The sequence below is a fragment of the Streptomyces sp. NBC_01233 genome, from assembly GCF_035989305.1.
Classification (GTDB): Bacteria; Actinomycetota; Actinomycetes; order Streptomycetales; family Streptomycetaceae; genus Streptomyces.
In genome coordinates this window covers 9,089,801-10,012,546 of sequence record NZ_CP108514.1, presented here as the reverse complement: position 1 = coordinate 10,012,546, position 922,746 = coordinate 9,089,801, and the positions used below count along the sequence as shown (strand labels likewise).

Here is a 922,746-nt window from a genome sequence, read left to right as displayed (position 1 = left end):
GTCCTGGGCGCATCCAGGATCACCAGCATCAGTGTCACCGTGAACCCCTCCGCTGGCCCAGGCCCCGACGGACGCCGCGACCGCACACTGCAACTCCTGCGAACCGATCCCCACCGCACCTGGCGCGCATGTGAAATCGCCCGCGGTATCGGACTGGAGGATCCCCAAGGACTACGCGCAGAACTGGGACGCTGGGTCCGCGAAGGAATCCTCCGCCGCACCGGCCGGGGCCTCTACACCCTCGACCCCGAGTGGACCACCCCAACCTCCACAAGCCCCTGTCCCCGCCCCTGTTGACAGCGCCGGACAAGCCATAACTCCGTGGTCTTGGAAGTATCCGCTGGAGTTGCGTGAGCGTGCGGTACGGATGTACCGGACCGCCGAGCCGAAGCCCGTGATCCGCCGCATGGCCGAGGAACTCGGCGTGCACCACGAGGCTCTGCGCAACTGGATCCGGCAGGCAGAGGCCGACGCCGGCGAACGCGACGACGTGCTCACCACTGGCGAGCGGGAGGAGCTTGCCGCCCTGCGGAAGGAGAATGCACAGCTCAAGCGTGCGAATGAGGTCCTGCGGACGGCCTCGGCTTTTTTCGCGGCCCAGCTCGACCCGACCCGGCCCAGGTGACGGCGCTCGTTGACGAGCACCCGTATCTGGGGGTCGAGCCCGTACTCCGGGAACTGAACATCCCCTCCTCCACCTACTACCGGTGGCGCCAGGCCGAGACCGAACCGTGCGAACGGCGCCGCCGGGATGCCGAGCTGACCAGCAGGATCCGGCAGGTCCACGAGGAGTCCGGCGGGATCTACGGCTCACCCCGCGTGCACGCCGTCCTCAAGCGTGAGGGCGTCCACGTCGGCAGGAAGCGCGTCGAGCGGCTCATGCGCCAGGCCGGCCTGGCCGGGATCAGTCCCCGCCGGGGCAAGGGTTTCACTCGCCGTGACCCGGACGCCGATCTGGCCCCTGACCTGGTGCAACGCGACTTCACCGCGGCCGGGCCGAACCGGCTGTGGGTTACCGACCTGACCATGATCCCCACCGGGGAGGGGCCGTTGTGGCTGTCCGCGATCCGCGACGCGTTCTCCCGCCGGGTGGTGGCCTGGGAGACCTCCGCCCGCGCCGACGCCGATCTGGTCCTGACCTCGCTGGAATACGCCCTGGCCAGCCGCGAGGTCGCCCCCGGAGAGCTTATTCACCACGCCGACCACGGCTGTCAATACACGTCCGTGAAGCTCACAACACGCCTGGTCAGGGCCGGGATCCAGGCTTCCATGGGCTCGGTCGGCGACTCGTACGACAACGCCCTCGCGGAGAACCTGTGGATGGTCATCAAGACCGAGTGCATCCGCGGCCGCGTCTTCGCCACCAGGGCCGAGGCGAACCTCGCGCTCTTCGAGTACATCGACGGCTTCTACAACCCCCGCCGCATCCAGAAACGGCTCGGCTACCTCAGCCCCATCGAGTACGAGGAGAAGCACTACGCCAACCAGGCAGCGACCGAACAAGTGAACCTGAAACCACGTCAACCCACCCTGACCAGCTAGTCAGCCCCTCCCGCAGTGCGGGGGAACCTCACCACTGGCCAACGGCGCACGCCAGGCCCAGTTCAAGAAACTGTGCGCCACCTGCCCGCTCAAGGACCGCTGCACCCGCTCCAAGACCGGCCGTGTCTTCAGCGTCCACGCCCAGTACGACCTGCTCAAAGCCGCCCGCGACCAGGCCGCCACCGACCCCCACTGGCAGGCCGAGTACCGCCGATGGCGACCACCGGTCGAGCGTGCCATCGCCTGGCTCGTCGCCAAAGGCAACCGCCGCGTCCCCTACCGAGGCGTCATCAAGAACAACACCTGGCTCCACAACCGCGCCGCCGCCCTCAACCTCCGCCGCCTGATCAACCTCGGACTCACCCGCACAGGCGGCACCTGGACGATCACCCCGGCCACCGCATAACGCGAGGAGCCACCCAGCCCAACACCGGACGGCCCCTCAGACAAGATTTTCAGGAGCGTTCTAGCCGGCGGCAGCCGGTCCGACGGCCTGCTCCAGGGCTTCCAGGACGGTGTCCCTGAACAGCGTGGCCTTGTATCCGGTCTGCGGCAGCGGCCGGCAACGGGCGAGTACCGTCGCGGCGGCTGCGGCGAGGACCCCGGGGGTGGCCTCGCGGCCGATCAGGGCGGCCTCCACCTCCGTCAGCCGTAGCGGGACGCGCGCCACCCCGCCCGCCGCGACGGCGGCGTGCGTGAGGGTGGAGCCGTCGAGCGCGACCCGGGCGGTGGCCTCGACCAGGGGCCATTCGGCGTGGGCCCGGCTGACGGCCCGGTGGCAGGCGGCGCGTTCGCCGGGCAAGGGCGGCGGCAGGAGGACCGCGGTGAGGATGCGCTCCGGCGGCAGCAGGTGGTCCGTGTGGAAAAGCCGGTCCCCGTCCCCGTACAAGTCGGCGACGCCGCGCGGGGATTCGCCGTGGAACTCGGCCTCGGCATCGTAGGTGAGCAGGGCCATCGCGAGGGTGGACGGGTGCGGGGCGACACACGGGGCGTCGCCGCTGACCACGCCGAAGTGGTGGTCGCCCTCGCGCGCGGGGCAGCCGGTGCCGCCCTTCTGGAGGCAGCTGACGTGCGGATTGCGGTAGTACCAACAGCGGTTGCGCTGCAGCAGGTTGCCGCCCAGGGTGCCGGCGGTGCGGATCTGCGGAGTGGCCGCGGTCCCGGCCGAAACCGCGAGGGCCGGCCAGCCGGCGCGCACCCGCGGACCGCTCGACCGCGCCGGCCGCGCCCGGCGCCTGCTCGGCGGCCGTGAGCTGTGCCATGGTCGAGCGCGCGAGCTCGGCCACGGCCTGCCGACCGTCCGGCGAGAAGTCGGGGAGCGCGCTCGAAGCGCCGGGCACTCCCAGGGCGGTGCCGACGATCGGATCGAGCTCGACCAGGGCGTCGACGTAGGCGTCGGAGATCTGACGGGGCAGGGCGTCCGGTTGCTTCAGCACCCGGACGCCCTGCCCGCCCCGAACAGCGCCCAGTCCCGCCGCCCCGCAGGATGACCGGTATCGGATCGTCCGTGGCCCGGGAGTCCGGTGCGGCCGGATGGGGCGGGCGGTGTGCCTGCCCGGCGGGGGGCTTCGCTGCTTCCGAGGTCCCGGGGTGTCGCAAGCCGATCAGGAAGCAGCCCGTCAGGGCCGGGTGGGCGCGCCGTCGGCCGAGCCCGGCGGCGTTCGACGATCATGTGATCCGGCAGCCTCGGAGAGCAGCCGAACGGGAGCCCGGTCCGTGACCACAGTCGATCTTTCCCCGCGCCCGGCCACATCCCGCTGTCCGGAGACTGCGCCCGCCCGCGAGACCTGGCACCGGAGTCATCGCGTGCCGCTGATCGCCACGGGATCCGTGCTCCCGCCCTACGTCCTGGTGGGCCACGGCCCTCGCAACCGGTGGCGGGGAACGGTACCGATGTACGAGCTGCAACCATGTGATTGAGCCAGAACGCGCGGATCTCTCGCCCACCCGCCGCAACGAGCGTGCCGACCACCGCTGCGGCTTGGCGGCCGAATGCCCGACGCATTTCGTCGGCGGGCTCGGCGGTTGCTTGGTTACTTGCCGTGCAGCTTCCCCAGCGGGTTGGGGTCTTCCGCCAGTGCGGTGGCCGCCGCCTTCCAGCCGGTGTCCCCGGGGTAGAGGGCGCTGCGCAGGAAGGCCGTGGTGAGTCGCTGGATCAGGGCGACGCGTGCGGGGCTCTCGTCGGTCGTCTCGGCGACCTCGTATCCGGGGATGCCGCCGAGCGAGTGCTCGGCCGCGAAGAGCGTGAGCAGGCTCTTGCTTCCCGGGCTGTAGGCGTATGCGTCGGTGAACCACTCCGGTCCGCGGGTGGACAGCGCGGAGTCGTCGCGGTCTCCGGCGACGATGAGAGCCGGGGTGGCCATGGTGTCGAAGGACGGCTTCATGAAGGGGAGGTTCTCGGCGGCGAACGGGGTCAGGTCGTCGCCCAGGCCGGGCAGGGCGAGCAGCACTCCTGCCGTGACGCGGGGGTCGGACATGTCCTCTCCGGGAACGCCGTCGGAATCGAGGACGCGCGCGCCCAGCAGGGTGCTCGCCGTCTGCGCGCCCCAGGAGTGGCCGGCCACGGCGATGCGGCTGCGGTCGAGGCGCCCGGCGAGGCCCGGCACGGACGCCGCCAGGCCGTCGAGTCCGTCCAGTACGCGCGTGAGGTCCTCGATGCGCAGGCGCCAGATCTGCGGGGTTCGGGGGTCCTCGGCGGGGAGGCCGAGCGTCCTGGAGTCGAGGTGGGTGGGCTGGATGACCGCGAAACCGTGGGCCGCCCAGTAGTCCGCCAGCGGGGCGTAGCCGTTCATCGACCAGCCGCAGCCGTGCGAGAAGACGATGACGGGCAGGTCGCCGCCGGTCGCGGGGGCGGACACGCGGACCTGGAGGTCCTCGCCTCGGCCTGCGGCGGTGGACAGGACGACAGGCTTCGCGGATAGCACCGTGGTGGGTACGCCAGCGGACTTCTGCGCGTTCGCGGTCTTCGAGTCGGACATGGAAATGCCTTCCGTTCAGTGCCTGCGCACGCTTGGGTTCGATGGGCTCGGCGGTCGGTCGCGCCGCAGAACCGGCCGACTGGGCCCGTTTCTCACGCGCAGCCCCGTCAACGCCGGGTACGGACGGCCGCATGCTCGTCCGTTCGGGGCTGATCGCGAACAGCGGCGGCCTGGTCGACCGCCCTCCGGTCTGCCATCATGAATGAAACGGAACGTTGCTCCGTTAACGATACGGAACGCTGTTCCGCTTCGCAAGGCCGGTTACGGAAGGAGTGCCTCGGTGAGCGAGAGCGACCAGGGCCCGGGAAGCTCAGCCAGGTCCCAGCGCAAGGACGCCCGGCGCAACCAGCAGACCCTGCTGGACGCGGCCGCCGCGGTCTTCGTGACCTCGGGCGTGGAAGCGCCGGTACGCGACATCGCGGCCGAGGCGGGCGTCGGACTGGGCACGATCTACCGCCACTTCCCCACCCGGGCGGACCTCGTCATCGCCGTCTACCGCCACCAGGTCGACGCCTGCGCCGAGGCCGGCCCGGCCCTGCTGGAGACCAGCCCGACACCCCATGCCGCGCTGGGGCTGTGGGTCGAGCTCTTCGTCGACTTCCTGGTCACCAAACACGGCCTGGCCGCCGCGATGCAGGGGGACGGCGCCGGCTTCGAGACGCTGCACGCCTACTTCCTCGAACGCCTCGTGCCGGTGTGCACCCAGCTCCTCGACGCTGCCGCCGCGTCCGGCGACATCCGCTCCGACCTCGACGCCTACCAGCTCATGCGCGGCATCGGGAACCTCTGCATCGGCGCCGAGAGCGACCCCCGCTACGACGCACGCCGCATGGCCGCACTCCTCGTCGCGGGACTGCGCCAGCCGAACTGACCACGGCGACCGCGCCGGTTTCGGACGCAAGTGGTCATCGCCGCCCCGCCGGCCGGACCGACGTTCGTGCAAGGTGCGCGCGCGTCGACGGAACGAACCCAGGGCGAGAGGCGCCGGTTCAGTCGATGACCGCGGTGGCTTCGAGCTCGACCAGGTGCTCGGGTACGTCCAAGGCGGCGACGCCCAGCAGCGACGCCGGCGGGACCGGGGTGGCGCCCAGCTTCGCGGCCGCCCGGGTGATTCCCTCCATGACCTGGGGCATCTTGGCGGGGGTCCAGTCGACGACGCAGAGGGTCAGTTTCGCCACGTCGTCGAAGGAGGCGCCGACCTCGGCCAGGGCGGTACCGACGTTGAGGTAGCACCGCTCGACCTGGGCGGCGAGGTCGCCTTCGCCGACCGTGACACCGTCGGCGTCCCAGGCGACCTGTCCGGCGACGAAGACCAGCTTCGATCCGGTCGCGATCGACACCTGCCGGTAGGCGTCGATCTCGGGCAGTCCACCGGGGTTGATCAGGGTGATGGCCATGTTGCATGCCTCCATTGCCGTGAGAGCCCGCGAGGCGGCTTTCATCGAGTCGCGACGCGCTCGCTCTCTTGTGGTTACTCAGGCACCGTAGGAGAGTGGTCTCCGACATGGAAGAACGCACTTTTCGGTGACTGGGGAACTTCATGGTGACCAAGCAGCTCAGCGGCACAGCCGACGAGGCAGACTTGCGGCGCGCGGACTCGTTGGGGCGGGAGATCTTTTCGGACGTCGCCAACAAGTGGGCGCTCCTGATCATCGAGGCGCTGGGGGAGCACACCCTGCGCTTCGGCGAGCTGCGGAACGAGGTCGAGGGCATCAGCCACAAGATGCTCACCCAGAACCTGCGCATGCTGGAGCGCAACGGCCTGGTCGAGCGGACGGTCCACCCCGTCGTGCCGCCACGGGTCGAGTACACCCTCACCGATCCGGGCCAGGCTTTGCGCGTGACGATCGACGGACTGTGCGACTGGACCCACCGGTACTTCGGTCACATCGAGGCCTCCCGGCACCGCTTCGACGCCTGACGGATGAAGCACTCGCACGCGTCGGTGTCGCGGCGCAGAGCGGTGGAGCATCGAGGCCGAGGTGTGCGAGGGCGGAAGCGGAGGACGCCCTCGCCATCCACCATGTCACGGAGCGCCTGATGAAGGCCCACCCCGAGCTGGACGCCGACCTGGTGGAGAGTGCGGTACGGACGGCGCACGAAGAGCTCGGGCACGCCCGTGTGCGCACCTGGCTGCCGATCCTGATGGAGCGCAGGGCCAGGGACCCGCTGCCCTCTGACGGGCAGGCGGATAGCCCTACTTGACGCTCGGGGGTGTCAGCCGGCAGGCGAAGAGCCCTTGCCGGTAGGTCGCCGCGCGCAGGGGAGGTGGTTCGTGCAGTGCATCGCCGAGCCCGACCCCCACCGGGGCTGGTCCTGCCGCGAACGGCCGAGGCCTTTCGGGGGCGCGGGCGGGGTGTGAGGATGCCCGCATGACAGAGATCATCAAGGGGGGAAACCTTCCGCTCAGTGGCGAGCCGATGCGCGTGGCCGTCGTACGCCGGGTCGGTGGGTCGGGGGCGCCGGAGGTCGACGCGGCGGCGCTGCTGGTCGACGCGGGCGGCAAGGTGCGGGGCCGGGGCGACCTGGTGTTCTACAACCAGCCGTCGCACGCGGGGAGCGGCGTACGGCTCGTGGGAAATGCCCGGGGGGACGACGGAGTTGTCGCGGACTGGCTGGAGATGGACCCGGGCCGGGTCGAAGCTTGCGTGGAGCGGATCGTGATCGCGGCATCCTGCGACGGTGGGACGTTCGGGGACGTCGAGGGCCTGTACATGCGCGCGGTGAGCGCGACCACCGGAGGGCAACTGGCGCTGTACGCCGTCGAGGACGCCACGACGGAGACGGCGATCCTGCTGGGCGAGTTCTACCGGAGGAACGGGGGGTGGAAGTTCCGTGCGGTGGGGCAGGGGTACGCCTCCGGGCTGCCGGGGCTGGCCGCGGACTTCGGATTCTCGGTGGCGGACGACGCGCCCGCGCCGGAGCCCACGGCCCTGCAGATCCCGCCGGCGCCCGAACTACCGGTGCAGCTACCGCCGTTCCCGCCAGAAGCCGCCGCTCCCGCGCCCGACCCGGCGCCCGCCTTCGTAGCCGCGCCCGCGCCTGCGTCGTCGGTCCCTCCCGCGCCTCCGGTGATCGTCGCGAAGACCGACGGGCCCGTGCCCGCCTCCGTCGCGCCCCTCGGTGTGTCCCCGGGGCGGCTCAACGGGCTCCCCGACACGATCGGCCCGGAGTTCCCGTACTTCGAGTACAGCGGACAGGACAAAGAGGTCGTCGAACCCGGCCTCACCCTCCCGCGCGGCTTCGTGGTGGTCGACGTGATGAGGGAGGGCGACGCGTCCCTGGAGATCGTCACGCTGACCATCCGGAACCGCAGATGGCGGCAGGTGATGCGCAGCAGCATGGAGGATCTGAGAGGGGTGGGCGTCGTGTACCACGACGGTCGTTCCCCGTTGCGGCTCCGCGTGGACACGCGGGGCCAGTGGAGGATCAGGATCCGGCCGGTGTCGACGCTGAGACCGTTCGACGGCCCGGTGGAGGGGCACGGGCCGGACGTCCTCGCCCACACCGGCGGCGAACTCGACGTCAAGTACCGTTTCCAGGGCACCGCGGACGAGTGGGGGCACTTCGCGGTGTGGGTCCACCGGCGGCGCGGACAGTACGAGTTCGCGTTCAGCCTGGGCGACCGGGGACGCGGAAAGGGATCGCTCCCCCAGGGTCCGCGCCTGCTGGTGATCGAGGCCGACGCAGGCTGGTCCATGGAACCCCGCCGGGCCGGCATCGGGGGCTTCTGGACCCGCCGCCGCTAGGGGTCCGCTGATCCGGTCGACACGGATCGTGCAGGCGACGCCGCGCTGACGCAGGTGGGCGCGGTTCTTGCGGGACGGGCGGCCCAGGTCCTCCTACCGGCGCAGCGGTTTCGCGCGTTCATCCCGTAGGTTCATCGTCATGATCATGCGCATACGCGGTGTCTCCCTGCCCGATCGCGTCGAGCGGACGTTCTGGGTCGATGGGGATCGGTTGAGGACCGAGCCGCCCGCCGGGGCGGCGTCGAAGAGCGTCGAGACGGTGGTGGACGGCGGCTGGCTCTTGCCGGGGCTGGTCGACGTCCATACGCATCCCGGGGCTGAGAGCCCTGATGACCGGTTCGATGAGGCCTTGCTGCGGAAGCACTTGACGGCGCACCGTGACGCCGGGGTGCTCCTGGTCCGGACACCGGGAACCGCGGAGCGGATGCCCGGCTGGGTGGACACGGAAGCCGGTCTGCCCCGCGTCCGATCGGCGGGCCGGTGGCTCGCCACGCCCGGCCGGTTCTTCCCCGGGGCGGGACGGGACATCAGCGAGGACGAACTGGCCGGGGCCGCGGTCGAGGAAGCCACAGCGGCGTCCGGCTGGTGCAAGGTGATCGGCGACTGGCGACTGGCGATGGGACGAGCCTGCCGTGCCCCTGGATGTGCTGAAGGCGACCGTTGACGCCGTGCATGCCGTCGGTGGGCGCGTCGCAGTGCACTGCCAAACCGGCGAGGGCTCGCGCAACGCCGTCCTGGCCGGAGCGGACAGCCTCGAGCACGGCATGCACTTGGAACCGGAGTTGCTGGACCGGATGGCCGCCCAGGGGACCGCGTACGTGCCGACGCTCACGGCCTTCGCCGGAAGTGTCGAGGACTGGCGAGGCCGCGAGCCCAGCGCGCGGCGCTCCGACTGGCTCGACGGCTGGCAGGGAATGATCGACAACGTTCGCATGGCACACGAAGCGGGGGTCGTCGTCCTCGCCGGCACGGACAGCTTCCCCTGCGGCACGGTGGCCACGGAGTCCCGGTGGCTGCTGCGGGCGGGAATGCCGGCCGAAGAAGCACTCGGGGCCGCCTCGTGGACCGCACGGAACTGGCTCGGGCTGCCCGGTCTGGTCGACGGAGCGCCTGCCGACCTCGTCGCCTACGACGAAGACCCCGCGGCCGAACCCGGTGTTCTCGGGCAGCCGAAGCGAGTGATCCTGCGGGGGCGGGTGCTGCGCTGACATGCTGCCCGGATGTGAGCCGACGCCGCCTGCGCCGGCGCCGCTCCGGTGTGGACGCCTGCGGCATCAGCCCCGAGTGCCGAATCGAGGGGGCAAGCGCTCGTGTGCCCGCGTGTGTCAGAGCGCGTCGATACGGTCAGCTCATGAGAGCTACTGGAACGTTCACCGTCACAGCGTTCGTCCCGACCGAGCTGAGGCCGGACCCTGCCGTGTCCACCGGCCTCCCCGTGGGTGTCGCGACGATGGAGAAGTCGTTCGAGGGCGAGGTTGCCGGTCGCTCGGCGACCTTGTTCACCTCCGCATTCGACCAGGCGACCGGCATCGGCACCTATGTGGCCATGGAGTCCTTCGAGGGCTCACTGCACGGCCGGGAGGGGGCCTTCAACTTCGTACACTCGGCGACCACGTCCGGAAGCGACCGCACCGCGGAGTTCTTCACCATCGTGCCCTCGAGCGGCACCGGTGAGCTGGCGGGAATCTCGGGGGCCGGGGGCATGGCGGTCGATGCTGACGGCACACATCGGATCTGGTTCGACTATCAGCTCAGCTGAGTGCGCCACGGACCGGAGTTGCCCTATTCGTTTGCCGCGGGCGAGCCCGGTCGGGTAGGAAGCCTGCATGCTTAGAGGCAGCAAGGTCGGGCTCAGGGCCCGGCACGAGGAGGACATCCCGATCCTGCGGGCCGAGCTCTACGACGACGTGGCCAACGCCTCGCGGGCCGAAAGCCGGCCGTGGCGTCCGATCACGCCCGGCTCGAAGGACTCGCGGCTGGTGGTGGACGACAAGGTGGAAGGGCACGTCCCGTTCTCCGTCGTGGAACTGGACGGCGGCACGCTGGTCGGCACGGCGAACCTGTGGGGCATCGACAACCACAACCGGTACGCGCACATCGGCCTCGGACTGCTGCCGTCCTCTCGCGGCAAGGGTTACGGCACGGACGTGGTCGCGGTTCTGTGCCACTACGGTTTCGTCGTGCGCGGCTTGCAGCGACTGCAGATCGAGACCCTGTCGGACAACGCCGCGATGCTGCGCTCAGCCGAGCGCAACGGCTTCGTCCGCGAGGGCCTGCTGCGCTCCTCGGCCTGGGTGATGGGCGAGTTCCTGGACGAGGTGCTGCTCGGGCTCCTCGCCCAGGACTGGAAGCCGGACTCGAAGGTCTAGGGACCTTCGCACCATATGACACCGCCGTGTCGCCTTACCCGTCAGGAGGTTGGGGCGGCAGGGGGTGGAGGCGGGAGCGGGGGAAACGGCGGCGTGGGCGGAAGGTGTGGTCGGGGTGGAGCCGCAGGTGGGGGCGGCGGGGGCTCCGACGGAGGACGGCTGGACCGCTGGCGCGGGACCCGCGGTGCGACCGGTGGCGGCGGACCTGGTGGCGGGGGCACAGGCGGCTCGATCGCCGGCAGCAGCGGCCCACCCGCGCGCAGGCGTGCAATGGTCAGCTCATTGCGGCGGCGTGCGGGCGGGGCGTCGTCCCGTTCGTAGACGAGCCGGATGCCCGCGAGGCCGAGGTTGTGGATGGTGAGCAGCTGGTAGCCGAACGCGTGGGCGATCTCGTCTATTCGGCGCTGCTTCGCGGCCGTGGTCTGGCCGGGCAACAGCTCGACGCGGCCACGGCCGTCGAAGCGCGTGCGTATGTCGTCGTCCTTCACCTGACTCCACTCTCGAGGAACCGGTCGAACCCGTTCTCCAGTATCGAGGCGGGGGCGACAAGGAGTTCAGGGTAGACGAGCACGTGCCCGCATCCGCAGCTCCAGGGCAAGGCCACCGCCTCCATCGGACTCTGTCCCACCCGCACCGCTCAGACCGCGCGGAGCTTCATGCGACCTCGTACCCGTACATGCCGCAGTTGCTGCCGCCCCGCCGGTCTCGTCGCGGAGCCTGACCTTGAGATCCGCCACCGGCCCCGTGTAGAGCAGTACTTCGGGACCGCGGCCGGTCAGGTCGGCAGTTGGTCGTCCTTGCGCACCCGACGGGCCCGCGTCGGCGACGCGATCGGGGCCGTCGCGAACGCTGCCGGGACAGCCGCTGGGGGGTGGGGCGGTGCGAAGGGGACCTGACCGGCGGATGCGGGCGGGGGCGGCATGAAGCGAGGCGGACCACTGGCCTTCGACGCCCCCCAGGCGGAACGGGGGCCCGGTGACACCGGAGCCGGAGGTGGCGTGGCCGACGCGGGATGCTTCGCCGCGGCTGCCGGCGTGATGCCGAAGTCCGTCGTGAGGCCCGCCGGTCCGGAGGCGTAACCCTGGCCCACCGCGGAACTTCCGGCCGCCCGCGCGGCGGTAGAACTCTCCGAAGACGAACGCGGTCTCCGTCGTCGCGTCGGTGACCGTGGAGCGGACGAGCGAGATGCCGTTCGGCGCGCACGCTTCCACGGTCGGTTCCTCCAGGGCCCCCGCGTGGGCGCCGCTCACGTGCCGTACCGCGGCCGAGGGATGGACAGGCCGGCCCTGGAAGACCACGTCTCCTTCCCCGCGCGCCCTGCCGTTCGCGTCCAGCAGCAGAGCGGCGGCTTCGACCAGCGGGGGCACCAGGCCGCGGTTCATGCCGCACCGCGACGCGAAGGGCAACGCCAGGTCGATGACGGCCGCTCCCCTGCGCCGGGGTGGTCAGGCCGGGGCGTTCCAGGCGGTCGTGAGCCCGTCCAGCCACGCCGGCGGCAGTGCTGCGGCGTCCCACTCGTCGCGCAACTCCTGCGGCGCGCAGACGAGCCGCTCCAGCACGGCGATGCTCGTGGTGGAGTGGAGGAGCGAATAGCGGCCGTGCAGCGTGATGGCGCTGCCCGGTCCGTACGCCGCGAACATTCGCTCCAGCCGTGCCCGGTGGGCCGCGGCGAACTCCGTCAGCCGCCCGGCGTACCCGGCCCGCTGCCGGGGGCTCATCGTGCCGAGGACGGCGGCGAGCACCTCGTCGGTCACCTCCGGGTCCAGCTCCGAGACCGCGGTGAACGACAGGTAGAGAGGGGTGACAGCCACGCGCGCCCGCTCCACCTCCACGCGCCCGGCCCGAGGACGCTCCCCCGCCGGGCCCGGTTGCCCGTCCGCCCCCACGACCTGTACGAGGGTCCGCTCGGCGACGGCTCCGAGCGCTTCGAGGAGGTACCCGGCGCCGTCGAGCCAGCCCGACTCGTACGCCTCGCCCTTGTCCCCCGGCGCGCTCCAGCCGCCGCTCAGCTCCTCGTGCGCGAGAGCCAGTGCGCCCGCCTCCAGGAGCCCGATCAGTTGCCGCGCGTCACCGGAAGGGACCCCCGTCCGCGCGAGGAGCTGCAGCAGCGTCATCCTCGCGTTGTCGACGCTGACCTCGTCCGGCCAGCGCCGTCCCTCGTCGGCCGCGCTCATCACGTCCTCCTCATCGCTCGGGTAGTACACAGTGTGTACACGAATCGCTCCCGTCGATGATCCAACGTCCCGCGGTCAGGCTGTGCTCCCCCGCGGCGCAGCCTGCTGTCGGTGGGCCGCCTGGACATCTCAGTGGCCTCAGTGACTTCCCGCTGGGGAGCCAACGCACCCATGCGCCCGCAGGGGCCCAGCACCGCGGTGGTGTCCGTCCGGCGGGTGTCGGAGCCTGGCGGGGGTGTTCGGCTGGACGAGGGCCTCGTGGGCGGCCGTCGGGGTCTCCCGGGCCTCTTGGCTGCGGCCGAGGTGGCGGAGGAGGATTCCGAGGTCGAGCCGGGACGGTTCGCTCCGGGCGGGCATCCGAGCCGCCTCGAAGTGGGACGGCGCGTGGCGCAGTTGTTCGGCCAGTCGGCTCTGCGCGCGAGTCTGGTTGCCGAGGTGGGCTGGTGCCTCACGGCGCCGGGCGCCGGGTTCGTCGTTCCGTCCGGGCCGGTGGAGGGCTCCCGCCTCGTGGGCCAGTGCCCAGCCCGCCTTGAGGTCGTCGCCGACCTCGCGCGCCGCCTCTTCAGGGCGGGCTCGTGCAGCCGTCAGGGCGGCGGTGTGGTGGTAGCCGCACATGGTGCAGGCCCGGGCGAGTTGGTTGGGGAGGACGGCCTCGTCGCGCCTGTTGCCCAGTGCTCGGGCGGGAGTCGACGGCCCCGCGGGAACACATCCGTGCACATCTCCGGGTGCTGGGTCGTGTCGGAGAACCAGTGCATGGCCTCGGCGGCGTCGATGACCTGCTGGTGGCGGCCGGCCTCCTGGGCCAGGGCCGCGAGCCGCTGGGGCCGCTCGGCCTCCCACCAGATGTGGGCCTGTTCGCTGCTGGCGGCCGCATTGGCCGGCTCGGGGCCCCCGTCGGGGGCGTCCCGGTGTTGGTTCGCGTCGAAGCGCGGGGCGGCGGCCGCCCTGCGCAGTTCCCATCGGACGGCCCGGTCCCGGGCGGCCGTGATGTGCGCGGGGTCGTCCCCCTCGGCCGGCTGTTCGGCGGCGAACAGACGGAGGAGGTCGTGGAAGCGGTAGCGGTCACGGTCGCCAGCGGCGTGGGGCCGGAGCAGCCCGGCGTCGGTCAGGTCCTCCGCTCACCGGGCCGCCTGGCGGACCGGCAGGTGCGCCAGGCGGGCGGGCCGCGGTCTCGGGGCTGAAGTCGGGGCGGGCGGCGAGTGCCGGGCGGCGGAAGACGAACCGGGCCGCTGCGAACAGCGGCACCTGCCTCTCCGTCCCGTACGACACCGGCACGCAGCTGTTCCGGTGGCCGCGCGGGACCCGCTGGTCCTCCGGCGGTCGGCTGTGGAACCTCATCCCCCGTGAACGTCGACAACGACGGCGAGGCGCGCGGCTCCTCCTTCATCAACCGGTGGACCGGGAACTGCCGGTCCCCGGATCCCACGAGGACGGCAAGGCCGGCAAGGCCTTCCAAGCCTCCTGCCCGACCGGCCGACGTGATGGTCCGAGGGGAGCACGGCAGGGCCCGTCAGCCGCAGTGGGGGCCTGCGACTGACGGACGTCTTCCCGCCCCGCGGGCCTGGCTACGCGGCGCCCGTCATGCGGGCGAACACCACCACGTTGCTGTCGTAGTAGTGCTTCTTGGGGTCGAAGTCGCCGCCGCAGGTGACCAGGCGCAGGCCGGCGTGGTCGAGGTTCTTGTAGACCTCCAGCGTGGGGAACTCGGCCTTGGGGTACTCGGCGACCCGGTCCACCGTGAAGGTGACCGTCTTTCCGTCCCGTCGGGTCACCTTGATGGTGTCGCCGCCCTTCATCGTCTTCAGCTTCTCGAACACTGCGGATGCTCCGTTCCACGTGACATGTCCGGCGATCACTGCCGGCCCTTGGGAGCCGGGGGTCGGCCCCGGCTCGTACCAGCCCGCGAGCGCGGGGTCCTTCGGGGTCTGCATGGTGCCGTCCGCGTTCTGTCGCAGCGTCTCCAAGGTGCTGGACAGGCCGAGGGAGGGGATCGTGATCTTCTGCGGCTCCGATCGGGCGAGGGCGGGCTCGGCCCGGCCCGCACCGCTCTGCGATCCGTCTGCGGGTGACGCGGAGCCACCGCCTGCGGGCTCCTTCCCGGTGGGAGAGGCGCCCGCGGCGGCCGGTGCGCCCTGCCCCTCCGGGGCGGGGGGCTTGGCCGCGTTCTGGCCGGCGCACCCCACGAGGAGCAGCCCGGCGAGAGCGGCGGCCACCAGGGGGCCTGCGGTCCGGTGGTGGGGCCGCCTGGTGGGTGCGACGGGTGCGGCAGGCGCGGGAGCCGGCTTCACGCGCCGCCTCCGGTGTTCCCCCTGCGGACGGGGACGGCAACGGCCCGCTTCCGCGTGACGGCCACCGCGCCCGCCACCAGCGCGAGTACGGTGATCGCCGCACCGTCGCGCACCGTCACCGGCGCCGACGCGTGCTGCGAAGAGCCGCCGCCGGTCTCGATGCCGCCGACCGGAATGGAGCCCACGGCTGCGCCCTTGACCTCGCCGCAGTTGGTCGGAGCCGTTGCCTCCTGGGGCAGCTTCGGGTCGAGCTCGCTCTTGCCCGCGCCCTCGAAGTCGTACTTCTTGTTCTTGTTGCGGTCGATGCCGTGCTGCACGACGTGCAGGTCCTTGATGTGGTCGACCACATCTTGACCGACGGTGATCGTCCGCTTGTAGGAGATCTTGCCCTGCTTGTCGGCGACGGGCATGCGGTCCACGGCGAGACCGCTGGTGGCCTTGGTGTCCCCTGCCGTGGTGAGTGAGATGTTGATGTCACCGTAGTCGTGCGTGGCCTCGGTGTTGCTGAGGACCCCGTCGCCGTCGGTGTCGTCGGTGGCGTCCGGGCATTTGAAGTCGTGCCCCTTCGTCGAACCGTGCAGATGCTGGGCCGACGGCTGTCCGGGCACCATTCCCTTGGACTCGATTTGCACCGTGAGCTGGTTGCCTTTGAGGCTGAGCATGACCGTACCGTTGGAGCCTGATGCGTTCAGCTGCGCCAGGTCGATCTGGTACGCCTTTCCGCCCTCCGCGAGAGCTGGTCCGGAAAGGCCGAGGGTCAGGCACACTGCGGGTACGGCGGCGAGAACCACGAGGCGACCGGCGCGCTTGACTATCACTTTCGCTCCTGTTCCGTGGATCCCCGGAACGGGAATCACAGATCGTACGGGGTTGAAACGGTTTCCTGGAGAGGGGTCTCGCTCCTGGTCTCGGTCTCGCTCCTCCTTCGTTGCCGAACACGTGTGGACGGGCGCTCATGTGAAGATTCCTCAGGCGGCTTCCGCATCGGCCGAAAGCCGCCCGCCGGTCATCCAGATGCGCGACATCGCATCGGCCAGGGCCGGGTATCGGGCAGCCTCACAGAGCATTTCCGAGAGCACGAGAATTCCGTGTGCGGTGTACTTCGGATCGCGGTTCCGATGAAGCCAGATGACCGCGTTGCCCAAGGGCCGGCGCCCCAGGGAGATTCCCGAACGGCGCACGTCGGCGGCCGTCTCCAGGTCGAATCGGCCTCCGCCGAAGGGCAGGGCTTCCGTTCGACGGATCCCCGGCGGCGCGACCCAGTCCCGCACGTGGTGGACGTACGCTTCCGGCGGGGCCTGCCAGTTTTCGAAGGTGTTGCGGAATCCGACGATACGAAGGTCGGTATTCTGCAGTCGTAGCTGGATGTAGAGCTCGATGAACAGACCTCGCAGGTGAATGCGCAGGGGGAGGTGAGGCATTCCCCCCTCCCCGTGCCCGGCCCTGCTGAACCAGCCCGGAGCATCTTCCACCCTCGACCGGATGGTCGACGTCAGGAGCCGGTAATCGTCCACCGATGCGTACGCCGGGGAAAAGCACACTGGTTTCAGCATGGCCGCCCGGATCAGGTGAAGGAGCCGGGACCCGGACTCCTCGGAAGTAATCTGACCGCCGTCGATTCGATCCTGCTGTACTCGCGCACGCAATCCACCGCCTTCGACATCGTTCCGATCGTCGACGGGGTGGCATCAACCCCATCGCCGGGTTCGGTTCCGTGAGGACCTTTGTAGTCGTCCCGGCGGCGGCCGGGCGAATAGTTGGCCTCTGATGCTAAGAAATAAGCGCGTGATCCCGGTGACCGGACCGCTGCCGGTGATCCTCAACGGGCCTTGTCGCACTGTGGATTGGCGTCTCTTGCTCTGCGTTCAGGTCCTGGGACCGCTCGGCACCGCCCTCGACGGCAGGCCGGTTCACCTGGGCCCTTCCCCTGGATCGGCCCGTCCTCGGACTGCTCCGCATCCTCGGGATCGGCAGCGAACCGCCCCTGCTCGTTCTCGCCCGCGCCTACCGACGGCACGCTCTCGCCAACCCGCACCTCTACCGCATCACCCACAGTCGGCCGCTCGCCCGCGCGGCGCTCCCCGAAGGACTCGAAGATCGCGCGGCAACGCCGCTGGCCCACGCGGTGCACGGCGACATCGACCTCGCACGCTCGTTCTGGGCCTTCGCGCACGGCATGGTCGTGCTCGAACTCGACGGCCGCTTCCCCTCCGGCGCAGACCTGGACGCCGCATGGCGCACCGGCTGCGAGACCTTCGCCCAGGCCTTCCGGAACGAGCCCCGGGGAGACACCGCATGACCACCATCGCCAAACAGCCCGACTGAGACGTCAACGGAGCGCCATGGACCTCGCCTACCTTCCCAGCCCTTCGACCGGAGTCCTTCACCTCGGCCCGCTTCCGTTGAGGGCGTACGCCTTCTGCATCATCCTGGGCGTGTTCGTGGCCGTCTGGCTCGGCAATCGGCGCTGGGTTGCGAGGGGCGGGGAGCAGGGCGTCATCGCGGACGTCACCATCTGGGCAGTGCCGTTCGGCATCGCCGGTGGACGGCTGTACCACGTGATCACCAGCTACGACGCGTACTTCGGCGACCGCGGCGAGCCGATCCGAGCCCTGTACGTGTGGGAGGGCGGGCTCGGGATCTGGGGCGCCATCGCTCTGGGCGGGGTCGGCGCGTGGATCGGCTGTCGCCGCCACCGCATCCCCTTCCCCGCCTACGCGGACGCGGTCGCCCCCGGTCTGGCTTTGGCCCAGGCGATCGGCCGCTGGGGCAACTGGTTCAACCAGGAACTCTACGGCCGCCCCACCACGCTCCCCTGGGGCCTGGAGATCGACCGCGCGCACCGTCCGTCCACCATGCCCGACGTCGCGACGTACCACCCCGCCTTCCTCTACGAGTCCCTGTGGGACATCTGTGTGGCCGTACTGGTCCTGTGGGCGGCCCACCGCTTCGCACTCGGTCACGGCAGGACCTTCGCCCTGTACGTCGTGGCCTACACGGTCGGCCGGTTCCGGACCGAGTACCTGCGCATCGACGCGTCCCACACGTTCTTCGGCCTGCGTCTGAACAACTGGACCTCTGTCGTGGTCTTCGTTGGCGCCATCGCCTGCCTCGTCGTGTCGGCCCGCCGCCACCCGGGCCTCGATGAAGTGTCGCGCCCAAAGGGCGAGGGCGGCAGCCAGGAGGCCAACGAGCCGGTCCTGGTCGTCACCGTCAAGACAGGAGCCGGTGACGCGCGATGACGCCCGGGCAGGAGGAGATCCTTCGGCGCCCGCGCCGGAGTGGATCACGGTGCGGCGATGAACACGGGAACCGAAGTGGAACCGTGGCGCGACGTCAGCAGAGGGAACGGTAGGGCAGGTCGGGCACGTTCTGCTCCCACTGTGCTCGCGTGAGGTGCCAGCCGACCCGCTCGCACAGCGCCCGTGCCACGGCCTCCGGCTCGAGGTCGAAGACGCGGTGCGGGTGGTGCGAGGAGGAGACGTGCAGCCGCCCCCGGGAGTCGAACGCGAGGGCACGCAGCAGCCCGGCGGACCCGCGCAGCGGATCGCCGAGGCGGCGCCGTCCAACGCCGTCCCAGAGCGTGACCGTGCCCTGCAGGAGGCTCACCGCCAGCACCGAGTGACCGACGGCGGCAGGCGCAGACCGAGGGCACGCGAGGTGCCCGGAACCCGCTCTTCACCACCTCTGCGGAACACCAGATCTCGCCGTGACCAACGAGATATACGAGGCGTTCGGCTATGGCATCACCGTGACGTCATCCGGTGACGTCTTCTCCCGCCAGGCCCTCGTGCGGCACGGCGGCGAACAGAACACCGCCGGCGCTCGACCCCCACCGTCCATCCCCGCCCGCAGACCGGACAGACAACCTCGTCCCCACGCCGCATCGCAGCCACCCGCCGCGGCATAGCGGAAGGAGTTCCGCAGGTCTGGACGATCGTCCTGGGCCAGACGGTCCCGACCTCGTCGGGAAGCCCCTTGAGCCCGTCGCAAACCAGTACGGAACGCCGGTCAGCGGCGGATGGTGATCAGCGGCTTGCCGGTCGGAGCCGGCGGCTGGTGCAGAGTGTCAGCCCATTCCGCACCTTGCCGCATTTCCGCCCGCGTCTCCGTGCGGACGTTCATCGTGGCGCCGCCACTCTCCATATGTGAGGCGATGCCTGCGGTCTCGCTGCCACGGGCCTGATAGCCGGGCTGGGCAGGGTACACACGCATTTGTGCGGTCGCCATTCCTTCCTTCGTGACGTAAGCATTGAAGCGTGCGTACGGGTCCCCGGTGATGCCCGGTTTCAGTTCGTTGCCATGCGCATCGACGATCACGTACACATATTGGCCTGGCTCGGTTTTCACCGACGCTTTGAACTGTTCCTCGGTCATGGTGCCGCTGATGGTGATGTTGCGGGCCGCCATGGCCCGGTTCGCAGGACCCTTGGCTGGAGCTGCCGGCTTCACGATGCCTTCGGATGCCGATCCCGGTTTCATACCGGCCACCCCTTGGGCTATGCCGGAGGTGAAGGCGTCGTTGACAGCTTGCTGACCGACTTCCTTGTCTTTCTTCACCTTGCTCGCAGGTCCGACCCGGCCTTCGGTGATGAATCGATTCTCTTGGTAGGGGTGCTTGACCAGAACGTTGTCGATTACCGTGGGCTCCTTGGTGTCCTGCTCGATGTGCCGGATAGCGCCGTTCCGTTCAAGCACCGCCTCCAATTCCCGGGGTGAGATTTTGGTGGGGTCGACTGGTTCCTCGGCCAAGCCCGAGGACGAGCTCATTGAACGTCTTGCCGGTACGCCGTTCGAGTTCGCTCCGGATCTGAGAGTCGGTCCGACCGTCACTTCCCGGCTTCTCCTGGCGTGCGATGACAGCACGGCCCGAGGCGTCGTACTGGACGACGTGTGCGAGCTCGTGCGCCAGGAGACACCGGCCCGCATGGCCGTGGACGGATTCCCCACGGCCAAGAACGATATGCCGTCCGAAGGTGTACGCGCGCGCGCCGAAGCCTTGAGCCATCTCGGTAGCTACGTGTCCGCTGTGGACACGTACGCCAGTGAAGTCGTGTCTGAAGGCCCGTTCCAGATCCGTCCGCACCGAGGGATCCAGGGGGCGTCCACCACCGGCCGGTACGACACCCTCGACCGGGACGTGGTGCTCGGCGGTACGACCAGCCGATGCCGCCACATCCGTGGCATTCGCCCTGCCTGTCGCCGCCACGGCACGTTCCGCGAGCGCATCGGCTACATGTTCGATCGAGTCGCCGCGTTTGGTGACCGCCACGTTGCGCATCGTCGACGCCGCCTCGCCTTGGCCTGTCGCGGAGGGGCGGTGGGCGTGCATGAACGAGGGCATTGAACATTCCTCCCGATCGGCACATCATCCTCATGGAAACAGGCAGCTCGTGGCCACTGTAAAGCGGCTGAGCCATCTGCACCACGCGCCATCACCCGTCGGCCGCCGCTCGCGCCGGTGCACCTCGCCAGCCCGGCCGCTGACCTTGGTCGACCGGACCGGCGGGGCCGCCACCGGCCGGTCGTAGCCGCCGACCGCATCGCTCGGCCGGGGCTGCTCAGCGCATGCGGGGCAGGCGGAGGCTGAGCAGGACGGTCAGGGCGATCAGGGCGAGTTGTACCAGCAAGGTGGTACCGACCGCCTCGCGCAGGCCGGCCGTCGGGGCCAGGGCCAGGAAGAGGCTGCCCAGTGTGGCGACGCCGAGCGCCAGGGCGGACTGCTGGGCGGTGATCATGACGCCGCTGCCCACCCCCGCCCGGTCGGCCGGCACGTCCGACAGCATCAGACGCATCAGCACGGGCAGTTGGAGTCCCTGGCCCAGGCCCGCCAGGAACACGCCCGGAGCGAGTGCTCCCGGCCCGAGGTCCGGCCATCCGTAGCGCAGGGTGGCCAGCAGGAGGGCGATGCCGGCTGCCTGGACGACGCCGCCGACGGTGACGACCCGGCTGCCGAAGCGGGTGACCAGGCGCGGCCCGGCCAGGGAGGCCGCGAAGAAGGCCAGGGCCATCGGCACCAGCGTCAGACCGGCCGTCACCGGGCCCATTCCCAGGCCTTGTTGGAGGGCCACGGCGAGGACGAACATGAAGCCGCTGAAGCCGGTCGAGAACGGCAGCAGCAGGAGCAGGCCGCGCCGCAGCGACTCCAGTCTCAGCAGGCTCGGCGGCACCAGCGGAGTGCGGCCCCGGCGGTCGGCCCGGCGCTCGACCAGGTAGAACGCGGCGGCGGCAACGGGGAACACGCCGAGTGAGAGCCAGGTCCACAGCGGCCAGCCGGCGGCCCTGCCCTCGGTCAGCGGCAGCAGCAGCGAGACCAGCGACAGGGCGAGCAGCAGGGTGCCCGGTACGTCCACGGCCTCGGGCCGGCCCGCGCGGGTGTCGGGGACCGTGCGCACGGCCAGCACCAGCCCCAGGAGCACGACGGGAACGTTGACCAGGAACACCGCGCGCCAGCCGGTTCCGGCGAGGTCCGCGGCGACCAGGACGCCGCCGAGGATCTGCCCGGCGACCATGGACAGGCCCGCGGTGGCTCCGTACAGACTCATGGCCCGGGCCCGGCGCGGGCCTTCGGTGGTGGCCTGGATGGTGGCGAGCACCTGCGGCAGCATGAGCGCGGAGGCCGCGCCCTGGGCGATCCGGGCGGCGACGAGGCTCCAGGCGTTCGGGGCGAGGCCGCAGGCGAGCGAGGTGACTCCGAAGGCGGCCATGCCGACGAGGAAGAGCCGGCGGCGGCCGAGGCTGTCGCCGACGCGCCCGCCGAGGACCAGCAGGACGGCGTAGGCGACGCCGTACCCGCCGACGACCAGCTCCAGCAGCGCCGGTCCGGCGGAGAGGTCGTGCTCGATCGACGGCAGCGCGACGTTGACGATGAAGAAGTCGATCAGGGGTAGAGCGGCCCCCAGCAGGACGGTGAACAGGCCCGCGCCGCTCAGGTGAGGGACGGAGGGCCCGGCCGCGGAAACGGGCGGCGCGGCGGGGGTTCGTACGTGGGTATCGGTCACCTCTGGACGGTGGCCCCGCCGCCGGACGGGTACCAGAGTGTCCTTGTCCGGGTACCAGCACTACCTGGCAACAGGATCAGCGGTGCGGCAGGCTGGAAGTATGACCACCGTGGCCCATGGAAGCGACGTCCGCCGGCACGAGCTGGCGGAGTTCCTGCGCAGCCGTCGAGAGCGGATCACCCCCGAACAGGTCGGACTGGTGCGCGGGCCGCGTCGGCGCACCCCGGGGCTGCGGCGCGAGGAGGTCGCGCACCTGTCGTCGGTGGGCGTGACCTGGTACACGTGGCTGGAGCAGGCGCGCGCCATCCAGGTGTCGGGGCAGGTGCTGGACGCGGTCGCGCGGGCACTGCTGCTCGACGTGAGCGAACGGGCGCACCTGTTCGCGCTGGCCGGCGGTCAGGACCCGGCGCCGCCCACGGTGTGCCCCAGCGTGACTCCCGCCGTGCGGACCCTGCTCGACCAGCTGGGGCCCATTCCGGCGTGCGTCCAGAACAGCCGGTACGACATCCTCGCGTACAACGCGACGTACGGGCGGCTGCTCGGGGACATGGACGGGATGCGGCCGGAGGACCGCAACTGCATGTGGCTCGCCTTCACCGATCCGCAGTTCCGGGCGGCCGTGGTCGACCTGCCGGCCACCCACCGGCTCATGGCGGCGAAGTTCCGGGCGGCGATGGCAGAGCACCTGACGGAGCCTGCCTGGAATGCGCTCCTGGCGCGTCTGGAGGGGGCGTCGGCGGAGTTCCGGGAGGTGTGGGCGCGCCACGAGGTGGTCGGGCAGAGCTCGAAGTCGAAGTACATCCGCAACGCGCACGTGGGCCTGCTGCACGTGGAGCACACCAACCTGTGGCTCGGACCGGGAACGGGGCCGCGGCTCGTGTCGTACGTACCGCTGGACCGGGAGACGCGCGAGCGCCTGGAACAGCTGGAGCACCTCGCCGGCTCCCGGGACACGGCTCCTGTGGAGGTCGATGCGTACCGCGCCGGCGGCTGAGCCCCGCAGTGTCACGTGGCGGGCCGGGGTGACGGGGTGACAGTGGGACAGGGAGACGTCAAGGAGATCTTGACACGATGATCGCGTCAAGGTGCGGCGACCCGGACCGGCCCAGCGCAGGGCGTGGCGTCGGGCCCTGATCAGTTAGTACGGGCCGCCACGGAAAAGCCGGCTGCCGTGGTGGCGCGGGCGGTCGCCACGTTCGTGGGCTGCGTCGGAGCGGTCGGCGGGAGCCGAGAGTCGGGCGAGGGCCCTGAGAGTCGCCAAGCCGGCCAGCACCTCGGAACGCCGCTCCGCGGCCTTCATCCACACCGGCAGACGGGCAAACATCGCCCTCGTCGGTGAGGCGTGACGCTCCCGCAGCCGGGCGCCCACGTAGGCGGCGAGGGCGTCAACGTGCTCCTCGTCGTACGCCCACAGAATGCGCCCCGCACAGCGCGTCTGAAGCCAGAGGGGCCGCCGGAAAAAGGGGTCCTCGGTGCCTCCGGGCACCGCACCGACCAGACCGCCGCCCCGTTCCTCGGCCGCCCAGTCGGCGACCGCGCCGCAGCCTGCGCAGGCGAGGCGGCGGGGCCGGAAGAGCAGGTCGCTGAAGTACTTCGGCGCCGCGAGACCGGGCAGAGGCACGACGAGTGCGCGGCCACCGCACCCCGGGCAGACCACGAGCATCCGGCTGGTGAACCGGACGAGCCACGTGCCGTGGTCGCGGTGGCGGACCGGTGTGGGGTGCGGCGCGGGCTCGGAGCTCATGAGATCCACGATGCCAGCTCGCGCAGACCCCGTCGAACTCATTGAAACGGGACCGCGCATGAGCGCGGTACGCCTTCGTTCGCATGGATGTCACCGGCGGGCCGCGCCGTGCTCTTGTGCGAGGGCGGCTGACCACGCCCGCGTGGCCACGCCGCTTTGACCCGGGCACCTCCGCACCCTCTCCACGTGAGTCGCTCGCGTCGCTTGACCACGGTGTCCCCCACCAGCCGTCGTCAAGGGCGGTCAGGAGGGGCAGGACGGCGGAGCCGCCCGACTCTGCCGTGATGCCAACGCCCCCGCACTGGACCGACGCCGCTCCGTACGGGGCTTCCACATCGTCCCCGATGGCCAGGCCCCGAGCGCCCGCGTGATCACCGAGCAGGCCCTGGGATCGCGCCTCGGCGGGCACCGCGCCGTCTACCGTGTCGAGGACCCGTTCGGCGTGCCGCCCGGGCGGACGGATCACGCTGCGGCGCCGCCGTTTCCTTCGGATCGGCCGGGAGCGGTGGACTGTGGAGCCGACGGCGGGCCCCGTGCTCCGCGGCTACCGGGGGCGCCTCGTGTGGTGGGCGCTGTGGTGGCCGTTCGGCCTTCCCGTCAGCCTGCTGTGCGTAGTCCTTTCCATCCTGGGCGATGGTGACGGTGGGTTCGGCTCACCCAGGCGCGTCATCTGGCGCGACGACTCAGGCCGGGCCCACCTCGTCTTCCGCGGTATGGAGGCCGACGGCTTTCAGGTGCTGGTCCCCGGCTGGGGCCCTCGCCTGGTCACCGCGCTCGTGGGTCTTCACCAGGCATGTGAGCCCATCAGAGGAAGCGGGAGCCGTCGGCTGGTACGGGCCATGAGCGAGGCGCCGGCGCCTCTGCGGGCCCCCGTTCGGCCAGTGCCGGCGGGTGGCTACGGATCTGCGGAACCGCCCGAAGCGGGGAGTCCCGTGTCATCCGGCCCCTTGTTCTCCTCGGCCATGTGCTCCACCAGCCGTACAGACGGCTGCGGGCGGCGGCCGGCGGATGAACGGGCTTCAAGGCCGCCGGCGTTGGTCCCACCCCCGCGATACTGGCAGCCATGACGAGCACCCCTGCCACACCCACCACACCCACCCCCTTCTCACGGATCAAGATCCGGACCGGGGCAGTGGTGTTCTGCGGTCATGACGTCGCGCTCATCCGGCGCGACCGCGCCGATTCCACCCACTACAGCCCGCCCGGCGGCAACGTCGAAGACGGCGAAGACCTTCGCGCAGCACTCCGCCGCGAACTCGCCGAAGAACTCGACCTGGACATCGACCAAGCCGAGGGCGGGGAACTCCTGTGGGTCGTCGACCAGCGCGTCACCCGCCCCGGGCCCACCCCGCCACCGCGCAAGCTCCACCTGATCCACCGCTTCCACATCAGCCCCGAGCTCCGCGACGCTCTCGCCGAGCAGGAACTGGACGAACTGCCCGACGGCAGTCACGAAGTCGGCGTGATCGAGTGGATCGACTACCGCAAGACGGCCGAGTTGCCGATCTTCCCGCCCATCGGCCCCGCCCTCGCCGCCCTCGCCGACCCCCACGCAACGATCACCGACGCCGCCCTGGACGCCGTCACCGACGAGACTTACACCTGGGTGTGAGCCAAGCCCCCGTACCCGCCCCCGCCCGGACCGGTCGCCCCACAACCACAGGTGCCCGTCTCGCCCGAGGCAAGCCCGTGCAGGCCCGTGCAAGCCCGTGCAGGCCAAGCGGGCAGCACCCTCGCCGAACTCGACATCCTCAGGGCGTAACGCAACGCCCAGCCGGTCGTTGAACCGGGCGGTCAAGCGAAGTGCACAGCGAGGCCCCGGGACCCGCGTCCCGGGGCCTCGCGCCGTCGCCACTCCGATGCTCCGGCACACGCAGTCCGGTCAGACCGTCCTCGATCCGAATGGCCCCGGCGCCCACCGGCCCGCTCGCGCCGTGTCGGCCCGCCCGGACCGCGGCCTTGCGCAACGCGCTGATACGGTGACGGTGTCCGGTTGATCTCGGACCTGACCCGCAGACAGGGACGCACTCCGCAGGGGCGGTCCGCCGGTTCGCCCGGCCCGCAGTCTTCCGCGAGGCGGCCGCCCGTGCCGTGCCCCGGGCGGAACCGGGCAGACCGGCAGGGAACCGTCGCGGTGCCCCCTCCGGTCTGCACGGCCGCGCCAGGCCGCCCCACGCGGCGCGCCACGCCCCGGTGCGGCCGGCCACCACCATCACTGCCGAAGGAACAGCGCATGACCGACCAGACTCCTCCCACCACCCCGGACGCCACCGCAGACCCGCTGCGCAACGTCTACCTGCGGCTGGCCGCCGCCGAGTCCATACCGCCGGAGACGGTCCACCAGTTCGGCTACCTGCGGCCCGTTGCCACCGACCTGCTGGAGGGCATCGCGTACGACACCCCCGACAGCGTCCGCCTGCTGGACGACCGGGACGTCGCCCGCGTGGACCGCGACGTGCTGTACGCGGCCGCGCGCGCCAACCTGCTCGCCGAGCCGGTGGGTTACGACACGCTCGAACGGCCCGGCGGCGCCGTCCTCCACATCATCGGCGGCGACTCCGTCTACGCCGCCAGCAAGGCGCTCGTCTTCGAGGAGGCGGTCCGCGCCGCGGGCGGCCCCGAACTTCCCGCCGAGGGAGTCCTGCTGACGGTCCCGAACCGGCACAACCTCGTCTTCTACCCGCTCGCCGACCGCCACGTGGGCGAGGCCGTCAACGACCTCGCCCAGTTCGGCCTCGGCGCCTACGAGGACGGCCCCGGACGTCTCTCGCCGCGGGTGTTCTGGTGGCGGGCGGGCAGCCTGACCACGATCACCGTCTTCGACGACGAGACCAGGACGATGAGCATCGCCCCGCCGCCCGAGCTCATGGACACGATGCGCCGCCTCGCCGGCTCCGGAGCCTGACCTTCCGGGGCCGCACGCGCATGCATGACCGGAGTCCGCTCCGCCGGCTCCCCGCGGGCCCCTTTGGCGAGTTGGTCAGTCGAGCGGTCCGGCCGTTCGGTGAGTGATCACTGATGTGCTGCGGGACCGGATCGTGCCGCTGTGCCGGCCGATCCGGTCCGTGGGCCCACCGCTTCGGCACCCTTGCCGGGACGCACGGTGGGGGTGCCGCCGTTTCCAGGACCGCCAGCCGCGACATGACCGGCACACGACTGGAACGGAAAAAGTTTTCCGCTGACGCCTATCGAAAGGCCGTTCGCTGGGCATGCTGCGTGTAATCTCCCGCCGCTGCTCGACGCTCGCCACAACGTCGGCGGGCGGGCCTTCCGTTCTGAGTCCTCGGGAGGTAACACGCCATGCAGTCAGCCCCCACCCCGCCTTCGGCTCCCAGCCGCCGCGCTCTCCTCACCGGCCTCGGTCTGGCCGCCGCCGCCCCGCTCGCGCTCGGCGTCACCGCCCGCCCCGCACCCCTCGGCCATCCCGACCAGCCGGTCCAGGCCGGCCGGACGGTCCTGCTCCGCGGGGCCTCGCTGGTGCTCACCATGGACCCCTCCGTCGGCAGCGGCCCCCTCGGCGCCATCGAAAACGCCGACGTCCTGATGCAGAACGGCACCATCTCCGCCGTGGGCACGGCTCTCCAGGCGCCGCGCGGCGCCTGGGTGGTGGACGCCTCGGGCAAGCTGGCCATGCCGGGGTTCGTCGACACCCACACCCACCTCTGGCAGGCGGTGATCCGCGGCGGGTGTACCGACCGCGACCTGTTCGGCTGGTTCCAGGGGTGTACCGACCCCCAGCGCGGCCGGCTGACGCCGGCGGCCCTCCACAGCTTCGTGCGGCTCGCCGCCCTCGACGCCGTCCAGTCGGGCGTGACCACGCTGGTGGACTGGGTGGACATCTTCTCGTACGACCTCATCGAGAGCTACGTACGGGCCCTGGCGGGCACCGGGGTGCGGTTCGCCTACGCGATGTTCCCGCCCAAGCCCGACGCGGTGCTGGTCACGAAGGTGAAGAAGGAGCTCGTCGACCCGGTGCCGCTCGGTTCCTTCCAGGTCGCCACGCATGCGGCCCGCGCCGTCCAGGACCTCAACCGTGCGCACTGGGAAGCCGCGCAGGACATGGGAGTCATGCTCAACTCCCATGTCCTGGAACGCCCCGAGCAGCGCGCCGACGACCCCATCGGAGTCCTCACCGACATCGGCGCGCTCGGTCCGCGGCTCCTGATCAACCACGCGATCCACCTGACCGACGCCGAGATCGCCGCCGTCGCCGAGCACGACGTACGGGCGGCCCACTGTCCGCTGAGCAACATGCGGTTGGGCTCCGGCATCATGCGAATGTCCGAATTCGGACGGCGGGGCGTCAAGGTCGGGCTCGGCCTGGACGGCGGGACCAACGACAGCTCGGACTTCCACGCGCTGATGAAGACGGCCATCGGCCTGCAACGCGCCCGCACTACGGACGCCGGGGTCTTCCCACAGGTGCACGACGTCCTGCGGATGGCCACCCTGGGCGGCGCCGAGGCCCTCGGCATCGCCGACCGGGTGGGCTCCCTGCCCCCCGGCAAGCGGGCCGACCTCGTCGTCATCGACCCGGCCGCCCTGAACTTCGCACCGCGCTTCGACTGGGTCGGCCAGATCGTCTTCAACGGGCGCCCCGAGAACGTCGACGCCGTGTTCGTCGACGGCCGGGCGCTGAAGCTCGGCGGCCGGCTGGTCGAGGTCGACACGGACCGCGTCGTACGCGAGGCCGAGGCGGCCGCCACCCACCTCCGCGCGACCGCATAGGCCGCTCAGCAGGACGGGGGCGACGAGGTTCGTGGTGAGCTGGGCCTCGATCATCTCCCTCGTCAGGGTGCCGAGGGCGCCGACGCGCACGATACCGGCGTTGTTGACGAGCACGTCCAGTCGTCCGTGTGTCTTCAGCACCCCCTGGATGATCCGGTCGGGCTCGCCCTCGGCGGTCATGTCGGCGGCCAACGGCGTCACCCGGTCGTTCCCGGCGGCAGTCTCCTCGAGCGGTTCGGCCCGCCTCCCGATCGCGACCACGTGGGCGCCCTCGGCGGCGAAGGCGCGGGCGGTGGCCCGACCGATTCCTGTGCCGGCTCCGGTGACGAGGACGACCCTGCCGCTCTGCGATGCGTTGCTGCTCATGCCGCTCATCGTGCAACCCTGCCGCCAACGGCAAGGTCAACAGCCGGACATCGCAACGACCTGACCCGCCCGCCCGGGCGCCATAAGGTGCCTCGTAGGGATGATCACCGAGGACGGGGAGTGGGCGTGGGTGCAGCGGGGGGTGAGCGCCGGCGGCGGAGCGGGATCGTCGGGTACTGGCGGGCGGTGGAGTTGTTCAGTCCGCAGAAGGTACCGGCCTTATCCGTCCGGGAGCGCGTGTACGCGGCGGAGCCGGACGGCCCCATGCCCTGGGAGGCCGGGCATCCTGTGCGGTCCGTCCCGCTGGAGGCCGGGTACGGATGGCAGCACGTCGTCTACGGCGGGGCCTTCGCCCTCAGCGCCGTACGCGACACCCTGGTCCACGTCTTCGGTGGGAGCGCCGAAGACCACGACGGCCGGATGGACGGCGAGAGCGCGCTGTTCGCCCTGACCGTCACCGACGAGGGCCGCCTGCTCCTGGACTCCCCCGTCTTCTCCTCGTGCGCCTGGGCCACGGGCCGCGCGGTGGCGCCCGGCCCCGGCAGCCGTGGCTGGCTCGACGGGTTCGAGGTGGAGGCCGGAGCGTGGGGCAGCCGGGCCGCCGCGCTCGGCGGACCCGCCGCCACTCCGTCGTCCCCCGTGGAGCGTCAGGAGGACGAGGAGGCGCAATCCCCCGTCGGCCAGGGCGTGGTCACGGCCGGGCGTCTCCTGGAGTTCATGGACGAGCTGGCCGAGGCCTGGGGCGTCAGCGTCGCGCTCGACCCCGCCGGGGTGCGCGTCCGCAGCATCCCCGTACGGCTCGATCACGCGGGCGACACCGACCAGCAGGACTTCCTCAACAGCTTCATCGCCGCCGACCTCGAACGGGTGGCCGGCGCACTCGCCCAGAGCGATCCCGGCCCGGGGCTCGCCTCCTACCTCACTCCCGATGCCGCCTTCGACAAGACCCGTCGCGTCGACCTGCGCCTGAACCCCGCGGCCGCGCTCGCCGGCGTGACCCCCACCCGTACCCCCGCGGGCCGCTGGCCGGCGCAGGCCGTGCACCCGCTCGCGCTGAGCCAGCAGTTCGCCGTCAACGCCGTCCACACCGAGCTCGCCCCCACGGCCGGGATCTTCGCCGTCAACGGCCCGCCCGGCACCGGCAAGACGACCATGCTGCGCGACTGCTTCGCCGCGACGGTCGTCGAGCGGGCCCGTCGCCTGGCCGCCCTGCGCCTGCCGTCCGAAGCCTTCGCCAAGCAGGCCCCGTACGTCTGGAAGAGCGGCGACTACACACGTACGGTCACCCCGCTGCGGCCGGAGTTCACGGGCTTCGAGATGGTCGTCGCCTCGGCCAACAACGGCGCGGTGGAGAACATCTCCACCGAGATCCCCGCCCGCGGGGCGCTCGGCGAGCAGTGGCGGGAGGAGGCCGACTACTTTGCCGGGCAGGCGACCCGTCTCCTCAAGGGCGAGCCGGCGTGGGGTGCCGTGGCGGCGCGGCTGGGGAGCAAGAGGAACCGCCTGGAGTTCGTCAACCGGTTCTGGCACGGCAAGTACCGCCGGAGCGACTCGGGCGCCCCTCCCCCGCCGCCCGTGCCGTCGCAGGCCGACGGCGGTCGCCTCCGCACGCGCAACTCGTGGATCGACAGCGGCAGCGGGCTCTCCCACCTGCTGCGGCAGTGGCGCGACACCCCGCAGACGGGTGTGTGGCGCGAGGCGAAGCAGCGGTTCGAGGCGGCCCTGGCCGAGGTCGAGCGACTGCGTGACGAGCGGGCCGGCGCCGCCGCGGCGTACTCGGATCGGACAGCGGCGTACGAGGCCTTGCTGCGGGCTCGGTCGGGCGTGGCGCAGCACACGGCGGAGCTGGCTCGCGTACGGGAGTCGCTCCCGCCCGCCGAGGCGGCGCTCGCCCGGGCGCAGCAGGACCTGGCGGGCGCCGAGCGTACGCACCAGGCGCATCTGGCACGCCGGCCCGGCTTCACGGTGAGCCTGTTCACGCTGGGGCGGGCCGCGCGCAGTTGGCACGCGGACGAGGCCGGTGCCGCCGGCCTGGTCGCCGCCGCGCGAGGGGTGCGGGATGCGGCGCAGGCGCACGTGGACGGCGTACGGGCAACCGTGGGCGCGGTGGCGGCGGGCCTGCGCGCCCAGGAGCGGGCACAGGACACGGCGCGTGCCCGTGCAGCCCACCTCGATCGCGAGGCTGGTGGTGCGGAAGGCGACACCGCAGCCGCCCAGCGGCGCGCCGGTGGGCAGGTCGAGGAGCTCGCGCCTGCCGTCCCGACGAAGGAGGACGGGCGGCAGGTGCCCGGCCAGGGAGAGGTGACACTGGGCCGTGTGGGGGTCGTAGACCGCATAGACACAGGTCGCGATCGTGTCGAGACCCTCGGTGACGTGATCGAGATGGTGCAGAACCTGGGCCGGGTCCAGATCCAGATCGGCCAGCGTCCGGGTGGCGGTGCGCAGCTGGCCCATGCTGGCTGCGGCTCCCACGCCGCTGCCCATGACGTCGCCGACGACGAGGGCGGTCTTGTCGCGGCTCAGGGGGATCAGGTCGAACCAGTCCCCGCCGATCTCCATGGTGGCCTGGGCGGGGCGGTAGCGGGTGGCGACCTCCAGGCCCGGCCGCCGCGGTGGCGTGTGGGGCAGCAGGCTGCGCTGGAGGGTCAGGGCGGTGTGGCGCTGTTCCTCGACCGCCCGGTGGCGCTCGGTGACGTCCACGCTGGAGGTGGCCACGCCCAGCACGGTCCCGTTGGGGGCTTCGAGCCGGTAGAACGAGATCGACCAGGCGTGATCGTGATCCGGGTCGGCCGGAGTACGGCTGACGGTGTACTGGTCCACGATGGGAACGCCGGTGGCCAGAACCTCACGCATCGCGGCTTCGAAGGACGGGTCCACGGCCGGCAGCACCTCGTGAACGTGGCGGCCGATGTGCTCGGCCGCCGGCACCCCGTTGAGGCGCTCCTCTGCCGGGTTGACCGAGACGTACCGGAGGTCCGTGTCCAGTACGCCCAGTCCGACCGGCGACTGGGCCACCAGCCTGGCGGACAGCGCCAGGTCCCGTTCGACCTGCCGTACCGTCGCCTGGTCCGCGGCCAGGCCCAGGGCGTAGTACTCCTGCTGGGAGTCCAGCAGCCGCATGTTGCGGAATTCCACCATCCGTGTACTGCCGTCCTTGTGCCGGACGGGGAACGCTCCCACCCAGCTGCCCCCGCCTTCCATGACCTGGGCGAACATGCCCATCACGAGCGGCAGCTGCTCTTCTTGTACCAGCAGGCGGCCCGCGAACTCGCCGAGGGCCTCCTCGGCGGTGTAGCCGAACAGGTCCTCGGCCTGCGGGCTCCACAGGTCGATCCTGCCGTCGGCATCCAGGAGAACGGCGGCCACGCTGAGCACGTCGAGCAGGCCGCCCGGCCCGGACGCAGCGGTCGGCGCCCCGTCGGGATCGCCCCCCAAGGGCTCGATTGCACCCATCTCCGGGCTCTCCTTCCGGCCGCCGAAGGCTGCGGCCCTGGCTGCGGCCCCGTGCCGGGCAGTGATCACGTACCGGCGTCTGTGTTCCCAGCCATCTCATCGTCCCCCGCGACGGGACGCACGTGCACGCCACGCGGGCGGGGGACTGACCGTTCCGCCTCCCTCTCACGCCGTAGCGGCCGGGCAGCCCCGGTACATCGTCCAGCGAGACGTGCAGCGGGTGGTTACTGCACGGTGATGAGGAGGGGGAGTGTGCGCATGTCGTGGAAGACGGTGGTGCCAGGGCCCTCGAGCCGTTCGGCCGGGGTCAGGCCGCCGGCATAGCCGAAGGCGCGCATGCCGGCCGCGCGGGCGGCCTGGACGCCGGGCCGGCTGTCCTCGACCACCACGCAGGCGGCGGGATCGACTCCCAGATGCCGGGCGGCGTGCAGGAACAGGTCCGGGGCGGGCTTGCCCCGGGAGACTTCGGTGGCGCTGTAGATGCGGCCCGCGAAGCGTTCGTACAGGCCGGTGCGGCCCAGGGTGTGGCGCATCTTGTCGTGGGATCCGCTGGAGGCGGCACAAGTCGGCAAGGTGATCGCGTCGAGCGCCTCGGGCAATCCCTCGACGGGGGCGAGATCGGCGTCCACGGCTTCGCGGTGGAGCTGCTCGAACCGCTCCGACCAGATCGCGGCCGTCTCCTCGCCCAGCCGGGCGGCGACCTGCTCGCGAATGGACGCGTGCGAACGCCCGATGAACCGGTCGACGACCTCGTCCAGGGTCAGAGGCCAGCCGAGCTCTGCGCCCAGGGCGACCTGGACGCGGGCTGCGATGCGTTCGCTGTCGACCAGTACACCGTCGCAGTCGAATATGACGAGTTCAATCGGCTTGATCCCGGCAGCACAGGCGCTGCCGGTGTCCGCGCCGGCAGGGCCTTGGACGCCGATCCCCCATACGCCATCGCTCCCCCTCAGGGTGAGGGGAACGAGCGAATCGGGGACGGTGTCGGGTCGCGGGCGGCAGGATGGGCGCATGGACCGTGGGAATGTGGGGGCGGGCTGGTCCCGACCGATGGTGGTGCGGGTTCCCGTGGAGCCGGTGGAGGCCGCGGTGGAAGCCGACGCGGTCGACGCCGTGGCGCGTACCGCCAATGTCGTGGTGCGCGGCCCTCTGTTCGGGGTGGCGGCGCAGTACACGGGGGAATCGCAGTGGCGGGTGGTGCTCGCGGTGACGGACGGTTGCCCGCAGCAGGCGCGCGACGGGCTGAACTCCCGGTTGTGGTTCCGTGCGAAGGACGATGCGCGCGACAGGGCGGAGCGGCGCGTACTGCTGGCGGCGGTCGCCCGGCTGGAGAGCGAGCGCGTCGACGAACTCGACGTGGCGGGGACTCGGTACCGGGTCGTGCGGGCCGAGGAGTACGCGGGGGCCGGTCCGGGCGGTATCGAGCAGCCGCGTCCCACCGATCCTGAGCCCCTCTCCCCCGACTGGGACCGCGGAGCCAAGGGACCGGGGGTCGACGAGGGCCTGGTCCTGGACCCGGACGCGCCGGTCACCCCCACCCAGGCTCTTGAGCAGCTGGCCCTTCGGGGCCTGTGCTACACCGGGGAACGGTTCCCCGAAGACGTGCGCGCCGACGCGCTGCGGGCGCTGGACACCCACCCGGACGTCCTCCTGCTGCCCGCGACCTTCACGGTGGTCGAGCAGACCGCGAGCGGCTGGACCCCGGTCACAGGTCCGCACGCGAGTGCGCACGAAGCCCGCAAGTCATTGGACTTCGCCCTGACATGGATGTGGCCGCGGATGCGCGGCCACATCCCCCAGGACGCCGGTCCTCACACCGACGCCCGCACCTGGGCGGACGACGGCGAAGCGGGTGGGGCGTCGGACGGCCCGCGGCCCGCGGAGCTGGCCGCCTACGCCGAGGCCGCGGACGCCCTCCGGGCCGGGCGCGTCAATCAGCTGGAGTTCCAGGGCACCTCGTACCAGATCGTCCGTACCCGCCGCCTGCTGCGCTGGGGCCCCGACGGGCCCGAGGGCCCACGCCCGTCCGACGTCAACAGCCAGGACCCCGCGCGCATCCACCTTCCGCTGGACGAGGACGGCCGCGTCCTGCCCGAAGACTGACCCGCAGCCGTGCTACCCCGCGGTGGTCTCCTTCACCGCCCACGCCAGGTACTCCTCCGAGGCCTCCACGCTCGGCAGCACGATCCACTGCGGCACATCGTGCGGGTGCTGTTCGTGCACCCACGCCTTCAAGGCGGCGACCTTCCCGGTGGTCGTCTGGAAGGAGAGCCGGTACCCCCGCTCGTGCTGCACGGCGCCCTTCTCCCAGGAGAAGGTGGTCATCCGCGCGTCGATGTGCACGCCGGCCGTCAACCGGGCCTCCACGGCGGCCCGGCCTATGTCGTACGCCTTCCCCTCGTCGTTCACCGTCGTCTGCGCGATCACGATGTTCGCCACGCTGGTCCTCCTCGATCGGGTTCACCCGACCCTACCCACGCCGCGTCAGGGCACGGTCACCCGGGCGAGGGCCCAGGAGGTGTGGTCGAACGCCGTATTGGCCTTGGCGTCCTCGACGACCAGATACAGCAGCTTCACCCCGCGTACGTCGAGATCCACCTGCACGGGACCGCCCGCGCCGGTCAGTTTGCCGCTGGTGAAGAGCACCTTCCCGTCGCCCCTGACCGAGGCCTTCGTCGCGCCGGTGGCGGCCTGGTTCTTCGAGAAGTCGTCGATGCCGACGAGCGCGGTGAAGCGGTCCGCCGCTCCGCCGAGGTGGTGGACGATCTCGGAGGGCGCATGGACGCCGAGGCCCTTCGCGTACGTCACTCCGCCGAACGAGATGGGCGTACCGTCCCCGGCCGCGTTGCGCCCGTTGGACCGGTCGCGTTCCACCGGCCCCCAGCCGTTGATGGCCGACACCCATGCGAGATCGCTCAGATGGGAGTCGGCGGCCGGCGCCGGCGGGGCCGTGGAAACCCGTTCCGTGGCGGAGTGGCGCAGGGGCCCGGTCGGTGACTCGGCGGTGCCGTCGACGGTGAGCGGCCACTGCGTGCCGGCGGCGGCCGTCGCCGGCGGGGTGACCTTCCAGGTTTGACGGCCAAGGAGGACGGCTGGGTGGGGCGAGGCGCGCCGCTGACCCTGCGGGCCGGCCAGAGCGCCCACCACCGGGGCGAAGTCCCGCACCGATGTCGCCTGACGGGCCCGACCGCCGCCAACATCCCCCTCGACCGCATCGGGCGGGCGCTGCCCGAGCTCCGGCAGGCCGCCGGGCGCAAGGCGCTTCTCCTGGTGTGCTCCTCGGGCGCCCGCTCGGACGACGCCGCCGCCACTCTGGCCTCCCACGGCATCCCCGCGTCGAGCCTGAGCGGCGGCACCACGGCGTGGGCCGCCGAGGGCCACGGGCTGCAGTACCCGGCCGGCCGGCCGCGGGCCGTCCGGGCCATGGAGCGCCAGGTCCGCTTCACCGCGGGCGCCATCGTGCTGCTGGGCCTGGCCCTGGGCCTGTTCGTCCATCCGGCGTTCCAGCTGCTGTCCGCCGGGATCGCGGCCGGCCTGGTGTTCTGCGCCCTCACCAACACCTGCGGCATGGCGGTCGTCCTCGGCAGACCGCCGTTCAACCAGCGGGGGAAACAGCCCTGAAGCCCCGGCACCGCGCCGAAGATCCGCCGGGAGGCCGTCAGCCCTTCTTGCCGGCCTCCACCGCCTTGTTCGCGATGTCCTCCAGGACGGCCTTCGGGTCGCCGCCCGGTTCCACAGCGCGTCCGATGTTGCGCTTGATCGTGTCGCTGACCGTCACCCAGGACGGGTCGTTCACCGGGTAGAGCCGGGCGGTCCGCAGCGCGCTCAGGAAGTCCTCGTCAGTCTGGCTGAGGCCGCCGCCGGCCGGGGTGCGCGCGGCGGAGGCGGTGGACGGCAGCAGGTGGTACCGGCCGGCGAAGTCCGACAGGTTCTTGTCCTGGTAGACGAACTCCAGGAACTTTCCGATCTCGTCACGCCTGTCGTTCTGCTTGAAGGCCACCATCCAGTCGGCCACGCCCACGGTCGGCGGGCTCTCCCCCGAGCCGAGCGAGTCCGAGACCGGCATGGCGACGGTGCCGACGTCGATGCCCTTCGCGGCCGCCTCGTGGGCGAGCGACGGGTAGCCGTTGAGCATGCCGACCTCGCCGCGCAGGAACGCGGCGAAGGCGTCGGCGCGGTTCAACCGGGACGGCGGGGTGGGCCCGACCAGGCCGGGGGTCACCAGGTTGTCCTTGACCCACTGCCAGGTCCTGGTGTTCTGCTCGGAGTCCAGGCTGTACTTGCCGCTGTTGTCCGCGTAGCCACCGCCGTTGCTGAGCTCCCAGATCAACGCCTCGGCGTGCGCCTCCTCCGGGCCCAGGGGCATGGCGTACGGGTACTTCACGTCCTTGTCCTTGAGCGCCTTGGCGGCGGCCTTCAGTTCGGACCAGGTCTTGGGGGCCTTCTTGACGCCGGCCTTGGCGAAGAGCGCCTCGTTGTAGAACAGCAGACGGCTGCTCGCCACGAAGGGCAGTCCGTAGAGGCGGCTGTTGACGGTCCCCGCCTCGGCGAGCGGCTGCAGGAAGTTCGCCTCGGCTCCGACCGAGAGGAGCTCTTCCGCGGAATAGAGCTTCCCCTGGGCGGCGAAGTCCGAATAGGAGTCAGCCGTTCACCTGCGGTTGACGCCTCGCGAGCGTGAAAATCGGTACGGGGGCTGTCCGCCGACGCCGCTTGATGTTTGGGCTGTGAGCCCGCATAGGAGTCTGGTGAGGGAGCCGTCCGAGGGGCCGCACACTGTCGTCTCGAGCACGCCGTTCAGCTTCTCTGTCTCCCCTCAGGCTTCCCGGGCAGCCCCCGCCCGCACCTTGCGCAAGGGGAGGAAGACGATGGAGGAGTCCAGGGAGGACCACGACGACGGAAGTGTTGCCCGGGTCGCGGCGATCGACATCGCCAAGGCGTCCGGGATGGTGTGTCTGCGCGTCCCGCACGACACCATTGAAGGCCGGCGCGTCCAGCAGGTCTGGACGGTCGCGTCCACCACGAACGCGATCCTCGAGCTCGGCGACCGGCTGGTCTGCCAGGGTGTCCAGCGGGTGGTGATGGAGGCGACGGGCTCGTACTGGCGGCCCTTCTTCTACCTCTTGGAGGCCCGTGGCCTGGAATGTTGGCTGGTCAACGCCCGCGATGTGAAGAACGTCCCGGGCCGGCCGAAGACCGACAAGCTGGACGCGGTCTGGCTGGCCAAGCTCGCCGAACGCGGCATGGTCCGCGCTTCGTTCGTACCGCCCAAGCCGGTCCGGCAGCTACGGGACCTCACCCGCACCCGCACGGTCTTCATCCAGGAACGCACCCGGCACAAGCACCGGGTGGACAAGGCCCTGCAGGACGCGCAGATCAAGCTGTCCGACGTTGTCTCGGACCTCTTCGGCCTCTCCGGCCGGGCCATGCTCGACGCCCTGGCCGCCGGTGAACGCAACCCCCGAGCTCTGGCGGATCTCGCCAAGGGGAGCCTGGTGAAGAAGAAGCCGGCCCTGGCCGAGGCACTCACCGGGCAGTTCGAAGAACATCACGGCCGCCTGCTGGGAGTGTTGCTGGGCACCATCGACCACCTCACCGCGCAGGTCCGGGAACTCGACCGGCTGATCGCCGACCTCATGGAACAGACCAGGGCCCCGCACGACGGCACCGGAACCGGACCGCCCCGCACAGACGACACCAGCACGTCGTCAGCCCGTGACGCTGTGACCGCGCGGGAACTGGCCGAGCGTCTGGACGCGGTCCCCGGCATCGGACCGGCCACCGCCCAGATCATCCTCGCCGAGATCGGCTTGGACATGAGCCGCTTCCCCACCCCCGAGCACCTGGTCTCCTGGGCGAAGCTGTGCCCCCGCACGATCCAGTCCGGAGCGAAGAACACCACCGGCCCAGCCGGCAAAGGCAACCCCTGGCTCAAGGGCGCCCTCGGCGAGGCCGCCAACGCCGCCGCCCGCACCGACACCTTCCTCGGCGCCCGCTACCGCAGGATCGTCAAACGCCGCGGCCACGCCAAAGCCCTCGTCGCCGTCGCCCGCTCGATACTCGTCATCACCTGGCACCTGATCAACGACCCCGACGCCCGCTACCAGGAACTCGGCGCCGACTGGCACCAGCGACATCTCAACCCCGCCCGCAAGACCCGCGACCTCGTCCGCCAGCTCCAGGCCCTCGGCCACCAGGTCACCCTCGCCGCCCCCACTACTGCGGCCTGACCGCACTCCTCGTTCCCGACGTCCGTCCCGCTCCGCGGAACGGACGCTGCCGCCTGCCCGGCTGAGGTTCGATTTTCCGTTCAGCCCATGAGCGCCACATCGGGCGCCTTGCCCGCCTTCACCATCCGGGAGACCTCACGGTCGATGTCGGCCCACGGCAGCAGCTGGACCTCGACCTTGATACCGGGGTTGGCGGCGGTGAAGTCGCCGGTCGCCTTGTCCCAGTAGGCCTTGGAACTGGTGGCCGGGGTGTCGCCGTACTCGGCGGCCACCAGGCGGAGCGTTCCGCCGTCACCCGCGCCGTCGTCCGAACTGCCGCATCCGGACAGTGGTATCAGCAGGCCGAGCACGACCGCGGTGGCGGCCGCGCCGAAGATCTTTCGTCGCACGGGTTCGTTCCCCTGATGTCGCTTGGATGTCGCTGCTCATGGCACTCCCGGCCGAGGGCGGGTGCCCTGCGGCCCGGTGGCCGGAATCATCTCCTGATGTTGGAGTTATTGATTCCACTCTCGGATCAGGTGTGGCCGATGATCCAGTCGACGGCTTTCCCCCTTGTGGCTTCCGACATGCGGCGAGCCCTTCCTACGCGCGTAGAGAGGCAAAAGCCCAGAGCCGCCGTCTCCGCCGAGGGCGAGGACGGCGGCCGACACAGTCAGGCGAGGGTGCTCCAGGACGAAGGCCGGGGCGAGTTGGACCAGGGTCGGGGCCGAGGGAGATCCGCCGCGGTGTGACCGGGCTCGAAGAACCACCGGCTCGCGGTGCGTCACCCGTGTTCGTTGACGCCGTCCACGACGAGCGCGACGCCGATGCCGAGCAGCCAGACGTCCTTGGCCAGCGCGATCCCCTGCTCGGTGGGGCGCAGGCTGCCTTCCTGCCGCATGCCCGGCGTACGCAGGTAGAGCCCGAGGGTGCCGACGGAGAACGCGGTCACCGCAGCCCCGGCGACAACGGCCGGAACGAACGGCACGAGCAGCGCGGCGGCGATGGCGAGCTCCCCCGAGGCGAGCAGCCGGACGAACTTCTGGGCGTCCTGCTCGCCCAGGAACGGGTAGGTGTGAGTGGCGAACTGGTGCAGTCCCTCAGCGGTTTCCTCGTCCGCGCCCAGCTTCGAAACACCGGAGTTCAGGAAGAACGTGCCGGCCGTCAGCCTGAGCGGAAGCTGCCTCGCCACGGAACTCCAAGCCGTACAGGATGCCATCCGGAACCTCCCAAGATTGACCCCACCTACAACCCTGCCACCCCTTGGAACCCTGTCAAACGGGCGTCGGTCGCCCCAGCTGTGCGCGCACCTCTGACCAGGCCAGGAGCCTGTTTCGGGTCGAGTCAAAGCTCGACGCGCGCGAGCCAGTCGGCGAGGAGGGCGCGCAGGAGTTCCGGTCGCTCGTGGGGCAGGGCGTGGCCCGCGTCGTCGACGACGGCGAGCGAGGCGTGCGGGTAGTGGTCGACGAGGTCGACGGCTGCGGCGTACCCGACCGTCGAGTCCAGCCGCCCCGCCACGACCGCTGTCGGACCCGCGTAGGCCGGCGCGTGATCGGGGGTCAGCGCCCACCGTTCGCCGATCCGTTCGAGCGCCGCCTGGTCGACGAGCGCGGCGGCCGGGGCGACGTACCGCTCGTACCGTTCGAGCATCTCCGGTGTCTGGATCACGAAGTAGCTCCGGAAGACGTCGTCACCGATCTCGCCCGATCCGGTGACGACGCGGTGCTCCGGGACGTCCCGGAGTCTCGGCAGCAACGGACAGACGAGCGCCAGGCCGGCGACCTGCGCCCGGCCCCTCGCGGCCATCGCCTGCGCGTAGTACGCACCCGCCGAGTGACCAACCAGGAGGTACGCGGTCCCGCCCGTGACCTCGTCGGCGAAGTCGAGCAGCGTGTCGAGTACGTCGTCGGCGCTGCGCAGCGTCCCGGGAGCGGTGGTCCGGCCCATGCCGGGGAGGTCGGGATAGATCCGCCGCAGCCCCGCGACGCCGTCGAGAGCCGGCTCGAAGCAGGCCTCGGCCTCGCGGTGGTCGACGCCGGAGCCGTGGAGCACCAGCACGGGTCGACCGGTCCCGTGCTCCACGTAGTGGACCACCACCCGGCCCACTCGGATCTCCATCCCCGCATGCTAGCCGTGCCGGGGCGGCGCGAGGCCTCGTCCCGGTTCGGTTTCGCGCCACCCCCCACCCGGGCTCATCCGCGGGAGAAAAGGTTCCGGGGAGGATGTCGAGAACCCGAGACCGGCTCCGTCCCTGCAGTGAACGCGACCACAATGGGTCGCACAGCACCGAGGAGAAACACGATGGCCAAGTACCTGCTGCTCAAGCACTACCGCGGCGCTCCGGCTGCGGTCAACGACGTGCCCATGGACCAATGGACGCCGGAGGAGATCTCGGCCCACTGTCAGTACATGGTCGACTTCGCGGCCCGGCTCGAGGGGACCGGCGAGTTCGTCGACGGTCAGGCACTCGCCCCCGAGGGGACGTTCGTCCGGTACGACGGCGAGGGGCGCCCGCCGGTCACCGACGGCCCGTTCGCCGAGACCAAGGACCTCATCGCCGGCTGGATGGTGATCGACGTCGACAGCTACGAGCGCGCCCTCGAGCTGGCCGGGGAACTGTCGGCCGCCCCCGGCGCGGGCGGAAAGCCGATCCACGAGTGGCTGGAGGTGCGCCCGTTCCTGGCCGCGCCGCCCACCATCACGGAGTGACCTCCCGATGAACGACGTGAACCCGGTGAACGAGGCCCTGCTCCGGAGCTTCACGCCGAGCGTGCTCGGCATCCTCGTCCGCCGCGGAGCCGACTTCGCGGCGGCCGAGGACGCCGTACAGGACGCGCTGCTGGAGGCCGTCCGCGTCTGGCCGGACGACCTGCCGCGGGACCCGAGGGCCTGGCTGGTCACCGTGGCCTGGCGCCGGTTCCTCGACGCGACCCGCTCGGACGCCGCCCGGCGCCGACGTGAGGACCTCGTCGACGAGGAGCCGGCGCCCGGTCCGGCGCCCGAGACGGACGACACGCTCCAGCTCTACTTCCTGTGCGCCCACCCGTCGCTCACGCCGTCGTCCGCGGTGGCGCTCACGCTGCGCGCCGTCGGCGGCCTGACCACCCGCCAGATCGCCCAGGCCTACCTGGTGCCCGAGGCGACCATGGCGCAGCGCATCAGCCGGGCCAAGCGCACCGTCTCGGGCGTGCGGTTCGATCAGCCCGGCGACGTCGCCACCGTGCTGCGCGTCCTCTACCTGGTCTTCAACGAGGGCTACTCCGGCGACGTCGACCTCGCCGCCGAGGCCATCCGGCTCACCCGGCAGCTCGCGGCCGCGATCGACCACCCCGAGGTGGCGGGGCTGCTCGCCCTCATGCTGCTCCACCATGCCCGGCGCGCCGCCCGGACCGCGTCCGACGGCAGCCTGGTGCGGCTCGCCGAGCAGGACCGCGGCCGGTGGGACACCAGGTTGATCGCCGAGGGCGTCGGGATCCTGCAGACGGCCCTCGCCCGCGACCGGCTGGGCGAGTTCCAGGCCCAGGCCGCCATCGCGGCCCTGCACGCCGACGCGCCCGCCGCCGAGGAGACCGACTGGGTGCAGATCGTCGAGTGGTACGACGAGCTCGCGCGCCTGACCGACAACCCGGTCGTCCGGCTCAACCGCGCGGTGGCCGTGGGCGAGGCCGACGGGCCACGCGCCGGCCTGGCGGCGCTCGCGGCGCTGGACGACTCACTGCCCCGCCACGCCGCGGTGGCGGCGTACCTCCACGAGCGCGACGGCGACCTGGTGACGGCGGCGCGCCTGTACGCCGAGGCGGCCCTGAAGGCCCCCAACACCGCCGAGCGCGACCACCTGACGCGGCAGGCCGCCCGGCTCAACGCCCGCCGGAGTCACTGACCGACGCGGATCGGTACCGGATCAACAGACGTCGCGAACGTACCTCTTGTCGGCGACGCGTTGCTGTTCGCCGAAGAAGAGCCAGTTGATCCCGGCGCCCTCGGCGGCGAGGCGGCGGATGCCCGTGCCGTTGTCCCGTACGAGCAGGCGCACCGTCCCCGCGGGCCTGCTCACCCCTTCGCCTTGTCGGGGCGTTGTCCATCCGTGCCGGCACCCATATGCCGCCCCTGCTGTGAAGTGGCACGATGAGCCCGCGCCGGAGCGGATCCTGCCTCGCATCCACCCGGCGCCGCACCGCAGTCGAGCACAGGGCAAGGGGGGACAGAGCTGTGCCTGCTCCACGGATGAGCACCACACCGCTGCCCGGCATCGGGGTCCAGTACGACCTCACCACCCGCGAGCACCGGCACCTGTCGGTCGTCGCGCACCGGGACGGCACCCGGACCGTGAACGTCTACCGGGCTGACGACCCCGATGCCTGTGCGCAGTCCCTGCACCTGACGGGTGCGGAGACGGCCTCGTTCATCGACGCGCTCATGCCCGCGCACCACAGCCCCAACGTTCTCCACACCACCGATCTAGGTCTGGTGGCCGAGCGGATCGAGCCGTCCGGACACTCTTCTTCGGCCTCCACACCTACCCGGCCAGCATCCCGCCGGTCCTGCTCCCCGCACTCGCGCTGGCCGTGGTCACCGCGCTCACGAAGATCGCCACCGGCTACTGGGCCGCCAAGCGGGCCGGGACAGGCGTCAAGGGGCGCTGGCGTGCCGGCGGCACGCTGGTCGCGCGGGGCGAGTTCTCCATCGTCATCGCCGGCCTGGCCGTCACCGCAGGGATCGAACCGGCACTGGGACCCCTGGCCACCGCCTACGTCCTGCTCCTCGTCGTGATCGGGCCGCTCACGGCCCGCTACACGCAACCCGTGGCCGCCCGGATCACCCGGCGCCGCACGCGCAGCGCACCCGTGCTGACCGCCGTGCCCTCCCCCGCGAAGTCCCCTGAAGCGGCCCGGGACCAGGATCCGGCCGGCCGCACGTGAGGCCGGCCGCACGTGAGCACCGCGGCGGGAGCGAAGTCGTGACGGGACGCAACCCCCGCCTCCGCTTCAGGCGCTCGCGCGGTGCCAGGGGATCTCGGCCCACACCTGCTTGCCGCCGCTGAGCGGCACCGAGCCCCAGGCCATCGTCGTCGCGTCGACGATGAGCAGCCCGCGACCGCCCGTCGACTCCCAGCTCACCCATGCCGGTTTGACGGGGCTGCGCGGCGACGCGTCGTTCACCGCGATCCGCAGCCGGTCCGCCGACAGGGTCAGGTCCATCCCCACCTCGCCCTGCGTGTGCGCGATGGCGTTGGTGACCAGCTCGGACACGACCAGCAGAGCTGCGTCGAGTTCCTCCACCACTCCCCAGGACCGCAGGGTGCGCGCGGTGAAGCGGCGCGCGTGCAGGACCGCGTCGGGCAGCCGCCACACCGTCCAGTGGCTCCGCATCGGCCGGCCCTGTGTGCCGTCGTAGCGCAGCAGCAGCAACGCCACGTCGTCGTCGCGGCGGCCCACGCCGAAGACCAGCTCGTCGGCGACCCCTCCGGGATCGACCGGGTCGGCCGCGGCGAGCACATCGCGCACCCGCCGCATGCCCTCCTCCAGGGGCAGCCTGGAGGACTCGACCAGGCCGTCCGTCAGCAGGACGAGTACGGTTCCGGGGAGCAGCCCCGCCTCGGTTATGGGGAAATCGGCGTCGGCGAGCACGCCCAGGGGAGGCCCGCCCTCGACTGCCAACTCCTCCGTCACGCCGTCGGGATGGCGCAGTATCGGCGGCAGATGGCCGGCCCGTACGACCCTGGCGATGCCCTCCTCCATGTCCAGGTCCACGTACGTACAGGTGGCGAACAGATCGGTCTCCATGCCGACGAGCAGACGGTTGGCCCGCGCGACCACCACATCGGGCGGGTGGCCCTCCACCGCGTAGGCTCTGACCGCCGTGCGCATCTGGCCCATGATGGTGGCGGCTCCCGCGCTGTGCCCCTGTACGTCCCCGATGACGAACGCCAGGTGTCCGTCACCGAGCGGGATGACGTCGTACCAGTCTCCGCCGACCTCGAGTCCCGCCGTCGCGGGCAGGTAGCGGGCGACGGCGACCCCGCCGGGCAGCTCCGGGAGCTTACGGGGCAGCAGGCTGCGCTGGAGCATGGTGGCGAGTTCGTGGCCCGCGTCCAGGGCGTGGGCGCGCACCAGAGCCTGCCCCACCAGCCCCGCGGTCGCGGTCAGCAGTGACCGCTCCTCCGGTCCGAACCGGTGTTCCCCGTCCCACCCCACCAGGCACACCCCGACGATCCTGCCTTCGGCGGGCAGCGGCACCACCGCGAGACCGCCGGGCCCGACGCCCAGGAGACCGGGTTCGAGAACCGCGCCCGGCGGCCACAGGCTCAGGTGCCCCCCGCGCAGCGCGCTCTGCAGGGTGGGGAGCTCGCTGAGCGACACGTCGGGCCACTCGGACCGCCATTCCGAGCGCCAGACCTCGGGCCAGGCATCGGGCTCCGGAGGGTCGAGGGCGGTGACGATGAGCCGTTCGGGTTCCAGTTCGCCGATCGCGACCCGGGAGGCGCCGAGCGGCTCGCGCAGGGCGGCCACCGCCAGCCGGCTGACCTCTCGGATGGTCGCCGCTCCCGCAAGCGTGGCCGACAGCCGCTGCACGAGGGAGACCTCGTCGGCGCTGGGGCGCAGATAGGTGGCGTCGGCCACCACGCCGAGGACCCGCTGCGGTGTGCCGTCGGAGTCCACCTCGACGCGGCAGCGCAGCCCCAGCCAGCGCAGCTCCCCGTTCGGGCGGCGGATGCGGAATGCCAGCTGCTGTCCGACGGCGGCCAACCGGTCCGGCTCCACGACCGCCATCAGTGCGGGCATGTCGTCGGGGACGGCGCAGGCCAGCAGGGTCTCCACCTGCCCGTCGAACTGCTCGGGAGGCAGACCGAGCAGTTCCAGAACGTGCGCGTGGGCCTCCATGCGGCCGGTGCTCAGTTCCAGGATGAACGCTCCGCCTTGGTGGGGCACCAGGGACTGGCTCAGATGTGCCTGCGGGGATTTGCGTCCGGCGAAGCGAGCGGCGACGGATTCGAGTCCCGCGGCCACCTGGTCGGCGTAGAGCTCCAGAAGGCTGCGGTCGTCGGCGCTGAAGCCGTCCCCGACCTCGCCGGCGACGATCAGGCATCCGCGCTCCTGGTCGCCGTGTCCCAGCGGCAGCGCGCCGAGCGAGATCCTGGCCGGCGAGTCGGGGTCGCCTTCCCGGATCCGGGTGGGGAAATGGTGGGGATCGTCCTCGACGAACGTGGCGAGTTCTTTGGGAGTCAGCCACAGCGGGCGGCCGTCGCGGAAGGCGTTGGCGGCGGGCGAATGGCTGGCCACGGCGAGGATCGCGGGCAGTCCGTAGAGGACGTCACGGTTTCCGGTCAGCTCGGCCAGATGGAGTTCCCTGGCCTGATCGGCGACCACATAGACAGCGGCCAGCTCTGCCCCGCAGAACGCAAAGCGACGTCTGTTCACTGTTCGTATCGCCTCCTCCCGAGGAGCCCGCCGACCGCCCCCTCCCATGCTGTCGCGCCGGGGACGGTTCGGGCGAGTCGGAAGGCGGCCCGACGGCCCGGTGTCGCCTGCACCGCGTGGACCGTGGCGTAGGGGGCGGGTGCGGCCAGGGCGGGCGTGGGAAGCCCCGGATGGAGTACCCAAGGCCGCAGATGAAGTCCCGGCCCCGGGCCCCGGGCCCCGAAGAACGTCCAGTGACCTTGTCGGAGAGGAAACCCGGTTGAATCGGTTCGCCCGGCTCGCCACGCGACTTCTGGCGGCCCGCTGGGGCTCGTACGGCTGGAACCGGCGGGCGAAACCGCGGGAGCGCTCCCCGAGTGCCGGCCGACCGGAACGGGACCCGACCCAGGCGTACGGGAGCACTGCCGGCGGGTCGCGAGAACGGGCACCCCGGGCCGCCGCGTGCAGCGCACAGATGCGGATGCGGATGCGCTCCGAGATCGGGCGCCGGGCCCGCCAAGCGGCGCAGGACGCGGTGGACGCGGCCGATGGGGAAGCGGCCCGCGCTCACGAGCTGCTCAACCGTTCCGGGCCGGGCTGATGGACGGGGCAGCGCGGGCGCCTGGACCAGCTCGGCGTCCAGCCCCTGGCCCCCACGAAGGAAACCCGGGCCAAGGCCCGCGAGAGCGGTTCCGGGGACCTGACGGACGTGGCCGAGCTACGCCGGATCGGTGTCCGGGGCCATGCCGACCGCGACGCGCGGTGGGGACCTCCCCGTCCGCTCGGCGCCTGAGCGAGCGGATCATCAGCGGGTGCTGCAAAGATCATCGATCGCGTCCTCCGCCTGGAGGACGAGCGCCCCACACCGGCGCAACTGCTGCGCCTCCTGGTCCTGCGAGCGGATACCGCCGGGCGCCTCGGTGACAGGGAGACCATGACGACCGCCCTCGATGGGGCCGCCGCGGTTCACCTCACCGCTGAGGAGCAGGAGTCGGTCCACGGCGACATCGAGCGCCTCGAAGATCTCCGAAACCAGGGACCGCAGTGAGTCCATGAGGACGTTCCCGCTTCCTCTGCGGGCTGCGTAGAGTACCTGCGGTCATCGAACGGAGAAGACTTTGGACGCGGTCGAGTTCCCTCTCAGCGCTCGGGTGCGGCGGGCCCGGCAATGGCTCGTGGCCACCAGCACGGCGGGGGCTGCGGTTGCGGGAGCCGCCGTGGCATCCGCGGTGGCCGACGCCTCCGGCTGGGCGCCGGTGCCGCGGACGGTTCAGGCGGTCCTGGTGATGGTGACGCTGTTCCTGTTGCCCGTCGCATGGGTGGGGGTGCGCGCCGTCTGGGCGCTGCGCGGGCGGGCCGAGCTGTTCGCGGCCGCCCAAGAGCACCGCCGGCAGCGTCCGACCGACCGGCAACTGGTCGACCACCTGCGCGACGAGCACCCGCTCACCCCGCTGTGGTGGATGCTGGCCGTCTTCGGCGGCCTCGGCACGCTCTGCCTCGGGTTCGCGCTTCCGTTCGCCCTGGCGGACGGGGCCCTACACGCCGGTGCACTCCTCGGCGCCGGGCTGGCCGCGTCCCTGACCGCCCTGGCCCTCGCCGTACCCGGGATCCGCCGCGCCGACCGCCAAGGCACGCAGGACCGGAAGCGGCGTACCGCACTGTGGTCGCTGCCCAACGCCGTCGAACGCCGGCTCGCCGTCCCCCTCCTCGGCACCGGCGACGGGGCACACCTCGGCGCCTGAACACACGGCCTGATCCCCTACCCCCACGGCAGGCCGCTCGGCTTGCCGCGATCGACCCCGACCGGAACCCTCGCGAGCAGGGGTGGACGGTCGACCGGCCGCGCCACTTCTCCTACCTGGGGCGGGTCTCGGCGGCCGGTGTCCGGCTGGCGGACGTGGTGCCGGGGGTGACCCTGCACGGCGGTCAGCGGCCGGGGACGGGGTACTCATCGGCGGTCCGGAGCCCGGAAGTGAGTACGCGTACTCACGTTCTGGGCAGCGGTCCACCGGCAAGCTGCGGTCATGCGAACGATCTCTCTCCCGAAGCCCCTGATGGCGGCCGTGCTCGGCGCCCTGGCCCTCTCCGCCTGCGGCGTCCCGAACGCGGACGCCGACCGGTCCCCCGCCGGCGAGGCGCTTCCGGCCGCCGCATCGCAGGCGTCCGGGGCCGACGCGGCGGAAATCCGCTTCCTGGAGATGACGACCGGGTTCCTGGCGGAGTGCTCCCCCGGAGCCCCCGCCGATAAGGGCGGGGCCGATGTGCCCCGACCCGAGGCAGCGTGGGGCGGGGCGCCCCGCCCCGAGGACCTGCCGGGCGGGTCCGGGCCGGTCACGCCCCGCTACGGCCCGGGGCAGACGCCGCCCGGCATTCCGGACGCGGACGGGTCGATCCCGGTCCCGCTCGACGACCCGGCGCCGCCCCTTCCCGCCGCGACGCCGACCCATCCGGGCACGGTGGCGGAGGCACCGCTGACCGAGGCGGAGCGCTGCGTCGCAGACCGGCACACGCGCCGGATCACCGAGGCCCTGCGGAAGGCCGCGCCCGCCGACCACGGGGCGCTGCGGACCGCCCTCGCCGGACTGGACTACCCGGCGGCCCGGATCCACCGGATTCCCGACGGCGACAGCACCCGGGTCGACCTGCGCTTCATGGGCGGCGTTGCGGTCCTGGAGATCACCGGCACCGGCCCCACCCCGACCGTCACCCTGAAAACGGAAGACGCCGCCGTCACCGCGGCCGCCCGCACCCCCTGACCTGTGCGGCCCGCGCGGCATCATGCCGCCGTCCCCGGCCACGGCTTCCGCCAGCCGGACGGCCCAGGCGCAGGTCCGTGCAACGGATCCCGCCTCCGGGGTGCCACTCCGTCACAGGCGCAGCGCTCCCGTGTTCCGGCACCATGACGCCGGCACCATGACGCCGGGACGATGCCGCCGCAGTCGTGCCGCCTGCACACGGATTCCTCCCCCGGGTCGGCGTAGGCGACCGCGTGCCGGACCACTCCGGGCGTGCCCGTGGTGGCGGTGACGCCAAGGCCGGCTCGTGTCCCGTGACCGAGCCGTCTTGTCCCGCGCCCACGATCCAGCAGGCGCCGCCTGCGGTCGCCTGTCCGGCTGGGTGGTTACCGTAGGAGCTGGTGGAGGACGGCCGAGGCGAGTGCCGCATCGAGGGCGCCCACACCGGTGAGATCGGCGACCGTGATGGCCGTTTCGGGGCGGTCGGGGGGCGTTTTGAGGAGCAGGCCGGCCGCGATGTCGCTGTCCTGCGCGGTGGCGCCGGCGCGGACGGCGTGGCCGAAGTCGCCGTGGTGGAGGCACTGGGAACGGTCGTCGGTTGCGATGAGCTGTGCGCGGTGGAAGAGCGCCGGTGGCAGTTCGTTCTTGTGGGGCATGTCCGTGCCGATGCCGGTCACGTGAGTGCCCTCGGGCACGTCGGCGGCGTTCAGGACGGGTGCTGTCGCGGGCGTGGTGGTGATGATCATGTCGGCGCCGGCGGCCTGCTGTGCGGAGGCAGGCCGGGCCGGCAGGCCGTTCTTGTGGAGTTCCTCGCACAGGGCCGAGGCGTTGTGCAGGTTGCGGCCGTGGACGAGTATCTCGCTGATGGGACGGAGTTTGGCCAGCCAGACGGCCTGGAGGAGGGCCTGTTCGCCGGTGCCGAAGAGGCCCAGGGTGAGGGCTGCGGGCCGGGCCATGGCATGCGTGACCAGTGCGCCCGCGGCGGCCGTGCGCCAGGCGGTGAGCAGGCCGCGGTCATTGAGGATGGCCCGTATCTGCCCGGTGTCGGCGCTGATGACGCAGACCAGGCCGTGGTGGTGGGACGGCATGCCGAGGCCGGGGCGGCCGTAGAAGCAGGTCGCTATCTTGACGGTGAAGTCGGGGGCGTCGGTGATCCAGCCGGCTTTCACGTGGCAGTCCCCGTTGGCCTGGGGGAAGTCCATGTGCAGGGGCGGCGGGACGCTGGTGCGGCCTTCGGCGTGGGCGATGAGAGCGTCACGGACGGTGTCCAGGACCATCTGCGGGGTGGCGGCCGTCTCGATGGCGCCTGTGTCGAAGACGGGCAGGGTCGTCGTCATCGGCGTGTCCGCATCCAGTGCGCGAAGGCGGCCAGGCCTTCTTCGGGGCAGCGGCGGCCTATGCCGATGCGGAACCGGTCGAGCGGGGTGGGGGTGAGTTCGGAGTGGTAGATGCTGGCGGGCAGCAGCAGGACGCCGGCTTCCTCCACCAGGCGGGTGCAGAACTCCTCCACCCCGTCGGAGCCGAGGTAGCGGGGATAGGCGACGCATCCGCCGTCCGGGGCCCGCCAGTCGAAGTCGTCCGCGAACTCGGAGAAGAACGACTCGAACGCCGGCAGGTTGGCCGCGATGAGCGCACGGTTGCGCCGCAGGATCGACTCGCGGGCCTTGAGAGCGATGCGGGCCAGGACTTCGCTGGGAGCGGAGTTGCAGATGGTGGTGTAGTGCTTGGCGCGCTCAAGGCGCGAGAGCAGCTCGCGGTCGCGGCAGGTGATCCAGCCGATGCGCAGCCCGGGCAGCCCCAGGGACTTGGACGTCACGTTCAGGGACAGGGCGTGCTCGGACAGGTCGGCGGCCTGCGGCAGGATGCGGGCGGCGTCGCGCTCCAGGCCGCGGTAGACCTCGTCGCTGAAGAGGTGGATGCCGCGCTCGTCGCACAGGCGGGCGAGCGCGGTGAAGTCGGCCGCGTCGATGACTTTGCCGGTGGGGTTGACTCTGTTGCTCAATTCCGGGGTCAGGCTGTGAGCTGGTAGCCGAGGCGAGCGAGGCGGCCGGTTCGGGGTGGGGTGTCCGTGGTGGTCCAGTGGGCGTCGAGGCGGACGATGTTGATCGCGGTGGCGGAGAACGTGTGTTGGAGGCGGACCTTCGGGAGGCCGCGGTAGCGGGCCCTGCGCAGGCCAGTGAGGTCGAGGGCCTGGTTGATGGTTCCCTCGATGCCCGAGCGCAGGGCGTACTCGTCCTTCCAGGTCCGGGACTTCTGCTCGGCGCGGGCCGTGGTCAGGGCAGCGTGGAGGTGTTCGGGGTAGAGGGTGAGCATCCGGTTGCCGCGCCGGGACCGGGTGCACAGCTTCAAGACGGGGCACTCGCGGCAGTCGGAGCGGGCGAACTCGACGACGATGGCGTCGCGTCCGTGCTGTTTCACCGGGTGCCACCCGGTGCTGGTGCGGCCTTCGGGGCAGGTGGCCTGGCGTGTCTTCCAGTCGATGCCGAAGGCGTTCTTGTCATAGCCGGCGGCCGCCTTGGCCTGGGGCGAGTGGTCCAGGAGCACGGGGGTGACCATGATGATGCCCTGCCCTGCGGCCTGGGTGATCAGGTCGGCCGATGGGTAACCGGAGTCGAGGTAGTGCTCGGCCGGCTTCAGGCCGCGGGCGGTGAGCGCGGCCTGGACGGTGGCGGTCGCCTTCACGTCCGGGACGGTGGCCACCGTGGTCAGCACATCCGTGATCAGGTTCACCGCCCGGACCGGCTCCTGCCTCCCCACCGCCCCGGCTTCGGCTTCGGCTTCGGCTTCGGCTTCGGCTTCGGCTTCGGCTTCGGCTTCGGCTTCGGCTTCGGCTTCGGCGGGAGTGTCGCAGGTCTCGGTGAGGTGGACCTTGTAGCCCAGCCAGAACAGATCCTCGCCCTTGGCCGCCCAGCGCGCGTCGGCGTCATAGGGCGAGGCGAGGCGGAGATGACCGGGCGGAACGCCGTCCGTGTCGGCCTCCCGCTTCCTGACCACCTCCCGCCCGCGCGTATCGGTGCTGATCACGTACGTCTGGACCAGGACCTGCCGCAGCAGGGCGACCGGCTCGATCTCCCGCAGCCACCCGGGCGCCCCCGGTGCCCAGACCGCCCGGCACAGGGCCAGCGCATCCTGCCCGAAGACCAGCGCGAGCCGCTCCCGCTTCGTCTTCGAGGCCGGAAGCGTCCAGCCCTCAATCCGCTGCCCGTAGCGGTGGGCGAGTTCGGGCACGTCTACCACGCTGGCCAGCCAGGACGGCGCGGCCGCCGCGAGGGCTTCCAGCGCGGCCCGCACGCTCTCCCCGGCCAGCTCCAGCCGGTTCAGGTCCCGCACCGCGCTGATCACATGGGTCGCGTCCGTGCGCTGCTTCCCGCCCGCCGCCACCAGCCCCGCCTCCCGGCAGTGCTCCAGCAACTTCTCGAAGACCACCCGCTCCATGTCATGCTCGACCAGCCGGGCCCGGAACTTCGACAGCACGCTGAAGTCGAACCCCGGATCCTCCAGCTCCACCCCGAGCGCGTACTTCCAGTCGATCGCCCGCACCGCCATCACCGCGGCCTGCCGGTCGGTCAGGTTCTCCGCGAACTGCAAGACCGTGACCAGCGACAACACCCCCGGCGACAATCCCGGGGCCCCACGAACCCCGAACGCCTCGACGAACGGCTCGTCCGCGAACACCTCACCGAGCCGATCCCGCACCCGCATCGGCAGACTCCCCTTCGGGAAAGCGGCCCGGGCCACCCGCGCCGTCCGTTCCGGCACTGGCGGCAACCCGCTCGACCGCAGCGACATCCACATCACCCCCACGGCCGCACGACAGGGAAGCGACCGCACGATAGATCATCACGCACCAACCGAACCACGCAGCCGGAATTGAGCAACAGAGTCGGGGTTGTTGGGGAAGTTCACCGACACGACGCGGGTGTTCGGCCGGAGGGACGCCGCCACCTCGTCGAGGTCCAGGGCCCAGTTGCGGTCCGGGTCGAGGGCCACGCCGGTGACCTCGCACAGCGCCATCGGCACGGTCTCGGCGGCCTGGTAGTTCGGGGTCACCACCACGGCGTGGTCCCCGGCGTCGAGCAGGACGTTCATGGCCAGGTAGAGGGCTTCCTCGGCTCCCGCGAAGCAGATCACGTCGTCCGCGCCGGCGATCTCGTACGTCTAGGCGATCACCTCGCGCAGGGCCGGGTCGCCGAAGGTTTCGGTGTATCCCAGGGGGAGGTTCTCGAAGGCCTCGCGGTCCTTGTCGTCGGCCAGTGAGAGGAGCTCGCCCAGCGTCATGGTCTGGACGTCGGAGGCGGTCAGGTGGTGGCGGGCGGTGAACTCCCAGCGGGAGAAGTACGTCTCCAGACGGAAGTCGGGCAGCCGGGTCATGTTCAGTCCTTCGCGTTCGGTGATCTGATTTCGGCGAGCAGGCCGTAGACAGTGGAACGGGACACCCGCAGGGCGCCGGCAACGACGGGCGCGGCGCGGCGGACCGCGAACACCCGGGCCTCCTCCAGCCGGCCGAGGACGGCCAGGCGGTCCTGGCGGGTCATGCGTTCGACGGGGCGCCCCGTCTCGCGGACGTAGCTTCCGATGATGTGCTGGATGCGCTCGGACCAGTCCTGCTCGAACAACGGCTCCGGGCGCTGCACCGTGGGGGCGCCGAAGGCGGACAGGACCGCAGCGGCCTGTTCCAGCGGAGTGCGGTCGAGATTGATGCACAGCACCGCCGACGGCCGGCCCTGCGGATCGCGCAGGACCGCGCTGACCGATGTCAGCCGGCGGCCGTCGACGAGCAGCTTCTCGTACGGCCCGAACACGTCCTGTGCCGACGGCTCGAGATCGTCCAGCTCTCCCAGCAGCGAGGGGTCTCCCACGCCGCGGGAGGTCATCGGATTCCAGATACCGAGGACCCGGTCGGTGTTCGGATCATGCAGGACAACCTCTGCGTACGGGCCGAGCAGCAGCGCAACAGCCTGGGCCACCGGCGCCCACAGCCGCACACGAGGATCTCGCGGGTCTTCAACTTTCCCCATGATTGGACTGTACATCCAGGCTGGACAGAAAGTCCAGGAGATTTTCGCGCCGCCGCAGGCCTGCTCCTTCGCGGGCAGGCTCGGAGGCAGGGCCCGGCAGCCGAACGGTTTGCGGCCCGAAGGCCGGGGACGGCTCGCAGCTGCCAGCCGGGCCGCCGGCTGCGCCTGCGGACCCTGACAACTCACCGAGAGGGAAGGATGGCGAGCAGATGGCTACGATCGTTCCCGTCTGCATGAATGCCATTCCCGTGACGACACCGAGGCCAGAGACGGCGCCCGCCTGCACCGCGAAGCCGCCCGCTGGCTCGGACCCGTTCGACAAGCACGAACGCCGGCGCATCACGCGCCTCACGCCCAGCCGCTGACGCACCCGCAACGAGTCCCCCGGCGAGGCCCGGCCAGAGCCCCGTGCCCGGGCAGCCGCCGGCCTGTCAGATCCCGCGCCTAGTACTGCAACCGCATGTGGCGTGACGGTCGGTGAGGTTGCTCGTTGTTGTGACTGTGTGATGAATCGCTGACGGTTGAGCAGATCGAGTCGTGGTCCGAGGGTGTAGCGGGGTTGCATGCCCGGTTCGGGCATCGTTTTGGCAGGTCGGAGCCACGTGATCGGGCTCTGGACTACATGACGGGCCTGCTTGCGCCGCTAGAGAAGAAGAACGGGTGGACGCTGGCCGAGCAGGTCGGCCAGCTCCGCCCGGACGGTGTGCAACGCCTGCTCAACCACTCCGAATGGGACGAGAACGCGGTCCGCGACGATGTCCGGGACTTCGTCGTGGAGACCATCGGCGCCAAGGATGGCGTGCTCATCGGGGACGACACCGGGTTCCTGAAGAAGGGCACCAGGTCAGCAGGGGTCCAGCGGCAGTATTCCGGCACCGCTGGCCGCACCGAGAACTGCCAGATCGGCACCTTCCTCGCCTACGCATCCGCCAAAGGGCGGGCGCTGATCGACCGGGAACTCTACGTCCCGAAGTCCTGGACGGACGACCGCGACCGCTGCCGGGCAGCCGGGATCGACGACACCGTGCCGTTCGCCACGAAGATCGAGCACCTCAAGTGGATGCTGCAACGCGCCATCGACGCGGCTGTTCCCTTCGCCTGGGTGACCGCGGACGAGGCATACGGGCAGGTCAAGCACTTCCGCGCCTGGCTGGAAGAACGCCAGGCCGCGTATGTGCTGGCCACCAAGGTCAACGACACCGTGATCACCGCCGACGGCCGGGACGCCCGCGTCGACGAGCTGATCGCGGCCCTGCCGAAGCAGGCATGGAAGCGGATCTCCGCCGGAGCAGGCGCCCACGGCCAGCGGATCTACCACTGGGCCCGCGTCGCGATCCGGCCCGCCTGGGAGGGCGGATCCGGGCACTGGGTGCTCGCCCGCCGCAACCTGTCCGACCCCACCGACATCGCCTACTACGTCTGCTATGGCCCCGTCACTTCCCGGCTGAAAGACCTGGTCAGGACCGCCGGAGCCAGGTGGGCGGTGGAGGAATGCTTCCAGACCGCGAAGGGTGAATGCGGGCTCGATCACTACCAGGTGCGGCTCTACCGGGCCTGGTACCGGCACATCACCCTGGCCATGGCCGTCCTGGCCTACCTCACGGCCATCCGTGCCGCAGAAGCCGCAAAAGGGGCAGCGGAGATGACGAGCAAGACCTCATACCCCTCAGCGTCCCGGAGATCCGCCGGATGATCGGGCACGTCGTCGTCACGCCCCGCTGCCACACCAACGAGCACCGTCTGCACTGGTCACGCTTCCGGCGCCGCAGCCAGGCCCGAGCCCGCCGCTGCCATTACCAACGCCGAGGCCACGACCCACACATGCGGTTGCAGTACTAGGCTGTCCGCAGAGATTCGATCAAGGAGCAGGACAGTGCGGATAGAGCGTCATCAGGTTGGCGGGCCGGTCGTGTCGGCAGCGTGCGAGGACTTCACGAACCGGATCGGGGGTCAGGTGCGGTCCATGTCGCGGGCCGGTCGCATGACCACCTACGAATGGCAGTCGATCGCCGACGAGTTCCTCGACTACCTGGGCGCTCTCTCCGTCGGGAATCCCGCCCTCGACACCCCGGCGGCCAAGGCCGCCCTCAAGGACGCCTCCGAGGCCGCGGCCGGCGCCGTCGCTTACGCGGCGTACCACCCGCACTGCAGCTTCCACGTCTTCCTGGAGTACGTGAACTTCGGCATGAGCTACGACCCGGGTGAGGACGCCCCCGAGGAGAGCATCAGGCCCGGGGAGTGGATCGACGCGCTCTGCCTGTCGGTTCTCAGGGACAAAGCCAAGTGGCACGGCGAGGCCTTCCACTTCGCCCGGGAGAAGTTCGCCGAGCAGGCGCAGGGAACGCCCGCCGGCGAGCTCGCCACTGGATTGACGGCCGTGGTCCTGGACGACACCGGCGACGACCAGGAGTACCCGCCGAGCGCCAAGGCCAAGCTCGCCGCCCTTGATGCGGCCCTGGGGCGCATCCGTACCTGAGGTGACCCCCGGAGTGTGGACACAGGGGTTCATGCTGCGAGTTGGAGTTTACCTGTCCTGTGGTGCTGTTGTTCGAACTCCATTGGGGAGAGGTAGCCCAGCGCGCTATGACGGCGGCGGGCGTTGTAGTAGGTGAGCCACTGGAAGATCTCCAGCCTCGCCTGTTGCATCGTCAAGAACAGCTTCCCGTACATCGTTTCTCGCTTCAGTCCCTGCCAGAAACTCTCGGCCAGGGCGTTGTCATAGCTCGAGCCGACTCTGCCCATGCTCCTGCGGATGTCGTACCGGTCGCAGACCTGGGCGAACGCGGCCGACGTATATTGCGATCCGCGGTCCGCGTGGAAGATCACCCCGGTGACTTCGCCGCCGCGGGCCGTGACCGCGGCCTGGAGCGCGTCGATGACGAGGCCGGCCCGCATGTGTGGGGCCATCGAGTAGCCGAGCACCCGGCGCGAGCGGATGTCAATGACGCAGGCGAGGTAGAGCCACGTGGCGCCGACCTGCACGTATGTGATGTCACCGCACCACTTCTCGTCCAGCGCGCCAGCGGTGAAGTCCCGCTGGACCAGGTCCGACACCGGCGGGGCCAGACGGTCCGCGATGGTGGTGCGCTTCTTCTTGCGCAGGTGACGGCCGACGATGCCGTTCTTGCGCATCAGCCTGGCGACCCGCTTGCGGTTGACTGTATGGCCGAAGCCGCGCAGTTCGGCATGGACGCGAAGCGCGCCGTAGTTCCCGCGGTGTTCGGCATGGATCTCTCTGATCTCGGCGACCAGGGCGTCCTCCTCAGCCTGCCGTACGGTTCGAGCTTCCGCGTCGGCGGTCCACCGGTAGTAGCCGGAGCGGGAGACTTCCAGGACCCGGCATATCCGCTTGATGCCGAACCTCTCGGCGTGGGCGGAGATGAAGTCCCAAGCGGCGGTCTTCACTTCATCTCCCGGGCGAAATACGCCGCTGCCCGGCGCAGGATCTCCCGCTCGAGCTGCCATTCCTTCTCCGCCTTGGCCAGCCGGGCGTTCTCCGCCCGCAACCGGGCCAGCTCGGCCTCGGTGTCCTGCGACGTGCCGGCAGCGGCCGGAGACCTGTCGGCGTCACGCACCCAGGTCCGCAGTGTCTCGGGGTTGACATTCAGATCGACCGCGACGTCCTTGAACGTCCGCCTGCCAGCCGAGGCCCGCCACAACGCGATCGCGTCGGACCGGAACTCCGCACTGTACTTCGAGGGCCGTGCCATGTGGATCTACACCTTCCAGGATCACCAAGATCCATTGTCAGGTGTGTCCACACCACGGGAGTCGCCTCAGACCCTCGCGGCATGGCCCAATGAACGCATCCGCCCGGCCAGTGGCGTGGCCCGCAATCCGAACCCGCGCCGTGCGCGCCGTCCCGCCCTTGGGGGGCCACGGCCGCGTGAGCGTGTAAGCGTCGAACCTGCCCGCGCACCTTGGCAAGCGCCGCCGGCCGTTGCCCCGGAGGAGGTGCCCGGGTCGCAGAGCGGCAACCTCAGTCATACGTTAAGTGACGAACTGCGAGAGTGTGACATCCGCGCGAAAGAGTCTGCTGCGACTGAATTCGACATCGTGTGACTCCGCGGGCCTGGTGAATTTAGGCTGGAGACGGCGGCCGGCGCGCTGAGCGGCCCCCGGCCGTCACCCGCGAGCACCTGCCCCACCTCCCCCTCCGTGCAGGTGCTCACCCAGGCTTTTCAGCCGGCGGCCGCGCTCGGCCCGGTGCGTACGAGGATCACGTCCAGGATGTCCCGGCTGCCCCACGCCGATGCGAACCGCCGGCCCTCCCAGGGATGTGCGGCATCGGCCGCGATCACACTGCCGCCGACCATGCGCGCCAGCTCGGCGCGCAGTGGGACCGTGCGGCCGACCGCGCGGAGGTCCCTGGAGGCGTCAAGGACAGCTGGCCCGCCTTTGTGTCCCGGACGACGAGCTCACTGTCCGGGAGCAGGCCGTCGGGCAGCTTGTCCGCCGCGGCGACGAGGCCGTGAGTGGAGGCAGTGGGCCCCTGCGGGACGGTATCGGCGGGTCCCTGCCCCCTACGGCCTTACGGGCTGTCGTCCGTGCCGATCTTGCCGAGTCTGTTGAGGAGGGGGTTGTCGCTGCCGGTGGTGACGCCGATGGGTGCTGCGGATGGGGCGGCGATTGCGGAGGTGGTGGTGAGGGCGATCGCTCCGGTGGTGAGAGTGGTGGCGATCACGAGCGGGATGAGACGTCGGGTCTTGGTCATGGCCATGAGGAGAGGCATCCGCCCTGACGAACGATCGGGCGCCCAACTCGGACCTGGTCCTGACGGGGCCGCAGACACTCAGCCACGACGACGTCGCCAGGATCGTCACCCGGGTCACCGGCCGCCCCGTGGTCCACCACCCCCTGGCCTACGAGGACATGCGCGACCGGCTGGCCGCCGTGATACTGCCGGATTTCGCCGCCAAGCCGGCCGCCATGGACCGCGCCATCGCCGAGGGAGCCGAGGACCGCACCACCGACACCGTCCAACGCCTCACCGTCCGCCCGCCGAACCCCTTCCGGGTGGTCGCCGAGCGGGAACTCCAAGCAGCACCGGAGACCGGCCCCACCCGATAGGCCCGGACGGCCAGGCCGAAGGCCCGTCCCGTCACGGGCGCGGACAACCGGCCACTGCGTCTGGCTCGCGCGGGGCACGGCCCTCGCCGAGCCCGACCTGCGCCGGATCCTGGCAGGGCTTCATCCGTCTGCGGCCCAGGCGTGCAGCCACCATGTGGGTGGGACGAGGAGGGCTGCGGTCGCCTCCTGCTCGGCCACGGTGGTTCCTCCTCATGTGGGCACTCGGGACCGCCGCCTTCTTCGCCCACACCCGCAACCATCTCCAGGTGCCCCGCGGACCGCAGCCGGCCAGGGGACTGACGCGAGTCGCCACGAGATGCGCTCGCCGGACGCCGGCGGGCTCACCTCGCCACGAGCCGCGAGTCTCGCTTATAACCGCGCAGCTGCGAACGAAAACCCTGCCCGGCCGACAAAGGCATCACATTCAAGTGGCGAATATGAGACAGAGCAAAGACGTTATCTGCTCGTTATAAAATAGAGGGTGCGGTGGAAATGTCTGCATATTTCATAGAAACACGGGCTTGTCACTCGCGTTTCACGACCCTGGGCCGGCGTCTACAAATATCACGCGACATCCCGCCTCCGTAACCCCTCAGGCCCATGCAATTTGTTCCAGCCATGGGTAACTTCGGCCCGCATGACTGCTCATGCAGAACTGGCCCGTTACTGGAAGACCCCGCCGCCCACTGCGACCCCGACGACCTCGACGACACGCATCGACCGCCCCCGCCCGGGTGACGGCCCCCTGCTGTGGCGCCTCGCCCGCGACTCCAGGGCTCTGGACCTCAACTCGTCCTACAGCTACCTCCTCTGGTGCCGCGACTTCGCCGGCACGTCCGCGGTGGCCCGCGACCGGGCCGGGCGTGCCGTCGGATTCGTCAGCGGGTACCTGCGACCCGACAGCCCCGGGACCCTGCTCGTCTGGCAGATCGCCGTCGACGAATCCGTCCGCGGCCAGGGAATCGCCGGGGCCCTGCTCGACGGCCTCTCCGCCCGTGTCGCGGCGGAACACGGATTGTTCTCCCTGGAGACCACCATCTCTCCCGGCAACCGCGCGTCGGAGCGACTGTTCGCCTCGTACGCCGCACGGCACGGCGCCACGCTCACGCGCGAAGTGTTGTTCGCCGCAGAAGAGTTCCCGGACGGCGGACACGCTCCGGAGGTCCTGCACCGCATCGGGCCGCTCCACTTCTGATCTCGGTTCCACTTCTGATCCGGGCCACCAACCCCCACCACCACCCGGCACCGAACACCCCCACATTCATTGGAGAGTTGCCCTGACCATGACCGAGCCGGTCCTGTCCGTCTTCGAAACCGTCGAGTCCGAGGTGCGCAGCTACTGCCGCGCCTGGCCCGTCGTCTTCGAGCGCGCCACGGGAAGCCGGCTGTACGACGAACACGGCCGTGCCTACCTGGACTTCTTCGCGGGCGCCGGATCCCTGAACTACGGCCACAACAACCCCGTCCTCAAGCGGGCCCTGCTCGACTACCTGGAGCGGGACGGCATCACGCACGCGCTCGACATGTCGACGACCGCCAAGAGGGCTTTCCTCGAGACCTTCCGGTCCCACGTCCTCGAACCCCGCGCACTGCCCTACAAGGTGATGTTCCCGGGCCCCACCGGGACCAACGCCGTCGAAGCGGCGCTCAAGCTGGCCCGTAAGGCCAAGGGCCGCGAGTCGGTCGTGTCCTTCACCAACGCCTTCCACGGCATGTCGCTCGGCTCTCTCGCCGTCACGGGCAACGCCTTCAAACGGGCCGGCGCCGGCATCCCCCTGGTCCACGGCACGCCGATGCCCTTCGACAACTACCTCGGCGGCAGGACCCCCGACTTCCTCTGGTTCGAGCGCCTGCTGGAGGACCAGGGATCCGGCCTGAACCATCCGGCGGCCGTCATCGTCGAGACGGTCCAGGGCGAGGGCGGGATCAACGTGGCCCGCGCGGAATGGCTCCGCGCCCTCGCGGACCTGTGCCGGCGCCGCGACATGCTACTGATCGTCGACGACATCCAGATGGGCTGCGGCCGGACCGGCGAGTTCTTCTCCTTCGAGGAGGCGGGCATCACGCCCGACATCGTCACGCTGTCCAAGTCCATCAGCGGCTACGGGCTCCCCATGTCCCTCTGCCTGTTCAAGCCCGAACTGGACCTGTGGGAGCCGGGTGAGCACAACGGCACCTTCCGCGGGAACAACCCGGCCTTCGTCACCGCGACCGCCGCACTGGAGACGTACTGGGGCGACGACACCCTGCGCGAACGGACCCTCGTCCAGGGCGCGCGCGTCGAGGGCGCGCTGCGCGAGCTGTGCGCCGAACACGGCCGGCTGGGCGCGACGTACCGGGGCCGCGGCCTGGCCTGGGGCATCGAGTTCACCCGGAAGGAGCGCGCCGCGGAGGTGTGCCGGAGGGCCTTCGAGCACGGCCTCCTCGTCGAGACCTCGGGCCCCGAGGGCGAGGTCGTGAAGCTGCTCCCGCCGCTCACCGTCACCGGCGACGAACTCGAAGAGGGACTCGCCATCCTCGCCCGCTCCCTCCACGAAGCCGCCTGACCAGCACCCCCGCACACACCACGAAGGGCACCACCATGATCGTCCGCTCGTTCCGGGACATCGAGGGAACCGACCGCCACGTCAGGGCCGCGTCCGGCACCTGGGAGAGCAAGCGCATCGTCCTGGCCAAGGAACGCGTCGGCTTCTCCCTGCACGAGACCGTTCTGTACGCCGGCACCGAGACGTCCATGTGGTACGCGAACCACGTGGAGGCCGTGGTCTGCACGAAGGGGGAGGCCGAGCTCACGGACGAGGAGACCGGTCGGACGTACACGATCACGCCGGGAACCATGTACCTCCTCGACGGCCACGAGCGGCACACCCTGCGCGTGAAGCACGAGTTCCGCTGCCTCTGCGTCTTCAACCCGCCCGTGACCGGCCGGGAGGACCACGACGAGAACGGCGTGTACCCGCTGCTCACCGAACCCGAGCACCACAGCTGACGTACGGAAAACGAACAGAGAGGAGAGGCAGGCACCACCATGACCTACGCATCCACCCGCACTGTGAACGACCTGTATCCGACCCGGGGCCCCGAGGAGGTGCTCATCGGCCGCGCGGACCCCGTCGTCTGGTCCGAGCCCGGCACCGCGGGCCCGATGTGGGCCCACGAACTGGAGAGCTTCGAGCGCGACGGCTTCCTGTCGGTCGACGAACTCATCACGCCCGACGAGGTGGCCGCCTACCGGGACGAGATGGACCGGCTGCTGCGCGACCCCTCGACGCTGGCCGACGAACGGTCCATCGTGGAGCCGAAGTCGCGCGAAGTACGCTCCGTCTTCGAGGTCCACAGGATCAGCGAGGTGTTCGCGGCCCTCGCCGCCGATCCGCGCGTCGTGGGGCGGGCGCGACAGATCCTGGGCTCCGAGGTCTACGTGCACCAGTCCCGGATCAACGTCAAGCCCGGGTTCGGCGCCAGCGGCTTCTACTGGCACTCCGACTTCGAGACCTGGCACGCCGAGGACGGTCTGCCGCACATGCGCACCGTGTCGGTGTCCATCGCGCTGACGCCGAACCACGCCACCAACGGCGTCCTGATGATCATGCCCGGCTCCCACCGGAGCTTCCTGGGCTGCGCCGGCGCGACGCCGAAGGACAACTACAAGAAGTCCCTCCAGATGCAGGACGCCGGCACCCCGTCGGACGAGGCGCTGACCAAGTTCGCCTCGGCCTGCGGCATCAGGCTCTTCACGGGCAACGCGGGCTCGGCCACCTGGTTCGACTGCAACGCGATGCACGGCTCGGGTGACAACATCACGCCCTACCCGCGCAGCAACGTGTTCCTCGTCTTCAACAGCGTCGAGAACCGCCCGTCGAAGCCCTTCGCCGCCCCGGTGCGCCGCCCCGGATACATCGCCTCGCAGGACTTCACCCCCGTGGGCTGACGCGCCCGACCGACCCCCTGCCCCGGCCCGGCACGTGCCCGGCCGGGTCGGCCGGGTCGGCCGGGTCGGCCGGGTCGGCCGAGCCGGCCGGTCCCCCGCACCTGATCTCCCGGCCACCGCTGCCGACATGCCGCCACCCGCTCCGGCATCACGCGGGCCTGGTCGGCGGTGGGTCGGCCTCCACCACCCACCCCGGGTACTTCCTGCGCCGATCAGGAGCCTTGCCGCATCGAGCGGAGCCGGTCGGCCACCTCGTACACGGTCAGGCGCAGCGCGCGGATGTCGGTGATCAGGTCGCGCCAGGGTTCGAAGGCCGTGTCCACGTCCTTGCCGGAGGCCCTGATGTAGGCCACCGCCACCCCGTAGCCGAAGTACTCGTTCCTGGCCGGCAGTGGGCGCAGCAGCACGATCTGCTCCAGCAGCGCCGCTGACCGCCAGTACGCGTCGGGCTCGTCCGTCGCCAACGCCGGCGTGTTCACACGGTGCCGCGCGACCGCGGCCACGAGGCCGGAGTAGTCCTGGACTCCCAGCTCTTTGCCGAGGAGTTCCTCCTGGCGGTCCAGGAGCCAGCGGATGTCGATGTGCAGCTCCAAGATCAGGCTGCCCGGTGCACGCTCGTGGACGACGGCAGCCCGCCGAACTCGCGGTCGAAGGCCTCCGCGATGCCCGGCTGGCCGACGGCGTCACGGAACGCGGCGGTCGCCCGGCCCAGGGCGAGCTGGTTCTCCTGCTCGATGGCCAGCTCCGCCAGGTAGGCGCGTACGCTCTTGCCGTGGGCGGCGGCCACCGCGGCGAACCGGTCCCGGGTTGCCGAGTCGATCTTCACAGTCGTATCTGCCATGCCCCGAGTATGCACCGATGAATACCGTCACGAATACCTTTGGGGATTCTCCGACGGGAGCCTCCCCGAGGGGCGCGGAGCAGCTCTTCTCCACGGCCGTTCCGACCTGCTCCGCCCCGATCAGAGCGACGGCCTTCTCGGGGAGAGCTCCGTCGTCATCCGACGCCGCCTCGCCAGATGTTGTCGAAGGCCGCGTCCTCGATGGCTCGCCGTTGCCGTACGGCTGCGAGTTCCACCAAGGCGTCGTTGACGGCGGCCAGCACCGTCGCGACGGCGTCGTCGGCCACGTCCACCGAATCCGCCGCGTCTCCCACGTCCGGAGAGTCTCCGGTCCGCTCGCCGCCGACCCGTACGGCCCCCACGAGGGAGGCGAGGACGGGTTCATCCGATGCCAAGCGGTCCGCAGCCCGACGGCGGTCGGGTGAATCGACCAGCGCCAGTTCACCGGCCCGGAAGGAGATCCCGCGGCGGCCCTGCCGGACGAGCTGCCCTTCCGCCTCGAGCTCGGCCCGGTAGGCCGCGGACAGGCCGCGGCCTCTGCGCCACAGCCAGTCGGCGACCGACTCGTAGGGCGCCTCCCGAACGAGCGACCCGGCGGCCTCCTCCAGCAGCCGATCAGCCAGAGCGGTCCGGTCGCCCGGCACGATGTGGTCCCCGTCCAGGCTGATGGCCCGGGCTGCGAGGAAGTCGATCACCTCGGCCCCGGCGAGCGCAAGCGACAGGTCGCCCTGTTCGACGGAGCTGCTCGACCCCGTGTCCATGGCAATGATCAACAAGTCCCGCGGTGTGGTCATCAAGGGCTCCTCTCAACCGTGCAGGCAGGTCGCTGGCCAATTATTGATCGACTTGCCCTTCGATGGGGGCGTGCGGCTGAACAGGCGAGTCGACCGCCCTCACCGGGCGATCTACGGAGCCCTCGCTCGGGCGGGGCTGCGGCACGTCCGTGATGGAAAGGCGGGCACGCACCACCTCTGGTCAACGGCCTGCCTCACGACGCCCGTGATCGAGTCCCTGCGGCAGGACGGGCGGCGGCGTGGCGTGAGGAGTGGCGCCATGGCCAGCACAACAACACGCCCGCGTGGCACGACGCCATCGGTCTTCGCCCTTGCCGCGTCGCGGCACGACGGGTGCGGCGGCCCGGGCCGCCTGCCCCGTCAGCAGGCCGCCCTGCCTCAGCGGAACTCGTGGACGACCTGGATCTCGCCGACGATGTGAGCGTTGAAGTCGTCCAGCTCCTCAGCCGGAACCCACAGCTCGAGGATGGTCCGTCCGCCGGCCTGCTGGACGGGGTACCGGCTCAAGAACTCCGACTCGACCTCGAATCGGGTCACGTAGCCGACACCGCTGTGCTTCACGTTCCAGTCCCTCGCGATCTTGATCGCGTAGTCCTCGTTGAGGACCGGGTAGAAGATCGGCTGCTCGGGGAGCCGGGGCGGCCAAGCACGCCAGTTCAGCTCGCGGACCAGGCCCAGCTCCTCGGGGCCGGTGGGGCGCCACAGGGTCGTAGTAACTCGCCGGCTGGTCATGTGAATCGCTCTCTGCACGCGGAAGGCCGCTGACACGGCTGGTCTGAGACCGGACGATACCGGCGCCGGGAACCCGACAGCTACGCGTTTTCCCACACCAGGTCAGCGCTGTGACCAGCAGTTGCGGGACAGCCGTCACGTCCAGGCCGCGGCGGGGACGTACCGCGAGGCTGCGAGTCCGGCCATCGTTCGAATCCGCGGGAAGGAGGAGGCACAGTAGTCCTCGTTGATCAGGGACACGATCCACGGGAACAGGGCGCGCAGGTCTCCTGCGGGGCGAGAAGCCCAGCTGCAGGAGTGGCCGTTTTCTCGGATCCGGCCTCACGGCCTGGCGTTTGGTCCATGATCGCGGAGCGGGAGTCCGATCTCCCGCCCCCGCCCTTCGACGACCAGGAGCCCGCATGTCGGTCGAGCTCGACTTTCCGGAATGGCCAACCGGCACCCAGGCTAGCGGCAAGCCAAGCGGGGGCAGCGCGTAACCCTCCCCAAGGTGCGGCGGCATACGGAAAACGCCGAGGACGGCATCACACCAGCAGCGGACCACCGCACCGTTCGGCGCCTTCCTTCACGGCGATCAGATTGGCCTGCACATAAGAGATGTGGTTCCTGGAGTGCCAGTCGGTCGGGTAGTAGGTCACCAGCCGTGAACGGTGGAACCGGGCTTGGATCTCGGGCACGAAGGCACGGTACTGGTTGTCGGTGTAGTACCAGAACGAGTTCTCGTTGTAGTAGGCGACGTGCGTCGGGTCCTGGTACGCGCCCCGGCCGTCGGAGCTCGGAGTCAGAGTGAGGAGCATGCCGCCCGGCGCCAGCAGCCGGTACAGCTCGTTGATCAGGGGGACCTTCTCGGGCACGTGCTCCAGGAAGTCCACCGCTCGGAGCAGGCCGACCGAGTCGTCCGGAAGGTTCAACGGCTCGGGCAGCCGCGCAACGATGTCGACGCCGTCCCTTGCGTGCTGGTCCACGCCCATGTAGCCGGGCGGCTTGCGGTGCGCAGCGCCGAGGTCCAGCGCGAGCAGCCCACGCCGTGCGGTCCATGCGAGCGCGTTGGCTTCGATGTACTTGTCGTACAGGGCTACGGTCTCGCGCTGGATGTGTGCGTTGACCTCGGTGTCGCGCTGGGTGTTGTGGGGATGCAGCCGCTGCAGGTACAAGCACCTGGGGATCCGATGGAAGTCGCCCACCTGGAAGAGACGGCACATCAAGTCCTGGTCGTCCAGCACGGTGCGCGTGGCGTCATAGCCACCGACCTGATCGTAGATGTCCTTGCGGAACGCCCGCACGTGGTTGGGGGCGTACCAGATATACGACACGTTGTGGGGCGTCGGCGCCATGGCAACGGACTGCAGGAGCCGGCGGCCGTCGACGTCCACCTCCTCGTACTGCCAGCCGTTCGCCTCGTTGAACCGTGTGTCCTCGCGGCTTCCGTCCTCGGTGATCTGAGCGGTGTTGCTGTAGACGAAGACGACGTCGGGATTCTCGTCGAAGGCCTTCGCCAGCTCCCCGAGGCAGTCCTTCGCCAGCAGGTCGTCGTGGTCGAGCTCGACGAGGAACTCTCCGCGCGCCAATTCACAGGCGCGGCGCTTGGCCGCTCCCACACCGCGAATGTCGTCAGCGATCTCCAGCCGGACACGGTCATCGAGGTGTTCCGGCCGCCACCGCGCACCGTTGTTGAGGAGCACGATCCACTCCCAGTCGGAGCAGGTCTGCGCTTGCAGGGTCGCGAGGCACTCGTCGAGGAAGCGCGGTCGGTGGCTGGGGGTGAAGACAGAGAATTTCGGGGTCGGGGCGGAAGTCATCTGCTGGTACCTGCCTGAGTGCCTGTCGGTGCAGCGGTCGCGGAGGGGGGAACCGTTCCGGGACCGGCTTCTGGAGCGGTGGGTCGGGTCGCGGACGGCATGGTCGACCCGCAACGGCCGTCCTGTTGTCGTTCTGTTGTCGTTCTGTGCGATGACGCCGTCGGTCGAGAGGGACGAACACAGGCCTCCGGGTGGACGTCGCTCAGTACGACTGCGCGCGGCGTCCGGCAGCATGAGGCTCGGGCCGCGGGTTCATGGCGCGCATACCGCATACACGGTGACGTTGCGCACGTCGCCCGCTACGGCTTGCCAGCCAGTGGCCGGAGAGCCGCCCATGGGCCCGTTGAAGACGATCTCCAGGTTGCCCGCCGCCGAGCTCGCGAAGCCCCCGCCGGTAGCGAACCTGCCGGCGGGGCACATGACCGTGGCAGTGCCCGTGGCGCTGGTAGCCGTGACCACCGAACTCTGCGCCCCCGGGCTTGCACCCTGGGACCCCTGGGACCCCTGGGACCCCTGGGTTCCTTGGAACCCCTGGAAGCCTTGAGCGCCGGCCTCACCCTGGAAGCCCCGGTTCCCTTGGGCCCCCGCCTCACCCTGGAACCCCTGGAACCCCTGAGCCCCGGATTCGCCCTGGAAACCCCGGTTGCCCTGAGCCCCCGCGTCACCCTGGAAACCCTGGCTGCCCTGCGGTCCTCGCGCACCCGGTTTGCCCTGCGGGCCTCGGCGCTGGTCGTTCTCGCCGCCTTCGCAGTCGGTGTCCGGCGCACCCTTGACCATCGGCGAGCGGCGGGGGTCGAAGTCGACGCTGAGGGCACCGTTCGGGCCCGGCACCGCGTGGTCGCATTCCCCACCGGACTTCTCGATGGCGACAGCCAGAGCATTCGCCGGCGAGGCGAAGGTGACGAGTAGGCCAAGAGCCCCCGCCGCCGAGAACAGAGCGGCGCTGTGACCCCAAGCTCTGCGAAGTGACTGACGCTTCATCGGGTGAACCCTCCTGCGGAACCTGAAGCCAACGCACGGACTTACACCAAACAAATGAGTGCGCACTCGTGTACCGCGCCGGCCCGGAGCGCCCCACGAGGGCATAGGGACCATAGTGTCGCCGCGGTTGTGCCGACTTCAGCCTGCGACGTCCCGGGGCTTCCACGTGCTTCATGCCGTTGGCGTAGGGGGAGAACCCGGGCCCTGCGCTCAGCTGCCCGCCCCTCCGCCGGGAGCCGTCGCGCGGAGACCCGGGGAGTCGCCCGACGACGGCAGACTCGAAGCCCCGACGAAGGCCGCCCCGACGACCAGGCCGGGCCAGGGCGGTGAGGCGTTCCAAAAGGGCTGCGGGCCCTCGCGCAGTACATCGCACGGGAGGGGCGCCCTACCGGGCCGCGCGGGTGTGCAGGAGACTCCCGACGGGAACATCCACCGCGTCGGGGTGAACCTGCCCACGGGCTCCCCACCGCGGGAGGCCGGCCGACTGCCTGTACTGGTGGACGTCCGGCGCAGAACCAGCATCCGCGCGGCCTTCCGCGAAGGTAGCCAACCCCCGCGGCCTGAGCCCTTCATGACGACGTCGTGGCCGCAGCTCGGTGACGGCGGCAAGGATGGCACCGCCAACCATGCACGGGCTCGCTAGCCGAGGTCCAACGGCAGCCCGAAGTGCGCGGCGATGATCCGCAGGGTGTGGGAGCCGTCGGCGTTGAAGGTGGGGTCGGCGTCGTACAGAGAGGTGTCCCGGCCAACGATCCCGGCATCCAGCAGCTCTCCCACCAGCAAGTCGGCGCGGGCTCCGGCGCGCGGCGATGATCCGCAGGGTGTGGGAGCCGTCGGCGTTGAAGGTGGGGTCGGCGTCGTACAGAGAGGTGTCCCGGCCAACGATCCCGGCATCCAGCAGCTCTCCCACCAGCAAGTCGGCGCGGGCTCCGGCGCGCCGCGACTCGCGGCGCCCGCCGAGGTTGAGGTAGAGCTGCTCGAAGCCGCCTTGGCAGTATGCGAACTGGAACGGGTGGTCGGGGCAGTGCGGCACCATGTAGTTCTGCCCGTGCGGGCACGTGCACGCGGGCGTGGAGGCCACGAACGCGGTCTCCACATCGGCCGCCAGACGGGTGGCCGAGCGTGCGACCTCCCAGCCGCCGCTGCCTTGCCGAGCACTGTAGGCGTCCTGCTTCACCCAGGCCCAGCCTGCCTCTTCGCCGGAGGCGAGGACGGGTCGTCCTGTCCCCGCGAGGTAGCCAGCGAGGGTGGCCGGGGGCAGGCCACGGGCGAAGGTGAGGAAGGTGTTCGGGGCGAGCCGGATCACGGGGCCACCACTCCCGGCGCCCCCGTCAGCTCTGCCGACAGCGGGGGCGAGGTCAGTGCGAAGTAGCCCGCGATCGTCTTGATGACGAGTTTCCGGTCGTCGTAGAAGTGGCTGTCGAAGCAGTCGTGCCCGTCGTGCTCCGCCAGCGGGCAGTCCGCGTCCGGGCCGATCACGCCGGCGGCCAGCAGTTCGGGCGAGAGGTAGTCGGGGTCGTCGCCCACCCGCGAGCCGACGTCCTCGAAGCTGAAGGCGAGCACCGTGCGGCCGTCCCGGTAGTACTCGAACTGCGGCCCATGCGCCTTCGCGCTGCACGGCTCGGTCACGAACACCACGAGCTCCGTGCCCGCCGAGCAGACACTGCGGTAGTCGACCGGGTCGTAGTCCTCGATCTCCCAATTGGCCATGTCGTGCACCGCCCACGCCCACCCGCCGTCCTCGCCAGAGGCGAGGGGCTCCCGCCGCAGGGCGATCAGCCGCTCGGTGAGCACGTCGAGGGAGGTGCCGCGGGCGAAGACGATGTTCACCTCGTGGCCGGGGAAGGACTCGTGCATCCATTCGATCATGCGCGAAAGCCTATGAGAGGGCGCTGACAACCACCGGGGGAGCGACGCGTTTCCAAGGTCCCCGGCGGTGGCACGGATGCCGCGTCCGACTGGATCGCGCCGCGCACCACCCCCTCACCTGGCTGTTCTTCCCAAGTTCCCTGACTGCTCGTCATCTTCCGTATCCCGCCACCTTGCTGGGCACAGCCTGCTGTCGGTGGGCGGGGACGGCGGCTTCGGCCGGGGCCGGCTGTCCGGGGGCTGCCGCGGTAGGGGTGGTTGTGGAGCGGGAGCGGGCTGCTGCCGGGGAGGCCCACAGCCGGGACGCGGGCGGGCGGCTGCGTTCTCAGGGAGTGGAAGTTCGCGTCCACGAGGCGACCCGCCAGGGGCACTACCCGAGCGCTGCCCATGCGCTCCGCCAGCACGCCCCCTGACCGGCACTGCGCAGCACCAGGTGCAGAAGCGGAAGCGGACGCCGGAACGACGGTCGCCGCCGGGGTGGTCGGGGCGGGGTCGGAGGCCTGGACCGCCGCCGCGGTGACGGCAGCAACGGCCTGGTCCACGCCGACACCGGCGTCGTGTGCGTCGGTCAGGATCCGGGCGGCGTGGAGACCGGCGGAGTCGAGGCTTCCCATCGCGGCCGCGATGTCCGGCCACGCCGGGGACGCGAGGATCGCGTCGCGGACCAGGTCCTGCCGGCATGGTCGTGCGCGAGAGGTCGGCCCGCCGGTCGGTGCCCTTCCGGGGCGCACCCCCCGGGAGCACCCCGCACGGCCGGACGTCGGGCGCCTCGCCCGTCCGCCGGCTCGCGCACAAGAAATCTCAGATTGCGCCCAAGACCGTTGCTCCGTGTGCAGTTGCTATGCATATGATCGGCAGCCGACGGGGAGATGTGAACATGGTGGCAGGTTTCGGCCAGGAGTGGGACCGTGAGCGCGCGGGCAGTGCGAACCAGCGGGTGGGCTTGCGGTTGAACAGCGGGCCGCAGGCCGTTCGCGCCCGGCGGGTCCAAGGGTTCGCTTCGACGCCGGCGGAGAAGAAGGCCGCAGCAGGCTTGATCCAGAACGAGTTGGAGTCGGCCACGAAGACGGCGGCGGAGCACGCGGACGACGCCACCAGCACCGCCCACAAGGGCTTCGACGGCTGGCAGACGGCGGCCGGCCTGAAGAAGGCTGCGGGCGGTTGGGACCAACAGGTGAAGACCCTGATGGGACGTCTGTCATCGGAGAAGGTGGCCCTGCGCGGAGCCGAGAGTAATTTCGGACGCAACGACACCGGTGTGGGCAGCCAGTTCCTCACGTCGGCGCTGAACGGTGCGTAGGGGGTCACGGTGTTGAAGTACGACGAAGTCATGAGCACCGACCTGGGACTGCTGACGACGGCCGCCGCCAAGTGGGACGCGACGGCGGGCGAGTTCAAGGAGGTCGAGACCCGCTACGGCGACACCGTCCGGGAGATCGTCATAGGCGACAACTGGTCCGGTGTCAGCGCCGGTGTCCACCGTACGAAGTTCACGGCGACCCGCTACGAGTACGCGGCCGCGCAGAGCCGGGCAAGGCCGTCGCGAGCCTGCTGCGGGGAGCGCACGAGCAGCTCACCGACCTCAAGAAGAAGCTCGAAAGCGCCCGGGACGACGCGGTCGGCGACGCCGCCGGCGATGTCAAGGACTGGCTGCTCGACTGATGACGTTTCCGTGGAAGGAGGGCCCGAGATGCCCACGACACTGCCGGTGCCGATCGAATTCCGCCTGCCGGAGGGCTGGCTCGTCGCTACCCCTCCGGACGGGGGCGCCTCGGATGTGGCGTTCGCCGCGGTGCATCCGCAGGCGGACGCCGGGTTCAGCGCCGACATCACCATCGACGGCGGATTCCTGAAGGACGCGGTGACGCTCGTCGAGGTCGCCGACGCCTCGGTGGAACGCCTGTGCGAGGTAGCCGAGTCGGTCGTGGTGGTCCACCGCCACGAGGTCGGCTCCGCCGACGCACCTGCTCTGACCCAGCGGCTGAGCTTCTCGGCCGTGGTCGGCGACGCCCGCCGGAACCTCGCCCAGTCCCAGGTCTATCTGGCCATCCTGGACACCGAGGACCCGCACAGGCGGGCGATGATCCGGCTGGCTCTGACCGCCAGCGAGGCCCAGCACGACAACGTTCTGGCAGAGTTCCAGGACTTCGTGCGCTCGGTGCGCCCGGACACCGGGGCGGGGGTCTGACGATGGGCCGCCTCTGGGACAAGTGGACCGGCACCAAGTACCCCGACAGCGGTGTCAGCCCCCTGCCCACCATGGAGCTTCGGGAAGCGTTGCTCGCGCTCAACAGCCGAACCGTACCGTTCAGCGTGCGCCATGCCTTCCCCAAGGAGAAGGCCGACCTGGTGGCGGAGTGCAAAATCCCGAAGGCGAAGCTGACGCTCAAGACCCGCATGCGCCTGGTGCCGGCGAAGCGCGAGGTGCTCGTCCTGGAGGAACGGTGGGAGCCGTCGCACGAATCCGGTCAGCAGTACGGCCGTGGGGGCTTCAAGGTGTATCGGCAGTGGGAGTTCCAGCGTGGTGCCGACGGCCGTCGGCACAAGGTCGAGACGTTGCGCTTCGACACGCGGGACGTGAGAGATCCCCTGCGCACCATGGTCCTCGACGCGGGATGGACCTGGCGCGGAGTGCTGTTCCGGTACTGACCGGCCGGTCCGGCCGTGTCAGAGCCCTTGTCCACCGTGGAACCGGTCCTCCCCGAGTTCCAGGCCGCAGCCTCGCCGCCGGGTTCACCGTGCTCGGCGAGACCCGGTTCGCGTACCCGCCGGGTTACTGGCACGCGAGCAAACGACCCGCGTGTGGCGCTGGGCACCGCCTGACGCGGACCACCCGTCGGCCCGTCTGTCAGGTCCCCCGCCCGTGGAGGGCGGCGTAGCAGCAAGTGCTGGTCCACGAACCCGGTCTCGTCCTTGCCGGAGGCGAGGACGCGGCGACCGCGGGGGCGGAGGAGACGCGGGCCTGCCCGACCTGGACGACCTCGTACAGCGCGGCGAGGGAGAACGTGCGGCGGACTCCTCCAGCGCCGCCGCCCACTCCTGCTTGAACGCCGACCCCCACCAGGGCGACGGTCGGCGCGCAGCTGCGCGAGCAGTTCGGCCGCAGCGCCCGGCGCGGGCGCGTACCGGGGGGGGGGACGGATATGTGGTCGGGCTGTGCGCTCATCGGCTGGTACCCGGCAGGTCGTCACCCCACGGTACGCGCGCCGGGAGGCCGTGGAAGCGGGCATGGGCAGATCCCCTTCCACCGGGTCAGGGAGCGGCGACCGGCTCGGGGTGCTCGCGCAGCGGGCTCTTCATGTCGCGGTCGAGGGCTGGTGTGACTGAGCGCGCCGCTTGGTTCTGACTGCGCTTCCGTGATGGCTACGCCGTGGAGGGTGACTGACTACGGAGACGGCGGCTAAGCCTCGATCTACCGGCGCGGTTCGGAAGTGATCTTCTGGCGGGTTTCTGTGCCGGTTCCGGGTCGGTGCTTGTAGGTGGGCAGGTTGTAGCTGCTGGTCTGCCCAGCGTTTCCACGTGTTCGGTTCCGGTTGGGCCCTGGCGGGCGGGGGGTGGGCAGGGGCGGTTCGTGTCAGCCGGCTGGTCCGTGGACGGTGTCGAAGAGGTGTGTCCAGGCGTGCTGCCAGGGCCAGTTGTGCGGCAGGTGCAGGGTGATACGGCGGGCTGAGCGGGCGATCCTGGCGGGCACGTGGATCAGGTGGGCGCGGAGGGTGGCGGTGGTGGCCTTGGCGTGGAAGGCGGAGGTCAGAGCACCGGTGGCCCGCAGCAGGTTGTAGGTCATGGCCCACAGGGTCAGCCAGGCCGCGTTGGCGTTGAAGTGTCCGGACGGCAGGTGGGCCAGAGCTGCGGCTTTGCTGTCGGCGATGACCTGCTCGACGACGGCGTGGTGACGGTGTTCCCGCTCGGCCTGGAGCGTTCCGGCGGGGTTGTCAGTGAAGAACGGGTGGTAGCGCCAGACGGGGAACAGCTCGCCCTGGTCACCCACGACGGTGGGTTTGGCCAGGTCACGGACGCGGCGCACGATCAGCCGGGCGGTGACCTGTTCCGCCTTCTTGCGGCCGGCGAAGGCGGTGTAGGCGGGTATCTCGGCGACTTCGGCGCCGGAGATGAGCTCTCCGGTGTCGGGGTCGGGCACCGCGGTGGGATAGGTGATCTGCTGCCATGCCTGGTCGGGGATGATGTGGATGGCCCGTTTGATGGAGGGGTTCATGCCGGTGGTGACCGAGAAGCGGGCCCCGGCCCGGCGGCAGGCGGCGATGACACCGGCGTTGTAGAACTGTGAATCCGCCCGCAGGATACGGGTCCCGGTGCAGCCGGCCTCCCGGGCGGCGGCCAGGGCTTCACTGACGAACTTGGGGGCGCCGCGGGCATCGGCCGCTTTGCCGCGGCGCATCCGCACCCCGGCGATCACCGGGCGGGAGTGCGGGGTGCAGATCGTGGCGAGCAGGGGGTGCAGGGTGCGTACGCCTTTGAACCGGCCGTACTCGGCGCCCTGCTTGGCCCGGCCGTAGACCCGTTTGTGGGTGGAGTCGACATCGATGAACGCCTTCTCGCCCGCGCCGGGCAGCAGCGGGGTATGCGCGGCCAGAGCGGCCAGGAACCTGCGGTGCACCGCGTGGAGCTGGAGTGCGTGACCGTGGGTGAACGCGCGCAGAAACGTGCCCAGCGTGGACGGCGCACGGACGCCTGCGAACAACACGGGCATCGCGCCGTGGCGCAGGACGTGAAGGTCATCGATGCTGTCCGCACCCGCGGCCATCCCGGCCACGATGCTGGTGACCTTGGCATCCGCCGCCGCACCCGCACCGTTCTTCGCCCCGGTCAGCTTCACCTTCTCCGCGGCCAGACGGGCAAGCCCGCACCGCTCGGCCAGGCGCATCACCGGGACCAGCCCGGCATGCGCGATCAGATTCCGGTCGTCGAACGCAGCGGAGACCGCCGCCGGAGTATGGGAAGCTTTCATCTACGAGGTGCCTTGCTGATTGTGCGTGCTGGAAGCGTCAGAACTCCCATCATCGCAGGTCAGCAGGCACCTCTCTTCGGTTCTCTGTCCACAGGACACAGGCCAGTCGGTGGATCGAGGCTAAGGGACGCCCGGCCTCAGGTGCTTGGCAGGCGAGAACACGGTGCAACGACGGGTGGAAAGTGCATCGCGCGCCGGTCTGTCCGGAGCCGACAATGTGTTCATGGAGACGACCTTGCGGCCACTGCGTGAGGGATTCGTCGCGGAGGTCACCGCGGCCCTGCCTCCGGCACCGGGGATACCGGCGATCTGCCCGCCTGCGGTGGCGGACCGGCTCGCCGAAGCTCTCTTCCGTCACGGTGTGGTGATCCTGCGGGGTCTGGGGCTCGGCGCCCTCGGGCTGGAGGCGCTCGCCCGCCGCCTCGGGTCACCTCAATGCCATCCAGCTGGGAGCTTCTTCCCTGCCCACCCCGACAGCGCGTACGTGCACGTCGTCGGGAGCCGTACCGACGGGAGCGCACACCCGGACAGCTGACTCTGGCACACCGGCCAGTCCCACTGGCCCGACCCCGCCCGCTACACCATCCTCCAGGCCCGCCTGCTGCCCCAACACGGCGGAGACACCCTCTTCGCCGACATGACAGCCGCTCACGATCAACTCCCACCCCCGTGGAAAACCCTGCTGGACACCGCCGTGGGCACCCACGTCCATCCGCTGGACGGCGCCACCACATATCACCCCGTCATCGCTCAGATCCCGGAAGGCCGACCAGCCCTCTACCTCAACCAGCTGTCCATGACCGCCATCCGATCCGCCGCCGGAGAAACCCTGCCCCTGACTGTCGATGACCTCGTCACTCACGCCACCCGCGGCCCGCTCGTCCACCGCCACCACTGGGCACACCACGACATCCTCATCTGGGACGACCAACGCGTGATGCACCGCGCCACACCCCTCGCTCCGGGAACCCGACGCGTCATGCATCGCATCACCCTGACCCGACCAACAGCCTCGCCAGCCTGACCGGCACCGGAGTCAGCCGCCCCGCCAAGGCGCCATCCAAACGGCCGGCTCGGGAGCGGTCACGGGCGGTCAGGTCCTCAGGGACCGCAGCACCGCCTGCGGGCCTGCCGGCACGCAGATCGTGCCGCTGCCACGCAGCCTGGCATCGAGACGATCAAGAGCCGGATGTACGGCAGAGCCGCATTCGGGAAGGCAACGACGTGATCCTGGAGCAGGCTGCGCATCCCCTTCCCGCGCAGTCGCACTTCGAGCAGCGCCACCCCGCGCCCGCCCAGCCCCGCCGTCAGCGAAGCTGCCGCACGCGCTCCCTACCGAGCTGGTCGACGACTGGTGGAAGTCGGACGCCGCTCAACATCAGAGGGCTCGGACGTCGGTCGCCTGCAGGCCCCTCTGGCCCTGCTGGATCTCGAACTCGACCCGCTGGTTCTCCTCCAGGTTCCTGAACCGTACTGCTCGAAATCGGCAAGGGGATCCGCACAGCAGCTGCCATCGGATACACCGCGGAAGGCACCACACCCTCACCGGGGCGGTCGAGCACCGGGACGCATCTGCTGTACTCCTGAAGGGTGACGCAGTGCCTTTCCGACCCTCTGTCGCACGGTGACGGGGAAGGGATCCGTCGGCCCAAAAGATCAGCGGCGACCCGCGCGGACGCCGCACGTCAGAAGTGGAGTTGGCCTTGGCACCTGTACCGAACGGCACCTACATGATCACCCGCCCTCCCGAGCAACTGCTCACCCTGGAAGGTGGGGCGTCGGAGCCCAAGACACCCGTTTTCCTGCTACCACCGACCGGCAACCCCGGCGAGCAGGAATGGCAGCTGGAGGTACTCGGCAACGGCAACTGCACGATCCGCAATCTCCGCAGCGACACCTATCTCTCCTACGACGGCGACCCGGAGATGAACAAGCCGGTCGTCGGATACCCCGAGCCGCGCGAGTGGGCGCTCTACCAGAGTGCCCAGCCGCACACCTTCCACATCGTCGTCCCGGGAGGCCCCGTCGACGGCGGGGAGCTGGCCCTGGACCTCAGCCTGCTGCGGATCTTCCCTCCCCGTATCGCCCTGAGGCCACTCGACGTCAGCAACCAACGCCAGGCATGGACCTTCCAGTTCATGGAGTAGAAGCGTGAACCGGGTGCCCGGGCCGACGGCCGACCCGGGCACCACCCCGAAAAACGCGGCCCTGCTCACACAGCCGCTTGCCGGGTGACAACAAGCCCGCTGCTGTGTCGGCTGCCGTGCTCCGGCTCAGTGGCCGGCAACTCGACGGACACGTATTTCCGGTTTCAGAAGTCCGGGTCGAGGTAATCGGTGTCGCTGAACTCGACGTCCGAAAGGCCCGTGGCGCAGCTCCCGCCGTCCTGGAAATACACGTCTTTGAGGCCTTCGGCGATGATCTGGCGCATCTCCTGGTCGCCGGCCCCCGCGTCGCGGGCGTCGAACAGGCGCTGCGCGTACGCCGGGGGGAGGTGGACGGTGAGGCGGCGCATACGGCCGTCGTCGGTCGTGCCGACGGGTGCCGTGTAGCCGAAGCGGGCCCGCGTCTCCACCGTGATGCCGGTCGCCGCGGCGGCCTGCTTTCGCCGGCGCTTGCGGACCAGCGGCTGCCAGCGTGACCTCACAGCCGTGTCGATCTTCGCCCGTGACGTTCTTCGGCGGGGTCTTCCGTTCGCCCGTGCGGTAGCGCTCCACCGACCGCTGGTGACCCCGAGCTCCGCCGCGACGGCCTTGGTCGTCTTGAGCCGGCGCATCAGGAAGTTGATGCGGGCCTGCAAGGTCTTGGGCGGCTGGCGAGTGAACGCCTCCCGGTCGGCCCGCTCGATGGCGTCCTCGATCTCCCCCACGGCCTGACTCCCCTTCGTCCAGGACGGCGTCGCCGCCCTGGATGTGCCGGGCCGGGTTGAGGCCCTTCTCCATCAGGTCGACCGCCCACGCCCTCTCAACGTCACAAGTCCACTCTCGCCACCCGCACCGCCGGTCCCGTCCTGGAGGCCATGGCTGCGGCCGGCGTGGGGCGTCTCGTCTGGCTCTCGGCTCGGGCGACACGGCCCGGCGCCAGTCCTTCTTCCAGGCCGGGGCGTCGAAGCTGGTGATGGGCACGCTCATGGCGGAGAAGGGCATCGCCGATGAGACCATCGCCCGCAGCGACCTCGACTGGGCCATCGCCCTGCCCGTGATGTTCGGGAACGGCCGGACCACGGGCGGCTACGAGACGATCCCGCTGGACGGAGCCCAAGGACGTGTCGGCGGGAGGATCAACCGCGCCGACGTCGCGGACTTCCTGCTCTCCGCCGCGACCAGCGACCGTTGGAGCCGCCAGCGCGTCATCCTCACGCGCTGAGCCCTCCGAGCGGCCCGATCGCCCGGGCCGACGTCTCAGAGGCCGACGGCCCGCACATCCAGGATCACGACGAGCAGGTCGAGCGAGAGTTGCGCCCCGCTCTGCGTGCTCGCAGTCCGGTCAACGAGTCGATGTCGGGGCCATGTTCCGCTCGCCAGGCGGGCAGGCGTACGCCCTTCCGGCCTGACGCTCCGTGCCACCACGTCACGCAGCTTGGGCCGGACCCCCAACCACCCCCAACCCCAGCCGGCATTCTCGGGTCCCGTGCCTGGCCTGCGATGATGACGGAGTGCCAGAGCCAGGGACCACTGCCGTCGTCATTGTCTTGCCCGATGCCGCCCCGCTCCTCGATGCGGCGTGGCGTATCGACCCCGCTCTGGTGCGTCATGGGGTGCCGGCGCACGTCTCGCTCCTCTACCCGTTCGTGCCGGAATCGGCGCTGACAGGTCAGGACAAGAAGGGTGTGCGTTCCCTGGCGGCAAGTTTTCCGGCAGCTGATCTGATCTTGGAGGAGCTCGTGACGGCGTCCGGCTTCGTCGCCGTCACCGTTCCGGCACTCCAACCGATCGTTGATGCGTTCCACGCCCAGTGGCCCGGCTTGCGCCCGTACAGAGGCCGCTTCGGGGCGCGGCCCGCCGCCCATGTCACCGTCGCCATGGGTGCAGACAACCCGACAGCCTCCGCCCACGTCCGCACTGCGGTCGACAGCCTGCTGCCTCTGCGCACCCGTGCGGCCGCGGTCCAGCTGGTCGTGCTGACGGAGGAAGGCTGGCGACCGCGGTTCACCGCGCCGCTGGGCGGCCCGGACGGACGGTGAACACCGCCCGCCAGGCTCAACCGAACTGCACAACCCCCGGGTCACAAACATGCCCACGGCCCAGATTGCACTGACCAACGGCAACGGGCCGCAGAACTGGAGGAGCTCGGGATCGTCTGCCACATGCCGACCGCTTTTCGGACCTCGTCCACGCCCGGATCTGGGACGCGCCGGTCCACCTTCACGGCAGGCAGCTCGCTCTGGCCGGGGAAATGGAGCCGTCGGCCCTGCTGGAGGTGATCCGGCAGGACTTCGCTCCCGGGCCGCCCACGGTCGACGGCGCCCAGCGCCACTCCCGGGACGGCGACCGCCAGCGGGTACTGCTGGAACAGTGGCGCGGCCAATGGCACGCCACCGTGTGGGCGGCCGACGAGGCCGGGCCGGCCGCGCGGACGGCAGCCGTGGATCCCGCAACGCACTGCGTACGTGCGACCGCCCGGCCGACCCGGCCCGGCGCTGTCAGGCGGCTCTTGCCGCTTCGAGCCGTCGTCATCCCCTGGGAACAACCCGCTTGAACAACGCCGAGGGCGGGGGTGATTGCCCCAGCAGTCACCCGCGCCTTCACGGGCGCGGGTAGTCGTGGCCCGCCGGCCGGTACTCCCGGCCGGACTGCTCGGCCGCCGCCCGGATCTCCTGCGCGTGGTGGTACGGGGCTCTACCGGAAGGCCGGCAGGTTGCGCGCGACCCACGCGCCGAAGGGCCTGGCCGGACGGCGCAGGACGTTCGCCAGGTCGGGGCTGATCTCCTGCTCGGCGGGTAACGGGACGCCGAGGACGTCCAGGGTGCCGCCGATGACCTCCGAGGGCATGAACTGCGCCATGTGGGCATGTGCCTCCTCGCGGGAGAGCTCCACGAAGGCCACCTCCTCGCCCAGGGCCTCGGAGATCACCGCGGCCTGCCCGGTGGGCTGATGGCTTCGGGGCCGGTCAGTTCGGACGTACGGCCCGCGTGGCCGTCCTCGCGCAGTACGGCAGCGGCGACCTCGGCGATGCCGGGCCCCGTAGCACCGCCCGGACCGCCCGGACCGCCTCCATGTCGGGGGCCTCCACCACCATCCGCGACCACAGGCCGGGCTCGCGTCCGCCGCCGGGACGAGACCCGCGCCGTGCGGCGCCCGCCTCAGTGGACCAGTTGGTCCTGCTTCCAGAGCGCCGCAGGCAGCCCAGGGCCTTCGGTTGGTTTCGTGGGCGCCGTGGCGACCGCGTGCGGTAGAACACGATCTGCTCGAACGTCGGCGCCTCCGCGGCAAGCCAGTCGGCCACGGCCTCGGTATCGACGGCCCGGTCGGCCGCAGCCAACAGCCGCACGGAACGCACCGACCGCCAAGACCTACTCGCCGGCGGTCTCCGGACCGGCCGGTTCCGAGGCTTGGTCACGGCCGTCGGCAAAGCGGGCCTGTGGCTCCTGCCCGCCACCTCGCCCCGCGGCTGCTCGGTATCATCCGGAAGTCGCCGCTGGCGGACCCGTCCTTTCGACGCTTGGGGAGATTTGCGATGAGACCCGTCTGGCAGGCCACACTCGGTGCCCTCGTCGTCGTCATAGCGCTGTTCGGGACGTACTGGGTGCTCCCCCTCTTGCCCGAATCCGCCCTGCTGGCCAGCACCTGGTCGGTCATCCTCCTCCCCGCCGTCGCCTTCATCGCCCTGATCCGCGCCGCGTTGCGGATCCGCTCCCTGAACCGGCGGACCAGCAACGACATCTCCGAAACCTGATCCGGTCCCGCCGGCCTCATGCGGTCCGGCACAACCACGGCGCACTGCGATCAGCACTCACCCACCATTGATCACACACACCGCTCCCGTACAGCGCCGCACTCGCCGAACTGGGGACCGACGTGGCGCGGTGATGCCGGGCCTCCGTTCCTGAACGTCCCTGAGAGGTCGCCGACGTGCCCGGTTGCACAAGAACGATCACGGGGAGCGGCAGCTCGGCCGGGCAGCGGTACGGCGCTGCTGTCCGGTCGCGGTACCGACGCCGGACTGTGCGGCAGACCCGAGGACAGACGATCTGCCCGGGGCGGGCGCGGCCAGGGCGGAGCGGGCGTCAAGGCTCGACGCGCCTGGCGTCACAGCATGGCAGGGACACGGCAGCACGGAGGACCGCCGAGCCCGACGCAGGCGTAGCGGGCCCGGGGTGGACGTTCGGCGGGGCTCGAACGGCGGACGGCGTGGCCCCGACCCGGCAGCGGGCGGCGAGGGGCGGGGGCGAGGCATTGGCCGCCTCGATCCAGGCACGCACACGGCAGCGCGGCCGGCAGGGAGCGGCCTTGTCGCAGCCTCTGACGGCCAGACCGCCCCCGAATCCTGGCGCCTACCCCACCCACACCCTGCGCGCCCCAATGCGGGGGGTCAAACTGCGGGGCGGCCGGCCAACGGCGAGCCACAGCCGCTGCAGTAGCGGGCGTCCGCCTCGATCGCGTGCTTGTGACACCGGTCGCACACCAGGTGCAGCGCGCACGGCGCGGGCGCACCAGCAGGGGTGGTCCGTCCGATGCGCATTCCGCGACGCCTACGGTGCACCGTAAGGACGAGCAGTCCTTCGGGGCCGGCCAGCAGCGCCCGGGATGTGCCGCGCGGAAGCAGGCCGAGGAACCCGGGAGACAGCTGAGACTGGGTACCGTCGAGGGTGAGGGTGCCGGCGCCCGCGACGACGACCAGCATCACGTCGACCTCGTCCTCGGTGTACGCCGCCCCGCCGGTCCCCGGCAGGTGGCGCACCAGGTTCGCGTCCAGCTGACGGTCGACGCCCTTCAGTCGCCACAGTGCGCCGCTCTGCGCCTGCGTCACCGACTCGACCAGACTCGCGACCGTCACCAACTCCGCTCCCCGCACAACCTCCATTGCCGTACCCTCCGCGCCCGAGCCGAACTCCACCACACCAGCATGATCGCTTACTCGCCACCGGGCCGGGATCGGAAGCCCCGCGACCGGCGTGCCGAGGGGGTGCGGCGCCGGGCGCAACTGCCGTGCCTCGGCGCCCTGCTGCCGGGGGTCGATCGCCGCCGTCCGCGTCCCGTCATCGGCGCGGGTGGGTGTAGTGGTGGAGCGGGAGCGGGCGGTTGTCGCCGAGTTGCTGCATGCGGGCGGCCAGGAGGGGCGTGGGCCACTGGCAGCCCGCTCCCCGCACCTGCCGCACCTGCCGCACCCGAACGGGTGACAGTCTGAACCGCATCGGACCACCCACCTGTGGATCGGTGGTCGCCGTCTGCCCTCCCCTCCGCCCGCAGTGACCACCGCGGCCGGGGCCGAGGGCCGCAGGTCGGCCGTACGGCTCCGGTGCGGCATCATCTGGATCATGACGCACCCCTCCTTGCCGACCACCGAGTCGGCCGTCGCCGCGATACGGGCGATCGCGGCCGAGTACCAACTGTCCATGGCAGTCACCGACGACATCGGCGCCGACCAGACGTCGCGGAGGACTTCGGCGCCGCTGTTCGCCGTCGTCGATCCGGACGGATCGCTGCCCCACGAAGCGTTCGTGGAACTGGGCGGCAGCCCGGTGGTCAGCGTGCGGATCTTCCCCGACGACGACGCGACGATCACCGTGGACGGGGTGGAGTTCCACGACGTCCCCCGGAACTCCGTCCCGCCGTTCCTGATCTCCGTCTACAGCGGACTGGCCTTCGTGAAAGGACGGTTCTTCCCGCCCGGCTACCGGCTCTACGTCCCCCTTTCCGGCGACGAGACCTACAAGGAGCGCATCCTGGGCGCCTCGCTCACGCCCTGGCTCTCCGGACGCGTCCGCCAAGGGGCGTCGTGAAGGAGCGGCAGGCCCGTTGAAGTGAACGAAGCCACGGGTCGGGGCGCCGATGCCGAAGCTCGGTCGTCTTCTTCGCAGCGTCGTCCAGAACCGCGCACTACCGTCCTTCCCGGCGGGGGCCGCGGTGCGCCGGGGCCCGGCCTTTCCCGGCGTGGCCGGCTTCGTTGGTGGGTGTTGATCAACCCGTCACGTCGGAGAATCCTTGTACTCTCACGTCCCCGCAGATCCGCCCGCCGAGCTGGTGGCGGCCCGGCTGCGTGACCCGTACCCGTATTTCGCGTGGCTGCGCCGCTACGCGCCGGCCCATGTGGAGCGGCGCGCGGCCGGCCCGCGCTGTGGCAGGTCTCCCGCCATGAGGACGTACGGGCCCTGCTGACCGCACCGCCCAGGACCCGCTCACCGCCCCCGTCTTCCGCACCGACTCGGCGACCGAAGGCGCCCGAGCGTTCTGCGAGAAGCGAACCCCCGGCTGGACGGCCTGACCGATCCTCCCCGGGCGCCTCCGGGCGGCGCGCCGGTGCGCCGGGCGCATCCGGGCGGGCGGCCCGTTCGCCGGGCGGGCCCACTGCCGAAAACCCCTGAGCGTCGGGTCCGCCACGGCCTAAGGTCGGCAACATGAAGATCGACATGCTCACGCTGCCCCCGTCCGAGACCGAGGTCGACTCCTGGCTGACGGTCCTGGCCTCCGCCGCGGCCGCCGACCTGCCGCAGCTGCCCGCCCCCTCCCGCACGGAGATCGCCGGCCGGCTGCGCGTGCCGTCGACGCGCGGCCGGGCCGTGCTCTGGGCGGCGGAAGAGGGAGTGGGCGTGGCCGCTCTGGTCCTGTTCTCGGACGAGGCCAACCGCCACACCGCCTTCGTCGACGTGCTGGCGGTATCCCCGCAGTCGCGGCGCCAAGGCGTGGGCACCGCCTTGTGGGAGCGGGTCCGCGAGGAACTGCTCGCGGACGGCCGGACCTCCGTCGAAGCGATGGTGGACCTCGGCGGTCCCGGGCAGGCGTTCGCCGAGTCGCTCGGGTTCGTGAACGTGCTGCCGATGGCCTGGTACGGACAGGAGCTCCCCGACCGGCCCGCACCGGTCCCGGCCACGCCCGGCTACGAGGTCCTCACCTGGCACGGTCTGGTGCCCGATGCCTGGGCCCCGGCCGCGGCAGCGGCCCACGGGGCGATGGAGGATGCGCCGAGCGGGGACATGGACATACAGCTCGAACCATGGACCGCGGCGCGGCTGCACTCCCTGCAGCAGCTGATCCTGGACCGGGGCGGAGAGCTGATCACGGTCGCGGCGGTGACCCCCGAGGGCGAGGTGGGTGCCTACACGGAACTGGTCCTCCCGGACCCCAGCGGCACCCGCGCGCTCCAGTACGACACGGTGGTCACCCCCCACCACCGCGGCCACGGCCTGGGCCGCGCCGTGAAGCTGCACATGGCGGCGCACGCCGCCGGCCGGTACCCGGCACTGCGCCGCATCGGCACCACGGTGGCGGACGAGAACACCCCGATGCGCACGGTGAACGAGGCCCTCGGCTACCGGCGCGAGCGCGGTACGGCGTACTTCCAGCTCAAGCTGTAGCCAGATCCGGGAGGCGGGCCGCCGCCGGCCGGCCACCCGCCGGCCGCCCGGCCCGCGCCGTCCCTGGCCGACCCGGCCGGGGACCCGCTCCGGCTCACCGACCGCGCGGCGAACCCCCGGTTCCACGACCTGGTCACCGGCGCCCCGCGGGACTCGGTGCCCGACCGGCGCCCAACCCGCGGTTCACCGGACCGCGCGAGACGCTCACCGCCATCCGCTTCGTCCGACGTCCCCTCCTGGACCGGCTTCTACGAGGTCACCGGCCTGCCCATGCTCCCCGGCATCGGGATCCGCCCGCTCACCGCCCCGTCGTTGACCATCTGGCTCGCGGTCCCCGTAGGCCCGCCCCCACCCTGCGGCGCCTTGTGTCACCGGCTACATCCGGAATCTCCCCTGTCATATGCCTATCGGCCTGTCCGGCCCCGCGCATATGGTGTGGCTCCGGACCATCCCGGGCCGTCGCCCTCCCGGCTCCCCTCGGGAGGGTCGCCGCGCGCCCGATGGGCGGAAGCCACGTACACGTTGCTCAGCGTCGCGGTGCCGCAAGAAAAGGAATTGCCTTGAGGCCGGCGCTCGCGTTGGCTGGGCAGCATGGCTGAACTGCGTACCGATCGCCTCACCGTCCGTCGATGGCATGACTCCGACCTTGAACCGTGGGCGGCGATGAATGCCGATCCCGAGGTTCGGGAGCATTTGGGCGACCTGCTGACCCGCGAACAGAGCGATGCCTCCGTGGCACGTTTCCAGGCCGAGTTCGACCGGCGAGGCTACGGGTGGTGGGCGGTTGAGGTGCAGGCCACGGGTGAGTTCATCGGCTTCGCGGGCTTGGATCAGGTGGATGACGGCATGCCGTTCACGGGAGTGGAGATCGGCTGGAGGCTCGCCCGCTCGGCCTGGGGCCAGGGCTACGCCTCCGAGGCTGCGCTGGCAGTCCTGGCCTACGGCTTCGACACTCTTGAACTGCCCGAGATCCTTGCCGTGACAACGGCCACCAACGTCCGCTCACAGGCAGTGATGCGCCGCATCGGAATGACGCGGGACCCGGCAGACGACTTCGACGACCCCACCGCGCCCGAAGGACCACTGCGTTCGAACGTGCTGTACCGTCTCGCCCGTAGCGCCAGGACCTGACGTTCTCCGCTGCGGCGTTTCAGCGCACTCGGCCGAGATCGCCCGCCCCACGGCCAGAACGATGCGTTCCAGGTGGCGCCAGGCCAAGCCGAACCCGACGGTCGCGGACTCGAACGCTCCCGCGGCCGCCTGATCACGAAGATCCACCTTGCCGGCGAAAGCCACGCCCGCCCCTTGGCCCTCCGCGTCTGGACCCGGCACTGAGCAGCGAGGAACCTAAGCGGAGGTGGTGGGCAGCCAGCCGGTGGCGCCCACCACTTCGCGCGCTATGTCGACCACGGAACGTCCGTCGGTCGCCACTCGCACCGTGTCCAGGGGTGTCTGCTCATCCAGAATCCGCGCCTTACGGGCGCTGCTCTCCAGTTCGTGCTCCAGCTCCGGGCCCCGTTCCCGACCGGTCAGCCGCTCACGGGCGCCGAGGCGTCCCAGGGGCGTGCAGCGGATCACGTCCGCCTTCTGCTCCTCGGTCATCCACCCGGTGTCGGTCGGTCCGGGATTGACCGCGTTGCAGGTCACGCCCAGGTGGGCGAGCTCACGGGCGGCGGCCAGCGCGATCCGGTCCATCGCCCCCTACTTGCTCCGTAGGGCAGGTTGCCCGCGGTGTGGTCGCTGGTCAGGCTGACGATCCGCCCGCTGCCGTGCCGCCCCCGGAACCGCAGCCCGTATTCGCGGATCAGCAGCCAGGTTGCCCGCGCATTGACCGCGAAGTGAAGGTCGAAGCTCTCCACCGTGGTGTCCAACAAGCCCGAGTCGACCGACTCGCAATGGCAGAGCACCAGCGCGGTGACGTTCCCCGGCTCACGCTCGACGCTGTCGAAGAGCCGGGCCGGCACGGCCGTGTCACTCAGGTCCGCCTCGACCGCAGGTGTTCTGGCCCCGAGGGACGCCACTTTCCCCTGCAGTTCCTCGGGCGCACCCGTCTCCATGCCCCACTCCATCCGCGCGTCATACGGAGTCCAGTACGTGAAGGCCACGTCCCACCCGGCCCGGGCCAGATCCAGTACCACGGACGCCGCGATCCCCGCCGTACGTCCTGCCCCCGTGGCCAAGGCGAGCGGGCGGCCCGCCGCCTCGTCCTGTCGACTTCCTGCCCGCGTCTCACCCGTCATGCTCCTCATCCTGGCGGGCCGCCGTTCACACGGCACGTGAATGTCCGTCCCCCCGGCCCCGGGAATACAACCATCCGGCCGCCCGACCGGTCTGGGTACGTTGAGCCGATCTTCGGATCTTGGTATCTCGTCCCTGTCAAGCCGACTCCCAGGACTCCCGTGAGACACACCGTCACCGAATGCCTGCGCGCCGCCTCGCTCGGCTGCGCCGCAGTCGCCGTCGTCCTCTGCTTGGTCCACGACCGGGCCGACGGCGCCCGCTGGGACGTCCTGGCCGCGTTCGCCGTGGGGCGGTGTGCATCGGGGCGTGGGCCCTGATGACCCATCAGAGCGCGCCGCTCGGACCGCCGGCGCCCGCCCCCCCCTGCCCATGGAGGCGCTGCCTTCCGTACTGCCCCGCAACCCGGTCGATTGGTATCTGACGGCGGGCATGCTGCTGGTCGCGATCGCACCCCTGGCCGCCTTCCGTTACGCCGCCCACCTCGAAGTCCACCCCGCCGTCGTCGTGCTGGGTTCCCTGCCGCTGGTCGCCTGGATCGCGGCGGTCGCCTCGCAGGCGGTCTGGCACCTGCTGGTCCGACGACTGCCCGCGCCGCACCGGCTGCTGGCCCAGGACGCGGAGGCGGGCCGGGTGGTGGCCGTCCGCTTCGAGTGCACGGGCGCCGAGTGGCACCGGTTCGTGCCCGAGGACAGCAACGCGCTCGTCGCTCCGCCGCTGGAGCACGCCCAGCACCTGAAGGTCCGGGACGCCGAAGGCAAGTGGTACGGCGTCCACGGGCTGCTCCGGGGCCTGGTCGGCCCGGACAACGCCCGTAAGCAGCTTGCCGTCTTCGGCCCCCGGTTCGCCGGGGGGCACGTCTGGATACTCTGGCCGGAGCGGTGGGAACCCGTCCTGGCGGTGGCCAGACGGCGCGGTCACCCGGCCTACCCGGTGGCCGTGGTCGCCGACACCGGCGAGATGGTGTGGGGCTACGCGGCACTCGACTACACCGATCGCTACCTGACCAACCCGGCGAACCTGCGCACCACCACCCCCGGGCTGTGGGCCCGGCCGGTACGCCCCAGGCCGTACTTCCGTCCGGCCGTTCACGGCCGGACGCTGCTGAGGCTCGCCGTGGCGGTGGCCGCGCTGCTCCCCGTACTGTTGGACGTCGTGTCGGGTGGCGTCAGCGCCCTGCTCGGCCTGGTCGCTGCGGCCGCGGTGATGGACGCGCCGTTCGCCGCCCTGCGGGGCAACACCAAGATGCCGGACCCGTCCCGGTGGAGCGTCCCGCCGGTGAAGGACTTCCGGACCAGCACCCCCTGGTAGGACGGCCCCGGCACCATGCCGCTCGCCCAGAACGACGGCACGGACGCGACAGCCGCCTGCAGAACGTCCGCACGGTCCTGCTCCAGGCCCGGCCTTGACCGCTCGGCGCCGCCCGCACACCCCGCGATCCGGCGACCTCAGACCCACGACCTGCAGCGCGCTCGCCCCCGCTCCCCGGTTCATCGCGCTGTTCGGCGAGACCTGCCCTGCCGGTGACTCCGGATCAACCGCGCGAACGCTCGGTCACACCACGCCCGGCGGCCGCGAGCCGGCCGCCGCGACCGGAGCGGCGCCGCTCCCGCGTTCTCACCAGACTTCCCCCGCCCCGCACGGGGCGGGGGCAATCCCAACCCGAATGGAAACCGTGAACCGCAAGCTGATACCGGCCGCCGCCGTCGCCACCTGCGCGGCTGCCGTCCTCGCCTTATTCGCCGGGCCCGTCAACGCCGACGACACCCCCAGCCCCACCCCCACCCCCACCCCCAGCACCCAGCCCACCAGGTCCGCATCGCCGACCGCCCGCCCCACGGTCATGCCGTCGGGCACCCCCACCCCGGGTCCCACCGTCGCCCCAAGCCCCACCACCGCCCCGCAACCCGGCAACACCCCCCACCGGCCAGCCGGGAGGCGGAGGCACCGACCCGAGCCCCCGCCCCACCGGCGGCGGGACCGCCACCCCCGCGCCCGGCTGCCCGCGCACCGTGCCCCAGCTCCCCACCCCTGAGAGCGTCCCCGGGTACGGCACCGTCACCGTCAACCTGTGCGCCACCGACCACCGCACCGGCCGTGGCAAGCTGGTCTTCACCTCCGCGTCCGACAGCAACGACCCCATCACCTATCGCGTCACCCTGCGGTGGACGTACGAGGGCAAGCCCGAAGCCGGATGCGAAGGGTGCTGGTCCTCAGCACGCTACGAATACACCGAGGACGTCTACGTCAACGACGCCGTCTACGGCGAACCCCTCGCCGTCCCGTTCGTCATCCAGCACCGCGGCGAACTGATCGGCGAGCAGCGGCCCGGTACCGGCGTGACCGTGGTCGACATCCAGCCCATGGAACCCGCCTGGCAGGACAACCCGAAGTTCGTCGAACCGGTGCCCGGCGCCACGAAGCCGCCTCAGTCCTCCTGACCCCTCCTGCACCATGGGGCCCGTCCCTCAACCCAGGGGCGGGCCGTCCGCGTCCCACCCCCACCGACACGGGAACACCTCGTGAACCAGGACGCCTTCGACGCCCTCGACGCCTTCATGCCGGGCGACGCCCCGCTCACGCTGGACCCAACCCGCCCGGGCCGGGGCGGCGCGCCGGCCGGTGCCTCGCTTGCCGGGCGGCCCGGTCTCATTCCTGGCGGGCGAATCGGTCGAGTGCCTCGAGTACATGGGCGCGGGTTGTGCCGCTGCCCAGATGGCCGGCGTTGCCGACGATGGTCAGCTCGGCGTCCGGCCATGCACGGGCGAGTTCCCATGCGGTGTCGAGCGGGCCGGCCAGGTCGAGTCTGCCGTGGACCAGTACGCCCGGGATGCCGGCCAGGCGGTGCGCCTCGTGCAGGAGCGTGCCTTCTTCAAGCCAGGCGCCGTGGGAGAAGTAGTGGGAGCAGATGCGGACCAGGGCCAGTTGCGCGGTGGGCGGGCGGTCGCCGTAGGGGTTGGAGGTGCCGTTCGTTTCCCCGGACAAGACCGCGTCCTCCCAGGCGCACCAGTCGGCCGTGGCCTTCTCCCGTACCGCGGGGTCCGGATGTTCCATCAGGCGTGCGTAGGCCGCGACGATGTCACCGTCCCGCGGTGTGCCGCCGGCTCCTTCGAGGAAGCGTTCCCACTGCTCGGGGAAGAACCGGCCCGCCCCGCGGTAGAGCCAGTCGATCTCGGAGCGCCGGGTGGTGGTGACGGCGGAGATGACGATCTGCGACACCCGCTCCGGGTACGTCTCGGCGTAGGCCAGGATCAGCGTGGAGCCCCACGAGCCGCCGTACAGCAGCCAGCCGTCGATACCCAGGTGCTCCCGCAGCCGCTCCATGTCCGCGATCAGGTGCCGGGTGGTGTTGTGCCGCATGTCGGTCGTGGGCTCGCTTGCGTGGGGGGTGCTGCGGCCACAGCCGCGCTGGTCGAACAGGACCACCCGGTACCGGTCCGGGTCGAAGTACTGGCGTGCCCCGGTCCCGCATCCTGATCCCGGCCCGCCGTGGACGACGAGTGCGGGCCTGCCGTCCGGGTTGCCGCAGACCTCCCAGTACACGAGGTTGCCATCACCAACGTCGAGCATCCCCTTCTCGTACGGCTCGACCGGCGGGTACAGCTCGCCCATTGCAGACCTCCTGAGAACCAAATGGAACAGGAACAAGGCCTTGTAGTAGACAACATGGCCGAGGTGACACGGTTCGGCGATGCCGGAACCTGCACGATCGGAGTGCTGACGCTCTCGACAGACGATTCTGAGCCGGGCGTGGACGGCCGCAACGCACCCCCACCAACGCAACGCACCGCGAGGGGTCCCGAAAGATCAGTGACCGGCGGAGCTGGCGGGCGATCGGCCCCGGGCCTGCCGGATCGCGCCGCCGGTCCGGTTGTCGACAGCGCCCTGCCCGCTCAGCGCCGCACCTGGCCGGCGGGCCGTCCAGGAGCCGCCATGTCACCGACGATGCGGCGCCGTTCAAGCCATGAGCAGGCGGAGGCCGAGATCTGCCGCGTCGAGGTCGGCGAGGTCGCTGTTGCGCTCGGCCCACCGGCCGGACTCGAGGTCGTCGCCGAGGCTTCGTACCGCCCGCTGCTCGGCCTCCGGCCCGACCCTCGTCCACACCGACATCGCACGGCGCACGTGATCCTCCAGATACGCCCCCGGTCGGCGCCAGTACGCCTCGAACAGGCCGTCAGCGCAGTCCCACGGGATGGGCACCGGCTCAGCGCGGGCGCCGATCGCGTCGGCCATCCCGGCAAGCGGGGGAAATCCTGCGAGGACGGCGGCGAACTCGGGCAGGTAGTCGCGGGTAAGCCAGAACCGGTCCTGCCAGCCGGGCTCGTCGGTGTCGAACGTGAGCACCACCACGCGGCGGGCCACGCGCCGCATCTCGCGCAGCCCCGCTAGCGGGTCCCCCCAGTGGTGAACGGTGGAGACGGCCATCGCGACGTCGAAGGAGCGGTCCTCGAACGGCAGGCTCTCCGCGGCGGCGGCCACGCACGGCGCCGAGCCGGCAGGCCGCTGCCCCCGCATCACCGCCGATGGCTCCACCGCGGTCACGTCGCGATCAGCAGGCTCGTAGGAGCCGGTGCCGGCCCCGACGTTCAGCACCGTCTGCGCGTCCCCGAGCGCGTCCCAGATCTGCGCGGCGATCCGCGGTTCGGTACGCCGTGTCGCGGTGTAGGCGCCGCCGATCGCGTCGTACAGCCGTGCACCGAGCATCTCCAGCTGCTCCTCCGGTGTCACCCTCAGTCCCTTCGCCCGTGCCTCGAGTTCCCTGTCGATGGCCGTCACCATGGCATCAGCGCGATCACGCCGCTCCAGCAGCAGGCCGCGCAGCCGGCGCAGGTGCGCGACGGCGTCGGTGGACGGATCGCCGACCAGTTCGGCAACCTCCCTCAGCCCGAAGCCCAACCGCCGATAGGCAAGCACCTCCCGCAGCCGCTCCACGTCGCCCGCCGAATAGGCCCGGTACCCGGCCGCGGTCCGCGCCGACGGCCGAACGAGCCCGATCTCGTCATAGTGATGCAGCGTGCGGACGCTCACGCCGGCCAGCTCTGCCACGCGTCCCACGGTCCAGTGATCCTCCACGGCACCGACTATGCAGCCTGACGCCGCGTGAGGGTCAAGAGCCTCACTCAGGTCGGCAAGAGCCGAACGCGCAGCAGCGGTCCGAGGCGACTCCTGCCGGCCGGAGCGCGGTCGGCGACCGGGTCGGCACGGAGGGCGGCGAGGCCCATGCGTTCGCGGCCGCCCGGCTTCCGCGAGGTGCGGACGCGGCGGGCGCTGCGGGATCCGCCGGGGCGGTCACCTCCCTGCCGGGCCGCGGTGCGGGCGGCGGCCGAGGCCCGGTCGGCATGATCGACGCCGGCTGCCGGGGCCTCCGGGCGGTTGACTACGTCGGTCGTCAGAAGCTGCGCCCACCGTCACGGTGGAGATCTGGCGGCCCGCCTCTCCGTCCCCTTTCACTTCGCGAGCCCGGACACGCCGGACGACGAGGCCCCCCGCCGGCAGCCGTGACCGCGGCTTCGTGCCCGGGCGGAGCGCACTTCCGGCCTACGTGTGTCCGGGTCGGGTCTCGGCGGCGGCGCGCCAGGTTCGGGCGTAGCCCTCGCGGAGCGGACCGCCGGCGAGGGTGAGGATCGCCCCAGCGGCGGCGGCGAGGTCCTCCGGTTCTCCGTTCTCGCAGAGGCGGCGGTAGCCGTCGAGGAGAGCTCCGCCGTGCTGGGGGTCGGCCTGCAGCAGGCGGCGGGGCAGCCACTTGCCGCCGCCCGTCCAGGCCCGGCGGTGGTCGAAGAGGAGGTCGGCGGCGGTGTTGAGGACGACGCCGGCCACGGCGAGGCGCTCGACGACGTCTGTGGCGTCGGCGAGGTCGTCCAGCGCATCGGTGAGCCCGTAGCGCTGGCTTTCGACCGTGGCGGGGGCCAGGGCGCCAGGGCCCTCACGGAGCGCGTCCTCGGCGTGCCGCTTGAGGGAGGCGGCCGCTCCGTCGCGCTCGGAAAGGACCAGGCCGTCTGCGTACATGCGCTGCATGACGCCGCGGCGGGAGGCTGCGTCGGCGGCGAAGAGCTCGTCGAGGCCGGCCCGGGTGTGGACGAACAGCTCGACCAGCCGGCCCTCGAAGCGGAGAGTCTCCCGGCGGGTCCCTCCGCCCTCCTCGATCAGGACCGCGATGTCCAGGTCGCTGGTGGTGGTGGCACGGCCGGATGCGGTGGAGCCTGCGAGGACCACGCTCAGGGCCTCGGGGAAGGACTCGGCGGCGAGGCGCCGCGCCCGGTCGATGGCGTGGGTCAGGTCATCAGGGTCACTGCTCATGATCGCCAGACTGGCACGCGCACCATCGCCGGCGCGAGGAGTTTCCCACCCGCCCGTGCCAGGCCTGCCTCCCGGATCGTGCCGGGCCCGCGATGCACGGCACCGACGCGCCGCGGGCCGATCCGCCCTGGTCCGAAGGAGACGGCCTAGTTGTACTGCTGGTGTGAGTTGGATGTGGGCGGGGGCTTCGGGGCGGCCGCCGGCCGGCCTGGGTCGACCACCACGAACTGACCCATCATGCCCCTGTCCTCGTGGTACAGCAGGTGGCAGTGGTACATGTACGGGGTATCCGGGTCCGCGGGGCCGTCGAAGCGCAGTGCGATGCGGACCGTCGAACCGGACGGGATGAAGACGGTGTCCTTCGGCCCGCGCAGCGGCGGCGGCGGGGCTGCGCCGTTGATGTCGAGGATGCGGAACTGGACGTCGTGGACGTGGAAGTTGTGCGGCATCCCGTCGTTGTTGCGGAGGGTCCAGGTCTCGGCCGTCCCGCGGGTGACCGTCTCGTCCACCCGGGACATGTCCATCTTCCGGCCGTTGATGCCGGACATCTCGAGCTCGAAGAAGCGGCTGCGGGCCGAGTCCTCACCGGTGGGGAGCACCGATCCCACCAGTGCCCCCGGCAACTCCGCCGACGGCCTCAGGGTGGGCGCCGCACGCAGCTGCATCACGTCGAACGAGTCGTCTCCGCCCCCGAAGCGCTGGTTCCAGAAGTCCAGGCCGGCGTCCAGGGGGTAGGAGCGCAGGACGCTCTGTTCGCCCGGCTGCATCCGTAGGACGATCTCCGCGCGCTCCCCTGGCGACAGGCGCAGGCGACTGGTCGTGTACGGGGCTTCGAGGAGGCCGCCGTCCGCGCTTCCAACGCGGCATCCGAGGCTTGCCGCCGGTCCCGTCGTTCCCATTTTTCGACATGGTCATGACACTATGGACGGCGCTCACGCGCCACATCGGGGACCAACCCCGGGCCGCCCCCCACACCACCCCCAAGCCGGTTCAGGGGCGCAGGCCCGGATGCGGGTCCGGATCCCAGGGCACTGCTGGGTGCGAAAGGCCCTCAACGGATCGGAACTCCGTGCCACGTGGAAACGAACGGTCCGGTCCGGACCGGACCGGCTGGACGATGGTGGAGCAGGGGATCCGTGCGGCAAGGTTGTGGGCCCCGGTACGACCGTTACGAAGGGGCCCTCCACATGAACGCAGAAGACGCCGCCGACCGCCCCGAAGGAGAGCTCACCCGGCCGGCGCAAGTGCCGTCCGCCGCGACCAAGGTGACGTGGTGGGAGAGGCAGGATCCCCGGGACGCTCCCCATCGCTACGGAGTGCTCAGAGCACTCCTGGGGGCGGGTATCGACGCAGCCCGAATACAGGTGTTCGAAGACCTTGAGGACGGCGGCGCCTACTGGGTCGTCACCCTGGACGCCGGACACACGGCGATCCTGACCGACGACACCGAGGAACACGTGGGTCACTTGGAGGGGCCGTGGCCCTTCAAGGCTCTGTTCGTCGGACCCGAAGGCGTCCACACCAAAATCAATTACTCGATCGCCGCCCTCACCGATCGCGTCATCACATGGTGCACCGAAGCCGCCGATCGTCGGGCGGATGCACTGCGCACACGCCCTGCACAAGGCCATCCCAGGAGGGCGTAGTCCTTCGCGCGAGCTTGATCCTTGCGACGAGAGACCGGTCGCCGTCCCCAAGTCCGTCAGTCATTGCGCCGGTCATCGACCTGGACCTTCAGATGCGGCCAGACCGTGGCCAAGCGCGGCAGGTCGTCGGCCGCCGGAACGGTGACCGAACCCAACGACCCGTCCGGTTTGAAATGGACCAGCGTCCCGGTCGTGCCGTCGACCTCGATGGGTTCGAGATCAGTGACGGGCACGCCATGTTCGTAGCGCTGGGTCCAGGACCCGTCCAGGCGGCGATTGGTATGGGCGAGCCACTCGCTCAGCGCCGCAACCACTGACATGCCGCGCCGAGGATGGCCGTCCAGCAGCGCCTCGACCTGCGGGGAATCGAAGAACCGGAGATCCTTCGTAGCCATGACCGGCTTCTTCACGCTCCGGCCGTGCTCGTCCACGCGGGTGTCGGTGCCCCGTCCGTCATCCCGGACGGCCAGGGAACCGTCGGGATGGAGAACGACGACGCAGATTCCCCCGCCCTTGCTCGACACTTCATCGGCGGCATAGGCAAGCACCTCAAGGACGAGGTGCCAAGGTCCGTCCGGAGCGAACTCCGCAGGCCTCTGCCGGATATGCGTCAGATGATCGGCATCAACAAGGCCGGACCAATCATGCGTCGTGTTGATCCAGGAAGTCCTCGATGCGTCCATCAGGCAAGTATCCCGCCTGGTGATGACGGCCTTGAGACCGTCTCCCTGGCCGACGTCACGGAATCCGTGCCGCACGGCAAGGCCGGTGTCCCTTGACGGCGTTCTGCGGGGCCGTCACGCGGCCGTCCCGCATCCCGCCGCCGGACCCCGCCCAGAGCGCCCTTCACCGCTTCGTTCCGGCCGCCGGAGGCGCGGTCGATGCCCTTGAGAACGTTCGGCCCTCGGTCAACAGCCCGTAGGGCCGATCGGCTTGGCCTCCTCCCTCCGAAGGCGGCCGGCCGAGGGCCTGGCCGTCACAGCGTGGGCGGACTCGTGTGCACGGACGAGTCGGCGTGTCGAAGTTCAGCGAGCAGCTCGCTCTGTCCTGCCAGCAGTTCGGTGAGGATGCGTCGTGCGGCCCGCAGGAGTTCCGCCACGTCGCCGCCGGCGAGGGCGTAGTTGACGGTGGAGCCGTCACGGATGGAGACCACGATGCCGGATCGGCGCAGCACCGCGAGCTGTTGGGAGAGGTTGGACGGTTCGATCTCGATCTCGTTCAGCAGTTCACGTACGGGTACGGGGCCGTTCTGGAGCAGTTCCAGTACGCGGATGCGGACGGGATGCCCGAGCATGCGGAAGAACTCCGCCTTGGCCTGGTACAGCGGCACCTGCATGCGACAACACTCCCACCCGGGTTCGACTTTCATGAGCTGGCAGCCAGGCCTGCCAGATCCTCGATGCCTGGCTCCAGCCATCCTCCCGCCTCCTGGCTCCGGCTCGCCCCTGGCTGATCACATTCAGATGTGCCGAGTTGAAGAGTTTTTCAACTCGTGGGCATGCGGAGCCTGGAAGCAGGAGCGCGGTTACAACTCCAGATCCGCCTCGATGCGCTTGAGCTGGTGCCTGGCCATGGCCAGGTTCGCCCTGCCCTTGTCCAGGACGATGTAGAGGAACAGGCCGTTACCCCCGCGCCCCTTGAGCAGCCGGATGAGGTGGTACTGGCTGCCGAGGGTGATCAGAACGTCCTCGATCTCCCCACTGATACCCAGCATCTCCATGGTGCGGATCTTGGCCCGGATCACATCGGTGTTCCCGGCTGCGGCCACCGTGAGGTCGAGGTCTTTTCCTCCGCCCAGCATTCCGAGGGCCATGCCACTCGTGTAGTCGACCAGCGCGGCCCCCACGCTCCCCTCGATCGAGGTCATCGCCTCCTTCAGAGACGTCTCCACACTCACCATCAGTACTCGCTCCCTCGGCTCTCGACGACCTCGGCCGGCTTCACAACTCCGGCCGAGGGGATGACGGCAGACGCTACCCACTGGCCACCAAGAGGGCAGGGAACATCAAATATTCGGCGGAAAACGATCCCCCAGGCCCTAAGATGCGCCACCGCGACGTCGGCCTACGGCCTACGGCCCGAGGGAAAGGTGGACTAATCAAGACAAATCAATCCGAATATCCCCAGCCGCGAGGGCGCGGACGCATAGGCCAGCGGCGTGAGCGGCCCCGGGCCCGCAGCACCCGATCGCTCGGCGGTAGCCGCTTTCACCCTCGGGTTGCGACCGGCCTGAAGACGCCCATGCCGTTCACCGTCTGCGTCGCGCCCCGATCAGTCCTTCTCACCGCCGAAATCGGGCAGGGTGAGCGAGCCGTCTGCGGCAAGGGGAAATCCCGGGTTAGGGCCAATACCAGTGATTTAAGGGTCCGGGGTGCCTGGGGTCTTCGGTGGGTTGGTCGGGGCCGTTTTGTGGTGTGGGGCGATGGCCACGGCTCGGGCTGGGTCGAGTGTCGGCTGTGGCCAGAGCCGGTGTGCGGTGCGCTTGACGCCGAAGTTGGACATCTTGCGTTTGACGACGCGGGCGTTCGACCGCTGTCGTCGCGGTGGCAGGAGGTGACGGGCTATCTCTCGTATCCCGTCGGTGAGGGCTGTGGCCAGGCGGTCAGGGGGAAAAGGCCGCCTGCGCGGTGACCTGGCGTAGGGCGAGGCGGAGGGTGCGGGTGAAGGAAAGCCGGTCGGTATCGGTGTCGGTGTCCCGGGCGGCGGTGTGCATGAGCTGGCGGATCGCGTGATGGACGAGGAGGTGGGCCCAGACCTCCTGTTCGACGCCGTCGGGCGATCGGGAGCGCAGGACCTGGGCGGGGCCGCGTTGGTGGGTCTTCAGCTCGTCCAGTGTGGTCTCGATCTCCCATCGCTCGTTGTAGAGGGCCGCCAACTCCGCCGCGGGTGCGGCTTCGTGGTCGAGGATGGTGGTGATCAGCCGGTACGGGGCGTCGTGCTGCGGGCGTCCGGGGTCGTCCAGGGTGTACTCGATGACCCGCACCACGGTGGGATCGGTGCGTTTGCGGTGGTCCTTGGCCGCCACGATGTCGGAGAGGTAGGACCCGTCGGGGAGCTCGCGCCGCACGGGCAGGACGGCGTTGGACTTGATGCGCCAGAGCAGGTCCGCACCGCTCGGCCGATGCCGCTCGCCACTGCTCCAGCCCGGCGAAGCCCCGGTCGGCCATCAGCAGGTCATCCGGTCCAAGGGCGTCGAACAGCTCCCGCGCGATCACGGACTCCGCGGTGGTGAACGGCCCCAGAGCCGCGCGGGTGATGGCGTGCGTGCCGCACTCCGCCAGCGCCACCACCCGCACCTGCGGGAACGCGGTCCGCTCGCCCCGGTGGGTGGCGGGACGACCGAACCGGGCGTCGTTCTCCTCACTGTCCGGCACGTCGAACGTGGTCCCGTCGACCGCCATCAGACGCCAACACCCGTACCACGCACCGGGAGTGGACTCGGTCGCCACAGGCCCGGCGGACTGCTCGAAGAGAGCCTTGAGCGGCTCGGGCCCGAGCCTGGCCCGGGCCCGGGAAACCGCACCGGGCGTAGGCACCTGCCACGAACCCGACCAGTGCTTGGCCCAGGCCAGACCCTGAGTGAGCAGCCGTGCGACCTCTTCGTAGCCCTGACCGGAGAACAAGCACATCGCCAGCACGAAGTAGACGACCACCCGTGGAGGCAGCAGCCGGTTGCGCTGCCCGGCCTTCCCGGATTCCTCCACGACCCGGTCCACCAGCTCCGGCGGGAACGTCCGCGTCAGCAGTCCGATCGCGATCCGATCCGACAACCGCTCGTCCGTCTCCGGCTTGACCTGTCCAGGGCGTGGCATCCAGACACCTCCTGGCCAACACCCTACCAGCCGAGATCCTTAAGTCACTGGTATTGGGGTTATAGGCGACTTCCCAGGAATGGCCGTCCGGATCCACGAAAGCACTGGAATAGAACCCGATCGCATTGACGGCCGCGGGCTTGGTGACGCTGCCGCCTGCCCGTTGCACTGCGGCGAGCAGCGCGTCCACCTCGGCCTCGGAGCGGACGTTGTGGGCCAGGGCGATCCCGCCGAACCCGCCGACCGGTCCAGGCTCCACGCCGCAGTCGCGGGCCAGTTTGTCGCGATCCCACAGCACCAGCCCGAGCCCGCCGGCCTGGAAGAAGACCGTCGCCTCGACCTCCTGTCCCCGCCAGCCCAGGGCCTCGTAGAAGCCCTTGGAGCGTGCGAGGTCGGTAACCCCCAGAGTGACCAGGGTGATGCGCTGTTCCATGCGATCACGCTAGAACGCCTGACGGCACGGCGGCAGCCGACGCACCGCCGACACGGACGTATCGCCCACGGCCTTGGCCAGTCGCGGGATGACCCCGCCGCTCCGCGGGCTTCCGGTCCCGCCCGAGCGGCGACGCACTGTCAGGGCCGTCCGGCAGATGCGGGCTTGGTCCGTCGGTGTCGGTCAGTAGCCGATGGTGAAGCGGCGTTGGACGAAGCGCGGCAGCTCTGCCTCGTCGACGAGGGCGACGGCGGCGTCTTCCATGGAGATGCGGCTGCGCCCGTCCGCGTCGAGGACCGGCTGATCGCCGCCGATCCGGTACCGGCCCGTACGTTCACCGGGCGCGATGTCCTCCGCAGGGCTGAAATACGTCCACAGCCGGTTGGAGGTGCGCAGGACGTTCAGGGCGTCCCGGTGTCCGCGCACCGCGGCGGAGTACTCCCTCGGCAGGCCGATCGCGTCGAGGGCCTCGTGCAGCAGTTCGTCGGAGTCGGCCCGGACGACTCCGGGCTCGATCTCCAGGCTGCCGGCGCCTCCGATGACGATGAGCCGGGTCCGCGGGTGGCTCTCCAGCGCCTTCAGGAGTGCGCGCGCCGCAGTGGCGTACACCGTGGGATCTGCGATCGAGAGGGCCACGGTGTCGGCGATGTCTCTGGCTGCGTTGCCGGGCTGGAATCCGCTGATCAGTACGTCGAGGCCGGGTATGACGGCGGCGACGGCGACGGCGTCGAGGACGTCGACGCTCTTCCAGACGACGTTGCTCCGGTCCTCGTCGACCCGCGTGGCGTCGCGGCTGAAGGCCGTGACGTGGTGCCCCCGGTCGAGGGCTTCGGTGACGACGCGACTGCCGATGCCACCCGTGGCCCCGATGACTCCGATATGCATGGCTCTCCCCTGGTCGCTGGTCACGCCGCCCTGCCGCCCATCGTGTATGCACCGGCATCACCGCGCTCGCGGCCGCGGCCTGGCCGCACGCCGAACCCCATTACGCGGACAGCGACTTCGAGTGGTCCGACTTCGACCCCGGCCTGCTGGACAAGGTCCGGCCGGCCTTCCCCGGCCTGCCCCCGGCCGCAGTGGCGCTCGCCCTGCGCATCTGGAGCCATCTGCACGGCCTGGTGTCACTGGAGATCTACGGCCACCTGCAGACCCAGGCCCCCAACCCGGAGAAGCTCTTTCACGAAGAACTGGCCCAGCTCGTCCGGTCCTTGGGCCTCACACCGCAGAGCTGACGGCCCTGCACCAGCGGCCGACCACGCCGCTGACTCGCTCCGGCGGGCGCGAACGACTCCAAGGAGGCGTCGATCCCACCACCCGGCACGCGCAGGGTTGAACACCTGCCGCCCCTGGCGCGGCCGGAGGCAGCGTGCTTGCTCCCCCGCGCACGCGGGGACGCCCCCCCGTCGGTGAGGGGGAGAGGGTCTCACCGGCGGTGACGGCGCGGAAACCAGATTGCCTCGCCGTCCCGCAGGAGCCAGGCTCGGCTCCATGACCACAGATTTCATCGTGCGTCCGGCCCGACCCGCCGATGCCCGGACCTTGGCCGAACTGCGTTGGGCCTTCAAGCGGGAGGACCACGAAGGGCAACCACCGGCGCCTGCTGGGCAACTGGAAGAAGCCGAGCGCTGGATCCACGACCGGCTCAGCGGTGGGCATTGGCTGGCCTGGGTCGCGGAAACCGAAGGTGAAATCTGCGGTCACGTCTTCCTCTGCCTGGTGGAGCGGATGCCGGAGCCCTACGAGGACAACAACCCGGTCGGGTATGTCACGAACTTCTTCGTCCTGTCGTCACGACGGAACAACGGAGCCGGCTCGGCACTCCTCGAGGCACTGCAGCAGCATGCACGCGGCGCCGGCCTCGAGGGCTTGATCGTCTGGCCGTCAGAGCGCAGCACGCCGCTCTACCGGCGCTGCGGATTCCAGCCCCCGGAGGAGCTGTTGGAACTTCCACTCGACACCTGAGGGGACGGACTCAGAAGCAGGGGGCGGTCGCGCGACCACCGGCAGGTGATCGACGCGACCCCGCTCAAGTACCGCACCGCCTGCGCAAAGCCCTCCCACCTCACCGCAGGCCACGCCGGATACGCACCCGGCTTTCCGCCTGCGGACCGGGTCGCCCGCCACGACAAGACCGCCACCACCTACGTCGCCGCACTCCCCCTCGCAGGCATCTTCCTCTGGTCAGCCACACGCCCCGCAAGCAAGGACCTGACTCAACCGGACGACGTGACCGAGGACCACACGCCGAACCACTGCTCGGCGCCGTACTCCTCGAACCGCTCCACCTCGGTGAACCCCAGCTTCGCCGCGAGGCGCATGGCGCGGTCGTTGGCGTTCTGGGTGCAGAGCACCACCGGCTCGCCCGGAAGCGCGGCGGCGAACCAGTCGAGCGCCGCCGCACACGCCTCGGCGGCGTACCCGCATCCCCACGCCTCCGGCAGGAACATGTAACCGAGCTCGGCCTCCCCGCCATCCGGACGCACGTGACCCGGACGCTCTGCATCGCGCCGATCGAGCGTGATCATGCCGATCATCGCTCCGCCGAGATCGATCACGAAGAAGCCAGGGCGCCGCCCGGGAACCGCGGGCACCGCGCGTTCCAGCTCATCACGCGGTCGCGGGCCGCCGACGTAGGTGCCCACCTCTGGCGATGAGAACAGCTCGATGAACGCCGCACGGTCTCGGGCCTCGGACTCGCGGAGCACGAGCCGTTCGGTCCTTATCGGGGCAGGTGGCCAGGAAACGTGTTCGAGTCCAGTCATGGTGGGCAACGTATCCCACGCCCGCAAGAATGATCCACAAGAGGGTCTGGTTGAGCGCACGCAGCTCCCCCGGGCGGCCGTCTAGAGCGTGCCCGGGCGGTCTTGCAGCGCCGCGACGACCAGATCGTGGATGAGGAACTCCCCGGGCGCGCGGTTCTCTTTGAGGCGGGGCAGCTCTTCGGGGCCGAACCAGTCGTATGCGGTGTGCTTGGACCATTCCAGGGCGGGGTGGTCCAGGTCGCCGTCGACTTCGACGAGGTAGTCGGCCTCATGACGTACCCCGTGGCCGTCGTCGCCGGTCCAAGTGGTGAGGCCGAGCAGGCGGCGCACCCGGCGCAGACGCCAACCCGTCTCTTCTCCGACCTCCCGTGCGAGTGCGTCCAGCAGGGTCTCACCGGGCTCGACGTGTCCGCCCACGATGTCCCAGCAGTCCGGGAAGAGTCGTCGGTCCGGGCTGCGCTTCTGGGCGAAGGCCCGGCCGTGCCGGTCGAGAATCACCGCGCCCACGGCCCACAGCTCGCCTTCCGCGGGGACGGGTATGTCGACACCGCTGCCGACGACGACATCCGGGTGCTGGTCTGTTGCCATGGGCCCCAATGTAACGGCGTATCTGATCACCGTCCCGGCGCATTGGCCGGAGCCGACGGGGAGCCTGTGCTGGACGGGGATGCCCCTGTCCGACCAGTCAGTCAGTCAGTCAGTCAGTCCAGAGTGAGCTGGAAGTACGCCGTTTCCCGGAAGCCTGCGGTCGGCGGGTCCACTTCCACGGTGACGGGGATCCCCTTGCTGCTCGGCTTGATACGGACCGGAACGGTGCGCTTCTCGTCCGTGCCCAGGGGCGGCAGGAGGGCGGCGGCGGACTCCCGCCAGTTCAGCCAGGTCAGGCTGTACCCGGAGGCGTAGTCGTCGAGCGACTTGCCCGCGCGGACGACCAGTGGTGCGGAGCCGGATTCCGACACGCTTGCATCGAACGACTCCCCGCCGGGGCGGAGCTTTTCGTCAGTGTCGTTCTCGTAGGTCACGGTGAGGCTGTAGGTACCGTCGGTCTCTGCGCGCGGTCGGCTGACGGTTACCTTCAGGCCGTCCTCGTACCGGGCGATCGCGCCGGGGCCGAGGGGGTCTGCCACGTATCCGGAAGGTCCGCTCTGTTCCAGCTGGCCGTAGCCGTCGAAGCCCTTCTCGAACTCGGCCAGTGCCCAAGCTCCCAGACCCACCAGGACGATGAGGACGACGACGGCGATCGCGCAGCCGTTGAACCACCGCGGCGTGTCCGCAGTCGGGGTGTCGGTGGGGGTCGGGTTCGTGTCCATACAGGTCACGGTAGGGAGCGGCGGGCGTGCGGATCATGAGCGGGCGTACTCAAACGCGCCTGAGTAGCTTCGCCCTGAGGTCCGAGGGTTAGGGTCGTGGCTGACCATCGCCACTGAGGAGGGGGCTCCGAGGATGTACGGAGTAGTGACGGCAGTCAGCAGCAACGGCGAGTACTCGTTCACCAAGCCGAACCGGGACAGCATCACGCTGCTCCCCGGCCTCGGCGTGGAGGGCGACGTGCATGCCGGCGTGACGGTCAAGCACCGGTCGCGCGTCGCGCAGGACCCCACCCAGCCGAACCGGCGCCAGGTCCACCTCATCCATGAAGAGCTCTTCGCCGAGGTCGGTGCAGAGGGATTCGAGGTGGTGCCGGGTGACCTCGGCGAGAACATCACCACCCGCGGGATCGATCTGCTCGGCCTGCCGGTCGGCACGCTGTTGCACATCGGCGACGACGCAGTGCTGGAGGTGACCGGCCTGCGCAATCCGTGCCTGCAGATAGACAACTTCCAGGACGGACTGCTGAAGCAGGTCGTCGGCCGCGACGAGGCCGGGAACATCGTGCGCAAGGCCGGAATCATGACCATCGTGAAGAAGGGCGGCGCGGTGCGCCCGGGCGGCACGATCAGAGCCGAGCTTCCCAGCGGGCCGCACCGGGCCCTGGAGCGGGTCTGACGACTCTCGATGCAGAACCGCTGACGGGGTCGACCCGGCCCCACCACCATTCGTGGGTGAGCCCGTTGGGGGCTGTCCGTACCCCGTACTGGTCTGCCGTGCGGCTTCGACGACGCCGCCGGCGCTCCGCGGCCGCCCCGAGATTCATCACTCTGAGCTGAGTGCTGTGGGGTCACAGACTGTGGGCGATGGGGTGCAGCGCTTCGTACAGCGGGAGTTCGGCACCGCTGGGGAGCCGGATCGCAGTCAGTTTGCCCCAGCGCTGCTCGCTGACCGGACGGGTGATCTCGACACCCTGCGCGCGGAACTCGCCGAGCTGGGCATCAAGGTCGTCGCACATCAGGAAGAACTCGTGCTGCGGTGGACCGTCGGTCGGGTGCACGGCCACCTCGGCGGGGGCAGCTTGAAGATGAGCCAGCCGCCGCCCGCGTCGACGCCGGGAAAGCCGAGGACGTCGCGGAGAAAGGCGCGGTCCGCCTCGGCGTCCGGGCTGTAGAGGATGACATGTGCACCGCTGATCATGGCTGGCTCCTGCCCCGTCGACGTGCTGGCGGTCGTGCCTCCGGCATCCTGGCACGCTCAGGTCCAAGAAGGCCTTCGACTCATTCGATGACACGACGATTGAGTTGCATGACAACGGACAGCCCTTCACCGGGTCGGTCCTTTTCGGCGGCAACGGCGCCGGCCGAGAGGAGCGTTGCGGTGGCGAGGCTGCCCCAGAGGGCGGCCGGGCCGTGGGGGGCGAGAGCGGTGATGACCGCCGGGGAGACGGCGAGGCCGAAGCCCGTGGAGAGCTCGAAGCGGGCGAGGGTGCGTCCCAGGACGTGGGCCGGGGCGAGGACGGTGACGAGCGCCGTGGCGCTGCCGGCATAGATGATCTCGCCGATGGTGCAGACCACGGACACCGCGGCGACGGCGGGGGCACCCCAGCCGTGTCCCAGTGAGGTGGCCGCGAGGAATCCGAGGTAGGACGCCGCGAGTACGACGCCGGCGAGGGCCAGCACGGTCCGCCGGGAGAAGCGGGACATCAGGACGGTGACCGGAACCTGCAGGGTGACCACCAGCACCGTGTTGCCGAACCGGGGCATCATCCGCAGTTCGCCGACTGGGCCGGGGAGGTCTGGGCGGGGCTGCGGCCGGAGCTGGCCGAGCGGTTGCGGGAGGCCGAGTTCCTCTGGCGTTCCTCCCAGGCCGACTTCCTGATACCCGCCCGACCTCGGCCGACCCTCGCGGAGGAGTTGGACGAGGTGGACCGGATCGACGACGAGACGTACGTGACCGCCGCGCTGGTCACCACGTGCGGCAGCCATCGCGTCCGCCTCGCCGCGCCGTCGCCGCTCACCGACGCGACTGCGCGCGAGCGGGCCCTGGACCTGGCCCAGGCCCGCGGCGCACGGCAAGAGGCGTTCGCGGAACGGCTGCTCGCGGACCCCGCCGCCGTACGGGCCCGCGTGCGCGACACCCTCGAACAGTGCGCCGAGGCATTCTTCGACGCCGCCTGGGCGGGCGTCGCCGTGCAGCTCGCCACCGACCTGCGACTGAAGAACGAGCTGCTGAAGCGCCAGGGCATAGGGGCGGCGCTCGCATCGGTGTCCGGCGCGGTCACCCTGGCACCGGACGGCGACTGCATCATCGTGGACAAACTGCAGGACAAGACGACCGCAGCCCACGGCGCCGGGGTGACCTTCATCCCCAGTGTCTTCGGCCGCCCGCACCTGGTCGCGGTCCACGCACCCGGATGGCAGCCGGTCGTGCAGTACCCCGTGGCCGGGCCGGGTCCGTCAGAGCCGGTGTCACTGGAGACGGTCACGCTCCGGCTGGAGGCGCTCGCACATCCGGTACGGCTGCGGCTGCTGCGCACCCTGGCCCGCGGCCCGCACACCACCGGTGAGCTGGCCCACACCTGGGAACTGTCGCCCCCGGAGGTCTCCCGCCACCTCGCCGCCCTGCGCCGCGCGGGCCTGCTCACGGCCCGGCGACACGGCCGCTATGTCCGCTACACCCTTAATCTTCCCGATCTGACGGCGCTGGGCACCGACCTGCTGGCGGCCGTACTGCGCTGAGTGGCCTCGGCCCGCCGGAGCACGGGCGACCGCCGCCGTGGCGGCCGGGGGGCGTTGGCCGGAGCGGTGAGTCAGCTGCTGCACTGGGTCAGTTCGCCGCCCTGCCGGACGCTGTACTGTCCGGGCGCCACGTTCATGACCTGGAAGCCGCCGTTCTCGGCGATCTCGACGGTCCCACCGAAGCCGGCCGACCCGTACACGTAGGCAGGGCCCGGAGTGAAGCCACCGCCGGAGAGGTGCACCTTGCCGTTCTCGAGCACGCCGGAAACCGAACAGGTCGCGGCCGGTACGGCAGCCGGCGCGGACACGGGGACCGCGGCGAGGGCGGTGGGGGCGGCGACGAGTGAGGCGGCCGCGAGGGGGGTGAGGACGAGAAGGCGTGTGCGCAGGTTCATGAGACTTCCTCAGCCTTCATTATCGGGACGATTCGGGAAGCCGCGGGCCGCGGGCCGCTTGACCGGCGCGCCTGGCCGCGGCCGCGAGGGGGCCCTCTCCTCACCGGATGCCCGGGCCGAGCCGAGAACGAGGGGCGAGGGCCGCCTTTCCATCGTCACCCCGGCCCTCCCCGGGTGCGACCGGGCACCGGGTACCGGGTCGCGCCGCCGGACCCGGCCGGTGCGTGACGGCGGCCGACGAGCTTCGGATATCGTCCCTGCGTGAATCTCATACCCCCACGCACCCAGCGGACGGCCGCCCCACCGGCCGCCGCACCCGGTGCCCGGCTCGGCTGGCTGGACGCACTCCGCGGCATAGCGGCTCTGATCGTGGCACTGCACCACTTCGACGTGCTGAGGATGCTGCCCTTCGGGGGCGTGATCTGGCGCAACTTCGACATGGGCCTGTTCGGCGTCATGCTCTTCTTCATCGTCAGCGGCTACATCATCCCGGCCTCGCTGGAGCGACGGGGCGACGTACGCGGCTTCTGGATCGGCCGGATCTTCCGGATCTACCCGGCCCTGATCGCCGCCTTCGTCCTCTCGATCATGATGCTGCCGGCCGGGGACGGCTCGGTCGCGCTGCTGCGCACCGGCGACGACCTGGCCTCGCTGGTCGCGAACGGCCTGATGCTCCAGGACCTGCTCGGCGTCATCAACGGCATGAACGTCACCTGGACGCTCTGCTACGAGATGGTCTTCTACTTCTTCGTCACCGCCCTGTTCACCCGTGGTCTGCACCGGCACAGCGGTCCGATCGCGGTGGCCCTGGCCGGCGTCGCCCTGGCGATCGGTACGGCCGTCGGCACCCAGCTCGTGAGCGCGGAGATCGGCTCGACCCGGCAGCTGCTGCTGATCGTGACGCCGATCGTGCTCGTGGGCCTCGCCTGCGTGCTCAGCGGCAAGCGCATGCTGACGGGGACGGGCGCCCTGCTGCTCGCCGGGGTCGGCCTGGTCCTGGTCACCCTGAACAGTCGGGCCCCCGCCTTCGAGACTTGGATGATCTTCGCGACGATGTTCGCCGGAACCGTCGTGTACCGGGCTCAGCACGGACAGCTCGCCCGGGTCCCGGCCCTGCTCTCGTGCGGTTTCGTCGTCGTCGCGGGTGTTCTGGTCGGCTGGCTGTACAACCACGGCGAGGCCCTGGAGCGGACCTGGTCCGCCGGGTGGAAGGCCTGGTCGGTCGCCTACCTCGCCGCGTGGGTGCTCTTCGGCATCGGCTTCCTCCTGCGGGGGCGCCGCTTCCCGAAGGCGCTGACCTGGCTCGGCGCGATCAGCTTCTCGGTGTACCTGCTGCACATCCCGCTGCTGCGCACCGTCGAACCGCTGGTGGGCGTTCCGCCGCAGCCGTCCTCGACGCTCGGCCGGTTCGCCTGGACGGCGATCTTCCTCGGCGTCGTACTGGCCGTCAGCTACCTGATGTACCGCCTGGTCGAGATGCCGATGCAGCGCGTCGGCCGACGCGTACAGAAGGCGGCGGATCGCCGCTGGCCACGGAGCGTCCCCACGGCGCCCGTCACGCCTGCGGCCCCTGCCCAGGCCGCCACGGTCCTGTCCGGTACGTCCCGGAATCGCTGAGGGCGGACCTGTAGCGAGCACGCGGAAGACGTGCCGGCGGGCGCGCCGGCAGTGACGGGGACCGGACCGGGGATCCGGGACGGTTACCCGAACGTCATGCTGCGGACCTGGATCCACGGGATGTGATCGGCGGCGTCCGGGAGACCCGGACCTGTCCCCGAGGCGGCCGCCGGCCGCATAATGCGGCGGTGAACAGCAACCACCTGATCCTCGACCGCAGGCTGCCGTTCGAGGATCGGATCAGGGATCTCGTCCGGCTGTGGATCCGCGACGGCCGGGGACGCGACCACCTCCTGACCGGCAAGGCCTTCTTCGCGGTGTACTCCTGGCACCTCAAGCATGGGACCGACCACGACATCACGTGGGCGGAGTTCGTCGCCGCCTCCTACGACTCCATCGGGAGCAGCGGCGGCTGGGAGGCCATGCTGAGGGAGCGGGCCTGGTGCGACGGCTGCGGGGACCGGTACCGGCTGGAGAACATCGGACTGTGTACCGGGTGCATGCGGTACACCTGCTATGCCTGCGGCGACCACGCGTCCTGCACCGGCGAGACGGTCTGACGGCGTCGGCGGAGTCCGCGGGAATCCCCGGCGTGTGGTGTCGCGTGGGTCGTTGACGGGGTGGGTGAGGTCCGTCTGTATAGGGTTTTGCCAGCAGTCCGCAAGCGCAGACTTGACCGATGACCAGGGGTGCTGCCGTGGGACCCGTAGGGACTTCGCCCGCGCCCGGCGGCCTCGGCTGGAACCGTGAGACGGCGACGCTGGTGCTGCTCTCGTTCGCGATGCTGATCGTTTCCCTCGACCAGTACATCGTGGTCGTGGCGCTTCCCGACATCGCCGCCGACCTCGGCTATTCGGCGCAGACGCTCCAGTCGGTCATCAGCGCCTACGCGGTGACCTCGGCCGGCTTCCTCCTGTTCGGCGGACGGGCCGCGGACCTGCTCGGACGACGTCGCATCCTGGCCACCGGCCTCGCGCTCTACGCCGGGGCGGCGTTCGCGGGAGGGCTCGCGACCGGACCGGGTGTACTCCTCGCCGCTCGCGCGGTCCAAGGTCTCGGCGGGGCCCTGGTCTTCCCCACCACCCTGGCCGTCATCAACACCACCTTCGTCGAAGGCCGTGCCCGCAACCGCGCCCTGGGGATCTGGGGAGGGGCAGGCGCGGCAGGACTCGTCATCGGTGTGCTGCTCGGCGGACTTCTGACGCAGGTGTTCGGCTGGGAAGCCGTCTTCTTCGTCAACGTCGTCCTGGCCGGCCCCGCGCTGGTCCTGGCGTTCGTGGTGATCCCCCGGGATGGCGAGCGCGAGAAGGGCCGCACGTTCGACCTGCCCGGTGCGATCAGCATTTCCCTCGGTGTCACACTCATCGTGTTCGCCCTCGTGCAGGGCCCCGTATCGGGCTGGCTTTCGCCGGGCATCCTGGTGAGCGCAGTTGCCGGCCTCCTGCTGATCGGAGCCTTCGCCGTCATCGAGCGGCGCAGCTCCGACCCGCTCATGCCGCCCCGGCTTCTCTCCCATCCCAACCTGATCACCGGCGTCGTCATCGCCTTCATGTTCATGGCGACCTTCGGCTCCGTGCTCTATTTCCTGTCCCTCTATTTCCAGGAGGTTCTGGGGTACGACGCCTTGCAGACCGGCGCCGGTTTCGTCGTCCCCACCGCAGTGGTGGTGGCCGGATCGACCGTTGCGGGCCGGCTCGTCACGCGGTTCGGTCTCAGGCGCACGCTGGCCGTCGCCCTCGCCGTCGGTGCGCTCGGTGCGGTCGCACTCGGCCTCGCGATCTCACCGACCGGCACGTACGCCGAACTCGTTCCCGGGCTCGTGGCACTCGGCATCGGCGGCGGCGTGGTCTTCACCACCATGTTCATCGCCGCCGCCACCGGCATCCCCGACCGGGACCAGGGCATCGCCTCGGGCATCGCCTCCACCGGCTCGGGCGTGGGTGCAGCCGTCGGTCTCGCCGTCCTCGTCCTGGTGTCGACTGCCGGCCTCGACGGCCTCTCCGGTGAACAGCTCCGAATCGCCAGCGCCCACGGGATCCGCACCGCCCTCTTCGTCGTGGCGGGCGGAATCGCCGCGACCTTCCTCGTCGCCATGAGCCGGTGCCCGGCCGCGGCCGAACCGGTACCCGCCCCTGTGCCGTACCAGACCCGTCGCTGCTGACAGCACTTCCCGGGGACACCGCACCCCGTGCGGCGTACGCTCGTCCGCAGGAGACGTGGTCGACAGCGCCGCGGGAGGGTCCATGACCGCGCTCGGTGAACCGATCGAGATCGACGACGCGACCGTGCTGGTTCTCGGGCAGGGGCTGGACGTCGAGCACGATCAGCCCGACGTCGCCAATGCCCTCGTGCACCGGGCCGCCGACACACTGGTGCTCGTCGACACCGGCGTCACGGCGGCCTTCCGCACGGCACTGCGGGAAGCGGCCGACCGGGTCGGCCCCTGGTCCCGGGCACTGGTGCTGACCACGCACGGCCATCTCGACCACGTGGGCAACAACGACCTGGCCGACGAGCTGGGTGTCCCGGTCGAGCACTACGTCCCCGCCCCTGACCTCGACCAGATGAGGGGACCCGGCGGCCTACTGGGTGCGGTCCTTCGAGCGCATCGCCGGGGTGGCGCCGCTGCCCGCTCCGCCCGCGCTGACCAGCAACAAGGTGGTGTCGCTCTTCGAGCCGATGCGGCCCTTCGGCGCGACGACCCGGACCTACGAGGAGCGGCCGCTGGAACGGATCCGGCTCGGCTCGCAGCGCTTCACCGGCTGGACCTTCGCCGACGGCGCCGTCCGCGTGCTGCGCAGCCAGGGCCACTGCGCCGGGCACGTGATCGTGCACCTCGGGGACTGCGGCGTCCTTCACCTGTCCGACGAGGGCAACGGACCCTGCGGTGCGATGGCCGACGCCGACCAGCTCAAGATCCAGACCGTGCTCGGCGCCGTCGCCCGCCTCTTCGAGGAGGGTGGAGCCGCGCTCCTCACCGACGGGCACACCTTCGCCCTGCGCCGTGGCTCCGAGGTGGTGTCGTACCTGGACGGGTTGCTGGAACAGGCCACGGCCCTGCAGGACGCGGCGCTCGGCCTGACCAGGGAGAGCAGCCCGGTTCGGCCGAGCGCGTTCACCACGCGCTACGGGGAGAGCCTCGCCGAGCTGGGGGTCGGCGGCGCCAACCCGAATGCGATGTTCACCGCCATGATGGCGGTCAACCAGCTCCGCGAGCTCGGGCTCCGGCCGCAGTCCGGCGACGTCGACGCGCCCTGGTCCCGCCCCACGTTCCAGAACCCCGCGTAGCCCCCTCACCGGGCCGGTTCAGCGCGGCCGCAGCCCGTCGAAGACGACGTCGAAGATCCGCTCCCGGGGCTCGGGATCCGTTCCGAGCTGTTCCAGGGCCCTGCCGGTGCCGGCCAGGAGGGCGATGAACTCCGGCAGGCCCAGCTCCGGGCGGACCGCTCCCGCCCGTTGCGCGCCGGTCAGCAGATCGGCCAGCCGGGCCTGGATCTCCATGGTCGGCTCCTGCAGCGACGCGTGCACGTCCACCCCGGCCGCAGCGAGAGCCCGGGTGAACTCGCTCTTGCCCTCGGACTGTTCCACCACCAGGCGGAAGCAGGCGAAGAAGGCCTCGGCCGGTCCGGCCTCGGCGGCCAGCTGCGCGGTCCGGGCCGCCATCTCCTCCAGCCTGCGGACCATCACCGCCTCCAGCAGTGCCTCCTTGGTCGGGAAATGCCTGAAGAGCGTGCCGACTCCGACCCCGGCGGTTCGCGCGATCTCCTCGGTCGGCACGCTGACACCGCGGGTGGTGAACACCTCCGTGGCGACATCCAGCAGCCTGGCCCGGTTGCGTGCCGCGTCCGCCCTCAGTGGGCGCTCCTGATCGCCAGCCATCCCTCTCCGCCTTTCGCAGGCGACGGCAGAACCACCCTGGACAACCGGAGTCTCCAGTCCGTATCGTAAAAACGGAGTCGCTAGTCCGATTCTATCCACGGTCTCGCCGGAGGTTCGTCATGCCCCAAACGCTGTCGCCGCGCGAGGTCTTCCAAAAGCTGATCGAAGGCATCGGTGCAGGGCGGTACACCGAGTTGGCCGAGCTCTACGCCGAGGACGCCGTGGTGGAGACCGTCTTCGAGCCGGTCGGGCCGCGCCGGGTCGAGGGGCGGGCCGCACTCAGGGAGCGGTTCGCCCAGGTCTGCGCGAGTTCGCCCGTGGAACTGACCCCGGTGAACGTGGTCGTCCGGGAAACCGAGGACGGAGGTGGTCGTCGCCGAGTTCGACTACCAGGTGCACCACCGGGTGACGGGGCGGACCTTCGAGGCCGCCAGCATCCTGGTGCTGCGCGTCCGCGGCGGCCTGATCGTCAGCAGCAGGGACTACCACGACCACCTCGCCCTCATCGTGGCAGGCGGCAACCTCCTGCAGCTGGTGGAGGCCCTGGAAGGCAAGTAGCTCCCGTGCCGGTCCGGTGCCCGCGGAGCCGACCGGTGGGCATACTGCTCTCATGGGCCGGTGGAGGACGGTTTTCACAGCTGCCCGTGCGTTCGCGGGCGCCCGTGAACGTGCCCGTGCGCGGCTGGGCGAGGCTCTCTTCCTGCGGGTGGCCGGGCCCTCGGGGCCCGCCACCCGGAACCGCATCCACCTCACACCCGGTCCGCGCTGGTTCGGGCCGGACCACCCCGTGCGGCGGGTCCACGCCGACGCGGCCCTGTTCGTCGGCGGGATCAGCGCCCTGCTGCTGCAGTCCCTGCACCCTCTGGCGATGGCCGCAGTGGCCCGGCACTCCGCGTACCGGGAAGACCCCTGGGGCAGGCTGCAGAGCATCAGCACCTTCCTCGCCGTCACCACCTTCGGCACGGCGGAGGACGCGCAACGGGCGGTCGACCGGGTCATCGCGGTGCACAGGACGGTCAGCGGGCAGGCTCCCGGAGGCGAGCCGTACACGGCCACGGACCCCGCCCTCCTGGAATGGGTGCACGACGCCGAGCTGAGCTGCTTCCTCCGCTCCCACCAGCGCTACGGCTCCCGCCCGCTGAGCGGCCCGGACCAGGACGCGTACGTGGCGGGCATGGCGCTGGTCGGGGCGGCGCTGGGTGTCACCGACCCGCCACGCACCGCTGCGGAACTCGCCGCCCGCATCGACGACCACCGGCCGCAGCTGCGCGGCACCCCCGAGGCCAGGGAGGCGGCCCGCTTCATCCTCCGCCACCCGCCGCTGCCGTGGACGCTGCGCCTGCCGTACGCGGCCCTGGCCGCGGGTGCGGTCGTCCTCCTGCCGGACTGGGCCCGGGCGGAGCTGGGGCTGCCCCGGCGATTCCCGCTGGAGCGGTGGTGGGTCCGGCCCGTGGCCCGCGCAGCGGTCCGGCTGGTTCGGTGGTCCCTGCCTCCGGCGCCGGTGCCGGCCTGGGCCGCCGGCCCCGTGCCCGACGACGCGCCGGCCGCCTGACGCGCGGCTGCATCCGGGTTTCGCCGGCCGGGGGCCGGGCAGTCGCCACCAGGCGGCTCGGGACGGGAGCGAGGAGACTTGACGCGAGCGGGCCCCGTACCGCGAGCAGATCGGCCCGGGCATCGAGGAGGTGCGACATGAGCCGACCGGAGCAGCCGCGTCACCGTGTGCCCACACCGCCGTCGGAGGCAGTCGGCGAGAGCGGGGACCGCGCGGCGCGACAGGCAGCGGACGAAGCCGTGAGCGGCCGTACGGAAGACGTCGGTGGGCGTCACGCCGCAGGCCGTTCCGCCAAGCGGCAACGCCCGGGAATCGGCCGCGAGGAACAGATCCGGCAGTATCCGCAGGGAGACGATCGCCCGTGAGCAGCCGGAGTACCACCGTGGACGACAGCTGCCTGGGCGCCTTGCAGGAGCTGAAGGGCAGACGCGAGATCAACACGGTCGTCTACCGGCTGAACGAGCCCTTGGACACGGTGGTCGTCGAGAGCCAGGCGAACTTCACGCACGAGGAGATGCTGGAGTCGCTACCGGCCGACGAACCCAGGTTCGTCGTGTACGACCTGCACTTCGCCGCGCCGGACGGGTCCCGCAGGAACGACCTCGTGCTGATCCTCTGGATGCCCGACGGAGCGCCGCCGGCGCACAAGCTCGCGTACTCCTCCGCATATCGCCTCCTCCAGGGCCTCCTGGACGGAATCCAGGTCACCGTCCTGGCCACGAACGTGTCCGACCTGGCCTACAACGAGCTCGCGTCCCAGGCCGTCTGACGGGGACCGGCGGCCGGAACCGGGACCGGCGATCGCTCCTGATCGCGGTCCCCCGATCACGTAGGGGCAGATCATGTCCGTTCTGTTGACCGACAGCACCCTGTCCCTGCTCACCCACGGCTACGCGTGGGCCCCCGACCTGCGCCGGGCGCACCATGGTGCGCCCGTGGTCTCCACCCACCTGTTCGGCCGTCGCGCGGCACTGCTGCACGGGCCTGCGGCCGTCGCCCTGTTCTACGACGAGAGCCACGTCCAGCGGCACGGTGCCCTCCCCTCACACGTGCTCGACACCCTCTTCGGCAAGGGAGCGGTCCACACCCTGGACGGGCCGCCCCACCGGGTGCGCAAGGAGCTCTTCGTCTCCCTGCTGATGTCTCCGGGCTCCATCAGCACCCTGGCCGAGACCGTCGAGCGCGACTGGCGCGAAGCGGTGACGGCCTGGGAAGGGCGCACGGTGGTCCTCTTCGACGAGGTGGCCACGCTGCTCACACGGGCGGTCTGCGACTGGGTGGGTCTGCCGGTCCCGGACGACGCGGCCCGGGAGGTCGCCGAGGACTGCGTCGCCATGATCGACGGCTTCGCCACGGCCGGACCCCGCCGCGTACGGGCCCGGCACGCCCGGCACCGCCAGGAGCAGGCCCTCGCGGCGGCCGTGGCCGACCTCCGCAGACTCGGACCGCACCCGGACGGCGTCTTCTCCCCGTCCCGGCACGCATCAGTGGCGGGGAGCCCCCTGGAGGCGGTCGCACTCCACCGCGACGAGGACGGCACTCTGCTCGATCCGCACACGGCAGCCGTCGAACTGTTGAACATCATCCGCCCCACCGTCGCGATCACGTGGTTCGCCGTCTTCGCCTCCCACGCCCTCCACCGCTATCCCGGTGTGCGCGACCAGCTGCGTGCCGGTGGCCGCGTCCAGGCCCGCGCGTTCGCCCACGAGGTCCGCCGTTTCTACCCGTTCGTGCCCTTCATCGGAGCTGTCGCCGTTCACGACCTCGTCCTGACCGGTCACGAGATCCCCGCCGGGACCCACCTCCTCCTCGACGTGTACGGGCACCATCACGACCCGGACCTGTGGGACCGGCCCTACCACTTCGACCCCGAACGCTTCCTCGGTCACGAGCCCGGCCGCGACGCGCTCATCCCGCAGGGCGGCGGCGACGCACGCACCGGCCACCGCTGCCCCGGCGAGGACATCACCGTTTCCCTGCTGGCCGCGCTTGCGCCGGCCCTGGCCGATCTGGACTTCGCCGTACCCCGGCAGGACCTGGCCATCCCGCTGAGCCGGATCCCGCCCCGGCCCCGCAGCGGATTCGTCATCGAAGTCGCACACCAGCCGAGGAGCCACGGCGCCCGGCGGTTCCAGCCCCAGGCGTGAGCCGGGCCGGGCCCTTTGCCCGCGACCCGACCGGCCCGGAGGCCTACTCGGCGCCGGGGCGGGTAGCCGCCCCACAGGAGTCACTTCCAGCAGTCGGAGGAGTCATGACGCGACGCGTCCACGAGGTGATGACCAAGAATCCGGTGACCGTCGAAAAGCTGACCTCACTGGCGGAGGCGGCGCGGGTGATGCGGGACGCCGACATCGGAGACGTGCTCGTCGTCGACGGGGGCCGGCTGTGCGGCATCCTGACCGATCGGGATCTGGTCGTCCGCGCCATGGCCGGGAACAGGGATCCCGGCGAGACGACCGTGCAGGCCGTCTTCAGCAGTGCGCCGGTCACCGTCCGCCCCGACGACAAGGTCGACCATGCCCTCGATCTCATGCGCCGGAACGCGCTGCGTCGCCTGCCCGTGCAGACGCAGGAGGGTGACCTCGTCGGCGTCGTCACGCTGGGCGACCTCGCGGTCGAACAGGACCCGGGGTCGGCCCTCGCTGCGATCTCCGCAGCGGAGCCCGACAGCTGACGGGCGTCGAGGCCGCGACCTGCGGGGCCGAGGTCTCGGACGCATTCATCGGCGTCCGCGGCCGCGCCGCACCAGCACGAAGACGGCCAGGACCGCGCCCGCGGCAAGCAGGGGCGTGCGATGGACGCGCGCCGCCCTCGCGGCCCGGCCGGCCTTGTGGAGGACCGGGTCGGGTGTCCTCTCCGCCGTCAGCTGGCCCGCGCGAAGCACGGCCCGGGCGAGGAGCCCGGATGCCTGAGCGGCCCGGTCCCGTACGCGGTCGACCTGCTCGCGCAGCTCCGCGGGGGTGGGCGTGCCGATACTGGTTCCGAGTTCGTCGGTCATCGGTGCGCTCTCTCCTTGATCTCGGCCAGGTCGGCCTCGACGCTGGCGATGGTCTCCTCGGGTACGGGCGCGGGGGCGTCGGCCTCGGCGATCTGCTCCACGCTGCTCCTCCGGAGCCTCCCCTGCGATGCGTACGCCCTCGTGGCGCGGTTACCCCGTAATCAACCGTCCATCGGGCCGACAGCCGGGATTCTCAACGCCCGGTCGGGCTCCGCCGTTGGCAGGCACTCCGTTCGGGTGCAGTCGGGGCCGTGGCGGGATGGAGGCGTGCCGCCGGGTAGGCGTCGGGTATGAACTCATACACCCCCGGTACCTCGACGGCGGTCGGGCAGGCCTCGGCACTCGATGCGGCATCGGCAGGTTGGCTGACGGCCCTGGACCGGCTCGAACGGACAACGGTGGCCGATCCGGTGATCAGGCTGCTCCAGCGGGGGATCCGGTCGCTTCCCCTGGGCGGGATGCGGGATCTGTTGCGTGGCAGGCCACTGGGCCACCCGGTGCATCCCGTCCTGGTGCAGGTGCCGATCGGCTGCTGGCTGTCGGCCGCCGTGCTGGACGTGGTTCCGGGGACCCAGCGTGCGGCGACGACCCTCACGGGCGTCGGGCTGGCCGGGATCGCGCCGGCAGCCCTGGCCGGCTGGGCGGACTGGGCTGACCTGCCGCCCGCGCAGGCCCGGGTCGGACTGGCCCACGCGGTCTCCAATGTGGCCGCGGTGGCCTGCTACGCCGTCTCCCTGACGGCGCGGCTCCGCGGGCGCCCAGTGAAGGGCAGACTGTGGTCGCTGGGCGGCCTGGCGGCCGTCGCCGTCACGGGTGCGCTGGGCGGGCACGTGGCCTACCGGCAGGCCGTCGGAGCTCAACCCGGGGGCTAGAGGCAACGCCGTTCAGTTGAGGGCGGGGCCGGGGCGTCAAGTGCTGCTCGTGAGCATGGTGATGTTGATGGCTGCTTTGTAGGTGGTCCGGTCGATGGCGGGTCCGCGTGCGTTGTATTTGGAGATCGCGCGTTTGACGATGCGGTCTTTGGTGCGGATCCGCCGGGCGGGCAGGATGTGGGCCAGCACGTTGCGGCCGATGGCTCCGACCAGGTCGATCACGGTGTCGGCGGTGATTGAAGTTTCCCCGTGATCTTGGACACGGTGTTGTTACGCTGCGAGGGCCTGGTCTTGCCGGTATCGCAGGCGGGTTTCGTGGGGTGTGAGGTAGCCCCAGTGGATGTGCTTGCGTAGGCGGCGTCTGTTGTAGAAGGTCTCGATGAAGTCGAAGATGTCGGCGCGGGCGGTGGCCCGGTCGGGCCAGAAGCGGGTGCCGATCTCTTCTTTCAGGACGGCCCAGAAGCTCTCCGCGGCGGCGTTATCGAAGCAGCTCCCGGTCCGGCCCATACTTTGCCGGTGCCCCAACTTGCTGATTTTTGTGCGGAGTTGACCGGAGGTGTATTCCGATCCGCGGTCACTGTGGATCACACAGCCGGGTTCCAGGCGGCCCAGCGCGGCTGCCATGTCCAGCGCGTCGACGACGAGGTCGGCGCGGTGGTGGTCGGCCATCGAGTACCCGATCACCTCGCGCGTGGCCAGGTCCAGCCACGAGGCGAGGTAGAGCCAGCCCTCGGCGGTGGGGATGTAGGTGATGTCCCCGACGATTTTCGTTCCGGGACGGATGGCGGTGAAGTCCCGGCCGATCAGGTCCGGCGACGGGGCGGCCTTGGTGTCGGCCTTGGTCAGGCCGCGGCGTCCGGTGCGCCGGCTGTTCCCGGCGATGCCGTTCTCCCGCATGACCCGTGCCACCCGCTTACGGTTGACCACCCGGCCCTGCCGGCGCAGTTCGGCGGTGACGCGCGGGACGCCGTAGTTCCGCCGGGAGGCGATGTAGATCACCGTGATCTCGTGTGCCAGGGTCTCATCCGCCCGTCGCCTGGCTTCGCGGGCCTCGGCTCCGGCCACCCACGCGTAGTACGTGGACCGGGCGGTCTTCATCACCGTGCACAGCAGCACGATCGTGTAGTTCGCCTTCTCCGCGTGGATGAACCGGCATATCGTGCTCACCGGTCGCTCTCCTTCGCGAAGAAGGAGGTCGCTTTTTTCAGGATCTCGATCGTCTTCGCCTGCTCTACGGTCAGCTTCCGCAGCCGCTTCAGTTCCTCGTCCCGGTCGTCGGCGGCCCGCACGGCGCCGGGTCCCGATCCGTTGTCCTGGGCGGCCCGGGCCTTCTTCACCCAGCCCCGCAGGGACTCCGAGCTGATCCCGAGTTCCCGGGCGACCTCGGTCACCGTCCGGCCCGACGACCGCACGAGCTCGATCGCGTCCCGCTTGTACTCGTCCGAGTACCGCTTCGTGTACTTGCTTCCCACCTGGCACTACTTCCTCTGGAACCTCAGATCCCAGTCTCCAGGTGTCCACGATCAAGGGGAAGCTTCAGATGCCGGCGGCCAGGACGAGCTGGTCGCGTGCGGCGGCGAGGGCGGTGGTGAAGCCGGCCCGGTCCGGATCGGTGCCTGGGACACTGTCGGTGGCATCCGTCATCGCGGTCCGCAACGCCTGGTAGGCGGTCAGGAGTGCCCAGACCTCCTGCTCGATACCGGCCGGGGTGCGGGCCCGCAGGACGTGTCCGCCCAGGATCGTGGACTTCAGCTCCGCGTATGCCGTCTCGATCTCCCAGCGCTCGTGGTAGAGCCGGACGAGTTCACCGGCCGGGTGCGTCAACGGGTCGGTGAGGGTGGTCAGCAGCCGGTAGTGGCCGGTGCGGGTGCCCCGGGAGGTGACGATGCTGACCTCGGCGTCGATGACGCGCACGGTCAGCGCTCCGAGCCGGGCCAGTGTCGAGCCGTCCCGGCAGCGGGCCACCGGTGGCAGGTTCCGGCCGGACTTGCAGCGAACCAGCAGGTCCGCGCCGGTGGCGGCCAGCTGGTTCAGCAGTGCGGCGGAGGCGAAGTTCCGGTCGCCCAGCAGGAGCATCCCGGCCCGCAGATCCACCGCCAGGCGGCGGGCGTACTCCAGCTCACCGGTGGCGGCCGGGCCGAACACGGCCCCGATCACCGATCGGGTCCCGCATGCCACCAGCGCGGCCAGCCGCAGTTGCGGGTAGCCCGAGATCCCGTTGCCGAGCCGCTGCCGGGTGAACACCGCGAGGTTGGCCGGACAGTCCGGGACCGACAGCAGGGTGCCGTCGACCGCGACGACCCTCAGACCCCGCCACCACCCGGCTGCCGCGGTCGTGGCCGCAGGGCCCCTGACCAGGTCGAACAAGGCTTTCATCGGTGCTGGTCCCAGCCGCTGGCGGGCCTGTCGTAACGCGCTGCCGCTGGGCCGGGCCAGTGCCAGGCCCGCCAGCCCGGCACACAGCCGGTCGAAGACCTGCCGGTAGCCCAGCCCGGTGAACAGCGCTCCGGCCAGCAGGACGTAGACCGTGACCCGTGCCGGCACCAGCCGGACCCTGCGCTGTACCGCACCGGTCTGCGCCAGCACCTCATCGACCATCTCGAACGGCACGATCTGGGTCAGCTCGCCGATATGCCCTGGCGCGAACACCCCGGCCGCTACCTTGACCGGCCTTGTTATGGCAGCCTGTTCCAACAGCGGAGCTCCTGTGGTGAGGATGTCTTGGAGGACAAACCTCTTCTACAGCAGCTCCGCTGCCTCGTTCACGGGCCTTGACGAACAGCCCCCGCCCCTAGTACTGCAACCGCATGTGTGGGTCGTGGCCTCGGCGTTGGTAATGGCAGCGGCGGGCTCGGGCCTGGCTGCGGCGCCGGAAGCGTGACCAGTGCAGACGGTGCTCGTTGCTGTGGCAGCGGGGCGTGACGACGACGTGCCCGATCATCCGGCGGATCTCCGGGACGCTGAGGGGTATGAGGTCTTGCTCGTCATCTCCGCTGCCCCTTTTGCGGCTTCTGCGGCACGGATGGCCGTGAGGTAGGCCAGGACGGCCATGGCCAGGGTGATGTGCCGGTACCAGGCCCGGTAGAGCCGCACCTGGTAGTGATCGAGCCCGCATTCACCCTTCGCGGTCTGGAAGCATTCCTCCACCGCCCACCTGGCTCCGGCGGTCCTGACCAGGTCTTTCAGCCGGGAAGTGACGGGGCCATAGCAGACGTAGTAGGCGATGTCGGTGGGGTCGGACAGATTGCGGCGGGCGAGCACCCAGTGCCCGGATCCGCCCTCCCAGGCGGGCCGGATCGCGACGCGGGCCCAGTGGTAGATCCGCTGGCCGTGGGCGCCTGCTCCGGCGGAGATCCGCTTCCATGCCTGCTTCGGCAGGGCCGCGATCAGCTCGTCGACGCGGGCGTCCCGGCCGTCGGCGGTGATCACGGTGTCGTTGACCTTGGTGGCCAGCACATACGCGGCCTGGCGTTCTTCCAGCCAGGCGCGGAAGTGCTTGACCTGCCCGTATGCCTCGTCCGCGGTCACCCAGGCGAAGGGAACAGCCGCGTCGATGGCGCGTTGCAGCATCCACTTGAGGTGCTCGATCTTCGTGGCGAACGGCACGGTGTCGTCGATCCCGGCTGCCCGGCAGCGGTCGCGGTCGTCCGTCCAGGACTTCGGGACGTAGAGTTCCCGGTCGATCAGCGCCCGCCCTTTGGCGGATGCGTAGGCGAGGAAGGTGCCGATCTGGCAGTTCTCGGTGCGGCCAGCGGTGCCGGAATACTGCCGCTGGACCCCTGCTGACCTGGTGCCCTTCTTCAGGAACCCGGTGTCGTCCCCGATGAGCACGCCATCCTTGGCGCCGATGGTCTCCACGACGAAGTCCCGGACATCTTCGCGGACCGCGTTCTCGTCCCATTCGGAGTGGTTGAGCAGGCGTTGCACACCGTCCGGGCGGAGCTGGCCGACCTGCTCGGCCAGCGTCCACCCGTTCTTCTTCTCTAGCGGCGCAAGCAGGCCCGTCATGTAGTCCAGAGCCCGATCACGTGGCTCCGACCTGCCAAAACGATGCCCGAACCGGGCATGCAACCCCGCTACACCCTCGGACCACGACTCGATCTGCTCAACCGTCAGCGATTCATCACACAGTCACAACAACGAGCAACCTCACCGACCGTCACGCCACATGCGGTTGCAGTACTAAGCCTCGATCCACCGACTGGCCTGTGTCCTGTGGACAGAGAACCGAAGAGAGGTGCCTGCTGACCTGCGATGATGGGAGTTCTGACGCTTCCAGCACGCACAATCAGCAAGGCACCTCGTAGATGAAAGCTTCCCATACTCCGGCGGCGGTCTCCGCTGCGTTCGACGACCGGAATCTGATCGCGCATGCCGGGCTGGTCCCGGTGATGCGCCTGGCCGAGCGGTGCGGGCTTGCCCGTCTGGCCGCGGAGAAGGTGAAGCTGACCGGGGCGAAGAACGGTGCGGGTGCGGCGGCGGATGCCAAGGTCACCAGCATCGTGGCCGGGATGGCCGCGGGTGCGGACAGCATCGATGACCTTCACGTCCTGCGCCACGGCGCGATGCCCGTGTTGTTCGCAGGCGTCCGTGCGCCGTCCACGCTGGGCACGTTTCTGCGCGCGTTCACCCACGGTCACGCACTCCAGCTCCACGCGGTGCACCGCAGGTTCCTGGCCGCTCTGGCCGCGCATACCCCGCTGCTGCCCGGCGCGGGCGAGAAGGCGTTCATCGATGTCGACTCCACCCACAAACGGGTCTACGGCCGGGCCAAGCAGGGCGCCGAGTACGGCCGGTTCAAAGGCGTACGCACCCTGCACCCCCTGCTCGCCACGATCTGCACCCCGCACTCCCGCCCGGTGATCGCCGGGGTGCGGATGCGCCGCGGCAAAGCGGCCGATGCCCGCGGCGCCCCCAAGTTCGTCAGTGAAGCCCTGGCCGCCGCCCGGGAGGCCGGCTGCACCGGGACCCGTATCCTGCGGGCGGATTCACAGTTCTACAACGCCGGTGTCATCGCCGCCTGCCGCCGGGCCGGGGCCCGCTTCTCGGTCACCACCGGCATGAACCCCTCCATCAAACGGGCCATCCACAGCATCCCCGACCAGGCATGGCAGCAGATCACCTATCCCACCGCGGTGCCCGACCCCGACACCGGAGAGCTCATCTCCGGCGCCGAAGTCGCCGAGATACCCGCATACACCGCCTTCGCCGGCCGCAAGAAGGCGGAACAGGTCACCGCCCGGCTGATCGTGCGCCGCGTCCGTGACCTGGCCAAACCCACCGTCGTGGGTGACCAGGGCGAGCTGTTCCCCGTCTGGCGCTACCACCCGTTCTTCACTGACAACCCCGCCGGAACGCTCCAGGCCGAGCGGGAACACCGTCACCACGCCGTCGTCGAGCAGGTCATCGCCGACAGCAAAGCCGCAGCTCTGGCCCACCTGCCGTCCGGACACTTCCACGCCAACGCGGCCTGGCTGACCCTGTGGGCCATGACCTACAACCTGCTGCGGGCCACCGGTGCTCTGACCTCCGCCTTCCACGCCAAGGCCACCACCGCCACCCTCCGCACCCACTTGATCCACGTTCCGGCCCGGACCGCCCGCTCCGCCCGGCGCGTCACCCTGCACCTGCCGCACAACTGGCCCTGGCAGCACGCCTGGACACACCTCTTCGACACCGTCCACGGACCAGCCGGCTGACACGAACCGCCCCTGCCCACCCCCCGCCCGCCAGGGCCCAACCGGAACCGAACACGTGGAAACGCTGGGCAGACCAGCAGCTACAACCTGCCCACCTACAAGCACCGACCCGGAACCGGCACAGAAACCCGCCAGAAGATCACTTCCGAACCACGCCGGTGGATCGAGGCTAAGGGCTCGCAGATCATTAACTCGCTGGTTTGATGGGAGTATCACGAAAGCGGTGTTCACCACTCGGTTGGCGTAGAGGTTTCTCGTTGGTCTGGTTGGCTCACACACGTTCGGCCGAGAGGCGGCCGTCGAAGGCGATGTCGAAGGCGTTCATGGCCTCTTTCCAGCGGCTGGTCCACCGCTTGCGGCCCTTCCCGGTCGGGTCGAGGGCGAGGGTGGTGAGGTAGAGACGCTTGAGGGCGGCGGTCTCGTTCGGGAAATGCCCGCAGGCGTTGACCGAGCGCCGGTAGCGCGCGTTCAGGCTCTCGATCGCGTTCGTGGTCGAGATGATCTTCCGGATCGGCGGTGGGAAGCCCAGGAAGGGCACCACCTCGCTCCAGGACCTTTCCCAGGCACGGACCGCGGCCGGGTACTTGGCCTGCCATTTCTCGCTGAACTCGGCGAGCCGGGCGAGGGCCTCGTCCTCGTTGGCGGCGGTGTAGACGGGCCGCAGGTCGCGGGCGGCCTTGTCCCAGTCGGCGCGCGAGATGTACTTCAGCGTGGTGCGGATGAGGTGAACGATGCAGAGCTGGACCACCGTCTGCGGGAAGACGGTGTTGACCGCCTCGGGCAGGCCCTTCAGGCCGTCGCAGACGAGCATGAGCACGTCCCTCACGCCGCGGTTCTGCAGCTCGGCAAGGACGTTCTGCCAGTATTTGGCGCCCTCGCCGCCGTCCCCGGCCCACAGTCCGAGGATCTCGCGGTGGCCGTCGCAGGTGACCGCGAGGACCACGTAGATGGGGCGGTTCGCCACCGCACCGTCTCTGATCTTCACGTTCACGCAGTCCACGAACAGGACCGGATAGACCGGATCGAGCGGGCGCGTGCGCCAGTCGGCCATGGCGTCCAGGGCCTTGATGCTGAACGGAAAATCGAACCTCAGCCGGGCAGGCGGCAGCGTCCGTTCCGCGGAGCGGGACGGACGTCGGGAACGAGGAGTGCGGTCAGGCCGCAGTAGTGGGGGCGGCGAGGGTGACCTGGTGGCCGAGGGCCTGGAGCTGGCGGACGAGGTCGCGGGTCTTGCGGGCGGGGTTGAGATGTCGCTGGTGCCAGTCGGCGCCGAGTTCCTGGTAGCGGGCGTCGGGGTCGTTGATCAGGTGCCAGGTGATGACGAGTATCGAGCGGGCGACGGCGACGAGGGCTTTGGCGTGGCCGCGGCGTTTGACGATCCTGCGGTAGCGGGCGCCGAGGAAGGTGTCGGTGCGGGCGGCGGCGTTGGCGGCCTCGCCGAGGGCGCCCTTGAGCCAGGGGTTGCCTTTGCCGGCTGGGCCGGTGGTGTTCTTCGCTCCGGACTGGATCGTGCGGGGGCACAGCTTCGCCCAGGAGACCAGGTGCTCGGGGGTGGGGAAGCGGCTCATGTCCAAGCCGATCTCGGCGAGGATGATCTGGGCGGTGGCCGGTCCGATGCCGGGGACCGCGTCCAGACGCTCGGCCAGTTCCCGCGCGGTCACAGCGTCACGGGCTGACGACGTGCTGGTGTCGTCTGTGCGGGGCGGTCCGGTTCCGGTGCCGTCGTGCGGGGCCCTGGTCTGTTCCATGAGGTCGGCGATCAGCCGGTCGAGTTCCCGGACCTGCGCGGTGAGGTGGTCGATGGTGCCCAGCAACACTCCCAGCAGGCGGCCGTGATGTTCTTCGAACTGCCCGGTGAGTGCCTCGGCCAGGGCCGGCTTCTTCTTCACCAGGCTCCCCTTGGCGAGATCCGCCAGAGCTCGGGGGTTGCGTTCACCGGCGGCCAGGGCGTCGAGCATGGCCCGGCCGGAGAGGCCGAAGAGGTCCGAGACAACGTCGGACAGCTTGATCTGCGCGTCCTGCAGGGCCTTGTCCACCCGGTGCTTGTGCCGGGTGCGTTCCTGGATGAAGACCGTGCGGGTGCGGGTGAGGTCCCGTAGCTGCCGGACCGGCTTGGGCGGTACGAACGAAGCGCGGACCATGCCGCGTTCGGCGAGCTTGGCCAGCCAGACCGCGTCCAGCTTGTCGGTCTTCGGCCGGCCCGGGACGTTCTTCACATCGCGGGCGTTGACCAGCCAACATTCCAGGCCACGGGCCTCCAAGAGGTAGAAGAAGGGCCGCCAGTACGAGCCCGTCGCCTCCATCACCACCCGCTGGACACCCTGGCAGACCAGCCGGTCGCCGAGCTCGAGGATCGCGTTCGTGGTGGACGCGACCGTCCAGACCTGCTGGACGCGCCGGCCTTCAATGGTGTCGTGCGGGACGCGCAGACACACCATCCCGGACGCCTTGGCGATGTCGATCGCCGCGACCCGGGCAACACTTCCGTCGTCGTGGTCCTCCCTGGACTCCTCCATCGTCTTCCTCCCCTTGCGCAAGGTGCGGGCGGGGGCTGCCCGGGAAGCCTGAGGGGAGACAGAGAAGCTGAACGGCGTGCTCGAGACGACAGTGTGCGGCCCCTCGGACGGCTCCCTCACCAGACTCCTATGCGGGCTCACAGCCCAAACATCAAGCGGCGTCGGCGGACAGCCCCCGTACCGATTTTCACGCTCGCGAGGCGTCAACCGCAGGTGAACGGCTGACTCCTATGAGGTCATGCTCCGCCCGGCCGGAGCCCTGGGGAACCGGGCCCCGGCGGTCGGACAGATCAAGGCAAGGACAGTCCAGCAGGACGTCAGTCAGTGATTGGGTCACGACCACCGGGGACCCGTGTACCACTATGACTGTCGGTGATGGTGGAGACCGTCTCCTTGGAGGTCTCCATGCCGTACGTCTCGGCGAGATGCGCGACGATCTCCCCGGAGGTGAGCCCCTTCGCGGTCAGCGAGAGGACCATCTCCTCCAGGCCGCCGGTGCGGCGCGCGTACTTCGGCAGCAGGCCGGAGGTGAAGGTGCCCAGCCGGTCCCGGGGGACCTGCACCGTCACACTGCCGACCTCCGTCATCACCTTCCGGGACCGGTGGCCGTTGCGGGCGTTGCCGCCCGAGCGCGAGCCCCGGCCGCCGGTGCGGCCGGCCTCCTCGGCCAGGTGCAGGTCCATCTCCGCCTCGACGGCGGCCTGCATCAGGTGCCGGGTGAGCTCGACCAGCAGGCCGCCCTCGCCCATCAGCCTGAGCCCGCCGTCGCGGACCTTGCCGGCGGCGAGCTCGGCCAGCTCGTCCATCAGCCCGGGGCTCAGCCCGTGCGCGGCCGCCGCTTCCCGGCTCGCCGCCGTCGTCTTCGATGTCACACCGGCACCGTCAACGTCCCTGTCGAACACCGCAACCGACACGCCGTCAGCGTCCTCGATCAGGTGACCGTTCTCCGCGTCCATCAGGGGTCCCTTCTGAGCAAGTGCCCACCTGATTCATGACACTCCCGGTTTGATCTCTGCTGGGAGGGTGATTCCACGGGTGCTGGCGAAGTCGTAGAGGTCGTCGAGGGTGGCGAGTCGGTCGTCGGCGGGCTGGATGGGGTGCCCGGCTGTTTCCAGGAGCTGCCGGATGTCGCGGATGCGTCTGTTGATTGTTCCGGGGTGGACGGTGAGCAGGGCGGCGACGGCGACTTGGGGCAGGGCGAGCCGGTAGTGGAGGAGTGTGGCTAGGAGCCGGTCGGCGAGGGTGAGGACGGGGCGTCGGCCGGTGGTGCCGTCGCCCTTGACGCGAGGTCGGTGGCCGCGTCGTTGGTCCAGGTGAGTCTCGCGCTGGGCGTCGTGGAGGATGGTCAGCGCGGTGATGAGGGTGTCCCACTCGGCGGGCGGCAGTCCGGTCAGGGCGGGGTGGCATAGCCAGGCGAGGTCGGGGCTCGGCTGATCGAACGGGTCTGGTGCGTCGTTGACCTGGGTGTATGCCTCGGGGCGGAGTGTGTAGTTCCAGTCGCCGTGCCAGTCGTGGCGTGTGACGGGGAGGACGTCCATCTGCCCGTCACCGATGCGGACCCCGGTCTCGTAGGTAGCGGTGCCGAGTTCGGCGTGGACTTTCAGCCCGGTGCGGGTGGTGGTCGCGGCGATGCTCTGCACGATGACTTCGTGGCTGGTCAGCGGCCTGCCGCGCCAGTTCATGGTGATGTGTGAGAACAGCCGGTGCTCGATCCGATTCCATTTCGATGTGCCCGGAGGAAAGTGACAGACAGTGACCTCCATGCCTGTTTCCAGGGCCAGGGCGGCGAGTTCGGCCTTCCAGGCGCGGGTTCGGTAGCCGTTGGAGCCGCCGGCATCGGCGGTGATCAGCAGCCGCCTGGCCTGCGGGTAGTCCTCCTTGCCGCGGGCATTCCACCAGCGGCGGATGGATTCGACGGCGAAGGCGGCGGTGTCGTGGTCGGTGCCGACGCTGACCCAGCCGGTGTTCGCAGCCAGGTCGTAGATGCCGTAGGGCACGGCCTTCCCGAGTTCCTTGTCCGGGAAGTCGTGGGTGCTGACCCGCTCGGGGTTGCCTGCGGGCCGCCATTCCCGGCCGCCGTTCTTGAACGGCCCCACCACTTCCTTCTTTTTCGTATCGACGCTGATCACCGGGTCGCCGGCCACCTGGTGGGCCTTGGCCTGCTCGTTGATATAGCGGAACTGGCCGTCCCGGTCCGGGTGCTGCTCGGCCTTCGATGACTTTGGCGTTGCCCTGGAGGCTGAAGCCTTCCTCGCGCAGCACGTCGGCGACGGTGTCGGCGGATATCCGGTGGCCTTGGCGCGTGAGCTCGGCGGCGAGGTGGCGGGTGGACTTCGTCGTCCACCGCAGGGGCGACATCGGGTCCCCGCGCATGTCCGGCTCGACCAGGGCCAACAGTGCCGGACGCAGTCCCGGGTCCAGGTCCACTACCCGCTTGCGGCCACCACCGACCCGGCGCGCCCGCCCCAACGGGGCTTCACCGGAGTCCAGTTCAGTGACACCAAGCGACACCGTGGCCTCTCGCACTCCAGCCGCCCGGGCGACCAGCCTGATCCCGCCATGGCCCAGTACCCGGGCCTCGGCCGCCAGCAGGAGACGACGCTGACGTTCGTCCAGATGCGGGAACAGCACCGTGAACTTCGCCACCAAGGCCGCCGCTATCTCTTCCGCCGCTTCCATACCACGCCAACGACCGCCAGATCGGGAAGCTACGGGTTAGGGCCAATACCAGTGATTTAAGGGTCCGGGGTGCCTGGGGTCTTCGGTGGGTTGGTCGGGGCCGTTTTGTGGTGTGGGGCGATGGCCACGGCTCGGGCTGGGTCGAGTGTCGGCTGTGGCCAGAGCCGGTGTGCGGTGCGCTTGACGCCGAAGTTGGACATCTTGCGTTTGACGACGCGGGCGTTCGACCGCTGTCGTCGCGGTGGCAGGAGGTGACGGGCTATCTCTCGTATCCCGTCGGTGAGGGCTGTGGCCAGGCGGTCAGGGGAAAAGGCCGCCTGCGCGGTGACCTGGCGTCGGGCGAGGCGGAGGGTGCGGGTGAAGGAAAGCCGGTCGGTATCGGTGTCGGTGTCCCGGGCGGCGGTGTGCATGAGCTGGCGGATCGCGTGATGGACGAGGAGGTGGGCCCAGACCTCCTGTTCGACGCCGTCGGGCGATCGGGAGCGCAGGACCTGGGCGGGGCCGCGTTGGTGGGTCTTCAGCTCGTCCAGTGTGGTCTCGATCTCCCATCGCTCGTTGTAGAGGGCCGCCAACTCCGCCGCGGGTGCGGCTTCGTGGTCGAGGATGGTGGTGATCAGCCGGTACGGGGCGTCGTGCTGCGGGCGTCCGGGGTCGTCCAGGGTGTACTCGATGACCCGCACCACGGTGGGATCGGTGCGTTTGCGGTGGTCCTTGGCCGCCACGATGTCGGAGAGGTAGGACCCGTCGGGGAGCTCGCGCCGCACGGGCAGGACGGCGTTGGACTTGATGCGCCAGAGCAGGTCCGCACCGCCGGCCGATGCCGCTCGCCACTGCTCCAGCCCGGCGAAGCCCCGGTCGGCCATCAGCAGGTCATCCGGTCCAAGGGCGTCGAACAGCTCCCGCGCGATCACGGACTCCGCGGTGGTGAACGGCCCCAGAGCCGCGCGGGTGATGGCGTGCGTGCCGCACTCCGCCAGCGCCACCACCCGCACCTGCGGGAACGCGGTCCGCTCGCCCCGGTGGGTGGCGGGACGACCGAACCGGGCGTCGTTCTCCTCACTGTCCGGCACGTCGAACGTGGTCCCGTCGACCGCCATCAGACGCCAACACCCGTACCACGCACCGGGAGTGGACTCGGTCGCCACAGGCCCGGCGGACTGCTCGAAGAGAGCCTTGAGCGGCTCGGGCCCGAGCCTGGCCCGGGCCCGGGAAACCGCACCGGGCGTAGGCACCTGCCACGAACCCGACCAGTGCTTGGCCCAGGCCAGACCCTGAGTGAGCAGCCGTGCGACCTCTTCGTAGCCCTGACCGGAGAACAAGCACATCGCCAGCACGAAGTAGACGACCACCCGTGGAGGCAGCAGCCGGTTGCGCTGCCCGGCCTTCCCGGATTCCTCCACGACCCGGTCCACCAGCTCCGGCGGGAACGTCCGCGTCAGCAGTCCGATCGCGATCCGATCCGACAACCGCTCGTCCGTCTCCGGCTTGACCTGTCCAGGGCGTGGCATCCAGACACCTCCTGGCCAACACCCTACCAGCCGAGATCCTTAAGTCACTGGTATTGTGGGCTAGAGGTCGTCCCGTGAGGGCGTGCCGGGAAGCCGGACCGTGACGAGGAGACCGCCGGCGGGGCGGGGGACGAGGTCGAGGCTCCCGTCGTGGGCGCGGACGATGCTGTCCACGATGGCCGGGCCGAGGCCGACACCGGCGTGTTCGTCCGTGCGTACGCGTTCGGTTCCGCGTTGGAAGGGTTCGGTGAGGGTCGGCACCAGTTCCGGGGGGAGCCGACGGCCCGTGTTCTCGACCCGCAGCACGCTCCTGTCGCCGCGCGCCTCGGTGTGGACCGTCACGGTGCCGCCGGCGGGGATGTTGTGGACGGTGGTACACACAGGAGACGCGACTCAGCGTGCCCGTACCAGCGCCGGGCGAGGCCGGACCGAGGGCGCTTGCGCCGAAGTGCGCCACCAGCGGCGCGACGCCAGCACGGCTCCGGCGGCGTTGACCAGTACGTCGTCCACGGAGGAGACCCGGTCCAGCCGCAGGACGTACTGCGCGGTTTCGACCAGGACCGAGCAGCCCGCCCCGAGCGCCAGGATCCGCGGCGCGGACGCCAGCGCCGCGAACCACATCGGGGCGAAGAACCCCAGCGACGCGAAGACCAGCAGGTTGCCGACGATCCCGAGCGGCCCCATCGTGACCAGGTCCCGCAGCGGTACCAGGCTCACCCGGCCGGGGACGATGCCGGCCCCGGCGCCCGGCATCATCGTCAACCACAGGAACGGCACCGTCCCGTGGACCATGCCCACCTCGGCCAGCGACAGCCGCCACGCCGATGTGCCGCCGTCGGCACGCCGACGGCGCGCCAGGGCCCACACCACCAGTGCGGCCAACGGCAACGCGACCAGCGTCATGAGCACCACACCGTTGAACGTGTCGAAGCAGCCGTGCCACCGCCCGGCCATGCACATCGGAGCGGACATCATGAGCGGCCGCCGCACGACGTACACCGCGCCCGCCATGCCGAGTACCACCAGGCCGAGGAGCACGATGCTGCGCGTGCGGCGGGTCGCTGCGGACAGGGACGGGTTGTGGTTCATGCGGCCATTGGAGACGGGGGGCCGTTGCGGTGGCGTATGCGATTTTCGGTACGCCCGCGATACACGGGGCCCGGACTCGGCGAGTCGAGTCCGGGCCCCGTGCTCCTCGCAGGTCAGGCGATCGGGCCGCCGAAGGGGCCGCCGATGCCGTAGTACATGCCCAGCTGCTCACGGTAGTCCGCGTTGCCGAGGTGCTTTTCCCGGTGGAACTCCGGGGAGTCCTTGATCTGCTCCTTGGCGCGGTCCACGTGGATCACCCGCTGGTCCGGGTCGACCGTGATCACGGTGCTGGCCGGCAGGAGCACTTCCTTGCCGAAGATCCACACACCGGTGTCCACGACCAGGTAGGCGTCACCGACCTCGTCGGAGTGCTTGTCGACCTTGCCGATGCTGCCGTCGACCGCCTCGACCTTGTAGCCGGTGAGGTCGGTGCCGGCCAGGTGGCCCGACGTCGACTTGTAGCTCCACACATGCTCAGTAACGCGAAACAGCTCCTCCGGTGAACGAAAGGACGGCGAGGAAAGTTCTCGGCCCCTTCTCTTTCCGTTTGTCGTGCGCGGCGGACTTCGCGTTCCGCGCGAACTCCGCCTCCGCAAACGCGTATGCCCCGGCTTTCCCGTTCTGCACGTCCGGCGAAATCTTCGCGGCCTGCGCCTCATGCGGTGGCCGTCACCCCTTTGACCGTTCACCTGGGCTTCCACGAGGTGGAGGTGACGGTCGCCTCCGGCTGAGCCGTACGGCGACCCTCGGATCCGCCGGGGGCGCCCGGTCCCCGTGCCGGTCCGAGTGCCGGTCCGGGTGCCGGGTCCAGCAGAACGCGCGGCAGGCCGTCCGGGTGCTTCTCCGCGAGCCAGGCGACCAGTTGCTCCCGTACGGCGCAGCGCACCGTCCACAGGTCGTCGGGGTCCTTGGCGGTGACGATGACCCGTAGTACGACCGTGGAGGGCGTTGCCTCGGTGACGGCGAGGTCCCAGCCGCGGCCGTCCCACTCCTTGCAGCTGTGCAGGATCTCTTCGGCCTTGTCGCGCATGAGGCCCACGGGCACGCGGTGGTCGCAGTGGAGGAAGACGGTGCCGGTCATCTGGACGCCGCCGCGTGACCAGTTCTCGAAGGGGCGGGTGGTGAAGTACGAGACGGGCATGGTGATGCGTCGTTCGTCCCAGGTGCGTACGGCGAGGAAGGTGAGGGTGATGTCCTCGACCACCCCCCACTCACCCGCGACCACGACGGTGTCGCCGATGCGCACCATGTCGCCGAAGGCGATCTGGAAGCCGGCGAAGAGGTTTCCGAGGGTGGACTGGGCGGCGACGCCGGCCACGATTCCGATGATCCCGGCGGAAGCGAGCACGGACGTGCCGAGCGCGCGGAAGCTCGGGAAGGTGACGAGCATCGCGGCGACCGCGACGACCGCCACGACGACCGTGACCACCCGCATGATCAGGGTCACCTGGGTGCGGACCCGGCGCAGCCGGGCCGGGTCGCGGGTGGCGGTGGCGTAGCGGGCGTACCCCGACTCGACGACGGCGGAGGCCACGGCCACCATCAGCCAGGCCCCCGCGCCGATCAGGGTCAGCGAGAGGATCCGGCCCACGGCGGCCGCGTGGTCCTGCAGCGGTGGCCACGCGATCTGCCGGTGGGCGCCCCTGAGCAGCGCGGCGAGCAGCACGATCTGCAGGGCGCGGCGGCACCGGCGCAGCAGGTTCCACAGGGGCGTTTCGGGGTGGCGCGCGTCGGCTCGGCGCAGCAGCAGGTCGAAGGCCCATCCGGCCGCGAAGGTGAGCAGGATCGAGCCGCCCAGGACGGTCAGCACACGAAGAGCGCTGTTCATATCTCCTCAACGGATGTAGGTGACATGGACGTTCACGCCCCTGCCCCGTGGGAGGGAGCTGACACAGGAGGACGAGGACCGGGCCCTGGGGGGTGGGCAGGCTCACCTGCAGACGTGCTGGCGGACGGCCTTCGTTGCGGACGGGGCCGCAGGCGCTGACCTCAGGGCATCGGAGGAGAGCAGAACGGGATCCGGCGGCACGGCGCACCTCTGCGCGGCGCGGTCGGGAAGAGCGCCGGGCGGGGCGGCGTTCCGGTTGCCGGGCGGGCCGAACGGCAGCATGTCCCGCACCGGGTGACGGCGGCATGTCCTGCACCGGGTACGGACGAGCCCCGGCCGCGTGATGGCGGGGGGATGCCACCACGCGGCTCGGGTCCGCTCGGGAGTCCGCGCCGCTCACCGTCACGCACTCCCGTGACCACGCTTATGGCCGGTCCCCGTCGGCCCAAACGGTCAGAGCCCACTTCTTCTCGCGGCTAGCCGGCGGCCGTGCAGGCACGGGAGTGGAACCGTGGGTCACCGGGCAGGCGCGCCGTCGACGGAGGTCCCTGCGTCCCCGGGGCCACGGGGTGGAGGGGCCACGGTTGCGATCGGAGGAGTTGTTTCGCATGACGGAGAACGTGTGGGCCTACCGCGGCGGCGTCGACTACCTGGCGGCCGACCTCACCGGCTACGGGGTCGAGGCGGCCGACGGAAGCATCGGCAAGGTCGACAAGCACTCCGACGAGGTCAGCGACGCCTATCTGGTCGTCGACACCGGCGTGTGGATCCTCGGCAAGGAAGTCCTGCTGCCGGCCGGGCTGGTGACCCACATCGACCACGCGGCCGAGAAGGTCTACGTGGACCGTACGAAGGAGCAGATCAAGGCCGCTCCGGAATTCCATCGGGACGAGCACCTCGGAAACGCGGACCACCGCGAGGCGCTGGGGGCGCACTACCTCTCCGGCATGCCGTTCGGCGTCCCGCCCGCCTGACCGGATGCCCTGCTCGGTCCCGCCGCCCACGTTTGCGGGGCGCGATCGGGGTCAGACGCGGAGGGCAAGGCATTTCCCGCACCCCCAGGGAGTGATCAGCTGTGTCGAGGGACGAGAAGGGCCGGGCCAAGGTCGAGCAGGTCAAGGGCAAGCTCAAGGAGGCGGCCGGCCGCCTGGTGGGCAATGAGCGGCTGACCGCCGAAGGCCGCGCCGAGCGGGTGAAGGGCGATGCCCGCCAGGCCAAGGAGAAGATCAAGGACATCTTCAAGCGCTGACCTGGCCGCACCACGGATGTGCCTCGGGCCCGAACCCGTCGGGCGTTCGGGCCCGAGGCACATCCGTGCGCCGACGTCGCCGGGACGGGGCCGGGGCCACTCGGCTGGCTGCGCTACGGCATGAGCCCACGCCTGGTACACCTGCACGCGTGGTGCACCTACACGCGCGGTGCACCTGACGACGCGGGGCGGACGGACTGCGGCAGACCTTCGGCCTGTCCCTCGACGCGTGACGGCGCTTCCGGACTCACTCCCCCGGCTCGGCCGCCACGATGCCGAGCAGTCCGGGAAACCGCTGCTCGATGTCGGCCCGGCGCAGGGTGGCCATCCGGCTGTTGCCCCGGTCGACCTGCCGGATGAGCCCGGCCTCGCGGAGCGCACGGAAGTGGTGCGTGACCGTCGCCTTGGACACCGGCAGCCCGAAGGAGCTGCACGTCCGCGCCACGCCGTCGGGTTCGGCCGCCAGCTCACGCACCACTCGGCGGCGCAGTGGATCTGCCAGCGCGGAGAGCACGGGGCCGAGCTCCATCTCGTCGACGTTCGGGTGGCCTTCGCCGTCGGGCATGCGGACACCTCCCTTCAGGTATGAATTGCATCGTACCTATGAGTTCGATAACGTCCGGCAGGTACGAGATTCATTGTACCTATCGGGGGGAGAACCCTGCATGTCCCAGCCATTCGCACTCGTCGGCACCGCACGCCCCAAGCCCGAACGCGCCGAGGAGCTGAAGCAGCTCCTGCTCTCGTTCGTCGACCCGACCCGGCAGGAGTCCGGCTGCCTGGAGTACCACTTCCACGAGGACCGCAATGACCCCGGCGTCTTCGTCTTCTACGAGGCCTGGCGCTCCCAGGCCGATCTCGACGCCCACCTCGCCCTCCCCCACATGCAGGCCTTCTGGGAGCAGCGCATGGACTACCTGGAGTCCGACCTCGACATACGCTTCCTCACGATGCACAGCCCCTACCAGTGGGACGACCGGTCCCGACCGCGGACCCCGGCACCGGCCCCGGCACCCCAGTGACGCCGCGCCGGTCTTGAAGTCCCCCACCCGGCGATCTCGCCGGGGCTGACGCCGGTCGCCCGCAAACAGCCCGGAGTGAGGGCCTGCTGAAGGCAGGTCAGGTCGGCGTCGCCGCTACCGGCCCCGCCGCCCCCCGTGCGGTATACCTCCCCTGGGGCTCTCCCGATCCCCGCGAAGGGAGTGGTTGCCGTGGAGCGCACGACGTGCTGCGTGGTGGGAGGCGGGCCGGCCGGAATGGTGCTGGCGCTGCTGCTGGCCCGGGCCGGTGTGGAGGTGACGGTGCTGGAGAAACACAGCGACTTCCTGCGCGACTTCCGCGGCGACACCGTGCACCCCTCCACCCTTGCGCTCCTCGACGACATCGGCCTCGCCGAACGGTTCGCCCAGCTGCCGCAGCGCCGCGTGACCACGGTGCAGCTGCCCCTGGGGCCGGACCGGTCCCTGGTGACGATCGGGAACATCGGGGCGCTGCACGGAAAATACAACTACATCGCGATGGTGCCCCAGTGGGACCTGCTCGACCTCCTCGCCGACGAAGCGGCCCGGGAACCCTCCTTCCGCCTGCGCATGGACACCGAGGCGACGTCGTTCCTCATCGAGCGCGGACGCGTCACGGGCGTGCGCTACCGCACTGCGGACGGCAGCACCGGCGAACTCAGGGCGACCCTGACCGTGGCCTGCGACGGCCGTGGCTCACTGGCCAGGGACCTGCCCGAACTCGGGCTGGAGGACTTCCCGTGCCCCATGGACGCCTGGTGGTTCCGCCTCCCGCGCCACGAGGACGACCCCGGCGGACTCGTGGGCGGCTTCGGCGACCGGTTCTTCACCGCGCTCATCGACCGCGGCGACTACTGGCAGTGCGCCGCCCTCATCCCCAAGGGAACCGACGCCGAGCGCCGCGCCGAGGGCTTGGAGCGCTTCATGGCCCGCTTCACGGCCGCGGTGCCGTGGCTGGCCGACCGGAGCCACGCCGTCACCTCCTGGGACGAGGTGAAACTGCTCGACGTACGGCTCGACCGCCTGCGCCGCTGGCACCGCCCCGGGCTGCTGTGCATCGGCGACGCCGCCCACGCGATGTCACCCGTCGGCGGCATCGGCATCAACCTCGCCGTACAGGACGCGGTGGCCGCGGCCCGCTACCTCGTCCGGCCGCTGCGCGAGGGCACCGTGGGACTGCGCGACGTGCGCCGCGTCCAGCACCGGCGCTGGCCCACCACCGTGGCGACCCAAGGCCTCCAGAGCCTGGCCCACACCCAGGTCATCGGTCCGCTGCTGGCCGGCCGCACCGCGTTCGGCGATCCCCGACGGGCCAAGCGGATGGCCGAGCTCGTCACCGAGTCCCGGTGGCTGAACCGGATCCCGGCCTACTTCATCGCGTACGGAGCCGTGCGCGAGCGCCCCCCGAAGGAATCGCTGCGCTGATCGACCACCCGGACAGAGGCGGGGACTTCCCGAGGTTCCCGGGCAAACCCCATCCGGCCGACGCCTGGCAGGTCAGGCCATGGAGGCATGGCGAACGAGTGGTTTTCCCTCACCCCAGCACAGCGCCGCCAGATCGTAGGCAAAGGAGACGGCCTGGTCGCCGGTCGCGCCGGCGAGGCAACGTGCCAGCGCGCCTCGGCTCCGGCCGTCAAGGGCCCCTGCTTCGGTCGTCCACACCAGTTCGCCCCCGGCGCCGTGCCTTTCAGGGAGTGAGAAGTGGGACAGCTCGGAGTGGAAATCGATCCTGGCTGCTTCGGCCCACGTCTGCCACTTGCGGGTACGGCCCGACCCATCCGTGGCCTCGAAGCGGTGAAAGATGCGCAGATACGCCTCGAATCCGCTCGGCACCAGCTCGGACACGACGTGCCCGGGGCCGGTATCGGGCCGGCCGAGCCGCTCCTGGAGCCAGGCCAATTCCGTGCCGTCGTACGTCCACTCTCACGCCTGCGCCATGGTGTCCATTCTCCCGGACCGCCCGGACCCGCTTCCCGGGCCAGGGTGGAGCGCAGCTCAGCGAACCAGAATCTGATATCGGCATCAGCAGTTCCTGCCAAGCCCTGCCCTGCCCTGTCCTGCCCCGGCGCCACCACACAGCACCGTACGGATCCCGGGAGCCGGTGCGGGGACGAACCTCCGCGGGGAGCCCGCACGAAAGCCGTTCTGAGCTTCCCCCGAGATGCGGGGATGGGTGACAGAGGGTCAGATGGGTCTCATGAGAGGAGCCCAGACGATGCCTGCGCCGAGGAAGTATCCCAAGACCACGGAGTTATGGCTTGTCCGGCGCTGTCAACAGGGGCGGGGACAGGGGCTTGTGGAGGTTGGGGTGGTCCACTCGGGGTCGAGGGTGTAGAGGCCCCGGCCGGTGCGGCGGAGGATTCCTTCGCGGACCCAGCGTCCCAGTTCTGCGCGTAGTCCTTGGGGATCCTCCAGTCCGATACCGCGGGCGATTTCACATGCGCGCCAGGTGCGGTGGGGATCGGTTCGCAGGAGTTGCAGTGTGCGGTCGCGGCGTCCGTCGGGGCCTGGGCCAGCGGAGGGGTTCACGGTGACACTGATGCTGGTGATCCTGGATGCGCCCAGGACTTGTGCCTGGTGGGGCGGGGCGGCGTAGCGGGAGATCGGGCATTTGACGCGGCGTGGGTTGACGCGGGCCCGGCGGGGTGGGAGCAGATCGTGCAGCAGGGCCGGTGTGATTCGTCCCGGTCCGGTGTCGGGCAGTACGTCGGCTGCGGCGATGAGCTGGTCTTTTGCGGTCTCCAGGGCGACGGTGAAGGAGGCGCGGTCCGGGTCGGTGCCGGGGAGGGTCTCGACGGCCTCGGCCATCGCGCGGCGCAGTGCCTGGTAGACGGTCAGGTGAGCCCAGAGTTCTTGTTGGATCCCGGTCGCGTCCTGGGATCGCAGCACCAGGCCGTGCTGCAGGGTGTGCCGAAGCGAGTAGAACGCGGACTCGATCTCCCATCGCTCGTGGTAGAGCTCCACCAGCTCTGCGGCGGGGTAGCGACGGTGATCGGTCAGCGTGGTGGCCAGTCGGTAGTGGCCTTCCAGCCTCAGCCCTTTGGCGGTCGTCACCGCGATGTGCGCATCGATGATCCTCAGCCGGGTCCCGTTGATCCTGGTCAGGAATGACCCGTCCGGCAGTAGTGCCCAGCGTGCGGGTGTCCGGGTTCCCTTGAGGCGTACCAGCAGCTGGGCGCCGGTGGCCGCGGCCTTCGCGAGGAAGTCGTCGGAGTCGAAGCCCCGGTCGTTGAGCAGCAGCATCCTGTTGTCCAGCAGTGGTAGCAGCTGCTCGGCGTAGCCGGTCTCCTTCTCGGGCGTCGGTCCGAAGACCGCACCGAGCAGGGCCCGGGTTCCGGTCTCGCACAGCACCATGATCTTCAGCATCGGATATCCGTCCGTGCCGTAACGATGCTTGTGTTTGCCCAGCCAGGCGCAGACTCGCGGCCGGTCAGGGGCCTTGGTGGAGCTGCAGCCGTCGAAGGCGACTGTGCGCCAGCACCTGTATCGCACCCCTGGTGTGATCGGCTGTGCCACGGGACCGGCCAGTGTCTCGAAGAGCAGCCGCAGCGGCGCGGCGCCCAGCCGCCGGCGCACCTCTCGCAGCGCCTTCTCCGACGGACGCGGTGGAAGGAGCCCGCGCAGGCCGCAGGTGAGTTTGTCCCACACCCGCATGTAGCCCAGCTGCGGGAAGAGAACCAGTGCCAGCACGAAGTAGACACCCACCCTCGACGGCAGCAGCCTCAGCCTCCGCTGGGTTCCGCCAGTACGTTCCAGCACGTCATCGACCAGTTCAAAGGGCAGGTGCCGGGTCAGCTCGCCCAGATGCCCCGGAGCGAAGACCCCGTCGGCGACGGTGATGGACGACGTGAGCGTGACGGTGGAACACTGAACGGGCAACGGGGCTCCTTCAGGCGGGAAGACCTTGGTCGGCTTCCTCGCTCTACCAGGAGTCCCGTTGCCCTGACCGGCACTTCTCCCAAATACCTCGCCCCTGTTGACAGCGGCCGACAAGCCATAACTCCGTGGTCTTGGAAGTATCCGCTGGAGTTGCGTGAGCGTGCGGTACGGATGTACCGGACCGCCGAGCCGAAGCCCGTGATCCGCCGCATGGCCGAGGAACTCGGCGTGCACCACGAGGCTCTGCGCAACTGGATCCGGCAGGCAGAGGCCGACGCCGGCGAACGCGACGACGTGCTCACCACTGGCGAGCGGGAGGAGCTTGCCGCCCTGCGGAAGGAGAATGCACAGCTCAAGCGTGCGAATGAGGTCCTGCGGACGGCCTCGGCTTTTTTCGCGGCCCAGCTCGACCCGACCCGGCCCAGGTGACGGCGCTCGTTGACGAGCACCCGTATCTGGGGGTCGAGCCCGTACTCCGGGAACTGAACATCCCCTCCTCCACCTACTACCGGTGGCGCCAGGCCGAGACCGAACCGTGCGAACGGCGCCGCCGGGATGCCGAGCTGACCAGCAGGATCCGGCAGGTCCACGAGGAGTCCGGCGGGATCTACGGCTCACCCCGCGTGCACGCCGTCCTCAAGCGTGAGGGCGTCCACGTCGGCAGGAAGCGCGTCGAGCGGCTCATGCGCCAGGCCGGCCTGGCCGGGATCAGTCCCCGCCGGGGCAAGGGTTTCACTCGCCGTGACCCGGACGCCGATCTGGCCCCTGACCTGGTGCAACGCGACTTCACCGCGGCCGGGCCGAACCGGCTGTGGGTTACCGACCTGACCATGATCCCCACCGGGGAGGGGCCGTTGTGGCTGTCCGCGATCCGCGACGCGTTCTCCCGCCGGGTGGTGGCCTGGGAGACCTCCGCCCGCGCCGACGCCGATCTGGTCCTGACCTCGCTGGAATACGCCCTGGCCAGCCGCGAGGTCGCCCCCGGAGAGCTTATTCACCACGCCGACCACGGCTGTCAATACACGTCCGTGAAGCTCACAACACGCCTGGTCAGGGCCGGGATCCAGGCTTCCATGGGCTCGGTCGGCGACTCGTACGACAACGCCCTCGCGGAGAACCTGTGGATGGTCATCAAGACCGAGTGCATCCGCGGCCGCGTCTTCGCCACCAGGGCCGAGGCGAACCTCGCGCTCTTCGAGTACATCGACGGCTTCTACAACCCCCGCCGCATCCAGAAACGGCTCGGCTACCTCAGCCCCATCGAGTACGAGGAGAAGCACTACGCCAACCAGGCAGCGACCGAACAAGTGAACCTGAAACCACGTCAACCCACCCTGACCAGCTAGTCAGCCCCTCCCGCAGTGCGGGGGAACCTCATTCCATCGCCAGCCTCCGGCGGGGCTGAACCCCACGATGGCATTGAGCCGACCACGACGATGCGACGGCGCAACCCCCAGGGACGCAGCCACCGCAGCCACCGCAGGCATGGCCCGCGGTGGTTCAACGGAGCATCATCGCCCGGTCACCTGGCCCACCGGATCACCCGGGCTGTTCGTCCGCCCCTGCCCACTACCGGAATCCCCGCCCTGCCGCCTCCCCTGATCGCTACCGGGATCCTGACCGGGCGGCTGCCCTCTGCCCTGGCCCGACTCCTTCCCCGGGCCGTTGCCGGAACCGGTGCCGGACTCCTGACCCGGCACCTTCCCGGAATCCTGACCCGAGTGCTCGCCCGACCCGTTCCCCGGCGTGTTGCCGGGGTCCTTGCCGGCACCCTTCTCCGGGGCCTTGCCCGGATCCTGGCCGGACTCCTTGCCCGGCACCTTCTCGGGGGTCTTGTCCGGGTCGTGTCCCGGCACCTTCCCCGAGCCCTGGCCCGGCTCCTTGCCTGAGTCCTGGCTCTGCTCCTTGCCGGACTCCTGACCCGGGCTCTGGCCCGGCTCCTTCCCCGAGTCCTCGCCCGGGCTCTTGTCCGGCGCCTTGTCCGGCGCCTTGCCCCTGTCCTTGCCGGGCTCCTGACCCGGCGCCTTCCCCGGTTCCCGGCCGGACTCGTCACCCGGCAGTTTGTCCGTGTCCTTGCCGGGCTGCTTGTCCGGCACCTTTCCCGAGCCCTTGTCCGGGTCCTTGTCCGGGTCCTGAACCGGCTCCTTGCCCGTGTCCTGGCCGGGCGGGTTGCCCGGGTCCTGGCCCGAGTCCTGACCGGACTCCTCAACTGGCGTCTTACCCGAGTCCTTGCCTGGGCCCTTGTCCGACTCCTGACCCGGCACCTTGCCTGGTTCCTTCCCCGGGTCCTCGCCAGGTTCCCGGCCGGAGACCTGGCCTGGCGCGTTCCCTGAGTCCTTGCCCGGCACCTTCCCCGGTGCCTTGTCCGGGTCCTGGCCTCGCTCCTTGACGGCACCCTGACCGGGGGCGTTGCCCGGCTCTTGACCCGGGACTTCCCCCGCGTCCTTACCCGGGTTCTGGCCAGGGTCCTTGCCCGGGTTCTGGCCTGGTTCCTTCCCCGGGTCCTGTCCGGACTCCTGAGCCGGCACCTTGCCGGGCTCCTGGCCCGGGACCTTCCCCGCATCCTTACCGGGGTTCTGGCCCGGGTCCTGGCCCGGGGCGGTTCCCGGGTTCTGGCCCGGGGCGTTGCCGGGGGCGGTTCCCGGGAGCTTGTCCGTGTCCGTGCCCTTGGCCGGGGGCGTCTGCACCGACCCCGGGTGGGCCGCCGGCAGGACCGGGTAGGCCGAGCCGGGTGTCTGGCCCCGCGGGGGCGGGACCTCACGGTCGTGCTTGCCCTCCGCCGTTCCGCTCGGGCGCTCGTACCATCCCTTGCGGCCCTGGTCGAAGACCGTGACGGTCTTCACCGGCTTCGCGGCGGGCTTGACCGCAACGAGGCCGGAGGACCGGAACGAAGACCACTTCTCGCCGCTGTACGTCTGCCTGCCCTTGACCGCGACCGGCGGGCTCAAGGGGTTGCCGCAGGCGCAGCGCACCCTGGGCACGCCGCGGCCGTCGACCAGAACGGGCGTGCCGGCCTGCAGGACCGCCTGATAGCTGGTGGGCGCGTTGTTCCGGTACCCGTGGTTCGTGACCCGGGTGTCCCAACCCAGTCGGACGGGCGTCAGCGACCGCAGGTAGGAGGGAATCTCGGGCTGGCGGATACCCAGCGAAACGGCAAACGCGCTGCCCTTGTCCGGGTGCTGCGTGAGGAACCGGATCTGCTTCTCCACGTCACAGCTCACGACGTTCCGCGTGCCTCCGTACAGCCCCGGATACCCGCCATCGACCTCGAGCGTGCGCGCAGCGCTCGTGGCCCTCGTGCCGTCCTTCGCCTTCCCACCGGCGGCCATGGGCGTGACCTGGGCGACGCTCTCGGCCGGTGTGGCCGTCGAAGGAGTGAACGGATCCGGCCCGGCCTCCGGAGCGACCTGGAGGAAGACCTCACCGCCCGCCGCGGTGTTCCCGCCCAGCACGGTGAAGCTGAGGACCACCGCCGACAACACGGCCATCGCCGTACTCACGCTCAGCACGGCCCTGCGCGATCGCCACCTACGAACCCGCCCACCGCCGCCCGCCGGCGAAGGCGACGACCCGGCGGAAGACGCGGGCAGGGGGTACGACGGCGAAGGCCCTGATGGCGGCGGAGGCGGCGGAGGCGGTGCGTGCTCGCCCCGGCCCGACAAAGGACCGGGCGGAGGGCCAGTGGGACGCTCGGAGGAAGGAGGCAGGGAACTCACGAGACTCGCCCCCCGACACAGGGCAGCGGGTAAACCGTGGTGACTCGCATGCGCTCACTCCTTCCGAACCGTCAACCCTCCATATCCCGGAGGTGAAACCTGGATTACCGCTGCCGCGTGCGAAGGGAAGAACGGGAAACGCCCCGAAACGGGAACCTCTCCCCAGCAGCGACACCGACAAGGACCCCGCACTAGGCGTACGTCCATCTCCTGAGTAAGCCCCCTCGCCCCGGCCACGTCATGCCGCGACCTTTCGGGGCTTGACAAAGCGCAGTGCGGCGGTCGGCCCGGCGCGGTCGAAGTCGGAAGGCGTCGAAGGCTCCCTCGCCCTGTCGCCGGAAACCCGGTTCCGGCCGGCCATCGAGAAGGCGGTCGTGCGCTCGGGCATCACCTGGACGGACCTCCGGCCGTCGGTGAGGACTACACCGGGACGGTCATCGAGGCGGTGGGCCCGCCGCTGAGCACGCGTTCACGGAAACGCGGAAGCGCGGCATCGCCGCCGCTCCCGGTCGCGAGTCACGGGCACTTCCCGGCACTTGCAGTCGACGCTTACCCGGCGAAGCCCGCGGGGACCTTCCCGCACGGCGCGAAAACGCTGACGGCGAGCGTCCCCGTGGGCTCGTACCAGTCGACGTCGACCATGTCGCCGGTGTCCGGGTTCTCGAAACGGAATCCCATGTCGGAGATGTTCTCGCTGATGAGCTTCCAGCCCTGTTGTGACAGTCGGCTGCGGACGCGTTCCTCACCGGTGCGGGCGGTGGTCTGCGGAACGCCGGTGGTGCTCGTGTCGAGACCGAAGCTGTACACGTCCCGGCGGGACCTGTCGATGTGGGCGAAGCCCCGCAGTCCGCGGTAGTAGCAGGCACCCGTTTCCACTCGATAGGGCCCGTCGGCAGCCGGCCCGGTCAGAGCCAGGTCCTGGTGCACGCGCTCGGCCTCCTCGCGGAGTCGCGTGCCGACCACGTTCGGGTCGACCTCCGGGTACGGTGCGCCGTTCCACAAGCGGTACCCGCCCCAGGACAGGGCCGTGAGGAGTGCGACGCCGCCGAGTACCAGCGCCGTACGGACGAGGCGGCGCGCACGCGAGCGGGGCGGGACCGTACTGGTTGCGGGCTGAACGGAGCTCATGGTCTGAAGATAGGCGCGGGGCGTCTGCTGGACATCGGGGCGGCTACTCAGATCCGCGTGAGTAGCCTCCCCGACGATCGGCCGTTCCCGGCGGGACCTTGCGGCGGGGCCGAGCGCAAGGGCCGGGGTCCCGCCGCACGGGCCTGCTCAGCGGAAGAGCATGGACGCGTCCCCGGCCGGGGTCGCGACCGATCCCGGACACAGGAAGCTGCCCGAGGTCTTGGCGGCGGTGAAGGCCCGGTTGATGTACTTCCGGCTCGCCCCGTCGCGGTCCCACACGATGTTCGTCGCCTTGTAGCGGCAGGAGATGAAGCTCTGCCTGCCGGTGATGTCGATCAGATCGGTCCGCGCCGTTGCGGCGGCGTCGTCGAAGGTGAAGGCGGGGTTGTTGTTGAGGCTGGCGACGATGCCGCCGCCGCAGGCCAGATTGCCTCCCGGCGTGTTGATCGTGGTGCGGTCGACGGTGAGCGCGGCCGGGGCAGCGGCGCTCGTGCTCGCGTTGGTCCAGCTGCAGCTGTTGCCGGCGACCACGATCACGCCGTCGACCTTCTGGTCGGCGGCCACGGCTCCGGTGCCGTGCGCGAGGGCGGTTCCGGTACTGGTGAAGGCTGCCGCGACGACCAGCGTCGCGATCCCGGCGGTGCGTGCGATGCGGGTGCTGTGCCTGATGGGCGTGGTGTGCCTCATGATTCGCTCCTCCATGCCACGTACTGGTGGGGGTGGGTGAGGCGCTGGGCCTCTCAGAGGGTGCGGAGTGCGTGCCCGGAGAGTCCCACAGCCACCTTGAACTGTCAGGAGCATGTCATCGCCGCGCTGAGAATTGGCTGAAACTACCCGTCGGTACGCGATCTGGCGCTCGGTCCGGCGCGGCCCGGCCCCGTCCGGGCCGGGCCGGGCCTGTCAGCGGGCCGCGGAGGTCTTGCGCAGCACGCCTATCTTGTCGATGCGGTGCTCGGGGTTGCCCTGGGCGTCGCTCCAGAAGTTGCCCTCGGCGTGGTCCTCCGGCGTGGCGCAGGTCGAGATCGTGATCATGGCCTGGGTGGGGGCCGCTCCGGGCGCCCCGGGCACGGCCGCGCGCTGTTCGCCGAGCGAGCGCTCCGACCGGAAGGACGTCTTGCGGGTCGCGACGATCTCGTAGGTGTACTCCACCCCACCGACGGTCACGAGGACCGTGTCGCCCTTGTCCACGGAGGGCAGGTCCCGCAGCGGGCCGCCCGCCGAAAGGCGGTGCGCGGTGATCAGGAAGTTGCCCACCTGACCGGGGCCGACCCCGCCGAGCTTCCCGTACGGGCTGGCCGCGTGGCCGAGATCCTGGATGCGGGTGCCCGGTACGTCGTCGGTGGTGCCCTCGTACGGCACCACGCGCAGCCCGGAGATGCCCACGGAAGGTACGGACAGGACCGAGGCCTCGGTCCGGACGCCGGCGTACGAGGCTGCCGCGGACGCCGGCGCGGAGGCTGCGGGCGCTGCGGGCGCTGCGGGGGACGGTTCGGCGGCCGGCGTGTACGTCACGGAGGCGGCGGGCGGGGCGGCCGGGGCCGAGGCGGATACCACGGCGGTCGTCTGCGGGCGAGCCGCGGCACCGGCGGCAGCCGAGGGAGCGCACGCGGCCAGCAGCGCGGCCACGGCTCCGGCGAGTACGGCGGGCACGGCACGGGACGGGAAGGGCAGGGACATGGGCGTCTTCCGTGTCGGTCGGGCGTCCGGGCCATGCGGCAGGTGTGTGACCCGGTTCAGCGGCCAGGGTGACATACGGAGCAAGAGGTCCATAAGGGTCCGGGTCTGTGACCTCCCTCCCCCCGGCCGGACCCGGGGAGCGCGTCAGCTCGAACGTCGCCTCGGTCGCTGGACACGGCGGCTCGCCGCGTTGCGGACGCGACGGGTGCGTCCGTGCTCGGCGAGCAGGGCGGGGGCAACGGGCGAAGCGACGACCTGGGCGACCGACGCCGTGCGCTGGAACCAGTCGGATGCCCCTGTGAGCTCCTCGGCCGTCCACGGCTCGTCGAGGGCGATCGTTCGCAGGAGGGTCCACTCGCGCAAGCGGCGGGACAGGAAGGGCCGGTCCCCGATGACCTCGGCCATCGTCCGGGCCCAGGAGGGGAATCCGGAGTCGGTCAGCAGGTGAGCCGCCCGGCGCTCCAGGTGGCGGTTCACCGCGGACTCCGCCATCGCCACGCAGTCGTCGCGGAGGATCTCGGCCACCAGGTCGGCCTCGTCCGACTCCACGACGCTCTCCGGGATGCCTTCCAGGACCTGCAGGTAGTGGGCGTAACGCCCGTGCTCGGGGGGGGGTCTTCGTCGATCTCGGGTGCAGTCATGCGGACATTCCATCGTTTCGCGCGATCAGCCGGTACCCCCGCAGCCGACATCCGGGTTCCCTGCCGCGGGCCCGCGCGAGAGTCCGGGCCTCCGCGCTCCCGTCGACGAATATTGCCTACCGTGCCGTCGGCCGAGGTAGGAGACTCGCTTCATGGTGGACATGCGCATGTTCCGGGACGAGGTCAGCGGCTGGGCGGGGGGCGGCTCCGGCGGTCCGGCGAGTGATCTGGCCGTACGACTGGGGGTGCGGACCGCGGTACTGCTGGAAGGGCCGAGTGACCTTGCGGCCATGGAGACCCTGGCCGAGCGGCGTGGCCGCGACCTCGCCGCCGAAGGGGTGTGCGTCGTGCAGATGGGCGGGGCGATGAGCGTCGCCCGATACGCCGGCCTCCTCGGGCCACCGGGCCTCGGCCTGCGCCTGGCAGGACTGTGCGACGCGGGCGAGCAGGGGTTCTTCGACCGCGGCCTGACAAGGGCACGGGCGCCGCGCCGGGACATCTTCGTGTGCGTGGCGGACCTGGAGGACGAGCTCATCCGCGCACTGGGCACGCCGAGGGTCGAGGAGGTCGTCGAGACCGAGGGCGACCTCCGCGCCTGGCAGACCTTCGTGCGCCAGCCCGCACAGCACGGCCGGTCCCGGCAGCAGCAGTTGCGGCGCTTCCTCGGGACGAAGAAGGGCCGCAAGATCCGTTACGGACGCCTCCTCGTCGAGGCCCTGGACCTCGACGAGGTGCCGGCTCCCCTCGATGACCTCCTCGCGAGCCTGTGACCGGCCACCGGGCGTACGGCACGCTCGGCCGGTTCGGCTGTTCGGCTGTTCGGCTGTTCGGCTGTTCGGCTGTTCGGCTGTTCGGCTGTTCGGCTGTTCGGCTGTTCGGGAAGGCCCGTAGCGGGTGCACGCACGGCTCGGCCGGGTTCCGGGAGGCAGGTGGAGGAGCGTGGCCGAGCCCGTGCGCGCCCGCTGCCTCACTCTTGCCGCAGGCTCGTGACCAGCTCCCGCGGCAGGCCATGGGTGTCGTGGAGGTAGTGGAAGTCCTCCCCGTTCAGCGGACCTTGGAACCGGGGCCGGGCGAGCACGTTCCGGCCGCGCTCCAGGAGCCGGCGGAACCGGCGTTCCTCCTCCAGCACCATCCGGAGCACGTCTCCGGGGCGCATGTCCAGCCGGAAGTGGTCCAGGGTGTGCCGGACCACTTCGTCCGGCAGGTCGCCGACGCTGCGCGAGGAGTCGTCCCGCCACAGCACGGTGAGCACCCGTCGCAGGAGGCGTCGCAGTACGTAGCCCCGTCCGGTGTTGGCCGGGCGCACGCCGTCACCGAGTACGACGATGGCCGAGCGCAGGTGGTCGCAGACCAGCCGCAGCGACGACTGGTCCAGGGGCCAGAGGTTCGGCACGAGGCGGCGCCAGGGGTCGAAGACGTCGCACTCGAACACGGACGACTTGCCCTGGAGCAGTGAGGCCAGCCGCTCCAGGCCCAGTCCGGTGTCGACGTTGCGCTGGGGAAGGGGCACGAGGGAACCGTCGTCGAGCCGGCGGTGGCTCATCGTGACGTGGTTCCACACCTCCACCCAGCGGTCGTCGCGGGTGGGCGTCGACTCGGGAGGGCAGTCACCTCTCCACAGGAAGATCTCCGAGTCGGGACCGCATGGTCCGACGGGTCCGTTGGACCACCAGTTGTCCTCCACGGAGAGCTCGACGGGGACGCCGCGGTCCTGCCACAGCTGGAGTGAGGCGGTATCCGGCCCGGTCTGGCCGTCGCCGGCGAAAACGGTGGCGTGCAGCAGCCCGGGATCGACGCCCAGGCCCTCGGTGAGCAGCCCGTATCCCCAGTCGAGGCTGAGCGGACCCTCGTAGTCGCCCAGCGACCAGGTACCGAGCATCTCGAAGACCGTCAGGTGAGTGGCGTCGCCGACCTCCTCGAGGTCCGTGGTGCGCAGACAGCGCTGCACGTTGACCAGCCGCTTGCCGAGCGGATGGGGGCGGCCCTCCAGGTAGGGGGTGAGCGGGTGCATGCCGGAGGTGGTGAAGAGCACGGGGTCGCCGGGTGGCGGGAGCAGCGTCGAGCCGATGATGCGACGGTGGTCGCGCCCTTCGAAGTACTCGACGAAGGTCTTGACGAGGTGTTCCGTGTGCATGGGGTGCGTCCTTCGCGTCACAGCGGGGAAGGCACCCCAGAACGGACCGTTCGATCGTCCGGCCGGGGCGGGGAGGCCACGGCACTACCGACGGACCGTTGTCCGGTCGCCGGGGAGATGGGGAAGGTCAGGCGGCGGCAACCGGCGAGCTGGTCGCTCGCGTGGTCGCGGTGATGGTGAGGCCGGTGACGTTCATGCGGCCGACCATAACTCGACGGTGACCAGCGGCGCACCCGAATTCGCCGCCAGAACGGCGACGCGGAGTGGGGCGGGGCGGCTCGGTCGGATCCGAGTGGCCCGCGCGGACCCTACGCCGGGTCCTTCGGGCCGGTGGCCGGCCGCCCGCCCTCGTCTTCGCCGCGGTCGACGAGGATGACCGCCACGTCGTCCGCAAGGCGGCTCTGCGTGTGGCGGAGCAAGGCCTGGTGCAGGCCTTCCAAGGTGGCCGCCGGCTCCCGGTCCCGGGGGCGAGCGCAAGGGCGCTCTCATGAGTACAGCCTGCCTTGCCCGGACGCATGGCCGCCACTCCGGTCCACCGGTCCACCGGTCGCCCATTGGCCGAACGGGGACGGAGGCGGAAGCGGCGGGCGCTCCCGCGCCGCCCGCCGCCCCGCCGTCCGTCGTCCGCTGCGTACGGAACGGCCGGCCGCCACCTCCACGCACGGTCACGGGTCGTCCACCGAGGGCTCCCGCCCCGCGGCCGTGCTCAGGCGGTTCGCCGGACCACGTTGTGCATCATGCGCCGCAGCACGTTGAGCGTCGTGACGTAGTCGGCGTCCTCGATGCCCTCGCGGATCCGGGCGCGCCGGGCGGGCGCAAATAAACAACAGCAAACCGGCGCTCACGAGTCGAACGCGGGGGAGCCGTGGAGCCGGGGACCCGTCCGGGGCCGCAAGCGATTTCCGACGACCCGACCCCCGCACCGGCCGGTTCCAGCCAACCTGCCCTCCCCCGGGGTCCGGGAGCCCGGCGGCACCCGGACACGATCAGCGGCCACACCAAGGGGACCGCCGCCGCGAGGTCGGCCAGATCCCGCTGCTCCGGCCGCCGGCCTGGGCTGTACTCACTCCCCCAGTTGCAGCGACCCCGCGACAGCCCCTCCGCACACCGTGGACCCGGGCTTCCTCGCCATGCGCGGGTTCAGCCGAACTGGCCTCCACAGCAACCCGGTTGAAGGAGAAGCAGCATGTCCGACCAGCAGGCCGAGAAAGTGAAGTCCGCCGTCCCGCCCGCTCCACCCGCCCCTCCGGAGTTCACGTACACCTGGGGCCAGCACAACGAGACCATGGAGGCGCTGTCGCTCGGCCAGATGGCCCGGCGCGTCCCGTCCGCCCTCCAGCAGACCGCGCGGCTCGCCCTCGCCGTCAACCGCGCCGCCTTCCACGTACTGGTCACCGCCCAGATCCTCGGCGGGATCTGCACGGCGGCGGCGCTCGCCGCGATCTCCCAGGCCATGGTGCCGCTCCTTGCCGGAGACGGCGTCCAGGAACGCGTCTCGGCCGCCGCCTGGCCCCTGGTCGCCGCCGCCGCGATGACCGCCCTCGGCGCCCTGGCCTCCATCGCCTCCGGCAGCGCCGCCCGCCGTCTCAACCCCGGCATGGCCACCCTCGCCGACCTCGCGATGGTCGACGCCCACATGGACGTGGAACTCGCCGCCTACGACGCCCCCGACTTCACCGAGCGCTCGGAGGCCGCCGAGACGGGCTCCGCCCGCTCCGCCATGCTCCTCCAGGACGCCCTCGGCTTCACCGGCGGGATGATCGACATGATCGCGGTCGCGTCCGTCCTCGCCGTGGTCCACCCCGTACTCCTGCCGTTGCTCCTGCTGTCGGTGGTCCCCCGCGGCCTCGGCTCCGTGTACGCCGCCCGCCTCGACTACCGCCTCCACAACCAGACGATCGCCTCCCGCAACATCAAGCACATGATGCGCTGGCACCTGACCACCCCCAAGCTCGCCGACGAGCTGCGCGGCAACAGCATGCGCCCCTACGCCCACCACTGGTACGCGGCCGTCTGTGAGCGCATCGACTCCAAGATGGTCAGCTCCGCGCCCCGCTACCTCGTCGTCTACCTGATCGCCGCCACCGCCTCCGGGGTCTTCGTCGTGGCGACGTACGGGGCGCTCGCCGGGCTCGTCCTCGGCGGGTACATGGCCCTCGCAGCCGCCGGCACGGCCATCGTCGCCATGCGCACCTCCACCGCCGCGCTGTCCCAGCTCGTCGTCTACGGGGCGGCCATGTTCCAGCACGCGCTCTACCTCGGCGACTACACCGCCTTCGTCAAGGAGGCCGCCGAGAAGTCCGGCCCGCGCGGCCCTCAGGTGATGGAGGGCGCCCCGGAGAAGATCCGGCTGGAGGAGGCCTGCTACACCTACCCGGGCAAGGACACCCCCGCCCTCGGCCCGGTCTCGCTGACCCTGGCCCGGGGTGAGGTCGTCGCCGTCATCGGCGAGAACAGCGCCGGCAAGTCCACCCTCATCCGCCTCCTGACCTCACTGACCGCCCCTACGTCCGGCACCGTCTCCTGGGACGGCGTCCCCACCTCCGACGCGGACCAGCGCTCGGCCTGGGCGCACGTCGGCCTGGTCACCCAGTCGTACGGGTACTGGCCGTTCTCCGCGCGGGAGAACATCACCCTCGGCCAGCCCGGCCCCCGCGGCGAGGAGGCGGTGTGGGAAGCACTGGACGCCGTCGGCATGCGGACGACCGTGGAGGAGTTCCCCGACGGCCTGGACACACTGCTGGCCCGCTCGGTCTGGGGCGGACACGAGCCCTCCGGCGGCCAGTGGCAGCGACTGGCGTGCGGCCGCGCCTTCCACCGCAAGCCCGGCCTGCTGGTCATGGACGAACCCACGAGCGCCATGGATCCCCGCGGGGAGCACATGGTCTTCTCCGGCCTGCGGGACATGAAGGAGGACCGGATCACGGTGATCGTCACTCACCGGATGGAGAACTGCCGCCTCGCCGACCGCATCGTCGTCCTCGACGGCGGCCGGATCGTGGAACAAGGCCCCTTCGACCAGCTCGTGGCCCTGAACGGCGGCCGGTTCCGCGAACTGTACGAGCTCTCCCAGGACCGCTGACGGCCTGAGGCGTTGCGGAGCCCACCGGCGGCGGTGTGCTCCGCGGCGCCGTGCGGCCCGATCACTCCTGCGCCCAGGCGCTCGCGAGACAGTACTGCGGCAGTGCGATGTCCCCGGCCTTGGCGAACTGCGCGGCGAACAGGTTCCGCATCGGCCAGCGGGTCATCGACCGCATGGAGAGGTCGCGCAGCCGGATCCCGAGCCGGCCCGACGGCGCGTACCCGGCGGCCCCTCCGGGCGGCAGCTGCTGCGCCTGGCTCACGTACGGGCGCATCACCGCGTCGTAGCGGCGGAAGGCCACACCGTGGTCGCCGCCGGCGGCGGCGAGTTCACCGGCCAGGACGTAGGCGCCGACCAGGGCGAGGCTGGTCCCGAGGCCGGTCAGCGGGGTCGCGCAGTATCCGGCGTCGCCGAGCAGGGCCACGCGGCCGCGCGACCAGTTGTCGAGGCGGACCTGGCCCATGGAGTCGAAAAAGAAGTCCGGGGCGGTGCGCATCGCCCGCAGCAGCCGCGGGGTCTCCCAGCCGAGGTGGGCGAAGCGCCGGGCCACGAGCTCCTGTTGGGCGGCGACGTCGCGGCGGTCGTAGGAGAGCGGTGGCGAGCGGAAGCTGAAGCCGGCCTTGATCTCGCCGGGGAGGCGGCCGGGCCGGGCGGAGACGACCAGGCCGCCGGGCGCGTTGTGCATCACGAACCAGCCGTCGAGGTCCGGGCCGTCGAAGGCGGTGAACCAGGTCGTGTAGAGGTCGATCGGGTGCACGAAATCCCGCTCCGGCCCGAAGGCCAGCCCGCGCACCACGGAGTGCGGCCCGTCCGCGCCGACGACGAGCGCGAACCGGCGCGGCGCGGCCTTCTCGAAGGTGACGGTGACCGCGTCCGCGTCCTGGTCGATCCCGGTGACGGTGTCGTCGAAGAGGTACTCCGTGTCCGGCAGGGTCGCCTCGTACAGCAGACGGGCGAGGTCGCCGCGGAGTATCTCGATCTCGGAGACGATCCCCTCGCCGCCGAAGCTGTCGGCGGACAGTCGGGCGGTGGTCCGGCCGGCGGTGTCGACGAGGGCGAGGCCGCGCTGGTCCACGCTCTCCGCCCTGGCCCGGTCCATCAGGCCCATCCGTTCGATCACGGTGCGGCCGGCGCCGCGCAGATCCACGGTCTGCCCGCCCGGCCGGGGTGCCGGCGCACGCTCCACGATCGTGATGGCGAAGCCTCCCCTGCGTAGCCAGTACGCCAGTGCGGGTCCTGCGATGCCTGCACCGCAGATGAGTATCTCGTTGTTCGGCATGATGCGAATATACGCCGTACGCAGAGTGGTGCGCAAGCATGAAATACCCTGTGAACATGAGGTGTTGCCTCCTACCGCACTAGTGCGGAGAGCCGGGGAAGACGCTGGTCGGCGGGATTCGCCCGGCTCGGAGGCTAGGATGGCGCCCATCCAGGTGCACTAGTGCGGAGGAGTGTTGGTGGGCGGACAGGCGGTACCGCGCTACAGCCGGATCGTGGCCGAACTGCGGCGGCGGATCGAGACGGGCGAACTGGCACCGGGCGATCGCGTGCCCTCCACCCGCGAGATCACCAGGCAGTGGGGCGTCGCCATGGCGACCGCGACCAAGGTGCTCTCCGAACTGCGCCGCGAGGGCATGGTCCGCGCCGTCCCGGGCGTCGGGACGGTCGTGGCCGCCCCGAGCCGCCCGGTGCGGGCCGCCCGTTCCACTGCCGCCGCACGCCCCGGCGGGCCGTCCGACGCGCCCTCGGTCCAGGCGGCGCTCGCGCTCGGACGGATCGTCGGCGCAGCCGTCAAGGTCGCCGACACGGAGGGGCTGGCCGCGGTCTCGATGCGCCGGGTGGCGGCCGAGCTCGAGGTGGCGACCATGTCCCTGTACCGGCACGTGGCCGACAAGGACGACCTGCTGACGCGGATGATGGACGGCGTCATGGCGGAGCACCCGCTGCCCGCAGACCCCCCGGAGGGCTGGCGGGAGGCGGTCGAGCTGGCGGCCCGGCAGCTCTGGGACCTGTTCCGCCGCCACGCGTGGCTCGCACCGGCCCTGTCGGTGACCCGCCCTCAGATGATCGTCTCGGCGCTGCCGTACAGCGAGTGGATCCTCGCCACCCTGCACGCGCACGGCCTCGACCTGCGGTCCGCCTTCACCGCGCACCTCATGCTCTTCAACTACGCCCGTGGCATCGCCGTCAACCTGGAGACGGAGCGGGAGGCCGAGGCGCACAGCGGCCTCGACAGCGAGGAGTGGATGGACGCCCAGGAGCCCGCCCTCCTGGCGGTTCTGGGCACGGGCCGGTTCCCCGCGCTCTCCCGCCTGGCCGCGGCCGGCTACGACTTCGACCTCGACGCCCTCTTCGAATTCGGCCTCCAGCGCCTCCTCGACGGCCTCGCCCCACTCCTCGACGAGAGCTGCGCCGGCTGAACGGAGAGCCCCAAAGGCCCCCTGACCACCGACGAGGCGCCGCCCGACGCGCCGCTCCCCGAGACCCGGCCCCGCGTACCCTCGAACCCGTGCCAGCCTCCCGACTCCACCGCGTCGCCGTCCTCGTCCTCGAGGGCGCGAAGCCGCTCGACGTCGGCATCCCCGCACAGGTCTTCACGACCCGGGCGAGCATGCCGTACGAGGTGCGGGTGTGCGGCGCGGCGCCCGGTCTCGTGGCCGGCGGCGAAGGCCTGTCGTACCACGTGACCCACGGGCTGGAGGCCCTCGCGTGGGCCGACATCGTGTTCGTCCCCGGCTACCGCTTCCCGGACCGCGAGGACCCGCCGCGGGCGGTCATCGACGCGCTGATCGCCGCACACGACCGGGGCGCGCGGCTCGCCGCCATCTCGACGGGCGCGTTCGCGCTCGCCGCCACGGGCCTGCTCGACGGCAAGCGCGCCACGACGCACTGGCACTACGCGCGGGCGCTCGCGGAGCGGCATCCGCTCGTCCGGCTCGACGAGAACGTCCTGTTCGTCGACGAGGGCAGCGTCCTCACGTCGGCCGGCGCCGCCTCCGGCATCGACCTGTGCCTGCACATCCTGCGGGGTGACATCGGCGTGTCCGCCTCCAACCACGCGGCCCGGCGCCTGGTCGCGGCCCCCTACCGCAGCGGCGGCCAGGCGCAGTACGTGCCGCGCAGCGTGCCCGAGCCGCTCGGCGAGCGGTTCGCCGCCACGCGCGAGTGGGCGCTGCACCGGCTCGGCGAGCCGCTCACCCTGGAGGCACTCGCCCGGCACGCCGGGGTCTCGCCCCGCACGTTCTCCCGGCGCTTCGCCGAGGACACCGGGTACACGCCGATGCAGTGGATCATGCGTGCCCGCATCGACGTGGCCCGCGAGCTGCTCGAACGCTCGCAGCGCGGCATCGAGCAGATCGCCGCCGACGTGGGTCTCGGCACCGGCGCGAACCTGCGCTCGCACTTCCAGCGCATCCTCGGCACCACCCCGACCGAGTACCGGCGCACCTTCACCCAGGGCGAATAGCCCACCATCGGCCCGCCGCCCCGCCATGCCGGCGTGGCGGGATCCTTTTGAACCATGGCGATCACGCCGCTGTCGCCGGCGAGCGCCGGGCGCGAACCTGATGGCGAACGAAAGGGACATCGCTCATGACTCGGATTGCCATCAACGGATTCGGCCGCATCGGGCGCAACGTGCTGCGCGCGCTCCTCGAACGCGACAGCGACCTGGAGGTCGTCGCCGTCAACGACCTCACGGAGCCCGCCACCCTCGCGCGACTGCTCGCGTACGACACCACCTCCGGCCGGCTCGGCCGCCCGGTGACCGTCGACGGGGACGTCCTCGTCGTCGACGGCCACCGCATCAAGGTGCTCGCCGAGCGGGAACCGGCGCAGCTGCCGTGGGCCGAGCTCGGTGTCGACATCGTGCTGGAGGCCACCGGCCGGTTCACCTCGGCCGAGGCCGCCCGCGCCCACGTCAAGGCGGGTGCGCGCAAGGTGCTCGTGAGCGCGCCGTCCGACGGCGCCGACGTCACGCTCGCGTTCGGGGTCAACTCCGACGTCTACGACCCGGCCCTGCACACCATCGTCTCGAACGCGTCGTGCACGACCAACGCGCTCGCGCCGCTGGCCGCGGTCCTCGACGACCTCGCCGGCATCGAGCACGGCTTCATGACGACGGTGCACGCCTACACGCAGGAGCAGAACCTGCAGGACGGCCCGCACCGCGACGCCCGTCGCGCCCGCGCCGCCGCGGTCAACATCGTGCCGACCACGACGGGCGCCGCCAAGGCGATCGGGCTCGTGCTGCCGAACCTGGACGGCAAGCTGTCGGGCGACTCGATCCGCGTACCGGTCCCGGTGGGGTCGATCGTCGAGCTCAACACGACCGTGGCCCGGGACGTGACGCGCGACGAGATCCTGGCGGCGTACCGCGCCGCCGCGGAGGGACCGCTGGCCGGCGTGCTCGAGTACTCGGACGACCCGCTGGTGTCCTCCGACATCACGGGCAACCCCGCCTCGTCGATCTTCGACTCGGAGCTGACCCGCGTCGACGGCCGCCACGTCAAGGTGGTCGCCTGGTACGACAACGAGTGGGGCTTCTCGAACCGCGTGATCGACACCCTCACCCTCCTCGCCACCTCCTAATGAGCCGACAGCACACCGGTGGTGCTCCGGTCGGCCGCACGGGCCGACCGGAGGGCGCACGGGGTTGGCGGGGCGCCCGGCGCACGTCAAGCCACGGGATCCAGGGACGTGACCGTGCGGGGTGAGCGGGGCCTACTGGAGGTTCCCCCGCACCACCTCGACCCCAGGAGCTTCCATGACCCGCCTCTTCCGCACCCCGCGCTTCCTCATGCTGGCCGCCTCGACCGCCGTGGTCGTGGGAGGCGCACTCACCCCGACCGGTGCGTTCGCCGCCACCCCGGCGGCCCCGCACGCGGCCGTGGCCGATGACCGCGTAGTGGCACCCGACGATCAAGGCGGCACCGACGACAGGGGCAACCTCCTCCTGATCGGACGCGCCGGGGAGTCCCTCTTCGGGTCCGACCGGGGCGACGCCGACCCGGGGACGGGCATCCGCATCGATCCGCCCAGGAGCCATACCTGGTTCTGCATCAAGGCGCCGTGCGACGACCCCTTGGCCAAGCCCGTCCCCGACGACGTACCCGTCCCCGACGGCATCCAGGTTCCGGACGTGACCGTCCCGGACGTGACCGTTCCGGACGTGCCTGTTCCGGTCGAGGTGGTCACCCCCGGCGATCTGACCTCCCCCAACGGGTGACGCCGGGACGACGGTTCGCCGCCGCGCGGGGCCGCCGCCCCGTCCGGCGGCGGCCCCGCGCCGCGTACGAGCGGCTAGAACGCTCCTGAAAATCTTGTCTGAGGGGCCGTCCGGTGTTGGGCTGGGTGGCTCCTCGCGTTATGCGGTGGCCGGGGTGATCGTCCAGGTGCCGCCTGTGCGGGTGAGTCCGAGGTTGATCAGGCGGCGGAGGTTGAGGGCGGCGGCGCGGTTGTGGAGCCAGGTGTTGTTCTTGATGACGCCTCGGTAGGGGACGCGGCGGTTGCCTTTGGCGACGAGCCAGGCGATGGCACGCTCGACCGGTGGTCGCCATCGGCGGTACTCGGCCTGCCAGTGGGGGTCGGTGGCGGCCTGGTCGCGGGCGGCTTTGAGCAGGTCGTACTGGGCGTGGACGCTGAAGACACGGCCGGTCTTGGAGCGGGTGCAGCGGTCCTTGAGCGGGCAGGTGGCGCACAGTTTCTTGAACTGGGCCTGGCGTGCGCCGTTGGCCAGTGGCCGGCCGAGCCGTGCGGTGTGTCCGGCGGGGCAGGTGACGTGTCCCTGTTCGGTGTCGACGGTGAACTCATCGGCGGTGAACCCGCCGGGGACCGCCGGTTTGAGCGGTGGGGGCTTCAGGACCAGGTCGTGGCCCAGGTCCTGGAGGTGTTCGCGCAGGTCGCCGGTGCCGTAGGCGGCATCGCCCAGGGCGGTGACCGGCGCGTCCTCGTCGGCGAGGAGGTCGCGGGCGACGGCTGCCTCGTGGTTGCCGGCCCCGCTGCCGGCGGTCAGCGCGACCTCGGTGAACACTCCCGCCTCGGGCTCGAAGGCCACGTGGGCGCGGAATCCTTCCTGGTGGCGGGTCCGGTTCTTGTGGATGTGACGGGCTTCGGGGTCGACCGTGGACACGGTGCGGTCGCGGACGGTGCCCCGGGCGATGCGCCAGCGCCCGTCGCGGCCGTCGGAGTCGTCGGCGGGCTCCACGTCCTGGCCCGCGACCAGGGCCAGCAGCCCGACGGCGTTCGCCGCGGCTTCCCCGAGTTCCTGCTCGGGCAGGCGGCCCAGCAGGTTCAGTGCGTCGGTGACCAGGGCGTCGACCAGGCGGGTGCGGGCCTGCTCGTCGTTCCACGCGATCTTCGGCTTGCCGGGGTCGGTGTAGTCGTGGGCGGTGCACCAGGTCGCGGCGGTCCGCTCGGCGTGGGGGACCTCGCGGATGACCCTGCGGATCGCGGCGATGAGCTGGGTGACGGTGTCCTGGGTGGCGACCGCGTCATCCAACACGGTGGAGTCCAGGGCACGGCGCTGCTTGCCTTTGAGGACGCCGGTGGCCGCGATGACCTCTCTGACCTTGTGGAACAGCCGGTTCGGGTCACTGGAGCGCTGCAGGCGGCGGCGGAAGTAGGTCAGAAGGGACGGATCGAACGCAGTGTCGTGCAAGCCGAGCCCGCAGGCGGCCTTCCACCGCAGGTCACAGCGCAGTTCCTGAACGACCTCGAAGTCGGAGAGCCCGTGCAGGCTCTGCAGCACCACCGTCACGGCCAGGACCTGCGGCGGCAGCGACGGCCGCCCGTTCGTGGACGGGTACATGTCCGCGAACATCGACCCGGGGAACAGCACCCCGCGGTGCTCGGCCAGGAACGCGAACACACCCCCGGCCGGGATCAACTCCCGGCAGGTCTCCCACACGTCCTCGCCGACGCTCTCGCCATCCCATTCCCCCTGCATACACAGCAGTCTGGCCCCGCGTCAGCACACGCGAGGCCAGAACCCAGATTTTCAGTGATCTTCTAGTAGTGCTTGGTCAGGTGAGGTGTGGTCGAGCGTGTCTTTCTGGTCCGGAGTTGCGTTGAGTGGGCATGACTCCGGACGAGATCGCTGTAGTGCGTGGCGAGTTGGAGGATTTCGCGGCGGAGGTGTTCGAGCCTTTCGCGCGGAACGATCAGCGTCGGTGGGGAAAGGTCTACCTGCGGGGCTTGCTGACCGACGGGCAGCGCAAGTCGGTCGAGCCGATGGCAGCACGGCTGGGTGAGGACGGGAACCGGCAGGCCCTGGCCCATTTCGTGACCACCAGCCCGTGGGATCCCGCCCATATCCGGGCCAGGCTGGCCTGGAAGATGGAAACGGCGGTCCGGCCGACCACTTTGATCTTTGATGACACCGGGTTCCTCAAAGACGGCAATGCCTCGGCGTGTGTGTCGCGGCAGTACACCGGCACCGCGGGCAAAGTCACCAACTGCCAGGTGGGAGTCTCGCTGCACATGGCGTCCGACCACGCCTCGGTGGCCATCGACTGGCGGCTGTTCCTGCCCGAGACCTGGGATCCCACATCGCCGAAAGCGGACCCGAACAAGGTCGCGCGACGCGGCGCCTGCCAGATCCCCGACGACGCCGGGCATGTGGAGAAGTGGCAGCTGGCACTCGACATGCTCGACGAGACCCGCTCGTGGGGCATTGAGGTGCCGCTGGCCGTCGCGGACGCCGGATACGGTGACGCCGCGGCCTTCCGCCACGGCCTTCAGGCCCGCGGCCTCAACTATGTGGTGGGAATCTCCACCACCCTCTCGGCCCAGCCCGGCCACGCGGTGCCGGCGGCCGAGCCGTACTCCGGGAACGGACGGCCACCAGTGGCGAAGTACCCGGACAAGCCGCAGTCGGTGAAACAGCTGGTCATCGCGGCGGGCCGGAAAACAGCGAAGCCGGTGCAATGGCGTGAGGGCTCCCGGCCCGGCACCGGCCGCAGCGGCTTCAAGCGGATCTACTCGCGGTTTGTGACCATGCGGATCCGGCCCGCCGGCCGCGAGGTCCGCCAGGCGGCCGACGGCCCGGAGCTGCCCGAGTGCTGGCTCCTGGCCGAGTGGCCCGCCGACCAGGCCGAACCCGTCCAGTTCTGGCTGTCCGACCTGCCCGCCGACACCCCGCTGACCACCCTGGTCCGCCTGGCCAAACTCCGCTGGCGCATCGAGCACGACTACCGCGAGATGAAACAGGCCCTGGGCCTGGCCCACTTCGAGGGCCGCACCTGGAACGGGTGGCACCACCACGTCACCCTCGTCTCCGTCGCCCATGCCTTCTGCACCCTGCAACGACTGGCCCAAGCCCCAAAAGACAGGGCGCCGGCCTGAGTCTCTACCGCATCGTCCGCGAGCTACAGACCCTCCTCGCGACATGGACCGGCGTCTGCCCCACCTGCCACCGCGGCATACCCGCACCAACACCAACCTGACCAAGCACTACTAGATCCGTACTTCGCGGGTGGCTGAGTCAGGTGGAGTTGGTGTCTGGCCGTGTCCGGTCCGGGGGTGGCTGTGTTGATCCGGGTGTGACGAAGTCTTCCCGGTCCCCACGGCTGCGGACGGTGCGCCCGCGCATGGAATGTGTGGTCACCTCCGTGGTGGAGAAGCGTCTGGGCGCTCTGCCTGTCGCTGCCGAGTTTCTGCGCCGGCTTGATGTGGCCGGGACCGTCGACCGGCTGTGCCCGGGCCGCGACATCGCCCATGTGACGCACGGCCAGGTCATCGAGGTGCTGGTGGCCAACCGGCTGACCGCACCCGCACCCCTGTGGCGGGTGGACCGCTGGGCCCGGGAGTGGGCGGTGGAAGAAGTATTCGGAATTGAGGCGGAACTGCTCAACGACGACCGTCTGGGCCGGGCCCTGGACGCCATCGCCCCGCGGCTGAGAGAGCTCACCGACAGCATCGGGGCCCAGGCGATCGGCGAGTTCGGCATCGATGTGTCCACGTTCCACTGGGACATGACATCCATGTCGCTCTACGGCGCCTACCCGGCCGATGACCAGGACGAGGAGTATCCCCGCATCAGACACGGCCATCCCAAGGACCGCCGCTACGACCTCAAGCAGATCCAGACCGGCCTGGCGGTGACCGGCGACGGCGGTATCCCCCTGCTGTCCCGCGTCATCGACGGCGGAGCCGCGGAGATCTCCCAGATCACCGGCACCATGAACGCTCTGCGCGCGATGGCCGGACCGAAGAAGTTCCTGCTGATCGCCGACTCCAAGCTGATCTCATACGGCAACGTCACCGCCCTGATCGGGGCCGGGACCGATTTCATCGCCCCGGCCCCCGCTTCCAGGGTCGACGACGCCGTCTACGCCGCCCTCGACCTCGAGACGGCCACCGTCGTGGACTACACCCCCGCCCGCGACGAGAACACCCCCGCCGCAGCGCGTGAGACCTACCGGGTCCTGGAAGACATCCACCTTGTGACCGGGCCCCGCAAGAGCGATCCCCCGCTCCAGGTACGCCGGATCCTGGTGCACTCCACCGGCAACGCCAAAGGCCAGCAGCGGGCCCGCGAGAAACGCCTGGCCAAGGCCCGCGAAGACCTCGACAAGCTCCAGCACTCTGCCGGCGGCCGCTACTACAGCACCGCAGAGAAGATCGCCGCACGCCTCGGCGTGATCACCCGCACCCGCCGGGTCTCCGGCTGCCTGCACACCGAGATCACCACCGACGAAACCGGACGGCCCGCCCTGTCCTGGCACTTCGATCAGGACGTGCTCCAGGCCGAAGCCGCCGTCGACGGCTGGTACGCGCTGCTGACCACCCTCACCCCCGAACAGGCCGATCCCGGCGAAGTACTACGCCGCCACAAAGGCCAGGGCACCGTCGAGCGCCGATACAGCGACTTCAAGGGCCCCCTGGCCGTCACCCCTGTCTTCGTGCAGGACAACAAACGCGTCGCCGCACTGATCACAGTGATCTGCCTGGCCCTGCTGCTGTTCTGCCTGATCGAACGCCAGGTCCGCCGAGCCCTCGGCGGCGACCAGAAGATGCAGGGGCTCTACCCCGGCAACCAGAGGGTGCGGCCCACCGGCCGGATGATCCTCTACCACCTGTCCGACCTGCGGCTACGGGTCGGCAGCGCCACCGACCCACCCGTCATCGCCATCACCCGGGGCATCCAGCTCCACCTCCTCGACCTCCTCGGCCTGGAACCCACACATCCCCGCTGGCCAGAGACCTGAACGAACTACCCGCGAAGTACAGAGCTAGAAGTCCCCGTAGCGCATGCGCCCCAAGGCCGTCATCGGCCGGTCATGCGCGGCGACCGGAGCCGGGAGGCACGTGGAACCGGTCAGGTAGCGGTCCACGGCGGCGGCCGCCGCCCGGCCCTCGGCGATGGCCCACACCACCAGCGACTGCCCGCGGCCCGCGTCGCCCGCGACGAACACTCCCGGCGCCCGCCCGCCGCCCGCCCCGAAGCCGGCGTCCCGCGCGAAGTTGCCGCTCCCGTCGAGCTCCAGCCCCAGCTGCTCGCGCAGGCCGCCGGCCCGCTCGGGGCCCGAGAAGCCGAGGGCCAGCAGCACCAGGCCGGTCGGTATGACGTGCTCGGTGCCGGCCAGGGGGCTGCGGCCCACCGGCTCGACTGCGGTCAGGTGAAGCGCCCGTACCCAGCCTGAGGCGTCCCCCTCGAAGCGCAGGGTGGCTCTGGAGAACAGCCGGGGGTCGCGGCCCTCGGGCCCGCGGGCCTCCTCGTGGGCGTGGGAGATCCGGTACGTCTTCGGGTACACCGGCCAGGGCTCGCCGTCGCTCCGGCCCGCGCCGGGCTCGGGGTTGATGTCGAGCTGGACCACGGAGATCGCGCCCTGCCGCAGGGCCGTCCCGAGGCAGTCGGAGCCGGTGTCGCCGCCGCCCACGATGACCACGTGTCTGCCCTCGGCGGTGACGGGCGACACGGTGTAGTCCCCCTCCTGTACCCGGTTGGCGCAGGTCAGGTACTCCATGGCTTGGTGGATCCCGTGCAGCCCGCGGCCGGGGACCGGTAGTTCCCGGCGCTCGCCGGCCCCGATCGCGACGACGACCGCGTCGCACCGGCTGCGCAGTTCGGCCGCGCTGGTGCCGGCCGCCCCGCCGGTACCCGCTGCGGCGCCGGCCGCGCCGCCGATGTCCGTGCCCGTGACGAACTCCGTGCCCTCGGCGCGCATCTGCTCGATCCGGCGCTCCAGGTGGGCCTTCTCCATCTTGAACTCGGGGATGCCGTAGCGCAGCAGTCCGCCTATCCGGTCGGCCCGCTCGTGGACCGTGACGCAGTGCCCGGCCCTCGTCAGCTGCTGTGCTGCGGCCAGTCCGGCCGGACCGGAGCCGATGACGGCCACCGTCTTGCCACTGGGCTTCTCCGGCGGCCTCGGGGTCAGGTAGCCGCGCCGCAGGCCCTCGTCCGCGATGGCCTGCTCGACGTTCTTGATGGTCACCGGGTCCGCGTTGATCGCGAGGACGCAGGCGTCCTCGCAGGGGGCCGGGCAGAGCCTGCCCGTGAACTCCGGGAAGTTGTTGGTCGCGTGCAGCCGCTCGTACGCCGCGCGCCAGTCGCCGTGGGCCGCGTACGCGTTCCACTCGGGTATGAGGTTCCCCAGGGGACAGCCGGTGTGGCAGAACGGAATACCGCAATCCATGCACCGGTCGGCCTGCCGTGAGACGAGCGGCAGCATCGCCTGGCCCGCGTACACCTCGCGCCAGTCGCCCAGCCTGTCCTCTACGGGACGGGCCGGGACGGCCTCGCGGGGGATCCGGAGGAAGCCGAACGGATCGGTCACGCGCCGCCTCCCTGGATCGTTCGCGGCGGGGTGCACGGAGCGGCGCACCATGCTCCTCGTACGCGCATTCTGTGGCGGTCCGACCAGGTTACGCCGCCTTCGCGGCGGTGTAACCGGGCGAGGAGGACTCGGTGACCGGGCGGGCGCGGAAGGTGACGACCGGCCGGTGAGCGGCGGCGCGGGCGGGTGGCGTTGCGCAGATGACGGTGGGCACCCCGGACACCCGGCTCGTCGTACTGCGCGGGAACAGCGCGCTGCCGGCCACGGGCACCTCCCCGCGCTTCAGGTTCGCGACGGCCCAGGGCGGCAAGCGCCGCATCCACACGGCCCGAGCCTGCCGGCACCGGCCCGCTGCGGAGCTGCGGCCGGTCGACCCCGAGGTGCTGGTGGTGCTTGCGGAGGTGTGGCTGCAGGCCTGTGCGGGCCACTGGCGGCGGACCGCCCGGGACCGGCCCGACCGGCATCCGCTCGACGCGGACAGCTGCGGTCCCCGGCATGCCGTGGACCAGCGGCAGGATGCTGCCGCCTGCGGGCCGGCGCTGCGCGAGACCCTCGCCGGGCTGCCGGCCGTGGAGCTGAACTGCTGCTCGTCGCCTGGGAGCAGCTCACGCCCACCGAGGCCGCGGCGGTGGGCGGCGTCCCGGCCGGCACGGCCCGGTGATCCTCGCGCGGTTCACCCCTGACGAGCCTGTCCGCCGGCCCGGAACAGAGCGTTCCCCCCTGACCGGGAACGGCCGGCGGACCCGTCATCGGGCGTACCCGTACCCCGCCTCCGGTAGGCCTACGGCGCCGGAAGCTCGGCGAAGTCCGCGACCAGGCCGCGGTGGTGGCCCGCCGTGCCGAGGGCCAGGGAGTCGGCCTTGGCCCGCTTGAGGTAGAGGTGGGCCGGGTGCTCCCAGGTCATTCCGATGCCGCCGTGGAGCTGTACGCACTCCTCGGCGGCGCGGACGGCCACGCCCGAGCAGTAGGCCTGGGCGACGGCGACCGTGAGCGGCGCGTCGGGGGCCCCGGTGGCGAGGGCGTCGGCCGCGGCCCTGGCCGCCGCACGCGCGGAGGCCACGTCGAGCCAGAGCCGGGCGAGGCGGTGCTTGAGGGCCTGGAAGGATCCGACGGGCCGGTTGAACTGGTGGCGGGTGCGGACGTGCCCGACGGTCTCCGTCAGGCACCATTCGGCGAGCCCGAGCTGCTCGGATGCGAGCAGTCCGGCCCCGGAGAGCAGGGCTCCGGCCACGGCCGCCCGGGCTGTCGCGGGGTCGGCGAGGCGGGTGCCGGTGGCCGACCGCAGGGTGACGGTGGCGAGCGGGCGGGTCAGGTCCAGCGGGACCTGCGGGGTCAGCTCGGCGGAGGCGGCCGGGACGGCGTACAGCCCGGTGTCGGCGAGGACGAGCAGGACGTCGGCGGCCACCGCGTCCGCGACGGAGGTGACGCTGCCGGTCAGCGCCCCGCCTCCGGAGTCCCGGACCGCGGGCGGGAGGGGCGCCCCGGGGGCGAGGGTCAGCGGCACGGCAGGTGCGCACACCGTGTGTCCGGAGGCCAGCTCCCGCAGCAGCGGGGCGGCTTCCGAGGTGTCGCAGCCGAGCAGGATCTCCGCGGCCAGCACGGCACCGGTCAGGTACGGGACGGGCGCCACCGCCCGGCCCAGCTCCTCCAGGACCACGGCCGCCTCGCGGTGGCTCGCGCCCTGTCCCCCGAGCTTCTCGGGCACGAGGAGCCCGGCGGCGCCGATCTCGACGGCGAGGGTGTGCCACAGCGCCGGGTCGTGCGGCCGGCCGGTCTCGGCCCGGGCGAGGACGCTCTTCGCGTCGCAGCGGTCGGCGAGGAGGGCGCGTACGGCGGAGCGGAGCTCCTCCTCGGTCCCGGAGTAGAGCAGGTCGGTCGGTGCCGTCGGCAGGGTCGGCGGTGTCGTCGGTGCTGTCGGTGCTGTCATCGGGAGAGGTCCTTCCACGCGAGGTCCTTGTCGTCGCGCGGCTCGGGGGGCAGGCCGAGGACCCGTTCGGCGACGATGTTGAGGAGGATTTCGCTGGTGCCGCCCTCGATGCTGTTGCCCTTGGCGCGCAGGTAGCGGTAGCCGGCGTCGCGGCCGGTGAAGTCGACGAGCTCGGGCCGGCGCATGGTCCAGTCCTCGTACAGGAGGCCCTCCTCGGCGAGGAGTTCGACCTCCAGTCCGCTGATCTCCTGGTTGAGCCGGGCGAAGGTGAGCTTCATGCCCGATCCTTCGGGGCCGGGCTGTCCGGCGGCGAGCTGCTGGCGCAGCCGTTCCCCGGTGAGGCGGGCGACCTCGGCCTCGACCCACAGTTCCAGCAGCCGCTGGTGCAGGGCGTGGGTGCGCAGCTCGGGGCGCTCGCGCCAGACGGCGGCGACCGGCGCGATCATGCCGCCCTCGCGCGGGATGCGCATGCCGCCGATGGAGACCCGTTCGTTCATCAGGGTGGTGCGGGCGACCGCCCAGCCCTCGCCCACCGCTCCCAGGCGGTGGCTGTCGGGGATGCGGACGCCGGTGAGGAAGACCTCGTTGAACTCGGCCTCGCCGGTGATCTGGCGCAGCGGCCGGACCTCGACTCCGGGGGCGTGCATGTCGCAGAGGAAGTAGGTGATGCCCCGGTGCTTGGGGAGTCCGGGGTCGGTGCGGGCGATCAGGATGGCCCAGCGGGCGGTGTGGGCACTGGAGGTCCACACCTTCTGGCCGTCCACGATCCAGTCCCCGGAGCCCGTCTCGCGGACCGCGCGGGTGCCGAGCGCGGCGAGGTCGGATCCGGCGCCGGGCTCGCTGAAGAGCTGGCACCAGACCTCCTCGCCGACCCACAGGGGGCGCAGGAAGCGGTTCTTCTGCTCCTCGGTGCCGTACGCGAGGATCGTGGGCGCGGCCATGCCGAGGCCGATGCCGATCCGGCGCGGGTCGTTGCCGGGGGCGCCGGCGGCCTCCAGTTCGGCGTCGACGACGGCCTGGAGGGTGCGGGGCGCGCCGAGTCCGCCGAGGCCCTCGGGGTAGTGGACCCAGGCGAGTCCGGCGTCGAAGCGGGCGCGCAGGAAGTCGGTACGGGCGGTGTCCCGGGGCGGGTGCGCGGCGAGCAGGTCCCGGACCCGGGCGCGCAGCTCCTCGGCGGTGGTGGCCGCGGCGGTCATCGCGGGCCTCCGTCCTGTGCCGGTACGACAACCAGCCGGCCGGTGGTGGTCCCGTCGGCGAGGCGCTGCACCGCGTCGGCGGCCGCGGCGAACGGGACCCGTTCGCTGACCAGCGGTTTGACGGCGCCTTCGGCGGCGAGCCGGGTGAGTTCGGTGTGGCAGGCGAGGATCGCGGCGGGCTCCTTGGTGGCGTAGAGCCCCCAGTGCAGGCCGAGGATGGCGTAGTTCTTCACCAGTGCGTGATTGAGGGCGGGGGCCGGGATGGTGCCGCTCGCGAAGCCGACGACGACGATCCGGCCCTCGAAGGCGACGCACTTGGCGGAGGCGGTGTAGGAGTCGCCGCCGACCGGGTCGTAGACGACGTCGGCGCCGCGCCCGCCGGTGAACTCCTTGACGCGGGAGACGAAGTCCTCCGCCGTACGGTCGATCACCAGGTCGCAGCCGAGCTCCTCGGCGGTGCGCGCCTTGGCCTTGCCTCCGACGACCCCGATGACGGTGGCTCCGGCGGCCTTGCCGAGCTGGACGGCGGCGCTGCCGACCCCGCCGGCGGCCGCGTGCACGAGGAGGGTCTCGCCGCTCTGGAGGCGGGCGCGGCGGTGCAGGCCGAACCAGCCGGTCTGGTAGCCGATGTGCAGGGCGGCGGCTTCGGCGTCGTCGAGGGGGTCCGGGGCCGGGAGCAGGGCGCGCGCCGGCGCGGTGACGTACTCGGCGAAACCGCCGTGCGGCAGGCTCGGGTTGGCGATGACGCGGCGGCCGTCCTCGGTCTCGCCGCAGATCTCGACGCCGGGGGTGAAGGGCAGCGGTGGCCGGATCTGGTACTGCCCGCGGACGAGCAGCGCGTCGGGGAAGTTGATGTTCGCCGCGAGCACTCTGAGCCTCACCTCGCCCTCACCGGGTACCGGATCGGGAACCTCTTCGAGGCGCATGGCCTCGCGGGGCTCACCGGGGGTATGTACTCGCCATGCCTGCATCCGGGGCCTCCAGCCGCCGTCGAGGAATCACGCTCCGCGCGCATACTAAGCGGTCGCTTGCCTCTCTGGGAACCATCGGTCGGGCTGGATGGCCCGCCGAGCCGAAACGACACGTGTCATTCAGGCCGCTTCCGCCTCACCCGTCAGGCAATATGTGGCGTGCACGTGTCATGACTCAACGGGGAACTGCACCTGTCCAGGGGGGACAACCACATGAGAAGAAGCATGTCCGCGGCCGGAGCCGCCGTCGTTCTGGCGGGCCTGATCACCGCGGCCAGCCCGGCGCTGGCGGCCGAGGCGAAGTGCACGCCGAAGATCCAGGTGCTCGGCTCGATCGGGGACGAGTCGTACGCGCGCGACGTCCGGCGCAGCCAGGGGGTCTTCGACCTCGGCGCGGGCGACCTGGCCGTCGGCGTCTCGGGCTACAAGCCCGTCTACTGGACCGGCACCACGGTGCACCGGGTCCCGCTGGCCGACCCGGACCAGACGGGTCAGGTGCTCGCCGTCAACGCGCACGGCCTGATGGTGGGTGTCCTCCACGGCTCCGGGGGCGCCTCCCTGTTCACCTACCAGGCGGGCGCCGCGGCGATCACCCCGCTGCCGGACAGCGACGGCTCCGAGTACGAGGCCGACATCAACGACGCCGGTTACGTGGTCTCCCGCTCCAGGAGCTGGATCGGCACCGTCTGGAAGGACGGCCGGAAGGTCCGCGAGCTGCCCGTCCCGGCCGACGCCGGACCGGGCACCCGGATCACGATGGTCACCGGAATCAACAACCAGGGCGACATCCTCGGCATGGCCGCCCAGGACTACGAGGTCCCCGAAACCGGCGCTCACCTGGAGGGCACCTACCCCGTGCTGTGGCCGGGAGACGGCACTGCCGCCCGACAGCTGGCCCCCACCGGGAACGAGAGCCACGTCCAGGACCTCGACGAGAGCCGCCGGATCGTCGGCTACGACTGGGCCGGGCCGTGGCACGAGTACGCGCCGTGGGTCTGGGAGCCCCCGCTCACCGGCCCCGGCACCTCGCCCGGCGCCCTGAGCTCGCACCCGTACGGCACGTTCGAGGCGATCAGTGCGACGACGAACGTCAGCGTCGGCACGGCCAAGTTCCACCCGGACGAGATGACCCTGCCGGACCAGGCCCTGCTGCGGGCCGGTTCCGGTCCGGTCAAGGCCCTGCCGCGGCTGGCCGCGGGCAAGGCGAGCATGGCGGATGCGGTCTCGGACGCCGACCGGGTCGGCGGGGCGGCCGTGAACGCGAAGGGCAGGCTCAAGCCGGTGATCTGGACCTGCGCGACCGAGCAGGCCTACAACCCGGGGAGTTAGGCTGCAGGGCTCGGTCCCGCTCCGGGGGTGGTGATCTGAGCGCCCGCACGCTATCGATGGGCGCATGGAGAACCCCCGCGGCCTGCCCGCGCCCCCGCCGCTCGGTGCCGCCGCCCTGCCCCCCGGTACGTACGCGGGGCAGGTGGTCCTCGTGACCGGCGGCGGCACCGGGCTCGGCAAGGCCATCGCCACCGAGTTCGCCCGGCTCGGCGCCGATCTGGTGATCGCGAGCCGGCGCGCCGAGCAGCTCGAGACGGCGTGCGAGGAGTTGGCGGCCGTCCCCGGCGCGGGCCGGGTGACGGCCGCGGTCTGCGACATCAGGGATCCCGAGCGGGTCGCGGAGGCCTTCGACGCGGCCGAGGCGGCGCTCGGACTGCCGGACGTCCTGGTCAACAACGCGGCCGCGAACTTCCCCTCCCCCGCGGAGGACCTGTCGCCGAACGCCTGGCGGGCGGTGGTCGACATCACGCTGACCGGGACCTGGTTCGTGACCCGCGAGTTCGGCCGCCGCCACCTTGCCACGGGCACCCCCGGTTCGATCGTGAACATCGGCGCCTCGTACGCCTGGACGGGCGGGCCCGGCTTCGCCCACAGCGCCGCCGCCAAGGCCGGGGTGAAGAACCTGGTGGAGACGCTCGCCGTCGAGTGGGGCCCGTACGGCATCCAGATCAACGGACTGGTTCCCGGGCTGTTCCCGCACGCCGACATGACCGAGGACGTCCGCGGCGCACTGGAGCGGGCCGCGCCCGACTCCAAGGGCCCCCGGCAGCCCGCCCTGCGGGTCGGCGCTCCGCGTGAACTGGGCTGGGCCGCCACCTTCCTGGCCTCCCCCTACGCCCGCTTCGTCACCGGCCACACCCTCGTGGTCGACGGGGCGAACTGGCAGCGCCGGTCGCTGGTCAACCCCGAAGTGGTCCCGGTCCGTACCCAGCTGGGCCGCGGCCCGTTCCTCCCCTGAGGCCGGTTGAAGCTGAACGGAAAATCGAACCTCAGCCGGGCAGGCGGCAGCGTCCGTTCCGCGGAGCGGGACGGACGTCGGGAACGAGGAGTGCGGTCAGGCCGCAGTAGTGGGGGCGGCGAGGGTGACCTGGTGGCCGAGGGCCTGGAGCTGGCGGACGAGGTCGCGGGTCTTGCGGGCGGGGTTGAGATGTCGCTGGTGCCAGTCGGCGCCGAGTTCCTGGTAGCGGGCGTCGGGGTCGTTGATCAGGTGCCAGGTGATGACGAGTATCGAGCGGGCGACGGCGACGAGGGCTTTGGCGTGGCCGCGGCGTTTGACGATCCTGCGGTAGCGGGCGCCGAGGAAGGTGTCGGTGCGGGCGGCGGCGTTGGCGGCCTCGCCGAGGGCGCCCTTGAGCCAGGGGTTGCCTTTGCCGGCTGGGCCGGTGGTGTTCTTCGCTCCGGACTGGATCGTGCGGGGGCACAGCTTCGCCCAGGAGACCAGGTGCTCGGGGGTGGGGAAGCGGCTCATGTCCAAGCCGATCTCGGCGAGGATGATCTGGGCGGTGGCCGGTCCGATGCCGGGGACCGCGTCCAGACGCTCGGCCAGTTCCCGCGCGGTCACAGCGTCACGGGCTGACGACGTGCTGGTGTCGTCTGTGCGGGGCGGTCCGGTTCCGGTGCCGTCGTGCGGGGCCCTGGTCTGTTCCATGAGGTCGGCGATCAGCCGGTCGAGTTCCCGGACCTGCGCGGTGAGGTGGTCGATGGTGCCCAGCAACACTCCCAGCAGGCGGCCGTGATGTTCTTCGAACTGCCCGGTGAGTGCCTCGGCCAGGGCCGGCTTCTTCTTCACCAGGCTCCCCTTGGCGAGATCCGCCAGAGCTCGGGGGTTGCGTTCACCGGCGGCCAGGGCGTCGAGCATGGCCCGGCCGGAGAGGCCGAAGAGGTCCGAGACAACGTCGGACAGCTTGATCTGCGCGTCCTGCAGGGCCTTGTCCACCCGGTGCTTGTGCCGGGTGCGTTCCTGGATGAAGACCGTGCGGGTGCGGGTGAGGTCCCGTAGCTGCCGGACCGGCTTGGGCGGTACGAACGAAGCGCGGACCATGCCGCGTTCGGCGAGCTTGGCCAGCCAGACCGCGTCCAGCTTGTCGGTCTTCGGCCGGCCCGGGACGTTCTTCACATCGCGGGCGTTGACCAGCCAACATTCCAGGCCACGGGCCTCCAAGAGGTAGAAGAAGGGCCGCCAGTACGAGCCCGTCGCCTCCATCACCACCCGCTGGACACCCTGGCAGACCAGCCGGTCGCCGAGCTCGAGGATCGCGTTCGTGGTGGACGCGACCGTCCAGACCTGCTGGACGCGCCGGCCTTCAATGGTGTCGTGCGGGACGCGCAGACACACCATCCCGGACGCCTTGGCGATGTCGATCGCCGCGACCCGGGCAACACTTCCGTCGTCGTGGTCCTCCCTGGACTCCTCCATCGTCTTCCTCCCCTTGCGCAAGGTGCGGGCGGGGGCTGCCCGGGAAGCCTGAGGGGAGACAGAGAAGCTGAACGGCGTGCTCGAGACGACAGTGTGCGGCCCCTCGGACGGCTCCCTCACCAGACTCCTATGCGGGCTCACAGCCCAAACATCAAGCGGCGTCGGCGGACAGCCCCCGTACCGATTTTCACGCTCGCGAGGCGTCAACCGCAGGTGAACGGCTGACTCCTATCAGGTCATGTTCCACCTGGCCGGAGCCCTGGGGAACCGGGCCCCGGCAGCCGGACGGTACAGCCGGAAGACAACCCAGCAGGGTGTCAGTCAGTGGCAGAGCCACGACCACCGGAACCCGCTACGAGTATCAATGTCAGTGGCCGGTGCGAGGATCGCACCATGTCTCTCGCTGATCTGACCCTTGACCGCTGGCGTGCGCTCGACCCGGCCGCCGCCGGACGCATCGCACACGAGGCCGCCGCGCAGGTGGGCGGCCGGGTGGTGCTGTTCGACGCCGTCGAGCACCTGGGCGGGCCCCTGCACCGCGTCCGCATCGAGCGCGAGGGGCAGGAGTTCGCCCTCATACCCGGCGGGACGGTGCGGCTGGGCTTCGACCCGGACGCCTTCGCGGCGACGCCCGCGCAGAGCGCCGACTTCGCCGAGAGCGTAAAAAAGGGGTACGGGTACGGGCAGCCCGACCTGAAGTCCTATCTCGCCGACGTGCTCAGCCCGCTGCGCACCGCGACGCTGGCCACCGTGCTCATGGCCGTGGAGGACGAGTCCCTGAGCGATCACCCGTCCGGCATGCCGGACGCCCTCGCGGCGCGCGGGCTGCGGATGCCCGGCGCCGACGAGTGGGAGCACGCCTGCGGGGCCGGGGCGGGCACCCTGTTCCGGTGGGGGAACGAGTGCCCCCTGGACGAGCCGTCGTACGGGGGCAGCGGCGGCGTGCGGCACGAACCGAACGCCTTCGGGCTGCACATCGCCTACGACAGCTACGGCACGGAGCTGAGCGGGGACCCGACCGCGGTGCACGGCGGCGACGGCGGCGAGGCCGTCTGCGGTGGATACGGCGACCTGCTCGCCTGGCTGCCGCTGGCCACCGCCAACCGCAACCCGTACATGGCCGAGTTCGTCTACGGACCGGAGGGCGAGGGCATGTACGAGGAGTTCTCGACCCGGCCCGTGCTCAGCCTCCGCTGAAGCGCGGGGGCCGGCGGGCCGCCTTGGCCGTGTAGCCCTCCCGGCAGTCCTGCGAGGTGAGGGTGAGGGCCGCGGTCATCGCCACCCGGTCGAGGGCCGCGGGAAGGGCGGCGTCGGCGTAGCCGTCGATCGCCCGCTTGATGCCCTGGACCGCGAGGGGCGCGTTCGCGGCGATCTCCCGCGCCACGGCGCGGGAGGCGGTGTCCAGGTCCTCGCCGGGGACGACCAGCTGGACCAGGTTGAGTCGCTGCGCCGTGGCGGCGTCGACGCGGCGGCCCGTCAGGGCCAGGTACTTGGCCCAGCCCGCGCCCGCCTCGCGGGCGATGCGGAGGTCGCCGCCCGCGTCCACCGCCACGCCCAACCGGGCTTCCGGCAGGGCGAAGACGGCGTCCTCGGCCGCCACCCGGACATCGGCCATCAGCGCCAGCTCGAAGCCGAAGCCGAGGCAGTAGCCCTGGACGGCGGCCACCACCGGCTGCGGGAGGCGGGCGAGGACCGCGAAGCGCTCGTGGACCCAGCGGATGCCCTCGTAGTAGTTGCGGGTGCGCTCGGCGGCGGATCCGCCCGTGATGCCGCCGCCGGGGGCGCTCACGTCGATGCCCGCGCAGAAGGCCCGGCCCTCGGCCCTCAGCAGCACCGCCCGGACGGACGCGTCGAAGCGGATCCGGTCCGCGAGCAGGCCGAGCTGGCGGGTGGACTCCCAGCTCCAGCCGTTGAGCTTGTCCGGGCGGCACAGGGTGAGGACCGCGAGGCCGTCCGCTACCTCCAGCCGGATCCGCTCCTCACCCTCCGCGATCTCCGTGGAGATGGTGTCGATCACCGTGTCCCGCACCCCCGGCCCGATGGCTGACGACCTGATGAACTGACGACTCGTCAGACTAGGGGTGGTCGGTCAGCGGGGGAAGACCTCGAACGGCACGGCCGGACGGCCGCCGAAGCGGGCCGCCGCCTGCTGGGCGTTCCCGGTGAGGAAGGTACGGACGTACTCCTCCGGGTCCTGGTCCGTGAGCACCTCGATGTACGCCTTGTGCTCCAGCAGCGACTTCACCGAACGCTCCAGCCCGGGACCGGCGTCGGCCGCGTGCGTCGGCGTGGTGGATCCGGCCACCGCGACCCAGCGCACGCCGTTCCAGGGCTCCAGGCCCTGCTCGATGAGCTCGGGGAAGATCCAGCGGTTCCCGGCGTCCCCGGCCGCGTCCAAGACGGCCCGGCCGACGGCTTTGTGGTCGGGGGTGTTCCAGTAGCCGCCGCCCTGCGCGCCGCCCCACGTGTCACGGTGGTTGAGGGTGACGATCAGCTCGGGCCGGTGCCGCCGGACGGCCGCGGCGATGTCCCTTCGCAGGTCGAGGCCGTACTCGACGACGCCGTCGCGGTAGTCCAGGAACTCCACCTCGGACACGCCGACGACCGCGGCGCTGGCCCGCTGCTCCGCCTCCCGCAGCGGACCGCAGTCGGCGGGGGCGATGCTGTCGATGCCCGCCTCGCCGCGCGTGGCGAGGAGGTAGACGACTTCCCGGCCCCCGTCCGTCCAGTCCGCGATGGCCGCCGCGCACCCGTACTCCAGGTCGTCGGGGTGCGCGACCACCGCGAGCGCGCGCGTCCAGTCGGTGGGCATGGGCTGCAAGGCGGGCTGCTGATCAGGTTGTTCGGTCATGTCTCGCACAATAGGCGAATGAACCGTCATGGACAGGTGGTGGCGCTGCTCGACGCCACGGGGATCTTCTTCGAGCCGGTTCGCACCGCCTTCCCCGGCGCGGACGAGGCCGCGTGGGCCCGGGCCGCACTGCTGGATCCGGGCGCGGCCGGACCGGACGGGGCGTGGAGGCTGGACTTCCGGTGCTTCGCGATCGCCCGGCCCGGCGGCCGCTGGGTGCTGGTGGACGCCGGGGTCGGGCCGGCCCGGTCCCCCGCCGCCGCGTGGGCGCCGGTGCCGGGGCGGCTGCCGGACGCCCTCACGGCGGCCGGCATCGCCCCGGCCGACGTGGAGGCGGTGGTCCTGACCCACCTTCACGAGGACCACGCGGGCTGGACGTCGGGGGCCGACGGCGAGCCGTTCTTCCCGGATGCCCGGTACGTCGTCCAGCGCGCCGAGGTGGCCGCGCTGGACCGGACGGATCCGGTGTGGGACTGGACGGTGGCGCCGCTGCTGGCGAGCGGCCGGCTGCACGAGGTGGACGGGAACCACCGGTTGGCCCCCGGCATCACCCTGCTCCCGACGCCCGGGCACACCCCCGGTCACCAGTCGGTGCTGGTGGATCAGGGCGCCGGGGCCCGGGACGTGGTGGTCACCGGGGACGTGCTGGTGCACGCGGTGCAGCTGGGCGACCCGTCGGTGCCGTACTCCCACGAGCGCGACCGGGAAACCGCCCGGGCCTCGCGCGAGGCCCTGCTGGCGCGGGCCCGGGAGCGCGGCGCCCTGCTGGCCACCGCGCACCTGACCCACGCGTTCGTGGAGCCGCCCGGGGACGCGCCGCCGGACCGGCCCTGCTGAACGCAGGTGCCGTCGCGGTCGATGCCGCCCGGCCGGCGCCCGAGCCGATCTTCACGCACTGCGCCGGGGCGGTCTCAGGCCTCGTCGCGCACGAGGGACAGCAGCCGGTCCAGGACGCGGGGGCCGCCCGCGCGGACGCCGTCGTGCTCGAACTCGTCCGTCACCCAGGTCCGCAGGCCCCGGATGGAGCGGGCCGTCTGCAGCGAGTGCGCGGTGTCCACGTACATGTCGTCGTGGTAGACGGCGGCGGCCACCGGCACCTCGTTGGCGGCCAGGCGCGCCGGGTCGTAGAGCGGCTGCCAGCCGGTGCGGGCGGCCAGGAGTTCCGCGGTCTCGCGCAGCGGGGCGAGGGCCGGGTCGGTGGTGAAGTGCCAGGGGTGGATGGTCTCGCCGGTGAAGAGCACCGGCTCGTCGCCCGCGAGGGCCTTGGCCGCGTCGAAACGGGGGTGCCCCGCGCGGACCCGCTCGGCGGCCCATGCGGTGGGTGTGGCCGGGTCCTGGGCGTAGATCGCCTCGTGGACCAGCGCGTAGAGGGGGTGACCGGCGAAGGAGAGCAGGGCGCGGGCGCCCTCCAGGAAGGCGTCGGAGAGGGCCGGGCCTACCGGGGTCGGCACGAAGGCGTCCTCCAGCAGGTAGTGGAGCTGGTGGCTGCCGTCGCCGCCGCCGAGGAGGATGCCGAGGGACTGGAAGCCCTCGACGGTGAGGCGGTGGCCGCCGGGGAGTTCGGCCGGGTGCTCCGCGAGGTGGGCGGCGATCCGGCGGGCGCGCTCGACGTCCATCGGGTAGCGGGCGTAGTGGGCCAGGTTCTTGCGCTCGATGCGGGGGAACGCGGCCTCGTACACCTCGTCGGCGGTGGCGGTCAGCGACGGCAGGCCGCCCGTGATCAGCGCGGCACTGAGGCCCTCGGGCGCGGTGGAGAGGTAGTGGGTGGTGCAGAAACCGCCGAAGCTCTGGCCGAGCACGGTCCAGGGGGCGCCGCCGGTCAGGCCGGGGCGAATGGTCTCGGCGTCGCGCACGATGGAGTCGGAGCGGAAGTGGGAGAGGTACTCCGCCTGCTGGGCGGGGGTGCCGCGCAGGGGCAGGGTCTGCCGGTTCACCGGGGTGGACCGGCCGGTTCCGCGCTGGTCGAGCAGCAGGACCCGGTACTCCGTCAGGGCCCTCTCCAGCCAGGCCTGGCGGCCGATGAACCGGCGGGCGCCGAAGCCCGGGCCGCCCTCCAGGTACAGCAGCCACGGGAGTGTCTCGGGGTCCTTGCCGGTGGCCGCGACCTCGCGGCCGTACAGCTCGATCCGCTCCCCGTCCGGACGGGCGTGGTCCAGGGGGACGGTGAACCGGTGGTCGGTGAGGACCGTGCCGGGCTGGCGGTAGCTGTGGGCGATGGTCACGGGCGGCCCCCTGGGGTACGAGGTGCGGAATTCCGCGCCCCGGCCGGGTGGCGGCGGGGGCGCGGTTGTGGCGGTCCGCCGAGTCTATGGGGTGCCCTGCCGGCCGGGCCGGGCCCGGTGGGTCCGGCCCGGCCGGCGGGCACGGTGTCAGAACTCGACGACCGAGCGGAGCACCTCGCCGCGTTCCATCCGGGCGAAGGCGTCCTCGACCCCGTCGAGCGGGATGGTCTCGGAGACGAAGGCGTCCAGGTCGAGCCGGCCCTGCAGGTAGAGGTCGATGAGCAGCGGGAAGTCGCGCTCGGGCAGACAGTCCCCGTACCAGGAGGACTTGAGGGCGCCGCCGCGGCCGAAGACGTCGAGGAGCGGGAGTTCGAGCTTCATCTCCGGGGTCGGCACGCCGACCAGGACCACCGTCCCGGCGAGGTCGCGCGCGTAGAAGGCCTGCCGGTAGGTCTCGGGGCGGCCCACGGCGTCGATGACCACGTCCGCGCCGTTGCCTTCGGTCAGGCCCTGGACGGCCTTGACCACGTCCTCCGTGCGGCCGTTGACGGTGTGGGTTGCGCCCAGGCCGCGGGCCCACTCCAGCTTCCGGTCGTCCAGGTCCACCGCGATGATCTTCGATGCGCCCGCGAGCCGGGCACCGGCCACGGCCGCGTTGCCCACTCCCCCGCAGCCGATGACGGCGACGGAGTCGCCCCGGCCGACGTTGCCGGTGTTCAGGGCGGCGCCGAGGCCGGCCATCACCCCGCAGCCGAGGAGTCCGGCGGCGGCGGGGGCCGCGGCCGGGTCCACCTTCGTGCACTGGCCGGCCGCCACCAGGGTCTTCTCGGCGAAGGCGCCGATGCCCAGGGCCGGGGACAGCGGAGTGCCGTCCTCCAGGGTCATGGACTGGGTGGCGTTGTGCGTGGCGAAGCAGTACCAGGGCCGCCCGCGCTTGCAGGCGCGGCAGGTGCCGCACACCGCGCGCCAGTTGAGGACGACGAAGTCTCCGGGGGTCACGGAGGTGACGTCCGGGCCGACGGATTCGACGATCCCGGCGGCCTCGTGGCCGAGCAGGAACGGGAACTCGTCGTTGATCCCGCCCTCGCGGTAGTGGAGGTCGGTGTGGCAGACCCCGCAGGCCTGGACCCTGACGAGCGCCTCGCCGGGTCCCGGGTCGGGCACGAGGATCGTCGTCGTCTCCACCGGTGCGCCCTTGCTCCGGGCGATGACCCCTCGTACGCGATGCGTCACTTCGTACCCCGCTCTGATCGAATCGGTCTGGATCAACGAACGTACACGGGCGGCACTCGGTACGGGAGTTGTGTCACGTTTCGGCGCGCGACCCGACCAGATCCGGCGGTACGGCGGCCCGGAGCGCCGCGCCGAAGGCGGCCACGGCGGGATGGGCGCCGGCCCCGCTGCGGAAGGCGAGGCCGGTACGGCGCCGCACGGGCAGACGGGTGAGGCGCACGGCCGGATCCGCGGGGCCGGTGACCCCGAGCTGCGGTACGAGGGCCACGCCCTGGCCGGCCGCGACCAGCGCGAGCACGGTGGCGAACTCGTCGACCTGGTGGCGGACCCTCGGCGTGAAACCGGCGGCCTGGCAGGCCCGTACGGTCATGGCGTGGCAGAGGGTGCCGGGCGTGGCGGTGATCCAGGGCTCCCGCGCGTGGGTGCGCAGGGCCGCGCCCTGGTCGTGCCCCTCGGACGGCTCGGGTGTCTCCCCGGCGGGTGCGGCCAGGTACATCGCCTCGGCGAAGAGGGGCTCGGTGGCCAGGCCCGGCTCCTGCGGGGCGGGGACGAAGTCGTACTCGTGGACCAGGGCCACGTCCAGGTCGCCCGCCCGCAGGGCGTGCGCCACCGCCGCCGGGTCGGTCTCGGAGACCATCGGCTCCAGGGCGGGGTGGTGCCGGGCGAGGGCGGCCAGGGCGGCCGGGACGATGGCGCGCGTGGCGGTGGGGAAGGCGCCGATCCGCAGGGCTCCGGCCAGGCCGCCGCGTGCCCGGGCGAGGTCGGCGTCGGCCTGTTCGAGCCGTTCGAGGATGGCCTCGGCGTGCCGGACCAGGTTCTCCCCCGCCGGGGTGAGCCTCACCCGGCGGCCGGTGCGCTCCAGCAGCGGCAGGCCGGCCTCCCGTTCCAGCACGCCGAGCTGCTGGGAGACGGCCGAAGGGCTGAAAGCGAGGGCTTCGGCCACGGCGGCGATGGTGCCGCGGCGGGCGAGTTCGCGCAGCAGGCGCAGGCGTCGTACATCGAGCATCGGCTCAGCTTACGGTTTCAGTAAGGAATGCGAGCTGGATTTGATGCTCGGGGCGGGTGAGGCTCTTCGGCATGGGACAGGACACGACACGGCACGCGACACCGCACATCGCAGACGACCTCCCGCTCCACGGGATCCACGTACCGCTCGTCACCCCCTTCACCCCCGCCGGGGAGGTCGCCGCCGGGGCCCTGGAGGCGCTCGCCCACGAGGTGCTCGACGCGGGCGCCACCGGGATCGTCGCCCTCGGCACCACCGCGGAGGCGGCCTCCCTCGACGAGGCGGAGCGCGACCTGGTCACCGGCGTGTGCGCCGAGGTCTGCCGGGAGCGGGGGGCGCTGCTGACGGTCGGCGCCGGGGCGAGCGGCACCCGGGCCGCCGAGGCCTCGCTGGCCCGGCTCGCGCGGTGGCCGCAGGCGCGGGCGGCGCTGGTGACCGTGCCCGCGTTCGTACGGCCTTCGGCGCCGGGGGTGTTGGCGCACTTCGCGCGGCTGGCGGAGGTGAGCCCCGTACCGCTGATCGTTTATCACATCCCCTATCGCACCGGGCAGCCGCTGGACGCGGCCGCGCTGCGGGCCCTCGGGGCGCTCCCCGGGGTGGCCGGGATGAAGTACGCCGGCGGCGGCATCGACCAGGACGCGGTGGCACTGCTCGGGGACCTGCCGGCCGGGTTCGAGGTGCTGGCGGGCGACGACGCGTACCTGTCTCCACTGCTGGCGCTGGGCGCGGCGGGCGGGATCCTCGCCTCGGCGCATCTGGCGACGGAGCACTTCGTGGAGCTCGCGGCGGCATGGCGGTCCGGTGACGTCTCCGGAGCGCGGCAGCTCGGGCACGCGCTGGCGCGGATGTCGGCCGCGGCCTTCGCCGAACCCAATCCGGCGGTCGTCAAGGGCGTGCTGCACGCGCAGGGCCGCATTCCGGGCCCCGGCGTACGGCTCCCGCTGCTGCCTGCCTCGCAGGCGGTGGTGGCGGCCACCCTGGAGCGGCTGGGCGAGCTTCCCGTCGGCCCGCCGCAGCAGGCTGCACATGCCGGAAAGAGTCCGTGATGGGCGATTCGCCACCTAAGCGCCCCTAGCCCGAATACGCCGCATCGGGATTGGACTTGCCCGTATTGCGCAAAGGAGCCCGGCCCGTGATGTGAGTCACGCGGGACGGACCAACATCATTTCCACAGAACAGCCGATTCCCTTTTCCCGGAAAGGGAATCGGCTATTTCACCGAGGAGCCTTCATGGTCATTTAACGGGCCGATAGCGGGATGTCGATCTATGGGTGGAATTCGGGGCTTGTTCCCGCCGTCAGGGCTCACTTACGGTCACCTCACTCCAGGTGGTCCGCTCGCCGAATAGGCCGCCGCCCGGGCTCTCCCGTCCCCCCACGCGAGGAATTCCGCCATGCCTGCAAAGGGTAAGCACCGTCGGCCGAAGCACCACCGGATCACCCGCAAGCTGGCCCTGGCCGGCACCGGTGGCGCGGCCCTCACTCTGCCGCTGATCAGCGCGACCACCGCCGGGGCGGTGCAGCCGACCACCGCTCCCGTGGCTCAGACCGCCGCCCCCGCGGCCCTCGCCGCCACTCCCACGACGTATTCCGTGGTCGCCGGCGACACCCTGTCCGAAATCGCGGCGGACCATTCCGTGAGCGGCGGCTGGAAGCAGCTCTACGCGACGAACCGGAGCGTCATCGGCGACAACCCGTCGATCATCCGGCCCGGCATCAAACTGAAGCTCGGCACCCAGGCGGAGACCGCCCGTGCGAGCAGGTCCGCCGCCCGGCCCGCCCTCAAGCCCGCTGCCAAGCCCGCCGCGAAGCCCGCCAGCGCGTACCCGAACAACCTCGACGGGTGGATCCGCGAGTCCCTCGACGTGATGGCCAAGCACGGTATTCCCGGTAGCTACAACGGAATTCACCGCAATGTGATGCGGGAGTCCTCGGGCAATCCGATGGCGATCAACAACTGGGACATCAACGCCCAGAACGGGATCCCGTCCAAGGGTCTGCTCCAGGTCATCGACCCGACCTTCCGGGCCTACCACGTGCCCGGCACCTCGCAGAACTCCTACGACCCGGTCGCCAACATCACCGCCGCCTGCAACTACGCGGCAGCCCGTTACGGCTCGATCGACAACGTCAACGGGCCCTACTAGACCCCGCTTCGGTGACGGGCGGCGCGGACCGACGGGCGGCGCGGACGAGGATCCGCAGGGGCGCCGCCAGGCCGTAGCCGACGTCCCGGCGCAGGGCACCCACGCCCGCCCGCTCCACGCGGGTCAGCTGGTGCTCCATGAGCTCCCTCATGGTCTCGATGACCGGACGCAGTCCGGGTTCGGCGAGGCCGAGGATGCCGTGGGTGGCGTCGAGGGCCGTGCGCGCACGCCGGCTCTCGGCGGCGAGGAGGGCGCGCACGCCCGGGGTGTCACGGGCCCGTTCGAGGTCGGCGCGGGTCACGGAGTGCTCGGCGAGCCGGTCGCGCGGGATGCAGAGCCGGCCCTGCGCGAGGTCCCCGCAGAGGTCTGCGAGGAAGTCGACGCGCTGGGCGGCGTCGACGAACCGCCGCCAGCCGGCGGCCTGTTCGGGGTCGGGGCCGCCCTGGTACTGGAGTCCGGTGAAGACCAGTACGCCGGGCCACGCGTAGGCGTCGAGATAGTGCTGGAAGTCCTCCTCGGCCGCGAAGCCGTCGAAGGCGGCCTCGGCGGTGGCGGCGCCCTCCAGGAAGCGGGAGACCCAGTGCGCGGGGAGTGCGCGGGAGTCCACCGCGTGGGCGTAGGCGCGCAGCACGGGGTCGGGGCTGTCCCCGGACGTCAGGGCCGCCTCGGTCCGCTCGGTCAGCGCGGCGAGGCCCGCGGCCCGCTGCTGCGGGGTTCCGGTCTCGGCCACGTCGTCGACCAGGTTCATGAAGGCGAGTCCCGCGGCGAGGTACGGCACCAGCGGCGGCGCGGCCAGCAGCCGGAGCGCGAGGTACGGGGCGGGTTCGCGGCGGAGCACCCGGCGGGCGGCATGCGTGTAGTCGTCCCGCAGCCGGGGGCCGGACATCCCGGCCGCCGTGAGGGTGGTGCGCCAGCTGGGCATGGTGGTCGAACTCCTCGGTGTACGCGTGGGCGGATGGGAGGGCGCGCGCGTGAGCGCCCTCGCCCGGCTCCGTGCGGCCCCGTGCGGGCACGCGGGGTCAGGTGGCGGTGACCTTCCTGAGGCTGCCGTCGGTCTTCCACAGGACGTAGCCGCCGCGCCCGTACTCGTCGCTGAGGTAGGTGCGGACGGAGGGGACCTGGTCCATCATCCACGGGTCGACGATGACGTGGCGCGAGGTCGGCTTCTCGACCTTCAGGTCCTTCTTGGACTGCTCAAGCATGCCGGGCAGCGCGTCCCAGTTGACCGTGGCCATGTCGATCAGCGGCTCCCCCTCCTCGACCGTGCCGTCCGGGCCCGTGCGCGAGGCCGCCCCGTCCCGGTACTGCCAGGAGTCGACGGTCTCGGCGCCGGCGGCGGTGGGGATGGAGGCGAGGATGTAGCCGTCATAGAGCGTCATGTCGACGAACGTGGTCGTCCCCGCCTGCTTCTTGAACGCCTCCAGGGCGGTGCGGATGTTCTCCGGCGTCATCATGCTGCCCCGGGGCGCGTCCGCCTTCTGCGCACTCGCCTTCGGGGACGGGGTCGAGGAGGCGTCCCGCACGGACGGTGCGGCGGGGGTGGCGACGGCCGGGCGGGTCGCGGCGCCGCCCTTCGCGTCGTCGTCGCCGGAGTTCCCGTCGGGCAGGAGCTGGACGATGCCGACGACGCCGGCCGCCAGGACCGCGGTGATCGCGGCGCCGATCAGGGCTGGGCGCCTGCGCGGGGCGGACGCCACCGGAACGGGCGTCGTGGCCGCCGCGTACGAGGAGCCACCGGAGCTGTACGGCGGCGGGGTGTGCGGCGTGCCGGCCGGCGCGTACGGACCGAACTGCCCGTACGGGCCCGGCACGACCGGGGAGGCGACGGACGGCGGGACGACGGGCGCGGGGCCGGGGCCGGTACCGGAACCGAGAGCAGCGCTCGCGTCGCGGAGCAGTTGTTCCAGCTGCGCTCCGTCGGGCCGCGCGGCCGGGTCCCGCACGAGCAGCCGTTGCAGTACGGGCCCCAGCGGGCCGGAGCGAACCGGCGCCGGGATCGGCTCGTCGAGCACGGCGACGACCGTGGCCAGGCTGGTGGCCCGGCGCAGCGGATTGGCCCCCTCGGCGGCCACGTACAGGAGCATGCCGAGCGACCACAGGTCCGAGGCGGCCAGCCCCTCCTCCCCGCGGACCCGCTCGGGTGCGATGTACTCCGGTGAGCCGATCAGCACTCCGGTCGCGGTGAGCCCGGTGGAGTCGTGCAGCGCGGCGATGCCGAAGTCGGTCAGGACGGCCGACCCGTCGGGGCGCAGCAGTACGTTGGCGGGCTTCACGTCACGGTGGAGGATGCCCTCCGCGTGCGCGGCGCGCAGCGCGGACAGGACGTCGAGGCCGAGCCGCACCGCCTGCACGGGCGGCATCGGTCCGGACTCCAGGCGGTCGTACAGGGAGCCGCCCCTGACCATCTCCATGACGATCCACGGGTGCCCGCCGGCACCTTCCGCCGGTTCGACGATGTGGTGGATCGTCACGACGTGGGGGTGGGCGAGGCGGGCGAGGGCGCGGGCCTCGCGGACGGCGCGTTCGCGCAGCTGGTCCGCGAGGCCGGGCTGGGCGGCGGCGGTCGCCGGGTCCGGCGGGCGTACCTCCTTGAGTGCGACCTCTCGGTGCAGGGCTATGTCGCGCGCCCGCCAAACGGTACCCATGCCGCCGCTGCCCAGGGGCGCGACCAGTTCGAAGCGCCCGTCGATCAGCTGTCTGTCGGCCTCACTCGTGTCCATGGCGGATCATCGTAGGCGCCGCCACCGTCAGCAGCGTCGGCGGTCCGCCATGACCGTTCCCTGGACGGTGTTCACCGTGCGGTCGTAGCACCCGCCGGGCGCTTGCGGCCCGTACAGCCGGTAGCGCGCCGTGGTGGTGGCGACCGCGTGCCGCTGGTCGCGCGGGACGTTCGCCGTGTAGGTGGCGTCACCCGTGTACCGGTCGTCGAGCCGGGAGGAGTCCACCGGCCGGCCGCCGCGCAGGGTGACGGTGTCCGCGCGGTCGCCGAGCGAGAGGACGGTGCGCAGCCGGTCACCGGCGCCGAGGGTGGTCTCGCCGTCCATCGTGTAGGTGCGGGCGGTCCGGGTGGTGGTCGGCCCGTGCGTGACGCTCTCCTCGTCGGTCCAGGTGGCCTCGAGCGCGTCGAGGTTCTCGCCTTCGGTCCAGCGGTGGACGGAGGTGCCCCGCACGGTGCGGGTGACGGTGGTGGCCACCCGGCCGTGGGAGGTGTCCAGGTGCCCGGCGACGGTCAGCCGGTGGCCTCCCTCGGTGTCCAGTCGGTGCTGTCCGCCGGGCGCGGCGGGCGTCCAGCGGGAGTGGCCCGTCGGAGCGCTCTGCTCGTGCCGGGTCAGAGCGCCGGTGACGACCTGCCGGGCCTCGTCCTGCCACAGCAGCAGGTTGGTGGGGGTGCTCCAGCCGCTCTGGCCGGCCGGCACCCCGGCGACGGACACCTCGATCCGGTGCGGGCGGCCGTCGTTGAGCAGGGCGGCGTAGGGGGTCAGGTCGTAGCGGATCGGCTGCACGTCGAAGGCGCGCGGGCCGGGCGTGACGTACCACAGGAAGGGGTTGGACCAGCCGCCGGTCCAGACCGTGGGGAAGGGCGCGGCGATGCCCGCGAGCCGCCCGTCGACGGAGACGCGGACCTCGCGGTGGGGGCCGCCGGCGGCCTTGCAGGAGTACGGGGCCGCGTCCGGGGTGGTCATGTACCAGTACTCCTCGCAGCCGCCGCCGGAGCCGGTGGCGTACACCTCGGCCAGGAGGCGCTCGGTGTTGCGCGGGGTGGTGACCGACGGGGAGGTGAGGGGCAGGACGCGGTCGGGGGTGTCGGGGGCCGCGGTGCCACCCTCCGCGGCGTAGAAGGTCAGGGTCACCTTGACGTCGATGACACCGGTGTAGGTGTCGTCGACGACGTTGCCGATGAGCATCTCGACGGGCTGCGGGCGGGCGAGGGTGTCGCGGTAGCGGGTGACGTCCTTCTCCACGGACCAGGTGATCCCGTCGGGTGAGGGCTGGGGGGTGGAGGTCCGCAGGATCTCGGCGCCGCCGAGGGAGAGGTGGCCGAGCCGGTCGTACTGGCGGCCCTTGACCTTGCCGTCGAGACGCAGGACCACCTTCGCCCAGGGGCCGGCGCCACAACCGGCGGGCGGCGCGTAGCTGCCCTGGTACGGGGTGAAGTCGCGGAACTGCGCCTCGGCGAGGGTCACCTCGCAGGACCGGGTCGCGGGCCGGGTGACGGGCGGGGCGGGGGTGAGGGGGTCGTGCCAGTCGGTGCCGAACTCGGCGGGCGGCGGGTCGGCCGGGGTCCGGCCGGGCGCGGGCGCCGGGTCGGCCCGGGAGAGGCCGTGCGCGGACGGCGGGTCGGCCGGAGTGAGGCCGTGCGCGGGTCCCGCGGCGGCCAGGGTGCCGGCGGCCAGCGCGATCGCGCCGAGCAGGCCCGTGATCCTGTGTCGTCTCATGGACCCGAAGTGAAACCCGGGCCGGGCCGGCCGTGCCAGGGCCGGTGCGCGGACCCTGGCCTGTTCTCGCCGTCAGCCGCGCAGGACGACCACGCCGTCGTCATCCGCGTGGACCGTGTCCCCGGGGCGGAAGGTGACGTCCCCGATGGTGACGGGCTCGTCCACGGCGCCGGCGCCGGTCTTGCCGCTCTTGCGCGGGACCGTGCCCAGCGCCTTGATGCCGAGGTCGAGCCCGCCGAGGGCGACGCTGTCGCGGACCGAGCCGTTGATGATCAGGCCCGCCCAGCCGTTGCTCTCGGCCGCACCGGCGAGGAGGCCGCCGACCAGGGCGGTCCGGGGCGAACCGGCGCCGTCCACGACGAGCACGGCGCCCTCGCCCGGTGTGTGGACGAGGGCGCGCAGCAGGGCGTTGTCCTCGTGGCAGCGGACGGTCCGTACGGGGCCGGCGAACAGGCGGCGGCCGCCGAACTGGCGGAACGCGGTGGCACAGATGCCGAGGGATTCGCCGTACTCGTCGTACAGATCGGCCGTGGGGACGGGGGTGACGCTCATGTCGGTACCGGTTTCCTCGCTGCTCGTTCTCGTACATCGCGCGGTCCGGCCAGGGTAGTGGGGCCTTCGTCCGGCGCGGCGAGGGGTACCGTGCCCGGCCCGCACCCGGACGTCGGCCGGAACCTGACGGGTCGTGGTGCGGGTGCCGGCCCGCGGAGCCGGGTCAGTCCCGCGAGTTGCCGAACAGGATGCGGTAGCCGATGAGCAGGACGAGCGAGCCCGCGATGGCGGAGCCCCAGGTCGCCATGTCGAAGAACTCCGTCTGGATCGGCTTGTCCAGGACCTTCGCCGAGAGCCAGCCGCCGATGAACGCGCCGGCGACGCCGATGAGGGTGGTGCCGATCAGGCCGCCGGGGTCCCGGCCGGGCAACAGGACCTTGGCGATGCCGCCGGCCAGCAGTCCCAGGATGATCCAGCTGACGATCCCCATGCCCAGTCACTCCGCTTCGGTGGTTCGGTGGTTCGGTCGTTCGGTCGTTCGGTCGTTCGGTGCTTCGGTGCTTCGGTCGCCGTCCAGCCGTTCTTTGCACCCGGACGTTCACCAGGGAGGACGCGACCGTTGCCGAAACGGTTCTCTCCGGCTCAGACCGCCACGCGGCCGACGGGCTCGGCGGCGGCCGGGGCCACGTCGGGCACCGCCCGCGGGAGAACCGCCCCGCCGGAGGGCGTCCGGGTCAGCAGGACCACCCCGCGGGCCGCCAGGAGGGCTCCGGCCGCGGCCAGCAGCATCCCCGGGGCTCCGCCCTGGAGGCGTTCGCCGAGCAGGACCATGCCGATGGCGGCCGCGGCGAGCGGATTGGCCAGGTTCACCACGGCGAGCGGGGCGCCGAGTCCGCCGCGGTAGGCCCGCTGCGACAGGAGCATCCCGCCCACGGCGAAGAACACGACGAGCAGGGCCACCGCGACGACCCGGACGCTGAGCAGGGCCCCGCCGCGGCCGCCCGCCACGGCCACGGTCTGGGTCAGTGCGGAGGCCGCCGCGGAGGCCAGCCCGGACGCCGTCGCGTGCCGCAGTCCCGAGCGCGGGTCCTTGGACGCGGTCAGCGCCAGGATCACCGCGGCCGTCGCCCCGGAGACGGCCAGCGCCTCGGCCAGGGTGAGGGTGTCGTCGGGAGCCGGCCCGGAGGCCGGCAGGAGCAGCAGGCCGAGCCCGGCGACGGTGGCCAGGGTCCCCCGCCATTCGGTGGCCGCCACCCGGCGTCCGGCCCGGCGCGCGCCCAGCGGGACGGCGGCGACCAGGGTGAGCGCGCCGAGCGGCTGCACCAGGGTGAGGGGGCCGTAGCGCAGGGCTGCCGCGTGCAGGAGCGCGGCGGACGCGTTCAGCCCGGCCGACCACCACCAGGCGCCGGAGCCCATCAGGGCCTTGGCGCTGCGCGCGACGGCGGCGCGGGCGAGGCGCTCCTGGGCGACGGCGCCGGCCGCGTAGGCCAAGGCCGAGGCGAGGCAGAGCGCGAGGGCGAGGACGGTGTCGTTCACTGCCCGGCCCCCACGGCGGCCGCGGCACCCTGCCGGTCCGGCAGCCCTCGTACGGCGTCCGCATCGGCGTCGGCGCCCGGGTCCGGGTCCGCGCCCGGGACGCTGCCGGGACCGCTCGCGCGCGGCCTCGGGACCAGCAGCAGGGCCGCGCCGAGCAGGACCGCGGCCACGACCGCGTCGAGCCAGTAGTGGTTGGCCGTGCCGACTATGACCAGCAGGGTCAGCAGCGGGTGCAGCAGCCACAGCAGGCGCCACCGGGAGGGGGTCTTCCCGCCCGGGGACTCGGTGCGGGTGGCGGCGATCACGCCGAGCGCGAGCATCAGCGCCCAGCCGAAGTGCAGCGAGGGCATCGCGGCGAACTGGTTGGCCAGGGTGTCGGCGTCCGGCGCGGCCCGGTAGACGGTGGGCCCGTAGACCTGCCCGGTGTCGATGAGCTGCGCGGCTTCGAGCATCCGCGGGGGCGCGAGGGGGAAGGCGAGGTGCAGGACGAGGGCGGCTCCGGTGAGCACGGCCAGGACCCGGCGGGTCCACAGGTAGTGCGCGGGGCGGCGGATGTAGAGCCAGATCAGGAAGAGCGCGGTCGCGGGGAAGTGAACGACCGCGTAGTAGGTGTTCGCGGTGTGCACGAGGGCGTCCCCGTGCAGCAGCAGCCGCTGAACCGCGCCTTCACCGGGCAGGCGCAGGGTTCTCTCGGCGTCCCATATTCGCTCCGCGTTGCGGAAGGCCTCCCCGGTGCGGTCCGTCGAGAGCAGCCGGCCGGCCTTGTACACGATGAAGAAACCCGCGACGAGCAGCAGCTCGCGTATGAGGCGACGGCGCGCGGCTCTCGGTCCGGCCGGCCCGGCCTCCGGCACGGCGGGTGTGGTGTGGGAGGTCATCCCCCGGTCTCTCTTCCTGTTTACGCGCACTGCGACACGCCAGTGTATCGATACATTGGCGTATCGATACGCTGGTGTACCGATACGCTGGTGTACCGATACGGTCGCGTTCCCGTACACTTCCGTAGTGGAACCGCCGCCGAGGAGCCCCCGAGGAGAGCCGCAGCCATGACGTCGACGCCGACCCCCGCGCGCCGCTCCAAGATCACCCCGGAGCGGGAGCAGGAGTTCTACGACGCCGTCCTGGAGCAGCTGCGCGAGCACGGCTACGAGGCGCTGACCATGGAGGGCGTCGCCGCCCGGGCCAGCTGCGGCAAGTCCACGCTCTACCGCCAGTGGAAGACCAAGCCCCAGCTCGTCGCCGCCGCCCTGCGCGCCGGCCGGCGCGGCACCCTCGTCGCGGTGGACACCGGGACGCTGGCGGGTGACCTGCGCGAGGCGGCCCGGATCGCGGCCGGCACCTCCGGGCGCGACACCCGGCTGACGCAGGCCCTCGGACACGCCGTGCTCAGTGACGAGGAACTCCAGGCGGCCCTGCGCGAGGCACTGGTCGAGCCCGAGCTCGCCGCGTTCGACGTGATGGTGCGGCGGGCCGTGGCGCGCGGCGAGATCGCCGCGGACTATCCGGCCGTCGAGTTCCTGCCGGCCCAGCTGATGGGCGTGCTCCGGATCCGGCCGTTGCTGGAAGGACGGTACGCGGACGCCGACTACCTGGTCCGGTTCGTCGACGCGGTCATGCTCCCGTCCCTGGGTCTGACACCTTCCCGCCCCGCCCGGCCCCCGGCCGGACGGACCCCCTGAACCGGCGGGCCGCCGTCCCGATGACCTGACGGCGACCCGCCCGCGCTGCCTCGTGGGGGCGGCGGCAGCGCGCCACCCGGACCGGGCGGCGGCCACTCACACGAGGAGTGGCCGCCGCCCGGTCTGTGCGGCACCGCGCCCGCCCCGGCGGTCGTGTTCAGCGGACACCGCCCATGACCCGGGCGAACTCCTCCGGGTCGGTGTCGAACCCGCGCAGCCGCACCTCGAACGACCAGGCGCCCGACGCGTCGCGGGTGAACTCGGCGACGGTGGCCGCGGTGGCGGAGGGCACGGACGCGAAGTCGCTCTGGGCGAGGTCGGTGTGCCCCTCGCGGATCCGGAACCCCGTGCCGGCGATGTCGGCGAAGGTCTTCGCTCGGCCCGCGCCCGTGTCCGCGCCCACGCCCTGGATGACCACGCCGACCACCACCCGGCACAGCTCGGACCGCATCCGGTCCAGCTCGAAGATCATCACCTCGTCGAAGCCGAAGCCCTGGCCGGTGTGGCTGTCCCGGTTCAGGGTGATGGTCCCGTCGGGGGACCGGCTGCCGAAGTGGACCAGCTGGGCCGGCGCGCCGTGGAGGTCCCCGGCGCCGTAGACCGCGGCGACTATGTCGAGGTCGTTCGCGGGCGTGCCCGCAGGGCTGGGGTCCCACCGCAGCGCGAATTCCACCTTGGCCAGGCCCTTGCGTACACCAGTCACCGAACTCCCCCTTCGTTCACCAGGACTTGCCCCTGCATGATCCCACGGGCCACCGCCGCGACCCGAAGGACCGTACGTTCCCGGCCGGTTACCAGTCGCCGTCCTGTACGGGTTTGCCCGGCCTCGGGGCGTTGCCGAGCGGCTCGACCTGCCCGGGCGACGGCTCCTCCCACGGGGTGTGGTCGTCCCCGAGCCACTCCCCCACCGGCTTGACCCCGCTCAGGGCGTCGGCCGGCGCGAGGTCGGCGGCGGACTCGTCGTAGTGGTCGAACCAGGGCAGCCCGGCCCGGGTGTAGGCGGCCCGGTCGACCGGCGAGGGCGGGGCGTCCTCCCCGGTGATACGGCGCCACGCGGGCGGCGGCACGAGGTGGACGAAGACCCGCCCGGCCGGCTCCCCGGCCCAGTCGGACAGCGGCCGCTCGTCCCGGTAGACCTCCTGGCGCATGGAGCCGCCGACGCCGAGCCCCATCGCCGGAGCCGCGGGCGTCCTGCCCACAGGACGGGGCGCGCCGGGAACCGCGCCCGGCTGCGCCATCATCGGCGCGGGCACCGGGCCGCCGTAGCCCGCGAAGCCGATGGAGCCCGTGGAGCCCGGGGCGGGCGGAGCCCCGTAGAGCCCTTCGCCGCCGACCGGCCGCGGCGGCGTCAGGCGCGCCCGCTCAGCCTGGCGCCACCTCGCCAGCGCCGCCGCCCCGAGCGGGAACGCCTGGAGCTGGACGCCGCCGGTGGTCTCCTCGCCGGTGACCTGCCCCTCGACCGTGGCTCCGAGCCCCAGCGGTACGGCGACGAACTGGCGCACCGTCCCGTCCCCGGAGTTGATCCCGTCCAGCCACGGCTGCCGGGGCAGCACCACGTAGTTCTGCGGATCGCGCGCCAGGCTTCCCGTCCAGCGCTCGCCGGATACGGCGCACACCTTGCCGACCCCGACCTGGAGGGCGGCCGGCTCGCGGGTCCCGCCGAAACTGAGCCACATCGCTTCGCGCAGGTACACGGGCAGCATCACGCCGCCCTTCGCCAGCCACTCGGGCGGCACCGTGTCCGGGTGGTCCTCCACCCGTCGCAGCGGGAACTCCCCCAGCCCCGGCGGCAGTGCGTGGGTGCCCGACTCAGGGAGCCTCAGCGTCCGGATAAACCGGATCTGTACCCCTTCGCCCAGTAGCAGCGCATTCCCGTCCACGCGTACGGACCCTGTTCCCACGCCCGCCCCCATCTCCCGCTCCGGCCCGGTTCAACCGGAGGATCTGCGACTGAACCGGATCGTTATCCTCAAGTTTCGCTCAAATCTAGTGACGCTGTGCCCGCGGGCTTCCTAGCTTCCTCGTACACACGTATCGACGTCACCCGCGTTTCCGCGGTTCCACACGCCCCGGCGATCCCGGTGGCTCCTCCCGCGTTTCCCAGGAAAGAGTGCAGCATGAAGGTTCCCCAGGCCGGTGCGGTCGCCGCAGTGATCGCCATCGCCCTGACCGCCTCCGGGTGTGTCTTCGGCGATGAGGAGGACCAGGGGACCCTCTCCATCGGCATCAAGTTCGACCAGCCGGGCATCGGCATGCGGGAGACCGGCGGCACCTTCTCCGGCTTCGACGTGGACGTCGCCACCTACGTGGCCAAGGAGCTCGGCTACAAGCCGGACCGGATCGAGTTCAAGCAGGTCCTCAGCAACGACCGCGAGCTGCTCCTGCAGTACAACGAGGTGAAGTTCGTCGTCGCGAGCTACTCGATCAACGAGAAGCGCAAGGAGAAGGTCGACTTCGCCGGCCCGTACTTCGTCGCGCACCAGGACCTGCTGACCCGTGCCGACGACACCTCCATCAACAAGGCCGAGGACCTCAACACGAAGACGATGTGCTCGGTGACCGGCTCCACCTCGGCCGAGAACCTCAAGAAGAACCTCGCCCCCAAGGCGGCCCTGCTGGAGCTCGGCGGCTACTCGGACTGCCTCGTCGCCCTTCAGGAGAGCCGCGTCGACGCAATGACCACGGACAACGCCATCCTGGCCGGGTACGCCGCCCGCAAGGGCAACGAGGGCAAGTTCAAGCTGACGGGCCAGAGCCTCAGCAACGAGAACTACGGCATCGGCGTCAAGAAGGGCAACAAGGAGCTCCAGCGCAAGATCAACGACGCGCTGAAGAAGATGGTCAAGGACGGCTCCTGGGAGGCGGCCGTGAAGAAGAACTTCGGCCCGAACTACAAGTACGAGCCCGCTCCGGCGATCACCACGGTCAGCTGACGACAGCCGGGGGCGGGGCCGTTCCCCCGCCCCGCCCCCGGCCCCGGTGGTCAGACCACCGGGGCCTTGCTGCGCAGTACGGTCAGGAACTCCCTCATCCAGCGTGAGTGGTCGGGCCAGGCCCGGGCCGAGACCAGGGTGCCGTCGACCACGGTCTCGGAGTCCTCGAACTCGGCCCCGGCCGCCTTCATGTCCAGCTCCAGAGCCGGGTACGCGGTCACGCGACGGCCGGTCAGGCCCCCGGCCGCGGCGGTGATGAGCGGGCCGTGACAGATCTGGGCGATCGGCTTGTCGGAGTCGGCGAAGGCCGCCACGATGCGCCGCACCTCGGGATCGTTGCGCAGGTACTCCGGCGCCCGGCCGCCCGGCACCACCAGGGCCGCGTAGTCCTCCGTGACCACCTCCGTGAAGGACAGGTCGGCCGGCCAGGTGTATCCGGGCTTCTCGGTGTAGGTGTCGAAGCCCTCCTCGAAGTCGTGGACCACGAACCGCAGCTTCTTCACCTGCGGCGCCGCGATGTGGACCTCGTACCCCTCCTCGCGCAGGCGCTGGTACGGGTACAGGACCTCCAGCGACTCGGCCGCGTCGCCGGTCACGATGAGGATCTTCACTGCCATGGGCTGCTCCAGATAGGGCTGGTCGTGGTCGGTCCGGCCCCGCCCGGGGCCACCCCTACCCTGCCCGCCGCGGACAGCCTGCACACACGAAGATCCCCCCTACCGACACGTGGTTTTCACCTGTTCGGCACATGACAATGTGACCCTCGCTCTGCCACTGACACTCCGCCAATTCCCCGGGCGGGGACGGTGCGTATGGAGAGGTACCCCCCACCCGATGAGAATCTCGCGCCTGACCCCCTGGGCGGCCGCCCTCGCCGCCGCCGCCCTGTTCGCCGTACCGGCGGCCGCGTCCGCCGGCCAGCAGCGCACGACCACTCCCGAGAACCCGACGGCCGCCGCGGTGGACCCGTACGCGGACTACTACGCGAGCGCCCAGGGCAAGACCGGGGCCGCGCTCAAGACCGCCCTGCACACCATCATCAAGAACCAGTCCAAGGTGACCTACGACGGTGTGTGGAACGCCCTGAAGGTCACCGACCAGGACCCGGCGAACCCCAACAACGTCATCCTCGTCTACTCGGGCCGCTCCCAGTCCAAGGCGACGAACGGCGGCGGCGTCAACGACTGGAACCGCGAGCACGTCTGGGCCAAGAGCCACGGCGACTTCGGCACCGCCACCGGCCCGGGCACCGACCTGCACCACCTGCGCCCGGAGGACGTGACCGTCAACAGCACCCGGGGCAACAAGGACTTCGACAACGGCGGCAGCCCCGTCAGCGAAGCCCCCGGCAGCCTGACCGACGCCGACTCCTTCGAGCCGCGGGACGCGGTCAAGGGCGACGTGGCCCGGATGCTGCTCTACATGGCCGTCCGCTACGACGGCGGCGACGGCTTCGCGGACCTGGAGATGAACGACAAGGTCAACAACGGCTCCGCGCCGCTCTTCGGCCGGATCAGCCTGCTGAAGCAGTGGAACCAGATGGACCCGCCGGACGCCTTCGAGCAGCGCCGCAACCAGGTCATATTCGACACCTACCAGCACAACCGCAACCCGTTCATCGACCACCCGGAGTGGGTCAACTCCATCTGGTGACCCGGTGCGGCCGCCGTCACGGCGGCCGCCCCGTCCGGTGGCAGCCGGACGGCCTACGGGAGGTAGACCTCGTCGAGGGTGTCGATCGCCCCGTCGGCGCCCAGGTGGTAGCGGAACGGCAGCCCGGAGTCCGGGTGGGCGACCACCCAGTCGACGAGCTGCTGGACGCTGATCTTCTTGGGCGCCGAACCCTCGACGACCGGGGCGGTGGCGGTGATCCCGGCGTCGTCCGCGAGAGGGAGGAAGGTCTCCTTGCCCACCGGCTCGAAGTACGTCCCGTCCCCGTCGGGAGTGCAGCCCCAGTTCCCGTGATGGACGATCAGATGGTGCGCGGCACCCTCGGGCGTGTACCGGCGGACGGCGATCAGGTCGGGCGCGATCGGCATCTTGTGGTCGCAGGTGGCACCGGACCCGGGGGTGGCGGAAGCGCTCTTCTTCGCCGTCGCGGCGGTCGCCGTTGCCTTCGCGGGCGACTTCGACGCCGAGGGCGTCACGGCGGTGGCGGAGGAGCCGGCGGAGGGCGTGGCCGTGGCCGACGAGCCGGTCGGGCCGGCCTCGGAAGCGGCCGGGGCCGCGTCGTCACCGCCCTGGCAGGCCGTGAGCCCCAGCATCCCGCACGCCGCGAGGGCGGCCAGTCCGGCCCGCCCGCGCGCCCGTCTCCGGCTGCGCACCACTCTCATGCCGTCTCCCTTTGCCACGTCGAAGCGGAGCGTCAACGTAGCGCCGGGATCAGGCCGGAACGATGGCCGAAAGTCGTTCGTCACCGGCCCGGTGTCGGACTGTTGCAGATCGCGGACCTGTGTCCCCGCTCAGAGCCGGTCGGCGAGGGACTGGAAGCCGGACCAGGGCAGCTGGGGTGCGCGGGAGTCCCAGACCTTCTGGGAGAGCGCGGCCAGCGGCAGCCGGATGCCCTCCGCCACCTGGGCCTGGGTCTGGGCGCCGGACAGGTCGGCCCAGACCGCGAGGCGCCCGCCCAGGATCTGGTCGCCGTAGGAGGCCGGCACGGGGGTGGTGCCGCGCAGGACCAGCGGTGTCCACTGCTCGTAGATCCGCCGGCCGGTGGGATAGGTGAACTCGTTCGGCTCGCCGAGCACGTAGTACAGGTACTCGTCGTTGAGGTTCACCAGCTTGCGGCCCTCGCGCAGGTACTCCAGCGGCGGCCGGGCGCCGATCTCCTTGCCGGTCCAGTACTCGACCTGGATGTCCTTGGCCGCGCTCGTCACCCCGCCCGAGAAGAAGCCGTCGTTCCACGCCTTCAGCGCCTTGCCCGACGGGCGGACCACGTCGGCGCGGTCGTTCAGCCAGCCCGTGGCCAGGTCCTGCACGCGCGCCGAGGGGCCGTACCGCTGCTGCGCCGCGCGGGCGAGCTGCGGGAAGGAAGCCTGCGGGTCCCGGTAGACCAGCGCCTGGTACTCGTCGGCGCCCAGGTGCCAGGCTCCGCCGGGGAACAGCGGCCGGTACTCGCGCAGCAGGTCGTCGACGAGCTTCGCGGCCGCCGGGTTGGATATGTCCACCGCTCCCTTGACCGCCCTGCCCTGTACGTCGCGCAGTTGCAGGTCGGGGTGGGCGCGCAGCACCGCGCCGAGGTGTCCGGGCGAGTCGATCTCGGGGACCACGGTGATGTGCAGCCGGGAGGCGAGCGCCGTGATCTCACGCACCTGCGCCTTGGTGAGGTGCGGAGTGGAGACGATCTCGGGGTGGGTGTCGGACTGGATGCGGAAGGCCTGGTCGTCGGAGAAGTGCAGGCCGAGCTGGTTGAGTTTGAGGTCGGCCATCTCGCGCAGCCGGTCCTCTATCCAGTCGGGGGTGAAGTGCTTGCGCGCTATGTCGAGGTTGAGGCCGCGCTGGGGCTTGGCCGGGGCGTCGTTCACGGTGCCCTCGGGTGCCGAACCGGCGCTCTTCACCGCCTGTTTGAGGGTGCGGGTGCCGTAGAAGACCCCGGCCTCGTCGGGGCCCTTGATCCGGACCGTGCGGTCCTTGACGGTGAGGGTGTACGACTCGGGCTTGCCCGCACCCCCGAGGGAGAGCTCCACGTCGCCGGCGCGCGGCGCCGCCGAGTCGCCGTACTTGAGGCCCAGTTCCCCGGCAAGCAGTTTGGCCTCGTCGGACAGGGCGGCGGCGTCGCCCTGTGCGACGACCACGCGGGCGTCGGGGGCGGGCTTCCAGCCGGGGCCGCGGGCCGGCGCGTGCTCCCGTACGGCGGGGATGGTGCGCGGAGCGGTGGACAGCGGGTAGGACTGCGTCGGGGCGGGGGTGGGGGTGGGGGTGGGCGGTGTCGGGGCGGCTTCGGCCGGGCCGGCCGCCGTCGTGGAGGAGCCCGGGGCGGCGGGGGCACGCGCCTCGTCCGAGGCGGCCGTGCAGCTCGGAACGGCGAGAGTCACCAGCGCGGCGGCCGTTGCCGTCGCGATGGTGTGGACCCTCCTGTGAAGCCTCGGTTTCCGCATCATGCACCTGTGTCCCCGTACCCAACCTGGCACGGGGGACACGGGCGCGCGACCCGGCGGTGTCAGACCAGGGCGTCGAGCGCCGTGGCGGCGAGGGCGTGGTCCAGGTCGGGGGCTCCGCCGCCGACGCCGATGGCACCTACGAGCCGGCCGTCGCGGTGGACGGGCAGCCCGCCCGCGATGAACAGCAGGGGACGGTCCAGGGCCGTGGGCAGCGTGTGGAAGGGGCCTCCGGGGCGGACCGCGTCGACGAGGTCGGCGGTGGGCGCGTTCAGCTGGAGGGCCGTGTAGGCCTTGCGGATGCTGGTCTCGCCGGAGATCAGTACGGCCCGGTCGTCACGGCGGAAGGCGAGCAGGTGGCCGCCGGCGTCGAGGACGGTGACGCTGACCGTGGCCCCGGCCGCTTCTGCGGCGGACTTGGCGACGCCGACGAGCAGCTCGGCGTCCTCGGTGGTCAGGGCGGCGACGGCGGTGCGGGGGGAGGTGGACATGCCGGTTTCTCCTTGCGGGGGTTGCGTACGGGGATGAGGGGTGGATCAGTGGCGGGCGGGTGCGGCGGCGGTCGCCTCGCGGGCCGCGGCTGCCGCGACGACCCGGCCGGCGCGCCCGGTCGTACGGCGTTCCAGTGCGCCGGAGACGAGGGCGAGGACCAGGGCGGAGGCGGCCAGCGCCGCGCCGACCCAGTTCGGGGCGGTCCAGCCGAGTCCGGCGGCGATCACGAGCCCGCCGAGCCAGGCGGCGAGGGCGTTGCCGAGGTTGAAGGCGCCGATGTTGACGGCAGAGGCCAGGGTGGGCGCCCCGGCGGCCTGGTCCAGGACCCGCTTCTGGAGCGGCGGCACGGTCGCGAAGCCGAGGGCGCCGATCAGCACCACGGTGACGGCGGCGCCGGCCTTGGTGTGGGCGGTGAGCGTGAAGACGGCCAGGGTGACGGCGAGCGCGCCGAGGGACACGTACAGCATCGGCATGAGCGCGCGGTCGGCGTACCGGCCGCCGATGAGGTTGCCGGCGACCATGCCCAGGCCGAAGAGGACGAGGAGCCAGGTGACGGAGGAGTCGGCGAAGCCGGCGACGTTGGTCATCATCGGGGTGATGTAGGTGATCGCGGCGAAGACGCCGCCGAAGCCGAGCACGGTCATCGCCATCGCGAGCAGCACCTGCACGTTGCGGAAGGCGGCGAGCTCCCGGCGGATCCGTACGCCGCCCTCGGGCCGGGGCAGTTCGGGGACCAGGCGGGCGATGCCGAGCAGCCCGGCGACACCGAGCGAGGCGACGATCAGGAAGGTGACGCGCCAGCCGAGGGTCTGCCCGACGAAGGTGCCGAGCGGGACGCCGACGACGTTGGCCACGGTCAGGCCGGTGAACATCATGGCGATGGCTCCGGCCTTCTTCTGCGGGGCGACGAGTTCGGCGGCGACGACCGCGCCGATGCCGAAGAAGGCGCCGTGCGCGAGGGAGGCGACGACGCGGCCGGCCAGCATGACGCCGAAGGAGGGGGCGAGGGCGGAGAGCACGTTGCCCGCGATGAAGAGGCCCATGAGCAGCATCAGCATGCGCTTGCGCGGGATGCGGGTGCCGAGGACGGTCATGAGCGGCGCGCCGAGGACGACGCCGAGGGCGTAGCCGGTGACCAGGAAGCCCGCGGTGGGGATCGAGACGCCGTACGTACCGGCGACCTCGGGGAGCAGGCCCATGATCACGAACTCGGTGGTGCCGATCCCGAAGGCCCCGACGGCGAGGGCGAGGAGTGCGAGAGGCATGGGGGAGGTGCCCTTCAGGGGAGGTGGCGGTGCGGGTGCAGCAAGCGGCACACGATTGCGATCGCCGCTTACATGCGTCCACATTAATTGCAGACGCGAGATATTTGCAAGCGCGGGCTATTGCAGACGTGCCCTATCCTGGGATCACACACCCCGCACCCGGCAGCACGCTTCGACGGAGGAAGCCCATGACGGCCACGGACAGCGCGCTCACCGCCCTCTCCCAGGGCTGGTGCGCCCTCTCCCTCCTGCACGGGCGGATCGAGACGCACATCGAACGGGCCCTGCAGGCCGGGCACGGCCTGAGCGTGCGCGAGTACTCGCTCCTCGACGTCCTCAGCCGCCAGCACAGCGGCCCGGGCGGGCACCTGCGGATGCACCAGGTCGCCGACTCGGTGGTGCTCAGCCAGAGCGCGACGACGCGGCTGGTCAGCAGGCTGGAGGACCGCGGCCTGCTGAACCGCTACATCTGCGACACCGACCGCCGGGGCATCTACACCGACGTGAGCGAGGCGGGTCTGGCCCTCCTGGCCGCGGCCCGGCCCACGAACGACACCGCGCTGCGCGAGGCCCTGGACGAGGCCTCGCGCAACCCGGAACTCGCCCCGCTGGTGTCGGCCGTGGAGAACCTGCGCCGCTGACCCCGGCGCGGCGCCGGATACCGGCGCGGTCCGGCTCCTAGCGCGGACCGCCGGTGGCCGGCGGCGAGGAGGTCACCGCCCGGCCCGACGGGGTGGACGGGACCGCCGACGGCGAGACCGACCCCGAGCCCTTCGAGGGGGGCGCGGTCGGGGGGCTCGCCGACGCGGCCGGAGGATCCGATTCCACCGGGCGCCCCGACGCGTCCACGCCCGGGCTCGGCTGCGCCGACCCGGCGGAACTCGGCGAGGGCGTCGGCGAGGACTCCGGGGACGGGCCGGGACCCGTGACCTTCGGCGGGGTGGCCGGAGGCGTCGGGCCGGGCGCCGGATCCGGGGCGAGCAGCAGGTAGCCGATCCCGGCGGCCGCAACGGCCGCCAGACCCGCCAGGGGCAGCGCGAACCGCCGCAGCCTTTCCACGGGCAGCCGCCTCACCTGCGGTCCCGGCGGATCCGCGGGGCGCAGCCGGCGGACGTCGATGCTGTCCGCGCGGGCGTCGAGGGCCTGCCGCAGCCGCCGCTCGACCGGCCGTTCGGCGAGGCGTTCGCCGTCACGCGTCATATCCGTCCCTCCAGAATCCGTTCCAGCGCGTCCAGACCGCGGCTCGCATTGGACTTGACCGCTCCCCGGCTGATCCCGAGGGTGGCCGCGATCTCCGCCTCGCTGAGGTCGGCCCAGTAGCGCAGCACCAGGACCTGGCGGCGGCGCGCCGTGAGCCGGCCGAGCGCGGCGAGCACCTCGCGGTGCGCCTCGTCCAGGACCACGTGGTCCTCGGCGGACGGCACGTCGGCCTCCGGCGACGGGGTCCAGGCCCGTACGGTGCGCCGGCGGCGCAGTACGGAGCGCGAGGTGTTGACGACCGCGGTGCGCAGGTAGCCGAGGGCGTTGTCGACCTCGGTGATCTGCTCACCGTGGCGCCGGTACAGGGCGGTGAAGGCGTCCTGGACCACGTCCTCGGCCGTGGCCAGGTCGTCGACGAGCAGCACCGCCAGCCGGACCATCCGCAGCCGGTGCGCGTGGTAGAGCTCGGTGACGGTGGGCGGCTGCGGTTCGCCGTGGCCCGTGTGCCCGTACGGGTCTCCGTACGAGGACCCGTCCGGAGGCCCGTACGGGTCCTCGTGCGACCGCGGCGAGGCCGGCGGGGCGGAACGCTCTCGGCGCAGCAACGACCACAGGCCCCGCCACGCCCGGCCGAAGCCGGGCGTGAGGGGGCCGACGGGTGGTGCGAGGTGGAGCACGGGAATCCTCAGTTCGCGCGGCGCCGCACGGCGTACAGGGCTCCGGCGCCGGCGAGGACCAGACCGGTGGCCCCCGCCCCGAGGGCCATGGTGGTCGCCGAGGAGCCAGTATGCGCGAGCTCGGCCCCCCCGGCGGCGGGGCCCGCCTCGGACGGGGAGGCGCTGGGCCCCGGACCGGGCGTCCCCGGGCTCGACGCGTCGACGCTGGGGGCCGCGCTGGGAGCGGCGCCGGGAGCCGCGCTCTTCGCGCCCGAACCCTCGCTCGGCGGGGTGCTGACCGAGGGAACCGGCTTGGCCCCGCCCCCGCTGGGAGAGGCACTGGCCGGGACGCTGACCGACGGAGCGGGCGCGGGCGAGCTGCCGCTCGCGGCGGAGGCCGGACCGGCGAGGGAGACGGCCACTGCCGCCGCGGCGGCGATCACGGCCGTCCGACGGACGGCCAGGGGGGCGCGCAGGGCACGCTTCAGGTTCTTCACGGTGGTTCTCCACGGTCGGGTCGAGGACGCGGGACTGCGCCCTTCACCCCCGCACGACGCGCGACCCTCCGGGAGGTTGCCGCCGATCCGGAAAAACTTGTCGCCCGGTTCCCGGCAGCCCGCGCAGGGCGGTACCCAGGGTGGCGACGCCCTCCTCGATCTCGCCGGCCGAGCCCGCCGCGTAGCCGAGGATCAGGCCCGGCGGGCCCGGCCGGACGCGGTGCCACGACAGCGGGTGGGTCTTGACGCCCAGGGCCAGCGCCGCCGAGGCCAGGGCCGTGTCCTCGAAACCGGCCGCGTCAAAGGTGACCATCAGGTGCAGGCCGGCCGCCGCGCCGTGCACCCGGGCCCCCGGCAGGTGGTCGGCGAGGGCCCGGAGCATGGCGTCGCGGCGACGGCGGTGGCGGCGGCGGACGTGGCGCAGGTGCCGCTCCAGCTCGCCCGAGTCCATCAGCCGGGCGAGGACCAGCTGGGCGAGGACCGGGTTGCCGAGGTCGGCGTAGCGCTTGGCGGCCGTCACCGCGTCACGCAGCCGCGGCGGCACGAGCAGCCAGCCCAGGCGCAGGGCGGGGGCGAGGAGTTTGGAGACGCTCCCGGCGTAGCAGACGGCCTCGGGGTGCAGGGCGCGCAGCGCGGGGACGGGGGCGCGGTCGTAGCGGTGCTCGGCGTCGTAGTCGTCCTCGATGACCAGGCCCCCGGCGGCCGCCCAGCCGAGCAGGTCCCGGCGGCGCCCGCCGTCGAGGACCACCCCGGTCGGGAACTGATGCGCCGGAGTGAGCAGCACGGCCCCGGCCCCGCTCGCGCGGAGCCCGGCCACGTCGAGCCCGGCCTCGTCCACCCGTACGGGAACGGTCTCCAGCCGCCCGTACTCGAGCTGCTGCCGGGCCCCGAGCGAGCCGGGGTCCTCCACCGCGACCCGGTGCACGCCCTCCTCGCGCAGGACCTGCGCCAGCAGCCCCAGGGCCTGGGCGACGCCCGCGACGATCACCACCTCGTCGGGGTCGGCGCGGATGCCGCGGTTGCGGGCCAGCCAGCCGGCGACCGCCTCGCGCAGGGCGGGCGCGCCCTGGGGGTTGCCGTAGCCGAAATCCGCCGGCGTCAGACCGGCGAGCACCCGCCGCTCGGCCTGCAGCCAGGCCGTACGGGGGAAGGCGGTGAGGTCGGGGACCCCGGGCGAGAGGTCGATCCGGCAGGGCACGGCGCGCAGGGCGTCCACCAGCCCGCCGCGGTCCGGGGCGGGCGTCGGCCCGGCCGCCGGCGGCGGGGCGGCGACCACCACGGTGCCGCCCCGGCCGCGGCCGCGGACCTGGCCGGTCTCCGCGAGCCGCTGGTAGGCCTCGGTGACGAGCCCGCGGGAGACGCGCAGTTCGGCGGCGAGGACGCGGCTGGCCGGGAGCCGGCTGCCGACGGGCAGCCGGCCGTCGGCGATGGCCGCGCGGAGCCGGCCCGCCAGCCAGTCGGTGCGGCCGCCCGGCGGGGCCTGGCCGAGGTCGAGCTGGAGGAAGTCCGAGCCGCTCGGGCTTTTGGACCCCTGCATCACGCCTTCATTGGACCTGCTCATCGGACCATTGTGGAGCCACGCTGGATCTCATGCAGAAAACCTCCACGACGAACACGACCACGACCACGACCGGAGCCTCCACCGCCTTCCGGGACCTGGCCCCCGGCATCGCGGGGATGGCGCTGGTCGGCAGCAGCGTCACCGTCTCCCGCTCGCTCGTCGACGCCCCGCTGTTCGCACGCAGGCCGTCCGGTACGCCGCCGCCGCGCTGTTGCTGTTCGCCCTGGCCCGGGCCGCGCGGGTGCCGGTCCTGCGGCCGCGCGGGCGGGAGTGGCTGTGGCTGGCCGGGATCGCGGCCACCGGGCTGGTGCTGTTCAACGTGGCCGTCGTGCGCGGGGTGGCGCACGCCGAACCTGCCGTCATCGCCGTCGCGGTGGCCTCCGTACCGATTCTGCTGGGGCTGATCGGCCCGTTCCTGGAGGGGCGGCGGCCCAGCCGCCAGGTGCTGCTGGCGGCTCCGGTGGTGGTGGCCGGGGCGGTGCTGGTCGAGGGGACGGGCCGGACGGACGCCGCTGGGGTGGGCTGGGCCGCGGTCGCACTGGGCTGCGAGGCCGGGTTCACCCTGCTCGCCGTGCCGGTGCTGCGCCGGCACGGCGCGTGGGGGGTGTCCGTGCACGCGGTGTGGCTGGGGGCGCTGATGCTGGCGGGGCTCGCGGTGGCATTCGAGCGCCCTGCCGACCTGGGCTCGCTGGGGCCGGTCCAGTGGGGGGCGGCGGGGTACCTCGCCGTCATGGTGACGGCGGTGGCCTTCCTGCTCTGGTACCGCACGGTGGCCTCCGTGGGCGCGGGCCGCGCCGGGCTGCTGACCGGGGTCGCGCCGCCGGCCGCGGCCGGCGCCGGGGTCCTGACCGGCAGCGGGGTGCCGGGACCGGCGGTGTGGCTGGGGCTGCTGGTGGTGGTCGCGGGGCTGGCCCTGGGCCTGCGCCCGGGCCCGACCCCCGCAACGCCCGCGCGGACGCCCCGCGGTGCCCACGCGGACTCCGCGCGGTGACCGGGTGGCCGCATCCCCTTGAGGGCGCCCGGGCTCGTGGATCACAATCCGCAGATGCCGACGCCCGCTCGCCACGCGCCCCCGTACAGCAGCTGGATGCGGTACTTCTCCCCCACCGCCAACCACCGCAGGCTCGGCCCGGTCTGCCTCGGGGTGGGGGTCCAGCAGGGCGTGCTGCCGGTGGTCGGGCCGCGCGCGCTCGACCACCACGTCGCCGTGGTCGTCACCCGCGGCCGGGGCTGGTTCAGCCACGGGGGCCGGCCGCCGCGCCGGTGACCGCGGCCGCGCTGCTGTGGCTGGTGCCGGGAGTGGAACACCACTACGGGCCCGATCCGCTGACCGGCCGGACGAGTGCTTCGTGGACTTCGCCGGGCCCGCCGTGGCCGCGTACACCGACCGGGGCTACGTCACCCCGGACCGCCCGCTGGTGCCGTTCGGCGCGACGGCCGGGGTGCAGCACGTCGTCGACGGGATCGTCCGGGCCGCCCGGCGCGGCGGACCGCTGCTGGAGGTCGAGGCCGCGGCCGCCGTGCACGGGCTGCTCGTGGCCCTGCGCTGCGCCCGTGCGGAGACGTCCGGGCACGGGGACGCCGTGATGGACGCGCTGGCGCGGGACGCCCTGCTGCCGATATCCGTGACCGAGCACGCCGCCCGCCTCGGGATGCCGCTGCCGCAGTTGCGCCGGGGTGTGCGGCGCAACTGCGGGGAGGGGGTCAAGGAGTACCTCCTCGGGATCAGGCTGAGCCGGGCGAAGGAGCTGCCGGCCCGCACCGACCTGCCGGTCGCCGGGAACGCCCGGCGGGCCGGCTACGAGGACCCGGCCCACTTCAGCCGGCTGTTCAGCCGCCGGGTGGGCATGGCACCCGTACGCTTCCGCGCCCAGCAGTCGGTCCGGGGGCCCGCCCGGTGACGTGCCCGCCTGCCGGCCGCGGGCCGTCAGCGCAGGATGCCCGCCGCGCGGGCGGCGCGCACCCAGGACGGGAACTCCGACAGCAGCCGGTCGTACAGCTCCGGGTCGGGAAGCCGGTCGATGTCGTCGACCGCGAAGAAGCCCACGTTGTCGACCCGCCGTCCGGGCAGGGTGTCGAAGTACTCCAGGACCCCGTACTGGGCCCGGCCCAGGCCGATGAACTGCCAGAACAGCGGCTCCTCGACGGCCTCCCGCAGCTCCCGCTCGATCTCGGCGTTGCGGTAGACGCCGCCGTCGGAGAAGAAGAGCACCAGCGTCGGGGCGGGCACCGGGGGGTCCCGTACGAAGGCGCGCACCTGCGCGATGACCTTCTGCTCCTCGTTGCCGATGCCGACCGCGCGCATGTCGACCTGGCCGGGGACCAGCCCCTTGGGCGGTTTCCGGCGCCCGAACAACCCGATCTGGCCGACGCGTACGTGCAGGCGCAGCCATGCGGGCAGCTCGCCGATCTCCAGGTCCGGCAGGCGGGCCGGGTTCGTGGCGAAGGTCCAGGCCTGCATCTGCCCGTCGTCGTCGAGCTGTGCCGCGACGGCGGCCATGCGCTCGGCTACGCCCGCGACGGTGCCGCGGGTGTAGTGGCCCGCCATCGAACCGGAGGCGTCGAGGACGAGGACGACGCGGGCGGTCAGGGTCGTGACGCCCTGTTTGCGCAGGCTGACCGCGACCTGCTGCTTGCGCAGGGAGAGGAGTTCGCGCACGGCGGGCGGCAGTTGTTCCTCGCCCTTGGCCATCCGTACCGTCGGGGCCGGCGGCGGGGGCGGGGGTTCCGGTGCGGCCGGGGCCGGGGCGGGCCAGACGACCGGCGCGGGGACCGTCGGGGACGGAGCCACCGGGGCGGCGGGCCGCGGGGCAGCGGGCCGCGGCTCCTCGTCCACGGTGATGCCGAAGTCCCGCGCCAGCCCGGCCAGGCCGCTCGCGTACCCCTGGCCGACGGCCCGGAACTTCCAGACGCCCGCCCGCCGGTAGAGCTCTCCGCTCAGGAAGGCCGTCTCCGGTCCGGCGTCCATGTCGAAGCGGGCGAGCTCGGCCGCGGACACCGCGTCCAGCAGCCGCAGGTGCAGCCCGGGGACCTGGCCGAAGGTGCCGCCGTCGGCGGACGCGCACAGCACGACGCGCTCGATGCCGGGTTCCAGCGTTCCCAGGTCGACCCCGATGGTGTCGGCGCCGGGCTGCTTGCCGAGGTGCCGTACGGCTCCGGACGCGTGGCGCGGCTGGTTGTAGAAGACGAAGTCGTCGTCGGAGCGGACCCGTCCGGCCGCCGTCAGCAGGAGTGCGGACGCGTCCACGTCCGGCACGCCGGGCCCGGCCGACCAGCAGAGCACGGCCCGCACGGAGGTGGCTCCGACGGCCAGGTTGGCGCCTTTGTGCAATGTCGTCACGGCACCCAGTCTGCCTGCCGGAGCCCGCTTCTACGGCCGGTATCCGATGTTGAGTTCCGCGATCGAGGTCCACGGATTGCCGGCCACCTCGCTGGCGGCCCGGAGCCTGACGTAGCGGGCGGTGCGCGCCGTGAGGGAGACGTCCCGCTGAGCCGTCGTGTTCGGGAAGGTCCCGGTGGCAGCGGCCGTCCCCCAGGTGATCCCGTCGGTGGACGGTGAACACCTGGTGGCCGGAGACACGTCCGTTGCTCTGCGACTGCCGGGGCAGGTAGTGCAGGGCGCAGACGTCGTAGGCGGCGCCGAGGGTGATCTCGTGCGGCATGGGTGCGGTGGCGGCGTACCACGGGGTGTGCCAGATCGTGGCGGCGTCGCCGTCGAGGACGTTGGCGGCGGCGCCGTCCTCACCGGCGGTATCCTGGCTGTCGACCGCCTTGACGCCCATCTGTCCCTGGGAGACGAGGAGTTCGCCGCCGCCGGCCGGTCCGACGTCGTCCGCGGTCAGGTCGTCGAGGATCAGATCGGCCTCGTTGTGGGAGTCCTCGGGGGTGACCTTCCGTACGCCGATCCAGGCGCCGGCGGTGAAGGTCCGGGTGAAGGGGGCGGGCGTACCGGCCTGGTCGAGGGTGGTGGCGGTTTCGGTGGTCCCGGATCCCGTGACGAACCGGTAGTCGCCGCTGAAGCCGCTCTCGCAGGAGAAGGTCACCTTGTACGAGCGCCCCTGGTCAGCCGCAGGGTCTGCGGGAGGGTGCGGTAGACGAGTCCGGAGTGTCCGGAGGGGTCAGGCGGATGCGGGGACCAGGACGACGGCCGTCCCGTACGCGCACACCTCGGTCCCGACGTCGGCGGCGTCGGTGACGTCGAAGCGCATCATCAGCACGGCGTTCGCGCCGCGTGCCTTCGCCTGCTCGATGAGCCGCTCCATGGCTTGGTTGCGGGTCTGCACCAGGGTCTTGGTGAGGCCCTTCAGCTCGCCGCCGATCATCGACTTCAGGCCCGCGCCGATCTGGCTGCCCAGGTGGCGGGAGCGCACGGTGAGGCCGAAGACCTCGCCGATGACCTGCTCGACCCGGTAGCCGGGGACGTCGTTGGTCGTGACGACGAGTACGCCGGTCTCTTGTGCCCCGGCCCCGCCGCCGTAGTCTTCGATACCCATGCCACCCACTCTCGCCCGGGCCGCCGCCGCCCGCATCCGGGGAGCCGCGCGGTCACGGCATTCGGGCGGCGAGGCCGAACTCGTGTGCCACGACGACGGCCTGGGCGCGGCTGGACAGCGCCAGCTTGCTCATGCAGCGGTGCACGTGCGTCTTGACGGTGGCCGGGCTGAGGACGAGCCGTACGGCGATCTGGGCGTTGGACAGTCCGGCGCCGACCAGGGCGAGCACCTCGCGCTCGCGCGGGGTCAGGGTGTCCAGGCCGGGGCGCGGGGCCCGGGCGGCCGGGGCGGCGTAGGCGTCGATCAGCCCGCGCAGGGCGCGGGGGCCGAACAGCATCTCGCCGGCGTGCACGGTGGAGATGGCGGCGAGGAGCCGCTCGGGCGGAGTGTCCTTGACGAGGAAGCCGCTGGCGCCGACCCGCAGCGCGAGGAAGACGTGCTCGTCGGAGTCGAAGGTGGTCAGGACGAGCACCTTGGGCCCGCCGTCCGCGGGGTCCTCCCGGCCGGCCAGGATCCGCTCGGTGGCGGCGATCCCGTCGGTGCCGGGCATCCGGATGTCCATGAGGACGACGTCGGGCCGGGTCTCGGCGGCGAGCCGGACCGCCTCCTCGCCGTCGCAGGCCTCGCCGACGACCTCGTAGCCGGGTGCGGCGGTCAGCAGCGCGGTCAGTCCGGACCGGATCAGGAACCGGTCATCGACGACGAGCACGGACGGCATGCGCTTCACCCCCTCCCGGTTGCGGCACGGGGACCCGTGGGCTGACCTCGGAGCCGCCCTCGGGGGCGGGCTCGGCGGTCACCGTGCCGTGGTGGATCGTCGCCCGTTCGCCCATGTCGATCAACCCCTGACCGGCGGTTTCCGGGTGGTGGCGCCGGCGTGTCCCGCCGTGCGCGCCGGTGCCCCACAGGAGTACGGCCAGGGTCGTGATACCGCGGCCCGGGCCGAGGCCCCGTGCGGGCGCGGCGAGCCGACGGCACACACGATCCCGCCGGCGGTCGGAAGCCCGGCGCGGATCCGGACCGCGGCCGGACGTCTGACGAAGTGCACGTCACCCCCCTTGTGTACCCCCCTGGTTGTTTAGCGTCGACACCCAAGGTGGTAGGCCGGTCTCAACCCGTGGATGGGCGCGGCCGGGCGCGGTCCGCCCGTAGATCTGCCTCCGCCGGTTCACCGGCCGGCACCGGCCCTGTCCCCCCGGGGCTCCGCTGCGCGGCCGTGCCCGTCCGGGGGCGGGCACGGCCGCCGCGACGCGACGGCACAGGTTGGTCATATCGGGCTAAACCACGGTGAGCCACCGGGGCTACGGCCCCCGCCCTCGTCATAGTCGTGCCTGGCAACCGCCTGGTTGCCGCCACGCGCCGCGCGACGCGGCCGGGCGGACGTCTTCGTAGAGGAGCCGGCTCATGCTGAAGCCCACCAGAACCATCCTCGCTCTCGCCACCGGAAGCCTGGTTCTCGGTCTGGCCGGAGCGGGCGCCGCCGTCGCGGACGACGGTGACGACGTGCCGCCGCGTGAGATCGTCGTCGGTGACGGCCAGCCCGGCACCTACCCCGACTTCAAGCACGCCATCGGCAAGGTCGTCTCCAAGGGCCCGCTGAAGGTCCGCAGCAAGCCGACCACCCACTCGCAGTCCCTCGGCCACGTGTACCCGAACAACAAGCTCGAGATCGAGTGCAAGAAGTACGGCGAGAAGGTCGACGGCAACCGCATCTGGTACCGGCTGTACGACGACGAGAACCTGATGAACGGCACCGACAGCGCCGGCCGCGCCGCCTACGACAAGGAGCGCTGGGTCTCCGCGCGCTACGTCAAGAACCTCTCCGAGGTCAAGTACTGCCGCTGACCCCGGGTCAGTCCGCCGGGCGTACGGTACGGGGCCCCACGCACTCCACTCCGTACGCCCGGACCCGCTCGCGCAGTTCCCGGTCCGCCGTGACCACGACGCAGCCGCGGTCCGCATGGGCCGCGGCCAGTTCCACGATCCGGTCGTCGCCGCTCCCGGGGGCCGCGTCCACGCGTACCCCGGGAACGGACTCGACGCCCCGGGCGGCGCCTTCGACGACGAGGATGATCTCCTCGTCGCCGTCCCGCCCGGCCAGCCGGTCGCGCAGCCGCTCGGCCGCGCCCCGGCGGTCCCGCCACCAGCCGTCGGGCACCGAGCCGACGACGTTCGCGCCGTCCACGATCAGCACGCCCGGCATGACGGCTAGGGCCTGTTCTGAGTTGAGATCACGGGATCGGTCATTCTCGCTTCAGGAGGGTGCTGGCCGGGGTAGACCGGTCGCATGACTCGTGATGATCTGACCGATGCCGAGTGGGAGTTGATCGAGCCGCACCTGCCGCTGGGGGCGTTCGGACCGATCCCTGACCTGCGCCGCTACTTCAGCGCGGTGATGTGGAGGTTCCGGACCGGCAGTCCCTGGCGGGATGTGCCGGAGAGCTACGGCTCCTGGTCGACGATCTACGACCGGTTCCGGATGTGGGCGCGTGACGAGGTCTTCCAGACCCTCATGGACGCGATGATCGCCGAGGCGGAGGCTCGCGACGATGTCGATCTCAGCCTGGTGAGCGTGGACTCGACCGTTGCTCGGGCGCATCACCACGCGGCGGGCATGGCGGTCGCCCCGGAGCTCCTTGAGGATCTGGAGAAGGCCGTGGCGGAGGAAAAGGGGCTGCAACAAAGGGACAAAACGACCCCGTAGGCGAGGGATCCGCGGACAGGGAGGACCCCGAGCGGGAACAGCGCCGAGCCGTGCGCCGGCGCCGCAGGGCCCGACTGCGGGCCGCCGAACTGGGCCGCTCCCGGGGCGGGCTCACCAGCAAGATCCACCTTGCCGTCGAGCGGCGCTGCCGCCCGCTGTCCATCATCCTTACCCCCGGGCAGGCCGCGGACAGCCCGCACTTCATCCCTGTCCTCAAGAAGATCAAGGTGCGCGGCCGGATCGGCCGCCCCAGGACCCGGCCGGACGCAGTGGCCGGCGACAAGGCGTACTCCTCCCGAGCCAACCGCGCCCACCTGCGCAGACGCAACATCAAGGCGGTGATCCCGGAAAAGGCCGACCAGGCTGCCAATCGCAAGAAGAAGGGACGCTCCGGCGGCCGCCCGGTCAGCCACGACGGCACGCTCTACAAAGATCGCAACACCGTCGAGCGCGCCATCAACAAGTTCAAGGAATGGCGGGGGCTGGCCACCCGCTACGACAAGACACCTGAGAGCTATGCCGCCGGGCTCCACCTGCGCGGATCCATCCTCTGGTTACGCAGCCTGCCAGCCCTCCCGTGATCTCAACTCAGAACAGGCCCTAGTACTGCAACCGCATGTGTGGGTCGTGGCCTCGGCGTTGGTAATGGCAGCGGCGGGCTCGGGCCTGGCTGCGGCGCCGGAAGCGTGACCAGTGCAGACGGTGCTCGTTGCTGTGGCAGCGGGGCGTGACGACGACGTGCCCGATCATCCGGCGGATCTCCGGGACGCTGAGGGGTATGAGGTCTTGCTCGTCATCTCCGCTGCCCCTTTTGCGGCTTCTGCGGCACGGATGGCCGTGAGGTAGGCCAGGACGGCCATGGCCAGGGTGATGTGCCGGTACCAGGCCCGGTAGAGCCGCACCTGGTAGTGATCGAGCCCGCATTCACCCTTCGCGGTCTGGAAGCATTCCTCCACCGCCCACCTGGCTCCGGCGGTCCTGACCAGGTCTTTCAGCCGGGAAGTGACGGGGCCATAGCAGACGTAGTAGGCGATGTCGGTGGGGTCGGACAGATTGCGGCGGGCGAGCACCCAGTGCCCGGATCCGCCCTCCCAGGCGGGCCGGATCGCGACGCGGGCCCAGTGGTAGATCCGCTGGCCGTGGGCGCCTGCTCCGGCGGAGATCCGCTTCCATGCCTGCTTCGGCAGGGCCGCGATCAGCTCGTCGACGCGGGCGTCCCGGCCGTCGGCGGTGATCACGGTGTCGTTGACCTTGGTGGCCAGCACATACGCGGCCTGGCGTTCTTCCAGCCAGGCGCGGAAGTGCTTGACCTGCCCGTATGCCTCGTCCGCGGTCACCCAGGCGAAGGGAACAGCCGCGTCGATGGCGCGTTGCAGCATCCACTTGAGGTGCTCGATCTTCGTGGCGAACGGCACGGTGTCGTCGATCCCGGCTGCCCGGCAGCGGTCGCGGTCGTCCGTCCAGGACTTCGGGACGTAGAGTTCCCGGTCGATCAGCGCCCGCCCTTTGGCGGATGCGTAGGCGAGGAAGGTGCCGATCTGGCAGTTCTCGGTGCGGCCAGCGGTGCCGGAATACTGCCGCTGGACCCCTGCTGACCTGGTGCCCTTCTTCAGGAACCCGGTGTCGTCCCCGATGAGCACGCCATCCTTGGCGCCGATGGTCTCCACGACGAAGTCCCGGACATCGTCGCGGACCGCGTTCTCGTCCCATTCGGAGTGGTTGAGCAGGCGTTGCACACCGTCCGGGCGGAGCTGGCCGACCTGCTCGGCCAGCGTCCACCCGTTCTTCTTCTCTAGCGGCGCAAGCAGGCCCGTCATGTAGTCCAGAGCCCGATCACGTGGCTCCGACCTGCCAAAACGATGCCCGAACCGGGCATGCAACCCCGCTACACCCTCGGACCACGACTCGATCTGCTCAACCGTCAGCGATTCATCACACAGTCACAACAACGAGCAACCTCACCGACCGTCACGCCACATGCGGTTGCAGTACTAGTGCGAGACGCAGAGCTCGTTGCCCTCGGGGTCGGCGAGTGTCGTCCAGGTGCTGGGACCCTGGCTGCCTTCGTGGAGGTGCCGGGCCCCCTTGGCGATGAGGCGTTCGACCACGGTCCGCGGGTCGTCGGCGCCGGTGCGGACGTCGAGGTGGACCCGGTTCTTGACCGTCTTGGGCTCCGGGACGAACTGGAAGAGGATGCGGGGGGCGCGCTGCAGGCCCTCCGGGTGCCGGATGCCCGCGCCCGCCTTCCAGACGAGGGTGCCCCGGTGGGTGGTGGTGTCCGCCTCGGTCGCCTGCCCCGCCTCGACCATGCTGCGGATGAACTTCTCGTCGCTGGGCTCCACTTCCCATCCGAGTGCGTCCGCCCACCAGTCGGCGAGCGTGTGCGGATCGGCCGAGTCGATGGTCACCTGGAACGTGTATGCCATGCCGGGACCCTATTGAGGGGCACCCGCGGCCGCCACCGGAACGGGCTCGTAGTACGAGGCAACGGCGGGCTGCCCGGTGTAGTTGGGCCCGGCGGCCGGATCGGCCCCGAGGTAGCGGAAGGGCAGCCGCACGGTGCGCGGGCCGTGGAGGGAGAGCCGGTGGTGGCGCGCGCTGTAGCGGAACCCGGCCGCGCGAAGCACCGCCAGGGCGGCCCGCCCGGCCGGGGCGCCGTCGGCCCCGCGCAGCGACGCGGGGTCGACGTGGGCGATCAGCAGGCCGTCGGCGGCGAGCCAGGAGGCGGCCCGGGCGAGGAGTCCGAGCTGGTCGCCGACGTAGTGCAGGCCGTGAACGCAGGTGATCAGGTCGTACGTCCGGTACGGGGACCAGTGCGCGACGGAGGCCGTCAGCAGTTCCACCCCGGCCGGGGTGGGGGTCGGGACCGGAGGGCCCACGAGGTCGACGCCGGTGAGGACGGCTCCGGCGGGCAGCCGGGACCGGGCCTCGCGCAGGGCGCGGCCCTCGCCGCTGCAGAGGTCGAGCCAGGACGGGGTGGCGGAGCGGGCGGTGAGGTGGGCCACGGGGTCGAGGCCGAGTTCGCGGGCGTAGCTGTTGACGCCGGCGAGCCCGCGTTCGCGGTTCATCGTGTTGTTCGCGACCACCGAGGTGCGTTCCAGCTCGTACGCGGGCAGGAGGTGAGGCGTCGTCATCGGGCCATTGTCCCCGGGCCGGGCGGGCGCCGGGAGCCGAGGCGGGCCTTGACGTGGGAGGCGACCAGTGCGGCGAAGGTCAGCAGCCAGGCGCCCACGGCGATCCACAGCAGAACCTCGCCCAGCGGGAGCAGCCAGGCGACGCCGGCCGGGGCGGCCGCGGAAAGGCAGGCCACGGCGGTCATGCCGAGCGGGAAGACGGTGGCCCAGCGCCGGATGTCGTAGCGCGGCCGCGGGTGGCGCAGTTCGGCGGTGAGGAGGACGACGTACCAGACGAGGGACAGGGCGAGCAGCGCCAGTGTGACGTCGCGCAGGACCTCGTGCGCCGTACCCGTCCATACGGGTGACGCCGTGAGCTTGGATCCGGCCAGGGCGGAGATGGACAGCGCCCCGCCCGCGACCCAGTGGTCGCCCGCGCCGCCCACCACCTCGCGCAGGTCGAAGCGGAGGAAGGCCGCCGCGTAGAGCACCAGCCCGAGGCAGAAGGCGGCCAGGGCCGCCCGGGCCATCCAGTCGTAACCGCCGGCGGCGGCGACGGCCGTCGCGAGGACGGCCAGACCCTGGGTGGCCACGCAGCCGAGGAACGCCGCCCCCGGCATCCGCCGCCCCCAGTGCCGTACGACGTTCAGCAACAGCCCGGGCCAAAGCGCCGCGGAGAGCGCGAGCAGGGCGGCCGCCACGGTCTGCCATCCGAGCATGGAGAGCCGGGTGCCGACGACCGTGGTGGCGGCGATGGCCGTCAGCGCGGCCGGGGTGTCGGCCTCGGCGCGGAACCGGCCGCGGTCGCCGACCAGCCGGGCCGTGAAGTCGGCGGCGAGCACGAGCCACAGGGCAACGGCGAGGACGAGGGCGACCAGCGAGGCCGTCTCGTGCCCGGTCAGGTGCAGGCCGACGGAGATGATGCCGGCCGCCATGACGGCGGCTCCCGCCGCGGGCGGGAGCCCGGTCCACCAGCCGCGGCCGGGAGGGATGCTCACCCCTCCAGCGGACCGCACCGCTGCGCGCGGCGCCAGCGGGCGGGGCCGCCCGGCGGGGCACGCCCCCTCCGGTCGGCTCAAACGATCTGCACGGAAGATCAACGGAGCCTGCACACGATGCACATGCGCAGGCGCGGCCCGGTCCTAGGCTCAGGAGGAGACGAGGACCTGCCGGTCCGTCACAGGGGAACGGACCGGCAGGTCCCGATCGCCGCCCCTGCCCTGGCCCGTCTCCCGCCCGGCCTTCCCAACCTCGGCCCCTCGCCGGGTTTCCACCCCGTCCTCCCAGCCTCGGCCCCACCCTTGCCCGACTCCTGCCGGCCTTCCCAGCTCCCGCCCGGCCGTGCCCAGCCCTCCCCGCTTCTGCCCGGCCGCTACCCGGTCCACCCGGCTTCCGCCCGGCCCCTGCTGGTCTTCCCGGTTTCCACCCGGAACCTGCCCAGCCCTCCCCGCTTCTGCCCGGCCCCTGCCCAGCCCTCCCAGCTCCCGCTCGGCCTCTGCCCGGTCCACCCGGCTTCCGGCCCGCCCGTCGAGGCCCTGCCCCGTCCGCCCGGCCGCTGCCGGATCGCTGCCCGCCCCGCCCGGCCCGCCCGGCTTCCTGCCGGATCGCCACCTGATGCCGCACTCGGCTCCCGGCCCGGTCCGCCCGCCCCGTGATCCGCCGGCTGTCGCCGAGGAGGGGAGCTCCGCGCGCGCCGCCGGTGCCGCCTTCCGCCCGCGGGGTAGCGTCGGATCCCCTCGGCCTGTGGCCGAAACTCGCGCTTGCCAGGCCAGTTAGGCCTACCTAACCTTTGGCTCGCTCCGCTTGAGCATCTCGGCACGACTTCGGGACCCGTCCCCAACCGAAGGAGCCTCCCCCCATGAACACACGTCTCCAGCACGCCCAGCCCTATGCCGTCGGCCTGTTCCGGATCGTCACGGGACTGCTGTTCGCCTCCCACGGCGCCGCCTCCCTCTTCGGCGTCCTCGGCGGCGCCCACGGCGGCGGCACGGTCGCCGCCGGCACCTGGCCGGGGTGGTACGCCGCCGCCATCCAGCTGGTCGCCGGCGCCCTGGTCCTGTTGGGCCTCGGCACCCGGTCGGCCGCCTTCGTCGCCTCCGGCTCGATGGCGTACGCCTACTTCACCGTGCACCAGCCCGGTGCGCTCTGGCCGCTGCAGAACGGCGGCGAAGCCTCCGCGATGTTCTGCTGGGCCTTCCTCCTGCTGGTCTTCACCGGCCCCGGCGCCCTCGCCGTGGACGGGCTGTTCGCCTCGCGCCCGGCCGCGTCCGCCGGGCGCCGGGACGAAGCCCGCACGGACACCGTGACCGCCTGAGGAATCGTTTCCCCGTCGCCTGCCCCTCATCTGCTCCGGCGTCCGGCCCCCTCATCGGGGCGGTGCGACCAGCCCCATCTCGTAGGCCGTGATGACGAGTTGGACCCGGTCCCGGGCGCCGAGCTTGGTGAACAGGCGTGATACGTGGGATTTGGCCGTGGCGGCCGAGATGAACAGTTCCTCGGCTATCTCCCCGTTCGAGCGGCCCCGCCCGACCAGGGTGAGGACCTCCCGCTCCCGCCCGGTGATACCGGCGACGGACCTCAGGGCCGGCTCCGCCGCCGGGAGCCCCGGCTGCCGGACGAAGTCCGCGATCAGCCGGCGCGTCACACCCGGCGCGATCAGGGCGTCTCCGGCGGCGACGACCCTGATCGCCGCGAGGATCTCCTCCAGGGCCATGTCCTTCACCGCGAACCCGCTCGCGCCGGCGCGCAGCGCCCCGTAGACGTGGGCGTCCTCGTCGAAGGTGGTCAGGACGAGGATCCTGACGTCCTCGGTCCCCCCGGCGCCACCCCTCCCCCCGCTCCCCGCAGTGATCAGCCGGGTGGCCTCGATCCCGTCCATTCCCGGCATCCGGATGTCCATCACGACCACGTCGGGGCGCAGTTCCGCGGCGAGGCGGACCGCCTCCGTGCCCGTACCGGCCTCTCCGACGACCTCCAGGTCGGCGGTGTCCGCGATCAGTACGCGCAGGCCGGAGCGGACCAGCGGCTGGTCGTCCACCAGGAGTACGCGGACCGGCCTCGCGCGAACCCCGCTCACCGGGCCCCTCCCCCACCCTCGGCCCCGGCTGCAGCCGCGGTGACCGGCAGCAGCGGCGGCAGCGGCAGCGCCGCCTCGACCAGGAATCCGCCGGTGGAACGCGGCCCGGCAGCGAACCGGCCGTGCAGCAGGCTGACCCGCTCCCGCATCCCGGTGATGCCGAATCCCGTGCTCCCGATGTCCTCGGTCGTCCCGCGCCCGTCGTCGACGACCTCCACGGTCAGCTCCTGTTCCCCGTATCCGATGGTGACCCGGCAGTGCCCGGTACCCGCGTGGCGGACCACGTTGGTCAGCGCCTCCTGCACGATGCGGTACGCCGACAGGTCGATGTCGGGAGGGAGTTGGCGCTCCTCCCCCTCCCGCCGCACGTCGACCCGTACCCCGGCGGCGGCGGTCGTGGCCACGAGGGCGCCGAGGTCCGCCAGTCCGGGGGCGGGGCCGAGCGGCGCCTGCCCGTGGAGGCCGTCCGGCTGCGCCTGACGCAGTGCCACCAGTGTACGGCGAAGGCCCGACAGGGTTTCCCGGCTGGTGGCCTCGATGGCCTGCAGGGCGGCGCGGGCCTCCGCCGGCTGCGTCTCGATGACCCGGCTGCCCACACCGGCCTGGATGGCGATCACGCCGACGCTGTGGGCGACCATGTCGTGCAACTCGCGTGCGATGCGCAGCCGTTCCGCGGTCACCGCCTCGGAGACCTCCTTCGACCGCAGTTCCACCGTGTGCTCCCGGCGCTCGCGGAACCGCAGACCGGTCATGTAGACGGCGCCCAGGGAGAGGGAGGCGATCAGGCCGGTGCTCATCATGTCGTAGGGCCCGACCGACAGCAGTCCGACGGCGGGGAGCTCGATGACGACCACCATGGCGGTGGCGATGAGCGCGTCCCGCCGGGAGCGCGTGGCGACGATGAAGCCGAGCGCGAGGTCCGAGGCCATGAACACCAGGAACCGGCCCGGGGTGTGGTCCCTGCTAGCGCCCGCGACGAGCGCGCCCCCGAGGAGGGTCAAGGTCAGCGCCACCAGGGGCCGGCGCCGCAGCAGTCCGTAGAGCGGGGTCACGGCGAGCAGCAGCACCGCCCCGAGGAGCGGCCCGGCCGCGTACGGGACGCCTCCGATCAGCAGGCCCGGGATGAGGAGGTAGAGGACGGCTCCGCCCCACGCCGCGGCGGCCGACGCCGGTTTCGGCGCGGGGCCGCCGGAGCCCTGCACACGCTGGTCGGCGCTCTCGGCGCGCTCCGTGCTCTTCGCATTCCTGGGTGGGGTGTCCATGCCGTGACGGTAACCAGCGGGCCCACGTGCGGACATCGGCCCCCGGGCTTACACCCCGGGGCGGTGGCTCCCCCCGTGCTTGCCGCCGACGGCCCGATGTCCTCGGGGCGGGTCTCCCGGCAGGGTGGGCCGCGTGATCGAGGTCAAGGAACTCACCAAGATGCACGGCGGCCGCGCCGCCGTCGACCGGCTGTCCCTCACGGCGGGACCGGGGACGGTCACGGCGGTGCTCGGCCCCGCCGGGGCCGGCAAGACCAGCGCGCTGCGTCTGATCCTGGGGCTGGACTCCCCGACCGCGGGCACGGTCGCCGTGGGCGGCGTCCCGCTGCGCGGCCGCCCGCGCAGCCCGCACCAGATCGGGGCCCTGCCCGAGCCGGCCGCGCTGCGCGGCCGGCGCACCGCGGGGGCCTGCCTGCGGGCGCTGGCCCGCGCCCACGGCATCGGGGCCGGCCGGGTGGCCGAGGTCCTCGCGGAGACGGGGCTGGCGCGGGAGCCGCGGCGGCGCGTGGCGACGTACTCCCCCGCGATGCGGCAGCGGCTGCGGATCGCCGCCGCACTGCTCGGGGATCCGCCCGTGCTGCTGCTGGACGAGCCGCTGGCCGGGCTGGACGCCGAGGGCGTGCGATGGGCCCGCCGGCTCCTTCGCACGCTGGCCGCGGAGGGCCGTACGGTCGCGATCACCGGCGAGCGTGCGGCGGAGGCGGCGGACACCGCCGACCGGATCGTCGTCCTCGGGCGGGGCCGGGTGGTCGCGGCGCAGTCCGCTGACGAGTTCGCCGCGCGGGGCGCCGCGGCCCGGGTCGTGGTGGGCACTGCGCGCGGGGCCGAGCTGGCCGCCGTACTGGCTGCCGAGGGCGCCACGGTCGTCCGAGCCGCGCTGTCGGGGCGCGGGCGGCTCGCCGTGACCGGCATGACGGCGGAGCACGTCGGCGCGCTCGCCACCGAACACGGGATCGTGCTTCTCGAACTCGACACCCGCAGGCCCTCGTTGGAGGAGGTGCTGCACGAGCTCGCGGCGGGAGCCCGGGAGTACGGTCACCCCGGTGAGGACGGTCACGGGCCGGCTCGGGAGATAGCCTGAGCGCATGGACGAACTGGACGGGGTGGAGATCGTCGGCTTCGCGGACGCCGAGGCGTTCGAGGGCTGGCTCGCCGAGCACCACACGCGCCACGAGGGCGTATGGGTCAAGGTCGCCAAGAAGAAGTCCGGCCTTCCGTCGGTCACCGACGACGAGTTGGTCGACATCGGGCTGTGCTACGGCTGGATCTCCGGCCAGCGGCGCGCCCTCGACGAGCGGCACTACCTGCAGAAGTACGTGCCGCGCCGCCCCAAGAGCCTGTGGTCGCAGGTGAACGTGGACAAGGTGGCGGCGCTGACGGCCGCGGGGCGGATGCGCGAACCCGGGCTCGCCGAGGTGCGCAGGGCGCAGGCGGACGGACGGTGGGCGGGCGCCTACGAGTCGCAGAAGACGGCGGCGGTACCGCCGGATCTCGCGGCGGCCCTCGACGCGCGCCCCGGGGCCCGGAAGGCGTTCGAGGCGCTCGACAGGACCGGGCGCTACCAGCTGATCCTGCCCCTGCTCCAGGCCCTCAGGCCGGAGAGCAGGCAGGCCCGGCTCACCAGGGCCCTGCACCTGCTGACGTCGGGCGCGGCCCCGTGACCCGCCGCACTCCTCCCCGACCCGTGGACGTCGAGGGGCTCTTCCCCGAGGTCGCCCCGCTTCGGAAGCAGGCGCTGCGGCTGCATCCCCGAGTGGGCAGCCCGACGCGGCGGGACAGTTCGGTGGGCGGTCCGCTGTCGTGGCCCGAACACGAGGCCTGGCCCGTGTGTCCGGAGCACCATCGTTCGCCGATGGTGCCGGTGGTCCAGCTCCACGCCGCCGACGCGCTGGGGATCGTGCCGTTCCCCCCTGGATGCGACCTGCTCCAGGTGCTGTGGTGCCCGCGCGATCACGACGGCCGATGGGTCGTTCCCGAGGTGCACTGGCGGGATGCGGAGGCGGTCGGGAAGGCCCGCGACGCACCGCCGCTCCCCGTCGGGGTCCCGTCCGGACATGTACCGAAGCCGTGCGTCGTGCATCCGGAGCCGGTCACGGAGTACCCCGGCTGGGACCTCCCCGACGGGCTCTGGGACGCCCTGGAGCCGCGTTTCGGGCAGGTGGAGGCAGAGACGGGGTGGGACTACCAGTACCACTTGTCCACCGCTCCGGGGATCAAGCTGGGCGGATACCCCGGCTGGAGTCAGGACCCGCAATGGCCGGACTGTTCGGGGTGCGGGAAGCCGATGGACCATCTGCTGACCGTGGAGAGCACCGAGGCGGACGCCGCGGCCCGGCCGGCCTGGACTCCCGTCGAGGATCAGGGTGTCGCGTACGAAGGTCCCGGCCTGGTGCTGGGAGACCTGGGCGGGGTCTACCTCTTCGAGTGCCGGACCTGCCCGGGCCGCCCGTACAAGGACCGCTTCGACTGCGCCTGAACCGGAGAAAGGCGTCAGGCCTGGCCTCCCCGGGGGAGGCCAGGCCTGACGGAAACCGGAGCCGCGGGTCAGGACTGCTGCTCGCGGGCCTTCTCGGCACGCTCCGCGTTCTTCTCCTTGATCCGGACCGCTTCCTTGCGGACCTCGGCCTGGGTGGTGCGCTCCCGCTGCAGCCACTCGGGAGATTCCTGCTTCAGCGCTTCGATCTGCTCGGTGGTGAGGGGCTCGGTGACTCCCCCACGGGCAAGGCCGGCGATGGAAACGCCGAGCTTGGCCGCGACCACCGGCCGGGGGTGCGGGCCATTGCGGCGCAGCTCCTGCAGCCACTCGGGCGGATCGGCCTGGAGCGCACTCAATTCGCTGCGCGAGACGACACCCTCCTGGAACTCAGCGGGGGTGGCCTCGAGGTACACGCCCAGCTTCTTCGCCGCGGTCGCGGGCTTCATCGTCTGGGTGTTCTGGTGCGACGTCATGGTGTCAAGAGTATCGAGCGTGTGCACTACCTCCGACCACGACCGGTAACCTGGCGGGGTGACAGGCTCGGAAGTACCCCATTCGTTCCGGCTCGCTTATGTCCCGGGGGTGACACCCGGCAAGTGGGTGCGGATCTGGAACGAGCGGCTGCCCGACGTCCCGCTGACCCTTGTCGCGGTGTCCCCGGGCGAGGCGTTCGGCGTACTGCGGGGCGGCGGCGCCGACGCGGGATTCGTCCGGCTGCCGGTCGACCGTACGGACCTCAGCGCGATCCCGCTCTACACCGAGACCACGGTGGTGGTGGTCCCCAAGGACCACCTGGTGGCGACGGCCGAAGAGGTGTCCACCGAGGATCTGGCCGACGAGATCGTGCTGCATCCCCTCGACGACACCCTCGTGTGGGAGCAGCTGCCGGGGCGGCCCGCGATCGAGCGCCCCGCGACGACGGCGGACGCGATCGAGCTCGTGGCGGCCGGGGTGGGCGTACTGGTCGTCCCGCAGTCGCTGGCCCGCCTGCACCACCGCAAGGACCTCACCTACCGGCCGGTCTCGGACGCGCCCGAGTCGCGGGTCGCGCTGTCGTGGCCGCAGGAGGAGACCACCGATCTGGTGGAGGAGTTCATCGGCATCGTCCGCGGCCGGACCGTGAACAGCACGCGGGGGCGCCCCCCGACGCCACCGCAGCCGAAGGCGAAGCGCAAGCGCCCCGAAACGGGCTCCGGGTCCGGCGCCCAGCGGAAGACCGCGTCCGGGAAGCCGACGGGCAAGAACCCCCGTGGTGCTTCGGGCGGCGCCAAGGCGGGCAAGGGCGGCAAGAGCGGAAAGCCCCGCCGTCGGCCGTAGGACCGGCCTGATCCGAACGACAGGCCCCGGGGTCCCCGACGGCCTGGCTTCGGGGACCGGGATCGCCTCGCGGTGTATGCAGGTGGGATGGATCTCCGGCCGTCACACCCGCCTCACCGGCGAGCCCGGCACGTAAGGCACCTGCAGCTGGCGGGCCCGTTCGCGCTGATCCCCCTCGTGACGGTGGTCGACGTCCTCGCTCCGCCGGACGTCCACCTCGGGCCGTTCCTGGTCGCCGCACCCGCGGTGACGGCCTCGTTCGCGGGGCCCCGGATGACAGGCTTCGTGGGCCTGGTCGCCGTGCTGGCCCAGGTGGTGGTCGCGACGACGCGCACCAGCCTGACCGATCTGAACCACACCTTCCAGATCATCGCGCTGGTCATGATCTCGGTGTTCGTGACCTTCTTCGCCCATCTGCGCGAGGTGCACGAGAAGGAACGGAGCCAGCTGCGCTCGGTGGCGGAGACCGCCCAGCAGGTGGTCCTGCGGCCGTTGCGCGACCGGATGGGGCCGCTGGGCGTCGCCTCCGTGTACCTCGCGGCGGCGGCCGGGGCCCGGATCGGCGGCGACCCGTACGCGGCCGCCCGTACGGCCACGGGGACCCGGCTGATCATCGGCGACGTCCGCGGCAAGGGCCTGGAGGCCGTCGGGCACGCCGCGCTCGTCCTGGGCGCCTTCCGGGCGGCCGCCCACCAGGAGGCCGAGCTGCCGGGCCTGGTGGACTGCCTGGAGGCCGCCGTCTCCCCGGACCTCGACGGCTCGGATGACGAGGGCCCCGCCGGCGTCGCGGGCGACGACGGCGAGAGCTTCGTGACCGCGGCCGTCCTGGAGGTCCCCGACGAGGACCCGGTGCTGCACCTGGTCAGCTGCGGCCATCCGCCGCCGCTGGTCCTGCGCCGCGCCGGCGGGGTCGTACGCCTGGAGGTGTCCCACCCCGGCCGCCGCTGGGGCTCGCCGGGCTCGTGGCCGCGCCCGTCGCGGCGCAGACCTTCGCCTTCGCGGCGGGTGACGTCCTGCTCCTCTACACCGACGCCGTCATGGAGGCGCGTGACCGGGACGGGACCTTCTACCCCTTCGCGGAGCGCGTGGCCGCCTGCACCGGCATGCACCCCCAGGCGCTGCTGGACCACCTGTGCCAGGACCTGCCCGCCCACGCGACCGGCAACACCCTCGGCGACGATGCCGCGATGGCGGCGATCGCACGGCCCGTCCAGGACCGGTTCCGGGGTTTGCCAGAATCGGATCATGCTGACCATCGGAACGATCGTCATGGGCGCCGCGGACGTGCGGCGGGCCGCGGAATTCTGGAGCCGGGCGCTGGGCTACGTCCCGCGCGACGGCGAGGTGGACGAGGGCTGGACCGTCCTGGTCCCCGCGGACGGCGGCGGGCCCGGTCTGGCACTGGGCCGCAGCGTCACGCCCGTACAGGAACGCCCTCGCGTCCACCTCGACCTGTACGTGGCCGACGCGGCGGAGCAGGAGGCGGAGGTGGCGCGCCTGGTCGCGCTGGGTGCGCGGCACGTGGACTGGGACTCCTATCCCGAGGACCCCGATTTCGTGCTGCTGGCCGATCCCGAGGGCAACCGCTTCTGCGTGATCGACACCACCCACGGCTGAGCGCTGGCCGGGGTCGGCGCCGGCCGGGCCCCGTGTACCGGATCAGAGCGCCAGCGTGCGCCAGCCCTGGGTGATCTGCTCGCGGACGGCGTGCGCGTCGGGCGTGGGCCGCTCCTGCGCCCGGTCGGCCGTCAGCAGCTCCACCAGGGCCGCACCGTCGGCCGGGCGTGCCGCCGGGTCGGTGGTCAGCGCCCTCGCGACGGCCGCCGCGAGGGCCGGGTCGAGCGCCTGCACGGCCGCGAGCGCGGCGGGCTCGGGTCCGGTGTCCACGATCCGGCGGATCACGGCGCCCGTACTCGTCGCGGAGAACGGGCTGGTGCCGTGCGCCGCGCACACCACGCAGCAGGCCCACGCCCATACGTCGGCGGCCGTGCCGACGCGCTCGTCGCCGAACTGCTCCGGTGCCATGTACGTCAGGGTGCCCGGGCCGCCGCCGGTCCGGGTGAGCCGGGTGCCGTCGACGATCGCCGCGATGCCGAAGTCGAGCAGGCGCGGTCCGGCGGTGGTGAGCATGATGTTGGCGGGCTTGAGGTCCCGGTGGACCAGACCGAGCCGGTGTACGCCGGACAGGGCCACGGCCAGCGCTAGCGCCAGGGCCTTCAGCGCCTCGGGCGAGCGGATCGGCCCCTGCTCCCGCAGGTGTACGTCGAGCGGCCGCCCGTCCAGCAACTCCATGGCCAGGTACGGCCGTCCGGAGTCCACTCCGGAGTCGAGCACCCTGGCGGTGTAGGCACCGGACACCATGGCCAGCACCTCCGCCTCGCGTTCGAAGCGCTGCAACAGCTCGGCGTGGTCGAGGAGTTCGGGATGGATGGTCTTCAGAGCCACCTGGGTCACCGCCCCCTCGCGGCGGGCGAGGTACACCGTGCCCATCCCGCCGGCCCCGATCCGGCCGAGCAGTCGGTACCCGCCGATCGCCCGCGGCTCGTTCGGATGCAGTTCCTGGTACGCGATCTGCGGCGCGGCCCCGGCAGCGGCACTGCCGGCGGCACCGACGCCCCGGTCGACCTGCGTCGGCACGTACCCGACCGGCTGCGCGGGCGGAGCGGACGGCACGGGTGGCAGGTGGCCGGGCGGCCGGGCGTGGAGGGGCTGGGCCCGGACGGGCTGCGCGGCCCCGGCCGTCCGTGCGTCCGGGGCGGACTGCGCGGGCGGGGCGGACTGCGCGGGCGGGGGCGGAACCGCGGCGGTGCCGCCACCGACGGGCCGGCTCCTCCCGCTGGCCACCAGGGCGACGATCTCGCACGCCAGGGCCGCCATGACCAGTCCGGCCGGCAGGAACACACCGAGCACCAGTCGGAGGGCGAGCAGGGCGGCCAGCCGCAGGCGCACCGCGGGCGGGGCCCAGGCCTGTGCGGACGGGCCGGCGGTCAGCAGATTGCGCTGCGTCAGGAGCCACAGCACCATCCAGACCAGCAGAACCGGGATGGCGGCGCCGAGGAACCAGAGCTGCGCCGTGGCGAGGGGAAGGCCGAACTCGATGGCCAGCGTGCGCGCGTTCCCCGTGGCGATCGACTGCAACAGCAGGTCGAAACCGGGGATGACGTCGGAGGCCATCCAGAGCAGCAGGCCGATGCCGCCGACGAACGCCAGCGCCAGCTCCCCGAGAGCCGCCGCCGAGACCCCCGGCCGGGCCACCGCCGCTCCCCCGGCCGCCACCTCCTAATGAGGTTGTCAAGCGGCAGCAGGAGCGGAGAGTCCATGCTCGTAGCACCGTCCGTCACGGATCAAGGCCCAGAGGACGTTGACCCGTCGCCTCGCCAACGCGAGGACGGCCTGGGTGTGCCGTTTGCCTTCGCCGCGCTTGCGTTCGTAGAAGCGCCGCGACGCGTCGCAGTTGCGGATGCTGATGAGCGCGGAGGTGCAGAAGACGCGTTGCAGGCCGCGGTGGTAACGCCGGGGCCGGTGCAGGTTGCCGCTGACGTTGCCGGAATCGCGTGGGACCGGAGCGACCCCGGCCAGGCTGGCCAGACGGCCGGAGTCTGCGTAGCGGCTCATGTCGCCGCCCGTGGCGGCCAGGAACTCGGCACCCAGCAAGGGGCCGATGCCGGGCATGCTCTCGATCACTTCGGCCAGGTCGTGTTCGCGAAACCGGGCCGCAATGAGCTTGTCGATCTCGGCGATCTGCTCATTGAGGCTCATCACCTCCTTCGCCAGGGTGTGGATCACCTGCGAGGCGATCTTCTCCCCGGGGACGGCGGTGGCCTGGCGCTCGGCAGCCTCCAGAGCGGCTGCGGCAAGGGTTTCGGGGCTGCGGACCTTGCGATTGCGCAGCCAGGTCTCCAGCCGTTTGCGGCCGACGCGCCGCAGGGCAGCCGGGGTCTGGTAGCCGGTCAGCAGGATCAGCGGGCCGACGTTGCCCAGATCAAGGACGCGTTCCAATGCCGGGAAGATGGTGTTGAGTTGACCACGCAGACGGTTGATCCGGCGGGTGCGGTCGGCGTTCAGGTCGGCTCGCCGGTTGGTGAGTATCTTCAGCTCGATGGTGAGTTCGTCTTCCGACCGCAGGACAGCCAGGTCCCTGCGCATTCGGGCCTGGTCGGCGATAACGGTGGCGTCCTTGGCGTCGGTCTTGCCCATGCCCCGGTAGCCGGCGGACGCACGGTTGACCGCGAGGCCCGGAATGTAGACGAGCCGCTGGCCGTGGTTGAGCAGCACGCTGATCCACAAAGCGGCCGTGCTGTCGGCGACATCGACGGCCCAGACCACGTCTTCGTCCAGAGCCAGGACGTCCCCGAGGAGAGAGAAGCTCCGGCTCGTCGTTCAGCACGCGCCGCGACAGCAGTCGCTCGCCTTCGGCGTTCAGGACCACGCAATGGTGGTGGCTCTTGCCGATGTCCGTTCCTGCCCAGATCCGGGCCACGGGTTCCTCCGGTCGCTCGATGTGCGCTTATGGTCCGGACGACCTCGCCAGCGTGGTCCTACTGAGCGATGCCCCGCAGGGCTCGCAGCTCCTAATCAGCGGCCGAGTCGTCGTGAGACGCCGGGCGGCCAGGTGGCGGTAACCATCGAGTGCAACCCGCTGAAAGCCATACCCGGCGTCTCTGGATCTCTGGACCTTACGACTGGCCCGTCCAACCCGCACAACAACGTAGGACCCGCTGACGCACCCCCAGCTGGGCCCGCACCAGCAGCGGCAGCGACACCAGCCGCACCGCCAACGCCGGCCCGACCACGGCCAGGACGCCCATGCCCGGCGACATCTCCACGTACTCCGCCATGCTTCCCCCGCGCTCTCCTGTGCAGCCTGTCGGCCGAGCAGGGGGAGTATAGGTTCCTCAGCCCCTCCTTACCCCTTCCTTAAGCGGAACCTAAGACTCACCAGGAGCGCACCGAAACGAACGATTGTCCGTTTCCGTGCGGCTAGCGTGCTGCCGCATCCTCCAACTCCCCAGTAACACAGAGGCAGGCACGCGATGGGCAGCACAGTCGGACACCGGCGCAGGACGAGCCGCACGGCCAAGGTCACGGGAGCGATCGTGGCGGCGGCGGTGATCGCAGGCGCGGCCTTCGCCTTCACCGGAACCGCGCAGGCGGCTTCCGTCGGCGCCGTGTACACGAAGTCCAGCTCCTGGAGTGGTGGTTACACCGGCCAGTACGTCATCACCAACCACACCGGCCAGGTCCAGTCGGACTGGACGCTCCAGTTCGACCTGCCGGCGGGCACGAAGATCGACTCCCTGTGGAACGGCACCCACACGGTCTCCGGCCAGCGCGTCACCGTGAAGCCCGCGAGCTGGAACCAGCAGCTCGCGGCCGGGGCCTCCGTCACCGTCGGCTTCGTCACCAGCGGGTCCGGCTCCCCCGGCAACCCGACCGGGTGCCTGATCAACGGGGTGAAGTGCTCCGTCGATCAGGGCGCGACGGCCCAGCCGAGCGGGCGGCCCACCGCCCGTCCCACCGTCACCGCGACCGCGGCGCCGACCGCGCCCGCCACCTCCGCGGCGCCGACCAGAACCACGGCGCCCTCCCCCACGCCCACTCCCACCACCCCGGCCCCCGCGCCCGGCGGCAGCGGCGCGCGCTTCGCCCCGTACGTGGACACCTCCCTCTATCCCGCGTACGACCTGGTCGACACCGCGGCCAAGACCGGCGTGAAGGAGTTCCACCTCGCCTTCATCACCTCCGGCGGCGGCTGCGCACCCCTGTGGGGCGGTGTCACGGACCTGGCGAGCGACAAGGTCGCCGCCCAGATCGGAGCCCTGCGCGCCAAGGGCGGCGACGTGCGGGTGTCCTTCGGCGGGGCCGCCGGACACGAACTGGCGCTGAACTGCGCCACCGTGGACGAGCTGGCCGCCGCGTACGGAAAGGTCGTCGACCAGTACAAGCTCACCAAGGTCGACTTCGACATCGAGGGCGCGGCCCTGCCGGACACCGCGGCCAACGCGCGCCGTGCGCAGGCCATCGCCCGGCTGCAGAAGTCCCACCCCGGCCTGGACGTCGCCTTCACCCTGCCCGTGATGCCCGAGGGGCTGACCCAGCCCGGTGTGGCGCTGCTGGCCGACGCCAAGAAGAACGGTGTGCGGGTGGACGCCGTCAACATCATGGCGATGGACTACGGGCCGGCGTACAGCGGGGACATGGGGCAGTACGCGATCCAGGCCGCGACGGCCACCCAGGCCCAGATCAAGGGTGTGCTCGGGCTCTCCGACGCCGCGGCGTGGAAGGCCGTGGCCGTCACGCCGATGATCGGCGTGAACGACGTCACGAGCGAGATCTTCACCGTCGAGGACGCGACGCAGCTGGTGGAGTTCGCGGCGTCGAGGGGAATCGGCCGGCTGGCCATGTGGTCCTCGACGCGCGACAAGCAGTGCGCGGCGGGCGCCGTCAACTACGCCGATGCCACGTGCAGTTCGATCCTCCAGCAGCCGCTGGCCTTCACCAAGGCGTTCGCGGCGCTCAAGTAGTCGCGCTCACGTACGCGCGAACTCAAGAGATCGCGAGCTCAAGCAGCCGCACTCGGGCAGCCGCGCCGAACGGCCCACGGGCCCGCCGCACATGACGTGCGGCGGTCCCGTCGCGTGCTACGCGAGGATGCCCGCGCGGGTGGCGAGGTCGAGTGCCGCCTCCGGCCGTGGCGCGGGGCGGCCTTCGGTGCGGCCCGGAGCCAGCAGGGCCGTCACGGCGTCCGCGTCGGCCTTGCGCTCGTGCGCCAGCGCCGCGAACCGGGCCACGGCTTCGCCCAGACTGCGCGCCCGGTCGTACGGGGCGTCGTACGAAGCCACGGTGAGTTCGAGGAACTCCTCGTGCGAGCCGACCCAGGGTGCCGCCCCGTCCAGCCCGTCCTCCCTCAGCTCGTCCGGGTACGGGATCCGGTGCCAGGCGCCGCCCTCCCACCAGTAGACGAAGCCGAAGAGGTTCCCGGCGGCGTCGTCCCGCAGGAGCTCCCAGGGCAGCCACGCGGGGCCGCCCGCCAGGAAGTCGATCTGCTCGCCGGCGGCATGGGTGTGGCTGCCGTCGGGGTCCTGGCCGCAGAACACGGCGCGCTCCCCGTCGAGCACGGTCAGCCGCCACCAGCCGCCCGCGCCGGTGGAGTGGCACCACAGGCCCTCGTCGTCCAGGGAGAATTCGGTGCTGGTCGAGCATGCGGCGTCGACCATGGCCATGGTCACCGCTCTCGCCCACAACAGCTCGGGGTGGTCGAGGTCTTCGGGTCGGCTCGGCGTGTGCATGGTGTGTCTCCTCCCTCTGCCGGGACAAAGCCTCGCACGCCGGGGCTGCGGCCCGAGCGGGGGCACCGCCCTGCCGCCCATCGGCCCATCAGCCCTCGTTCCTCGGCCGAAATGCCGATGGCCGGGCGGGCCCGGAGGCTGGGACGCTGATACGAGGCCGTTCGGCCCGCTTCCAGCCATTCCCTCCCGAGCAGGAGCCGCTTCTCATGCTGCTCCTCGACTCTTCCCGTGCGGACACCACCCTGGCGCGACGCGCCGCCCTGCGTTTCCTGGAGGCCAGGTGCCCGTGGGCCGATGTGCACGACGTCCTGCTCGTGGTCAGCGAGCTGCTGGGCAACGTCGTCCGCCACACGGACGGCGGATGGCTGCTGCGGATGGCCTGCCGGCCGCAGGCCCTCGTCGTCGAGGTCTACGACAGCAGCGGCGCCCGGCCCGTTCCCCGCCCCGGGGACGCCGAGAACGGCGGCGGCTTCGGCTGGGGCATCGTGAAGGAGCTGATGTCGTCCCTGACGGTGCGGCCCCACGCGGCCGGCAAGGCCGCGTCCGGCACCCCACGGCGCACGCGCAGGCCGCCTGACCGACTCCGCTCCACCATATCTTGCATTCCAGGATATTGTAGGATATGTGGCTTCACGGGAGATGACGCGTACGGCGTTCTACGTGCTGTCGGCGCTGGCCGACGAGCCCCGCCACGGCTACGGCATCGTCCGGGAGACCGAGGCCCTGTCCCAGGGGCAGGTCCGGGTGCGGATCGGGACGCTCTACGGGGTGCTGGACCGGCTGGCGGCCGACGGGCTCATCGAGCCGGACCGCGAGGAGGTGCACCGGGGCCGGCTCCGCAGGTACTACCGCCTCACCGACAGCGGCGAGGCAGCCCTTTCCGCGCAGGCGCGGCAGATGGCCTCGGGCGCACGGGCCGCCGCCCGCCGGATCGCGGCCCGCCGGGCCGGCCACGACCCCCTTCCGGCACCGCCCGAATCCCCCGGGCACGCCCCGTAGCGCCACCGAGCGGATCCCGCCAATGCGTCCACGGCCCCAACTCCCTTGCTCGCTTGCCGGGTTACCGTCCGGCCGCGCTTTCGACACACGAACCCCCGCCGCCGTTCCGCGCAGCCGCCGCGCCCTGCTGCGCACCGCAGTTGCGGGCACGGCCGCCGCCGGCGCGGGCCTGGCCCTCGGTTCGGTCTTTCCGGCTTCCGCCGCCTCGCGGGACCAGGAGAGCGCCGAGCGCGTCATCACCCCCGCACAGGCACTGCGCCGGCTGGCGGCCGGCAACCAGCGCTGGCGCACGCTGCGCCAGGAGCACCCGCACGAGTCCGCGTACCTGCGCCGCCGGCTCGTCGAGGGCCAGCAGCCGTTCGCGATCGTGCTGGGCTGCGTCGATTCGCGGGTGCCGCCGGAGCTGGTGTTCGACCAGGGGCTGGGCGACCCGCTGACCGAGCGGTCGGCGGGCGAGGTGCTCGACGAGGCGGTGCTGGGGAGCATCGCGTACGGGGTTCTGGAGCTGCGCGTACCGCTGGTGCTCGTCCTGGCCCACCAGTCGTGCGGAGCCGTGGCCGCGACCGTCCACGCGGACGAAACGGGCGAACCGCTCCCCGCCCACATCCAGTACCTGGCCGATCAGATACGGCCGTCCATCGACCACGGCCAGCACGGTGACGCCCGCGTCGACGCGACGATCAACGCACACGTCCGGGGAGTGCGCCGCCGGCTGGCGGCCGAGCCCGACCTCGCCGTGAAGGTGGCGGCGGGCGAGCTGGCCGTGGTCGCCGCCCGCTACGAACTGCGCGACCAGCACGTCCGCACCCTGTCCTGACGGCGGCGGCGCGTGCGGCTCATCCCGGCGCTGTCCGCGACCGGGATGAGCCGGGCTTCACGACCGTCAGGCGTTGACGCAGACGTTGCCGGCGGTCGGGTTGAGCGCGCCGATCACGTTGACGCTGTTCCCGCACAGGTTGCTCGGAACGTGGATCGGGATCTGGATCAGGTTGCCCGAGAGGACACCGGGCGAGCCGATCGCGGCGCCCTCCGCCTTGGCGTCCGCCGACGCCGAGGACGCACCGCCGATGACCGCCAGGCTCATCACCAGGGCAAGACCGGCACTCTTCAGAACACGCGACACGTGACATCTCCTTGTAACCGCACAGCGATGCCGGAGCACCGCGCGGCCCCGAGGGGGCCGCCCCCTTTCATTCGGCAGCTCACGGCCGCCCGACGTGGTTCAGGCCGCCGGTTCCCTCGAAGGGGTGTCCCGTCGGCCCCCGTTCGGAGGCATCGGAGCCCGGTGGCCGTGGGGCAGTTCGACGGAGCCCTGTTCGAGAAGGTCGCTGCAACGCGCTGCCGACATCCGTCAATTCGCTGCCGAGCCCCCCGGCCACGGGGTGAGGACCGACCACGGCCGGTGATCCGGTCCCACGCGCTCCGCGGGGGCCCCGGCCTAGGCACAAGTCGGTGCACCGGCTCGTGCGCCACTTCACCGAGACGATCGGCATGGGAGGCAATCTCCTGCTCGGGCCCGGACCCCGCGAGGACGGTGGGACTCGACGGAGGCGATGGCTGCCGCCGCCGAGGCGTGCGGTCGGGCGCCGGGGCCGGCGGGCCCGGCGACCCGCCACAGCGCCCCCCACACCTCGGCGTCCGCCCGGCGCGGGGCGCCCGGGGCGGCGGCGATGGCGCGCAGCAGGAGCTCGGAGAGGACGGGGGTCCCTGCCCCGGCGTCCTGGACCACGGGCACGGCCCGCGGCCCGCCGGAGCGCGGCTCGCCGGCCTCGCCTCCTCGGCTCCGGGCAGCCGCAGGTGGGCGTACAGGTGCTCGGAGCGGCCCCGGTAGCGGTAGCGGTAGCGCACCACCGCGCCCGGCGGTACGAGGCTCACATGGCCCGGCCGGATGGCGTGCGGCACCCCGCCGACGGTGAGTTCGGCGGCGTACCGGTACAGGTGCAGCTGCCACAGGCCCGGCAGCCGGAATACGTCGAGCGCGCTGGTGACCCCGTGCAGCCCGACCCCGATGCTCACGACGGCGGGCGGTTCGTCGAGCGGGACGGCGGCCGCCATCCCGGGCCGGAGCCAGTGGTGGTCATCCGTCATCGTGCGGGGCGACTCTCGTGAGGGCGCCTCGGGGCGGGCGCCACGGCGGTCGGTGCGGGGATCGCAGCGGCGGTCGGTGCGAGGACCGGTGCGCAGCGAGCCATGTTTATCAGACCGCTTGAGCCGGCGGCACCGATTTCCCCGCTGAGATTCCCCAGTCGAAGGGACAAGTTCCCCTATCGATCGGGAGCGGCGGAAATCTAGCCTCGCTACTGCCTGTCCGTGAGTCGGATCACTGTGATCGAGGGGGAAGTGTGGCTGATCGGGAGGTCGGTGTTCTGGCGATCGGTGCGGGGCCGGCGAATCTGGCGCTCGCGGTGGCCATCGAGGAGTCGGGTTCGACCGAACTGGCCGACGGGACCCTGCTGCTGGAGCAGAGCCCGGACATCAAATGGCAGCGCGATCTGCTGATGCCGTGGGCGCGCAGCCAGGTGTCCTTCCTCAAGGACCTGGTGACGCTGCGGAATCCCAGCAGCAGGTTCTCGTTCCTCAATTTCCTCCATTCCCAGGGCCGGCTCGACGAGTTCGTGAACCTGGGGACCTTCCACCCCTTCCGGTGGGAGTTCTCCGACTACCTGCAGTGGGTCGCCGCCTCCCTGGAGCAGGTCCAGATCCGCTACGGCGCCCGCGCCGCGCAGATCGACCCGGTGTGCGAGGCGGACGGGTCGGTGTCCGGGTGGAGCGTGCGGCTCACCGACGGGGACACCATCCGCTGCCGCGACCTGGTGGTCGGCGGCGGACGCGATCCGCGGGTGCCGGACGTCTTCGCCGCGCTCCCCGGGGACCGGCTCGTCCACAGTGCCCAGTACCGGACGCGGATCGCACGGATTCCGAAGGACGAACCCGTTCGCGCCGTGGTCGTGGGCGGAGCGCAGAGCGCCGCGGAGATGTTCTTCGCATTGCGCGAGAACCTGCCGTCCAGTCAGGTGACGATGGTGGTCCGCTCGATCGGTCTGCAGAACTACCAGACCAGCAAATTCGTCAACGAATTGTTCTTCCCGTCCTTCGTCGACGAGTTCTACGACAGTCCGCCGGAGGTGCGTTCGCAGCTCCTGGACGAAATGCGGTTCACCAACTACGCGGGAGTGGCGCCGCCGTTCCTCGACGAGCTCTACACGATGCTCTACCGGGAGAAAATGCTCGGCCCGCAGCGGTCGGCCGTCCGGGCCATGACCGAGGTCGTGGGTGCCCGCCTCGACGGTGACGAAGTGGTGCTCGATCTGCGGGACCGGATCAGCGGCAAGATCGAGCCGCTGCGGTGCGACCTGGTGCTGCTCGGCACCGGCTACGACCCGCGCAAGCCCGCGCTCGTACGGGACCTCGCGGCGCGGGTCGGACTCGACGAGGTCACCGTGAGCCGCAACTACCGCGTCGACCTCGGCGAATCCGCCTGGGGCGCCGTCTACCTCCAAGGCGTCAACGAGGAGACCCACGGCATCGCCGACTCCCTCATCAGCGTCCTCGCCCACCGCTCCCACGACATCCTCACCGACCTCCTCGCCCGCCGCGAAACCGTCACCGAACCCAGGAGCGCCCGATGAAGCGGACCCTGGTGGTGATCGCCCCCGGACCGACCGCCAACGGCGATTTGCACCTGGGCCACCTGGCCGGCCCCTTCCTGGCCGCGGACGTGTGCGCGCGGTACGCGCGCGCCGCGGGCCGGGACGTGCTCTTCGGCACGGGCGTGCACTTCACGCAGAACTACATCGTGACGACCGCACGGAGGCTGGGCGTGCAGCCGGAGGACCTGCGCGTGCGGTCGGCCGGGCAGGTCGAGGAGACCCTGGCGGCCGCGGGGATCCGGCCGGACGGTTTCGTCCGGTTCGGCGACCGGTACGTGAAGACAGTGCGGCACTTCTTCGAGCGCCTGCACAGCGCGGGCAAGCTCCGGCTGCAGGGGGTGCGGTTCCCGTACTCGCCGCGCACGGGCGAGTACCTCACGGATGCGTACGTACGGGGCGGTTGCCCGGTGTGCCTCGCCGACGGCTGCGCCGGGCTGTGCGAGAACTGCGGGCACTGGATCGCCTCCGGCGACCTGATCGGACCGCGCTCCACCCTGGATCCCGACGATCCGGTGGAACTGCGCGAGCAGCAGGTGCTGGTGCTGCCGCTGGAGGACCACCGCGAGGCCCTCGTGGGGTACTTCGCGCAGCAGAGCGCGACGATGCGGCCGCGTCTGGCGCAGATGATCGAGGAGATCCTTTCCCGGCCGCTCCCGGACTATCCCGTCACCCTGCCGATCGCCTGGGGCATCCCGGCGCCCTTCCCGGAGGTCGTCGGCCAGGTGATCTACGCGGACGCCGAGACCATCGCGTGGAGCATGCACTGCACCGCGCTGGCGGCCGAGCACCGCGGTGCGGTGCTCGCCGCCGACGACGAGCTGTGGTTCTCCGACGCGGGCTCCGAGGTGGTGTACTTCTTCGGTTCCGACGCCGGCTTCGCCTTCGCGGTGGCCGGGGCCGCGATGCTGCTGGCACTGGGCGGCTACGTCCTGCCCGGGCACTTCGTCACCAACGAGTTCTACGAGCTGGACCACGACAAGTTCTCCACCAGCCGCGGTCACGTCGTGACGGGGCGGGAGCTGGCCGCCGAGGTGCCGAGGGACCTCATCCGGTTCTATCTCGCCGCGACCAGCCCCGATTTCCAGCGCACGAACTTCACCCGCGAGGCCCTGGATCAGGTGACCGGGGCACGGCTCGTGCGGCCGTGGAACCGGGTGGCGGACAAGGTGGCCACGTGGACGGACCGGGGACCGCTGCCGGTGTCCGAGCGGTCCAGGGTCGCGGCCGGGCTCATGCTGGAACGTTTCTCCGCCGCCTACGACGTCCGCCGGTTCAGCCTGACCGCGGTGGCCTTCACCCTGTCCGAGCAGCTGGCGCGGCTGGACCGGTGGGAGGCGGGACCCGACGACGCGGGCGACTTCTGCCACGAGGTGGAGGTGTTCCTGCGCTGCGCGGGGCCGGTCCTGATCGATCTGGCCGGGGAGGCCTTCCCGGACCCGGCGATCCCCGCCGCACGGCGGGCCGCGGACGCCGATCCCGTCACTCGGGTCACGCCCGTACGGTTGCCACGGCTGGCGGAGACGGCGCCGTGAGGGCGGCGGCGGCAGCCTCCCGGCAGGTACTCGTCGTGGGAGCGGGCGTCACCGGGCTGCTGACCGCGGTGGAATGCGCGCTCGCGGGCCACCGCGTGACCCTGCTGGACCGGGGCCCGATCCCCAATCCGGAGTCGAGCTCGGCGGACCAGCACCGGGTCATCCGCACCTTCAGCCCGGACGACGCGGACGCCACCCGGCGGATGGCCGCCGCCCGGAGCCGGTGGCTGGAACTCCAGACCCTGCTGGGCACCGGCTTCTACCGGCGCGTGGGCGTGGTGACCGCCTGGCCGCGGGAGCAGCTCTCCGCGGTGGCCACCGCGGCTGCCGCGGCGGGCGTGTCCGTGGAGACGGTGGAGCCGGAGCGCCTGCCGTACCTGGAGTTCCCGGCCGGCTCGGCGGGTGTACGCGAGGCCGACGCCGGAGTCCTGCTCGCGGACCGGGTCCTGCGGGCCGCGGTCCGGTGGCTGACCGGACATCCCGCGGTGGCCCTGCGGCCGTACAGCACGGTCACGCACGTGGACGTCGACTCGGCCCACGTCCTGCTGGCCGGCGGGGAGAAGCTCGGCGCCGACCTGGTGCTGATCGCCGCCGGCCCGTGGACCCGCGATCTGGTCGACCATCCGGTCGTACTGCACCGCCAGACCATGGTGTACCTGCGGCCGCCCGCGGACGCGGCACGGTGGTGGGCGGGCGCGCCCGCGGCGGGCGGCCTCGGCGCGGACGGGCGGGCCTGGGTGATGCCACCCGGCGAGGGCACGCTCCTGAAGATCAGCTCCGACGCCGTGTCCCGGGACGCGGGCACCACCGCGGACTGCGCGGACGAGGACCAGTCGCCCTGGGTGGCCCGGCTGGCCCGGGCGGCGCCGCTGGCCGGCCTGGACCGCTACACCGTGGCGGCGGTGAAACCGTGCCACTACGTGAGCGCCGCGGACACCGGCGGTGCGCTGCTCGCCCGGGTGGGGCCCGCCGTCTGGTCGCGGGCGGCCTGCGGCGGCTCCGGTTTCAGTCAGGCCCCGCTCGTCGCGGGGCGGATCGTCGATGCCTTGACGAAGGGAGCGGCATGAAGAAGGAGGACACTCCGATCGGTGTGTTCGAGGCGCTGAAGGCGACCCCGGCACCGGTCCGGTATCTCCTCGGGGGCGTGCTGATCAACCAGCTCGGCGCGTTCGTCCAGACGTTCCTCGTGCTGTACCTGACCTTCCGCGGCATGTCGGTGGCCGCCGCGGGTCTGACGCTGGTCGCCTACAGCGCGGGGTCCGTCTTCGGCACGATGCTGGGCGGTGAGTTCACCCAGCGGTTCGGGCCCCGGGCCACGATCGTGACGGCCATGGCCGGTTCGGCCCCGCTGGTGGCGGCGATCTCGTGGCTGAGCGGGCCGGGGATGCTGTGGCCGCTGCTCGTCGTCGTCGGGCTGGCGGGCCTGTTCACGCAGGCGTACCGGCCGGCCGCGGCCGTGATGCTGAGCGATCTGATGCCGGACCGGTACCAGGTCATGGCGTTCTCGATGATGCGGATCGCGCTGAACATCGGCGCGGCCCTGGCGCCGCTGATCGCCGCCGGGCTGATCCTGGTCAACTGGGACCTGCTGTTCTGGATCGACGGCGGGACCGCGCTGGTCTACGCGCTGCTGGCCTTCGCTCTGCTCCCGAAGCAGACCGCGCAGGACGGGGCCGACGAGGAAGGCGCGTCCGAGGGCGGAACCGCACCGGCCGGCGCGGCCTCCGCCGGGGCCGACGGCAAGGGCGCCGGCGCCGAAGAGGCCCGGCGCACCGGCTCGGGGTACGCGGCGATGCTGCGCGACCGCAAGTACCTCTACTATCTGGCCGCCGTTCTGCTCGGCTCGCTCACCTACGCCCAGGGCCACATCGCACTGCCGCTGGAGCTGGTCGCCGACGACTACCCGACCAGCTTCTACAGCACGGTGCTCACGGTGTCGTCCGTGGTGCTGATCACGTGCGAGCTCAAGATCACCGCTTACCTCAGCAGACTGCCCAAGCACGTCAGGGTCATCACCGGCCACCTGGTGGAGGCGCTCGGGCTCGCGGTCTACGGACTGTCCTCGCGGTCCGGGGCGTTCACGATCGCGGGCGCGGTGCTGGTGGTGTCCGGAATCATGATCGCCGCGCCGAGCATGTTCGCACACCCGGCGACGTTCCCGTCGTCGGTGAAGGCCCGCTACATCGGCACGATGCAGGCGGTCGGCGGCGCGGCCGGCGCCGTCGCCCCGCTGTTCGGCGTCTACGCATGGACCGCGCTCGGCAGCGGCTTCTGGCTGCTGTGCGGCATCGTGACCGCCGTCGCCGGGCTGCTCGCCCTGGCGGGCGTACGCCAACCGCCCGAACCGGCCCCCGCCGAGGACCCGGAGGCGAACGCGGACGAGGGCAGGCCCGAAGTCGTCGGAGGTGCCTCGTGAAGGCGCGGCCCGCCACGGACGGGCCGGTCCTGGTCGTCGGCTTCGTCGGCGTGACGATGGCCGCCATCGGGGAGTTCCAGGGGGACGGCTCGGTCGTCTACGTCGAGGAGCCCGACGTCGTCCGCAAGCGGGGGGTACGCGACCAGATCGACGGGGTGGCCTTCGTCCGCGGCCTGATCGAGTGGGAGTACCACCTCGCGGGAAAGGCCGACGAGTTCTTCAACGCCCACCCCGGACTGGCCCCCGCGGCGGTCGTGCCCGCCATCGAGTACGCGACGCCGTTCGCCGCCCGGCTCGCGGAGCGCTACGGCCTGCCCGGCGCCGGTCTCGGCGCCGCGCAGATCCTGCGCGACAAGGCGTTGCTGCGGCGGGTCAGCGCCGCCGCCGGCATCGCCAACCCGGCCAGTGTCCCCGTACGGGACCCGGCCGATGTCCTGGCCTTCCTGCGCGGCCGGCCGGGCCCGGTCGTGCTCAAGCCGGCGAACCGTCAGGCATCGGTCGGCACCCGGGTGATCCACGACCCGGCCGAGGTCGAGGGAGCCTGGGCGGACTGTCTCGTCCAGGACGAGGGCGTCTTCGTGCCGGACCGGCCCATGGAGCTCTCCATGCTGGCCGAACAGTACGTCGAGGGGCCCGAGTACAGCGTCGAGATGCTCGTACGGGACGGCGGCGCGCTCTTCGTCAACGTCACGGGCAAACAGCTGTTCCCCGGAGCCCACCCGGTGGAGATGGCCCACACCGTGCCGGCCGACATCCCGCAGCAGCTCGCGGACCTGCTCGGTGGGCAGACGGCCCGGCTGGTCGAAGCCGTCGGCTTCCGCGACGGGATCGTCCACTGCGAATGGATCGTCCCGGACGGCGTCCCGTACCTCGTGGAATGCGCGGGCCGGCTGCCCGGCGGCGGCATCCTCGACACCATCCAGCTGGCCTATCCGGTGGAACTCCTGCGCAGCTACTACGCGGTGCTCAAGGGCGAGGAGCCGCCGGACGAACTGCCCCGGCGGGCGAAGGGCGGCGCCGCCGTCCGGTTCCTCTCGGCCGGGCCGGGCCGGGTGGCCGCCGTGCACGGCGTCGAGGCGGCCCGGCAGGCCGACGGCGTGTTCCTGGCCGCGGTCACCGTCGGGCCGGGCCACCGGTTCACGGGGCTGCACCACTCCTGGGACCGCGCGGGCATCGTCATGGCCGCCGCGGACAGCTCGGCCGAGGCGCTCCGGCGGGCCGAGACGGCCGCCGGCATGGTCCGAATCGACATCGAGGGGGAAGAGTGACTGACCGGGAAGTCGGTGTTCTGGCGATCGGTGCGGGGCCGGCGAATCTGGCGCTCGCGGTGGCCATCGAGGAGTCGGGCTCGGCCGAACTGGCCGACGGGACCCTGCTGCTGGAGCAGAGTCCCGACATCAAATGGCAGCGCGATCTGCTGATGCCGTGGGCGCGCAGCCAGGTGTCCTTCCTCAAGGACCTGGTGACGCTGCGGAATCCCAGCAGCAGGTTCACCTTCCTCAGATTCCTCCATTCCCAGGGCAGACTCGACGAGTTCGTGAACCTGGGGACCTTCCACCCCTTCCGGTGGGAGTTCTCGGACTACCTCCAGTGGGTCGCCGCCTCCCTGGAACGCGTACAGATCCGCTACGACGCCCGCGCCGCCCAAGTCGACCCGGTGTGCGAGGCGGACGGATCGGTATCGGGCTGGCAGGTGCGGCTCACCGACGGGGACACCATCCGCTGCCGCGACCTGGTGGTCGGCGGCGGACGCGATCCGCGGGTGCCGGACGTCTTCGCCGCGCTCCCCGGGGACCGGCTCATCCACAGTGCCCAGTACCGGACGCGGATCGCACGGATTCCGAAGGACGAACCCGTTCGCGCCGTGGTCGTGGGCGGAGCGCAGAGCGCCGCGGAGATGTTCTTCGCTCTGCACGAGAACCTGCCGTCCAGCCGGATCACCATGGTGGTCCGCTCGATCGGTCTGCAGAACTACCAGACCAGCAAATTCGTCAACGAGCTGTTCTTCCCGTCCTTCGTCGACGAGTTCTACGACAGTCCGCCGGAGGTGCGCGCGCAGCTCCTGGACGAAATGCGGTTCACCAACTACGCGGGGCTGGCGCCGCCGTTCCTCGACGAGCTCTACACGATGCTCTACCGCCAGAGGGCGGTGGGCCCGCAGCGCTCCGAGGTCCGGGCGATGACGGAGGTCGTGGGGGCGCGGACCGAGGGAGGGGAGGTCGTACTCGATCTGCGGGACCGGCTGAGCGGCAAGATCGAGCCGCTCAGGTGCGACCTGGTGGTGCTGGGCACCGGTTTCGACGCGCGCAAGCCGGCGCTCGTACGGGACCTCGCGGCGCGGGTCGGGCTCGACGAGGTCACCGTGAGCCGCAGCTACCGCGTCGACCTCGGCGAATCCGCCTGGGGCGCCGTCTACCTCCAAGGCGTCAACGAGGAGACCCACGGCATCGCCGACTCCCTCATCAGCGTCCTCGCCCACCGCTCCCACGACATCCTCACCGACCTCCTCGCCCGCCGCGAAACCGTCACCGAACCCAGGAGCGCCTGATGGGGACCGGCGAGGGCACCCTGCTGGTCGTCGGCAGCGGGCTGAAGGTGTACCGGGAGTACCTCATCGCGCCGATCCGCCGCCGCGCCCGCGCGGCGGGCCTGGACATGGTGCTGCTCAACAACCTCAGACCCACCTGGCAGCGCGACTACTTCGACGAGGTCATCGTCGCCAACGTCTTCGATTCCGAGGCGATGGGCGCGGCCGCCCGCGAGGTGGCCGCACGGCGCCGCATCACCGGCCTGATGTGCTGGGACGAGCCGCTGGTCCTGGACGCGGGCCTGCTCGCCGCCGAGTTCGGGGTGCCGGGACTGTCCGCGCCCGGCGTACGCGGGTGCCGGGACAAGGAGCGCACCAGGGCCGAGCTCACCGCGGCGGGCCTGTACCAGCCGGGATTCGAGCTGACCACCACCGTCGAACAGGCCCGGGCGGCGGCCGCGCGGATCGGCTATCCGGTGGTGGTCAAGCCGCGGGCCATGGGCGCGAGCATCGGTGTCGTGTTCGCGGCCGACGCGGCCGGGGTGGAGGCTGCGTTCCGGATCGCCCTGTCCGCGAGCGAGGTCGATCCGGGGCCCTACCGTGCGAGCGCCCTCGTCGAGGGGTACGCCCCCGGCCCGGAGATCAGCGTCGACGGGGCCGTGCACAAGGGCGAGTACCTCCCGATGTTCGTGGCCCGCAAGCACAGCAGCGACCAGCCGTACTTCGAGGAGGTCGGCCACCTGGTCGACGCGGCCGACCCGCTGCTGGCGGACCCCGAGCTGATGGGCACGCTGGCCCGGGCCCACCGGGCGCTCGGCATCGAGGACGGCATCACCCACAGCGAGCTGCGGCTGACCCCGCACGGGCCGCTCGTCATCGAGGTCAACGGCCGCCTCGGCGGGGACCTGATCCCCTTCCTCGGGAGGACGGCCACCGGCATCGAGCCCGGTGAGGTGCTGTTCGACGTGGCCACCGGCCGGCGGCCCGACACCCGGCCCACGCGGCGGGCGGTGGCCGGCATCCGGTTCGGCTGTCCGGAGCGGGACTGCGTGCTGCGCTCGGTCACGGTGCCGGCCGAGGCGCCCGGCCTGGTCACGGCCGCGCCGATGGCCGAGCCGGGGACCACCCTGCGGCTGCCCCCGGGCGGCTACCTGGCACGCCACTCCTTCGTGGTGTGCGAGGCCGATGACGCACAGACCTGCCTGGAGCGGCTGGACGCGGCGCAGGCGCTGGTCGTACTGGACGCGGAGCCGATCGGCCCGCCGAAGCCGGACGCGCCGTTCGAGATGCCGGCCGGGCTGCTCGACGTGGACGAATGACCGTCACCACACCATCACTTGAGGGGGAACCCATGAGCACGACCTGGAGCCCTGGGGCCGAGGCGCCCACCACCGCGGCGGAGATCCTCGCTCGTGCGAAGGAACTGGCACCGCTGCTGCGGGAGCGGTCGCAGGAGATCGAGCAGGCGAAGCAGCTCCCCACGGACGTCGTGGACATGCTGCGCGACACCGGGGTCTTCCGGATGTGCTTCGGCCCCGAGTGGGGCGGGCCCGAACTGACGTCGATGCAGCAGGCCGAGGTCGTCGAGACCCTCGCCTACGGGGACGCCTCGGCCGGCTGGTGCGCGGCGATCGGCGCGATGACCGGAGCGATCAGCAACTTCCTGGACCCCGCGGTCGTCAAGGAGGTCTTCCCGAACCTGGACATGATCACCGCCGGCCTGATCGCGCCGGCCGGCCATGCCGAACGCGTTCCCGGGGGTTTCCGGCTGACCGGCCGGTGGTCGTTCGGCAGCGGGATCACCCATGCCGACTGGGTGACGTCGGGTGCGTTCATCTACCAGGACGGCCAGCCGTGGGCGAGCCCGGACGGCAGCAACGCGCACGCGTCGCGCCAGTTCCTGGTGCCGGCCGACCAGGTGGAGGTCGTCGGGAACTGGGACACCACGGGCCTGTGCGGCAGCGGGAGCAGCGACTACACGATCACCGACGTGTTCGTGCCCGAGGAGCACACCTACACCTTCTACAAGGTACGGGGCCGGACCGACACCCCGATCGCCCAGCCGGACTCCTTCATGCGCGGCCTGTGCGCCGTACCGCTCGGGGTGGCCCGGGCCGCCCTGGACCACGCCCGGGAGACCGCGCTGACCCGGGTGGACAAGATGACGGGGGCCACGTGGGCGGACACCTTCCGCGTACAGGTCACCCTCGCCGAGTGCGAGGCGGAGTTCAACGCCACCCGCAGCGGGGTCTACAGCAGTTCGCAGCGGCACTGGGACGTGCTGGCCGGGGGCGGCACGCTCGACGACCTCACCGCGACCGAGCGGGCGGCGTCCTCACTGGCCTGGGTGCACGCCTTCCGGACCTCGCGGGCGATCGTGAACCGGCTCTACGACCTGCTGCAGTCCTGGTCGATCAACCGGTCCTCGCCGATGGACCGCTGGATGCGCGACACCGCGACCATGTGCCAGCACGTCGCCGCGTCGGACCTGATCCTCGAGTCGGGCGGCGCCTACCTGCTGGGCCGGCCGCCGAAGTTCCGGATGAGCCTCGGCATCGTCAAGTAGAGCCGAATCGAAGGGCGTTCACATGACCCAGACCTGGACCCCGGGGGCCGAGGTGCCCGCCGACGCGGCGCAGCTCCTCGCTCGTGCGAAGGAACTGGCACCGCTGCTGAGGGAGCGGTCGGCGGAGATCGAAGAGGCGCGGCGGCTGCCGGCGGACGTGGTGGACATGCTGCGCGGCGCCGGGGTGTTCCGGATGGCCTTCGGCCGTGAGCTGGGCGGCCTGGAACTGACGACGATGGAGCAGACCGAGGTCGTCGAGACCCTGGCCCACGGGGACGCGTCCGCGGCCTGGTGTGCGGTGATGGGCGCGAGCAGCGGGATCTTCAGCGCCTTCCTCGACGAGAGGGTGGCCAAGGAGGTCTTCCCCACCCCGGACACGATCATGGCCGGGCTGCTGCAGCCCACGGGCCACGCCGAGCGGGTGCCGGGTGGTTTCCGGCTGTCCGGCCGGTGGTCGTTCGGCAGCGGGATCACCCATTGCGACTGGGTGACCTCCGGCGCGTTCGTCTACGAGGACGGCAAGCCGTACGCGAGCCCTGACGGCAGCAATCCGCACGAGTCGCGGCAGTTCCTGGTGCCCCGCGCGCAGGTGGAGGTCATCGACAACTGGCACACCATGGGCATGCGCGGGACCGGCAGTTGCGACTACACGATGGCCGACGTGTTCGTGCCGCAGGAGCGTACGTACAGCTTCGGTGTGGTGCGCGGCCGGCCGGGGCCGCTCGCGCAGCCGGACGTGTTCACGCGCAGCATGTGCGGTGTGGCCCTGGGGGTGGCCCGGGCCGCCCTGGACCATGCCCGGGAGATCGCCAGGCCCCGGGTCGACCGGATGACCGGTGTGGCGTGGAAGGACCATTTCCGGGCGCAGGTCACGCTCGCCGAGTGCGAGGCGGACTTCCTGGCCACCCGCAACGGGGTGTACGGGAGCCAGCGCCGCCAGTGGGAGGTGCTGGCCGCCGGGGGCACGCTGGACGACCTCACTCCGGAGGAGCGCGCCGCGTCCCCGATCGCCTGGGTGCACGCCTTCCGCACCTCGCGGTCGATCGTGAGCAGGCTCTGCGACCTGCTCCAGACCTGGTCGATCCACCAGTCGTCGCCGATGGACCGCTGGATGCGCGACACCACGACCATGTGCCAGCACGCCACCGCCCAGGACCGCATTCTCCAGTCGGCCGGCGCCTATCTGCTGGGCGGGAAGCCCGAGTTCGGGATCTGCCTCGGCATCGTCAAGTAACGCAATTCGCCTGCGTGCAGGCCAGGGGGGAGAACATCCGATGGGCCGAGGCCTGGTGCTGCTGGTCAATCCGAACAAGGTGCACCCACCGATCGCACCGTATGCGCTGGACGTGCTCACCACGTCGCTGGAGGCCGCCGACTTCGAGGTGGAGGTGGTCGACCTCACCTTCCACCGGGAGGACTGGAAGACCTGCCTCTCCGAGTACTTCGGTGCGCGCAGCCCCGTCCTCGTCGGTGTCACCATCCGCAACACCGACACCGTGTACGCCTTCGAGCAGCGCCCCTTCGTCGGCGAGCACAAGGAGATCATCACCGAGATCAAGCGGCTGACGGACGCTCCGATCGTCGGCGGCGGCATCGGCTTCTCCTCCATGCCCTTCGCCCTGGTCGACTACTTCGGCATCGATTTCGGCGTCAAGGGGCCGGGTGAGCAGATCATCTGCGATCTCGCCGACGCGCTGGTCACCGGGCGCGGAACGGACACGGTCAGCGGTCTCATCCGCAACACCCCGGAAGGAGTGACCCGGGTGCCGCCGCCGGCGCTCACCCTGTCGAACCGCCGCACGCCGCAGCCGCGGCCCGCCGGCCAGTTCGAGGACCGGACCTGGCAGGTGGACCGTGCCGGAACGTACGTCCGCCGGTCCGGCGCTCCGCACAAGGTGGACAACCTGCTGTACTACCAGCGCGGCGGTCTGGCCGGCATCCTCACCAAGAACGGCTGCACCTACCGCTGTTCGCACTGCGTGGAGCCGGACGCGAAGGGCATCCGGACCGGACGTCGCGACATCGCCGCCGTGGTGGACGAGATGCAGTCCCTCGCCGCTCAGGGGATCCTCGACCAGCACACCACCGACAGCGAGTTCAACCTCTCCATCTCCCACGCCAAGAACCTGCTGCGCGAGATCGTCCGGCGCAAGCACGCGGGCCCCGCCAATCCCCTCAACGAGCTGCGGCTGTGGGTCTACTGCCAGCCCTCGCCCTTCGACGAGGAGTTCGCCGGGCTGCTGGCCGCGGCGGGCTGCCGCGGGGTGAACGTCGGCTCGGACCACGTGCGCAAGGACATGCTGAGCGGCTGGAAGATCACGGAGAAGGGCACCGCCTACTACACCTTCGCCGACACCGAGCGCCTCGTCCGGCTCTGCCATGCCAACGGCATGCTGACCATGGTCGAGGCGCTGTTCGGAATGCCCGGCGAGACCCCGCAGACCATGCGCGAATGCGTAGGGGCGTTCATGGCGCTGGACGCCACCGTGACCGGGTTCTCGCTGGGTCTGCGGCTCTTCCCCCACACGCCGCTGGGCATGGCGATGGCCGGGGAGTGCGACGGGGTCCGGACGGTGCCGGGACTGCAGTCCAACACCGCCACCGGGCCGATCATCCTGAAACCGTCGTCCAAGTGCTCCGGGCCGGTGGAGTACGAGCGGCAGTTCATGTTCGACGAGTCGGGCAACTTCCGTCTGGTCTGCTACTTTTCACCGGACCTCATGGAGGACGCCGGGACGGTGAACGATCCCTCCGGGCGCTGGAGCCGGTCCGTGGATCTGCTGTGGGAACTCGTCGATCCCGCCGACCACCACCGGGTGATGCTGCCGACGCTGGCCGGGTCGAGCGAGCACGACAACAACTACGCGGACAATCCGTTCCTGACGAGTCTGAACGGCCTCGGATACACCGGAGCATTCTGGGCGCACTGGCGGGATCGGGAAGCGATCCTGCGCCGCGCACAGGATGTCGGAGTGGTCGGCTCCGTCGGCGCGTGACATTGCTCGATTTCCCTCGCCGATGCACATGCGAAGCGCCCGAATTCGATGCGAATAGTGATGCCTTGGGGCACATAACTATCACGCTCCCGGAATCCCTCCTCACCGTTGCGGTGGACTGACGTCTGGACCATTCTGGATACTGGCCGGTCAGCGTGGACCGCCTTGCACGATCGAGTGGGGGGAAGGTACGAATGAACCAGAAAACAAACACCGCGAGATTACTCTGGCCACTTTCGTCACATGCTGATGCACGAAGAGAGAACGCACCGCTTCTGACCGAGGGCGATCTCCCCGTCGTCCGAAGAGTCCGGACCGCGGTCACCGTCGTTCTCGCCGACGCCCAGCCCGCGATTCGCCATGGAGTCCGTTCCGTTCTCGAACGGTCGGGGGGCATATCGGTGGTCGGGGAGGCCGCCACGGCCGACGAGGTGATCGCGGAGACGTCCCGCTGCCGGCCCCGCGTCCTCGTACTGGACCCGCTGATGGACGAATCGGCCGGGTTGCGGGTGATACCCGAGATCCTCCGATTATGGCCCGAAACCGGCATCCTCGTCTTCAGTGGCGCGGATGACGACAAAGCCATCACTTCCGCGCTCCAGGCCGGGGCCCGCGGCTATCTGTTCAAACGCGCCGACGCGGACCAGATCCTGCGCGGCATCCAGGCCGTCGCGGCCGGCGAGGCGATCATCGACAAATCGATCGCCGGACGGCTCGGCGCCCTCATGTGCCCGACCGGCGGACAGCAGTATTTCTATCCGTTCCCGCAGCTGACCAACCGGGAACGGGACGTGCTGGAACGCATCGCCGCGGGGAAGTCGAATTCCACGATCGCCCGCGAGCTCGTGCTCGCTTCGAAGACCGTCAGCAACCGGGTCTCCGTGATATTCGGCAAGCTCGGCGTCGCCGATCGCTCACAGGCCATCGTACTGGCCCGGGATGCCGGTCTCGGGCACGGCTGATCCGCCGGCCCGCTATCTCCCGTACCGCCGATTCCCTTTCGACAAGGGAATGATTCCCCTGTCGAAAGGGAGTCGCCGGCTTCTAGCCTGACCGACGTCGCGCACCGCCGGAATTGAAGGCCGTCGATCGGAGTGGGACGTTGACCGACCATCAGCAAGCCGACGTGACCATTCGCACCCGGGAGCCGGAAAACCTGGTCCGGGACCACGGACTGGACCTCAGGCTGCTCCATCCGTGGCCCGGCCTGGACACCCCATTTCGCGGCGCCTGGTGCGTCCTTCGCCCGGGCGACGTGACGGACGCGCACGCGCACCACGAACGCGAGATCTTCATCGTCATGTCCGGCCGTGCCGAGGTGGTCTGCAAGGGCCGGCGGCACGCGCTGGCGGCCGGGGACATCGCCGTGATGAAAGGCGGAGTGGAGCACCACGTCGTCAACGAGCACGACGAGGACTTCTCCTACTACGCGATCTGGTGGGGCCCGGACATGTCCGCCGAGTTCCTCGCCCTGCAGCCGGACCCGACCCCGTGATCAACTACGACGGGCGGAGGTTCCGCAAGCCGAAGGGCGACGTCCGGACCGTCGCCGTCTACCACCAGCAGGGCGACCTCGTCTGGGGAGAGGTCATCGGCGGCGAGGTGCGCCGCGGGTGGACCGTCGGCACCTGCGAGCCGGACGGCACGCTCTCCATGGGATACACCATCGTCTTCGCGAGCGGCGAGGTGGTCTGCGGGCGCACGGTCAACACACCCGAAGTGGCCGAGGACGGCCGCCTGCGGCTGCGTGAGGTCTGGGAACGCTACGGCCCGCACGCCGCCACCGGCATCTCCTACATCGAGGAGGTCCAGTGAACACGAGCACCGGCGCGGGCACCGGCGCGCCGCCCAGCGCCTCCGAGGCCGACTGGCGGCGGCTGGAGCAGACCGTGGCGGGCCGCGTGATGCGCCCCGGCGACCACGGTTTCCGTTCGTCGAGCGCCCCCTTCAACCAGCGCTTCGCCACGAACACGCCGAGCGGGGTCCTCTCCGCGGCGAACGGCGCGGACGTGCGCCGCGCCGTCGAGTGGGCGCGCGAGACGGGCGTCGGCCTCGTCGCGCGCAGCGGCGGCCACAGCTACGCGGGCTACTCGGCCGGCACCGGCCTGGTCGTCGATCTCAGCGCGCTGAACACCGTGTCCGCCGACGGCTCCACGGGGCTGGTCACGGCTGCGGGCGGGGCCCGGATGTCCGACCTCCGCGCCGCGGTCCAGCCCCACGAGATGGCCTTCGCGCTGGGCAACGGAGCCTCGGTGGGCATCGCCGGCCTCACCCTCGGCGGGGGCTCCTCGTCCACCTCCCGCAAGCTCGGGCTGACCGCGGACGCGCTCGTCCGGACCACGCTCCTGACCGCCGACGGGCAGGTGCTGGCCTGTGACGCCCAGGAGAACCCCGACCTGTACTGGGCCTGCCGCGGCGGTGGCGGCGGCAACTTCGGCATCAACCTGTCCTTCACCTTCCGGGCCGTCCCGGTGTCCGACGTGTCCACCTGCCTGCTGCTGTGGGACGGGCCGGCGGCCCCCGAAGTCTTCACGGTGATGCAGGAGATCGCGCGGAAGGCACCGGACGAGTTCTCGCTCAGGCTCGGCGTGAGCGCCGCCGGGGGACCACAGACCACGGTGTCGGCCGTCGGTCTGCACCTCGGCCCCGCGGGCGAACTGCGCGAGCTCCTCGCACCGGCGCTCGCGCTGACCCGCCCGGTCCGCACGGACATCGCCGACCGCACGTTCTGGGAGGCGCAGGACTACCTGCTGCACGAGACCTCCGCCGGGGCCTTCGCGGTACGGACGCACTTCGCCACCGAGCCGCTGCCCGCCGAGGCCGTCACCACCGTCCTCGCGCGGCTCGAACGCCGGCCGGGCAGTTCCAATCCCGACGGCTGCGGTCTGGCCCTCTACACGTGGGGCGGCGCGATCAACCGGGTGGGCGCGGCCGACACCGCGTTCGTCCACCGGGACGCGCTGTGCCTGGTCAGCATGGACACCTCCTGGTCCGGGCGCGACAGCGCCGCGACCGTGGAGGCCAACCTCCGCTGGCTGGCGGGGCTGCGGGAGGCGGTGGCGCCGTACGTGACGCAGGGGGCGTACCAGAACTTCATCGACCCGGACCTGCCGGACTGGCGCACGGCGTACTACGGCGCCAACTATCCGCGGCTCGTCGAGATCAAGAAGCGGGTGGACCCGGACGGCTTCTTCACGTTCGGGCAGGCCATCGGATCCTGAGGGCGACCGGAGCGGCCGATCGGTCGAGACGATCGATTCCCACGCGCTTCTTGAGCGCCATTTCGCACGCATGCCAGAAACGGTCGACAGGGCATCCCCCGGCTCTGGAGGCTCCATGTCCGTTCCATGGTCACGCCGTTCCTTCCTCCGCCTCTCCGGCAACGCCGCCCTGGTGACCGGAATCCCCTCGGCCGTCACCCTCTCGACGCCCGGCGGCGCGTCCGCCGCCCGGACCGGCTCCTGGCACGACATCGACACCGGGGGCACCACCGGCCCGGTCACCCGCCGCTATCTGACCCTCTGGTTCGACCACGGGGTGGACCCGGTCGACGCCTCCTGCTCCTACGTCCTGATGCCGGGTGCCACCACGGCCGCCACCGCGGCCCGGGCCGCGGACACCGGCTGGCTCACCGTCCTCGCCAACGACAACGCCCAACAGGGCGTCAGGGTCGCCCCGCTGGGCGTCACCGCGGTCAACTTCTGGTTCGCCGGGACGGTCGGATCCCTCACCGCCGACGGCCCCGCGTGTGTCCTCGTACGGGAGCACGGCGACGGCCGCGCCACGCTGTGCGTCTCCGATCCGATGCGGATGCGGACCGCGCTCACGCTCACGTGGCACCGCCCGGTGGCGTCCGTCCTGTCGGGACCGGCCACGCTCACCTCCGCCACCACCGGCCCGGCCCTCACCCTCGTCTTCGGGGACCTCACCGGTCTGGCCGGGGCCACCCAGCGGATCGAGGTCGCGGTGGCCTGACCCGCAGGGCAGCGCACGAGGGAGCGGAGCAGTCGTGGGTCCGCCTCGGCCGGCCGGTCCAGGACGGGCACGGTGTCATTGTGCTGCTTCGGTCAGCTGGACGAGGGTCGAGCCGGTGGTGGTTTTGCGGACGTGGAGGCGGTGGGTGATGCGTCGGCGGAGTTCGGGGACGTGGCTGATGACGCCGACCGTGCGGTCGTGTGCGCGCAGGGAGTCCAGGACGTCGAGGACCTTGTGGAGGGTGTCCTCGTCGAGGGTGCCGAAGCCTTCGTCGATGAACAGGGTGTCGAGGGCCCGGCCGCCTGATTCGGCGGTGACGACGTCGGCCAGACCGAGGGCGAGGGAGAGGGAGGCGAAGAAGGATTCGCCGCCGGAGAGGGTGTCGGTGTCGCGGTCCTTCCCCGTCCAGGCGTCGGTGATCTTCAGGCCGAGGCCGGAGCGGGCACCGTACGAGGCCCGGGCGTCGGAGTGGACGAGGGTGTAGCGGTGTTCCGACATGCGGGTGAGGCGGGTGTTGGCGGCGGCCACGACTTCTTCGAGACGGGCGGCCAGGACGTAGGCCTCGAGCTGCATGCGGAGCTGGTTGCTGGGCGAGGTGCCGCTGACCAGGCCATGGAGGTGATCGACGGTGCGGTAGGCGTGTTCGAGCGGTTCGAGGGTATTGACGTGGGTCGCGAGCCGGGCGAGGAGTCCGGCGAGGGCACGGGTGCGTTCGGTGGTGTGCGCGGCTTCGGCGGCGGCACGGGTGTGACGGGTGGTGGCAGCGTCGAGTTGCGCGGTGGCTTCCTCGAGGCCGGCGGGTGGCATGCCTGCGGCTGCGGCGAGGTCGGGCTCTTGAAGGCGTGCTGTGGCGACCGCGCGTTGTTCGCGCCACTGGTTGATCTCTTCTTCCAGGGTGCGGATCTCGTCGTCGGAGCGCAGCGCTTGTGCGGCGGCGTCGAGGGAGTCGAAGCCGGCCGAGCGGGCGGCTTGCTCCGCCTGCTCTGTCACCTGTCCGTGCTCCGCGGCTGTTCGGAAGGTGGCGCCGGCGCGTTCGGCTGCGGTGGTGAGGCGATCGGCGGCGTGTGTGAGGTGCGTGATGCGCAGCGGGAGGGTGGGGGCATCGGCGCGGGCGGTGGCGAGCTTCCGGTCGAGTGCCTGGACTTGGGTGGCGAGGGCGTCGTAGCCGGCGTCGGCCGCGGCGAGCCTGGTGGCTGCGGTGGTTCGAGCCCCGTCGGTCCGGGTGTGCTGCTGCTCCAGGGAGTGGAGTTCCTCGGTTGCCGGGCCGGCATCGGCCGCGGCGTCGAGGGCTGCTGCCAGGCGGGTTCGAAGCGCGGTGTGTTCGCTGGTGAGGTCGGCCAGGGCGGTGTCTCCGCCCGCCTCGCCCCGGGCGGCGGCCGCCTGCTCGAGGAGCTGCTGCAGTGCGTCTTGGAGTGTCCGCTGGGTGTCCTGGGCTTGCGCGTGGCGGGTTTCGGCGGCCCTTTCGTCAGCGGCTGTGGGCTGGTCGGGGTGCGGGGCGGCCGGGTTCGGATGGATGGGGGAACCACAGACCGCGCAGGGTTCGCCGTCGGTGAGTTGGAGGGCGAGTTCGGCAGCCATGCCGTCGGTGCGCCTGCGCCGGATGTCGATGTGTTCCTGGGCGGCCGTGCTCGCCGCGGTCTGTGCCGCGAAGAGTGCCTGCTCGGCCTTGCCGATCTGCTCGACGTGGGCATCACGGCGTTTCGCCGCGTCCATCCGGGACGCGAGCAGTGCCAGTGCAGTGGCATGTTCACGGCTGGTTTCCTGTGCGGCGCGGGCTGCTTCAAGGCGAGCACGCAGCTCCGTACGGCGCTGGGGCGCGTCGTCGAGCCAGGTTTCGGCGTCGCGCAGGTCCTGGGCGAATTCCTGGCGCTCGTCATCCAGTTTCTGCAGGTCTGTCTTGTGCCGCTGCAGGGCCGCCTCATCGGGCAGGAGCGCGCGCAGTGCGCCGATGTCGGCCCGCAGGCGCTGTCCGGCCTGGGTGAGCTCGCCGGCGTCGAGGGTCGCGTGCTCGGGGGTCAGGAGGGTACGGGCGTGGCGTTCTTCTTCCTGCGCACGGAGGCTCTGTGCCGCGGCGGCGGTCGCGGCCTTCAGGAGCGGGGCGACCTTCTGCCCTTGCAGGGCGTCTTGTCGCTGCCGGCCGAGGTCGGCCTGCCGGTCCGTCTGTTCGTCCAGCGTCTCGAGCAGGTGGCGTGCTTGGCGGTGCGCTTCCTGGTGGGAGGCGAGGTCGCGTACGGCGTGTTCGCTGTCCCGGAAGGCGGCCAGTGCCGTTTCTGCGAGAACGGCGGCGGCTGCCGCGTCGCGCTCGTGAGCGGCTGCCTTGGTGTGCAGGGCGGTGGCCCAGGCAACGGCGGGACCGGTGAGGGTGGCGGGGTCGGAGGCGAGAGGGGCGCCCTGTTCGGGCTCGAGGTCGTCTCCGGCTTGCTGCTGGATGCGTTCGGTCAGGCGTATGACGGCCGTGCGGGCCTCATCGCGCCGTGTGGAGAGGGTGTTCTTCCGCGCTGCCAGCCAGTTCTCGATGGATCCGAACCGGTGGGTGTGGAAGAGCTTGCCGAGCAGGTCTTTGCGGTCGGAGGCGCCTGCGCGCAGGAACTTGGTGAACTCGTTCTGGGGCAGGAGGACGACCTGGCAGAACTGCTGCCGGCTCATGCCCAGCAGCTCCTTGATCTCGTCCGCGGCTTCCCTGTGGGACCTGCTCAGCCCTTCCCAGCGGCCTTGTCCGAAGGGGTCTGTGGTCCACTGGCTGAGGTGGGTCTCGGCCGCGTGCTGGGTCATTCCCTCCCTTCGGACTTTCGGCTTCAGCTGGGCGGGAACACGTCGGATCCGCAGGCGTTTTCCGGCGAGGGTGACTTCGAGCGTCACCTCGGTCAGCAGGTCGGCGGGCGCGTGGTCGCTGCGCAGCTGAAGCTTGCGGTCGGTGGGCGGCTCTCCGTAGAGGGCGACGCAGATCGCTGCGAAGACGGTGGTCTTCCCGGCGCCGGTGTCGCCGTGGAGGAGGAACAGTCCGTCACGGGTCAGGGCGTCGAAATCGACGGTGTGGGTGCCGGCGAAGGGGCCGAACGCCTGCAGGTGCAGGGTGTGCAGGCGCATGTCAGACCGCTTCCTTCTCCTGGGCGCTGATGCGGGAGCTTTCGATCGCTTCCTGCAGGAGGGCCCGTTCGTCGTCGGTGGGCTCGGTGCCTCGCACGACGGTGATGAAGTCGTGGGTGATCTCGAGGTCGCCGCGGCCGCGCAGCCGCTCGCTGTAGGTGGGGGTGGTGGTGGCCTGGGCCGGGATGACGGCGGGGATGTGTTCGATGTCCAGGGTGTGGGGGAAACGCTGTTTGAGGCGCGCCATCGGCTCGTAGGGGCGGGCGGTGTCGGTGAGTGTGACGTGCAGCCAGGACTCGGTCAGGGCGTCGTGGGCCGCGTCGGTCAGCAAATCCTCCAGGCGGCCCGTCAGACGTGCCAGGGGAAGCCGCAGGTGCGGGGGCAGTGCGGTGCGGGTGACGGTGGGCGCGGCGCCGACGGGCAGGTCGATCAGTGTCAGCGACTTGCCGTGCCCGGCTTCGGAGAAGGAGTAGGCCAGCGGGGAGCCGCTGTAGTGGACCGTGTCGGTGACCCGCTGGGGGCGGTGAAGGTGCCCGAGGGCTGCGTAGTCGATTCCGGCGAAGACGGAGGCCCCGGCGTGGGCGACGCCGCCGACGCTGATGTTGCGTTCGCTGTCGGTTTCCCTGGCGGGGGTGTCTGCGCCGGTGATGAAGGCGTGGGCGAGGACGACGGAGCGGGTGCCTTCGGGGCGGGTGGCGAGGTCGGCGCGGATGCGGTCCAGGGCGGCGGTGAGTACGGCCTGGTGGGAGGCTGTCTCGGCGTCCAGGTCGGTGCGTACGAGGGTGGGCTCGAGGTAGGGAACCGCGTAGACGGCGACAGGGCCGTCGGCGTCCTCGAGCAGGAGGGGGGTGCCGATGTCGGCGGGATCGGTCCGCAGATGGACCCTGGCCCGGGCCAGCAGGCGGGCGCCGACGCCCAGGCGGTGGGCGGAGTCGTGGTTCCCGCTGATCATGATGCTTGGTATGTCCAGGTCCGCCAGCTGGTGCAGGGCGTGGCTGAACAGGCGCACCGCGTCCAGGCTGGGAATGGCCCGGTCGTAGACGTCGCCCGCGACCAGCAGAGCGTCGACCCGCTCGGTTCGGGCGGTGTCGCAGATGTGGTCGAGGACTTTGCGCTGGGCCTCGATCAGGTCTTCTCCGTGGAACCGGCGGCCCAGGTGCCAGTCCGAAGTGTGCAGGAACCTCATGGGCACAGACCGTAACCGCGGCCATGGGGGTCACGGACGGTTTTCCCGATAGACGCACCCGCGTACGCGGGTGTGGCAGCAGGTGAGGGAAGGTTTCTCCCCCTGGGCTGCGGTTTCGTGCAGGGGGAAGCGGCGCCGGGCGACTGTCCGTCTGCTGCCAGCACATGCACGCGGTGCAAGCGGGCACGCCGTGTCCCACAGGTGATCAGGGCTGAGCCGGCCTCCGCCGTGACCCGCCGACGGCGACCGGCACGCCCCCGAAGGGCGCCTCCTCCTCCTGGCCGCACCCACCGTGTCGTGCCGCCCTGTGCGTGGTCAGTTGCCGCGTGGGTGCGGCCGGCGGCCGAGGGGCAGGAGGTACTGGAGGGGCTGGTCCGGGTCGTGGAGTCCGAGCAGTTCGTGGGCCAGGTCGTCGTGGAAGCCGCCCAGCGTGGTCCCACCCAGGCCCAGCGCCGACGCCGTGAGCAGCAAGGTCTGGGCGAGGTGGCCGGTCTCCAGCAGGGCCAGGCGCAGCGCGCGCAGTCCGTAGCGGCGGCGCAGCACGCCGAGGTCGGCGTAGAGGGCGAGGACTACCGGTGCCTCCGCGACGCCGATCCAGTCCGGGTCTGCCGACGGGCGCGAGAGGTAGGTCGACAGGGCGGTGATGTCCTCCAGGGGCGCCACCGGGCCGATGCGGCGCAGGGCCCGGCGCTCGGGGACGCAGTCATAGGTGCCGGATGGGAGCCCGGCCACGTCGAGGACGAGGAGGCGGACGCGCGCCGTGTGGAGGGCGCCTGCGCTGGGGTAGGGGCGGTGGGCCAGGGTACGGGTCGTGCCGTCGGCGAGGCGCTGGTCGCTGCGGCCGCTCTCGGCGAGGGGGTGCCACAGCAGGGCGCCGAGCGCACCGGCGTCGAGCGGGCCGGTGAGGGCACCGCGGAGCGAGGAGCGGGCGGCGAGGACAGCGCCCAGGGACACCTCGGGCAACGGATCGGCAGGGAGCGGGACTTCGGCGGTGGCGGCCGTGACCCACTCGGTGTCCTCGACGGTGGCGGAGGGGCGCAGCGCCGAGTCCTCCCCGCGGCCGATCTGGAACTTGCTGCGCTCCAGGTACTGCAGGTCGGGGGCGGTGTGGCCCGGCGGGAAGAACCCGGCCGGGCCGGACGTCTCCCACAGGGTGCGCGCGGCCAGCCGGCACACGGCTCGCTCCTCGTCGGGGGTCACGCCCAGCCGGTTGAACAGCATGTGCAGCTGCGAGCCCCAGATCCCGGCCCGGGTCCGCTCCCCCAGGCCGTCGAGCAGCGCGTCGGCCTCCCGGACCCGTTCGGCCCAGCGCGCCAGCGAGGGCGCCGCCGTGCCCGCCCGGAGGCGGTCGCGCAGGTCCGCGGCGCGCCCGCTGAGGGCCGTGCGCTGCGCCGCGTGGACGGTGTTGACCCGGGTGTGGACGGCGGCGCCGGGCAGCAGCGGCACCTCGGTGACCCAGCGCCAGCCCGCCGCGTGCGCCCGCAGCCAGCGTGCGGCGGCGAGTCGGTCCATGCCGAGCGCGTACGCCGTCGTGTGCGCCAGGTCCGCGGCCGCGGTGAGCCGGGACGCGGCCGTGCTCCCGGCGGGCAGGGCCCGCAGTACGTCGAGGGCGGTGCGGGTGGAGGCGCCGAAGACCGCCTCGGCGACGGGCAGCGCCCGGGGTCCGCCGTAGCGCCGGGTTTCGGGTACGTAGGGCACGGCGCGGATCTCGCCGTGCCGGGAGGGCCAGGGACCGGGAACGGCGGGCGTCTGCCGCGCCTCCCGCGCCAGCAGGTCCGGTAGTTCGCGGAGCTTCGCAGGGAGCTCGGGAAGGTCCGCGGCGGCCGCGGGCCCGGCGGCACGGACACGGATCCGTACGTGGGGGCCGTCCTCCCCGTAGCGGATGAAGAACCAGTCGGCGGCTTCGCCGGCGGCCACGAGGCCGTCGAGGAGCGGGGCCACGTCACGGACCAGGAAGCGGTCGGTGTCCTCGGTGGTGGAGTGCAGGAAGAGGTGGTGGCTCTGCCAGGTGCCGGCGGCGGTGCCCGTGCCGGTGTCGATGTCGGTCGTCGTCACGTCGTCCGGTCCTCGTCGTCGCGTGTCGGTCGGGTCGGGCCGTGTCGGGGCGGGTCGGGGCGGGTCAGGGGAAGGGGTGCGGGTGCAGGGGCAGTTTTTCGTGGCGCCCGGGCCGGTCGATCCGGCCCAGGCGGTGGGGCACTTCCAGCAGCCGGCGCAGGCCGAGGGTGCGCCGGTTGACGTGCCCGAAGGTCATCGGCAGCGCGCCGGGGACGACGGCCTTCACGCAGTGCAGGCCGAACCGCTCGCGCAGCCCCGGCTCGGTCTGGTCGACGGTGATCACCTCCAGTCCGGCCCGGGCCAGCCGGTCGACGGTCCGCGTCAGGAGGTCCGAGAGGTCGTGCACCGGCGCGGGGGCACCGGGCCAGGCTTCGGCGACCGGCACGACCGGGGTGTCGGCGAAGAGGAACTCCAGGCGGGGGGCGGCCTCGGGAAGGGTGCTCAGCCCTACGTGGCCGTCCAGGGTGAGCACGAGTTCCGGGCGTTCCAGCATGGGCCGCAGCCGCTCGGGATCGCGCGGCCCTCCCTCGGCCAGGGAGCGGTGCGGTGCCTCCAGCACGTTGGTGACGACCTCGGCGACGGCGGAGCGAATGGCGGCGCGCGGATCGTGGTGGGCACCGGCCGCGAGGAACATCCGGGGCGCGTCCGGGTGGCCGCCCTCGTAGCGGCAGACCGCCAGGACGGCCGGGATGCCGAAGTCGTTGGTCGCGTCCAGGAGGAGGAGCCGGTAGCCCGCGGCCGCCGCCCGGTCCGCGAGCAGCAGGGTGTCGGTGTCGCCGGCCGGCAGGTGGACGCGGCGCAGCGGGGTGGCCGCGTACCAGGCCATGAGGAAGGCGTCGCGCTCCGCGACCTCGAACAGCCCGTACAGGGCGGCCTCTTCGGGGCTGTTGCCGAGCCCGCAGCCGTTGGAGGACTCGTACACCACGCGCGGCCGGTCCGGGCCCGGCACGTCCCAGTACGCGACGTGCTCGGGAACCGCGGTCGGCCTGCGGTGGGTGAGGGACCAGCCGCGCACCCAGTGGAGCGGCAGGTCCGGGGTGTAGGGGACGGTCGGCGAGCCGGGGTGGCCGTGGTGGGCGGGGTCGGGCAGGCCGAGCCGTTCGGGGTCCACTGCCCGGTCGGGGCCCAGCTCGGCGAAGGAGGCCAGCAGGTCGGTGCGGCGGCCGGTCGGGCGCATGCCCGCGTACCGTTCGACGGCCTCGAAGAGGGCGATGCGCTCGCTGTCGGCGAAGGTGCGGGCCCGGCCGTGGCCGCCGTCGTCGACGGACCGGCCGTCCGTGACGACCGCGCTGGTGAGGCTGAACGCCGAGTCCTCGGATCGGCGCAGCAGCCGCACCGGCCCGAACCTCTCGTCGTACAGGGCGGCCCGCAGTGCGGCGCCGGTCGTACGGGGGTTGGGGCCGCGCAGGACGGCCGGGTCGGGCATCGGGCGCGGTTGCGAGGGCAACGGGCGGAGCGGGGTCTCCGCGTCGGACGGCAGCGGGCGGCACACGGCGCAGCCGCCGACGGGGCGGACGCGGTGGGTGGACCAGGTGCCGCGGCCCTGGTGGACGACGTGGACGACGGCCGAGTCCGGATTCGGAGCCGAGTCCGGGTCCGGGTCCGGGTCCGGGTCCGGGTGGTCGAGGAGCTCCTGTACGAGGGCCTCGACGGCCGGGGTCAGGGCCGGTGAGGGCACTCCGGCCAGGGTCAGCTTCGGGCTCAGCCACGGGACCCGGCCGCCCGCGGTCGCCAGTCGCTGGTACTCCGTGCAGACGAGGCAGGCCGCGCCGCCCGGCCGGAGCACCGGCCCGACCACCGCCAGCGCCCCGTCGAACCGCACGGGGACCAGGGCCACGGGCCGGCGCAGGGCGTGGCGGCTCAGTTCCTCGGCGAGGCCGAGCGTCCACCGGGTCAGCAGGACCGCCGCCCGGCCGGTGGTGGCCGCCAGGGCGGCCTCGGCGTCCAGTACGGGGACGGGACCTGGCAGGGCAGCGGCAGCGGCAACGGGCGCGGGGGCGACGGCGGGGCCGGTCATCGGGCCTCCTCGGCGGTGCGCAGCACGGTGAAGCCGAAGGAGCGCAGCAGGCCGGCGGGTTCGGGGTCCGCTGAGAAGTCCGGTGCGAGGTCCGGTGCGAGGTCCGGTGCGAGGTCCGGTGCGGAGTCCGGCGTGACGGGCGTGACGGGCGTGACGGGCGTGACCACGCGGCCGGCTCCGGACAGCTGGTGCAGGGTGTTCTGGAAGGCTTCCTCGCGCCCGGCCAGGTCGGCGAGCCAGCCCCCTGTCCAGCCGAGCTCCTCCCAGGCCGCGGTCCGCACACCGGCCGCCGCCAGCGGGGCGACCGCGCCGCCGGAGGGCCGTGGCCGGCCGGCGGACGCCCCGGCCGCGGCGGTGCAGACGGCGGTGACGGCGGCCAGCGCGGCGAAGGAGGCGGCGTCACCGGGCGTCGCCTCGACGGCCTCGCCGAGCACCGGGCCCGGCCCGTGCGCCGGCCCCGGCCCCGGCACGTCGCGGCGGACCACGGCCCGGTATGCCTCCGCACGGGGCGCCGCACGGTGCACCTCCAGTCGCGCGGCAATGCCGAGCCGGTCGGTCAGGGTCGTCCACCAGTGGCCGAGCTGCGGGTGGCCGGACCATCGGGCCGGCTCCACCGCGGTGCGGCCGTCCGGGACGGCGGCGGCGAGGCGGCGTGCGGCAGCGTGGCGCAGGGCGCGGCCGCGGGCGTGCCCCGGGTCGGCCCCGACGGTGAACACGGCTTCCCCGAGCAGCAGTTCGGCGGCCCGGCAGAACAGTTCCAGCCGGGCCAGGTCGAGGCGGGGCCCACCGCCGGTCAGCGTGCGGGCCGTCCCGGCGCCCCCGGTGGCGGGGCCGGGAAGCGTGCAGGTGGCGATTGACTGTGCGGATGCCTACGAGCTGGCCCGGTTCTGGAGCAGTGTGACAGGCCGTCCGCTGCATCCGGAGGACGGACCGGGTGCCCGGGAGACTCAGGTGTTGCTGGCGGAAGGCCCGGTGCTGTACTTCAACCAGGTGCCCGAGCCCAAGACGATCAAGAACCGGATCCATCTGTGTCTGCGCCCCGAGACCTCGCGCGATCAGGAGGTGGACCGGCTGCTGAGCCTCGGTGCCACCTTTGTCGCCGATCACCGGAACCCCGATGGTTCAGGCTGGGCCATCCTCGCTGATCCCGAAGGCAACGAGTTCTGCGTTCTGCGCAGCGAGTCCGACCGGGCCGCCGTGCATTCCTGACGGCCACGCGCCGGTCCGGGTGGAAACGGTGCTGATGAGCCCGAACCTCCACGGCAGCCTCCAAGTTCGTGCCGCGTGAGCCGGGTGGCCGGCCATGTGCGACGAGAGGTTCCCGCAGGGGCGGGCTCGGGCGCTGCGGCGAAGGCTTCGGGCACAGGCTGGGTACGGCGGTCGCAATGACGGCGGCGACGGCCTGGTGCACGGCGGCGGCCATGCGGCCCGTATGCGGCAGTTCACCGGGCAAGGGTGCGGGTGGGGGTGGGAGTGCGGGCTTGCCATGGAGCGGACTCCCTCGTCGAGGGTCAGCACGTACGGGACCGCCCCGGCCGGCCCCGACCGGGATCCGGGCGCGGCGGCGTGCGGGGTGGACCGGTGCCAGGCGGGTTGGGCGGCAAACCACGGCCCGGCGTACCCGCCATGCGCGCGGGGCGCGGGGACGCCGGGCCAGGCCTGCTGCTTCCCGGAGCAGCACGGCTTCCTCCCAGGCCGCTCTCGTCTCCACGCGGAACTCCTGCGCGCGGTGCCCCAAGGCCGTGCCACCGGCTCCACGAGCACCACCGACAGCTGCAGGCCGACCTGTACGCCACCGCCCCGGCCCGCACGCACACGGTGCCCGCACCATCCCCAGGCCGATGGCGAGTTTCGCACACGCCGCGGCGGTCGAGGGCGCGGTGTGGCGGGCCGGGGGGCACCACCGGTCAGCAGCACCACGCACGCGATCACCACAACCAGGTTGGCAAGCCACGACAACAGGAACGCCAGGCCCTTGCGGACGCCGCGCCGCGAGGAGAGCAGCGGGATGAAGGCGCTGTTGGCTCATGCACGGCGGCCGGGTCTCACATCCCGACACCACCGGCCTGCAGCCGGTCGGGCCCTCCGCCGTCCCCGCCGTCGCAAAGGTCTTCACCCCGGCCGGGCCCCGGCCGGCTCCGACACCGCGCGCGCTGGGCACCGCCGAAGTGCCCGAACACGCGCAAGGCGGCGACGCCGGCTACCTGACCTACTCGGCCCACCGGTACACGGCTTGACTCCGAGCTGCGGCGAACGGCCGAAACCAGCGCGGGCCGGGGGTGCTCCGCCTTGCTCGTGATCGACCCGTGAACAAGGTACCGGCCGGGTGCAGGTCACTGGGTGACGGCGTCTGTCCTTGCCGGTGGTGGCGAGGCGTCTGCGGGTGACGGCGACGGTGACCGCGATGCCCCGCGCTGGTGGGGTACCGGTGTGTGCGGGGACGACGTCGGGAGCTCGTCCCGTTGGAGGGCGACCGTGCGGGTCGGGGCGGGGATCGAGATGCCCTCCGCACGGAACCGGCGGTGCAGGCGCTTGATGAACTCGTGCTTGATCCGGTACTGGTCGCTGAACTCGCCGACGCCCAGGATCACGGTGAAGTTGATGCGGGAGTCCGCGAACGTGTGGAAGCGGACGGCCCCTTCGTGGTCGGGAACCGCACCGTTGATGTCGGCCATCACGCTGTCGACGACCTCGAGGGTCACCCGCTCGACGTGCTCCAGGTCGCTCTCGTAGCCCACTCCCACCTGGACCAGGATCGAGAACTGCTGTTCCGGCTGGGTGTAGTTGGTCATGTTCGTCCGCGCGAGACGCCCGTTGGGGATGATGACCAGGTTGTTCGACAGGTTGCGCACCACGGTGTTGCGCCAGTTGATGTCGACGACGTACCCCTCCTCGCCGCTGGTGAGCCGGATGTAGTCACCCGGCTGCACGGTCTTCGAGGCGAGGATGTGCACCCCGGCGAAGAGGTTCGCGAGGGTGTCCTGGAGCGCCAGGGCCACCGCCAGACCACCCACGCCCAGGGCGGTGACCAGCGGCGCGATGGACACGCCCAGGGTCTCCAGGGCGACGAGCACGCCCATCACGAGGACCACGATCCGCGTGATGTTGACGAAGATGGACGCCGAACCGGCCACCCCGGTGCGCGCGCCCGCCACGGACTGGACGAGGCCCGCGACGACCCGCGCCGCGCTGAGCGTGGCGATGAGGATGAGCAGCGCGGTCAGGGACTGGTTCACGAACCCTGAGACCCGCGCGGTCAGCGGCAAGGTCGTGGCGGCCACCGCGGCGCCCGCGATGAGCGCGGCACCCGGGGCGATGGTGCGCAGCGCGTCGACGATGACGTCGTCCCCCCGCCACCGGGTCCGTTCGGCGTGCCGGCCCAGCCACCGCAGGAGGGCGCGCAGCAGCAGCCCGGCCGCGGCGCCCGCCGCCAACGCGATGCCTGCGACCAGCCAGTCGTGCAGGACGAGGTCGCGGTTCAACGGACCCCCTCCGCTGCGCGGCCCGGGCCCGGGGGCGTGGCGGCGGACGCTGCCGACCGTCGTATGAGGTGTGTCGTCACCTTGTCACCTGTCAGTTCGTCGTGCTGTAAACCGCGTTCGGGCGTGTGTACGCATCCGGAACGGGCTGCCATCCTGCCCCATGGCCGGGTGACGCTCTGCAGGCGGGGCGGCGGCTACCGCCGTACGGCGGCGTGTTCGAGGACGGCGCGGACCTGCGCGGTGATCGCGCTCTCGTTGCGTTCGAACTCGGGGCCGGTCAGCAACTGGGGGTCGGCCGGCAGACCGGTGAGCACCGGGGTGTGGAGGTGGCCGCCGGGCAGGTGCGGGGCGACTTCGGCGCGCAGCCGGTTGGAGCGGTAGGCGACCTCGTTGGACAGGTAGCCGCCCCCGCCGCCCGCGACGGCCCTCGAGCCGGGCGTCGGGCCGTCGGTGCGGTCGACGGGGGCCGCGGCGCCCGCCGGGATCTCGGTCACCTCGGTGTTGAGGAGGACCGGGTACGGGGTCTGCACGGCGGCGGTCACCGCGTCGGCGGGCAGCGTGGTGCGGATGAACTCCGGGCCCGGGCCGAGGCCGGGGGCCGTCACCGGACGCTCGCGGGTGCCGCCGGAGAGGGCACGCGCGTTGTCGGGGTACGGGTCGGCGGACCGCGCCCGCCCCGCCCAGTCCTCCAGGGTGAAGATGCCGGGGTAGCCCTGGCTGACGGTGGTGATGACGTCGGCCGAGGCGGGGCCGGCGGCCAGGCGCGGGGCGAACGCCCGCTCCACCGTGCCGGCGTCGAAGTCGGCGTACCGGACGGGCAGTACGACGGCGCGGATCTCGGCCGGGCTGCCGTCGGCGAGGGTCACGCGCCGCCCGTTGAGCTGCAGGGCGGCCGATCCGGACGGGTTGGCGCGGCGGATCTCCGCGTCGAGCCCGAAGGGGTCGAACCCGCTGATGAAGAGCCTTCGTACACCGGGCGCCGTCCGGAAGGCGTTGTCGGTGAGACCGCGGGAGGCGTCCTCGAAGCGGGCGCGGAGTGCCGCCCGATCCACGGTGAACTGCGGCTGCCAGCGGGCGAGTTCGGCGGTCATACCGAGCCGCGCCCAGTACAGCGGCCGGTCGTCCCCGGGGGCGAGGCCGCCGCCGGGCCGTTGTCCCTGGGCCCGCCGTACGGAGGCCTGCCAGAGGGTCCGGCCCCAGGAGTCGAGGAGCCGTTCGGCCTCGGCCGGGCTGCGCGTCGTGCACAGGGCGGCGGGAAACCGCCGTACGAAGTCCCCGAACCCGGCTCGCTCGACCAGGGCGGTGGTGCGGGCGTCCGCGAGCCGCGCCTGTTCGGCGTCGAGCGGTACGGACACCGGGAGGCGGCAGGCGGACGCGCCGTCGGCCGCGTGCGCGGGCGAGGCGACCGCCACGGGGACGACGGTGACGAGAAGGGCGGCGACCGATGCCGCACGACGTAAGAGCATCATGCGATGTGACATTACATAGCGGCCGTCACCGCCACCAGGCACACCGGCCCCAGCCGCCAGGACTGGCTCAACTCCGCTGCCGACGCGTCCGGTTCGGCGCGCGGAGCAGGCCCCCCGGCGAGCTGGGCAGGGTGCGGTACTCCTCCAGCGGCAGGGTGCGCCGGGTGTGGCGCTCCGGCACGCTCTCCGACTGCGTCGCATGCGCCGTCGCGCAGCGGGCCGAGCACGGCCGGGTCGAGCACGGCCGGGCCGCACAGGACCGGTCCGCCCACGTATGTGCTGGTCAGATGTGAAGGTGCGGGTGGACGAGGAGAGCGATGTCCGGTGCGTGCGGGCACGCGGCGCGACCGCCGCAGGCCAGCCGTACCGGTGGGTGCGGGCTGCGCTCTTGAGTTCGTCCAGCGCTGACAGGTAGGCGCCGATGAGGGACTGTGCCTGGTAGCGCTCGCACCCCGGTGTCCAGGGGGCCGGCTCCCCCTCCACGGAGAACCGGGCGAAGGGCGGTACGCCCCTCTCCGCCTTGCTGCGTTCCGGGAGCAGCTCGTAGGGCTGAGGAGCGGGATGGCGGACGGACAGGTCCGCCCACCGTTGCCATGCGCGGCCGGCCACGGCGGCGGACTCGGTGGAGCTCGCGCTGAGGTCGAGCAGACCGCGGCGGCCGCCCGCGCGCATGCCGGGCGGGCTGGGCTCGCTCGTACCGTCGTACCGTGGCCGGTCCTGCCCCGGTGCCGCCCCGGTCCCGGTCTCGCCGGGCCCCGGATGTCAGTCCGCTCGCGCCCGGCCCCGTACCCCCGCCGCGGCGTCGTGCCACGCCTTCGTACAAGAAGCAAGATCGGTGCAACCGACGCTGCAACCGAATCGAGGCGTCGGCCGGAAGTGGAGGTGAGGGGCTGTCGGTGCCGCGACGGCACCAGCAGGTGGTCTCTCATTTGAATCACATTCATCAGGACCGACTCGAACGTCGTGGAGAAGGGACTCGCTTTGAGAATCGCACCGCGCTGGGCCCGCTGGATCGTTCCGCTCGCGCTGCTGCTCGTCTGGCTCGGCATCGGCGCGGCGCTCGGACCGTACGCGGGGAAACTGCGGGAGGTCGCCACGAACGACCAGGCGGCCTTCCTGCCCCGGAGCGCAGAGTCGACGCAGGTCCTCGAAGCCCGCAAGGTGTTCGAGGGGGCGCAGTCCGTCCCGGCGGTCATCGTGTGGACGGCGCACGGGGCGGCCCGGGTGAGCGCCGGCCAGCAGGAGGCTGCCGCGCGGGCGGTCGGGGACCTCGCCGGCCGTCCCGGGATCGCCGGCCCGCCCTCACCCGCCGCCGTCTCCGTCGACGGCCTGGCGATCCAGGCCGTCGTGCCGCTCGCGCCCGGCCTGGGCGAGGAGCTGCCGGCGGTCCTGGACGAGGTGCGGCAGGCCGCTCAGGCGGTGCCGGGCACCTCGGTCCGGATCGCGGGGCCGGCCGCCAGCCAGGCGGACCTGTCCGACGCTTTCGCCGGTATCGACGGGCTGCTCGTGGGCGTGGCGCTCGGAGCCGTGCTGTTGATCCTGCTGCTGGTCTACCGCAGCGTGCTGCTGCCCCTGGTGATCATCATCAGCGCGGTGTTCGCACTCGGCCTGGCCAGCGCGGTGGTGTACGCCCTGGCCGACCGGGGCGCCGTCCGGGTGGACGGCCAGGTGCAGGGCATTCTGTCGATCCTGGTGATCGGGGCGGCGACCGACTACGCCCTCCTCCTGGCAGCGCGTTTCCGGGAAGAGCTCGTCGTACGGGGCGACCGGGTGGAGGCGGTGCTGGCCGCCGTGCGCCGGTCGGCCGGCGCGGTCACCGCGAGCGCGGCGACCGTGGCGCTGGGGCTGCTGGCTCTGCTGGCGAGCGACCTGACGAACAACCGGGCTCTCGGGCCGGTCGGCGCGATCGGCATCGTCTGCGCGGTGTTGAGCTCCCTGACCTTCCTGCCGGCCGTTCTCGTGCTGCTGGGCCGGGCCGCCTACTGGCCCGCCACCCCCGGGCCGGCCGACGCGTCGGCCGAGGGCCACGGCGTGTGGCGCCGTATCGCAGGGCTGCTCGACCGGTCACCGCGGCGCGTGTGGATGTCCACGGCCCTCCTGCTCGTGGTCCTGGCCGGGTTCTCTCCCTCCCTGTCGTCCAAGGGCGTGCCACTGGACGAGATCTTCGTCAACGACGCGCCCTCGGTCGGCGCCCAGCAGACCCTCGCCCGGCACTTCCCCGGCGGTTCGGGCAACCCGGCCGTCATCATCACCGACGCGGGGCGGGTGGCCGAGGTACGGGCGGCGGCCGAGGGCACGGAGGGTGTCGCGGCGGTCGTCCCCGTCACCGCGAGCGGCCGTCCGGGCTCGGGGGCTCCGCTCGTCGTGGACGGCCGGGTGCGCTTGGACGCCACGCTGGAGGCGGCGGCCGACAGCGACGCCGCGAAGGAGACGGTCCAGGGGCTGCGCGAGCGGGTGCACGCGGTGCCGGGTGCCGACGCGCTGGTCGGGGGCTACACGGCCCAGCGGTTCGACACCCAGCAGACCTCGGCCCGCGACCGCGCCGTGATCGTCCCGGTCGTGCTCGGCATCATCCTGCTGATCCTGGTCGCCCTGCTGCGTTCCCTGCTCGTGCCCGTCCTGCTCGTGGCGACGGTCGCCCTCAACTTCCTGGCGACGCTGGGCGTGTCCGCGCTCGTCTTCGAGCACCTGCTGGGCTTCAGCGGAACGGACGCCTCCGTGCCGCTCTACGGGTTCGTGTTCCTGGTGGCCCTCGGCGTCGACTACAACATCTTCCTCATGTCCCGCGTGCGGGAGGAATCCTTCGCCCTGGGCACCCGCCAGGGCGTTCTGCGGGGGCTCGTCACCACGGGCGGGGTCATCACGTCCGCCGGTGTGGTCCTCGCCGCGACCTTCGCCGCGCTGATGGTGATCCCCCTGGCCTTCCTCGTCCAGATCGCCTTCATCGTCGCGTTCGGCGTCCTGCTGGACACCCTCGTCGTGCGTTCCCTGCTGGTCCCGGCCCTCGTCATCGACATCGGCCCGCGCGTCTGGTGGCCGAGCACCCTGTCCCGCCCGGGCACGGGAGCCGACCCGCGGCCCGATCCGACGGCGGGGGCCCGGTGATCACGTGAGCGGAAACGGCAAGGACGAGCCGGTCCTTGGGCAGGTCCCGGGTCCTCGGGCGCACGTGCCCGGCAAGCGGGATGCTCCCCCGGCGCGCCGAGCCCGTCGGTGCAGGTGGTCGGGACGTGCGGGGCGGGGCGCGGGCATCGGCCACTTCACCGCGCCGGTCGTCAGTCCGGAGCGCCAGAAGCGCTGGAGGCAGAGGAAGGCGATCAGCAGCGGGACCACGGCCACGAGCGAGCCGGTGATGGCCAGCGAGTACATCTCCGGGCTCTCCGTCGTCGAGATGTTCCACATGTGGAGGCCGAGGCTGACGGGGTACAGGTCCTTGTCGTTCAGCATGACGAGGGCGCCGTAGAAGTTGTTCCAGCTCGCGGTGAAGGAGAACAGGAACAGCGTCAAGAGCGCCTGACCAACTGATCAATACGATCAATTCGGCGGCGCCCGGCGCCCCGTCAGGCGGTCCGGTGGAGGTCCGCGCGGTGCACCGGGTGCGCGAACGGCAGCCCGGCGGCGTAGCGGGCGATCTCGCCGACGGCGGAATCGGCCATCCTGTGCAGTTCGTTGCCGAGGGAGCCCGCGATGTGCGGGGTCAGGAGCACGTTCGGCAGGTCGTACAGCGGGGAGTCGGCCGGAAGGACCTCCGGCTCGGTGACGTCGATGACCCCGTGCAGTCGGCCGGAGACCAACTCGTCGGTGACCGCGGCCCCGTCGACCAGGGAACCGCGGGCCGTGTTGATGAGGGTGGCGCCGTCGCGCATCAGCGCCAGCCGTCGGCGGTCGATCATCGAGCGCGTCTCCGGCAGCTCCGGCGCGTGCAGGCTGACCACGTCCGAGACCCGGCAGAGCTCGTCGAGCCCGACGACGCGGGCGCCGAGGCGCCTTGCCTGATCCTTCTTCAGACAGGGGTCGTGGACAAGGAGTTCGAGATCGTACGGACGCAGGAGCTCGATCACCCGGCGGCCGATCCGGGAGGCGCCGACGATGCCCACGGTACGGCGGTAGTTGCCCACGTGGGCGTACCGCAGGTGCCAGTCGTGGTGGCTGCCGCGGACGCGGCGGTACTCCTCGCGCAGTTGCATCACGCGTTTGTTGGAGAGGAGGACCATGGCCACCGTGTACTCGGCCACGGGCAGGGAGTTGGCCAGCGCGGCGGAGGAGACGACGATGCCCCGGTCCCAGCAGGCGTCGGTGACCAGGTGTTTGACGGAGCCGGCCGCGTGTACGACGGCCTTGAGGCGGGGCGCTGCCGCCAGCGCCCGGGCGTCGACCGTGGGGGCGCCCCAGAAGGTGAGCAGGACCTCCGCCTCCGCGAGTGCCTGCGCGGCCTCGGGTCCGCCGAAGTCCTCGACGACGAACTCCGGGTCGAGTTCGGCCGCTTCCCGGAGCCGGCGGGCGGTCGCGCCGTCCAGCAGGCGGGAACGGAGCTCGGGGGCCATGGCGAGCAGGGTCCGCGGTCGGCGAACAGGCATCTGGGGCTCCTTGCGGCTGAGTGAGGCCGCGCCGACTCTATGAATCCAGATTCAGAGCGTCAAGATCCATCAATCGAATAGCTCTATACGTTCACAACGATCACCGAGAACCGCCGTACCCGATCGCCGCGCATTCGTCGTCGGACAGCGGGGCAGGATGTCGCCCGTGACGGGCCCGGATTCGAGGCACAAGAAGGAGACCGCCATGTCGTCCACCCCTTCCGCCGAACCAAGCGGTACGGCCGCCCTGCTGGTCAACTCGCGCGGCCAGTACCTGCTCCACCTGCGCGATGCGAACAAACCCCACATCTGCGACCCGGGGACGTGGAGCATCCCGGGCGGCGGCCGCGAGGGGGACGAGACCTTGCGGGAGGCGATCGCGCGGGAGCTGAAGGAGGAGACCGGGCTGACGGTCCCGCTGGAACCGTTCACGGTCGTCGACGTCCACGGCCCCGACGGCACCACGGGCCGGATCCAGGTCTATCTCGGCGCCTGGGACGGCGATGCCGACGCCCTTCCGCTCAGCGAGGGGATCATGCTGCGCTGGTTCGATGCCCGTACGACGGCGTACCTGACGATGTGCCCGTGGACGCAGCAGGTCATCGACCGGCACCGGGCGCAGCTGGACGGGGCGGAACCGGGCCCGCGTACGGCGGCCGCGATGCCCGCCGGGGAACCGGGCGGCCGGGCCCTCCTCAACATCGTCGGGGCCCACCTCTACCTGGAGCGCGACGGCCGCGTCCTGCTCGGACTGCGCCACCCCGACTCGGCGTTCGGCGCCTCGAACCACCACTTCCTCGCCGGTCACTGCGAGCAGGAGTCCGCCATCGCCTGCCTGGTCCGCGAAGCACGGGAGGAAGCCGGCCTGTTGCTGCGGGCCGAGGACGTCGAGCTCACCCACGTCGTGCACGTGGTCGACCCCCCGGGCTCGCGGCCGCGCCTGCAACTCGTCTTCCGCGCGCACCGGTGGGAGGGGACGGCGGAGGTCCGCGAGCCGGACAAGTGCGTGAGCTGGGACTGGTGGCCGGCCGATGCACTGCCGGAGCCGATCGTGCCGTACGCCCGGGCCGCGATCGAGGGCATCCGGGCGGGCCGGCTCTACACCGAGATGGGCTGGCTGTGACCGCCGCCGGGCACCCGGGAGCAGCGGGCCGGTACACCCTCCCGGTCGACGTGCACCTGATCCTGCGCCGCGACGGCGAGCGGGGGCCGGAGGTCCTGCTGTCCCGGCGGGCCGGCCGGGTCTACGCGGCAGGGATGTGGCACCTGCCCTCCGGGCACCTCGACGGCCCGCACGAGGACGTGGTCGAGGCCGTGGTCCGGGAAGCCCGGGAGGAGACGGGCGTCCTCATCGCCCTGGCGGACGTGGCGTCGGCGGTGACCGTGCATCACCGCGGCCCCCGGGGCCACGCCCGGCTCGGCCTGTTCTTCGAGGTCCGGCGCTGGGCGGGCGCGCCGGCGGTGCGGGAGCCGGAGGTGTGCGACGCGATGGGCTGGTACCGGCTCGACGACCTGCCCGAGCCGATCATCGCGTACTGCCGGGCCGGCCTCGACGCGTACGCGGCCGGGCGGCCCGCGGCCGTCCACTTCCAGCACCTCGGCGACCCGATCCCCCACCGGCCCGACGGCCCACGCCGCACCCGGCTCCTGAACGGCGCGGGACCCGAGGGCGCCTGACCCGTCACCGGAGGCCGGCGGGCACCTGTCGCCGGGACAGGGAGACCCTGCGTCGTACCCGGTCGGTCTCGGTGACGACCACCCCGAACGGTTCGATCGCCGCAACCGTGCCGGCCGGCGCCTCCCCCGGCTGCAGCAGTTCTCGGAAGACCAGGGTTCCGGGTACTCGGCGGGAGTGACCGCGCCCATGCCCTGAAGGCCCTCACGGGCCCGTCCATATCCCGGCGTGTAGGGGGGATATAGGGACGCCGGAGAGGCTGCACGCATCGGGCCGGCCGGCGCGTCGCCGGGTGGCCGCTTCCTTCGAGCCGGCGAAAGGCCTCGTCATGAAATCAATGAGTCGCACCCTCCGGAACGCCACCGCCGTCCTCGCCTTCGCCGGCGCGGCCGTCTCGCTGGCCGTGCAGCCCGCCGTCGCGCACAGCGGCTACTTCTACAAGAAGCGCAGCGGGTGCGTGTACACGGGAGGCCTCTCGGCCGGCCACGAGTACGCGTGGACCAAGAAGGACTCGGGCGACTGCGCCGGTCACGCCTGGCTGCTCGTGAAGCTCTCCAACGGGAGGTGGTCCGAGCTCCACGAGTCCGGCAGTGTGAGCATCACCGCCAACTGGAACGGAATCACCGAGGCTTGGCACAAGACGCAGGCCGGCGAGTCCTGGGTCCGGTCCCACTGACGCGGCGCACCGATGGGACCGAGGTGGGCGCGGAGGCTCGTCCTCGTCGCGCTGCTGCTGGGCGGACTGGCCGGATGCTCGTCGCAGCCGGGCGGCGCCGACCGGTCCGCACCGGCCGGCGGCGAGGCGCGGCCGACGGGCAAGGTCACGGACGCGGTGTACGAGGCCGCCGTGGGCCGGTTCGCCGAGTGTCTGGCAGCCGAGGGGATCGAGCTCCTCAACGAGGGCTGGGATCCGGTGGACCACGAGAAGATGATGCTCCGGTACAGCGCACCCGCAAAGTCGGCGAACGAGGTCGGTAAAGTCACCAAGAAATGCCGCGCCGCTCATTTGGACGCCGTGGCGGACGCGTATACGCAGGACAATGCGTCCCTCATGGCTCCTGACCTGATGACGGCCGTTCGCGGCTGCCTGGCCGAAAAGGGAATCGAGATTTCCGGCAAGGAGAGGAATCCAGAGGATCTGCTGCGCGCGGTGCCCGGCGAGGACGAGCTGCGCACGTGCGTGCACGCGAGCGCCGGCAGGCTCTATCCGGAACTGTCCGCAGTGGTGTTCCCCTGACGGGCGGCCGCGGCCGGAACGGCGCGGCCGCGCCTACCGGTCCGGGTCCTCGTCCCCGTCGCGCATGCGCTTCTCCAGTTCCCGCAGCCGCGCGCCCGGGTCCAGTCCGAGGTCCTGCGCGAAGAGCCGCCGGGTGTCCCGGCACTGTTCCAGCGCCTCCGCCGCCCGCCCCGGATGGCGTCCCGCCACGTGGTGTAGCCGATCAAGGGTGAGGTGTGCGCGGGCTTGCTCGCCGGGCGCACACCCGCGGAGGGCTCGCGCTCTCTGCGCATGAGGTGGGCCACCATGCAACTCTCCGTATTGAACGGCCAGTTCAACAACGGAGGTGCGAGGTGGCCCTGTCCCAGTCTGACCTATTACGCCTGCTGGAGTCACTACGCTCGGCAGACGGACTCGAACTCGTCCGCGGCATCGCCGAGCGGATGCTGCAGGAGCTGATCGAGGCCGAGGCCGCTGCCCACATCGGTGCCGGCTGGAACGAGCACACCGAGGCCCGTACCGCCTTGCGCAACGGGCACCGCGAGAAGACGCTCACCACCCAGGCCGGCGACCTGGAGCTGGCCATCCCCAAACTGCGCGCCGGAAGCTTCTTCCCCAGCCTGCTGGAGCGCCGGCGCCGGATCGACCAGGCCCTGTACGCGGTCATCGTGGAGGCCTACGTCCATGGCGTGTCCACCCGGTCGGTGGACGACTTGGTCAAGGCCCTGGGCGCGGACACCGGGATCTCCAAGAGCGAGGTCTCCCGGATCTGCGCGGACCTGGACGAGCCGCTGACCGCCTTCCGCACCCGGCCGCTGGACCACACCCGCTTCCCCTACATGTACCTGGACGCCACCTACTGCAAGGCACGCGTGAACCACCAGATCGTCTCTCGCGCCGTGGTCGTCGCCACCGGGATCACCGAGGACGGCGGCCGCGAGGTCCTGGGCGTCATGGTCGGCGACAGCGAGACCGAGGCGTTCTGGGCCGAGTTCCTGCGCTCCCTGCGCGAACGCGGCCTGACCGGGGTCCGCCTGGTCCTGTCCGACAGCCATTCCGGCCTGGTCAAGGCGATCCGCAAGGTCATGCTCGGCGCCGCGTGGCAGAGATGCCGTGTTCATTTCCTGCGAAATGTCTTCGCGGTGATTCCGAAGGAGGCGACCGAGATGGTCGCCGCAACCATCCGCACAGTCTTCGCCCAGCCCACCCAGGACGCGGTCCGCGCCCAGCTCGACACCGTCGCCGAGATGCTCGGCAAGCAGTTCCCCAAGGTCAAACAGATGCTCCTGGACGCCAAGGACGACCTGACCGCCTTCGCGGCCTTCCCGGAACGGCACTGGAAGAAGATCCAGTCCACCAACCCGCTCGAACGGATCAACCGCGAGATCAAGCGCCGCACCGACGTCGTCCAGGTCTTCCCCAACGACGACGCCCTCCTGCGACTGGTCACAGCCGTGCTCTTCGAACTGCACGACGAATGGATCGCCTTCCCCCGCCGCTACCTGCCCGAGGGAAGCATGGACGAGATCTACCCCACCGAGCTCCCTAAAAGCGCCCCCGCACCACCCAACGCCACCAACGCGCCCACCGAGTGATCGGCTACACCACGAAGGGGGACATGACCCCGCCCCGTGCGGTACAGGGCCACGATCAGCTGTTCGTGGAAGCGTTCGCGGTACGGATGCTCGGCGAGCAGCAGGCGCAGCCTGCCGATGAGGTGGGCGTGGTCGTGCAGGGCCAGATCGATGTTGATCTGCTGCTCGATGGCCTCCAGTCGCAGTTCGGCGAGGTAGGCGGCCGCGTCGCGCAGGGCCGGATGGTCGGCGAAGTCTGCGTACGCCGGGCCGCGCCACTCGGCGAGGGCCTCACGGTTGAGCCGTGAGGCCCTGGCGAGGTCGCCCCGCTCCAGGGCGCGGCGGATATCGGGCATGCGGGCCAGGAAGCGCCATGCGTCGACCTCCTCCGGCGCCACCTCCAGTACGTATCCGCGCCGCCGCGCGGTCTGCAGCCGGCCCGGTCCCAGCGCTCTGCGGATCCGGTGGACGTGGAGGTGGATGTTCGCGGTCGCGGAGGCGGGCGGTGCGTCTCCCCACAGGGCGTCGGCGAGTCGGTCCACGCTGACGGCCTGCCCGGCGTGCCGCAGGAGGACCACGAGGACCAACTGCTGTTTCGGCGATCCGAAATCGACCTGCCGCCCCGCCAATTGTCCGTCGAGCCGTCCGAGGACATGGAGGTCCAATGCGTCCGACACCAGTTCCGCTCCCCCCGGCACCATGGTGTGACCTTGCGGTCTCCGGACGCTACCGGCCCGCCCTTGTCCGGGTAAAGAGCGCAAATTGCAGGCCGGTGGGAGGATTTCCGGCCAGCAAAGGAATGGGGCCTGCGTCGTGGGGTTACTCGCGGACCTGAGCGTTCACCGCGGGATGCGCATGCACGTCACCGCTGTCCGCGCCCAGGCCCGCGAGCAGGCGCAGCCCGTCCTCGGCGGGGCTGCCGGGAGCCGCGGACAGCACCAGCAGCTCCCTGCTCGGTTCGTCCGGTAGGGCGAAGTTCTCCTGGTGCAGTTCCAGCAGTCCGACCAGGGGGTGCCGGTACGCCTTGCGTCCATGGGTGCGGGCGCGCACGTCCGCGCGGGCCCAGAGGCGGCGGAAGCGCTCGCTGCCCATCGCCAGTTCGCCGATGAGCGAGGCCAGGCGAGGGTCCTCGGGGTACTTGCCGGCGGCCAGGCGCAGGTGCCCGACCACGTCGAGGGTGCATGTCTCCCAGTCCGCGTACAGGCCGCGCTCGGCCTCCTCGAGGAAGATGTGCCGGGCGGTGTTCAGGCCCGGCACGGGCCGGCCGTAGAGGAGCCCGGCGAGCCGGTTCCCGGCGAGCACGTCCAGACGGTGGTCCATGATCAGCGCCGGTGCGTCGACCACGAGGTCGAGGACGCGCAGCAGTTCCGGCCGGACCCTCCCCCGGCCTCCGGCCGGGGGGGGACCCCCCTGCCCGGCTCCTTCGCGAGGCGGCGCCGCTGCCGGGCGAGCCGGTAGAGGTGCCCGCGTTCGGTCTCGTCGAGGCCGAGGACGCGGGCGAGCGCGTCGAGGACCTGCTCGGAGGGCTGGGTCGCACGGCCCTGCTCCAGGCGTACGTAGTAGTCGACGCTGACTCCGGACAGGTGCGCGACCTCTTCGCGGCGCAGCCCTTCGACCCGGCGGCGGCTGCCGGTGGGGATGCCGACGGCGGCCGGGTCGACCCGGGAACGCCGGGTCCGCAGGAAGCCCGCAAGATCGTCCATGTCCCCAGTATGTCCTCGGTGGTGCCCGTGAAGGGTGGCCCTGCCAATACCAGGAAGTCCCGTCCGATGGAAGGGGCGCCCCTGAACGCCGGGCGCCGCGGCGTCCAGGATCGAAGGCATCCGATCCGAAGGAGTTCCCGTGAAGACGCTGATCGTCTACGCCCACCCGGAGCCGAAGTCGCTCAACAGCTCGCTGAAGGACCTCGCGGTGTCCACCTTGGAGGCCGCCGGGCACGAGGTACGGGTGAGTGATCTGTACGCGATGAACTGGAAGGCGGTCGTGGACGCCGCGGACTACGGCCCCGAGGCCTCGAGTCCGCTGAAGGTCGCCCTGGACTCGGGCCGGGCCTTCGAGGCCGGGACGCTCACCCCGGACGTCCTCGCCGAGCAGGAGAAGCTGCTGTGGGCCGACACGATCATCTTCCAGTTCCCGCTGTGGTGGTACACGATGCCGGCGATCCTCAAGGGCTGGGTGGACCGGGTGTTCACCTACCGCTTCGCGTACGGCGTCGGCGAGCACAGCGACACCAAGTACGGCGAGCGCTTCGGCGAAGGCACCCTCGCGGGCAGGAGGGCTCTGCTGTCGGTGACCGTCGGCGGCCCTGAGTCGCACTACGCCGCCCGCGGGATCAACGGCCCCATCGAGGACCTGCTGTTCCCGATCCACCACGGCATCCTCTACTACCCGGGCATCGAGGCGCTGCCGCCGTTCGTGCTGTACGGCACCGACCGGATGAGCCGCGAGGAGTACACGGACGTCGCCAAGGCCTGGCAGCAGCGCCTGCTGACCCTGGAGTCGACCGAACCGATCGCGTTCCGGCGGCAGAACTTCGGTGACTACGAGATCCCCTCGCTGCACCTGAAGGAGGGACTGGAGCCCGCGGGCCGCACGGGATTCGGGCTGCACGTGCGCGGCTGACCGCCGGCGCCGGCGCGGAGCGGTTGCGGGGGCCGCGCAGAGGTGACGGGGCTGCGGGACGCCCACGGAGCTCCCACCTGCAGGACGGTCTTGCCCTGCAGGTGCCCCCGCCCGGCACGGTCGTGTGCCCGGGCTGCTTCGCTCAGGAAAAAGACGCTGCCGATGCCGATCCGAAGCCGGCCGGCGTCCGCCAGCCGGGCCGGCTCGGCCAGTTGTTCCCCGTTGGACCGCACCTGCCGGCAGATCCCCCGCCCGCCGCGACCACCTGCCCACCCTGATCACGGACGGCCTCGCTCACCCCGGCCGGGCGCCCCCGACCCCCGTCGCCGAACACCCTCGCATCCCGTCCCGGGCGAAAATCGCTTCGGGCGCCGCGGCGGTCGCCCTACCGTGACCTGATGACGACTCAAGTGATCGTGTTGAACGGCGGGTCCAGCTCGGGCAAGTCCGGGATCGTCCGATGCCTGCAGGCGGTCCTGCCGGATCCCTGGCTCGCCGCCGCCGTCGACTCGCTGATCGAGGCGATGCCCGCCTCCCTGCAGACCTCGGTCGCGGGGATCGAATTCGCCGCGGACGGCGGTGTGAAGATCGGATCGGAGTTCCGGCGGCTGGAAGCGGCATGGATGGCGGGAGTCGCCGCGATGGCCCGTGCGGGCGCCCGGATCGTCGTCGACGACGTCTTCCTCGGCGGAGCGTCCTCCCAGGAGCGGTGGCGGAAGGCCCTCGACGGTCTGGACGTGTTGTGGGTGGGCGTGAAGTGCGAGAGCAAGGTCGCCGCAGGCCGCGAGATCGCCCGCGGGGACCGGGCCCGGGGAACGGCCGCCTCACAGGCGGAGCTCGCCCACCTCGGCGTGGTCTACGACCTGGAGGTCGACACCACGCACACGGAGTCCCTGGACTGCGCGCGGGCCATTGCTTCCCGCGTCATGTGACCGTCGCGGCCCGCGGGTGGCTCGCACCGCTTCCCCGCCGCGCCGCGCCGCCGTGGTACCTCCCTCCAAGGCTCGACGCGCATCTGTCCGACTTCTTGGCCGATCGGTTAAGCAATTGCCAGGCAATTGCCATTCATCTCATGGCAGATGCAGGATGGCGTGTGAGGGGCTACCGGAGGGGTTGCCGGACCGAGTGAGGCGTGTCGGGGTGGCTGGTTTCAGAGGCGGCGACGTTGGTGTCCGCCAGCGGCTCAGGGGCATCGAGGTGTTCGCACGCCCCCTGCCCCGCTTCGGGCCCGAGCAGGCGCCGGCCGAACCGGTCGCGCTGTTCCTGGGCTGGCTCGCCGAGGCGGTGGCCGCAGGGTTCCCGACCCGCACGCCATGACCCTGTCCACGGTGGACGCGTCCGGGGACCCGGACGCCCGTGTCCTCATCCTCAAGGGCGTGGACGGCGCGGGCTGGCACTTCCCCCTCGAGGCCGAGTCCGAGTCCGAGGAGGCGGAGGCGGTCGAGGCGGTGGACGGGCCGGCGCGCTCGGCCCTGGAGCGCTGGTGGGGGCCGCTGCCGGCCCGGTTCGCCGAGCTGGTGGCCGGCGGCGCCGAGCACACCGCCACCCGTGCGTTCTTCACCCGGCGCGCGGACGCGTGGGAGGAGCGCTTCGCCTACCAGACCCCCGCCTACGAGGCCGCCGTCGCCCGCATGGGCCTGCGGCGCGGGCAGACCGCGGTCGACCCCGGGTGCGGTACCGGACGGGCCATGCCGGCCCGGCGCGCGCACGTGGGCGCCGAGGGCACGGTGCTCGGGCTCGACGTCACCCACGCGATGCTCACGGCGGCCGCCCGCATCGGCCGCGCCACGACCGGCGGGCTCCTCCTCGCCGACTGCGCCAGGCTGCCGCTGCGCCCTGCGTCGGTGCCCGGCATGTTCGCGGCGGGGCTCCTCGACCACCTTCCCCGCCCGCGCACCGCCCTGCGCGAATGGGCGCGCGTCACCGCACCGGGCGGCACCCTCCTCCTCCATCCGGCGGGCCGGGCCGAGCGGGCCGCCCGCCACGGGCGGCCCCCCAGTCCCGAGGACCGCTCGCCGAGCCCAACCTCCGGCCGGTGCTCGACGCCACGGGATGGCGGCTCACGACGTACGACGACGCCGAACAGCACTTCCCCGCCCTGGCCGTCCTCGCGCGCTGACCGTCGGCCAGGGCAGTCGAAACGATCAAGCGGACTGGCTTGCCTCAGGTGCCCTTCCTGCCCAGGAACCGCCGCAGCCGCGTCAGGGGCCACGCGTTGATGACGTCGTCAGCGGTCAGCCAGCCGCGCTGCGCGGTCGCCACCCCGTAGCGCATGTACGGCAGATGCGTGGTGGCGTGGGCGTCGGAGTTCACGGCGAACTTCACTCCGTACCTCTTTGCGCGCAGGATGTCCTCGTCGCACAGGTCGAGCCGTTCCGGATGCGCGTTGATCTCCAGCGCGGTGCCCGTCCGTGCGCACGCCTCGAAGACGGCGTCGAAGTCGGCGTCGATGCGCGGGCGTTTGCCGATCCGGCGGGTCGTGGGGTGGCCGATGACGGCGACGTTCGGGTTCTCGCAGGCGCGGATGAGGCGGCGGGTGAGTTCCTGCCTGCTCTGGTTGAAGTGGGAGTGGACGGAGGCCACGCAGATGTCGAAGTCCGCGAGGAACTCGTCGGGCCAGTCCAGGGTGCCGTCCGGGCCGATGTTGAGCTCCGTGCCGTGCAGCAGCCGCATCCGGTGGTGCGCGCCGTCCAGGGCCCGTATCCGCTCGCGCTGGGCGAGGATCTTCTCGCTGGTCATGCGCTGCATGGAGAGGTTCGGTGCGTGGTCGGTCACCGCGTAGTACGCGTATCCGCGGGCGGCAGCGGCGGCGATCATGTCCTCCAGCGGGGCCAGCCCGTCGGTGAGGTCGGTGTGGGTGTGCAGATCGCCGCGGACGTCCTTCTCCTTGAGGAGGTCGGGGAGTTCGCCGCGCAGCCCGGCCGCGATCTCGCCGCGGTCCTCGCGCAGCGTCGGGGGGATCCAGGGCAGTCCCAGCCTGGCGTAGACCGCCTCCTCGGTCTCGGAGGTGAGGTTCTCGCCGCTCTCGGCGTCGAAGAGCCCGTACTCGGAGAGCTTGAGGCCCTGGCGCACCGCGAGTTCGCGGGTGCGGATGTTGTGCGCCTTGGATCCGGTGAAGTACTGCAGCCCCGCGCCCCAGGAGGCGGGGGGCAGGACCCGCAGATCGACCTGGAGGCCGGTGGCGGTCCGTACGGAGGTCTTCTTCTGCCCGTGCGCGATGACCTCGGCCGTCTGCGGGAGGGCGGTGAGCGCGTCCATGAACGGGGCCGGCCGGCGGGCCGCGACCAGGATGTCGACGTCGCCGATGGTCTCCCTCATCCGGCGCAGGGACCCCGCGTACGTGCACCGGACGCAGCCGCGGATCTCCGAGAGTTCGGCGACGAGCTGCTCGGCGACTTCCATGGCCGCGCTGACGAGGATCCGGCCCTCGCCTGCTTTCTGCAGCACCGCGATGCCGTGCAGGATGTTGTCCTCGGTCCGCTCGCCGAAGCCCTTCAGGTCGCGCAGCCGTTCCTGCTCGACGGCCTCGAGCAGCTGGTCGACGGAGCTGAGGCCCAGTTCCTCGTAGAGCACCATGGCCTTGCGGGGCCCGAGCCCCGGAATCGCGATCAGCTCGCGCACTCCGGGCGGCACATTCGCCCTGGCCTCGTCGACCACGGTCATGCGGCCGGTCCGCAGGTATTCGAGGATCTTGTCGGCGACCGACCTGCCGACGTTGGGGATCTCACGCAGGCCCTTGGCGTCGAGCGTGGACACGTCCTCCGGGTGGCCGCCGACGGCCCGGGCGGCCTTCTCGTACGCGCGCGCCTTGAAGGCCTCCCCGCCCCGGATCGCGATGAGGTCCGCGTACTCCTGGAGCAGGGCCTCGACCTGATCGTTGGCTCGGGCCATGCCTCCAGGGTGCCCCGCGGGCCGTGCACGGGCACGTCGGAGGGTCAGGGGCATGGCACCCCCGAGGTCAGAGCATGACGTGCTTGGCCTGGGTGTAGTCCAGGAGGCCGGAGAGGGAGAGGTCGCTGCCGTAGCCGGAGTGCTTGACTCCGCCGTGGGGCATCTCGGAGGCGGTGGTGCCGTGGGTGTTCAACCAGACGATTCCGGTGTGGAGGGCACGGGTGGCGCGCATCGCCCGGTCGTGGTCGGTGGTCCACACGCTCGCGGCCAGGCCGAAGCGGACGTCGTTGGCCAGGTGCAGGTCCTCGGCCTCGTCGGCGAAGGGCTGGACGGTCACCACCGGGCCGAAGGTCTCCTCCTGCACGATCTCGTCGTCCTGGCGGACCCCGGCGACCACGGTGGGTTCGTGGAAGTAGCCCGGGCGGGGCAGCCGGCCCCCACCGGTGACGATCCCGGCGTGCGCCGGCAGGCGGTCCAGCAGGGCCTGCACCGAGGTGAGCTGGGCCGCGTTGTCGAGCGGCCCGTAGTCGATGCCGGTACGGAGCTTTGCCGCTTCGGCGGCGAAGGCCGCGAGGAAGGCGTCGTGGATCCGGCGGGGGACCAGGAGCGGCACGGGTACGGACCCGGCCGCGGTCGTCCTGGCCCGCATCGTGCGCAGCATGCTGCCACGGACGAGGAGCTCCGCCAGGACTGGAAGCTCTGGCAGGAGCTGTGGGTGCGCGCGCTGCGCGACGGCACGGCCCGCGCCCTCGCCGTCGACCTGTACGACCAGCTGCACGCGTGGGTCGCCGGGACCGTGGAACGGGGCATCTCGTCCGGCGAGTTCACCGCGTGCGACGTCGCCGCGATCGGCACGCTGGTGCTGGCCCTGTGCGACGGCCTCGGCATCCGCCTGATGCTGGACGACCCCCGGGTCGACCTCGCCACGGCCCAGTCGACGGTCTGGCGGGCCATCGCGCCCGCGCTCGGGATCTCCCCGGTGTTCCCGGAGGTCTGACGACGCCGGGCCGGCGGATTGTTCGGGGAATGTACGGGTGGCGGCGCGCCCGCCGGAACGCCGGGTCGACGGGGTTAGCATCGACGGTGTTTCCGCACGTGAGAGGCAGTGATGACGGGTTCGGATTCCAAGGGCCTCGTGCTGATCGTCGAGGACGAGCGGCACATCTCCGATGTGCAGAGGCTTTACCTGTCGCGCGAGGGCTTCGGTGTCCACGTGGAGGCCGACGGGAGCGCCGGGCTCGCGGCCGCGCGGCGGATGCACCCGGTGGCCATCGTGCTGGACATCGGCCTGCCGGGCATGGACGGCATCGCCTTCTGCCGTGCCCTTCGGGACGCGGGCGACTGGACGCCGGTGCTGCTGGTCACCGCCCGCGGTGAGGAGGCCGACCGGATCCTCGGTCTGGAGCTGGGCGCGGACGACTACCTGACCAAGCCGTTCTCGCCGCGCGAGCTGGTCGCGCGGGTCAAGACGGTTCTGCGCCGGGCGGCGGGGCCGCCCGCGCAGCCGGCCGAAAGCCTCGGCGGGCTCAGCGTGGACCCGGTCAGCCGGACCGTGCGCCGCGACGGCGAGCCGGTCGAGCTCACCGCCACCGAGTTCAACCTGCTCGCGCACCTGCTCCGGCACGTGGGGCAGGTCTTCACCCGTGAGCAGCTGCTCGCCCAGGTGTGGGGCTACCCGGGCTACCGCGACACCCGGATGGTCGACGTCTTCGTCTCCCAGCTGCGCGCCAAACTCGGCGACGCGAGCCCGATCCGTACGGTCCGGGGCGTCGGGTACAGCGCGATCGCCCCCCGCGCGTGAACCGCCCCCGCTCCGGCGCCCGTACGGGTACCGGTACCCGCGGCTCCCTCGCACGCAACATCGTGGTGCTGAGCACCGTGGTGGCGGCGCTCGCCGTGGCGCTCACCGGACTGATCGCCTGGCAGACCGCCGCGCACGGCGCGGAGCAGCGCGAACGCGACCAGCTGACGCGTCAGGCGACGGTGCTCAGCCGCCTGCCGGCCCTGTCCGAGGCGCTCTTCACCGGCGCCCAGGCCCTGGCGGGGCCGAACGGCGTGCAGCTCGCCGTCATCGCCCCGGACGGGACGGTGAGCGGAACCGCCACCCCGGCCGTCGACCGGGCGTCGAAATCGGCGCTGCTGGCAGGGAAGCCGGTCTCCACCACGGGCATTCTCGGCGGCGAGGAGGTGCTGCTGGTGGGGCGGCCCGGTGTGCGGGGCGGCGCGGTCGTGCTGACCGAGCCCTACGCGGTCGTCAGCGAGAACACCAACCAGATCCGCCGCAACGTGATCGTGCCGCTGATCGTCGGGATGCTCGGCGCGGCCCTGGCCGGGGCGCTCCTGGCCCGGCGCATCGCCCGTCCCCTCGTACGGGCCGCGCAGATCGCACACCGGCTCGCCGACGGCGAACGCGGCGTCCCGGCCCCCGTCGACGGCCCCCGGGAGACCGCGGACATCGGGCGGGCCCTCAACGTCCTGGACGAGGCCCTGGCACACAGCGAGAACCGGCAGCGGGAGTTCCTGCTCTCCGTCTCCCACGACCTGCGCACCCCGCTGACCGCGCTGCAGGGCTACGCCGAGGCGCTCGCCGACGGCCTGATCGAGCCGGGGCGGGTGCCCGAGGTCGGCGGCGTCCTGGCCGACGAGACCCGGCGCCTGGACCGGTTCCTGGGGGACCTGCTGGACCTGGCCCGGCTGGAGGCGGACGACTTCCGTCTCGACATGGCCCCCGCCGACCTGGGCGCGGTCGTCGCCGAGGCCGCCGCCTTCTGGACCGGCCCCTGCGCCCGCCACGGTGTCGGGCTCCGGCTGGAGCGGCCCGGGCGGCCCGTCGTCGTCGAGACGGACGCGTTCCGGGTCCGGCAGCTGATCGACGGGCTGGTCCAGAACGCCCTGCGGGTCACGCCCGAGGGCGCGCCCCTGGTCCTCGCGGTCCGGGCGGCCCCGGACGGCGGGGCCGAACTGCAGGTCCGCGACGGCGGACCGGGCCTCACCGAGGACGACGTGCGCATCGCCTTCGACCACGGCGCCCTCCACGAGCGCTACCGGGGCACCCGCCCGGTCGGCTCCGGCCTGGGGCTGGCCATCGCCCACCGGCTGACCGGCCGCCTCGGCGGCGCCATCCGCGTCGACGGGCACGGACCGGAGGGCGGCGCCTGCTTCACCGTCACCCTTCCGCCGGGCCCCGAGACCGCGTGAGCGGCGCGGCCCCTCGTCCCGGCGGGCCCGCGGGGGTGCGCGGGGCGGGCGGAGGCGCCCGTACATTCCCCGAACAATGTGCCCACGGCCCCCTTACACGCGCCGCGCACCATGAGGCCCCATGAACACTTCATCGGCCGAGGGGCCGGGGCTCCTCCACAGGATCGGATGCTGGTGTGCCCGGCACGCCTGGCGGGTCGTCGCGCTGTGGGTGGTGCTGCTCGCCGGTCTCGGGCTGGCCAACCACGCGTGGGGCGGCACCTTCGCGGACAGCTTCTCCCTGCCGGGTACCCCTACGCAGACCGGCGCCGACCTGCTGGCCGCCCACACCAGCGGCTCCGGCGGCACGGCCGCACCCATCGTGATCACCTCCGACCAGGGTTCGGTCACCGGTCACCGGGCCGCGATCGAATCGTCCGTGGACGGCCTGCGCCGGCTGCCGGACGTGGTGTCGGTGGCCGACCCGCTCACCACGCCCGGGGCGGTCTCCGCGAACGGCGGGATCGCCCAGATCACCGTCCGCTTCAACGGCAACCCGGCGACCTTCGACCCCTCCTACCTCGCCGGGGTCGACAGCGCCGTCGGGCCGCTGCGCTCCGACGACGTCACCGTCGAGTACGGGGCTCCGCTCGGGCAGCTGGCCACGCCCAAGTCCGCCGACCAGACCTCGGAGGCCATCGGCCTGGCCGTCGCCGTGCTCGTGCTGCTGATCGGCTTCGGCAGCGTCGCCGCCACCGGCCTGCCGCTGCTGACGGCCGTGCTCGGCCTGGCCGTCAGCCTGGCCGGTCTCGGACTGCTCGCCGGGCCCTTCGACTTCGCCCAGGCGTCCCCGACCCTGGCCGCGATGATCGGTCTGGGTGTCGGCATCGACTACGCACTGTTCCTGACCACCCGCTTCCGGGCCCTGCTGCAGGCGGGCACGGAGCCCGCCGAGGCGGTCGGGCGCACGGTCGCCACCAGCGGGCGGGCCGTGCTGGTGGCCGCCGCCACGGTCGCCATGGCGCTGGGCGGGCTCTGCGTCTCCGGTGTGGGCTTCATCGGCACCCTCGGCGTCGCGGCCGGTATCAGTGTCGTCGTGGCCGCCGCCGCGACCGTGACGCTGACTCCCGCCCTGCTGGGGCTGCTCGGCAACCGCATCGACCGGCTCCACGTGCGCACGCCGGTCGCCGAACCCACCGGTGAGGGCGACGTCTGGCACCGCTGGGCCGTCCGGGTCAGCAGGCGCCCCTGGCTGTTCCTGGTCGGCGGCCTGCTCGTGCTCGGCATCCTGGCCGTCCCGGTCGCCTCCATGCGGCTCGGGCACGTCGACGCCGGAGCACAGTCCACCAGCAGGACCGACCGCCGGGCCTACGACCTGATCACCGAGGGCTTCGGCCCGGGCGCGAACGGCCCGCTCACGGTCGTGGCCCACCTCGACAGCCGGCAGGTCGCCGACGAGGCCCGGCGCCAGGACCTCGCCGCCTCGCTGCAGCGCGAACTGGCCGCCGTACCGGGCGTCGCCTCCGTGACGACGCCGGTGCCCAGCCCCGACCACATCCTGCTCATCACCACGGTCACCCCCGCCACCGGCCCGCAGGACGGCGCCACCGCCGACCTGATCCACACCCTGCAGGACGAAACGGTGCCGCAGGCGCTGTCGGGCACCGGCGCCACGGGCTACGTCACCGGCACGGCCGCCGCCACCCAGACCTTCACCGACACCCTCGCCGCCAAACTGCCGCTGATCATCGGTGTGGTGGTCACCGCGGCGTTCCTGCTGCTGCTCACCGTCTTCCGCAGTCCGCTGATCGCGCTCAAGGCCGCCGTGCTCAACCTGTTCTCGATCGCCGCCGCGTACGGGGTGGTCGTCGCGGTGTTCCAGTGGGGCTGGGGCGGCGAGCTGTTCGGCGTCACCGAGAAGGTGCCCGTCGAGTCCTACGTGCCGATGATGATGTTCGCGATCGTGTTCGGGCTCTCCATGGACTACGAGGTCTTCCTGCTCTCCCGGATCCGCGAGGCGTGGCTGCACCGGGAGGACAACCACCTGGCCGTCGCCACCGGCCTCGCCGCCACGGCCCGCGTCATCACCTGTGCGGCCCTGATCATGACCAGTGTCTTCCTGGCGTTCCTGCTCTCCACGAACGTCGCCGTCAAGATGCTCGCCCTCGGACTGGGCGTCAGCGTGATCATCGATGCCACGGTGGTCCGCCTGCTCCTGGTGCCCGCGTCCATGTACCTCTTCGGGCGGGCCAACTGGTGGCTCCCCTCCTGGCTGGACCGGCTCCTTCCGCATCTCGACCCGGAAGGACCCCCTGCCGCGCCCGACCCGTCGCCCGTATCCGCCCCCATACCCACGCCGCCGGCCGCGGCCTCTGCCCCTGCCTCGGCCGCTCAAGGAGAACGGCGATGAAGCAGCGCCTGACGAACGTCCGCGCAGCCGTGCGCCGCCACCTCGTCCTCACCGTCACGACCGCCGTGGTCCTGTCGGCCGTCATCGCCACGGGCGCGGCCGAGTTCACCGCCCGCACCGTGATCCGGAACCACGTCACGAAGGCGGCACCCGGTCTCGGGGAGGACGTGAGGGTCGGCGTGGCCGACGACTGGGCCCTGTGGGACCTGGCACACGGCAGCATCCCCCGGCTCGACATCAGCAGCGACGACGCCCGGGTCGGGCGCCTCCCGCAGGTCCGTGTCCGCGCGCGGCTCGACGATGTCCGGCTCGGCGACGGGGCCGCCGTCGGCGGTGCGCACGCCCAGGTGACCGCCTCCACGCAGTCCCTCGCCAGCGCGATCCGGACCGCCGTGCCCGCCGTACCGGTGTCCGCGGTCACCACGGATCCGGCGCGGGGCACCATCCTGGCCGCCGTGGGCCCCGGCGGCGCCGGACAGCTGACGCTGCGTCCCGTACTCGCGGACGGCAAGGTCACCCTCGCCGTCGACGGGCTCACCGTGTTCGGCCGCTCCGTCCCCACCAGCCGGCTCGGCATGGGCGACGGCGCCTTCGGAGCGGAGCCGGGTGCGCCGAAGGAGTACCCGCTCGGCCTCAAGGCCACCTCCGTACGCGTCCAGCCGGACGGCCTCGACGTCGCCCTGACGGGCGGCCCCGCCGCCCTGGCGGCGGCCTGACAGCGACAGGACGGGGGCGGCCGCGCGCCGGCTCGCGTACGGGGCACGGCAGGGAATCCTGGGGAGAGAACCGCGAGAACCGCGAGACCCCTATGGAGCCTGGAGCGCTGATGCGCACATGAGCCACGAACCCGCTGACGCCGGCCACGAACCCGCTGACGCCCCCGGCCCCCCGCCGGCCGCCGCTCCCGGCAGCGGGCCCGCCGTCTCCCGCCAGGAGTTCGACGCGCTCTTCGACCGGGTCCGCACCTGGGGCCGGTGGGCCGCCGCCGACCGCGGCGCCTGGAACCGGGTGACGGCGGACCACGTGCGGCGGGCCACCGCCCTGGTCCGGACCGGGACGGTCGTCCCGATGGCCCGGCCCTGGGACACCCGGCCCGGTCCGGACAACGCGAAGCCGGCCCTGCACTACATGTCCGACCTCGGCGACGTGGAGGCCCCGGAGCCCTCCGTCTACAAGGACTTCCTGGCCGTGGACTACCACGGCAAGGGCGTCAGCCACCTCGACGCGCTGTCACACGTCGCCTACCGGGGGCAACTGTACGACGGACGGGCGGCGCACGAGTGCGTCGATGCGGCCGGTGCCCGCTTCGGCGCGGTGTCGGCGCTCGGCCCGCTGGTCACCAGGGGTGTGCTCGTCGACCTGCCCGCCGTCCTCGGGGTCGCCTGGCTCGATCCGGGGCGCGCGGTGCACGCGCGGGACCTCGTCGCCGCCGAGGAGGTGCTCGGCGTGACGATCGGGGACGGGGACGCGGTCCTGCTGCGTTCCGGCGCCTTCCGCCGCCGCCGGGAATCCGGCCCCTGGGACCCCGCCGGGGCGAGTGCGGGCTGGCACGTGGACGCCCTGCCGCTGCTGGCCGAGCGCGGCATCGCCCTGCTCGGTGGCGACGGGGACAGCGACGTGCGGCCCTCGCCGGTCGAGGGGCTGCACTCCCCCGTACACACCCTCGCCGTCACCGCGATGGGAGTGCCCCTGCTGGACAACCTCGATCTGGAACCGCTCTCCGCCGCCTGCGCCGAGGCGGGCCGTTACGCCTTCATGCTCGTCGTGACGCCGCTGAACGTCCCGGGCGGGACGGGGTCGCCCGTCAATCCGGTCGCGGTCCTGTGAGGGCGGGCCCACCGCTGCGGCCGCTCCCCGCACTTCCTTGCCTCCCCTGCTCGTCTCAAAAATCTGAGGAATATACTCAAATCTGGTGATTCAGGGCATTCCGGCGTGAACCAAGGGCTGAAAGCCGAGGGAAGTGGTGCACATGGGGGTGGTGGGAGACCACATCGGGCCCGTGCGTCCCCGTGACCGATTCCTCCACGGCGAGTCGGTCGAGGAGGGAGTGAGGGGGCCGATCCTGCACTCGTGGCAGCGCAGCCGGCTGCTGGGCATCTCGCCCGACCAGTCCGAGCTTCCGTTCACGCAGGACTTCGACCCGGACGGCCGGCTCATCCGGGCCGCCCGGCCCGTCCTCGACCGGCTGGAGTCGGTCTTCGCGGGCAGCCAGATGAACATCTGCCTCGCCGACGGGTACGGAACCGTACTCGAACGCCGTTTCGGCGAGAAGTCCATGATCAGGAACCTCTCCCCGATCCAGACCGTCCCGGGCTTCGTCTTCGCCGAGCAGTTCGCCGGGACGAACGGCATCGGCCTCACCCTCGCGGAACGGCAGCTCTGCCAGGTCTTCGGCGCCGAGCACTTCGCCGAGCGGTCCCAGTCGAGCGCCTGTACGGCGATCCCCCTGCGCGACCAGCTCAGCGGCCACATCGAGGGCGTCCTGTGCCTCGGCTATCCCTACACCGACACGGACCCGGCCCTGGTCCCCGTGGTGCGCAAGGCGGCCGAGGCCATCGAAAGGCGGCTGATGGAGCAGAGTTCGGCGCGCGAGCGCGGCCTGCTTCAGGCCTATCTCGACGCCGCGAGCCGGACCGGGACGGACGAGTACTCCGGGAACGGGCACGGGCTCGCCATGGCCGAGCTGCTCCAGAGCGAGCTGGAGCAGAGCGATCAGATGACGCTCAAGGAGAAGGCCACGGAGCTGATGTCCTCGGCCCAGTGGGCGGCCGCCGAGGTGTCCCTGTCCCGCGACCGGTGGGTCACCCTCGTGAGCCGTCCCGTGACGAGCCCCTCGGGTGTGGAGGGCATCGTGATCGAGGCGCTGCTCCCCGACGAGGACGAGCGGCACGCTCCCGCCCCCACCGGCCCGCCGCCCGGGCCCCTTTCCCGCGCCGCGCCCCGTACGGCTCCGACGGCCGCCCGCGCACCCGCCGCTTCCGGCGGCGCACCCGGCACGTCCGGCGCACCCGCCACCGAGGACTCCTCCGGCGGCATGGTCCGGGGGCTGGTGCTGGTGGGCGAGCCCGAAGTGGGCAAGTACGCCGTCGCCGCACGGCGCCGCCTGGAGCTGCTGGCCGAGGCCAGCAACCGCATCGGCACCACCCTGGACGTGGGCCGCACCGCCTGGGAGCTCGCCGAGACGGCGGTCCCGCGGCTGGCCGACTTCGTCACCATCGACATGCCCGAGGCCGTCCTGCGCGGCGAGGAGTCCGCCCACCCCGGCACCGAGATGCACCGTACGGTGGTCCACGGAATCCGCGAGGACTGCCCCTTCTACCCGGTGGGCGCGCAGGTCACCCTCCACCCGGCCACGCCCCACATGCGCTGTCTGGCCACCGGTCAGCCCGTGCTGGAACCCGACCTCAAGGCCGCCTTCGGCTGGATCGCCCAGGACCCCGAGCACGCCGAGCGGCTCCTCGCGCACAACATCCACTCGCTCATCACCGTCCCCCTGTTCGCCCGCGGCGTCCTCCTGGGCATCGCGAGCTTCTACCGTTCCCAGGACCCGGCCCCCTACGGGGACGACGACCGCTGGCTGGCCCAGGAGCTCGCCGCCCGCGCCGCCCTCTGCATCGACAACGCCCGCCGCTACACCCGCGAACACACCCTGGCCCTGGCCCTCCAGCGCAGCCTGCTCCCGCGCGGCCTCCCCGACCAGGACGCCGTCGAGGTCGCCCACCGGTACCTGCCCGCCGAGCACGGAGTCGGCGGCGACTGGTTCGACGTCATCCCCCTGTCCGGCACCCGCGTCGCCCTCCTCGTCGGGGACGTCGTCGGCCACGGACTGCACGCCGCCGCCACCATGGGCCGACTGCGCACCGCAGCCCGCAACTTCGCCGAACTGGAACTCGCCCCGGATGAACTCCTCACCCACCTCGACAACCTGATGGTGCGCCTCGACCGGGAGGAGGGCGGGGACAACCCGGCCCTCGGCAGCGGCATCGTCGGCGCCACCTTCCTGTACGCCATCTACGACCCCACCTCGCGGCGGTGCACCATGGCCCGCGCCGGCCACCCTCCGCCCGCGCTGGTCCACCCGGACGGCGCCGTGACGCTCCTCGACCTGCCCGCCGGACCCCCGCTCGGCCTCGGCGGACTCCCCTTCGAGTCGGTGGAGATGCAGCTCCCCGAACACAGCCAGCTGGTCCTCTACACCGACGGGCTCATCGAAGACCGCCATCGCGACATCGACGTGGCCCTCGGCGAGCTCACCCGCGCGCTGGCCCACCCGGACCGCGCCCCCGAGGAGACCTGCCAGGCGGTCCTCGACGCCGTGGCCCCCGAGCACCCCGGTGACGACGTCGCCCTCCTCGTCGCCCGCACCAACGCCGTGCCCCCCGACCGGATCGCCTCCTGGGACCTGGCCGCCGACCCGGCCCTGGTGGGCGACGTCCGCGCCGCCGCCGTGAGCCAGTTGGGCCGTTGGGGGCTGGACGAGTCCGCCTTCGCCACGGAACTGCTGCTCAGCGAGCTGGTCACGAACGCCGTCCGCTACGGCACCGCGCCCATCCGGGTACGCCTCATCCACGACCGCACCCTGATCTGCGAGGTGTACGACGCGAGCAGCACCGCCCCGCGCATGCGCCACGCCGCCAACACCGACGAGGGCGGCCGCGGCCTGTTCCTCGTCGCCCAGCTCTCCCAGGCCTGGGGTACCCGGTACACCACCGAAGGCAAGGTCATCTGGGCCGAGTGCGCCCTGACCGCGGCGTGACGGCCTCGCCCACGGCGGCACGTCCCGGCGAGTTCAATGCCGGAGATATACGGGCAGTTCGGCATAGAATCCCCCATGCAGTCGGGAAGAACTCGGAGGCCGACCCCCGGAGAAGTCTGTGCATGACGCTCCCGACACCTCGATGAGCCCGCCGTCGCCCTTCGGTGGCGGACCCCTCGTCCGCATGCGCGGTCTCGGCAAGCGGTTCGGCGGCACGGTGGCGCTGGCCGGGGTCGACCTCGACATCCACCGGGGCAGCGTCCTCGCCCTCCTCGGCCCCAACGGCGCCGGGAAGTCCACCCTCATCAAGGTGCTCGCCGGGGTCCACCGCGCCGACGAGGGCGAGGTGACGGTGGCCGGCCATCCGCTCGGCTCGCACGCCGCGGCCCGGACCATGTCCTTCATCCACCAGGACCTCGGTCTCGTCGCGTGGATGACGGTGGCCGAGAACGTCGCCCTGGGCACCGGCTACCCGCGCCGGCGCGGACTGATCTCCTGGAGGCGCACCCGTGAGCGCTGCGACGAGGCCCTGCGGATCGTCGCCGGGCACCTGGACGCCGACGCCCGAGTCGCCGACCTCGCCCCCGCCGAGCGCTCGCTGGTCGCCATCGCCCGCGCCCTGGCGACCGACGCCGAACTCATCGTGCTCGACGAGCCGACCGCCACCCTCCCCGCCGCGGACTGCGCCCGGCTGTTCGACGTCCTGCACGCCCTGCGCGACCGGGGGCACGGCATCCTCTACGTCAGCCACCGGCTCGACGAGGTGTACAAGGTCGCCGACACCTTCGCCGTCCTGCGCGACGGCCACGTGGTCGAACGCGGCCCCCTCGCCGGTTTCGCCCCCGCCCGGCTGGTGCGCGCCATCGTGGGCCACGAACCGGCCGCCCCCGCGCCGGCCGCGCCCCGCGCCACCACCGGGCCGCCCCTCCTGCGCCTCGACGGCGTGCGGACCGCGTACGCCGGACCGGTCAGCCTGGACCTGCGGGCCGGGGAGATCCTCGGCATGGTGGGCCTGACCGGCGCCGGCCACATGGACCTGGGCCGCGCCCTCGCCGGCGCCCGGCCGATGCTCGGCGGGCGGGCGCTGCTCGACGGCCGGCCGTACCGCCCGCGCAGGGTCTGCGCCGCTCTCGCGTCCGGCGTCGGCTTGGTGGCGGGCAACCGTCAGGAGGAGGGCTGCGCCGCCGAACTGACCGTCCGGGAGAACTTCCTGGCGAACCCGCGGGCGGCCGGTGTCCCGGCGCTGCGGTGGACCGGCCCCCGCCGCGAGCGAGCCGAGGCCACCGCCCTGATCGACCGCTTCTCGGTGCACCCCCGCGACAGCGAGGTGCCGATCGCCACCCTGTCCGGCGGCAACCAGCAGAAGGTGATGGTCGGCCGGTGGCTCCGCGGGAACCTGCGCCTGCTCGTCCTCGAAGAGCCGACCGCCAGTGTGGACGTCGGCGCCAAGGCCGTGATCCACCGGCTGCTCGACGACGCGCTGGCCTCCGGCCTGGCGGTCCTGCTCATCTCCACCGATTTCGAGGAGGTCGCGGGGGTGTGCCACCGCGCGCTGGTCTTCGTCCGCGGGACCGTGAGCGCCGAACTGACCGGTGCGGCCCTCACCGTCACCGAACTCACCCGGACCGCGTCGGCGATGCCCCCGATCACCGGGACCGCGACGAGCCGATGACCCACTCCCCCTCGCGCCGATCCCTGCTGGGCCACCTCCGCGGGCACCTCGTCGGCAGCTACGGCCTCCCGGCCCTCGCCGTCCTGCTCTTCCTGGTCTTCTCCCTCACCCTGCCGGGCACCTTCCCCACCCGGGACAACGTGTCCTCGATCCTCTCCAACCAGTCCGTCCCCGCCCTCCTGGCGCTGGGCGCGACCATCCCGATCGCCGCCGGCAAGTTCGACCTGTCCATCGGGTACGGCCTCGGCCTGGCGCACGTGCTGGTGATGCAGATCATCGTCAACGAGGGCTGGCCCTGGCCCGCCGCCTGCCTCGTCGTGGTCCTCGGAGGGGCGGCGGTCGGCGCGCTCAACGGCGTCATCGTCGAGTTCGGGCAGATCGACTCCTTCATCGCCACGCTCGGCACCGGCAGCATCATGTACGCCTTCACCGGCTGGATCACCGACGGGGGCCGGATCGTCCCCGGCCCGAACGGCCTCCCCGCCGACTTCACCGGCCTCTACGACTCCCGGTTCCTCGGCCTGCCGCTGCCGGCCTTCTACGTGCTCGCCCTCACGGCCGGCCTGTGGGTGGTCCTGGAGCGGCTGCCGCTCGGCCGGTACCTGTACGTCATCGGCTCCAACCCGCGCGCCGCCGGCATCATCGGCATCCCCACCCACCGGTACTCCGTCTACGCCTTCACCGGATCGGGCCTGGTCGTCGGCTTCGCCGGGGTCCTCCTCGCCGCCCAGCAGCAGACGGGCAACCCGAGCGTCGGTCTGGAGTACCTGCTGCCCGCCTTCGTCGGGGCCCTGCTCGGTGCCACCACGATCAAGCCCGGCCGTGCCAACGCCCTCGGCACCATCGTGGCCGTCGCCGTCCTCGCCATCGGCCTCGCCGGAATCGGCCAGCTCGGCGCCCAGTTCTGGGCCACGCCGCTGTTCAACGGCGCCACCCTGCTCATCGCCGTCGGCCTGGCCGGCTACTCCGCCCGCCGCCGGCTGCGCACCGGCACCGCGGCGACCCGCCGGTCCCCCGCTCAACCTCCTGCCGCACCACCGCAGAACAGCCGTCCGTAGCAGACCTCGTACGCGCACCCGCACCAGGAGCACCGTGTACCCGAACCTCAAGACCACCCTCACGGCCGCAGCCCTGCTGACAGCGGCCACGGCCCTCGTTACGGGCTGCGGGAGCGGCCCGTCGACCGGCGCCGGGCCATCGAAGGCCGGATGCCCCGCCGCCCTCGCGAATGCCGAGGCGGCCGTTCGGCAGGCCGAGAACACGGACGCCGCCTGGCACGGCCCCACCAGCGGCCCCCCGGCGGCGGCCGGCAAGACCATCGTCTACGTCGCGCAGACCATGACCAACCCCGGTGTCGCGGGCGTCGCGAAGGGCGTCGAGGAGGCCGCGAAGGCCATCGGCTGGCAGGTCCGGGTGATCGACGGGGAGGGCACCCCCGCCGGCATCCAGGCGGCGCTCAGCCAGGCCATCACGCTCAAGCCCTCGGGCATCGTCATCGGGGGCTTCGACCCCCAGCCGACCTCGCAGCAGATGGCGCGGGCAGAGGCCGCGCACATCCCGGTCGTCGGCTGGCACGCGGTCGGATCGCCCGGCCCGAGCGAGCACCCCCGGCTCTTCACCAACGTCACGACGAAGGTGGAGGACGTGGCGCGGATCAGCGCGGACTGGATCATCGCCGGGGCCCGCGGAGATGCCGGGGTCGTCCTCTTCACCGACGACTCGATCCCCTTCGCCAAGAACAAGTCCGATCTGATCCGGCAGGAGCTGGCCACCTGTTCCGGCGTACGGCTCCTGTCCCGCGAGAACATCCCCATCCCGGACGCCGCCAGCCGCACCCCCCAGGCGGTCTCCTCCCTCCTCTCCCGCTTCCAGGACGATTGGACCCACTCCGTCGCCATCAACGACCTCTACTTCGCGGACGCGGCCCCGGCCCTGCGCGCGGCCGGCAAGCCGGGGTCCGGACCGCCCTTGAACATCGGCGCGGGCGACGGCGACCCGTCCGCCTTCCAGCGCATCAACAGCAAGCAGTTCCAGGCCGCCACCGTCCCCGAGCCGCTGTCCCAGCAGGGCTGGCAGATCGTCGACGAGTTCAACCGCGCGTTCGCCGGCCGGCCCGCCAGCGGCTACGTGGCCCCCGTCCACGTCGCGACGGCCGACAACAGCGAGGGCGCCACGTCCTGGGATCCGTCCGGTTACCGCGAGGGGTACCGGAAGATCTGGGGCGGGTGACCCACGCCGACGGCTGCCGACCGACTACTGGTACGGGTCGAAGGGAATGCCCGCCGGCTTGGCCTCCGCGAGGTGGGAGGCGAAGGAGCCGTCCTTCAGACCGAAGTGCGCGCTGCCGAAATCGGCCTGGCTGAGCTTGTCCCGCAGGGTCGCGGGATAGCCCGACCATCCGACGAGCGCGGGGAACTGCCAGGTGCCGCGGTGGTTCTCGGGCGGCTCGTCGTTGGGGTTCGCCGCGCGGAAGCAGTGCGTGCTCACCCCGTCCTTGTGGTAGACGATCTTGGGGTGGGTGCCGTCCCAGCGGATCTGGTCGCGGGTGTGGATGTTGAAGTCGCCGTGGGCGGAGGTCGCGACGTACTTGGCCTCGTTGTTCTGGATCCACACCACCACGTGTTCCCAGTCGTGGCGGTGACCGCCGAGGGAGACACCGGCGAGGGCCTGGTCCTTCTCGAAGTACAGCGCGTAGACCACGGCGCACCAGCCGTTGTTGCACTTCCAGCGGGAGTAACCGTTGGTGTTCTGGAGGTCCGAGGCGTCCCGGCAGCTGCCGTTGAGGGCGCCGGTGGGTTTGAGTCCCCCGTTCAGAACTCCGGTCGGGCCTATGGCGGGTGTCGGGTAGCAGCCGTCGGTGTCGTAGTCGTAGGCCGGCTGGAAGGTCAGCTCGATCGCCTCGGCCTGGCTGGGCAGGGCCGGGGGCGGCGCGGCGAAGGCCGCCTGGGGAACGGCGACGACCAGCGCGAGGGCGGCCCCGACGACCACCATTGATCTCCGGATGTGACGGTTCGTCCGCAAAACGGGCTCCTGACCGGTCGGCTCGACGGGCATGGGCGGATCGCGGCCGTCATCGGCCGACACGCCGGGAGCATCATTCGCGAACGGCAGGGGACACGGCAAGGGTCCTAACCGCCCCTCTTTCCGGCCCTGCACCGATCCGGACACCCTTCCACGCAAAGAGATTTGACTATATGTCAGGATATGGAAACGGGCCGGGCCCGCCGACTCGCGACCTCCCGCCCGGCGTGAAACCCGCATGAGATCCCGGCCAGGCCCCTGTTGGATGTGCGGTATGAAGAACCCCTGGCACGAGCGGTGGAGCCGGGAGCGCGGCACGCCGCTCCGGTACGTCCTGGTGGAGGAGAGAGACCACGGGCCGGAGGGCAGGAGCTTCCCCTACGCCTGTGGATACGACCTCCTGGCGAAGTGTGCGGACGTGGAGGGGCTGTTCACAGAACCGCCGGTGCCGGCCGTGCCCGGAGAAGAGCTGGTGCTGTTCTCGTGCGCACCGCTCGGCCCGCTCCGCGAAGCCGTCGACGGCAAGGACGGCGGCCGGATCGGCGACATGCTGATCGAGGTGCGGCTGGGGGGCGAGAAGGTGCACGACTGGGACTACGAGCTGTGCGACGCCGTCGTCGTGGACCAGCAGCCCAGCCCGGAGGACGCCTCACTCGTCGACATCGCCTTGGAAGCCGGCGTCCGACCGCCCTCCTGGTCCTTCGGAACGCCGTCGGACGAACGCCAGAAGCAGTTCGGCTTCGAGCTCTTCGACCCCGAGGGAGACACTCCGTACGGCTCCTGCGCGGCGGTGCCCCGGCTCTTTCACTCCCGGCGGCCTCCGGAGGCGGTGGTGCTCCGGCTCCTCGGCTGCGACCCCGACGCCCCGCTCCTGTCGCGGGGGCACGGCTCCACGCGGCTGGACATCCTGGCGGTCGACCGGACGGGTCGCGTCATGACCGGGCGGACCGCCTGGCTGTCCGTCGTCGAAGCGCGGCCTTCCGCCCTCGGCGGCGGCCTGCTCGACGTCACCGTCTCCGGAGAGGTCGAGGAACAGCCCCGGCCCGAGCTCGAACCCGTCTGGCAGGCATGGCTGGACGGGCGGCCCACCGAGCCCAACCAGTGGGCGCGGTTCCCGGACGAGCTGCGGGGGGAATGGCTCCGGTTCACGGAGATGCGCCACGGCCCGGACCGGAAGGGCGGCGCGTACCACCTCGACGGCCGGCACGTGACCGGCCACTACGCCCTGTACTGCGCGCTGGGCGAGGCGCTCAACGGCCCCGGCGGCTACTACGGCAGGTGCTGGAACTCGCTGTTCGACTGCCTGTCCGGCGGTTTCGGAGCCCTTCCGCCCTTCACCCTGGTCTGGCACGACTTCGAGGTGGCCCACCGCGCCCTGGCCGGCGAAGGGATGACCGCCGGCTCCTATGCCGAGGAGGTCGTCGGCCGCCTCAGGGCCTTCGGCGCCACCATGGAACTCAGGTAGGGACGGTCATCGCCCGACGGTGTTCATCAGGACGATGGCGACGACGTTCAGGAAGATGACCGCAACGGCGCCACCGATCATGATCCAGGCTCTGCGTGATTCGTCCATGCCTACGAGTCACCTCCCGGCTCGCTCCGCCGTACCCTCGCGCGGAGGGTGCGTCGGCCTCCAGCCATGATGACCCGGTTCCGGCCGGAGCACAGATCGGGCGCTCCGGCCCGGCCCCCGCCGGTCAGGAGACCCAGGCGCCGGTCATGCCGAGGACCGCCGAGCCGTCCCGGTCATCGAGCTTGGTCCCGGTGAAGTCGCGGGCCCACTGCGAGGTCTGGATGCGGAACGCGGGGCGGTCGGCGGTCAGCGCCTCCATCACGGACTCGGCCGCGCCGGCCGGGGTCTGGGCGCCGTCCAGGAACTGGCCGACCGTACGGGCGACGTAGTGGCGCAGCGCGTCGGCGTACGGGCCGGCCGCGGCGATCCGGCCTTCGATGTCGAGCCCGATGTTGTTGACGAACTCCGTGGCCACGGCGCCCGGCTCGATGACGGACACGCTCACGCCGACGGCGCCCGCGACGGGGGCCAGGCTCTCCATGTACCCCTCCACGGCGAACTTCGCGGCGCAGTAGGCCTCGTTGAAGGGCTGACCGATGACGCCGCCGACGCTGGTGACCGTGATCAGGCGGCCGCCGGTGGCCCGCAGGTGCGGCAGGGCGGCCTTGGAGACGTTCAGCACGCCGAAGAAGTTGACCTCCATGACCTCGCGGACGTCGGCGACGGTTTCGAGTTCGAGGGTGCCGACGTGCCCGGCACCCGCGTTGTTCACGACCGCGTCCAGGCGGCCGTAGTCGGCGATCACGCCGTTGACGGCGTCGGCGACGCAGGCCTCGTCGACGACGTCGAGCCGGCGGATGTCGAGCTCGACGCCCGCCTCGACGCCCGCCTCGGCGGCCGCCTTGCGCAGGGCGTCGGCCTTGCTGGTGTCACGCAGCGTGGCGATGGTACGCCAGCCGGCCCGGGCGGCGGCGACGGCGGCCGCCAGGCCGATACCGGAGGACGTACCGGTGATCAGGACGGTGCGGAGGGAGCTGCCGGGAGTGGCGGGGAGGGTCGACATGGCGGTCACCTTTCACGGAACGTGATTTATGTGCGTGCACACACACCATAAAGTTATGTGCGTGCGCACGCAACCTCTAGACTGCCGACATGCCGAAGAAGCTCACCGAAGCCGAGATGCCGGCGGCCGACTACGCCTTCTACGGGCTGGTCTGGGCCGGCACCACGTTGACCGACCGCGTCGACCGCGCCCTCGTGAAGGCCCACGACCTGCCCGTGTCCTGGTTCGAGGTCATGCTGTGGCTGGCTTCCAGCCCCGAGCCCGTGCCCGCCTCCGTCCTCGGCAACAGCACGCTGCTCAGCCGCAGCCAGGTCTCCCGGGTCGTGGACGCCCTCCAGGCCCGGGGCCTGGTGACCCGCACGCCCTCGGCGCGTGACGCCCGATCGGTGGAGGTCTCCCTCACGGAGGCGGGACGCACGCTCTTCGCCGAGGCCGACACCACCCGGCGCGAGGCCCTGGCGCCGGCCTTCACCGAGCTCCTCGACGAGCGGGACATGGAGGCGCTGGGGACCGTGTGGCGCAAGCTCAAAGCCGAGAAGGGCCGCCTTCAGGGCTGAGCATGGCGGCCGCCGCGAAGAGGCGGGCGCAGCGTCGGGTCATGGCCTCCGGGGACTGCTCCGGGTGCTTGACCCACCAGCGTACGAGGGTGGCGACCAGGTCCCGCCAGACGTACTTGAGCGCGTCGGCGTCCAGCGGGTCGGTGGATCCGGCCGCGCGCAGCAGGTCGGCGGTGCCGCCGGCGGCGAGCCCGTCGATGGCCGCCCAGTACTCCGAAGCCCGGCGGGCGGCCTCGCCGCCGGGCGGCAGCGTGGTGTCGTACAGCACGAACCACGCCTCCCGTCGCCCCTCCAGGGCGGCGAAGATCCCGTGCAGCACGCGCAGCGGCGTGTGCGGCGCGGTCCCGTGGGGGCCCATCGCCGTACGGATCGCATCCAGCAGCCGGTCACCGACGGGGACCAGGCAGGCGACGTACAGGTCCTCCTTGGTCCCGAAGTACTGGTGCAGCAGCGTCTTGGTGACACCCACCCGCGCGGCGATCGCAGGGAGCGACGCGGCTGCGTAGCCGCGCGTTCCGAACTCGTCCGTGGCGGCCTCCAGCATCTGTCGGCGGCGGTGCTCCCGCGGGACTCCTTTGGTGCCGGCCTTGGACGAAGGGGCTGAGGGGGTTGCCATGAGCCAATATTATCAGTAGGTAATTTACCCCTAGGTAAGTTGCCTCGACCCCTGGAGCCCCCATGACCGGCACCACTGCGCAGCCGACATCCCGTGCCCGCTCCTGGTGGGGCTGGGGGTGGGCCGACGCCCATCCCGACGACGCCGAATGCGCCGCGATGGGCGCCCTCCTCCCCGGCACCCTCGCCCGCCCGCTCCCCGTTCCCCGGGTCGGCGACCTGGGCATCGCGGCCCCCGCCGTGGAGCCGCCGGGCAGCCTCGCCCACCTGGTCACCGCCGATCCCGCGGACCGCGCCGCCCATGCCATGGGCAAGGCGTACCGCGACGTGATGCGCGCCCTGCGCGGGCGGCCCGGCCGCATCCCCGACCTCGTCGCCCGCCCGCTGGACGACCGGGACGTGGCCGATCTGCTGGACTGGGCCGGTGAGCGGCGGGTCGCCGTCGTCCCGTACGGCGGGGGCTCCTCGGTCACCGGGGGCGTGGAGTACCGCGGCGACGCCCACCAGGCGGTGCTGTCCCTCGATCTGACCTCCATGGACCGCGTCCTGGAGGTCGACACCGAGGGCCGGTCCGCGCGCATCCAGGCCGGCACCCTCGGGCCGGGCCTGGAGGACCAGCTCCGGCCGCAGGGCCTCACCCTGCGGCACTTCCCGCAGAGCTTCGAGTTCTCCACCCTCGGGGGCTGGCTCGCCACCCGCGCCGGCGGCCACTACGCCACCGGCCGCACGCACATCGACGACTTCGTGCAGTCGCTGCGCGTCGTCACCCCGGCCGGCACGAGCGCCTCGTGGCGGCTGCCCGCCTCCGGGGCCGGCCCCTCCCCCGACCGCCTGTTCCTGGGCTCCGAGGGGGCCCTCGGCATCATCACCGAGGCATGGGTCCGGCTGCAGGAGCGTCCCCGCCACAAGGCGTCCGCCGCGGTCGCCTTCGCCGACTTCCAGGACGCGCTCCGGGCGGTGCGGGCGATCGCGCAGTCCGACCTCTCCCCCGCCAACTGCCGTCTGCTGGACGCCGGTGAGGCCGCGCTGTCGGGCGCGGCGCGGGACGGCTGCGCCGTGCTGGTGCTGGGGTTCGAGTCGGCGGACGAACCGGTGACCGCCCGGCTCGAACGGGCCGTTGCCCTGGCCCGCTCGCACGGCGGCCGGTACGAGACGGCGAACGCGGGCGGTGGCACGTCCGCCGGTGCGTCCGGTGACGCGGCCGTGAGCGCCTGGCGATCGGCCTTCCTCCGGATGCCCTACCTGCGCGACGGCCTGGCCAGGATGGGCGCCGTCGCGGAGACCTTCGAAACGGCCGCCACCTGGGACCGGATCCCCGGCCTGATCGACGCGGTCCGCACCGAGGTCGGCGCGGCGGCCCTCAAGGCCACCGGACACCCCGCCACCGTCAACTGCCGTCTGACACACGTGTATCCGGACGGCGCGGCCCCGTACTTCACCGTCCTCGCCGCCGGGCGGGCCGGCGACGAGGTCGCCCTGTGGGACGACCTCAAGGCCGTCGCGGGCGAGGTCCTGCACCGCCACCGGGCCACCATCACCCACCACCACGCCGTCGGCCGGGACCACCGGCCGGACTACGACCGCCAGCGCCCCGAGCCCTTCGCCCTCGCGCTGCGGGCCGCGAAGGGGGCGCTCGACCCGCGGGGCATCCTCAACCCCGGCGTGCTCGTGGACTGACCGGTCCGGTGAACGGCGGGTGGGGCCGGGTCCGCCGGGGGGGCGGATCCGGCCCCTCGGGCCGGCGCTCGGGCGGACCCGGTCGGTCGGACGCGGTCGGTCGGACGCGGTCGGCCGGACGCGGTCGGTCAGACGCGGTCGGCGGCGATCAGCACGTACTGGAAGGAGCCGTCCTTGTAGGACTCGATGAACGCCTCCTCGATGCCGGTGACCAGCGAGGACGTGGCCCGCAGCTCCCAGTAGGGCAGCGTCTCGGGGGTCAGGTCGATGACGGCCTGCGGTACGAGACGGTTGTCGGCCATCGCGCGCAGGTACTCGCGGCGGGAGTGGATGTTGCACTCGAAGTGCATGTTGATCTGGGAGACCCACTTCGAGGGCTGACCGTACCGCGGGTTCCAGCAGCCGGTGATGGTCACGTAGCGGCCGCCGACCTCAAGGACCCGGGAGTGCTCCGCGAAGAGGTCGTGCAGGTCGACGTACATGCTCGACTCGTTGTTCCACGAGGCCGCGGCCTGCCCGGTCTCGAAGGGCGTGCTGAGCATGTTGCAGACGCGGGCGCGGACGTGGTCCTCGATGCCGAGCTCGCGGGCCCGCCGGTTGGCGAAGTCGGCCTGCTTGGCCGACAGGGTGACGCCCTCGACCTTGCACCCGAAGCGCTGGTGGGCCATGACCATCGAGCCGCCGCGGCCGCAGCCGGCGTCCACGAGGGTGTCCTCGCGCCCGATGGGGCCGAGGTGGTTCAGGAGGACCTCGGCCTGCGCCGACTCCAGCCGGTGCAGCTCGGCGACCAGCTTCTTCTCGTACTCGCTGTCACCGGCGTCGCCGAGGGAGGCGTGGTCGACGTCGCCGATGCCGTAGTGGTGGTGGTAAAGGCCGTCGACGTCGCCGAGGCGCAGGTTCACGGGCCTGGCCTCGTTGTTCCAGTAGCGGGCGATGTCCCCCTGGTAGGGCGTCGCCGGGGAGGGGATGATCACGGAGGGGTCGGCAGAGGTGGTGGTGGTGGTGGTGAAATCGGTGCTGGTCACGAATAGATCCATCCTTACCAGAAGTCGGGCAGGCTATAGCGATAGGTGTTGGTCTGGTGCCAGTAGTGGTTGCCGTCGACCCACACGGCCACGCCCCGCAGGAAGCGCAGCACGCTCGGAACGGGGCAGGCGGCCGCCAGGGCGGCGGCTTCGGCTTCGAACTCGTGCATGAGGTCGTTGTGGACCTCGACCGCCTTGAGGTAGGCCTCCCGCTCTGACGTGTCCTCGCGTTCGGCGATCACCACGGGCAGGTTCAGGTGCCGGCCGGGGCTGGCTTGTTCCTTGGTGTAGGAGTAGAGGTCGTTGACGATCGTGGTGGCGTTGCCCGCGAGCGCGATGACCCGCTGCATGGCGGCCGGCGCATGGAGGTCCGCGGGCAGTTCGTAGCCGCCGACGGTGTCGGTGATGGTGGGGCAGGGGCGGAAGTTGTTGAACTGGCGCATCGCCAGGTATTCCCACACCTCGGGGACGTGGTCCGTCTGGGCCCAGGCCGCCTCGGCGAGGTACCCCATGTGCAGACGGGCCATGTCGTGCCGGAACCGGTCGGCCTGGGAGGGGCTGGCCACCTGGAGGAAGTACTCCATGGCGGAGCGGTAGGCGCGCCGGGGTGCGTCCGAGTGGAGCGACTGCGCCCACTCCGGCTGGTACTCCTTCGTCGTGTGGAGGGGGTCCAGGGCGGTGTGCGCCATCAGGAGGCGTCCGCCGAGGCCGATGGGCGAGCCGCCGTGGTCCTCGCAATAGCAGTCGTCGACAGCGTTCTCGGCGACCATCAGCCGGGTGGCGAGCATCAGGTGCTCGACGGTGGGGGCGTCCGGATGGCAGGCCACCATGTACCGCCCGACGGAGAAGCCGTCGAACTCGCCCTCCCAGTCGTCGGGGTACAGGTCGACCTCGTCCACCGCCCAGTCCTTGATCCTGCGGCTGACCTCCTCCACCCGTGCGGGGCCGGGCTCCTGGATCGGGTGGTAGTAGAGGCCGGGGATCGGATGACCCGGCACCGGCTCCTCGGGCGCCGGAGCCGCCGGTGCCGCCGGCAGCACCTCGGCCCGGGCGGCCAGGTGCAGGCTCGCCGTGCCCAGCCCGCTGGGTCCGCGCAGGATCCGCTCCAGGGCCGGGCTCGCCTGCCACACGGCGGCAGCGGGTCCGTCCTCGGACACGGGTACGTCGACGGGCCCCGCCGGGGGCAGTGGTACGGGCACTTCCACGGGCACCCCTACGGGAGCGTCCGCGGGCACGGTGGACAGGGCGCCGACGGCCTCGATGCCGGAGGCCAGGGCGTTGGCGAAGACGTGGGCCCCGAAACGGGCCGCAGCGGCAGGCAGGCTCGACTGCAGAGGGGAAGGCCCGGGCTCGGGCATCCGTGGCTCCTTGCTGGGGTGGGTGGGCTGTCCCGGATCCCGGGCGCGCTCGGCCGGCCTGGGACGATCCGGGCCGGGCCGTCGCGCCCGTCGGGCGGGCCGCCGGCGGGTGTCCGCCGGCGGTGTCCGGTGGATCGGGGCCGCAGGGCACGGGTCGGCAGGTGGCGGACGGCCCGGGCCCGGCCGGGATCCACCGGCTGTCCCTGGTCGCGCCGGCGCTAGTCGCGCCGGCGCGCGATCTGCACGTTCTCCAGCACGCCGAGCGCGTCGGGCACCAGGATGGCGGCGGAGTAGTAGGCGGTGACCAGGTAGGAGATGATCGACTTCTCGTCGATGCCCATGAAGCGCACCGACAGGCCGGGCTCGTACTCCTCCGGCAGACCGGTCTGGCGCAGACCGATCACGCCCTGGTTGTCCTCGCCGGTTCGCATGACGAGGACGGAGCTGGTGTTCTCCTTGCTGATGGGGATCTTGTTGCAGGGCAGGATCGGGACCCCGCGCCAGGCCGGGACCTGCTGCCCGCCCACGTCGACGTGGTCCGGGTAGAGGCCGCGGGAGTTGAACTCGCGCCCGATCGCCGCGATGGTCCTGGGGTGGGCGAGGAAGAACTTGGAGCCACGGCGGCGGCAGAGCAGCTCGTCGAGGTCGTCCGGGGTGGGCGGGCCGGAGTGGGTCTGGATCCGCTGCTTGAAGGCGGCGTTGTGGAGCAGGCCGAACTCCCGATTGTTGATCAGCTCGTGCTCCTGGCGCTCGCGCAGCGCCTCGATGGTGAGCCTGAGCTGCTCCTCGGTCTGGTTGTGCGGCCCGTTGTAGAGGTCGGCGACCCTGGTGTGGATCCGCAGGACGGTCTGCGCGATGGAGAGCTCGTACTCGCGGGGCTTGAGCTCGTAGTCGACGAAGGCACCGGGCAGTTCGGCCTCGCCGGTGTGGCCGGCCGACATGGCGATCTCGGCCTCGCCGTGCTTGTTCTGCCGCTGGTGGGGAAGCGAGCTGAACTGCTGGACGTGGGCCTGGAGGCTCGGCGCCGCGGACAGCACGGCGGCGAACTCGGCGCGGGACAGGGTGAGCAGGGTTCCGGGCGTCTCGGCGGTGGCGGTGTAGTCCCACGCGGCGTCGGCGTCCAGCAGGGCGTTCTCGCCGAACTGCTCGCCGTCGGCGAGGACGGCGACGGCGACCGCGTCACCGTACTTCCCGACGGAGGTCTGGCTGATCCGGCCGTGGGCGATCAGGTGGATCTGGTCGGCGGGGGTGCCGCGTTCGACCAGCACCTCGCCGGCCCGGAAGTCGCGCTGGACGCACCGGTCGGCGAGGGCCGTCAGCACCTCCTCGTCCTCGAAGCCGCGCAGCAGGGCGAGTTCGCCGAGCTCGCGGGGGATCACCCGGACGTCGCCGCCGTCCTGGATGAACTCGATGCGCCCGTCGCCGACGGTGTAGCTGAGCCGGCGGTTCACCCGGTAGGTGCCGCCCTTGGTCTCCACCCAGGGCAGCATGCGCAGCAGCCACCGGGAGGTGATCTCCTGCATCTGCGGGGCGGACTTGGTCGTGCTGGCGAGGTTGCGGGCGGCGGCCGTACTCAGGCTGGACTGCTGGGTCGCTTCCAGCTGCGCTTCCGGGCTCGTGTCAACAGTCATCGGTCGAGCTCTCCTTCGTAAGGGCGGTGATCGGCATGTGTGCACGTCACCATTGAAAGAGGAAAAAGAGGGTGAATATTCGGGAATCCGTCCAGATCCCGGGGAACACTAACTGCGGGCGCGACCGACGGGCCCTGACACACCGCCCTCATTACCTCGATGCAGTGATCTTGACCCCCAGTACGTTTGCCCAGGCGAGCGACGGCATTCGGCCTGGTCCAGACCGCTCTCCCCGCCGAGGCCGACGCCCTTCACGGGCATGACGTGGCCCCCGGGCGCGGCCTGTGTCCCCACCAGAGGCGAATCCGGCCAACGTGCCGTCGGGGCACATGACGAGGCCCGCCGCGCCCGTGGGGGCGCGGCGGGCCTTCACACCGCCGACTACTTTGCGCTCTCGCGTCCGTCCACGTACGTGGCCACCACCTCGATGTCGCCGATGCGCGACACGTCGACGCTCCGCGGGTCGTCGCCGAGCACGACCAGATCGGCGCGCTTGCCCGGGGTGAGACTGCCCGCACTGTCCTCCCAGTGGCAGGCGTAGGCCCCGGCGACGGTGTAGGCGCGCAGGGCCTCGTCGACGGTGATGCCCTCGTCCGGGCCGATCAGCCGGCCGGATCCGGAGGCGCGCTCGGCCATGAACTGGACGGCCCGCAGCGGGGAGCCGTCCGTCACCGGCCGGTCGGAGCTGCCGACCAGGGTGATGCCGTGGTCGAGGAATGCCCGGCCCCGGTACAGCCAGGGCGCCCGCTCGGCGCCCATGATCGCCGCGTAGTCGTCGCCGAAGTAGCGCAGGAAGCTGGGCTGGACGACGGCACTGACGCCCAGTCGGGCGATGCGCGGGAGCTGGTCGGGGCGGATCAGGCCGGCGTGCTCGATGCGGTGCCGGGCGCCGGGGCGGGGCCGCAGCCGCTGGGCCCGTTCCAGGGCGTCCAGGGCCACGTCGGCCGCCCGGTCGCCGATGGCGTGCACGGCGAGCTGCCAGCCGGCGAGGTGGCCGTCCACGATCGACTGCGCGAGCACCTCGGGGTCGTCCTGCAGCTGGCCGCAGTGGTCGAGCCCTTCGTAGGGGGCGCTCAGGGCGGCGGTACGGGCCATCATGCCGCCGTCGGTGAAGATCTTCAGGGCGCCCACGGAGAGCCGGTCGTCACCGAAGCCCGTGCGCAGCCCGAGGTCGAGGGCCTTGGGGATGCCGTCCGCCTCGTGCGCGCCGACGGGCCGCAGCCGGTCGGCGGAGACCATCAGCTGGACCCGCAGCGGCAGCAGGCCCTTCTCCCGGGCGAGTTGGTAGGCGCCCAGCTCGACCGGGGTGTGGCCGAAGAGGGCCCCGCCGATGCCCGCCTCGGCGCAGGCGGTGATGCCCTCGGCCAGGCAGGTGCGGGCGGCGCGTCCGATGGACTCGGCCACCTCCTCCTGGGAGTAGGGCAGTCGCAGCGCGCGGGCGGCGCCCATCGCACCCTCGGCGAGGAAGCCGTTCTCGTGCGGGACGTCCGCGGCGAGCAGTTCCAGGACGGCGGTGTTGACGACGCAGCCGTGCCCGGAGTCGTGCAGCAGGTACAGCTTGTGCCCCTGGCTGACCGTGTCCAGTTCGGCGGCCGTCAGGTGGCGCCCCAGCGCGCGCTGGTCGTAGCCGACGATGCTCACCCAGGATCCGGGCGAGTTCCTCCGGGCGACGGCTTCCGCCACGACGGCGAGCGCCTCGTCGATCCGCGTGCAGCCCGCGATGCTCGGGGTGTTCTGCGTGAAGCCCGTCCAGGGCAGGTGCACGTGCGCGTCGATGAACCCCGGGAGCACGGTGGCGCCCTGAAGGTCGATCACCTCGCGCGCGGGCAGGGAGGCCACGGCTTCGTCCAGACCGACGATCCGTCCGTGCCAGATACCCAGTTCGCGGGCGACCGGACGGTCGGGGTCCATGGTGAGGAAGCGGGCGTTGATCAGCCTGGTGCACAGCATGGGTGGTGTCGTCCCCCAGTCGGTGTCGTCCGGAGCGGGTCAGGCGTCCATCGGCTGCGCGAGGAAACGGGGGCGCAGGTCGGTCCAGTTGGCCTCGATGAAGTCCAGACACGCCCCCCGGGTGTTCTCGTCGAAGACGGTCGTCCACCCGCCGGGCACCTCGGCGAAGGACGGCCACAGCGAGTGCTGGCCCTCGCGGTTCACCAGTACGAGGAAGCGGCCCTCGGCATCGTCGAAGGGGTTGGTGCTCACGGTCGGTACCTCCCGGGAACGTCACGATTAAGTTAGGCTCACCTAATTCAGAAGAGCTTAGTCTTTCCCCTTGCCGCTCACAAGGAGATCCGCATGCGCCTGACCGATCCCGTCTCCGGCCGCGGGGCCGGCACGGACCACTCCTTCGCCGCGTACGGGCTGCCGGGCGAACCGGGCACCGAGGCGTTCTGGGCGGCCGCCGGGGCGCCGGCGTCGGTCCGTGCCGACGACGGGAGTTGGGTGACCCTGTTCCTGTGGCGCGGCGCTCCGGCGAGCATCGGGTTCGAGAGCTGGTCGGAGCCGGTACCCCTGCGCCGATGGGCCGGCTCGGACTGCTGGTACGCCGAGGTCCCGATGCCCGCGCGGCTGCGCGTGACCTACCGGTTCCTCGTCGACGGCACGGCGCACGCCGACCCGTTCAACCCGGCCGGTGCGGGCGGCGACCGGTCCATCGCAGCGGCCCCCGACGCTCCCGCCCAGCCGCACTGGCCCCTCGTCGACCCCGGCGGTGACGACGTGCTGCCCCTCCCGCGCACCCGGGTCCGCTGGTCCGGCGAACGGCTCGGCGGCCGGCGCACCGTACGGGTCCACGCGGCGGGCGGTGGCGGTCCGGTGGTCCTGCTGCTCGACGGGGACGACTGGCTGTACCTGCATCCGGCCGTGACCGCCTTCGACTCGGCCGTCGCCAGTGGCGAGATGCCCCCCGTGACCCTCGTCTTCCTGCCCGTACGGGACCGGGAGGCCGAGTTCGGGTGCAGGCCCGAGCTGTGGGAGGGAGTCCGGGACGAGCTGCTGCCGCTGGTGGCGGAGACCGGCCTGCCCGCGGACCCGGACCGCCTGGTGGTCGCCGGGCAGAGCCTCGGCGGGCTGAGCGCGCTGTACGCGGCACTGGAGTTCCCGGACCTGGTGTCCCGGGTCGCCTGCCAGTCGCCGTCGTTCTGGTGGACGCCCGGCGCCCCGGACCTGGCGGACCCCTTGGGCGGCCCGGTCGGCGGGGCCCTCGCCGCGCGCCTGCGGGAGCGCCCCGACCTGTCCGGTCTGCGGATCGCCTTCGACGTGGGGGAACACGAAACGCGGATGCTGCCCCACTGCGAGCTGGTCGAGACCCTGACCGAACGGGCCGGTGCGACCGTACGGGTGTCCCGCTCGGCGTCCGGCCACGACCGGGCGGGCTGGCGCCACGCCCTGCTCAGGGATGTCGCCTGGGCGCTCGGCTAGACCGTTCCTTCGGGATCCTGCCGCTCAGCGGGCCACCGCCAGGCAGTAGTCCTCGTCGGTGGCCAGGAGGTTGCGGTGGGTGTCCTCGGCGGTGATGACCCCGTCGTTGAGGACGAGGACGCGGTCGGCGGCGTCCAGGAGGGCCGGGCTGCCGGTGATCACTACGGTGGTGCGGCCTCGGCGCAGCTCCGCGATGTTGCGCGCGATGAGCTGTTCCGTGACCGCGTCGACGGCCGTCGTGGGGTCGTGCAGGACGAGGATGTCGCTGTCGGCGGCGAGGGCGCGCGCCAGGGACAGCCGCTGTCGCTGTCCGCCGGATAGGTTCGCCCCGCGGTCGCGGACCCCGTAGTCGAGCCCTTCGCGGTGCAGGGCGACGACGTCGGTCAGCATGGAGGCCTCGACGGCCTCGGCGAGCGTGCGGCTGGTGCCCGACGGGTCGATGTTCGTGCGGAGGGTGCCCGCGAAGATCTCCCCCTCGTACGGGTTCACCAGCATGTGCTCGCGGACGGCCTCGATCGACAGGCCGGCGATGTCCTCCCCGCTGACCCGCACCGCTCCCTCGTACGCGTCCGGCGGGATCTCGACGGCCAGGATCGAGGCGAGGTCGGCCGCGGAGCGCGGCTGGTAGACGGCGATCGCCACGAACTCGCCGGCCGGAACCTGGAACTTCAGCTCGCGCAGGGACCCGTACCGTACGCAGTCGATCTCCAGGTCCCCGCCCGCGGCCGGGCGCTCCGGCCCCGAGGCCGTCACCGGTGGCGCGGCCAGCACCAGCGCCATCCGCTCGGCCGAAGCGCGCGCCATCATCACGTACTTGGGCATGTCCGAGAACATCTTGAGCGGTTCCATGATGAATTGGGCGAGCCCGACGGCCATGACGAGTTCCCCGATGGTGATCCGGCCGTCGAACGCCAGCCAGCCCGCCGTCAGGGTCACGGAGACGGCGAGGACGGCGTTCAGGGCCATGGCGGTGCCCGCGTACGCGCCGTTCGCCAGGGCCACGGTGACCGCCTGCTGCCTCGCCTCGGTGCTGACCGTCCGGTAGCAGCGGAACGCGGCGTGGTTGCCTCCGAACCCGTGCAGCGGGCGCAGGCCGGTGATCAGGTCGGCGACCTTCGCGCCCGCCCGTGCGACCCGGGCCTGCTGTTCGCGGGTGCTGGAGCCGATCCGTCTGGACATCACGCTCAGGATCGACAGGATCGCGACGGTGCCCACGATCACCAGCAGGCCGAGCCGCAGGTCGGCGAGCCCCAGCGCGACCGCCGCGACCAGCACCGCGACCAGCGAACTGATCAGCAGCGGCACCACCTCGATGATGTCGGCGGTCTGGTCGGCGTCCTCGGTGGCGATGGTCAGCACCTCGCCCGACTTGAGGTCGACGTCCCTGGCCACCGGCTGGAGTCCGCAGTCCGCGACGCGCACCCGCCAGCGGTGCGCCTCGGTCGTGTTGGCCTTCTGCAGGATGCGCATGCCGAACCGCCACGACAGCGACACGGTCGTGATGATCACGGCGAGCGCGGCGATGGACACGGCGAGCGCGCCGAGGCTGCGCTCCCCCCGCATCGTGTGCTCGACGATCAGGCCGAGTGCGATGGGGAAGGCGGTCTCACCGGCCTGGTAGAGGCCCATGAGGACGGTGCCCCAGGTCATGGCGCCGACGTTGCGGCGCAGCGCGGTACGGAGGATGTCGGACCCTGCGTGGGGCCGCTGCGTGTCAGGAGTTTTCATCGAGGTGGCGGGCAATCGCTTCCGGGGTGCGCAGGGTGAACAGATCACGGATCGTGATCACAGGACCGTACTCGCGGCGGAGCAGCCCGATCAGCCGCACCGCCAGCATGGAGTGTCCTCCGAGGGACATGAAGTCGCTCACCGCGCTCACCTCGTCATCGTCCAGGTCCAGTGCTTCTGCGAAGAACTCGCACACGACGGTCTCGGTCTCCGTCTCCGGCCCGCGCTCCCCCGCCGTCGTCAGCGCGCCGAGCGGCTTGGCCTCGGGCAACGCCCTGGTGTCGGCCTTCCCGTTCACCGTCAGCGGGATGCCGTCGACCTGGGCGTAGTGGGTCGGGCGCAGGAAGTCCGGAAGTGCGGTGCCGACTTGGGCGGCCACGGCGGCCAACTCGCCGCCCTCCAGCACGAGGTAGGCGGCCAGCCGGTACGCGCCGTCGACCTGCGGGTCGGGCTGGGCGACCGCGGCGGCGAACCTGACCGCCGGGTGCGCGGCGAACGCGGCCTCGACCTCGCCCAGTTCGACGCGGTGGCCCCGGATCTTGACCTGCTGGTCGGTGCGGCCGAGGTACATCAGGTTCCCGTCGGGCCGCCGGAGCACGAGGTCCCCGGTGCGGTACATCCGCTCGCCCGGCGCGCCGAACGGGCAGGCGACGAACCGGTCCGCGGTCTGGCCGGGCTGGCCGAGGTAGCCGCGGGCGATGCCGATGCCCGCCACGTACAGCTCACCGGGGACTCCGGCCGGCAGCGGGCGCAGCCACGGGTCCAGTACGTACACCTCGGTGTTGTCGATCGGTACGCCCACCACCGGGTCCTGGCACTCGAACGTGCCGACGCCGAGGGTGTTGATGGTGTACTCCGTGGGTCCGTACAGGTTGTAGCCGGCGGTCCCCCGGGTCTCGGCGAGCCGCTGCCACAGGGTCGGGGTGACGGCTTCGCCGCCCAGCAGCACCAGGGCCGGCCGCCGCCCCGGGGCGTCGAGCAGGCCCTCGGCCACCAGCTGCTGCGCGTAGGTCGGGGTCACGTTGATGACGTCGATCCCGTGCTCGAGGCAGTACTCGACGAGCCGGGGGGCGTCGCGGCGCAGTTCCTCGTCGCAGACGTGCACCTCGTGGCCGTCGGCGAGCCACAGCAGCTCCTCCCACGACATGTCGAAGGCGAAGGACACGGTGTGCGCGATGCGGAAGACCCGGTGGCCGTGCTCGGCCAGTACCGGCTCGAAGATCCGGCGCTGGTGGTTGATCAGCATGTTGGTCAGCCCGGCGTACTCGGTCACCACGCCCTTCGGGCGCCCGGTCGATCCGGAGGTGTAGATCGTGTAGGCGGGGTGCCGCAGGCGGTCGGGGTCGTCGGGGGCGAACGTCACGAAGGGTTCGGCCTCGGGGAGGGGCCGGTCCAGCTCGATCAGCTCGCCGGTCAGCCGGGGCGACACGGCGCTCACGGTGAGGATCACGTCGGGGCGGGCGTCCGCGACGATCGCCCCGATCCGCTCGTCCGGGTGGTCCAGCTCCAGCGGCACGTACGCGGCGCCGGTGCGCAGCACGGCGAACAGCGCCACGATCGAGTCGAGGGAGCGCGGGACGGCGAGGGCCACGGTCTTCTCGGGGCCGATGCCGCGCCGGGCGAGCACGCCCGCCACGGCGCGGCTGCGGTCCCGGAGGCTGCCGAAGGTCATGGTCCGGCCGTGGGCGACGAGCGCGACCCGCTGCGGGTCACGGTCCGCCGCCCGGTCGAAGCGGTCGACCACGGTGTCGACGCCGATGTCGGTGCGGTCGGCCGGACCGGGCCGCGGTTCCAGGCCCGGCAGCGCGCCCACCGGGCCGGTGGACCGGGCCAGGTCGTCGAGCACGCGCAGGTAGTCGTCGAGGAGCCGGCGGGCGGCCTCCGTGTCGTGGTCGCGGTACTCCAGCTTGACCGTGAGGCGGTCGCCGGGCGTGACGACCCAGGTGAAGGGGTAGTGGGTGGAGTCGTCGGCGCGCACGGCGGTGATGCCGTGCCGGGTGTTCATCTCGGCGAACGCGTCCATGTCCAGGAAGTTCTGGAGCACGAACAGGTTGTCGAACAGGGTGTCGTGGCCGCTGGCCCGCTGGATCTCGCCGAGCCCGAGGTGCTCGTGCTCCATCGCCGCGACCCTCGCCGCCTGTACGGCGGACAGGTAGGCACCGGCCGTGTCGCCGGGCCGGGCCCGCGTCCACATGGGCACGGTGTTGAGGAGTACGCCGACGATGCCGGACAGTCCCTCGCCCTCGCGGCCGGAGACGGTCACGCCGAACACGGCGTCGCTGCGGCCCGTGCGTGCGCCCAGGAGGAGGCCGAACGCGCCGGTCAGCACCGAGTTCAGCGTGACGCCGTGCGCCCTGGCCGCTACCCGCAGCAGTTCCGACTGTTCGGCGGGGAGCGTGTGAACGAGGGTGCGCGGCAGGTCGTCCACGAGGGCCGGGGCCGGTCCGGCGAGCAGCGTCGGGCCCGGGAGGCCCGTCAGGTGCTCCGCCCAGAAGCGCTCCGATACGGCCGCGTCCTTCGCGTCGAGCGCCCGGGCGTAGTCCTCGAAGCTCGGGGTCGCCGGTGTCGGGCCGGTCAACTCGCCCGCGACGGCGGCCTGGTAGGCGTCGAAGAGGTCCCGCAGCACGATCTCGCGGGACCAGCCGTCCCACAGCAGCAGGTGGTAGCTCAGCAGCAGGCCGTCGCGGTCGTCGGGCAGCCGCACCACGGTCAGCCGGATCAACGGCGGCTCACCGGGGTCGAATCCCGTGTCGCGGTCCCTGGCGAGCAGGGCGTCGACCTCCGCGTCCGTCGAGAGGGCGAGCGTACGGACGTCGACCCGCCGGCCCGCGGCGAGGACCTGTACGGCGTTCCCGTCGTCGTCGGTGGTGAAGCCGGCGCCCACCACCGGGTGCCGCGCGATCACCCAGGCCATCGCCTCGGCCAGCGCGTCGGTGTCCAGGCGCCGGTCGAAGGTGAACCAGCTCTGCGCGACGTAGTGTCCGGCCGGTCCGGCCAGCTGGGCCTGGAAGAACAGACCCCGTTGGAGCGGGGTGACCGGCGCCGTGCGCTCGGCGGTCGTGGAGGCGTCCGCGAGGCGTTCCAGTGCCCTCCGCCAGTACCCGGTGATCTCGTCGGGGACGCCCTCGGCGAGGGTGAAGGCCGCGTGCAGGCTGCCGGTGGCCGCGTCGGTCCACGTGTTGACCTCGACGGCGTACGGACTGCCCTGGTCGCCGCCGATCAGGTGCAGGGCCTGGGACTCGCTGCCCCGGCCGAGGTAGTTGAACAGCACCTGCGGGCGGGCGTCCAGCAGCGGGGCCGTCTGCGGGTTGAGGTACCTGAGCTGGCCGTAGGCGACGTGCGCCCGCGCGTCCGGCTGCCGTTCGGCCACCTCGCGGGCGGCCGCCACGGGGTCGGTGTGCGCGGTGAGGCGCACGGGCGCGATGGAGGTGAACCATCCGACCGTACGGGTGTAGTCGTGGTGCGCCAGCACCGGCACCCGGCCGTGCCGCTCCAGGTCGATGGCGAGATCGGTGGGCGAGGGCTGTACGTGGGTCAGTGCGGCGCGCAGCGCACCGCACAGCAGCTCGGTGAGCCCGATGCCGAGTGCGGCGGGTGCGGTACGCGTCACGAGGTCGCTGACGTCGGGCGGGAGCACGACCGTGGTCTCGCGCAGCCCCTCGACGGCGGGCAGCAGCGGGGGCGCCTGGAGGGTGCTGATCCAGTGCCCGAGGTCGTCGGTCACGTGGGCGGCCCGGTACGCCAGTGCCTCCGCGTACCCGGCATAGGAGGTGGTGGGCGGCGCCGGGGCCGTGCCGCGCAGGGCGGCGGCCAGATCGTCCAGCAGGACCAGCCAGGACACCGAGTCGACGGCCAGGTGGTGCACGGTGACCACCAGGGTCCGGCTCGCCTCCAGCCAGGTGAACGCGATGACGTCCCCGGCCTCGGGATCGAGCCGTCCGGCGGCTTCGTTCGCGGCGGTGCTCGCATCGGTGGCGTCGGCCTCGGTGGCGTCCACGCGTACGACGGTGACCGCGCGGGAGGGTTCGGTGCGCAGGGCCCACACCCCGTGCTCGACGCGCAGCCTCATCCGCAGGGCCGGGTGGGCCGCCACGACGGAGTTCGCGGCGCGCTCGGCGTCGGCGAAGCCGGTGCCGTCGGCGGCCACGATCGTCCTGGCCTGGGCGAACCGGGTGAGGGAGCCGCCCAGTTCCCGCTGGCGCAGGATGATCGGCGTGGGTGTCAGCGGGCCGTCCTCGCGGGCGGCGGGGGTGAGCGCGGGTGCCGGCGCCGCGGCCTGCGGGGGGCTCGCCGCCAGGTGTTCGGCGAGGGCGCGCGGGGTTTTGAGCAGGAACACGTCCCGGGGCGCGATCGCAAGGCCGAACGCCCGGGCCCGGTTGACCACGGTGATGGCGAGGATGCTGTCGCCCCCGGCGCGGAAGAAGTCGGTGTCGCCGTCGACGGCGGCACCGGGCAGCGTGTCGGTGAAGATGCCGACCAGCGCGGTGAGCGCGGAGCCGGTCGCGGCCACCGGGGTGTCGTGGTGTGCGGCCCGCTCGGCGAGGGCCTTGCGGTCCAGTTTGCCGTTGACCGTGAGCGGCAGGGCGCCGACCGGGAGGACCAGGCCGGGCACCATGTGCGCGGGCAGCTTCGCCGACAGCGGGCGGGTGAGGGCGGTGGTGTCCTCGGGGACCCGGCCCACGACATGCGCGACCAGGTGGTCGCCGCTGTCCGCCACGGTCACGGCGGCGTCGACCACGCCGTCGAGCTCCCTGATCGCGGACTCCACCTCGCCGAGCTCGATGCGGAAGCCCTTGAGCTGCACCTGGTCGTCGGCGCGGCCGGTGAACTCCAGCTCGCCGTCGAGGGTGCGGCGGGCGAGGTCGCCCGTGTGGTACATGCGCGAGCCGCCGCCCGCGAACGGGTCCGCCACGAACCGGCCCGCGGTGAGCCCGGGCCGGCCCAGGTAGCCGAGCGACACCTGGTCGCCGGCCACGTAGATGGCGCCCACCCGGCCGGGCGGCACGGGCCGGAGCCGGTCGTCGAGCAGGTAGGTGACCAGGCCGGGAATCGGCGCTCCGATCGGGCTGACGTCGTGGCCGTGGTCGAAGTCCCCGTCGGTCAGCACCCGGTGGGTGACGTGGACGGTGGTCTCGGTGATGCCGTACATGTTGACCAGCTCGGGCGAAGCGGCGCCGTGCCGCTCGACCCAGCCGCGCAGCCGGCCGAGGTCCAGTGCCTCGCCCCCGAAGACGACCCGGCGCAGTGCGGGGAGCGGCTCGCCGGCCTGCCGGTCGGCCTCGATGAACTGGTAGAAGGCCGAGGGGGTCTGGTTGAGCACGGTCACTCCGCGCTCGCGCACCAGCCGGTGGAAGTCGACCGGGGAACGGGTCAGGCCGTACTCGGGCACCAGCAGTTCGGCGCCGTGCGTGAGCGCTCCCCACAGTTCCCAGACCGCGAAGTCGAAGGAGTACGAGTGGAACTGGACCCACACGTCGTGCGGGCCGAAGTCCATGTCGGGCCGGGTGTTCGCGAGCAGGGTCACCACGCTGGAGTGCGGGACGACGACGCCCTTGGGCCGGCCGGTCGATCCGGACGTGTAGATCACGTACGCGGGGTCGTGCCAGTCCGCCTCGGCCCCGGCCGGCGGCGGGGTGGTTTCCCGCGGAGCCTCGTCCCCCGGTACGAGTACGCGGGCCGGCACGCCCACCCGGTCCAGCAACTGCGCGAAGCGGTCCCGCTGTTCGCGGTCCACGAGCACGACCTGCGGAGCGGCGTCGGCGAGGACGTACTCCAGCCGTTCGTCCGGGTACGCGAGGTCGAGCGGCACGTACGCGCCGCCCGCACTGACGATGGCGACCAGGGCGACGACCTGCTCCAGGGAGCGGGGCACGGCGACGGCGACCCGTTCGCCCGACCGGACGCCGGCCGCGCGCAGGACCGAGGCCAACTCGTTCTTGGCCTGCGCCAGTTCACCGTAGGTGAGTGAGCGGCCGGCGCCGTCGAGGGCGCACTGGGTGACGGCGGTGGCGGCCGGGTACCGCTGTGCGGCGGCGTCGAAGAGCTCGCCCAGGGTCGTCGGGCTGATCCGCGCGGGCCGCCGGGTGTCCTCGCGGACCAGGTCGTCGACCGGGGCGTCCGGTCGGGTGAGCAGTGCGGTGAGGGTGCGGGTGAAGTGGTGCAGGATCGCCCGCGCGCTCGCTTCCCGCAGCAGAGCGCCGTCGTAGATGAGGTTGAAGCGCGGACGGCCGTCGAGTGCGCGTTCCACCACGAGCGTCAACGGGTAGTGCGGCGCGCCTTCGTTCACGATGTCGGTGACGACGAGCGTGTCATCGGGCCCCCGCAGGCCCGCGACGTCGGTCGCGACGTCGAAGACCACCAGGGTGTCGAAGAGGGGTCCGGCGCCGGCCTGGCGGCCGATGCGTGCCAGCGAGACGTGCTGGTGAGGCAGCACCGCGCTCTGGTGTTCCCGTACCGAGGCGAGCAGATCACGCGCCGTGGTGCCCGCGGCCCACCGGGCGCGTACGGGGATCGTGTTGATGAACAGACCCACCATGTCGGCGATGCCGGGAACGTCCGCGTCGCGCCCGGACACCGTGGAGCCGAACACGACGTCCCTGCCGTGCAGGACGCCGCCGAGCGTCACCGCCCAGGCGCTGTGCACGGCCACGCTCAGCGGCACGCCCGCCGACCGGACGGCCTCGTCGATGTCGTCCTCCGGCTCCACGGCCGTGTCGGCGAACCGGTCGGACGGCGTGTGTCCCCCGGCGACCAGCGAAGGGCCGGACAGCCCGGCGAGCTGCTCGCGCCACACCCGGTCGCTCTCGTCCTCGTCGCGTTCGGCGAGCCAGCGCACGTAGTCGGCGAAGCCGCCGATCGGGTACACGGTGCCCGGCGCGTGGTACTCGGCGAGCAGCGCGCGGAGCATCGCAGGCACCGACCAGCCGTCGGCGATGATGTGGTGCACGGTCTGCACCAGGACGTGACGGCCGGACCCCGCCCGGATGAGCGTGTACCGCATGAGCGGGCCGGTGGCCAGGTCGAACCCCGCACGACGGTCCTGCTCGGCGTGGTCGCGGATCTCCTCGTCGGTGATGCCGGGGCGGTCCATTGTGGTGAACGGGGCCTCCACTGCGCTTTCCAGTACGGAGACCACCCGGCCGTCGGCGAGGACCGTGAAACGGGCGGCCAGGTTGGGGTAGAGCGAGAGCAGCCTGGTGGCCGCCGCCGCGAGCCGGTCGGGGTCCGCTTCCCCGTCCAGTCTCAGCAGCTGCTGCTCCACGTAGCTGCCCGCGGAGTCGTCGTCGAAGACCGAGTGGAAGTACAGGCCCTCCTGCAGCGGGGTCAACGGCAGGACGTCCCGCAGCGCGGGGCCGTCCAGGTCGTCGACGTCGGCCTGGGTGAGCGGCACCAGGCCGAAGTCACTGGGAGAGTGGCCGCCTTGGTCGAGCGCGGCCAGACCGGCCAGGGCCTCCCGGAAGTACCCGCCGATGGTCGCGATGTCCTCGTCGGTGAACATCCCCTCGGGCCAGGATATGGTGGTGGTCAGCTCGTACGCGCCGGCCGTCGAGGCCGGTTCGGCGATCGCATTGAACTCCAGGGCGCGCGGCAGTCGCATCCGCGGATCACGCCGCTCCCCCAACTGAGCGGTGCTGCCTGCGAGTTCCCAGTCTCCGCAGGCTCCGGCCTCGAATCGTCCCAGGTAGTTGAACAGGACCTGGGGCGCGGGCGCGCCGGACCCGGTGCCGCCGCTCAGGTACCGGAGGACACCATAGGAGAGGCCGTTGCCCGGCACCCTGGCCAGGTCTTCCTTGACCGCCTTGAGGGCGGCGGCCAGGTACGCGGGCGCGGTGGGGTCGGCGGCCGGTCCGGGGTCCACGGTCACCGGGAAGAGGGTGGTGAACCAGCCCACGGTCCGGGAGAGTTCGGGTTCAAATCCGGCCGCGTCCGCCAGGAGGTGCCCTTCGCGGCCGTGGCCCTCCAGTTCGATGTGCGCGAACGTCTGGTCCTGCCCGAGGTCGCGGCGCCACCGGGCGAGGGTGACGGCGAGGGCGGTCAGCAGTACGTCGTTCACACCCGCGTGGAACCTGGCGGGAACCTCGCCGAGCAGCGCGGCCGTGACCTCGGGGCCGACCGAGACGGTCGTCGCCCGCTCCCGCTCGACGGTGTCGGCAGCGGCCGGCGCGCGCCTGCCCACCGGTGCGTCCGCCCCCGGCAGGGGGCGCTGGTAGTGGGCGCGGTCCTCGTCGAACGCCGCGCGCTCCAGCAGCTGCGTCCAGCGCCGGAACGACGTGCCCACCGGGGGTGGTTCGACCGGCGTGCCCGCGGCGAAGCGCTGCCACGCCATGGCGAGGTCCTCGCGCAGGATCCGCCAGGACACGCCGTCGATCACCACGTGGTGGACGACCACGACCAGCTGCCGTGCCGCGCGGCGCCACACGGCCCGCAGCATCACGCCGTTGTCCGGGTCCAGTCCGGCGGTGGCGAGCGCGACGCACGCGTCGAGCGGCAGCTCGTCACCCTCCTGCCACCCCGGTGCGGCCCCGTCGGCCTCCGGGATTTCGAAGCTCCAGCCATCGCCGCGCACCAGCCTGGCGCGCAGCATGTCGTGCCGTGCGACCACGGCGGCGAGGATCTCGTCGAGGGCCTCGGCGGTCAGGTCCGCCGGGGTGTTCAGCACCACCGACTGGACGAAGCCGTCGATGGCGTCCGTGGTCTCGCCGAGCCACCGCACGACGGGCGATCCCGCGACGGAACCGGTCGCGACGTCGCCGTGGTCCACGGCGGCCGCGCCCTCGCGGCTCGCCACGGCTGCCAGCGCTCCGATGACGCTGTTGGTGAAGATCTGCCGCGGTGTGACGTGGAGACCCACGGTGCGCAGGGCGCTCAGCAGCGATATGGCCAGGAGGCTGTCTCCGCCGAGCTGGAAGAAGTCCTGGCCCACACCGACCTCGTCCAGTCGGAGCAGCGCCGCGACCGCCGCGCACACCAGGCGTTCGTTCTCGGTGGCCGGTGCGACGAGCGAGGCCGTGCCGAGCTCGTGTTCCGGCAGTGCGCCGCGGTCGAGCTTGCCGTTCGCGGTGAGCGGGAACTCCTTCATCACGACGATGTGGGCGGGCACCATGTAGTCCACCATGTGCCCGGCGGCCCACGCCTTGACCTCGTCCGCCCGCAGGTCCTCGCTCCCGGCGGCCGGGATCACGTACCCCACGAGGTAGGTGCCGCCGGCCGTGTTCTTCTTCGCGAGGACGCACGTGTGCCGTACGGCGGGGTGTTCCGCGAGGCCGACCTCGACGTCCTCGATCTCCAGGCGCATGCCGCGGATCTTGATCTGGTTGTCGGCACGGCCGAGGAAGTCCAGCGACCCGTCCGGGGCGAACCGTGCGAGGTCACCGGTCCGGTACAGCCGGGAGCCGTCCCCGGCGAAGGGATTGGCGACGAAGCGGGAGGCGGTCAGGCCGGGCGCGCCCACGTATCCGCGCCCCAGCAGGAACCCTCCGACGTACAGTTCGCCGCCCACCCCGACCGGCACCGGGCGCAGTTCTTCGTCCAGGACGTACAGCTGGGTGTTGGGGTTGGCCTTGCCGATCGATGTCGACAGGCGTTCCGCCGCGCCCCGGTAGATGACGTGCGAGACGCCGATCGTCGTCTCGGCCGGGCCGTAGCCGTGGTACATGGGTATGTCGAGCCGGGTGCGGAACCGTTCGTAGAGCTCCGGGGTCAGCACCTCGCCGCCGCACCACACGTGCCGCAGGCTGTCCAGCCGCCCGGAGTCCCCCGCGATCTCCAGCAGCACGTCCAGCATGGACGACACCAGGTAGGTGAAGGTGACGCGCTGCTCGGCGATCACGCCGAGCAGGTGGTGCGGATCGCGTTCGCCTCCGGGGCGCAGGACCACCAGCCGGCCGCCGGACACCAGGGGCAGGAAGATCTCGTTGATGGAGATGTCGAAGGACAGTGGTGCCTTGAACAGCGACGCGTCGTCGTGGCCGAAGCGCAGGATCTCGTCGACCTGCCACAGCAGGCGCTCGCTGATCGCTTCGTGCCGGATCATCGCGCCCTTGGGCCGGCCCGTCGAACCGGACGTGAAGATCACGTAGGCGAGCGCGTCGCCGGGGACGGCGATCCCGGTCCCGCCTCCGGGGTGGGAGCCGTACCGCCAGTCTCCGAGGTCGACGACCACGGTGGGCGGTTCACCGGGGTCGTGCTCGCCCGGGCCGCCCAGTTGCAGGACGACGCGGGCGTCGTCGATGACGACGGCCCGGCGCGCGGCCGGCCACTGCGGGTCGAGCGGGACGAACGCGGCCCCCGCCTGGAGGACGCCGAGCAGCCCGATCACCATGTCGGCGGAGCGGCTCAGGGAGATGCCGACGGCCTGTTCGGCGGTGATGCCGCGTTCGAGCAGGTGATGGGCCAACTGGCTGGACATCTGGGCTGCTTGACGGTAGGTCAGCGAACGGTGCTCGTCGACGACGGCGACGGCGTCCGGCCGGGTCCGGGCCTGCTCGCGGAACATCTCCACGATGGTCGGGCGGACCCGGTCCGCCCCGGTGTCGTTCCACTCGGCCAGGCTCGCGAGCCGCGCCGCGCCGCTGGACGGGCCGATGCTGCCGAGGGACCGGTCCGGGAAGTCGGCCAGGTCGTCCAGCGCGAGCTGCGCGTCGGCCCGTACGACGTCGTCGGGGACGGCGATGCTCCGGCCGTCCGCGCCGACCTCCCAACCGGGCGCCCCGGCACCGCCGTTGTCGATCCACCCGAGGACGTCGGCGAACAAGGTGGCGGAGGTCAGCTCCATGCCGTCCGGACTCCGGCCCGTCGCCCAGTACGACAGCCCGATGGCGCACGCGTGGGCGATGGTCCTGTCGGAGTGGTCGCCTGTTCGTCGGCGCACGCCGGCCAGGCGTGTGGGAGAAAGCCGCACGAGACGAGCGGTCGGTTCCGTCATCGAAGACTCAACGCCCCTTCACAGTCCGTAAGTCGGCCCACCCGGATCAGGGTGGGCTAGCTACCCTCGCGCCAGGCCCGCCACAGGCGCGCGTACCGGCCGCCCAGAGCCACCAGCTCGTGGTGAGTGCCGTGCTCCACGACGCGTCCCGCGTCCAGCACGGCGATCCGGTCCGCCGCCATCGCCTGCGTCAGCCGGTGCGCCACGAACAGCGTGGTCCGGCCCGCGCACGCGGCGAGCACCGCCCGTTGCAGCTCGGCCGCGCCCTCGCTGCCCGCTTCCGCCGTCGACTCGTCGAGCACCACCACCGGGGACCGCGCCAGCACCAGCCGGGCCAGGGCGATCTGGGCGACCTTGGTGACGTCCAGGCGCTCGCCGCCCTCGCCGACCAGCGCGCCCGTTCCGCCCGGCAGGGCGTCGACCCACCCGTCGGCGCCGACCGTGCGCAGGGCGTCCCTCAGCTCGGCGTCGGTCGCTTCCGGCGCGGCCAGCCGCAGGTCGTCGGCGAGCGGGCCGGAGAACACGTGCGTCTCCTGCGTCAGGATGCTCACCAGGGCCCGCGCCCCGGCCTCGTCCAGACCGGCGAGGTCGGTCGGGCCGATGCGCACCGACCCGGCCTGCGGGGTCCCGATGCCCGCGATCAGCGCGGCCAGGGTCGACTTGCCCGCGCCCGTCGCCCCCACCAGCGCGAGCGAACCCCCGGCCGGAATCGTCAGGTTGACGTCCCGCAGGACCGGCTCCTCGGTGTCGGGATAGCTGAACGTGAGCCCCTCCACCGTCACCGCGTACGGCACGTCGGCCGCCGGTGCGACGCCCGGGGCGCCGACCAGCCGGTCCTCCGCGTCCTCCCCCAGCACGCCGACCAGCCGGGTCAGGCTCGCGCCCGACTTCTGCGCCTCGTCGAAGGTGAACATGATGGAGCCGAGGGGGGTGAACAGGCGGTGGAACAGCAGCGGGGCCGCCGACACCTCGCCCAGGCTGGCAGCGTCGGCCTCCAGCAGGGCGTACCCCACCACGAGGATCAGGACCAGTCCGATGAATTCGGCGCGGTTCTCCCGGCCGACGAACCGGCCGAAGAGCCGGAACACCTCGATGCCGAGTTGGCGCACCCGCCACGACTCGCTGGTGACCTTCTCCCGGACGGCCCCCTCCAGGCGGTACGCCCGGACCGTGTCGATCCCGTTGAGCCCACTGATCAACGCCTGCGCGCGGTCGGCCTGGACCGCGCGCTGCCTGCGGTAGAGCGGGGCGGACCGGGGCAGGTACCAGCGCAGGGCGAGCCCGTACGCGGGCAGCGCGCCGGCGCCGGCCAGGCCGAGCCGCCAGTCCAGGCCGAACATGCCGAGCGTGGCGATGACCACCAGCACGCCCGCCGAGAACACCGTGGGGACGGCCGTGCGGATGCCCTTGGACAGCACGGCGACGTCGTCACCGACCCTGGACAGCACGTCTCCCCGGCCGACCTGCTCGATGCGTGCGCTCGGCATCCCCAGCACCGCCCGTACGGCGTCTTCCCGCAGCCGCGCGAGCAGGTCCGCGCCCAGCCGCCCGACCAGGTAGGTCGACAGGGCGGTGGCCGCAGCGCCGAGCAGCGCGGCGGCCACCATCAGCAACCCTGTCGTGACCAGGATGGAGCGGGATTCGCCCGCGACCACCCCGTCCACGACCCGGCCGAGCAGCAGCAGCGGGAGCACCTGGAGCGCCGCCCCGGCCACCGTGGTGAGCACGGTGGCGGCCGTCAGCCAGGGCACTTCGCGGCAGTGCGCCGTGACCCAGCGGGTGGCCTCGCGTCCGGTCGTCGTGCGCAGGGTCGACGGGGCGACGCGCGTATCAGTGGTGCTCACACCTGGCCGACCGACTTGACGAGTTCGTCGATCGCGTACGGCAGGGACAGCAGGGTGCCCTGGGACATGGCCGCGCCGACCGCCGGGCCCTCGCTGTCCAGCAGGTACGACACCTTGCCGTTCTTGACCGCGGCCAGGTTGGCGAACAGCTCGAACTTCTTGAGCGCCTCCGTGTCGGCCTTGTCGTTGATGACGAAGATGCGGTCGACGTCGATCAGGTCCATGCGCTCGGGGGACAGCGTGGTGAAGAACTTGCCGTCAGCGATCTTGTCGATCTCGGTCTGGTACGTGAAGCCGGTGCCCGTCAGCAGGCGCCCGCGGACGTCGGTGGAGGTGAAGGGGGCCGCCGAGTCCTTGTACCAGGACAGCGCGACGGCGGTCTGGTTCGCGAACTCGGGGTGCGCCTTCTTGGCCGCGTCGAGCTTGTCCTGGATGCCCTTCACCAGTTCGGTGCCCTTGGCCTCCTGGCCCAGCGCCCTGGCGATGTGGACCGCGTTGTCCTGCCAGGGAGCGCTGAACGGCTCCTTCTCGGCCTTGGTGCGGCCCACCGTCGGGGCGATCTTGGAGAGCTTCTCGTAGGCGGCCTGGTCGATCTCGGAGTAGACCGCGATGATCAGGTCCGGCCGCAGGGCGGCGATCTTCTCGAAGTTCGGTCCGGTGTCGCCGTTGTTCATGACGACCTCGGGGCGGGTGCCGCCCCACTTGTCCTTCACCCAGGGCCACTGGGTGTTGATGTCCGGGCTGGTGCCCGGCGGGTTCGGGTACTGGTCGACCATGCCGACCGGCTTGATGCCGAACGCCAGGATGGCCTGGTCGTCGGTGTAGCCGACGGAGACGACCCGCTGGGGGGCCTTGGCGACCTTCGTGGACCCGAACGCGTGCTCCACGGTGACCGGGAAGGTGCCGGCCGCGGCAGCCGGGGCGTCGTCACTCTTCTTGTCGGACCGGTCCTTCGCGTCGGAACCGCATCCGGCCATGAGGCCGACGCCGAGGACCGCGGCGGACAGTACCGCCGTCAGCCGCCCCCAGGAATTCGTACGAGCCGTTCGATGGAGAAGCATCCGCAATCCCTTGCTTTCGGGCTGTCCACTGCGCCCCCGCCCGAGGGCAGGCAAACCGTATCGCGCTCAAGTGAGGCTAGCCTAGCCTTACTTGAACCGGATTTTTGTCCAATCTAGTCGAGTCGGCCGAGCTGGACGTGGGTGCGGCCGATCGGCACGATCAGCGGCCGGTCCCCCACCGGATCGTCGATCACCTTGGCGCGCAGCCCGAACGCCTCGTGCAGCAGTTCGGCGGTGATCACGTCCCGCGGGTGCCCCTGCGCCAGGATCGACCCGGCCTTCATCACGATGAGGTTGTCGCTGTAGCGCGCGGCCAGGTTGAGGTCGTGCAGCACCATGACCACGGTGCATCCCGACTCGTGCAGGTCGTCCACGAGGTCGAGCACGTCGATCGCGTGCGCCAGGTCAAGGAAGGTGGTCGGCTCGTCCAGCAGCAGCAGGTCGGTGCCCTGGGCCAGCGTCATCGAGATCCAGACGCGCTGGCGCTGTCCGCCGGACAGCGCGTCCACCGGACGGTCGGCCAGGTCGGACACCCCGGTCATGGCCAGCGCACGCTCCACGACGGCGGCGTCGTCCGAGGACCACTGGCGCAGCCAGCTCTGGTGCGGATGGCGCCCCCTGGCGACCAGGTCGGCCACCGTGAGCCCGTCCGGCGCGACCGGCGCCTGCGGCAGCAGGCCGAGCTTCTTCGCCACGTCCCGGGTCCTGAGCGTGGCGATGTCCTCGCCGTCCAGGACGACCGAGCCCTTCGTCGGCTTGAGCAGCCGCGAGAGGGTCCGCAGCAGGGTCGACTTCCCGCAGCCGTTGGAGCCGATGATCGTGGAGATCACCCCGGGCGGGATCGCCACGTGGAGATCGTCGATGACGCTCCGGCCGCCATACCCGACCGTGACCCCCCTGGCCGCCAGCCGTGCGCTCTCCTCAACCCCGGACTGGATCCCGGTGATGTGCGATACGGCCACAAGTCCCCCTGAACTAGACGTGCCTGCATACGAGTCGGTCAACGGAGGTTCGTCCGCACCAGGAGGTAGACCAGGAAAGGGCCGCCGATCGCGGCGGTGACCACGCCCACCGGAAGGGTGATCGGCAGCGCCGTACGGGCGACCAGGTCCGCGCCGGTCAGCAACAGGGCCCCCACCAGGCCGGAGGCCGCCATCGGCGGCGTCGGACACCTCAGCAGACGCATCGCCACCTGCGGCGCGACCAGCGCGACGAACGGAACCGGGCCCGCCGCGCTCACCGCCACGCCGGCCAGGAGCACCGCGCACAGCAGCAGGACCGCCCGGACGGCCGAGTACCGGACGCCCAGGCCCGCGGCCACCTCGTCGCCGAGGTGCATCGGTTTGAACTGGAACGCGGCGCACGCCACGACGACCATCAGCGCGAGCGTGCACCAGATCGCCACCCGGATGTCGTCCCACGACCGGTTGTCCAGCGAGCCGATCAGCCACGCCTGGGCCCGGGCCACGTCCCTGATGTCGGCTTGGACCAGCAGCCAGGTCGTGACGGCCTCCATCACGGCGCTGACCGAGATGCCGATGAGGATGAGCCGGAAGCCGTCGATCCCCCGCCGCCACGCCAGGAAGTACACGAGGAGCCCCGTGCCGAGACCGCCCGCGAGCGCCGCCCCCGACAGGCCGACGGAGCTGACGACCGCCGCGGCGGTCCCGCCCGACACCGTCACCAGGAACACCGCGACCGCGCCGGCGCCCCCGGTGATCCCCAGGATGTCGGGGCTGGCCAGCGGATTGCGCGCGATGGACTGGGTGATCGCCCCGGACACCCCCAGCGCGATGCCCACGACGCACCCGGCCAGGGCCCGCGGCATCCGCAGGTCCATGATCACGAACTCGTCCACCTGTTCGCCCCGGCCGAGGATCGTGGCGATCACCCGGGGCAGGCCGATGGGGAAGTCCCCGACGCCGATGGACAGGCAGAACACCAGGAACGTCGCCGCCGCCAGCAGCAGGGTGGCGCACACCATCCACGGCCGCCACACGAACGACACCCGGCCGAGCCGGACGCCCGGCGCCACCGGTGCCTTCACGCCCCCCCGACTTCCACGACTTCCACGACTTCCACGTCGGCCCCGTTCATGCGCTCTTGAACTTTCCGCGCCACACCAGAACCGCGAAGAAGGGGGCGCCGAGGAGGGCCACCACGACACCGGCGTCCAACTCGCCCGGCCGCACCAGCAGTCGCCCCGCGATGTCGCAGACCAGGAGGACGATGGCGCCGAGCAGACCCGCGTACGGCACCAGCCAGCGGTAGTCCGGCCCCGTCAGGTACCTCGCCACGTGGGCCACCATGAGCCCGAGGAAGGCGATGGGTCCGCACGCCGCCGTCGCCGCTCCCGCCAGCAGGGTGATGGCGATGATGCCGACGGTCCGGCTCAGCGCGATGTTCACGCCCAGCCCGCGCGCCACGTCGTCGCCCAGGTTGAGCAGGTTGACGGCGGGCAGCGTGGTCAGGGCCAGCACCAGCCCGACGGCGATGAACGCGGTCACCGGCCAGATGACGTCGAACCCGACTCCGGCCACGGAGCCCGCGTTCCAGAAGCGCAGTGCGTTCAGCGAGGCCTTGTCCGACAGTGCGACCGCCGTGGTCATCGCCGCCAGGAACACGGTGATCCCCTGCCCGGCCAGGGCGAGCGTCAGGGGGTTGCCGGCCCCTCGGCCGATGCTCGCCAGTCCGAACACGACGACACCGGCGACCGCCGCCCCCAGGAACGCGAACCAGACGTACTGGAACGGGTCGGCGAGCCCGAACACGGCGATCACCGTCACGACGGCGAACGAGGCTCCCGAGTTCACCCCGAGCAGGCCCGTGTCGGCGATCGGGTTGCGCGTGTACCCCTGGATCAACGCCCCGCCGACGCCCAGGGCCACGCCCGCCACGACCGCCAGGACCGTCCTGGGCACGCGTACGGTCTGCACGATGAGCCTGATCTCGGTGAGCCGCCGGTCCGGATCCGGCTCCGCCGTCAGCCCGTGCCACACGTCGGACGGACCGAGCGCGCGGGCACCGACGGCCAACGACACCACCACGGCGGTCAGGAGGATCAACAGGAGTGCCAACGCTCCCGCAACCCGGCGTCGGCGGGCATCCGTTGCGCCCCTGGGCGCGGGACGCTGCACTGTAGTCGTGCCCATGTCGCTGTACGTTATCCCTTCGCTCCACCGGCGAAACATCGCCGGTGGCACGCGCCACCAGGCGGAAGTGCACGGACCGCACCGGTCCGCGTATCGGGCTAGCGGGCCGTGCTGCCCGTCCCGTCGGCCACGGTCCGGACCTCGTCGGAATCGGACTTGAGGCCCCGGTCGAGGAGCGAGCCGAGGATCTCGCCGACCCTGACGCTGGTGTTGGACAGCAGGGACGACGTGATGCCGTGCGTGTGCTCCGTACCGCCCTGCACGTAGATGCCGCAACGCAGTTCCGGGTCGGTCGCGATGCGGTAGTCGCGCTCGACGCGGACACGGTCCTCGTCGTCGCGCAGGCAGCGGTCGGCGACCTCGCCGAGGAGGCCGAGCGGGTCGGCGGGGCGGTAGCCGGTGGCGAAGACCACGACGTCCGCGTCCAGGCGCGTCTCCTCGCCCGTGACCAAGGACTGCACGGTGGCGTGGACGTTGGCCGGCGTCTCCGTGACGCCGGTCATCCGCGAGACGTTGAGGAAGCGCAGGCGCTCGGTGCCGAGGACCTTCTCCTGGTACATCTGCCGGTACAGCTCGTCGATCAGGTCGATGTCCACCACGGAGTAGTTCGTGTTGCGGTGGTAGTCCATCAGCTTGCGCTTGACGTTCTCAGGCGCGGTGAAGAACTCGCCGACCGCCTCCGGGTCGAAGATCCGGTTGGCGAAGCCGCTGTCGTCGGCGGGGCTGTACCCGTACCGGGAGAAGACGGCGCAGACCTCGGCCTGCGGGAAGCGGCGGTGCAGGTACGCGACGTTCTCGGCGGCGCTCTGCCCCGCGCCCACGACGATGAACCGGGAGGGGTCGGCGCCCTTCAGAGCGTCGACCTTCGTCAGGAGGTCGCAGTTGTGCCAGATGCGGTCGGTGCGTTCCACGCCTTCTGGCATGAGGGGACGCAGGCCGGTGCCGATGACGAGGTTGCGGGCCCGGTGGAGCGCGAGTCCCTCCCCCGACCGGACCGTCACGTCGAGGTGGTCCACCACTCCTTCGCGGACGACCGGCGTGACCCCCACGACCTCGTGGCCGTAGGAGACCATGTCGTCGGCCTTGGCCGCGGACCACTCCAGATAGTCGTGGAACTCCACCCGCAGCGGGAAGAGGTTCTTGTGGTTGATGAAGTCGATCAGCCGTCCCTTGCTCTTCAGGTAGCACAGGAAGCTGAACTCGCTGGCCGGGTTCCGGAGCGTCACCAGGTCCTTCAGGAAGGACACCTGCATGGTCGCGTCGTCGATGAGCATGCCCCGGTGCCAGCCGAAGCGCGGCTGCTGCTCGAAGAAGTGAGTGGTGATCACTTCTTCCCTGCCGACGCGTGCGTTGTGCTCACCGACCGCGATCGCCATGGCCACATTGGACGGGCCGAAGCCGATTCCTATGAGGTCGTGGATCAGCGGGGGGTCGCCAGGACGAGCCTGTGCCATGTCACTCCCATCGTGCGAGGGCAGCCGCCTCGCCCGGGCGGGCAGGCAGTCGGTCGGGCATCGGGAAGGCGGGAGAACCGGGCACGCCGACGGAGACGCGACCGAAACTTAGGTAAGGCTAAGCTGATTCTCCAGGGGCTGTCGATAGACAAATCGGGCAGCTGACGGGCGGAGCGATCGTCAAGTTGCGGTAGAGCAGGCACCGTTGCCAACTTAGGCAAGCCTTGCTTTACTCGAATTCAACCAGCCCCCGTCCCTGAGGAGGAACCCCATGCGGGTCGTCATGTTCGGTTACCAGACCTGGGGGCACCGCACCCTGCAAGCCCTCCTGGACTCCGAGCACGACGTGGTGCTGGTGGTGACGCACCCGAAGAGCGAGCACGCCTACGAGAAGATCTGGAGCGACTCCGTCGCCGACCTCGCCGAAGAGCACGGCGTCCCGGTCCTGCTCCGCAACCGCCCGGACGACGACGAACTGTTCCAGCGCCTCAAGGAGGCCGACCCGGACATCATCGTCGCCAACAACTGGCGCACGTGGCTGCCCCCGCGGGTCTTCGGCCTCCCCCGCCACGGCACGCTGAACGTGCACGACTCGCTGCTCCCGAAGTACGCCGGCTTCTCGCCCCTGATCTGGGCGCTGATCAACGGCGAGACCGAAGTGGGCGTCACCGCGCACATGATGAACGACGAACTCGACGCCGGGGACATCGTGCGGCAGGAGTCGGTGCCGGTGGGGCCGACGGACACCGCCACCGACCTCTTCCACCGGACCGTCGAGCTCATCGCCCCGGTCACCGTCGGCGCCCTCGACCTGATCGCCTCCGGGCGGACGGAGTTCACCAAGCAGGACCGGACCCGGGCGAGCTTCTTCCACAAACGGTCCCTCGAGGACAGCCGCATCGACTGGACCTGGCCCGCGCAGGACCTGGACCGCCTGGTGCGCGCCCAGTCCGAGCCGTACCCCAGCGCCTTCACCTTCCACAAGGGCAGGCGCCTCGAGGTCCTGTCCGCCTGTGTGTCCGAGGGCCGGTACGGCGGCACGCCCGGCCGGATCTTCTACCGCGAGGGCGAGGGCGTGGTGATCGTCGCGGGCGCCGACGCCCGGACCGGCCGCAACCACGGGCTGGCCATCACGCGCGTACGGACGGAGGACGGCCGGGAGCTGCCCGCGGCCGAGTACTTCACCTCGATGGGCGGATATCTGACCGGGCGTGCCTGACCCGCCGGTCCTGGCCGGGCGCCCGCGACCGGGACCACTGGGTGTGCTGCCGGCCCGCGAGGGCGCGGGCGGCGCGCGGTGCCACGACCCGACGAAGCCGATGGCGCCGGCGGCGGCCACCGCAGTGGCGCCGAACGGGACGGCGAGGACGGAGGCGGCCGAGGCACCGGCGAACGCCGCGCCGGCCACGCTCCACGATCCGGCCTGGCGGCGGTCGTCACGAGGAGGACGGCGCCCGCCGGGAGGGCGGCGAGGACCCGGGGCACGCGGGGTTCGAGGACCAAGCGCCCGTCCTCGGCCGCTGGAGCCGGGCGATGGTGGGCAGCAGCGTGGACCCGCCACTGCCGTTCGGCCCGACCGGGCTCGTCACCCGGCCGGGCCGCAGCGTCATCGAGGCGTCGTGTAGGACGTCGACGCCGTCGTACGCCACGGTGACGCCCGTGGCCGACGGTTCATGGCCGCGGGGACGCATCGCCGCGGCGGTCCCTCCAGCTACCTGCACACCGGGAAAGTCAGCCTGACCTCATAAAACGACAGGATCTCGTTCACGGTGTCGTGCGGGGTGCGGGAAGGGTGAGCCGGGTGACGGGGTCGGCGGCCGGGAGGGGGATGGGCCTGGCGCCGTCGTGATCACGCGTGATGTCCGCGAGCGGGCGGGTGTGTTCGGCGGCGCGGGCCATCCACTGCCAGATCCGGAACGGGGTGTCGGGAGTCGCCGACGCGGACTCGGCACCGCTTATCCATGTCGTGAGCGTGAACCGGTGATCTTCGAACCGGCCGCTGGGGCAGGTGGACGGGACCACCTCGTGGAAGGCGCTCGCCGGGAAGAACACGATGGTGTCGTGCTCGGGTTCGATGGTGCGGTAGGCCTCCGCCGGCTGCGGTCCGCTCTCGTGGAACTGAGTGTCGTACAAACGGAGTTGGCCGCCATCGAAACCACGGGGCCTGCGGTGGAGGTAGTACACGGCCGACACGGCCGTGCTGACGTCGCGGACCCGTGAGGCGTCGGTGTGGATGCCGTAGTGGCCCCCTTCCCCGTGCGCCGTCAGGACTGTCAGGGTCTGCGTGAGCGCGGCCTGGTGACCGAGGACCTCCTGGACGAGCGGCAGGCAGTCGGCGAGGTGCCGGCTGAAGACGGAGCTGGTCACGGGGAGGACGAGGGAGCTGCGACCTTTGTGGGTGACCTGGCCCGACAGGGGGTCCAGGACCGTTCCCGCGTTGAAGTCGGGCTGCCGGGAGATCGCGTACGCCAGCAGGCCGGCGGCGCGTTCCCCGCCGAGGAAGTTCTCGAAGCGGCAGACCGGAGCCGGTATGACGGGGGTCGTGGACCACCGGTCGGAGGGAGGCAAGTCCCGGGAGCTGATTTCCGTCGGGGTGGCCGGTTCCTTCGCGTATCCGCTCATGGCCCGGAACCGTAAGCGGAGCGGCCCGCACCGTCGAAGGAGCACAGGGGGGCGCACAGGAGTACACCGATTTCGCCCCATGTGCCGACCTTCGGGGTCCGCCCGAGTGGAGGGCCGTGCGCGCAGCCGGGATGATGGGAAGGGGCGAGGTGAGCCGATGAGGTGAGCACGATGACCATGCAGACCTCCTACCCGCCGGTAACGGTGTCGGCCACGCTGGACGCGCCGCTTTCGCGCTGGCTGTGGCTGGTCAAGTGGATCCTGGCCATTCCGCACTACATCGTGCTGGCGTTCCTGTGGATCGCCTTCCTCGTGATCTGCGTGATCGCGTTCTTCGCCATCCTCTTCACCGAGCGGTACCCGCGGGCCCTCTTCGACTTCAACCTCGGGGTCCTGCGCTGGTCCTGGCGGGTCTCGTACTACTCCTACGGCGTCCTGGGCACCGACCGGTACCCGCCGTTCAGCCTCGGACCCGAACCCGACTACCCGGCCCGGCTGGACATCGCCTACCCCGAGCGCCTCTCCCGGGGCCTGGTCCTGGTGAAGTGGTGGCTGCTCGCCATCCCGCACTACCTCGTGATCGGCTTCTTCACCGGTGCGCACGGCGGCTGGTGGAGCGCAGGCCTGATCGGCCTGCTGGCACTCATCGCGGTCGTCACCCTGGCCTTCACCGAGAAGTACCCGCGGGACCTGTTCGACCTGGTGATCGGGCTCAACCGGTGGGTGCTCCGCGTCACGGCGTACGCCACGCTCATGACGGACGCGTACCCGCCCTTCCGCCTCGACATGGGCGCCGAGGAACACGTGACCGCCGTATGAGTCGCGCGCTCCGACGACGGGCCCCGGCCCCTGGCGGCAGGTGGTTGACTACGTCGCATGGACCCCGCGCGAGCGTTCCCCGCAGGCAGCGAGCCCGGCCCGACGGCTTGGACGGCGCCCCCCTTCGACCCCGAACTGAGCGCGGCGCTGGTGGCTTTGGGGGACGCGGCGAGAGAGCCCTTCACCCCGGAGAACCTCGCTGCCTGGCAGGAGCAGGATGCCGCGTCCCGGCCCAGGCCGACGCTGCGGGAGCTCCGCGCCGACGGCCTCTTCGAGGTGGACGAGCTGGTCGTCCCGGGAGCGCCGGGCGAGCCGGACGTCGGGCTCGTGAGCGCACGGCCCGCCGGGGTCACGGGCCCGCTGCCGGTGCTGTACTACATGCACGGCGGCGGAATGATCATGGGGAACGCTTGGTCCGTCGTCCCTCAGCTGCTGCGCGAATGGGCCCTCCCCCTGGAGCTGGCCGTCGTCTCCGTCGAGTACCGGCTGGCACCGCACACGCAGTACCCCGGCCCGGTGGAGGACTGCTACGCCGGACTCGTCTGGGTGGCCGGGCACGCGGGCGAACTGGGCATCGACGCGGACCGCGTCGTCGTCGGAGGCAAGAGCGCCGGCGGCGGCCTCGCCGCGGCACTCGCCCTGCTCACCCGCGACCGTGGCGGGCCGGCACCGATCGGGCAGCTGCTCCTGTGCCCGATGCTCGACGACCGCGGCGACACCGTCTCCAGCCACCAGATGGCCGGCCTCGGCATCTGGGACCGGACCTCCAACGCCACCGCGTGGCAGGCGCTGCTGGGCGACCGGTACGGCGCCGCGGACCTGCCGCCCTACGCGGCCCCCGCCCGCGCGGCGGATCTGTCCGGGCTGCCCCCGGCCTACATCGAGGTCGGGTCGGCCGAGACCTTCCGTGACGAGGACGTGGCCTACGCGAACGCGATCTGGCAGGCCGGTGGCCAGGCCGAACTGCACGTGTGGCCCGGGGCCTTCCACGGCTTCGACGGCTTCGCACCGCAGGCGGCGCTCAGCCGGGACGCCCGTGACGCCCGTTCCGCCTGGCTCCGGCGCGTCCTCGCCCGGTCCGGTGCCGGGCCCGCCGCCGGCTGAACAGGTCACGGCGGCGGGCCCGGTCGCGGGGTTACTGCGCCGCCGTAGCGGCCGGGATGTCGACGCGGGCGGCCCTGCGGGCCGGCCGGAGCGAGGCGGCCAGCGCGCCCGCCAGGGCGACGAGCACGCCGAGGGCGAGCCGGCCCCAGGGAAGGACCAGCGCGTAGCCCGCGACGCTTTCCTGGAGGGTGCGGCCGAGCGCCCAGCCCAGGAAGACGCCCAGGACCGTGCCGAGCGTCGCACCGAGAGCGCCGAGGACGAGGGCCTCCAGGCGGATCATCCGGCTCACACCGGCGCGGTCCACACCGAGGGCGCGCAGGGTGCCGATCTCCTTGCGGCGTTCGAGGACGGACATCGCGAGGGTGTTGGCGATGCCCAGCGCGGCGATCACCAGGGCCATGCTCAGCAGCGCGTAGAAGACGTTGAGCTGGTCGCCGATGGACCCGCTGTCCTGGGCCCGGATCCCCGCCTGGTCGAGGACGGCCAGGGCGGGGTTGTCGCCGAGGGCGTGGGTGACGTCGACACGTGCGGTCCGGCTGGGTCCACCGTCCGTGGCGACGAGGATTGCGGCGGTGCGCGGGGTGGAGTCGTAGCGCGCGACCAGGGAGTCGGGGGCAGTGATGCTGGGCAGCAGGTTGCTCTGCTCGTCCGCCCGGTAGACGGCGCCGATGGTGACGCTGCCCCGCTCGCCGTCCTGACGCTGCAGGGGCAGGGTCTGACCGACGTGCCAGCCAGCCGCCTCGGCCTTGAATGCGGCCACGGCGATCTGGCCCTCGGCGAGGCGGTCGAGGGAGCCCTCGACCACGTCGTAGCGCAGCAGCCGGCCGATGGTGGCGGGGTCGACGCCGGTCAGCACGGAGGGGGTTCCGGCCAGCCGGTATGCGGTGGACTGGTTGAGCGCGGCGCCGGGCACCTTCCTCAGGGCCGCCGCGGTGTCGGGGGTCATCCGCATGCCGCCCTCGGCGGGCTTGACCAGGTAGTCGGCCGTGAAGTCGTGGGTGGTCGCCCGGTCGAGGTACCGGGCGGCGGATGCTCCGAGGACGGACAGGCCGGAGGCGAGGGTGAGGGCGATGGCGAGCGCGGCGGCCGTGGCGCCCGTACGGCACGGATCGCGCACGGTGTTGCGGGCGGCGAGGCTGCCGTACACCGGGTGGAGGCGGGTCAGCAGCGGCCGGACCAGGGCGACGAACGGCCGGGCCACCAGCGGGATGAGGACGATCGTCCCGGTCAGGGTGAGGGCCGCGCCGAGGCCGATGACGGTCCGGGAGTCCCGCCCCGTGGTGAGGGCCCCGTACACGGCGGCGGCGATACCGGTGCCCAGCAGCGCGGCGCCGAACCCGGTGCGCAGGGAGCCGGTGCGCGCGGGCGCCGCGGGCTCGGCCGCGCTGAGCGCGGCGACCGGCGGGATGGCCATGGCCCGGCGGATCGGCAGCCAGGCGGCGACCATGGGCAGGGCGGTGCCGACCAGCAGGGAAGCGATCACGGTGCCCGGGGCGAGGACCAGCGGCCCGGCCGGGGCGTCGGCCGGGGCGAAGAGGGTCTGCAGCAGGGCCGCGGCCCCGGTGCCGGCGGCGAGGCCGGCCGCGGAGGCGACCGCGCCGACGAGGAGGGACTCGGTCAGCAGGATGCGGCGCACCTGCCTGCGCGAGGCCCCGACGGCCCGCATCAGGGCCAGCTCCCGGGTGCGCCGGGCGACGAGCATGGTGAAGGTGTTGGAGATGAGGAAGGTGGCGACGAACAGGGCGACCGCGGCGAAACCGAGCAGGATCTGGCTCATGGTGTCGCTGTCGTTGGTGGCGAGGTTCGCCTGGATCCGGGCGAGCTGGGCCCCGGTGGCCGCGCCGGTGCCCTGGGGCAGCACCGATTCGATCCGGCCGAGGAGTTGCTGCGCGTCGGCGCCGGGTGCGGCCGTGACGTCCACGTTCTGGTACCGGCCGGGCCGGAGGAAGAGCCGCTGCGCGGTGGCGTCGTCGAACAGCGTCAGGCTGCCCCCGGCGGGCAGCGTGGTCCCGTCGGTGCGGAAGACCCCCCTGAGGGTGTAGGAGGCGGCGCCCTGGTTCGTACCGACGCGTACGGTGTCGCCCACGCGGAAGCCGCCCTTCGCGGCGGTGGTCTCGTCGAGGGCGATCGCGTCGTCGCCGGTCGGGCCGGAACCCTGGGTGAAGCGGTAGGCGGGGTCCGTGCCGGTCGTTCCCGGGGCGAAATTGCCCCCCTTGTGGGACGGACCGTGACCGAGCAGCCGGCCCTCCCGGTCGGCGACGGCGGCGAAACCGGTGACGCGGCCCGCGGCGACGGCGACGCCGGGGACCTTGGCCAGGGTGTTCACGGTGGCGGCGTCGATGCCGGCCGGCCCGCCGCGGTGGTTCGGGGAGTCCTGGGAGTCCTCGGGGAAGACGCTGACGGCGATGCGCTCGTAGCCGTCGGTCGCCCGGGCGGTGGCGGCGCGGTGGAGGCTGTCGCCGTAGACGAGGCTGCCGGAGACGAAGGTGACTCCGAGCATGACCGCGAACACGGTCATCAGGAGACGGGCCTTGTGCGCGAACACGTTGCGCAGGGCGGTACGGAACATGGGGATGCGGGTCCTGGAGGAGGCGGGCTCGGCTGGTGCGAGCGGGCGGGAGGGCGGCTGGTGCGGTGTCGGTACTCGTGCTGGTGCCGGGGTGGGGCGGGTCAGCTGGTGCGCGAGCGGGTGTCGAATTCCTTCATGCGGTCCAGCACCCGGTCCGGGGTGGGACGGCTCATCTCGTCGACCAGGCGGCCGTCGGAGAGGAAGACCACGCGGTCGGCGTAGCCGGCGGCGACGGGGTCGTGGGTGACCATGACCACGGTCTGGCCCAGCTCGCGCACCGAGTCGCGCAGGAAGCCGAGGACTTCGGCCCCGGACCGGGAGTCAAGATTGCCGGTGGGTTCGTCGCCGAAGATGATCGAGGGGCGGGACACGAGGGCGCGGGCCACCGCGACGCGCTGCTGCTGCCCGCCGGACAGCTGTCCCGGCCGGTGGTCGAGGCGCTGGGCCAGTCCGACCATGGAGACCACGCGGTCCAGCCACTGCCGGTCGGGCCGACGGCCGGCGATGGTCAGCGGCAGCGTGATGTTCTCCAGCGCGGTCAGCGTCGGCAGCAGGTTGAAGGCCTGGAAGATGAAACCGATCCGGTCGCGGCGCAACCGGGTGAGCTGCCCATCGTCGAGGGTGCCCAGTTCGGTCGTGCCGATGCGGACGGAGCCGGAGCTGAAGGAGTCGAGACCGGCGGCGCAGTGCATCAGCGTGGACTTGCCGCAGCCGGACGGGCCCATGATCGCAGTGAACTCGCCCTCCCCGAAGGCGGTGCTGACCCGGTCCAGGGCGACGACGCGGGTGTCGCCGCTGCCGTAGACCTTCGACAGGTCGGTGGTGGCGGCCGCGGCCCCGGTCGGCGTGTGCAGCAGGTGCGGGGCAAAGGGGTCGGTGGTCACGAAGGACTCCTCCTCGGGTGCGGAAAGGTGCACTTCGAAGGGTGTCCGGGGAACCTATCGGGGCCCGGGCCGCCGCGTATCGGCGTCCGCTCCGCTTCGTATCGGTTGTGTGGGGGGCCGGCGGTCAGGCCGGCAGGCGGAGGGTGGCGACCGCGCCGCCGTCCGGGGCGTTCCCGAAACGCAGCTCGGCGCCGAGGAGCCGGGCCTGGCCGAGGGCGATGGTCAGGCCCAGGCCGTGGCCCGATCCGCGCCCCGTGCCGCCCGTGTGGAAGCGGCGCGGGCCGTCGAGGAGCAGGTCCCGGGGAAAGCCGGCGCCGTGGTCGCGCACGACGACCGTCCGGCCCTCGACGGTGACCCCCACCGGGGCTTCTCCGTGCCGGTGGGCGTTGACGACGAGGTTGCCGACGATTCGTTCGAGGCGGCGCGGATCGGTCTCCACGGTCTCCCCGGTCTCCACGGTCTCCCCGGTCTCTCCGGTCTCCCCGGTCTCTCCGGTCTCTCCGGTCCGGACGGCATCGGCGCCCTGCAGACCGGCGACGACGACGGTGACCTCCGTGTCGAGGCCGGTACGCGCCACCGCCTCGGAGACGACCGCGCCGAGCGGGACACGGTCGCGGACCGGCCGTTCGGCGCCGGCGTCGAGCCGGGAGATCTCCAGGAGGTCCTCGACCAGGCCGCGCAGGTCGCGCACCCGGGCCCGGAGCAGATCCTCCGTCTCACCGCGGGGCAGCAGGTCGGCGGCGGCCAGCAGACCGCCGACGGGGGTGCGCAGCTCGTGGGCCACGTCCGCGGTGAACTGACGCTCGGTGCGCAGCCGTCGGCTGAGACTGTCGGCCATGAGGTCGACGGTGGCGGCGATGTCGGCCACCTCGTCGCCGCCCTCGGTGGGCCCGGTCCGGGCGTCCAGGTCCCCGGCGGAGATCCGGCCCGCGGTTTCGGAGACCCGCCGCAGCCTGCGGGCGAGCAGCCCGGCTCCGTAGACCGCGAGGGGCGCGGCCGCAGCGAGCGCGACCAGCGAGGCCAGCGCCATGCTGACGTCGAGCCGCTGCAGCTCGTGGAGCTCCGAGCTCATGTTGACCCGGACGGCGAGCACCGGGCTGGCCGGGCCGCCGGTGCGCTGGGCGGCCCATACGCTGGGCCCCACGTTGCCTTCGACGTGCCCGTCGTGGGCGACGTGCCGGACGCCGTCGGCGGGACGGCGCAGTGCGGCGGGCAGCTCGGCCGGATCGAGCTCGGCACCGTCGATCAGCGTTCCGGTGCGCCGGTAGGTGGCCATGGCGGAGTAGACGGAGTTGAAGGCCCGGGCTTCGGCACGGCTGCGGATGTCCTGCGCGGTCCACAGGTGCACGAGGACGCCCACGGCCGCCACGACCAGGAATGCCGTGGCCGCGGCCAGTGCGGCGATCTTCCAGCGCAGGGACACGCGGGCCGGCCGGAGGCGGTGGAACGGACGCACCGGGATCAGCGCCTGAGCTTGTAGCCGAAGCCGCGGACCGTCTCGATCCTGTCGCGGCCCAGTTTCCTGCGCAGCCGCTGCACGCACAGGTCCACGACACGGCTGTCGCCGTCCCAGCCGTAGTCCCACACGTCCCGCAGCAGGGTGTGGCGCTCCAGCACGATGCCCGGGTGGGCGGCGAACGCCAGCAGCAGCTTCAGTTCCGTCGGGGTCAGAGCCACCGGGCCTCCGGCGACGGAGACCTCCAGGCCGCCGGTGTCGATGGCCAGGTCCCCGAAGACCAGCGTCTTCCCTTCGGACGGCTCCGGCCCGCCGTCGCCGGTCGCCCGGCCGGGTTCCGGGGCGGGTGCGGGCGCGTAGGTCGCCCGCCGCAGCAGCGAACGGATGCGTGCCACGAGCACGTAGGTGTCCACGGGTTTGACCACGTAGTCGTCCGCGCCGGCCTCCAGACCCGCGACGACGTCGAGCCCGTCGCCGCGGGCGGACATCATGAGGACCGGCACCAGGCTGGTCTCCCGGACCCTGCGGCACAGGCCGATCCCGTCCAGGCCGGGCAGCATCACGTCCAGGATCAGCAGGTCGAAGCTCTCCTCGCGGAAGAGCTCCAGCCCCGCCAGCCCGTCGGCCGCCGTCTTCATCCCGTACCCGTAGCGCTCGATGGCGACGGTGAAGGAGCGGCGCATCAGGTCGTCGTCCTCCACCAGCAGCACGCGAACGGATGGCGGAGGGGCCGGTGCCGGTGCCGGTGCCGGAGGCGGGACGGACGAGGACACGGGAGGACGGCTCCTGTTCGGACGGTCGTGAGAAACGGGCAGGTCCCGTCCACGCCCACGCGGACGGGACCTGCAGGGAACGATAGGGCAGCCACCGGGCGTGGCCGTTCGCCACCGGCCCGGCGCACTCGTTCGATGGACGACCAAGCGCTCCTTGATACCCGCCCGATACAAAACCCGCCCGGGTGGTGCGCCGCACCGGGATCACGGCCTGGATCAGCAGGCGGCGTCGAGCAGCAGTTTCGCGGCGACCGTCGCCCCGTCGGTACGGATCGTGCCGGCCACGGCGGTCGCCCGTGCGCCGGTCCCGGGCGTCAGGGCCGCCTCGAGCGCCAGCGACAGGGACTCGGTGGTCGGGGCCGGGCCGTCGTGGGCGGTCCCGATGCCCAAGTCGGCGACCCGGCTGCCCCAGTACGGTGCGTCTCCTCCCTGGGGCACGACCACCTGGGGCGTGCCGGACCCGGTGGCGGTCGTCGTGGTGCCCGCGCTGCCGTGGTGCACGACGGCGGTCGCCCGCCGGAACAGCGCCTGCTGGTTGACCTCGCCGACGGCGAAGCAGTCGTCCTGCTCGTCGACCGGGTCCAGGCCGGCCCAGCCGCGGGAGAGGACCACGCGGCGGCCCTGCGCGCGGACCGCGTCGACGGCCGTCCGCGCGAAGTCCTGCGGGGCTCCGGTGGGCGTGCTGCCCAGGCCGACGTACACCGGTGGTGCGCCGGCGTCCAGGAACGCCTCCAGGCCGGCGGGGAGCGGGCGCGTGTCGGGCCGGATCCAGGCGCCGGTCTGCACCACGTCGAGGTCCGTGGTCCGCCAGGGGTCCAGGACCGGGTCCGTGGCCAGCCACGGCTGGTCGGTGAAGGCGTAGTCGCGGACGTTCTCGACCGGCGGCAGGCCGAACGAGGCCCGCCGGCCGTTCAGCTCCTCGCCGAACATCTCGTTCGCGATCCGCGCGTCCAGCTCCCACAGCGCCCGGTTGTCGCTCACCCCTTTTGTCGTCCGCTGCCGCACCGCGCGGCGGGAACGCAAAGATGACTGGACCCGCCCGGACACGGTACGAAGTCCTCCGTGAACGAAAAGATCCAGGCTGAGACCGTCCGCGTGTTCATAGCGCTCGCCCCGCCCGACGACGCGAAGGAAGAGCTGGCCGAGCAGCTGCGGCCGGCCTACGCCGCGTACCCGGACATGCGCTGGAACCGCATCGAGGACTGGCACGTCACCCTGGCCTTCCTCGGCGAGCTCCCCGCCACCGCCGTTCCGCTCCTCAAGGAGCCGCTCGCGGACCTCGCCGCGGCCCGGCGCCCCCTGAAGCTGGCACTGCGCGGCGGCGGGCACTTCGACGACCGGGTCCTGTGGACCGGAATCGACGGAGAGCTCGAAGCACTGCACCTCCTCGCCACCGACGTGCGCGCCACGGTCCGCGCGTGCGGCATCGACTTCCAGGAGCGGCCGCTGCGCCCCCATCTGACGCTGGCCCGCTCCCGCCGCAACGACCGCACCAGCGCGGTGGAGGCGGCGGCGGGGCTCGCCGCGTTCGCCGGTCGCCCGTGGCAGACCCGGCGGCTCCACCTCGTCGGCAGCAACACGGGCCGCGGCCCCGGACCCATCCACTACCGCGACATCCAGGCCTGGAGCTTCGACGGGCTCGACTGAAAAACGGGCGGCCGGACGGAACCGGATTGATCATCTTTGGCGTCTTCGTCGTCACGTGATCGTCAAAGGGAAGAGGAGAGCCGACGTGGAGCAGACCCGTCGAGGATTACTGGCTCTGGGGGCGGGGGCGGCGCTGACCGCGGCCTTGCCGGCGGGCGCGGCGCGTGCGGCGTCACGCGGCGGGAACAGCGGGGACGGCAGGGACGCCGAGGTCGTCCGGCAGCTGCGCGGGCTGGAGCGCGAGTACGGCGCGCGGCTGGGGGCGTACGCCCGGGACACCGCCACCGGCAGGACGGTGCTGTACCGCGCCGACGAGCTGTTCCCCATGTGCTCGCTGTTCAAGACGCCGGCCGTAGCGGCCGTGATGCGGGATCTGGACCGCGACGGCGAGTTCCTCGCCCGGCGCATCCACTACACGCAGGACGACGTCACGACCGCGGGCGGCGGCTCGGTGACGGAGCGGCCCGAGAACGTCGCCGGCGGGCTGACGGTGGCCGAGCTGTGCTCCGCGGCCATCGCCCAGAGCGACAACGCCGCCGCCAACCTGCTGCTCCGCGAGCTGGGCGGCCCCACCGCGATCACCGCCTTCTGCCGTTCCCTCGGGGACCGTACGACGCGGCTCGACCGGTGGGAGCCTGAGCTGAACTCGGCCGAACCGTCGCGGGTGACCGACACGACCAGCCCGCGGGCCATCGGGCGGACGTACGGGCGGCTCGTGCTCGGAGACGCGCTGGTCCCGCGGCACCGGGAGCACCTGACGCGCTGGCTGCTGGCCAACACGACGAGCGGAGACCGGTTCCGGGCCGGGCTGCCCGCCGACTGGGTGATCGGGGACAAGACGGGCACCGGATCGTACGGGACCAACAACAACGTGGGCATCGCCTGGCCTCCGGGGCGGCCGCCGGTGGTGCTGGCCGTGCTGACCACCAAGCCGGAGGCTTCCGCGCCCCGTACGGACGCGGTGGTCGCAAGGGCCGCCAAGGCGCTGGCGGCGGCGCTCGCCTGACGGCCCGGCGGACGCGTCCAGGACCGCCACCGCTGCCACCGCCGCCGGCGTGACGGGCGATCGTGTCGGTCGCGGCGGGAACCAGGAGCGGGAGGTCCACGGCCGGGGGCTGCCAGCTTGCGGCCGTGGACCTCTTCTCACGCTCCTGGCCAGCGTTGCGCACGGCGGTCGCCGAACTCCGTGACGAGGACTTCGCATGGCCGTCCGGCTGCACCGGGTGGCTCGTGCGGGACCTGGTGTGCCATCCGGTCATCGATGCCCAGGACGTCCCGATCACCCTCGTCACCCCCGCCGATACGCAGCCCACGCGCGACGCGGTGACCTACTGGAACCTCGTCGAGGCCCCGAACGGCGAGGACCCGCTCGACGCGCTGACCGTCCGCCTCGCCGCCGCGTACGAGGAGCCGTGGCTGCTCAAGTTCCACCTCGACGACGTCGGTTCCGCCGCCGGCCGGGCCGCCGCACTCGCGGATCCCGCGGTCCGGGTCGGCACCCGCGGCGAGGTGCTCACCACGGGCGACTACCTCGCCGCGTACGTCCTGGAATGGACCCTGCACCACCTCGACCTGATCGCGCACCTCCCGGACGCGGCGGAACCGCCCGCCGAGGGCCTCGCCCGGTCACGCGAGCTGCTGGAGAGGATCGCCGGCGCGGCCTTCCCCCCGTCGTTCTCCGACGAGGACGCGCTGCTGATCGGCACCGGACGCCGGGCCCCGACCGACGCGGAGAAGGCCGAACTGGGCGGGTCTGCCACACCACTGCGCCTCCCCCTCGTCCTCGGCTGACCCGGATCCGCCGCACGCCGGTCCGGGCCCGCACCGATGCCCCCGCCGATATTCGGTAGGAGTCGCGGACGGGTGTCTGTGACAATCCGTCCCGATGATCACCACCGTCGAACAGCTGCTCTCCGCACTCGACTCCCTCCCGCACAAGGCCCGCCTGCGGCACGCCGCCGTCACCGCGCACGCGCTGGCCGCCCGCGGCGAGCTCCGGCCGCTGCTCACCGCACTCGACCGGCTCGGCCCGTACGAACGGCGGCTCGGCGCGCTCGCCGCGCTGGCCGGGGCGGACACCGACCACCTCGCCGCGCGCCTGGCCGACCCGGACCCGGTCGTCCGCCGCTACGCCTTGCGCGGCGCCCGCGCTGCGGGCGTCCCGGACCGGGCCGTCGAAGCCGCGTACGACGACGCCCCCGCCGTGGTCCGCGCCGACCTCGCCCGGCTGCTGCGCGACGGCAGCCGCCCCGCCCTCGCCGAGCGCCTGCTGCTGCGGCTGCGTGCCGAGCGCGGCGACCGGGACGCGGCCCTGCTGCTGCCGGGCTGCTCCCCGGAGTTCACCGCCCGGATGCTGCCCGAGCTCGCCGGCGCCGTCGCGTTCGAGGGCTGGAGCCTGCTGGCCCGCCGCCATCCGGCAGCCGTGCTCGACCAGGCCGAACGTGACCTCGCATCGCTCTCCCCCGGCCTGCGGGGCAGCTGGTGGCCGCGCCACGCCAACGGGATCGCGGCGGCCCTGCCCGCAGCCCCCGCACGGGTGCTGGACCTCCTCGAACGCCACGGCCCCGGGGACCTGCCCGAGCCGCTGCACGACCGGCTCGCCGACCTCGTCGACTCGGACGCCGAGCGGACCGCCCGCTGGCTCGCCGACCCCGGCCGGCAGAGCATGCGCTGGGAGCGCACCCCGAACCCGGCCGTGCTCCGCCGGCTGGTCGCGGCCGCACCGCCGTCCCTGCACCGGCTCGCCGCCCGCTGGTCCCAGCGGGGCGCCTACGTCACCATGCTGCGCGCGGTGCCGACCGCGGACCGGGCGGAGTTCCACGAGGCGGTCGCCGCCGAACGACCGGGCCACGTCCCGGGCGGCGTCCCCGACGGTGTACTGGCCCTGTTTCCGCAGGCCGAACGGCACGCCGTGGCACGGGCGGACGTCGCGCGGGGCCGCGCCGAACGATGGGCCGCGTTCGAGATCTGGCCCGCCCTCGCCATGCTCCCGCCGGCCGAGGCCCGGCCGGAACTCCTCGACGCGACCGGCTCCGGAGACGCCGACGACCGGGCGTTCGCCTGGCGGCAGGTGGTGTCCAACGCCGAGTACGCGGCGGATCCGGCGGAGGTGGCCGCCGTACTGGACCTGGCCGCGCGCCGGCTGCGCAACGAGCGCGACCCCGTGCGCCGGAGCGCCCTGGAGGCCTTCGCAGCCCTGCGCGCACCGCTGCTCGTGGCGGCCCTCACCGGAACCACGGGCCGGGCCGGCCGCGACGACCTGCAGCGGCTCTGCCTGGACGCCCTGCGCGCCCGCGACTGTTCGCCGGCCACCCGGACCGCCGTCCACACCCTCGCCGTCGCCCTCCTCAACTCCTCGGCCGACGAGGAGCCCCTCGCACTCGCCGTCCACCTGCTGGGGGACCTCACCGCCCGCACCGGCTCGCTCGCACCCGCCGTCCGGCTGGACCGGGCGCTGCGCCACGGCCGCGAACGCGTCGTGCTCGACGCCGTGCGGCCCTGGCTGGACACCGCTGCCGGGCGGGGCGACCACACACCGCTGCTCGCCCTGGTCGAGGCGTTCGGCGACCGGGCGCGCCGGGTCCCCGAGCTGCAGGACCGCCTCGCCGACGGCCTGCGCGACTGCCCCGACGGCGCCTTCGCCGAGCTGGCCGCGGCCTGGTTGGCGGACCCGGCGACGCGGGCCGGGCGGGTCGCCGTACTCCTGGAGCGGGAGCCCTCCGCGGCAGCGCTCGGCCCCGTACTCGACGTGCTCGCCGCCGACCGCACCGACCTGCTGGACCACGCGCTGGCCGACCCGCCGCCCACCGGCCGGTTCCCGGCGCCCGGCACGGTCCGTGCGCTGCCCCGCTTCCGCCGTGCGGACCGGTGGCTGCCCCGCCAGCAACGTGCCGCCGTACGCCTGGCGGAGAGGGCCCTCGCCGACCCGGGCCGGTCCCTGGACGAACGGGCCGTGGTGCTCCGCGAGGCGGCCGGGGTCCCGGGGTACGGGTACGAGCTCGTCCGGCGGTACGGCGGCGCCGACGAAGCGGGGGCGGACCCCGCCGCGCTGGCGGCCGCCGCCGTCGGCGACGCACCGGACGCCGCCCTGCGCCTGCTGCTCGACAGCGCCGGCACGGCCGACGCGGCCGCGGTCTGGGCGGTCGCCGACCAGGTGGCGCTCCGGGTCCGCCCGGACGCCCTCGCCGCCGCGCTGCGCGAACTGCTCACCCGCGAAGGCGGGGTGAAGCTCACCGTCCGCAAGTCGGCGGCGCGGCTCGCAGCCCGCCACCTCCCGCCTCAGGACGCCGCGCGGCTCCTCGCCCGGGCTGCGCTCGGCGCCTCCGCGCACCCGGACCTGCGGACCGCCGCCGTCGCCCTGGCTCCTGCCCTGCTCCCCGCCGAAGCGGCGTGGTCGCTGCTGGAGTCCGCCGTCGCCGACGGCCCGGAAGGCGCCCGCCGCGCCGTGCTGCGCGGCCCGGCCGAAGTGGCTCCCGTACACCGGACCCGTTACGGCCGGCTGGTCACCGATCTGCTCGCCACCGCCGACGAGTTCACGACCCAGAGCGTGTTCTGGGCCCTGGGGGAATGGGCCGCTTACACCCCCGCCGTCACCGGGGCGCTCACGGACATGGTCACCGACCTGACCTCTCCCCTCACCTGGGAGGCCGGCAGGACCCTGCTGGGCATCGCCGGATCGGAGCAGCCCCATCCGGCGGGCGGAGCGGCCCCCGGCAGTGCCCTCCACGAGACGGTCGCCCGGCTGCTGACGGCCATGGCCTCGGAGGACGGCGCGTCGGAGGGCGGCGACGCCGACGGTCCCGAGCAGCCCGCCCGCCATCGGATGCACCACCTCCTCGGCTCGGCCATGGTCACGGTGCCCGGCCGGTTGTGCGCTCCGCTCGCCCGGCAGTTGGCCCCCGAACCGCGGCTGACCGGCCTGCGCGTCTCCCTGCTCGTCCAGGCCGTCGACGCGGCCGCGCCCGAAGCCGAACTGACCGCGGCCTGCCGCGAGCTGAGCGCCGCCGTCGCGGACCGCCCCGCGCTGGCCGGCCGCAGCGCCCAACAGCTGCACCAGCGGCACCACTACGCCTCCCGCACGATGCAGCAGGCGGAAGGGGCGCTGGGGACCGTACGCACCCTGTCCGCCGGGACGCTGCCCGACGGGCTGTTCGCCGTGGCCCTCGCCTCGGCTCTCGGCCCCGGTCTGAACTGGCCGGGGCCCTGGAGAGCCGCCGTCCATGCGCTGCGCCGCCACCGGGACACGGAGGTCCGCGAGGCGGCCGACGCCGTCGACCTCACCGCCAACTGACACCGAAAGCGCGTTCCCGTTCCTCCACAAGGCGGCGGCACCCTCGTCTACGGTGAACCCATGAGGCTGCTGCTGACCTCCGACACGCACGTACCCGCGCGGGCCCGGCGCCTGCCCGAAGACCTGCTGTCAGCCATCGGCGAAGCCGACGTGGTGGTCCACGCCGGGGACTGGACCGACGAGGCCACGCTCGACCTGCTGGAGTCGAAGTCGCGGCGCCTGATCGCCGTGTGCGGCAACAACGACGGGCCCGCCCTGCGCGGCAGGCTGCCCGAGGTCGCCCGCGCCGAACTCGGCGGTCTGCGCTTCGCGGTCGTCCACGAGACCGGCCCGACCGAAGGGCGGGAACGGCGCTGCGCCGCACGTTTCCCCGACACGGACGTCCTGGTGTTCGGTCACAGCCACATCCCGTGGGACTCCACGGCCCCGAGCGGGCTCCGGCTGCTCAACCCCGGCTCTCCGACGGACCGTCGCAGACAGCCCCACCACACCTTCCTGACCCTCACGGTCGCGGACGGCGCCCTGCACGACGTCGTTCTGCACCGGCTGCCCGGGCGGTCCTGAGCCCGCGGGCCGCCGCGTCCAGGACGAGGGTGAGTTCCGCCGCTCGGCAACGCGCGTGCCGGGCCGGCCGAGTTGGGGCGATTGTCCGGCTCATCCCTGTGTTGGCCCTGCGGGTTTCCTTAGGGGAACCTGAAGAACCCCTCCAGCGCGCCCTTTTCGCTGGTCGGCGACCTAGGCTCAGCCGGACTCCCCTCCTCCCCTTCTCCTGTGAGGTGCAACCGTCATGAGCCGCAGCCACACTCCCGAAACGCCGTCCCGCGCCGAGGCGCGACGGAAGAGGACGGTGCGCACGCGCATCGTCCTGTCCGTCACCGCGGCGGCCGCGGCGGTGGCGGTCGGGGTCGCCGTGGCCGACTCCGACGGTGATGCCGGCAGAGACCGGCGGGCCGACGGCGCCGCCGGTGCCTCGGCCGGCACCGCGGGGACCGGTGACGGCGTGGGGACGGCACCCTCCCCTGCCGTCCCCACGCCCACCACCGACGCCACGGCCACGGCGAGCCCGAGCCCGTCCGGCACGCCGGACGCCGGCGCCTCCGAATCCGCCGCTCCGCCGGAGCCCGACACGGCGGAGAGCAGTACTCCGGCCAAGCAGGCGCCGACCCGGGCCGCCGACCCGACGCGCAAGCCCTCCACGACCACGGGCGGCGGTTCCGGGGGCTCGGGCGGTTCGGGGGGCTCGGGCACCGTCAACGGCGATGCCGAGTCCGCGGTCCTCGCCCTGGTCAACAAGGAGCGGGCCGCCGCCGGGTGCGGCGCGCTGAGCATGAACGCCAAGCTGAGCACCGCCGCACGGACGTACAGCGACACCATGGCCCGTAGCGGCGTCATGTCGCACACCGGCCCCGACGGGTCCACCATGACCAGCCGGGTGGAGGCCGCCGGATACGGGTGGTCCCGTCTGGGCGAGAACATAGCCCGGGGTCAGGCCGACCCCGACGCGGTCATGAAGGCGTGGATGAACAGCTCCGGCCACCGGGCCAACATCCTCAACTGCGCCTTCAAGGAAATCGGCATCGGCGTCCACAAGGGCGACGGCGGCCCGTGGTGGACGCAGAACTTCGGCACCCCGAAGTAGCGAGACCCGGAACAGCAAAGCCCCGCGCACGGAACGAACCAGCCGCCCCCCACACACGTCCTCCGACCCGTCCGACGGGTCGGAGGACGTCGGCGTTCACCGGTCGGCGGCGGGCCCGCACACAGGGCTCCGGGCCACTTCGGGGGAGGCGGTGACGAGCCGGCCGGCGGGTCGGTCACTATGGGGCCGTGCCCCGGATCCCGCGTTACCTGTTCATATGGCTGTCGTGCACGGCCACCAGCGTGACCGCCGTGCTCGCCACGGTCCAGTTCGTGGTCGGCTCGACCAGGCATACGCCCCCGGTCGCACGGTCCGCCCCGGTGGTCATCGACACGCCTCCGGCCTGGGAGGCGGGCAGCCCGGCGCCGGTCACACCGTCCGCGTCCGCGAGCCCCTCGCCCACCGTGACGCAGCGTCCGACCCCTTCGGCCGCGAACCCTGCCAAGGCCTCGCCCGGCACCCCCCGGACCACCGCCCCGACGACCGCCGTGGACTGCGAGGAGGGCGGAGCGGGTCTGCACACCGTCCCCTCCACGGGCGGCAAGGTGACGGTGCGGTACGGCAGCCGGGGCGTGTGCCTGATCTCCGCGATCCCCAGCCGCGGCTTCAAGGCCACCACCGCACAGACCTCGGACGACACCCTCACCGTCACGTTCTCCGGCGCCGACCACCGGTCGGTGGTCACGGCGACGATCGTCCCGACGGCGAAGGCGAGCGTCCGCGAATCCTCGTTCTGACGCCGGTCCGTTTTGCACGGTTCGGACTCTCTTGCGCCTTCGTGCGCCACGCTGCGGCGAAACGGAAGGTGAGCGCTTCCTTAGGGCAACCTCAAGATCGTGCCGAGGCGGTTCCCCAGGCCCTGACGGGGCCTATGCTCGCGTCAGCCGAGCGGCCCTCGGCGCCGGGGAACCGCACCCGGCGAACCCCCGGGCCGTCGGTTGCGCCGAGCCGAGAGGCATTCGGCCCTTCCCGCAGTCCGCATCGTGCCTTGGGGTGTCTTCGCCATGACTTCTCGCCTGCTCCGACCCGTTCGCGCCGACCGCCGTACGACGGCGCCCCGCTCCACCGCGCTCCTGGGGACGCGACTGCCCCTGGTCGCCGTCGCCGTGGTCGCGGCGGGGCTGACCGCCGCCTGCGGGCCGGCCTCCCAGCCCGTCGGTTCCGCGGCGCAATCCACGGCCGGACACTCCGCGGAGGCAGCCCTCCCCTCCGCCTCGGAGTCCGCGACCGCGTCCCCCGAGGCCTCCCCGACCGCCTCGGCCTCGCCGTCCGCGTCGGCGTCCGCCACCCCCTCGCGTGCCGCGTCCGGACCGGCCTCTCCCGCCCGTACGTCCGCCAAGCCGGCCCGCACGTCCGCCGCGCCCGAGCCGGCCCGGATACCCGGACCCGGCTACGACAGTTCCGCCGACGCCCAGAAGCAGATCGAGGCGGCCCTGCGGGCGGCCAAGGCCGACGGGCGGGCGGTACTGCTCGACTTCGGCGCGAACTGGTGCGGCAACTGCAAGGCCGCCGACAAGGTGTTCGCCCAGCCGCAGACCGCGGGGATCCTCGGGGCCTCGTACCACCTCGTCAAGGTCGACATCGGCGGCAACAGCTCCGCCAACTCGGCGCTCCTGCGCAAGTACAGCCCGTCCGGCGGGACGTACACGATGCCCGTACTGGTCGTCGTCTCCCCCTCCGGCACGGTGCGCACCGACACCCACGTCACGGGCAATCCGTCCCTGACCGCGGACGGCATCAACTCCTTCCTGCGCAAGTGGGCGTCATGAGACGAATGAGGCGATCGGTCCGCAGGGCCGTGGTGGTTCCGGCCGGGGCGGGCCTCGTGGTGGCGGCCGGTCTGCTCCTCGCCGGCCTCGTGACGGACGACGGCGGTGCCGGGGCGCCGGACGGCCGGGCGGGCGTGGCCAGGGCCGCCGAGGCGAAGGTCCTGGACCCCGGCGCCCGGCGTGACGCGCCCGCGCTGGCCGGCGACGACCTGGACGGGGAGCCGGTCGGCCTCGCCGGGTTCCGGGGCCACGTCGTCGTCCTCAACGTCTGGGGTTCCTGGTGCGGCCCCTGCCGGGCGGAGGCCCAGGACCTGGCGCAGCTCAGCCGGGAGACCCCGGCCGGGGAGGTCCGGTTCCTCGGCATCAACACGCGGGACCCGGACCGTACGGCGGCCCGGTCGTTCGTACGCGAGCACGGCCTGGGCTTCCCCAGCCTCCACGACCCTTCCGGCGAACTCCTGCTCCGCTTCCCTCCCGAGCTGCTCAACCCGCAGGCGATCCCCTCGACCCTCGTGATCGACCGCCGCGGACGCATCGCCGTCGCCATCGGCGGCGCCGTCACCGAGGAGCAGTTGCGGCCCCTGCTCGCGCGCGTGGTGGAGGAGGAGTCGTGACGGGGACGGCGGCCGTGTACCGGACGCTCGCCCTCGCGGACGCCCCCTCCCTGGTGAACGGCACGCTGGCGATCGCTGCCCCCGTGGCGTTCGTCGCGGGACTCGTCTCCTTCCTGTCGCCGTGCGTACTGCCGCTCGTACCGGGCTACCTCAGCTACGTGACCAGCCTGTCGGTCGCCGATCTGGCGGACGCGCGCGGCGGGCGCCGCAGCCGCATGGCGACCGGGGCGCTGCTGTTCGTCCTGGGCTTCACCGCGGTACTCGTCTCCGGAGGCGCCCTGTTCGGCTACTTCGGCCGTACCCTCCTCGCCCACCAGGAGATGGTCACCCAGGTGCTCGGCGTCTTCACCGTGCTCATGGGGCTGTCCTTCATGGGGTTCCTGCCGGGGTTCACCCAGCGGGAGTTCCGCAGCCACCGGCGCCCCGCTCTCGGGCTCGCCGGGGCGCCCCTGCTGGGAGCGGTGTTCGCGGTCGGCTGGACCCCGTGCATCGGTCCGACGCTGGCCGCCGTCCAGGCGCTCGCGTGGACCGAGGCGAGCGCGGCCCGCGGCGCCCTGCTGATGGCGGCGTACTGCCTCGGGCTGGGCCTGCCGTTCCTCCTGGCGGCGCTCGCGTTCCGGCGCGCCCTGGGCGCGTTCGGCCTGGTCAAACGCCACTACCCGTGGGTGCTGCGGATCGGCGGCGGCATGCTCGTGCTCGTCGGCGTCCTGCTGGCCACCGGGGTGTGGAACGACCTCGTGTACCGCATGCAGTTGTGGAGCGCGAACTTCAGCACGGCCCTCTAGAGCCTTCGTACGCCTCGAAGACGAAGAACCGATCCGATCCCGTGATACGTGACACAGAAGTGCAGAGACGCCCATGAACCTTTCCACGCATGTCAGGCATTCCCGGAAGGCCCGCATCGCGGCCGCCCTCGTCTCCCTGGCCGCGCTCGCGGCATGCGGCCAGCAGCCCGCCAAGGGCCCCGGCGCCGGGGCCGGCACCACCGCGCCCACGACGCGCTTCACCGAGAACGGGGTCACCGTCACCCTCTCGGTCTCCGACTGGCACGCCTCGAAGGGCACCGTCACCGCGGTCTTCACGCCCGAGCGCAAGGGGTTCCACCTCTACAGCATCGACCTGCCGACGACCGGCATCGAGGACGTGGGCCGCCCGACCGCGATGGCCGTCTCGGGGGTCCTCACGGCGGAGGGCAGGCTGACGGCCACCGAAGACGTACGGTCCATCAGCGTGCCCGGTGTCGACGCCCCGGTCCCCGTCTACCCCGACGGCCCCGTCACCACCACCCTGCCGGTCCGCGCCGACGGGGACGGGAACGCGACCCTGCTGCTCGGCTACGCGACCTGCAGCACCCAGGAGGGCTGCACCATCCCGGTCTCCGACCGCCCCGTGCAGCTGCGCGTCACCGGTGACGGCCCGACCTTCGACGCCCACTAGGCGCAGGAGCCCCTAAGGTGTGCCCATGCCGAGCGTCCTGGTCGTCGAAGACGACCCCAGCATCCGCCAGTCACTGATCGAGGTCCTGGCGGAGCACGGGTATGCCGTGCGCAGCGCGGGCGACGGGTTCGGCGCCCTGCGCGAGGTGACCCAGGCGCCCGTCGACGCGGTCGTCCTCGACCTGGGACTGCCCGATCTGGACGGAGGAGACGCACTGCGCATGATCCGCGGCATATCCTCCGTTCCCGTACTGGTGGCCACAGCCCGCGACGACGAGACCGAAATCATCAAGCTCCTCAACGCGGGAGCCGACGACTACCTGGTCAAGCCCTTCTCCGGGGGGCAGCTCGTCGCGCGCCTGTCCGCAGTCCTGCGGCGCACGAGCCACGTCCCGCCGGCCGGTGCCCCGGCGGGCGCACCGGTGGCACCGGCCGCCGAACCGCTGCGCCCCACCACCGTGGGCGAACTGGCCGTGGACCCGGGCGCGCGCACGGCGTACCTGGCCGGCCGGGAGCTCCGCCTCACCCGCCGGGAGTTCGACCTGCTGGCGTTCCTCGCCCACCACACCGGCCAGGTGGTCTCCAAGCGACGTCTGCTGACCGAGGTCTGGCGGGAGCCGTACGTGGACGACCAGACCGTCGACGTGCACCTGTCGTCCCTGCGCCGCAAGCTGGGCGAACGCGCGGCGGCCCCGCGGTACCTGCTGACCGTCCGCGGCGTCGGCATCAAACTGGTGGCGCCGCGTTGAGACGCTCACTTGCCGGAGTGGCGCTCGCCGTGACCTCCATGGTCGCCCTCTCCTTCCTCATACCGCTGGCCGCACTGGTGATGTCGCTCGTCAAGGAGCAGGGCGTCACCGCGGCCGAGCAGCGTGCCGCCGCCCTGGCGCCCGTCCTCGCGCTGACCACGGACCCGGCGGCGCTGCGGGAGTCCGCCGCGAGCCTGGACGCCGCCGAGCACCTGGTGGTCCATCTGCCGGACACCGGGCCCCTCGGCAGTTCCAAGGCCCCCGCGGAACTGCTCGAACGGGCACAGCGGGGACGCGAGTCCATCTCGCAGGAGATTCCGCACGGCTGGATATGCCTGCAGCCCGTGGTGCTTCCCGGGGAGCAGGTGGCCGTCATCGAGAACTTCGTGCCCGAGGAGGAACTGACCCGCGGCGTCAAGGAGTCGTGGGCGGTCATGCTCTTCCTCGCCGTGGGACTGATCGGCGGATCCGTGCTGGTCGCCGACCGCCTCGGCGCGAAGGTCGTCAGGTCCTCGAAGCGGCTCGCGCAGGCATCGCGCGCCCTCGGTCAGGGCGACCTGGACACCCGTGTGGACCCGATGGGCCCCAAGGAACTGCGCGAGGCGGGTGTGGCCTTCAACGCGATGGCCCACCGGATGACCGAACTGCTCGCCGTCGAGCGCGAACTCGTCGCCGACCTGTCCCACCGGCTGCGCACCCCGCTGACCGCCCTGCACCTGGCATCGGAGCGGATGGCAGGCACACCGGAATCGGCCAGGGTCGAAGCGGCGGTCGGCGAACTGGAGACGGAACTCCAGGCCATCATCGCCACGGCGCGCACTCCGCTCGCCGTGGGACCCATGGGCCAGGGCATGCTCGCCGCCGAACCCCTCACGGGCGACCGCGCCGCAGGTACAGGAGCTCCCGGACCCCGCTGCGAGGCGGCCGACGTCGTCCGCCGCCGCACCGCCTTCTGGGCGGTCCTGGCGGAGCAGCAGGACCGGTGCTGTTCCCTCGACCTCACCCAGGAACCCACGGCCGTGGGCCTCTCCGAGGACGACGTCGCCGCCGTGGTGGACGCGCTCATCGGCAACATCTTCCGGCACACCCCGTCCGGGACCCCGTTCGGCGTCCGCGTCGCGCGTACGGCCCACGCCGTGGAGCTGGTCGTGGAGGACGGCGGGCCGGGCATCCCGGACCCGGACCGGGCCCTCTCGCGTGGGAGCAGCACCGGTTCCACCGGGCTGGGGCTCGACATCGCGCAACGGGCCTCGACCGCGACGGGCGGCGCGATGCGCATCACGCGCAGCCCGCTGGGCGGCGCCCACATCACCGTGACGTTCGCGCTGGCCACGCCGTCGCCCACGGGGCGGGGGCCGCGTCTCTCCCGCCGCCGTCCGACCTGGCGGGCCACCCGCCGGCCGCGGACCTGACGCCGAGGACGGCCCGTAGCGGTGGGACGCCGGGGCAGGGGGGTCGCGACGCGTCAGGTGGTCAGGAACGGGTCCAGTGGGCCCGGCCCTCCCCGGAGCCCGGCTCGCGGAGCCGGCTGCGGGTCTCGAAGCCGTCCAGGCGGCCGTGGCACACGGCCTCCCGTGACACCGTGACCCCTCCGCGACCCGCACCCCGGCCCGGGCCGCCAGCGGATCCTCGGCGGGAACGCCGCCGCCACCGGCTCCTCGCCGAGCAGGCACACCGTCAGCCCCGCGGTGTCGAAGGGCAGCCGGGTCAGCGCCAGGTCCACCCGGTCCTCGCGCAGTCCGGCCGAGGGCTCGGGGACGGGCGCCTCGCGCAGCCGGACCCGTACTCCGGGGCACGCGCGCCGCAGCGCGGCCAGAGTCGGCGGTCCGGCCTCCAAGCCGGCGCCCGCGACCACGCCGGGCACGAGAACCCGTCCGGCCTCCGCGGCGCTGACCCGCTCGCGGGTCCGTTCGGCGCGCTCCAGAAGGTCCCGCGCCTCCGCGAGCACCACCTCGCCGGCCGGGGTGAGCCGCGCCCCGGTGGGGACCCGGTCGAAGAGCCGACATCCGGGGTCGGCCTCCCGCTCCCGGATCCGCCGGCTGAGCGGCGGCCGGGCCAAGTGAAGGCGCACTGCCGTCCGGCTTGGAGATGTCGGTGGTCCGGGCATCGGGAAACGTCAGTGGGGTCCGCGCCCCGGGGCTGAGCCGGTTCTCGCCGATCCGTCCAAGGAGTCGAGGTAGGCGGACAGCTGACCGGCGGCGTACAGCTGGGCCGTTCCGCGGGAGGTGAGGTCGCGCCGCCACCCTTCCAGGGTCCTGGCCAGCGCATCGAGGCTGCCCGCGTCGCGGAGTTCTCCGAGGACGGTGGCGATGGCGCCCAGGGGCTGGCCTCCCCGGCGCAGCAGGTGCGCCAGTTCGGCGTCGCGCACGTCCTGCGCGAGGTACCGGCGGTGCCCGCGCCGGTCACGTTGTGGGGTGAGGACTCCGGCGCGTTCCCAGGCGCGCAGGGTGGCCGGGTTGAGCGCGAGGTGGCGGGCGAGTTCACCGGTGCTGTACGGCGTCCGGGTGCCGGCCGCTGCATCCGGGGTGGAGGCTCCGAGGTGTGAGAGCGCCGCTTCGACGGTTCTGAGCGTGTTGCGGTCGCGAGCCAGGAGGGCGTGCCCGGCGTCGACGTACTCCAGTGCTTCGTCGAGCCGGCCGCCGGTGACGGCATGCATGATGCGTCGGCTCGTCGAGTAGCCGAAGGCAGGGACCAGCGCCAGGTAGGCCGCGAGGCCGGCGGCATGAGTGGCGGTGTAGTCCCGGTACCCCGTCCGGCTGCGGTGGGCCGGCGGGAGGATGCCGGCCTCCTCGTAGTTGCGGACCGCCTGCGTGGAGAGGCCATGGCGGCGGGCCAGGTCCACGGGCCGCATGTGACCTCCGTTGAGGGTTTCGACGCGGGTGAGCGGAGAATGCGTCGCAGAGTCTCCACCGGGTGTTCAAGGATACGATTGAGGGTCATGACACAGAGCACGCACACCGTGTCCGGAGACTTCGATCTGACGATGGACGAGCTGCGCGTCGTGGCGCGTTACGTGGTCCGGCACGCAGAGGACGTCCTGTCGGTCTTCGAGCAGGCTGTTCCCGGTGATCCGCGCCCCCGTGCGGCGATCGACGCGGCCTGGGCGTTCGTCAACGGTGCCAACAGGACGAAATTGCAGCGCTCCACTTCCCTCGACGCTCATCGAGCCGCCCGCTCCGCACCCTCCGAAGCCGCGCGGCTGGCCGCGCGATCCGCCGGTGACGCCGCATCGGCCGCATACCTGCACCCCATCGCCCAGGCCGGCCAGGTCGGCCACATCCTGCGGGCCTCCGCGAGTGCGGCGTGCATCGGGGAGATGGAGGCAGGCGGTGATCCCGCGATCGGGGATGCCCTGCTGGAACGGTCGCGGCAGCGTGCGACACCCGTGCTCATTTATGTGCTCTGCCGCTACCCGCCGGCGGCAGGCGGCGGCAGTCGTGTCGCCCGGCTGATGCGCACTCTGGATCATTCCCTGCGCCAGGCGGCTGACCGGCCGACAGGGCACACCGCAGCGAGCGCCCTCCGGCGCGCCGATGTGCGCAGGAGGGAGTGCACGTCATGATCCTCCCGAAGGTCCGCGACCCCCGCTTCGTGACGATCCGCCGTGGTGGGACTCTCACTGATGCGGATCACCGTCTCCTCGCTCTATGGGCTGCCGCCTGTGCAGAGCACGTCCTCGGCCTCTTCGAGTCGGCCCGGCCCGGGGACCCGCGACCGCGTCAGGCGATCGAGCACGCCCGGGCCTGGGCGCGTGGCGAGGTCAAGATGATGCAGGCTCGCGCGGCGGGCGGCCATGCGATGGGGGCAGCCAGAGACCTGCGTGGGGCAGCACGGCATGCCGCGTACGCCGCCGGCCAGGCCGGGGCCGTCGCCCACGTCGCCGCGCACGAGCTCGGCGCGGCCGCCTACGCGATCAAGGCCGCACGTGCAGCGGCAGCGGAAGGCGGGAGCGGAAGGCGGGAGCGAGACCGCAGGACGACTCGAGTGCCGGTGGCAGCGCGATCAGCTCCCGGAGATGATCCGCGAGCTCGTACTTGACGACCAGCGGCTGCGCAACGGCATCTGCTGGTCGGTGTTCGACTGCTGAAGCCGAACCGTGCACGGCCTCTCATGGCCGGCCGGGCGGGGATCGCCGCGCACCGCCGTCCAGTCGTGGGGGAACGCGCGCGAGCGGCGGAGCCGTTCGAGGTCGGGGATCGTCCGCGCGGGCGGCGCCCTCGCCCACGCCGCCCCGCTCGTGGACCGGCTGTGCGAGCAGCACGGGCACGGCCACGACCACGGCCGAAGACGCGGGCCCGGACACCGGAACTCCGCTCCCCCGCCTCCGTCAGGGTGGACCGAGCCGGGCCAGTGCCGCGCTCGTCAGGGCGCGGATGCCGGCCGGCAGGGCGGTGCGGGCGTCGGGGGCGAAGTCCGGTGCGTGGTTGGCCGGCAGGGCGGCCAGCTTCTCGGCCGCCGTCGTTCCGGGGGCGCGGGACCATGCGGCCGGGCCGACCGTGCCGAGCATCCAGTAGCCGAGCCGGATGCCCCGCTCGCCGTGCACGTCCAGGCCCGCGTCGCCGAACAGGGCGAAGTCCTCCGTCGCGAGCGAGGGCGGCCACATCGTCACCCGCTCCGGTCCGAACTCGGCCGCGTGCGCCTCCCGTAGGGCCGCAGTGGCCCCCGGATCGGGGTGGGTGACCGGGGAGGCGGAGGTCCGGACGATCTCTGGCTCCCGGGGGCAGGCCGCGGCCGCGCACTCGGCGCGGACGATCCGCTCGACGGACTCGGCCGCCCGGGCCAGCGAGGACTCGCTCACCGCCCTGACGGTGAGGGCCAGTTCGGCGCGGTCCGGAATGACGTTCGCCCGGTCGCCGGCCCGGAACGAGCCGACGGTCACCGCCACCTGCTCCGCCGGGGCGGCCTCCCGCGCCACCACCGTCTGGAGCCGGGTCACCACGTGGGCCGCCGCCACCACGGGGTCCACGGCGAGGTGCGGGGCGCCCGCGTGCCCGCCCCGGCCGTGCACGACCACCCGGAAGGTGACGCTGCCGGCCGTCACGGGCCCGTACGCGTGCGCGACCATCCCGGCCGGCAGCGGCGCGGCGTGCTGGGCGAGGGCCTCGTCCGGGCGGCCGAACCGCCGGTAGAGGCCGTCGGCCAGCATCGCCCGGGCCCCTTCGAGGGTCTCCTCGGCCGGCTGTCCCACCACCAGGAGGGTGCCGCGCCAGGCCTGTGGCGCGCCGGCCAGCAGCGCGGCGGTGCCCGCCGCCGTGGCCAGGTGCAGATCGTGCCCGCAGGCGTGGGCCGCCTCGCCGTCGGCCGCGTACGGCAGCCCGCTCGTCTCCCGCACGGGCAGGGCGTCGAGTTCGGCCCGCAGCAGGACCGTGGGGCCGTCGCCGTTGCGCAGCACCCCGGCGACGCCGTGTCCGCCGATGCCGCGCGTGGTCGCGCAGCCCGCCGACTCCAGTCGCCGGGCGAAACGTTCCGCGGTGCGCCGTTCCGCTCCGGACAGCTCCGGATCCCGGTGCAGTTCCAGGTAGAACGTCGTCATGTCGCGCAGGTGCGCGTCCAGTCGGGCGAGGGCGAGCGGTGCGGGTGCGTGGCCGGTCATCCCGCCATGATCGGCCGGCGGGGCGGGAGCGGGTAGGACAGGGCGCTGACATCTCGTGTCAGCGGAGTGTCAGCGGTACGACGGGTCCGCTGCAGGCGGCACCGGTTCTGATGGGTGCGGGCACGGCACAGTCCGTGCCGGCCCCCACGCAGAAGGAGTCATCATGGAGAAGTCGCCGCTCGCCTCGCTCGCGGACGAGATCCTGGAGCTGGAGTCCGAGACCTTCGAGATCTCGGACTACTCGGACGCCAGCGAGGTCGTGCTCGCCGGTTCCACGAGCTGCAGCTCCACCTCGACGTGTTCCTCGACCACCAGCACCACCTCCTGCTCCGCCTGACCCGTCGGGCAGCGGACGCACGGATGCCCCGGCCCTCGCCCATGCGAGGACCGGGGCATCCGCCCGTGTGCGGGAGCTACGGGAAGGGGTGCGGGACCCTGCGGATGTCCGCGTCGGTGAGGTCGGCCGCCCGCAGCCCCGCGCGCCGCGGCGCGCTCCGCAGGCGCGGCAGGTGCGGGGCCCGCTGCCGGGACCAGCCGAAGTCGATCGGCACCAGCCCGGGCACCACCGCGCAGACCGTGTGCAGCCCGATCCGCCGCTGTTCCGGCGTGGTCTGGTCGACGACGATCACGTCGTGGCCCGCCCCCGTCAACTCGTCCACGACGCACAGCAGATCGTCGCGCAGATCGCCGGTCCGCGGCCGCCCGTGCTCCGTCCAGGACCGGTACGCGTCGTCCATCGCGCGCACGGCCGCCGGCTCCCGGTAGGGCCGCACGTGCTCCGCCATGGCCGGCAGCCCGTACAGCTGGGCGTGGTCCTTCAGGTGCAGGACGCGGCTGAAGTCCCCCGCCATCGCCTCCAGTTCGCCGCGCCGCTCCTCGACCTGGCGGGGCAGGTGCGGAATGTACGTGAGCACCTCCGACAGGGCCGCCTCCACGGCCGTCGCGGGGTCGAGCGCGGCTCCGGCGCCGAAGGAGAACAGTCCCGGGCCGCCGTCGCGCCGCACCGCGAGCCCGGTCACGACGGGCACGGCCAGGTCGATGCGGTTGTCGAAGGCGTGCACGTCGTACCCCTGGAGCGCCGCCCGGTCGGCCATCGTGCGCACCGCCGTTCCCGGCACCGTCGCCAGGTCGATCTCGGTCAGCGGCAGTCCGGCATACCAGGCGATCAGGAACGCGTCCCGTTCCACGAGTTCGAGCAGCGCGCCCAGCAGCGCCTCCTCCGGGCAGCTGCCGATGGCGCAGCCGTTGGAGCACTCGAAGACGAAGTTGTCGGCGGCGACCCCCGCGCTGTAGTGCACCAGCCGGGCCGGGACCAGGAGGGGGCGGTCGTCGCGCAGCGAGTGCCCGTACACCCACGGGATCGGCCGCTCCGGGTCGAAGGGGGACACGAGCGGGTCGTCGCGGTAGGTCCCGGGGGCGTAGAAGCCGCACTCGGCCGGATCGAGCGCGCGCTCGCCCAGTTCTGCGTACGAGGCGGTGAGCAGGGTGTTCCCGGTGCGGCGGTGGGTGCCGGCGTACCGTTCCAGCCCCTCCAGGTGGGCGAGGTCGCGGCTCGCGGTGAAGCTGTTGGCCTGCCCGCTCCAGGTGACGTCGGTCAGTCCCGCGTACCCGCGCATGAAGGCGCTCCCCGCGACCGGGGCGGTGGTCGGCGAGGTGACGCCCAGCCAGGTGCCGCCGCCGAGCACCCCCGTCACCGGATTGGCCAGGGCCGCGTACGGCATCGGGTACGAGGAGGCGGCCCGCAGCCGCTGCGCGCCCGGGTCGGGCTTGGGCCGGGACGCGGGCGCGAAGGGCCGCGGTGCGTCGGTGCCCCGGGGGCCGCAGTCCGGGCACAGCGGGTCGGCCAGCAGGGGGTACGTGCGGATCCGCAGCGTCCCCAGGTCCAGCCGGGACACCTGGGGCAGGGTCCGGTCTGAGGCCTCCCCTGCGGGTGCGCCGGCCCGGCCGCCGTGGACGGCCTCGTGCAGCGCGTACACCGCGTCGTGCGCGTACGGGGACAGCCGCGGCCACTCGGGGCCGGCGGGCGTGCCCGGCCCGAGGCCGGTCTCCAGTGCGTCGCGCTCGCTGCGGCTGCGCAGCCGCTGGCGGCGCATGGCCAGGCACTGGCCGCACGCCGGTGCGGTGCCGTCACCGCCCCAGGGGCCGACGAGCACCTCGCGCGCCGTGAGGTGCACGCTCGCGCCGGGCCGGACCGTCGCGAACGGATCGGCGGTGCGCGGCCCCAGGGCGTCGTGGACGCCCAGGGTCACCACGACGGCGCCGAGCGGCTCCAGCGCCCGGGCGAGGTCCCGCCTCGCCGCCTCCAGGGGCGTCCCGTCGGGGGCGAGCGGACGTGCGGAGGTCGTCTTCATGTCCGGTTGCTCCAGCGGAAGGTCTTCAGCCCGATCGCACCGAAGAGGAGGGCGAAGCCGAGCAGGGCCGCCCATCCGGTCCAGATGGCGGTGAGGGAGCCGGTGCCGGTGAGCGCGCCGGTCGCCGCGTCGTTCAGGTAGCGCAGCGGCAGCACGCGCGAGACGGACCGGAGCCACGACGGCATCATGTCGAGCGGCAGGAACGAGCCGGACAGGAACGCCATCGGCACCATCAGGCAGTTGGCGATGGCGGCCACGGCCTCCGGGGTGTTCGCGTACGTGCCGACGATCACGCCGATCGCGAGGAACGCCGTGATTCCCAGGACCAGGGCGGGCAGCACCAGCGGCCAGCGCCCGTCCAGGACCAGCCCGAACCCGGGGAGCATCGCCACGGCGACGAACACCGCGGCCTGCACCACGCCCACGGCCAGGGCCAGCACGTACCGCGAGGCGAGCACGGTGGTCAGCGGGGTCGGGGTCAGCCGGATCAGCCGGAGCAGGTCGTCGCGCCGCCACTGCATGAGCGTGAACGCGATGCCGAAGACGGCCGCGTTGGCGACGCCCCACGACATCACCCCGGGCGCGATGTACGAGATGTAGGGGCGGCCGGTCTCCGCGACGTCCTGCCCGCTGAAGATCAGGCCGAAGACGACCAGGAAGAGGAGCGGGAAGGCGAAGGTGAAGAAGAGGGTGGCCTTGTCCCGGACCTGCGCCCGGTAGCCGGCTGCGGTCAGGGCCGTGTATGCGCTCATGCCTGGTGCTCCGTCTGCGTGTGGGGGCCTGCCTGGGGGCCGATCCGGGGGCCGGGGTGTGCTGCGGCGCCGGTGAGTTCGAGGTAGACGTCCTCCAGCGTCGCCGTACGGGTCATCACCCCGTCCAGCCCCGTGAGTGCGTCCACGGCCTGGAGCACCCTGCCCGGCGCCGTGGTCTCCAGCACCAGGGAGCCGCCCTGGAGGACGGCCCGGTCCACACCCGGCAGCGCCGCGGCCTCGTCGACGGCGATCCGGCCCACCGGCAGCAGCAGGCGCGACGGCGCACCGGCCGCGGCGACCAGCCGGTGCGGCGAGTCGAGGGCGGCGATCCGGCCGCCGACGAGGATCGCGACGCGGTCGCACAACGCCTCGGCCTCGTCGAGGTGATGGGTCGTGTAGACGATGGTCCGGCCCGCGCTCTTGAGGGCGCGCAGCACCTCCCACAGATCGCGGCGGGCCTGGGGGTCCAGGGCGGCGGTCGGCTCGTCCAGGAAGATCAGCTCCGGGCTGTGGACGAGGGCGGAGGCGATGGCCAGGCGCTGGCGCTGGCCGCCGGAGAGGTTCTCCACCATGACGTCGCGCTGCTCGGTGAGCCCGACGCTGTCCAGCGTGCGGTCGGCGGCCGCGGGGTCGCAGCGGTAGAGGCCGGCGACCGTGACGAGGTGCTCGCGCGCGCTCTGCCGTACGAAGAAGGCCGAGGCCTGGGTCTGCACTCCCATGCGGGGCAGCAGGGCGGTGTTGCGGGGCCAGGGGCTCTGGCCGAGGACGCGGACCGTGCCGTCGTCGGCCTGCCGCAGCCCCTCCATGATCTCTATGAGGGTGGTCTTGCCCGCTCCGTTGGGGCCGAGCAGCCCGAAGAACTCGCCGCGGCGCACGTCGAGGGACACCCCGTCCACCGCCCTGCGGTCGCCGTAGCGTTTGTGTACGTCCTGGACGGCGATGGCCGGGGAGTCGGGCGGCTGGGTGCTGTCAGTTGTCATGGGTCGTGCGTCCCTCTGTGTGTCGTGCTTGATTCGGTTCGTGGGGTCAGGTGGTGACGGCGTACCAGACGGCTCCCGTGAGGCCGGCCGCCAGCAGGAGGACGAGCACGGCGGAACCGATGCCGTATCCGAGGTAGAGCCGGCGGGCTCTCGGCGGGTACGCGGCGGCGGCCGCCCGGTCGCGGACCCGCAGACGCAGGTACCCCGAACTGGCGGGCGCCAGCCGTGTCACGCGCAGGCCGTGGCCGAGCATCGTGTAGCCGTCCAGCGGTGGCAGGGGGATCAGGTTGACGAGTGCCTGCGCGCTGCCGGCGAGCAGGAGCGCGGCGAGCATCCGCCGGGTGGGGTCGCCCCCGGGCAGCGCGGCCCACCAGGCGAAGAAGGGCAGCAGGAACAGCAGGTTCGCGAAGGCACCCGCGGAGGCGACCGCCACCTGGTGCCGACGTCGTTCCAGGAAGCGGTAGTTGTCCACGGTGCAGTACATGATGGCGGCGGGCAGCCGCCACCGCAGACCGATCTCGCCCACGGTGCCGCCGACGTGGCGGGCCGCGACGCCGTGCGCGAACTCGTGCACGGCCGTGCTCAGCCACATGAGCGTGGCCACCGCCGTCAGGGCTGCCGGATGGCGCAGCAACCACCCGAAGGCGTCGGCGAGTTCACCGAACGACGCCGCCAGTACGACCTCCATGGCGAGGCAGCCCAGAAGCAGGGGGCCGAGCACCACGGGGTGCAGCAGCGGGCGCAGTGCGCGGTGCAGCCGGGCCGTGGTGGCGTCGGCGTCCGCGACCAGGCGCAGCGTGCCGCGGAGCAGCGTGCCCTGCAGTGGTCCGCCGGGCGGCGCGGGTGCGGGCGGCGGCGGGCCGCCCGCGAGCAGCCGGCGGGTGCCGAGCAGGGCCAGCAACTGCTGCCAGTTGCCCTCGCCGAGCCGCCGCCCGAAGGCGTGTCCGTACTCGGTGCCGATCTCGGCCAGGCTGCGGGAGCCGTCCAGCCGCGAGACGAGGAAGAACTCCTTGGGTCCGATCTCGAACGAGGCTCCGGACACCGGGTCCTTGACCAGGTGGACGGTGGCCGGCCCGTCGAGCAGCGGGGCGGACAGCAGGACTTCGGGCCGCAGCGCGGGCCGGTGTTCCAGCAGCCCGGCCGGGCCCGGCGCGGGGGTGGGTGCGGGGCCGGTCACGGGGCGACCGCCTCGCCCTCGGTCCGGCCCTCGCTCCTGCGCTCACCCTCGCCCTTGCTCTCCCGCAGTACCCGGCCCAGCAGATGGGCCAGGTACGCCTCGTCGCGGATGGTGACGTGCAGTCGGTTGTTGGTCATGTGCATATACGGGGACAGCAGCAGCGGCAGGGCCACGGCGGGATCCGTCACCTGCTCGTCGCGGGTGCCGTCCCACGAGCGGAAGACCAGGTCCCCGGCGACGGCGAGCGCCTGCGCGCGCTCGCGCAGCTCCCGGCAGTGCTCCGCCCATCCGGCGAGGAAGGCCGGCAGCCGGCGGGTCTCTCCGGAGGCGAGCGCCTCGCGCACGGCGGTGAAGCGGCGGCCGAGCCCGGGCGCGGTCTGCTCGTAGGTCCGGTCGTACTCCTCGGAGCCGATGAACCCGGTGCCGGGAAAGGCCTGGTGCCAGAACTCGTAGTACCGGTCGAGGTACCCCGTGAGTTCCTCGCGCCCCGGCAGGAAGACGCCCGCCATGACCATCATCAGCTGGGCGGAGGTGCCGAGCAGGACGGTCCGCAGGTGCAGGTTCATGCGGTGCAGGGCATCGATGACCAGATCGCTGGAGCGGGCGAAATGCCATTCGGCGAGTTCGACGCCGGCCGGGCCGCCGTACTTCCCGAACTCGGGCTCGTACGGTTCCCGGGAACACGAATTGTTCGGCCGCAGGTTCATCCGGCCGTCGGGGCCCATGAATGCGGCGCGGTCGCCCTCCGGGAACTCGATGTCGAACAGCGTGTTGTAGAACTCGTTGAGGAATCCGGAGTCGACTTCGTACAGGGCCGGCCGGGCCTTGAGGAACGCGGCGACCGCCTCCTCGGCGCGCCGCCGCACCTCGGGCCCGGCTTCGGGTGTGGCCGGCCGCAGCCTCAGTCGTACGTGCGGCCCTTCCAGCCAGTAGTTGATGAAGAAGTGCCCGGCGAGCAGCCCGTCGGCGGTGAGCCCGGCGATCAGCGGCCGGACGCACTGCACCAGCAGGGGCTGCGGGTTGGCGGCGTAGAAGATGTGCAGGGCCTGCCAGGCGCCGCGGGTCTCGGCGGGTGCGCCGGGGGTGGACGGGGTCAGCTCGGACATCGCGTGCCGCCTTCCTGGTCTCGGATGGTCGTGGTGAAGGTCTCGACGGCCAGTTCGGCGACGTGGGCGCCGCGCGCCGAGTGCACGTGCAGGCCGTCGGGGTCGGGGAGCATCTCGCGGAAGACGACCCGGTGCGCCGGTTCGCGCAGCAGCGTCTCGAAGGCCGCGAGCGAGAGCAGGCTCGCGAAGTCCACGTACTGCGGCTTGGCCCCGGCGGCCGAGGGGCCTGCCGAGACGGTCGCGAAGACCTGCTCCGGCAGGCCGTGGGCGCGGCGCCAGCGCTGCCAGTCGAGGAAGTGTCCGGCCTCCCGGGCCCCCTGGACGGGCAGGCCGCCCGCCGTGGTGGTCCAGCTGCGCCGGCTGAGCACGAGGTCGCCGTGCACCACCCGGGGCCGGGCGGTCACGTCGTCGCGCGCCGGCCCCTCGGGCACGCCGGCCCACACGTCGAGCGGCGACATCGACGACGGGGACAGCAGCAGGAGCGTGCGCGGGATCGCGGGCAGCGCGAGCGGCACCAGGTAGCCGAGGTACACGGGGATCACCTGGCAGCCCAGCCGCCGCGAACGCAGCACCACCCGCCCGGTCGCCGGCACGTGCTCGGCGTACAGGTCGTCGAGGTGGAGCCGGCGCTCCGGCGGGAGCGTGCCACTCTCGCCGGGGCAGACGATCTCGTAGTCGGTCAGCCGGCCGTGGAGGTTGAGATTGGTGGTGACCGGGCCGCCGGTGACCTCGGCGAGGACCGCGCCGGGCGGGGTGATCCGGTCTGCCGTGGCCCGCAGTTCCGCGGAGAAGCCGGGCTCCGACCCACCCGGCCCGTCGTGCACGTGCGTGAACCGGCTGAAGGGGAAGGACAGTCCACCGTACGAGCGGTTCAGCACGGTCAGCGGGCTGCCGTCGGCGGGATCGACGGCGAGCTGGAGGTGGTGGCACCGGGGCGCGAAGTCAGGTGTCACCGCGCCGAGTTCGTCCGCGACCGCCGTCAGGTCCGCCTCGTCGAGGCGAAGGACGTCGGTGCCCTCGTACGCCGCCCAGGCCTGCCGCATCCGGCCGGTGAACGCCCGGCGCGCCGCGTCCAGGGCCCGGATGCCCGGCAGGCCCAGCCAGTTCTCCTCGGGCACGTATGCGCCGTGCTCGTCGAAGGGCGTGCGGCGCGCGGTGAACGACAGGTACTGGTCGAAGAAGTCCTCGTGGAAATCGTGCACCAGCCCCAGCAGGTCCTCGCAGCGGCCGCCGGCGCCGTACCGCGCGGTGAAGAACCCCTCGAAGGTGATCCGCTGGGCCAGTGTGAGGTCGAAGGCGGGCAGGATCCGCTCGACCGCGCGCAGCGCCGCCCAGTCCCGGGGCGGGCAGGGCAGGTCGCGGCCCGCGCTCACGTCCTCGTACAGCAGGGTCTGCGGCAGGGCCGCTTCCGGTGCGCCGAGTTCCTCCTGGACCCGGTGCAGCCCGGTGCGCAGCACCCGTAGCAGCCCGGCCCGTTCCGCGTGCCCGGCCGTGGGGTAGGCCGCCAGGGCTGCCGCGGGCGCTTCGAGCAGGGCGGCGAGCCGGTCGGCCCAAGGCCGCTCCAGCGAGGTCAGCGACTGCTGGAAGGAGCGCAGCGGGTCGCCGCTGTGCACCTCGGTGTCGAGGCAGGGCACGCGCACCACGCCGAGCTGGAGGAGGGCGCAGACGTACGCCTCGCAGTCGGCGGGGTCGGCTGCGTGCTCGGCTGCCAGCCAGTCGGCCAGCTCCTGGTGCCGCAGCTCGGGACGCTCGGCGAACAGGCCGAGGAGGCGGTCGAGGGTGCCGCTGCGGCGCAGGAAGAACAGCCGGTCCTTGACCGCGTCGAAGGTGACGGCGGCTGCGTCGTCGCCCGCGGTGACCGAGCGCCGCACGTAGCGGATCCGGTCCTCCTCGCGGCCCCAGCCCGAGGCCGGGCGCAGCGGCAGGTCCCGGCGGCGGACGGGATCGGCCAGGATCAGCTCCGCGAGCCGGGCGAGGACGACGACGTTGAGGCGGACGTGGCTGGTCCATTCGTCGGCCACCCGCATGCCGTCCGCTCCGGCACGGCCCGCGCCGGCAACCTGTTCCCGCACCGCCTGTTCCCGCACCGCCTGCTCCGGCACCGTCCGTGAAGCGGCCGGTCGCCACCGCGGTGAAGGTGCTGAAGGGGCTGGTCTTGCAGGCCGTGCGGTACACGTACGAGAGGACCGCCCGCTCGGCCTTGCGTGCCCGCCCGGTCGGCACGCCCTCGGTGCGCGCATAGCCGTCCAGCTGGCCCTCGAGCACCGGGGAGGCCAGCAGCAGACCGAGCCGCAGCCGGTCGTCTGCCACCAGCTGACGCAGTGCGGCCCGGTTGCGGGCCAGGTCCGCGGTGAGCAGCGGCCGACCCTGGGCCAGCAGCTTGTCGAGCAGCCGGCGCCGGTGCAGCCAGCCGGCCAACTGCTCTGCGGAGGCCTCGTCCACGACCGCGACGGCCTCCACGGCCGTCTCCGTCGAGGTGTCCGGACGGGCCGGCAGCCGGCCGTTGTGGATCTGGCGGCGCAGCCGCAGCAGTGCGCGGCGCCGGAGCGCGCCCGGGCCGTCCGGGGCCGGGTCGGTGGCTCCGACGGCCCCGTGGAGCACGTCGCCGAGCCGCGCGGCGCCCTCGCGCAGTGCCGCCTCGGCGGTGAGGACGTCCTCGGCCCAGCGGCGGGTGTCCGCGGCGCACAGGGCGTCGACCGCGGCCAGCGGCAGCCCCGCGACCCGCAGCATGAACCGGTCGCCCGCGTGCCACTCGGTGGTGTTCATGGTCCCTCCCTTCAGGCTATTTCGTGGCGGAAGTCGGCCGGCCGCGGGCGCTCGTGGCCCAGCAGCATGATCAGCAGGGGTGCCTCGCCGGTTCCGGTCAGCCCCAACTCCTCGACGTACGCGATGTTGTCGAAGCCGAGCGCGACGCCGGCGCCCAGGCCGAGGGCCGCGGCGGTGGTGTAGAAGGTCTGCGCGACGGCGCCGATGGTGCCGCCGACGAGGCGGTAGCCGCGGTCGCCCACGGTGTCCAGGACCGCCGTGGTGCGGACCGTCGGGACGAGCACCGCGCCGGCCTGTTCCAGGTTGTAGTTGGAGAGGAAGTAGGTGCGCTGGAGGAAGGGGCCCGGTGGGCCCGGTTTCACCAGGCGCAGGGTGTGCGCGGCGGGATCGTAAGCGTACGCGCCGGGGGCGATGCCCTCGACGTGGTTGACGAACGCGTACAGCGAGGTCAGCGGGGGGCCGTCCGGGCGTTCGGCCTCCGTGCCGTACCGGGTGGCCGCGCAGTCGGCCAGCGCGGCGGCGAACTGGTCGGCCTCGACCGGCCGGGAGGCGTCGAAGCGGCCGAAGCTGCTGCGGCGTTCGCGCAGGGCCCGCCCGGTGCCGGCCGGCGGCGCGGGGGGCGGCGGCAGCGGCTGGGGTTCGGCGCCCCGCGGCGGGAACGCGGCGGCCTGCTCCAGCAGGCCCACCGCCGGTCGGTCGGCGGCCCGCCCGGCGGTGGCCTCGTGTATGCGCAGCAGCGTCTCGAACACGAGGACCTGCCGGGAGCGTTCGACGTCCCGGTGGCGGACGACGGCGTCCGCGGCGCCGACCGCCCCGGGCACCGGCACGCTCTCGCCCGGCGCCGTCGCGCTCTCCCCCGGCTCCGTCCCGCTTTCCCACGTCAGCGGCACGACCGCGAAGACGCCCTCCTCCTCGGGCGCCACGCCCAGCAGCCGGGCCAGCCTCTCCTCGTCGAACCACAGCACCGGGTCGATCCGCAGCCCGTACTGCGCCGCCCACAGGCGCCAGGTCTGCACCAGCGCACCCACGTCCATGCTCACGGCGTGGAAGGAGAAGCTGTTGTACTTGAACGCGTTCTGCCAGTACTTGACGCTGAGGACGAGGTACTGCGTGGCCTCCGCGGCCGCCCCCGCTCCGGGGCCGAGGGCTACCCTGACCTGCCCGGTGACATCGCCCGTCAGCAGGCGTCGCAGCCCGTGCTGGTGCGGCGCGTAGTGGTAGAGCCCCGGTGTCAGCGGCCCGCCCGGCCCGGCCGCCCAGTGGACGGCCACCGGGTAGAGCCCGCCGCCCGAGGCGGTGCCCCGCGACCAGTTCGCATGCGTGTAGTGCGGCAGCGCGGCCAGGTCGGTGTTGGCCTGGACCGCGAGACGCCGTCCGGTCAGCCCGTACGAGTCCCCGAGCAGCCCGGACAGCAGCGGCAGGGTGAACCCCGTCGCAGGCCGCTGCGCCACTGCGTCCGTCAGCGCAGCCGGTAGCGGTAGCGATTCGGCGTCCGGGTGGAACTTGGCCTTGCGGGGCCGGTCGGCCCAGTCGGGCACGAAGTCGACGGGCTCCATCGGTACCCGGCCGCGGTGCATGATCGCGTGGGCGTAGACATGGGCGTAGCCCATGGGTCCTCCTACGTTCGGGTGGGACGCCGGTGGCGGCGGCCGGGTCAGGGGAAGGGGTGGGGGGCCGGGTTCAGGTCGCCGGCCTCCAGCGCGCGCTCGCGCAGCCCGGCGGTGAACAGGGCCGTCCGCATCCGCGGCATGCCGAGGGCCCGCTGCCGGGACCACCCGAAGTCGATGGGGAGCAGCCCGGGGACGAGCACGCTCATGGTGTGCAGGCCGAGGGCCCGCTGCTCGGGCATCGTCTGGTCGACGACCACGACGTCGAAGCCCTCCGCCGTCACCGCCGACACGCACCGTTCGAGATCCGTGCGCACGTCCTCGGAAGCGGCAGAGCCCCATGCGTCGGGCCACCGCAGGTCGGCCACCGTTCGCGGGCGCTCGGGCTCCCGGCCGGGCGGACGCAGCAGGAAGTCCGCGTGCCGGCCCATCTCCGGGATCCCGTACACGAGCGGATGGTCGTGCAGCGCCGTGACCAGGCCGAAGTCGGCTGCCATGGCGCGCAGCCGGGCCTCGTCGCGCTCGGTGCGCCCGGGCAGGTTGACGGCGTCCGTGGCGATTTCGCAGAGCGCCGAGTCCAGGGCGGACTCCGGGTCGAGACCGGCTCCCGCACCGAAGCACATCCGGCCGGGGCCGCCGTCGAAGCGCTCGGCCACCGCCGTCACGACGGGGATGGGGAAGGTGATCCTGGTGTCGAAGAACCGGGCCCGGTAGCCGTACATCGCCAGCCGGTCGACCATCGCGCGGGTCGACGGCCGGGAGCTGCTCGCCGGGTCGATCTCGGGGAGCGGCTGCTGCCCGTACCAGGTGAGCAGGAAGGCGTCGCGTTCCACGACCTCCATGAGCCCGAAGTAGACGGCCTCGGCCGTACTGCCCCCGGAGGCACAGCCGTTGGAGCTCTCCTGAACGAACCGGTTCTCCAGGCCGGGCGCGTGATAGTACGTCAGGATCTCCGGGACCAGGCGGGGCACCCGGTCGCGCAGCGACCAGCCCCACACCCAGGCGATCTCCCGGTCCGGCTCGAAGGGGCGCACGCGCGGGTTCTCCCGGTGGAAGGCCTCGCTGTACAGCCCGACATCCCGCGGGTCGACGGCGTCGGCCCCGAACCGGTTCAGCGAACCGGTGACGCTCGTGGTCCTCGCCCGCGCCCGCATCCCGGCGTAGCGCTCCAGCCCCTCCAGCACCCCCACGTGCGCGCTGCGCGCGAAGGAGTCGGTGTGGCCGCCCCAGAACGTCTCGCGCAGGTACGCGCCCGAGCGCATCGAGAAGCAGCCGATGGTCGCGGAGGTGGAGGTGGAGGAGACGTCCTGGACGAGGGAGGGCCCCAGTGCCCCGCACAGCGGGTTCGCGAAGGCCGCCACGTCGATGCCGTACGACTCGACGGGGCGGGTGCGGAAGACCCCGGGCCGGTACTTCGGCGCGGGCGCCAGCGCCGGCACCGCCCCTTCCGCGGTGTCCTCCCCCGGCGCCGCGCACACCGGGCACTCGGGGTCGGGGACCAGCGGGTACCTGCGTACGCGGCCGGTCCGCAGGTCCAGCAGCCGGACCTCGGGAAAGCCACCGCCGCCGGTCACCGGGTCGCCGGGCCGCTGATCGTGGGCCGCTGCGACCAGGGCCGCCAGCGCCTGGGCGGCGAAGGCGTGCGCGTACGGCGAGTCGCCGGCGGCCAGCGTGCCGCCGCCGAGTTCCAGGGCGTCGCGGAGCGCGACGGACCGTACCGCCTGCCAGCGGCGTTCCAGACACCGGGCACAGCCACCGGGCGGCCCGACGACGGCTTGGTGGCCGTACAGGTGGACGGGGACGGCCGCCCCGTCGCCCGACGCGGGGGCGGGCCGGGCGAAGGCGTCGCCGAACCCGAGGGCGGCCAGCGTCACCCTAGGCCCGCCGAGCAGGCCGAGGGCGCGCTCCAGCAGCGCGGTGAAGCGGGCCGCCGCGTCCGGGCCGAGCGCGTCGGCGACCTCGGGGCCGGCGGTCAGCCGGTCGGCGGCCTGCGGCGGCGTGTGCAGCGGGTCCGTGGTCAGCGGATCGGTGGTCAGCGGATCAGTGGTCATCGCCCGGCTCCTGGGCGGCGGCGGTGAGCAGCACTCTGGCGGTGTGCAGTCCGGCCGAGGCCAGATCCGGGGCCCCGGTGGGGACGACGTAGGCGTCACGGCCCGTCGCCCGCAGCCGGTCCAGCACCGCGGACCAGCCGGCGACCTCGCCGCCGGCCACGGGCCGGGCGTCGGCGGACACCGTGAGCGTGCGGGCGTCGAGGTCCCTCAGCAGCGGATCACCGGTGTCGGCCGGTCCGCCGGGCGCGGCGTCGTCCCGCTCGTACTGCACGGCGCCCAGCAGGTCCCGCAGCGCGGCCACCGTCGCCGCCTGCCGGTCCAGGTCCGCGCCCGCGGCCCAGCGCGCCCCCGCCCGCGCGAGCAGCACCTGTGCCCCGGAGCGTGCGCCCTCGCCGAGGTCCAGGAGCTCGACGTCCAGGCCGAGGCGCTCCGCCGACCGTACGAGGAAGGCGAGCTCGGCATCGGGCGTCTCGTCCGTCAGCGGTACGGGCGCGGCCGCGGCCCCGCGCACAGCCCGCAGCAGGGCGTCGTGCGCCAGGGCGGACAGCAGTCCCGCGGCGGCCGCGTCGGCGGGCGAGGGTCCGGCGCCGGCGCCGGCCCGGGTGCGCTCGAAGAGCCGGTCGCCGTTGTGCGGGCCGAAGGGGCGGACCGCACCCGCGGGCACGAGCACGGGCTCCTTCGTGACGAGCGAGACGGCCTGCTGCCAGGCGCCGGCCGTGCCCGGCAGACCGGAGGCGACGGTCAGCGAGCCCTCCGCGACAGCCCCTTCGGCGCGGGCCACGACACCGTGGGCGGGGACGACGTGCTCGGCGTAGACCACGGCCGCGGCGTCCAGCGCGCGCATCCGCGCCCCGGCGACGTGGTGGACGTCGAAGGCCGCGATCGCCCGGGGGCCCGCGTGGCCGATGCCCAGTTCCACCACACCGAGTTTGAGGGGGAGCTGGGTGAGCGGCTCGTCCGCGTAGCGGGTGAACACGCCGGCGTACGGACGGACGAGTGCGGAGCGCCGGTTCAACTCCTCGACCAGGGCGTCCGCTTCGCGCGCGGTCTCCAGGGTGGGCAGGGCGGGCGTCCCGGTGGTGCCTGCCGAGGAGAGGTCCACGGGCGCCACGGCCTCCCGCGCCGCCTCCTCGCCCGGCGCGCAGAACGGGCACCGCGGGTGTGCGAGGAGCGGCTCCGCCGTGACGTCCAGCGAGGCCATGTCCTGCACGATCACCTGGCCGGCGGTCTCGGCGGGCAGGGCTCCCGAGGTGGTGCGGAAGACCTCGTACCCCAGGAGGTTGCCGATCATCGCGGCCAGCGGCCGCCCGGGCTCCGGGCCAGCCGCCGCGGGGCTGCCGGGCAGGGCCAGCGTGCTCCACAGCTCGGCCGCGGCAGCGGTGTCGCGGCCCACGGCAGCGCCGAGCCGGAGCGCGGCGCAGGTCCAGCAGCCGGGGGTGCCGGAGGCCATCAGGGGGCCGATCACGGCGTCGGAGCCGTAGGACCAGGCCGGGAGGAGGGTGCGGCCGGCCGGGATGCCGGCGCGCAGCAGCGGCAGCAGCCGGGCGGGGGCGGTCCGGCCGCCGGTGACCACCACGAGGTCGTAGTCGGCCAGTTCGGTCCAGGTGGGCTCGTGGCCGGCGGCCGGGAGCAGCGTGCGGAGCTCGACCGGGCAGCCGTCGGCGACGGCTTCCGCGGCCTCCGCATCGAGCGCCGAGGTGCCCGGGCCCGGCAGTACGCCGACGACCGCGCAGCCGTTGCGTATCAGGCTCGACGCGCACCAGCGGGCCACGTCGTCCTCGCCGAGTACGGCCACCCGGGTCTCCCGGAAGCGCAGGAACCGGGCCTCGGCGTCGTCGGCGTAGTGGTCGGCGTAGGCGATCTGCGGGGCGTACCGACGGGCCACGTCCGGAGCGGGCACCGCCTGCCCGGCCGCCGGTACGGCGGGCGTGGTGACGGGCCGGGCGAAGTCCCGTTCGTACAGGGTCCGGACGAGGTCGCCGACCATCGTCCGCTGCGCCTCGCCGAGACCCCGGCACAGGTCGGCGACCGAGTGCTCGCCGGTGAGGTGGGGGACGATCAGCGTCGCGAAGCGGTACGCGGACTTGGCCGTGAGGCGGAAGCCGCCGTCCGCGTTGTGGAACAGCACGCCGTCCGGCGTCTCGGTGAACAGCACGTCCCGGCGGATCCGGGGATGGGTCGCGGCAACGGCTTGATAGCTGGCGTGGGCCATGGGGGCACCCCTGAGTGCGGTCTGGGCGGGATCGGCGAGGGAGGAAGGGAGGGCAAGGAGGGAGGCGAGGGGGAGGGGAGGGGGAGGCGAGAGGGAGGCGAGAGGGAGGCGAGAGGGAGGCGAGAGGGAGGCGAGAGGGAGGGGAGGTGGGGGCGGGCGGGGCCGGTGGGTTCGGGTCAGCGGGGTGCGGCTGCGGCCGCGGGTGCTGCGGCGGCGGCCGTCTTGCTCATGCGGACGTGCCAACGCGCGTAGATGCGAAGGAAGTCGTGGAGGCGGTACGGGCCGGGCGGTCCGTCCTCCAACATCCCTGCCTCCACGAGCTGTTCGAGTACGGATTCGCCCTCCCCGGCCGACGGGTCGTCGTCCGCGGCGCGTGCGCCCAGCCGGAGGAACGCCTCCCGCAGCTCCGGAGCCAGCCCGTCGAGCGCCTGTCCCAGTACCTCGGGTACCGAGAGCCGGGCGTCCTCCGCGAGGGCCAGCCGCGCGGGGGGATCCTCGGCGAGCCAGGCCGCACCGTCCGCGACCGACAGGCCGGGCCGGGTCAGCAGCCGTCCCGCTGCGATCCGCAGGGCGAGCGGGAAGTGCCCGCACACGGTGGCCAGTCGCCGGGCCGCGGCAGGCTCGGCCGCGATCCGCTCGGCGCCCACGAGCCCGGCGAGCAGTCCGTACGCCTCGGCGGGCCGCAGCACGTCGAGCCGGTGCACCGCGCCGCCGTGCGTGGCGACGACGGCCGCGAGGCCGCGCCTGCTGGTGACGAGGACGGACGCGTCCCCCGCCGCGGGCAGCAGGGGCAGCACCTGCCAGGCGCCGGCCGCGCCGTCCAGGACGATCAGCCGCCGCCCGGCGCCGGGCTCGGGCAGCAGGCGGGCCGCCTCCTCGACGGCGACCGCGCTCCCGTCCGGCCGGGACAAGTGGACGGTGAACACCCCGCCGGGGAAAGACGCTTGGACCTCGTACGCGGTCTGGCGGGCCAGTGCCGACTTGCCGATGCCCGGCGCCCCCGAGACGACGACCAGGCGCGGTCCGTCGGCGGCGGTGAGCCGTGCCGCCATGGCCGTACGGTCGCCCTCGCGCCCGGCGAAGGCCGGTACGGGGAGCACCGCCGGGCCCGGCCCGGCCGTGGCGGCCGCTCCGGCAGCCAGCGCGGGGACCTCGGCCGCGGTCACCGCGCGCGGGGGCTCCGGCCGGGCGGGCGCCAGGTCCTCGGCGCGCAGGATGGCGAGTTCCAGGCGCCGCAGCCCCGGGCCCGGGTCGATGCCCAGTTCGTCGCGCAGCCGGTCGCGCACCGTGCGGTACTCGGCGAGGGCCTCAGCCTGCCGCCCGGTGCGGTAGAGGGCCTCGACGAGCTGCTCGGTGAAGCGTTCGCGCACCGGGTGCCGACGTGCGCTCTCGTAGAGGTCGACCAGGACCTGGTGGCAGTTCCCGGCGGCCAGTTCGAGGTCGCAGACCCGTTCCAGGACCCGTAGCCGCTCCTGTTCGAGCGCGGGCACCGCGTCCTGCCGGAGCATGCGCGAGGCCACGTTGGCGAGCGGCTGCCCACGCCAGAGCGACAGCGCCTCCCGGAGCCGGTAGAGCTCCTCTCCCGGGCCGGCCGCCGACACGGCCCGGGCCGTGAGCGTGCGGAACAGCACGAGATCCAGGGTCTCGGTGTCATTGTGCATCCGGTAACCGCCGGGTACGGCCTCTATGGTGGTCGCGGAAATGCCGTACTTGGCGAATAGCCGGCGCAGCCGCAGGACACACGTCTGCAGTGCGGCACGGGCCGTGGCGGGCGGTTCTTCGTCCCATACGGCGCGCAGCAGGTAGGTGGTCGACACGACGACGCCCGGATGCAGCAGAAGTGCGGCGAGAAGACTGGTCGGCTTGGACGGTTTGAGAACGACGGCTTCGGGGCCGTGCGCAATGCTCAAAGGCCCCAAAAGCTGGAACCGGATGGCTGATCCCCCGTGTCGGGACACGCATTCCCCCTATAGGGAGCGCGGCGGGGGCGGTGGTCGCCGGTTCTGCGGGGCCCGTCACGCTCCGGAAATAGTCCGGACCAAGCCCTCAGTTGCCGTCCGCCCCCCGTTGGGCGGTGAATAACTGGAACACTACATAACGGATCTTGTGGAAGTCGAGTCGCGGGACGGCCCATTCGGTACCCGTCGGCCTTTTCTCCCTTCTCCGTAACCTGGACGCTTCGAGGAGTTACCGCCGGTTCGTCAAAGCCGTTCATTCGTAAACGAATTACTGTGGCGGCGCCATCCAAGCACGATGTCGTGATCGAATTAAGGTGCATATTCCGCCACTGAAATGGCCGGTCCTGATCCCCCTCCCGGGGCCCGGCCACGCCTCTCGTCATCCGGTACGGACCGGCAGCCGGGCCGCCACGAGCGCGAGCCCGCGCCGCAGTCTGCGGAAGTTGGTGGCCCGGCTCAGGTGCAGCCGCCGGGCCACCTGATGGTGCGTACGGGACCGGCCGAGGTAGTACGCCTGCAGGATCGCCCCCGCCTCCGCGTCGGCCGGCGCCTCGGCCGCGGCCAGTTCCGCCAACGCGTCCCGCAGCCAGGCCCGCAGCCCGGCGGGCGACCCGATCCCGGCACAGGCCGGCAGCGGACTGCGCGCCAGCTCCGCGGGGTCGCCGAGCCGGGCCAGCGCCCGTGCCACCAGCACCGGCACGTCGCGCACGGGTGCGTCCTGCCCGGGGCGCAGTGCGTGGCGCCAGCGCTGCCCGGGCCGTTCGCGCCCGAGCCGCTCCAGCACCTCGCCGGCCATCCAGTCGGCGGCCGCACCGGGCACGTCCGGGGCGATCCCCATGTGCAGGGCACGGCAGGCGAGATCCGCGAGCAGGGGTACCCCGCCGGCCACTCGGACCACGAGGGCCAGGGCCTCCGGGTCGGTGACGCCCGCCGCCCGGGCCTGCGCCTCTACGGCCGCCGCGGGCCGGGGGCCGAGCCCGATGCCCACCGGGGCCCGCTCGCCCCAGTCGGCGGCCGCACGCAGCGGAAGCCTGCTGACCAGCAGCACGGGCCTGAGCGGAGCGGACGGGGCGGGCCCGGGTGCGTCGCCGGCCGGGTCCAGCGCCGCCGCGACCGCCTCGGCCCGCCCGGGCCCGTCCACGCTGTCGACGATCAGGAGACCGCCCGGCTGCGCGGCGAGCCTTCGCAACCCCCGAGGTCACCGTCCGCGGCGAGGCCGACGGTCGCCTCGGCCGGCAGCCGCCGGGCCAGCCGGCTCTTCCCGCTGCCCAGCCCGCCGGTCAGGTTGACCAGGGCGTGCGTGTCCACGGCGGCCCGAAGCCGGGCGAGAGTGTCTCGACGTCCAGTACGCGAAGACCGAGAACGGCTCCCTCCTCGGCCTCAACAGCTGCCACCAGGGCACCAACCAGAAGGGGGAGCAACTGCCCGGCGGCCTGCTGCGCAGCGTCCACTCCGGCAAGTGCCTCGACGCCCTGGGCTGGGCCACCGGCAACGGCGCCCGCCTCGGCATCCGGGACTGCACCCCGAGCCACACCAACCAGCAGTGGCGCGGCCCCGCCCTGGGCACCTGACGCTCCCGGCCCCGTACTCCGGCGCCCTGTCCGTTCCCCGCGGGCAGGGCGCCGGCGCGTCAGCGGCTTGCCACGCCCGCCTGCCCTTGCGTTCCGGCAGGCGGGTGGACAGCACCCGGCCCAGGTCCAGCAGGCTCAGGCCGAACATCAGGACGCCCAGGGGGACATGGACCGACGGCACGCGCGATGCCCAGCACCACCTGCACCGAGGCGAGGACGAGGAAGCCGGACGCGTACGGGACGGGACGGGACGGGGCGAGCCGCCGCCCGGCCACCACGCCAGAACCGCGGCGAGCACGTACAGCATCGATGCGCCGTACATCACGCGCGCTCCGACGCCGTGCAGTACCTCTCCGTGGGACGAGGACAGCAGCAGTCCGGCGGTGACCGCCTGGAAGAAGATGGCCGACGCCTGCAGGGCCAGCGCGACCTGCGGGAACGTGAGCCGGCCCGGTACTGCCGTCGTCTGCGTGGCCATGACGCGGCCCCCTCATCCGCCTCGCGGCGGTGGATCGGTAGTGTCTCGTCGGTCCGACGACACAGGGCCGCGAAACGTGACGCGGGGCGCCGGCCTCGTACTCCGGTGCGGTGTTCCGTCGACGTGTCGAGAGCCGAATCCGACGAGAAGAACCAGGGAGCGGTCGCGACCATGAGAACCCCATCCGAGGCAGGGCACGCCCGGTCCGAGCCGGGCCTGAGCGCGGTCGTCGGCGAGCGGCGCCAGCTGATCAACCTCGCCTACCGGCTGCTCGGTTCACTGGCCGAGGCCGAGGACGCCGTACAGGAGGCCTATGCCCGCTGGTACGCGATGTCGCGGCAACAGCAGCAGGCCATCGAGTCACCCGGCGCCTGGCTGACGACGGTGGCCAGCCGCATCTGCCTGGACCTGCTCGGCTCGGCGCGGGCCCGGCGCGAGCGCTACGTCGGCGCTTGGATACCCGAGCCGCTGCCCGACCACACGGAGTGGATCAGCAGCCGGGCGGGCGGCGGCGCCGAACCGGCCGACCCCGCCGACCGGATCACCCTGGACGAGTCGGTGAACATGGCCTTCCTCGTCGTCCTGGAGTCGATGACGCCCGCCGAACGCGTGGCGTTCATCCTGCACGACGTCTTCCGCTACCCCTTCGCCGAGATCGCCGAGATCGTCGGCCGGACGCCCGCGGCGTGCCGGCAACTGGCGTCCTCGGCCCGACGGCGCATTCACGCCGCGCAGGCCCCGGCCGTTGCGGCGGCCGGGCAGGCCGGCCTGGTACGGGACTTCAAGGAAGCCTGGGAGGCCAAGAACATCAAGGCGCTCGTCGGCCTCCTCGACCCCGACGCCACGATGACCGCCGACGGCGGCGGCCTGGTCGGCACCGTGCTGCGCCCGGTCGAGGGCAGCGCGCGCATCGCCGAGTACCTGATCCACATCGCCGACAAGGCGCCCGGGCTGACACTCCTGGAACGGACGGTCAACGGCCGGCCCGGTCTGGTCGCCCAGCACTCCGGCGTCACCGTGACGGTGGCGGCGTTCGGTCTCACCGGAGGCCGCATCACCCGCATCTGGGCGGTCCGCAACCCGGAGAAACTCCGCACGTGGACCGAGCACGCACAGGGCTGACCCGCTGCCCTCAGCCGCGCCGCGAAGGCGAGCGACGTGTCCGGCACGCGGCGGCCCGGGGCCGCCGCGCGCCCTCGCTCAGACCGCCGTCCTCGCCAACGCGGAGAACAGCCGCCGGAAGTGGTACTCCGACGTCACGACGATCCGCGCCAGGTCGGCCACCTCGATCCGCTGATCCAGGTGGCACTCGATGTGCTCCATGGCCTGGTTCCACCGCTCCAGCACCCCGGCCTCCTTCCCTTTCGATCACTCACGTTAAAAGGGACCCACCCTGCCCGACCCGACATCCAGTGCCCGGTCCGGTCGGGTGGCCGCTGATGCGGCAGAAGGTCGGTTGACAGGCCAAACGCGGCAGGTCAAAGTCCTTGCGTGAGCGAGATCAACCATCTGTCCCGTGCCGAGGCCCGCGTGTGGCGGGCCTATCCGCGCGGCGAGTCCGTGGACTTCCGCGCCGCGGGGGACGGGGATCCGCTGCCCGGCGACGCCCGGGACCCCGGGCGTACCGTACGCGCCGCCGTGCTGCGGAGGCTGCTGGTCGAAGCCCCGCAGGAGGAGGGGGAGATCGCCGCGCTCGTCGTCACGGGAGCGCGGGTCGTCGGCGTACTGGACCTGAAGCACGCCGCGATCGACGTATCCGTCCGGCTGAACGACTGCCGGTTCGACGACGTCCCCGACCTGTACGGCGCCCAGTTGCGCGAACTCGACCTGAGCGGGTCTGTTCTGCCGGGCCTCACCTCGGCGAACGTGCGGGTCGAGGGTGTGCTGCGGATGACGGACTGCCACATGCGGGGGCCGGTACGGCTCAGCGGCGCGCAGATCTCCGGGGCGCTGTACATGGAGCGGACGCGGTTCACGGCGGCGGACGACTCCGAGCCGGTGCTGCAGCTCAACCAAGCCGCGATCGGGGCGGACATCTGGGCGCCGCAGATGCGCGCGCACGGACAGGTACGGCTGACCGGCGCGTCCGTCGCAGGACGGATCAACCTGCAGGACGCGGAATTCAACACACCCGGCGGCACCGCGCTGGACGCACAGAACCTCAACGTCGGAGCGCACGTACGTGCACGGCGCATGCGCGCGCGGGGCCGGATCGAGCTCCGGGGCTCGCACATAATGAGCCGTCTCGACCTGCTCCACGCCGACCTGTCGCATCCGGGCGACACGGCGCTGCGGGCGAGCAGTTGCGTCATCGGTGAACTCTGGCTGGGCGCGGGCGAGCGCGTCCGGGGCGCCCTGAATCTGCGCAGGTCACAGATAGAGATCCTCAGCCTTGAACCGGACGTGCTCCCGGACCAGGTGCTCCTCAGCAATCTCACGTACACCGTGCTCTCCCCGCACGAGCCTGCCGAGCGCCGTCTTCCGATGCTCGAACGCGACGGCGGCCCGTACGAGCCCCACCTCTACGAGCAGTTGACGGCCGCGTACCGCCACGTCGGGGACGACGACGCGGCCCGGCTCGTACAGCTCGCCAAGCAGCGCCGCCGGCGCGCCACGCTCCCGTGGTACGGACGGCTGTGGGGCCACGTCCAGGACGCCGCGGTCGGCTACGGCTTCCGCCCGTTGCGCGCGGCCGTCTGGCTGCTGTCCCTCCTGGCCCTCGGGTCGATCGCCTACGGTCTGGACCAGCCCGCTCCCATCAAGGCGGGCGAGGCCCCTCGCTTCAACACCGTCTTCTACACCCTCGATCTGCTCCTGCCGGTCATCAGCTTCGGTCAGGAGACGGCGTTCTCCCCGGACGGCTGGCACCAGTGGCTGTCGTACGCCCTGATCATCGCCGGCTGGGTCCTGGCCACCACCATCCTCACGGGCGTGACCCGCACGGTGAGCCGCCAGTGAGGTTCCTGGAGGAGACACCCGGAGGAGACCACCTCCGCAGGCCGCTTGTCGCCCTGTCAGCGCGGTGTCTTCGAGCCCAGGCCCCCGGGCGTCTTGGGAACCCACTCGGGGACCGCCGAAGCCTCCCTCGGATCCGGCTCGCGCATGTGCACGCGCCAGCCGCCCTCGCCCGTTCTTCCGGTGAGGCGGACCAGGAACACCTTGGTCTGGGCCGTGTCGTGGAAGTACACGACGACGAGCTGCCGTACGGACCCCTCGTCGTAGAACTCCGCGGTCACCTTCCCGCCGGCCCCCTTCTCGAAGGCCTGGATCCAGTTCTCGGCGGTCCTCTCGGCCTCGCCCTTCGCGTCATCGCCGTCGGCGGCGAGCGATTCCAGCTCCTCCGGTTCGCCGTCGGCGAGCCTCCAGATGAGCTTCTGGGTGATCCGGAGGGAATCGGAGGTGGGATGTCCGACCACGCCCAGCGGTTCGTGGTGGGCGTAGTCGGTCGCGTACCGCAGCCCTTCCTCGTCGGCGGCGCAGGCCGTGAGGGCTCCCCATGCCAGAACGGACACCGGAACGGACACCAGAGCGGCGCGTACGGCCGGGGAAGCCCTCATCTCGCCCCCGTCGGGCGGGTCACGACGGTCACGGAGTTCGGGTGGGGGGTGCGCTCGCTGCGGGTGATGGCGTCGTCCTGGGTGGTGCGGGCGGGTCCGCCGTGCCGGCCCCGGGGTACGGCCACCGCGGTCCGCGGTCACGACGGCGGCCGGTTCTGGGCCGTGGCCCCAGCGTAGCCGCCCGTCACCGGCTCGAACCTCGCCGCCGACCCCTGAGCGTGGGAAGCCTGCTCGGGCCACGCCGCCGGGATCAGGGCATCTCGTCGGGGTCGCAGCTGGCCCGGCGCAGCCCGATCGTGCGCAGGGCCCGCATCAGCGCGTCGGCGTCCCCCTCGCGCACGACGTGGACGGCTCCCTCGACCGCGAGACCGGACACCGCACGGGGCACACGGGCGGCGGCCGTCCGAAGCACCACACCACTCGGCGGGTCCAGGGTGCGCACCCCGTGGAAGACGCGGAGGACGTCCGGGTCCGCGTCGAGCCTGTCGAGCCCGGCGGGCAGGGACACGACCGTGATGTCGGGCATCAGGACGCGCGCGTGCGCGAGCGCGACGGCGGGGTCGTGGGCATGCGACACGACCCGGAAGTGCGGGTTGCGCTGGATGCCCGAGCGGAGCAGCTCCAACTGCTCGCCGTCGGGCACGCCGACCACCAACACCGTCATCACCTGTTCCATCCTGCGCTCCGGCACGCCGCGAGGCGAGCCGGGACGCGGAATCCTCCTCCGGCCTGTGCCGCAGCCGATCGCCACCCCGGGCGCGGCAGGTTCCGGCCGATGGGCAACCCCGACGGCCGCACAGAGCATCGGAAGATCGACTTCCCGGGTGGGCGTTGCTCCGCGAGACTGGGGAGGGGCGGTCCCCGACGGAAGGGTGAGGTGCTTGATGTCTGAGTCGGAGGGTGCCCTCGCCATCCGTCATGTCGCCGAGCGGCTGCTGAAGGAGCACCCTCACCTGGACGCCGGGCTCGTGCGCAGCTCGGTACAGACGGCGTACGAAGAACTCAGGTACGCACGCGTACGCACCTACCTGCCGGTCCTGATGGAGCGCAGGGCCAGAGACCTGCTGCCCTCCGACGCGCAGCCGGAACGCACTGCCTGACCCTCGACGCGTAACCCTCGCAAGCCCCCCGCCGGGCGGCAAGTGCTCAGCCGTCGCGCGATGCGTCGTCGCCCGGTCGGCTGGTCGGAGCGGCGGCGGCCGAGCCCGCGATCTCCCGCTGCTGCGGTGTCAGCGCCACGGTCTCGGACCGGGCAGCCGTACGCACGGGGCTGCCGCGCCGCAGGCGCCCGCCGTGGTACAGGCGGATGCGGGCCAGGTCGAACGGCCACGCTCGGCCCCCTTCCACGGCGCGGCCGCACCTCGCACGCGCCCGCGGTCTCCTGGTAGGAGGTGATGCCGCTGAAGTGCGCACCATCAGCACCAGCCGTTGCTGCTGCGGCAGTTCCTCCACGGCGTCCCGGATCCAGGCCCTCGAGGCCGGACGTCTCCCGCGTGGCGCGCAGTCGGATGCGGCCGGAGTCGCGTACCACCGCCCGCAACCACGCGCCCACGGCCGCGCCGTCCCGGCGTCACCGATGCGCCGCAACGCGGTCAACGCGGCGTCCTGCACCACGTCTTCCGCGTCGGGCCCGTCCTCGCTGGCCGGCTCGGACACGGTCAGGTGTTGAGGAGGCGGTTGAAGAACGACCGGTAGTGCTGCAGCGCCAGCCGCAGTTCCTCGGTCGCGACCTGCTCGCCCTGGCCCCACTGGCCTTCCAGCCCCTGCTTGTGGGCGGAGAAGGTGCGGGCGAGGGTTTGCATCACCTCGGCGACGAGGGCGTCCGCCGACCTCACCGCCTCCTGCGGGTCGTCGACGAACCGGCCCTGGATCTCGCTCCACGCCTTGCGGTAGTCCGCGGTGTCCTCGGCACCGAGCAGCGGCTCGTCGACACCGTCGGCCGCGTCCGCGGGGCCGGTCCCCGCCGTGCGATCCGTGCGATCCGTGCGATCCGTCGGGCGTACGTCGCCGTTCTCGAGGTTCCCGGGCTCGTCGGCAGCCGCGTCCGCGGTGGCCTCCCCCGGGTACACGGGCGGCGTCCCCCCGTCGGCCGACCCGCCACCGCCGTCGTCGAACTCGCGGTTCGTGCCGGGGTGCGAAGCCGGGACCGGACGGGCGATGTCCTCCGTCGTGATGCCTGCGTCGCCGACTCGTTCTTCGTTGCTTCCGTGGTTACGCATCTCACCGGCTCCTCTGGTCTGTCAGCAGGTCGTCGAACAGGGCGCGGTAGTGCACCATCGCCCCGCGGAGTTCCTCGGTGGTCGTCCGCTGGTCGGCGCTGCGCACCTTGACGTCGTGGGCGGCCCGGTAGTGCTCCAGGGTCCGGCCGTGTTCGACCGAGAGGTCGCGCAGCCGGCCGCCGTAGTCGTCCGTGGGATACCCCCGCTCGCGCATCAGTCGCGACACCAGTTCGTCGGCCTCCTCGACCGACCCCTCCGGCCGGTCGACGAAATGCTCTTGGACGGTGCTCCATTCGGTGGCGTACTGGTCTCGCCGGTCGGCGGGCAGTTCCTTGATCTCGAGCTTGTCGTGGCGGTGCTCGCGGGCACGCAGCTCGCGCTCGGCGGCCATGCGCCCGCCCTCTGCTTCGACCGTGCGGTCGTACTCGGGTCCGAACTGGTTATGCAGGTGCCGTCGGCGCGCCATCCACCACAGTGCGACCGTGAGCGCGATCACGACGACCGCTGCGACGACGATGACGGCGATGAGTGTGCTGGTTGACATGGTCGGCCTCCATTCCGGGGCCTCGTCGGATTCATTCACGCGGCTGCCCCCGTCTCTGCGGGGCAAACCAGCGCGGCCCGGCGGCCGACCCGCGGAGATCTCGTACACGGCTCGCGCGGTGTGGTGTGGTGTGGTGCGGTTCCGAGGCGTCGGGCCGGGTAGCCGCTCATCGGTGAGAGGAGTGGTCATGCCCGAGACCGGGCTCGATGCCTTCACCGGCGTCCTGGACGGGCCGATGTACGTGGTCACGGTCGCGGCCGGCGAGGAGCGCTCGGGATGCCTGGTGGGGTTCGCCTCCCAGTGCTCGATCCATCCGCCGCGCTTCGTCGTATGGCTGTCCACGGCCAATCACACCTACCGCGTGGCGCGCGGAGCCCCGTACCTCACCGTGCACGTACTGCGCCGGGACCAGGACGGGCTGGCAGAGCTGTTCGGCGGCGAGACCGGCGACCGGGTGGACAAGCTCGCGCGGGTCTCCTGGCGGCCCAGCAGGCACGGCAGTCCTGTGCTGACGGACGTGCGCACCTGGTTCGTCGGCGCGGTCGAAGGGCGGATCGAGGGCGGCGACCATGTGGGGTTCCTCCTGGCACCGGTCGAGGAGGGCCCGCCGGAGGACGACGGGACTGACGGGTCCGCCGTCGAGCTGCTGCGCTACAGCGACGCCGAGGACATCCCGCCGGGCCACCCCGCGTGAGGCCCGGCCACGGCGAACGGGCTGCCGTCGATGTGCGCGAGCAGGTCGGCGGGGTGCCGGTAGACGGCACGGGCTCCGGCCTCTTCGAGGTCGCGCCGCGCAATGCCGCCGCAGAGCAGTCCCACGCACGCGACGTCGGCCCGGGTGGCCGCCCGCATGTCCCACACGGTGTCGCCGACGAACACGGAGTCACGCGCGGCGGCACCGGCGAGGCCGAGGGCGTGGAGCACCGGATCGGGTGCGGGCTTCCCCTCGCTCACGTCGTCGGAGCTCGCCGTCGCGGTGATGGCGTCGTCGGCGTCGACGGCCCGCCTGAGCGCGCCGAGCTCGGCGTCCTTCGCCGAGGTCACGAGCACGACCCGCCAGCCCCGGCGGTCCACCTCGCGCAGCAGCTCGGCTGCCGAGTCCAAGGCGGGCAGCCGGTCGAAGTACGTGCCGTAGAGGGTGGTGTGCGCGGTGCTGAGCGTGTCGTCCCCGCTCGTGTCCCGGTCCTCGCCCAGCAGGTGCGCGAGGAGGTCCTCCCCCGGCAGTCCGATCGCGCGGTGGATGTCGTGCATCGCGACGTCGTCGCCCGCCTGCCGCAGGGCCTCCCACCAGCAGACGACGTGCAGGTGATTGGTGTCGGCGAGGGTGCCGTCGACATCGAACAGGGCGGCGCGGTTCATGTCCGCCTCCCCTGAGGCTCGATGGCCGGGCCCGCCTGTGCCGGCAGGGGCGAACGCAGCGCGCTGCGCCCCTGGTCCCAGGCCTCCCGGATGTGGGTCGCGAGGCGGTCCTCCAGCAGGACGGTCGCCGCGCACCCGAAGGCGATGTCCGCTTCAAGGCCCGGCTCGTCGGCCAGGAGGCCCGCGATGACCTCGTGGCGTACGACCTGTTCGTGGACGGCGTCGGCCTCCACGTGCTCGGCGTAGAAGTGCTCGGCGGCGGGTCCCGCTCCGCAGCGCCGCATGGCCTTGGCCAGGCGCCTGGACCCGGGCGACGAGGTGACCTCGACGCACGCGAAGTGGCCGACGAGAGCGCCGCGCAACGCCCGGTGGAGGCCGAAGAGGGACATGAGGTTCACCGTCGCGAGCAGCGGCGCCGGTGCACGGTCCAGGTACCGGCCGTACGTGCGATCCAGCCCGAGGTCGGTCATGAGGTCCGCGAAGAGCTCCGCGTGGATGCGGTCGGCGCGGCCGGCTCCGAACTCGTCGTACTCGATGGCGGCCATGGCGGCCTTGGCCCGTCCGGTGAGCCGGGGGATGGCCCAGGCGTGCGGGTCCGCCTCCTTGAGGTGGTAGAGGGAGCGCAGGGCGGCGTACTCACGCAACTGCCAGAGCTCTCCCTCGGTTTCGAGACGGTGGCTGAGGCTGCCGGAGAGGTCGACGGGCTCGACGAGCAGCGGGGCGAAGGCCTCCTCGACCGATCGTGATCGGGGAGCATCGGACAGCTCGGTGCGCAGGGCGTGGAGGAAGCGGGTTTCGAGGTCCTGTCGCAGCCGCAGCAGGACCGGATCCCATTCGCGCTCGTCTTCCACGCCGTCGAAGCCGCGGTAGTGCAGTTCGTAGAGGAGGTAGAGCGCGAGCTGGAGGTCCTCACCCCACGGGTCGGCCTTCAGTACGGACCCGGTGGCGTACGCGGGCGGGCCGCCGGACCGCAGGGCCTCGGCCACTGCCGCGGACAGCGGGCCCCGCCCCTCGGCCAGGCGGGGGCCGGCGGCGGTCGCCGTCGTGCCGGGGCTGGGAGGCGTCATCACGGGGTCCTGTCCTCGGGCGGCGGGTCGACCCGCTCGCGACGGCGGTGGCTGGTGTCGCACCAGGGGTACGTACGGCTGCGGCGGCAGGTGCACACCGCGACCACGAAACGGTCCGAGCGGGCGACCGTGCCGTCGTCCAGGAGGATCTCGACCGGCCCCTCCACCAGGACCGGGCCCTCGGGGTCCACGGACACCCGGCGCGCGGGCGCGGGCGCGGGCACCGGAGCCGGGACCGGGACCGGGACCGGGGCGTTGTCTGGAGTACTGGGCTCAGAGGTACCGGGCACGGACGACCACCAGCTCTTCCCACTCCTCGGTTCCGCCGGCCAGGCCCTGCGCCTGCAGCCAGGCCCGTCGCGAACGCAGGACCGGGCCCCACGGCACGGAGGCCCTCGCGACGACCCCTGCCTCGAGCCCGGCCCCGGCCAGCCGGTCCACGGTCGTCCCGGCTCCGCACATTCCCGAGTGCACCAGGAGCAGCACGCCGCCGGGACGCAGCAGGTCCGGGGCGCTCGCGCAGATCCGGTCGATGACCCCGCGCCCGTCCGGACCGGCGTCCCAGGCGCGCTCCGGCCCGTGCGACGGCAGCCGGGCCGCCGGGGCGGGGACGTACGGCGGATTGGCGACGACCAGGTCGAAGCGGCGCCCGGCGGTCCGTGCGGCGAAATCGCCGTGCAGGACGCGCAGGGGCAGCCGCCGGCGCAGCGCGTTCAGTCGCGCCGTGACCACGGCGGGCCACGAGACGTCGACCGCGGTGACCCGGGCTCCCCTGGCCGCGGCGTGCAGGGCCAGGGCGCCTGTGCCGGTACCGATCTCCAGCGCGTCCGACCGCGGCCCGATCTCCTCGTCGGCGAGCGCCTCCGCGAGGAGGCGGGTATCCGCCTGCGGCCGGTAGACACCCGGCAGTGCGATCAAGCGGACCGGCAGGGTGCCCCTGGTCAGAGTCGTACTGGACACCGCATACCTCCGGGATCGACCGAGGGCCCGTCTGTGGCGGACCGCAGTGATGGGTGAACCGGTCAGACTGTGCGGCTGCCCCGTCGAACGCCGCCCATCCGGAATCACGTCGATCTTCGGAGGATCAGACGGAGAACCGCATCCGCCTGTCCCGGATGGCGTAAGGCGCACCCACGTCGTCCGCACGGGCCGGGCCGGTGACCGTGCGCCGCGCCCACCGGCTCGGTTCGACCGGCGGCTCACGGCCCGGCACCGTGCCCGGGTCTACGGTGGAAGGGTCCTGGTCCCCCCTGAGCGGCAGATGAGGCTGACAGCTGTGTCGACGTCGAGCCACGAGATCTTCGGTGCCCCGTGCTGGGTCAGCCTGCTGGCCCGGGATCTCGGCTCCGCCCAGCGGTTCTACAGTGCCGTGCTCGACTGGGAATTCCGTCCCACGCACCTGGGGCACGGCATCATGGTCGCCTTCCGCGACGGGGCTCCCGTCGCCGGTGTCGGCGCCCTCGGCGGGAGTACCGACGCGCCGGCGGTGTGGACGCCGTACTTCGCCGTCGACGACGCCGACGTGACCGCCGCACGGATCCGCGAACGCGGCGCCACCATGGCGGTCGGCCCCCTGTCCTTCGGCACCGGGCGAGCCGCCCTGGCGGCGGACCCGGCCGGGGCCGTCTTCGGCTTCTGGCAGGGCGAGGTCGTCCCCGACTGGTCTGTGGGCCGCGGGAGCGCCCCGGCCTGGCTGGAACTGCGGACCCGCGACGCGTTCGCAGCGGCCATCTTCTACGGTGAGGTCCTCGACTGGGGCAGCGAACGGCCGGCCTGCTGCACGGTCTCCTACGAGCACGCCCACGTCGTCCTGCGCCACGGCCACGACACCGTCGCCCGCATCAGCGGCGGCGCCCTCGAAGCGTCACCCGACCCCGAGGTGCGCCCCCGTTGGCACGTCCACTTCCGCGTGCCCGACCTCGAGAACGCGGTCGACGCCGCCACCCGGCAGGGCGGCAGGACCGCCTCCCCCGTACAGACGTCCAGTACGAGCCGGTGGGTCGTCCTCGCCGATCCCGACGGTGCGCTCTTCACCGTGGTGGCACCCCAGGACCCGCCGGCCTGACGGGTCTCCCTCGTCCGGTGTCGGCGAATGTCCGAGCCGCGGTACGCCGAGTCGATGCGCATCGCCCAGGAGACCCTTGACGCCGAGTTCAGCGGGCGGGAGTCCGGGGTGGCCAGCGCCCCACGGCACCCGGCCCCCTGATCCACTCCGACGGCGCTCGGCCCCCCGGCCCCGCTTCGGGAAGGCCGTCTTCCCAGGGCCGCGCGCGGGCGAGGACGATGGGGGATCCGACGTCGCGAAGGAGAAGCGCATGAGGGCTCGCACCGTACGCACCCTGCTCGTTGCCGGGGCGGTCGTACTGGCCACCTTCGGCTCTCCCGCAACGGCGCAGGCCCTGCCCACGTGCCCGAGCAATGCCATCTGTCTGTGGCGCTTCCAGGACGGGACCGGCGACGTGTACGTGTGGCGCGGCGGTTACGTGGACCTGCCCGGCAAGTTCGTCGATCACGTCGGCTCGTTCCGGGCCAACAGGACCGGCGCCTTCATCGACTGGGCGACCGGCAAGGACTGCCGTCCGGTCCGGGCCGGCGACTACGCCTCCAACTATCAGGGCCGGTTCGGCGGGAAGATAGACGCGGTCGGCAACAACTGCTGACCGTCGGCACCTCCGCCGGGACCGCCCCCGACGGGGCGGCCCCGACGCCCCGTCGGGGCGTGGGCCTTCAGCGGCGGCGTGCGCAGGTCCACGCTCCCATGCCCTGGATCCTGGCGAGTCTCCGCGCCGTCGCGATCTGCTCCGACTTCGTGGCGAGGTCGGCGCGCCGTGCGTACTTGCGGCCTCCCGCCGCGTTCCAGCTGGACTGGGTGAACTGCAATCCGCCGTAATGGCCGTTGCCGGTGTTCGCCCGCCAGTTCCCGCCGGATTCACACCGGGCGATGGCGTTCCAGTCAGGGTTCGGTTTGGAGTGGACCGCGGCGGCATGGGCCCCGGAAACGTCCAACAGGGCCACAGTCAACAAAACTGCGGAGGCGATCAGTTGGCCGATCACGCTCCGGCTTCGCCGGTCCTTCCGGTGGAGCGACATCAGTCCTCCTTAGCTGTTGGGCGGACCCGCCACGAACAACGGGCGGGTCCACGTACGGCCACGTTCGGGCCGTGGCCACAGCACAGCACGGAGCAACGCCCTTCCCACGGCACTTGCGGTCGGTGAAGGCACGAAGCCACCCGAACGGCCGCTCCACACCCCCTTCCAGCACCGCCCGGGCCCCGGCCGCGCCGCCCGTGCCACCCGCGGCTCGCCGCGCACACTCAGCCCAAGCCCCCCTCAGCGGGCTCTCCCTGCAGGACTGCTGGACTGCTGGTCAGACCACCTGTCAGGCTCCGCCTCGTGGAGATCCTCGATGACCTGACCATGTGGCGAAGACGGGCGGGCCGGGCCCGGTGTCCAGTGGAGCCGACCGGAGCGATGTGACCACAGCACTCGGCGAGCCGTGGGACATCGGACCAATGAGCCGGAACAGGAAGTGGCCGCGACCCTTCGCCCACGGGGACCTTGAGCTCGGTGTCCGCCGCTGCCGCCAGGTCCCACTGATCTGCATACAGACCTGTCGCGACGCCGTCGAACTCCCCCAGTCGGCCGTCGGGGGGACTGACACCTTCCCTGCGGGGCTCACGCACGCGGACGTGGTCCGCCTTGACAGCCAGGCGACCGCGCGGGGCCCCAAGTCCACCTGGAACACGGCTACTTCAGCCACCGGTCCACTCATGACGCGAGCCTCGTCATCCTGGCAGTGTGACCAGGCCTGTTTCGTAGGCGAGGATGACGAGGTGGACCCGGTCGCGGGCGTTGAGTTTGGACAGGAGCCGTGCCACGTGGGCCTTGGCGGTGGCCACGCTGATGCAGAGTTGGGCGGCGATCTCACTGTTGGACATGCCGCGTCCGACGAGTGTCAGTACCTCACGCTCCCGTTCGGTGATGCCCTCGACCGGTCGTGGCCGGGGGGTGGGTTCGGGCCGTGCGGCGAACTCCTCGATCAGGCGGCGGGTGACGCTCGGCGCGATCAGGGCGTCTCCCGCGGCGACCACGCGGATCGCGGTGAGGATGTCGTCCAGGTCCATGTTCTTGACGAGGAATCCGCTCGCACCGGAACGCAGGGCGGCATACACGTAGTCGTCGTCCTCGAAGGTGGTGAGGATCAGGACCCGTGTCGTCGAGGAGTCCGCCGTGATCATCCGGGTGGCCTCGATGCCGTCCATTGCGGGCATGCGGATGTCCATCACCACCACGTCGGGCTGGACGTCCCCGACGAGCCGGAGTGCTTCGGTGCCCGTCGCGGCCTCTCCGACGACATGGATGTCGTGGGTGCCGGCCATGAGCACGCTCAGGCCGGAACGTACCAGCGGCTGATCGTCGGCGAGCACGACGCGGATCGTCATGGAAGGTGTACTCCTTCGGGCAGGGGGAGCCGGGCCGCCACACGGAATCCGCCTTCGGGACGCGGACCGGCCGTGAACTGGCCGTGCAGCAGGACGATACGCTCGCGCATTCCGACGATGCCCCAGCCAGCGGCACCGCCGGTACCCGAAGCGAGGCCGGTGCGGCCGTCGTTCTCGACTTCGACGGAAAGCTCGTCGGCCCGGTAGTCGACGGTGACGAGACAGTCGCGGGTGCTGGCGTGGCGTGCGACGTTGGTGAGTGACTCCTGGACGATCCGGTAGGCGGCCAGCTCGATGTCGGCGGGCAGCGGCCGTCGCTCGCCGAGCCACCGTACGTCGACACGGATACCGGCGTCCTTCGCCGACGCGGCCAGGCGGTCGAGATCGTCCAGGACCGGCGCCGGACCACGAGGCGCGGAATCCGCTCGGGCGCCCGCTCCACCGCCCGCATCGGCGCGGCGCAGCGCGCCCAACGTCCGCCCCAGTCCGGCCAGGGTCTCCTTGCTGGTCGCCTCGATGGCGGCGAGTGCGTTGCGCGCTTCGTCCGGCCGCGTGTCGATGACCCGTCTGCCGACGCCGGCCTGGATGGCGATGACCCCGACGCTGTGCCCGATCATGTCGTGCAGTTCGCGTGCGATCCGAAGCCGTTCCGCGGTGACGGCCTGGGCCGTGGCCTGCACGTACAACGCCTCTGCGTGCTCCCGGCGTTCGCGGATGGAATCGCCGGCCGTCCAGGCGGCGGCGAGGGCCACGCCGATGAACGCGAGCGTCTGGACGTACGCGCCCTGCCCGGACGGAAAGTAGAGCGCGGATGCCGCCTGCCCGCCGAGGGCCATGCCGGCGGCGGTGAGTGAGGTGCGGCGCGGGCGCGTGGCCGCGATGTAGCCGACGGCGAGGTCGCTGATCAGCACCTGCAGAAGACCGGCTTCCAGCATGCCCCTCGCCGATACCGCGGCGAACCAGCCGGCGAGCAGCAGTGCGAGAGCCGACAGCGGCGTGCGCCGCAGCAGACTGGCCGTCAACACCGTGAGGAGGGACACCAACAGGAGCATCGCGGCGGAGAAGCCCTGCCAGCTGCCGCGCATCATGACGTGCAGAGCCACCGGGTACGCGATGGCTCCGCTCCAGGTCAGGGGCTTCCCCACGATGCGCAGGGGGCCCCTCGGCAGCGGTGGGCGGGGGATGGCGGGCATGCCCTGATCGTAGATGTCGTACTGCCCGGCGGGGTATTGGCCCGCAGGCGTACGCCCACGGGCTACCGGAGAGCACCGGGACTGTGGTCGACGGCCCGATGCGCCCGCGGGCCGGCCCGCGGCACCGTTGGCCGGGTGATCGAAGTCAACGAACTGACCAAGCGATACGGGAAGACCACGGCCGTGGGCGGCCTGACCTTCACCGTCCGTCCCGGCCACGTGACCGGGTTCCTCGGCCCCAACGGTGCCGGAAAGAGCACCACCCTGCGGATGATCCTCGGCTTGAACCGGCCCACCAGCGGCACCGCCACCATCGACGGCCTCCCCTTCCGGGACCGCCCGCGCGGGCTTCGCCACGCCGGCGCGCTCCTCGACGCCCACGACGTACACGGAGGCCGCACCGCTGTGGGGCACCTGTCGGCCCTGGCCCGAAGCAACGGCATTCCGCGACGCCGGGTGGACGAGGTCCTCCAGGAGGTCGGGCTGGCCGGTGCAGCCCGCCGCCGCATCGGCGGGTTCTCCCTCGGCATGAAGCAGCGGCTCGGAATCGCCAGCGCGCTGCTCGGCGACCCACCCGTGCTGCTGTTCGACGAGCCGATCAACGGCCTGGACCCGGAAGGGGTGTTGTGGGTACGCGGCCTGTTCCGGCGGCTGGCCGCCGAGGGACGCACCGTGTTCGTCTCCAGCCACCTGATGAGCGAGATGGAGCACACCGCCGAACATCTCATCGTCATCGGCAGGGGCGAGCTGATCGCAGCGGAGAGCGTGAAGGAGTTCGCGGCCCGCGGCACCCGCCAGAGCGTCATCGTGCGCACCCCGGATCCCGCCGCACTCACGGCGGTGCTGGCCGCCGATGGCGCCTCGGTCCAGTCCGACGGCCCGGACGGAGCGAAGGAGCTCAAGGTGACCGGCCTGAGCGCGGACCGCATCGGCGAACTCGCCCTCCAGCACCGCATCGTGCTGCGGGAACTGGCCACGCGCACCTCCTCCCTGGAGGAGGCCTTCATGGAACTCACCGCCGACCGCGCCGAATACCTCGCAGGAGAACCCCGATGACCCCGGCCCACCTGGCGCCCCCGCGTACGGCGGCCGCATGCACCGCCGTACGCGCCACCGCCCTCCGCGTCCGCTTCCGCGACCTCCTCGCCGCCGAATGGATCAAGCTGTGGTCGCTGCGCTCCACGCCCTGGGCCTTCGGGATCAGTGCGCTGGCCGTCATCGGCATCAACGTGAACGCAGCCATCGCCGACTACAACAACTATCCGAACTACCCCCAAGGCGCCAAGGACCTCTTCGTGCCGATCTGGGCGATGCGGGATGCCTTCACCCTCGGCGCCGGCATGGTCCTCATGCTCGCCGCCGGCAGCATCGGGGCACTCACGCTCGTCGGCGAGTACAGCACCGGACAGATCCGTACGACCTTCGCCGCCGTCCCCGCCCGCCGCTCGGTGGTGGCAGCCAAGATGGCCGTCGTGACGGCCGTCATGCTGGTCTACGGCGCGTTCGTCTCGGCCGTCTCCTTCGCCGCGACGCAGGCCATCCTGTCCGGCCGGCACGTCGGCCTCCCGCTCGACTACCCCGGCGCACTCCGCGCCACTGCGGCCTCCGCCCTGCTCGCGCCGGTGTGCGCGCTCGTCGGCATGGGCCTCGGCGCGCTCCTCCGGCACACCGCGACCACCATCGTCACGCTCACCGGCGTCCTCCTGCTGCTGCCCTCCCTCATCAACGACCGCAACGCATGGTCCGCCGCCCTCCTCCACGCCCTGCCCCGGGGCGCCTGGGACCGGCTGACCGAGGTGGGCGACTCTCCCGTGCCGGTGCTCTACCCGGCGACGATCACCGGAGCGTGGATCGTGTACGCGGCCTGGCCACTCGCCGCCGCAGCCATCGCCGCTGTCGTCGTCCACCGGCGCGACCTGTGAACACGCGACAGCCGAGGCCGAGGCCTCTGGCGCTCCCGCCAGCTTGTCCATGATCACGTCGATCTGATGGACCGACAGGGGGAGCGGTCGGTGGTCACGGGCAGGCATGCAGGGAGCGGCGTTGCGTACCGCGGCACATCGAGCGCGAGCGGTCCGAGCAAGTACATCGCCTTCGACCTGACCGTCTGGCGCAGCGCAGAGGATCCGCAGAAGAAGGGGTGAGCGACCCGTCGGCCGATCAGCCCGTTTCCGGTGGGACTCGGACGTAGCTTCGTGTTGCTCCAGCAGGCTGACGTGGGGCCATCGAGGTGCCACGATGATCCGTGCTTCAACAGTGTGCCGGACGGGACGCGGTGAGAGAGGTGACAGCGCGTCCCGGAGGCAGCCCTACCCCACGAAAGGGCGGACACCCCATGCGCGTCACACCCCTCGTATCATCCTTAGGCAGCGACCAGGGTTCGGCCGCGGACGATCCCATACGGCTCTACTACAGCCGCAAGACACAGGAGATCCTGCAGAAGTACGGCCCGGGCCCCCGTGTCCACTTCCACGTGGGGCTGTACCCGGACGGCCCGCCGGACACCACCGTCTCCCAGAACGTGCTGAAGCAGCGCATGCTGGAGGCGCAGGAGCGCATCGTCGAGCACGCGGCCCGCTCGTGGGACGCGTACGAGGCGCCTCCCCGGCGGCTGCTGGACATCGGCTGCGGCCTGGGCGGGACGTCTCTGTACTGGGCGCAGGAGCACGGAGCTTCGGTCACCAGCCTCACCGTCGCGGAGGAACACATCCCGATCGTCCGGTACTTCGCCCGGCACGCCGGGGTCAACGAGCGGGTCAAGCCCGTGCTGGCGGATGTGCACGACCTGGACGAGACCTGTGCGTACGACGCCGTCTACGCCAACGAGAGCAGCGGCTACACCGACCGGGCCCGGCTCTTCGACGTCGTCGCCAAGGCGCTGGTGCCCGGTGGGTGGTTCGGGATCCAGGAACATTTCGTGGGCCGCTCCCAGTGGCGCGAGTTCATCGACGGCTACTACAGAACGCGCCTGGGGCTGCTGGGCGAGTACCTGGCCGCGGCCGAGGCGGCCGGCTTTGAGCTCGTGCACGAGGAGGACGTGACGGACTCGGTGGCGGAGTTCTGGGTGCAGTCCATGGCGTGGAACACCGCCGAACTCGACCGGCTCCGCGCGGGCGCCGGCGCCGAGCCCGGCGCGTGGACCGGCGAACGGCTCGAGCAGTCGACGCTCGCGCACAGCAGGTTCTTCCGGCTCTGGCGCGACCACGCGGTGCAGACACGACTGCTGTTCTTCCGGATCGGTGGCCGCCCATGACGACGTCACCGGCACCGGCACCCGCACCGTCGTCGTCACCACGGCCCTCGCTCCTCGGTCCGCGCCTGCCGTCCTTCTACTGCCCCCTGGAGCGCGACCTCGTCCATCCCCAGGCGAAGCAGGTGGAGGCCCTGGCCGTCGACTGGCTGGACGCCTTCGGCGTCTACCCCGACCCGGTCGAGCGCGCATGGGGTCTGGCCACCCACAGCGCCGACTTCTCCTGCCGCATCATCCCCGGCGGGGACGTGGAGGCCCTCCTGCTGTTCACCGAGTGGAACTACTGGGCCAACGCCGTCGACGACTGGCAGGATTCGGGTTCGGACGACGTGGGGACGGGCGCCGTCGTCGAACACGGCGTACGTCTGCTGCGGACCATCGAGGACCCGGGGGCGTCGGTGCTGCCCGACGGGCCGATGACCCGCGCACTGCTGGACCTGGTCGGCCGCACCCATGCCATGCTCACGCCCTACGAGCTGCGCAGGTTCGTCGAGGGGACGCGCGACTGGCTGCTCGGGGCGGCCTGGCGAGCCGCCCAGGCGGAAGCCGGGACCGTGCCGGGGCTGAACGACTACGTCGCCATGGGGCCGTTGGCGAACGGTACGCGCTTCTCGCTGACCTGGTCCGACGTCGCACGCGGGGACCGGCTGTCGGCGGATGTGCTCTGCTCCCCCGCCCTGACGGCACTGACGGATGCGGCGGGCTTCGTCGTCAGCGCGGACAACGACCTGTTCTCCTACGACAAGGACGACCACCTGCAGCCCCTGGAGGTGAATCTCGTCAACGTCCTCGCCCACCAGGAGAACTGCTCCCCCGCCGAGGCGGTACCGCTCGCGGTGGCCTTGCGCGACCGGGTGATGGTCCTCTTCACCCGGCTGCGGGCGCAGTTGGATAACGGCCCGGACGGTGCGAACGCGGAACTGCGCCGTCACCTGGCGGCGTTGGGTCACTACGTGGCGGGCTCCATCGCCTGGCAGAGCCGGGCACCCCGATATGCGAGCCCGCGCAACCGGCACGAACTGCCCCGGCCGGAAGCCCGGTTCGAGGTCCGGTTCGCCGATGCCCCCAGCTTCGCCGGAACCGAGCCACCGGACGTGCCGGCCCTGGCTGCCTGGTGGCGGCAGGCACGCGACTGAGCGAAGCCGAGGGCCCCGGCCGGTGCGGACGGGGCCCTCGGTACGGGCGGTGGCTCAGCGGCGGCCGAGCAGCCGCAGCCACCAGCTGACGCCGCGCCGGCGGCGGCCGCCGACCGCGGGCGCCGCCGTCGGCTGCGGCGGGATGGCCGCGTGTACGGGGTGCCCGGCCGGCTGCTCGGCCTCGGGCTCCGCGTTCGGCACGGAGTGCGGGGCGAACCGTACCGGCAGGGACAGCATGTGGCGTGACATGAGGGTGCCGCGCCACTGCAGCTCGCTCGCGTCGACCGCCAGCTGGAGGTCGGGCAGCCGGTCCAGCAGGACCTCGATGCCGGTGTCCGCGATGGCACGGCCGATGTCCTGGCCCGGGCACTCGTGCGGGCCGCTGCTGAAGGCCAGGTGGGAACGGTTTCCGTGGACGGAGACGTCGGGATCCGGCCGGATCTGCGGGTCGGCGTTGCCCGCCGCCAGCCCGAGCAGGATCATGTCCCCGGCCTTCACCTGCTGGCCACCGAGCAGGGTGTCACCGGTGGCCCAGCGCCCGATGATCGTGTTGATCGGCGGGTCGTCCCACAGGACCTGCTCCAGGGCGTCGGGCAGGGTCATGTGGCCTCCGGAGAGGCTGGCCCGGAAGCGCGGGTCGGTCAGTACGGTCCGCAGCGTGTTGGCGATCAGGTTGGCGGTGGTCTCGTAGGCCGCGATCAGCACGACGCGCAGGTGCATCAGCACTTCGGTGTCGCTCAGGTCCGCGGGGTGCTCGATCAGCCAGGAGGCGAGGTCGCGCGCGGGCCTGGCCTTGCGCTCCGAGACCAGCTGTTCCAGCGTGGCGGTGACGTAGCGGTCGCTCTGCAGGGCCGTCTCCGTCCCCTGCAGCATGTCGCGCGCCGCGTTGACCAGCAGGGGCCCGTGCTCGTCGGGTGCCCCGAGGAGCTGCGTCATGACCAGCATGGGGAGCTGGTCGGAGAAGCCGGACACCAGGTCGGCGTACCCCTCGGCCGCGATCTGGTCGACGAGCTGGTTGGCGAAGCGGGTCACGTAGCGGCGGATGCCGCGCTTGTCGAAGCGCTCCAGGGACTCCACCACGGCCGAGCGCAGCCGCTCGTGAACGGGCCCGTCGGTGAAGTTGCACACCGGGACCCAGGAGACCATGGGGCCGAGCGGGGTGTCGGCCGGCACCCGGCCCTCTCTCATGTCGCGCCAGCCCCGCGGGTCGCGGGCGAATCGCGAGGACGTGCGCGCCACGTCCAGGTTCTCCCGGTGGCCGAGGACGAGCCAGGCCGGGAGGTCCCCGCTCACCAGTACGGGGGCCACCGCGCCGTGTTCGGCCCGCAGCTTCTCGTACAACGCGAGGGGATCGGCCTGGGCCTCCGCTCCGTGGAGACGGTACAGGCCGCCCGCCGTCGCCACCGCCGCGTGGGCGGGGCACTCGGGCGGTGGGGTGGGGGTGGTGCTCACATTGCCTCCTGGGTGGCTGCCTGGGAGTGGAGGTAGCGCATGAGGGTCAGCAGGACATCGCGGGACGAGTCCCGCCGTCTGGCATCGCAGACGAGGATCGGGACGGTGGGGGGCAGGTCGAGGGCCTGGCGCAGTTCCTCCAGCGGATGCTCGGGCGCGCCGGGGAAGGAGTTGACGGCGACGACGAAGGGGACGCCCCGCTCCTCGAGCCGTCCGATGACGTCGAAGCTGATCTCCAGCCGCCGGGTGTCGAGGAGTACGACCGCTCCGAGCGCGCCCTCGAAGAGCCCGCGCCACAGGAACCAGAAGCGCTCCTGGCCGGGTGTTCCGAACAGGTACAGGACGAGTTCGTCGTTGATGCTGATGCGGCCGAAGTCCATGGCCACGGTGGTGGTGATCTTGCGGGCCACGCCCCAGGTGTCGTCGACTCCGACGCCGGCCCTGGTCATCGTCTCCTCGGTCGTCAGCGGCTTGATCTCGCTGACCGCCCCGACCATCGTCGTCTTGCCCACGCCGAATCCGCCGACGATGACGATTTTCACGGCGGCCGCGGCCGTCTGCGGGAGTACGTCCGCCTGGCGCGGCCCGGCCGGCGTGTCAGAGCTTCTGAAGTCCATCGATCACTGCCTCGATCAGAGCAAGGTCGGGTAGCTGCGCGGCGGGAACGGGCGGGCGGACGTACACCCGCTGAGCGGCCATCAGGTCTCCGACCAGCACGGTGACGACGCTCACGGGCAGGCCCGCGTATGCGGCGATCTCGGCCACCGACAGCGGGGAGTGGCACATCCGCAGGATGGCCGCCTGCTCGGGCTGCATCTCCGGCCGGGCGGACCCTTTGGCCACGACTAAGGTCACGAGGTCCAGATGGACGGCGGTGGAGGGTCCACTGCGTCCGCCGGTGATGACGTAGAGCCGTTCGGGGCTGCGGTCCTCCCAGCTTGTGGGCGGCTCATTCACGCGGGCTGCCCGTCATGTCGGGGCGGGCTGCTCAGGTGGTCCCCCATTCGGGTCACCAGGTTGCGCATCTGCGCGCCCATCAGGCCCGCGTCCACGCCCTCGTCGGCGAGGACCGCGAGGTAGGAGCCGTCGCCGGCGGCCATCAGGTAGAAGAACCCGCCGTCCATCTCGATCACGACCAGGCGCATCCTGCCCTCTGAGCGGGGCAGTTCCGCGGCCACCGCTCCGGCAAGGCTCTGCAGGCCCGCACAGGCCGCTGCCAGGCGGTCGGCCGTGTCGGTCTCGGCCCCGTGCTGCGCCACGCAGAGCCCGTCCGCCGACAGTACGATCACGTGCCGCGTCTGCGGCACTCCGGCGGCCAGGTCCTTGAGCATCCAGTCCATGCTGCTGATTCGCTGGGTCATCACTGTTTACGCCCCCTTGGTCGCTGAACCCGACGCACCTTCGGCGCCCGGCGCGTCGTGGCCGGGCCCGCCGGACAGTCCGCTGTGGAAGGCCTCCAGCCACATTCCGGGGCCCTGGTCGTCCGCCGGCTGCGGCTCCGCGGCCGGCCGGACGTCGAAGGTGGCGGCACGGTCCTTCCGGCGTCGCTGCGGCAGGCCGGTCGCGGTGCGCTCGGTGGTCGGCTGCCCGGCGCTGACGGGCGCCGGCCGGGGCGCCGGAGCCGGTGCCTGCCGGGGCGCGGACACGCCCGCCGACGAGCGGTCGAAGGGGTGCTCGCGCGGTGTGGCGGCCACGGCCCTGGGCCCCGAGGAGGAGCCGATGCCGTGGGCCAGACCGGTCGCGGAGGCAGCCGTGGTGATCAGGTGCTGCGGCACGATGACCACGGCGCGGACGCCGCCGTACGCGGACGAGCGCAGGGACACCTGGAACCCGTACGCCTGCGCCAGCCGGCCGACCACCGCGAGGCCCAGCCTCGGCGTCTCGCCCAGGTCGTTGAGGTCGATGCCGGACTGCGCCTGCGCGAGCATCTTCTCGGCCCGCCCGCGGGCCTCCTCGCTCATGCTCAGGCCGCCGTCCTCGATCTCCACGGCGATGCCGGACTGCACCTCGACGGCCGTGAGGTGGACCCGGGTGTGCGGCGGAGAGTACCGGGTGGCGTTGTCCAGCAGCTCCGCGAGGGTGTGGATCAGGGGTTCGACGATCGGGCCGACGACGGCGACCTCGGAGACCGAGTGGAGCTCCACCCGCTGGTAGTCGATGATCCTCGACATCGCGCCGCGCATCACGCTGTAGAGGGTGACGGCCCTGCTCCACTGGCGGCCGGGGCGCGCACCGCCGAGGACGGAGATGGAGTCGGCGAGCCGGCCGATCAGGGCGGTGCCGTGGTCGAGTCGCAGGAGGTCGCCGAACACGTCCGGGTTGCTGCCGTGCCGGTCCTCCATCTCGCGCATCTCGTGGGCCTGCTGATGGACGATCGCCTGCACGCGGCGGGCGACGTTCACGAAGGCGCGCTGCGCCGAGTCGCGAAGGCTCTCCTCGTTGTCGACCGCGTCGACGACGTGGGACAGGACGGCCTGCAGGGCGGCTCTGAAGCGTGGGGTCAGGGCCTCGTCGCTGCCCCAGCGGTTGCCGTGGCCGCCGCGCCCTCCCAGGGCGGTCAGCACCTCCTCGGCCAGCTCGCCCTTGCGCAGTCGCTCGATGGCCTCGGGCAGCACCGCCTCGGACAGCCGGGCCGCCTCGGCTTCCTGCCGGGCCAGGACGTGCTGGAGGGCCGCGACCTGGGCGCGCCCGGCGGCGAGCGCGCGGCCGCGCCGTAGCGCTTCGGCGAAGACCACTGCGGTGCACAGGGCGCCCACGGCGATCACGGCGGTGCCGAGCAGCGCCGAAGAGGAGGCGAGCGCCCCGGCCAGGCAGGCGGCGGCCACGACCGCGATCGCGGGCAGCATCCGGCTTGCTCTGCCCTCCACGTGGGCACTTTCGGGGGGAATGTCTCTTTGCTCCATCGGCGTCCTCGAGCTATCGAAAAAGGGGGGCCTTCTGACCGGTGGGCGGGAGCATAACTACGCCCAACTTCCCTCACGCAGACTTTCGTTGGAGTTCATCGGACCGGAGGAACAGTTATGCGCCATAAACGGCGCCGCATTCCGGCAGGAAAAGGGGCCCGTCCACGGTGAGCAGCGGCGTAGCGGGAGGTGGAAGGCATGCCGACCCTGCTCGCCGCACGGGAATCCGCCCACACATTCCGATCGCTTCCGGCCGCATCGCCTTCTTCTGCGGTGGCGCCCTGGAGGGAAATACGCTAAGACCGACCGGCAGTAGGCGTCACTTGAGTCGTCGGGTGGTGGGGCGGGTGTCCCAGCGGTATTGGAGCGTCGCGCGGCGGATGAGCATGCGGAGCGTGACGATCGTGGCGGTGAGGTGCAGGTAGAAGTCCACGACGTTGCCGTTCTTCTCGGTGCAGCGCCGCAGTTTGCCGAAGCCGTTCATCCACGAGTGTGCGCGCTCCACCACCCAGCGTTTCCCGGCTTGGATTGGGGCGGGCACACCCTTGCGGGCGATCTCGACGGTGAAGCCGAACTCCTCCAGCGCGGTCCGGGTCTTCGCGCTGTCGTAGCCGCGGTCCAGGTTGACGTTGACCTGCTCGGGGAGTGGTCCGACCTGGGTTTTCACGGCGTCGAGGGTGGGGATGAGCAGGGGCGAGTCGTGCCGGTTGGCTCCGGCGGAGACCAGGCCGAGCGGAACACCGCGGGCCTCGGCTGCTACCGAGCGTTTCAGGCCCTGCTTGCCGCGGTCGACCGGGGAGCGGCCGGCCTTCTCGCCGCCGCAGGGCGCCTTGGTGATGCAGCCGTCGACCGACAGTTCGTCGAGTTCCAGGCCGATCATGCGGTCGTACGCCTCCAGGGCCAAGGCGTGCAGTTGCTGACATATCCCCAGGTCGGCCCAGTGTCTGACGCGGCGTCGGATAGTGCGGTCGGAGCAGCCGGGACTGGCGATGCGTTCGTAGCCGGAGCCGTGCACGAGGGCAGCGATCACGTGCTCGAAGACGATCCGGTCGGGGAGGCGCGGATTGTGGCAGCCAAGCGGATGGCCGTCCACGTGCGCGGGCAGCAGCGCCGCGAACTGGTCCCACAGGGGTTCGAGCAGGCATGATGGCAGGACAGGCACGAGCCCTCCGGTGATCACTGAGCGTAGAGAACTCCATGATCACTCAGGCTCGTGCCTGCCTTGCGCTCGGGCCGCCGATCACCGACACCCACGGCCCTACTGCCGGTCGGTCTAAAGCCTCGACTCGGGATGGGGTGTGCGGAGGCCGGCGAGCAGGACGTCGAGGGCCAGGCCGGTCGCCTCGTCCAGGGGGGTGTCCTCGAGGAGGGACCCGACGGCCAGGGCCGCGAGACCGTGCACCATGGAGAAGGCGATCTGGGCGAGCCGGGCCGGGTCGCCGGCCCGTACGACACCCTCCTGCTGGGCGAGGGCGATCAGTGCGGCGGCGATCCCCAGGCTCTGGTGGCCGAGCTCGCGGAGTTCGTCGCTGGAGTGGTCGGCGTGCTTGGCCGTGAACATCAGGCTCAGCAGCGGGGCGTGCGCGACGGCGAAGTCCACGTACGCGCGACCCATGCAGGCGAGCCGGGTGGCGACGGGGCCGGGCTCGCCCACGGCGGCCCGGAGGCGTTCGTTGAGCCGGGTGAAACCGCCCACGGCGAGCGCGTCCAACAGCGCCTGCCGGTCGCGGAAGTGGCGGCCCGGCGCCGCGTGGCTGACGCCGAGGTCCCGCGCGAGGGCGCGCAGGGAGAGGCTGTCCGCCCCCGACGTCGCGAGCACGGTTTCCGCCCGCGCCAGCAGGGCCTCCCTGAGATTGCCGTGGTGATAGGGCGCATCGGCGTCGGCCAAGGCGGTCTCCTCCTCCAATGTTGTCATTGACAACAATGTTTGCTCTGTCTACATTCAGTATCGACCATCAGCCGGAGTCCCGGAACGGAGCACCGACCCATGTCTATGACATACCGCGGAACCACAGCCCTGATCACCGGGGCCAGCGCCGGCCTCGGCGTCGAGTTCGCCCGGCAGTGGGCGGAGCGCGGAGCGGACGTCGTCCTCGTCGCCCGGCGCGTCGACCGGCTGGAGGAGCTTGCGGCGGACCTGGAGCGCCGGTACGGGGTCAGGGCCCGCCCGATCGCGGCGGACCTCGCCCGGCCCGGTGCCGCGGCGGCACTGCACGCGGAGCTCGACGAACTCGGCGTACCGGTCCACACCCTGATCAACAACGCGGGCTTCGGCAGCCACGGCCCCTTCGCCGGCGAGGACCCCGCCCGGATCAGCGAGATGATCCAGCTCAACGTGCTCGCGGTCACGGAGCTGACCAGGGAGTTCCTGCCCGACCTGACGGCCGACGGCCGGGGCGCCCTCGTCACCGTCGCCAGCGCGGCCGCCTACCAGCCGACCCCTGCCATGGCGGTCTACGGCGCCACCAAGGCCTTCGTCCTGAACTTCACCGAGGCCGTCGCCTACGAGACGCGCGCTTCCTCCCTGCGGGTGCTCGCCGTCTCTCCGGGGCCGGTCCGCACCGAGTTCTTCGACGTCGTCGGCAGCCGGGACGCCGCCGTGGGCCGGATGGCCACCCCGGAGCAGGTCGTCACCGCGACGCGCCGCGCACTGGACCGCGGCAGGACCCCGGCCAGCATCGTCGTCGGCCTCGGCAACCGGCTCTCCGCCACGGCCTCCGCCCTGGCCCCCCGCCGCCTCACCCTGACCGTGGCGGGGCGCGCCCTCAAGGCGTGAGCGGGCTCCGGACTCGTCCGCGCGGGCGCTCCTGCGCGACACTGGTACCCGGGCACCGCACACCGCCGGTGCCGTCCGGGTCCCGGTGTGCGGGAGGCGCAGCATGGTCATCAGTCACCACATCGCCGCAGACACCCTGCACGTGAAGATCCTGCAGGAGCTGAACGTCACCAACCGGTCCGCGGCGGCCCTGCAGATCGAGTCCCTCGTCCACGCGCACCGCCCCTCCCGGGTCACGATCGAGCTGCCGACCGATGCCCCCTCCCCCATGACCTTCAGCGCGCTGGCCCGCGCCCAGCGGATGTGCCAGAGCCTCGGCATTCCCCTCACCGCGACCGGACCCGGCGGACACGCACCCCCGCTCTTCATCGGCCGGGGTGCCGGCGCGGACCGACCCCAGTGGCTGGAGCACGGCGCGCGCCACAGCCACTGAGCCCGGGACCTAGTTGAACGGTTCCAGCGTCATGAAGGCCTCTTGCGGGTTGCCGTCGTGCACCAGCGCCTCGTGGGCACCCACGTCGTCGAAGGCGAAGCCGTACGCCTTACCGTCGGCCATCTGTCCGTGGATGATGCAGGAGTAGTGGTTGGTGACGGCGTCACGGTAGAAGTCGGCGCCGTTCGCATCGGGTTGGCTGGGATTGGTCAGGAGCGTCGAACGGTTGAAGCCGGCGCACAGGGTGCGGGAGATCGGGCCGCGGACGAGGTCGTTGGGTGCGTCCAGGAGTTTGTAGCAGCCGAAGATGCTGTCGGAGTCCGGCTTCTGGAAGCTGGTGACCACGGCTCCCGAGCTGTTGGTGAAGTTCATGACGTTGCCCGAGACCCGGCCGTAGTACTTGGTGTTCGGCTGGTTCGCGAACGGCGTCACGGTGAGCGTGGACGAGCTGTACTTGTTCCAGACCCGGTTGACGTAGTCGTTCATGACGCCGGACGGGATCCCACCCGCCTCGATGCCGTGACCGGGCGAGAGGGCGCGCAGCGGGGTGCCGTCGGGACGGTTCTGGATCAGTCCGCCCCAGCCTGCCGCACGCAGCTGGCCGAAGACGGCGTTGTAGCCGCCCGGCTTGAGCCGGCCGGTGTTGCTGACCGTGCCGCCTGCCGCCTTCACGCCCACCGCGTACGGAGCCGAGAACATGTCGACCTGGGTGCTGTTGATCCACAGGCCGGCGTCGTTCAGCGTGTACTCGGACCAGTTGAACAGGATGTTGCGGTTGGGGTCGGAGGGATTCTGCACGGCCGGTTGCACCAGGCCACCGGTGCTGAGCTTGAAGACGATCTTCTGGCCGATGGAAAAGTAGACGCGTCCGGAGAACTTGGGCATCCGGATCGTCTTGGTCTGCCCGTTGGCCGGACCCGCGATCGACGCGTCGGGCGCGGGGGTGGGGGGATTGCCGCCCGCGGGCCAGGGATGGAACGCACCGTTGGCGTCGGCCCAGCCCTGCTGGCCCGTCGCGAGCAGGGTGCCCAGGTTGTAGACGTAGACCGGCTCACTGCGGCCCGAGCTGTTCTTGATCGTGAGCGGGATGGTCGCCGGCACGGCTTCTGCGGATGTCGGTGGACCGGCGACCAACAGTCCGGCGGCGACGACCAGCGCCGCCGCTCCGGATACGAGCAGTTTCGATAAGCGGAACACGCGCTTCCTCCCGGGGGGAGCCTCGCGGCTGGAGGGACGGACACGAGCATGAATGGAGGCATTGAAGCCTGAGAGCGCTCTCAGCATCCGATTGTGTTCAACTTCTGTCAATGAATCGCGCATTCGGCCTCGCAGGCGGTACGCCCGCCGAGCAGCGACGGGCGCCGAGGCTCGGCGCGAAGGCGCACGGAGGGAGCCTCCGCCTCGTGGGGCGTGGGGTCCGGACGCCGGGCACGCCTCAGCGGGGGACGCGGACGTGGATGGTCTTGCCGTCCCGCCCACGGCGGTGGCGGATCTCGACGCGGGTTCCGAGCCGGTTGACCAGGTGCCACCCCCAGCCGCCTTCACCCTGTTGACCGGGCTGTCGGGGCCGCGGCTCCGCGCTGCTGGTGTCGGTGACCGCGACGTCGACGCCGTCGGCCGTCAGGCGGAGGTCCAGCACACATCCGCCGGACGTGTGGCGTACGGCGTTGGTGACGAGCTCGCTGATCACCAGCAGGGCGGTGTCGAGTGCGACGGGCGGGAACGCCGGCGCCCCGCGCGCCGGGCGCCCCAGGAAGTCGTGCGCCGCACGCCGGGCGTCGGCCGGCGCCGCCCCGCCGTTCAGCTCCAGGTGCAGGACCGGGGACGTCGGGGGGATCAAAGGAAGAGGCATGGAAACGGCTCCAGACGCCTCGTGTCGGAGAACGTGCGGTGTGGACGTTCAACACCTACGAGGATGCACCTGCCCGCTCCCGCCCTTCCCACGCGTACGCCCCGCCGACGGCCGAAACTCAGACGATCAAACGTTCGAGTGAGACATTTCTGGGTATACGGCCTTCCCGGCACCAGCCGGACCTGGCCGTATCAAGGCGGTGAGACCCGATGTCCCAGTGCAAGACCCCCGACTACCGCACCGGCCACCGCGGCCGGCACTGGACGCACGCCCTGCGCAGTGCCCAGAAGGCCGGGGCCGTGATCGTCACCGACGAGACCCTCGAACCGGTCGCGTACGCCCACGACGGCACCGGCCCCGGCCGCTTCCGCCCCTGGGTCACCTCGTCCGGCGTGCGCTACGACAGCCACGACGTGCACCCCGAGTGGTGACCGGACCACGGCGGCCCCGGAGCCCTGGCGGTGCCGCCGTGGTCCCGTTCCCCGGGAGAGTTCGGCCCGGACCGGGGCGGCCGCGAGCCGCGGCAGGTCCTCGGTGGTGACGAGGCGAGCTGGGCCGGCGGGCGTCTTCGGGAGCCCGAGCGCGGCGGCGAGCCCTGGTCGAGTGGTGCGGGCCGCTCATCTCATCACCGGGACTCCGGGCCTCAGGGCTTGCACAGGCGTACGGCGAGGGCGGCGATGTCGTCGTCAAGGCGTCCTCTGCTGTAGCGCAGGAGGTCGCGGTGAAGAGCCGTGAGCAGTTCGCGGGGCGGTGTCGGGGGCTGTCGACCCATCCACGCTGCGAGCGGGAAGAACTCTCCGTCGCGGGCGCGGGCCTCGGCGATCCCGTCGGTATAGAGGAGCAGCATGTCGTCCGGGGCGAAGTCGAAGGTCTCGACGGTGTAGTGGTCGCCGATCAGCTCCGCGAGGCTGAGCAGTGGCGAGGGGGTGGCCGACTCGAGGACATGGAGTTTCCCCCGGTTCAGGAGCAGCGGAGGGGGGTGTCCGCAGTTGAGGATGTCGATACGACTGCCCTCGTGCGGGATCTGGACGAGAAGGGCGGTGGCGAAGCGCTCCATCGGCCCCTCGGGGGGAAAGGCGGCGTTGTAGCGGGTGCTGCTGGCGTCCATCCTGCGTGCGACGTCGACCATGTCGGTCTCGCCGTAGGCCGCCTCCCGGAAGGCGTTGACGATCGCCGCGGCGGCCCCCACTGCCGGCAGGCCCTTGCCCCGCACGTCACCGATGAGCAGCCTGACCCCGTACGGCGTGTCGACCACTTCGTAGAAGTCCCCGCCGATGCGTGCTTCCGCCGCGGCCGCGAGGTACAGCGACTCGATCTCGACGTTCCCGATGCGGCGCGGCATGGGGCTCAGCACCACCTGCTGCGCCGCGTCGGCGACGAGCCGTACCTGGATGAGGGTGCGCTCCCGCAGGAGCCGGACATGGCTTCCGTACGCGGCGGCCACGGTGACCGCGACGATCCCCGCGGCCGTCCACCACGTTCCCAGATCGGGGAAGACGAAGCCGAGGCCGATCATCAGGAAGAGGCAGACCGTCCCGAGGAGGACGGTGGGGAGGACCGGCCACATGGCGGCGGCCAGGGCCGGCGCCGCGGGCAGCAGGCGGCTGAAGGCCATTTCCCGCGGAGTGCCGTAGGCCAGGCTGGCGATCACGACGGTCAGAATGACCGGTGACAGCCGTACAAGCCTCCCCGGGCCGTAGCGCCGACGGAGCCGCGGCCGTCCGGACTCGATCACACTTCCCAGACTATCCGGGCAATGAGGGCATAGCGCTCTGACGGACGGAGTGGGCTGCCTGCCCCTCCCGCTCCACAGTCGATGAGCGCCCCGTTACCTAATGGGGATCGAAGCCGGCGGATCGCTACCCGTTACCCGGTCCCGCGAGACCTCGAAAAAGAGCGCGGCCTCCGGCTTCATTTCGGCGGCGATCGGCTGACGTCCGGTGAGCCAACATCCCAGGGTCTTGAGTCCCCAGGTCTGGCCCCGGGCATCAGCCAACCGTCGCCGAGGAACGCGACCGTGAGGGTGCCAGGCGCCGGGGTCACTCCTGGACGACACACGAGGCCCTGACCTCCAGAAAGAGATCGGAGGGCTCCGGCGTCCGGCACTCTCACGGCCGCTGCCGTGCGGATGATCGAATGTCCGTGGTCCGAGCCCGCCGCAGGGTGCACCTCTCACCTCACCGGGATGCCTCCGAGCTCCTGCACAGACCGAGGCCCCTGCGGTCAGCTGGGGTCACGAACGACTAATCGGATGACGGGCCCAGAGCCCTTCCATTAGGGAGTCGCGTGCCTCCGCGCAGGTCTTTGACCAGCGGATATACGCATCGGACGGAAGAGCAAGGGGGAAACCCGTGAAGGTGTTCTGCGGGATCGACTGGGCCAGCGACCACCACGACGTCGCCGTGGTCGACGGCGACGGTAAGCTCCTCGGCCGGGCCCGGATCGGAGATGACGCCGCGGGCCTGCAGCAGCTGCTCGACCTCCTGGCTGAACACGGCGATGGCCCCGGCGAGCGGATACCGGTGGCGATCGAGACCTCCCGCGGCCTGCTGGTCGCCGCTCTGCGCGCGACCGGCCGGCCCGTCTACGCCGTCAACCCGATGGCCGCCGCCCGCTACCGCGAGCGGCACAGCGTCTCGCGCAAGAAATCCGACCACCTCGACGCGATGGTGCTGGCCAACATCCTGCGCACCGACGCCGACGCCCACCGCCAGTTGCCGGCCGACAGCGAGCTCGTCCAAGCCATAGCTGTCCTGGCCCGTGCCCAGCAGGACGCTGTCTGGGACCGCACTCAGGCCGGCAACAAGCTCCGCTCCCACCTGCGCGAGTACTTCCCCGGCTACCTCGCCGCCGTCCAACCGGTCACCGGCGGTTTCAACGCGCCGCTGGCCCGCACTTTGCTCGCCGCCGCACCCACCCCCTGCCAGGCCGCCCGCCTTACCCGCACCCAGCTGAAAGCCGTCCTCAAGCGCGCTGGCCGACAGCGGGGCATCGACGCCGAGGTCGAGCGCCTGCATGCCGCCCTGCGCGTTCCGCAGATGCGCCAGCTCCCGCTGGTCGAGACCGCGATGGGCCGCCAGGCCCTGGCCCTGCTGGGCAAGTTCGAGGCCGCCTGCACCGCTGCGGACGATCTGGCCGAGGCATCGGTCGAGCTGTTCGAGCAGCACCCCGATGCCGCGGTCATCACCAGCTTCCCGGGTCTCGGCGCGCTCAGCGGCGCCCGGGTGCTCGCCGAGATCGGCGACGACCGCTCCCGTTTCGCCGATGCCAGGGCTCTCAAGGCCTACGCCGGATCAGCACCGGTCACTCGCGCCTCCGGCAAGAGCCACGCGGTCATGGTCCGCCGGGTCAAGAATCAGCGGCTCGCCGCGGTCGGCTACGTCTGGGCCTTCGCCTCCCTCACCGCCTCGCCTGGCGCCAGGGCCCACTACGACCGCCGACGCAAGGCCGGCGACCGCCACAGCTCCGCCCAGAGAAACCTCTACAACCGGCTTCTCGGCTGCCTCCACCACTGCCTCACCACCGGCAGGCCCTACAGCGAGACCACCGCCTTCCCCGCCCCGCCGAAGCTTGAACTGGCCATCGCGGCTTGACCCGCTATCCCCATCGGATGTCTTCTTCGTGGCCCCGCAATGGGGCTCCTGGCCTCCGGGCCCGGCATGACTGTTTGCCCCCTGTTGAACGTATGGCCTGGGGGGTGGTGTCACCGGGCCCGGAGCACCGCTTGACCGCTGATGAGGGGCCTGACCGTCACCTGGCCCGGCGCAATGCCGGTGCCGCCGAGGGTGGCTGGTCTGCGTAACGTGGTTGTGGCTGGCAGTGCGATGGTCGAGGCCGGGACGGATCTGCTCCCACCAGGGGGAACGTACGTGATCGACACCAGCGGCATAGGCGTGTTCCTCGGCCTGGACGTCGGCAAGGGCGAACACCACGCCCATGGCCTGACCCCGGCCGGCAAGACCGTCCACGACAAGCGGATGCCCAACAGCGAACCCAAGCTGCGAGACCTGTTCGACAAGCTCAGAGCGAAGTTCGGCACCGTCCTGCTGATCGTGGACCAGACCGCGAACATCGGCGCCCTGCCCGTCGCGGTCGCCCGTGACGCGGGCTGCGAGGTCGCCTACCTGCCCGGACTCGCCATGCGCCGGGCCGCGGACCTCTACCCCGGCGAGGCCAAGACCGACGCCCGCGACGCCTACGTCATCGCCGACACCGCCCGCTCGATGCCCCACACCCTGCGCTCGATCGAGACCACCGACGAGACGACGGCCGAGCTGGCCATGCTGGTCGGCTTCGACGACGACCTCGCAGGCGAGGCCACCCGCGTCTCCAACCGACTGCGCGGCCTGCTCACCCAGATCCACCCCAGCCTGGAACGCGTCCTGGGCCCCCGCGTCCAGCACCCGGCCGTGCTGACCATGCTGGAACAGTTCGGCTCCCCGGCCCAATTACGCAAGGCCGGCCGACGCAGGCTGATCACCCTGATCCGCCCGAAGGCCCCCCGCATGGCCGAGCGCCTCATCAACGACGTCTTCACCGCCCTCGACGAGCAGACCGTGACCGTGCCCGGCACCCAGGCCGCCACGACCATCGTGCCCTCGCTCGCCCGCCAGCTCGCCGCCATTCTCGACCAGCGCCGCACCCTGGAAGCCCAGATCAGCGCACTCCTGGAGGCCCGCCCTCTTTCCCAGCTCCTGATGTCGCTGCCCGGCGTGGGCATCAGGACCGGAGCCACCCTCCTCGTCACCATCGGCGACGGGACGACCTTCGCCACCGCCGGGCACCTCGCCTCCTACGCCGGACTCGCCCCGGTCACCAAGGCCTCCGGAAGCTCCATCCGCGGCGAACACGCACCCCACCGCGGCAACCGCCAGCTCAAACGCGCCATGTTCCTCTCCGCGTTCGCCGCCCTGCACGACACACCCTCACGCACCTACTACGACCGCCAACGCGCCGCGGGCAAGACCCACACCCAGGCCCTCCTCCGCCTCGCCCGCCGACGCATCGACGTCATCCACGCCATGCTCCGCAACGGCACCTTCTACGAACCCCGCACCCCCAAGAACCCCGCGGAAGACATCGACCTCGCCGCATGAACCCGACACCGGCGAATCACCTTAAAACCGGCACCACAGGGTTGACGAAAGACATAGCCCCCCCCCACGGCCCGCGCCGCTCGAACTCTGCCGTCACTGATCGACCTCATCGTTTGCGGACAGATACTGTCCGCAAGTGGGGAGACCTCCACCTCCACCTCCTGGGAGCAGCCCCGCACGGCCGGCACCCGGCCACCGCCTCCGGCCAGGACCGAACGGGTGACCCCCACGCCGTCCAGGCCGCCCTGCAGGGCCGGTACGGGAACCACCCCGACGAGATCCGCGCCCGACCGGGTGAAACCGGGGTCCGGCGCGGCGATGAGTCCGCGGGCACCCGCAGGTCTATCTCTTGACGGAGACAACCGACTCATCGGGAGCAAGCCATGGGCCTCATCGAGATCGAGCTGTTCGCGACCCTCGACCTCGTCGGGCAGGCGCCCGGCGGCCCCGACGAGGACCCGGTGGGGTTCCCGTTCGGCGGCTGGCAGGCGCCCCTGCTGGACGAGGTCGCCGGGGCGCAGGTCGATGCCGCGTACGAGGGCACGGACGCCCTCCTGCTCGGCCGGCGGACCTACGACATCTTCGCCGCCTACTGGCCCCACCAGGAGGGCGGCGAGGACAGTGGGATCGCCACGCTCTTCAACGGCGTCCCGAAGTACGTGGCCTCTCGCGGCAGGCCCGACCTGTCGTGGGCCGGGTCCACGCAGCTCGGCCCGGACCTCGGCGACGCGGTGCGCGAGATCCGTGACCGGCACGAGCACGTGAAGGTCGTCGGGAGCCTGAACCTCGTGCAGACCCTCCTGCGCGAGAAGCTCTTCGACCGTCTCGACCTCTGGGTGCACCCCATCGTGCTCGGCGTCGGGAAGAAGGTATTCGAGGACGGCGCGGTGCCCACCAACGTCAGGCTCCTCGCACCCCCGGCAACCAGCCCGAAGGGCACCGTGTACCTGCGCTACGGGCTCGCCGACGGCATTCCCGCGACGGGGGACATGAGCGCACCCGATCGCGGTGCCGGAACCGACGCCTGAGGGCGCCCCGCGCCCGCACGGGCCCGCCCGCGGGCCGCGGGTCCGGCGACCCCTTCTCGATCACAAACCGCACAGCCGGTAAAGCCTTGGCCCCTATGGAGTGAATCGTGCCAGATCCTCGTGACCCTTGGCCGGACCCTTCCATACGTTGGCCCCTCTTCGCTCATCACCACAACTGGGGGGCCGGTGCGCAACCACCGACTCGTAATGACCGCTGCCCTCGTGGCGGCCGGTCTCGGCATCGTTCCGGGCACCGCGCACGCGGCGGATCCCGTACCCGTCGCGGCCGGCGTGGCCGAGGCGATAGCCAAGGCATCCACCTCCGAGGGCTTCCACAGCCCGGCCGACCGCACGATCCGCACCACCCTGCCCGGCGCCGCCACGGCGAACGGCAAGGCGACCTCCAAGACCGCCGCACCGCAGACCGCGCAGACCGCGGTGGACGCACTGAACGCGGGGGCCAACCCGGCCCTCGCGGTGGACGTCAGCGGCACCAGCTACACCGCGCACGGGATCGAGCTCACCACTCTGATCACGAGCGCCGACTTCGCGCTCGGCGTCGTCGTCGACTGGGGCGACGGGAAGACCGACACGGTCACCGCCCAGGGCAATGCCGAGCTGCACCACTCGCACACGTACGACAAGTCCGGCGAGTACCAGGTGAAGGTGACGGTGACCGACACCGCCAACGGTGTCCAGGCCGCCAACGGGGGCGCCTTCCTCACCCCCGGCTCCGACTTCACCCCGCACACTCCGACCCGGCTCCTCGACACCCGCAACGGCACGGGCGCGCCCGCGGTCAAGGTCGCGGGGCAGGGGTCCGCCCGGGTGAAGGTGGCCGGCAACGCCGCCGTCCCGGCGGGCGTCACCGCGGTCGCCCTCAACGTCACGGTCACGGAAACCGTCGACAGCGGGTACGTGACCGCGTGGCCCGGCGCGGGCTACGAACGTCCGGGGACCTCGAACCTGAACTACACGGCCGGCCGGTCCGTCCCGAACCTGGTGATCGTGCCGGTCGGCGAGGACGGGTACGTGGAGCTCTACAACGGCGGCCCGGCGCCGGTCGACCTGATCGCCGACGTCACCGGCTACTTCACCCGGGCCTCGGCCGGCGGCTACACCTCGATGACACCCGCCCGGTTCGTGGACACCCGTGAAGGTGTCGGCACGTCCCGGGGCCCGCTCGCCCCGCGCAGTGCGTTCGCGACCCGGATCGGCGGCCTGCAGGGCGTGCCCCAGGGCATCACGGCCGTGGCGCTGAACGTCACGGTGACCGAACCCCAGGGGCCGGGCCACCTGACCGCCTACTCCGGCGACGGGCCGGTCCCGACGGCGTCGAACCTGAACTTCGTGCCCGGTCAGACGGTGGCCAACGCGGTGATCGTGCCGGTGGCCGCGGACGGGACGATCAAGGTCTTCAACGGGTCCTGGATGCCGGCCCACGTGGTGGTCGACGTCGTCGGCTACTACAGCAAGGAGAGCAAGGCCGCCTTCCTGCCCTTCACCCCGTTCCGGACGCTCGACACCCGCGAGGAGGCCTACGGCTGGCCCGGCGGCAGGTTCCGGGCCCGGGAGTACATCACGCAGGGGTTCACGCCCGACGCCGCGACGGGTGTCAAGGCCTACGTGCTGAACACCACCGTCACCGAGACCGGCGGCACCGGATACCTCTCGGTGGCGCCGAGCGCCTACCCGCTGCCGGCGTAGGGCGGGGCCCCCGCGCCCGCCGGGCCGCGCCCCGGCTCCTCCACCCTGAACTGGACGGCCGGTACGACCGTCCCGAACCTGGTGCAGGCGAGCGACGGCGACCACGGCGTCATCACCTTCTGGAACCAGGGCCATCAGGACGCCGACCTGGTGCTCGACGTCTTCGGCGTCTACCAGTCGAAGTGATTCCGGGGGGGGTGGCGCGCCGTGCGGGCCGCCCCCCTCTACCGGGTGCGAGTCCTCTCGGAGCGGCATGGCTCGGCGAGCCGTGCGTCGCCTGCGCGGCTCGGATGCGGGGTCAGGCCGGCTGCCACAGCTCGATCCGGTTGCCCTCGGGGTCGGTGACCCAGCCGAATCGGCCGACACCCGCCATGTCCTGCGCTTCCTCGGCCACGTCCGCACCCTTGGCGCGCAACTGCGCGAGCATCGCGTCCAGGTCGCGGACCCGGAAGTTGAGCATGGCCTGCTGGGCTCGGGACCCGAAGTAGTCGGTCTCGGCCTCGAACGTCGCGAACACCGTCGGCCCGGCTTCCTGACGCCACAGGCCGTGCGCATCGGTGTCCAGGCCCAGGCAGTCGTGATACCACGCGCCCAGGGCCGCCGGGTCGGCGGCCCGCATGAAGTACCCACCGATTCCACGCACGCGTTCCATGCCGCCATCCTGCCAGGGTGGCGTCCGACCGCTCGTCAGGAACGGCCGAAACTCGTCCACTTCGATGGAAAGTGACGCAGCGGCACGTACGTTCGACGATCTGTCAGGGGAATCAAGCAGCTCCACCCGAGGAGTAACGCAGTGCGCGTACTGTTCACCGGCCCCGCCGCGGCAGGCCACCTGTTCCCGATGGTGCCGACCGCCCAGGCGCTCCAGGCCGCCGGGCACCAGGTGCTGTTCGCCGGTTCGGCCCCGCTCGACCAGATGCGGCAGACCGGCCTGCCCACCGTCGAGATCGGCGACGGCTCGACGCTGATGGAGGCCTTCCTGCGCGCCTCGGACGGCACCGAACCGCAGTTCGTCACGGACGACAAGAGCGTGGAGGAGACCCAGCGGCTGGCCGCGGCCGGTTTCGCCGAACACAGCCGGGTCACCATCGACGACCTGCTCGCGGTCGCCACCGCCTGGCGGCCGGACCTCATCGTCCACGCCGCCTTCCAGGCCGCCGCGCCGCTGGTCTCGGCGGCACTCGGCATACCCGCCGTCGTACACAACTTCGGCGTGATGTCCGGCGCCGGCATGGTCGGCGTCCTCGCCGACGTCCTGGCGGACGAGTACCGGGCCCGCGGGGTCGAGGGCCCGGCCACCCGTACCGTCCTCGACGTCGTACCCGCCTCCCTCGGCGGGGACGGCACCGGCTGGCGGGTCCGCTACGTGCCCTACAACGGCGGCGGCACGGTGCCCGGCGACCTCATAGCCCGCGGCTCCCGGCCCCGGATCGCCGTCACCCTCGGTACGGTGGTGCCCGCGTTCGCGGGCGTCGACCCGGTCGCCCGGGTGATCGCCGAGGCCGCCTCCGTCGACGCCGAGTTCCTGCTCGCCGTCGGCGACACCGACCTGAGCCCGCTCGGCACCCTTCCCCCCAATGTCCGCCCCCTGCCCTGGGTGCCACTGGCCCAGCTGCTGGACACCGCCGACGCGGTCGTGCACCACGGCGGCTCCGGCACGATGCTCACCGCCGCGGCCCGGGGCGTACCCCAGCTGATCCTCCCGCAGGGCGCCGACCACTTCATCAACTCGATGCCGCGACGGGCCTGGGCTTCGCCCTCCGGGCGAGCGGGGACAGCGTGGACGCCGCCGTGCTCAGCCGCCTCCTCACCGACGACGACCTCCGCAAGGGCGCCGCCGCCACCCAGGCCGACATCACCGCACTCCCCTCCCCCACCGACCTCGTCGCCTCCTTCGAGGCGCTCGGGTAACGCCGGCCCCGGCCTTCGAGTGCCGCCCCGCACCGTGGGAGTGGAAGTCCGTGGCGGACCGACCGCCGGGTGCGGGGCCCGTACTCGGGTCCCGCAGCCGGAGGGGATCAGGCACCCCAGCGCAGGGCGATCGTGTCGCCCACATTGATCACCTTCTCGCGGAGGGCGCCGGCGAAGGCGGAGCCGTCGACGCTGACCTTCCAGGTGTCGCCACCGCTGTTGGCCTTGCCGTCGACGCCGGTGAGGGTGCCGGTGCCCGACGAGGGGGTCACGCCGGTGACACAGCCCGACGGGGTGGCGCCGCCGGTCGCCGCGTTCAAGACGTCGCCGAGGGTGGTGGTCGTACCGGTCGGCGTGAAGGCCACCGCGGCCGACAGCGTGGCCCTGATGACCGGCCTGCTGGAACGCCAGGCCGAGTCCATGGGTGACCGGGCCCGGGTGACCGCCGCCTACGACGGCCCCCGTATGGTCGCGTTCGGGCTGTACCACCACTTCGGCGGCACCACCTGGCTGCAGGCCGTGGGCACCGACCCGTCGTGCCGGGCACCCCTTCGCGTACTTCAACGTCGCCTGCTATCTGCCGATCGAGGAGGGCTATCGGGAGGGCACGTCGGCCTTGCACGCGGGCATGAGGGCGATCCGCGCGAAGCGCCTGCGCGGCGCCCGCGTGAGCGACTTGTACGCACTGCCCGACACCTGATCGCCCTGCCCGCCCGCTCGTCGGGCGGGGCGCCCCACCCCCACGGGCTAGCCTGCGCTGACGGCCGTCATGTGCGTGGTGCCGTCACGCAGGGCGGTGATGCGGACCTGGCCCGCGGGGAAGGGGTCCCTCCCGTTCGGGCCGGGTACGCGCGCGAACGGGGTCCAGGAGCCGTCCGGCCGCCTGATGTTGTGCCAGATCCGTCCGTCCAGACCGACCGCCACGACCTGGGCGGAGCCGTCGGGCATCCCGGCGATGCCGATGGCGCTGGCCGCCATGGTCGCGGTGGTGACGCCGCGCGGGGGCAGGAAAGCGGTCCAGGAGCCGTCGGGCCGCCGCAGCCGGTGGTACATCATCCCGTCGAGCCCGATCGCGAGCACCTGGGAGGAACCGTCGGGCATGCCGGTGATCGCCAGGGCCGGGCCGGAGAACGCCGGTGCCCCGCTGTAGCCGCCCAGGCGCCCCCAGGGCGTGCACGCCCCGTCCCGCCCGCGGACGCAGTGGTACATGGCGCCGTCCGTGCCGTAACCGATCAGTTGGGCGGACCCGTCGGGCATGGCGGCGATCGACACCTTCGTCGCTCCCCAGCGGCTGTTCGCGGTGAAGCCGGGCAGGGCACGGAACCCGGGCAGCCCGCCGTCGGCGCGGCGCTGCTGGTGGAAGGCGGTGCCGTCCATCGCCGTCACCACGATCTGGCAGGTCCCGTCGGGGAAGGCGGCGATGTCCGCCTCCCGTACGGTGAACCCGGCCGAGTCGTCCGGTCCCGCGACGCGCTGCCAGGGCCGGAGGGTCGCCGAGCCCCGTACGGTGGTCAGCCACAGACCGTTGTCGGGCGCGATGCCCAGCACCACGACGGTGCCGTCCGCCGTGCCGGCCGCGGCGCTCTGGATCCCCGTGAACGAGGCCGCTCCGGCGGCGCCGGGCAGCGGGCGCATGCTGCTCCACGACCCGTCGGGGCGGCGCTCGGTGTGGAACAGTGCGCGCTGCTCGACGTCGTACGGGGGCAGTTGCGCGGAGTAGAACCACACCGGGTTGGTGAGGGCGACCAGTTGGTCCAGCGTGGTGGAGGCTGGCTTCGGCCGACGGACCTCGGCCCGGGCGAACAGGGAGGCCTTGCCCCAGCCGCGCCAGCGCAGTTGTCCCCGCGATGCTCCTGCCCCTGCTGGACCGGGTCCGCTACAGCCCCGGCTTCCACTACCGGGAGACCGGCCTGTACACCCGGGGTCCCGCCTCCCTGTCCCTGGACTTCACCCCCGTCCACGACGGCGGCACCGGCCACCGCTGACGCCCACCCCCGCCAGGACCCCCACCCCTCACACCTCACACGGAGAAGACAGCGATGACGCCGACCGACATCACCAGAGCCATCAACGACCTGCTGTTCACCCCGGGCCTCGACCTCGACGAAGCCATCGACCGGCACTTCACCCCCGACTACCGCCAGCGCACCAACGGCGTCTGGAGCGACCGGGACGGCTTCACCCAGCACATGACGCGGCTGCGCTCCCTGATCCGCAGCGGGCACGTCGAGGTCCACGACGAACTACGCGACGGGCTGCGCTACGCCGATCGCCATATCGTCACCCTCACCCAGCACGACGGCCGTACGTCCCGCACCGAGGTGTACCTCTTCGCCCGGTTCGCCCCTGACGGCCGCTTCCAATGCGTGGAGGAGACCACCCTCCTGTTCACCGGTCACTCCGACGACGAGGACCTGGGACTCGTCCGGTGACACGTTCGCCGTGGTGCCGGAGGCGGCACCACGGCCGACGAGTACGCGGGACGAGCCATGCCGGCCGGAACGGGCCGGCTCAGGAACAAGGAGGAAAGGGAGCCGTCATGGTGTCCGTGGGAGAGAGACTGAGCACCGCCCGCGTCAGGGCCTTCATCGGCCGGGACGAGCAACTCACGCGATTCGGGGAGGCTTTGGCCGGTGATCCGCAGGGGCCGTTCGCGTTCTACGTGTACGGGCCGGGCGGCATCGGGAAGTCGACGCTGCTGCGCCGTCTGGCGGACCACGCCCGTGCGGCGGGCCGGCCGCTCGTCGAACTCGACGGCCGCTTCGTCAGCCGGGACCCGGCCGATTTCGAGCGCGCGGCCGGCCCCTTCCTGGACGTTCCGGGCACGGTCCTGCTCGTGGACTCCTTCGAGCACTGCCAGTGGCTGGAGAGCTGGCTGTGGCACCACTTCCTGCCCCGTGCCGCGGACGGCACCCTGGCCGTGCTGGCCGGTCGGCTCGCACCGCAGCCGCAGTGGACCGCCGACCCCGCCTGGGCCGGTCTCCTGCACGTGACCGAGCTGGAGCCGTTCTCCGAGGATCAGGCGCGGAACCTGCTGACCGCGGCGCAGCTGCGGCCCGAGCTGGCCGACCGGGTGCTCCGCTTCGCCGGGGGCAACCCGCTGGCCCTGTCGCTCGCGGCGGCCGCAGGATCGACGGGCTGCGGCGGGGAGGAGATCTGGGCCCCCTCGGCGGACGTCCTGCGCACCCTGCTGGCGGGGCTGATCGGTGAGGTGCCCACGGCCGCTCACCGCCGCGCCCTGGAGGTGGCGGCACAGGCGTACGCGACCTCCGAGGAGCTCCTCTCGGCAGTGCTGCCCGAGGAGGACGCCCACCTCCTCTTCTCCTGGCTGAGGGACCTGCCGTTCATGGAGTCCACGCACCGTGGGCTCTACCCCCACGACGCCGCGCGCGAGACCCTGGCCGCCGATCTGCGCTGGCGGGCACCCACCGCGTTCGCGGCGATGCGCCGGCGCCTGGCAGAGGAGTACCTGCGCGTCCTGCGCGAGGCACCCGAGGAGCGGGTGTGGACCGTCACCGACGAGCTCTTCTACCTCTTCCGGGAGGGCGAGACCCTGGCGCGGCTGCGCACCTGGTCCCGCGAGGAGGAAGTGCACGACCGCCCGCTGCACCCGGGCGACATGGCCGTCGTACTGCGCATGGCGGCGGAGACCGAGGGGGCGGCCTCTGCGGAACTGGTCCGCTACTGGGCGCAGCGCCAGCCGCAGGCCTTCAGCGTCTACCGCCTCGTGAGCACGGGCCGCATCGTGGCGTTCACGGCCCGGCTCGCCCTGCCGGCCCCTCCGGATCCCCAGGACCTGGCCATCGATCCCGTCGTCGCCGCGGCGTGGAAGCACACCGAGAGCACCGCTCCGGTGAGCCCCGGCGAACACATCGGCATCAGCCGCTTCTCGATCTACCCGGAGCGCTACCAGGTCCCCTCGCGCGTCATCGACCTGAGCAGTTCCCGCGCCCAGGCGGAATCCGCCCGTGCCCGCGGCCGCGCCTACGGCTTCGCCGTCTTCCGGGACGCCGAGACATGGGCCGAGCGCGTCAAGGGCACGCTCGGCGACACCGGGGCGCGACCGCGGGTCGGTGAGCACACCTACGGGCTGTTCTGCATCGACTGGCGTGAGGAATCCGTGGAGGCCTGGCTCCGCCGCTTCATATCGGCCACCGAGGTGCCGGTGCGGCCGGCACCGCCGCCCGTGTCGCGCGCCGCGTTCGACCAAGCCGTGCGGGAAGCACTGACGCACTGGCGCGACGCGGGTGCCTTCGCCGCCGGTGCGCTGATGCGCTCCCGTCTCGCGGCCGACTTCGCCGATCCTGTCGAGGAGTTGCGCGCCCTGGTGCGCCAGGCCGTCGACGGCCTCGCCCAGGACCCGCGCGGAGTGCGGGCCCGCGAGGCCCTGACGGCGGGCTACTTCTCCGGTGCGCCCACGCAGGAGGCCGCGGCCCGCCGTCTCGGCCTCCCGTACGGCACCTACCGGCGCCACCTGCGCCAGGGCCTCGACCTGCTGTGCGAGGCCCTGTGGCAGTGGGAACTGGACGGCCCGGGCAAGGCTTCGTAGCGGCTGCTCGGGGCCGATGGGCAGGTGCGGACAGGACTGGACAGTCCCCACCCGTTTTCGGCCTGGAAAGTGGACACCGTCCCGCACGAGTCTGTGCGCCATGAACCTCCCCCACACACGGACGGCCCCGGCGCCTCCCGCACCTCGGACGGGAGCCGCTCTCGCGGCCCTCGCCGCAGCGCAGTTCACGGTCATGCTCGCCACCTCGATCGTGAATGTGGCGCTTCCGCAGATCGGCGCCGGGGTGGGTCTGTCGGACGGCGGCACCACCTGGGTGGTCAACGCCTACGGCCTGGCGTTCGGGGCGCTGCTCCTGGCGGGCGGCCGGGCGGCCGATCTCCTCAGGCCGTAGGGTGCTGGTCCTCGGTCTCGCGGTGTTCGCCGTGGCCTCGCTGACAGCGGGACTGGCCGGCTCCGCGAGCGTGCTGATCGCGGCGCGTGCCGTTCAGGGCCTCGGTGCCGCGGCCATCGCCCCGGCCGCGCTCGCCCTGGCACTGGGCCTGTTCCCGCCCGGCCCGGGGCGGGGCAGGGTACTGGGGGTGTGGGGCGCGGTCTCCGGTGCGGGAGGGGCGGGCGGCGTCCTGCTGGGTGGCGTGCTGACCCAGGCGTGGGGCTGGCCCTGGATCTTCCATTCCGTGGCGCTCGGGACGGCACTGGTCGCGGTCGCCGTGGTGGCGCTCGTGCCACGGACGGCCGGCGGGGCGGCCGGACGGTTCGACCTGCTGGGCACCGTCGTCGTCACCGTCGCCCTGACCTGCCTGGTCTGGGGACTGACCACCGCACGCGGCGCAGGCTGGACGGACGCCGGGGTGCTGGGCTCGCTCGTCGCAGCCGCAGTGCTGCTCGCGGCCTTCGCCGTGATCGAGCTCCGACGGCCGGACGCACTGCTGCCGCCGCGCCTGTTCACGACCGGCCGGGTCGCCGCGGGCAACCTGCTGATGGCACTGCTCGGGTCGGTGTGGATCGCGCTGTTCTTCTTCCTGCCGCTCTACCAGCAACAGGTCCTCGGCTCCAGCCCGCTGGTCACCGGAGCCGGCCAACTCCCGCTCGCCGCCGCCAACATGCTCGGCGCTGCCCTGGCACCCCGGATCTCCCGGCGCATCGGCGCCACCACGACGCTGACCGCGGCCCTGTTCACCGAGGCCGCCGGCCTGCTGTGGCTGTCCCGGATCAGCGCCCACGGCAGCTACGCCACGGACGTGCTCGGTCCGAGCATCCTGGTCGGCCTGGGCCTGAGCATCGCCTTCGTCCAGCTCACCTCGCTCTCCGTGGAGGGCGTCCCGCCCCAGGACGCGGGGCTGGCCGGCGGCCTGGTGAACACCACCCGCCAGGTCGGAGGTGCGATCGGCCTCGCCGCCCTGGCGACCCTGGCCGGTTCCGTCACCGCACGCGCCGCCGTCCACCAGCCGCGCCTGGAGGCGCTCACCGCCGGCTACCGCACCGCCTTCACGGTCTCGGCCTCGGTCATGGCCGCCACCGCACTCCTCGCCCTGTTCCTCGCCCGCCGCGCCGGCCCGGACACCGCCACACCCTCCACCCGACAGGCCTCCGACCCGCAATCTTCCCCCCCCGTCCCTCGCACATCAGCTGATCCGGCGGATCGGCCGCACCACCGTCACATCCCCACCAGGACAGGAAGCACAGCCATGGTCACCATCGACGAAACCGCCCCCGCAATCGCCCGTTTGAGCACCACGATCGACGCCCCCCTCACGACGGTGTGGGCGCTGCACACCGACATCGCGGCCTGGCCCACCTGGAACCCGGACATCGACCAGGCCGAACTCGACGGCCCGCTGCTGCCCGGCCGTTCCTTCGGCTGGCGGACCCACGGCCTGGACATCACCTCCACCGTGCACGAACTGGTGCCGGGCGAGCGGATCGTGTGGGGCGGCCCCGCCGACGGCATCACCGGCATGCACGTATGGACCTTCGAGCAGAGCGGCGACCACGTCACCGTCCGCACCGAGGAGTCCTGGAGCGGCGCCCCCGTGGAGGCCGCCGCCGACGAGCTCACGAAGGCTCTCCACGACTCCCTCGAGAACTGGCTCTCCCACCTCAAGTCGCGCGCCGAACAGCCCGTCTGACCATCCAACACATCCAACACATCCAACGGAAGAGGTTTCCTGCCATGACTGCCGACAAGCCCTACCTGAGCGGCCACTTCACACCCATCGCCGAGGAGGTCACCGCCACCGGCCTCACCGTGGAGGGCACCCTCCCCACCGAGCTGACCGGCCGCCTGCTCCGCAACAGCCACAACCCCAAGCCCGGCGTCACCCCCACCCACTGGTTCAAGGGCAGCGGCATGGTCCACGGGATCCAGCTGCGTGAGGGCCGCGCGGAGTGGTACCGCAACCGCTGGGTGCGCACCCCCGCCCTGGAGGGGGCCCCGTACATGACGGAGAAGGGCCCCGACCTGACGGCCAGCGCCGCCGGCACCCACATCATCGAACACGCCGGACGCCTCCTCGCCCTGTGCGAGGCGAACCTCCCCTTCGAACTCACCCGGGAACTGGAGACGATCGGAGCCCACGACTTCCGCGGCAAGCTGCGCACCGCGATGACCGCGCACCCCAAGGAGGATCCCGTCACGGGGGAGCTGCACTTCTTCGGGTCCTCGCCGTTCCTCACGTACTACGTCGCCGACGCCAAGGGGGAGATCGTCGACAGCGCCGAGGTCCCGGGGGCGACCGCCTCCCTCAAGCACGACTTCGCCCTCACCCGGAACCACGTGGTCTTCGTCGAAGGCAACGTCACCTTCGACCCCGCCGAGCACTCCGGCATCCCGTACAGCTGGAGCGACCAGCAGCCTTCGCGCATCGGCGTCATGCCGCGCGGCAACGACGGCGCCCGCCGCATCCGCTGGTTCTCCATCGAGCCGGGCAACATGCTCCACGTCTCCAACGCCTACGAGGACAGCCGGGGCCGCATCGTCCTGGAAGGCCCCACCGTGGACCGCGAGGGGTTCCGGCTGTCCTGGAACTGGTGGGTCGGCGCTCCCGGGCGGGGTACCGAGCCCGTCTCCCGCTCCTACACGCGCCGCTGGGTGGTCGACATGGCCTCCGGTACCGTCGACGAGCAGATCATCGACGACCTCGCGGTGGAGTTCCCCACCCTCAACGAGGAGTACCTGGGCGCCGAGAACCGCTACCAGTACGCCATCGCCTTCCCCGACGAGAACGGCTTCGGCGGCTACGGCGTCGTCAAGTACGACCGCACCACCGGCGCCCGCCGCATCCACCAGGTCGGCGACGCCCGGATGCCCGGCGAAGCGGTCTTCGTCCCCGCGGCCGGGGCCGTGGGCGAGGACGACGGCTACCTCCTGACCGTCGTCTCCGACCTCAAGCAGGACGCCTCGCAGCTGCTCGTCCTCGACGCCTCGGGCCTCGAACGGGTCGCCACCGTCCACCTGCCCCACCGGGTGACCGCCGGACTCCACGGCTCCTGGATCCCCGACACCGAGGGCTGACACGGTGCTCCGTCGGTACTACCGGACCGTCCGGGCCGGTGGTACCGACAGGCGCTGCGGAGCGGATCGACGCCTGCCGCCCGGTCCGGCCGCCGCCCGGGCGGACCCTGCCGGGCCGGGCGGCGCCCGGCAGGGGATGCGGTCAGGTACCGGCGAGGTGCTCGGGGCGGACCGGCGTCTTGTTGAGCTCCAGGCCGGTCGCGTTCCGGATCTCCGCGACCACGGCCGGAGTGGACGACAGGGTCGGAGCCTCGCCGATGCCGCGCACTCCGTACGGCGCGTTCGGGTCGGCCAGTTCGAGGTAGTCGACCGGGATCGTCGGCGTGTCGAGGATCGTCGGGATCAGGTAGTCCGTGAAGGAGGGGTTGCGCACCTTCGCGGTCTTCGGGTCGACGATGATCTCCTCCATCACGGCGACGCCCGGGCCCTGGGTGGTGCCGCCCTGGATCTGGCCGACGACGGAGCTTCGCCGGGTGCCGGTGGACGTGCCCGAAGAAGGACTCGTAGCGGTTGCAGACCATCTTCACCGGCATGTCCGTGCGCAGCGCGAGCACGGAGGCGAGGATCTGCATCGAGATGTCCTCGCGGCCGCCGAACGCGCCACCGACGCCGGCCATCGTCATGCGCACCTTCTCCTCGGGCAGGCCGAGGACCGGCGCGATCTGCTTGAGGTCCGAGTGCAGCCACTGGGTGGCCACGTACAGGTCGACGCCGCCGTCCTCGGACGGCACCGCGAGGCCGGACTCCGAGCCGGGGAAGGCCTGGTCCTGCATGCCGAAGGTGTACTCGCCCTCGACGATGACGTCGGCGCGCTTGCGGGCCTCTTCCACGTTGCCGCGGATGATCGGCTGGCGGTGCACGATGTTCGGGTGCGGGACGTGGGCGGCGTGGTGGTCGTCGCGCGCGTACTCCTGGAGGAGGCCCTGATCCAACCGGACGGTCCGGCGCCGGTCTCGCCGCAGGACATCGCCGCCACCGTCGACGACGGACAGGCCGTGCTCTTCGTGCTGGTGCCCGAGCCCGCGGACGCGCTCCCCGAACCGGCCCTCGACTGCGCGGCCCTCCAGCGGAGGCTCGCCGGGGTGCTCGCGCGCCGGCTCGGCCCGACGGGCAGCATCTCCGTCGGCGTCGGCTCTCCGGTGGCGGCACCCGGCAACGCACGCCGAGCACTCGACGCGGCCCGCACCGCGCTGCGGATGGCCCACGACGGGCCGGAACGAGTGACCGTGCGCGGCCCCGACGACCTCACCTCGCGCCTTCGCCATCGACTCCTTCGGAACCAGCCCTGAGCTGCGTGAACTGCCGGTCCCCGCCCCCGGACCCGGAGAGATCCAGATCAAGGTCCGGGCCGCCGGGGTCAACCCGCTGGACTGGAAGATCGCCGACGGCCAGCTGGCCGAATCCGGCGCCCCGGCCACCTTCCCCCTGACCCTCGGCATCGACGTCGCCGGCCAGGTCACCGCCGTCGGAACCGGCGTCGAGGCCTTCAGCCCGGGGGACGAGGTCTTCGGCATGGCCTGGCCCCGCACCTTCGGCCACGGCTCCTTCGCCGAGTACATGACGGCCCCGCAGGACACCGCACTCGCCCTGCGGCCCCGGGACCTCGATCCCGTCTCGGCGGCCGCCCTGCCCATGACCGGCGGCACCGCGCTCGCCACGCTGGACTGGCTGGAGATCAAGGAAGGGGAGACCCTGCTGATCATCGGCGCCACCGGCGGCGTCGGCTCCTACGCCGTCCAGCAGGCGGCCGCCCGGGGCGCCCACGTCATCGCGACCGCCTCCGCGGACGATCACCCGTACGCCCGCTCCCTCGGCGCGGCCGAGGTCATCGACCACCGCACCGCGGACGTCGCCGATGCCGTGGCCGCCGCGCACCCCGACGGCATCGACGCCGTCCTGGACCTCGCCAACGACCGCGACACCCTCGCCGGCCGCATCGCACCGCTGCTGCGCAAGGGCGGACGCCTGGTCTCCACCGTCTTCGCAGCCGACCCGGAGGCACTCGCCGCACACGGCGTCACGGCGGTCAACTTCTTCTACCGCGCCGCCTCCGGCGACATGACCCGCCTCGCCGGCCTCGTCGCCTCGGGCGACCTGCGCGTCGCGGAGACCACCGCCTACCCCCTGACGCAGATCACCGACGCCCACACGGCGTCCACCAGCGGGCACGTCCGGGGCAAGCTCGTCATCACCGCCAACCAGGCGTAGCACCCGGGCCACTTGGACACGGCCCGGCACAACCCGGGCGGTTCCGGCGGCCACGACTGGTTTCGCGTACGAACACCCCCCGTAGGAAGTGGCCGGCTTTCGTGGAATCCACCGACATCCGCTTGACCGATGAACCCGCGGCAACGTAACTTCGACCGCACCCACCCATGAGCTGCTGGAAGGAGGCGAAGCCGGATGTCGACCATCTCCGGACTGCTTCGCCTCGCTCACCAGATCGCCTGGGCTCCGGGTCGTGTAGCACACGGCTGCTGAGCAGCCCCCTCGCCGGCGTGCCTGTTCGCGGCCCCGGCACCTTTCCCTCTCTGTCACCGTTTACGGCACGCCGTCGCGTGCCGATGTGCCGCGCTCCGGGTTTCGAGCTGCGCCACTGAAATAGAAAGCTCCTGAAATGGCGACTAGGACAGTCAGATCCACCGCACGCCGAAATGAGGACGTGGCATGGTAGCGGCGCGGATCACGGTCAACGGGAAAGAATCACCGATTTCCCCGGCTGCACCCCACACCACGGTGCTGGACTATCTTCGCGAGCGAGGCCTCACCGGCACCAAGGAGGGCTGCGCCGAAGGGGAATGCGGCGCCTGTTCGGTCCTGGTGGCCCGTCCCGGCGTGAACAAGCCCACGGACTGGGTGGCGGTCAACGCCTGCCTGGTCCCGGTCGCGGCACTCGACGGTCAGGAGGTCATCACCTCCGAAGGTCTCGCCACCGCCGGCGCATCCGGCACGCCGGCCGTGCTGCACCCCGTGCAGGAGGAGATGGCCGTCCGCGGCGGCTCCCAATGCGGTTACTGCACACCGGGATTCATCTGCAGCATGGCCTCCGAGTACTACCGGCCCGACCGCTGCGCACGCCCGGACGCGGCCGACGGTGCCGACTCCGAGCACGGTCCGAACGGTTTCGATCTGCACGCGCTGAGCGGCAACCTGTGCCGCTGCACCGGCTACCGCCCGATTCGCGACGCCGCGTTCGCCGTCGGCACGCCCACCGAGAACGACCCCCTGGCGCAGCGTCGCGAGCAGTCCCCGCCCGAACCGGTCGCCACCGAATACACCCAGGACGACAGCGCGTTCCTGCGGCCGAGCACCCTCGCCGATGCGCTGCGGCTGCTGCGCGAGCGGCCCGACGCGATGGTCGTCGCCGGAAGCACCGACTGGGGGGTGGAGGTGAACATCCGCTCCCGCCGGGCGAATTGCGTGGTCGCGGTCGACCGTCTGCCCGAACTGCGGGAGCTGCGCGTCGAATCCGACCACGTCGAGATCGGGGCGGCGCAGACGCTCACGGAGATCGAACGCCGCCTCGACGGCAGCGTCCCGCTGTTGGCGGAGCTGTTCCCGCAGTTCGCATCCCGGCTCATCCGCAACAGTGCCACCCTCGGCGGCAACCTGGGCACCGGGTCTCCCATCGGTGACAGCCCGCCGGTGCTGCTCGCGCTGGAGGCGTCGGTGGTGCTCGCCGACGCCGACGGTGAGCGCGAGGTCCCCCTCTGCGACTACTTCACCGGCTACCGGCAGAGCGTGCGCCGTCCCGGCGAGCTGATCCGCGCGGTGCGCATCCCGCTGCCGCTGTCGCCGGTCGCGGCCTTCCACAAGATCGCCAAACGGCGCTTCGACGACATCTCCAGCGTGGCGGTCGCCTTCGCGCTCGGCATCGAGGACGGGATCGTGCGCAAGGCACGCATCGGCCTGGGCGGCGTGGCCGCCACCCCGATCCGCGCCCTCGCCACCGAGGCGGCCCTGGAGGGCAAACCGTGGGCGGCGGAGACCGTCGCGGCCGCGGCCCGGGTGCTGCAGGCCCAGGGCACACCGATGGACGATCACCGCGCCAGCGCCGGCTACCGCTCCGCGATGCTCGGCCAGAGCCTGCTGAAGCTGTACGCGCGAACCACCGAGGAGGTGTCGTCATGAGCCATTTGTCCGAACGCCCCGCAAAGCCCGTCGTCGGGGTCTCGATGCCGCACGAGAGCGCCCACCTGCACGTCACCGGCGCCGCGCTCTACACCGACGACCTGGTCCACCGCACCAAGGACGTCCTGCACGCCTACCCGGTCCAGGTCATGAAGGCCCACGGCAGGATCACCGCGCTGCGCACCGAGCCCGCGCTCGCCGTGCCCGGTGTGGTCCGTGTGCTGACCGTGGCCGACGTGCCCGGGGTCAACGACGCCGGAATGAAGCACGACGAACCTCTCTTCCCCGACGTGGTCATGTTCCACGGCCACGCCGTGGCCTGGGTGCTCGCCGAGACCCTGGAGGCGGCCCGGCTCGGTGCGGCGGCCGTCGAGGTGGAACTCGACGAGAAGCCCTCCGTGATCACGCTCCAGGAAGCCATCGCGGCCGAGAGCTTTCACGGCGCCCAACCCATGATGCTGACCGGCGACGTGGACGCCGGTTTCGACGACTCCGCGCACGTGTTCACCGGCGAGTTCCGGTTCTCCGATCAGGAACACTTCTATCTCGAGACGCACGCGGCCCTGGCCCACGTCGACGAGAACGGGCAGATGTTCGTCCAGAGCAGCACCCAGCACCCCTCGGAGACGCAGGAGATCGTCGCGCACGTACTCGGCCTGCACAGCCACGAGGTGACCGTGCAGTGCCTGCGGATGGGTGGCGGCTTCGGCGGCAAGGAGATGCAGCCGCACGGGTTCGCGGCGATCGCCGCGCTCGGCGCCAGGCTGACCGGTCGGCCGGTCCGGGTGCGGCTCAACCGGACCCAGGACCTCACCATGTCCGGCAAGCGCCACGGCTTCCACGCCACGTGGAAGATCGGCTTCGACGCCGAGGGCCGCATCCAGGCCCTGGACGCCACCCTTACCGCGGACGGCGGCTGGAGCCTGGACCTGTCCGAGCCGGTGGTGGCCCGGGCACTGTGCCACATCGACAACACCTACTGGATTCCCAACGCGCGCGTCACCGGTCGCATCGCCAAGACCAACAAGGTCTCCAACACCGCCTTCCGCGGCTTCGGCGGACCGCAGGGCATGCTGGTGATCGAGGACATCATGGGCCGGTGCGCGCCGCTGCTCGGCCTGGACCCGATGGAGTTGCGCGAGCGCAATTTCTACCGGCAGGGCCATTCGACGCCGTACGGACAGCCGGTCGCCCACCCCGAACGGATCTCCGTCATCTGGCAGCAGGTCCAGGAGGACGCCGGCATCGCCGATCGCCGGCGCGAGATCGCGGCCTTCAACGCCGCGCACCCGCACACCAAGCGGGCGCTCGCGATCACCGGCATCAAGTTCGGCATCTCGTTCAACCTCACCGCCTTCAACCAGGCCGGCGCGCTGGTGCTGGTCTACAAGGACGGCTCGGTCCTGATCAACCACGGCGGCACCGAGATGGGTCAGGGCCTGCACACCAAGATGCTGCAGGTGGCCGCGACAGCGCTGGGCATTGCGCTGCACAAGGTGCGGCTGGCCCCGACCCGCACGGACAAGGTGCCCAACACCTCCGCCACCGCCGCCAGCGCCGGGGCCGACCTCAACGGCGCGGCGGTGAAGAACGCCTGCGAGCAGATCCGCGAGCGGCTGCTGCAGGTGGCCGGCACCCAGCTGGGTGCGAACGCCTCGGACGTGCGCATCGTCGAGGGCGTCGCGCGCGCCCTCGGCAACGACGAGGAGCTGGCCTGGGACGACCTGGTGCGCACCGCGTACTTCCAGCGGGTCCAGCTGTCGGCGGCGGGCTTCTACCGGACCGAGGGTCTGCACTGGGACGCGAAGGCCTTCCAGGGATCGCCGTTCAAGTACTTCTCCTACGGCGCCGCCGCGGCCGAGGTGGAGGTGGACGGCTTCACGGGCGCGTACCGGATCCGGCGGGTGGACATCGTGCACGATGTCGGCGAGAGCCTCTCCCCGATGATCGACATCGGTCAGGTCGAGGGCGGTTTCGTGCAGGGCGCGGGCTGGCTGACGCTCGAGGACCTGCGCTGGGACGCCGGCGACGGGCCCCACCGCGGTCGGCTGCTGACCCAGGCGGCGAGCACCTACAAGCTGCCGAGCTTCTCGGAGATGCCCGAGGAGTTCCACGTCAGGCTGCTGGAGAACGCCACCGAGGAGGGCGCGGTCTACGGGTCCAAGGCGGTGGGCGAGCCTCCGCTGATGCTGGCGTTCTCGGTGCGGGAAGCACTGAGGCAGGCGGCCGGGGAATTCGGGCCCGCCGGAGTGAGCGTCGAGCTCGCCTCCCCGGCGACACCCGAGGCGGTGTACTGGGCGGTCGAGGCAGCCCGCGCGGGCGGCGTGCAGCATAAGGGGCACGCCCCCGACGGCGGCGGAGTCCCCACCGACGCAAGCGCTTTGAGCAATGCCTGACATGAGCTGGGTGGCCGCGGTCGCGCGGTTGCGGGCACGCCGGGAACCCGGTGTGCTCGTCACCGTCGCGACCGTGCGCGGCCACGCGCCCCGCCGGGCCGGTGCCAAACTCGTCGTGGGACGGACCGAGACGTGGGGTTCGATCGGCGGCGGCAACATCGAGGCCGTCGCCATCGACCGCGCGCGCGAACTGAACGGCGCGGCCGATCCGGAGCCGGAACTGATGGAGTTCGCCCTCAACGACAAGGTCACCGGCCGGCACGGGGTGCAGTGCTGCGGCGGAACCGTCACCGTGCTGCTCGAACCGCTCCCGGTGCTCCAAGCGGTGGCGGTCTTCGGCGTCGGGCACGTCGGGCTGGAGCTGGCGCGCATCCTGGCCCGCCACGACCTCGATCTGCACCTGATCGACACCCGCCCCGACATGCTCGCCGACGAACGGCTCGGCGTGCTCGCGGATGCGGTGGCGCACATCCACGTGCACCACACCCCACTGCTGCCGGAGGAAGTGCTCGCGGAGCTGCCGCCCGGCGCCCACGTCCTGATCATGACCCACGATCACGCCGAGGACGCCGCGCTGTGCGACACCGCCCTGCGCACCGCCGGCCTCGGCTCGATCGGATTGATCGGCTCGGCCGCCAAGTGGGCGCGGTTCCGCCAGCGCCTGGCCACCGAGGGCGGCCACGACGCCGCCGCCATCGACCGGATCAAGACCCCGATCGGAGTGGCCGGGATCACCGGCAAGGAGCCCGCCACGATCGCGGTGAGCGTGGCGGCGGACCTGCTCCGGACCTTCGAACAGGAACGACACTGGGCCGTGCCGAACACGGTTGCCGCGGTGCCGTACCCCCCGCTGGCCAGCAGCGCGTAAGCCGGTGCGGGCGGGCCCGCCCGGCCCCGCCCGCACCCTGTGACCGACGCCCGAAGCGGTACCGGATGGCGCAACGCCTCTGGCTCTCGTTCCGGACATCGACCAGCATGGGGACAGCGGGACCCGCGGACGAGATGGGCACGCATGCGCGCCACTGAGAGCAACCAGGACTATCCCTTCGCCGTCACGGACACGGCCGCGGCGCTGCTGGACGACGCCGGGACGGTCGTCGCCTGGACTCCGGCGGCCGAAGCGCTCCTGGAGCGCCGGTCCGCGGACGTGTGCGGCCGGCCGGCACGGGACCTCCTCGCGGACGCGGGCAGCTGGGAAGCGGTTCTGGCCCAGGGCGGGCAGGGGGCGCGGGAGGGCTGGGAGGGCCGGGCCACCCTGCGGCACGGCGCAGGACGCGAGCTGGAGATCGGCTTCCGCGTCATCCCGCTGGACGACGGCGCGCAGGGGGACGGCGCGCGCGGGGACGCGGCCCGCTGCCTCGTGCTCGGCGCACCCATGGAGCTGGTCGCCCGATGGCGCCAGGACCACGCCTTCACGCATGAACTGTTCCTGCAGGGCCGAGTGGGCCTGGCCGTCTTCGACACGGACCTGCGCCTGCTGCGGACGAACTCGCACCTGCTGCCGTACACCGGGGTGCCGGTCGACCTCAGCGGCCGGCGCCTGGCCGACTTCCTGTGGGCCGAGGACGCGCAGATCATCGACGACCGGCTGCGGGAGGTCATGCGCAGCAGGATCCCCCCGGTCGGTTTCAACACGACCGTGCGCACCTTGGACGACCCGAGAGGCGGCCGGGTCGTGACCATCCAGGCGTTCCGGCTGCAGGAACCCGACGGCCATCCGATGGGTGTGGCGACGGTGTTCACCGACGTCACCGACCACGAGCGCTCGCGCGGGCGCCTGGACCTGCTGTACCGCGCGACGGGAGCGCTGGGCGGTTCGCTGTCCGTCCTGCGCACCGTGGAGGACCTGGTCAAGGTCCTGGCGCCCGCGTTCGGCGATTGCGCGGCGGTGGACCTCGCGGAGACCGTTCTGACCGGCGGTGAACCACCCGCTGACGGGCATCTCACGCTGCCCCTGATCCGGATGGCCGTCGCCGGAGCGGAAGCGGACACCCTGCGTACGGGCACGGCCCAGTTCACGGCTCCTCTCCCCGCGGCCGTCCCCCATCCGACCGTGACCGGGGCGGGCGTGCCCGAGGCGGCTGCGTCCGGGGCGCGGGAGTGCCGGGGAGAGCTGATCAGCGGCCTCGGAACCCGGTCCACGGGGCCCGGGAAGGACGCGGCCCCGGAGTGGGCCACGTCCGTCCCGGGTGTGCATTCGGCGATGACGGCGCCGCTGTGCGCCCGGGGCATCGCGTTCGGAAGGCTCACGCTCTGGCGCACGGGCGACGCTCCCCCACTGGAAGAGGACGACCTGGCACTTCTGGAGGAGATCGCCGCCCGTGCGGCCGTCGCCGTGGACAACGCGCGGCGGTACACCAAGGAACGCCGCACCGCTGTGGGCCTGCAGCGCAGCCTGCTGCCGCCGGCGACCGCGGAAACGCCCGCGCTGGAGGCCGCCAGCGTCTACCTGCCGGCCGACTCCGACAGTGGTGTGGGCGGCGACTGGTTCGACGTCATCCCCCTGTCGTCGGCCCGGGTCGCCCTGGTGGTCGGGGATGTCGCCGGTCACGGGCTGTACGCCACGGCCATGATGGGGCGCCTGCGCAGCGCCGTACGCGCGATGGCGGACTTGGAACTGGAACCCGAAGAACTGCTGGCGCACGTGGACGACATGGTCCTGCAGGTCGTCGCCGAGGCGGAGAGCGGCGACCCGGAAGACGGCGACGCGGGCATGCCGGTGCCCAGCGGACCGGCCGGGGCCACCTGCCTGTACGCCGTCTACGACCCGGTCACCCGAAGCTGCGTCATGGCGAGCGCCGGACACCCGCCCCCGGCCGTGGTCAGTCCGGACGGAACCGTGGAGTACGTCGGGCTGAGCCCCGGTCCGCCCCTGGGGGTCGGCGGCTGGCCCTTCGAGCCGGTCGAACGCGATCTGCCGCCGGGCAGCGTCCTCGCCCTGTACACCGACGGCCTGATCGAACGCGGAGAGGGGGACGTCGACGAGGGCATGCGCAACCTGGCCGACCGACTGCTGCGCGCGGACGTACTCGGCCGGCCGCTGCGTCAGGCCCGGCACGACATCGTGGAAGGGTTGCCGCCGGGCAGGCTGAGGGACGACGTCACCCTCCTGCTGGCCCGTACCCGGGCGGTGGATCCCGGTTCCATCGCGACGTGGCGGCTCGCCCCCGACCCGGCGATCGTCGGCGACGCGCGCCACCTCGTCCTGGATCAGCTGACCGCCTGGGACCTCGATGAGCTCGCCTTCAGCACCGAGCTCATCGTCAGCGAGCTGGTCACCAACGCCATTCGCCACGCCGGTGGCCCGGTCCGGCTCCGGTTGATCCGGGCGGACACCCTGACGTGCGAAGTCTCGGACTCCAGCAACACGCAGCCGAGGATGCGGCGTGCGAGGAGCTCCGAGGAAGGCGGCCGCGGCCTGTACATCGTCGCCCAGCTCTCACACCGCTGGGGCAGCCGCTACACCACGGGAGGCAAGACCGTCTGGTCCGAACAGCACCTGCCCCTCCCCTGATGCCCTGGAGGTCATTCAACGTCTCGCCAGGCGGGCTCGAGGCGGTCGAGGAGGGTATGGAAGGCTGCTGTGGCCCGGTCCCAGTCGCCGTCGGCGAGTGGCGCGTGGAGCAGTCCCAGGGTGGCATCGACCAGGAGCGTGGCCTCGGCGTCGGCTCTGTCTTCGGGCATGCCGAGGCCGGCGAACGCGGCGGTCAGCATGTCCCTCCATTCGTTGAGCAGGTTGCGCATGACGGGGCCGTAGCGGCTGGGGTTGAGCACACTGGCCGTCATCACCTCGAAGGTGACGGGGAGGACGGCGCGACGCTCGGCAGGCGTGAACTGGCGCCACAGTTCCTCCACGGCGCGCCGCATCCCCGCGGCATCCGCGGGGGCGCCCGCGGTGTCGAGCGCCCGGCGCAGGAAGAGGACCGGTCGCCCTTCGTCCTGGGCGAGCGCTTCGGCGACCAGCCGGTCCTTCGTGCCGAAGTAGTACAGGAGCATGCGGTCGCTGGTGCCGAGCGCCTTGGCCAGGGGGCGGAGGGAGAGGTCCGCCAGCCCGTTGTGGATCACGTATTCGCGGACCCGGCGCAGCAGGTCGGCTCGTTTCCCCAGGTCAGCCGCTCGCCCCATGAAATCACTCGCCCTCTGACCTTGACATCTCAAATGTCCGATACCTGAAGTATTTACTGTAATGCCCGCTACAGGTATAGTGGAAGCCGTAGCGAGTGCTACATGAACCCGGGAGCCGATGAAGGGAATGATCAGCATGGCCGTCCAGGTCGGCCACCGCACAGCCCACGACCCCGCACGAGCCAGCGCGCTCCCCGCCTGGCGTCAGGCACACCCGGGCAGGTCCCTCCTGCCTGATTCCCTGCGCGGCGGGCAGCACGACCACGGTCACGCCCGCACGTCCTGGGCGGCACGCCAGATGGCACTGTGGTCGCGAGTCCTGGCCGCCCCGAGCGCCTCCGCCATCCGCCCCCGCATCCGGGACACGTCCTGGCCCGTGGCTCGCGAAGCGGCTTCCGTCGGCCGGACCCGGCGGGTCCTCACCACCCAGCTGTCCTCGTGGGGGCTTCACGAACTGACGGACACCGCTCAGCTCCTGGCCAGCGAACTGATCACAAACGCCCTCCGCCACGCCCACGGCCCCATCCGCGTCCATCTGCGCGTCCACGACGCCTTCCTGCGGTGTGAGGTGGAGGACGCCGACCCGACCGGCCCGGTCCCCCGCACCGCCGGCGCCGACGCCGAGAGCGGACGCGGTATCGAACTCGTCGTCGCACTGGCCCAGACCTGGGGAAGCGACTCCACGCTCACCGGCAAGACGACGTGGTTCGAACTGCCCCTCCCCGGCTCCGGGCACGACAGCACGTACGCGGCGCCGACCCAGTGACGCAGTCCGAAGGCCGCTCCCTCATCGTCGAGGAGCCCCCGTCCATGCGCACGAACGGCCCGTCGTGGGGTCTGCGCGTACGGAGGGTCACTTTCCGTCGGTGATGTAGTAGTCGTTCTCGAGGTACTCCAGGGTGTAGCTGCCCAGCTCCTCCTCGGAGAAGGCGGCGGAGGACCCGACCGCTTCGAGCGGCATCTCGATCTTGTCGAGGGTGCGCACGCGGACGCGCTGCGGATCGACCGTCGCGGTCTGCAGGGCCTTCTTCTGCTCGGGTGAGATCATCTGGAACACGATCACGTACGTCGACGTGCACGGACCGAATCCCTGGTCCTCCGCCTTCTTCGCGCCGGGCCCGGCCACTTCGCAGACCGTGTCGATGTCCTCACGCCCGAGGCCGTGGAGGTACTGCTCGTACCGCTGGATCGCGCGCTCCTTCGTCCTGGGCGCGGGCTGGTTACCGGTCACGGTCGCCGACGGCTTCTCGGTTCCGGCGGACGCGGACGGCGTGCCCGAGGGCACGTTCGCCGGTGTGGACGCGGACGGCTTCGAAGGCTTCGCGCCAGCGTTCTCCTTCGCTTTCTCCGGACCACACCCGCACGCCACCAGCGCCACGCATGCCGATACCGCCACGCTCACCATCGTCCGCGTTTTCATCAGATCTCCTCCACCAGCCGACTGCCCGTCAAGAGCTCACGCAGGATCCGGCGGAACGGTTCCCGACTACGGCCTGGCAGCGAACCAGAGGGTCGCGGCCGCGGTGGCGGTGAGCCCGACGTTGAGTGTGATCCGGCGGTCTCCGCCGGTCAGGTGGACGGCGATCGCACCGGCCTGCAGGAGGAGGAAGCCGATGGCAGCGGCCGGCGCCGGCGAGGGAGCGACGGACGGGCCGTGCGCGTGATCGATGTCCGCGCTCCCTCCCGGTCGGTGGAACTGCTCCTCGCGGAGGAGGCCGACGGCGACCGGAGCGACGAGGGCATCGCCGGCCTCGCCCTGCCCTGTGGGTGGGGAGGCCGTCGTTCGATCATTCGTTCCCCGGCAACTCGTCGGCGTGGCTGAGATTCCGGTCTGCCTGCTCGAGCCGGAACCACTCCGGATGCTCGTTGACCCATTGGTTGAACTGTTCCTGGGTCATGCCCTTCTCCGCAGCCTCCAGGACGAGCCTTCGAGCCTCCCTGCCTTTGGCGTGGCCGTATACCGGTTTTCCCTCGATCGGCCTTCCCTTGAAATCGACGTACTTCCCGTTCACCGTCTTGGTGGCGTCCCTGATTTTCTTCCTCGTCGAAACCCACAGGCCCGGCCGGCCGAGTTTCAGGATCGCGAAAACCTTCGCCTCCTGTTCCTTCAACTTGCCGGCCTTCTCCCAATGCCCCCGGAGTGCGTCCTTTTCTTTGATTTCGGCCAGCGCTTCTTCGGCCGCAGTCAATTCACGCTGTGCGACTGTGTGGGCATCACTGCCGGCAGGAGCGCCGACCACCTTCTCCTTGAGCGCGATCACCTTCCTTGCTGCTGTGAAATACTCATCCTTCGCTTCGGCCATCCGCGCCTGGGTATCCTCCATCTCCGCTGCCAGCTTGTCCAAATCCACACGCGCCTTCTCCTCCAGCGCGCGGCGCCGCGGGCCCACCCGCCGCTTCTTCGTGAAGGCCTGCTCTTCGGCCAGTGCGCGGTGCGCCTGGGTTTCGGGGCCGAAGTTCTTGTTCCCCTGCTCGACCGCAGATTTCAACTGCTCCGGATTCTTGGCGGACTCTACGCCCGCGATGGCTCCGTCCACTTCTTTGATGAAACTGTCGACCCTCTTCCCCGCCTCCGGCGGGGCATCCCGAAGTGCCTCGAGTGCGTTGCTGCGGAGTTCTTCCGCGATGTTCGCGCCACCCGGCGTCGCTTTCGCGAGCTGCTGGATTCCCTTCGCTTGCCCGGCCGAAATGTCGAGGTCGGCGAGCTTGGGATCCCCCTCGGCCAAGTGCTGCACGAACTCGTCACCGGTCATGGCCTCCACGTCCTTCGCCGCGGCCACCACACCCTTCGCTTCCTCCGCCAGCGCTTCGGGCAGGCCCTGCCGAGACTCCCGCAGCCTGCTGAGCAGCTCCGACTTGATGCGCTGCCATGCCGCACCCACGCCGATCTTTTCCAGCAGGGCGCTCCGCGCCGCCTGCAGCGCCGCCCCCACGTTCTGGTAGCGGCCCTGCAAGGGGATCCGAGCGACGAGCTTGGCGACCAGGCTGAGCGCCAGCATCAGGGCGGCCACCGCGAGCCGGGTCTGGGCCTCCGCCGCCTTGGCCGTCTGCGTCTTGAGGTCCTCGACGGTCTTGGCTTCCCCCGCGGCCTTGATGCGCAACTCGGATTCGGCGGCCGACCCGGCGATGGTCGCCGCGGCGGCGGCGAGACTGAACGCGGTGAGTTCGAGCACGTTCACACCGGGGACGAAAAGGAGGGCGACGAAGGCCACGGAAGCGGCGGCCGCCACGTACTTGTTGTACGCGCCGGCCACGCCCGCGAGCCTGGCGTAGCCGCTCTTGTTCCCGTTGGCCGCCTCCTGCACGTCTTCGACGATCTGTTGGGCGGTCTTGTCGACGCGCACCGTCCCCTCGACCATACCGACCGCGGTTTCCCCGGGGTGCTCCGCCATGTGTTCCAACTGGATGTCGCGCTGCTCTCCGGCGACTTCCCTGGCCAGCTTCTCCTTCTGGGCAGGGCTCATGCCTGCGAACGTGCTCTCGTCGAGCTTGCTCCACGTCTTGGACAGCTTCTGCTGAAGTGTCTCCTCCTTGCCCGAGGCATCGGCCTTCTTCTCGGAGTCCGCCTGCGCTTTGATCTTGGACTTGAACGCGGCATAGGCGTCGATCGACCGCTCGAAGGTGTCCAGGTCCGTGGCGAGCCGCTTGCTGATCGGCTTGTACACCTGCCGGTCCTCAGGCTCCAGCCGGTCGATCTTCGCTGCGATGCGCAGGACCTGTTCGAGGTTGTCGGGGTGGAGCTCCGCAGCCTCCTTCAGCAGGTCCTTGGTGGGCGCCGGCAGTGCCTGGAAGTCCTTCTGCAACTGTGCCGGGTCCTTGGCCGACGCCGGCCTGCCGGGTCGTGCCTGCCGGCCTGTGCCCGGCAGATGGGAGATGATCCGGAAGCCGACGATCGCCCCTGCCTTGTTCCGGAGGGCAGGCGCCTCGAGCACACGAATGTGGCGGGAGGTCGCTCCGGAGCCGCTCGACCGTGCGAAGTAGTAGCCGTCCCCGGCGTCGCGCCCGAGGTCGTACTGGCCGGGCTTGAGGATGCCGCGACGCAGGAGCTCCGCCTCGAGTTTGGGGACGGTGGGGTCGGCGAGGTAGATCACGAGCTCCTGCTGCTCGCGGACTTCCGGCGCGGGGGCCGGAGCCTGCTGGCGCTGTAGTGACGGCCTGGTCGCCCCGGTCCGGGCGTCCGTCTGCTGGGCGACATGGGTGAGCTCGTGGGCGAGCAGGCACCGTCCTTCGTGCGTGGCGGGCGAGAACCTGCCCGCGTCGAAGGCGATGTGCTGTCCGACGGTGTAGGCGAGGGCGTGGACACTGCGGGCCGACCGGGCCGCCGCGGCATCGGTGTGCACCCGTACCCCGGCGAAGTCGCGGCCGAAGCGCTGTTCCATGAACCCCCGCGTCTGCGGGTCCAGCGGTCGTCCCGGCGAGCGCACGACATCTTCCACTTCGGCCGGTACAGCGGACGAAGCGGCGGGGGCGGCCGCCGTCCGTCGTACGCCGCCTTCAGGCTCGGGCGACATGGCCGGGGCGCCCCCGAGCAGGTGCGCTGCCACCCTTTCGGCCTCCTGCTCGAAGGCATCACCCGGCGGACCGGAAACGAGCCGGGGTTGCAGTCGTTCACCCGTGTGGCGGTGCACCGGCACACGGGTGAAGTCCCAGGAAGCGGCCGAGTAGGGCGCTTGGTGCGTCCCGGTCGCTCCGCTCGCGGGCCGTTCCACCGCTCCACCTGCCAGGGAGGACGCGGGCTGCGAGCGGCTCACCGAAGGCTGAGCACGGCCTTTGTCCGCCTTTGACAGCGCCGGCTCGGTGGCGTGGGTTCTGGACACGGCGCATCCCTGAGAGGTGATGGACGCTGCCCTCGGCGTCCCGGCATCAGTACCTCGATGATGGCGCCTCGGATACCGGATTAAACCTGCCCAAGTTCCTCATGGGCGGCGCTGACGTCCTACGCCGTCCCGGTGCCCCTGATGTCGGCGAGCATGGCGGACGTCGACGTGGTGATGACCTCGTCGAGGCCGTCGAAGGAGCGGAGCAGGTCGGCCGTCCGTTGCTCGCCAACCCCGACCTGGCGGAACGCTGCGCACCGGAGCGCCGGTCAAGCACTTCAAGTTGGCAGTCGGGAGCCCACGACGTCTTCCCGCCGCCGCGACGACTTGCCCCGGCGGTCCGCACCAGGCTCGGCACCGATCTGCACGTCGTCCCGGACGCGGCCACCTCGTGGTCGAGGAGCACCCCGGCCGGCCGGCGGCCCTCGCCTGAGCGGAAACGTCGACCTCCGTCGCCTTGCCTCACTCACGCCTCGAAGCGGTGTCCCATGCCGGGGGCGGTGATCAGGTGGCGCAGGTGCGACGTAGTAGGTCTGCGTCACCTCGTCCGTGGTCCTGCGGTCGGGATCGCCCGAGGAGATGTCTCACCCCCGGGCGGCCCGACCTCGGTGGATCGGTGTCAGTCGTCGATCGCCTGGTAGAGCGTGGTCCAGAAGTCGTGGATGAGCCGCGCCGGATCCGGCGTGGTCAGACCGACCTGGGTGAGCAGGATTCCGGTGAGCCGGTTCTCCGGGTCGGCGTACGTCGAGGTGCCGGTTCCGCCGTCCCAGCCGAACTGGCCGATGGGCGCGTAGTCGCCGCGGTAGGTGCGCACCGCCATCCCGAAGCCCCAGCCGCCCTGCTGCCCCTGGCCGAACGACACATGGACGGCGTTGCGGGCCAGAGCGGATCGGGTGCTCTCCTGCTCGGGCGTGAGGCAGTTGCTGGTCATCAGTTCGACGGCGGGCCGGGACAGGATCCGTTCGGTCCCGTGCATCCCGTGGTTCAGCAGCATCCGGAAGTAGGCGTGGTAGTCGTCGGCGGTGGAAACCAGCCCGCCACCGCCCGCCTGGAACACCGGAGGCGCGCTGTACTGGCCGCCCACCGCTTCGTCCCACACGGTGAACTCACCGGTCTGCGGGTTGGGCGCGTAGCTGGGCGGCAGCCGGTCGATCTTGTCGGCGGGCACGTGGAAACCGGTGTCCTTCATCCCCAGCGGATCGAGGACGCGCTCGCGCAGGAACGTCTCGAACGGCCGGCCCGTGACCCTCGCGACGAGCACGCCGAGCACGTCGTGGCTGAGGTGGTACTGCCAGTGCTCGCCGGGCTGGCGCATCAGCGGCAGCGTGCCGAGGCGGCGCATCCACTCGTCCGGGTCGGGCAGCGGCACCGCGCCCTGGCTGAAGACGCCGCTCTCGAAGACCGCGTTCATGATCTGAGCACCCAGCGCCGTCAGGTCTATGCCGAGCCCGAACGTGGAGGTCAGCAGGTCCCGTACGGTGATCGGCCGCCGCGCGGGCACGGTGTCGTCGAGCGGGCCGTCGATCCGCTTCAGCACTTGGCGGTCGGCGAGTTCGGGCAGCCACTGCTGCACCGGGTCGTCCAGCCGGAGCCTGCACTCGTCGAGCAGGACCATCACCGGCGCCATCGCGACCGGCTTGGACGTGGACGCCATCCGGAAGATCGTGTCCCGGCGCATCGGCGCGCCGCCCTCGTGGCGCATCGACCCGACCGCTTCGACGTGCGTCTCGTCACCCCGGCTGATGAGCGCGACGAGTCCGGGAATCTTCCCGGACTCGACGTGCCGTGCCAGCACGTCGCGCACTCGGTGCAGCCCTGCCTTGGAGAAGCCGCCGTTGCCTGTTCCCATCATGCATCTCCCTGCGTAAGCGTTCGATCTTCAAGACCCGTCCTGGCGTGGCGCTCATGGCCTCGGCGAGCTGGAGCTCGATCACGGGGACCCCCTCTGCGGCGCCACCGGCACCCGCAACCGTTCGGGAATCACTGAACGCCTGCGACGCTACATTGCGTTCATTATTTGTTCAACGTCAATGGCCTGCTCAACTTCCCGCTTCAGCAGCACTATACGGTCCTGATTGCAATGACAGTGACACCGAACGCAAGGGACGATCAGAACCTGCATTGCAATGGGCTTGTTGTGAATGCATACTGCGCAGCGGGTGCGCGGGCGCCGGGCTCCGCGCACGTCGACAGACGGGAGACGAGCACCGATGCCCGGAGGCAGGCTCACCAGTGAGGATCGTCAGCACATCGCCGCGGGTCTGGCGGAGGGGCTCGGATACACAGAGATCGGCCAGCGCCTGGGGCGGCCCGCGTCGACGATCATGCGGGAGGTCGCCCGCAACGGCGGACCGGACGATTACGCGGCGGACCGCGCACACGAGGCCGCACGGCATCGTGCGCGCCGGCCCAAGCAGGCTCGGACCTCGGCACCGCCGGCACCGCCGGTCCGCGACAGCGGCCATGGACGTGACCCCCAGGCGGTCCAGGACTTCACGGAGTCCTTCACCGACCTCCTCGAACAGCAGGGGCTGCCCCGGATGATGGCCAGGGTGCTGGCCTGCCTGCTCGTCACCGACTCCGGCACCCTCACCGCCGCTGACCTGGTCCAGCGGCTTCGCGTCAGCCCGGCGTCCGTCTCGCACGCCGTCACCTTCCTCGAACAGCAGGGAATGCTCAGACGGGAACGGGTTCCGGGCGGGCGCCGCGCACGGTACGTCATCGACGACGAGATCTGGCTCCGGTCCACCCTTGCGGCTCTGCAGATGAACGACACCCTGGCGGCCGCCTCGCGGCGCGCAACCGAGGTTCTCGGAGCCGCAACCCCCGCCGGCGCCCGCTTCGAGTCCTCCGGCGAATTCCTCCTCCTCCTGAACGAAGCGCTCCACAACGTCATGGAGCAGTGGCGGCAGAGCCGGGCCGCCCGGAGCGCCGGGCGGTAGCAGTGGTGAACGGGGCCATGCGGGTACCCACCACCTCGCCCTCGCCACGCTCGAACGTGCGGAGGCCACGGCCGGATGTTGCAATGGCTGTGGCGGGCTGCCCGTCGCCGCATGTCGTGGCGTATGCCCCAGGACCGCGGGCCGTGGGCAGGGCCCGCCTTCGGTCGACCCGTACACCTCTGGGAGATGAACGAACATGCCTGGACTCCTTCGCGGCGTCGCCCGGACAGCCGTGGTGGCCGGAACCGCCACCGCCGTGTCGGGCCGCGTCTCGCGGCGGCAGGCGGGCCGATGGGCGCAACAGAGCGAACCGCAACAGGCGTATCAGCAGCAGCCCCCGGCGGCACCACCCGCCGCGGCCCCCGGCCCCGGCCCCGACGACGAAATGAGCACCAAGATCGAGCAGCTCAAGCAGCTGGGCGACTTGAAGACCCAAGGTCTGCTGACCGAGGAGGAGTTCGCGGCCGAGAGGGCCAAACTCCTCGCCTGAAACGGACGTCCGGAACCGAGACGGGACGCACCCCATGACGGAGTCGGATCAACGCCCTGCAGGGCCTTCCGAAGTGACACAGCCCGAAGAGGCGGACCGGCTGGGTGAACTGCTGCGCAGCCCCGGCTATTTCAAGGTGCTCGTGTTCTGCGCCCTCATCGGTGTTCCTGTGTCGCTGATCTCGTTCTGGTTCCTGGTCGTGCTCCACGAGCTGGAGCACCTGATGTGGGACGGCCTGCCGGAGGCTCTCGGGTGGGACGTCCCGCCGTGGTGGTGGCCGCTGCCGCTGCTGCTCGTGGCCGGCGCAACCGTCGGGCTCGTGGTCACCCACCTGCCCGGCGGGGGCGGCCACATCCCCGCCTCCGGACTCCACACAGGCGGCATCTCGCCCGGAGCCCTGCCCGGCGTGGTCCTCGCCGCCCTGCTCAGCCTTCCCCTCGGCGCCACGCTCGGACCGGAGGCCCCGTTGATCGCCCTCGGCGGCGGTCTGGCCGTGCTCTTCAGGGATCTGGCGCGGGCGCCGGCGACCCCCCAGAGCACGGCGCTCCTGGGCGCGGCGGGAGCGGCGGCGGCGGTCGCAGTGATCTTCGGGAGCCCGCTGGTCGCGGCGGTGATCCTCATCGAGGTGGCCGGGGTGGGCGGGCCACAGCTGTTCGCGGTCATGCTGCCCGCGCTGTTGTCGAGCGGGGTGGGCGCACTCGTGTTCACCGGCTTCGGCCGCTGGACCGGTTTCGATGCACCCAGCCTCTCCGTGAAGGTGGGCCTGCCCATTCCGCGGCTCGACACCGGGGACGTGGTGTGGGCGGTGGTGATGGCCGTTGCCATCGGTGTCCTCGTACATCTGATCATGCGAGGGGGGCAGCTGACCGCGCGGTTCGTGGCGCAGCGTACCGTCGTCCGTACCACCCTGTGCGCCCTGGCAGCCGGCGTCTGCGCCGCCGTGTACGCGCTGGCCACCGGCCGGTCGCCCGCGAACGTGGCGTCCTCCGGCCAGGGGACGCTGAGCCAGTTGGCCGCCGATCCGCACAGCTGGGGGGTCGGGGCATTGATCGCCGTGCTGCTGTGCACCGGCGTCGCCTATTCCCTGTGCCTGGGCAGCCTGCGCGGCGGCCCCGTGTTCCCGTCGCTGTTCCTGGGTGCTGCGTTGGGTGTGCTGCTCGCGCCCCTGCCGGGCCTGGGGGTCGTACCTGCCATGGCCGCGGGCATGGCGGCCTCGACGACCAGCGCCTTGCGGCTGCCGGTCAGCAGCATCGTGCTCGTCGTCCTGGTCCTCGGCAGCGTCGCCATGACCCCCGTGATCATCCTGGCGGCCGTCGTGGCCTTCGTGACGACCCAGTTGCTGCCGCGCCGTTCCGCCGTTGCGCCCGCGGGCAAACCCGCGCAACCGCCGACCGGCCGTCCCCCCGCCCCCGGCGCGTCCGGCGGCTCCGTCTGAGCTCTCCGCCGTACCTCCGCCGCACGGTCGCAAGGCCGCACGGTCGCCGAAGTGCAGCGCGGCCTGCGTGCGCCGAGAGTGGAAGCACCCCTCCGGCGGCCGGACGGGGCCGGCCGTATGCCCGAAGGGGGCCGTATGACGCGGGACCACGTGCGGGACCACGCGCGCGAGCCCACGCGGGCACCGCCGTACGGAGTGCGGACCGGCGAGATGCGTCCGGCCCCGTCCGGTCGGGCCGATCCGTGAGCCCGCGCGACGAGAGCGCCCGCAACCGTGGTGCTCGTGACAGGCGCAGGCGTGGCGGGGGCGGGGAAGTCCACGGTGGCACTGCTGCCGGCCGACCGGCTCGGCTGGGCCACCAGGACGCCGACGACTTCCACACGCCGGCGAACCGGGCCGGGATGACGGCCGACGAGGCCTTGGCCGACGAGGCCTTGGCCGACGAGGCCTTGGCCGACGAGGCCTTGGCCGACGAGGCCTTGGCCGACGAGGCCTTGGCCGACGAGGCCTTGGCCGACGAGGACGGACGCCCCTGGCCGGCTGCCGTCACGGCCCGGATCGACCGGCGGATCGCCGCGGGGGGAACCCGCTGTCATCGCCTGCTCCGCGCTCAAACGCGCCTACCGCGACCAACTGGCCGGAGGGCGGCCCGAAGTGCGGCTGGTCCACCGGCACGGTTCACGGCAACTCATCCGGTCCCGGCGGCTGTCCAGGCACGGCCGTTTCTTCCCCGCCCGGCTGCTGGAGGGCCGGTTCGCAGACCTCCAGCAGCCGGAGCCCGCCGAGCACGCCTGCGTGGTCGACATCGACCGGTCGCCGGAAGCCGTCGTCCCAGCCAACGTCGCCCAGCTCAGCGCCGTACCGACCGCCGTACCGACCGAGGAGCCGCACATGCCCCCCCCACGGCATCAGGAGAACAGTGGCGGCTGCGCCACGGCGCGCACGAAGCGGTGGTGGTCGAGCTGGGCGGCGCCCTGCGCCACTACGGGGTGGGCGGGCGGCCGCTTCTCGACGGTTTCGCCGCCGACGAGCGGATCACCGGCGGCCGCGGGCAGCTCCTCGTGCCCTGGCCGAACCGGGTGGCCGGCGGGAGCTACCGCTTCGGCGGCGAGAACCTGCAACTCCCGCTGACCGAACCGGAGAACGGCAACGCGATCCACGGGCTCCTGAGGTGGGTGCCGTGGCAGCTGCTGGCCCGCGGCGAGGACGCGGTCTCGGTGGGCACCACCCTCTTCCCGCAGCCCGGGTACCCCTACCGGCTGGAGGTCGCAGCCGAGTACCGGCTGGGCCCTGAGGGGCTCGAGACCACCGTCACCAGTACCAACGTGGGGGACGCGGCCGCGCCCTACGGCGTGGGCCAGCACCCCTATCTGACCGTGGGCACCGACCTGGTGGACACCGCGCTGCTGACCGTGCCGGCCCGCCACCGGCTCAGTACCGACGAACACGGCCTGCCGACCGGTGAGGAGCCGGTCGAGGGCACGGCGTACGACTTCCGCACCGCCCGTCCCATCGGCGTGGAGCACCTGGACACCGCGTACACGGGACTCGACCGGGACCCCGCTGGCCACTGCACGGTACGGCTCGCGCACCCTTCGGGGCGGCACGGCATCGACGTACGGCTCGTCGAGGGCATCCGGTACGTGCAGGTCTACACCGGGGACACGCTGTCCGAGGCCGGGCGGCGTCGGCGCGGTGTCGCCATCGAGCCGATGTCCTGCCCGGCCGACGCCTTCCGCAGTGGCACGGCCCTCACCGTCCTGCAACCGGGCGACAGCCACGTCTTCCGGTGGGGCCTGGCCCCGCGGGGGTCCTGGTGACCCCCGACAGCGGGCCGTCGGCGTCGCGGCCCATGACCGGTGACGCCTTTCGCGCGTTGTACGAGGAGCTGCGCGACAGGAGCCCGCGTGCCCCGGACGACCGGCGCGGTGCGCTGGGCCACTTGACGCCCGAGCGGGTCGTGGCCGCTGCTGCCGAGGTCCGCTCCGGACGTACGGTGTCCCTCTCCGCGCCCATCGAAACCCTGCCCGGCCCGGACAATCCCGATCCGGCACGCCACAGGATGATCGCGCCCGCCGACGGCGAGACCGGTGAGACCGGCGGCGACGGGCTGCACTTCGCGCGCGACCGCTTCGCGATGAACGTGCACGGGGACGCGGACAGTCATCTCGACGCGCTGTGCCACGTGCTGTTCGACGGGGAGCTCTACAACGGCGTGCCGGCGAGCAGTGTGACGTCCCAGGGCGCCGGGGCGCTCTCCGTGGAGGTCGTCCGGGACGGCATCGTCGGCCGTGGCGTGCTCCTGGACGTTCCGCGGCTGCGGGGCGTGCCCTGGCTGGAGCCCGGGGACCACGTGACCGCCGCCGACCTGACCGCGGCGGAGGCGGCCCAAGGGGTCAGGGTCCTGCCGGGCGACTTGCTGTTCGTACGGGTCGGGCACCGCCCCAGACGCCAGGAGCGGGGGGCGTGGAACGCCGCGCGGGCGCGGTCCGGCCTTCATCCCACGGCCGTACGGTTCCTGGCCGATCGCCAGGTCGCCGCGCTGGGGTCGGACGGCAACAACGACACCGCCCCCAGTGCGGTGGCCGGAGTCGACTTTCCCGTGCACGTGCTGGCGGTGCACGCCATGGGGCTTCATCTGATGGACTACCTGCAGTTCGAGGAGCTGACCCGGGCCTGTGCCCGCGAGGGCCGGTGGTCCTTCCTGTGCGTGGTCGCGCCGCTCAGACTCCCGTCGGCCACCGGCTCGCCCGTGAACCCGATCGCCGTTCTGTGACGGCCGGGCGCGGGTGCGCCGTCCGGTCGCCGCACCCGGGAAGGAGGGATACGTTCGAAGAGGTGGGTGGCTGCCGCGTCCCGGCAGCGCGCGGAGAGAGGGCCGGTGGCAGGGCGGGCCCGCGAGCGCAAGGACGGTGGTCGCCGTGGGAGACTACCCGCACTACGACGTCGTGATCATCGGTTCGGGCGCCGGCGGCGGTACGCTCGCCCACCGGCTCGCCCCGTCCGGCAAACGGGTGCTCATCCTCGAACGCGGTGACTACCTCCCCCGCGAGCGGGACAACTGGGACTCCACCGCCGTGTTCGTGAAGGGCAAGTACCGTGCGCCGGAGTTCTGGCTGGACAAGCACGGCGACGAGTTCCCGCCCGAGGTCAACTACTACGTCGGGGGAAACACCAAGTTCTACGGCGCCGCCCTCTTCCGACTGCGGCCCGAGGACTTCGGGGAGATCCGCCACCACGACGGCCTGTCGCCGGCCTGGCCGATCCGATACGAGGACCTCGAGCCCTACTACACGCAGGCCGAGCACCTCTACCTGGTCCACGGACGCCACGGCGAGGACCCTTGGGAGGGGCCGTACAGTGCCCAGTACGCCTATCCACCGGTCGAACACGAGCCGCGGATCCAGCAGTTGAGCGACGACCTGGAGAAGCGGGGCCTGCACCCGTTCCACCTGCCCATCGGCGTCAACCTGGTACAGGACGAGCACGGGCGTGCGACCGGTTCCAGTGTCTGCATCCGCTGCGACCGCGTGGACGGCTTCCCCTGCCTGGTACGCGGCAAGTCGGACGCCCAGGTGATCTGCGTGGAGCCGGCCCTGCGGCACCCGAACGTCGAGATGATCACCCATGCGCATGTGGTCCGGCTGGAGACCGACCCGACCGGACGGAGCGTCAGTACGGTCGTGACCCGGAACGACGACGGGCTCGAAGCCTCCTACTCCGCGGACATCGTGGTCGTCGCCTGCGGGGCGGTCAACTCCGCGGCGCTCCTTCTGGCCTCGGCCGACGACCGCCACCCCCGAGGGCTGGCGAACAGCTCCGACGTGGTCGGCCGCCACTACATGCGCCACAACAACCTTGCGCTGATGGCCATTTCGAAAGAGCCCAACGACACCAGGTTCCAGAAGACCCTGGCCCTGCACGACTGGTACCTCGGCGCCGACGACTGGGACTACCCGCTGGGCGGCATCCAGATGCTCGGCAAGTCGGACGCCGACCAGATCCACGGCGAGGCGCCCCGCTGGGCGGGGGCCGTGGCCCCCGACATGCCCTTCGAAGTCATGGCCCACCACGCGGTCGACTTCTGGCTGTGCGGCGAGGACCTTCCCCTCCCCGACAACCGGGTCACCCTCGAGGGCGACGGCACCATCCGTCTCGTGCTCGACGAGAAGAACAACATCGCGGGGCTGAAACGCCTGCGGCACAAGCTCCAGGGCATGCTCAGCCATCTGGGGATGCACGAGCACCAGCTCCTGTCGCACAGCATCTACCTCCACAAGGGCATGCCGATCGGCGCCACGGCGCACCAGGCCGGCACCGTACGGTTCGGTGACGACCCGGCCTCGTCCGCCCTGGACGTGAACTGCAAGGCCCACGATCTCGACAACCTGTACGTGGTCGACACGAGCTTCTTCCCGAGCATCGGCGCGGTCAATCCGTCGCTCACGGCGTTCGCGAACGCCCTGCGGGTGGGCGACCACCTCGTGGAACGGCTGGGATGACCCCCGGGCATCCTCCGACCGGGGGGTGATGCTCGGCCGCGTGGCCCAAGAGCACCTCGCCCGGGCCGCCGATCTGCGAGCAGGGTGCTTCGGTGGCGTACGGACCCTGTCGGGCCGCGGTCCGGCGGACCGGATCGGGCAGTCGAGGAGGCAGTCGATCGTGAGTTCCACCGAGGCCGTACCGCGGGGAGTGGTCCCCGCCCACCTGCTCAAGGGCCAGAAGGCACTGGTCACCGGCGCCAACAGCGGAATCGGCAAGGCCACGGCCATCGGCCTGGGCCGGGCCGGCGCCGATGTGGTCGTGAACTACGTGGCCGACGCGGAAGAGGCCGAGAAGGTGGTCGAGGAGATCACCTCGTTCGGCGTACGCGCCGCCGCGTACGAGGCGGACGTGTCCCAGGAGGACCAGGTCGTGGCCATGATGGACCGGATGGTCCGGGAGTTCGGCACGATCGACATCCTGGTCGCCAACGCCGGACTGCAGCGCGACGCCCCGTTCGAGGAGATGACGCTCGCCCAGTGGCAGAAGGTCCTGGACGTCAACCTCACGGGCCAGTTCCTCTGCGCGCGGGAGGCGACGAAGGAGTTCCTGCGCCGCGGCGTCGTCCCGGATGTGTCCCGGTCGGCCGGAAAGATCATCTGCATGAGCTCCGTCCACCAGGTCATCCCCTGGGCGGGCCACGCGAACTACGCCTCCTCCAAGGGGGGCATCCACATGCTGATGACGACCCTGGCCCAGGAACTCGCGCCCAAGAAGATCCGGGTGAACGCGATCGCCCCGGGAGCCGTCAAGACCCCGATCAACCGGAGCGCGTGGGAGACGGCGCAGGCCCGGGAGGATCTGCTCCGGCTGATCCCGTACGCGCGCATCGGCGAGCCGGAGGACATCGCGAACGCGGCCGTGGCCCTGGCCTCCGACCTCATGGACTACGTCGTGGGTACCACGCTCTTCGTGGACGGCGGGATGACCCTCTATCCCGGGTTCGCCACCGGCGGCTGAGCCCCGTCCGGCCCGTCATCCCGAGCGGCAAAGGAACGTATGCACACCACGCTCCCGACGCACCCGACCTCGTCGGCTACTTCCGGCTGCGCGCCCTCGTCACCCTCGTCGCGGTCGCCCTCCTCGCTGTGGGCGTGCTCCTCGTCACCCGCGGCGATCCACCCCACGTCTGGCACGGACTGACCCACGGTGCGGGGCTCGCCCTCGCGATCGTGTCCGTGGTGTGCTTCGCCGGCACGGGACCGCTCGTGCTGCGGGGGCAGACGCACCGGGCCCGCTTCAGCGCCGTCGACGTCGTGGGCGCGGCCGTCTTCGCCTGGGGGCTCGCACAGCGCCCCTACCTCATCCCCACGTCCCTGACGGTGGCGGATTCCGCGGGCGATTCCCAGACGCTGGTCTGGCTGTCGGTGGTCAGCCTCGTCGCCCTGCTCCTCGTCGCCCCCGCCGTCTTCTTCCTCTACTGGCTGGACACCCACGGCAAGCTGGAACCCCTCACCGGATCCGACCTGCGGCGGACCGGCCCCACCCGGGGTGACGTGATCGACGGCGACTGAGCTCGCGGGCGCGCCGCCGCGCCTCCCCGTCGATTCCCCCATCGCGCCCGCGCGGCGAGGAAGGAACCCGCTGTGAGCGAGAACGAGATCCTCCTCGGCATCGCCCTGGTCGTGGCCCTGGCCGCCGCCTGCCAGATCCTCGCCGGCAAACTGCGCGTCCCCGCGCTGATCCTGCTGCTGCCGGTCGGCTTCGCCGCGGGCGCCCTGACCGACATCGTCCACCCGGACCAGCTGATCGGGGAGTCGTTCTCCGCCCTGGTGTCCCTGTCCGTGGCGGTGATCCTCTACGACGCCGGTCTCGGCCTCGACCTGCGCAACCTCACCGGACACACGCGTGCGGTCGTGGGCAGGCTGCTGCTCTTCGGCGTGGCCTTCACCTTCCTGGCCGTCTGTGCCGTCGCCCCCGCCCTGTTCAGCATGTCCCTCAGGGTGTCCGCGATGGTGGGCATGATCCTCGTAGTGTCCGGGCCTACGGTCGTGGGGCCGCTGCTCCAGTACGTGCGGCCGACGGACAAGGTACGGCGCCTGCTGATCTGGGAAGGGACGCTGACCGACCCGATCGGCGCCATCCTCGGAGCCGTCGTGTTCCACGCCGTCGCCACGACGCACCAGATCGACATCGGCCGGGGATACCAGATCGGCCAGTTCCTCCTCAGCATGGCCGTCGGCCTCGTCGGCGGAGCTGTGGGGCTCGCGCTGCTGTGGCTGACCCTGCGCGTGCTCCGGCTCGGCGAGACGCTCGGAACACTGGCGCAACTGGCCACGGTGATCGCCGTGTCGGCAGGCTGCGACATCGTCCGCGACGACACCGGGCTCATCGCCGCGATCGTCACCGGCATGGCCGCGGCCAACATCCGGGGCTTCGACATGCCCGCTCGCCGGCCCTTCTTCGAGACGCTGGTCCAGTTGATCATCGGGCTGCTGTTCATCTCGATCTCGGCCAGCGTCACCCCGGCCTCCCTGACGCCCGTGCTCCTTCCCACCCTCGCCCTCGTGGCGCTCCTGGTCCTCGTGGTGCGGCCGCTCGTGGCCTTCGTCGCCACCATGGGCAAGGACATGACCCTGGGGGAACGGGCGTTCGGCGGTGACCCTGTCCGGAGTGGCCGTCTCCGTCAGCCTCATGCTTCTGCTGATCTACCTCAACCGGTTCACCCACAACCTCCGGCCCGTGGCCATCGCCGACCTGGTGGGGCGCTTGGGCGTGAAGGTGCTCATCCGCGCGACGGAACGCATCCACCGCTCCTCGGCACGCGACGAGGCTCCCCTGCCGCCTGCCGGACCGTCGACCCTCATCCGGTCCGAACGGGGCGGAGTCATCCAGGCGTTCGATGCGGCGGGGTTGATCGCCACCGCCCTCCGGCACGACTGCGTCCTCGTCCTGGCCCACCAGGTCGGCGACTTCGTACCGCCCGGCACCACCCTCGTCGAGGCCCACCGCGCTGCGAGGCCGCCGGATCCACGGCGGGTGACCGGGCTCGTCGCGCTCGGAACCGAGCGCACCATCGAGCAGGATCCCGCCTTCGCCCTGCGCATCCTCGTCGACATCGCCATCCGCGCCCTCTCCCCCGCCGTGAACGACCCCACGACCGCCGTGCAGGTCCTCAACCACATCGACACGTTCCTGCACGTGGTCGGCCGGGCCCGGCTCCGCGGCCGGTACGTGCTCGCCGTCGGCGAGGGCCGGCCCCGGCTGGTGGTGCAGGGCCGCGGCTGGGAGAACTACCTGCAGCTCGGCGTCACCGAGATCCGTGAGTACGGGGCCATGTCCCTCCAGGTGTGCAGGCGGCTCCGGGCGCTGCTGGAGGACCTCCTCGAAACCCTGCCGGCCGAACGTCTCCCGGCGGTGCGCGCGGAGCTCGCCCTCCTCGAGGAATCCGTCCAGCGGGAGTTCGCCGACCCCGCCCGCCGCGCCAGCGCGCAGACGGCCGACCGGCAGGGCATCGGCGGTGGACGGCCTCCCCGGAGCGAACCCTCCCGATGAGTCGTCCACTCGTCCGCTCGTTCACTCGTTTGGATGCGCAACGATCGCGTCCGCCCGCTCCGTGATGTCCGCTGAAGGGTGAACCCTCACGGGCAGGAGAGGACGCGTCATGACGGACGAAGGTGCCATCGCTCCCGGCGGGGAGCCCTCACGCAAGCCCGGCACGGACGCAGAGCGCTCGGAGCTCGAACACCTGCGTACGCGGGTGGCGGCGCTGGAGGCCGACAGGAAGGCCCGGGAGCCCCGGCACCGGTGGAAGTCGTTCTTCGCCGCCCTGCTCATCGTCATCGGCTGCGTGCTCGCCCCGCTCGCAGCCGTCTCGGCGTGGGCGTCGAGCGTGGTCGGCGACACGGACCGCTACGTGCAGACGGTCGCCCCGCTCGCGTCCGACCCGGACATCCAGGCGGCAGCGGCCAACCGGGTCACCAACGCGGTGATGGAACACATCGACCTCCCGGCCCTGCTGGAAGGCGTGGCGCCGTCCGACCGGCCGCTCCTGGAGAAGGCGCTCGGCAAGCTCGGCAACTCTCTCGAAAGCGCCGTCCGCAGCTTCGTCCACGACAAGGCGGAGGACATCATCGCCTCCGACACCTTCGAGCGGATCTGGACCGAGGCCAACCGCCGCATCCACACCGCGGTGGACAAGGCCCTCACGGGCAGCGGCGGGGGCGCCGTGAAGATCAACAACGACTCGGTGACCGTCGACCTGGCTCCGGTCGTCGATCAGGTGAAACAGCGCCTCGTCGACGAGGGAATGACGGTGGCCGCGAAGATCCCCGAGGTGCACACCGACTTCACCGTCCTGCGGGCGGACAACATCGGCAAGGTCAAGACCTACTTCCGCCTCCTGCAGATCGCCGGCAACTGGCTTCCGGTGCTCTCGGTGCTGCTGATCGCCGCCGGCGTGCTCCTCTCCCGCCACCGCCGCCGCGTCCTCGTGACGGCCGCCCTCGCCTTCGCCTTCGCCACGCTCATGCTCGGCGTCGGTCTGACCGTCTTCCGCGTGGTGTACCTGAACGCGCTGCCGGACAGCGTCTCGCAGCCCGCGGCCGGAAGCGTCTACGACGCGATGACGCACTACCTCCGTACGACGGTCCGGATGGCCGTGGTGCTCGGCGTGGTGATCGCGCTGGCCGCCTGGCTGACCGGCCCCGGCCGCTCGGCCACGCTCGTACAGCAAGTGTGGCACTCGGGCATCGGCGCCGTCCGCTCGACGGCGGACCGCGCGGGCCTGCGCACCGGCCCGGTGGGCCCGTTCGTCCACCGCCACCGCGGCTGGATCACCTGGATCCTGGTCGCCGCGGCCGTGCTGACCGTCGTTCTGTGGAGCTACCCGACCGGCTGGGTCATCGTCGGCATCGCACTCGTGCTCCTGTTCGCGATGGCTCTGGCGGAATTCCTCGAGGAGAACGGGACCGACGACGCGGCACACCGTGGCGGGACGGCTGGTTGAGCATGAGCCCCGGTGATCGGGCATGCCACAGCGCGCTACGAAGACTTGGCCCGTGGAATCCGGCGCGCCCGCGGCGTCACGCGACGGACCACCCCGGACGGCCTGGGGACATTAAGGGTGGGTCAACTGAACCTTAAGGCTGTCTGTGGTCCTCTCCTCTCCGCGTCGGCCAAGACGATCGACGCGAGCACCGCACGCGTCGATCACCATGAGCGGCGGGGCCTCCACCTGTGTCTTTGAACGATCCTCGTGAGCCCCGAAGCCACCGCGGCCCGGCCGCGCAGCATCCGAATCCTCCTCACCGCTGAATTTGTAACGCCGCGACAAGGAATGAACTCGCCTGTGATGGCAGGCGTATCCAGGACGCGGGGGACAGCGTCCATCGGATTTGAGGAGTGTCAATGTCCCGGAAACGGACTATGAGTTTTGCGAAGAAGCTCGTGCTCTCTGTCACCACGGGAACCCTGGTGACCGGAGGGGTCATCGCCACGGTGGCGACCGGAAACGCCTCCGTCCCCGACGTCGTGTGTCCGGGGTCGACGGTGACGTTGTCGGGCGAGGCGGGTGCGCCGGCGGCGACCAGCGGAACGTTCCCGGTGGAGACGAAGCTGAAGGTGACGAACCTCGACAACGGCCAGGCGACGACGGTCACGGTGAACGGCCCGTCGGGCAGTTGCGTCCTGCTCAACAACGCAGCATTCGACAAGGTGCGGGAGCCGGGCAAGAACCTGATCCGACGGGCACGCATCGAGCGCGTGGGTGGCGGCGACGCAGCGTCCGGTGCGGCGGGTCCGTCCGGGGCAGCGGGCCCGTCCGGTGCCGCGAGTCCGTCCGGAGCGGCGGGTGGACAGGCGCCGCCGGCCACCGGGGAGGTGGTGTGTCCGGGGTCGACGGTGACGTTGTCGGGCGAGGCGGGTGCGCCGGCGGCGACCAGCGGAACGTTCCCGGTGGAGACGAAGCTGAAGGTGACGAACCTCGACAACGGCCAGGCGACGACGGTCACGGTGAACGGCCCGTCGGGCAGTTGCGTCCTGCTCAACAACGCAGCATTCGACAAGGTGCGGGAGCCGGGCAAGAACCTGATCCGACGGGCACGCATCGAGCGCGTGCGCTGAGCGATCCAGAGCCGGTTCGGGGCCATGAAGCCATGGCGGGGCACGGGGCACGCCGTCCCCGCCATGGCAGCCTCACCTCGACGACGGCGCGTGATCGTCGAGGTGGTCGGGCGGGCCGGCGGCCTACCGGCGGAAGCGGTCGCGGTTTTCGTGGAGGAAGGCGTCGAGGGTACGGGGCGGGCGGCCAAGGATCTGGGAAACGGTGCCGGTGGGGGTTTCGGGCCGGGCGACGGCGAGTTGCTGGATCTCCGTCACGTGGTCGGCGAGCCAGGCGGGCATGTGGGCACGGCGGATGAGGTTCTCGCGCAGCTCGTCGGGGGTGAGGTTCACGTAGCGGATCTGATGGCCAATCAATACGCCTATCCTGCGGGCGAGTTCGGGATGGGAAACGGCTTCCGGGCCGGTGAGGGTGTAGGTGCCGCCTGCGATGTCGGGCCTGGTGAGTGCGGCAGCGGCGACATCCCCGATGTCACGGCAGTCGATGTAGTTGCACGCCGCCTCGCCCATCGCGCCGAGGATGGCTCCCTGGGCGACGGCCGGCGCCAGGCGCAGGAGGTTCTGCATGAACGCGTAGGGGTACAGGATGGTGCGGTTCATCCCGAGCCTGCGCAGGTGTTCCTCCACCGCATGGTGTCCGCGGGAGACGGCGACCGGGGAGTCGGGTTCGGCGGCGGGCGCGGAGATCTTGACGATGTGTTCGATGCCGCTGTCGGCGGCGATGTCGACGACGCGGGTTTCGAGTGCGACCTGTGCGGGGCTGTTGGCCATGGCGAGGAAGAGCTGACCCGCACCCTCGAAGGCGGTGCGCAGCGAGTGGGGGTCCGTGGCGTCGGCGTACTGGACCTCCAGGGGCGGGCGCGTTGCGCCGGAGAGTCCGGGGATCGGCTTGTGCGGGGTGCGGGTGAGTGCGCGGACGGGTGCGCCGAGCGCGAGGAGGCTGTGGAGCAGGGCGTTGCCGGTTGCTCCGGTTGCTCCCATGACGACGATCATCGGGTGTCCTCATTTCCTGGCGGGGTTTCCTGGCGGGGTTTCCTGGCGGCGGCACCGGCGGTGCGGAGCCGGATCCGAAGATCCGCGGGCCGGCCGGTGCGAGGGTCGGCTATGTCCGCGGTGCCCCGGTGGCGCTCCGCCAGCGCAGGGTGACGATGGCGGTGGCGAGAGCCGCGGAGACGGGCAGGTCGATGCGCAGGCGCTCCAGCCGGGCGGTCGCGGGAACGAGGGTGTGGGCGGGCAGCCACTGAGCGGCGAACCACCCCAGCAGGGCTGCCGCGCCGGTGGCGGTGATGACGAGTACGACGGTCACGGCGGCGCTCGGTACGGCGATGGTCCACCGTCGGGGCCGCCCGCCGTGCCGCAGCCAGGCGCCCACCAGGAACGCCACCGTGGCGGAGGTGCCGGCGATGGAGGTGCAGGCGGCCACGGCCAGGTCCCGCTGCCCGGTGACGACTCCAGCGGTGCCGGCCATCAGTGCGGGGGCGGCGTAGGCGGTCAGCACCTCGCGCCACAGGATGAATGGCCGGGGGGCGCCCGGCTTCGGCCGGTTCTGTCCTTCATTGCGGGCATGCTGGCCTCTTCCTCGTTCGCATGGGTATGTAATTAGCTAGCTAACTATCAGCTCGCGAAAAAGGCCCTGCCCGGAGGCGGGGCCAAATCGGCCGGGAGTCGGATCAGTCGGTGCTCAAGGCCGTACTGCCCCGCACCACACGGGCGAGCAGATCGAGGAACACCGCGCGCTCCTCGACGGAGAGCCCGCCCACCATCGCCTCCAGCCGCCCGAAATGCTCGGGCGCCAGGTCGCGCAGGCGCTGCGCACCGCGCGCCGTGAGGATGGCCACCGTGCCGCGGCCGTCCTCCGCGGACGGGCGCCGGGCGATCAGGCCTTCGCGCTCGAGGCCGTCCAGCAGACCGGTCACCGTGGCCCTGGAGACGTCGAGGTCGGCCGCGAGACGCGAAGGCGACTTCTCCCCGCCGTGGGCTTCGAGGTCGGCGAGCAGGCGGTAGCGACCCGTCGACAGGCCGAACCTGGCGAAGTGCGCCTCGGCCGCCCGCCCCACCCTCGCGCCGGCGGAGATCAGCCGCACCGCGACCAGTACCGCCTGGAGATCGGCCTGCAGGCCGTAGCGCTCGACCTGCCACCTCGCCTGCTCCAGAGTGGGCAGCTCGTCGTCGACCTCGTCCCTCGTCATGTCAGTAATATGGCAGCTAACTACCTCGTTGACAAGACGCCACGCCGGTCGCCTCCGGCGTCAGCCTGACCGGTGCCCCGCGGGCCCGCCGGCAGACGCCCGTTTCGCCTCCCCGGGCTTGACCATCTCGGTCCAGCGCTTCAGGTCGGCGAGCTCCTGACCGGCCGTCTGCGGGAACAGGTGGTAGGCGATCCGGAGGGTCAGCTCCCCCGACCGGGCGAGGTCGACGACCGTGGCGTAGTTGTCGGGGAAGTTCTGGAACCCGCCGGCGGCGTCGACCGCGGAGGTCAGGGGTCCTTTCGGAGCAGTCGGTACGGCGCCCGCCGCGTTCACGGCTGGGCACACCCCGAAAGTACGACCGCCACCACCGACCGACTTTGCTCCCTGCGCCGACTCTGTTGCTCAATTCCGGGGTCAGGCTGTGAGCTGGTAGCCGAGGCGAGCGAGGCGGCCGGTTCGGGGTGGGGTGTCCGTGGTGGTCCAGTGGGCGTCGAGGCGGACGATGTTGATCGCGGTGGCGGAGAACGTGTGTTGGAGGCGGACCTTCGGGAGGCCGCGGTAGCGGGCCCTGCGCAGGCCAGTGAGGTCGAGGGCCTGGTTGATGGTTCCCTCGATGCCCGAGCGCAGGGCGTACTTGTCCTTCCAGGTCCGGGACTTCTGCTCGGCGCGGGCCGTGGTCAGGGCAGCGTGGAGGTGTTCGGGGTAGAGGGTGAGCATCCGGTTGCCGCGCCGGGACCGGGTGCACAGCTTCAAGACGGGGCACTCGCGGCAGTCGGAGCGGGCGAACTCGACGACGATGGCGTCGCGTCCGTGCTGTTTCACCGGGTGCCACCCGGTGCTGGTGCGGCCTTCGGGGCAGGTGGCCTGGCGTGTCTTCCAGTCGATGCCGAAGGCGTTCTTGTCATAGCCGGCGGCCGCCTTGGCCTGGGGCGAGTGGTCCAGGAGCACGGGGGTGACCATGATGATGCCCTGCCCTGCGGCCTGGGTGATCAGGTCGGCCGAGGGGTAACCGGAGTCGAGGTAGTGCTCGGCCGGCTTCAGGCCGCGGGCGGTGAGCGCGGCCTGGACGGTGGCGGTCGCCTTCACGTCCGGGACGGTGGCCACCGTGGTCAGCACATCCGTGATCAGGTTCACCGCCCGGACCGGCTCCTGCCTCCCCACCGCCCCGGCTTCGGCTTCGGCTTCGGCTTCGGCTTCGGCTTCGGCTTCGGCTTCGGCTTCGGCTTCGGCTTCGGCTTCGGCTTCGGCTTCGGCTTCGGCTTCGGCGGGAGTGTCGCAGGTCTCGGTGAGGTGGACCTTGTAGCCCAGCCAGAACAGATCCTCGCCCTTGGCCGCCCAGCGCGCGTCGGCGTCATAGGGCGAGGCGAGGCGGAGATGACCGGGCGGAACGCCGTCCGTGTCGGCCTCCCGCTTCCTGACCACCTCCCGCCCGCGCGTATCGGTGCTGATCACGTACGTCTGGACCAGGACCTGCCGCAGCAGGGCGACCGGCTCGATCTCCCGCAGCCACCCGGGCGCCCCCGGTGCCCAGACCGCCCGGCACAGGGCCAGCGCATCCTGCCCGAAGACCAGCGCGAGCCGCTCCCGCTTCGTCTTCGAGGCCGGAAGCGTCCAGCCCTCAATCCGCTGCCCGTAGCGGTGGGCGAGTTCGGGCACGTCTACCACGCTGGCCAGCCAGGACGGCGCGGCCGCCGCGAGGGCTTCCAGCGCGGCCCGCACGCTCTCCCCGGCCAGCTCCAGCCGGTTCAGGTCCCGCACCGCGCTGATCACATGGGTCGCGTCCGTGCGCTGCTTCCCGCCCGCCGCCACCAGCCCCGCCTCCCGGCAGTGCTCCAGCAACTTCTCGAAGACCACCCGCTCCATGTCATGCTCGACCAGCCGGGCCCGGAACTTCGACAGCACGCTGAAGTCGAACCCCGGATCCTCCAGCTCCACCCCGAGCGCGTACTTCCAGTCGATCGCCCGCACCGCCATCACCGCGGCCTGCCGGTCGGTCAGGTTCTCCGCGAACTGCAAGACCGTGACCAGCGACAACACCCCCGGCGACAATCCCGGGGCCCCACGAACCCCGAACGCCTCGACGAACGGCTCGTCCGCGAACACCTCACCGAGCCGATCCCGCACCCGTATCGGCAGACTCCCCTTCGGGAAAGCGGCCCGGGCCACCCGCGCCGTCCGTTCCGGCACTGGCGGCAACCCGCTCGACCGCAGCGACATCCACATCACCCCCACGGCCGCACGACAGGGAAGCGACCGCACGATAGATCATCACGCACCAACCGAACCACGCAGCCGGAATTGAGCAACAGAGTCTGCGCCCAGGAGTTGGCACGACAGCGCACTACCTGCTCAGGAGGGAGTGTCATGAATCAGGTGGGCACTTGCTCAGAAGGGACCCCTGATGGACGCGGAGAACGGTCACCTGATCGAGGACGCTGACGGCGTGTCGGTTGCGGTGTTCGACAGGGACGTTGACGGTGCCGGTGTGACATCGAAGACGACGGCGGCGAGCCGGGAAGCGGCGGCCGCGCACGGGCTGAGCCCCGGGCTGATGGACGAGCTGGCCGAGCTCGCCGCCGGCAAGGTCCGCGACGGCGGGCTCAGGCTGATGGGCGAGGGCGGCCTGCTGGTCGAGCTCACCCGGCACCTGATGCAGGCCGCCGTCGAGGCGGAGATGGACCTGCACCTGGCCGAGGAGGCCGGCCGCACCGGCGGCCGGGGCTCGCGCTCGGGCGGCAACGCCCGCAACGGCCACCGGTCCCGGAAGGTGATGACGGAGGTCGGCAGTGTGACGGTGCAGGTCCCCCGGGACCGGCTGGGCACCTTCACCTCCGGCCTGCTGCCGAAGTACGCGCGCCGCACCGGCGGCCTGGAGGAGATGGTCCTCTCGCTGACCGCGAAGGGGCTCACCTCCGGGGAGATCGTCGCGCATCTCGCCGAGACGTACGGCATGGAGACCTCCAAGGAGACGGTCTCCACCATCACCGACATTCGGAGGCACAACCCGGGGCACCGCCGTCGGCAAGGGCCCATCACCCCCGCCGACCGGTACGAACACCCCCGAACACCCAGTCCTCCGCCCGATCCGAGGCTCCACCACCCAGGCTGGGGTTCGGCGCCGGAGAATGTGTGCGCACGGCGGCCAGGGCGCCCGCGGCACCGGCTACGCCGCCTCGAGCACGTCCCGCAGCACTTCGGGCGAGGTGAACACATGTCCCTGTAGGCCCAGTCGGCAGGCCGCGTGCACGTTCTCGGACCGGTCGTCGACGAACAGGATCTCCTGGGGCGGCAGTCCGAGCTCGCGGATGCACCACTCGTAGGCGGCGGGCTCGGGCTTGGCGCTGCCGATCCGGCAGGACAGTCCGCGGACCGCGAACCGCTCCAGCCACGGATGGGTGGCCTCGTACAGGACGGCGAGGTCCTCGGGGATGTTGGAGAGGAGGCCGAGCACGATTCCCCTGTCGGCGAGGAGGCCGAGCAGGTCCACGGTGCGGTGGTCGGTCTCGCTCCAGCCGGCGAGGTCGGCGGCGGTCAGTTCATCGGTCAGCCGCCGGTCGCACCGGATGCCCAGTTGTGCGCAGACCGCTCGCCAGTAGCCGGGCCCCGTGACCTCGCCGCGGTCGTAGGGGGGCCGCTGTGACCAGTACGCCGCCCAGAACTGGTCTGGGTCGCCGCCGGCCGTGCGTTCCAGGACGGCCATGGACTCGGGCGACGGGACACGCGCGATGACACCGAACATGTCGAAGAGGACGGCTTTCATCCTTCGGTTCCTCACGTTCTACGGGTTCAGAGTGTGGTGACGGAGTCCGTACGCGCGGGGTCGCGCGGCCCGGGCGCGCCGGCGGGGTCGGGGGCGTTGCGGCGCAGCCACAGGCTCAGCACGCCGCAGACGACGGCGAGCAGGAACAGCAGCAGCGGCACCGTCTTGACCTCCATCGCGTCGATGACGGCACCCAGGAGGGGCGGGAACGCCACCCCGCCGATCATCGAGGCGGCGATCACATAGGCGCCGGCGGCGGCCACCCCGGGCACCGCACGGTTCAGCCAGGGCAGACAGGTCGGGAAGATCGGCGCGATCATCAGGCCGACGCCGAAGTACGCGTACGGGGCGAGAGCCGGGACCGTCGCCAGCAGGAGGAAGCCGGCCATGCCGACGCAGCAGACGAGGAGGATCGACTGCGCGGACCAGCGCAGGCTGATCGGCGCGGCGACGAACCGGCCGATGGTCATGGCGGCCCAGTAGGCGGAGGTCGCGGTCGCGGCGGTGGCGGCGCCGTATCCGACGGCTTCGAGGTGGGTGGGCTCCCAGCCGCCGACGCCGGTCTCGATGGCGACGTGCAGGACGTAGATCCCGATGAACACCCCGATGATCGGAAGCACCCGGCCGCCGTCTGCCGAGGCGCCCCCCACGGGGGCGGGAGCGGGCTCCCGGGCGGCCACCCCGCCGAGAGTGAAGAGGATCAGCAGGCTGATCACGCCTGTGCCGACGAAGATCTGCGGGTAGCTGTCCGCCCCGAGCCAGCCGACCAGGGCGGGGCCGGCGATCGCGCCGATGCCGAAGTGCCCGTTCAGCAGGTTGAGCATGGCGGTGCTGCGGTGCCCGAAGCCGACGGCGAAGAGCTGGTTGAGACCGTAATCGATGCCGCCGAAGCCCAGACCGATGACGGACGTGCCGGCGAGGGCGAGGGCCCAGTTCGGGGAGAAGGCGAACACGGCCGTGCCGACGGCCATGAGCAGGTAGGAGCCGCCGAGCAGCACCCGGTTGCTCAGGCGGCTCCGCAGGACGTGGTAGACGAGCACCCCGAGGAGGGCGCCGACGAAGTGCGCGCTGAGGCTCAGCCCGGCCACGGCCGGGCTGATGCCGTACTCGTCGCGCAGGGCCGGGATCGCCGGACCGTAGAGCGCCTGGAGTGCGCCGATCACCACGAACGCCAGGCACGAGGCGATGATCGCGACGGTGGTGAGGAGGGGTTTCTCCCCTTCTGACAGATCGGGCCCCCTGGTGGCGGTCATGGATCTCCTCATCGGTCATGGCTGAATGAACACGATCAACGTTCAGAGCGGCAGAAAGTTCACACTACTTCGATCACGCTACACACTCAGAATGTTCGTTTCAACAGTCTGGATGTGCGGAATGCTCAACCAGACGTCCCGCGGCCCCATGTGCTAAAAGCAGACACATGAACGTGATGGAGAGGCACAAGTTCGTCGTGGGACTGCTGATGCAGCAGAACCGCGCGACGGTGGCCGAGCTGGCCCAGGCCACCGGGGCATCCGAGATGACCATCCGCCGCGACCTGGAGGTACTGGAGTCCCGGGGAGCGCTGCGCCGGGTGCGCGGCGGCGCCGTGAGCAGCCTGCCCGGCGGCGTCGAGCCCCCCTACGCGATCCGGGCCATGTCCGGAGCGCAGGCCAAGGAGCGGCTCGCGCGCGCCGTCGTCGAACTGCTCACCGACGGCGAGACCGTCGCGCTGGACACGGGCACGACAGCTGTCGCCGTCGCCAAGGCCATGTCGGACCGCCAGTTCACCGTCGCACCCCTCTCACTGCACGCGGCCTTCGCCCTGTCCGCGCACCCCGGCATCCGGCTGGTGATGCCCGGCGGGCAGGTGCGCCCCGAGGAGCTGTCCTTCTACGGCCACGCACCTGTGCAGACCTTCAAGGACCTGTGCTTCGACACGTTCATCCTGGGCTGCTGCGGGGTGGACCCCGTCCAGGGCGCCACCGCCTACAACCTCGAAGACGTACAGGTGAAGCGGGCAGCGGTCGCCTCGGCCCAGCGCGTGATCCTCGTCGCGACCGCCGACAAGATCGGCCGTGCGGCACTGGGCCGCATCTGCTCCATGGAGGAGATCGCCCTCGTCGTCACGGACGCCCCCGCGGACTCCCCCGCGGTCGAAGCGCTCCGTGAGCAGGGCGTCGAGGTGGTCCACCCGGCAGACGACTGAGTCCGGCAGCCGACCCGGCGGGCGCAGCGTCAGCAGCTGCGACACCTCCAACCGCGAGATCCCGCCGTCCCTGGCGCGTCCGAGGCCAACGTGCCGGTCCGGTCCACCGGCGGTGACCGTTCCGTGGTCTGCCTGTGCGACTTCGGCGACGCTCGGGACGGCCGGTCGGTGACGCCCTGACACCCTGAGCCCGACTCGGCCGGCACACACCGGCGTGCGGGCGTTTTTTGTCCGCGGGACAGAAGCTTTGCCCAGGGCAGCGCCGTGCGCGGTAGCCTCCGCAAAGGGGCCGCCCTCCGGAAAACCTTTTCCGGAAGCGTGTGTTCGGAGGGCGCTGCACTCGGAATCGACCGGTACTCGCGGACCCGCGGGCACCATGCACCTGCCGTCGTCTGCGCACCGCGCACTCCCTGGAGGGACACACGTGAAGGACTCGAAGGACAGGCTGGAAGCACTGCGGGCCGAGATCGAGCGCCGCAACCCCGCGCAGCCCGAGTTCCACCAGGCCGTACGGGAGGTCCTCGAGACCCTGGCCCCCGTCTTCACCGCCCGGCCCGAGTACGCCGACCCGGCCGTGGCCCTGGTGGAGCGGCTCACCGAGCCCGAGCGGCAGATCCTCTTCCGCGTCCCGTGGCAGGACGACCGGGGCCGGGTCCACGTCAACCGCGGCTACCGCGTCGAGTTCAACAGTGCGCTCGGCCCGTACAAGGGCGGCCTGCGCTTCCACCCGTCGGTGGACATCAGTGTGGTGAAGTTCCTCGGCTTCGAGCAGATCTTCAAGAACGCCCTGACCGGCCTCGGGATCGGCGGCGGCAAGGGCGGCAGCGACTTCGACCCGCACGGCAGGTCGGACGCCGAGGTCATGCGGTTCTGCCAGTCCTTCATGACCGAGCTGCACCGGCACATCGGGGAGCACACCGACGTGCCCGCCGGGGACATCGGGGTCGGCGGCCGCGAGATCGGCTACCTCTTCGGCCAGTACCGGCGCATCACCAACCGCTGGGAGGCCGGCGTCCTGACCGGCAAGGGGCAGGGCTGGGGCGGCTCCGCGATCCGGCCGCAGGCGACCGGCTACGGCAGTGTGCTGTTCGCCGCCGAGATGCTGAAGGTCCGGGGCGAGGCGCTGGACGGGCTGACCGCGGTGGTCTCCGGCTCCGGCAACGTCGCGCTGTACACGATCGAGAAGCTCCAGCAGCTCGGCGCGAACCCGCTGACCTGCTCGGACTCCCAGGGCTACATCGTCGACGACAAGGGCATCGACCTCGCACTGCTCAAGCAGGTGAAGGAGGTCGAGCGCGGGCGCGTGAGCGAGTACGCGGAGCGGCGCGGATCCTCGGCGCGGTTCGTGCCCGGTGGGCGGGTCTGGGAGGTGCCGGCGGACGTCGCCTTCCCCTCCGCCACGCAGAACGAACTGGACGCGCAGGACGCCCGTACGCTCGTCGCGGGCGGGGTCAAGGCGGTCTCCGAGGGCGCCAACATGCCGACCACTCCCGAGGCCGTACGGATCCTGCAGGAGGCCGGGGTCGCGTTCGGGCCCGGCAAGGCCGCCAACGCGGGCGGGGTCGCGGTCAGCGCCCTCGAAATGAGCCAGAACGCCGGACGCGTGGCCTGGAGCGCGCAGCGGGTGGAGGACGAGCTCGCCGACATCATGCGCTCGATCCACGCCGTCGCCCACGAGACCGCCGAGCGGTACGGCGCCCCGGGCGACTACGTCACCGGCGCGAACATCGCCGGCTTCGAGCGGGTCGCGGACGCGATGCTGGCGCAGGGCGTCATCTGATCCGGCGATCATGCCGCGCCCGGATGAATCGGGCGGGCCTGCTCCGCTCGTGACCTGAGGGAGCGGCCCGGGACTTGCCTCCCCCCGGGCCGCTCTGCCGCGTCCTGCCTCCTCGCGGATGCGGCCGGCGCCTCAGGCGTAATAGCTGAGGATCACCAGCAGCCCCGTGCATTCTGCGAGGAGCTGGGTGGTGAGCGCGGCCTGCCGTACCTGGAGGGCGGGTGCGGCCAGGGCGACGGCGAACGCCACGGCGCCGATGCCGGTGCTCCAGACGAACAGCCACCCGGGCAGCCCCCCGGTGCACTGGACCCCGTGCGTGATGCAGCCCGACACCTGCACGGACGACAGGAGCACGATGCCTGCCGCCAGGCAGGCCGCGGGGAAGAGCGCGGCCGCCAGGCCGGCCCAGAAGCGGGAGCGGTCCCTTCGCGGGGCCGTCGCCCGGTCCGGGGAAGGTGCGGAGGTGGAGGCTGTGTTCATGCCCTGATCCAACAGGGCCCTCAGGCGTGGCACAGCCCGTCCGGCTACTCACCGGCACGTGCGCACGTACTCACCCCGTCAATGGTTGCGGCGGTGGAGCTTCAGGGTGGTGACGACCGCCACGCCGAGGGTGATGTGCATGAGGGACAGGGCTACGACGGTGCCGCCGTCGGCGTCGGACGACAACGGGCCGGCAACCGACAACAGTGCCAGCCCACCGCCCACGTACTGCGCGATCCGCAGGAAGACCGGCTTCCACAGGGCCATCAAGAGGGCAGCGCCCGTCCCGACGACCAGCGGGACGACGGAGCCGCCGATGACGCCCCCGACCGTGATCGGGTGCTCTTCGCCGCCATCGACGACGATGAGCGAGGCACCGGCCAGCCGGGCGACGGCAAGAACGATCAGATTGACCACGGCCGCCCCGACCGCGCCGGCCACCAGCACCTTCCACCAGGAGGGGCCGGACCGGTGGACCGAGGGTGCGGCGGGCACAGCGGGGCCGGAATCTGGAACGGCACTGCTCGACATGAGACTTCCTCCAACGTGTGAACTGCTGCGCTGCCCTACGGCCAGCGGCACACGGAGAAGCCTCCAACCCGAACCTCACTTGAGGTCAAGCCCCGTCCCGGCCCTGCGAGGTCAGACCGAACCGGGTGGTCCTTGACCGGCTGTCGCCCCCGCTCCGCCAACTGCGACGATCGCCAATTCGATTGCCGCCGGCCGGCCCGGTCGGATAGGAACCTTGCATGCTAAGGGGCAGCAAGGTCGGGCTCAGGGCCCGGCACGAGGACGACATCCCGATCCTGCAGGCCGAACTCCACGACGACGTGGTCAACTACTCGCGGTCCGAACTCCGGCCGTGGCGGCCGATCACGCCCGGCTCGAAGGAGTCGCGGCTGGTGGTGGACGACGACGAGCAGGAGCACGTCTCGTTCTCCGTCGTGGAGCTGGACGGCGGCACGCTGGTCGGCACGGCGACGCTGTGGGGCATCGACGACCACAACCGGTCCGCGCACATCGGGCTGGGGCTGCGGCCGGCCTCTCGCGGCAAGGGCTACGGCACCGACGTGGTCGCGGTGATGTGTCACTACGGCTTCATCGTGCGCGGCCTGCAGCGGCTGCAGATCGAGACGCTGTCCGACAACGCCGCGATGCTGCGCTCCGCCGAGCGCAACGGCTTCGTCCGCGAGGGAGTGCTGCGCTCCTCGGCCTGGGTGATGGGCGAGTTCATGGACGACGTGCTGCTCGGGCTCCTCGCCCAGGACTGGAAGCCGGACTCGAAGGGCCGGGCCGTTTCCTTCGGATCACCGCGCTGACCAGATGGAGATGGCTGCGAGGTGGAGTCCGGCGAGGCAGCTGCCGGCGGTCTTGTCGTATCTGGTGGCCCGGCCGCGCCATTGCTCGAGCTTTTGATGCACCGCTCGACGGTGCTCCGCTGCTTGTAAGCCCCGCGGCCGAAGGCCGGTGGGCGGCCGCCGAAGCGCCCGAGGCGTTTGCGTCTGGTCGGCGGGCTGCGGGATCACCGCGCGGATCCCGCGCCGCCGCGGATGGCGGCGGATCGCCCGGGACGAGCAGGCCTTGTCGGCGAGGACCGCAGCGGGTGTCGTCCGCGGTCTGCCGACCGGCCGAGGCACGCGGATCCGGGCCGTGACGCGCTCGAACGCGGGTGCGTCACCGGCCTGGCCCGGCGTGAGGACGAACGCCAGAGGCCGGCAACGGCCGTCCGCCGCGAGGTGGATTTTCGTGGTCAGTCCGCCGCGGGATCGTCCGAGGGCATGGTCGGCCGGCTCGCCGACCGGGGCCCTTTTCGACGGGCCCCGGCCGCGTGCTGGTGAGCGCGGACGATCGTGGAGTCAACCGCGACGACCCGGTCCAGGTCGCCCTCGGCATGGGCCTGGGGCGAGCAGGACGGTAAAGACCGTCTCCCACGTTCCGTCGACCGTCAAGGTGATGATCAAGGCCGAACCCGCCCCGTCACGGCTGAAGGGCGGTTCGGCTTCGCGGTGACCGCGATCAGCCTCGGCGGGTCGGACGTGACGGTTCCCAGTCAGCCGCATCTAGGCCGCCTGATGGGCGGGGCGCCGTACTGAGGGATCAGTACGGCGCCCCGCTGGCCCGGCCGCCGGCGGGTCAGGCAGGGGTCGCGCTCAGCTGCTCGACGACGAGGTCGGCCAGGACCTGCGGCGTCGGGCACTCGTAGAGGAGGTCCGCGGGCCACTCCAAGCCGGTCAACCGGGTCAGGTGGTCGCGCAGTTCGAGCGCGGTGACCGAGGTCAGGCCCATGTCGAAGAACTCGCCCTCGGCGTCGATCTCGGACGCGGACTCGTACCCGAGGACGGCGGCCGCGAGGCCCCGCACTCCGCCGAGCACGACCTCCGCCCACTCTGCGCGCGGGAGTCCCGCGAGGGCGGCCCGGAGTTCGAAGTCCTCGGGCTGCGGACCGCCGGGCTCGGGCTCCGGCTCCGGTTCGGGCTCCGGTTCGGGCTCGGGCTTCGGCTCGCGCTCCAGCTCGGGTTCCAGCTCCGGCTTGAGTTCGGGCTCCGGCTTCGGTTCGGGTTCGCGCGCCAGCTTCGGCTCGCGCTCCAGCTCGGGTTCCGGCTTCGGCTCCGGCTCCGGCTCCAGCTCGGGTTCCGGCTTCGGCTTGGGCTCGGGTTCCGGCTTCGGTTTGCGGGCCGTCGCTTCTTCTGCGGTCTCCTCGGGCTCCGCGGCCGGGGCGGGGTGCGTGACGTGCGCGGCGTCCAGGAGGCGTACGGCCGTCTCCTCGGTGGACATGGCCCGCCACAGCCCGCTCACCGCAGCCCTCGGGTCAAGGTCCGGGTGGACCGCTACGGCGAGCGAGGCTCCCGCTTCCCGCACGGCCTCCCCCACCGACACGACGGCCACCAGCGGCGCCGCCACGTCCTCGAACCCGCTGCCGGCCCGGACGATCGCCGCCGCGAGCCGTACGGTCCCCTCCGCATCCCCGAACTCCATGGCACCGGAGGGGCGGTCGGCACCTCCGGCCACCAGGCAGCGCGCCCCCGACCCGAGCACGGCGTCGACGGTCGCCGCGGTGAGCGCGTCCGCCGGGCCGGCCACCAGGACGTCCCCCTCGGGACGCCAGACGCCGGTCCGGCCCAGCGGCTCGTAGGCGCGTACGAACATGCCGTCCGGCTCGATCCGAGTCTCCCGGTACCCCTCGGCGACGGCCGCGCACAGGCGGCTGCGCGCGGGCGCGTCGAGCTCCTTCGGGAGGGTCACGGCGTGGTCGCAGGCGGGCTCCACGCCACCGTCGTCGACGAGGGCCCACCGGGGCACCCCCGCCTCGGCGACCGGTTCGGTCCCGGGCAGGGCCACCACGAGGTCCGGGCGCCCGGAACCGCCCGAGCGGACCCGGGCTCCATGCCGGACCAAGGTGCCCGCGACCGCGTCGGCCAGGTCCTCGTCGCCCGTGGAGGGGGCGAGCAGCAGGACGTCGTACGCGAGCTCGGGGGCGGGGCCGTCCGGCACCCGCTTCCACCGCGCCCCCTCCAGGACCGGCGCCGCCGCTCCGGAGCGCAGCCGGCCGAGGGCGTCGAGCACCTGGGCCGGTGTCTCGTCGCCCCGCAGGTTCAGCAGGTCGAGGGCGGCGCCGAGGTCGGCGCTCTCGACGGCCGACCAGAACGGATCGAGCGCGGGTGCCCGCTCCCCCGCCTCGGGTACGGGCAGGGGCGCGGGCGCGGCCTGCGCCACGACGGCCGGCTCGGGCCAGTAACGGCGGTCCTGGAAGGCGTACTTCGGAAGCCGCACCGGGGTCGTCGGCCGCCCGGCGTGGACGGCCGCCCAGTCCACCTCCACTCCGTGGGTGTGCAGGAGCCCCAGGGCCTCGACGGCGGTGCGCACGTCGTCGCGGTCGCGGCGCAGCAGTGAGACGGGGCGCACCGGGTGGCCGGGCAGGCACGTTTCGACGGCCGGCGCGAGGACGGTGTCGGGCCCCAGTTCCAGGAAGGCCGTGGCTCCGTTCCCATGGGCCTCGCGGACGGCGTCGAAGAAGCGCACGGGGCCGCGCAGTTGGTCCACCCAGTAGTCGGGGGTGTCCATCGTGTGGGCGGTGCGGACGGTGGAGACGACCGGGATCGCGGGCCGTCCGAAGCGGACTTCGGCGGCGGCCGCCCGGAACTCGGCGAGCGCCGGGTCCACGCGGGGCGAGTGGAAGGCGACGTCCACCTGCAGCCGGCGCGTGCGGTGCCCGCGCTCCGAGAGTTCCCGCGCCGCGGAGAGGACCTCCTCCTCGTCCCCGGACAGGACGACCGACCGGGGGCCGTTGACGGCGGCGATGCCCACGCGGTCGGCGTGGGCGTCCAGGACGGCGAGGACTTCCTCCTCCGTCGCCCGTACGGCCACCATCGCTCCCCCCGCGGGCAGTTCGCCGAGGACCCGGCCACGGACGGCGACCAGGGCGGCGGCGTCGGCGAGGGACATCAGGCCCGACACGCAGGCCGCCGAGAGCTCGCCGATGGAGTGCCCGATCAGGGAGTCGGGGGTGACGCCCCAGCTCGACAGCAGCCGGAACTGGGCCACTTGGAGGGCGAACAGGGCCGGCTGGGTGTATTCGGTGCGGTCCAGCAGTCCCTCCCGCTCGAAGACCGCTTCGCGCAGCGGGGTGTCGAGCCGGAAGAGCGCGGACACCTCGTCGAAGGCCTGCGCGTACACGGGGAAGGTTTCGTACAGGCCCCTTCCCATCGCGGGGAGCTGGCTGCCCTGCCCGGTGAAGAGCAGGGTGAGCCGCTGCCCGGCGGCGCGCGCCCGGCGCAGGCCGTCGGCCGTGCCGTCGGACGCCAGGGCCGTGAGGGCGGCGCGCCGCTGCCGTGCGTCGGCGCCGGTCACCATGGCCCGGTGGCGGTGGGCGGCCCGGGTGGTGGACAGGGCCCGCGCCACGGCGGGGAGGTCGGCGGTGTCCGACTCCAGCAGTCGCCCGGCCTGGCCGCGCAGGGCCTGCTCGGAGCGCGCCGACAGCAACCAGGGCACGCCGTCCAGTGCGGGCAGCGGGTCCGGGGCGTCCTCGGGGCTCGGTGCCTGCTCGATCAGCACGTGCACGTTGGTGCCGCTGATGCCGAAGGAGGAGACTCCCATGCGGCGCGGCCCGGTCTCCTCGGGCCATGGCTGCGCCCGGTCCAGCAGGGCGATGTCGCCGGCGGTCCAGTCGACGTGCGGGGAGGGCTCGTCGATGTGCAGGCTCCGGGGCAGCAGGCCGTTGCGGATGGACAGGACCGCCTTGATCACTCCCGCGATGCCGGCGGCCGCCTGGACGTGGCCCACGTTGGATTTCAGCGAGCCGAGCAGCAGCGGGGCCGGCCGGTCCTGGCCGTAGACCGCGAGGAGCGCCTGCGCCTCGATGGGGTCGCCGAGGGACGTGCCGGTGCCGTGCGCCTCGACGGCGGCGACGTCGGCGGGGAGCAGGCCGGCCGCGGCGAGCGCCGCGCGCATCACCTTCTCCTGGGCTGCGCCGTTGGGGGCGGTGAGGCCGTTGCTGGCGCCGTCGGAGTTGAGGGCGCTGCCGCGCAGTACGGCCAGCACTTCGTGCCCCTGGGCGCGGGCCCGGGAGAGGCGTTCGACGAGCACCACTGCGGCGCCCTCGCCCAGTGCGGTGCCGTCGGCCGCGGCCGCGAAGGGCTTGCACCGTCCGTCGGCGGCCAGTCCGCGCTGGCGGCTGAACTCGACGAAGGGCACCGGTGTGGACAGCACGGTCACCCCGCCGGCGAGCGCGAGGTCGCACTCCCCCGCCCGTACCGCCTGGGCGGCGAGGTGCAGGGCGGTCAGCGAGGAGGAGCAGGCCGTGTCGACGGTGACGGTCGGGCCTTCCAGCCCGTAGGTGTAGGCGACCCGTCCGGACAGGACGCCGCCGCCGACGCCCGGGGCGAGGAAGCCCTCGGCGGCGGCGTTCTCCAGGAGGCGGCCGTAGTCCTGATACATGGCGCCCACGAACACGCCCGTCCGGGTGCCGCGCAGCGAGGCCGGGTCGATGCCGGCGTCCTCGCAGGCCTCCCAGACGGTTTCCAGCAGGATCCGCTGCTGCGGGTCCATCACGACGGCCTCGCGGGGCGCCACCCCGAAGAAGGCGGCGTCGAAGGCGGTCGCGTCGGCCATGAAGCCGCCGTGCCGGGTGTACGTGGTGCCGGGGGCGGCCGGGTCGGGGTCGTAGAGGCGCTCCAGGGGCCAGCCCCGGTCGTCGGGGAACGGGCCGATGCCGTCGCGTTCGGAGACCAGCATCTCCCAGAGGTCGTCGGGTGTGCGGACGCCGCCGGGGAGCCTGCATCCGAGGCCGACGAGGACGACGGGGTCGTCCGCGTCGGCGGCCGGGGCGCGGACCGCGGGAGCGGCCGCCGGGGCCGTGCCCGCGAGGAGTTCGTCAAGGTGGCGGGCGACCGCCGCGGGGTTGGGGTGGCTGAAGACCAGGGTGGCCGGCAGGCGCAGGCCCGTGGCTCCGGCGAGCCGGTTGCGCAGTTCGACGGCGGCGAGCGAGCCGAAGCCGGCGTCCTTGAAGGCCCGGCCGGGGTCGACCGCCTCCGGCGAGGCGTGTCCGAGGACGGCGGCGGTGTGCCCGACGACCAGCTCGAGCAGGGTGCGCAGGCGCTCGGGGGCGGTCTTGCCGGCGAGGCGGGCCGCCAGTTCGGAGACGGCGGCGCCGCCCCCGAGCGCGGCGGTGCGGCGCGCCGGTTTCCCGGACAGGTCGCGCAGCGGCGCGGGGACGTCCTCACCTTGCGCCCGCAGGGCGCCGGGGTCGAGCCGGATCGGGGCGAGCACCGGCTCGTCCGAGGCCAGGGCGGCGTCCAGGGCGGCGAGGGCGTCCGCGGTCGGGAGCGGGTGGAAGCCGGAACGGCCCAGGCGGGCCCGGTCGACGCCGTCCGTCATGCCGCTGGTGGCGTCCCACAGGCCCCAGGCCAGGGAGATCCCGGGCAGGCCCTCGGCGTGGCGGCGGCGGGCCAGGGCGTCGAGGCCGGAGTTGGCGGCGGCGTAGTTGGCCTGGCCGAGGCCGCCGAGGATGCCCACGGCCGAGGAGAACAGCACCAGGCGTGCCTGGGGCAGCAGTTCGTGGAGGTGGAGCGCCGCGTCGAGCTTCGCCCCCAGCACGCGGTCGAGGCGTTCGGGGGTCAGTCCGGTCACCAGGCCGTCGTCGAGGACGCCGGCGGCGTGGACGACGGTCGTGAAGGAGGCTCCGCCGGCCAGTACCGCGAGGGCGGCGCGGTCGGTGACGTCGCAGGCGACGGCCCGGACCTGTGCCCCGGCCCCGGTCAGTTCCTCCGTGAGGGCGGCCATGCCGGGTGCCTCGGAGCCGCGTCGGCCGGCCAGCACCAGGTCGCGTACGCCGTGTGCGTGGACGAGGTGCCGGGCGACGAGCTGCCCCAGGGTTCCGGAGGCCCCGGTCACCAGGGTCCTGCCGAGCTCGCCGGTCCCCGCCGGAGCGGGGAGGGCGCGGACCAGCCGGGGCACGGTCGCGGTCCCGGACGTCAGGGTGAGCTGGGGCTCGTCCGTGGCGAGGGCGGCGGGGATCGCGGCGAGGGTGGTCCCGTCGAGGTCGGCCAGGTCCAGCACCCGGAAGCTGTCGGGGTGTTCGAGCTGGGCGGACCGTACGAGGCCCGCGACGGCGGCTTCCGCCACGTCGTGGTGGACCCGGCGGGTGACGAAGACGAGCCTGGACTCCGCGTGGCTCTCGTCCGCCAGCCAGTCGTGGACGAGGGTGAGCGCGCCGCGCACGGCCTCTCCGGGCTCGCCGGCCGGAACCGGCACCAGGACGTGGCGCGCGGGTTCCCGGGTGGGCTGCTTCCCCAGCTGCCGGGCGAGTTCCGGGTCGCGTACGGCGCAGTCCTCGTGCCCGCCGCCGGGCAGGGCCCGGGTCACCTGGTCGGGGCGCAGCAGGTCGCCCCGGTCGGGGCGGCCGAGGGCGCCCGCCGGAAGCTCGCGGAGCACGAGGGTGTCGACCGAGGCGACGGGTGCCCCGGTGGTGTCGGTGAGGGTGAGGCGGACGGCGTCGGGGCCCGCGGCGGACAGGGTCACGCGCACGGTGTCGGCGCCTGCGGCGTGGAAGCGCAGGCCCTGCCATTCGAAGGGCAGCGCGGGGCGGCGGCCGTCTCCCGTGGTGAGGAACCCGCCGAGGGCGACGGGGTGCAGGCACGCGTCGAGCAGGGCCGGGTGGAGGGTGAACGCGCCGGCCTGGTCGGCGTCGGGCAGTGCGACCTCGGCGTGGAGGTCCCCGTCGCGTCCGCGCCACAGCGCCCGCAGGCCGCGGAAGGCCGGGCCGTAGGCCAGGCCCGCGTCCTCCAGGGTCGCGTAGAGGGCTTCGACGTCCTGGGGTTCGGCGCCGGACGGCGGCCACGCTGTGGTGGCGGGCACCGGTTCGGCTGCGTCGGGCAGGAGCACGCCGGTGGCGTGTGTGGTCCAGTGGCCCGCCCCGGTGAGGGTGTGCAGGGTCAGTCCGCGCGAGCCGTCTTCGGCCGGGGCCGTGATGTCGACGCGCAGCCGGATGTCGCCCTCGTCGGGGAGGAGGACCGGTGTGAGCAGGGTGAGCTGGTCGACGGCGGCGCAGCCGGCCTCGTCCGCCGCCCGGGAGGCGAGCTCCGCGAGGGCCGCGCCCGGCAGGACCACCTGTCCTTCGACCGTGTGGTCGGCGAGCCAGGGTTGGGCGGCCAGGCCGAGCCGGCCGGTGAGTACCAGGCCCTCGGCGGCGGGCAGGGCGGCGCGCAGGACGGGGTGGTCGACCTCGTCGAGGCCCAGGGCGCCCGCGCCGCCGGCGCCGGGGCCCGGGCGCAGCCAGTACGGCTCGGTGAGGAAGGTGGTGGTGGGCAGGTCGATACGGCGGGCTTCGGGCCAGAGCGCGGACCAGTCGGGGCGTACGCCCTTCACGTACAGCTGGGCGAGGGCATGCAGCAGCTGCTCGGGGCCGCCCTCGTCGCGGCGCAGGGTGTGGGCGACGGCGGTGTCGGTGCCGAGCGCGTCGGCGGTCTCCTGTGCGCCGGTCGTGACCACCGGGTGGGGGCTGACCTCCAGCAGGGTGGTGCAGTCGCGCCGGACGAGGGCGGTGACGGCCTCGTCGAAGCGGACGGTCTCGCGCAGGTTCCGGTACCAGTAGTCGGCGTCGAAGGCGTCTGCGGCCTCGATCCAGCGGCCTTCCACGGAGGAGAAGAAGGGGATTTCGGGGGCGCGCGGCCTGACGGGGGCGAGGGCCTCCAGGACCTGCGCGCGGACGCCTTCCACGTGCGCGCTGTGCGAGGCGTAGTCCACGTCGACGCGCCGGGCCCGTACGCCGTCCTCCTCACAGGCGGCGAGGAGTTCGTCGAGGGCGTCGGTGTCGCCGGAGACGACCACGGAGGCCGCGCCGTTGACGGCGGCCAGCGACAGCCTGCCGTCCCAGCGGCGGAGCCGGTCGCGCGCCTCGTCGGCGGGCAGTGCGAGGGACATCATGCCGCCGCGGCCCGAGAGGGTGGTCAGGGCCCGGCTGCGCAGGGCGACGACGCGGGCGGCGTCCTCGAGGGTGAGGGCGCCGGCCACGCAGGCGGCGGCGATCTCGCCCTGGCTGTGTCCGGCGACGGCGGCCGGGCGGACGCCGAGGGAGCGCCACGCCTCGGCGAGGGCGACCATGACGGCGAACAGGGCGGGCTGGACGACGTCGACCCGGTCCAGGTCCTGTTCCCCGCGCAGGACGGCGGTCAGCTCGAAGTCCACGTGGGGGGCCAGGGCGGTCTCGCACTGGGCTATCCGTTCCCGGAACACCGCGTTGGTGTCCAGCAGCCGCACGGCCATGTCCCGCCACTGCGAACCCTGGCCGGGGAAGAGGAAGGCCACGCCGCCGCTCTGCCCGGTGGTCCCTTCGACGACGGTGGGCGAGGGCCGGCCGGCGGCCAGGTCGTCCAGTGCGGCGAGGAGTTCGGCGCGGTCGCCGCCGAGGACGACCGCGCGGTGCTCGTGCGAGGCGCGCGTGGTGGCCAGGGAGAGGGCCACGTCCTCGGGGCGCGGTTCGTGCGGGTGCCCGGTCAGGAAGGCGGTGAGGGTGGCGGCCTGGGCGCGCAGTGCGGCGTCGGAGCGGGCGGACAGGGTCCAGGCCAGGGGGCCGGGCCCGGCGGGCGATGTCGCGGGGCGCTCGGCGCTCGCCGCGTCCGTCGGCCGGTCGTCGTGCCGTTCGGCGGTCCGGTCGTCCACCGGCAGCGGAGGTTCCTCGAGGATCACGTGGGCGTTGGTGCCGCTGACCCCGAAGGAGGACACGGCGGCCCGGCGGGGTTCCGTCCCGGCGGGCCAGGGTGCGTCCTCGGTGAGGAGTTCCACACCGCCCGCCGACCAGTCCACGTACGGGGTCGGGGCGTCGAGGTGCAGGGTCCGGGGCAGTACCCCGTGCCGCATGGCCATGACCATCTTGACGATCCCGGCGACGCCGGCAGCCGCCTGGGTGTGCCCCAGGTTGGACTTGACCGATCCCAGGCGCAGCGCCCGGGTGCGCTGCCTGCCGTAGGCGGCGAGCACGGCCTGGGCCTCCACCGGGTCGCCGAGGGGGGTGCCGGTGCCGTGTGCCTCCACCGCGTCGACCTGCTGGGGGGGGTCAGGCCGGCGTCGACGAGGGCCTCGCGGATGACGCGCTGCTGGGCGGGGCCGTTGGGTGCGGTGAGGCCGTTGCTGGCGCCGTCGGAGTTGACGGCGGTGCCCCGGACCACGGCGAGTACGCGGCGGCCGGCGGCGAGGGCGGTCGCGAGGCGTTCGACGACGATGACGCCGGCGCCCTCGGACCAGGCGGTGCCGTCCGCCCCGGCGGCGAAGGGCTTGCAGCGGCCGTCGGGGGCCAGGCCCCGCTGGCGGCTGAACTCCACGAAGGCGGCGGGGGTGGCCATCACCGTGGCCCCTCCGACGAGGGCCATGTCGCACTCGCCGCGGCGCAGGGACCGGACGGCCAGGTGGAGGGCGACGAGCGACGAGGAGCAGGCGGTGTCCACCGTGATGGCGGGGCCGCGCAGGCCCAGCTGGTAGGCGACGCGGCCGGAGACGACGCTGCCGGCGCCCTGGGCGCCCGGGTAGTCGTGGTGCATGACGCCGGTGAACACGCCGGTGCGGCTGTCGCGCAGCGAGCTCGGGTCCAGGCCGGCGCGCTCGACGGCCTCCCAGGAGGTCTGGAGGATCAGCCGCTGCTGGGGGTCGGTGTGGAGCGCCTCCTTGGGCGAGATCCCGAAGAATCCCGCGTCGAACCGGGCGGCGCCGTGCAGGAATCCGCCCTCGCGGACGGTGGTCGTGCCCGGGTGGTCGGGGTCGGGGTGGTGGAGCGTGTCCAGGTCCCAGCCCCGGTCGCCGGGGAAGGGGGTGATCCCGTCCCGGCCCTCGGCGACGAGCGACCACAGGTCGTCGGGGGACTCGACGCCGCCCGGGTAGTGGCAGGCCATGCCGACGATGGCGACCGGCCCGGCGGATCGCTCCTCCACGTCGCGCAGCCGCTGCCGCGTCGACTGCAGTTCCGCGGTCACCCGGCGCAGGTAGTCGCGGAGCTTGTCCTCGTTGGTCATCGGGAGCGTTCCTCCAGTCCCGGCAGCGGGCTGCCGAGCTCGGCGTCGATCAGGGCGAAGACCTCGTCGTCGGTCGCCGAGGCGAACGCGGTGACGGGTTCCGTCGCGGTGTGGGGTGTCAGGTGGTCGAGCAGGCCGCGGACGCGGTCCGCGGTGCGGTCGCGGGACACGTCGTCCGTGGCCGCCGCCGTGAGGGCGGCGGCCAGGCGGTCGAAGGCCGCGAACAGGGTCGGCAGGTCGGTCGCCTCGGACTCGCCGGCGAACCGCTCGTCGAGGTGGGCGACCAGATCGGCCGGGGTGGGGTGGTCGAAGACGAGCGTGGCCTCCAGCGACAGGCCGACGGCCGTGCCCAGCCGGTTGCGGAACTCGATGGAGCTCAGCGAGTCGAAGCCGAGTTCCTGGAAGGACCGGTCGGATTCGATCATGGTGGCGTCCGCGTAGCCGAGGACGGCCGCGGCCTGTCCCCGGACCAGCGCCGACAGCCTGGCGCGCCGCTCTTCGGGACCGAGGCGGGCGAGGCCCGGGTCGGCGGCGGGGGCCGGCGCCGGGGTCCGCACCAGGCTGCGCAGCACGTGCGGTACGGCGGCGGCCGCACCGCGCCCGAGCCGCAGGACGGTGACCGCCGGGTGCGGTCCGGCGAGGGCCGCGTCGAGCAGGCCGAGGGCCGCCTCGGTGGGGAGCGGCTCGATGCCGCCGCGGGCCAGGCGGTCCCGGTCGGCGGCCATGCCCTCGTCGAGCGCCCAGGGCCCCCAGGCCACGGACACGGCCCGGCGGCCGGATGCGGCGCGCTGCCGGGCGAGGGCGTCCAGGAAGGCGTTGGCGGCGGCGTAGTTGCCCTGCCCCGGGCCGCCCAGTACGCCCGCCACGGAGGAGAACAGCACCAGTTCGGCTTCGGGCAGCAGTTCGTCGAGGTGGGCGGCGCCTTCGGTCTTGGGCCGCAGCACCCGCTCCAGGCGCTCCGCGTCGAGGGCGGTGACCACCCCGTCGTCGAGCACTCCTGCGGCGTGCACGGCCATGGTCACCCGGCGGCCGGCCAGCAGGGTCTCCAGGGCGGCGCGGTCGGCCACGTCGCAGGCGGCCGCCTCGACCCGGGCGTCCAGCCCGGCCAGCCCCGCCGGGACCCGGCCGCTGCGGCTGACCAGCAGCAGGTCGCGTACGCCGTGCCGCTCCACGAGGTGGCGGACCACCGGTCCGGCGAGGGCGCCGCTCGCACCGGTGACCAGGACGGTACCGGCCGGGCGCGGTTCGGCCGCCGGCGCTGCGGCCGGTACGCGGACCAGCCGGGCTCCCAGCACCTGGCCGTCGAGCAGGCGCAGGTGCGGCTCGTCGGAACCGAGCGCGCGGTGCAGCGGCGCGAGGTCCTCGGCGTCCACGAGGCCGAAGCGGCCGGGGTGTTCGGACTGGGCGGAGCGCACCAGTCCCCAGGCCGCGGCCGTGGCCAGGTCGGGGGCGGTGGTGACGAGGACCAGCCGTGCGGTCGCGAACCGCCGGTCTGCGAGCCACTGCTGGAGCCTGCCGAGCACCTCGGTGGTGAGGGCGCGGGCGGCCGGGGCCCCCTCGGCGGCTCCGGACGGAGCGGCCGCGACGGGCAGGACCACCACGGGCGGCACGTCCGTCAAGGCGTCCAGGTCGTGGGCCCGCACCAGCCGCGCCCCGGAAGCCTCCAGGGCGGCGCCGATCCCCTCGGGGTCCGGGCCGACGACCGCGTAGCGGGCCCCCGGTGAGGACTCGGGCGTCTCGACGGGCAGCCACTCCACCTGGTGGAGCGGCTCGGCCGGAGCGTCTGCCCGGCGCAGCACCACCGAGTCGACGGAGGCCACGGGCGCGCCCGCGTGGTCGGTGAGGAGGAGCTCGACCGCGTCGGCCCGGTGGTGGACCACCCGTACCCGGGCGGCGGTCGCACCAGGAGCGTGCACGCGTACGCCGGACCAGGCGAACGGCAGGTAGGGGCTGTCCCCGTCGAGGGCCGAGGTGAGGGCGACCGTGTGCAGGGCGGCGTCGAGGAGCACGGGGTGCAGCGCGTGCGCCCCGGGATCGCCGTCGGAAACGCCGTCGGGTACGACGACCTCCGCGAAGACGGCGTCGGCGGTGCGCCAGGCGCGGCGCAGACCCCGGAAGGCGGGCCCGTACCCCGTGAGCGTCTCGTAGAGGCGGGTGACGTCGAGTTCCTCGGCGTCCCCGGGCAGGGCCGGGGCGGCCAGGGGCTCCTCGGGCGCGGGCGCGAGAACGCCGGTGACGTGGCTCGTCCAGCCGCCGTCGCCGGTGCGGGCATGGATCCGGAAGGCCCGCGTCCCGTCGGGCTCGGCGAGGTCCGCCACGAGGCGCAGGTCCGCCTCGCCCGATGCCAGCGGCGTGTGGGTGACGAGTTCGGCGATCCGGGGGCAGTGGAGGCGGGCTCCCGCCCGGAGGGCCAGGTCGACGAAGTACGTCCCGGGAACCAGTACGACGCCGTCGACGGTGTGGTCGGCCAGCCAGGGCCGCTCCGCCGTGGAGATCCGCGTGCTGAACACGTGCCCGTCCGGCAGTTCGACCTCTTCGGCCGCGCCCGGGGAACTCCCGGACGGAGTGCGGGTGGTGTCGACCCAGTGGCGCTCGCGGGCGAACGGGTAGCCGGGCAGCGAGAGCCGTCGCGGCCGGTCGGGGGCGGGCAGGCTGATCGCGGCGCCCTCGACCCAGGCCCGGGCCAGCTCGCGCAGGCCGCCGCCGTGGACGGGTGCGGCGGAGCGGCGCCTGCGTCCGCGGTACCAGCCCGTACCGGTGCGGAGCGCGTCGGCGAACTCGGCCGTCGTCGTGGCGACGACGGCGAGCCGCTCGTCGAGGTGGTCGCGTCCGGACCAGAGCGTGAAGGCGAGCGCCGCCGGGTCCACGCCGCCACCGGTACCGGTGAGGCGGCGCGCCAGCTCGGCCGGGGTCGTCCCGCCGTCGACGCGGAGCCGGACGCCGAACTCCTCCTCGACGCGCCGGGCGAGGCGGGACAGGCGCGGGTAGTCGAGGCCGAGTTCCGCGAAGGGTTCACCGGGATCGACGGGGAAGCCCACGACCTCGGTCAGGATCCGCTCCAGGGCGTCGGGGCCCGCACCCCGGCCGGCCCGGTCCAGGTGCGCGAGCAGCAGCGCCACGGTCTCGTCGAGCCGGGTGGCGTCCTTCGCCGAGAGGACGAAGAGCCGGGGACGGTCCTCTTGCGGTGCCTGCCGGCCGGGCGCGACCGGGTGTTCGGCCAGCACCACGTGGGCGTTGGCGCCGCCGGCGCCGAAGGAACTGATCGCGGCGGTGAGCGGAGCGTCCGTGGGCGCGTTCCAGGGTTCCAGGGTGCGCTGCACACGGAACCGCGAACTCTCCCAGTCCACCGCCGGGTTGAGCGGCTCGGCGTGCAGGGAGGGCACCAGTTCGCGGTGGCGCATCTGGAGGACGACCTTGGTGAGCGCGGCGATGCCCGCCGCCGACTCCAGGTGGCCGATGTTCGACTTGACGGAGCCGATGGGCCAGGGCCCCCGGCCCGCGCCGACGGCGTCGAAGGCCCGTTCCAGGGCGGTGACCTCGATCGGGTCGCCCAGGCCGGTGCCGGTGCCGTGGGCCTCCAGGTAGCCGAGGTCGGCGGGGTCCACTCCCGCCCCCGTGAGCGAGTCGCGGACGAGGGCGGCCTGCGAGGCCGGGTCGGGCACCGAGAACCCACCGGTGTGACCACCGTGGTTGAGGGCCGTACCGCGGATGACGGCGTGTACGTGGTCTCCGTCGCGCAGCGCGTCGCGCAGCGGCCTCAGCAGCACCACGCCGACGCCCTCGCCGGGCACGTAGCCGTCGCCGCCCTCGCCGAAGGCACGGCAGCGGCCGTCGGTGGAGAGGAAGGACGACTGGCTGAGCAGCAGGTACTTGTTGGGGTGGACGTGCAGGTTGACGCCTCCCGCCAGCGCGGCCTCGCACTCGCCCCGCCGGATCGCCTCGACGGCCAGGTGCAGCGCCGTCAGCGAGGAGGAGCACATGGTGTCGAGCGCGATGCTCGGCCCCTTGAGGTCGAGGAAGTAGGAGACGCGGTTGGCGATCGACGCGCTGAACGACGAGGGCACGAGGCCCGGTTCCTCGCGGACGCCGTGCAGTTGGTACTGGTTGTACATCACGCCCGCGAACACGCCGACGGCGCGGCCCCGCCAGGTGGAGGGAGCGTGTCCCGCCTCCTCGAAGGCGTGCCAGGCCTCCTGGAGGAACAGCCGTTCCTGCGGGTCGAGGACGGCGGCCTCGTTGGGCGAGATGTGGAAGAAGACGGCGTCGAACTCGTCGATGCCGTCGACGAATCCGCCCCAGCGGCCGTACGAGCGTCCGGGCACGCCCTTGGCGTCGCTGTGGATCGCACGGTGGTCCCAGCGGTCGGCGGGCACCTCGGTGATGCCGTCACGGCCGGCCTTGAGGTTCTCCCAGAACTCGTCGAGCGTGCGGGCGCCCGGGTAGCGGCCGCTGATCCCCACGACGGCGATCGCGTCGCCCTCGTCACCGGCGTCGGCGGAGGCCCCCGGCAGGGGGGTCGCGGGGGCGGTGACGGCGGTGACGCCCGCCGCCGGAACGGCGGGGGCCGGAACGGCGGGGGCCGGAACGGCGGGGGCCGGAACGGCGGGGGCCGGAGCGACGGGCGCCGGAGCAGCGGGCGCCGGAGCAGCGGGCGCCGGAGCAGCGGGCGCCGGAGCAGCGGGCGCCGGAGCAGCGGGGGCCGGAGCGGCGGGGGTGAACCGTTCGGTGATCTCGGCCGCCGAGCCCACGAGGGCCACCAGGTGCGGCCTGCCGCTGCCGGCGGCGCGCAGCATGATGTCCACCGCGGACGGGGTGTCCATGGCCTTCAGGCCCATCCGGCGCAGTGCGCGGTCGTCGAGCCGCATGCCTCCGTCCGACCAGCCAGGCCACCCGATCGACACGACCCCCGGCTTGCCCTCGGCGAAACCGTCGAGGAAGGCGTTGGCGCACGCGTAGTCGGCCTGGCCCTGGTTGCCCCAGGCGGCGGCCGTGGACGAGCAGAGCACGAGGAAGTCCAGCCCCAGGTCCCAGGTGGCCTCGTACAGCAGGCGGGTGCCGGTGACCTTGGGCGCCATGACGGCACGGACGTCCGCTGCGCTCTTGCCCGCGATCAGCCCGTCGCGCAGCACACCGGCGGCGTGCACCACCCCGTCCAGCGCGCCGAACCGGGAGAGCGCCAGGTCGACCACGCGGCGCACGTCCTCGGCGCGGGAGACGTCCGCGCCGACCACCTGCACCTCGGCCCCGAGGGCGGTCAGTTCGGCGCTCAGCGCGGCGGTCGCCGGGGAGTCGGCGGCCGTCCGTCCGCAGAGCACGAGCCGGGCCCGGACGGTTCGCGCCAGGTGCCGGGCCAGGGACAGGCCCACGCCGCCGAGCCCGCCCGTGATCAGGTACACGCCCCGTTCGCGCAGCCGGGCCGGGTGGTCCGGGGCCGGGGTGGGCAGGATCTCGCGCACAGTGCGCCGGCCCGCTTCGTAGCGGACTTCCACGTCCGGAACGCCCGCAGCGAGCTCGGCCAGGGCATCGGCGCGCTCCGGGGAGCACACCACCGCGGCGCGTACGCCGGGCTGCTCCCGGTGGAGCGTGCGCAGCAGACCCGCGACCGCCGAGGCCGCCGCGCCCAGGGGCAGGTGGCAGACGATCCGTACGGGGCTGGGCCGGTGGCGCAGCAGGGCGGCCGCGAAGCCGGTCAGGGCGACGGCCTCGCCCTCGACGTCCTGCGGATCGGCCGGGGTCCAGAGCACGTCGGAGGCGTCGTGCCCGGTGAGCAGGGCCGCCCAGTCGCGCGCGGTCCTCCCGTCGACGGTCAGGACGGAGGCCGGTGCCGGTGCGGGTGCCGGCGGCAGCGGCGCGTCACGCCAGTGGGGCTCGAACCAGACCACCTCGGCGGGAACGTCCTCGCGTACGTCCTGTTCCTGCGGTGCCCCGACGGTCGGGCGGACCGCGCCCTCGGGCAGTTCGTACGTGTCCAGGTACTCGACGAGGGCCGCGAAGGAGCTGTGCTCGAACAGCAGGGTGGGCGAGAAGTCGGTGCCGTACGCCTGCTCCAGGTCGGCGGCGATGCCCAGGAGCGCCGTCGAGTCCAGCCCCAGCTCGTAGAAGCCCGCCTCCTCGTCGAACTCGGCCCGGCCGAGCCGTTCGGCGAGCAGGCCGCGCACCAGGCCCGCGGCGCTCTCCCCGAGGGGCACGGTCCCGGCCGGCACGGTCCCGGCCGCCTCCGCCGCGCGCGGGGAGCCGTCCAGCCGGGTGATGGCGTCCTCCTCCCTGACGCGCTTCGAGGTGAGGCCCCGCAGCCACAGCAGGACGCCGCCGTCGGCGTCGAGGAAGCGCAGGTCGCAGGTGGTCAGGTCGCCGGCCGGGCCGGTGGCGCGGGGCGGGGTGGCGTGCACCAGGGTGCGGTCCCCCACCGGCCCCCGGGCCCGGAAGGAGTCGATGAGCATCGGGATGTAGGGCCGGGCCGCCGCGCCGGCCCCGGCCGTGGCGAACTGCGTCGGCAGCAGCGTCGACGAGTCCAGCGCGGCCGGGTGGAGGTGGAAGTAGTCCGCGTAGGCGGCGGCCTCCGGGCCCAGCGACAGGTCCGCGAGCAGCTCGCGGTCGCCGACGTGCAGGGTGCCCCGGGCGCGCATGAACTCCCCGTGCTCGATGCCGGTCCGGCGGACGAGCGCGTACAGGTCGGCCATGTCGGCCGTACGGGGCATGCCCGCGCGCAGGGCGGACAGGTCGACGGCCTCGGCCGGGAAGGGCACGTCCAGGTGGAGTCGGCAGTCGAGGACCGGCTCGGTCTCGCCCGTGGGGCGGCGGGTTCCGGTGACGGAGACCCGGTGGCCGTCCGCGTCCGCCGTGAACTCCACCCGCAGCTCGGTGTCGAAGTCCGGGCCGGCGGCCACGGGGTTGCGGAACAGCACGCGGCGCAGCTCCACGCGGGAGGTGTCGACGCCACGGGCCCGCAGGATCCGGTAGATCATGTCGAGGAACGACACTCCGGGCAGGATGCGCGTGCCGTGCACGCGGTGGTCACGCAGCACCGGGTCGGTGCCGCGCACCACCACGGAGCAGGTCAGGCCGTCCAACGGGTTCATTTCTTTCCTTCCGGCACGGCGGAGAACTCAAGCTCGAAGAACGGCGCGGGGGCCGGTGCGGGCGTTCGCGCGGGCGGTTGTGCGGGGGTGTGCGCGGGCGGGTCGAACCAGAAGCGCCGCCGCCGGTAGCGGGGCGGGTCCAGCGGTCCGCGCGCGGGAACGTGGGCTTCGGGTGCCTGGCGCACCACCATGTGGGCGTTGGTGCCGCCGAACCCGAAGGAGCTGACGGCGGCCCGGCGCGTACCGTCGCGGCCCGTGAACCCGCGCGGTTCCCGTACGGGGAACAGCGGGGACTCCTCGAAGCGGAAACGGCGGTTGAGGGTCGCGCAGTGCAGCGTCGGCGGCAGCTGCGCGTGGTGGACCGACAGCAGGACCTTGATCAGTCCGGCCATGCCGGCCGCGCTGAGGGTGTGTCCGATGTTGGTCTTCACACTGCCGACGCCGCAGAAGCCGACCTCGTCGGTACGGGCGCGGAAGGCCTCGGTGAGCGCCTTCAGCTCCATCGGGTCACCGATCATGGTGCCGGTGCCGTGGGCCTCCACGTAGCCCAGCTGGGCCGGGGAGACGCCGGCGTCGGCGAGGGCCGCCTCGATCACCTCCCGCTGTGCGCGCGGGTTCGGCGTCGTGATGCCCATGGTGCGGCCGTCGTTGTTGACGGCGCTGCCCTCGATCACCGCGTAGATCCGGTCGCCGTCGCGCACGGCGTCGGACAGCCGCTTGAGCAGCAGCGTGCCGGCGCCCTCGCCGAGGACGATGCCGTCGGCCCGCTCGTCGAACGTGTGGCAGCGCCCCGTGGGCGACAGTGCGCCCGCCCCGCTCATCCCGACGAAGGGCACCTCGTCGAGGAGGATGTCGACCCCGGTCGCGAAGGCCAGGTCGCACTCCCCGGTCCGCAGGCCGGCCGCGGCCATGTGCACGGCGACGAGCGCGCTGGAGCAGGCCGTGTCGACGACGACGGACGGCCCTCGCAGGTCGAGGTGGTGGGACAGCTGCGCGGCGATGAAGTTCTGCGCCATTCCGCTGATCGAGTGTGGACCGGCGGCGGCGACGTGCGCGCCGAAGTTCGCCGCACGGGCGCCCGCGAAGACGCCCACGCGCCGGCCCGCGACCTCCTCGGGGGTGAGACCGGCGTCGGCCAGGCATTCCACGCCGGTCTCCAGGACCTGCCGGACCAGGGGGTCGACGTGCGCCGCCCCGGCCGGGTCGATCCGGAAGTGCTCCGGGTCGAAGTCCTCGATGGCGTCGAGGAAGCCGCCCCACTTGCTGACGGTGGTGCCGGGCTGCGGGTCGGGCCGCCAGAAGCGGTCCTTGTCCCAGCGGGAGGGCGGCGCCTCCGTGACGGAGTCCGTCGCGGACATCAGGTTCCGCCAGAACGTCCCGTGGTCGGGGGCGCCGGGGAAGTGGGCGGCGATACCGATGACGGCGATGTCCTCACGCCGTGCGGCCGCTCCGGCGAGGGGAGCGCCTGACGCGACGGCCTCGGCCGGGGCCAGGGCCGGAGCGGTGACCTCGGCCGGGGCCGGGGCCGGAGCGGTGGCCTCGGCCGGAACCGGCGGGACGGCGGGCGCGATGGCCGGGCCGGCGTCCTCCGAAGGGGTGGCGAGCTCCGGCACCTGGTCTCGCAGGGCATCGGCGAGGAGGGCCACGGTCGGGTTCTCCAGGATGGTCGAGGGCTCCGCGACGACGCCGAGCTCCCGCTCCAGCGCGGCGAGGATCTGGGCGATCATGATCGAGTCCACGCCGAGGTCGGCGAAGTCCTCGTCCCCTCCGATCGCCCCGGGGTCCAGCCGGAGCGTCGAGGCGATAACCCCGGTGACGCGGCGGACGAGGCCGTGCGCGGCCGGTACTCCGCTCGGGGCCGCCGACGGAGCGGGCGCGGGCGCCGTCCCGTCCTGCCGGCCCGGCGCGGGCACGGCCAGCAGCCGGGCGGCGTCGAAGCGTCCGGCGTCCACGACGCAGGGCAGCACGACCGGGTCGGGGCCGCTCATCGCGCGGTCCAGCAGGTCCAGCCCCGCCTCGGGGGCCAGGGTGCGCAGGCCGAGGTCCCGGTAGGCCGGGGTGTCGACCTCGGGCATGCCGGCCGCACGCCAGCTCGGCCACTGCAGCGACCGGATGACGGGGGCGCGGACGCCGCCGGTGGCGGTGCGGTACTCGGCGACGCGGTCCAGTACGGAGTTGGCCAGCGCGTAGTCGCTGAGGCCCACGGCCAGCGCCGGCACGCCGCCCGCGACGGACGAGTACAGCACGACGAAGCGCAGCGGGTCGTCGGCGCAGCCGTCCAGGACGGCCTGGAGCCCCGCGGTCTTCGGTTCCAGGACCCGTTGCACGTCCTCGGTCCGCTTGCCGATGAAGGCCGGGTCGCGCATGACGCCGAGGCCGGCGCAGTGCACGATGCCGACGATCGGGCCCATCTCGCGCCGGGCACGGTCGAGCACCTCGGCGATCCCGTCCAGCGGGCCGGTCTCGACCACCACCCGGACCCCGGGGCGTTCCAGGGCCGCGAGGTCGCGCAGCCTGGCCGCGAGGGCCGGGTCGGTGCCGGGGTCCGCGAGGAGGGCGGGCCACTCGGTCCGGGCGGGCAGCGGGGTGCGGCCGAGGAGCACGAGCCGGTCGGCGCCCCGCTCGACGAGCCGGGCCGCGAGCAGCCGGCCCAGCGCGCCCGTCCCTCCGGTGATCACGACGGTCCGGCCGGCCAGGTCCGCGGACCAGTCGGCGGAGGCGGGCGCCCCGTCGGCGGGGCACAGCACCGGACGGTGCCGTACGCCCGCCCGTACGCAGGCCTCGGTGACCGGGTCGGTCGCCGCGAGTTCGGCGGCGGCCGCCTCGCGCAGCGCGGCCGGCTCCAGGGTGTCGAGGTCGAGGGTGCGGGCGGCCAGGCCCCGGTACTCGGCCGTGAGCATCCGGACGAGGCCAGCGTAGGCCGCGCCGCGCAGCGTGGGCCGCTCGGTCCGGAAGGTGGTGAGCCCCCGGGTCAGGTGGAGGTAGGTGAAGCCGCGGGTGCGGTTCTCGGTGACCAGCTCGCGCAGGAGCGCGATCCGCGGCCAGTCGGGGTCCGGCGCGGTGAGTGGTGCGTCCGACACGTCGGCCAGGTCGATCACGGCCGTCGCGAGGCGGGCCGCTTCCGCGATCCGCCGGGCGGAGTCCTCGTCGCCGTCGTCCACGCGGAACACCGCGGCGGTGGGGCCGAAGGCCCTCGTGGCGAGGGACTCGTTCTCGGCGCGGGCCAGCACCAGTATCCCGGCGGGCAGTTCGGCGGTGGGCAGCGGAGCGGCCTCCCAGCGCTTGACCAGGAGCAGTGAGGAGTCCTGCGGGGCGGACGCGACCCCGGCGGCGGTCGGCGTCGTGAGCCAGTGCCGCTCGCGGGCGAACGGGTAGGTCGGCATGGACGCCGGCTGCGGCCGGTCGGTGCGCAGCGCGGCCCAGTCGATGTCGGCGCCGTCCTGCCAGAGCCGCGCGAGCCGGTCGAGCCGTCCCTCCCGGACCAGCCGGGCGAGGTACTCGGCGCCCTCCGGTTCGGACAGCCAGGCGTGGTCACCGTCCGTACCGCCGTGCGCGTACTCGGCCGCGAGGTGGCCGGCCAGCTGGTCGCGCAGGTCGCGGGTGGAGCGGGCGACCACCGCGAGCCGGGCGGCCATGGGGACGCGGGCGACCTGGGAGGTGTACGCGAGCGAGGCGAGCGACGGCGCGGGCACGACCGTGCCGCTGCCGCTGTCCGCGTCCGTGGCCGCGTCGAGGAACTCCACCATCGCGGCGGCGTACCGGCGCAGAGCGGCTTCGTCCCTGCCCGACAGCAGGAACACCTCGGCGGCGTCGTCCCGCAGCGGGGCCGGGGGCGTCGTGGCGGGTGCCTCTTCCAGGACGACGTGTGCGTTGACGCCGCCGAAGCCGAAGGAGCTGACGCCCGCGCGCAGCGGCAGGGGTGCGCCGTCGGCGTCCGTGGGCGCCCACGGGGTCGTCTCCCGTACGGGCCGGAACGGCGTACCGGTGAGGTCGATGAGCGGGTTGAGCGTCTGGAGGTGCAGCGTCTTCGGCAGGGTGCGGTGCCGCATCGCCAGCACCACCTTGATGACTCCGGCGACGCCTGCGGCGGGCTCGAGGTGTCCGATGTTGCTCTTCACGGTGCCGACGCCGCAGGGCGTGGCGGGTCCGTCGGCCAGGGTCCGGTGGGCCCGGACGAGGCCGTCGATCTCCACCGGGTCGCCGAGGGAGGTGCCGGTGCCGTGGAGTTCGGTGTAGGACACCGTCCCGACCGGTACCCCCGCGTCCCGGTAGGCCTCGACGAGCAGGGCGGCCTGGGCCAGCGGGTTGGGGGCGGTCAGCGAGGAGGCGTGCCCGCCGTGGCCGACCGCGCTGCCGCGGATCACCGCGTGCACGCGGTCGCCGTCGGCGAGGGCGCGGGAGAGCGGCTTGAGGACGAGTACGCCCACGCCCTCCCCCTTGACGTACCCGTCGGCCGTCGCGTCCAGGGCCTTGCAGCGGCCGTCCGGGGAGAGCACCCCGAGCTGGTTCCCGGCCACCACGGTCTGCGGCGAGAGCACCAGGCTCACGCCGCCGGCGACGGCGAGCTCGCTCTCCCCGGCGCGCAGGGCGCGGACGGCGCGGTGCAGCGCCACGAGGGAGCTGGAGCAGGCGGTGTCGATGCTCTCGCTCTGGCCCTTGAGGTCCAGGAGGTACGAGATGCGGTTGGCCAGGATGGTCCGCGCGAGCCCGGTGCCCGCGTGGGGGTTGACCTGCTCGCCGCGCAGGACCATCGACTCGTAGTCGTTGAACTGGACGCCGGCGAAGACGGAGACGCGGCGGCCGGCGAGCCGGTCGGCCCGGCAGCCCGCGTCCTCCAGGGCGGCCCAGGTGTGTTCGAGGAACAGCCGGTGCTGCGGGTCCATGACCTCCGCCTCGGCGGGCGAGATCTTGAAGAACCGTGCGTCGAACCGGTCGACGTCGCTCAGGAAACCGCCCCAGCGGGCGGTGCCGCCGAAGCGCCGGGACACCTCCTGCCAGTTCCAGCGGTCGGCGGGGGTCTCGGTGATCAGGTCCTCACCGTCCCTGAGGTGCTGCCAGAACTCCGCCAGGTCCGCCGAGCCGGGGAAACGTCCGGACATGCCGACGATGGCGACGGCGTCCTCCCGGGTGGGCGCGGTGGACGCAACGGCGGAAGGAGTGGTGGGAACGGTGGAGACGGAGGGCGCGGTGGCGGCGGTGGCGGGCGCTGCGGCCGGTTCCGCGCTCGCGGTGGCGGGCGTCCGGTTCCGTTCCGCCAGGGAGGGGTGTTCCGCGAGCAGGTGCCGGGCGAGCCTCTCGACCGTGTTCTCACCGAACAGGGTCGTCGTCGGCACCGAGACGCCGTAGCGCTCCTCCAGTGCCGCGGAGAGGGACTGGAGCCCGAAGGAGTCCAGTCCGTACTCCCCGAAGCCGGCCTCCGGGTCGAGCGCCTTCGGCGCCAGGCCCAGCAGTTCGGCGACGAGCTCCCGCAGCCGCTCGGTCAGATCGCCGGCGTGCACGGGAGCGGCGGGGGCGGCGGCAGGCGCCGGGGCGGCCGGGCGGGCGCGGTGCCCGTGCTCCCGGATCCGCATCGCCCCGACCCGCTCGCGCATCCGCTCGGGCGCTCCGGGCAGTACGGCGACCTGGGGGCGGCCCAGCCGCAGGACGAGGTCGAGCAGCCGTTCGCCCTCCTCGGCCTCCAGGTAGCGGAAGCCCGTGTCGGCGAGGTAACGGCGCTCGTCCTCGGCCTCCACGTGCATGCCTCCGGCACGCCACATGGGCCAGTCGACCGAGACCGTGTGCCCGCTGCGGCGGCCGGCCGTGCGCAGTGCCGTGCGCTCCTCGGCGAAACCGTCGAGGTAGCGGGCGCCGACGGCGTAGTCGACCAGGCCGTAGTCGCCGAGCTGCCCGGCCAGCGAGGAGTACAGGACGAACAGGTCCAGCGGTTCGTCACGGGTCACCTCGTCGAGGACACGGGTGCCCTCGAAGCGGGCCCGCAGGTGGGAGCGGAACTCCGCGAGGTCCTTGCCGGGCAGCGGTGTGCGCGAGGCGGTCGCTGCCAGGTGGAAGACCCCGTGCAGCGCACCCCACTTCTGCTTGACGTCCGCCACGACGCGGGCCATGGCGGCCTGGTCCTCCACGGACGCCTGGAAGTAGGCGACGTCGCCGAGGGCGCGCAGGCCGGCGAGTTCCCGGGCCCGGTCGGCGGCGGAGGACCGGCCGGTGAGGGCCACCCGGGCGCCGCGCGACAGCAGGGTACGGGCGAGCAGCAGCCCGAGGCCGCCGGCGCCGCCGGTCACCAGGTGGACGGCCCCCTGGCGCAGCGGGGACTCCGTGACGGGGCTCGGATCGGTCTCGGTGAGCACGCGCACGGTGCGGCCGGTCGCGGAGAGGCGGACGGCTGCCGAGGAGAGCCGCTCGGCGGCCACCTCGGCCAGCAGGGCGGCCGGTTCGACCCGGCCGGCGATGCGTACGACGCCGAAGGCGGTGCCGGGCAAGGCGGCGCGCAGCGAGGTGTCGAACCCTCCCCAGGCCTCCGCCATGGCGCCCTCCGGCACCAGGACCTGGATCCGCGCGGCGGCCCGGGAGGCCGTCATGGCGCGTACGAGCAGGAAGGCCGACTCGATGCCCAGGTCCGGGCGCTCGGGGTGGAGCAGCGGCCACTGGTGCACGATCCGGTCCGCGCCGGCGGTGAGCAGCCGGGCGTAGTCCTCGGCCTCGCCGGGGCGGATCGTGACGGTGGAGCCCTCGTCGGCGTACGCGGATCCGGCCCGTACGGTGACGGCACCGGGGACCGGCAGGTCTCCGAACACCAGCACCCGGCCCGGGTTCGGGGCGGCGGGCGGCACGGGCTCGGCCACCCATTCGGCCGTGAAGAGGCTGACGGGTGCCCGGCCGGCCGGGGCGTCGGCCACCCCGGAGCCGGACCCGGAGCCGGACCCGGAAGCGGACCCGGCATCGGGCCGTGCGACGGACCCGTTGGCGGTCTTCGGATCGGTCGCCGGGACGGTCGCGGTGGCCGTCGCCGGGAGGGACCGGTTCGCCGTCGCCGGGACGGTCGCGGTGGCCGTCGCCGTCGCCGTCGCCGGGACGGTCACCGGCGCGGCAGCCGCCGCGGGGGCTCCGTCGGTGAACCAGTACCGGTCGGCGGCGAAGGGGTACGGCGGCAGCGAACGCAGCTGCGGCGTCCCCTCCCACCGGGCGGACCAGTCGACCGTCGCGCCGCGCACCCACGCGGCGGCGGTCTCCTCGTCGCCCCGCCCGTCGAACGGCGTGCGGTCGGCGCGCCGTTCCACGCGCCCCTGGTGGATGCCGGCGGAGTCCCCGGCGAGGTAGCGGCGCAGGGTGTCCACCACGTGCTCGCCCGACTCCGCGACGAACGCCAGACGTTCGGCGTGTTCGGTGCGGCCGGACTGGAGGGTACGGGCGGTTCCGGCGAGGTCGTGCTCCCAGCCGGCCCTGGTTTCGACGAGGGAGCGGGCGGTGGCCCGCAGCCGCTCCGGGTCGCGGGCGGAGAGGACGAACACGGCCGGACGGCCGGACGGCGCCGGTTCGTCGGCCGGGTACTCCTCCAGCACGACATGGGCGTTGACCCCGCCGTAGCCGAAGGAGCTGACCCCGGCGCGGCGCGGGACACCGGGCGCCACGGGCGTCCAGTCACGTGCCTCCACCGCGATCTCGCAGGCCGTGCCCTCCAGCGCCAGGTGGGGATTGAGCTCCGGGCCGTGCGGGTCGCCGGTGATCCGTCCGTGGCGCATCGACAGCAGGACGCGCAGCACGGCGGCGATGCCGGCCGCCGGCTCCAGGTGGCCGATGGTGTTCTTCAGGGCCCCCAGAGCGCAGTGCGGGGCGGCCGGAGCGGGGTGGCCCCAGTCGCGGTAGAGCTCGGCGAAGGCCTGACGGAGGCCGTTGGTCTCGGCGGGGTCGCCGATGACCGTGCCGGTGCCGTGGGTCTCGACGTACCCGATGGTCGCCGGGTCCACGCCCGCCTCGCGGTGGGCCTTCACGATCACCTCGGCCTGGCCGCGCGGGTTGGGCGCGGTCAGCGAGTTGGAGCGGCCGCCGTGGTTGACGGCGGTGCCGCGCAGGACGGCGAGCACCGGGTTGCCGTCGGCGCGGGCGCGGCTGAGCCGCTTGAGCACGACGGCTCCGACGCCCTCGCCGCGCACGTACCCCGCGGCGTCCTTGTCGAAGGCCCGGCCCACGCCGTCGGGGCTGAGCATGCCGGCCCGTTCGAGGGAGGCGAAGGTGACCGGGGACAGCATGAGGCTGACGCCGCCCGCGATGACCGTGTCGCAGTGTCCGAGCCGCAGGGCCTCCGCCGCGCGGTGCAGGGCCACGAGCGAGCTGGAGCAGGCGGTGTCCACGGGTTCGCTGGGGCCGCGCAGGTCGAGGTGGTACGAGATGCGGTTGGCCAGCATGGAGGGGGTCAGGCCGGTCGAGGAGTAGGCGTCGGTGGCCGTGTCCGAGCGTTGCACGAGCTCGGCGTACTCGGACGAGCCCACGCCGACGAACAGGCCGGTGTCGGTGCCGGCGAGGCGGGTCGGGTCGATGCCCGCGTCCTCCAGCGCGGACCACACCGTACGCAGGAGCAGCCGCTGGCGGGGGTCCATCCAGCGGGCCTCGCGGGGCGAGATGCCGAAGAACAGCGGGTCGAAGCGGTCGATGTCCGGCATGAAGCCGCCCCGGGTGATCCGCGTCCGGTCGGGGTGCAGGGCCGGGTCCCCGTAGTGGGCGCGGCTGTCCCAGCGGTCGGCGGGCACTTCGGAGAAGAGGTCGCCGCCCTTCTGGAGGGCCGCCCAGAACTCGTCGAGGTTGCGTGCGCCGGGCAGGGTGCCCGCCATGCCGACGATCACGACGGGGTCGTCCTCGGCCGGCTGGTCCCGCGCCGGGTCGGCCGGCAGGGGCGGGGCGGCGTTCGGGTGCTCGTTCTCCAGCCACTCGGCGAGCGCGGAGGGGGTGGGGGTGGCGAGCAGCTGGTCGGGGCCGACGGGCACGCCGAAGGCGTTGGAGACCTCGTCGGCGAGCCGGATCAGGCCGAGGGAGTCCAGGCCGTGCTCGTAAAAGGAGCCCGCCGGGTCGAGGTCGGCGGGGGCGAATCCGCTGACCGTGCCCAGCAGGTCGAGTACGGCGTCCCGGAGCCGGATGCCCCGGGCGGGGACGGCCGCGGACCCGGATGCCGTCGGGGCCGCGGAGGCCACCGGGGCGGCGGGGACGGCCGGGGTGACGGCGTCGATCCAGCAGCGGGTCCGCGCGAAGGGGTATCCGGGCAGGGACAGGGCCGGTAGCGGACCGGGCCGGCCGGCCTCCCAGTCGAAGACCTCTCCCCCGGCCCAGCGGCGGGCCGTGTCGTGCGGATCCGCCGCGGAGGGCAGGGCAGCGGCCCCCGGCTCGGCCGTCACGACGCCGGTGTGGCCGCCGGGACGCCCGCCGAGGAACGCGTCGAGCGCCTCGGTGAGTTCCCCCGCCGACCCTGCGACGACGGCGAACCGGTGGGCCATGGCCTCGCGGCCGGTCTGGAGGGTGCGGGCGAGCCTGACGAGGTCGACGCCGGCGCCGCCCCCGGCGCGGCCCGCGAGTTCGCGCAGGGTCGTGCCGCCGTGCACGGCACCCGCCCCGACCGAGTCGCCGAGGCCGATCAGCCGCACCATCGTGGCCGGGTCCAGGCCCAGCTCGTCGAGGGGTTCGTCCACCGCCGTGACGGGAACGCCGGCCGCGGCCGCGATGTCCCGGGGATCGGCGCCGGTACCGGTCGAACCCAGCCAGGTCCGCATGCCCGCGACGACGCGGCGCAGCCCCTCCGCGTCCCGCGCGGAGAAGGGGAAGACGTCCGGTCCCGCCGCGCCCTCGGGCCGCGGGTCCGGTGTCCGGTGCTCCTCGACCACGAGGTGGGCGTTGGAGCCGCCCGCGCCGAAGGCGCTGACGCCCGCGCGCAGGGGTCCGGAGGCCGTCCAGGGGGCGAGTTCGCGCTGCACCCGGAAGGGCACGGTGTTCCAGTCGACGGCCGGGTTGAGGGCCTCCGCGTGCAGGGAGGGCGCCAGTTCGCGGGCCTTCATCTGGAGCAGGACCTTCGTGAGGGCCGCGATGCCCGCGGCCGACTCCAGGTGGCCGACGGAGGACTTGACGGAGCCGAGCGCGACCGAGCCGGCCGGCATGTCGCCGAAGGCCCGTACGAGTCCGGCGACTTCGGCCGGATCTCCCAGCGCGGTCCCGGTGCCGTGCGCCTCGACGTACGAGATGCCGTCGGCCGGCACTCCGGCCGTGCGCAGGGCCTGGGCGATGACCTCGCCCTGGGCGCCGGGGCTGGGCACGGCGAATCCGCCCGTCTTCCCGCCGTGGTTGACGGAGCTGCCGAGGATCACGCCGAGGATGCGGTCCCCGTCGCGCTCGGCCGCCGCCAGCGGCTTGAGCAGGACGGCGCCTACGCCCTCACCGGGCACCATGCCGTCGCCGTCCGCCGCGAAGCTGCGGCACCGCCCGCTCTCGCCGGTGAACCCGCCGGCCGCCAGCTGGCGGTACTTGCGCGGGTGCGGGGCGAGGTTGACGCCGCCGGCGAGCGCGTAGTCCGCCTGACCGGTCGCCAGGGCCTCGCAGGCGAGGTGAATGGCGGTGAGGGAGGAGGAGCACATGGTGTCGACGGCCAGGCTCGGCCCGTGGAAGTCGAAGAAGTACGAGACCCGGTTGGCGATGGACGCGTAGCCCATGCCGCCGGCGAGGCCCCGCTCATCCTCGAACAGCTGGTAGTGCCCGTACATGACGCCCACGTACACGCCGACGCGGCTGCCCCGCAGGCGGGCCCGGGTGTAGCCGGCGTCCTCCAGCGCATGCCAGGAGGTCTGGAGGAACAGCCGCTCCTGAGGGTCGGTCAGTTCGGCTTCCCGCAGGGACATCTGGAAGAAGCGGGGGTCGAACTCGTCGATCCCGTCCAGGAATCCGCCCCAGCGGCTCACCGGCTGGCCGTCCGAGCCGGCGGGAGTCCGGTGGTCCCAGCGGTCGGCGGGCACCTGGCCCACGCAGTCGCGGCCGGACCGGAGGTTCTCCCAGAAGGCGTCGAGGTCCTCGGCCTGGGGGTAGCGGCCGGCGACGCCGACGATCGCGACGCGGTGGTCGGCGGCCGGCACGGACGGCGCCGGGCGCGCGGCCGGACGTACGTCGGCGCCGGGCGCGTGGACGGCCGGGACGGCGACCGGCGCGGGGGAAGGGGCGGGGGCGGGAACGGCGGCGGGCTCGGGAAGGAGCGCGCGCACCCGCTCGGGGTGCCGCTCGACCAGGTAGTCGGCGACCTCGCGGACGGTCGGGTACTCGAACAGCAGGGACACCGGCAGCTCGCCCATGCCCTCGGCGAGGACGTCCACGATGAGGGGCACCGTCAGCGAGTCGACGCCGAAGTTCTCGTACGTCTCGTCCAGCCAGAGCCGTTCGCGCGGCACCTGGAGGATCTGCGCGAAGGCGTCCTTCACGTACTCCCGCGCGGCCTCCGGCAGCGCGTCGCCCTCCGTGCCGGACGGCCCGGACGACGGGAGCGCGGGCTCCGCGGTGCGCGGCGGCGCGGCGGGCGCCGCGGCGGCCGCCGGCGTACCGCCCGGTGCCGTCTCCGCGACCACCACGTGCTGGCTCAGCCCCTCGTCCGCCGGCACGGCCCGGCTGCGGGTGAAGCCCGCGAGGTCGAGGGCCTTGCGCCATCCGGGCGCGGAGAGCAACGGGGACCCGGGAAGGCGCAGTTCGGCGTCCTCGTGCAGCCACCAGCCGTCGAGCAGGCCGAAGGTGAGGGTGGCGGTGAGGACGTTGCTGCTGGCCTCGTTGAGGACCAACCGTCCGCCGGGCTTGAGCAGCCGGGTCACCGCGCGCAGGGTGGCGAGCAGGTCGGCGGTCGCGTGCAGGACGTTGGCCGCCACGACCAGGTCGGCGCTGCCCGGGGTGAAGCCCTGGGTCTCGGGGTCCGCGGAGATGTCGAGCCGCTGGAAGCGGACGTACGGGTGCGCCTCGGCGAACCGCTGCTCCCCGTGCCGCAGGAAGGCGCGGGAGACGTCGGTGTAGACGTACGTCACCTCCGTGCCCGAGGCGGCGAGGGCGGGGAGGACGCTCGCGGTGGTGCCGCCGGTGCCCGCGCCGATTTCGATGACGGTGAGCGGGCCCTCGTGGCGGGACAGCAGGTCCTGGACGGCGCCCACGACGAGTTCGTTGGCGCGGTCGACGACCGGGCTGCCCCGGTAGGCGCCTTCGACGAGGGCGCTGGAGCCGCCCGGGAACATCACGTCGGTGGCGCGGACGCTGCCGCGCAGCACGCCGAAGAGGTTCTGCATGCAGGGGCGCAGCAGCCGGTCGAAGCGGTTGAGCGCGGGCTTGCGCTCGCACAGCTCGACCAGGTCTGCCTCGGGGTCCTCGGCGGCCCGGCGCCCGGCGGGGACGAGTGCTCCGCCCCGGTCGTCGAGGAAGCCGCCCTCCGTCAGCTGGCGCAGGAGCTCGGTGAAGAGCCTGCGCTGCGCGGGGACGACGCCCAGCCGCTCGGCGAGCGCGGCGGGCTGCCAGCTCTCGGCGTCGCCGAGGTACACGCCCTCGCGCCGGAAGAGCGTCCACAGCCAGTCGCACATGACCTCGGTCAGGCGGGCGTCGTCGGCCTCGGTGAGCAGCCGGGCGACCGGGGGGAGCTGGGCCAGCGACGGCACCAGGGTCACGTCGTCGGAGGGCGTCCCCGGGTCGGACGGCGTCGTCCCCGGGCCGGCCGGTTGTCCGGCGGCCCGACGCGGCTGGGCGCCGCCCGCGGCGAGTGCGGCCGCGTCGGCCTTGACCACGACGACCTGCCGGTCCTCGCGTCCGAGCACGGCGTGCACGGCGGCCATCCCCTCCTCCGGGGTGATCGAGTGGATGCCGGTGGCGGCGAGCCGCTCGCGGTAGCGCTCGTCGGCGACGATGCCGACGGTTCCCCAGTAGCCCCAGTTGATGACGGCGACCCGGGCCTCCAACATCCAGTCGAGGTGGTGGGCGAAGGAGTCCTCGAAGGTGGATCCGGCCGCGTAGTTGCCCTGGCCGGCGCTGCCTGACAGGGCGACCGCCGAGGAGAAGAAGAGGACGAAGTCCAGGCCGCCCACGCCTCTCAGGGCGGCGTGCAGGGCGACCGAGGTGTGCGCCTTGGCGTCGAGGACGGAGCGGAAGGTCTCCTCCGTCATCGTGGCGACGGTCTGGTCGCGCAGGACGATCGTGGCGTGGAAGACCCCGTGCAGGGCGCCGTGGGCGCTCCTGGTCCACTCGACGGCTTCCCGCAGCGCGGCGGGGTCGGTCGCGTCGGCCCTGCGGTAAGAGACGAGGGTGCCGTCCGGGTCGATGGCGCGCAGCCGTGCACGGCGGTCGGCGTCCAGTTCGCTGCGGCCGAGGAGGACGACCTTCGCCCGGTAGCCGCGCACCAGCCATTCGGTGAGTTCCAGGCCGATGCCCCCGGCACCGCCGAGGATCAGGTAGGTGCCGTCCCGGCGGATCCGCTCCTGCGGGGGCGTGACGGCGACCGGGGCGAGCCGGCGGTGGTGGAGCACGCCGCGGCGCAGTGCGTAGGGGCCGCCGGCGGGGGCGTCCAGGACGTCCGCCGAGGGCGCGTCGGCGGAGGAGCGGTCGACGACGGCGACCTGCCAGCGGGGGTGTTCCTGGGCCAGCGACAGGGCCAGGCCGTGCAGGCCGGCCGCGTACGGGTTGGCGACGGGTTCGCCCGCCGTGGTGAGGGCGTCCTCGGTGACCACGGTGAGGCGGACGGCCGAGCGGGTCCGCTGGAGGACCTTGGCGAGCCGGAACAGGGCGAGGACACCGCGTTCCTGGGCCGCTTCGAGCGCGGCGGTGTCGTCGGTGCCGGCCCCGGCGCGGGGGGCGAGGAGGATCACCTGGTCGGGCTTGCCGGTCGCGGTGGCGACGCGGTCGTGGTCCAGTTCGACGACGGCGCCGCCGAGGCGGGCGCGCAGGGCGGCCGCCAGCGGTGCCGAGTCCGGTCCGCGCACGAGCCAGGTGGTGGCCCCGTCCGGGAGCGGCTGCGGGGACCGGCCGGACAGTTCGGTCCAGCGCGGTACGAACATCAGGTCGTCCGCGGCGGCCGCCGCCGCGGCGGAGACGGCGGCTGCGGCGGGGGATCCGGCCGGCCGGGACTGGGCGACGCCGGGCGCGGGCCGCAGAGACAGGTCGCGCAGTCGCACGCGGACGTTCCCCTCGGAGTCGGTCAGGGTGAGGTCGTAGCGGTCGGTGCCGACGGTGCGGACGTGGGCGTACCCGAGGTCCGTCACCGGGGCGTGGACCTCGGCGGCGGTGAGGGCGTACGGCACCATCGCGGGGCCGTTGTCCCGGTCCCGGAGGACGGCGAAGGCGTGCAGGGCGCCGTCGACCACCGAGGGGTGCAGGGCGGAGCCGGCGAAGCGGGCGGCTTCGGCGGGGATCCGCAGGCGCACGAGCGCCTCTCCGTCGCCCGCGGCGATCCATTCGACGGCCCGCAGGGCGGGGCCGTAGAACAGTCCGGCCGCCGTAAGGTCGGCGTAGAGTGCGGCGCCTTCGTGGCGGCTGCCGAGGCGGGCCCGTACGGCGTCGACGTCCAGGGTCTCCCCGGCGGGCGCGGACAGGGGCTCCACCCGGCCCTCGGCGAGGAGTTCGCCGGTGTCGTCGCGCAGGTCGAAGCGGGTGCCGGTCTCGCCCCGGCGCAGCCGTGTCCTGGCCGTGCGCTCGGCGCCGGCCACGACGAAGGGACGCAGCCAGCGGACGTTCGACAGCCGCAGCCGCTCCCCCGCCCCGGCCGCCTCGGCGGCGGCGCGGGCCATCTCCAGGACCGCGGCGGCGGGCAGCAGGCGGGTCTCGCCGAGCCGGTGGCCGCCGATGTAGGGGTGCTCGGGGTCGAAGGCGGTCCGGTAGGTCAGGCCGTCCAGGCTCTGGGCCGGGTCGATCGCGTCGAGCAGCGGGTGCACCGGACCCGCTGCGGTCCGCTCGGCGGCCGGTGCGGCCGGTAGGGGCGGCGACCAGATGGTGTCGGTGAGCCAGCAGCGGAGTTCCTCGAAGGGGTAGCCCGGCAGCGGCACGCGGCTGCCGTTCCCCGCCGGCCAGGTGACCGGGGCTCCGGCGGCCCAGGCGGCGCCGATCGATGCCGGGTCGCTGCTCGTGGGGGCGGCGGCGCGGGAGGCGGCGCGGCCGCGGGCGCTGCCGGTCCAGACTCCCGTCGGGTCGTCCCCGCGCAGCCGGGCGACCAGCTCGGTGACGGTGGAGGCCAGGACGACCATGCGGTCCGCCCACTCCTCGCGCCCCTGCTGGAGGGTGAACGCCACGTCCGCGAGGCGGGGTGACGATCCGTCCGCCAGGCCGCGCTCCAGGGCGTCCGCCAGTTCGGCGGCGAGCACGGGGAGCCGTTCGGGCACCCGGGTGGAGAGCGGGAACACGTACGGGCCGGGCTCCTGCCCGGCGGCCGGCGGGGCGACGTACTCCTCCACGACGAGGTGGGCGTTGGCCCCGCCCGCGCCGAAGGAGCTGAGGCCTGCGCGCCGGGGGGCGCCGGCTGGCCGGGGCCACGGGGCGAGGTCGCGCTGCACGTGCAGCGGGGTCGAGTCGAAGTCGATGTTCGGGTTGAGCGGGTCCGCGTGCAGCGAGGGCACGAGCCGGCCGTGCCGCATCTGGAGCAGCACCTTGCACAGCCCGGCCATGCCGGAGGCCGATTCGAGGTGGCCGACGTTGGACTTGACCGAGCCGATCGGAAGGCTGCCCGGCGGCAGCCCGGCTTCGGCCAGGGCGCGGGCGAGTCCGCGGATCTCGACGGGGTCGCCGAGGGCGGTGCCGGTGCCGTGCGCCTCCAGGTAGCCGAGGGTGGCCGGGTCCACGCCCGCCTCGCCGAGCGCCTGTGCGACGAGGTCGCCCTGGGCGACGGGGTTGGGCACGGTGAAGCCGTTGGTGCGGCCGCCGTGGTTGACGCTGGTCCCGAGGATGACGCCGTGGATGTGGTCGCCGTCCCGGACGGCGTCCGCGAGCGGCCGGAGCAGCACCGCGCCGACGCCCTCGCCGGGGACGTAGCCATCGCCGTCCGCGCCGAAGCTGCGGCAGCGGCCGTCGCTGGAGGTGAAGCTGCCCTGGCCGAGGAAGCGGTACTTGTACGGGTGGACGTGCAGGTTGACCCCGCCCGCGACGGCCATGTCGGTGTCCCCGGCGCGCAGGTCGCGCACGGCCAGGTGAATGGCCGTCAGCGAGGAGGAGCACATCGTGTCCACGCCCAGGCTGGGGCCGGTGAGGCCGAGGGTGTAGGAGACGCGGTTGGCGATGGAGGCGTGCGAGGAGGCGCCGATCCGGCCGTCCTCGGCCTCGTGCAGCTGGTAGAGCCCGTACATCGCGCCGACGTACACGCCGACGCGGTGGGAGCGCAGGTCCGCGCGGGTGCGTCCGGCGTTCTCCATGGCGTGCCAGGCGGTCTGGAGGAACAGCCGTTCCTGGGGGTCGACGATCTCCGCCTCGCGGGGCGAGACGCCGAAGAAGAGCGGGTCGAACATGTCGATGCCGCGCAGGAAGCTGCCCCAGCGGCTGTAGCGGGCCGCGCGGTCGGCGGGGGTGGCCTGGTCGTAGTCCCGCCAGTCCCACCGGTCCGCCGGGATCTCGGTGATCAGGTCCCGGCCCGCCTGGAGGTGGTCCCAGAACTGGTCGAGGGTGTCCGATTCGGCGAAGCGGGCGGCGACGCCGACGATGGCGATCGGCATGGGCCCCGAGGGGGCGGGGGCCGCGGCGGAACCCGGGATCGCGGCCGGGGCGGTGGCCGCCGGCTGCGGGGCCCCGTCCGCCCGGGGTGCCTGCGCGGCCACCGGTTCGGGCGCGGGCGCCAGTTCGGGCGCGGGCGCCAGTTCGGGCGCGGGCGCCAGTTCCGCGAGGCGGGAGCCGTGGTGCTCGGTGAACCAGCCGGCGAGGGAGCGCAGGTCCTGGTACTCGAAGAACAGGGTCTTCGGCAGGGATCCGAAGTGGTCCTCCAGGCGACGGGTCAGGTCCATGATCAGCAGCGAGTCGATGCCGAACCGCTCGAACGGCGCGTCGGCTTCCATCTCCTCGGCCGGGAACTCGAAGACCTCGGCGAGCACCCCGCGCAGGAACTCTTCGGCCGCGTCGGCGGACGGCGCCGCCGGCTCCCCGGACGGGAGGGCCGGAGCGGACGGGACCGACGGGACCGACGGGTCGGACGGAAGGGCACGCGGGACGGGCACGGCGGGGGCCGACGGGGCCGAGGGCGCCGGCGCGTTCACCACCTCGCGCAGGCGCGCCAGGTTGCCGTGCGCCACCAGGACGTGGTCGCCGTCGTGGCCCAGGGCCCGGTCGAAGGCCTCCAGTCCGGCGTCGGTGGGCATGGCCACCAGCCCGACCTGACGGGCCATCCGGGCCGCCGTGGCCTCGTCGGCGTCGACGCGTATGCCCCCGTCGGCCCACAGCGACCACAGGACGGAGAGGCTGCGGCCCGGCCGTCCGCTGCCCCGGCGCCAGGCCGTGAACGCGTCCAGGAACCGGTTCGCGTACGCGTAGTCGGTCTGACCGGGGCTTCCCGCGGCCCCCGACATGGAGGAGAAGGCGATGAAGAAGTCCAGCGGGTCGCCGGCGGTGGCCCGGTCCAGCTCCACGGTGCCGCGGACCTTCGGGCCCAGCACGGCCGCGCTCTGCTCGTCGGTCTTGCCGATCAGCAGCGCGTCCCGGGTGGTTCCGGCGAGGTGCAGGACCCCGTGGAGCGGCCCGAAGGAGCCGTGGATCCGCTCGACGAGGTCCCCGGCGGCGCCGGGAGCGCCCAGGTCGGCGGGTAGGTAGTGGACGTCGAGACCGGCGGAGCGCAGGTCCGTGAGGTCGGCCTGCGCCGAACGGCCCGTCAGGACGTAGCGGGCGTCTCCTCCCAGGTGGGCGACGAGCCGGCGGCCGAGGGCGCCCGCGCCGCCGGTGACCAGCACGGTGCCGCGCGGGGCGAGCGGTGCCGGGTCGGGGGCGACGGGCTCCCAGCGCGGCACCTGCCGGCCGGCGGCCGTGTACCGGACCCGGAACTCGTGGGCGGCGCGCGCCTCGGACTCGACGGTGGCGGCGAGGCCCGCCGTGCCCGCGTCGACCGCGGAGACGAGGAACTGCGGGTCCTCGTTGGCGAGGGCTCGCGCGAACCCGTCCAGGGCCTCGGCGCGCGCGTCCTCGACCCCGCCGGAGGTGCGGAACACGTGCAGGACCCGCACCGGGTGGCGGGTCGGCTGGGCCGCCCAGGACCGGTACAGCCCGGTGAGGGAGGGCAGCGGGTCGCCGTCCGAGGTGTGGACGAGGAGGAGTTCCCCGTCGCGGGGGAAGACGGAGTCCTCGGTGGTGCGTTCGGCTCCGGTGAAGGTCTCCTCGCCGAGCAGGAGGGTTTGCACGGTCCGGCCGGCGGCCGGCGCGGGGGCGTCCTGCCAGCGCTGTGCGAGCAGGTGGGCTCCGATGGTGCCGTCCAGGCGGGCGGCGCCGTCGACCGGCCTGGTGACGACGGCGCGCAGCCGCACGCGGACCCGGCCCTGGTCGTCGGCGAGGGCGATGTCGTGGCCGGCCGGGGTCCGCACGGCGTGCACGTGGCCCTGTTCGGGGAGCGGCCCGAAGATCTCGACCGCGTCCAGGGAGAAGGGCAGTTCCCGGGCGCGCGGGGCCGAGGGGGCCTCGTCGGTCCACAGGCAGGCCTGGAGCATCGCGTCGAGCAGGGAGGGGTGGAGGGCGAAGTCGGAGAAGGGGAGGTCCGCCGCGCTGGGTACGGCGACGTGCGCGAGGACCTCGCCCGGCGCGGACAGCACCGAGCGCAGCCCCTGGAGGCTGGGCCCATAGCCGCCGCCGAGCGCGCTGAAGACCTCGTAGCACTCCTCGGCGGTGGCGGTACGGGGCAGCCGGGCCCGGATCGCGTCCAGGTCGAGGCGCGGTGCCTCGGGACGGGCGCCGAAGCGGAGGGTGCCGGCGGAGCAGAGCGCGCCTTCGTCGCTGCCGTCGGTGAGCCGGACCTCGTAGGAGACCCCGTCGGCCGTGGGCGCGAGGTGCAGGCGCACGCGGGCCGGCTCGTCCTCGACGAGCACGGGGCGGGCCCACAGCACGTTGACGATGCCGGTGGCGCGGCCGTGGCCCTGCTGTTCGGCCGCGGTCACCGCGAACTCCAGGGCCGCCACGGCGGGCAGGATCCGGATCCGGCCCAGGGCGTGGTCGCGCAGGTAGAACTCCTCGCCGGTCAGCAGCCGTTCGCCGGGGCCGTCGGCCAGGCCGGCGGGCGGCTTGATCCAGTAGCGGCGGGTCGGCCGGGGCGGCAGGGGCAGGGAGAGCCGGGCGGGACGGTCGCCGGAGGGCTCGGGCAGGACGACGTCCCGGCCGCTGACCCACAGGCGGGCGGCCTCGGCCGGATCGTCGGTGGCCACGGGCCCGGCCCCGCCGCCGGAGGCCGCGGTGGATTCGGCCGGCGCGGTGCCGGTCACGAGGCCTTCCCCGTCGCGCAGGCGCGCGGCCAGCTCGGCGACGCTCCCGACGACGAGGGCTATGCGCTCCCGCAGGGGTTCCCGGCCGACGCGCAGGGTGTGCGCGATGGCGTCCAGGGAGGCCGACGGGTGCTCGTCCAGCCAGGTGAACAGCTCGGCCCGGTACCGGTCGAGCTGTTCGGGGCCGTCGGCGGACAGGAGGACCAGTCGGGCGGTCCTGTCCTCGGTGGTGCCGCTCATCAACGCTGTCCCGCCTCTTCGACTACCACGTGCACGTTGCTGCCTCCCATGCCGAACGAGCTGACGCCGACCCGGGCCGGCGTCCCCTCGCGTGTTTCCCATGTCTGTGCTGCGGCCTGGATCCGGAACGGACTGCCGTCGAGGTCGAGCATCGGATTCGGCGTCCGCAGGTCCACCAGGCCGGGGAGCGTGCGGTGACGCATCGCCAGCAGGACCTTCACGACGCCGGCGACGCCCGCCGCGGCCTCCAGATGGCCGATGTTCGTCTTGACCGACCCGAGGCCGGTGCGTCCCGGAACCACCGGGATCCCCCAGTCGGCGTACAGGCGGCCGAACGCCTCCTTGAGGGCGTCGATCTCGATCGGGTCGCCGAGCGGGGTCCCCGTGCCGTGCGCCTCGATGTAGTCGATCGTGTCGGGCGCGACCCCGGCCGACCGGTGTGCGGCGAGCACGACGTCGCGCTGGGCCTGCGGGTTGGGGACCGTGAGCGAGTGGGTGTGCCCGCCGTGGTTCTCCGCCGAGCCGATCAGCACGCCGTGCACCGGGTCTCCGTCGGCCAGGGCCCGGTCGAGCAGTTTGAGGGCGAGGAGCACGACGCCCTCACCCCTGCCGTAGCCGTCCGCGCGCTCGTCGAAGGTCTTGCAGCGGCCGTCGGGGCTGAGCATCCCGGCGCGCCGCAGGCCGGTGAACCCGTGCGGGGACAGCAGGAGGTTGGCTCCGCCGGCCAGGGCCATGTCGCAGTCCCCCTGCTGGAGGGCTCGGGCCGCGCGGTGCACGGCGACGAGCGAGCTGGAGCAGGCCGTGTCGAAGACGGCGCTGGGGCCGTGCAGGTCGAACACGTAGGAGATGCGGTTGGCCGCGATCGAGGGGACGTTGCCGATCAGGAAGTGGTCGCCCATCTCCGGCGAGCCCGGGCCGAGCAGGCTCAGGTAGTCCGTGCCGCTGAGTCCGACGAACACCCCCGTACGGCTGCCGGTGAGCGCGCCCGGGACCTGGCCGGAGTCGAGCACGGCCTCGTGCGCGGCGTGCAGCAGCAGGCGCTGCTGGGGGTCCATCTGTGCCGCTTCCCGGGGGGAGATGCGGAAGAGCGCCGCGTCGAAGGCGTCCACGTCCTCGACGAAGGAGCCGCGCAGGCCCTGCGGGAACACCCGCGCGGAGAAGCCCCGCTCCATGGGGTACGGCCGGGTGAGGTCGCGTCCGGCGGCGAGGTGCTGCCAGAACTCCTCCAGGCCGGAGGAGGAGGGCAGTCGCCCGCCGATGCCCACGACGGCCACCGGCGCGAACCCGCGCTGCGCGGCGGCCGCCGCGACCACCGGCTCGGACATGACCCGGGGGGCGGGCCGGCGCTCCGTCGTGGCGAACGCCTCGGGGTGGGCCGCGCTCAGGTGGGCGGCCAGCGAGGTGAGGTCCGGGCGTGCGTAGAAGACGGTCGGGCGCACCGTGACGCCGAACCGCTCGCGCAGCGCCACCGCGAGGCGGGTGAAACCGATCGAGTCGAAGCCGACCTCGCCCAGCGGCCGGTCGAGGGGGACCTCCTCCACGGGCAGCCCGGCGACGGCCGCCGCGCTCTGGCGCAGCCGGTCCGCCAGCTCTCCGTGGCCGGCCGGCCGGGGCCGCGGGCCGGCTTCCCCCTGCCGTTCTCCGGAGCGTTCCTCGTGTCCGAAGCGGCGTACGAGTTCCTCGATCGGCAGGCGCGTCAGCGGACCGGTGTCCACCTTGGCGTTGGGGGTCAGGGGGAAGCGCGCCAGCGCGACCGTGCGGGAGGGGACCATGTACGCGGGCAGCCAGGCCCGGATCCGCCCGACCGCGGCCTCCGCGGCCTCCGGGGCGGCCAGTACGAAGGCCACCAGACGCGGCTGCCCGGGCAGGTCCTCCCGTACGGCCACCCGGACGTCGCCAATGCCGTCGGCGGCGCCCGCCGCTCCGGCACGCCGGACGGCGGCCTCGATCTCGCCCAGTTCGATGCGGTGGCCGCGCAGCTTCACCTGACGGTCGGCGCGCCCGAGCAGCACCATGTCCCCGTCGGCCGACCAGCGGGCGAGATCGCCCGTGCGGTAGAGCCGTTCCCCGGTCGCCGGGTCGCGCACGAAGCGTTCGGCGGTCAGCTCCGGCTTGCCCCGGTAGCCGCGGGCGACGCCGTCGCCGCCGATGAGCAGTTCGCCGACCGCGCCGAAGGGCACGGGGGCGCCGTCGGGACCGGCGGTGCGGAAGGTGGTGTTGGCGAGCGGGGTACCGACGGTGACGGGTCCGCCCCGCCGGATGCGCTGGGCGGAGGACCAGATGGTCGTCTCGGTCGGCCCGTACATGTTCCACAGCTCGTCGCACCGGTCCAGCAGCCGGTCCGCGAGTTCGGCGGTGAGCGCCTCCCCGCCGCACAGCAGCCTGCGCACGCGTCCGGTCCAGCCGGCGTGCAGCAGCATCTCCCAGGTGGCCGGGGTGGCCTGGACGACCGTCGCGCCGGCGTCGCCGATGAGGTCGGCCAGGGCGAACCCGTCCCGGACCACGTCCTCGGACGCGATGTGGACGGTGGCGCCCCGGGTCAGCGGGAGCAGCAGTTCCAGACCCGAGATGTCGAACCCGGCGGTGGTCACCGCCAGCAGGGCGTCGTCCTCGGAGCAGCCGGGCCGCTCGGCCGTCGCGACCAGCAGGTTGACCAGGTTGCCGTGGCAGACCTCGACGCCCTTGGGCTCGCCCGTGGATCCGGAGGTGTACAGGACGTACGCGAGGTCGTCGTCACGGCGGGCGACCGGGGCCACGGTCTGTGCCTCGGGCTCCAGGCCGGTCAGGGGCACGCGCACGCCCGGTGCGTCCCCGGGCAGCCGGTCGGCCAGGGGCGGATCGACGATCACGGCGACCGGTGCCGCGTCGGCGGTGATGTGGGCGAGCCGGGCCGCCGGGAACTCCGGGTCGAGGGGGACGTAGGCGGCGCCCGCGGCCTGGACCGCGAGCAGGGCCACGACCAGCGCGGCCCGGCGGGCGACGAGGACGCCCACGACGTCGCCCGGGCGCACGCCGTGCTCGGTGAGGATCCGGGTGAGGGCGTGCACCTGCCCGGCGAGTTCCCCGTAGGTCAGCGAGCCCGTCGCGTCGACGAGGGCGGTGCGCCCGGGGCCGCGCCGGGCGCGGGCGAGCACCAGGTCGGCGGCGGTGACGTCGCGCGGCCGTTCGGCGCGCGTGGCGTTGGCCCGCTCCACGGTGCGCCGTTCGGCGGGGGTGGCGGGATCGAGGTCCCCGAGGCGTACGGAGGGGTCGGCCGTCACCGTGTCCAGCAGCAGCCGGTAGTGCTCGGCCAGCCGTTCGACGGTGGAGCGGTCGAAGCGCTCCGGGTCGTACTTGAGGTAGAGGAGCACGCCGGTGTCGCGCACGACCACCTCGACGACGAGGTCGTTCTCGCCCTCTTGGGTCAGGTCGAGCGCGTCGCGGAAGACGGTCTGCCCGGCCGCCATGTCCTGGTCGCCGCCGACTCCCTGCTGCATGTAGAAGCCGATGTCGAAGCCGGCCGCGGTGCCGGTCGTGCGGCGCAGGTCGTCGACGACGGAGGCGAAGGGGTACGCGCTGTGCTCCTCGGCCTCCGCCATCCGGGCTCCGACGGCGGTCGTGAGCTCGCCGAAGCTGTGGTCGGGGTCGCAGTCCACGCGCAGGACCACCGGGTTGATCAGGTAGCCGACGGTGCGGTCGAAGCGCTGTGCGGGACGGCCGTCGGTCGGCACCATCACGCTGAGGTCGCGGTGTCCCGAGTGGCGGTGCAGCAGGGCGAGGAACGCGCCGAGCACGACGCTGAAGGGCGTCAGCCCGCCCGCACGGGCGGTGTCCTGGACGGCCGCCCAGGTGGAATGCGGGAGCCGCAACTGCACCATCTCGCCGCCGGTGTGCGAGGCGGATCCGGTGCGCCGGCGATCGGCGAGCGCGTCCAGGACCGGCGCCGTGGAGGCACCGGTCAGCCGGTCCAGCCACCAGCGCCGGTGCTCCTCCGTCTCCGGGGCGGCGAGCATGGTCCGCTGCCACTCCACGAACTCGGCGTAGGGGGCGGCGTGTTCGACCGCCGGCAGCTCACGGCCCTGGGCGAGCGCGTCGTGGCAGGCGACGATGTCGCGCAGCAGCAGATGGCTGGAGACCCCGTCGGTGATCAGGTGGTGGAACACCAGGAGCAGCAGGGTGGTGCCGCCGGGGGCGGCGACGAGCCACATCCGGTACAGCGGGTCCTGCTCCAGGTCGAACGGGCGGCGCACCAGGTTGCGCACGCGGGCGGCGAACTCCCCGTCGGTCACGTGGCCGAGGTCCAGGCGGGTCACCTCCGGGGCGCGGCCGGTGACCTCCTGTACGGGCCCCGTGGCGTCCAGGCGTACGGAGACGCCCAGTTCCGGGTGCCGGCGCACCATCGCGGCCAGTGCCTCGACGAGCCGGTCCTCCTCCACGTCCTGCCCGAGCCACAGGCCCAGCGGCAGGTTGTAGGAGACGGTCTGCGGGTCGTCGGCGTGCAGGGCCCACAGCGCTGCCTGCCCGCGGCTGAGCGGGTACGGCCCGGAGGGCGCCTTCGGGACAGCGGCCGCCGGCGGGGCCGGGGCTGGTGCCGCGGCCGGGGCGGTCGTGTCGACCAGGCCCCGTACCAGCAGTTCGGCCACTTCGTCGGACAGCTTGCCGGCGGCGATCGCCGCCAGCAGTTCACGCAGGTCGGTGCTCATCGGCCCGCCCCTCCTTCGAGTACGGCCAGCGCGTCGTCCACGCGGACGGTTCCGTCGCGCAGCCCGGCCAGCAGAGCGGCCACCTGGTCCGCCGCGGGTGCGGGGGCGGGGTCCGGCTCCTGATCCTGCTTCTGCGTCTGCGGCTGCGGCTGCGGCTGCTCCTGGGGCGCGGGCAGTGGCCCGTACGCCTCGAACACGGCTCGGGCCACCGCCCGTACCGTCTGGGCCACCCCGAACATCCGGGTCGGCACCTCCACCTGGTAGTCCGCGCCGAGGCGACGGCTCAGCCGGCGCAGGCCCAGCGAGTCCACTCCCGCGTCCGACAGCGCCCGGTCCAGGGGCAGGCGCTCGGGCCGCATGCCCAAGTGGGCCGCGAGGAGCCCGCGTACGTGCGTGCGGACGGCGCCCTCGGCGTCGTCTCCGGCGGGAGCCCCGGCCTCGGCCGGCCGCTCGGGCGCGGGCGTCGCCACGACGGCAGGTGTCCGCGCCGGGGCCACGACGCCGGTCGCGGTCTCCGATCCGGCACGGGTCAGCGGCCCGGCCTCGGCCGCGGTGTCCGCATCCGCCTCGGCGGTGTCCGCATCCGCCTCGGCCGCGGTGTCGGCGATCAGACCCGCCTCGGCCGCCTGGAGGGCGTCGAAGCGGGCTCCGGGCGTGAGCCAGTAGCTCTCCCGGGCGAAGGGGTAGGTCGGTGCGGGCACCCGCCGGGGCGCCGTCCCCGGCCACAGCTCCGCCCAGTCGATCGGGGCGCCCCCGACCCACAGCCGGGCGACCTTGTCCAGTCGGCCCGCGTCCACCACGGCCCGCAGGTACCGGCCGCCCTCGGGGCCGTCCAGCAGCAGGGCGGTGGTGGCGTCCTTGCCGTCCCCCGCGAAGACGCCCGGGACCGGTCCGCCGGCCTGCCACGCCTCCAGGGCGGCCACCAGCGCACGCGGCGAGTCGGCGACGACCGCGAGACGCTCGGGGAAGGCTTCCCGGCCGGTGCTCAGAGTGTGGGCCAGGGCCGCCGGGTCCACGTCCTCGTGGTCCGCGACCCAACGGGCCAGGCGCACCGCGTAGTCGCGCAGCCGCTCCGGGGTCTTCGCCGACAGGACGAACAGCCGCTCCCCCGCCGTCGGGCGGGCGGGCGCCTCCCGGTACTCCTCCACCACCAGGTGCGCGTTGACCCCGCCGAGGCCGAAGGAGCTCACTCCCGCCCTCAGCGGTGCCTCGGCCCCGTCGGCCGTGCGGACCCGGATCCACGGCTCGTTGCCGGACGGCAGGCACAGCGGGCTGCCGTCGAGACGCAGGTGCGGGTTGAGCTTCTCCAGGTGGACGTTGCCGGGGATCGACCCGTGGCGCATCGCGAGCAGTGCCTTGATCAGGCCCGTGACGCCCGCGGCCGCCTCCAGGTGGCCGGTGTTGGTCTTCACCGCGCCCAGCACCACGTGCGGCCGCCCGGGTGCCGCGCCGTGATCGGCGTACAGCTCCCCGAAGGCCGACTTCAGGCCCTCGACCTCGACGGGGTCGCCGAGTTCGGTGCCGGTGCCGTGGGTCTCGACGTAGCCGACGGTCCGGGGGTCCACACCGGCGCGGCGGTGCGCCTTGACGATGCAGGCGGCCTGCGCGTCCGGGTTCGGGGCGGTCAGCGAGTTGGTGCGGCCGCCGTGGTTGACGGCGCTGCCCCGCAGGACGGCGTGGATGACGTCGCCGTCGGCGATCGCCGCGTCGAGGCGCTTGAGCACCACCACGCCCACGCCCTCGGCACGGACGATGCCGTTGGCGCGCGCGTCGAAGGTACGGCAGCGGCCGTCCGGGCTCAGCATGTCGGCCTGGCTCATGTCCACGAACAGCGTCGGCGAGGCGATGACGTTCACGCCGCCCGCCAGCGCGACCTCGCAGTCGCCGCCGCGGATCGCCTCGGCCGCCCGGTGCACGGCGACGAGCGAGGAGGAGCAGGCGGTGTCGATGGTCTCGCTGGGGCCGTGCAGGTCCAGCAGGTACGAGACCCGGTTGGACATGATCGCGTGGGCCCTGCCCACCGTGCTGTAGCCGTCGAGCGGGACGCCGAGGGCGTGCTGGAGCTCGAAGTAGTCGTAGGTGCTGCTGCCGATGAAGACGCCCGTGTCGGTGCCGGCGAGCGCGGACGGCCGGATGCCGGCGTTCTCGATCGCGCTCCAGGCCGCCTCCAGCACGAGCCGGTGCTGCGGGTCCATCGCCACGGCCTCGTGGGGGGAGATGCCGAAGAACTGCGGGTCGAACAGGTCGACCCTGGGCAGGAACCCTCCCCACTTCGCCGTCGTGCGGAACTCCCCGGGTGTCGGCTCCCCGTACAGGCGGCGCCAGTCCCAGCGGTCGGCCGGGATCTCGCCGACGAGGTCGTCGCCCGCCGTCAGGTGCTCCCAGAACGCGTCCAGGTCGTCCGAGCCGGGGAGCATTCCGGCCATGCCGACGATGGCGACGGCGACGGGCTCGCCGGTGACGGGCGCCGGGGCGGCGGCCCGCACGGAGGCGGCCGGGAAGTCCTCCGCGGCCACGGCCTGCCCGCGGGCAGGTTCGGGCGCGCGGGCAGGTTCGGCTGCCGGAGCAGGGTCGGGCGCCGGGGTCCCGTCGGATGCCGGGGCTCCGGGCGGTGCGTCCACGCTCCAGTGCCCCGCGAGAGCCGCTCCGTGGTGCTGGAGGATCTTGCCGATCAGGTCGTCGGCGGTGGCCACGCCGAAGAACGTGGCCGGGGTCAGGTCGAGGTCCCAGCGCGCGTTCATCCGGGAGCTCAGCCTCGTGTACGTGATCGAGTCGAAGCCGAACCGGCTGAGCAGGTCGTCCGGCGCGAGTTCCTCGGGCCGGATGCCGGCCACCTCGCGCAGGACGGCCAGTATCTCGTCGGCCGCCGCGGCGCGCCAGGAAGACCCGGCCTCGGGCGTGGCCGCGGTCGCGGTCGCGGTCGCGGTCGCAGGCTGCTGCCGTACGTCCGCACCGGCCGCCGGGACACCGATCCGGCCGAGGAACTCGTCCGTGCCCGAGACCACTGCCACCTGAACCTCCTGTCGGCCGAGCACCCGGCTCAGCGCTTCGAATCCCGCCTCCGGCGAGAGCGGGTGGACCCCTGCCGCGGCCAGCCGGCCCAGGTGGCGCTCGGTGAGGGCGGAGCCCGACCAGGCCCCCCAGTTCACGACGCGGACGGGGTAGGGGAGCCGCGCGGCGAGCGCGCGGCCGATGGCGTCCTGGGCGGTGCACCCGGCCGCGTAGGCCGCCTGGCCGGGGTTGCCGAGGAAGGACTGCACCGAGGAGAACAGCGCCAGGAAGTCCGGCCGCCGGTCGCCCAGCGCCTCGGCGAGGGCCTCGGTGGTGCGGCTCTTCGCCGCCATGGCGCGCAGGAACCACTCCTCGTCCATGGCCGCCAGCGACCGGTCGCTCGGAACGGTCACCGAGTGCAGGACCCCGTGGACGACGCCCACCCGGTCGAGCACGGCGCGTATCCGGCCCGGTTCGCAGGCGTCCGCCCGGTGGACCTCCACCCGGGTGCCCGAGGGGTCGAGGGCCCTGATCCGGGCCGCCCGGTCCACGTCCGGCGCGGAGCGCCCGACGAGGACGACCCTGGCGCGGTGACGCCGCACGAGCTGCTCGGCGATGTCCAGACCGACGTCGCCGGTCCCGCCGACGATCACGTACGTACCGCCCTCGCGCAGGACGGGCGCGGCCCCGGCCGTCGCGTCGACGGGCTGGAGCACCTCCCGGTACCAGCGGCCGGCCTGCAGTGCGTAGTCGCCGGGGGTGGCGACGGGGACCGCCGTCGGGTCCTCGGGGCCGATGTCGACGGTGGCCACCCGCCAGCGCTCGCACTCGCTCCGCACCGACCGGGCGAGGCCCAGTGCCGCGGCCGACGCCGGGTCGGTCGCGGCGCGGGTCACGACGGTCAGCGCGAGTTCGCCGCCCGCTCCGGGGCGTGCCTGGAGGTGGTGGACGATCCGGAAGAGGTCGAGGACCCCGCGCTCGCCCTCGACCACGGCGTGGACCGCGACGGGGGTCGGCAGGGACTCCAGCGGCGCCGCGCCGATCCGGTGGACCTCGGCCCCCGGCAGTTCGGCGGGGCCGAGCACCCAGACCGGGCCGGTGACCGGCCCGCGCAGGGCCACGTCGGCGACGGGCTGCCGGCGCGGGGCGTAGGCACCCGCCCGGACCGGGGGCGCCGACGCCGTGGCCGTGCTCGCCGGGACCGGGACCGCTGCCGCCGGGGCAGCGGCGTCCGCCTCCGGACCGGGGGACGCCACGGGGGCGACCCAGCACCGGCGGCGTTCGAACGGGTAGGTGGGCAGGGGGATCGAGACCCCGCCCGCCGGCCAGTCGACCGCGTCTCCGGCCACCCAGCGGTCGGCGTCCGTCCCGCCCGCGGGCCGGGCCAGCGCGGAGTGGTCGGCGCCGTCGGCGGCGGCCTTCAGGGCGGCGACGAGCGTGGACCGGTCGGCAGCGGTGACCGCGAGCCGCTCGGCCATCGCGTCGCGGCCGTGCTGGAGGGTGTGTGCCACGTCGGCCAGTTCCGGTGTCCGGTCCGCCCGTTCGACGGCCGCGAGCAGTGCGGCCGCGTACCGGCGCAGGGCGTGCGGGGTGCGTGCGGACAGCGGGAACACCCAGGGGCCGTGCGGCCGCCGCACCTCGGGCGCGGCTCCGGCCTCCTCCAGGACGACGTGGGCGTTGACGCCCCCGTAGCCGAAGGAGCTGACGCCCGCGCGGCGCGGCCCGGCGGCCGGCAGCGGCCAGGCCCGCGCCGAACGGAGCAGCTGGAAGGGACTGCCGTCGAGGCGCAGGTGCGGGTTCTGTTCCCGCAGTCCGGCCAGCGGCGGCTGCACGCCGTGCTCCATCGCGAGGAGCACCTTGATCACTCCGGCGGCGCCGGCAGCGGATTCCAGGTGGCCGATGTTGGCCTTGACCGCTCCGATGGCGCAGTACGGCTCGGCCGGCGGGGGCGTGCCCCGGCGGCTCAGCAGTTCGTCGAAGGCCAGCCGCAGGCCGTTGATCTCCACCGGGTCGCCGAGCTCCGTGCCGGTGCCGTGCGTCTCCAGGTAGCCCAGGGTGGCCGGGTCGGTTCCGGCACGCTCGTGGGCCCGTACGATCATCGCCGCCTGGGCGGCCGGGTTGGGCGCGGTCAGGGACCGGGCCCGGCCCCCGTGGTTGACGGCGCTGCCGCGCAGCCAGGCCCGGACCTGACGGCCCTGGGCCCGCTCGGCTCGGGCCAGCACCACGAAGCCGTAGCCCTCGCCGCGTACGAAGCCGTCCGCGCGGGCGTCGAAGGTCCGGCACCGTCCGGTCGGGCTCAGCATGCCCGTGCTGCTGAGGAGGACGTGGTTGTGCGGGGACAGCACCAGGTTGACCCCGCCGGCCACGGCGATGTCGCACTCGCCCGAGCGGATGGACTCGGCGGCCCGGTGGATGGCGACCAGGGAGCTGGAGCAGCCGGTGTTGACCGGTTCGCTCGGCCCGTGCAGGTCGAGTTGGTAGGAGACCCGGTTGACCAGGATGGAGTGCGCGGTGGCGGTGGCGGCGTGCGCGTCGACCGCCAGGCCGGCGGCCTTGCGGATCTCGTCGTAGTCGCTCGATCCCGCCCCGACGAACAGTCCGACGTCGGCTCCCGCGAGGCTGCCCGGCGCCAGGCCCGCGTCCTCCAGTGCCGTCCACACCCCTTCCAGCACCAGTCGCTGCTGGGGGTCCATGCCTTCGGCCTCGTGCGGGGAGATGCCGAAGAAGAGGGGGTCGAAGCGGTCGACGTCGTGGATGAAGCCGCCACGGCCCGCGTGTACGCCCTCCGGGAGCGCGTGGCGGTCCCAGCGGTCCGCGGGGACGTCGGTGACCAGGTCGTCCCCGTCCACCAGGTGGTCCCAGAACTCGCCGAGGTCGGCGCTGCCGGGCATCCGTCCGCTCATGCCGATGACGGCGATCGCCTCCGGGTCGACGGGGCGCGCGGCCGAAGCCGTGGCGGGCCGGTCCTCCGGGGCCCGGGGTGCGGGCAGCGCCGTGGCGGGCAGCGCCGTGCGGTGGTCGCGTGCGAGACGGTCGGCGAGGGCCCGCAGGGTGGGGGTCTCGTAGAAGAGCGCGGGCGTCACGTCCAGGTCGAGGGCCTCGTTGAGCCGGCTGGCGAGGAGGTTGTAACTGACCGAGTCGAAGCCGTAGTCCCCGATCTGCCGGTCGAGGTCGAGTTCGCCGACGGGGATGCCCGAGGCGTCCGAGGTCAGGTCCAGCAGCGTGTCGGTGAAGGCGGCCGTGGCGGCCCCTGTGGCCTGTCCGGTTCCTGTGACCTGTGTGGATCCGGTGGCCGGCGTGGTCCCCGTCGCCCGCGTGCCGGCGGGTGCGGTGGCGCCGGCCGCCGCCCTGGCCACCAGGACGTGCTGGAAGTTGCGGGTGGTGCGGGCGGAGTCCGGGGAGGCCGTCACCGCCTCGTACCCGGCCTCGCCGAGCACTCCGGTCCAGCCGGAAACGTCCAGCAGCGGAGAGCCGGGCAGGCGCAGGCCGGTGTCACCGTGGGCCCACCAGCCGTCGAACAGCCCGTAGGTGAGCGTGCCGGACAGGGTGACCGTCGTCAGCTCGTTGAGCAGCAGTTCGCCTCCGGTGCGCAGGACCCGTCGCAGGTGGCGCAGGGCACGGCCGACGTCCGAGGTGGCGTGCAGGACGTTGGCGCCGACCACGAGGTCGAAGCCGCCCTCGTCGAAGCCCTGGACGACGGGGTCGGTGTCCAGGTCGAGGCGCTTGAACCGCAGGAAGGGGTACCGGGCGCCGAACTCCTGCCTGCCGTGGGCCAGGAAGGTCACCGACAGGTCGGTGTACCAGTATGCGAGCCGGCCGCCGTACGGTGCGAGGGCGCGCAGGAGCCCGGCGGAGGTGCCGCCGGTGCCCGATCCGACCTCCAGGATGCGGACGGTGGCGTCGGCGGGCAGGCCGGCGAGGCGTTCCTCCACGTGCGCGACGAGGCGGCGGGTGAGCAGGTCGTTGTAGAGGTCGCTGATGGGATTGCCGCGGTACACGCGTTCCATGAGCGAGGTGCCGGAGGAGGGGAACAGCAGGTCGGTGGCGAGGAGTTCGCCCCGGAGCAGCTCCGGGTAGCGCTCCAGGCACAGGGCCAGCAGCCGTACGAAGACGGCGGACTCGGGGTGCGCGTCGGCGAGGGCGGCGAGCTGCCCGAGGTGTCCGCCCGCACGGGCGCCGGCCAGGGCGTCCGGGGCCGGGCGCAGGCGTCCGGCGTCGGCCGTGAGCAGGCCGTCGCCGACGAGCGCGTCGAGCACGGTGCGCAGGAGGCGTTCGTACCGGGGGGTGACGCCCACCCGGCGCAGTACCTCGTCCGCGTCGGGGTCGGGGCCGTGCCAGGTTCCCAGGTCGTCGAGCAGGGCGAGCAGGGCCCCGCCCGCGATGCGGGTCATCTGTCGGTCGAGCGCGTGGAAGTCCTCCACCACGCGCAGGTCGGCGGCGTTCGGCCGCCCGCTGGTGGGCGTCACGTCGGTGCTCTCCGTTTTCCTGTTCGCTGCCATGCGCTCGCGCAGGGCCTCGGTGCCGGGCACGACGACGCTCTGGGGCGCCGGCCGCCGGAGCGTCTCGACGAGCGCGGCGAAGCCCGACCGGGGTGTGATGGACCGGAAGCCGGCCGCGGTCAGGCGGTCCCGGTGGGTGTCGTCGGCCACTGCCCCTACGGTGCCCCAGAAGCCCCAGTCGACGGCGCGCACCGGGTAGGGCAGGCGGGCGTCGAGCGCGTGGGCGTAGGCGTCGAGGAAGGTGGAGCCGGCGGCGTAGTTGGCCAGGCCGGGGTCGCCGAGGAACGACTGGGCGGAGGAGAAGAACACCAGGAAGTCCGGGTTCCGTCCGCGCAGGGCGTCGGCCAGGGCCGCGGCGACGCCGGACTTGGCCGCCAGACTCTGTGCGAGGTCCGTGTCCGTGAGGTCGCGCACCAGCCGGTCGCGCCGTACCAGCGCCGCGTGGACGACGCCGTGCACCGGGCCCGCCTCGTCGAGTACGGCCGCCAGCCGGCCGGGGTCGGTGGCGTCGGCGCGGGCGTAGCGGATCCGGCCCCCGAGGGCGGGGTCGGCAAGCTCGCTGCGACCGACGAGCACCACATGGGCGTCCCAGTCCTCGACGAGGCGGCGGGCGATGGCCAGGCCGATGCCCCGGGCGCCACCGACGATCACGTAGGTGCCGCCCCGGCGCAGCGGGACGGGCCCGTCGGCGGCCGGGGCGGGCCGCAGGACCTGGGTGTGGCGAACGGTTCCGGTGTACGCGACGCGCGTCCCCCGGGGCTCGGGCGCCAGGAGGGCGGCGGACGCGTGGGCGGGGTCGAGGTCGACGCAGGCGACGGACCAGCCCCGGTGCTCGTTCTCCATGACCCGGGCGAAGCCGGTGATCCCGGCGGCGTAGGGGTCGGTGACGGAGCGGCCGGGCGGGGCGGCGGCGCCGGTGGTGACGATCACCCAGTCGAGGGTGTGCTCGCGGGACCAGGCCCGGGCGTACGGGGCGAGGGCCTTGACGCCCGCGTCCTCGGCGCGTGCGACCCGCCCCGCCTCGTCCGCGGTGGTGTCGGTGGTGTCGGTGGTGTCGGTGGGCCCGGTCAGGACGTAGACCAGACGGGGTGTCACCCCGAGCTGTGTGCCCAGTTCGGCGAGAACGGCGCCCTCGTGACGGGCGGCCAGCTCGCGGGCCAGGCCCGCGCGGGCGGGGGCGTGGAGCACCACGACGGCACCGTCCGGCGCCGGCGGCGCGGTGGGCGCCGGGACGGCCTCCCAGGTGGGGACGTCCAGCGGGAGCGTCTCGACGCGGGGCTCGGCAGCGGCCCCGGCGGACGGAAGGGCCGCCGGCCGCGGGGCCGGTACGTCGACCCAGCACCGCACGCGGGCGAACGGGTACTGCGGCAGCTCCACCTTGCGCGGCTGCCGGTCGCGGTGCAGGGCGCGCCAGTCGGGCGCGGCGCCCTCCGCCCAGCTGCGCGCCCACGCGGACGGGTCGGCCGGGAGCGGGCCCGCCGCAAGCGGGTCGCCGGCGGGCCGCTGTCCGCTGACGGTGCCCCGGTGGAGGCCCGGCGCCGGCGAGCCGGCGAGGAAGGCGTGGAGGGCGGTGCGGAGTCCGGCCGTGTCGGAGGCGACCACGGCGAGCCGCTCCTCCAGCGGTTCCCGGCCGATCTGCGTCGTGTACGCGATGTCGGCCAGCGAGGCCTCCCGTCCGGCGCCCGCCGAGACGGCCTCGGCGAGACCGGCGAGGGTGGAACGGGCGTCGACGTGCGGGGCCCGTCCCGGGAACCGGTCGGCGAGGACCCGCGCGAGCCTGCGCAGGTCGGCGACGTCCAGGCCGAGTTCGTCGAGCTCGGCCTCCGGGTCGGCGCCGGCGAGACCGGCCGCTTCGGCCACGTCGGCCACCGCGTCGAGCGGGTCGCCCGCCGTCGGCTCCGCGTACCGCTCGGCGAGCTCGCGCAGCGCCTGCGGGGTGCGGGCGGAGAGAAGCACCACCTGCGGTCCCGCGGTGGAGGCGCCCTCGGTGGCCGGCGTCTGCTGCTGGAACTCCTCGACGATGACGTGGGCGTTGGACCCGCCCGCGCCGAACGCGCTGATTCCGGCGCGGCGCGGGCCACCGGCGGCTCCGGCGGGCCACGGCTCGCTCTCGCGCTGGACGCGCAGGCCCGCGGAGTCCCAGTCGATGCTCGTGTTGGCCGGGTCGGCGTGCAGGGAAGGGAGGGGACCAGGGTGCGGTGGCGAAGCTGGAGGAGGATCTTGGTCAGCCCGGCGATGCCCGCGGCCGACTCCAGGTGGCCGATGCCGGACTTCACCGAGCCGAGCCGGCTCCGCGCGTCGCCGTAGGCCTGGGAGAGGGCCGCGATCTCGATGGGGTCGCCGAGGGAGGTGCCCGTGCCGTGCGCCTCGATGTAGCCGACGGAGGCGGGTTCCACGCCCGCCTTGCCCAGGGCCCGGCGCACCACGTCGGCCTGCGCCGCGGGGTTCGGTACGAAGAAGCCCCCGGCGCGCCCGCCGTGGTTGACGGCGCTGCCCTTGATCACCGCGAGGACCCGGTCGCCGTCCTCCAGGGCGCGGGCGAGCGGCTTGAGCACGACGACCCCGACGCCCTCGCCGGGTACGTAGCCGTCCCCGTCGGCGCCGAAGGCGCGGCACCGGCCGTCGGAGGAGACGAAGCCGACCTGGCTCAGGTGCAGGTACTTGTACGGATGGACGATCAGGTTCACACCGCCCGCCAGCGCCAGCTCGCTGTCCCCGGACCGCAGGCTCTCGCAGGCGAGGTGCAGCGCGGTCAGGGACGAGGAGCACATGGTGTCCAGGGCCAGGCTGGGGCCGCGCAGGTCGAGGAAGGCGGAGACGCGGTTGGCCACGGCGGAGGAGAAGGACGTCGGCAGTACGGGCAGCCGGTCCTCTGCGCCCAGGCCGAGCATCTGGTACTGGTTGAACATCACTCCGGCGAAGACGCCCACCATGCGGCCGGCCACGTCGGCGCGGGTGAGCCCCGCGGACTCCAGGGCGTGCCAGGAGGTCTGGAGGAACAGCCGCTCCTGCGGGTCCATCCCCGCGGCCTCGCGCGGGGTGATCCGGAAGAAGCCGGGGTCGAACTCGTCGATGCCCTCCAGGAATCCGCCCCACTTGCTGTACGAGTGGCCGGGCGCCCGGTCGGGCCGGTAGAAGCCGTCCGAGGTCCAGCGGTCCGCCGGGATCTCGGTGACGCAGTCCCGCCCGGCGCTGAGGTTGCTCCAGAACCGGTCGAGGTCCTCGGCCATGGGGTAGCGGCCGGCGACGCCGATCACCGCGACGTCCCGGTCGTCGGCCTCCGGTGTGCCGTGGTTCCCCCCGGGCCGGGGGGCGGCGGGGGTCGCGGTGCGGGTGGTGCCGGTGGGGGTGGTGCCGGTGGAGACGGCGTCGGCGGGGGTGAGGCCCAGGGCTTCGCGGGCCCGTTCCGGGTCGCCGTGGAGCACGACCAGCTCGGTGCCGGACAGGGCGAGGGCCCGCTCGAACACGTCCAGGCCCGCCGTGGTCGGCAGCGGGGCCTGGCCCTGCCGGGCGAACAGGGCTTCGGCGGCGGCGTCCGTGCGCATGCCGCCCTCGGCCCACAGCGGCCAGGCGAGGGAGAGCAGGCCGCGGTCGCGGGCGTAGGCGTCCAGGAACGCGTTCGCGGCCGCGTAGTCGCTCTGCCCCGCGTTGCCCGCGACTGCGGTCACCGAGGAGAAGAGGGCGAAGAAGTCGAGGTCCAGGTGGCGGGTCGCCTCGTCCAGCAGCACGGCTCCGCGCACCTTGGGCGCGAGGACCGCCGCGAGGTCCATGGCGGGCTTGGTGGTGAACAGGCCGTCGCGCAGGACGCCGGCCGCGTGAACGACACCGTCCAGCCGGCCGTGCCGTTCGAGGATGCCGCTGATCAGGGCGTCGACCTCGGCGGGCACCGTGATGTCGGCGCGGACGTAGGAGTCCTCCGGTCCCGGGCGCGGTGTGCGTCCCACGAGGACGGCCGTGGCTCCGCGCGCGGTCATCCGGGCGGCGAGTTCCCGGCCGATGCCGCCCGCGCCGCCGGTGATCAGGTAGACGCCGCCGGGCCGGAGGGCGACCTCGGGGGCGGGGCCGGGGTCGGCGTCGCGGTAGCGGCGGACGTGACGGCCGCCGGGGGTGTGCCGTACCCAGGACTCCCCGTGGTCCGCGAGCTCCGCGAGCAGGGCGTCCGTGTCGGCGGGGCCCTCGCACTCGACGGCGGTGATGGCGAGGCGCGGCTGCTCCAGGCGTACCGTACGGGCCAGTCCGGCCACGGCGGCGGCGACGGGGGCCGGGCCCACGTGCACGACGGGGACCGGGCGGTCGGCGAGGACCTGGGCCAGGGCGAGCACCTCGCCGCAGGCGGACCGTACGGCCTCGGGGAGGTCGGCGGCGTCCTGGTCCGCGACGTGCAGGACCGCTTCCGGGACCGTGCCGAGTCCGGCGAGGTCGGCGAGGAGCAGCCTCAGGTCCCCGGTCTCGGCGGGGCGCAGCTCGTAGGTGTGGGGGGCGACCCGGCGGAAGGCGGGACCGCGCCGAACGGTGATCTGGTCGGTCCGCACCCGCTCGTCGCCGATGACCAGAAGGGGTCCGGCGGCCGGTGCGGGGGGGCGCGGCGCCGCCTGCCACAGGCCGGTCAGGCAGTGGGTCCGGGCGGGCGTGTCCGCCGCCGGGGCGGCGGCGGCCGGGCGGGCGGGCCGTTCGGCGGGCAGCAGTCCGGCGAGGTGAGCGGCGACCGCGTCGACGGTCGGGTACTCGAACAGCAGGGTCGGGTAGAGCGCGATGTCCCAGTGCTCCTCGAAGAGCCGGACCAGGGTGAGGAGTTGGGAGGAGTCCAGGCCGAGGTCGTAGAAGCCCCGGTCGCCCTCCACCACCAGTGCGGGGTCGGCGACCGCCCGGCGGACCAGCTCGACCACCTCGGCGCGGATGTCCACCGGTCCGCCGTCGGCGCGGACCGGGTCCGCGGGGCCTTCCGGTTGCGCGGGGACGGCCGGGGCCGCGGCGCGCGGGGCCGGCTCCGTCCGCTCGGCGGCGAGCCGGGTGATCGCCGCGGCGGAGCGGACGCGCTTGAAGGTCAGGTCCGTGAACCGGGCAGCCAACGCGCCCGATCCGTCGCGCAGTTCGATGTCGGCCTTCACCACGTCGTCCCCGGCACCGGGCCCGGCCGGGTGCATGCGCAGGTCGACGGTGCAGGCGTCCCCGAGGGTGCGGGCGGCGCGGAAGGAGCCGATGTGCAGGGGGATGAGGGGGCGTCCGTCCGCGTCCGCCCCGTCGAAGGCGAGCGCGTACGACTGCATGGTCGAGCCGTCCAGCAGGGCGGGGTGCAGCAGGAAGTCCCCCACCGTGCTCCGCGCCTCGTCACCGAGGGCGATCTCGGCACGCACCCGGTCCGCCGTCGCCTGCAGGGTTCCCGCGCAGCGCATGAACGCCCGGTGCTCGATGCCGGCCGACCGGCCGGTGGCGTAGACCTCGCCGACGTCGCGCGGGGTGCCGGACGGTTGGAGTCCGGAAGCGCCGGTGAGCGGGGGCAGGTCGGTGCGCAGGGTGGCCCGGAGGTGGGTGGTCACGCTGTCGTCGACGGGCAGCCCGTCGCGGATCCGGCGGCTGGTCGCCGTCACCCGGAAGACGGCGCCGTCGGGTGCGATGTCGACGGTCAGCTCACGGTCGAACGAGTCCGTGGTGACCACCGGCTCGATGAACAGCACGTCGCTCAACTCGGTGCGGTCCAGGGGGACGTCGCGGGCGGCGAGCAGCCGGTAGACGATGTCGAGGAAGGTGACACCCGGCAGGGTTCGCACCCCGTGCACCCGGTGGTCGTCGACGATCGGGTTGTCCCGCTTCAGGTGCAGGGCACAGCGAACGGACCTTCGGTCCACGTGTTCTCTCCTGGTGGTCGGCGATGCGGGGGCGTGTCGGGCCCGGCCGCGCCGGGTTACGGGAAGGTCAGGTCGAGCCGGGCCGAGCGGACCGGCGCGGCGGCCGGCCCGGGCGCGGCGGGCAGGCGCCAGAATCTGCTGCGCCGGTAGGCGGGCTTGGGCAGCGCCGGCCGTCCGGGCTCCCCGGGGGTGCCGGGGCCCAGCAGGACGTGGGCGTTGGTGCCTCCGAAGCCGAAGGCGCTGACGCCCACCCGGCTCCCGGCCGGCAGGTCCGTGACCCGGGTGACGGGGAAGAAGGGCGAGTCGGCGAACGCGAAGCGCGGGTTCGGCCGGTCGCAGTGCAGCGTGGGCACGAGCCGGCCGTGCCGCAGGATCTGTACCGCCTTGATGAATCCGGCGACGCCCGCGGCGCTGAGCAGGTGTCCCATCGAGCTCTTGACGCTGCCGATGCCGCAGTAGCCGCGGTCCTCGGTGTGGGTCCGGTGCACGGCGGTCAGGGCCTGGAGCTCGATCGGGTCGCCGATCATCGTGCCGGTGCCGTGGGCCTCGACGTAGCCGACGGTACGGGCATCGGCCCCGGCGCGCGTCAATACGTCGGAGATCAGCGCGCGTTGGGCGCGGCCGCTCGGCGTGGTGTGCCCCATGGTCCGGCCGTCGTTGTTGACGCCCGAGGACTCGATCACGGCCAGCACCCGGTCCCCGTCGCGCAGGGCGTCGTCGAGGCGCTTGAGCAGCACCATCCCGGCGCCCTCGCCCGGCACGAGGCCGTCGGCGGACTCGTCGAAGGTACGGCAACGCCCGGTGGGCGACAGCGCCTTGCCGGCACTGAGCATGAGGTAGGGCTCCTCGTCGAACAGCAGGTCCACGCCTCCGGCCAGGGCCATCGACGACTCCCCCGCCGCCAGGCTCCGGGCGGCCAGGTGGATGGTCACCAGCGACGAGGAACACGCGCTGTCGACCACGAGGTTCGGCCCCGTCAGGTCCAGGAAGTGCGAGATGTGGGCGGCGACGAAGTTCTGGTTGACGCCGGCGATGTAGGGCCGCTCGGGGGGCTGCAGGTGCGCGCGGTGGTTGCCCGTGCGCGTGCCGACGAAGACGCCGACCGCCCCTCCCCGTACCTCGTCCTCGCGGTACCCGGCGTCCCGCAGGCATTCCACGGACACCTCCAGCGCCTTGCGCGCCAGCGGGTCCAGGTGGCGTGCCGCCTCGGCGTCGAATCCGAAGAACTCCGGGTCGAACAGGGCGGCGTCGTCCAGGAATCCGCCCCATTTGCTCTGGCTGCGTCCCGGTCCGCCGTCCGGGCTGTAGAAGGAGGCCACGTCCCAGCGGTCGGCCGGCACCTCGGTGACGAGGTCGCGGCCCGCCAGCAGTGCCTCCCAGAACTGCGCCGGGTCGGCTGCGCCCGGCAGGCGGCAGCCCATCCCGATCACGGCGATGGGCGTCGGCCGCCCGTCCGGGGAAGCGGTCCGGGGCTGCGTCCGTGCGTGGGGTTCGGCCTGGGCCGGGGACGGCTGCGTCTGCGCCGCGGGGGCGGGCGGGCCGGCGGGCTCGGGCACGAGGTCCGCAGGGGGTGCTCCGAGCGCGGCGGCGAGGCCGCCGAGCGTCGGGTGCTCCTGGAGGAAGCTCGGATCGACCGGGTGGCCGAGGATCCCCTCGAGGTCGCGCACCAGTTCGGCCATCAGCAGCGAGTCCACGCCGATGTCACCGAGCAGGGTGTCGGTACCCAGCAGGCCGGGGTCGACCTTGGTGGTGCGGGCCACGACGGCGTACAGCCAGTCCGGCGCCGCCGCCGTGGCGGACTCCCCGTACGATGCGGTCGCGGCCGGTGTGGTCGCGGCCGGTGTGGTCGCGGCCGGTGTGGTCGCGGCCGGTGTGGTCGCGGCCGGTGTGGTCGCGGCCGGTGTGGTCGCGGTCCGTACCGCCACGGCCTGTGCGGTCGCGGCCGGCAGCGCCGGGCCCGCAACGACGGTGCCGGGAACTGCTCCCGGTACGGCGACGGCCTCGGCGGAGGTCTGTCCGGGGCGCGGCTCCGCGGTGCGCCGCGGTGCCAGGAACAGCTCGTCGGCGGCCACGGCGGCGCGCTCCACCCGGCAGGGCAGGGACACGGGGTCGCCGGGCACCCGCAGGGCGAGGTCGAGCAGTTCCAGGGCGTCGTCGGCGGCGAGGTCGGGGATGCCGAGCCCGCCGCTCGCGCTCGTACGCTCCAGCCCCATGCCCACGCCCCGCCACAGGGGCCAGCGCAGGGCGCGCACCACGCACCCGGAGGCGCCGGTGTCGTGGGCGGCGGCGAAGTCGTCGAGCACGCCGTTCGCCGCCGCGTAGTCCAGGTGGCCCGCGGCGAGGGACGGCAGCGCTCCGGCCACGGAGGAGAACAGCACCATGAGCCGGGGCGGTGTGGCTCCGAAGGCCGACCACAGCACCCGCAGCCCGTCGGTCTTGGGCCGCAGTACCTCGGAGATCTCCTCGGGCGTACGGGACAGGAAGGACGTGGGCGGGTCCATCACCCCCGCGCAGTGGAAGACGGCGTCGATCCCGCCGGCCTGCTTCCTGACCCGGCCGATCAGCCGGCGCAGGGAGGCGACGTCCTCCAGGGCGTCGGTCCGTACGGTCAGCGTCACCCCGCGCTCGACGAGGGCGAGCAGCGCGGTGAGGCGGGCGCGCAGTGCCGGGTCCGTGGCGGGTGCGGCGACGAGGGCGGCCCACTGGTTGCGGACCGGCACCCGGGAACGGCCGACGAGCACGATGTGGCGGGCTCCCCGGTCGGCCAGGTGGGCCGCGAGGCGCAGGCCGATGCCGCCGAGGCCGCCGGTGATGAGCACCGCGCCGCGGTCGACGCCCGCGAGCAGGTCCTCGGCGGCCCGTGCCGGGGCGAAGGCGGCCACGGGCCGGCGGCGGCGCGTGCCCTCGTACCGGATCTCCGTCTCCCGGTCGACGGCAGCGGTCTCGGTCCGGACGGCGGCGGCGAGTTCGGCGGCGCCGCCGTCGACGCGGACGGTGCGGCCGTGGAGGGCCTGGAACTCGCCGGACAGGGAGCGGTAGAAGCCGGCGAGCGCGGAGCGTTCGGCGCCGCTGACGTGTACGCAGCGCAGCCCGACGCGGGGGTTCGAGATGAGCGTCCGCTGCAGCAGGGCGATGCGCTCGGTGACGAGGGTGCCGGGGGCGGACCAGTCGACGAGGTCGACGATCCCGCCGAGGCCGGCCAGATCGGGTAGGGGATCCCCGGGGACGTGCGCGACGGCGCGTTCCCCGAGCACCGTGCGGGCCAGTACCGGGTCGGTGGTGACCACCAGCAGCCGGCCGGTGTCGCCGGTGTCCGGCGCGGGTGCGTCCGCCCACTCGGTGGTGAGGAGTTCCGCGCCCGCGACGGGTGCCACCCAGTGCTGGTCGCGGCCGAAGGGGTAGGTCGGCAGCGACGCGGGCGGTGCGTCCGGGGCCGTCCAAGCCGGTCCCGCCCCTTCGGACTGCCCGTTCACGGGCGCGTTCGGCGGGGTGTCGAGTACCGAGGCGAGCCGCGCGGCGAGTTCGCCGAGGTCCGACGCCTCGACGGCGACGTGGTACGGCAGTGCCGCGCGCCCGGTGCGCAGGGTCCGCGCGATCGACGCGAGCGGAGGGGCGTCCGGTGAGCGGACCGCCTCCAGCAGACGGGCCACGGCCTCCCGCAGGGCCTGCGGGGTCCGGGCGGAGACGGGCACGACCACCGGAGCGGCCGTGGCGGGGGCCGCCGCCGCGCGGGGGCCTTCCTCCAGGACCACGTGCGCGTTGGTGCCGCCCATCCCGAAGGAGCTGACTCCGGCCCGCAGCGGCCCGCCGCCCGCGGGCGACTCCCATGCGCTGCGGTCGCGTTGGAGCCGCAACGGCGTACCGTCGATCTTGATCATCCGGTTCGGGCGGTTCAGGTTGCGCGCGGCCGGCAGCGTACGGTGCCGCATGGCCAAAATCACCTTGACCATGCCGGCGATTCCGGCGGCCGCCTCCAGGTGGCCGATGCTCGTCTTGACCGAGCCGACCGCGCAGTGCGGCTCGGCGGGCCGTGCGTGGCCCCACTGCGCGTAGAGCCGCTCGAACGCGGCGACCATGCCGGAGACTTCGATCGGGTCTCCCAGGCGCGTGCCGGTGCCGTGTGCCTCGATGTAGCCGACGGTGCGCGGGTCGACTCCCGCCTCGTTGTAGGCGGCGACGAGCAGGTCGGCCTGCGCGTCCGGGTTGGGGGCGGTGAAGGACTGGGCCTGCCCGCCGTGGTTGACGGCCACGCCGCGGATCACCGCGTGCACGCGGTCGCCGTCGGCCAGCGCCCGGTCCAGCGGCTTGAGCAGCAGGGCGGCGACGCCCTCGCCCCGTACGTATCCGTCCGCGTCCTCGTCGAAGGTGTGGCAGCGGCCGCGCGGACTCAGTACGCCGGTGCGCTGGTAGGCGTGTTGCCGGGCGGGGTCGCACAGGACGTTGACGCCGCCCGCGAACGCCTGGTCGCATGTGCCGGCGCGCAGCGCGGCGACGGCCTGTGCGACGGCGACCAGGGACGAGGAGCACAGGGTGTCCACGGCGACGCTGGGCCCGCGCAGGCCGAGGGCGTACGAGACGCGGTTGGCCACGAGGGAGGGTGAGACCGCGACACTCAGGTGCGGCTCGTCCCGCCCGGCGTGCCGGGCGATCAGCGCGGCGTAGTCGGAGTGGCACACGCCCGCGTAGACGCCGGTGCGGCTGCCGGTGAGCGAGGCCGGATCGCATCCGGCGTCCTCGGCCGTCGCCCACACGGTCTCCAGCAGCAGCCGCTGCTGGGGGTCCATCAAGGCGGCTTCACGGGGGCTGATGGAGAAGAACTCGTGGTCGAAGCCGCGTATGTCGTCGAGCAGGGCCGCCTTGGCGATCAGACCGGGATGGTCGGCCGCGTTCCAGCGGTCCGCGGGAACGTCGCGGACGGCGTCCTCGTCGCGGCCCAGGAGGTCCCACAGTTCGGGCACGCTCCCCGCGCCGGGGAACCGGCCGGCCATGCCGATCACGGCGATCGGCATGGCGGCGCCACTCGCCGCCGACGGTACGGCCGCGGCCGGATCCGGGCGTTCGCCGCGCAGGACGCGGGCCATGGCGGTGACCGTGAACGCCTGGAACAGGGTGCTGGGGTCGATCTCGCAGCCGATCTCGTCCTCGGCGCGTACGGCGGCCTCCGACAGGGACAGGCTGTCCAGTCCGCGCGGCCGCAGGTCGTCGTCCGCGGTCAGCGAGCCGGCGGGCTCCCCGAGCACGGTCTCCAGCAGGGCCAGGAGCCGGCTTTCGAGGTCGTCGGGCAGGGAAGCGCGCGGCGGCCGGGAAGAAGCGGCAGCGGGAGGAGAGGCGGAGCCGATCGCGACCGGGGCCGCGCCGTCGCCCGGGAGGGCCGCGAAGGCCTCGGGACGGACGAGCCGCTTGACGGTCTCCAGGCGGGCGAGCGTCCGGCCGTCGCGTTCCCGCAGGAGGGAGGAGATGAGGACCACCCGGTCCTCCGACTCCCGCCGGCACCCGTCCAGGCGGTAGCGCACGGCGTCGGCCAGGCCGCAGTTGCCGAGGTAGACGATGTCCCGGCTGACGGTGACGGCGTCGACGGCCCACTCGCCGCCGGGCACCACCGACCGCACGAACTTGCGCTCGCCGCGGTCGTTGATGTGCGGGTACGAGGCGAAGTAGAGCAGGCCCGCCGCGTTCACGTCCGCGAAGGGGTTCAGTTCATACGTGTCGGTGTAGAGGCCGGTGGCGCCGTCGGGCTCCACCCGGGTGAGGGCTCGGAACTCGCCCTGGAAGTCGCGGTGTTCCGCGCTCGCGTCCGCCACGGGACCCCGGCCTGCGTGCCGCGGGGTGCCGGGGACGAGCCAGTTGCCGGGGCCCCGGCGGACGAAGGAGGTCAGGAGCCGGACGTCGACCGACGTCGTGGGCGTGGCGAAGCGGATGTCGCTGACGAAGGCGTGCTCGTCGAGTCGGGCGAGCGTGCCGGTCAGTTCTCCCTCGTCGTGCTCGGTGAAGAAGCGGAGGGAGTCGGCCGCGGTGAGCCGGGCGCGGGTGAAGGCGGGCAGCAGCCGTTCGCCGCCGGCGTCGGCGAGTTCGGCGACCGGGAGGCCGAAGTGCTCGCCGATCAGCGACCAGTGGAGGTCGCCGGCTTCGCGTAACAGCCAGTTCTCGGAGAGGCCGCCGACGGAGAGTGCGGGAAGGCCGAGGACGATCCGGCGGGTCAGCATATGGGCACCCGCCCGGCCGAAGTACGCTCGGCGGCCGCTGCGGGCCGGCGTGCGCCCCGACCCGGATGCGACCACGACTGATGACAGCGCTGAATCATCCACATCCCCCGATGCATTTCCCTGAAGACCCTGTCTAGCACACCGACCGACGAAGTAGTTGACCATTGAAACTACTCCCGTAGGACTCTGTATAACACAGCAGCCACCAGGGTGGTTGACCATTGAAACTACCCCTCGGCTCGACCCCCCTCTCCGTCACCGGAATTCGAGGGCCGACGAGAATGCATCGTGGATGATCATGCCTGGTTACGCAAGTGGAGGGGTCGCTCGTGGCAGGAATTCCAGAGCCGGATCTCGGCATCCGGCATCCCGTACGGAAACCCGGGCCCACCTGGCCCGATAACCCGAACCCCGCGCCCCGCACGGGGCCGGGGCCAAACCCGGGCCCCGGCCCCGCCGGGCCCGGCCTACTCGCCGGTACGCTGCCGGACGTCGTGATCGTGGAGCTGTTCGCCGACCCGCCGGACATCTACCTCTACCCGGAGGAAGCGGACAGGGTGAAGCGCGCGGTCGACAAGCGCCGGCGAGAATTCGCCACCGTCCGGCTGTGCGCCCGCACGGCATTGGCCCGGCTCGGGATGCCGCCCGGGCCGATCCTCCCCGGTCCCGCCGGGGCGCCCGCCTGGCCCGAGGGCGTCGCGGGCAGCATGACCCACTGCCCCGGCTACCGGGCGGCAGCGGTCGCCAGGACCGCGTCGGTCGCCGCGGTCGGGATCGACGCCGAACCGAACTCCGTGCTGCCCAGGGGCGTCGAGAGGATGGTGGCCTCGCCCGAGGAGCGGCGCACGCTGGACCGCCTCACCCTGTCCCATCCCGCCGTGGCCTGGGACAGGCTGCTGTTCAGCGCGAAGGAGAGCACGTACAAGACCTGCTTCCCGCTCATGGGCCAGCTGCTGGATTTCAGCGACTGCACCATCACCCCCGATCCGGAGCGGGGCACCTTCGTCAGCTCGCTGCACGTGCCGGGCCCGGTGATCGGCGGGCGCCGGGTGAACACCTTCACCGGGCACTGGCGAACCGTCGTCCGGGAGGGCGTCGAGTACGTGGCGACGGGGATCGTCGTACCGGCCGCCCACGCACCCGCAACCTCCGGTAACCGGTGACTGCACGCCGGATTCCGGCCACCTTCGACGGGTGGCCGAAATGCACGGGAGCCGATCGCATTCCCACCGCGGGCTCCGTAGGAATTCAGCCAAATAACTCGTCGAGCCCCGTGCGACCGTCCCGCACGGGGCTGCCGGACCAATGGCCGGAACTCGATCACACCCTTGGAGGGCCCATCGTGCGCCAGTAGGGTGATCGACATGCTGCAAGAAGTAAAAGGAACGCAATATTTGACGGCCCTGCGCGAGGGCGGTTCGCTTCCCGGTATCGTCGAGGCCGACAATGACGGCACTTATGTCGTCAAGTTCCGGGGAGCGGGCCAGGGAAGCGCGGCCCTCGTCGCCGAGATCGTGGTCGGCGAGCTCGGCCGGCACCTCGGCATCCGGGTCCCCGACCTGGTCCTCCTCGACGTGGACGTCGAACTGGCCCGCCGCGAGCCGGACCAGGAGGTGCAACAGCTCCTCCAGGCCAGCACCGGCCCCAATCTGGCCATGGACTTCCTGCCCGGCTCGGTCGGCTACGACGGCATCGCCTGGCGGGCGCCGGCGGAGGAGGCCGCCCGCATCTACTGGCTGGACGCCCTGACGGCCAATGTGGACCGCACCTGGTCCAACCCCAACCTCCTCATCTGGCACCGCCAGTTGTGGGCGATCGACCACGGTGCGGCGCTGATCTTCCAGCACTCGTGGCCGTCGGTGGACGGATGGGCCAACCGGGACTACGGATTGGGCTCGCACGTCCTGTCCGAGCGGGTGTCCACGCTGGCGTCCCCGGTCCTCGACGCCCTCGACGCCGAGCTGGCCGCCCTCGTGACGCCGGAGGCGCTGGAGCGGATCCTCGGCCTCGTGCCCGACGATTTCCTGGTCACCATGAACTCGGCGAACGGCGCGGATCCGCAAACCCTGCGCGAACGCTACTGCGAATACCTGCTGGCCCGTCTCGCGGGCGCGCCTGGTGGCCGGAGGCGGCGGCATGAGCACTCACGTCTCCCCTTCCCTCGGTTTCGACTACGCGCTGCTGCAGGCCGTTCCCCGCGTGGACCGCGGAGAGCGGATCAACGTCGGCGCGCTGCTCTACTGCAAGCAGGCCGACTTCCTCGCGGCCGAGATCCACATCGACGCCGCACGCCTGCGCGCCCTGGACCCCGAGGTCGACCTGACCGGTGTCACCGACGCACTCGAGGCGATCCGCGCCATCTGCGCCGGCGACCCGAAGGCCGGCCAGGCCGGCGCCGGCACGCTGCGCTCGCGGTTCGGCTGGCTGACGGCCCCGCGCAGCGCGGTCGTCCAGACCGGACCGGTGCACGGCGGCCTCACGGCCGACCCGACGGCCGAACTGACCCGGCTGATGAACCGTCTGGTGCGCTGAGCCGCCGTCCTCCCGCACGACCGCCCATCCCCGTACCGAGGACACCACATGCAGGACATCATCGATGCCGTCGTGAGCGGGGAAGGGGTGCGGGAGGACTTCGCCGCGCTCGCCCTCCCCGAGGCGTACCGGGCCGTCACCTTGCACAAGGACGAGACGGACCTGTTCGCGGGGCTCGCCACCCGCGACAAGGACCCGCGCAAGTCGGTGCACCTGGACGAGGTTCCGGTGCCCGAACTCGGCCCGGGTGAGGCCCTGGTGGCCGTCATGGCCTCCTCGGTCAACTACAACACCGTCTGGTCGGCCCTCTTCGAACCGCTGCCGACCTTCGGCTTCCTGGAGCGCTACGGCAGGCTCAGCGAGCTCACCAAGCGCCACGACCTGCCGTACCACGTCATAGGCTCCGACCTCGCTGGCGTCGTGCTGCGCACGGGGCCGGGCGTCCATGCCTGGAAGCCGGGCGACGAGGTCGTCGCGCACTGCCTCTCGGTCGAACTGGAGGCGCCGGACGGCCACGACGACGCGATGCTCGACCCCGAGCAGCGCATCTGGGGCTACGAGACGAACTTCGGCGGCCTGGCGGAGATCGCCCTGGTGAAGTCCACCCAGTTGATGCCCAAACCCCGGCATCTGAGCTGGGAGGAGGCCGCTTCCCCGGGGCTGGTCGCCTCCACCGCGTACCGCCAGCTGGTCTCCCGCAACGGCGCCGGCATGAAGCAGGGCGACAACGTCCTGATCTGGGGTGCCGGCGGCGGACTCGGCTCGTACGCCACCCAGTTCGCCCTCGCCGGCGGCGCCAACCCGGTCTGCGTGGTCTCCAGCGCGCAGAAGGCCGACATCTGCCGGGCGATGGGCGCGACCGCGATCATCGACCGCAGCGCCGAGGACTACAGGTTCTGGAAGGACGAACGCACCCAGGACCCGAAGGAGTGGAAGCGCTTCGGCAAGCGCATCCGCGAGCTGACCGGCGGCGAGGACGTGGACATCGTCTTCGAGCACCCGGGGCGCGAAACGTTCGGCGCGAGCGTCTTCGTCACCCGCAAGGGCGGCACGATCGTCACCTGCGCCTCGACCTCCGGCTACCACCACGAGTACGACAACCGCCACCTGTGGATGTCCCTCAAGAAGATCGTCGGCTCCCACTTCGCCAACTACCGGGAATCCTGGGAGTCGAACCGGCTGATCTCCAAGGGCAGGATCCACCCCACCCTGTCGAAGGTCTACGCGCTGGAGGACACCGGCCAGGCCCTGTACGACGTCCACCGCAACCTGCACCACGGCAAGGTGGGGATCCTCGCGCTGGCCCCCGAGGAGGGTCTGGGCGTCCGCGACCACGAGATGCGCGCCCGACACCTCGATGCCATCAACCGCTTCCGGGTCCCGGCGCCAACGACCGCCTGACCCCACGGCTCGGCCGAACGGGCTGCCACCACGCCTTCGGGCACCGGTGGCAGCCCGTTCGCATGCGCGCCCCGCTGCGCGGCCGTCCCTCCCTGAATGCGTTTCAGATACAGCTCCGTATTGGGATACAGTCTCGTATCTGGGAAGCGCGTCAAGGAGGCGATCACCATCACCAAGCGACTCACCCGGCAGCAGAGCCGGCAGGTCACCCGCGAGCAGATCCTTCAGTCGGCGGCCGCACTGTTCGCCGGCCAAGGGGTCAGCGGAACCTCGGTGGAGCAGATCGTCGAGGCCGCCGGTTACACCCGGGGCGCCTTCTACGGCAACTTCGAGGGCAAGCACGAGCTCGTCCTCGCCCTGCTCGAACAGCGGACCCAGCACGAGCTGGAAGAGATCCAGGCGATGAGCCGCGAGGCGGCCACCTTCGAGGAGATGCTCGACCACCTCCGCTCCTGGCACCGCCGGCGCGACGAGAACCTCGCCAGCTGGCTCGCCCTGCGCACCGAACTCTGGCTCTACGGACTGCGCGACCCGGAGCTGCTGCCCGTACTGGCGGACCGCGAGCGCCGTTCCCGGGAGGCGATCGCCCAGTCGCTGGAGCAGGGCTTCACCGCGCGCGGCGTGACCACGCCGGCTCCCGTGGAGCTGCTGGCCCTGATCGTGCACGCGCTGAACGACGGACTGTCCATCCAGCGCGTGCTCTCCCCCGCCGACAGCGGCATGGACTCCGTCGTGGACGTGGTGGAGCTCCTGATGAAGTCCTGGACCGCACTCGCCCGCAGCACCGCAACCGCGGCCGAACCCACCGCGGCACCCACCGCCGAACCCCCGATCGAGAACCTGGAGAAGAACCCATGAACAAGGCAGGGCAGGCAGAAAAGCCGGCGAACGCCGGCCCACCTGCCACCCCCGACGCGCCCGAGCCCGACCCGAAGCGGTGGCTCGCGCTGACCGTCCTGCTGGTCGCCACCTTCATGGACCTGCTCGACGCCAACATCATCACCGTGGCGATCCCGAGCATCCAACGCGACCTCGGCGCCTCGACCGTAGCCATCCAGGCGATGACGGCCGGCTACACCCTGAGCTTCGCCGTCCTGCTGATCACCGGCGGCCGGCTCGGTGACATCTTCGGCCGCAAGCGGATGTTCCTCATCGGCGTCAGCGGCTTCATCCTCGCGTCCGCCATGTGCGCCGCCGCGCCCAGCACCGAATTACTCGTCGTCGCCCGTGCGCTCCAGGGGCTCACCGCCGCGATCATGGTGCCCCAGGTGCTCGCGCTCATCCACGTCTCCTTCGCTCCCCAGGAGATCGGCCGCGTCGTCAGCCTCTACGCGAGCATGGTCGGCCTGGCCATCGTCTCCGGTCCCCTCATCGGCGGCGCCCTGATCAGCTGGAGCCCGCTGGACCTCGGCTGGCGCAGCATCTTCGTGGTGAACCTGCCCGTCGGCGTGGTGGCCCTGATCGGCGCCGCGAAGTGGATGCGGGAATCGAGCTCCCCCCACGCGAAGCGCCTGGACATGATCGGCATGCTGCTGGTCATCCTCGGACTGCTGCTGCTCATGGTGCCGCTGACCCTCGGCCGCGAACTCGACTGGCCGCTCTGGAGCATCGTCTCGCTCGTCGCCGCCGCCCCCGTCCTCGTGCTGTTCGTGGTCTACGAACGCCACAAGACCCGCAAGGACGGCTCGCCCCTGGTGACGCTGTCCCTGTTCAAGGTCCGCGCGTTCGGCGCCGGCATCGGCGTGCAGCTCCTCTTCAGCGCCATCCCCGCCGGCTTCTTCCTCAGCTGGACCCTCTACCTCCAGGCGGGCCTCGGCTGGTCGGCCCTGCACACGGGTCTGACGGCGATCCCGTTCTCCCTGTGCGTACCGGTCGTCGGCGGTCTCGCCGTCCGCAAGTTCTCCCCGCTCTACGGTCGTTACTGCCTGCTCGCGGGGGCCGTCCTGATGTTCGCGGGCATCATCTCCTACGCCTGGGCGGCCGACCACTTCGGTACGGACATCACCTCCTGGCACGCGATCCCGTCCATGCTGCTGATCGGCTCCGGCATGGGTCTGCTCATGCCCCCGCTCACGGCGCTGGTCCTCAGGGAGGTCAAGCCGCAGGAGGCCGGCGCCGCCTCCGGCATCATCAACGCCACCGGCCAGCTCGGCGCCGCGCTCGGCGTGGCGGTCATCGGCAGCCTCTTCTTCGCGGCGCTCGCGGGCAACGCCGGGCCGCAGGCCGAACGGGTCGCCCCCACCGTGCAGTCGGTGTCGCCGCAGCAGGCCGCGGACCTCCAGGACTGCGCGACCGAGGCACTCGGCCAGGACGACCTGGCCAAGGTGCCGGTCACGTGCTCCAACCTGGTGCAGGGCGCCGGCGGCGGCACCCGGGATACGATCAATGGCGCGCTCGGCGAGATCCGCGCGAAGACGTTCGTGTCCACCTACAGCGAGACGCTGTACTGGGCGGCCGGTGGCCTCGTCCCGGTCACCGCCCTCGTGCTGCTCCTGCCGCACCACCGGGTCCGGTGGGAGGAAATGGCCTAGTGTGCCGCACCCCTGACGACCAGTCGAACCCGAGAACCAGATCCGGAGACCTCCCATCATGAGCAGCAGTACGACCTACCAGGTCCTCACCCGGGGCAAGTTCGCGCCCCTCGACGAGGAGCAGCGCGCGTCGTTGCTCGCCCAGGTCGACGACCACGGCGTGCTCAGCGCCCGGTTCACCGAAGAAGGCACGGTGAACTACGAGCGCGGACTGCACGGGTTCACCTTCCGCGTGCTGATCCCCGCGACCGACGACGACACCGAGGAGCTCGTCCTGGCGCAGGCCGAGGAGCTCGCCGTGGCGGCCGTCGCCAAGCTCGGCGCCGGATGCCTCGACCTCAAGTCGGTCTCCACCGACCTGGCCAGCATCAAGATCAAGCGGAAGGGGCGCTGACCCGAAGGTCCCGGCCGGCGCGGCGCCCCGGGCGCCGCGCCGGCCCGCACCGGCAGGAACGCGGAACACTCTGATGACACCTGACGAATTCACCCTCGTGATGTCCGACCCGACACTGCGCCGCGTCTTCTCCGCGGTCGCGCTCGGCTCGTCCACCTCGTCCGAGATCCTCACGGCCGCGGGGCTCGACACCCCGGTGGCGGCCAAGGCCATCGGGCAGCTGACCCGGACGGGTCTGCTCGTGCCCGAGGGGCGCGGCCGGCTCGTCGTCAACGAAGGCGCCCTGCAGGAGGCGGCGCAGACCGCCGCCCGCCGCCGGGAGGAGGAGGCCGCCGCCGAGCAGCCCGACGCCCGGCTGCGCGGCTTCGTACGCGACCGGGTGCTGGTGGGTCTGCCCGAGGAGGCCGACCACGAGGCGCGGCGCACGGTGCTGCGGCACGTGGGGGAGGCCACCTTCGCCCCGGGCGAGGAGTACGACGAGCGCACGGTGACGGAGCGTCTGGAGCCGTGGTGCGAGAGCGGTGTCCTGGACGCCGTGTCACTGCGCCGGGCCCTCGTCGACCTCGGGGTGCTGCGCCGGGAATCGGGGCTGTACGGCCTCACCGCCGCTCCGGTCGGCGCCGCCTGACACCGATGGGCCCCCGTCCGGCCGGACGGGGGCCCATCGGCCTTCGCTCGACTTCTAGGCGGGGGCCGCCAGGCCTGCCGCCACGGGCGCCGGCCGGGGCCGGCGTGCCGCCTCCAGTACGGCGGCCTGGTACGGGGTGAGGGAGCTCGCCCGCTCCTGCGGGAACAGCGCGGCCCAGTTCGGCTCCCGCCCGCAGGCGTACAGGGTCCCGAGCGAGCCGAGCATGGAGCGGACCTCGGCCCGCCGCCTGCCGGAGGGCAGCAACCATCCCTGCCGTTCCTCGTGTTCGAGGGTCTGGCGCACCGGACTCAGCAGTACCGGATGGGCGCTGACCTCGAGGAACACCTCGTGTCCCGCGGCGCCCAGATGCTCCACCGCGGCCGCGAACCGTACCGGCTCCCGCAGGTTGCGCATCCAGTACGCGGCCCCGAGCCCGGCACCCTGCACCGGCTCGGCCGTCACGGTCGAGTACATCGGCAGGCGGGTGGGGGCCGGCTCCAGGGTGTGCAGGGCAGCGCGCAGGTCCTCGCGCAGCTCCTCCACGTAATGGCTGTGCGAGGCGACCGTCCCCTTGATCACCCGGCAGTAGACGTCCCGCGCCTCCAGCTCGCCGACGAGCGCGGCGAGCGAGTGCGAGTCGCCCGCCAGCACGGTGGAGCGGGGGCTGTTCTCCCCCGCCACGCTGATCCCGCCGCCGCTCGCCTCGGCCACCGCCCGCGCCTCGGCGGGCGAGAGTTCCGTCGTGGCCAGCGCCCCCTTGCCGGAGATCCGGCGCAGCAGCGCGCTACGCCGGCAGGCGACCATCAGGGCCTCGCGCAGGGTCAGTCCGCCGGCCGTGTGGGCGGCGGCGATCTCCCCCATGCTGTGCCCGACGACCGCGTCGGGCGTGATCCCCCAGCTGCGCCAGAGCGCCGTCAGGGCGATCTGCAAGGAGACCATCGTCGGCTGGAGGACGTCCAGTTCGTCCAGCCGGGCCTCCTCGGCCGGCAGCTTCAGCTGCTCGACGACGGAGAAGCCGGCGAACTCGCCGACCAGTCGGTCGCAGTGGTGCATGGCCTCGCGGAACACCGGCTGCTGCACGAGGAGTTCGCGGCCCATCCCGTACCACTGGGCGCCCTGTCCGGCGAAGACGAACACCAGCCCGGGGCGGCGGGCCGTGACCTCCGCCGGGACCCGCCCCACCTCGCCCGCGCAGGCCTCTTCGAGCTGCGTGCGCAGGTCGTCGTACGAGTCGACGGCGAAGGCGATCCGGTGGGCGCCGGTCGTGCCCGTCGCCGCCTCGTGGCAGTACCGGGCGAGTGAGGGCAGTTCGCGTCCGGCACGGATCCTGTCGATGTGGGCGTACAGCAGGACCTGCAGCAGGTCCTCGGTGCCGGCGGCGACGGCGAACAGCCGTGGACTCATGCTTCCCCCTTTCGGTTGCGGCCCGGGCGGCGGGTCATCGGCGGACGGCGATCCGGTGGCGGTAGCTCTCCATCGGCAGGCCGCTCATCCACGGCACGATGCCCAGCTTGCTGAGTGCCTTGATGGCGGGGGGCGGCTGGTAGCCCGCGAACATGCCGCCGAACATGAGGATCTGGCTGTGCGCGGCGATCTGGCGCACCAGCGGGTTCATGCGTTGCTTGCCGAGGGTGGTGCGGAAGTGGCTGCCGGGTGCCATCCGGCGGCGGACGGCCGCGCGGACCCGGTCCGAGATGTCGTGGTCGGCCGTCCATTCCAGGCCCTCGGTCTCCTCCGCCGTGCGCCGCATGGTCTCCGTGCGCTGCCGGGTGTAGACGTCGATGTGGCTGAGGAAGCCGCCGGGGCGCAGCACGCGTGCGGCCTCGGAGAGGAACCTGCCGAGGTCGGGGTAGGTGTGCGAGCTCTCGATGTTGACGAGCACGTCCACGGAGCCGTCCTCGAAGGGCAGGTCCTCCGCGTCGCCGTGGACGTAGGTGAGCGCGTCGCCCCGGGACAGGGTGGCGGTGGCCCGTGCTACGGCCTTCGGTGACAGGTCCAGGCCGGTCATGCGGGCGCCCGGGGCGATGCGGGAAAGGAGGTTGAGGCCCTCCCCCATGCCGCAGCCGACTTCCAGGACGTGGCGTCCGGCGTAGTCGTCGAGGTCGATGGGGAGGTCGCGCAGGGCGAGGAAGTAGAGCTGCTCGCTGAAGCCGTCGGTCCAGGGCTCGCCGAAGCCGGGCACGCGGGCGCGGATCTCCTCGACGAGGGCGGGGTCGTGCATGCCCCAGTTCCACAGGGCCCCGTGGCCGGAGAGGGTGGCGGCCATGTCGTAGATGGTGGCGCTGGCGGACTTCATGCCGTCGGCGTTCTCGCCGCGGCGGGCCGTGCCGGACTCGTCGAGGTTGATGTCCGCGAGACCGCTGGTGAAGGCGGTCATGACGTCAGGGGTGGCACTCATGTGGGTCTCCGGTGAGCAGGGTGGGTGGTCAGGAGCTGACGGTGTCGCCGCGCACCAGACCGAATCCTTCGGGTACGTCGGCGGGGTCGGTACCGGTCGTGACGGGTCGGTTATCGGCGTCGACGAACACCACGCTCGGTTGGTACGAGCGGGCGTGCTCCTCGCTCATGGAGGCGTAGGAGATGATGATGACGAGGTCGCCGGGGTCGATGAGGTGGGCCGCGGCGCCGTTGATGCCGATGACCCCGCTGTCGGCCTCGCCCTCGATGACGTACGTGCTGAGGCGGGCCCCGTTGTCGATGTCGACGATGTCGACCTTTTCGCCGGGCAACAGGTTCGCGGCGGCCATCAGAGTGGAGTCGATGGTGACGGAGCCCACGTAGTGCAGGTCCGCCTGGGTCACCGTCGCACGGTGGATCTTGGACTTGAACATCTCTCGGTACAGCACGTTCTCTCCGTTCACCAGGTCACCGGTAGCTCTTGGACGCCGTAGATGATCATGTCCGGGCGGGTGCGGACCTCGGCGGCGGGGACGCCGAGGCGCAGCCCCGGGAAGCGTCCGAACAGGGCTTCGAAGGCGACCCGCAGTTCCAGCCGGGCGAGTTGCTGGCCCACGCACTGGTGGACGCCGTGCCCGAAGGCGAGGTGTGGTAGGGGCTCGCGGGTCACGTCGAGCGCGTCCGGCCGGGCGCAGAGCGCCGGATCGCGGTTGGCGGCCGCGAAGGAGAGCGAGACCGCGTCCCCGGCCGCCATCCGGTGTCCCTCGAACTCCAGGTCCTCGCCCGCCGCGCGGATGCCGCCCGCGTGGACGACCGTGAGGTAGCGCAGCAGTTCCTCGACCGCCCTCTCGGCCAGGGACGTGTCTGCGGCCAGCGCGGCCGACTGCTCGGGGTGCTCCAGCAGGGCGAAGGTGCCGAGGGCGATCATGTTCGCGCTGGTGTCGTATCCTGCGGTCAGCAGCACGCTGCCGACCGTGACGAGTTCCTCGTCGGTGAGCCGGCCCTCGGTGACGAGGGTGGCGAGCAGGTCGTCCGCCGGTTCGGCGCGCTTCGCCTCGACCAGCCCGCGCAGCAGGCCGGTGATGGTGTGCCAGCCGGCGATGGCCTCCTCGGCGCTGGAGTGCAGCGCGAAGAGGGCCTTGATGGCCCGGGCGAACGCCGGGCGCTGCGACACGGGCACGCCCAGCAGCTCGCAGATGGCCGACGCTGCCATGGGCTCCGCGAACCCCGTCACCAGGTCGACCGGGCCCTCGCCCTTGCCTTCGGCCATGGCGTCCAGGTGGCTCCCGGCGAGCTCCGCCAGCCGGGGTTCGAGGGTGCGGGTGCGGCGCGCCGAGAACCAGGCGGCCACCGCTCGGCGGTAGCGGGTGTGCTCCGGCGGGTCCATCGCCGTGAACATGCCCGGGGCCGGCTCGGTGCGGTCCGTCGCCATGGGCAACGGGATGGGCGAGCGCAGCGCGTCCCCCCGGGAGCTCATCCGGGGGTCGGCCAGCAGCCTGCGGACCTGGGGGTAGCCGGTGACCAGCCAGCCCACGTGCCCGTCCGGGAACTCCATGCGGGCGACCGGATGGTCGGCGCGGAGCACGCCCAGTTCGGGTGCGGGGTCGAAGGGGCACCGGCCCCGGGTCATCGGCAGACCCGGGACCGTGGGAAGGCCGTCGGTCATCGCACCTCGTTCTCCGGGGACAGGCGGACGGGAAGACGCTGCATCGAGAGCAGGTAGCGCGGCTCGATCTCCTGCGGGTCGACGGCCAGCGACAGATCGGGGAAACGCTTGAACAGTGCGGTCAGGGCGACCTCCCCCTCGATCAGGGCGAGGCTGGCGCCCAGGCAGTAGTGCGCGCCCCGGCCGAAGCCCAGGTGCGGGTTCTGCTCGCGGGTGACGTCGAGGCGTCCGGGCTCCTCGAAGACCTCGGGGTCCCGGTTCGCGGCGGCCAGCACCACCTGGATGGCCTCTCCGGGCTGCACCTTCACTCCGCCGATCTCGACGGGCTCGGTGGCGAAGCGTCGGAAGGTGTGCTTCACCGGCGCGGTGTGGCGCACCAGTTCGGCGACGGCCCGGCTGCCGAGGGAGGGGTCCTTCTTCAGCAGCTCCAGCTGATCGGGGTGCTGGAGCAGGGTGAAGACCCCGAGCGCGACGAGATTGCGGACGGTCTCGTGGCCGGCCTGTACGAGGACCATCGCCAGGGCGGTCAGCTCGTCGTCGGTCAGCCGGTCGCTGTCCTCCTCGTGGACCTGCACGAGTTCGGAGATCAGGTCGTCGCGCGGCTCGGCCCGGCGGGCGGCGATCAGTTCCCGGGTCACCCGGGCCATGCCCCGTACGGCCGGGGCGAACTGCTCGGGGTTCGGGCGCAGGGCCTGGGCGAGGGTCTCGCTCCACTCGCGCCACTGCTCGCGGTACTCCTCGTCGACACCGAGGAGCTCACAGATGACGATGATGGCCAGCGGGTGCGCGTAGTCCGCGATCAGGTCGGGCTCGGACTTGCCGGCGAGGCCGTCCAGCAGGCGCTCCGCCACGCGTTCGACGGCCGGGGTCAGGGCCAGCATCCGCCGGGCGGACAGGGCCCGGGTGACGAGGCGGCGGACCCTCATGTGGTCCTCGCCGTCCATGGTCAGCAGGGTGGAGTCGAACATGTCGACGATGTCCTCGGGGATGCCCCGGCTGAGCATGCTCTCGCGGTGGGAGTCGCCCGGCGGGCGGCTGCGCAGGGTCGGCTCGCCGAGCACCGTCTTGACGTCGTGGTGTCCGGTGACCACCCAGACGTCGCTGCCGTCGGCGAACTTCCCGCGGCAGACGGGCCGGGGGCCGCCGAGCCAGCGCTCCCCCGCCTTCGGGTCGGTGATGAACTTCGGGTCGGACAGATCGAACTCGCTCGCCAAGTGGTCCGATTCGGCGCTGAGTTCCGGTGTGGGGGTCTCGGTCATGCGGTCTGCCTCGCTCGTTACTGAGAATGTCGGTCGTGCGGGTGGTGCTGTGTGCGTGGTCGCGCCGCCCCTTCGAGGGTCAGGAGCTGCGGCTTCGGAGCCCGCCGCCCACGACCTCGGCGGCCTCGGCCATCAGGCGTTCGGCGAGCACGTCGGCGTGCCGGTCCCGCCACGCCTGCAGCGGTGTGCCGGCCAGCCACCGGTTGCAGGCGCCGAGGGCCGGTCCGCAGGGGATCTGGTAGTCGGCGACGCGGCCCGGCGTTCCCTCGATCGCCCAGGTGGCCGCCTGGGCGCAGTACCAGCGGAAGACGAGCGCCATGCGCCGCTTGGGGTCGAGGGCGGCCTCGGCGGAATTGCCGAGACGGGCGAGGATCTCCTCGAAGGAGGCCCCCAGGTAGTCGCGCTCCACCTTCGCGCGGACCGCGGCGGGTACCGCTTCCCACGCGTCGTGGTTGCGCCACAGGTCGTGGAGCTTTCCCGCGCGGGCGTGGAACAGCACACCCTTGCGCAACACCCTTGCCCGGCCGCCCAGTTCGAAGAGGTCTCCGTAGGGCGCGAAGGCGGTGTCGTGGACGTCGGCATCCTGGAGGAGGTCCTTGGCCGCCGCGCTGGTCCCGCTGTCGGCGGTGCACGCGTTGATGGAACCGGTGAGGACGAAGTCGGCGCCCAGGACGAAGGAGGCCGCCGCCGACTCGGGGGCTCCGATGCCGCCCCCGGCCCCGACGCGCACGGCCCCGGCCACTGGGCCGAGCTCCGCGCGCAGTCCGCGCAGTGCGGGCAGCAGCGCCCACAGGGTCGCCATGTCGGAGTGGTCCCCGGCGTCCCCCACCGCGCAGACGTCGTCGGCCAGCGCGACGCGCCCGCCCGCCTCGGCCTCCTCGGCGGTGAGCAGGCCTTCCGCCACCAGCCGGCTCACCAGCGCGGCGGGCGGTGGCTCCAGGAACAGGCGGGCGGCGTCCGGCCGGGTCACCTTCGCCAGGATCTTGCGGGGCACGTGCACGGTGCCGTCCGCCAGCACCCGGGCGCCGGTCAGCCGGTGCCGTACGAGGGCGGGCGTCGCCTCGACGTGGGTGGAGGCCTCCACGAACCGGACGTCGTCCCGGATCAGTACGTCGACCAGCTCGGACTCGGCCCGCGGGTCGAACGGGTCGTGCGTGACGTTGACCCCGAACGGCGCCCCGGCCGGGACGCGTGCGCGGATCGCGGCGACCGCCGAGGCCACGTCCCGGGCCGGGAGCCCCGAGGCGCCGTAGTAGGAGAGCAGTCCGGCCCCGGCCATCCGGGCGACCAGGTCGACGGAGCCGATCCCCTGCCGCATCCCTCCGGCGGCGTAGGCGAGGCGGACGCCGTAGGCACGCCGGAAGTCCTCCGATCCGAGCGACGCGGCGGATGCCGTCGCGGGGCGTACGGGCGCGACCGGCGCGGGCTCGGAACGCACGGGCTCGGAACGGACCGGCTCGGACCGCGGGGGCGCGACGGACCCGGCAGCGGGGAGGGGGGTCGCCTCGTTCCGGATCCGGTCGATGAGCTTGGTCAGCACCTGCCCCGGACCGAGCTCGCGCACCCGGAAGTCGCCCTGTCCCATCAGGAGCCGGACGCTGTCGGTCCAGCGCACCGGCGAGGCGATCTGCCGTCGCAGGGTGGCGGCCACCTCTCCCGCCGCGTAGGGCCGTCCGTCCACGTTGGCGATCACCGGGATCTTCGGCGGCGCGAAGGCGGTGGCGTCCAGCAGCCGGCCGAACTCCTCGGCGGCGGCGGCCATGTACCGGCTGTGGAAGGGCGCGCTGACGTTCAGCGGCGCGCACCGCGCTCCGGCCGCCTTCAGCGCGGGCAGCGCCCGGTTGACCGAGTCCGCGGGCCCGGCGATCACGGTCTGGGTGGGCGCGTTGTAGTTGGCGATGTCGAGGTCGGAGAGGCCCTCGTCGCGCAGGACCCGCTCCACGAGCGCGGCGTCGACGTACGAGACGGCGGCCATCGTGCCGCCCGTGACCTGCCCCATGAGGCGGCCGCGCTCGGCGACCAGGCGCAGGCCCGTCTCGAAGTCGTACACACCGGCGGCGAACAGGGCGGAGAACTCGCCCAGGCTGTGCCCGAGGACGTAATCGGGCAGGCGCCCGCCCTCGCCCACGGCTGCCAGCCAGGTGAGGGAGTTGACCACGTACAGCGCCGGCTGGGTGTAGCGGGTGTTGCGCAGGTTGCGGCCCGGGTCCTCCAGGCACAGCTCCCGGACGGAGTAGCCGAGGACGGTGTCGGCGCGGGCGACGAGGTCGGGGAAGCGGTCGAACACCTCCCGGCCCATGCCCTTGGCCTGCGCGCCCTGCCCGGGGAAGACGTGCACGTCGAGCGTCGGTGCGGCGGCGGACCGGTGCGCGGCGGTCGCTGCGGGAGCGCTCACGGGGTTCACCTCGATTCTTGCGGGGGTGGCGGCGAGGCGGGGGCGCGCGTCGAGGACGGCCCGGTACAGCACCTCGTCGCGGGCGTACGGGGACAGCAGGGGAAGCACGCGGGAACCGCTGCCCTCCGGCAGCGCGGCCCGCACCAGGTTGGCCATGGACCCGGAGGGCCCCAGGTCGAGGAAGAGCAGGTCGTCCCGTTCCAGGAGCGGGCCCAGTGCCCGGGTCAGGTCGAAGGGTTCGCGGAGCACCCGCCACAGGTGTGCGGGGTCGGGTATCCGCACGGTCGTGCCCGTGGTGCCGGAGATCAGCGGGATCGTGGCCGGCTTCATGGCCAGGTCGCCGATCAGGTCCTTGAACACGCCCTCGACCGGGTCGATCAGGGGCGAGTGGAAGGGGAACAGGACGGGCAGCCGCTGGCAGAGCGTGCCGGTGGCGTGGAGGTGCCGTTCGATCCGGTCCAGGACCCCGGCGGTGCCGGCCAGGACGAAGTTCTCCGGTGAGTTCACGGCGGCGACGTGCGCGCCTGCGAGGGCCGGGTCGCGTTCGGCGAGTCCCGCGTCGGCCAGGACCGCGAGCATTCCGCCCCGCGGGCACTCGGCCTCGAAGACGTCGACCTGGCGCAGCAGGGAGCGCCGGCACTCGTCCGGGTCGACGGCGCCCGCGACGGCCGCCGCCGCGACCTCCCCGAGGCTGGCGCCGAGCACCGCTCCGGGTTCGAACCCGTGGGTCCGGAGCATCTGCGCCAGCGCGTACTCGACCATGAAGATGGCCGGCTGGGTGAGGGAGAACTGCGTCATCGGGTGCTCGGGGCCGCGGCCGGCGCCGTGGATCGCCTCGACCACCGAATCGCCGCGCACCTCGCGGACCGTCGCGTCCAGGGAGTCGAGGGCTTCACGGAAGGCCGCGTCGGCCCCGTAGAGCCACTTGCCCATGCCGTGGTACTGGGAGCCCTGCCCCGCGAACAGGAAGACCGGCGTGAGCATCAGGAGACACGCAGGGAGGACTCGAACACCTTGTGCTGTGTGGGCAGTTGCCCGACCGACTCCACGACGAAGCCGGCCTCCTCGAGGGCGCGCCGCATGGCGGGCTCGTCCAGTCCGGTGGTGCCCTCGTCGCAGGCCACCGCCTGGAACATCGCCCGCCAGCCGTCGATGTCGTTCTCCACCAGCGGCTCCACGACGAGCAGCCGGGCGTCCGCGGAGCTGTCGGCCATGGCGGTGGCGACGGTGCGCAGGATCCGGACGCAGTTCTCGTACGTCCAGTCGTGCAGCACGTTCTTCAGCAGGTAGCGGTCGGCTCCGGCGGGGAGCTCGACGAAGAAGTCGCTCGGGGTGAAGTCGATGCGGTCGAGCACGTCCTCCTTCGCGACCCGCTCCAGCGCCGTGCGGCCCCTGGCGCAGACGCTGGCCCGGTCGGCGACGGTGCCGCGCAGGTCCGGGTGTGCGGCCAGCAGGCCGGGGAGCAGGCCGCCGCTCCCGCCGCCCACGTCGACGACCGTCTTCACGGCGCTGAAGTCGTGCAGGCCGAGCAGGCACTGGGCCACCGGCGTCGCCAGGTCGACCATGCCCTTGTCGAACAGGTCCGCCGTCTCGGGGTGGGTCTCCAGGTAGCCGTAGAGGGACTCCCCGAACACCTCCTGGAAGCCGGACTTGCCCGTCTTCACGGTGTGCATCAGGCCGGCGAAGGCGTCGTCGTACAGCTCGGCGGCGAGGATGGCGAAGTGGCGCTGGGTGAAGGGGTGGTCCGCGCGCAGCGGCGCGTAGGCCTCGGTCAGCCGGAACTTCTCCCCGTCTCGCTCCAGGACTCCCGGCACGGTGAGCATCTGGAGGAGGCGGTGGAGGATGTCGGGGTCGGTCTCGGTGCGCTCGGCGAGCTCGGCCGAGGTCATCGATCCGCCGTCGAGGATGTCGGCTATCTCCAGTCGGGCGGCGACCGCGAGGGCACGGGCGAACCAGCCGCTGACGGCGAGCTTGAGGATTTCCATGAGGGCGTCTCTTTCGGTTCCGTCAGGCGAGCCGGCGCAGCCGGTCGGCCAGGGCGGCGGGGGTGGGGGTCTCGAACACATCGGTCAGCGCGAGCCGGACACCGGTGATGTCCTTGATCCGCTGGGCGAGGGCAACGGCCAGCAGCGAGTGCCCGCCGTTGGCGAAGAAGTGCGCGCCGGCGTCGAGGTCGCTGCGGTCGAGCAGTTCGGCGAACAGGCCGACGACGGTGGCCGTCAGGTCGTCCTGGGCACCGGCATCGCCGCCGTGGCCGCCGACGGCCGGACCGGAGTGCCGGGCCGCCTGTTCGGCGAGGGCCAGGTGGTCGACCTTGTCGCTGCCGGTACGGGGGAAGGCGTCCACGGCGATGAACCGGTGCGGGACGACCGAGCGCGGGAGCTGCCCGTGCGCGTGGTCCCACAGTTCGTCCACGGCCTCGGGGCGGCCGGGGACCCGGACGAAGGCGGCCAGGTAGCCGTCCGCCCCGGGATCGCCGACGACCACGACGGCCGCCGCCTCGACGTCGGGGTGGGCGAGCAGGACCGCCTCGATCTCGGCGGGTTCGATCCGGTTGCCGCGCAGCTTGACCTGCCGGTCCATCCGGCCGAACAGGTCGATCCTGCCGTCGGTCCGCCAGCGGGCCACGTCTCCCGAGCGGTGGAAGCGCCCGTACTCGGCGTTCTCCGCGAAGCGTTTCGCGGTCAGGTCGGGACGCTCGTGGTAGCCGGAGGCGACGCCGACGCCCGCGACGCACAGCTCTCCGCGGAGGCCGACCGGGAGCGGCCTGCCGTGCGGGTCGGCGATGAAGATCCGGGTGTTGGCGACGGGCGAGCCGACGTCCACCCTTCCGTCGTGGCCGGCCGGTACGCGGCCGGCGGTCGCCCAGATCGTGCTCTCGGTGGGGCCGTAGACGTTCCACAGTTCGGCGCCGGCGTCGAGCAGCCGGGTGGCCAGTTCGGCGGGCAGGGGTTCGCCGCCGGTGAGGAGGACGCGTCCGGCCGTCACGTCCGCTGCCTCGCGCGCGACGAGCCGCCACGTCGTGGGGGTCGCCTGCAGCAGGCCGATGTCGTGGGCGGTGACGGCGGCCGCCAGCAGGGTGCCGTCCGTGCGCGCCTCGTCCGGGAGCACCACCGTGTGGCCGCCGTGGAGCAGCGGCATCATCAGTTCGAGCGAGGAGGTGTCGAAGCTGTACGTGCTGAGCCAGCCGGTGGGGCGCGTGGAGCCGGCCACGCCGAAGCGTTCGGCGTAGTCGACGATGTGGTTGACGAGACTGCCGTGCCGGATCGGGATGCCCTTGGGCTTGCCGGTCGAGCCGGAGGTGTGGATCACGTACGCGAGGGCGTCGGGGTCGGCCTTCACCGCCGCCTCGTCCACCGGCACCTGGGGCGCCTGGTCCCAGTCGGTGGCGGGCACGGCGGCGTGGCCCTGCGGGGCTGTGGTCCCGGCGCCGACGATGACGACGCGGGCCCGCGTGTCGTCGAGCTGGTAGGTCAGGCGCTCCACTGGATGGTTCGGGTCGAGCGGCAGGTAGGCCGCGCCCGCGAGCCAGGTGCCGAACACCGAGGCGGCCAGCGCGGCGCCGCGCGGCAGGAGGAGCGCGACGACGTCGCCGGGGCGTACGCCGGCCTCGGCCAGCCGGGCGGCCGTGTCGACGGCCGCGGACCACAGGGCCCCGTACGTGGCCGTGCGGTCGCCCTCCCGTACGGCCACGGCCGTGGGGTCGGCGGCGGCGCGGCGGGCGAAGCCCGTGAGCACCGACGGCAGACCGATCGCGCGGTCCGTGGCGTTGGCGGCGTCGATGACCTCGTGGTCGCGGGCCGACCAGGACGGCAGGGAGGCGATCGGGGTGTCCGCCCCGGTACCCAGCGCGACCAGCAGGGCGTCGTAGCGCCGGACCATCAGTTCGACGTCCGACCGGTCCAGCACCCCGGTGTAGAACGCGGCGCGGACCGTGGCGGTCTCCGGGTTGGCCGAGACGAAGAATTCGAGGTCGAACTGGCTGAAGCCGTTCTCGACGACGAGGAGTTCGGCCTCGGCACCGGCGAGGGTGAAGGTGCGCTGGTCCTCGGCGAAGGGGACGTAGTTGAAGACGTGCTTGAACAGCGCGTTGCGCCAGCCGGAGCCGTCGCGTTCGACCATGTCGAGCACGTCGTCGGTCGGTACGTCCTTGTGCGCCATCGCCTCCATGAACGTCCGCCGGGTCAGGGCCGTGAGGTCCCGGAAGGTGGCGTCACGGTCGAGCAGCAGGCGCAGGACGACGAGGTTGCTGTGGTAGCCGACCGCGTCCACCGCCTCGCGGGGGCGGGTGTTGACCGGCGAGCCGATGGTGAGGTCGGGCCCGGCGCCGTGCGCGGCGAGGAGGACCGCGTAGGCGGTGAGGAGGACGACGGACTCCGGCGCCCGCAGCTCGCGCTGGAGGCGGCGTACGACGTCGTGGGCCTCGGGTGACAGGACGTGCGTGACCTCGTCGCCCCGGAGGGTGGTGACGGGCTCGTCGCGCTGTTCGCAGAGGAGTTCCAGGCCCGAGGAGCGGAAGCCGGCCATGCGCTCCTGCCAGTAGCCGAGGCTCTCGGGGGACGGGGCGGGCTCGCGCAGGGCGGGCACCTCGGCGGGGGCGGGGTGGCCGCCCTCCAGTACCGCCTCGTAGAGGGTGACGAACTCGGCGCGCAGGATGGCCGTCGACTGCACGTCCGACACGGCGTGGTGGAGGGCCAGGCACAGCACGTCGGCGTCCGGCCCGTGCAGCAGCAGGGCGCGTACGAGGGAGCTGCCGTCCGGGGTGAACGGGCGGGCCACGAAGGCCGTCAGGACGGCCTGTTCGTCCTGCGCGCCGCCGTGGTGCTCCGCCTCGTCCAGCCCGACGGCGAGGGACGGCACGACGGCCTTGGTCAGCTCGGCGCCCTCGCGGTGGTAGACCGTGCGCAGCACCTCGAAGCGCTCCGTCAGGAGGCGCAGGGCGTGCGCGGTGGCGGCGGCGTCGAGGCGGCCCCGTACGCGCAGGGCCAGCGACAGGTTGTTGGCGCCGCTGCCGGGGACCAGCTCGTCGAGGAGCCAGAGGGTGGTCTCCTTGCGGCTCGCCGGTACGCGCCCGGCCGTGGGACCGGAGCCCTCCTGGGCCGGGGTGGCCGGGGCTTCGGCGCTCACGCGTGCTCCCCCGGGCGGCCTGCCAGGACTCCGGCCACGGCTTCGGCGATGGCGGGGGTGCGCAGCAGGTCCCGGTGCTCGACCTCGAAGCGCCGCTCGTCCGCGACCTCGATGGGAGCGACACCGGGCGTGGTGCGCATCCGGTTCAGTCCGCTGGTCGCACTGGCGGAGGTGACGACCGTGGCCCCCTGCCAGCCGGGGCGCGGGTCGAGACCGGCGGCGGTGGCCAGGTAGGACATGAACGAGCCGACCAGCTGGACCAGTTCGCCGGCGTAGTCCTCGTCGAGTCCGGCCCGCCGCAGCGCCGTGGTGCCGATCGGGCGGAAGGCCGCGTACAGCCCGGCGGCGAAGGCGGCCGGAGCGATGTCGGGCTGCCCGGCGAGCCGCTCGGCGGCGCCGGACAGCTCGGCTATCTCCCCGGGGGTCAGAACGGTGGTCATGTTGCCGACGACCCGGCCGAATTGGAGGTGGACGGTGGGCACGTCGACCAGTTCGGGGTCGAACAGCACGACACGGGGGGCGGTCGCCTGCCGTGCGCCGATCTTCTCGGCGAGCACGCCGGCGAAGACGGAGCCCGCGCAGTAGCCGAGCACGGCGCGGACCGTGCGACCGGAGGCGGCCACCTCGGAGAGCCAGGGCTCCAGGTAGCTGTCGTCCAGGGCGTCGGTCTCGGGGTCGCGGACCGGGGCGACGGTCTGCCACAGGTCGCAGTCCAGCTTCAGACCGGGCGCCAGATCGGCGAATCCACCCTCGTTCCTCCCCGTCACCGGGAAATCGGCCGCGAGCACGATATCGGTGTCGGCGTCGGCGTCGGATCCTGCATCCGAAACGATATTCCACACGGTGGGGCTGGGCATATCAAGATCCCCCGAAAGTAAAAGTTTCATCGATTTGTTTTCCCGACCATCTCCGGCCAGACCAGGCCAGATCCTAGGGTCGTCAATCGACGCTGTCCACAAAGAGTCGATCATGAACTGCCCACGATCCGGCGGGGGAAACTCCGAACCGCGAGGGAATCACGCCGAGGGATTTCGGACACGAGAGAAAGAGTTTCCGCCAACCCACGTCACCCTCCGGCCCCAGTTCCAGGAAGTTTCATAGGACACGCACCTCTTCGAGCCCACGGGAACCCACCCTGAAGGCCGACAGGAGCCCCGGAGGGAACTTCCCGAATGTCCCGAATTGCCATGTGACCGCCACCATACGAGACAGCTTCCGGCGGCAATCCCGGGTCCGGATCCTCTGCCGCACCAGAAGATCCGGTCGGGCCCGTACGCGGCGGCGACGCGCAGCACCTGCAGCAGGAGGCCCAGGCCGGATCTCGTCGGCGCCGGCAGGCCTCGTACGTCGGCCTGCCGGTGGACAAAGACGAACCCCACTGCAGCAGTCCGGCGGCCCGGCTCCCGGAGACGACGTCGCCGTGCCGGCGCTACGCGTTCCCCGAAGGAGCCAGAATTCCCGCCAGGAAGCCGATGATGCCCTCCGTCTTAGCCTGACGGTACACAACCGGGGTAGGCGCCGGCCGTGTCCAGCGGCTTGCCCTGGCCTGGGTCCAAGGAGCGAGTCCATGATTCTCACCTCGGACTCATCATTCTGATCGCCGCCATCGTCGTCGGCTTGGCCGGAATATTCGGCAAGGCCGGGCCGGGACACGATCTCGGCGCCGGCGGTGATTTCTCGATTTTCGGCTACCACGCCACGGGTTCGACGGGATCCCTCTTCCTGAGCGGAACTCGGCACGTCACGCCGTGAGGCCGCCGCCGTCGGCCACGAGCGTGGTCGCGACCCCGACCGCGACGATCTGACCAAGCAACGCGACGCCGTCCCCGCCGAGACCAGTGCTCCAGTGGCGGACACCCCCGCACCCGAGGCCACTGGTTCGGCCGCCGAGCCGCGCACCGCTGACCGCAGCTTCCCCCGCAAGGGCACCGCGCATCGGAAGCCGCCCTCCGGTGGGGCCGAGCCGGTCGGCGGTGGGGCCGAGCCGGTCGGCGCGGGAAGGGCCGGCATCGCGGCGGGTCAGCCGGGCCGCATCGCGGCGTCAGCCCGGCCAGGTGCCCGTCACGCGGCGGGTGGCCACGGCGCCCGAGCGTTCGACAGCGGCCTTGACCACGGCGAAGATCGCGCCCTGGATGGCGGCGGCGAGCAGGATCTGCTTCCAGGAGCGGTCTTCGTCCGTGGCGCCGGGAGCGTCACCTTCGCCTTCGACGATCTTCCAGACCTGCTTGAACACGGCACCCGCGATCAAGCCGCTGGCAGTACCCAGGGCCAGACCGACCGGCTTGTAGGCGGCCTTGGACGCTTTCATCGGTATCCCCGGCTGCGCCGCACCAGCAGGAAGACGACCACAGCAGCGCCGGCCACGAGCAGCGCCTCGCGGTGGGCGCGTGCCACGCTCGCGACCCGGCCGACCTCGGCGACAACCGGCTCAGGTGCCCTGTCCTTCACCAGCCACGCGGCGTGCCGGGTCTTCCCGCGGATCCGGTCGGCGACCGCGGCGGTCTTCTCCGCGGCCTCTTCCTTGACGGCGGCCGTCCTCTCCTTCGCCTGCGCCTTGATGTCGGCCTTCCCCGCCAGCGCCTCGATGGTCTGCCCGAGCTCGTCGCGGGTGCGCTCGACCTGCTCGCGCAGCTCGTCGGGGGTGGGCGTGCCGATATCGGTTCGGGGTTCGTTGGTCATCGGTGCGCCTTCTCCCTGATTTCGGCCAGGTCGGCCCTGACGCTGTCGATGGTCTGCTCCGGTACGGGTGCGCCGGCCTCGGCGAGCTGCTGCTTCCCTGCCATGGCCGTCACTGCGGCAACCACTGCCAGCGCCGCCGTGACGATCAGGGCCGACGCCCACACCGGGAGTACCAGCGCGAGGGCTGCGATACCGGTTGCCACCAGAGCCTGAGCTGCCAGGATTCCGATCAGGCCCGCCGCGCCGAAGAGGCCGCCGACCTTCCCGAAGCGCTTCCCCTTCTGAGTCATTTCGGCTCGTGCCAGCTGCATCTCCTCGCGGACCAGCTCCGATATCTGCTGGGAAGCGCGCGAGACCAGCTCGCTCACGGATTCATCGGAGCCATGAGTCTGCCGCTCTATCGTGCTCATGCGGAGTCTCCCCTTCACGATGTGCACGCCGCTGTCCTGGTGCGCCTACCCGGTAATCGAACGAGCACCCGTGCCACGAGCAGATGCTTCTGCGCACGAAGCGGCACACCGGCCGATCGTCCCGTACATGACTACTGCTCCATGCGGCGGCGGTCCTGGTCGTCCCACGCGCGGGTGTCGCGGGGCCGGACATAGGGCTCCTCGTCCTTGGGCAGTCCGCCGGCGATCGCGCGCTGGCGGACCAGTTCCGCGTCGAACTCGAGCCCGAGGAGGATCGCAAGGTTGGTGATCCACAGCCACACCAGGAAGACGATCACACCAGCGACCGTGCCGTACGTCTTGTTGTAGGACGCGAAGTTCGCCACGTAGAACGCGAAGCCGGCCGAGGCGGCCATCCAGATCACCAGGGCCAGGAAGCTGCCCGGTGTCACCCACCTGAATCCGCGGCCCTCGGCGTTCGGCGCGGCCCAGTACAGGAGGGCGATCATGATCGTGACGAGGAGCACCAGGACCGGCCACTTCGCGATCGACCACACCGTCAGCCCACCGTCACCGATGCCCAGGGCCGCGCCCGCCTGCCGGGCCAGGGCGCCGGTGAAGACCACGATCAGCGCGCCGGCACAGGCGAGGACCATCAGCGTGACGGTGAGCGCCAGGCGCAGCGGCAACACCTTCCACACCGGGCGTCCCTCGGGCACGTCGTAGACGGCGTTCGCGGAGCGGATGAACGCGGCCACGTAACCGGAGGCGGACCACAGCGCCACGGCCAGGCCGACGACCGCCATCAGCGAGCCGACGCCGCTGTGGCCCTGCAGCTGCTCGACGGCGTCTCTGATCACGTCCCCGGCGGAGCCGGGGGTCAGCTGCTGCAGATGGTCCGACAACCGCGCGGTCGTCGACTCGCCGGCCACGCCCAGCAGGGACACGAGGACCAGCAGGGCGGGGAAGAGCGCGAGTACCCCGTAGTAGGTGAGGGCCGCGGCGCGGTCGGCCAGCTCGTCGTTCCGAAACTCCTTGACCGTGCCGCGCAGTACCGCCTTCCAGGAGCGTGCGGGCAGGTCTGCGGGCTGGTCCGGGGCACGCTCCTCGACCAGGTCGCTCGGGCCCGCGGGGACGTTCCGCCCGGTTTCGGCCCGCTCACGGTCGCTGCCACGGCCTCGGGCTCGGCTCGGTAGGGGTGTCATACCCGGCGGCTTTCCACGACGGCGCCACTCATGCCGCCACGGCGCTCGGAAACCGAGCCCGTCGGGCGGGGCGCGGCCCCAGGATGCGGGGGGACCGGCCGCGTCCGGGCCACCGCCCGGTACGGGTTGTCATCGCTACCGCGGTGGTGACGTGATGCGAACGGTCTCGTGCACGGTGACCTGGTCGATGTCCGTGGTGCGCACCGTGAGGTCCATGGTCCACACACCGGGCATGGGTAGCCGCAGGTCGTAGGCGGCCCAGTACCCCTGCTGGTTCTTGAGCTTGGCGTCGAGCGGGCCGATTCCCAGGTCGCGCTGGGTGAGAGTTCGGGGACGGTGGAGAGGCCGCCGTCCGCGGTGTACACCACGGCTTCGACCGTGTTCTCGCCGACGCGTCCCGGCGCCAGCGTGATCTGGACCGTGCCCTGATGGCTGGCCGTCCCCATGTCGAACGGAACCGTGACCACCTTGGCTTGTGGCTCCTGCCCGGTGGCAACCGATGTGCTCTCGGCGGCGGCGCGGCTGGGTTGGGTGCCGGTGAGCAAGGTGGTGATCGCCAGAACCACAACGCCGAGCACGGCTTCGGCAGTCACCGTGCGGCGCAGGCTGCGCCGGTGCCGTTCGGCCTCGACGCCAGGCGGCTCGATCTCATCCCCCGGCTCGCCTCCGGCGGGACCATCGCACCCGACGGAGCCCGCTGCCTCCGGGGAGGCAGGCGCGCCGGCCGTCCGTGCGATGCTCACCCGCTCGGGCTCGGGCACCCTCAACGCCTCCACGGCCGACGACGGCACGCGAATGAGGCGGGAAGTCCACCGGCGGGAGAAGAACGCCACGGTCAGCACCAGCACCACGGAGGCGAGCTTCGCGACGAGGGTCTTGCCGTACGACGTGGTGGTCAGCGCCTCCCAGGAGCCGACCTGTCGCCAGGACTGGTACACCCCGGTGCCGACCAGGACGGCGACGGCGGCGAAGGCCAGCGTCGAGAAGCGGCCGATCGCGGACGCCGGGACGTCGCGGCTGCCGGGCGCCCGGTACCGGAGGACGAGCAGCAGGGTGGTCAGGCCTCCCAGCCAGACCCCCATGGCCAGCAGGTGCAGCACGGCGACGGGAACGGCCAGCGGCACCTGGATGCCGGCGGAGGCGTGTTCGGCGGCGGCCCAGGTGAACGCCAGGCCCAGCGCGAGCACCGCCCCGGCCGCGCGGACCCGGGCACCGGGGGCCCGCGGCGGCGGTCCGTCGCCCTCGGGCTCGCGCCGTAGGACCGACCGCCTCAGCAGCACGGCGGACACAGCGAGCAGCACGAGCCGTACGGTCAGTGCGAGCCCGGGCCGCCCGGTGACGGTTCGGCCCAGCTGGGACGGGTCGAACGCGGAGGTCAGCGGGCCGCCCGTCTCGAACGGGCCGCGCAGCAGCAACATGGCCACGGTGGACACCGACAGGGTCGCCCATCCGGTGACCAGCAGCCGGCGCACCGGACGGACCGCGCCCGCGGCGGGCCAGCACGCCAGGACGAACGCGGCGGCTCCGACGAGGAGGGCCAGGCCGCTGTAGGCGGCGTAGCGGAAGAAGCCGTGCAGGCGGCCGGCTGCCGTGGCCTGCGGGGGGCCGGTCGCCGCCACGGCGGCCGTCTCGGACGGCCTGCCGATGGAGAAGACGAACGCGCCGGAGATCGGGTGGCCGTCGGCGGAGACGACGCGCCAGGCCACCGTGTAGGTGCCTTCGGGCAGTTTGCCTGCCAGCTCCACCCGGGCGGTGTTCCCCTTGCCGTCCGCATACTGGGCCGGGCGCGGGTTCGCACGCTCGTTGTCCGGCGACAGCACTCTCACCGAGTCCTCGGAGAAGCTGACCGACTCGGTGAAGGTGAGCGTGACCTGCTTCGGAGCCGTCTCGAGGACGCTGCCGTCTGCAGGGTCTGCGCTGCTGAGGCCGGCGTGCGCGGAGGCCGCGCCCGCCCCGCCGAGGATCAGGGCGAGGAGTGCGGTGACCAGCGCCAGCACGGTCCAGCGCCGTCCTCGCGGGAAGCGATCCGGTGTGCATCAGGAGGCAGCCTCCGGGGTGGCGGTCGTCAGCGGCGGCACCGCCGCCCTGGACTCGCTCGGGGCGAGATGGGGACCGTAACGCCGGCTGTCCCGGGGCGGAGCGGGTTGAGCAACTTCCGCTAAAGGGTGGTGCAGAAGGCTCGACCCGGGGAACTTCCCTGTATGGACGCTCGCCTGGACGCTCGCCCTACCGCCGTGTCACCCGGCCTCGGGCATCTCCCCGCGAGCCGCCCACGAAGCGGCCGCAGCCAGCAAGGCGGCCACGAGGGAGACGGCCGCGAGTGCAGCGAACAGCCGGGCGTGGCCGCCGAGCGGGCCCGCGAGGGCTGCTCCGGCCCAGGGCGCCGGAGTGGACCCGGGAGGCGCCCACTCCGAGCCGCTGACCGACGAGGTCGTCCGGGCCGCCGACATCGTGATCACGATGGGCTGCGGCGATGCCTGCCCGTACTTCCCCGGCAAGACCTACCTCGACTGGCAGCTCGAGGACCCGGCCGGCCAGGGCGTCGAGGCCGTCCGCCCCATCCGCGACGAGATCAAGGGCCTCATCGAGGGCCTGATCGCCGAGATCGACGCCAGGCCGAAGGCCTGAGGCACACGACGCGACACAAACGACCTCGACGGCTCACTCACCACGCCCACCGAGGGGCCGGTGACAGGAGCGGCCTCCTGACCGCCGCTGACCCGTCAGCCCACGGTGGCCAGTTGATCGCAGAGCTCGCGCACCACCACGTCGTGCTGTTCGACCAGGTAGAAGTGGCCGCCGGGCAGGACCCGCAGCCGGAATCCGCGGGGCGCGACATCGCCCCAGGCGTTCATCTCCCCCGCCGAGGTGGACGGGTCCGCGTCGCCGATCCAGGCGTGGACGGGGCAAGCGACCGGGGTGTCGGGGCGCGGACCGTAGGTGTCCGCGATGGTGAGGTCCGCCCGGAGCACCGGCAGTACGAACTCCTGGACGTCCGGGTCGTCCAGGAGAGCGGAGTCGGTCCCGCCGAGCCTGCGCAGTTCGGCGATCAGCGCCGCGTCCTCCTCCCGGTAGAGCTCACGGGGCAGCACCCGGTGCGGGGCCTCGCGACTGGACACGTGGAGGGCGGCGGGCAGAACGGCGTGCCGCTTCTCCAGACGCTGCACCACCTCGTAGGCCAGCGAAGCCCCCATGCTGTGGCCGAAGAGCGTCATGGGTACGTCCGCGAACGGCAGCAGCGCCGCGGTGACCTGGTCGGCGAGCACGTCCATGGTGTGGATGAAGGGGTCGGCCAGCCGCTCGTGGCGACCCGGGTACTTCGCCACCAGGACTTCCGTGTCGCTCCCGAAGGAGCGGCCCCAGGGGTGGAAGAAGCTTGCGGAGCCACCCGCGTGCGGCAGAACCACCAGGCGGCGCCGGGGCGTGGCCGCCGTGGAGTACCTGCGGAACCACGTGTCGCTGTCCGTACCGGTGGTCATGCTCGTGTGCACCTCGTCGTCGGTCTGTCGGCTGGTCATGTTCGCGCGGTCTGCTGCGAGGGGCGGCCGCGGGGACGTGTCGTCCCCGCGGATCGGGACCCGGGCGGCCGCCCCCGCCCGGCGTGGCCGTCGGGCCCGACGATGCCGAGGCCTGCCGCGTCCCGGCCCGTGTCCGCGATGTCGTCCGCGGCTCCGCGGCCCGGGCGGTGGCCCGGCAGGCCGACTCGCGCGGCGGAGCCACAGGCTCCGGTGTGGGCCCCCTACGTGTCGCCGGGGCCGGCCAGGGTCGCCCGGATCGAGAGGGGGAGGTCCAGGGCTATGACGAGGAAGCACTCCTTGTGGGCGATCACGGAGAGGTCCTGGAACAGGGCGAGGGGCACGTCCGCCACTCCGCGGACGGTCAGGGAGCCCGAGGTGAGGGAGTGGCGGCCGGGTTCGACGAGTTCCAGGTGGAGCGTGGCCTCGACATCGAGTTCGCGGGCGAGGTGGCCGCGCTCCTCGAGCTTGTGGGTGAGGCACTGCGCGTAGTCCATGGCCAGCGCGGCCGCCACGAGCTCCTCCGGGGTGCTCTCGCCGACGGGCTCGGAGGTCCTGCTGCTCCATCGCATCGGCAGGCCGGCGCCCACCGAGTCGAGGGAGACCGTACCCTCCCCGGCATCCTGCGGCCGGTCGCCGAACAACGGGCCCCGCCATACGGCGCGGGCGGATCTGGTCGCCATCAACGAACCCCCATCATGTCGGTCTGTGCGGCTGCTTCGGCGATCGCGCCGACGATCCGGGCACTCACCTCGGGCGCGCGGTCGAAGACGTAGAAATGGTCCCCGGGCCAGGTGCGGAAGTCCGTGGCGCCCGCGTGATCGGACCAGGCCCGCATCTCCTCGGCGCTGACCAGCGGATCGGAGTCTCCCCTCATGACGGAGAGCGGAGAGGTCAAGGGTGCGTGGCCCCCATACCGGTATCCGTGGTTCACAATGAGATCGTTGCGGAGCGCGGCGATCATGCGGTCCGCCAGGACGGTGTTGCTCCACAGCGCCTCGGGGGTGTTGCCCAGCCAGCGCATGTAGTCGACGTACTGCTCGCGCGTCCAGTCCTCGGGTCGGCCGTTCGCCGGTTCCGGGACGACGAGTTGGGGCGCCGGGCTCCCCGACACACCGACCCACAGCGGCTGGTGCCCCCGCTTCGCGAGTTCGTGGACGAGCTCGAAGGCGATCAGCGCTCCGAGGCAGTGGCCGAAGACCGCGTAAGGTCCGGACAGTTCTCCGGCCAGGTCCTCGGCGAACGAGTCCACCGCGCTCTCGATGCTCGGGCAGACCGGCTGCTTGGGCGCGGTCGCTCGCGCCGGCAGCTCCGGGACCAGGATCCGCCAGCTCTCGGGGAGGTGGGGCAGGAGAGGTACGAAGCTCCCCGCCGATCCTCCCGCGTGGGGCAGGAGGATCAGGGTCAGTTCAGCGGGTTCCACGGCGACGGTCGACCGGCCGCGGAGAACGCAGATGCTCAAGGTCTCGCCACCTCACCCTCGTGCGGACTCTGCGCCGAGCGCAGCGTCGTAGGCGTCGACCAGGTCGCCGACCGTCCGCATCTCGACGATCGAGGTCTCGCCCTGGAAGGGGTCCACTCCGAGCTCCATCTCCATGCCGATGAGCAACTCGGCGAACATGAGCGAGGTGAGGCCGAGCCCGACCAGGTCGCTCGTCAGGGAAATCGTGGGTGTTTCCCCGTCCGCGCCCTGCAGCAGGCGAAGGATTTCCGCCTCGATCGACTCTTGTGCGTTCAGCATGTGAGACCTCCGTCAATGACCAGGGATTGCCCGGTAACGAATTCCGCCCGGGGAGAGCTGAGGTAGAGAACGGCGTCGGCGATGTCGTCCGCCGCGGCGAGCCTGCCGAGGGGGGTCCGGCGCTCGATGCGTGCGCGGTACGCGGCGGGCATCTCCGCGGTCATCGCGCTGTCGAAGTAGCCGGGCACCACCGAGTTGACGCGGATTCCGTTGCCGCCGAGTTCGCGCGCGAGGCTACGGGTGAACCCGTCGAGGCCCGCCTTGGCCGCCGCGTAGACCGAGACGCCCCGGTAGCCGCGGACGGCGTTGATGGACGAGATGTTGACGATGTTCCCGCCGCCCTGGCGGGTCATCAGCCGTGCACAGGACTGGGTGAGCATGATGGGGGCGACCAGGTTGGCGGTGATCTGCGCCTCGATCGCCTTCGGCGGCATGGTGAAGAGCAGTTCCTCGCGCACCAGGCCGGCGTTGTTGACGAGCAGGTCCAGCCTGCCGAACACACGGTGGACGTTCCGGACGAAGGTCCGCGCCGTCGTGGGCTCGCCCAGGTCGACGGCCTCCCAGTAGAAGGACTCCGGGTGGGCCGCGCTCGATTCGGCGATGAATTCGGAGGTGGAGCGGCTGAACGTGGCGACACGCCAGCCGTCGGCGAGCAGGCGTTCGACCAGGACGCGTCCCAGCCCTCGGCTGCCGCCGCTGACGACGGCCACGCGTCCTTCGCCGACGCCCTTCTCCACTGCTGTGCTGAGATTCTCTGTCATGCGGGAGTACGCACCTTCTTGAACCGGTCGGAGTGCTGGTCGGCGTCGGAGACTTCCACGACGAGCGGCACTTTGTACGCTTCCAGCCGCTGGCCGCAGTACGCGCGGACCTGGCGGGCGACTTCGCGTGCGTCCGCGGGGCTGACCAGTTTCACGGTGGCTTTCACCACCATTCCTGTCACGTGGCTGGGCCTGCCGGAGACCGTGGCCTCGGCGATGTTCGGGATTTCGAGCAGGACGCTCTCGACCTCGCTCGGGTAGACCTTCTCTCCGGCCACATTAATCAGTTCGGTGACGCGGCCGAGGATCCGTACGTAGTCGCCGTCGGTCTCCACGGCGTCCTGGGTGTTGAAGTAGCCGTCACCGTCGAACGGAGCGGACGCGTTGAGGTAGCCCAGCATGGCCGTGTCGGAGCGCACCCAGAGGATTCCGTCGACGATCCGGTAGTCGAACCCCGCGCCGCCGAGCTTGACCCAGAGACTCCCGTCGCCCTTCGACTTGGTCGCCATGATGCCGAGCTCCGAAAGGCCGTACGTCTGCTTGAACCGCACCGACGGCAGCGCCTGGTTGAGCAGCTCCAGCGTGCGCTGGGGCATGGGCTCGGTGCCGTAGGTGATCAGTTCCAGCGACGACAGGTCGTGCTGTTCGTGAGCGTGCGAGATGAGCAGCATGTTGAGGAACGTCGGCGTGGTGGGAAGGACCTCGACGCCGAAGGCGGCGATCGCCGAGCACACCGTGTCGGGCCTGCGGTCGGAGACCGTGACCAGGGTTCCGCCGTGGTTCAGGGTGTGCAGCAGGGTGTTGATCCCGCCGATGTGGTCGATGCTGAGGAAGCCCAGGGTGCGCCGGGCCCGCGACGGTTCGCCGTACTGCGCGAGCATCGTGCCCAGGTCGAGCACGATCGCCTTGCTGCGCCCGGTGGTTCCCGAGCTGAACAGCACCAGGCCCGGTGTCGCGGCGTCCCGCAGACGTCCGTGGAGTGCGTGCGTCGCCCGCAGGCCGGTCCGCTCGATGGCGCGTCCCGTCTCGCCGGCCACGGTGATGGCCACCTCCACCTCGGCGGTCCCGTGGTACTCGGCGCGCTTGGCACCCGAGGAGCGAGGCAGCGGGACGATGATCGTGCCCCGGTCGGCGAGTGCGACGAACGCGGCGCACACGTCGACATCACAGGCGCCTTCCAGGGCGACCACGTGGCCGGCGCCGACATCGTGCTCGTCGAGGTAGGCCTGCCAGTCCCGGACGCGTTCCGCCAGCGCCGCGTACGTGTACCGGACTCCGTCGACGACGAGGGCGTCACCGTCCCCGAAGGAACGGAATCGATCGATCAGTGAACTCGTCACGGTTTCCTCGTTGTGTTCGTCATCAACTGTTGCCTTCTTTCAAAAGGGCATGGGCCGCCGGGCCGCCGGGCCGAAGGGCACGATGCCGTCCGGCCCGGAGCCCCGGAGATCAGGCCGTCGCGGCAGCCAGTTCGCCGTCCGACTCGGCCTCGTCCGTGGTTGCGGCCTTCGCCGCGGGGCGGTCCTGGTCGTCCGGCAGGCTCCGGCGAAGCTTGAGGCCGGCCAGCGGGACGAGCAGGCTGCCGACCGCCAGCACCACGATCAGCGCCCTGCCGTGGTCGACCTCGAGGAGAGCGGTCGTGATCAGCGGGCCCAGGATCATGCCCCCGGAGATGACGAACGAGAACAGGGCGTTGGTGCGCCCGCGGACCTCGTCGGTGACCAGACCGTTGATGAGGGCGGCGACGATGGGGATCACGATGACCTCGGCGACCGAGAAGATCGCGACACCCGCGATGAGCGTCACCAGCGCGGCGGTCCCGGAGGTCAGGCCCGCGAAGAGGACGCACACCCAGCTTGCCGCCGAGAGGACGCCCGACGCCGAGATCAGCGTGCTCCTGCGCACGCCTTCCAGCCGCGGCATGAGCAGGAACTGGGCGAGGACGATCACCACGACGTTCGCGATGAAGGCCACCGAGATCCCGCCCGGCGTGACCGCGTCGTTGACCGTGACGTAGCCGGGCAGCGCGGACTGGAACTGGCTGAGGGAGACGGTCGCGCACAGCAGCATGCAGAACAGGGCCAGCGCGAGCGCGGGGATGCGCAGAACGGAGCGGTAGGAGGGCGCGGGAGCGTTGTCGTCCGCCTTGGCCTTGTGGTGCTGCTTCTCCGCGGTCTTCGGCAGGAGGACCAGGAAGGCCACCGCGGTGATGACGAAGGAGAGTCCGTCACCCAGGTAGAGCAGCTGGTAGCTGCGCAGGGTTCCCGAGGCCACGAGGCCGCCGACCAGGACTCCGAGTCCGACGAAGGCGTTGAAGAGCGTGAATTCGAGGCCGAAGGTCAGCGTGCGTTGCTCCTTCGGGACCACCGTGGCGAACATCGTCTTGGTGACCGTGCCCACGCCGCCCATGCCGAGGCCGTACAGGGCCGAGACGGCCAGCGCGATCCACGGCCGGTCGGCGAGGGCGTAGAGGCCGGTTCCGACACCGGCGATGATCATGACGACCGGCATCACGAGCCGGTAGCTGAGCTTGTCCAGCAGGTGACCCCAGACCAGCCCGGAGCCGAACGAGCAGAGGCCGGTGACGGCGATCGCGGCGGGGCCGATCCTGATGTCCAGGCCGCGGATGTCTCCGAAGTACACCAGCAGGAAGGGCATGACCAGCCCCGCGCCGAAGGAGTTCACCGCGTTGGCGACCAGCAGCGCCTGAGCGCGGCGTGGCAGCAACCCGATCACGCGGAGCGGATTTTGCTTGGTTGAAGACATGGGGCGCATCTTTCGATTCGACGGGAACTGCCGGTGCCCGGGCGCCGGCAGAGTGGTTCAGGACCGGGCGGTGGCGGTGGCGGTGGTGAGCCGCCAGATCGTCCTGCCGTCCTTGCGGTCGAAGCCGAATCTGGGGAGGGCCTCCGCGAGTTCGACCTGCCCCTTCTCCTCGACGATGGCGGTCACCGTGATCCGTTCGCGGTCCGCCCACCGGACCGCCGAGGCCAGCAGCGCCTCCGGCACGCCGTCGCCTGCGCAGTCGGCGAGCGCCTGGGCGTCCACCAGGTTCACGGCGCCGTCCTGGACCGAGTCCGACGCGAGCCAACCGACGGGGCGCCCGTCCTTACGGCAGGCGAGCAGCAGGCCGTCGCCCTCTCCGAGGACGATCTGCCGAACCGTCTCCGGCTCCAGCCTGAGCTTCACCCCGCCGGGCAGGACCACCTGGGCGAAGGTCGCCACCGCGAGGGCGACGAGCTCCTCGACGGCCGCGGCGTCGCTCCGGTCCACATGTTCGACCGTCAGGTGCGCGGGAGCTTCGGCGGCCGGGGCGTCGGGCGTCCGCTTGCTCACGCCGTGCAGGCCGATCACCTCGAAGCCGTGCTTGCGCACCCAGGCGCCGGAGATCTCGTCCTCGTCGGCGGTGGCGGCGACCAGGCCGGTCTTGCCCTCGCCGCGGGCGAAGACCCGGGCCTCGGAGAGCAGGCGCGAGGCAAGCCCGCGGCGTGCGGCCTCCGGGCGCACCACGATGTCCAGGAAGTGGTTGTCCTGGTCGTCGACGCCCTTCAGGGCGCCGCACTGGACGAACGCCTGCGTGTGGCCGTCCTCGCGGATCACCCGGATCATCGGGTCGCTCCCCGGCGCGAAGGCCAGCTCGTGGCGCCGCCCGCTCGCCAGGCGTCCCTCGATCACCCCGGCGATCGCGGCGCGGCCCTCGTCGTCGAGGTCGAGGGGCTCGGAGACCGGTGCGAGCTCCGCGGCGGTGAGGACGAACCGCTGGTAGTCCCCGTCAAGGCCGACGTGCGTGAAGCCCGTCCGGGTCAGCACGCCCTGGGAGGGGGTGTTCTCGTCCGTCGTGCGGGCCACGACCTGCTCGACCCCCGCCTGGGAGAAGGCCCAGCGGGCGAGCCCGGTCAGCGCCTCGGTGGCGTAGCCCGCGCTGCGGCAGGACGGGGCGAGGCCGAATCCGACCTCGACGACACCCTCGTTCGGGGGCTGGTGGAAGCCCATCTCGCCGATGACCAGGCCGTCCGTGTCGCGGACGAGCTGGTACATGCCGAACCCGTACCGCATCTGGTCGGCGGTGCGGCGCCCGAAGCCCCCGGCGGCGTACTTGCTGCCGGGCAGCGGGTAGTCGGCGACCCACTCGTCGGAGGTGGCGTTCTCGTCGACCAGCACGGCCACCTGCGCGGGCGTCAGCTCCCGGAGGGTCAGGCGTTCGGTCGTGATCGCGTTGGTCTGCGGTTCGAGGAGCTCACGCACCGACAGGGGCGTCAGGTCCGTCCATTCCCCCTCTATGTGGCCGAGGCATTCCTCCTTGCCGCCCCGGAACCCGGTCGGCTTCCAGCCGTCGGGCAGCTCGCGGTCGGCCGGCCAGGTCGAGTACTGGCCCTCGTCGTTGGTGACGACGTCATAGATCACTGTGCTGCTCCAAACGCATTCGGGTGGTCGAGGTGAGTGGCGAAGTCCCAGAGCCGCGACTTCGGGAAGAAACCTGTTTCGATGCCGTGGCCCAGAAGGGTGCGCAGCAGGGCCGTGTCCGGCCTGGGGCAGCGCAGCTCGCCGAGGGCCTCGGTCGTGGCCTGCGCGTCGTACTGGACCAGGGTCGGAACAGGCTTGAGGAACTGGGCCAGGAACGCGAACGCTTCGGCATCGGTCGCGTCGGCTCCCGGCCGTCCCAGCCACTCCCCCACCGCCTCCGGGGCAGCGGGCATCACCGCGTAGCCGAGGTCGCGCAGGATCAGCACGAGGTCGGCGGAGGGGAGACTGACCGGGTTGGAGACGTGGAAGGTACGGCCCGAATGGGCCGGGTTCCGCGACAGCTCCAGGATCGCGTCGGCGGCGAAGTCGACTGGAGTCAGGTCCATGCCCCACCCCGGCGCCGAGGGGACGACGCCGCAGCTGAGGATCACCCGCAGGATCTGGTACATCATGTTCGCGCTCGGATCGGGAAGGAAGGTTCCGGTCCGGGTGTTGCCGACCAGCGTGCCCACGCGGTGCACCGTCGCGTCCAGCCCGTCGGCGATCGCCTTCCTGACGACCAGTTCGGCCTCGTACTTCGACCGGGCGTAGGGGCTGTCGAAGCTCTCGCCCCGGTCGAAGTCGTCCTCCCGCAGGGTGACCAAGGGCCCGTCCCCGGCCGCGGGGCCGACGGCGGACAGCGTGGACATGTGGGCCATGCGCCAGCCGCGGGCCAGGGCAAGATCGGCGAGCATGGCGGTCGGGGCGATGTTGTTCGCGCTGTAGTGGTCATCGCGACCGTAGTGGCGCACCTCGGCGGCCGCGTGGATGACCTCCCGAACCCCTTCGGTGGAAGCCGCCAGCTCCTCGGGGCTGATCGTGCTGAGGTCGCCCTCGATGATCCGCACTCGGCCCGGCAGTTCGCAAAGAACGTCCGGCACGTAGTACTCGACCACCTGCGCGAGCCGGTCCATCGCCGGGACCTCCCCGCTCCGCCGCACCACGCACGCCACGCGACGGCCGGGTTCGCGCAGCAGCGCGGCCAGCACGTGCGCGCCGAGGAAGCCGGTCGCACCGGTGAGGAGGACCTCACCACCATCGGCCGGCGTCGCCGCGGTGTGCCGGACCGGTCGCGCCACGGGGACCGTCTCGCTGCGCCCGGTCGTCTCCGGGACGGAGGGCGCGGGCGCCTCCGCGTCCAGTTCCGCCAGACGGGCGGCGAACTGCTCCACGGTCGGGTACGCGAAGAAGTCCTGGATGGTGGTTTCGGGGTAACGCTCCTGGATCTCGACCAGGCAGGCCAACACCTGCAGGGAATGGCCGCCGATCTCGAAGAAGTCGTCCTCGGGGTCCTTGACCTCGGCGTTCAGGGTCTCGGACCACAGGTCCGCGACATAGCGTTCGAGGTCGCTGAACGGCCGGTCGCCGCCTCTCGTCATGCTCACACCTTCCGTCGTGCCGGCCTTCGCCGCGGACGTCTGGGACTCGGGCAGGGACGGCCGGACGCCGGGGTCGGCCACCACGGATTCCAGGAGCCGCGTGTAGTCGGCGCCCCACTGCCGGATCGTGGCCTCGTCGAAGAGCGCCGGATCGTATTCCAGGTCCAGGTGCAGACCGCCGTCCGCAGCCGGGGTGACGTACAGGGTCAGGTCGAACTTCGCGCCGATGCCGGGCAGTTCGACCGAGCGGCTGGGCATGCCGTCGAAGGCGGGCAGGGGGAAGTCCACCGGCATCGCGAACATCACGGAGAACAGCGGGGTGCGGCCGGGGTCCCGCTTCGGATTCAGCTCGGCGACCAGTCTGTCGAACGGGAACGCCGAGTGCCGGATCCCTTCGAGTACCACCGCGCTCACGCTCCTCGCCAAGGAGGCGAACGAGTCGTCGTGGCCGAGCACCACCCTGAGCACCAGGGTGTTCAGCATCAGTCCGAAGGCCCGCTGCGACGCCTCCGTGGACCGGCTGGTGACCGGAGTCGCGATCGCCATGTCGTCCGCGCCGCTGTGGTGGCGCAGCAAGACCGCGTAGGCGGCCAGCATGGTGCTGAAGGGTGTGGCGTTCAGCTCGGCGGACAGGGCGCGGATCCGTGACGCCAGCTCGGGGTCCAGGTCGCAGCCCCACATCGCGCCGGCGCCCGCCCGCACGTCGGGTCGGGGACGGTCGGTGGGAAGGGGCACCAGGTCCGGCGCACCTTCGAGCTGTTCCCGCCAGTAGGCGCTGCTCTGCGTCGTGTCGTTCTGCTCGGCCCGCTCCAGTTCGGCGAGGACGTCGTGGAACTGGTGCGGGGTGGCCCGGGCCGCCGTGTCGTCCCCTGCCCGTCGGCGGTGGTAGTCCTCCGCGAGGTCCTCGACCATGACGCCCATGGACGTCGCGTCGGTCACCGCGTGGTGCACCGTGATCACCATCAGGCTGCGCGCCGGGCCGAGGACCAGCGTCGCGCGTACGGGCGGCTCGGCGAAGCAGCGCAGGGGAGGTTCGCCCAGCTCGCGCACCCATTCCCGGACGTCGTCGTCCCCGGTGAGCGGACGGAGCGTTCCCGGCTCCGATCCGAGCGCCGTGTCGAGGACGGAGAGCTCCACGCCCGGCTCGCCGAGGATCTCGGTCTCGAACCGTCCGCCCCTCTGGTGGAAGACGGTGCGCAGACCGGAGTGACGGCGCTGGGCGTCGGTGAACGCGTCGCGCATCGCGGCCGGGTCCACCCGGCCGGCGATGTCCACCGCGAGCGTTACGTTGTGCTGGTTGGAATCGTCCTGCATCAGGTCCACGAACAGCATCCGCTGCTGGGCCAGGGACGGCGGGTACGAGGTCACCACCGTCGAGGAGGCGGCCGGAGCCGGCGGCGTGGAGGAGGGCTCCCCCACGGGGTCGGGCAGCAATACGAGCATGCCCGCGAAGGTCCCGGCGTCCAGCAGATCTCCCAGGCCGGGTGCGGTGCCCAGTTCCGCTTCGAGCCGCTGCCGGAGCCGCAGCAGGGCCAGCGAGTCCCCGCCGGCCTCGACGAACGAGGGGCACGCGTCGGGGGTGACGGCCAGCAGGTCGGTCCAGATGCCTTCGAGCACGTCACGCGCCACGGGCCGGGTGGAGGCCGGCGCGACGGCCGGAGCCGGGCTCGTGCCGGTGTTCGACTTCGGTGCCGGTCGCTCCGAGTGGACCCGCCGGTCGAATCCGTAACCCGGCAGGTGGATCCTGCGCCCGGGCACTCCGCCGGTGAGGTCCGCGGGGACGCCCATGCACCAGGCCTGCGCCGCGGCTCCCGCCACGGCGACGGCGGCGTCGCGGTCGCGGTCGAGCGTCGGCACCAGGGCGGGCGGGTCGGCCAGCTGCCCGGCGAGCTGGAGGAGCGTGGGGTGCGGTCCGATCTCCACCAGGACGGTCGGCGTTCCCGCGGTGCACACCTGGGAGAGGGCATTCCAGAACTCCACCGGCTGGAGCAGGTGCTCCCGCCAGTGCGCGGCGCCGGGCGCCGCGTCCATCGGGCCCGCGGCGCAGCTGAACCACGCTGAGGAGGTGGGCGCTGACCAGGCGATGGCGTCCGCCGCCCGGTGGAAGTCGTCCGCCATCGGGTCGAGGAGCGGGGAGTGGAACGCGTGCGAGACCGGCAGCCGGCGCGTCCGCACGCCCTCGCCGCCGAGCACGTCCTCGATCCGCTCCAGGGACCGCCGGTCGCCGCTCAGCACCAGGTCCCGGGGGCTGTTGACCGCGGCGATCGCCACCAGGGGTTCGTCAGCGGCCAGCCGGGCCACCCGGCCGGTGTCCCAGGCGGAACCGGGGCGGCACCGGACCGACAGCATGGTGCCGGGCTCCGTCTTCTCGACCATCAGCCTGCCGCGCTCGGCGACCAGCATGAGCGCGTCCTCCTCGGACACCGCTCCCGCGACGGCCGCGGCGGCGAACTCGCCCACGCTGTGCCCCAGGACCGCATCGGGACGGATGCCGTACCGTGCGAGCACGCGCACCAGACCGAACTGGACGGCGAGCAGCGCGGGGGCCGCGACGTCCGTGCGGCCGAGCTGGTCCGCCCTGCCCGCGTCGAACAGGCAGTCCAGGAGCGGATACGGCATCACACCGTCCAGCAGCGCGTGAGCCCGTTCGATCCACTCCCGGAACTCGGGGTAGGCGGCGTATGCGCCCGCCGCCATGCCGGTGTACTGGCTTCCCTGACCGGTGAAGGCGAAGACCGTACGGCACTCGCCTTCGGCGGCCACGCCCGTCCGGACGCCGGCCGAGGGGCCCTTCGGGTGCCGGAGCAGGGCCGCAGCGGATTCCGTGTCATCGGCGACGACGGCGAGGCGGTGCTCGAACCTCTCCCGGCCGTGGACGAGCGTGTGCGCCGCGTCGCCCAGGCCGGTGCTCCACCGGTCTTCCAGAAAGTCCGCGAGACCGGTCGAGGTGTGCGCCAAGGCTGCCCCGCCCCGCGCGGAGAGAGGAAGGACGAAGGGCGGTTCAACCCTGTTCTGTACAGTCACTGATGGGTCCCCCCAGTCGGCTCGATGAATTCCTCCACGAGCACGCAGGCATTGGTACCGCCGATTCCGAACGAACTCACTCCGGCGAGCCGCGGTGCGTCCCCGGCCGGCCATTCCTCGTTCGCGGTCAGCAGGCGAAGGCTGCCGTTCTGGGTGAGTTCCTCGATCGGCCGGCCGGAGTTGACCGTGCCCGGAAGGACCTTCTCCCCCAGCGCGTAGACCGCGGTGAGCAGGCCGGCGATACCGGCTGCCGTGTTGCAGTGGCCGATCGCGGACTTCACCGAGCTGACGGGCAGTGGAGCGGCCCGCTCCCCGGCGACCTCGCCCAGCGCCGTCGCCTCCACCGCGTCTCCCAGCCGGGTGCCCGTGCCGTGGGTCTCGACGAATCCGAGGTGGCCGGCGTCGCGGCCCGCGAACCGCAGTGCGTTCCGGAACACGCCCACCTGGCCGTCCGCTCCGGGCGCGGTGTAACCGGCCTTCCGGTTGCCGTCGTTGTTGATCGCCGAGCCGACGATCGTGGCGTGGATCGGATCCCCGTCGCGGAGCGCGTCGGAGAGCCTCTTGAGCAGGACGACGCCGGCGCCGTCCCCGCCCACCGTTCCGGTGGCCCGGACGTCGAAGGGCCGGCACACACCGTCGGTGGCGTAGATCATGCCGGGCTCGTAGACGTATCCGCCGTCCGCCGGGTCGGCGATCGACACCCCGCCTGCGAAGGCGTAGTCGCTGGCGCCGGACCGCAGGCTCGCGCAGGCCAGGTGAACCGCCACCAGGGAGGTCGAGCAGGCCGTGTCGACCATGACGCTCTCGCCCTGGAAATCGTGGCGGTAGGAGTACCGGGTGGCGGCGAAGGAGGGCCTGGAGGAGAAGGCCTGGGAGAGCCCTTCCGCGAGGGAGTCCTCGCCGACCGGTTCCTGTGCCTCGGTCTCCGCACAGCCGGCGTAGATGCTGGTGCGTCCCCGCAGCTGGTCCAGCGTGACCGCGGCGTTCTCCATGGCCGCCCACAGACATTCGTGGAGCAGCGCGTGCTGCGGGTCGGTCGCCCGCGCCTCGACCGGAGACAGCCGGAAGAGCTCGGCGTCGAACGCGCGTGCCGTGTCGAGCAGGCCCCAGCGATCGATGCGCAGCCGGCCGTCGCCGAGCGCGACCGCCGGGGTGCCCGCGCCCGCGACGCAGTCGCGGGCGTCCCGCAGGTTGTCCCAGAAGGCGTACACGTCGGGCGCGAGGGCGAAGCGTCCGGCGACGCCGATGATGGCGATCGGCTCATCGGCGGCGGCCACTGCGGCCGGGGCGGCCTGGGGAAGCCCGTCCGGGCTCCCCAGCCGTGCCGCCTGGGCCCGGACGGAGGTGAACCTGAGCAGTTCGGCGACGCTCAGCTCCAGACCGGCGTGCCTCTTCAGCATGGCCTGGAGGCGCACCAGCAGAAGCGAATGGCCTCCGGCCTCGAAGAAGTTCACGTCGTCGTCCGGCGGGACCTCGCCGAGCACCTCGCACCACGCGGCCCGCACCGCGTCGAGGCCTCGCTGTGCGACCACCGTGCGGACGCCGGCCGGGCGTGCCCCGGACCGGCGGTGCGGAGCGGGCAGCCGGCGCCAGTCGACCTTTCCGTTGGCGTTGAGCGGGAGTTCGTCCAGTTCCGCCCAGGCGGTCGGCACGGCGAAGTCCGGGAGGACCGAGCCCATCCGGGATCGCACGTCCTGCCAGGTGCCGCCCGGCTGCATCACCAGGTAGGCCGCGATCTCCTTCTCGTCGCGCGGATTGCGCCAGGTCGTGACGTGGCAGGCGCGGACCGCGGGATCGGCGAGCAGAGCCGACCGGATCTCTCCGAGCTCGATGCGCTGACTGCGGATCTTCACCTGCTCGTCCATGCGCCCGACGAACTCGATCTCACCGCCGGGCAAGAGGCGGACCCGGTCGCCCGTTCGGTAGAGGCGGCGGCCCGGCAGGCCGCTGAACGGATCCGGCACGAAGGCCTCGGCCGTACGGCGCGGGTCGCCGAGGTAACCCCGGGCCAGGCCGACGCCGCCGAGCAGCAACTCGCCGGGGCATCCCACGGGAGCGAGGTCGAAGGTCCCCTCGTGGACGACGTACGCCTCCGTTCCCGGGACGCAGTGGCCGATCGAGAGCGTGCGGCTCCCGTCCTCCACCGCGTCGACCTTGGTGAACATCGACGTGAAGGAGTTCTCGGTCGGGCCGTAGCCGTGCAGCAGCACGCCGGGACCGCACCACTTCACGGCGCGCGCCACCTGCGGGATCGCGGCCGTGTCACCGCCGAAGACCATCACCCGGAGGTGTTGGAAGAGATCGGGAGCCTCGGTGACGAGGTTGTGGAACAGCGGGGTGGTGACCATGAGCATGGTGACGCCGTGTTCCGCGACGGCGTCGCGCAGCTCGGCGGGTGAGAGCGCCAGCTCCCGGTCGAGGATCACCAGGCGTGCGCCGTGGGTCAGCGCACCCCAGATCTCGTAGGTCGCGCCGTCGAAGTTCAACGGGGACAAGTGGGCGATCCTGTCCTCCGGTTCGAGCCGGACGTAGCCGTCGCCCCGCATCAGCCGGGAGACGCCCAGGTGCGAGAGCATCACGCCCTTGGGCCGTCCGGTCGATCCGGAGGTGTAGAGCACGTTGAGGAGCATGTCGGGGTGGAGCCCGACGGCGGGCGGGACGGCCGGGAGGCCGGAGGCTGCGGCTCTCACGTCGGTGACGGCGTGCGCCGGGTGGCCGAGACGCGAGACGCGCTCCACGCCGTCGGGTGAGGTGAGGACCCGGCGGACGCCGGAGTCCCGGAGGATCGACTCGAGTTTCTCGTCGGGATACCCGGGCTCCAGCGGAAGGTACGCCTTGCCCGCCAGGGCGATGCCGAGGAACGCGACGACGGCGTCGATGCCTTCGGAGAGCAGGACCGCCACGAGTTCCTCGGGCTCCTGCCCTGAGCAGGAGGCGCGGTGATCGTCTTGAAGGAGCCATCGGGCGACCTGAGCGGACGCTACGACCAGCTCACCGTAGGTGAGCGACTCCGTGCCGTGGATCACCGCGATGCGGTCCGGATCGGACTTCGCGGCGTCGAGGACCATCTGCGGCGGCGTCCTGGTCGGGTGGGGGACCCGGGCCCCGGCGTCGCCCGCGGGTGCGGCAGCGGCGTCGGATTCCAGCAGGAGGTCGCCCATGCACGTCGAGGGACGCGCCGCAGCGGCGAGGAGGAGGCCGAGGAGCTGGTCGAGCATCGCCCGGGCGGTCGACCGCCGGTAGATGGCGGCGTCGTAGTCCAGCTTCAGCGTGAGGCCGCCGTTGTCTTCGACCACCATCAGCGCGACGTCGTGTTTCACCGCGCCGAGTCGCACGTCGACCCGTGTGACGGTGGTACCGGAACACAGGCGTCTGACGTCGGGCTTGGTGCGGTGCGTGAAAGTGGCCCGGAACGTGGGGTACCGCTGTCCCCTCGCCGCAAGCTCCGCACGGAGGGTGCCGGTGTCCACGCCCGAATGCTCGAAGGACTCGATCACCTGGCCGCGGACGGCGGTCAGATGGTCGATCCACGGTGTCTCCGGGGCGAAGGACGATCTCACCGGGAGTACGCGCGCAACGAGGCCGACGCTGTCGTCACCGCCCGAACCGAACCGCCCGCTGAACGGGATGCCCAGGAGACCTTCGGCCTGGCCGCTCCACTGGTGGAGGACCGCGGTCCACGCCGCGAGGACCCCGATCGCCGGGGAGACCAGGGCGGACTCGAAGTGCGCCCGGAGGGCCGCCACCGGCTCGCCGGTGATCGAGGCCTCCTCGCATGCCGCGGACGACGGCCGCACGCCCCGGACCAGGTCGGGCAGGGGCTCCAGCGTCTCGGACGACTCGTGGAGGAGCCCCAGCCAGTAGGCGAGGTCCTCCGCCGGCTCCCCGCTCGGCTCCTCGGCGTCCTGCCGGCTCTCCTCGGCCTCGGCCGACCTCGGCTCGATCGACTGCTCGTAGAACGAGCAGAGGTCGGCCACGAGGACATCGACCGAAGCGGCGTCGAGAACGATGTGGTGGCCCGTCATGACCAGCACGGCTCCACCGGGCTCCAGCAGGAGATCGGATCGCAGAAGGCCCGGCGTGGTCATGTCGAGGGGCCGGAGTCCGACCTGCTCGGCCCAGGCCGTCCTGCGCGCGTCGTCGAGGTCCTCGCCGGATCGGACGATCCTGAGGGACGGCTCGACGCGCGCGGCGACGATCTGCTTCACCGCGCCGTCGTCGTCCGTCCGGAACGACGAACGCAGTGCCGGATGACGCTCGTACAGTCGCACGAGGGCCGTCCGTACGGCCGTTTCGTCGACCCGGCCCTGGAACGTCAGGCAGACGGGAACGTTGTAGCGGGAGGATTCCGGTTCCTGGCTCGCGGCCAGCCAGAGGTCGAGCTGCTCGGCTCCGGCGGTGACGACGTCGCTCATATCTGCGTGGTCCGGTCCGGGGTCGCCTGCCGGTAGGCGTCGTCGACGCTCTTCCACAGGAGCGGGAAGACGGACCGCTCGGACAGCCGCTCCAGCTCGTTCACGGGTTCACCGCGCAGGCTGGTCGGGCCGTCTGCGGCCGCGGGGGTCGACTCGGCGCGCGCCGCCGGGTGACCGCCCAGGTGCTGACGGACCAGACGCAGGTGAAGCTGGTTCCACTCCATGAGCTTGCAGTCGAGCGCGTGGAGTCCGGTCTGCACCGACGAAAGCCCGCTCAGCCACGCGGCCGACGCCTCGCCGCCCTCTCGGGCGAACTCCTCGATCAGGTCCTTGGACGTCACGTCGTTCCGCTTCATGGCGGCTTCGAACGACTTCCACACCGCCCGGCAGACCCGGCGCAGGTTGCGTCCGCCCGGGGAGTCCAGACCGCTGGTGTTCGCCGGAAGGTGGTCGCGCATGCGCAGGAAGCTGGCCTGGGGCAGGTGGTCCATCAGAATCCGGACGCACTGGACGGGCAGTTCCGCCAGTCCGTTCGTCCGGGCGACGAGCCGGGCGGCCAGCCCGAAGTCGTCGTTGTCCAGAGCCCCGGCCACGCGCCCCAGTTCGTGGTGCATCGAGCACCACACGTACTCGTTGACCAGGTGGACGATCTGGAACATCCGGTGATCGGAGTTGATCAGTTCGGCCTCGGGGACCAGCGCGGCCATCGCGAGGGTGATCCGGGTGTCCATCTCGTAGTTGCTGCCGCGGTCGTACTCGAAGCGCAGGAGCGGGTTGGGCTCGCTGGGGTTGAGAACCGCCTTGGCCTCGCCGGGCCGGCCTTCTTCGATGCGTCGTGCCATTAGTTCGTAGTCTCCTCAGCTCGGCGGAACAGCCTGTTGTCGATGACGGATCTCAAATACGGGGTGCCCTCGGTGTAGCCCGTGCCGCTGACCGAACCGATCATGCGGACGGCCAGCCGGTAGTGGGTTCGCTTCCAGCGCTGGTGGACGGCTTCGATCTGCGCCATCGCCCGGGCCAGGCGGGCTTCGACCTCCGCGTCGTGAGCACCGCTCGCGATCAGGGCGTCGGCGGCCCCGCGCACGGTGGTCATGCTCTGCAGCACGCGGCCGCGCACCTCGGGAACGGACTGGAAGGCCGGCGACTCGACGCGTGCCGGCGGGGGCGTGCCGCACAGGGCTTCGAACGTCTTGTAGTTGACCGACTGGATGGCGCTGGCGCCCTCGGTGAACTTCCTGAAGAACTCGAACGACTCGCGCTGCATCGTGGCGAGCAGGGAGAAGAGCGGTAGCCCGTGACTCAGCACCCGGGCGATCGAGGAAAGCAGGACAAGAGCCTCTTCCACGTCCCGGGCCTCGAGCCTGTGAATGGCCTCGGACGCCAATCGGGCCAGGTGCTCGAATATCGACTCGAACGACTGGAGCACTCGGATGAAGAGGTATTCATCGTGAATGATGTAGACCGGCAGAAGGGTCTGCTCCAGCCTGGGAGCCATCCCGGGCGATGCTCCTTCGAGTACGTCGACGAGCTGATCGTATCGCTCCTGCAAGGAGGACACCTTCGGCGTGATGGGTTTGGCGCTCAGCCTGTCCATTTCGGTTGCGACACGGAGTCCGTGCCGCAGCCTTTTTTCCACTGCTTCCCGGGACGGCCGCATGCACGGCAACTGGGAGCGATATCCGAGCGCCGCCCCGCATTCGAATGCGAGAGCATCGTAGAGCAGGAACGCTATGCGGGTGGCGACCTCTTCCTCGAAATCCGGAAGCGGCTCGGCGTTCTGCGGCCGCAGCAGGTCAAGAGCCGTGTAGGTCGTGTAGTCGTAGGTCCCGTCGTGCTTGTCCAGCACCACGGAAAGGAATCGCCGCAGGTGTTCGCGACTTGCGTCATCGCCGACGATCTCGGATTGGCTGGCGCGAACCCGGACGAGCTCCTCGACGACGGGCGTCGCGAGAAAGTGTTTGCCGACGGATCTGATGTAGCGCACGACCCTGGAAGAGGGAAATTCGTCGGCCACCGGCGACTGCCGCCAAGAATCAAGCTCCATCAGCAAGAGTCCGGGGAGGCCGAGTTCTCCTTCGTCGAAATGCATAAAGAATCCCCCGTGCATGGTCTTGCAGCGACAAGAGTGTCAGGTAAGTTCCCAGGAAAATCCCCGGTGGGCGACGCGGAAGATGACACGCTCGTAAGCGGGGCATCGCACCATCAGTGCGGGGTTCCTTGATAAGTTCACCTTAACTATGTTGACCGAGATCGGCTCTGTCAACCTTTTTCTGAATTAATTCAAGGAGTGTCAGGAATAAATGCCGATGCCGATGCCTACGGCAGCGCATCATGCATGCCGATGGTCGGTGGATGTGGCGAGTGCACGGCGAGGGCCGCCGCGTGCCCGTCGTCCACGGGCAGGTCGACGAGCCGCCACCCCGGTATCGGCGCCCCGGTGTCGTCCTGGGAAAGGTCTCGGCCCAGGCCGGTGCCGATGCCCTTCAGATACGCCTCCTTGCGCGCCCACACGCGGGCGAACGCGGCTCCTCGCTCGGCGAGCGGCACTGCCTCGACCGCGGCACGCTCTGCCGGGTGCAGGGCGCGGAGCACGTCCGTGACCGTCGTGCCGCTCGGGATCCCTTCCACATCGACGCCGACCGTCAGCTCTGCGACGGCGACCAGCACCCGCTGCCCGCAGTGGGAGAGGGAGAACCGCGTCCGCGCGGAGGGCGCGTCCAGCACGGGCCGCCCGTGCGGCCCCGCGCAGACCGGGCAGGGGTCGCGCCCGAACCTCACCTCGTACGGCTCGACGTCGAGCCGCGCGGCCAGGATCCGCCGCAGGGCGACGTGCGCGAAGCCGTAGCGGACACGATCGTCGGAGCGCCGGAACGCCGTCATGCGCCGGCGTTCCTCCGCGTCGAGCACGGACAGGTCGAAGGCGTCGGGTTCCCGGGCCGACGGCACACGCATCGACCAGACTCGGATCTCGCCGCCATGGTCACCGGCGTCGACGAGCCCGGGATCCTTCGTCCGGGTCGGGACCGACCCGGTCACCGGGAGCCTCCGGTGGTGTTCCCGGGTCCGGCGTCGGCGAGGAGCCGATCCCTGGCGATCTTGCCGGTGGGGCCGACCGGGAAGGAGGGAACGTCGGTGAGACGGCTGGGCAGCATGTACGCGGGAAGGAGGCCGCCGAGAGCCGCCAGAACCTCGTCCGGTGTCACCGCCGGCGCACCGTCGGCCGCCGTCCGCTCCGGGATGTAGAACGCTGCCAACTCCCGCCCGTGCGCGGTCTCCGGGGCGAGGACGACAGCGGACTTGACCCCTGGACACCGGGTCAACGCCGCTTGCACCTCGCCCAGTTCGATGCGGTATCCCCGGACCTTCACCTGATCGTCGAGACGGCCGAGGAATTCGAGGTTCCCGTCCGGCAGCCAGCGGGCCCGGTCGCCGGTGCGGTACATCCTGGCCTCTGCCCCGTCGGGGGCTCCCCCGGGAACGAACGGGTCCGGCAGGAAGCGCGCGGCCGTGAGCCGGGGAGCCCCCGCGTAGCCCAGGGCCACGCAGGTGCCGGCGATGTAGAGGTCGCCGGGAACCCCGATCGGGCAGGGATCCATCCCGGCGTCGAGCACGTAGTACCGGGCGTTCTGCATGGGACGGCCGTACGGGATGCTCGGCCAGGCGGGGTCCACCTCCCCGACCGCGAAACGGTTCGACCAGACGGCACACTCGGTCGCGCCGCCCAGCGCCGCCACCTGCGCTCCGGGAAACTCGCCGCGGATCTCGCCCGGCAGGGTCACCGGGATCCAGTCACCACTGAGCATGACGAGCCGCAGGTCGCCGCGTCCCTCCGGGTCACGGCATTCCAGGAACGGCATCACATGTGCCATCGCCGCGGGAGCGGAGTCCCAGATGGTGATCGGCTCCTGTTCGAGCAGGTCCACCAGGGCGTCCGGTTCCGTCAGCGCTCCGTCCGGAACCACCCGGACCGAGCCGCCCGCGGCGAGCACGCCGAACATGTCGTACACCGACAGGTCGAAGCAGAACGAGGTGACGAACAGCAACCGGTCCGCGTCACCCACCTCGTGGACGCGGTTGATCCAGTCGATGAGGTTGACCACGGCCCGGTGGTCGACCATGACGCCCTTCGGCGCTCCCGTCGATCCGGAAGTGAAGATGACGTACGCGACGTCCTGGGGAGCGGGCTCGCTCCGCACCGGCGCGGTCGGGCGCCGGTCGACGTGCCATCCGGTCCAAGAGCGCAGCGCGCGCAGCCCGTTGTCCTCGGGGATCCGGGCCGGGACCGTGATCACCACGTCGTAGCGCGCGGCCAGGTCGGCGGGCCACTGCGCCCCGTCACGGCCGAGCACCCTGACCACGGCCCCGGGGACGGCTCTGCCCAGCGCCGTGAAGAACGACCGCGGCACGCTGAGCCCGGTGTGCCGGCCCAGCTCGGGATCGACGAGATCGGCGAGCACGACGGAACCGCCCGCGGCCAGCATCGGCAACACGTCCGACAGGACGCGCACCAGGTAGTCCATGTCGGGGAAGAACTGGACGGTGCTCGCGAGCACCACGAGGTCCACCGGCTGGTCGAGGGCGGTCGTGGCCTCGTGGGCGAACAGCGTGGCACCGGCGAGCGGGAAGCCCGCCCGGGCGGCCCGGTCCCGTACGGCCGCCACGGCGGAGGCGGCCGGGTCGACGGCGGTGTACCGCGCGGCGTGCGGTGCGAGGGCCTGCGTGATCAGCCCGGAACCGCAGCCGATCTCCAGTACCGCGCCTGCGGTGGGCATCGCCTCCCGGGCCAGTCGTACGACGTGGTCCCGGTAGGCCGCCACGTCGTCCGAGGTGTAGACGTCGCCGGAGGTGCCGATGTTGAAGCCGGCGGCCTGCAGGGGGTCCGGCAGCTCCGCCACGTAGTTCCAGAGGTCGCCGACCGCCTCCTCGTCGAACGAGTCCGTCCACGTGTCCTCGGTCGTGAGGTCGTGCACGACCACGTGCCGCAGGGTGGGAACGTCCCAGCGGATCGCTCCGACGGCGGGGAGCTGGTCGCGCGAGGTGAGCAGGGCGCTGACGCCGAGACCGGCGAGGAGCGACCGGATCCGGGACTGCGGCCACCGGATGTCCAGCGGCACATAGGTGGCACCCGCTTTGAGCACGGCGAGGAGGCTGACCACGGCCTCCGCCGAGCGGGTGGACAGGAGGCCGACGTGGGAACCTCTGCCGATGCCCAGGGTGCGCAGGTGGTTGGCCAACCGCTCGGCCCGCTGGTCGAGTTCGGCGTGCGTCAGGGTGCGGGTACCGGCGAGGAGGGCCGGGCGGTCGGGTACCCGGCGCGCTGCCTCGCGGAGCAGGGCGGGGACGGTCGCCTCCCGGTCGAAGGGGCGAACGGTGTCGTTCCAGGCGTCCGGGGGCAGGGCCCGCGGCCCCGCAGGGCCGGGCGCGGCTTCTTCCAGGGGGTTCATTCGGTGATGTCGCTTTCTGCGGGACAGGGAGGCGTGAGCGGGGCGTCCAACGCGCCGAGCAGTGCGTCGAGCCGCTCCCGCAGTGCTCGGGCCGTGCCGGCGGGGAAGGCCGCTGCGCGGAACTGCACCGTGCCCGCGACCGCGGCGGCGGCGTGGGCCGGCCAGAGTTCCCAGGTGAGCTCGAAGCCACCGTCGCCGGCCGGAGTCGGCGCGGGGCGCGAGAGCGCGGGCGGCAGGGTCAGGACGGTGTCGGCATCCGTCTGGTAGGCCATGCAGACCTGTACGAGCGGCATCCGGTGGCCGCGGTCCCCGCCGACCGCCGCGACGATGTCGTTGAACGGCAGCTCGTCGCGCAGCGCCCGCAGGAAACGCTCCCGGAGCATCGGCACGAGCGAGAGCGGGTCCGTTCCCGGCTCGGTGTCGACGCGCACGGGGAGGGTGTTCACACAGAACCCCACCGTGCGGTCGAGCCTGGGGTCCGACCTGCCCGCCACCGGTACGGCCACGCAGAACCGGCGCGCGCCGGTGATGTCGGACACCGCCTGCGCGAACACCGCCAGCAGTACGACGGCCGGGGTCGCGGCCACCGAGCGGGCGATGTCGCGTACCGCGGCGACGGACCCGGCTGCGACGGGCGCCGCGATGACGCCGACGTCCTCGCCGGGGGCGGCCGTGCCCCCGGTGGCCGTGCCCGTCGCGGGCGGCGCGGTCCTCGGCACGTCCTGGACGCCCGCGAGTTCCTCGCGCCACGCCCGGTCGCGCCGCTCCCGTTCGGCGGGGTCGGCCATGGCCGCCTCCGCCCTGTGCCAGGACGCGTATCCGACGGCCTCCGCCGGCAGGTCGGGGGCGAACCCGCGGGAGCGTGCCTCGTAGGCGGAGCGCAGGTCCTCGAAGATGACCGGGAGGGACCAGCCGTCCACCGCAATGTGGTGCACGGCCAACACGGCGGTGGCCCGTCCGGGCGCGTCCGGGTCGTGCAGCACGGTGAGCCGCAGCACGGGGCCCGTGGTGAGGTCCACCGGGGTGGCGGCGACCGCTCGGGCCCGCGCCGGCATGTCCGCCGCGGGGATCCGGATCTCGTCCAGCGGCGGGACGCCACCGGGCGGCAGGATCCGCTGGAACGGAACGCCGTCTTCGTCATCGAAGTAGACCGTCCGGAGCGTCGGATGGCAGTCGATCACGTCGCCCAGGGCGGCGCGCAGCGCCGGGAGGTCCAGCGGTCCTTCGAATGCGGTCGTGCGGTGGACCAGGTTCTGCGGGCATCCCGGGGCAAGCTGCTCGGTGAGCCAGATCCGGATCTGGCCCGCGGACAGCGGTGACTCGGCGCTCCCGTTCCCGTCCTCCGCGCTCGGCCCGGCATCGGAGGCCCGGGGCAACCCGCTGATGCGCGCCGCGAGTTCCGCGACCCGTGGGGCCGACAGCACGTCGGCGGCCGTGACCCGGCGACCCGTGCCGAGCGTGAGCCGGTGCGCGATCCGGACGGCGGCCAGGGAATCGCCGCCGGAGTGGATCAGGTGCGTGTCCGCCCATGCCCGCGGGGCGCCCAGGACGGCGGCGAACACGGCTGCCACCGCCTCCTCTTCCGGGCCCTGCGCGGGCGTGGAACCGCTCAGCGCGGTGGCCTGACGGGCCGCGCGGCGTTCCAGCTCCGGGTAGTCGGTCTTGCCCGAGTTGTTGCGCGGGTACGCGTCGAGCCGGCCGATCCACCGCGGCGCCAATGGCCCGGGCAGCAGCGAGACCAGCCTCTCCCGCAGCGCTGCGACGTCCAGCCCCTCGGCGCCGGTGATCCAGGCTGCGAGCCCGATGGGCCGCTCCTGCGCATCGCGCAGCGGAACCACGGCGGCGTCGTGCACGCCCGGCTCCCGGCGCAGTGCGGCCTCGGTCTCCGCCGGCTCGACACGGACTCCCCGGATCTTGAGCTGGCGGTCTGCCCGGCCGCGGTACCAGAGCACTCCGTCCTCGTCGAGGACGCCGAGGTCGCCGGTCCGGTAGAGCCGGACGCGGGTGCCCTCGGGCAGACCGGTGATCTCCGTCGGGAGCACCGACTCGACGAAACGCTCTGCCGTCTGCTCCGGGTCGCCGAGGTACTCGCGGACGAGTCCGGGACCGCCCAGCACGATCTCGCCGATCTCGCCCCGGTCCGCGACGCCTCCGTCCTCCCGGGTCACGATCAGGAGGGTGCCCGGCACCGCCGTGCCGATGGGCACGTCGACGGCGTGCTCGAGGGCCGTCGCGTCGTGGACGCGAACTGCCGTGGCCAGGATGGTGCACTCGACCGGCCCGTATCCGTTCACCAGGTGAAGCGCCGGGTGGGCCGTCAGCAGCCGTCGGGCGTGTTCCGTCGACATCCGCTCGCCCCCGGACATCACCTGGGCGATGCCGTCGAAGCACTGCGGGGCCTCGTCCACGAGGGTGTTCAGGAGTGACGGCGTGATCGTGAGCGTGTTGACACCGTGGACCCTCACCGCGTCCCGGAGGGCGGCGGGCGTGAGCGGACCAGGAGCGCCGTAGGCCACCGACCCGCCGCTCAGCAGCGGCGCCCACGTCTCCATGGAGGCCAGGTCCCAGGCCACCGAGGACGTGCGCAGTGTGACGGTACGCGGACCGAAGTGCCCGATCGGAGCCTCGCCGGAGAACAGGTCCGGGGCGTCGTCGAACGGCGCGACGGGCTCGCAGGAATAGGGGGTGGGCGTGAAGAGCCGCAGGGTCGCCGCGTGCGGCGACACGGCCCCCTTGGGCTCTCCGGTGGAGCCGGAGGTGAAGAAGACACAGGCCGGCGAGTCCGCCGAACCGGCGGCGGGGACCGGTTCTCCGCTCCGGTCCGGCGCGAGGGCCGCGACGTCGGCCGGGACGCGCACGCTCTCCCGTCCCGTCGGCGCGACCTCCACGGCGTCCCCGACGAGCAGGACGGGGGCGTCGCACCTGTCGACGATCTGCTGGAGCCGCCCGGCCGGCCAGTCCACGGGCAGTGCCGCGTATGCCGCACCGGTCTTGAGCACGGCCAGCAGTACAGCGGGCAGTACCGGACCGGGCGGAACCAGGACCGGTACGAAGTCGCCCTCCCCGATGCCCCGTTCCAGCAACTCGCCGGCGAGCCGGTTCGCCGCCGCGTCCAGTTCTCCGTAGCTGACGGTCAGACCGTTCCCGTACCGCAGGGCGATCGCGTCGGGACGCAGCACGGCAGCGGCGGCGACACCTCCGTGGATCGTTGCGGAGGACGGGATGTCCTTGGGGTGCGAGAGCACGGCGCTCGGCCGGCGGATCGCCGTCATGCGCCGCTCCGTACGCCGTCGGCGACGGGACCGTGCCCGACCGGGCGCGAACCGGCCTGCTCGAGGCCTTCGGTCCCGAGCGCGTAGTGCAGCAGCTCCGCCTCTTCGGCGGTCCGGCGGAAACCGACCCGCTCCAGCACGGCCTGTGACGCGGTGTTGTCCTTCAGCGTGCGCGCGACGACGGTGGTGACGCCGGGCTGGGCCAGCGCCCAGCGCGTCAGCTCGTGGAGCGCACCGCTGGCGTACCCGGCGCCGCGGCCGGATTCCACGAGGCCGAAGCCCACCTCGACGGTGCCCTCCTGCGGCGGGCTGTGGAAGCCGATGTCGCCGATCACCCGGCCGTCGGCGCACCGTACGACCTGGTACATGCCGAAGCCCCGAACGTGCTGGTCCGCGGTCCGCTTCCCGAATCCGCCGGCTGCGGCGAGCGTCCCGGCGAAGGGGTAGCCGGGTGCCCAGTCGTCTTCCGGCGCGTCGTCCCGGAGCAGCGCGGCAACCTGGTCGGCAGTCAGCTCCCGCAGGACGAACCGCTCGGTTCCCAGGACGTTCGGCTCGGCCGCGGACAGGTCCCGCAGGGACCGGGGGCGCATGTCGGTCCAGACTTCCGCGATGTGGCCGAGGCAGTCCTCCTCGGTGCCGGAGAATCCGGTGGCCTGCCAGCCGGAGGGAACGCCCACGGCGTGCGGCCACAGCGAGTGCTGGCCTTCACCGTTGGCGACGACGAGATGGGACATGGGGGTGAACTCCAGGAAGGATAGGGGCGGTTCACTGTTCCGGACCACGGGCCGAAGGTGCTGGTCACGCTGTCGCCCGCGGGCTGGGCCACCTGGTGGATCGTGGCGGCCTGTGACCTGCACGGCCGGGCGTGCGACGACGGGTACCGGCGCGCGATGCCGCGACCGCCGCTCGCGTCGCACGGCGCCGGGGTGGTCACGCCGTCGTCGTCTCCGGACGGGCGGTGGTGTTCTGCGCGGACACCTGGGCGTACACAGCGCCTGCCAACTGCTCCACCGTGCGGTGGTCGAAGATCAGCTGCATGGAGAGCCGCACGCCGACCGAACGGCCGAGCCGTGCCATGACCTTGGACGCGAGCAGGGAGTGCCCGCCCGACTCGAAGAAGCTGTCGCTGTCGCTGAAGTCGGAGCGACCGAGGACCTCGGTCCAGATGGTCCGTACGCGGTCGGTGAGTTCGTCCGGCGTCATGTCGGTCTGCATCGGTAGCTGCTTCTTTCTCGGCGCGTGCCGGGAGTCATCAGTCGGTGGGTACCGCCCACGCTCTTCCGGAGCGGAGCGGAGCGGAGCGGAGCGGGGATGGGGATGGGGATGGGGATGGGGATGGGGAGACCGGCCGTGCGCTTCGCCTCCGCGGTGCGCTCCCCACGCGGGCCGGTGGGGACGGAAGCGTCCATCGGACGGGGTGGCGGGGGCGTACCCCCGCCCATTTCCCGGGCCGGCTCGAACGGGCGCGACAGTGCCTTGTCGACGTGGGCGGGTTCCGGCCACCGGAACCTGTGCCGAGGCCCGTCACGGTGCGCTATGCACGGAACCCGTTCCGTGCCTCAGGAGGAGGCGGACGTCTTGAAATTGCCCTCGGCTCGTCCGGCCGGCGAAAGGATCGATCCGAAGGAAATGCCTTAGTCCCAGGCCCAGTTTTCGGGGGCCGCCACCACGTGCTCTTCCTCGTGGGCCACCAGAGCGGGTGCCGCGGTCTCGTCGGGGAGCGCACCGCTGGCGAAAAGGACCGGAAGGGCGATCAGAAGGGAGAGAACTGCTGCCCGGAATACGCGGTTCATGCGGTCGTGCACGGATACCCCTCAAGGAAATGCATGCCGGAACCACACGGGTAAGTGTGGAAGGCACAAGAAAAATGGGCAGTTCTGCGTGATCGTCCGACGCAGTGCGCCGCCCCCCGTCCTGACTGATATTGGTCGCAGCCACTACCCGGTGTCGACGATTCCGGATGGCCCATGTAGGCCATGGCACCAACCGGTCAGTTTGAGCCAGATTCGCGGAGGAACGCCTCCGCGGCCGCCGAGACACCCAGCAGCAGGTCGGCCCCGTACGAGGACACTTTCCAGCCTGCGGACCATTCACGGTCGAGCCAGGCGTCCCATGCTGCGGCGGCCAGTCGTTCGGCGGCGCCGAGGTCAGCGGCGACCACGAAGGTCATGGCCACGACCTGCGAGGACAGTGGGACCAGGCTCACGTGGGCAACCCCGGGCTGGGGGTCGCCGAGGAGCCGGTCCCCGATGTCGGCGCTGCCCGCCAGGCCGGTGGTTCGAGCGCCGTTCGGCGACTGCAGGAACACCTTGATGGCATACACAGGGAATACCGTAGCCAGCCTTTGAGCACATCAAATGATGTCTGATACGGCCACCTCATGCCATGGCATGAGGTGGCCATGGGCAGCCTCGATTGCTCCAGGATGAACGCCGGCGCATTCTCGCCGATATCACGGGCCTTCGACCGGAACACCCGACGGGGGACCGGCGGGCCCGGCTTCGCGGGCGTCACGCACGGCATGCCCCTTATCGATACCACGCGAAGTGACGGTGAACAAGTGCCGCATGGTCCGAGGACCCCGCGACGAGGTCCTCACCGATTGCGGCGCGTTGTCAGATCCACCCTCGCCGCGCGGCCTGCACCCCTGCCTGGAAACGGCTTTCGGCGTTCAGCGTCTTGAGCAGGTCCGACATCAGGCGGCGGACCGTGCGGATGGACACCCCGAGCTTTCGTGCGATGACCTCGTCGGTGTGGCCGTCCTCGAGCATCCTGAGCAGTGCCAGTTCGCGCTCGCTGGGCCCGTCGCAGTGGGGTGCGGAGGCTTCTCCCAGCGGGGTGGCTCGCTCCCACGTCAGATCGAAGAGCTGGTTGAGCGCAGAGACGATGCTGGTGAGCCGGATGACGAACGCCCCCTGCCCGCTCGCGTCCGGCTTCACCGGGAGCACGGCCACGGAGCGGTCACACAGGATGAGGCGCATCGGCAGCGAGGGCATGGTGCGCGTCTGGCCTCCCTGCTCGGCAAACCAGGTGGCGTACTCGACCGTTGCCGGGTCCTTGCGAACGGTCTCCAGGTAGATGGTCTGCATCCGGACGCCCCGCGCCAGGTTCTGCACGTCGAGGGGGCGCGACGCGTCCAGGGCCGCCTGACTGAGCGCCGGCCCCGGCATGAACGCGCGCACTTCAGAGGCGGCTCCCTGGGCGAGTTGGGCCAGATGGGAGCGCACCGCCTCCAGGCCCACGAGGCGCTCGACGCCCGCCACGTCGTTCTGCACGCGCCGTGCGGTGTACTCGGACGTCAGAGCCGTGAGCATCGCCCGGTCCCGTGACAGCCTGGCGCGGCGTTCATCCAGTTCGGCTTCGAGATCCTGCAGCAGGGGAAGGAGTCCGAGCTCCGGACTGGCCGGCACGAGCGCTTCGGCTCCGGAGGCAGAGCGAAGGAGCGAGAACCGGGTCAGCCGGTCCAGCGTGTCGCGGACCTCGGACTCCCCCATGCCGAGATTCTGCCCAATGTCCGCCATATCCCAGCCGGGGTGGACGAGAAGCGCTCGATAAACGTCGTGGTCTCGATTCTCAAGGCCGATGCTCTCCAGCACTTACCGCTCCCCCTGTGGTCGTACCGCAGCGGGAACGCATACAGTTCCCGAAGCGCGAGGCACAGCATACCCGCCTGTATGTGCAGGTCAACACATAGACGAGGGTGGGGCGATGACCCCGCTCGAGGCGCCCAGGACATTCTGGACTTTGCCGCAAGCAGCATTTCAAACATAGTGGCCGCGTGCGAGTTCGACTAACCGCCGCCATTTCCCCGATGCCGACGGCATCGGGACGGTACGACCACGGGCGGAGCGCCAGGGCACGCCCTCACAGAGCCCGAGAAGCCCCGGCGCACACTGCCACCAGCCCTCAGATCCCTCACCTGCCCACCGGCCGGCCACCTCCGCGAGCCACGCTCCGGCGTCCGTCAGCGTCCCGCACCCGCACCGAAGGAAGATTGAACTTCGCCCCCGCTCCCCTATTCACACCGACCCACGGAACAGACGCAAAGACGTATCCGGAGACGGATCCACGAATGAAGTCCGCCATCGACCGGAACAAACCGGTGATCACTCGACCGGGCGACGGTCGCGAAGCAATGCAACTCGTATCACGAGGAACACTCCCCGCGTTCACTGCTACAAATGCGCAGTGTCCCCGGGCTGCGACGAGAGATCATTTTGGTCATTCGACCGGCAAGGGTGCTCGGCTCTTCCCCCAGCTCGGGAAAGCCGCACCCGGTGTGAGGTCAGCAGCCGGTCCGGGTGGGGCTCATCGCGAATCGGGACGCACCTGGACGATGCCCAGGGTGTGCGCGGTGTCCGCTTGTGCCTGTTCCAGGTGCCGGGCTGCGGGAACGGTGAGCGGGTGGAGGGCTTGGGGGACTCACCGGCACTGCGGCGGCGGGCTTCGGGAAACTTCACCGGCGTCCAGGCCCCCAACTGTCATCGCCTGCGACCGGAGACGGCCGCTTCGCTGGATCCGTCGCGGTGCCCCGGACAGTCACCGGGCATCGGCCAGGGAGAGACTTCTCCCCATGAGAGTCAGATGCCTGGAGATCATCCATCCCGACGGCGACTACCCGGTCGCGGAGTATGACGGGATCCGCGTGGGCGGCGTTTACCCGGTCCTGGAGATGGTCGCCCACGACATCGATTGCCAGATCCGCGTGCTCGGCCCCGCAACATCCGACCCCGGACTGCTCTGGGACCCCGTCAACTTCGAGACGGTGGACACCCGGATCCCGCCCGGCTGGACCCTGAGCATCGTCGACGGCCGCACCCGCCTCGCGGACGCCCGCTGGCAGCGTCCCGGCTTCTGGACCGATTACCACCACGGCGACCCACAGGCCCTGGCCGACTACGAACACGTGAAGAGCGAACTCCTCGCCCCCGCCCCGCCATCCGAGAACTGACCCCCCGCGCCCGGTGCCCTGTCCCGTGTCCGAACCGTCAGGGTGGAACAGCTTCAGGCCCGGAGCCTGGCCGCCGCCAGGGCGTTCTCGACCTCCCGCACCACGCGGGTCGCGTCCTCGGGGTTGTTCACCACATCCGTGTGGTTCATGTCGACGACAAGGACGTCGCTGGCCGAGTAGTGCTGGTGCACCCAGTCGTCGTAGCCGGACCACAACGTCCGGTAGTACTCGACGAGGCTCTCGTCCTGCTCGAAGTCGCGCCCCCGCAGCCCTATGCGATGCAGCACCGTCTCGAAGTCCGCCTTGAGGTAGACCATGAGATCGGGTGCCTTGCGGTACGGCAGGCCGTCGATCTCACGCATCATCTCGTTGAGCAGTCCCTCGTACACCCGCATCTCGAGGGAGCTGATCCGGCCCAGGTCGTGATTGACCTTGGCGAAATACCAGTCCTCGTAGATCGACCGGTCGAGGACGTTGTCGCCCTGCTTGTACGCCTCCTTGATCGAGGCGAACCGCGTCTGCAGGAAGTAGAGCTGGAGCAGGAAGGGGTAGCGCTTCGCCTGGATCTCCTCGGGGCTCGCCGTGTAGAAGAGCGGAAGGATCGGATTGTCTTCCACGCTCTCGTAGAAGACTTCGCTGCCCAGCTCCTTTGCGAGCAGTTCGGCCACGCTCGTCTTGCCGAGTCCGATCATGCCACCGACGCAGATCACTGCCATACCTCACTTCTCCCTGGGGGTCTTCCGATCGCGAGCGGGTGGGCTGGGCGCCCCACAGCGCGCAGGCGCGTGCCGGTGGTCACTGGATCCCCCGAGATCTTCATGATCGGCGCCATGTGGTCCCCTGACCGGACCGAGGCCCCGGCACGGACCGCCTCGGCGACCGGCCGGACCGACCGTGCTGCGGTTGCCGAGCGCGACGAGTCACCGCCCCGCGACCGCCTTGAAGCATAGATGACGCGTCGCCCCACGCCGGGCCCCACCCGAATGGGTCGGGTCAGCGGCGCGTGCCGGGCGACCGTCCGCCCGACCACGCCCTGTGATCACAGGGGTAGCCGTGGGGCCGTCGTCCCGCCTGCGGTCAGGACGAGGGCGCCCTCGTGGCCGGGGCCGAGCGCCGACCGGCTCGTCTCCGTGCTGGTGCGCAGGTCACCGGCGGTGCCGGAGGCGCTGGTCCAAGGGCCCTTGCTGTGCATGAGGTTTCCGGCCCCGCCCCCGCCGGTCCCGGGGTCAGGGGCCTCCGAGGCGAGCCTCATCGCGGGCCCGCCGCCGGTCGGTCCGAACAGCTCCTGCCAGCGCTCCGAGAACGGACCTCCTCCTAGTCTGGTGGCCGCTGATCCTCCACCAGGTCGGTCACTACACCGCGGCCACCGCGCTCCCGGCCGACGGCTTCCTCGCCCGCTGGCTACTGATCACCGCTGCCCTCTTCGCCGCCTCCGCCGCCACACTGGTCGTCCGGGCCAAGCTCCTGCGGTCCCGGCCCCAGACGTAAGAACTTCGTCATCAGGGCGGGCATGGTGCCTCGTGTCCCTGCCGCGTTGAATGAGGTGAGCGGACCGGTGAACGCACCGGTGAACGGACCGGTGAGGGAATGGGGACGGCAGTGGCACATACGAAGCGGAGCGGTCGGGCATGGGCCGGGGCAGTGATCGCGGCGACCGTGGTGCTGGGCATCGGCTTGTACTGGTTCCAGCCGTGGAAGCTGTGGCGGGACGAGACCGTCAGGGAGGCGTTGCCCAGCGCGGCCTCGACGCAGCGGCCGTCCGGGGCGACCCCGGCGGCCGGCGCGGCTCCCAGTGCCCCGGCGGGCCCGCAGACCCTCGCTCAGGGCGTCCTGATCAGCCACGAGCACACCACCACGGGCACGGCGAAACTGATCCGCCTCCCCGACGGCTCACGCACCCTGCGCCTGGAGAACCTCGACACCAGCAACGGCCCGGACCTCCGCGTCTGGCTGACCGACGCCCCGGTGAAGGAGGGCACCGCCGGCTGGACCGTCTTCGACGACGGCAAGCACGTGAGCCTGGGCAAGCTCAAGGGCAACAAGGGCGACCAGAACTACGAGATCCCGGCCGATGTGAACCTGGCCGACTACAGCAGCGTCACCATCTGGTGCGACCGCTTCGACGTCTCCTTCGGCGCGGCAGCTCTGGCCTCGGCGTGACGAGCGGGGCATCGGTCTCCTCACGGGTCCTTGGCGGGCAGGCGGAGCAGCCGCTCAGGTCGTCCCGTGACGCGGGTGCGGCCGACGGACCCGGCACGGCGGTGATCAGCGGCACAGGACCGGGACGTGCTGGACGAGGTTGTTGGCGAAGCCGCCGCGGTTCCAGGGCTGTTCGAGGGGCTGGGTGTGTCCTTCGGCATCCGCGGCACGCGCGATGAGGGTGTGTGCCCCGGGGGTGGCCGTCCAATCGCAGTGCCACGCCTGCCAGACCCACGCGCGCCGTGCCCGCGGCGTCACCTCGGCTTCCGCCCAGGTGCGGCCCCCGTCGCCGCTCACCTGCACCCGCGCGATCGGCCCGTGCCCCGACCAGGCACGTCCCTCCAGCGGTACGACCCCCGGGCGTACGACACGGGTGCGCGACATGAAGTCGGGGAAGCCCGGAGGGACCATCAGGGCCCGCGGCGCGATCCTGGTGACCGGTTCGCCGGGCTCCTCGGGCGTCTGCCGGATCCGGTAGGCCACGGCCTGCTGGAACCCGGTGAACGGTGCGTCGGCCAGGGTGATGTCCCGGAGCCATTTCACGTGGGCCATGCCGTACCAGCCGGGTACGACCAGCCGCAGTGGATACCCGTGCTGCGGCGGCAGGGGCAGGCCGTTCATCTCGTACGCGATCAGCACCTCCGGGTCCGCACCGGTGGCGACCGGCAGGGGCAGGCTGCGCCGGTAGTCCTGCTCGACCCCGCGTTCCACACCGTGGTCGGCGCCCGTGCAGACGGCTTCGACCGCGTCCGGCTGCACCCCGGCCTCGGCGAGCACGATCCGCAGCGGCACGCCCGTCCAGTCAGCGGTGCCCACCGCCTCCACCAGCCACGGCTGGCTGACGGGCCGCGGCGACAGCCGCGCCCGTCCGTTGCCCGCGCACTCCATGGTGACCCTGTGCGTCACGGCGGGGAGAGCGCGCAGGGCGGTCATGTCCAGGGCCAGCGGGGTGCGGACCGCGCCGCCGACGGTGAGCTGCCAGGTGGCCTCGTCCCCGGCGGGGATGTCGTAGTGGACGAGCACGTAGTGCAGCCCGGCCGGGGTGACCTCGTAGCGCAGTGCCTCGAGGGGCAGCCCGTGGTTGCGGGCCGCGAGTGCCAGCTCGTCCAGGCCGATCCCCTCCCCGGCGGACGCCACACGGCCCGGGGTGCTGACATCGCCCAGTGACGACGGCTCCATCTCCCCATGGTCGCGCGCTCGGCGTGCACCGGCACATCGGCGGCGGGGCCGGGCGCGCGGGCAGGCCTGCCGCGCAGGACAGCGGACGGCATGACGTACGACGAAGGGCCGGCCCAGCGGGTAGCGGGTCCGGGCGCGGCTCGGTGAGCGGCCCGGCGTCACCGAGAGGCGGATGTCCGGCGGTCATGTCTTCCTGCTGCACGGCAACACGACCGCGGGCGTGTCCGGCGATGCTGACGGTCAGTGGCCCGGTCCTGGCGGAGGATGACGTCCTGGGCCACTGGATCACGAGGGTGCTGGCCTTCGCCGACACCCTGCCGCCCCGTGAGGTCCCTGCTCACCGTTCGAGGATCGCGTTGAAGGAGTGACGGCCATGAACGAGCCGACAGCAGAATCGAACGGTCGCACGCGTCTCGCCTACGTCCTCGGGGTCCCGCTCGCCCCGGAGGTGGAGCGGCAGTGGCCCCAGATGGGCGAGGTCGTCCGCGGCAGCAAGCTCATCGGCGAGATCGAGGGGAACTTCCCCGAGCTCACGCTCGGAGTGGGACGACGGCTGCACCTCGACGACGTGATCGTCGTGGAATGGACCTGCGACTACGGCGACGGCCGCCTCTACCGCAACGTCACCATCGCCGAGCTCCTCGACGGCCGGGCCGTCAAGGTCACCGACTACTGGGGCGAACCCACCTCCACTCCCCCGTGGCGCCGACCGCTCACCGCCCGCCTCGACATGCCGGGCGACGGTATCTGGAAGGACCACGACCACCTCGGCCATCACTGACGGCCGGACCGACGCACGCGCCGCGCGGGCATGACGGAAGTCTTACGTGCGCGCGTGGGAGACCCCTCGGGGACCGTGCCCTGCGTAACGTCGTCGGCATGCGCGTACTCGTCACCGGAGGGGCCGGGTTCATCGGCTCCCACATCGTCACCGCCCTCAAGGACCGCGGGCACCACCCCGTCGTCCTCGACGCCCTGCTGCCCGCCGCCCACCCCGCCGCACCGCCCCTGCCCGACGTCGAGTTCCTGCGCGCTGACGTACGGGACTCCGACGCCGTGCGAGCCGCGCTCCGAGGGGTCGACGCGGTGTGCCACCAGGCGGCCATGGTCGGGCTCGGGAAGGACTTCGCGGACGCCCCCGAGTACGTCGGCTGCAACGACCTCGGGACCGCGGTGCTGCTGGCCGAGATGGCTGCCGCCGGGGTGCGGGAGCTCGTACTGGCCGGGTCGATGGTCGTCTACGGGGAGGGCCGGTACGAGTGCCCGCGCCACGGGGTGGTGCGCCCCGGGCCCCGCCGGACGGAGGATCTGGCGGCCGGCCGGTTCGAGCCGCCCTGTCCCGACTGCGGCACCGCACTCGCGCCGGGCCTGGTCGGCGAGGACGCCCCCACCGATCCCCGCAGCGTGTACGCCACCACGAAGCTCGCCCAGGAACACCTGGCGGCGTCCTGGGCCCGGGGCACACAGGGTCGTGCGGTGTCGCTGCGCTACCACAACGTCTACGGGCCCGGGATGCCTCGCGACACCCCCTACGCGGGAGTGGCCTCGTACTTCCGGTCCGCGCTGGCCCGTGGCGAGGCCCCGCAGGTCTTCGAGGACGGCGCGCAGCGGCGGGACTTCGTCCACGTCACGGACGTGGCCTCGGCGAACGCCGTGGCGCTGGAGGCCGTCGGCGGCATGTCCGCCGGGACGATGACCGCGTACAACACCGGCAGCGGGGAACCGCATACGGTCGGTGAGATGGCGTCCGAACTCGCCTCGGCGTACGGCGGGCCCGCGCCGGTGGTCACCGGCGAGTTCCGCCTCGGCGACGTACGGCACATCACCGCCGACTCCGCCCGGCTGCGCGGGGAACTGGGCTGGCGTCCGGAGGTGCGCTTCGCCGACGGGATGGCCGAGTTCGCCCGGTCCGGTCAGCGTGCGTCGGCGGGCTCCGTCGGCTGAGGCCGCACAGGCCCCCTGAAGCCGTCGGCCGAGGCCGCACAGGGGTCCTGAAGAGGAGGCCCACCGGGAGGGACCTGCAGTGGAGTATGTGCCGACTGTGGTGACCAGGTGACCTGGTGCCGGGTTGATCGTTTCCGGGGTGGGAGCGGCGTCCGCTGTTTCTCCGGCTTCGCGCAGGAAAGAGGGTCCGGGTGGACACCATCACGGCTAAGCGGCACATCTTCTCGATGCTGGACGTCGACGGCGACGGGGTCATCTCCCGTCAGGAGTACCTTGGCCGGCCCGAACGCGCGGCAGCGGCCCTGGGCCGGGCCGGCGACGACCCGCTCCTGTCCTTGGCACGCACCGCGCACGAGAGGGTGTTCGCGTCGATGGACGCGAACCTGGACGGCCGGGTGACCTTCACCGAGTACGAGGCGTGGGCGGGCGGGGAGGCCTTCGACGAGGTGTGCAGGCCGGCTCTGGGATCACTGTTCGACCTGGCCGACGCCGACGGCGACGGCCACCTCGACCGGGCGGAGTTCACCCGGCTGCGCCACGCCCTGGGCAACCCCGCCGACAACGCCCGTTCGGCCTTCGACGCACTGGATGAGGACGGTGACGGCCGCATCGACCGGGACGCCTACCTGGCACAGATCCGTTCCTTCGTCACTGACGGATCCTCTCCCATGGCACGGGCTCTCCACGCGGAGGCCGGTAGCTGACGACATGAGGACCGGCGGCTTTGCGGATGCGCGACCGCCTGACTTTCTCCACGGGTTTCGGTTCTGGCTCGATGCCTCAGCAGGGGTGAGTCCGGTCCACGCGCTGGGTGCCGTCCGGTACCAGCGCTGGGCTGTCACCCTGCGCTGCCGGGCCGTGGAACCGAGCCGGGCACCGGCCACGCACATCACCGTGCACGTGCGGTCCCAGACGTGGACTGTCCGTGTGGTGAGGGTGCCCGGAAGGCCCGGTCCGAACGCCCCGGGGGCCGGCCGGTGACCCGTGTTTTCTTCGGCCGGCAGGGAAGAGGGCCCTTGCCCGCGGCCGCGGCGGGTCGCTGCCGGCTTGCCGACCGGGCTTCCGCCGCTCCCGCCGGACCGGGAGCGGCCGCTCGCCTTGGCTTCCCTACCGCGCGTGGCGGAAGTCGTAGTAGCCCTTGCCCGCGACGAGGACCGAGGTGAAGGAGACGGGCAGGCCCTGCCCGTCGCGCGGTACTTCCTGGGAGGTCTGTCGGGTCAAGCCCGGCGAGACGCCCGGCACGACGACGTTCTCCGGGTCCTCGGCGTCCACGGTCCACCCGTGCTCGCGCAGCTCCGCGAGGACGGTGTCGGCGGGGGTCGCGAAGACGTCGTGCCCGTCCAGGAGGACACGCGTGGTGCTCTGCCGGCTCTCGCCGGGCCACCACATTTCCACGGCCGTCGCATGGTCCTCCGCATCGAAGAAGACCGTGCAGCCGACCCCGTCGAAGTCGCCGGGTCATCGCCGATTTCGGCTCGGTGATCCGGCCGGGACGGCCTACGCGGGTGCGGGGAGGGTCAGTTCGAAGCGGCAGCCGCCGGGCACGTTGTGGACGTCCGCGTGCCCGGAGTGGGCCTCGACGATGCCCCTGACGATCGCCAGGCCCAAGCCGGCGCCCGAGGGCGGGGTACGCGCCTGGCTGCCCCGCCATCCGGTGTCGAAGACGCGGGGCAGGTCATCCTCCGGGATGCCGCCGCAGGCGTCGGTGACGGACAGGACGACCGCGTCCGCCCGGCGTTCGGCGGCGATCGCCACGGTGCCGTCTGCCGGGGTGTGGCGGATGGCGTTGACCAGCAGGTTGGACAGCACGCGGGTCATCTCCTTGCCGTCGACCTCCACCGGCAGGGGGGCGATGCTCCCGCCGGCCAGACGTACTCCGTGTTCGCGGGCCAGGGCATCCGCGCCCGCGAGGGCGTCGCCGACCAGGTCGTAGAGGGACATCCGGGTGGGGCTCAGGGAGAGGGCGCCCGCGTGGATGCGGGACAGCTCGAAGAGGTCGGTGACCATGGAGTTGAGGCGCTCCACCTCCGCGCGCATCTGCTGGTGGTAGCGGGCCGGGTCGGCCACGATGCCGTCCTCCAGCGCCTCCGACATCGCGCGCAGCCCGGCCAGCGGGGTCCGCAGGTCGTGCGAGATCCAGGCGACGAGCTCGCGGCGCGAGGTCTCCAGGGCCCGCTCGCGTTCGCGGGAGGCGGCGAGCCGTTCGCCGGTGAGGGCCAGCTCGCGGCTGAGTGCCGCGAGTTCCGCGGGGGCGGGCACGGCGGGAGCCGTGAAAGTACCGTTCTCCCCGAATTCGCGTGCCGCTCCGACGAGTTCCCGGCAGCGCAGCACGACCCGTCGGCCCAGCAGCAGTGCCGTGCCCAGCGAGACGGCGGCGGCCATCGCGACGACGGTGGTCACCACGGCCAGGTCGTGGGAGGACAGGAACATCGCCCACGCCACCGCGAGCGTCCCGGCGAGCATCGCGGACACCGTGACGGCAGCGACGACCGCGAGGGACACTGCGACACTTCGCCGGCGCAGTATCCGCAGCGCGACGGCGCCGAGCAGCCCGGCGGCCGCCGCGCCGAGGAAGGCGTACAGGGCGATCAGCAGCAGATCACGCATGGCCGTCCTCCGCCCCGGCCCCGGCACTGGCCCCGGCACCGGACGCGGACCCGGACGCCGTGCGGCCGGCCGGGGAGGGGCCCGCCTCGAAGCGGTATCCGGCGCCCCACACCGTCCGGATCAGCTGCGGGTCGGCCGGATCCTTCTCGATCTTGCTCCGCAGTCTGCGGACGTGCACGGTGACGGTGGAGAGGTCGCCGAAGTCCCAGCCCCAGACCTCGCGCATCAGCCGCTCCCGGTCACAGACCTGCCCGGTATGCCGGAGGAAGTAGGCGAGGAGGTCGAACTCCCTCAGGGTGAGCGCCAGTTCCGCTCCGTCCCTCGTGGCCCGACGGGCAGCCGGGTCCACGGTCAGGCCGGCCGCCGCCAGCCGGGGCTCGTCGGCCGGGGCCGCCGAGGATGCCCTGCGCAGGACCGACCGCACGCGCAGGACCAGTTCGCGCGGGCTGAAGGGCTTGGTCACGTAGTCGTCCGCGCCCACTTCCAGGCCCAGGATCCGGTCGTCCTCGTCGCCGCGCGCGGTGAGCATGACCACAGGTACGGAGCGCATTCCGTTTCCGTCCGCACGCAGCCGGCGGCAGACCTCCAACCCGTCCATGCCGGGCAGCATCAGGTCGAGGACGACGAGGTCCGGCCGGTGCCGGGCGGCGGCCTCCAGAACGGCCGGGCCGTCCGCGGCACGGTGCACGGTGAACCCGGCCCGCTCCAGATAGCCGGCCACGACCTCCGAGACGGTCGGGTCGTCGTCCACGACCAGGACGCGGCCCGTGACGTCGCCCGGGGCGGGGCCGGGAGCGGGGCCGCGGCCGGTTTCGTTGCTGAATGCCATGCCCCCAGGGTGACACCGTGCCGTGCCGTGGGGACCCGCGCCCGCCGCCGTGCGACTCGGCGTCCGCGTTTCGTAAGGTCTTCGGGCGCCCTTCTCCGCCGACCGGTTCCTACGGTGTGGAGGGTGACTCCTTCTGCTTGTCGTCCGCCCCGCGCGGACCTCGTACTGCCCTGCCTCGACGAGGCGGAGGCCCTGCCCTGGGTGCTGGCGCGGGTGCCGGCCGGGTGGCGGGCCATCGTCGTCGACAACGGCTCAACCGACGGCTCGGCGGACATCGCCCGCTCCCTCGGCGCCACCGTCGTGCACGAGACCCGGCGCGGGTTCGGCGCCGCCTGCCATGCCGGGCTGCTCGCCGCACGGGCCGAGCTGGTCTGCTTCTGCGACTGCGACGCCTCCATGGACCCCGGCCTGCTCGCGCCCATGGCCGGGCGGGTCGCGGCCGGTGAGGCGGACCTGCTGCTCGGCCGGCGCCGCCCTCAAGGACGCGGCGCCTGGCCCGCTCACGCCCGGGCCGGAAACATCGCCCTGGCCCGCATGCTGCGCCGCCGTACCGGCCTGCGGCTGCACGACCTCGGACCGATGCGGGTGGCGCGCCGCGAGGCACTGCTCGGTCTGGGGCTGACCGACCGGCGCAGCGGATACCCGCTCCAGATGGTCGTACGGGCCGCCGACGCGGGCTGGCGGGTGGCCGAGACCGACGTCCCCTACCTGCCCCGGTCGGGGAGGTCCAAGGTCACCGGGACCTGGCGCGGTACCTGGCACGCGGTACGGGACATGCGCCGGGTCCTGGCCGAACCCCCGGGTACCCGCACCGCGCCGGGCGAGGGGATCTCCGCATGAGCACCCTCCTCGTCATCGCCAAGGCTCCCGTCGCGGGCTGCGTCAAAACCCGCCTGACCACGCTGTTCACCCCGCAGCAGGCCGCCGACCTCGCCCTCGCCTCGCTCCAGGACACCCTCGCGGCCGTCCTGGCCACGCCGGCCCGGCGCCGCGTCCTGGTCCTCGACGGACAGCCGGGGCCCTGGATCCCGGAGGGGATCGAGGTCGTCCCGCAGGGCACGGGCGGCCTGGACGTCCGGCTGGCCGCGGCCTTCGCCCTGGCCACGGGACCGGCCCTGCTGATCGGCATGGACACCCCGCAGGTCACCCCCGGCCTCCTCGCGCCCGGGCTCGACTTCACCGAGGCGGACGCCTGGTTCGGGCCCGCCGACGACGGGGGGTTCTGGGCGCTCGGCCTGGCCGATCCCGACCCGGCCCTGCTGCTCGGCGTCCCCATGTCCGTGGCACACACCGGAGAGGTGCAGCGGCGGCGGCTCACGGATGCGGGGCTGGCCGTACGGAACCTGCCCGAGCTGTGCGACGTGGACACCCCGGCCGACGCGGAACGGGTCGCCGCGGCCGCACCGCGGACCCGCTTCGCCACCCTGCACTCCGGCCTGTGCGCGGTGACGCGATGACCGCCCAGCTCACCGAGTCGGGCACGCGAACCTGGCAGGCCGACCCGTACGCCGACGCGCTGCGCGCGGGCCGGGGCCCCCTCTATCTCCGTCGTCACGACGGCTGGTTGCTGCCGCTGGAGGTCGAGCGGTGGTGCGCCGAGCCCGACGCGGCCGACGACACCGTGCTGGCCCGGTGTACCGGGGCCGTCCTCGACATCGGCTGCGGACCGGGCCGCCTGGTGGCCGCCCTCGCCCGGCTCGGGCACGCCGCACTCGGTGTGGACGTCACCCCCGAGGCGGTGGCCCGTACCGTGCGGGCGGGCGGCAGCGCATTGTGCCGGTCGGTCTTCGAGCCGCTTCCCGGCGAAGGCGGTTGGGGCACGGTCCTCCTCATCGACGGCAACATCGGCATCGGCGGCGACCCCGCCGCCCTGCTGCGCCGGGCCGCCGAGCTGACCGCGCCCGGGGGCTCCCTGCTGGTCGAGGTGGCCACCGCCGACGTCGACGAACGCGTCGAGGTGTACGTCGAGGACGGCACCGGCGGCCGCGGGGCGTCCTTCTGGTGGGCCCGGCTCGGCACCCGCGCCCTGTGCTCCGAGGCGAGGGCCGCGGGCTGGAACCCGTACGACACGTGGCGGACGGCGGGCCGGTCCTTCGTGCACCTCACGCTCTGACCGCTGCCGCCCGGCGAACCGCCGGGGTGGGATCCGCACGTACTGCTGCGGATCCCACCCCGGCGGTTCTTCCCTCGGCGCCGCGGTCAGGCTCGCCGGCCCTTGCGGCGCAGGAGCGCACGCGCGCCCGCATGAACGAGGGTGAGCAGCGCGATGGCCGCCATGGCCAGCAGCCAGTTGCGCAGGTAATCGAGCGGCAGGACGGTGGGGTTGGCCACGCCCCCGGGACGCAGGAGCGGGGGAAGGGCGATCGCGGTCAGGGAACCTGCGACGATCAGAGCCCCGCGCGGTACCCCGCGCAAGCGCGGGCCCACGGCGGCGACGAGGGCGGCGACGGCCATCACGAGCGGCACGACGAACCCGTCGTGCACCACGACGGCTCCGCCGAGCCACACGGCGATCCGCCACGGCTCGGGCTGCCGGAACAGCAGCCACCCTCCCCAGGCCGCGCACATCAGCCCGAACGCACCCATCACGCGGCGGAAGCCCATCACACGACCTCCAGTCGGCCGACCCACTTGGTCTGCAGTACACCGGGCCGGTTCGGGGCGATGATCCGTGCCGGGTAGCCGTGGTCCAGGGACAGCACCTCGCCGTTCAGCCGCAGCGCCAGCAGCGTGAGCGGGTCCTGCGCGTAGAGCCGCCCCATCTCCATCACCCGGTAGGCGCCCGCCGCTTCGAGGGAGACCACCCGGACCCGCGATCCCGGGCCGCCTCCCGCGCGCTCCAGGAGGTCCCGTACCCGTACCCCGGTCCAGCGGGCGGACTTGCTCCAGCCCTCGACGCAGGCGATCGGCAGGGTGACCTCGTGCTGGGGCATGGCGCGCAGCTCCTCCGGCGTCAGGGCGAACGGCCGGGGCCCGACCACGGTCAGCCGCCAGTCGGTCAGCGAGGCCGGGGTGACGCGCGCCGCGGCGGCCGTCCGGTTCACGGGCAGTCCCTGGAGCCCGTGGGCGGGGCTGCGCGGGCCGAACAGCTCCAGCGCACCGAGCGCGGTGACGGACTGTCCGACGGTGGTCAGCGTCACCGCTCCGACCGCGGCCGTGACGCCGAGCAGGAGCCGGCGCCGGTCCGGCCCATCGGCCTCGGGCAGGGCCGGGGTTCCGGGGGAACGGCTCGTGAAGTGGTCCCGGATGTTCGGCCACTGCACGGCCACGTGCAAGATCAGCGAGCCCAACAGGAGCCAGGCGACCGCGTAGTGCACGGGAACGAAGTTGAACGGCCAGGGGTACCACTGGAAGGTGTTCAGCAGTCCGGTGAACAGCTCGAACAGGCCAGCGGCGACGAGGACGGCCACGGAGATCCGCTCCAGGGCGTGCCGCAGGGACCGCACCGGCGGCCACGCGAACAACCGCGGATAGACCGCCCACAGCTTCGCCAGCAGCAGCGGGACCGCGGCGATCCCGGACGCCACGTGCAGGCCCTGGGTGAGCCGGTAGCCCCAGTACGGGCGGCTCGGCAGCCGGTCGGCCAGCCATCCCGGCGGGTGCTGGAGGTAGTGGCTCAGTACGCCGGTCGCGAAGCAGACGGCCATGGCCAGGCCGAGCCATCGGCCGATCGCGGTCGCGGTACGGGCATCGTGCAGGCGCGCCTTGAAGGTGACGGGCGGCCCCGGAGGCAGGGTGAAACGCATGCCCCCATCACACCCCCGGCGAGGCCGGCGCAGGTTGCCGGAACACCTTACGGAAGAAGGACGTCCACGGCGCCGCCGACCATCGGAGGGCCGATTCCTGGAACGCTTCCGCAGGTGAAACCCCCCACCGCTCTCACGACGCGCACCGCGCTCGTCGCCACCGGTCTCGCCCTCGCCGCCCTCACGACGGTCCTCGCCGTCACCGTGCGGCACGGGGGCCACTTCAGCGATCCCGTCGGCCTGTTCCGGTGGTACGCGGCCTGCTGGGTCCTCTTCGCCGTGGCCCTGTCCGCGCTGCGCCGGGTCCCGGACCGCCACCTCGTACGGCTGATCGTGGCCGGGGCCGTCGCGGTCACGGTGACCGGGCTGGCGGGACCGCCGCGGACCAGCACCGACTCCTACCGCTACGCCTGGGACGGCCGGGTCCAGGCGGCCGGCGTCTCCCCGTACGACCACACCCCACAGGATCCGGCGCTCGCGCGGCTGCGCGACCCCTGGCTCTTCCCCACGGGCTCCGCCTGCGAGGGACCCGGCCTCGCACCGATCCCCCACACCGGCAGCGCGCCCCACTGCACCCGCATCAACAGGCCCGCCGTCCACACCATCTACCCGCCCGTCGCCGAGGCGTACTTCATGGCCGTCGACCGCCTCTCCCCCGCCGGCGCCCGGCACAAGCCGCTGCAGATCGGCGCCGCCCTGATCTCTCTCGGCGTCACGGGCACACTCCTCCTGGTCCTGCGGCGGCGCGGCGAGGACCTCCGCAAGGCCGCGTACTGGGCCTGGTGCCCGGCCGTGCCCCTGGAGGCGGTCAACAACGCGCACGTCGACGTCCTGGGCGTGCTCCTCGCGGTCGCCGGACTCGGCCTCGTCGCCTCCCGGGCCCTGACCCGGCGGGCAGCGGGCGGCGTGCTGATCGGCGCCGCCATCGCCACGAAGCTGATGCCGGCCGTCGTCCTCCCCGGCGCGCTGTCCGGGGTCCGCCGCGTCCGCGACGCGGCCGCCGTGCTGCTGCCCGCCGCGGCCTTCGTCGTACTCGCCTACCTCCCGTACGTCCTCCTCTCGCACGGCTCGGTGTTCGGCTACCTCGGCGGCTACGTCCAGGAGGAGGGCTATGACGACGCCTCGGCGGGATCCCGCTATTCGCTCCTGCGGCTGGTCCTGCCCGACGGCTGGGCCTTCCCCGTGCTCGTCGCCGTCATCGCGGGCGTCTGCCTGTACGCGATGTGGCGCGGGGACCCGCGACGCCCCTGGAGCGGCGCCCTCCTGGTCACCGGCTGGGCGTTCGTCCTCCTCACCCCCGGCTACTCCTGGTACGCCCTGCTCCTGGTCGCCCTCGTGGCCCTGGACGGACGCTGGGAATGGCTGGGCATCCCCCTCGCGGGCGCCGCCGTCTACCTCCTCGCCCCGGCGCTCCGCTTCCAGCCGTCGCTGAGCAACATCGCGTACGGAGCCGCAGCCGCCCTCGTCCTCGTGATGGCCTGGGTCCGGCGGCGGGCGCGTGCACGATAGCGGCCGCGCCGACGGCTCATGGAGATGTACACCCACATGCACAGCGCCATCCAGTTCGCGCTCGGCGACGCCCCTTCGGCATCAAAGTCATCCGCTGAGCGGGCGACGCCCCACGAGGTCCCCGAGACCGCCTCGGCCCCTGCGCCCCCGCAGGCCCCCGACCAGGAGGACTGGTTGCCGAAGGCACCCTTGTCGGGTCTCCGCAAGGGCCTCGCTTGACTGGTGGACGGCGCGACAGGTAGGGAGAGGCTGTTCATCGCGCAAGGTGTGAAACGGGGGACATATGAAGCCGCTCGAAACGGGTGATCCCACCTCGCTCGGCGAGGGCCGCTACCGGCTGGTGGGACGGCTCGGCCAGGGGGGCATGGGCGTGGTCTACCTGGGCCGTTCCCAGTCCGGCCGTGCTGTCGCCGTCAAGGTCGTACGTCCCGAGCTGAGCACCGAGCCCGGGTTCAAGCGCAGGTTCGCCGACGAGGTGGCGGCCGCGCGGCGGGTCGGCGGCTTCCACACCGCGCCGGTGGTCGACGCCGACCCGGACGGGGAGCCGGCCTGGCTGGTGACGGCCTTCGTGCCCGGTCCCACCCTGCAAGCGGTACTCGCGCGCGTCGGATCGCTGCCCCTGGACACGCTCACCGTCCTGGCGGCCGGCCTGGCAGAGGCACTCGAGGCGATCCACCGAGCGGGGGTCATCCACCGCGATCTCAAGCCCGCGAACATCATCGTCGCGGAGGACGGGCCGCGTGTCATCGATTTCGGCATCGCGCGCGCCCTGGACGGAACCTCCCTGACACAGACCGGCCTGCAGATCGGCACGCCGGGATTCCTGGCACCCGAGCAGCTCACCGGCGGTGGGGCGGTCACCCCTGCGGTCGACATGTTCGCTCTGGGGGTGGTGCTCACCCAGGCGGCGGGCGGTGCCCCCTTCGGCGACGGCCCTTCCGCGGCCAGGCACTACAAGGTGGTCTACGAGGAGCCGGACCTGACCGCGGTGCCCGGTGAACTCCGCGAAGCCATCGGCGCCTGCCTGTCCAAGGACCCGGCGGAACGGCCCACCCCGACTGCCTTCCTCGCCACTCTGACCGTCCGCCACCCGGACGGTGGCTCCTGGCTGCCGGAGGCGGCGACGCAGCTCCTCCCGCCCCCGGAACCGGCGGTGCGTCCCACCGCGCCGGACAGCCCGTCGGACAGCCCGTCGGACACCGCGCAGGACCTCCCGGTACCGGACGCCGCCCCGCCCGTCGTCGCGGAGCCCCGTACGGCACAGTCGCGCACCGTGACGGGGCCCGCGGCGCGGCTCTCCCCCACCCCCGCGCAGGTGCCGCAGGCGGTCGCGGAGAAGGCCCGGCGTCGCCGCGCGGTGGTGGCGGCGGCGCTCGTGACGTCCCTCGCGGCCGCCGGCCTGTTGGTGTGGCAGCCCTGGACCGACTCCACCAAGGACGATTCGAAGTCCCACGCCGCCACGCCCACCGGATCCACCCCTGCCCCTGCCTCGTTCCCGGCCGATCCCCTGCTGATCCGGCAGGACACCGCCCCGGGCTGGCCCGGGACGTGCCACAGCGTCATCGCCCGCCGGGACGCCGCGACCGAGAAGCCCGTGGAGCTCGTCGCAGGGGGCACAGGCGCGTGCGACACCCTGCCCCAGTGGTCCCCTGACCGCAGGTCGTTCGCGTTCACGCGCAGCACACCCGAGGGCGCGGCCGTCTGGACCGCGAACGCCGACGGTTCGAACGCGCGGCGGATCACCTCCATCGCCGGCGGCAGGGTGTCCTGGTCTCCGGACGGCAGCCGGCTCGCCGTGCTCCGCAAGAAGGACGGTGTACAGCAGCTGTTCGTGGTCGGCGTCGCCGACGGCGCGGCTCGCCAGCTCACCTCGGGCGGGGGCCAGGTCGAGGATCCCGCGTGGTCGCCGGACGGCAAGAGCATCGCGGTCTGCCTGCAGACAGGGCCCGAGAACTGGCAGATCCACCTGGTCGACCCCGCCGCCCCGAACCGTGCCCCGCAGCAGGTGACCCGGCTGCCCCATCCGGCACTCGACCCGGTGTGGTCACCCGACGGCACCACCTTCGCCTACACGGCGGGGGCCTACGGCACGGGCACTCAGGGCGACATCCGCCTCGTGGACGCCGACGGCAGTGACGATCGTGAACTGGTCGCCACCGGCGCCCACGAGATGGACCCCGTCTGGTCCGTCGACGGCACGTGGGTGGCCTTCGTCCGCGGCCCGTACGAGAAGCCCGCGATCTGGGCCGTGCGCGCGGACAAGACCGGCGAGCGTGCGCTCACCACCGGCGCCGCCGCCGAGGGGCATCCCGCCTGGCACTGAGAGCGGAAGGGGCCGTCGGGGGCGTCCGCACGGGGCGGACGTCGACGGCGCGTTCGACACATGCGAGGCGCGCCGCTCACACCTCCGGCTCGTCGCGCGGTCCGGGCTGTCCGGGCGAACAGGGCGCTCGTCAGGATCTCGTCGACTGCTGAGCACCGGGTGGTGACCGGGTGTCCGGAGGCCGGCGGGAAGTGTCCGGATCATGGTCTTCGCGCGGTTTGCGACTGACAAATGCTTGCCGTGGCGAGGACTTGCCACCCCCTGGCCTTCACGCCGGCGCTGCGTGGCCGATAGACCCATGGCATGTTCTCCTCCTCTCAGTCTTCCGCCTTCGGGCGCAGGCGCCGGCAGCTGATCTCGGCCGCTGCCGCGGTGCCTCTGCTGGCGTCGGGGCTCGCGGTTCTGCAAGCGCCCGCACTGGCCGTTCCGAGCAAGCCCACCGTTCCCGCCAAGCCTTCGGCGACCCACAAGGTCACCCTGGTCACCGGCGACGTCGTCACGGTCACCACGATGGCCGACGGCAAGCAGACCGCCGAGGTCGACCGGCCGGACAGCGCCGTCGGCGGCGTGAAGATCCAGCAGATCAAGGGAGACCTGTTCGTCGTCCCGGACGAGGCCGTGCCGTTGCTGGGCACGGACAGGCTGGACCGGCGGCTGTTCAACGTCACCGACCTGATCGAAATGGGCTACGACGACGCGAAGTCGGCCGCGGTCCCGCTGATCGCGACGTACGCCCGGACGAGGTCCGGCGCGGCCGTCGAGCCGACAGCCCCCCGGGGCAGCCGGCTGACCCGGGATCTCCAGCACATCGGCGGTGCCGTGCTCAGCACCGAGAAGGGGCAGGCCCGTACCTTCTGGAATTCCGTCGCGCCGCAGGGCAGCACGGCGTTGGGCGCCGGTGTGGCGAAGCTGTGGCTCGACGGTCGGGTGAAGGCCAACCTGAAGGAGAGCGTGCCGTTGATCGGCGCGCCCACGGCTTGGGCGGCCGGCTACACGGGCAAGGGCGTGAAGGTCGCGGTGCTCGACACCGGAATCGACGTCAACCACCCCGACTTCGCCGGCCTGATCGACGGCACCGCCAGCTTCGTACCGGGTGAGGCCGTCACCGACGTCAACGGGCACGGCACGCACGTGGCCGGCACGATCGTCGGCTCGGGCGCCGCCTCCGGAGGGGACAACAAGGGCGTCGCTCCCGGCGCCGACCTGTACGTCGGCAAGGTGCTCGGCGGCGCGGAGGGCTACGGCCAGGACTCCTGGATCATGGCCGGCATGCAGTGGGCCGCCGAGTCCGGTGCTGACGTCGTCAACATGAGTCTCGGCGACTCGTACCCGACGGACGGCAGCGACCCGATGTCGCAGACGGTCGACGCGCTGTCCGCGCAGTACGGCACGCTGTTCGTCATAGCCGCCGGCAACTCGGGACCGGAGAGCATCTCCGCCCCGGGCGCGGCCGCCTCGGCGCTGACCGTGGCCGCCACGGACAAGCAGGACCGGCTCGCGAGCTTCTCCAGCACCGGCCCGCTGACCCGCTCCGGCGCCATGAAGCCGGACATCGCGGCGCCCGGCGTGGACATCACCGCGGCCCGCTCGTCTCAGATGACCGACGGTGGCGAGGGTTCCTACCGCACCATCAGCGGCACGTCGATGGCCACCCCGCACGTGGTCGGCGCGGCGGCGATCCTGGCCCAGCAGAACCCGGACTGGACCGGCGCACAGCTCAAGGAACACCTGATGAGTACCGCGAAGGACCTGGACGGCGGGTACTCGCCGTACGAGGTCGGCACCGGCCGACTCGACGTGACCGCTGCCGTGCGGGCTACGGTCCGCGGCACCGGATCGCTCTTCTTCGGCAACTACACGTGGCCGCACGAGCCGAGTGACGTCGCCGTCACGAAGGCCCTGACCTTCACCAACACCGGCTCCGCCGACGTCACGCTGAACCTGGCGCTGACCGGCGGCGGGCCGTTCACGCTGGGAGCCGCCGAGGTGACCGTCCCGGCGGGCGGAACCGCCGCCGTCCCGGTGACCGGAGACCCGGGGGCCGCCCCGGCAGGCCGGCACGTCGGCCACGTGAGCGCCACGGACGCGGCCACCGGGCAGCCGGTGACCCGCACCTCCGTGGCGCTCCTCAAGGAGGAGGAGCGCCACGACCTGAACATCAAGCTGGTGGGGAGGAACGGCAAGCCGGCCGCCGGCTGGGTCGGGGTCAACCTCGCGGGCGACATCTGGCCGTGGACGGTCTACGTCGACGGATCGACCACCATGCGCATGGCACCGGGTACGTACACCGTCGCGGGATACCTCGACGTGGCCGGCGAGAAGGCGGACCGCTCGGGTCTGGCCGTGCTCGTCGACCCGGAGACGGTGCTCAAGGGCGGCTCCGCCGACGTGGTGCTGGACGCGAGCAGGGCACGCCTGCTGCAGACCGAGGCGCCGGAGCGCACCGAGGACCGCCAGCGCAAGGTCGACTTCAACGTCCACTACAAGGGTCTGGACCCGTACCTGGACTACCGCAGCGCGTACGTGCTGCCGCCGACGTACGACGACGTCTACGTCGCACCGACGGAGGCGATGAAGCAGGGCGAGTTCATGCTGATCACCCGTTGGCGCAAGGGCGAGCCGCTGCTCGGCCTGAGCACGCCGGGCGATCGGCTCCGGCTCGACGCGCTGGTGCAGGCGGGCAGCGCCCTGGGCACCGCCACGGACAGGCTGGACGTCGTCTACGCGGGCAACGGCGCGGCAGCCGCGTACGAGAAGGTCAAGGCCAAGGGCAGGGTGGTCGTCGTCGACCGCAGCGACGAGGTCGCGCCGCAGGCGCGTGCCGAGGCCGCGGTCGCGGCCGGCGCGAAGGCGCTGATCGTGGTCAACGACGGCGTCGGGGCTTTGATGGAGTACGTCGGAGAGTCGGCCATCCCGGTCGCCTCCGTGCACCGCGACGCGGGCAAGGCCCTCGTCTCCATGGCCAGGTCCGGCGCCCACGAACTGACCGTCAAGCAGACCGAGTACACGCCGTTCGTCTACGACCTGACGCGGGACTACCCCGGCCGGGTGCCGGACCGGCCCCTGGTCTACGAGCCGGGCAAGGGTGACCTCGCCCGGATCGACGCCCGCTACTACGCGGCGGCCGGCGGCCGGCTCGCGGAAGGCTACCGGTCCGACTTCACCCTCAGCCCGTCGTTCAACCTTCCCGAGCGCGAGTGGCACCCGGGCAGCCGCACCGAGTGGGTGACTCCGGGCCAGGTCTGGAGGGAGTTCCACACGCAGGGCGTCGACGGAGCCCTTCCGTGGTCGATGGTGTCGGGCGACAACACCTACGCCGAGGGCGGCAACACCCGGCTGGACTGGTTCGCTCCGGCGACCCGCCCCGGCCAGAGCGAGTCCTTCGGCGTGTACAACTCCCGCTGGCAGAACTTCATGACCTGGAACGTCCAGGCGTGGGCCTCCGCCAGCGACACCATGCGGCTGGGCGGCTACCTGCCGTGGGGTGAGACGCCCTCCCACCTGCAGATGTTCCAGGGTGACACGTTGATCCACGACAACCCGGTCAGCGGCGACATGCAGTGGAAGGAGGTACCGGCGGGCAACCTGCCCTACCGCGCCGTCCTGGACGCGGAGCGGCCCGGTGACGTCTTCCGGCTGTCCACGCGCACCCACACCGAGTGGACCTTCATGTCCGACACCGTCGACTCGGACTCCTTCGAGCCGTTCTCGGTGCTGAACCTGGACTACCGGCTCGAGTCGGACCTGCACGGCGACCTCAAGGCCGGTGCGAAGCAGCAGATCGCCCTCAAGCCGGTGTCCATGGACCGCGGCACCGTGCCCGGCACCGTGTCCACGATGACGCTGGACGTCTCGCACGACGACGGCGCCACCTGGCAGAAGGTGACCCTGGCCAAGGGCGCCGGCGGCTCCTGGACGGGTTCGTTCACGACGGCCAAGAGGCCCGGCGGCTTCGTCTCCCTGCGCGCGAGCGCCGCGACGGACAGGGGCTTCGGCGTCAAGAACGAGATCATCCGGGCGTACGGCCTGCGATGAACCGTAGTGTCGGGCCCCGGGTCGGCGACTGCCCGGGGCCCTTCCCGTCAGACCCGCTTCCATCAGGCACTTTTCAGGGTCTGCCACCATGGCGCATACTCTCCCCGCTGCGGCAAGCGGAAGAGAGTCGGTCGCCGATGCTGGATGTTCTGGGCCTCGACCCCGATGACGAGCACGTCTACCGGGCGCTGCTCGGACGGCCGAACTCCACCGCCACTCTGCTGGCGGACCTGCTCGTCCTGCCCCGGACCCACGTCGACAAGGCGTTGTCCCGTCTGCTCGGGTGGGGGCTCGTGACCAGGTCGGCGGACGAGCAGTTCACCGCCGCGCCGCCGGCCGTGGCGCTGGGCGCCCTCATCAGCGAGCGCCGGGACGGGTTGCGCAGGGCCGAGCATGCGCTGGTGACCTTCGCCGAGGAACACCGGGCTGCGATGACCGGGGACAGCATCGGCGATCTGATCGAGGTCGTCACGGGTGTCGATGCCATCCGCCACCGCTTCCTCCAGGTGCAGCAGGCGGCCCGCACGCAGGTCCGAAGCTTCATCACCGCTCCGTTCGTCGCTCTGTCGCCCGACGAGAACACGGCAGAACCCGTGGCCATCGGCCGCGGTGTCCAATTCCGGGCGGTACTGGACCGAGCCGTGCTGGGAGAGCCGGGCATCATCGACGATGCGATCGATTCACTGCGCAAGGGCGTGCAGTTGCGTGTCGCCGACCGGCTGCCGATGAAACTCGTGCTGGCCGACGCCGACCTCGGCCTCGTCCCGCTCACGGTCACGCCGGACGGAGAGCCCGGCGCCGTGCTGCTGCACCGCAGCGGCCTGTTGGACGCGTTGGACGCGCTGTTCGAGACGGTGTGGCGGACCGCCCACCCGCTCGAACTCTCGGGCACCGGCGGGGAGGCCGAACCCGCCGTCGAGCTCGGTGCGACGGGCCCGACCGAGCTCGACCGGAGGATCCTCGCGCTCCTCCTGGCCGGCCTGACCGACCAGACGGCCGCGGCGCAACTGGGTCTGTCACCACGGACGCTGCACCGACGCCTGCGCCACCTCACGGACATGGCCGGAGTCCGCACCCGGATGCAGCTCGGCGGATACGCCGTCCGACACGGCTGGGTGGAGCCGCACTGACGGTCCTGGTCCCGGTCGGCGTCGGCGCGGGGTGTTCGGACCGGGCGGCCGGGATCGTGGTCACAGGGACCTCCAGGCGCGCCAAGTTCACCCTCGCGCGCGAGGGTCACGGTGACTGCGGCTGCCGGGCGGTGGTCAGGGCCGTGGGGGCCAGTACCCACAGCAGGGCCCTGCCCGTCAGGGGTGTGGTGGCGATCAGGGTCAGGTAGACCTCGATCAGGGATCCGTCGCCGGTGAGGACGTTGAGGTCGCCGGCCCATCGGGAGAGCAGGCAGATGACGGCGTCGACGATGAGCCAGGAGGCGAGGTTCACTCCGATCCACCACTTCCAGCGTGTGGTGACCTTGCGCAGGACCAGTGACCGCGACAGCCCGAGCAGGGGCCCCAGGGCCAGGCTCTGGCCGGCGGCCAGCAGGTAGGCCGTCGAGACCGTCTCGTGGGAATCCTGTGCGCTGATCACTGCGGGCGTGATCACCAGCAGCCATGCGAGCAGTGCCGGACCGACGTTGGAAGTGATCCACACCTTGCGCGGGACGGGGACCCGCTCCTTGACGACCAGCCATTGCAGTGCTCCCAGGACTCCGCCGAACAGTGCGGCTCCCAGGGTCGCGATCAGGACCGCGAGGATCACGTTGTGGCTGGCCAGGTTCATGTGGAGGACGTCGTTGCCCAGCAGGATCAACAGGAACCCGACGGTCAGAACGGTGATGAAGGCGAGCGTGTCGTAGCCGATCCACCGCCAGTACAGGCGGGCGTCCCACCCGCTGGTCGAGGCGGGTTCGTGGCCGGATCCGGAAGCGGTCTTCACCCACTCCTCGCGGGGGTACGCGGCCGCGCGTGCCGTACTCGTGATCGTACGCACCTCGCCCCGACCCGGCTTGCGGCGCCGTGCGCCCGTGCGGTTGCCCCGTGCGCCCGTGGCGGTGATTGCCGGTGGCCTCCTGGTGCGCCTGCCGCGCGGCACCCGTTTCACCGGGGAGGCTGAGGGCAGGGCGTGCGCTGCGGTCGGGGTGGAATCGTGAACGGGAACTCGGGCGGTCACCGCCGGCAGGTAGTGCTCGCCTCGGTGCGTTCGTTGGTGACGGTCAGCCTCCTCGTGGCCGCCTACTACCTGCTGCCCATGGACTCGGCCTTCACGGCCACCACCGTCCTCGTGCTCACCGGTGGCATCGCGGCCGTGGCGGTGCTCCTGGCCTGGCAGATCCGGAGGATCACGCTGTCGCCGTGGCCCGGGCTGAAGGCCATGGAAGCGGTGGCGATCACCGCGCCGCTGTTCGTCCTGCTGTACGCCACGGCCTGCTTCCTGCTGGAACACAGTGCGCCGGGCAGTTTCAGTGAACCCCTGTCGCGCACCGACGCGCTGTACTTCGCGATGACCGTGTTCAGCACGGTCGGGTTCGGGGACATCACCGCGCGCAGTGAGCCCGCCCGGCTGCTGACCACGGGACAGATCACGCTGAACCTGCTGCTCCTCGGCGTGGCGGCCCGGCTCCTGGCCAACGCGGTCCAGCGAGGTCGGCAACGCCGTGATCAGCCTGCCGGTCCCGGTGGGACCGGCAGCACGCAGCCCGGCCCGTGACGCGCCCTCTGGGACCCGCGCGGTGCGGCCCGTGCGCAGGGGTCACGTGACTCGACCAGCACCGAGCTCCGCCCCCGCATCGTCAGCTCGCGCGCGGCCGTCACACCGGTGAACCCGCCACCCACGATCACAGCATCCGGTGCGCTCCCCCGATCACCGAGGCCGAACGACAGGCGACCCGTGACTTCACGACCAACCACCCGGCCTCTGAACTGCCCTGCGACGACGAGGGCAACCGCCGGACCGGCTGACCGCGGCCCCGCCCTCGGGGGCCGCCGTCTCACTGCCGTACCACCAACCCTCAGACACGGCCCGCCGCCCTCCCGAACGCCTCGGAGCCGGTGCCTACAGGTCGCGGTGACCCTGCGAGGGCCAGATGTGGTCCTGCGTGCTGTGCGGGACCGGCGCAGGAGGGTGGGAGGCCCAGGCGGGGTCCGCGTCGTAGCCGCCGTACGGCGCGGCTGCGGGAGCGTCCCAGGGCTCGGGGGCCAGCGGGGCCGGCGGGGCCTCGGGCGCGGACAAGCGGTCCGGTGGCGGAGGCTCGGACGGGGTGACGGGCACCTGGAGGCTGCCGTAGCGATCCATCCGCTGCCAGCGCAGGCGGGACCCGGCGACGGCGGTGAAGACGGACTGGATCACGACCAGGTACATGAGCTGGCGGTAGACGAACTGTTGCAGGGGCAGGCTCCACAACGGACCCGGCCGTTCCCCGTCCAGGCGGAACGCGTACAGCCCCATCAGGACCTGGAGGAGCAGGAACGCCGTCCACAGGCCGAGGATGCGCAGGGGGTCGAGGAAGACCAGGCCGTAGACGGCGAAGACGTCCACGACGGGTGCGAGCAGGGGCAGCAGGACCTGGAACATCAGCAGGTAGCCCAGCCCGCGTCGGCCGAGCTTTCCGGCCTGCCCCCGCTGGGTGAGGGCGCCCCGGTGCTTCCACATGGCCTGGAGGGTGCCGTAGCACCACCGGTAGCGCTGCTTCCAGAGGGCACCGAGCGATGCGGGGGCTTCCGTCCAGGCCTTGGCCCGCTCCTCGTAGACGACGCGCCAGCCGTCCCGGCACAGGGCCATGGTGAGATCCGTGTCCTCGGCGAGGGTGGTGTCGCTGACGCCGCCGACCCGCAGCAGCGCCTCGCGGCGGAACGCGCCGACGGCACCGGGAACGGTGGGCATGCACTCGGCGAGGTCGAACAGGCGGCGGTCGAGGTTGAAGCCGACGACGTACTCGATGTGCTGCCAGCGTCCGAGCAGCCCACCCCGGTTGACCACCTTGGCGTTGCCGGAGACCGCGCCCACGCGGCGCTGGGCGAAGGGCTGGACGATCATGCGAACGGCGTCCGGTTCGAAGACGGTGTCGCCGTCGACCATGACGAGCAGATTGCAGTGGGCCGCGGCGATGCCCGTGTTGAGGGCGGCCGGCTTTCCGGCGTTCTGCTGCCGGATGACCCGTACGCCGGGCAGCCGGAGGGCCTCGACGATGTCGGCCGTGCCGTCCGTGGAGCCGTCGTCGACGACGATGACCTCGACCTGGTGGTCGGAGGCCACCAGGGAACGGACGGCGGCCTCGATGCCGGCGCTCTCGTTGTAGGCGGGGACGATGACGCTCACGGGTTCGGTGACCGGAGCGCCCCAGGGCCTGCGGCGCATCCGCACGTGCCGCCTGGCGGCGACGAAGACGGCGACCGCACGCAGCAGGCTGATCGCGCCCGCCGCCCACAGCAGCCACGAGAGGGCTTCGATGATCCAGTCGCTGGTGCGGATCGCGGTGATGAGGGCGAGACCGTGCCACCGGTCCGCGGTCCCGGCCGGCTGCACCGTTTCGGGCAGGGCGACCGCGTCGCCCACGGTGACGAACTTCCAGCCGGACGCCTTCAGCCGCGGCACGAGCTGTTCGAGCGCGGCGACCGTCTGCGTCCGGTCCCCACCCGCGTCGTGCAGCAGCACGATCTGTCCGGCGGTGTCCTTCGGGGTGGCGTCGGCGACGATCTGCTCGACGCCCGGGCGTCGCCAGTCCTGGCTGTCCAAGGTCGTCAGGACGGTCAGGTATCCCTCCTGCCCGGCTTGGACGACGGCGCTCCAGTCGGCGTCGCCGAGCGCCTTGTTGGTGGACGAGTACGGCGGGCGCAGCAGCGGCGTGGTGACGCCGGTGGCGCCGGCGATGACGAGCTGGGTCTCGCGCAGTTCCAGTGAGCGCCGCCAGGCGGACGCGGTGCCGAGATCGGTGTGGGTGAAGCTGTGCAGGCCGATCTGGTGGCCCTCGTCAACGATCCGGCGGGCGAGGCCGGGGTTCTCGGCGACGCGGGTGCCGACGGTGAAGAAGGTGGCGGGCACGTCGTTGCGGCGCAGCACGTCGAGGATCTTCGGCGTCCAGACGGGGTCGGGGCCGTCGTCGAAGGTCAGTGCGAGGGTGCGGGCCGCCGGGGCGGCGGTGCGGCCGGCCGCCCCCTCGATCACCGGCCCGCCGGAACTGATGCCCGCGGGGACGGAGGTTCCCGGACCCCGCTCGCGGGGAGCCCCGTCGGGGGTGGAGTCGAACAGGTGCTGGGTGTAGCCCTGCAGGAGCAGCGCCGCCGAGAGGGTGAGCACGAGGGTGGTCAGCAGCAGCCAGTGGGTGCGCAGGGGGACGTTGCGTACGGAGCTGTGCCTGCCGTGGGGGCGGCGGCGACGGTTCTTCGACAAGGGACGGGTTCTTCCTGCCTGCTGCGTAGTGCGGTGCGGTGCGGTGCGGTGCGGGGCCATGCGATGTCGGCGGTGGGGACCGCCCCCGGCGTGCCCGGGTCAGGGGTGGCCGGTGGGCTTGCCTCCGCCTTGGCCGGGCGGTGCGGTGCCGCGGCCCCGCCCCCCGCCGGCAGGCGACGGAGTGGGGTTCGCCGGCCCGGTGCCGGCCTTCGTCGAGCTCGGTCCGACGGCGGGCGTCGTGGGGCTCGTCGCGGCGGCCGGGGAGGGCGCACCGCCGCGCGGAGCCGCCGGGGTGGGGCGCGGAGTGCCGCTCGCCGTACCGCGGGGGGACGGGCTCGCAGTGCGGCCCGGGCCCTCGGGCGCGGGGGTGTGCGGAGCCTGGGCGGAGGGGAGGAACGGCGACTGGAGGGTGGGGCCGCCCAGCAGGGTGCTGATGAGCAGGACGACGTAGGCAGCGGCCGGTACCACCAGCAGGTACCCCCAGCGGCGCACCCGGCGCTGTCTGCGCCCCGACGTGTCCACGAACACCGGGGCCGGCGGCTCCGGCGCCGTACCGGGTGCACCCGCATCACCGAGGAAGAGCTCCATCGTGTCGTGATCCGGGTTGCCGATTGGTGGGTGCATGCGCGGTGGCCTCTGGAGATCGGGAGACGGGACGTCGGGGGCAGGGTCGTGGTCGCGGCCGGGATGGCGACTCATGCCCTTCAGCGTTGGAGTCGCCGTCGGTGTCACTCCCGGTGCCGAACCGGTCCCATTCCGTACGATCCCGACCGGGATGCCCCGGTCTCCGACGGCAGCAACCGAACGAGAACCCTGACGCGGAGTCAAGGTCTACATGCGGCGATCCCAACGAACTCGACCAGATGGGGACGGACCGACTCGCATGGCATCGAAGCACGACCTTCCGAAGGAAACTGCCCCATGCCTGTTTTTTTCCGGCTCTGTTCAGGACTTGAGTTCGCAGGGCCGCACCGCCGCCGATCAGAGCGGCTGGTGCGTCTGCTTCCAGTCCCCGGGCACCAGCACGCCCCTCGACAGCAGCACGTCGGTGACGGTCAAGGTCCTCAAGTGCGAGGAGAACCGCCTACGGCGAGCCGTGCCGCCCCGGCCGGAGCGGCACGGCGTGCGGGAAAGCCGATGCGGGTCTCGAGCACCCACAGGGTGCCTCGCTCGATCGTGAACTCGATGTCGCACAGGTCGCGGTAGTGCGCTTCAAGCTGTTCCATGTAGCCGCGCAGGCGGTCGAACGAGGCCGGGTCGAGGCTGGCCAGCTCTTGCAGCGGCACGGTGTTGCGGACGCCCGAGACGACCTCCTCGCCCTGGGCGTCGGGCAGGTAGTCGCCGTAGAGGCCGGGGCGCCCCGTGGCCGGGTCGCGGGTGAAGGCGACGCCGCTGCCCGAATCGGCCCCGAGGTTCCCGAAGACCATGCACTGGATGTTCACCGCTGCACCGAGGTCGTCCGGGATGTGCTCGCGGTGCCGGTGGAGGCGCGCGCGCTCGCCGTTCCACGACGTGAAGACGGCGAGGATCGACTGCCGCAGCTGCTCCGCCGGATCCTGCGGAAACGCCCGGCCGCTCCGTTCGAGGATGAGGTCCTTGAAGGTTTCGACGACTCGGATGAGGTCGCAGGCGTCCAGCCGGGAGTCGTCCACGACGCGGTGCTGGGCCTTGACACGCCGGAGCACGTCTTCGAACAGTGAACCGTCGACGCCCATGACAGTGCTTCCGAACATCTGCACGAGGCGGCGGTAGGAATCCCAGGCGAACCGCTCCCGCTCGGGCACCTTGGCCAGTCCCAGCACCGACAGATCGTTCAGGCCGATGTCCAGGATGGTCTCCATCATGCCCGGCATCGAGAACCTCGCGCCCGACCGGACGGACACCAGCAGCGGGTCGTCCACCTGCCCCAGCCGCTTGCCGGCAACCCTCTCGAGCGCCGCCAGGTGCTCGCCGACCTGGCGGTCCAAGTCCTCCGGCGGCTCTCCGGTGGCCAGGAAGACGCGGCAGGCCTCGGTGGTGATGGTGAAGCCCGGCGGTACGGGCAGGCCCATGCGGGCCATCTCCGCGAGGTTCGCGCCCTTGCCCCCGAGAAGGTCGGCCATGTCCCGGCCGCCCTCGGTGAAGTCGTACACGTACGAGCCCATGCCTGCCACCAGCCTCGTCGGCGATACCCCTCGGCCCGGGGCACCGATCACGTACCAGGACTGCCGCATCCAGATGGTGCGCGGCCTCCTCTGCTCCCACACTGGACTCCCCGGCCCAGTCACCGGCAGGGGCCGGACGGCCCTTTTCGGGGACGGCAGGTCCGGCTCATTCCGCCTCGATTCCCGCCTCGCCGCTCCACGCTCGATAGGCCTCCAGAGCCGTGGGCAGGGTCGGGTAGATGCGATCGGCGCCCACCGAGGCGGTCAGACCGTAAGCGTCCAGGTCCTCGCGGAGTTCCTGCTTGACCCTGGCCAGGGCGAGGACGATGCCCCGGTGCTCGAGTTCCTGACGGAGTGCGTCCACGGCGTCCAGAGCCGTGATGTCCACCTCCGCGTTCGCCTCGGTGTTCAGGACGAACCACCGGGCCGGAGAGCTCTGCTCGTCGACCGCTGCCAGGGCACGACGACGGAAGTCCTCCGCGTTGGCGAAGAACAGCGGCGAGTCGTACCGGTAGATCACCAGCCCCGGAACGGTCCGCGCCGTCGGGTAGTCGTCCACGTCGTGCATGCCGGCGAGCCCGGGCACCATGCCTTCCACGGCGTCGTGCGGGCGGGCCACGCGGGCCAGCAACTCGACGACGGACAGGGCCACGGCGATGAGGACGCCGTACAGGATGCCGAGGGCCAACACGCCCAGAAGGCACCCGAGTGCCAGAAGCAGTTCACGTCTGCGGAAGGCCGCGAGGCGCCGGAACTCGCCCACTTCGACAAGGCGGACGGCGGCGTAGACGACGATGGCGCCGAGGACGGCGCTCGGGGTATGGGCCAGGAGGGGCCCGAGGAAGAGGAGGACCAGCAGTACCGCGAGTGCGGCGAACAGGGAGTAGGCCTGGCTCCGTGCCTTAGCGGACTGGGCCAGGGCGGTGCGGCTGGCGCTGCTGCTGACGGGGAACCCGTGCATGAAGCCCGCCCCCAGGTTCGCCGCCCCCAGGGCGAGCAGCTCACGGTTGGGGTCCAGCGGGAGCGGATCGCCCCGGTCGGCGAAGGCCCGGGCGGTGAGGATCACGTCCGAGTAGCCCACGAGAAGGACACCCAGCGCCGGGACCACCAACTGCGGTAGATCACCGAGGGACGGCAGCGCGGGCACCGGCAGCCCGGAGGGTACGGATCCGATCACGGCGATCCCGTACCGGTCGTCCAGCTCGAATGCGGCCACCAGGGCTGTGGCGAGGACGAGGGCGAGCAGTGGACGCGGAACCAGACTCCAGTACCTCGGTGCCACCAGGAGCAGGACGAGGACGGCGGCGGCCAGGCCGACGGTCGGCCAGTGAACGTGCGAGACGTTGAGGGCGAAGGCGTACAGCTGTGGGAAGAAGCCCGAACCAGCGGCTCGTACTCCGGTGAGCCGGGGCAGCTGGTCGACGATCATGATCAGTGCGACACCGGCGAGGTAGCCGACGAGCACGGGCCGTGAGAGCAGGTCCGCGAGGAACCCGAGGCGCACGGCCCAGGCGGCCAGCGACACCAGGCCGACGACCACGGCGAGGGCGGCTGCGAGCACCGCGTACCGGCCCGGATCCCCTGCTGCGAGCGGCCCCACGGCGACGGCCGTCATCAGCGCGGTGGTCGACTCGGGGCCGACCGACAGCAACCGTGAGGAACCGATCAAGGCGTAGAGCACCATGGCCGGCAGGACGGCCCAGAGCCCCGCGACCGGTGGCAGCCCGGCTACCCCCGCATAGGCCATGACCTGCGGCACCAGATATGCGGCAACGGTGATCCCGGCCAATGCGTCCCGACCGAGCCACGACCGGCGGTACCTCCGGAGACCGGGCGGCAGCAGGGCCGGCCTTCCACGTGCGGACATCTCGCTCCTGACGGTGCACTCGGCAACTCCGCGGCGGCTTCTGCTGCGGTTCAGTCCTTTCCGAGCGTGGCCGCGTGGTCGGGGACGGCGTTCTGAAGCTCTTTGGACGGGCGCTGGTAGCCCGTGGAGGGGGGACGGGGTGGCAGGGTCAGCATGGGCAGGGCCACGGACTCGTAGGGGACCGAGGACAGCAGGTGGGCGATCATGTTGAGCCTCGCGCTGCGCTTGTCGTCGCTCTCGACCACGTACCACGGGGCGTCCGCCGTGTCGGTGTGGACGAGCATCTCGTCCTTGGCCCGGGAGTACGCCTCCCAGCGCGTGAGGGACTCCAGGTCCATCGGGGAGAGCTTCCAGCGCCGCAGCGGGTCCTCCGCCCGGGCGCGGAACCGCTCCTCCTGCACGGCGTCGCTGACCGAGAACCAGTACTTGCGGAGCAGGACCCCGTCCTCCACCAGCATGTGCTCGAAGACCGGGCACTGGCGCAGGAAGAGCCGGTGTTCCGCAGGTGTGCAGAAGCCCATGACGTGCTCGACTCCGGCACGGTTGTACCAGCTGCGGTCGAACAGCACGATCTCGCCGGCGGCGGGCAGGTGCTCGACGTAGCGCTGGAAGTACCACTGGGTGCGCTCACGCTCCGTCGGCGTGGGCAGGGCCGCGATGCGCGCCACACGGGGGTTGAGGTGTTCCGCGACGCGCTTGATCGTGCCTCCCTTGCCGGCTGCGTCGCGGCCCTCGAAGACGACGACGAGCCTGGCACCCTCCGTCCGCACCCATTCCTGAAGCTTGGCCAACTCCGTCTGGAGCCGTAGCAGCTCACTCTCGTAGACCGTCTTCTTCAGGCCCATGGTCGTCCCCTCCTCGTCGTCGTCCGGTGTTGCGATCAAGTCAGTCACGGCCCGCATCGGCGCGCAACGATGTCCCCCCGGGCCGGGGCGTGTCGCTACGCTGACCCGGATGGGACGGGCCCGGATGGGACGGGCAGGCGGAGGGGAAGCGCGTGAGTGTGGGGGATCCGTTGACTCAGGTGCCGCGGATGCGGCTGGACGAACTGCTGGACGAGCTCCAGGTGCGCATCGACGCGGTGCGCGGCACCCGCGACCGGGTGCACAGCTTGTTGGAGGCAGTCGTGTCGGTCGGGCGGGAGCTGGATCTCGCGCAGGTGCTCCGGCGGATCGTGGAGGCGGCCGCGCTGCTGGTCGACGCCGAGTACGGCGCGCTGGGCGTCATCGGTCCCGACGGCTGCACGCTCTCGCAGTTCCTGACCGTGGGGCTCACCGACAAGGAGATCGCGGCGATCGGTCCCCTGCCGGCCGGTCACGGCCTGCTCGGGGAGGTCATCCACCACCCGGAGCCCCTGCGCCTCACCGATCTCGGAGCGCACTCCTCGTCCTACGGTTTTCCGGCTCATCACCCGCCCATGCGCACGTTCCTGGGCGTGCCGATCCGGGTCCGCGACGAGGTGTTCGGCAACCTCTATCTCACCGACAAGCGCGGCGGGATCGATTTCGACACCGAGGACGAGACGGTGATCTCCACGCTCTCCGTGGCGGCGGGCGTGGCGATCGACAACGCGCGACTCTACGAGAGCTCGCAGCGCCAGCAGCGGTGGCTCAGGGCGAACGCGGAGATCACCGAGAGCCTGCTGTCCGGCAGTTCGCGCCCGGCCGTGCTGGAGCTCATCGCCCGCCGCGCGCAGGAGATCACCGCGGCACGCCTCGCGGACATCGCCATGCCGGTGGCCGGAGCCGAGGGCCTGGTCGTCGAGTTCGCGGTCGGCGCGGACAGCGAAGCCCGGCAGGGGCTCGTCGTCCCGTTCGCGGGGACGCTCTCGGGAGCCGCACACCGGACCGGCCGGTCCGTTGCTTCCCCGCACGCCTCCGACGATGACCGGTATCCGGCCGATGTCCAGGTCCAGGACGGGCTGGGCCCTGCTGTGGCGGTGCCGCTGGGCACCGCTGCCGGAGAGAGCAGGGGTGTTCTGCTGCTCGCGCGCCCGGTGGGAGAGCCGGCGTTCGGCGAAGGGGAACTGGAGCCACTGGTCGCCTTCGCGGGTCAGGCGGCGCTGGCCCTGGAGCTGGGGGAGCGGCGACGGGACGCCGAGCAGATCGCGCTGTTGGAGGAACGTGACCGGATCGCGCGGGACCTGCACGATCTCGCCATCCAGCGGCTCTTCGCCACCGGTATGACCCTGCAGAGTGCCGCTCGCCTCGTCGAGCACGAGGGTGCTGCGGAGCGGGTCGGTCGCGCGGTCGAAGATCTGGACGAGACCATCAAGATCATCCGGTCGACGATCTTCGGGCTCCGCACGAAGGACCGGGAGAGCGGCCCGGGCCTGCGGGCTCGCGCTGCCCGCGCCGTCGGCGACGCGGCCTCCGCCCTCGGCCATCCGCCACGTCTGAGCATGGAGGGACTGCTCGACACGGACGTCCCGCCGCAGATCGCCGACCACGTCATGGCGGTGCTCGGCGAGCTCCTGAGCAACGCGGCGCGACACGCGCAGTCGACCCGGGTCGGCGTGATCCTCAAGGCCGGACCGGGCGAGATCACGCTGACCGTCTCGGACAACGGCAGGGGCATTCCGGCGCAGGGACGCAGGAGCGGCCTGCGCAACCTCGCCGAACGGGCCGAGGGCCTGGGCGGGACCTTTACCGTCGACGCTCCCGATGAAGGAGGCAGCAGGCTCGTCTGGCGGGCGCCGCTGCCCACCGCCAGCTGACGCCACCGTCACGACCGGCCCCGAGCGGCCGACGCGGGCCGCGCCCCCTCCGCATCCAGCCAGAATCCGGTGACGAGATCGGGGCGGATCCGCAGAGCGCCGGCCATGGGGTGGGCCACCCAGGGGCGCAGGAGTTCCGCATAGCGGTCCACCTCGTCGGCATCGACCACAAGGCTCGCGTAGCCGGTGACGACCACGCTCCACCCGAGATGCGTGTCGGGGTCTATGGCATCCGCTTCGTAGGCGACCACCACACCGGGAACGTCGGTGGGTGCCACGAGGGAGGCGAGCGCACCGTCGTCGTGGATCCGGATGATGATGTCGCCGTCCTCGACGAGGTGGTTGACCGGGCGGACGGCGGGCAATGCGTGCTGCGTGAAGACGATGCGCCCCAGGGACACCGTCGCCACCAGCCGGAGGGCCTCGGCCCTGTCCAGCTCCCGCATGCGCCGGGCAGTCGTCCCATCACGCACATGGCCGTCGGCGTGCAGTGTGCCGTCCTGGTCCATGATGCGCACCTTCGTCGAGTGCCAAATCGGTTCTTACGGCCTTCGATTCACCAGCCTCCCTCGCGATCCGGGGAGGGAACCAGGGCCGAACGGTCCGCATCCGAGGTCCGGATTCGGACGACGCCGCGATCACCTGACGACGAGCCGCAGGTCTCGATCGGCACCGAGCACCCGCATGGACTTGACCACCGGGGGCGGCACATCGCAGAGGAGGAGCCGCGTTCCCGACGCACGGCAGCGGCGATTCAGCCGGATGAAGAGGTCGATTCCGGCGCTGTCGCAGAAGGAGAGGCCACACAGGTCCAGAATCAGGTTCCGGTGGCCGGCTCGTGCGAGTTCGTTGAGGCGCGGCTCTACTCGCTCTGCCGTGTAGAGGTCGAGCTCCCCGGACAAGGTGACTTCCAGACCGCGGTCATCAAGTGCCATGGTCTCCAGATCGATCAAGGCGGTCGTCATGGGATCCTCCGCGCTGCCTGCGGCTCCGTCGAGTCGCGCCGTTCCCCGTGCGGCTTCAGTTCATCCGCTGCCGGGTGCACCGGGGAAGGTCCGGCAGGCCCTCCGGACAGGGCCGAAGGTCCCTCTTTCGAGCGCCGACCGGGCCCCGGCCGAGCCGAGTACGGACCGATGAAGGCCGATCGGCCCTGTCCGTTCGGCCCCTCCGGGAGGCAGGATGCCGATGTCCGTGCGCCCAGGACGAACCCGGCGAAGGAGTTGCGTCATGACCGACAGCGGTGCCCTCACCCCTGCGAAGACGCCGATCACGGTCTTCCTGCTCGACGATCACGAAGTCGTGCGCCGCGGGGTGCACGACCTGCTGGACGCCGAGCCCGACCTGACCGTGATCGGTGAGGCGGGCACGGCGGAACAGGCACTGATCCGCATTCCCGCGCTGCGCCCCCAGGTGGCGGTGCTGGACGTCCGGCTCCAGGACGGCGACGGGGTGAGCGTGTGCCGTGAGTTGCGCTCGCGGATGCCCGAGCTGGCCTGCCTGATGCTCACGTCGTTCGACGACGAGGAGGCACTGCTGGACGCCGTGATGGCGGGGGCCTCCGGATACGTGCTGAAGCAGATCTCCGGCACGGACCTGGTCACTGCCGTCCGTACCGTGGCGTCAGGTCAATCCATGCTGGACCCGGGCGCCACGACCCGGCTCATGGCCCGGATGCGCGGCGACGTACCCAAGGAGGAGCAGGTCCCCGGCCTGCCGGGGTTCACCGACCGGGAGAAGGAAATCCTCGTCATGGTCAGCGAGGGGCTCACCAACCGGGAGATCGGCAAGCGGATGTACCTCGCGGAGAAGACGGTGAAGAACATCATCTCGCGGCTGTTCATCAAGCTGGGTGTGGAGCGTCGTGTCCAGGCCGCTGTCATCGCCAGTCACGCGCTGACCCCTCCGAGCCGGCACCCGGTCCCGGCCGCCGAATAGAGGATGTGGCGGCGGGTGGGAGGGGGCGGGGTGCGCCGTACAGTCGCGCACCCCGCTCCCTCCCGCTCCCCCGGCCCGGGTCAGGAGTGCGGGACCACCGCGACCGGGCAGGCCGAGTGGTGCAGGACCGCATGGGCCACGGATCCGATGCGCGTCCCCACCGACGACTCGCGCACCTTTCGGCCGACGACGAGGAGCTGCGCGTCCGACGATGCGGTCAGCAGTACGTGGCCGGCGCTGCCCCGCTCCACGTGCTCGACGACGTCCACCTCGGGGTACCTGAGCCGCCACGGCTCCAGCGCCTGCTCCAGCGCGGCCTTCTCGTACGGTTCCAGCCCGCCGAACTGGTCGGCGATCCACATCGATCCGGGGCTGTACCCGTAGACCGGGGGCAAGCTCCAGGCGCGGACGGCACGGAGCGGGACCTTGCGTGCTGCGGCCGCCTCGAATGCCATGCGCAGCACCTCGGCGGACTCCTCCGCGCCGCCCTGCTGGCCTACGACGACCTCGCCCTCCTCCGGCACGGCCACCGGCCTGCCGTGGGCGGAGCGCACGGAGACCACGGGGCACTCGGCGGCGGCGATCACCTGCTGACCGTAGGAGCCGAGCAGGAAGCCCACCAGGGCACTGTGTCCACGGGTACCGAGAACGAGCACCTCCGCTCCCTTGGCGGCGTGCAGCAGAGCCGGCACCGCCGCGTCGGAGAGGACTTCGGCGGTGACGATGAGCCCCGGGTACCGGTGGGTGAGCTCTCCCTCGGCTTCCCTCAGGATGTCCTCGGCGCGCCGGGCTTCGGTCTCGCGGTCCTGGACGAGCGGGAGTGCGAGCGGCTGCCACAGCCACGCGTGCACCACGTGCAGGGGCAGGTCGCGCCGGACGGCTTCGCGGGCGGCCCAGTCGGCCGCGGCCCGGCTTTCCGGGGATCCGTCCACTCCGACGACGAGGGTGCGCTTCACAGGTCTGTCCTCCGTACTGATGCCAGGGCATCGGGGTCGGCCGGCAGGGGGAGCGGCACCGGCCGGGGGTGCCGGCGCCGCTGAATCCACTTTCGCCGCGAGGTTCCGTGCCGCACAGGGGCCGACAGTCCCTCCCCGAGGGCCGGTCCTCCCCTCGCGGACGGAAGCCGGGCGAGTGCAGAGTGTCGGCATCGGCTCAGTCGACGAACGTTCCGGACCGCCGCACGGAGGAGCGGACATGACCGCATACCCCATCTCGGAGCTCGACGCCCACTGGCGCGCCGCCAACTACCTGGCAGTCGGCCAGATCTACCTCATGGACAACCCGCTCCTGACCGAGCCTCTACGCCCGGAGCACATCAAGCCCCGGCTTCTCGGCCACTGGGGCACATCGCCCGGCCTCAATCTCGTGCACACCCACCTGAACCACGTGATCAAGGAGCGATCCCTCGACGCCCTGTGCGTCTGGGGTCCGGGCCATGGCGGACCCGCCGTCCTCGCCAACTCCTGGCTGGAGGGCACGTACACGGAGACCTACCCCGGCATCACGCGGGACGCTGCGGGCATGGGCACGCTGTTCCGGCAGTTCTCCTTCCCCGGCGGCGTACCGAGCCACGTGGCGCCCGAGACACCGGGCTCCATCCACGAGGGCGGCGAGCTCGGATACGCCCTCGCCCACGCCTACGGAGCCGCCTTCGACCACCCCGGGCTGCTGGTCGCCTGTGTCATCGGCGACGGCGAGGCGGAGACGGGGCCGCTGGCGGCGTCCTGGCACTCGAACAAGTTCCTCGATCCCGTTCACGACGGCGCCGTCCTGCCGATCCTTCACCTCAACGGCTACAAGATCGCCAACCCGACGGTCCTGTCCCGGATCCCCGAGGACGAGCTCGACGCCCTGCTGCGCGGCTACGGGCATGATCCCCTCTACGTCACGGGCAGCGACCCTGCCCTGGTGCACCAGGCCATGGCGCGTGCGATGGACCACGCCCTGGACCGCATCGCCCTCATCCAGCGGGAGGCCCGCGAGGCGGGTACCGATCCGGGACGCGAGTACCCGCGCTGGCCGATGATCGTCCTGCGCACGCCCAAGGGGTGGACCGGCCCGGCGACGGTCGACGGCGACCCCGTCGAGGGCACCTGGCGGGCCCATCAGGTCCCGCTCGCCGGGGTGCGCGAGAATCCCGAGCACCTGAGGCAACTGGAGGACTGGCTGCGCTCGTACCGGCCGGAGGAGCTCTTCGACGCCGACGGCCGACCGACGGCGCAGGTCCTGTCCTGTGTCCCGGAAGGCGAGCACCGCCTCGGCGCCGTACCGCACGCGAACGGCGGCCGGCTGTTGCGGCCCCTCCCGCTGCCCGCGCTCGACGCGCACGCCGTCCCCGTCGACAAGCCGGGCCGCACCCTCCACGAACCGACCCGCGTCCTGGGGCACTTCCTCGCGCAGATCATGCGGTACACGGCCGGGCGGAGGGACTTCAGGGTCGTCGGACCGGACGAGACCGCCTCCAACCGGCTGGACGACCTGTTCGAGGCCACCGGCAAGGCCTGGCAGGGCATCACGGAGGCCACGGACCGGAACCTGTCGCGCGACGGCCGGGTCATGGAGATCCTGTCCGAACACGTCTGCCAGGGCTGGCTGGAGGGCTACCTCCTCACCGGCCGCCACGGCCTCTTCTCCACGTACGAAGCCTTCGCGCACATCGTCGACTCCATGGTCGGACAGCACATCAAGTGGCTGAAGACCTCGCGAGAGCTGTCCTGGCGGGCGCCGATCGCCTCCCTCAACTACCTGCTCACCTCGCACGTCTGGCGCCAGGACAACAACGGCTTCTCCCACCAGGACCCCGGCTTCGTCGACCACGTCCTCAACAAGAGCCCCGAGGTCGTACGGGTCTACCTGCCGCCGGACGCCAACACCCTCCTCGCCGTGGCCGATCACGCCCTGCGCAGCCGCGACCAGGTCAACGTCATCGTCGCCGGCAAGCAGCCCTGCTTCGACTGGCTGCCGCTCGACGAGGCCCGCAGGCACGTGACGCGGGGCGCCGGCGCCTGGGAGTGGGCGGGAACCGACCGAGGATCGCGCGAACCGGACGTCGTACTCGCCTGCGCCGGCGACGTGCCCACCATGGAGGTGCTGGCCGCCGCGGCCCTCCTGCGCGAGCACCTGCCCTCGCTGGTCGTCCGCGTCGTCAACGTCGTCGACATCGCCCGGCTCATGCCCCACGAGGAACACCCGCACGGCATGACGAACGCCGAGTACGACGCGCTCTTCACCACCGACCGGCCGGTGATCTTCGCGTACCACGGCTATCCGTGGCTGATCCACCGTCTCGCCTACCGCCGTACCGGCCACCCGAACCTGCATGTGCGCGGGTACAAGGAGTCCGGTACGACGACGACCCCCTTCGACATGGTCGTGCGCAACGACATGGACCGGTACCGGCTCGTCATGGACGTCGTCGACCGCGTACCCGGCCTCGCGGGCCGCGCCGACGGGCTGCGCCAAGCCATGGCCGACCAGCGGATTCGCCACCACGACTGGATCCGCAAGCACGGCACCGACCTGCCGGAGGTCGCGGACTGGTCCTGGCCGCACTGAGCACGTGCGGGCGGGCGGCCCGCCCGCGCCGTGGGGGCAACAGCGACGCCCTGGCGAGCTCGCGCCGGGAGTGGCCCTGGACTTCTCCGTGCAGGACGCCGTCGTCACCCTCCGGGGACCGGTGCGGGACCGGGCTCTGGTCCCGCACCCGGCCCGGGCGATCCGCGCCGTCGAGGGGGTCGTCGACGTCCGGATGGAGCTCGACGGGGCCGTCTCGACCCCTGAGTGGACCCGCCCTGCGGCAACGACGGTCGTCGACGCGCCCGCACCTGCCGGCCGGGGTCGGCCCGGAGCGTCGCCGGCTGAGCGGGTGCTTACGACCCCGTCCTGAGACAATCCGGGTGGAAGCATGCGTAGCGTCATCCGGACCAGGCGGCGAACATGTCCGACGTACCGAGCGCCTCCGCAGAGGCCCCCACCAAGGTGTTCCTCCTCGACGATCACGAGGTGGTCCGGCGCGGGTTGCGGGACCTGCTCGATGCCGAGGCGGACATCACCGTGGTGGGCGAGGCTGGCACCGCCGAGCAGGCCCTGGCCCGCGGGCCGGCGCTCCGCCCGGACGTCGCCGTCCTCGACGTACGGCTGCCCGACGGTGACGGAATCGCTGTCTGCCGCGAGCTGCGCTCCCGGATGCCGGACCTGGCCTGCCTGATGCTGACGTCGTTCGACGATGAGGACGCCCTGCTGGACGCGATCATGGCGGGGGCCGCCGGGTACGTGCTGAAGCAGATCAAGGGGTCCGACCTGGTGTCCGCCGTACGAACGGTCGCCACCGGGCAGTCCATGCTCGACCCGGCCACGACCGCCCGCCTGATGCACTCGCTGCGCGACCCCGAGGGCAGGGTGCCCGAGGACACCCGCCTGGCCGCCCTCTCCGAGCGGGAGCGTGCCGTCCTCGAACTGATCGGTGAAGGCCTCACCAACCGCCAGATCGCCAAACGGCTCTACCTGTCGGAGAAGACCGTCAAGAACCACATTTCCCGACTGTTGGGCAAACTGGGGGTCGAGCGGCGGGTCCAGGCAGCCGTCATTGCCGCACAGGTCCACGACCAAGGGCACGCAGGTGAGGGGGCATCCCCGAAGCACTGACCTGCTCGCCTCGCGCACGCCGACCGGGCATCCCCGCAGCTAGAGCATGGAGATGGCCGGCCAGGGGGCGAAGGGGACCGCTCCCCCGGTACGCACGGCTTCGACCGCGCACTGGTGCACCGCGCGGCCGACTTCGGGCGTCGGGCAGGGCACGGGACTGCCCGTCAGGGTGCACCACTCGGACGCGCCCACGTACTGCACGGCTACGTGCGCCTGCTCCGGCTCCCACGTGGTGCGCACGGTCAGTTCCCCCGTGAGGGTTCCCGCCTCACCCGTCAACACCCCGCCGGGTCCGGTGAATACGCCCGTGGTGGTCCATGTCGTGGATGCCATGTCGGATCACCTCGCATCAGGACTGCACATCGGCCTCTGCTCGTCATGCTGCCCGAGCCGGGCCGGCCCCGCACAGGGCCATGCGGTCCCTTCGTGCGGGTCCGCTCGGCCCTCCCGAGGTCCACTGTCCCGGATCTGCGGCGGGGGCGCCATCAGCACGCGGTCTGACGAGATCTCCGACGGCGGCGCCGAGCACGTCCGCCGGAGGGCGAGGGCCCCGATCGCCGCAAGGCGACGTGGCCCCCAGGATCCGCGGTTCCGCTGATCCGGACACGGGCCGAGACCGAAGGCGGACTGGAACCAGAAGGCCCTTCACCGCCGCCCGGGCACATGGCTCGGTCGACGGTGGCGCTCAGTCCAAGGGCCGGGCGAGCGGCACCCACCACTCGAGGCGGGTTCCCGACTCACCTGCCACCCGTGTGCCGACCTTCACGCTGCCGCCGAGCTCGTCGGCGCGCTCCGCGAGATTGCGCAGGCCGCTGCGTCGGCCGCCTTCGGCCAGGCCTGACGGCCTCGAGGAGGCCGTTCAGCCGGTCCCGGGTGCCCCGGACCTCGTCCATGCGCACCTGGAGCTCATCGAGCAACTCGTCCAGCCGCAGCCGTGGCACGCCGCCTTGGCCGGGCCGGCCGTCTGCGCCCGTGCCATACCTCCGGCCGACAGGAACGGTGGAGGACCACCTCTTTCACCGCAGTCCCGGCAGGAGCGGAATTCCCTCCCGGCAGGGTGCTACTGCTGCATACGGTCTGTGGAATGCGCTCCGCGTGGGACGGGCGGCGAGGAATGCCGCCAGGGCGAGCCCTGTGCCGGACCGGCCGACGGGCTCGGTGCCGGCAGCGACTGCGGCGCGGGAACGTGCAGGGCGCCATCGCATGGAGAGCGGAAGCTGCCACGGAGGCGGAGGAAGAGGTTTCGCGCGGCGCACAGCCGGGCCCGTAGGCCCGGAGCTACGCCCGGCCGGCCCGCGGGGGCCGTGGGACAGCTCACGGCGGCCTTCATTCCGTCGGTACGGTGATCACCGGGCAGTGCGCCCTGTGCAGGAGGCCGTGGACGACGGAACCGAGCCGCATGCCCGTGTATCCGCCGCGGCCGCGTCGGCCCACGATGACGGCCAGGGCGTGCTCGGCCGCACGCGCCAGCTCCTCGACGGGGTGGCCGGTCAGGACCTCGTGGGTGACGTGCACGTCGGGGTACTTGTCCGAAAGGCCGGCGGTGGTCTCGGACAGCAGGCTGCGCTGGGCGCGCAGAGCCACCTCCTCGCCGTCCAGCATGATCACCGGCCGCTGCCACACGCAGACGACCCGAAGCGCGGCCCCGCGCAGATCGGCTTCGTCGAAGGCGAACGCCACCGCGGCCGTGGCGGACGCGCTGCCGTCGATGCCCGCGACGACGTACGGCGGCTGCTGGCTGATGTGCTCCGCGTCGCCCACGACTACGACGGGACAGCGGGCCTGGGCGCTCACGGGGACCACGATGGATCCGGCACTGAAGAACTCCGCGGTGCGGCTCAGGCGCCGGGAGCCGAGCACGATCAAGCGGGCTTCCTTCGCCGCGCCGCACAGGGAGGGGGCGGGGAAGCCTCCCAGCAGGTCGCCGGTGACGTTCACCTCGGGGTGCCGGTCGCGCACCCAGTCGCAGGTTTGTTCCAGCCTGTCGGCTCCCGCCCGTCGCAGAGCCATCTGACCGGGGGTGCCGTCCACGTGCCGAGTGTCGTGCCGGGGCGGCACCGCGAGCACCAGACGCAGGGGGAGCCGACGACGCTGCGCCTCGTCGGCGGCCCAGGCCAGGGGCAGGTGCCAGTCCCTGGCCGGATCGATTCCGACGACGATGTCGCGATCCCGGAGACCGGTCATGACCGGTCCCCGAAGTCGCTGCCGGTACGCGGGATGAGGAGGACGGGGCAGTGCGCGTGGTGAAGCGTGCTGTGCGTGGCCCTGCCCAGGTTGCGGCCGAACCCGAGAGCACCGGGGACACGGCGGCCTCCCATGACGAGCAGGTCGGCGTGACGGGACGCCTCGACCAGGACACCGGCCACGGAGACGCTCTTCTCGGCGTCGGCCCGCAGTTCAAGATCGGGGAACTCGTCGCGGACCGCGTCCGTGACGGCCCGGAGAACCTCTTCGTGGCCGCCCGCGATCTCGTCCACGCCGTCGAGCATGCTCACCACCTCGCCGACGGACTGGAGCACGTTCCACACGTGGAGCAGCCGGAGAGAGGCCTTGTGCAGCTCGGCTTCGCGGGCGGCATACCGCGCGATGAGGAGGTCGTGCTCGTCGCGCACGGCTGCGAGGACGGTGCCGGTCGCCTCTGCCCCGTCGACGCCTCGGACGACGATGACGGGGGTCATGGCGGCAGCCGCGACGTCCAGGCCGACGGAACCGAGCATCAGGGAGTTGAAGCCGCCCAGACCACGGTTGCCCACCACGACCGTGCCGTGCAGGGCGCCGGCCCGGTTCAGGCTGCCGGCGGCGTCCGCGCGGCTGAACTCCGTACTCACGCGCAGCCCGGGGTACTCGTCCGTCACGGCCTTCGCCGTGTCGTCCAGGAGTTGTCGGCCGTTTACGTGGACCCGTTCGACGGTCTCCGCCGACAGGTACAGGGCCCTGCCGTCGGTGTCGGCCCCGTAGACGATGTGCAGGGGGCGGTCGCGGCGCACGGCCTCCCCCGCTGCCCACATGGCGGCAGCACGGGCCGTATCCGAGCCGTCCACGCCTACGACCACCGTGCTTGTGTCCGGGGTACGGAATGTGCTTTCCACGGTTCCTCCCAACCGAGAAGCCGATGAGGGACACCCCTCACGCTGACACCGGCAGCGCCCCGGGCAGAGGGCCGCCCGGGACCACGATCGGGACCAATGGTCCCCATCGCCCCGGCGCCGCCCCCTTTCCCCGGCGCGGCCCCCTTTCCCCGGCGCGGCCCCGTTTCCCCGGTGCCGCGTAGCCCTTATGGCCCCGGGACGGGGCCGTTCGGCCCTCGATCGTCGGCGGGCACCGGCGGATGGTGGGGATCATCCGACTCAGACACAGACCTCACGTGGCACGGCGGAGCAGGAGGACGTGATGAAGCACATCAAGGTGACGGATCTGATGACCGACGAAGTCGTCGCCGTGGCTCCCGACACCACCTTCAAGGATGTCGCCAAGCTCCTCGCCCAGCACGGCGTCTCGGGGCTCCCCGTCCTGGACGACGAGGACCGTGTGGTGGGCGTGGTTTCGCAGACGGACATCCTGGCCCACTCGGCGTCGGCCCCGCACGCGGCGCAGCAGACCAGCCCACCGGCAGGGCCGCCCACGGCCGGAGACGTCATGTCCACGCCCGCGGTCACCGTCCACGCCGAAGAGACGGCCGCTGACGCCGCCCGGCTGATGACCCGCCGGGGCATCGAGCGGCTGCCCGTCGTGGACGAGGAGGAGCGGCTGGTCGGCATCGTCACCCGCAGGGACCTGCTGCGCCTGTTCGTCCGCCCCGACTCCGAGATACGCCGACGAGTCACCGACGAGGTCCTCACAGAGGTACTCGGCGTACCGACGGGCGACGTCGACGTCCACGTGGTGGACGGCTTCGTCACCTTGAACGGCCTCGTCGAGCGCCGGAGTCAGCTGCCGGCGCTCCTCAGCCTCGTCGAGCGACTCGATGGAGTCGTCGCCGTGGCATCGCACGTCGGGGCCCGAACCGACGACACGCCGGCTGCGCACGCCGGCCACGCCCGCCATGCGCAGCCGTGGTGAATAGCGGCGTCGACCCGCAAGAGAAAGGTTGCATCCATGCCACACCACGTAACCGTCGGAGTCGACGGCTCCCCCGAGAGCCGGGCAGCCGCGCGCTGGGCCGCACAGGAAGCTGATGTCAGGCACGTGCCCCTGCGCCTCGTCCACGCCGTCGACTGGCCCCTGGACCCGGTGTTCCCCGGTCTGGGCCGCCAGGACGTGGATCGCTGGGCCGATCAGGCGCTGACGGAGGCGGTGGACGAGCTGCACCAACGCCATCCCCGGCTGGAGATCACGACTCGCTGCCTGGCTGCCCGGCCGGCGGCGGCCTTGGCGTCCGAGGCCGCCGACGCCGGACTGCTGGTCCTGGGCTCGCGGGGCCTGGGCGGGCTGGTCGGGTTCATCGTCGGCTCAGTGGCGCTGTCCACCCTGGTGGCGACCGGCACCCCGGTCGTCATGGTCCGGGTCGCCGACGACCCGGACAGCCCTCGGATCGGTTCCGGCTCCGAAGTGGTCCTGGGGGTCGACATTCACGAATCGTGCGACCGTGTGCTCGCCTTCGCCTTCGAAGAGGCGGCCCGGCGCAACTGTGTGCTGCGGGCCGTGCACGGCTGGAAGATGCCGACCGCGTACAGGTACGTCCCGTTCTTCGACCCGGACGCCGAGCAGGACATCGGCCGCAGCGTCACGCACATGGTGGACGACATGCTGCTGCCCTGGCGGCACAAGTTCCCGGACGTGGACGTCAGCCACAGCGTGTTCATGGGATCCGCGGGCGACCATCTCGTCCGGGCCTCACACGGCGCGCAACTCGTCGTCGTCGGACGCCACCTGCGCCGCTCCCCCCTCGGCACGCACCTGGGCTCTGTCGCCCACGCGGTCCTGCACCATGCTGCCGCTCCAGTGGCGGTCGTCGCCCATGAGTAGGGGTGGCCCACCGGTGCAGCTGTGTGCGGTGGGCGGTGTGCGGTGTCCGGCAAGGCCGGCCGCCCAGACGGCTGGAACGGCGACGGCCGCTTGACCGGCGGCATCGGCCGCGGTGACCTGCTGAAGGTCTACCTGCGCCCAGATCTCGGGCTGGTGCGGGACGTAGAACACCGGGAGGACATCGATCCGCTCGTCCGGGCGGAGACCTCTGCCTGGGTCTCCGATGCGCATGCCTCGATCGGAGCACGCCGTGACGGCATTCCCCCCGTAGCTTTCGGCCCGCGCAGCTCCGCAGGCCCCTCCCCCGTACGCGACTTCGGCCGGGACCGTCCTGCGGCGGATCGCGGCTGGGCCGTCTTCGAGAAGCGGCCGCAACTGGCCCTGCTCGGCTCTTCGACGGACACGCGAGTCGACTGGCTACGGGCCGGGCAGGCGCTGGAGCGTGTCCTCCTCCAGGTCCAGGCCACCTCCGGCGGTCTGGCCACCTCGATGGCCTCTCAGCCCCTGGAATGGCCGGAACTGCGGTGGACGGTCCGCGACCGGTCGAGGTGATGGGCCAGGTCCAGATGGTCCTGCGCCTCGGCTACGGACCTCACGGGCCCGGAACACCCCGCCGCCCCGTCACCGACGTTCTGGAGATCCGAGAGTAGGCACCCCTCAGGGCCCGAGGTCTCGGCGCTGCATCACCAGATGAGCGGATACCAGGCCCAGCACCCCGGCACCGACCGGAATGCCGAGCCCGGACCAGGGCGTCGCAGGGCGCGTGGCAGGGGAACGGCAAGCCGGCGCACCCGGGGACCGACAGGGAATTGCTCGGCGGCTACGTCCGGCCGGCTGATCGAAATGCCTTCCCGCGTTCCGCCCCTGAGCGGAGGCGCAGGCACGGAGCAGGTCATTTGACGGCAATGCGGCGGCCTCGGCGAGACCACGCCGAGGCCGCGCACGACACGGCGCCCGGACCGGGAGCGTGAGCTCCTGGGCCGGGCGCCGTCCTGCGATGCGGATGCCCCGAACCCGCCCTCGTCACGATCGGATCTGCACGTGGTGATGAGATGTGCGCGATGCGCTGTGACTCGTCACGCTGCTGAGCTGCACTGTCGTCTCGGGAGTCGAACCCGATGCGCTGCTCTCCGCGCGCCAGCCGGGCCGGTAACCGCCGGCCCTCGGTTGTGCACGCCTCCGGAGTGACTACCTGCTCCACATCGCGGGTCTCAGTCCAGGAGGTCGGCCTCCCAGTTGGTGCGCTGGATGCGTACGTCGATCTCACGGATCTCGCGGGCGGCGTCGTCGGCCTGAGCGCGCAATTCGGCGACGGGCAGCGCCGGAAGCACCATCAGCTCGGAGCGCAGCTGGCGGCCGTGGCCTCGTTCCCCGCTGCCGGCGGCTGCGTCGGCAGCCGAGGTGAGCACGGAGTGGCGCAGGCGCAATGTGTCGCGGCGGGCGAGGGCGTCGGTGAGCGTGCCGTCGGCGCCCATGTCGACGGCGGCGTTGGTCCGGTTGATGCGCCGGATCAGGGACTCCAGGGTGGTGAGGGTCTCGGTGACCTCGGCGAGCAGTACGGCCGGGTCTTCAGCGGGGGTCTCGCCCTCTTGGTGGCGGGCGTTGGCCACGATGCGGGCCCTCAGCTGCTCGACGCGGCGAGCCGCCTCGGCGCGATTCGCCAGTGCTTCGCCGAGCTTCATTGGGGTGGTCCGTCCCTCGGTGCTGTTCGTCGTGCGGTACTGCTGCGCTGATCACCCTACGTCAGGTCACGAGCCGGCCCGCCGAAGCTCCACGCAGCGACCCGCATCAAGATCGCTAACCTGCGGCACCGGCAAGCGCCATCGCTCCAAGGGCCTTCCGGGAGGGCGAACCAGTCTGGCTGAATGCGCCGTCGGAGGCGGAGATCGCTGAGCCGGCCACTCCCCCGCGGGAGCACCAGGCCGCCCCGGCCCCTTCTACGCCGCCCACTCGAATCCGCGGTCGGCCAGCGTGCGGGCCTCTGACCCAGCCGTAGGGCAGGCGTTGCGAGCCTTCCGGGACACTTCAGCACCGATAGCCAGGGCCTTGGGGGTCGTGATCACCATGAGGGGTGATCAAGCCAAACTTCCGTCACCTGATCGGCTCAGCAGGATCTAGAGTGTGCGCGTGACCGAGCAGAATCCCGAACTCATCGCCGGCCGGTACCAGCTGGTCGAACGTATTGGCCAGGGCGGTATGGGCCGGGTCTGGCGTGGCTTCGACCAGCGCCTCTTCGGACGCGAGGTCGCCGTCAAGGAGATCCTCTTCCCGCCGGGCATGGAGGACGGCGACCGCGCCGCGCTGCTCCGGCGGTTCATCGGCGAGGCCCGCGCAGCGGTCACTCTCAGCCACCCCGGGATCATCACCATCCATGACGTCGTGGAGCACCGCGGAGCCCCCGTCATCGTCATGGAATTGATCCGCGGGCAGTCCCTGGCCGACGCCATCCGCAGCCGGGGCCGGCTGCCCGTACAGCGGGTGGCCGAGATCGGCGCCGCCATGCTCGACGCGCTGGCCGAGGCGCACGGGGCGCGGATCATCCACCGCGACATCAAGCCGGACAACGTGCTCCTGACCAAGGACCGCGTCGTCCTCACCGACTTCGGCATCGCCCACCTCGCGGACGCCACGACAAAGCTGAGCCACAGCGGGATCGTCATCGGGACGCCGCAGTACATGCCGCCGGAGCAGCTCGAGGGCAAGCGCCCGACCCCCGCCAACGACCTGTGGGCGCTCGGCGCCACCCTCTACCACGCCGTCGAGGGGCACCCGCCGTTCGATGCGGAGGGGCTCCACGCCCTCGCCGTGGCCGTGTTCACCCGCCCGCACCGGCCGCCGGTCCACGCCGGCCCGCTGGCGGCCGTGCTCGACGCACTCCTCACCAAGGACCCGGCGCAGCGCGTGGGCGCGGCGGAAGCGGCCGAGATGCTGGCGTCGGTGCTGCGGTCCTCCCCGCCCCGGGCCGACGCATCCGCGGGGAACGGGCCGGGGCACGGGCCGGGGCACGAGTCCGCGCCTCAACCCGAGCCCGAGCCCGTGCCCGGTCCCACACCTCTGCCCGATCCGAGGGCGACCCCCGTACCGGCACCGGACGCGGCGGCGGAGCACATTTCCTCAGCGGCGCCGGAGCAGGCACCATCGACGACGCCGTCACCGCAGATCCCCACGGTCCTGGACTCCGGGTCCGCGGCCGGCGCCCCGCGGCGCCCCGTGCCGGACCGGCCGGCCGGCGCGCCCGTGCCCGTACCTCCGGCCGAAGACCCGGTCACGCATCGGGCGACGGCCAAGACGGAGCACGGCGAGCGGGCGTCCGCCCGGCGGCGGGCCCTCACCCGGCGCTCCGCGGTCCTGGGCGCGGCGCTGGCCACGCTCGCCACGAGCTCTGTCCTGACCTGGACCCTCACCCATGACGATGACGCACCCCGCGGCGGCGGGGCGGCCGGCAGCGGCTCGGGGGCCTCCTCCGTCACGGTGGTGATCGGGGTGGACGCACCGCTGAGCGGTGGGCTGTCCTCAATGGGCGTCGGTATCAGGAACTCCGCCGACCTGGCGGCCAGGACTGCGAACGAAACCGGGCATGTTCCCGGCGTGAAATTCGAGATCAAGGCCCTGGACGACGGGGCCGACCCCGCCAAGGGTGCGCCCAACGCCGCCCGGTTCGTGTCCGACGAGAAGGTGCTGGGGGTCGTCGGACCCCTCAACTCCGGTGTCGCCCGGACCCTGGTGGCACCGCTCGAGCGGGCGGACGTGGTCAACGTGTCACCGGGCAACACCGACCCTGTGCTGACGCTGGGCCCCGACTGGGCCTCCGGCACCAAGTCGCGTCCGTACTCCACCTACTTCCGCACCGTCGCCACGGACGTCGACCAGGGGCCGTTCGCCGCCCGGTACCTGCACGGCGCGGCGAAGAAGACGAAGCTCTACGTGGTCGACGACGCGAGCGCCCACGGAACCACCCTCACCTCCGGTTTCACGACCGAGTTCACGGAGCTCGGCGGGACCGTCGTCGGCACCGAGCAGGTCGATCCCGCGGAACGCGCCTTCGCGGGCCTCGCCGAGAGGGTGCGGTCCGCAGGCGCCGACGCCGTCTACTTCGGCGGCTACTACGACACCGCAGCGTCGCTCTCCCAACAGCTCAAGCAGGCGGGGGTGAACGTCCCGCTGATGGGCGGCGACGGCATTTTCGACCAGCAGTTCCTCACGGCGAACCCGAAGGCCGAGGGTGACCTCGCGACCAACATCGGCGTACCCGCCGAGGAGTCGGCGGCAGGGCAGGACTTCCTCGCCCGGTACCGGAAGGCGGGGTACCCGGAGGCGGCCGGCTGGTACGGCCCCTACGCGTACGACGCGACCTGGACCCTCATCGATGCGGTGAAGGCCGTCGTGACGGCCAACGGCGGCACCCTCCCCCACAACGCCCGGGCGAAACTGCCGCAGGCCGTGGCGCGGCTGGCCTTCGACGGTGTCACGGGCCGCGTCGCCTTCGACGGGCACGGTGACACGGTCAACCGCAGGCTGACGGTGTACACGGTGAACAACGGCAGCTGGGCGACCGTGACGATGCCGGGTACGGCGGCCTCGGGGTAGGCCTCGTGGTCTCGTCCGGGCCGACAACGCCCCGGATCCGATAGCGGCCGAGGTCGGTGTCCCAGGTCTCGGCGCCGGCCCAGAAACGTGCGATGCACAGGAGGAGTTCGACGCCCGAGCCGTGCGGCAGGTCGATGTGACGTGAGGCGAGGAACGCCTACGTCGTCGCGACGGGACCTGCCGTCGACGAGGTCCCGGTAGGCGCGGGCGGCATCGAACGGACGCGGTGGTCGGTCGGCGGGAGACGGCTGCCATGGCGTGGGCAACCGTCGAAGGTCGCCTTCCAAGCGGCCGCGTGGCGGACCGCCGTGGCCAGGGGTCCTCCGTCGGTGTCGAAGACGACCGCGCCCACTTCGCTCATGACTCGTGCACCACGCGACGGCCGGTGAGCCGGACGGGAGTGAGTTTCATCCAGTGGGTGCGCGGGCCGCCGGCCCAGGGCTGGGCCCGGGCCGTGGCCGTCAGGTGCTGGATCTCTTCGGAGTCCGAGACGGCTTCCAGTTCACCCACGGCAAGGACGCTCCAACCGCCGGCGGTGACGTCGTCGATGTTGTCGATCTCGAAGGCCGCCTCTGTGCCCGCCGCTCTGGCCGCGATGGCTTCCACAGCGGTGCGGAACGCGATGTCGGGGCCTGCGATCAGGTAGTTGACCGGGAGGACGGCCGGCCCTTCGGGGGTGAACACGGCGATGCGTCCCACTCCGTGCGTACCCAGCAGCGTTCGGCACTCGGCCTCCTCCAGCGGGACCAGCGCGGTGTCTCGGCGGGCGGCGGAACGGCCCCGGACCCTGCCGGCGCTCGCGCCGGTCAGGTCATCGACCGTGATGCCCAGGGCGTCGGCGATGCGGACGAGGGTACCGATGGCCGGCGAGGCCGCGTGCTCCTCCAGATAGGCGATGTAGTTGCCATCGGCTCCGCACTGGTGGCCCAGTTCGTCACGGCTCAGGCCGAGGGCGGTGCGGCGGGCCGCCATGCGGCGGCCGAGGTCGGTGCGTCCGGCCGTCTCGCCGGACTGCTGAGGGTGGATGCTCGGCGTGCTCTTCACGGCACTCACTGCTCCTGGGGCGGTACGGCCACCGTGTCGTGCGGCGTTCCGCCCAGTACGACTTTGAGGGCGCCGGTGTCGCCGGCGCGCGAGAAGACGTCGTACGCCTCCTCCATCTGGTCCAGCTCGAAGCGGTGGGTGACCATCGCGGCGCCGGGGAGGCGGCCTGCGGCCATCATGCGCAGCAGCATGGGGGTGGAGTGGGTGTCGACGAGGCCCGTGGTGATGGTGACGTCCTTGATCCAGAGGTCTTCGAGGTGCAGCGTGGCGGGCTTGCCATGGACGCCGATGTTGGCGACGCGTCCGCCGGGGCGGACCATGCGGGTGCACATCTCGAACGTCTCGGGCAAACCCACGGCCTCTATCGCCACGTCCGCGCCGAGACCGTCGGTCAGGTCCTCGACCAGCCGCTCGGGTTCCTCCCGCGCGCTGGCCGTGGCATCGGCACCGAGGTCCCGTGCGGCCGCCAGGCGGGAGGCGGCGAGGTCGACGGCGATGATCCGCCCGGGGCTGTAGAGCTTCGCGGTGGCGATGGCGGCCAGGCCGATGGGTCCGGCACCGACCACGACGACCGTGTCACCGGGGCGCACGTTCCCGTTGAGCACACCCACCTCGTAGGAGGTCGGGAAGATGTCGGCGAGGAGTACGGCATCGTGGCTGCTCACGGCGCTGGGGAGGGGGTGGACGGAGAGATCGGCGAAGGGCACGCGGAGGTATTCGGCCTGGGCGCCGTCGATGGTGTGGCCCAGGACCCAGCCGCCGCCTCCGCGGCACTGGCCGTAGCGGCCCTCGCGGCAGAAGCGGCAGCGGCCGCATGCGGAGATGCAGGAGACGAGGACGCGGTCGCCGGGGCGGACGCTGCGTACGTCGCCGCCGATCTCGACCACGGTTCCGACGGCCTCGTGGCCGAGGATGCGGCCGGGTGTCACTTCGGGTACGTCGCCCTTGATGATGTGCAGGTCGGTGCCACAAATGGTGACGGCGTCGACCCGGATGATCGCGTCGGCGGCGTCCTTGATCGCGGGGTCCGGGACGTCCTGCCAGGAGGTCTGTCCGGGACCTTCGAAGACGAGTGCCTTCATGACTGCGGCCTCTCTGTCTGCGCGGGAAGGGGTCACCGCCAGGCTGTGCCCACATGCTTCCCTGCCGCTTGGGCCGGTCGGCCCCCGCAAGGGGACCGGTGGGGTCTCTCTGTCGCGTCGTGGCGGATGCGACGGTGGAATCCGGCACCAGTCCCGAAAGGAGGGCCGCTGCCATGTCCCAGCCGGCCCCGCCTCCCGCCCCCGTCCGGCACTGCTGAGATTCCTCGGTGTCCGGACGGTCACCGGCAGCAAGTTCCTGATCGAGGGCGACCACGCCCGGATCCTCGTCGACTGGGGACTCTTCCAGGGTGTCGCGGACCTGCGCCGCCGCAACTGGGACAAGCTGCCCTGCGACGCCTCCGACATCCGCGCCGTCGTCGTCACGCACGCCCACCTGGACCACTGCGGCTACCTCCCCCGCCAGGTCCGGCACGGCTTCCGCGGCCCCATCCCGGCCAGCGCCGCCACCGCCCGCCTCGCCGAGATCGTCCTCCGCGACAGCGCCCGCCTGCAGATGGAGGCGGCCGAGCACGCCAACCGGAACGGCTGGTCCAAGCACCGGCCGGCACGCCTCATGGCGGACCGCCACGTCAAGCGGCTCCCGGTCGTCGACGCCGACGGCAGGCTCCTGGGCATCGTCAGCCGCGCCGATCTCCTCAAGGTGTTCCTCCGCACCGACGAGGAGCTGGCCGCCGAGATCCGGCACAGCGTCGATCGAGCGGCTGTGCCGGACCGTGGACGGGGTGACCGACGTGGCTCAGCACCTCGGCTACGCGATCGACGACAGGACCACGGCGTGAAGCCGTCGGACCACTTCGCGAAGGGATGAGGAAGAGCCCCCTCAACGTCGCGTCGTCGCAGGCCTCGACGGAACCCACGACGGTTCCACCGAGGCCCAGGACCAGCCCGCGGCTGCCCTTCATCGGTCGGCGGAGATCCGCTGGCGGAAGACGTGGTAGGTCCAGCCCTGGTAGACGAGGACGACGGGGAGCAGGACGAGGGCGACGACGGTCATGACCTTGAGTGCGTAGGGGCCGGACGCGGTGTTGTGGACGGTCAGGTCGAAGGCGCTGTCGGTGCTGGAGACCATGACCCCCGGATAGAGCTCCGTGAACAGCGATGCCACGGTTGCGGCCATCGCGAGGGTGGTGGCCCCGAAGGCCCAGCCGTCGTGGCTGCTGCTGATGGCCCAGGCCGCGGCGGCGACGGCCAGGACGGCGGCGAGTTCGACGAGGTTGACGAGGATGCCCCGGTCGGCGAGGGAGCGTGTCCAGAAGACGAAGGCGAGGACGACCAGGCCGACGGGCAGGACGGTGCGGCGGGCGAGCCGGTGCGCCCTTTCGCGGATCTCGCCGCTGGTCTTGAGGGCGAGGAAGGTCGCGCCGTGCAGGACGCAGAGCACGGTCAGGGTGATGCCGGTGAAGACGCCGTAGCCGGTGAACAGGTCCGCGAAGGTGCCCGCGTACTCCTGGTCGCCGCCGATGGGTACGCCGTGCAGCAGGCCTCCGAGGGCGATGCCGAGGACCAGTGGGACGGTCAGGCTGCCGGCGGTCAGCAGGACGGTCCAGGTCCGCCGCCACCCCGCGCCGTCGACGCGGTCGCGGTACTCGATGGCGATCCCACGGACGATGAGTCCGGCCAGCAGGAGGACGAGGGCGAGGTAGAAGCCGGAGAAGAGGGTGGCGTACCAGCCCGGGAAGGCGGCGAACATCGCGGCGCCCGCCGTGACCAGCCAGACCTCGTTGCCGTCCCATACCGGTCCGATGGTGTGGAGTACGGCCCGTCGGCCGGCTTCGTCGCGGGAGAGCAGTCCGTGGAGCATGCCGACACCCAGGTCGAAGCCCTCCAGGACGAAGAAGCCGGCCCACAGAACGGCGATGAGGATGAACCAGAGGGTGGTGAATTCCATCGCGGGCCTTCCGGCGGCTGGGGACCTCAGTAGGTCATCTCGGGGGCGGGCTGGTCGTCCTGCTCCGTCGGGTCGCCGCCCTTGCGTGCGTGGCGTGTCATCAGCACGGCGGCCACCACGGTCAGTGCGGCGTAGAGGAGGAAGAAGGCCACGATGCTGATGGCCACCTCGGCGGTGCTGACGGAGGAGGAGACGCCGTCCTTCGTCAGCTGGAGGCCCTGCACGATCCAGGGCTGGCGTCCGTTCTCGGTGAGGAGCCAGCCGGCGGTGTTGATGAGGAACGGCATCGGCACGGCCCATACCGCTGCGTTGAGGAACCAGGGGGAGTGAGCGAGTCGTTTGCGCCGCAGCAGCCACAGGCCCCACACGCCGAGGAGGAGGGCGAGTACGGCGAGGTAGGCCATGACGCGCATCGCCCAGTACTGGATGAAGACGTTGGGCACGTAGTCGCCCGGGCCGTATTGCTGCTGGTACTGGCTGTTGACCTCGTTCAGACCGAGGACCTTGCCGTTCCAGTGGTTGGTGGCCAGCAGGGACAGCAAGTGGGGGATCTCCAGGATCTGCGTGGGCGTCTGGTCGTTCTTGCCGCCGCCGATCTGGAACAGGGAGAAGGAGCAGGGCTGGCAGGTCTCCCACTGTGCCTCGGCGGCGGCGATCTTCATCGGTTGGTACTTGCCCTCGGTCACACCCAGTTCGCTGCCGACGAGCATCGCGAACAGCAGGGCGGGCACGAGGACCAACAACGGCAGGCGGGCGGACAGCCGGAAGGCCGCGCCCGAGTCCTTCGTCGTGTGCGGGTCGCCCACGTCGTCGGCACCGGCCCCGTCGTCGGCACCGGCCCCGTCGCCTCGGAGGTCGTTGCGCAGGTGCCATGCGGAAACGGCGAGCATGACCATCGAACCGGTGATGAGCGCGGCCAGCAGCACGTGCAGGTAACCGCGGAGGAAGACCGGGTTGGTGAACAGCGCCCACACATCGTTGAGCTGCGGCCGGCCGGTGGACGGGTCGATGGCGTAGCCGACCGGATTCTGCATCCAGGAGTTCGCCGCCATGATGAACAGCGCCGACAGTGCGCTGCCGGCTGCCACGGCCCAGATCGTCGCCAGGTGGACGCGCTTGGACAGCTTGTCCCAACCGAAGATCCACAGGCCGAGGAAGGTCGATTCCAGGAAGAAGGCCGCGAGGCCCTCCATGGCCAGTGGGGCGCCGAACACATCGCCCACCGTGCGGGCGTAGCCCGACCAGTCCATGCCGAACTGGAACTCCTGGACCAGGCCGGTCACCACGCCGACGGCGATGTTGATCACGAGCAAGGTCCCGAAGAACCGCGTCAGCCGCAAGTACTCGGCCCGCCCGCCCCGGTACCAGGCGGTCTGGAGCAGGGCGGTCAGCAGGCTCAGCCCGATGGTCACCGGGACGAACAGGAAGTGGTAGATCGACGTCATCGCGAACTGCAACCGCGCCAGATCCAGCTGACTCATCTGTCCACACCCATCACGGCAACGCAGGCTGTTCCTCAGCAGCCCACACAAGCAGACCCGGGCCGGGGCGGCCGACGCGCCGCACCCCGGACGGCCGCAGCCACCCGTACGGCTCAACCGCTCATGCTGACGCTCTCGTCCCTCATCCGGCGGAGCGAACGGAGTCCCCTACCTCCCTGCGTTCTGGCGCGAGATCGGACCGTACCTGCCACCCCGCAACGCAAGGCGCAGTGACCGTCCCCGTAGGCGGCCTCCCGTAGACGGAGGGTGCGCTCATCGGGCCGCGGACAGGGCCTTCACCGCCTCGTCGACGATGGCCTGCGGGGTGGCGCCGGCGTCCACGGTCGTTCCCGGCTCGTCCGGTCGCAGTGGTTCGAGGGCGGCGTACTGGGACTCCTCCAGCCGGGCGCGCATGAAATGGCCCGTGCGTCTCTGGACCCGCTGCCTCGCGATCAGCGGGTCCAGCGCCAGGTGCAGGAACCAAACCCCGGCGCCCGCCCTGCGGAACTGGTCCCGGTACGGGTGTTTGAGAGCCGAGCACGCCACGACACCGCCCCGGCCGGAGTCGGTGGCTTCCTTGATCCAGTCGGAGAGGGCCGTCAGCCACGGTCGGCGGTCCTCGTCGTCGAGCGGTCGGCCCGCGGCCATCTTGGCCCGGTTCGCGGCCGGGTGGAGGTCGTCCGCCTCCAGGAAGGGCAGCGCGAGCCGCCGCGCGAGCAGGGCGCCCACGGTGGACTTGCCCGATCCCGCGACACCCATGACCACGACGACGGTGGGCACGTCGGGAGCCGTAACCATGATGCTGCTCCTCAGAGGACGGCGAGGTCGGCCGCGTCGGCGAGGGGCCGCCTGCCGGGCGGGATCCGTGACCCCTGCTCAGCGTCCGTCCACGGCGTCCAGTGCCTCGTCGAGGGTGATGGCAGCCATGATCAAGGACAGGTGTGTGAACGCCTGCGGGAAGTTGCCCAGTTGCTCTCCGCTGGGACCGGCCTCCTCGGCGAACAGCCCCACGTGGTTGGCGTAGGTCTGCATCTTCTCGAAGGTGTACCGGGCCTGGGACACCCGCCCCGCCCGCGCCAGCGCGTCGACGTGGAGGGGTGACCTGTGCGCCGGAGCTGCCGCATCACCGGTAGCGCGGCTGGCGCAACGCGCTGAGGCCTGCCACGAGCAGGACGAGGCCGAAGACGGACCGGCTCGCCCACCGAAGGCTCGTCGCCCTGGCCGGGTGAGGGCCGGTCGCTGCCGTGGCCGGACGCCGGGACGTCGGGACGCCGGGCGTACCGGCGGCCCCCGTGCGGCGTTCCCGCTCGGCGGCCGTCGGCTGCTGCTCCCCAAGAATGCCCGGCCCGGGGTGATGCAGGGCAGCGGTCAGACCTGTCCACGCCATTGGCCGGTGGCCGTGCCGCGGTCTTCGATGAAGTGCTTGAAACGCTTCAGGTCCCCCTTGACCTGCCGGTCGACGAACCCCAGCTTGTCACCGATGTTCTCCGCCATACCGTCCGGGTCGAAGTCCATCATCAGCGTGACCTCGGTGTGGGCGGGGTCGATCGGCCGGAACGTCACCAGTCCCGACTGCTCGGTCTCACCGCCGACGGTGACCCAGGCGACCTTTCGATCCGGGATCTGCTCGGTGATCTCCGCGTCGAACTCCCGCTCCACCCCGGCGATCTTCGTCACCCAGTGCACGAGCGTGTCCGTGCGCTGCTCGATCCGCTGCACCCCGTCCATGAACTCCGGGAACGACTCGAACTGCGTCCACTGGTTGTAGGCCGTCGTCACCGGCACATCAACCTCGATCGATTCCTTCACCTGCGACATCAGAGAAGTCCTTTCGACTGCTGTTCCGCGGCCGTGGCCCGCGGCGGTCGGTTCATCCCTCCCCCACGCCTCCGCACCTGCCCGGGCTCCGCCACGGCAACCACTCGCCGGGAGCGACGGGGGCGGCGTGTCCGTAGCAGCCGGCCCAGCCCCAGTGGCGGCATCCCGGAAGGGCAGGGCGCGGCCCAGGGCTGCCCGGGGTACGGCCCCGTCGCGGCCGGAAGGCCGGACCGCACCCCGGTACAACGCCCCTACCCGCCCCGGTCCGCCGCAGTCCGTCCCATCCCTCCCCACTGAAACGGTGTGCCGGGCCGGCCGGCATCGCCCGGTCCGGACTGGCGGTGACGCCCGGCCCACCGGATCACGCTTCGGCGCCACTTGCGCAGGGCGGTGAGGAGTGGGCGGGCTTTCCTGAGGGAAGCGGGGCCGCGGGGGGGCCTGCCAGGGTTCTCCTTGAGGAGCCGGTCGAACGACATCAGGCCCACCGTCGCGGTCGCCTGGTTCGCCGCGTTCGCCGCCCACGCGCTGCACCGCCGGCCCCACCACCGGGACCTGCTGCGCTCCGACGCCGCGGGGCCTACGCGACGGCGTTCGCACACGAAGTACGGCGCTTCTACCCCTTGCCCCCTTCGTGGGCGGACTCGCGGCCCGGGACCTGACCCGGCACGGCGACGACATCGCGAAGGACTCGCTCGTCCTGCTCGACCTGTACGGCCAGAACCACGACCCCGACCTGTGGGAGCACCCGTACCGCTTCGACCCGCACCGGTTCGCCGCCGCCGGGGGCTCCCGGAATCCCCTGGACGACGACCTCGTCCCGCAGGGCGGCGGAGACCCGGCCCACGGTCACCGCTGCCCCGGCGAGGACATCACCGTGACGGCGCTGGCGGCCATCGCCGGGGAACTCGCGCGCCTGGACTACAACGTCCCCGACCAGGACCTGACCATCCCCCTGTCCCGCATCCCGACCGGGCCGCGCAGCGGTTTCGAGCTGCGCCCGGCCTGAGGGTCCCGGCCCCGTGCCCCGTGCCCCTGCCCCCTGCCCCTGCCCCTGCCCGGAGCCTCCGAGACCGCGAGCGCCATGCGACGGCGCAGGCTCCGCACGCCCCCGCGCGCCCACAGGAATGCCGGGCAGTCGGCCGGGTAATCGCTTCGGTGACCTCCACTTCTTGTCGAGGTGAGACGCCATGGACTGCGACTTCCACATCACCGAGCGGCGCTACGGGCCCACCGTGCACCTGGCTCCGGCCGGCGAGTTCGACTGGGATGCCGGCCCGGTGTGGGACGGGGTCCAGTCCAGGATCGACGAATCCGTCGACGTGGTCGTGTGCGACATGGCGCTCGTCCGGTTCATGGACGTGTCCGGCCTCACCCGCCTGATCGCCTTCGCCGACACGCTCCGTGCCCGGGGAACCACCCTGTTCGTCGTCAACGTCCGGACCCAGCCGGCTCACGTCATGGACCTCTTGGACGACCTCGCGGAGCCCGGCGGCTCTTTCACCGGCGGCCCGGCCGACGTACCGACCGCAGCCCTGCGCCGGACGCTCACCGATCGCGCCACCGCCATCCGGAACCGCGCCGACGACGGGCAGAGGCCGGTAGGGCCACGGGACGCACGGCATTCCGTCTGAGTTCCGCCCCGCCAGGCAGGGGATCTCGCGTTCGCCCGCATCGGCGCGCTTCCGTGTCCCCTCAGCGGTAAGCGTGTCCCCTCAACGGTAGGGCGGGAGGAAGGGCCGGCGGGTTTCGCGCGCTCCGACCGTGACGCACCGAACCGGGAAGAAAGGGACACGTAATGAAGAACTCCGGCCATGTGGACATCGATGTCGCGGAGCTGGAGGAGGTCTTGCGCGAGCGGGTGCACGGTGAGGTGCGATTCGATCCCGGCAGCCGGGCGGCGTACTCCACGGACGCGTCCAACGACCGGCAGGCCCCGGGAGCCCGAGGACCCCGGCCGCGCCCACAACCTGTGGCATCCGCTCGGCGGCCCGGGCGGCCGCGACCGCGGCGCCCACGGGGCCTTCGACGCGCGCTGCCCGCAGCTGTGGCCGTCCCGGTACCCCGCGGTCCCGTCGGTGGCCCTCGCCGCGGCGGCGGGTGCTGCGGCGGCGGCCCTCTGTGCGCGGCCCGGCGACGCGGCGTCGGACGCCGCTGACGGGCGGTGCTCAGGGCCGCCGCTCGGGTCCCGGGATTCAGTGGCCGAGGGCACGCTTGAGTTCGGCCTTGTCCATCTTCGAACGGCCCTCGATGTTCCGCTGCTTCGCCTCGTTGTACAGCTGGTCCTTCGTGGGGCCCTGCGAGCCGCTGTGGGAGCGCTGGCCCCCGCGCTTGGAGGAGGACATGTCCTGGAGGGACGACCGGCTCGCGGTCTTCGACTCCCCGGAGCGGGCCCGTTCCTTGTTGACGGTGCGCGCGGCGATCTCCTTGGCGCGCTTGGTGCTCTCGCCGCGCTGCTCGGCGCTCTCCTTGATGTGCTCGTACTGGCGTTCGCGCTTGGGGCTGGAACCGCGGGGCATGGCCACTCCTCGATTCGTCACGTGCCGGTCCGGTGGCGGATCCACCGGACCCGCACGGCGCCTGCCCGGAGGCGGAACCTCTCACACTCCCTCAGCCGGCCCCGCCGTCGACGCGGAGGCGCACCTGCTCCTCCAGGCGGGCGAGGCTGCTGTCGAGGGCGTCGTTCGCCGCCTGCTCCCCGGGATCGGTCTCCCCGGTGAGGAAGTGGCAGGCCCAGATCCGGCAGGGCCCCTGCATCGACGCTTTCAACCAGGGCATCCAAGTCCACGCCATCGACCTCGAAGCCGCCCGGGAACGGTGGCCCGAGTTCGTCCCCCTCGCCCTCGCCGCCGGCTGCCAGAGCGCCCACGCGGTGCCCCTGATCGCCCGGGGCCAGAGCATCGGTGCCCTCAACCTCCTGGGACGAGGACCGGGAAGCGGCTGTCGACACCGTGCACCGCATGTGGCCGGCCGAGCACCTGCCCGGCGAGCTGAACCAGATCCTTCCCACACCCGCGCACTCCGAGCAGGCGACCGAGCTCGTCACCCGACAGCAGGTGTCCGAATCCGTACCGTGCGGCCCGGACGTCGAAGAGCACGCCGATGCCGTGCGCGCGTACGTGGCAGCCGGATTCGACGAGGTGTACGTCGGGCAGATCGGCCAGGGCCAGGAAGACTTCTTCGCCGCTTACCGAGCCAAGGTCCTTCCCTCCCTCCGCGGCTGACGTCGCCGCCGGGACGGAACACGCCGCTCCGGTACCGCGGCTCCGCAGGAGCGCCCTGAGCAGATCACGCGGGCGGCAGATCACGCGGGTGGCCGGTACCGCCCGGCAGACACGCCCCGGCGGAATCGCCCTGCGGCTCATGCCGCACACCACCCACACCGAACAGCTCTCGGCCGGTCCCTCGCCGCCCGGCCGCGCCTACCGGCGGCCCCGCGACGGGGTCGCACGCGTCAGGACGGCCACCTCGCATGCGGGTGATCCGTTACGACTCCGCCTCGTCGGTGTCCGGGACGACGTGCATGGCCGCCTCTTCCGCAGACGCCGCCCCCGCGTCGATGCCGACGTCGTGCGCGAGGACGTTGTTCCGGTGGGGGGAGGCGGTGGCCGGGGCCAGCCGTCCGGCTCGCTCCGCGCCCGCCTGCGGGTCGACGGGCTCGCCCTCCCCGTCTGCCAGGTCCCCGATGCCGTCGCCCATCGGGGGCGCCTGCTCGGGTTGTTCCCGGGCGAGGCGGTCGTCGAGGCTCTCACCCCTGTGCTGTCCCTCGGCCGTGGTGTCGTCGCGTTCGCTCGCGTAGGGCCGCTCGGGCGGCGAGTACCCCTGGTCGAGCTGTTCGTCCGTATCCGGCGTGCCGAGGCCGTCGTCCATGTCGGGCTGGAGTTCGGAGGGCTCGTCCCCGGGCTGGGGCTGGTAGACCTCGTCTCCACGGGCATCGTTCTCGCTCATGGCGCGTCCTCTCGTCGTCGCGGCACCGCCCGGCGGAACCGCGGCTCTCCCGGCGCCTCCCCGCAATCGCACCGATCACACGCCGTGCCGTTCCGGGACCTCGTCGGACGGATGCCGTCAGGACCGCGGGGAGGAGAGTTCGGCGCGGACCAGGGCGGCCGCCAGCCTGGGCAGGTCCTCGGTGCTCACGAGCCGCGCCAGGCCCTCGGGGCTCCGTGGGAGCCCGAGTCCGGCAGCGGCGCGGCGGGCCCTGCGGTCGAAGGCGGGGCGCAGCTCGGGCCACACGCCTTGGGCCTCGCGGCAGAAGATGTCGGCGCCCACGGGTCCGATCCGCGGAACCTCCTGGAGCAGTTCGCGGATGCGGTCGGGGTCCTCCTGGCCCGCGCTGCGCAGTTTGCGCAGGTCTCCGCCGTACCGGTCGAGGACGAGCTCGGCACTCTTTCCCAGTGCCGTCGCCGTACCTTCGTCGTAGCGGCGGTAGTGAGCGCGGCCCAGCGCGTCCACCCTGTCCTGCCATGAGGACGCCGCCATCGCCCGGGGCGTGCGCCACCCCGCGGCGTACACCTCGCGGGCAGCGGCCACCGCGATGTCGGCCTGGATCCGGACCGAGAACAGCAGGCACAGCGTCAGCAGCTGGTACAGCGGCATGGGCGTGTTCCCCATGCGGATGCCCGCCTCCTCGGCATGGGTCCGCCCGTGCTCCGCCAGCAACTCCTCCACGATTGCGCGCTGCGTCATGTCGGACCTCGCTGTCGTCCGGCCGGTCACGGCTCCGGGGCAGTGTCCCGCACGGCATCTACATGTGGGGTTGCCGGTAGTAGCGGGCGAACTGCTCCAAGTAGCCGGGCTCGCCGGAGCGCTTCGTCTCGTCGAAGTCGGGCGCGTCCTTGATCTGCTGCTTGGTCCGGTCGACGTAGACCTTCTCCTCGACCGTGTCGATCCGTCGGATGGTTCCCGCGGGGAGCAGTACGTGCCTGCCGAAGATCCAGACCCCGGTGTCGACGACGACGTGGGAGGCCCCCACGTCCTCGGAGTGTTTGTCGATCTTGCCAATGCCACCGTCCGTGGCCTCGACCTTGTAGCCGATCAGGTCGATCCCCTGACGATGGCCGACGTCCTGCCCGTAGCCCCACCTACTGGCCTCCCTCATGGCTCCCGCCTCGCTTATCCCTCGTCCCTGCCGCCCTTCGGACCCGTCCAGTGCCGGCGCCCCGTCGGCGGGTCGCGCGGAGGCACCCCTCCCCCACCACCCTGTTCGTCCATGGCGTCTCATCGTGGCCGCTGCCCGTTTCCCGACGGGCGAAACGCACCGCGCCGGCCGGCCGCGCGGTGGCGATGCACGCACCAGGGCAAGCGGACTGCGGCGCCCAGGGGCAGGGCGCAGCCGTGTGTCGAGCCTGTGAACGGGAAGACGCCGGTACGGGCGCCCGCGGACCGACCCGGGAAGGAGCGGCGCCATGGAACACCACCTGCTCGCGGAGAGGACCGAGCCGCATCCGGCTCCAGTCGCCGCCACAGTCCACCCACCACGACAGATCGGAGATGTGCCCATGAAACGCACCGCCCCTGATCCCCGCCACCTGCTGGGCATCTACCTCAATGACCATCTCGCCGGGGCGGGGGCCGGAGTCGCCCTCCTCAGGCGGACGGCACACGCCCACCGCGGCACCGACGCCGGGCCGCGCCTGGCGGCCCTCACCGAGGAAGTCGCCGAGGACCGCGACAGCCTGCGCGAGATCATGACGACGCTCGACCTCGCCGTGAACAACCTCCGCGTCCTCCTGGGCGTCGCCGCGGCACAGACGGGGCGACTGAAACCCAACGGCAGGGTGTTCTCACGCTCGCCCCTGAGCGACGTCCTCGAACTGGAGGCGATCCGGGTGGGTGTCGAAGGCAAGAAGGAACTCTGGCGGACCCTGCACGCCCTGGCCCGCTCGGATCCGCGCCTGGACGCCGAGGTCATCGGCAGGCTGCTGAGACGCGCCGAACGCCAGGCCGACACCCTGGAGACCCTGCGGCTGACCGCCGTGGACCGCGCCTTGCGCAGCGACCCCCAGCACGCATCGGCTGCTTCCCGCCGGGGCCGCCGGCGGACGGCGCAGGCGAAGTGGGCGTGATGAAGATCGTGGTGACCGGGCTCCACCCGTCACCGACCTCTGCCGCCAGAGCTCCGCAGCGTTGCGGACCGAAGAGCAACCGCGCGGATTCCGCATGCACGCCAGAAAGACCGAGGTGAGGAGGCCCCTCGTGCACAGGAACGGAGAGCACCCCGACGAAGCAGGACAGCGCGGCCACGGAGCAAGTCCCAGGCTGCCCGACAACGGGGCCATGATCGACGAGCACGGACGTCCACCCGGGGTCGCCTCCCGCACCGGAACGGGCTCCATGGCCCCGCCGGCCAACCCCGATCGCATCGAACGAGCCTTGGAAGACGAGCGCTCCCGAAGCAAGGAGGATACCGACCCCGCTTAGTACTGCAACCGCATGTGGCGTGACGGTCGGTGAGGTTGCTCGTTGTTGTGACTGTGTGATGAATCGCTGACGGTTGAGCAGATCGAGTCGTGGTCCGAGGGTGTAGCGGGGTTGCATGCCCGGTTCGGGCATCGTTTTGGCAGGTCGGAGCCACGTGATCGGGCTCTGGACTACATGACGGGCCTGCTTGCGCCGCTAGAGAAGAAGAACGGGTGGACGCTGGCCGAGCAGGTCGGCCAGCTCCGCCCGGACGGTGTGCAACGCCTGCTCAACCACTCCGAATGGGACGAGAACGCGGTCCGGGACGATGTCCGGGACTTCGTCGTGGAGACCATCGGCGCCAAGGATGGCGTGCTCATCGGGGACGACACCGGGTTCCTGAAGAAGGGCACCAGGTCAGCAGGGGTCCAGCGGCAGTATTCCGGCACCGCTGGCCGCACCGAGAACTGCCAGATCGGCACCTTCCTCGCCTACGCATCCGCCAAAGGGCGGGCGCTGATCGACCGGGAACTCTACGTCCCGAAGTCCTGGACGGACGACCGCGACCGCTGCCGGGCAGCCGGGATCGACGACACCGTGCCGTTCGCCACGAAGATCGAGCACCTCAAGTGGATGCTGCAACGCGCCATCGACGCGGCTGTTCCCTTCGCCTGGGTGACCGCGGACGAGGCATACGGGCAGGTCAAGCACTTCCGCGCCTGGCTGGAAGAACGCCAGGCCGCGTATGTGCTGGCCACCAAGGTCAACGACACCGTGATCACCGCCGACGGCCGGGACGCCCGCGTCGACGAGCTGATCGCGGCCCTGCCGAAGCAGGCATGGAAGCGGATCTCCGCCGGAGCTAGGCGCCCACGGCCAGCGGATCTACCACTGGGCCCGCGTCGCGATCCGGCCCGCCTGGGAGGGCGGATCCGGGCACTGGGTGCTCGCCCGCCGCAACCTGTCCGACCCCACCGACATCGCCTACTACGTCTGCTACGGCCCCGTCACTTCCCGGCTGAAAGACCTGGTCAGGACCGCCGGAGCCAGGTGGGCGGTGGAGGAGTGCTTCCAGACCGCGAAGGGTGAATGCGGGCTCGATCACTACCAGGTGCGGCTCTACCGGGCCTGGTACCGGCACATCACCCTGGCCATGGCCGTCCTGGCCTACCTCACGGCCATCCGTGCCGCAGAAGCCGCAAAAGGGGCAGCGGAGATGACGAGCAAGACCTCATACCCCTCAGCGTCCCGGAGATCCGCCGGATGATCGGGCACGTCGTCGTCACGCCCCGCTGCCACAGCAACGAGCACCGTCTGCACTGGTCACGCTTCCGGCGCCGCAGCCAGGCCCGAGCCCGCCGCTGCCATTACCAACGCCGAGGCCACGACCCACACATGCGGTTGCAGTATTAGGTCGGCTTGGCTTGGCTCGGCTTGGCTCGGATACGGACATCGGTCGGCGGCAGGGAGCAGGGGGCCGTGGTGCCCTTCCAGTGGCCGACCCCAGGTTCATGACCAGCGCACCGTGAAGGTGATCGCGGCCAGCGCCAGCAGTTCCGTACCGGCCCGTGCGCCGCTGGCATCCTGGCTCACCCACTGCGGAAGGAAGCCCAGGAAGAAGAGCATGATCTCCGGGTTGAGGACATTGACGAGGATCCCTTCGCGGTAGACGCTCCAGAGCCTCCTGGGTACGGGCTGGGCCGAGTTGCCGGGCGGGCCGGTGCCGGCGAGGCAACGGATTCCGAGGTAGAGGAGATAGGCGGCGCCGAGCAGGGTGAGGACCTTCAGTGCTGCCGGTTCGGCGGAGACGAGTGCCGCGACTCCGAAGGCGGTGGCGAGGGCGTGTATCAGGGTGCCGGTCTCCACCCCGAGTGCCGAGACCATCCCGGCGCCGGCGCCCTTGGCGATGCTGCGCGTGCAGATGTAGACGAGGTTCGGTCCGGGCATGCCTGCGAGGGCGGCGGACGCGCCCACGAAGAGCAGCAACTGCTGGGGTCGGAGAGGACGCTCATCGCCGGTCCGCTCCGAGCAGGGCCGGCAGCAGGGTCAGTGGTGGTGCGCCGAGGTTGAGCAGCGCGGTGTGGAAGCGCTTGTGGGTGAAGCCGGGCCCCCAGTGCCGGCGGGCCTGGTCACGCAGGTCGAGGATCGCAAACTTCCCCCGGGTGTAGTCGCCTGCCTGGGGGTCGAGCAGGCAGCGCGTCGCCTGCTGCGTGGCGAGTGCCGGGGGTGTGTGCGCCTCTGCTTCGAACCGGGCGGCCGCCTGTCGGTGGGTGAGTTCGCCGGTGTGCAGCCCGATGACGCAGGCCAGGCGTGTCAGGCGCAGCAGTGCGTCGCGGGCGACGGCCGCGGCGTGCCGGGGGTCGCCGTCACCGAGGAACCCGTCGCAGCGCGGTTCGCCCGCCACAAGGCGCTGGCCGATCTCGGCACCCCCGTCCTCGACCAGGCCGTCGGCGCGGTCCTCGCCGCGCTCCCCCGGAGGAGTCAGTGGAGTTCGTGTGGGAGGCGCAAGACGGAACGATCCGCCACGCGGTCGTCGACGACACCGACCACCAGGAGCTCACCGCTCTGGTGGCCGACGCGCGGGCGGCCTGCGCCCTGTCCATGTACCCCGACGAACGCCACTCGCTGTTCGTCGCTGTCCTGCCTGACCGCGACGGCATGCTGCGCGCCCGGAGGTGACCCGACTTCGCGCCGGGCGGGCAAGCCTCTTCGGAGTACGCAGCTTCTTCGGCTTCCGCCCCCTGGCGAAGGCCGTGGCTTCCCTGATGACGCCTCGGACAGGCTTCGAGGCGAGTTTGCCGCCTTTGGCGGCCCTCACGACGTCGGGACGACCCGGCCGACCTGGGCCGAGCTGAATACCGCGGACTGGAAGGAGACCGACGCCCCAGGCACGCGAAGTCGCGCCTCGGCCGCGGGGGCCGACACCGACCGGGGCCGGGTCTGGGTTCACGGAGCCGAGAACGTACGCCTCGTCGTCTGGTTTCACCGACTCATGGCTGAGCGTCCAGTTGGCCAGACGGGCCAACGCCGATTGATCTGTACGTACATGGCGGATCTGGTTGAAGGGCGGGTCCCGGATGGCTGCCTTGACTGGGCGGCAGCCGGAGCTCCGGGTGCCGCCCGGCCATGTCCGTCCGTACGGAAAGACGGGTCAGAAGGCGTGGCCCGACTCCACCGAGAAGTCCGGCGGCCAGGGCTTGGACGGGTCGTACAGCGACTCCCGGTCACCCATCAGCGCGTACTCCGCCTCGCGCCAGCTCGGCACGCTCCCGACGACAAAGCTGCCTCCGTCAGGGTCCAGCATCCAGGTGTACTCGGCGGCGGACGACTCCAGCCCATGCCGCTCCTTCAACACGGCGAACTCGTCGGGACTGGCGCGCCGGATGTGGATCCCGTTGCGGTAGTAGGGCTGGAGGAGCATCAGCTCTACATGCCCGATGTAGATCTCAATGCGTGTTGTGGTCTGGTCAACCAACGTTGCTTCGCTCTGCAGGAAGAGCTGCCGGTGGGACGGATGGAACCCGACGACCCGGAACAGCCTCCCCGCACGGATGAAATCGGCCATGGTCGAAACCTTCTCATGATCAGGACACAGGCCCCCCATTGGCCGACTCGAACCGCTCGCGGTAGACCCTCCTGCCGCCATAGCACCACTCGATCAACAGCCATGTGCGCCGCTTCAGTTTGGACTGGTTGCGCGAAAGCCCATGGCTCACCTGGCGAGGCGGGGGTTCGTCGCGTGCGCCGGGCCGGGAAGCGATTCGCGAAGAAGGTGATCCATGGGTTGTTTGCGGCCCGACCGCGCTCGGCCGCTGTGGTTGCGGCACTTCGCTGCCGTACCGCTTCACGCCTCGTGAAGAGTGGCCACCGACCACTACGACTTGAACGCGTTCAATCCCTGTGCCAGGGTACGGCATGCGTTCTTGAGCCCACCGGTCGCGCACGCGGCCTGCAGAACCCGCTAGGGGTGGAGTGTGTTGCGTTCCTGTCGTACTGCGCTGATCTTGCTCGCCACGGCCCTCGCCCTGACGGCCTGCGGCAGGTTGACCGTCATGCCGCCACCCGAAGGCGAACCGGTCGTTCTGAAGCCGGCCGAACTTGCTACCACGTGGACCGATGCCGACGGCGGCACCCTCACACTGAAGCCGGACGGGACGTTCATCGCCGATAAAGTCTGCATCGCCTACCGCTGGGACGAGGGTTTGACCGGGTCCGGAACAGGCACCTGGGTGCAAGACTCCAACGAGAAGCAAACCTTCGTCGGTGTGACCTTCGACGCCGCTCACCCCGAAACGGGTGAGCGGGAGCCCGACTCCTACGACGCCTTGAGGCGAGGCAAGGTCCTGAAGCTCTGGGTCGCCGTCGGCGATCCGGACAACGATTATCCGAACTGCGTCCTGACCAGTCCGGCGAGTTGACCCGGTTGCCGCGCGGCCGGGTGAGCTGCACATGGTCCGGCATCGCACATGAGCGGTTCCAGTCGATCATGTCTCCCTGCCGTGATGGAGGGGATCAGCCCTCGGTAATGCCGGGGAGGGCCTCGGTGTCGGCGGTGGCGTAGCCGGTGGCCATGCTCTCTTCGGAGAGGTGGCGGCGGGGGAAGGCGATCCATTCGTCGTGCATTTCGGCTCGCACTGCGGTGGCCAGTCGCAGGACGGCCTCGGGGCTGGGGAAGACCTGGACGACGTCGGCGCGGCGTTTGATCTCGGGGTTGCTCCGAGTACCAAGCCCATCGGGTTCCGCCGGTGGGCGATGGGTAGCGCTGGCGAGGTGCGGCGATCTTTGACCGGAGCGCGAACGCCCCGTGACGTCGGCGGAACCGACGTCACGGGGCGTTCGCGGACCGGCCGTCCGGACGGCCGCCGGCTACCGGCTACCGGCTACCGGCTACCGGCTACCGGCTGAGTGACCCGAGCGCCGCCGCGTCGTACGGCTTCAGCTCGTCGAAGCGGTTGCCGAGGACCTTCGCCGCCCACTGTGGGTCCTGGAGCAGCGCCCGGCCGACGGCGACCATGTCGAACTCGTCGCGTTCCATGCGGTCCAGGAGGTTGTCGATGTCGCCGAGCGCCGCTCCTTCGCCGACGAAGGCGCGGATGAAGTCGCCGTCGAGGCCGACCGAGCCGACGGTGATGGTCGGCCGGCCCGTGAGCTTCTTGGTCCAGCCCGCCAGATTCAGGTCCGAGCCCTCGAACTCGGGGAGCCAGTAGCGCCGGGTGGAGGCGTGGAACGCGTCGACGCCGGCCGCCGCCAGCGGGGTCAGGATCGCCTCCAGCTCCTCCGGGGTCTGCGCGAGCCGGGCGTCGTAGGCCTCCTGCTTCCACTGCGAGTAGCGGAAGATCACCGGGAAGTCGGCCGGGACGCGCTCGCGGACCGCTGCCACGATCTCCGCGGCGAACTTCGTACGGGCCACCGCGTCGCCGCCGTAGGCGTCGGTGCGGCGGTTGGTCCGCTCCCACAGGAACTGGTCGAGGAGGTAGCCGTGGGCGCCGTGCAGTTCCACGCCGTCGAAGCCGATCCGCGCGGCGTCCGCGGCGGCGTCGGCGAACGCGCCGATGACGTCGTCGAGGTCGGCGCGGGTCATCGCCCTGCCGGTCCCCTCGGTGCCGTCGACGCGGATGCCGGAGGGGCCGACGGGGGGCGCGTCGGCGTACGGTGCCTCGCCCTGCTTGCGCACCATGCCTATGTGCCACAGCTGCGGCACGATCGTGCCGCCCGCCTCGTGCACGGCCGCGGCGACCTTCGCCCACCCCGCCAGCTGCTCCTCGCCGTGGAACCGCGGCACCCGGTCGCTCTGCCCGGCGGACTCGTGACCGACGTAGGTGCCCTCGGTGACGATCAAGCCCACGCCCGCGGCGGCCCGGCTGGCGTAATACGCCAGCACGTCCTCGCCGGGCACGCCGCCAGGGGAGAACATCCGCGTCATCGGAGCCATCGCGATGCGATTGGGGACGGTCAGGCCGTTCAGCGTGACGGGCCGGGACAGGATCTCGGCCGCGCGGGAGGCGGTGGACGTGGTGACGGTCATGCGGGTCCTCCGGGTTGAGCTGTGGCTCGTCGGGGGTGACGAGGAGAAGTGCATAGTACACATGCTATGTATCATGCATATTGCAGCACCCCGGCCCTCGCGCGGAGCCGTCCGCAGACCCCCCGGCAGAGGTCCGCCGGTCCACGGGTCGGCGATAATGGAGCGCCGGAAGGAGCGGGAGGCGCAGTGCTGGAGAAACTGGAGCGGGAACTGATGCTGCTCTCGCGACATCAGGTGCTTGCCCGGCGTGAGCGCGACCCCGAACGCCTGGAGCGGTCGGCGTACCTGCTGCTCAGCCGGATCGACACACAAGGCCCCATGTCCATCGGACAGTTGGCAGAAGCCTTCGGGCTCGACACCTCGACCGTGAACCGCCAGACGGCCGCACTGCTGCGCTGCGGACTGGCCGAGCGCGTCGCGGACCCGGACGGCGGCATGGCCCGCAAGCTGCGCATCACCGTGGAAGGCGGGCGCCGGCTCGCCGGAGACCGCGAGGTCAACCGGTCCTGCCTGGCCCGGGTGGTCGCCGACTGGTCCCCTGAGGAGGTACGGGAGCTGGAAGACGTCCTGGTCCGGCTCAACCGCAGCGCCGAGGCCCTCGAAGGACGGTACTGGCCGCGCACGGAGGAAGACGACGCCCCCGCCGCTTGCCACCCGCCGGTCCCGCACGAATCCGCGGCGCCCGCGCCGCAGGCACCCGCGGATCTTACCCCGCAGGAATCCGCGCCGGGAGCCGCGTAGGAACCCGCGACTCCCGTCCCCCAGTGCTGTGACCGGGAAGGTTCGCCGGGTTGCCCGCTCAGGAACCGGGGGCGCGGACCGAGCCGGTGCTCGTACCGCTGGGGTCGGCCAGGAAGCAGGCGACTTGGCGGTCACCGAGGGCCCAGGTGTCGGACGACGGGAAATAGTAGTAGGACGGAATCGGCTTATCGGGGGGCTTCGTGGCAGGGCCCGTGTAGTCGGTGAGCGCCGTGCCGCTGCAGTTCTCGTCGGCGATCGAGATGATCTTCTGCGTGCCCGGGTACGCACCGTCCTCCAGGTCGAAGACGGTGTACACCTCACCCTTGTGAGGCTGGTCGCAGGGCACGATGCGCACCGAGCGGGCGGCTCGGGTGCCGTCCTTGTCGTCGTTCTGCGCTAGATCGTCGTCCGTGTTGAAGCAGTCCCCCCTGCGGATGTCCTCCAATTCGCTGGAGCCCGGCGCGGTGACCTGGCCACTGGTGTCGCGCTCCGGCGCGTCGTCCAGCACTCCGGAGAATGCGAGGACCAGCACGATCCCGTAGAACACGAGGGTCGCGGCGTGGATGACGATGGCCGCGATGGCCAGGCCCTTGCCCTTCTCGCCGCGTTCGCGGATCTGGTTGAGGGCGACGATGCCGAGGATCAGCGGGACCAGCGGTATCGCGCAGACGATCGCCATGACGAACGCCACGATGGCCAGCACGTTCGTCTTCTGCGACGTCGGCGGGGGTGGGGACGGCGCGTACCAGCCCTGCGGGCCGCCGGGCTGCCCCTGCTGACCGGGCTGTCCCGCCTGCCCGCGAGGTCCCCATTGCGGGTTCGGCTCAGGGGACGACGGTGGTGGCGGTGGAGGTGGAGGCGGTATGGACATGCGCGTGGCTCTCCTTGCGCGGAGGACGAGACGCAACTGCCGGGGGCACTGCCGGGGCTTGGGCACGCACGCAGGCGGCGGCAGGCGGCAACGGTGGCCGCTCCCTGTTCGACCGGTGTGGTCTCGGAAACCTCGGCGGGCAGCATGCGTCGGACCACGCCGACGCGTCCCTGCCGGTGGTGTTCTGCCCACTTCCACGCTACCGAGGAAAACGTGGCCACGCTTCTCGTGGCCCAGCACGACGAGCAACCCGGCGAACCTTCCCGGTCACAGCACGAGGAACGCCTGCGGCCCGATCCGCTGCCCGCTCCTGCTCGCTCTGCGCGAAGCCCCTTCCCCGACGGACGGCGCACCCGCTACGAGCCCGCCGACGAACCCCTCGGCCACGCGCTGGACGACCTGCGCAGCCCCGTGGTCGCCGTCGAGACCGATCCCAACCGCGTCGACGCCGGCCGTCGGGCTCACCGCCGACACGATCGCCTCCTCCACGGCGCTGATCGGCTTCGGAAATGGACTCCGTCATCGAGGTCTCCTCCGTCGCCGCTGTCGCCTGGCAGCAGTTCTCCGGCTGTTCCCGCGTAGGTACGGCGCCGAGGACCGGCCGCTGACCCGTAGCTACATCCGCGCGTGCCTGGTCGCGATCTCGCCGTCCGCCCACATCACCGTGGCTGGCGCTCCGCTCGAAGGGCGCCCCCACGACGTCAGAAGGACCGTCGTGACCGACGCCGCGCAAGAAGTCAGCGTCCCCGGGAGGGGGCGGCTGCCCGTCGTGACTACCGGTTTTCCGTCGAGACCGGGTGGAGGATGAAGAGGCACTGGTCCGTGTTGAATTCGCCCACCTCGGCGACGAAGCGAAACTTGTCGCCTGCGCCGACGGTGGCGGGGATCTTCTTGCCGGTCAGTTTCAGGTCGAAGATGTTGACGTCCTCGTACTTGAAGGCCGGGCCGACCGTCGTGTTCGGCCCCTTGTCGCCTGGGCCCAGGAGGAAGTCGTAGCGAGTGTCGTAGTCACCGTGGGGTGCCATGTTCACGATCGAGCCGTCGAACGCGACCGTCTGGCTCTTGTGCCTGGTCGCGAAGTCCAGGTTCGCGTCGTCGCACGTGTCCGCCTTCAGCAGCGCCGCGAACTCGGGGTTGTTCTGAGGCGTGATCACCTCAGTGGCAGCCGACTCGGCCGCGGTCGGAGTCGGAGCCGGCGTAGCGGAAGGCTTTGCGCTCGCAGCGGCCGTCGTCTCGTCCGACTCGTCCTTCTTCTCGCCTCCGTCGCCGAGTGCAGAGGCAGCGCCGATGACGATGGTCAGGATCACGAGGAAGCCTGCCACCGTGCCAATCAGGAGCCACGGCTGCGGCTTCTTCGGCCGACGGAAGTTGAGGGTGGAGCGAAGCGTGGCCTGGGACTGTTCCACGAGCTCCCAGCCATCCTTCTGCATCTTCGAGATCACCAAGCCGTCGGTGCCGCGAACCGTCCGCACGGTCTTGTACTCGAACTTGATCCCGTCGGCCATGTGGCCCCGCGCCCCCTCAATGGACTCTTCATGCCAACTGCCTCGCGAGCATAGGGGACTCCGCGGGGAACCCGGCATCACCGACGTCCCCCTCGGCCCCGAGCTCGCGATTCGGACCAAGGAGCACTCCGGGCAGCAGGTCGACGGCCCGTCGAACCTGGCCTCCGTACACCCGACGTTCCAGGTGCCGCACCGCGCCGAACTCGTGGTCGGCGCCGTCGTCGCCGTGCTCGCCGCGACCGCCCGCGTACGCGGTGCGATCGGCGCGGAACATCCCTGTCGTCGGGCTGACCGGCTGCCTCGTCCTCGCCTTCGCCCTCCCGGTCTCCGGTTCAACGGGTGCGGCGGGAGCGGGGCAGAGCCCACCCGCCCAGGGCCGTGCCGATCAGACCCAGCAGCAGGGCCACGTAGGCTCCGCCCAGTCAGATGCCGGTCATGGACGGCATCGAGACGACCCGGCGCATCGCCGCCGACCCGGCCCTGGCCGGGGTGCACGTCCTCATCCTGACCAACTACGGCCTGGACGAGTACGTGTTCAACGCGCTGCGCGCCGGCGCGGCCGGGTTCCTGGTCAAGGACATCGTGCCGGAGGACTTCCTGCACGCCGTACGCGTAGCCGCACGCGGCGACGCCCTGCTCGCACCCTCGATCACCCGCAAGGTCATCAACCGGTACGTCACCCAGCCGGTCCCGACCACCACCAGCACTGCGCTGGAACAGTTGACGGGCCGCGAGCGCGAGGCCGTCGTCCTCGTCGCGCAGGGCCTCTCCAACGACGAGATCGCGGACCGCATGGTCCGGCCTGGTAACCCCCCACACCTCCTGACCTCCGCTCAGCAGTGCGCCCGGGCCTGACGGACTGTCCCCAAGGTCCCGTCTCGACCGTGCCGAGCCAAGACCACGCCCGGGCGGTCGGTGCTTCGCGTCGAGGCCCGTTGTCCGTAATTCGTCGTACGGTCGGGGCGCGAGCCCCTCCGAAGAGACCGCAGAGTTCACCCCGACCAGTGTGAAGTCCCGCGGCCGGGTGCGCTGAGCCGCCTTCCCCCGGAGCTGTGGTTTGGCTGTGAAGCGTCGTACGGGAGGGGCTCAGGGTGCGGGATGAGTGCCGACAAGTTCTATATTCGTACGAACCATCCACGCGCGGCCCTGCTGCGGTGAGTAGGGGGAGACGATAGCGATGGCCGACACCGATGCCGCTGCGGGCACCCGGGCGGAATCCCGGAGCAGCCGCAAAGTACGCAGGAAGGCACAGAACCGCAGGCGCCTGGGCATAGGCCTGGCCGTGATCGCCCTGGGCGGGGCCGCCGCCGCCACCGCGTACGCCTTCATGGCGGGCCCCTCCGGGACCACCGAGCTCGACGCGAAGCTGGCGGCACCGGGTGCTGCGGCCGACGGGGCCGCCGCCGCCAAGGCAACGGAGGAGGCCTGGGACGGCAAGGTCAAGGTCCTGGGTGACGGCTCCACCTCCTACACCGGCCCGCAGCCGGGACAGCTCAAGCCCGAGCGGCTGAAGCCCGGTGAGAAGCCGCCGCAGTTCGTGGTGTTCTCCTGGGACGGCGCGCTGGAAGGCGACGACCACCTCTTCTCCCACTTCCGCCAGGTGGCCCGGGAGAACAAGGCCCACATGACCTTCTTCCTCACGGGTATCTACCTGCTGCCGGAGAGCAAGAAGGCGCTCTACCACCCGCCGCAGCACAGCGAGGGGGCCGCCGCCATCTCGTACCCGACCGTCCCGCACATCAAGTCCACCCTCGGACAGCTGCGCGGCGCCTGGACCGACGGCAACGAGATCGGTTCGCACTTCAACGGGCACTTCTGCGGGCCCAAGGGCGGCGGGGAGTGGAGCCCCACCGAATGGAAGAGCGAGACGGACCAGACGTACTCGTTCATCAAGAACTGGAAGACCAACACCGGCTTCACCAAGGAGGCGCCGCTGCCCTTCGACCCGGACCGGGAAGTGGTCGGCGGCCGTGCCCCGTGCCTCGAGGGCCAGAAGAACCTCCTGACCGCGATCAAGCCGTACGGATGGCGCTACGACGCGAGTTCCTCGGGAGACTTCCAGCTGTGGCCGTCCAAGCAGGACGACATATGGAACTTCCCCCTCCAGCTCGTGCCGTTGCAGGGCAAAGAGGTGCAGGTCCTCTCCATGGACTTCAACTTCCTCTACAACCAGTCGGGTGACAGCACCCAGGGCGACCCCGCGAAGTTCGCCGGGTGGCAGGCGCAGGTCCGGGGCTCGTACATGAACGGCTTCAACCGTGTCTACAATGGCAGTCGGGCGCCGATGTTCATCGGCAACCACTTCGAGGACTGGAACGGCGGCATCTACATGAAGGCCGTCGAGGACGTCATGAAGGACGTCTGCCCGCGCCAGGACGTGCGCTGCGTGTCGTTCCGGGAGCTGGCGGACTGGCTCGACGCCCAGGACCCGAAAGTTCTGGGCCAGCTGCGCATGCTCGACCCGGCACAGGTGCCGGACTGGACCACGCTGATCAAGTAGTCGGCCCCGGCGGCTGCCGGGCCGGGGCCCGGGCTACCGAGCCCGGGCCCGCGGCTGCCGAGCCGCCGGGCGGCGCGCGCCGCCCGGCCTACTTCACCGCCTTGATGTAGTTCGCCCACAGGCGCAGCGCCCGGTCACTGCCGGGCGTGTTCGGGGAGTCGCCGCCCAGACCCGTCAGCGGCTGCGGAACCAGGTCGGTCAGCGACATCCGGTAGACCACCACGGCCGTGGACTCGCTCTCGGTGCTGGCCACGAACCAGCCTGCCGTGTTCGCGGCCGTTGTTCCCGTCTTACCCGCGGTGCCGGAGTGCACCTTGGCCACCGACTTCGCCGATCCCTCGGTGACGGCGGAGCGCAGGGCGTCCGTCACCGCGCGGGCGGTCTCGGCTTTCAGGGCCCGGGTCGGCTTCGGCGCGTCGAGCGGCATCGCGGCGCCGTTGCGGGTGACCGAGCGCACCGAGTAGGGGTCGGTGTGCATGCCGTCGGCGGCGAACGTCTCGTAAGCGCCGGCCATGCGGATCGCGCTGGGGGTCGAGTTCTCCCCGAGTGCGAACGTGGGAATCCGAGGCCCGAGGCTCGATCCGAGCAAGCCCGAACGCTCGGCGAACGACTCCACCCGGTCGAGGCCGACATCGAGGCCGAGCTGCAGCATGGGGGTGTTGATGGAGTTGGCGACGGTCTGGCTCAAGGTCACCTGCCCCCAGTTGCGGCCGCCGTCGTTGCGGCCCTTCACCACCTTGCCGCTGCGGTCCCAGTACGGACCCTCGGGCGTCTGCACGGTCACCTGGTCGTTGCCGTCGGACATGGTGGAAGGGGTGACGGGCGTGCGGTCCTTGCCGCGCGTACGCACCACCCCTTCCTCGAGCGCAGCGGCGTAGACGAACGGCGTGAGAGCCGTGCCGACCGGGATCGTCGTCGCGTTCGACTCGTTGAAGCCCTGCTTCAGGTAGTCGGGGCCGCCGTACACGGCGAGCAGCCGCCCGTCCGTGGCCACGCTCGCCGCGCCGATCCTGGCGTGTTTGTCGGTGTCGGGGCGCCGCTCGGGGTCGAAGTCCTTCTGCGCCTCCTGGACGGCACCGGTCAGGGCCGTCATCCGGGCCTTGTCGAAGGTCGTGTAGATCTGGTAGCCGCCGAGGTCGAACTCGGCGTCAGGGATGTGGCCGGTCTTGATCGTGTACGCCTTGGCCAGCTCGACCAGGTAGCCGGTCTGCGCGCCGGGGGTGCCGGGAAGGGGCGCACCCGTGGGCTCCGGGAACTTCGTGTAGGTCGCTCGCTCGGCGCGCGTGAGCCGGCCGGTCTCAACCATGCGGTCCAGGATCCACGACCATCGCTCGACGGCCCGCTCGTGGTTCTCCGGACTGAGGGCGGGGTCCAGCAGTCCGGCGCCCTTGAGCAGGGAGGCCAGGAAGGCCCCCTCGCTGACATTGAGCTGCGAGACGTCCTTGCCGTAGTACGCCTGGGACGCGCGCTGCAGGCCGTAGGTACCGCGCCCGAACCAGCTGGTATTGAGGTAGTCCTGGAGGATCTGCTTCTTGTCCCTCTGGTTGTCCAGCTTCACCGCGAGCAGGATCTCGGTGAACTTCCGCGAGAGGGTGCGGTCCTGGCTCAGGTAGGCGTTCTTCACGTACTGCTGCGTGATGGTGGAGCCGCCTTGGGTCTCACCCCCGGTCACCGCAGCGCTCACAGCGCGCAGGAAACCGGACGGCGAGACTCCGGGATCCGAGTAGAAGCTCGCGTTCTCGGCTGCCAGGACGGCTCCCTGGACCTTGGGAGGGACCTTGTCCAGCGGCATCTCCTGCCGGCTGACCCAGCCCGTCCGTGCCGACGTGGTGCCGTCGGCCCAGTAATAGACGTTGTCCTGCTGCGTGGCGAACGAGTTGATGTCGTCGGGTATCTCCGTGGTGGCGTAGGCGTAGGTGACGAAGCCCGTCATGGCTGTGAACGCGTACAGGCAGGCACCCAGCCATTGGCGCCACGAGGGTATCCACCGGCGCCAGCCGGTGCGGCCCGGTCTCGGGAAGGCGGGCCGCAGGCGCCGTAGTTGGGTACGCGCCACATCGACGGCCGGTGCCAGGGCACCGAGCCGGCCGGTTCCCTCCCGGGGACGGCGGCGCGCCCCCGACCTGTCCCGGCGGCCCGACCGGACCCCGCCTGTGCCCTCCGGAGCCTCCCGCCCGCCCCGCGCTCGCCTTCTTGCAGCCGAATCCTGCCTATCCACTCCGAATGCCCCCTGTGCCGTGCTTTCCCGCACACATTAGATGCACTTGCTGTGAGGCCGGCCGGGTGGTGGCCCCATCCCCGCCACGCGCGGGGCGGCTCTCCCCCTGTGGCGAAGCGGAGGCAGCCCGCCCTACGGGCGGGCCGACTGTGCCTGGCGGCCGTCGAAGAAACGGAACGCGACGAAAGAGTCGCCCAGTTGTGCGACGATGCCGTCCCCCGGTTCGTGTGTACCGGGCGACAAGGGGAACCACAGTGATACCTAAGAGGTTCAGGCCCGCCGCCATTGCGGCCCTGACCGTAGCCCTGGCGTCCGGCAGCATGTTCGCGTACTCCGCGAGTGCGGGCACCGGGCCCGAGGCGGCCGATCGCGCCACCTCCGAAGCCTTCGCCCGCATGGCCGACGAAGTGCTCTCCCAGCGCACCCAGGCCCTGGTCGAGGATCAGCCAGGACACCGAAATTCCGGCCAGAGTCCTGCGAAGACGCGGATGTCGGCCCAGCTGAAGAAGGACGAGGAGGCCGCGATCTCGTCGCTGCGGTCCCGCAAGACACGGCTTGCGGATCTCGGCGAGGCCTACACGGGCGCCGACACCCGCGTCGCCGTCGACCGCGCCACGGTCACAGGCGGGAAGGCGACCGTCCAGGTCACCGAGCAGACCACGCTCACCTACAAGAAACTGCGCGGGGACGAGCCGGCCACCACCGACTTCCGGACGCGCTACGAACTGACCTTCACCAGCAAGCGGGGCGGTGGCTGGGAACTGACATCGATCAAGTCTCAGGACAGCGGCCCCGTCGCGATCAACGAGCCGGTGGCGACCAAGGCGAAGGTCGTCAAGGACGACGGCAACCAGTACCCGGACGGCACGCCCGCGTCCACCAAGTACCCCGCCCCGGCCAAGCCCAAGGCGAAGACCGGCGGTACCTACGACTACGCCGCCATGGCGAAGTACGCGGAGAAGTACTGGAGCAACTACAACCCGGCGTACCGCAAGTTCAACGGCGCCGGGGGCGACTGCACCAACTTCATCAGCCAGGCGCTCAAGGCGGGTGGCTGGAAGGCCGTTCCGGGCTCCACGTCGGACTACCGGAACTGGTGGTACGACGGAACCCGGCAGTCCGACTCCTGGGTCGGCGCGAACGAGTGGGCATGGTTCACGCTGTCCAACCAGCGGGCCGCCAATCTGGCCAGCGTCTACCAGACGGACGTCGGTGACATCGTGCAGGTGGACTTCAACAAGGACAGGTCCAAGGACCACTCCATGATGGTGACGTACCGCAGTAGCGCTGGAATGCCGTACCTCACCTACCACTCCACGAATACCTATCGCAAGTCCCTCGCGAGCATCATCGCGTCCTACCCGGACGCGGTCTACTACGCGTACCGCACCTGACGGGCACCCTTCGGCTTCTCCTGTCGCGGAACTCCCGCGACAGGAGAAGCCGACCGCCTGCCGGTCACCGGCTAGTGTCCTGCGCCGGAGATTCGTCGGCAGAAACGGGCTAGGGAGTCGAGGATCTCCTCGGCTGTCTTGGTCCAGATGAACGGCTTGGGGTCTTCGTTCCAGTTCTTGACCCATTTGCGGATGTCGGCTTCGAGGGCCTGGACGTTCTTGTGTGCGCCGCGGCGGATCATCTGGTCGGCCAGGAAGCCGAACCACCGCTCGACCTGGTTGATCCACGAGGAGCCGGTCGGGGTGAAGTGCAGCTGGAACCGGGGGTGTTTGGCCAGCCATGCCCTGATCGCCGGGGTCTTGTGGGTGCCGTAGTTGTCCACGATCAGGTGGACCTGGAGATGCGCGGGCACCTCTTTGTCGATCCTGATCAGGAACTTCTTGAACTCGGCAGCCCGGTGTCGGCGGTGCAGGGCACTGATGACCTCACCAGTGGCAACATCGAACGCAGCGAACAAGGTGGTCAGGCCGTTGCGGACGTAGTCATGGGTTCGTCGCTCGGGCATGCCGGGCATTATCGGCAGGACCGGCTGGGACCGGTCCAGGGCCTGGATCTGGGATTTCTCGTCCACCGAGAGCACCACCGCGCCCTCGGGCGGGTTGAAGTACAGGCCGACGACGTCGTAGACCTTCTCCACGAACAATGGGTCCGTCGACAGCTTGAACGTGTCCGTCAGGTGCGGCTTGAGCTGGAACTTCCGCCAGATCCGGCCGACCGTCGACTTCGACAGGCCACTGCGGTCCGCCATCGACTTGCGCGACCAGTGCGTGGCGTTCTTCGGGAGTTCCTCCAGTGTCGTGACCACGACGTTCTCCACCTGGTCGACGCTGATGGTGGGCGGCCGGCCGGGCCGGGGCTCGTCGACCAGCCCGTCCAGCCGGTCGGCCAGGAACCGTCGCCGCCACTTGCGGACCGTGTCCGCGGTCACCCGCAGATCCCGTGCGACCGCGACGATCGGCGGCACCTCCGGCCCGGCGCACGCCAGCACAATCCCAGCACGCAGGGCCAGAGCCTGGGCCGATGTCGCCCGACGAGTCCACCGCTCCAACGCCGCCCGCTCATCAGCAGAGAGCAGCAACGGCTCCAGCTTCGGGCCCCGACGAGGAACAGACGCACCAGCAGCAGAAGTCACACAACAACTAACGATCAACTACTGGCGCAGGACACTAGGACAGCGCTATCCGGATGCTGCATTCCTTCGGGTACGACATGAAGGGATCCGTGGCCACCCTGCAAAGGCTGTACCTGGCGGAACCGCCCAGCATCTTCGAGGTGTTGTTCTCCACATTCCAGAAAACGGGAGTGGACCGGGAGCCCGTGAGTCCGCCGGCGGCGTCGTATCGCTCGATGGACCCGTAGACGTCGACGAGTGAGAACTCGGAGCGCGTCGCGCTGACCCAGCCGGCGGAGCACCGGTCCGACCAACGCAGTTCGAGTATGGCCGTGTCCACGTACGCGGTGGTGATGGTCCGCGCGTCCGCCGCCTCGCATCCGGCGGCCACCGGATCGAGGCCGTCGCACGCGCTGCCCGAACAGGTGCCGGCCGTTGGTCATGTCCCCCTTCGTGGTGTAGCCGATCACTCGGTGGGCGCGTTGGTGGCGTTGGGTGGTGCGGGGGCGCTTTTAGGGAGCTCGGTGGGGTAGATCTCGTCCATGCTTCCCTCGGGCAGGTAGCGGCGGGGGAAGGCGATCCATTCGTCGTGCAGTTCGAAGAGCACGGCTGTGACCAGTCGCAGGAGGGCGTCGTCGTTGGGGAAGACCTGGACGACGTCGGTGCGGCGCTTGATCTCGCGGTTGATCCGTTCGAGCGGGTTGGTGGACTGGATCTTCTTCCAGTGCCGTTCCGGGAAGGCCGCGAAGGCGGTCAGGTCGTCCTTGGCGTCCAGGAGCATCTGTTTGACCTTGGGGAACTGCTTGCCGAGCATCTCGGCGACGGTGTCGAGCTGGGTGCGGACCGCGTCCTGGGTGGGCTGGGCGAAGACTGTGCGGATGGTTGCGGCGACCATCTCGGTCGCCTCCTTCGGAATCACCGCGAAGACATTTCGCAGGAAATGAACACGGCATCTCTGCCACGCGGCGCCGAGCATGACCTTGCGGATCGCCTTGACCAGGCCGGAATGGCTGTCGGACAGGACCAGGCGGACCCCGGTCAGGCCGCGTTCGCGCAGGGAGCGCAGGAACTCGGCCCAGAACGCCTCGGTCTCGCTGTCGCCGACCATGACGCCCAGGACCTCGCGGCCGCCGTCCTCGGTGATCCCGGTGGCGACGACCACGGCGCGAGAGACGATCTGGTGGTTCACGCGTGCCTTGCAGTAGGTGGCGTCCAGGTACATGTAGGGGAAGCGGGTGTGGTCCAGCGGCCGGGTGCGGAAGGCGGTCAGCGGCTCGTCCAGGTCCGCGCAGATCCGGGAGACCTCGCTCTTGGAGATCCCGGTGTCCGCGCCCAGGGCCTTGACCAAGTCGTCCACCGACCGGGTGGACACGCCATGGACGTAGGCCTCCACGATGACCGCGTACAGGGCCTGGTCGATCCGGCGCCGGCGCTCCAGCAGGCTGGGGAAGAAGCTTCCGGCGCGCAGTTTGGGGATGGCCAGCTCCAGGTCGCCGGCCTGGGTGGTGAGCGTCTTCTCGCGGTGCCCGTTGCGCAAGGCGGTACGGGCCTCGGTGTGCTCGTTCCAGCCGGCACCGATGTGGGCAGCGGCCTCGGCCTCGATCAGCTCCTGCAGCATCCGCTCGGCGATGCCGCGGACGAGTTCGAGTCCGTCTGCCGAGCGTAGTGACTCCAGCAGGCGTAATAGGTCAGACTGGGACAGGGCCACCTCGCACCTCCGTTGTTGAACTGGCCGTTCAATACGGAGAGTTGCATGGTGGCCCACCTCATGCGCAGAGAGCGCGAGCCCTCCGCGGGTGTGCGCCCGGCGAGCAAGCCCGCGCACACCTCACCCTTGATCGGCTACACCACGTGGCGGGACGCCATCCGGCCGTTGCCGTCTGCACCGGGCCGAACAGCACGGCGCAAGCCGCCACCGCCGTCACCGCCGCAAGGCGCGCCGATGCCCCGGTCGCGGTCGCGGTCGCCCAGCGCATCGCCTTCATCGAATCTCCCCCTTTGCGTCGTGCACTCCTGGTGTACGTACGAGACCTCGGTCCACTTCACCCACCGACGCGGTGCCGGTGAGCGCCATCGCGTCCACGAGTTCCTCGGCAAGGATGCTCAGCATCCTCGCCACACCGCTCTCTCGTCCCGCCGTGAGCGCGTGCAGCACCGGTCTGCCGACCAGCGTCGCGGCGGCGCCCGATGCGAGCGCCGCCAAGACGTCGATGCCCCGGCGCACTCCCCCGTCGACGAGAACGGGGCACACGCCCTCGACGGCCGCCACGATCTCCGGCAGCACGTCCATCGTGGCGGGAGCGCCGTCCAGCTGACGGCCCCCGTGGTTGGAGACCACGATTGCGTCCACGCCCGCCTCGACGGCCCGTCGCGCGTCGGGGACGGCAAGGATGCCCTTCAGCAGGACGGGCAGCGAGCTGACGGAGCGCAGCCAGTCGACCACCGACCAGTCGAGTGCCGGGTCGAACTCGGCCAGCGCGTGACCGCTCGGGGAGGCGAAGCCGCCACCGGTCAGATTCGCCGGCGCGATCCCGGCGGGCAGCCTGAAACCGTTGCGCGCATCACGCAGCCGGCGACCCAGGCGGGGCGCGTCCACGGTGAGCACGAGCGCTTCGAAGCCGGCCTGCTCCGCCCGGCGGACGAGTTCCCTCGTGGTCGAGCGGTCGCGGAAGCAGTACACCTGGAGCCAGAGGGGCGCCGTCGCGGCTTCGGCGATGTCCTCCAGCGTCCGTCCCGCGAACGTGCTCACGACGAACGGAACACCGGCCGTACCCGCACCCCGCGCCGTGGCCACTTCGCCTTCCGGATGGGCCAGGGTGTGGTACGCGATGGGGGCGATGGCCGTCGGCGCCGCCCAGGTCCTGCCGAGGATCCGGGTCTCGGTGACCGGCTGGTGGGCGCCGGTGAGGACGCGCGGACTGAGCCACGTACGGTTGTACGCCCCGAGGTTCGCCCTGAGGGTGCGCTCCTCTCCCGCGCCCCCGGCCATGAAGTCCCAGATCTCCGGACTCAGCCGATCCTGCGCGATGCGGGCGAAGTCGTCCAGCGTGAGCACGTCCGCCAGGGCCGGCCCTCGGCCGCCAGCGCTCATTCAGCACCCAGCCGGTCGCGCTCCACCGCTTCGTACAGGGCGCGAATGTTGGCGCTGCCGAAGCCGCGGGATCCACGGCGCTGGATGAGCTCGTAGAAGAGCGTGTTGCGCTCGTGCGGGGAGCGGCTGAACAGCTGGAGCAGATAGCCCCACTCGTCCCGGTCGGCGAGGACTTGGGCGGAGCGCAGGTCCTCGACTTCCTCCTTCATCCCGCCGAGCCGCTCGGCGAGCAGGTCGTAGTAGCTGGCGGGGGTGTTCAGAAACTCCATGTCCCGGTCCCGGTATCGGTGCACCGCCGGGATGATGTCGTCGACCAGGAAGGCCAGGTGCTGTACGCCCGGGCCGGCGTTGCGCTCCAGAAAGGCGTCGAGCTGCCCGGAGCCCTTGGCCGGGTCCGGTGCCACCAGGGTGAATGTGACGCGCCCCGACGCACTGCGGACGACTATGGAGTCCATGGCCTGCCCGCCGACGTCCACGTACTCCGAGGAATAGCGGGAGAAGCCGAGGGCGTCCCGGTAGTAGTCGGCGTACTCGTCGAGCGTTCCGCCCTGCAGGCAGACCGCGACGTGGTCGAGCAATTGAATACGGCCCCCGGCCGGCTCGCGCGGGGCTTCTTCGGCGTTCCATCGGCGGTCGGCGAGTAACCCGGTGGCCGGGGCGTCGGCGTCGGCGTCGGCGTCGGCGTCGGGAAGCAGGGTGTGGGACACCCCGCCGAATCCTGACACCACGGGATGTCCCGCCGCGGATTCGACGACATCGGCCCCGGCCGCCACTGCCTCGTCCCGGGTCCGGGCGACGTCGTCACACGTCATCGCGAGATCCGCGATTCCGTCCCCGTGCGCGTCCAGGAACTTCCAGGTCGCGGGGCCCGAAGAGACGACGAGCCGCACCTCTCCCTGGCGCAGGAGCACCGAGCTTCTGTCATGGTCCGTGGACTTCGCCTCTCTGGAAAAGCCCATCGCCGATACGAAGTAGTCGACGGTCACCCGTTCATCGCTGGTGAACAGTTCGACATACGCCATGTCTCGCACTGCCATGTTGAGAACCCTCCCGAAAGCAGAATGGCCGGGGCCAAGACAGGTCGATCGCTCGCCGCCGGTCTCGTGCGACTCGGCACGAGAATGTCCGATCCGCTCAGGAACAGTGCGCGGGACGGTCAGTGTTTGTCGAGGAAAGCGAGGAGGGCCGCATTGGCTTTCGCCGTGGGCGCGCCGAGCAGGGAAACGGCGCTGCCGTCGTCAAGGCTCGCCAGAGTGTCGGGGCCCGCAGTGTCGGCCACCTACCGCACGCGGGCCCGGTTGCGGGGCACACCGGCGATGCCGCCGGCGGGGCAGGTTCCGGGGTGCCCCGCCGGCGGAGGCCAAACGGCCGGAGCTCGCGGCGTTCAACCGCGGCGGCGCCTCACTTGGACGTGACGCGCACACATGGCCACTCCTTCACAGGAGTGGGACGGAAGGACTGGTCCGGAGCTCAGCCCTCGACCCAGTTGTGCTTGCGCCCGAACTGCAGCATCTCTCGCCTGATCTGAAGAATCTGGTCACCCGTCAGAGACGGGGCCGAACGCAGCAGCAGTTCGGTGATCTCGGCCGTGTATTCGTCCCCGCGCAGGACGTCACACATGGCATCGTCGCCGTCCGCACGCCGGGACGCCACCGACGCCGGGGGCACCTCGACCCCTTCGGGCAGCCGGACGGACGAGGCCTTCGGACCCCGGTCTCCCTCCTCGATCTCGAATTCCACGGCAAGGCCCGTACGGAGACAGGCCTCCGGAATGAGGAGGTCGTTCACATGCAGAAAGACATCTTCCTGACCATTCTCCGGGGCGATGAACCCATATCCCCGCGCTCCGTCAAATCGCACCACGCGACCAGCTACCACGCCAACTCCCACAACTGCAGCCTTGGATCCGAACCATCCCGGCCGGACCGCCTGTCGCGCTCCGGCCTCTCCACATGATCCCTCTTCACCGCTCCACCTCCCGCCCCGCCCCGCCCCGCCGGTCCAACTGCGGAGCGGGGCGGAGGGGAAGAGACGGCGGGACCGGGATGCCGGCGCGAGCGTCCCGTCACTCACCTGCCGCAGAGCGGTGGGTCGACTGCATCTGCTCGTCGAGCTTCTGGGCGAACTCCAGCCACGTCTCGGCGTATTGCCGGGCGAGGTTCACCACCAGGGCGCCGCAGTGCGGTGGAACGGCAGCGGTGAGCTCGGACCTCTGCCGCATGCCGACCGCGTTCTGCTGCAGCAGCCGCAGCAGGTTCCTGCCCTCTTCCTTGTGCCGCAGCGAAGGGTCCCGCAGCAGCTTGTCCAGCACGGAGCTGGGATCCGCGTCGAGCAGCTCGACCTTGCGTTCGCTCTTCACCCTCGCCACCCGTAAGGGTGTGGTGGTCGCCTTGCCCGGCTCTCCCGGCTCACCCTCGATCACAGGAACCTCGCCGGCCCGGAGCCGCCTGCGGACGTCGCTGACGGTCGCCGGGGATATCCCTGCCAACCTCGCCACCTCGCGCAGCGAGGCCTCCGGGCGCTCGGCGATCAGTTCGGCTGCCCGTCTGCGGCCGTCGTCGCCGCTGACCGGGCGCACCTTGCCGTCCCTGCCGATTCGCATACGCAATTGCACTACGTCGCCCAGCTGTCGGCGAACTGCCGCCACCGTCTTCGCGCCGAGGCCCGAGGCCCGCGCTATCGCCCGGTCGGACATGTGCGGGTGGGACTTGATGATCTTCGCGGCAGCGGCCCGCCGATCGGCCTGCGACAAGGGCAGACCGTGCGTCACGTTCGCCTCAACGGCATACAGGAAGGCCTCTTCGGCGCTACCGTCGAAGAACTTGACGCCGATCGCCTCCTGGCCCCTCCCGAAAGCCGCCATGAGCCGGTGCATTCCGTCGATCACCCGCATGGTGCGCCGGTCGACGAGGATCGGCGGAAGCGGCCCGTCAAGTTCAGCCAGACGTGCCACATGCTCCGCGTCAAGCCCCTGCGAACGTGGGGATAATCCGGGTAACAGTGAGGATATCCGGACTTCCCAGATCTCTTGCTGATTCTCCTTCTCGCGACCGTGCACGTCGGCCGGCTGGGCGACGGAGTCGGCGGTGACGGAGTCCACGGCCGGACGCGGCCGGTCGAAGGGCAGTTCCAGTTCCTCGGGGGCTCCGGCCAATGCCGTGCGCCAGTACGTCACCTGCTCGGACAGCAGGCTCAGGGGGTCGTCTTCGTCGCCGAGCACCTCCCGCTGCCACAGCGCGTAGTCCGCGTACTGCACGGGCAGTGGGGCCCAGTCGGGGGCCCGGCCCGCGAGACGCGCCCGGTAGGCCTTCGACAGATCCCGCATGAACGGCTTCATCGACTCGCCGTCCCACGCGATGTGGTGGATCACCATCAGGAGGACGTGCTCGTCCGGGCCGGTCGTGAAGAGCCGGGCCCGTACCGGTACGGATCCGGCCAGGTCGAAGGGCTCCGCCGCCGTCTGCGACAACGACCCTGTCAGTTCGTGAGGGGAGACCTCGGCCGTTGTCAGGTCGAACGCGGTCTCGTCAACGGGGAGGACGACCTGGTGCGGCTGTCCGTCGACCGAGGGGAATACGGTGCGCAGGATCTCGTGTCGCCCGATCACGTCCCAGAGGGCGGACGTCAGTGCGTCGGAGTCGAGCTTCCCGGTCAGTCGTAAGGCCAGTGGCAGGTTGTACGTCGCACTCGGCCCCTCGAGCTGAGCGAGAAACCACATCCGGCGCTGCGCGAAAGACAACGGAATCATCAGGACCCCTCCTTGTTACGCATCGGCCGCAGTGCGGGCCTAGCCTGTTTCCGGTTTCCAGCTTGTTGTGCCAGCCACACCGCGACCGCGGCCGGCGTGGGTGCTTCGAACAGCACCCGGATGGGCACCTCGGTCCCTGAGACCGTGCGCACGCGGTTGGCCAGCCTCGTCACGAGAAGGGAATGGCCGCCCAGTGCGAAGAAGTCGTCCTCCGCCCCTACCCAGGGCAACCCGAGGATCTGCGCGAAGGCGTCGCAGACCATCTCTTCCAGTGCGTTGGCCGGCGCCCGCCCCGTGTTCCCCACCAGGGTGTGGTCCACGGCGGGCAAGGCCTTCAGATCGAGCTTCCCGTTGACCGTGACCGGCAGCGCGTCGAGGACCACCACCGCCGAGGGCACCATGAACTGGGGCAGCCGCTCCGCGACGTACCTGCGTACGGTCCCGGGCAGCCCGGTGTCGTCGCCACTTCCTTGTTCGGCCACGACGTACGCGACGAGGCGCTTGTCCCCGGGCCGGTCCTCGCGGGCGACGACCACGGCACGCACCACCTCGGGGTGGCTCACGACGACCGCCTGGACCTCACCGGGCTCGACCCGGAAGCCGCGGATCTTCACCTGATCGTCCGCACGGCCCGCGAAGACCAGCTGCCCGTCCGCGGTCCAGCGGGCCCGGTCCCCGGTGCGGTACATCCGCTCGCCGGGGGCGCCGAACGGGCAGGCCACGAACCGCTCCGCGGTCAGGCCTGCGCGTCCCGCGTAACCTCGCGCCAGCCCGGCGCCCGCGACGTACAGCTCCCCTGCCACGCCCACGGGCACCGGGCCGAGCGACCCGTCCAGCACGTACACCCGGGCGTTGACGACGGCCGTGCCGATGTTCGGTGCCTCCCCCGGTTCGAGGGGTGCCGAGATGGCGGCGGCCACGGTCGTCTCGGTCGGACCGTACCCGTTGATGAAGCGCCGTCCGCGCGCCCACCGGGTCACCACGTCCGCGCCGAGGTCCTCACCCACTGCGGCCAGGGTCGTCACCGACGGCAGGCCTTCCGGGTCCATCTCGCCCAGTGCCGCGGGCGGTGCGATCAGATGCGTCACACCGTGCCGCGCCACGAGTTCCGTGAGGCCCGGTCCGGGCAGGAGCTCCTGGGCGGAGCCGAGCACGAGACGGCCGCCGTTGAACAGGGCCATCAGGACCTCGAAGACGGCGCCGTCGAAGCCCACCGACGCGAACTGCAACACCCGGCTGTCGCCGTCGAACGCGAACCGCTCGACCTGTGTCAGCCGCAGGCTCGCGGCTCCCGAGTGGGAGACGACCACGCCCTTGGGACGCCCGGTCGAGCCGGAGGTGTAGATGACGTACGCCGCGTGCGCCGGGAGCAGCCTTCCGGTGCGGTCCTCGTCCGTGACGGCCTCCGGGCTGGTGCCGGCCGCCTCCGCGACGAGTTGACGCCCGTCGATCACCAGGACCGGCGGCGTGAGCTCCGAGGGGAGGAGCCGCTCGCCCGCCGTTGTGGTCAGGACGCACATCGGCTCCGTGTCGGCCAGCATGTACGCGATCCGCTCCGCGGGCTGCGCCGGGTCGATCGGCAGGTACGCGGCACCCGCCTTCCACACCACCAGCATGACCACCACCAGGTCGACCGAGCGGTCCGCGAGGACGGCCACGATCGTCTCGGGGCCCGCCCCCCTGGTCGCGAGCATCCGGGCCAGGCGGTTCGCCCGTGCGTCCAGCTCCGCGTAGGTCAGCTCGCCGGCTCCGTGGACGAGAGCGACCGCATCGGGATTCCCGGCCACCTGGACGGCGAACAGCTGATCCACCGTGGCCGGTGCCACGTCCCGCTCGGTCCGGTTCCACTCCTCGACCAGGCGCCGGTACTCGCCCGGTTCGGTGACCTTCACGTCCCTGACGCGGGTCCCGGAGTCATCGGCCAGCGTGGCGACGACGCGTACCAGGCCGTCCCCGATGCGCCGCGCCGTCACCTCGTCGAAGAGGTCGGCCGCCGCGATCAGCACGCCCTTCATCCCCGCCGGTGCTCCCCGGGTGTCGAACGCCTCGCCCAGGCTCAGGTCCAGGTCGAACTTCCCCGAGGCGGGTCCCGACGGCAGCCGGCTGGCCTGCAGGCCGGACAGCTCCAGCACAGCGGATCCCGTGTTCTGCACGGTCAGCATGGTCTGGAACAGCGGGTGCCTGGCCATGGACCGGGCCGGAGCCAGCTCCTCCACCAAGCGTTCGAACGGCACGTCCTGGTGGGCGAACGCTCCGAGCCCGGCCTCCCTGACCCTTTCGAGCAGTTCGTCGAGCGTGGGGTCGCCGGACAGGTCGGTGCGCAGTACGAGCGTGTTGACGAAGAAGCCGACGAGGTCGTCCAGGGCTTCGTCGGTACGCCCCGCGTTCGCCGTGCCGATCGGAATGTCCGTCCCCGCGCCCAGGCGGCTCAAGGTCACCGCCAGGGCCGCCTGCAGCACCATGAACAATGTCACGCCCCGCTCGCGCGCCAGCGCCACCAGACGCCCGTGCACACCGGCCGGGATCTCCAACGGCACCTCGTACCCGCGGTGCGAGGCCCGGGCCGGGCGGGGACGGTCCGCGGGCAGTTCCAACTCCTCCGGGATGCCGTCCAGTACCCGCCGCCAGTAGTCGAGCTGAGCGGAAAGGAGACTGTCCGGGTCCTGCTCGTCGCCGAGCAGCTCGCGCTGCCAGAGCGCGTAGTCCGCGTACTGCACGGGCAGGGGGGCCCAGTCCGGTGTCCGGCCGGTGCGTCGCGCCTCGTACGCGCAGGACAGGTCCCGGGCAAGGGGCCCGGTGGACCATCCGTCGCCGGCGATGTGGTGTACCAGGACCACCAGGACGTGGTCCGTGGGACCCTCCACGAACAGCCGGGCACGCAGCGGGATGTCCTCGGCCAGGTCGAACTCGTGTCCGACCGCTTCGCGCACCGCGGTGTCCAGCTCCTGCGGCGCGATCTCGACGACCGGCAGCGCGAAGCCGGTCTCCTCGACCGTCAGAATGCGCTGGTACGGCTCGCCGTCCACCGTCGCGAACACCGTGCGCAGCGCCTCGTGACGGCCGATCACGTCCCGCAGGGCGACCTCGAGGGCCTGCCGGTCCAACTCGCCGGTCAACCGCAGCGCCATCGGAATGGCGTCGCCCGCACCAGCCCCCTCCAGCTGTCCCAGGAACCAGAGACGTTGCTGCGCGAAGGACAGGGGCACCCGCTCCGGGCGCTCCATGGGCGCCGGCGCGGTGCGCCCCGTGCCGGCCTCCGCCAGCTGCAGAGCGAGCTTGGCGGGGGTCGGTGCCTCGAACAGTGTCACGAGCGTCACCTCGACACCCAGCACGGCGCGCACCCGGTTCGACAGGCGCATCGCCAGGAGCGAGTGACCGCCGAGGGCGAAGAAGTCGTCATCGACTCCCACCCGGTCCAGGCCCAGGACCTGTACGAAGGCGCCGCAGAGCAGCTCCTCCTGCGCCGTGGCCGGGGCTCGCCCGGCACCTGCGGTCGCGGTGTGTTCGGGTACGGGCAGTGCGGCCCGGTCGAGCTTGCCGTTGACGGTCAGCGGCAGTGCGTCGAGGGTGACGACCGCCGAGGGCACCATGTGTTCCGGCAGCCGGGACGCGGCGAATTCCCTCAGGGACTCGATGAGCTCGCTGCCCGCGGGGCCCTGCGGCACCACGTACGCGACGAGCCGCTTGTCGCCCGGGGTGTCCTCCCTGGTGACGACCGCGGCCTGGGCGACCTGCGGATGCGCGGCCACGACGGCGCGCACCTCACCCGGCTCGATGCGGAAGCCGCGGATCTTCACCTGCTCGTCCGCACGCCCCGCGAAGGCGAGGAGGCCGTCCGCGGTCCACTTCACCCGGTCTCCGGTGCGGTACATCCGCTCGCCCCGAGCGCTGTACGGGCACGGCACGAAACGTTCCGAGGTCAGCCCCGCGCGTCCCAGATAGCCGCGGGCCAGGCCCGCGCCCGCCACGTACAGCTCGCCCGGCACGCCCACCGGCACCGGCTCCAGCCGGTCGTCCAGCACGAACACCCGCGTGTTCGCGATCGGCCCGCCGATGTCCGCCTGCCGGCCCGGTGCCAGCGGCTGCGACATCGTCGCGCACACCGTCGTCTCCGTCGGCCCGTACGCGTTCACGAACCGCCGCCCCGCAGCCCACCGCTCCACCAGCTCCGCGCCGAGCGCCTCTCCCGCCGACACCAGTGTCGACACCGGCGCCAGGTCCTGCGCGCCCAGCACGGCCAGCACCGCCGGCGGCAGAGTGACGTGCGTCACCCGGTGCCGCGCCACGACCTCGGCCAGCCCGGCGCCCGGCAGCAGCTCCTCGGCCGGAGCCACCACGAGGCACGCGCCCGAGCCCAGTGCCACCAGCACTTCGGACACCGCCGCGTCGAAGCTCACGGACGCGAACTGCAGCATCCGGGCGGCGCCGTCCACCGCGAACCGCTCTCGCTGCGCCGTCACCAGATTCGCCAGTCCGGCGTGCGAGACCGCCACGCCCTTCGGGCGGCCCGTCGATCCGGACGTGAAGATGACGTACGCCAGCCGGTCGCCGGTCACGTCGACTCCGGGTGCCGATGCCGGTACCGCCGCCAGCGCGTCCGCGACCTCGGGATCGTCGAGGGCCACAGCTCGGACACCCGGCCCGGCCAGCTCCCGCGCCGTACCGTTCACACCGACGACCAGGCTCGCGCCGCTGTCGGCGATCATGTACGCGAGCCGCTCGGCCGGGTACTCGGAGTCCAGCGGCAGATAGGCCGCCCCCGCCTTCCACACACCGAGGATCGAAGCGATCAGATCCACACCGCGCGGAAGGCACAGCCCCACCAATGCCTCCGCCCCCACACCCTGCGCGAGCAGATAATGCGCGAACCGGTTCGCCCGCGCGTCCAGCTCCGCGTATGAGACCTCCACTCCGTCGCCCACCACGGCCGGCGCGTCCGGGGTCCGTGCCACCTGTGCCTCGAACAGCCCCGCCGCGGACAGGTGCGGCACCTCGACCGCCGTTTCGTTCCGTTCCTCCAGCAGTCGGCGCCGCTCGGCCGCGCCCAGTACGTCCACCGCCGCGAGCCGGGTCTGCGGTGCCTCCTCCAGAGCCGCCATCAGGCCCTCCAGCGAGGTGTGCAGCAGGTCGCACACACGACCGGGGTCCGCTCCGGCCACGCGGACGCTCAGCACGAACCCCGTCCCGCGGTCGTCGACCGCCGCGCTCATCGCGTAGTTGGTGTTGTCCCGCGAGCGAAGCCTGGTGACGCCCTCGATGCCGGCGCTGACCCCTCGCGCCGCGAGCCGGTCGTGCCGGTAGTTCAAGGCCGAGGTGAACAACGGGCCGCTGTTCTGCACGCCGCTCATCTGTTGGGCCAGAGCCAGAGACGCGTGCTCGTGCACCAGCAGCTCCGCCAACTGATCACGCACCTGCGTCAGCGCCTCTGCGACGCCCACTCCTGCGAGGCGCACGCGCATCGGCAAGGTGTTGAGGAACAGGCCGGAGACCCTGTCCGCGCCCTGACCCGAGTTCATCCGGCCGAACAGGACCGTGCCGAACACGACGTCGTCCCGCCCGCTGATCGCGGCGAGCGTCCGCGCCCACGCCAGATGGAAGACGGCAGCCGGACTCACACCGGCCCGGCGACCGAACTCGCGTACCTTTGCGGCCAGTTCGTCCGACACTGAGCGCTGTGCGTTGTGGGTGTCGGTGCCGTCGCCGTGCACGCCCTCCAGCCCGTACGGCATGGTCGGCTCGGTCACGTCCCCGAGCAGTGCGGCGAAGTAGCGTTCGTGCTCCTCGCGGGGCACGCCGAGCCGGGCCTGCGCCACGAAGGTGCGGAACGGCAGCGGCTCGGGCAGTGTCTCGCCCCGGCCCGACAGGAACGCCGCGAGTTCTTCGAGCGCCACCTCCATCGACGTGTGGTCCTGCACCAGGTGGTGGATGCGTACGACGGCCAGCCAGCGGCCGTCGCCGCCCGGGTCGGCGGCCGTGTGCACATCGATCAGCGGGGCGCGGCCGAGGTCCATCCACGACCCGGCGACGGCCGAGAGCTGGTCCACCGGATCGGTTCCTCCCGCATCGAGCGTGACCTCTTCCACCGGCAACTCGGCGTGCCGCAGCACCACCTGGACCGGCTCGCGCAGCCCCTCCGACACGATGGCCGTGCGGTAGATGTCGTGCCGGTCCACCACCTGCTGGAACGCGGCCAGGAAGGCGTCCAGACGGTCACGCGAGTCGAATGCGAGCGTCATGGGCGTCAGGTAGACGTCTTCGTCCGTGCCGCTGTCCGCGGCCAACTGGTGGTGGAAGAAGATGCCTTCCTGGAGCGGAGCCAGCGGGTAGACATCGGCGATGCCGGCCGCGCCGCCCGGTACCGCAGCGACGATCCGTGCGACTTCGGCCTCGTCCGTGTCGACCAGCGGGAGCATCTCCGGGGTGATGCGGGTGGCGCCCTCGGGGATCAGGTTCGACGGCACCACCACCTCCGCCGGAGCCGACTCCGCGGCGAGCCCCGCCGGCGTGGGCGTCTGGAACAGCGCCTTGACCGATACCGGGACACCGCGGGTACGCAGGTGCTCGACCAGTGAGACCGCCAGCAGGGAGTGGCCGCCGAGGGCGAAGAAGTCGTCGTCCACGCCGACCGCCGCGATGCCGAGCACTTCGGCGAACGCGGCGCACAGGATCTCCTCCTGCACCGTGGCCGGCGCCCGGCCCGGGCCCGTCGTGTACTCGGGTGCGGGCAGGGCCCTGCGGTCCAGCTTCCCGTTGCCCGTCAACGGCAACTCGTCGAGGACCACCACCGCCGACGGCACCATGTACCCCGGAAGCCGCTCCGACGCCGCCTCCCTCACGGAAACAGCCAGACCATCACCACCCACACCGTCCCCGGCACCCACCACATAAGCCACAAGCCGCTTGTCCCCCGGCACGTCCTCACGCGCCACCACCGACACCTGAGCCACCGACGGCAGCCCGGCCAGCACCGCCTCCACCTCACCCGGCTCCACCCGGAACCCACGGATCTTCACCTGCTCGTCCGACCGACCCACGAACACCAACCGGCCCTCACCCGACCAGCGCACCCGGTCACCCGTCCGGTACATCCGCCCGCCACCACCCACGAACGGATCAGCAACGAACCGCTCCGCCGTCAGACCACCACGCCCCAGATACCCCCGCGCCACACCCGCACCAGCCAGATACAACTCACCCGCAACCCCCACCGGCACCGGAGCAAGGGAGGCATCGAGCACATAGACCCGGGACCCGTCCAGGGGCCGCCCGATCGGCAGCGCTCCGTCCAGCTCGCCCGCCGCGGCCACCGCGTGCTGCGTGGCACACAGCGTGACCTCGGTCGGACCGTACAAATGACGGACCACGACACCCGCACACGCATCCACCACCCGCCGCACCGACTCCACCGGCACCACATCACCACCGGTCAACACCTCACGCACCCCGACGAAACACCCCGGATCCCGCTCCGCCAACACCCGGAACAACCCCGCCGTCACATGCACATGCGTCAACCCGAACCCCACGATCCACGACCGCAGCACACCACCATCCACACCCACACCCACACCCACCGGGGCCACCACCACGGTCGCACCCGACAACAACGCCACCCACACCTCGTACGACGAGGCGTCGAACGTGTGCGGCGCGTGGAACAGGACCCGCGCGCCACTCGACAGGCCCCAGTGCGAGGCCAGCGCCAGCTCCACCACATCCCGATGAGTCGCCACCACCCCCTTCGGCACACCCGTCGAACCCGACGTGTACATCACGTACGCGGCATTCCCCGGCTCCGCTGCCGGGGTGACGGCGGATCCGTCGAGCTCCTCCGGCTCCGCCGTCGCAGCGGGGCCGTCCAGCACGACGACCGGCAGTCCCGGCACCACGGCCGCGTGCTCCGGCGTCGTCACCGCGCACACCGGCGCCGCGTCGGCCAGCACGAACGCGATGCGCTCCGCGGGATGGTCCACATCCACCGGCAGGTACGCGCCACCCGCCTTCAGCACGCCCAGCATGGCCACCAGCAGATCGGCGCCGCGCTCCATCAGCAGCGCGACGACGGACTCGGCGCCCACACCTCGGGCTCGCAGACGACGCGCCAGCCGGTTCGCCCGTTGGTCCAGTTCGCCGTACGAAAGGCTCACGCCCTCCTCGACCACCGCGACGGCATCCGGGTCCGCCGCCACCCGTGCCGCGAACACCTCCGGCACCGTGGCGTCCAGCACCCGGTCCCCCGGACCACGCCCCCGCTCGACCAGCTCCCGCTTCTCCCCCTCGCCCAGCAGCTCCACCGCCGACAGCCGCGTGCCCGGAGCTCCGGCCAGCGCCTCCACCACACGCAGCAGCCACCCGGCCAGTCGCTCCGCCGACTCCGCGTCGAACAGGTCCGCCGCGAGGACCAGCTGACCGCTCACCCCGGCCGGCTCACCCGCAGGACCGAACGTCTCGGAGACCGAGACCTCCACATCGAACTTCGCCGACGACACACCCGTGGGCACCGGCTCCGCCCGCAGCCCCGGCAGATCCACCACCCCCGAGGCCGTGTTCTGAACCGAGAGCATCACCTGGAACAGCGGATGCCGTGAGAGCACGCGCTGGGGTGCCAGCTCCTCCACCAGCCGCTCGAACGGAACGTCCTGGTGGTCCAGTGCGTCCAGACCCGCCTCGCGCACCCGGTCCAGCAGGTCCCCGAGCGTCGGGTCCCCCGACAGGTCCGTCCGCATCACCAGGGTGTTGACGAAGAATCCGACCAGCCCGTCCACCGACTCGTCGGTGCGCCCGGCGACCACCGAGCCGATGGGGATGTCGGTACCCGCACCGACCCGGCTGAGCGTCACCGCCAGGGCGGCCTGCATCAGCATGAACAGGGTCACGCCCCGCTCGCGCGCCAGCCGGACCAGCCGTTCGTGCACGTCGGCCGGAACGTCCAGGGCGGCCTGCCGCCCCTGGTGGGAGGCCACCGCCGGCCGCGGCCGGTCGAACGGCAGCTCCAGCTCCTCGGGGGCGCCCGCCAGCGCGTGGCGCCAGTGGTCGATCTGACGCGACAGCAGACTTTCCGGGTCCTCCCCGTCGCCGAGCAGCTCCCGCTGCCACAGCGTGTAGTCCGCGTACTGCGCCGGGAGGACCGTCCACTCGGGTTCCCCGCCGCGGGACCGGGCGGAGTACGCCACCGACAGGTCCCGGGCGAACGGGTCCGCCGAAGAGCCGTCCCATGCGATGTGGTGCACGACCAGGACCAGCACGTGCTCGGCCGGCCCCGTCTCGAACAGGAGTCCCCGCACGGGAATCCCGGGACCGAGGTCGAACGGGCGGCGTGCCGCCGCGGCCACCCGCTCGCCCAGCTCCTGCGGCGCGATCCGTGCCGTTTCGACCTCGAACGCGGCTTCCTCCAGCGACAGGACCCGCTGGTACGGCTGGCCGCCGAACGTCGGGAACACCGTCCGCAGCACCTCGTGCCGCCCCAACACGTCCCGCAGCGCGGCAGCGAGCGCACCGCGGTCCAGCTCCCCGGTCAGGCGCACCGCCACCGCCGTGTTGTACACCGGGTTCGCGGCGTCCAACTGGCTCAGGAACCAGATCCGTTGCTGGGCGAACGACAGCGGGATGCGCTCCGGGCGCGTGGTCGCCGTGATGCCGACGCGTCCCTCGCCCGCCAGGCCGAGGCGTAGCGCCAGCGCGGCCGGCGTCGACGCTTCGAAGACCACGCGCAGGGGCAGCTCCACGCCTAGGACCGTGCGCACCCGGCTCACCAGGCGCATCGCCAGCAGCGAATGACCGCCCAGCGCGAAGAAGTCGTCCTCCACGCCGACGCCGTCCAGTCCGAGGACCTGCGCGAACGCGGCGCACAGGAGTTCCTCCCGCAGGTTGGCCGGCGCCCGGCCCGTCCCCGTCGCGAACCGCGGTTCGGGCAGTGCGGCCCGGTCGAGCTTGCCGTTGACCGTCAGCGGTAGCTCGTCCAGGACGACGACCGCTGCGGGAACCATGTACTTCGGCAGCAGGTCTCCGGCGAAAGCCGTCACGGCGTCCGCGAGTTCCGCTGTGGAGGCGCTGTTCGGGCCGGCGACGACGTAGGCGACGAGCCGCTTGTCCCCGGTCGCGTCCTGCCCGGCCACCACCACGGCCTGCGCCACGCCGGCGCACGCCGTGAGGGCCGCGGCCACCTCCGCCGGTTCCACTCGGAATCCGCGGATCTTCACCTGCTCGTCCGCCCGACCGGCGAACACCAGCCGGCCGTCCGCCGTCCAGCGCGCCAGATCACCGGTCCGGTACATCCGCTCACCCGCGCCGCCGTAGGGGCAGGCCACGAACCGCTCCGCCGTCGGCGCCGAACGGGCCGCGTACCCGCGTGCCAACTGTTCGCCGGCTATGTAGAGCTCACCCGCGACCCCGACCGGCACGGGCTCCAGCCGGCCGTCCAGAACGAACACCTTCGTATTGGCCACCGGTGCGCCCATGGGCACCGCCGGCTCCGTACCGTCCACCGCGCCTGTGGTCACCATCACCGTCGACTCGGTGGGACCGTAGGTGTTCACCAGACGCCGTCCCCGGCTCCACAGCGCCGCCTGCTCGGCGGAGATCGGTTCCGCGCCGACCAGCAGGGTGGACACCCCGGCGAGGTCCGCCGGATCCAGGACCGCCAGCAAGGACGGCACCACACTCGCCGCCGACACGCCCTCCTCGCGCACCAGCCGCGCCAGCAGCTCCCGGTCCGCGCGCTGCCCGGCCGACGCCACCACCAGCGTGCCGCCCGCCGCCAGCGTCACCGCCACGTCCAGCACCGACGCATCGAAACTGAACGACGCGAACTGCAACACCCGTACCCCGGGCGCAGCCCCGAGGACCGGACCCAACGCCCGCGCCATGTTCGCCAACGCGTTGTGCGCGACCGCCACGCCCTTCGGCACGCCCGTCGAACCCGATGTGTAGATCACGTACGCCAACCCGTCCGTTCCCGGGGGAAGGTCGGGCGCGGACGCCGGCGCCGAACCCAGGGCCGCTGCCACGGACAGCTCGTCCAGGTCGACGGTGCTGACCCCCGATTCGGCGAGTCCGCGGGTCAGCTCGCTCACGCCCACGACGACACGCGCGCCGCTGTCGGCGAGCATGAACGCCAGTCGTTCCACCGGATACTCCGCGTCCAGCGGCACGTACGCGGCCCCGGCGCGCCACACACCGAGCATGGCGGCGACCATGTCCAGGCCGCGCGGCAGGCACAGACCCACCACGGACTCCGCACCCACGCCCTGCGCCAGCAGGTGGTGCGCCAGCAGGTGGTGCGCCAGCCGGTTCGCCCGCGCGTCCAGCTCTCCGTACGTGAGGGTCACGCCGTCCGCGACCACCGCGGCCGCGGCCGGATCCGCCGCCGCCCGCTCCGCGACCAGCCCCGGCACCGTCACCCCCGCGGCGAACGGAACACCGGTGTCGTTCCACTCGGACAGGACCTGGCGGTGCTCGGCCACGTCCACCACCGGAACCTCCCCGAGCGGGCTCTCCGGGGCAGTCTCCAGCGCGGCCACCAGGTTCCGCAGGCACGTGTGCAGCAGCGCGCACACCCGGCCCGCTTCGGCCGGAGCCACCGTGTCGACGACGAGGCCGAACCCGGTTCCGTCGTCGTCGACGGCGACGCTGACCGGGTAGTTGGTCAGATCGCCGGCGCCGTCGCGCGAGGTCAGCGTGGTGACGCCGTCGAGTCCCGTGCCGGGTTCACCGCCGCCGGCGCCGCTGTGCCGGTAGTTGTAGATCGAGGTGAACAGGGGGCTGCCACCCGGTACACCGCTGGCGTTCTGGGCCAGGGCGAGCGACGCGTGTTCGTGGACCAGGAGTTCGGCGAGTTGGTTCCGGACCCCTGTCAGCGCCTCCTGCGCACCGGCCTCCCCGACGCGCACGCGCACGGGCAGCGTGTTGATGAACAGACCCGGCACGCGGTCGGAACCGGCACCGGCGTTCATCCGCCCGAACAGCACGGTGCCGAACACCACGTCGTCCCGGCTGCTGACGGCCGCGAGCACCCGCGCCCAGGCCACGTGGAAGACGGTCGCCGCGCTCACTCCCCGGGAACGCGCCAGGGCCCTGACGCGGGTGGCGAGTTCGTCGTCCACCGCGAGACGCGCGTGGTCGACGCCCCGCCCGTCGCCGTGCACGTCCAGGAGGCCGTACGGCGCCGTCGTCTCCGCCACGTCGCCGAGCAGGCCGGCGAAGTACCGCTCGTGTTCCCCGGGCCGGGCCCCGAGCCTCGCGTGGGCCACGAAGTCGCGGAAGGGCAGCGGCACGGGCAGGGAGTCGGCCCGGCCCGAGAGGATCGCGCGCAGCTCCCCGAGCAGCACGTCCAGCGTCGTGTGGTCCTGCATGAGGTGATGGATGCGGAGCACCGCCAGCCACCGCTCGCCACCCGGATCAGCGGCGACGTACACCCGCATCAGCGGAGCACTGCCCAGATCCATCCAGGACCCGCCGACGGCCATGAGCTGCTCCACCGGGTCCCCGCCCCGCGGATCGACGACGACTTCCCGCACGGGCAGGGTCACGCGGCGCGCGACCACCTGAACCGGCTCGCGCAGCCCCTCCCACACGATGGACGTGCGGTAGATGTCGTGACGGTCGACGACCTGCTGCAGCGCGTCCAGGAACGCGTCCAGTCGCTTCCGGGAGTCGAACCCGAGCCTGACGGGAACCGCGTATACGTCCTCGACGTCGCTGCTCCGGTCGGCCATGAGGTGGTGGAAGAAGAGTCCTTCCTGCAGCGGGGCGAGCGGGTAGATGTCCGCGATGCTGGCCGCACCGCCCTCCACCGTGGCCACCACCCGCGCGACCTCGTCCTCGTCGAGGTCCACCAGCGGCAGCATCTCCGGCGTGATCTCCGTCGCGCCCTCGGGAATCGGATTGGGCGGGACCTCGACGCGCTCCACTCCCGACGTCGCCGCGAGACCGGCCGGCGTCGAGGTCCGGAACAGCGCGCGCACGGAGACGGACACGCCCCGGCTCCGCAGGAGCTCCACCAGCGCGACCGCCAGGAGCGAGTGGCCGCCCAGCGCGAAGAAGTCGTCCTCCACGCCGACGCTCTCCAGGCCGAGGACCTGCGCGAACGCGGCGCAGACGATCTCTTCCTGCACGGTTTCCGGGCCCCTGCCCAGACCGGCCGTGTACGCGGGAGCGGGCAGCGCCGCGCGGTCCAGCTTCCCGTTCGCCGTCAACGGCAGCGCGTCCAGGACCACGACGGCCGAAGGCACCATGTAGTGGGGCAGCCGCGCGCCCGCGAACTCCCTCACGGTCTGCGGCAGTTCGCCGGAGCCGATCCGCTCGCCCGGGTTCCGCACCACGTAGGCCACCAGCCCCGCCTCACCCGGTACGTCCTCCCGCACGACCACGGCGGCCCGGGCGACCTCGGGATGCCGGGCCACCACGGCCTGGACCTCCCCGGGTTCCACGCGGAAGCCGCGGATCTTCACCTGCTCGTCCGCCCGCCCCACGAAGAGCAGCTGGCCGTCAGCGGTCCACCGCGCCCGGTCGCCGGTCCGGTACATCCGCGCACCCGCGCCGCCGTACGGGCACGCCACGAACCGCTCCGCGGTCAGCCCCGCACGTCCCTGGTAGCCCCGCGCCAGCTGGGCACCCGCGATGAACAGTTCACCCGCCACACCCGTGGGAACCGGTCGCAGCGCACCGTCCAGGACGTACACGCTCGTCCCCGCCACCGGCGCGCCCATCGGCACCGGCGACCCCGTGCCGTCCACCCGGCCCGCCGTCACCATCACCGTCGACTCGGTCGGGCCGTACGTGTTCACCAGCGTCCGCCCCGCGCCCCACAGCGCCGCCTGCTCGGCGGAGATCGGCTCGGCTCCCACCAGCAGCCGCTCGACGCCCGCCAGGTCGTCCGGGTCCAGCACGGACAGCAGTGACGGCACCACGCTGGCCGCCGACACGCCCGACTCCTGCACGAGCTCCGCCAGCAGCGCCCGATCAGCCCGCTCGGCCGGCGTGGCCACCACCAACGTGCCCCCGGCCGCCAGCGTCGCGGCCACGTCCAGCACCGATGCGTCGAAGCTGAACGAAGCGAACTGCAGCACCCGCACTCCGGGCCCGGCCCCGAGGACGGGACCCAGTGCCCTCGCCATGTTCGCCATCGCCGCGTGCGAGACCGCCACGCCCTTCGGCACACCCGTCGAACCCGAGGTGTAGATCACGTACGCCAGCCGGGCGTCCGCCAGGACGGTCTCAGGTGCCTCCACGGGGGCTTCCGCCAGCGCCGCCATCACCTCGGGCGCGTCCAGCGCCACCACGGTCGGCGCGCTCAGCCCCTCCGGCAGGCTGCCCAGCACCACCAGCACGTCGACCTCGGCATCGGCCACCATGAACGCCAGCCGCTCGGGCGGATACTCCGCGTCCAACGGCAGGTAGGCCGCGCCCGCCCGCCACACGCCCAGCATCGCCGCGACCATGTCCACGCCCCGCGGCAGGCACAGACCCACCACGGACTCCGCACCCACGCCCTGTGCCCTCAGATGGTGCGCCATCCGGTTCGCCCGCGCGTCCAGCTCCGCGAACGACACCTCGTGCGCACCGGCGACGACGGCGACCGCGTCGGGGGTCCGCGCCACCTGCTCCGCGAACGACTCCGGAACCGCCACCCCCGCACCGGCCGCCATCGCACCGGTGTCGTTCCACTGCTCCAAGAGGCCCCTCTCGGCCTCGTCCAGGATCTCGAGCTCGTTCAGCGCCGTCTCGGGGGCGTCCTCGAGCGCGGTCATCATGCTGGCGACGCACGTGTGGAGCAGAGCGCACACCCGCGCCGAGTCGACCGGGGCGACCGTCTCGATGCTCAGCCGGAACCCGGTCCCCAGATCGTCGACGGCCACGTCGACGGGATAGTTGGTGCGCTCCCGGGCGTAGAGCGTCGTGAGGCCCTGGATCCGCCCGGCATCGTCCTCGGGGGCGCTCTGGATGTGCCGGTAGTTGAAGAGAGAGGTGAACAGCGGGCTCCCGCCGGGCACGCCGCTCGCCTTCTGGGCCAGGGTCAGCGGGGCGTGCTCGTGCACGAGCAGCTCGGCGAGCTGGTCCCGCAGGCCGGTCAGCGCCTCGCCCACGCCCGCCGAATCGACGCGCACGCGTACCGGAAGCGTATTGAGGAACAGTCCGGGCACCCGCTCGGAGCCGGCTCCCGCGTCCATGCGGCCGAACAGGATCGTGCCGAACACGACGTCGTCGCGGCCGCTCACCGCGGCCAGCACCCGGGCCCACGCCAGGTGGAAGAGGGTCGCCGCGCTCACCCCGAGCCGCCGCCCCACGTTCCGGACACGGAGCGCCAGTTCGTCGTCGAGGGGAAGTTGCGTACGCACCGAGTCGGCGCCGTCGCCGTGCACGTCCAGGAGTCCGTACGGCGCCGTCGTCTCCGTCACGTCGCCCAGCAGACCGGCGAAGTACCGTTCGTGCTCCTCGCGCGCCGTGCCGAGCCTGGCCTGGGCCACGAAGTTGCGGAACGGCAGCGGCTCCGGCAGCGAGTCGACGCGCCCGGACAGGATCGCGCGCAGCTCCTCCAGCAGCACGTCCTTGGTGGTGTGGTCCTGCACCATGTGGTGCAGGACGAGCAGGACGAGCCAGCGCCCGGTACCCGGCTCGGGAGCGGTCAGGACACGCATCAGGGGAGCACGGCCCAGGTCCATGCGCCGGTCGCCCTCGGCGAGGAGCTGGTCCAGGAGGTCCGGACCCTTCGGGTCGAACTCGATCCGCTGCTCCGGAAGATCGACGTGCCGGGCGACCACCTGGACCGGCTGGCGCAGGCCTTCCCACACGATGGCCGTGCGGTAGATGTCGTGCCGGTCGACGACCTGCCGCAGTCCGTCCAGGAACGCGTCCAGGTCGGAGCGGGCGTCGAAACCGAGGACGACGGGCGAGGCGTACACGTCGCCACCGCCCTCGCCCCGGTCCTCCGCAGCCATCAAGTGGTGGAAGAACAGACCTTCTTGGAGCGGGGCGAGGGGGTAGATGTCCGCGACGTTGGCCGGACCGCCCGGCACGGCCGCGACGATCCGCTCGACCTCGGCCTCGTTCAGGTCGATCAGCGGCAGCATGTCCGGGGTGATCTCCGTCGCACCCTCCGGTATGGCGTTCTCCGGTACGTGGACCGCAAGGGGGCCAGCCGCCGCGGCCAGTCCGGCCGGGGTGGCCGCCTGGAAGAGCGTGCGCACCGAGACCGAGACGCCACGGGTCCGGAGGTACTCCACCAGCGAGATGGCCAGCAGCGAGTGGCCGCCGAGGCCGAAGAAGTCCTCCTCCACGCCGACGGAGGGCAGGCCGAGGACCTCGGCGAACGCCTGGCACAGGAGCTCTTCCCGCGCGTTGGCCGGTCCCCTGCCCGCGTCGGCCGTGACCGTGTGGTCCGGAGCGGGCAATGCCTTGAGGTCCAGCTTTCCGTTGACCGTCAGCGGCAGCGCGTCGAGGACCACGACCGCCGACGGCGCCATGTACCGCGGCAGTCGCAGGTGCGCGAACTCCCGCATTTCAGCGCTGAGTTCGCTCCGCTCAACCTGCCCGTCGGCAGGCACCAGGTAGGCGACCAGCCGCTTGTCACCCGGGATGTCCTCGCGCGCGATCACCACCGCCTGCGCCACCCCGGGATGGCCGGCCAGCACTTCCCGCACCTCGCCCGGCTCGATGCGGAACCCGCGGATCTTCACCTGGTCATCGGTACGCCCGGCGAACACCAGCCGTCCCTCGGCGTCCCACCGTGCCCGGTCCCCCGTCCGGTACATCCGCTCACCAGCGGTGCCGAACGGGCAGGCCACGAATCGCTGTGCGCTGAGATCCGGACGGCCCAGATAGCCGCGGGCCAGCTGGCCGCCGGCCACGTACACCTCACCCGCGACACCGACGGGCGCAGGACGCAGCCACTCGTCCAGCACGTACACGCTCAGTCCCGGGATGCCCTGCCCGATCACGCTGCCTGCCGCAGCCTCGCGCGCGTCGACCTCGTGGTAGGTGACGTGCACGGTGGTCTCGGTGATCCCGTACATGTTGACCACGCGCGGCCCGGAATCGCCGTGCCGCTGCCACCAAGGCGCCAACTGGGCGGGTTCCAGCGCCTCCCCGGCGAACACCACCGCACGTACCGCGGCCAGCGCCTGCGGCCTCTGCTCCTCCGCGGTCATCAGCTGATGGAACGCCGACGGGGTCTGACTCAGCATCGTCACCCGCTCGCGCTCCAGCAGCGCGAGGAAGTCCTCGGGCGACCGGGACACCTCGTACGACACCACCGCCACACGACCGCCGTGCAGCAGAGCGCCCCACAGCTCCCACACGGAGAAGTCGAAGGCGAACGAGTGGAACCAGCTCCACACGTCCTGCGGCCCGAACGCGAACAGCTCCCGCGTCTGAGCGAACAGTGCCGTCACATTGGCGTGCGTCACCACGACACCCTTGGGCCGGCCCGTCGACCCCGACGTGTAGATGACGTACGCGGGATGCCCCGGCAGCAGCACCCCCCGCTCACCCGCGGCCCACACCGAAGCGTCCAGCCCGGCCAGCTCACGCTCCACCACCGGATCGTCCACCGCCACCACCGGCACGCCGAAACTGGCCAGGTCCCCACGCAGACCCACCGACGACAACAGCCACTCCACACCCGCATCCGCCAGCGTGAACCCGATCCGCTCCGACGGATAAGCCGGATCCAACGGCACGTACACGCCCCCGGCCTTCACCACGGCCAGCATCGCCACCACGAGATCGACCGAGCGCTCCATGACGACGGCGACCGTCGACTCCGGGCCCACACCCCGGCCGGTCAAATAGCGTGCCAGCCGGTTCGCCCGCGCATCCAGCTCCGCGTACGACACCTCGGTCCCGCCGCAGGCCACGGCCACCGCATCAGGGGTACGCAGCACCTGCGCCTCGAACAGTTCCGGCAGCGTCGCCGGCGGCGCCTCGGCCGCCGCCTCGTTCCACTGCTCCAGGGCCTGACGACGCACGGTCTCGTCCAGCACTTCCACCGCGCCGAGCCGGGACTCGGACGCGTCGCGCAAGGCGGCCGTGAGGTTGGCGGCGGCCTCGTGCAGCATTGCGCAGAGCAGCTCCGGGTTGGCCGGCGCCACCGCGTCGACGGTCAGCCGGAACCGGTGCCCGTGGTCATCGACCGCAACCGTCACGGGGTAGTTGGTGCGGTCGTCGATGCGGTCGGCCGGGGTCAGCGGCGTGACGCCGTCGAGGCCCTGGTCCTGTGTCGGTGTGCCGACCGGACTGTGCCGGTAGTTGAAGAGCGAGGTGAACAAGGGGCTGTCGCCCGGGACTCCGCTCGCCTGCTGGGCCACGGCGAGGGGCGCGTGCTCGTGCACGAGCAACTCGGCCAGCTGCTGCCGCAGCCCGCCCAGCGCCTCGCCGACACCGGTGGAGCCGATCCGGACCCGCACCGGCAGCGTGTTGATGAAGAGCCCGGGCACCCGGTCGGAGCCCGCGCCGGCGCTCATCCGCCCGAACAGCACCGTGCCGAACACGACGTCGTCCCGGCCACTGACCGCCGCCAGTACCCGCGCCCAGGCCAGGTGGAAGACGGTGGCGGCGCTGACGCCCTGCGCCCGTGCCACCTCCCTGACCCGGCTGGTGACGTCCTCGCCGACCTCCAGTCGCGCCCGCCGCAGGTCGCTGCCGTCACCGTGCACATCGAGGATTCCGTACGGCGCCGTGGTCTGCGTCACGTCGCCGAGCAGTCCGGCGAAGTACCTCTCGTGCTCCTCCCTGCGTACGCCGAGCCGGGCCTGCGCCACGAAGTTCCGGAACGGCAGCGGTTCGGGCAGGGTGTCGCCCGCACCGGAGAGGAGGGTGCGCAGCTCGCTCAGCAGCACGTCCTGCGTGGTGTGGTCCTGCACGAGGTGGTGGATGCGCAGGAGGGCGAGCCAGCGGCCGGAGGCGCTCGGATCGGCTGCGGTGTGCACGTCCATGAGCGGGGCACGGCGCAGGTCCATCGAAGGCTCACCGACGGTGAGCAGCTGTGCGGCCGGATCGGGGGCGTCCCGGTCGAGTGTGACCTCGTCGACCGGGAGGGCGGCGCTGCGCTGCACGACCTGGACGGGTTCACGCAGACCTTCCCACACGATGGCCGTGCGGTAGATGTCGTGCCGGTCCACCACCTGCTGGAGTGCGGCCAGGAAGAGGTCCAGTCGTCGGCGCGAATCGAAGCCGAGGACCATGGGCATCGCGTAGACATCCGCTCCACCCTGATGATTCATCAGGTGGTGGAAGAAGATTCCTTCCTGGAGAGGGGCGAGCGGATACACGTCCGCGATGTTGGACGGACCTCCCTCCACCTGCGCGAGGAGCCGCTCGATCCCTGCCTCGTCCAAACCCGCGAGCGGCAGCATGTCCGGCGTGATGCGGACCGCGCCTTCGGGGATCAGGTTCGGCGGGACCACGACGTCCCCCGCACCGGCGGCCATCGCCAGGCCAGCGGGCGTGGGCGTCTGGAACAGAGCGCGCACCGACACCGACAGGCCTTCGCCACGCAGGCGTTCCACCAGCGAAACCGCGAGGAGCGAGTGCCCGCCGAGAGCGAAGAAGTCGTCGTCCACGCCGACGCTCTCCAGACCGAGCACCTGCGTGAAGACCTGGCACAGGATCTCCTCACGCGCGTTCGCCGGGGCCCGGCCCGGGACCGTCGTGTACGCGGGCGCGGGCAGGGCCCTGCGGTCCAGCTTCCCGTTGCCCGTCAACGGCAGCACGTCCAGGACCACCACCGCCGAGGGCACCATGTACCCCGGCAGCCGCTCCGACGCCGCCTCCCTCACGGAAACAGCGAGACCATCACCACCGGCACCGTCCCCAACAGGCACCACATAAGCCACAAGCCGCTTGTCACCCGGCACGTCCTCACGCGCCACCACCGACACCTGAGCCACCGACGGCAGCCCGGCCAGCACCGCCTCCACCTCACCCGGCTCCACCCGGAACCCACGGATCTTCACCTGCTCGTCCGACCGACCCACGAACACCAACAGGCCACCACCCGACCAGCGCACCCGGTCACCCGTCCGGTACATCCGCCCGCCACCACCCACGAACGGATCCGCGACAAACCGCTCCGCCGTCAGACCACCACGCCCCAGATACCCCCGCCCACACCCGCACCAGCCACATACAACTCACCCGCAACCCCCACCGGCACCGGCCGCAGCCGCTCGTCCAGGACATAGGCCCGCGTGTTGTCCAGCGCACCACCGATCGGCAGCGCATCCCCCAACACCTCCGGACCGCGCACCTCGTGCTGCGTGGCACACAGCGTGACCTCCGTCGGCCCGTACAGATGACGGACCACCACACCCGCACACGCCTCCACCACCCGCCGCACCGCATCCACCGGCACCACATCACCACCGGTCAACACGTCACGCACCCCGACGAAACACCCCGGATCCCGCTCCGCCAACACCCGGAACAGGCCGGCCGTCACGTGCACGTGGGTCAGACCGTACCCGGCGACCCACGACCGCAGCACACCACCGTCCACCGCGACGCCCACCGGGGCCACCACCACGGTCGCACCCGACAACAACGCCACCCACACCTCATACGACGACGCATCGAACGTGTGCGGCGCGTGGAACAGGACCCGCGCGCCACTCGACAGGCCCCAGTGCGAGGCCAGCGCCAGCTCCACCACATCCCGATGAGTCGCCACCACACCCTTCGGCACACCCGTCGAACCCGACGTGTACATCACGTACGCGGCATTCCCGGGGGCAATGACCGCGTCCGGTACCGGCGCGGTCATCAGACCGTCCGACTCCGCTTCCAGCGCAGGGTCGTCGATCAGCACGACCGGTATCCCGCTCGCCTTCTCCGGCACGACGGATGCCCACGCCGAGGACGTCACGACGCATGTCGGGGCGGCATCCGCGAACATGAACGCCACCCGCTCCGCCGGATGGTCCACATCCACCGGCAGATACGCGCCTCCCGCCTTGAGCACACCCAGCAGTGCCACCACGAGGTCGGCGCGCCGTTCCATGCAGACCGCCACGACCGACTCCGGCCCCACACCCCGGGCCCGCAGCCGACGTGCCACACGGTTTGCCCGCGCGTCCAACTCGGCGTAGGAGAGCGTCACTTCACCGGAGACCAACGCCACCGCGTCCGGCGTCCGCGCAGCCCGTTCCCCGAACAGCCCGGGCACCGTCGCGTCCGGTACCGGGCGCACCGCCCCGGTCCCTCCGGCCACCAACTGCCGAAGCTCGGACTCATCGAGCAGCTCCACCGCCGACAGCCGGGTGTCCAGAGCCGTCGGCAGCGCCTCGACGACCCTCAGCAGCCAACCCGCGAGCCGCTCGGCGGTCCTCGCGTCGAACAGGTCCTTCGCGGCCACGAACCGGCCGCTCACTCCGGCCGGCGCACCATCCGCGTCGAACGACTCGCCTACCGACACCTCCAGGTCGAACTTGGCCGTCGTCCCACCCGTGGGCACCGGTTCGACCCGCAGGCCGGGCAGTCCGACCTCCGCGGAGGCCGTGTTCTGAACGGTGAGCATCACCTGGAACAAGGGGTGCCGCGACAGCGAGCGCGCCGGCGCAAGCTCCTCCACCAGACGCTCGAACGGCACGTCCTGGTGGTCCAGTGCGTCCAGCCCGGCCTCGCGCACCCGCTCGAGGAGCTCTCCGACCGTCGGGTCGCCGGACAGATCGGTGCGCATCACCAGAGTGTTGACGAAGGACCCCACCAGGTCGTCGAAGGCCTCGTCCGTCCGGCCGGCGACCGCCGCACCGATGGGAAAGTCGTCACCGGCACCCAACCGGCTCAGCAGGACCGCCAGGGACGACTGCAGCACCATGAACAGGGTCACCCCCCGCTCACGCGCCATGTCGAGCAACCGGGCGTGTGACTCGGCCGAGAGCTCCAGCCCGAAGCGGTGGCCCTCGTGAGCCGCCACGGCCGGACGCGGCCGGTCCACCGGGAGCTCCAGCTCCTCCTGAGCGCCCGCCAACCTCGCGCGCCAGTAGGCGACTTGTTCGGCCAGGACCCCCTCGCCGGCGTCCCCTCCGTCCAGCAGCTCCCGTTGCCACAGGGCATAGTCGGCGTACTGCACCGGCAGCGGTTCCCACCGCGGCGCCTCTCCCGCCGACCGCGCCGCGTACGCGGCCGACACGTCGCGGGCCAGCGGCCCCATCGACCAGCCGTCTCCCGCGATGTGATGCACGGTCATCGCGAGCACGTACTCGTCCCGGCCCAGGGCGTAGAGCCAGGCGCGCAGCGGAATCTCCGACGAGAGGTCGAAGGTGTACGCCGACGCCTCGGCCAGCACGCCCGGGAGCTCCTCGGGCCCCGTTCTCGCGGTCGTGAGCTCGAAGCCTGCCTCCTCGACCGACAGGATCCGCTGGTACGGCTCCCCGTCGATCGCCGGGAACACCGTGCGCAGCACCTCGTGCCGCCCGATGACGTCCCGCAGCGCCGCCTCCAGCACGTCACGTTCCAGCTGCCCGGTCAGGCGCAGCGCCATGGCGATGTTGTACGTCGCGCTCGGGCCCTCCAACTGGCCCAGGCACCACAGCCGACGCTGAGCGAACGACAACGGAATCATCGGGACTCCTCCTGCTGACGCATCGGCCGCACTGCGGGCCTGGACTTGTTCTGGTTGCCGGCCTGTTGGGTGATCCAGGTCGCGAGACCGGCCGGAGTGGGGCTGTCGAACAGCACGCGGATGCGTGGCTGGACGCCGAGCAGCGTTCGTACGCGGCTGACGAGCCGGGTGGCCAGGAGCGACTGGCCGCCGAGCGCGAAGAAGTCGTCGTCGACCCCGACCGCCGGCAGTCCCAGCACCTCTGCGAACGCCTGGCACAGGAGCTCTTCCTGCACGCTCACCGGCCCGCGCCCCGCCCCGGCGGCCCCGGCGTAGTCCGGGGCCGGCAGGGCCCTGCGCTCGAGCTTGCCGTTGGCCGTGACCGGCAGCGCGTCCAGGACCACGACCGCCGAGGGCACCATGTGCTCCGGCAGCCGTGAAACCGCGAACTTTCTTATGGAATCTCCGAGTTCGGCGGTGCCCTCATGCGATCCCGGGAGCGGCACGACGTAGGCGACCAGGCGGGAATCCCCCGGCGCATCCTTCCGGGCGACGACCGCCGCCTGTGCCACTCCCGCGTGGGCCGCGACCACCGCACCCACTTCACCCGGCTCCACCCGGAACCCGCGCACCTTCACCTGCTCGTCCGACCGGCCCAGGAACACCAGCCGGCCGTCTCCGGACCATCGCGCCAGGTCCCCGGACCGGTACATCCGCTCACCGGGCGCGAACGGGCAGGCCACGAAACGCTCCGCCGTCAGCCCGGCGCGGCCCGCATAGCCCCGCGCCAGCTGATCACCCGCGATGTAGAGCTCGCCCGCGACCCCGACCGGCACCGGCCGCAGGCCGTCATCGAGCACGTACAGCCGCGTGTTCGCGATCGGCCGGCCGATCGGCACCACCTCACCGACCACGTCACCCGCCGCCACCTCGAACACACAACATCCCACCACCGTCTCGGTGGGCCCGTACTCGTTCACCACCACCGACTCCGGCGCCCGCGCCAGCCAGGTCCGGACATCGGCGCCCGTCGGCGCCTCACCGCCCACGACCAGACGCCGCGCCGCACCCGCCGCCTCCACCGGAGTCAACAGCTCCGCCAGCACCGGAAGGTGCCCCGGAACCACCTTCACCAGGCCGAACTCGGCCGAATCCCGGATCACCTCAGCGAGCCCATCGGCGCCACCCGGCACGCTCACCACGACCGCGGACCCCGACACCAAGGGCACCAGCACACTCGTCACCGTCAAGTCGAAGGCCAGCGACGAATGCAGCGCGGCACCCCCGCCGCCCTCCTCCATGCCGTACGCCCCGGCAGCCCAGGCGACGTAGTTCGCCAGCCCGCCCTGCGTCACGGCAACGCCCTTCGGCGCACCCGTCGACCCGGAGGTGTACATCACGTACGCCAGCTCGTCGCGCTCCACGGGGAGTTCGGGAGCGGACGTCGGCTGACCCGCCAGGCCGGCCCTGACCGGCCTGTCATCGAGATCCACCGTCCGGATCCGGCCCGCCGGCAGTTCGTCCAGGACCTCGCCCGTCCCGATCAGCACCGAAGCCCCGCTGTCCGTCAGCGTGAACGCCAGCCGCTCGGCCGGATGCTCCACGTCCAGCGGTACGTACGCCGCCCCCGCCCGCCACACGGCCAAGATCGCGACGATCATCTCGATGCTCCGCGGCAGGCACAGCCCGACCAGCGACTCCCGCCCGACGCCCTGCGCGCGCAGGTAGTGCGCCAACCGGTTGACCCGTGCGTCGAGCTCGGCGTACGACACCGAGACGCCGCCGTCCGCGATCACCGCGACCGCATCCGGAGTCCGCGCCACCTGAGCCGCGAACAACTCCGGCACCAGCACCGCCCCCACGGCGGGCACCTCCGTGCCGTTCCACTCCTCCACGACGCGACGCCGCTCCGCGCCGTCCAGAACCTCCAGCGACGCGAAGGGCGTCCCGGGCGCCTCCTCCAGGGCCGCCACGACATTCGCCAAGCAGGTCTGCAGCAATGCGCCCACCCGCACCGGATCGGCCGGCTCCACGGCGTGGACGGTCAGTTCGAAGCCGGTGCCGAGGTCACCGACGGACACGTTGAGCGGGTAGTTCGAGCGGTCCCACATGTACTCGAGCCGGACGCCTTCGAGGTCCACGGCAGCCTCGCCGCCGACGGGGCGCGAAGCCTTCTGACTGTGGCGGTAGTTGAAGACCGAGGTGAAGAGCGGGCTGCCGGCCGGTACTGCGCTGGCCCGCTGCGCGAGAGCGAGCGGAGCGTGCTCGTGCACCAGCAGCTCGGCCAACTGGTCGCGTACTACGGCCAGGGCCCCCGCCACGCTCCTCCCACCGATGCGCACCCGCATCGGCAGGGTGTTGAGGAAGAGTCCGGAAACCCGGTCCGAACCGGCACCCGAGTTCATCCGACCGAACAGCACCGTGCCGAACACCACGTCGTCCCGGCCGCTGACCGCGGCCACCACGCGGGCCCAGGCCAGGTGGAAGACGGTGGCGGAGCTCACGCCGAGCGAGCGCGCCAGCTCACGGACGCGGGCGGCCAGTTCCGCGTCGACGGGCATCTGGGCCTGCTGCGCGTCGGTGCCGTCTCCGCGAACGTCCATGAGCCCGAACGGGGCGGTGGCCTCCTCCACGTCGCCGAGCAGCCCGGTGAAGTACCGCTCGTGCTCTTCGTCCGCCGTGCCGAGGCGTGCCTGGGCGACGAAGTTCCGGAACGGCAGCGGCGCGGGCAGGGTCTCGCCCCGGCCCGACATGAGGGCCCGCAGCTCAGGAGCACGTCCTGCGTGGTGTGGTCCCGTACGAGGTGGTGGATGCGCAGCAGTGCGAGCCACCGGCCGTCGACCGGCTCCGCGGCCGTGTGCACGGCGAGCAGCGGGGCACGGCCCAGATCCATCGTCCCTGTTCCGGCCGCGAGCATCCGCTGCACGGCGTCGCCACCGCCCTGTGGAACGGGGTCCACCTCCTCGACTGGCAGCGTGGCGCGGCGCTGGACCACCTGCACCGGTTCGCGCAGCCCCTCCCACACGATCGCCGTGCGGTAGATGTCGTGACGGTCCACCACCTCTTGCAATGCGCCGAGGAACGCGTCGAGCCGCTCGCGCGAATCGAAGCCCAGGACCAAGGGCATCGCGTACACGTCCGCGTCCTGCTGTTCGCTCATCAGGTGGTGGAAGAAGATTCCTTCCTGCAACGGGGCGAGCGGGTAGACGTCCGCGATGTTGGACGCGCCGCCCTCCACCTGTTCCACGAGCCGCGCGGTCTCGGCCTCGTCGAGGTCCACCAGCGGCAGCATCTCCGGGGTGATCTCCGTGGCTCCCGCGGGGATCAGGTTCGGCGGCACGACGAGCGTTTCCGCCTCGGTCACCTGCGCGAGCGCGGACGGGGTCGGTGTCGCGAAGAACGCCTGCACCGGGACCGGCACCCCCCGCTCCCGCAGAGCGGCCACGAGGCGCACCGCGAGGAGCGAGTGGCCGCCCAGGGCGAAGAAGTCGTCGTCGACGCCGACGCTGTCCACGCCCAGCACCTCGGCGAACGTCCGGCACAGGATCTCCTCCCGTACCGTCGCCGGGCCGCGGCCGCCCTCGGTCGCAGCCGCGGTGAAGTCGGGGGCGGGCAGCTCTTTCCGGTCCAGTTTGCCGTTGGCCGTCAGAGGCAGTTCGTCGAGTACCACGACCGCCGAGGGCACCATGTGCTCCGGCAACCGGCCTGCTGAGAACTCGCGGAGAGACGCACCGAGCCGGGTGCCGTCCTGTTCGCCGGCCGGAACCACGTAGGCCACCAGGCGGGTGTCCCCCGGCGTGTCCTCGCGTGCGACAACCGCCGCCAGGGCGACCTGCGGATGCGTGGTCAGTACGCTCTCGACCTCGCCGGGTTCGACCCGGTAGCCGCGGATCTTGACCTGCTCGTCCACACGCCCCGCGAACACCACGTCACCGTCATCGGTCCACTTCACCCGATCGCCCGTACGGTACATCCGCTCACCCGCCGGACCGAACGGACAAGCCACGAACCGCTCCGCAGTCAAACCCGCACGCCCCACATACCCACGAGCCAACTGCACACCCGACACATACAACTCACCAGCCACACCCACAGGCACCGGCTCAAGCGACGCATCCAACACATACAGACACGTATTCGCCACCGGCCCACCCACCGGCACCACACCCGACACCACACGCTCCCGCGTCAGACGCCCAGCCGCCACACCAACCGTGGCCTCCGTCGGCCCGTAATGATTGAAAACCCCACACCCACCCGAAACCTCCAACAACCGCCCCACCAACGCCGCCGACGCCGCCTCACCACCCAGCACCAACGACCCCGCCGGCACCAAAGACGCAAGCGACACACCCGCCGCCAACGCCTCCAAATGCGACGGCACCACCTTCACACCATCAATACGATGCTCCGCCAAATACCCCGCCACCAACCGGGGATCACCCACCACCCCCTCCCCCAACACATGCAACTCACCACCCGACACCAAACTCCCGAACACCACCGTGTTACCAAGATCCGTCACCACCGGCTGCAACAACGCATACCGGACCCCAACCCCACCAAACCCCACCCGACCAGGCACCGACACCACATAATTCACCAAACCACCATGCGTCACCCCCACACCCTTCGGCACACCCGACGACCCCGACGTATAAACCACATACGCCAACTGCCCCCCCCCCCCCCCCCCCCCCCACCTCAACCCCAAGCGCCGACACCGACGCCCCCGCCACCTCGACAACCACCTCGGGATCATCCAGCGCGATGGTGGGCACCCGGCCGTAGTCGGCGGCCTCGCCGAGGCCGTCGACGAGAACGACTGCCGCCCCGCTGTCGGCCAGCATGTAGGCGATCCGCTCCGCCGGATACGCCGGGTCGACCGGCAGGTACGCCGCCCCGGCCTTCCACACCGCCAGGATCGCCGCGATCATCTGCGCGCCGCGCGGCAGGCACAGCCCCACGACCGATTCGGCCGCCACCCCTCGGGCTTTGAGACAGTGCGCCAACCGGGTGGCCCACGCGTCGAGTTCGGCGTAGGTGACCGCCGAGCCGTCTGCCACCACGGCGCGCGCGTCCGGCGTCCGGGCGGCCTGCGCCGCAAAGAGCTGGGGCACCGTCGCATCGGGCGCCGGGGTCTGGGTCGCATTCCATTCCTCGACCACCCGCCGGCGTTCCTGCGCACCGAGCAGCTCCGCCGCTCCGGTCGTCTCGGCCGGATCCGCCGTCACGAGCCACTTCAGCACGGCCGTCAGGGAGCGTGACATTCCGCGCGCCGTCTCGGCTCCGTGCAGAGCAGTGTTGACGTCGAACGCGATGTCCAGCTTGCCCTCGCCCGCCCGGTCGTAGACGCAGAGCCGCATGTTTTCGACAGGCCCGTTGGAGACCGGGCGCGTGATCGTCTCACAGTCGCCGAACTGCGTCGGGTAGTCGAAGGACATGACGTTCACGAGCAGGTCGAAGAGCGAGCCGCCGTGCGTCCACCCGAGGTCGTGGGCCATGTCCGTCTGCTGGTACCGCTGATACTTGAGGGCGAGACGGATCACCTTGGAGATCTGCCGGACGAGACCCTCGACAGAAGTCTCCCGGTCCACGTGGAGCCGGATGGGCAGGATGGTGGCCGTCATTCCCGGGACGCCCCTCTCCCGCGCCCCGGTCCGCCCCGGGACGGACAGTCCGAGGACGATGTCCCGCTTCCGCGTCGTGCGGTGGAGATAGATGGCCGCCGCCGCGACCACCAGGCCGGCGACGGTGGTCCGCAGCGCGCGGGCGGCCGCCGGCAGCGCACGGGCGAATTCGGCGTCGGCGGCTTCCACATGGCGCGTTGCCAGGCCCGGCAGAGTCTGCGCCGTCGTGTGCCCCCCGCCGGATTCCGACAGGCCGGAGAGCGATTCGAGCCAGAATCTCCGGTCCGCCAGAAATTGTTCCGAGGAACGATAGGAGGCGTCGGATTCCAGAAGAACCGTGACCGACTCCAAGGCCCCTTCATCGGCCGGGCGTCCGGAGAGGAGGGCGGCATAGATCTGCGCCACACGGGAGCTGATGACCGTGGCACTCCAGCCGTCGAATACCAGGTGGTGGATCCGATAGAACCAGAAGTGCCGGTCGGGTGCAATTCTGATGACCGCGTACTTGAACGCGGGCTCCTCCGACAGATCGACCGGGTGGCGAAATTCCTTCGCCATCCACGCCTCGGCGGTGGCGACCGGGTCCGGGACGGAACTCAGGTCAAGGACCTCGACTTCCGCCTCGCCCGCGGGAGCGAAGTACTGGCGCGCCGACTCACCGTCTCCGGTGAACCGCAGGCGGAAGGTGTCGGATTCCTCCACCGCCTTCCGCACAGCGGCGACGAAGAGGTCCACGACCAGGTCGCCTCGGATGTCGAAGTATTCGCCGATGTTGCAGAGGGATCTGTCGGAGGACAGCTGCTGAACGTACCAGACACCGCGCTGGGCCCCCGTCAATTCGTGAAGATCACGCTCGGTTCCAGACACGGCCGCATACCCCCATCATTTCGATCCACAAATTACCGCACGAATGACGCGCGAATTTACGCCATGCAGTCCGCAGGGGAACATCTCCATACCGCTCGCTTCGCATCGGCCGATGACAAGGCCCCAAAGCCGGCGGGAATGCCCTCCGGTGCACAGCTCTCAACAGTCCCCCCAGCTTTACGGTGAGTCACTATGACCCAGGGGCGCTCAGTGATCAATGTGTGCCGAAGTCGTGCGTTCAACTGCAGCGGCGGCGCAGTTGAACGTGCCCGAACCCGCCCTGACAGGCGGCGCCACCTTGAATCCACTGCTCCAAATGCGGCTCCGGAGTGCTAAGTTGGCCCCGCTCCCTGACCGCCGGGTCCCGCCGCGTACCGGGGCTGAGCAGCGAGGAAGCCGCAGCTCCCCGGGGTCAGCGTCGACTGCCGCATCCGCCCGGAGCGGGGCCGCGGCCAGGGCATCTCCGAGAGGGCCTGGACGCCGCCGCACGGGCCCTGCAACGGGACGACGCCGAACGAGCCCTCCTCTTCGACCGTGCCCAGCCCGCCGGTTCCCGGGCCCGTCGCGGCCGCCCACCCAGCCCAGCCCAGCCCAGCCCGCAGAAGGTCCGGCTGCGCGACTCGCGGCGCAGGCCGGGAGACGTGTTGGGCCGTCCGGGTGACGGATCGTCGCGCAGAAACGATCACGTGTGCGGCGCGGCCGAACAACCGTGCCGGAACCCGCAAGGATCAGGAAGCCAAGATCCTCTTTCTTCGAAGGAGAAGCAGCAGCTGTGCGCTCCCGTCGTGCGGGGATGGCCGTGGGGCAGTCCTCGCGGGTGATCGGCGTACGACGGGCTCGGATTCGCTTCCGAGCTCCGCGACCGCCGCTGATCTCCTTTGAATCCGGATGAGAAGGACTTCATGAGCAACAGCACCAACATCCAGGCACCCTCCGGACTCCTGGCCGACATCAGGCACCGATCCGACGGCGACCACCAGATGTTCGGCATCCACCTGCGGTGGCAGATCGGTGACAACCAGCCCGACCACGGAACCTGGCCCCCGCCGGCGGACTGGAACGAAGGCAACGCTCCCTACCCGCACGTCTACGAGGTATGGATCAACGGTGAGGCACGGCAGACGGTGTTCCTCCACTGGCCGGCCTGGGACTGGTCCCCCTCCAACTCCCACTGGGTGGACCTGGGTGAGGAGCCCCGCCCCGAATACCGGGTGAAGATCCGGGCCAAGGTCGACGGCTCGTTCACGGCGTTCACCAACGAGGTCACCGTCGCCGCGAAGGCCGCGGTGGCCTGGTCCGCCCCCCAGAAGCCCCGGGGCGCGCAGTCCGGGGCCGCCCCCGCTCCCCGTCACGGCACGATGAACGACCCGCGCAGCCGGGCCGCCGCCGCGATCAGGGACGAGGACCCGTCTCCGATCTGTGCGAAGGCCCGGGCCGAGAACACCAGCACCACCTGGCAGGAGGTGCTGCCGGGGGCCGACCGGATGCTGGCCGACTATCCCTGGAACCACGCCCTGCGCTACCTGGAGTACCGAAAGTTCTTCGAGGGCAGCACCGTCGCATCGACCGGGAACCCGGCGTTCGCAGGTCTCGACCTGGCTCCCAACGAGGATCTCGGCGACTGGCCCACCACCGAGCTGGATGCCTCCGCCGAAAGCCACACGTTCTCGTACGACTACATGGCCTATCACACGGACGAGACGTGGTCGCACCGCTGGTTCCTCACCCGCGAGGGGTGGGATCCCCGCAGCGGACTCTCCTGGGAGGACCTGGAGCCCGTTCCGTTCCTGGTCGAGGTCCAGGGGGCCCCGCGGGAGGAGGACTCCACCCATTGGGAGTTCGCCACCCTCCCGCCCCGGAGCGGGCGGGCCGCGATCGTGCATGTCTGGGGCGGTCACGGCGGCCCGGACACCCCTGACGGCGGCAACGGCCGCAAGACCGGCGAGTTCTTCCTGTCCGTGTGCGACGTGGTGTTCCACTGACGCCTTCCGGATCCGCGTGCCCGGTCAGGGGGCGCGGAACGGGTGAGGGTCCCTGAGCGGGGCGGCCGCGCGAAGCCACGGCCGCCCCCTCGCGTCACCGATGACGCTCGCTGTCAGCGACGCGGGGAGGGCAACGGCAGGGAGAACCAGACCGCCTTGCCCTCCGCTGTCGGTAGGGTGCCCCAGGACTTGGCGAGGGAGTCGACGAGGAGCAGGCCCCGGCCCGATTCCGTATCCGGGGCGGCGAAGCGGGCTTGGGGAAGCACCGGGCTTCCGTCGCAGACCTCGACGCCCAGCTCTCGACCGGCCTGCCGCAGCCGGAGTCGTACGGGCCCGCTGCCGTGGCGGACGGCGTTGGAAAGCAGCTCGGAGGCCAGCAGGCAGGCCGTCTCACGCAGCTGCTCGTCGTCCTTGCCCCACGCCGCCAGGGTGTCGCGCAGGAAGCGGCGGCCCTCGGCCACGCTGCTCGGGGCGGCGTCCAGGACGACGCTCCGCGCGGTGGTAGGGGTCTCGGGGATGCGCACGAGGAGCAGGGTGACGTCGTCCGGGTTGTCGTCGGCGTCCGGGAGCAGATCCGTCAGCAACCGGTCCGCCGCGGCTTCCAGGGATCGGTTCGTCGCGAGGCCCTTCTCCAGCGCCGCGGCGAGCCCGTCGATCTGCCCTTCGATGTCGCTGCCCGGTGTCTCCACCAGCCCGTCCGTGTAGAGCGCCAGCACCGAGCCCGGCGCGACCGTGTGCCGACTCTCGTGGTGGGGTACCTCGCCGACCCCGAGCGGCACGCTCACCTCGACCGGCAACCGGCTCACCTCTCCGTCGGGAGCGGCCAGCAGGACCGGCAGATGTCCGGCCGAACACACGGTGATCTCCGCCGCGTCGGCGTCCACGACGAGGTAGCAGCAGGTGACGAACTGGTCCGGGAGTTCACTGACCACCGCGTCGAGGGCACGCATCAGCTGCCAGGGCGGCATTCCGGTCTTCGCCAGCGCGTGGGAGGCGGACCGCAGTTGCCCCATGACGGCGGCAGCGTCCAGCCCGCGACCCATCACATCCCCGATCATCACGCCGACCCGGCCGCCACCCAGCGGGATCAGGTCGAACCAGTCCCCGCCGACCCCGGCGCCCTGCCGGGCGGGGAAGTATCGGCTCGCCGTCGGCATCCCGGGCACGTCCGGCGGTGAACCCATGAGGCTGCGCTGGAGGGTGAGGGCGACGCGGCGCTGCTGCTCGTAGAGCTTGGCGAGCATCTCCTCGGCGGCTTTGCGCTCCGTGACGTCGCGGATGGCCGCGGAGACGAGCGTCCCGTCGGGGGTCTCCAGGGGGCTCAGGCTGATCTCGACCGGGAACTCGCGCCCGTCCCGGCACAGCCCGTACAGCTCCAGCCCCGCGCCCATGGGCCTGACCTGCCGGTTGACGAAGTACCCGAAGCGGAAGTCGGAGTGGTGGCCGCGGAACCGGTGGGGTACGAGCACCTCGACGGGCCGCCCCAGCAGGTCCTCACGCGCGTACGCGAAGAGCGCCTCGGTCTGGGCGTTGACCAGCTGGATGATGCCCCTCTCATCGACGATCACCATCGCGTCGGGGGCCGCCTCCAGCAGAGCCCGAAAGCGCTCCTCGGCTGCCCGGCGCTCGCTGACGTCCCGCACGGCCGCCGAGATCAGCAGCCCCTCGGGGGTCTCCAGCGGGCTCAGGCTGATCTCCACGGGAAACTCACGCCCGTCGCGGCGCAGACCGTACAGTTCCAGCCCCGCCCCCATCGGGCGCACCTGGCGGCTTGCCGCGTAGCCCAGCCGGTGGCCGGGATGCTGACCGCGGAACCGCTCGGGCACCAGCACGTCGATGGGGCGTCCCAGGAGTTCCTCCCGCGGATACCCGAACAGGGCCTCGGTCTGAGCGTTGACCAGGCGGATCACCCCGGCGTCGTCCACGATCACCATCGCGTCCGGTGCCGCTTCCAGCAGAGCCCTGAAGGGCTCTTCGGTCGTCGCTGCCATGCTGTGCCTCGCACTCGCCGAATCCCACAGAAGGGCACATCCGACCATGCGGCCGAAAACCGCGCCCCGGGTTGACCGGAATCCATCCACAATTGATCGGCTGCGAACGTGCCCGCTGTACGCCTGCGAGGCCTGCGAGGCCTGCCCGGGGATCGCCCGGCGTCTTTCATGCCGCCCGCGTGCCACCGCAGGGCCGAATGGTCCCGTTCGGAGACTCATGGAGGGCTGGTCGGCCCTATCCTCCGAGGCCAGTGGGCGGTAGAGACGTGAAGTGGAACCGACCGGAGGCCCCGCCATGCCCCGTTGGCACACCGTCGCCTTGTACTCGCGGTGGGTGCCGAAGGGCGGCTTGCTCCCGGCGTCCACTGCCCGGGAGTCCCGGCAGCCGTCGAACGCCCTCTTCCAGAAGGCCGCGTGAAGTGCGGCCCGAGTCGAGCCTCGGCCTCCGCGGCTGCCTCAGCACCCTCGACCACAGGCGCTCGCACGGCTGCCCGCGCCACTCGGACGCCTGCCTCCCACGATCAGGACTCGGGCGGGGCCTCCGCGTCACGGCGGGCTGCGGACTTGACGGCCTTCTCCACCTCATGCCGCGACAGACCCGCCTCTTTCGCGTACTCGGTCACCGCAGCATGGACCGCGTCGACGGCGTCCAGCCACGGTTTCCACCCCTCCACGCCGTCCTCACGGGTGGCCGCCTCCATGCGCGCCAAGTCGGCCTCGCGCTGGAGCCGGATGAGTTCATCAGGGGGTTCGATCGCCACCGCGCGATCCTACGGGCCGGCGCCCCGCCCATCGCCAGGGCCCACGCACCACACCTCGGGTCCGCCGTCACGCCACTCGATCGGCGGCCACGTTCCCCCGTCGAGCCGGCCAGCCCGCCCGCAACGACCACCGCCTGATCGACGCCCTACCGCCGCGCCCCGGCCACCCCGCCTACGTCAAGTGCAACCTGCGCGGCTACGATCCCGACGCGCCCGACGTCGTCGCCGACTACGAGGCCGTGGTCGGCCGCTTCCCGGTCGACGCGATCACCGGCTCCTCCAGCCGCGTCATCGCCCTGGCCCGGTACTGCCTGAGCCGGGGCATCGCCCTGCGCCCTCAGGGCGTCGTCGCCACCTACGAGCACATGCCCGACAGCGGCCGCCGCCTGGTCGAGGAGACCTTCGACTGCAAGGTGACGATGCTGTACGCGACGTCGGAGACCGGATACGCGGCCTTCGAATGCGGGCAGCGGCGGATGCACTTCCAGGACGACCTCGTCCTGCCCGAGATCGAGCCGGTCGGCGACGAGGGGGCGGGCGCCATCGCCCTGACGTCCCTGCTCTCCACCCCGATGCCGATCACCGCTACGTGACGGGCGACCTCGCGGCCCGGCCCGTCGACTGCGGGTGCGGCCTGCCCGGCACCGTGACCGACGCCCTCCTGGGTCGGGCCCGCAGCAGCCTGGTCGGCCTCGACGGATCGCTCTACTCGCCCTACGCGCTGCTCGCCGCGTTGGCCGCCGCCGGCCTGCCGGACTTCCAGGTCGTCCAGCACGAACCCGGCATGCTCGACCTCGTGACCGTCGGCCCGGTGGAAGCCGCCGCGGCCTGCGTGCGGGACGTCACCAGGGGGCTCGACGCGCACTTCGGTGCCCGGCAGGGCTTCCGCCTGCGCCACCGACCGCACCACGCCTTCCGGTTCACCGCCAGCGGCAAGCGCAACCCCGTGGTGCAGCGATTGCAACTGCCGGACACTCCCGAACGTTCGGCCTACCTGTAATGGCCCGCGGTGACACCCGGGCCGTTGGGGCCGAGCCGGTCGGGGAGTCGGTTCCCTTCGCGCACGAGGGGCCGACCAACGGCGGCGGCGTCGTCCTTCCCGGGCAGACCGACGACGTGTCCCGATGGGTGACGAGACAACAACCGGGCGCTCACCGCTTTCGAGGCCGCGGACATGCCGGCCTGGAGCCAACCGGCCCGGCTCGACCTGGGCATCGCCCTGCACCACCTCGGCCGCGACGAGGAGGCCCGTACCACCCTGGCCGCGGCCCACCGCGCCCTGACGGAGCTCAACCACCCCCGCTACGCCGAAGCCGCCGCCCTCCTGGACGGACTCCCCGACGCCACCGCATGAGCGAGTGCCGTGACCGGAAGGGCTCACCGGGTCACGGACCGGCGTCGGACATCTCGCTCACAGGGGTGCCCGAAAGCCATCACGCGGCCCAGGCGTCGGCGTCGTCCCGGCGCTCGACGTGTGCCCTCCCGCCCCGGCAGGGGCACCGGCTGGCGTCGGGTGGCGCTCATAGCGGACGGAATGAAACCTTCCGCAGGAACATGATCACGGGTGAGCTTTTTCGGTCAGGATAGAACTCGTTACTCAGGGTAAGGGAGGCCGACCGACTCCCCCTCGGGTCCCCTGGCCCCCCTTGCCTCACCCGACCCACGCTGCGCGCACAACGAGCAGGAATTCACGCGACCGTACCCCGGGTAGCACGAAGGATTTCCTGATCTGCGCCCACTACGCCGCAAAACAAGTCCGGAAATGACAGGTTTGCTTTGACTCTTGAGTGATCGATCCGTGAATGTCACTCACATGTCCGACACATCCCGAGCCACCGCCGGTGGCCCTATGCGCTTGCGCGACTTCCGACTGTTACTCGCGGGAGCTGCCACCGGACAGCTCGGCGCACAAGTGACACTGGTGGCGCTGCCCCTCGTCGCCGTCCTCGAACTCGACGCTCCTGCCTTCCAGGTGGGCCTCCTGACCGCCGCGGAGACCGCCGCCTTCCTTCTCGTCGGGCTGCCTGCCGGAGCGCTCACCGACCGGATGCGCAAGCGGCCCCTGATGATCCGAGCGGATCTGCTGCGCGCCGCGGCCATGGCCAGCATCCCCGCTGCCGCGCTCGCCGACGTCCTGACCATGGCCCAGCTCTACGCCGTCGCGCTCGTGACCGGCGTGGCGACCGTGTTCTTCGACGTCGCCCATCAGAGTTACCTGCCGCAGATCCTGCCCCGCGATCAGCTCATGGCCGGCAACGGCGCCCTGGAGACCGTCCGTTCCACCGCCCACGTGACCGGCCCCGGTATCGGCGGCGGACTGGTCCAGCTCGTCGGGGCGCAGTTCGCCGTCATCGTCGACGCCATCGGCTACCTGCTCTCCGCCCTCTTCCTCCTCCGCGTCGAGCAGACCGAGGAGGCGCCCGAGCCCGCAGCCGCCGGGGGCTCCCTGCGCAAGGAGATCGGCGAGGGTGTGCGCTTCGTCTTCGGCCATCCGCTGCTCCGTGTCATCGCCCTCACCACCGGCCTCGCCAACTTCTGTACGGCCGTCCTCATGGCGACGCAGACCGTGCATCTCGTCCGTGTCGTCGGGCTGGAGGCCGGCGGACTCGGGCTGGTGCTGTCCGCGTCGGCCGTGGGAGGGCTCCTGGGCGCCCTGTGCGCCGGGCGCCTCGCGGCAATCCTGGGGCAGGCCCGGGTCATGCTCCTGTCCGTCCTCGTGACCGGCCCGTTCGCGCTGCTGTGGCCCCTGTCCGGGCACGGTCTCCCTGGGGCGGTCCTGTTCGCCGCCGGATCGGCGGTCGTCTCCTTCGGCGCCGTCGTCTACAACGTCGCCCAGGTCAGCTTCCGCCAGGGAATGTGCCCACCACGACTGCTCGGCCGGATGAACGCCACCCTGCGCTTCCTCATGTGGGGCACGTTGCCACTGGGCGCGCTCCTCGGCGGAACCCTCGCCCAGTCCTACGGGTCGCGTACGGCTCTCGCCTGGTGCGCCGTCGGCATCCTCGCCGTACCGCTGCCGCTGCTGCTCTCCCCGCTGCGCCGGATGCGGGACCTGCCCGGTCCGCAGGACGACGGTGGCGCCGGCACCGACGCCGAGGCCGACGCCGGTGCCGGCCACGGGACACAGCGGGACACTGCCTCCGCCGACGGCGACGAACGGCCGACCCCCGCACCCGCCGGCTGACCACGGGCTGACCGCCGCCCGGCCACCATCCGGCCGCCGGGGACGACCTCTGCGCGGGCACAGCCCGCCGCCACCGACCACACCGCCATGCCCGCAGGGGCCGCGCCGGCGTTCCGCGCGACCGCGGCCACGACGAAGAGGACCACGTGCACAGCATCACGAGTCAGTACCTGGCCCGCTACCGGCGTCTCACCGGCGACCGGTCCGACAGCGTGCTGCCCGTCACCGGAGCACAGCGCCGCTTCCTGCTGGTGCGTTCGCTGGACCCGTCGGGACGCCCCGACGTGGTGCCGATGTTCTTCGCGTTCCCTCACGGAACCATCGACCCCGAACGCCTGCGGGCAGCGGCGTCCAGGCTCGCCGCACGGCACACGGCCCTGCGCTCACGGCCCGCCGTCGTCCGCGGCACTCCCGTCCTGTGCGTCGCCGATCCGGACGTCGGCGTGACCCGGCCGGCCCTCGTACCGGGAGAGTCGCCCGCCGACGCGCTCGGTCGCGCTCTGGAATGCTGGGATGCCCAGGGTCCCCCCTTGCGGCTCTTCCTCGTACGCGACGAGAAGCGCGAGGAGGAGATCCTCGCCGTCGCCCTGGACCACGCCGTCTGCGACGGCCGTTCGCTGGCGAGGATCGTCGACGAACTCGGCGCCGCCTACAGCGAGGAGGCCACCGATTCCCATGCCGCGCCAGGGGAGACCGAAGGCGAACTCGCCGTGTACCGGGACGCGGTCCTGCGTCAACTCGCCGCCGAGGAAAGGGCGGAGACGGCCGAAGCGGCCGCGTACTGGGCCGACCGGCTGCGCACGCTGCATGCCCACGCTCCAGCTCCCCGTCCGGCCCGCGTGCCCGAGGGCACACGGCCCAGCGGCGCCGCACAGGCCCGGCTGCCCGCGTACGACGGCGGCGTGTCCTTCCCCGGACTGCTCGACGCCTGCCGCTCCGCGGCCCGCGAGCTGTACGGACCCGGCCTCACGGTCCCGCTCGGCTACCCGTGGGGCGGCCGTCCCCCTGGAGCGGAGCCGGTCGTCGGCTGCTTCCTCAACACCCTCGTCTTCCCGGCCGACACCGGCTTCGGAACCGGCAACGAGCCCGCCACCGGAACCGGCTCGGAGGCGACGGCCGACGCGTGGTGGGACGACCTCGACCGGGCCGACGTACCGTTCGACGCGGTCGTGACGGCCGCGCGGGCCGCCGGCTCGGGCTGGACCGGAGGCCTCGACGGACTGCTCACCGTGGACGACGACAGCCGTCGCCCGCCGCTCGTGCTGGCCGGTGTCGAGGGACGGGAGGTCCACGTCGACGGCCGACCGGTCCGCGGTCCCTTCGCCGTCTCCATCACCCAGGGAGCTGAGATCCGCCTGCGGATGGTGTGGGACCGGGCGGTGCTCGACGACGAGACCGCGCAGCGGGCGTTCGACGCGCTCACCCGCGCGCTGCGCCCCTCGGAGCCCACCGTGCAGTGACCCCGCCGCCCGCCACCCCTCCGCAGCAGGTCCCCGAGTCCCACGGCGGCACCCCCGCGTGCCCGACCCCGGCGCCCCCGGGCGCGTCACGGCCCCGCGGCCACCCCGCTCCGGCGCTCACGGGCACCCCGCACCACCCGGCACACCGCAGCGCAGCCCACGCCGCCGCGCACCCCGAGCTTCCCCCCACGGCATCCCCCACGCAGAAAGCGGCACCGCGCGACCCGCGAAGCCGCCCGCACGACCACCGGACACGACCGTGACCGGCACCGGAGTCCGACCCGACAACCTCAGGGATCGCCCATGCTTCCCCTCTCCTCCTCGCAGGAGATCGTCTGGCTGCACGAGCAGATGCAGCCCGGCAGTCGCGCCTACAACTTCACCGCCTCACTGGACCTGTGGGGCACGCTCGACACCGAGGCGCTGCGCCGGGGGCTCGACGCCACCTTGGCACGCCACCCCGGTCTGCGGCTCGAACTCGCCGCCTCCACCGGGTCCGTACCGGCGCAGCGGGTCGCGCCGCAGTGTGCGCCGAGGCTGCACACGATCGACCTCGGCACGGAGGAGGACCCCGAGGCGGCATTCGCCCGTCTCCTGCGCACCGAGGCCGAGACACCGCTCGACACGTTCGAGGCACCGCTGATCCGCTGGACGCTCGTACGACTGGCCGAGCGCCACCACCGGCTGATCCACGTCGAGCACCACCTGATCCACGACGGGCACTCCTTCGCGATCCTGCTCGACGACGTGTTCCGCGTATACCGCGCCCACGTCCTCGGCGAGCCCCTCACACTCCCGCCCGCCTCGTCGTACGCGGACCACGTCCTGGAGCGGACCGACGCCGCGTACGCACCCGAATCGCTCGACTTCTGGCGGGCCGAACTGCGCGACCAACAGCACGACCTGCCGCTCCCGGGCCTGACCCGCCCCGGTGCCCGCCGGGGGCACCACGGCGGGCAGCTGCGCCAGACGATCGGCGCCGATCTCGCCGAACGCCTGCGCGGGCACGCCCGTTCACGCGGCCTCACCCCCTTCTCCACGCTCCTGGGGCTGTTCGCCGAACTCCTGCGCCGGCACAGCGGCCGCTCCCGGATGGTCATCGGCACCGCCGTCGGCAACCGCCCCCTCGGCTACGAGGACGCCGTCGGCATGTTCGTCAACACCATCCCGCTGCCGCTCGCCCTGGACGGCGCCGCCCCCGCCCAGGACACCATGGACGAGGTCACCGACACCCTGATCCGGGCTCTGCCGCACCAGGACGTACCGGTCCAGGAGCTGACCCGGGCGCTCGGCATGCACACCTCCGGCGCCGACAACCCCCTCTTCTCCGTCATGTTCAGCGCCCACGACGCGCCGCTGCCCGAGATCGACGTACCCGGTCTCGACATCACCCTCTTCGAGGGCTTCAACACCGGCACCACCCGCTTCGACCTCGACGTGGTCCTGCTCCCGGACGACCGGCGCGGCGTCACCCCGCGCCACGGCTCGCCCGGTATGACCCTGGTCTGGGACTACGACATGGACCTGTTCGGCGAAGACGTCGCCCGGTTGCTCTCCGGCCGCTTCCTGGACCTGCTGCGCGCCTATCTCGACAGCCCCGAGACTCCGCTGGCCGACCTGGATCCGACCGCCGTGGAGCCGGCCGCCGAGCCCGTGCCCGTCCCGGCCGACCGCGATCCGCTGGATCCCGTGGCCGCGCAGCACCCCTCGCTGCCGGCCCTGCTGTGCGGCGCCCGCCGTCTCACCTACGGCGAACTCGACGACCGCGTCGGCTCGCTGGCCGAGCGGCTGCGCGCCGCCGGTGTGACGGCCGGCCGGCCGGTGGCCGTGGTCCTGCCCCGGGGGACCGACTCGCTCGTCGCCCTGCTCGCATGCCTGCGGACCGGCGCCGTCTACTGCCCCATGTCCCCGTCCGATCCGCCGGCCCGGCTCGGGCTGCTGCTGGAGCGGCTCGCCCCGGCGCTGGTCCTCACCGGCGACGCCACTCCGGCCCTGCCGGAAGCACTGCCGACCGCCCGGATCGACGCCCCGGTGCTGCCTCCTGCGCGTGGGAGCGCCGAACTTCCCGGCACCGCGTACGTCATCCACACCTCCGGCTCCACCGGGACGCCGAAGCCGGTCGCGGTCGGCCACGCGGCGCTGGTGCACCATCTGACGGCGGCCGCCGACCGGTTCGGCCTCACCGCCTCGGACCGGGTCCTGATGTTCGCCCAACCGTCCTTCGACGTGGCGCTCGAGGAGGTGCTGCCGGCCCTGCACGCCGGTGCGTGCCTGGTCCTGCCCGAGCACGAGGTGCCCACGGGCGCGGAGCTCACCGAACTGCTGGTGTCCGCCCGGGTCACCGTCGCCAACCTGCCCACCAGCTTCTTCCTCGCCACCCGCGAGGACCTGCGCCCCGCACTGCGTGACGAGAGCTGGGCGCCCAGGCTCCTGGTCCTCGGCGGCGAGCGCCTGCCCGTGGAGGCACTGCACGGCGTCCTCGCCGACACCGACGCCACCGTGCTCAACGTGTACGGCGTCACGGAGGCTGCCATCAGCTCGACCGTCCACGAGATCTCCCGCGGCGCCCTCGCCGAGGGCGCCGAGATCCCCCTGGGCACCGAGCTCCCGGGCGAGCGGGTCCACGTCCTGGACGCCCACCGCCGCCCGCTGCCGTCCGGCGCGGTCGGTGAACTCGCCGTCGCCGGGCCCGGTCTCGCCGAGGGCTACGCGGGCAACGCGGAGGCGACGGCCGCCCAGTTCGTCACCGTCGACGCACTCGACGGGCAGCGCGTCTACCTGACCGGCGACCTCGGCTACCGCGGTCTGGACGGTCTGCTGTACTTCCTCGGGCGGCGCGACAACCAGATCAAGCTGCGCGGTCACCGCATCGAGCTGGAGGAGATCGAGGCGGCGGCGTCCGCGGTGCTGGGCGGCCGGTCCTGCGCCGTCGTACTGGACCGGGAGAGCCCCGGCGGGCCTCGGCTCGTCGGCTTCCTCGAAGGCGGAGCCGACGGCGCGGCCTTCGACGAGAAGGCGCTGCACGCCGAGCTGAGCCGCCGCCTGCCCGGCCCCCTCGTGCCCGCCCGGTGGGCAGGGCTGGACGTCATGCCGACCCTCGCAGGCGGCAAGCCCGACCGTACGGCTCTGTCGCGCCGAGCAGCGGCGCTCGACCCCGACGACGCCGCGACGCCCGAGCCCGGAACCAGCGCCGAGCCCGGGCCTACGGCCACCGCCGTGTCCGACGTGTCCGACGATCCGATGACGGCTCTGCTCACGGAAGGCTGGCGCAAGGTCCTCGGCCACGGTCGCTTCGACGCCCGCTCCCACTTCTTCCACAGCGGGGGCCATTCCCTGCTGGCCGCCGAGCTGGCCGCCTGGCTGGAGCCCCGGCTGGGCACCCGCCCGCCGTTGAAGGTGCTCTTCCGTAACCCCGTGCTCGCCGACCAGGCCGACGCCCTCGCCGCCACCGCCCTTTCCACGGAGTCGTGATGACCCAGTCCCCGACCGCGCCCGCCATCCCCGCGATGCCCATCGGCACCGGCCTCGTCAGCGAAACCGCGCTGAGCGTCGCCCATGGCCCCTCCGCCGAACCGACCCGGGTGCTCGCCCGCTTCGAGGACTGGGCCCGGCGTACCCCGCAGGCCCCTGCGGTGATCGACCGCGCACAGATCTGGACGTACCAGGACCTCGACGCGGCGGCCGCGCTGGTCGCCGCCGATCTGGCCGACCGCGTCCGGCCCGGTGACCTGGTCGGCGTCTGCCTCGACCGGTCCACCGCCCTGGTGGTGACCGCCGTCGCGCTCGCCCGGCTCGGCGCCGTCTACCTGCCGCTCGGCCCCCGCCCCGGCGAACGCCGCATCCAGGCCGTCACCGAGGACCTCGACATCGCCTGCCTCATCGGCGACCCCGATGTCCTGCCCGCGGAACACCGCAGCGGGGAGCACTTCCCGCTGCTGCTGCCCACTGACGGTGTCAACGCCCCGGCCGCCGCGGTGGCGGCCTTCGCCGACTCCGTCCGTGGCACCCGGCGCGCGCCCGAAGGCGCTCTGTACGCCGTCCTCACCTCCGGTTCCACCGGCCGCCCCAAGGCGGTCGCCGTGGCCGAGTCCTCGCTCTCCGTCGCCCTCGACTGGTACCGGGCCGAGACCGGCCTCGCACCGGGCGACCGCCAGTCCCTGCTCATCGGTGTCGCGTTCGACCCGCACCTGCTGGAACTGTGGGCCGCCCTGACCTCCGGCGCCGCCCTCGTCCCGGCCCCGGACGACACCCGCTGGGACTCGCACGTGCTCACCGACTGGTGGCGTGACACCGCCCTCACCCACGCCGTGGCGGCCACTCCCACCGTGGAACCGCTCCTGGACCGGCCGTGGCCGCAGAACCTGAAGCTGCGTCACCTCGTGGTCGGGGGCGACCGCATGCGCCGCCGCCCCGCCGCCGACGTCACCGCGACGGTCCACAACGCCTACGGCCCCGCGGAAGCCACCGTCGTCACCACCACCCACACCATGCGCGGCACCGACCCGGAGGCCGGCGACCAGGTCCCGCCGCCCATCGGCACCGCGCTGCCGGGCGTCACCCTCGTGGTCACGGACGTCGAAGGCCGCCCCGTCGCCCGCGGGCAGGAGGGTGAACTGCGGGTCGGCGGCCACTGCCTGGCGCTCGGGTACCTCGACCCGGAACTCACCGCACGCCGGTTCACCTCGCCTGCCTCAGACCTGGCGCTTCCCTCGGTCGACCGCCTGTACCGCACCGGCGACCGGGTACGGATGAACGCCGACGGCAGCCTGGACTTCCTGGGCCGCCTCGACGACCAGGTGAAGATCAGCGGGGTGCGGATCGAACCGGTCGAGGTGGAAGCCGCCTTCGAGCAGGACCCCCGGGTACGCACCGCGGTCGTCACCGTGCTGCGCGACAGCTCCGGCCACGGTCGCCTCGTCGCACACGTACGGCCCGCCGACGGCGCCGAATGCCCTGCCGGGGATCTCCTCGCCGCGGTCCGGGCCTGGCTCCCCGAGCAGGCCGTCCCCACCGCCGTACGGATCGTCGACGGCTTCCCGCTCGACGCCAACGGCAAGGTGGATCGCCCCGCCCTGGCAGCCCAGGCCCAGTCCGAGTCCGAGTCCCAGGCCGCGGTGCCGCCCAGGAGCACCACCACGGACGACCTCGCCGACGACCTCGCCGCCGCCACCGCCACCGAGCGGCTGGTGCTGACGACCGTGCGCGACCTCCTCGGCCGGCCCGGAACCGGCCTCGGCGACAACTTCACCGACGCCGGCGGCACCTCCATGGTCGCCGCACGGCTGCTGGCAACCGTCGAACGCGAGACCGGAATACGCCTGCGCGCCCCCGAGCTGCTGCGCAGCACCGACCTGCGGGCCTTCTCCGCCCTCCTCGACCAGCGCCGGACCCCGCGCCCGGAAGGAGCCTGACATGACGCCCACCGCCCTGCCGGCACTCGTCGCGCGGCACGCCGAACTCACCCCCGACGCCCTCGCCGTCGTGGACGGCGACACCACCCTCACCTACGGCCGTCTCCTCCAGGCCGGCCGCGCCCTCGCGGCACACCTGCGCGAACACCAAGTGACGCGCGGCGACCGGGTGGCGCTCCTGACGACTCGGTCGTCCCGCACGATCGTGGCGCAGCTCGGGCTGTGGCTGGCGGGAGCCGTGTGCGTGCCGCTCGATCCCGCCCAGCCCCGCCCGCGCACCGAGGCGATGATCGCGGACGCGGAGGTGAAGCTCACCGTCGGCGACGCGAAGCTGGTGGACGCGGCCACGCTTCCCGGCCCCGTTCTCGCCCTGCCCGAGGAGCCGCTCACGAGCGGCCGGCCGGTCGACGAGTCCGACCCGGACAGCCCGGCATTCATCATGTTCACCTCCGGCTCCACCGGCCGTCCCAAGGGCGTCCTCGTGGCGCACCGGGCCATTGCCGAGCTGGTCACCGCACCCGACTACGTCACCCTCACCGGCCGCGACCGCGTCCTGTTCCACTCGTCCATGACCTTCGACGCCTCGACGTTCGAAGTCTGGGGCGCGCTCGCCAACGGCGCCGCGGTCGTCGTCTGCACCGAGCAGCGGCCCTCCCTGGAGGATCTGGCCCGGCACGTCGAGCGGCACGGCGTGACGGTGGCGTTCTTCACCACGGCCCTCTTCCACCAGCTCGCCGCACGCCGCTCCCGCGTCTTCGCCCAGCTCCGCTCGGTCGTCGTGGGCGGCGAGGCGATGGCTGCAGCACAGGCCCGTGAGGTGCTCACCGCCTTCCCCTGGCTGGAGCTCGTCAACGGCTACGGGCCGACCGAGACGACCACCTTCGCAACCGCCCACCGGGTCACCGCGCAGGACTGCGAGGGCCCCATGCCGATCGGCAGGCCCGTCGCCGGGGCCACGGCGCACGTCCTGGACGCCGACGGTCACCCGGTGGCCGACGGCGACCGGGGCGAACTGTGGATCGGCGGCAGCAGGCTCGCCCACGGGTACACGGGCCTGCCTGCACTCACCGCCGAACGGTTCGTCGAGCATCCCGCCGCCGACGGGCGGCTCTACCGTACGGGCGACATCGTCTCCCTCCGGCCCGACGGCATCCTCCAGTTCCACGGCCGCAACGACGACCAGGTGAAGGTCCGCGGCTTCCGCATCGAACCCGCCGAGGTCGAACACGCCCTCCGCCAGCAGCCGGACGTGGACGACGCCGCCGCCACCGTCGACGGCGCCGGCTCCCCCGAGGCACGCCTCGTCGCGTTCGTCGTCGCCGCGCCCGGCCCCGTGCCCCACGGCGCGGCGCTGCGCGAGCGGCTCACCGCAGTCCTGCCGGCCCACCTGGTTCCCGACGCGGTCACCGTGCTGGAGCGGCTTCCCCTCACCCCGGCCGGCAAGGTCGACCGGCGCGCGCTCACCGGACGCGCGCACGCCGCCGGGAATCAGCTCGCCGACGAGCCGGCGGCGCGGATGACACCGCTGGAACAGGCCGTCGCCGCGGTGTGGAGCCAGGCACTGGGCATCGAGGTCACCCGCGCCGAGGACGAGTTCCTCCTCGTCGGCGGCCATTCCCTGCTCGCCCTCGCCGTCATCGAAGACCTGCGCGAGGAAATCGGCGTAGAGCTCTCCCTCGCCGACTTCTTCGCCGCCCCGACCGTGGCCGCGCAGGCCGCACTGGTCGAACGCGCCCTCCTGGCCGCCCACGCGGACCTCCACCCCGAGACCCCGGAGCACAGCGATGTCCACTGACACCGACTCCGCGACCCGCGACCGCAAGGAGCGGCTCCAGCAGGAGCTGCTGCGCCGGGCCCGCGCCGGAACCGCCCGGCGCACGACGGCCGGGCCCACCGCCGGTGCGAGCGCCGCTGCGGATGGCCACGCATCGCAGGACACCGCCCACCCCGGCACCACCACCGCACCGGCCCGAAACGTCCCCCTCTCCCGCGCTCAGCGCCGCATGTGGCTGATGGAACGGCTCGGCGGCGCGGGCGACTCGTACCACGTGCCGTTCGCCACCCGTGTGCGCGGTCCGTTCGATGCGGCCGCGTTCGCCACCGCCCTCACCCGGCTGGTGGCCCGGCACGCCATCCTCCGCACCCGCTACACGGAGCACGAGGGCGAGCCCTGCCAGGAGGTGCTCCCAACGCCGCGGACGGTCCCCGTACACGTCGTCGACTCCGACGTGACGGACGCCCCGGCGCTGCTGCGGCGCGAGACGGCCCGGCCGTTCGACCTCGCGGCCGGCGATGCCGTACGGGCGCTCGTTCTGCGCCACGGCCCGCAGGACCACACCCTGTTGCTGACGTTCCATCACATCGCCGTGGACGCCGCCTCACTGGAGACCGTGGCCACCGAACTCGCCGTTCTCTACGCGGCGGCCACCGACGGAACGGGCCGGCACACACTGGCCGCACCGCCGCAGTACGCCGACCACGCGCGCCGCGAGCACGACGACCTGCCCGGCTTCGAGGCGGAACTGAACCGCTGCAGCGACCTGCTGGCCGACGCCGCCCCACCGCGCCTGCCCCAGCCGGCGGCGGCAGCGCCGCAGACGGCCGTGCGTCCCGGGGCCGTGTGCAGCGTGCCTCTGGCGCCCGCCGTGCCCGACGCCCTGCGGGCGCTGGGTGCACAGCGGCGGGCCACGCTCTTCGCGGTGTCGCTCGCCGCGGCCTTCGCCGCACTGCACCGCCTCACCGGCGACGACGACCTCGTCATCGGCGTGGCGGGCACCCACCGCAGCGGAACCGCCATGCGTGGCCTGGTCGGCCTGTGCGTCAACACCCTGCCCGTACGGGTGGACGTCTCCGGCGACCCGTCCTTCGCCCAACTGCTGCGCCGCGTGAGCGACGCGCTCCTCGAAGCCCAGCGCCACCGGCACATCCCCTTCGACCTGGTCCTCGAACGCCTCGGCGCCGGGGCACGCGGCGCCGACGGCACCGCACTGGTCCGCGTCACCTCCGACGTCCTCGGCGAGCCGACGGTACTGCGGCTGCCGGGTACGTCGGCCGAGTACGTCGACGCCCCCTCCGACGGCGCGAAGTTCACCCTGTCCTACGGCCTGGTGCCGGGCGGCGACGCCGCGCAGCCCCTGGCACTCGTCCAGTACGACGCGAACGCGCTGGACGACACCGTGGCGGAGGCGGCCGTACGGGACTACGCGGCGCTGCTCCACGCGGTCGCGGCCGACCCGGAACTCGCCCTGAGCAAGCTGCCTCTCCCCGGCCCGAACGACAGCTCCGGGCCCCGGGATGCCGCCGATCCGGCGGGCGACGGCCACCCTGCCGCGCAGGCCCTGCGCGCCCACCCGGGCGTCGCCGACGCCGCGGTGGTCCAGCCCGAACAGGGACCGCCCGTGGCCTATGCCGTCCTGCGCGACAGCCTCGGCCCCTCCCGTCACGAACTGCTGGGCCTGCTGCGCCGGTCGCTCGCGCCCGAAGACGTGCCCGCCACGGTCACGGTGCTCGACGCGCTGCCGCGCTCGGCCGCCGGGCCGCTCGACCACGCCCGGCTGCCCGGGCCGTCCGCGCCGGGCGCCCCGTCCGGCCCCCGGGCCGAAGCGGTCAAGGAGACCTTCGCGGCCGTGCTCGGTGTCGCCCCGTCGCCGGACGACGACTTCTTCGCCCTCGGCGGCCACTCGCTGAAAGCCGTGCAGCTCGCCGAACGGCTGCGTACCGACCTCGGGCTGCCACTCACGGGCCTCGACGTGCTCCAGGCCCGTACGCCCCGGGCGCTGACCGCGCTCCTCGACGAACGGGAGGCACGGCAGAGCGCCGCGAAGGCCGCGAGCAGGCCGGCCCCCCGCTCCCGGGACATCCGCCCGGGCACGGTGCTGGTCACCGGGGCGACGGGCGGCGTGGGCGCGTTCGTCGTGCGTGAGCTTGCCGCACAGGGCCGCCCCGTGCTGGCTCTGGCCCGGCCCGAGTCGGCCCATCTGATCGCAACCGAGGGTGTCGACGTCATCGAGGGCGACCTCCGCGACCTGGCCGGGCTGCGGGACGCCGTCGCGCAGGCGGACGCGGTCGTCCACGCGGCCTGCACCTTCACCCGGCACGACGTGGACCGGGCGGCGATGGAGACGATGGTCGACGCCTGGCGGCGCGGACCGTTCGTCTTCGTCAGCAGCGTCGACGCCTACGGGCACCCCGGGACGGAGCGGGTCGCCGAGGAGTCGGCGCCCCACGAGCCCGTGAGCCCGTACGGGAGGGCGAAGCTCGACTGCGAGGCGATGGTGCTGCGCGCCGCGGGGACCGAGGGACGCGGGGGCGCGAGCGCCGTGCGGTCGCCGATCGTCTGGGGCGCGCACGACCGGCTGCGCGAACAGCTGCGCTGGGGCGCCATCGGCACCCTCTACCAGTCCGCCCGCCAGGGCCGGCCGATCGACCTGCCACGTCCTGGTACTGGTGGACACGGCTGGTACGGAGCCGCCTGGGTGCATGCGGCCGCCTTGGCCCGTGCGGTGGCCGAATGCCTGGACCGGCCCGTGCACGGAGTCGCCAACGCGTGCAGCGGCCACGTGTCCTGGCACGACCTGGCACAGGACCTCACGGAACTCCTCGGCACCCGCGCGGACTTCCGCACGACCGAGGCGGTACCCCAGGACCTCGACCACCGCTGGCACTACGACAGCGCACGCCTGGCCCGGCCTCTGCGCGCACGCGCCGGAGAGGACCGGCGGACCGTGCTGGCAGAGATGATCGGCTCCATGACACCCGACAAGGCCTGACACACCACTGCGCCCGGAGCACCCACAGGGGGCTCCGGGCGCAGTGGTAAGAAGCCCCGGGGGCGATGGCCCCGCCACGGCGGCTCGCGGGCACGCTCAGGGGCGGATGCCGTCGCAGGCGATGGGCAGGTGGCGGGGCCGCGCAGCACCGCGTTCTGACGGTACGGGGCGGGTCCTCCGGCAACCGGGGGCTCTCCGGCCGGCGGTCCAGCTCGCTCAGTGCCGGCTGGGCCTCTGTGCGGGCCGGTGGGGTACCGCAGCAGTTCGCCGACCGCGAAGGCCGGTGCGACCGCAGGGCTCTTCGCCCTGGTGATCGGAATCGGCGTGATCGCCGGCGGCATCGCCTCGGACCGGATCAGCCGGCGCGACCCGATCCGCAAGTGGGCCGTCGCCATCAGCTGCAGCGTGGGCTCCCCCGTCCTGCTGATGACCGCGTTCCGCCTGCCGGCCGGTCCCGCACAGCTGCTGGTGCTGGCGCTGGGAGCCCTGCTGTGCGCCGGCCGGGCCGGGGGCCGCCATGGTGGCCAACCTGACCCCCGCGGCCATCGCCGCGACGGCGTTCGCCACGCTCACGCTGGCCCAGAGCCTGCTCGGACTCGCCCCCGGCCCCGCCGTCACCGGAATGCTCGCGGACCGGCTCGATCTGCTCGGCGCGCTCCGGCTCGTCCCGCTCGTGGCGATCGCGGCCACCGCGGCGTTCATGATCGGCCGCCGCTCGTACGACCGTGATCTACGCCGTCTGACCGGGGTGGTCCCGGGGGCGGAGCCGCAGAAGACGGAGGTCTCCTCATGAGCAGTACCACCGAGCCGGTGGTCGTGATCGTCCCCGGCCTGCGCGACCACGTCGAGGAGCACTGGCAGACCCTGTTGGCGCACCGGCTCACCGAGGCCGGGCGTACCGTACGCACCGTTCCCCCCCCCGGCGCAGCCCCCGCGAAGCACAACGACGAACACCGGCACCAAAGGCGAGCTCAACTCTCTCCCGGTCCCCTACGGCCTCGACCTGGCCCGTGCGCACGCAGTGCGGTCAGACGCTGTTCGTACTCTTCTTCGTCGATCTCGCCTCGGGCGAACCGTTCGGCGAGCACCTGCTTGGCGGAAGGCGCAGCCGGGGGCTGCGCCGGGCCCGAGGGGAAACGGTCGACACTGCGGAGAAGCAGAACGACTCCCGCGACAGCCAGGGCCCCGAGGAGGACCATGCTGAACGACATGGCGACCCAGCCCCATCCGCCCATTCCGTGGCCGTACCAGAACATGGCTCACGCTCCTGTTTCGAGTGTCTGGGAACACGGCCCACAGGGCATGTCCCCCATGTCCTCACTGTCCGTCGGCCCTTGTCGTCCGGGCATGGGCCGGTCGGGGTCGCGACCAGGGCCGATGGGCCCAATGCCGTGGTCGTGTCTGCCTCTCGGCACGCCTCCCGGCCCCGGATCGCCGCCACAGAAGCTGTGCCGGAAGTCGAGTACCGACAGCCCTGCGCCCGTGGCGCAGCGGGTGGGCGCGGTGACGACATGATGTCCCTCTAGGGTGGCCTCGCGGAGGCCGGTTGTTCGATACCGGCCTGGTGAGGAAGGCGTCGGCATGTCGGAGTCCGAGCACGAGCTGGCCGAGGTTCAGCGTGCGCACTGGCAGCAGACCTACGGCGAGCATCCCGGCATGTACGGCGAGGAGCCGTCCGAGCCGGCGGTCCATGCCGCTGCCGCTTTCGGGGCCGCCGGTGCCCGCGAAGTGCTGGAGCTGGGTGCCGGCCATGGCCGTGACGCGCTGTACTTCGCCCGCCAGGGTTTCTCCGTGTTGGCCACCGACTTCAGTCCGGTGGGTCTGGAACAGCTGCGTGAAGCCGCCGCGGCCCAAGGCGTGGCCGGGCGGGTCGCCACGTCGGTTCACGACGTTCGCGAGCCCCTGCCGCTCCCGGACGCCTCGGTGGATGCCGTGTTCGCGCACATGCTGCTCTGCATGGCGCTGTCCACCCAGGAGATCCTCGCTCTCGTCGCAGAGGTGCGACGGGTTCTCCGGCCGGGCGGAGTCTTCGTCTACACCGTCCGCCACACCGGGGACGCCCACTACCAGGCCGGTGCCGGGCACGGGGACGACATCTGGGAACACGGTGGCTTCGCCGTCCACTTCTTCCCCCGCGACCTGGTCGACGCCCTCGCCGAAGGCTGGACTCTGGACGAGGTCGCCGCGTTCGAGGAAGGCGGCCTCCCCCGGCGGCTGTGGCGCGTCACGCAGACCGTCCCCCTGAGTACCGCCTGAAAGCTCAGTGGTGTCCGATCTCGGTTCTGGTTCGAGTTCCGTCGTGCTGCCCCGATGCTCGATGCACCGGACGGCGGGCGTCGTCACGCAGTCCTCACCGCACGGGAACCGTGATCACCGGACAGTGCGCACGGTGCAGCAGCCCGTGTACGACCGATCCGAGTCGCATGCCCGTGTAACCGCCCTTGCCCCGACGGCCCACGACCACGGCGAGGGCGTGCTCGGCGGCACCGGCGAGCTCTTCCCGGCCTCGTCCACCGCCCAGGCCAGGGGCAGACGCCAATCCCTGGCCGGGTCGATGCCGACGACGGCCTCCTCGTGTCCCCCCGCGTCGCTCACGATTCGCTCCCGTCCTTGTCCGTGTGGCGCGGAATGAGCTGTACGGGGCAGTGGGCATGGTGGACCAGGCTGTGCGTGACCCGCCCGAGGGTGGGCCCGAGATAGCTGGGTGACCGTCGGCCGCCCATCACCAACAGGTCCGCCCGGCGCGAGGCCTCAACCAGTACAGAAGCCACTGACGTGCTCTTGTCCGCGTCCACCTGCACGGTCAGGTCCGGGAACTCCTCGCGGATCCGGTCCGCCACCGCGTTCAGGTGATGGACCTGCTCGTTGGCGATTTCCTCCACGTCGTCGAGCAGGGTCACGACCTCGCCGACGGACTGCAGGATGTTCCACACGTGCAGCAGCCGCAGCGAGCCCTCGCGGAGCTGTGCCTCGCGTGCGGCATATCGTGCGCAGTCGAGGTCGTGTCCGTCGCGGACGGCGGCGAGCACCACACCCGTCTCGGCGCCGTTTTCGGTGCCCCTGACGATGATGACGGGCGTCTTCGCCCCCGCTGCGACCTTGAGGCCGACCGATCCGAGCGTGAGGGAGCCGAAACCTCCCAGCCCCCGGTTGCCGACCACGATGGTGTCATCGGGGCCCGCGGACCGGTGGAGGCTCGGGACAGGTGCGCTGCGGCTGAACTCGGCGTTGACCTGCAGGCCGGGAAACCGCTCCCTGACCTCGGCCACCGTGGCATCCAGCAGTTCGCGGCCTGTCTGGCGGACCCGCTCGATGCTCTTCGCCGAGACGTAGAGGACCCGGCCGTCGGTGTCGGACCCGTGCACGATGTGCAACGGACGTTCGCGGCGTGCGGCCTCCGCCGCTGCCCACATTGCTGCCTGGCGGGCCGGGTCGGAGCCGTCGACGCCGACGATGACGGCGCCGAGTTCCGAGCTGCTCGTGGTGCCTTCCATGGTTCCTCCTCAGAGAGCCGCCAGGGGTCCGGCTCTCGGGTCGGTTCTCCGGGCTCCTCCGCCAAGAGGGACTCAGTCCCCGGCGGGGACCAGTGGACCTGGTTCACGCGATACCGCGTCGCCGGTGCGGCACGGGTCCGATCGGGCCCGGCTCCGGACCGTTCGGCCCTCCTCCTCTCGTGGCATTCGGCGGATCGTGGTTATGGGCGTCCTCCGGCCTTCCCGTCCGGGTGGATCGCTGTGACGGCAGGAGGTGCCTCATGAAGCACATCAAGGTCGGAGACCTGATGACCGACGAGGTCGTCTCGGTCCTGACGTCCACCCCTTTCAAGGATGTCGCCAAGCTGCTCGCTCAGCACGACATCAGTGGACTGCCGGTCCTCGACGACGAGGACCGGGTGCTCGGCGTCGTCTCCGAGAGCGACCTGATCAGCCGCGCAGCCGCTGAGCACCCGCCGATGGGCGAAGACCCCGATGCCGGCCGAGGCGGGGTCGCGTTGCCGTCCGAGGTGACCTTCACCGCTGGTGAGGCCATGTCCGCACCGGCGGTCACGGTTCAGGCGGACGAGACCGCGGCAGGAGCCGCCCGGCTGATGGCCCGCAGGGGCGTCGAGCGGCTGCCGGTCGTGGACGACGAGGACCGCCTCGTCGGCATCGTCACCCGCCGTGACCTGCTCTGGCTCTTCCTGCGATCGGACTCGGAAATACGACACCGCGTGGTCGCGGACGTGCTCGTGGACACCATGGGGCTGGGCGCTGAGGCGGTCACCGTCCACGTGGTCGACGGCATCGTGACCCTGGAGGGCCGGCTGGAGAGGCAGAGCCAGATTCCGGTCCTGATCCGCCTCACCAACCAGCTGGACGGTGTGGTCGCGGTCGCCCCCCGCCTGACGGCCCGCATCGACGACTCCCAGCTCACCCCACCGCACCGCAGCGCCCTCGGGATGTCCCTGTGACCGCGACTTCCGGTGTGGACCGTCCGGGGGACGCCGGGAAGACCGCTCGCCGCGCTTACGGCCGTCACCCAACGTGACGCTGTCTCCTTGAAGATTCCAAGGCGAGGAGAGGGACCCGGCCATGGATCACTCGATCATCCACAAACAGTCCGGACCCGATGGCGTCTTCATGCTCCAGGACTACGAGCGGGCCCGGGCGGACTTCACTTGGGACGAGGCTCGATCCCGGCTGTCCGGGCTCCCGGGAGGCGGGCTGAACATCGGATACGAGGCCGTCGACCGGCACCTGGCGGCAGGCCACGGCGAGCGGGAAGCTCTCCGTTGCATCGCAGCCGACGAAACCGTCACCCGCCTCACGTACGCCGAGCTCGGCAGCCTCACGAGCCGCTTTGCCAACGCACTCACCGCCCTGGGCCTGGCGCGGCAGGAGAGGGTTTTCACGCTCCTGGGCCGCTGCCCCGAGCTGTACACGACGGTCTTGGGCACGCTGCGCAGCGCACGCGTGCTGTGCCCGCTCTTCTCGGCCTTCGGGCCGGAGCCCGTACGGCAGCGGCTGGAGCTGGGCGACGCCCGGGTTCTTGTCACCACCGAGGCCCTGTACCGACGCAAGGTCGAGGAGAACAGGCAACGCCTGCCGCGTCTGGACCACGTCCTGCTCGTGGGCCCGGTCCACGATCCGCCGCCGGGCACCGTCTCCTTCGCCGAGCTCATGGAGCGGGCACCCGAGGAGTACGCCGTCCCGCCCACGGATCCGGAGGACATGGCGCTGCTGCACTTCACCAGCGGCACGACCGGTACCCCCAAGGGCGCGGTCCATGTGCACGAAGCGGTCGTGGCCCACCACGCAACGGCGGCCTTCGCACTCGACCTCCGCCGGGAGGACGTCTACTGGTGCACGGCGGACCCCGGGTGGGTGACCGGTACCTCGTACGGGATCATCGCCCCGCTCACCCACGGTGCGACCGTCGTGGTGGACGAGGGGGACTTCGATGTCCACCGCTGGTACCGCATCCTCGACAGCCAGCGGGTCACTGTCTGGTACACGGCGCCGACGGCGATCCGCATGCTGATGCGCGCCACCCCGAGGGACGGCACCCGCGAGCTCCCCGGGCCGTACGACCTTTCGGCTCTGCGATTCATCGCGAGCGTGGGCGAGCCGCTCAACCCGGAAGCCGTCCTGTGGGGGCAGGAGGTGCTCGGCCTGCCGATCCACGACAACTGGTGGCAGACCGAGACCGGAGCGATCATGATCGCCAACTTCGCGGCCAGCGACATCCGGCCCGGCTCCATGGGACGGCCCTTGCCGGGTGTGGAGGCCGCGCTGCTCGAACGCGGGGAGGACGGACGCGCCGACGTCACCGAGGGACGCGTGCGCGTGATCACAAGGGCGGGCGTCGAGGGTGAGCTGGCGTTGCGCCCGGGCTGGCCCTCCATGTTCCGGGGCTATCTGAACGAGGAGGCCCGTTACCGGGCCTGCTTCGCAGACGGCTGGTATCTCACCGGCGACCTCGCGAAACGCGACGAGGACGGCTGGTTCTGGTTCGTCGGCCGCGCCGACGACGTCATCAAGTCGGCAGGACACCTCATCGGCCCGTTCGAGGTGGAGAGCGCGCTGATGGAGCATCCTGCCGTCGCGGAGGCCGGCGTCATCGGCCGCCCCGACCCGGTCGTGGGAGCTGTCGTCAAGGCATTCGTCTCCCTCCGTCCGGGGCTCGTCCCCGACGCGTCCCTCAAGCGGGAACTCCTGGCGTTCGCACGCAGGCGGCTGGGCCCCGCGGTGGCCCCCAGAGAGATCGAGTTCGATCAGAACCTCCCCAAGACGCGCAGCGGCAAGGTGATGCGCCGCCTGCTGCGGGCCCGGGAGCTGGGATTGCCCGAAGGGGATCTGTCCACGCTGGAGAACCCCGGATGACCCGCTCGTGAGAGAAGGCAGAACCATGAGCAGCACCACCTCCCAGCACGGAGGAAAGGCCAGTGCCGCAGCACGCAAGGGCGGGCGCAAGAAGGGACCGGCCACCGCCGCCCGCGGCACTCCCGACGGGCCCGCACCCGGACACCACCTGTCCCTGCTCCGCAGGATGCTCGCCATCAGGCGGTTCGAGGAACGGTGCGTGGAGCTCTACAGCGGCGCGAAGATCCGTGGTTTCGTTCACCTCTGCATCGGTGAGGAAGCCGTCGCCGTGGGCGTCAACCAGGCCCTGCGCGAGGAGGATGCGGTGGTGTCCACCTACCGCGAACACGGGCACGCCCTGGCCCGCGGGGTTCCCGCCGACGCCGTGATGGCCGAGATGTACGGCAAGGCCACCGGCTGCAGCCGCGGACGCGGCGGCTCCATGCACCTGTTCGACGCCGCCCGCCGCTTCTACGGGGGCAACGCGATCGTGGCCGGCGGCCTGCCCTTGGCGGCCGGGCTCGCACTCGCCGACCGGATGCGCGGCAGCACCCGCGTCACCTGCTGCTTCTTCGGAGACGGAGCTTTCGCCGAAGGCGAGTTCCACGAGACGGCCAACCTCGCGGCCCTGTGGCAGCTGCCCCTGTTGCTGGTTTGCGAGAACAACCTGTACGCCATGGGCACGAGCCTGGCCCGGGAGCATGCCCAGACGAACCTCGCCATGCGTGCCGCTTCGTACGGGATGCCGGCCTGGACCGTCGACGGCATGGACGTCCTCGCCGTCGAAGCCGCCGCACTCAGGGCGACGGAGTCCGTGCGCGCGGGCAACGGACCGCACTTCCTCGAGGCACAGACGTACCGGTTCCGCGCCCACTCCATGTACGACCCGGACCGGTACCGGGCCAAGTCCGAGATCGAGGAATGGAAAGGACGCGACCCCCTCAAAGGGCTGGCCGAACTCATGCGTTCCGAAGGGCAGCTCGACGACCGGGTGATGGAAGAACTCGACAAGGAAGTACTCGCCGAGATCGACAAGGCCGTACGGGGGGCCGAGGAAGCCCCGCTGGAACCGGTCGCGGACCTGCTCCGCTTCGTCACGAGCGAAACCGGGAGCACGGCATGAGCACGCGGAAGGCGCCGACCGGGACTTCCCGGCCGACCACCTATCGGGAGGCGCTCCGTGAGGGGCTGCGCGAAGCCCTGCTGCAGGACGAGCGGGTCTTCCTCATGGGCGAGGACGTGGGCCGGTACGGCGGATGCTTCGGCGTCAGCCTGGGACTGCTCGAAGAGTTCGGACCCGACCGGATCCGGGATACGCCGCTGTCCGAATCCGGATTCGTCGGCGCGGGCATCGGCGCCGCGCTCGGCGGGATGCGGCCCGTGGTCGAGATCATGACGGTCAACTTCAGTCTCCTGGCACTGGACCAGATCCTCAACAACGCGGCCACACTGCTCCACATGTCGGGCGGGCAGCTGAGCGTCCCCGTCGTGATCCGCATGACGACCGGTGCAGGCCGGCAGCTCGGCGCCCAGCACTCCCACAGCCTCGAAGGCTGGTACGCCCACATCCCCGGCATCCGGGTACTGGCCCCCGCCACGGTCGACGACGCACGCCACATGCTCGCAGCCGCCCTCGCCGACCCCGATCCTGTACTGATCTTCGAACACGGCAGCCTGTATAACGCGGAGGGCTCCCTGGACGAGACCGTCAAAGCCGTCGATCTCGACACGGCGGCCGTGCGCCGATCAGGGTCGGACGTCTCGGTGATCACGTACGGCGGCTCCCTGCCGAAGGCCCTGGCAGCCGCGGAAACCCTTTCCGGGGAGGGCATCAGCGCGGAGGTCGTGGACCTTCGTGTCCTGCGCCCCCTCGACGACGCCACCGTCATGGCATCCATCGGTCGAACCCACCGGGCCGTGATCGTGGACGAGGCATGGCGCAGCGGCAGCCTGGCCGCGGAGATCTCGTCCCGCATCACCGAGCAGGCGTTCTACGAGCTCGACGCGCCCGTTCAGCGCGTGTGCAGCGCGGAGGTCCCCATTCCCTATGCCCGGCAGCTCGAAGAAGCGGCTCTTCCCCAGCCCGCGACCATCGTGGACGCCGTTCGCCGGACGGTGAGCTGACATGGCGGATTTCACCATGCCCTCCCTCGGCGCGGACATGGACGAGGGCACCCTCGTGGAATGGCTGGTAGGGCCCGGTGACGCCGTCACAAAGGGCGATGTCGTCGCTGTCGTGGAGACGGCCAAGTCGACGATCGAGGTCGAGTGCTTCGACTCGGGAACGGTCGGTGCACTCCTCGTCGAACCGGGGACCACCGTGCCGGTCGGCACACGGATGGCCGTCATCGACTCGGGGGCCGAGCCTCCGGCCCCTGCCCCTGCCCCTGCCCCTGCCCCTGCCCCTGCGAAGCCGACGGTCCCGACCTCCGAACTGCAAGCCGCTCCCGGACACACCACCACCCCGGGTGGGGACGCCGTGTCCACTCCCCTGGTGAGGCACTTGGCCGAGCAGAAGGGCATCGACCTGTCGTCCGTGCACGGTTCCGGCAAGGGCGGTCGGATCACGCGTTCCGACGTGGAGCACACACCGGCCGAGGGGCCGCACCGGGTGAAGGCCTCGCCGCTCGCCCGTCGGCTGGCCCGGTCGTCGGGCGTCGACCTGAGTGCTTTGAGGGGAACCGGGCGGGGCGGCACGATCCGGGCCGATGACGTACGGGCCGTATCGGCGGGCCCTCCGTCCCGTACGGTCGAAAGCCGCGAACCGGCGCGGCCGTCGTCGGCAACGGCCGAGCCCGCGTATCCGGCGCGCGCGGCGATCGCGGCGCTGGTGAGCCGCGCCAACCGCGAGATCCCCCACTACTACTTGTCGACGACGATCGACCTGGCCGTCGCGATGGCGTGGATGCGCGACCGAAATGCGAGCAGGCCCGTGGCGGAACGGCTCGTGCCGGCGGCCCTGCTCCTCAAATCGGTTGCCCTGGCAGCTCGCCAAGTGCCGGAACTGAACGGCTACTGGAAGGACGAGGCGTTCGTCCCCTCGCCTGCCGTGCGACTCGGCGTCGCGGTGTCCCTGCGCGGCGGCGGCCTGGTCGCACCGGCACTGGCGGACGCCGACACCATGCCACTGCCGGAGCTGATGGCGGCGCTGAAGGGTCTGGTCTCGCGGGCGCGCAGCGGCCGTCTGCGGGCTTCGGAGACGGCAGATCCGACACTGACGGTGACCAACCTCGGCGATCAGGGGGTGGAGGCGGTCTTCGGGGTGATCTACCCACCTCAGGTCGCCCTCGTCGGCCTGGGGTGTGTCACCGAGCGGCCGGTGGCCGTGGACGGGATGCTCACGGTGCACCCGACCGTGACGGCCACGCTCGCCGCCGACCACCGCGCGAGCGACGGTACGACCGGGGCGCGATTGCTGACGGCCATCGACCGCCTGCTCCAACGACCGGAGGAACTGTGAACCGTGACGAGGCGCTCGTACTGATCAAGGACGTTCTGACTGACGTGGTTCCCGGCGCCGACACGGCAGCGCTCGCGCCGGACGAGAACTTCCGCGACAACCTGGAGATGGACTCGCTGGACTTCCTCAACTTCATCGAGGCACTGAGCGAGCGAACCGGGCTCGCCCTGCCCGAGTCCGACTATCCGGCATTGAACACACTGGACGGCTGCGCGGACTACGTCGCCTCGCGCACCTCCGTGAAGTAGCGGGGGCTGGTCGGCCCCATAGGGGGCCACTCGGCCCCTCCTCGGTCGTCGCGCCGCAGGCGACATTGGAAGAGGACCGCGGCCCCGCGCCGCCCGAGGAGGTTCTGACCATGAAGCACCATGTGACCGTCGGTGTGGACGGCTCTGCAGAGAGCCGGGCCGCGGCCCGTTGGGGCGCCCGGGAGGCGGCCTTGCGCGAAGTGCCGCTGAGGCTCGTCCACGCCGTCGACTGGATGTTGAGCCCTGCGGTACCGAGGCCGGGCCGGGAAGCGGCCGACCGTTGGGCCGACAGGGCGCTCACCGAGGCATTGGAGGACGTGCGACGCCGACATCCCGGCCTGGAGGTCTCTACCAGGTGCCTCTCCGGCAGGCCGGCGGCAGCCCTGGCCGCCGAGGCGGCAGACGCCGGGCTGCTCGTCCTCGGCTCCCGCGGGGTGGGAGGCCTGGTCGGATTCCTCATCGGCTCGGTGAGCTTGTCGACACTGGTGGCCACCGGGACGCCGGTTGTGCTCGTCCGCGTGTCGGACGCGCCCGAGGAGGCCGAGCCCGTCCGGTACGGGAAGATCGTCCTGGGTGTCGACATCCACGAGGCCGCGGACAAGGTTTTGGCCTTCGCCTTCGAGGAGGCCGACCGTCGCAGCTGCGCCCTGCGTGTGATCCACGGCTGGACGATGCCCTCCATCTACCAGTACGCGCCCTTCTTCGACCCGGAGAACGAGCGGGAGGTCGGCCGGAGTGTCACCGTGATGCTCGACGACATGCTGATGCCGTGGCGGCACAAGTTCCCGTCCGTGAGCGTCACCCACGAGGCGTTCATGGGGCCCGCCGGCGACCAGCTCGTCCAAGCCGCAGCGAGCGCGGACCTCGTCGTGGTGGGCCGCCGTCTGCGCCGCTCTCCTCTGGGGGCGCATCTGGGGTCCGTGGCCCATGCGGTCCTGCACCACGCCACCGCCCCCGTCGCGGTCATCGCTCACGACTGACGGCCCTACTCACAAGGGAGATCGGACCATGTCTCACCGCACTGTCGCAGACGTCATGACCAGGAACGTGGCCACGACCGGCCCCGAAGCGTCACTCAAAAAGGTCGCCCGGAGCCTCGACGACAACGGGGTCTCGGCCCTGCCCGTCGTGGACACCCGTCACCACCCGATCGGCATCGTCTCCGAAGCCGACCTCCTCCGCAGGCAAGCCGGCCTGCCCGACACCGAAGGACGTGATCCCCTGCACAGTGCGGCGTCCATGGACCGTGTCTCCTTGGACGCCCGGACCGCCGGCGATCTGATGTCCACCCCCGTCCTGACGGCCCGGCCGGAGTGGGGCATCGTCGAGACGGCCCGCTTCCTGCACGAGCGGGGCGTGAAGCGTCTGCCGGTGGTCGATGAAACCGGGACCCTGGTCGGCATCGTCAGCCGTACCGACCTGTTGCGGCCCATGCTCCGTCGCGACGACGCCATCCGCGATGAGATCGTCGACGACGTGCTGGGCCGGACGCTCAGGATGACCCCCGGCGGCGTTGCGGTGACCGTACGCGATGGTGTCGTCTCCCTCAGCGGCCAGGTCGAGGACCGGTCCACCATTCCGGTTATCGAACGACTGTGCCAGTCGGTCGACGGGGTCGTCAGCGTGGACCAAGCCCTCGGCTACGCGATCGACGACCTGTCGCCGGCTGCCGATCCGGACCGCGCCGCCCATTGACCCTTCACGACAACGGGCGGAAAGAGCCCGCCCGCTTCTCGCGGATCCCGATCGTGCGGTGCACGGCCATCAGCCGCTTCTCCGCATCCTCTCAGGGACTCTTTCCGTCAATTCCATGAAAACGCGCCCGGCACCCGGCCAACAGGGCCGATCAGCCCAAAGTGACCCCCTGACGGCCCTACCGCCGACGGGCACGGGTATCCACGCTCGGACGTATCAGGACGCCGCTCTGGAGGCATCATGAAGCACCTTCGCACCGTCGAGGACGTGATGACCCATGCCGTCATCTCCGTCGACCGCAGAACACCGTTCAAGGACATCGTGGAGACCATGCGGCAGTGGCGGATCAGCGCCCTGCCCGTCCTGTCGGAGGAAGGCCGGGTCGCCGGCGTCGTGTCCGAAGCGGATCTGCTGCTCAAGGCCCAAGGCGCGGACGAGTCCCGAGCAGTCACCGCCGGGCAGCTGATGACCGTACCGGCGGTCACCGTGACCAAGGACGCCACCATCCCCGGCGCCGCCCGCCTGATGGCCCGCGGCCACCTCAAGCGGCTCCCCGTCGTCGACGGCGACGGCCGCCTCGTCGGCGTGGTCAGCCGGGGCGATCTCCTCAAGATCTACCTCCGCCCCGACGCCGACATCGCCGAGGAGCTCCGCGAACTGATCATGGCAGAGCTCATCCCCGCCGGCTCGGCCATGGTGCAGGTCCACGTGGCCGACGGCATCGTGCACCTGGACGGCTCCATCCCCGACCCGGCCCTCAAAGACGTGCTGGTGCGTGTCGCACGCACCGTACCGGGGGTCGTGGACGTCACGGCCGTGCGCCTCGACACCGAAGTCCGCGCGTGAAGGAGGCCGACGATGAGGCACCGTAGCGTCGCCGACCTGATGACTCCGACAGCCGTCAGCGTCCAGCGGGGCACCCCGTTCAAGGAAATCGCCAGGCTCCTCAAGGAGTTCGACATCTCCGCCGTGCCCGTGGTGGACGAGGCCGAGCGTCCCGTGGGCGTCGTCTCCGAAGCCGACCTGCTCCGCAAGCGCAGCTCCGGCAGCGGCACGAACGCCGCCGATCTCATGACCAGCCCCGCCATCACCGCCCAGACCGAATGGAGCGTCGTCCGCGCGGCGCGCGTCATGCGGGGGCACCAGGTCAAGAGACTGCCCGTGGTGGACTCCGGCGGCCGGCTGATCGGCATCCTGAGCCGCAGTGACCTGCTTCAGCTCTTCCTGCGCAGGGACCACGCGATCCAGGAGGAGATCCTCGAAGACGTGCTGACCCGCACCCTCGGGCTCAGCCCGTCGTCGTTGACGGCCGAGGTCAACGACGGGCTGGTGACCCTCAGCGGCACCGTCGGTCGACGCAGTCTGGTCCCCATCGTGCTGCGCCTGTGTCAGAGCGTCGACGGCGTCGTGGACGTGGTCAACCGGCTCGACTACGAGCAGGACGACGTGTCGGTCGGCGCACGGACGCCCGCCGAGCGGTAGGAGAAGAACATGAGGCATCGGGAAGTCCGCGAGCTGATGACCCGCGAGGTCGTCACCGTCCCCAACAACGCTCCGTTCAAGGAGATCGCCCGCACCCTGACGGAGCACAAGGTTTCGGCCGTTCCGGTCGTCGACCCTGCCGGCCGTCCACTCGGCGTGATCTCGGAACGGGACCTGTTGCCGAAGTCGGCAGGCCAAGGAGACTACTTCCGGTCACTTCCCGAACGGGAGGCGTGGCAGGAGGACAAAGCCGCGGGTACGCGCGCCGAGGAGCTGATGTCCTCGCCCCCCGTGTGTGCCCGGCCGGAGTGGACCGTCGCCGAAGCGGCCAGGCTGATGGAAGCACAAGGAGTCAAGCGGCTCCTCGTCGTGGACGACTCCGACGTACTGATCGGTATCGTCAGCCGACGGGACCTGCTGCGGATCTTCCTCCGGGACGACGAGGACATCCGTCACGAGATCATGGGTGACGTGCTCGACCTCAGCCTGCGCCAGAGCCCCTCGGCGATCACCGTGGCCGTCACCGACGGCCGGGTCGAACTGCACGGAACGGTCGACTACAAGAGCCTCATCCCGCTCATCGAACGCCTCTGCCGGACCGTGGACGGCGTGGTCTCCGTAACCCAGCATCTCGGATACGCCATCGACGACACGAACTCAGCCTGAAGAAGCCGCCGCTCCGCCTCACCACGGGCGCAGACGAACTACCTGACCCATGTGGGCCCCTGCCGGAAGAAGCCATCATGCACGATCGAATCGTCGTCGGCCTCGACGGATCCGCGGAAAGCCTCGCGGCGGCCCACTGGGCGGCGCGAGAGGCCGTCCTGCGCGGCCTGCCGCTCCACCTCGTCCACGCCGAGGAATGGTCGTCGCCCCGCGGCCTCCCGGTGCCGACGAGCGAAGTGCGCCGCCACTGGGCCCAGGCGCTGCTGAACGAGACCGCCGGCGAACTGCGTGCGAGCCACACCGAACTGGACGTCGGCATCCGGTCACTCGACGGCAGACCGGCCGCCGAGCTCGCCGGCGTCGCGGCCGGTGCGAACATGATCGTCCTGGGTTCCCGGGGACTGGGCACCGTCACGGGCTTCGTCCTCGGCTCCGTCGGCATGGCGGTCATCCAGGCGACGGTACGGCCGGTGGTCATGGTGCGGGCGAGCGAGGACGCGGTACCGCGCCCCGGCGGCCGGCACGCAGCCCGCGAGGTTCTGGTAGGCGTTGACATCAGCCGGCCGTGCGATGCGCTGCTCACCTTCGCCTTCGAGGAGGCAGCGCGGCGGGCCTGCGCCCTCCACGTCCTGCACAGCTGGTCGCTGCCTCCGCTGGTGGGGTACGGCGCGGCGTACGATCCGAGAGTTCACGCCCAGCTCGAGATGAGCGCGAATGCCTCTCTGGGCGACGTCCTGGGGCCCTGGCAGGACAAGTACCCGGATGTCGGCGTCATCTCGCGCGCGAGCGCCGGGCATGCCGCTACCGAGCTCGTCGAGAGGTCCTCCGAAGCGGGTCTCATCGTCGTCGGCCGCCGCATCCGAAGGTCCTCGATCGGCGCGCACATCGGACCGGTCACCCACGCGGTCCTCCACCACGCCAAGGTGCCCGTCGCCGTCATCGCGCACGATTAGCGGCAAAAGGCGACGCGCTGCGGCTTACCGCTCCGCGCAGATCGTCTCGACGAAGTGCCCCACCTGTTCCTCGGACAGGTGCCTGGCGAGATCGGCCTCGCTGATCATCCCGACGAGGCGGTGATCGGCAATCACCGGGAGTCGCCGAATCCGGTGATCCTGCATCGTCTGCAGCACTTCGCTCGTGTCGGCGCCCGCGTCGACCGTGATCGGCTTGCCCTGCGCGAGCTGCCCGGCCGTCATGTGGTGCGGGTCCTTGCCCTTCGCCAGGCACTTCAGCACGATGTCACGGTCGGTGATGATGCCGTGCAGACGGTCGTCTGGCCCGCAGATCGGCAGGGCGCCAACGTCCAGTTCGCTCATCCGCCGGGCCGCGTCCATGAGCGTCTCGGTCTCCTGTACGCAGGTGGCACCGCTGTGCATGATGTCCCGTGCGGTGGTCATGGCTGCCTCCTCACCTGTCCTGTCCGTCTCCAGTCTGGGCTTGGGCCCAGCACCGCGCTCGTCGACGCGAGATCATGGGGGCGTGGCTCCTCCGCGCCCTGGGAGCAGCCCGATCCACCGCACCAGACGGGGCCGGTCGGTCCCGCGAGGGGCCGACCGGCCCCTCAACAGGAGACCGTCGGGCAGTCAGGCTTGAGTGAGCGGGAGAAGCGCCGCCCCAAGAAGGAGATGGAGACCATGGCGAACCGAGTGACCGTCGGCCTCGACGGGTCCCCGGAAAGTACGGCGGCTGCCCGCTGGGCAGCCCATGAAGCCGAGCTCCGCGGTGCCTCCCTGGACCTGGTCCACGCAGAGGAATGGCTGGAGAATCCCCCCCTTCCCGTCACGACCACCGAGGAACGTCGGCAGTGGGCCGAGGCCGTCCTCCGCGACACCGCCGAAGACGTGCGCCGCGGGCACCCGTCGTTGAAGGTCGACACCCGCCGAGTGGGCGGGCTGCCCTCACTGGCGCTCACTCACGCCGCCGAGGATGCCGACATGCTCGTACTCGGCTCGCGCGCGCTCGGCAGCGTCGCCGGGTTCCTCGTCGGATCCACCGGCTTCGCCACCGTCGCCGAGGCCGAGCGCCCCGTCGTACTGGTCCGGTCGGTGGACCGCGCGGGCAATCCGCCGGACGGTGCCCGCGACATCGGGCCCATCGTGGTCGGCGTGGACATCCACCAGCCCTGTGACAAGCTGCTCGCCTTCGCCTTCGAGGAGGCGTCCCACCGCCACTGCCCGCTCGTGATCATCCACGGCTGGTCGCCACCGCCCATCCTCAGCTACGCACCCGCTCTCGACCCGGGGGTCCAGCGGGAAATGGCCCACGGCATCGTCACCACGCTGGACGAGATGATCAGCCCCTGGCACGAGAAGTACCCTTCGCTGCAGGTCGACTCCCGGGCCACCATCGGCCAGCCGGCGATTCAGATCCTCGACGCGGCCTCCACCGCCGCCCTCGTCGTCGTCGGCCGCCGCATCCGCCACTCCGCATTCGGCACTCACATCGGCCCCATCACCCACGCCGTGATGCACCACGCGGTGTCGCCGGTCGCCGTCATCGCCCACGAGTGAGGCCCACCGCACAGGCAGGAAAGTCTCATGACCGCATCGCTTCCGAACCCGGCAGAGATTGTTCCGCTCATCGAGGACGCCGTCACGGCTCCGTCCATGCACAACGCCCAGCCATGGAAGTTCCTCTACCGACCGCCCTCCGGGCTCATCGAGCTGTACGGCGACCCGGGCCGTGCCATGCCCCATGCCGACCCGGACCACCGTGCCCTCCACTTGGGCTGCGCCGCCGCCCTGTTCAACCTCCGCGTCTCCGCAGCCGCGGCAGGCTGGGGCACAGACGTACGGTTGCTGCCCGACCCGGACGATCCGTGGCTGCTGGCCGCTGCCGACCTCCGGGAATCCGGGCCCACGGACAGGGATCTTGGAAATCTCCACCCAGCCGTACGGCGACGTCACACCAGCCGATTTCCTTTCGCGGAGGACGAGATCCCTCCGGCACTGTTGGACGGTCTGCGAGCCGCCGCCCTTCTCGAAGGATGCCGCCTGGCCGTACCGGACGCTTGGCACACCGACACCGTACTGGGCCTGGTACGCGACTCAGAGCATCGCGAGGAGATGGATCCCGCGATGACGGCGGAGACGATGGCGTGGACACGTGCAGGCACGCCAGAAGGCCAGACCCGTCCTGACGGAATTCCCGTGGACGCCTTCGGTCCGAAGCACGCGGGTCGCGGTGGGGTCGTTCGCGACTTCGGTCGCTCCCGGCGCGTTCCGGGGCGCGGGTGGGCCACCTTCGAGCAGAACCCTCACATCGTGCTGCTGGGTACTTCGGGTGACGGGCCCGAGGACTGGCTACGAGCAGGACAGGCCCTGCAGCGGATTCTCCTTCAAGCCACCGCCGACGGGCTGGTCACGTCCATGACTTCGCAGCCTCTCGAATGGCCCGCGCTCCGCTGGACGGTGCGCGATCCGGGCTCGGCGATGACCCATGTCCAGATGGTGATCAGGATCGGCTACGGACCGCAAGGTCCCGCGACGCCCAGGCGCCCCGTGTCCGAGGTACTGGACATCCGATGAAACCCGAGATCAAGCTGTCGCCAGGACCTTCGTCGCGGCGAGCGCGCCGCCGCACGCGGCGTCGCCATTCGCCTTAATCCGGCTCCATGTAAGGGCGGCGGAAGACCGGGGCCTGGCCGGAGCCGTACGGGCGTACGGCCGCCATCGCCTGGATGACCGCGGCCTCCAAAGGGCCGCCGGTGTCGATGGGGACGGCCTCGTCCCACGGCGGCTCCGTGGCTGCCATGGCCCTAACCACATCAGGGGTGGCATCGGATGCCCCGGGTGCGCGGGTGCTCAGACGCGCTGCCGACACCTCGCCCGGAACCTGGCAGTGCAGGGCCACCAGGTCGGCGCTGGTGCGTTCGGCCACGCGAAGGGCGGCCTCGCGTTGTTCGGCGTCGGACCAGGTGGCGTCGAGGACGACGGACTCGCCACGTGACAGCAGCGCGGACGCCCGGTCGAGCAGGGCCGCGTACGTCCTCGCGGTCCACTCGGGCGTGTACAGCCCTTCGCCGTAGCCGGCGGCCGCGGATTCCTCCACCGGGATGCCGGCCAGCTCCTTGCGCAGGCGGTCGCTGCTGAGCAGCGTGACGCCCAGACGATCGGCGAGCGCACCGGAGAGCGTGGACTTCCCGCTGCCCGGGAGGCCGCCGACGAGGGTCAGGCCGACGGCGGAGGTGCGCAGGTGGCGCAGCGTCGTGGTGACCAGTCGCCGCGCTGCCGCCTCCGCGCCGCGGGCGCCTTGAGCTGCCTGGATCAGGGACACCTTGGCCCGGACGAACGCGCGGTAGGCGACGTAGTGGTGCCACAGGGACGGCGGTGCGGGGTCGCCGGAGTACTCGCCGTACCGGGCGAGGAAGAGCGCCGCGGCCTCGGGGGCACCCGTCTGCTCCAGGTCCATGGCAAGGAAGGCCGCGTCGTCGAGACCGTCGACGTAGCGGAGGCGGTCGTCGAACTCCAGGCAGTCCAGGACGCGGGGGCCGTCGTCGAGGCAGAAGATGTCCTGGGCGAGCAGGTCGCCGTGGCCGTCGACCACCCGCCCCTGCTCGATACGGGCGTCGAACAGTGTCTCGCGGCCTGCGAGATAGCGACGCACCAGGCGCTTCACCTCCTCCACCCCGTCGAGCAGCCCGCCGTCTTCGGTCAATCCCCTGACCTGCGTGAAGCTCGCTTCCCAGCGTGCGGACAGCGCGTCCCGCCTGCCCTGCTCGTCGATGTCCGGGCCGCGGGGCGCGTCAGCGTGACAGGACGCGAGCAGGCGCGCGACGGACCGCAGGACGTCGTCGACGTCGGCGCCTTCACTCACGAGCCGGGACAGCCGGCGTTCCGCCGGCATGCGACGCATCACCACGAGAGGTTCGGGCGTGTCCGCGTCCGGTCCGCGAAACTCGCCCAGCCCCAGGTAGACGTCAGGAGCGAAGCGACGGTTGAGGGCGATTTCCCGTTCGCAGACGATCCGCCGGGCCGCCGTGGTCGTGTAGTCGAGAAACCCCAGGTCGACCGGCTTCTTCAGCTTGTAGGCGCGGTCACCGACGAAGAACAGGACCGCGGTGTGCGTCTCGCACACCTCTGCGCGCGGGAGCGGCGGAGCATCGAGGCCGGTGCCGGTCCGGAGCGCGGACGCGTCGGTGCGGTGCGCCGGCACCGACGGCTCCTCGCTGTGGCTCGGCTCAGTCATGGGGAATGACGGCGACGGGGCAGCGCGCGTGATGGATCGCGGCGGTGGCCACGGAACCCAATGGGGGTGCCAGGGCGGGACGATGCCTGCGTCGGCCGACGACCAGTAGCCCTGCGCCCTTGGCGGCCCGCACCACGGCTTTGGTGGGGCTTTCAAGACCGACGCTGTCGGCCACCTCGACGCTCGGGAACTTCTCGCGCCAGGGGCGGAGGGCGTCGCTCAGGAGCTTCCGCGCGTCCTTCGTGATCTTCTCGGTCACGTCGTGGTCCACGCCCCAGGGAGCGTGAGCGTGCACCGGCAGGGTTCGGCCGTGGACGGCCCGCAGGGGCATGCCCCGGGCCGCGGCGGCGGCGAAGGAGAACGCGAGCAGGTCGTCGCACGGACCGTGCAGCTTAAGTGCCACCACCACGCCGCCCGAAGCGCCCGGAGCGGACGGCGGACCCTCTTCGCTCGTCCCGGCCCGCACCAGGACCACCGGCCGCTGGGCCCGTGCGACGACGGGCATGCTGATGTCGCCCAGGAAGTAGCTCTCGACGGGCTCCAGTCCCCGCGAACCGAGCACGGTCATCTCGGACTCCGCCGACGCTTTCAGCAGCGCCTCCTGAGCATCCTCGGCGACCAGGTTGCCGACGATGGTCAGGCCCGGGTGGCGCGCTTGGAGCTCTGCCTTCGCGTGGTGCACGATGCGCTTCGCCCAGTAGTTCTGATCCATCTCCGCGGGGAGGTGGGTCGGTTCCGGCGCCAGCAGGGGCCACGCGTGCAGCAGGCGCAGTGTGAGTTTGCGGCGGTCGGCTTCGTCAGCGGCCCAACGGGCGGCGGCGAGGCTCTCGGGTGAGCCGTCGAGGCCCACGGTAACGACTGGCTCCATGCCGGCTGCTCCGTCTGGTAGGTGGCTGGAAGGGCGGTGAGGTGTCCGATGTCCGGCCGGCCGGAGCCCTGTCGTCCCCGCGCTCGCGCCGGTAGCCGTCCAGCGACCGTAAGCGGTACTCGATGAAGCATCTGTGCCAACGCGCCGAGCACACGGCCGCATGTCATCCGAGGAGCACCTGAAGCCTGCCCGCGGCGCGCAGGAGCCAGAGGCGGGCCCGGCTGGTGAGGCACCTACGAGGACGCGGACGCACGACGTGCACGGGACCGTGGCTGCCGGTCGGCTCCGACGCCGCCATCCGACGTAACGGCGCCTTGCGGACCGGCCACAGGCCCGGGCCGGAACGTCGTCCGGATCAGCCGGTCACGCCTGGGCGTGATCAGTGGGTGCGCTCGATGTCCAGTTCCAGGAAGTGGGCCGAACACGAGATGCACGGGTCGTGGTTGCGGACGGCCCGCTCGCACAGCCGGGTGAGCTCGGCCTCGGAGCCCTCACCCCGATCGAGGCCGGCTTGGACCAGCCGACGCAGGTCCTCCTCGATGGCGCCCTGGTTCTGGGCGGTCGGTGGCACGATGCGGGCGTCCGTGACACGCCCCCCGCCGTCGAACGCGTAGCGGTGGTAGAGCAAGCCGCGTGGCGCCTCCGTGGCACCGTGCCCGATACCGGCCCGGGCCGGGACCTCCACGTACGGGCCGGCCGGACGCTCGTACTCAGCGATGATCCGCAGGGCCTCCTCCACCGCGTACAGGACTTCCACCGCCCGGACGAGGATGCTTCGGTACGGGTTCCTGCAGGCCTTTCCCCGCCCGGCACCTGCGCGCGACGGGGGGTCGCCCAGCCCCGCCTCCCGTGCCGCTTCCAGGGCCAGTGCGGACAGCAGGTGGCCGCTGACCGCCCAGCGGGCGAGGGAACCGGTGAGATGCCTTCGGCCGTCCAACCGGGAGTGGAGCGCTGTGGAGTGGGAGACCTGCTCCTCGGTCACGTGGTCGGTGAAGTCCCGCAGGGGGAAGCCGTACGGCGGGAGCGTCGCGTCGTACGGGAGCACGGTGGGGACTCCGGACTCGATGGCGTAGGTGCCGGTCTCGGCGAGGGCGAGCAGGTCGGCGTTGCACTCGGCGTCCGGGAATTCGAAGCCGGCGACCCAGCGCACCGTGTCCCAGGCGTCGTCGAGGGCGGTGCGCAGCCGTTCTTCCAGGGGGCGGAGTTCGGCGCGGGTCGGGGCCCGGTGGAATCCGCCGATCCTGACGTTGACGGGGTGGATGGCCCGGCCCCCGAGCAGTTCGACCACGGCGTTGCCGGTCTGCTTCAGGCGCAGTCCGCGCTTGACGTGCTCCGGATGGGATCGGGACAGGCCGATCACGTCGTCTTCGCCGAGGAAGTCCGGTGCGTGCAGCATGTGGATGTGCAGCGTCTGGCTCTCGATCCATTCGCCGCAGTACAGCAGGCGGCGAAGGGCGGCCAGTTGTCCGTCGACGACAACGCCGCACGCGTCCTCGATGGCGCGGCAGGCACTCATCTGGTAGGCGACGGGACAGATCCCGCAGATGCGGGAGGTGAGGTCGGGTGGCTCCGGGTGGGCTCTGCCCCGGAGGAAGGCTTCGAAGAACCGCGGCGGCTCGTAAATCTTGAGCCGCGCTTCGGTGACCGTGCCGTCATGGATCCTCAGGTGCAGCGCGGTCTCGCCCTCGACACGGGCGAGTGAGGGGATGCGCAGCTCCTGGTATCGGGGGGTGGGATCGCTCATCCCGGTCCTTCCGCGTCGGTCACGCCGGGCTGTCCTTGCTCCTCCAGGGCGGTGAAGGCGGTCACGTTGAAGGTGTGCAGGAACCTGCCGATGTCCTCCTCGCTCATCCCGTCACGCTGCATGAGGGGGACCAGCGCGGGAAGGTTCGTGGTTCCGGCCGGCCCGAAGCAGCCGTAGCAGCCGCGCCCGTACGTCGGGCACAGGGCCCCGCAGCCCGCGTGGGTGACGGGGCCGAGGCAGGGTGTGCCGTGGGCGACGGTGACGCAGACGTTGCCGCGCCGTTTGCAGGCGAAGCAGACGCTGTGGTTCGGGATGGCGGGCTTGCGTCCGGCGAGGAACGCGGTGATGACCTCGACGAGCTGACCGCGGTCGATGGGACAGCCGCGCAGTTCGAAGTCGACGGGGACGTGGGCCGAGACCGGCGTGGAGGTCGCGAGGGTCTCGATGTAGTCGGGGCGGGCGTAGACGGTCGCCAGGTATCCCTCGACATCGGCGTAGTTGCGCAGCGCCTGCACGCCGCCCGCCGTGGCGCAGGCACCGATGGTGACGAGGTGGCGGGCATCCGCGCGGATGCGCCGGATGCGCTCCACGTGCTCGGGTGTGCTGACCGACCCTTCGACGAGCACGAGGTCGTACGGGCCGGGCGCGGCTTCGCTGGACGCCTCCAGGAAGTGGGCGATCTCCAGTTCGGCGGCGATGCCGAGCAGTTCGTCCTCGCAGTCGAGGAGGGTGAGCTGGCAGCCGTCACAGGAGGCGAACTTGAACACGCCGAGGCGGGGGCGGGCAGGGGGCTGGGGTGTGGTGGGGGTGCTCATCTCACAGTTCCCGGACGGTGAGCAGGGGCTCGGCCTGGTCGTAGCCGACGACCGGGCCGTCGCGGCAGAGCAGCAGGGGTCCGAGCTGGCAGTGGCCGCAGTGGCCGGTGGCACAGCGCATGTTGCGTTCGAGGGAGACCCGGATGCGGTCGGGACGTACCCCTTGGTGGATCAGCGCGCGTGCGGTCGCGCGCATCATCACCTCGGGACCGCAGACGAAGGCGACCGTGTCCGAAGGTGTGAACCGGGCCTCGCGGAGCAGCGTGGTGACGACGCCGACCCGGCCGGTCCAGCCGCCGGAAGGCCGGTCGACCGTGACGGCGCCGAACGGCTTTCCCCAGGCGGGGAACTCGTCCCCGTACAGCAGATCGTCGGGGGTCCGGGCGCCCGCGAGGACGTTCAGCCGCCCGAACGCCTGCGGCTCGGCCAGAACGGCGTCGACGAGGGGACGGAGCGGAGCGAGCCCGATCCCTCCGGCAATGACGAGCAGGTCGTTGCCGTGAGCGGCGGCCGAGTCCCAGGCGGTGCCGAAGGGGCCGCGCACGCCGACCCACCCGCCGGTCCGCAGGCCGCACAATGCGCGCGAGACGGCACCCACGGCGCGGACCGTGTGCGTCAGCCGGTGCCCGTCCGCGAGCCGGGACACGGACACCGGGATCTCGCCGACACCGAACGCGTACAGCATCGCGAACTGGCCGGGTGCGAAGGGCTTCAGGGCTTCCGAGGCAGGCTCCAGTACGAGCGTGACCGTGTCGTGCGTCTCGTCGCGGCGGTCCACCACGCGGTAGGAGAGGGGCGTGAGCGTCATGGCACCGGCCCGATCCCCTGCGGTCCCGGCGGTCCGTACAGGTCGAGCAGCCGGGTGCGGGTGGCTCGAAGCCGGTCGCCGATGGTCTCGGCGACGGCGGTTACCAGGGACAGACCCAGCGCCGTGTCCTCGGCGCACAGGTCCTGGACGGCGGCGGCATCGAATTCCCAGGCGCGGACGGCGTCCCGGGTCTCGGCCGCGAGGTGCCACTGCCGGGGTGGGCACAGCCATGACCAGCCGAGCAGGCTGCCCGCGCCGATGGTCTCGACGACCACGCGCCCCCGGCCGGGCACGTGGACGTCGAGCGCGACCGTGCCGGAGCGGATGATCCAGAAGCGGTCTGCCTTCTCCCCTTCCTCGAAGATCCGTGTGCCGCCCGGAAAGGCGACTTCACGGGCGAGGGCCATCAGCTTCCCGCGGTGCTCCGTCGTCAGAGCGGCGAACACCTGCTCGCCGGGAGGCCCAACCGGATGCGAGGTCACGGCGTGCTCTCCCGCTGCGTGGCCTCTTGGTGCAGGGCGTGGGCTTCCTCGGTGAGGTCGATGCCCGTGGGACACCAGACGATGCACCGGCCGCAGCCGACACAGCCGGAGCTGTCGAACTGGTCGTGCCAGGTACCCAGCTTGTGGGTGAGCCACTGGCGGTAGCGGCTGCGCGGGGTGGACCGGACCGGGCCGCCGTGGAGGAGCGAGAAGTCCAGGTCGTAGCAGGAGTCCCAGAGGCGCCAGCGCTCGGCGTGATCGCCGGTCAGGTCGGTGACGTCCTCCGTGGTGGTGCAGAAGCAGGTGGGGCAGACCATGGTGCAGTTGCCGCAGCTGAGGCACCGGGCGGTGACGTCGTCCCAGCGATCCGCCTCCAGGTTGTCCCGCATCAGCGTGCGCAGGTCCACCGGCGGCATGGAGCGGCCCATGCGTTCGGCGGCGGCGCTCACGGCCTGGGTCGCAGCCGCTCGGGTGGAGCCATCGGCGCTCCGGCCCGGTAGTTCCGCGAGGACCGCGGCTCCCTCCTCGCTCCCGCTCCGGCAGAGGAATCGGTGACCGGCATCGTCCACGACCTCGGTGAGCGCGAGGTCGTACCCGGCGTCGACGGCCGGCCCGCTCCCCATCGAGACGCAGAAGCAGGTGGCACCCGGCTCGGTGCACTCGGCCGCGATCAGGAAGGCACCCGTCCGCCGTGACAGGTAGGTGGGGTCCCGGTACCTGCCTCCGCTCATCACCCGGTCCAGAATCTGAATGGCACGCAGATCGCAGGGCCGCACTCCGAGGAACGCGTATGAAATGCTCTCCTGCTTCTCCTCGCGGACGACCGGCGCACCGTCTGGGCCGCGGTCCGCGGACCACTGGCGGACGCGCTCCGGATGCAGGAACGACTTCCACGACTGGGGTCCCGCGCTGTGTGCGAAGGCCGCCCCGTCCTCGCGGCGGTGGAGCCGGTACCGACCCGCCTCCAGCTCGACCCCCCACCCGTAGGGAAGCGCATCGGCGGAGTCCAGCTCGTCGAGGACGATCGCGCCGTCGCGCACGGTCGGGCCGATCACCGTGCGGCCGCGCGCCTTCAGGACACGCACGAGCGCGGCCAGACCGTCGCGGTCGAGAACCGCCTCGTCTGGGTGGTCGAGGACGGCTCCGGCATCCGAAGCGTCGGTCATGGTGCACCTCTCGGTCTCCACGTGCCTAGATCCGGCAGCATGTCAGACCAGCGGGCTCCCGGGTTCGAACCTGGTCCGGCGAGTCCGCTCGCCGTGCTCGCGGACGTCTTCCTCGATGCGTAGGGCCAGAAGCGGCAGAGCGGCCGCTACCGCCGGGGTGAGCCCGGTGCCCAGCGAGCGGTCCGCTCCCTCGACCGCGTACACGATGAGGCGGCCGGGGCCGCGCCCGAGACTGTCGGCGAGGCACAAGGCCTCGGCGAGCCCCAGCCCGTGGGTGCTCTGCCTGCCTGCGGCAGCGGGGTGCGGCATCTCTCCCGGGGCCACACTCCACCGGTGTGTTCGCCCGGGCTGCGCCGCAGGGGGGAAGCAGGCGTCGATGACGAGGGTGAGGGCCTTGTCTTCCCAAAGGGTGATCAGGCGGCCGGGTTCTCCGTCGCTCTGGGCGAGCTCAGTACCCAAGGGGAGAGGTCGCCGTGCTTCCCGTTCGCACAACAACGCGATGGTGGCCCACCCCACCCCGTCATCGCGCCGGAACTCGTTGCCGATCCCGATGACCACCGTGCCGGCGAGCGGCTTCATAGGTACCCGCTTCCCTCTTCGGGCGTCTCCAGGCGCAGCCTGCCCTACTCACGGGACGAGGTCCTGCACCACGGGGCCAAACGGCGCACGGCGCAGTTCGGAGTGCTGGACTGGGCCCTGCACCTGGCGTCTTCACCACGAGCACATCGCCGGTCCGGACCTCAACGGATTCTTCCGGGCAGCGCGGTGTCGACGCCCCGGCATCGGGCGGACGGGCGAGGTCGTCGTCCACGCCGGGAGACTCACGGCAGGACGTGGTCACCGGTGCCCGCCTGCCGTCCGTGATCGCGCGCAAACGCGTCGAGAGTCTGCCTGGGCGTGCCCTGGGTGCGCAGGAAGCGCTCGTCCAGGATGCTCGCGAGGTCTTCCAGGGCGGAACGCAACACCGCGGAGGCGAGCCGGACATCCCGGTGTCCGGCTTCCGAAGCCTCATCGGCGATGTCGAGGGCGTAGCCGATCTGGCGGGCGAGGGAGGTCCGGTCGTCGCCGTCGTGGAAGTAGTAGGACTCCGCGTACTGGAGGAAGTCGACCGCTGCGACGGACAGTGCCGTGGCCAGGCTGTCCAGCATGGCCGCCCCGGCCGGGGAGTCGATCTGTTCCTTCGAGGGATGGGTACGGGAGAGGTGGGAGAGCCGCAAGGCCAGCGCCCTGCGGCGGGCCAGAGCCGGATAGATGCCGAGGATCCAGGAGACCGTCGCGGTCAGCAGGGCGAACCCGACCAGCGCCTCCAGGGGCGCGAGGAGGCGCAACCACCCCTCGGCGGGTGCGACGTCGCCGAGGCCTAGGGTGGAGAGCGTGACCAGCGAGACGTACGTCGCGTCCAGCAGCCCCGCATGGTCGTCGGGCTCCAGCCCGCCCGCGTACACGAACGCCTCGGGCATGTGAGGCCAGTAGATCAGCGCCCAGCCCGCCGCCACGGTCAGGGCCCACAGGGCGACGACGGACACCATGCCAAGCGGGCCGGCCAGGCCGGCCGCCGTGCGCCGGGTGCCCAGGACGAGGGACAGCCGCCACAGTGTGGTCATGACCAGGCGGCTCAGCCCGCCGTGACGCGTCGGGTGCCACAGCGTGTGGAACACGTCCCGCAGGATCAGCAGGACCAGGGCCGCGCCCGTGACCGTCACCAGCCAATCCATCCGGCACCCCTTTTCCACCGCGTTGCGCCCAGGTTGGCGCACCCCGTCGCCGCTGATCGCAGGCCACGCCGTCGCCAGGTGTCAGAAGCAGGGCCGGGACTCACCCGGCGGCGGAAATCGGCCGAGGTTCCGGCCCCAGGCGAAACCCTGTGACGAGTTCGGCCCTGATACGCAGGACGCCGGCCATCGGCTGGTTCGTCCACGGGTCGAGCAGCGCCGCAAGCCGTTCGGCCTCGTTGCGGTTCTCGACGAGCTCGGCGTAGCCGATCACCACGACACTCCAGCCGAGATGCGTGTCGGGGTCGATGGCGTCGGCCTCGTAGGCGAGGACGATGCCGGGAGTGCCGGGGGTCGCCACCAGCGACGCGCGTGAAGCACCTTCGTCGAGCCGGATGACCACGTCCTCCCCCTCGACCACGTGGTTCAGCGGCCGGATGGCCGGCAACGCCTGGTGGGTGAAGACGATGCGGCCCAGGGACACGGTGCCGAGGAGCCGCAGCGCCTCAGAGCGGTCCAGCCGCTCCGTGGACCGCATCGGGACGGGGCCGTGGTCCGGCCTCCGGGCGGTTTCGTGATCCATCACACGGCCCTCCGCTCCGACTGCATCGTGTCGGCCTCGGCTTCACCCAGCGTCCTTGCCTCCTCGCGCGCCGTGCCAGGGCCGAACGGTCCCCTGTCCTGCGGAATCGGGGTCCGGTCGGCCCATGCCCAGCGCCTCTGGAGCCGCCCAGAATTGAATCGGAATCGACCGGAGGCCGCCATGAGGACCACTCCCCCTACGAAGATCGCCGGCGCGCTGCCGGCTGAGCACCGTTCCCGGCTGATGGACATCGCGCGGGAGGTCAACTTCCCCGAGAGCGCGCGCCTCTTCAACGAGGGCGGCCGGGCGGACAGGTTCTGGATCGTCCGAACCGGCATCGTCGCCCTGGACGTGCATGTGCCCGGCAGACAGCCGGCAGTGATCGAAAGGCTCGGACCGGGCGAACTCGTGGGGTGCTCGTGGATGCTGCAGCCCAGTGCCTGGAGACTGGGCGCGGTGGCCACGACGCCGGTGCGCACGTACGAATTCGACGCCGCCGCGGTGCGCACGATGATGGATACCGACCCTGCTTTCGGCTCCGCGATGGGCCACTGGGTCGCGCAGGTGCTCGCGCACCGGCTGCACGCCGCCCGTATCCGGCTGCTCGACCTCTATGCCCCGCACGGCAGTGGCAGCTATCTCTGACGGCCGGTGTCCCGCACCTGAACCCCCAGCAGTGAGGAGGGCGTCATGCCCGCGTCCCGGTACACCGTCAGCGACGTCATGACCCATACGGCCGTGGCCATCGGCCGTGAGGCTTCGTACAAGGAGATCGTCGAGCTGATGGACCAGTGGAAGGTCAGCGCCGTTCCCGTCCTGGAGGGCGAGGGGCGTGTCGTCGGGGTGGTCTCCGAGGCGGATCTTCTACCGAAGGAGGAGTTCCGGCAGGACGACCCCCGGCTTCCCGATCAGCTGGAAGAGGCTTCCAAGGCGGGGGGTGTGCTGGCCGAGGAGCTGATGTCGAGCCCGGCCGTGACCGTACACCCCGACGCCACGCTCGCCGAGGCTGCCCAGATCATGGCCCGCAAGCACGTGAAGCGCCTCCCCGTGGTGAACGGCGTGGGGATGCTGGAGGGGGTCGTGAGCCGGAGCGACCTGCTCAAGGTGTTCCTGCGCACCGACGAGGAGATCGAGGAGGAAATCCGCGACGCGGTTCTCGCCGAGCTCGCTCCCCCGGTACGTCTACAGGCATCGGTGAAGGACGGCGTCGTCACCCTGCGCGGATCACTCCGTGACCGCGCCCTGGTGCCGCTGATGGCCCGCGCCATCCATGCCGTGGAAGGCGTGGTGGACGTGCGGATGGAATTGGAAGGGCAGCCCACCGGAGCCTCCTGAGGCCTCATGGCACCCCGGCCCCTGGGGCGTGGCTTTGTTCACGTTCAGCGGCAGCGTTTGTCTGCTGTTCGGGCAGCAGTTGCGGATCTTGCGGCCCTCGGATGTTCACGAGAAACGGCAAGGTGGATGATCAGTTGCTCGGCGCGGGCCCGTGCGCGGCGGCCGGGGCGAGGCGCGCGGCCCCCACGGCCAGGGGCGCGGCGACGGTGAGGGTGGTGCCACTCATCGCTGCGTGCGGCGGGTGAGGCGGGGCGGCGGCGAGGTGGAGCACATTGCCGATGGGGGCCCGGGGCGGGCTGTCGAGATTGACGGCGTGGCTGCGCAGCATCGAGACCAGGTGCCGGCCGACCGACGGGGCTTCGGCGGGGATGCCCCGGCAGCCTGCCCGACACCGAACGCAACCTGCGGGCCAGCCTCATCTCCACCCAGATCGTCGGCATGGTCATGAACCGCTACATCTGGCAGATCGGCACCATCGCCACCCTCCCCGCCCCCTCCGTCACCGACCTCATCGCCCCCACCATCCAGCACTACCTCGCCGACCCCCTGCCCCCGAGCCTCAGCGACGACAGTCGGAGCCCGGGCCGACCCGACCGCTCGAGCGAATCCCGCCAACCGTTCTCCGGCCCACCACCAAGCCGGTAAAGCCAAGGGCGCGCCCAGGGTGCATCCCCCCGCTCCACTGAGACAATCCGTACGAGACATACGCAGAGCGGATCGACTACAGGGGCGTACATGTCCGACGCACCGCCGGCCTCTGACGAGGCGCCCATCCGGGTCTTCCTCCTGGACGACCACGAGGTCGTACGCCGCGGCCTGTACGACCTGCTGAACGCCGAACCGGACATCGAGGTCGTCGGTGAGGCCTCCACCGCCGGGCAGGCGCTGGCCCGTGGGCCGGCGCTGCGCCCGGACGTCGCCGTGCTCGACGTCCGGCTTCCCGACGGCAACGGGATCACCGTGTGCCGTGAGCTGCGCTCGTGTATGCCGGAGCTCGCCTGCCTCATGCTCACCTCGTTCGATGACGAGGACGCTCTGCTCGACGCGATCATGGCCGGTGCGGCGGGCTACGTGCTCAAGCAGATCAAGGGATCCGACCTGGTCTCTGCCGTACGAACGGTGGCGACCGGGCAGTCGATGCTGGACCCGGCGACGACCGCTCGGCTGATGCACTCGCTGAGGGACCCGGAGACCGCCAAGGACTCGGAGGACGACCGGCTGGCCACGCTGTCCGAGCGGGAGCGTTCCGTGCTCGAACTGATCGGCGAGGGCCTCACGAACGCGCAGATCGCCAAGCGGCTGTACCTGTCGGAGAAGACGGTCAAGAACCACATCTCGCGGCTGCTGGGCAAGCTGGGGGTGGAGCGCCGGGTGCAGGCCGCTGTCATCGCCGCCCAGGTCCACGAACACGAGCACGGGCACGAGCACGGCAAGGGCCGGAGCTGAGTGCCGGCGGGGGATCCTCACCCGGAGGGTGGGAAGTCGCCCCCATCCAGCGGTACCCGCCATTCCAGTTTCGTGCCGCGACCGTTCGGCCCGTGCGCCGATACGGAGAGTTCGCCGCCCAGGCATTCGGCCCGCTCGGCGAGATTGCGAAGCCCGCTGCGACGGCCTCCCTCCGCCACTCCCACTCCGTCGTCGGTGACCAGTACGGTCAGTACGCCCTCGACGGCCGAGAGGGACACTTCTGCCCGGCCTGCCTGTGCGTGCCGGGCCACGTTGGTGAGCGCCTCGCCGATCACAGCGAGCGCCTCGTCCGCGGTCTCGGGGGGTACGTCGGTGTCGATCAGGCCCTCCATCCGCAAGGCCGGGGCGAAGCCGAGTGCCTGGGCGGCATCCTCCACGGCTCGGACGGCGCGGAGCCGCAGCTTCGGCGTCACCCCGGGTGCCTCGTGTTCGCGGAGTCCGAAGATCGTCGAGCGAATGATCTTGATGGTGGCGTCCAGGTCGTCGACCGCGCGGGCGAGCCGCTCCGAAGCCTCCGGATGCTCGACGAAGCGTTGGGCGCTCTGCAGGGTCATGCCGGTGGCGAAGAGCCGCTGGATGGCGAGGTCGTGCAGGTCGCGGGCGATGCGGTCGTGGTCCTCCAGCATGCTCATCTGCTCGGCGTCCCGGCGCCGGTCGGCGAGCTCCAGGGCCAGGGCGGCCTGGCCGGCGAAGCCGGGCAGGGCTGCGATCTCGGCGCGGGCGAACGCCGGGAGGCCGCGTCTGCGGGCCAGGATGAGGACACCGCTCAGCTTCTCCTTGGTGCCGACCGTGACGGCGACGGCCGGGCCGAAGCCCTTCCAGCGTTCCGGCTGCACCGTGATCCGGTCGTCGGTCCCGACATCGGCGACAGCGATCAGCCCGTCCTCCTCACCGAGGGCGGCTGCGGCCAGGGTTCCCGTACTGCTGGGCAGCACGATGCCGCGATGCGCCTCGGCGCCCTCACCCAGGGCCAGCGAGCCGCTCAGCTCCCCGCCCTGGCCCACGAGGTAGAAGACACCTATGTCGGCGCCCGTGATGTCGCGGGCCCGCTCCAGCATCCCCTCCAGTACCTCCGTCTCGGCCAGGCCGGACAGGAGAGCGCTGGTGAAGTCGGAGCTGGCGGCCAGCCAGCGCTCCCGCAGACGCACTTCCTCGTAGAGGCGGGCGTTCTCGATGGCGATCCCGGCTGCCACCGCCAACGTGGACAGGACCGCCTCGTCCTCCTCGTCGAAGTCGATGCCGCCGCGCTTCTCGGTCATGTAGAGGTTGCCGAACACGTCCTCGCGGACGCGGATGGGGACGCCGAGGAAGGAGTGCATCGGGGGGTGGTGGGCCGGGAACCCGTAGGAGGCGGAGTGATCGGACAACTCCGACAGCCGTAGGGTCTCGGGATGGCGGATGAGTTCGCCGAGGATGCCGTGGCCGGAGGGCAGGTCGCCGATCTCGGCCCGGAGGTCGTCGCTGATGCCGACGGGGAGGAACTGGGCGAGCTTCCGGTCGTCGCCGATGACGCCCAGGGCTCCGTACTCCGCGTCCACCAGGACGACGGCGGCTTCGACGATGCCCCTCAGGACCTGCGGAAGGTCGAGCTCCCGGCCGACGGACATCACGGCTTCAAGGAGCCCGTTGAGCCGGTCCCTGGTGCCGCGCACTTCGTCGATGCGGACCTGAAGCTCTTCGAGCAATTCGTCGAGCCGGAGCCGCGGCACCCTCGGACGCACGGCACCCTGATCGTCCGCGCCCATGCGGTACCTCCAAGCGACGCCCAGGGGAAGCCCTTCCTGCCTCTTCACCGTATCCCCGCCCCCGCCTTCCCGCGCAGGCTGAAGGCGTCAGCCGGAGCCGTCCGCGCCGAGATGCCGAACGTGTGCGTCCGGTCCGGGGAAGAAGAGGGTGGTCCTGCCGGTGTCCGACCAGCGGACGTCGTAGGGCGGGGTGCCGTCGTCGTGGCGCAGACCGACGACTTCGCCGTCGCGACCCGCTTGGCCCACCGAGGGCCCGCCCACCACGATCTCGTCGCCTACGCGGGCGTGGGGACCGTGCTCGGACGTGTGCGTCTTCATGATCATCAGCTCCTCCGGAAAGCGTGCCGTGCGAGTCGGGCTGCCGCGAAGCCGCTCATGAGGGCGGCTGATGCCAGGGCAAGGCCCGGCCATCCAAGGGGTTCGGTCTCCAGAACCGACTGGAGCGGCGGAAGGTAGAGCGCTGCTGCCCCGAGGAGCGCGGAGGCGAGGACGGACAGGGGCAGGAAGAGGTTCTCCCGGGTCAGCAAGCGGGTTCGCAGGCCCAGCACGACGCCGAGCTGCGCAGCGAGCAGGGACAGGAAGAGGACGCTCTGCCAGGGCAGGTCCCAGGCCCGTGCGACCGTCCCGGCGGTGAGGCAGGCGGCAGTGACGACCGCGGCGAGCACCACGAGGCGCTGCCAGGCGCCCGCGCCGAGGATGTGCTGGCCGGGCGGCCTCGGGGGCCTGTGCATCGCCTCCGGGTCCACCGGCTCGGCGCCCATGGCCACCCCGGTCAGACCGTGGGTCAGGAGGTTGATCCACAGGATCTGGCCCGCCCGGAGCGGGAGCGGAAGGCCGAGGAGGGGGCCGATCAGCATGACGAGGATCTCGGCGGCGCCGCCGGCCAGGCCGTAGACCAGGAAACGGCGGATGTTGTCGTAGACCCGCCGGCCCTCCTCAACGGCCGCGACCAGGGTCGACAGGTCGTCGTCGGTCAGCACGAGGTCGGCAGCCTGGCGGGCGACCTCGGTGCCCCGCTGCCCCATGGCCACCCCGATGTCGGCGCGGCGCAGGGCGGGACCGTCGTTGACACCGTCGCCGGTCATGGCGGTGACGGCTCCCCGGGCCCGCCAGGCATCGACGATCTCCAGCTTCTGCTGCGGATCCGTCCGGGCGAAGACCCGTGCGGCGGTGAGGTCGGCGACCCGGCCCGCCGCCAGATCGGGGCCGTTGACCACGGTCTCGTCGTCGGTGTCCGCGTCGGCCAGGCCCACGCGGACGGCGATCGCGCGTGCCGTCGCCGGGTGGTCTCCGGTGATCAGGACCGGGGTGATACCGGCCGCGTGGCAGGCGGCGAGCGTGGCCGCTGCCGCGGGCTTGGGCGGATCGCTGATGGCGACCAGGCCCAACAGCCTCAGTCCTGCCTCGGCCGTCTCCGCGCTGTCCGGCTGCTCGGCGTGTTCGGCGGACGCCACGGCGAGCACCCGGTATCCGCGGGAGGCCAGGATCGCCGCCTGCTGCCGGGCGCCGGCCACCAGGTCCGTGCGGTCGGCGAGAACGGCTGCGTCCAGCACCACCTCCGGGGCGCCCTTCAGGCACACCAGGGCACCTCCGGACGGCAGGCGGTGGACCGTCGTCATGCGCTTGCGTCCGCTGTCGAACGGGATCTCCCCCGTCCTGGGGTGGGTGCGCCTGAGAAGCTCCGGCTCGTCGCACCCGGCCTTGGCGGCGGCCGACAGGAGGGCGGCCTCCATGGGGTCGCCGACCGCGGTCCACCGGTCCTCGTCCGGGGGCTCTCCCTGGGGCGGCCGCAGGGAGGCGTCGTTGCAGAGCGACGCGGCCGTCAGCAGCTCCTGTACGGGGCCGAGCTCGGCCGCCGTCGGCTGCCTGCCCTCGACCAGGACGTCTCCCTGCGGTTCGTACCCCACTCCGAAGAAGTCGACCGCGGCCCGTGGCGTCCACACGTGCTGGACGACCATGCGGCCTTCGGTGAGGGTGCCGGTCTTGTCGGTGGCGAGGACGGTGACAGAGCCGAGGGTCTCCACGGCAGGGAGCCGGCGGATGAGGGCGTGCCGGGCCGCCATGCGCCGGGCTCCCAGTGCCAGCGCCAGGGTCACAACGGCCGGCAGGGATTCCGGAACCGCTGCGACGGCCAGGCTGATCGCCGTCACCGCCATGATCCCGAGCGGCAGGCCCTGTACGAGCCCGAGGCCGAAGACCACCAGGCACAGGGCCACGGTGACGACGGCCAGGATGCGCCCCAGCGAGGCGAGGCGGTGTTGCAGGGGTGTCGGCTGCCGCTTGGTGTCGAGGAGCGCGGCGATCCGGCCGAGCGCGCTGTCCGGGCCGGTGGCCCTCACCGTCGCCACACCCCGGCCTCGCACGACCACGGTTCCCGCACCCACCGTCGAATCGTCCTCCTTGTCCACGGGGACGGATTCCCCGGTGAGCATGGATTCGTCGATCATGAGGGCGGACGCCTCGGTGACATCGGCGTCCGCCGCCACGATGTCGCCCTCGGCGAGAAGCAGGACATCGCCGGGCACCACGACGGCGGCTGGGACCTCGCGCGGAGCGCCGTCCCGCAGGACCCGCGCCTTCGGTGCCGACATCGCGGAGAGAGCGGCCACGGCGTGGTCGGCACGGGTCTCCTGCACGACGCCCACGGTCGTGTTGACGACGATCACCACGGCGATGACCACCGCGTCGGCGTGGTCACCGATCGCGATCGTCAGCACCACCGCGCCCAGCAACACCATGATCAGCGGATCGCGCAGCTGGGCCAGCACCCTGGCGTACCAGGGTGTCGCTGGGGCGGGCGGGAGCTCGTTGCGGCCGTGGTCGGCCAGTCGGCGTTCCGCCTCGACGTCGGTGAGCCCGCCGAGCGTGCGGACAGGTACCTCCGCAGTGGCCGGGGTCATCGCCATGGCGGCCTACTCGGCCGGAACCGTGATCACCGGGCAGAACGCCCGGTGCAGCAGTCCGTGGACGACGGAACCCAGGCGCATGCCGGAGTAGCCTCCGCGTCCGCGGCGGCCCACCACCACGGCCAGGGCGTGCTCGGCGGCCTCCGCGAGCTCCTCCACCGGATGCCCGATCGGGATCTCGTGGGAGAGCTTCACATCGGGGTATTTCTGCGACCAGCCGGACGTGACCTCGGACAGCATCCGCCGCTGGGCCTGCAGTGCGACCTCCTCGTCGTGGAGCAGGAAGACCGGCGGCTGCCACACCGCGATGGCGCGCAGCGCGGCGCCGCGCAGGTCGGCTTCCTCGAAGGCCAGCGCGAGCGCCGCCTTCGAGGACTCGCTGCCGTCGATGCCCACGACCAGGTAGGGCCGCTGCTGGGTGATGTGCTCGGGGTTTCCGACCACGACGACCGGACAGTGCGCCTGGGCCGTGATCGGGACCACCGTGGAACCGGCGCTGAAGTACTCCGCGGTCCGGCTCAGGTGGCGGGATCCGAGCACGAGCATGCGGGCCCGGTGGGACAGGCGGCCTATGGCGGGGACGGGGAATCCTTCGATCAGATCGGTGGCCACGTCGGCCCCCGGGTGCCGTTCCCGCGCCCAGTCGGTACCGGCTGCCAGGGCTTCCGAGCCCGCCTGGCGCAGGGCCGTGGTGCGAGGGGTGTCGTCGACCTGCCGCGTGTGGTGCGGCGGAGGCACGGCCACGACGAGTCGGAGCCCGAGCCCACGGCGGTGAGCCTCGTCCGACGCCCAGGCAAGGGGCAGGTGCCAGTCCCTGGCCGGGTCGATGCCGACGACGATCTCGCGGCGTTCGGCGGGGGCCATCACGATTCATCTCCGTGCTTGTCCGTGTGGCGCGGGATGAGCAGCACGGGGCAGTGGGAGTGGTGGACGAGGCTGTGGGTGTGCCGCCCGAGGGTGGGTCCCAGGTACGCCGACGCCCGCCGCCCGCCCATGACCAGCAGGTCGGCGTGTCGGGAGGCCTCGACCAGGACACCGGCGACGGACACGCTCTTCTCGGCGTCCGCCCGCACGGTGAGGTCCGGGAACTCCTGGCGGATCTGCTCGGTCACCGCGGTCAGGTGCCGGACGTGCTCGTCGGCGATCTCCGAGACGTCGTCCATCATGGTCACCACGCTGCCGACGGACTGGAGCGCGTTCCACACGTGGAGCAGCCGCAGCTCGGCCTTGCGGAGCTCGGCCTCCCGCGCCGCGTGACGGACGCAGTCCAGGTCGTGCTCGTCACGGACCCCGGCGAGCACCGTCCCGCTCTCGGCGCGATGGTCCGTTCCCCTGACGACGATGACGGGCGTCTTCGCGCCGGCCGCGACCTTCAGGCCCACGGATCCGAGCATGAGCGAGTTGAATCCGCCCAGACCCCGGTTGCCGACCACGATGGTGCCGCGAAGGCCGGCCGCCCGGTGCAGGCTGGCCACGGGGTCGCCGCGACTGAATTCCGTGGTGGCGACCAGGCCGGGGTGCTGTTCCTGGACCGCGGCGGCGGTTTCGTCGAGCAGTTCGCGGCCGGCGCTGCGGACGCGCTCGATGGTCTCGACGGATACGTAGAGGGCCCGGCCGTCCGTATCGGCGCCGTACACGATGTGCAGCGGACGCCCGCGGCGTTCGGCCTCTCCCGCTGCCCAGAGCGCGGCCTGGCGGGCGGCATCGGAGCCGTCGACGCCGACGATGACGGAGCCGAGTTCCGAGCCGCTGACGGTGTTCTTCATGATTCCTCCTCGCCCCGGGCCACTGGGGGTCTGACCTCACGCTGGCACCAAGGACCTCGCCGGGCAGAGGGCCGCTCAGGACCTTCATGGGGGCCGAAGGTCCCTGTCGAGGACGGCGTGCAAGATCCCCTTCGAACGCGTTGGTCGGACCGGCGCTGGTCGCGACGCGTTCGGCGTCCCCGGCACACCCGATCACGCATCGTGGTGGACACCTCGGCCACTGCGCCGCCGGGCCGGGCGTCCTCCGTGTTCACGCTTCGGTGTCCAGCCACCCGGTGTACGGCTTGAGGGACTCCTGGAGGGACGGAGCGCCGGCAGCCTGCATGTCTCCGTAGGCGGCCCGCTTCATCTGGAGGGCCAGGTCCTCCATGGCGCGAGCGACCGCGAGTTCGTCGCCGATCTCCGGGACGTCGGTGTCCTGGGGTGCGCAGCGGGCGGCGCCGTGGCCCGTGAGCCTGTTCGTGCCCGTGTCGAGCTCCAGGCGGGCCTTCGTCATGTGGTCCTCCTCGAAGAGGTAGAGGCGGACCTTCCATTCAGCAGTGTGTGACATGGCGTGCCTCCGGTAAGCGTGTCAGCGCTTCGTGTGGTGGTGAGTGCGCCGGACCCAGCGCCGCAGTTCGTCGGTGCCCCAGACGAGGACGGGGAAGGTCGCGATGAGGGCGACGACGTCCAGCGGCAGGGCGGCGGTACCGAACAGGCCTTGCAGGGGCGGCGCGTATACGAGGGCTGCCGTGAAGGCGAGCTCGAAGGCGATGCCGGCCAGGAGCAGGGGGTTGGTGAACAGGCCGATGTCGCGCAGGGCCGCATGGTCGGTGCGGGCGGCGAAGGCGGTGCCGACCTGGCAGGTGACGATGCCGGCGAACGTGGCCGTGGTTGCGGTGACGTAAGCGTGGTGCAAGGGGCTGCCCGTGCCGGTGGGATCGCCCGCGTGCCAGCCCGCGCGCCACAGTACGTAGAAGAACGCGCCCATGACCAGGACTGCGGAGACGGTACCGAGGTAGCCCCAGCTGCGGATGAGCATGTCTCGGGAGATGACTCCTTGCGAACTCGGGCGCGGCGGGCGGCTCATGGTGCCCGGCTCGGCTCGTTCGCGGCCGAGGGCGAGGGCGGGGAGGGTCTCGGTACCGAGGTCGATGGCGAGGATCTGCAGGACGGTCAGCGGGAGCGGGACCGTGCCGGCCGACAGCGCGAAGACCAGGAAGGGCACGACCTCGGGAGTGAGGTGGGCAAAGATGTAGACGATGAACTTGCGGACGTTGTCGTAGACGCGGCGGCCGGATTCGATCGCGGTGACGATGGTGGCGAAGTTGTCGTCGGTGAGCACCATGGTGGACGCCTCACGGGCCACGTCCGTGCCGGAGAGTCCCATCGCCACTCCGATGTGGGCCCGGTGCAGGGCGGGGGCGTCATTGACCCCGTCACCGGTCATGGCGACGACCTGCCCGTGTGCGCGCAGGGCGTCGGCCACCTTCAGCTTGGTCTCGGGCGAGGAGCGGGCGAAGACGACTTCGGCGTCCGCCGATGCGAGGAGCGCGTCGAGTTCGTGGTCGCCGATCGACTCGGACTGTGCGACCACCCGCAGACGAGGCAGGCCTATGCCGACTTCGCGGGCGACGGCCTCGGCGGTGGCGCCGTTGTCGCCGGTGACGATGTGCACGCGGAGTCCTGCCTCGTGGCAGCGCCGGACGGCGGCGGCGACTTCGGGACGTGGCGGGTCGTACAGGCCGACGAGCCCGAGCAGTCGGAGCCCGGTCTCCGCATCCTGGCGACGGGTCGGTACCTCGGCATCGGCCGGCAGTGTTCGGACGGCGACGGCCAGGACGCGCATGCCTTCGCGGGCGAGTTCCTCCGCCGCGGCGGCCGCGGACCCCGAACCGCCTTCCAGGGATTGCAGCACCGTCTCCGGCGCGCCCTTGACGATGACGCGCAGCCCGTGCACGCCATCGGCATGGACGACGGACATCAGACGCAGCCGGGGGTCGAAGCGGAACAGGGCTCGGCGCCCGGTGTCACGGCCGTCGAGGTCGACGGGAGCGGCGTGGGCAGCGGCACCTTCCACCAAAGCCATTTCCGTCGGGTCGCCGCGAAGTTCGCCTTCCTCGTCCCGGGTGACCGTCGTGCACAGGGCGCTGGTTCGCAGCAGCTCTCCGTCCCAGGGGCCGGGCTCCCTTCCGTGGTCCGGCGTCCACACGGCTTGGAGTCGCATGCGGTTCTGGGTGAGGGTTCCGGTCTTGTCGGTGCAGATGACGTTGGTGGAGCCGAGGGTCTCCACTGCGCTCAGCCGCTTGATCACCGCCCCTTGGCGGGCGAGGGCGCGCACGCCGACGGCAAGGGCGAGGGTGATGGTCGGCAGCAGCCCCTCGGGGACGTTGGCGACGAGGAGGCCGATCGCGAACATGAGGGTGTCCCGCGTCGGCAGGCCCACGGCGACACCGGCGGCCAGGAACACGCCGCCCATGGCGACCGCTACGGCGGCGATGAGCCAGGCGACCTTCTTGACCTGCTGTTCCAGGGGGCTGGGGTCGCGCCGGGTGCGCTGACTCAGTGCGGCGATGCGGCCGAGTTCCGTGTGGTCTCCAGTGGCGAACACGATCGCCTGGGCCTGGCCCCCGGTACAGACGGTGCCGCTGAACACGAGGTTGGGTTCCTGCAGCAGCGGTGCCCCGATGAGTCCCGGTCCGGCGATGCGTTCGGCGGGGGTCGACTCCCCCGTCAGCATCGACAGGTCGACCTCGATGCCTCCCTCGGTCAGCCGTGCGTCGGCGGGGACTTTGGCGCCCTCTTCGAGAACGATCAGTTCGCCCGGCACCAGTCCTCTTGCCTCCACCGCCGAGGGCCGGCCGTCGCGGATCACCAGGGCGTGCTCGGGCAGGTACTTCGCGAGAGTCTCCACCGCTTGTTCGGCCTGCCGTTCCTGGAGGAGCGCGAACGCCGCATTGACGAGAACCACGGCGATGATGGCCCACCCGAGCACGGGGATGCCTGCGACGAACGCCAGCGCGGCGGCCGCCCAGAGCAGCAGGGCCAGGGGGTGGACGAGCTGGCGGACCAGTTCACGGCCCAGGGAGGTACGGGCCTTGCGGCGGACCTCGTTGGGGCCGTAGACGGCAAGGCGGCGGGCTGCCTCGCGTGCGGAGAGTCCACTCGGCCCGGTGCCGAGCTCGCGCCTCAGCAGCGGCAACGGTTCGAGAGGGTCAGGGCTCGGGGACAGCCCGCCCGCCGGGGACGGGGGCCGGGTGGCTGCCTCAGTCATCGCCAGGTCCCTGCTCACGCCGCAGCCTGCCGGACCAGCGCGGCTCCACGGCATCCCACTCGTGCTCCCACTGGGCCAGGGTGCGGGTCTCGACGAGGAGCAGACGGAGGCGGACCACTGCCCCCGAGGCCAGGACGAGCAGGCCGAGGGCTCCGACTCCCGCCGCTGCGGCCGTGAAGGCGCGTTGCGCTTCGGACGAAGGCGCCTGCGCTTCCGTGCCCGCGTCATCGACCCAGATCGTGACCGTCCGGCCTGCCGGTGTGCCGAGCGGGACGGAGACCGTGTCGGAGTGCTGGTGGGCGGCCGGGTACTCCCAGACGGCTGGAGCAACCACCCGCGAGGTGCCGCCGGAGCGGTTGGAGACCGCGCGCTCCGCGGAGCCGACCGTCGTCGCCTCGATCTGGTGCCGGTGGCGGGCCGTTTCCCTGGCAGTCCGGCTTTCGGAGTCCCAGACGGCCGTCGTGACGACGCCGCCGCAGAACAGGGCGATCAGGAAGGACAGTACGAAGACGACGCTCCAGCGGCGCCGGGTCCGGTCGACCGGGCGACGCAGCTCGTTCGGGCGTCCGTCGAACAGTCGACGCACCCGGCCGGCTCTCGCCGGGCGCGATCGCGTGGGCCCGTCTCCGGGCGTGCCGGCCTCGGACATCGTGCACCTCCGCGCTCTGATTCTGCCCAGCCGCTCAGTGGGGAGCGGCGAGGTCGGCGCTGATGTGGTGAGCCCACGTCCGGATCCGCTCGGGATTGCGGAAGTCCCCTCCCTTGCCCGCGCGGACCATGGCCCGTGCGATGAACCCGGGCGTACTGGCGGTGATGCTGCCGCCGAAGGTGATGTGCTCGCGTGCGCCGAGGCGCTCCATCTCCCGGGCCACCGCCGCCACCGGCGCGATGTCGTGCTGCTCGGCGGAACTGTCGACGGGGCCACTGCTGAACAGGTAGACCGGGCGGTGCTGGAGGTAGTGCTCGTTGCGTTCGGCGCAGCGCTTGGCCTTGCCGCTCCAGTGCCCGGCGTACAGGGCGCCGCCGAGGACCACGGCGTCGTACCCGCGTACGTCGTCCACGTCGTCGGCGGGGACCACGACGGCGTCGAGGCCGTCCTCGCGCAGGGTCCTGCCGATCTCGGAAGCGATTCCGGCGGTCGCACCGTGCTTGGTGCCGTAGGCGACCAGGACGCGCTTGGAAGTCATGACGACTCTCCGTTGCTCTCTGTTGTGGTGCGCTTGAGCGCCTTCAGTGTTGTCTTCCTTCACTGTCGTGAGGGGGACGGCTGCTCCGCTTGGGGCCATCGGGTCCCGGATGGGGCCGTTCGGCCCTCCCCGTACCGGGCCAGTTCGGCGGCGGCCACGTGCTGCTTGACTGCGGCGAAGCTGTCCGGGGCGACGGAAATGGAGTCAATGCCGGTCTTGACCAGGAACTCGGTGAATGCCGGGTCGTCGCTGGGGCGCTGGCCGCACAGCCCTACCGGGCGGCCGACGGACTGGGCGCGCGGGACGAGGGTCTGGATGCTGCGGGTGACGGCCGGGTCGGTCTCGTCGAAGACGTGGGCGAGGGCTTCGGAGTCGCGGTCGACGCCGAGGGTGAGCTGGGTGAGGTCGTTGCTGCCGATGGAGAAGCCGTCGAACCGTTCGGCGAAGTCCTGGGCCAGGATGACGTTGGCGGGGATCTCCGCCATGACGTAGACCTTCAGGCCGTTCTCGCCTCGCGTGAGGCCTTCCTCTGCCATGACGCCCAGGACCCGGTCGGCCTCTTCGAGGGTGCGGCAGAAGGGGATCATGATGATGACGTTGGTCAGGCCCATCTCGTCGCGGACCCGGCGCAGGGCCCGGCATTCGAGGGCGAACCCTTCCCGGTATCCGTCGCTGTAGTAGCGGCTCGCGCCCCGCCAGCCGATCATCGGGTTGGCTTCGACCGGTTCGAACGGCCGGCCGCCGAGGAGGCGTGCGTACTCGTTGGTCTTGAAGTCGCTGGTCCGTACAACCACGGGGGCGGGCCACCGGGAGGCGGCGATCCGGGCGATGCCGTACGCGAGGCGGTCCGTGAAGTAACGGGTGCGGTCGAGGTGGCCCTCGGTGAGTTGATCGACGGCGCAGCGGTCGGCGTGGTCCAGGCGTTCGGGGTGCAGCAGGGCCATGGGGTGGACCTTGACCTGGTGCGCCACGATGAACTCCAGCCGGGCCAGGCCGACACCGTCGGCCGGCAGGCGCCACCATCGGAAGGCGGCGGACGGGTCGGCGAGGTTGAGCATGACGTGCGTCCGGGTGGCGGGGATGTCGGCGAGGTCGGTCTCGGTCTCCTCGTAGGCGAGCAGGCCGTCGTAGACGTTGCCGCGTCCGCCTTCGGCGCAGGAGACGGTCACTTTCCGTCCGTCGTGCAGGACGTGAGTCGCCCGCCCGGTGCCGACGACGGCGGGGACGCCGAGTTCGCGGCTGACGATCGCTGCGTGCGAGGTGCGGCCGCCGTGGTCGGTGACGATGGCGGAGGCACGCTTCATGATCGGTTCCCAGTCAGGGTCGGTGATGCCGGTGACGAGCACCCCGCCCGACGGGAAGCGGTCGAGGTCGACGGGAGCGTCCAGAGCGACGACCGGTCCGCTGCCGATGGCTTCGCCGACGGCGGTACCGTCCACGAGAGGCGTACCGGGCACGGCCGTCAGGCGGCAGCGGCGCAGGGTGGAGGCGGCGCGGCGGGACTGCACGGTCTCGGGCCGGGCCTGCACGATCCACAGGTCTCCGGTGAGGCCGTCCTTGGCCCATTCCAGGTCCATGGGGCAGCCGTAGTGCCCTTCGACGGTCAGTGCCCAGTCGGCGAGGAGCCGTACCTCGGTGTCGGTCAGGACCCTCTGCAAGCGCTCCTCGGCGGTGGTGTCGACGGTCCGGGTCAGTCCGAGCTCCGCGTAGACCGCCTTCCGCCGCTTCGCTCCGACGCGTACGTCGATCAGCGGGTCCAGCTCCGGGTCCTTCAGAGTGGGCTTGAAGACGGTGTACTCGTCGGGGTCGACCTGCCCGCTGACGACTGTCTCACCCAGTCCGCACGCCGCGCTGATGACGATGACCTCGGGGAATCCACTCTCGGGGTCGAGGGTGAAGATCACCCCGGCACCGGCGAGGTCCGACCGGACCATGATCTGGACGCCGACGGAGAGGGCGACCTGGAGGTGGTCGAAGCCCATACGCTCCCGGTAGTCGATGGCGCGGTCGGTGTAGAGGGACGCGTAACAGCGGTGCACCGACTCCAGCAGCCGGGCGGTCCCGCGCACGTTCAGGTACGTCTCCTGCTGGCCGGCGAAGCTCGCCTCCGGCAGGTCCTCGGCGGTGGCGCTGCTGCGTACGGCGACCTCCGGGTCCGCGCGTCCCTCGTCGCGCCCCAGCTGCTCGTACGCCGAGACGATCTCGGCCCGCAGTCCTGGGGGCAGCGGCTCGGCGAGGGTCAGCGACCGGATCACGGCCCCGACGTCGTCGAGCGCCGCGCCTTCGTGCAGGCGCGCGATCTGTTCCTCGATCCGCCCGCGCAGTCCGTGTCCGTCCAGCAGTTCTCCGTACGCGTCGGCCGTCGTGGCGAACCCCGGGGGGACGCGCACACCGGCATCGGCCAGGTGGGCGGTCATCTCACCCAGGGAGGCGTTCTTCCCCCCGACACTGCCGACGTCCTGTCGGCCTAGTTCCGCGAACGGAATGACGTGCCGTGTGCTTGCCATGACGACCTCCGGACTCAGTACGGGAGCGGGCGGCCGGACGGCGTGCGGAGGTCCAGCGGCGCGGGCTTGTGGGGGTGCTTCTGGTGGGGCTGGATCCGGATGCGCTGCATCGTGGCCACCTCTTCTGGAAACGGAGCCTGGATCGGCATCCCGGATTCACGATCACGCCTGGAGGTCGCTGTGCCGCAGTGCCGAGTGGGACAGCGGCGGGGGGCCGACCGGTCCGTACCTCGGAGGGGCCGACCTGCCCATGGCGGGCCGGGCAGGGGACCACAGGGCTCATGCCCGACGGGCGCAGGCCGTGCAGGCTGGGGGTATCTCCGAGACAACGACCACCGACCTCTACGAGGTGACGATGGCGATGTCGTACCTGCGAGAGGGTATGCGCGCCCCGGCCACCTTCAGCCTGTTCGTCCGGGATCTGCCGCCCGGCCGGGGATTCCTTGTCTCCGCCGGGGTGGAGCCTTCCCTGGACTACCTGTCCCACTTCCGGGTGAGCGCGGATGACGTCCGCGACTTCGCCGCCGCACTCCACAGGCCGCCTGAGGACCTGTCCGGCATGCTCGGCCTGCGCTTTGAAGGGGAAGTCCGCGCGATTCCGGAGGGGCACCTCGTGTTCGCAGGGGAACCCCTGCTGGAGGTCACCGCCCCGCTGGCCCAGGCCCAGCTCGTCGAGACGTACCTGCTCAGCCAACTCTGCCACCAGACCGCGGTCGCCGCCAAGGCGGCTCGTTGCGTGATCGCCGCGGAGGGCCGGACCCTGGTGGACTTCTCACTGCGCCGCGACCACGGGCCCCCGGGCCGGGCTGCAGGCCGCCCGTCGCCCCGAGGGTCCTGTGCCAACGGGTTCCCCTCGGTTGAGGGCCATGACCTCGGAGGTGAGGGGCCACCTCGAAGCGGCATTCGCCGTCCCGGTCGACGGGAGTCGCTGAACGAGTTCCACCGATCAGCTCCCTTCCATACGGAACCACCGCTGCCGACCTGGGGGCGCGGTCGCGGCCCGGCCACCGGGCAGGCGCAGCGGAAGAGGAGGGGCCGTTCGGGAGAAGGGCACCGCGATACCCAGCCTGCCGGGGACGAACCGGATACGGATGCCGCGGTGGCCCAGGCAGTCGACGGTGAAGGAGCAGCGCGGCACCTCCCGCAGCGGAACGGGGTCGATGCGCAGTCCGTCCGGGTCGGCCTCGAGCCCCACGATGCCCCGTTCAATGAGGTCGAGAGTGCCGGCCATGGCTCCGAGGTGAATGCCTTCGCCGGTGGTGCCGCCCTGGATGTCCATCACGTCTCCGAGCAGGGCTTCCTCGCAGTACCGCCAGGCGTCGGGGCCCTTGTGGCGGGCCAGGACCCAGCCGTGGACGAGGCTGCTGAGCGTCGACCCGTGACTCGTGCGCTGCAAGTAGTACGTGACGGTGGCCCGCCAGAGGTCATCGTCGAGCTCGTAGCCGAGCCGGGCGAAGATCTCGTGAAGCTCGGCGGGGCGGAAGAGATAGCCGAGCATGAGGGTGTCGGCCTGCTTCGACGCCTGGTAGCGGTTGACCGTGTCGCCTTCGGACTCCAGGATCCGGTCCAGTCGGCGGATGTCCGTGTACCGGCTGCGGTAGGCGTCCCAGTCCAGCTCGGCCAGATCGCCGTAGCCCTCGAACTGGCTGATGACATGGCCGTGCAAGGGGACGTAAAGACCTCGGGAGACGTCCTCCCAGCGGTTCAGTACCTCTGCGTCGAGGCCGAGTTGCTGCTCCAGCTGACGCATGCGCGTCGGTGGCAGCTCTGCGGCCAACTCGAGTCCTCGGGCCAGCACCCATGCGGCGGTCACGTTCGTGTACGCGTTGTCGTCGATCCCAGGAGCGGCGGCCCCGGGGTAGGTGTCGTGGTACTCGTCCGGGCCCATGATCCCGCGAATCCGGTAGCGCTCCCGGCTTGCATCGTATTGGGCGGCCGCTCCCCAGTATCGGGCGATGCTCATGAGCAGTTCGGCGCCGGGGCCGTAGAGGAATCCAGCGTCACCGGTGGTCTGCGCGTATCGCCAGACGTTCCAGGCGATGGCGGAACCGACATGGCGCTGGAGATGAGAGTGGTCCGGCAGCCAGCGGCCGGATCGTGGGTTGAGATGGAGTGTCTGCGTCTCCTCTCGCCCTGAACTGGCACTCTGCCAGGGGAACATCGCGCCCGGCCGACCGGCCCGCTGCGCTGCGGCACGGGCCGCGGGCAAACGACGGTGGCGGTACATGAGCACGGCGCGTGCGACCTCGGGGAAGTGCAGGGTGAGGTAGGGCGTGACGAACAGCTCGTCCCAGAAGACGTGGCCCCGGTACGCCTCTCCGTGCAGGCCTCTGGCGGGTACTCCGGCGTCGAGCTCCGCCGTGTGCGGGGAGAGGGTCTGCAGGACGTGGAAGGCGTGGAGGCGTAGGATCCGGCCGGCCTCACCGGGCACCTTCACTTCGCCCTGGCTCCACAGGTGTTCCCAGGCGGCCTTGTGGCCGGCGAGTGCGGTCGCGAATTCCGGTGCGTGCGTAACGTGTTCGACCGCAGAGGCGAGCGGATCGCCCACGGGTCGGTCCAACGAGCTGAAAAGAGCAGCGGACTTGAGAACGACGACAGGGCGACTACGGGAGATCGGCAAGCGGAAAGTCTGCGCGGTCGCCGCCTCCGTGCAGCTCAGGGTCACGGCGGCCAGGGGGCGGGAGGATGTGCGTACCGCGATGCCGATCCGGGTACGGAGGAAGGTCGTCTCGCAGGAGAGCCAGGCGATGCCGTCCGCGCCGACGCCGGCGCGGTGGCCGGTGAGGTGGCGCCCGTCGAGGGCCTGGTACCGCGCGACGCCGGCATTGGTGACGTCACCGTCGAGTACGGACTGGATCTCGATGGTCCCGCGCCATCCGTACGCCCGGAAGGTGCTCTGCTGGGCGGCGAGGTAGGGGTCCGCCATGTGAACCAGCCGGGTATGGGTGACGCCGAGCCGACGGCCGTGGCCGTCCTGATAGAGCATGCTGCGGGTGAGGGTCCCCGCGTGCAGGTCCAGGACGACGTGGTGGTGGCGCAGGCTCTCGTCGTCGGGAGTGAGCCAGTCCCCCGCCGGTCCGTCCTGCGGAAGGCAGCGGTAGCGCAGGCGGGTCCAGTCGGGGAGGTTGACCATGTCCTCGTTACCGACCTGCTTCTCCGCGACCTGCGAGGGGAGCCAGTTGTAGCAGCCCGCCGCGTAGGTGCCGGGATAGTGAACGGCGTCGGCGGGTGATTCGGGTGTGGCTCCGCGCGTGGCGAACCGACCGTTGCCGAGGGTGCACAGGGCCTCGACCACCCGCTCGGTCTTGGGGTCGTACCCGTCGAAAGTCCAGGTCCACAACGTGTTCACGGCCGCGCTCCGGCGACGGTGTCAACGACGGCGTTGAGGTCAGGCAGCACGACATCCGCGCCGTGAGCCCGCAGGGTCGCTGCGGCAGAAGTGCCGCCGGTCCGGTCGAGGCCGATCACCAGGCCGAAGTGCCCCCGTCGGCCTGCCTCCACCCCGGCCAGAGCGTCTTCGACCATCGCCGCGTCGGAGGGATCCACGCCCAGCCGGCGTACCGCTTCCAGAAACAGGGCGGGGTCCGGCTTGCCCGCCAGCGTCAGCCGGTCGGCGTCCGTGCCGTCCACCAGTACGTCGACGAGGCGGGCGATCCCGGCGGACTCCAGCAAAGGGCGGGCATGCCTGGATGCCGATGCGGCGGCGCACCGCATCCCCTGGGCGCGCAGCGCTTCGAGTGCGGGCCGGACTTCCGAGAACGCCTCGACGGCTCCGGCCTGGAGCGCTTCCGTGAACGCGTGCTCTTTCCGGGCAGCGACCGCCCATGCCGTGCCGCATCCCGGCGGGTCTGTGGAGTCGCCCGGCGGCAACTCGATGCCGCGGGCGGCCAGGAAGGCGAGCGCGCCGTCGAGTCGGGGTTTCCCGTCCACCAGCTCCCGGTACTCCCACTGGGCGTCGAAGGTCGGCTGGGCTGTGTGGCCGGTGCCGGCCGCCCAGGCATCGAGGCAGCCGTCGAAAGCGGACTTCCACGCGGCGGCATGCAGCGCGGCGGAGTCGAGGAGGACCCCGTCGGTGTCGAGGACGACGGCTCGAAGCGGGCTCACTGCCGGATCACACGGCGTCCGGTGATCCGGGTCGCAGTGACCTTCATCCAGTGGGTCCGCGGACCGCCGGCCCAGGGCAGGGAGTACGCGACGGCATCGAGCCGGGCGAGCTCCTTGGCATCGGTGACGCCTTCTGCCTCGCCCACGGCCATGACGCTCCAGCCCAGGCGCGTGACGTCGTCGATGTGATCGACCTCGAAAGCCACCTCCGTGCCTGTGGCCCGTGCGAGCACCGCGTCACCGGAGGTCCGGAAGGCGATGTCGCGGCCCGCCACCACGTAGTTGACCAGGAAGATCGCCGGACCGTCCGGGGTGAAGACGGCGATCCTGCCGACACCGTGCGTGGACAGCAGCCGCCGGCACTCGCCTTCGGACAACTCGACCAGCTCGGCGCTCACCACGGCCGTTCCTCTGCCGGGCGGATACTCAGTCGTCGCGCCGGAGAGTTCCGAGGTGGTCGTCTCCAGCGCGTCCGCGAGCCGCAGGAGGGATCCGATCGCCGGTGCAGCGGCGTGTTCCTCCAAGTAGGTGATGTACGCGCCGTCAGCCCCGCAGCGCTCACCCAGTTGGTCCCTGGTGAGGCCGAGTTCCTCGCGGCGAGCGGCGATCCGCCGGCCAAGGTCGGTGCGCCCGGCAGGCGCCTCTGCGGCGCCCGGTCCGTGTTGGATTCTGCTCATCGTCTTCACGTCCTCTCGGTGTCACGGCTGGGTGGCCGGGACAGTGACGGCGTTGTGCTGCGGTCCGCCCAGCGCGACCTTGAGTGCACCGGTGTCGCCGGCGCGGGAGAACACGTCGCAGGCGGTCCCCCGCCGACCACGACGACGGTGCCGGGCCGGACGTTGCCGTTCAGCACTCCCACCTCGTGGGAGGCCGGGAAGATGTCCGCGAGCAGCACGGCGTCGTAGCTGTCGACCGCACTGGGCAGCGAGTGGACGGAAAGTTCGGCGAAGGGCGCCCTGACGTACTCGGCCTGGGTGCCGTCGACGGTGTGGCCCAAGACCCTGCCGGCGCCCCCGCGGCACTGGCCGCAGTGGCCCTCTCGGCAGAAGCGGCACCGGCCGCAGGCCGAGACGCAGGAGACCAGCACGCGATCGCCTGCGCGGTCCGAGCGGACGTCACCGCCGGCCTCGACGACCGTGCCGACCGCCTCGTGACCGAGGATCCGTCCGGGCGCCACCTCCGGCACGTCGCCCTTGATGATGTGCACGTCGGTGCCGCAGACGGTGACGTCGTCGACATGGACGATCGCACCCGCAGCCTCCTTGACACCCGGGTCCGCGACGTCCTGCCATGCGATCTTTCCTGGGCCCTGGAAGACGAATGCCTTCATTTCGCCCCGCTTCCCGTCTGCCCTGTTCGGTGCCCTGTTTGGCGGTGTCACTGCCAGGCTGACCCGGACTCGATCGGCCGCGCATGGGCCGGTCGGTCCCCCGGCAGGGCCTGTCGGCCCCCTGCCGGCCCTTACACGCGGTGCAATGGTGAGAACCGGATCCCCTTACCGAAGGGAGGGCGGGTCATGTCCGAGACAGCCCCGCGCCCCGCTGCCACCTCGCCCAGACCCGCACTCCTGCGGCTGCTCGGTGCAGTACGCACGGTCACCGGCAGCAAGTTCCTCATCGAGAGCGACCACGCCCGCATCCTGGTCGACTGCGGGCTCTTCCAGGGTTTCGCGGACCTGCGCCGTCGCAACTGGAAGAAGCCCGGCTTCGATGCCTCCGACCTCCGCGCCGTGGTCCTCACCCATGCTCACCTGGACCACTGCGGCTATCTGCCGCGCCTGGTCCGGCACGGCTTCCGCGGTCCGATCCTGAGCACCGCCCCGACCGCCCGGCTCGTCGAGATCGTGCTCCGTGACAGCGCCCGCCTCCAGATGGAGGCAGCCGAGCACGCCAACAGCCACGGCTGGTCCAAGCACCGCCCGGCCAAGCCGCTCTACGACGACACGGACGTCGAGAACACGCTGAAGTTCTTCGACCCGGTCGAAGTCGGGAGCGAGATCGAGATCATGGCCGGAACGAAGCTGAGGCTGCACCACGGCGGGCACATCCTCGGCTCCGCCTGGGCCCACCTCACGCTGGAGGACGGCCACACCCTGGCCGTCAGTGGCGACCTCGGCCGCCCCGGGCACCCCCTGCTGCTGCCCCCGGAGCCGTTCTCCGGCGCCGACGTGCTGCTGATGGAGTCCACCTACGGCGACCGCCGCCACGACCACGAGACGGCGCGGCGCGAGTTCGCTGCCGTGATCACCCGAACACTGTCGCGTGGCGGAACCGTGGTCATCCCGGCGTTCGCGATCGACCGGACCGAGGTCGTCCTGCACGAGCTGGCCGAACTGCGCCGCGACGGCACGCTGCCCCGGCGCGTACCCGTCTACGTGGACAGCCCCATGGCCCTGGCCGCCCTGGACGTCTACCGGGACGCCCTGCGCTCCCGTTCTCCTGAGCTGCGGCCCGAGGTCCTGGCCCAGGGCGAGGCGGCGTTCAGCCCGGAGCCTTTCCTGGCCGCTCGCACCGTCCAGGAATCGATCGCCATCAACAGCACCACAGGCCCCGCGGTCATCGTCTCCTCCGCCGGCATGGCCACCGGTGGCCGGGTCCTGCACCACCTCCACCGGCTCTTGCCCGACCCTCGCAACGCCGTCGTCGTCGTCGGCTTCGCCGCCGCAGGCACCCGGGCCCGCGACCTCGTCGACGGCGCCCGCACCCTCAAGATGTTCGGCGAGTACATCCCCGTACGTGCCGAGGTGGCCGACGTACCCCACTTCTCCGCCCACGCCGACGCCGACCAGATCATCGACTGGCTGCGCGCCGCCCCCGCCCCGCACACCACCTACCTGGTCCACGGCGAGGAGACCGCCGCCGAGACCCTACGGGACCGCATCGACCGCGAGCTGGGCTGGACGGCCGTCGTACCCAAGCCCGGGGAGGCCGTCCTGGTCCGCTGACCCGGGCCGTACGGGCCCTGCGGTATGCACCGCGAGACCCTCCCGCACCCCGAGGACCGGCGCGAGCCTGAAGGTGAAGGGCTGGAGGCACACCATGAACACTCTCCTGGGCGAGAGGGAACCCGAAGCGCGTGAGGCCCTGCTCGCCCACGCCCACCGCGTGGACATCCCCGCCGGAACCCGCATCTTCCAGGAACGACAACGGGCCGACCGCTTCTGGATCATCGAGAACGGCACGGTCGACCTCGACCTGCACGTCCCCGGGCACAAGGCCGCCGTCATCGACACCCTCGGTTCGGGAGAGCTCCTCGGCTGGTCCTGGATGGTCCCGCCCTGCGCCTGGCACCTGGGCGCCGTCACCACCCACCCCGTCCGCGCACTCGAATTCGACGCAGGGGCCGTACGGAAGCTCTGCGACGAGAACCCCGCCGTGGGCCGTTGCCTATCGGCCGCTGTGGCCGCAGTCATCGCCCGGCGGCTCGACTCGGCCCGCACCCGGATCCTCGACCTGTTCGCACCCCACCACAGCGACATGCCCCTCGCCTACGCCCGCTGAGGACCAGCCATGACCTCCACCCCGTACACCGTCAACGACGTCATGACGAAGACCGTCGTCACCGTCACGCCCGCCGCCGAATTCAAGGAGATCGCCACCGCGATGGAGCGCTGGAAGGTCACCGCGGTCCCGGTCATCGAAGGCGAAGCGCATGTCGTCGGCGTCGTCTCCGAGGCCGACCTCCTCACCAAGGAGGAGTTCCACGAACACGGACCGAGCCTCATCGAGCAGATGCGCCGCCTCGGCGACACCGCGAAGGCCGGATCGGTCCGCGCCGAGCAGCTGATGACAAGCCCGGCCGTCACCATCCGCCCCGACGCCACGCTCCCCCAGGCTGCCCGGCTGATGGCCGACCGCCGCATCAAGCGTCTCCCGGTCGTGGATGCCGACGGCACTCTCCTCGGCATCGTCAGCCGCGCCGACCTCCTGAAGGTCTTCCTTCGCTCCGACGACGACCTGACCGCCGAAGTCCGCCGCGAGGTCGTCGAGCGGCTCTTCCCGCTCTCGCAACATGACATCACGGTTGAGGTGACGCACGGCGTCGTCACGCTGAGGGGCAGGACCCGCGACCCTCACCTCATCCCCGTGGCCACTCGCCTCGCCCGGGCTGTCGAAGGCGTGGTCGGTGTGCACTCCCGACTCGAAGGCCCCGCATCCCCCTGACCGCTGTCCCTGCACTACGGGGCCAGGTCCCGCTTCATCAGCAACGCGTGGCCCAGGATGAGCCCCACCGCTCCGACCCCGACCAGAACGCCCAACTGCGGCCACAGCACGTGGCCCTGCGCCAGTGCGTCACCCGGCGTGTAGTAGTGGAAGGGACTGATGAACCGCAGCGGCGCCGCCTTCGACCAGGCCAGCGCGATGAAGTTCACCGCGAAGCCGACCGCCCCGATCGCGATCGTCGCACCGATCACCTGGGCGCGTCGGCTCCCCCATGCGGACACGGCCAGAGCCGGTCCGGCCAGGCACAGCGCGAAGCCGCACCCCATCAGCCCGGCGGCGAACACACCGCTGAGCGGCACGTCCCGGTGGATGTCCGGCGACAGCCAGACGCCCGCCGCCACCGTCAGCGTCGCCGCGGCGTTCAGAGCGAGGGCGGCGATCACCACGGCGGCCGTCCGCTCCGCGAGCAGCCGGTTGCGGCTCACGGGGCGCACCATGATCAGCTCGATCGTCCCGGATTCCACGTCGGCCGCCACCGCGGCCGCGGCCAGCGCCCCGATCGCGGTCAGCTGCATGGCGATCCAGAACGGATGCACCAGTCCGGCCCCGAGCAGCCCGGGATAGCTCGCGATCGAGACGTCCCCGCCCGACCCGCTGAACGCCCGGTACGCCGACGGCGGGCCCTTCCCGCCCGCCGAGAACAGCTGGCCCGGCGCGATCGTGTTCGCCACCACCACGATCAGCGCCTCGAAGACGACCATCCCCACCACCAGGGCCATCAGCATCCGCCGGCGCCGGTGCAGTGCCAGCCACAGCAGGGGCCACCGCGTCTTCACGGCGCCGCCCCCTCCGTCTTGCCGTTGCGGTACAGATCCAGGAACGCCTCGTCCAGACCCGCCTCCTCCACGATGGCGTCGGCCACCCCCAGGGCCAGCAGCTCGCGCAGTGCCCCCACCACCTCGCTCGGGGGTACGAGCAGCTCGACCCGGTCGCCTTCCCAGCGGGGCACCCACTGCTCCGCGCGCCCCAAAACGCGTGCCCCCTTCCCGTCACCGAAAGTCAGGCGGATCCGCCGCGCACGCGCCTCCCGCAGGGCGGCCACGCTCTCCACCGTCACCAGGCGCCCGTCCCGGACGATCGCCACGCGTCCGCAGGCCCGCTGCACCTCCGGGAGCACATGGCTGGACAACAGCACGGTGCGGCCGTCGGCGGCTGCCTGCTCCATCAGCTCGAAGAACGTCTCCTGCACCAGAGGGTCCAGCCCCTCGGTCGGCTCGTCCAGCACCACGAGCCGGGGATCGTGCTGCAGCGCCTGCACCAGGCCCAGCTTCTGTTTCATACCGCGCGAGTACCCGCCGACCGTGCGCCGCAGGACCGCGGGCGTCAGTCCCAGCCGCTCGCACAGCTCGGCTCGCCGTGTGCAGGGCCGACCCTGGAGGGAACACAGCAGGTCGAGGGTCTGGGCCCCGGTGAGCTCCGGGTACAGCCGCAGCTCACCCGGGAGATAGCCGAGTTCCCGAGCCACCCGGCGGTGATCGGCGAGCGGGTCCATCCCCAGCACCCGCACGTGCCCGGCCGTCGGGCGCAGCAAGCCGGTCAGGCATCTGAGGGTGGTGGTCTTGCCCGCCCCGTTCGGCCCGAGGAAGCCGAACACCTCGCCCGGACCGATGCCGAGTGTGAGTTCCTCCACCCCGACCACTGCCCCGTACCGCTTGGTCAGTCCTCTGAGCTCGATCGCGTCCATGGCGCCCATCCCACCAGTCTGTGCCCTGGCCCGGACCGACGCGCAGTGAGCCGGGAACGGCCCCCACGGCGCCACCGAAAATACCCCCGGGGGTACTAATGCTACGCTCGAGACATACCCCCGGGGGTAGTCTTCACGAGAAGGAGCGACAGCGTGTTCTTCATCGACACCCTTGAACTGGAAGGGCTCGGCAACCGCAGCTACCTGGCGGGCGGTGCCCACACGGCCGTGGCGGTGGATCCGCCGCGCGACGTCGACCAGGTGCTCGCCGTTGCGGCACGGCGCGGGGTACGGATCTCCCACGTCGTGGAGACGCACGTCCACAACGACTACGTCACCGGCGGCCTGGACCTGGCCCGCCTCACCGGCGCGGCCTACCTGGTGCCCGCCGCGGCCCGGGTGTCCTTCGACCGCACCCCCGTCCACGACGGCGACACCTTCGCCGTGGACGACGGCATCACGCTGCGGGCCCTGGCCACCCCCGGCCACACCCCGCACCACACCTCCTACGTTCTGGAGGAGCGGGGTGCGGCCGTCGCCGTGTTCACCGGGGGTTCCCTGCTGATCGGTACGGTGGGGCGGCCCGACCTGGTCGAACCGCGGCTGACCGAGGAGCTGGCCCGCGCCCAGCACGCTTCCGCGCAGCGGCTGGCCGCCGAGCTTCCGGACGAGACGGAGGTCCTGCCCACCCACGGGTTCGGCAGCTTCTGCTCCTTCGCCCAGGCCGACGGGGACGTCACCACCATCGGCAAGGAGAAGGCGGGCAACGACGCCCTCGTCCAAGACGTCGACGCCTTCGTCGCCGGCCTGCTGGCCGGGCTCGACGACGTACCCGCCTACTACGTCCACATGGGCCCGGCCAACGCCGCGGGTCCGGCTCCGGTCGACCTCACCGCACCTCCCTTGGCGGACGCCGCCGACATCGCCGCCCGCCTGGCGGCCGGGGAGTGGGTGGTCGACCTGCGCAACCGCATCGCGTTCGCCCGGGGGCACGTAGCCGGATCGTTCAACTTCGAGGCCGACGGGAAGATCGCGACCTACCTCGCGTGGTTGATCCCCTGGGGCAAGCCCGTCACGCTCCTCGCGCAATCCCCCGAGCAGCTGGCGAAGGCTCAGCGGGAACTGGCCCGGGTCGGGATCGACCGCCCGGCCGCCGCTGCCACCGGAGAGCCTGCCGAGTGGATCTCCGCGAACCAAGGGCTGCGGAGCTTCCCGCGGGCCACGTTCGCCGACCTCGCCGCCCTGGACCCCTACGAGCACCGGATCGTGCTGGACGTACGGCGGGACTCGGAACGCGCGGACGGCTGGATCAAGGACTCGGTGCACATCCCGATCCACCAGCTCCACCGACGCCAGCGCGAGCTGCCGGCCGGAGTGGTGTGGGTCCACTGCGCGGGCGGAATGCGCGCGGGGATCGCCGCCTCCCTGCTCGACGCCGCCGGACGCGATGTCGTGGCCGTCGACGACTCCTTCGACGCCGCCCGGAGCACGGGCCTCCCGATGATCACCGGACCCCGTTCCGACAGCTGACGGCTCGCCCTCCCCGTTCCCGACGAGAGAAAGACCCGATGATGTTCCTCTTCCGGCGCGGCCCCGCCCGCGTGACTCCAGCCGATGCCCATCAGCGCGCCCGAGACGAGGGCGCCGTCCTGCTCGACGTACGCGAGCGGGCGGAATGGACCGCCGGGCACGCACCCGGCGCCGTGCACGCCCCGCTCTCCGCCCTGCTGGCCGGCGCCGGCCTGCCCCCGGCCGCCCAAGGGCGGCCGCTGATGGTGATCTGCCGCTCCGGACACCGGTCCCAGCGGGCCGCGAGAATCCTGACCGAACGCGGAGCCGAGGCCGTCGACGTCAAGGGCGGCATGAACGCCTGGGCCGCGGCGGGACTGCCGGTCGTCGACGGCCACGGAAGCAGCGGCTCGATAGCGTGAGCATGCTCGTCCTCGCCCTGGTCGCAGGAGCCGTCGTCGGCCTGGCACTCGGCGCCCTCGGGGGCGGTGGCAGCGTGCTCGCGGTCCCGGCACTGATCTACCTGCTCGGCTTCACCCCGGCCGCCGCCACCACCGCGTCGCTCGTCATCGTCACCGCCACTTCCGCCACTGCCCTTTACACCCACGCCACCTCCGGCAACGTCTGCTGGAGAACCGGCTCCCTCTTCGCAGCCGCCGGCATCCCTCCCGCCATGGCGGTAGCCGCCCTCGCCGCACGACTGCCCGGACAGCTGCTCACCGCCGCGTTCGCAGCCGTCGCGGGTCTCGCGGCCCTGCGCATGCTCAAGTCCCCCGCACCCCAGAACGAGGTCCGCCCGGTCCGCCCCGGACGCGCCGCCGGAGCCGGCGCGGGCCTGGGGGCGGTCACCGGATTCCTGGGCGTCGGCGGCGGATTCCTCGCCGTCCCCGCCCTGGTAGGAGTGCTGGGTCTGAGGATGCGGGCGGCCATCGGGACCAGCCTGCTCGTCATCACCGTCAACTCGCTCGCCGCACTCACCGTCCGTACCGGCGGGGCCGGGCCTCTGGACTGGGCAGTCGTCGCGCCCTTCACCGGGGCGGCGATCCTCGCCGCCTGGGACGGAAAGCGCCTGTCCGCCTCGATCAAGGGCCCGGCCCTGCAACGCGTCTTCGCTGTCGTGCTGCTGTCCGTCGCGGCCTTCATGCTCACCGACGCGATCCGCTGACAGCGGGTCCGTCCCCACGGCCACCCCCACCGCCAACATCCAGCAGGAGAGACCGTCCGCCATGAGCACTCCCCACGCCCTCAGCTCCGAACAGGCCCTCACCCGCCTGCACGAGCTCACCGTCCTCGACGTCCGCACCCCGGGCGAATACGCCACAGGCCACCTGCCCGGCGCCCTGAACATCCCCCTCGATCAGATCTCGCGTGCCCTCCCCGCCATCCACCACGCCGCCGACCGCGGCGACATCCTGGTGGTCTGCGCCTCCGGAGCACGCTCCGACAGCGCCTGCAAGACGCTCGCCGAGCACGGAACCGACACCGCCACCCTCGCCGGGGGCACCGGCGCCTGGGCCGCCGCGGGCCATGACCTCCACCACCCCGAGCAAGGCTCGCGCACTACGTGGGGCATAGAACGCCAGGTCCGCCTGACCGCCGGCGCTCTCGTCCTGGCAGGCCTCGGGCTCGGCTTGCTCCACCCCGCCTTCCAGCTCGTCTCCGCCGCCGTCGCCGGCGGACTGGCCTTCTCCGCCCTCACCAACAGCTGCGGCATGGCAGCCGTCCTCGCCAAACTCCCCCACAACCGGCCGCGGCATGGCGACCTCGATGCCACACTGGCAGCCCTCCTCGACCACTGACCCCGGAGACAAATACCCCCTGGGGTACCATGGAGACGAACGGCACACCAATCAGGAGGTACCCGGTGAAGGTCGACGACGAGGCGGTCAGCTCAGTCCTCAACCGACTGCGCCGAGCCCAGGGGCAGCTCGCCGGTGTCATCGCCATGATCGAAGCCGGGCGGGACTGCAAGGACGTCGTCACCCAGCTCGCCGCCGTCTCCAAGGCACTCGACCGTGCCGGCTTCAAAATCGTCGCCAGTGGCATGCGCCAGTGCATGAACAGCGCCGACGAGAGCCAGGCCCCCATGACCGAGGCAGAACTCGAAAAGCTCTTCCTCACCCTGGCCTGACAACCATCCGGAAGACGCGCGGGCCGTTGTTCCGGCACGTCCCCCGGCCTCGCTCGGTCCATGGGCGCCGCACTGGAGGCGGCATCCGCCCCACCCCATGGGTCCGGACGCGACGGAGGTCGCCCACTGGGTCGTGCTCTGCGGACCCACCCAACGGGCCGGCCCACCCGCCTCTATCCCGTAGTCGACCACGTGATGGTTGGTTCGGGTACCGGCGGGCACGTCGTCGGGTCATCGGTCACCCGCGGGCAGCGCGGTGACCGGATCGACAACGGATCCGACGCGGCAGGTACACGAGCACACCGCGTTCGTCCCTCTCGGTGGCAGTCCCATGAGGGACCCGCCTCACCCGGACCGCAGCCGGCGAACCCGGGCGCCGAACACGCGCCAGCGCCGCTCGTTGTCGCGCACGAGTGTTGCCGATTCCGCAAGGAGGTCCGCCGCTCGGTCGAGCAGCTCGGACGCCGAGTAGAGGTAGGCGGGGGCGTTCCGCTCGGACCGGAGGTCGGACCGCAGCGCCGCAGGCGAGAACGTGACCCGGCCCAACAAGTCGAGCGAGCGGCGCAGCAGCCTGGCAACCAGTGCCAGCAACCCCGCCGACTGCCAGTCGTTGGCAATGATGCGGTGGCGCTCGCCGAGCAGGTCGGCAAGCGCCGGATAGGCGGCCAGCAGGCCGACGGCCTCCCACGCCTGCTCCATGGCGTGCGCCAGCCAGATTCCGGTCTGCTCGCTGTCTTCCGCAAGCTCCCTGACATCCCGCTTCAGCCGCAGGAGCTCGGCGGGCTCGTCCTCCCCCTCCATGAAGAGGATCCCCGACTCCGCGACGAGCCCGGGGGCATTCAGATCCTCCGCCCCGGCGAACGGATTCCCTGCCGACTCACCGACGTCGATCACGCTCCACCGGCCTGCCAGCGACTTCAGTGCCCGGGACCGCGCCTGAAGCTCGTCTGCCTGCCGCAGCGGAGCCTGCGCGTAGAACTGCTCGTGTTCTCGATGGAACCGCGCGAGGTTGGCAATCACCTGCAACAGCGGTTCGGGAGGGTTGGTCTGCGCCTCGTGCTCGGGCATGCGAGAAGTGTGCGCCCAGGGCCACGCCCACCCGAATGACGACACGCCGCCCGGTAGGGGACAGAGGTCAACTCAGGGGGAAGCCACCAACACATTCGCTGACTGCCCGCGATGGTGGCGATCGGCGGTGACAGCCGATCAACAGCAGGACCGGCGTCTCCCGCTGCCGGTGCAGGGCCGGTCACGGCAGCGCCCACGGGCTCCTGGCGTCGCAGCAGCCGTTGCGGCGCCCTCACCAGGAGCGCAGGCTTTCTGTACAGGCGGAGCCAAACCCAGCCGGGAGACGGACGAGAGCATGGCGCACCCCGCAGACCGTCGCACTACGACATGGGCCTCGTCCTGGGAGGCCCATCTGACGGCCGCGGACATCTGTAACCGGCCGCTGTAGAACTGGCAGTCCGAGCTGCTCGCCGTGGCAGCGGCGGCGATCCTGTCCGAGTGCCTGCGCCCGCGCGGATCCCCCGAATCCGAGCCCGGCCGGGGTCCCGTACACCTCTGCCGGCGTGGATGGCTGACCGCACGGGCGGGGCAGCCCTGGCGCCAGGGTCCGCCCTGTACGGCAGGGGCCGATCACGTGGTTTCGGGCGTTCCGGTCGCGTGTCTCCCCCTGGAGCGCCCCCCGGAGGACCATGCTCCGCGCAGGGAACTGACGGGCGGAGGCGACGGTGCTGCTGAAGAGGACACGGGTCCGCGCCGCGAGGGGGGCGGGCCGGGCGGCGCGCCGTTCGTTCCACGGATTGGACGAGCGCCTGCCGCTCGCCGAGGTGGCACGGACCACCGTGCGCAAGGCCTTCCCGGACCACTGGTCGTTCCTCCTCGGGGAGATCGCCCTCTACAGCCTGCTCGTCCTGCTCCTGACCGGCACCTGGCTCACCTTCTTCTTCCAGCCGTCGATGCAGGACACCGTCTACGCAGGTCCGTACGCCCCGCTGCGCGGCCTGCAGGTCTCCGAGGCGTACGCGTCCACCCTGCGCATCAGCTTCGAGGTGCGCGGCGGCCTGCTGATCCGCCAGATGCACCACTGGGCGGCGCTGGTGTTCGTGTTCGCGATCGGCGCCCATCTGCTGCGCGTGTTCCTCACGGGCGCGTTCCGCCGGCCGAGGGAGGCGAACTGGGTGGTCGGGGTGACCATGCTGCTGCTGGCACTCGTGGAGGGTTTCGCCGGCTACTCCCTGCCGGACGACCTGCTGTCGGGTACGGGGCTGCGGACCGCCCAGGGGATCATGTTGTCCGTGCCCGTGGCCGGGACGTATCTGTCCTTCCTCGCCTTCGGCGGCGAGTACCCGGGCCAGGACATCGTGGCGCGCCTGTATCCCGTCCACATCCTCCTCGTACCCGGCCTGCTCGTGGGGCTGGTCTCCCTGCACCTGCTGCTGGTGGTGCACCTGAAGCACACTCAGTGGGCGGGTCCCGGCCGCACCGGCCGCAACGTCGTGGGCCAGCCGTTCTTCCCGCACTACGTTGCGAAGTCCGCCGGGCTGTTCTTCCTGACCGCCGCCGTCCTCACCGCCGTCGGCGCGCTCGCCCAGATCAACCCGGTCTGGGCGTACGGCCCTTACCGGACGGACGTGGTGTCCACGGGTGCGCAGCCTGACTGGTACGTCGGCTTCCTGGAGGGTGCGCTGCGCCTGATGCCCGGGGTCGAGACCCGGCTGTGGGGGCACACGCTCATGTGGAATCCGCTGGTGCCCGGCGTTCTGCTTCCCGGTCTGCTGTTCGCCGGTCTGTACGCGTACCCGTTCTTCGAGCGTTGGATCACCGGCAGCCACGGCGAGCGCCATGTGTGCGACCGGCCCCGGAACCGTCCCGCCCGGACTGCCCTGGGTATCGCCGTCCTCACCTTCTACGCCGTGCTGCTGCTGGCCGGTGCTCAGGACATCGCCGCCTTCATCACCGAGATTTCGGTACAGGCCATCACCTGGACCCTGCGCTGCGCGGTCGTGCTCCTGCCTCCTCTCGCGTTCTGGCTCACCCGGCGCCTGTGCCTCGCGCTTCAGGCCGGCGATGCCGAGCAGCTGGTGCACGGGACGGAGAGCGGCGAGGTGCGCGAGAGCGTGGAAGGCGGCTTCGAGGCCCTGCGCGTACCGCTGCCCGCCGAGCAGCGCCACGTCAACGCCGTGTACGAGGTGAACACCCCGCTGCCCCGCCAGTCGGCCGGATCTGCCTCGGCGCGGAGGACGTGGCCGGCCCGTCTGCGCGATGCCCTCAGCCGCTGGTACTACGCGGGCCGCTTGCGGTCCCCGCTCAGCGCGGAGGACCGCCGGCGGGCACAGGACATGATCGCCGGACCGGACGAGCCCGTCCGGGAACGCGCGGACCGGACCTGAGAGAGCCGGTCTCAGGTGTCCGCACGGCGCGGGCGGAAGACGAACCCGAACACCCCCGGTGCGAGGACGCCGAAGCCGATCAGGGCCAGCCACAGCCCCTGCACGACTCCGAGACCGATCAGCGCGGCTCCCACCGCGGTGACCACGGGGGCGTAACTGCGTGCGGGGAAGAAGAAGCGGCGGTCGCCGCCTCCGGCGACCTCCGCCTTCCCGTCGTCCTCGGGCCGCCGCCCGTCGCGGGAGAACTGCCGCCACATGAAGACGGCCACGAGGGCGGACATCAGGAGCGAGACCATGAGCGCGGAGATGCCGGCCGGATCGTCGGACAGTGCCGCGTAGATGCCTCCGGTCACCGCGAAGAACACCGCGACCCCGGTGAACAGCCAGGCTTCCGCCCTCATCGCAGCCTCACCTCCGGATGGTGCAGATCGAACGCGGGCGAGTCCGAGCGGATACGGGGCAGCGCGTGGAAGTTGTGCCGGGGCGGCGGACAACCGGTCGCCCATTCCAGGGAACGTCCCCACCCCCACGGGTCGTCCGACGTGACACGGACACCGTCGCGGGCCGTGCGCCAGACGTTGTAGAGGAAGGGCAGGGTCGAGAGCCCCAGCAGGAACGCCCCGATCGTGGAGAGCGTGTTCAGGAGGGTGAATCCGTCGGCCGCGAGGTAGTCGGCGTAGCGCCGGGGCATTCCCTGCTCTCCCAGCCGGTGCTGGACGAGGAAGGTGAGCTGGAAGCCGACGAACAGCGTCCAGAAATGGATCTTCCCCAGGCGTTCGTCGAGCATCCGGCCGGTGAACTTGGGCCACCAGAAGTAGAAGCCGGCGAATGTGGCGAAGACGATCGTGCCGAACAGCACGTAGTGGAGGTGTGCCACGACGAAATAGCTGTCGGTGAGGTGGAAGTCCATCGGCGGGGAGGCGACGAGCACCCCGGTCAGCCCGCCCAGCAGGAAGGTGACGAGGAAGCCGATGCACCACAGCATCGGTGTCTCGAACGACAGCGAGCCGTTCCACATCGTCCCGATCCAGTTGAAGAACTTCACCCCGGTCGGCACGGCGATCAGGAAGGAGAGCAGCGAGAAGAACGGCAGCAGCACCGCGCCGGTGGCGAACATGTGGTGCGCCCACACCGTCGCCGACAGCCCCGTGATCGCCATCGTCGCGCCGACCAGAGCGACGTACCCGAAGATGGGCTTCCTGCTGAACACCGGCAGGATCTCGCTGACCACTCCGAAGAACGGCAGCGCGACGATGTAGACCTCCGGGTGGCCGAAGAACCAGAACAGGTGCTGCCACAGCAGAGCCCCGCCGTTCGCGGCGTCGAAGACGTGCGCGCCGAACTTCCGGTCCGCCTCCAGGGCCAGGAGGGCGGCCGTGAACACGGGGAAGGCGAGCAGCGCCAGGATGGAGGTGAACAGCACGTTCCACGTGAAGATCGGCATCCGGAAGAGGGTCATGCCCGGTGCGCGCAGGCACACGATGGTGGTGATGAAGTTGACCGACCCCAGGATGGTGCTCAGGCCGGACACCGCCAAGCCCATGATCCAGAGGTCCGCGCCAACGCCCGGGGAGAAGACGGCTCCGTTGAGGGGCGCGTACGCGAACCAGCCGAACGCGGCCGAGCCGTTCGCCGTCAGGAACCCGCTGACCACCATGAGCCCGCCGAACAGGTACACCCAGTAGGTGAAGGCGTTCAGGCGCGGGAACGCGACATCGGGGGCACCGATCTGCAGGGGCATCACGGCGTTGGCGAAGCCGGTGAAAGTGGGAGTGGCAAACAGCAGCATCATGATCGTGCCGTGCACCGTGAACAGCTGGTCGTACTGCTCGGCCGAGACGATCTGCAGACCCGGACGCGCCAACTCCGCCCGCATCACCAGCGCCAGCACCCCAGCGAACAGGAAGAACCCGAACGCGGTGACGAGGTACATGTAGCCGATCACCTTGTGATCGGTGGTCGACAGCACCTGCTGCACACGGGCACCCACGGCGGCCCTGCGGTGCGCCTCGTCGGGCGCGGCCGCCTCGTCGGCCTTGGCCGCCCCAGCGGACCCCGAGGGCGCCACACCCTCCTCGATCGACACCATGGGCCTCCCCGCAGGACGCATTCCAGCCGCGCCGTCGCAACCTCTAGCCAAGCCTGGCAGCCCGCGACCCCGCGCGACGGTAGGCCCCCGGCGCGCCGTCCCCACAGGTGTCCGGGCGGCGGGCAATCGGGTGACTCCTTCGAGGCGGCACGATCTCTGGCTGGCTCGTCCCCCGTCGATCTCCCGGCCCTCAGCGAAGCCGCCGGTCGCGATACCCGCCTGGCTCGTGGTCACCGCCATCGGACAACTGCAGAGGACAGCACCGGGTGCCGCCGCACGGCCTCGGGGGGCTGAGCGGGGTCATTGCCGCAGGCTGGCCTTGCCCCACGCGGACCGGCGCACGTGGCGAGGGCCGCTGCCATGAGCGCAAAGACGGCGGCGAGGGCGGAGGCCGCCCCGCCCCGCCACCGAAGGCGCGTTGAGCGGTCTCGGGCCCTTGGTGGGCGGGATGGGGCGGAAGTTCGGCCGCGACGTCGGCTGCGCCGGCCAGAGGGTTAGCCCGCGGCGTTCGACTGCTGGCTGGTCAATCCTGCGGGCAGTGCCACGTTCTGCCGCTAGGAGCCCTCGCGGCTACCCGGAAACCGGGGCTGCAAGCGGCGGACGCCACTCACAGGCGCGCTGCGGTGTCCCGGCGGCCGCACGGGCTCCGCTCCCCCGCCCAAGAGCCTCGACATCACCTTCAAGATCTACCGCCACCGGTGCACGAGGGCCCGGACATGGCGGAGCAACCGTCGGGGGTCGCCTCCGATGCCGATGTTCCCGTCGATCAGCAGGGCCGTCCCCCACCGGCCCTCGTCGGGGAGGGGGTCGAAGACGGACCTGCTCACTGCGGACCCGCCCCGGCACACCGTCGTGATCACGGCGCAGGGACAGACGTCGATGCCGAGGACCTCGCGGCCCCGCCCTGTCAACGCCTCGACCAGCCGGCCGGCGCCGCATCCGATGTCCAGCACCCGGCCGGTGCACCGGCGCAGCACCGTCCGGTCCGCCTCGTCCGCCGGGCCACACCACCGCTCCAGATCCAAGGGGAAGTGCCAGCCCTCAGCATCGCGCAGGGACAGGGCGCGCTGCGGGGTGTGCATCGCCTGCGCGTAAGAGCCGCTGCTCCAGGCCCGGTGCTCATGAGCGGTCAGCCCCCATGTCTCGCCGCACACCACGCCCACGGTGCCCTCCAGGCCGTTGATTCCCCCGGATGGGCTCGCACCGCGCACGACCCGGAACGAGCGCACGGCCGAGGCTGAACCCCCTTTGCGATCAGGGCATCCTTGGGCGGTGTCTTCGATATCAGTGCAGCCCCAACAGCCCGCCCCTGATGGGCGGATGGTCGTGTGCGGTGACGACGGGCTGGCCCGTCGGCTGGCCTCCGAGCTGCGGGAGGTCTACAAGGAGCGGGTGACGCTCGTAGCGCCCGCTGCCCGCGACACTCGGCCCAGCGTCGGCCGCACCCCTGCGGCACCCGGGCGCGGCCTGCTGGCGCGGGTCCCCCTGCCACGGGCGCGGACCGCGGGCGGCGGGCCGCCGGCCGTGCGGGAGCTGGAGATCCTGGACGCGGCGGAGCCGGGCGAGGAGGTACTGGCCGCTGCGGGGGTGGCCGGGGCCGCCGCCCTGGCACTCGTCTACGAGGACGACGACACCAACGTCCGGGCGGCCCTGGTGGCACGCCGGCTCAACCCGAGGCTGCGGCTGGTGATCCGGCTCTACAACCGCAAGCTCGGCCAGCACCTGGAGGAGCTCCTGGACCAGGCCGCGATGGTGGCGGAGCCGGGTATCGACCTGCGGGAGCTGGACTCGTCGACGACCGTGCTCTCGGACGCCGATACGGCCGCGCCCGCGCTCGCCGCCAGCGCCGTCGCGGGTACCAGCAAGGTGGTCCAGGCCGACGGCCTCCTGCTGCGCGCGGTGGAGCGTACGCCTCCGGGAAGAGGCGAGGTAGCCGATCCCGGCCTGTGCACCCTGGCGCTCCTGTCCGCGACGACCAGCGACCCGGCAGGCGCCGAGGGCGCGGAATCCAGCGGGGACCGCGGCCCACAGCTGCTGCCGGACGACCGGGCCGTCGCCGCCGCGACGGGGCGAGGCATCCTGGCCCTCGAAACGGTCACGCACACGGACCCGGCTCAGGGGAGACAACGACTCGGCGCCGGGGCGCTCCCGGTGGCCTCCTTGTTCTCCCGGAGGCTGCGCTGGTCCATGGCCGGGATGGTCGCCGCGGTGGCAGCCCTCGCCGTCGCGTCCTGGCTGACGACCGGCGACCATCCCCTGCACGCCGCCTACATCACCCTGCTCGACATCTTCGCGATCAACGACCCCGCAGTGGGAGACCCCACCCAGCGCCAGGTCCTCCAGATCCTGGCCGGGTTCGTGGGCCTGCTCCTGCTCCCGGTCCTGGTGGCCGCCGCCCTGGAGGCGCTCGGGGCCTTCCGCACGGCCACCGTCCTGCGCCGGCCGCCGCGCGGACTGTCGGGCCACGTGGTCCTGCTGGGGCTCGGCAAGATCGGCACACGGGTGCTGGCCCGGCTGCGCGAGCTGGAGATCCCGGTCGTGTGCGTGGAATCCGACCCGCAGGCACGCGGCCTCGCGCTGGCCCGCACACTGCGGGTGCCCGTCGTCATCGGCGATGTGACCGACGAAGGAGTGTTGGAGGCCGCCCGCATCGGCCGGGCGCACTCCCTGCTCGCCCTGACCAGCTCCGACACCACCAACCTTGAGGCCGCCCTTTACGCCCGTGGGGTCAAGCCCGGCCTGCGGGCCGTACTTCGCCTGTACGAGGACGACTTCGCGACCGCCGTCTACCGCACCCTGCGGGCCGCGCACCCCACCGCCCTGACCCGCAGTCGCAGCGTGACGCACCTCGCCGCTCCCGCCTTCGCCGGGGCGATGATGGGCCGACAGATCCTCGGTGCCATTCCGGTCGAACGGCGGGTCCTGCTCTTCGCCGCCGTGGACGTGGCCGGCCATCCGTACCTGGAGGGCCGCACCATCGCGGAGTCGTTCCGCCCGGGCGCCTGGCGGGTCCTGGCCCTGGACACCGCCTCCCCGGAGGATCGCCGGCCCGACCTCGCCTCCGCCCCCACAGACGGGACGTCGCGGCAGTCGGGGCTGGCCTGGGACCTGCACCCGGAGTACGTCCTCAAGCCGGAGGACCGCGTCGTCCTGGCCGCCACCCGTCGCGGGCTGGCCGAACTCCTCGGACGCGGCGAGTCCATCCCCCGCCGGCCCGATGGCCGGATCTGAGACAACCTCGTCATGCCGAGCTCGGCGGAGGTTCGTTCGTAGCGGCGCGGGTGCCGAGCCCGGCCGCGGTCGGCGTCGGGTCACCACTGGGCGATGAGCGGCATGTCCGGTTCGTGCTGCCTCCAGGCTTCGGTGAGGCGGACGAGGCGGGCGGGGGCGGCGATGCCGTGCACGGTTGCGATCTTGTCTTCGGTGACGTCGAACGTCACGGCGCCCATGACCTTGCCGCCGAGGACGAAGAGGATGGCGGAAGCGCCGTTGACGACCGCGTAGTGGATGGCGGGCGTGCCGCCGGCGAGCCGCCGCTTCGCGGGCGTGGGCTTGAAGCCGCCCCGCATGACGGCGGCGACGCGCTGCGGAGCGTCGTAGCGCAGCAGCTTCTCGGCCAGGCCGGCGCCGTCGGAGATCGCGATCACGTCATCGGTGAGCAGCGCAACCAGCCGTTCTGTGCGGCCCGAGGTGGCGGCGGCAAGGAATTCCTCGACGATCCTGCGGGCGGACGCCGGGTCGACTTCGCCGCCGCGGCGGCGCGCGGCGGTGATGCGGGTCCGGGCGCGGTGGAGGTGTTGCTGGCTCGCGGACTCGGTGATGTCGAGGATCTCGGCGATCTCGGCGTGGCCGTAGGCGAACGCTTCGCGCAGGATGCAGCACCCGGGCTGTGGTGCGTTCCCCCGTTCACTGATCCTGCCGCTCCCTCACCCAACACACACTGCCGGTGACCGGCAGTCTTTACGTGCCCCTGATGCCGGGGACGGCGCCGCCCGTGTCACATGGCACTCTGGTGCCCGCGTCAAGAAGGCGTCATGGGCGCGTCAGGACTGGGGGAAGTGCGTGACGGACCGAACGGCAACGGCGGATCATCTGGCGGGCTATGCCGACATCCTGGCCGCGGCCTGCGCCACGGGCCGCCGCCTGAACCGCGAGGAGTTGGACTCCCGCCGCACGGAGGGGGTGCGTGCCGCGGAGGCAGGGCTCCCGTTGCGCGCCCTGATACGGGACCACCTGGCGGCGGCCCAGACCGTACGGCCCTCGTCTTCGCCGTCCGGTCCGCTGCTGGCTGTCGTCGAACAGGCCGTGGACGCCTTCGTGGAGGGGTACGAGCGTGCCCAGCAGCAGGCGGTCCGCCAAGAGGAGGCCGCGCGCCGCGAGTTCATCGACGACCTGCTGTACGGCGGCAGTGATCTCGGCCGCCTCGCCGAGCGTGCCGAACGCTTCGGCCTGCGCCTGTCGCAGGCACACGCCGTGGCCGTAGCGGCCGGACCCGAACCGTACGGCGACGGCTTCCGGGTCGCCCGGGGCATCGAGACGGCAGTCCTGGCCCGATTCCCCGGACGGCAGATCCTGCTGACCACGAAGGAGGGCCGGCTGATCTGTGTGGCGCCCGGGGACCAGCCCGACGTCCTGGCCTTCTTCTCCAAGCAGGCATACGCGGCCACCGACGGCGGCAAGGTCGCCATCGGCCGCTCCCACCCCGGCGCCGGCGGAGTCGTCCACTCCTACGAGGAAGCCCTCGGCGCCCTGGACCTCGCCGAGCGCATGGGCTTCGACGGGCCCGTACTGCACGCCGTCGACCTGCTCGTCTACCCGGTCCTGACACGTGACCGGCAGGCCATGGCCGACCTGGTCGAGAGCACTCTCGGCCCCCTGCGCTCCGCGCGCGGCGGTGCCCAGCCCCTCATCGACACACTGTCCGCCTACTTCGACAGCAGCTGTGTGGCGACGGAGGCCGCACGCCGCCTCTCGCTGAGCGTGCGGGCCTTCACCTACCGGCTGGAGCGCATCCACTCCCTCACGGCAGCCGACCCGGCCGACCCGCTGAACCGCTACACCCTCCAGACCGCGATGATCGGCGCACGTCTGCTCGGCTGGCCCGGAGACACGGCCTGAGCTACGCGAGGGCGACGTAGCGAAGCCAGAGGTAGAGGGCGGATACGGCGACGGTGACCACGGTCACGACGAGTCCGTACGTGGTGAACTCCCAGAAGCTGATGGGGTGGCGATTGCGTTCGGCGATGCCGAGGACGACGTTGGCGGAGGCGCCGATGGCGGTGGCGTTGCCGCCCAGGTCGGCGCCCACGGCGAGCGCCCACCACATGACGTGGTCGGGGTCGCCTCCCAGGTCGGTGACGAGTTCGCTGGTGATGGGGGCCATGGTGGCCACGTAGGGAATGTTGTCGACGATCCCGGAGAGCACCGCCGAGCCGCCCAGCAGGAGCATGGAGCCGCCGAGTTCGTCCCCTCCGACCACGTCCGCGAGCGAGTCGGCGAGCCCTCCGACGATGCCGGTCTCGATGAGGGCGCCGACCATGACGAACAGGCCTGCGAAGAAGGCGAGCGCTTCCACCTCCCCGAGGACCTCTCCGGTCTCCACCTTCGAGATCGCGATGAGCAGGCCAGCGCCCAGGAGGGCGACCGCGCTCGGCTCGTAGTGGAGGACCGGGTGCAGGACGAAGCCGGCGACGACCAGCGCGAGGACGCCCAGCCCTTCATGAACGGAAACCGGCGCAGCACACGCTTGCCCAGCAGAAAGCGAAGGGCTCCGCAGGGGCGGACGCCCCCTCACGACAGGAGCCTGCCCAAACCGCACAAACCTCGCAGTTCGGAACTCTCTGTAGCCCGGTTTCCGACCGATCACGAACGCAGCGATGAGTTTTCCCGGCCCGGCAAGTCTCACCATCGTTGTTGACAACACAGGAGGAACACGTGGCTCAGCTGCTGAGAGTCCAGAACTTCAACGTCTCGAGTGACGGGATCGGTGCCGGTGAGGACCAGACCCTCGAGAGGCCATTCGGTCATGTCGATCCCGAGAGGCTGTTCTCCTGGGCCGGCGCCACCGCGAGCTGGCCTATGCGCACCGACCCCGGAGGGAGCCGGGGCCTCGACGACTACCTCACGCGAGACTACGCACACAACATCGGCGCCGAGATCATGGGCCGCAACAAATTCGGGCCCCAGCGCGGGCCCTGGAAAGACCACGACTGGCGCGGATGGTGGGGTGCCGAGCCCCCGTTCCGCACCCCGGTGTTCGTGATGACCCACCACAAGCGTCCCTCCTTCACGCTCGGCGACACCACGTTCCACTTCGTCGACGGCGACCCGGCCGCGGTCCTCGAACTGGCACGGAAAGCGGCGCGCGGCAAGGACGTCCGGCTCGGCGGCGGGGCCACCACCATCCGGGAGTTCCTTGACGCCGACCTCATCGACACCCTGCACGTGGCGGTCTCACCGGTGAAGCTCGGGTCCGGAAAACGTCTCTGGGAGTCACCCGATGAGCTGCTCGACCGGTTCCATCTCGACGTCGTGCCCAGCCCCAGCGGTGTGACGCACCACCTGTTCTGGCGAAAATGACCAGTCCTCAAGGGCTGGCCCCGGCCGGCTGTTTCGCCTGCCGGGGCCAGCCCTGAGGCGGGCCGTCGAGTCGCGCCTCGGGCGGTCGACCGACCTTGGCGGTTTCCTCAGCTCATGCCCGCACGGTGATCACGCCGGATCGCCGCGTACGAATCGGCGCCGTGAAGCGTTGAGGACTCCGTCACAGCGGTTGCCCGCACGGGCCGCCCGGCGGCGTCCGCTACGCCGGACTCAGGGCGCGGAAGGCCTCGTCGGCCAAGGACGGCAGGTCACAGGTGCCCTCGCTCTCGACCCACGCCGCGAGCGCGCTGGTGATGGCGGCGAGGCCCGCCGCCGCGATCACGCGAGTGGCCAGTTCGCTCTGCCCCGGGGTGCGTGAGCGCAGGGCTCCGGCCAGCAACAGCTGGGTGGCGTACTGGTTGTCCCAGGTCCGTGCGCGCAGGGCGGGCGTCTCGAAGACCAGGCGGGTGCGGGCGAGGAGGGCCTCGCGGTCGCTGGCATAGACGGCCTCCAGGCCGTGCACCAGAGCGTTGCGGAGCGCGGTGAGGCTGTCCTCGCCCTCCGGCCGCTCCTCGATGAGGCGGACGATCAGCGGATCGTAGTCGTCGTTCTCGACCACGGCTTCCTTCGTCGGGAAGTGCCGGAAGAAGGTCATGTGGGAGACCCCGGCCGCGGCGGCGATCTCCTCGACGGTGGTGTTCTGGTACCCGTGGGTCAGGAAGAGGCGCAGCGCCTGTTCCTGGATCGTCCGGCGTGTGAGGGCCTTCTTGCGCTCGCGCAGTCCGGGGGGCGGTGCGGGGTGGGACGTCATGGATCTGCGGCCTCCGGGGCGCCTGCCGTGGTCACTGCCTGCCGTTCACGAGTATGCGCGTGAGCGTCTTGCCGAGGGCTGATGGGGAAGTTCCCTGCCAGGCGAGATGGCCGTCGGGCCGTACCAGGGCTGTGTTGCCCCGGTGAGCGCCGGGCACCCGGAGGGCGGCGACGGATCCTGCTCCGAGGTGGCGGTCTGCGACGGCCTCCCACTCCCCCGTCGTCCGGCCGCCCGGATTCAGCAGGCCCCAGCGGGCGGGCAGTTCCCCGTAGAGCCGGGTGGGCGTGCCGTCCGCACGGGTGCAGGTGAGGTCCGGAACGCGGTCTCCCGGGCGGAGGCCGCGGCTGTACGGTGCGCTGCCGCCGAGGGGACCGGTCCGGTAGGTCAGGGTCAGCTGGGAGGACTTCTCCCAGAGCAGTCGCTGTACGCGGGGCCGGCCGAGCAGCGGCACGAAGGCGTGGTCGCGCAGCGTCCTCGCCCACCAGGTCCGTCCCAGGATCATGCCGGTCATGGCGCTGGTGGACTTGAGTACGTCCGCCGCCGCCGGTCTGCGCTCCGCCTCGTAGGTGTCGAGCAGGCTCCCCCCGGCGCGGCCGGTCGTGACCAGGGCGAGCTTCCATGCCAAGTTCTCGGCGTCGCCGAGGCCCGTGTTCATTCCTTGCCCGCCGAAGGGGCTGTGAATGTGGGCCGCGTCGCCGGCGAGCAGCATCCGGCCCTGCCGGTAGGTGGAGGCCAGGCGACGGTGGATCTTGAAGGTGGACGTCCAGTGGGCGTTGCGGACGACCGAGGAGGGGATGTCGGCCTCCTGGGCAAGCAGGTCGCACAGGACGGGCAGCGGATCGTCGGCGGCTCCGGCGGGTGCGGGGGCCATCAGCCGCCACAGGTCCTCGCCGGGGAGCGGGAAGGCTCCGAGCATGCGGTCGCCGCGCAGCCAGACCGCCACCGTGTCCCTGGGCACGGGCAACCGGGCCGTCACGTCGGCCAGGAGGAAGCGCTCGACCACGGGCACCCCCGGGAACGCGATTCCGGCGGCCTTGCGGACACGGCTGTGCGCGCCGTCGCAGCCCACCAGCCAGTCGGCGTGGATCTCCCGGCCCGCGAGGCGGAGCGAAACCCGTTCACCGTCCTGGCTCGCATCGAGGAGCTCGCAGCCCCATTCGACGTCGACACCGAGGGCGGCGAGGCGTGCGCGGAGCCGGGACTCGACGTCGGACTGCGACATGAGAAGGCCGGGCCGCGTCACCAGCTTCGTCGGCTGCCCCACGCGGAGGCGCGCGAGTGGTTTGCCGTCGACGTGAGTGAGGACCTGCCCGATCCGTACCGACTGCTCGGGGAGATCCGCGAGAGCCCCGAGGCGGTCGAGCACCTCTGCTCCGCGCGGCTGCAAACCCAGGGCCCGTGAGGTCGCCGCGGGCCCGGGGGCCTTGTCCAGCAGCCGTACGGAGACGCCTGCGAGCCGGAGCCCTACCGCCGTCGCGAGTCCGGTCGGCCCGGCCCCGACCACTACGACTGTCGGAGCGTTCATCCCATCACTCATTCCGTTAGTGGCTAACATTAGTTACACGCTAACTCCAAATGCTCCGGGCGTACAGCCTCGCGGGCACCCTGTGCCCGACGAGATCCGCTCGGCATCAAGAACGCGTAAAGACTGCCGGGCCACGGCAATGCGAACGCGCCCGCAGGCCGGGCAGGATCGGGCAAGGGGAATCAGGGGGAACGGCCGAGCTGCCGGGATCCGGAAGCGGAACGTATTCACGCGCCGCCGCCCCGCGCCACAGGCACCTACAACGGGAGGGGAACAGGATGAGCGAGTTCACCGACGCCGCGCTCGGCTTCCCCACGGGCATCTTCACGATCGCCCTGGCCGTTGTCTTCGGCTTCTGGCTGCTCGTGCTGTGCGGCGGCGTCGAGCACGACGCGCTGGACTCGGCCGTCGGAGCCTCGGCACTCGGGACTCCCGGTGTCCCTCTGGCTGTCCCGGCCTCGCTGTTCGTCGCGGTCGCCTGGTTCGCCGGTCTCGCCGGCACCGTCCTGCTCGACCGCCTCGGTCTCGGCGGCGGCAGCGCCCTGGTCCTGCTGGTCGTGTCGCTCCTCGTGGCCCGCTCCGTCACCGGCGCCCTCGTACGCCCGCTGCGCCTGCTGTTCCAACCCGACGATCCGCAGCCATCCCGGCAGGACTTCATCGGCCGCGTCGCGACGATCCGAACCGGCCGCGTGGACACACGGTTCGGGCAGGCCGAGGTGACCGCGGACGACGGGTCGACCGCCGTGGTCCAGGTGCGCCAAGCCGGCTCCGACCCCATGCCCCTCGGCAGCCCGGGGCTGCTCTACGCGTATGACGAACCGGGCGAGTTCTTCTGGGTCGCCCCGTACGACAGCGCACTCGATCCGCGCACCGTCGGCTGAGCCCCGCCGCCGCCACGCTCCTCATTTCACCTTCTCCGCAAGGACTTCACCATGGATGCCATCTCCCTGGGCATCGGCGTGCTCGTTGCCGTTGTCCTGCTCATCGCGCTCGCCGTGCTCCTCGTCGTCAGCCGCCTGTTCCGCAAGGTCGAACAGGGCAAGGCGCTGATCGTCTCGAAGATGCGGAAGGTAGACGTGACCTTCACCGGGCAGGTCGTCCTGCCCGTCCTGCACAAGGCCGAGGTCATGGACATCTCGGTGAAGACCATCGACATCAGCCGCACCGGCCGCGACGGTCTCATCTGTCAGGACAACATCCGCGCGGACATCCGCATCTCCTTCTTCGTCCGCGTCAACAAGACGGTCGAGGACGTCATCAAGGTCGCCCAGGCCATCGGCACCCAGCGGGCGAGCGACAAGGACACGCTCCAGGAGCTGTTCAACGCGAAGTTCTCCGAGGCGCTGAAGACCGTCGGCAAACAGCTCGACTTCGCCGATCTCTACACCAAGCGCGACGAGTTCCGCGACCGGATCATCGCCGTCATCGGGACCGACCTCAACGGCTACAGCCTGGAGGACGCGGCGATCGACTACCTGGAGCAGACGCCGCTGAGCCAGCTCGACAGCGCGAACATCCTCGACGCCCAGGGCATCCGGAAGATCACAGAGCTGACCGCCATCGAGCACGTGCGGACGAACGAGTTCCAGCGCACGGAGGAGAAGGAGATCACCCGGCAGAACGTCGACGCCCGCGAGGCGATCCTGGAGCTGGAGCGCCGCCAGGCCGACGCCGAGATCAGGCAGCGGCGCGAGATCGAGACCGTACGGGCCAAGGAGGAGGCGGAGACCGCCAAGGTCGTCGAGGAGGAGCGGCTGCGCGCCCAGAGTGCCTTCCTGCGGACGGAGGAGCAGCTCGGCGTCCAGCGCGAGAACCAGGCGCGTGAGGTGGCGGTCGCGGCGAAGAACCGCGAGCGGGTCATCGCCGTCGAGAGCGAGCGCATCGAGAAGGACCGGCAGCTGGAGGTCATCGCCCGGGAGCGGGAGACGCAGCTGACGCGGATCGCCGCCGACAAGGAGGTCGAGACCGAGAAGCGGGACATCGCCGAGGTCGTGCGCGAGCGGGTCGCGGTGGACCGTACGGTCGCGGAGCAGGAGGAGTCGATCAAGAAGCTACGTGCCGTGGAGGAGGCCGAACGCCACCGCCAGACGGTCGTCATCGCCGCCGAGGCGGAGGCCCAGGAGCGCCTGGTCAAGGACATCAAGGCAGCCGAAGCGGCGGAGGCCGCGGCCGTGCACCGGGCCGCCGAGCAGCTGACCCTGGCCGAGGCCCGGGTGAAGACCGCCGATCTCGACGCCCGGGCCAAACTCCGCCTCGCGGAGGGCGTCCAGGCGGAGACGGCGGCGCCCGGACTGGCCGCCGTACAGGTCCGGGAGAAGGAAGCGGACGCGATCGAGAAGACCGGGCTGGCGGAAGCACGCGCCACCGAGGCCCGGCTGAAGGCGCAGGCCGAAGGCACCCGGGCGCAGGCGAGCGCCGACGCGGCGGTGATCGGGGAGAAGCTGAAGGCGGAGGCCGCGGGTCTGACGGAGAAGGCCGCCGCGATGGCCGCGCTGGACGAGGCTTCCCGCGGGCACGAGGAGTACCGGCTGCGGCTGGCGGCCGAGAAGGAGGTCCGGCTGGCCGGTCTCGACGTCCAGCGGCAGGTCGCCGAGGCTCAGGCCATGGTGGTCGCGGCCGGGCTGGAGAAGGCCGACATCAACATCGTCGGCGGCGACTCCGTCTTCTTCGACCGTCTCGTCTCCTCGATCTCGCTCGGCAAGGGCATCGACGCCTTCGTTCGGCACTCCGACACGGCGCAGGCGCTCGCGAAGCCCTGGCTGGACGGTACGTCCGACTTCACGGAGGACGTCACGCGGGTCCTCGGCTCGGTCTCGACCTCGGACGTGCAGAACCTGACCGTGTCCGCGCTGCTGATGAAGCTGATGCAGGGCGGTGGTGCCCAGTCCGGGCAGCTCGGCGAGCTGCTGGACAAGGCGGGGCAGTTGGGCTTGGCCGACATGCCCCTCGCAAAGTTGGGCGCCGGCCGGGTCGGCTCGGTCAAGGCCTGATCCGGATCTCTCGTACCTCCGCACCTCCGGGGCCGCCGCGCACCCCTCGGCGGCCCCGGCCCGGTGCACCACCCGAGCACGCCGAAGACCCCGTACGCAGCCGCAGGGAGCCACATCATGACCAGCACGTCCTCCGTGGACGCGGGCACCTACGAGGTGCTGCGCGACCGGCTCGCCGCGCAGGCCGGTGAGCTGGCTCGGCGGGCCGAGGCGCTCAACACCCGCCGTGCCGGGGAGTTCGGCTCCACCGGGCTGACCCTCGCAGCCACCGAGCGCATCCGCACCGAGCACACCTGCACCCCGCGCGACATCGTGGCCGTCGGGGACCGCCTGCTCTTCGGCTACCACGCTTCCCTCCCCGGCCTGAAGCCCGAGACCGACGTGGCCGATGTCTTCGCCCTGCACGGCCGCGACCTGGAGCGACTGCCCGAGGGCGCCGTACCCGGCCTGCTCGACGACCCCGGCTTCCTCCGGGAGTTCGCCGCCCTCCACCGCTACTACCGTGCGACCCGCCTGCTCCAGCTCCGCCTCGTCGACGGGAAGCTGCTGGCCGTCTTCCGGACCGGCGAGACGGGCGAGGACATCCGGGTCCTGCGCTGGGTCCTGGAGGACGACGGGTCGGCGACGTTCCTGGACGGCCGGGGCGAGCGCGATCACGTCCTTCCGCCCTCCCATGACTTCGAGTGGACGGCGACGACCCGCGAGGACCACGTCCTGGGCCGCCACCCGCACGCGTCCGTCGGCGGCGAGGTCTTCGTCGCCACGGTCGGCGGCACGCTCACCGTCAAGACCGAGGACGACACCGAGACGGGCGGGGGGATCCACTCCGAGCCCGTCGACGAACCCCTCCAGTCCCTCGCCGACGCGGACATCGAGTACGCGCGCGTCGGGCCGCTGGTCCTGCTGCGCGTGCGCCCGTACAAGGAGGAAGCCCGGCGCCACCTGGTCTTCAATACCGTGACCAGGACCGTCGTACGCCTCGACGGCATCGGCCGGGCCGCCCGTCGGCTGCCCGAGGACCAGGGAATCGTGTTCCCCGGCGGCTACTGCCTGGCCTCCGGCGTCTCCAAGACCTTCGACACCCCCACCGAAGGGCTGGAGTACGAGCGGACGGTGCGCTCCCCCAACGGCGAGGACGTGCTGTACGCCTTCCACGCCCGGTCGGAGGGCCGCAGCCTGCTGCTCCCGTACAACGTCATCCGCAAGGAGATCGCCGCCCCCATCTCCTGCAACGGCCACGCCCTCTTCGAGGACGGCGGGCTGCTGGTGCTGCGCGCGGACTCCGACGAGCCCGCCCGGGTGCACCCGGTCCAGCGCTGGAGTTCCCCGTACGTCTCCGACACCTACGCCGCGTCCCGGCCCGTCGGCACCGGCGCGCTGGCCCGCGTCGGGAACGCCGACCTCGTCCGCGGCATCTCGGACTGCCTCTCCGTCGCCGCCACGGCTTCCGGGACCAACCAGACCACCGCCGGGTACGAGACCCTCGTCGCCGCCTGCCTCCGGGCCGCCGACCAGTACCACTGGCTGGAGGACCCCGACCTCGGGGACCTGCTCACGCCCCTGGGCGAGGTCCGTGCCACCGCCGAACAGGTGCTGGCCGAGTTCGAGACCGTACAGGCCCTGACCCGGCAGGCCGCCGACGCGCTGACCGGGGCAGCGGAACGGACCGCCTCGCTCGTACGGCGCCTGCGCGGCGAGGCGCCCCGCAGCACCGGCGACTGGGTGGACCGCCTGACCGAACTGCGCCGCGCCCACGGGCACCTCCTCACCCTCAAGGAGCTGCGGTACGCGGACACGGACCGCATCGACGAGCTGGCCGCCGAGACCGAGGCGGACATCGCCTCCTTCGCCGGCCGGGCCGTGGCCTTCCTCGCGCGCGAGGACGCCTTCGCCACCTACCACGAGGAGACCGGCCGGCTCACCGCCGAGGCCGCCGCGATCGCCACCACCGCCGAGGCGGCTCCGCTCGCCGCACTCCTCGACGGGCAGAGCGAAAGCCTGGAAACCGTCACCGAGGTCGTCGCCGGACTCGACATCGCAGACGCCACCGTCCGCACGTCGATTCTGGAGCGGATCGCCGAGGTCCTCGGCGGCGTCAACCGGGCCCGCGCCACCCTCGACGCCCGCCGCCGGGAACTGCGCGCGCACGAGGGGCGGGCCGAGTTCGCCGCCGAGACCGCCCTGCTGGGCCAGGCGGTCACCGGGGCGCTCGCCGTCGCGGACAGCCCGCAGGGGTGCGACGAGCAGTTGTCCCGGCTCCTGCTGCGGCTGGAGGACCTGGAGTCGCGGTTCGCGGAGAGCGACGGTTTCCTCGCCGAACTGGCGGCCAAGCGCACCGAGGTCCACGACGCATTCTCCGCCCGCAAGCAGACCCTGCAGGACGCCCGGGCCCGGCGCGCCGAGCAGCTGGCCGACTCCGCCGCCCGGGTCCTGGAGACCGTCGCCCGCCGGGCGGCCACCCTCGCCGACACCGACGCCGTCAGTACCTTCTTCGCCTCCGACCCGATGGTCGCCAAGGTCCGCCGCACGGCCGATGAACTGCGGGAACTGGGCGAGGGGACCCGCGCCGAAGAGCTCGACGGCCGGATCAAGGCCGCGCGGCAGGAGGCCGGCCGCGCACTGCGCGACCGCACCGAGCTCTACGCGGACGGCGGCAGGACGATCCGGCTCGGCCGCCACCGCTTCGCGGTCAACACCCAGCCGCTGGACCTCACCCTGGTCCCGCAGGGCGACACCCTGGCCTTCGCCCTCACCGGCACCGACTACCGCTCCCCGGTCACCGATCCGGAGTTCGCGGCCACGCGCGCCTACTGGAGTCAGTCACTGCCCTCCGAGAACGCCGATGTCTACCGCGCCGAGTACCTCGCCGCACGCCTGCTGACCGAGCACGGACCGGCCGCCCTCGCCGGAGCCGACCTCCCGGCCCTCGTCCGGCGCGCCGCCGAAGCCGCGTACGACGAAGGCTACGAGCGCGGGGTCCACGACCACGACGCCACCGCCATCCTGACCGTCCTGCTGCGCCTGCACGAATCGGCGGGCCTGCTGCGCTACCCGCCCGCGGCCCGCGCCGAGGCCCAGCTGTTCTGGGCCCACCGGACGACCGCCGAGGAGCGCGCCACCTGGACCCGTCGTGCCACCTCACTCGCCCGTATCCGGGACGCGTTCGGAGCACCGCCCGCGATCGCCGAGTTCCGGGCCGAACTGGCGGCCGCCATCGAAGGCCCCGACGGCACCCTTGCCGCCGAGTACCTCTTCGAGGAACTGGCCGGCGGCCGGGGCGGCTTCGTCACGAGCACGGGCGCCCGCACTCTGCTGGAGAAGTTCCGCCGCGCCGTCGGCACATCCGCCTTCGACGAAGACCTCGCCGCACTGCCCGCCCTGGCTGACCGGCGCCAGCTCGCCGAGGCCTGGCTCACCTCGTACGCCGCCGCGACCGGAGAACCCCTCGCCCCCGGGGACCTCGCCGAGGCCGTGGCCGTCGAGCTCTGCCCGCACCTCGACCGCTACGAGTCGGACGCCCCCTTGACCGGGACCGCCGACGGCCTCCTCGGCCGCCACCCACGCATCACCGGCCGGTCCCTCACCCTACGGATCGACGAACTCCTCGCTCGTACGAGGATGTTCTCCACCGCAGCCATGCCCGGCTTCCGCGACTACCAGCGCCGACGCACGGCTCTGGTCACCACCGAACGCGCACGGCTCCGACTGGACGACTACCGGCCCAAAGTCATGTCCTCCTTCGTCCGGGGCCGCCTCCTCGACGAGGTGTTCCTGCCCCTCATCGGCGACAACCTCGCCAAACAGCTCGGCACCACGGGCGAGACCAAGCGCACCGACAGCAACGGCCTCCTGCTGCTCATCTCCCCGCCCGGCTACGGCAAGACGACCCTCCTGGAGTACGTGGCCGACCGCCTCGGCCTGGTCCTGGTCAAAGTGGACGGCCCGGCGCTCGGACACACGGTCACCTCGCTCGACCCGGCCGAAGCGCCGAACGCCACCGCCCGCCGAGAAGTCGAGAAGATCAACTTTGCGCTGGAGGCCGGCGGCAACACCCTGCTGTACCTCGACGACATCCAGCACACCTCGCCGGAACTGCTCCAGAAGTTCATCTCACTGTGCGACGCCACCCGCCGCATGGAAGGCGTCTGGAACGGTGAGGCACGCACCTACGACCTGCGCGGCAAGCGGTTCGCCGTCTGTATGGCCGGCAACCCGTACACCGAGTCCGGCCACCGCTTCCGCATCCCCGACATGCTCGCCAACCGCGCCGACGTCTGGAACCTCGGCGACGTCCTGACCGGCAAGGAGGCGGCCTTCGCCACCAGCTTCGTAGAGAACGCCCTCACCTCCAACCCGATCCTCGCCCCCCTCGCCGGCCGCGACCGCGCCGACCTCGACCTGCTGCTGCGCCTCGCTACCGCAGACCCGACGGCCCGCGCCGACCGACTGGCCCACCCGTACGCCCCGGCGGAGCTGGAGAGGGTGCTCGCCGTGCTGCGGCACCTGCTGACCGCACGGGACACCGTCCTCGCGGTGAACGCCGCCTACATCGCCTCCGCCGCCCAGAGCGAGGAAGCCCGCACCGAGCCGCCCTTCCTGCTCCAGGACTCGTACCGCAACATGAACAAGATCGCCGCCCGGATCGATCCCGTCATGAACGACGCCGAGCTGGCCGCGGTGATCGAGGACCACTACACCGGCGAGGCCCAGACCCTCACCACCGGCGCCGAGGCCAACCTCCTCAAGCTCGCCGACCTCCGCTCCGTCCTCACACCGGAGCAGTCCGCACGCTGGACCGCGATCAAGAGCGTCTACGTACGCGCGCAGACCCTCGGCGGCCCCGACGGCGACCCGCTCACCCGCGCGGTCGCCGCCCTCGGCCTGCTGGCGGACCGCATCGCCTGTGTCGAGTCCGCCATCACCCGCGCCACCGACCCCCGCCACGCCCTCGCCAATCCGGCGGCACGGCACGCGGCCCCTCAGCGGCAGAGGACGGAGAGGGGCTGACCGCTCGCCTCGACGCTCACATTCGCGTGGCGGCATCCCGGTGACGGGCCCGGCGTGCGGGCGACCGCTCGGCGCAGGACAGTGAATCCGTGACGTACGACGAAGGGCTGGCCCAGCGGATCCGCGAGCGGCTCGGTGATCGGCCCGACCTCACCGAGAAGCGGATGTTCGGCGGACTCACCTTCCTGCTGCACGGCAATATGACGGTGGGCGTGGCCGGCGACGAGCTCATCGCCCGCGTGGGCCCCGAGGGAACCGAGCGGGCCCTCGCCCGCCCCGAGGCGCGCCCCATGGACTTCACCGGGCGTCCGATGCGGGGCTGGGTGACGGTGAGCGGCCCCGCCCTGGCGGAGGATGCCGTGCTGGACCACTGGATCACGACGGCCACGGCTTTCGCCGCCACGCTTCCGCCCAAGTGAGGCCGGCGTTCAGCGGCGCGTTTCCAGGAGCGCCTTGAGGGCTGCCAGGTCCTTGCGCTGCGCGCGGCGCATGGCCGCCGCCATCGCGGCGGCGCCGATCGAGGCGAACCCGCTGGGCTCTCCCCGGTTGCGGAGGGTCATGCGCCTTCTTCGGCTAGGGCGGGGAGATCTGAGGCCGTCCTGCGAGCCGTGACGAGTCCTGCGGCGTCAGGCGGCCGTAGGGTCGAATCCTGTACCCGAGGAGGACTTCTGATGCGCAGCGTGACCTACTCGATGAATGTTTCCCTTGACGGCTACATCGTCGGGCCGGACGGCGGCTTCGACTGGACGACGCCCGACGAGCAGGTCTTCCGCTTCTGGATCGACGAGATCCGAGAGGTCGGCGTCCACCTGATGGGACGACGGCTCTACGAGACGATGCTGTACTGGGAGACCGCCGACCAGGATCCATCGCTCGGCGACCCCGAGCTGGAGTGGACCTCGCTCTGGAAGCCGCTCCCGAAGGTGGTGTTCTCCACGACGCTGTCGACGGTGCAGGGCAATGCCCGCCTGGCCTCCGGCGGCCTGGCGGAGGAGATCGAGCGGTTGCGAGCCGAGTCGGAGGAGGGCGACATCGCGATCGGCGGCGCGACCCTCGCCGCCGAGGCGGCCGCGCTGGATCTGATCGACGAGTACCAGGCCGTGGTCTACCCGGTACTGGTCGGCGGTGGCATTCCGTTCTTTCCCCGGAACGAGCGCCAGGTGGATCTCGAACTCGTCGAGACCCGCACCTTCGGCTCGAAAGTCGTCTACCTCCGCTACCGCGTGGCGCGCCAGGCCGCCCTCTAGAAGCCGCCGACGCGCTGGACGGGCCGTCCGGGAGAGTCGCCAGCGGCCGTCCGGGTCGTGAGCCCCACTTGGAGCCGGGCTTTGCAGTCCTCACAGTCGCAGGCCGGAGGCCGTTCCTCCAGCCGTTCCCCGGCGTGTGCGGTGGCCGGCTTGATCGCCAGGCTCCGGGATCGTGCAGCGGGTCCCGGAGCCGGCCGATACGCACAGTTCGCCCGTGATGAATCAGGCAGGTCCACCGGCAGCGCGGGCCCACTTGCCGCGATCACGTCCCCGGGTCGGTGATCTTGACGTACGTCGTCCTGTACCCGGGCAGCGCATCAGGGCTCCCTTCGAGGAGTTGCCCGAACCGGGCCGGTGGAACCTGACCGGACTGCAGGGTGCCGTAGGAGAACAGCAAGTGAGGGGCGTGCTCGGGCGTCGCGTGAACCTTCTGGCATCTGGGAGCAGTGCCGGGCTTCGAACCATGGGCTGGACGTGGTCACCTGCCACCCGTCAGGTCCGCGGGGCCGCGGCCGCGTCGATCCGGGGCCTCGCGTGGGGGGACACCGTAGAGGAACTTCGGCCGTGAGCCCCTCCTCGCACTCTGCCATCGCCCCGGCGCCCTCCTCGCGGTCGCTGCCCCGGCGGCACCGCTCTGGCGAAGGCGCGAGGTGGCCGGAGATCCATCCGCCGTACATCCGGACTTCATGATTCCGCCGCCGCTGCAGGAGGCGGCCGCCGGCGTATATGAAACGTAGATGGACGGCTGCGAGTCTCCTCGGCAGAACCGCCCGCAAGCCAGCCAGGGGCCGCACACGGCACCTGGACCAACAGACAGGATCCACCGTGCCGCACATCCGCACGTCCGTCACGCGCCGTCTGGCCCTCCTCGTCCCCGCCGCGCTCGTCGCGCTGCTCGCCGTCGGTGCCACCGCCGGCGCCCCCGTCCTCACCGCGGACCGCGCCACGAGCGTCTCGGCCGACGACGCCACCGGGCCCCGCCCGCGCTCGGACCACAACGAGTTCAACAGCCGGGCCTGACCGCCACGCCCGTTTCCAGCAGGGTGCGGGCCTCCTCGGCCTCCGGGAGGCCCGCCCGCTCGAACACCTCCAGCGCCTCGCCCGCGTGCCTCAGCCCCTCCTCGCGCCGGCCCGCCGCCAGGCAGACCCCGGCGTGGATGAGCAGGGCATAGCCGCGGTCCCGGCCCCGGCCCGGCACCGTGCGCAGATGGGCCACGGCCCGGGCGGAGGCCTCCAGCGCCTCCCGGGTCCGGCGGAGGTCGCTCAGCGTCCGGGCGCAGCGGTAGTCGGCCTGCGCGCGCTGGCCCGGGATCCGGACCGCGTCGCACAGGTCGAGGCACTCCTCGTACGCGGCCAGCGCCTCCTCCAGCCGGCCGAGCTCGTGCAGGGCCTGCCCGCGCACGCACAGCGCGTGGGCGACCCCGTGGTGGTCGCCCATCTCCCGCAGCGCCTCCAGGGCCTCCTCGCACGCGGGCAGCGCCTCGGCCGCCCGGCCGCCGCGGACGCGGGCCAGGGCGGCGTTGAGGGTGATCGTCAGGGCGCCCGAGCGGTGGCCCTGCTCCCGCGCCAGGACGAGCGCCTCGTCGAAGCACTCGGCCGCCTCGCCGAAGCGGTGCTCGAACTGGGCGATCACGCCGAGGTCGTTGTACGCCTGCTGCAGGATCGCCCGGTCGCCCGCCCGGCGGCACGCCCGCACGGCCAGCTCGGAGGCGGCGCGGGCCCGGCCCAGATCGGTGGCCTGGAGCGCCGCGTTCCCGGTGAGGAAGTGGGCGCGCCCGGCCGCGCGGTCGTTGCCGCGCAGCGTCGCGGCCCGGGCCAGTTCGGCGGCGGTCGCGGTGATCCGCGCGTACGGGATGTCCTGCCCGAACGAGCTGAGCGCGACCAGCAGGTCGGCGGCCATCGTCAGCTGCTCCGTGTCCGCGGCGTCCGGCCGCCGCACCACGAGCTGGACGGCGTGCAGCGCGCAGTCGAACTCCGCGACGACCCAGTCGCGGGCCTCGGTCAGGTCCGCGAGCCGTCCCTCCCCCGGTTCGGCGGCCGCCGCGACGATCGAGCGGTGCACCGGGTCCCCGGGGATCATCCACTGGAAAGCCTCGGCCGCCATGCCCAGCAGGTGGTGCAGGAGGCGGTGCTGCACCGGCGGGCCGGGCTCACCGGCCGGGGCGGGCAGGTTGAGCGCGAAGTCCCGGCCCAGCTCGTGGTGGCGGTAGCGGCCCGGCTCCGGTGATTCGAGCAGGGCGGCGTCCACCAGGGCTTCGAGCAGCTCCTCGGCCTCCGGCTCGGCCAGGTCCAGGGCGGCGGCCGCCGCGGCGAGCCCGATGCCGGGCCGGGAGACGGGGGCGAGCCGGCGGAACACGCTCGCCTGGGGCCCGGTCAGCTGGCGGTGGCCCAGCTCGAAGACGGCGGCGACGGCCAGGTCGTCGGCCCGCAGTTCGGTCAGCCGGCGCCGCTCGTCGGCGAGGCGGGCCACCAGGTGCGCGACGGTCCATCCGGGCCGGGCGGCGAGGCGGGCGGCGACGATGCGGACCGCCAGCGGCAGCCGGGCACAGGCCTCGACCAGCGCGGCCGCTGCCTCCTCCTCCCGGTCCACCCGGTCGGCGCCGACGATCTGGCACAGCAGCCCGAGCGCCTCCGCCGGGGTGAACTCCGCGAGCTGGACGTGGCGTCCCGACAGCAGCCCGCCCAGGCGGGCCCGGCTGGTGACGACCACGGCGCAGCCCGCGGCGCCCGGGAGCAGCGGTTTGACCTGGGCGGTGTCCCGGGCGTCGTCGAGCAGCAGGAGCAGCCGGCGGCCGTCCAGGACGGTACGGAAGAGCCGGGCGCGGTCCTCCGTCGAGGGCGGCACCTCACGGCGGGGCACGCCGAGGGCGCCGAGCAGGCTGGCCAGGACGGTGCCGGGGTCGGCGGGTTCGCTGCCGGTGCCGCGGAGGTCGGCGTAGAGCTGGCCGTCGGGGTAGGCGTCCTTGACGTGGTGCGCGACCCGCAGGGCCAGGGCGCTCTTGCCGATGCCGCCCATCCCGCTCACGGCGGCGACGGCCAGGGCGGTGCGGGCCGGGTCGCTCAGGACGCCGGTGAGGGCGGCGAGTTCGGCGGCACGGCCGCTGAAGTCGGCGATGTCGGCCGGGAGCTGGGCGGGCCGGACGTACCCGGCCGCGGCCGCGCCCTGCCCCTGCGCGAGGTCAGGCGCTACGGCAGCCCCGGACACCGCGGCCCGGGCCCCGTCCTGCATCCCGGCATGGTCGGCTCCCGGGTCCCCGACCCGCGGAGCCCCGAAGGCCTCGGGAACCGTGGGGACCCCGGTGGCTGCCGCGGCCCCGGGCCCGTGCGCCCCCGCCACAGCGGTCCCCGGCACCCCGGCCGGACCGATGCCGTACGCCCCCGCCGGCCCGGCGGCGGGCGCTCCCGCGAACCCGGCCGGTGCCCCGGCAGCCCCGGCGGACGCCGCCGGGAACCCCTCGGGTCCCGCGGGCGCGCCGCCGGAAGCCGGTGCGCCGCCCGGGGCGACACCGTGCGCTCCTGCGGGTGCCGTCGGCGCGGCGCCGGAGGGCGCGGCCGGGAGCCGTGCGGGCGGCTTGTCCTCGCGGCCGGGGGCCGGGGATGCGGGGGCGGGGAGGAGGGCCGGGTCGCCCGACAGGATGCGGGCGTGCAGGAAGCGGAGGTCCGGGCCCGGGTCCAGGCCGAGTTCGTCGGCCAGCACCTCGCGGGCCCGGCCGAAGACGGCGAGGGCGTCGCCCTGCCGCCCCGCGGCGTACAGCGCGCGCATCAGGAGCCCGTACGGGCGCTCCCGCAGCGGCTCCTCGCGGATGAGGGCGGTGAGCTCGGGGACGGCCCGCTCGTGCCGCCCGAGCAGCAGGTCCACCCCGAGGCGCTCCTCCAGCAGGTGCAGCCGCAGCTCCGCCAAGCGCGAGCGCTGGCTCTCGGCGAACGGCCCCGGCACCCCGGCCAGTGGCTCGCCCCGCCACAGGGACCCGGCCTCGGCCAGGGCTTCGGCGCAGACCTCCAACTCCCCGGCCGCGTGGGCGCGCGCGGCCTTCGCGGCCAGCTCCTCGGCCCGTACGGCGTCGACCGAGCCCGGCGGCACCGCGAGCCGGTAGCCGTCGTTCGCGGACTCCAGGATCTGGGCCCCGGTCTTCCCGGACTCCCCGCCCTCCAGCAGCTTCCGCAGCCGCCAGACGTAGGTCCGCAGGATCATCACCGCGGAGCCCGGGGCGGACTCCCCCCAGACCGCGGCGGTCAGTTCGTGCAGCGGCACGACATGGCCCGCGCGGAGCACCAGGACCGCGAGGGTAGCCTGCTGCTGCGGCGGTCCACCGGTCAGCACCGGTCCCCCGTGGGACACGCCCACGGATCCGAGCACGAAGAATTTCACGAGTTCCCCCTGTGCGCGCGCACAGCTCCACACGGCGGTTGGTCCCCAGTTGTCCTGGCCCGCCGATGTACGGAGCGTCATCCTAAGCGGTTCATATGACCATGCCGTCGGAATGGGTCGCGGCGGCGGCCCGGCCAGGCCCGCGCGGCAGAGGGGAGGGACCGCGTCCGGGTCACACCCATCCGAGGCGGGCCGCGCGCAGCCCCGCCTCGAACCGGCTGCGGGCGCCCAGCCGTTCGATCAGCGAGGCCATGATCCGCCGGGCGGTGCGGGCCGAGATGTGCAGCTGTCCGGCGGCGGATTCGTCGGTGTGGCCCTCGGCCAGCAGGCCCAGCAGGGAGCGCTCCTGCTCAGTGGGTACGTACACCGCCTCCGACGGATCCGCGCCCAGCGGTACGGCCGCGCCCCACTCCCGCTCGAAGAGCGCGACCAGCGGGGCGATCATGCCGGGCGCGGAGAGGAACAGCGCGCCCTGGCGGCTGTCCGCCGGGTCGATGGGAACGAGGCCGTGGGTCCGGTCGACCAGCACCATCCGGGTCGTCAGCGCGGCGACCGTACGGAAGGCCCCGCCGCCCGCGAGCAGCGCCCGGCTGTAACGCAGGGTGCCCGGATCCTCCCGTACGAGGTCCAGCCCGATGGTGCGGATGGCGACGCCGCGGCCGAGCACGAGGGCGTCGTTGCGTTCGGCGGCCTCCAGCGCGGCCGCGGACTGGGGACCGCCCGGCATGAAGGTCAGCACCTCGGTCCTGGCCTCCAGCGCCAGGCGCTCCAACCGCCGCTGCACGGCGTCGAGTCCGGCCAGCCGCTCGACGCCCTCGGCCGGGCGGCCGCCGGAGCCGGCGCCCGCGAGGATCCGGACCAGAGCCTGCTGGTGGCCCGCGGCCTGGCGGTGCCGGCGCACCAGTTCCTCGTGCTGCTGGTCCAAGAGCCGCTGCATCCCGAGGACCGGGTCGACGACGGTGAAGCGGCCGGGCGTCTCGAAGGACGCCTGGACCAGGCGCAGCGCGAAAAGCCGGTCGAGGCAGTCGCGGACCCGGTCGGGCTCCACCCCGAGCCGGGCGGCAAGTTCGACCAGGACCAGTTCGGGCCGGGCCAGCACCTCCTCGTACACCGTCTGGTCGAGCTCCTCCAGGTCGAGCGTCACGGACATCGGTTCCCCTCTTCGCATGCGGTCGCCCCCGTCGATCTGCGAGCAGCCTGCCTGCCGGAGATCTACATGACATAAACACGCCCTCTACGCGCGTCAACGTGGCTCCGGTCGGCTGCCGGCGGGGGCCCGGCCGGGGGCGGCTGTCCCAAAGCGTCCTGGCCGCTTCCGCCACCCCCGAACCCGTTCCACCAGGTCAACACCTTGGCCAGGATGGAGGTGTGCCGCTCGGCACCCCTTCCCCACTCCCGATGAGGGCACCTCCATGACTTCTCGCGTCCACACCGCCGTCCGTCCGGTCCGCACCGCTGCCGTGGCCGTCGCCGCGGCCGTCGCCGCGGCCGTCGCCATCGCCGCGCTCGCGCTCACCGCCGGCGGGCCGTCCGGTGCGGACACGGCCGGGGCCGCCACCGTCCGAGCGGCCTCGGCGCCCCTCCCGGCCGCCCCGGGCGCGGTCACGTACGGCCTCATCTGGGACTGACTCGGGCGCGTGGAGCTGACCCTCGTCTCTCTCGTCCCGCCCGCGCCCGGCCCCGGTCCCGCGGACGACGGCCGCCTGCTCCGCCTGCTCTGGGGCGCGGCCCGCCCGGGGGAGCGACTGGAGCACATCAGCGTGCGGAGCGGTCCGCACGGCGTGGACCTCGGACTCTTCACCGTGGCCACGCCCGGGACGACCGCCGCGGAGGCCGCCCTGGCCATCTGCCGCCGCGTGCTCGCGCCTCCCTCCCCCTTCCACGGCTGGCACCTCGCCACCGAATCCACCAGCCTCGCGCGACCCGGCGCGATCCCCACCACCACGACGTGACAGGAGCACCCGTGACCAACCCCTTCGAGGACGACGAAGCCACCTACTTCGTCCTCGTCAACCAGGAGAACCAGCACTCCCTGTGGCCCGCCTCGATCGAGGTGCCCGCCGGCTGGACGGCCACCCACGGCCCGGCCGGTCGCCAGGACTGCCTGGACCACATCGAGAAGACCTGGACCGATCTGCGTCCGGCCGGTCTGGTCGCCGCCCTCGGGGAGGTCTGAGCCGATGACCGTCCAGCGCACCGCCCGTCCCCGGCACTACCTGATGTGCCGCCCGTCCCACTTCACCGTCGACTACCGCATCAACCCCTGGATGGACCCGGCCAAGCCGACCGACACCGACCTGGCCGTCCTGCAGTGGGAGCGGCTGTACGCCCTCTACCAGGAGCTCGGGCACACGGTCGACCTGATCGACCCGGTTCCGGGGCTGCCCGACATGGTCTACTCGGCCAACGGTGCCACCGTGCTCGGCGACCGCGTCCTGATGGCCCGTTTCCGCCACCCCGAGCGCGCCGCCGAAGCCCCCGCCTACCAGGCCTGGTTCGAGGCCAACGGCTACGCCGAGGTGGTCGCCCCGGAGCACGTCAACGAGGGCGAGGGCGACTACCTGGTCGCCGGGTCCCGGATCCTGGCGGGCACCGGCTTCCGCACCGACCCGGCCTCGCACGCCGAGGCCGAACGGGTGCTCGGCGCCCCGGTGGTGGGCCTGACCCTGGTCGACCCGCGCTTCTACCACCTGGACACCGCCCTCGCCGTGCTCGACGACGACGAGATCATGTACTTCCCCGGTGCCTTCTCGGCCGAGTCGCAGGCGGTGCTGCGCGAGCTGTACCCGGACGCGCTGCTGGCCACGAAGGAGGACGCCGAGGTCTTCGGGCTGAACGCGCTCTCCGACGGGCGGAACGTCCTGCTCGCCGAGGCCGCCCGCGGGCTCGCGGACCGGCTTGCCGAGCGCGGTTTCACGCCGATCGGCGTCGACCTGTCCGAACTGTTCAAGGGCGGCGGCAGCGTCAAGTGCTGCACCCTGGAGCTCCGTCACGCCGCGCAGGCGCCGGCCGCGGGCGGTGCCGCATGAGCCCGCACCCGACCACCCCCGCAGCGGCCACCGCCGCCGAGGCCACCGCCGCCGAGGCCGTCCCCTTCGCGGGCGTCCCCTTCGCGGGCGTCCTCGACTGGCTCACCGAGCCCGGCGCCCCGGCCACCGTCCGCGCCCCCGAGCTGGCCGACGCGGCCGCCGCGCGGGACTGGGTCGCCGAGCACCGCGCCGAACTGCGCGCCGGACTCGACCGGTTCGGCGCCGTGTACGTGAGCGGGCTGCCGGTCCGCAGCGTCGACGACTTCGCCGTCGTCCGTGACGAGCTGGTCCGCCGGGCCACGCCGTACCGCGAGAAGGCCACCCCCCGCAGCGACTTCGGCTCCGGCGTCTTCTCCTCCACCGACCTGCCCGCCGCGCAGGCGATCCGCCCGCACAACGAGAACAGCTACACGCTGACCTTCCCCGGCCTGCTGCTCTTCGGCTGCCTGACCGCCCCCGAGGAGGGCGGCGCGACCCCCGTCACCGACTGCCGCGAGGTGCTGCGCTCGCTCCCCGCCGCTCTGGTCGAGCGGATGCGCGCCTCCGGCTGGGTCCTGACCCGCACCTACTCGGAGACCCTCTCGGTCGCCTGGCAGTCCGCCTTCGGTGCCACCACCCGCGAGGAGGTCGAGGCGTACTGCGCCGAGAACGCCATCGCCTGCGCCTGGGACGAAGAGGGCACGCTGCGCACCAGCCAGGTGCGGCCGGGCATCGTCCGCCACCCGCGGACCGGCGACGAAGTCTGGTTCAACCACATGGCGTTCTGGAACCGCTTCTCGCTGGACGAGGAGCTGCGCGAGGTCCTGCTGGACGAACTCGGCCCCGGGGGGCTGCCCTTCGACACGGGTCTCGGTGACGGCGTCCCGCTGACGGAGGCGGACCTGGCGGCCGTCAACGCCGCCTACGAGCGGGCCACCGTGCGCCGCGCCTGGCAGCCGGGGGACCTGCTGATCGTCGACAACGTCCTGACCGCGCACGGCCGCGACCCCTTCCGCGGCGACCGGCGGATCGTCGTCGCCATGGGCGACCCGGTCGCGGTGGCGGACTGCGCCCCGACCGTCGCACCCCGCGCCGGAACCGTGGCGGCGGTGTCCCGTGGCTGAGTCGGCGAACCTGGTGGAGCGGTTCCTGGAGACCGCGCGGACCTTCCCCGGCCGGGCAGCGGTGCACGCCGCGGACGGTGCCCTGACCTTCGAGGAGCTGGCCGGGCGCACGGCCCGGCTGGCGGCGGCGCTGCGCGCGCTCGGTGTCCGCCCGGGCGACCGGGTCGGTGTGAGCCTGCCCCGGGGCACGGGCTGGGCCGTGGCCCCGCTGGCGGTGTGGCGGGCCGGTGCGGCCTATGTCCCGCTGGACCCTGCGTACCCCGGGGAGCGGCTCGCGCACATCGCGGCCGACGCCGGGCTGCGTGCGGTGGTCGCGCGGGCGGGGGCCGCGGCCGAGTGGGCCGAGGGCCTGCCGGTCCTGGACCCGGACACGGCCGCCCCGCACACGGCGCCCCTGGACACGGCGGCGCCTGCCGCACAGGCCGACGCGGAGCCGTCCGGCCGTGCCGGGCACCCGGCCACCGCGGCCTACGTCATCCACACCTCGGGCTCCAGCGGACTACCCAAGGGCGTGGAGGTCACTCACGCCGGCGTCGCCGCCCTCGTCGCGGGCCTGGAAGAGCGGGGCGTCTACCCGTCCGGCCACCGCGTGGTCGCCTGGAACGCCAGCCTGTCCTTCGACGCGTCCGTGCAGCAGTGGGTCCGCGTGTGCCGCGGCGACACTCTGGTCGTCCTGGACGACGAGGACCGTACGGACCCGGCCCGGCTGGACGCGCTGTTCGACGCGTACGGCGTGACCGACCTCGACTGCACCCCCTCGCACTGGCAGCTGACCGGTCCGCGGCTGCGGCCCGGGCGTCCGCTGCGGCTGCTGCTGGGCGGCGAGCCGGTGCCGGCAGCGATGTGGCGGGCGCTGGCCGAGGACCCGGCCGTGGAGGCCTGGAACCTGTACGGCCCGACCGAGTGCACCGTCGACGCCACCGCGACCCGGATCACCGGGGCCGCCCCACGCCTGGGCGAGCCGCTGGCCGGGGTCCGCGCCCAGGTCCTCGACGAGGGGCTGCGGCCGGCCGCCACGGGCGAGCTCTACCTGGCCGGTCCGGGCGTGGCCGTCGGCTACGTCGGCCGGCCCGGGCTGACCGCCTCGCGGTTCGTCGCGGACCCCTTCGCCACCGACGGCAGCCGGATGTACCGCACGGGCGACCTGGTGCGCTGGCGGGCCGACTCCGGTCTGGAGTTCCTGCGCCGCACCGACCGGCAGCTCAAGGTCCGCGGCTTCCGGGTGGAGCCGGGCGAGCTGGAGGACCGGCTGCGCGGCCACCCGGCGGTGGAGGCGGCCGTCGCCGTGGCCCGGACCGGGCCGGACGGCGACACCCTCCTCGCGGCGTACTGCGTACTGGCTCCCGGGGCCCGGGTGACCGACGCGGAGCTGAGCCGGCACTGCGGGGCCGCGCTGCCCGCGTACTTCGTCCCGTCCGTCTTCGTCACGGTCGACGCGCTCCCGCTGACGCCGAACGGCAAGGTGGACACCGAGGCGCTGCCGCCGCTGCCGACGGCCCCCGCAACCGGGCCGGAGTCCTCCGGACGCGCCCCCGAGGGCCCGCTGGAGGAGCTGATCGCGACCGTGTGGGCCGAGGTCCTCGGCCGGGACGGCGTCGACGCGGAGGCGAACTTCTTCGCCCTCGGCGGCCATTCGCTGCTGGCGCTGCGCGTGGTGTCCCGGCTGAAGAAGAACGCCGGGATCGCGCTGCGGACCAAGGACGTCTACCGCTTCCCCGTCCTCGCGGACCTGGCCCGGCACGCGCAGTCGGTGCACGCCCTGGCCGCCGGGGAGGTCTCGTGAGCCTCCTCGACACCACCGCGGTGCGTCTGAAGGAGACCGGGGAGGGCGCGCCCACTCTGGTCTGCCTCGCCTTCTGCGGCGGGGGCACCGCCACCTTCCACGACTGGATCCCGGCCCTGCCGGACGGCGTCGGCCTGGTGGCCGTCTGCTATCCGGGGCGCGAGGGGCGGTTCGCCGAGGAGTTCGCCCGGACCTGGGACGAGCTCGCGACGGACGCCGCCGCGGGGGTCGCGGCGGTGGCCGGGCAGGGCCCGTACGTCCTGTTCGGGCACAGCATGGGCGGCTGGATGGCCTTCGACGTCACCGTGCGGCTCGCCGCGGCGGGCGCGCCCCCGCCGCGCGCCCTGGTCGTCTCCGCCTGCAACGCCCCGGACCGCGGGGTCACCGACCGGGACCGGTTCCTGGCCCAGGGACAGCGCGACGACGAGCTGCTCGGCTGGATGAGCACCCACGGCCTGCTGCCCGAGCACGTCCTCGAAGAGCCCGAGCTGACCGAGATGGCCGTGGAGCTGATGCGGGCCGACCTGGCCGCCCGGGACACCTTCACCCACACCCCCGGTGCCCGGACCGGCGTCCCGCTCCAGGTCTTCTCCGGGGACGCGGACCCGGTCATCGGCGAGGACGTGGGTCCGCGCTGGGCGGCGCTGACCGACGGCCCGTTCCGCCACGACGTCCTGCCCGGCGGCCACTTCTACACCCCGGAGGTGTGGCGGGGCCTGCCCGCCCGGATCACCTCTCTGACGACCGGGGCCGCAGCGGCCCCCGCCCCCGCCCTCTCCGAATCCGCCGCCCCGCGAGGGACGGCGGCCCCATGACGAACGGCAGTTCCATGACCTTCACCCCCGCCTTCGGCATCAGCCACGTCGAGTCCTACGTCGCCGACCTCGCGTCGGCGGCGGCCGAGATGACCGGCCGCTTCGGTTTCCGTGCGGTCGCCCGCGCCGCGTCCGCCGACGCGGAGTCCCTGCTCCTGCGCCAGGGCCGGATCTCCCTCGTCCTCACCCAGGCCCGCTCGCCGCACCACCCGGGCGCCGCCTACGTCCTGGCCCACGGCGACGGCGTCGCCGACATCGCGCTGAGCGTGCCCGACGTGGCCGCCGTCTTCGACGAGGCGGTCTCCCGCGGCGCGGTCCCCCTGGCCGTGCCGCGCCGGGACCCCGACGGCCGCACCCGGGCCATGATCGCCGGGTTCGGCGACGTCGTGCACACCCTCGTCGAGCCGGACCCGGCCGGGCTGCCCCCGGGCTTCACCCCGCTGCCGGACGCCACCGCACCCGACGCGGACGGCGAACTCCTGGAGGAGCTGGACCACTTCGCGGTCTGCCTGCCCGCCGGACAGCTCGCCCGGACCGTGGAGTTCTACACCCGCGTCCTCGGCTTCCGCATGATCTTCCAGGAGCTCATCCGGGTCGGCGCGCAGGCCATGAACTCCAAGGTGGTGCAGAGCGCCTCCGGCGAGGTCACCCTGACCCTGATCGAGCCCGACACCTCCCGCGAGCCGGGGCAGATCGACCGGTTCCTCGCCGAGCACGGCGGCGCGGGCGTCCAGCACATCGCCTTCGCCTCCCGGAACGTCGTCCGGGCGGTCGGGGCGCTGCGCGAGCGCGGCGTGGAGTTCCTGAGCGTCCCCGACACCTACTACACGATGCTCGCGGACCGGCTCGACCTGGCCCGGCACTCCACGCAGGAGCTCCAGCGCATCAGCGTCCTGGTCGACGAGGACCACGACGGGCAGCTCTTCCAGATCTTCACCCGCTCCACCCACCCGCGCCGCACCCTCTTCCACGAGGTGATCGAGCGGTTCGGCGCCCGCACCTTCGGCAACGGCAACATCAAGGCCCTCTACGAGGCCGTCGAGGCCGAGCGGCTGGGCGCCGGAGAGGTCCTGCGGTGAGCGCCGGTCACGACACCGCACCGGTCCCGGTCCGGCTGGAGGACTTCGCCGGTCCCGCCCGCCGGGCCCTGCCCCCGGAGGTCTGGGACTTCATCGCGGGCGGCAGCGGCGAGGAGCTGACCCTGGCCGCCAACCGGGCCGCCCTGGACCGGATCCGCCTCGTCCCCCGCGTCCTGTCGGGTCCCGGGGCCCTCGACACCTCGGCCGAACTCCCGGGCGGCCGGGCGGCCCTGCCCGTGGCGGTCGCGCCGATGGCCTACCAGCGGCTGCTCCACCCCGAGGGCGAGCTGGCCACGGCCCGCGCCGCGGCGGCCGCCGGGGTGCCGTTCACCCTGAGCACGCTGAGCAGCGTGCCGGTGGAGGAGGTCACGGCGCTGGGCGGGGTCACCTGGTTCCAGCTGTACTGCCAGCGGGACCCGGGGCTCACCGCCGAGCTGGTGCGGCGCGCCGAGGACGCGGGCTGCGCCGCGGTGATGGTCACGGTCGACGTCCCCTCGATGGGCCGGCGCCTGCGCGACCTGCGCAACGGCTTCGCCCTGCCGGCGGGCGTGGCGGCCGCGCACCTGGACCCTGCCACGACCCGCCGGGCCGCCGAGCGCCGGGCCGGGACGTGCGCGGTGGCGGAGCACACCGCCGAGTCCTTCGCCCGCGCCCTGGGCTGGGACGACCTGGCCCGGCTGCGGGAGCAGACGAAACTGCCTCTGATCGTCAAGGGGATCCTCGATCCGGGTGACGCCGCGACCGCGACCGCGGCCGGTGCGGACGCCGTCGTCGTCTCCAACCACGGCGGCCGCCAGCTCGACGGCGCTGTCGCCAGCGCGGACATGCTGCCCGCGGTCCGGGAGGCGGTCCCGCCGTCCTGCCGGCTGCTGCTGGACAGCGGGATCCGCGGCGGGACCGACGTCCTGAAGGCCCTGGCGCTCGGCGCGGACGGGGTGCTGCTGGGCCGCCCCGTCCTGTGGGGCCTGGCCGCGGACGGCACGGAGGGCGTGTCCCGGGTACTGGGGCTGCTGGCGGCCGAACTGCGCTCCGCCCTGGAGCTGTCGGGCTGCGGCACCCCCGCCGACGCACCCTGGCTGACGACGCTGGGGGCGGGCCGGTGACCCTCACGGCCGTGGCCCTGGACCGGGCCGATCTGCACGCGTCCCTCGCGGACCCGGCGCTGCTGTCCATGACCTTCCTCAACGAGATCGCGGGACGGTTCCCCGAGGCGGTCTCCTTCGCCCCCGGGCGGCCGACGGAGGACTTCTTCGACTCGTCCGACCTGCACCGCTACCTCGACACGTACATCCACCACCTCACCGCGGACAAGGGCTACGACGAGGCCGGGGTGCGGCGGGAGCTGTTCCAGTACGGCCGCACCAAGGGCGTCGTGCACGAGCTGATCGCCCGTCACCTCGAACGGGACGAGGGCATCGTCTGCGACCCGGAGGCCGTCCTGGTCACGGTGGGCGCGCAGGAGGCGCTGTGGCTCGTGCTGCGCGCCCTGAAGGCCGGCCCGCGCGACGTGGTGCTGGCCCTGGACCCGACGTACGTCGGGCTGACGGGCGCGGCCCGGCTGCTGGACCTCCCGGTGCGGTCGGTGCCCGAGGGCCCCCGCGGGGTGCGTCCGGAGCAGGTGCGCGAGCGGATCCGCGAGGTCCGCGCGGCCGGGGAGCGGCCCCGGGCGCTGTACCTGGTGCCGGACTTCTCCAACCCGAGCGGCCACTCCCTGGGTACGGGGACGCGCCGGGAGCTGCTGGAGGTCGCGGAGCAGGAGGACGTGCTGCTGCTGGAGGACAACCCGTACGGGTACTTCCGGGTGGCGGACGGCTCCCGGCCGCCGACGCTGAAGGCCCTCGACACCGGGCAACGGGTCGTCTACCTGGGCTCGCTGGCCAAGACCTGCTTCCCCGGCGCCCGGGTGGGCTTCGCCGTCGCAGACCAGCGGGTCACGGGGGCGGGCGGCCCGGCGCTGCTGGCCGACGAGCTGGCCCGGGCCAAGAGCATGCTGACCGTCAACACCTCGCCGGTCACGCAGGCGCTGGTCGGCGGCATGCTGCTGGAGCACGGCGGCAGCCTGCTGGAGGCCAACCGCCGCCAGATCGACGTCTACCGGCGCAACCTGCGCTGTCTGCTCCAGGGGCTGCACCGGCGGTTCGCCCGGGTGCCCGGGATCCGGTGGATCACCCCCGCGGGCGGCTTCTTCGTCGTGCTCGACGTGCCGTTCCCGGTGACCGACGCCCTGGTCGAGGAGGCCGCCGTCCGGCACGGGGTGCTCTTCACGCCGATGCGCCACTTCAGCGACCAGGAGCGGGCCGGGCGCCAACTGCGGCTGTCGTGCAGCTCCTTGGACCCCGACCGGATCGAGGACGGGCTCGACCGGCTGGCGGCGCTGATCGACGAGCACGGCGCGGCACCGCATGACTGAGCCCGTCGCCCCGCCCGCACCCCTCCCCCCTCTCCTCGCACCACCCCCAGAAAGGACGTCCATGCACACCGACGACGCGCGCGGACCGCGGCATTCGCTCGTCCGGCCCCTGATCCGTGCCGTCCGGCGCGACCCCGCGGCGGTGGCCGTCGTCGACGGCGGCGTCGCCCGCACGTACGGCGAACTCGACCGGCTGTCCGCCGAGATCGCGGGCGGGCTCGCCGCCCGCGGCCTGGGACCGGACGACGTGGTCGCCGTCCACGGCGAACGGTCCTGGGAGCGCTGCGCCGCGGTGCTCGGCGCCTGGCGGGCCGGCCTGGGCGTGGTCTGCGTCGACCCGGGCATGCCCGCGCCGCGGGCCGCGCGGATCGCCCGGCTCTGCGCCCTGCTGGTCCGTCCCGGCCACACCGCGCCGACCGGGCTCGGCCCCGCCGAGGTCGCCTTCGGCGAGCTGCGCGGCGCCCCGCTGGAGGAGCTGCGCGAGGGGACCGTCGGGTACGTCATCCCCACTTCCGGATCGACCGGTGAGCCCAAGTCGGTGGCCGTTCCCCCGTCGGTGCTGGCCGCGCTCGGCGACTGGCACGTGCGGCACTGGGCCCACGACCGCCCGCCGCACACCCTCCAGGCGGCCTCGATCGGCTTCGACGTGGGCTACGAGGAGATCGTCACCACCTGGCTGGCCGGGGCCGCGCTGGTCGTGGTCTCCGACGAGGAACGCCAGGACCCGTTCGCGCTGATGGACCTGATCCGCGAACAGCGCGTCGCCCGGCTGTTCCTGCCGGTGGTGGGGCTGCACGCGCTGGCCACGGCCGCCGTGTTCGAACCGGACGCGATGCCCGACCTGCGGGAGATCGCGGTCGCGGGCGAGCGCCTCGTCGTCAACTCCGAGGTGCGGGAGTTCTGCGCGGCCGCCGGGGTCGCCCTGGTCAACGAGTACGGGCCCAGCGAGACCCACGTGGTCACGCAGTACCGGCTGGACCCGCGGGAGGCCGCGTCCTGGCCCGAGCACCCGCCGATCGGCGGTGCCGTCGCCGGGGCGGAGCTGCTGCGCGAGGCGGACGGCGTGCTGCGGCCGTTCTCAGCGGGCGAGGAGGCGGAGCTGGTCGTCGGCGGGGGCAGTGTCGGCCTCGGCTATCTGGGCGACCCGGAGCTGACCGCGGCCCGCTTCCGGACCCTGCCCCACCGCGACGGGACCCCGCGCCGTACGTACGCCACGGGGGACGTCGTCCGGTTCGACGGGGCGGACTTCCACTTCGTGGCCCGGGCCGACGACCAGCTCAAGGTGAGCGGGTACCGGGTCGAGCCCGGCGAGGTCGAGGCGGTCCTGGGCGCGGTCCCGGGGGTCCGCCGGGCCGTGGTGGTGACGGTGGAGGTCGCGGGCTCGCGCCGGCTCGCAGCCGTGTGGACCCGGACGGGGGCGGACGGCCCCGGGCCCGTGGAGCTGGCCGCGGCGTGCGCAGCGCACCTGCCCGCGTACATGGTGCCCCGGCACTTCCGGCCCGTGGAGGACCTGCCGGTGACCGCCAACGGAAAGGTCGACCGGGCCGCCCTGCGGGCGCTGTTCGCCCCGGCCCGCACCGCCGTCTGACCAGCACGCGCAGGCCCGTGGAGGCCCGCGGCGAACGAGAACGAGAACGAGGAAGACTATGAGGGGAATCGACGTGACCGAGGCGGAGCGGATCCTGTGCGGTGTCCTGGCGGACCTGTTCGGAATCCCGGAGGTCGGCCCGCAGGACGGCTTCGTCCGGCTCGGCGGTGACAGCATCATCGCCGTGCAGGTGGTCGGCGCGGCCCGCCGCGCCGGGCTGCGCATCACCGTCCGGGACGTGCTGGCCCTGCCGGACATGGCGGCCCTGGCCGCCGCCGCCCGGCCGCTGGCCCGGTCCGCCCGGTCGGGTGCTGACGACGGGGTCGGGCCGGTCCGGCCGACGCCGGTGATGCACTGGCTCGACGAGCGCGGCGGGCCCGCCGACCGCTACTACCAGTACCTGGTGGTGCGGACCCCGGCCGGGCTGACCGGGCAGAGCGCGGCCGAGGTGCTCCAGGCGGTCCTGGACCGGCACGACATGCTGCGCGTGGTCCGGGACGGCTCCGGCTGGCGGACCCGCCCGGCCGGTCCGGTGCGCGCCGCGGAGTGCCTGCGCCGGGTGGCGACGGAGGGCCGCGAGGCCACCGCCGAGGAGGTCGGGCGGGAGGTGCACGCGGCCCGCGACCGGCTCTCGGTGGGCGGCGGGGTGATCGTGCAGGCCGTCTGGTTCGACGCCGGGGCCGGGCTGCCCGGGGCGCTGGCCCTGGTGGTCAACCACGTGGTCGTGGACGGGATCTCCTGGCGGGTGCTGACCGGCGACCTCACCCGGGCCTGGGAGGCGGTCGCCGCCGGACGGGCCCCCGCCGGCGCCCTCGACCCGGTGGCCACCTCGTTCCGCCGCTGGTCCGAGCTGCTCACCGCGGAGGCGGCCGGGGAGCGGACCGCGGCCGAAGCCCCGTACTGGAGCGGTGTGGTGCGGCCGGGTGCGGGCATCGCGGGCCGCCGCCCGCTGGACCCGGCCCGCGACCACGAGGACCGCGCCGGGCACCTCGCCCTGAGCCTGCCCGCGGCGACGGCCGGGCCGCTGCTGACGTCGGTGGCCGACCGGCTGGGCGCCGACGCCAACGAGGTGCTGCTGACCGGGCTCTCCCTGGCCCTGGCCCGGTGGCGGCCCTGCGGCCCGGAGGTCCTGGTGGAGCTGGAGGGCCACGGCCGGGAGGACATCGGCGCCGAGGCCGACCTCTCCCGTACCGTCGGCTGGTTCACCACCCTCTTCCCCACCCGCTTCGCCCTGGACGGCCTGGACGCGGCGGACGCCGAGGACGGCGGCCCCACCGCCGGTGAGGCACTGCGGCGGGTCCGGGAGCAGCTGCGGGCGATCCCGCGCAAGGGCCTCGGGTACGGCCTGCTGCGCCACCTCGACCCGGTCGTCGGCAAGGAGCTCGCCGCGGCGGAGCCCGCGGGCCTCGGTTTCAACTACCTGGGCCGGCTGGGCGGTCCGGGCGGCGGCGACTGGCAGCTGCTGCCCGCCCACGGGGCCCGGCTCGACGCCCCCGGCCCGGGCATGCCGATGGCACACGCCGTCGAGGTGAACGCCTTCGTCCTGGAGTCGGCGGACGGACCCGTCCTGCACGCCGACTGGGCCTGGGCCGACGGCGTCCACGACGAGGCGGAGGTCCGGGCGCTGGCCGAGGGCTGGTTCCGGATGCTCGGCGCCCTCGTCGTCCACGCCGACCGCACCGGCCCCGCGGTCCCGTCCACCGTCCCGCCCGCCTCCGGCCTGACGCTCGACGCGATCGGCCAGGACGAACTGGACGACCTCGCGGCCTCCCTCGGCCTCCTCTGACCCCGACCGGACCGCACCCCCGCCCCGCCGCCGCTCTCCGACGGTCTCCCAGAAAGCGAGCATCACATGAACACCAGCCGGCCGGCCATCGAGGACGTCCTGCCCCTCTCCCCGTTGCAGGAGGGCATGCTCTTCCACTCCGGGTACGACGAGGACTCCAAGCACCTCTACATCGCCCAGTTCACCGTCGGCCTGGACGGGACGCTCGACGCGGGACGGCTGCGCCGGGCCGCCGGGGAGCTGCTGCGCCGCCACGCCAACCTGCGGGTGGTCCTCACCCACCGCAAGAACGGCGATCCCGTCCAGGTGGTCCGCCGGGACATGGAGCCGGCCTGGCAGGAGCACGACCTCGGCGCTCTGCCCGCCGGGGCGGCCGCGGAACGGACCGCGGAGCTGACGGAGGAGGACTGGGCACAGGGCGTCGACAGCCGCCGCCCGCCGCTGCTGCGGTTCACGCTGCTCCGGCTGGCGGACGACCGGCACCGACTGCTGGTGACGGCCCATCACATCCTGCTGGACGGCTGGTCGTTCGGACTGCTCTTCCGCGAGCTGTTCACCCTGTACTCGGGTGGCGAGCCGGAGCCGGTGCGGCCCTACCGGGAGTACCTGGCGCACCTCGCGCGCTGCGACCGGCCCGCCGCCGAGGAGGCCTGGCGCACCGCCCTGGCCGGTCTCGGTGCGCCCGGCCGGATCGCGGACGGCGCCGGCCGGGTCTCCCCCGGCGCCACCCCCGAGGACGTGGTGGTGCGGCTGGACGAGGAGCGGACGGCGGCGCTGACCGCGCGGGCCCGGGAGTGCGGGCTGCTGCTGACCAGCGTGGTCCAGGGCGCCTGGGCGGTGCTCATGGCCCGCGCCACCGGGCAGGACGACGTGGTCTTCGGTCTCACGGTCAGCGGCCGCCCCGCCGAACTGCCGGGTTCGGAGCGGATGATCGGCATGCTGATCAACACCGTGCCCGTGCGGGCCCGGATCGACGCGGCCGCCCCGCTGCGCCGGGTCTGCGCGGAACTCCAGCGCGAGCGGGCAGAGCTGGTGGACCACGATCACCTGGGGCTGACGGAGATCCAGAAGCTGGCCGGTTCCCCGTCCGCCCTCTTCGACACGAACCTGGTCTTCGAGAACTTCCCGATGAGCGACTACGCGCTCGACCTGCCCGGCTTCGACCTGGAGGCGCGGATCCGGTTCCGGGACACCACGCACTTCCCGCTGACCCTGGTGGTCGAGCCGGGCGCGGCGCTCGGGCTGCGGCTGAGCCACCACCCCGGGCTCATCGCCGCCGAGCGGGTGCGGGAGCTGGGCGAGCGGCTGGTGCGGCTGCTGGAGCGATGGACGGCCGACCCGGACGCGCCGGTGGAGGTCCTGGACGCGCTGACCGCGGCCGAGCGCCACCGGGTCCTGGCCGAGTGGAACGACACCGCCGCCGCCCTCCCGGAGTCGACGCTGACCGCGCTGCTCGCGGAGCAGGCGGCCCGGACCCCGGACGCCACCGCCGTCGTCTTCGAGGGGGAGTCCCTGACCTACCGGGCGCTGGACGAGCGGGCGGGCCGCCTCGCGGACGTGCTCGCGGCCCGCGGCATCGGACCGGAGAGCCTGGTCGCGGTCGCCGTACCGCGCTCCCTCGACCTGATGGTCGCCCTGTGCGGGGTGCTGAAGGCGGGGGCCGCCTACCTGCCCGTCGACCCCGGCCAGCCCGAGGAGCGCAACCTCGGGATCATGGCCGACGCCGCCCCGGCGCTGGTGCTGAGCACCGGCTGGGAGGCGCCGGGGACGCCGACGCTGCGGCTGGACGCCCCGCTCCCCGCGGCGGATCCCGCACCGCGGCCGGTGGTCCTTCCCGACCACCCGGCGTACGCGATCTTCACCTCCGGTTCCACCGGCCGCCCCAAGGGCGCGCTGGTCCCGCACCGGGCCATCGTCAACCGGCTGGAGTGGATGCAGCGGGAGTACAGCCTGGGGGCCGGGGACCGGGTGCTGCAGAAGACGCCGAGCGGTTTCGACGTCTCGGTGTGGGAGTTCTTCTGGCCGCTGCTGACCGGGGCGACCCTCGTGGTCGCGAAGCCCGGCGGCCACCAGGACCCCGCCTACCTGGCCGACCTGATCGCCCGGGAGTCCGTCACCACCGCGCACTTCGTGCCGTCCATGCTCGACGTGTTCCTGCGCGAGCCCGCCGCGGCGGACGCCCGCTCACTGCGCCGGGTGATCGCCAGTGGCGAAGCGCTGCCCCCGCACACCCAGGACGCCTTCTTCCGGGTCCTGCCCGGCGCGGAGCTGCACAACCTGTACGGCCCGACCGAGGCCGCGGTCGACGTCACGCTCTGGCCCTGCCGGGCCGGGGACGCCACCGTCCCGATCGGCCGGCCCGCCGCCAACACCCGTACGTACGTCCTGGACGGCCGGCTCGCCCCGGTGGCGCCCGGTACCGCGGGCGAGCTGTACCTGGCCGGCGTGCAGCTGGCCCGCGGCTATCTCGGCCGGCCCGGGCTGACCGCCGACCGGTTCGTGGCCTGCCCCTTCGAGCCGGGGGCCCGCATGTACCGCACGGGCGACCTGGTGCGCTGGCGGGCCGACGGCGTCCTGGAGTACCTGGGCCGCACCGACGACCAGGTCAAGATCCGCGGCTTCCGCATCGAGCCGGGCGAGGTCCAAAGCGCCGCCGCGGGCTGCGCGGGCGTCTCCCACGCGGCGGTCGTCGTCCGCGAGGACCGCCCGGGCGATCCCCGGCTCGTGGCGTACGTGGTGCCCCGCCCGGGCGCCGCGCCGACCCCCGCCGGGGTGCGCGGCGAGCTGGCCGCCGCGCTGCCCGAGCACATGGTCCCGGCCGTGGTCGTGCTGGACGAGCTGCCGGTGACGCCGAACGGCAAGCTCGACCGGCGGGCCCTGCCCGCCCCCGCCCTGCGCACCGGCGGCCGCGGCGGCCGCACCGAGCGGGAGCGGATCCTGACGGGCCTGTTCGCGTCGGTGCTGGGCCTGCCCGAGGTGGGCGCCGACGACGACTTCTTCGAGCTGGGCGGCCATTCCCTGCTGGCGATGCGGCTGGTGGCGCAGGTGCGCGGGGCGTTCGGCGCGGAGCTGGGCATCCGTGAGGTGTTCACCGCCCGCACTCCGGCCGCGCTCGCCGCGCTGATCGACGGCGCGGACCGGGCCCGTCCCGCGCTGCGGCCGCAGGCGCGCCCGGCGCAGCTGCCGCTCTCCCCGGCGCAGCGCCGGCTGTGGTTCCTGGACCGGCTCGACGGGCCGAACCCGGCCTACCACAGCGCGGTCGCGCTCCGGCTCGGCGGTCCGCTCGACGTGGAGGCGCTGCGCGGGGCGCTGGCCGACCTGGCCGAGCGGCACGAGATCCTGCGCACCGTCCACCCGGAGGCCGACGGCGAGCCCCGTCAGGTCGTCCTGCCCCCGGCCCCGCCGGCCCTGGAGCTCCTCGACGCGGCCGGCGCCGCCGGGACGGCCGGGCTCGTCACCGAGGTCGCGGGCCGCCCCTTCGACCTGGCGGCGCAGGTGCCGCTGCGGGCCGCGCTGCTGGCCTCCGGGCCGCAGGAGCACACGCTGGTGCTGGCCCTGCACCACATCGCCACCGACGGCGAGTCCTGGGGGCCGCTGCTGGACGACCTGGCGCACGCCTACGCGGCCCGTACGGGCGACCGCCCGGGCCCGCGCGCCCCGCTCGCCGTGCAGTACGCGGACTACACCCTCTGGCAGCGCGCCCTGCTGGCCGACGTCGCCGAGGAACAGCTGGCCCACTGGCGCACCGCGCTGGCGGGGCTGACCGAGGAGCCCGCGCTGCCCACCGACCGGCCCCGGCCCGCCGTGGCCGACCCGGCGGGCGCCGCTTTCGGGTTCGGCCTGGACGCGGCGCTGACCGCGGAGCTGGAGGCGCTGGCCCGGGCGCACGGGTGCACCGTCTTCATGGTGCTCCAGGCGGCTCTGGCGGTGGTGCTGTCCCGGCTCGGCGCGGGCACCGACGTGCCGATCGGGACGGTCGTCGCGGGCCGTACCGACGAAGCCCTGGACGAGCTGGTCGGCTTCTTCGTCAACACCCTGGTCCTGCGCACCGACGTCTCCGGCGATCCGACCTTCGCCGAACTCCTGGAGCGGGTCCGGGACACCGACCTGGCCGCCTTCGCCCATCAGGACGTCCCCTTCGAGCAGGTCGTCGAGGCGGTCAACCCGCGCCGCTCCCTCTCCCACCACCCGCTGTTCCAGGTGGCGCTGACGATGCGCCGGGCGACCGCCACGGCCGCACTCGAACTGCCCGGGCTGACCGCGGTGACCGAGGAGGTCGACGTAGCGCAGGCCGAGTTCGAGCTGGCGCTGCAGTTCACCGAGGCGGACTCCGCGGGCGAGGGACTGCGTGCGGTCGCCAAGTACCGGACGGGCCTGTTCGACGAGGCCACCGTGCGCGCCCTCGTGGAGCGGCTGCGGGGAGTCCTGCGGGCCTCGGTGCGCGCGCCGCGCGGCCGGGTCTCGGCGCTGGAGGTCCTGCTGGAGCAGGAGCGCGAGCAGCTGCTCGGCGCCTGGCTGCCGCAGGGACCCCGGCAGACCGCGGCGGGCACCGTGCACCAGGAGTTCGCCCGCCGGGCCGCCCTGCACCCGGACGCCGTGGCCCTCGTCGCGGGCCCTGACGAGATGACGTACGGGGAGCTGGACCGGCGCGCGGACCGGCTGGCCCGGCGCCTGGCCGGGTACGGGGTCGGCGCCGAGACCCCGGTCGGCGTGCTGATGGCCCGCTCCCCCGAGGTCGTCGTGGCGATGCTGGCCGTCCTGAAGGCGGGCGGGGCGTACGTGCCGCTGCACACCGGGCACCCGGCCGCGCGCATGCAGAAGATCCTGGCCGACGCGGGCTGCCCCGTCCTGCTGGTCGACGAGGCCTTCGCCCCGCTCGGCCTGGAGTGCGCCCGTACGGTCCTGGTCACCGCGGCGGACACCGCCGCAGCGGACGCGCGGGAAGGGGAGTTCGCGGCCGCGCCGTGCCCGCCCGGGCAGCTCGCCTACCTGATGCACACCTCGGGCTCGACCGGCGAGCCCAAGGGCGTCGCCGTCACCCACCGGGACGTCCTGGACCTCGTGGCCGACCGGGGCTGGCACACCCGGGGCGCCGAGCGCGTCCTGTTCCACGCGCCGCACGCCTTCGACATCGCCGACTACGAGCTGTGGGTGGCGCTGCTGTCGGGCTGGCAGGTCGTCGTCGCCCCCGAGGGCGAGCCGACGGTCGCCGGGCTGGGCGCCCTGATCCGCGGGGCGGGCATCACCGCCGTGCACCTGACGGCCGGTCTGTTCCGCGTGGTCGCCGAGGAGGACCCCGGCCTGCTGGCCGGCGTCCGCGAGGTGCTGACCGGCGGCGACGTCGTCAGCCCCGCCGCGGTCCGCGCCGTGCTGGCCGCCTGCCCGGACACCGTGGTCCGCCACCTGTACGGGCCCACCGAGGCGACCCTGTGCGCGACCGCCCACCTGATCACCGGCGCCGCGGACGCCGACGGCCCGATACCGATCGGCCGCCCCCTGGACGGCACCCGTGCGTACGTGCTGGACGAGCGGATGCGGCTGGTGCCGCCGGGCACCCCGGGCGAGCTGTACCTCGCCGGTGCCGGAGTGGCGCGCGGCTACCACCGACGGCCCGCGGCCACCGCGGAGCGGTTCGTCGCCGACCCGTTCGGCGCGCCCGGGACGCGCATGTACCGCACCGGCGACCTCGCCCGGTGGCGGGCCGACGGGCTGCTGGAGTTCCTCGGCCGGGCCGACGAACAGGTGAAGGTCCGCGGCTTCCGCGTGGAGCCCGGCGAGGTCGAGGCCGCGCTGGCCGCCTGCCCGGGCGTCCGCCAGGCCGTGGTCGCCGTACGGGCCGCCGCGGACGGCGAGAAGCGGCTGGCCGGGTACGTGGTCGGGGAGGTCTCCGGGCCCTCGGTGCGGCGTCGGCTGGAGCGGCTGCTGCCGGATTACATGCTGCCCTCGTACGTCCTGGTCCTGGACGCGCTGCCGCTGACCCCCAACGGCAAGGTGGACTACCGGGCCCTGCCCGAGCCCGCGCTGCCCGCTTCCGGCGGACGTGCCCCCCGTACCCCCCGGGAGGAGATCCTGGCGGGGCTCTTCGCCGAGGTGCTCGGCCTCGACGCGGTCGCCGCCGACGCGGGCTTCTTCGACCTGGGCGGCCACTCGCTGCTGGCGACCCGGCTGGTCAGCCGGATCCGTACGGCCCTCGGGGTCGAGCTGCCGCTGCGCGACGTCTTCCGCGCGCAGACCGTGGCCGCCCTCGCGGAGCTGGCCGGGAGCGCCGACCGGGCGCGGCCGCCGCTGCGCCGGGCGGAGCCCGGGCAGGGCGCGCCGCTGTCCTCGGCGCAGCACCGGCTGTGGTTCGCGCACCAGGCGGAGGGCCCGTCCGGCCACCACAACGTGCCCTTCGCCTACCGGCTGAGGGGTCCGCTGGACGCGCCGGCGCTGCGTACGGCGCTCGGCGACGTGGTGGCCCGGCACGAGGTGCTGCGGACCGTCTTCGACGAGTGCGGGGGCGAGCCGGTGGTCCGGCTGCTGGAGGGTGCGGCGGCCGACGTGCCGCTGGAGGTCCTCGCCGTCGCGGAGGCCGGTGCCGTCGCGGACGCGGTTCGGGAGGTGACGGGCCACTGCTTCGGCATCTCGGCCGAACTGCCGCTGCGGGCCCGGCTGCTGGAGCTGGAGCGGGAAGAGTGGGTGCTAGTGCTGGTGGTGCACCACATCGCCACCGACGGCTGGTCGTGGGGGCCGCTCCTGGCCGACCTGGCCACCGCCTACGCCGCCCGCCTGGCGGGCGCAGAGCCCGCCTTCGAGCCGCTGCCCGTGCAGTACCGGGACCACACCGTCTGGCAGCGGTCCGTGCTCGGCGCGGAGGGCGACCCGGACGCGCTGATCACCCGTCAGCTCGACTTCTGGGCCAAGGAGCTGGCCGGCGCCCCGGCCGAGCTGGCCCTGCCCTACGACCGGCCCCGCCCGGAGGTGGCGAGCTTCGCGGGCGGCTCCGTCCCCCTGGAGCTGGACGCGGAGCTGCACGGACGGCTGCTGGAACTGGCCCGGCAGCACGGCTGCACCCTCTTCATGGTCCTCCAGGCCGGCCTGTCGGTGCTCCTGTCCCGCCTCGGCGCCGGCACGGACATCCCGATCGGGACCGTCGTCGCGGGCCGCACGGACGAGGCGCTGGACGACCTCGTCGGCTTCTTCGTCAACACCCTGGTCCTGCGCACCGACGTCTCCGGCGACCCGGCCTTCACGGACCTCCTCGCCCGGGTCCGGGAGACCGACCTCGCCGCCTACGCCCACCAGGACGTGCCCTTCGAGCGGGTCGTGCTGGGGGTGAACCCGGAGCGGTCCCTCGCCCGGCACCCGCTCTTCCAGGTGCTGCTCCAGGTCCAGAACGAGCCGCCCGCCCTGCCCCGCCTGACGGGCCTCACGGCGGAGCCGCACCCCGTCGAGTGGGCGGTGTCCAAGTTCGACCTCGGCGTGGACCTCGGGGAGCAGCGCGCCCCCGACGGCACCCCTCTGGGCCTCACCGGGGAACTCACCTACGCCACCGAGCTGTTCGACCATACGAGCGCCGAGCGGCTGGCGGCGGACCTGGCCCTGGTGCTGCGCGGTCTCGCGGCCGCCCCGGAGCGGGCGGTCGGCTCGGTCGACGGCCCGGCCCCGCGCACGGCCGCGGCCGCCCCCGCCGCGCCGGAACCGGCCGCGGACCCGGGCGGCAGCACCGAGGACCGCGTCCGCGCCCTGTACGCCGAGGTCCTCGACCGGGACGAGGTCGGCCCGGACGACAACTTCTTCGCCCTGGGCGGCCACTCCCTGCTTGTCACCCGGCTGATCAGCCGGATCCGGGCCGAACTCGGCCGGGAGCTGAAGATCCGCCAGCTCTTCCAGCACCCGACCCCGGCCCGCACCGCCGCCCTGCTCACCGACGCGCCGAAGGCCCGTCCCACGCTCCGCCGCGCCGCCGGTGCCTGAGCCATCCCCCCGCCCCCGCACCACCCCGCACGCCCCTGGAGGTCCTGTGTTTCCCGTTTCGTTCGCCCAGCGGCGGCTGTGGTTCCTCAACCAGCTCGGCGAGACCGGCGCCGCGTACAACTGCCCGCTCACCACCCGGCTGCGCGGTCCGCTGGACCCGCAGGCGCTGGCCGCGGCCCTCGGCGATCTGACGGGGCGGCACGAGGTCCTGCGGACGGTCTTCCCCGAGGTGGACGGCGAGCCCGTGCAACAGATCACCGACTGGGCGCCGGAGCTGCCCGTCGTCCGCCTCGGCGAGGCGGAGCTCACCGAGGCGCTGGCCGCCGAGGCCGGGCACGTCTTCGACCTCACCGCCGAACTCCCGCTGCGGGCCCGCCTCTTCGCCCTGGGCGACGAGGAGTGGGTGCTGGCGCTGGTGATCCACCACATCGCCACCGACGGCTGGTCCTGGGGGCCGCTCCTGACCGACCTGGCCACCGCCTACGCCGCCCGGTGCGCGGGCGGGGCGCCCGCCTTCGAGCCGCTGCCGGTGCAGTACCGGGACTACACGCTGTGGCAGCGCGAGCTGCTGGGCGCGGAGGACGACCCGGAGAGCCTGCTCGCCGAGCAACTGGCCTTCTGGACGCGGGAACTGGCCGGATCCCCGGCCGAACTGGCCCTGCCCGCCGACCGGCCGCGCCCCGCGGTGGCGAGCTTCGCGGGCGGCTCCGTCCCCGTCGAGCTGGACGCGGAGCTGCACGGACGGCTGCTGGAACTGGCCCGGCAGCACGGCTGCACCCTCTTCATGGTCCTCCAGGCCGGCCTGTCGGTGCTCCTGTCCCGCCTCGGCGCCGGCACGGACATCCCGATCGGGACCGTCGTCGCGGGCCGCACGGACGAGGCGCTGGACGACCTCGTCGGCTTCTTCGTCAACACCCTGGTCCTGCGCACCGACGTCTCCGGCGACCCGGCCTTCACCGAGCTCCTGGAGCGGGTGCGGGAGAGCGACCTCGCCGCCTTCGAGCACCAGGACGTGCCCTTCGAGCAGGTCGTCGAGGCGGTCAACCCCGAGCGGTCCCTCGCCCGCCACCCCCTCTTCCAGGTGATGATGACCCTGGACAGCGGCGAGGGCCCCGCCTTCGCCCTGCCCGGCCTGGAGTGCGCGGAGCAGTCCGCCGCCTGGGACGTCGCCAAGTTCGACCTCACCGTCGACTTCCAGGAGCGGTGGGACTCGGGCGGCGCCCCGGCCGGGATCGGCGGAGCCCTGGAGTACGCGACGGACCTGTTCGACCGGGCCACCGCCGAGGACCTCGCGGCCGCCCTCGCCCGGGTGCTGGAGCGCCTCGCCGCCGACCCCGCCGCCTCGGTCGGGCAGGCCGACCCGCTCTCCGCCGAGCAGCGCGCGCTGGTCCTGTCCGGCTGGAACGACACGGCCGCGCCGGTGCCCGCGGGGACCCTGCCCGAGCTGTTCGAGGAGCGGGCCGCCCGCACCCCCGGCGCGACCGCCCTGGTCTTCCGGGACACCGCGCTGACCTTCGCCGAACTCGACGCCCGCGCCGACGCGCTGGCGCACCGGCTCGCCGGGCACGGGGTCGGCCCGGAGCACCTGGTGTCCCTGGCCCTGCCCCGGTCCGCCGACTCCGTCGTGGCGCTGCTCGCGGTGCTCAAGGCGGGCGCCGCCTTCGTCCCCGTCGACACGGACTACCCGGCCGAGCGGATCGCCCGGCTGCTGGGCACCACGACCACCGTCGTCACCGACGCCGCGACCGCCCCGGGGCTCCCGGACACCGGCGCCGTCCGCGTCCTCGTCGACGCGCCGGGCCCGGTCCCGGCGGGTGCCGCCGGTCCCGTCCCGGGCCGCCGGATCCTGCCCGGCAGCGCCGCGTACGTGATCCACACCTCGGGGTCGACCGGCGAGCCCAAGGGCGTCGTCATCGACCACGCGGGGCTGCGCAACCTGTACGCCTTCCACCGGGCCGGGGCCATCGCCCGCGCGGAGGAGCTGCACGGCGGGCGCCGGATGCGCATGGCGCTGACGGCCGCGCTGTCCTTCGACACGTCGTGGGAGGGGCTGCTGTGGATGGTGGCCGGCCACGAGCTCCACCTCATCGACGACGACACCCGCCGCGACGCGGCCGCGCTGGTCCGGCACATCGCCCGCGCCGGCATCGACGCCCTGGACGTCACCCCGACCTACGCCGAACAGCTCGTCGAGGAGGGCCTGCTGGACGATCCCGCGCACCGGCCCAAGGTGCTGCTGCTCGGCGGCGAGGCGGCGGGCGCGGCCCTGTGGACGCGAGTCCGGGCCGCCGACGGGATGCTCTGCCACAACCTGTACGGGCCCACCGAGTGCAGCGTCGACACCCTGTGGTGGGACGCCGCCCTCAGCGAGGAGCCGCTCGTGGGCCGCCCGCTCGCCAACACCCGGGCGTACGTCCTGGACGCCGGGCTGCGGCCCGTCGCCCCGGGCATCCCGGGCGAGCTGTACCTGGCCGGACCGAGCCTGGCCCGCGGCTACCTGAACCGGCCCTCGCTCACCGCGGGCCGCTTCGTGGCCTGCCCGTTCGAGGACGGGGCCCGCATGTACCGCACGGGCGATCTCGTCCGCTGGGACCGCGAGGGCCGCATCGAGTACCTCGGCCGCGCCGACGACCAGGTCAAGATCCGCGGCTTCCGCATCGAACCCGGCGAGATCGAGGCCTGCCTGCGGGCCTGCCCGGAAGTGGCGCAGGCCGCGGTGCTCGCCCGGGACGGCGGGCCCGCCGGGAAGCGCCTCGTGGCGTACGTGGTGGCGGCCGCGGGCCGCAGCGCCGAGCCGGGCGCGCTGCGCGGGCGGCTCGCCGCACAGCTGCCGGACCACATGGTGCCCTCGGCCTTCGTGGTCCTGGAGGCCTTCCCGATGAACCGGAACGGCAAGCTGGACCGGGCGGCGCTGCCCGCGCCGGACTTCGGCGCGCTGCTCTCCTCCCGCGCCCCGCGCGGGCCCCGCGAGGAGCTGCTGGCGGAGCTGTTCGCGCAGGTGCTGGGGCTGCCGTCGGTGGGCGCCGAGGACGGCTTCTTCGAGCTGGGCGGCCATTCGCTGCTCGCGACCCGGCTGCTCTCGCGGATCCGGGCCGTCCTGGGCGGCGACCTGGGCATCCGCCAGCTGTTCCAGCACCCGACGGTGGCCGGGCTGGCCGCCTGCCTGGCGCAGGGCTCCGCAGCCGGGGCGGCCCCCCGTCCGGCCCTGACCGCGGCGGCGGAGCGGCCCGAGGCCCCGCCGCTGTCGGGCGCCCAGCGCCGGCTGTGGTTCCTGAGCCGGGCGGGCCAGTCCGCGGGCTACCACTGCCCGTTCGCGCTGCGGCTGCGCGGCCCGCTGGACACGTCGGCGCTGGCCGCGGCCCTGGGGGACGTCACCGACCGGCACGAGGCCCTGCGCACGGTGTTCCCAGAGGCGGCGGGCGAGCCGTACCAGCGGGTGCTGCCCGCCGGGGGCGGCGTGCCCCTGGACCTGGTGGAGTGCGGTCCGGAGGGAACCGCCGGGGCCCTCGACGCGCTGCTGGCCCGCCCGTTCGACCTGGCCGCGCGGCCCCCCGTACGGGCGGCGCTGCTCGCGGCCGGGCCGCAGGAGTGGGTGCTGGCCCTGGTGGTGCACCACATCGCGCTCGACGGGTGGTCCTGGGGGCCGCTGTTCCGGGACCTGTCCGAGGCGTACGCCTCCCGGTGCGCGGGCGCCGCGCCCGGTTTCGAACCGCTGCCGGTGCAGTACGCCGACTACACACTGTGGCAGCGGGAGCTGCTCGGCGCGGAGGACGACCCCGCGAGCCCGGTCTCCCGCCAACTCGCCTTCTGGACCGACGCACTGGCCGGTGCGCCCGCCGAGCCGGCCCTGCCCTACGACCGGCCGCGCCCGGCGGTGGCGGGCTTCGCGGGCGGCTCCGTCCCCGTCGGCCTGGACGCCGAGCTGCACGGCCGGCTGCTGGAACTGGCCCGCGAGCACGGCTGCACCCTCTTCATGGTGGTGCAGGCGGCGCTTGCCGTGACCCTGTCCCGGCTCGGCGCGGGGACCGACGTACCGATCGGGACGCCCGTCGCGGGCCGTACGGACGAGGCCCTGGACGACCTCGTCGGCTTCTTCGTCAACACCCTCGTCCTGCGCACCGACGTCTCCGGCGATCCGACCTTCGCCGAACTCCTGGGCCGGGTCCGGGAGACCGACCTCGCGGCGTACGAACACCAGGACGTGCCCTTCGAGCGGGTCGTGGAGGCGGTCAACCCCGAGCGGTCCCTCGCCCGCCACCCCCTCTTCCAGGTGCTGCTCCAAGTGCAGGACGGCGAGGACGGGACGCTCGCGCTGCCCGGCCTCGACGTCCGCCCCGAGCCGTTCCGCTTCGACGTCGCCCAGTTCGACCTGACGCTGGACGTCCAGGAGCGCCGGGACGCCGAGGGCCGCCCCGCCGGGATCTCGGGCTTCCTGGAGTACGCGGCCGAGCTGTTCGACCACGCCACCGCCGAGGACCTCGCCGCGGCCCTGGTACGGATGGTCCGGCTGCTCGCGGCGGCGCCGGAGCTGCCGGTCGGGGCCGCCGACCCGCTGACCCCCGCGGCCCGCCGGCGGGTGCTGACGGAGTGGAACGACACCGCGCTGCCGGTGCCGGACGCCACCGTGCCCGAGCTGTTCGCGGCGCGTGCCGCCCGCACCCCGGACGCGACCGCGCTGGTGCACGGCGCCGAGCGGATCGGCTTCGCCGCCCTCGACGCCTGGTCCGACCGGCTCGCCCGGCGTCTCGTCCGGGACGGGGCGGGTCCGGAGCGGGTGGTGGCCATCGCCCTGCCGCGCTCCCCGGCGGCGGTCGCCGCGATCCTGGCCGTCCTCAAGGCCGGTGCGGCGTTCGTCCTGGTGGACACCGGATACCCGGCCGAACGCATCGCGCACATGCTGGCCGACTCCGCCCCGGCGCTGCTGGTCACGGACTCCGCGACCGCCCCGCGGCTGCCGCTCGCGGAGCCGGCGCGGGTCCCGCTCGTCCTCACCGACGAGGCGGCCGACGAGGACACAGCCGCCGCCTCCGCGACCGGTGCCGGGCCGCTGCGGCGGCCCCGGCCGGGCGACGCCGCGTACGTCGTGTACACCTCGGGGTCCACGGGCCGGCCCAAGGGCGTCGTCGTCGACCACGCGGCGCTGCGCAACCTGTACGCCTTCCACCGCGCCCACACCATGGCCGAGGCGGAACGGACCGCTGCCGGACGGCAGTTGCGGGTGGCGCTGGTGGCCTCGCTGTCCTTCGACGCCTCCTGGGACGCCCTGATGTGGATGGTGGCCGGGCACGAACTCCACCTGATCGGCGACGCCATGCGCCGCGACCCCGCCGCCTTCGCCCGGCACGTCGCCGACGCCGCCCTCGACGTCGTCGACACCACCCCGACGCACGCCGAGCACCTGATCGAGGAGGGCCTGCTCGACGCCCCGCCGCGGCTGCTGCTGATCGGCGGGGAGGCCGCGGGCGAGGGGCTGTGGAGCCGGCTGCGCGCCACGGAGGGGATGCTCGCCTACAACCTGTACGGACCCACCGAGTGCACGGTCGACGCCCTGTGGTGGGACACCGCGCGCAGCGAGCGCCCGCTCATCGGCGGTCCCGTCGCCAACACCCGCGCCTATGTGCTCGACGCGGCGCTGAGCCCGGTGGTGCCGGGGGTGCCCGGCGAGCTGTACCTGGCGGGTGCCGGGCTGGCGCGGGGCTACCTGCGGCGCCCGGGGACGACGGCGGAGCGGTTCGTGGCCTGCCCGTTCGAGGACGGCGCCCGCATGTACCGCACGGGCGACCTCGTCCGCCGGGACCGCGAGGGCCGCATCGACTACCTCGGCCGCGCCGACGACCAGGTCAAGATCCGCGGCTTCCGCGTCGAACCCGGCGAGATCGAGGCCGCGCTCGCGGCGGCGCCCGGGGTGGACCGGGCCGCGGTGACCGTACGGGAGGACGGCCCCGGCGGTGCGAAGCGGCTGGTCGGGTACGTGGTCCCGGCCCCCGGCGGCGACGGCGGTACGGGCTCCGCGGTGGACGCGGCGGACTTGCGCGCCCATCTGGCGGGGACGCTCCCGGCGCACATGGTGCCGTCGGCGTTCGTCGTGCTCGACGCCTTCCCGCGGACCCCGAACGACAAGCTCGACCGGGCCGCGCTGCCCGCGCCGGAGCCCGGCGCGGCCGGGGACGGCCGGGTGCGCCGGGCGCCGCACAGCCGGCGGGAGGAGGTCCTGGCGGGCCTGTTCGCCGAGGTGCTGGGGCTGCCCGCGGACGCCGTCGGCGCCGACGACGGCTTCTTCGACCTGGGCGGCCACTCCCTGCTGGCGGCCCGGCTGATGGCCCGGGTGCGCGAGGCGCTGGGCGAGGAGCTCGGGGTCCAGGACCTGTTCGCCGCGCCCACGGTCGCCGGGCTCGCCGCCCGCTCCGGCGGCGCGGTCCCCCGCGGGGACGCGGACCCGCTGGCGCCGCTGGTCACGCTGCGCACGGGGGCGCCCGGCGCGCCCGCCCTGTTCTGCGTGCACCCGGGCGCGGGCACCGGCTGGGTGTACCGGGGGCTGCTGGAGCGCCTGGACCCGCAGCGGTCCGTGCACGCCCTGCAGTCGCGGGCGCTGAGCGAGCCGGGGGCACGGCCCGGCAGCGTCGCGGAGATGGCCGCGGAGTACGCGGCGCGGATCCGCGCGGTGCAGCCGCACGGCCCGTACCACCTGCTGGGCTGGTCCTTCGGGGCGGTGGTCGCGCACGAGGTGGCCGTGACGCTCCAGCAGGACGGCGAGGAGGTGGCCGGGCTCACCCTGCTGGACGGGTATCCGGCGGCTCCCGGCGAGACGGCGGCCCCGGCCGCGGACCCGCTGCGGGACCTGCTGGAATCGCTCGGCTATCCGCCGCGGGAGGAGTGCGGCGCGGCCGGAGGGGGTCCGCTGACCCTCGCCGAGCTGGTGGCGGCGGCCGCCGAGGAGGGCCCGCTGTCGGTCTTCGACGGGGAGACCGTCGCCGCCCTGGGCGAGGCCTACGTCCACCACGACCGGCTGGCCGCCGCCCACCGTCCGGGGGTGTTCCGGGGCGGGGTGACGCTGGCCGTGGCCGCCCACGAGCCGGACGCGCCCGGGCCGCGGGTGTGGGAGCCGTACGTCACCGGCCCGGTCGCCCACCACGAAGTGCCCTGCGCGCACGGCGAGATGATGGCACCCAAGCCCGCCGCCGAGATCGCCGCGCTGCTGGGCGAGGGCACGGTGGGCCGGTGAGCGCCGGTCGCGGCGCGCTGCGCCGCCGGGACTTCCGGCTGCTGTGGGCGGGCGAGTCCGTGAGCCAGTTCGGGAGCGCGGCCACCCGGGTGCTGCTGCCGCTGATCGCGGTGGACACACTGGACGCGGGGCCCTTCACCATGGGGGTGCTGGGCGCCGCGGCCTGGGTGCCGTGGCTGCTGTTCGGGCTGCCCGTGGGGGCGTGGACCGACCGGATGCGCCGCCGGCCGGTGATGATCGTGTGCAACGCGGTGTCGGCGCTGCTGATGCTGTCGCTGACCGCGACGGTCTGGCTGGGGGTCCTGACGACCGCTCAACTGATGCTGGTGGCCGTCCTGGCGGGCACCGCCGACGTGTTCTTCCGGGCCGCCTACAGCGCGTACCTGCCGACCCTGCTGCCGCACGAGGAGCTCGCCGACGGCAACGCCCGGCTCCAGACCAGCGAATCGGTCGCGGAGGTCGTCGCACCGGGGGCGGGCGGGGCGCTGGCCCAGGCCGGGAGCGCGGCGGCCGGCTTCCTCGCCGACGGACTGAGCTTCCTGGTCTCGGCGGCGCTGCTGCTGCGGATCCGGACCCCGGAGGGCCCGCCGGGCGGTGAGAAGCGGGCCGCCGCGGAGAGGTCGTTGGTCGAGGAGATCCGCGCGGGCGTGGCCTTCCTCGCCCGGGACCCGTTCCTGCGGACGATCCTGCTGTGCGACGCCGCGATGAACCTGTTCCTGGCCGGAGCGCAGTCCCTGTCGATCCTGTTCCTGAGCCGGACGGTGGGCGCGCCGGGCGCGCTGATCGGTGTCCTGATCGCGCTGGCCGGGCTGGGCGGGGTCCTGGGCGCGGTGGTCTCGCCGCGCCTGGCCCGCCGGTTCGGGACGGCCCGGGCGGTTATGCTGTGCGCCTTCTGCGGGGGCCCGTTCGGGCTGCTGATCCCGCTCACCACGGACGGGGTGGGGCTGCTGGCCTTCCTGGTCGGGGAGTTCTGCCTGATGACCGGGGTGGTCGCCGGAAACGTCATTATCGTGAGCTTCCGGCAGGCGTACTGCCCGCCGGACATGCTGGGCCGGGTCGGCTCCACCATCCGCTTCGTGATGTACGGGACGATCCCCGTCGGCAGCCTCCTCGGCGGCGCCCTCGGCACCCTCCTCGGCGAACGCGACGCCCTGTGGCTCCTCTACGGCGGCAACGCGCTGTGCGCGCTGCTCCTGCTGACGGGCCCGCTCCGCGCCGGGCAGGACCTCCCGACGGTCCCGGAGCCGGCCAGGGAGGGGGACGAGGTCGCCCCGTGAGCGACCCGGGCACCGGCACCGGGCCCGGCCCCGGCCCCGGCGGCCAGGTGCCGATGGGGCTCCTCTACGGCGGCAACGCGCTGTGCGCGCTGCTCCTGCTGACGGGCCCGCTCCGCGCCGGGCAGGACCTCCCGACGGTCCCGGAGGCGGCCAGGGAGGGGGACGAGGTCGCCCCGTGAGCGACCCGGGCACCGGCACCGGGCCCGGCCCCGGCCCCGGCGGCCAGGTGCCGATGACCTGGGGGAAGGTGAACAGGACGTGGGGGTCCACCCGCTTCCCGATGTCGGTGAGGCGCGGGTAGTTGACGCCGTAGTACTCCGGAGGCAGCGGGGCGGTGGCGAAGCCGGTGCGGGCGGCGAACGCCCCGGCGGAGATTTCCTGGCCCAGGTATTCCCTGGCCTCCCAGAACGTCCGGTGGGCCGACGTCAAAGCGTGCCTGCTGGCATCTTCCGATGTCGCTTCAGAACCTCTTACTGCTTGAGCATTGGAACCTCCGAGTTTGGCGTGAATACAGTTCGCACGCGAAGAGCCGCCCACCGAATCTCGGGGCCGAAACGAGACCACTGTGATTGCCGGCATGCCCGCGAACCCGGCGAACGTGCTGGTCAGCCCGCCCTGGCTGGCACCGGCCCTGTTGTCCCACGCAAGTGTTCGAGATAGCTCCAAGGCCGTCGGCGAGCGGGCACCAGTAGATAGGCCACAGCTCGCTCGCGACTCGAGGTTCGTCGCCTGCGCCGCGGCCTCAGGGAGCGCCTATTGTCCGCTTGGGAGGAAGGAATGGACCATGTGCCCGTTCACGATCCCCCGCCGGAGCGGCTGTCTCAATGCGGGCACCGCCCTCAGCCGCCAGAGACACAACGGTGACGCTCTTCCCGAGACGTTTCACCTCGCCCGGCCCGGCCGCTCGGTCCGAGCCTGCCAGGGCGTCCGCCAGGACGAACTCGCTTCGGAACAGGAAGGGTGCCTTCTCCCAGACGAGAACATCGCGTACCCAGCGGCCGTATCCGCGGCGCCACTTGGCCGACAACCCCGCCACCTCGCCCTCGACCACCCGGATCGCCCCCTTGAAGGAGTTCGGCTGACGGCGCAGCCAACGCCGGCGCGCCAGCACTCCGGCCAGCAGGAACACGATCACGATCAGGTCCACTCCCAGCACGGCAAGCAATGCAATCAGCATGCTGCAAGTCTGCTGTGGAGCTGAGCAGTGCGCATTCCCACCCCCGTCGGGCCCTTGGCGCGGCAACTCGAATGCCGCCACACCACCCGAACGGCTTCTGCCCTCCAGGCCGTGATCACGCCGGCCGGTCGACGAAATGGCTCTAGGCCATCCGGACCGCGTGCGGGTCCGCGCCGAGATCTCCCCGGGAACTTCGGCCAGGATGCGGGCCCTCAGCCACCGTGCGAGGCTGACAGGCAGACGGGCACGGCCACCTCATTTCCGGGCGTCCTCATCGCCCTCGCCGGTGGGGTCTCATATCAGTGGCGCGGTATCACGCTCGCGGGGTAGGCCGTGAATGCCAACTTCCTCTGGCCGCCCCGTGCCCCTTCCGGGCCAACGTGTCCATCCCCGTCAACCTCTTCATCATGTGGGCGCTCTCGGGTGCTCATCGAGAGAACGGAAGCGCAGAACATGACATCGACCGACACAGAAGAACTGGGTCCTGTCGACTACCTCGTCGTCGAGTTCCCGCCGGCTACCTCGCACTTCACCGGCGAGATGGCCGCAGAGCTCGACAAGCTGGTCACCTCGGGGACCATCCGGGTCTTGGACCTGGTCATCCTGACGAAGGGGTCAGACGGCGAGCTGGACGTACTGGAGGTCGATGACCTCGAGGACGCCGGTGAACTGCGCGCCGCAGAGGCCAAGCTGGCCGGCCTGCTCGCCGAAGAGGACGTCGTCAACCTGGCCGCCGCCATGGAGCCCGGCACGACAGCCGGGGTGCTGGTCTGGGAGAACGTGTGGGCGGGGCCCTTCGCCTCCGCCGCACGCCGCTCGGGAGGCCAGCTCATCGCCAACGGACGTATTCCGATCCAGGCCATCCTGGCCTCGATCGAAGCCGACGAAGAAGGAGAATGAGATGCCCCTCGGACCCATGCGCAGAGGACGACGCGGAGTCATCGGCGCCCCCGTGGCGCGCACCGCGGCCGTCGTGGGCACGGCAGCGGTCGTCGCCCACGGAGTCGGTCGCCGCAGCGACCGGCGCGAGGACCGCCGGGACGACCGTGGAGACCGCCGGGACGACCGCCGCGACCGCCGCTGATCCGAGCCTCACCGCTGGTCCAGGACGGCGCGCTCTTCTCCCGGTCGCCCGAGGCGGCGGCCGGGAGGCAATCAATGGCGGCGTCCACAACCGCGACGGGTACCGGTAGCGGGTCCCGTCAGCGGCTCCTGTCAGCCGCTATCGCCCTCCTTGCATTCGGTCCGCCTCCTTGTCCGTGACCGCCTGCGCCTCCGCCAGACTCCGCCGAAAGGCGCCTGCTCCCTCGACGATGGCTGGTTTCGGCCAGGCGCGCATCTCGCGCAGCAGCCGTCACCCTCAGCCGATCGCTACGGGACCGTGGGAGGCAGAGCCGCACCGCCGTCCGTTCCCTGACAAGGGGATGCGAGATCCGGCCTTCCGGCCGAAGCAGCATCCCCCGGCTTGGGCCGGCATCCGCCAGTCGGACCTGCACAGCGAAAGCCGATGTTGCCGGTGGAGGAGTCTGGCGTGTTGGGCATCCGGGCGGAGACCCGATAGCGGCGGCAGTACGAGGCGTGGCAGAGGTAGGAGCCCCCGCGAAGGGCGCGCGCGTCACCGGTCGGTGGGCCGGTCGGGTCCTCGCGGGGGCCGGTGGCGTGCCAGACGGGGTGGAACCAGTCGGCCGTCCACTCCCAGACGTTGCCGGTCGTGTTGTGGAGGCCGTAGCCGTTCGGGGGGAAGGCGTCCACGGGGCAGGTGCCGAGGTAGCCGTCTTCACGGGTGTTGTGGTCGGGGAAGGTGCCGTTCCACACGTTCATGCGGTGCCGGCCGCCGGGGCGGAGTTCGTCGCCCCACGGGAAGGGCTGCTGTTCGAGCCCGCCTCGGGCGGCGTACTCCCATTCGGCCTCGGTGGGCAGCTTTCGGCCTGCCCAGGTGCAGTACGCGAGGGCGTCGTTCCAGGAGACATGCACCACCGGGTGCTCCGCGCGTCCGTCGAGGTCGGAGTCGGGGCCGTGCGGGTGCCGCCAGTCGGCGCCGAGCACCTCGCGCCACCACGGAGCGGCGGCGACCGCCCGTGTGGGCGGGAAGTCGTCGGGCAGCAGGCCGCCGAAGACGAACGAGGCCCCATAGCGCTCGGCATCGGTTACATGGCCGGTGGCGGCCACGAACAAGGCGAAGCGCGCGTTGCTGACGCAGTGCGGATCAATGGCGAAAGGGCTGACCTTGACCCGTCGTACCGGACCCTCGCCGTCCGCAGAATAGGCGAGCACGTCATCGCTGCCCATGCGGAACCAGCCACCGTCCAGCCGGATCTCACGCGGGTCGGCGGGAGCCGCGCCGGACTGGTCGGGCGGCCGAGCGGTGGCCATGGACGGCCCTGACTCGCCAGACACTCCCCTACGACGGTCGGGGGTGCAGCAGGAGGGGGTCTCTCGCGTCATATGCTCGGCTTCTCCTGTTTCCTGGTGGCCGGAGGAGGCGGCAGGGGAAAGGTCGGCGGGCGCCCAATGGGCGGAACGGTTTCGGCCGTGGTGTTACCGCGGCGCAACGCGTTCACGCAAGGGCCTTCGTCCAAGGCTCATTCCGTTCCTGTCCTGCTGATCACGATGCTCGACGTCGAGGCGATCTACCAGCTGACTGCAGCTTGCCGCACCTGCAAGGACGGTCGGCCAACCGGATGGCGTGTCCCCGGCGAGTCGCTGGGAAGAGGTACCCGAGATGATGCAACCGTGCGCGGCGCCCCCAGGGAAAGTTGAGCGACAGACCGGCCACCGCCTTCCCTCGGAGCGCCATAAGCAGCGCGCCTGAGCCAAACCACACCATGAGGCACCGGTACCCGTCCCACCCACAAGGGGCCGAACGGGTGCCTCACGTGTCGGACGGCAACGAGCACCGCATCGACCGTGCTGATCACGCCCACCTCAATCGTCGCTGGTCTGGCTCCCAGATCTCCGCGTCCTGCGGATCCTGGCCACCAGCCTCATGTCGGTGTCGAACCGAACGTGAGTCCCGGGCTCTGCGTCCAGTAGCGGGAGACCTCCCGACTGAGCTCCAGACTCGCGGACTGCAGCTCTGCCTTGCGGCTGATGTAGTTCTCGTCGAGGAAGTCCCCGGGCGCCATCGGAAGCCGCCCCGCACCTCATCCCCGTAGCTGCTCGTGCAGTCGCCGACGACCAAGTCCAGCTCGCCCTCGTGCCGGGAGGGGATGTACGTGCCACCGCACCCAAAGGTCCGGCTGCGGGAATTCCCACCATCGGGTGCTCGCCTAGCGCGTAGCCGCCTCTCATCGTTTCCGCGCACAGGCCATGGAGCCGGCGCAAAGCCCTGTTCCAGACAGTCACGGACATGGCGAGCCGACACCGTTCTTCCTTGAGAGCGGCCACCGCTTGTCGGCGGCGGCTGAACCGTGACCCAGTTTGGGCGGTTGAGTTCTGACCCTCGCGTCGTCGGTGGTCTTGTCAGTCGTTGTCGGTGGCGGTGGGGATGCGGCCAAGTTCGCGGCCCCGCATGCGGTAGGAATCGCCTTTGAGGGAGTGGACCTCGGCGTGGTGGACGAGTCGGTCGATCATGGCGGCGGCGACGGTCTCGTCGCCGAAGGTCTCTCCCCAGCGTCCGAAGGGCTTGTTCGAGGTGACGATCACGCTGGCCCTCTCGTAGCGGTTCGAGACGAGCTGGAAGAACAGGTTCGCGGCCTCGGCCTCGAAGGGGATGTAGCCGACCTCATCCACCACGATCAGCGGATAGCGGCCGAGCTTGACCAGCTCGTCCTGGAGGCGGCCGGTCTGGTGGGCGGCGGCGAGGCGGTCGACCCACTGGGCGGCGGTGGCGAACGCGACGCGGTGGCCGGCCTGGCAGGCCCGGACCGCGAGGCCGGTGGCGAGGTGGGTCTTGCCGGTGCCCGGCGGGCCGAGGAAGACGGCGTTCTCCTTGGCCGCTATGAAGTCCAATGTTCCCAGGTGGGCGAGTTGTTGGCGCGTCAGGCCGCGCAGATGGGTGAGATCGAGTTCCTCGATGGTCTTGATGGCGGGGAAGCGGGCGGCGCGGATGCGGCCCTCGCCGCCGTGGCTGTCGCGGGCCGAGACCTCGCGTTGCAGGCAGGCGACCAGGTACTCGGTGTGGGTCCAGGACTCGGCCTGGGCACGTTCGGCCAGGCGCTCGGCGGCGTCCAGGAGGGCGGGTGCCTTCAGGGCGCGGGCGAGGAAGGCGAGGTCGGCGGCGGTCTGCCGGCCGGTTCGGGTCGCCTGGCCGTCCGTCCTCGCCTTGTCGGCCGTGGTCTTCGTGGCGGTGCGGGTCATCAGGTGTCCTCCTTTCCGGCGCCGCCCTCGATGAGGGTGAACATGCGGTCGTAGGTGCCCAGTTCGCGTTGCTCGACCTCGATGCCGAGGCTGTCCGGGGCCAGGACCGCGGCCCGGGCGGCGGCCGCGCGGGCCGCCCGCTGGTGGATCACTTCGCCGCGCAGAACTTGGGCCGCGGCGGCGTGGTCGGGGTCGGTGATCGACTGGTGTTTGGCCCAGCAGCGGGCGTGTCGGGCCACGATGTCGCTGCCGGCGATGACGGTGACCTCCTCGTTGTCGGCGCGGACCATGACCCTCTTGCCGATGGCGCCGGGGTGGACGGAGTAGTCGTTGGTGTCGACGCGGATGTAGTGGTCTCGGCCGATACGGGTGTGGAAACGCCACCAGTGCGGCGGGGTGACCGGCGGGATGGCGAGCATCGCCGCGCGGTCGGCCTCCCAGCGGTCCACCGGCCGGGCGGCGATGACGCGGTGCTGGCGCCGGTTGGCGATCTGCAGCCAGGCGGTCAACTGGGTGTTGAAGCCGTCCGGGCCGGTGAAGGTCCGCCCGGGCAGAAAGCTGGTCTCCAGGTAGCCGTTCGCCCGCTCGACCAGGCCCTTCGCCTCCGGGTCGCGGGGCCGGCAGAGGTGAACCTTCACGGCGAGAAGTCCGGCGAACGCGGCGAACTCGCTGGTCAGCCTGCCCTTGCCGATCCCGGCTTCGTTGTCCCAGACCAGCATCTTCGGGACGGCTCCCCAGCCGTCGGCCAGCAGGCGCCAGTGTCCATCGATCAGGTCGCCGGTCTGCCGGGAGGGCAGCATCCGGGCCGTGATCACCCGCGAATACCCCGAGACGATGACCAGGACCGGAGGCCGGCCGGACTGACCGTAGCCGAGCGGGATGTCCACCGGTGGGAACCACAGGTCGCACTGGGCGAGCTCGCCGGGCTGGTAGACCGTCCGCGAGACCGGGTCGACCGGCAGGCAGGACGGCCGGAGCTCGCGCACGCGCTCCTTGAGGATCGTCAGCCCGCGCTCCCAGCCGATCCGCTCGGCGATGACGGTGGCGGGCATCGTCGGGGTCTGTTTCAGCAGCTCGCGGATGGCGGGCTCGAACGCGTCCACCGCCGAGCCCTTCAGCGGACGCTGGTAGACGGGCGGCCGGTCGGTGGCCAGGGCGCGTTTCACCGTGTTCTTCGAGATGCCCAGATGCCGGGCGATCGCCCGGATCGGCATGTGCTCGGCCCGGTGCAGTCGCCGGATCTCAGCCCAGTCCTCCACGGAAATCACCCTCTCCTCCTGACCCTCAATGAAGATCAGGATGATCAGACGATCGCGAGGTGGGTCACCGTTGATCCGCCGTTCAGCGGTCAGTTTTCACCCGTCGCCGAGACCGCTGGGTGAAAGGACCGCAAACTCGGTCGGGCGAGGCACGTTGGGGGCGGATCCGGCTCCGCCCGGGGGGGTCTGCTTGCACGGCGCGGTACGGAAATTCCACCTGCACCGAACTCACGCGAGGAGCAACGGTTTGCGCATCATTGTGCTGTAATCGCCCTTCAGGTGGGTGATTACAGCTGGTTCGGGGTAACACCCAGCGTGATCACTGTTGGGGTCGAAGAGGAGTAGTTGCTGGTCGCCCGGAGACACTCCTTCCCACACCGCTCGTGCAGGAGGTGCGTGCCACGGCCCGCCTGGCACCCATCGCGGAAGAGCGCGAGGTCCAGGACGAGCTGCTGCAGGCTCAGATCGAAGTCGCCACCCCTGTGTGCACCACTCTCGAGGAGCTGGGAGGCCATCTCCTGCGGTTGCGCCACGCGGTCGCCTTCGCCGCGCAGGCGAACGGCTGCCGCATCGCCATCTCTGCCACCGCGCCGGTCAGGGACGCCGTACCGGTACCCATCACCAGCACGGCGAGATATTTGAAGATGCAACAAGAGGCGCGGATGCTGGTCGACGAGCAGCTGATCTGCGGGATGCACGTCCACGTGGGCATGCCCGACCGCGAAACCGGGCTGGCCGTCCTGAACCGGCTGCGCGTCTGGCTTCCCACGCTTCTGGCGATGTCCGCGAACGGGCCCCTGTGGGACGGGCGGGACACCGGCTTCGCCGGCTGGCGAACGATCGTCTTCGGCCGCTGGCCGGTCAGCGGCCCACCACCGCACTTCGCGGGGCTCGCGGACTACGAGGCGCGAGCCGATGCGCTGGTGGAACCCGGGGTGATCCCGGACCGGGGGCAGCTGTACTGGCAGGCCCGGCTCTCCGAGCGCTACCCGACCATCGAGGTGCGCTGCTGTGACGTGCAGCTGGAGGCCGACGACGCGGTGATACTCGCCGGCGTCGTCCGCGGGCTCGCCGCCACCGCGGTCGCCGCGGTCGGCGCGCTGATCACGGCAGGAGCCACAACCGCATCAGCCTTGCGGGGGTCCGTGGACCCGGAAGGCCGATCGGCTTGATTCCGGCACCGTTCGCTGTCGTGGCGAGTGGAGCACGGCAGGCTGCCGTCACAATGCTGGTGTGGTCGCATCGCCTCATGAAAGATCCGTTCGCGTGCGACGATCCGGCTGTGTTGTCCGCTTCGGCTCCGGCCGATCGTGCGGCAGCTCGCCGTGCGGTGGCCGCTCGGGCCGCAAATCCCGCGGAGTGCGAGGTTCTGCTCGACATGCTCGGGCTGCTTCCCTGCGACGAACACTTCGGGACATCGAACCCATGCCCCGAACGCTGGGACGAGTGAAACTGTGGACGGACAGCCCAGCGGCCCGGCCGCCCGGGTTTGTTGCTGTCAGCAGGGGGCTGTCGGTTCTGAGGTGGTCGTCGGCGTGTTCGGCGCTGAACCAGTGGGCGCCTGCGGCCAGGTAGCGGAAGCATTGCGGGCCCTTGCCGACAAGCCACCGTGACAGCATGTGAGCAATGGGTAGCGCCTTTGGGGGCGGCGTCTTGAAGGACCGCACATGACAGCCGTCCCCATGCCGCTGCTGCTCTGCGGTGGCACCGGCCTCGCCGCCCATCTGATCGACGAATTCGCCGTCACGACGTACCCGGTCTTGGTGAGCACCGGGATACCGATGTGGCGGGCAGGCTTCGGCGTGCGCCCCCTGGAACCCACCGGGTCAAGGCCCTCGACTGCGCCCGCTCGTCATCACGCACTCCGTCACGCGCTGACCCGCCGAACAGGCGAAACGAGCCTACTGACCCGAGTCTGAGGTTTGGCGTTAGTTCGGTATGAGCCGTCCGGGACCGAAGATTCCGCCGTTGTCACTGACTGATGCCCAGCGGGTTGTGTTGGAGGGCTGGGTGCGTCGGCGCACGACCGCGCAGGCTTTGGCTCAGCGGTCGCGGATCGTGCTGGAGTGCGCAGACGGCCACTCGATCATGGAGGTGTCCCGTCGGCTGCGGATCGCTCCGGACACGGTCCGCACCTGGCGGCGGCGCTTCCTGGAGCATGGCCTGGACGGTCTGTGTGACGAGCCCAGGCCGGGTGTACCGCGGAAGATCACCGACGCCGATGTGGAGCGAGTGATCGTCAGGACACTCGAGGAGAAACCGAAGAACGCGACCCACTGGTCGACGAGGTCGATGGCCGCGGCGACCGGGATGTCGCAGTCGACGGTCTCGAGGATCTGGCGGGCGTTCACGCTCGCCCCGCACCGCTCGCAGACCTTCAAGCTCTCCACGGACCCGTTCTTCATTGACAAGGTCCGCGACGTCGTCGGTCTCTATCTCGACCCGCCGGAGAAGGCCCTGGTTCTCTGCGTGGACGAGAAGTCGCAGATCCAGGCCCTGGACCGGTCCCAGCCGGTCCTGCCGATGATGCCCGGTGTTCCAGAGCGCCGCAGCCACGACTACATCGGCGGACCACACAGTGTGATTCGGTGCGTCAGCAGCCGTCGTCGTACCCTCCGCCCCAGTCGTCGTTGTCGTACCCACCGCGGTGGTGTCCGTAGCCGCTGTCGTCGTCGTCCCAACCGCCGCCGTGGCTGATGGTGGTGACGGAGGTGACGGGGTGCGTGGGCACGGCCGCGGAGGCAGCACCCGCGGCGCCGAGCGCTGCGCCACTGGCCATCAGGAGACCGATGGCGGACACGGCGAAGAGCCGCTTCACTCTGATTGCCTACATGATTCAGAACCCTTCTCGCAGTTGTGCCACTTATTGCGGCACGAAGTCGTCTTGACCTCCTCTCGAAAAACGTAGACGGAGCTTTCCGGTCGCCAGATGAATGTGATGAGCGCGTATCCGCCGTCAACGTGGCCTCGTCGTACCACGGACCTTCTGGACTGGAACGCAAATTCTCAAGCCTCGTGCATCGCTACAGGCCAGAGAGCCGATCTCGCAGTTGCGGCCGTCTTCTAGCCATGCTGGTCACCTTCGCGCGACTCGTCATCCGAGTCGCGAACCTGCATATGCATTTCGGCTTCCGTGCGCTGCGGGGCTGCTGTTCACAGCACCCGGCCGATTTGCCCGCCACGGACGCCGAACCGTCAGGAATCCGCTCGACGTCACCGTTACCAGCGACGATGATCCCCGTGCGGTATACGTCTCCTGGGCTCACCCGATCCCGCAAAGGATGGGGTGCTGTGGAGCTCATGAATGTGCTGCGCGATGGTCCCAAGGCGCCTCAGCTCCCCTTGAGTTCGACGAGACTGCGCTAACCGGACAACGGCCGAACCGCACGTACGCAGCCCGCCGACGGTGGAGCGGACAGCTCGGCTGGTTCCATTGCCCCGTACTCGGAGCGATCGCGGTGCGATCCGCTCCGCCTGGCGATGCGCGGCGAAGGAGGCGAAAATGAAGTTGGCTGGAGTAAGAGCCACCCGACCAGTGGACACGGCCTCGCCCTTAGCACGGGGAAAGCGCCACTCCACTTCGGCGTCCTCAAGGCAGAGCCGGCGGAGCAGTGAAGCGCGGGGGCGAGGAGTCCGGCTACCTCATTGCAGACTCGGGATGCCGGGTGAGCGGGACGCGGACGTGTTCCCGCAGGGGTCAGGAAAACAGGTGATCGCTCATGTGCCGATGGCTCGCTTACTCGGGAACACCCCAGCTCCTCGACACCATCCTCTACAAACCCGCCCACTCGCTGATCGATCAGAGCCTGCACTCCAAGCTGGGTGTAGAGACGACGAACGGTGACGGGTTCGGCGTCGGGTGGTACCCGGAGGGCAGCGACGGCACCCCCGCGCTCATGCGGGACGTCGGCCCGGCCTGGAACAACCGCAACCTGCGGGAGCTCGCGGACCACGTCCGCTCGCCGTTGTTCTTCGCCCACATCCGGGCGTCGACGGGTACGGCGGTACAGCAGACGAACTGTCACCCCTTCCGGCACGGCCGCTGGATGTGGATGCACAACGGCTCCGTCGCCGGCTTCCACGCCATGCGGCGGGACCTCACCATGCTCGTCGACCCCGCGCTGTACTCCGAGATCGAAGGGACGACGGACTCGGAGACCATGTTCTACCTTGCGCTCACCTTCGGCCTGGAGGAGGACCCGCCGGGCGCCGTCGCCCGAATGGTGGGGCTGGTGGAACGCGTCGGCCGCGAACACGGCGTGGAGTATCCGATGCAGATGACGGTCGCCGTCAGTGACGGGACGACCGTGTGGGCCTTCCGCTACTCCAGCCAGGGCGCCTCACGGTCGCTCTTCTACAGCAGCCGGGTGGACTCGCTGCGCAAGCTGCACCCCGAAATCACCTTCCTTCAGGAGGTGTCCGACGAGACCCGCCTGGTGGTGTCCGAACCCCTCGGCGATCTGCCGGGGGCGTGGAACGAGGTACCCGAGAGCAGCTACGGCGTCGTACAGGCCGGGGCCGACGAGTTGTGTGCCTTCACCCCGGAACCGGCATGACGCGACTCGCATTGTCACGCGTCCCCTCCACAACCGACAGGAGACCTAACATGACGGACTCGATCCTGAACCTGGCAGTGGACTACCCGCTGCTGAACATGTTCTGGACCATGCTGATGATCTTTCTCTGGGTGCTCTGGTTCTTTCTGCTCTTCCGCATCATCGGCGACATCTTCCGAGACGACGAGCTGGGCGGCTGGGGCAAGCCAGGATGGACCATCTTCGTGATCCTGCTGCCCTTCCTGGGCGTGTTCGTCTACTTGATCGCCCGCGGGCGTGGAATGGGCGAACGCGAGTTGAAGCGGTCTCAGCGGAACGAGGAGGAGTTCCGCTCCTACGTTCGTCAGAGTGCCGGGTCCGGCAGCCAAGCGGAGGAACTGTCCCGGCTCGCCGATCTCAAGAGCCGGGGCGAAATCACGGAAGCCGAGTTCCAGCAGGCCAAGGCCAAGGTCCTCGTTGGATAAGCCGGAGCCGGGGAATACGACTCTTCACCTGCCTGGTGATCACGCTCTACCCGTTGCCGATCCTGGCGGTCGTGCTGGTCGTGTCGGCCCCCCGCGGTTATTCCGCTGCTGCGTCGTCCCCGTGCGCTTCGCGGTCTTGCTGTGAGAAGCCGTAGGTCCGGACGGGGTCGAGGTGCAGTTCGTTGGGGCCGAAGCAGTCGGCCGCGAGGGTCGCGACTGGAGCACCGCAGCCGCCGAGCCTCCAGCCACTGCTGCGCTTTGATCAGGTCCGTTGTCATCGGACACAGCGTCCAGGGCGCCGACAGCCTACGTGCCGCGACGACTTGCAGTCCCGCGACCGGCTGGCAGAGGCGAAGTGGCCACACGCGCTGTCAGGCGACCAGTTCGTAAATACCCCCCGCTGTCAGCCACAGGCCGACGAGCAGGGAGAGCGTGACGATCAGCTGCTCCTGGTGCTGCTCAACCCAGGTCCGCAGGGCGTTCAGCCTGGCACCCGCGGCCGCCGGTGCCCAGACCGTGTACATCTCCATGATGATGAGGCTGAGCGTGGCGAGCAGGCAGTAGCCGATCAGGGCGAGCCAGTCGGCGAGGGAGGAGAGGTCCGCGGCGACGACCGTCGCGGCGCCGGCACCGACCAGCGCCCAGGGCTGCAGCAGCCAGGCCAGCCCGGCGGCCGTGGCCAGTGAAGCGCCGTCCACCCGGGCGGCCCAGCGCGGCGGACCGTGCGGGCGGGGCGGCCGACGGCGCCGGTGTGCGCCGTACAGCACCAGCCACAGGCCGATGGCGAGTTTCACACACGCCGCGGCGGTCGAGGGCGCGCTGTGGCGGGCCGGGGGCTCACCACCGGTCAGCAGGAGCACGCACGCGATCACCACAACCAGGTTGGCGAGCCACGACAACAAGAACGCCAGGCCCTTGCGGACACCACGCCGCGAGGAGAGCAGCAGGATGAACGCGCTGTTGTGCAGAGGTCCCAGGGTGATGGCCGTACCGATCACGACCAGGTCGAGCACCATCAGCGCAGTCACTCCCAGAGGTGAAGGCCGTCTGCCGCCTTTGGACGGGAGAAGCGGGTGGATAGGGTCGGGCGGCGCTGTCGCGGCACCGCATCCCGACTCTGCGGGCGGCGACCCGAACGGTCAAGCAGGCCACGCGCACGTCACCGAACGCCGCGTGCCGGGTTCGGGAGGAGGTTCGCCGACCGAGTGACGCCGCGCGCCCACGCAGAGGAACACCGCAATCCGCCACGACACTCTCCGGAAGATCCGCGCCGCCGCAGGTACCCCTCCTTGGCTGACGGCGCCTGGTATGGCGTGATAGACCGCCTCGAAGTGATGTCGGAGGTGCTCACGCTGAACCTTCGCGGCGCGAGACCGCTTCGGTCTTGTACTCCTCACAACAATAGGGCAGGACGGCCTGGTGGCGCTGCGCTGAGCGCCGTCTCGGCCTCGCAGTGGGCCAACGTCCTGTCCCCCAAAGACCGCTGCCCTCGTCAGGGTGGGGCGTCGTGGTGCGCGAGTGCGTTCTCCCGCAGGTCCGGCGTGCCGCGGAGTGTCCTGGTGAACCATGCGCCGTAGCGGTTGCCCAGGAAGGGAGCTGATGCTCCGTGGAGGATGATGCTCAGGCCCACGGTCACGGCGATGACCTCGCTCAGCAGGGTTCCCCCGGGCAGGTGCTCTTCCAGGGCGAGCAGGCCGAACACGAGGGAAGCGAGCCCGCGCGGACCGAACCAGCCGATATAGGCAACGGAGGCGGGGCGCAGGCCGGTACCGGCCAGGGCGAGTGCGACGGGCAGTATCCGGACGATGGTAAGGCTGAGCAGTGCGTAGACGACGATCCGCCATGTCAGGTGCTCGAGTGCGGGTCCCAGGATGACCGCGCCGAAGACGAGGAAACTCAGCGAGGCGAGCAGGAGGCCGAGGCGTTCGGTGAACCTCGTGCTCTGCGCGGGGTCCGAGTCCTGGGGACGAATGCCAAGGTCTGCGGGTGTCCGGCGCAGGTGGATGCCGAAGGCCAGGCCGGCGACCCAGGCGCCGATGAAGCCGCTGCCCGCGCCCATGGAGCACAGGGCGTACGCGATGACCGGGACGACGAGTACCAGGAACTGCCGCCAGTCGGAGCTGCTCCACCCTCGGGCGAGCGACCAGCGCAACAGGCTCGCCCCGCTCCAGCCGGCCGCGACTCCGATGGCGCCGCTCAGCAGCAGCGCGCGCAGGAACGTCTCGGCGACGCCCGGATAGCCCTGTCCCTCACCCGCCGCCGCGAGTGCCAGCACGAAGAACGGAAGGGCCAGCCCGTCGTTCAGACCGGATTCGACGGTCAGACCGCCGCGGATCAGCGGCGGCACCCGCTTGTTGGAGAAGGCCTGCTGCCCGAGCGCGGCGTCCGTCGGCGCCAGGATGATGCCGACCAAGGCCAGCTCCCACACACCCAGGCCTGGCAGCAGGGGCCAGGCGACCAGCCACCCCAGGGCCATCGTGACCGGCAGGCCCACAGCGAGCAGCCGCAGCGGCAAGAACTCCTCCCGGCGCAGGTCCCGGGCCCTGATCCCCGCCGCATCGGCGAACAGCAGGAGCACCAGTGCACTCTCCAACAGCGCCCGCGTGACCTCGGGATCCTTCGCCCCGTCCAGCAGGTCCAGGCCCAGCGGGCCGATCGCCAGACCGAACAGCATGAAAACCATCGGTCCCGAGAACACCGTGGAAGACAAACGCCGTGAGAGCGCCCCGTAGCCGACGACCACACCCCCGGCGACCACGACGGCCCAGCCGTTCATCCACACTCCTCTCGTCGGCATCCGTCGTGGCCGAGACAACCGCGCCACGGGTCGGGCAGCAGCGCGCCGGACCTTCCAGAGAGGCCGTAAGACCTCACGAGGAGACACCAAGTCTGACCCTACGGCGCTGCCGACCAGGCCACCGGAACCCTGCTCCGAACGCGCCCAGCGCAGCCTGGTCGGCCCAACGCATGGCGACCGCAACGAACTGGACAGGGCAGCGGACGCTGCCGCGATGCGCATGGCCACATGCCCGAAGACCGGCTGTGGGACTTCCTCAGCCGACGGGTTTCACGGTCGGCACCGCCAGGCGGACGGAAAACTGCCAGGGCGGTGCCTTCCTTGCCTTAGCAGGCCGACGTCTGCCACGTCATGGCCATCACCCGGCACGACACCGTCGTCGTCGCCGTGCCATCGACCACCCCGTGGACGACCTGTTCAGCGGCCTGGCAGAAGTGGAAGCGCCGCTCCTGCGGCAGCGGTTCCTGAGGGGCGCCGGTTGGGGATATCAGTAGCCGGTGCCGCGCTTGATCTGGGCCCGCTCTACGTCGTGGGTCGCACCCTTGCGGTCCAAGGTGCTGCACGCGTCGGCGATGTCCTGGCTCAGGCGATCGACCTGCTCGCGGCCCAGGGTCGCCTTGACCAGGGCGCGCAGGATCTTCACCTTGTCCGCGTTGGGCGGGAGCGTGTACGCCGGCACCATCCAGCCGCGCTCGGCGGAGAGCTGCCAGGCGATGTCGGACTCGTCGTAAGCGTGCTTGCCTGCGAGGCGGAAAGCGACCAGTGGCAGCTGCTCGAGGTCGCTGCCGATCACTTCGAAGCGGTCGCTGCTCCGCAGGTTGTCCGCCAACGCGCGGGCGTTCTCCTGCATGATTTGCATGACGTAGGTGTAGCCCTGGCGTCCCAGCCGCACGAAGTTGTAGTACTGCGCGAGCACCATCGCCGCGCCGGTCGAGAAGTTCAGCGTGAACGTCGCGTCGGTCTTGCCCAAGTAGTTCTCGTAGAACACGAGGTCCTTGGCCAGGTCGGACTCCTCGCGGAAGACCAGCCAGCCGATGCCGGGGTAGACCAGGCCGTACTTGTGTCCCGAGACGTTGATCGAGCGGACCTGCTCGAGCCGGAAGTCCCACTTCGAATCCGGGTAGAGGAAGGGCCACACGAAGCCGCCGCTGGCGGCGTCAACATGGATCGGGATGTTGAGGTCCCGCTTCTTGCGTACGTCCCGCAGGAGCTTGTCGATCCCCACGACATCGTCCATGTGGCCGGTGAACGTGGTGCCGAGGACGGCGACGACGCCGATCGTGTTCTCGTCGAGGTGGGGCTCCACGTCCTCGGGGCCGATCGTGTACTTGTCCTCGGCAAGCGGCACGATCCGCGGCTCGACGTCGAAGTAGCGACAGAACTTCTCCCACACGACGTGGACGTCGCCGCCGAAGACCAGGTTGGGCCGGTCGACCGACAGCTTGGCCGCCTGGCGGCGCTCGCGCCACTTCCACTTCAGCGACAGCGCGCCCAGCATGATCGCCTCGGACGAGCCCTGGGTCCGACATCCGGTGGTCTTGCCCGGCGCGTGGAAGAGGTCGGCGAGCATGCGCACGCAGCGGCGCTCGATCTCGGCGGAGATGGGGTACTCCGCGTGGTCGATGAAGTTGCGGTGGAGGTTCTCGGCGATGATCCGTTGCGCCTCCGGCTCCATCCACGTGGTGACGAACGTGGCGAGGTTGCGCTGCGGGTCGCCCTCCATGACGAGGTCCTCATCCAGCAGCCTCATGGCGTCCGTCGCGGCCATTCCCTCCACGGGGAAGGTCTCGGAGGGAGCGGGCGCGGTCAGGAATCGGTTGCCGAACAGGGCCGCGAGGTCTGGCTTCGTCATGCGGAGGATTTAAACAGTCCCCGAGCCTGCCTCGGCAAAGGACGCGCCGGGGCAGGACACCGGGGCACCGATCAGGAACAAGACTGCGGCCATCATGTTTCGGTGCGCCGCAGGGTCTGCATGTCGGCTGGGCGTGGCAGCTGGGCCACCGGGCCACCAGCCGCTGAACCATGCCGCTGTCCTCGATCGCAAGGTCCCAGCGCTGGCACCCGAGGTGGACCGCGTGCGAGAACGCAGCATCCACGTACTTGCCGCGCCACCCGGACCGAGTCATGACGCCGATGGTCGCCTTGGGAGACGCAGCGACGATGTCGGTGGCGCCTGTCTGCAATCCACCCTGGCTCCCCAACCCCGCTGTTGAAGCCTGCGGCGGGCGCTGCCCTGGGCCAGGCGCCGGGCTTTACTGACCGGAGATCGGTGACATCGTCGAGTCGGGCTGCGACGTGGTTCACGACGTCGAGCACGGCAGGGGAAGACCGGTAAAAGCGAGTGATCCGCTGTGGCTCGCCGCGGATTCTCCCAGTTCCCGTTCCACCTCTGCCGGCCTGGCGCCGGCCCAGCTGAAGATCCCCTGCAGGGGGGCGCCGCCGAAGGTCCGGCTCGTCGAACTGCTTGCGAGGGCGATCTCCAGCTGCTGCGGTGACATGTCCTGGAACTCGTCGACCGGAACCGCACCGTAGTGCAGCGGGTAAAGGCGGGCGTTCTTCTCGACGATCCAGCACACCACTTCGTCCTCGCCCTCGTCCCGCACAACGCCAAACTGCCCGTACAGCTCCGCCACACGCTGAATGGCACCAGCTCCCGCACGTCCTCGACCCGCTCCGTCAGGAAAGCGTGAATCACCCAGCCACAGGCGAGCGCAAGGTCCGACTCGAACTTGTCGCCCCCGGTAGGCGGAGGCCAGTACACCGCTGTCGCCACCGAGCGCGGTATTCCGTGGACCGGCCTCCTTCAGGCTGGGCCCACGCCGAGCCACCCTCCAACTCGCGCCGTGACGAGAGTGGGTGCCTGGCCCAACGAGGCCGCACGAGGATTCACGTGAGCCTGATCAGCGCGGTCAATACGGTGCTACGGTCCTTTGCGGGTGGGGCGGATGCCGCCTCATGGTTTGGTTCGGACGGGCGCGGCTCAGGCAGAGCCGCTGCTCGTGGCGTAGCGCTCCAGGGTGCGCCCCGCAACGGTCGCCTCGTCGCGGGTACACCTTCCTAGCGACTCGCCCGGAGACACGCCATCCGGCGGTTCGCCGCGAATTCGTCCTGGCGGACGACCTGGCAGGCCCGGACCGAGCGGCCGGGCCGGGCGAGGTGAAACGTCTCGGGAAGAGCGTCACCGTCGTGTCTCTGGCGGTTGAGGGCGGTGCCCGCATTGAGACAGCCGCTCCGGCGGGGGATCGCGAACGGGCACATGGTCCATTCTTCCCTCCCGAGAGGACAACGGGCGCTCCCTGAGCGGCGCTCCCTGAGGTCGCGACGCAGACGGGAAACTTCGAGTCGCCTTTCCTGGAAAGACCGGTTTCCCGCCCGGCCGGGTCACTCCTGCGTCCGTCCGCGCGCCATCGCGCGCGGACGGGATGGTCCGGGCGGACAATGAAGAGGTCACCGTCATCGACGGCAACGACATCGTGGCCTGCCACACCACAGAGGCGGCTCAGGACGAGCCGGTCGCGCCCGGCCGCTACCCACTGATCGTGATCGACGACGTGGGCCAATCCCCGTCGAGGCCGAGGCAGCCACCTGCTTCTTCCACAAGCGCTTCGGGCACTGGGGAGAGGTCTTCGGCGACGCGACCGTCGCCGCCATGGTGATCGACAAGAGCGTCGGAGCTCAACCGTCCAAACCGGGTCACGGTTCAGCCGCCGCCGACAAGGGTTTCAGGGACTCACGGGATGGGTTTCCTGACCAACACCGGCGCTGATGGCTGTGAACGGGAGGTAGGAACTATGAGCCAGCTTGACCGCACGAAGCTTCCGATACGCAGGCCTCCGTTCCAAGGGGTGAGTAACAGAACACTCGGCGGGTCGAAGCCGGACTGGGACCTCATCGGGCACCCGGAGCCTCCTGAGGGGGCCCCGAACATCCTGCTGGTCCTGATCGACGACGCGGGCTTCGGCAACCCGAGCACGTTCGGCGGTCCCATCAACACCCCCCGCTTCACCCAGATGGCCGAATCGGGGTTGCGTTACAACCGGTTCCACGTCACCCCCCTGTGTTCTCCGACGCGTGCGGCTCTGCTCACCGGGCGGAACAGCCACGCGGTCGGCTTCGGCTCGGTCGGCGAGTTCTCCAGCGGCTTCCCCGGCTACACGGCGATGGTTCCGCGTGATTGCACGCCATGGCCAAGGGTCCTGTCGGAAAACGGATACAGCACCGCGGCGTTCGGCAAATGGCATCTGACCCCCGACGGCGACCAGGGTCCGGCCGGACCGTTCGGGCGGTGGCCGAACGGATGGGGCTTTGACTACTTCTACGGCTTCCTGGGCGGTGACGCAGGTCAGTGGGATCCCTGCCTCGCCGAGAACCAGAAGATCATCGGCGTCCCGGAAGGCTTCAACGACAAGGAGAACCCGTACTACCTGCCGGACGACATGGCCGACAAGACCATCGGGTGGCTTCACGGGGTTCGGGGGCAGAACGCCCGCAAGCCCTTCTTCGTCTACTTCTCCACCGGGTGCAGCCACGCCCCGCACCACGTGGCCTCCGCATGGGCGGACAAGTACAAGGGCAAGTTCGACCAGGGCTGGGACCGGCTTCGCGAGGAGGTCTTCGCCCGGCAGAAGGAGCTGGGTGTGATCCCCGCGGACGCGGAGCTGACAGCGCGCGACGACGCGTTCCCCGCGTGGGACGACGTCCCCGACCGGCTGAAGGCCTACTACGCCCGCCAGATGGAGGTCTACGCAGGCTTCTCGGAGAACGCCGACCACAACGTCGGCCGGGTCATCGACGCGATCGACGAGCTCGGCGAGCTCGACAACACACTGATCATCTGGATCTGGGGTGACAACGGCGCCAGCATGGAGGGCACCGTCACCGGCTCGTTCAACGAGATGACGATGCAGAACGGCATCCCGCTCACCGACGAGATGCAGCTCCAACTGGCCGAGCGCTACGGCGGCATCGAGGCCTGGGGCTCCCAGACCATGGATCCCCACTACTCAGCGGCGTGGGCGTGGGCCGGCAACACTCCGTTCAAGTGGGGCAAGCAGGTCGGTTCGCACCTGGGCGGTACGCGCGACCCGATGGTCGTCCACTGGCCGGGGCACGTCACCGACCCCGGCGCGCTGCGCTCGCAGTTCACCCACGTCATCGACATCGGGCCGACGATCCTGGACATCGCCAAGATCCCGGCCCCCTCCCATGTCGACGGGATCGAGCAGCAGCCCTTCCACGGCGTGACCTTCGCCGACTCGCTGTCCGACGCGGCCGCGCCGGAACACCGTACACAGCAGTACTTCGAGGCCATCGGCAACCGCGCCATGTACAAGGACGGTTGGTGGCTGGCTATGAGGACCGAACGCATCCCGTGGGTGCTCACACCCCATGAGATCAGGCCGTACGCCCCCGGCGTCTGGGATCCGGACGCAGACCCGACCGAGCTGTACTACCTGCCCGACGACTTCACCCAGGCGAGAGACCTCGCCGCGGATCACCCCGAGAAGGTACGGGAGTTGAGGGAGCTCTTCTGGCAGGAGGCGGAGAAGTACAAGGTGACTCCCCTGCTCGCCACGCTGTCCGCGTTCTTCGGCATCCTCCCGCCGCGGCCGGATGTGGACCGCTTCGAGTACCGGGGAGACGTCGAGAACGTCATGTCGGGGATGATCCCGCGGATCTACAACCACTCGTACACCATCAGCGCCGATCTGGACGTCCCGACGGAGGGAGCCGAAGGCGTGATCGTGGCCGAGGGCGACCATCTGGGCGGGTTCACGCTCTTCGTCCAGGACGGCAAACTCACCCACACCTACTCGATGATGGGCGTGTTCGTCTACCGGCAGCAGGCCGAAGTCCAGTTGCCGGCTGGTGAGGTGAACGTACGTATGGAGTTCGTGGCCGATGCGCCCAAGCCCGCCACCGGCGGGCAGGTCACCCTGCTGGTCGACGGAAAGGTCGTCGCCACAGGACGCATGGAGCACACGGTCCCGGTCCGGTTCTCCGCCTATGCGGGCATGGACATAGGCCGCAACAACGGCGGGGTCGTCGACCTCGGCTACGCGGACAAGAAGCCCTTCGCCTTCACCGGCACCGTCAGGAAGGTCGTCTTCGACACCAAGCCGCACTCCTCTGACGAGGCCGAGGACGAGCTGCACGCCGCCGCCCACCACGGGCACATCGGGAACGGACTCGCCGGGTGAGACGGGGCCGTGACTCGAAGGAGGATCGATGAGATTCGACGACGAAACGATCGACGTTCTGATCGGCGGATACATGTCGAAGGACGCCGCCCAGGAGGACTACGAGGCGGTTCTGGCCAGCGGCGGTTACCTGCACGGTGCGGTGGTCGTCACCAAGGGCCTCGACGGCGACCTGTCGGTGGAGCAGACCGACCACATGGTTCGCGAGGGCGCGGCGGGCCTGGGCTCCGTCGGGTTCGTGGTCGGGCTGTTCGCGCCACCGCTGCTTGCCGCGACCGCGGTCGGCGCGGCGATCGGCGCCGGGGCCGGAAAACTCCTACATCACAAAACCGCCGCCAAGCTGGAGGAACAGGCAGGTGCCACCATTCCTCTCGGTGGCGCAGGACTGATCGTCGCCTACCCGCGCTCGGCGGCCGGGAAGGTCGAGCCGGCCGTGACCCGCGCCGTCAGGAAGGCGGTCGGCGAGGCCGAGGGGCACCATGTGAAGGCCCTGAAGGGCGCCATCGAAGACGCACAGCAGAAGATGGCCGAAGCGGATCCTGACTCTTCGGGGAGTTCATGACGTCGGCGAACCGCTTGGAGGCTTGATCGTTTGGTGGCTGGACAGCTCGGCGAGGACCGGTGGGGTTCATATGGTGGCTGGTATCCAGGGCAGAGCCGTGCATGCCCGGGCGAGGACGTCGAGCGTGTTCTGACTGTGGCGGTCGGTGGTGGCCAGGTAGGTCCGGATCCCGGCGAAGTCCTCGTCCCCGCACAGAGTTCGCAGGCTCCCGGACACCTTGATCCGCAGTTTCGCCATCCTGATCTTCTGCTCGGCCGTGTTGTTGTCGGCGTACGGGCTCTGATGCAGAGGTGCGTACGGGTTGATCTACAGAGGTGACTCGGCGTGTCGGGGTGGGGCCCGGCTCGATGAGAGGAGCCTGACGCTGATCTTGTGAAGCGTCGAGGAGGGCCTGTCGGATGTTGCTGGAACCGGGGCGGTGGCTGGAGCTGCGGCGTTTCCGGGCTCTGCATGAGGCGGGCGCGAGCATCTCGGAGATCGCTCGGGAGACCGGTCTGAACTGGCGTACGGTCAAGAAGTATCTGGAGAGCGACGGTCCTCCGGTTCCGCCGGCTCCGGCGCCGCGCTCGGATCTCGGCAACCAGGTGATCAAGCCGTGGGCGCATGTGATTGATGCGTGGCTACGGGCTGAGGTGCTGCTGAAGGCCGCGGTCATCCATGAGCGTCTGGTCGAGCAGTATGCCTTCCCGCACCACTACCAGCGCGTCAAGATGTACGTGCAGCAGGCCCGACCCCGCATCGCCGAGGAGTTGGGATATACCCCGCGCGAGCTGGCGAAGTTGCACCGCCGCTTCGAGGTGGTGCCCGGCGCCCAGGCCCAGGTCGACTGGGGCGACGAGGGCAACATCCTGGCCCATGTCGGCATCCCGAAGGTCTACTCCTTCCACATGACCTTGTCCTACTCCCGAGATCCGTTCTGCTGCTTCACCACCAGCCAGAATCTGGCATCGTTCTTCGAGTGCCACCGGCGGGCGTTCGCGCACTTCGGCGGGGCGCCCGGGGTGATCGTCTACGACCGGACCAAGACTGTCGTGCGCCGTCACGTCGCCCCGGGCGAGGCGGTCCCGTTGCATCCGGAGGCCGTGGCGTTCGCCGGGCACTACGACTTCGACATCGACGTCTTGGCCGCCTACCGGCCGACGGGGAAGGGCCGCGTCGAGCGCCAGGTCCTCATCGTCCGCGATCATGTGCTCGCGGGGCGGTCCTTCTCCAGCCTGGATGACATGGACGGGGCGTTCATGGCCTGGGTGCCCCAGCGCCGGGCGCGTACGCACCGCACCCACGGCGAGGTGATCGGCGTGCGGGCCAAGCGGGATCACGCCGCGCTGCGGGCGCTGCCCGCCAAGCCCTACATCGTGGCCGATCGGCACCTGCGACACGTGGCCAAGGACTGCCTGGTCGCCTTCGACGCCAACCTCTACTCGGTGCCCGCCACCAAGGTCCGCCACCGCCAGCTCGTCGAGGTCAGAGCCTCCGCAGGCACCGTGGCCCTGCATTCCACCGTGCCCGACGCGCAGGGCATCACGCTGCTGGCCGTGCACTCCCGCGCGGTCGGACGCAGCGCGAGGATCGTGGATGAGGCCCACTGGAAGGCCCTGCCCGACGGACACACCCGCGCCACCACCACCGACCTTCCGCCACCCGTGAGCAGGCCGGCCCGCTCCGGCGCCGAGGAACCGGGCGGTCTGATCTCGCTGCTGACCCGGGCCAGAGCCGCGCAAGTCCACGTCGGCACCCGTCCGCTGGCCCTCTACGACCAGATCGCCGGCACCCGCCCGTTCAACCCCGCCCCCATCGACCCCAAGGACATGCGTTGAGCGAGCTGGTCACCGCCCGGATCCGCACCACCGCCACCAAACTCGGCCTGCCCCACCTCACCGAGGCCCTGGCCGAGCACGTCGGCCGGGCCGACGCCGCGTCGATGGCCTACCTCGACTTCCTCGACCTGGTCTTGGAAGAAGAACTTGCCGTCCGTGAAGAACGCCGCTTCCGCCACGCGCTACGGGTCTCCCGCCTGCCACACCACAAGACGATTGAGGAGTACGACTTCTCCTACCAGCCCGAACTCGACCCCAGGAAGGTCAAGGACCTGGCCACCCTCGCGTTCGTCGAGGCCAAGTCCAACGTCGCGCTGCTGGGCCCGCCCGGGGTCGGCAAGACACATATCGCCGTCGCGCTGGCTGTCGCCGCCTGCCGGGCCGGCTACTCGATCTACTTCACCACCCTCGACGACATGGTCCGCCAGCTCAAGGCCGCCGACTCCATCGGCCGCCTGGCCAGCAAACTCCGCACCTACCTGCGGCCTCACGTTCTCGTGGTGGACGAGGTCGGCTACCTCCCGCTGGAGCGTGACGAGGCAAACCTCGTCTTCCAGATGCTCTCCAAGCGCTACGAGAAGGGCTCCACCCTGCTGACCTCGAACAAGAGTTTCAGTGAGTGGGGTCAGGTCTTCGGCGACGACGTCCTGGCCACTGCCATCATCGACCGCCTACTCCACCACTGCGAGATCCTCGCCATCAACGGCGCCAGCTACCGCCTGAAGAACCGCCTCACAGCCATCGAAGGCGGCATCACTGCGGCCAGCTGACACAGGATCAAGCTCTGCACATCAGCCCGTACACACCTCTGCACTACAGCCCGTACGCCGACAGTTGTAGTCGGAGGACGTGTCAGGGCGAAGCGCGCATCGTTCCCGGCTCCCACCACTTGGCCCGGTGCGGACCCGGGAGCCCGACCGCCTCGGCCAGCGTCCAGCAGTTCACGTCTTCCAGCTCCATCAACAGCCCCTGGGCCAGCTCACGGAACGTCCCGCGCATCTCCCGCCGGGGAAAGCAACGGGCCACCGGGGGCAGGCAACGCGGTCGAGTGGACGGACACGATCGATCCGATCGTCAAGGTAAGCAATCGGGTCACCCGCCGGATGCACGGAGGCGTCTCCAACGCCCCGACCTACCAGCTGTGGATCTCGGCGATCGGTCCTCAGCCCCAGGCGGACGTCATCCGCAAGAACATCTACCCCTGGCTCGGCTTCCGGGTGGGTCTTGTCGGCGACCTCGCCGACCAAGCCGGGTCTTGTCGGCGACCTCGCCGACCAAGCCCAGTGATGCACACGGGAACGATGGAGAGAGGCGTCCGGCCATGAATGAGTTCGAAGTCCGCAAGACGGTGGCGGCCAAGCCCCAGACGGTGTTCGACGTCTTCACCGACCACCGCGGCTACGCGGATCTCGTCGGGCTGATCAGGCATTCCGAGTTGGAGCAGGAGGGTGAGCCGGCGCCGAACGGCGTCGGCGCGATCCGAGTACTGCGGATGCCCGGGGCGACCGTCCGGGAACAGGTCACCGAGTTCGACCGGCCCGACCACTACTCCTACCGCCTGCTCTCCGGTGCGCCTGTCGATCGCTTCGTCGCCACCGTGACCTTCAGACCGAAGGAAGAGGGCGGCACGGAGCTGACCTATTCCGTCTCCGCAGACCCGTCCCTTCGCCTGGCCAAGCCGATCATCAACGAGGTCGCGAAGAAAGCCATCCGCACCTTCACAGATGCGGCGGCTGCCAAGGCAGAGTAAATCGCGGCTCGCCCCGAGGGCGCCGAGTAACTCTACTGTGGCTGCGGCTATGGCAGAAACCCCCCGTCGAAATTGGTCACCGTCGTGCACTCGCCGCGCTTGACGGACCAGAGTGGCCGGCGCGGCATCGGCGGCACGGCACGACGAGCGGATCGCCGTACTTGTCGAATTCCTTGCCTGCCGCGGATGCAGGGGCATTGCGTGATCGGGATCTGTCCGGATCCGGCAGGTGCGATCGAGGGTTGTAAGAGGCCGTTGGTCGTCGCGGCGTGGCGTAGGGCGACGGCGATGTTGCTTCGGCCGTCCTGACGGAGGACGCTGCTGGCGGGGTTGCGCGGGGTAGCCATGGTGCGGGGCGCTGTCCCGTGCGGATCTTGGAGTCGTCCTCGCGGGCGCGGTCTCAGACGTCGCCGCATGGCGTGAGGAGCGCGTCCCTGGCCCCGGCTCACCGCGCCGTCCGCGTGCTTCGACATCCGGGCACTGCAACCTCGGCCCCGTCATGGGACCCTGTCGGACGGGGCGTGCCCCGTGTTGCGGTGTCACTGCAGTGACAAGTCTCGTCTGCGGTCAACTCTTCTGCCTTGGGGCGGCTGGCCCAAAGTATGGGCTGGCCGCCCCATACGGGCGGGCGTGCAACGGCGGGGGGCGATCACCTTGTGACTTCTCCGCCTGTGACAGCTCTACATTCACCAGGCTCCCGGTCGCGGGGCGGGTGAACACCACCAGTGCGGAGACCGGGAAGAGCACTGACCCGAGCTGGTCCGTGCCGGCTACCCTCGACGGGGGGCCGAAACGCTGCCCACGCGGACATGAGCGCGCGGGACGGTCAGGGTCGCTCGCGTGAGGCTGACCTGGGAGACCGCGGCGTTCTTGATCGTGATCGTCCGGGAGGCTGAGTCCGACGCTGCAGCGGCCGGGTCGAGGAGCCACAACGGAATGCTGCTCGGCGTGACGGTGACTCTGTCGCCGGGTGGTGACGCCCCCTGCCCCGTAGTGGTGAACGTGCCGGCCACCGTTTCCGCGTACAGGGTCACGCTGTCTCCGACGACGGTGGAAGTCGTTCCGGGAGCGGCCTGCAGATGCCAGGTCCCTATGGTCTGCCGCACCTCCAGATCGAGATCCTCCACCTCCACGGAGCGGGCGGTGAATTCAAGCATGCGCTTCGGGCCCGCCCCGCTCTCGACGGTCACCACTCCGCGGAACACGCCGCCGAGCAGCACGAGCCTGGGCGAGGTCAGCTTCCAGGCGCCTTCGGCGAGGCGAAAGGACGCGTGGTGCTCCGCTGGTGTCGGTGTGGCACAGCCGACTGCTGCAGTGGCGTCCGTTCGGTCGGGTGTACGGGACGGCGGAGCCTTGTGGGTTGGCTCGGCGGACGTCGGGGGAGCCGGCGGGCACGACGGTGTCGCCCCGGCAGGCGGCATCGGCCTCTGGGACAGAGACGGGCGGGCCCCGGGGGCCTGGCAAGGGGAGGCGCTCGGAGCCTTCAGGGCCGCGGCGGAGGTCCGTTGCCCGGGCAAGGGCGAAGTTGGGCTCCTGTGGGGGCCCGTACCGGGCTCAGGGGTCCCGTCCCGCGCGGCCGCCCGGCTTGCCCTCCGGGACTCTGGGGGGCTCACGGAGGCCGGTGGGACCGGCGTGCTCGAGGGGACCGGCGCGTCCGTCACCGGCAATGGTGCGCAAGGTGTTCCGCCGACTCTGGTCGAGGTGCTCGGGAGGGGGCTTCGGCCGGCCGGGAGGGCGTGGTGAGCGGTCGCGGGCATTTCCCTCCATTCGACGGCCAGGGTCGTCAATAGGGCCGCCGGCAGGGCCGTCAGCGCCAAGAACTGGCCGACTGGCCTCGGAGCCCGGGGAAAGGAACCCGTCTGCCTCCCAGGACGCGAGAAATGAGCGAATCTCGGGGCCGGCACGCTGTCGCGGCCGGCCCCATCCGTGTTGTCACTGCGCATGGTGCGCACCGGTCTCGAGATTCGAGGGGAGGGCGCTCTGGCCGTCGCCGTCCGGATCCTCGCTCGGTGGCGACCAGGCGCAGGCTAGAGAACCACCGACAAGTCCGAGCAGTGCACCGAGGAGGAGACCGCCGAAATTGGCGAGCGGCAGGGAAATCAGCGACAGCAGGATCGCGGCGACCCCTGCGAAGACGCGTCCGAGCGGCCGGAGCCACATGAGAAGCCCCAGGGTGACGAGGAGGACCCCGATGACCAGCGACCCCGCACCCGCGGTGGTCGACAGGGCCATGGTGACACCCCCCAAGGTGAGGTTTCCATAGGCGAAATACAGGATGGGCCAGCCAGCTGAAAGCGTCATCAGCCCAGCCCAGAAGGGCCTGTTGTCGCGCCAGAAACGGAATCCCTTACTTGCTCCGGAGAGAGCGTCACGCCATTCGGTTGACGTGGTCATTTTCGTCACGCAAATGACTTTCTACTCAAGGACTCCAACGAGGCCGATGCTCGCGGCGCGCCATATCGGGGCCTCGAATCGAAGGAACCTCAGAAGCACTGATGGTCACCTTGTCTCATCGATGCCTTCATCCCAGGCAGGGTGATGGAACCCATCGTGGCCGCCACCCCGGTGGCGCGGACATTGGTCAAGGTGGCCGAAGTTCCCTGCAACGCGATGGTGTTCGGGGCGAAGAACTTGGAGTTCTCGTCCCCGGAGTTCACTTCGCCAATGGTCATCGAGCCTGCCGCAACGCCGATGTCCACGTTGTTCATCGTGGCGCTGGAGGCCGCGAGAAGATCGGTGTCGAGGAATGCGTTGGTTGCGGTCGCGGGCTTTCCTTCGCCGCCGGTGAGCCGGATAGTGAAGGGGCCCAGTACAGGGATCGGGATGAAAATCGACTGGCACAGCCCATTGATCTGCACTCGTCTCGCTCCCGTGACGATCACCGGCACGGCCTTGCCCCGCCGCGTCACATCCACCATGCCGTACAGGCTCAGGCCCTCAGCCCTCAGGGTATCCACAGAAAGCTTGAAGCGCTCTCCGGAGATGAAGAAAGATGCAGCGAAAGCCCCCTGAGCCATGCTCACGACCAGAGCCGAGGCGACAACGACACTCGGCGCCAAGACTGCAACAAAACGCTTCCACCGGGTTCTGCGCATTCTTCTCACTCCCTCGAACACCAGGATGTCACTTCGCACAGGCGTCACGATCCGGCCCGAACCGGGCGAATTCCTCCAATTCGAACCGCATTTCAGAGACCTTCGAGGTCAATAGCCACATGGGAACGTCGAGTCTCGGATCAGACTTCAACAGCTGCAAGCATCTGTTACACCAGAGATCCCGGCAAGCGGGGCGCCGCCAACAAACATGGAACCACTCGATCGGACCCGAATAAGCAGATTGTGATTCAAGGCAGAACATCGCTGGCTACGTGGTCGGGCAGTGATCGGCTGCGGTGGCGACGTCGTCCGACCCGTTCGGCGCATGGGTTCGATCTCGGCGCGTGAGTCCGATGATGCGCCGCCCAGCTGATCGACGAGATCGACGAGATCACCGTCAAGACGTACCCGGTCTTCGTGGGCACCAGGATGGCGATGTCGCGGGCGGGCTTCGGCGTGCGCCCCCTGGAACCCACCGGGCTCAAGGCCCTCGGCGGCGGCCGGCTCGTCACCACGTACGCCGTCACGCGCTGACCCGCCGAACAGGCGAGACCGGCCTAACGTGGACGTATGAGCAGTGAAGAGCGGCATCACGCGCACGAGACGATCGCCCCGCAGGCCGGGCACGAGCAGCAGGTGTGCCCGGCCTGCGGGAGCCCCGTGGAAACGGTGCTCAGGCGGCGCAAGTCCCTGGGGATCTTCATCCCGGTATGGGCCCCGGGTCCCTGCAGGAGCCCTGAGTGCCTCCGGCATGCGTCTCGGGAGGGCTAGGGTCCGTGGCGAAACTGGATCTTGTTCGCGGGTGATCATCCGTCGTGAAACGTCGTGACCTGACGAACGACCAGTGGGCGGCCCGACTGGAGCCGTTGCTGCCGCGGGGCGTCAAGCCAGGCCGTCCGCCACTGTGGACCCGGCGGCAGCTGATAGACGGCATACCGTGACGGCCCCGGACCGGTGCTCCCCGGCGGGACGTGCCCGAAAGGTACAGACCGTGGGGCCCGGACTACGAGCACGTACCCGCCGTCAACGCGGCTTCATTCAGCCACGGACCCGCTGGGCTGATGCGCAATGCCCGCGCCTGATCTCTGGGCCCGCACCACAGTGGCGGTACGGAGACCACCCGCATCCGGTGATCGCGAGAACCCGCCTCATCGCGCCGCTGGGGGGACATCGGTGCCCGATCTCCGCCCGAGGTCGCGTCAAACAGACGGTGGCACCGAAGGAGGCCGAGCACATGCCCCGCATCCGCCACCAGAGAGCGAAGTCCGGGCCGGTACCCCGCTCGTCCGGGATCGGGAGGGCGGCTGGGTCCTGATCTGCGCCTCGGGCATCGCCCTGGGCGCGGCGTTCCACGCTGTCGCCGGTGTTGCGGAATCGTCAAAGAGGTGCTGCGAAGAGAGCCGGGCACTGCGCACGGAGAGGGCGGATCGCCTGCCACGGTGGCCCCTGCTCGGCCGCACGAGGCGGCCGGCTGGGTCCTGATCGCCGCGGCCGCCATCGTGGTGAGCGGGCTCTCCCACGCATGGCCAATCTTGTGGAGCTGGCCAGAGAGATCCTGGGAGCAAAGCCGCACGCCACACAGGAATGAAGAAGAGCCAACGACCAGCCGGTCGAGAGGTGAGCTGTGTTTCATGCGCCATCAGACACCGACCGGAAGGTGACTGACACACCGGGCCTGTTCCCGGCAATCCACAGCTGGCCAGCTGTCTTCCAGGCCATCGCGGCCATCGCCGAAGACGACGTCTACGCCAGAGTCGGCAATTGCGTCATCGAGTTCGGCCTGACGGCGTGCGGGCTGGATCCACCTCATCGCCGGGATGATCGTCGTCCTTGCCGGCGCGGGCTTCTTCGCCGGTTCGGACCTGGCGAGGCTCGCGAACATCGCACTGGCCGGCCTCAGGGTGCCGGACAACTTCAAGGCCGCGCTCGGCGATCGGCTTCCTCTGGAACCGGACCCCGACCCCTGAAACCGGGACACCACCCAAGAACAACGCTTATCGATCCTGTGCACGAAGTACCACTCGGCCCGGCCGCTCAAGCAACGCGGCCCACTCACCACAGCGGGCCCCCCGCACCACTGCGCGGCTCCGCGAAGTCGGCAAGATCCAGCAACAGCCAGCGTTACAGGCCAAGCAGGCCGCGGTGTGCGGCATCGCCGATCTGGGCGAGCTGACGGTACGACAGAATGCCGACGGCCTCGCGACCGGAGCGCGAAGGCAGGTGCAGGTCGCATTCGACGACCGCCACCAGCCACCGCAACTCACCCAGCCAGAACTGCCGTCAGACCCTATCCCGGTGCGCCGCAGGCTGCGAGGTTCAGGAGCAGCAGTCACAGCCCGGCTTGCAGCCGCAGTCGTCAGCGACCTCAACGCGGTCCAGCGCGGCGCCGTGCGCGGCGGGCGCGCAGCAGCCCTTGCCCTGCCAGGCGTCACGGCCTTCCTTGAGGGCGATGGCAGCGATGACGAGGGCGGCGATGGGGTCGGCCCAGGTCCAGCCGAGGGTGGCGTTGAGGAGGAGACCTAGGAGGAGGACGGCCGACAGGTACGTACACAGCAGGGTCTGCTTGGAGTCCGCGACCGCGCTGGCGGAGCCGAGTTCGCGACCCGTGCGGCGCTGTGCGGCGGAAAGGAAGGGCATGACCGCGAGGGAGAGGGCGGCGATGACGATGCCGGGGATCGATTCGTCGGCTTCGGCGGTGCCGGTCAGAGCGCGGACCGCGTCGATGGCGACATAGGCGGCGAGGGCGAAGAAGGAGAGCGCGATGATCCGCAGGGTGGTCTTCTCCCGTGCCTGGCGTGCGGTGTGGTCGGCGGCGGAGAACTGCCAGGCGACGGCGGCCGCGGAGGAGACCTCGATGACCGAGTCGAGGCCGAAGCCGATCAGCGCGGTGGAGGAGGCGAGCGTCCCGGCGGTGATCGCGACGATCGCCTCGATGAGGTTGTAAGTGATGGTCGCGGCGACCAGGAAACGTATGCGGCGGGCGAGGGCCTCGCGGCGGGCCGGGGTGGGCCCGAGGGATATCTCCGTCATCAGCAGCAGCCCTTCGTCTCCGCGTCCGTGCAGGTCTTGTCCGCCTCGACGGCGACCACGGCGGCGCGCAGGTCGTCGAGCGCGTGACCCAGCCGCGGATCCGCGAGTTCGTAGCGGGAGCGCCGCCCGTCGGGTACGGCGAGGACCAGGCCGCAGTCGCGTAGGCAGGCCAGATGGTTCGACAGCCTCGTCCGGGAGATTCCGAGGGCATCGGCGAGGTCGGAGGGGTGGGCCGGAGCCTGGCGCAGCGCGAGGAGGATCCGGCAGCGGATCGGGTCGGCGAGTGCGCGGCCGAAGCGGGCCAGCACCTCGATGTCGGAGGCGAGAGTCAGCACAGTTTGAAAGTACATCAGATCCTGAATTCAGAAAATCCTGAACTTAGGTCTCTTCGGCATGCCGCGTGGCCCGTCACGCGGGGGAGCTCGGTCTGCTGCCGGTGCAGCCGGCATCGTCCTGCCGACCGGCACGGAGGTGTCCCCGTCGACGATCCGGTGTGGGTGCCGCAGTCCTGCACACTGCCGACCGAGGCGAGACCGCTGCGGGTCGCGGAGTGGGACAAGCTGCTCGCCGAGCGTCTGACGTCACTCTCCCGGCCCGAGGCGCTGCGACTGCGCCTCACCTTGTCGGCGGACCCGGCGTAGAGGACCAGGTGCGTGATCTGGTGGAGCGGGAGAGCGCCCGCTGCTCCTCCTTCGCCTTCACCATCAGCCCCGGCGAAAGCGCGATCGCACTGGACATCGCGGTGGACCGCAATCACGCGGCCGTCCTGGAAGCCCTCGCCGTCGCCCCGCCGTCGTAGCCGTTCACGAGAACACGGCCCGGCTCCTCGTTCGCCGCGAGACCATGGAGGACTGCCAAGAGCCGGGACATCGGCATCTCAAGCCACGCGGGGGCACGTTCACCGGCTGCGCTTCTGCATTTCCTCATGGCGAGATGCTGGACGACGTGGTCCCGGACGATCGCGACGCGCAGCCGTTCGCGCTGAGATCACGCAGGTGCGGGGGCCGGGCGGTTCGTCAATCTTGACGACGGCCCGGTGCCTGCAGCAACCGGTCCAGCTCCGTTCCGGCCCCTTCGTATCCGGCGTCGGAGATCCGTTGCAGCTCTCGCAGGTCTCCGGCTGCGGCCGCGCGTCGCGTGAGCAGCATTCCGGCGTGCCGGGAGCCCTCGTCCAACAGGTCGCTCAGCTCCACGAGGTCGCCGCCCGCGTCCGCGAGGTCGGCCAGCCGGTCCAGCGCGGTCTCGTTGCCCTCATCGGCCAGGTCGCGAAGGGTCTCCCGATCGGGGTTCGTGTTCTCCATGACGCCATGCTGCAACCCTGCCCCTGGGGCAAGGTCAAGTGGGACGATGACGAGGTGATCACCATCGGACAGCTGGCCGGCTACATCGGAGTGTCGATCAAAACCGTCCGCGTCTACCACGACAAAGGGTTGCTCCCCGAGCCCGACCGCGACGCGTCCGGCTACCGGCGGTACGGTGCGAACGACGCTGTCGGCCTGATCAAGATCCGGACACTGGCAGAAGCCGGTGTCCCTCTCGCTCGTATCCGGTATCTGAGAGCGGCGGGCGAGGAGGAGTTCCGGCAGGCGCTGGGCGAGATCGACGACGAACTCGACGCCCGCATCCGCAGCCTGCAGGAAACTCAGGGGCGCCTGCGCCGGCTCGCCGCCGGGCGTCTGGTGCCACTGCCCGGCGAGGTCTTCGCCCATCTGGAGGATCTGGCCCGATGGGGATTCACGCCTCGTTGGGTGGACCTGCAACGCGACTTGTGGATCCTCGTGTTCGCCACCCACCCGGACCGTGCGACCACCCTGTTTCACGAGCAGGCCGAGATCTTGGCCGACCCGACTCTACGGCGGCTCTTCCTCGGCTACGACCACGCACACGACCTCGACGCCGACGACCCGCGGCTCGAAGACCTCGCCCACAGGATCGCCGAGGCGAATCGGGAGCGCTACGGGCCCGACGAACGGCCCGGGCTGGATACGGGCTCTGAGATCCCCACCCTCATCCAGAGCAGAGTCAACGCTTCGTCCCCGGCATGGGAACGGCTCGACTCCCTCATTCGCGCCCAACTGGACGCATGACGTGAGCGCCCCCGGAGCGGCCTGCGAGGTGTGTCTCTCCTCGGACCCGTCGCGATTCCGGGACCCTGCTCACTGTCCAGCCGGCGCCGCCGACGCGATCCGCGCAGGCCGGCAAGCACAGCTCGGCCGCGGCGGCCGTACGCGACCGTCCCGTCACCGGCCGGTGGTCACACCTCCCAGGTGACCGGGAGGCTCTTCACCCCGTGGATGTCCGCGGTCTCCGGGCGCAGGGCGACGTCTTCGGCCGGCACGGCCAAGCGCAGCGTGGGAAAGCGCTTGAGCAACGCGGAGAACGCGACCCGCATCTCGATACGGGCCAGCTGCGCGCCCAGGCACAGGTGGATGCCGTGTCCGAAGGCCAGGTGCCCGCCGGAGTCCCTGCGGAGGTCGAGCGTGTGAGGATCCGGGTACCGCTCGGAGTCGCGGTTGGCGGTGTTGTACGACAGGACGACCGTCGTGCCGGCCTCGATGGTCTGGCCGCCCACCTCGACGTCCTCCAGCGCCGTCCGCATGAACGACTTGGCGACGCTCAGATACCGCAGCAGCTCCTCGACGGCCTGGTCGATGAGCGCGGGATCGGCGCGCAGCGCCGCCAGTTGCTCCGGGTTCTGCAGCAGCGCGAAGGTCCCGAGGGACAGCATGTTGGCAGTGGTGTCGAAGCCGGCCGCCAGCAGGATCAGGCTGATCCCCTGCAGCTCCTCATCGGTCAGGTCGCTGTCGGCAAGTTCGCTGAGCACGTCGTCGGTGGGGTTCGCGCGCTTGGCGGCCACCAGCTGGGCGAGGTAGTTCTGGGTCGCGGTGTAGGCCGCCATCAGCTCCTCGTCGCCCGTCTCCCCGTTCATGAACTTGTCGATCTGTTCCTGGAAGGAGGCCCGGTCCACGTACGGCACCCCCAGCAGCTCACAGATGATGATGGTGGGGATGGGCTTGGCGAACGCGGTCACCAGGTCCGCCGACGGCCCCGCCTTCTCCATGGCGTCCAGGCAGTCGGTGGTGATCTGCTCGATGCGCTCGGTGAGCAGTCGCATCCGCCGTGCGGTGAACTTGCCGACCAGCGGCTTCCGGTAGCGGCTGTGCTGGGGGTCATCCATAAGGAGGAACTCGCCGGGCGGCGCCGGAGGGATCTCGAAGTCGACCACGTTCAGGAGATCCTTGCGCGAGCTGAACCGCGGGTCGGCCAGGACCGACCTGACCAGGTCGTATCCGGTGATCATCCAGCCGGGTTTACCGCCGGGGTGGGTGTAGCGGCTGATGGGGCCGTGCCGGCGGGCGTCGATCAGCTCTGCCGGAGGGTCGAAGGGACACCCGGACTGACGCTCCGTCGGCAGCGTCGTAACAGTGTGGAGGGATTCATCCATGACCATTCCTCACCTCGCGATAGTGCGCGTTTGACACAACTCGAAAGCTACGTTGCATTCAGGATTGCTGCAATCCACTGGAACACATAAGTGCAGGTGAAGAGTGCCAAATTGATGCAATGACGCTGAGCTCGAATGCAACGGTGCGTTGCACTGAGTGGCGGCAAAGGCAATACTGGCGGCATGCCTGGAGGACGGTTGACCCAGCAGGAACGCCAGCGCATCGCGGCCGGACTCGCCGGCAAGCTCTCCTACGCCGAGATCGCCAGGCGGCTCGACCGGCCGACCTCGACGATCAGCCGGGAGATCGCACGCAACGGCGGCCCCGGCGGCTACCGGCCCCAGCAGGCGCAGCTGGCGACGGTCCAGCGGGCGCAGCGCGGCACACCGGCACCCCCACGCGCGGCCGAAGCGCCCGGCGGAACGATGGAAGAGGAGATCATCGAGCTGGCGGTCAGGTCGGGACTGCCGAGGATGACAGCGCGCGTGCACGTCGACCTGTTGCTGTCCGAGGACGGCAGGCGCACAGCAGCCGAGCTGACCCGCAGACTGAAGGTCAGCCCAGCCTCCGTCTCCGTAGCCGTGAAATTCCTGGTCGAGCATGGGTATGTCCGGCGCGAGCGCGATCCGCAGCGGCGTCGCGACATCTACGTGGTCGACGACGACGCCTGGTACCACTCGATCGTGATCAGCTCGCGGCAGACGCTCGAGGCAGCGCAGGCCTCGACGGCCGCGGCGCAGACGTACGGGCCCGAGAGCCCCGTGGGTCAGCGGCTGGCCAAGGTGGGCGCGTTCCTGGAACAGGTCAGCCTGGACATGCTGGAGTCGGCCAACCGATGCCGCCGCCTCCTGGCGTGACGGGTCTCAGCGCAACCGTCTGGGCCGCCGGCGGACCAGATCCTGCCGAACGTCACCGACCCATGCCATCTGGCCGTCCGGCACCACAGCGGCACGGCGGGTACGTCTGGTTCCCCGCTGACGTCGACAACATGACCCCTGAGAAGCGCGTCGGCCCTCCCGCGGTTGGCGCGGTCCACGAGGGCAAGGCCCGGATCCTACGGCGCGAAACGCCGGAGGGCTACCGCGACCGGGACATCGGTGGCTAGTACTGCAACCGCATGTGGCGTGACGGTCGGTGAGGTTGCTCGTTGTTGTGACTGTGTGATGAATCGCTGACGGTTGAGCAGATCGAGTCGTGGTCCGAGGGTGTAGCGGGGTTGCATGCCCGGTTCGGGCATCGTTTTGGCAGGTCGGAGCCACGTGATCGGGCTCTGGACTACATGACGGGCCTGCTTGCGCCGCTAGAGAAGAAGAACGGGTGGACGCTGGCCGAGCAGGTCGGCCAGCTCCGCCCGGACGGTGTGCAACGCCTGCTCAACCACTCCGAATGGGACGAGAACGCGGTCCGCGACGATGTCCGGGACTTCGTCGTGGAGACCATCGGCGCCAAGGATGGCGTGCTCATCGGGGACGACACCGGGTTCCTGAAGAAGGGCACCAGGTCAGCAGGGGTCCAGCGGCAGTATTCCGGCACCGCTGGCCGCACCGAGAACTGCCAGATCGGCACCTTCCTCGCCTACGCATCCGCCAAAGGGCGGGCGCTGATCGACCGGGAACTCTACGTCCCGAAGTCCTGGACGGACGACCGCGACCGCTGCCGGGCAGCCGGGATCGACGACACCGTGCCGTTCGCCACGAAGATCGAGCACCTCAAGTGGATGCTGCAACGCGCCATCGACGCGGCTGTTCCCTTCGCCTGGGTGACCGCGGACGAGGCATACGGGCAGGTCAAGCACTTCCGCGCCTGGCTGGAAGAACGCCAGGCCGCGTATGTGCTGGCCACCAAGGTCAACGACACCGTGATCACCGCCGACGGCCGGGACGCCCGCGTCGACGAGCTGATCGCGGCCCTGCCGAAGCAGGCATGGAAGCGGATCTCCGCCGGAGCAGGCGCCCACGGCCAGCGGATCTACCACTGGGCCCGCGTCGCGATCCGGCCCGCCTGGGAGGGCGGATTCGGGCACTGGGTGCTCGCCCGCCGCAATCTGTCCGACCCCACCGACATCGCCTACTACGTCTGCTATGGCCCCGTCACTTCCCGGCTGAAAGACCTGGTCAGGACCGCCGGAGCCAGGTGGGCGGTGGAGGAATGCTTCCAGACCGCGAAGGGTGAATGCGGGCTCGATCACTACCAGGTGCGGCTCTACCGGGCCTGGTACCGGCACATCACCCTGGCCATGGCCGTCCTGGCCTACCTCACGGCCATCCGTGCCGCAGAAGCCGCAAAAGGGGCAGCGGAGATGACGAGCAAGACCTCATACCCCTCAGCGTCCCGGAGATCCGCCGGATGATCGGGCACGTCGTCGTCACGCCCCGCTGCCACAGCAACGAGCACCGTCTGCACTGGTCACGCTTCCGGCGCCGCAGCCAGGCCCGAGCCCGCCGCTGCCATTACCAACGCCGAGGCCACGACCCACACATGCGGTTGCAGTACTAGGGCCGGTAGACGAGCTCGATTACCATCGCTGCGATGACCGCCCAGACCCCGATGCCGAGCAGCCACAGGGCATCGAGGATCGCGCCGGTGGCGATGACGGTCAGGCCTGCCGCCCCGAGGGCGAGTACGGTCCGGCGGACGGCGCGATCGGGGCGCCAGGAGATGGTCACGACAGCGAGCATCCCTCCGGATCCGCGTGATGGCGAGGATCCGAAGGGTTTCCTGTCGGCATCTTGGCGGCGATGTCAGCCCGCGTGGATGTGCGGGCGCCGGGCGCGGTCCGGTTCGGCCTCGCGGATGACCTCGCGGGTGACGGGCGCGACCTCGCCCTGGCCGAAGAGGAAGAAGCGGAAGAAGTTGGCGAACGGGTTGCCCTCGGTCCACTCGAAGTAGATGTGCGGCCGCTGCCCGGTCTCGTCGCGGACGTGGAGGAGGAGGGCGGCCAGGGCGTTGGGGATGCTGGAGCTCTCCAGGGTGAGGACGCGGTAGCGGTCGTGCAGCACTTCGCCGCGTACGCGCACGCCTGATTCGAACTCGGACGCGTCCAGGACGGTGACCTCGACGAACATGACGTCGTCCGCGGCCGGGATGTCGTTGTCCGCGCGGATCTGTTCCTTCTTCTGCCGGTACTCGGCGAGGTCCCGGTTGTCGGGCTCGTTCGCGATGAACCGGATGGTGCGGTTGGCGGTGTCGCGGATGAACCGCTGGGCCATGTCGTCGAATTCGATGTGCGTGACGCGCAGCTCGAAGACGCGGGCGAGCCGGGAGAGGAGGGAAAGGGCCATGATGCCGGCGATGAAGCAGGCACCGATCTTCACGCCGTCCGGCCGCTCCACGATGTTGACGGCGGTCGTGTAGATGAAGACCGCCGAGATGACGCCGAAGCCGATGGTCCAGCCGCGCTCCCCCGCCCGGCGGGCGGCGATGGTCACGGCGACCGCCGCCGAGGTGATCAGGACGAGGACACCGGTGGCGTACGCGCCGCCCTGGGCGTCGACATCGGCGTTGAAGATCCAGGTCACCAGGAACGCGACCAGGGTGAAGACGATGACCATGGGGCGCAGCGCTCGCGCCCAGTGGGGGGCCATGCCGTACCGGGGCAGGTAGCGCGGCATCAGGTTCAGCAGACCGGCCATCGCCGACGACCCGGCGAACCACAGGATCAGGATCGTGGAGATGTCGTAGACCGTGCCGAAGGCCGATCCCAGGTACTCGTGCGCCAGGTACGCCAGGGCTCGGCCGTTGGCCTCACCGCCTGGCTGGAATTGGGCTGGTGGAATCAGCAGCGTGGTGATGAAGCTGCTGGTGATCAGGAAGACGCTCATGATGATGGCCGCGGTCGTCAGCAGCTTCTTCGCGCCGCGGATCCGGCCCGCCGGCTTGTCCTCGGTGTCCTCGGGGTTGCCCTTGACGTGCGGCATGACCGCCACACCGGTCTCGAACCCGGAGAGGCCGAGCGCGAGCTTCGGGAACACGATGAGGGCGATGGCGACCATCATGAGCGGGTTGCCGTGCTCGGCGGTCAGCGCCTCGGTCCAGTCGGTGACGACATGCGGTTCGGCGGCCACCTCCCACAGGCCCCGCGCCACCACGACGACGTTCAGGCTGAGGTACGTGGCCACCAGGACGACGGCGACGCCGATGGCCTCGCTGAACCCCTTGAGGAACACCGCTCCGAGGAGCGCGATCATGATGAGGGTGATCAGCACCTCGTGGCCGTGCAAGGTACTGGTGAGGTGCGGATTCTCCACCAGGTGGGCGGTCGCGTCCGCCGCCGACAGGGTAATGGTGATCAGGAAGTCGGTCGCCGCGAACCCCAGCAGGGTCAGGACGAACAGCTTCCCCTTCCAGAACGTCAGCAGCCGCTCCAGCATGGCGATCGAGCCCTCGCCGTGGGGGCTCTCCTCGGCCACCCGCCGGTAGACGGGAAGAGCGCCGAAGAGGGTGAGCAGGACCAGCACGATGGTCGCGAGCGGCGACAGCAGGCCGGCGGCAAGCGCCGCGATGCCGGGCTGGTAGCCGAGGGTGGAGAAGTAGTCCAGACCGGTCAGGCACATGACCCGCCACCACGGCCGGCCGTGGGGCTGGGCCGCCGCCTCCTTGGCGGCGGGCGAACTGTTCTCGGCGGTCAAGCCTTCCAGCATCCACGCGCGCAGGCGCGAGGAGCGGGCCGGGGTGGCCATCGTGGGGAGCTCCTGTCGTACGGCAAAGAATCAGCCATCGACACCGACGGCGGAGCAAGCGTACGCAGATTGATCTCATATGCCCGCAGCTGAGGCAATCCTGACGCGTCCTTAACGCGAACAGAGCCACCTGTGGCGTAGCCGCAGTGTTCCCGAGGTCAGCCGAGGCCGGGAATGGTGGACACCACCAGGTCGATGAGCTTGATGCCTACGAAGGGCAGGATCAGCCCGCCGAGGCCGTAGACGCCAAGGTTGCGGCGCAGCAGGTCGTGCGCGGAGGCGGGCCGGTAGCGGACACCGCGCAGGGCGAGCGGGATGAGGGCGACGATGATCAGCGCGTTGAAGATGATCGCCGAGGTGATCGCAGAGGTGGGGCTGCTCAGGCCCATGATGTTGAGCGCTTCGAGTCCCGGGTAGGCCGCGGTGAACATCGCCGGGATGATCGCGAAGTACTTCGCGACGTCGTTGGTGATGGAGAAGGTGGTGAGCGCACCCCGGGTGATGAGGAGCTGCTTGCCGATCTCGACGATCTCGATGAGCTTGGTCGGATTGGAGTCCAGATCCACCATGTTCCCAGCCTCCTTGGCGGCCGAGGTACCCGTGTTCATCGCCACGCCGACATCCGCCTGCGCGAGGGCGGGGGCGTCGTTCGTACCGTCACCGGTCATCGCGACCAGCTTGCCGCCCGCCTGCTCCCGCTTGATCAGCGCGAGCTTGTCCTCGGGCGTCGCCTGGGCGAGGTACTCGTCCACCCCCGCCTCCGCGGCGATGGCGCGGGCCGTCAACTCGTTGTCACCGGTCACCATGACGGTACGGATCCCCATGCTCCGCAGCTCCGCGAAGCGCTCCCGGATGCCCTCCTTGATCACGTCCTTGAGGTGGATGATGCCCAGCACCCGCGGCCCGTCCCAGTCGTGGACCGCCACCAGCAGAGGGGTCCCGCCGGATTGCGAGACCTGGGCGGACCATGCGGCGGCCTCCGCCTGTACGGTCCCGCCGCGCATCGCCACCCAGTCCATGACCTCCACCACCGCGCCCTTGCGTATGGCGCAGCCGGCGCCGTTGTCCCAGCTCAGGTTGATGCCGCTCATCCGGGTGCGGGCGCTGAACTCGGTGAAGCGGGGGTTGCTGAGGTCCTCGGCGGCGGCCGGCTGGAGCCCGTAGCGCTGGGCCAGGGCCACGACGGACCGGCCTTCGGGGGTCTCGTCGGCGAGTGAGGAGAGCTGAGCGGCGTCGGCGAGCTTGGTGTGGTCGATGCCGGGGAGCGGGATGAAGGCGGCGGCCTCGCGGTTGCCGTGCGTGATGGTGCCTGTCTTGTCGAGGAGCAGGGTGTTGATGTCACCGGCGGCCTCGACGGCGCGGCCGCTCAGCGCGATGACGTTGCGCTGCACGAGGCGGTCCATGCCCGCGATGCCGATCGCGGAGAGCAGGGCGCCGATCGTGGTGGGGATGAGGGTGACCAGGAGCGCGACCAGCACGGTCGTGGACTGGGCGGCGCCCGCGTACGCGGCCATCGGCTGGATGCTGACCACGATCAGGATGAAGATGACGGTCAGGGCGGCCAGCAGGATGTTCAGCGCGATCTCGTTCGGGGTCTTCTGCCGGGACGCACCCTCCACCAGCGCGATCATCCGGTCGATGAAGCTGTTCCCGGAGCGCGAGGTGACCCGCACGACGATCGAGTCGGACAGTACGGTCGTACCACCTGTGACACCGGACCTGTCGCCGCCCGACTCCCGGAGCACGGGGGCCGATTCGCCGGTCACGGCCGACTCGTCCACCATCGCCGCTCCGTCGACCACGTCCCCGTCGGCCGGCACCAGCTCTCCCGCTTCGACAAGGACGAAATCGAAGGGCTGGAGCTCGGCCGGGGTCACCACCTCGGTCTCGGCGCTGCGCAGGTTCGTGCCGTACGTCCAGTGCTTCAGCCGAAGCGCGACGGTGTCCGTGCGCGCCTTGCGCAGCGACTCGGCCTGGGCTCGGCCGCGGCCCTCGGCGACGGCCTCGGCGAGGTTGGCGAAGAGGACGGTCAGCCAGAGCCAGACGCTGATCACCCAGGTGAAGACGGACGGGTGGATGAGCGCCGAGAGCGTGGTCAGGGCGGAGCCTACGGCCACGACGAACAGCACCGGCTTCTTGAGCAGTTCGCGCGGGTGGAGTTTGGCGACGGCCTCCCGGCCCGAGGTGGCGAGGAGCTCGGGCTCGAGCAGGTTCACCTGGCCGGAGCGTTTCCGGGACGGCCGGTTGACCGGGGTCCGCGGAGGGGTCCCGAGACCCGGGGGAACGTGCTGGGCGGCGGCGGGAGACATGGGGAGGAGACCTTCTGGTGAGTTCGGCCGGGCACCCCTGCCGGGCCGGTCGGCACGCAGCAGCGGGTGCGAGTGAGGGGTGTCGCCGCCGGGGACTGTCTCGCATGGACCCCCTCGGCCGTCATGTGAGTGGTCGAGGTCCCCGGCGGCGCAACAGGCAGGAAACTACTGCCCGTTCCAGAGGAAATGCCCCTGTGGGCAGGGGATTTGGCACCTTCTTGACGGCGGCGCACAAGACGCATCAAGCCGCCGTCAAGGGCACGTCAACGCGCGTCGGCCGTGATCCTGAAGCGCAGTCGGCAGATGACGGCGTCGGTGTCGCGGCGTACCGCGTGGGCGACGACGGAGCCTCGCTGGTTCTGCAGCATCCGCTGCCATAGGTGAGCGGGTTCCGTTTCCGGGATGAGGACGGTCACCTGGGCATCGGGGTGTTTCTGCATCAATTCGCGCGTGTACGCCGAAAACGGCCGGCCGATCGAGCGGGTAGTGGAGGAGACCTCGATCAGCTCGATGCCCGGCTTCCACAACTCCCAGTCCCTGCGCAGCGCTTCGGCTGCCTGCCGATCTTCCGGACCGGCGTGGGTGACGGTCACGGCGAGGACCTCGTCGCCGAGCGAGCGGGCCGCAGTCAGCGCCTGACAGGTCAGGCGGGACAGCCCCGACACGGGAACCACGACCAGCGAGCGGGAGCGCTGGGGCGGCTGCGGGATGCGGCCGAGCTCCAGGCGTTCGCCGATCCGAACGTAGGCGCGGTGGATCACCTCGAAGCCGAGGACGATCAGCGGCAGGGCGAACACGATCAGCCAGGCGCCCTCGGTGAACTTCGTGGCGGTCACGACGACCGCCGAGACTCCGGTGAGCAGGGCGCCGAAGCCGTTGAGCGCGGCCTTGGCCTGCCAGCCCCCGGGGCGTTCGCCGTGCCAGTGCCGGACCATGCCGACCTGGCAGATGGTGAAGCCGACGAAGACGCCGATCGCGAAGAGCGGAACGAGGGTATTGGTGTCGCCGCCGGAGAACACCAACAGGGCCGCGGACACGAGGGCCAGCCACACCACGCCGTGGCGGTGTACCTGGCGGTCCGCCTTGAGGGCGAAGACGTGCGGCAGGTAGTTGTCCCGGGCCAGCAGGCTCATCAGCACCGGGAGGCAGGAGGTTCCTCCGTGCCCGGTGCCTGCCCGGCCGCGGTCGTCTTTCCCATGTCTATGGCCATCTTCGCTGTTCCTCCGATTGGACAAAGTGAGGACAGCGTCCGGATGGCGTGGCCGAATGACCAGTGCTCTTGGCGGAATCCATATGACCGCCGCGCCGCTCTTCACGTGCTCCTGACGCCGGAGCCGCAAAGTCGTATGAGGTGCGTCAAGACCTTGCCGGGGCGCGTGGCTCCTTCATCGGTCGGGGCACGCTTGAAAGGAGTGACACACGTCCGACGGAGTCAAGGGAGTACACGCTGATGAACGCGGAAAACGTGGTCGGGCTCATCGTCGCCGTCGCTCTGCTCGGCTACCTCGTGGCCGCCCTGATCAGGCCCGAGAGGTTCTGATTCAAGACCGCCCCGTCCGGACGGGAGGCATCACATGTCCGGATCCTCGCACCGACTCCACGACCGTGCCGTTCTGCTCGCCGCCCTCGTGGTGCCCTTCCTCGTGGCGCTCGCCCTCGTGCCTTTCCGCACGAGCCTTTCAGCGACGAACGAAGCTCTGATCATGGTCGTCGCGGTGGTCGCCGTCGCCGCGCTCGGCACCCGGGCGGCCGGGGCGCTGGCCGCACTCTCTGCGGCTGCCTGCTTCGACTTCTTCCTCACCAGGCCCTACCAGCAGTTCGCCATCGCCGACCGTGATGAGATCCAGACGGCTCTCCTCCTGCTCGTCGTCGGGCTGATCGTCTCGCAGCTGGCCGTACGGGTACAGCGGCTCCGGACGGTCGTGGTCACCGACGCCTCGCATCTGTCGCGCCTCCAGGGAACCGCCCGTCTGGTCGAGGACGGCGCCTCACCGGAAGCGGTGGTCGAGTACGTGCGCCGGGAGCTCGTGGGCCTGCTGGGGCTGCGCGGCTGCCGCTTCGAATACGGCAGGCTGCTCGGGCACCGGCCGCGTCTGGAGCACGACGGTGGCCTGTGGCTGCGCAACGGCAGCCGGATCACCGAGTACGCCGACTGGCCGGACGGGGAGACCGAGCTGCGCGTCGTCGGCGGCGGGCACTACTACGGCCGCTTCCTCCTCGATCCGCTCCCGGACCGTCCCCTGCCTCCCGAGGAGGCCCGCCTGGTCGCGGTCGCGCTGGCCGCTCAGGCCGGTGCCGCGCTGGACACGGCCGGCCTCTCCCACCAGGGCTGACCGGCGGTTCGCGGCCACTCGCGTATGCGCGGCGTTAAGAGTTCCCCTGCGTCCGTATGGACCCCATCAAGGTGTCTTAACGCCGGGATGAAGACACGGTTATCTCGACATCGGCCATCTGGCCGATTCAATTCCTTCCTCATTCATCCAGGAGCTCACGGTGGCCGATCTGGCCTTCGTCGTCACCACGGTCGCGGTCTTCGCGTTGGTGGCTCTCATCGCCCGGGGGGTGACCAAGCTGTGAACGCCGAAAACATCATCGGCCTCGTCGTGGCCGTCTCCCTGCTCGGATACCTCGTCCTCGCCCTTGTGTACCCGGAGAGGTTCTAGCCACCGATGAGTCCCGTTCTCGCTGGTGTGCTCCAGCTCCTCGCACTGATCGCCGCCCTCGCGCTGGCCTACCGCCCGCTGGGCGACTACATGGCTCGCGTCTACTCCTCCGAGAAGCACTACAAGCCGGAGAAGTGGATCTACAAGGCCATCGGCGCCAACCCGTCGGCCGAGATGCGCTGGCCGGCTTATCTGCGGGCGGTCCTCGCCTTCTCGGCGGTCTCCGTCCTGTTCCTCTACGGCCTCCAGCGGGCCCAGGGGATCCTGCCCGGCTCGCTCGGCTTCTCCGCGATCGACCCGGACCAGGCTTTCAACACCGCCGCGTCCTTCGTGTCGAACACGAACTGGCAGTCGTACTACGGCGAGCAGGCCATGGGCCACGTCGTGCAGACCGGCGGCCTCGCGGTGCAGAACTTCGTCTCGGCGGCGGTCGGCATGGCCGTCGCGGTGGCCCTCGTACGGGGCTTCGCGCGCTCCCGCACCGGGGAGCTGGGCAACTTCTGGTCCGACCTGGTCCGCGGCGTCTTCCGCATCCTGCTGCCCATCTCGGTGATCGGCGCGATCATCCTCGTCGCGTGCGGCGCCATCCAGAACTTCGCCGGCATCCACGAGGTCGGCCAGTTCATGGGAGGCTCGCAGCAGTGGAACGGCGGCGCGATCGCCTCTCAGGAGGTCATCAAGGAACTCGGCACGAACGGCGGCGGCTACTTCAACGCCAACTCGGCCCACCCCTTCGAGAACCCCAACCCGTTCTCGAACCTCTTCGAGATCTTCCTGATCCTGCTCATCCCGTTCGCCCTCACGCGGACCTTCGGCCGGATGGTCGGAAACCTCCGCCAGGGCTACGCGATCCTCGCCACGATGGCCACCATCTGGATCGGTTTCACCGCACTGATGATGTGGACCGAGTTCGCCCACCACGGCCCGGCCTTCGACGTCGCGGGCGGGGCGATGGAGGGCAAGGAGACCCGCTTCGGCATCGGCGCTTCCGCGATCTTCTCGGTCTCGACCACGCTCACCTCGACCGGTGCGGTCAACTCCTTCCACTCCTCCTACACAGGGCTCGGCGGCGGCATCCAGCTGCTGGGCATGCAGCTCGGCGAGATCGCGCCCGGCGGTGTCGGCTCCGGCCTCTACGGCATGCTGATCATGGCGATCATCGCGGTGTTCATCGCCGGCCTGATGGTCGGCCGGACCCCCGAGTACCTGGGCAAGAAGATCGGCACCCGCGAGATCAAGTTCGCGGCCTGCTACATCCTCATCACGCCCGCCTTGGTCCTCGGCTTCACCGCTGCGGCGATGGCGCTGGACACCCCGGCGAACTCGATGACCAACACCGGGGCGCACGGCTTCTCGGAGATCCTCTACGCCTACACCTCGGGCGCCAACAACAACGGCTCCGCCTTCGCGGGCCTGAACGCCGACACCCAGTGGTTCAACAGCACCATCGGCATCGCGATGCTGCTCGGCCGCTTCCTCCCCATGGTCTTCGTCCTCGCGCTGGCCGGCTCGCTCGCCGAGCAGAAGCCCGTCCCCGAGACCGCGGGCACGCTGCGCACCGACAAGCCGCTCTACACCGGCCTGCTCGTCGGCACCATCCTCATCGTCACCGGACTCACCTACTTCCCCGCCCTCGCGCTGGGACCGCTCGCCGAAGGGCTCGCCTCATGAGCACCGCCACACCCACCAGGGCTCCGCACCAGGACGTGCCCACCGGCCACAAGCCGGGCGGCGGACGCGTGGGCGGCGGCCTCTTCGACCCCAAGCAGCTGCTGAAGTCCTTCCCGGACGCGATCCGCAAGCTCGACCCGCGGATCATGATCAAGTCGCCGGTCATGTTCGTGGTCCTGATCGGCTCGGTCGTCACGACCGTGCTCGCGATCAAGGACCCCACGGACTGGTTCGGCTGGGCGATCACCGCCTGGCTGTGGCTGACCACGATCTTCGCCAACCTCGCCGAAGCCGTGGCCGAGGGCCGCGGCAAGGCCCAGGCCGACACCCTGCGCAAGGCGAAGACCGACTCCGTCGCCCGCCGTCTGACCAAGGACGGCAAGGGCGAGGAGCAGGTGCCCGGCGCGGAGCTGCGCATCGGCGACCTGGTGGTCTGCGAGGCCGGCGACATCATCCCCGGCGACGGCGACGTCGTCGAGGGCGTGGCCTCCGTCGACGAGTCCGCCATCACCGGCGAGTCCGCGCCCGTCATCCGCGAGTCCGGCGGCGACCGCTCCGCGGTCACCGGCGGCACGAAGGTCCTCTCCGACCGCATCGTCATCAAGATCACGACCAAGCCCGGCGAAACCTTCATCGACCGCATGATCGCCCTCGTCGAGGGCGCCGCCCGCCAGAAGACGCCCAACGAGATCGCGCTCAACATCCTGCTCGCCTCGCTGACCATCGTCTTCCTGCTCGCCGTGGTGACCCTGCAGCCGTTCGCGATCTACGCGGGCGCCGAGCAGTCGATGATCGTGCTGACGGCCCTGCTGGTCTGCCTCATCCCCACGACCATCGGCGCGCTGCTCTCCGCGATCGGTATCGCGGGCATGGACCGCCTGGTCCAGCGCAACGTCCTCGCGATGAGCGGTCGTGCGGTGGAAGCCGCCGGAGACGTCTCCACGCTGCTGCTCGACAAGACCGGCACCATCACCCTCGGCAACCGCCAAGCCTCCGGGTTCGTCCCCGTCAAGGGCACCACGGCGGCGGAGCTGGCGGACGCCGCCCAGCTCTCCTCCCTCGCCGACGAAACCCCCGAGGGCCGCTCCATCGTCGTCCTCGCGAAGGAGAAGTACGGCCTGCGGGAACGCCACCAGGGCGAGCTGTCCCAGGCCGAGTGGATCGCCTTCACCGCGCAGACTCGTATGTCGGGCGTGGATGTGGACGGTAAGCAGACCCGCAAGGGTGCGGCCGGATCCGTCATCACCTGGGTCCGGGAGCAGGGTGGCCAGGTCTCCGACGACGCCGACACCCTCGCCAACAAGATCTCGGAGGCCGGCGGTACGCCGCTGCTCGTCGCCGTCAAGGACGAGAAGGGCGCCCGCGTGCTGGGCGTGATCCACCTCAAGGACGTGGTCAAGGAGGGCATGCGGGAGCGGTTCGAGGAACTGCGCCGCATGGGCATCAAGACCGTCATGATCACGGGCGACAACCCCCTGACCGCGAAGGCCATCGCCGAGGAGGCGGGTGTCGACGACTTCCTCGCCGAGGCCACCCCCGAGGACAAGATGGCCCTCATCAAGCGGGAGCAGGCGGGCGGCAAGCTCGTCGCGATGACCGGTGACGGTACGAACGACGCCCCGGCGCTCGCCCAGGCAGACGTCGGCGTGGCCATGAACACGGGTACCTCGGCCGCCAAGGAGGCCGGGAACATGGTGGACCTGGACTCCGACCCCACCAAGCTCATCGAGATCGTCGAGATCGGCAAGCAACTGCTGATCACGCGGGGAGCGTTGACGACCTTCTCCATCGCCAACGACGTCGCGAAGTACTTCGCGATCATCCCTGCCATGTTCGCGGTGGTGTACCCGGGCCTCGACAAGCTCAACATCATGGGCCTGTCCTCGCCCGAGTCGGCGATCCTCTCCGCAGTCATCTTCAACGCACTGATCATCATCGCCCTCGTGCCGCTCGCCCTCAAGGGCGTCCAGTACAAGCCGACCAGCGCCGACAAGATGCTCCGCCGCAACATCGGACTGTACGGCGTGGGCGGTCTGATCGCCCCGTTCATCGGCATCAAGCTCATCGACCTGCTCATCTCCCTCATCCCCGGAATCGGCTGAGACGACAATGAACAACTCAGTAGGCAACACCGTCCGGCTGATCGGCGCGGGCCTGCGAGCCCTTCTCGTTCTGACCGTGATCTGCGGGGTCCTCTACCCACTCGCCGTCACCGGCGTCGCCCAGGCCCTCTTCAACGACAAGGCCAACGGCTCCGAGATCAAGGACAAGAGCGGCCAGGTCGTCGGCTCCTCCCTCATCGGCCAGAGCTACAACCTGCCGAAGAACGACCCGAACGACGCCGAAGAGGCCGTGAAGCCGGACCTCAAGTGGTTCCAGCCCCGCCCCTCCAACGGCCTCGGCTCCAACAGCGTCAACATGCAGTACTCGCTGATCCTCTCGGGTGCCACCAACAAGGCTGCCGACAACCCGGATCTGGTCAAGCTGGTCGAAGACGCCAAGGCCGCGGTCGTCGCGGACAACACCACTGCCACCTATGCGGTGAAGCCGCAGGACGTGCCGGCCGACGCCGTCACCTCCTCCGGCTCCGGCCTCGACCCGAACATCTCCCCGGAATACGCCAAGCTCCAGGTCCACCGGGTCGCCGAGCAGAACAAGCTCGACGTCAAGCAGGTCGAGAAGCTGGTCGAGGACCACACCGAGGGCCGCACGCTCGGCTTCATGGGTGAGCCCCGCGTCAATGTCCTGGAGCTCAACATCGCCCTGAAGGCGCTCTCCAAGAGCTGAGCTCCACATCGCACGGACCGAGAGCCGGCAGGGCGCGGAGCTCCCCCAGCTGCCGCTGGGCGGGGCCCGGCCCCCGCCGGCTCTCACCGTGCCCGTTACGAAGGAAAGGCTGCACACCGATGACCCGGGTGCTGGTGGTGGAGGACGACCCTCAGCTCGTCCGCGCGCTAAAGATCAACCTCCAGGCGCGCAAGTTCGAGGTCGAAGAGGCCCCCGACGGCGGCTCGGCCCTGCGGCTCGCGGCCGCACGCAAGCCGGACGTCATAGTGCTGGACCTCGGCCTCCCCGACATGGACGGCATCGAAGTCATCAAGGCCGTCCGCGGCTGGAGCAAGGTCCCCATCCTGGTCCTCTCCGCCCGCCACACCTCCGAGGACAAGATCCGAGCCCTGGACGCCGGCGCCGACGACTACGTGACGAAACCGTTCAGCATGGACGAGCTGCTGGCACGGCTGCGGGCGGCGGCGCGGAGGCATGAAGCGCCCACGGCTTCGCAGGCCGACGAAGTCGCCGTGGTCACGACCGACGAGTTCACCGTCGATCTGGTCGCGAAGAAGGTTCGCCGTGGCGAGCGCACCGTACGGCTCACCCCGACCGAGTGGCACCTGCTGGAAATCCTCATCACCCACCCGGGACGGCTGATCACCCAGAGTCGGCTTCTACTGGAGGTCTGGGGCCCGACCTACGGGGAGAACACCAACTACCTGCGCGTCTACATGGCCCAGCTACGGCGCAAACTGGAAGCGGACCCTTCGCATCCGCGATACCTGATCACCGAACCCGGCATGGGCTACCGCTTCGAACCTTGATCACCCACCCGATCCACGGCACGGACCCCCGTCGTCAGCAGAGAAGAAGAGTCGGAACATGGGACGCGGCAAGCTCCGCATCTACCTGGGCGCGGCACCGGGCGTCGGCAAGACGTACGCGATGCTCTCCGAGGCTCACCGCCGGATCGAGCGGGGCACCGACTGCGTGGTCGGCTTCGTCGAACACCACAACCGGCCGCGGACCGAGGTGATGCTGCACGGCCTGGAACTCATCGAGCGACGCGAGATCGAGTACCGGGGCAGCACCTTCACCGAGATGGACGTGGACGCGATCCTCGCCCGCCGCCCCGCCGTGGCGCTGGTCGACGAGCTCGCCCACACCAACGTCCCCGGCTCGCGCAATGCCAAACGGTGGCAGGACGTCGAGGAACTGCTCCAGGCCGGCATCGACGTCGTCTCGACCGTCAACATCCAGCACCTGGAGTCGCTGGGAGACGTGGTCGAGACGATCACCGGGGTGCGGCAGCGCGAGACCGTCCCGGACGAGGTGGCCCGGCGCGCCGACCAGATCGAGCTGGTCGACATGTCCCCGCAGGCGCTGCGCCGCCGCATGGCCCACGGCAACGTCTACAAGCCGGACAAGGTCGACGCGGCGCTTTCGAACTACTTCCGTCCCGGGAACCTGACCGCCCTGCGCGAGCTGGCCCTGCTGTGGGTCGCGGACCGCGTGGACGAGTACCTCCAGGAGTACCGCGGCGAGCACAACATCCGCTCCACCTGGCAGGCCCGCGAACGCATCGTCGTCGGTCTGACCGGCGGCCCCGAGGGGCGTCAGCTCATCCGACGCGCCGCACGCCTCGCCGAGAAGGGAGCCGGCGGCGAAGTCCTCGCCGTCTACATCGCAGCCAGCGACGGCCTCACCTCCGCCTCGCCCAAGGAGCTGGCCGTTCAGCGCACCCTGGTCGAGGATCTGGGCGGCACGTTCCACCACGTGATAGGCGAGAGCGTCCCCGACGCGCTGCTGGAGTTCGCCCGCGGCTGCAATGCCACCCAGATCGTGCTCGGCGTCAGCCGCCGCCGCTCCTGGCAGTACGTGTTCGGGCCGGGCGTGAGTGCCACGGTCGCCCGCGAGTCCGGTCCCGACCTCGACGTCCACATCGTCACGCACGACGAGGCCGCCAAGGGCCGCGGCCTGCCTGTCGCCCGCGGTGCGCGTCTCGGCCGGTCCCGCATCATCTGGGGCTGGCTGGCCGGTATCGCCGGACCCGCGCTCCTCACCGTTCTGCTGAACCAGGTCGTTCCCGACCTCGGGCTCGCCAACGACATGCTGCTGTTCCTCACCTTCACGGTGGCGGCGGCCCTCCTGGGAGGCCTGCTGCCCGCCCTGGCCTCGGCGGCTTTCGGATCCCTGCTCCTGAACTACTTCTTCACCCCGCCGCTGCACGAGTTCACCATCTCCGACCCGAAGAACATCGTCGCCATCGCGATCTTCGTGGGGGTGGCCGTGTCGGTGGCCTCCGTGGTCGACCTGGCCGCCCGCCGCACCCACCAGGCCGCCCGGCTGCGCGCCGAGTCCGAGATCCTCTCCTTCCTCGCCGGCAGTGTCCTGCGCGGCGAGGACTCCCTCGAGGCCCTCCTGGAACGGCTGCGCGAGACCTTCGCCATGCAGTCGGTTGTCCTCCTCGAACGGAGCAGTGAGGTCGATCCCTGGAACACCGCCTCGGCCGTCGGTACCAGCCCCGTCAGCCGGCCCGAAGACGCGGACGTGGACCTGCCCATAGGCGACAACATGGCGCTCGCCCTCACCGGCCGGGTACTGCCGGCCGAGGACCGCCGCGTCCTCGGCGCCTTCGCCGCCCAGGCCGCAGTCGTACTCGATCGCCAGCGCTTGGTCGACGAGGCCGAGAAGTCCCGCGAACTCGCCGAGGCCAACCGCATCCGCACCGCGCTGCTCGCCGCCGTCAGCCACGACCTGCGGACTCCGCTCGCCGGCATAAAGGCCTCCGTCAGCTCGCTCCGCTCCGACGACGTCGAATGGTCCGAGGAAGACAGGGCCGAACTCCTCGAAGGCATCGAGGACGGCGCCGACCGCCTCGCCGCACTGATCGGCAACCTCCTCGACATGTCCCGCCTCAACACCGGCACGGTCGTCCCGCTCATCCGCGAGACCGACCTCGACGAGGTCGTCCCCATGGCCCTGGGCGGCGTGCCCGAGGACAGCGTCGAGCTGGACATCCCCGAAACGCTCCCGATGATCGCCGTCGACCGCGGCCTGCTGGAACGGGCCGTCGCCAACATCGTCGAGAACGCCGTCAAGTACAGCCCCGACGGCCAGCCCGTCAACGTCACGGCCAGCGCCCTGCACGAGCGCGTGGAACTGCGCGTCGTCGACCGCGGCCCCGGCGTCCCCGACGAGGCCAAGAATCGGATCTTCGAACCGTTCCAGCGCCACGGCGACGCCCCGCGCGGCGCCGGAGTCGGCCTCGGCCTCGCGGTCGCCCGAGGCTTCACCGAGGCCATCGGCGGCACCCTCACGGCCGAGGACACTCCGGGAGGTGGACTCACCATGGTCATCACCCTCCCCATAGCGGGCGACGCACCGCCGGTCACCGCGGATCTCCCGACCTCGGCGGTCACCTGAATCGGCCCGCGGACCGGGTCCGACGATTGCCGGCCAATGCTGTGGCCGGCAATCGTCCTCCCCCGACATCAATGCAGTGGTCCCGCGATGGCCATGAGCGCGGCGAGGTGGCGCCGATAGGTGGCCAGTCCCTCCTCGGTCAGACACAGCCAGGTCCGGGGCCGCCGTCCGACCTGCCACTTCTCCACTGTCACCCAGCCCGCTTCCTCAAGGCGCGAGACCTGCTTCGACAAGGCAGAGTCCGTGATCTCCACGAGATCCCGCACATAGGCGAACTCGGCCTTCTCCACGGGAGCGAGAGCCGCGACGATCGACAGACACACGGCCGACGCCAGAAGCGGCGCGAGTCCGTGTCGCGGATGAGGGCCCTGACCGGCACCCACCGGGACTTCCGGCGTCATACGGCGCGCGCCTCACCCCAGGCCGCCACGGCGGCGGGCACCGCGCATACGACGGCGGCCACAGCCGCGAACGCGACACTGTCCAGGAAGACGGTGAGGCCGAGCACGAGCGTCAGGACGTAGGCGACCGCCCAGGCGCCGATCGCTCTGAGGTGCCGGCCGCCGTAACCGCGCGGGACCACGGGCTGCCTCGTGGCGAACACGGACAATCCCATGACCACAACGGCGTTCGCCAGCGTGCTGACGAGTGTCCCCGTCCGCCCGTGCCACATCAGCACTGCCGGGACGAGAGCGAGCTGCCACACGGCGAACAGCCAGAGATAGCCGACGTACCAGCCGCTTCGCCCCCGCGCGGTCGCCTCGATCCGCGCAATCCCCTTCAACGATGCGTCCGCATTGGCCTGTTCAGACATGGCACACCCCTCCCGTCGTCGCCGAGCAGCCTTGAACCTGCCCACTCGGCATCTACTTTCCAGATTAGCAACTACTTGCCGGGAGGGATGGCTGATGGTGTACGCGTTGACGACCGAAACACGCGAGCCGCCCAGCTCGGTATCCCCACACCGGAAGCTGGACGGCTCATGTGTTGTGCGACGTTTGACCAGCACGCGGTCGCATCGGCCCGTACCCCCCACGGCCGAACCATGCGCATCTTCGGTGGTGTTCAGGTCACCGACCTCCAGCCGCGTGCCACCGGACCGTCACCGGCTCCGTCGCTCCGCCAGTCTGCTCCCGGCCGACGTCCGTGACAACGCTCCTTTACGCGTTCCTTCCGCGCGGTCGTCGATCTTTGACGCGGCCCTGATGACCTGCGCGAAGACCGGATTCACGCAGTCACCCGATCTACATCAGAAGGCCGTCAGAGTCCCGTTCAGGATCTTGCCCCGGCCTCCCCGATGCGCTGGGATGAAGGCATGAACAGCGGTCCGCGCTACGACGATCGGCCACCGTTATGGCGAAGCCGTGCCGGTGGCCCGTCGGTGCAGCCGACAGCGCCCGCTGTCCGCCCGGCCCTCTGACATCGGCCGCGCGTCCTCCGCGTACCAACCGCCGGCGTCCTGAAGGACTCCGGCCGGAGCTTCGTACGCATCCTCCCCTTCACCGCATGACCTGAGCCCTCGCCCCCTGCCCAACGCCGGGGGCGCATGGCGCGTCAGCCATGCCTGCCTCCAGGAATCCGACATGCCTTCATCCCTGTCCGGACGTACCGTCCTCGTCACCGGCGCCACCGCCGGCATCGGCTACGAGACCGCTCGCCAGCTCGCCCGGCGCGGCGCGGTCGTCCTTCTCCACGGCCGCACCGCCGAGGAGGCCCAGGCCGCGGCCGACCGTCTGGTGACCACCGAGGGCATCGACAGCGCCCTGCTACGCCCGCTCGCCGCCGACTTCGTCCGTCTGGAGGAAGTCGAGAACCTGGCCCACGCCGTCGTACGGGAGCACTCGCGCCTGGACGTTCTCGTCAACAACGCGGCCATCGCTGCCCCCGAGCGTCACACCCTCACCATCGACGGCAACGAGATCGCCTTCCAGGTCAACTTCCTCGCCCACTACCTCCTCACCAACCTCCTGGAGCCGGCTCTCACCACCGACCCGGGCGGGCGCGTCGTCAACGTCTCCTCCTCGCTCCACCGCACGGCCGCCATCCAGTGGAGCGACCCGAACCGGGAGCGCCGTTACTCACGGCTCGCCGCCTACGCGCAGTCGCAGCTGGCGCTGACCGTCTTCGCCTCCGACCCGCGTGTCACCGCCGTGTCCGTCCACCCCGGTGTCTGCGAGACCGGCTTGCTCCCCCTCTACGGCAACGAGGGCGAATCGGCGGCCGAGGGCGCGGCGCACGTCGTACGGCTCTGCGACCCCGCCACCGAGATCGTCAACGGCGCCTACTACGACCGCTCCGAGCGCGTCGCCCCGGCCGCCGCGGCCACCGAGGACCGCACGATCAAGCGCCTCAACAAGCTCGCCGACCTCCTCGTCGGCCACACCGCCTGAAGGGACACCCGTCCATGTCCAAGCGCGCACGCAAGAAGAGAGCCCGTCGCAAGAAGGGCTCCAACCACGGCAGCAAGCCCTCCTGCTAGCCAACAGCCCATTCCGCGGGGCGGCCCTCCGACCAGGGCCGCCCCGCCTCCATGTCCCGACAAGGAACCCTCGTGATCAACTTGCCGTCCCACCGACTCCCGGCCCTGGTCCGCTGGTTCCCCACCGGGGCCCCGGGCTCGGCCGCCCTGACCGAGCACGTCCTGACCACCGAGGCCGGTCGCTGGTGGGTGGACCGCGTCATCCAGCCGCGCGTGATCGCCGCCGAATGCGGGGACCACGTACTCCTGCGCGGAGACCCACAGGCTCTGACGCCGAAGAGTCTCGCGGTCTTCGCGGACCACTACATCGAGGCACCGGGCCGCTTCCTTCCCCTGATCGGAGCGGCGTTCGACCGGGTCGTGCCATGGAAGCGCATGGTCTACGTCAAGCGCTCCCCCGTGCCCGACGCCCGGCCGCCCAGGGGTGTGACCGTAGGCAGGCTGAACGCCCGGGACACGCGCTCTCTCAGCGGCCTTCCGCCCGCGATGAGCTGGATCCACCGCACCTGGGGCGGACCTGACGCCCTCGCCCGCTCGGGCTGCGCCTGGGCCGCCTTCAAGGGCGACCGCATCGTGGCCGTCGCCTGCACCTACTTCCTCAACACCGCCTACGAGGACGTCGCCTGCGTCACCGTGCCCGACCCGCGCCTCCAGTGCTTGGCTCTCGACTGCATCAACGCCTTGTCCTCGGACATCACGGCCCGCGGGCACACCCCCAGCTGGACCTGCCTCGCGAGTTCATGACGTCCTCGACCTGGCCCGTTCAAGAGGGGACGGGCCAGGCTGGCAGCCCTACGACACCAGCTAACAAAGCACTACTAGTTGATCGAGGCGACCTGAATGTCACAAGGCATCTTCAGCTCGTCTACTGCACGCGGCTGGCGGCGTGGGCGTTGTCGTCCTTCGTCTGGGCGCGGGTGCCGGGGGTGACGCAGACGAGGTCGCTGGGTATCGCCTCGCGCCATACGTACCCGGACTTGCAGGCGGGGTCGCTGGGGCTGACCCGCCGATCCGCGGCGTGGGCGTTGTCATCCCTTGCCTGGGCGCGGACACCCGGCGTGACGCAGACGTGGTCATCGGCGCCGGTGGCTTCACGCCACACGTACCCCGACTTGCACGTGTCCGACTTCTGTACGCGGCTGGCGGCGTGGGCGTTGTCGTCCTTCGTCTGGGCGCGGGTGCCGGGGGTGACGCAGACGAGGTCGCTGGGTATCGCCTCGCGCCATACGTACCCGGACTTGCAGGCGGGGTCGCTGGGGCTGACCCGCCGATCCGCGGCGTGGGCGTTGTCATCCCTTGCCTGGGCGCGGACACCCGGCGTGACGCAGACGTGGTCATCGGCGCCGGTGGCTTCACGCCACACGTACCCCGACTTGCACGTGTCCGACTGCGAGACCAGTTTCGGGACCGCGACGGCGGCGGTTGGTAGCACAATGCTCCCAACGACTGTGATCACCGCTGCCGAAGCAGCGGCGACAGCAGGAAGGCGCTTGTGGACGCGGGCCATGCCTTTCACACTCCCTGTCTCAGAATCTTCGCTCGCCGAGACGCCTATTCGGTGCAAATTGGGATGCCGCACTGGCTCGATGAGACTGCGATCGTGTCACCACGTCTCGACGTGCACTCAGACGTAACGTATGCCTTCGACCTCACCCCTGAAAGGGGCGTATTGATCGGCTCTCGCTATCTGTCCTTCTCGAGTTTCGCACCTCACCATCTGGGGCGCATCTTGGGGCCGGAGGGCAACTTCCCGGCTCCCTAATGCGCACGACCTTCAACTGATCTTTTCTGCCCCATTGTTATGGGCGCATCCGAGAGGGGAAGTCGAGATGCCTTCGGTGCCTGCACGGCAGCCTCGGTGCTTGTGATTGTCCGTCGGCTGTTGTAGCGGGCGAGCGCTCCGAATCCAACCTCGACCCTGGCTCCGCCCGCAGCAGCCCCCGCGACCCGCAGCTCGGGCTCCTCGATCCGCGGCGAACAGCCGTCCCGACGCGGAAACAAGCAGCTCAAACGGGCTTTCTTCCTCTCCGCGTTCGCGGCCCTGGCCGACCCGGTCTCCCGGGCCTACTACGACAAGAAGATCAGCCAGGGCAAGCACCACACCCAGGCCCTCCTCTGCCTCGCCAGACGACGAGCCGACGTGCTCTTCGCGATGCACCGCGACGGCACCTTCTACAACCCCAACCCGCCCCATCACCGGCCGCGACCGCACGGGTGACGGCAGACCGGGTCAACGTTCCTCATCAGAGCTGCGTCAAGGACTCGCATACCTCCTTGAGCCCCGCCTCGCGAACCAGTTGGATGAGCGATGTGAACAGCGCTCTGCGCCATGACGACCGGCCGCCGCATACGGTGCGCCCGGCCTCGCACGCTGCTCACCTGCCGGTGCGCTGACGCACCGCCCCATCCGCGGCCGCCCGCCCCCGCCCGTTGCGCGGGCGGCCGCTTCACCCCGCGCCTGCCCCCGCTCCGGGTCGGTACGGGGCCTCACCCTTCGCCTTCTCCCGTTCGCCCGCCCGGTCGGCGATCGGACCCGCGCGCCCGCATGGGCCCCGCCTCCCCGCCTCCCCGCTCTCGTAGCCGTGCACCCTTTGGAGAACGTCGTGATCGAAATCGAAATCGCACCGCGGCAACTTCCGCCCCTGAGCCGCTGGTTCCCCACGGGCTCGCCCGGTCCCGGCGCTCTCGCCGAGCACGTGCTGACCACGGGTGTCGGCCACTGGTGGGCCGACCGCCCCTATCAACCTCGTGTCCTCGCCGTGAGCTGCGCGGACCACGTGCTGCTGCGCGGCGACCCGAGCGTCCTCGCACCGGACTCGTTGAAGCGGTTCGCCGGCCAGTACGTCGAATCTCCCGCGCGCTTCTGGCCCACGCTCGGCCCCGCCTTCGAGCGCGTCGCCCCCTGGGAACGGATGCTGTACGTCCACCAGGCCCAGCCGGGCCCCACCCGCGCGGCGTCACGGTGAGACGCCTGACATCCGGGGACGCTACGGCGTTGGCCGACATGCACTCCGAGAACGCCTGGATTCACGCCAGTTGGGGCGGGCCCGGCGGCCTCGCCGCCTCCGGCCACGGCTGGGCCGCGTTCGCCAAGGGCCGGATCCTGTCCGTCGCCTGCACCTACTTCCTCGGCAGCGCCTACCAGGACATCGCGGTCGTCACCGTGCCGGATCGCCGCCGCGAACTCCCCCAGCTACCGCTGGGAGGGGCCCCCACCGCGCTGGCCTGTGTCGCCGGCCTGACGGCCGACATCCAGGCCCGTGGACACACGGCGAGCTGGTGCTGCTCGCGCGACAACCGGCCCAGCCGGCTGCTGGCCTGGACGGCCGGCTTCCGGCTGACCCGCGAATACGTCCACCACGCCACCGGACGCGCCGTGGTATGCGCGGCCCCGGCAACGCCAGTACCAGCGTAGCGGGGCTCGCCGCGCCCGCGCCGCGACGCCATGGCATCGGCGGCAGGGGGGCGCGGCTCAGGTGACCAGGTCCAGCCGCGCCTCCTCCAAGTCCATTGAGCGCTGCAGCCGTTGGCGGGTAGTATCGCTGATGTGGTGTTCGTCGTACAGCCGCTGGAGTTCGACGGCCTCCACCCGGATCAGGTCGCGGCGCAGCAGCCGATAGACACGGTCTGCGGACTCCGCCAGGTCGGCTTCCTCCAAGCGGTCGCGGGCATGATCGAGGCGGGCCTGCAGGCTGCGCCGCAAACGGTCCGCCACGACGTCCGGTACGGCTTCGATGTCGGACATCTCGTCCAGGCGCCGCATCCCGGCGGCGGCAAGGCTGCACCGGGCGGATGCCTCCTCGCGTTCGGTGTGGTCCGGTTCGAGGGCGATGCCGGAGCGGCGGACCACATCGGCCAGGGTGAAGCCCTGGGCGACCAGGGTGACGACCACCACCGATGTGGTCAGTACGAGGACGAGCGGGCGCTGGCCCAGCAGGCTGCCGTCGTCCGCCGCCGCCGGGATGGAGAGAGCCGCGGCCAGCGGGACGACGCCGCGCGTGCCCGCCCAGGTCAGCACGGCCGGCACCCGCCAAGAGGGCCGCGTGCCCTCACTCCGCTGGACGATGACCGAGAGCGGCAGTACCCACAGCAGGCGCACAGCGATGAGGGTCGTGGCGACGACGAGGGCGTACAGGGGCCAGAGTCGGTCGGCATCGGTCAGCGCCGCGACCTGTCCGGGCAGGGTAAGGCCGATGAGACTGAAGACGACGCTCTCCAGCAGGAAGACAACGGTGCCGTTGACGGCGTGCAGCTGGATCCGGATGCGGGCGTTGGTGAAGTGGCCCGCCTGACCGCCGAGCACCACGCCCGCCACCACGACCGAGGTCACGCCGGACGCGTGCACCTCCTCGGCCAGCACGTAGGCGGCGTATGGGGTCACCAGGGCTATGACCGTCTCCAGTACGGGGTCCTCGGTCCTGCGGCGGATCAGCGCCACCACACCCGCAACCACTCCCCCGGCCAGGACGCCGCCGCCGGCGAGCAGCGCGAACTCGGTGCCCGCGGCCTGCCAGGACACCCCGGCGGAGGCCACGGCGACGACGACCGCGACTCGGAAGAGCACGAGCGACGTCGCGTCGTTGAAGAGGCTCTCGGCCTGTACCAGGACCTGGACGCGGGGTGGCAGGGCGAGGCGGCGGCCGAGGGCAGTGACGGCGACCGGGTCCGTGCTCGCGAGGACGGCACCCAGGACCAGCGCCATCTGCCAGGTCAGCGGAGTGAGCAGCGACGCCACGGCCCCGACCGCGGCTGCCGAGGCCAGCACCAGACCTACCGCGAGCACACTGACCGGCTTCCACACCAGGCGCAGCTCGCGCCAGGACAGTTCCTCCGCGCTCGCGTACAGCAGGGGCGGGAGGACGACCAGACCGATCACTTCGGGGCTGACCCGTATCTCAGGCGTACCTGGTGTCAGCGCGACGACGAGGCCCGCCACAACCAGCAGCGAGGGCGCGGGAATTCGCCAGCGCCGGGCCCCGGTGGCCACGACCGTGGCCAGCACCACGAGGAACAAGACCGTACCGACACTGCGCATGACGCCCCCACCGAGTCGACGCAGGCCACGCGGCCCGCGACGCCGACCAGGCTTCCCGGCACACCACCTTCACCCTATCGGCCTCCTGGCCGTCAACGCACCGTCAAAGTCACAGTGGTGAGGCGTCAGGAGTGCGTCAGGGGCGTTCTCCTCACTGCGTCACTGGTGTTCGCTGGTGAGGTCGAGGGCGCACGGAGGAGTCGGGTACGGGTGAGCACGGAAACTGTCGTAGGCATCATCGTCGCGGTGTGTCTGGTCGGCTATCTGGTCCTGGCGTTGTTCTTCCCGGAGAAGTTCTGACGATGACGTTCACGCACGAGGCCGCCCCGGAGGCGGAGGCGGGGCCGCGGCCTGTCGTGCCGCCCGGCAGGCTCAAGGTCTTTCTGGGTGCGGCCCCCGGGGTCGGCAAGACGTACCGGATGCTCGACGAGGCCCACCGCCGGGCTGCCCGTGGCGCGGATGTGGTGGCAGGCTTCGTGGAGTGCCACCGGCGCCGGCACACCGAAGCGAAGCTCGACGGCCTGGAGACCCTGCCCGCGGCCGCCCGCGAGTACCGCGGTGGCCGGTACGCCGAACTGGACGGGGAGGCTCTGCTCGCCCGGCGGCCGCAGGTGGTACTGATCGACGAACTCGCCCACACCAACGTCCCCGGGGACGGGCGGCACCCGAAGCGCTGGCAGGACGTCGAGGACATCCTCGCCGCCGGGATCGACGTCGTCACCACGCTCAACATCCAGCACCTGGAATCACTCAGCGACGTCGTCGAGAAGATCACCGGGGTGCCGCAGCGGGAGACCGTGCCCGACGAGTTCGTGCGCCACGCCCACGAGATCGAGCTGGTCGACATACCGCCCGAGGGGCTGCGGCGCCGGATGGCCCACGGCAACATCTATCCGCCGGAGCGGATCGATGCCTCGCTGGCGAACTACTTCCGTCCCGGCAACCTCATCGCACTGCGGGAGCTGGCGCTCCTGTGGCTGGCGGGACGAGTGGACGAGGCCCTCCACAAGTACCGCACCGAGCACGGCATCGGGGACGTCTGGGAGACCCGGGAGAGGGTGGTGGTGGCTCTCACCGGCGGCCCCGAGGGTGAGACCCTGATCCGGCGCGCGGCACGCATCGCGAGCCGGTCCGCCGGTGGCGAACTGCTCGCCGTACACGTCGCCCGGAGCGACGGACTCGCCGTCGGCGTCTCGCATGCGGCGCTGGCCGGGCAGAGGGCCCTCGTCGAAGGCCTCGGCGGCAGCTACCACTCCGTCGTCGGCGACGAAGTACCCACCGCCCTGGTGGACTTCGCCATGGCGGAGAACGCCACCCAACTGGTCCTCGGTACGAGCCGCCGCCGCCGGCTGGAACGATTCCTCACCGGCCGGGGCATCGGCGAGACCGTCGTGGCGCTGTCGGAGGACATCGACGTCCACATGGTCACGCACGAGCGGGCCGGCCACGGCCGGCTGCTTCCCTCCCGCCGCCGTACACTCCCCACGTCCCGCCTCATCGCCGGACCGGTGGCCGCCCTGCTGCTCCCCTTACTGCTCACCCTCACGCTCGACCGCGTGCGCGGCACGCTGAACCTCACCAGCGAGGCGCTGTTGTTCCTGGTGGCCGTCGTGGGCGTGGCCTGCATCGGCGGGGTGGTCTCCGCTCTGATCGCGGCGCTCACCGCTGCCCTGCTCCTGAACTACTGGTTCATGGCACCCGTAGGCGAGTTCACCATGAGCGACCCGGACAGTGTGCTGGCGCTGGTGGTCTTCTCCGTCGTCGCCGCCACCGTGGCCGCCGCGGCGGACCGGTCCCTGCGTCTCTCCCGCCGTGCCGCACGGGCCACGGCGGAAGCGGAGACGATGTCGTCGCTCGCGGGCAGCATCGTCCGCGGCGACCAGACGATTCCGGCCCTGCTGGAACGTACACGGGAGACGTTCGGCATGGACACCGTCGAACTGATTCCCGAACCGCCCGACATGGGTCCGGGAACGGACAGCGGACGTCCCGCCCGTCGCGAGGCGGACCCCGCCCTTGCGGTGGCGGCCGGGCACGAGGCCTTCCTCGTCCTGCGCGGCCGTACGCTGCCGTCCTCCGAGCGCCGCGTGCTGGCCGCTTTCGCCGCGCATGTCGGCGCGGCGGTCGAGCGGGCCCGGCTGGCCGAGGCCGCCGCCGAGGTCGAACCCATCAAGGCCGCCGACCGCCTGCGCACCGCCCTGCTGCGAGCCGTCAGCCACGACCTGCGAACCCCCTTGGCAGGGGCACTGGCCTCGGTCAGCTCGCTGCGCAACCAGGAGGTCGAGTTCTCCGCCGAGGACCGCGCGGAACTCCTGGAGTCCGCCGAGGTGTCCTTGAACCGGCTCAACCGCCTGGTGGAGAACCTGCTCGATCTCAGCCGCCTCCAAGCCGGCGCGCTCACGCTCGACCTGCGGGCCACCACGCTGGAGGAAGTGCTACCGGCCGCACTGGACTCGCTGGACCTGACGCCCGGGAGCGGGCCCGCCATCGATGTGCAGAACCTTGAATCCGTACCGGCGCTTCAGGCCGATCCGCCCCTGCTCGAACGGGTACTGGCCAACCTCGTCGGCAACGCGGTCCGCCACGCACCCGCGGACCGCCCGGTGCTGGTGACCGCCAGCGCCCTGGCCGGGCGGGTCGACATCAGGATCGCCGACCGCGGCCCCGGGATCGCCACCGACGACCGCGAGCGCGCCTTCGAGCCTTTCCAGCGCCTCGGCGACCGCGACAACACCGTCGGCCTCGGGCTCGGGCTCGCCCTGGCCAGGGGACTCACCGAGGCGATGGACGGCACGCTCACCCCCGAGGACACCCCGGGAGGCGGACTGACCATGGTCCTGTCCCTGCCGGTCGCCACCGTTGTGACAGCAGGGCGGTCCTGACCGCATGTCCTCATCCTTCCGCACCCTCCACCTCCGAGCTGGACCCTCCAGTACGCCCATCACGTGGTCGTTTGCGGTGACGACGGCTTCGCGCACCGTGCGGCACAGGACCTCGACGCCGTGTGCGGCGAGACCGCCACGGTCGTCCTGCCGTCGCAACGAGAGAGCCTCCGGCCTCCTCCAGCCATCGATCTCACCTGAACCGGAATCGCGGCGCCGGTCACCTTGAACCCTGGCCCGGTCCGGTCCGGTCCGGTTACGTCATTTTCACCATGGGGGTTTTATGTCATTCGACGAGGAATGGGCGGAGCTCAGGTCAGCGGCTGCCCAGAATCAGACTGCGATGCGGCTCAATCAGCTGGATCCCGGAGGAGGCGGCGGACCGGGGCCGCAGGGAGATCTGGTGGTCACCCAGAAGGACCTGGCGGCAGTCGGTGACGCGGCGTTCAAACTACGACAAAGGCTCGGCACCAACGGGGACCACGCCAAGGCGAGCACGCACGAGGCGGCGGGCACGCTGAAGAAGGACTTCGCCCTGGGCGCCGCCCTCTCGACGGTCGCGGAGAAGTGGCACGACCAGGTGGGCACGTTGCTGGACGCCTGCGCCCACATCTCCAACCACCTGGACTACACGCAGAGGGCCCATGCCGGCGACGAGTACTGGATTGCCACGCAGTTCAAGTTCGCCCAGCTGGACAAGGGCTTCGAGGAAAGGGCGCAGCACTGATGGATCTGGACGCACTGCGTTTCGCGGACTTCTCGAAGCTGTCCACGGCAGTGGCCGACTGGACGGCCATGGCCACGAAGCTGTGGGGGCTGGAGTCGGATGCCCGAGGCGACCTCGGCGGGAAGGCGGCCAAGGCCGACTGGGCGGGCGTGAACGCGACCGTGACCCGGGAGTTCATCGGCAAGACCGCCAAGGAATTCAGCGACGCAGCCCACCGACAACGCCCAGTACGTCCTCGGCGACCGGCAGACCTTCGACGACACGCCCCTCAACACCAAGGACGGCAACACCGCACGGGAGGCCACGGGCGCCGCCCTGGTCTCTGCGGCCACAGGAGTCGACCCCAACAGCATGACAACGCGTCCCGACGACCTCACACCTGAACACCGCCAGGTTCTGGACCGCTCCCTGAAGTACCTCTCCGAGCGCGGCGACGAGTTCCCCTCCGAGATGCGCGACGACATGGCCAAGGTCCTCTCCGCCCACAGCGATGTCGTACACCACTCGGCCAGCGCCATGTCGGACACGCCGGACGACCCCCGCCAACTCGACCGCCACCACCTCCTGGAGGTGAGCAAGCAGGTTCCCGCGACCAGAATTCCTACGGCATGCTCAACGAGGCCATGAACCGAGAAATGATCAAAGACATCCACGCAGAACACCCGCGTGACCCCAACGAGACGCTGCAAGATGCGGGCCGTACGGTCGGCTTCCTCGAAGAGGCCCGCTACCAGGCCCTCAAGACCGACAAGGATGACCCCACGTGGGAAGCGAAGTGGGGTTACCACGGCTTCGGCGGAGCCGCCAACTTCATCCCCGTGGTCGGCGACCTAGCGCAACGAGGTGTCGACGCCCTCGCCTACCAGTGGCAGCTCGACGAACAGGCGCGGATCGACGCGGGAGTCCAGGACCAGAACGCGAAGACGTTCACGCACTGGGAGAACCAGCTGAGGGCGCTCTCCGAGGAATGGGCCAGGGCGAACCCCGGGCACCCCTACACTCCGCGCACGCTGGAGCAGGAGATCAACACGTCCGCAGTGACGGGGAACGTCGCCGCCAAGGGTCTGGCAGGCACCCAGTGAAGCGCCTGCGCACGGCCATGGTTGCCGCCGCGGGGGCCGCGGTACTGATCTCCGTGACCGGGTGCAGCGAGGGCAGGGAGTACGCACTGCCGGACGACATATGCGGCGTGCCCGTCGATTCGGCCCTCATCGCACCGCTGCTTCCGCCTGGCGCCAAGCTGGAGCAGTCGACGTACGCAGCCAGGCCGCACGCTCCGCGGTGCGAACTGACCGTGGACAAGAACACCGTTCTGACCGTGAAAGGCGACGTGACCACGGCGGACGAAGACGTCATGGGTGGCATCGGGCAGCGCTTGGAACGCTCCGGCGATCCCGTACAGATCGGCGTGGGCGACGCCGCCCGCGTTGCAGACTCCATGGCCGTTGCGGTCGCACGGTGCACTTACGAGGGCAAACCCAGCCAGTTCGTCGTCGAGATCTACCCGCCGGCCAAGGCCTCCGACGTGCCCGCACGCCGTGAGGCCCTCACACGTCTCATGACGGTGTACTTCCCCGCGGCCCAGAAGGCAGTGAGCTGCGCCTTGTGACCGGAATGGCCGCTGGGGAATGCGCGCCGCTCCATACCTTCGACCCAGCCGGGACGCAGCCTGTGCATCACGACGACGAACCGGTCTTCAAGCGGAGCAAGTGGGGAACGAACCGCTGCTACTACAACCCTCGCAACCCCGTCGGGCTCGCCCTCATCGTCACCACCGTGCTCGTCGTCGGGACGATGCTGATCCTCATGGCCAACCGGGCCGGACCGTTCGAGCCACCGCCTGCCCCCGCACCGTGGAATCCCGCGCCGGTCACCACCGGCCCGCCAGGCCACTGAACGGACTGGGGTCGGCCTCGAACCGGAGCCCCGTCAAAATGCCGTAGCCATCACATCAGCGGTGCGTCAGGGTCCGGTGTCGAGGCCCGTACCGGCCCTAACGTCACCCCCATGGGACGACGTTTCGCGCAGTCCGCGACCGGCGCTCACGCCGGCGCGGAGCCTAGAGGACCTATCGCACGCGACATCCACTGGGCCGACGAGAGGCGCTCGGCCATCGGTATCGCGTCCCTCCTGTACTCGGCCCTGCTCGCCATGGACGCGGGCTTCGGAGAGCTCGACGCGACCCGCGGCGTCCTCTGGACCGGCCTGGCCGCCCTCCTCTTCGTGATCCTGCTGCCGTCCAGGGTCTCCGTAGGTCCCGGTCTGCTGAGCGCCCGAGGACTGCTGGTCGAACACACTGTCCGCACAGACTCCCTCGTCTCGGTCAGGTGGTCCGACGGGGTGGCCCAGCGGATGATCCTCCGCGACACGGAGGGAAGCCGGGTCGAGATCGATCCGACCGTCCTGGTCCGCAATCCCGCGATGTGGCGCCGCGTCGACACGGACACCCGCACGTCGATCCAGCGCGGCACTCTGCTGTGCGGCGAGACAGCCCTGCGCCGGCTGGCCCAGCGCATCGACCGCGAGACGGCTCTCACCGTCTTCAAGGCCTCCGGCCTCGAGTGATCGGCGGTCGGTGACTTCCGTACGCACGGTCATGACCCCAGCGGGGGGCCAACGACGCACTCTCCACCGGGCAGTGGCTGACGCGAGTCACTGATCCCCCGTCGGGGAGGGCGCAGACGGGGTGATCGGCCGCCGGGAGGCCGCCGCCGGAAGCGTGAGCGTCACGGCAAAGCCGGGGCCGGCGGATGCGGTTTCAAGGGTGCCTCCCATGGTCTCCGTGAGGTCACGGCACATCCGCAGGGTCAGACTGTCCGGCGTGCGACTCGGATGTGCGCCGCGTTCCGCACCCTGCACTGCGTTGTTGGTGCCGTCCGTCATGTGGATCTCCACCTGACCAGCCCGGGTCCTGCCCGTCAGCCGCGCGGGCCGGTCCGGCGGGCTGTGGCGCTGGGCCTCGGCAGCCAAAGCGGTCAGCACGCGAGTGAGCACGGCTGCGTCGGCGATCACGTCGGGCAGCAGCTCCGGCAGGCTGCATTGGATCGTATGGCCGCCGGGGCCCAGGTCGTCCAGAACGGCGGTGAGCAGCTCGTCGAGATCGACCGGCCGCAGATACAGATCCAGTGCCCCAGCATGCAGGCGGCTCAGCTCGTCGAGATCCGAGACAAGCTGGACCGCACGCCGCACCGACGACCGGGCTACGGCGAGGGCCTGGCTCTCCCTCGTATCCGTGCCGACGCCGACGCCATCCAGCGCCTCGTCGGCTGTGCGCAGTGGGCCCCGCAGATCGCGGCTCGCGGTGAGGAGGAGCGAGGCCCTGGTGTGCTCGGCTTCGGCGCGCAGGCCCGTTTCGGCATCGTGGGCAGCAAGCCGGCCGTGGGAGTAGGCCATGCCCAACTGGGCCGCGCACGCTCCCAGTACGCGCTGGTCTTCGCTGCTCAGCGGGCTCCCTCGGGCCGCCAGGGTGAGGTCGTCGCCGACGGGGCTCTCCACATCGGCGTCGTACGGGTGCTCGGGTGGCTCCGCGCCGGTGCTGGCGACGACGTACCAGCGCGGCTCGGCGGCATGCCCCGTATCGCGTTCCAACAGGCTCACCGCCTCCAGGCCGAAGTCCTCCCGTACCTGTTCGAGCAAGGTCGGCAGGTCCTGGCCGTGCATCATGGCGGTGGCCAGCCGACTCAGTGCCCGGGCCTCGGAGCTCGCGCGGACGGCCTGGTACGTGCTGCGTGCGGCCGTACCCGCGGCCATGCCGACGATGAAGGCCGTGATGACGTACACCACCAGCGCTGTGACATCGGCGGGGCGCTCGACGCGCAGCGAGTGCGGCGGCGGGGTGAAGTAATAGTCGGCGAGCAGTCCCGCGGCCAGAGCGGCCACCAGCGCGGGAACGAGGCCACCGACCAGGGCGATCACGACAACGGCGAGCAGGTAGAGCACCAAGGCAAGGGAGAGATCCACGTGCTCGCCCAGAAGAACCAGGAGGGCGGTCAGGCCCGGAAGAGTGATCGCCGTGAGCAGCATCGCCGTCCAGAAGCGCCGTGGGCCGGTGGCGCGGCTCGGGTGCGGCAGTCGCAGCGGGGAAGTCGAGCCGGCGGCGTGCTCGTGGGTGATCACGAGTACGTCGATGGGGCCGGATCGCCGGATCGTCCGGTGCCCCACACCGCCGCGGAGGAACGTGGAGAGCCTTCCGCGGCGGCTCGCACCCAGCACGATCTGCGTGACGTTCTCGGCCTCCGCGAACTGGAGCAGCGCCTCGGCGATGTCGTCGCCGGTGGTCTGGTGGTAGCTGCCGCCCAGCGACTCCACCAGGGCCCGCTGGGCTGCGAGGGTGGCGGGATCGCCGTGGGTAAGGCCGTCACCCGGTACGACGTGCAATGCCAGCAGCTCACTGCCGGGGACCCGGGCGCCGATCCGGGCGCTGCGGCGTATCAGTGTCTCTCCCTCGGGGCCGCCGGTGAGGGCGACCATGATGCGCTCGCGGGTTTCCCAGGGGGTGGTGATGCCGTGTTCCGCGCGGTAGCGCTGCAGTCCTTCCTCGACGCGGTCGGCGAGCCACAGCAGGGCGAGTTCGCGCAGGGCGGTGAGGTTGCCGACGCGGAAGTAGTGGGTGAGGGCCGCCTCGATGCGGTCCGAGGAATAGATCTCGCCGTGCAGCATGCGTCGGCGCAGCAGCTCGGGCGGCAGGTCCACCAGTTCGATCTGGTCCGCGCGGCGTGCCACCTCGTCGGGCAGGGTCTCGCGCTGCGGGACACTGGTGATCTGCCGGACCACGTCGCCCAGGGACTCCAGGTGCTGGACGTTGAGCGTGGTGACTACGTCGATCCCCGCGTCGAGGAGTTCCTCGACGTCCTGCCATCGCTTGGCGTGCCGGGAACCGGGCACATTGGTGTGGGCCAGTTCGTCGACCAGGGCGACCTGCGGGCGGCGGGCGAGCACCCCGTCCCAGTCCATCTCGGTGAAGCTCGCCCCCCGGTACTCCACGGTGCGCCGGGGAATGGTCTCCAGCCCTTCGGCGAGGGCAGCGGTGGGCCGCCGCCCATGCGGCTCGACGAAACCGACGACCACATCGGCACCGGCCGAGGCCAGCCGCTGCCCTTCCTCGAGCATCGCGTACGTCTTTCCCACGCCCGGGGCGGCCCCGAGGTAGATCCGCAATCGCCCACGCGCCATCGACGGGCTCCTGCCCGCTCGTCACACCCCCTCGGCCCCCGCATCCCATGGTGCGCCCAACCGCGCTCCCGCGCTCGCAATCCGCGCGCAGGATCGCCGGTCGGATACCTCCTTGGCCTGTGCCTCTCGGACGCTGCGCATGCGTGATCAACACCAGGGCGAACAGCAACACCACGGTGCCGGGCATGGTGAACACGGGGTGGTAGGCGGAATCGACCGCTAGGAGACCGATCAGCTGGATGCCCAGCGCGATCGCGATCAGGAGCTGCGCCCAGCCGAAAAGCCGGATACGGACGATGTGCCGCCGCTGCCAGGGCACCAGCCAACCCCTGCTGAGTGTGGCAACGCCGGAGCCGACGAGCAGCAGCACTGTGACGGTGATCAGTACGCCGATGCCGAGGCGGATCCCCACGCGGGGCCCTCCTTCAAGCAGGTGCTTTACCACGAGCCTGCACAATCCGCGCTCTGGCGCGCGCCTGCGGGCTGCCGGCTGCCCGGCTGCCCGGCTGCCCGGCTGCCCGGCTGCCCGGCTGCCCGGCTGCCCGGCTGCCGAAACGGTAAGCCGGTCAGCGAGGATGCGCCCCAGGGCCCCGGCCGACCGAGCCTGCGGATCGCGGTCCGAATCGTAACCGCGTCGTGTCAGTCGGCCTCGGCGCGGGCCTCGACATCCTCGATACCGGAGGGGCGGCCTGCCCGGACCCAGCGGAGGTAGAAGGCTCCGCCGATGGCGAGGGTGGCGACCAGGGAGAGGACGGGCCAGCCGCGGAGGAGGTTCACCAGCAGGGTGAAGGCGACCGCCACGGCCGCCAGGCCGTTGAGCCAGGCGAGGGCGGTCTTACCCTCGGTGCGGGCGAAGCGGGTCATGGCCAGCAGACCGACGAGGAAGCTGACGAAGACCGCGACCGCGTAGAAGAGGACCAGTTCCTGCTCCTCCCCCGCAGCGGCCACGATGATCACGGCGGCTGCGGCCAGGTAGACGAGGACGGACCAGTACGGCGTGTGGTGGCGGTTCGTCCGGCCCAGCACCGACGGGAGGACGCCCGGGTGGTCCGGAGATCCGGCGAGGGCCTTGAGGAGTCCGGGGCCGGCCTGGAACGAGGAGCTGGCGGCGGCCAAGAGCAGCAGGGAGCTGGTGACCTGGAAGGCCCCGTAGAGCCAGCCGGAGCCGGTGGCGGCATGGGCGATGTCGGCGATCTGGGTGGAGTCCTTGCCGGGGATGCCGATGCGGAGGCGTACGGCGAGCACGGTCAGGGCCAGGGTGAGGCCGCCGACGATGACCAGGAGAAGGGCGAGCGTGCCGCGCCCGAAGCGGCGACGGTGGGTGTCGTCGAGCTGGCCGAGCTGAGCGATGGCCGTGGACGGCGCCTCGATGCCGGTGGCCAGGGCCATCGCGACGGGGAAGGCGAGGACGACTGCCAGGGCGGCGGAGCGGCCCGGGTCGGTCGAGGCGGGGGCCTCACCGATGGTGTGAGGAGAAACGAAGCCGTGGACGAGTACGGCGACGCAGACGAGCACGAAGAGCACGGTCATGACGGCGAACAGCAGCCGCCCGCCGTGTCCGAACCAGGTCAACCCGGCGACGACCAGCAACAGGAGCAGGGCGAGCGGGATACGGAAGGGTGCGGCCGCGGGGAAGAGGGCGATCACGGCACTGGCGGCGGCCGAGATGGAAATCCCGATGGTCAGGACGAAGTCGACGACGAGTGCGCCGATCGGTACGAACGTCCAGCGCGGCCCGAAGGCCCGCCCTGCCGCCGCTGCCGCCCCACCTCCCTTGGGGAAGCGGCGCACCAGCTGCCAGTAGTTGGCGGTGACCACGACGACCAGGCCCACCACCAGCGACATGGTCGGCAGCAGCAGGGCGAGATCGCCGTGCAGGGCACGCAACGCCGCCTCAATGGCGTACGCCACGGAGGAGACGGGGTCTGCGATCACAGCGAAGGCGAACGCGAAGAAGAGGACCGAGCGGCGCGGGCTGCGACGACCTGGGCCGTCCGGCAGGGGCGCAGGCGCAGCGGGCTGCTGTATGGCGGCCATGAGGGATGCCTTTCAAGGCGAGAGCCGGAGCCCATGGAACAGCCCATGGCTCCTGAACTGCCGACCAGACTTCCCGGCACACCAGGCGTCAAGAATACGTCAGCAGTCCATCAATGAATAGCCAATTGCACTGTGCGGACGGGTCACTTGACGGCCGAGGTTCCCGGCTGCGCGGTCGAGGCGTCCGCGCAGGGAGTGGCCGCCCGCCGCGACGCCGCAGGGGATGCGTATGACCGTGCCGGACGCCGGCGGCCAGCGGCCGGCGTGGAGGGTGGGCGCGACGTGCAAAGCGCACGGAGCCATGCAGGATGCCCCCTTCGCCGCCGGATGCGTGGTGACATCGTCCCGTGCGGCGCGTGGACACCAGCGATTCTGCGCGATCGGGCGTGTCACGCGCGGCCCAGCGCCCGGCGCCTGCCGGGCGGTGACCGTACGGCGGATTCCGCAGGCAACGTTCCTGATGGTCTCCGGCACAGGGCCAGTGTGCCGTCCACTGCCGCCGCCCCGATGATCCCGCTCGGGATCCAAGCAGTCGGCCGGGCTCCCGAGGCAGCCAAGCGCTCGGTACAACCTGTTCAGCCCTCCAGGCCTGACGAACCGTCACCAAAGTCAGCGTTGGGTCAGCATTGGTCCTGGCAAAGCCGACCCCAGCCGGTCACACATGGGAAACGTCGGGCGCCCGAAGAGAGCCCACGTCACGCGCTCCGACGGAGCGGTCTCCACGGGAGCGCCGGCCCGTCTACGGCTGGTCTCGACTCGTCAGCCTGCTCCGGAAAAGTGCAGGTCAACGCACCCGTCCTTGGGGTTTCAGGGCCACCTGCGGGAGCTGTGGCACGGGGATCGGAGGGCCACCGTAGCCCTTCACCTCGCCGTAGCGGGTGCCCTCCATCCAGTCCTTGCGGGCTTGCACGATCTCCTCGTTGCTCCGGCTGATCCAGTTCCGGAACGTAACACGAGATATCCGTCTTCGTGCAGGTCAGGAACATATTGGACCCTCCTGCGTCAGCAAAAGGTCAGCATTGGCGCCCCAGGAGTCCCGCACCGCATGGCAACGAAGTCGCTCGCCCACGGCATGGGCACCTTCTACAAGGACTGCGAGCACGCCCAGTCCCGCTGGTCGAAGTGCCCACGACGCAGGGATGAGCGACGGGGCCGTCGCGGCGCTTCTTGCGAGTGACGCCAGTGAAACCAGAAGCTAGTATATGAGAATGGTTTCCATTCCTAATATGGGGATGTTGCAGAGAGAGGCAGGTAACGTCATGTCCGCCCACTGCCAACTGACCGGCGCCAAGCCCGGGTTCGGCAACAGCATCTCCCACTCGCACCGGCGCACGTCTCGCCGCTTCGACCCGAACATTCAGAGCAAGCGCTACTGGCTGCCCAGCGAGGGCCGCAACGTCCGCCTCACCTTGAGCACCAAGGCGATCAAGACGGTGGACGCGATCGACATCGAGGCGGCCGTGGCCCGGATCCGGGCGCGGGGAGGGAAGGTCTGATGGCGAAGAAGAGCAAGATCGCACAGAACGAGAAGCGCAAGGCGATCGTCGAGCGGTACGCGGCCTGCCGAGCCGAGCTGAAGGCGACCATCAGCCGTCCTTCGTCCACTGACGCCGAACGGCGGGCCGCGCTCACCGAGTTGCGGCGGCAGCCCCGCAACGCGAGCGCCACACGGGTGCGCAACCGCGACAGCGTGGACGGTCGCCCGCGCGGCTACCTTCGCAAGTTCGGACTCTCCCGGGTCCGAACTCGACAGCAGGCGCATGCCGGCTTCCTGCCGGGAGTGACGAAGTCCTCCTGGTGAACGAAGCCGGATGACATCGCGGCCGCGGCACCCCACAGGTTCGGTGGGGTGCCGCGGCCCGCGTAGGCCAAAGCCGTCAGGCACGATCTGGACCTGCAGGGCAGCTCCCGGCCTCCTGCACCGACTCTGAGCCCGCAGGGAGCATGAGTCGAGCAGCGCCATGCCGCACGCTCGTTCATACGAGTGGGCAGCGGGCGCAACGGCGGATTTCACCCGCGCACCGGCGATGCCAGCAGACCGGCCGCTTCAGGCAGGGGAGGTCGCACAGTCGGCGCACGTACCGACGACCTCCACGGTGTGGGCGATTCCCACGAAGTTGTGCTTGGCCGCGATTGCAGCGGCCCAATGAGGATGCGGCCCACACATCCCGACGAATTGAAAATGGTCGTCGTTTTCATATAGGCTCACCGGGTACGTTCGACACCTCACAGGAGATCCAAATGGCCGTCCCCAAGCGGAAGATGTCCCGCAGCAACACCCGCCACCGCCGCGCCCAGTGGAAGGCCACCACGCCTCAGCTTGTCCCGATCACGGTCGACGGCTCCGTCTACCAGGTCCCGCAGCGCCTGGTGAAGGCGTACGAACGCGGCTTGCTGCATCCCGAAGGCTGAGCCGGATGACCGGTACGCCGCCCGCCCGACTGCCCGTCACCGTCCTCTCCGGCTTCCTCGGAGCCGGAAAGACCACGCTGCTCAATCACGTGCTCGGCAACCGCGAGGGCCTCCGAGTCGCCGTGATCGTCAACGACATGAGCGAGGTCAACATCGACGCGGCGCTCGTCCGCGGCGGTGAGGCGGCCCTCTCCCGCACCGAGGAGCGGCTCGTCGAGATGACCAACGGGTGCATCTGCTGCACCCTGCGCGACGACCTCCTGGAAGAGGTCGACCGGCTGGCGCGCGAGGGGCGCTTCGACTACCTCCTCATCGAGTCCAGCGGCATCTCCGAACCGATGCCCGTGGCCGCCACCTTCTCCTTCCCCCGGGACGACGGCGCCACCTTGGGCGACCTCGCCCACCTCGACACCATGGTCACTGTCGTCGACGCCGCGAACTTCCTGCCCGAACTCGCAGGCGGCGACGAACTCGTGGCACGCGGGCTCGACCAGTACGAGGACGACGAGCGCACGGTCAGCGATCTGCTCATGGACCAGATCGAGTTCGCCGACGTCATCGTCCTCAACAAGCTCGACCTCGTCGGGACACCGGACGTGGCCCGGCTGCGCGCCACGCTCGCCCGCCTCAATCCCGAGGCCCGGATCGTGCCCGCCGTGCGCGGGCAGGTCACACTCGAACAGGTGCTGGGCACCGGCCTGTTCGATGTCGAGAAAGCACAGCAGGCTCCGGGCTGGGTCAAGGAGCTCAACGGCGACCACGTGCCGGAGACCGAGGAGTACGGCATCTCGTCGCTGGTCTACCGCTCCGGCCTCCCCTTCCACCCGGGCCGGCTGTGGACCTTCGTCACCAAGGGCCTCGACAGCGGAACGTTCGGGCAGATCCTGCGATCCAAGGGCTTCTTCTGGCTCGCCAGCCGCCCCCGGGTGACCGGCTTGTGGTCACAGGCCTGCGCAGTGGCCCGCTTCGAACCCTCGGGCGCCCGCAGGCCGGACGCGATGCAGGGCCAGGAACTCGTCTTCATCGGCACGGACCTTCGCGCCGAGGCGCTGCGGGCGGCCCTCGACGCCTGCCTGCTCGACCCGGGCGAGGCCGTGCCAGCCACGGACGACTTCCCGGACTGGGAGACGTACGGAATCGACGATGCCTGCGAGCACGAACACGGCCAAGCCAAAGTCGCGGCGGCCTGAAGACTCCGGGCCGGACGGTGGTCGCAGCCACGGCACCGTCCGGCCCGGCTTTCCGGGGACACAGCACGCGTGGGCCCCGCCCTCCTCTCGGGGAAGGCGGGGCCCCACACACGCAGTTATTGAAAACGATTCCCATTGCCATATACTGGCGCCATGGCACGCAACGAAGTACGACCGATCATCAAGCTCCGCTCCACCGCCGGCACCGGCTACACCTACGTCACCCGCAAGAACCGGCGTAACGACCCCGACCGCATGGTGCTCCGCAAGTTCGACCCGGTGGTCCGCCGGCACGTCGACTTCCGCGAAGAGCGCTGACCTCCCCCTCCCCCAGAGAGAGCCACCCCATGAAGCCTGGAATCCACCCTGCCTACGGCCCCGTCGTCTTCCGCGACAAGGCCGCCGACTTCGCCTTCCTCACCCGCTCGACCGCCACCAGCGAGAAGACGGTCGAGTGGGAGGACGGCCACACCTACCCGGTCATCGACGTCGAGATCTCCTCGCAGAGCCACCCCTTCTACACCGGCACCGCCCGTGTCCTGGACACCGCCGGCCGCGTCGAACGCTTCGAACGCCGCTACGGAGGTCGTAAGTGACCCTTCCCGTCGTGATCGTCGGCGGCATGCACGCCGACGCGCGCAAGGAGACCGTCGAGCACCTGCTCCGCGCGGTGCCGGGGAGTATTGCCCTGCACCACGATCTGTCCTCGGCTGCCGGCGGCAACGTCCACCGCACACTGCGCGATTCCGGGGGTGAGGTATCCACCGGCGAAACTCCCCTGGTCAACGACTGCGCCTGCTGCGCACTGCGCGAGGACCTCGTCCCGGAACTGGAGCGGCTGGCCGCGAGCGGGCTGACCCGCCTGGCCGTGGTGGAACTCTGGGACTCGGTCGAACCCAGGGCGATGGCCGAGGTCGTCGCCGCCCACGCCGGTGACGTACTGGAACTCACCAACGTGATCACCGCCGTCGACCCCGCGCTCGTCCTCCCCTGTCTCGGCAACGGGGACGATCTCAGCGAGGCCGGACTCGCCGCAGCGGCCACCGACCAGCGCACCGTCGGGGACACCTGGGCCCGCCAGCTGGAATACGCGCCGGTCCTCGCGATCGCCGACAGCGAGGAGGCCGACAACGAGGACCACGCCCTGCTCGCCCAACTGCACCCGACGGCTCGCCAGGTGCCCACCGGCTCCAGCGAACTCACTCGCCTGGCCTTCGCCGGCTTCGACGTGGAGACTGCCGCCGCCGCCCAGCACCCCGCCTGTGCACTGCTCCCCCAGGAGGCCGACGAGGCCGGAGTGGCCACGCTCGTCTGGCAGCGCCGCAGGCCGTTCCACCCCGAGCGGCTCTACGAAGCCCTGGAAGACCTGACCTGCGCCGCAGCCCGCAGCCGCGGCCGGTTCTGGCTCGCCGACCGCCCCGACACCCTCCTCGCCTGGGACGCGGCCGGTGGCGCGCTGTGCGTGGAGAACGCCGGCCCCTGGCTGGCCTCGCTCCCCGACGCCGCCTGGGAACTGGTCCCCGCCATGCGTCAGGCCGCGGCTGCCCTCGACTGGCATCCCGAGCACGGCGACTGCTGCCAGCACCTGGTCTTCACCTCGCCGGGCCTCGACCGCGAAGGGATCGAACAGCTCCTGGATTCCTGCCTCCTGACCGAAGCCGAGTACACGGCAGGGCGGGAGGCATGGAAACAACTCCGCGCCGCGTTCGCTCCGTTGCTCGACCACGTCTCCTGACCGCCTGGCCCACACCCCGACACCCACACCCCACACCCCTGAGGAACACCGATGGCCCGCCGCCCCTCCCCCAGCAAGCCGCTGAGGTCCCGCCCCAACCCACTGGACACGGCAGGAATCACGCACATCGACTACAAGGACACCGACCTGCTCCGTAAGTTCATCTCCGACCGGGGCAAGATCCGCAGCCGCCGCGTCACCCGCGTCACCGCACAACAGCAGCGGCAGCTCGCCCTGGCCATCAAGAACGCCCGGGAGATGGCCCTGCTCCCGTACGCCAGCCGATAGCGGACAGCCGGTGCGCCGATCCCCTACCCGTCCCGGTTCCTGGCAGGCCCCGACGAGCAGTGAGGCGAGCGCGAAGCCGTTGAGCGCCGGCTACTGCTGGTTGTACGGGTACCCGGCGGCCCCACCCCATCGGCGGGGACAGCGGGGGCCAGGAGTGGCCCGGTCCGGAGGGAGGGCTCGGCGGGGTGCTCACGGGGCGGGTACTCCCTCACAGGGGAACGGCGGGGGCGGCGAGGGGCGGCCGGCACGAACGAATGCGCGAAGCGTGCGCAGCGGGGGCGACCGCCGAAACGGTCGCCCCCGCCTGTTCATCGCGGCTCAGCCGCTGCTTTCAGTCCCGGCCCCTCAGAACTGGAGCGCCCAGGAGTCGATCTTTCCGGTGTCGATGTTCGCGAGGTCCGCGACCCGGAGCTTCCAGACGCCGTTGGCGACCTCGGCCGAGGCGTTCACCGTGAAGGTCTGGATGATGTTGTCCGCGCTGCCGCCGGTGCGGTTGCGCAGGTTGTAGACGGTGCCGTCGGGGGCGACGAGGTCGACCCTGAGGTCGCCGACGTAGGTGTGCTTGATGTCGACCGGGACGCTCAGCGTGGCCGGGGCGTTGCCGGAGATCCCGCTGACGGTGATCGGCGACTCGACGGTGGCGTTGTCGTTGATCGCGTAGTCGGCGGTGTTCTCGAAGCGGGTGCCCGGGTTCGGCGGTGTGGTGGAGTTCCCGACGTTGAGCAGGCGGTTCGGGGATCCGGTGCCGGGGCTGGTCACGACGTTCGGCGTGGCCGCGTTCACGAGGGCCGTGGAGACCTGGGCCGGGGTGGACGCGGGGTTGGCCGCGAGGTAGAGGGCGGCGGCGCCGACGACGTGCGGGGTCGCCATCGAGGTGCCCGAGATGGTGTTCGTGGCGGTGTCGCCGGTGCCCCAGGAGGAGGTGATGCTGGAGCCGGGAGCGAACAGGTCCAGGACCGTGCCGTAGTTGGAGTAGCTCGCCTTGGCGTCGGTGCTGGTCGTGGCGCCGACGGTGATGGCCTCGGTCACGCGCGCCGGGGACTTGGTGCTCGCGTTGGTGGACTCGTTGCCCGCGGCGACGCCGTAAGTGATGCCGCTGGCTATGGAGTTGCGCACGGCGGTGTCGAGCGCGGAGTCCGCGCCGCCGCCCAGCGACATGTTCGCCACGGCCGGCTTGACGGCGTGCTGGGTCACCCAGTCGATGCCCGCGACGACCTGCGCGGTTGTGCCGGAGCCGTTGTTGTCGAGCACTCGGACGCCGACGATCTTCGCCTTCTTGGCCACGCCGTACGAGGTGCCCGCGACGGTGCCCGCGACGTGCGTGCCGTGGCCGTGGCCGTCCTGGGCCGTGTTGTCGTTGTCGATGGCGTCGAAGCCGTCGGAGGCTCGGCCGCCGAAGTCCTGGTGCGTCTTGCGGACGCCGGTGTCGATGATGTAAGCCGTGACGCCCTCGCCGGCCTTGTCCGGGTAGGTGTAGCTCTGGTTCAGCGGGAGCGCCTGCTGATCGATCCGGTCCAGGCCCCAGGAGGGCGGGTTGGGCTGGGTCGTGTCGACGGTGAAGACGCGGTTCTGTACGACCGACTTGACGGCGGGGTCGGCGGCGAGCTTCTTGGCCTGCGCCTCGGAGACCTCGACGGAGTAGCCGTTGAGGGCGGCGCTGTAGGTCCGGTCGATCCGCGCGCCGTACCGCTTGGCGACTGCCTTGCCGCTGTCGGCGGTGGAGCGGGCGGCAGAGTCGTTCAGGGTCACGATGTAGCTGCCGGAGACGGTGCCGGCGGCGCCGGCGTTCTCGATGACGCCCTGCGGGGCGGCCGGGGTGGCTGCCGCGGCGGGTAACGCGGCGGCCGCGCCGAGCGCGAGGGCCGCGACGGCCATGGCGCTGATACCGGCAATTCTCCGGCGGGTGTGACGCTTCGCGGACATGTGGGGGGTCCTCCTCGTAGACGGTGTGTTGCGGTGTACTGCGGGCCGTTGTGAGGGCGCGGACGGGCATAGCTATAGCCATGCCCATGACAATTTGCCCGAACGAACGGTCGCTACCGAAAGGTTGGCCCACCTCTGGCACGCACACAAGAGGCAGGCTGACGCGTAACATCCGTGCCACACAACGGCCGTGATCGAGTAAAGGCGCTCCGCACATGACGCACGCACTCCCCGGGTACATCTGCTGCGAAGACGGCGCCCGCGCGGACGTCCGTACGGCGCTCTGGTGCTGCCCGGTCTGCGCGGGACCCTGCGACCTCGATTTCACGCCGGATCCGGCGGCCGCGCTGGAACCGGCGGCCGGACCCCGTTCGTTGTGGTGGTATGCGTCCGCGCTGCCCCTGCCGGGGGCGTTCTCCGTTCGATGGCGGAGGGGAACAGTCCGCTGGTGACGCTGAAAGAGCGGATTCACGCCATCCGCCATTGCGGCCTCGGCCTGGACCTCACCGAGCAGCGCGTTGACCGGGCGCACCTGATACGCCTCCGGCGCGCCCAGACGGGCAGCCTCCTGCACGTGCTCCTCGGCCGAGTTGCTGCCGCGGTACATACCCAGGGCGGCCGTCGCCGCGCCGGTCTGCTCTACCGTGGACGGAGTCTCGCCCCGGACCTTCTCATGCTCGCCCACCAGGGAAGGCTGTCAACGCCGCTCAGCCCGCATCCGGAGAAGCCGCAGCATCCCGGCCGTTGAGCAGGCCTTCAGGGCTTCAAGATCATGAGCTGGCGGCCTTTGGGCTGAGGTCATGCCCCTGAGGGGCGTGCGGCGAGGAGGAGCCCTCCGAGCGCGATCACCATCCAGGCGGTGAGGTAGGCGAAGGCAACGGCGGGTGAGACGGCGGTCCAGAGGAGGCCGGCGACGGTGCTGGCGGCGAGGTTGCCGAGGGACTGGACGGTGGCGAGCATGCCGAAGGCGGAGCCGCGGAGGTCCTTGGGGGCGAGGGCGGCGACGGCGGAGTGCTGGGCGGTCTCGACTGCGCCGGTACCGACTCCGGCCAAGACGAACGCGATCGCGAGGAACACCACCGTCGTGGCGTCGATGGTGAACAGGCCGTAGGAGAGTGCAAACGCGGCGACTCCTCCGGCCAGGACGAGGACGGGTCCGCGCCTGCCGAGCCCGTCGGAGAGACGCCCTGCGGGAACGGAAGCAAGCGTGGCGGCGTTGTAGGCGGTGTATAGGCCGAGCGCAATCGTCGCCGCGGTCTTCGCCCCGTGCTCCGCCGTGAGCAGGTCGCAGGCCCGCAGAATCAGCAGGGCTGCGGCGACGTTGCCCACTTCAAACGCTGTGACCGCCCCCCAGAAGCCTGCCGAGGCCGCCGCTCAGGACGGGCTTGATGCGGATCTTGAGTGGGGCCTTGTCCCGGCTGGTGGATCGGGGGGTCTTCCGAATCGCGTAGATGATCGCACCCGCGACGAGAAGGCCGGGGATGGCGGAAAGGCCGATCGCCCACTGAACGCCGAGCCAGGCGACCAGGGCAAGGGCAAGGATGGGTCCGAAGATCGCTCCGAGGTTGTCCATCATCCGCTCGAAGCCGTAGGCCCGCCCGTATGTCTTCGCCGGGACGATGTCCGCGAGAAGAGCGTTTCGGGCCGGAACGCGAAGGCCTCGGGCAGTCCAGGCGGCCGCACGGAGGAGACCGACCTGCCAGACAGCGGTCGCTCCGGCGGTCGCTGCGCCGAGTACGGCCGTGGTCGCGTAGCCGCCGACTGCGACCTTGCGGCGGCGGGCTGGGTCGTCAGCGAGGACGCCGCCACCGAAGCGGGCGGCTCCCGCCAGGGCGTCGGAGATTCCCTCGATCACGCCGAGGGCTGCTGCGGGGGCGCCGAGGGTGGACGTCAGTAGCGACGGCAACAGGGCGCTGGGAATCTCGTGTCCGACGTCGGCCAGAAAGCTGGCTGAGCCGATGCCCTTCACGCCCGGAGTGAGCCACTTCTCCTCGTCGGGAGCGGTGTCAGCGGACTGTGGAGTCTCGGTCATGCCCGGAAGTCTGCCGTCCGGCCTTCGCGGATCACAGTGGACGATCGCATGACGTGGCCTGTTCCGGTTTTACGGTCTGTCTGATGCGACAACCTGGCAGATCAGAGGAGTTCGGGGATTCCGGTCACGTCAGCCGGTGAGGCACAGCCCAACCGAGGAGCCCCGACAGCAACCGGCGAAGACACGAGATCCTGCCGATCTCCTGGCGCCCCGACAGCACCCCGATCAAGTGACCGAGGCGGATGCCTTGGACGCGCGTACGCGTGGATGCCCGCGATCAGCATCCCGGGGGGCTGCCTGGCAGCGTTGCCAGTGAGGCCGACAGCAGCTCCTTGGTGATGGCGTGCCGCGGCGTCTCGATCAGTTCACGGGCCGGGCCGGCCTCGACGATGCGCCCGGAGTCGAGGACTGCGATCCGGTCCGCGAGGGCGTCGGCGGCCGCGATGTCGTGGGTGATGAACACCAGGCTGAGTTCGGCTCGTTCCCTGAGGCGGGCGAGGGCGTCGAGGATCGTGGTCCGCGTGGCCGGGTCGAGGCCGGAGGTGATCTCGTCGCAGATGAGGACCTGCGGCCCGGCCAGCAAGGCCCGGGCCAGCGCCGCGCGCTGGAGTTCGCCGCCGGAGAGCTCGCCCGGGCGGCGCCCGGCAAGGGTCTCGCCGAGGCCGAACTCGCCGAGGGTTCTCAAGGCAGCACGGCGCGCTTCCCCCGGGGCGGCGCCTCGTAGCCGTACGGCGCTGCGGGCGACTTGGTCGAGGACCGGCCGGTGCTCGTCGAAGGCGGCCTTCGCATCCTGGAACACGTACTGCACGGCGGCCAGTTCTGCCCGCCGACGGGAGCGCAGGCTGCGCGGCAGCGGCGTCCCGTCGAGCAGGACCGTGCCCTCGTACGTGCAGTGCAGTCCGGCCAGGCAGCGTCCCAGCGTGGTCTTGCCGCTGCCGGAACGGCCGACGAGCGCCAGGCACTCCCCCGCCGCGACTGAGACCCCGATGCCGCTCAGCACCTCGACGGCTCCACGCGCGGTGCGGTGCCGTGCGGTCAGGCTCCGCGTCTCCAAACGCATCGGGCCGCGGGTGCGTGGCGTTCGCGCGGCGCTCAGCTGCTCCGGTTCGAGAACCTCCAGGACCGACGAGGCGGGTCCACGGTTCACGACGCGTCCGTTCCGCATCTCCACGACCTCGTCGGCCAGCTCCCCTACGACGTCCAGGTCGTGGCTGAGGAGGACGACGGCGATGCCCCGTGCGGCCACGGCCGCCAGCTCCGCCACGACACCCTGTTTGGTGAGCGCGTCCTGCCCGGTGGTGGGTTCGTCGGCGACGATGACCCGGGCGCCCAGCAGCAATGCCTGAGCCAAGACGACCCGCTGCTGCTGTCCGCCGGAGAGCTGGTGGGGAAAGCGGCGCAGCGTGGCCTCCGGATCCGGGATCTGAGCGAGGTGCAAGGCCTCGTCGACGCGGCGCCTGCGTTCGAGCCTGTCTCCTCGCTGTCGGGCGGCGATGTCGGCGAGGAGCGCGCCCACCCGACGGGCGGGGTTGAGGACCGACGCCGGGTGCTGGGGGATGTATCCGACCGGGCCCGCGGGGGTGTGGACCTCGCCGTCGACGACGGCGCCGGCCGGGTACTCGCCGAGGAGGGCGAGGCCGGTGGTGGTCTTGCCGCTGCCCGACGGGCCGATGACGGCGGTGATCCTGCCCGCCTGGGCGGCGAGGCTCACGCCGTCCACGATCGGCCGGCCGTCGATCTCCACGCGCAGGTCCCGCACGTGTGCGACGAGGGTCATCGCGTCGTTCCCTTCCGGGGGGTGTGCCGTTGGAGGGCGGCGTCGAAGAGGAGGTTGGTGCCCATCGAGAGAGCCGCGATGAGCAGGGCGGGTACGACCACGGCCCAGGGCTGGAGGAACAGCCCAGTGCGGTTGCGGTCGACCATGACCGCCCAGTCGGCGGCGTCCGGCTGGACGCCCACGCCGAGGAAGGCGGCAGTCGCGACCAGGTAGAGGGCTCCGGTCAGCCGGATCCCGGCGTCGGCGGCGAGGGTGCGGCGCATGGAGCGGGCCACGTACCCGATGGCGGTACGCCACCAGGACTCGCCCTGCATGCGCAGCGCTTCCACGGCGGGCCGGGAGGAGATCTCGGCGGCCGCCGCGTGCACGACGCGGGCGGCGTCGGGTACGGCGGCCAGCCCGACCAGGACGGTCAGTCCGACGGGTCCCGGCGTGAGGGTGGCCGCAACGAGCAGCACCAGCAGGAGCGAGGGGACCGCGATGACCACGTCCAGGGGCCGCATCAGCGCTTCCTCCAGCCAGGTGCGGCGGGTGAGGGCCGCGGCGAGTCCCAGCGGGATGGCGACGAGGTAAGCGAGGGCGGTGGCTGCGATCGCCACGAGCACGACAGAGCGGCCTCCGAGGAGCACCTGTTGCCAGACATCGCGGCCGCTGAAGTCGGTACCGAGCCAGTGCCCGTCGCCGGAGGCGAAGGAGACCGAGCGGGGGCCGGCAGAGCCCGCCACGAACGGCCCGGCCAGCGCGAGGGCGACGGGCAGGACGATCAGTCCGAGGGCGAGGAGGGACCGTGCCGGCTTCTGCTTCATGCCGCCACCTCGGACCGGGGCGCGAAGCGGCGGGCAGCAAGGTCGGCTGCTAGGTTGACCAGGACGGTGACGATGCCGAAGACCACGGCCATGCCCTGGACGACCGGGATGTCGCGGGCGGCGACGGCCTCGATGAGTACGGTGCCGAGGCCCGGGATCACGAAGAGTGCCTCCACGACGATCACTCCGCTGAGGAGCCAGTCGCAGGTACGGGCCAGTTGCTGGGTGGCAGGGGCGATCGCGTTGGGCAGGGCGTGTGTCCAGGTGATTCGGGTGCCTGAGACCCCGTAGCGGCGGGCCTGGGCGACGTACGGTGAGGCCATCGCCTCGATCATCCCGGCGCGCACCAGTCGGCTGATGGTGCACACGGGCCGCGACAGCAGGACGACGACGGGCAGGATCAGGACGGCTGGCTGCGTGAAGGGGTCGGCGCCGACGGCGGTGGGCGGCAGCCAGCCCAGCCACAGTCCGAAGAGCGTGGCGAGCAGGACCCCGACGGCGAATTCGGGCACGGCGTGCACGGCGAGGGTCAGGGCGCTGACGGTCCGGTCGAGCGGGCCGCCCTCGCGGCGGGCGGCCAGGACGCCGAGCCCGACGGAGAGCGGGGTGAGCAGGGTGAGGGTGGCTGTGGCGAGGAGGAGGGTGGGGCCGAGTCCGGCGGTCAGGTAGCCGGTGACGGGCCGTCCGCTGATCAGGGAGGTGCCGAGGTCGCCGTGCAGGAGGCTGACGACCCAGTCGGTGAGGCGTGCGGCGGCCGGGCGGTCCAGGCCCATCGTCTCGCGGATGCGGTCGATGCGGGCGGGGTCGGGCTGGTCTCCGGCGAGGGCGACGGCGGCGTCCCCAGGGAGCGCCTCGGTGAGGGCGAAGATGAACAGGACGACGGCCGCCGTCTGCCCCAGGCCGAGGAGCAGGCGGCGGCCGATCCATGACAGGTGAGGTGTCACGCGAGCCAGATCTTGTCGAAGCGGGCCCAGTCCAGGGTGTTGGCGGGGGCGGTCTTGGACACTCCGCAGACCTTCGGCGCCGTGGCCACGATCCAGTCGGCGAAGCCCCAGATCAGGAACCCGCCCTCGTCGTACAGGCGGCGCTGCATACGCTCGTACAGAGCACCGCGCTGCGTGACATCGGAGGTGGACTGGGCCTGCTGGTACAGGTCGTCGAAGTCCTTCTGCTGCCACTTGGTGGCGTTCGTGGTGGAGCCGGTCAGCAGCCTCTGGGAGATGTGGGACTCGATGGGCATGGCGCCGGACCGGTAGGAGGCGAAGGTGCCGTTGTCGAGGATGTCCTTCCAGTAAGTGTCCTTGTTGCCGACCTTGACCTCGACGGTGACGCCGGCCTTGGCGGCCTGCTCCTTGAAGATGCCTGCCGCCTCCACGAATCCGGTGGCGGCGGGGGCGGTGTCGAGGGTGACCTTGAGGCCCTCGGCCCCGGCCTCCTTGAGGAGCGCACGGGCCTTTTCGAGGTCTTGAGTGCGCTGCGGCAGGCTGCTCGGGTAGTACTGGTAGCCCTTGCCGAAGAGGTCGTTGCCGATCTCTCCGGCGCCGGAGAGGGCGCCGTCGACGAGTTCCTTGCGGTCGGCGATGAGGAAGAAGGCCTGGCGGACCCGGGGGTCGTTGAAGGGCGGGCGGTCGGTCTTCATGACGAAGCCCTGCATCGCGCTGCCCGGGAGGCGGACGATGTCGATCCTGCCCTTGCCCTCGTGGGTGCGGGCGGTGGCCGGGTTCAGTTCGTGGGCGTACTCGACCTGGCCGCCGAGCAGGGCGCTGACGCGGGCCGACTCCTCGGAAGCGATGACGAATTCGAGCTCGTCGAGGTGTGGGGCGCCCTCCCAGTAGGCGTCGTTGCGCTTGACGACCAGGGAGCTGCCCGGCTTGAAGGAGACGAAGCTGAACGGTCCGGAGCCGACGGGCTTGTCGAAGGCGGTGGCGTCCTTGGGCACGATGTACGCGCCGAAGGCCGCTAGGACGTTGGGGAATTCGGCGTACGGGCGCTTGAGCTTGAACTCGACGGTGGAGGCGTCCACCGCCCGGCTCGCGTCGAGGTCGATAGGCTCCAGGGATGCCTTGGCCCGGAAGGTCCCCTTGGGATCGGCGATGCGGCGGTAGCTGTGGAGGACGTCCTCGGCGGTGACCGGGCGGCCGTCGTGGAAGGCGGCCTTGCGCACGGTGATGCGCCACGTGTCGAGGGCGTCGTTGGGCTCCCAGCGCTCGGCGAGCCTGGGGACGGCAGCGAGGTCGGCCCCGAAGTCGGCGAGCTTGTCGAAGAGCGCCTTCGCGCGGGCGGCGTCCACGAACAGGTTGGCGGCGTGCGGGTCGAGGGTCTCGCCCGCGCCACCGCCGGCGAACGCGGCGCGCAGCCGGCCGCCCTGCTTGGGAGCTCCCTCGGCGGCGTTCTTGGCATCCGGGGTGGTGGCACCGGTGCCGCAGGCCGCGGTGAAGGCGAGGGCGGTGGCGCCCGTGGCGATGAGGAAGCCTCTGCGGGCGAGGCTGGAGCGGGCGTCGTTCATGCGGGGACGTCTCCGTTGCTGAGGTGGGGCTTGAGCCGGGCGATGAGGTGGAGGCGGTCGGAACTCGTGGTCCCGTGCGGGGCCTCGCCTTCGCTCCACGGCGGTTCGGTGCGGGGGCCGGGTCCGTCGTGCAGCGCGAGGACCTCGAACCCGGCGGCGGTGAGGAAGTGCCGGAGTTCCTGCGGGAAGAGGAGCCTCCAGGCGGAGCGCTGCTCCTCCTGTGGGCAGCCGTCGTCGGCGGTCCAGATTCTCCGGCGGCGCAGGAGTTGCGCGCCGTGATCGATCCACAGGGTGGTGTGGGAGGTGTACGTGGTGCCGCGCCAGGCGAAGGAGGCGGTGCGCGGGCCTTCGAGGAGTTCGGTGTTGCCGAGGAAGAAGGCGCCGTTGCGCATTTCGGCGACGAGCAGTCCCCCGGGGGTGAGGTGGGCGCGGCAGCGGGCCAGGAAGGAGGCGAGGTCCTCGTTGGTGTGGCAGTAGAGCAGGGCGCTGTCCAGGCAGACGATCGCGTCGAACGTCGCTCCGAGGTCGAAGTCGCGCATGTCGGCCGGGTGGTAGCCGGGGCCCGGATGGTGCGTGGCCGCGTGGGCCAGCATGGCCTCGGAGGTGTCGATGCCGGTGACTTCGCGGCCGGCCCGGTGCAGCCAGGCGGCGTCACGCCCGGTGCCGCAGCCGATGTCGAGGACTCGGGGTCCGGCGCCGTGGAGGGCCAGTACGTTCTCGGTCCAGCGGGCGGCGAGCCGTTCGGGGTCGGGGAATCGCTCTTCGTAGAGCTCGGGGTGGTCGGTGAGCAGGTTGCCGCTGGTCGTCTCTGTCATCGGATCTCGCTTCGGGGCCGGTCGGCGGAGGCCGGGGCCGTCGGATGAGGTGCCTGCCCCAGGGGCAGCACTCCTTGGCGCTGGAGGTGTGCGACGGCCGCTGCCGAGACCAGGCCGAGGGCGAGGCAGCAGCCGTAGGGCAGCCAGGTCAGGCCGGTGTCGCCGGCGGTGTCCATGGACCAGCCGATGGCCGCGCTGCCAGCCGCGGCCGCGACCCCGGAGACCGCGTAGAAGAGGCCGTAGAACGTCCCGGTCAGGTTCGCGCGCCCGAAGGCCGGTATCAGCTCCATCACGAAGGGCTGCGCGACCATCACACCGAGGTGCAGCAGCAGGGACCCGGCGAGCACCGGCAGGAGGTGCAGGGCGTGGGCGGTGGCGGAGCCCGCCACGAGCATCGGGGGCAGGAATCCGAGGCCCATGACGCCCAGGCCGGTGGCTATCCAGCGGCCGCTGCTCCCCCGGGCTTTCAGGGCGCGGGTGATGCGCAGCTGGAACAGCAGGTTGGCGACGGTCCCGGCGAGGAACAGCAGGCCGACCGAGCCGCTCCAACCGGAGGCTTCGGTGGCCGCTCGGGGCAACAGCAGATAGAGCTGGTTCTCCAGGCCGTACATGCCGACCATGGCGCAGGAGAACACCAGGAAGCGGCGGTTGCCCGCGACTTCCCGCCAGTCGCCGAGCACCCCGGTGTCGGGGGCCGGGACCTTGTGGGCGGGCAGGACCAGCAGCTGCGCAAGGGTGAGGACGGCGAACACACCGGCCGCCGTGACGGCGGCGGCCCGGAAGTCCACGAGCAGCAGCAGGGTGCCGAGCAGCGGGCCGAGCAGCGCCCCGGTGGTGGCGAAGACATTGAAGAGCGCGAACGCCTCGGCCTTGCGCGCCCCCGCCTCCTGGGCGACGTAGGTCCGTACGGCGGGGTTGAAGAGAGCCCCCGCGAGCCCGCTGAGTATGGACGCGGCGAGCAGCAGCGGCAGGCTGTCGCCGAGGGCGAACAGGCCGAATCCCAGCGTACGCAGGGCGCAGCCCCCGATGATCACGCCGCGGGCGCCGAGCCGGTCGGCGGCGGAACCGCCGATCAGGAAAAGGCCCTGCTGGCTGAGGTTACGCAGGCCGAGGACGATACCGACGACAGCGGCCGACAGCCCCAGATCGTCGGTGAGGTGGGTGGCGAGATACGGGATGAGCAGGTAGAAGCCGGTGTTGACGCCGAGCTGGTTGACCAGGAGGAGGCGTACGGCGAGCGGGAAGCCCCGCATCGAGCTGACGATCTTCACCGCACGACCGCCATGTGGGTGCGCCTGACTCCGAGGCCTGCTCGGTCGGCGGCCCGTACGGTGCCGTCGGCGCCGTCGATGCCCGTCCAGGGGTCGTCGGCGAGCAGCAGGTGCCCGTCGAGGTCGACCCAGCGGGCCCGGTCGGCGAGGTGGACGGCCGGGGCGATGCCAAGCGAGCTGGCGGTGAGGCAGCCGAGCATGAGGTCGGTGCCGCTGCCGCGCAGGGCGTCGTGGATGCGCAGGGCGGCGCGGACCCCGCCGCATTTGGCGAGTTTGACGTTGACTCCGTGGACCAGTCCGGCGAGCGCGACGGCGTCCTCGTAGGAGACGGCGTCTTCGTCGGCGATGACGGGGACCGGGGATTCCTTCGCCACGCGGGCGAGGGAGTCGGGGCTGCCCGGCGCGATGGGCTGTTCAACAGCGGTGATGCCGAGTTCGGCGAAGCGCGGCAGCAGGTCGATTGCCTGGCGCTCGGTCCATGCTCCGTTGGGGTCGAGGAGCAGGCTTACCGCTGGGGCTCCGACCTGTACCGCGCGCACCCGGGCGAGGTCCTCCGCCGGATCGGGCGATCCGGCCTTGATCTTGAGCACGGTGAAGCCGGCGAGGGCGAGGCGGGCGGCCTGTGCGGCCGCCTGTACGGGCGCGACGATGCCGATCGTACGGGCGGTCTGCACGGCCGGCGCGGTGTGTGCGCCCAGCATCTGGTGGGCGGGGCGGCCGGCCCGTTTGCCGACCAGGTCGAGCAGAGCCGCCTCCACCCCGGCGAGCACACCTGCCGGCAGCTCCGACAAGCCGGGTAGCGATTCGGTGACGTGTTCGTCCCACGCGGTCTCGGGGTCCGGCAGACGCTCGATGCCGGCTCGCACCATGGTGAGGTGCCGGACGATGCGGGGGGTGGGCAGGCCGAGGTAGTCGCTGCTGACCACCTCGCCCCATCCGGTCAGCCCGCCGTGCTCGATCGAGATCCAGACGGCGTCGCGGCGGACCATCACGGAGCGGGAGATGCGCAGCGGCTCGGCCAGTTCCAGCTCCGTGGTGTGCCATGTCAGTCTCATGCGGCACCTTCCCGGGCCGGTGCGGGCAGGAGCGGACGGCTCGCCGCGAGCGGGTCGACGACGGTGCGGCAGCGGGTCCAGCCGATGGCCTCGACCGCGTGCGGGTGTGGAATCTCCACGGGACGGACGGCGAGTTCGGCTCGGTCGAGGCCGTGCGCGTGGCAGTAGTCGTCGTCATAAACGGTGCCGAGGTAGCGGTGCGGTCCGTCGGGGAAGACCGTCGCGACGACCGCTCCCGTCTCGACGCGGGCGGCCCATGCGGAGACCAGGGCGACGGCGCCGGTGCTCCAGCCGCCGCTGACGAAACTGGTACGGGCGAGCCTGCGGCAGGCGTCGACGGCTTCGGCGGGGCCCACCCAGTGGACCTCGTCGAAGGCGTGGTGGGAGACGTTGCGCGGGTGGATGCTGCTGCCGAGCCCGCGCATCAAGCGGGGCCGGGCGGGCTGGCCGAAGATGGCGGAGCCGATGGAGTCGACGCCGATCACCTTCAGCCGCGGCCAGCGGCGGCGCAGCGGGCCGATGAGGCCGGCGCTGTGTCCGCCGGTGCCGACGCTGCACACCAGCACGTCCAGGTGCTCGATCTGCTCACAGAGTTCGGCCGCCATGGAGAGGTATCCGGCGGCGTTGTCGGGGTTGTTGTACTGGTCGGGCCAGTAGGCGTTCGGTGTCGAGGCCAGGACCTCGTGCAGCCGTGCGATCCGGGCGGCCTGCCAGCCGCCTTCTGCCGCGGGCCGCTCCACCAGTTCCAGCTGCGCGCCGTACGTCCGCAGCAGCTGCCGCATGGACGGTTCGAGTTCGCGGTCGCCGACCAGCACGACCGGGTGTCCGAGCGCCTGCCCGGCGAGGGCCAGCCCGATGCCCAGGGTCCCGGAGGTGGATTCGACCACGGTGGCGCCCGGGCGGAGTTCGCCGCGCTGTCGGGCGCCGCGCAGCATGGACACGGCGGACCGGGCCTTCATTCCGCCGGCGCCCAGGCATTCGAGCTTGGCCCAGAAGCCGGGGTGTGCGTAGGGCAGTTCCGTGCGGATCCGGGCGAGCGGGGTGCGGCCGATCAGCGTCAGCAGTTCAGGGTTCGCGCTGCGGGTCGGCGGGCGGTGCAACGGGGGTGCGGTGGTCACCGGGTGCCTCCGTAGCGGTGGATGACTCCGGGACCGCCGTCGAGCCAGAAAAAGGGGTACGGCTCGGCGGAAATGGCACTTACCCCGGCCCCGAGGAACCTCGGCAGGATCGCGCTGCCGGTCTGGGCGAACATGACCAGGGGCTTGTCGGTGGCCACGGCATGCTCGAGCAGCGGCTGAAAGGTGCCGTTCCCCAGGGTCATGCCCGAGGCGAGGATCGCGTCGCAGTCCTCGAGTTCCGCGAGAGCATCGGTCAGGACGGGCTCGCCCCATTCGGTGGCGCCGCCCTTGAGGTCGCAGGGCACGTAGCCCAGGCCGCGCTCGCGCAACTGCTCCAGCAGGGAGTTGACCACGCCGATGACGAGGACACGGCGCGGGCGGGTCGCGGGCAGCAGATCGACGACGGCGCGGGCCCTGGCCTGGGACCGTTGGAGGGAGCCGCCGGCGGGGAGGGCGTATGGGCGGGCGCCGTGGTCGGGAGTGTGGGGGCGCACGTGGGCGAGGTAGGCGTCGAGCGCGGCGATCCGTACGGCAAGCAGGCGGTGGTCGAGGAGCTCGGCCACCGAGGCCCCGACACAGTCGTCGAGTGCCGCCGCGGGCAGTGCCCCCGGTTCCACGGCGCAGGATCCGACCGCCGCGTGCAGGCGCAGGCTGAGGACCTCGTTGCGGTAACCACTGCTGCGCCCCGCATGGCGGACTGCCTGAGCGGTGGTGAAGGCGAGCGCGATGCGTTCCTGGGCGGGGTCGGGACCGTAGCCACCGGCGCGGACGTGCGCAATGAGCTGGTCGAGGGTGCGTACGGCGGGCTCGTGGAGGGTGGGTGCGGTCATGCGGGCACCGCCGAGGGCAGCTCGGCCGAACACTCTTCGTAGGTGGGGTGCAGGTGCGCCAGGAGCCGCTCGGCGGCCTCCCGGGCCCCGCTGCCCCGCGTGTCGGCGGTCATGATGTGGCCGAGGTACTCGTTGTTGCTGGTCGCAGCACGTACGGAACGACCCGGCTCGGCCAGGGTGAGCTCCAGCACTTCGGACTGAGCCCGAACCTCGTCTGCGCCCTGGATCCCGGTGAGGGTGCCGGTGGCGTCGGGGAGCAGAAAGGCAATCGCGGCGCTCTGCACGCCGGTCGGGCGCGGCGTGAGATCCGGCGTCTGACCGAGGGCGACGTCCACGCAGGCTGCGGCCAGATCGATGCCCGTGACGTGGCGGACCAGCTCGGTGATCCGGTTGCCCGCGGGGCGGGGGTTGACCTCAACCAGCTTGGCCCCCTCGGGGGTCAGTTTGATCTCGGTGTGGCACACGACGTGGTCCAGACCGAGGCCCTTGATCGCGGCCACGGCCGTGTCGACGGCCTCCCGCTCCGAGACCTGCGCGACCGCGGCCGGGAACATGTGGCCGGTCTCGATGAAGGCTGGCGCACCGCCGATGCTCTTGTCCGTGACTCCGACCACGCCCGTGACACCGCCGAAGGAGACGGTCTCGACACTGACTTCGGGGCCGGTGAGCAGCTCTTCGAGGAGCACGACGGGCATCCGTTCCTGGCCGCGCGCGTTCACCGGGAACTCGGCGAGCGCCCGACAGGCGAGCTCCAGCTCCCGCTCGTCTCGGACCTCGCGGACCAGCATCCCGGCGCACAGGTCCACGGGCTTGACCACCAGCGGATAGCCGATCTCCCGGGCGGCGGCCGCGGCCTGCACGGCGTCCGCGCAGAGCGCGAAGCGGGGGCCTGGCACGCCGGCCTCGGCCAGCACCCGGCGGGTCAGGTCCTTGCGGCAGGCTGCCTCGACGGCTTCGGCGGCCGAGCCGGGCAGGCCCAGCCGCTCGGCGATCCGGGCCACGGCCGGCAGGTAGTAGTCGCACGAGGAGACAACCCCATCGAAGGCGAGCACCGCGTGCAGCCGTTCCAGGTGGGGCAGCAGCTCGTCGATGTCGTTGGTGTCCGCGGTGATGATGTTGCGCGCCGCGAGCAGGGGGTGCGGGCCGTCGGATCCGGCGCCGCGAAGGTAGTGGTGCAGGTCGCGGGTGACGAAGGTGAACTCGTGCCCGCCTTCACGGATCGCCCTGGGCAGCAGCCTGCTCATCGACCCCACCCAGCTCTCGACAACCAGCAGATGCGCCAAAGGACTTCCTCTCGAAATGCCGCCGCGACCGCGGGGCATACCTGCGAAGCGGACCGCCAGACAGAAGGCGCCCGCACCGAACCGAGGAGGAAGCTACCGGAAATAGTTTTCATTTCCAATAGGTCGGATTTCCGGTAGCCTGCCGCTCACGAGACCGGAGTGCCGGAAGGGAGCCACCGAGCCATGAGAGACCTGCCAGCAAGTCAAGAGATCGGGCCGTACTCGGTACGGCACGCCAGGCCCGAGGACGTACCGGGCGCGCGGAGCGTCATGCTCGACACGTTCTACCGGGAGTTCGACTACGGGTACGTACCCCAGTGGCACGACGACGTCGTCGACATCCAGCACACTTACCTCTCACACCCGCGCCACACCCTCGTCGTGGCGGTCCTGGGCGAAGAGGTGGTCGCCACCACCGCCCTGAACTCCCGGGGCCCCGCCCACCCCCCGCACCCCCGTTGGCTCACCGAGCGCTACCCGTCCGGGCGCACGGCCCAGCTCCTACGGGTGTACGTGCGCCCGGACCACCGCAGGCACGGACTGGCCCGTGCCATGGTGAGGGCCGCCTGCGAGTTCGCCGCAGGCGTTTCCGGATACGACACCGTCTACCTGCACACGAACGTCGACATCCCCGGCGCGGAAGCCTTCTGGCGCGGCATGGCCGACGAGGTCTGCGACGCGCGGACGACGGGCGAGCACGGCGGATACGGGACCGTCCACTTCGAGATCCCGATCCCCGTCGCCGCCACCGCCGGCCAACTCGGCAGCTAGCCGAACAGGCGCTTCCCCAGCAGGACGCGCCTGACTACGTCGTCACCGACGCGGGGAGGTGCGGGGTGCGGCCGACCGCGCCGAGGCACCTTCAAGGCGTTCGTGGTCACCATGCGCAGCTCACGAACTCGGGCATGGGTGTCGCATCCGCTCACCTGCCATAGCCCGCAAGGTCCCGGGCCGCCATCCCGGCACCCGAGAGGTCAACCAATGAAGCAGTTGTGCACGATAGCCGCGATAGACTAAAGCGCTAGGCGTGTTCCTGTGCTTCATTCGGAAGTGCCTCATCGGGAAGGACCGGTGAACGCGAACCACGCACAACCTCCCTGGGCTGTGAGCCTGTTCGGCAAGGATCGGGTCGAGCTCGTTCAGGAACGGCTCGGCCAGGCGCTCGTCGACATGCAGGCAAACGCCCAAGCCGCTCAGCACGAAGGCGATGTCGGGACCAACCACCCCTACGGAGGGACTCGCTGGCCTGGTTCGTTTCGACAGGTGGCCCGGCAGTTCGAGGACGTCGAGGGTGCGACGATCTTCAAGCCGAACGACTTCCCCTTCAACCTCGTTCACCTTGAGCGTGGGCTGCTCTACCCGTTCCGCTTCGCCACTGAGGACATCAGCGCCCGGCAGGCGAAGCTGCCGTCCGTGGGCCCGTTCATCTCACCTTCGCGCCCGAGCCGAGCCAGTCGATGCTCTTCGACGACCACGAGCTCGGCCCCGGCGGAATCGAGGTCCGGCCGAAACTGGCGGCCCTCCCCGAAGGCACCCGCCTGGTGCTCGTTCCGTACGCCTGCAACCCCCACGGCTTGCTCAAGCCGTACTGGGGAGTCGCCTCCCTCATCGACGACCAGGGCAGCCTCGAGTGGGTCACCACTCCCGAGCCCCTCCCCCTGTCGGCCACGCCGAGTCGGCGTAGGCTCAGCGCTGTTCCGCAGCGAGCCACGGCTCCGGAGCACGTCAGCTTCGATGCGGGCGAGCAGCCCGTGCCCTGCTGTTCGCGAGGCCGGACGTGGAGGAGAAGCGAGACGTCCCCCATGACCGAGCAGGACCCGATCGAACCACTGGCCAACGAGGACGATGAAGACTGAACAGCCCCTGCTCCCCGGCACGACCGACCGCCGTGCAACTCCGCGCGCCGTCTACGACGCCTTCGACCCCACGCGCCTCACCCAGGCGAGACGGCTGGCGGGGATGACCAAGAAGGATGTGGCCGAGCACCTCGGCGTGACGCCTGCTGCGGTGGGGCAGTACGAGACGGGCGTGTCGAAGCCTCGGCCGGACCTCCTCCCCCGGCTCGCCGCCACGCTTGACGTACCCATGCCCTTCTTCATCGCCGGCCGGCCCAGCAACCGGCTCGACGCCTCTATGGCGCACTTCCGCGCTCTGCGCAGCACGCCCAAGGCACAGCGCGAGCGCGCCCTCGCCTTCGCCGAACAGGTCTGGGAACTGACGTACGCCCTGGAGAAGCGGGTCCAGCTCCCGCCCGTCGACCTGCCCGGCTTCGCTGGCGGGGAGGTCCAACCCGGCCTCGGCCTGCCCTTCGATCCGGCGGCGGCCGCACGCGAACTTCGGCGGCGGTGGAGCCTCGGGGACGGCCCGGTGACCCATCTGGTCCGACGGATGGAAGCCCACGGGATCGTGGTCGTCCTTCCGACGGCGGACGAGGCTGCACACACGGTCGACGCCTTCTCCTCCCGCTCGGCCCGGCCCGGCCCGTGGCGATCCTCACCCCCAACCGCACCAACGACGTGTACCGCCACCGCTTCACGGCCGCGCACGAGCTCGGTCACCTCGTTCTGCACGGCGACGCCACCGGCGACAGCAGACAGGAGCGCGAAGCGGACGCGTTCGCCGCTGAATTCCTCACCCCGGCGGCGAGCATCGCCCCGCTGTTGCCCCAGCGCCTCGATCTTGCGCAGCTCACCGAGATCCGCCGCGTCTGGGGAGTCGGCGTCGATTCGCTCATCTACCGCTGCCGGGAGCTGGGCATGATCTCCGACGCGACCGCGAGCCGCGGCTACCAGCGCCTGCGGGCCCTGGACGGGCAGCCGGGCTTCACCGCCGAGCCCGTCGAAGGATTCCCCGGTGAGCAACCCTCGCTCCTCATTCAGGCGTACGAACTCGCCGAACGGGAGAAG

General features: G+C 71.8%; 740 protein-coding genes and 76 pseudogenes (2 of these 816 only partly in view). 389 read left to right on the top strand and 427 right to left on the bottom strand.

Annotation, left to right across the window (positions count from 1 at the left end; all coding sequences use genetic code 11):
• The 4 genes and pseudogenes from OG332_RS46175 to OG332_RS46160 all read left to right on the top strand — a co-directional run.
• A pseudogene (locus OG332_RS46175) lies at positions 1 to 317 on the top strand (IS4 family transposase); it begins 1,311 nt to the left of the window's first position.
• On the top strand, positions 314 to 625 hold the full coding sequence (locus tag OG332_RS46170) for a transposase (RefSeq protein WP_327419224.1): 312 nt from the start codon (positions 314 to 316) through the stop codon (positions 623 to 625). Before OG332_RS46175 ends, OG332_RS46170 begins: the two are co-directional and overlap by 4 nt.
• On the top strand, positions 622 to 1,542 hold the full coding sequence (locus OG332_RS46165) for an IS3 family transposase (RefSeq protein WP_327411594.1): 921 nt from the start codon (positions 622 to 624) through the stop codon (positions 1,540 to 1,542). The genes OG332_RS46170 and OG332_RS46165 overlap by 4 nt, the downstream gene beginning before the upstream one ends.
• A gap of 34 nt (positions 1,543 to 1,576) precedes the next feature.
• Complete coding sequence (locus OG332_RS46160) at positions 1,577 to 1,948, top strand: transposase (protein WP_442816415.1); 372 nt, start codon at positions 1,577 to 1,579, stop codon at positions 1,946 to 1,948.
• Between the two features lie 60 nt (positions 1,949 to 2,008).
• Here OG332_RS46160 and OG332_RS46155 read toward each other — a convergent pair whose 3' ends face one another.
• Together OG332_RS46155 and OG332_RS46145 are read right to left on the bottom strand one after the other, a co-directional pair.
• Complete coding sequence (locus OG332_RS46155) at positions 2,009 to 2,740, bottom strand: FAD binding domain-containing protein (protein ID WP_327419054.1); 732 nt, start codon at positions 2,738 to 2,740, stop codon at positions 2,009 to 2,011.
• A gap of 835 nt (positions 2,741 to 3,575) precedes the next feature.
• A complete protein-coding gene (locus OG332_RS46145) occupies positions 3,576 to 4,520 on the bottom strand; it encodes an alpha/beta hydrolase family protein (protein WP_327419053.1) in 945 nt (314 codons plus the stop codon).
• A 280-nt stretch (positions 4,521 to 4,800) separates the two neighbouring features.
• On the opposite strand from OG332_RS46145, the gene OG332_RS46140 reads away from it, so the two are divergent.
• Complete coding sequence (locus OG332_RS46140; protein WP_327419052.1) at positions 4,801 to 5,391, top strand: TetR/AcrR family transcriptional regulator; 591 nt, start codon at positions 4,801 to 4,803, stop codon at positions 5,389 to 5,391.
• Between the two features lie 118 nt (positions 5,392 to 5,509).
• On the opposite strand, the gene OG332_RS46135 is transcribed toward OG332_RS46140, so the two are convergent.
• Positions 5,510 to 5,917, bottom strand: coding sequence for a RidA family protein (locus tag OG332_RS46135; RefSeq protein WP_327419051.1), 408 nt, complete (start codon positions 5,915 to 5,917; stop codon positions 5,510 to 5,512).
• Between the two features lie 143 nt (positions 5,918 to 6,060).
• Here OG332_RS46135 and OG332_RS46130 point away from each other — a divergent pair, with 143 nt between their 5' ends.
• The 7 genes from OG332_RS46130 to OG332_RS46100 all read left to right on the top strand — a co-directional run bounded on the left by OG332_RS46130 (position 6,061) and on the right by OG332_RS46100 (position 10,638).
• Positions 6,061 to 6,441 carry a winged helix-turn-helix transcriptional regulator gene (locus tag OG332_RS46130; RefSeq protein WP_327419050.1) on the top strand — a complete coding sequence of 127 codons (381 nt, stop codon included), beginning with the start codon at positions 6,061 to 6,063 and terminating at the stop codon, positions 6,439 to 6,441.
• Positions 6,378 to 6,725: a three-helix bundle dimerization domain-containing protein gene (locus OG332_RS48100; RefSeq protein ID WP_442816320.1), complete on the top strand. Its 348-nt coding sequence runs from the start codon at positions 6,378 to 6,380 to the stop codon at positions 6,723 to 6,725. The genes OG332_RS46130 and OG332_RS48100 overlap by 64 nt, the downstream gene beginning before the upstream one ends.
• Positions 6,726 to 6,892: 167 nt before the next feature.
• Entirely contained in the window at positions 6,893 to 8,269 is a 1,377-nt protein-coding gene (locus OG332_RS46120; protein ID WP_327419048.1) for a TerD family protein, read from the top strand.
• Between the two features lie 139 nt (positions 8,270 to 8,408).
• A complete protein-coding gene (locus tag OG332_RS46115; RefSeq protein WP_327419047.1) occupies positions 8,409 to 8,933 on the top strand; it encodes a hypothetical protein in 525 nt (174 codons plus the stop codon).
• Positions 8,902 to 9,477, top strand: a complete 576-nt coding sequence (locus tag OG332_RS46110) for an amidohydrolase family protein (protein ID WP_327419046.1) — start codon at positions 8,902 to 8,904, stop codon at positions 9,475 to 9,477. Before OG332_RS46115 ends, OG332_RS46110 begins: the two co-directional genes overlap by 32 nt.
• Positions 9,478 to 9,620: 143 nt before the next feature.
• Positions 9,621 to 10,028 carry a DUF3224 domain-containing protein gene (locus tag OG332_RS46105; protein ID WP_327419045.1) on the top strand — a complete coding sequence of 136 codons (408 nt, stop codon included), beginning with the start codon at positions 9,621 to 9,623 and terminating at the stop codon, positions 10,026 to 10,028.
• A gap of 67 nt (positions 10,029 to 10,095) precedes the next feature.
• Entirely contained in the window at positions 10,096 to 10,638 is a 543-nt protein-coding gene (locus OG332_RS46100; RefSeq protein WP_327419044.1) for a GNAT family N-acetyltransferase, read from the top strand.
• Between the two features lie 41 nt (positions 10,639 to 10,679).
• Here OG332_RS46100 and OG332_RS46095 read toward each other — a convergent pair whose 3' ends face one another.
• The 3 genes from OG332_RS46095 to OG332_RS46085 form a co-directional block, all read right to left on the bottom strand.
• Positions 10,680 to 11,126, bottom strand: coding sequence for a hypothetical protein (locus OG332_RS46095; protein ID WP_327419043.1), 447 nt, complete (start codon positions 11,124 to 11,126; stop codon positions 10,680 to 10,682).
• A 957-nt stretch (positions 11,127 to 12,083) separates the two neighbouring features.
• A complete protein-coding gene (locus OG332_RS46090) occupies positions 12,084 to 12,812 on the bottom strand; it encodes a hypothetical protein (RefSeq protein ID WP_327419042.1) in 729 nt (242 codons plus the stop codon).
• 138 nt (positions 12,813 to 12,950) lie between these two features.
• Positions 12,951 to 13,529, bottom strand: a complete 579-nt coding sequence (locus tag OG332_RS46085) for a hypothetical protein (RefSeq protein WP_327419041.1) — start codon at positions 13,527 to 13,529, stop codon at positions 12,951 to 12,953.
• 32 nt (positions 13,530 to 13,561) lie between these two features.
• On the opposite strand from OG332_RS46085, the gene OG332_RS46080 reads away from it, so the two are divergent.
• Positions 13,562 to 13,993 (top strand): hypothetical protein, encoded by a 432-nt coding sequence (locus tag OG332_RS46080; RefSeq protein WP_327419040.1) that lies wholly within the window; start codon positions 13,562 to 13,564, stop codon positions 13,991 to 13,993.
• A gap of 384 nt (positions 13,994 to 14,377) precedes the next feature.
• Here the strand turns inward: OG332_RS46080 and OG332_RS46075 are convergent, their stop codons facing one another.
• The 3 genes from OG332_RS46075 to OG332_RS46065 form a co-directional block, all read right to left on the bottom strand.
• On the bottom strand, positions 14,378 to 15,100 hold the full coding sequence (locus tag OG332_RS46075; RefSeq protein WP_327419039.1) for a class F sortase: 723 nt from the start codon (positions 15,098 to 15,100) through the stop codon (positions 14,378 to 14,380).
• Positions 15,097 to 15,918, bottom strand: a complete 822-nt coding sequence (locus OG332_RS46070; protein ID WP_327419038.1) for a hypothetical protein — start codon at positions 15,916 to 15,918, stop codon at positions 15,097 to 15,099. Before OG332_RS46070 ends, OG332_RS46075 begins: the two co-directional genes overlap by 4 nt.
• A gap of 150 nt (positions 15,919 to 16,068) precedes the next feature.
• Positions 16,069 to 16,521 carry a ribosome-inactivating family protein gene (locus OG332_RS46065; RefSeq protein WP_327419037.1) on the bottom strand — a complete coding sequence of 151 codons (453 nt, stop codon included), beginning with the start codon at positions 16,519 to 16,521 and terminating at the stop codon, positions 16,069 to 16,071.
• A gap of 416 nt (positions 16,522 to 16,937) precedes the next feature.
• On the opposite strand from OG332_RS46065, the gene OG332_RS46060 reads away from it, so the two are divergent.
• Entirely contained in the window at positions 16,938 to 17,399 is a 462-nt protein-coding gene (locus OG332_RS46060; RefSeq protein WP_442816414.1) for a TetR-like C-terminal domain-containing protein, read from the top strand.
• A 43-nt stretch (positions 17,400 to 17,442) separates the two neighbouring features.
• Complete coding sequence (lgt, locus tag OG332_RS46055; RefSeq protein ID WP_327419036.1) at positions 17,443 to 18,342, top strand: prolipoprotein diacylglyceryl transferase; 900 nt, start codon at positions 17,443 to 17,445, stop codon at positions 18,340 to 18,342.
• 94 nt (positions 18,343 to 18,436) lie between these two features.
• Here lgt and OG332_RS46050 read toward each other — a convergent pair whose 3' ends face one another.
• From OG332_RS46050 to OG332_RS46035, 4 genes are all read right to left on the bottom strand, one after another.
• On the bottom strand, positions 18,437 to 18,709 hold the full coding sequence (locus OG332_RS46050) for a hypothetical protein (RefSeq protein ID WP_327419035.1): 273 nt from the start codon (positions 18,707 to 18,709) through the stop codon (positions 18,437 to 18,439).
• Positions 18,710 to 19,111: 402 nt separating this feature from the next.
• Positions 19,112 to 19,852, bottom strand: coding sequence for a hypothetical protein (locus OG332_RS46045; RefSeq protein WP_327419034.1), 741 nt, complete (start codon positions 19,850 to 19,852; stop codon positions 19,112 to 19,114).
• Entirely contained in the window at positions 19,791 to 20,381 is a 591-nt protein-coding gene (locus OG332_RS48095) for an eCIS core domain-containing protein (protein ID WP_442816413.1), read from the bottom strand. The genes OG332_RS46045 and OG332_RS48095 overlap by 62 nt, the downstream gene beginning before the upstream one ends.
• A 280-nt stretch (positions 20,382 to 20,661) precedes the next feature.
• Positions 20,662 to 22,101, bottom strand: a complete 1,440-nt coding sequence (locus OG332_RS46035; RefSeq protein WP_442816319.1) for an MFS transporter — start codon at positions 22,099 to 22,101, stop codon at positions 20,662 to 20,664.
• A gap of 100 nt (positions 22,102 to 22,201) precedes the next feature.
• Here OG332_RS46035 and OG332_RS46030 point away from each other — a divergent pair, with 100 nt between their 5' ends.
• Positions 22,202 to 23,095 (top strand): helix-turn-helix transcriptional regulator, encoded by an 894-nt coding sequence (locus tag OG332_RS46030; protein WP_327419032.1) that lies wholly within the window; start codon positions 22,202 to 22,204, stop codon positions 23,093 to 23,095.
• A gap of 144 nt (positions 23,096 to 23,239) precedes the next feature.
• Here OG332_RS46030 and OG332_RS46025 read toward each other — a convergent pair whose 3' ends face one another.
• Entirely contained in the window at positions 23,240 to 23,845 is a 606-nt protein-coding gene (locus OG332_RS46025) for a hypothetical protein (RefSeq protein WP_327419031.1), read from the bottom strand.
• A 1,063-nt stretch (positions 23,846 to 24,908) separates the two neighbouring features.
• Here OG332_RS46025 and OG332_RS46020 point away from each other — a divergent pair.
• The 3 genes from OG332_RS46020 (at position 24,909) to OG332_RS46010 (ending at position 28,573) form a co-directional block, all read left to right on the top strand.
• Positions 24,909 to 25,457: an NUDIX domain-containing protein gene (locus OG332_RS46020; RefSeq protein ID WP_327419030.1), complete on the top strand. Its 549-nt coding sequence runs from the start codon at positions 24,909 to 24,911 to the stop codon at positions 25,455 to 25,457.
• Positions 25,458 to 26,078: 621 nt separating this feature from the next.
• Positions 26,079 to 26,750, top strand: coding sequence for a hypothetical protein (locus tag OG332_RS46015; RefSeq protein ID WP_327419029.1), 672 nt, complete (start codon positions 26,079 to 26,081; stop codon positions 26,748 to 26,750).
• 395 nt (positions 26,751 to 27,145) lie between these two features.
• Complete coding sequence (locus OG332_RS46010) at positions 27,146 to 28,573, top strand: amidohydrolase family protein (RefSeq protein ID WP_327419028.1); 1,428 nt, start codon at positions 27,146 to 27,148, stop codon at positions 28,571 to 28,573.
• A 3-nt stretch (positions 28,574 to 28,576) separates the two neighbouring features.
• On the opposite strand, the pseudogene OG332_RS46005 reads toward OG332_RS46010, so the two are convergent.
• From OG332_RS46005 to OG332_RS45995, 3 genes and pseudogenes are all read right to left on the bottom strand, one after another.
• Positions 28,577 to 28,948 (bottom strand): annotated as a pseudogene (locus OG332_RS46005) (SDR family NAD(P)-dependent oxidoreductase); the annotation flags it as partial.
• Between the two features lie 2,154 nt (positions 28,949 to 31,102).
• Positions 31,103 to 32,392 (bottom strand): annotated as a pseudogene (locus OG332_RS46000) (PAS domain-containing protein); the annotation flags it as partial.
• Between the two features lie 224 nt (positions 32,393 to 32,616).
• Positions 32,617 to 33,405 carry an HAD family hydrolase gene (locus OG332_RS45995; protein ID WP_327419027.1) on the bottom strand — a complete coding sequence of 263 codons (789 nt, stop codon included), beginning with the start codon at positions 33,403 to 33,405 and terminating at the stop codon, positions 32,617 to 32,619.
• Between OG332_RS45995 and OG332_RS45990 the strand changes: the two genes are divergently transcribed.
• On the top strand, positions 33,404 to 34,495 hold the full coding sequence (locus tag OG332_RS45990) for a DUF5954 family protein (protein ID WP_327419026.1): 1,092 nt from the start codon (positions 33,404 to 33,406) through the stop codon (positions 34,493 to 34,495). The two genes, OG332_RS45995 and OG332_RS45990, sit on opposite strands and share 2 nt — an antisense overlap.
• Before the next feature lie 12 nt (positions 34,496 to 34,507).
• Here OG332_RS45990 and cutA read toward each other — a convergent pair whose 3' ends face one another.
• Positions 34,508 to 34,831 (bottom strand): divalent-cation tolerance protein CutA, encoded by a 324-nt coding sequence (cutA, locus tag OG332_RS45985; RefSeq protein WP_327419025.1) that lies wholly within the window; start codon positions 34,829 to 34,831, stop codon positions 34,508 to 34,510.
• Between the two features lie 45 nt (positions 34,832 to 34,876).
• Positions 34,877 to 35,536 (bottom strand): NPCBM/NEW2 domain-containing protein, encoded by a 660-nt coding sequence (locus OG332_RS45980; protein WP_327419024.1) that lies wholly within the window; start codon positions 35,534 to 35,536, stop codon positions 34,877 to 34,879.
• Between OG332_RS45980 and OG332_RS45975 the strand changes: the two genes are divergently transcribed.
• Positions 35,465 to 36,013, top strand: a complete 549-nt coding sequence (locus OG332_RS45975; protein ID WP_327419023.1) for a rhodanese-like domain-containing protein — start codon at positions 35,465 to 35,467, stop codon at positions 36,011 to 36,013. The genes OG332_RS45980 and OG332_RS45975 overlap by 72 nt on opposite strands.
• A gap of 37 nt (positions 36,014 to 36,050) precedes the next feature.
• Here the strand turns inward: OG332_RS45975 and OG332_RS45970 are convergent.
• Positions 36,051 to 36,956, bottom strand: a pseudogene (locus OG332_RS45970) (extracellular solute-binding protein); the annotation flags it as partial.
• Positions 36,957 to 37,257: 301 nt separating this feature from the next.
• On the opposite strand from OG332_RS45970, the gene OG332_RS45965 reads away from it, so the two are divergent.
• Complete coding sequence (locus OG332_RS45965; protein WP_327411792.1) at positions 37,258 to 38,619, top strand: IS110 family transposase; 1,362 nt, start codon at positions 37,258 to 37,260, stop codon at positions 38,617 to 38,619.
• Positions 38,620 to 38,699: 80 nt separating this feature from the next.
• Here OG332_RS45965 and OG332_RS45960 read toward each other — a convergent pair whose 3' ends face one another.
• The 3 genes from OG332_RS45960 to OG332_RS45950 form a co-directional block, all read right to left on the bottom strand.
• Positions 38,700 to 39,008 carry an extracellular solute-binding protein gene (locus OG332_RS45960; protein WP_327419022.1) on the bottom strand — a complete coding sequence of 103 codons (309 nt, stop codon included), beginning with the start codon at positions 39,006 to 39,008 and terminating at the stop codon, positions 38,700 to 38,702.
• A 374-nt stretch (positions 39,009 to 39,382) separates the two neighbouring features.
• A complete protein-coding gene (locus tag OG332_RS45955; RefSeq protein ID WP_327419021.1) occupies positions 39,383 to 39,817 on the bottom strand; it encodes a hypothetical protein in 435 nt (144 codons plus the stop codon).
• 125 nt (positions 39,818 to 39,942) lie between these two features.
• Positions 39,943 to 40,716, bottom strand: a complete 774-nt coding sequence (locus OG332_RS45950) for an alpha/beta fold hydrolase (protein ID WP_327419020.1) — start codon at positions 40,714 to 40,716, stop codon at positions 39,943 to 39,945.
• Positions 40,717 to 40,899: 183 nt separating this feature from the next.
• Between OG332_RS45950 and OG332_RS45945 the strand changes: the two genes are divergently transcribed.
• Together OG332_RS45945 and OG332_RS45940 are read left to right on the top strand one after the other, a co-directional pair.
• Positions 40,900 to 41,307: a YciI family protein gene (locus tag OG332_RS45945; protein ID WP_327419019.1), complete on the top strand. Its 408-nt coding sequence runs from the start codon at positions 40,900 to 40,902 to the stop codon at positions 41,305 to 41,307.
• A gap of 25 nt (positions 41,308 to 41,332) precedes the next feature.
• Positions 41,333 to 42,478 carry an RNA polymerase sigma factor gene (locus OG332_RS45940; RefSeq protein ID WP_327419570.1) on the top strand — a complete coding sequence of 382 codons (1,146 nt, stop codon included), beginning with the start codon at positions 41,333 to 41,335 and terminating at the stop codon, positions 42,476 to 42,478.
• A 21-nt stretch (positions 42,479 to 42,499) separates the two neighbouring features.
• On the opposite strand, the gene OG332_RS45935 is transcribed toward OG332_RS45940, so the two are convergent.
• Positions 42,500 to 42,652: a hypothetical protein gene (locus OG332_RS45935; protein ID WP_327419018.1), complete on the bottom strand. Its 153-nt coding sequence runs from the start codon at positions 42,650 to 42,652 to the stop codon at positions 42,500 to 42,502.
• 155 nt (positions 42,653 to 42,807) lie between these two features.
• Here OG332_RS45935 and OG332_RS45930 point away from each other — a divergent pair.
• Both OG332_RS45930 and OG332_RS45925 read left to right on the top strand, forming a co-directional pair.
• A pseudogene (locus tag OG332_RS45930) lies at positions 42,808 to 43,098 on the top strand (potassium transporter TrkA); the annotation flags it as partial.
• Positions 43,083 to 43,517 (top strand): annotated as a pseudogene (locus OG332_RS45925) (cation:proton antiporter domain-containing protein); the annotation flags it as partial. The pseudogenes OG332_RS45930 and OG332_RS45925, both read left to right, overlap by 16 nt.
• Positions 43,518 to 43,583: 66 nt before the next feature.
• Here the strand turns inward: OG332_RS45925 and OG332_RS45920 are convergent.
• The gene (locus OG332_RS45920; RefSeq protein ID WP_442816318.1) at positions 43,584 to 46,064 is read right to left on the bottom strand and encodes a SpoIIE family protein phosphatase; all 2,481 of its coding nucleotides are present in this window, start codon (positions 46,062 to 46,064) and stop codon (positions 43,584 to 43,586) included.
• A 211-nt stretch (positions 46,065 to 46,275) separates the two neighbouring features.
• Here OG332_RS45920 and OG332_RS45915 point away from each other — a divergent pair, with 211 nt between their 5' ends.
• The 4 genes and pseudogenes from OG332_RS45915 to OG332_RS45900 all read left to right on the top strand — a co-directional run bounded on the left by OG332_RS45915 (position 46,276) and on the right by OG332_RS45900 (position 48,751).
• Positions 46,276 to 46,596 carry a hypothetical protein gene (locus OG332_RS45915; protein ID WP_327419016.1) on the top strand — a complete coding sequence of 107 codons (321 nt, stop codon included), beginning with the start codon at positions 46,276 to 46,278 and terminating at the stop codon, positions 46,594 to 46,596.
• 207 nt (positions 46,597 to 46,803) lie between these two features.
• A pseudogene (locus OG332_RS48090) lies at positions 46,804 to 47,043 on the top strand (VOC family protein); the annotation flags it as partial.
• Positions 47,044 to 47,212: 169 nt separating this feature from the next.
• Positions 47,213 to 47,737: a hypothetical protein gene (locus OG332_RS45905; RefSeq protein ID WP_327419014.1), complete on the top strand. Its 525-nt coding sequence runs from the start codon at positions 47,213 to 47,215 to the stop codon at positions 47,735 to 47,737.
• 282 nt (positions 47,738 to 48,019) lie between these two features.
• The gene (locus tag OG332_RS45900; protein WP_327419013.1) at positions 48,020 to 48,751 is read left to right on the top strand and encodes a hypothetical protein; all 732 of its coding nucleotides are present in this window, start codon (positions 48,020 to 48,022) and stop codon (positions 48,749 to 48,751) included.
• A 365-nt stretch (positions 48,752 to 49,116) separates the two neighbouring features.
• Here the strand turns inward: OG332_RS45900 and OG332_RS45895 are convergent, their stop codons facing one another.
• The 6 genes from OG332_RS45895 to OG332_RS45870 form a co-directional block, all read right to left on the bottom strand.
• Positions 49,117 to 50,067: an ornithine cyclodeaminase family protein gene (locus OG332_RS45895; protein ID WP_327419012.1), complete on the bottom strand. Its 951-nt coding sequence runs from the start codon at positions 50,065 to 50,067 to the stop codon at positions 49,117 to 49,119.
• Positions 50,064 to 50,732, bottom strand: coding sequence for a pyridoxal phosphate-dependent aminotransferase (locus tag OG332_RS45890; RefSeq protein ID WP_327419011.1), 669 nt, complete (start codon positions 50,730 to 50,732; stop codon positions 50,064 to 50,066). The genes OG332_RS45895 and OG332_RS45890 overlap by 4 nt, the downstream gene beginning before the upstream one ends.
• Before the next feature lie 8 nt (positions 50,733 to 50,740).
• Positions 50,741 to 52,432 (bottom strand): transposase, encoded by a 1,692-nt coding sequence (locus OG332_RS45885; RefSeq protein ID WP_327419010.1) that lies wholly within the window; start codon positions 52,430 to 52,432, stop codon positions 50,741 to 50,743.
• Positions 52,433 to 52,570: 138 nt separating this feature from the next.
• Complete coding sequence (locus OG332_RS45880) at positions 52,571 to 52,861, bottom strand: aminotransferase class I/II-fold pyridoxal phosphate-dependent enzyme (protein ID WP_327419009.1); 291 nt, start codon at positions 52,859 to 52,861, stop codon at positions 52,571 to 52,573.
• Positions 52,862 to 52,888: 27 nt separating this feature from the next.
• The gene (locus tag OG332_RS45875) at positions 52,889 to 53,101 is read right to left on the bottom strand and encodes a hypothetical protein (RefSeq protein WP_327419008.1); all 213 of its coding nucleotides are present in this window, start codon (positions 53,099 to 53,101) and stop codon (positions 52,889 to 52,891) included.
• Between the two features lie 2 nt (positions 53,102 to 53,103).
• A complete protein-coding gene (locus OG332_RS45870) occupies positions 53,104 to 53,748 on the bottom strand; it encodes a helix-turn-helix transcriptional regulator (RefSeq protein ID WP_327419007.1) in 645 nt (214 codons plus the stop codon).
• A 529-nt stretch (positions 53,749 to 54,277) separates the two neighbouring features.
• Between OG332_RS45870 and OG332_RS45865 the strand changes: the two genes are divergently transcribed.
• The gene (locus tag OG332_RS45865) at positions 54,278 to 55,441 is read left to right on the top strand and encodes an IS701 family transposase (protein ID WP_327419097.1); all 1,164 of its coding nucleotides are present in this window, start codon (positions 54,278 to 54,280) and stop codon (positions 55,439 to 55,441) included.
• Between the two features lie 270 nt (positions 55,442 to 55,711).
• On the top strand, positions 55,712 to 56,224 hold the full coding sequence (locus OG332_RS45860) for a hypothetical protein (protein WP_327419006.1): 513 nt from the start codon (positions 55,712 to 55,714) through the stop codon (positions 56,222 to 56,224).
• 29 nt (positions 56,225 to 56,253) lie between these two features.
• Here the strand turns inward: OG332_RS45860 and OG332_RS45855 are convergent.
• The 3 genes from OG332_RS45855 to OG332_RS45845 form a co-directional block, all read right to left on the bottom strand.
• A protein-coding gene (locus OG332_RS45855; RefSeq protein ID WP_327414892.1) for an IS3 family transposase occupies positions 56,254 to 57,458 on the bottom strand; the annotation gives its coding sequence in 2 pieces (ribosomal slippage) (positions 56,254 to 57,218 and positions 57,218 to 57,458; 1,206 coding nt in all).
• Positions 57,459 to 57,929: 471 nt separating this feature from the next.
• Entirely contained in the window at positions 57,930 to 58,064 is a 135-nt protein-coding gene (locus OG332_RS45850; protein ID WP_327419005.1) for a hypothetical protein, read from the bottom strand.
• A gap of 215 nt (positions 58,065 to 58,279) precedes the next feature.
• Positions 58,280 to 58,462: a hypothetical protein gene (locus OG332_RS45845; RefSeq protein ID WP_327419004.1), complete on the bottom strand. Its 183-nt coding sequence runs from the start codon at positions 58,460 to 58,462 to the stop codon at positions 58,280 to 58,282.
• A gap of 20 nt (positions 58,463 to 58,482) precedes the next feature.
• On the opposite strand from OG332_RS45845, the pseudogene OG332_RS45840 reads away from it, so the two are divergent.
• The 5 genes and pseudogenes from OG332_RS45840 to thpD form a co-directional block, all read left to right on the top strand.
• Positions 58,483 to 58,818, top strand: a pseudogene (locus tag OG332_RS45840) (ergot alkaloid biosynthesis protein); the annotation flags it as partial.
• A 637-nt stretch (positions 58,819 to 59,455) separates the two neighbouring features.
• The gene (gene ectA / locus OG332_RS45835) at positions 59,456 to 60,013 is read left to right on the top strand and encodes a diaminobutyrate acetyltransferase (protein ID WP_327419003.1); all 558 of its coding nucleotides are present in this window, start codon (positions 59,456 to 59,458) and stop codon (positions 60,011 to 60,013) included.
• An 82-nt stretch (positions 60,014 to 60,095) separates the two neighbouring features.
• The gene (gene ectB, locus OG332_RS45830; RefSeq protein ID WP_327419569.1) at positions 60,096 to 61,364 is read left to right on the top strand and encodes a diaminobutyrate--2-oxoglutarate transaminase; all 1,269 of its coding nucleotides are present in this window, start codon (positions 60,096 to 60,098) and stop codon (positions 61,362 to 61,364) included.
• Positions 61,365 to 61,399: 35 nt separating this feature from the next.
• A complete protein-coding gene (locus OG332_RS45825; RefSeq protein ID WP_327419002.1) occupies positions 61,400 to 61,807 on the top strand; it encodes an ectoine synthase in 408 nt (135 codons plus the stop codon).
• Positions 61,808 to 61,846: 39 nt separating this feature from the next.
• Entirely contained in the window at positions 61,847 to 62,749 is a 903-nt protein-coding gene (gene thpD / locus OG332_RS45820) for an ectoine hydroxylase (RefSeq protein WP_327419001.1), read from the top strand.
• A gap of 212 nt (positions 62,750 to 62,961) precedes the next feature.
• Here the strand turns inward: thpD and OG332_RS45815 are convergent, their stop codons facing one another.
• From OG332_RS45815 to OG332_RS45795, 5 genes are all read right to left on the bottom strand, one after another.
• A complete protein-coding gene (locus tag OG332_RS45815; RefSeq protein ID WP_327419000.1) occupies positions 62,962 to 63,342 on the bottom strand; it encodes a toxin Doc in 381 nt (126 codons plus the stop codon).
• 2 nt (positions 63,343 to 63,344) lie between these two features.
• Positions 63,345 to 63,590: an antitoxin MazE7 gene (locus tag OG332_RS45810; RefSeq protein WP_327418999.1), complete on the bottom strand. Its 246-nt coding sequence runs from the start codon at positions 63,588 to 63,590 to the stop codon at positions 63,345 to 63,347.
• Between the two features lie 155 nt (positions 63,591 to 63,745).
• A complete protein-coding gene (locus OG332_RS45805; protein ID WP_327418998.1) occupies positions 63,746 to 64,384 on the bottom strand; it encodes a GOLPH3/VPS74 family protein in 639 nt (212 codons plus the stop codon).
• Between the two features lie 378 nt (positions 64,385 to 64,762).
• Complete coding sequence (locus OG332_RS45800) at positions 64,763 to 65,116, bottom strand: hypothetical protein (RefSeq protein WP_327418997.1); 354 nt, start codon at positions 65,114 to 65,116, stop codon at positions 64,763 to 64,765.
• 524 nt (positions 65,117 to 65,640) lie between these two features.
• On the bottom strand, positions 65,641 to 66,915 hold the full coding sequence (locus tag OG332_RS45795; RefSeq protein WP_327418996.1) for a glycosyltransferase: 1,275 nt from the start codon (positions 66,913 to 66,915) through the stop codon (positions 65,641 to 65,643).
• 522 nt (positions 66,916 to 67,437) lie between these two features.
• On the opposite strand from OG332_RS45795, the gene OG332_RS45790 reads away from it, so the two are divergent.
• On the top strand, positions 67,438 to 67,824 hold the full coding sequence (locus tag OG332_RS45790; RefSeq protein WP_327418995.1) for a hypothetical protein: 387 nt from the start codon (positions 67,438 to 67,440) through the stop codon (positions 67,822 to 67,824).
• Positions 67,825 to 68,535: 711 nt separating this feature from the next.
• Here the strand turns inward: OG332_RS45790 and OG332_RS45785 are convergent.
• Both OG332_RS45785 and OG332_RS45780 read right to left on the bottom strand, forming a co-directional pair.
• On the bottom strand, positions 68,536 to 68,679 hold the full coding sequence (locus OG332_RS45785; protein ID WP_327418994.1) for a hypothetical protein: 144 nt from the start codon (positions 68,677 to 68,679) through the stop codon (positions 68,536 to 68,538).
• Between the two features lie 519 nt (positions 68,680 to 69,198).
• Positions 69,199 to 69,765: a DUF6461 domain-containing protein gene (locus OG332_RS45780; RefSeq protein ID WP_327418993.1), complete on the bottom strand. Its 567-nt coding sequence runs from the start codon at positions 69,763 to 69,765 to the stop codon at positions 69,199 to 69,201.
• A gap of 847 nt (positions 69,766 to 70,612) precedes the next feature.
• On the opposite strand from OG332_RS45780, the gene OG332_RS45775 reads away from it, so the two are divergent.
• Genes OG332_RS45775 through OG332_RS45765 form a run of 3 tightly spaced genes read left to right on the top strand, consistent with a single transcriptional unit; the run spans position 70,613 to position 72,414 of the window.
• Entirely contained in the window at positions 70,613 to 71,065 is a 453-nt protein-coding gene (locus OG332_RS45775; protein ID WP_327418992.1) for a hypothetical protein, read from the top strand.
• Positions 71,066 to 71,095: 30 nt separating this feature from the next.
• Positions 71,096 to 71,953 carry a hypothetical protein gene (locus OG332_RS45770; protein ID WP_327418991.1) on the top strand — a complete coding sequence of 286 codons (858 nt, stop codon included), beginning with the start codon at positions 71,096 to 71,098 and terminating at the stop codon, positions 71,951 to 71,953.
• A gap of 2 nt (positions 71,954 to 71,955) precedes the next feature.
• Positions 71,956 to 72,414 carry a hypothetical protein gene (locus tag OG332_RS45765; protein WP_327418990.1) on the top strand — a complete coding sequence of 153 codons (459 nt, stop codon included), beginning with the start codon at positions 71,956 to 71,958 and terminating at the stop codon, positions 72,412 to 72,414.
• A 199-nt stretch (positions 72,415 to 72,613) separates the two neighbouring features.
• Here OG332_RS45765 and OG332_RS45760 read toward each other — a convergent pair whose 3' ends face one another.
• A complete protein-coding gene (locus OG332_RS45760) occupies positions 72,614 to 72,931 on the bottom strand; it encodes a hypothetical protein (RefSeq protein ID WP_327418989.1) in 318 nt (105 codons plus the stop codon).
• Positions 72,932 to 73,339: 408 nt separating this feature from the next.
• Positions 73,340 to 74,731, bottom strand: a complete 1,392-nt coding sequence (locus OG332_RS45755; protein ID WP_327418988.1) for an IS1380 family transposase — start codon at positions 74,729 to 74,731, stop codon at positions 73,340 to 73,342.
• Between the two features lie 223 nt (positions 74,732 to 74,954).
• Between OG332_RS45755 and OG332_RS45750 the strand changes: the two are divergent.
• A pseudogene (locus tag OG332_RS45750) lies at positions 74,955 to 75,755 on the top strand (TauD/TfdA dioxygenase family protein).
• A gap of 354 nt (positions 75,756 to 76,109) precedes the next feature.
• Here the strand turns inward: OG332_RS45750 and OG332_RS48085 are convergent.
• Positions 76,110 to 76,271, bottom strand: coding sequence for a cold-shock protein (locus tag OG332_RS48085; protein ID WP_442816412.1), 162 nt, complete (start codon positions 76,269 to 76,271; stop codon positions 76,110 to 76,112).
• A 163-nt stretch (positions 76,272 to 76,434) separates the two neighbouring features.
• Here OG332_RS48085 and OG332_RS45740 point away from each other — a divergent pair, with 163 nt between their 5' ends.
• The gene (locus OG332_RS45740; RefSeq protein ID WP_327418987.1) at positions 76,435 to 76,878 is read left to right on the top strand and encodes an RICIN domain-containing protein; all 444 of its coding nucleotides are present in this window, start codon (positions 76,435 to 76,437) and stop codon (positions 76,876 to 76,878) included.
• Positions 76,879 to 77,042: 164 nt separating this feature from the next.
• On the opposite strand, the gene tpg is transcribed toward OG332_RS45740, so the two are convergent.
• Positions 77,043 to 77,600: a telomere-protecting terminal protein Tpg gene (tpg, locus tag OG332_RS45735; RefSeq protein WP_327418986.1), complete on the bottom strand. Its 558-nt coding sequence runs from the start codon at positions 77,598 to 77,600 to the stop codon at positions 77,043 to 77,045.
• A 56-nt stretch (positions 77,601 to 77,656) separates the two neighbouring features.
• Between tpg and OG332_RS45730 the strand changes: the two genes are divergently transcribed.
• The 3 genes from OG332_RS45730 (at position 77,657) to OG332_RS45720 (ending at position 79,429) form a co-directional block, all read left to right on the top strand.
• On the top strand, positions 77,657 to 78,097 hold the full coding sequence (locus OG332_RS45730; RefSeq protein WP_442816317.1) for an NAD(P)H-binding protein: 441 nt from the start codon (positions 77,657 to 77,659) through the stop codon (positions 78,095 to 78,097).
• Positions 78,098 to 78,422: 325 nt separating this feature from the next.
• Entirely contained in the window at positions 78,423 to 78,914 is a 492-nt protein-coding gene (locus tag OG332_RS45725; RefSeq protein WP_327418984.1) for a 2'-5' RNA ligase family protein, read from the top strand.
• Positions 78,915 to 79,126: 212 nt separating this feature from the next.
• The gene (locus tag OG332_RS45720; RefSeq protein ID WP_327418983.1) at positions 79,127 to 79,429 is read left to right on the top strand and encodes a hypothetical protein; all 303 of its coding nucleotides are present in this window, start codon (positions 79,127 to 79,129) and stop codon (positions 79,427 to 79,429) included.
• A gap of 140 nt (positions 79,430 to 79,569) precedes the next feature.
• Here the strand turns inward: OG332_RS45720 and OG332_RS45715 are convergent, their stop codons facing one another.
• Complete coding sequence (locus tag OG332_RS45715) at positions 79,570 to 79,803, bottom strand: hypothetical protein (protein ID WP_442816316.1); 234 nt, start codon at positions 79,801 to 79,803, stop codon at positions 79,570 to 79,572.
• 604 nt (positions 79,804 to 80,407) lie between these two features.
• Here OG332_RS45715 and OG332_RS45710 point away from each other — a divergent pair.
• Positions 80,408 to 80,626: a hypothetical protein gene (locus tag OG332_RS45710; protein WP_327418982.1), complete on the top strand. Its 219-nt coding sequence runs from the start codon at positions 80,408 to 80,410 to the stop codon at positions 80,624 to 80,626.
• Positions 80,627 to 81,262: 636 nt separating this feature from the next.
• Here OG332_RS45710 and OG332_RS45705 read toward each other — a convergent pair.
• A complete protein-coding gene (locus OG332_RS45705; protein ID WP_327418981.1) occupies positions 81,263 to 81,727 on the bottom strand; it encodes a hypothetical protein in 465 nt (154 codons plus the stop codon).
• Positions 81,728 to 81,929: 202 nt separating this feature from the next.
• Positions 81,930 to 82,085 (bottom strand): hypothetical protein, encoded by a 156-nt coding sequence (locus OG332_RS45700; RefSeq protein ID WP_327418980.1) that lies wholly within the window; start codon positions 82,083 to 82,085, stop codon positions 81,930 to 81,932.
• Positions 82,086 to 82,208: 123 nt separating this feature from the next.
• Here OG332_RS45700 and OG332_RS45695 point away from each other — a divergent pair, with 123 nt between their 5' ends.
• The 4 genes from OG332_RS45695 (at position 82,209) to OG332_RS45680 (ending at position 85,376) form a co-directional block, all read left to right on the top strand.
• On the top strand, positions 82,209 to 82,673 hold the full coding sequence (locus OG332_RS45695) for a hypothetical protein (RefSeq protein ID WP_327418979.1): 465 nt from the start codon (positions 82,209 to 82,211) through the stop codon (positions 82,671 to 82,673).
• 202 nt (positions 82,674 to 82,875) lie between these two features.
• Positions 82,876 to 83,049 (top strand): hypothetical protein, encoded by a 174-nt coding sequence (locus OG332_RS45690; protein WP_327418978.1) that lies wholly within the window; start codon positions 82,876 to 82,878, stop codon positions 83,047 to 83,049.
• A 239-nt stretch (positions 83,050 to 83,288) separates the two neighbouring features.
• A complete protein-coding gene (locus OG332_RS45685; RefSeq protein ID WP_327418977.1) occupies positions 83,289 to 84,245 on the top strand; it encodes a GNAT family N-acetyltransferase in 957 nt (318 codons plus the stop codon).
• 591 nt (positions 84,246 to 84,836) lie between these two features.
• A complete protein-coding gene (locus OG332_RS45680; protein ID WP_327418976.1) occupies positions 84,837 to 85,376 on the top strand; it encodes a GNAT family N-acetyltransferase in 540 nt (179 codons plus the stop codon).
• Positions 85,377 to 85,592: 216 nt separating this feature from the next.
• Here the strand turns inward: OG332_RS45680 and OG332_RS45675 are convergent.
• Positions 85,593 to 85,790: pseudogene (locus OG332_RS45675) on the bottom strand (hypothetical protein); the annotation flags it as partial.
• Positions 85,791 to 86,485, bottom strand: a pseudogene (locus OG332_RS45670) (SDR family oxidoreductase); the annotation flags it as partial. It abuts the pseudogene before it with no gap.
• 159 nt (positions 86,486 to 86,644) lie between these two features.
• On the opposite strand from OG332_RS45670, the gene OG332_RS45665 reads away from it, so the two are divergent.
• The 4 genes from OG332_RS45665 to OG332_RS45650 all read left to right on the top strand — a co-directional run bounded on the left by OG332_RS45665 (position 86,645) and on the right by OG332_RS45650 (position 88,924).
• Positions 86,645 to 86,803, top strand: a complete 159-nt coding sequence (locus OG332_RS45665; protein ID WP_327418975.1) for a hypothetical protein — start codon at positions 86,645 to 86,647, stop codon at positions 86,801 to 86,803.
• A 52-nt stretch (positions 86,804 to 86,855) separates the two neighbouring features.
• Positions 86,856 to 87,794, top strand: a complete 939-nt coding sequence (locus OG332_RS45660; RefSeq protein ID WP_327418974.1) for a hypothetical protein — start codon at positions 86,856 to 86,858, stop codon at positions 87,792 to 87,794.
• Positions 87,795 to 88,158: 364 nt separating this feature from the next.
• The gene (locus tag OG332_RS45655) at positions 88,159 to 88,518 is read left to right on the top strand and encodes a hypothetical protein (RefSeq protein WP_327418973.1); all 360 of its coding nucleotides are present in this window, start codon (positions 88,159 to 88,161) and stop codon (positions 88,516 to 88,518) included.
• On the top strand, positions 88,496 to 88,924 hold the full coding sequence (locus OG332_RS45650; RefSeq protein ID WP_327418972.1) for a hypothetical protein: 429 nt from the start codon (positions 88,496 to 88,498) through the stop codon (positions 88,922 to 88,924). The genes OG332_RS45655 and OG332_RS45650 overlap by 23 nt, the downstream gene beginning before the upstream one ends.
• 208 nt (positions 88,925 to 89,132) lie before the next feature.
• On the opposite strand, the gene pip is transcribed toward OG332_RS45650, so the two are convergent.
• The 4 genes from pip to OG332_RS45630 all read right to left on the bottom strand — a co-directional run bounded on the left by pip (position 89,133) and on the right by OG332_RS45630 (position 93,679).
• A complete protein-coding gene (gene pip / locus OG332_RS45645; protein WP_327418971.1) occupies positions 89,133 to 90,095 on the bottom strand; it encodes a prolyl aminopeptidase in 963 nt (320 codons plus the stop codon).
• Between the two features lie 345 nt (positions 90,096 to 90,440).
• Positions 90,441 to 91,538, bottom strand: a complete 1,098-nt coding sequence (locus tag OG332_RS45640; RefSeq protein ID WP_327418970.1) for a MerR family transcriptional regulator — start codon at positions 91,536 to 91,538, stop codon at positions 90,441 to 90,443.
• A gap of 483 nt (positions 91,539 to 92,021) precedes the next feature.
• Positions 92,022 to 92,780, bottom strand: a complete 759-nt coding sequence (locus tag OG332_RS45635; protein WP_327418969.1) for a nucleotidyltransferase domain-containing protein — start codon at positions 92,778 to 92,780, stop codon at positions 92,022 to 92,024.
• A gap of 146 nt (positions 92,781 to 92,926) precedes the next feature.
• On the bottom strand, positions 92,927 to 93,679 hold the full coding sequence (locus OG332_RS45630) for a multicopper oxidase domain-containing protein (RefSeq protein ID WP_327418968.1): 753 nt from the start codon (positions 93,677 to 93,679) through the stop codon (positions 92,927 to 92,929).
• Between the two features lie 288 nt (positions 93,680 to 93,967).
• Between OG332_RS45630 and OG332_RS45625 the strand changes: the two genes are divergently transcribed.
• Positions 93,968 to 94,426: a hypothetical protein gene (locus OG332_RS45625; protein ID WP_327418967.1), complete on the top strand. Its 459-nt coding sequence runs from the start codon at positions 93,968 to 93,970 to the stop codon at positions 94,424 to 94,426.
• Between the two features lie 56 nt (positions 94,427 to 94,482).
• Here the strand turns inward: OG332_RS45625 and OG332_RS45620 are convergent, their stop codons facing one another.
• From OG332_RS45620 to OG332_RS45595, 6 genes and pseudogenes are all read right to left on the bottom strand, one after another.
• Positions 94,483 to 95,109, bottom strand: coding sequence for an ATP-binding protein (locus tag OG332_RS45620; RefSeq protein ID WP_327418966.1), 627 nt, complete (start codon positions 95,107 to 95,109; stop codon positions 94,483 to 94,485).
• A 293-nt stretch (positions 95,110 to 95,402) separates the two neighbouring features.
• Positions 95,403 to 95,762 carry an ArsR/SmtB family transcription factor gene (locus tag OG332_RS45615; protein ID WP_327418965.1) on the bottom strand — a complete coding sequence of 120 codons (360 nt, stop codon included), beginning with the start codon at positions 95,760 to 95,762 and terminating at the stop codon, positions 95,403 to 95,405.
• Between the two features lie 189 nt (positions 95,763 to 95,951).
• Positions 95,952 to 96,326 (bottom strand): hypothetical protein, encoded by a 375-nt coding sequence (locus tag OG332_RS45610; protein WP_327418964.1) that lies wholly within the window; start codon positions 96,324 to 96,326, stop codon positions 95,952 to 95,954.
• Between the two features lie 702 nt (positions 96,327 to 97,028).
• A pseudogene (locus OG332_RS45605) lies at positions 97,029 to 98,238 on the bottom strand (IS4 family transposase).
• A gap of 55 nt (positions 98,239 to 98,293) precedes the next feature.
• Positions 98,294 to 98,671, bottom strand: a pseudogene (locus tag OG332_RS45600) (VOC family protein); the annotation flags it as partial.
• A gap of 183 nt (positions 98,672 to 98,854) precedes the next feature.
• Positions 98,855 to 99,556 carry an NAD(P)-dependent oxidoreductase gene (locus OG332_RS45595; RefSeq protein ID WP_327418963.1) on the bottom strand — a complete coding sequence of 234 codons (702 nt, stop codon included), beginning with the start codon at positions 99,554 to 99,556 and terminating at the stop codon, positions 98,855 to 98,857.
• A 35-nt stretch (positions 99,557 to 99,591) separates the two neighbouring features.
• Here OG332_RS45595 and OG332_RS45590 point away from each other — a divergent pair.
• Positions 99,592 to 99,903 (top strand): annotated as a pseudogene (locus OG332_RS45590) (TetR-like C-terminal domain-containing protein); the annotation flags it as partial.
• A 256-nt stretch (positions 99,904 to 100,159) separates the two neighbouring features.
• The gene (locus OG332_RS45585; protein ID WP_327418962.1) at positions 100,160 to 100,633 is read left to right on the top strand and encodes a GNAT family N-acetyltransferase; all 474 of its coding nucleotides are present in this window, start codon (positions 100,160 to 100,162) and stop codon (positions 100,631 to 100,633) included.
• A gap of 251 nt (positions 100,634 to 100,884) precedes the next feature.
• Here the strand turns inward: OG332_RS45585 and OG332_RS45580 are convergent, their stop codons facing one another.
• From OG332_RS45580 to OG332_RS45570, 3 genes are all read right to left on the bottom strand, one after another.
• On the bottom strand, positions 100,885 to 101,433 hold the full coding sequence (locus tag OG332_RS45580) for a GNAT family N-acetyltransferase (protein ID WP_327418961.1): 549 nt from the start codon (positions 101,431 to 101,433) through the stop codon (positions 100,885 to 100,887).
• Between the two features lie 81 nt (positions 101,434 to 101,514).
• Positions 101,515 to 102,021, bottom strand: coding sequence for an NUDIX hydrolase (locus OG332_RS45575; RefSeq protein ID WP_327418960.1), 507 nt, complete (start codon positions 102,019 to 102,021; stop codon positions 101,515 to 101,517).
• Between the two features lie 113 nt (positions 102,022 to 102,134).
• Positions 102,135 to 102,743: a hypothetical protein gene (locus tag OG332_RS45570; RefSeq protein ID WP_327418959.1), complete on the bottom strand. Its 609-nt coding sequence runs from the start codon at positions 102,741 to 102,743 to the stop codon at positions 102,135 to 102,137.
• Between the two features lie 133 nt (positions 102,744 to 102,876).
• Between OG332_RS45570 and OG332_RS45565 the strand changes: the two genes are divergently transcribed.
• Positions 102,877 to 103,419: an MOSC domain-containing protein gene (locus OG332_RS45565; protein WP_327418958.1), complete on the top strand. Its 543-nt coding sequence runs from the start codon at positions 102,877 to 102,879 to the stop codon at positions 103,417 to 103,419.
• A 172-nt stretch (positions 103,420 to 103,591) separates the two neighbouring features.
• Here OG332_RS45565 and OG332_RS45560 read toward each other — a convergent pair whose 3' ends face one another.
• The 3 genes and pseudogenes from OG332_RS45560 to OG332_RS45550 all read right to left on the bottom strand — a co-directional run.
• Positions 103,592 to 103,801, bottom strand: coding sequence for a hypothetical protein (locus OG332_RS45560; RefSeq protein ID WP_327418957.1), 210 nt, complete (start codon positions 103,799 to 103,801; stop codon positions 103,592 to 103,594).
• Positions 103,759 to 103,941 carry a VOC family protein gene (locus OG332_RS45555; protein WP_327418956.1) on the bottom strand — a complete coding sequence of 61 codons (183 nt, stop codon included), beginning with the start codon at positions 103,939 to 103,941 and terminating at the stop codon, positions 103,759 to 103,761. The genes OG332_RS45560 and OG332_RS45555 overlap by 43 nt, the downstream gene beginning before the upstream one ends.
• 80 nt (positions 103,942 to 104,021) lie before the next feature.
• Positions 104,022 to 104,492, bottom strand: a pseudogene (locus OG332_RS45550) (MFS transporter); the annotation flags it as partial.
• On the opposite strand from OG332_RS45550, the pseudogene OG332_RS45545 reads away from it, so the two are divergent.
• Positions 104,484 to 105,482 (top strand): annotated as a pseudogene (locus OG332_RS45545) (DUF5937 family protein); the annotation flags it as partial. The pseudogenes OG332_RS45550 and OG332_RS45545 sit on opposite strands and share 9 nt — an antisense overlap.
• Before the next feature lie 71 nt (positions 105,483 to 105,553).
• Here OG332_RS45545 and OG332_RS45540 read toward each other — a convergent pair.
• Entirely contained in the window at positions 105,554 to 105,877 is a 324-nt protein-coding gene (locus tag OG332_RS45540; RefSeq protein WP_327418955.1) for a hypothetical protein, read from the bottom strand.
• Positions 105,878 to 106,138: 261 nt separating this feature from the next.
• Between OG332_RS45540 and OG332_RS45535 the strand changes: the two genes are divergently transcribed.
• From OG332_RS45535 to OG332_RS45520, 5 genes and pseudogenes are all read left to right on the top strand, one after another.
• Positions 106,139 to 107,494, top strand: coding sequence for an acyltransferase family protein (locus OG332_RS45535; RefSeq protein WP_327418954.1), 1,356 nt, complete (start codon positions 106,139 to 106,141; stop codon positions 107,492 to 107,494).
• A gap of 188 nt (positions 107,495 to 107,682) precedes the next feature.
• On the top strand, positions 107,683 to 108,054 hold the full coding sequence (locus OG332_RS45530; RefSeq protein WP_327418953.1) for a hypothetical protein: 372 nt from the start codon (positions 107,683 to 107,685) through the stop codon (positions 108,052 to 108,054).
• A gap of 119 nt (positions 108,055 to 108,173) precedes the next feature.
• A complete protein-coding gene (locus tag OG332_RS45525) occupies positions 108,174 to 109,655 on the top strand; it encodes an MFS transporter (RefSeq protein WP_327418952.1) in 1,482 nt (493 codons plus the stop codon).
• 82 nt (positions 109,656 to 109,737) lie between these two features.
• Positions 109,738 to 110,031 (top strand): annotated as a pseudogene (locus OG332_RS48080) (MBL fold metallo-hydrolase); the annotation flags it as partial.
• 52 nt (positions 110,032 to 110,083) lie between these two features.
• Positions 110,084 to 110,782: a hypothetical protein gene (locus OG332_RS45520; RefSeq protein WP_327418951.1), complete on the top strand. Its 699-nt coding sequence runs from the start codon at positions 110,084 to 110,086 to the stop codon at positions 110,780 to 110,782.
• An 18-nt stretch (positions 110,783 to 110,800) separates the two neighbouring features.
• On the opposite strand, the gene OG332_RS45515 is transcribed toward OG332_RS45520, so the two are convergent.
• Positions 110,801 to 111,373 (bottom strand): TetR/AcrR family transcriptional regulator, encoded by a 573-nt coding sequence (locus OG332_RS45515; protein ID WP_327418950.1) that lies wholly within the window; start codon positions 111,371 to 111,373, stop codon positions 110,801 to 110,803.
• 119 nt (positions 111,374 to 111,492) lie between these two features.
• Between OG332_RS45515 and OG332_RS48075 the strand changes: the two are divergent.
• From OG332_RS48075 to OG332_RS45490, 6 genes and pseudogenes are all read left to right on the top strand, one after another.
• Positions 111,493 to 111,711: pseudogene (locus OG332_RS48075) on the top strand (nuclear transport factor 2 family protein); the annotation flags it as partial.
• 28 nt (positions 111,712 to 111,739) lie between these two features.
• Positions 111,740 to 111,931, top strand: coding sequence for a nuclear transport factor 2 family protein (locus OG332_RS45510; RefSeq protein WP_327418949.1), 192 nt, complete (start codon positions 111,740 to 111,742; stop codon positions 111,929 to 111,931).
• Between the two features lie 52 nt (positions 111,932 to 111,983).
• Positions 111,984 to 112,925, top strand: a complete 942-nt coding sequence (locus OG332_RS45505) for an oxygenase MpaB family protein (RefSeq protein ID WP_327418948.1) — start codon at positions 111,984 to 111,986, stop codon at positions 112,923 to 112,925.
• A 361-nt stretch (positions 112,926 to 113,286) separates the two neighbouring features.
• Positions 113,287 to 113,694, top strand: a complete 408-nt coding sequence (locus OG332_RS45500) for an actin-binding ADF family protein (RefSeq protein WP_327418947.1) — start codon at positions 113,287 to 113,289, stop codon at positions 113,692 to 113,694.
• Positions 113,695 to 113,767: 73 nt separating this feature from the next.
• Positions 113,768 to 115,072 (top strand): cytochrome P450, encoded by a 1,305-nt coding sequence (locus OG332_RS45495; protein ID WP_327418946.1) that lies wholly within the window; start codon positions 113,768 to 113,770, stop codon positions 115,070 to 115,072.
• Between the two features lie 104 nt (positions 115,073 to 115,176).
• Positions 115,177 to 115,599: a CBS domain-containing protein gene (locus OG332_RS45490; protein WP_327418945.1), complete on the top strand. Its 423-nt coding sequence runs from the start codon at positions 115,177 to 115,179 to the stop codon at positions 115,597 to 115,599.
• Positions 115,600 to 115,644: 45 nt separating this feature from the next.
• On the opposite strand, the gene OG332_RS45485 is transcribed toward OG332_RS45490, so the two are convergent.
• Positions 115,645 to 115,923 carry a hypothetical protein gene (locus OG332_RS45485; protein WP_327418944.1) on the bottom strand — a complete coding sequence of 93 codons (279 nt, stop codon included), beginning with the start codon at positions 115,921 to 115,923 and terminating at the stop codon, positions 115,645 to 115,647.
• A gap of 290 nt (positions 115,924 to 116,213) precedes the next feature.
• Between OG332_RS45485 and OG332_RS45480 the strand changes: the two genes are divergently transcribed.
• Complete coding sequence (locus tag OG332_RS45480) at positions 116,214 to 116,795, top strand: DUF2231 domain-containing protein (RefSeq protein WP_327418943.1); 582 nt, start codon at positions 116,214 to 116,216, stop codon at positions 116,793 to 116,795.
• 36 nt (positions 116,796 to 116,831) lie between these two features.
• On the opposite strand, the gene OG332_RS45475 is transcribed toward OG332_RS45480, so the two are convergent.
• From OG332_RS45475 to OG332_RS45455, 5 genes are all read right to left on the bottom strand, one after another.
• Positions 116,832 to 117,017 (bottom strand): hypothetical protein, encoded by a 186-nt coding sequence (locus OG332_RS45475; RefSeq protein WP_327418942.1) that lies wholly within the window; start codon positions 117,015 to 117,017, stop codon positions 116,832 to 116,834.
• Between the two features lie 48 nt (positions 117,018 to 117,065).
• On the bottom strand, positions 117,066 to 117,962 hold the full coding sequence (locus OG332_RS45470) for an IS3 family transposase (RefSeq protein ID WP_327411458.1): 897 nt from the start codon (positions 117,960 to 117,962) through the stop codon (positions 117,066 to 117,068).
• Positions 117,959 to 118,267, bottom strand: a complete 309-nt coding sequence (locus OG332_RS45465) for a transposase (protein WP_327417496.1) — start codon at positions 118,265 to 118,267, stop codon at positions 117,959 to 117,961. The genes OG332_RS45470 and OG332_RS45465 overlap by 4 nt, the downstream gene beginning before the upstream one ends.
• Before the next feature lie 64 nt (positions 118,268 to 118,331).
• Positions 118,332 to 119,489, bottom strand: coding sequence for an IS4 family transposase (locus tag OG332_RS45460; protein ID WP_327418941.1), 1,158 nt, complete (start codon positions 119,487 to 119,489; stop codon positions 118,332 to 118,334).
• A gap of 243 nt (positions 119,490 to 119,732) precedes the next feature.
• Positions 119,733 to 120,896, bottom strand: a complete 1,164-nt coding sequence (locus OG332_RS45455) for an IS701 family transposase (protein ID WP_327419568.1) — start codon at positions 120,894 to 120,896, stop codon at positions 119,733 to 119,735.
• A 206-nt stretch (positions 120,897 to 121,102) separates the two neighbouring features.
• Here OG332_RS45455 and OG332_RS45450 point away from each other — a divergent pair, with 206 nt between their 5' ends.
• Positions 121,103 to 122,494 (top strand): IS1380 family transposase, encoded by a 1,392-nt coding sequence (locus tag OG332_RS45450; RefSeq protein WP_327416808.1) that lies wholly within the window; start codon positions 121,103 to 121,105, stop codon positions 122,492 to 122,494.
• A 271-nt stretch (positions 122,495 to 122,765) separates the two neighbouring features.
• On the opposite strand, the pseudogene OG332_RS45445 reads toward OG332_RS45450, so the two are convergent.
• The 9 genes and pseudogenes from OG332_RS45445 to OG332_RS45405 all read right to left on the bottom strand — a co-directional run.
• Positions 122,766 to 123,560 (bottom strand): annotated as a pseudogene (locus OG332_RS45445) (IS256 family transposase); the annotation flags it as partial.
• Between the two features lie 88 nt (positions 123,561 to 123,648).
• Entirely contained in the window at positions 123,649 to 125,010 is a 1,362-nt protein-coding gene (locus OG332_RS45440) for an IS110 family transposase (RefSeq protein ID WP_327411792.1), read from the bottom strand.
• A gap of 368 nt (positions 125,011 to 125,378) precedes the next feature.
• Positions 125,379 to 125,816, bottom strand: a pseudogene (locus OG332_RS45435) (transposase); the annotation flags it as partial.
• A 183-nt stretch (positions 125,817 to 125,999) separates the two neighbouring features.
• Positions 126,000 to 127,689 (bottom strand): annotated as a pseudogene (locus OG332_RS45430) (ISAzo13 family transposase).
• Between the two features lie 302 nt (positions 127,690 to 127,991).
• Positions 127,992 to 129,197: pseudogene (locus OG332_RS45425) on the bottom strand (IS4 family transposase); the annotation flags it as partial.
• 60 nt (positions 129,198 to 129,257) lie between these two features.
• Positions 129,258 to 129,566 (bottom strand): annotated as a pseudogene (locus OG332_RS45420) (sensor histidine kinase); the annotation flags it as partial.
• Positions 129,567 to 129,590: 24 nt separating this feature from the next.
• On the bottom strand, positions 129,591 to 130,286 hold the full coding sequence (locus tag OG332_RS45415; RefSeq protein WP_327418939.1) for a VanZ family protein: 696 nt from the start codon (positions 130,284 to 130,286) through the stop codon (positions 129,591 to 129,593).
• Between the two features lie 113 nt (positions 130,287 to 130,399).
• Positions 130,400 to 130,756: a PRC-barrel domain-containing protein gene (locus tag OG332_RS45410; protein WP_327418938.1), complete on the bottom strand. Its 357-nt coding sequence runs from the start codon at positions 130,754 to 130,756 to the stop codon at positions 130,400 to 130,402.
• Positions 130,757 to 130,971: 215 nt separating this feature from the next.
• A complete protein-coding gene (locus OG332_RS45405) occupies positions 130,972 to 132,114 on the bottom strand; it encodes a mechanosensitive ion channel family protein (RefSeq protein WP_327418937.1) in 1,143 nt (380 codons plus the stop codon).
• 608 nt (positions 132,115 to 132,722) lie between these two features.
• On the opposite strand from OG332_RS45405, the gene OG332_RS45400 reads away from it, so the two are divergent.
• Together OG332_RS45400 and OG332_RS45395 are read left to right on the top strand one after the other, a co-directional pair.
• Positions 132,723 to 133,088, top strand: a complete 366-nt coding sequence (locus OG332_RS45400) for a PRC-barrel domain containing protein (RefSeq protein ID WP_327418936.1) — start codon at positions 132,723 to 132,725, stop codon at positions 133,086 to 133,088.
• Positions 133,089 to 133,189: 101 nt separating this feature from the next.
• Positions 133,190 to 133,363: a CsbD family protein gene (locus OG332_RS45395; RefSeq protein WP_327418935.1), complete on the top strand. Its 174-nt coding sequence runs from the start codon at positions 133,190 to 133,192 to the stop codon at positions 133,361 to 133,363.
• 247 nt (positions 133,364 to 133,610) lie between these two features.
• Here the strand turns inward: OG332_RS45395 and OG332_RS45390 are convergent, their stop codons facing one another.
• On the bottom strand, positions 133,611 to 133,928 hold the full coding sequence (locus OG332_RS45390) for an ArsR/SmtB family transcription factor (RefSeq protein ID WP_327418934.1): 318 nt from the start codon (positions 133,926 to 133,928) through the stop codon (positions 133,611 to 133,613).
• A gap of 100 nt (positions 133,929 to 134,028) precedes the next feature.
• Here OG332_RS45390 and OG332_RS45385 point away from each other — a divergent pair, with 100 nt between their 5' ends.
• Positions 134,029 to 134,385, top strand: a complete 357-nt coding sequence (locus OG332_RS45385; RefSeq protein WP_327418933.1) for a putative quinol monooxygenase — start codon at positions 134,029 to 134,031, stop codon at positions 134,383 to 134,385.
• Positions 134,386 to 134,574: 189 nt separating this feature from the next.
• Positions 134,575 to 135,807: an FAD-dependent oxidoreductase gene (locus OG332_RS45380; RefSeq protein ID WP_327418932.1), complete on the top strand. Its 1,233-nt coding sequence runs from the start codon at positions 134,575 to 134,577 to the stop codon at positions 135,805 to 135,807.
• A 72-nt stretch (positions 135,808 to 135,879) separates the two neighbouring features.
• Here OG332_RS45380 and OG332_RS45375 read toward each other — a convergent pair whose 3' ends face one another.
• The gene (locus OG332_RS45375) at positions 135,880 to 136,281 is read right to left on the bottom strand and encodes a hypothetical protein (protein WP_327418931.1); all 402 of its coding nucleotides are present in this window, start codon (positions 136,279 to 136,281) and stop codon (positions 135,880 to 135,882) included.
• 352 nt (positions 136,282 to 136,633) lie between these two features.
• Positions 136,634 to 138,261: pseudogene (locus OG332_RS45370) on the bottom strand (IS4 family transposase).
• On the opposite strand from OG332_RS45370, the gene OG332_RS45365 reads away from it, so the two are divergent.
• A complete protein-coding gene (locus tag OG332_RS45365) occupies positions 138,187 to 138,690 on the top strand; it encodes a transposase (protein WP_327411595.1) in 504 nt (167 codons plus the stop codon). The pseudogene OG332_RS45370 and the gene OG332_RS45365 overlap by 75 nt on opposite strands.
• The gene (locus OG332_RS45360; RefSeq protein WP_327411594.1) at positions 138,687 to 139,607 is read left to right on the top strand and encodes an IS3 family transposase; all 921 of its coding nucleotides are present in this window, start codon (positions 138,687 to 138,689) and stop codon (positions 139,605 to 139,607) included. Before OG332_RS45365 ends, OG332_RS45360 begins: the two co-directional genes overlap by 4 nt.
• 165 nt (positions 139,608 to 139,772) lie before the next feature.
• Here OG332_RS45360 and OG332_RS45355 read toward each other — a convergent pair whose 3' ends face one another.
• The 5 genes from OG332_RS45355 to OG332_RS45335 form a co-directional block, all read right to left on the bottom strand.
• Positions 139,773 to 141,761: a DUF6777 domain-containing protein gene (locus OG332_RS45355; RefSeq protein ID WP_327418930.1), complete on the bottom strand. Its 1,989-nt coding sequence runs from the start codon at positions 141,759 to 141,761 to the stop codon at positions 139,773 to 139,775.
• 765 nt (positions 141,762 to 142,526) lie between these two features.
• A complete protein-coding gene (locus tag OG332_RS45350; protein ID WP_327418929.1) occupies positions 142,527 to 143,105 on the bottom strand; it encodes a hypothetical protein in 579 nt (192 codons plus the stop codon).
• A 147-nt stretch (positions 143,106 to 143,252) separates the two neighbouring features.
• Positions 143,253 to 143,792 carry a hypothetical protein gene (locus OG332_RS45345; RefSeq protein ID WP_327418928.1) on the bottom strand — a complete coding sequence of 180 codons (540 nt, stop codon included), beginning with the start codon at positions 143,790 to 143,792 and terminating at the stop codon, positions 143,253 to 143,255.
• A 213-nt stretch (positions 143,793 to 144,005) separates the two neighbouring features.
• The gene (locus OG332_RS45340) at positions 144,006 to 144,782 is read right to left on the bottom strand and encodes a sortase domain-containing protein (RefSeq protein WP_327418927.1); all 777 of its coding nucleotides are present in this window, start codon (positions 144,780 to 144,782) and stop codon (positions 144,006 to 144,008) included.
• Positions 144,783 to 144,926: 144 nt separating this feature from the next.
• Entirely contained in the window at positions 144,927 to 145,331 is a 405-nt protein-coding gene (locus OG332_RS45335; protein ID WP_327418926.1) for a hypothetical protein, read from the bottom strand.
• Between the two features lie 244 nt (positions 145,332 to 145,575).
• Between OG332_RS45335 and OG332_RS45330 the strand changes: the two genes are divergently transcribed.
• On the top strand, positions 145,576 to 146,193 hold the full coding sequence (locus OG332_RS45330) for a TOPRIM nucleotidyl transferase/hydrolase domain-containing protein (protein WP_327418925.1): 618 nt from the start codon (positions 145,576 to 145,578) through the stop codon (positions 146,191 to 146,193).
• 197 nt (positions 146,194 to 146,390) lie between these two features.
• On the opposite strand, the gene OG332_RS45325 is transcribed toward OG332_RS45330, so the two are convergent.
• Both OG332_RS45325 and OG332_RS45320 read right to left on the bottom strand, forming a co-directional pair.
• Positions 146,391 to 147,557 carry an alanine--tRNA ligase-related protein gene (locus OG332_RS45325; protein ID WP_327418924.1) on the bottom strand — a complete coding sequence of 389 codons (1,167 nt, stop codon included), beginning with the start codon at positions 147,555 to 147,557 and terminating at the stop codon, positions 146,391 to 146,393.
• Between the two features lie 308 nt (positions 147,558 to 147,865).
• Positions 147,866 to 147,997, bottom strand: a complete 132-nt coding sequence (locus tag OG332_RS45320; RefSeq protein WP_327418923.1) for a hypothetical protein — start codon at positions 147,995 to 147,997, stop codon at positions 147,866 to 147,868.
• A 746-nt stretch (positions 147,998 to 148,743) separates the two neighbouring features.
• Here OG332_RS45320 and OG332_RS45315 point away from each other — a divergent pair.
• Complete coding sequence (locus OG332_RS45315) at positions 148,744 to 150,639, top strand: ABC transporter ATP-binding protein (RefSeq protein WP_327418922.1); 1,896 nt, start codon at positions 148,744 to 148,746, stop codon at positions 150,637 to 150,639.
• Between the two features lie 61 nt (positions 150,640 to 150,700).
• Here the strand turns inward: OG332_RS45315 and OG332_RS45310 are convergent, their stop codons facing one another.
• Positions 150,701 to 151,918 carry an FAD-dependent monooxygenase gene (locus OG332_RS45310; RefSeq protein WP_327418921.1) on the bottom strand — a complete coding sequence of 406 codons (1,218 nt, stop codon included), beginning with the start codon at positions 151,916 to 151,918 and terminating at the stop codon, positions 150,701 to 150,703.
• A gap of 178 nt (positions 151,919 to 152,096) precedes the next feature.
• On the opposite strand from OG332_RS45310, the gene OG332_RS45305 reads away from it, so the two are divergent.
• From OG332_RS45305 to OG332_RS45290, 4 genes are all read left to right on the top strand, one after another.
• Positions 152,097 to 153,059 carry a TetR/AcrR family transcriptional regulator C-terminal domain-containing protein gene (locus OG332_RS45305; RefSeq protein ID WP_327418920.1) on the top strand — a complete coding sequence of 321 codons (963 nt, stop codon included), beginning with the start codon at positions 152,097 to 152,099 and terminating at the stop codon, positions 153,057 to 153,059.
• A gap of 89 nt (positions 153,060 to 153,148) precedes the next feature.
• Positions 153,149 to 154,105 carry a GlxA family transcriptional regulator gene (locus OG332_RS45300; RefSeq protein ID WP_327418919.1) on the top strand — a complete coding sequence of 319 codons (957 nt, stop codon included), beginning with the start codon at positions 153,149 to 153,151 and terminating at the stop codon, positions 154,103 to 154,105.
• Between the two features lie 125 nt (positions 154,106 to 154,230).
• A complete protein-coding gene (gene gap / locus OG332_RS45295; protein WP_327418918.1) occupies positions 154,231 to 155,229 on the top strand; it encodes a type I glyceraldehyde-3-phosphate dehydrogenase in 999 nt (332 codons plus the stop codon).
• Positions 155,230 to 155,404: 175 nt separating this feature from the next.
• Positions 155,405 to 155,866, top strand: a complete 462-nt coding sequence (locus OG332_RS45290; RefSeq protein WP_327418917.1) for a hypothetical protein — start codon at positions 155,405 to 155,407, stop codon at positions 155,864 to 155,866.
• Between the two features lie 138 nt (positions 155,867 to 156,004).
• Here the strand turns inward: OG332_RS45290 and OG332_RS45285 are convergent, their stop codons facing one another.
• Positions 156,005 to 157,585 carry an IS1182 family transposase gene (locus OG332_RS45285; protein WP_327412293.1) on the bottom strand — a complete coding sequence of 527 codons (1,581 nt, stop codon included), beginning with the start codon at positions 157,583 to 157,585 and terminating at the stop codon, positions 156,005 to 156,007.
• Positions 157,586 to 157,716: 131 nt separating this feature from the next.
• On the opposite strand from OG332_RS45285, the gene OG332_RS45280 reads away from it, so the two are divergent.
• Together OG332_RS45280 and OG332_RS45275 are read left to right on the top strand one after the other, a co-directional pair.
• Positions 157,717 to 158,982, top strand: a complete 1,266-nt coding sequence (locus OG332_RS45280; protein WP_327417521.1) for an IS701 family transposase — start codon at positions 157,717 to 157,719, stop codon at positions 158,980 to 158,982.
• A 245-nt stretch (positions 158,983 to 159,227) separates the two neighbouring features.
• On the top strand, positions 159,228 to 160,847 hold the full coding sequence (locus tag OG332_RS45275) for an IS1634 family transposase (RefSeq protein WP_327414171.1): 1,620 nt from the start codon (positions 159,228 to 159,230) through the stop codon (positions 160,845 to 160,847).
• A 24-nt stretch (positions 160,848 to 160,871) separates the two neighbouring features.
• Here OG332_RS45275 and OG332_RS45270 read toward each other — a convergent pair whose 3' ends face one another.
• Both OG332_RS45270 and OG332_RS45265 read right to left on the bottom strand, forming a co-directional pair.
• A complete protein-coding gene (locus tag OG332_RS45270) occupies positions 160,872 to 162,416 on the bottom strand; it encodes a glutamate synthase subunit beta (RefSeq protein ID WP_327418916.1) in 1,545 nt (514 codons plus the stop codon).
• A gap of 88 nt (positions 162,417 to 162,504) precedes the next feature.
• Complete coding sequence (locus OG332_RS45265) at positions 162,505 to 162,630, bottom strand: hypothetical protein (RefSeq protein WP_327418915.1); 126 nt, start codon at positions 162,628 to 162,630, stop codon at positions 162,505 to 162,507.
• Here OG332_RS45265 and OG332_RS45260 point away from each other — a divergent pair.
• Positions 162,617 to 163,099: a hypothetical protein gene (locus tag OG332_RS45260; RefSeq protein WP_327418914.1), complete on the top strand. Its 483-nt coding sequence runs from the start codon at positions 162,617 to 162,619 to the stop codon at positions 163,097 to 163,099. The genes OG332_RS45265 and OG332_RS45260 overlap by 14 nt on opposite strands.
• A 98-nt stretch (positions 163,100 to 163,197) precedes the next feature.
• On the opposite strand, the gene OG332_RS45255 is transcribed toward OG332_RS45260, so the two are convergent.
• From OG332_RS45255 to OG332_RS45245, 3 genes are read right to left on the bottom strand one after another with little or no spacing between them, the layout of a single operon-like run.
• Positions 163,198 to 164,343 (bottom strand): acyl-CoA dehydrogenase family protein, encoded by a 1,146-nt coding sequence (locus OG332_RS45255; RefSeq protein WP_327418913.1) that lies wholly within the window; start codon positions 164,341 to 164,343, stop codon positions 163,198 to 163,200.
• Positions 164,340 to 165,539, bottom strand: coding sequence for an acyl-CoA dehydrogenase family protein (locus OG332_RS45250; RefSeq protein WP_327418912.1), 1,200 nt, complete (start codon positions 165,537 to 165,539; stop codon positions 164,340 to 164,342). The genes OG332_RS45255 and OG332_RS45250 overlap by 4 nt, the downstream gene beginning before the upstream one ends.
• Entirely contained in the window at positions 165,536 to 166,510 is a 975-nt protein-coding gene (locus OG332_RS45245; protein ID WP_327418911.1) for an NADPH:quinone oxidoreductase family protein, read from the bottom strand. The genes OG332_RS45250 and OG332_RS45245 overlap by 4 nt, the downstream gene beginning before the upstream one ends.
• A gap of 213 nt (positions 166,511 to 166,723) precedes the next feature.
• Here OG332_RS45245 and OG332_RS45240 point away from each other — a divergent pair, with 213 nt between their 5' ends.
• Together OG332_RS45240 and OG332_RS45235 are read left to right on the top strand one after the other, a co-directional pair.
• A complete protein-coding gene (locus OG332_RS45240; protein ID WP_327418910.1) occupies positions 166,724 to 167,839 on the top strand; it encodes a hypothetical protein in 1,116 nt (371 codons plus the stop codon).
• A gap of 64 nt (positions 167,840 to 167,903) precedes the next feature.
• Positions 167,904 to 168,797: an SDR family oxidoreductase gene (locus OG332_RS45235; protein ID WP_327418909.1), complete on the top strand. Its 894-nt coding sequence runs from the start codon at positions 167,904 to 167,906 to the stop codon at positions 168,795 to 168,797.
• Positions 168,798 to 168,893: 96 nt separating this feature from the next.
• Here OG332_RS45235 and OG332_RS45230 read toward each other — a convergent pair whose 3' ends face one another.
• Positions 168,894 to 170,255, bottom strand: coding sequence for an IS110 family transposase (locus OG332_RS45230; RefSeq protein WP_327411792.1), 1,362 nt, complete (start codon positions 170,253 to 170,255; stop codon positions 168,894 to 168,896).
• A gap of 393 nt (positions 170,256 to 170,648) precedes the next feature.
• On the opposite strand from OG332_RS45230, the gene OG332_RS45225 reads away from it, so the two are divergent.
• Entirely contained in the window at positions 170,649 to 171,452 is an 804-nt protein-coding gene (locus OG332_RS45225; protein WP_327418908.1) for a hypothetical protein, read from the top strand.
• Here OG332_RS45225 and OG332_RS45220 read toward each other — a convergent pair.
• Together OG332_RS45220 and OG332_RS45215 are read right to left on the bottom strand one after the other, a co-directional pair.
• A complete protein-coding gene (locus tag OG332_RS45220; protein WP_327418907.1) occupies positions 171,439 to 172,272 on the bottom strand; it encodes an enoyl-CoA hydratase/isomerase family protein in 834 nt (277 codons plus the stop codon). The genes OG332_RS45225 and OG332_RS45220 overlap by 14 nt on opposite strands.
• 72 nt (positions 172,273 to 172,344) lie before the next feature.
• Complete coding sequence (locus OG332_RS45215; protein WP_327418906.1) at positions 172,345 to 173,106, bottom strand: PIG-L deacetylase family protein; 762 nt, start codon at positions 173,104 to 173,106, stop codon at positions 172,345 to 172,347.
• 18 nt (positions 173,107 to 173,124) lie between these two features.
• Here OG332_RS45215 and OG332_RS45210 point away from each other — a divergent pair, with 18 nt between their 5' ends.
• Positions 173,125 to 173,943: an MBL fold metallo-hydrolase gene (locus tag OG332_RS45210; RefSeq protein ID WP_327418905.1), complete on the top strand. Its 819-nt coding sequence runs from the start codon at positions 173,125 to 173,127 to the stop codon at positions 173,941 to 173,943.
• Between the two features lie 74 nt (positions 173,944 to 174,017).
• Here OG332_RS45210 and OG332_RS45205 read toward each other — a convergent pair whose 3' ends face one another.
• From OG332_RS45205 to OG332_RS45195, 3 genes are all read right to left on the bottom strand, one after another.
• Positions 174,018 to 175,322 carry an alpha/beta fold hydrolase gene (locus OG332_RS45205; RefSeq protein ID WP_327419567.1) on the bottom strand — a complete coding sequence of 435 codons (1,305 nt, stop codon included), beginning with the start codon at positions 175,320 to 175,322 and terminating at the stop codon, positions 174,018 to 174,020.
• Positions 175,323 to 175,475: 153 nt separating this feature from the next.
• On the bottom strand, positions 175,476 to 176,561 hold the full coding sequence (locus tag OG332_RS45200; protein WP_327418904.1) for an S-(hydroxymethyl)mycothiol dehydrogenase: 1,086 nt from the start codon (positions 176,559 to 176,561) through the stop codon (positions 175,476 to 175,478).
• Positions 176,562 to 176,634: 73 nt separating this feature from the next.
• The gene (locus tag OG332_RS45195; RefSeq protein WP_327418903.1) at positions 176,635 to 177,567 is read right to left on the bottom strand and encodes a LysR family transcriptional regulator; all 933 of its coding nucleotides are present in this window, start codon (positions 177,565 to 177,567) and stop codon (positions 176,635 to 176,637) included.
• Between the two features lie 71 nt (positions 177,568 to 177,638).
• On the opposite strand from OG332_RS45195, the gene OG332_RS45190 reads away from it, so the two are divergent.
• Together OG332_RS45190 and OG332_RS45185 are read left to right on the top strand one after the other, a co-directional pair.
• Positions 177,639 to 178,613, top strand: a complete 975-nt coding sequence (locus tag OG332_RS45190) for a dihydrodipicolinate synthase family protein (protein WP_327418902.1) — start codon at positions 177,639 to 177,641, stop codon at positions 178,611 to 178,613.
• A gap of 347 nt (positions 178,614 to 178,960) precedes the next feature.
• Positions 178,961 to 179,713 carry a transglycosylase SLT domain-containing protein gene (locus tag OG332_RS45185; protein ID WP_327418901.1) on the top strand — a complete coding sequence of 251 codons (753 nt, stop codon included), beginning with the start codon at positions 178,961 to 178,963 and terminating at the stop codon, positions 179,711 to 179,713.
• On the opposite strand, the gene OG332_RS45180 is transcribed toward OG332_RS45185, so the two are convergent.
• From OG332_RS45180 to OG332_RS45150, 7 genes are all read right to left on the bottom strand, one after another.
• Positions 179,697 to 180,635 carry a phytoene/squalene synthase family protein gene (locus OG332_RS45180; RefSeq protein ID WP_327418900.1) on the bottom strand — a complete coding sequence of 313 codons (939 nt, stop codon included), beginning with the start codon at positions 180,633 to 180,635 and terminating at the stop codon, positions 179,697 to 179,699. The genes OG332_RS45185 and OG332_RS45180 overlap by 17 nt on opposite strands.
• A 97-nt stretch (positions 180,636 to 180,732) precedes the next feature.
• Positions 180,733 to 182,433, bottom strand: coding sequence for a serine/threonine-protein kinase (locus OG332_RS45175; protein ID WP_327418899.1), 1,701 nt, complete (start codon positions 182,431 to 182,433; stop codon positions 180,733 to 180,735).
• Positions 182,434 to 182,460: 27 nt separating this feature from the next.
• Positions 182,461 to 184,149: a peptide-N4-asparagine amidase gene (locus tag OG332_RS45170; protein WP_442816315.1), complete on the bottom strand. Its 1,689-nt coding sequence runs from the start codon at positions 184,147 to 184,149 to the stop codon at positions 182,461 to 182,463.
• A gap of 72 nt (positions 184,150 to 184,221) precedes the next feature.
• A complete protein-coding gene (rraA, locus tag OG332_RS45165) occupies positions 184,222 to 184,701 on the bottom strand; it encodes a ribonuclease E activity regulator RraA (protein WP_327418898.1) in 480 nt (159 codons plus the stop codon).
• A gap of 163 nt (positions 184,702 to 184,864) precedes the next feature.
• Positions 184,865 to 185,131: a GlsB/YeaQ/YmgE family stress response membrane protein gene (locus OG332_RS45160; protein ID WP_327418897.1), complete on the bottom strand. Its 267-nt coding sequence runs from the start codon at positions 185,129 to 185,131 to the stop codon at positions 184,865 to 184,867.
• A 152-nt stretch (positions 185,132 to 185,283) separates the two neighbouring features.
• Positions 185,284 to 186,177: a DMT family transporter gene (locus OG332_RS45155; RefSeq protein WP_327418896.1), complete on the bottom strand. Its 894-nt coding sequence runs from the start codon at positions 186,175 to 186,177 to the stop codon at positions 185,284 to 185,286.
• The gene (locus OG332_RS45150) at positions 186,174 to 187,055 is read right to left on the bottom strand and encodes a phosphatase PAP2 family protein (RefSeq protein ID WP_327418895.1); all 882 of its coding nucleotides are present in this window, start codon (positions 187,053 to 187,055) and stop codon (positions 186,174 to 186,176) included. Before OG332_RS45150 ends, OG332_RS45155 begins: the two co-directional genes overlap by 4 nt.
• 168 nt (positions 187,056 to 187,223) lie before the next feature.
• Between OG332_RS45150 and OG332_RS45145 the strand changes: the two genes are divergently transcribed.
• The gene (locus OG332_RS45145) at positions 187,224 to 187,856 is read left to right on the top strand and encodes a TetR/AcrR family transcriptional regulator (protein WP_327418894.1); all 633 of its coding nucleotides are present in this window, start codon (positions 187,224 to 187,226) and stop codon (positions 187,854 to 187,856) included.
• Between the two features lie 157 nt (positions 187,857 to 188,013).
• Here OG332_RS45145 and OG332_RS45140 read toward each other — a convergent pair whose 3' ends face one another.
• Both OG332_RS45140 and OG332_RS45135 read right to left on the bottom strand, forming a co-directional pair.
• Entirely contained in the window at positions 188,014 to 188,559 is a 546-nt protein-coding gene (locus tag OG332_RS45140) for a TerD family protein (RefSeq protein ID WP_327418893.1), read from the bottom strand.
• Between the two features lie 88 nt (positions 188,560 to 188,647).
• Positions 188,648 to 189,769 carry a hypothetical protein gene (locus OG332_RS45135; protein ID WP_442816314.1) on the bottom strand — a complete coding sequence of 374 codons (1,122 nt, stop codon included), beginning with the start codon at positions 189,767 to 189,769 and terminating at the stop codon, positions 188,648 to 188,650.
• Between the two features lie 204 nt (positions 189,770 to 189,973).
• On the opposite strand from OG332_RS45135, the gene OG332_RS45130 reads away from it, so the two are divergent.
• Positions 189,974 to 190,789: a glutamate ABC transporter substrate-binding protein gene (locus OG332_RS45130; protein ID WP_327418891.1), complete on the top strand. Its 816-nt coding sequence runs from the start codon at positions 189,974 to 189,976 to the stop codon at positions 190,787 to 190,789.
• Positions 190,790 to 190,839: 50 nt separating this feature from the next.
• Here OG332_RS45130 and OG332_RS45125 read toward each other — a convergent pair whose 3' ends face one another.
• A complete protein-coding gene (locus tag OG332_RS45125) occupies positions 190,840 to 191,406 on the bottom strand; it encodes a DJ-1/PfpI family protein (RefSeq protein WP_327418890.1) in 567 nt (188 codons plus the stop codon).
• Between the two features lie 217 nt (positions 191,407 to 191,623).
• Between OG332_RS45125 and OG332_RS45120 the strand changes: the two genes are divergently transcribed.
• Entirely contained in the window at positions 191,624 to 192,442 is an 819-nt protein-coding gene (locus OG332_RS45120) for an endonuclease I family protein (protein ID WP_327418889.1), read from the top strand.
• A 53-nt stretch (positions 192,443 to 192,495) separates the two neighbouring features.
• Here the strand turns inward: OG332_RS45120 and OG332_RS45115 are convergent, their stop codons facing one another.
• The 4 genes from OG332_RS45115 to OG332_RS45100 form a co-directional block, all read right to left on the bottom strand.
• Entirely contained in the window at positions 192,496 to 193,122 is a 627-nt protein-coding gene (locus OG332_RS45115) for a hypothetical protein (RefSeq protein ID WP_327418888.1), read from the bottom strand.
• 129 nt (positions 193,123 to 193,251) lie between these two features.
• Entirely contained in the window at positions 193,252 to 194,886 is a 1,635-nt protein-coding gene (locus OG332_RS45110) for a beta-N-acetylhexosaminidase (protein WP_327419566.1), read from the bottom strand.
• A 62-nt stretch (positions 194,887 to 194,948) separates the two neighbouring features.
• Positions 194,949 to 195,377 (bottom strand): GlcG/HbpS family heme-binding protein, encoded by a 429-nt coding sequence (locus tag OG332_RS45105; protein WP_327418887.1) that lies wholly within the window; start codon positions 195,375 to 195,377, stop codon positions 194,949 to 194,951.
• 45 nt (positions 195,378 to 195,422) lie between these two features.
• Positions 195,423 to 196,643 (bottom strand): MFS transporter, encoded by a 1,221-nt coding sequence (locus OG332_RS45100; protein WP_327418886.1) that lies wholly within the window; start codon positions 196,641 to 196,643, stop codon positions 195,423 to 195,425.
• A gap of 188 nt (positions 196,644 to 196,831) precedes the next feature.
• On the opposite strand from OG332_RS45100, the gene OG332_RS45095 reads away from it, so the two are divergent.
• On the top strand, positions 196,832 to 197,284 hold the full coding sequence (locus tag OG332_RS45095; RefSeq protein WP_327418885.1) for a MarR family winged helix-turn-helix transcriptional regulator: 453 nt from the start codon (positions 196,832 to 196,834) through the stop codon (positions 197,282 to 197,284).
• Positions 197,285 to 197,321: 37 nt separating this feature from the next.
• On the opposite strand, the gene OG332_RS45090 is transcribed toward OG332_RS45095, so the two are convergent.
• Genes OG332_RS45090 through pdxR form a run of 4 tightly spaced genes read right to left on the bottom strand, consistent with a single transcriptional unit; the run spans position 197,322 to position 200,557 of the window.
• Positions 197,322 to 197,843, bottom strand: coding sequence for a hypothetical protein (locus OG332_RS45090; protein WP_327418884.1), 522 nt, complete (start codon positions 197,841 to 197,843; stop codon positions 197,322 to 197,324).
• Positions 197,840 to 198,520 (bottom strand): RNA polymerase sigma factor, encoded by a 681-nt coding sequence (locus tag OG332_RS45085; protein ID WP_327418883.1) that lies wholly within the window; start codon positions 198,518 to 198,520, stop codon positions 197,840 to 197,842. The genes OG332_RS45090 and OG332_RS45085 overlap by 4 nt, the downstream gene beginning before the upstream one ends.
• Before the next feature lie 8 nt (positions 198,521 to 198,528).
• Positions 198,529 to 198,996 carry an LPXTG cell wall anchor domain-containing protein gene (locus OG332_RS45080; protein ID WP_327418882.1) on the bottom strand — a complete coding sequence of 156 codons (468 nt, stop codon included), beginning with the start codon at positions 198,994 to 198,996 and terminating at the stop codon, positions 198,529 to 198,531.
• Positions 198,997 to 199,039: 43 nt separating this feature from the next.
• On the bottom strand, positions 199,040 to 200,557 hold the full coding sequence (gene pdxR / locus OG332_RS45075) for a MocR-like pyridoxine biosynthesis transcription factor PdxR (RefSeq protein ID WP_327418881.1): 1,518 nt from the start codon (positions 200,555 to 200,557) through the stop codon (positions 199,040 to 199,042).
• A 211-nt stretch (positions 200,558 to 200,768) separates the two neighbouring features.
• Between pdxR and OG332_RS45070 the strand changes: the two genes are divergently transcribed.
• Positions 200,769 to 201,548 carry an EamA family transporter gene (locus tag OG332_RS45070; RefSeq protein ID WP_327418880.1) on the top strand — a complete coding sequence of 260 codons (780 nt, stop codon included), beginning with the start codon at positions 200,769 to 200,771 and terminating at the stop codon, positions 201,546 to 201,548.
• Positions 201,549 to 201,602: 54 nt separating this feature from the next.
• Positions 201,603 to 202,458 (top strand): annotated as a pseudogene (locus tag OG332_RS45065) (helix-turn-helix domain-containing protein).
• Positions 202,459 to 202,484: 26 nt separating this feature from the next.
• Here OG332_RS45065 and OG332_RS45060 read toward each other — a convergent pair.
• The 4 genes from OG332_RS45060 to OG332_RS45045 all read right to left on the bottom strand — a co-directional run bounded on the left by OG332_RS45060 (position 202,485) and on the right by OG332_RS45045 (position 205,768).
• On the bottom strand, positions 202,485 to 203,897 hold the full coding sequence (locus OG332_RS45060) for a VWA domain-containing protein (protein WP_327418879.1): 1,413 nt from the start codon (positions 203,895 to 203,897) through the stop codon (positions 202,485 to 202,487).
• 30 nt (positions 203,898 to 203,927) lie between these two features.
• Entirely contained in the window at positions 203,928 to 204,137 is a 210-nt protein-coding gene (locus OG332_RS45055) for a discoidin domain-containing protein (protein ID WP_327418878.1), read from the bottom strand.
• A 538-nt stretch (positions 204,138 to 204,675) separates the two neighbouring features.
• Entirely contained in the window at positions 204,676 to 205,050 is a 375-nt protein-coding gene (locus tag OG332_RS45050; RefSeq protein WP_327418877.1) for a YbjQ family protein, read from the bottom strand.
• Between the two features lie 52 nt (positions 205,051 to 205,102).
• On the bottom strand, positions 205,103 to 205,768 hold the full coding sequence (locus OG332_RS45045) for a response regulator transcription factor (RefSeq protein ID WP_327418876.1): 666 nt from the start codon (positions 205,766 to 205,768) through the stop codon (positions 205,103 to 205,105).
• A gap of 686 nt (positions 205,769 to 206,454) precedes the next feature.
• Between OG332_RS45045 and OG332_RS45040 the strand changes: the two genes are divergently transcribed.
• Positions 206,455 to 206,895, top strand: a complete 441-nt coding sequence (locus OG332_RS45040; RefSeq protein WP_327418875.1) for an SH3 domain-containing protein — start codon at positions 206,455 to 206,457, stop codon at positions 206,893 to 206,895.
• 7 nt (positions 206,896 to 206,902) lie between these two features.
• Here the strand turns inward: OG332_RS45040 and OG332_RS45035 are convergent, their stop codons facing one another.
• Complete coding sequence (locus OG332_RS45035; RefSeq protein WP_327418874.1) at positions 206,903 to 207,253, bottom strand: NTP pyrophosphohydrolase; 351 nt, start codon at positions 207,251 to 207,253, stop codon at positions 206,903 to 206,905.
• A gap of 84 nt (positions 207,254 to 207,337) precedes the next feature.
• Here OG332_RS45035 and OG332_RS45030 point away from each other — a divergent pair.
• Positions 207,338 to 208,335 (top strand): annotated as a pseudogene (locus OG332_RS45030) (IS5 family transposase).
• A 165-nt stretch (positions 208,336 to 208,500) separates the two neighbouring features.
• Here OG332_RS45030 and OG332_RS45025 read toward each other — a convergent pair.
• The 4 genes from OG332_RS45025 to OG332_RS45010 form a co-directional block, all read right to left on the bottom strand.
• Entirely contained in the window at positions 208,501 to 209,664 is a 1,164-nt protein-coding gene (locus OG332_RS45025) for an IS701 family transposase (RefSeq protein WP_327419097.1), read from the bottom strand.
• A gap of 81 nt (positions 209,665 to 209,745) precedes the next feature.
• Positions 209,746 to 210,180, bottom strand: coding sequence for a VOC family protein (locus tag OG332_RS45020; protein WP_327418873.1), 435 nt, complete (start codon positions 210,178 to 210,180; stop codon positions 209,746 to 209,748).
• 9 nt (positions 210,181 to 210,189) lie between these two features.
• A complete protein-coding gene (locus OG332_RS45015; RefSeq protein ID WP_327418872.1) occupies positions 210,190 to 210,888 on the bottom strand; it encodes a class I SAM-dependent methyltransferase in 699 nt (232 codons plus the stop codon).
• Positions 210,885 to 211,865: a tellurite resistance/C4-dicarboxylate transporter family protein gene (locus tag OG332_RS45010; protein WP_327418871.1), complete on the bottom strand. Its 981-nt coding sequence runs from the start codon at positions 211,863 to 211,865 to the stop codon at positions 210,885 to 210,887. The genes OG332_RS45015 and OG332_RS45010 overlap by 4 nt, the downstream gene beginning before the upstream one ends.
• A gap of 860 nt (positions 211,866 to 212,725) precedes the next feature.
• Here OG332_RS45010 and OG332_RS45005 point away from each other — a divergent pair.
• On the top strand, positions 212,726 to 213,181 hold the full coding sequence (locus tag OG332_RS45005) for a DoxX family protein (RefSeq protein WP_327418870.1): 456 nt from the start codon (positions 212,726 to 212,728) through the stop codon (positions 213,179 to 213,181).
• Between the two features lie 51 nt (positions 213,182 to 213,232).
• Here OG332_RS45005 and OG332_RS45000 read toward each other — a convergent pair whose 3' ends face one another.
• Both OG332_RS45000 and OG332_RS44995 read right to left on the bottom strand, forming a co-directional pair.
• Positions 213,233 to 213,943 (bottom strand): response regulator transcription factor, encoded by a 711-nt coding sequence (locus tag OG332_RS45000; RefSeq protein ID WP_327418869.1) that lies wholly within the window; start codon positions 213,941 to 213,943, stop codon positions 213,233 to 213,235.
• A complete protein-coding gene (locus OG332_RS44995; protein WP_327418868.1) occupies positions 213,940 to 215,205 on the bottom strand; it encodes a sensor histidine kinase in 1,266 nt (421 codons plus the stop codon). The genes OG332_RS45000 and OG332_RS44995 overlap by 4 nt, the downstream gene beginning before the upstream one ends.
• A gap of 133 nt (positions 215,206 to 215,338) precedes the next feature.
• On the opposite strand from OG332_RS44995, the gene OG332_RS44990 reads away from it, so the two are divergent.
• The 3 genes from OG332_RS44990 to OG332_RS44980 are packed head-to-tail and all read left to right on the top strand — an operon-like array spanning position 215,339 to position 217,681.
• A complete protein-coding gene (locus OG332_RS44990) occupies positions 215,339 to 216,286 on the top strand; it encodes an ABC transporter ATP-binding protein (RefSeq protein ID WP_327418867.1) in 948 nt (315 codons plus the stop codon).
• A gap of 4 nt (positions 216,287 to 216,290) precedes the next feature.
• The gene (locus tag OG332_RS44985) at positions 216,291 to 216,866 is read left to right on the top strand and encodes a YdeI/OmpD-associated family protein (RefSeq protein ID WP_327418866.1); all 576 of its coding nucleotides are present in this window, start codon (positions 216,291 to 216,293) and stop codon (positions 216,864 to 216,866) included.
• Positions 216,863 to 217,681 (top strand): DUF1963 domain-containing protein, encoded by an 819-nt coding sequence (locus tag OG332_RS44980; protein ID WP_327418865.1) that lies wholly within the window; start codon positions 216,863 to 216,865, stop codon positions 217,679 to 217,681. Before OG332_RS44985 ends, OG332_RS44980 begins: the two co-directional genes overlap by 4 nt.
• Before the next feature lie 68 nt (positions 217,682 to 217,749).
• Here OG332_RS44980 and OG332_RS44975 read toward each other — a convergent pair whose 3' ends face one another.
• A complete protein-coding gene (locus OG332_RS44975) occupies positions 217,750 to 218,154 on the bottom strand; it encodes a DUF5997 family protein (protein ID WP_327418864.1) in 405 nt (134 codons plus the stop codon).
• A 58-nt stretch (positions 218,155 to 218,212) separates the two neighbouring features.
• Here OG332_RS44975 and OG332_RS44970 point away from each other — a divergent pair, with 58 nt between their 5' ends.
• The 4 genes and pseudogenes from OG332_RS44970 to OG332_RS44955 all read left to right on the top strand — a co-directional run bounded on the left by OG332_RS44970 (position 218,213) and on the right by OG332_RS44955 (position 220,615).
• Entirely contained in the window at positions 218,213 to 218,998 is a 786-nt protein-coding gene (locus tag OG332_RS44970) for a LysR substrate-binding domain-containing protein (RefSeq protein ID WP_327418863.1), read from the top strand.
• A gap of 87 nt (positions 218,999 to 219,085) precedes the next feature.
• Positions 219,086 to 219,868, top strand: a pseudogene (locus OG332_RS44965) (SpoIIE family protein phosphatase); the annotation flags it as partial.
• A gap of 92 nt (positions 219,869 to 219,960) precedes the next feature.
• Positions 219,961 to 220,143 (top strand): annotated as a pseudogene (locus tag OG332_RS44960) (SpoIIE family protein phosphatase); the annotation flags it as partial.
• Between the two features lie 34 nt (positions 220,144 to 220,177).
• Positions 220,178 to 220,615, top strand: a complete 438-nt coding sequence (locus OG332_RS44955; RefSeq protein ID WP_327419565.1) for a VOC family protein — start codon at positions 220,178 to 220,180, stop codon at positions 220,613 to 220,615.
• A gap of 42 nt (positions 220,616 to 220,657) precedes the next feature.
• Here OG332_RS44955 and OG332_RS44950 read toward each other — a convergent pair whose 3' ends face one another.
• From OG332_RS44950 to OG332_RS44940, 3 genes and pseudogenes are all read right to left on the bottom strand, one after another.
• A complete protein-coding gene (locus tag OG332_RS44950; RefSeq protein ID WP_327418862.1) occupies positions 220,658 to 222,253 on the bottom strand; it encodes a serine/threonine-protein kinase in 1,596 nt (531 codons plus the stop codon).
• A gap of 36 nt (positions 222,254 to 222,289) precedes the next feature.
• A pseudogene (locus OG332_RS44945) lies at positions 222,290 to 223,478 on the bottom strand (IS110 family transposase).
• Between the two features lie 196 nt (positions 223,479 to 223,674).
• Complete coding sequence (locus OG332_RS44940; RefSeq protein ID WP_327418861.1) at positions 223,675 to 223,836, bottom strand: hypothetical protein; 162 nt, start codon at positions 223,834 to 223,836, stop codon at positions 223,675 to 223,677.
• Between the two features lie 195 nt (positions 223,837 to 224,031).
• Between OG332_RS44940 and OG332_RS44935 the strand changes: the two genes are divergently transcribed.
• A complete protein-coding gene (locus OG332_RS44935) occupies positions 224,032 to 225,522 on the top strand; it encodes a cellulose binding domain-containing protein (protein ID WP_327418860.1) in 1,491 nt (496 codons plus the stop codon).
• 117 nt (positions 225,523 to 225,639) lie between these two features.
• Here OG332_RS44935 and OG332_RS44930 read toward each other — a convergent pair whose 3' ends face one another.
• Positions 225,640 to 226,287 carry a hypothetical protein gene (locus OG332_RS44930; RefSeq protein ID WP_327418859.1) on the bottom strand — a complete coding sequence of 216 codons (648 nt, stop codon included), beginning with the start codon at positions 226,285 to 226,287 and terminating at the stop codon, positions 225,640 to 225,642.
• Between OG332_RS44930 and OG332_RS48070 the strand changes: the two are divergent.
• From OG332_RS48070 to OG332_RS44920, 3 genes and pseudogenes are all read left to right on the top strand, one after another.
• Positions 226,200 to 226,811: pseudogene (locus OG332_RS48070) on the top strand (ATP-binding protein); the annotation flags it as partial. The gene OG332_RS44930 and the pseudogene OG332_RS48070 overlap by 88 nt on opposite strands.
• 115 nt (positions 226,812 to 226,926) lie before the next feature.
• Positions 226,927 to 227,286 (top strand): PadR family transcriptional regulator, encoded by a 360-nt coding sequence (locus OG332_RS44925; protein WP_327419564.1) that lies wholly within the window; start codon positions 226,927 to 226,929, stop codon positions 227,284 to 227,286.
• A 22-nt stretch (positions 227,287 to 227,308) separates the two neighbouring features.
• A complete protein-coding gene (locus OG332_RS44920; protein WP_327418858.1) occupies positions 227,309 to 228,103 on the top strand; it encodes a carbonic anhydrase in 795 nt (264 codons plus the stop codon).
• Between the two features lie 66 nt (positions 228,104 to 228,169).
• Here OG332_RS44920 and OG332_RS44915 read toward each other — a convergent pair whose 3' ends face one another.
• The gene (locus tag OG332_RS44915; protein WP_327418857.1) at positions 228,170 to 228,409 is read right to left on the bottom strand and encodes a chaplin; all 240 of its coding nucleotides are present in this window, start codon (positions 228,407 to 228,409) and stop codon (positions 228,170 to 228,172) included.
• Between the two features lie 752 nt (positions 228,410 to 229,161).
• Between OG332_RS44915 and OG332_RS44910 the strand changes: the two genes are divergently transcribed.
• The 16 genes from OG332_RS44910 (at position 229,162) to OG332_RS44835 (ending at position 246,948) form a co-directional block, all read left to right on the top strand.
• Positions 229,162 to 229,395 (top strand): hypothetical protein, encoded by a 234-nt coding sequence (locus tag OG332_RS44910; RefSeq protein ID WP_327418856.1) that lies wholly within the window; start codon positions 229,162 to 229,164, stop codon positions 229,393 to 229,395.
• A gap of 233 nt (positions 229,396 to 229,628) precedes the next feature.
• Positions 229,629 to 230,915 carry a lysine N(6)-hydroxylase/L-ornithine N(5)-oxygenase family protein gene (locus tag OG332_RS44905; protein WP_327418855.1) on the top strand — a complete coding sequence of 429 codons (1,287 nt, stop codon included), beginning with the start codon at positions 229,629 to 229,631 and terminating at the stop codon, positions 230,913 to 230,915.
• Positions 230,912 to 232,468: a class I tRNA ligase family protein gene (locus OG332_RS44900; protein ID WP_327418854.1), complete on the top strand. Its 1,557-nt coding sequence runs from the start codon at positions 230,912 to 230,914 to the stop codon at positions 232,466 to 232,468. Before OG332_RS44905 ends, OG332_RS44900 begins: the two co-directional genes overlap by 4 nt.
• Positions 232,465 to 233,535, top strand: a complete 1,071-nt coding sequence (locus OG332_RS44895; RefSeq protein WP_327418853.1) for an NAD(P)/FAD-dependent oxidoreductase — start codon at positions 232,465 to 232,467, stop codon at positions 233,533 to 233,535. Before OG332_RS44900 ends, OG332_RS44895 begins: the two co-directional genes overlap by 4 nt.
• Positions 233,532 to 234,884, top strand: a complete 1,353-nt coding sequence (locus tag OG332_RS44890) for an MFS transporter (protein WP_327418852.1) — start codon at positions 233,532 to 233,534, stop codon at positions 234,882 to 234,884. The genes OG332_RS44895 and OG332_RS44890 overlap by 4 nt, the downstream gene beginning before the upstream one ends.
• Positions 234,881 to 236,152, top strand: coding sequence for an ATP-grasp domain-containing protein (locus OG332_RS44885; RefSeq protein ID WP_327418851.1), 1,272 nt, complete (start codon positions 234,881 to 234,883; stop codon positions 236,150 to 236,152). The genes OG332_RS44890 and OG332_RS44885 overlap by 4 nt, the downstream gene beginning before the upstream one ends.
• Positions 236,149 to 237,432, top strand: a complete 1,284-nt coding sequence (locus OG332_RS44880; protein WP_327418850.1) for a lysine N(6)-hydroxylase/L-ornithine N(5)-oxygenase family protein — start codon at positions 236,149 to 236,151, stop codon at positions 237,430 to 237,432. The genes OG332_RS44885 and OG332_RS44880 overlap by 4 nt, the downstream gene beginning before the upstream one ends.
• Positions 237,432 to 238,730, top strand: a complete 1,299-nt coding sequence (locus OG332_RS44875; RefSeq protein ID WP_327418849.1) for an ATP-grasp domain-containing protein — start codon at positions 237,432 to 237,434, stop codon at positions 238,728 to 238,730. Before OG332_RS44880 ends, OG332_RS44875 begins: the two co-directional genes overlap by 1 nt.
• 32 nt (positions 238,731 to 238,762) lie before the next feature.
• On the top strand, positions 238,763 to 239,977 hold the full coding sequence (locus OG332_RS44870) for an acyl-CoA dehydrogenase family protein (RefSeq protein WP_327418848.1): 1,215 nt from the start codon (positions 238,763 to 238,765) through the stop codon (positions 239,975 to 239,977).
• A gap of 22 nt (positions 239,978 to 239,999) precedes the next feature.
• Positions 240,000 to 241,211, top strand: coding sequence for an acyl-CoA dehydrogenase family protein (locus tag OG332_RS44865; RefSeq protein WP_327418847.1), 1,212 nt, complete (start codon positions 240,000 to 240,002; stop codon positions 241,209 to 241,211).
• A gap of 40 nt (positions 241,212 to 241,251) precedes the next feature.
• Positions 241,252 to 242,973 carry a tryptophan 2-C-methyltransferase gene (gene tsrT / locus OG332_RS44860; protein WP_327418846.1) on the top strand — a complete coding sequence of 574 codons (1,722 nt, stop codon included), beginning with the start codon at positions 241,252 to 241,254 and terminating at the stop codon, positions 242,971 to 242,973.
• 194 nt (positions 242,974 to 243,167) lie between these two features.
• Entirely contained in the window at positions 243,168 to 243,935 is a 768-nt protein-coding gene (locus OG332_RS44855) for a response regulator transcription factor (RefSeq protein WP_327418845.1), read from the top strand.
• Between the two features lie 164 nt (positions 243,936 to 244,099).
• Entirely contained in the window at positions 244,100 to 244,468 is a 369-nt protein-coding gene (locus tag OG332_RS44850; protein ID WP_327418844.1) for a cupin domain-containing protein, read from the top strand.
• Positions 244,465 to 244,788: a hypothetical protein gene (locus tag OG332_RS44845; protein WP_327418843.1), complete on the top strand. Its 324-nt coding sequence runs from the start codon at positions 244,465 to 244,467 to the stop codon at positions 244,786 to 244,788. The genes OG332_RS44850 and OG332_RS44845 overlap by 4 nt, the downstream gene beginning before the upstream one ends.
• On the top strand, positions 244,785 to 246,194 hold the full coding sequence (locus OG332_RS44840; RefSeq protein ID WP_327418842.1) for an FAD-binding oxidoreductase: 1,410 nt from the start codon (positions 244,785 to 244,787) through the stop codon (positions 246,192 to 246,194). Before OG332_RS44845 ends, OG332_RS44840 begins: the two co-directional genes overlap by 4 nt.
• A 115-nt stretch (positions 246,195 to 246,309) precedes the next feature.
• The gene (locus OG332_RS44835; protein WP_327418841.1) at positions 246,310 to 246,948 is read left to right on the top strand and encodes a polysaccharide lyase beta-sandwich domain-containing protein; all 639 of its coding nucleotides are present in this window, start codon (positions 246,310 to 246,312) and stop codon (positions 246,946 to 246,948) included.
• Positions 246,949 to 247,023: 75 nt separating this feature from the next.
• On the opposite strand, the gene OG332_RS44830 is transcribed toward OG332_RS44835, so the two are convergent.
• The 5 genes from OG332_RS44830 to OG332_RS44810 form a co-directional block, all read right to left on the bottom strand.
• A complete protein-coding gene (locus OG332_RS44830) occupies positions 247,024 to 250,035 on the bottom strand; it encodes an SMC family ATPase (RefSeq protein ID WP_327418840.1) in 3,012 nt (1,003 codons plus the stop codon).
• 1 nt (position 250,036) lies between these two features.
• Positions 250,037 to 251,221, bottom strand: a complete 1,185-nt coding sequence (locus OG332_RS44825; RefSeq protein ID WP_327418839.1) for an exonuclease SbcCD subunit D — start codon at positions 251,219 to 251,221, stop codon at positions 250,037 to 250,039.
• Positions 251,222 to 251,536: 315 nt separating this feature from the next.
• Positions 251,537 to 253,276, bottom strand: a complete 1,740-nt coding sequence (locus OG332_RS44820; RefSeq protein WP_327418838.1) for a thiopeptide-type bacteriocin biosynthesis protein — start codon at positions 253,274 to 253,276, stop codon at positions 251,537 to 251,539.
• Between the two features lie 64 nt (positions 253,277 to 253,340).
• Positions 253,341 to 255,293, bottom strand: a complete 1,953-nt coding sequence (locus tag OG332_RS44815; RefSeq protein WP_327418837.1) for a TOMM precursor leader peptide-binding protein — start codon at positions 255,291 to 255,293, stop codon at positions 253,341 to 253,343.
• Complete coding sequence (locus tag OG332_RS44810) at positions 255,290 to 256,009, bottom strand: hypothetical protein (protein WP_327418836.1); 720 nt, start codon at positions 256,007 to 256,009, stop codon at positions 255,290 to 255,292. The genes OG332_RS44815 and OG332_RS44810 overlap by 4 nt, the downstream gene beginning before the upstream one ends.
• Positions 256,010 to 256,133: 124 nt before the next feature.
• Between OG332_RS44810 and OG332_RS44805 the strand changes: the two genes are divergently transcribed.
• Positions 256,134 to 256,502: a VOC family protein gene (locus OG332_RS44805; protein WP_327418835.1), complete on the top strand. Its 369-nt coding sequence runs from the start codon at positions 256,134 to 256,136 to the stop codon at positions 256,500 to 256,502.
• An 815-nt stretch (positions 256,503 to 257,317) separates the two neighbouring features.
• Positions 257,318 to 257,479, top strand: a pseudogene (locus tag OG332_RS44800) (alkene reductase); the annotation flags it as partial.
• 147 nt (positions 257,480 to 257,626) lie between these two features.
• Here the strand turns inward: OG332_RS44800 and OG332_RS44795 are convergent.
• Both OG332_RS44795 and OG332_RS44790 read right to left on the bottom strand, forming a co-directional pair.
• Positions 257,627 to 258,775, bottom strand: coding sequence for a mechanosensitive ion channel family protein (locus OG332_RS44795; protein WP_327418834.1), 1,149 nt, complete (start codon positions 258,773 to 258,775; stop codon positions 257,627 to 257,629).
• Between the two features lie 194 nt (positions 258,776 to 258,969).
• Positions 258,970 to 260,244 carry a pyroglutamyl peptidase gene (locus OG332_RS44790; protein ID WP_327418833.1) on the bottom strand — a complete coding sequence of 425 codons (1,275 nt, stop codon included), beginning with the start codon at positions 260,242 to 260,244 and terminating at the stop codon, positions 258,970 to 258,972.
• Positions 260,245 to 261,225: 981 nt separating this feature from the next.
• On the opposite strand from OG332_RS44790, the gene OG332_RS44785 reads away from it, so the two are divergent.
• A complete protein-coding gene (locus OG332_RS44785) occupies positions 261,226 to 263,349 on the top strand; it encodes an MMPL family transporter (protein WP_327418832.1) in 2,124 nt (707 codons plus the stop codon).
• 153 nt (positions 263,350 to 263,502) lie between these two features.
• Here the strand turns inward: OG332_RS44785 and OG332_RS44780 are convergent.
• Both OG332_RS44780 and OG332_RS44775 read right to left on the bottom strand, forming a co-directional pair.
• Positions 263,503 to 263,751: pseudogene (locus OG332_RS44780) on the bottom strand (carbohydrate ABC transporter permease); the annotation flags it as partial.
• A 53-nt stretch (positions 263,752 to 263,804) separates the two neighbouring features.
• Positions 263,805 to 264,821 (bottom strand): hydroxyacid dehydrogenase, encoded by a 1,017-nt coding sequence (locus OG332_RS44775; protein WP_327418831.1) that lies wholly within the window; start codon positions 264,819 to 264,821, stop codon positions 263,805 to 263,807.
• A gap of 205 nt (positions 264,822 to 265,026) precedes the next feature.
• Between OG332_RS44775 and OG332_RS44770 the strand changes: the two genes are divergently transcribed.
• The 4 genes from OG332_RS44770 (at position 265,027) to OG332_RS44755 (ending at position 267,733) form a co-directional block, all read left to right on the top strand.
• The gene (locus OG332_RS44770; RefSeq protein WP_327418830.1) at positions 265,027 to 265,944 is read left to right on the top strand and encodes an NUDIX hydrolase; all 918 of its coding nucleotides are present in this window, start codon (positions 265,027 to 265,029) and stop codon (positions 265,942 to 265,944) included.
• Positions 265,941 to 266,498, top strand: coding sequence for an NUDIX hydrolase (locus OG332_RS44765; RefSeq protein ID WP_327418829.1), 558 nt, complete (start codon positions 265,941 to 265,943; stop codon positions 266,496 to 266,498). Before OG332_RS44770 ends, OG332_RS44765 begins: the two co-directional genes overlap by 4 nt.
• A 335-nt stretch (positions 266,499 to 266,833) precedes the next feature.
• Positions 266,834 to 267,172 (top strand): hypothetical protein, encoded by a 339-nt coding sequence (locus OG332_RS44760; RefSeq protein WP_327418828.1) that lies wholly within the window; start codon positions 266,834 to 266,836, stop codon positions 267,170 to 267,172.
• Between the two features lie 12 nt (positions 267,173 to 267,184).
• Positions 267,185 to 267,733, top strand: coding sequence for a hypothetical protein (locus OG332_RS44755; protein ID WP_327418827.1), 549 nt, complete (start codon positions 267,185 to 267,187; stop codon positions 267,731 to 267,733).
• A gap of 33 nt (positions 267,734 to 267,766) precedes the next feature.
• Here the strand turns inward: OG332_RS44755 and OG332_RS44750 are convergent, their stop codons facing one another.
• A complete protein-coding gene (locus OG332_RS44750; RefSeq protein ID WP_327418826.1) occupies positions 267,767 to 267,922 on the bottom strand; it encodes a BTAD domain-containing putative transcriptional regulator in 156 nt (51 codons plus the stop codon).
• Between the two features lie 143 nt (positions 267,923 to 268,065).
• Here OG332_RS44750 and OG332_RS44745 point away from each other — a divergent pair, with 143 nt between their 5' ends.
• Entirely contained in the window at positions 268,066 to 269,307 is a 1,242-nt protein-coding gene (locus OG332_RS44745) for an IS256 family transposase (protein ID WP_327418825.1), read from the top strand.
• On the opposite strand, the gene OG332_RS44740 is transcribed toward OG332_RS44745, so the two are convergent.
• Both OG332_RS44740 and OG332_RS44735 read right to left on the bottom strand, forming a co-directional pair.
• The gene (locus OG332_RS44740; RefSeq protein WP_327418824.1) at positions 269,241 to 269,963 is read right to left on the bottom strand and encodes an AfsR/SARP family transcriptional regulator; all 723 of its coding nucleotides are present in this window, start codon (positions 269,961 to 269,963) and stop codon (positions 269,241 to 269,243) included. The genes OG332_RS44745 and OG332_RS44740 overlap by 67 nt on opposite strands.
• Before the next feature lie 142 nt (positions 269,964 to 270,105).
• Positions 270,106 to 270,989 (bottom strand): annotated as a pseudogene (locus OG332_RS44735) (helix-turn-helix transcriptional regulator).
• 139 nt (positions 270,990 to 271,128) lie between these two features.
• Here OG332_RS44735 and OG332_RS44730 point away from each other — a divergent pair.
• Complete coding sequence (locus tag OG332_RS44730; protein ID WP_327418823.1) at positions 271,129 to 271,908, top strand: NAD(P)H-dependent oxidoreductase; 780 nt, start codon at positions 271,129 to 271,131, stop codon at positions 271,906 to 271,908.
• Here OG332_RS44730 and OG332_RS44725 read toward each other — a convergent pair.
• On the bottom strand, positions 271,827 to 272,141 hold the full coding sequence (locus tag OG332_RS44725) for a zinc-binding dehydrogenase (protein WP_327418822.1): 315 nt from the start codon (positions 272,139 to 272,141) through the stop codon (positions 271,827 to 271,829). The genes OG332_RS44730 and OG332_RS44725 overlap by 82 nt on opposite strands.
• Positions 272,142 to 272,306: 165 nt before the next feature.
• Here OG332_RS44725 and cpt point away from each other — a divergent pair, with 165 nt between their 5' ends.
• The 3 genes from cpt to OG332_RS44710 all read left to right on the top strand — a co-directional run bounded on the left by cpt (position 272,307) and on the right by OG332_RS44710 (position 274,127).
• Positions 272,307 to 272,840, top strand: coding sequence for a chloramphenicol phosphotransferase CPT (cpt, locus tag OG332_RS44720; RefSeq protein ID WP_327418821.1), 534 nt, complete (start codon positions 272,307 to 272,309; stop codon positions 272,838 to 272,840).
• A 208-nt stretch (positions 272,841 to 273,048) separates the two neighbouring features.
• Complete coding sequence (locus OG332_RS44715; RefSeq protein ID WP_327418820.1) at positions 273,049 to 273,225, top strand: hypothetical protein; 177 nt, start codon at positions 273,049 to 273,051, stop codon at positions 273,223 to 273,225.
• Positions 273,222 to 274,127: a class I SAM-dependent methyltransferase gene (locus OG332_RS44710; RefSeq protein WP_327418819.1), complete on the top strand. Its 906-nt coding sequence runs from the start codon at positions 273,222 to 273,224 to the stop codon at positions 274,125 to 274,127. The genes OG332_RS44715 and OG332_RS44710 overlap by 4 nt, the downstream gene beginning before the upstream one ends.
• On the opposite strand, the gene polX is transcribed toward OG332_RS44710, so the two are convergent.
• Both polX and OG332_RS44700 read right to left on the bottom strand, forming a co-directional pair.
• On the bottom strand, positions 274,072 to 275,799 hold the full coding sequence (polX, locus tag OG332_RS44705; protein WP_327418818.1) for a DNA polymerase/3'-5' exonuclease PolX: 1,728 nt from the start codon (positions 275,797 to 275,799) through the stop codon (positions 274,072 to 274,074). The genes OG332_RS44710 and polX overlap by 56 nt on opposite strands.
• Positions 275,800 to 275,866: 67 nt before the next feature.
• Positions 275,867 to 276,460 carry an aldehyde dehydrogenase family protein gene (locus OG332_RS44700; RefSeq protein ID WP_327418817.1) on the bottom strand — a complete coding sequence of 198 codons (594 nt, stop codon included), beginning with the start codon at positions 276,458 to 276,460 and terminating at the stop codon, positions 275,867 to 275,869.
• Between the two features lie 54 nt (positions 276,461 to 276,514).
• Between OG332_RS44700 and OG332_RS44695 the strand changes: the two genes are divergently transcribed.
• The 10 genes from OG332_RS44695 to OG332_RS44650 all read left to right on the top strand — a co-directional run bounded on the left by OG332_RS44695 (position 276,515) and on the right by OG332_RS44650 (position 290,043).
• Complete coding sequence (locus tag OG332_RS44695; RefSeq protein ID WP_327418816.1) at positions 276,515 to 276,796, top strand: TetR family transcriptional regulator C-terminal domain-containing protein; 282 nt, start codon at positions 276,515 to 276,517, stop codon at positions 276,794 to 276,796.
• Between the two features lie 111 nt (positions 276,797 to 276,907).
• Complete coding sequence (locus OG332_RS44690) at positions 276,908 to 277,600, top strand: response regulator transcription factor (protein WP_327418815.1); 693 nt, start codon at positions 276,908 to 276,910, stop codon at positions 277,598 to 277,600.
• Positions 277,597 to 278,997: a HAMP domain-containing sensor histidine kinase gene (locus OG332_RS44685; protein WP_327418814.1), complete on the top strand. Its 1,401-nt coding sequence runs from the start codon at positions 277,597 to 277,599 to the stop codon at positions 278,995 to 278,997. Before OG332_RS44690 ends, OG332_RS44685 begins: the two co-directional genes overlap by 4 nt.
• Positions 278,998 to 279,118: 121 nt before the next feature.
• Positions 279,119 to 281,386 (top strand): MMPL family transporter, encoded by a 2,268-nt coding sequence (locus OG332_RS44680; RefSeq protein WP_327418813.1) that lies wholly within the window; start codon positions 279,119 to 279,121, stop codon positions 281,384 to 281,386.
• Positions 281,383 to 282,102, top strand: a complete 720-nt coding sequence (locus OG332_RS44675; protein ID WP_327418812.1) for an LmeA family phospholipid-binding protein — start codon at positions 281,383 to 281,385, stop codon at positions 282,100 to 282,102. The genes OG332_RS44680 and OG332_RS44675 overlap by 4 nt, the downstream gene beginning before the upstream one ends.
• A 118-nt stretch (positions 282,103 to 282,220) precedes the next feature.
• Positions 282,221 to 283,213 carry a cyclase family protein gene (locus OG332_RS44670; RefSeq protein WP_327418811.1) on the top strand — a complete coding sequence of 331 codons (993 nt, stop codon included), beginning with the start codon at positions 282,221 to 282,223 and terminating at the stop codon, positions 283,211 to 283,213.
• A gap of 142 nt (positions 283,214 to 283,355) precedes the next feature.
• Positions 283,356 to 286,142 (top strand): SpoIIE family protein phosphatase, encoded by a 2,787-nt coding sequence (locus tag OG332_RS44665; RefSeq protein WP_327418810.1) that lies wholly within the window; start codon positions 283,356 to 283,358, stop codon positions 286,140 to 286,142.
• A 118-nt stretch (positions 286,143 to 286,260) separates the two neighbouring features.
• The gene (locus OG332_RS44660; protein ID WP_327418809.1) at positions 286,261 to 287,814 is read left to right on the top strand and encodes a sugar ABC transporter ATP-binding protein; all 1,554 of its coding nucleotides are present in this window, start codon (positions 286,261 to 286,263) and stop codon (positions 287,812 to 287,814) included.
• Complete coding sequence (locus tag OG332_RS44655; RefSeq protein WP_327418808.1) at positions 287,811 to 288,872, top strand: ABC transporter permease; 1,062 nt, start codon at positions 287,811 to 287,813, stop codon at positions 288,870 to 288,872. Before OG332_RS44660 ends, OG332_RS44655 begins: the two co-directional genes overlap by 4 nt.
• 34 nt (positions 288,873 to 288,906) lie before the next feature.
• The gene (locus OG332_RS44650; RefSeq protein ID WP_327418807.1) at positions 288,907 to 290,043 is read left to right on the top strand and encodes a substrate-binding domain-containing protein; all 1,137 of its coding nucleotides are present in this window, start codon (positions 288,907 to 288,909) and stop codon (positions 290,041 to 290,043) included.
• Between the two features lie 24 nt (positions 290,044 to 290,067).
• On the opposite strand, the gene OG332_RS44645 is transcribed toward OG332_RS44650, so the two are convergent.
• Complete coding sequence (locus tag OG332_RS44645; RefSeq protein ID WP_327419563.1) at positions 290,068 to 290,805, bottom strand: NPP1 family protein; 738 nt, start codon at positions 290,803 to 290,805, stop codon at positions 290,068 to 290,070.
• A gap of 304 nt (positions 290,806 to 291,109) precedes the next feature.
• Between OG332_RS44645 and OG332_RS44640 the strand changes: the two genes are divergently transcribed.
• Positions 291,110 to 292,300 carry a barstar family protein gene (locus tag OG332_RS44640; protein WP_327418806.1) on the top strand — a complete coding sequence of 397 codons (1,191 nt, stop codon included), beginning with the start codon at positions 291,110 to 291,112 and terminating at the stop codon, positions 292,298 to 292,300.
• 232 nt (positions 292,301 to 292,532) lie between these two features.
• Here the strand turns inward: OG332_RS44640 and OG332_RS44635 are convergent, their stop codons facing one another.
• Positions 292,533 to 293,411 carry an SDR family NAD(P)-dependent oxidoreductase gene (locus OG332_RS44635; protein ID WP_327418805.1) on the bottom strand — a complete coding sequence of 293 codons (879 nt, stop codon included), beginning with the start codon at positions 293,409 to 293,411 and terminating at the stop codon, positions 292,533 to 292,535.
• Between the two features lie 89 nt (positions 293,412 to 293,500).
• On the opposite strand from OG332_RS44635, the gene OG332_RS44630 reads away from it, so the two are divergent.
• Positions 293,501 to 293,968: a MarR family winged helix-turn-helix transcriptional regulator gene (locus tag OG332_RS44630; protein ID WP_327418804.1), complete on the top strand. Its 468-nt coding sequence runs from the start codon at positions 293,501 to 293,503 to the stop codon at positions 293,966 to 293,968.
• Here the strand turns inward: OG332_RS44630 and OG332_RS44625 are convergent.
• A complete protein-coding gene (locus OG332_RS44625; protein WP_327418803.1) occupies positions 293,937 to 294,584 on the bottom strand; it encodes a TetR/AcrR family transcriptional regulator in 648 nt (215 codons plus the stop codon). The genes OG332_RS44630 and OG332_RS44625 overlap by 32 nt on opposite strands.
• A 62-nt stretch (positions 294,585 to 294,646) precedes the next feature.
• On the opposite strand from OG332_RS44625, the gene OG332_RS44620 reads away from it, so the two are divergent.
• Positions 294,647 to 296,260: an FAD-binding oxidoreductase gene (locus tag OG332_RS44620; protein WP_327418802.1), complete on the top strand. Its 1,614-nt coding sequence runs from the start codon at positions 294,647 to 294,649 to the stop codon at positions 296,258 to 296,260.
• A gap of 128 nt (positions 296,261 to 296,388) precedes the next feature.
• Here OG332_RS44620 and OG332_RS44615 read toward each other — a convergent pair whose 3' ends face one another.
• From OG332_RS44615 to OG332_RS44595, 5 genes are all read right to left on the bottom strand, one after another.
• On the bottom strand, positions 296,389 to 297,297 hold the full coding sequence (locus OG332_RS44615) for a geranyl diphosphate 2-C-methyltransferase (RefSeq protein ID WP_327418801.1): 909 nt from the start codon (positions 297,295 to 297,297) through the stop codon (positions 296,389 to 296,391).
• A gap of 2 nt (positions 297,298 to 297,299) precedes the next feature.
• Positions 297,300 to 298,643, bottom strand: a complete 1,344-nt coding sequence (locus OG332_RS44610) for a family 2 encapsulin nanocompartment cargo protein terpene cyclase (RefSeq protein ID WP_327418800.1) — start codon at positions 298,641 to 298,643, stop codon at positions 297,300 to 297,302.
• Between the two features lie 218 nt (positions 298,644 to 298,861).
• Positions 298,862 to 300,274, bottom strand: a complete 1,413-nt coding sequence (locus OG332_RS44605; protein ID WP_327418799.1) for a family 2B encapsulin nanocompartment shell protein — start codon at positions 300,272 to 300,274, stop codon at positions 298,862 to 298,864.
• Between the two features lie 381 nt (positions 300,275 to 300,655).
• Entirely contained in the window at positions 300,656 to 302,224 is a 1,569-nt protein-coding gene (locus OG332_RS44600; protein WP_327418798.1) for an amidohydrolase, read from the bottom strand.
• A gap of 39 nt (positions 302,225 to 302,263) precedes the next feature.
• Positions 302,264 to 302,476 (bottom strand): MbtH family protein, encoded by a 213-nt coding sequence (locus OG332_RS44595; protein WP_327418797.1) that lies wholly within the window; start codon positions 302,474 to 302,476, stop codon positions 302,264 to 302,266.
• 93 nt (positions 302,477 to 302,569) lie between these two features.
• Between OG332_RS44595 and OG332_RS44590 the strand changes: the two genes are divergently transcribed.
• Complete coding sequence (locus OG332_RS44590; RefSeq protein WP_327418796.1) at positions 302,570 to 303,694, top strand: alpha/beta hydrolase-fold protein; 1,125 nt, start codon at positions 302,570 to 302,572, stop codon at positions 303,692 to 303,694.
• Between the two features lie 24 nt (positions 303,695 to 303,718).
• Here the strand turns inward: OG332_RS44590 and OG332_RS44585 are convergent, their stop codons facing one another.
• The 8 genes from OG332_RS44585 to OG332_RS44550 form a co-directional block, all read right to left on the bottom strand.
• Entirely contained in the window at positions 303,719 to 305,422 is a 1,704-nt protein-coding gene (locus tag OG332_RS44585; protein ID WP_327418795.1) for an ABC transporter ATP-binding protein, read from the bottom strand.
• The gene (locus OG332_RS44580; RefSeq protein ID WP_327418794.1) at positions 305,409 to 316,346 is read right to left on the bottom strand and encodes a non-ribosomal peptide synthetase; all 10,938 of its coding nucleotides are present in this window, start codon (positions 316,344 to 316,346) and stop codon (positions 305,409 to 305,411) included. Before OG332_RS44580 ends, OG332_RS44585 begins: the two co-directional genes overlap by 14 nt.
• 56 nt (positions 316,347 to 316,402) lie before the next feature.
• The gene (locus OG332_RS44575) at positions 316,403 to 318,190 is read right to left on the bottom strand and encodes an ABC transporter ATP-binding protein (protein WP_327418793.1); all 1,788 of its coding nucleotides are present in this window, start codon (positions 318,188 to 318,190) and stop codon (positions 316,403 to 316,405) included.
• Complete coding sequence (locus OG332_RS44570; protein WP_327418792.1) at positions 318,187 to 319,251, bottom strand: iron-siderophore ABC transporter substrate-binding protein; 1,065 nt, start codon at positions 319,249 to 319,251, stop codon at positions 318,187 to 318,189. Before OG332_RS44570 ends, OG332_RS44575 begins: the two co-directional genes overlap by 4 nt.
• Before the next feature lie 113 nt (positions 319,252 to 319,364).
• Positions 319,365 to 320,213: an ABC transporter ATP-binding protein gene (locus OG332_RS44565; protein WP_327418791.1), complete on the bottom strand. Its 849-nt coding sequence runs from the start codon at positions 320,211 to 320,213 to the stop codon at positions 319,365 to 319,367.
• Positions 320,214 to 320,251: 38 nt separating this feature from the next.
• A complete protein-coding gene (locus tag OG332_RS44560) occupies positions 320,252 to 321,298 on the bottom strand; it encodes a FecCD family ABC transporter permease (protein WP_442816313.1) in 1,047 nt (348 codons plus the stop codon).
• A 46-nt stretch (positions 321,299 to 321,344) separates the two neighbouring features.
• On the bottom strand, positions 321,345 to 322,403 hold the full coding sequence (locus OG332_RS44555) for a FecCD family ABC transporter permease (protein ID WP_327418790.1): 1,059 nt from the start codon (positions 322,401 to 322,403) through the stop codon (positions 321,345 to 321,347).
• A 98-nt stretch (positions 322,404 to 322,501) separates the two neighbouring features.
• Positions 322,502 to 323,857, bottom strand: coding sequence for a lysine N(6)-hydroxylase/L-ornithine N(5)-oxygenase family protein (locus OG332_RS44550; protein ID WP_327418789.1), 1,356 nt, complete (start codon positions 323,855 to 323,857; stop codon positions 322,502 to 322,504).
• A 271-nt stretch (positions 323,858 to 324,128) separates the two neighbouring features.
• Between OG332_RS44550 and OG332_RS44545 the strand changes: the two genes are divergently transcribed.
• Entirely contained in the window at positions 324,129 to 325,076 is a 948-nt protein-coding gene (locus tag OG332_RS44545; RefSeq protein WP_327418788.1) for a methionyl-tRNA formyltransferase, read from the top strand.
• Positions 325,077 to 325,365: 289 nt separating this feature from the next.
• On the opposite strand, the pseudogene OG332_RS44540 reads toward OG332_RS44545, so the two are convergent.
• Together OG332_RS44540 and OG332_RS44535 are read right to left on the bottom strand one after the other, a co-directional pair.
• Positions 325,366 to 325,548 (bottom strand): annotated as a pseudogene (locus tag OG332_RS44540) (ATP-binding cassette domain-containing protein); the annotation flags it as partial.
• 73 nt (positions 325,549 to 325,621) lie between these two features.
• The gene (locus tag OG332_RS44535) at positions 325,622 to 326,479 is read right to left on the bottom strand and encodes a 2OG-Fe(II) oxygenase (protein WP_327418787.1); all 858 of its coding nucleotides are present in this window, start codon (positions 326,477 to 326,479) and stop codon (positions 325,622 to 325,624) included.
• A 177-nt stretch (positions 326,480 to 326,656) separates the two neighbouring features.
• Between OG332_RS44535 and OG332_RS44530 the strand changes: the two genes are divergently transcribed.
• Together OG332_RS44530 and OG332_RS44525 are read left to right on the top strand one after the other, a co-directional pair.
• Positions 326,657 to 327,298: a DUF4389 domain-containing protein gene (locus OG332_RS44530; RefSeq protein ID WP_442816411.1), complete on the top strand. Its 642-nt coding sequence runs from the start codon at positions 326,657 to 326,659 to the stop codon at positions 327,296 to 327,298.
• A gap of 57 nt (positions 327,299 to 327,355) precedes the next feature.
• Positions 327,356 to 328,402 (top strand): alpha/beta hydrolase, encoded by a 1,047-nt coding sequence (locus OG332_RS44525; protein ID WP_327418785.1) that lies wholly within the window; start codon positions 327,356 to 327,358, stop codon positions 328,400 to 328,402.
• Positions 328,403 to 328,433: 31 nt separating this feature from the next.
• Here the strand turns inward: OG332_RS44525 and OG332_RS44520 are convergent, their stop codons facing one another.
• The 5 genes and pseudogenes from OG332_RS44520 to OG332_RS44500 form a co-directional block, all read right to left on the bottom strand.
• Positions 328,434 to 330,971, bottom strand: a complete 2,538-nt coding sequence (locus tag OG332_RS44520) for an FtsX-like permease family protein (RefSeq protein ID WP_327418784.1) — start codon at positions 330,969 to 330,971, stop codon at positions 328,434 to 328,436.
• 101 nt (positions 330,972 to 331,072) lie between these two features.
• Entirely contained in the window at positions 331,073 to 331,855 is a 783-nt protein-coding gene (locus OG332_RS44515; protein ID WP_442816312.1) for an ABC transporter ATP-binding protein, read from the bottom strand.
• 124 nt (positions 331,856 to 331,979) lie between these two features.
• Positions 331,980 to 333,311, bottom strand: coding sequence for a HAMP domain-containing sensor histidine kinase (locus tag OG332_RS44510; RefSeq protein ID WP_327418783.1), 1,332 nt, complete (start codon positions 333,309 to 333,311; stop codon positions 331,980 to 331,982).
• Positions 333,312 to 333,316: 5 nt separating this feature from the next.
• Positions 333,317 to 334,021, bottom strand: a complete 705-nt coding sequence (gene cseB / locus OG332_RS44505; RefSeq protein WP_327418782.1) for a two-component system response regulator CseB — start codon at positions 334,019 to 334,021, stop codon at positions 333,317 to 333,319.
• A 279-nt stretch (positions 334,022 to 334,300) separates the two neighbouring features.
• Positions 334,301 to 335,065, bottom strand: a pseudogene (locus OG332_RS44500) (glycosyltransferase); the annotation flags it as partial.
• Positions 335,066 to 335,146: 81 nt separating this feature from the next.
• Here OG332_RS44500 and thpR point away from each other — a divergent pair.
• The 13 genes from thpR (at position 335,147) to OG332_RS44435 (ending at position 348,640) form a co-directional block, all read left to right on the top strand.
• A complete protein-coding gene (gene thpR / locus OG332_RS44495) occupies positions 335,147 to 335,731 on the top strand; it encodes an RNA 2',3'-cyclic phosphodiesterase (RefSeq protein WP_327418781.1) in 585 nt (194 codons plus the stop codon).
• 85 nt (positions 335,732 to 335,816) lie between these two features.
• Positions 335,817 to 336,737, top strand: coding sequence for a class A beta-lactamase (gene bla, locus OG332_RS44490; protein ID WP_327418780.1), 921 nt, complete (start codon positions 335,817 to 335,819; stop codon positions 336,735 to 336,737).
• Between the two features lie 125 nt (positions 336,738 to 336,862).
• Positions 336,863 to 337,522: a maleylpyruvate isomerase N-terminal domain-containing protein gene (locus OG332_RS44485; RefSeq protein ID WP_327418779.1), complete on the top strand. Its 660-nt coding sequence runs from the start codon at positions 336,863 to 336,865 to the stop codon at positions 337,520 to 337,522.
• 94 nt (positions 337,523 to 337,616) lie between these two features.
• Positions 337,617 to 341,021: a hypothetical protein gene (locus OG332_RS44480; protein WP_327418778.1), complete on the top strand. Its 3,405-nt coding sequence runs from the start codon at positions 337,617 to 337,619 to the stop codon at positions 341,019 to 341,021.
• 60 nt (positions 341,022 to 341,081) lie between these two features.
• Positions 341,082 to 341,585, top strand: a complete 504-nt coding sequence (locus OG332_RS44475) for a metallophosphoesterase family protein (protein WP_327418777.1) — start codon at positions 341,082 to 341,084, stop codon at positions 341,583 to 341,585.
• Positions 341,586 to 341,808: 223 nt separating this feature from the next.
• Positions 341,809 to 342,660: a CAP domain-containing protein gene (locus OG332_RS44470; protein ID WP_327418776.1), complete on the top strand. Its 852-nt coding sequence runs from the start codon at positions 341,809 to 341,811 to the stop codon at positions 342,658 to 342,660.
• Between the two features lie 188 nt (positions 342,661 to 342,848).
• On the top strand, positions 342,849 to 343,397 hold the full coding sequence (locus OG332_RS44465; protein WP_327418775.1) for a hypothetical protein: 549 nt from the start codon (positions 342,849 to 342,851) through the stop codon (positions 343,395 to 343,397).
• A 267-nt stretch (positions 343,398 to 343,664) separates the two neighbouring features.
• Positions 343,665 to 344,429 carry a thioredoxin family protein gene (locus OG332_RS44460; protein WP_327418774.1) on the top strand — a complete coding sequence of 255 codons (765 nt, stop codon included), beginning with the start codon at positions 343,665 to 343,667 and terminating at the stop codon, positions 344,427 to 344,429.
• 5 nt (positions 344,430 to 344,434) lie between these two features.
• A complete protein-coding gene (locus OG332_RS44455; protein ID WP_327418773.1) occupies positions 344,435 to 345,043 on the top strand; it encodes a TlpA family protein disulfide reductase in 609 nt (202 codons plus the stop codon).
• Positions 345,040 to 345,828, top strand: coding sequence for a cytochrome c biogenesis CcdA family protein (locus OG332_RS44450; protein WP_327418772.1), 789 nt, complete (start codon positions 345,040 to 345,042; stop codon positions 345,826 to 345,828). The genes OG332_RS44455 and OG332_RS44450 overlap by 4 nt, the downstream gene beginning before the upstream one ends.
• Before the next feature lie 73 nt (positions 345,829 to 345,901).
• Complete coding sequence (locus OG332_RS44445; protein WP_327418771.1) at positions 345,902 to 346,480, top strand: hypothetical protein; 579 nt, start codon at positions 345,902 to 345,904, stop codon at positions 346,478 to 346,480.
• 25 nt (positions 346,481 to 346,505) lie between these two features.
• Positions 346,506 to 347,228, top strand: a complete 723-nt coding sequence (locus OG332_RS44440; RefSeq protein ID WP_327418770.1) for a response regulator transcription factor — start codon at positions 346,506 to 346,508, stop codon at positions 347,226 to 347,228.
• Complete coding sequence (locus OG332_RS44435; protein WP_327418769.1) at positions 347,225 to 348,640, top strand: HAMP domain-containing sensor histidine kinase; 1,416 nt, start codon at positions 347,225 to 347,227, stop codon at positions 348,638 to 348,640. The genes OG332_RS44440 and OG332_RS44435 overlap by 4 nt, the downstream gene beginning before the upstream one ends.
• Positions 348,641 to 348,693: 53 nt before the next feature.
• Here the strand turns inward: OG332_RS44435 and OG332_RS44430 are convergent, their stop codons facing one another.
• Entirely contained in the window at positions 348,694 to 349,299 is a 606-nt protein-coding gene (locus OG332_RS44430) for a LysR family transcriptional regulator (protein ID WP_327418768.1), read from the bottom strand.
• A gap of 45 nt (positions 349,300 to 349,344) precedes the next feature.
• Positions 349,345 to 350,079 carry a MerR family transcriptional regulator gene (locus OG332_RS44425; RefSeq protein WP_327418767.1) on the bottom strand — a complete coding sequence of 245 codons (735 nt, stop codon included), beginning with the start codon at positions 350,077 to 350,079 and terminating at the stop codon, positions 349,345 to 349,347.
• An 87-nt stretch (positions 350,080 to 350,166) separates the two neighbouring features.
• On the opposite strand from OG332_RS44425, the gene OG332_RS44420 reads away from it, so the two are divergent.
• Entirely contained in the window at positions 350,167 to 350,790 is a 624-nt protein-coding gene (locus tag OG332_RS44420; RefSeq protein WP_327418766.1) for a putative immunity protein, read from the top strand.
• A pseudogene (locus OG332_RS44415) lies at positions 350,787 to 351,315 on the top strand (putative immunity protein). Before OG332_RS44420 ends, OG332_RS44415 begins: the two are co-directional and overlap by 4 nt.
• Before the next feature lie 240 nt (positions 351,316 to 351,555).
• Here OG332_RS44415 and OG332_RS44410 read toward each other — a convergent pair.
• Positions 351,556 to 352,821 (bottom strand): amidohydrolase, encoded by a 1,266-nt coding sequence (locus tag OG332_RS44410; RefSeq protein WP_442816311.1) that lies wholly within the window; start codon positions 352,819 to 352,821, stop codon positions 351,556 to 351,558.
• Positions 352,822 to 352,984: 163 nt separating this feature from the next.
• Here OG332_RS44410 and OG332_RS44405 point away from each other — a divergent pair, with 163 nt between their 5' ends.
• The gene (locus OG332_RS44405; RefSeq protein WP_007268044.1) at positions 352,985 to 353,158 is read left to right on the top strand and encodes a thiazolylpeptide-type bacteriocin; all 174 of its coding nucleotides are present in this window, start codon (positions 352,985 to 352,987) and stop codon (positions 353,156 to 353,158) included.
• Positions 353,159 to 353,234: 76 nt separating this feature from the next.
• Here the strand turns inward: OG332_RS44405 and OG332_RS44400 are convergent, their stop codons facing one another.
• From OG332_RS44400 to OG332_RS44340, 13 genes and pseudogenes are all read right to left on the bottom strand, one after another.
• The gene (locus OG332_RS44400) at positions 353,235 to 355,172 is read right to left on the bottom strand and encodes a TOMM precursor leader peptide-binding protein (protein ID WP_327418765.1); all 1,938 of its coding nucleotides are present in this window, start codon (positions 355,170 to 355,172) and stop codon (positions 353,235 to 353,237) included.
• Positions 355,169 to 355,924 (bottom strand): ABC transporter permease, encoded by a 756-nt coding sequence (locus OG332_RS44395; RefSeq protein ID WP_327418764.1) that lies wholly within the window; start codon positions 355,922 to 355,924, stop codon positions 355,169 to 355,171. Before OG332_RS44395 ends, OG332_RS44400 begins: the two co-directional genes overlap by 4 nt.
• Positions 355,921 to 356,904 (bottom strand): ABC transporter ATP-binding protein, encoded by a 984-nt coding sequence (locus OG332_RS44390; RefSeq protein WP_327418763.1) that lies wholly within the window; start codon positions 356,902 to 356,904, stop codon positions 355,921 to 355,923. The genes OG332_RS44395 and OG332_RS44390 overlap by 4 nt, the downstream gene beginning before the upstream one ends.
• Positions 356,905 to 356,950: 46 nt before the next feature.
• On the bottom strand, positions 356,951 to 358,081 hold the full coding sequence (locus OG332_RS44385) for a M50 family metallopeptidase (RefSeq protein ID WP_327418762.1): 1,131 nt from the start codon (positions 358,079 to 358,081) through the stop codon (positions 356,951 to 356,953).
• Positions 358,078 to 359,187, bottom strand: coding sequence for a lantibiotic dehydratase C-terminal domain-containing protein (locus OG332_RS44380; RefSeq protein WP_327418761.1), 1,110 nt, complete (start codon positions 359,185 to 359,187; stop codon positions 358,078 to 358,080). The genes OG332_RS44385 and OG332_RS44380 overlap by 4 nt, the downstream gene beginning before the upstream one ends.
• Entirely contained in the window at positions 359,175 to 361,259 is a 2,085-nt protein-coding gene (locus OG332_RS44375; RefSeq protein WP_327418760.1) for a lantibiotic dehydratase, read from the bottom strand. The genes OG332_RS44380 and OG332_RS44375 overlap by 13 nt, the downstream gene beginning before the upstream one ends.
• A gap of 88 nt (positions 361,260 to 361,347) precedes the next feature.
• Positions 361,348 to 361,917, bottom strand: a pseudogene (locus tag OG332_RS44370) (lantibiotic dehydratase); the annotation flags it as partial.
• A gap of 47 nt (positions 361,918 to 361,964) precedes the next feature.
• Positions 361,965 to 363,563, bottom strand: a complete 1,599-nt coding sequence (locus OG332_RS44365) for a SagB family peptide dehydrogenase (protein WP_327418759.1) — start codon at positions 363,561 to 363,563, stop codon at positions 361,965 to 361,967.
• A 44-nt stretch (positions 363,564 to 363,607) separates the two neighbouring features.
• Positions 363,608 to 365,611, bottom strand: a complete 2,004-nt coding sequence (locus OG332_RS44360; RefSeq protein ID WP_327418758.1) for a TOMM precursor leader peptide-binding protein — start codon at positions 365,609 to 365,611, stop codon at positions 363,608 to 363,610.
• On the bottom strand, positions 365,601 to 367,823 hold the full coding sequence (locus OG332_RS44355) for a TOMM precursor leader peptide-binding protein (RefSeq protein ID WP_327418757.1): 2,223 nt from the start codon (positions 367,821 to 367,823) through the stop codon (positions 365,601 to 365,603). The genes OG332_RS44360 and OG332_RS44355 overlap by 11 nt, the downstream gene beginning before the upstream one ends.
• Before the next feature lie 176 nt (positions 367,824 to 367,999).
• The gene (locus tag OG332_RS44350) at positions 368,000 to 369,733 is read right to left on the bottom strand and encodes an AfsR/SARP family transcriptional regulator (RefSeq protein ID WP_327418756.1); all 1,734 of its coding nucleotides are present in this window, start codon (positions 369,731 to 369,733) and stop codon (positions 368,000 to 368,002) included.
• A gap of 427 nt (positions 369,734 to 370,160) precedes the next feature.
• Entirely contained in the window at positions 370,161 to 370,970 is an 810-nt protein-coding gene (locus tag OG332_RS44345; protein ID WP_327418755.1) for a hypothetical protein, read from the bottom strand.
• Positions 370,934 to 371,089, bottom strand: a complete 156-nt coding sequence (locus OG332_RS44340) for a hypothetical protein (protein WP_327418754.1) — start codon at positions 371,087 to 371,089, stop codon at positions 370,934 to 370,936. Before OG332_RS44340 ends, OG332_RS44345 begins: the two co-directional genes overlap by 37 nt.
• Before the next feature lie 26 nt (positions 371,090 to 371,115).
• Between OG332_RS44340 and OG332_RS48065 the strand changes: the two are divergent.
• Positions 371,116 to 371,352: pseudogene (locus tag OG332_RS48065) on the top strand (RICIN domain-containing protein); the annotation flags it as partial.
• A 115-nt stretch (positions 371,353 to 371,467) separates the two neighbouring features.
• Here OG332_RS48065 and OG332_RS44335 read toward each other — a convergent pair.
• Positions 371,468 to 371,830, bottom strand: a pseudogene (locus tag OG332_RS44335) (hypothetical protein); the annotation flags it as partial.
• 171 nt (positions 371,831 to 372,001) lie between these two features.
• On the opposite strand from OG332_RS44335, the gene sigJ reads away from it, so the two are divergent.
• Positions 372,002 to 372,952 (top strand): RNA polymerase sigma factor SigJ, encoded by a 951-nt coding sequence (gene sigJ, locus OG332_RS44330; protein WP_327418753.1) that lies wholly within the window; start codon positions 372,002 to 372,004, stop codon positions 372,950 to 372,952.
• A gap of 93 nt (positions 372,953 to 373,045) precedes the next feature.
• Here sigJ and OG332_RS44325 read toward each other — a convergent pair.
• Positions 373,046 to 373,177, bottom strand: a pseudogene (locus OG332_RS44325) (AraC family transcriptional regulator); the annotation flags it as partial.
• A 144-nt stretch (positions 373,178 to 373,321) separates the two neighbouring features.
• Here OG332_RS44325 and OG332_RS44320 point away from each other — a divergent pair.
• The gene (locus OG332_RS44320; protein WP_327418752.1) at positions 373,322 to 374,788 is read left to right on the top strand and encodes a membrane-associated oxidoreductase; all 1,467 of its coding nucleotides are present in this window, start codon (positions 373,322 to 373,324) and stop codon (positions 374,786 to 374,788) included.
• A 56-nt stretch (positions 374,789 to 374,844) separates the two neighbouring features.
• On the opposite strand, the gene OG332_RS44315 is transcribed toward OG332_RS44320, so the two are convergent.
• Entirely contained in the window at positions 374,845 to 375,387 is a 543-nt protein-coding gene (locus OG332_RS44315) for a hypothetical protein (protein ID WP_327418751.1), read from the bottom strand.
• 250 nt (positions 375,388 to 375,637) lie between these two features.
• Positions 375,638 to 376,063 carry a hypothetical protein gene (locus OG332_RS44310; RefSeq protein WP_327418750.1) on the bottom strand — a complete coding sequence of 142 codons (426 nt, stop codon included), beginning with the start codon at positions 376,061 to 376,063 and terminating at the stop codon, positions 375,638 to 375,640.
• Between the two features lie 208 nt (positions 376,064 to 376,271).
• Between OG332_RS44310 and OG332_RS44305 the strand changes: the two genes are divergently transcribed.
• Positions 376,272 to 376,487, top strand: coding sequence for a three-helix bundle dimerization domain-containing protein (locus tag OG332_RS44305; RefSeq protein ID WP_327418749.1), 216 nt, complete (start codon positions 376,272 to 376,274; stop codon positions 376,485 to 376,487).
• Positions 376,488 to 376,533: 46 nt separating this feature from the next.
• Here OG332_RS44305 and OG332_RS44300 read toward each other — a convergent pair whose 3' ends face one another.
• The 3 genes from OG332_RS44300 to OG332_RS44290 all read right to left on the bottom strand — a co-directional run bounded on the left by OG332_RS44300 (position 376,534) and on the right by OG332_RS44290 (position 378,150).
• Entirely contained in the window at positions 376,534 to 376,734 is a 201-nt protein-coding gene (locus tag OG332_RS44300) for a hypothetical protein (RefSeq protein ID WP_327418748.1), read from the bottom strand.
• Between the two features lie 311 nt (positions 376,735 to 377,045).
• Positions 377,046 to 377,606 (bottom strand): hypothetical protein, encoded by a 561-nt coding sequence (locus OG332_RS44295; RefSeq protein WP_327418747.1) that lies wholly within the window; start codon positions 377,604 to 377,606, stop codon positions 377,046 to 377,048.
• A gap of 1 nt (position 377,607) precedes the next feature.
• Positions 377,608 to 378,150, bottom strand: coding sequence for a hypothetical protein (locus OG332_RS44290; RefSeq protein WP_327418746.1), 543 nt, complete (start codon positions 378,148 to 378,150; stop codon positions 377,608 to 377,610).
• A gap of 187 nt (positions 378,151 to 378,337) precedes the next feature.
• Here OG332_RS44290 and OG332_RS44285 point away from each other — a divergent pair, with 187 nt between their 5' ends.
• Positions 378,338 to 378,844 (top strand): flavin reductase family protein, encoded by a 507-nt coding sequence (locus OG332_RS44285; protein WP_327418745.1) that lies wholly within the window; start codon positions 378,338 to 378,340, stop codon positions 378,842 to 378,844.
• Here OG332_RS44285 and OG332_RS44280 read toward each other — a convergent pair.
• Genes OG332_RS44280 through OG332_RS44265 form a run of 4 tightly spaced genes read right to left on the bottom strand, consistent with a single transcriptional unit; the run spans position 378,802 to position 381,536 of the window.
• On the bottom strand, positions 378,802 to 379,509 hold the full coding sequence (locus OG332_RS44280; protein WP_327418744.1) for an HAD family hydrolase: 708 nt from the start codon (positions 379,507 to 379,509) through the stop codon (positions 378,802 to 378,804). The two genes, OG332_RS44285 and OG332_RS44280, sit on opposite strands and share 43 nt — an antisense overlap.
• Positions 379,506 to 380,576, bottom strand: a complete 1,071-nt coding sequence (locus OG332_RS44275; RefSeq protein ID WP_327418743.1) for an iron-containing redox enzyme family protein — start codon at positions 380,574 to 380,576, stop codon at positions 379,506 to 379,508. The genes OG332_RS44280 and OG332_RS44275 overlap by 4 nt, the downstream gene beginning before the upstream one ends.
• Positions 380,576 to 380,800, bottom strand: coding sequence for a CDGSH iron-sulfur domain-containing protein (locus OG332_RS44270; protein ID WP_327419559.1), 225 nt, complete (start codon positions 380,798 to 380,800; stop codon positions 380,576 to 380,578). The genes OG332_RS44275 and OG332_RS44270 overlap by 1 nt, the downstream gene beginning before the upstream one ends.
• Before the next feature lie 49 nt (positions 380,801 to 380,849).
• On the bottom strand, positions 380,850 to 381,536 hold the full coding sequence (locus tag OG332_RS44265; protein WP_327418742.1) for a HemK2/MTQ2 family protein methyltransferase: 687 nt from the start codon (positions 381,534 to 381,536) through the stop codon (positions 380,850 to 380,852).
• A 367-nt stretch (positions 381,537 to 381,903) separates the two neighbouring features.
• Between OG332_RS44265 and OG332_RS44260 the strand changes: the two genes are divergently transcribed.
• Both OG332_RS44260 and OG332_RS44255 read left to right on the top strand, forming a co-directional pair.
• Positions 381,904 to 382,641, top strand: coding sequence for a VOC family protein (locus tag OG332_RS44260; RefSeq protein ID WP_327419558.1), 738 nt, complete (start codon positions 381,904 to 381,906; stop codon positions 382,639 to 382,641).
• Between the two features lie 250 nt (positions 382,642 to 382,891).
• A complete protein-coding gene (locus OG332_RS44255; RefSeq protein ID WP_327418741.1) occupies positions 382,892 to 383,236 on the top strand; it encodes a peptidase inhibitor family I36 protein in 345 nt (114 codons plus the stop codon).
• Positions 383,237 to 383,303: 67 nt separating this feature from the next.
• On the opposite strand, the gene OG332_RS44250 is transcribed toward OG332_RS44255, so the two are convergent.
• The 3 genes from OG332_RS44250 to OG332_RS44240 form a co-directional block, all read right to left on the bottom strand.
• Positions 383,304 to 383,666, bottom strand: coding sequence for a transglycosylase family protein (locus OG332_RS44250; RefSeq protein ID WP_327418740.1), 363 nt, complete (start codon positions 383,664 to 383,666; stop codon positions 383,304 to 383,306).
• Positions 383,667 to 384,361: 695 nt separating this feature from the next.
• On the bottom strand, positions 384,362 to 385,018 hold the full coding sequence (locus OG332_RS44245; RefSeq protein ID WP_327418739.1) for a response regulator transcription factor: 657 nt from the start codon (positions 385,016 to 385,018) through the stop codon (positions 384,362 to 384,364).
• Positions 385,015 to 386,211 carry a sensor histidine kinase gene (locus tag OG332_RS44240; protein ID WP_327418738.1) on the bottom strand — a complete coding sequence of 399 codons (1,197 nt, stop codon included), beginning with the start codon at positions 386,209 to 386,211 and terminating at the stop codon, positions 385,015 to 385,017. The genes OG332_RS44245 and OG332_RS44240 overlap by 4 nt, the downstream gene beginning before the upstream one ends.
• Positions 386,212 to 386,346: 135 nt before the next feature.
• Between OG332_RS44240 and OG332_RS44235 the strand changes: the two genes are divergently transcribed.
• The 5 genes from OG332_RS44235 (at position 386,347) to OG332_RS44215 (ending at position 390,597) form a co-directional block, all read left to right on the top strand.
• On the top strand, positions 386,347 to 387,267 hold the full coding sequence (locus OG332_RS44235) for an ABC transporter ATP-binding protein (protein WP_327418737.1): 921 nt from the start codon (positions 386,347 to 386,349) through the stop codon (positions 387,265 to 387,267).
• Positions 387,264 to 388,133, top strand: coding sequence for an ABC transporter permease subunit (locus OG332_RS44230; protein WP_327418736.1), 870 nt, complete (start codon positions 387,264 to 387,266; stop codon positions 388,131 to 388,133). Before OG332_RS44235 ends, OG332_RS44230 begins: the two co-directional genes overlap by 4 nt.
• Before the next feature lie 66 nt (positions 388,134 to 388,199).
• Entirely contained in the window at positions 388,200 to 388,355 is a 156-nt protein-coding gene (locus OG332_RS44225; RefSeq protein WP_327418735.1) for a hypothetical protein, read from the top strand.
• A gap of 191 nt (positions 388,356 to 388,546) precedes the next feature.
• Complete coding sequence (locus OG332_RS44220; protein ID WP_327418734.1) at positions 388,547 to 389,464, top strand: SAM-dependent methyltransferase; 918 nt, start codon at positions 388,547 to 388,549, stop codon at positions 389,462 to 389,464.
• Entirely contained in the window at positions 389,461 to 390,597 is a 1,137-nt protein-coding gene (locus tag OG332_RS44215; protein WP_327418733.1) for a terpene synthase family protein, read from the top strand. The genes OG332_RS44220 and OG332_RS44215 overlap by 4 nt, the downstream gene beginning before the upstream one ends.
• Positions 390,598 to 390,651: 54 nt before the next feature.
• On the opposite strand, the gene OG332_RS44210 is transcribed toward OG332_RS44215, so the two are convergent.
• The 7 genes from OG332_RS44210 to OG332_RS44180 form a co-directional block, all read right to left on the bottom strand.
• A complete protein-coding gene (locus OG332_RS44210) occupies positions 390,652 to 392,049 on the bottom strand; it encodes a cytochrome P450 (protein ID WP_327418732.1) in 1,398 nt (465 codons plus the stop codon).
• Entirely contained in the window at positions 392,046 to 392,666 is a 621-nt protein-coding gene (locus tag OG332_RS44205) for a GTP-binding protein (protein ID WP_327418731.1), read from the bottom strand. Before OG332_RS44205 ends, OG332_RS44210 begins: the two co-directional genes overlap by 4 nt.
• Positions 392,647 to 393,006, bottom strand: a complete 360-nt coding sequence (locus tag OG332_RS44200) for a DUF742 domain-containing protein (protein WP_327418730.1) — start codon at positions 393,004 to 393,006, stop codon at positions 392,647 to 392,649. The genes OG332_RS44205 and OG332_RS44200 overlap by 20 nt, the downstream gene beginning before the upstream one ends.
• The gene (locus OG332_RS44195) at positions 393,003 to 393,410 is read right to left on the bottom strand and encodes a roadblock/LC7 domain-containing protein (RefSeq protein ID WP_314245219.1); all 408 of its coding nucleotides are present in this window, start codon (positions 393,408 to 393,410) and stop codon (positions 393,003 to 393,005) included. The genes OG332_RS44200 and OG332_RS44195 overlap by 4 nt, the downstream gene beginning before the upstream one ends.
• A 6-nt stretch (positions 393,411 to 393,416) precedes the next feature.
• The gene (locus tag OG332_RS44190; RefSeq protein WP_442816310.1) at positions 393,417 to 394,952 is read right to left on the bottom strand and encodes a sensor histidine kinase; all 1,536 of its coding nucleotides are present in this window, start codon (positions 394,950 to 394,952) and stop codon (positions 393,417 to 393,419) included.
• Between the two features lie 319 nt (positions 394,953 to 395,271).
• Complete coding sequence (locus OG332_RS44185; RefSeq protein ID WP_327414200.1) at positions 395,272 to 396,114, bottom strand: IS5 family transposase; 843 nt, start codon at positions 396,112 to 396,114, stop codon at positions 395,272 to 395,274.
• Positions 396,115 to 396,225: 111 nt separating this feature from the next.
• A complete protein-coding gene (locus OG332_RS44180) occupies positions 396,226 to 396,867 on the bottom strand; it encodes a TetR/AcrR family transcriptional regulator (protein ID WP_327418729.1) in 642 nt (213 codons plus the stop codon).
• Between the two features lie 72 nt (positions 396,868 to 396,939).
• On the opposite strand from OG332_RS44180, the gene OG332_RS44175 reads away from it, so the two are divergent.
• Positions 396,940 to 397,728 carry an SDR family NAD(P)-dependent oxidoreductase gene (locus tag OG332_RS44175; protein ID WP_327418728.1) on the top strand — a complete coding sequence of 263 codons (789 nt, stop codon included), beginning with the start codon at positions 396,940 to 396,942 and terminating at the stop codon, positions 397,726 to 397,728.
• A gap of 103 nt (positions 397,729 to 397,831) precedes the next feature.
• Entirely contained in the window at positions 397,832 to 398,161 is a 330-nt protein-coding gene (locus tag OG332_RS44170) for a hypothetical protein (protein ID WP_327418727.1), read from the top strand.
• Positions 398,162 to 398,170: 9 nt separating this feature from the next.
• On the opposite strand, the gene OG332_RS44165 is transcribed toward OG332_RS44170, so the two are convergent.
• Entirely contained in the window at positions 398,171 to 399,358 is a 1,188-nt protein-coding gene (locus tag OG332_RS44165) for a glycoside hydrolase family 64 protein (protein ID WP_327418726.1), read from the bottom strand.
• 238 nt (positions 399,359 to 399,596) lie between these two features.
• Positions 399,597 to 400,013: an ATP-binding protein gene (locus OG332_RS44160; protein ID WP_327418725.1), complete on the bottom strand. Its 417-nt coding sequence runs from the start codon at positions 400,011 to 400,013 to the stop codon at positions 399,597 to 399,599.
• A 209-nt stretch (positions 400,014 to 400,222) separates the two neighbouring features.
• Between OG332_RS44160 and OG332_RS44155 the strand changes: the two genes are divergently transcribed.
• On the top strand, positions 400,223 to 400,444 hold the full coding sequence (locus OG332_RS44155) for a hypothetical protein (protein WP_327418724.1): 222 nt from the start codon (positions 400,223 to 400,225) through the stop codon (positions 400,442 to 400,444).
• A 212-nt stretch (positions 400,445 to 400,656) separates the two neighbouring features.
• Here the strand turns inward: OG332_RS44155 and OG332_RS44150 are convergent, their stop codons facing one another.
• Positions 400,657 to 401,748 carry a PP2C family protein-serine/threonine phosphatase gene (locus tag OG332_RS44150; protein ID WP_442816309.1) on the bottom strand — a complete coding sequence of 364 codons (1,092 nt, stop codon included), beginning with the start codon at positions 401,746 to 401,748 and terminating at the stop codon, positions 400,657 to 400,659.
• 616 nt (positions 401,749 to 402,364) lie between these two features.
• On the opposite strand from OG332_RS44150, the gene OG332_RS44145 reads away from it, so the two are divergent.
• The 4 genes from OG332_RS44145 to OG332_RS44130 all read left to right on the top strand — a co-directional run bounded on the left by OG332_RS44145 (position 402,365) and on the right by OG332_RS44130 (position 407,844).
• On the top strand, positions 402,365 to 403,606 hold the full coding sequence (locus OG332_RS44145) for an IS110 family transposase (RefSeq protein WP_327418723.1): 1,242 nt from the start codon (positions 402,365 to 402,367) through the stop codon (positions 403,604 to 403,606).
• 231 nt (positions 403,607 to 403,837) lie between these two features.
• The gene (locus OG332_RS44140) at positions 403,838 to 405,109 is read left to right on the top strand and encodes an IS110 family transposase (RefSeq protein ID WP_442816410.1); all 1,272 of its coding nucleotides are present in this window, start codon (positions 403,838 to 403,840) and stop codon (positions 405,107 to 405,109) included.
• A 383-nt stretch (positions 405,110 to 405,492) separates the two neighbouring features.
• Complete coding sequence (locus tag OG332_RS44135; RefSeq protein WP_327418721.1) at positions 405,493 to 406,137, top strand: dihydrofolate reductase family protein; 645 nt, start codon at positions 405,493 to 405,495, stop codon at positions 406,135 to 406,137.
• A 207-nt stretch (positions 406,138 to 406,344) separates the two neighbouring features.
• Complete coding sequence (locus OG332_RS44130; protein WP_327418720.1) at positions 406,345 to 407,844, top strand: PKD domain-containing protein; 1,500 nt, start codon at positions 406,345 to 406,347, stop codon at positions 407,842 to 407,844.
• Between the two features lie 298 nt (positions 407,845 to 408,142).
• Here the strand turns inward: OG332_RS44130 and OG332_RS44125 are convergent, their stop codons facing one another.
• Complete coding sequence (locus OG332_RS44125) at positions 408,143 to 408,496, bottom strand: VOC family protein (protein ID WP_327418719.1); 354 nt, start codon at positions 408,494 to 408,496, stop codon at positions 408,143 to 408,145.
• 141 nt (positions 408,497 to 408,637) lie between these two features.
• On the opposite strand from OG332_RS44125, the gene OG332_RS44120 reads away from it, so the two are divergent.
• The gene (locus OG332_RS44120; protein WP_327418718.1) at positions 408,638 to 409,903 is read left to right on the top strand and encodes a nucleotide disphospho-sugar-binding domain-containing protein; all 1,266 of its coding nucleotides are present in this window, start codon (positions 408,638 to 408,640) and stop codon (positions 409,901 to 409,903) included.
• Here the strand turns inward: OG332_RS44120 and OG332_RS44115 are convergent.
• Both OG332_RS44115 and OG332_RS44110 read right to left on the bottom strand, forming a co-directional pair.
• Positions 409,863 to 410,123: pseudogene (locus OG332_RS44115) on the bottom strand (hypothetical protein); the annotation flags it as partial. The gene OG332_RS44120 and the pseudogene OG332_RS44115 overlap by 41 nt on opposite strands.
• Before the next feature lie 379 nt (positions 410,124 to 410,502).
• On the bottom strand, positions 410,503 to 411,483 hold the full coding sequence (locus OG332_RS44110; protein WP_327418717.1) for a hypothetical protein: 981 nt from the start codon (positions 411,481 to 411,483) through the stop codon (positions 410,503 to 410,505).
• 119 nt (positions 411,484 to 411,602) lie between these two features.
• Between OG332_RS44110 and OG332_RS44105 the strand changes: the two genes are divergently transcribed.
• From OG332_RS44105 to OG332_RS44080, 6 genes are all read left to right on the top strand, one after another.
• Positions 411,603 to 411,740 (top strand): hypothetical protein, encoded by a 138-nt coding sequence (locus tag OG332_RS44105; RefSeq protein ID WP_327418716.1) that lies wholly within the window; start codon positions 411,603 to 411,605, stop codon positions 411,738 to 411,740.
• A 54-nt stretch (positions 411,741 to 411,794) separates the two neighbouring features.
• Positions 411,795 to 412,187 carry a nuclear transport factor 2 family protein gene (locus OG332_RS44100; RefSeq protein WP_327418715.1) on the top strand — a complete coding sequence of 131 codons (393 nt, stop codon included), beginning with the start codon at positions 411,795 to 411,797 and terminating at the stop codon, positions 412,185 to 412,187.
• A 107-nt stretch (positions 412,188 to 412,294) separates the two neighbouring features.
• The gene (locus OG332_RS44095) at positions 412,295 to 414,304 is read left to right on the top strand and encodes an AAA family ATPase (protein WP_327418714.1); all 2,010 of its coding nucleotides are present in this window, start codon (positions 412,295 to 412,297) and stop codon (positions 414,302 to 414,304) included.
• Between the two features lie 100 nt (positions 414,305 to 414,404).
• Entirely contained in the window at positions 414,405 to 414,656 is a 252-nt protein-coding gene (locus tag OG332_RS44090) for a hypothetical protein (protein ID WP_327418713.1), read from the top strand.
• Positions 414,657 to 414,687: 31 nt separating this feature from the next.
• On the top strand, positions 414,688 to 416,391 hold the full coding sequence (locus OG332_RS44085; protein ID WP_327418712.1) for an MFS transporter: 1,704 nt from the start codon (positions 414,688 to 414,690) through the stop codon (positions 416,389 to 416,391).
• Positions 416,392 to 416,435: 44 nt separating this feature from the next.
• Positions 416,436 to 417,776, top strand: a complete 1,341-nt coding sequence (locus OG332_RS44080) for a carotenoid oxygenase family protein (protein WP_327418711.1) — start codon at positions 416,436 to 416,438, stop codon at positions 417,774 to 417,776.
• 142 nt (positions 417,777 to 417,918) lie between these two features.
• On the opposite strand, the pseudogene OG332_RS44075 reads toward OG332_RS44080, so the two are convergent.
• A pseudogene (locus OG332_RS44075) lies at positions 417,919 to 418,678 on the bottom strand (molybdopterin cofactor-binding domain-containing protein); the annotation flags it as partial.
• Between OG332_RS44075 and OG332_RS44070 the strand changes: the two are divergent.
• From OG332_RS44070 to OG332_RS44045, 6 genes are all read left to right on the top strand, one after another.
• Complete coding sequence (locus tag OG332_RS44070) at positions 418,631 to 419,065, top strand: hypothetical protein (protein ID WP_327418710.1); 435 nt, start codon at positions 418,631 to 418,633, stop codon at positions 419,063 to 419,065. The pseudogene OG332_RS44075 and the gene OG332_RS44070 overlap by 48 nt on opposite strands.
• Complete coding sequence (locus OG332_RS44065) at positions 419,040 to 419,984, top strand: NADP-dependent oxidoreductase (protein WP_442816409.1); 945 nt, start codon at positions 419,040 to 419,042, stop codon at positions 419,982 to 419,984. Before OG332_RS44070 ends, OG332_RS44065 begins: the two co-directional genes overlap by 26 nt.
• Before the next feature lie 459 nt (positions 419,985 to 420,443).
• On the top strand, positions 420,444 to 421,907 hold the full coding sequence (locus tag OG332_RS44060; protein WP_327418708.1) for a xanthine dehydrogenase small subunit: 1,464 nt from the start codon (positions 420,444 to 420,446) through the stop codon (positions 421,905 to 421,907).
• Complete coding sequence (gene xdhB, locus OG332_RS44055) at positions 421,904 to 424,303, top strand: xanthine dehydrogenase molybdopterin binding subunit (RefSeq protein ID WP_327418707.1); 2,400 nt, start codon at positions 421,904 to 421,906, stop codon at positions 424,301 to 424,303. The genes OG332_RS44060 and xdhB overlap by 4 nt, the downstream gene beginning before the upstream one ends.
• Position 424,304: 1 nt before the next feature.
• Entirely contained in the window at positions 424,305 to 425,171 is an 867-nt protein-coding gene (xdhC, locus tag OG332_RS44050) for a xanthine dehydrogenase accessory protein XdhC (protein ID WP_327419555.1), read from the top strand.
• A gap of 144 nt (positions 425,172 to 425,315) precedes the next feature.
• On the top strand, positions 425,316 to 427,817 hold the full coding sequence (locus OG332_RS44045; RefSeq protein WP_327418706.1) for an ATP-binding SpoIIE family protein phosphatase: 2,502 nt from the start codon (positions 425,316 to 425,318) through the stop codon (positions 427,815 to 427,817).
• A gap of 11 nt (positions 427,818 to 427,828) precedes the next feature.
• On the opposite strand, the gene OG332_RS44040 is transcribed toward OG332_RS44045, so the two are convergent.
• Positions 427,829 to 428,428: a TetR/AcrR family transcriptional regulator gene (locus tag OG332_RS44040; RefSeq protein ID WP_327418705.1), complete on the bottom strand. Its 600-nt coding sequence runs from the start codon at positions 428,426 to 428,428 to the stop codon at positions 427,829 to 427,831.
• Positions 428,429 to 428,546: 118 nt separating this feature from the next.
• Here OG332_RS44040 and OG332_RS44035 point away from each other — a divergent pair, with 118 nt between their 5' ends.
• A complete protein-coding gene (locus OG332_RS44035) occupies positions 428,547 to 429,194 on the top strand; it encodes an ATP-binding protein (protein ID WP_327418704.1) in 648 nt (215 codons plus the stop codon).
• 87 nt (positions 429,195 to 429,281) lie between these two features.
• Here OG332_RS44035 and OG332_RS44030 read toward each other — a convergent pair whose 3' ends face one another.
• From OG332_RS44030 to OG332_RS44015, 4 genes and pseudogenes are all read right to left on the bottom strand, one after another.
• On the bottom strand, positions 429,282 to 429,713 hold the full coding sequence (locus tag OG332_RS44030) for a hypothetical protein (RefSeq protein WP_327418703.1): 432 nt from the start codon (positions 429,711 to 429,713) through the stop codon (positions 429,282 to 429,284).
• Positions 429,714 to 429,914: 201 nt separating this feature from the next.
• Positions 429,915 to 430,073, bottom strand: a pseudogene (locus OG332_RS44025) (DoxX family protein); the annotation flags it as partial.
• 142 nt (positions 430,074 to 430,215) lie between these two features.
• Entirely contained in the window at positions 430,216 to 433,245 is a 3,030-nt protein-coding gene (locus OG332_RS44020) for an eCIS core domain-containing protein (protein ID WP_327418702.1), read from the bottom strand.
• 619 nt (positions 433,246 to 433,864) lie between these two features.
• Positions 433,865 to 435,094, bottom strand: a complete 1,230-nt coding sequence (locus OG332_RS44015) for a serine hydrolase domain-containing protein (RefSeq protein ID WP_327418701.1) — start codon at positions 435,092 to 435,094, stop codon at positions 433,865 to 433,867.
• A 361-nt stretch (positions 435,095 to 435,455) separates the two neighbouring features.
• On the opposite strand from OG332_RS44015, the gene OG332_RS44010 reads away from it, so the two are divergent.
• The 12 genes and pseudogenes from OG332_RS44010 (at position 435,456) to OG332_RS43955 (ending at position 448,717) form a co-directional block, all read left to right on the top strand.
• Positions 435,456 to 436,187: a GbsR/MarR family transcriptional regulator gene (locus OG332_RS44010; RefSeq protein WP_327418700.1), complete on the top strand. Its 732-nt coding sequence runs from the start codon at positions 435,456 to 435,458 to the stop codon at positions 436,185 to 436,187.
• 196 nt (positions 436,188 to 436,383) lie between these two features.
• Positions 436,384 to 436,677 carry an SHOCT domain-containing protein gene (locus OG332_RS44005; protein WP_327418699.1) on the top strand — a complete coding sequence of 98 codons (294 nt, stop codon included), beginning with the start codon at positions 436,384 to 436,386 and terminating at the stop codon, positions 436,675 to 436,677.
• 34 nt (positions 436,678 to 436,711) lie between these two features.
• Entirely contained in the window at positions 436,712 to 438,112 is a 1,401-nt protein-coding gene (locus OG332_RS44000) for a chloride channel protein (protein ID WP_442816308.1), read from the top strand.
• A 401-nt stretch (positions 438,113 to 438,513) separates the two neighbouring features.
• Positions 438,514 to 439,932: an aldose epimerase family protein gene (locus OG332_RS43995; RefSeq protein WP_327418697.1), complete on the top strand. Its 1,419-nt coding sequence runs from the start codon at positions 438,514 to 438,516 to the stop codon at positions 439,930 to 439,932.
• Positions 439,933 to 439,964: 32 nt separating this feature from the next.
• Positions 439,965 to 440,888: a cyclase family protein gene (locus tag OG332_RS43990; RefSeq protein WP_327418696.1), complete on the top strand. Its 924-nt coding sequence runs from the start codon at positions 439,965 to 439,967 to the stop codon at positions 440,886 to 440,888.
• A 145-nt stretch (positions 440,889 to 441,033) separates the two neighbouring features.
• Entirely contained in the window at positions 441,034 to 442,614 is a 1,581-nt protein-coding gene (locus OG332_RS43985) for a GMC family oxidoreductase (RefSeq protein ID WP_327418695.1), read from the top strand.
• A 205-nt stretch (positions 442,615 to 442,819) separates the two neighbouring features.
• Entirely contained in the window at positions 442,820 to 443,614 is a 795-nt protein-coding gene (locus tag OG332_RS43980) for an SDR family oxidoreductase (protein ID WP_327419554.1), read from the top strand.
• Positions 443,611 to 444,168: a cytochrome d ubiquinol oxidase subunit II gene (locus OG332_RS43975; RefSeq protein ID WP_327419553.1), complete on the top strand. Its 558-nt coding sequence runs from the start codon at positions 443,611 to 443,613 to the stop codon at positions 444,166 to 444,168. The genes OG332_RS43980 and OG332_RS43975 overlap by 4 nt, the downstream gene beginning before the upstream one ends.
• 72 nt (positions 444,169 to 444,240) lie before the next feature.
• A pseudogene (locus tag OG332_RS43970) lies at positions 444,241 to 445,233 on the top strand (cation:proton antiporter domain-containing protein); the annotation flags it as partial.
• 19 nt (positions 445,234 to 445,252) lie between these two features.
• Positions 445,253 to 446,149: a DUF2254 family protein gene (locus OG332_RS43965; RefSeq protein ID WP_327418694.1), complete on the top strand. Its 897-nt coding sequence runs from the start codon at positions 445,253 to 445,255 to the stop codon at positions 446,147 to 446,149.
• 109 nt (positions 446,150 to 446,258) lie between these two features.
• Positions 446,259 to 447,602: a hypothetical protein gene (locus OG332_RS43960; protein ID WP_327418693.1), complete on the top strand. Its 1,344-nt coding sequence runs from the start codon at positions 446,259 to 446,261 to the stop codon at positions 447,600 to 447,602.
• A 419-nt stretch (positions 447,603 to 448,021) separates the two neighbouring features.
• Positions 448,022 to 448,717 carry a hypothetical protein gene (locus OG332_RS43955; protein ID WP_327418692.1) on the top strand — a complete coding sequence of 232 codons (696 nt, stop codon included), beginning with the start codon at positions 448,022 to 448,024 and terminating at the stop codon, positions 448,715 to 448,717.
• A 123-nt stretch (positions 448,718 to 448,840) separates the two neighbouring features.
• Here OG332_RS43955 and OG332_RS43950 read toward each other — a convergent pair whose 3' ends face one another.
• The 5 genes and pseudogenes from OG332_RS43950 to OG332_RS43930 form a co-directional block, all read right to left on the bottom strand.
• Positions 448,841 to 449,695, bottom strand: a complete 855-nt coding sequence (locus OG332_RS43950; RefSeq protein WP_327418691.1) for an NmrA family NAD(P)-binding protein — start codon at positions 449,693 to 449,695, stop codon at positions 448,841 to 448,843.
• A 121-nt stretch (positions 449,696 to 449,816) separates the two neighbouring features.
• Complete coding sequence (locus OG332_RS43945) at positions 449,817 to 450,212, bottom strand: hypothetical protein (protein ID WP_327418690.1); 396 nt, start codon at positions 450,210 to 450,212, stop codon at positions 449,817 to 449,819.
• A 172-nt stretch (positions 450,213 to 450,384) separates the two neighbouring features.
• On the bottom strand, positions 450,385 to 450,903 hold the full coding sequence (locus OG332_RS43940) for a MarR family winged helix-turn-helix transcriptional regulator (RefSeq protein ID WP_327418689.1): 519 nt from the start codon (positions 450,901 to 450,903) through the stop codon (positions 450,385 to 450,387).
• Positions 450,904 to 451,011: 108 nt separating this feature from the next.
• A pseudogene (locus OG332_RS43935) lies at positions 451,012 to 451,194 on the bottom strand (amidohydrolase); the annotation flags it as partial.
• Between the two features lie 123 nt (positions 451,195 to 451,317).
• Positions 451,318 to 453,027 (bottom strand): transposase, encoded by a 1,710-nt coding sequence (locus OG332_RS43930; protein ID WP_327418688.1) that lies wholly within the window; start codon positions 453,025 to 453,027, stop codon positions 451,318 to 451,320.
• A 427-nt stretch (positions 453,028 to 453,454) separates the two neighbouring features.
• Between OG332_RS43930 and OG332_RS48060 the strand changes: the two are divergent.
• Positions 453,455 to 453,892: pseudogene (locus OG332_RS48060) on the top strand (transposase); the annotation flags it as partial.
• 174 nt (positions 453,893 to 454,066) lie between these two features.
• On the opposite strand, the gene OG332_RS43920 reads toward OG332_RS48060, so the two are convergent.
• Positions 454,067 to 454,663, bottom strand: a complete 597-nt coding sequence (locus tag OG332_RS43920) for an HAD family hydrolase (RefSeq protein ID WP_327418686.1) — start codon at positions 454,661 to 454,663, stop codon at positions 454,067 to 454,069.
• 26 nt (positions 454,664 to 454,689) lie between these two features.
• Entirely contained in the window at positions 454,690 to 455,916 is a 1,227-nt protein-coding gene (locus OG332_RS43915) for an MFS transporter (RefSeq protein ID WP_327418685.1), read from the bottom strand.
• 167 nt (positions 455,917 to 456,083) lie between these two features.
• On the opposite strand from OG332_RS43915, the gene OG332_RS43910 reads away from it, so the two are divergent.
• Both OG332_RS43910 and gdhA read left to right on the top strand, forming a co-directional pair.
• The gene (locus OG332_RS43910) at positions 456,084 to 456,851 is read left to right on the top strand and encodes a DeoR/GlpR family DNA-binding transcription regulator (RefSeq protein ID WP_327418684.1); all 768 of its coding nucleotides are present in this window, start codon (positions 456,084 to 456,086) and stop codon (positions 456,849 to 456,851) included.
• A 424-nt stretch (positions 456,852 to 457,275) separates the two neighbouring features.
• Positions 457,276 to 458,631, top strand: coding sequence for an NADP-specific glutamate dehydrogenase (gene gdhA, locus OG332_RS43905; protein WP_327418683.1), 1,356 nt, complete (start codon positions 457,276 to 457,278; stop codon positions 458,629 to 458,631).
• Between the two features lie 132 nt (positions 458,632 to 458,763).
• Here the strand turns inward: gdhA and OG332_RS43900 are convergent, their stop codons facing one another.
• Together OG332_RS43900 and OG332_RS43895 are read right to left on the bottom strand one after the other, a co-directional pair.
• Complete coding sequence (locus OG332_RS43900) at positions 458,764 to 459,111, bottom strand: hypothetical protein (RefSeq protein ID WP_327418682.1); 348 nt, start codon at positions 459,109 to 459,111, stop codon at positions 458,764 to 458,766.
• A gap of 78 nt (positions 459,112 to 459,189) precedes the next feature.
• Positions 459,190 to 459,642: a DUF6069 family protein gene (locus tag OG332_RS43895; RefSeq protein ID WP_327418681.1), complete on the bottom strand. Its 453-nt coding sequence runs from the start codon at positions 459,640 to 459,642 to the stop codon at positions 459,190 to 459,192.
• 218 nt (positions 459,643 to 459,860) lie between these two features.
• Here OG332_RS43895 and OG332_RS43890 point away from each other — a divergent pair, with 218 nt between their 5' ends.
• Positions 459,861 to 460,430 carry a GNAT family N-acetyltransferase gene (locus tag OG332_RS43890; RefSeq protein ID WP_327418680.1) on the top strand — a complete coding sequence of 190 codons (570 nt, stop codon included), beginning with the start codon at positions 459,861 to 459,863 and terminating at the stop codon, positions 460,428 to 460,430.
• On the opposite strand, the pseudogene OG332_RS43885 reads toward OG332_RS43890, so the two are convergent.
• The 9 genes and pseudogenes from OG332_RS43885 to OG332_RS43845 all read right to left on the bottom strand — a co-directional run.
• A pseudogene (locus OG332_RS43885) lies at positions 460,419 to 460,874 on the bottom strand (transposase); the annotation flags it as partial. The gene OG332_RS43890 and the pseudogene OG332_RS43885 sit on opposite strands and share 12 nt — an antisense overlap.
• Before the next feature lie 370 nt (positions 460,875 to 461,244).
• Complete coding sequence (locus OG332_RS43880; RefSeq protein ID WP_327418679.1) at positions 461,245 to 469,638, bottom strand: SDR family NAD(P)-dependent oxidoreductase; 8,394 nt, start codon at positions 469,636 to 469,638, stop codon at positions 461,245 to 461,247.
• 77 nt (positions 469,639 to 469,715) lie between these two features.
• Positions 469,716 to 470,609, bottom strand: a pseudogene (locus OG332_RS43875) (beta-ketoacyl synthase N-terminal-like domain-containing protein); the annotation flags it as partial.
• On the bottom strand, positions 470,606 to 477,688 hold the full coding sequence (locus OG332_RS43870) for an SDR family NAD(P)-dependent oxidoreductase (protein ID WP_327418678.1): 7,083 nt from the start codon (positions 477,686 to 477,688) through the stop codon (positions 470,606 to 470,608). The gene OG332_RS43870 and the pseudogene OG332_RS43875, both read right to left, overlap by 4 nt.
• On the bottom strand, positions 477,685 to 497,331 hold the full coding sequence (locus tag OG332_RS43865) for an SDR family NAD(P)-dependent oxidoreductase (RefSeq protein ID WP_327418677.1): 19,647 nt from the start codon (positions 497,329 to 497,331) through the stop codon (positions 477,685 to 477,687). Before OG332_RS43865 ends, OG332_RS43870 begins: the two co-directional genes overlap by 4 nt.
• Positions 497,331 to 502,013 (bottom strand): non-ribosomal peptide synthetase, encoded by a 4,683-nt coding sequence (locus tag OG332_RS43860; RefSeq protein ID WP_327418676.1) that lies wholly within the window; start codon positions 502,011 to 502,013, stop codon positions 497,331 to 497,333. The genes OG332_RS43865 and OG332_RS43860 overlap by 1 nt, the downstream gene beginning before the upstream one ends.
• The gene (locus tag OG332_RS43855) at positions 502,010 to 511,630 is read right to left on the bottom strand and encodes an SDR family NAD(P)-dependent oxidoreductase (RefSeq protein ID WP_327419552.1); all 9,621 of its coding nucleotides are present in this window, start codon (positions 511,628 to 511,630) and stop codon (positions 502,010 to 502,012) included. Before OG332_RS43855 ends, OG332_RS43860 begins: the two co-directional genes overlap by 4 nt.
• Positions 511,631 to 511,734: 104 nt before the next feature.
• Positions 511,735 to 515,349 (bottom strand): annotated as a pseudogene (locus tag OG332_RS43850) (SDR family NAD(P)-dependent oxidoreductase); the annotation flags it as partial.
• 56 nt (positions 515,350 to 515,405) lie between these two features.
• Positions 515,406 to 521,552: a beta-ketoacyl synthase N-terminal-like domain-containing protein gene (locus tag OG332_RS43845; RefSeq protein ID WP_327418675.1), complete on the bottom strand. Its 6,147-nt coding sequence runs from the start codon at positions 521,550 to 521,552 to the stop codon at positions 515,406 to 515,408.
• Between the two features lie 494 nt (positions 521,553 to 522,046).
• Between OG332_RS43845 and OG332_RS43840 the strand changes: the two genes are divergently transcribed.
• The 8 genes and pseudogenes from OG332_RS43840 to OG332_RS43805 all read left to right on the top strand — a co-directional run bounded on the left by OG332_RS43840 (position 522,047) and on the right by OG332_RS43805 (position 529,038).
• Positions 522,047 to 522,715, top strand: a complete 669-nt coding sequence (locus tag OG332_RS43840) for a 4'-phosphopantetheinyl transferase family protein (protein WP_327418674.1) — start codon at positions 522,047 to 522,049, stop codon at positions 522,713 to 522,715.
• 201 nt (positions 522,716 to 522,916) lie between these two features.
• Positions 522,917 to 523,576 (top strand): annotated as a pseudogene (locus tag OG332_RS43835) (HipA family kinase); the annotation flags it as partial.
• 112 nt (positions 523,577 to 523,688) lie between these two features.
• A complete protein-coding gene (locus OG332_RS43830) occupies positions 523,689 to 524,084 on the top strand; it encodes a DUF3037 domain-containing protein (RefSeq protein ID WP_327418673.1) in 396 nt (131 codons plus the stop codon).
• Positions 524,085 to 524,132: 48 nt separating this feature from the next.
• A complete protein-coding gene (gene ccrA / locus OG332_RS43825; protein ID WP_327418672.1) occupies positions 524,133 to 525,485 on the top strand; it encodes a crotonyl-CoA carboxylase/reductase in 1,353 nt (450 codons plus the stop codon).
• Positions 525,486 to 525,605: 120 nt separating this feature from the next.
• Positions 525,606 to 526,343: a TetR/AcrR family transcriptional regulator gene (locus tag OG332_RS43820; protein WP_327418671.1), complete on the top strand. Its 738-nt coding sequence runs from the start codon at positions 525,606 to 525,608 to the stop codon at positions 526,341 to 526,343.
• The gene (locus OG332_RS43815; protein ID WP_327418670.1) at positions 526,340 to 528,016 is read left to right on the top strand and encodes an MFS transporter; all 1,677 of its coding nucleotides are present in this window, start codon (positions 526,340 to 526,342) and stop codon (positions 528,014 to 528,016) included. Before OG332_RS43820 ends, OG332_RS43815 begins: the two co-directional genes overlap by 4 nt.
• Positions 528,017 to 528,074: 58 nt before the next feature.
• Complete coding sequence (locus OG332_RS43810; protein ID WP_327418669.1) at positions 528,075 to 528,410, top strand: DUF6204 family protein; 336 nt, start codon at positions 528,075 to 528,077, stop codon at positions 528,408 to 528,410.
• Between the two features lie 73 nt (positions 528,411 to 528,483).
• A complete protein-coding gene (locus OG332_RS43805; RefSeq protein WP_327418668.1) occupies positions 528,484 to 529,038 on the top strand; it encodes a DUF2087 domain-containing protein in 555 nt (184 codons plus the stop codon).
• A gap of 54 nt (positions 529,039 to 529,092) precedes the next feature.
• Here the strand turns inward: OG332_RS43805 and OG332_RS43800 are convergent, their stop codons facing one another.
• The 9 genes from OG332_RS43800 to OG332_RS43760 all read right to left on the bottom strand — a co-directional run bounded on the left by OG332_RS43800 (position 529,093) and on the right by OG332_RS43760 (position 542,739).
• Complete coding sequence (locus OG332_RS43800; protein ID WP_327418667.1) at positions 529,093 to 530,442, bottom strand: acyltransferase domain-containing protein; 1,350 nt, start codon at positions 530,440 to 530,442, stop codon at positions 529,093 to 529,095.
• A 34-nt stretch (positions 530,443 to 530,476) separates the two neighbouring features.
• A complete protein-coding gene (locus tag OG332_RS43795) occupies positions 530,477 to 531,436 on the bottom strand; it encodes a class I SAM-dependent methyltransferase (RefSeq protein WP_327418666.1) in 960 nt (319 codons plus the stop codon).
• A 28-nt stretch (positions 531,437 to 531,464) separates the two neighbouring features.
• The gene (gene panD, locus OG332_RS43790; protein WP_327419551.1) at positions 531,465 to 531,881 is read right to left on the bottom strand and encodes an aspartate 1-decarboxylase; all 417 of its coding nucleotides are present in this window, start codon (positions 531,879 to 531,881) and stop codon (positions 531,465 to 531,467) included.
• 14 nt (positions 531,882 to 531,895) lie between these two features.
• Positions 531,896 to 533,101: a cytochrome P450 gene (locus OG332_RS43785; protein WP_327418665.1), complete on the bottom strand. Its 1,206-nt coding sequence runs from the start codon at positions 533,099 to 533,101 to the stop codon at positions 531,896 to 531,898.
• Complete coding sequence (locus tag OG332_RS43780; RefSeq protein WP_327418664.1) at positions 533,098 to 534,360, bottom strand: cytochrome P450 family protein; 1,263 nt, start codon at positions 534,358 to 534,360, stop codon at positions 533,098 to 533,100. The genes OG332_RS43785 and OG332_RS43780 overlap by 4 nt, the downstream gene beginning before the upstream one ends.
• 79 nt (positions 534,361 to 534,439) lie before the next feature.
• Entirely contained in the window at positions 534,440 to 537,739 is a 3,300-nt protein-coding gene (gene fabD, locus OG332_RS43775; protein WP_327418663.1) for an ACP S-malonyltransferase, read from the bottom strand.
• On the bottom strand, positions 537,739 to 538,740 hold the full coding sequence (locus OG332_RS43770) for a methyltransferase (RefSeq protein ID WP_327418662.1): 1,002 nt from the start codon (positions 538,738 to 538,740) through the stop codon (positions 537,739 to 537,741). The genes fabD and OG332_RS43770 overlap by 1 nt, the downstream gene beginning before the upstream one ends.
• Positions 538,741 to 538,762: 22 nt before the next feature.
• Positions 538,763 to 541,882 (bottom strand): non-ribosomal peptide synthetase, encoded by a 3,120-nt coding sequence (locus OG332_RS43765; protein WP_327418661.1) that lies wholly within the window; start codon positions 541,880 to 541,882, stop codon positions 538,763 to 538,765.
• Positions 541,879 to 542,739: a hypothetical protein gene (locus OG332_RS43760; RefSeq protein WP_327418660.1), complete on the bottom strand. Its 861-nt coding sequence runs from the start codon at positions 542,737 to 542,739 to the stop codon at positions 541,879 to 541,881. Before OG332_RS43760 ends, OG332_RS43765 begins: the two co-directional genes overlap by 4 nt.
• A 667-nt stretch (positions 542,740 to 543,406) precedes the next feature.
• Here OG332_RS43760 and OG332_RS43755 point away from each other — a divergent pair.
• Positions 543,407 to 543,634, top strand: a complete 228-nt coding sequence (locus OG332_RS43755; protein ID WP_327418659.1) for a hypothetical protein — start codon at positions 543,407 to 543,409, stop codon at positions 543,632 to 543,634.
• A gap of 289 nt (positions 543,635 to 543,923) precedes the next feature.
• Here OG332_RS43755 and OG332_RS43750 read toward each other — a convergent pair whose 3' ends face one another.
• The 5 genes from OG332_RS43750 to OG332_RS43730 form a co-directional block, all read right to left on the bottom strand.
• On the bottom strand, positions 543,924 to 544,190 hold the full coding sequence (locus OG332_RS43750; RefSeq protein WP_327418658.1) for a DUF4235 domain-containing protein: 267 nt from the start codon (positions 544,188 to 544,190) through the stop codon (positions 543,924 to 543,926).
• Positions 544,187 to 544,561 (bottom strand): DUF3618 domain-containing protein, encoded by a 375-nt coding sequence (locus OG332_RS43745; RefSeq protein ID WP_327418657.1) that lies wholly within the window; start codon positions 544,559 to 544,561, stop codon positions 544,187 to 544,189. The genes OG332_RS43750 and OG332_RS43745 overlap by 4 nt, the downstream gene beginning before the upstream one ends.
• Complete coding sequence (locus tag OG332_RS43740; protein ID WP_327418656.1) at positions 544,558 to 544,971, bottom strand: phage holin family protein; 414 nt, start codon at positions 544,969 to 544,971, stop codon at positions 544,558 to 544,560. Before OG332_RS43740 ends, OG332_RS43745 begins: the two co-directional genes overlap by 4 nt.
• A gap of 131 nt (positions 544,972 to 545,102) precedes the next feature.
• Positions 545,103 to 546,155, bottom strand: a complete 1,053-nt coding sequence (locus OG332_RS43735; protein ID WP_327418655.1) for a YihY/virulence factor BrkB family protein — start codon at positions 546,153 to 546,155, stop codon at positions 545,103 to 545,105.
• On the bottom strand, positions 546,152 to 548,152 hold the full coding sequence (locus OG332_RS43730; RefSeq protein ID WP_327418654.1) for a copper resistance CopC/CopD family protein: 2,001 nt from the start codon (positions 548,150 to 548,152) through the stop codon (positions 546,152 to 546,154). Before OG332_RS43730 ends, OG332_RS43735 begins: the two co-directional genes overlap by 4 nt.
• A gap of 421 nt (positions 548,153 to 548,573) precedes the next feature.
• Here OG332_RS43730 and OG332_RS43725 point away from each other — a divergent pair.
• Positions 548,574 to 548,783, top strand: a pseudogene (locus OG332_RS43725) (phosphotyrosine protein phosphatase); the annotation flags it as partial.
• Between the two features lie 95 nt (positions 548,784 to 548,878).
• Here OG332_RS43725 and OG332_RS43720 read toward each other — a convergent pair.
• The 20 genes from OG332_RS43720 to OG332_RS43625 form a co-directional block, all read right to left on the bottom strand.
• Entirely contained in the window at positions 548,879 to 549,673 is a 795-nt protein-coding gene (locus OG332_RS43720; RefSeq protein ID WP_327418653.1) for a thioesterase II family protein, read from the bottom strand.
• Positions 549,674 to 549,894: 221 nt separating this feature from the next.
• Positions 549,895 to 550,353, bottom strand: coding sequence for a hypothetical protein (locus OG332_RS43715; protein WP_327418652.1), 459 nt, complete (start codon positions 550,351 to 550,353; stop codon positions 549,895 to 549,897).
• Complete coding sequence (locus tag OG332_RS43710; protein WP_327418651.1) at positions 550,353 to 551,132, bottom strand: thioesterase II family protein; 780 nt, start codon at positions 551,130 to 551,132, stop codon at positions 550,353 to 550,355. The genes OG332_RS43715 and OG332_RS43710 overlap by 1 nt, the downstream gene beginning before the upstream one ends.
• Positions 551,133 to 551,144: 12 nt before the next feature.
• Positions 551,145 to 551,411 (bottom strand): phosphopantetheine-binding protein, encoded by a 267-nt coding sequence (locus OG332_RS43705; RefSeq protein WP_327418650.1) that lies wholly within the window; start codon positions 551,409 to 551,411, stop codon positions 551,145 to 551,147.
• The gene (locus OG332_RS43700) at positions 551,405 to 552,172 is read right to left on the bottom strand and encodes an SDR family NAD(P)-dependent oxidoreductase (protein WP_327418649.1); all 768 of its coding nucleotides are present in this window, start codon (positions 552,170 to 552,172) and stop codon (positions 551,405 to 551,407) included. The genes OG332_RS43705 and OG332_RS43700 overlap by 7 nt, the downstream gene beginning before the upstream one ends.
• Entirely contained in the window at positions 552,169 to 553,512 is a 1,344-nt protein-coding gene (locus OG332_RS43695) for a class I adenylate-forming enzyme family protein (protein WP_327418648.1), read from the bottom strand. Before OG332_RS43695 ends, OG332_RS43700 begins: the two co-directional genes overlap by 4 nt.
• A 109-nt stretch (positions 553,513 to 553,621) precedes the next feature.
• Positions 553,622 to 554,938 carry an MFS transporter gene (locus tag OG332_RS43690; RefSeq protein WP_327418647.1) on the bottom strand — a complete coding sequence of 439 codons (1,317 nt, stop codon included), beginning with the start codon at positions 554,936 to 554,938 and terminating at the stop codon, positions 553,622 to 553,624.
• Between the two features lie 57 nt (positions 554,939 to 554,995).
• The gene (locus OG332_RS43685; RefSeq protein WP_327418646.1) at positions 554,996 to 556,576 is read right to left on the bottom strand and encodes a GNAT family N-acetyltransferase; all 1,581 of its coding nucleotides are present in this window, start codon (positions 556,574 to 556,576) and stop codon (positions 554,996 to 554,998) included.
• Complete coding sequence (locus OG332_RS43680; protein WP_442816307.1) at positions 556,573 to 561,192, bottom strand: condensation domain-containing protein; 4,620 nt, start codon at positions 561,190 to 561,192, stop codon at positions 556,573 to 556,575. Before OG332_RS43680 ends, OG332_RS43685 begins: the two co-directional genes overlap by 4 nt.
• Positions 561,075 to 565,493 (bottom strand): amino acid adenylation domain-containing protein, encoded by a 4,419-nt coding sequence (locus tag OG332_RS43675; RefSeq protein ID WP_327418644.1) that lies wholly within the window; start codon positions 565,491 to 565,493, stop codon positions 561,075 to 561,077. Before OG332_RS43675 ends, OG332_RS43680 begins: the two co-directional genes overlap by 118 nt.
• Positions 565,490 to 566,335 carry a hypothetical protein gene (locus OG332_RS43670; RefSeq protein ID WP_327418643.1) on the bottom strand — a complete coding sequence of 282 codons (846 nt, stop codon included), beginning with the start codon at positions 566,333 to 566,335 and terminating at the stop codon, positions 565,490 to 565,492. The genes OG332_RS43675 and OG332_RS43670 overlap by 4 nt, the downstream gene beginning before the upstream one ends.
• The gene (locus OG332_RS43665) at positions 566,335 to 567,582 is read right to left on the bottom strand and encodes a tryptophan 2,3-dioxygenase (protein WP_327418642.1); all 1,248 of its coding nucleotides are present in this window, start codon (positions 567,580 to 567,582) and stop codon (positions 566,335 to 566,337) included. The genes OG332_RS43670 and OG332_RS43665 overlap by 1 nt, the downstream gene beginning before the upstream one ends.
• A gap of 227 nt (positions 567,583 to 567,809) precedes the next feature.
• On the bottom strand, positions 567,810 to 568,529 hold the full coding sequence (locus tag OG332_RS43660) for a 4'-phosphopantetheinyl transferase family protein (RefSeq protein ID WP_327418641.1): 720 nt from the start codon (positions 568,527 to 568,529) through the stop codon (positions 567,810 to 567,812).
• The gene (locus OG332_RS43655) at positions 568,526 to 570,937 is read right to left on the bottom strand and encodes an amino acid adenylation domain-containing protein (protein ID WP_327418640.1); all 2,412 of its coding nucleotides are present in this window, start codon (positions 570,935 to 570,937) and stop codon (positions 568,526 to 568,528) included. The genes OG332_RS43660 and OG332_RS43655 overlap by 4 nt, the downstream gene beginning before the upstream one ends.
• A complete protein-coding gene (locus OG332_RS43650) occupies positions 570,934 to 574,209 on the bottom strand; it encodes an AMP-binding protein (protein WP_327418639.1) in 3,276 nt (1,091 codons plus the stop codon). Before OG332_RS43650 ends, OG332_RS43655 begins: the two co-directional genes overlap by 4 nt.
• Entirely contained in the window at positions 574,206 to 574,943 is a 738-nt protein-coding gene (locus OG332_RS43645) for a GNAT family N-acetyltransferase (protein WP_327418638.1), read from the bottom strand. Before OG332_RS43645 ends, OG332_RS43650 begins: the two co-directional genes overlap by 4 nt.
• A gap of 196 nt (positions 574,944 to 575,139) precedes the next feature.
• Positions 575,140 to 575,424, bottom strand: coding sequence for a phosphopantetheine-binding protein (locus OG332_RS43640; RefSeq protein ID WP_327418637.1), 285 nt, complete (start codon positions 575,422 to 575,424; stop codon positions 575,140 to 575,142).
• Positions 575,425 to 575,843: 419 nt separating this feature from the next.
• Positions 575,844 to 576,014, bottom strand: coding sequence for a hypothetical protein (locus OG332_RS43635; protein WP_327418636.1), 171 nt, complete (start codon positions 576,012 to 576,014; stop codon positions 575,844 to 575,846).
• Between the two features lie 185 nt (positions 576,015 to 576,199).
• Positions 576,200 to 576,532, bottom strand: coding sequence for a hypothetical protein (locus OG332_RS43630; protein WP_319721744.1), 333 nt, complete (start codon positions 576,530 to 576,532; stop codon positions 576,200 to 576,202).
• A gap of 292 nt (positions 576,533 to 576,824) precedes the next feature.
• Positions 576,825 to 577,805: a helix-turn-helix transcriptional regulator gene (locus tag OG332_RS43625; RefSeq protein ID WP_327418635.1), complete on the bottom strand. Its 981-nt coding sequence runs from the start codon at positions 577,803 to 577,805 to the stop codon at positions 576,825 to 576,827.
• 977 nt (positions 577,806 to 578,782) lie between these two features.
• Here OG332_RS43625 and OG332_RS43620 point away from each other — a divergent pair.
• The gene (locus OG332_RS43620; RefSeq protein ID WP_327418634.1) at positions 578,783 to 579,160 is read left to right on the top strand and encodes a hypothetical protein; all 378 of its coding nucleotides are present in this window, start codon (positions 578,783 to 578,785) and stop codon (positions 579,158 to 579,160) included.
• 53 nt (positions 579,161 to 579,213) lie between these two features.
• Here OG332_RS43620 and OG332_RS43615 read toward each other — a convergent pair whose 3' ends face one another.
• Both OG332_RS43615 and OG332_RS43610 read right to left on the bottom strand, forming a co-directional pair.
• The gene (locus OG332_RS43615) at positions 579,214 to 579,876 is read right to left on the bottom strand and encodes a deoxynucleoside kinase (protein WP_327418633.1); all 663 of its coding nucleotides are present in this window, start codon (positions 579,874 to 579,876) and stop codon (positions 579,214 to 579,216) included.
• A gap of 323 nt (positions 579,877 to 580,199) precedes the next feature.
• Entirely contained in the window at positions 580,200 to 580,352 is a 153-nt protein-coding gene (locus OG332_RS43610; protein WP_327418632.1) for a hypothetical protein, read from the bottom strand.
• Between the two features lie 395 nt (positions 580,353 to 580,747).
• On the opposite strand from OG332_RS43610, the gene OG332_RS43600 reads away from it, so the two are divergent.
• On the top strand, positions 580,748 to 581,320 hold the full coding sequence (locus OG332_RS43600) for a DM13 domain-containing protein (RefSeq protein WP_327418631.1): 573 nt from the start codon (positions 580,748 to 580,750) through the stop codon (positions 581,318 to 581,320).
• 105 nt (positions 581,321 to 581,425) lie between these two features.
• Here the strand turns inward: OG332_RS43600 and OG332_RS43595 are convergent, their stop codons facing one another.
• On the bottom strand, positions 581,426 to 582,538 hold the full coding sequence (locus OG332_RS43595; protein ID WP_327418630.1) for a sulfite oxidase: 1,113 nt from the start codon (positions 582,536 to 582,538) through the stop codon (positions 581,426 to 581,428).
• A 230-nt stretch (positions 582,539 to 582,768) separates the two neighbouring features.
• On the opposite strand from OG332_RS43595, the gene OG332_RS43590 reads away from it, so the two are divergent.
• The 4 genes from OG332_RS43590 (at position 582,769) to OG332_RS43575 (ending at position 585,186) form a co-directional block, all read left to right on the top strand.
• Positions 582,769 to 582,906, top strand: a complete 138-nt coding sequence (locus OG332_RS43590; RefSeq protein WP_327418629.1) for a hypothetical protein — start codon at positions 582,769 to 582,771, stop codon at positions 582,904 to 582,906.
• 5 nt (positions 582,907 to 582,911) lie between these two features.
• Positions 582,912 to 583,319 (top strand): hypothetical protein, encoded by a 408-nt coding sequence (locus OG332_RS43585; protein ID WP_327418628.1) that lies wholly within the window; start codon positions 582,912 to 582,914, stop codon positions 583,317 to 583,319.
• A gap of 98 nt (positions 583,320 to 583,417) precedes the next feature.
• The gene (locus OG332_RS43580) at positions 583,418 to 584,482 is read left to right on the top strand and encodes an NAD-dependent epimerase/dehydratase family protein (RefSeq protein WP_327418627.1); all 1,065 of its coding nucleotides are present in this window, start codon (positions 583,418 to 583,420) and stop codon (positions 584,480 to 584,482) included.
• A gap of 191 nt (positions 584,483 to 584,673) precedes the next feature.
• On the top strand, positions 584,674 to 585,186 hold the full coding sequence (locus OG332_RS43575) for an EF-hand domain-containing protein (protein WP_327418626.1): 513 nt from the start codon (positions 584,674 to 584,676) through the stop codon (positions 585,184 to 585,186).
• A gap of 403 nt (positions 585,187 to 585,589) precedes the next feature.
• Here OG332_RS43575 and OG332_RS43570 read toward each other — a convergent pair whose 3' ends face one another.
• From OG332_RS43570 to OG332_RS43560, 3 genes are all read right to left on the bottom strand, one after another.
• Entirely contained in the window at positions 585,590 to 585,877 is a 288-nt protein-coding gene (locus OG332_RS43570) for a hypothetical protein (protein ID WP_327418625.1), read from the bottom strand.
• Positions 585,878 to 585,979: 102 nt separating this feature from the next.
• Positions 585,980 to 587,089 carry a sensor histidine kinase gene (locus OG332_RS43565; protein WP_327418624.1) on the bottom strand — a complete coding sequence of 370 codons (1,110 nt, stop codon included), beginning with the start codon at positions 587,087 to 587,089 and terminating at the stop codon, positions 585,980 to 585,982.
• Positions 587,082 to 587,918, bottom strand: coding sequence for a response regulator transcription factor (locus OG332_RS43560; protein ID WP_327418623.1), 837 nt, complete (start codon positions 587,916 to 587,918; stop codon positions 587,082 to 587,084). Before OG332_RS43560 ends, OG332_RS43565 begins: the two co-directional genes overlap by 8 nt.
• A 114-nt stretch (positions 587,919 to 588,032) precedes the next feature.
• Here OG332_RS43560 and OG332_RS43555 point away from each other — a divergent pair, with 114 nt between their 5' ends.
• The 3 genes from OG332_RS43555 to OG332_RS43545 are packed head-to-tail and all read left to right on the top strand — an operon-like array spanning position 588,033 to position 590,031.
• The gene (locus OG332_RS43555) at positions 588,033 to 588,758 is read left to right on the top strand and encodes a glycosyltransferase family 2 protein (RefSeq protein WP_442816306.1); all 726 of its coding nucleotides are present in this window, start codon (positions 588,033 to 588,035) and stop codon (positions 588,756 to 588,758) included.
• Positions 588,755 to 589,375 carry a TIGR04282 family arsenosugar biosynthesis glycosyltransferase gene (locus OG332_RS43550; RefSeq protein WP_327418621.1) on the top strand — a complete coding sequence of 207 codons (621 nt, stop codon included), beginning with the start codon at positions 588,755 to 588,757 and terminating at the stop codon, positions 589,373 to 589,375. Before OG332_RS43555 ends, OG332_RS43550 begins: the two co-directional genes overlap by 4 nt.
• The gene (locus tag OG332_RS43545; RefSeq protein ID WP_327418620.1) at positions 589,372 to 590,031 is read left to right on the top strand and encodes a class I SAM-dependent methyltransferase; all 660 of its coding nucleotides are present in this window, start codon (positions 589,372 to 589,374) and stop codon (positions 590,029 to 590,031) included. Before OG332_RS43550 ends, OG332_RS43545 begins: the two co-directional genes overlap by 4 nt.
• 86 nt (positions 590,032 to 590,117) lie before the next feature.
• Here the strand turns inward: OG332_RS43545 and OG332_RS43540 are convergent, their stop codons facing one another.
• Both OG332_RS43540 and OG332_RS43535 read right to left on the bottom strand, forming a co-directional pair.
• Positions 590,118 to 590,522 (bottom strand): hypothetical protein, encoded by a 405-nt coding sequence (locus OG332_RS43540; RefSeq protein WP_327418619.1) that lies wholly within the window; start codon positions 590,520 to 590,522, stop codon positions 590,118 to 590,120.
• Positions 590,522 to 591,664, bottom strand: coding sequence for a molybdopterin-dependent oxidoreductase (locus OG332_RS43535; RefSeq protein WP_327418618.1), 1,143 nt, complete (start codon positions 591,662 to 591,664; stop codon positions 590,522 to 590,524). The genes OG332_RS43540 and OG332_RS43535 overlap by 1 nt, the downstream gene beginning before the upstream one ends.
• A 114-nt stretch (positions 591,665 to 591,778) precedes the next feature.
• Here OG332_RS43535 and OG332_RS43530 point away from each other — a divergent pair, with 114 nt between their 5' ends.
• The 4 genes from OG332_RS43530 (at position 591,779) to OG332_RS43515 (ending at position 600,661) form a co-directional block, all read left to right on the top strand.
• Positions 591,779 to 593,173, top strand: coding sequence for a glycosyltransferase family 87 protein (locus OG332_RS43530; protein WP_327418617.1), 1,395 nt, complete (start codon positions 591,779 to 591,781; stop codon positions 593,171 to 593,173).
• Between the two features lie 283 nt (positions 593,174 to 593,456).
• Positions 593,457 to 595,496 (top strand): protein kinase domain-containing protein, encoded by a 2,040-nt coding sequence (locus OG332_RS43525; protein WP_327418616.1) that lies wholly within the window; start codon positions 593,457 to 593,459, stop codon positions 595,494 to 595,496.
• A 303-nt stretch (positions 595,497 to 595,799) separates the two neighbouring features.
• Positions 595,800 to 599,531 carry a S8 family peptidase gene (locus OG332_RS43520; RefSeq protein WP_327418615.1) on the top strand — a complete coding sequence of 1,244 codons (3,732 nt, stop codon included), beginning with the start codon at positions 595,800 to 595,802 and terminating at the stop codon, positions 599,529 to 599,531.
• Positions 599,532 to 599,668: 137 nt separating this feature from the next.
• Positions 599,669 to 600,661 (top strand): helix-turn-helix domain-containing protein, encoded by a 993-nt coding sequence (locus OG332_RS43515; protein ID WP_327418614.1) that lies wholly within the window; start codon positions 599,669 to 599,671, stop codon positions 600,659 to 600,661.
• Positions 600,662 to 600,767: 106 nt separating this feature from the next.
• On the opposite strand, the gene OG332_RS43510 is transcribed toward OG332_RS43515, so the two are convergent.
• Entirely contained in the window at positions 600,768 to 601,523 is a 756-nt protein-coding gene (locus OG332_RS43510; protein WP_327418613.1) for a hypothetical protein, read from the bottom strand.
• Between the two features lie 156 nt (positions 601,524 to 601,679).
• Between OG332_RS43510 and OG332_RS43505 the strand changes: the two genes are divergently transcribed.
• Positions 601,680 to 602,240, top strand: a complete 561-nt coding sequence (locus tag OG332_RS43505) for a potassium channel family protein (RefSeq protein ID WP_327418612.1) — start codon at positions 601,680 to 601,682, stop codon at positions 602,238 to 602,240.
• Here the strand turns inward: OG332_RS43505 and OG332_RS48055 are convergent.
• From OG332_RS48055 to ppk2, 6 genes and pseudogenes are all read right to left on the bottom strand, one after another.
• Positions 602,192 to 602,365, bottom strand: coding sequence for an FAD-dependent oxidoreductase (locus OG332_RS48055; RefSeq protein ID WP_442816305.1), 174 nt, complete (start codon positions 602,363 to 602,365; stop codon positions 602,192 to 602,194). The two genes, OG332_RS43505 and OG332_RS48055, sit on opposite strands and share 49 nt — an antisense overlap.
• 220 nt (positions 602,366 to 602,585) lie before the next feature.
• Positions 602,586 to 604,979 (bottom strand): bifunctional polysaccharide deacetylase/glycosyltransferase family 2 protein, encoded by a 2,394-nt coding sequence (locus OG332_RS43500; RefSeq protein WP_442816304.1) that lies wholly within the window; start codon positions 604,977 to 604,979, stop codon positions 602,586 to 602,588.
• Between the two features lie 39 nt (positions 604,980 to 605,018).
• Positions 605,019 to 605,543 (bottom strand): hypothetical protein, encoded by a 525-nt coding sequence (locus OG332_RS43495; protein WP_327418610.1) that lies wholly within the window; start codon positions 605,541 to 605,543, stop codon positions 605,019 to 605,021.
• 455 nt (positions 605,544 to 605,998) lie between these two features.
• A pseudogene (locus tag OG332_RS43490) lies at positions 605,999 to 607,063 on the bottom strand (PEP/pyruvate-binding domain-containing protein); the annotation flags it as partial.
• Positions 607,064 to 607,229: 166 nt separating this feature from the next.
• Positions 607,230 to 608,930, bottom strand: a complete 1,701-nt coding sequence (locus OG332_RS43485; RefSeq protein ID WP_327418609.1) for a SulP family inorganic anion transporter — start codon at positions 608,928 to 608,930, stop codon at positions 607,230 to 607,232.
• 50 nt (positions 608,931 to 608,980) lie between these two features.
• A complete protein-coding gene (gene ppk2, locus OG332_RS43480; RefSeq protein ID WP_327419550.1) occupies positions 608,981 to 609,775 on the bottom strand; it encodes a polyphosphate kinase 2 in 795 nt (264 codons plus the stop codon).
• 188 nt (positions 609,776 to 609,963) lie between these two features.
• Between ppk2 and OG332_RS43475 the strand changes: the two genes are divergently transcribed.
• Complete coding sequence (locus OG332_RS43475) at positions 609,964 to 611,646, top strand: sensor histidine kinase (protein WP_327418608.1); 1,683 nt, start codon at positions 609,964 to 609,966, stop codon at positions 611,644 to 611,646.
• 8 nt (positions 611,647 to 611,654) lie between these two features.
• On the opposite strand, the gene OG332_RS43470 is transcribed toward OG332_RS43475, so the two are convergent.
• A complete protein-coding gene (locus OG332_RS43470) occupies positions 611,655 to 612,155 on the bottom strand; it encodes a pyridoxamine 5'-phosphate oxidase family protein (protein WP_327418607.1) in 501 nt (166 codons plus the stop codon).
• 129 nt (positions 612,156 to 612,284) lie between these two features.
• Positions 612,285 to 612,611: an STAS domain-containing protein gene (locus OG332_RS43465; protein ID WP_327418606.1), complete on the bottom strand. Its 327-nt coding sequence runs from the start codon at positions 612,609 to 612,611 to the stop codon at positions 612,285 to 612,287.
• A gap of 262 nt (positions 612,612 to 612,873) precedes the next feature.
• Between OG332_RS43465 and OG332_RS43460 the strand changes: the two genes are divergently transcribed.
• Complete coding sequence (locus tag OG332_RS43460; RefSeq protein WP_327418605.1) at positions 612,874 to 613,581, top strand: response regulator transcription factor; 708 nt, start codon at positions 612,874 to 612,876, stop codon at positions 613,579 to 613,581.
• 80 nt (positions 613,582 to 613,661) lie between these two features.
• On the opposite strand, the gene OG332_RS43455 is transcribed toward OG332_RS43460, so the two are convergent.
• Positions 613,662 to 614,537 carry a universal stress protein gene (locus tag OG332_RS43455; protein ID WP_327418604.1) on the bottom strand — a complete coding sequence of 292 codons (876 nt, stop codon included), beginning with the start codon at positions 614,535 to 614,537 and terminating at the stop codon, positions 613,662 to 613,664.
• A gap of 238 nt (positions 614,538 to 614,775) precedes the next feature.
• Between OG332_RS43455 and OG332_RS43450 the strand changes: the two genes are divergently transcribed.
• The 3 genes from OG332_RS43450 to OG332_RS43440 all read left to right on the top strand — a co-directional run bounded on the left by OG332_RS43450 (position 614,776) and on the right by OG332_RS43440 (position 618,225).
• The gene (locus OG332_RS43450; protein ID WP_327418603.1) at positions 614,776 to 617,136 is read left to right on the top strand and encodes a phosphoketolase family protein; all 2,361 of its coding nucleotides are present in this window, start codon (positions 614,776 to 614,778) and stop codon (positions 617,134 to 617,136) included.
• An 88-nt stretch (positions 617,137 to 617,224) separates the two neighbouring features.
• A complete protein-coding gene (locus OG332_RS43445; protein ID WP_442816303.1) occupies positions 617,225 to 617,467 on the top strand; it encodes a hypothetical protein in 243 nt (80 codons plus the stop codon).
• A 50-nt stretch (positions 617,468 to 617,517) separates the two neighbouring features.
• Positions 617,518 to 618,225: a response regulator transcription factor gene (locus OG332_RS43440; RefSeq protein WP_327418602.1), complete on the top strand. Its 708-nt coding sequence runs from the start codon at positions 617,518 to 617,520 to the stop codon at positions 618,223 to 618,225.
• A gap of 39 nt (positions 618,226 to 618,264) precedes the next feature.
• Here OG332_RS43440 and OG332_RS43435 read toward each other — a convergent pair whose 3' ends face one another.
• From OG332_RS43435 to OG332_RS43425, 3 genes are all read right to left on the bottom strand, one after another.
• Positions 618,265 to 618,558 carry a hypothetical protein gene (locus OG332_RS43435; RefSeq protein WP_327418601.1) on the bottom strand — a complete coding sequence of 98 codons (294 nt, stop codon included), beginning with the start codon at positions 618,556 to 618,558 and terminating at the stop codon, positions 618,265 to 618,267.
• 993 nt (positions 618,559 to 619,551) lie between these two features.
• Positions 619,552 to 620,409 (bottom strand): universal stress protein, encoded by an 858-nt coding sequence (locus OG332_RS43430; protein WP_327418600.1) that lies wholly within the window; start codon positions 620,407 to 620,409, stop codon positions 619,552 to 619,554.
• The gene (locus tag OG332_RS43425) at positions 620,406 to 621,314 is read right to left on the bottom strand and encodes a universal stress protein (protein WP_327418599.1); all 909 of its coding nucleotides are present in this window, start codon (positions 621,312 to 621,314) and stop codon (positions 620,406 to 620,408) included. Before OG332_RS43425 ends, OG332_RS43430 begins: the two co-directional genes overlap by 4 nt.
• A gap of 301 nt (positions 621,315 to 621,615) precedes the next feature.
• Here OG332_RS43425 and OG332_RS43420 point away from each other — a divergent pair, with 301 nt between their 5' ends.
• From OG332_RS43420 to OG332_RS43410, 3 genes are read left to right on the top strand one after another with little or no spacing between them, the layout of a single operon-like run.
• On the top strand, positions 621,616 to 622,284 hold the full coding sequence (locus OG332_RS43420; protein WP_327418598.1) for a CBS domain-containing protein: 669 nt from the start codon (positions 621,616 to 621,618) through the stop codon (positions 622,282 to 622,284).
• 36 nt (positions 622,285 to 622,320) lie between these two features.
• Complete coding sequence (locus OG332_RS43415; protein ID WP_327418597.1) at positions 622,321 to 623,190, top strand: universal stress protein; 870 nt, start codon at positions 622,321 to 622,323, stop codon at positions 623,188 to 623,190.
• Positions 623,191 to 623,232: 42 nt separating this feature from the next.
• Positions 623,233 to 623,742, top strand: coding sequence for a hypothetical protein (locus OG332_RS43410; RefSeq protein ID WP_327418596.1), 510 nt, complete (start codon positions 623,233 to 623,235; stop codon positions 623,740 to 623,742).
• A gap of 659 nt (positions 623,743 to 624,401) precedes the next feature.
• Here the strand turns inward: OG332_RS43410 and OG332_RS43405 are convergent.
• The gene (locus tag OG332_RS43405; RefSeq protein WP_327418595.1) at positions 624,402 to 624,872 is read right to left on the bottom strand and encodes a DIP1984 family protein; all 471 of its coding nucleotides are present in this window, start codon (positions 624,870 to 624,872) and stop codon (positions 624,402 to 624,404) included.
• 439 nt (positions 624,873 to 625,311) lie between these two features.
• On the opposite strand from OG332_RS43405, the gene OG332_RS43400 reads away from it, so the two are divergent.
• Complete coding sequence (locus OG332_RS43400) at positions 625,312 to 627,777, top strand: bifunctional serine/threonine-protein kinase/ABC transporter substrate-binding protein (protein ID WP_327418594.1); 2,466 nt, start codon at positions 625,312 to 625,314, stop codon at positions 627,775 to 627,777.
• Here the strand turns inward: OG332_RS43400 and OG332_RS43395 are convergent.
• The 3 genes and pseudogenes from OG332_RS43395 to OG332_RS43385 form a co-directional block, all read right to left on the bottom strand.
• Positions 627,750 to 627,901 (bottom strand): annotated as a pseudogene (locus tag OG332_RS43395) (hypothetical protein); the annotation flags it as partial. The gene OG332_RS43400 and the pseudogene OG332_RS43395 sit on opposite strands and share 28 nt — an antisense overlap.
• Before the next feature lie 233 nt (positions 627,902 to 628,134).
• Positions 628,135 to 628,821 (bottom strand): helix-turn-helix domain-containing protein, encoded by a 687-nt coding sequence (locus OG332_RS43390; protein ID WP_327418593.1) that lies wholly within the window; start codon positions 628,819 to 628,821, stop codon positions 628,135 to 628,137.
• Between the two features lie 5 nt (positions 628,822 to 628,826).
• The gene (locus OG332_RS43385; protein ID WP_327418592.1) at positions 628,827 to 629,903 is read right to left on the bottom strand and encodes a zinc-dependent alcohol dehydrogenase family protein; all 1,077 of its coding nucleotides are present in this window, start codon (positions 629,901 to 629,903) and stop codon (positions 628,827 to 628,829) included.
• On the opposite strand from OG332_RS43385, the gene OG332_RS43380 reads away from it, so the two are divergent.
• Complete coding sequence (locus OG332_RS43380) at positions 629,902 to 630,732, top strand: CBS domain-containing protein (RefSeq protein WP_327418591.1); 831 nt, start codon at positions 629,902 to 629,904, stop codon at positions 630,730 to 630,732. The genes OG332_RS43385 and OG332_RS43380 overlap by 2 nt on opposite strands.
• A 90-nt stretch (positions 630,733 to 630,822) precedes the next feature.
• Here the strand turns inward: OG332_RS43380 and cydB are convergent, their stop codons facing one another.
• From cydB to OG332_RS43355, 5 genes and pseudogenes are all read right to left on the bottom strand, one after another.
• A complete protein-coding gene (cydB, locus tag OG332_RS43375; RefSeq protein WP_327418590.1) occupies positions 630,823 to 631,812 on the bottom strand; it encodes a cytochrome d ubiquinol oxidase subunit II in 990 nt (329 codons plus the stop codon).
• Positions 631,813 to 631,838: 26 nt separating this feature from the next.
• On the bottom strand, positions 631,839 to 633,293 hold the full coding sequence (locus OG332_RS43370) for a cytochrome ubiquinol oxidase subunit I (protein WP_327418589.1): 1,455 nt from the start codon (positions 633,291 to 633,293) through the stop codon (positions 631,839 to 631,841).
• Positions 633,294 to 633,566: 273 nt separating this feature from the next.
• Positions 633,567 to 634,091, bottom strand: coding sequence for a gluconokinase (locus OG332_RS43365; protein ID WP_327418588.1), 525 nt, complete (start codon positions 634,089 to 634,091; stop codon positions 633,567 to 633,569).
• 78 nt (positions 634,092 to 634,169) lie between these two features.
• A pseudogene (locus tag OG332_RS43360) lies at positions 634,170 to 634,388 on the bottom strand (glycoside hydrolase family 15 protein); the annotation flags it as partial.
• A gap of 273 nt (positions 634,389 to 634,661) precedes the next feature.
• Entirely contained in the window at positions 634,662 to 635,111 is a 450-nt protein-coding gene (locus tag OG332_RS43355; RefSeq protein ID WP_327418587.1) for an SRPBCC family protein, read from the bottom strand.
• A 631-nt stretch (positions 635,112 to 635,742) separates the two neighbouring features.
• On the opposite strand from OG332_RS43355, the gene OG332_RS43350 reads away from it, so the two are divergent.
• Positions 635,743 to 636,117, top strand: a complete 375-nt coding sequence (locus OG332_RS43350) for a cytochrome P450 (RefSeq protein ID WP_327418586.1) — start codon at positions 635,743 to 635,745, stop codon at positions 636,115 to 636,117.
• A 181-nt stretch (positions 636,118 to 636,298) separates the two neighbouring features.
• Entirely contained in the window at positions 636,299 to 636,742 is a 444-nt protein-coding gene (locus OG332_RS43345; protein WP_327418585.1) for an STAS domain-containing protein, read from the top strand.
• A gap of 561 nt (positions 636,743 to 637,303) precedes the next feature.
• Here OG332_RS43345 and OG332_RS43340 read toward each other — a convergent pair.
• Positions 637,304 to 637,627: a plasmid stabilization protein gene (locus tag OG332_RS43340; protein ID WP_327418584.1), complete on the bottom strand. Its 324-nt coding sequence runs from the start codon at positions 637,625 to 637,627 to the stop codon at positions 637,304 to 637,306.
• 91 nt (positions 637,628 to 637,718) lie between these two features.
• Positions 637,719 to 637,817 (bottom strand): annotated as a pseudogene (locus tag OG332_RS43335) (SRPBCC family protein); the annotation flags it as partial.
• A 194-nt stretch (positions 637,818 to 638,011) separates the two neighbouring features.
• Between OG332_RS43335 and OG332_RS43330 the strand changes: the two are divergent.
• Entirely contained in the window at positions 638,012 to 638,332 is a 321-nt protein-coding gene (locus OG332_RS43330) for a hypothetical protein (RefSeq protein WP_327418583.1), read from the top strand.
• Between the two features lie 262 nt (positions 638,333 to 638,594).
• Here OG332_RS43330 and OG332_RS43325 read toward each other — a convergent pair whose 3' ends face one another.
• The 3 genes from OG332_RS43325 to OG332_RS43315 all read right to left on the bottom strand — a co-directional run bounded on the left by OG332_RS43325 (position 638,595) and on the right by OG332_RS43315 (position 640,206).
• Complete coding sequence (locus OG332_RS43325) at positions 638,595 to 639,056, bottom strand: DUF5709 domain-containing protein (RefSeq protein WP_327418582.1); 462 nt, start codon at positions 639,054 to 639,056, stop codon at positions 638,595 to 638,597.
• A gap of 117 nt (positions 639,057 to 639,173) precedes the next feature.
• Positions 639,174 to 639,794: an endonuclease gene (locus OG332_RS43320; RefSeq protein ID WP_327418581.1), complete on the bottom strand. Its 621-nt coding sequence runs from the start codon at positions 639,792 to 639,794 to the stop codon at positions 639,174 to 639,176.
• Positions 639,795 to 639,852: 58 nt separating this feature from the next.
• Positions 639,853 to 640,206, bottom strand: coding sequence for a PRC-barrel domain containing protein (locus OG332_RS43315; protein WP_327418580.1), 354 nt, complete (start codon positions 640,204 to 640,206; stop codon positions 639,853 to 639,855).
• Positions 640,207 to 640,606: 400 nt separating this feature from the next.
• Between OG332_RS43315 and OG332_RS43310 the strand changes: the two genes are divergently transcribed.
• Both OG332_RS43310 and OG332_RS43305 read left to right on the top strand, forming a co-directional pair.
• Positions 640,607 to 641,173, top strand: coding sequence for a hypothetical protein (locus tag OG332_RS43310; protein ID WP_327418579.1), 567 nt, complete (start codon positions 640,607 to 640,609; stop codon positions 641,171 to 641,173).
• Between the two features lie 436 nt (positions 641,174 to 641,609).
• Positions 641,610 to 642,774 (top strand): annotated as a pseudogene (locus tag OG332_RS43305) (IS701 family transposase).
• Positions 642,775 to 643,016: 242 nt separating this feature from the next.
• Here the strand turns inward: OG332_RS43305 and OG332_RS43300 are convergent.
• Both OG332_RS43300 and OG332_RS43295 read right to left on the bottom strand, forming a co-directional pair.
• On the bottom strand, positions 643,017 to 643,454 hold the full coding sequence (locus tag OG332_RS43300; protein ID WP_327418578.1) for a LysE family translocator: 438 nt from the start codon (positions 643,452 to 643,454) through the stop codon (positions 643,017 to 643,019).
• Between the two features lie 61 nt (positions 643,455 to 643,515).
• The gene (locus tag OG332_RS43295) at positions 643,516 to 643,911 is read right to left on the bottom strand and encodes a DUF885 family protein (protein WP_327418577.1); all 396 of its coding nucleotides are present in this window, start codon (positions 643,909 to 643,911) and stop codon (positions 643,516 to 643,518) included.
• 89 nt (positions 643,912 to 644,000) lie between these two features.
• On the opposite strand from OG332_RS43295, the gene OG332_RS43290 reads away from it, so the two are divergent.
• Positions 644,001 to 644,186, top strand: coding sequence for a hypothetical protein (locus OG332_RS43290; protein ID WP_327418576.1), 186 nt, complete (start codon positions 644,001 to 644,003; stop codon positions 644,184 to 644,186).
• A 472-nt stretch (positions 644,187 to 644,658) separates the two neighbouring features.
• On the opposite strand, the gene OG332_RS43285 is transcribed toward OG332_RS43290, so the two are convergent.
• Complete coding sequence (locus OG332_RS43285) at positions 644,659 to 645,072, bottom strand: hypothetical protein (RefSeq protein ID WP_327418575.1); 414 nt, start codon at positions 645,070 to 645,072, stop codon at positions 644,659 to 644,661.
• A gap of 409 nt (positions 645,073 to 645,481) precedes the next feature.
• On the opposite strand from OG332_RS43285, the gene OG332_RS43280 reads away from it, so the two are divergent.
• Complete coding sequence (locus tag OG332_RS43280) at positions 645,482 to 645,925, top strand: hypothetical protein (RefSeq protein WP_327418574.1); 444 nt, start codon at positions 645,482 to 645,484, stop codon at positions 645,923 to 645,925.
• A 94-nt stretch (positions 645,926 to 646,019) separates the two neighbouring features.
• On the opposite strand, the pseudogene OG332_RS43275 reads toward OG332_RS43280, so the two are convergent.
• Positions 646,020 to 646,226, bottom strand: a pseudogene (locus OG332_RS43275) (transposase); the annotation flags it as partial.
• Positions 646,227 to 646,401: 175 nt separating this feature from the next.
• Positions 646,402 to 647,532, bottom strand: a complete 1,131-nt coding sequence (locus OG332_RS43270; RefSeq protein WP_327418573.1) for an NADH:flavin oxidoreductase — start codon at positions 647,530 to 647,532, stop codon at positions 646,402 to 646,404.
• Positions 647,533 to 647,745: 213 nt separating this feature from the next.
• Here OG332_RS43270 and OG332_RS43265 point away from each other — a divergent pair, with 213 nt between their 5' ends.
• On the top strand, positions 647,746 to 648,273 hold the full coding sequence (locus tag OG332_RS43265; protein WP_327419549.1) for a MarR family winged helix-turn-helix transcriptional regulator: 528 nt from the start codon (positions 647,746 to 647,748) through the stop codon (positions 648,271 to 648,273).
• 58 nt (positions 648,274 to 648,331) lie between these two features.
• Here OG332_RS43265 and OG332_RS43260 read toward each other — a convergent pair whose 3' ends face one another.
• The gene (locus OG332_RS43260; protein ID WP_327418572.1) at positions 648,332 to 648,976 is read right to left on the bottom strand and encodes a DUF4190 domain-containing protein; all 645 of its coding nucleotides are present in this window, start codon (positions 648,974 to 648,976) and stop codon (positions 648,332 to 648,334) included.
• A gap of 504 nt (positions 648,977 to 649,480) precedes the next feature.
• On the opposite strand from OG332_RS43260, the pseudogene OG332_RS43255 reads away from it, so the two are divergent.
• Positions 649,481 to 649,603: pseudogene (locus OG332_RS43255) on the top strand (transcriptional regulator); the annotation flags it as partial.
• A gap of 314 nt (positions 649,604 to 649,917) precedes the next feature.
• Here OG332_RS43255 and OG332_RS43250 read toward each other — a convergent pair.
• Positions 649,918 to 650,649, bottom strand: a complete 732-nt coding sequence (locus tag OG332_RS43250; RefSeq protein WP_327418571.1) for a DUF4839 domain-containing protein — start codon at positions 650,647 to 650,649, stop codon at positions 649,918 to 649,920.
• A 148-nt stretch (positions 650,650 to 650,797) separates the two neighbouring features.
• Here OG332_RS43250 and OG332_RS43245 point away from each other — a divergent pair.
• Positions 650,798 to 651,002: pseudogene (locus OG332_RS43245) on the top strand (amino acid permease); the annotation flags it as partial.
• On the opposite strand, the gene OG332_RS43240 reads toward OG332_RS43245, so the two are convergent.
• A complete protein-coding gene (locus OG332_RS43240) occupies positions 650,982 to 651,056 on the bottom strand; it encodes a hypothetical protein (RefSeq protein ID WP_327419548.1) in 75 nt (24 codons plus the stop codon). The pseudogene OG332_RS43245 and the gene OG332_RS43240 overlap by 21 nt on opposite strands.
• A 16-nt stretch (positions 651,057 to 651,072) precedes the next feature.
• Between OG332_RS43240 and OG332_RS43235 the strand changes: the two are divergent.
• Positions 651,073 to 651,447, top strand: a pseudogene (locus OG332_RS43235) (response regulator); the annotation flags it as partial.
• Positions 651,448 to 651,826: 379 nt separating this feature from the next.
• Positions 651,827 to 653,149, top strand: coding sequence for a hypothetical protein (locus tag OG332_RS43230; protein ID WP_327418570.1), 1,323 nt, complete (start codon positions 651,827 to 651,829; stop codon positions 653,147 to 653,149).
• Between the two features lie 88 nt (positions 653,150 to 653,237).
• Here OG332_RS43230 and OG332_RS43225 read toward each other — a convergent pair whose 3' ends face one another.
• Positions 653,238 to 655,082: a transglycosylase domain-containing protein gene (locus OG332_RS43225; protein WP_327418569.1), complete on the bottom strand. Its 1,845-nt coding sequence runs from the start codon at positions 655,080 to 655,082 to the stop codon at positions 653,238 to 653,240.
• A gap of 605 nt (positions 655,083 to 655,687) precedes the next feature.
• Between OG332_RS43225 and OG332_RS43220 the strand changes: the two genes are divergently transcribed.
• A complete protein-coding gene (locus OG332_RS43220; RefSeq protein WP_327418568.1) occupies positions 655,688 to 656,761 on the top strand; it encodes an amidase domain-containing protein in 1,074 nt (357 codons plus the stop codon).
• A gap of 71 nt (positions 656,762 to 656,832) precedes the next feature.
• Here OG332_RS43220 and OG332_RS43215 read toward each other — a convergent pair whose 3' ends face one another.
• The 12 genes and pseudogenes from OG332_RS43215 to OG332_RS43160 all read right to left on the bottom strand — a co-directional run bounded on the left by OG332_RS43215 (position 656,833) and on the right by OG332_RS43160 (position 693,803).
• Positions 656,833 to 657,954, bottom strand: coding sequence for an IS630 family transposase (locus tag OG332_RS43215; protein WP_442816100.1), 1,122 nt, complete (start codon positions 657,952 to 657,954; stop codon positions 656,833 to 656,835).
• 34 nt (positions 657,955 to 657,988) lie between these two features.
• Positions 657,989 to 658,333, bottom strand: a pseudogene (locus OG332_RS43210) (hypothetical protein); the annotation flags it as partial.
• Between the two features lie 66 nt (positions 658,334 to 658,399).
• Positions 658,400 to 659,641: an IS256 family transposase gene (locus tag OG332_RS43205; RefSeq protein ID WP_327411484.1), complete on the bottom strand. Its 1,242-nt coding sequence runs from the start codon at positions 659,639 to 659,641 to the stop codon at positions 658,400 to 658,402.
• 273 nt (positions 659,642 to 659,914) lie between these two features.
• On the bottom strand, positions 659,915 to 661,024 hold the full coding sequence (locus OG332_RS43200) for an alpha-hydroxy acid oxidase (RefSeq protein ID WP_327418567.1): 1,110 nt from the start codon (positions 661,022 to 661,024) through the stop codon (positions 659,915 to 659,917).
• A complete protein-coding gene (gene hppD, locus OG332_RS43195; protein ID WP_327418566.1) occupies positions 661,021 to 662,061 on the bottom strand; it encodes a 4-hydroxyphenylpyruvate dioxygenase in 1,041 nt (346 codons plus the stop codon). Before hppD (OG332_RS43195) ends, OG332_RS43200 begins: the two co-directional genes overlap by 4 nt.
• Before the next feature lie 433 nt (positions 662,062 to 662,494).
• Entirely contained in the window at positions 662,495 to 662,902 is a 408-nt protein-coding gene (locus tag OG332_RS43190) for a cold-shock protein (protein WP_327418565.1), read from the bottom strand.
• 187 nt (positions 662,903 to 663,089) lie between these two features.
• Positions 663,090 to 664,772: a condensation domain-containing protein gene (locus OG332_RS43185; protein ID WP_327418564.1), complete on the bottom strand. Its 1,683-nt coding sequence runs from the start codon at positions 664,770 to 664,772 to the stop codon at positions 663,090 to 663,092.
• Positions 664,772 to 684,847, bottom strand: a complete 20,076-nt coding sequence (locus tag OG332_RS43180) for a non-ribosomal peptide synthase/polyketide synthase (protein ID WP_327419547.1) — start codon at positions 684,845 to 684,847, stop codon at positions 664,772 to 664,774. Before OG332_RS43180 ends, OG332_RS43185 begins: the two co-directional genes overlap by 1 nt.
• The gene (locus OG332_RS43175; RefSeq protein WP_327418563.1) at positions 684,844 to 687,327 is read right to left on the bottom strand and encodes a non-ribosomal peptide synthetase; all 2,484 of its coding nucleotides are present in this window, start codon (positions 687,325 to 687,327) and stop codon (positions 684,844 to 684,846) included. The genes OG332_RS43180 and OG332_RS43175 overlap by 4 nt, the downstream gene beginning before the upstream one ends.
• On the bottom strand, positions 687,324 to 690,059 hold the full coding sequence (locus OG332_RS43170; protein ID WP_327418562.1) for a non-ribosomal peptide synthetase: 2,736 nt from the start codon (positions 690,057 to 690,059) through the stop codon (positions 687,324 to 687,326). Before OG332_RS43170 ends, OG332_RS43175 begins: the two co-directional genes overlap by 4 nt.
• Positions 690,060 to 690,100: 41 nt before the next feature.
• Positions 690,101 to 691,927: pseudogene (locus OG332_RS48050) on the bottom strand (AMP-binding protein); the annotation flags it as partial.
• Positions 691,815 to 693,803 carry a condensation domain-containing protein gene (locus tag OG332_RS43160; protein ID WP_327418561.1) on the bottom strand — a complete coding sequence of 663 codons (1,989 nt, stop codon included), beginning with the start codon at positions 693,801 to 693,803 and terminating at the stop codon, positions 691,815 to 691,817. The gene OG332_RS43160 and the pseudogene OG332_RS48050, both read right to left, overlap by 113 nt.
• Positions 693,804 to 694,705: 902 nt before the next feature.
• Between OG332_RS43160 and OG332_RS43155 the strand changes: the two genes are divergently transcribed.
• Entirely contained in the window at positions 694,706 to 695,785 is a 1,080-nt protein-coding gene (locus OG332_RS43155; RefSeq protein ID WP_327418560.1) for a lytic polysaccharide monooxygenase auxiliary activity family 9 protein, read from the top strand.
• A gap of 113 nt (positions 695,786 to 695,898) precedes the next feature.
• Here the strand turns inward: OG332_RS43155 and OG332_RS43150 are convergent, their stop codons facing one another.
• Positions 695,899 to 697,776, bottom strand: coding sequence for a PAS domain S-box protein (locus OG332_RS43150; protein WP_327418559.1), 1,878 nt, complete (start codon positions 697,774 to 697,776; stop codon positions 695,899 to 695,901).
• A 295-nt stretch (positions 697,777 to 698,071) separates the two neighbouring features.
• Here OG332_RS43150 and OG332_RS43145 point away from each other — a divergent pair, with 295 nt between their 5' ends.
• Entirely contained in the window at positions 698,072 to 698,194 is a 123-nt protein-coding gene (locus OG332_RS43145; RefSeq protein WP_327418558.1) for a hypothetical protein, read from the top strand.
• Positions 698,195 to 698,297: 103 nt separating this feature from the next.
• Here the strand turns inward: OG332_RS43145 and OG332_RS43140 are convergent, their stop codons facing one another.
• On the bottom strand, positions 698,298 to 698,537 hold the full coding sequence (locus OG332_RS43140) for a hypothetical protein (protein WP_327418557.1): 240 nt from the start codon (positions 698,535 to 698,537) through the stop codon (positions 698,298 to 698,300).
• 239 nt (positions 698,538 to 698,776) lie between these two features.
• Between OG332_RS43140 and OG332_RS43135 the strand changes: the two genes are divergently transcribed.
• The 10 genes from OG332_RS43135 to OG332_RS43085 all read left to right on the top strand — a co-directional run bounded on the left by OG332_RS43135 (position 698,777) and on the right by OG332_RS43085 (position 714,154).
• A complete protein-coding gene (locus OG332_RS43135) occupies positions 698,777 to 699,130 on the top strand; it encodes a hypothetical protein (RefSeq protein ID WP_327418556.1) in 354 nt (117 codons plus the stop codon).
• Entirely contained in the window at positions 699,127 to 699,537 is a 411-nt protein-coding gene (locus OG332_RS43130) for a hypothetical protein (RefSeq protein ID WP_327418555.1), read from the top strand. The genes OG332_RS43135 and OG332_RS43130 overlap by 4 nt, the downstream gene beginning before the upstream one ends.
• A gap of 174 nt (positions 699,538 to 699,711) precedes the next feature.
• The gene (locus tag OG332_RS43125) at positions 699,712 to 699,891 is read left to right on the top strand and encodes a hypothetical protein (protein ID WP_327418554.1); all 180 of its coding nucleotides are present in this window, start codon (positions 699,712 to 699,714) and stop codon (positions 699,889 to 699,891) included.
• A 495-nt stretch (positions 699,892 to 700,386) separates the two neighbouring features.
• A complete protein-coding gene (locus OG332_RS43120; protein ID WP_327419546.1) occupies positions 700,387 to 701,721 on the top strand; it encodes an MFS transporter in 1,335 nt (444 codons plus the stop codon).
• Between the two features lie 146 nt (positions 701,722 to 701,867).
• On the top strand, positions 701,868 to 703,181 hold the full coding sequence (locus OG332_RS43115) for a condensation domain-containing protein (protein WP_327418553.1): 1,314 nt from the start codon (positions 701,868 to 701,870) through the stop codon (positions 703,179 to 703,181).
• A 303-nt stretch (positions 703,182 to 703,484) separates the two neighbouring features.
• Entirely contained in the window at positions 703,485 to 706,652 is a 3,168-nt protein-coding gene (locus OG332_RS43110; protein WP_327418552.1) for a non-ribosomal peptide synthetase, read from the top strand.
• Positions 706,652 to 708,592, top strand: a complete 1,941-nt coding sequence (locus OG332_RS43105) for a non-ribosomal peptide synthetase (RefSeq protein WP_327418551.1) — start codon at positions 706,652 to 706,654, stop codon at positions 708,590 to 708,592. Before OG332_RS43110 ends, OG332_RS43105 begins: the two co-directional genes overlap by 1 nt.
• Before the next feature lies 1 nt (position 708,593).
• Positions 708,594 to 710,387: a non-ribosomal peptide synthetase gene (locus tag OG332_RS43100; RefSeq protein WP_327418550.1), complete on the top strand. Its 1,794-nt coding sequence runs from the start codon at positions 708,594 to 708,596 to the stop codon at positions 710,385 to 710,387.
• Positions 710,377 to 713,361, top strand: coding sequence for a condensation domain-containing protein (locus OG332_RS43095; RefSeq protein ID WP_327418549.1), 2,985 nt, complete (start codon positions 710,377 to 710,379; stop codon positions 713,359 to 713,361). The genes OG332_RS43100 and OG332_RS43095 overlap by 11 nt, the downstream gene beginning before the upstream one ends.
• A 517-nt stretch (positions 713,362 to 713,878) precedes the next feature.
• Entirely contained in the window at positions 713,879 to 714,154 is a 276-nt protein-coding gene (locus OG332_RS43085; RefSeq protein WP_327418548.1) for a hypothetical protein, read from the top strand.
• Positions 714,155 to 714,332: 178 nt separating this feature from the next.
• On the opposite strand, the gene OG332_RS43080 is transcribed toward OG332_RS43085, so the two are convergent.
• A complete protein-coding gene (locus tag OG332_RS43080; protein WP_327419545.1) occupies positions 714,333 to 714,560 on the bottom strand; it encodes an SHOCT domain-containing protein in 228 nt (75 codons plus the stop codon).
• 382 nt (positions 714,561 to 714,942) lie between these two features.
• Between OG332_RS43080 and OG332_RS43075 the strand changes: the two genes are divergently transcribed.
• On the top strand, positions 714,943 to 715,617 hold the full coding sequence (locus OG332_RS43075) for a class I SAM-dependent methyltransferase (RefSeq protein ID WP_327418547.1): 675 nt from the start codon (positions 714,943 to 714,945) through the stop codon (positions 715,615 to 715,617).
• Between the two features lie 94 nt (positions 715,618 to 715,711).
• Here OG332_RS43075 and OG332_RS43070 read toward each other — a convergent pair.
• Positions 715,712 to 715,873, bottom strand: a pseudogene (locus OG332_RS43070) (universal stress protein); the annotation flags it as partial.
• A gap of 79 nt (positions 715,874 to 715,952) precedes the next feature.
• A complete protein-coding gene (locus OG332_RS43065; RefSeq protein WP_327418546.1) occupies positions 715,953 to 716,855 on the bottom strand; it encodes a universal stress protein in 903 nt (300 codons plus the stop codon).
• A gap of 260 nt (positions 716,856 to 717,115) precedes the next feature.
• On the opposite strand from OG332_RS43065, the gene OG332_RS43060 reads away from it, so the two are divergent.
• The 12 genes from OG332_RS43060 (at position 717,116) to OG332_RS43005 (ending at position 728,206) form a co-directional block, all read left to right on the top strand.
• Positions 717,116 to 717,811, top strand: a complete 696-nt coding sequence (locus OG332_RS43060) for a CBS domain-containing protein (RefSeq protein ID WP_327418545.1) — start codon at positions 717,116 to 717,118, stop codon at positions 717,809 to 717,811.
• A gap of 121 nt (positions 717,812 to 717,932) precedes the next feature.
• A complete protein-coding gene (gene acsA / locus OG332_RS43055) occupies positions 717,933 to 719,723 on the top strand; it encodes an acetate--CoA ligase (protein WP_327418544.1) in 1,791 nt (596 codons plus the stop codon).
• A gap of 25 nt (positions 719,724 to 719,748) precedes the next feature.
• Positions 719,749 to 720,825 (top strand): pyruvate dehydrogenase (acetyl-transferring) E1 component subunit alpha, encoded by a 1,077-nt coding sequence (pdhA, locus tag OG332_RS43050; protein WP_327418543.1) that lies wholly within the window; start codon positions 719,749 to 719,751, stop codon positions 720,823 to 720,825.
• On the top strand, positions 720,822 to 721,826 hold the full coding sequence (locus OG332_RS43045; protein ID WP_327418542.1) for an alpha-ketoacid dehydrogenase subunit beta: 1,005 nt from the start codon (positions 720,822 to 720,824) through the stop codon (positions 721,824 to 721,826). The genes pdhA and OG332_RS43045 overlap by 4 nt, the downstream gene beginning before the upstream one ends.
• 1 nt (position 721,827) lies before the next feature.
• Positions 721,828 to 723,162 carry a dihydrolipoamide acetyltransferase family protein gene (locus tag OG332_RS43040; RefSeq protein ID WP_327418541.1) on the top strand — a complete coding sequence of 445 codons (1,335 nt, stop codon included), beginning with the start codon at positions 721,828 to 721,830 and terminating at the stop codon, positions 723,160 to 723,162.
• The gene (locus tag OG332_RS43035) at positions 723,159 to 723,410 is read left to right on the top strand and encodes an acyl carrier protein (RefSeq protein ID WP_327418540.1); all 252 of its coding nucleotides are present in this window, start codon (positions 723,159 to 723,161) and stop codon (positions 723,408 to 723,410) included. Before OG332_RS43040 ends, OG332_RS43035 begins: the two co-directional genes overlap by 4 nt.
• Positions 723,411 to 723,520: 110 nt before the next feature.
• The gene (locus OG332_RS43030; protein WP_327418539.1) at positions 723,521 to 724,390 is read left to right on the top strand and encodes a universal stress protein; all 870 of its coding nucleotides are present in this window, start codon (positions 723,521 to 723,523) and stop codon (positions 724,388 to 724,390) included.
• 28 nt (positions 724,391 to 724,418) lie between these two features.
• A complete protein-coding gene (locus OG332_RS43025; protein ID WP_327418538.1) occupies positions 724,419 to 725,105 on the top strand; it encodes a CBS domain-containing protein in 687 nt (228 codons plus the stop codon).
• A 240-nt stretch (positions 725,106 to 725,345) separates the two neighbouring features.
• Positions 725,346 to 725,951, top strand: a complete 606-nt coding sequence (locus tag OG332_RS43020) for a CBS domain-containing protein (protein ID WP_327418537.1) — start codon at positions 725,346 to 725,348, stop codon at positions 725,949 to 725,951.
• Between the two features lie 12 nt (positions 725,952 to 725,963).
• Positions 725,964 to 726,587, top strand: a complete 624-nt coding sequence (locus tag OG332_RS43015) for a CBS domain-containing protein (RefSeq protein WP_327418536.1) — start codon at positions 725,964 to 725,966, stop codon at positions 726,585 to 726,587.
• 9 nt (positions 726,588 to 726,596) lie between these two features.
• Positions 726,597 to 727,253 carry a CBS domain-containing protein gene (locus OG332_RS43010; protein WP_327418535.1) on the top strand — a complete coding sequence of 219 codons (657 nt, stop codon included), beginning with the start codon at positions 726,597 to 726,599 and terminating at the stop codon, positions 727,251 to 727,253.
• A gap of 77 nt (positions 727,254 to 727,330) precedes the next feature.
• Entirely contained in the window at positions 727,331 to 728,206 is an 876-nt protein-coding gene (locus OG332_RS43005) for a universal stress protein (RefSeq protein ID WP_327418534.1), read from the top strand.
• Between the two features lie 24 nt (positions 728,207 to 728,230).
• Here OG332_RS43005 and OG332_RS43000 read toward each other — a convergent pair whose 3' ends face one another.
• Positions 728,231 to 728,650: a CBS domain-containing protein gene (locus OG332_RS43000; RefSeq protein WP_327418533.1), complete on the bottom strand. Its 420-nt coding sequence runs from the start codon at positions 728,648 to 728,650 to the stop codon at positions 728,231 to 728,233.
• 237 nt (positions 728,651 to 728,887) lie between these two features.
• Between OG332_RS43000 and OG332_RS42995 the strand changes: the two genes are divergently transcribed.
• Together OG332_RS42995 and OG332_RS42990 are read left to right on the top strand one after the other, a co-directional pair.
• Positions 728,888 to 729,763 (top strand): universal stress protein, encoded by an 876-nt coding sequence (locus tag OG332_RS42995; RefSeq protein ID WP_327418532.1) that lies wholly within the window; start codon positions 728,888 to 728,890, stop codon positions 729,761 to 729,763.
• 27 nt (positions 729,764 to 729,790) lie between these two features.
• Positions 729,791 to 730,780 (top strand): Acg family FMN-binding oxidoreductase, encoded by a 990-nt coding sequence (locus tag OG332_RS42990; protein WP_327418531.1) that lies wholly within the window; start codon positions 729,791 to 729,793, stop codon positions 730,778 to 730,780.
• Positions 730,781 to 730,853: 73 nt separating this feature from the next.
• Here the strand turns inward: OG332_RS42990 and OG332_RS42985 are convergent, their stop codons facing one another.
• From OG332_RS42985 to OG332_RS42940, 10 genes are all read right to left on the bottom strand, one after another.
• Entirely contained in the window at positions 730,854 to 732,329 is a 1,476-nt protein-coding gene (locus OG332_RS42985) for a bifunctional aminoglycoside phosphotransferase/ATP-binding protein (RefSeq protein ID WP_327419544.1), read from the bottom strand.
• 103 nt (positions 732,330 to 732,432) lie between these two features.
• The gene (locus OG332_RS42980; RefSeq protein ID WP_327418530.1) at positions 732,433 to 733,308 is read right to left on the bottom strand and encodes a universal stress protein; all 876 of its coding nucleotides are present in this window, start codon (positions 733,306 to 733,308) and stop codon (positions 732,433 to 732,435) included.
• A gap of 379 nt (positions 733,309 to 733,687) precedes the next feature.
• A complete protein-coding gene (locus tag OG332_RS42975) occupies positions 733,688 to 735,052 on the bottom strand; it encodes a Ni/Fe hydrogenase subunit alpha (RefSeq protein WP_327418529.1) in 1,365 nt (454 codons plus the stop codon).
• Positions 735,049 to 735,867: an oxidoreductase gene (locus OG332_RS42970; RefSeq protein ID WP_327418528.1), complete on the bottom strand. Its 819-nt coding sequence runs from the start codon at positions 735,865 to 735,867 to the stop codon at positions 735,049 to 735,051. The genes OG332_RS42975 and OG332_RS42970 overlap by 4 nt, the downstream gene beginning before the upstream one ends.
• Position 735,868: 1 nt before the next feature.
• Positions 735,869 to 736,675, bottom strand: a complete 807-nt coding sequence (locus OG332_RS42965) for an FAD/NAD(P)-binding protein (protein WP_327418527.1) — start codon at positions 736,673 to 736,675, stop codon at positions 735,869 to 735,871.
• Entirely contained in the window at positions 736,672 to 737,157 is a 486-nt protein-coding gene (locus OG332_RS42960; RefSeq protein ID WP_327418526.1) for a cyclic nucleotide-binding domain-containing protein, read from the bottom strand. Before OG332_RS42960 ends, OG332_RS42965 begins: the two co-directional genes overlap by 4 nt.
• Positions 737,154 to 738,323 (bottom strand): 4Fe-4S dicluster domain-containing protein, encoded by a 1,170-nt coding sequence (locus OG332_RS42955; RefSeq protein WP_327418525.1) that lies wholly within the window; start codon positions 738,321 to 738,323, stop codon positions 737,154 to 737,156. Before OG332_RS42955 ends, OG332_RS42960 begins: the two co-directional genes overlap by 4 nt.
• A gap of 42 nt (positions 738,324 to 738,365) precedes the next feature.
• A complete protein-coding gene (locus OG332_RS42950) occupies positions 738,366 to 738,902 on the bottom strand; it encodes a hydrogenase maturation protease (RefSeq protein WP_327418524.1) in 537 nt (178 codons plus the stop codon).
• A gap of 242 nt (positions 738,903 to 739,144) precedes the next feature.
• The gene (locus OG332_RS42945; RefSeq protein ID WP_327418523.1) at positions 739,145 to 740,038 is read right to left on the bottom strand and encodes a potassium channel family protein; all 894 of its coding nucleotides are present in this window, start codon (positions 740,036 to 740,038) and stop codon (positions 739,145 to 739,147) included.
• A gap of 100 nt (positions 740,039 to 740,138) precedes the next feature.
• The gene (locus OG332_RS42940; protein ID WP_327418522.1) at positions 740,139 to 740,618 is read right to left on the bottom strand and encodes a pyridoxamine 5'-phosphate oxidase family protein; all 480 of its coding nucleotides are present in this window, start codon (positions 740,616 to 740,618) and stop codon (positions 740,139 to 740,141) included.
• 180 nt (positions 740,619 to 740,798) lie between these two features.
• Between OG332_RS42940 and OG332_RS42935 the strand changes: the two genes are divergently transcribed.
• Both OG332_RS42935 and OG332_RS42930 read left to right on the top strand, forming a co-directional pair.
• Positions 740,799 to 741,263: a Crp/Fnr family transcriptional regulator gene (locus tag OG332_RS42935; protein WP_079403917.1), complete on the top strand. Its 465-nt coding sequence runs from the start codon at positions 740,799 to 740,801 to the stop codon at positions 741,261 to 741,263.
• Between the two features lie 45 nt (positions 741,264 to 741,308).
• Positions 741,309 to 741,953 (top strand): CBS domain-containing protein, encoded by a 645-nt coding sequence (locus OG332_RS42930; RefSeq protein WP_327418521.1) that lies wholly within the window; start codon positions 741,309 to 741,311, stop codon positions 741,951 to 741,953.
• Between the two features lie 130 nt (positions 741,954 to 742,083).
• Here the strand turns inward: OG332_RS42930 and OG332_RS42925 are convergent, their stop codons facing one another.
• A complete protein-coding gene (locus OG332_RS42925) occupies positions 742,084 to 742,281 on the bottom strand; it encodes a hypothetical protein (RefSeq protein WP_327418520.1) in 198 nt (65 codons plus the stop codon).
• 53 nt (positions 742,282 to 742,334) lie between these two features.
• On the opposite strand from OG332_RS42925, the gene OG332_RS42920 reads away from it, so the two are divergent.
• Complete coding sequence (locus OG332_RS42920) at positions 742,335 to 742,598, top strand: TetR/AcrR family transcriptional regulator (protein ID WP_327419543.1); 264 nt, start codon at positions 742,335 to 742,337, stop codon at positions 742,596 to 742,598.
• A 90-nt stretch (positions 742,599 to 742,688) separates the two neighbouring features.
• Positions 742,689 to 743,399, top strand: a complete 711-nt coding sequence (locus OG332_RS42915; protein ID WP_327418519.1) for a response regulator transcription factor — start codon at positions 742,689 to 742,691, stop codon at positions 743,397 to 743,399.
• A gap of 17 nt (positions 743,400 to 743,416) precedes the next feature.
• On the opposite strand, the gene OG332_RS42910 is transcribed toward OG332_RS42915, so the two are convergent.
• From OG332_RS42910 to ppsA, 10 genes and pseudogenes are all read right to left on the bottom strand, one after another.
• Positions 743,417 to 745,165, bottom strand: a complete 1,749-nt coding sequence (locus OG332_RS42910) for a sensor histidine kinase (RefSeq protein ID WP_327418518.1) — start codon at positions 745,163 to 745,165, stop codon at positions 743,417 to 743,419.
• 105 nt (positions 745,166 to 745,270) lie between these two features.
• Positions 745,271 to 745,483 (bottom strand): annotated as a pseudogene (locus OG332_RS42905) (DUF1918 domain-containing protein); the annotation flags it as partial.
• Positions 745,484 to 745,488: 5 nt separating this feature from the next.
• Positions 745,489 to 748,071, bottom strand: coding sequence for a cation-translocating P-type ATPase (locus tag OG332_RS42900; RefSeq protein ID WP_327418516.1), 2,583 nt, complete (start codon positions 748,069 to 748,071; stop codon positions 745,489 to 745,491).
• Positions 748,072 to 748,077: 6 nt separating this feature from the next.
• Entirely contained in the window at positions 748,078 to 748,935 is an 858-nt protein-coding gene (locus OG332_RS42895) for a universal stress protein (RefSeq protein WP_327418515.1), read from the bottom strand.
• Positions 748,935 to 749,837 (bottom strand): universal stress protein, encoded by a 903-nt coding sequence (locus OG332_RS42890; protein WP_327418514.1) that lies wholly within the window; start codon positions 749,835 to 749,837, stop codon positions 748,935 to 748,937. Before OG332_RS42890 ends, OG332_RS42895 begins: the two co-directional genes overlap by 1 nt.
• A gap of 250 nt (positions 749,838 to 750,087) precedes the next feature.
• The gene (locus tag OG332_RS42885) at positions 750,088 to 750,387 is read right to left on the bottom strand and encodes a DUF1876 domain-containing protein (RefSeq protein ID WP_327418513.1); all 300 of its coding nucleotides are present in this window, start codon (positions 750,385 to 750,387) and stop codon (positions 750,088 to 750,090) included.
• Positions 750,388 to 750,408: 21 nt separating this feature from the next.
• On the bottom strand, positions 750,409 to 753,090 hold the full coding sequence (locus tag OG332_RS42880; RefSeq protein ID WP_327418512.1) for a cation-translocating P-type ATPase: 2,682 nt from the start codon (positions 753,088 to 753,090) through the stop codon (positions 750,409 to 750,411).
• Positions 753,083 to 753,676 (bottom strand): Rv1733c family protein, encoded by a 594-nt coding sequence (locus tag OG332_RS42875; RefSeq protein ID WP_327418511.1) that lies wholly within the window; start codon positions 753,674 to 753,676, stop codon positions 753,083 to 753,085. The genes OG332_RS42880 and OG332_RS42875 overlap by 8 nt, the downstream gene beginning before the upstream one ends.
• Positions 753,677 to 753,773: 97 nt before the next feature.
• Entirely contained in the window at positions 753,774 to 754,277 is a 504-nt protein-coding gene (locus OG332_RS42870) for a flavodoxin domain-containing protein (RefSeq protein ID WP_327418510.1), read from the bottom strand.
• 59 nt (positions 754,278 to 754,336) lie between these two features.
• Entirely contained in the window at positions 754,337 to 756,784 is a 2,448-nt protein-coding gene (ppsA, locus tag OG332_RS42865) for a phosphoenolpyruvate synthase (protein ID WP_327418509.1), read from the bottom strand.
• Positions 756,785 to 757,100: 316 nt separating this feature from the next.
• Between ppsA and OG332_RS42860 the strand changes: the two are divergent.
• Positions 757,101 to 757,605, top strand: a pseudogene (locus OG332_RS42860) (nicotinate phosphoribosyltransferase); the annotation flags it as partial.
• Positions 757,606 to 757,730: 125 nt separating this feature from the next.
• Here OG332_RS42860 and OG332_RS42855 read toward each other — a convergent pair.
• The 4 genes and pseudogenes from OG332_RS42855 to OG332_RS42840 form a co-directional block, all read right to left on the bottom strand.
• On the bottom strand, positions 757,731 to 760,133 hold the full coding sequence (locus OG332_RS42855; protein WP_327418508.1) for a glycoside hydrolase family 65 protein: 2,403 nt from the start codon (positions 760,131 to 760,133) through the stop codon (positions 757,731 to 757,733).
• A complete protein-coding gene (locus OG332_RS42850; protein ID WP_327418507.1) occupies positions 760,130 to 760,888 on the bottom strand; it encodes an HAD family hydrolase in 759 nt (252 codons plus the stop codon). The genes OG332_RS42855 and OG332_RS42850 overlap by 4 nt, the downstream gene beginning before the upstream one ends.
• The gene (locus OG332_RS42845) at positions 760,885 to 761,565 is read right to left on the bottom strand and encodes a helix-turn-helix domain-containing protein (RefSeq protein ID WP_327418506.1); all 681 of its coding nucleotides are present in this window, start codon (positions 761,563 to 761,565) and stop codon (positions 760,885 to 760,887) included. The genes OG332_RS42850 and OG332_RS42845 overlap by 4 nt, the downstream gene beginning before the upstream one ends.
• Before the next feature lie 95 nt (positions 761,566 to 761,660).
• Positions 761,661 to 762,218 (bottom strand): annotated as a pseudogene (locus OG332_RS42840) (alcohol dehydrogenase catalytic domain-containing protein); the annotation flags it as partial.
• Between the two features lie 186 nt (positions 762,219 to 762,404).
• Between OG332_RS42840 and OG332_RS42835 the strand changes: the two are divergent.
• The 3 genes from OG332_RS42835 to OG332_RS42825 all read left to right on the top strand — a co-directional run bounded on the left by OG332_RS42835 (position 762,405) and on the right by OG332_RS42825 (position 765,051).
• Complete coding sequence (locus OG332_RS42835; RefSeq protein WP_327418505.1) at positions 762,405 to 763,832, top strand: MBL fold metallo-hydrolase; 1,428 nt, start codon at positions 762,405 to 762,407, stop codon at positions 763,830 to 763,832.
• A gap of 94 nt (positions 763,833 to 763,926) precedes the next feature.
• Complete coding sequence (locus OG332_RS42830) at positions 763,927 to 764,388, top strand: cyclic nucleotide-binding domain-containing protein (RefSeq protein ID WP_327418504.1); 462 nt, start codon at positions 763,927 to 763,929, stop codon at positions 764,386 to 764,388.
• A gap of 9 nt (positions 764,389 to 764,397) precedes the next feature.
• Entirely contained in the window at positions 764,398 to 765,051 is a 654-nt protein-coding gene (locus OG332_RS42825) for a CBS domain-containing protein (RefSeq protein WP_327418503.1), read from the top strand.
• Positions 765,052 to 765,065: 14 nt separating this feature from the next.
• On the opposite strand, the gene OG332_RS42820 is transcribed toward OG332_RS42825, so the two are convergent.
• Positions 765,066 to 765,887, bottom strand: coding sequence for an ABC transporter permease subunit (locus OG332_RS42820; protein WP_327418502.1), 822 nt, complete (start codon positions 765,885 to 765,887; stop codon positions 765,066 to 765,068).
• The gene (locus OG332_RS42815; protein ID WP_327418501.1) at positions 765,884 to 766,804 is read right to left on the bottom strand and encodes an ABC transporter ATP-binding protein; all 921 of its coding nucleotides are present in this window, start codon (positions 766,802 to 766,804) and stop codon (positions 765,884 to 765,886) included. The genes OG332_RS42820 and OG332_RS42815 overlap by 4 nt, the downstream gene beginning before the upstream one ends.
• 144 nt (positions 766,805 to 766,948) lie before the next feature.
• On the opposite strand from OG332_RS42815, the gene OG332_RS42810 reads away from it, so the two are divergent.
• The 5 genes from OG332_RS42810 (at position 766,949) to OG332_RS42790 (ending at position 770,435) form a co-directional block, all read left to right on the top strand.
• Positions 766,949 to 768,325 carry a rhodanese-like domain-containing protein gene (locus OG332_RS42810; RefSeq protein WP_327418500.1) on the top strand — a complete coding sequence of 459 codons (1,377 nt, stop codon included), beginning with the start codon at positions 766,949 to 766,951 and terminating at the stop codon, positions 768,323 to 768,325.
• 41 nt (positions 768,326 to 768,366) lie between these two features.
• Positions 768,367 to 768,726, top strand: coding sequence for a rhodanese-like domain-containing protein (locus tag OG332_RS42805; protein WP_327419542.1), 360 nt, complete (start codon positions 768,367 to 768,369; stop codon positions 768,724 to 768,726).
• Entirely contained in the window at positions 768,723 to 769,469 is a 747-nt protein-coding gene (locus OG332_RS42800) for a sulfite exporter TauE/SafE family protein (RefSeq protein ID WP_327418499.1), read from the top strand. Before OG332_RS42805 ends, OG332_RS42800 begins: the two co-directional genes overlap by 4 nt.
• 61 nt (positions 769,470 to 769,530) lie before the next feature.
• On the top strand, positions 769,531 to 770,103 hold the full coding sequence (locus OG332_RS42795; RefSeq protein WP_327418498.1) for a rhodanese-like domain-containing protein: 573 nt from the start codon (positions 769,531 to 769,533) through the stop codon (positions 770,101 to 770,103).
• Positions 770,104 to 770,168: 65 nt separating this feature from the next.
• Positions 770,169 to 770,435 (top strand): metal-sensitive transcriptional regulator, encoded by a 267-nt coding sequence (locus tag OG332_RS42790; protein WP_327418497.1) that lies wholly within the window; start codon positions 770,169 to 770,171, stop codon positions 770,433 to 770,435.
• Between the two features lie 345 nt (positions 770,436 to 770,780).
• On the opposite strand, the gene OG332_RS42785 is transcribed toward OG332_RS42790, so the two are convergent.
• The gene (locus OG332_RS42785) at positions 770,781 to 771,503 is read right to left on the bottom strand and encodes a hypothetical protein (protein ID WP_327418496.1); all 723 of its coding nucleotides are present in this window, start codon (positions 771,501 to 771,503) and stop codon (positions 770,781 to 770,783) included.
• Positions 771,504 to 772,168: 665 nt separating this feature from the next.
• On the opposite strand from OG332_RS42785, the gene qcrB reads away from it, so the two are divergent.
• Entirely contained in the window at positions 772,169 to 773,830 is a 1,662-nt protein-coding gene (gene qcrB / locus OG332_RS42780) for a cytochrome bc1 complex cytochrome b subunit (RefSeq protein ID WP_442816302.1), read from the top strand.
• Between the two features lie 11 nt (positions 773,831 to 773,841).
• On the opposite strand, the gene ctaF is transcribed toward qcrB, so the two are convergent.
• The 3 genes from ctaF to OG332_RS42765 all read right to left on the bottom strand — a co-directional run bounded on the left by ctaF (position 773,842) and on the right by OG332_RS42765 (position 777,130).
• Entirely contained in the window at positions 773,842 to 774,231 is a 390-nt protein-coding gene (gene ctaF / locus OG332_RS42775) for an aa3-type cytochrome oxidase subunit IV (RefSeq protein ID WP_327418494.1), read from the bottom strand.
• On the bottom strand, positions 774,228 to 775,919 hold the full coding sequence (gene ctaD / locus OG332_RS42770) for an aa3-type cytochrome oxidase subunit I (RefSeq protein WP_327418493.1): 1,692 nt from the start codon (positions 775,917 to 775,919) through the stop codon (positions 774,228 to 774,230). The genes ctaF and ctaD overlap by 4 nt, the downstream gene beginning before the upstream one ends.
• A 686-nt stretch (positions 775,920 to 776,605) precedes the next feature.
• Complete coding sequence (locus tag OG332_RS42765) at positions 776,606 to 777,130, bottom strand: hypothetical protein (RefSeq protein WP_327418492.1); 525 nt, start codon at positions 777,128 to 777,130, stop codon at positions 776,606 to 776,608.
• A gap of 109 nt (positions 777,131 to 777,239) precedes the next feature.
• On the opposite strand from OG332_RS42765, the gene OG332_RS42760 reads away from it, so the two are divergent.
• Positions 777,240 to 779,150, top strand: coding sequence for a potassium channel family protein (locus OG332_RS42760; RefSeq protein ID WP_327419541.1), 1,911 nt, complete (start codon positions 777,240 to 777,242; stop codon positions 779,148 to 779,150).
• A gap of 80 nt (positions 779,151 to 779,230) precedes the next feature.
• Here OG332_RS42760 and OG332_RS42755 read toward each other — a convergent pair.
• Positions 779,231 to 779,794: pseudogene (locus OG332_RS42755) on the bottom strand (sigma factor-like helix-turn-helix DNA-binding protein); the annotation flags it as partial.
• Between the two features lie 187 nt (positions 779,795 to 779,981).
• Here OG332_RS42755 and OG332_RS42750 point away from each other — a divergent pair.
• Positions 779,982 to 781,037, top strand: a complete 1,056-nt coding sequence (locus OG332_RS42750; RefSeq protein WP_327418491.1) for a PucR family transcriptional regulator — start codon at positions 779,982 to 779,984, stop codon at positions 781,035 to 781,037.
• A gap of 1 nt (position 781,038) precedes the next feature.
• Here OG332_RS42750 and OG332_RS42745 read toward each other — a convergent pair whose 3' ends face one another.
• Positions 781,039 to 781,713, bottom strand: a complete 675-nt coding sequence (locus OG332_RS42745) for an SLC13 family permease (protein ID WP_327418490.1) — start codon at positions 781,711 to 781,713, stop codon at positions 781,039 to 781,041.
• A gap of 140 nt (positions 781,714 to 781,853) precedes the next feature.
• On the opposite strand from OG332_RS42745, the gene OG332_RS42740 reads away from it, so the two are divergent.
• Positions 781,854 to 782,498, top strand: a complete 645-nt coding sequence (locus OG332_RS42740; RefSeq protein ID WP_327418489.1) for a dihydrofolate reductase family protein — start codon at positions 781,854 to 781,856, stop codon at positions 782,496 to 782,498.
• A gap of 220 nt (positions 782,499 to 782,718) precedes the next feature.
• On the opposite strand, the gene OG332_RS42735 is transcribed toward OG332_RS42740, so the two are convergent.
• Both OG332_RS42735 and OG332_RS42730 read right to left on the bottom strand, forming a co-directional pair.
• Positions 782,719 to 783,309, bottom strand: coding sequence for a TetR/AcrR family transcriptional regulator (locus tag OG332_RS42735; RefSeq protein ID WP_327418488.1), 591 nt, complete (start codon positions 783,307 to 783,309; stop codon positions 782,719 to 782,721).
• 31 nt (positions 783,310 to 783,340) lie between these two features.
• Positions 783,341 to 784,834, bottom strand: a complete 1,494-nt coding sequence (locus OG332_RS42730) for an FAD-dependent oxidoreductase (RefSeq protein WP_327418487.1) — start codon at positions 784,832 to 784,834, stop codon at positions 783,341 to 783,343.
• Between the two features lie 278 nt (positions 784,835 to 785,112).
• Here OG332_RS42730 and OG332_RS42725 point away from each other — a divergent pair, with 278 nt between their 5' ends.
• From OG332_RS42725 to OG332_RS42710, 4 genes are all read left to right on the top strand, one after another.
• Positions 785,113 to 785,715, top strand: coding sequence for a hypothetical protein (locus OG332_RS42725; protein ID WP_327418486.1), 603 nt, complete (start codon positions 785,113 to 785,115; stop codon positions 785,713 to 785,715).
• Positions 785,716 to 785,766: 51 nt separating this feature from the next.
• The gene (locus tag OG332_RS42720; protein WP_327418485.1) at positions 785,767 to 787,824 is read left to right on the top strand and encodes a flotillin family protein; all 2,058 of its coding nucleotides are present in this window, start codon (positions 785,767 to 785,769) and stop codon (positions 787,822 to 787,824) included.
• A 117-nt stretch (positions 787,825 to 787,941) separates the two neighbouring features.
• A complete protein-coding gene (locus OG332_RS42715) occupies positions 787,942 to 792,831 on the top strand; it encodes a DNA repair ATPase (protein WP_327418484.1) in 4,890 nt (1,629 codons plus the stop codon).
• A gap of 89 nt (positions 792,832 to 792,920) precedes the next feature.
• Positions 792,921 to 793,250, top strand: a complete 330-nt coding sequence (locus tag OG332_RS42710) for a TfoX/Sxy family protein (protein ID WP_327418483.1) — start codon at positions 792,921 to 792,923, stop codon at positions 793,248 to 793,250.
• A 9-nt stretch (positions 793,251 to 793,259) separates the two neighbouring features.
• Here the strand turns inward: OG332_RS42710 and OG332_RS42705 are convergent, their stop codons facing one another.
• Positions 793,260 to 793,391, bottom strand: coding sequence for a hypothetical protein (locus OG332_RS42705; RefSeq protein ID WP_327418482.1), 132 nt, complete (start codon positions 793,389 to 793,391; stop codon positions 793,260 to 793,262).
• Positions 793,392 to 793,502: 111 nt separating this feature from the next.
• On the opposite strand from OG332_RS42705, the gene OG332_RS42700 reads away from it, so the two are divergent.
• Positions 793,503 to 794,078, top strand: coding sequence for a dihydrofolate reductase family protein (locus OG332_RS42700; RefSeq protein ID WP_327418481.1), 576 nt, complete (start codon positions 793,503 to 793,505; stop codon positions 794,076 to 794,078).
• Positions 794,079 to 794,340: 262 nt separating this feature from the next.
• Here the strand turns inward: OG332_RS42700 and OG332_RS42695 are convergent, their stop codons facing one another.
• Positions 794,341 to 794,475 (bottom strand): hypothetical protein, encoded by a 135-nt coding sequence (locus tag OG332_RS42695; protein ID WP_327418480.1) that lies wholly within the window; start codon positions 794,473 to 794,475, stop codon positions 794,341 to 794,343.
• Between the two features lie 428 nt (positions 794,476 to 794,903).
• Between OG332_RS42695 and OG332_RS42690 the strand changes: the two genes are divergently transcribed.
• Complete coding sequence (locus tag OG332_RS42690; protein ID WP_327418479.1) at positions 794,904 to 795,098, top strand: hypothetical protein; 195 nt, start codon at positions 794,904 to 794,906, stop codon at positions 795,096 to 795,098.
• On the opposite strand, the gene OG332_RS42685 is transcribed toward OG332_RS42690, so the two are convergent.
• Together OG332_RS42685 and OG332_RS42680 are read right to left on the bottom strand one after the other, a co-directional pair.
• A complete protein-coding gene (locus OG332_RS42685; RefSeq protein WP_327418478.1) occupies positions 795,082 to 798,447 on the bottom strand; it encodes an AfsR/SARP family transcriptional regulator in 3,366 nt (1,121 codons plus the stop codon). The two genes, OG332_RS42690 and OG332_RS42685, sit on opposite strands and share 17 nt — an antisense overlap.
• A 172-nt stretch (positions 798,448 to 798,619) precedes the next feature.
• Positions 798,620 to 799,597 (bottom strand): helix-turn-helix transcriptional regulator, encoded by a 978-nt coding sequence (locus OG332_RS42680; protein WP_327418477.1) that lies wholly within the window; start codon positions 799,595 to 799,597, stop codon positions 798,620 to 798,622.
• Positions 799,598 to 799,859: 262 nt separating this feature from the next.
• Here OG332_RS42680 and OG332_RS42675 point away from each other — a divergent pair, with 262 nt between their 5' ends.
• From OG332_RS42675 to OG332_RS42600, 16 genes are all read left to right on the top strand, one after another.
• Positions 799,860 to 800,075 (top strand): hypothetical protein, encoded by a 216-nt coding sequence (locus tag OG332_RS42675; RefSeq protein WP_327418476.1) that lies wholly within the window; start codon positions 799,860 to 799,862, stop codon positions 800,073 to 800,075.
• A gap of 9 nt (positions 800,076 to 800,084) precedes the next feature.
• On the top strand, positions 800,085 to 800,399 hold the full coding sequence (locus OG332_RS42670; RefSeq protein ID WP_327418475.1) for a hypothetical protein: 315 nt from the start codon (positions 800,085 to 800,087) through the stop codon (positions 800,397 to 800,399).
• A gap of 11 nt (positions 800,400 to 800,410) precedes the next feature.
• A complete protein-coding gene (locus tag OG332_RS42665; protein ID WP_030157721.1) occupies positions 800,411 to 800,623 on the top strand; it encodes an MbtH family protein in 213 nt (70 codons plus the stop codon).
• Between the two features lie 4 nt (positions 800,624 to 800,627).
• The gene (gene ddaH / locus OG332_RS42660; RefSeq protein WP_327418474.1) at positions 800,628 to 801,476 is read left to right on the top strand and encodes a dimethylargininase; all 849 of its coding nucleotides are present in this window, start codon (positions 800,628 to 800,630) and stop codon (positions 801,474 to 801,476) included.
• A complete protein-coding gene (locus OG332_RS42655) occupies positions 801,473 to 802,579 on the top strand; it encodes a TauD/TfdA family dioxygenase (RefSeq protein ID WP_327418473.1) in 1,107 nt (368 codons plus the stop codon). The genes ddaH and OG332_RS42655 overlap by 4 nt, the downstream gene beginning before the upstream one ends.
• Entirely contained in the window at positions 802,572 to 804,362 is a 1,791-nt protein-coding gene (locus OG332_RS42650) for a non-ribosomal peptide synthetase (protein WP_327418472.1), read from the top strand. Before OG332_RS42655 ends, OG332_RS42650 begins: the two co-directional genes overlap by 8 nt.
• Positions 804,359 to 805,177: a thioesterase II family protein gene (locus OG332_RS42645; RefSeq protein WP_327418471.1), complete on the top strand. Its 819-nt coding sequence runs from the start codon at positions 804,359 to 804,361 to the stop codon at positions 805,175 to 805,177. The genes OG332_RS42650 and OG332_RS42645 overlap by 4 nt, the downstream gene beginning before the upstream one ends.
• The gene (gene hppD / locus OG332_RS42640; RefSeq protein WP_327418470.1) at positions 805,174 to 806,256 is read left to right on the top strand and encodes a 4-hydroxyphenylpyruvate dioxygenase; all 1,083 of its coding nucleotides are present in this window, start codon (positions 805,174 to 805,176) and stop codon (positions 806,254 to 806,256) included. The genes OG332_RS42645 and hppD (OG332_RS42640) overlap by 4 nt, the downstream gene beginning before the upstream one ends.
• Entirely contained in the window at positions 806,253 to 807,359 is a 1,107-nt protein-coding gene (locus OG332_RS42635) for an alpha-hydroxy acid oxidase (RefSeq protein ID WP_442816301.1), read from the top strand. Before hppD (OG332_RS42640) ends, OG332_RS42635 begins: the two co-directional genes overlap by 4 nt.
• The gene (locus tag OG332_RS42630) at positions 807,356 to 808,666 is read left to right on the top strand and encodes an aminotransferase-like domain-containing protein (RefSeq protein ID WP_327418469.1); all 1,311 of its coding nucleotides are present in this window, start codon (positions 807,356 to 807,358) and stop codon (positions 808,664 to 808,666) included. Before OG332_RS42635 ends, OG332_RS42630 begins: the two co-directional genes overlap by 4 nt.
• Before the next feature lie 61 nt (positions 808,667 to 808,727).
• On the top strand, positions 808,728 to 810,254 hold the full coding sequence (locus tag OG332_RS42625) for an AMP-binding protein (protein ID WP_327418468.1): 1,527 nt from the start codon (positions 808,728 to 808,730) through the stop codon (positions 810,252 to 810,254).
• Between the two features lie 58 nt (positions 810,255 to 810,312).
• Positions 810,313 to 812,040, top strand: a complete 1,728-nt coding sequence (locus OG332_RS42620; protein WP_327418467.1) for a condensation domain-containing protein — start codon at positions 810,313 to 810,315, stop codon at positions 812,038 to 812,040.
• Between the two features lie 66 nt (positions 812,041 to 812,106).
• Positions 812,107 to 819,996 carry a non-ribosomal peptide synthetase gene (locus OG332_RS42615; protein WP_327418466.1) on the top strand — a complete coding sequence of 2,630 codons (7,890 nt, stop codon included), beginning with the start codon at positions 812,107 to 812,109 and terminating at the stop codon, positions 819,994 to 819,996.
• Between the two features lie 46 nt (positions 819,997 to 820,042).
• On the top strand, positions 820,043 to 827,218 hold the full coding sequence (locus OG332_RS42610; protein ID WP_327418465.1) for a non-ribosomal peptide synthetase: 7,176 nt from the start codon (positions 820,043 to 820,045) through the stop codon (positions 827,216 to 827,218).
• A complete protein-coding gene (locus OG332_RS42605; RefSeq protein WP_327418464.1) occupies positions 827,215 to 828,495 on the top strand; it encodes an MFS transporter in 1,281 nt (426 codons plus the stop codon). Before OG332_RS42610 ends, OG332_RS42605 begins: the two co-directional genes overlap by 4 nt.
• Positions 828,492 to 828,674 carry a hypothetical protein gene (locus tag OG332_RS42600; protein ID WP_327418463.1) on the top strand — a complete coding sequence of 61 codons (183 nt, stop codon included), beginning with the start codon at positions 828,492 to 828,494 and terminating at the stop codon, positions 828,672 to 828,674. The genes OG332_RS42605 and OG332_RS42600 overlap by 4 nt, the downstream gene beginning before the upstream one ends.
• Before the next feature lie 64 nt (positions 828,675 to 828,738).
• Here OG332_RS42600 and OG332_RS48045 read toward each other — a convergent pair.
• Together OG332_RS48045 and OG332_RS42595 are read right to left on the bottom strand one after the other, a co-directional pair.
• Positions 828,739 to 829,074, bottom strand: a pseudogene (locus tag OG332_RS48045) (BBE domain-containing protein); the annotation flags it as partial.
• A 163-nt stretch (positions 829,075 to 829,237) separates the two neighbouring features.
• Positions 829,238 to 829,672: a hypothetical protein gene (locus OG332_RS42595; RefSeq protein ID WP_327418462.1), complete on the bottom strand. Its 435-nt coding sequence runs from the start codon at positions 829,670 to 829,672 to the stop codon at positions 829,238 to 829,240.
• Positions 829,673 to 830,125: 453 nt separating this feature from the next.
• Between OG332_RS42595 and OG332_RS42590 the strand changes: the two genes are divergently transcribed.
• Positions 830,126 to 830,572, top strand: coding sequence for a DUF6325 family protein (locus OG332_RS42590; protein WP_327418461.1), 447 nt, complete (start codon positions 830,126 to 830,128; stop codon positions 830,570 to 830,572).
• 1 nt (position 830,573) lies between these two features.
• Positions 830,574 to 830,756, top strand: a complete 183-nt coding sequence (locus tag OG332_RS42585; RefSeq protein WP_327418460.1) for a hypothetical protein — start codon at positions 830,574 to 830,576, stop codon at positions 830,754 to 830,756.
• 404 nt (positions 830,757 to 831,160) lie between these two features.
• On the opposite strand, the pseudogene OG332_RS42580 reads toward OG332_RS42585, so the two are convergent.
• From OG332_RS42580 to istA (OG332_RS42565), 4 genes and pseudogenes are all read right to left on the bottom strand, one after another.
• Positions 831,161 to 832,117 (bottom strand): annotated as a pseudogene (locus OG332_RS42580) (formylglycine-generating enzyme family protein); the annotation flags it as partial.
• A 539-nt stretch (positions 832,118 to 832,656) separates the two neighbouring features.
• The gene (locus tag OG332_RS42575) at positions 832,657 to 832,797 is read right to left on the bottom strand and encodes a hypothetical protein (RefSeq protein ID WP_327418458.1); all 141 of its coding nucleotides are present in this window, start codon (positions 832,795 to 832,797) and stop codon (positions 832,657 to 832,659) included.
• Between the two features lie 337 nt (positions 832,798 to 833,134).
• On the bottom strand, positions 833,135 to 833,971 hold the full coding sequence (gene istB, locus OG332_RS42570) for an IS21-like element helper ATPase IstB (protein ID WP_327418457.1): 837 nt from the start codon (positions 833,969 to 833,971) through the stop codon (positions 833,135 to 833,137).
• Positions 833,971 to 835,239 carry an IS21 family transposase gene (gene istA / locus OG332_RS42565; RefSeq protein WP_327414335.1) on the bottom strand — a complete coding sequence of 423 codons (1,269 nt, stop codon included), beginning with the start codon at positions 835,237 to 835,239 and terminating at the stop codon, positions 833,971 to 833,973. Before istA (OG332_RS42565) ends, istB (OG332_RS42570) begins: the two co-directional genes overlap by 1 nt.
• A 374-nt stretch (positions 835,240 to 835,613) precedes the next feature.
• Between istA (OG332_RS42565) and OG332_RS42560 the strand changes: the two genes are divergently transcribed.
• Together OG332_RS42560 and OG332_RS42555 are read left to right on the top strand one after the other, a co-directional pair.
• Positions 835,614 to 836,402, top strand: coding sequence for a carboxylate-amine ligase (locus tag OG332_RS42560; RefSeq protein WP_442816299.1), 789 nt, complete (start codon positions 835,614 to 835,616; stop codon positions 836,400 to 836,402).
• Positions 836,403 to 837,168: 766 nt separating this feature from the next.
• A pseudogene (locus OG332_RS42555) lies at positions 837,169 to 837,795 on the top strand (IS630 family transposase); the annotation flags it as partial.
• A 28-nt stretch (positions 837,796 to 837,823) separates the two neighbouring features.
• Here OG332_RS42555 and OG332_RS42550 read toward each other — a convergent pair.
• Positions 837,824 to 838,048: a hypothetical protein gene (locus OG332_RS42550; RefSeq protein ID WP_327418456.1), complete on the bottom strand. Its 225-nt coding sequence runs from the start codon at positions 838,046 to 838,048 to the stop codon at positions 837,824 to 837,826.
• Between the two features lie 901 nt (positions 838,049 to 838,949).
• Between OG332_RS42550 and OG332_RS42545 the strand changes: the two genes are divergently transcribed.
• Both OG332_RS42545 and OG332_RS42540 read left to right on the top strand, forming a co-directional pair.
• Complete coding sequence (locus tag OG332_RS42545) at positions 838,950 to 839,786, top strand: class II glutamine amidotransferase (RefSeq protein ID WP_327418455.1); 837 nt, start codon at positions 838,950 to 838,952, stop codon at positions 839,784 to 839,786.
• Positions 839,787 to 839,836: 50 nt separating this feature from the next.
• Positions 839,837 to 840,250: an SHOCT domain-containing protein gene (locus OG332_RS42540; protein ID WP_327418454.1), complete on the top strand. Its 414-nt coding sequence runs from the start codon at positions 839,837 to 839,839 to the stop codon at positions 840,248 to 840,250.
• A 371-nt stretch (positions 840,251 to 840,621) separates the two neighbouring features.
• On the opposite strand, the gene OG332_RS42535 is transcribed toward OG332_RS42540, so the two are convergent.
• Positions 840,622 to 841,266, bottom strand: coding sequence for a GAP family protein (locus tag OG332_RS42535; RefSeq protein WP_327419539.1), 645 nt, complete (start codon positions 841,264 to 841,266; stop codon positions 840,622 to 840,624).
• A gap of 476 nt (positions 841,267 to 841,742) precedes the next feature.
• A complete protein-coding gene (locus OG332_RS42530) occupies positions 841,743 to 843,026 on the bottom strand; it encodes a cation:proton antiporter (protein WP_327418453.1) in 1,284 nt (427 codons plus the stop codon).
• A gap of 351 nt (positions 843,027 to 843,377) precedes the next feature.
• Here OG332_RS42530 and OG332_RS42525 point away from each other — a divergent pair.
• A pseudogene (locus OG332_RS42525) lies at positions 843,378 to 843,512 on the top strand (IS701 family transposase); the annotation flags it as partial.
• 22 nt (positions 843,513 to 843,534) lie between these two features.
• Here the strand turns inward: OG332_RS42525 and OG332_RS42520 are convergent.
• Together OG332_RS42520 and OG332_RS42515 are read right to left on the bottom strand one after the other, a co-directional pair.
• On the bottom strand, positions 843,535 to 844,899 hold the full coding sequence (locus OG332_RS42520) for a glutamate decarboxylase (protein WP_327418452.1): 1,365 nt from the start codon (positions 844,897 to 844,899) through the stop codon (positions 843,535 to 843,537).
• Between the two features lie 448 nt (positions 844,900 to 845,347).
• The gene (locus OG332_RS42515; RefSeq protein WP_327418451.1) at positions 845,348 to 845,680 is read right to left on the bottom strand and encodes a UvrD-helicase domain-containing protein; all 333 of its coding nucleotides are present in this window, start codon (positions 845,678 to 845,680) and stop codon (positions 845,348 to 845,350) included.
• A 1,212-nt stretch (positions 845,681 to 846,892) separates the two neighbouring features.
• On the opposite strand from OG332_RS42515, the gene OG332_RS42510 reads away from it, so the two are divergent.
• Entirely contained in the window at positions 846,893 to 849,247 is a 2,355-nt protein-coding gene (locus OG332_RS42510; RefSeq protein ID WP_327418450.1) for an arylsulfatase, read from the top strand.
• Between the two features lie 28 nt (positions 849,248 to 849,275).
• A complete protein-coding gene (locus tag OG332_RS42505; RefSeq protein WP_327418449.1) occupies positions 849,276 to 849,809 on the top strand; it encodes a hypothetical protein in 534 nt (177 codons plus the stop codon).
• A 66-nt stretch (positions 849,810 to 849,875) separates the two neighbouring features.
• Here OG332_RS42505 and OG332_RS42500 read toward each other — a convergent pair whose 3' ends face one another.
• Positions 849,876 to 850,046: a hypothetical protein gene (locus tag OG332_RS42500; RefSeq protein WP_327418448.1), complete on the bottom strand. Its 171-nt coding sequence runs from the start codon at positions 850,044 to 850,046 to the stop codon at positions 849,876 to 849,878.
• Between the two features lie 161 nt (positions 850,047 to 850,207).
• Between OG332_RS42500 and istA (OG332_RS42495) the strand changes: the two genes are divergently transcribed.
• Entirely contained in the window at positions 850,208 to 851,626 is a 1,419-nt protein-coding gene (gene istA / locus OG332_RS42495) for an IS21 family transposase (RefSeq protein WP_327411910.1), read from the top strand.
• Positions 851,623 to 852,396 (top strand): IS21-like element helper ATPase IstB, encoded by a 774-nt coding sequence (istB, locus tag OG332_RS42490; protein ID WP_327411911.1) that lies wholly within the window; start codon positions 851,623 to 851,625, stop codon positions 852,394 to 852,396. The genes istA (OG332_RS42495) and istB (OG332_RS42490) overlap by 4 nt, the downstream gene beginning before the upstream one ends.
• Positions 852,397 to 852,478: 82 nt before the next feature.
• On the opposite strand, the gene OG332_RS42485 is transcribed toward istB (OG332_RS42490), so the two are convergent.
• On the bottom strand, positions 852,479 to 852,625 hold the full coding sequence (locus OG332_RS42485; protein WP_327418447.1) for a hypothetical protein: 147 nt from the start codon (positions 852,623 to 852,625) through the stop codon (positions 852,479 to 852,481).
• Positions 852,626 to 852,947: 322 nt separating this feature from the next.
• Between OG332_RS42485 and OG332_RS42480 the strand changes: the two genes are divergently transcribed.
• The gene (locus OG332_RS42480; protein ID WP_327418446.1) at positions 852,948 to 853,376 is read left to right on the top strand and encodes an SRPBCC family protein; all 429 of its coding nucleotides are present in this window, start codon (positions 852,948 to 852,950) and stop codon (positions 853,374 to 853,376) included.
• Between the two features lie 770 nt (positions 853,377 to 854,146).
• Here the strand turns inward: OG332_RS42480 and OG332_RS42475 are convergent.
• The 3 genes from OG332_RS42475 to OG332_RS42465 form a co-directional block, all read right to left on the bottom strand.
• Entirely contained in the window at positions 854,147 to 854,596 is a 450-nt protein-coding gene (locus OG332_RS42475) for a hypothetical protein (RefSeq protein ID WP_327418445.1), read from the bottom strand.
• A 712-nt stretch (positions 854,597 to 855,308) separates the two neighbouring features.
• Positions 855,309 to 855,770 carry a DUF6114 domain-containing protein gene (locus OG332_RS42470; protein WP_327419538.1) on the bottom strand — a complete coding sequence of 154 codons (462 nt, stop codon included), beginning with the start codon at positions 855,768 to 855,770 and terminating at the stop codon, positions 855,309 to 855,311.
• 89 nt (positions 855,771 to 855,859) lie between these two features.
• The gene (locus OG332_RS42465) at positions 855,860 to 856,393 is read right to left on the bottom strand and encodes a DUF6230 family protein (protein ID WP_327419537.1); all 534 of its coding nucleotides are present in this window, start codon (positions 856,391 to 856,393) and stop codon (positions 855,860 to 855,862) included.
• Positions 856,394 to 858,270: 1,877 nt separating this feature from the next.
• On the opposite strand from OG332_RS42465, the gene OG332_RS42460 reads away from it, so the two are divergent.
• Entirely contained in the window at positions 858,271 to 858,438 is a 168-nt protein-coding gene (locus OG332_RS42460; RefSeq protein ID WP_442816408.1) for a hypothetical protein, read from the top strand.
• 154 nt (positions 858,439 to 858,592) lie between these two features.
• On the opposite strand, the gene OG332_RS42455 is transcribed toward OG332_RS42460, so the two are convergent.
• From OG332_RS42455 to OG332_RS42445, 3 genes are all read right to left on the bottom strand, one after another.
• Positions 858,593 to 858,718 (bottom strand): hypothetical protein, encoded by a 126-nt coding sequence (locus OG332_RS42455; protein ID WP_327418443.1) that lies wholly within the window; start codon positions 858,716 to 858,718, stop codon positions 858,593 to 858,595.
• Between the two features lie 69 nt (positions 858,719 to 858,787).
• Positions 858,788 to 859,501 carry a cation transporter gene (locus OG332_RS42450; protein WP_327418442.1) on the bottom strand — a complete coding sequence of 238 codons (714 nt, stop codon included), beginning with the start codon at positions 859,499 to 859,501 and terminating at the stop codon, positions 858,788 to 858,790.
• Positions 859,501 to 859,836 carry an ArsR/SmtB family transcription factor gene (locus OG332_RS42445; protein ID WP_327418441.1) on the bottom strand — a complete coding sequence of 112 codons (336 nt, stop codon included), beginning with the start codon at positions 859,834 to 859,836 and terminating at the stop codon, positions 859,501 to 859,503. The genes OG332_RS42450 and OG332_RS42445 overlap by 1 nt, the downstream gene beginning before the upstream one ends.
• A gap of 162 nt (positions 859,837 to 859,998) precedes the next feature.
• Here OG332_RS42445 and OG332_RS42440 point away from each other — a divergent pair, with 162 nt between their 5' ends.
• A complete protein-coding gene (locus OG332_RS42440; RefSeq protein ID WP_327418440.1) occupies positions 859,999 to 860,142 on the top strand; it encodes a hypothetical protein in 144 nt (47 codons plus the stop codon).
• A gap of 8 nt (positions 860,143 to 860,150) precedes the next feature.
• Positions 860,151 to 860,300 (top strand): hypothetical protein, encoded by a 150-nt coding sequence (locus tag OG332_RS42435; protein WP_327418439.1) that lies wholly within the window; start codon positions 860,151 to 860,153, stop codon positions 860,298 to 860,300.
• 217 nt (positions 860,301 to 860,517) lie between these two features.
• Here the strand turns inward: OG332_RS42435 and OG332_RS42430 are convergent, their stop codons facing one another.
• Positions 860,518 to 860,802 carry a hypothetical protein gene (locus tag OG332_RS42430; protein ID WP_327418438.1) on the bottom strand — a complete coding sequence of 95 codons (285 nt, stop codon included), beginning with the start codon at positions 860,800 to 860,802 and terminating at the stop codon, positions 860,518 to 860,520.
• Between the two features lie 6 nt (positions 860,803 to 860,808).
• Between OG332_RS42430 and OG332_RS42425 the strand changes: the two genes are divergently transcribed.
• Positions 860,809 to 861,588 (top strand): MerR family transcriptional regulator, encoded by a 780-nt coding sequence (locus OG332_RS42425; RefSeq protein WP_327418437.1) that lies wholly within the window; start codon positions 860,809 to 860,811, stop codon positions 861,586 to 861,588.
• 167 nt (positions 861,589 to 861,755) lie between these two features.
• Here the strand turns inward: OG332_RS42425 and OG332_RS42420 are convergent, their stop codons facing one another.
• Positions 861,756 to 862,946, bottom strand: a complete 1,191-nt coding sequence (locus OG332_RS42420) for a cytochrome P450 (RefSeq protein ID WP_327418436.1) — start codon at positions 862,944 to 862,946, stop codon at positions 861,756 to 861,758.
• Positions 862,947 to 863,129: 183 nt separating this feature from the next.
• On the opposite strand from OG332_RS42420, the gene OG332_RS42415 reads away from it, so the two are divergent.
• Positions 863,130 to 863,804: a GbsR/MarR family transcriptional regulator gene (locus OG332_RS42415; RefSeq protein WP_327418435.1), complete on the top strand. Its 675-nt coding sequence runs from the start codon at positions 863,130 to 863,132 to the stop codon at positions 863,802 to 863,804.
• A gap of 329 nt (positions 863,805 to 864,133) precedes the next feature.
• On the top strand, positions 864,134 to 865,297 hold the full coding sequence (locus tag OG332_RS42410) for an IS701 family transposase (protein WP_327419062.1): 1,164 nt from the start codon (positions 864,134 to 864,136) through the stop codon (positions 865,295 to 865,297).
• Between the two features lie 142 nt (positions 865,298 to 865,439).
• Here the strand turns inward: OG332_RS42410 and OG332_RS42405 are convergent, their stop codons facing one another.
• From OG332_RS42405 to OG332_RS42390, 4 genes and pseudogenes are all read right to left on the bottom strand, one after another.
• Positions 865,440 to 865,613 (bottom strand): hypothetical protein, encoded by a 174-nt coding sequence (locus tag OG332_RS42405; protein WP_327418434.1) that lies wholly within the window; start codon positions 865,611 to 865,613, stop codon positions 865,440 to 865,442.
• Between the two features lie 75 nt (positions 865,614 to 865,688).
• Positions 865,689 to 867,626 carry an APC family permease gene (locus OG332_RS42400; RefSeq protein WP_327418433.1) on the bottom strand — a complete coding sequence of 646 codons (1,938 nt, stop codon included), beginning with the start codon at positions 867,624 to 867,626 and terminating at the stop codon, positions 865,689 to 865,691.
• Between the two features lie 158 nt (positions 867,627 to 867,784).
• Positions 867,785 to 869,935 (bottom strand): potassium-transporting ATPase subunit KdpB, encoded by a 2,151-nt coding sequence (kdpB, locus tag OG332_RS42395; RefSeq protein WP_327418432.1) that lies wholly within the window; start codon positions 869,933 to 869,935, stop codon positions 867,785 to 867,787.
• A 263-nt stretch (positions 869,936 to 870,198) separates the two neighbouring features.
• A pseudogene (locus OG332_RS42390) lies at positions 870,199 to 871,110 on the bottom strand (amino acid permease); the annotation flags it as partial.
• Between the two features lie 275 nt (positions 871,111 to 871,385).
• Between OG332_RS42390 and kdpF (OG332_RS42385) the strand changes: the two are divergent.
• The 8 genes from kdpF (OG332_RS42385) to OG332_RS42350 all read left to right on the top strand — a co-directional run bounded on the left by kdpF (OG332_RS42385) (position 871,386) and on the right by OG332_RS42350 (position 880,467).
• On the top strand, positions 871,386 to 871,475 hold the full coding sequence (gene kdpF / locus OG332_RS42385) for a K(+)-transporting ATPase subunit F (protein ID WP_326586593.1): 90 nt from the start codon (positions 871,386 to 871,388) through the stop codon (positions 871,473 to 871,475).
• A gap of 34 nt (positions 871,476 to 871,509) precedes the next feature.
• Positions 871,510 to 872,268, top strand: coding sequence for a DUF4118 domain-containing protein (locus OG332_RS42380; RefSeq protein ID WP_327418431.1), 759 nt, complete (start codon positions 871,510 to 871,512; stop codon positions 872,266 to 872,268).
• Positions 872,269 to 872,508: 240 nt separating this feature from the next.
• Positions 872,509 to 872,598, top strand: coding sequence for a K(+)-transporting ATPase subunit F (gene kdpF / locus OG332_RS42375; protein ID WP_033223114.1), 90 nt, complete (start codon positions 872,509 to 872,511; stop codon positions 872,596 to 872,598).
• A gap of 6 nt (positions 872,599 to 872,604) precedes the next feature.
• The gene (gene kdpA / locus OG332_RS42370) at positions 872,605 to 874,269 is read left to right on the top strand and encodes a potassium-transporting ATPase subunit KdpA (RefSeq protein WP_327418430.1); all 1,665 of its coding nucleotides are present in this window, start codon (positions 872,605 to 872,607) and stop codon (positions 874,267 to 874,269) included.
• Positions 874,266 to 876,371: a potassium-transporting ATPase subunit KdpB gene (gene kdpB, locus OG332_RS42365; RefSeq protein ID WP_327418429.1), complete on the top strand. Its 2,106-nt coding sequence runs from the start codon at positions 874,266 to 874,268 to the stop codon at positions 876,369 to 876,371. The genes kdpA and kdpB (OG332_RS42365) overlap by 4 nt, the downstream gene beginning before the upstream one ends.
• Before the next feature lie 7 nt (positions 876,372 to 876,378).
• The gene (locus OG332_RS42360) at positions 876,379 to 877,056 is read left to right on the top strand and encodes a potassium-transporting ATPase subunit C (protein ID WP_327418428.1); all 678 of its coding nucleotides are present in this window, start codon (positions 876,379 to 876,381) and stop codon (positions 877,054 to 877,056) included.
• Between the two features lie 119 nt (positions 877,057 to 877,175).
• Positions 877,176 to 877,865 (top strand): response regulator, encoded by a 690-nt coding sequence (locus OG332_RS42355; RefSeq protein ID WP_327418427.1) that lies wholly within the window; start codon positions 877,176 to 877,178, stop codon positions 877,863 to 877,865.
• Between the two features lie 58 nt (positions 877,866 to 877,923).
• Positions 877,924 to 880,467 (top strand): sensor histidine kinase KdpD, encoded by a 2,544-nt coding sequence (locus OG332_RS42350; protein ID WP_327418426.1) that lies wholly within the window; start codon positions 877,924 to 877,926, stop codon positions 880,465 to 880,467.
• Between the two features lie 68 nt (positions 880,468 to 880,535).
• Here the strand turns inward: OG332_RS42350 and OG332_RS42345 are convergent, their stop codons facing one another.
• Both OG332_RS42345 and OG332_RS42340 read right to left on the bottom strand, forming a co-directional pair.
• Complete coding sequence (locus OG332_RS42345) at positions 880,536 to 880,790, bottom strand: winged helix-turn-helix domain-containing protein (RefSeq protein WP_327418425.1); 255 nt, start codon at positions 880,788 to 880,790, stop codon at positions 880,536 to 880,538.
• A gap of 74 nt (positions 880,791 to 880,864) precedes the next feature.
• The gene (locus OG332_RS42340) at positions 880,865 to 881,281 is read right to left on the bottom strand and encodes a hypothetical protein (RefSeq protein ID WP_327418424.1); all 417 of its coding nucleotides are present in this window, start codon (positions 881,279 to 881,281) and stop codon (positions 880,865 to 880,867) included.
• 769 nt (positions 881,282 to 882,050) lie between these two features.
• On the opposite strand from OG332_RS42340, the gene OG332_RS42335 reads away from it, so the two are divergent.
• Both OG332_RS42335 and OG332_RS42330 read left to right on the top strand, forming a co-directional pair.
• Complete coding sequence (locus OG332_RS42335; protein ID WP_327418423.1) at positions 882,051 to 882,857, top strand: SDR family NAD(P)-dependent oxidoreductase; 807 nt, start codon at positions 882,051 to 882,053, stop codon at positions 882,855 to 882,857.
• A gap of 161 nt (positions 882,858 to 883,018) precedes the next feature.
• Positions 883,019 to 883,690: a GNAT family N-acetyltransferase gene (locus OG332_RS42330; protein WP_327418422.1), complete on the top strand. Its 672-nt coding sequence runs from the start codon at positions 883,019 to 883,021 to the stop codon at positions 883,688 to 883,690.
• 121 nt (positions 883,691 to 883,811) lie between these two features.
• Here the strand turns inward: OG332_RS42330 and OG332_RS42325 are convergent, their stop codons facing one another.
• On the bottom strand, positions 883,812 to 884,378 hold the full coding sequence (locus OG332_RS42325; protein ID WP_327418421.1) for a hypothetical protein: 567 nt from the start codon (positions 884,376 to 884,378) through the stop codon (positions 883,812 to 883,814).
• Between the two features lie 504 nt (positions 884,379 to 884,882).
• Between OG332_RS42325 and OG332_RS42320 the strand changes: the two are divergent.
• The 3 genes and pseudogenes from OG332_RS42320 to OG332_RS42310 form a co-directional block, all read left to right on the top strand.
• Positions 884,883 to 885,164: pseudogene (locus OG332_RS42320) on the top strand (transposase); the annotation flags it as partial.
• A 385-nt stretch (positions 885,165 to 885,549) separates the two neighbouring features.
• On the top strand, positions 885,550 to 885,912 hold the full coding sequence (locus tag OG332_RS42315; RefSeq protein ID WP_327418420.1) for a hypothetical protein: 363 nt from the start codon (positions 885,550 to 885,552) through the stop codon (positions 885,910 to 885,912).
• Between the two features lie 38 nt (positions 885,913 to 885,950).
• Positions 885,951 to 886,361 carry a GNAT family N-acetyltransferase gene (locus OG332_RS42310; RefSeq protein WP_327419536.1) on the top strand — a complete coding sequence of 137 codons (411 nt, stop codon included), beginning with the start codon at positions 885,951 to 885,953 and terminating at the stop codon, positions 886,359 to 886,361.
• A 57-nt stretch (positions 886,362 to 886,418) separates the two neighbouring features.
• On the opposite strand, the gene OG332_RS42305 is transcribed toward OG332_RS42310, so the two are convergent.
• Positions 886,419 to 887,981 (bottom strand): Na+/H+ antiporter, encoded by a 1,563-nt coding sequence (locus OG332_RS42305; RefSeq protein WP_327418419.1) that lies wholly within the window; start codon positions 887,979 to 887,981, stop codon positions 886,419 to 886,421.
• A 210-nt stretch (positions 887,982 to 888,191) separates the two neighbouring features.
• On the opposite strand from OG332_RS42305, the gene kdpF (OG332_RS42300) reads away from it, so the two are divergent.
• From kdpF (OG332_RS42300) to OG332_RS42265, 8 genes are all read left to right on the top strand, one after another.
• Positions 888,192 to 888,281 carry a K(+)-transporting ATPase subunit F gene (gene kdpF, locus OG332_RS42300; protein ID WP_107065056.1) on the top strand — a complete coding sequence of 30 codons (90 nt, stop codon included), beginning with the start codon at positions 888,192 to 888,194 and terminating at the stop codon, positions 888,279 to 888,281.
• Between the two features lie 2 nt (positions 888,282 to 888,283).
• On the top strand, positions 888,284 to 890,863 hold the full coding sequence (locus OG332_RS42295; protein WP_327418418.1) for a sensor histidine kinase: 2,580 nt from the start codon (positions 888,284 to 888,286) through the stop codon (positions 890,861 to 890,863).
• A gap of 403 nt (positions 890,864 to 891,266) precedes the next feature.
• Positions 891,267 to 891,590, top strand: a complete 324-nt coding sequence (locus OG332_RS42290) for a hypothetical protein (RefSeq protein WP_327418417.1) — start codon at positions 891,267 to 891,269, stop codon at positions 891,588 to 891,590.
• A gap of 351 nt (positions 891,591 to 891,941) precedes the next feature.
• Positions 891,942 to 892,217, top strand: coding sequence for a hypothetical protein (locus OG332_RS42285; RefSeq protein ID WP_327418416.1), 276 nt, complete (start codon positions 891,942 to 891,944; stop codon positions 892,215 to 892,217).
• The gene (locus OG332_RS42280) at positions 892,214 to 892,672 is read left to right on the top strand and encodes a hypothetical protein (RefSeq protein WP_327418415.1); all 459 of its coding nucleotides are present in this window, start codon (positions 892,214 to 892,216) and stop codon (positions 892,670 to 892,672) included. Before OG332_RS42285 ends, OG332_RS42280 begins: the two co-directional genes overlap by 4 nt.
• Positions 892,669 to 893,199, top strand: coding sequence for a hypothetical protein (locus OG332_RS42275; protein ID WP_327418414.1), 531 nt, complete (start codon positions 892,669 to 892,671; stop codon positions 893,197 to 893,199). The genes OG332_RS42280 and OG332_RS42275 overlap by 4 nt, the downstream gene beginning before the upstream one ends.
• A 62-nt stretch (positions 893,200 to 893,261) precedes the next feature.
• On the top strand, positions 893,262 to 893,486 hold the full coding sequence (locus tag OG332_RS42270) for a hypothetical protein (protein WP_327418413.1): 225 nt from the start codon (positions 893,262 to 893,264) through the stop codon (positions 893,484 to 893,486).
• A 111-nt stretch (positions 893,487 to 893,597) separates the two neighbouring features.
• Positions 893,598 to 894,155, top strand: coding sequence for a hypothetical protein (locus OG332_RS42265; protein WP_327418412.1), 558 nt, complete (start codon positions 893,598 to 893,600; stop codon positions 894,153 to 894,155).
• 87 nt (positions 894,156 to 894,242) lie between these two features.
• On the opposite strand, the gene OG332_RS42260 is transcribed toward OG332_RS42265, so the two are convergent.
• Complete coding sequence (locus OG332_RS42260) at positions 894,243 to 896,762, bottom strand: sensor histidine kinase (RefSeq protein WP_327418411.1); 2,520 nt, start codon at positions 896,760 to 896,762, stop codon at positions 894,243 to 894,245.
• 639 nt (positions 896,763 to 897,401) lie between these two features.
• Positions 897,402 to 898,799 carry an amino acid permease gene (locus tag OG332_RS42255; protein WP_327418410.1) on the bottom strand — a complete coding sequence of 466 codons (1,398 nt, stop codon included), beginning with the start codon at positions 898,797 to 898,799 and terminating at the stop codon, positions 897,402 to 897,404.
• 1,045 nt (positions 898,800 to 899,844) lie between these two features.
• On the opposite strand from OG332_RS42255, the gene OG332_RS42245 reads away from it, so the two are divergent.
• The 3 genes from OG332_RS42245 (at position 899,845) to rpsN (ending at position 900,600) form a co-directional block, all read left to right on the top strand.
• Positions 899,845 to 899,976 (top strand): hypothetical protein, encoded by a 132-nt coding sequence (locus tag OG332_RS42245; RefSeq protein WP_327418409.1) that lies wholly within the window; start codon positions 899,845 to 899,847, stop codon positions 899,974 to 899,976.
• A gap of 82 nt (positions 899,977 to 900,058) precedes the next feature.
• Positions 900,059 to 900,295, top strand: coding sequence for a 50S ribosomal protein L28 (gene rpmB / locus OG332_RS42240; protein WP_327418408.1), 237 nt, complete (start codon positions 900,059 to 900,061; stop codon positions 900,293 to 900,295).
• The gene (gene rpsN / locus OG332_RS42235) at positions 900,295 to 900,600 is read left to right on the top strand and encodes a 30S ribosomal protein S14 (protein ID WP_327418407.1); all 306 of its coding nucleotides are present in this window, start codon (positions 900,295 to 900,297) and stop codon (positions 900,598 to 900,600) included. Before rpmB ends, rpsN begins: the two co-directional genes overlap by 1 nt.
• A gap of 246 nt (positions 900,601 to 900,846) precedes the next feature.
• Here rpsN and OG332_RS42230 read toward each other — a convergent pair.
• Positions 900,847 to 900,945, bottom strand: a pseudogene (locus OG332_RS42230) (transcriptional repressor); the annotation flags it as partial.
• A gap of 95 nt (positions 900,946 to 901,040) precedes the next feature.
• Between OG332_RS42230 and rpmF the strand changes: the two are divergent.
• From rpmF to rpsR, 6 genes are all read left to right on the top strand, one after another.
• Positions 901,041 to 901,211 (top strand): 50S ribosomal protein L32, encoded by a 171-nt coding sequence (gene rpmF / locus OG332_RS42225; protein WP_183068845.1) that lies wholly within the window; start codon positions 901,041 to 901,043, stop codon positions 901,209 to 901,211.
• A 5-nt stretch (positions 901,212 to 901,216) separates the two neighbouring features.
• A complete protein-coding gene (locus tag OG332_RS42220) occupies positions 901,217 to 902,401 on the top strand; it encodes a GTP-binding protein (protein ID WP_327418406.1) in 1,185 nt (394 codons plus the stop codon).
• Positions 902,402 to 902,554: 153 nt separating this feature from the next.
• Positions 902,555 to 902,719 (top strand): 50S ribosomal protein L33, encoded by a 165-nt coding sequence (gene rpmG / locus OG332_RS42215; protein WP_007267663.1) that lies wholly within the window; start codon positions 902,555 to 902,557, stop codon positions 902,717 to 902,719.
• A 29-nt stretch (positions 902,720 to 902,748) separates the two neighbouring features.
• Positions 902,749 to 902,997 carry a type B 50S ribosomal protein L31 gene (locus OG332_RS42210; protein WP_327418405.1) on the top strand — a complete coding sequence of 83 codons (249 nt, stop codon included), beginning with the start codon at positions 902,749 to 902,751 and terminating at the stop codon, positions 902,995 to 902,997.
• Positions 902,998 to 903,023: 26 nt separating this feature from the next.
• Complete coding sequence (locus tag OG332_RS42205) at positions 903,024 to 904,136, top strand: CobW family GTP-binding protein (protein ID WP_327419535.1); 1,113 nt, start codon at positions 903,024 to 903,026, stop codon at positions 904,134 to 904,136.
• A gap of 51 nt (positions 904,137 to 904,187) precedes the next feature.
• On the top strand, positions 904,188 to 904,424 hold the full coding sequence (rpsR, locus tag OG332_RS42200) for a 30S ribosomal protein S18 (protein WP_327418404.1): 237 nt from the start codon (positions 904,188 to 904,190) through the stop codon (positions 904,422 to 904,424).
• A gap of 345 nt (positions 904,425 to 904,769) precedes the next feature.
• On the opposite strand, the gene OG332_RS42195 is transcribed toward rpsR, so the two are convergent.
• The 14 genes and pseudogenes from OG332_RS42195 to OG332_RS42130 form a co-directional block, all read right to left on the bottom strand.
• Entirely contained in the window at positions 904,770 to 906,347 is a 1,578-nt protein-coding gene (locus tag OG332_RS42195; protein ID WP_327418403.1) for a S8 family peptidase, read from the bottom strand.
• A gap of 526 nt (positions 906,348 to 906,873) precedes the next feature.
• Positions 906,874 to 906,954 (bottom strand): annotated as a pseudogene (locus OG332_RS48040) (hypothetical protein); the annotation flags it as partial.
• A 191-nt stretch (positions 906,955 to 907,145) separates the two neighbouring features.
• Positions 907,146 to 907,676, bottom strand: coding sequence for an MFS transporter (locus OG332_RS42185; RefSeq protein ID WP_327418401.1), 531 nt, complete (start codon positions 907,674 to 907,676; stop codon positions 907,146 to 907,148).
• 1 nt (position 907,677) lies between these two features.
• Positions 907,678 to 908,379 (bottom strand): MFS transporter, encoded by a 702-nt coding sequence (locus tag OG332_RS42180; RefSeq protein ID WP_327418400.1) that lies wholly within the window; start codon positions 908,377 to 908,379, stop codon positions 907,678 to 907,680.
• A gap of 277 nt (positions 908,380 to 908,656) precedes the next feature.
• Complete coding sequence (locus tag OG332_RS42175; RefSeq protein WP_327418399.1) at positions 908,657 to 910,156, bottom strand: ABC transporter ATP-binding protein; 1,500 nt, start codon at positions 910,154 to 910,156, stop codon at positions 908,657 to 908,659.
• The gene (locus tag OG332_RS42170) at positions 910,153 to 910,962 is read right to left on the bottom strand and encodes an ABC transporter permease (RefSeq protein WP_327418398.1); all 810 of its coding nucleotides are present in this window, start codon (positions 910,960 to 910,962) and stop codon (positions 910,153 to 910,155) included. The genes OG332_RS42175 and OG332_RS42170 overlap by 4 nt, the downstream gene beginning before the upstream one ends.
• The gene (locus tag OG332_RS42165) at positions 910,959 to 911,915 is read right to left on the bottom strand and encodes an ABC transporter permease (RefSeq protein WP_442816407.1); all 957 of its coding nucleotides are present in this window, start codon (positions 911,913 to 911,915) and stop codon (positions 910,959 to 910,961) included. Before OG332_RS42165 ends, OG332_RS42170 begins: the two co-directional genes overlap by 4 nt.
• Positions 911,903 to 913,468 (bottom strand): ABC transporter substrate-binding protein, encoded by a 1,566-nt coding sequence (locus OG332_RS42160; protein WP_327418396.1) that lies wholly within the window; start codon positions 913,466 to 913,468, stop codon positions 911,903 to 911,905. Before OG332_RS42160 ends, OG332_RS42165 begins: the two co-directional genes overlap by 13 nt.
• A complete protein-coding gene (locus tag OG332_RS42155; RefSeq protein ID WP_327418395.1) occupies positions 913,465 to 914,283 on the bottom strand; it encodes a class I SAM-dependent methyltransferase in 819 nt (272 codons plus the stop codon). The genes OG332_RS42160 and OG332_RS42155 overlap by 4 nt, the downstream gene beginning before the upstream one ends.
• A complete protein-coding gene (locus OG332_RS42150) occupies positions 914,280 to 915,554 on the bottom strand; it encodes an MFS transporter (protein WP_442816298.1) in 1,275 nt (424 codons plus the stop codon). Before OG332_RS42150 ends, OG332_RS42155 begins: the two co-directional genes overlap by 4 nt.
• Positions 915,551 to 916,609, bottom strand: a complete 1,059-nt coding sequence (locus OG332_RS42145; protein WP_327418394.1) for a dipeptide epimerase — start codon at positions 916,607 to 916,609, stop codon at positions 915,551 to 915,553. The genes OG332_RS42150 and OG332_RS42145 overlap by 4 nt, the downstream gene beginning before the upstream one ends.
• Positions 916,606 to 917,727 carry a PLP-dependent cysteine synthase family protein gene (locus OG332_RS42140; protein ID WP_327418393.1) on the bottom strand — a complete coding sequence of 374 codons (1,122 nt, stop codon included), beginning with the start codon at positions 917,725 to 917,727 and terminating at the stop codon, positions 916,606 to 916,608. Before OG332_RS42140 ends, OG332_RS42145 begins: the two co-directional genes overlap by 4 nt.
• Positions 917,724 to 918,557 (bottom strand): Rossmann-like domain-containing protein, encoded by an 834-nt coding sequence (locus OG332_RS42135; RefSeq protein WP_327418392.1) that lies wholly within the window; start codon positions 918,555 to 918,557, stop codon positions 917,724 to 917,726. The genes OG332_RS42140 and OG332_RS42135 overlap by 4 nt, the downstream gene beginning before the upstream one ends.
• The gene (locus tag OG332_RS42130) at positions 918,554 to 919,840 is read right to left on the bottom strand and encodes an ATP-grasp domain-containing protein (protein WP_327418391.1); all 1,287 of its coding nucleotides are present in this window, start codon (positions 919,838 to 919,840) and stop codon (positions 918,554 to 918,556) included. Before OG332_RS42130 ends, OG332_RS42135 begins: the two co-directional genes overlap by 4 nt.
• A 183-nt stretch (positions 919,841 to 920,023) precedes the next feature.
• Between OG332_RS42130 and OG332_RS42125 the strand changes: the two genes are divergently transcribed.
• The 4 genes and pseudogenes from OG332_RS42125 to OG332_RS42110 all read left to right on the top strand — a co-directional run.
• Entirely contained in the window at positions 920,024 to 920,611 is a 588-nt protein-coding gene (locus OG332_RS42125) for a GNAT family N-acetyltransferase (RefSeq protein ID WP_327418390.1), read from the top strand.
• A gap of 686 nt (positions 920,612 to 921,297) precedes the next feature.
• Positions 921,298 to 921,696 carry a hypothetical protein gene (locus tag OG332_RS42120; RefSeq protein WP_327418389.1) on the top strand — a complete coding sequence of 133 codons (399 nt, stop codon included), beginning with the start codon at positions 921,298 to 921,300 and terminating at the stop codon, positions 921,694 to 921,696.
• Positions 921,686 to 921,874 (top strand): annotated as a pseudogene (locus tag OG332_RS42115) (helix-turn-helix domain-containing protein); the annotation flags it as partial. The gene OG332_RS42120 and the pseudogene OG332_RS42115, both read left to right, overlap by 11 nt.
• A 449-nt stretch (positions 921,875 to 922,323) precedes the next feature.
• Positions 922,324 to 922,746, top strand: the 5' portion of a protein-coding gene (locus OG332_RS42110; RefSeq protein WP_327418388.1) for an ImmA/IrrE family metallo-endopeptidase. It continues 105 nt past the right edge of the window; only the first 423 of its 528 coding nucleotides appear in the window; the start codon lies at positions 922,324 to 922,326; its stop codon lies beyond the right edge, outside the window.

Excerpts from the sequence above, each read along its gene's own strand:
- OG332_RS46145 (WP_327419053.1), bottom strand. The coding sequence starts at position 4,520 with ATGTCCGACTCGAAGACCGCGAACGCGCAGAAGTCCGCTGGCGTACCC.
- OG332_RS46135 (WP_327419051.1), bottom strand. The coding sequence starts at position 5,917 with ATGGCCATCACCCTGATCAACCCCGGTGGACTGCCCGAGATCGACGCC.
- OG332_RS46130 (WP_327419050.1), top strand. The coding sequence starts at position 6,061 with ATGGTGACCAAGCAGCTCAGCGGCACAGCCGACGAGGCAGACTTGCGG.
- OG332_RS46120 (WP_327419048.1), top strand. The coding sequence starts at position 6,893 with ATGACAGAGATCATCAAGGGGGGAAACCTTCCGCTCAGTGGCGAGCCG.
- OG332_RS46115 (WP_327419047.1), top strand. The coding sequence starts at position 8,409 with ATGATCATGCGCATACGCGGTGTCTCCCTGCCCGATCGCGTCGAGCGG.
- OG332_RS46105 (WP_327419045.1), top strand. The coding sequence starts at position 9,621 with ATGAGAGCTACTGGAACGTTCACCGTCACAGCGTTCGTCCCGACCGAG.
- OG332_RS46100 (WP_327419044.1), top strand. The coding sequence starts at position 10,096 with ATGCTTAGAGGCAGCAAGGTCGGGCTCAGGGCCCGGCACGAGGAGGAC.
- OG332_RS46090 (WP_327419042.1), bottom strand. The coding sequence starts at position 12,812 with ATGAGCGCGGCCGACGAGGGACGGCGCTGGCCGGACGAGGTCAGCGTC.
- OG332_RS46065 (WP_327419037.1), bottom strand. The coding sequence starts at position 16,521 with ATGCCTCACCTCCCCCTGCGCATTCACCTGCGAGGTCTGTTCATCGAG.
- lgt (WP_327419036.1), top strand. The coding sequence starts at position 17,443 with ATGGACCTCGCCTACCTTCCCAGCCCTTCGACCGGAGTCCTTCACCTC.
- OG332_RS48095 (WP_442816413.1), bottom strand. The coding sequence starts at position 20,381 with ATGCGCAACGTGGCGGTCACCAAACGCGGCGACTCGATCGAACATGTA.
- OG332_RS46030 (WP_327419032.1), top strand. The coding sequence starts at position 22,202 with ATGACCACCGTGGCCCATGGAAGCGACGTCCGCCGGCACGAGCTGGCG.
- OG332_RS46025 (WP_327419031.1), bottom strand. The coding sequence starts at position 23,845 with ATGAGCTCCGAGCCCGCGCCGCACCCCACACCGGTCCGCCACCGCGAC.
- OG332_RS46020 (WP_327419030.1), top strand. The coding sequence starts at position 24,909 with ATGACGAGCACCCCTGCCACACCCACCACACCCACCCCCTTCTCACGG.
- OG332_RS46015 (WP_327419029.1), top strand. The coding sequence starts at position 26,079 with ATGACCGACCAGACTCCTCCCACCACCCCGGACGCCACCGCAGACCCG.
- OG332_RS46010 (WP_327419028.1), top strand. The coding sequence starts at position 27,146 with ATGCAGTCAGCCCCCACCCCGCCTTCGGCTCCCAGCCGCCGCGCTCTC.
- OG332_RS45990 (WP_327419026.1), top strand. The coding sequence starts at position 33,404 with ATGGACCGTGGGAATGTGGGGGCGGGCTGGTCCCGACCGATGGTGGTG.
- OG332_RS45995 (WP_327419027.1), bottom strand. The coding sequence starts at position 33,405 with ATGCGCCCATCCTGCCGCCCGCGACCCGACACCGTCCCCGATTCGCTC.
- OG332_RS45965 (WP_327411792.1), top strand. The coding sequence starts at position 37,258 with ATGGAGGAGTCCAGGGAGGACCACGACGACGGAAGTGTTGCCCGGGTC.
- OG332_RS45955 (WP_327419021.1), bottom strand. The coding sequence starts at position 39,817 with ATGGCATCCTGTACGGCTTGGAGTTCCGTGGCGAGGCAGCTTCCGCTC.
- OG332_RS45950 (WP_327419020.1), bottom strand. The coding sequence starts at position 40,716 with ATGGAGATCCGAGTGGGCCGGGTGGTGGTCCACTACGTGGAGCACGGG.
- OG332_RS45945 (WP_327419019.1), top strand. The coding sequence starts at position 40,900 with ATGGCCAAGTACCTGCTGCTCAAGCACTACCGCGGCGCTCCGGCTGCG.
- OG332_RS45920 (WP_442816318.1), bottom strand. The coding sequence starts at position 46,064 with ATGGGAGGGGGCGGTCGGCGGGCTCCTCGGGAGGAGGCGATACGAACA.
- OG332_RS45900 (WP_327419013.1), top strand. The coding sequence starts at position 48,020 with ATGCGAACGATCTCTCTCCCGAAGCCCCTGATGGCGGCCGTGCTCGGC.
- OG332_RS45895 (WP_327419012.1), bottom strand. The coding sequence starts at position 50,067 with ATGACGACGACCCTGCCCGTCTTCGACACAGGCGCCATCGAGACGGCC.
- OG332_RS45885 (WP_327419010.1), bottom strand. The coding sequence starts at position 52,432 with ATGCGGGTGCGGGATCGGCTCGGTGAGGTGTTCGCGGACGAGCCGTTC.
- OG332_RS45875 (WP_327419008.1), bottom strand. The coding sequence starts at position 53,101 with ATGACCCGGCTGCCCGACTTCCGTCTGGAGACGTACTTCTCCCGCTGG.
- OG332_RS45870 (WP_327419007.1), bottom strand. The coding sequence starts at position 53,748 with ATGGGGAAAGTTGAAGACCCGCGAGATCCTCGTGTGCGGCTGTGGGCG.
- OG332_RS45860 (WP_327419006.1), top strand. The coding sequence starts at position 55,712 with ATGTCGCGGGCCGGTCGCATGACCACCTACGAATGGCAGTCGATCGCC.
- OG332_RS45850 (WP_327419005.1), bottom strand. The coding sequence starts at position 58,064 with ATGGTCGGCGGCAGTGTGATCGCGGCCGATGCCGCACATCCCTGGGAG.
- OG332_RS45845 (WP_327419004.1), bottom strand. The coding sequence starts at position 58,462 with ATGACCAAGACCCGACGTCTCATCCCGCTCGTGATCGCCACCACTCTC.
- ectA (WP_327419003.1), top strand. The coding sequence starts at position 59,456 with ATGACTGCTCATGCAGAACTGGCCCGTTACTGGAAGACCCCGCCGCCC.
- OG332_RS45825 (WP_327419002.1), top strand. The coding sequence starts at position 61,400 with ATGATCGTCCGCTCGTTCCGGGACATCGAGGGAACCGACCGCCACGTC.
- thpD (WP_327419001.1), top strand. The coding sequence starts at position 61,847 with ATGACCTACGCATCCACCCGCACTGTGAACGACCTGTATCCGACCCGG.
- OG332_RS45810 (WP_327418999.1), bottom strand. The coding sequence starts at position 63,590 with ATGGCAGATACGACTGTGAAGATCGACTCGGCAACCCGGGACCGGTTC.
- OG332_RS45805 (WP_327418998.1), bottom strand. The coding sequence starts at position 64,384 with ATGACCACACCGCGGGACTTGTTGATCATTGCCATGGACACGGGGTCG.
- OG332_RS45800 (WP_327418997.1), bottom strand. The coding sequence starts at position 65,116 with ATGACCAGCCGGCGAGTTACTACGACCCTGTGGCGCCCCACCGGCCCC.
- OG332_RS45795 (WP_327418996.1), bottom strand. The coding sequence starts at position 66,915 with ATGACTTCCGCCCCGACCCCGAAATTCTCTGTCTTCACCCCCAGCCAC.
- OG332_RS45780 (WP_327418993.1), bottom strand. The coding sequence starts at position 69,765 with ATGATCGAATGGATGCACGAGTCCTTCCCCGGCCACGAGGTGAACATC.
- OG332_RS45775 (WP_327418992.1), top strand. The coding sequence starts at position 70,613 with ATGATCGGCAGCCGACGGGGAGATGTGAACATGGTGGCAGGTTTCGGC.
- OG332_RS45770 (WP_327418991.1), top strand. The coding sequence starts at position 71,096 with ATGAGCACCGACCTGGGACTGCTGACGACGGCCGCCGCCAAGTGGGAC.
- OG332_RS45765 (WP_327418990.1), top strand. The coding sequence starts at position 71,956 with ATGGGCCGCCTCTGGGACAAGTGGACCGGCACCAAGTACCCCGACAGC.
- OG332_RS45760 (WP_327418989.1), bottom strand. The coding sequence starts at position 72,931 with ATGAGCGCACAGCCCGACCACATATCCGTCCCCCCCCCCGGTACGCGC.
- OG332_RS45755 (WP_327418988.1), bottom strand. The coding sequence starts at position 74,731 with ATGAAAGCTTCCCATACTCCGGCGGCGGTCTCCGCTGCGTTCGACGAC.
- OG332_RS45720 (WP_327418983.1), top strand. The coding sequence starts at position 79,127 with ATGGAGCCGTCGGCCCTGCTGGAGGTGATCCGGCAGGACTTCGCTCCC.
- OG332_RS45710 (WP_327418982.1), top strand. The coding sequence starts at position 80,408 with ATGAGACCCGTCTGGCAGGCCACACTCGGTGCCCTCGTCGTCGTCATA.
- OG332_RS45700 (WP_327418980.1), bottom strand. The coding sequence starts at position 82,085 with ATGCGGTTCAGACTGTCACCCGTTCGGGTGCGGCAGGTGCGGCAGGTG.
- OG332_RS45695 (WP_327418979.1), top strand. The coding sequence starts at position 82,209 with ATGACGCACCCCTCCTTGCCGACCACCGAGTCGGCCGTCGCCGCGATA.
- OG332_RS45685 (WP_327418977.1), top strand. The coding sequence starts at position 83,289 with ATGAAGATCGACATGCTCACGCTGCCCCCGTCCGAGACCGAGGTCGAC.
- OG332_RS45680 (WP_327418976.1), top strand. The coding sequence starts at position 84,837 with ATGGCTGAACTGCGTACCGATCGCCTCACCGTCCGTCGATGGCATGAC.
- OG332_RS45660 (WP_327418974.1), top strand. The coding sequence starts at position 86,856 with ATGGAGGCGCTGCCTTCCGTACTGCCCCGCAACCCGGTCGATTGGTAT.
- pip (WP_327418971.1), bottom strand. The coding sequence starts at position 90,095 with ATGGGCGAGCTGTACCCGCCGGTCGAGCCGTACGAGAAGGGGATGCTC.
- OG332_RS45635 (WP_327418969.1), bottom strand. The coding sequence starts at position 92,780 with ATGAGCAGTGACCCTGATGACCTGACCCACGCCATCGACCGGGCGCGG.
- OG332_RS45630 (WP_327418968.1), bottom strand. The coding sequence starts at position 93,679 with ATGGGAACGACGGGACCGGCGGCAAGCCTCGGATGCCGCGTTGGAAGC.
- OG332_RS45625 (WP_327418967.1), top strand. The coding sequence starts at position 93,968 with ATGAACGCAGAAGACGCCGCCGACCGCCCCGAAGGAGAGCTCACCCGG.
- OG332_RS45620 (WP_327418966.1), bottom strand. The coding sequence starts at position 95,109 with ATGGACGCATCGAGGACTTCCTGGATCAACACGACGCATGATTGGTCC.
- OG332_RS45615 (WP_327418965.1), bottom strand. The coding sequence starts at position 95,762 with ATGCAGGTGCCGCTGTACCAGGCCAAGGCGGAGTTCTTCCGCATGCTC.
- OG332_RS45610 (WP_327418964.1), bottom strand. The coding sequence starts at position 96,326 with ATGGTGAGTGTGGAGACGTCTCTGAAGGAGGCGATGACCTCGATCGAG.
- OG332_RS45595 (WP_327418963.1), bottom strand. The coding sequence starts at position 99,556 with ATGCATATCGGAGTCATCGGGGCCACGGGTGGCATCGGCAGTCGCGTC.
- OG332_RS45585 (WP_327418962.1), top strand. The coding sequence starts at position 100,160 with ATGACCACAGATTTCATCGTGCGTCCGGCCCGACCCGCCGATGCCCGG.
- OG332_RS45580 (WP_327418961.1), bottom strand. The coding sequence starts at position 101,433 with ATGACTGGACTCGAACACGTTTCCTGGCCACCTGCCCCGATAAGGACC.
- OG332_RS45575 (WP_327418960.1), bottom strand. The coding sequence starts at position 102,021 with ATGGCAACAGACCAGCACCCGGATGTCGTCGTCGGCAGCGGTGTCGAC.
- OG332_RS45570 (WP_327418959.1), bottom strand. The coding sequence starts at position 102,743 with ATGGACACGAACCCGACCCCCACCGACACCCCGACTGCGGACACGCCG.
- OG332_RS45565 (WP_327418958.1), top strand. The coding sequence starts at position 102,877 with ATGTACGGAGTAGTGACGGCAGTCAGCAGCAACGGCGAGTACTCGTTC.
- OG332_RS45555 (WP_327418956.1), bottom strand. The coding sequence starts at position 103,941 with ATGATCAGCGGTGCACATGTCATCCTCTACAGCCCGGACGCCGAGGCG.
- OG332_RS45540 (WP_327418955.1), bottom strand. The coding sequence starts at position 105,877 with ATGAACCTGCGCACACGCCTTCTCGTCCTCACCCCCCTCGCGGCCGCC.
- OG332_RS45525 (WP_327418952.1), top strand. The coding sequence starts at position 108,174 with ATGACCAGGGGTGCTGCCGTGGGACCCGTAGGGACTTCGCCCGCGCCC.
- OG332_RS45515 (WP_327418950.1), bottom strand. The coding sequence starts at position 111,373 with ATGGCTGGCGATCAGGAGCGCCCACTGAGGGCGGACGCGGCACGCAAC.
- OG332_RS45505 (WP_327418948.1), top strand. The coding sequence starts at position 111,984 with ATGGGCCGGTGGAGGACGGTTTTCACAGCTGCCCGTGCGTTCGCGGGC.
- OG332_RS45495 (WP_327418946.1), top strand. The coding sequence starts at position 113,768 with ATGTCCGTTCTGTTGACCGACAGCACCCTGTCCCTGCTCACCCACGGC.
- OG332_RS45490 (WP_327418945.1), top strand. The coding sequence starts at position 115,177 with ATGACGCGACGCGTCCACGAGGTGATGACCAAGAATCCGGTGACCGTC.
- OG332_RS45485 (WP_327418944.1), bottom strand. The coding sequence starts at position 115,923 with ATGACCGACGAACTCGGAACCAGTATCGGCACGCCCACCCCCGCGGAG.
- OG332_RS45480 (WP_327418943.1), top strand. The coding sequence starts at position 116,214 with ATGAACTCATACACCCCCGGTACCTCGACGGCGGTCGGGCAGGCCTCG.
- OG332_RS45450 (WP_327416808.1), top strand. The coding sequence starts at position 121,103 with ATGAAAGCTTCCCATACTCCGGCGGCGGTCTCCGCTGCGTTCGACGAC.
- OG332_RS45440 (WP_327411792.1), bottom strand. The coding sequence starts at position 125,010 with ATGGAGGAGTCCAGGGAGGACCACGACGACGGAAGTGTTGCCCGGGTC.
- OG332_RS45415 (WP_327418939.1), bottom strand. The coding sequence starts at position 130,286 with ATGAACCACAACCCGTCCCTGTCCGCAGCGACCCGCCGCACGCGCAGC.
- OG332_RS45405 (WP_327418937.1), bottom strand. The coding sequence starts at position 132,114 with ATGAACAGCGCTCTTCGTGTGCTGACCGTCCTGGGCGGCTCGATCCTG.
- OG332_RS45400 (WP_327418936.1), top strand. The coding sequence starts at position 132,723 with ATGACGGAGAACGTGTGGGCCTACCGCGGCGGCGTCGACTACCTGGCG.
- OG332_RS45390 (WP_327418934.1), bottom strand. The coding sequence starts at position 133,928 with ATGCCCGACGGCGAAGGCCACCCGAACGTCGACGAGATGGAGCTCGGC.
- OG332_RS45385 (WP_327418933.1), top strand. The coding sequence starts at position 134,029 with ATGTCCCAGCCATTCGCACTCGTCGGCACCGCACGCCCCAAGCCCGAA.
- OG332_RS45365 (WP_327411595.1), top strand. The coding sequence starts at position 138,187 with ATGCCCCGGAGCGAAGACCCCGTCGGCGACGGTGATGGACGACGTGAG.
- OG332_RS45350 (WP_327418929.1), bottom strand. The coding sequence starts at position 143,105 with ATGAGCTCCGTTCAGCCCGCAACCAGTACGGTCCCGCCCCGCTCGCGT.
- OG332_RS45345 (WP_327418928.1), bottom strand. The coding sequence starts at position 143,792 with ATGAGGCACACCACGCCCATCAGGCACAGCACCCGCATCGCACGCACC.
- OG332_RS45340 (WP_327418927.1), bottom strand. The coding sequence starts at position 144,782 with ATGTCCCTGCCCTTCCCGTCCCGTGCCGTGCCCGCCGTACTCGCCGGA.
- OG332_RS45330 (WP_327418925.1), top strand. The coding sequence starts at position 145,576 with ATGGTGGACATGCGCATGTTCCGGGACGAGGTCAGCGGCTGGGCGGGG.
- OG332_RS45325 (WP_327418924.1), bottom strand. The coding sequence starts at position 147,557 with ATGCACACGGAACACCTCGTCAAGACCTTCGTCGAGTACTTCGAAGGG.
- OG332_RS45315 (WP_327418922.1), top strand. The coding sequence starts at position 148,744 with ATGTCCGACCAGCAGGCCGAGAAAGTGAAGTCCGCCGTCCCGCCCGCT.
- OG332_RS45310 (WP_327418921.1), bottom strand. The coding sequence starts at position 151,918 with ATGCCGAACAACGAGATACTCATCTGCGGTGCAGGCATCGCAGGACCC.
- gap (WP_327418918.1), top strand. The coding sequence starts at position 154,231 with ATGACTCGGATTGCCATCAACGGATTCGGCCGCATCGGGCGCAACGTG.
- OG332_RS45290 (WP_327418917.1), top strand. The coding sequence starts at position 155,405 with ATGACCCGCCTCTTCCGCACCCCGCGCTTCCTCATGCTGGCCGCCTCG.
- OG332_RS45285 (WP_327412293.1), bottom strand. The coding sequence starts at position 157,585 with ATGCAGGGGGAATGGGATGGCGAGAGCGTCGGCGAGGACGTGTGGGAG.
- OG332_RS45280 (WP_327417521.1), top strand. The coding sequence starts at position 157,717 with ATGACTCCGGACGAGATCGCTGTAGTGCGTGGCGAGTTGGAGGATTTC.
- OG332_RS45275 (WP_327414171.1), top strand. The coding sequence starts at position 159,228 with ATGGAATGTGTGGTCACCTCCGTGGTGGAGAAGCGTCTGGGCGCTCTG.
- OG332_RS45260 (WP_327418914.1), top strand. The coding sequence starts at position 162,617 with ATGACGGTGGGCACCCCGGACACCCGGCTCGTCGTACTGCGCGGGAAC.
- OG332_RS45255 (WP_327418913.1), bottom strand. The coding sequence starts at position 164,343 with ATGACAGCACCGACAGCACCGACGACACCGCCGACCCTGCCGACGGCA.
- OG332_RS45250 (WP_327418912.1), bottom strand. The coding sequence starts at position 165,539 with ATGACCGCCGCGGCCACCACCGCCGAGGAGCTGCGCGCCCGGGTCCGG.
- OG332_RS45245 (WP_327418911.1), bottom strand. The coding sequence starts at position 166,510 with ATGCAGGCATGGCGAGTACATACCCCCGGTGAGCCCCGCGAGGCCATG.
- OG332_RS45240 (WP_327418910.1), top strand. The coding sequence starts at position 166,724 with ATGAGAAGAAGCATGTCCGCGGCCGGAGCCGCCGTCGTTCTGGCGGGC.
- OG332_RS45235 (WP_327418909.1), top strand. The coding sequence starts at position 167,904 with ATGGAGAACCCCCGCGGCCTGCCCGCGCCCCCGCCGCTCGGTGCCGCC.
- OG332_RS45230 (WP_327411792.1), bottom strand. The coding sequence starts at position 170,255 with ATGGAGGAGTCCAGGGAGGACCACGACGACGGAAGTGTTGCCCGGGTC.
- OG332_RS45225 (WP_327418908.1), top strand. The coding sequence starts at position 170,649 with ATGTCTCTCGCTGATCTGACCCTTGACCGCTGGCGTGCGCTCGACCCG.
- OG332_RS45215 (WP_327418906.1), bottom strand. The coding sequence starts at position 173,106 with ATGACCGAACAACCTGATCAGCAGCCCGCCTTGCAGCCCATGCCCACC.
- OG332_RS45210 (WP_327418905.1), top strand. The coding sequence starts at position 173,125 with ATGAACCGTCATGGACAGGTGGTGGCGCTGCTCGACGCCACGGGGATC.
- OG332_RS45195 (WP_327418903.1), bottom strand. The coding sequence starts at position 177,567 with ATGCTCGATGTACGACGCCTGCGCCTGCTGCGCGAACTCGCCCGCCGC.
- OG332_RS45190 (WP_327418902.1), top strand. The coding sequence starts at position 177,639 with ATGGGACAGGACACGACACGGCACGCGACACCGCACATCGCAGACGAC.
- OG332_RS45185 (WP_327418901.1), top strand. The coding sequence starts at position 178,961 with ATGCCTGCAAAGGGTAAGCACCGTCGGCCGAAGCACCACCGGATCACC.
- OG332_RS45180 (WP_327418900.1), bottom strand. The coding sequence starts at position 180,635 with ATGCCCAGCTGGCGCACCACCCTCACGGCGGCCGGGATGTCCGGCCCC.
- OG332_RS45175 (WP_327418899.1), bottom strand. The coding sequence starts at position 182,433 with ATGGACACGAGTGAGGCCGACAGACAGCTGATCGACGGGCGCTTCGAA.
- OG332_RS45170 (WP_442816315.1), bottom strand. The coding sequence starts at position 184,149 with ATGAGACGACACAGGATCACGGGCCTGCTCGGCGCGATCGCGCTGGCC.
- rraA (WP_327418898.1), bottom strand. The coding sequence starts at position 184,701 with ATGAGCGTCACCCCCGTCCCCACGGCCGATCTGTACGACGAGTACGGC.
- OG332_RS45160 (WP_327418897.1), bottom strand. The coding sequence starts at position 185,131 with ATGGGGATCGTCAGCTGGATCATCCTGGGACTGCTGGCCGGCGGCATC.
- OG332_RS45150 (WP_327418895.1), bottom strand. The coding sequence starts at position 187,055 with ATGACCTCCCACACCACACCCGCCGTGCCGGAGGCCGGGCCGGCCGGA.
- OG332_RS45145 (WP_327418894.1), top strand. The coding sequence starts at position 187,224 with ATGACGTCGACGCCGACCCCCGCGCGCCGCTCCAAGATCACCCCGGAG.
- OG332_RS45135 (WP_442816314.1), bottom strand. The coding sequence starts at position 189,769 with ATGGGGGCGGGCGTGGGAACAGGGTCCGTACGCGTGGACGGGAATGCG.
- OG332_RS45130 (WP_327418891.1), top strand. The coding sequence starts at position 189,974 with ATGAAGGTTCCCCAGGCCGGTGCGGTCGCCGCAGTGATCGCCATCGCC.
- OG332_RS45125 (WP_327418890.1), bottom strand. The coding sequence starts at position 191,406 with ATGGCAGTGAAGATCCTCATCGTGACCGGCGACGCGGCCGAGTCGCTG.
- OG332_RS45120 (WP_327418889.1), top strand. The coding sequence starts at position 191,624 with ATGAGAATCTCGCGCCTGACCCCCTGGGCGGCCGCCCTCGCCGCCGCC.
- OG332_RS45115 (WP_327418888.1), bottom strand. The coding sequence starts at position 193,122 with ATGAGAGTGGTGCGCAGCCGGAGACGGGCGCGCGGGCGGGCCGGACTG.
- OG332_RS45110 (WP_327419566.1), bottom strand. The coding sequence starts at position 194,886 with ATGCGGAAACCGAGGCTTCACAGGAGGGTCCACACCATCGCGACGGCA.
- OG332_RS45105 (WP_327418887.1), bottom strand. The coding sequence starts at position 195,377 with ATGTCCACCTCCCCCCGCACCGCCGTCGCCGCCCTGACCACCGAGGAC.
- OG332_RS45100 (WP_327418886.1), bottom strand. The coding sequence starts at position 196,643 with ATGCCTCTCGCACTCCTCGCCCTCGCCGTCGGGGCCTTCGGGATCGGC.
- OG332_RS45095 (WP_327418885.1), top strand. The coding sequence starts at position 196,832 with ATGACGGCCACGGACAGCGCGCTCACCGCCCTCTCCCAGGGCTGGTGC.
- OG332_RS45090 (WP_327418884.1), bottom strand. The coding sequence starts at position 197,843 with ATGACGCGTGACGGCGAACGCCTCGCCGAACGGCCGGTCGAGCGGCGG.
- pdxR (WP_327418881.1), bottom strand. The coding sequence starts at position 200,557 with ATGAGCAGGTCCAATGAAGGCGTGATGCAGGGGTCCAAAAGCCCGAGC.
- OG332_RS45050 (WP_327418877.1), bottom strand. The coding sequence starts at position 205,050 with ATGGGTATCGAAGACTACGGCGGCGGGGCCGGGGCACAAGAGACCGGC.
- OG332_RS45045 (WP_327418876.1), bottom strand. The coding sequence starts at position 205,768 with ATGCCGTCCGTGCTCGTCGTCGATGACCGGTTCCTGATCCGGTCCGGA.
- OG332_RS45040 (WP_327418875.1), top strand. The coding sequence starts at position 206,455 with ATGCTGAAGCCCACCAGAACCATCCTCGCTCTCGCCACCGGAAGCCTG.
- OG332_RS45035 (WP_327418874.1), bottom strand. The coding sequence starts at position 207,253 with ATGCCGGGCGTGCTGATCGTGGACGGCGCGAACGTCGTCGGCTCGGTG.
- OG332_RS45020 (WP_327418873.1), bottom strand. The coding sequence starts at position 210,180 with ATGGCATACACGTTCCAGGTGACCATCGACTCGGCCGATCCGCACACG.
- OG332_RS45015 (WP_327418872.1), bottom strand. The coding sequence starts at position 210,888 with ATGACGACGCCTCACCTCCTGCCCGCGTACGAGCTGGAACGCACCTCG.
- OG332_RS45005 (WP_327418870.1), top strand. The coding sequence starts at position 212,726 with ATGAACACACGTCTCCAGCACGCCCAGCCCTATGCCGTCGGCCTGTTC.
- OG332_RS44995 (WP_327418868.1), bottom strand. The coding sequence starts at position 215,205 with ATGGACACCCCACCCAGGAATGCGAAGAGCACGGAGCGCGCCGAGAGC.
- OG332_RS44985 (WP_327418866.1), top strand. The coding sequence starts at position 216,291 with ATGGACGAACTGGACGGGGTGGAGATCGTCGGCTTCGCGGACGCCGAG.
- OG332_RS44975 (WP_327418864.1), bottom strand. The coding sequence starts at position 218,154 with ATGACGTCGCACCAGAACACCCAGACGATGAAGCCCGCGACCGCGGCG.
- OG332_RS44955 (WP_327419565.1), top strand. The coding sequence starts at position 220,178 with ATGCCGCGATGGCGGCGATCGCACGGCCCGTCCAGGACCGGTTCCGGG.
- OG332_RS44940 (WP_327418861.1), bottom strand. The coding sequence starts at position 223,836 with ATGGCGGAGTACGTGGAGATGTCGCCGGGCATGGGCGTCCTGGCCGTG.
- OG332_RS44935 (WP_327418860.1), top strand. The coding sequence starts at position 224,032 with ATGGGCAGCACAGTCGGACACCGGCGCAGGACGAGCCGCACGGCCAAG.
- OG332_RS44930 (WP_327418859.1), bottom strand. The coding sequence starts at position 226,287 with ATGCACACGCCGAGCCGACCCGAAGACCTCGACCACCCCGAGCTGTTG.
- OG332_RS44925 (WP_327419564.1), top strand. The coding sequence starts at position 226,927 with ATGACGCGTACGGCGTTCTACGTGCTGTCGGCGCTGGCCGACGAGCCC.
- OG332_RS44920 (WP_327418858.1), top strand. The coding sequence starts at position 227,309 with ATGCGTCCACGGCCCCAACTCCCTTGCTCGCTTGCCGGGTTACCGTCC.
- OG332_RS44910 (WP_327418856.1), top strand. The coding sequence starts at position 229,162 with ATGGCCCGGCCGGATGGCGTGCGGCACCCCGCCGACGGTGAGTTCGGC.
- OG332_RS44900 (WP_327418854.1), top strand. The coding sequence starts at position 230,912 with ATGAAGCGGACCCTGGTGGTGATCGCCCCCGGACCGACCGCCAACGGC.
- OG332_RS44890 (WP_327418852.1), top strand. The coding sequence starts at position 233,532 with ATGAAGAAGGAGGACACTCCGATCGGTGTGTTCGAGGCGCTGAAGGCG.
- OG332_RS44875 (WP_327418849.1), top strand. The coding sequence starts at position 237,432 with ATGGGGACCGGCGAGGGCACCCTGCTGGTCGTCGGCAGCGGGCTGAAG.
- OG332_RS44870 (WP_327418848.1), top strand. The coding sequence starts at position 238,763 with ATGAGCACGACCTGGAGCCCTGGGGCCGAGGCGCCCACCACCGCGGCG.
- OG332_RS44865 (WP_327418847.1), top strand. The coding sequence starts at position 240,000 with ATGACCCAGACCTGGACCCCGGGGGCCGAGGTGCCCGCCGACGCGGCG.
- tsrT (WP_327418846.1), top strand. The coding sequence starts at position 241,252 with ATGGGCCGAGGCCTGGTGCTGCTGGTCAATCCGAACAAGGTGCACCCA.
- OG332_RS44855 (WP_327418845.1), top strand. The coding sequence starts at position 243,168 with ATGAACCAGAAAACAAACACCGCGAGATTACTCTGGCCACTTTCGTCA.
- OG332_RS44835 (WP_327418841.1), top strand. The coding sequence starts at position 246,310 with ATGTCCGTTCCATGGTCACGCCGTTCCTTCCTCCGCCTCTCCGGCAAC.
- OG332_RS44830 (WP_327418840.1), bottom strand. The coding sequence starts at position 250,035 with ATGCGCCTGCACACCCTGCACCTGCAGGCGTTCGGCCCCTTCGCCGGC.
- OG332_RS44825 (WP_327418839.1), bottom strand. The coding sequence starts at position 251,221 with ATGAGGTTCCTGCACACTTCGGACTGGCACCTGGGCCGCCGGTTCCAC.
- OG332_RS44815 (WP_327418837.1), bottom strand. The coding sequence starts at position 255,293 with ATGACCGGCCCCGCCGTCGCCCCCGCGCCCGTTGCCGCTGCCGCTGCC.
- OG332_RS44790 (WP_327418833.1), bottom strand. The coding sequence starts at position 260,244 with ATGATGCTCTTACGTCGTGCGGCATCGGTCGCCGCCCTTCTCGTCACC.
- OG332_RS44775 (WP_327418831.1), bottom strand. The coding sequence starts at position 264,821 with ATGCCTGTTCGCCGACCGCGGACCCTGCTCGCCATGGCCCCCGAGCTC.
- OG332_RS44770 (WP_327418830.1), top strand. The coding sequence starts at position 265,027 with ATGTCGTCCACCCCTTCCGCCGAACCAAGCGGTACGGCCGCCCTGCTG.
- OG332_RS44760 (WP_327418828.1), top strand. The coding sequence starts at position 266,834 with ATGAGTCGCACCCTCCGGAACGCCACCGCCGTCCTCGCCTTCGCCGGC.
- OG332_RS44755 (WP_327418827.1), top strand. The coding sequence starts at position 267,185 with ATGGGACCGAGGTGGGCGCGGAGGCTCGTCCTCGTCGCGCTGCTGCTG.
- cpt (WP_327418821.1), top strand. The coding sequence starts at position 272,307 with ATGACGACTCAAGTGATCGTGTTGAACGGCGGGTCCAGCTCGGGCAAG.
- OG332_RS44710 (WP_327418819.1), top strand. The coding sequence starts at position 273,222 with ATGACCCTGTCCACGGTGGACGCGTCCGGGGACCCGGACGCCCGTGTC.
- polX (WP_327418818.1), bottom strand. The coding sequence starts at position 275,799 with ATGGCCCGAGCCAACGATCAGGTCGAGGCCCTGCTCCAGGAGTACGCG.
- OG332_RS44700 (WP_327418817.1), bottom strand. The coding sequence starts at position 276,460 with ATGCTGCGCACGATGCGGGCCAGGACGACCGCGGCCGGGTCCGTACCC.
- OG332_RS44690 (WP_327418815.1), top strand. The coding sequence starts at position 276,908 with ATGACGGGTTCGGATTCCAAGGGCCTCGTGCTGATCGTCGAGGACGAG.
- OG332_RS44680 (WP_327418813.1), top strand. The coding sequence starts at position 279,119 with ATGAACACTTCATCGGCCGAGGGGCCGGGGCTCCTCCACAGGATCGGA.
- OG332_RS44675 (WP_327418812.1), top strand. The coding sequence starts at position 281,383 with ATGAAGCAGCGCCTGACGAACGTCCGCGCAGCCGTGCGCCGCCACCTC.
- OG332_RS44670 (WP_327418811.1), top strand. The coding sequence starts at position 282,221 with ATGAGCCACGAACCCGCTGACGCCGGCCACGAACCCGCTGACGCCCCC.
- OG332_RS44665 (WP_327418810.1), top strand. The coding sequence starts at position 283,356 with ATGGGGGTGGTGGGAGACCACATCGGGCCCGTGCGTCCCCGTGACCGA.
- OG332_RS44655 (WP_327418808.1), top strand. The coding sequence starts at position 287,811 with ATGACCCACTCCCCCTCGCGCCGATCCCTGCTGGGCCACCTCCGCGGG.
- OG332_RS44645 (WP_327419563.1), bottom strand. The coding sequence starts at position 290,805 with ATGGTGGTCGTCGGGGCCGCCCTCGCGCTGGTCGTCGCCGTTCCCCAG.
- OG332_RS44640 (WP_327418806.1), top strand. The coding sequence starts at position 291,110 with ATGAAGAACCCCTGGCACGAGCGGTGGAGCCGGGAGCGCGGCACGCCG.
- OG332_RS44635 (WP_327418805.1), bottom strand. The coding sequence starts at position 293,411 with ATGTCGACCCTCCCCGCCACTCCCGGCAGCTCCCTCCGCACCGTCCTG.
- OG332_RS44630 (WP_327418804.1), top strand. The coding sequence starts at position 293,501 with ATGCCGAAGAAGCTCACCGAAGCCGAGATGCCGGCGGCCGACTACGCC.
- OG332_RS44625 (WP_327418803.1), bottom strand. The coding sequence starts at position 294,584 with ATGGCAACCCCCTCAGCCCCTTCGTCCAAGGCCGGCACCAAAGGAGTC.
- OG332_RS44620 (WP_327418802.1), top strand. The coding sequence starts at position 294,647 with ATGACCGGCACCACTGCGCAGCCGACATCCCGTGCCCGCTCCTGGTGG.
- OG332_RS44615 (WP_327418801.1), bottom strand. The coding sequence starts at position 297,297 with ATGGATCTATTCGTGACCAGCACCGATTTCACCACCACCACCACCACC.
- OG332_RS44610 (WP_327418800.1), bottom strand. The coding sequence starts at position 298,643 with ATGCCCGAGCCCGGGCCTTCCCCTCTGCAGTCGAGCCTGCCTGCCGCT.
- OG332_RS44605 (WP_327418799.1), bottom strand. The coding sequence starts at position 300,274 with ATGACTGTTGACACGAGCCCGGAAGCGCAGCTGGAAGCGACCCAGCAG.
- OG332_RS44600 (WP_327418798.1), bottom strand. The coding sequence starts at position 302,224 with ATGCTGTGCACCAGGCTGATCAACGCCCGCTTCCTCACCATGGACCCC.
- OG332_RS44590 (WP_327418796.1), top strand. The coding sequence starts at position 302,570 with ATGCGCCTGACCGATCCCGTCTCCGGCCGCGGGGCCGGCACGGACCAC.
- OG332_RS44585 (WP_327418795.1), bottom strand. The coding sequence starts at position 305,422 with ATGAAAACTCCTGACACGCAGCGGCCCCACGCAGGGTCCGACATCCTC.
- OG332_RS44580 (WP_327418794.1), bottom strand. The coding sequence starts at position 316,346 with ATGACGGAACCGACCGCTCGTCTCGTGCGGCTTTCTCCCACACGCCTG.
- OG332_RS44570 (WP_327418792.1), bottom strand. The coding sequence starts at position 319,251 with ATGCTTCTCCATCGAACGGCTCGTACGAATTCCTGGGGGCGGCTGACG.
- OG332_RS44555 (WP_327418790.1), bottom strand. The coding sequence starts at position 322,403 with ATGGGCACGACTACAGTGCAGCGTCCCGCGCCCAGGGGCGCAACGGAT.
- OG332_RS44550 (WP_327418789.1), bottom strand. The coding sequence starts at position 323,857 with ATGGCACAGGCTCGTCCTGGCGACCCCCCGCTGATCCACGACCTCATA.
- OG332_RS44545 (WP_327418788.1), top strand. The coding sequence starts at position 324,129 with ATGCGGGTCGTCATGTTCGGTTACCAGACCTGGGGGCACCGCACCCTG.
- OG332_RS44535 (WP_327418787.1), bottom strand. The coding sequence starts at position 326,479 with ATGAGCGGATACGCGAAGGAACCGGCCACCCCGACGGAAATCAGCTCC.
- OG332_RS44530 (WP_442816411.1), top strand. The coding sequence starts at position 326,657 with ATGCAGACCTCCTACCCGCCGGTAACGGTGTCGGCCACGCTGGACGCG.
- OG332_RS44525 (WP_327418785.1), top strand. The coding sequence starts at position 327,356 with ATGGACCCCGCGCGAGCGTTCCCCGCAGGCAGCGAGCCCGGCCCGACG.
- OG332_RS44520 (WP_327418784.1), bottom strand. The coding sequence starts at position 330,971 with ATGTTCCGTACCGCCCTGCGCAACGTGTTCGCGCACAAGGCCCGTCTC.
- OG332_RS44480 (WP_327418778.1), top strand. The coding sequence starts at position 337,617 with ATGATCACCACCGTCGAACAGCTGCTCTCCGCACTCGACTCCCTCCCG.
- OG332_RS44475 (WP_327418777.1), top strand. The coding sequence starts at position 341,082 with ATGAGGCTGCTGCTGACCTCCGACACGCACGTACCCGCGCGGGCCCGG.
- OG332_RS44470 (WP_327418776.1), top strand. The coding sequence starts at position 341,809 with ATGAGCCGCAGCCACACTCCCGAAACGCCGTCCCGCGCCGAGGCGCGA.
- OG332_RS44460 (WP_327418774.1), top strand. The coding sequence starts at position 343,665 with ATGACTTCTCGCCTGCTCCGACCCGTTCGCGCCGACCGCCGTACGACG.
- OG332_RS44455 (WP_327418773.1), top strand. The coding sequence starts at position 344,435 with ATGAGGCGATCGGTCCGCAGGGCCGTGGTGGTTCCGGCCGGGGCGGGC.
- OG332_RS44445 (WP_327418771.1), top strand. The coding sequence starts at position 345,902 with ATGAACCTTTCCACGCATGTCAGGCATTCCCGGAAGGCCCGCATCGCG.
- OG332_RS44440 (WP_327418770.1), top strand. The coding sequence starts at position 346,506 with ATGCCGAGCGTCCTGGTCGTCGAAGACGACCCCAGCATCCGCCAGTCA.
- OG332_RS44425 (WP_327418767.1), bottom strand. The coding sequence starts at position 350,079 with ATGCGGCCCGTGGACCTGGCCCGCCGCCATGGCCTCTCCACGCAGGCG.
- OG332_RS44420 (WP_327418766.1), top strand. The coding sequence starts at position 350,167 with ATGACACAGAGCACGCACACCGTGTCCGGAGACTTCGATCTGACGATG.
- OG332_RS44410 (WP_442816311.1), bottom strand. The coding sequence starts at position 352,821 with ATGACCGGCCACGCACCCGCACCGCTCGCCCTCGCCCGACTGGACGCG.
- OG332_RS44405 (WP_007268044.1), top strand. The coding sequence starts at position 352,985 with ATGGAGAAGTCGCCGCTCGCCTCGCTCGCGGACGAGATCCTGGAGCTG.
- OG332_RS44400 (WP_327418765.1), bottom strand. The coding sequence starts at position 355,172 with ATGAAGACGACCTCCGCACGTCCGCTCGCCCCCGACGGGACGCCCCTG.
- OG332_RS44395 (WP_327418764.1), bottom strand. The coding sequence starts at position 355,924 with ATGAGCGCATACACGGCCCTGACCGCAGCCGGCTACCGGGCGCAGGTC.
- OG332_RS44390 (WP_327418763.1), bottom strand. The coding sequence starts at position 356,904 with ATGACAACTGACAGCACCCAGCCGCCCGACTCCCCGGCCATCGCCGTC.
- OG332_RS44380 (WP_327418761.1), bottom strand. The coding sequence starts at position 359,187 with ATGTCCGAGCTGACCCCGTCCACCCCCGGCGCACCCGCCGAGACCCGC.
- OG332_RS44365 (WP_327418759.1), bottom strand. The coding sequence starts at position 363,563 with ATGGGCTACGCCCATGTCTACGCCCACGCGATCATGCACCGCGGCCGG.
- OG332_RS44360 (WP_327418758.1), bottom strand. The coding sequence starts at position 365,611 with ATGACCACTGATCCGCTGACCACCGATCCGCTGACCACGGACCCGCTG.
- OG332_RS44355 (WP_327418757.1), bottom strand. The coding sequence starts at position 367,823 with ATGGCCCACGCCAGCTATCAAGCCGTTGCCGCGACCCATCCCCGGATC.
- sigJ (WP_327418753.1), top strand. The coding sequence starts at position 372,002 with ATGAGAACCCCATCCGAGGCAGGGCACGCCCGGTCCGAGCCGGGCCTG.
- OG332_RS44315 (WP_327418751.1), bottom strand. The coding sequence starts at position 375,387 with ATGAGGGCTTCCCCGGCCGTACGCGCCGCTCTGGTGTCCGTTCCGGTG.
- OG332_RS44310 (WP_327418750.1), bottom strand. The coding sequence starts at position 376,063 with ATGGAACAGGTGATGACGGTGTTGGTGGTCGGCGTGCCCGACGGCGAG.
- OG332_RS44305 (WP_327418749.1), top strand. The coding sequence starts at position 376,272 with ATGTCTGAGTCGGAGGGTGCCCTCGCCATCCGTCATGTCGCCGAGCGG.
- OG332_RS44295 (WP_327418747.1), bottom strand. The coding sequence starts at position 377,606 with ATGCGTAACCACGGAAGCAACGAAGAACGAGTCGGCGACGCAGGCATC.
- OG332_RS44290 (WP_327418746.1), bottom strand. The coding sequence starts at position 378,150 with ATGTCAACCAGCACACTCATCGCCGTCATCGTCGTCGCAGCGGTCGTC.
- OG332_RS44285 (WP_327418745.1), top strand. The coding sequence starts at position 378,338 with ATGCCCGAGACCGGGCTCGATGCCTTCACCGGCGTCCTGGACGGGCCG.
- OG332_RS44280 (WP_327418744.1), bottom strand. The coding sequence starts at position 379,509 with ATGAACCGCGCCGCCCTGTTCGATGTCGACGGCACCCTCGCCGACACC.
- OG332_RS44275 (WP_327418743.1), bottom strand. The coding sequence starts at position 380,576 with ATGACGCCTCCCAGCCCCGGCACGACGGCGACCGCCGCCGGCCCCCGC.
- OG332_RS44255 (WP_327418741.1), top strand. The coding sequence starts at position 382,892 with ATGAGGGCTCGCACCGTACGCACCCTGCTCGTTGCCGGGGCGGTCGTA.
- OG332_RS44250 (WP_327418740.1), bottom strand. The coding sequence starts at position 383,666 with ATGTCGCTCCACCGGAAGGACCGGCGAAGCCGGAGCGTGATCGGCCAA.
- OG332_RS44245 (WP_327418739.1), bottom strand. The coding sequence starts at position 385,018 with ATGACGATCCGCGTCGTGCTCGCCGACGATCAGCCGCTGGTACGTTCC.
- OG332_RS44240 (WP_327418738.1), bottom strand. The coding sequence starts at position 386,211 with ATGCCCGCCATCCCCCGCCCACCGCTGCCGAGGGGCCCCCTGCGCATC.
- OG332_RS44230 (WP_327418736.1), top strand. The coding sequence starts at position 387,264 with ATGACCCCGGCCCACCTGGCGCCCCCGCGTACGGCGGCCGCATGCACC.
- OG332_RS44225 (WP_327418735.1), top strand. The coding sequence starts at position 388,200 with ATGGACCGACAGGGGGAGCGGTCGGTGGTCACGGGCAGGCATGCAGGG.
- OG332_RS44220 (WP_327418734.1), top strand. The coding sequence starts at position 388,547 with ATGCGCGTCACACCCCTCGTATCATCCTTAGGCAGCGACCAGGGTTCG.
- OG332_RS44215 (WP_327418733.1), top strand. The coding sequence starts at position 389,461 with ATGACGACGTCACCGGCACCGGCACCCGCACCGTCGTCGTCACCACGG.
- OG332_RS44205 (WP_327418731.1), bottom strand. The coding sequence starts at position 392,666 with ATGGACTTCAGAAGCTCTGACACGCCGGCCGGGCCGCGCCAGGCGGAC.
- OG332_RS44195 (WP_314245219.1), bottom strand. The coding sequence starts at position 393,410 with ATGACCCAGCGAATCAGCAGCATGGACTGGATGCTCAAGGACCTGGCC.
- OG332_RS44190 (WP_442816310.1), bottom strand. The coding sequence starts at position 394,952 with ATGGAGCAAAGAGACATTCCCCCCGAAAGTGCCCACGTGGAGGGCAGA.
- OG332_RS44180 (WP_327418729.1), bottom strand. The coding sequence starts at position 396,867 with ATGACAACATTGGAGGAGGAGACCGCCTTGGCCGACGCCGATGCGCCC.
- OG332_RS44175 (WP_327418728.1), top strand. The coding sequence starts at position 396,940 with ATGTCTATGACATACCGCGGAACCACAGCCCTGATCACCGGGGCCAGC.
- OG332_RS44170 (WP_327418727.1), top strand. The coding sequence starts at position 397,832 with ATGGTCATCAGTCACCACATCGCCGCAGACACCCTGCACGTGAAGATC.
- OG332_RS44160 (WP_327418725.1), bottom strand. The coding sequence starts at position 400,013 with ATGCCTCTTCCTTTGATCCCCCCGACGTCCCCGGTCCTGCACCTGGAG.
- OG332_RS44155 (WP_327418724.1), top strand. The coding sequence starts at position 400,223 with ATGTCCCAGTGCAAGACCCCCGACTACCGCACCGGCCACCGCGGCCGG.
- OG332_RS44140 (WP_442816410.1), top strand. The coding sequence starts at position 403,838 with ATGGTCGAGGCCGGGACGGATCTGCTCCCACCAGGGGGAACGTACGTG.
- OG332_RS44135 (WP_327418721.1), top strand. The coding sequence starts at position 405,493 with ATGGGCCTCATCGAGATCGAGCTGTTCGCGACCCTCGACCTCGTCGGG.
- OG332_RS44130 (WP_327418720.1), top strand. The coding sequence starts at position 406,345 with ATGACCGCTGCCCTCGTGGCGGCCGGTCTCGGCATCGTTCCGGGCACC.
- OG332_RS44125 (WP_327418719.1), bottom strand. The coding sequence starts at position 408,496 with ATGGAACGCGTGCGTGGAATCGGTGGGTACTTCATGCGGGCCGCCGAC.
- OG332_RS44105 (WP_327418716.1), top strand. The coding sequence starts at position 411,603 with ATGCTCCTGCCCCTGCTGGACCGGGTCCGCTACAGCCCCGGCTTCCAC.
- OG332_RS44100 (WP_327418715.1), top strand. The coding sequence starts at position 411,795 with ATGACGCCGACCGACATCACCAGAGCCATCAACGACCTGCTGTTCACC.
- OG332_RS44095 (WP_327418714.1), top strand. The coding sequence starts at position 412,295 with ATGGTGTCCGTGGGAGAGAGACTGAGCACCGCCCGCGTCAGGGCCTTC.
- OG332_RS44090 (WP_327418713.1), top strand. The coding sequence starts at position 414,405 with ATGAACCTCCCCCACACACGGACGGCCCCGGCGCCTCCCGCACCTCGG.
- OG332_RS44080 (WP_327418711.1), top strand. The coding sequence starts at position 416,436 with ATGACTGCCGACAAGCCCTACCTGAGCGGCCACTTCACACCCATCGCC.
- OG332_RS44060 (WP_327418708.1), top strand. The coding sequence starts at position 420,444 with ATGGTAGCGGCGCGGATCACGGTCAACGGGAAAGAATCACCGATTTCC.
- xdhB (WP_327418707.1), top strand. The coding sequence starts at position 421,904 with ATGAGCCATTTGTCCGAACGCCCCGCAAAGCCCGTCGTCGGGGTCTCG.
- xdhC (WP_327419555.1), top strand. The coding sequence starts at position 424,305 with ATGAGCTGGGTGGCCGCGGTCGCGCGGTTGCGGGCACGCCGGGAACCC.
- OG332_RS44045 (WP_327418706.1), top strand. The coding sequence starts at position 425,316 with ATGCGCGCCACTGAGAGCAACCAGGACTATCCCTTCGCCGTCACGGAC.
- OG332_RS44040 (WP_327418705.1), bottom strand. The coding sequence starts at position 428,428 with ATGGGGCGAGCGGCTGACCTGGGGAAACGAGCCGACCTGCTGCGCCGG.
- OG332_RS44035 (WP_327418704.1), top strand. The coding sequence starts at position 428,547 with ATGAAGGGAATGATCAGCATGGCCGTCCAGGTCGGCCACCGCACAGCC.
- OG332_RS44015 (WP_327418701.1), bottom strand. The coding sequence starts at position 435,094 with ATGGGAACAGGCAACGGCGGCTTCTCCAAGGCAGGGCTGCACCGAGTG.
- OG332_RS44010 (WP_327418700.1), top strand. The coding sequence starts at position 435,456 with ATGCCCGGAGGCAGGCTCACCAGTGAGGATCGTCAGCACATCGCCGCG.
- OG332_RS44005 (WP_327418699.1), top strand. The coding sequence starts at position 436,384 with ATGCCTGGACTCCTTCGCGGCGTCGCCCGGACAGCCGTGGTGGCCGGA.
- OG332_RS44000 (WP_442816308.1), top strand. The coding sequence starts at position 436,712 with ATGACGGAGTCGGATCAACGCCCTGCAGGGCCTTCCGAAGTGACACAG.
- OG332_RS43995 (WP_327418697.1), top strand. The coding sequence starts at position 438,514 with ATGACGGCCGACGAGGCCTTGGCCGACGAGGCCTTGGCCGACGAGGCC.
- OG332_RS43990 (WP_327418696.1), top strand. The coding sequence starts at position 439,965 with ATGACCGGTGACGCCTTTCGCGCGTTGTACGAGGAGCTGCGCGACAGG.
- OG332_RS43960 (WP_327418693.1), top strand. The coding sequence starts at position 446,259 with ATGACGGACGAAGGTGCCATCGCTCCCGGCGGGGAGCCCTCACGCAAG.
- OG332_RS43955 (WP_327418692.1), top strand. The coding sequence starts at position 448,022 with ATGAGTTTTGCGAAGAAGCTCGTGCTCTCTGTCACCACGGGAACCCTG.
- OG332_RS43950 (WP_327418691.1), bottom strand. The coding sequence starts at position 449,695 with ATGGGAGCAACCGGAGCAACCGGCAACGCCCTGCTCCACAGCCTCCTC.
- OG332_RS43940 (WP_327418689.1), bottom strand. The coding sequence starts at position 450,903 with ATGACGAGGGACGAGGTCGACGACGAGCTGCCCACTCTGGAGCAGGCG.
- OG332_RS43920 (WP_327418686.1), bottom strand. The coding sequence starts at position 454,663 with ATGAAAGCCGTCCTCTTCGACATGTTCGGTGTCATCGCGCGTGTCCCG.
- OG332_RS43915 (WP_327418685.1), bottom strand. The coding sequence starts at position 455,916 with ATGACCGCCACCAGGGGGCCCGATCTGTCAGAAGGGGAGAAACCCCTC.
- OG332_RS43910 (WP_327418684.1), top strand. The coding sequence starts at position 456,084 with ATGAACGTGATGGAGAGGCACAAGTTCGTCGTGGGACTGCTGATGCAG.
- OG332_RS43900 (WP_327418682.1), bottom strand. The coding sequence starts at position 459,111 with ATGAACACAGCCTCCACCTCCGCACCTTCCCCGGACCGGGCGACGGCC.
- OG332_RS43895 (WP_327418681.1), bottom strand. The coding sequence starts at position 459,642 with ATGTCGAGCAGTGCCGTTCCAGATTCCGGCCCCGCTGTGCCCGCCGCA.
- OG332_RS43890 (WP_327418680.1), top strand. The coding sequence starts at position 459,861 with ATGCTAAGGGGCAGCAAGGTCGGGCTCAGGGCCCGGCACGAGGACGAC.
- OG332_RS43870 (WP_327418678.1), bottom strand. The coding sequence starts at position 477,688 with ATGAACCCGTTGGACGGCCTGACCTGCTCCGTGGTGGTGCGCGGCACC.
- OG332_RS43865 (WP_327418677.1), bottom strand. The coding sequence starts at position 497,331 with ATGAGCGGCACCACCGAGGACAGGACCGCCCGACTGGTCCTCCTGTCC.
- OG332_RS43860 (WP_327418676.1), bottom strand. The coding sequence starts at position 502,013 with ATGAGCACCGACCTGCGTGAACTGCTGGCGGCGATCGCCGCCGGCAAG.
- OG332_RS43845 (WP_327418675.1), bottom strand. The coding sequence starts at position 521,552 with ATGCTGACCCGCCGGATCGTCCTCGGCCTTCCCGCACTCTCCGTCGGC.
- OG332_RS43830 (WP_327418673.1), top strand. The coding sequence starts at position 523,689 with ATGAGCACTCACGTCTCCCCTTCCCTCGGTTTCGACTACGCGCTGCTG.
- ccrA (WP_327418672.1), top strand. The coding sequence starts at position 524,133 with ATGCAGGACATCATCGATGCCGTCGTGAGCGGGGAAGGGGTGCGGGAG.
- OG332_RS43815 (WP_327418670.1), top strand. The coding sequence starts at position 526,340 with ATGAACAAGGCAGGGCAGGCAGAAAAGCCGGCGAACGCCGGCCCACCT.
- OG332_RS43810 (WP_327418669.1), top strand. The coding sequence starts at position 528,075 with ATGAGCAGCAGTACGACCTACCAGGTCCTCACCCGGGGCAAGTTCGCG.
- OG332_RS43805 (WP_327418668.1), top strand. The coding sequence starts at position 528,484 with ATGACACCTGACGAATTCACCCTCGTGATGTCCGACCCGACACTGCGC.
- OG332_RS43800 (WP_327418667.1), bottom strand. The coding sequence starts at position 530,442 with ATGAGTCCACGGCTGTTCGCCGTCGCCGCCGGCACCGAGGACCTGCTG.
- OG332_RS43795 (WP_327418666.1), bottom strand. The coding sequence starts at position 531,436 with ATGAGTGCCACCCCTGACGTCATGACCGCCTTCACCAGCGGTCTCGCG.
- OG332_RS43785 (WP_327418665.1), bottom strand. The coding sequence starts at position 533,101 with ATGACCGACGGCCTTCCCACGGTCCCGGGTCTGCCGATGACCCGGGGC.
- OG332_RS43780 (WP_327418664.1), bottom strand. The coding sequence starts at position 534,360 with ATGACCGAGACCCCCACACCGGAACTCAGCGCCGAATCGGACCACTTG.
- fabD (WP_327418663.1), bottom strand. The coding sequence starts at position 537,739 with ATGCTCACGCCGGTCTTCCTGTTCGCGGGGCAGGGCTCCCAGTACCAC.
- OG332_RS43770 (WP_327418662.1), bottom strand. The coding sequence starts at position 538,740 with ATGGAAATCCTCAAGCTCGCCGTCAGCGGCTGGTTCGCCCGTGCCCTC.
- OG332_RS43760 (WP_327418660.1), bottom strand. The coding sequence starts at position 542,739 with ATGCCCAGCCCCACCGTGTGGAATATCGTTTCGGATGCAGGATCCGAC.
- OG332_RS43750 (WP_327418658.1), bottom strand. The coding sequence starts at position 544,190 with ATGAAAGCGTCCAAGGCCGCCTACAAGCCGGTCGGTCTGGCCCTGGGT.
- OG332_RS43745 (WP_327418657.1), bottom strand. The coding sequence starts at position 544,561 with ATGACCAACGAACCCCGAACCGATATCGGCACGCCCACCCCCGACGAG.
- OG332_RS43740 (WP_327418656.1), bottom strand. The coding sequence starts at position 544,971 with ATGAGCACGATAGAGCGGCAGACTCATGGCTCCGATGAATCCGTGAGC.
- OG332_RS43735 (WP_327418655.1), bottom strand. The coding sequence starts at position 546,155 with ATGACACCCCTACCGAGCCGAGCCCGAGGCCGTGGCAGCGACCGTGAG.
- OG332_RS43720 (WP_327418653.1), bottom strand. The coding sequence starts at position 549,673 with ATGACCAGCCGACAGACCGACGACGAGGTGCACACGAGCATGACCACC.
- OG332_RS43715 (WP_327418652.1), bottom strand. The coding sequence starts at position 550,353 with ATGGCGACCAGATCCGCCCGCGCCGTATGGCGGGGCCCGTTGTTCGGC.
- OG332_RS43705 (WP_327418650.1), bottom strand. The coding sequence starts at position 551,411 with ATGCTGAACGCACAAGAGTCGATCGAGGCGGAAATCCTTCGCCTGCTG.
- OG332_RS43700 (WP_327418649.1), bottom strand. The coding sequence starts at position 552,172 with ATGACAGAGAATCTCAGCACAGCAGTGGAGAAGGGCGTCGGCGAAGGA.
- OG332_RS43690 (WP_327418647.1), bottom strand. The coding sequence starts at position 554,938 with ATGTCTTCAACCAAGCAAAATCCGCTCCGCGTGATCGGGTTGCTGCCA.
- OG332_RS43680 (WP_442816307.1), bottom strand. The coding sequence starts at position 561,192 with ATGGCCGGCCGGGGACGCACCGCGGCTCGCCGGAGTGAGTTCGTTCGG.
- OG332_RS43675 (WP_327418644.1), bottom strand. The coding sequence starts at position 565,493 with ATGAGCGACGTCGTCACCGCCGGAGCCGAGCAGCTCGACCTCTGGCTG.
- OG332_RS43670 (WP_327418643.1), bottom strand. The coding sequence starts at position 566,335 with ATGGCACGACGCATCGAAGAAGGCCGGCCCGGCGAGGCCAAGGCGGTT.
- OG332_RS43665 (WP_327418642.1), bottom strand. The coding sequence starts at position 567,582 with ATGCATTTCGACGAAGGAGAACTCGGCCTCCCCGGACTCTTGCTGATG.
- OG332_RS43655 (WP_327418640.1), bottom strand. The coding sequence starts at position 570,937 with ATGAACCCCCTGGAAGAAGCCGCGCCCGGCCCTGCGGGGCCGCGGGCC.
- OG332_RS43650 (WP_327418639.1), bottom strand. The coding sequence starts at position 574,209 with ATGACGGCGATCCGCCGGCCGAGCGCCGTGCTCTCGCACCCCAAGGAC.
- OG332_RS43645 (WP_327418638.1), bottom strand. The coding sequence starts at position 574,943 with ATGTCCCATCTCGTCGTCGCCAACGGTGAAGGCCAGCACTCGCTGTGG.
- OG332_RS43640 (WP_327418637.1), bottom strand. The coding sequence starts at position 575,424 with ATGCAGACCGACATGACGCCGGACGAACTCACCGACCGCGTACGGACC.
- OG332_RS43620 (WP_327418634.1), top strand. The coding sequence starts at position 578,783 with ATGAGAGTCAGATGCCTGGAGATCATCCATCCCGACGGCGACTACCCG.
- OG332_RS43615 (WP_327418633.1), bottom strand. The coding sequence starts at position 579,876 with ATGGCAGTGATCTGCGTCGGTGGCATGATCGGACTCGGCAAGACGAGC.
- OG332_RS43610 (WP_327418632.1), bottom strand. The coding sequence starts at position 580,352 with ATGCACAGCAAGGGCCCTTGGACCAGCGCCTCCGGCACCGCCGGTGAC.
- OG332_RS43600 (WP_327418631.1), top strand. The coding sequence starts at position 580,748 with ATGGGGACGGCAGTGGCACATACGAAGCGGAGCGGTCGGGCATGGGCC.
- OG332_RS43595 (WP_327418630.1), bottom strand. The coding sequence starts at position 582,538 with ATGGAGCCGTCGTCACTGGGCGATGTCAGCACCCCGGGCCGTGTGGCG.
- OG332_RS43590 (WP_327418629.1), top strand. The coding sequence starts at position 582,769 with ATGCTGACGGTCAGTGGCCCGGTCCTGGCGGAGGATGACGTCCTGGGC.
- OG332_RS43585 (WP_327418628.1), top strand. The coding sequence starts at position 582,912 with ATGAACGAGCCGACAGCAGAATCGAACGGTCGCACGCGTCTCGCCTAC.
- OG332_RS43580 (WP_327418627.1), top strand. The coding sequence starts at position 583,418 with ATGCGCGTACTCGTCACCGGAGGGGCCGGGTTCATCGGCTCCCACATC.
- OG332_RS43565 (WP_327418624.1), bottom strand. The coding sequence starts at position 587,089 with ATGCGTGATCTGCTGCTGATCGCCCTGTACGCCTTCCTCGGCGCGGCG.
- OG332_RS43560 (WP_327418623.1), bottom strand. The coding sequence starts at position 587,918 with ATGGCATTCAGCAACGAAACCGGCCGCGGCCCCGCTCCCGGCCCCGCC.
- OG332_RS43550 (WP_327418621.1), top strand. The coding sequence starts at position 588,755 with ATGAGCACCCTCCTCGTCATCGCCAAGGCTCCCGTCGCGGGCTGCGTC.
- OG332_RS43545 (WP_327418620.1), top strand. The coding sequence starts at position 589,372 with ATGACCGCCCAGCTCACCGAGTCGGGCACGCGAACCTGGCAGGCCGAC.
- OG332_RS43540 (WP_327418619.1), bottom strand. The coding sequence starts at position 590,522 with ATGGGCTTCCGCCGCGTGATGGGTGCGTTCGGGCTGATGTGCGCGGCC.
- OG332_RS43535 (WP_327418618.1), bottom strand. The coding sequence starts at position 591,664 with ATGCGTTTCACCCTGCCTCCGGGGCCGCCCGTCACCTTCAAGGCGCGC.
- OG332_RS43525 (WP_327418616.1), top strand. The coding sequence starts at position 593,457 with ATGAAGCCGCTCGAAACGGGTGATCCCACCTCGCTCGGCGAGGGCCGC.
- OG332_RS43520 (WP_327418615.1), top strand. The coding sequence starts at position 595,800 with ATGTTCTCCTCCTCTCAGTCTTCCGCCTTCGGGCGCAGGCGCCGGCAG.
- OG332_RS43515 (WP_327418614.1), top strand. The coding sequence starts at position 599,669 with ATGCTGGATGTTCTGGGCCTCGACCCCGATGACGAGCACGTCTACCGG.
- OG332_RS43500 (WP_442816304.1), bottom strand. The coding sequence starts at position 604,979 with ATGGCCCCGCACCGCACCGCACCGCACCGCACTACGCAGCAGGCAGGA.
- OG332_RS43495 (WP_327418610.1), bottom strand. The coding sequence starts at position 605,543 with ATGCACCCACCAATCGGCAACCCGGATCACGACACGATGGAGCTCTTC.
- OG332_RS43485 (WP_327418609.1), bottom strand. The coding sequence starts at position 608,930 with ATGTCCGCACGTGGAAGGCCGGCCCTGCTGCCGCCCGGTCTCCGGAGG.
- ppk2 (WP_327419550.1), bottom strand. The coding sequence starts at position 609,775 with ATGGGCCTGAAGAAGACGGTCTACGAGAGTGAGCTGCTACGGCTCCAG.
- OG332_RS43475 (WP_327418608.1), top strand. The coding sequence starts at position 609,964 with ATGCGGCTGGACGAACTGCTGGACGAGCTCCAGGTGCGCATCGACGCG.
- OG332_RS43470 (WP_327418607.1), bottom strand. The coding sequence starts at position 612,155 with ATGGACCAGGACGGCACACTGCACGCCGACGGCCATGTGCGTGATGGG.
- OG332_RS43465 (WP_327418606.1), bottom strand. The coding sequence starts at position 612,611 with ATGACGACCGCCTTGATCGATCTGGAGACCATGGCACTTGATGACCGC.
- OG332_RS43460 (WP_327418605.1), top strand. The coding sequence starts at position 612,874 with ATGACCGACAGCGGTGCCCTCACCCCTGCGAAGACGCCGATCACGGTC.
- OG332_RS43450 (WP_327418603.1), top strand. The coding sequence starts at position 614,776 with ATGACCGCATACCCCATCTCGGAGCTCGACGCCCACTGGCGCGCCGCC.
- OG332_RS43440 (WP_327418602.1), top strand. The coding sequence starts at position 617,518 with ATGTCCGACGTACCGAGCGCCTCCGCAGAGGCCCCCACCAAGGTGTTC.
- OG332_RS43435 (WP_327418601.1), bottom strand. The coding sequence starts at position 618,558 with ATGGCATCCACGACATGGACCACCACGGGCGTATTCACCGGACCCGGC.
- OG332_RS43430 (WP_327418600.1), bottom strand. The coding sequence starts at position 620,409 with ATGACCGGTCTCCGGGATCGCGACATCGTCGTCGGAATCGATCCGGCC.
- OG332_RS43420 (WP_327418598.1), top strand. The coding sequence starts at position 621,616 with ATGAAGCACATCAAGGTGACGGATCTGATGACCGACGAAGTCGTCGCC.
- OG332_RS43415 (WP_327418597.1), top strand. The coding sequence starts at position 622,321 with ATGCCACACCACGTAACCGTCGGAGTCGACGGCTCCCCCGAGAGCCGG.
- OG332_RS43405 (WP_327418595.1), bottom strand. The coding sequence starts at position 624,872 with ATGAAGCTCGGCGAAGCACTGGCGAATCGCGCCGAGGCGGCTCGCCGC.
- OG332_RS43380 (WP_327418591.1), top strand. The coding sequence starts at position 629,902 with ATGACTGCGGCCTCTCTGTCTGCGCGGGAAGGGGTCACCGCCAGGCTG.
- OG332_RS43385 (WP_327418592.1), bottom strand. The coding sequence starts at position 629,903 with ATGAAGGCACTCGTCTTCGAAGGTCCCGGACAGACCTCCTGGCAGGAC.
- cydB (WP_327418590.1), bottom strand. The coding sequence starts at position 631,812 with ATGGAATTCACCACCCTCTGGTTCATCCTCATCGCCGTTCTGTGGGCC.
- OG332_RS43370 (WP_327418589.1), bottom strand. The coding sequence starts at position 633,293 with ATGAGTCAGCTGGATCTGGCGCGGTTGCAGTTCGCGATGACGTCGATC.
- OG332_RS43365 (WP_327418588.1), bottom strand. The coding sequence starts at position 634,091 with ATGGTTACGGCTCCCGACGTGCCCACCGTCGTCGTGGTCATGGGTGTC.
- OG332_RS43355 (WP_327418587.1), bottom strand. The coding sequence starts at position 635,111 with ATGTCGCAGGTGAAGGAATCGATCGAGGTTGATGTGCCGGTGACGACG.
- OG332_RS43345 (WP_327418585.1), top strand. The coding sequence starts at position 636,299 with ATGGACTGCGACTTCCACATCACCGAGCGGCGCTACGGGCCCACCGTG.
- OG332_RS43340 (WP_327418584.1), bottom strand. The coding sequence starts at position 637,627 with ATGCCCCGCGGTTCCAGCCCCAAGCGCGAACGCCAGTACGAGCACATC.
- OG332_RS43325 (WP_327418582.1), bottom strand. The coding sequence starts at position 639,056 with ATGAGCGAGAACGATGCCCGTGGAGACGAGGTCTACCAGCCCCAGCCC.
- OG332_RS43320 (WP_327418581.1), bottom strand. The coding sequence starts at position 639,794 with ATGACGCAGCGCGCAATCGTGGAGGAGTTGCTGGCGGAGCACGGGCGG.
- OG332_RS43315 (WP_327418580.1), bottom strand. The coding sequence starts at position 640,206 with ATGAGGGAGGCCAGTAGGTGGGGCTACGGGCAGGACGTCGGCCATCGT.
- OG332_RS43310 (WP_327418579.1), top strand. The coding sequence starts at position 640,607 with ATGAAACGCACCGCCCCTGATCCCCGCCACCTGCTGGGCATCTACCTC.
- OG332_RS43300 (WP_327418578.1), bottom strand. The coding sequence starts at position 643,454 with ATGCCCGGACCGAACCTCGTCTACATCTGCACGCGCAGCATCGCCAAG.
- OG332_RS43285 (WP_327418575.1), bottom strand. The coding sequence starts at position 645,072 with ATGGCCGATTTCATCCGTGCGGGGAGGCTGTTCCGGGTCGTCGGGTTC.
- OG332_RS43270 (WP_327418573.1), bottom strand. The coding sequence starts at position 647,532 with ATGACCGTCACCACGTCCACCGCCTCCCGCGCGGCCGAGATCCTGTCC.
- OG332_RS43265 (WP_327419549.1), top strand. The coding sequence starts at position 647,746 with ATGCTGCTCTCGCGACATCAGGTGCTTGCCCGGCGTGAGCGCGACCCC.
- OG332_RS43250 (WP_327418571.1), bottom strand. The coding sequence starts at position 650,649 with ATGGCCGACGGGATCAAGTTCGAGTACAAGACCGTGCGGACGGTTCGC.
- OG332_RS43230 (WP_327418570.1), top strand. The coding sequence starts at position 651,827 with ATGGCCGACACCGATGCCGCTGCGGGCACCCGGGCGGAATCCCGGAGC.
- OG332_RS43225 (WP_327418569.1), bottom strand. The coding sequence starts at position 655,082 with ATGACGGGCTTCGTCACCTACGCCTACGCCACCACGGAGATACCCGAC.
- OG332_RS43220 (WP_327418568.1), top strand. The coding sequence starts at position 655,688 with ATGTTCGCGTACTCCGCGAGTGCGGGCACCGGGCCCGAGGCGGCCGAT.
- OG332_RS43200 (WP_327418567.1), bottom strand. The coding sequence starts at position 661,024 with ATGAGCGCTGGCGGCCGAGGGCCGGCCCTGGCGGACGTGCTCACGCTG.
- hppD (WP_327418566.1), bottom strand. The coding sequence starts at position 662,061 with ATGGCAGTGCGAGACATGGCGTATGTCGAACTGTTCACCAGCGATGAA.
- OG332_RS43185 (WP_327418564.1), bottom strand. The coding sequence starts at position 664,772 with ATGATTCCGTTGTCTTTCGCGCAGCGCCGGATGTGGTTTCTCGCTCAG.
- OG332_RS43175 (WP_327418563.1), bottom strand. The coding sequence starts at position 687,327 with ATGATTCCGTTGTCGTTCGCTCAGCGTCGGCTGTGGTGCCTGGGCCAG.
- OG332_RS43170 (WP_327418562.1), bottom strand. The coding sequence starts at position 690,059 with ATGTCGGGCCGGGGCGAGACCCTGCCCGCGCCGCTGCCGTTCCGGAAC.
- OG332_RS43155 (WP_327418560.1), top strand. The coding sequence starts at position 694,706 with ATGAGCAACAGCACCAACATCCAGGCACCCTCCGGACTCCTGGCCGAC.
- OG332_RS43150 (WP_327418559.1), bottom strand. The coding sequence starts at position 697,776 with ATGGCAGCGACGACCGAAGAGCCCTTCAGGGCTCTGCTGGAAGCGGCA.
- OG332_RS43145 (WP_327418558.1), top strand. The coding sequence starts at position 698,072 with ATGCCCCGTTGGCACACCGTCGCCTTGTACTCGCGGTGGGTGCCGAAG.
- OG332_RS43125 (WP_327418554.1), top strand. The coding sequence starts at position 699,712 with ATGCCGGCCTGGAGCCAACCGGCCCGGCTCGACCTGGGCATCGCCCTG.
- OG332_RS43120 (WP_327419546.1), top strand. The coding sequence starts at position 700,387 with ATGCGCTTGCGCGACTTCCGACTGTTACTCGCGGGAGCTGCCACCGGA.
- OG332_RS43110 (WP_327418552.1), top strand. The coding sequence starts at position 703,485 with ATGCTTCCCCTCTCCTCCTCGCAGGAGATCGTCTGGCTGCACGAGCAG.
- OG332_RS43105 (WP_327418551.1), top strand. The coding sequence starts at position 706,652 with ATGACCCAGTCCCCGACCGCGCCCGCCATCCCCGCGATGCCCATCGGC.
- OG332_RS43100 (WP_327418550.1), top strand. The coding sequence starts at position 708,594 with ATGACGCCCACCGCCCTGCCGGCACTCGTCGCGCGGCACGCCGAACTC.
- OG332_RS43095 (WP_327418549.1), top strand. The coding sequence starts at position 710,377 with ATGTCCACTGACACCGACTCCGCGACCCGCGACCGCAAGGAGCGGCTC.
- OG332_RS43085 (WP_327418548.1), top strand. The coding sequence starts at position 713,879 with ATGGTGGCCAACCTGACCCCCGCGGCCATCGCCGCGACGGCGTTCGCC.
- OG332_RS43080 (WP_327419545.1), bottom strand. The coding sequence starts at position 714,560 with ATGGTCCTCCTCGGGGCCCTGGCTGTCGCGGGAGTCGTTCTGCTTCTC.
- OG332_RS43075 (WP_327418547.1), top strand. The coding sequence starts at position 714,943 with ATGTCGGAGTCCGAGCACGAGCTGGCCGAGGTTCAGCGTGCGCACTGG.
- OG332_RS43065 (WP_327418546.1), bottom strand. The coding sequence starts at position 716,855 with ATGGAAGGCACCACGAGCAGCTCGGAACTCGGCGCCGTCATCGTCGGC.
- OG332_RS43060 (WP_327418545.1), top strand. The coding sequence starts at position 717,116 with ATGAAGCACATCAAGGTCGGAGACCTGATGACCGACGAGGTCGTCTCG.
- acsA (WP_327418544.1), top strand. The coding sequence starts at position 717,933 with ATGGATCACTCGATCATCCACAAACAGTCCGGACCCGATGGCGTCTTC.
- pdhA (WP_327418543.1), top strand. The coding sequence starts at position 719,749 with ATGAGCAGCACCACCTCCCAGCACGGAGGAAAGGCCAGTGCCGCAGCA.
- OG332_RS43045 (WP_327418542.1), top strand. The coding sequence starts at position 720,822 with ATGAGCACGCGGAAGGCGCCGACCGGGACTTCCCGGCCGACCACCTAT.
- OG332_RS43040 (WP_327418541.1), top strand. The coding sequence starts at position 721,828 with ATGGCGGATTTCACCATGCCCTCCCTCGGCGCGGACATGGACGAGGGC.
- OG332_RS43030 (WP_327418539.1), top strand. The coding sequence starts at position 723,521 with ATGAAGCACCATGTGACCGTCGGTGTGGACGGCTCTGCAGAGAGCCGG.
- OG332_RS43025 (WP_327418538.1), top strand. The coding sequence starts at position 724,419 with ATGTCTCACCGCACTGTCGCAGACGTCATGACCAGGAACGTGGCCACG.
- OG332_RS43020 (WP_327418537.1), top strand. The coding sequence starts at position 725,346 with ATGAAGCACCTTCGCACCGTCGAGGACGTGATGACCCATGCCGTCATC.
- OG332_RS43015 (WP_327418536.1), top strand. The coding sequence starts at position 725,964 with ATGAGGCACCGTAGCGTCGCCGACCTGATGACTCCGACAGCCGTCAGC.
- OG332_RS43010 (WP_327418535.1), top strand. The coding sequence starts at position 726,597 with ATGAGGCATCGGGAAGTCCGCGAGCTGATGACCCGCGAGGTCGTCACC.
- OG332_RS43005 (WP_327418534.1), top strand. The coding sequence starts at position 727,331 with ATGCACGATCGAATCGTCGTCGGCCTCGACGGATCCGCGGAAAGCCTC.
- OG332_RS43000 (WP_327418533.1), bottom strand. The coding sequence starts at position 728,650 with ATGACCACCGCACGGGACATCATGCACAGCGGTGCCACCTGCGTACAG.
- OG332_RS42995 (WP_327418532.1), top strand. The coding sequence starts at position 728,888 with ATGGCGAACCGAGTGACCGTCGGCCTCGACGGGTCCCCGGAAAGTACG.
- OG332_RS42990 (WP_327418531.1), top strand. The coding sequence starts at position 729,791 with ATGACCGCATCGCTTCCGAACCCGGCAGAGATTGTTCCGCTCATCGAG.
- OG332_RS42980 (WP_327418530.1), bottom strand. The coding sequence starts at position 733,308 with ATGGAGCCAGTCGTTACCGTGGGCCTCGACGGCTCACCCGAGAGCCTC.
- OG332_RS42975 (WP_327418529.1), bottom strand. The coding sequence starts at position 735,052 with ATGAGCGATCCCACCCCCCGATACCAGGAGCTGCGCATCCCCTCACTC.
- OG332_RS42970 (WP_327418528.1), bottom strand. The coding sequence starts at position 735,867 with ATGAGCACCCCCACCACACCCCAGCCCCCTGCCCGCCCCCGCCTCGGC.
- OG332_RS42965 (WP_327418527.1), bottom strand. The coding sequence starts at position 736,675 with ATGACGCTCACGCCCCTCTCCTACCGCGTGGTGGACCGCCGCGACGAG.
- OG332_RS42955 (WP_327418525.1), bottom strand. The coding sequence starts at position 738,323 with ATGACCGACGCTTCGGATGCCGGAGCCGTCCTCGACCACCCAGACGAG.
- OG332_RS42950 (WP_327418524.1), bottom strand. The coding sequence starts at position 738,902 with ATGAAGCCGCTCGCCGGCACGGTGGTCATCGGGATCGGCAACGAGTTC.
- OG332_RS42945 (WP_327418523.1), bottom strand. The coding sequence starts at position 740,038 with ATGGATTGGCTGGTGACGGTCACGGGCGCGGCCCTGGTCCTGCTGATC.
- OG332_RS42940 (WP_327418522.1), bottom strand. The coding sequence starts at position 740,618 with ATGGATCACGAAACCGCCCGGAGGCCGGACCACGGCCCCGTCCCGATG.
- OG332_RS42935 (WP_079403917.1), top strand. The coding sequence starts at position 740,799 with ATGAGGACCACTCCCCCTACGAAGATCGCCGGCGCGCTGCCGGCTGAG.
- OG332_RS42930 (WP_327418521.1), top strand. The coding sequence starts at position 741,309 with ATGCCCGCGTCCCGGTACACCGTCAGCGACGTCATGACCCATACGGCC.
- OG332_RS42925 (WP_327418520.1), bottom strand. The coding sequence starts at position 742,281 with ATGCTGCGCAGCCACGCCGTCAATCTCGACAGCCCGCCCCGGGCCCCC.
- OG332_RS42915 (WP_327418519.1), top strand. The coding sequence starts at position 742,689 with ATGTCCGACGCACCGCCGGCCTCTGACGAGGCGCCCATCCGGGTCTTC.
- OG332_RS42910 (WP_327418518.1), bottom strand. The coding sequence starts at position 745,165 with ATGGGCGCGGACGATCAGGGTGCCGTGCGTCCGAGGGTGCCGCGGCTC.
- OG332_RS42900 (WP_327418516.1), bottom strand. The coding sequence starts at position 748,071 with ATGGCGATGACCCCGGCCACTGCGGAGGTACCTGTCCGCACGCTCGGC.
- OG332_RS42895 (WP_327418515.1), bottom strand. The coding sequence starts at position 748,935 with ATGGCCCCCGCCGAACGCCGCGAGATCGTCGTCGGCATCGACCCGGCC.
- OG332_RS42890 (WP_327418514.1), bottom strand. The coding sequence starts at position 749,837 with ATGAAGAACACCGTCAGCGGCTCGGAACTCGGCTCCGTCATCGTCGGC.
- OG332_RS42885 (WP_327418513.1), bottom strand. The coding sequence starts at position 750,387 with ATGTCACACACTGCTGAATGGAAGGTCCGCCTCTACCTCTTCGAGGAG.
- OG332_RS42880 (WP_327418512.1), bottom strand. The coding sequence starts at position 753,090 with ATGACTGAGGCAGCCACCCGGCCCCCGTCCCCGGCGGGCGGGCTGTCC.
- OG332_RS42870 (WP_327418510.1), bottom strand. The coding sequence starts at position 754,277 with ATGACTTCCAAGCGCGTCCTGGTCGCCTACGGCACCAAGCACGGTGCG.
- ppsA (WP_327418509.1), bottom strand. The coding sequence starts at position 756,784 with ATGGCAAGCACACGGCACGTCATTCCGTTCGCGGAACTAGGCCGACAG.
- OG332_RS42845 (WP_327418506.1), bottom strand. The coding sequence starts at position 761,565 with ATGAGCAGAATCCAACACGGACCGGGCGCCGCAGAGGCGCCTGCCGGG.
- OG332_RS42835 (WP_327418505.1), top strand. The coding sequence starts at position 762,405 with ATGTCCGAGACAGCCCCGCGCCCCGCTGCCACCTCGCCCAGACCCGCA.
- OG332_RS42830 (WP_327418504.1), top strand. The coding sequence starts at position 763,927 with ATGAACACTCTCCTGGGCGAGAGGGAACCCGAAGCGCGTGAGGCCCTG.
- OG332_RS42825 (WP_327418503.1), top strand. The coding sequence starts at position 764,398 with ATGACCTCCACCCCGTACACCGTCAACGACGTCATGACGAAGACCGTC.
- OG332_RS42815 (WP_327418501.1), bottom strand. The coding sequence starts at position 766,804 with ATGGGCGCCATGGACGCGATCGAGCTCAGAGGACTGACCAAGCGGTAC.
- OG332_RS42805 (WP_327419542.1), top strand. The coding sequence starts at position 768,367 with ATGTTCCTCTTCCGGCGCGGCCCCGCCCGCGTGACTCCAGCCGATGCC.
- OG332_RS42795 (WP_327418498.1), top strand. The coding sequence starts at position 769,531 with ATGAGCACTCCCCACGCCCTCAGCTCCGAACAGGCCCTCACCCGCCTG.
- OG332_RS42785 (WP_327418496.1), bottom strand. The coding sequence starts at position 771,503 with ATGCCCGAGCACGAGGCGCAGACCAACCCTCCCGAACCGCTGTTGCAG.
- ctaF (WP_327418494.1), bottom strand. The coding sequence starts at position 774,231 with ATGAGGGCGGAAGCCTGGCTGTTCACCGGGGTCGCGGTGTTCTTCGCG.
- ctaD (WP_327418493.1), bottom strand. The coding sequence starts at position 775,919 with ATGGTGTCGATCGAGGAGGGTGTGGCGCCCTCGGGGTCCGCTGGGGCG.
- OG332_RS42760 (WP_327419541.1), top strand. The coding sequence starts at position 777,240 with ATGGTCGTGTGCGGTGACGACGGGCTGGCCCGTCGGCTGGCCTCCGAG.
- OG332_RS42735 (WP_327418488.1), bottom strand. The coding sequence starts at position 783,309 with ATGACGTCCCACCCCGCACCGCCCCCCGGACTGCGCGAGCGCAAGAAG.
- OG332_RS42730 (WP_327418487.1), bottom strand. The coding sequence starts at position 784,834 with ATGAACGCTCCGACAGTCGTAGTGGTCGGGGCCGGGCCGACCGGACTC.
- OG332_RS42725 (WP_327418486.1), top strand. The coding sequence starts at position 785,113 with ATGAGCGAGTTCACCGACGCCGCGCTCGGCTTCCCCACGGGCATCTTC.
- OG332_RS42720 (WP_327418485.1), top strand. The coding sequence starts at position 785,767 with ATGGATGCCATCTCCCTGGGCATCGGCGTGCTCGTTGCCGTTGTCCTG.
- OG332_RS42715 (WP_327418484.1), top strand. The coding sequence starts at position 787,942 with ATGACCAGCACGTCCTCCGTGGACGCGGGCACCTACGAGGTGCTGCGC.
- OG332_RS42705 (WP_327418482.1), bottom strand. The coding sequence starts at position 793,391 with ATGACCCTCCGCAACCGGGGAGAGCCCAGCGGGTTCGCCTCGATCGGC.
- OG332_RS42700 (WP_327418481.1), top strand. The coding sequence starts at position 793,503 with ATGCGCAGCGTGACCTACTCGATGAATGTTTCCCTTGACGGCTACATC.
- OG332_RS42680 (WP_327418477.1), bottom strand. The coding sequence starts at position 799,597 with ATGTCCGTGACGCTCGACCTGGAGGAGCTCGACCAGACGGTGTACGAG.
- OG332_RS42675 (WP_327418476.1), top strand. The coding sequence starts at position 799,860 with ATGACTTCTCGCGTCCACACCGCCGTCCGTCCGGTCCGCACCGCTGCC.
- ddaH (WP_327418474.1), top strand. The coding sequence starts at position 800,628 with ATGACCGTCCAGCGCACCGCCCGTCCCCGGCACTACCTGATGTGCCGC.
- OG332_RS42655 (WP_327418473.1), top strand. The coding sequence starts at position 801,473 with ATGAGCCCGCACCCGACCACCCCCGCAGCGGCCACCGCCGCCGAGGCC.
- hppD (WP_327418470.1), top strand. The coding sequence starts at position 805,174 with ATGACGAACGGCAGTTCCATGACCTTCACCCCCGCCTTCGGCATCAGC.
- OG332_RS42625 (WP_327418468.1), top strand. The coding sequence starts at position 808,728 with ATGCACACCGACGACGCGCGCGGACCGCGGCATTCGCTCGTCCGGCCC.
- OG332_RS42620 (WP_327418467.1), top strand. The coding sequence starts at position 810,313 with ATGAGGGGAATCGACGTGACCGAGGCGGAGCGGATCCTGTGCGGTGTC.
- OG332_RS42615 (WP_327418466.1), top strand. The coding sequence starts at position 812,107 with ATGAACACCAGCCGGCCGGCCATCGAGGACGTCCTGCCCCTCTCCCCG.
- OG332_RS42595 (WP_327418462.1), bottom strand. The coding sequence starts at position 829,672 with ATGCTGATTGCATTGCTTGCCGTGCTGGGAGTGGACCTGATCGTGATC.
- OG332_RS42590 (WP_327418461.1), top strand. The coding sequence starts at position 830,126 with ATGACATCGACCGACACAGAAGAACTGGGTCCTGTCGACTACCTCGTC.
- OG332_RS42585 (WP_327418460.1), top strand. The coding sequence starts at position 830,574 with ATGCCCCTCGGACCCATGCGCAGAGGACGACGCGGAGTCATCGGCGCC.
- OG332_RS42575 (WP_327418458.1), bottom strand. The coding sequence starts at position 832,797 with ATGGCGCCCGGGGACTTCCTCGACGAGAACTACATCAGCCGCAAGGCA.
- istB (WP_327418457.1), bottom strand. The coding sequence starts at position 833,971 with ATGACCCGCACCGCCACGAAGACCACGGCCGACAAGGCGAGGACGGAC.
- OG332_RS42545 (WP_327418455.1), top strand. The coding sequence starts at position 838,950 with ATGTGCCGATGGCTCGCTTACTCGGGAACACCCCAGCTCCTCGACACC.
- OG332_RS42540 (WP_327418454.1), top strand. The coding sequence starts at position 839,837 with ATGACGGACTCGATCCTGAACCTGGCAGTGGACTACCCGCTGCTGAAC.
- OG332_RS42535 (WP_327419539.1), bottom strand. The coding sequence starts at position 841,266 with ATGGTGCTCGACCTGGTCGTGATCGGTACGGCCATCACCCTGGGACCT.
- OG332_RS42530 (WP_327418453.1), bottom strand. The coding sequence starts at position 843,026 with ATGAACGGCTGGGCCGTCGTGGTCGCCGGGGGTGTGGTCGTCGGCTAC.
- OG332_RS42520 (WP_327418452.1), bottom strand. The coding sequence starts at position 844,899 with ATGACGAAGCCAGACCTCGCGGCCCTGTTCGGCAACCGATTCCTGACC.
- OG332_RS42505 (WP_327418449.1), top strand. The coding sequence starts at position 849,276 with ATGAGATTCGACGACGAAACGATCGACGTTCTGATCGGCGGATACATG.
- OG332_RS42500 (WP_327418448.1), bottom strand. The coding sequence starts at position 850,046 with ATGGCGAAACTGCGGATCAAGGTGTCCGGGAGCCTGCGAACTCTGTGC.
- istA (WP_327411910.1), top strand. The coding sequence starts at position 850,208 with ATGTTGCTGGAACCGGGGCGGTGGCTGGAGCTGCGGCGTTTCCGGGCT.
- OG332_RS42485 (WP_327418447.1), bottom strand. The coding sequence starts at position 852,625 with ATGCGCGGGACGTTCCGTGAGCTGGCCCAGGGGCTGTTGATGGAGCTG.
- OG332_RS42480 (WP_327418446.1), top strand. The coding sequence starts at position 852,948 with ATGAATGAGTTCGAAGTCCGCAAGACGGTGGCGGCCAAGCCCCAGACG.
- OG332_RS42470 (WP_327419538.1), bottom strand. The coding sequence starts at position 855,770 with ATGACCACGTCAACCGAATGGCGTGACGCTCTCTCCGGAGCAAGTAAG.
- OG332_RS42465 (WP_327419537.1), bottom strand. The coding sequence starts at position 856,393 with ATGGCTCAGGGGGCTTTCGCTGCATCTTTCTTCATCTCCGGAGAGCGC.
- OG332_RS42450 (WP_327418442.1), bottom strand. The coding sequence starts at position 859,501 with ATGACGGAGATATCCCTCGGGCCCACCCCGGCCCGCCGCGAGGCCCTC.
- OG332_RS42430 (WP_327418438.1), bottom strand. The coding sequence starts at position 860,802 with ATGGAGAACACGAACCCCGATCGGGAGACCCTTCGCGACCTGGCCGAT.
- OG332_RS42425 (WP_327418437.1), top strand. The coding sequence starts at position 860,809 with ATGCTGCAACCCTGCCCCTGGGGCAAGGTCAAGTGGGACGATGACGAG.
- OG332_RS42420 (WP_327418436.1), bottom strand. The coding sequence starts at position 862,946 with ATGGATGAATCCCTCCACACTGTTACGACGCTGCCGACGGAGCGTCAG.
- OG332_RS42415 (WP_327418435.1), top strand. The coding sequence starts at position 863,130 with ATGCCTGGAGGACGGTTGACCCAGCAGGAACGCCAGCGCATCGCGGCC.
- OG332_RS42400 (WP_327418433.1), bottom strand. The coding sequence starts at position 867,626 with ATGGCCACCCCGGCCCGCTCCTCGCGCCTGCGCGCGTGGATGCTGGAA.
- kdpB (WP_327418432.1), bottom strand. The coding sequence starts at position 869,935 with ATGTCTCCCGCCGCCGCCCAGCACGTTCCCCCGGGTCTCGGGACCCCT.
- kdpF (WP_326586593.1), top strand. The coding sequence starts at position 871,386 with ATGAACGCGGAAAACGTGGTCGGGCTCATCGTCGCCGTCGCTCTGCTC.
- OG332_RS42380 (WP_327418431.1), top strand. The coding sequence starts at position 871,510 with ATGTCCGGATCCTCGCACCGACTCCACGACCGTGCCGTTCTGCTCGCC.
- kdpA (WP_327418430.1), top strand. The coding sequence starts at position 872,605 with ATGAGTCCCGTTCTCGCTGGTGTGCTCCAGCTCCTCGCACTGATCGCC.
- kdpB (WP_327418429.1), top strand. The coding sequence starts at position 874,266 with ATGAGCACCGCCACACCCACCAGGGCTCCGCACCAGGACGTGCCCACC.
- OG332_RS42360 (WP_327418428.1), top strand. The coding sequence starts at position 876,379 with ATGAACAACTCAGTAGGCAACACCGTCCGGCTGATCGGCGCGGGCCTG.
- OG332_RS42355 (WP_327418427.1), top strand. The coding sequence starts at position 877,176 with ATGACCCGGGTGCTGGTGGTGGAGGACGACCCTCAGCTCGTCCGCGCG.
- OG332_RS42350 (WP_327418426.1), top strand. The coding sequence starts at position 877,924 with ATGGGACGCGGCAAGCTCCGCATCTACCTGGGCGCGGCACCGGGCGTC.
- OG332_RS42340 (WP_327418424.1), bottom strand. The coding sequence starts at position 881,281 with ATGTCTGAACAGGCCAATGCGGACGCATCGTTGAAGGGGATTGCGCGG.
- OG332_RS42335 (WP_327418423.1), top strand. The coding sequence starts at position 882,051 with ATGCCTTCATCCCTGTCCGGACGTACCGTCCTCGTCACCGGCGCCACC.
- OG332_RS42310 (WP_327419536.1), top strand. The coding sequence starts at position 885,951 with ATGCACTCCGAGAACGCCTGGATTCACGCCAGTTGGGGCGGGCCCGGC.
- OG332_RS42305 (WP_327418419.1), bottom strand. The coding sequence starts at position 887,981 with ATGCGCAGTGTCGGTACGGTCTTGTTCCTCGTGGTGCTGGCCACGGTC.
- OG332_RS42295 (WP_327418418.1), top strand. The coding sequence starts at position 888,284 with ATGACGTTCACGCACGAGGCCGCCCCGGAGGCGGAGGCGGGGCCGCGG.
- OG332_RS42285 (WP_327418416.1), top strand. The coding sequence starts at position 891,942 with ATGACAACGCGTCCCGACGACCTCACACCTGAACACCGCCAGGTTCTG.
- OG332_RS42280 (WP_327418415.1), top strand. The coding sequence starts at position 892,214 with ATGAACCGAGAAATGATCAAAGACATCCACGCAGAACACCCGCGTGAC.
- OG332_RS42265 (WP_327418412.1), top strand. The coding sequence starts at position 893,598 with ATGGGACGACGTTTCGCGCAGTCCGCGACCGGCGCTCACGCCGGCGCG.
- OG332_RS42260 (WP_327418411.1), bottom strand. The coding sequence starts at position 896,762 with ATGGCGCGTGGGCGATTGCGGATCTACCTCGGGGCCGCCCCGGGCGTG.
- OG332_RS42255 (WP_327418410.1), bottom strand. The coding sequence starts at position 898,799 with ATGGCCGCCATACAGCAGCCCGCTGCGCCTGCGCCCCTGCCGGACGGC.
- OG332_RS42245 (WP_327418409.1), top strand. The coding sequence starts at position 899,845 with ATGGCAACGAAGTCGCTCGCCCACGGCATGGGCACCTTCTACAAGGAC.
- rpmB (WP_327418408.1), top strand. The coding sequence starts at position 900,059 with ATGTCCGCCCACTGCCAACTGACCGGCGCCAAGCCCGGGTTCGGCAAC.
- rpsN (WP_327418407.1), top strand. The coding sequence starts at position 900,295 with ATGGCGAAGAAGAGCAAGATCGCACAGAACGAGAAGCGCAAGGCGATC.
- rpmF (WP_183068845.1), top strand. The coding sequence starts at position 901,041 with ATGGCCGTCCCCAAGCGGAAGATGTCCCGCAGCAACACCCGCCACCGC.
- OG332_RS42220 (WP_327418406.1), top strand. The coding sequence starts at position 901,217 with ATGACCGGTACGCCGCCCGCCCGACTGCCCGTCACCGTCCTCTCCGGC.
- rpmG (WP_007267663.1), top strand. The coding sequence starts at position 902,555 with ATGGCACGCAACGAAGTACGACCGATCATCAAGCTCCGCTCCACCGCC.
- OG332_RS42210 (WP_327418405.1), top strand. The coding sequence starts at position 902,749 with ATGAAGCCTGGAATCCACCCTGCCTACGGCCCCGTCGTCTTCCGCGAC.
- OG332_RS42205 (WP_327419535.1), top strand. The coding sequence starts at position 903,024 with ATGCACGCCGACGCGCGCAAGGAGACCGTCGAGCACCTGCTCCGCGCG.
- rpsR (WP_327418404.1), top strand. The coding sequence starts at position 904,188 with ATGGCCCGCCGCCCCTCCCCCAGCAAGCCGCTGAGGTCCCGCCCCAAC.
- OG332_RS42195 (WP_327418403.1), bottom strand. The coding sequence starts at position 906,347 with ATGTCCGCGAAGCGTCACACCCGCCGGAGAATTGCCGGTATCAGCGCC.
- OG332_RS42180 (WP_327418400.1), bottom strand. The coding sequence starts at position 908,379 with ATGACCGAGACTCCACAGTCCGCTGACACCGCTCCCGACGAGGAGAAG.
- OG332_RS42175 (WP_327418399.1), bottom strand. The coding sequence starts at position 910,156 with ATGACCCTCGTCGCACACGTGCGGGACCTGCGCGTGGAGATCGACGGC.
- OG332_RS42170 (WP_327418398.1), bottom strand. The coding sequence starts at position 910,962 with ATGAAGCAGAAGCCGGCACGGTCCCTCCTCGCCCTCGGACTGATCGTC.
- OG332_RS42160 (WP_327418396.1), bottom strand. The coding sequence starts at position 913,468 with ATGAACGACGCCCGCTCCAGCCTCGCCCGCAGAGGCTTCCTCATCGCC.
- OG332_RS42155 (WP_327418395.1), bottom strand. The coding sequence starts at position 914,283 with ATGACAGAGACGACCAGCGGCAACCTGCTCACCGACCACCCCGAGCTC.
- OG332_RS42145 (WP_327418394.1), bottom strand. The coding sequence starts at position 916,609 with ATGAGACTGACATGGCACACCACGGAGCTGGAACTGGCCGAGCCGCTG.
- OG332_RS42135 (WP_327418392.1), bottom strand. The coding sequence starts at position 918,557 with ATGACCGCACCCACCCTCCACGAGCCCGCCGTACGCACCCTCGACCAG.
- OG332_RS42125 (WP_327418390.1), top strand. The coding sequence starts at position 920,024 with ATGAGAGACCTGCCAGCAAGTCAAGAGATCGGGCCGTACTCGGTACGG.
- OG332_RS42120 (WP_327418389.1), top strand. The coding sequence starts at position 921,298 with ATGCTCTTCGACGACCACGAGCTCGGCCCCGGCGGAATCGAGGTCCGG.